Origin of the sequence: Streptomyces sp. cg36 (assembly GCF_041080675.1) — a bacterium.
GTDB lineage: Bacteria > Actinomycetota > Actinomycetes > Streptomycetales > Streptomycetaceae > Streptomyces.
The window spans coordinates 6281900-7179178 of record NZ_CP163520.1 but is presented as its reverse complement, the minus strand read 5'-3'; the positions used below and the strand labels follow the sequence as shown (position 1 = coordinate 7179178).

General features: G+C 72.9%; 829 protein-coding genes, 8 tRNA genes, 3 rRNA genes, 8 pseudogenes and 3 riboswitches (2 of these 851 only partly in view). Of the genes and pseudogenes, 333 read left to right on the top strand and 515 right to left on the bottom strand.

Annotation, left to right across the window (positions count from 1 at the left end):
* Both AB5J87_RS31985 and AB5J87_RS31980 read left to right on the top strand, forming a co-directional pair.
* On the top strand, positions 1-519 hold the 3' portion of the coding sequence (locus AB5J87_RS31985; RefSeq protein WP_369381795.1) for a thioesterase II family protein. Its footprint begins 240 nt before the window's first position; 519 of the gene's 759 nt are visible here — the last part of the coding sequence; the start codon falls outside the window, past its left edge; the stop codon is at positions 517-519.
* 97 nt (positions 520-616) lie between these two features.
* A complete protein-coding gene (locus AB5J87_RS31980) occupies positions 617-2032 on the top strand; it encodes an amidase (RefSeq protein WP_369381793.1) in 1416 nt (471 codons plus the stop codon).
* Positions 2033-2092: 60 nt separating this feature from the next.
* On the opposite strand, the gene AB5J87_RS31975 is transcribed toward AB5J87_RS31980, so the two are convergent.
* From AB5J87_RS31975 to AB5J87_RS31965, 3 genes are read right to left on the bottom strand one after another with little or no spacing between them, the layout of a single operon-like run.
* Entirely contained in the window at positions 2093-2788 is a 696-nt protein-coding gene (locus tag AB5J87_RS31975; protein ID WP_369383731.1) for a 4'-phosphopantetheinyl transferase, read from the bottom strand.
* Between the two features lie 8 nt (positions 2789-2796).
* Positions 2797-3639, bottom strand: a complete 843-nt coding sequence (locus AB5J87_RS31970; RefSeq protein WP_369381790.1) for a metallophosphoesterase — start codon at positions 3637-3639, stop codon at positions 2797-2799.
* Positions 3617-5785 (bottom strand): BTAD domain-containing putative transcriptional regulator, encoded by a 2169-nt coding sequence (locus tag AB5J87_RS31965; protein ID WP_369381789.1) that lies wholly within the window; start codon positions 5783-5785, stop codon positions 3617-3619. Before AB5J87_RS31965 ends, AB5J87_RS31970 begins: the two co-directional genes overlap by 23 nt.
* A gap of 254 nt (positions 5786-6039) precedes the next feature.
* Between AB5J87_RS31965 and AB5J87_RS31960 the strand changes: the two genes are divergently transcribed.
* Positions 6040-8091 (top strand): histidine kinase, encoded by a 2052-nt coding sequence (locus tag AB5J87_RS31960; protein ID WP_369381786.1) that lies wholly within the window; start codon positions 6040-6042, stop codon positions 8089-8091.
* Positions 8084-8821, top strand: coding sequence for a response regulator (locus AB5J87_RS31955; RefSeq protein WP_369381783.1), 738 nt, complete (start codon positions 8084-8086; stop codon positions 8819-8821). The genes AB5J87_RS31960 and AB5J87_RS31955 overlap by 8 nt, the downstream gene beginning before the upstream one ends.
* A 100-nt stretch (positions 8822-8921) precedes the next feature.
* Here AB5J87_RS31955 and AB5J87_RS31950 read toward each other — a convergent pair whose 3' ends face one another.
* The 3 genes from AB5J87_RS31950 to AB5J87_RS31940 all read right to left on the bottom strand — a co-directional run bounded on the left by AB5J87_RS31950 (position 8922) and on the right by AB5J87_RS31940 (position 12328).
* Complete coding sequence (locus AB5J87_RS31950) at positions 8922-9029, bottom strand: ALQxL family class IV lanthipeptide (RefSeq protein WP_369381781.1); 108 nt, start codon at positions 9027-9029, stop codon at positions 8922-8924.
* A 5-nt stretch (positions 9030-9034) separates the two neighbouring features.
* Positions 9035-11776 carry a class IV lanthionine synthetase LanL gene (lanL, locus tag AB5J87_RS31945; protein WP_369381778.1) on the bottom strand — a complete coding sequence of 914 codons (2742 nt, stop codon included), beginning with the start codon at positions 11774-11776 and terminating at the stop codon, positions 9035-9037.
* Between the two features lie 129 nt (positions 11777-11905).
* Positions 11906-12328 carry a hypothetical protein gene (locus AB5J87_RS31940; protein ID WP_369381775.1) on the bottom strand — a complete coding sequence of 141 codons (423 nt, stop codon included), beginning with the start codon at positions 12326-12328 and terminating at the stop codon, positions 11906-11908.
* 154 nt (positions 12329-12482) lie between these two features.
* On the opposite strand from AB5J87_RS31940, the gene AB5J87_RS31935 reads away from it, so the two are divergent.
* The gene (locus tag AB5J87_RS31935; protein ID WP_369381774.1) at positions 12483-14651 is read left to right on the top strand and encodes a hypothetical protein; all 2169 of its coding nucleotides are present in this window, start codon (positions 12483-12485) and stop codon (positions 14649-14651) included.
* Positions 14652-14751: 100 nt separating this feature from the next.
* Positions 14752-15600, top strand: coding sequence for a helix-turn-helix transcriptional regulator (locus AB5J87_RS31930; RefSeq protein ID WP_369381772.1), 849 nt, complete (start codon positions 14752-14754; stop codon positions 15598-15600).
* A 45-nt stretch (positions 15601-15645) separates the two neighbouring features.
* Here the strand turns inward: AB5J87_RS31930 and AB5J87_RS31925 are convergent, their stop codons facing one another.
* From AB5J87_RS31925 to AB5J87_RS31910, 4 genes are all read right to left on the bottom strand, one after another.
* Positions 15646-16059 carry an SsgA family sporulation/cell division regulator gene (locus AB5J87_RS31925; RefSeq protein WP_369381770.1) on the bottom strand — a complete coding sequence of 138 codons (414 nt, stop codon included), beginning with the start codon at positions 16057-16059 and terminating at the stop codon, positions 15646-15648.
* A 473-nt stretch (positions 16060-16532) separates the two neighbouring features.
* Positions 16533-16781 carry a DUF397 domain-containing protein gene (locus AB5J87_RS31920; RefSeq protein WP_369381769.1) on the bottom strand — a complete coding sequence of 83 codons (249 nt, stop codon included), beginning with the start codon at positions 16779-16781 and terminating at the stop codon, positions 16533-16535.
* 155 nt (positions 16782-16936) lie between these two features.
* On the bottom strand, positions 16937-17440 hold the full coding sequence (locus AB5J87_RS31915; protein WP_369381766.1) for a hypothetical protein: 504 nt from the start codon (positions 17438-17440) through the stop codon (positions 16937-16939).
* A gap of 97 nt (positions 17441-17537) precedes the next feature.
* A complete protein-coding gene (locus tag AB5J87_RS31910; RefSeq protein WP_369381764.1) occupies positions 17538-17996 on the bottom strand; it encodes a nuclear transport factor 2 family protein in 459 nt (152 codons plus the stop codon).
* Between the two features lie 133 nt (positions 17997-18129).
* On the opposite strand from AB5J87_RS31910, the gene AB5J87_RS31905 reads away from it, so the two are divergent.
* The 3 genes from AB5J87_RS31905 to AB5J87_RS31895 all read left to right on the top strand — a co-directional run bounded on the left by AB5J87_RS31905 (position 18130) and on the right by AB5J87_RS31895 (position 22984).
* Positions 18130-18714 carry a TetR/AcrR family transcriptional regulator gene (locus tag AB5J87_RS31905; protein WP_369381763.1) on the top strand — a complete coding sequence of 195 codons (585 nt, stop codon included), beginning with the start codon at positions 18130-18132 and terminating at the stop codon, positions 18712-18714.
* 67 nt (positions 18715-18781) lie between these two features.
* On the top strand, positions 18782-22228 hold the full coding sequence (locus AB5J87_RS31900; RefSeq protein ID WP_369381761.1) for a LamG-like jellyroll fold domain-containing protein: 3447 nt from the start codon (positions 18782-18784) through the stop codon (positions 22226-22228).
* Positions 22229-22378: 150 nt separating this feature from the next.
* Positions 22379-22984 (top strand): class I SAM-dependent methyltransferase, encoded by a 606-nt coding sequence (locus AB5J87_RS31895; protein WP_369381759.1) that lies wholly within the window; start codon positions 22379-22381, stop codon positions 22982-22984.
* A 35-nt stretch (positions 22985-23019) separates the two neighbouring features.
* Here AB5J87_RS31895 and AB5J87_RS31890 read toward each other — a convergent pair whose 3' ends face one another.
* Positions 23020-23757, bottom strand: a complete 738-nt coding sequence (locus tag AB5J87_RS31890) for a TNT domain-containing protein (RefSeq protein WP_369381756.1) — start codon at positions 23755-23757, stop codon at positions 23020-23022.
* A gap of 359 nt (positions 23758-24116) precedes the next feature.
* Between AB5J87_RS31890 and AB5J87_RS31885 the strand changes: the two genes are divergently transcribed.
* The 5 genes from AB5J87_RS31885 (at position 24117) to AB5J87_RS31865 (ending at position 29862) form a co-directional block, all read left to right on the top strand.
* The gene (locus AB5J87_RS31885) at positions 24117-25469 is read left to right on the top strand and encodes an ABC transporter substrate-binding protein (RefSeq protein ID WP_369381754.1); all 1353 of its coding nucleotides are present in this window, start codon (positions 24117-24119) and stop codon (positions 25467-25469) included.
* 11 nt (positions 25470-25480) lie between these two features.
* Positions 25481-26488, top strand: a complete 1008-nt coding sequence (locus AB5J87_RS31880; RefSeq protein ID WP_369381752.1) for a carbohydrate ABC transporter permease — start codon at positions 25481-25483, stop codon at positions 26486-26488.
* 11 nt (positions 26489-26499) lie between these two features.
* Entirely contained in the window at positions 26500-27372 is an 873-nt protein-coding gene (locus AB5J87_RS31875) for a carbohydrate ABC transporter permease (protein WP_369383730.1), read from the top strand.
* Positions 27373-27460: 88 nt separating this feature from the next.
* Entirely contained in the window at positions 27461-28459 is a 999-nt protein-coding gene (locus AB5J87_RS31870; protein WP_369381749.1) for a carbohydrate kinase family protein, read from the top strand.
* 83 nt (positions 28460-28542) lie between these two features.
* Positions 28543-29862 carry an alpha-glucosidase/alpha-galactosidase gene (locus tag AB5J87_RS31865; protein WP_369383729.1) on the top strand — a complete coding sequence of 440 codons (1320 nt, stop codon included), beginning with the start codon at positions 28543-28545 and terminating at the stop codon, positions 29860-29862.
* A gap of 52 nt (positions 29863-29914) precedes the next feature.
* On the opposite strand, the gene AB5J87_RS31860 is transcribed toward AB5J87_RS31865, so the two are convergent.
* Positions 29915-30553, bottom strand: a complete 639-nt coding sequence (locus tag AB5J87_RS31860) for an NAD(P)-dependent oxidoreductase (RefSeq protein WP_369381746.1) — start codon at positions 30551-30553, stop codon at positions 29915-29917.
* A 101-nt stretch (positions 30554-30654) separates the two neighbouring features.
* Between AB5J87_RS31860 and AB5J87_RS31855 the strand changes: the two genes are divergently transcribed.
* On the top strand, positions 30655-31152 hold the full coding sequence (locus AB5J87_RS31855; protein ID WP_369381743.1) for a MarR family winged helix-turn-helix transcriptional regulator: 498 nt from the start codon (positions 30655-30657) through the stop codon (positions 31150-31152).
* A 519-nt stretch (positions 31153-31671) separates the two neighbouring features.
* On the opposite strand, the gene AB5J87_RS31850 is transcribed toward AB5J87_RS31855, so the two are convergent.
* The 3 genes from AB5J87_RS31850 to AB5J87_RS31840 all read right to left on the bottom strand — a co-directional run bounded on the left by AB5J87_RS31850 (position 31672) and on the right by AB5J87_RS31840 (position 33931).
* On the bottom strand, positions 31672-32400 hold the full coding sequence (locus AB5J87_RS31850) for an SDR family NAD(P)-dependent oxidoreductase (protein ID WP_369381741.1): 729 nt from the start codon (positions 32398-32400) through the stop codon (positions 31672-31674).
* Between the two features lie 138 nt (positions 32401-32538).
* On the bottom strand, positions 32539-32730 hold the full coding sequence (locus tag AB5J87_RS31845) for a ferredoxin (RefSeq protein WP_369381738.1): 192 nt from the start codon (positions 32728-32730) through the stop codon (positions 32539-32541).
* Between the two features lie 13 nt (positions 32731-32743).
* Complete coding sequence (locus AB5J87_RS31840) at positions 32744-33931, bottom strand: cytochrome P450 (RefSeq protein ID WP_369381735.1); 1188 nt, start codon at positions 33929-33931, stop codon at positions 32744-32746.
* Between the two features lie 202 nt (positions 33932-34133).
* Here AB5J87_RS31840 and AB5J87_RS31835 point away from each other — a divergent pair, with 202 nt between their 5' ends.
* The 3 genes from AB5J87_RS31835 (at position 34134) to AB5J87_RS31825 (ending at position 37267) form a co-directional block, all read left to right on the top strand.
* Positions 34134-34796, top strand: a complete 663-nt coding sequence (locus tag AB5J87_RS31835) for a transcriptional regulator (protein WP_369381734.1) — start codon at positions 34134-34136, stop codon at positions 34794-34796.
* Between the two features lie 124 nt (positions 34797-34920).
* Entirely contained in the window at positions 34921-36468 is a 1548-nt protein-coding gene (locus tag AB5J87_RS31830) for an alpha/beta hydrolase (protein ID WP_369381732.1), read from the top strand.
* 109 nt (positions 36469-36577) lie between these two features.
* Positions 36578-37267, top strand: coding sequence for an esterase/lipase family protein (locus AB5J87_RS31825; protein ID WP_369381730.1), 690 nt, complete (start codon positions 36578-36580; stop codon positions 37265-37267).
* Here the strand turns inward: AB5J87_RS31825 and AB5J87_RS31820 are convergent.
* Together AB5J87_RS31820 and AB5J87_RS31815 are read right to left on the bottom strand one after the other, a co-directional pair.
* Positions 37235-38068, bottom strand: a complete 834-nt coding sequence (locus AB5J87_RS31820; protein ID WP_369381727.1) for a RimK family alpha-L-glutamate ligase — start codon at positions 38066-38068, stop codon at positions 37235-37237. The genes AB5J87_RS31825 and AB5J87_RS31820 overlap by 33 nt on opposite strands.
* Positions 38065-38937 carry a RimK family alpha-L-glutamate ligase gene (locus AB5J87_RS31815; RefSeq protein ID WP_369381725.1) on the bottom strand — a complete coding sequence of 291 codons (873 nt, stop codon included), beginning with the start codon at positions 38935-38937 and terminating at the stop codon, positions 38065-38067. The genes AB5J87_RS31820 and AB5J87_RS31815 overlap by 4 nt, the downstream gene beginning before the upstream one ends.
* Before the next feature lie 184 nt (positions 38938-39121).
* Here AB5J87_RS31815 and AB5J87_RS31810 point away from each other — a divergent pair, with 184 nt between their 5' ends.
* Both AB5J87_RS31810 and AB5J87_RS31805 read left to right on the top strand, forming a co-directional pair.
* The gene (locus tag AB5J87_RS31810) at positions 39122-40336 is read left to right on the top strand and encodes an MFS transporter (protein WP_369381724.1); all 1215 of its coding nucleotides are present in this window, start codon (positions 39122-39124) and stop codon (positions 40334-40336) included.
* Positions 40337-40482: 146 nt separating this feature from the next.
* On the top strand, positions 40483-41916 hold the full coding sequence (locus AB5J87_RS31805; protein ID WP_369381722.1) for a PP2C family protein-serine/threonine phosphatase: 1434 nt from the start codon (positions 40483-40485) through the stop codon (positions 41914-41916).
* 174 nt (positions 41917-42090) lie between these two features.
* On the opposite strand, the gene AB5J87_RS31800 is transcribed toward AB5J87_RS31805, so the two are convergent.
* A complete protein-coding gene (locus tag AB5J87_RS31800) occupies positions 42091-43584 on the bottom strand; it encodes a hypothetical protein (protein ID WP_369381721.1) in 1494 nt (497 codons plus the stop codon).
* A 233-nt stretch (positions 43585-43817) separates the two neighbouring features.
* On the opposite strand from AB5J87_RS31800, the gene AB5J87_RS31795 reads away from it, so the two are divergent.
* Positions 43818-44957: an aminoglycoside phosphotransferase family protein gene (locus AB5J87_RS31795; RefSeq protein WP_369381718.1), complete on the top strand. Its 1140-nt coding sequence runs from the start codon at positions 43818-43820 to the stop codon at positions 44955-44957.
* 123 nt (positions 44958-45080) lie between these two features.
* Here the strand turns inward: AB5J87_RS31795 and AB5J87_RS31790 are convergent, their stop codons facing one another.
* The 3 genes from AB5J87_RS31790 to AB5J87_RS31780 form a co-directional block, all read right to left on the bottom strand.
* Positions 45081-46412, bottom strand: a complete 1332-nt coding sequence (locus tag AB5J87_RS31790) for an N-acetylmuramoyl-L-alanine amidase (protein ID WP_369381716.1) — start codon at positions 46410-46412, stop codon at positions 45081-45083.
* Between the two features lie 168 nt (positions 46413-46580).
* A complete protein-coding gene (locus AB5J87_RS31785; RefSeq protein ID WP_369381713.1) occupies positions 46581-47081 on the bottom strand; it encodes a hypothetical protein in 501 nt (166 codons plus the stop codon).
* A gap of 57 nt (positions 47082-47138) precedes the next feature.
* Positions 47139-50072 carry an AAA family ATPase gene (locus tag AB5J87_RS31780; RefSeq protein WP_369381711.1) on the bottom strand — a complete coding sequence of 978 codons (2934 nt, stop codon included), beginning with the start codon at positions 50070-50072 and terminating at the stop codon, positions 47139-47141.
* Positions 50073-50322: 250 nt separating this feature from the next.
* Between AB5J87_RS31780 and AB5J87_RS31775 the strand changes: the two genes are divergently transcribed.
* Complete coding sequence (locus AB5J87_RS31775; RefSeq protein WP_369381709.1) at positions 50323-51384, top strand: isoafricanol synthase; 1062 nt, start codon at positions 50323-50325, stop codon at positions 51382-51384.
* Between the two features lie 65 nt (positions 51385-51449).
* On the opposite strand, the gene AB5J87_RS31770 is transcribed toward AB5J87_RS31775, so the two are convergent.
* The 6 genes from AB5J87_RS31770 to AB5J87_RS31745 all read right to left on the bottom strand — a co-directional run bounded on the left by AB5J87_RS31770 (position 51450) and on the right by AB5J87_RS31745 (position 56570).
* A complete protein-coding gene (locus AB5J87_RS31770; protein ID WP_369381707.1) occupies positions 51450-52040 on the bottom strand; it encodes an ABATE domain-containing protein in 591 nt (196 codons plus the stop codon).
* Between the two features lie 160 nt (positions 52041-52200).
* Positions 52201-52440, bottom strand: coding sequence for a DUF397 domain-containing protein (locus AB5J87_RS31765; protein ID WP_369381704.1), 240 nt, complete (start codon positions 52438-52440; stop codon positions 52201-52203).
* A 139-nt stretch (positions 52441-52579) separates the two neighbouring features.
* Complete coding sequence (locus AB5J87_RS31760) at positions 52580-53758, bottom strand: thiolase domain-containing protein (protein WP_369381702.1); 1179 nt, start codon at positions 53756-53758, stop codon at positions 52580-52582.
* Positions 53755-54810: a thiolase domain-containing protein gene (locus AB5J87_RS31755; RefSeq protein WP_369381700.1), complete on the bottom strand. Its 1056-nt coding sequence runs from the start codon at positions 54808-54810 to the stop codon at positions 53755-53757. The genes AB5J87_RS31760 and AB5J87_RS31755 overlap by 4 nt, the downstream gene beginning before the upstream one ends.
* Positions 54810-55757, bottom strand: a complete 948-nt coding sequence (locus AB5J87_RS31750) for a Zn-ribbon domain-containing OB-fold protein (RefSeq protein ID WP_369381697.1) — start codon at positions 55755-55757, stop codon at positions 54810-54812. Before AB5J87_RS31750 ends, AB5J87_RS31755 begins: the two co-directional genes overlap by 1 nt.
* 12 nt (positions 55758-55769) lie before the next feature.
* A complete protein-coding gene (locus tag AB5J87_RS31745) occupies positions 55770-56570 on the bottom strand; it encodes a crotonase/enoyl-CoA hydratase family protein (RefSeq protein ID WP_369381695.1) in 801 nt (266 codons plus the stop codon).
* Positions 56571-56737: 167 nt separating this feature from the next.
* On the opposite strand from AB5J87_RS31745, the gene AB5J87_RS31740 reads away from it, so the two are divergent.
* From AB5J87_RS31740 to AB5J87_RS31730, 3 genes are all read left to right on the top strand, one after another.
* The gene (locus tag AB5J87_RS31740) at positions 56738-58366 is read left to right on the top strand and encodes an acyl-CoA synthetase (protein WP_369381693.1); all 1629 of its coding nucleotides are present in this window, start codon (positions 56738-56740) and stop codon (positions 58364-58366) included.
* A 184-nt stretch (positions 58367-58550) separates the two neighbouring features.
* On the top strand, positions 58551-59849 hold the full coding sequence (gene paaK / locus AB5J87_RS31735; RefSeq protein WP_369381692.1) for a phenylacetate--CoA ligase PaaK: 1299 nt from the start codon (positions 58551-58553) through the stop codon (positions 59847-59849).
* A gap of 238 nt (positions 59850-60087) precedes the next feature.
* A complete protein-coding gene (locus AB5J87_RS31730) occupies positions 60088-62514 on the top strand; it encodes a penicillin acylase family protein (protein WP_369381690.1) in 2427 nt (808 codons plus the stop codon).
* 53 nt (positions 62515-62567) lie between these two features.
* Here the strand turns inward: AB5J87_RS31730 and sigJ (AB5J87_RS31725) are convergent, their stop codons facing one another.
* From sigJ (AB5J87_RS31725) to AB5J87_RS31710, 4 genes are all read right to left on the bottom strand, one after another.
* On the bottom strand, positions 62568-63467 hold the full coding sequence (gene sigJ, locus AB5J87_RS31725) for an RNA polymerase sigma factor SigJ (RefSeq protein ID WP_369381688.1): 900 nt from the start codon (positions 63465-63467) through the stop codon (positions 62568-62570).
* 52 nt (positions 63468-63519) lie between these two features.
* A complete protein-coding gene (locus tag AB5J87_RS31720; RefSeq protein ID WP_369381687.1) occupies positions 63520-64470 on the bottom strand; it encodes an NAD-dependent epimerase/dehydratase family protein in 951 nt (316 codons plus the stop codon).
* Positions 64471-64600: 130 nt separating this feature from the next.
* Positions 64601-66196, bottom strand: a complete 1596-nt coding sequence (locus AB5J87_RS31715) for an acyl-CoA synthetase (protein ID WP_369381685.1) — start codon at positions 66194-66196, stop codon at positions 64601-64603.
* Entirely contained in the window at positions 66193-67302 is a 1110-nt protein-coding gene (locus tag AB5J87_RS31710) for an NAD(P)H-dependent flavin oxidoreductase (protein ID WP_369381682.1), read from the bottom strand. The genes AB5J87_RS31715 and AB5J87_RS31710 overlap by 4 nt, the downstream gene beginning before the upstream one ends.
* A 278-nt stretch (positions 67303-67580) precedes the next feature.
* Between AB5J87_RS31710 and AB5J87_RS31705 the strand changes: the two are divergent.
* Positions 67581-68735 (top strand): annotated as a pseudogene (locus AB5J87_RS31705) (serine hydrolase domain-containing protein); the annotation flags it as partial.
* 76 nt (positions 68736-68811) lie between these two features.
* Here the strand turns inward: AB5J87_RS31705 and AB5J87_RS31700 are convergent.
* The 6 genes from AB5J87_RS31700 to AB5J87_RS31675 all read right to left on the bottom strand — a co-directional run bounded on the left by AB5J87_RS31700 (position 68812) and on the right by AB5J87_RS31675 (position 76728).
* The gene (locus AB5J87_RS31700) at positions 68812-70452 is read right to left on the bottom strand and encodes a phytoene desaturase family protein (protein WP_369381679.1); all 1641 of its coding nucleotides are present in this window, start codon (positions 70450-70452) and stop codon (positions 68812-68814) included.
* Positions 70453-70502: 50 nt separating this feature from the next.
* Positions 70503-72713, bottom strand: coding sequence for a tetratricopeptide repeat protein (locus AB5J87_RS31695; protein WP_369381678.1), 2211 nt, complete (start codon positions 72711-72713; stop codon positions 70503-70505).
* 18 nt (positions 72714-72731) lie between these two features.
* On the bottom strand, positions 72732-73649 hold the full coding sequence (locus AB5J87_RS31690) for an oxygenase MpaB family protein (protein ID WP_369381676.1): 918 nt from the start codon (positions 73647-73649) through the stop codon (positions 72732-72734).
* A 55-nt stretch (positions 73650-73704) separates the two neighbouring features.
* Positions 73705-74886 carry an acyl-CoA dehydrogenase family protein gene (locus AB5J87_RS31685; RefSeq protein WP_369381674.1) on the bottom strand — a complete coding sequence of 394 codons (1182 nt, stop codon included), beginning with the start codon at positions 74884-74886 and terminating at the stop codon, positions 73705-73707.
* 397 nt (positions 74887-75283) lie between these two features.
* Positions 75284-75484: a hypothetical protein gene (locus tag AB5J87_RS31680; RefSeq protein ID WP_369381672.1), complete on the bottom strand. Its 201-nt coding sequence runs from the start codon at positions 75482-75484 to the stop codon at positions 75284-75286.
* Positions 75485-75570: 86 nt separating this feature from the next.
* Positions 75571-76728 carry a cytochrome c oxidase assembly protein gene (locus tag AB5J87_RS31675; protein ID WP_369381670.1) on the bottom strand — a complete coding sequence of 386 codons (1158 nt, stop codon included), beginning with the start codon at positions 76726-76728 and terminating at the stop codon, positions 75571-75573.
* A 225-nt stretch (positions 76729-76953) separates the two neighbouring features.
* On the opposite strand from AB5J87_RS31675, the gene AB5J87_RS31670 reads away from it, so the two are divergent.
* The 7 genes from AB5J87_RS31670 (at position 76954) to meaB (ending at position 87010) form a co-directional block, all read left to right on the top strand.
* Positions 76954-78333, top strand: a complete 1380-nt coding sequence (locus AB5J87_RS31670) for a CAP domain-containing protein (RefSeq protein WP_369381669.1) — start codon at positions 76954-76956, stop codon at positions 78331-78333.
* 585 nt (positions 78334-78918) lie between these two features.
* Positions 78919-79347, top strand: a complete 429-nt coding sequence (locus AB5J87_RS31665; RefSeq protein WP_369381668.1) for a tyrosinase cofactor — start codon at positions 78919-78921, stop codon at positions 79345-79347.
* 55 nt (positions 79348-79402) lie between these two features.
* A complete protein-coding gene (locus AB5J87_RS31660; protein WP_369381665.1) occupies positions 79403-80227 on the top strand; it encodes a tyrosinase family protein in 825 nt (274 codons plus the stop codon).
* A gap of 103 nt (positions 80228-80330) precedes the next feature.
* Positions 80331-81752, top strand: coding sequence for a pyridoxal-phosphate dependent enzyme (locus AB5J87_RS31655; RefSeq protein ID WP_369381664.1), 1422 nt, complete (start codon positions 80331-80333; stop codon positions 81750-81752).
* Positions 81753-81971: 219 nt separating this feature from the next.
* A complete protein-coding gene (gene mutA / locus AB5J87_RS31650; RefSeq protein WP_369381662.1) occupies positions 81972-83822 on the top strand; it encodes a methylmalonyl-CoA mutase small subunit in 1851 nt (616 codons plus the stop codon).
* Entirely contained in the window at positions 83819-86008 is a 2190-nt protein-coding gene (gene scpA, locus AB5J87_RS31645; protein ID WP_369381659.1) for a methylmalonyl-CoA mutase, read from the top strand. Before mutA ends, scpA begins: the two co-directional genes overlap by 4 nt.
* Before the next feature lie 6 nt (positions 86009-86014).
* The gene (gene meaB / locus AB5J87_RS31640) at positions 86015-87010 is read left to right on the top strand and encodes a methylmalonyl Co-A mutase-associated GTPase MeaB (RefSeq protein WP_369381658.1); all 996 of its coding nucleotides are present in this window, start codon (positions 86015-86017) and stop codon (positions 87008-87010) included.
* 54 nt (positions 87011-87064) lie between these two features.
* On the opposite strand, the gene AB5J87_RS31635 is transcribed toward meaB, so the two are convergent.
* Together AB5J87_RS31635 and AB5J87_RS31630 are read right to left on the bottom strand one after the other, a co-directional pair.
* Positions 87065-87670, bottom strand: a complete 606-nt coding sequence (locus tag AB5J87_RS31635; RefSeq protein WP_369381655.1) for a sigma-70 family RNA polymerase sigma factor — start codon at positions 87668-87670, stop codon at positions 87065-87067.
* Between the two features lie 145 nt (positions 87671-87815).
* Complete coding sequence (locus tag AB5J87_RS31630; RefSeq protein WP_369381654.1) at positions 87816-88613, bottom strand: hypothetical protein; 798 nt, start codon at positions 88611-88613, stop codon at positions 87816-87818.
* Between the two features lie 234 nt (positions 88614-88847).
* On the opposite strand from AB5J87_RS31630, the gene AB5J87_RS31625 reads away from it, so the two are divergent.
* Together AB5J87_RS31625 and AB5J87_RS31620 are read left to right on the top strand one after the other, a co-directional pair.
* Positions 88848-90050: an MFS transporter gene (locus AB5J87_RS31625; protein ID WP_369381651.1), complete on the top strand. Its 1203-nt coding sequence runs from the start codon at positions 88848-88850 to the stop codon at positions 90048-90050.
* Complete coding sequence (locus tag AB5J87_RS31620) at positions 90047-91000, top strand: sugar ABC transporter permease (protein WP_369381649.1); 954 nt, start codon at positions 90047-90049, stop codon at positions 90998-91000. Before AB5J87_RS31625 ends, AB5J87_RS31620 begins: the two co-directional genes overlap by 4 nt.
* Before the next feature lie 188 nt (positions 91001-91188).
* On the opposite strand, the gene AB5J87_RS31615 is transcribed toward AB5J87_RS31620, so the two are convergent.
* On the bottom strand, positions 91189-92370 hold the full coding sequence (locus AB5J87_RS31615; RefSeq protein WP_369381647.1) for an acyl-CoA dehydrogenase family protein: 1182 nt from the start codon (positions 92368-92370) through the stop codon (positions 91189-91191).
* 242 nt (positions 92371-92612) lie between these two features.
* Between AB5J87_RS31615 and AB5J87_RS31610 the strand changes: the two genes are divergently transcribed.
* A complete protein-coding gene (locus tag AB5J87_RS31610; RefSeq protein ID WP_369381645.1) occupies positions 92613-94457 on the top strand; it encodes a CoA transferase in 1845 nt (614 codons plus the stop codon).
* Entirely contained in the window at positions 94454-96109 is a 1656-nt protein-coding gene (locus tag AB5J87_RS31605; RefSeq protein WP_369381643.1) for a class I adenylate-forming enzyme family protein, read from the top strand. The genes AB5J87_RS31610 and AB5J87_RS31605 overlap by 4 nt, the downstream gene beginning before the upstream one ends.
* 65 nt (positions 96110-96174) lie before the next feature.
* On the opposite strand, the gene AB5J87_RS31600 is transcribed toward AB5J87_RS31605, so the two are convergent.
* From AB5J87_RS31600 to AB5J87_RS31570, 7 genes are all read right to left on the bottom strand, one after another.
* Positions 96175-96978, bottom strand: a complete 804-nt coding sequence (locus tag AB5J87_RS31600; RefSeq protein WP_369381642.1) for an ABC transporter substrate-binding protein — start codon at positions 96976-96978, stop codon at positions 96175-96177.
* Positions 96933-97802 carry a metal ABC transporter permease gene (locus AB5J87_RS31595; protein ID WP_369381641.1) on the bottom strand — a complete coding sequence of 290 codons (870 nt, stop codon included), beginning with the start codon at positions 97800-97802 and terminating at the stop codon, positions 96933-96935. The genes AB5J87_RS31600 and AB5J87_RS31595 overlap by 46 nt, the downstream gene beginning before the upstream one ends.
* Complete coding sequence (locus tag AB5J87_RS31590) at positions 97799-98449, bottom strand: ATP-binding cassette domain-containing protein (RefSeq protein ID WP_369381640.1); 651 nt, start codon at positions 98447-98449, stop codon at positions 97799-97801. Before AB5J87_RS31590 ends, AB5J87_RS31595 begins: the two co-directional genes overlap by 4 nt.
* A gap of 86 nt (positions 98450-98535) precedes the next feature.
* Positions 98536-99309 (bottom strand): DJ-1/PfpI family protein, encoded by a 774-nt coding sequence (locus AB5J87_RS31585; protein ID WP_369381638.1) that lies wholly within the window; start codon positions 99307-99309, stop codon positions 98536-98538.
* 106 nt (positions 99310-99415) lie between these two features.
* Positions 99416-99871, bottom strand: a complete 456-nt coding sequence (locus tag AB5J87_RS31580; protein ID WP_369383728.1) for a luciferase family protein — start codon at positions 99869-99871, stop codon at positions 99416-99418.
* Between the two features lie 119 nt (positions 99872-99990).
* Positions 99991-101238 (bottom strand): SPFH domain-containing protein, encoded by a 1248-nt coding sequence (locus AB5J87_RS31575; protein WP_369381635.1) that lies wholly within the window; start codon positions 101236-101238, stop codon positions 99991-99993.
* A gap of 39 nt (positions 101239-101277) precedes the next feature.
* Entirely contained in the window at positions 101278-101520 is a 243-nt protein-coding gene (locus AB5J87_RS31570) for a hypothetical protein (RefSeq protein ID WP_369381634.1), read from the bottom strand.
* Positions 101521-101983: 463 nt separating this feature from the next.
* Between AB5J87_RS31570 and AB5J87_RS31565 the strand changes: the two genes are divergently transcribed.
* Positions 101984-103441, top strand: coding sequence for a multicopper oxidase family protein (locus AB5J87_RS31565; protein ID WP_369381633.1), 1458 nt, complete (start codon positions 101984-101986; stop codon positions 103439-103441).
* A gap of 236 nt (positions 103442-103677) precedes the next feature.
* Here AB5J87_RS31565 and AB5J87_RS31560 read toward each other — a convergent pair whose 3' ends face one another.
* Positions 103678-104712, bottom strand: coding sequence for a serine protease (locus tag AB5J87_RS31560; RefSeq protein WP_369381631.1), 1035 nt, complete (start codon positions 104710-104712; stop codon positions 103678-103680).
* A 199-nt stretch (positions 104713-104911) separates the two neighbouring features.
* Here AB5J87_RS31560 and dhaK point away from each other — a divergent pair, with 199 nt between their 5' ends.
* The 7 genes from dhaK to AB5J87_RS31525 all read left to right on the top strand — a co-directional run bounded on the left by dhaK (position 104912) and on the right by AB5J87_RS31525 (position 110858).
* Positions 104912-105904, top strand: coding sequence for a dihydroxyacetone kinase subunit DhaK (dhaK, locus tag AB5J87_RS31555; protein ID WP_369381629.1), 993 nt, complete (start codon positions 104912-104914; stop codon positions 105902-105904).
* Between the two features lie 52 nt (positions 105905-105956).
* Entirely contained in the window at positions 105957-106553 is a 597-nt protein-coding gene (gene dhaL / locus AB5J87_RS31550; RefSeq protein ID WP_369381627.1) for a dihydroxyacetone kinase subunit DhaL, read from the top strand.
* Positions 106550-106960 (top strand): PTS-dependent dihydroxyacetone kinase phosphotransferase subunit DhaM, encoded by a 411-nt coding sequence (locus AB5J87_RS31545; RefSeq protein WP_369381626.1) that lies wholly within the window; start codon positions 106550-106552, stop codon positions 106958-106960. Before dhaL ends, AB5J87_RS31545 begins: the two co-directional genes overlap by 4 nt.
* Positions 106961-107176: 216 nt before the next feature.
* On the top strand, positions 107177-109198 hold the full coding sequence (locus AB5J87_RS31540; RefSeq protein ID WP_369381625.1) for an FAD-dependent oxidoreductase: 2022 nt from the start codon (positions 107177-107179) through the stop codon (positions 109196-109198).
* A gap of 35 nt (positions 109199-109233) precedes the next feature.
* Positions 109234-109770, top strand: coding sequence for a PadR family transcriptional regulator (locus AB5J87_RS31535; RefSeq protein ID WP_369381623.1), 537 nt, complete (start codon positions 109234-109236; stop codon positions 109768-109770).
* A 48-nt stretch (positions 109771-109818) separates the two neighbouring features.
* Positions 109819-110244 (top strand): MarR family winged helix-turn-helix transcriptional regulator, encoded by a 426-nt coding sequence (locus tag AB5J87_RS31530; RefSeq protein WP_369381621.1) that lies wholly within the window; start codon positions 109819-109821, stop codon positions 110242-110244.
* A 62-nt stretch (positions 110245-110306) separates the two neighbouring features.
* The gene (locus AB5J87_RS31525; protein ID WP_369381620.1) at positions 110307-110858 is read left to right on the top strand and encodes a flavoprotein; all 552 of its coding nucleotides are present in this window, start codon (positions 110307-110309) and stop codon (positions 110856-110858) included.
* A 47-nt stretch (positions 110859-110905) separates the two neighbouring features.
* On the opposite strand, the gene AB5J87_RS31520 is transcribed toward AB5J87_RS31525, so the two are convergent.
* Both AB5J87_RS31520 and AB5J87_RS31515 read right to left on the bottom strand, forming a co-directional pair.
* A complete protein-coding gene (locus tag AB5J87_RS31520; RefSeq protein WP_369381619.1) occupies positions 110906-111583 on the bottom strand; it encodes a response regulator in 678 nt (225 codons plus the stop codon).
* Positions 111584-111619: 36 nt separating this feature from the next.
* The gene (locus tag AB5J87_RS31515; RefSeq protein ID WP_369381618.1) at positions 111620-112750 is read right to left on the bottom strand and encodes a sensor histidine kinase; all 1131 of its coding nucleotides are present in this window, start codon (positions 112748-112750) and stop codon (positions 111620-111622) included.
* A 144-nt stretch (positions 112751-112894) separates the two neighbouring features.
* Here AB5J87_RS31515 and AB5J87_RS31510 point away from each other — a divergent pair, with 144 nt between their 5' ends.
* Positions 112895-113680 (top strand): GNAT family N-acetyltransferase, encoded by a 786-nt coding sequence (locus AB5J87_RS31510; RefSeq protein WP_369381616.1) that lies wholly within the window; start codon positions 112895-112897, stop codon positions 113678-113680.
* Between the two features lie 85 nt (positions 113681-113765).
* On the opposite strand, the gene AB5J87_RS31505 is transcribed toward AB5J87_RS31510, so the two are convergent.
* Positions 113766-114932 carry a phosphodiester glycosidase family protein gene (locus AB5J87_RS31505; RefSeq protein ID WP_369381615.1) on the bottom strand — a complete coding sequence of 389 codons (1167 nt, stop codon included), beginning with the start codon at positions 114930-114932 and terminating at the stop codon, positions 113766-113768.
* Between the two features lie 126 nt (positions 114933-115058).
* On the opposite strand from AB5J87_RS31505, the gene AB5J87_RS31500 reads away from it, so the two are divergent.
* Positions 115059-115532 carry an NUDIX domain-containing protein gene (locus tag AB5J87_RS31500; RefSeq protein ID WP_369381613.1) on the top strand — a complete coding sequence of 158 codons (474 nt, stop codon included), beginning with the start codon at positions 115059-115061 and terminating at the stop codon, positions 115530-115532.
* A gap of 177 nt (positions 115533-115709) precedes the next feature.
* Entirely contained in the window at positions 115710-117098 is a 1389-nt protein-coding gene (locus AB5J87_RS31495) for an ROK family protein (protein ID WP_369381610.1), read from the top strand.
* A 70-nt stretch (positions 117099-117168) separates the two neighbouring features.
* Here AB5J87_RS31495 and AB5J87_RS31490 read toward each other — a convergent pair whose 3' ends face one another.
* Complete coding sequence (locus tag AB5J87_RS31490) at positions 117169-117786, bottom strand: LAETG motif-containing sortase-dependent surface protein (RefSeq protein ID WP_369381608.1); 618 nt, start codon at positions 117784-117786, stop codon at positions 117169-117171.
* Positions 117787-117973: 187 nt separating this feature from the next.
* Between AB5J87_RS31490 and AB5J87_RS31485 the strand changes: the two genes are divergently transcribed.
* The 3 genes from AB5J87_RS31485 to AB5J87_RS31475 all read left to right on the top strand — a co-directional run bounded on the left by AB5J87_RS31485 (position 117974) and on the right by AB5J87_RS31475 (position 122288).
* Positions 117974-119149 (top strand): alpha/beta hydrolase, encoded by a 1176-nt coding sequence (locus AB5J87_RS31485; RefSeq protein WP_369381606.1) that lies wholly within the window; start codon positions 117974-117976, stop codon positions 119147-119149.
* Between the two features lie 327 nt (positions 119150-119476).
* Positions 119477-120862 carry a family 2B encapsulin nanocompartment shell protein gene (locus AB5J87_RS31480; protein WP_369381604.1) on the top strand — a complete coding sequence of 462 codons (1386 nt, stop codon included), beginning with the start codon at positions 119477-119479 and terminating at the stop codon, positions 120860-120862.
* Positions 120849-122288, top strand: a complete 1440-nt coding sequence (locus AB5J87_RS31475) for a SufS family cysteine desulfurase (protein WP_369381602.1) — start codon at positions 120849-120851, stop codon at positions 122286-122288. Before AB5J87_RS31480 ends, AB5J87_RS31475 begins: the two co-directional genes overlap by 14 nt.
* A gap of 109 nt (positions 122289-122397) precedes the next feature.
* On the opposite strand, the gene AB5J87_RS31470 is transcribed toward AB5J87_RS31475, so the two are convergent.
* Entirely contained in the window at positions 122398-122877 is a 480-nt protein-coding gene (locus AB5J87_RS31470) for a two-component system response regulator (protein WP_369381601.1), read from the bottom strand.
* Between the two features lie 321 nt (positions 122878-123198).
* Between AB5J87_RS31470 and AB5J87_RS31465 the strand changes: the two genes are divergently transcribed.
* From AB5J87_RS31465 to AB5J87_RS31445, 5 genes are all read left to right on the top strand, one after another.
* Positions 123199-123987: a uracil-DNA glycosylase gene (locus AB5J87_RS31465; protein ID WP_369381600.1), complete on the top strand. Its 789-nt coding sequence runs from the start codon at positions 123199-123201 to the stop codon at positions 123985-123987.
* Positions 123988-124069: 82 nt separating this feature from the next.
* Complete coding sequence (locus tag AB5J87_RS31460) at positions 124070-124459, top strand: SH3 domain-containing protein (RefSeq protein ID WP_369381598.1); 390 nt, start codon at positions 124070-124072, stop codon at positions 124457-124459.
* A 126-nt stretch (positions 124460-124585) separates the two neighbouring features.
* Positions 124586-125506 carry an NADP-dependent oxidoreductase gene (locus tag AB5J87_RS31455; RefSeq protein WP_369381595.1) on the top strand — a complete coding sequence of 307 codons (921 nt, stop codon included), beginning with the start codon at positions 124586-124588 and terminating at the stop codon, positions 125504-125506.
* Positions 125503-126228: a GNAT family N-acetyltransferase gene (locus AB5J87_RS31450; RefSeq protein ID WP_369381593.1), complete on the top strand. Its 726-nt coding sequence runs from the start codon at positions 125503-125505 to the stop codon at positions 126226-126228. Before AB5J87_RS31455 ends, AB5J87_RS31450 begins: the two co-directional genes overlap by 4 nt.
* A gap of 115 nt (positions 126229-126343) precedes the next feature.
* A complete protein-coding gene (locus tag AB5J87_RS31445; protein WP_369381590.1) occupies positions 126344-126778 on the top strand; it encodes an anti-sigma factor antagonist in 435 nt (144 codons plus the stop codon).
* On the opposite strand, the gene AB5J87_RS31440 is transcribed toward AB5J87_RS31445, so the two are convergent.
* From AB5J87_RS31440 to AB5J87_RS31415, 6 genes are all read right to left on the bottom strand, one after another.
* Positions 126741-129788, bottom strand: coding sequence for an alpha-mannosidase (locus tag AB5J87_RS31440; protein WP_369381588.1), 3048 nt, complete (start codon positions 129786-129788; stop codon positions 126741-126743). The genes AB5J87_RS31445 and AB5J87_RS31440 overlap by 38 nt on opposite strands.
* 43 nt (positions 129789-129831) lie before the next feature.
* On the bottom strand, positions 129832-131895 hold the full coding sequence (locus AB5J87_RS31435; RefSeq protein ID WP_369381586.1) for an endo-beta-N-acetylglucosaminidase: 2064 nt from the start codon (positions 131893-131895) through the stop codon (positions 129832-129834).
* Positions 131896-132073: 178 nt separating this feature from the next.
* A complete protein-coding gene (locus AB5J87_RS31430) occupies positions 132074-133345 on the bottom strand; it encodes a glycosyl hydrolase (RefSeq protein ID WP_369381583.1) in 1272 nt (423 codons plus the stop codon).
* 52 nt (positions 133346-133397) lie between these two features.
* The gene (locus AB5J87_RS31425; RefSeq protein ID WP_369383727.1) at positions 133398-134255 is read right to left on the bottom strand and encodes a carbohydrate ABC transporter permease; all 858 of its coding nucleotides are present in this window, start codon (positions 134253-134255) and stop codon (positions 133398-133400) included.
* 50 nt (positions 134256-134305) lie between these two features.
* Positions 134306-135277: a carbohydrate ABC transporter permease gene (locus tag AB5J87_RS31420; protein ID WP_369381581.1), complete on the bottom strand. Its 972-nt coding sequence runs from the start codon at positions 135275-135277 to the stop codon at positions 134306-134308.
* A 7-nt stretch (positions 135278-135284) separates the two neighbouring features.
* A complete protein-coding gene (locus AB5J87_RS31415; protein ID WP_369381578.1) occupies positions 135285-136571 on the bottom strand; it encodes an ABC transporter substrate-binding protein in 1287 nt (428 codons plus the stop codon).
* A 386-nt stretch (positions 136572-136957) separates the two neighbouring features.
* On the opposite strand from AB5J87_RS31415, the gene AB5J87_RS31410 reads away from it, so the two are divergent.
* Entirely contained in the window at positions 136958-137971 is a 1014-nt protein-coding gene (locus tag AB5J87_RS31410) for a LacI family DNA-binding transcriptional regulator (RefSeq protein WP_369383726.1), read from the top strand.
* Here AB5J87_RS31410 and AB5J87_RS31405 read toward each other — a convergent pair.
* On the bottom strand, positions 137958-140072 hold the full coding sequence (locus AB5J87_RS31405) for a SpoIIE family protein phosphatase (protein WP_369381576.1): 2115 nt from the start codon (positions 140070-140072) through the stop codon (positions 137958-137960). The two genes, AB5J87_RS31410 and AB5J87_RS31405, sit on opposite strands and share 14 nt — an antisense overlap.
* 441 nt (positions 140073-140513) lie before the next feature.
* On the opposite strand from AB5J87_RS31405, the gene AB5J87_RS31400 reads away from it, so the two are divergent.
* Positions 140514-142118 (top strand): phosphodiester glycosidase family protein, encoded by a 1605-nt coding sequence (locus AB5J87_RS31400; RefSeq protein WP_369381574.1) that lies wholly within the window; start codon positions 140514-140516, stop codon positions 142116-142118.
* Between the two features lie 148 nt (positions 142119-142266).
* Here the strand turns inward: AB5J87_RS31400 and AB5J87_RS31395 are convergent, their stop codons facing one another.
* Positions 142267-144315 carry a SpoIIE family protein phosphatase gene (locus tag AB5J87_RS31395; RefSeq protein WP_369383725.1) on the bottom strand — a complete coding sequence of 683 codons (2049 nt, stop codon included), beginning with the start codon at positions 144313-144315 and terminating at the stop codon, positions 142267-142269.
* Between the two features lie 140 nt (positions 144316-144455).
* A complete protein-coding gene (locus tag AB5J87_RS31390) occupies positions 144456-145415 on the bottom strand; it encodes a phosphatidylinositol-specific phospholipase C domain-containing protein (RefSeq protein WP_369381571.1) in 960 nt (319 codons plus the stop codon).
* A 101-nt stretch (positions 145416-145516) separates the two neighbouring features.
* On the opposite strand from AB5J87_RS31390, the gene AB5J87_RS31385 reads away from it, so the two are divergent.
* On the top strand, positions 145517-146050 hold the full coding sequence (locus tag AB5J87_RS31385; protein ID WP_369381569.1) for a GNAT family N-acetyltransferase: 534 nt from the start codon (positions 145517-145519) through the stop codon (positions 146048-146050).
* A gap of 19 nt (positions 146051-146069) precedes the next feature.
* Here the strand turns inward: AB5J87_RS31385 and AB5J87_RS31380 are convergent, their stop codons facing one another.
* From AB5J87_RS31380 to AB5J87_RS31370, 3 genes are read right to left on the bottom strand one after another with little or no spacing between them, the layout of a single operon-like run.
* Positions 146070-147275, bottom strand: a complete 1206-nt coding sequence (locus AB5J87_RS31380) for a sensor histidine kinase (RefSeq protein WP_369381566.1) — start codon at positions 147273-147275, stop codon at positions 146070-146072.
* A complete protein-coding gene (locus AB5J87_RS31375) occupies positions 147272-149008 on the bottom strand; it encodes a cation acetate symporter (protein ID WP_369381564.1) in 1737 nt (578 codons plus the stop codon). The genes AB5J87_RS31380 and AB5J87_RS31375 overlap by 4 nt, the downstream gene beginning before the upstream one ends.
* 34 nt (positions 149009-149042) lie before the next feature.
* Positions 149043-149399 carry a hypothetical protein gene (locus AB5J87_RS31370; protein WP_369381562.1) on the bottom strand — a complete coding sequence of 119 codons (357 nt, stop codon included), beginning with the start codon at positions 149397-149399 and terminating at the stop codon, positions 149043-149045.
* A gap of 180 nt (positions 149400-149579) precedes the next feature.
* On the opposite strand from AB5J87_RS31370, the gene AB5J87_RS31365 reads away from it, so the two are divergent.
* The 3 genes from AB5J87_RS31365 to AB5J87_RS31355 all read left to right on the top strand — a co-directional run bounded on the left by AB5J87_RS31365 (position 149580) and on the right by AB5J87_RS31355 (position 153504).
* On the top strand, positions 149580-150188 hold the full coding sequence (locus AB5J87_RS31365; protein ID WP_369381559.1) for a TetR/AcrR family transcriptional regulator: 609 nt from the start codon (positions 149580-149582) through the stop codon (positions 150186-150188).
* A complete protein-coding gene (locus AB5J87_RS31360) occupies positions 150181-151029 on the top strand; it encodes an alpha/beta fold hydrolase (RefSeq protein WP_369381557.1) in 849 nt (282 codons plus the stop codon). Before AB5J87_RS31365 ends, AB5J87_RS31360 begins: the two co-directional genes overlap by 8 nt.
* 174 nt (positions 151030-151203) lie before the next feature.
* Positions 151204-153504 carry a glycosyl hydrolase family 18 protein gene (locus AB5J87_RS31355; RefSeq protein WP_369381555.1) on the top strand — a complete coding sequence of 767 codons (2301 nt, stop codon included), beginning with the start codon at positions 151204-151206 and terminating at the stop codon, positions 153502-153504.
* Positions 153505-153518: 14 nt separating this feature from the next.
* On the opposite strand, the gene AB5J87_RS31350 is transcribed toward AB5J87_RS31355, so the two are convergent.
* Positions 153519-155042, bottom strand: coding sequence for a beta-ketoacyl synthase (locus tag AB5J87_RS31350; RefSeq protein ID WP_369381552.1), 1524 nt, complete (start codon positions 155040-155042; stop codon positions 153519-153521).
* A 182-nt stretch (positions 155043-155224) separates the two neighbouring features.
* Here AB5J87_RS31350 and AB5J87_RS31345 point away from each other — a divergent pair, with 182 nt between their 5' ends.
* Positions 155225-156391: a serine hydrolase domain-containing protein gene (locus AB5J87_RS31345; protein WP_369383724.1), complete on the top strand. Its 1167-nt coding sequence runs from the start codon at positions 155225-155227 to the stop codon at positions 156389-156391.
* A 184-nt stretch (positions 156392-156575) separates the two neighbouring features.
* On the opposite strand, the pseudogene AB5J87_RS31340 reads toward AB5J87_RS31345, so the two are convergent.
* From AB5J87_RS31340 to AB5J87_RS31330, 3 genes and pseudogenes are all read right to left on the bottom strand, one after another.
* Positions 156576-156812: pseudogene (locus AB5J87_RS31340) on the bottom strand (glutathione S-transferase family protein); the annotation flags it as partial.
* A 132-nt stretch (positions 156813-156944) separates the two neighbouring features.
* On the bottom strand, positions 156945-158120 hold the full coding sequence (locus tag AB5J87_RS31335; protein WP_369383723.1) for a glycoside hydrolase family 64 protein: 1176 nt from the start codon (positions 158118-158120) through the stop codon (positions 156945-156947).
* A gap of 226 nt (positions 158121-158346) precedes the next feature.
* On the bottom strand, positions 158347-159894 hold the full coding sequence (locus AB5J87_RS31330; protein ID WP_369381550.1) for an FG-GAP-like repeat-containing protein: 1548 nt from the start codon (positions 159892-159894) through the stop codon (positions 158347-158349).
* Positions 159895-160163: 269 nt separating this feature from the next.
* Here AB5J87_RS31330 and AB5J87_RS31325 point away from each other — a divergent pair, with 269 nt between their 5' ends.
* Both AB5J87_RS31325 and AB5J87_RS31320 read left to right on the top strand, forming a co-directional pair.
* On the top strand, positions 160164-160664 hold the full coding sequence (locus tag AB5J87_RS31325) for an Asp23/Gls24 family envelope stress response protein (RefSeq protein WP_369381547.1): 501 nt from the start codon (positions 160164-160166) through the stop codon (positions 160662-160664).
* Between the two features lie 411 nt (positions 160665-161075).
* Entirely contained in the window at positions 161076-161792 is a 717-nt protein-coding gene (locus AB5J87_RS31320; RefSeq protein WP_369381545.1) for a flavodoxin family protein, read from the top strand.
* A 21-nt stretch (positions 161793-161813) separates the two neighbouring features.
* On the opposite strand, the gene AB5J87_RS31315 is transcribed toward AB5J87_RS31320, so the two are convergent.
* Complete coding sequence (locus tag AB5J87_RS31315; protein WP_369381543.1) at positions 161814-162785, bottom strand: Lrp/AsnC family transcriptional regulator; 972 nt, start codon at positions 162783-162785, stop codon at positions 161814-161816.
* A gap of 114 nt (positions 162786-162899) precedes the next feature.
* Here AB5J87_RS31315 and AB5J87_RS31310 point away from each other — a divergent pair, with 114 nt between their 5' ends.
* The gene (locus AB5J87_RS31310; protein ID WP_369381541.1) at positions 162900-163685 is read left to right on the top strand and encodes an inositol monophosphatase; all 786 of its coding nucleotides are present in this window, start codon (positions 162900-162902) and stop codon (positions 163683-163685) included.
* 47 nt (positions 163686-163732) lie between these two features.
* Here AB5J87_RS31310 and AB5J87_RS31305 read toward each other — a convergent pair whose 3' ends face one another.
* From AB5J87_RS31305 to AB5J87_RS31275, 7 genes are all read right to left on the bottom strand, one after another.
* A complete protein-coding gene (locus AB5J87_RS31305) occupies positions 163733-164965 on the bottom strand; it encodes a cytochrome P450 (protein ID WP_369381538.1) in 1233 nt (410 codons plus the stop codon).
* Positions 164962-166209 (bottom strand): cytochrome P450, encoded by a 1248-nt coding sequence (locus AB5J87_RS31300; protein WP_369381535.1) that lies wholly within the window; start codon positions 166207-166209, stop codon positions 164962-164964. The genes AB5J87_RS31305 and AB5J87_RS31300 overlap by 4 nt, the downstream gene beginning before the upstream one ends.
* Entirely contained in the window at positions 166206-166832 is a 627-nt protein-coding gene (locus AB5J87_RS31295; protein ID WP_369381532.1) for an ATP/GTP-binding protein, read from the bottom strand. Before AB5J87_RS31295 ends, AB5J87_RS31300 begins: the two co-directional genes overlap by 4 nt.
* A complete protein-coding gene (locus AB5J87_RS31290) occupies positions 166807-167166 on the bottom strand; it encodes a DUF742 domain-containing protein (protein WP_369381529.1) in 360 nt (119 codons plus the stop codon). The genes AB5J87_RS31295 and AB5J87_RS31290 overlap by 26 nt, the downstream gene beginning before the upstream one ends.
* On the bottom strand, positions 167163-167585 hold the full coding sequence (locus tag AB5J87_RS31285; protein ID WP_369381527.1) for a roadblock/LC7 domain-containing protein: 423 nt from the start codon (positions 167583-167585) through the stop codon (positions 167163-167165). The genes AB5J87_RS31290 and AB5J87_RS31285 overlap by 4 nt, the downstream gene beginning before the upstream one ends.
* A complete protein-coding gene (locus AB5J87_RS31280) occupies positions 167582-168967 on the bottom strand; it encodes an ATP-binding protein (protein ID WP_369381524.1) in 1386 nt (461 codons plus the stop codon). Before AB5J87_RS31280 ends, AB5J87_RS31285 begins: the two co-directional genes overlap by 4 nt.
* Positions 168968-169123: 156 nt before the next feature.
* The gene (locus AB5J87_RS31275) at positions 169124-169909 is read right to left on the bottom strand and encodes an MgtC/SapB family protein (protein ID WP_369381521.1); all 786 of its coding nucleotides are present in this window, start codon (positions 169907-169909) and stop codon (positions 169124-169126) included.
* Between the two features lie 127 nt (positions 169910-170036).
* On the opposite strand from AB5J87_RS31275, the gene AB5J87_RS31270 reads away from it, so the two are divergent.
* Positions 170037-170342, top strand: a complete 306-nt coding sequence (locus AB5J87_RS31270; RefSeq protein WP_369381519.1) for a MazG-like family protein — start codon at positions 170037-170039, stop codon at positions 170340-170342.
* A gap of 63 nt (positions 170343-170405) precedes the next feature.
* Here AB5J87_RS31270 and pulA read toward each other — a convergent pair whose 3' ends face one another.
* The 4 genes from pulA to AB5J87_RS31250 form a co-directional block, all read right to left on the bottom strand.
* On the bottom strand, positions 170406-175763 hold the full coding sequence (gene pulA, locus AB5J87_RS31265) for a pullulanase-type alpha-1,6-glucosidase (protein ID WP_369383722.1): 5358 nt from the start codon (positions 175761-175763) through the stop codon (positions 170406-170408).
* Between the two features lie 137 nt (positions 175764-175900).
* Positions 175901-177625, bottom strand: coding sequence for a carbohydrate-binding module family 20 domain-containing protein (locus AB5J87_RS31260; protein ID WP_369381516.1), 1725 nt, complete (start codon positions 177623-177625; stop codon positions 175901-175903).
* Positions 177626-178075: 450 nt separating this feature from the next.
* Positions 178076-178720: an LUD domain-containing protein gene (locus tag AB5J87_RS31255; RefSeq protein ID WP_369381514.1), complete on the bottom strand. Its 645-nt coding sequence runs from the start codon at positions 178718-178720 to the stop codon at positions 178076-178078.
* Positions 178721-178929: 209 nt separating this feature from the next.
* On the bottom strand, positions 178930-179346 hold the full coding sequence (locus tag AB5J87_RS31250) for an SsgA family sporulation/cell division regulator (protein WP_369381511.1): 417 nt from the start codon (positions 179344-179346) through the stop codon (positions 178930-178932).
* A 257-nt stretch (positions 179347-179603) separates the two neighbouring features.
* On the opposite strand from AB5J87_RS31250, the gene AB5J87_RS31245 reads away from it, so the two are divergent.
* Positions 179604-181133, top strand: coding sequence for a carotenoid oxygenase family protein (locus AB5J87_RS31245; RefSeq protein ID WP_369381510.1), 1530 nt, complete (start codon positions 179604-179606; stop codon positions 181131-181133).
* A 37-nt stretch (positions 181134-181170) separates the two neighbouring features.
* On the opposite strand, the gene AB5J87_RS31240 is transcribed toward AB5J87_RS31245, so the two are convergent.
* Together AB5J87_RS31240 and AB5J87_RS31235 are read right to left on the bottom strand one after the other, a co-directional pair.
* Positions 181171-181356, bottom strand: coding sequence for a hypothetical protein (locus AB5J87_RS31240; protein ID WP_369381508.1), 186 nt, complete (start codon positions 181354-181356; stop codon positions 181171-181173).
* Positions 181357-181521: 165 nt separating this feature from the next.
* A complete protein-coding gene (locus AB5J87_RS31235; protein ID WP_369381505.1) occupies positions 181522-182238 on the bottom strand; it encodes a class I SAM-dependent methyltransferase in 717 nt (238 codons plus the stop codon).
* A gap of 74 nt (positions 182239-182312) precedes the next feature.
* On the opposite strand from AB5J87_RS31235, the gene AB5J87_RS31230 reads away from it, so the two are divergent.
* Positions 182313-182738: a hypothetical protein gene (locus AB5J87_RS31230; protein ID WP_369381503.1), complete on the top strand. Its 426-nt coding sequence runs from the start codon at positions 182313-182315 to the stop codon at positions 182736-182738.
* Positions 182739-182763: 25 nt separating this feature from the next.
* Here the strand turns inward: AB5J87_RS31230 and AB5J87_RS31225 are convergent, their stop codons facing one another.
* Positions 182764-183087, bottom strand: coding sequence for a putative quinol monooxygenase (locus AB5J87_RS31225; protein WP_369381501.1), 324 nt, complete (start codon positions 183085-183087; stop codon positions 182764-182766).
* A 96-nt stretch (positions 183088-183183) separates the two neighbouring features.
* Between AB5J87_RS31225 and AB5J87_RS31220 the strand changes: the two genes are divergently transcribed.
* Entirely contained in the window at positions 183184-183969 is a 786-nt protein-coding gene (locus tag AB5J87_RS31220; protein ID WP_369381499.1) for a putative protein N(5)-glutamine methyltransferase, read from the top strand.
* 149 nt (positions 183970-184118) lie between these two features.
* On the opposite strand, the gene AB5J87_RS31215 is transcribed toward AB5J87_RS31220, so the two are convergent.
* Both AB5J87_RS31215 and AB5J87_RS31210 read right to left on the bottom strand, forming a co-directional pair.
* A complete protein-coding gene (locus AB5J87_RS31215; protein WP_369381497.1) occupies positions 184119-184790 on the bottom strand; it encodes a DUF6445 family protein in 672 nt (223 codons plus the stop codon).
* Between the two features lie 188 nt (positions 184791-184978).
* Positions 184979-185800, bottom strand: coding sequence for an SAM-dependent methyltransferase (locus AB5J87_RS31210; protein WP_369381495.1), 822 nt, complete (start codon positions 185798-185800; stop codon positions 184979-184981).
* A gap of 222 nt (positions 185801-186022) precedes the next feature.
* Between AB5J87_RS31210 and AB5J87_RS31205 the strand changes: the two genes are divergently transcribed.
* From AB5J87_RS31205 to AB5J87_RS31180, 6 genes are all read left to right on the top strand, one after another.
* A complete protein-coding gene (locus AB5J87_RS31205) occupies positions 186023-186850 on the top strand; it encodes a transporter substrate-binding domain-containing protein (protein ID WP_369381493.1) in 828 nt (275 codons plus the stop codon).
* Entirely contained in the window at positions 186847-187647 is an 801-nt protein-coding gene (locus AB5J87_RS31200) for an amino acid ABC transporter permease (protein WP_369381491.1), read from the top strand. The genes AB5J87_RS31205 and AB5J87_RS31200 overlap by 4 nt, the downstream gene beginning before the upstream one ends.
* 7 nt (positions 187648-187654) lie before the next feature.
* The gene (locus AB5J87_RS31195; protein WP_369381489.1) at positions 187655-188446 is read left to right on the top strand and encodes an amino acid ABC transporter ATP-binding protein; all 792 of its coding nucleotides are present in this window, start codon (positions 187655-187657) and stop codon (positions 188444-188446) included.
* A 185-nt stretch (positions 188447-188631) separates the two neighbouring features.
* A complete protein-coding gene (locus AB5J87_RS31190; protein WP_369381487.1) occupies positions 188632-190983 on the top strand; it encodes an FHA domain-containing protein in 2352 nt (783 codons plus the stop codon).
* A 5-nt stretch (positions 190984-190988) separates the two neighbouring features.
* Positions 190989-191612 carry a hypothetical protein gene (locus AB5J87_RS31185; protein WP_369381486.1) on the top strand — a complete coding sequence of 208 codons (624 nt, stop codon included), beginning with the start codon at positions 190989-190991 and terminating at the stop codon, positions 191610-191612.
* Positions 191612-192625 carry a serine/threonine-protein kinase gene (locus AB5J87_RS31180; protein WP_369381485.1) on the top strand — a complete coding sequence of 338 codons (1014 nt, stop codon included), beginning with the start codon at positions 191612-191614 and terminating at the stop codon, positions 192623-192625. Before AB5J87_RS31185 ends, AB5J87_RS31180 begins: the two co-directional genes overlap by 1 nt.
* Before the next feature lie 23 nt (positions 192626-192648).
* On the opposite strand, the gene AB5J87_RS31175 is transcribed toward AB5J87_RS31180, so the two are convergent.
* Positions 192649-193962 (bottom strand): streptophobe family protein, encoded by a 1314-nt coding sequence (locus AB5J87_RS31175; RefSeq protein ID WP_369381484.1) that lies wholly within the window; start codon positions 193960-193962, stop codon positions 192649-192651.
* 258 nt (positions 193963-194220) lie between these two features.
* On the opposite strand from AB5J87_RS31175, the pseudogene AB5J87_RS31170 reads away from it, so the two are divergent.
* Positions 194221-195306 (top strand): annotated as a pseudogene (locus AB5J87_RS31170) (DUF6777 domain-containing protein); the annotation flags it as partial.
* A gap of 112 nt (positions 195307-195418) precedes the next feature.
* On the opposite strand, the gene AB5J87_RS31165 reads toward AB5J87_RS31170, so the two are convergent.
* A complete protein-coding gene (locus tag AB5J87_RS31165) occupies positions 195419-196477 on the bottom strand; it encodes a YncE family protein (protein WP_369381483.1) in 1059 nt (352 codons plus the stop codon).
* Between the two features lie 36 nt (positions 196478-196513).
* Between AB5J87_RS31165 and AB5J87_RS31160 the strand changes: the two genes are divergently transcribed.
* Positions 196514-197551 (top strand): LysR family transcriptional regulator, encoded by a 1038-nt coding sequence (locus AB5J87_RS31160; RefSeq protein WP_369381482.1) that lies wholly within the window; start codon positions 196514-196516, stop codon positions 197549-197551.
* Between the two features lie 20 nt (positions 197552-197571).
* On the opposite strand, the gene AB5J87_RS31155 is transcribed toward AB5J87_RS31160, so the two are convergent.
* The gene (locus tag AB5J87_RS31155; RefSeq protein WP_369381480.1) at positions 197572-198408 is read right to left on the bottom strand and encodes a DUF4097 domain-containing protein; all 837 of its coding nucleotides are present in this window, start codon (positions 198406-198408) and stop codon (positions 197572-197574) included.
* Positions 198409-198499: 91 nt separating this feature from the next.
* On the bottom strand, positions 198500-199027 hold the full coding sequence (locus AB5J87_RS31150; protein WP_369381477.1) for a hypothetical protein: 528 nt from the start codon (positions 199025-199027) through the stop codon (positions 198500-198502).
* Positions 199028-199225: 198 nt separating this feature from the next.
* Between AB5J87_RS31150 and nadE the strand changes: the two genes are divergently transcribed.
* The 5 genes from nadE (at position 199226) to AB5J87_RS31125 (ending at position 204783) form a co-directional block, all read left to right on the top strand.
* Positions 199226-200056: an ammonia-dependent NAD(+) synthetase gene (nadE, locus tag AB5J87_RS31145; RefSeq protein ID WP_369381476.1), complete on the top strand. Its 831-nt coding sequence runs from the start codon at positions 199226-199228 to the stop codon at positions 200054-200056.
* A 412-nt stretch (positions 200057-200468) separates the two neighbouring features.
* Entirely contained in the window at positions 200469-201113 is a 645-nt protein-coding gene (locus AB5J87_RS31140; RefSeq protein WP_369381474.1) for a hemerythrin domain-containing protein, read from the top strand.
* 58 nt (positions 201114-201171) lie between these two features.
* Positions 201172-202398, top strand: a complete 1227-nt coding sequence (locus AB5J87_RS31135) for an MFS transporter (RefSeq protein ID WP_369381472.1) — start codon at positions 201172-201174, stop codon at positions 202396-202398.
* Between the two features lie 57 nt (positions 202399-202455).
* Positions 202456-203859 carry a dihydrolipoyl dehydrogenase gene (gene lpdA, locus AB5J87_RS31130; protein WP_369381470.1) on the top strand — a complete coding sequence of 468 codons (1404 nt, stop codon included), beginning with the start codon at positions 202456-202458 and terminating at the stop codon, positions 203857-203859.
* Positions 203860-203886: 27 nt separating this feature from the next.
* On the top strand, positions 203887-204783 hold the full coding sequence (locus tag AB5J87_RS31125; RefSeq protein ID WP_369381469.1) for an SDR family NAD(P)-dependent oxidoreductase: 897 nt from the start codon (positions 203887-203889) through the stop codon (positions 204781-204783).
* Between the two features lie 113 nt (positions 204784-204896).
* Here AB5J87_RS31125 and AB5J87_RS31120 read toward each other — a convergent pair whose 3' ends face one another.
* The gene (locus AB5J87_RS31120; protein ID WP_369381468.1) at positions 204897-205784 is read right to left on the bottom strand and encodes a LysR family transcriptional regulator; all 888 of its coding nucleotides are present in this window, start codon (positions 205782-205784) and stop codon (positions 204897-204899) included.
* 359 nt (positions 205785-206143) lie between these two features.
* Here AB5J87_RS31120 and AB5J87_RS31115 point away from each other — a divergent pair, with 359 nt between their 5' ends.
* Positions 206144-207505, top strand: a complete 1362-nt coding sequence (locus tag AB5J87_RS31115; protein WP_369381467.1) for an MFS transporter — start codon at positions 206144-206146, stop codon at positions 207503-207505.
* Positions 207506-207510: 5 nt separating this feature from the next.
* On the opposite strand, the gene AB5J87_RS31110 is transcribed toward AB5J87_RS31115, so the two are convergent.
* From AB5J87_RS31110 to lnt (AB5J87_RS31095), 4 genes are all read right to left on the bottom strand, one after another.
* Positions 207511-209430, bottom strand: coding sequence for a helix-turn-helix domain-containing protein (locus AB5J87_RS31110; RefSeq protein WP_369381465.1), 1920 nt, complete (start codon positions 209428-209430; stop codon positions 207511-207513).
* Positions 209431-209584: 154 nt separating this feature from the next.
* Entirely contained in the window at positions 209585-210388 is an 804-nt protein-coding gene (locus AB5J87_RS31105; protein ID WP_369381463.1) for a 3-hydroxybutyrate dehydrogenase, read from the bottom strand.
* Between the two features lie 56 nt (positions 210389-210444).
* Positions 210445-210924, bottom strand: a complete 480-nt coding sequence (locus AB5J87_RS31100; RefSeq protein WP_369381462.1) for an NUDIX domain-containing protein — start codon at positions 210922-210924, stop codon at positions 210445-210447.
* A gap of 26 nt (positions 210925-210950) precedes the next feature.
* Positions 210951-212651 (bottom strand): apolipoprotein N-acyltransferase, encoded by a 1701-nt coding sequence (gene lnt, locus AB5J87_RS31095; RefSeq protein ID WP_369381460.1) that lies wholly within the window; start codon positions 212649-212651, stop codon positions 210951-210953.
* A gap of 218 nt (positions 212652-212869) precedes the next feature.
* Between lnt (AB5J87_RS31095) and AB5J87_RS31090 the strand changes: the two genes are divergently transcribed.
* Positions 212870-213931, top strand: coding sequence for an O-antigen ligase family protein (locus tag AB5J87_RS31090; RefSeq protein WP_369381458.1), 1062 nt, complete (start codon positions 212870-212872; stop codon positions 213929-213931).
* A gap of 140 nt (positions 213932-214071) precedes the next feature.
* On the opposite strand, the gene AB5J87_RS31085 is transcribed toward AB5J87_RS31090, so the two are convergent.
* Both AB5J87_RS31085 and AB5J87_RS31080 read right to left on the bottom strand, forming a co-directional pair.
* Positions 214072-214650 carry a hypothetical protein gene (locus tag AB5J87_RS31085; protein ID WP_369381456.1) on the bottom strand — a complete coding sequence of 193 codons (579 nt, stop codon included), beginning with the start codon at positions 214648-214650 and terminating at the stop codon, positions 214072-214074.
* A 47-nt stretch (positions 214651-214697) separates the two neighbouring features.
* The gene (locus tag AB5J87_RS31080; protein ID WP_369381454.1) at positions 214698-215483 is read right to left on the bottom strand and encodes a glutamate racemase; all 786 of its coding nucleotides are present in this window, start codon (positions 215481-215483) and stop codon (positions 214698-214700) included.
* A 58-nt stretch (positions 215484-215541) separates the two neighbouring features.
* Between AB5J87_RS31080 and AB5J87_RS31075 the strand changes: the two genes are divergently transcribed.
* Complete coding sequence (locus AB5J87_RS31075) at positions 215542-216717, top strand: glycosyltransferase (protein ID WP_369381452.1); 1176 nt, start codon at positions 215542-215544, stop codon at positions 216715-216717.
* A gap of 42 nt (positions 216718-216759) precedes the next feature.
* Here AB5J87_RS31075 and AB5J87_RS31070 read toward each other — a convergent pair whose 3' ends face one another.
* Complete coding sequence (locus AB5J87_RS31070) at positions 216760-218106, bottom strand: TerD family protein (protein ID WP_369381449.1); 1347 nt, start codon at positions 218104-218106, stop codon at positions 216760-216762.
* Between the two features lie 242 nt (positions 218107-218348).
* On the opposite strand from AB5J87_RS31070, the gene AB5J87_RS31065 reads away from it, so the two are divergent.
* The 4 genes from AB5J87_RS31065 (at position 218349) to AB5J87_RS31050 (ending at position 222947) form a co-directional block, all read left to right on the top strand.
* The gene (locus AB5J87_RS31065) at positions 218349-218804 is read left to right on the top strand and encodes a DUF6643 family protein (RefSeq protein ID WP_369381446.1); all 456 of its coding nucleotides are present in this window, start codon (positions 218349-218351) and stop codon (positions 218802-218804) included.
* A gap of 67 nt (positions 218805-218871) precedes the next feature.
* Positions 218872-219705 (top strand): MOSC domain-containing protein, encoded by an 834-nt coding sequence (locus tag AB5J87_RS31060; RefSeq protein WP_369381445.1) that lies wholly within the window; start codon positions 218872-218874, stop codon positions 219703-219705.
* A 142-nt stretch (positions 219706-219847) separates the two neighbouring features.
* Positions 219848-220453, top strand: a complete 606-nt coding sequence (locus AB5J87_RS31055; protein ID WP_369381443.1) for a hypothetical protein — start codon at positions 219848-219850, stop codon at positions 220451-220453.
* Between the two features lie 91 nt (positions 220454-220544).
* Positions 220545-222947, top strand: a complete 2403-nt coding sequence (locus AB5J87_RS31050) for a right-handed parallel beta-helix repeat-containing protein (protein ID WP_369381442.1) — start codon at positions 220545-220547, stop codon at positions 222945-222947.
* 24 nt (positions 222948-222971) lie between these two features.
* Here the strand turns inward: AB5J87_RS31050 and AB5J87_RS31045 are convergent, their stop codons facing one another.
* Positions 222972-225257 (bottom strand): hypothetical protein, encoded by a 2286-nt coding sequence (locus tag AB5J87_RS31045; protein ID WP_369381440.1) that lies wholly within the window; start codon positions 225255-225257, stop codon positions 222972-222974.
* A 224-nt stretch (positions 225258-225481) separates the two neighbouring features.
* On the opposite strand from AB5J87_RS31045, the gene AB5J87_RS31040 reads away from it, so the two are divergent.
* Together AB5J87_RS31040 and AB5J87_RS31035 are read left to right on the top strand one after the other, a co-directional pair.
* The gene (locus AB5J87_RS31040) at positions 225482-226342 is read left to right on the top strand and encodes a DeoR/GlpR family DNA-binding transcription regulator (protein ID WP_369381438.1); all 861 of its coding nucleotides are present in this window, start codon (positions 225482-225484) and stop codon (positions 226340-226342) included.
* A 79-nt stretch (positions 226343-226421) separates the two neighbouring features.
* Positions 226422-226907, top strand: a complete 486-nt coding sequence (locus AB5J87_RS31035; RefSeq protein ID WP_369381435.1) for an SRPBCC family protein — start codon at positions 226422-226424, stop codon at positions 226905-226907.
* Positions 226908-226923: 16 nt separating this feature from the next.
* Here the strand turns inward: AB5J87_RS31035 and AB5J87_RS31030 are convergent, their stop codons facing one another.
* A complete protein-coding gene (locus AB5J87_RS31030) occupies positions 226924-228021 on the bottom strand; it encodes a PLP-dependent cysteine synthase family protein (RefSeq protein WP_369381434.1) in 1098 nt (365 codons plus the stop codon).
* Between the two features lie 248 nt (positions 228022-228269).
* On the opposite strand from AB5J87_RS31030, the gene AB5J87_RS31025 reads away from it, so the two are divergent.
* Positions 228270-228596, top strand: coding sequence for a hypothetical protein (locus tag AB5J87_RS31025; protein WP_369381431.1), 327 nt, complete (start codon positions 228270-228272; stop codon positions 228594-228596).
* A 143-nt stretch (positions 228597-228739) separates the two neighbouring features.
* Positions 228740-229291 (top strand): ATP-binding protein, encoded by a 552-nt coding sequence (locus AB5J87_RS31020; protein ID WP_369381430.1) that lies wholly within the window; start codon positions 228740-228742, stop codon positions 229289-229291.
* A gap of 272 nt (positions 229292-229563) precedes the next feature.
* On the opposite strand, the gene AB5J87_RS31015 is transcribed toward AB5J87_RS31020, so the two are convergent.
* On the bottom strand, positions 229564-229869 hold the full coding sequence (locus AB5J87_RS31015) for an SHOCT domain-containing protein (RefSeq protein ID WP_369381427.1): 306 nt from the start codon (positions 229867-229869) through the stop codon (positions 229564-229566).
* 150 nt (positions 229870-230019) lie between these two features.
* Here AB5J87_RS31015 and AB5J87_RS31010 point away from each other — a divergent pair, with 150 nt between their 5' ends.
* From AB5J87_RS31010 to AB5J87_RS30995, 4 genes are all read left to right on the top strand, one after another.
* Positions 230020-230601 carry a TetR/AcrR family transcriptional regulator gene (locus tag AB5J87_RS31010; RefSeq protein WP_369381425.1) on the top strand — a complete coding sequence of 194 codons (582 nt, stop codon included), beginning with the start codon at positions 230020-230022 and terminating at the stop codon, positions 230599-230601.
* A gap of 211 nt (positions 230602-230812) precedes the next feature.
* The gene (locus tag AB5J87_RS31005; RefSeq protein WP_369381424.1) at positions 230813-231217 is read left to right on the top strand and encodes a cupin domain-containing protein; all 405 of its coding nucleotides are present in this window, start codon (positions 230813-230815) and stop codon (positions 231215-231217) included.
* Positions 231218-231227: 10 nt separating this feature from the next.
* A complete protein-coding gene (locus AB5J87_RS31000) occupies positions 231228-231794 on the top strand; it encodes a DUF4865 family protein (RefSeq protein ID WP_369381422.1) in 567 nt (188 codons plus the stop codon).
* Complete coding sequence (locus AB5J87_RS30995; RefSeq protein ID WP_369381420.1) at positions 231791-232702, top strand: phosphotriesterase; 912 nt, start codon at positions 231791-231793, stop codon at positions 232700-232702. Before AB5J87_RS31000 ends, AB5J87_RS30995 begins: the two co-directional genes overlap by 4 nt.
* A 120-nt stretch (positions 232703-232822) precedes the next feature.
* Here the strand turns inward: AB5J87_RS30995 and AB5J87_RS30990 are convergent, their stop codons facing one another.
* Positions 232823-234037, bottom strand: a complete 1215-nt coding sequence (locus AB5J87_RS30990; protein WP_369381418.1) for an ROK family protein — start codon at positions 234035-234037, stop codon at positions 232823-232825.
* 209 nt (positions 234038-234246) lie between these two features.
* Between AB5J87_RS30990 and AB5J87_RS30985 the strand changes: the two genes are divergently transcribed.
* Positions 234247-235458 carry an MFS transporter gene (locus AB5J87_RS30985; protein ID WP_369381416.1) on the top strand — a complete coding sequence of 404 codons (1212 nt, stop codon included), beginning with the start codon at positions 234247-234249 and terminating at the stop codon, positions 235456-235458.
* 209 nt (positions 235459-235667) lie between these two features.
* Positions 235668-236411, top strand: a complete 744-nt coding sequence (locus AB5J87_RS30980) for a maleylpyruvate isomerase family mycothiol-dependent enzyme (RefSeq protein ID WP_369381413.1) — start codon at positions 235668-235670, stop codon at positions 236409-236411.
* Positions 236412-236557: 146 nt separating this feature from the next.
* On the opposite strand, the gene AB5J87_RS30975 is transcribed toward AB5J87_RS30980, so the two are convergent.
* Entirely contained in the window at positions 236558-236980 is a 423-nt protein-coding gene (locus tag AB5J87_RS30975) for a MarR family winged helix-turn-helix transcriptional regulator (protein WP_369381411.1), read from the bottom strand.
* Between the two features lie 87 nt (positions 236981-237067).
* Between AB5J87_RS30975 and AB5J87_RS30970 the strand changes: the two genes are divergently transcribed.
* Both AB5J87_RS30970 and AB5J87_RS30965 read left to right on the top strand, forming a co-directional pair.
* Entirely contained in the window at positions 237068-238555 is a 1488-nt protein-coding gene (locus tag AB5J87_RS30970; protein WP_369381410.1) for an MFS transporter, read from the top strand.
* Between the two features lie 73 nt (positions 238556-238628).
* On the top strand, positions 238629-238916 hold the full coding sequence (locus AB5J87_RS30965; protein ID WP_369381407.1) for a DUF6332 family protein: 288 nt from the start codon (positions 238629-238631) through the stop codon (positions 238914-238916).
* Here AB5J87_RS30965 and AB5J87_RS30960 read toward each other — a convergent pair.
* From AB5J87_RS30960 to AB5J87_RS30950, 3 genes are read right to left on the bottom strand one after another with little or no spacing between them, the layout of a single operon-like run.
* Positions 238877-239578, bottom strand: coding sequence for a response regulator (locus tag AB5J87_RS30960; RefSeq protein ID WP_369381406.1), 702 nt, complete (start codon positions 239576-239578; stop codon positions 238877-238879). The genes AB5J87_RS30965 and AB5J87_RS30960 overlap by 40 nt on opposite strands.
* Entirely contained in the window at positions 239569-240867 is a 1299-nt protein-coding gene (locus AB5J87_RS30955; RefSeq protein WP_369381403.1) for a sensor histidine kinase, read from the bottom strand. The genes AB5J87_RS30960 and AB5J87_RS30955 overlap by 10 nt, the downstream gene beginning before the upstream one ends.
* A gap of 58 nt (positions 240868-240925) precedes the next feature.
* Complete coding sequence (locus tag AB5J87_RS30950; RefSeq protein WP_369381402.1) at positions 240926-241627, bottom strand: TetR/AcrR family transcriptional regulator; 702 nt, start codon at positions 241625-241627, stop codon at positions 240926-240928.
* Positions 241628-241830: 203 nt separating this feature from the next.
* On the opposite strand from AB5J87_RS30950, the gene AB5J87_RS30945 reads away from it, so the two are divergent.
* A complete protein-coding gene (locus tag AB5J87_RS30945; protein ID WP_369381401.1) occupies positions 241831-242283 on the top strand; it encodes a nitroreductase/quinone reductase family protein in 453 nt (150 codons plus the stop codon).
* A 30-nt stretch (positions 242284-242313) separates the two neighbouring features.
* Here AB5J87_RS30945 and AB5J87_RS30940 read toward each other — a convergent pair whose 3' ends face one another.
* The gene (locus AB5J87_RS30940; RefSeq protein WP_369381398.1) at positions 242314-242490 is read right to left on the bottom strand and encodes a hypothetical protein; all 177 of its coding nucleotides are present in this window, start codon (positions 242488-242490) and stop codon (positions 242314-242316) included.
* Positions 242491-242548: 58 nt separating this feature from the next.
* A complete protein-coding gene (locus tag AB5J87_RS30935) occupies positions 242549-243781 on the bottom strand; it encodes a geranylgeranyl reductase family protein (protein ID WP_369381396.1) in 1233 nt (410 codons plus the stop codon).
* 170 nt (positions 243782-243951) lie between these two features.
* Between AB5J87_RS30935 and AB5J87_RS30930 the strand changes: the two genes are divergently transcribed.
* Positions 243952-245316: a dipeptidase gene (locus AB5J87_RS30930; RefSeq protein WP_369381394.1), complete on the top strand. Its 1365-nt coding sequence runs from the start codon at positions 243952-243954 to the stop codon at positions 245314-245316.
* A gap of 157 nt (positions 245317-245473) precedes the next feature.
* Here the strand turns inward: AB5J87_RS30930 and AB5J87_RS30925 are convergent, their stop codons facing one another.
* Positions 245474-246511 (bottom strand): NUDIX domain-containing protein, encoded by a 1038-nt coding sequence (locus AB5J87_RS30925; protein ID WP_369381392.1) that lies wholly within the window; start codon positions 246509-246511, stop codon positions 245474-245476.
* Positions 246512-246751: 240 nt separating this feature from the next.
* On the opposite strand from AB5J87_RS30925, the gene AB5J87_RS30920 reads away from it, so the two are divergent.
* Complete coding sequence (locus AB5J87_RS30920) at positions 246752-246928, top strand: hypothetical protein (RefSeq protein ID WP_369381390.1); 177 nt, start codon at positions 246752-246754, stop codon at positions 246926-246928.
* A 73-nt stretch (positions 246929-247001) separates the two neighbouring features.
* Here AB5J87_RS30920 and AB5J87_RS30915 read toward each other — a convergent pair whose 3' ends face one another.
* From AB5J87_RS30915 to AB5J87_RS30900, 4 genes are all read right to left on the bottom strand, one after another.
* Positions 247002-247925: a carbohydrate ABC transporter permease gene (locus AB5J87_RS30915; protein WP_369381388.1), complete on the bottom strand. Its 924-nt coding sequence runs from the start codon at positions 247923-247925 to the stop codon at positions 247002-247004.
* On the bottom strand, positions 247922-248836 hold the full coding sequence (locus AB5J87_RS30910) for a carbohydrate ABC transporter permease (RefSeq protein WP_369381386.1): 915 nt from the start codon (positions 248834-248836) through the stop codon (positions 247922-247924). Before AB5J87_RS30910 ends, AB5J87_RS30915 begins: the two co-directional genes overlap by 4 nt.
* A gap of 65 nt (positions 248837-248901) precedes the next feature.
* Positions 248902-250194 carry an ABC transporter substrate-binding protein gene (locus tag AB5J87_RS30905; RefSeq protein ID WP_369381385.1) on the bottom strand — a complete coding sequence of 431 codons (1293 nt, stop codon included), beginning with the start codon at positions 250192-250194 and terminating at the stop codon, positions 248902-248904.
* 273 nt (positions 250195-250467) lie between these two features.
* Positions 250468-251430, bottom strand: coding sequence for an ROK family protein (locus tag AB5J87_RS30900; RefSeq protein WP_369381384.1), 963 nt, complete (start codon positions 251428-251430; stop codon positions 250468-250470).
* A 142-nt stretch (positions 251431-251572) separates the two neighbouring features.
* Here AB5J87_RS30900 and AB5J87_RS30895 point away from each other — a divergent pair, with 142 nt between their 5' ends.
* The gene (locus tag AB5J87_RS30895; RefSeq protein ID WP_369381383.1) at positions 251573-252610 is read left to right on the top strand and encodes a LacI family DNA-binding transcriptional regulator; all 1038 of its coding nucleotides are present in this window, start codon (positions 251573-251575) and stop codon (positions 252608-252610) included.
* Positions 252611-252667: 57 nt separating this feature from the next.
* Here the strand turns inward: AB5J87_RS30895 and AB5J87_RS30890 are convergent, their stop codons facing one another.
* From AB5J87_RS30890 to AB5J87_RS30865, 6 genes are all read right to left on the bottom strand, one after another.
* Complete coding sequence (locus AB5J87_RS30890; RefSeq protein WP_369381380.1) at positions 252668-254371, bottom strand: serine/threonine-protein kinase; 1704 nt, start codon at positions 254369-254371, stop codon at positions 252668-252670.
* 68 nt (positions 254372-254439) lie between these two features.
* Entirely contained in the window at positions 254440-255738 is a 1299-nt protein-coding gene (locus AB5J87_RS30885; protein WP_369381379.1) for an aldolase, read from the bottom strand.
* A gap of 158 nt (positions 255739-255896) precedes the next feature.
* A complete protein-coding gene (locus AB5J87_RS30880) occupies positions 255897-256859 on the bottom strand; it encodes an electron transfer flavoprotein subunit alpha/FixB family protein (protein WP_369381377.1) in 963 nt (320 codons plus the stop codon).
* A gap of 106 nt (positions 256860-256965) precedes the next feature.
* Entirely contained in the window at positions 256966-257754 is a 789-nt protein-coding gene (locus AB5J87_RS30875; RefSeq protein ID WP_369381374.1) for an electron transfer flavoprotein subunit beta, read from the bottom strand.
* Positions 257755-257954: 200 nt separating this feature from the next.
* Positions 257955-258464, bottom strand: coding sequence for a flavin reductase family protein (locus tag AB5J87_RS30870; protein ID WP_369381373.1), 510 nt, complete (start codon positions 258462-258464; stop codon positions 257955-257957).
* Positions 258465-258671: 207 nt separating this feature from the next.
* Positions 258672-259067 carry a TlpA family protein disulfide reductase gene (locus tag AB5J87_RS30865; RefSeq protein WP_369381372.1) on the bottom strand — a complete coding sequence of 132 codons (396 nt, stop codon included), beginning with the start codon at positions 259065-259067 and terminating at the stop codon, positions 258672-258674.
* Between the two features lie 169 nt (positions 259068-259236).
* Between AB5J87_RS30865 and AB5J87_RS30860 the strand changes: the two genes are divergently transcribed.
* Entirely contained in the window at positions 259237-259968 is a 732-nt protein-coding gene (locus tag AB5J87_RS30860) for a lysophospholipid acyltransferase family protein (protein WP_369381369.1), read from the top strand.
* Between the two features lie 21 nt (positions 259969-259989).
* Here the strand turns inward: AB5J87_RS30860 and AB5J87_RS30855 are convergent, their stop codons facing one another.
* From AB5J87_RS30855 to AB5J87_RS30840, 4 genes are all read right to left on the bottom strand, one after another.
* Positions 259990-260688: a B3/4 domain-containing protein gene (locus AB5J87_RS30855; protein ID WP_369381367.1), complete on the bottom strand. Its 699-nt coding sequence runs from the start codon at positions 260686-260688 to the stop codon at positions 259990-259992.
* A 249-nt stretch (positions 260689-260937) separates the two neighbouring features.
* On the bottom strand, positions 260938-261999 hold the full coding sequence (locus AB5J87_RS30850; RefSeq protein WP_369381365.1) for a low specificity L-threonine aldolase: 1062 nt from the start codon (positions 261997-261999) through the stop codon (positions 260938-260940).
* A complete protein-coding gene (locus AB5J87_RS30845; protein WP_369381364.1) occupies positions 261996-262757 on the bottom strand; it encodes an SDR family NAD(P)-dependent oxidoreductase in 762 nt (253 codons plus the stop codon). Before AB5J87_RS30845 ends, AB5J87_RS30850 begins: the two co-directional genes overlap by 4 nt.
* Before the next feature lie 23 nt (positions 262758-262780).
* Positions 262781-264178 (bottom strand): DUF6421 family protein, encoded by a 1398-nt coding sequence (locus AB5J87_RS30840; protein ID WP_369381361.1) that lies wholly within the window; start codon positions 264176-264178, stop codon positions 262781-262783.
* Between the two features lie 290 nt (positions 264179-264468).
* Between AB5J87_RS30840 and AB5J87_RS30835 the strand changes: the two genes are divergently transcribed.
* Together AB5J87_RS30835 and AB5J87_RS30830 are read left to right on the top strand one after the other, a co-directional pair.
* Complete coding sequence (locus AB5J87_RS30835; protein ID WP_369381359.1) at positions 264469-264594, top strand: hypothetical protein; 126 nt, start codon at positions 264469-264471, stop codon at positions 264592-264594.
* A gap of 70 nt (positions 264595-264664) precedes the next feature.
* Positions 264665-265348 carry a glycerophosphodiester phosphodiesterase gene (locus AB5J87_RS30830; RefSeq protein WP_369381358.1) on the top strand — a complete coding sequence of 228 codons (684 nt, stop codon included), beginning with the start codon at positions 264665-264667 and terminating at the stop codon, positions 265346-265348.
* Between the two features lie 90 nt (positions 265349-265438).
* Here the strand turns inward: AB5J87_RS30830 and AB5J87_RS30825 are convergent, their stop codons facing one another.
* Positions 265439-265981: a GNAT family N-acetyltransferase gene (locus tag AB5J87_RS30825; protein WP_369381357.1), complete on the bottom strand. Its 543-nt coding sequence runs from the start codon at positions 265979-265981 to the stop codon at positions 265439-265441.
* Between the two features lie 178 nt (positions 265982-266159).
* Between AB5J87_RS30825 and AB5J87_RS30820 the strand changes: the two genes are divergently transcribed.
* The 6 genes from AB5J87_RS30820 (at position 266160) to AB5J87_RS30795 (ending at position 271445) form a co-directional block, all read left to right on the top strand.
* A complete protein-coding gene (locus AB5J87_RS30820; protein WP_369381354.1) occupies positions 266160-266744 on the top strand; it encodes a DUF5134 domain-containing protein in 585 nt (194 codons plus the stop codon).
* A gap of 73 nt (positions 266745-266817) precedes the next feature.
* The gene (locus tag AB5J87_RS30815; protein ID WP_369381353.1) at positions 266818-267753 is read left to right on the top strand and encodes a M56 family metallopeptidase; all 936 of its coding nucleotides are present in this window, start codon (positions 266818-266820) and stop codon (positions 267751-267753) included.
* 72 nt (positions 267754-267825) lie between these two features.
* On the top strand, positions 267826-268512 hold the full coding sequence (locus AB5J87_RS30810) for a phosphatase PAP2 family protein (protein WP_369381350.1): 687 nt from the start codon (positions 267826-267828) through the stop codon (positions 268510-268512).
* A gap of 33 nt (positions 268513-268545) precedes the next feature.
* Entirely contained in the window at positions 268546-269271 is a 726-nt protein-coding gene (locus AB5J87_RS30805; protein WP_369381348.1) for an HAD family hydrolase, read from the top strand.
* Positions 269272-269389: 118 nt separating this feature from the next.
* The gene (locus AB5J87_RS30800; RefSeq protein WP_369381345.1) at positions 269390-270007 is read left to right on the top strand and encodes a TetR/AcrR family transcriptional regulator; all 618 of its coding nucleotides are present in this window, start codon (positions 269390-269392) and stop codon (positions 270005-270007) included.
* Between the two features lie 70 nt (positions 270008-270077).
* A complete protein-coding gene (locus tag AB5J87_RS30795) occupies positions 270078-271445 on the top strand; it encodes an FAD-dependent oxidoreductase (protein WP_369381342.1) in 1368 nt (455 codons plus the stop codon).
* Between the two features lie 244 nt (positions 271446-271689).
* Here AB5J87_RS30795 and AB5J87_RS30790 read toward each other — a convergent pair whose 3' ends face one another.
* Positions 271690-272013: an ArsR/SmtB family transcription factor gene (locus AB5J87_RS30790; RefSeq protein ID WP_369383721.1), complete on the bottom strand. Its 324-nt coding sequence runs from the start codon at positions 272011-272013 to the stop codon at positions 271690-271692.
* Positions 272014-272157: 144 nt separating this feature from the next.
* Between AB5J87_RS30790 and AB5J87_RS30785 the strand changes: the two genes are divergently transcribed.
* Positions 272158-273261, top strand: coding sequence for an NADH:flavin oxidoreductase/NADH oxidase (locus AB5J87_RS30785; protein WP_369381339.1), 1104 nt, complete (start codon positions 272158-272160; stop codon positions 273259-273261).
* Between the two features lie 106 nt (positions 273262-273367).
* Here AB5J87_RS30785 and AB5J87_RS30780 read toward each other — a convergent pair whose 3' ends face one another.
* Complete coding sequence (locus tag AB5J87_RS30780; protein ID WP_369381338.1) at positions 273368-275320, bottom strand: neutral/alkaline non-lysosomal ceramidase N-terminal domain-containing protein; 1953 nt, start codon at positions 275318-275320, stop codon at positions 273368-273370.
* A 188-nt stretch (positions 275321-275508) separates the two neighbouring features.
* Here AB5J87_RS30780 and AB5J87_RS30775 point away from each other — a divergent pair, with 188 nt between their 5' ends.
* The 4 genes from AB5J87_RS30775 (at position 275509) to AB5J87_RS30760 (ending at position 279410) form a co-directional block, all read left to right on the top strand.
* On the top strand, positions 275509-276597 hold the full coding sequence (locus AB5J87_RS30775; RefSeq protein WP_369381336.1) for a WD40/YVTN/BNR-like repeat-containing protein: 1089 nt from the start codon (positions 275509-275511) through the stop codon (positions 276595-276597).
* A 10-nt stretch (positions 276598-276607) separates the two neighbouring features.
* Positions 276608-277285, top strand: coding sequence for a uracil-DNA glycosylase (locus AB5J87_RS30770; protein ID WP_369381335.1), 678 nt, complete (start codon positions 276608-276610; stop codon positions 277283-277285).
* Positions 277286-277356: 71 nt separating this feature from the next.
* A complete protein-coding gene (locus tag AB5J87_RS30765) occupies positions 277357-278394 on the top strand; it encodes an N-acetylglucosamine kinase (RefSeq protein ID WP_369383720.1) in 1038 nt (345 codons plus the stop codon).
* 95 nt (positions 278395-278489) lie between these two features.
* The gene (locus AB5J87_RS30760; RefSeq protein WP_369381334.1) at positions 278490-279410 is read left to right on the top strand and encodes a sirohydrochlorin chelatase; all 921 of its coding nucleotides are present in this window, start codon (positions 278490-278492) and stop codon (positions 279408-279410) included.
* Positions 279411-279583: 173 nt separating this feature from the next.
* On the opposite strand, the gene AB5J87_RS30755 is transcribed toward AB5J87_RS30760, so the two are convergent.
* Together AB5J87_RS30755 and AB5J87_RS30750 are read right to left on the bottom strand one after the other, a co-directional pair.
* Positions 279584-280627 carry a lactonase family protein gene (locus AB5J87_RS30755; RefSeq protein ID WP_369381333.1) on the bottom strand — a complete coding sequence of 348 codons (1044 nt, stop codon included), beginning with the start codon at positions 280625-280627 and terminating at the stop codon, positions 279584-279586.
* A 123-nt stretch (positions 280628-280750) separates the two neighbouring features.
* Complete coding sequence (locus AB5J87_RS30750) at positions 280751-282301, bottom strand: FUSC family protein (protein ID WP_369383719.1); 1551 nt, start codon at positions 282299-282301, stop codon at positions 280751-280753.
* A gap of 290 nt (positions 282302-282591) precedes the next feature.
* Here AB5J87_RS30750 and AB5J87_RS30745 point away from each other — a divergent pair, with 290 nt between their 5' ends.
* Together AB5J87_RS30745 and AB5J87_RS30740 are read left to right on the top strand one after the other, a co-directional pair.
* A complete protein-coding gene (locus tag AB5J87_RS30745; RefSeq protein WP_369381332.1) occupies positions 282592-283071 on the top strand; it encodes an Lrp/AsnC family transcriptional regulator in 480 nt (159 codons plus the stop codon).
* A gap of 262 nt (positions 283072-283333) precedes the next feature.
* Positions 283334-283672: a cupin gene (locus AB5J87_RS30740; protein WP_369381331.1), complete on the top strand. Its 339-nt coding sequence runs from the start codon at positions 283334-283336 to the stop codon at positions 283670-283672.
* 63 nt (positions 283673-283735) lie between these two features.
* On the opposite strand, the gene AB5J87_RS30735 is transcribed toward AB5J87_RS30740, so the two are convergent.
* A complete protein-coding gene (locus AB5J87_RS30735) occupies positions 283736-284689 on the bottom strand; it encodes a tellurite resistance/C4-dicarboxylate transporter family protein (protein WP_369381329.1) in 954 nt (317 codons plus the stop codon).
* A gap of 176 nt (positions 284690-284865) precedes the next feature.
* Here AB5J87_RS30735 and AB5J87_RS30730 point away from each other — a divergent pair, with 176 nt between their 5' ends.
* From AB5J87_RS30730 to AB5J87_RS30710, 5 genes are all read left to right on the top strand, one after another.
* Complete coding sequence (locus tag AB5J87_RS30730; protein WP_369381328.1) at positions 284866-285918, top strand: chitinase; 1053 nt, start codon at positions 284866-284868, stop codon at positions 285916-285918.
* 379 nt (positions 285919-286297) lie between these two features.
* A complete protein-coding gene (locus AB5J87_RS30725) occupies positions 286298-286525 on the top strand; it encodes a type A2 lantipeptide (RefSeq protein WP_369381327.1) in 228 nt (75 codons plus the stop codon).
* Between the two features lie 73 nt (positions 286526-286598).
* Positions 286599-287402: a hypothetical protein gene (locus AB5J87_RS30720; RefSeq protein WP_369381324.1), complete on the top strand. Its 804-nt coding sequence runs from the start codon at positions 286599-286601 to the stop codon at positions 287400-287402.
* Positions 287399-289672 (top strand): NHLP family bacteriocin export ABC transporter peptidase/permease/ATPase subunit, encoded by a 2274-nt coding sequence (locus tag AB5J87_RS30715; RefSeq protein WP_369381321.1) that lies wholly within the window; start codon positions 287399-287401, stop codon positions 289670-289672. The genes AB5J87_RS30720 and AB5J87_RS30715 overlap by 4 nt, the downstream gene beginning before the upstream one ends.
* 1 nt (position 289673) lies before the next feature.
* Positions 289674-292550, top strand: a complete 2877-nt coding sequence (locus AB5J87_RS30710) for an NHLP bacteriocin export ABC transporter permease/ATPase subunit (protein WP_369381319.1) — start codon at positions 289674-289676, stop codon at positions 292548-292550.
* Positions 292551-292559: 9 nt separating this feature from the next.
* Here AB5J87_RS30710 and AB5J87_RS30705 read toward each other — a convergent pair whose 3' ends face one another.
* From AB5J87_RS30705 to AB5J87_RS30670, 8 genes are all read right to left on the bottom strand, one after another.
* Positions 292560-293048 carry a DUF3574 domain-containing protein gene (locus AB5J87_RS30705; protein WP_369381317.1) on the bottom strand — a complete coding sequence of 163 codons (489 nt, stop codon included), beginning with the start codon at positions 293046-293048 and terminating at the stop codon, positions 292560-292562.
* Positions 293049-293119: 71 nt separating this feature from the next.
* Positions 293120-294076 (bottom strand): DNA-binding protein, encoded by a 957-nt coding sequence (locus AB5J87_RS30700; RefSeq protein WP_369381315.1) that lies wholly within the window; start codon positions 294074-294076, stop codon positions 293120-293122.
* Positions 294073-295287, bottom strand: coding sequence for an MAB_1171c family putative transporter (locus AB5J87_RS30695; RefSeq protein WP_369381312.1), 1215 nt, complete (start codon positions 295285-295287; stop codon positions 294073-294075). The genes AB5J87_RS30700 and AB5J87_RS30695 overlap by 4 nt, the downstream gene beginning before the upstream one ends.
* Complete coding sequence (locus tag AB5J87_RS30690; RefSeq protein WP_369381310.1) at positions 295284-295820, bottom strand: hypothetical protein; 537 nt, start codon at positions 295818-295820, stop codon at positions 295284-295286. Before AB5J87_RS30690 ends, AB5J87_RS30695 begins: the two co-directional genes overlap by 4 nt.
* A gap of 185 nt (positions 295821-296005) precedes the next feature.
* Positions 296006-297193, bottom strand: coding sequence for an XdhC family protein (locus AB5J87_RS30685; RefSeq protein WP_369381309.1), 1188 nt, complete (start codon positions 297191-297193; stop codon positions 296006-296008).
* Positions 297186-299318, bottom strand: a complete 2133-nt coding sequence (locus tag AB5J87_RS30680) for a xanthine dehydrogenase family protein molybdopterin-binding subunit (RefSeq protein WP_369381307.1) — start codon at positions 299316-299318, stop codon at positions 297186-297188. The genes AB5J87_RS30685 and AB5J87_RS30680 overlap by 8 nt, the downstream gene beginning before the upstream one ends.
* On the bottom strand, positions 299315-300307 hold the full coding sequence (locus tag AB5J87_RS30675) for a xanthine dehydrogenase family protein subunit M (RefSeq protein ID WP_369381304.1): 993 nt from the start codon (positions 300305-300307) through the stop codon (positions 299315-299317). The genes AB5J87_RS30680 and AB5J87_RS30675 overlap by 4 nt, the downstream gene beginning before the upstream one ends.
* Positions 300304-300858 carry a (2Fe-2S)-binding protein gene (locus AB5J87_RS30670; protein WP_369381302.1) on the bottom strand — a complete coding sequence of 185 codons (555 nt, stop codon included), beginning with the start codon at positions 300856-300858 and terminating at the stop codon, positions 300304-300306. The genes AB5J87_RS30675 and AB5J87_RS30670 overlap by 4 nt, the downstream gene beginning before the upstream one ends.
* Positions 300859-301052: 194 nt before the next feature.
* Here AB5J87_RS30670 and AB5J87_RS30665 point away from each other — a divergent pair, with 194 nt between their 5' ends.
* The gene (locus AB5J87_RS30665; RefSeq protein WP_369381301.1) at positions 301053-301640 is read left to right on the top strand and encodes a TetR/AcrR family transcriptional regulator; all 588 of its coding nucleotides are present in this window, start codon (positions 301053-301055) and stop codon (positions 301638-301640) included.
* Between the two features lie 155 nt (positions 301641-301795).
* On the opposite strand, the gene AB5J87_RS30660 is transcribed toward AB5J87_RS30665, so the two are convergent.
* Positions 301796-302215, bottom strand: a complete 420-nt coding sequence (locus AB5J87_RS30660; protein ID WP_369381299.1) for a YjbQ family protein — start codon at positions 302213-302215, stop codon at positions 301796-301798.
* A 76-nt stretch (positions 302216-302291) separates the two neighbouring features.
* On the opposite strand from AB5J87_RS30660, the gene AB5J87_RS30655 reads away from it, so the two are divergent.
* Positions 302292-303374, top strand: coding sequence for an NAD(P)-binding domain-containing protein (locus AB5J87_RS30655; RefSeq protein ID WP_369381298.1), 1083 nt, complete (start codon positions 302292-302294; stop codon positions 303372-303374).
* Positions 303375-303386: 12 nt separating this feature from the next.
* Here AB5J87_RS30655 and mltG (AB5J87_RS30650) read toward each other — a convergent pair whose 3' ends face one another.
* Complete coding sequence (gene mltG / locus AB5J87_RS30650; RefSeq protein ID WP_369381296.1) at positions 303387-304217, bottom strand: endolytic transglycosylase MltG; 831 nt, start codon at positions 304215-304217, stop codon at positions 303387-303389.
* Positions 304218-304244: 27 nt separating this feature from the next.
* Entirely contained in the window at positions 304245-306053 is a 1809-nt protein-coding gene (locus AB5J87_RS30645) for an ABC transporter ATP-binding protein (RefSeq protein ID WP_369381294.1), read from the bottom strand.
* 137 nt (positions 306054-306190) lie between these two features.
* Here AB5J87_RS30645 and AB5J87_RS30640 point away from each other — a divergent pair, with 137 nt between their 5' ends.
* The 3 genes from AB5J87_RS30640 to AB5J87_RS30630 all read left to right on the top strand — a co-directional run bounded on the left by AB5J87_RS30640 (position 306191) and on the right by AB5J87_RS30630 (position 311257).
* Positions 306191-306634, top strand: a complete 444-nt coding sequence (locus tag AB5J87_RS30640; protein WP_369381293.1) for a MarR family winged helix-turn-helix transcriptional regulator — start codon at positions 306191-306193, stop codon at positions 306632-306634.
* 13 nt (positions 306635-306647) lie between these two features.
* Entirely contained in the window at positions 306648-309608 is a 2961-nt protein-coding gene (locus AB5J87_RS30635) for an FAD-binding and (Fe-S)-binding domain-containing protein (RefSeq protein WP_369381292.1), read from the top strand.
* Positions 309609-309835: 227 nt separating this feature from the next.
* Positions 309836-311257: a Gfo/Idh/MocA family protein gene (locus AB5J87_RS30630; protein WP_369381290.1), complete on the top strand. Its 1422-nt coding sequence runs from the start codon at positions 309836-309838 to the stop codon at positions 311255-311257.
* 43 nt (positions 311258-311300) lie between these two features.
* On the opposite strand, the gene AB5J87_RS30625 is transcribed toward AB5J87_RS30630, so the two are convergent.
* Positions 311301-312923, bottom strand: a complete 1623-nt coding sequence (locus AB5J87_RS30625) for a peptide-N4-asparagine amidase (protein WP_369381287.1) — start codon at positions 312921-312923, stop codon at positions 311301-311303.
* 159 nt (positions 312924-313082) lie between these two features.
* Here AB5J87_RS30625 and AB5J87_RS30620 point away from each other — a divergent pair, with 159 nt between their 5' ends.
* Together AB5J87_RS30620 and AB5J87_RS30615 are read left to right on the top strand one after the other, a co-directional pair.
* Complete coding sequence (locus tag AB5J87_RS30620) at positions 313083-314906, top strand: ABC transporter transmembrane domain-containing protein (RefSeq protein ID WP_369381285.1); 1824 nt, start codon at positions 313083-313085, stop codon at positions 314904-314906.
* Complete coding sequence (locus tag AB5J87_RS30615; RefSeq protein ID WP_369381283.1) at positions 314903-316684, top strand: ABC transporter ATP-binding protein; 1782 nt, start codon at positions 314903-314905, stop codon at positions 316682-316684. The genes AB5J87_RS30620 and AB5J87_RS30615 overlap by 4 nt, the downstream gene beginning before the upstream one ends.
* A gap of 430 nt (positions 316685-317114) precedes the next feature.
* Here the strand turns inward: AB5J87_RS30615 and AB5J87_RS30610 are convergent, their stop codons facing one another.
* From AB5J87_RS30610 to AB5J87_RS30600, 3 genes are all read right to left on the bottom strand, one after another.
* The gene (locus AB5J87_RS30610; protein ID WP_369381281.1) at positions 317115-320417 is read right to left on the bottom strand and encodes an ATP-binding protein; all 3303 of its coding nucleotides are present in this window, start codon (positions 320415-320417) and stop codon (positions 317115-317117) included.
* A 2-nt stretch (positions 320418-320419) separates the two neighbouring features.
* Complete coding sequence (locus tag AB5J87_RS30605) at positions 320420-320743, bottom strand: CU044_2847 family protein (protein WP_369381280.1); 324 nt, start codon at positions 320741-320743, stop codon at positions 320420-320422.
* Positions 320744-320903: 160 nt separating this feature from the next.
* Entirely contained in the window at positions 320904-321695 is a 792-nt protein-coding gene (locus tag AB5J87_RS30600) for a metal-dependent hydrolase (RefSeq protein ID WP_369381279.1), read from the bottom strand.
* A 169-nt stretch (positions 321696-321864) separates the two neighbouring features.
* Between AB5J87_RS30600 and AB5J87_RS30595 the strand changes: the two genes are divergently transcribed.
* The 3 genes from AB5J87_RS30595 (at position 321865) to AB5J87_RS30585 (ending at position 325847) form a co-directional block, all read left to right on the top strand.
* Positions 321865-324378, top strand: a complete 2514-nt coding sequence (locus AB5J87_RS30595) for a DEAD/DEAH box helicase (RefSeq protein WP_369381278.1) — start codon at positions 321865-321867, stop codon at positions 324376-324378.
* A 31-nt stretch (positions 324379-324409) separates the two neighbouring features.
* Positions 324410-325288, top strand: coding sequence for an acyl-CoA thioesterase (locus AB5J87_RS30590; protein ID WP_369381275.1), 879 nt, complete (start codon positions 324410-324412; stop codon positions 325286-325288).
* Positions 325289-325358: 70 nt separating this feature from the next.
* Positions 325359-325847, top strand: a complete 489-nt coding sequence (locus tag AB5J87_RS30585; RefSeq protein ID WP_369381274.1) for a glutathione peroxidase — start codon at positions 325359-325361, stop codon at positions 325845-325847.
* A gap of 97 nt (positions 325848-325944) precedes the next feature.
* Here the strand turns inward: AB5J87_RS30585 and AB5J87_RS30580 are convergent, their stop codons facing one another.
* Positions 325945-327174 carry an acyl-CoA dehydrogenase family protein gene (locus AB5J87_RS30580; RefSeq protein ID WP_369381272.1) on the bottom strand — a complete coding sequence of 410 codons (1230 nt, stop codon included), beginning with the start codon at positions 327172-327174 and terminating at the stop codon, positions 325945-325947.
* 203 nt (positions 327175-327377) lie between these two features.
* Between AB5J87_RS30580 and AB5J87_RS30575 the strand changes: the two genes are divergently transcribed.
* A complete protein-coding gene (locus AB5J87_RS30575; RefSeq protein ID WP_369381270.1) occupies positions 327378-328028 on the top strand; it encodes a TetR family transcriptional regulator in 651 nt (216 codons plus the stop codon).
* Here AB5J87_RS30575 and def read toward each other — a convergent pair.
* A complete protein-coding gene (def, locus tag AB5J87_RS30570; protein ID WP_369381267.1) occupies positions 328025-328597 on the bottom strand; it encodes a peptide deformylase in 573 nt (190 codons plus the stop codon). The two genes, AB5J87_RS30575 and def, sit on opposite strands and share 4 nt — an antisense overlap.
* Before the next feature lie 117 nt (positions 328598-328714).
* Between def and AB5J87_RS30565 the strand changes: the two genes are divergently transcribed.
* From AB5J87_RS30565 to AB5J87_RS30535, 7 genes are all read left to right on the top strand, one after another.
* A complete protein-coding gene (locus AB5J87_RS30565; RefSeq protein ID WP_369381264.1) occupies positions 328715-329953 on the top strand; it encodes a MurT ligase domain-containing protein in 1239 nt (412 codons plus the stop codon).
* A 23-nt stretch (positions 329954-329976) separates the two neighbouring features.
* Positions 329977-330705, top strand: a complete 729-nt coding sequence (locus AB5J87_RS30560) for a type 1 glutamine amidotransferase (protein ID WP_369381263.1) — start codon at positions 329977-329979, stop codon at positions 330703-330705.
* A 159-nt stretch (positions 330706-330864) separates the two neighbouring features.
* Complete coding sequence (locus AB5J87_RS30555) at positions 330865-331890, top strand: 6-phosphofructokinase (protein ID WP_369381262.1); 1026 nt, start codon at positions 330865-330867, stop codon at positions 331888-331890.
* A 104-nt stretch (positions 331891-331994) separates the two neighbouring features.
* Positions 331995-332945: a cytochrome c oxidase assembly protein gene (locus AB5J87_RS30550; RefSeq protein WP_369381260.1), complete on the top strand. Its 951-nt coding sequence runs from the start codon at positions 331995-331997 to the stop codon at positions 332943-332945.
* Positions 332946-333028: 83 nt separating this feature from the next.
* A complete protein-coding gene (locus AB5J87_RS30545) occupies positions 333029-333187 on the top strand; it encodes a hypothetical protein (protein WP_369381258.1) in 159 nt (52 codons plus the stop codon).
* Between the two features lie 40 nt (positions 333188-333227).
* Positions 333228-333929 carry a lysophospholipid acyltransferase family protein gene (locus AB5J87_RS30540; RefSeq protein WP_369381255.1) on the top strand — a complete coding sequence of 234 codons (702 nt, stop codon included), beginning with the start codon at positions 333228-333230 and terminating at the stop codon, positions 333927-333929.
* 64 nt (positions 333930-333993) lie between these two features.
* Positions 333994-335022 carry an NAD-dependent epimerase/dehydratase family protein gene (locus AB5J87_RS30535; RefSeq protein WP_369381254.1) on the top strand — a complete coding sequence of 343 codons (1029 nt, stop codon included), beginning with the start codon at positions 333994-333996 and terminating at the stop codon, positions 335020-335022.
* Between the two features lie 93 nt (positions 335023-335115).
* Here the strand turns inward: AB5J87_RS30535 and AB5J87_RS30530 are convergent, their stop codons facing one another.
* The 8 genes from AB5J87_RS30530 to AB5J87_RS30495 form a co-directional block, all read right to left on the bottom strand.
* Positions 335116-336693 (bottom strand): alpha/beta hydrolase, encoded by a 1578-nt coding sequence (locus tag AB5J87_RS30530; RefSeq protein WP_369381253.1) that lies wholly within the window; start codon positions 336691-336693, stop codon positions 335116-335118.
* 110 nt (positions 336694-336803) lie between these two features.
* The gene (locus AB5J87_RS30525; protein ID WP_369383718.1) at positions 336804-337577 is read right to left on the bottom strand and encodes an urease accessory protein UreD; all 774 of its coding nucleotides are present in this window, start codon (positions 337575-337577) and stop codon (positions 336804-336806) included.
* On the bottom strand, positions 337574-338251 hold the full coding sequence (ureG, locus tag AB5J87_RS30520; RefSeq protein ID WP_369381252.1) for an urease accessory protein UreG: 678 nt from the start codon (positions 338249-338251) through the stop codon (positions 337574-337576). The genes AB5J87_RS30525 and ureG overlap by 4 nt, the downstream gene beginning before the upstream one ends.
* Before the next feature lie 214 nt (positions 338252-338465).
* Positions 338466-339140: an urease accessory protein UreF gene (locus tag AB5J87_RS30515; RefSeq protein WP_369381251.1), complete on the bottom strand. Its 675-nt coding sequence runs from the start codon at positions 339138-339140 to the stop codon at positions 338466-338468.
* A 25-nt stretch (positions 339141-339165) separates the two neighbouring features.
* Positions 339166-340887 (bottom strand): urease subunit alpha, encoded by a 1722-nt coding sequence (locus tag AB5J87_RS30510; protein ID WP_369381250.1) that lies wholly within the window; start codon positions 340885-340887, stop codon positions 339166-339168.
* Positions 340880-341191, bottom strand: a complete 312-nt coding sequence (locus tag AB5J87_RS30505; RefSeq protein ID WP_369381248.1) for an urease subunit beta — start codon at positions 341189-341191, stop codon at positions 340880-340882. The genes AB5J87_RS30510 and AB5J87_RS30505 overlap by 8 nt, the downstream gene beginning before the upstream one ends.
* Before the next feature lie 15 nt (positions 341192-341206).
* Positions 341207-341509 carry an urease subunit gamma gene (locus AB5J87_RS30500; RefSeq protein WP_369381247.1) on the bottom strand — a complete coding sequence of 101 codons (303 nt, stop codon included), beginning with the start codon at positions 341507-341509 and terminating at the stop codon, positions 341207-341209.
* 245 nt (positions 341510-341754) lie between these two features.
* On the bottom strand, positions 341755-342036 hold the full coding sequence (locus AB5J87_RS30495; RefSeq protein WP_369381246.1) for a type II toxin-antitoxin system Phd/YefM family antitoxin: 282 nt from the start codon (positions 342034-342036) through the stop codon (positions 341755-341757).
* A 97-nt stretch (positions 342037-342133) separates the two neighbouring features.
* On the opposite strand from AB5J87_RS30495, the gene AB5J87_RS30490 reads away from it, so the two are divergent.
* The 3 genes from AB5J87_RS30490 to AB5J87_RS30480 all read left to right on the top strand — a co-directional run bounded on the left by AB5J87_RS30490 (position 342134) and on the right by AB5J87_RS30480 (position 344044).
* Positions 342134-342775, top strand: coding sequence for an ATP-dependent Clp protease proteolytic subunit (locus tag AB5J87_RS30490; RefSeq protein WP_369381243.1), 642 nt, complete (start codon positions 342134-342136; stop codon positions 342773-342775).
* Positions 342772-343077, top strand: coding sequence for a hypothetical protein (locus tag AB5J87_RS30485; protein ID WP_369381240.1), 306 nt, complete (start codon positions 342772-342774; stop codon positions 343075-343077). Before AB5J87_RS30490 ends, AB5J87_RS30485 begins: the two co-directional genes overlap by 4 nt.
* Before the next feature lie 305 nt (positions 343078-343382).
* A riboswitch (cyclic di-AMP (ydaO/yuaA leader) is annotated at positions 343383-343566 on the top strand.
* A gap of 4 nt (positions 343567-343570) precedes the next feature.
* Entirely contained in the window at positions 343571-344044 is a 474-nt protein-coding gene (locus tag AB5J87_RS30480) for a C40 family peptidase (protein ID WP_369381238.1), read from the top strand.
* A 62-nt stretch (positions 344045-344106) separates the two neighbouring features.
* Here AB5J87_RS30480 and AB5J87_RS30475 read toward each other — a convergent pair whose 3' ends face one another.
* Positions 344107-344538: an ATP-binding protein gene (locus AB5J87_RS30475; protein ID WP_369381236.1), complete on the bottom strand. Its 432-nt coding sequence runs from the start codon at positions 344536-344538 to the stop codon at positions 344107-344109.
* A 243-nt stretch (positions 344539-344781) separates the two neighbouring features.
* Here AB5J87_RS30475 and AB5J87_RS30470 point away from each other — a divergent pair, with 243 nt between their 5' ends.
* Together AB5J87_RS30470 and AB5J87_RS30465 are read left to right on the top strand one after the other, a co-directional pair.
* Positions 344782-345639, top strand: coding sequence for a helix-turn-helix domain-containing protein (locus AB5J87_RS30470; protein ID WP_369381234.1), 858 nt, complete (start codon positions 344782-344784; stop codon positions 345637-345639).
* Between the two features lie 10 nt (positions 345640-345649).
* Positions 345650-345895, top strand: a complete 246-nt coding sequence (locus AB5J87_RS30465) for a DUF397 domain-containing protein (RefSeq protein WP_369381232.1) — start codon at positions 345650-345652, stop codon at positions 345893-345895.
* Positions 345896-345912: 17 nt separating this feature from the next.
* Here AB5J87_RS30465 and AB5J87_RS30460 read toward each other — a convergent pair whose 3' ends face one another.
* Complete coding sequence (locus AB5J87_RS30460) at positions 345913-347055, bottom strand: 8-amino-7-oxononanoate synthase (protein WP_369381231.1); 1143 nt, start codon at positions 347053-347055, stop codon at positions 345913-345915.
* Between the two features lie 144 nt (positions 347056-347199).
* Between AB5J87_RS30460 and bioB the strand changes: the two genes are divergently transcribed.
* The 10 genes and pseudogenes from bioB to AB5J87_RS30410 all read left to right on the top strand — a co-directional run bounded on the left by bioB (position 347200) and on the right by AB5J87_RS30410 (position 358908).
* Entirely contained in the window at positions 347200-348423 is a 1224-nt protein-coding gene (bioB, locus tag AB5J87_RS30455) for a biotin synthase BioB (protein WP_369381228.1), read from the top strand.
* The gene (locus tag AB5J87_RS30450; protein WP_369381227.1) at positions 348416-349723 is read left to right on the top strand and encodes an adenosylmethionine--8-amino-7-oxononanoate transaminase; all 1308 of its coding nucleotides are present in this window, start codon (positions 348416-348418) and stop codon (positions 349721-349723) included. Before bioB ends, AB5J87_RS30450 begins: the two co-directional genes overlap by 8 nt.
* Position 349724: 1 nt before the next feature.
* Positions 349725-350417: a dethiobiotin synthase gene (gene bioD / locus AB5J87_RS30445; RefSeq protein WP_369381226.1), complete on the top strand. Its 693-nt coding sequence runs from the start codon at positions 349725-349727 to the stop codon at positions 350415-350417.
* Positions 350417-350770 (top strand): VOC family protein, encoded by a 354-nt coding sequence (locus AB5J87_RS30440; RefSeq protein WP_369381224.1) that lies wholly within the window; start codon positions 350417-350419, stop codon positions 350768-350770. Before bioD ends, AB5J87_RS30440 begins: the two co-directional genes overlap by 1 nt.
* 333 nt (positions 350771-351103) lie before the next feature.
* A complete protein-coding gene (locus tag AB5J87_RS30435; RefSeq protein WP_369381223.1) occupies positions 351104-351775 on the top strand; it encodes a class I SAM-dependent methyltransferase in 672 nt (223 codons plus the stop codon).
* Between the two features lie 50 nt (positions 351776-351825).
* Positions 351826-352683 (top strand): ABC transporter ATP-binding protein, encoded by an 858-nt coding sequence (locus AB5J87_RS30430; protein WP_369381221.1) that lies wholly within the window; start codon positions 351826-351828, stop codon positions 352681-352683.
* 6 nt (positions 352684-352689) lie between these two features.
* Positions 352690-355254, top strand: a complete 2565-nt coding sequence (locus AB5J87_RS30425; RefSeq protein ID WP_369381218.1) for an ABC transporter permease — start codon at positions 352690-352692, stop codon at positions 355252-355254.
* A gap of 227 nt (positions 355255-355481) precedes the next feature.
* A complete protein-coding gene (locus AB5J87_RS30420; protein ID WP_369381216.1) occupies positions 355482-355904 on the top strand; it encodes a GNAT family N-acetyltransferase in 423 nt (140 codons plus the stop codon).
* A 203-nt stretch (positions 355905-356107) separates the two neighbouring features.
* Positions 356108-357409 (top strand): annotated as a pseudogene (locus tag AB5J87_RS30415) (hemolysin family protein); the annotation flags it as partial.
* Between the two features lie 476 nt (positions 357410-357885).
* The gene (locus AB5J87_RS30410; protein WP_369381214.1) at positions 357886-358908 is read left to right on the top strand and encodes a hemolysin family protein; all 1023 of its coding nucleotides are present in this window, start codon (positions 357886-357888) and stop codon (positions 358906-358908) included.
* 497 nt (positions 358909-359405) lie between these two features.
* Here AB5J87_RS30410 and AB5J87_RS30405 read toward each other — a convergent pair whose 3' ends face one another.
* Complete coding sequence (locus AB5J87_RS30405; protein ID WP_369381213.1) at positions 359406-359720, bottom strand: holin; 315 nt, start codon at positions 359718-359720, stop codon at positions 359406-359408.
* Positions 359721-360181: 461 nt separating this feature from the next.
* Entirely contained in the window at positions 360182-361267 is a 1086-nt protein-coding gene (locus AB5J87_RS30400; protein ID WP_369381212.1) for a maleylpyruvate isomerase family mycothiol-dependent enzyme, read from the bottom strand.
* 67 nt (positions 361268-361334) lie between these two features.
* Between AB5J87_RS30400 and AB5J87_RS30395 the strand changes: the two genes are divergently transcribed.
* The 3 genes from AB5J87_RS30395 (at position 361335) to mug (ending at position 364476) form a co-directional block, all read left to right on the top strand.
* Positions 361335-362135: an SGNH/GDSL hydrolase family protein gene (locus tag AB5J87_RS30395; RefSeq protein WP_369381210.1), complete on the top strand. Its 801-nt coding sequence runs from the start codon at positions 361335-361337 to the stop codon at positions 362133-362135.
* Positions 362136-362453: 318 nt separating this feature from the next.
* Positions 362454-363896, top strand: coding sequence for an adenylosuccinate lyase (gene purB / locus AB5J87_RS30390; protein ID WP_369381208.1), 1443 nt, complete (start codon positions 362454-362456; stop codon positions 363894-363896).
* A 28-nt stretch (positions 363897-363924) separates the two neighbouring features.
* Positions 363925-364476 carry a G/U mismatch-specific DNA glycosylase gene (mug, locus tag AB5J87_RS30385; RefSeq protein WP_369381207.1) on the top strand — a complete coding sequence of 184 codons (552 nt, stop codon included), beginning with the start codon at positions 363925-363927 and terminating at the stop codon, positions 364474-364476.
* Positions 364477-364641: 165 nt separating this feature from the next.
* Here mug and AB5J87_RS30380 read toward each other — a convergent pair whose 3' ends face one another.
* The 4 genes from AB5J87_RS30380 to AB5J87_RS30365 form a co-directional block, all read right to left on the bottom strand.
* On the bottom strand, positions 364642-365043 hold the full coding sequence (locus AB5J87_RS30380) for a hypothetical protein (protein WP_369381206.1): 402 nt from the start codon (positions 365041-365043) through the stop codon (positions 364642-364644).
* A gap of 108 nt (positions 365044-365151) precedes the next feature.
* On the bottom strand, positions 365152-365589 hold the full coding sequence (locus tag AB5J87_RS30375; protein ID WP_369381205.1) for a hypothetical protein: 438 nt from the start codon (positions 365587-365589) through the stop codon (positions 365152-365154).
* Positions 365590-365629: 40 nt separating this feature from the next.
* Positions 365630-366376, bottom strand: a complete 747-nt coding sequence (locus AB5J87_RS30370; protein ID WP_369381203.1) for an ABC transporter permease — start codon at positions 366374-366376, stop codon at positions 365630-365632.
* A gap of 3 nt (positions 366377-366379) precedes the next feature.
* A complete protein-coding gene (locus AB5J87_RS30365; RefSeq protein ID WP_369381201.1) occupies positions 366380-367360 on the bottom strand; it encodes an ABC transporter ATP-binding protein in 981 nt (326 codons plus the stop codon).
* Between the two features lie 107 nt (positions 367361-367467).
* Here AB5J87_RS30365 and AB5J87_RS30360 point away from each other — a divergent pair, with 107 nt between their 5' ends.
* From AB5J87_RS30360 to AB5J87_RS30350, 3 genes are all read left to right on the top strand, one after another.
* Positions 367468-368640 (top strand): sensor histidine kinase, encoded by a 1173-nt coding sequence (locus AB5J87_RS30360; protein ID WP_369381200.1) that lies wholly within the window; start codon positions 367468-367470, stop codon positions 368638-368640.
* 4 nt (positions 368641-368644) lie between these two features.
* Entirely contained in the window at positions 368645-369295 is a 651-nt protein-coding gene (locus AB5J87_RS30355) for a response regulator (protein ID WP_369381199.1), read from the top strand.
* Between the two features lie 88 nt (positions 369296-369383).
* The gene (locus AB5J87_RS30350) at positions 369384-370541 is read left to right on the top strand and encodes an ROK family transcriptional regulator (protein ID WP_369381197.1); all 1158 of its coding nucleotides are present in this window, start codon (positions 369384-369386) and stop codon (positions 370539-370541) included.
* A gap of 271 nt (positions 370542-370812) precedes the next feature.
* Here AB5J87_RS30350 and AB5J87_RS30345 read toward each other — a convergent pair whose 3' ends face one another.
* Positions 370813-371574, bottom strand: coding sequence for a GntR family transcriptional regulator (locus AB5J87_RS30345; protein ID WP_369381196.1), 762 nt, complete (start codon positions 371572-371574; stop codon positions 370813-370815).
* Between the two features lie 323 nt (positions 371575-371897).
* Positions 371898-372794 (bottom strand): RNA polymerase sigma factor SigJ, encoded by an 897-nt coding sequence (gene sigJ / locus AB5J87_RS30340; RefSeq protein ID WP_369381195.1) that lies wholly within the window; start codon positions 372792-372794, stop codon positions 371898-371900.
* Between the two features lie 186 nt (positions 372795-372980).
* Here sigJ (AB5J87_RS30340) and AB5J87_RS30335 point away from each other — a divergent pair, with 186 nt between their 5' ends.
* On the top strand, positions 372981-373811 hold the full coding sequence (locus AB5J87_RS30335) for an alpha/beta fold hydrolase (protein WP_369381193.1): 831 nt from the start codon (positions 372981-372983) through the stop codon (positions 373809-373811).
* A gap of 561 nt (positions 373812-374372) precedes the next feature.
* Here AB5J87_RS30335 and AB5J87_RS30330 read toward each other — a convergent pair.
* Positions 374373-374777, bottom strand: a pseudogene (locus tag AB5J87_RS30330) (EamA family transporter); the annotation flags it as partial.
* A gap of 47 nt (positions 374778-374824) precedes the next feature.
* On the opposite strand from AB5J87_RS30330, the gene AB5J87_RS30325 reads away from it, so the two are divergent.
* The gene (locus AB5J87_RS30325; protein ID WP_369381192.1) at positions 374825-376303 is read left to right on the top strand and encodes a PLP-dependent aminotransferase family protein; all 1479 of its coding nucleotides are present in this window, start codon (positions 374825-374827) and stop codon (positions 376301-376303) included.
* 45 nt (positions 376304-376348) lie between these two features.
* On the opposite strand, the gene AB5J87_RS30320 is transcribed toward AB5J87_RS30325, so the two are convergent.
* Entirely contained in the window at positions 376349-376762 is a 414-nt protein-coding gene (locus AB5J87_RS30320; RefSeq protein WP_369381190.1) for a VOC family protein, read from the bottom strand.
* A gap of 327 nt (positions 376763-377089) precedes the next feature.
* Here AB5J87_RS30320 and AB5J87_RS30315 point away from each other — a divergent pair, with 327 nt between their 5' ends.
* Positions 377090-378673, top strand: coding sequence for an alkaline phosphatase (locus AB5J87_RS30315; RefSeq protein ID WP_369381189.1), 1584 nt, complete (start codon positions 377090-377092; stop codon positions 378671-378673).
* A gap of 182 nt (positions 378674-378855) precedes the next feature.
* Positions 378856-380355: a GNAT family N-acetyltransferase gene (locus AB5J87_RS30310; RefSeq protein WP_369383717.1), complete on the top strand. Its 1500-nt coding sequence runs from the start codon at positions 378856-378858 to the stop codon at positions 380353-380355.
* Here AB5J87_RS30310 and AB5J87_RS30305 read toward each other — a convergent pair.
* Entirely contained in the window at positions 380297-381496 is a 1200-nt protein-coding gene (locus AB5J87_RS30305; RefSeq protein ID WP_369381188.1) for a PLP-dependent aspartate aminotransferase family protein, read from the bottom strand. The genes AB5J87_RS30310 and AB5J87_RS30305 overlap by 59 nt on opposite strands.
* Before the next feature lie 59 nt (positions 381497-381555).
* On the opposite strand from AB5J87_RS30305, the gene AB5J87_RS30300 reads away from it, so the two are divergent.
* A complete protein-coding gene (locus tag AB5J87_RS30300; RefSeq protein WP_369381187.1) occupies positions 381556-382086 on the top strand; it encodes an Lrp/AsnC family transcriptional regulator in 531 nt (176 codons plus the stop codon).
* Between the two features lie 50 nt (positions 382087-382136).
* The gene (locus AB5J87_RS30295) at positions 382137-383819 is read left to right on the top strand and encodes a DUF885 domain-containing protein (RefSeq protein WP_369381185.1); all 1683 of its coding nucleotides are present in this window, start codon (positions 382137-382139) and stop codon (positions 383817-383819) included.
* A 97-nt stretch (positions 383820-383916) separates the two neighbouring features.
* Here AB5J87_RS30295 and AB5J87_RS30290 read toward each other — a convergent pair whose 3' ends face one another.
* Positions 383917-384405 (bottom strand): rhodanese-like domain-containing protein, encoded by a 489-nt coding sequence (locus tag AB5J87_RS30290; RefSeq protein ID WP_369381183.1) that lies wholly within the window; start codon positions 384403-384405, stop codon positions 383917-383919.
* Between the two features lie 94 nt (positions 384406-384499).
* On the opposite strand from AB5J87_RS30290, the gene AB5J87_RS30285 reads away from it, so the two are divergent.
* Positions 384500-384946, top strand: coding sequence for an Lrp/AsnC family transcriptional regulator (locus tag AB5J87_RS30285; RefSeq protein WP_369381181.1), 447 nt, complete (start codon positions 384500-384502; stop codon positions 384944-384946).
* 58 nt (positions 384947-385004) lie between these two features.
* Here AB5J87_RS30285 and AB5J87_RS30280 read toward each other — a convergent pair whose 3' ends face one another.
* The 5 genes from AB5J87_RS30280 to AB5J87_RS30260 all read right to left on the bottom strand — a co-directional run bounded on the left by AB5J87_RS30280 (position 385005) and on the right by AB5J87_RS30260 (position 391037).
* Entirely contained in the window at positions 385005-385382 is a 378-nt protein-coding gene (locus tag AB5J87_RS30280) for a DUF2752 domain-containing protein (RefSeq protein WP_369381180.1), read from the bottom strand.
* 28 nt (positions 385383-385410) lie between these two features.
* Positions 385411-385737, bottom strand: a complete 327-nt coding sequence (locus tag AB5J87_RS30275; RefSeq protein ID WP_369381178.1) for a TM2 domain-containing protein — start codon at positions 385735-385737, stop codon at positions 385411-385413.
* Positions 385738-386132: 395 nt separating this feature from the next.
* Positions 386133-389147, bottom strand: a complete 3015-nt coding sequence (locus AB5J87_RS30270) for an AAA family ATPase (RefSeq protein WP_369381176.1) — start codon at positions 389145-389147, stop codon at positions 386133-386135.
* A complete protein-coding gene (locus AB5J87_RS30265) occupies positions 389144-390340 on the bottom strand; it encodes an exonuclease SbcCD subunit D (RefSeq protein ID WP_369381174.1) in 1197 nt (398 codons plus the stop codon). The genes AB5J87_RS30270 and AB5J87_RS30265 overlap by 4 nt, the downstream gene beginning before the upstream one ends.
* A gap of 70 nt (positions 390341-390410) precedes the next feature.
* A complete protein-coding gene (locus tag AB5J87_RS30260; RefSeq protein ID WP_369381172.1) occupies positions 390411-391037 on the bottom strand; it encodes a YigZ family protein in 627 nt (208 codons plus the stop codon).
* A gap of 171 nt (positions 391038-391208) precedes the next feature.
* On the opposite strand from AB5J87_RS30260, the gene AB5J87_RS30255 reads away from it, so the two are divergent.
* The 10 genes from AB5J87_RS30255 (at position 391209) to AB5J87_RS30210 (ending at position 401549) form a co-directional block, all read left to right on the top strand.
* Positions 391209-391859 carry a hypothetical protein gene (locus AB5J87_RS30255; RefSeq protein ID WP_369381171.1) on the top strand — a complete coding sequence of 217 codons (651 nt, stop codon included), beginning with the start codon at positions 391209-391211 and terminating at the stop codon, positions 391857-391859.
* Positions 391846-393546 carry a GH3 auxin-responsive promoter family protein gene (locus AB5J87_RS30250; RefSeq protein ID WP_369381169.1) on the top strand — a complete coding sequence of 567 codons (1701 nt, stop codon included), beginning with the start codon at positions 391846-391848 and terminating at the stop codon, positions 393544-393546. The genes AB5J87_RS30255 and AB5J87_RS30250 overlap by 14 nt, the downstream gene beginning before the upstream one ends.
* A gap of 102 nt (positions 393547-393648) precedes the next feature.
* Positions 393649-394506 (top strand): class I SAM-dependent methyltransferase, encoded by an 858-nt coding sequence (locus tag AB5J87_RS30245; protein ID WP_369381168.1) that lies wholly within the window; start codon positions 393649-393651, stop codon positions 394504-394506.
* A gap of 1 nt (position 394507) precedes the next feature.
* Complete coding sequence (locus tag AB5J87_RS30240; RefSeq protein ID WP_369381167.1) at positions 394508-395923, top strand: FAD-dependent oxidoreductase; 1416 nt, start codon at positions 394508-394510, stop codon at positions 395921-395923.
* Positions 395920-397095, top strand: coding sequence for a hypothetical protein (locus AB5J87_RS30235; protein ID WP_369381165.1), 1176 nt, complete (start codon positions 395920-395922; stop codon positions 397093-397095). The genes AB5J87_RS30240 and AB5J87_RS30235 overlap by 4 nt, the downstream gene beginning before the upstream one ends.
* Positions 397086-397838, top strand: coding sequence for a DUF6182 family protein (locus AB5J87_RS30230; RefSeq protein WP_369381163.1), 753 nt, complete (start codon positions 397086-397088; stop codon positions 397836-397838). The genes AB5J87_RS30235 and AB5J87_RS30230 overlap by 10 nt, the downstream gene beginning before the upstream one ends.
* The gene (locus tag AB5J87_RS30225; protein ID WP_369381162.1) at positions 397831-398466 is read left to right on the top strand and encodes a LysR substrate-binding domain-containing protein; all 636 of its coding nucleotides are present in this window, start codon (positions 397831-397833) and stop codon (positions 398464-398466) included. The genes AB5J87_RS30230 and AB5J87_RS30225 overlap by 8 nt, the downstream gene beginning before the upstream one ends.
* The gene (locus tag AB5J87_RS30220) at positions 398463-400157 is read left to right on the top strand and encodes an alpha/beta fold hydrolase (RefSeq protein WP_369381160.1); all 1695 of its coding nucleotides are present in this window, start codon (positions 398463-398465) and stop codon (positions 400155-400157) included. The genes AB5J87_RS30225 and AB5J87_RS30220 overlap by 4 nt, the downstream gene beginning before the upstream one ends.
* 28 nt (positions 400158-400185) lie before the next feature.
* Positions 400186-400593: a CoA-binding protein gene (locus tag AB5J87_RS30215; RefSeq protein WP_369381158.1), complete on the top strand. Its 408-nt coding sequence runs from the start codon at positions 400186-400188 to the stop codon at positions 400591-400593.
* A 101-nt stretch (positions 400594-400694) separates the two neighbouring features.
* A complete protein-coding gene (locus AB5J87_RS30210) occupies positions 400695-401549 on the top strand; it encodes an alpha/beta fold hydrolase (protein ID WP_369383716.1) in 855 nt (284 codons plus the stop codon).
* A gap of 56 nt (positions 401550-401605) precedes the next feature.
* Here AB5J87_RS30210 and fxsT read toward each other — a convergent pair whose 3' ends face one another.
* From fxsT to AB5J87_RS30185, 5 genes are all read right to left on the bottom strand, one after another.
* Positions 401606-405571 carry an FxSxx-COOH system tetratricopeptide repeat protein gene (fxsT, locus tag AB5J87_RS30205; RefSeq protein WP_369381156.1) on the bottom strand — a complete coding sequence of 1322 codons (3966 nt, stop codon included), beginning with the start codon at positions 405569-405571 and terminating at the stop codon, positions 401606-401608.
* Positions 405555-406916: a TIR-like protein FxsC gene (locus tag AB5J87_RS30200; RefSeq protein ID WP_369381155.1), complete on the bottom strand. Its 1362-nt coding sequence runs from the start codon at positions 406914-406916 to the stop codon at positions 405555-405557. The genes fxsT and AB5J87_RS30200 overlap by 17 nt, the downstream gene beginning before the upstream one ends.
* Positions 406917-407008: 92 nt before the next feature.
* Positions 407009-409459, bottom strand: coding sequence for an FxsB family cyclophane-forming radical SAM/SPASM peptide maturase (locus AB5J87_RS30195; protein WP_369381153.1), 2451 nt, complete (start codon positions 409457-409459; stop codon positions 407009-407011).
* Between the two features lie 15 nt (positions 409460-409474).
* Positions 409475-409663, bottom strand: a complete 189-nt coding sequence (locus AB5J87_RS30190) for a hypothetical protein (RefSeq protein WP_369381151.1) — start codon at positions 409661-409663, stop codon at positions 409475-409477.
* Positions 409664-409858: 195 nt separating this feature from the next.
* A complete protein-coding gene (locus AB5J87_RS30185) occupies positions 409859-410431 on the bottom strand; it encodes a helix-turn-helix domain-containing protein (protein WP_369381149.1) in 573 nt (190 codons plus the stop codon).
* A gap of 123 nt (positions 410432-410554) precedes the next feature.
* Here AB5J87_RS30185 and AB5J87_RS30180 point away from each other — a divergent pair, with 123 nt between their 5' ends.
* Entirely contained in the window at positions 410555-411418 is an 864-nt protein-coding gene (locus AB5J87_RS30180) for an EamA family transporter (RefSeq protein ID WP_369381147.1), read from the top strand.
* Positions 411419-411434: 16 nt separating this feature from the next.
* On the opposite strand, the gene AB5J87_RS30175 is transcribed toward AB5J87_RS30180, so the two are convergent.
* Both AB5J87_RS30175 and AB5J87_RS30170 read right to left on the bottom strand, forming a co-directional pair.
* Complete coding sequence (locus AB5J87_RS30175; RefSeq protein ID WP_369381145.1) at positions 411435-412178, bottom strand: DapH/DapD/GlmU-related protein; 744 nt, start codon at positions 412176-412178, stop codon at positions 411435-411437.
* 59 nt (positions 412179-412237) lie between these two features.
* Complete coding sequence (locus AB5J87_RS30170) at positions 412238-412768, bottom strand: gamma carbonic anhydrase family protein (protein ID WP_369381143.1); 531 nt, start codon at positions 412766-412768, stop codon at positions 412238-412240.
* 95 nt (positions 412769-412863) lie between these two features.
* Here AB5J87_RS30170 and AB5J87_RS30165 point away from each other — a divergent pair, with 95 nt between their 5' ends.
* Positions 412864-413304 carry an SRPBCC family protein gene (locus tag AB5J87_RS30165; protein ID WP_369381141.1) on the top strand — a complete coding sequence of 147 codons (441 nt, stop codon included), beginning with the start codon at positions 412864-412866 and terminating at the stop codon, positions 413302-413304.
* 19 nt (positions 413305-413323) lie between these two features.
* Here AB5J87_RS30165 and AB5J87_RS30160 read toward each other — a convergent pair whose 3' ends face one another.
* Positions 413324-413974 (bottom strand): DedA family protein, encoded by a 651-nt coding sequence (locus tag AB5J87_RS30160; protein ID WP_369381139.1) that lies wholly within the window; start codon positions 413972-413974, stop codon positions 413324-413326.
* Between the two features lie 99 nt (positions 413975-414073).
* Entirely contained in the window at positions 414074-414511 is a 438-nt protein-coding gene (locus AB5J87_RS30155) for a DUF4442 domain-containing protein (RefSeq protein ID WP_369383715.1), read from the bottom strand.
* A gap of 110 nt (positions 414512-414621) precedes the next feature.
* Here AB5J87_RS30155 and AB5J87_RS30150 point away from each other — a divergent pair, with 110 nt between their 5' ends.
* Together AB5J87_RS30150 and AB5J87_RS30145 are read left to right on the top strand one after the other, a co-directional pair.
* Entirely contained in the window at positions 414622-415689 is a 1068-nt protein-coding gene (locus AB5J87_RS30150) for a hypothetical protein (RefSeq protein ID WP_369381136.1), read from the top strand.
* A 92-nt stretch (positions 415690-415781) separates the two neighbouring features.
* Positions 415782-417143, top strand: coding sequence for an MFS transporter (locus tag AB5J87_RS30145; RefSeq protein WP_369381135.1), 1362 nt, complete (start codon positions 415782-415784; stop codon positions 417141-417143).
* Here the strand turns inward: AB5J87_RS30145 and AB5J87_RS30140 are convergent.
* The 4 genes from AB5J87_RS30140 to AB5J87_RS30125 all read right to left on the bottom strand — a co-directional run bounded on the left by AB5J87_RS30140 (position 417105) and on the right by AB5J87_RS30125 (position 420412).
* Entirely contained in the window at positions 417105-417950 is an 846-nt protein-coding gene (locus tag AB5J87_RS30140) for a spermidine synthase (protein ID WP_369381133.1), read from the bottom strand. The genes AB5J87_RS30145 and AB5J87_RS30140 overlap by 39 nt on opposite strands.
* Before the next feature lie 130 nt (positions 417951-418080).
* Positions 418081-418920 carry a patatin-like phospholipase family protein gene (locus tag AB5J87_RS30135; protein ID WP_369381131.1) on the bottom strand — a complete coding sequence of 280 codons (840 nt, stop codon included), beginning with the start codon at positions 418918-418920 and terminating at the stop codon, positions 418081-418083.
* A gap of 76 nt (positions 418921-418996) precedes the next feature.
* Positions 418997-420166 (bottom strand): elongation factor Tu, encoded by a 1170-nt coding sequence (gene tuf / locus AB5J87_RS30130; protein WP_369381129.1) that lies wholly within the window; start codon positions 420164-420166, stop codon positions 418997-418999.
* Positions 420167-420277: 111 nt separating this feature from the next.
* Positions 420278-420412, bottom strand: a complete 135-nt coding sequence (locus tag AB5J87_RS30125; RefSeq protein ID WP_369381128.1) for a hypothetical protein — start codon at positions 420410-420412, stop codon at positions 420278-420280.
* Between the two features lie 195 nt (positions 420413-420607).
* Here AB5J87_RS30125 and AB5J87_RS30120 point away from each other — a divergent pair, with 195 nt between their 5' ends.
* Together AB5J87_RS30120 and AB5J87_RS30115 are read left to right on the top strand one after the other, a co-directional pair.
* Positions 420608-421369, top strand: coding sequence for a TVP38/TMEM64 family protein (locus AB5J87_RS30120; protein ID WP_369381126.1), 762 nt, complete (start codon positions 420608-420610; stop codon positions 421367-421369).
* Between the two features lie 119 nt (positions 421370-421488).
* Positions 421489-422367, top strand: a complete 879-nt coding sequence (locus AB5J87_RS30115; protein ID WP_369381125.1) for an undecaprenyl-diphosphate phosphatase — start codon at positions 421489-421491, stop codon at positions 422365-422367.
* On the opposite strand, the gene AB5J87_RS30110 is transcribed toward AB5J87_RS30115, so the two are convergent.
* Positions 422354-423157, bottom strand: a complete 804-nt coding sequence (locus AB5J87_RS30110) for a crotonase/enoyl-CoA hydratase family protein (RefSeq protein ID WP_369381123.1) — start codon at positions 423155-423157, stop codon at positions 422354-422356. The genes AB5J87_RS30115 and AB5J87_RS30110 overlap by 14 nt on opposite strands.
* Positions 423158-423265: 108 nt before the next feature.
* Here AB5J87_RS30110 and AB5J87_RS30105 point away from each other — a divergent pair, with 108 nt between their 5' ends.
* Both AB5J87_RS30105 and lnt (AB5J87_RS30100) read left to right on the top strand, forming a co-directional pair.
* Complete coding sequence (locus AB5J87_RS30105; RefSeq protein WP_369381120.1) at positions 423266-423748, top strand: nuclear transport factor 2 family protein; 483 nt, start codon at positions 423266-423268, stop codon at positions 423746-423748.
* A 77-nt stretch (positions 423749-423825) separates the two neighbouring features.
* Positions 423826-425427, top strand: a complete 1602-nt coding sequence (gene lnt, locus AB5J87_RS30100; protein WP_369381119.1) for an apolipoprotein N-acyltransferase — start codon at positions 423826-423828, stop codon at positions 425425-425427.
* Here lnt (AB5J87_RS30100) and AB5J87_RS30095 read toward each other — a convergent pair.
* Positions 425351-426256 carry a Gfo/Idh/MocA family protein gene (locus AB5J87_RS30095; protein ID WP_369381117.1) on the bottom strand — a complete coding sequence of 302 codons (906 nt, stop codon included), beginning with the start codon at positions 426254-426256 and terminating at the stop codon, positions 425351-425353. The two genes, lnt (AB5J87_RS30100) and AB5J87_RS30095, sit on opposite strands and share 77 nt — an antisense overlap.
* 122 nt (positions 426257-426378) lie before the next feature.
* Here AB5J87_RS30095 and AB5J87_RS30090 point away from each other — a divergent pair, with 122 nt between their 5' ends.
* From AB5J87_RS30090 to AB5J87_RS30080, 3 genes are all read left to right on the top strand, one after another.
* Positions 426379-426900 carry a DinB family protein gene (locus tag AB5J87_RS30090; protein WP_369381115.1) on the top strand — a complete coding sequence of 174 codons (522 nt, stop codon included), beginning with the start codon at positions 426379-426381 and terminating at the stop codon, positions 426898-426900.
* 107 nt (positions 426901-427007) lie between these two features.
* Entirely contained in the window at positions 427008-427451 is a 444-nt protein-coding gene (locus AB5J87_RS30085) for a hypothetical protein (protein ID WP_369381113.1), read from the top strand.
* 128 nt (positions 427452-427579) lie between these two features.
* Entirely contained in the window at positions 427580-428041 is a 462-nt protein-coding gene (locus tag AB5J87_RS30080) for a hypothetical protein (RefSeq protein WP_369381112.1), read from the top strand.
* 59 nt (positions 428042-428100) lie between these two features.
* Here the strand turns inward: AB5J87_RS30080 and ung are convergent, their stop codons facing one another.
* From ung to AB5J87_RS30050, 6 genes are all read right to left on the bottom strand, one after another.
* The gene (ung, locus tag AB5J87_RS30075) at positions 428101-428784 is read right to left on the bottom strand and encodes a uracil-DNA glycosylase (RefSeq protein ID WP_369381111.1); all 684 of its coding nucleotides are present in this window, start codon (positions 428782-428784) and stop codon (positions 428101-428103) included.
* A gap of 118 nt (positions 428785-428902) precedes the next feature.
* On the bottom strand, positions 428903-430495 hold the full coding sequence (locus AB5J87_RS30070; protein ID WP_369381108.1) for an ABC transporter substrate-binding protein: 1593 nt from the start codon (positions 430493-430495) through the stop codon (positions 428903-428905).
* 237 nt (positions 430496-430732) lie between these two features.
* The gene (locus AB5J87_RS30065) at positions 430733-431500 is read right to left on the bottom strand and encodes an SDR family oxidoreductase (RefSeq protein WP_369381106.1); all 768 of its coding nucleotides are present in this window, start codon (positions 431498-431500) and stop codon (positions 430733-430735) included.
* A 17-nt stretch (positions 431501-431517) separates the two neighbouring features.
* Positions 431518-432279 (bottom strand): 3-oxoacyl-ACP reductase FabG, encoded by a 762-nt coding sequence (fabG, locus tag AB5J87_RS30060; protein ID WP_369381104.1) that lies wholly within the window; start codon positions 432277-432279, stop codon positions 431518-431520.
* Positions 432280-432460: 181 nt separating this feature from the next.
* Entirely contained in the window at positions 432461-432844 is a 384-nt protein-coding gene (locus AB5J87_RS30055) for a DUF3037 domain-containing protein (RefSeq protein WP_369381102.1), read from the bottom strand.
* Positions 432841-433692 carry a HipA family kinase gene (locus AB5J87_RS30050; protein WP_369381099.1) on the bottom strand — a complete coding sequence of 284 codons (852 nt, stop codon included), beginning with the start codon at positions 433690-433692 and terminating at the stop codon, positions 432841-432843. The genes AB5J87_RS30055 and AB5J87_RS30050 overlap by 4 nt, the downstream gene beginning before the upstream one ends.
* A 63-nt stretch (positions 433693-433755) precedes the next feature.
* Between AB5J87_RS30050 and AB5J87_RS30045 the strand changes: the two genes are divergently transcribed.
* Entirely contained in the window at positions 433756-435942 is a 2187-nt protein-coding gene (locus tag AB5J87_RS30045; RefSeq protein ID WP_369381098.1) for a prolyl oligopeptidase family serine peptidase, read from the top strand.
* A 68-nt stretch (positions 435943-436010) separates the two neighbouring features.
* Positions 436011-436496 (top strand): Rieske (2Fe-2S) protein, encoded by a 486-nt coding sequence (locus tag AB5J87_RS30040; protein ID WP_369381096.1) that lies wholly within the window; start codon positions 436011-436013, stop codon positions 436494-436496.
* 14 nt (positions 436497-436510) lie between these two features.
* Here AB5J87_RS30040 and AB5J87_RS30035 read toward each other — a convergent pair whose 3' ends face one another.
* Positions 436511-437200: a cysteine hydrolase gene (locus AB5J87_RS30035; RefSeq protein ID WP_369381094.1), complete on the bottom strand. Its 690-nt coding sequence runs from the start codon at positions 437198-437200 to the stop codon at positions 436511-436513.
* A gap of 110 nt (positions 437201-437310) precedes the next feature.
* On the opposite strand from AB5J87_RS30035, the gene AB5J87_RS30030 reads away from it, so the two are divergent.
* Entirely contained in the window at positions 437311-437787 is a 477-nt protein-coding gene (locus AB5J87_RS30030; RefSeq protein WP_369381093.1) for a pyridoxamine 5'-phosphate oxidase family protein, read from the top strand.
* A gap of 183 nt (positions 437788-437970) precedes the next feature.
* Here AB5J87_RS30030 and AB5J87_RS30025 read toward each other — a convergent pair whose 3' ends face one another.
* On the bottom strand, positions 437971-438876 hold the full coding sequence (locus AB5J87_RS30025) for a LysR family transcriptional regulator (protein WP_369381091.1): 906 nt from the start codon (positions 438874-438876) through the stop codon (positions 437971-437973).
* Positions 438877-438950: 74 nt separating this feature from the next.
* Between AB5J87_RS30025 and AB5J87_RS30020 the strand changes: the two genes are divergently transcribed.
* A complete protein-coding gene (locus AB5J87_RS30020; RefSeq protein ID WP_369381089.1) occupies positions 438951-439970 on the top strand; it encodes a DMT family transporter in 1020 nt (339 codons plus the stop codon).
* Between the two features lie 15 nt (positions 439971-439985).
* On the opposite strand, the gene AB5J87_RS30015 is transcribed toward AB5J87_RS30020, so the two are convergent.
* Entirely contained in the window at positions 439986-441317 is a 1332-nt protein-coding gene (locus AB5J87_RS30015) for an aminotransferase class I/II-fold pyridoxal phosphate-dependent enzyme (protein ID WP_369381087.1), read from the bottom strand.
* A gap of 35 nt (positions 441318-441352) precedes the next feature.
* Between AB5J87_RS30015 and AB5J87_RS30010 the strand changes: the two genes are divergently transcribed.
* A complete protein-coding gene (locus AB5J87_RS30010; RefSeq protein WP_369381086.1) occupies positions 441353-442015 on the top strand; it encodes a pyridoxamine 5'-phosphate oxidase family protein in 663 nt (220 codons plus the stop codon).
* A 3-nt stretch (positions 442016-442018) separates the two neighbouring features.
* Here AB5J87_RS30010 and AB5J87_RS30005 read toward each other — a convergent pair whose 3' ends face one another.
* The 3 genes from AB5J87_RS30005 to AB5J87_RS29995 all read right to left on the bottom strand — a co-directional run bounded on the left by AB5J87_RS30005 (position 442019) and on the right by AB5J87_RS29995 (position 444698).
* Positions 442019-442975 (bottom strand): DMT family transporter, encoded by a 957-nt coding sequence (locus tag AB5J87_RS30005; RefSeq protein WP_369381083.1) that lies wholly within the window; start codon positions 442973-442975, stop codon positions 442019-442021.
* A gap of 231 nt (positions 442976-443206) precedes the next feature.
* Positions 443207-444208 carry a DMT family transporter gene (locus AB5J87_RS30000; RefSeq protein ID WP_369381081.1) on the bottom strand — a complete coding sequence of 334 codons (1002 nt, stop codon included), beginning with the start codon at positions 444206-444208 and terminating at the stop codon, positions 443207-443209.
* Between the two features lie 64 nt (positions 444209-444272).
* Positions 444273-444698, bottom strand: coding sequence for a Clp protease N-terminal domain-containing protein (locus AB5J87_RS29995; protein ID WP_369383714.1), 426 nt, complete (start codon positions 444696-444698; stop codon positions 444273-444275).
* Between the two features lie 308 nt (positions 444699-445006).
* On the opposite strand from AB5J87_RS29995, the gene AB5J87_RS29990 reads away from it, so the two are divergent.
* Both AB5J87_RS29990 and AB5J87_RS29985 read left to right on the top strand, forming a co-directional pair.
* Positions 445007-445204, top strand: a complete 198-nt coding sequence (locus AB5J87_RS29990) for a hypothetical protein (protein ID WP_369381080.1) — start codon at positions 445007-445009, stop codon at positions 445202-445204.
* Between the two features lie 131 nt (positions 445205-445335).
* Positions 445336-445764: an SRPBCC family protein gene (locus tag AB5J87_RS29985; protein ID WP_369381077.1), complete on the top strand. Its 429-nt coding sequence runs from the start codon at positions 445336-445338 to the stop codon at positions 445762-445764.
* A gap of 86 nt (positions 445765-445850) precedes the next feature.
* On the opposite strand, the gene AB5J87_RS29980 is transcribed toward AB5J87_RS29985, so the two are convergent.
* Positions 445851-446447 carry a PadR family transcriptional regulator gene (locus tag AB5J87_RS29980; RefSeq protein ID WP_369381074.1) on the bottom strand — a complete coding sequence of 199 codons (597 nt, stop codon included), beginning with the start codon at positions 446445-446447 and terminating at the stop codon, positions 445851-445853.
* Between the two features lie 229 nt (positions 446448-446676).
* Between AB5J87_RS29980 and AB5J87_RS29975 the strand changes: the two genes are divergently transcribed.
* Positions 446677-447498, top strand: coding sequence for a PhzF family phenazine biosynthesis protein (locus AB5J87_RS29975; RefSeq protein WP_369381072.1), 822 nt, complete (start codon positions 446677-446679; stop codon positions 447496-447498).
* A 13-nt stretch (positions 447499-447511) separates the two neighbouring features.
* Here AB5J87_RS29975 and AB5J87_RS29970 read toward each other — a convergent pair whose 3' ends face one another.
* Positions 447512-448315 (bottom strand): CPBP family intramembrane glutamic endopeptidase, encoded by an 804-nt coding sequence (locus tag AB5J87_RS29970; RefSeq protein ID WP_369381070.1) that lies wholly within the window; start codon positions 448313-448315, stop codon positions 447512-447514.
* Positions 448316-448478: 163 nt separating this feature from the next.
* Between AB5J87_RS29970 and AB5J87_RS29965 the strand changes: the two genes are divergently transcribed.
* Complete coding sequence (locus tag AB5J87_RS29965; RefSeq protein WP_369381069.1) at positions 448479-450263, top strand: substrate-binding domain-containing protein; 1785 nt, start codon at positions 448479-448481, stop codon at positions 450261-450263.
* Positions 450264-450275: 12 nt separating this feature from the next.
* On the opposite strand, the gene AB5J87_RS29960 is transcribed toward AB5J87_RS29965, so the two are convergent.
* A complete protein-coding gene (locus AB5J87_RS29960) occupies positions 450276-451796 on the bottom strand; it encodes a glutamate--cysteine ligase (RefSeq protein ID WP_369381066.1) in 1521 nt (506 codons plus the stop codon).
* Positions 451797-452295: 499 nt separating this feature from the next.
* Here AB5J87_RS29960 and AB5J87_RS29955 point away from each other — a divergent pair, with 499 nt between their 5' ends.
* Positions 452296-452889 (top strand): hypothetical protein, encoded by a 594-nt coding sequence (locus AB5J87_RS29955; RefSeq protein ID WP_369381065.1) that lies wholly within the window; start codon positions 452296-452298, stop codon positions 452887-452889.
* A 346-nt stretch (positions 452890-453235) separates the two neighbouring features.
* Entirely contained in the window at positions 453236-453442 is a 207-nt protein-coding gene (locus AB5J87_RS29950; RefSeq protein ID WP_067155431.1) for a DUF5999 family protein, read from the top strand.
* A 120-nt stretch (positions 453443-453562) separates the two neighbouring features.
* Here the strand turns inward: AB5J87_RS29950 and gcvP are convergent, their stop codons facing one another.
* Positions 453563-456448, bottom strand: coding sequence for an aminomethyl-transferring glycine dehydrogenase (gene gcvP / locus AB5J87_RS29945; protein WP_369381062.1), 2886 nt, complete (start codon positions 456446-456448; stop codon positions 453563-453565).
* A 192-nt stretch (positions 456449-456640) separates the two neighbouring features.
* Positions 456641-456738: riboswitch (glycine riboswitch) on the bottom strand.
* 112 nt (positions 456739-456850) lie between these two features.
* On the opposite strand from gcvP, the gene AB5J87_RS29940 reads away from it, so the two are divergent.
* Entirely contained in the window at positions 456851-457237 is a 387-nt protein-coding gene (locus tag AB5J87_RS29940; RefSeq protein ID WP_369381059.1) for a PRC-barrel domain-containing protein, read from the top strand.
* Here AB5J87_RS29940 and AB5J87_RS29935 read toward each other — a convergent pair.
* From AB5J87_RS29935 to AB5J87_RS29875, 13 genes are all read right to left on the bottom strand, one after another.
* On the bottom strand, positions 457144-458685 hold the full coding sequence (locus AB5J87_RS29935) for a DNA polymerase IV (protein ID WP_369381057.1): 1542 nt from the start codon (positions 458683-458685) through the stop codon (positions 457144-457146). The two genes, AB5J87_RS29940 and AB5J87_RS29935, sit on opposite strands and share 94 nt — an antisense overlap.
* 56 nt (positions 458686-458741) lie before the next feature.
* Positions 458742-459503 (bottom strand): MerR family transcriptional regulator, encoded by a 762-nt coding sequence (locus AB5J87_RS29930; RefSeq protein ID WP_369381055.1) that lies wholly within the window; start codon positions 459501-459503, stop codon positions 458742-458744.
* A 205-nt stretch (positions 459504-459708) separates the two neighbouring features.
* On the bottom strand, positions 459709-460182 hold the full coding sequence (locus tag AB5J87_RS29925) for a bifunctional nuclease family protein (protein ID WP_006123076.1): 474 nt from the start codon (positions 460180-460182) through the stop codon (positions 459709-459711).
* A 53-nt stretch (positions 460183-460235) separates the two neighbouring features.
* Complete coding sequence (locus AB5J87_RS29920) at positions 460236-460976, bottom strand: MerR family transcriptional regulator (protein ID WP_369381053.1); 741 nt, start codon at positions 460974-460976, stop codon at positions 460236-460238.
* A 56-nt stretch (positions 460977-461032) separates the two neighbouring features.
* On the bottom strand, positions 461033-461974 hold the full coding sequence (locus AB5J87_RS29915; RefSeq protein WP_369383713.1) for an FHA domain-containing protein: 942 nt from the start codon (positions 461972-461974) through the stop codon (positions 461033-461035).
* Between the two features lie 82 nt (positions 461975-462056).
* A complete protein-coding gene (locus tag AB5J87_RS29910) occupies positions 462057-462851 on the bottom strand; it encodes a DUF881 domain-containing protein (protein WP_369381051.1) in 795 nt (264 codons plus the stop codon).
* 248 nt (positions 462852-463099) lie between these two features.
* Positions 463100-463432 carry a small basic family protein gene (locus AB5J87_RS29905; protein WP_003970459.1) on the bottom strand — a complete coding sequence of 111 codons (333 nt, stop codon included), beginning with the start codon at positions 463430-463432 and terminating at the stop codon, positions 463100-463102.
* Positions 463429-464361, bottom strand: coding sequence for a DUF881 domain-containing protein (locus AB5J87_RS29900; RefSeq protein WP_369381048.1), 933 nt, complete (start codon positions 464359-464361; stop codon positions 463429-463431). Before AB5J87_RS29900 ends, AB5J87_RS29905 begins: the two co-directional genes overlap by 4 nt.
* An 87-nt stretch (positions 464362-464448) precedes the next feature.
* Positions 464449-466944 carry a sugar phosphate nucleotidyltransferase gene (locus tag AB5J87_RS29895; protein ID WP_369381045.1) on the bottom strand — a complete coding sequence of 832 codons (2496 nt, stop codon included), beginning with the start codon at positions 466942-466944 and terminating at the stop codon, positions 464449-464451.
* 112 nt (positions 466945-467056) lie between these two features.
* Positions 467057-467665: a CDP-alcohol phosphatidyltransferase family protein gene (locus AB5J87_RS29890; protein WP_369381044.1), complete on the bottom strand. Its 609-nt coding sequence runs from the start codon at positions 467663-467665 to the stop codon at positions 467057-467059.
* A 170-nt stretch (positions 467666-467835) separates the two neighbouring features.
* Positions 467836-467952 (bottom strand): 5S ribosomal RNA (rrf, locus tag AB5J87_RS29885).
* Positions 467953-468030: 78 nt separating this feature from the next.
* A 23S ribosomal RNA gene (locus AB5J87_RS29880) occupies positions 468031-471154 on the bottom strand.
* Between the two features lie 280 nt (positions 471155-471434).
* Positions 471435-472960, bottom strand: a 16S ribosomal RNA gene (locus AB5J87_RS29875).
* Together the 16S, 23S and 5S rRNA genes form the textbook arrangement of a ribosomal RNA operon.
* Positions 472961-473699: 739 nt before the next feature.
* Between AB5J87_RS29875 and AB5J87_RS29870 the strand changes: the two genes are divergently transcribed.
* Together AB5J87_RS29870 and ptsP are read left to right on the top strand one after the other, a co-directional pair.
* Positions 473700-474149 carry a PTS glucose transporter subunit IIA gene (locus tag AB5J87_RS29870; protein ID WP_369381042.1) on the top strand — a complete coding sequence of 150 codons (450 nt, stop codon included), beginning with the start codon at positions 473700-473702 and terminating at the stop codon, positions 474147-474149.
* Between the two features lie 94 nt (positions 474150-474243).
* Entirely contained in the window at positions 474244-475914 is a 1671-nt protein-coding gene (ptsP, locus tag AB5J87_RS29865) for a phosphoenolpyruvate--protein phosphotransferase (RefSeq protein WP_369381041.1), read from the top strand.
* Positions 475915-476072: 158 nt separating this feature from the next.
* Here ptsP and AB5J87_RS29860 read toward each other — a convergent pair whose 3' ends face one another.
* Both AB5J87_RS29860 and AB5J87_RS29855 read right to left on the bottom strand, forming a co-directional pair.
* On the bottom strand, positions 476073-476930 hold the full coding sequence (locus AB5J87_RS29860) for a hypothetical protein (protein WP_369383712.1): 858 nt from the start codon (positions 476928-476930) through the stop codon (positions 476073-476075).
* 142 nt (positions 476931-477072) lie between these two features.
* Positions 477073-478281, bottom strand: coding sequence for an MFS transporter (locus AB5J87_RS29855; protein WP_369381038.1), 1209 nt, complete (start codon positions 478279-478281; stop codon positions 477073-477075).
* 112 nt (positions 478282-478393) lie between these two features.
* Between AB5J87_RS29855 and AB5J87_RS29850 the strand changes: the two genes are divergently transcribed.
* Complete coding sequence (locus tag AB5J87_RS29850; protein WP_369381037.1) at positions 478394-479716, top strand: aminotransferase class I/II-fold pyridoxal phosphate-dependent enzyme; 1323 nt, start codon at positions 478394-478396, stop codon at positions 479714-479716.
* 172 nt (positions 479717-479888) lie between these two features.
* Here the strand turns inward: AB5J87_RS29850 and AB5J87_RS29845 are convergent, their stop codons facing one another.
* Positions 479889-481877, bottom strand: coding sequence for an acetoacetate--CoA ligase (locus tag AB5J87_RS29845; protein WP_369381036.1), 1989 nt, complete (start codon positions 481875-481877; stop codon positions 479889-479891).
* Positions 481878-482094: 217 nt separating this feature from the next.
* Between AB5J87_RS29845 and AB5J87_RS29840 the strand changes: the two genes are divergently transcribed.
* Positions 482095-484452 (top strand): TIM-barrel domain-containing protein, encoded by a 2358-nt coding sequence (locus tag AB5J87_RS29840; protein ID WP_369381034.1) that lies wholly within the window; start codon positions 482095-482097, stop codon positions 484450-484452.
* A gap of 157 nt (positions 484453-484609) precedes the next feature.
* Here the strand turns inward: AB5J87_RS29840 and AB5J87_RS29835 are convergent, their stop codons facing one another.
* Positions 484610-485128 (bottom strand): NUDIX domain-containing protein, encoded by a 519-nt coding sequence (locus AB5J87_RS29835; protein ID WP_369381033.1) that lies wholly within the window; start codon positions 485126-485128, stop codon positions 484610-484612.
* 94 nt (positions 485129-485222) lie between these two features.
* On the opposite strand from AB5J87_RS29835, the gene AB5J87_RS29830 reads away from it, so the two are divergent.
* The 4 genes from AB5J87_RS29830 to glpK (AB5J87_RS29815) all read left to right on the top strand — a co-directional run bounded on the left by AB5J87_RS29830 (position 485223) and on the right by glpK (AB5J87_RS29815) (position 489584).
* Positions 485223-486029, top strand: a complete 807-nt coding sequence (locus AB5J87_RS29830) for a M15 family metallopeptidase (protein WP_369381031.1) — start codon at positions 485223-485225, stop codon at positions 486027-486029.
* Between the two features lie 103 nt (positions 486030-486132).
* Complete coding sequence (locus AB5J87_RS29825) at positions 486133-486564, top strand: Zn-ribbon domain-containing OB-fold protein (protein WP_369383710.1); 432 nt, start codon at positions 486133-486135, stop codon at positions 486562-486564.
* Positions 486561-487757, top strand: coding sequence for a lipid-transfer protein (locus tag AB5J87_RS29820; RefSeq protein WP_369381030.1), 1197 nt, complete (start codon positions 486561-486563; stop codon positions 487755-487757). Before AB5J87_RS29825 ends, AB5J87_RS29820 begins: the two co-directional genes overlap by 4 nt.
* Positions 487758-488069: 312 nt before the next feature.
* The gene (gene glpK, locus AB5J87_RS29815; RefSeq protein WP_369381029.1) at positions 488070-489584 is read left to right on the top strand and encodes a glycerol kinase GlpK; all 1515 of its coding nucleotides are present in this window, start codon (positions 488070-488072) and stop codon (positions 489582-489584) included.
* 73 nt (positions 489585-489657) lie between these two features.
* Here the strand turns inward: glpK (AB5J87_RS29815) and AB5J87_RS29810 are convergent, their stop codons facing one another.
* From AB5J87_RS29810 to AB5J87_RS29795, 4 genes are read right to left on the bottom strand one after another with little or no spacing between them, the layout of a single operon-like run.
* Positions 489658-490263 (bottom strand): ATP/GTP-binding protein, encoded by a 606-nt coding sequence (locus AB5J87_RS29810; protein WP_369381027.1) that lies wholly within the window; start codon positions 490261-490263, stop codon positions 489658-489660.
* Positions 490244-490696: a DUF742 domain-containing protein gene (locus AB5J87_RS29805; protein ID WP_369381026.1), complete on the bottom strand. Its 453-nt coding sequence runs from the start codon at positions 490694-490696 to the stop codon at positions 490244-490246. The genes AB5J87_RS29810 and AB5J87_RS29805 overlap by 20 nt, the downstream gene beginning before the upstream one ends.
* A 10-nt stretch (positions 490697-490706) precedes the next feature.
* Positions 490707-491147, bottom strand: coding sequence for a roadblock/LC7 domain-containing protein (locus tag AB5J87_RS29800; protein ID WP_369381023.1), 441 nt, complete (start codon positions 491145-491147; stop codon positions 490707-490709).
* Positions 491144-493909 (bottom strand): nitrate- and nitrite sensing domain-containing protein, encoded by a 2766-nt coding sequence (locus AB5J87_RS29795; protein ID WP_369381022.1) that lies wholly within the window; start codon positions 493907-493909, stop codon positions 491144-491146. Before AB5J87_RS29795 ends, AB5J87_RS29800 begins: the two co-directional genes overlap by 4 nt.
* Before the next feature lie 338 nt (positions 493910-494247).
* On the opposite strand from AB5J87_RS29795, the gene AB5J87_RS29790 reads away from it, so the two are divergent.
* The 7 genes from AB5J87_RS29790 to AB5J87_RS29760 all read left to right on the top strand — a co-directional run bounded on the left by AB5J87_RS29790 (position 494248) and on the right by AB5J87_RS29760 (position 504722).
* Complete coding sequence (locus AB5J87_RS29790; RefSeq protein WP_369381019.1) at positions 494248-494724, top strand: hypothetical protein; 477 nt, start codon at positions 494248-494250, stop codon at positions 494722-494724.
* 164 nt (positions 494725-494888) lie between these two features.
* A complete protein-coding gene (locus tag AB5J87_RS29785; protein WP_369381017.1) occupies positions 494889-497354 on the top strand; it encodes an FAD-dependent oxidoreductase in 2466 nt (821 codons plus the stop codon).
* Positions 497355-497406: 52 nt separating this feature from the next.
* On the top strand, positions 497407-498663 hold the full coding sequence (solA, locus tag AB5J87_RS29780; protein ID WP_369381015.1) for an N-methyl-L-tryptophan oxidase: 1257 nt from the start codon (positions 497407-497409) through the stop codon (positions 498661-498663).
* On the top strand, positions 498660-499805 hold the full coding sequence (locus AB5J87_RS29775; RefSeq protein ID WP_369381013.1) for an aromatic ring-hydroxylating dioxygenase subunit alpha: 1146 nt from the start codon (positions 498660-498662) through the stop codon (positions 499803-499805). Before solA ends, AB5J87_RS29775 begins: the two co-directional genes overlap by 4 nt.
* A gap of 135 nt (positions 499806-499940) precedes the next feature.
* Positions 499941-501410: an aldehyde dehydrogenase family protein gene (locus AB5J87_RS29770; RefSeq protein WP_369381011.1), complete on the top strand. Its 1470-nt coding sequence runs from the start codon at positions 499941-499943 to the stop codon at positions 501408-501410.
* A 119-nt stretch (positions 501411-501529) separates the two neighbouring features.
* Positions 501530-503125 carry an APC family permease gene (locus AB5J87_RS29765; protein ID WP_369381008.1) on the top strand — a complete coding sequence of 532 codons (1596 nt, stop codon included), beginning with the start codon at positions 501530-501532 and terminating at the stop codon, positions 503123-503125.
* 19 nt (positions 503126-503144) lie between these two features.
* Positions 503145-504722, top strand: a complete 1578-nt coding sequence (locus AB5J87_RS29760) for a GMC family oxidoreductase (RefSeq protein ID WP_369381005.1) — start codon at positions 503145-503147, stop codon at positions 504720-504722.
* 34 nt (positions 504723-504756) lie between these two features.
* Here the strand turns inward: AB5J87_RS29760 and AB5J87_RS29755 are convergent, their stop codons facing one another.
* The 4 genes from AB5J87_RS29755 to AB5J87_RS29740 form a co-directional block, all read right to left on the bottom strand.
* Positions 504757-509421: a hypothetical protein gene (locus AB5J87_RS29755; RefSeq protein ID WP_369381002.1), complete on the bottom strand. Its 4665-nt coding sequence runs from the start codon at positions 509419-509421 to the stop codon at positions 504757-504759.
* 51 nt (positions 509422-509472) lie between these two features.
* Entirely contained in the window at positions 509473-510372 is a 900-nt protein-coding gene (locus tag AB5J87_RS29750) for a hypothetical protein (protein WP_369380999.1), read from the bottom strand.
* Positions 510373-510595: 223 nt separating this feature from the next.
* A complete protein-coding gene (locus AB5J87_RS29745) occupies positions 510596-512119 on the bottom strand; it encodes a hypothetical protein (RefSeq protein WP_369380997.1) in 1524 nt (507 codons plus the stop codon).
* 123 nt (positions 512120-512242) lie between these two features.
* Positions 512243-512947 carry a GntR family transcriptional regulator gene (locus tag AB5J87_RS29740; RefSeq protein WP_369380994.1) on the bottom strand — a complete coding sequence of 235 codons (705 nt, stop codon included), beginning with the start codon at positions 512945-512947 and terminating at the stop codon, positions 512243-512245.
* Positions 512948-513163: 216 nt separating this feature from the next.
* Here AB5J87_RS29740 and AB5J87_RS29735 point away from each other — a divergent pair, with 216 nt between their 5' ends.
* From AB5J87_RS29735 to AB5J87_RS29715, 5 genes are read left to right on the top strand one after another with little or no spacing between them, the layout of a single operon-like run.
* Complete coding sequence (locus tag AB5J87_RS29735) at positions 513164-514441, top strand: MFS transporter (RefSeq protein ID WP_369380992.1); 1278 nt, start codon at positions 513164-513166, stop codon at positions 514439-514441.
* Entirely contained in the window at positions 514438-515346 is a 909-nt protein-coding gene (locus AB5J87_RS29730; protein ID WP_369380989.1) for a putative hydro-lyase, read from the top strand. The genes AB5J87_RS29735 and AB5J87_RS29730 overlap by 4 nt, the downstream gene beginning before the upstream one ends.
* 43 nt (positions 515347-515389) lie before the next feature.
* A complete protein-coding gene (locus AB5J87_RS29725) occupies positions 515390-516154 on the top strand; it encodes a LamB/YcsF family protein (RefSeq protein WP_369380987.1) in 765 nt (254 codons plus the stop codon).
* Positions 516151-516810 carry a 5-oxoprolinase subunit PxpB gene (pxpB, locus tag AB5J87_RS29720; RefSeq protein ID WP_369380986.1) on the top strand — a complete coding sequence of 220 codons (660 nt, stop codon included), beginning with the start codon at positions 516151-516153 and terminating at the stop codon, positions 516808-516810. Before AB5J87_RS29725 ends, pxpB begins: the two co-directional genes overlap by 4 nt.
* Complete coding sequence (locus AB5J87_RS29715; RefSeq protein ID WP_369380983.1) at positions 516807-517709, top strand: biotin-dependent carboxyltransferase family protein; 903 nt, start codon at positions 516807-516809, stop codon at positions 517707-517709. The genes pxpB and AB5J87_RS29715 overlap by 4 nt, the downstream gene beginning before the upstream one ends.
* 430 nt (positions 517710-518139) lie before the next feature.
* On the opposite strand, the gene AB5J87_RS29710 is transcribed toward AB5J87_RS29715, so the two are convergent.
* A complete protein-coding gene (locus AB5J87_RS29710; protein WP_369380981.1) occupies positions 518140-519558 on the bottom strand; it encodes a HEAT repeat domain-containing protein in 1419 nt (472 codons plus the stop codon).
* Between the two features lie 259 nt (positions 519559-519817).
* Positions 519818-520210 (bottom strand): ankyrin repeat domain-containing protein, encoded by a 393-nt coding sequence (locus AB5J87_RS29705; protein WP_369380979.1) that lies wholly within the window; start codon positions 520208-520210, stop codon positions 519818-519820.
* A gap of 324 nt (positions 520211-520534) precedes the next feature.
* Between AB5J87_RS29705 and AB5J87_RS29700 the strand changes: the two genes are divergently transcribed.
* Together AB5J87_RS29700 and AB5J87_RS29695 are read left to right on the top strand one after the other, a co-directional pair.
* On the top strand, positions 520535-520729 hold the full coding sequence (locus AB5J87_RS29700) for a hypothetical protein (protein ID WP_067155558.1): 195 nt from the start codon (positions 520535-520537) through the stop codon (positions 520727-520729).
* Between the two features lie 37 nt (positions 520730-520766).
* Positions 520767-522320 (top strand): hypothetical protein, encoded by a 1554-nt coding sequence (locus AB5J87_RS29695; protein WP_369380977.1) that lies wholly within the window; start codon positions 520767-520769, stop codon positions 522318-522320.
* Positions 522321-522595: 275 nt separating this feature from the next.
* Here the strand turns inward: AB5J87_RS29695 and AB5J87_RS29690 are convergent, their stop codons facing one another.
* Positions 522596-524092, bottom strand: coding sequence for a PLP-dependent aminotransferase family protein (locus AB5J87_RS29690; protein WP_369380976.1), 1497 nt, complete (start codon positions 524090-524092; stop codon positions 522596-522598).
* A gap of 64 nt (positions 524093-524156) precedes the next feature.
* On the opposite strand from AB5J87_RS29690, the gene AB5J87_RS29685 reads away from it, so the two are divergent.
* The 4 genes from AB5J87_RS29685 to AB5J87_RS29670 all read left to right on the top strand — a co-directional run bounded on the left by AB5J87_RS29685 (position 524157) and on the right by AB5J87_RS29670 (position 527661).
* A complete protein-coding gene (locus AB5J87_RS29685; protein WP_369380974.1) occupies positions 524157-524861 on the top strand; it encodes a YitT family protein in 705 nt (234 codons plus the stop codon).
* Complete coding sequence (locus AB5J87_RS29680; RefSeq protein WP_369380972.1) at positions 524858-525622, top strand: glycerophosphodiester phosphodiesterase; 765 nt, start codon at positions 524858-524860, stop codon at positions 525620-525622. The genes AB5J87_RS29685 and AB5J87_RS29680 overlap by 4 nt, the downstream gene beginning before the upstream one ends.
* 45 nt (positions 525623-525667) lie before the next feature.
* A complete protein-coding gene (locus tag AB5J87_RS29675) occupies positions 525668-527032 on the top strand; it encodes an MFS transporter (protein WP_369380970.1) in 1365 nt (454 codons plus the stop codon).
* Between the two features lie 254 nt (positions 527033-527286).
* A complete protein-coding gene (locus AB5J87_RS29670; RefSeq protein WP_067155573.1) occupies positions 527287-527661 on the top strand; it encodes an RNA polymerase-binding protein RbpA in 375 nt (124 codons plus the stop codon).
* Between the two features lie 173 nt (positions 527662-527834).
* On the opposite strand, the gene fxsA is transcribed toward AB5J87_RS29670, so the two are convergent.
* From fxsA to AB5J87_RS29650, 4 genes are all read right to left on the bottom strand, one after another.
* Positions 527835-528419 (bottom strand): FxsA family membrane protein, encoded by a 585-nt coding sequence (gene fxsA, locus AB5J87_RS29665; protein WP_369380968.1) that lies wholly within the window; start codon positions 528417-528419, stop codon positions 527835-527837.
* A gap of 81 nt (positions 528420-528500) precedes the next feature.
* The gene (locus AB5J87_RS29660) at positions 528501-529268 is read right to left on the bottom strand and encodes a polyprenol monophosphomannose synthase (protein WP_369380967.1); all 768 of its coding nucleotides are present in this window, start codon (positions 529266-529268) and stop codon (positions 528501-528503) included.
* A gap of 412 nt (positions 529269-529680) precedes the next feature.
* On the bottom strand, positions 529681-531360 hold the full coding sequence (locus tag AB5J87_RS29655) for an amidohydrolase (RefSeq protein ID WP_369380964.1): 1680 nt from the start codon (positions 531358-531360) through the stop codon (positions 529681-529683).
* 9 nt (positions 531361-531369) lie between these two features.
* Entirely contained in the window at positions 531370-531810 is a 441-nt protein-coding gene (locus AB5J87_RS29650; protein WP_369380961.1) for an Lrp/AsnC family transcriptional regulator, read from the bottom strand.
* Between the two features lie 203 nt (positions 531811-532013).
* On the opposite strand from AB5J87_RS29650, the gene AB5J87_RS29645 reads away from it, so the two are divergent.
* The gene (locus AB5J87_RS29645) at positions 532014-532442 is read left to right on the top strand and encodes a hypothetical protein (protein WP_369380959.1); all 429 of its coding nucleotides are present in this window, start codon (positions 532014-532016) and stop codon (positions 532440-532442) included.
* Positions 532443-532472: 30 nt separating this feature from the next.
* Here AB5J87_RS29645 and AB5J87_RS29640 read toward each other — a convergent pair whose 3' ends face one another.
* From AB5J87_RS29640 to AB5J87_RS29630, 3 genes are all read right to left on the bottom strand, one after another.
* Positions 532473-533591, bottom strand: a complete 1119-nt coding sequence (locus AB5J87_RS29640) for a phosphotransferase family protein (protein ID WP_369380958.1) — start codon at positions 533589-533591, stop codon at positions 532473-532475.
* A 30-nt stretch (positions 533592-533621) separates the two neighbouring features.
* Positions 533622-534743 (bottom strand): hypothetical protein, encoded by a 1122-nt coding sequence (locus tag AB5J87_RS29635; RefSeq protein ID WP_369380956.1) that lies wholly within the window; start codon positions 534741-534743, stop codon positions 533622-533624.
* Between the two features lie 109 nt (positions 534744-534852).
* Positions 534853-536025, bottom strand: a complete 1173-nt coding sequence (locus AB5J87_RS29630) for an acyl-CoA dehydrogenase family protein (RefSeq protein ID WP_369383709.1) — start codon at positions 536023-536025, stop codon at positions 534853-534855.
* A 337-nt stretch (positions 536026-536362) separates the two neighbouring features.
* Between AB5J87_RS29630 and AB5J87_RS29625 the strand changes: the two genes are divergently transcribed.
* The gene (locus AB5J87_RS29625; RefSeq protein ID WP_369380954.1) at positions 536363-537616 is read left to right on the top strand and encodes a glycoside hydrolase family 18 protein; all 1254 of its coding nucleotides are present in this window, start codon (positions 536363-536365) and stop codon (positions 537614-537616) included.
* Between the two features lie 58 nt (positions 537617-537674).
* Here AB5J87_RS29625 and AB5J87_RS29620 read toward each other — a convergent pair whose 3' ends face one another.
* Entirely contained in the window at positions 537675-538304 is a 630-nt protein-coding gene (locus AB5J87_RS29620; protein ID WP_369380951.1) for a TetR/AcrR family transcriptional regulator, read from the bottom strand.
* A gap of 170 nt (positions 538305-538474) precedes the next feature.
* Here AB5J87_RS29620 and AB5J87_RS29615 point away from each other — a divergent pair, with 170 nt between their 5' ends.
* Genes AB5J87_RS29615 through AB5J87_RS29605 form a run of 3 tightly spaced genes read left to right on the top strand, consistent with a single transcriptional unit; the run spans position 538475 to position 540812 of the window.
* Entirely contained in the window at positions 538475-539023 is a 549-nt protein-coding gene (locus AB5J87_RS29615; protein WP_369383707.1) for a DUF6230 family protein, read from the top strand.
* Positions 539014-539928, top strand: a complete 915-nt coding sequence (locus tag AB5J87_RS29610; protein ID WP_369380949.1) for a DUF6114 domain-containing protein — start codon at positions 539014-539016, stop codon at positions 539926-539928. The genes AB5J87_RS29615 and AB5J87_RS29610 overlap by 10 nt, the downstream gene beginning before the upstream one ends.
* Positions 539925-540812 carry a hypothetical protein gene (locus tag AB5J87_RS29605; RefSeq protein WP_369380948.1) on the top strand — a complete coding sequence of 296 codons (888 nt, stop codon included), beginning with the start codon at positions 539925-539927 and terminating at the stop codon, positions 540810-540812. The genes AB5J87_RS29610 and AB5J87_RS29605 overlap by 4 nt, the downstream gene beginning before the upstream one ends.
* On the opposite strand, the gene AB5J87_RS29600 is transcribed toward AB5J87_RS29605, so the two are convergent.
* Together AB5J87_RS29600 and AB5J87_RS29595 are read right to left on the bottom strand one after the other, a co-directional pair.
* Positions 540790-540954 carry an SCO1431 family membrane protein gene (locus AB5J87_RS29600; protein ID WP_369380946.1) on the bottom strand — a complete coding sequence of 55 codons (165 nt, stop codon included), beginning with the start codon at positions 540952-540954 and terminating at the stop codon, positions 540790-540792. The genes AB5J87_RS29605 and AB5J87_RS29600 overlap by 23 nt on opposite strands.
* A 128-nt stretch (positions 540955-541082) precedes the next feature.
* Positions 541083-542453: a peptidase C39 family protein gene (locus tag AB5J87_RS29595; RefSeq protein ID WP_369380943.1), complete on the bottom strand. Its 1371-nt coding sequence runs from the start codon at positions 542451-542453 to the stop codon at positions 541083-541085.
* A 177-nt stretch (positions 542454-542630) separates the two neighbouring features.
* Here AB5J87_RS29595 and AB5J87_RS29590 point away from each other — a divergent pair, with 177 nt between their 5' ends.
* Both AB5J87_RS29590 and AB5J87_RS29585 read left to right on the top strand, forming a co-directional pair.
* The gene (locus AB5J87_RS29590; RefSeq protein ID WP_369380942.1) at positions 542631-543263 is read left to right on the top strand and encodes a uridine kinase; all 633 of its coding nucleotides are present in this window, start codon (positions 542631-542633) and stop codon (positions 543261-543263) included.
* A gap of 348 nt (positions 543264-543611) precedes the next feature.
* Positions 543612-545504: an AAA family ATPase gene (locus AB5J87_RS29585; RefSeq protein WP_369383706.1), complete on the top strand. Its 1893-nt coding sequence runs from the start codon at positions 543612-543614 to the stop codon at positions 545502-545504.
* A gap of 43 nt (positions 545505-545547) precedes the next feature.
* Here AB5J87_RS29585 and AB5J87_RS29580 read toward each other — a convergent pair whose 3' ends face one another.
* The 10 genes from AB5J87_RS29580 to AB5J87_RS29535 all read right to left on the bottom strand — a co-directional run bounded on the left by AB5J87_RS29580 (position 545548) and on the right by AB5J87_RS29535 (position 553162).
* Positions 545548-546615: a hemolysin family protein gene (locus tag AB5J87_RS29580; protein WP_369380940.1), complete on the bottom strand. Its 1068-nt coding sequence runs from the start codon at positions 546613-546615 to the stop codon at positions 545548-545550.
* Positions 546612-547964 (bottom strand): hemolysin family protein, encoded by a 1353-nt coding sequence (locus AB5J87_RS29575; protein WP_369380939.1) that lies wholly within the window; start codon positions 547962-547964, stop codon positions 546612-546614. Before AB5J87_RS29575 ends, AB5J87_RS29580 begins: the two co-directional genes overlap by 4 nt.
* Before the next feature lie 226 nt (positions 547965-548190).
* Positions 548191-548646, bottom strand: coding sequence for a PH domain-containing protein (locus tag AB5J87_RS29570; RefSeq protein ID WP_369383705.1), 456 nt, complete (start codon positions 548644-548646; stop codon positions 548191-548193).
* A 38-nt stretch (positions 548647-548684) separates the two neighbouring features.
* Positions 548685-549533, bottom strand: a complete 849-nt coding sequence (hisG, locus tag AB5J87_RS29565) for an ATP phosphoribosyltransferase (protein ID WP_369380938.1) — start codon at positions 549531-549533, stop codon at positions 548685-548687.
* A 60-nt stretch (positions 549534-549593) separates the two neighbouring features.
* Positions 549594-549875, bottom strand: a complete 282-nt coding sequence (locus AB5J87_RS29560) for a phosphoribosyl-ATP diphosphatase (protein ID WP_369380937.1) — start codon at positions 549873-549875, stop codon at positions 549594-549596.
* A 35-nt stretch (positions 549876-549910) separates the two neighbouring features.
* Complete coding sequence (gene ribH, locus AB5J87_RS29555) at positions 549911-550396, bottom strand: 6,7-dimethyl-8-ribityllumazine synthase (RefSeq protein ID WP_369380935.1); 486 nt, start codon at positions 550394-550396, stop codon at positions 549911-549913.
* Positions 550397-550459: 63 nt separating this feature from the next.
* Positions 550460-551749: a bifunctional 3,4-dihydroxy-2-butanone-4-phosphate synthase/GTP cyclohydrolase II gene (locus AB5J87_RS29550; RefSeq protein ID WP_369380933.1), complete on the bottom strand. Its 1290-nt coding sequence runs from the start codon at positions 551747-551749 to the stop codon at positions 550460-550462.
* On the bottom strand, positions 551746-552390 hold the full coding sequence (locus tag AB5J87_RS29545; protein WP_369380931.1) for a nicotinamide riboside transporter PnuC: 645 nt from the start codon (positions 552388-552390) through the stop codon (positions 551746-551748). Before AB5J87_RS29545 ends, AB5J87_RS29550 begins: the two co-directional genes overlap by 4 nt.
* Positions 552387-552995 (bottom strand): riboflavin synthase, encoded by a 609-nt coding sequence (locus tag AB5J87_RS29540; RefSeq protein ID WP_369383704.1) that lies wholly within the window; start codon positions 552993-552995, stop codon positions 552387-552389. Before AB5J87_RS29540 ends, AB5J87_RS29545 begins: the two co-directional genes overlap by 4 nt.
* Before the next feature lie 2 nt (positions 552996-552997).
* Positions 552998-553162, bottom strand: coding sequence for a hypothetical protein (locus AB5J87_RS29535; protein ID WP_369380930.1), 165 nt, complete (start codon positions 553160-553162; stop codon positions 552998-553000).
* A 164-nt stretch (positions 553163-553326) separates the two neighbouring features.
* Positions 553327-553457: riboswitch (FMN riboswitch) on the bottom strand.
* Positions 553458-553711: 254 nt separating this feature from the next.
* On the opposite strand from AB5J87_RS29535, the gene AB5J87_RS29530 reads away from it, so the two are divergent.
* Positions 553712-556117 carry a chitinase C-terminal domain-containing protein gene (locus AB5J87_RS29530; RefSeq protein ID WP_369380927.1) on the top strand — a complete coding sequence of 802 codons (2406 nt, stop codon included), beginning with the start codon at positions 553712-553714 and terminating at the stop codon, positions 556115-556117.
* Between the two features lie 161 nt (positions 556118-556278).
* Here the strand turns inward: AB5J87_RS29530 and AB5J87_RS29525 are convergent, their stop codons facing one another.
* Complete coding sequence (locus AB5J87_RS29525; RefSeq protein WP_369380925.1) at positions 556279-557442, bottom strand: ROK family transcriptional regulator; 1164 nt, start codon at positions 557440-557442, stop codon at positions 556279-556281.
* 107 nt (positions 557443-557549) lie between these two features.
* On the opposite strand from AB5J87_RS29525, the gene AB5J87_RS29520 reads away from it, so the two are divergent.
* The 4 genes from AB5J87_RS29520 to AB5J87_RS29505 all read left to right on the top strand — a co-directional run bounded on the left by AB5J87_RS29520 (position 557550) and on the right by AB5J87_RS29505 (position 562202).
* Complete coding sequence (locus AB5J87_RS29520) at positions 557550-558809, top strand: MFS transporter (RefSeq protein ID WP_369380924.1); 1260 nt, start codon at positions 557550-557552, stop codon at positions 558807-558809.
* Positions 558810-559021: 212 nt separating this feature from the next.
* Positions 559022-560452 (top strand): uracil-xanthine permease family protein, encoded by a 1431-nt coding sequence (locus AB5J87_RS29515; protein ID WP_369380922.1) that lies wholly within the window; start codon positions 559022-559024, stop codon positions 560450-560452.
* An 83-nt stretch (positions 560453-560535) separates the two neighbouring features.
* Positions 560536-561309, top strand: a complete 774-nt coding sequence (locus AB5J87_RS29510) for a DUF5995 family protein (protein ID WP_369380920.1) — start codon at positions 560536-560538, stop codon at positions 561307-561309.
* Positions 561273-562202: an LLM class F420-dependent oxidoreductase gene (locus tag AB5J87_RS29505; RefSeq protein ID WP_369380918.1), complete on the top strand. Its 930-nt coding sequence runs from the start codon at positions 561273-561275 to the stop codon at positions 562200-562202. The genes AB5J87_RS29510 and AB5J87_RS29505 overlap by 37 nt, the downstream gene beginning before the upstream one ends.
* A 67-nt stretch (positions 562203-562269) precedes the next feature.
* Here AB5J87_RS29505 and AB5J87_RS29500 read toward each other — a convergent pair whose 3' ends face one another.
* From AB5J87_RS29500 to AB5J87_RS29485, 4 genes are all read right to left on the bottom strand, one after another.
* Positions 562270-563964, bottom strand: a complete 1695-nt coding sequence (locus AB5J87_RS29500) for a flavin monoamine oxidase family protein (RefSeq protein WP_369380916.1) — start codon at positions 563962-563964, stop codon at positions 562270-562272.
* Positions 563965-564023: 59 nt separating this feature from the next.
* Positions 564024-564821 carry a carbon-nitrogen hydrolase family protein gene (locus AB5J87_RS29495; protein WP_369380914.1) on the bottom strand — a complete coding sequence of 266 codons (798 nt, stop codon included), beginning with the start codon at positions 564819-564821 and terminating at the stop codon, positions 564024-564026.
* A 186-nt stretch (positions 564822-565007) separates the two neighbouring features.
* A complete protein-coding gene (locus AB5J87_RS29490; RefSeq protein WP_369380912.1) occupies positions 565008-565463 on the bottom strand; it encodes an Lrp/AsnC family transcriptional regulator in 456 nt (151 codons plus the stop codon).
* Between the two features lie 10 nt (positions 565464-565473).
* Complete coding sequence (locus AB5J87_RS29485; RefSeq protein WP_369383703.1) at positions 565474-566886, bottom strand: amino acid permease; 1413 nt, start codon at positions 566884-566886, stop codon at positions 565474-565476.
* A 433-nt stretch (positions 566887-567319) separates the two neighbouring features.
* Here AB5J87_RS29485 and AB5J87_RS29480 point away from each other — a divergent pair, with 433 nt between their 5' ends.
* Positions 567320-568303, top strand: coding sequence for a GDSL-type esterase/lipase family protein (locus AB5J87_RS29480; RefSeq protein WP_369380910.1), 984 nt, complete (start codon positions 567320-567322; stop codon positions 568301-568303).
* 113 nt (positions 568304-568416) lie between these two features.
* On the opposite strand, the gene AB5J87_RS29475 is transcribed toward AB5J87_RS29480, so the two are convergent.
* From AB5J87_RS29475 to AB5J87_RS29465, 3 genes are all read right to left on the bottom strand, one after another.
* Positions 568417-569898 (bottom strand): GuaB1 family IMP dehydrogenase-related protein, encoded by a 1482-nt coding sequence (locus AB5J87_RS29475; protein ID WP_369380907.1) that lies wholly within the window; start codon positions 569896-569898, stop codon positions 568417-568419.
* A gap of 98 nt (positions 569899-569996) precedes the next feature.
* Positions 569997-570341 carry a barstar family protein gene (locus tag AB5J87_RS29470; RefSeq protein WP_369380905.1) on the bottom strand — a complete coding sequence of 115 codons (345 nt, stop codon included), beginning with the start codon at positions 570339-570341 and terminating at the stop codon, positions 569997-569999.
* Positions 570338-570766, bottom strand: a complete 429-nt coding sequence (locus AB5J87_RS29465) for a ribonuclease domain-containing protein (RefSeq protein ID WP_369380903.1) — start codon at positions 570764-570766, stop codon at positions 570338-570340. Before AB5J87_RS29465 ends, AB5J87_RS29470 begins: the two co-directional genes overlap by 4 nt.
* A 58-nt stretch (positions 570767-570824) precedes the next feature.
* On the opposite strand from AB5J87_RS29465, the gene AB5J87_RS29460 reads away from it, so the two are divergent.
* The 3 genes from AB5J87_RS29460 to AB5J87_RS29450 are packed head-to-tail and all read left to right on the top strand — an operon-like array spanning position 570825 to position 574812.
* A complete protein-coding gene (locus AB5J87_RS29460; protein WP_369380902.1) occupies positions 570825-572369 on the top strand; it encodes an ATP-dependent DNA ligase in 1545 nt (514 codons plus the stop codon).
* A 3-nt stretch (positions 572370-572372) separates the two neighbouring features.
* Positions 572373-573701 carry a glutamine synthetase gene (locus tag AB5J87_RS29455; RefSeq protein ID WP_369380901.1) on the top strand — a complete coding sequence of 443 codons (1329 nt, stop codon included), beginning with the start codon at positions 572373-572375 and terminating at the stop codon, positions 573699-573701.
* 1 nt (position 573702) lies between these two features.
* Positions 573703-574812: an amidohydrolase family protein gene (locus AB5J87_RS29450; RefSeq protein WP_369380900.1), complete on the top strand. Its 1110-nt coding sequence runs from the start codon at positions 573703-573705 to the stop codon at positions 574810-574812.
* A gap of 27 nt (positions 574813-574839) precedes the next feature.
* Here the strand turns inward: AB5J87_RS29450 and AB5J87_RS29445 are convergent, their stop codons facing one another.
* Both AB5J87_RS29445 and rpe read right to left on the bottom strand, forming a co-directional pair.
* Positions 574840-575892, bottom strand: a complete 1053-nt coding sequence (locus AB5J87_RS29445) for a sugar-binding transcriptional regulator (RefSeq protein WP_369380899.1) — start codon at positions 575890-575892, stop codon at positions 574840-574842.
* Positions 575893-575971: 79 nt separating this feature from the next.
* Entirely contained in the window at positions 575972-576655 is a 684-nt protein-coding gene (rpe, locus tag AB5J87_RS29440; RefSeq protein ID WP_369380898.1) for a ribulose-phosphate 3-epimerase, read from the bottom strand.
* A gap of 178 nt (positions 576656-576833) precedes the next feature.
* Here rpe and AB5J87_RS29435 point away from each other — a divergent pair, with 178 nt between their 5' ends.
* Positions 576834-579020, top strand: a complete 2187-nt coding sequence (locus tag AB5J87_RS29435; protein ID WP_369380895.1) for an MMPL family transporter — start codon at positions 576834-576836, stop codon at positions 579018-579020.
* A gap of 59 nt (positions 579021-579079) precedes the next feature.
* Here AB5J87_RS29435 and AB5J87_RS29430 read toward each other — a convergent pair whose 3' ends face one another.
* Together AB5J87_RS29430 and fmt are read right to left on the bottom strand one after the other, a co-directional pair.
* The gene (locus tag AB5J87_RS29430) at positions 579080-580555 is read right to left on the bottom strand and encodes an RsmB/NOP family class I SAM-dependent RNA methyltransferase (protein ID WP_369380892.1); all 1476 of its coding nucleotides are present in this window, start codon (positions 580553-580555) and stop codon (positions 579080-579082) included.
* 53 nt (positions 580556-580608) lie between these two features.
* The gene (fmt, locus tag AB5J87_RS29425; RefSeq protein WP_369380890.1) at positions 580609-581538 is read right to left on the bottom strand and encodes a methionyl-tRNA formyltransferase; all 930 of its coding nucleotides are present in this window, start codon (positions 581536-581538) and stop codon (positions 580609-580611) included.
* A 353-nt stretch (positions 581539-581891) separates the two neighbouring features.
* Between fmt and AB5J87_RS29420 the strand changes: the two genes are divergently transcribed.
* A complete protein-coding gene (locus AB5J87_RS29420) occupies positions 581892-582422 on the top strand; it encodes a hypothetical protein (protein ID WP_369380888.1) in 531 nt (176 codons plus the stop codon).
* Positions 582423-582710: 288 nt separating this feature from the next.
* Here the strand turns inward: AB5J87_RS29420 and AB5J87_RS29415 are convergent, their stop codons facing one another.
* The gene (locus tag AB5J87_RS29415; protein WP_369380887.1) at positions 582711-584858 is read right to left on the bottom strand and encodes a primosomal protein N'; all 2148 of its coding nucleotides are present in this window, start codon (positions 584856-584858) and stop codon (positions 582711-582713) included.
* A 213-nt stretch (positions 584859-585071) separates the two neighbouring features.
* On the opposite strand from AB5J87_RS29415, the gene AB5J87_RS29410 reads away from it, so the two are divergent.
* The 4 genes from AB5J87_RS29410 (at position 585072) to AB5J87_RS29395 (ending at position 590179) form a co-directional block, all read left to right on the top strand.
* Positions 585072-586355, top strand: a complete 1284-nt coding sequence (locus tag AB5J87_RS29410; RefSeq protein ID WP_369380886.1) for a helix-turn-helix domain-containing protein — start codon at positions 585072-585074, stop codon at positions 586353-586355.
* Between the two features lie 61 nt (positions 586356-586416).
* A complete protein-coding gene (locus AB5J87_RS29405; RefSeq protein ID WP_369380885.1) occupies positions 586417-587100 on the top strand; it encodes a TIR domain-containing protein in 684 nt (227 codons plus the stop codon).
* Complete coding sequence (locus tag AB5J87_RS29400; protein ID WP_369380882.1) at positions 587097-589043, top strand: hypothetical protein; 1947 nt, start codon at positions 587097-587099, stop codon at positions 589041-589043. Before AB5J87_RS29405 ends, AB5J87_RS29400 begins: the two co-directional genes overlap by 4 nt.
* Positions 589044-589069: 26 nt before the next feature.
* Positions 589070-590179, top strand: a complete 1110-nt coding sequence (locus AB5J87_RS29395; RefSeq protein ID WP_369380881.1) for a hypothetical protein — start codon at positions 589070-589072, stop codon at positions 590177-590179.
* Between the two features lie 87 nt (positions 590180-590266).
* Here the strand turns inward: AB5J87_RS29395 and metK are convergent, their stop codons facing one another.
* From metK to pyrR, 13 genes are all read right to left on the bottom strand, one after another.
* The gene (gene metK / locus AB5J87_RS29390; protein ID WP_369380879.1) at positions 590267-591475 is read right to left on the bottom strand and encodes a methionine adenosyltransferase; all 1209 of its coding nucleotides are present in this window, start codon (positions 591473-591475) and stop codon (positions 590267-590269) included.
* A 241-nt stretch (positions 591476-591716) separates the two neighbouring features.
* Positions 591717-592919, bottom strand: coding sequence for a bifunctional phosphopantothenoylcysteine decarboxylase/phosphopantothenate--cysteine ligase CoaBC (coaBC, locus tag AB5J87_RS29385; RefSeq protein ID WP_369380876.1), 1203 nt, complete (start codon positions 592917-592919; stop codon positions 591717-591719).
* Between the two features lie 92 nt (positions 592920-593011).
* Positions 593012-593284 carry a DNA-directed RNA polymerase subunit omega gene (gene rpoZ / locus AB5J87_RS29380; RefSeq protein WP_005319902.1) on the bottom strand — a complete coding sequence of 91 codons (273 nt, stop codon included), beginning with the start codon at positions 593282-593284 and terminating at the stop codon, positions 593012-593014.
* A 26-nt stretch (positions 593285-593310) separates the two neighbouring features.
* The gene (gene gmk, locus AB5J87_RS29375) at positions 593311-593904 is read right to left on the bottom strand and encodes a guanylate kinase (RefSeq protein WP_369380875.1); all 594 of its coding nucleotides are present in this window, start codon (positions 593902-593904) and stop codon (positions 593311-593313) included.
* 38 nt (positions 593905-593942) lie between these two features.
* The gene (locus AB5J87_RS29370; protein ID WP_369380874.1) at positions 593943-594266 is read right to left on the bottom strand and encodes an integration host factor; all 324 of its coding nucleotides are present in this window, start codon (positions 594264-594266) and stop codon (positions 593943-593945) included.
* Between the two features lie 275 nt (positions 594267-594541).
* Positions 594542-595393: an orotidine-5'-phosphate decarboxylase gene (pyrF, locus tag AB5J87_RS29365; protein WP_369380871.1), complete on the bottom strand. Its 852-nt coding sequence runs from the start codon at positions 595391-595393 to the stop codon at positions 594542-594544.
* Positions 595390-596499: a quinone-dependent dihydroorotate dehydrogenase gene (locus tag AB5J87_RS29360; protein WP_369380870.1), complete on the bottom strand. Its 1110-nt coding sequence runs from the start codon at positions 596497-596499 to the stop codon at positions 595390-595392. The genes pyrF and AB5J87_RS29360 overlap by 4 nt, the downstream gene beginning before the upstream one ends.
* A gap of 56 nt (positions 596500-596555) precedes the next feature.
* Positions 596556-599864: a carbamoyl-phosphate synthase large subunit gene (gene carB / locus AB5J87_RS29355; RefSeq protein ID WP_369380867.1), complete on the bottom strand. Its 3309-nt coding sequence runs from the start codon at positions 599862-599864 to the stop codon at positions 596556-596558.
* Entirely contained in the window at positions 599857-600999 is a 1143-nt protein-coding gene (carA, locus tag AB5J87_RS29350; protein ID WP_369380865.1) for a glutamine-hydrolyzing carbamoyl-phosphate synthase small subunit, read from the bottom strand. Before carA ends, carB begins: the two co-directional genes overlap by 8 nt.
* Positions 600996-601586, bottom strand: a complete 591-nt coding sequence (locus tag AB5J87_RS29345) for a hypothetical protein (RefSeq protein WP_369380863.1) — start codon at positions 601584-601586, stop codon at positions 600996-600998. Before AB5J87_RS29345 ends, carA begins: the two co-directional genes overlap by 4 nt.
* The gene (locus tag AB5J87_RS29340) at positions 601583-602869 is read right to left on the bottom strand and encodes a dihydroorotase (RefSeq protein ID WP_369380861.1); all 1287 of its coding nucleotides are present in this window, start codon (positions 602867-602869) and stop codon (positions 601583-601585) included. Before AB5J87_RS29340 ends, AB5J87_RS29345 begins: the two co-directional genes overlap by 4 nt.
* A 2-nt stretch (positions 602870-602871) precedes the next feature.
* Positions 602872-603858: an aspartate carbamoyltransferase catalytic subunit gene (locus AB5J87_RS29335; RefSeq protein ID WP_369380859.1), complete on the bottom strand. Its 987-nt coding sequence runs from the start codon at positions 603856-603858 to the stop codon at positions 602872-602874.
* A gap of 94 nt (positions 603859-603952) precedes the next feature.
* Positions 603953-604528 carry a bifunctional pyr operon transcriptional regulator/uracil phosphoribosyltransferase PyrR gene (gene pyrR / locus AB5J87_RS29330; RefSeq protein ID WP_369380857.1) on the bottom strand — a complete coding sequence of 192 codons (576 nt, stop codon included), beginning with the start codon at positions 604526-604528 and terminating at the stop codon, positions 603953-603955.
* Between the two features lie 228 nt (positions 604529-604756).
* On the opposite strand from pyrR, the gene bldD reads away from it, so the two are divergent.
* Positions 604757-605257, top strand: coding sequence for a transcriptional regulator BldD (bldD, locus tag AB5J87_RS29325; RefSeq protein WP_067155757.1), 501 nt, complete (start codon positions 604757-604759; stop codon positions 605255-605257).
* A 234-nt stretch (positions 605258-605491) separates the two neighbouring features.
* On the opposite strand, the gene nusB is transcribed toward bldD, so the two are convergent.
* From nusB to AB5J87_RS29255, 14 genes are all read right to left on the bottom strand, one after another.
* Positions 605492-605923, bottom strand: coding sequence for a transcription antitermination factor NusB (gene nusB, locus AB5J87_RS29320; protein ID WP_369380855.1), 432 nt, complete (start codon positions 605921-605923; stop codon positions 605492-605494).
* 2 nt (positions 605924-605925) lie between these two features.
* Positions 605926-606492: an elongation factor P gene (efp, locus tag AB5J87_RS29315; protein WP_369380854.1), complete on the bottom strand. Its 567-nt coding sequence runs from the start codon at positions 606490-606492 to the stop codon at positions 605926-605928.
* A gap of 58 nt (positions 606493-606550) precedes the next feature.
* The gene (locus tag AB5J87_RS29310; RefSeq protein WP_369380853.1) at positions 606551-607657 is read right to left on the bottom strand and encodes a M24 family metallopeptidase; all 1107 of its coding nucleotides are present in this window, start codon (positions 607655-607657) and stop codon (positions 606551-606553) included.
* 516 nt (positions 607658-608173) lie between these two features.
* On the bottom strand, positions 608174-609112 hold the full coding sequence (locus AB5J87_RS29305; RefSeq protein WP_369380852.1) for a Pro-rich N-terminal domain-containing protein: 939 nt from the start codon (positions 609110-609112) through the stop codon (positions 608174-608176).
* A gap of 126 nt (positions 609113-609238) precedes the next feature.
* On the bottom strand, positions 609239-609679 hold the full coding sequence (gene aroQ / locus AB5J87_RS29300) for a type II 3-dehydroquinate dehydratase (RefSeq protein ID WP_369380849.1): 441 nt from the start codon (positions 609677-609679) through the stop codon (positions 609239-609241).
* Entirely contained in the window at positions 609676-610773 is a 1098-nt protein-coding gene (gene aroB / locus AB5J87_RS29295) for a 3-dehydroquinate synthase (RefSeq protein ID WP_369380847.1), read from the bottom strand. The genes aroQ and aroB overlap by 4 nt, the downstream gene beginning before the upstream one ends.
* Positions 610770-611288, bottom strand: a complete 519-nt coding sequence (locus AB5J87_RS29290) for a shikimate kinase (protein WP_369380844.1) — start codon at positions 611286-611288, stop codon at positions 610770-610772. Before AB5J87_RS29290 ends, aroB begins: the two co-directional genes overlap by 4 nt.
* Complete coding sequence (aroC, locus tag AB5J87_RS29285) at positions 611285-612469, bottom strand: chorismate synthase (RefSeq protein WP_369380842.1); 1185 nt, start codon at positions 612467-612469, stop codon at positions 611285-611287. The genes AB5J87_RS29290 and aroC overlap by 4 nt, the downstream gene beginning before the upstream one ends.
* Positions 612470-612687: 218 nt before the next feature.
* Positions 612688-613533, bottom strand: coding sequence for a shikimate dehydrogenase (locus AB5J87_RS29280; protein ID WP_369380839.1), 846 nt, complete (start codon positions 613531-613533; stop codon positions 612688-612690).
* On the bottom strand, positions 613530-615242 hold the full coding sequence (mltG, locus tag AB5J87_RS29275; protein ID WP_369380838.1) for an endolytic transglycosylase MltG: 1713 nt from the start codon (positions 615240-615242) through the stop codon (positions 613530-613532). Before mltG (AB5J87_RS29275) ends, AB5J87_RS29280 begins: the two co-directional genes overlap by 4 nt.
* A gap of 101 nt (positions 615243-615343) precedes the next feature.
* Positions 615344-615808 (bottom strand): Holliday junction resolvase RuvX, encoded by a 465-nt coding sequence (gene ruvX / locus AB5J87_RS29270; protein WP_369380835.1) that lies wholly within the window; start codon positions 615806-615808, stop codon positions 615344-615346.
* Positions 615808-618477 carry an alanine--tRNA ligase gene (gene alaS / locus AB5J87_RS29265; RefSeq protein ID WP_369380833.1) on the bottom strand — a complete coding sequence of 890 codons (2670 nt, stop codon included), beginning with the start codon at positions 618475-618477 and terminating at the stop codon, positions 615808-615810. Before alaS ends, ruvX begins: the two co-directional genes overlap by 1 nt.
* Positions 618477-618818: a DUF6167 family protein gene (locus AB5J87_RS29260; protein ID WP_369380831.1), complete on the bottom strand. Its 342-nt coding sequence runs from the start codon at positions 618816-618818 to the stop codon at positions 618477-618479. The genes alaS and AB5J87_RS29260 overlap by 1 nt, the downstream gene beginning before the upstream one ends.
* 7 nt (positions 618819-618825) lie before the next feature.
* Positions 618826-619248: a DUF948 domain-containing protein gene (locus AB5J87_RS29255; protein WP_369380828.1), complete on the bottom strand. Its 423-nt coding sequence runs from the start codon at positions 619246-619248 to the stop codon at positions 618826-618828.
* Positions 619249-619410: 162 nt separating this feature from the next.
* On the opposite strand from AB5J87_RS29255, the pseudogene AB5J87_RS29250 reads away from it, so the two are divergent.
* Positions 619411-621560: pseudogene (locus AB5J87_RS29250) on the top strand (AAA family ATPase); the annotation flags it as partial.
* A 24-nt stretch (positions 621561-621584) separates the two neighbouring features.
* On the opposite strand, the gene rpsD reads toward AB5J87_RS29250, so the two are convergent.
* Complete coding sequence (gene rpsD / locus AB5J87_RS29245) at positions 621585-622199, bottom strand: 30S ribosomal protein S4 (protein ID WP_188271528.1); 615 nt, start codon at positions 622197-622199, stop codon at positions 621585-621587.
* Between the two features lie 243 nt (positions 622200-622442).
* Between rpsD and AB5J87_RS29240 the strand changes: the two genes are divergently transcribed.
* Positions 622443-623132 (top strand): DUF2470 domain-containing protein, encoded by a 690-nt coding sequence (locus AB5J87_RS29240; protein ID WP_369383702.1) that lies wholly within the window; start codon positions 622443-622445, stop codon positions 623130-623132.
* A 28-nt stretch (positions 623133-623160) separates the two neighbouring features.
* Here AB5J87_RS29240 and AB5J87_RS29235 read toward each other — a convergent pair whose 3' ends face one another.
* The 4 genes from AB5J87_RS29235 to AB5J87_RS29220 form a co-directional block, all read right to left on the bottom strand.
* Positions 623161-624525 (bottom strand): replication-associated recombination protein A, encoded by a 1365-nt coding sequence (locus AB5J87_RS29235; protein WP_369380827.1) that lies wholly within the window; start codon positions 624523-624525, stop codon positions 623161-623163.
* A 57-nt stretch (positions 624526-624582) separates the two neighbouring features.
* Positions 624583-625215, bottom strand: coding sequence for a vitamin K epoxide reductase family protein (locus AB5J87_RS29230; protein WP_369380825.1), 633 nt, complete (start codon positions 625213-625215; stop codon positions 624583-624585).
* A gap of 191 nt (positions 625216-625406) precedes the next feature.
* Positions 625407-626669, bottom strand: coding sequence for a histidine--tRNA ligase (gene hisS / locus AB5J87_RS29225; protein WP_369380824.1), 1263 nt, complete (start codon positions 626667-626669; stop codon positions 625407-625409).
* Between the two features lie 14 nt (positions 626670-626683).
* Entirely contained in the window at positions 626684-627394 is a 711-nt protein-coding gene (locus tag AB5J87_RS29220; RefSeq protein WP_369380822.1) for an MBL fold metallo-hydrolase, read from the bottom strand.
* 149 nt (positions 627395-627543) lie between these two features.
* Between AB5J87_RS29220 and AB5J87_RS29215 the strand changes: the two genes are divergently transcribed.
* Together AB5J87_RS29215 and AB5J87_RS29210 are read left to right on the top strand one after the other, a co-directional pair.
* Complete coding sequence (locus AB5J87_RS29215) at positions 627544-628332, top strand: peptidylprolyl isomerase (protein WP_369380819.1); 789 nt, start codon at positions 627544-627546, stop codon at positions 628330-628332.
* 176 nt (positions 628333-628508) lie between these two features.
* A complete protein-coding gene (locus tag AB5J87_RS29210; RefSeq protein WP_369380818.1) occupies positions 628509-629738 on the top strand; it encodes a DUF349 domain-containing protein in 1230 nt (409 codons plus the stop codon).
* Between the two features lie 157 nt (positions 629739-629895).
* Here the strand turns inward: AB5J87_RS29210 and AB5J87_RS29205 are convergent, their stop codons facing one another.
* The 18 genes from AB5J87_RS29205 to pgsA form a co-directional block, all read right to left on the bottom strand.
* A complete protein-coding gene (locus AB5J87_RS29205) occupies positions 629896-632373 on the bottom strand; it encodes a bifunctional (p)ppGpp synthetase/guanosine-3',5'-bis(diphosphate) 3'-pyrophosphohydrolase (protein ID WP_369380816.1) in 2478 nt (825 codons plus the stop codon).
* Positions 632374-632617: 244 nt separating this feature from the next.
* A complete protein-coding gene (locus tag AB5J87_RS29200; RefSeq protein ID WP_369380814.1) occupies positions 632618-633160 on the bottom strand; it encodes an adenine phosphoribosyltransferase in 543 nt (180 codons plus the stop codon).
* Entirely contained in the window at positions 633157-634254 is a 1098-nt protein-coding gene (secF, locus tag AB5J87_RS29195; protein WP_369380812.1) for a protein translocase subunit SecF, read from the bottom strand. The genes AB5J87_RS29200 and secF overlap by 4 nt, the downstream gene beginning before the upstream one ends.
* A 1-nt stretch (position 634255) precedes the next feature.
* Positions 634256-636022 carry a protein translocase subunit SecD gene (gene secD, locus AB5J87_RS29190; protein WP_369380810.1) on the bottom strand — a complete coding sequence of 589 codons (1767 nt, stop codon included), beginning with the start codon at positions 636020-636022 and terminating at the stop codon, positions 634256-634258.
* Positions 636023-636160: 138 nt separating this feature from the next.
* Positions 636161-636619 carry a preprotein translocase subunit YajC gene (yajC, locus tag AB5J87_RS29185; protein WP_369380808.1) on the bottom strand — a complete coding sequence of 153 codons (459 nt, stop codon included), beginning with the start codon at positions 636617-636619 and terminating at the stop codon, positions 636161-636163.
* Positions 636620-636788: 169 nt separating this feature from the next.
* Positions 636789-637871: a Holliday junction branch migration DNA helicase RuvB gene (gene ruvB, locus AB5J87_RS29180; protein WP_369380805.1), complete on the bottom strand. Its 1083-nt coding sequence runs from the start codon at positions 637869-637871 to the stop codon at positions 636789-636791.
* An 80-nt stretch (positions 637872-637951) separates the two neighbouring features.
* The gene (ruvA, locus tag AB5J87_RS29175) at positions 637952-638557 is read right to left on the bottom strand and encodes a Holliday junction branch migration protein RuvA (protein WP_369380804.1); all 606 of its coding nucleotides are present in this window, start codon (positions 638555-638557) and stop codon (positions 637952-637954) included.
* Complete coding sequence (gene ruvC, locus AB5J87_RS29170) at positions 638554-639099, bottom strand: crossover junction endodeoxyribonuclease RuvC (protein WP_369380802.1); 546 nt, start codon at positions 639097-639099, stop codon at positions 638554-638556. Before ruvC ends, ruvA begins: the two co-directional genes overlap by 4 nt.
* Before the next feature lie 123 nt (positions 639100-639222).
* On the bottom strand, positions 639223-639975 hold the full coding sequence (locus tag AB5J87_RS29165) for a YebC/PmpR family DNA-binding transcriptional regulator (protein ID WP_369380800.1): 753 nt from the start codon (positions 639973-639975) through the stop codon (positions 639223-639225).
* A 62-nt stretch (positions 639976-640037) separates the two neighbouring features.
* Entirely contained in the window at positions 640038-640625 is a 588-nt protein-coding gene (pdxT, locus tag AB5J87_RS29160; RefSeq protein ID WP_369380798.1) for a pyridoxal 5'-phosphate synthase glutaminase subunit PdxT, read from the bottom strand.
* A 19-nt stretch (positions 640626-640644) separates the two neighbouring features.
* Positions 640645-641559: a pyridoxal 5'-phosphate synthase lyase subunit PdxS gene (gene pdxS, locus AB5J87_RS29155; RefSeq protein WP_190089557.1), complete on the bottom strand. Its 915-nt coding sequence runs from the start codon at positions 641557-641559 to the stop codon at positions 640645-640647.
* A gap of 218 nt (positions 641560-641777) precedes the next feature.
* Complete coding sequence (locus AB5J87_RS29150) at positions 641778-642323, bottom strand: hypothetical protein (RefSeq protein WP_369380796.1); 546 nt, start codon at positions 642321-642323, stop codon at positions 641778-641780.
* A gap of 49 nt (positions 642324-642372) precedes the next feature.
* Complete coding sequence (locus AB5J87_RS29145) at positions 642373-643374, bottom strand: aminoglycoside phosphotransferase family protein (protein WP_369380795.1); 1002 nt, start codon at positions 643372-643374, stop codon at positions 642373-642375.
* Positions 643362-644366, bottom strand: coding sequence for a phosphotransferase family protein (locus AB5J87_RS29140; protein WP_369380794.1), 1005 nt, complete (start codon positions 644364-644366; stop codon positions 643362-643364). Before AB5J87_RS29140 ends, AB5J87_RS29145 begins: the two co-directional genes overlap by 13 nt.
* Positions 644366-646792: a hypothetical protein gene (locus AB5J87_RS29135; protein ID WP_369380793.1), complete on the bottom strand. Its 2427-nt coding sequence runs from the start codon at positions 646790-646792 to the stop codon at positions 644366-644368. The genes AB5J87_RS29140 and AB5J87_RS29135 overlap by 1 nt, the downstream gene beginning before the upstream one ends.
* 162 nt (positions 646793-646954) lie before the next feature.
* Positions 646955-648115: a glycosyltransferase family 4 protein gene (locus AB5J87_RS29130; protein WP_369380790.1), complete on the bottom strand. Its 1161-nt coding sequence runs from the start codon at positions 648113-648115 to the stop codon at positions 646955-646957.
* Positions 648112-649008 (bottom strand): phosphatidylinositol mannoside acyltransferase, encoded by an 897-nt coding sequence (locus tag AB5J87_RS29125; protein ID WP_369380789.1) that lies wholly within the window; start codon positions 649006-649008, stop codon positions 648112-648114. Before AB5J87_RS29125 ends, AB5J87_RS29130 begins: the two co-directional genes overlap by 4 nt.
* Positions 649008-649664, bottom strand: coding sequence for a phosphatidylinositol phosphate synthase (pgsA, locus tag AB5J87_RS29120; protein WP_369380786.1), 657 nt, complete (start codon positions 649662-649664; stop codon positions 649008-649010). Before pgsA ends, AB5J87_RS29125 begins: the two co-directional genes overlap by 1 nt.
* A 282-nt stretch (positions 649665-649946) precedes the next feature.
* On the opposite strand from pgsA, the gene AB5J87_RS29115 reads away from it, so the two are divergent.
* Positions 649947-652154, top strand: a complete 2208-nt coding sequence (locus AB5J87_RS29115) for an elongation factor G-like protein EF-G2 (RefSeq protein ID WP_369380785.1) — start codon at positions 649947-649949, stop codon at positions 652152-652154.
* A gap of 172 nt (positions 652155-652326) precedes the next feature.
* On the top strand, positions 652327-653994 hold the full coding sequence (locus AB5J87_RS29110) for a hypothetical protein (RefSeq protein ID WP_369380784.1): 1668 nt from the start codon (positions 652327-652329) through the stop codon (positions 653992-653994).
* 20 nt (positions 653995-654014) lie between these two features.
* Here AB5J87_RS29110 and AB5J87_RS29105 read toward each other — a convergent pair whose 3' ends face one another.
* The 4 genes from AB5J87_RS29105 to AB5J87_RS29090 all read right to left on the bottom strand — a co-directional run bounded on the left by AB5J87_RS29105 (position 654015) and on the right by AB5J87_RS29090 (position 658523).
* Positions 654015-654581: an HIT domain-containing protein gene (locus AB5J87_RS29105; protein ID WP_369380782.1), complete on the bottom strand. Its 567-nt coding sequence runs from the start codon at positions 654579-654581 to the stop codon at positions 654015-654017.
* A gap of 86 nt (positions 654582-654667) precedes the next feature.
* Entirely contained in the window at positions 654668-656644 is a 1977-nt protein-coding gene (thrS, locus tag AB5J87_RS29100) for a threonine--tRNA ligase (protein WP_369380780.1), read from the bottom strand.
* Positions 656645-656763: 119 nt separating this feature from the next.
* Entirely contained in the window at positions 656764-657957 is a 1194-nt protein-coding gene (locus AB5J87_RS29095) for a hypothetical protein (protein ID WP_369380779.1), read from the bottom strand.
* Positions 657957-658523: a DUF4365 domain-containing protein gene (locus tag AB5J87_RS29090; protein ID WP_369380778.1), complete on the bottom strand. Its 567-nt coding sequence runs from the start codon at positions 658521-658523 to the stop codon at positions 657957-657959. The genes AB5J87_RS29095 and AB5J87_RS29090 overlap by 1 nt, the downstream gene beginning before the upstream one ends.
* 140 nt (positions 658524-658663) lie before the next feature.
* Here AB5J87_RS29090 and AB5J87_RS29085 point away from each other — a divergent pair, with 140 nt between their 5' ends.
* A complete protein-coding gene (locus AB5J87_RS29085) occupies positions 658664-659389 on the top strand; it encodes a 3'-5' exonuclease (protein ID WP_369380775.1) in 726 nt (241 codons plus the stop codon).
* Positions 659390-659456: 67 nt separating this feature from the next.
* Here AB5J87_RS29085 and AB5J87_RS29080 read toward each other — a convergent pair.
* From AB5J87_RS29080 to AB5J87_RS29065, 4 genes are all read right to left on the bottom strand, one after another.
* A tRNA-Val gene (locus tag AB5J87_RS29080) sits at positions 659457-659528 on the bottom strand.
* A gap of 39 nt (positions 659529-659567) precedes the next feature.
* Complete coding sequence (locus AB5J87_RS29075) at positions 659568-660014, bottom strand: SRPBCC family protein (RefSeq protein WP_369380773.1); 447 nt, start codon at positions 660012-660014, stop codon at positions 659568-659570.
* 107 nt (positions 660015-660121) lie between these two features.
* A tRNA-Val gene (locus tag AB5J87_RS29070) sits at positions 660122-660193 on the bottom strand.
* A 65-nt stretch (positions 660194-660258) separates the two neighbouring features.
* Positions 660259-660669, bottom strand: a complete 411-nt coding sequence (locus AB5J87_RS29065; RefSeq protein WP_369380770.1) for a TIGR02611 family protein — start codon at positions 660667-660669, stop codon at positions 660259-660261.
* A 190-nt stretch (positions 660670-660859) separates the two neighbouring features.
* Between AB5J87_RS29065 and AB5J87_RS29060 the strand changes: the two genes are divergently transcribed.
* Positions 660860-661273, top strand: coding sequence for an SsgA family sporulation/cell division regulator (locus tag AB5J87_RS29060; protein WP_003987206.1), 414 nt, complete (start codon positions 660860-660862; stop codon positions 661271-661273).
* Positions 661274-661482: 209 nt separating this feature from the next.
* Positions 661483-662040, top strand: coding sequence for a CGNR zinc finger domain-containing protein (locus AB5J87_RS29055; protein ID WP_369380768.1), 558 nt, complete (start codon positions 661483-661485; stop codon positions 662038-662040).
* Positions 662041-662054: 14 nt separating this feature from the next.
* Here AB5J87_RS29055 and AB5J87_RS29050 read toward each other — a convergent pair whose 3' ends face one another.
* Positions 662055-662234 carry a hypothetical protein gene (locus AB5J87_RS29050; protein WP_369380767.1) on the bottom strand — a complete coding sequence of 60 codons (180 nt, stop codon included), beginning with the start codon at positions 662232-662234 and terminating at the stop codon, positions 662055-662057.
* 752 nt (positions 662235-662986) lie between these two features.
* Positions 662987-663436, bottom strand: a complete 450-nt coding sequence (locus AB5J87_RS29045) for a hypothetical protein (RefSeq protein WP_369380765.1) — start codon at positions 663434-663436, stop codon at positions 662987-662989.
* Between the two features lie 156 nt (positions 663437-663592).
* Here AB5J87_RS29045 and AB5J87_RS29040 point away from each other — a divergent pair, with 156 nt between their 5' ends.
* Positions 663593-664120, top strand: a complete 528-nt coding sequence (locus tag AB5J87_RS29040) for a DsbA family protein (RefSeq protein ID WP_369380764.1) — start codon at positions 663593-663595, stop codon at positions 664118-664120.
* A 61-nt stretch (positions 664121-664181) separates the two neighbouring features.
* Here AB5J87_RS29040 and AB5J87_RS29035 read toward each other — a convergent pair whose 3' ends face one another.
* The 3 genes from AB5J87_RS29035 to AB5J87_RS29025 all read right to left on the bottom strand — a co-directional run bounded on the left by AB5J87_RS29035 (position 664182) and on the right by AB5J87_RS29025 (position 666969).
* Positions 664182-665018, bottom strand: a complete 837-nt coding sequence (locus tag AB5J87_RS29035; RefSeq protein WP_369380761.1) for a GNAT family N-acetyltransferase — start codon at positions 665016-665018, stop codon at positions 664182-664184.
* A 67-nt stretch (positions 665019-665085) separates the two neighbouring features.
* Positions 665086-665907 carry an aminotransferase class IV gene (locus AB5J87_RS29030; protein WP_369380759.1) on the bottom strand — a complete coding sequence of 274 codons (822 nt, stop codon included), beginning with the start codon at positions 665905-665907 and terminating at the stop codon, positions 665086-665088.
* On the bottom strand, positions 665908-666969 hold the full coding sequence (locus AB5J87_RS29025) for a chorismate-binding protein (protein WP_369380758.1): 1062 nt from the start codon (positions 666967-666969) through the stop codon (positions 665908-665910).
* A gap of 213 nt (positions 666970-667182) precedes the next feature.
* Between AB5J87_RS29025 and AB5J87_RS29020 the strand changes: the two genes are divergently transcribed.
* The 5 genes from AB5J87_RS29020 to AB5J87_RS29000 all read left to right on the top strand — a co-directional run bounded on the left by AB5J87_RS29020 (position 667183) and on the right by AB5J87_RS29000 (position 667663).
* Positions 667183-667255, top strand: a tRNA-Gly gene (locus AB5J87_RS29020).
* A 39-nt stretch (positions 667256-667294) separates the two neighbouring features.
* Positions 667295-667368 (top strand) — tRNA-Cys (locus AB5J87_RS29015).
* Position 667369: 1 nt separating this feature from the next.
* Positions 667370-667441 (top strand) — tRNA-Val (locus tag AB5J87_RS29010).
* Positions 667442-667467: 26 nt separating this feature from the next.
* Positions 667468-667539: transfer RNA gene (locus AB5J87_RS29005), tRNA-Val, on the top strand.
* Between the two features lie 49 nt (positions 667540-667588).
* Positions 667589-667663, top strand: a tRNA-Val gene (locus AB5J87_RS29000).
* 242 nt (positions 667664-667905) lie between these two features.
* On the opposite strand, the gene AB5J87_RS28995 is transcribed toward AB5J87_RS29000, so the two are convergent.
* Entirely contained in the window at positions 667906-668115 is a 210-nt protein-coding gene (locus tag AB5J87_RS28995; protein ID WP_369380755.1) for a hypothetical protein, read from the bottom strand.
* A gap of 187 nt (positions 668116-668302) precedes the next feature.
* Positions 668303-668569, bottom strand: coding sequence for a hypothetical protein (locus AB5J87_RS28990; RefSeq protein ID WP_369380754.1), 267 nt, complete (start codon positions 668567-668569; stop codon positions 668303-668305).
* 201 nt (positions 668570-668770) lie between these two features.
* Here AB5J87_RS28990 and AB5J87_RS28985 point away from each other — a divergent pair, with 201 nt between their 5' ends.
* Entirely contained in the window at positions 668771-670000 is a 1230-nt protein-coding gene (locus AB5J87_RS28985) for a serine/threonine-protein kinase (RefSeq protein WP_369380752.1), read from the top strand.
* A gap of 86 nt (positions 670001-670086) precedes the next feature.
* Here AB5J87_RS28985 and AB5J87_RS28980 read toward each other — a convergent pair whose 3' ends face one another.
* The 8 genes from AB5J87_RS28980 to AB5J87_RS28945 form a co-directional block, all read right to left on the bottom strand.
* Positions 670087-670902, bottom strand: a complete 816-nt coding sequence (locus AB5J87_RS28980) for a TrmH family RNA methyltransferase (RefSeq protein ID WP_369380750.1) — start codon at positions 670900-670902, stop codon at positions 670087-670089.
* 64 nt (positions 670903-670966) lie between these two features.
* Positions 670967-672196 carry a uroporphyrinogen-III C-methyltransferase gene (cobA, locus tag AB5J87_RS28975; protein WP_369380748.1) on the bottom strand — a complete coding sequence of 410 codons (1230 nt, stop codon included), beginning with the start codon at positions 672194-672196 and terminating at the stop codon, positions 670967-670969.
* 132 nt (positions 672197-672328) lie between these two features.
* Positions 672329-675913, bottom strand: a complete 3585-nt coding sequence (gene cobT, locus AB5J87_RS28970; protein ID WP_369380746.1) for a nicotinate-nucleotide--dimethylbenzimidazole phosphoribosyltransferase — start codon at positions 675911-675913, stop codon at positions 672329-672331.
* Between the two features lie 338 nt (positions 675914-676251).
* Positions 676252-677469 (bottom strand): precorrin-6y C5,15-methyltransferase (decarboxylating) subunit CbiE, encoded by a 1218-nt coding sequence (cbiE, locus tag AB5J87_RS28965; protein WP_369380745.1) that lies wholly within the window; start codon positions 677467-677469, stop codon positions 676252-676254.
* A gap of 114 nt (positions 677470-677583) precedes the next feature.
* A complete protein-coding gene (locus AB5J87_RS28960; RefSeq protein ID WP_369380743.1) occupies positions 677584-678228 on the bottom strand; it encodes a GNAT family N-acetyltransferase in 645 nt (214 codons plus the stop codon).
* 172 nt (positions 678229-678400) lie between these two features.
* Positions 678401-679261 carry a MetQ/NlpA family ABC transporter substrate-binding protein gene (locus AB5J87_RS28955; protein WP_369380741.1) on the bottom strand — a complete coding sequence of 287 codons (861 nt, stop codon included), beginning with the start codon at positions 679259-679261 and terminating at the stop codon, positions 678401-678403.
* Between the two features lie 68 nt (positions 679262-679329).
* On the bottom strand, positions 679330-679998 hold the full coding sequence (locus tag AB5J87_RS28950; RefSeq protein ID WP_369380739.1) for a methionine ABC transporter permease: 669 nt from the start codon (positions 679996-679998) through the stop codon (positions 679330-679332).
* Positions 679995-681050 carry a methionine ABC transporter ATP-binding protein gene (locus tag AB5J87_RS28945; protein ID WP_369380737.1) on the bottom strand — a complete coding sequence of 352 codons (1056 nt, stop codon included), beginning with the start codon at positions 681048-681050 and terminating at the stop codon, positions 679995-679997. The genes AB5J87_RS28950 and AB5J87_RS28945 overlap by 4 nt, the downstream gene beginning before the upstream one ends.
* A gap of 534 nt (positions 681051-681584) precedes the next feature.
* On the opposite strand from AB5J87_RS28945, the gene AB5J87_RS28940 reads away from it, so the two are divergent.
* Together AB5J87_RS28940 and AB5J87_RS28935 are read left to right on the top strand one after the other, a co-directional pair.
* Positions 681585-681944, top strand: coding sequence for a hypothetical protein (locus AB5J87_RS28940; protein WP_361374866.1), 360 nt, complete (start codon positions 681585-681587; stop codon positions 681942-681944).
* 2 nt (positions 681945-681946) lie between these two features.
* Positions 681947-682387, top strand: coding sequence for a hypothetical protein (locus tag AB5J87_RS28935; protein WP_369380736.1), 441 nt, complete (start codon positions 681947-681949; stop codon positions 682385-682387).
* A 20-nt stretch (positions 682388-682407) separates the two neighbouring features.
* Here the strand turns inward: AB5J87_RS28935 and AB5J87_RS28930 are convergent, their stop codons facing one another.
* The 3 genes from AB5J87_RS28930 to AB5J87_RS28920 form a co-directional block, all read right to left on the bottom strand.
* The gene (locus AB5J87_RS28930; protein ID WP_369380735.1) at positions 682408-682911 is read right to left on the bottom strand and encodes a GNAT family N-acetyltransferase; all 504 of its coding nucleotides are present in this window, start codon (positions 682909-682911) and stop codon (positions 682408-682410) included.
* Between the two features lie 36 nt (positions 682912-682947).
* Positions 682948-683442 (bottom strand): sigma-70 family RNA polymerase sigma factor, encoded by a 495-nt coding sequence (locus AB5J87_RS28925; protein ID WP_369380734.1) that lies wholly within the window; start codon positions 683440-683442, stop codon positions 682948-682950.
* Between the two features lie 94 nt (positions 683443-683536).
* The gene (locus AB5J87_RS28920) at positions 683537-684703 is read right to left on the bottom strand and encodes a glycerophosphodiester phosphodiesterase (protein ID WP_369380733.1); all 1167 of its coding nucleotides are present in this window, start codon (positions 684701-684703) and stop codon (positions 683537-683539) included.
* Between the two features lie 245 nt (positions 684704-684948).
* On the opposite strand from AB5J87_RS28920, the gene AB5J87_RS28915 reads away from it, so the two are divergent.
* Entirely contained in the window at positions 684949-685620 is a 672-nt protein-coding gene (locus tag AB5J87_RS28915) for a lysophospholipid acyltransferase family protein (RefSeq protein WP_369380730.1), read from the top strand.
* A 99-nt stretch (positions 685621-685719) separates the two neighbouring features.
* Here the strand turns inward: AB5J87_RS28915 and AB5J87_RS28910 are convergent, their stop codons facing one another.
* Both AB5J87_RS28910 and AB5J87_RS28905 read right to left on the bottom strand, forming a co-directional pair.
* Positions 685720-687264 (bottom strand): MFS transporter, encoded by a 1545-nt coding sequence (locus tag AB5J87_RS28910; RefSeq protein ID WP_369380727.1) that lies wholly within the window; start codon positions 687262-687264, stop codon positions 685720-685722.
* On the bottom strand, positions 687261-687812 hold the full coding sequence (locus tag AB5J87_RS28905; protein WP_369380725.1) for a TetR/AcrR family transcriptional regulator: 552 nt from the start codon (positions 687810-687812) through the stop codon (positions 687261-687263). The genes AB5J87_RS28910 and AB5J87_RS28905 overlap by 4 nt, the downstream gene beginning before the upstream one ends.
* 194 nt (positions 687813-688006) lie before the next feature.
* On the opposite strand from AB5J87_RS28905, the gene AB5J87_RS28900 reads away from it, so the two are divergent.
* On the top strand, positions 688007-688513 hold the full coding sequence (locus tag AB5J87_RS28900) for a DinB family protein (protein ID WP_369380723.1): 507 nt from the start codon (positions 688007-688009) through the stop codon (positions 688511-688513).
* Between the two features lie 70 nt (positions 688514-688583).
* On the opposite strand, the gene lepB is transcribed toward AB5J87_RS28900, so the two are convergent.
* The 3 genes from lepB to AB5J87_RS28885 all read right to left on the bottom strand — a co-directional run bounded on the left by lepB (position 688584) and on the right by AB5J87_RS28885 (position 692350).
* Positions 688584-689498: a signal peptidase I gene (gene lepB, locus AB5J87_RS28895; RefSeq protein ID WP_369380720.1), complete on the bottom strand. Its 915-nt coding sequence runs from the start codon at positions 689496-689498 to the stop codon at positions 688584-688586.
* Positions 689499-689619: 121 nt separating this feature from the next.
* Positions 689620-691047 (bottom strand): argininosuccinate lyase, encoded by a 1428-nt coding sequence (argH, locus tag AB5J87_RS28890; protein ID WP_369380717.1) that lies wholly within the window; start codon positions 691045-691047, stop codon positions 689620-689622.
* 106 nt (positions 691048-691153) lie between these two features.
* The gene (locus AB5J87_RS28885; protein ID WP_369380715.1) at positions 691154-692350 is read right to left on the bottom strand and encodes an argininosuccinate synthase; all 1197 of its coding nucleotides are present in this window, start codon (positions 692348-692350) and stop codon (positions 691154-691156) included.
* A gap of 176 nt (positions 692351-692526) precedes the next feature.
* Between AB5J87_RS28885 and AB5J87_RS28880 the strand changes: the two genes are divergently transcribed.
* Positions 692527-693240 (top strand): L,D-transpeptidase, encoded by a 714-nt coding sequence (locus tag AB5J87_RS28880; RefSeq protein ID WP_369383701.1) that lies wholly within the window; start codon positions 692527-692529, stop codon positions 693238-693240.
* A gap of 47 nt (positions 693241-693287) precedes the next feature.
* Here AB5J87_RS28880 and AB5J87_RS28875 read toward each other — a convergent pair whose 3' ends face one another.
* The 7 genes from AB5J87_RS28875 to AB5J87_RS28845 all read right to left on the bottom strand — a co-directional run bounded on the left by AB5J87_RS28875 (position 693288) and on the right by AB5J87_RS28845 (position 700268).
* Positions 693288-693827: an arginine repressor gene (locus AB5J87_RS28875; protein ID WP_190089598.1), complete on the bottom strand. Its 540-nt coding sequence runs from the start codon at positions 693825-693827 to the stop codon at positions 693288-693290.
* 7 nt (positions 693828-693834) lie between these two features.
* Complete coding sequence (locus tag AB5J87_RS28870) at positions 693835-695028, bottom strand: acetylornithine transaminase (protein WP_369380713.1); 1194 nt, start codon at positions 695026-695028, stop codon at positions 693835-693837.
* Entirely contained in the window at positions 695025-695924 is a 900-nt protein-coding gene (argB, locus tag AB5J87_RS28865; protein WP_369380711.1) for an acetylglutamate kinase, read from the bottom strand. The genes AB5J87_RS28870 and argB overlap by 4 nt, the downstream gene beginning before the upstream one ends.
* On the bottom strand, positions 695921-697078 hold the full coding sequence (gene argJ / locus AB5J87_RS28860) for a bifunctional glutamate N-acetyltransferase/amino-acid acetyltransferase ArgJ (RefSeq protein ID WP_369380709.1): 1158 nt from the start codon (positions 697076-697078) through the stop codon (positions 695921-695923). Before argJ ends, argB begins: the two co-directional genes overlap by 4 nt.
* 88 nt (positions 697079-697166) lie before the next feature.
* Entirely contained in the window at positions 697167-698198 is a 1032-nt protein-coding gene (argC, locus tag AB5J87_RS28855; RefSeq protein WP_369380708.1) for an N-acetyl-gamma-glutamyl-phosphate reductase, read from the bottom strand.
* A 91-nt stretch (positions 698199-698289) separates the two neighbouring features.
* Positions 698290-698958, bottom strand: a complete 669-nt coding sequence (locus AB5J87_RS28850) for a response regulator (RefSeq protein ID WP_369380707.1) — start codon at positions 698956-698958, stop codon at positions 698290-698292.
* Positions 698955-700268 (bottom strand): sensor histidine kinase, encoded by a 1314-nt coding sequence (locus tag AB5J87_RS28845; protein ID WP_369380705.1) that lies wholly within the window; start codon positions 700266-700268, stop codon positions 698955-698957. Before AB5J87_RS28845 ends, AB5J87_RS28850 begins: the two co-directional genes overlap by 4 nt.
* Before the next feature lie 206 nt (positions 700269-700474).
* Between AB5J87_RS28845 and AB5J87_RS28840 the strand changes: the two genes are divergently transcribed.
* Positions 700475-701032, top strand: a complete 558-nt coding sequence (locus AB5J87_RS28840; protein ID WP_369380703.1) for a sugar O-acetyltransferase — start codon at positions 700475-700477, stop codon at positions 701030-701032.
* Positions 701033-701229: 197 nt separating this feature from the next.
* On the opposite strand, the gene AB5J87_RS28835 is transcribed toward AB5J87_RS28840, so the two are convergent.
* Positions 701230-702669, bottom strand: coding sequence for a PLP-dependent aminotransferase family protein (locus tag AB5J87_RS28835; RefSeq protein ID WP_369380700.1), 1440 nt, complete (start codon positions 702667-702669; stop codon positions 701230-701232).
* Between AB5J87_RS28835 and AB5J87_RS28830 the strand changes: the two genes are divergently transcribed.
* Positions 702668-703630 carry a DMT family transporter gene (locus AB5J87_RS28830; RefSeq protein ID WP_369380698.1) on the top strand — a complete coding sequence of 321 codons (963 nt, stop codon included), beginning with the start codon at positions 702668-702670 and terminating at the stop codon, positions 703628-703630. The genes AB5J87_RS28835 and AB5J87_RS28830 overlap by 2 nt on opposite strands.
* A 73-nt stretch (positions 703631-703703) precedes the next feature.
* Positions 703704-703895, top strand: a complete 192-nt coding sequence (locus tag AB5J87_RS28825) for a DUF1918 domain-containing protein (RefSeq protein WP_369380695.1) — start codon at positions 703704-703706, stop codon at positions 703893-703895.
* Positions 703896-703904: 9 nt separating this feature from the next.
* On the opposite strand, the gene AB5J87_RS28820 is transcribed toward AB5J87_RS28825, so the two are convergent.
* Positions 703905-705176 (bottom strand): glycoside hydrolase family 10 protein, encoded by a 1272-nt coding sequence (locus tag AB5J87_RS28820; RefSeq protein ID WP_369380693.1) that lies wholly within the window; start codon positions 705174-705176, stop codon positions 703905-703907.
* A 165-nt stretch (positions 705177-705341) separates the two neighbouring features.
* Here AB5J87_RS28820 and AB5J87_RS28815 point away from each other — a divergent pair, with 165 nt between their 5' ends.
* The gene (locus AB5J87_RS28815; protein WP_369380692.1) at positions 705342-706214 is read left to right on the top strand and encodes a 3-hydroxybutyryl-CoA dehydrogenase; all 873 of its coding nucleotides are present in this window, start codon (positions 705342-705344) and stop codon (positions 706212-706214) included.
* A 250-nt stretch (positions 706215-706464) separates the two neighbouring features.
* Positions 706465-706722: a hypothetical protein gene (locus tag AB5J87_RS28810; RefSeq protein ID WP_369380691.1), complete on the top strand. Its 258-nt coding sequence runs from the start codon at positions 706465-706467 to the stop codon at positions 706720-706722.
* 17 nt (positions 706723-706739) lie between these two features.
* On the opposite strand, the gene AB5J87_RS28805 is transcribed toward AB5J87_RS28810, so the two are convergent.
* From AB5J87_RS28805 to infC, 10 genes are all read right to left on the bottom strand, one after another.
* Complete coding sequence (locus AB5J87_RS28805; protein ID WP_369380688.1) at positions 706740-707276, bottom strand: NUDIX domain-containing protein; 537 nt, start codon at positions 707274-707276, stop codon at positions 706740-706742.
* 51 nt (positions 707277-707327) lie between these two features.
* Positions 707328-708668: a transcriptional regulator gene (locus AB5J87_RS28800; RefSeq protein WP_369380687.1), complete on the bottom strand. Its 1341-nt coding sequence runs from the start codon at positions 708666-708668 to the stop codon at positions 707328-707330.
* Between the two features lie 243 nt (positions 708669-708911).
* Positions 708912-709985: a PP2C family protein-serine/threonine phosphatase gene (locus tag AB5J87_RS28795; protein ID WP_369380686.1), complete on the bottom strand. Its 1074-nt coding sequence runs from the start codon at positions 709983-709985 to the stop codon at positions 708912-708914.
* Positions 709986-710168: 183 nt separating this feature from the next.
* Positions 710169-712697: a phenylalanine--tRNA ligase subunit beta gene (gene pheT, locus AB5J87_RS28790; protein ID WP_369380685.1), complete on the bottom strand. Its 2529-nt coding sequence runs from the start codon at positions 712695-712697 to the stop codon at positions 710169-710171.
* Positions 712697-713818 carry a phenylalanine--tRNA ligase subunit alpha gene (gene pheS, locus AB5J87_RS28785; protein WP_369380684.1) on the bottom strand — a complete coding sequence of 374 codons (1122 nt, stop codon included), beginning with the start codon at positions 713816-713818 and terminating at the stop codon, positions 712697-712699. Before pheS ends, pheT begins: the two co-directional genes overlap by 1 nt.
* Positions 713819-713994: 176 nt before the next feature.
* Complete coding sequence (locus AB5J87_RS28780) at positions 713995-715119, bottom strand: ATP-binding protein (protein WP_369380683.1); 1125 nt, start codon at positions 715117-715119, stop codon at positions 713995-713997.
* Between the two features lie 82 nt (positions 715120-715201).
* Positions 715202-716038, bottom strand: coding sequence for a TrmH family RNA methyltransferase (locus AB5J87_RS28775; RefSeq protein WP_369383700.1), 837 nt, complete (start codon positions 716036-716038; stop codon positions 715202-715204).
* A 159-nt stretch (positions 716039-716197) separates the two neighbouring features.
* On the bottom strand, positions 716198-716581 hold the full coding sequence (rplT, locus tag AB5J87_RS28770; protein ID WP_003970214.1) for a 50S ribosomal protein L20: 384 nt from the start codon (positions 716579-716581) through the stop codon (positions 716198-716200).
* Between the two features lie 106 nt (positions 716582-716687).
* Complete coding sequence (rpmI, locus tag AB5J87_RS28765) at positions 716688-716882, bottom strand: 50S ribosomal protein L35 (RefSeq protein WP_030754426.1); 195 nt, start codon at positions 716880-716882, stop codon at positions 716688-716690.
* Positions 716883-716981: 99 nt separating this feature from the next.
* Positions 716982-717653, bottom strand: coding sequence for a translation initiation factor IF-3 (gene infC, locus AB5J87_RS28760; protein ID WP_369380681.1), 672 nt, complete (start codon positions 717651-717653; stop codon positions 716982-716984).
* 339 nt (positions 717654-717992) lie between these two features.
* On the opposite strand from infC, the gene AB5J87_RS28755 reads away from it, so the two are divergent.
* Entirely contained in the window at positions 717993-718358 is a 366-nt protein-coding gene (locus AB5J87_RS28755) for a DUF1844 domain-containing protein (protein ID WP_369380679.1), read from the top strand.
* Between the two features lie 76 nt (positions 718359-718434).
* On the opposite strand, the gene AB5J87_RS28750 is transcribed toward AB5J87_RS28755, so the two are convergent.
* Positions 718435-719172, bottom strand: coding sequence for an SseB family protein (locus tag AB5J87_RS28750; protein WP_369380678.1), 738 nt, complete (start codon positions 719170-719172; stop codon positions 718435-718437).
* A gap of 117 nt (positions 719173-719289) precedes the next feature.
* Between AB5J87_RS28750 and AB5J87_RS28745 the strand changes: the two genes are divergently transcribed.
* On the top strand, positions 719290-719973 hold the full coding sequence (locus tag AB5J87_RS28745) for a serine hydrolase (RefSeq protein ID WP_369383699.1): 684 nt from the start codon (positions 719290-719292) through the stop codon (positions 719971-719973).
* Positions 719974-720209: 236 nt separating this feature from the next.
* Here AB5J87_RS28745 and mycP read toward each other — a convergent pair whose 3' ends face one another.
* Positions 720210-721445 carry a type VII secretion-associated serine protease mycosin gene (gene mycP, locus AB5J87_RS28740; protein ID WP_369380677.1) on the bottom strand — a complete coding sequence of 412 codons (1236 nt, stop codon included), beginning with the start codon at positions 721443-721445 and terminating at the stop codon, positions 720210-720212.
* The gene (locus AB5J87_RS28735; protein WP_369380675.1) at positions 721445-722266 is read right to left on the bottom strand and encodes a hypothetical protein; all 822 of its coding nucleotides are present in this window, start codon (positions 722264-722266) and stop codon (positions 721445-721447) included. The genes mycP and AB5J87_RS28735 overlap by 1 nt, the downstream gene beginning before the upstream one ends.
* Before the next feature lie 867 nt (positions 722267-723133).
* Between AB5J87_RS28735 and AB5J87_RS28730 the strand changes: the two genes are divergently transcribed.
* Positions 723134-724336 (top strand): amino acid deaminase/aldolase, encoded by a 1203-nt coding sequence (locus tag AB5J87_RS28730; protein WP_369380674.1) that lies wholly within the window; start codon positions 723134-723136, stop codon positions 724334-724336.
* 36 nt (positions 724337-724372) lie between these two features.
* Here AB5J87_RS28730 and AB5J87_RS28725 read toward each other — a convergent pair whose 3' ends face one another.
* The 5 genes from AB5J87_RS28725 to AB5J87_RS28705 all read right to left on the bottom strand — a co-directional run bounded on the left by AB5J87_RS28725 (position 724373) and on the right by AB5J87_RS28705 (position 730308).
* Positions 724373-725335 carry a DUF2510 domain-containing protein gene (locus tag AB5J87_RS28725; RefSeq protein WP_369380673.1) on the bottom strand — a complete coding sequence of 321 codons (963 nt, stop codon included), beginning with the start codon at positions 725333-725335 and terminating at the stop codon, positions 724373-724375.
* A 22-nt stretch (positions 725336-725357) separates the two neighbouring features.
* Positions 725358-726632, bottom strand: a complete 1275-nt coding sequence (locus AB5J87_RS28720; protein ID WP_369380672.1) for a haloacid dehalogenase-like hydrolase — start codon at positions 726630-726632, stop codon at positions 725358-725360.
* A gap of 142 nt (positions 726633-726774) precedes the next feature.
* Positions 726775-727557: a 3-oxoacyl-ACP reductase gene (locus AB5J87_RS28715; protein WP_369380669.1), complete on the bottom strand. Its 783-nt coding sequence runs from the start codon at positions 727555-727557 to the stop codon at positions 726775-726777.
* Between the two features lie 4 nt (positions 727558-727561).
* Positions 727562-728935 carry an aldehyde dehydrogenase gene (locus tag AB5J87_RS28710; RefSeq protein WP_369380668.1) on the bottom strand — a complete coding sequence of 458 codons (1374 nt, stop codon included), beginning with the start codon at positions 728933-728935 and terminating at the stop codon, positions 727562-727564.
* 8 nt (positions 728936-728943) lie between these two features.
* A complete protein-coding gene (locus tag AB5J87_RS28705; protein ID WP_369380666.1) occupies positions 728944-730308 on the bottom strand; it encodes a glutamine synthetase family protein in 1365 nt (454 codons plus the stop codon).
* A 78-nt stretch (positions 730309-730386) separates the two neighbouring features.
* Between AB5J87_RS28705 and AB5J87_RS28700 the strand changes: the two genes are divergently transcribed.
* The 3 genes from AB5J87_RS28700 (at position 730387) to AB5J87_RS28690 (ending at position 733500) form a co-directional block, all read left to right on the top strand.
* Positions 730387-731112 carry a FadR/GntR family transcriptional regulator gene (locus AB5J87_RS28700; protein WP_369380664.1) on the top strand — a complete coding sequence of 242 codons (726 nt, stop codon included), beginning with the start codon at positions 730387-730389 and terminating at the stop codon, positions 731110-731112.
* A 196-nt stretch (positions 731113-731308) separates the two neighbouring features.
* Positions 731309-732763 (top strand): ethanolamine permease, encoded by a 1455-nt coding sequence (eat, locus tag AB5J87_RS28695; RefSeq protein WP_369380662.1) that lies wholly within the window; start codon positions 731309-731311, stop codon positions 732761-732763.
* Entirely contained in the window at positions 732760-733500 is a 741-nt protein-coding gene (locus tag AB5J87_RS28690; protein ID WP_369380660.1) for a gamma-glutamyl-gamma-aminobutyrate hydrolase family protein, read from the top strand. The genes eat and AB5J87_RS28690 overlap by 4 nt, the downstream gene beginning before the upstream one ends.
* Here the strand turns inward: AB5J87_RS28690 and AB5J87_RS28685 are convergent.
* Positions 733494-734456 (bottom strand): LysR family transcriptional regulator, encoded by a 963-nt coding sequence (locus tag AB5J87_RS28685; RefSeq protein WP_369380659.1) that lies wholly within the window; start codon positions 734454-734456, stop codon positions 733494-733496. The two genes, AB5J87_RS28690 and AB5J87_RS28685, sit on opposite strands and share 7 nt — an antisense overlap.
* A 70-nt stretch (positions 734457-734526) precedes the next feature.
* Between AB5J87_RS28685 and AB5J87_RS28680 the strand changes: the two genes are divergently transcribed.
* Entirely contained in the window at positions 734527-735624 is a 1098-nt protein-coding gene (locus tag AB5J87_RS28680; protein WP_369380658.1) for a TDT family transporter, read from the top strand.
* On the opposite strand, the gene AB5J87_RS28675 is transcribed toward AB5J87_RS28680, so the two are convergent.
* From AB5J87_RS28675 to AB5J87_RS28660, 4 genes are all read right to left on the bottom strand, one after another.
* A complete protein-coding gene (locus AB5J87_RS28675) occupies positions 735590-736321 on the bottom strand; it encodes a helical backbone metal receptor (RefSeq protein ID WP_369380656.1) in 732 nt (243 codons plus the stop codon). The two genes, AB5J87_RS28680 and AB5J87_RS28675, sit on opposite strands and share 35 nt — an antisense overlap.
* A complete protein-coding gene (locus AB5J87_RS28670; protein ID WP_369380654.1) occupies positions 736321-736872 on the bottom strand; it encodes a helix-turn-helix domain-containing protein in 552 nt (183 codons plus the stop codon). Before AB5J87_RS28670 ends, AB5J87_RS28675 begins: the two co-directional genes overlap by 1 nt.
* A 214-nt stretch (positions 736873-737086) precedes the next feature.
* A complete protein-coding gene (locus tag AB5J87_RS28665; RefSeq protein ID WP_369380652.1) occupies positions 737087-738883 on the bottom strand; it encodes an ABC transporter permease/substrate binding protein in 1797 nt (598 codons plus the stop codon).
* Positions 738876-739943 carry a glycine betaine/L-proline ABC transporter ATP-binding protein gene (locus tag AB5J87_RS28660; protein ID WP_369380651.1) on the bottom strand — a complete coding sequence of 356 codons (1068 nt, stop codon included), beginning with the start codon at positions 739941-739943 and terminating at the stop codon, positions 738876-738878. Before AB5J87_RS28660 ends, AB5J87_RS28665 begins: the two co-directional genes overlap by 8 nt.
* A 254-nt stretch (positions 739944-740197) precedes the next feature.
* Here AB5J87_RS28660 and AB5J87_RS28655 point away from each other — a divergent pair, with 254 nt between their 5' ends.
* Both AB5J87_RS28655 and AB5J87_RS28650 read left to right on the top strand, forming a co-directional pair.
* Complete coding sequence (locus AB5J87_RS28655) at positions 740198-741106, top strand: 5'-3' exonuclease H3TH domain-containing protein (RefSeq protein WP_369383698.1); 909 nt, start codon at positions 740198-740200, stop codon at positions 741104-741106.
* A 124-nt stretch (positions 741107-741230) separates the two neighbouring features.
* Entirely contained in the window at positions 741231-742076 is an 846-nt protein-coding gene (locus tag AB5J87_RS28650) for a siderophore-interacting protein (RefSeq protein WP_369380650.1), read from the top strand.
* A 162-nt stretch (positions 742077-742238) separates the two neighbouring features.
* Here AB5J87_RS28650 and AB5J87_RS28645 read toward each other — a convergent pair whose 3' ends face one another.
* From AB5J87_RS28645 to AB5J87_RS28595, 11 genes are all read right to left on the bottom strand, one after another.
* Positions 742239-745073, bottom strand: a complete 2835-nt coding sequence (locus tag AB5J87_RS28645) for a DEAD/DEAH box helicase (RefSeq protein WP_369380647.1) — start codon at positions 745071-745073, stop codon at positions 742239-742241.
* 141 nt (positions 745074-745214) lie between these two features.
* The gene (gene tatC, locus AB5J87_RS28640; protein ID WP_369380644.1) at positions 745215-746171 is read right to left on the bottom strand and encodes a twin-arginine translocase subunit TatC; all 957 of its coding nucleotides are present in this window, start codon (positions 746169-746171) and stop codon (positions 745215-745217) included.
* A gap of 62 nt (positions 746172-746233) precedes the next feature.
* Positions 746234-746515 (bottom strand): Sec-independent protein translocase subunit TatA, encoded by a 282-nt coding sequence (gene tatA / locus AB5J87_RS28635; RefSeq protein ID WP_358832822.1) that lies wholly within the window; start codon positions 746513-746515, stop codon positions 746234-746236.
* A 222-nt stretch (positions 746516-746737) separates the two neighbouring features.
* Complete coding sequence (locus tag AB5J87_RS28630; RefSeq protein WP_369380641.1) at positions 746738-746935, bottom strand: hypothetical protein; 198 nt, start codon at positions 746933-746935, stop codon at positions 746738-746740.
* 9 nt (positions 746936-746944) lie between these two features.
* The gene (locus AB5J87_RS28625; RefSeq protein WP_369380639.1) at positions 746945-747217 is read right to left on the bottom strand and encodes a hypothetical protein; all 273 of its coding nucleotides are present in this window, start codon (positions 747215-747217) and stop codon (positions 746945-746947) included.
* Positions 747218-747221: 4 nt separating this feature from the next.
* The gene (locus tag AB5J87_RS28620; protein WP_369380636.1) at positions 747222-748190 is read right to left on the bottom strand and encodes a helix-turn-helix transcriptional regulator; all 969 of its coding nucleotides are present in this window, start codon (positions 748188-748190) and stop codon (positions 747222-747224) included.
* Positions 748191-748204: 14 nt separating this feature from the next.
* Complete coding sequence (locus AB5J87_RS28615) at positions 748205-749179, bottom strand: helix-turn-helix transcriptional regulator (RefSeq protein WP_369380633.1); 975 nt, start codon at positions 749177-749179, stop codon at positions 748205-748207.
* Between the two features lie 137 nt (positions 749180-749316).
* Positions 749317-749688, bottom strand: a complete 372-nt coding sequence (locus AB5J87_RS28610) for an FKBP-type peptidyl-prolyl cis-trans isomerase (protein ID WP_369380631.1) — start codon at positions 749686-749688, stop codon at positions 749317-749319.
* Positions 749689-749745: 57 nt separating this feature from the next.
* Positions 749746-750696 (bottom strand): FKBP-type peptidyl-prolyl cis-trans isomerase, encoded by a 951-nt coding sequence (locus tag AB5J87_RS28605; RefSeq protein ID WP_369380630.1) that lies wholly within the window; start codon positions 750694-750696, stop codon positions 749746-749748.
* 118 nt (positions 750697-750814) lie between these two features.
* Positions 750815-752176 carry a Pup--protein ligase gene (pafA, locus tag AB5J87_RS28600; protein WP_369380628.1) on the bottom strand — a complete coding sequence of 454 codons (1362 nt, stop codon included), beginning with the start codon at positions 752174-752176 and terminating at the stop codon, positions 750815-750817.
* Positions 752177-752200: 24 nt separating this feature from the next.
* Positions 752201-753445: an MFS transporter gene (locus AB5J87_RS28595; protein WP_369383697.1), complete on the bottom strand. Its 1245-nt coding sequence runs from the start codon at positions 753443-753445 to the stop codon at positions 752201-752203.
* A 156-nt stretch (positions 753446-753601) separates the two neighbouring features.
* On the opposite strand from AB5J87_RS28595, the gene AB5J87_RS28590 reads away from it, so the two are divergent.
* The gene (locus AB5J87_RS28590) at positions 753602-754606 is read left to right on the top strand and encodes a LacI family DNA-binding transcriptional regulator (RefSeq protein WP_369380627.1); all 1005 of its coding nucleotides are present in this window, start codon (positions 753602-753604) and stop codon (positions 754604-754606) included.
* A 60-nt stretch (positions 754607-754666) separates the two neighbouring features.
* Here the strand turns inward: AB5J87_RS28590 and prcA are convergent, their stop codons facing one another.
* From prcA to arc, 6 genes and pseudogenes are all read right to left on the bottom strand, one after another.
* Complete coding sequence (gene prcA, locus AB5J87_RS28585; protein WP_369380626.1) at positions 754667-755416, bottom strand: proteasome subunit alpha; 750 nt, start codon at positions 755414-755416, stop codon at positions 754667-754669.
* Between the two features lie 55 nt (positions 755417-755471).
* A complete protein-coding gene (gene prcB / locus AB5J87_RS28580; protein ID WP_369380625.1) occupies positions 755472-756317 on the bottom strand; it encodes a proteasome subunit beta in 846 nt (281 codons plus the stop codon).
* Positions 756269-756454, bottom strand: a pseudogene (locus AB5J87_RS28575) (endonuclease domain-containing protein); the annotation flags it as partial. The pseudogene AB5J87_RS28575 and the gene prcB, both read right to left, overlap by 49 nt.
* Positions 756455-756549: 95 nt before the next feature.
* Positions 756550-756768 (bottom strand): ubiquitin-like protein Pup, encoded by a 219-nt coding sequence (locus tag AB5J87_RS28570; RefSeq protein ID WP_067134420.1) that lies wholly within the window; start codon positions 756766-756768, stop codon positions 756550-756552.
* A gap of 131 nt (positions 756769-756899) precedes the next feature.
* Positions 756900-758411, bottom strand: coding sequence for a depupylase/deamidase Dop (gene dop, locus AB5J87_RS28565; protein WP_369380622.1), 1512 nt, complete (start codon positions 758409-758411; stop codon positions 756900-756902).
* A 245-nt stretch (positions 758412-758656) separates the two neighbouring features.
* Complete coding sequence (gene arc, locus AB5J87_RS28560) at positions 758657-760423, bottom strand: proteasome ATPase (protein ID WP_369380620.1); 1767 nt, start codon at positions 760421-760423, stop codon at positions 758657-758659.
* A gap of 278 nt (positions 760424-760701) precedes the next feature.
* Between arc and AB5J87_RS28555 the strand changes: the two genes are divergently transcribed.
* On the top strand, positions 760702-760980 hold the full coding sequence (locus tag AB5J87_RS28555) for a ferredoxin (protein ID WP_369380619.1): 279 nt from the start codon (positions 760702-760704) through the stop codon (positions 760978-760980).
* A gap of 30 nt (positions 760981-761010) precedes the next feature.
* Here AB5J87_RS28555 and AB5J87_RS28550 read toward each other — a convergent pair whose 3' ends face one another.
* The 3 genes from AB5J87_RS28550 to AB5J87_RS28540 all read right to left on the bottom strand — a co-directional run bounded on the left by AB5J87_RS28550 (position 761011) and on the right by AB5J87_RS28540 (position 764131).
* On the bottom strand, positions 761011-761592 hold the full coding sequence (locus tag AB5J87_RS28550) for a hypothetical protein (protein WP_369380616.1): 582 nt from the start codon (positions 761590-761592) through the stop codon (positions 761011-761013).
* A gap of 199 nt (positions 761593-761791) precedes the next feature.
* Positions 761792-762679, bottom strand: a complete 888-nt coding sequence (locus AB5J87_RS28545; RefSeq protein ID WP_067156039.1) for a tRNA (adenine-N1)-methyltransferase — start codon at positions 762677-762679, stop codon at positions 761792-761794.
* A gap of 201 nt (positions 762680-762880) precedes the next feature.
* Positions 762881-764131 carry a site-2 protease family protein gene (locus AB5J87_RS28540; protein WP_369380614.1) on the bottom strand — a complete coding sequence of 417 codons (1251 nt, stop codon included), beginning with the start codon at positions 764129-764131 and terminating at the stop codon, positions 762881-762883.
* 103 nt (positions 764132-764234) lie between these two features.
* On the opposite strand from AB5J87_RS28540, the gene AB5J87_RS28535 reads away from it, so the two are divergent.
* Both AB5J87_RS28535 and AB5J87_RS28530 read left to right on the top strand, forming a co-directional pair.
* Positions 764235-765092 carry a RecB family exonuclease gene (locus tag AB5J87_RS28535; RefSeq protein ID WP_369380611.1) on the top strand — a complete coding sequence of 286 codons (858 nt, stop codon included), beginning with the start codon at positions 764235-764237 and terminating at the stop codon, positions 765090-765092.
* Positions 765093-765193: 101 nt separating this feature from the next.
* Positions 765194-765865: a response regulator transcription factor gene (locus AB5J87_RS28530; RefSeq protein ID WP_053723497.1), complete on the top strand. Its 672-nt coding sequence runs from the start codon at positions 765194-765196 to the stop codon at positions 765863-765865.
* 78 nt (positions 765866-765943) lie between these two features.
* Here AB5J87_RS28530 and AB5J87_RS28525 read toward each other — a convergent pair whose 3' ends face one another.
* The 4 genes from AB5J87_RS28525 to metH form a co-directional block, all read right to left on the bottom strand.
* Complete coding sequence (locus AB5J87_RS28525) at positions 765944-767530, bottom strand: ABC transporter substrate-binding protein (RefSeq protein ID WP_369380609.1); 1587 nt, start codon at positions 767528-767530, stop codon at positions 765944-765946.
* 105 nt (positions 767531-767635) lie between these two features.
* Entirely contained in the window at positions 767636-769237 is a 1602-nt protein-coding gene (locus tag AB5J87_RS28520) for an ABC transporter substrate-binding protein (protein WP_369380607.1), read from the bottom strand.
* A 504-nt stretch (positions 769238-769741) separates the two neighbouring features.
* A complete protein-coding gene (locus AB5J87_RS28515; protein ID WP_369380604.1) occupies positions 769742-770443 on the bottom strand; it encodes an HAD family hydrolase in 702 nt (233 codons plus the stop codon).
* Positions 770444-770665: 222 nt separating this feature from the next.
* A complete protein-coding gene (metH, locus tag AB5J87_RS28510; RefSeq protein WP_369380601.1) occupies positions 770666-774178 on the bottom strand; it encodes a methionine synthase in 3513 nt (1170 codons plus the stop codon).
* Between the two features lie 278 nt (positions 774179-774456).
* Here metH and AB5J87_RS28505 point away from each other — a divergent pair, with 278 nt between their 5' ends.
* The 7 genes from AB5J87_RS28505 (at position 774457) to AB5J87_RS28475 (ending at position 782865) form a co-directional block, all read left to right on the top strand.
* Positions 774457-775221: an IclR family transcriptional regulator gene (locus AB5J87_RS28505; RefSeq protein ID WP_369380599.1), complete on the top strand. Its 765-nt coding sequence runs from the start codon at positions 774457-774459 to the stop codon at positions 775219-775221.
* 383 nt (positions 775222-775604) lie between these two features.
* Positions 775605-776399: an MIP/aquaporin family protein gene (locus AB5J87_RS28500; RefSeq protein ID WP_369380596.1), complete on the top strand. Its 795-nt coding sequence runs from the start codon at positions 775605-775607 to the stop codon at positions 776397-776399.
* Between the two features lie 48 nt (positions 776400-776447).
* On the top strand, positions 776448-777989 hold the full coding sequence (gene glpK / locus AB5J87_RS28495) for a glycerol kinase GlpK (RefSeq protein WP_369380594.1): 1542 nt from the start codon (positions 776448-776450) through the stop codon (positions 777987-777989).
* A 5-nt stretch (positions 777990-777994) separates the two neighbouring features.
* Positions 777995-779605, top strand: coding sequence for an FAD-dependent oxidoreductase (locus AB5J87_RS28490; RefSeq protein WP_369380592.1), 1611 nt, complete (start codon positions 777995-777997; stop codon positions 779603-779605).
* 153 nt (positions 779606-779758) lie between these two features.
* Entirely contained in the window at positions 779759-780820 is a 1062-nt protein-coding gene (locus AB5J87_RS28485) for an LLM class flavin-dependent oxidoreductase (RefSeq protein WP_369380590.1), read from the top strand.
* A 53-nt stretch (positions 780821-780873) separates the two neighbouring features.
* Positions 780874-781545 (top strand): FadR/GntR family transcriptional regulator, encoded by a 672-nt coding sequence (locus AB5J87_RS28480; RefSeq protein WP_369380587.1) that lies wholly within the window; start codon positions 780874-780876, stop codon positions 781543-781545.
* Positions 781546-781875: 330 nt separating this feature from the next.
* Positions 781876-782865, top strand: coding sequence for a PAC2 family protein (locus tag AB5J87_RS28475; protein ID WP_369380585.1), 990 nt, complete (start codon positions 781876-781878; stop codon positions 782863-782865).
* Between the two features lie 99 nt (positions 782866-782964).
* Here AB5J87_RS28475 and mshC read toward each other — a convergent pair whose 3' ends face one another.
* From mshC to AB5J87_RS28455, 4 genes are all read right to left on the bottom strand, one after another.
* On the bottom strand, positions 782965-784194 hold the full coding sequence (gene mshC / locus AB5J87_RS28470) for a cysteine--1-D-myo-inosityl 2-amino-2-deoxy-alpha-D-glucopyranoside ligase (RefSeq protein WP_369380583.1): 1230 nt from the start codon (positions 784192-784194) through the stop codon (positions 782965-782967).
* Positions 784195-784358: 164 nt separating this feature from the next.
* Positions 784359-785195: an SCO1664 family protein gene (locus tag AB5J87_RS28465; RefSeq protein ID WP_369380581.1), complete on the bottom strand. Its 837-nt coding sequence runs from the start codon at positions 785193-785195 to the stop codon at positions 784359-784361.
* On the bottom strand, positions 785159-785749 hold the full coding sequence (locus AB5J87_RS28460) for a DUF3090 domain-containing protein (RefSeq protein WP_101387529.1): 591 nt from the start codon (positions 785747-785749) through the stop codon (positions 785159-785161). The genes AB5J87_RS28465 and AB5J87_RS28460 overlap by 37 nt, the downstream gene beginning before the upstream one ends.
* Before the next feature lie 95 nt (positions 785750-785844).
* Positions 785845-786579, bottom strand: a complete 735-nt coding sequence (locus AB5J87_RS28455) for a histidine phosphatase family protein (RefSeq protein WP_369380579.1) — start codon at positions 786577-786579, stop codon at positions 785845-785847.
* 59 nt (positions 786580-786638) lie between these two features.
* Here AB5J87_RS28455 and AB5J87_RS28450 point away from each other — a divergent pair, with 59 nt between their 5' ends.
* On the top strand, positions 786639-787655 hold the full coding sequence (locus AB5J87_RS28450) for a magnesium and cobalt transport protein CorA (RefSeq protein WP_369380577.1): 1017 nt from the start codon (positions 786639-786641) through the stop codon (positions 787653-787655).
* A 16-nt stretch (positions 787656-787671) separates the two neighbouring features.
* Here the strand turns inward: AB5J87_RS28450 and AB5J87_RS28445 are convergent, their stop codons facing one another.
* Positions 787672-788460 (bottom strand): ferritin-like domain-containing protein, encoded by a 789-nt coding sequence (locus AB5J87_RS28445; RefSeq protein WP_369380576.1) that lies wholly within the window; start codon positions 788458-788460, stop codon positions 787672-787674.
* Between the two features lie 242 nt (positions 788461-788702).
* Positions 788703-789758 carry an LLM class F420-dependent oxidoreductase gene (locus AB5J87_RS28440; RefSeq protein ID WP_369380575.1) on the bottom strand — a complete coding sequence of 352 codons (1056 nt, stop codon included), beginning with the start codon at positions 789756-789758 and terminating at the stop codon, positions 788703-788705.
* A gap of 138 nt (positions 789759-789896) precedes the next feature.
* Between AB5J87_RS28440 and AB5J87_RS28435 the strand changes: the two genes are divergently transcribed.
* Positions 789897-790880, top strand: a complete 984-nt coding sequence (locus AB5J87_RS28435; RefSeq protein ID WP_369380573.1) for an aldo/keto reductase — start codon at positions 789897-789899, stop codon at positions 790878-790880.
* Entirely contained in the window at positions 790877-793282 is a 2406-nt protein-coding gene (locus tag AB5J87_RS28430; RefSeq protein WP_369380571.1) for a helix-hairpin-helix domain-containing protein, read from the top strand. Before AB5J87_RS28435 ends, AB5J87_RS28430 begins: the two co-directional genes overlap by 4 nt.
* Positions 793283-793673: 391 nt before the next feature.
* Here the strand turns inward: AB5J87_RS28430 and AB5J87_RS28425 are convergent, their stop codons facing one another.
* Positions 793674-794339, bottom strand: a complete 666-nt coding sequence (locus tag AB5J87_RS28425; RefSeq protein ID WP_369380570.1) for a hypothetical protein — start codon at positions 794337-794339, stop codon at positions 793674-793676.
* Between the two features lie 47 nt (positions 794340-794386).
* On the opposite strand from AB5J87_RS28425, the gene AB5J87_RS28420 reads away from it, so the two are divergent.
* The gene (locus AB5J87_RS28420) at positions 794387-794575 is read left to right on the top strand and encodes a DUF5703 family protein (RefSeq protein ID WP_369380569.1); all 189 of its coding nucleotides are present in this window, start codon (positions 794387-794389) and stop codon (positions 794573-794575) included.
* Between the two features lie 87 nt (positions 794576-794662).
* Here AB5J87_RS28420 and AB5J87_RS28415 read toward each other — a convergent pair whose 3' ends face one another.
* The 3 genes from AB5J87_RS28415 to AB5J87_RS28405 form a co-directional block, all read right to left on the bottom strand.
* Positions 794663-795538, bottom strand: a complete 876-nt coding sequence (locus tag AB5J87_RS28415; RefSeq protein WP_369380567.1) for a chaplin — start codon at positions 795536-795538, stop codon at positions 794663-794665.
* Positions 795539-795676: 138 nt separating this feature from the next.
* Entirely contained in the window at positions 795677-795910 is a 234-nt protein-coding gene (gene chpH / locus AB5J87_RS28410) for a chaplin ChpH (RefSeq protein ID WP_369380566.1), read from the bottom strand.
* Positions 795911-796116: 206 nt separating this feature from the next.
* Positions 796117-797442: a M20/M25/M40 family metallo-hydrolase gene (locus AB5J87_RS28405; RefSeq protein ID WP_369380565.1), complete on the bottom strand. Its 1326-nt coding sequence runs from the start codon at positions 797440-797442 to the stop codon at positions 796117-796119.
* 191 nt (positions 797443-797633) lie between these two features.
* Between AB5J87_RS28405 and AB5J87_RS28400 the strand changes: the two genes are divergently transcribed.
* Together AB5J87_RS28400 and AB5J87_RS28395 are read left to right on the top strand one after the other, a co-directional pair.
* A tRNA-Leu gene (locus tag AB5J87_RS28400) sits at positions 797634-797721 on the top strand.
* A 38-nt stretch (positions 797722-797759) separates the two neighbouring features.
* Complete coding sequence (locus AB5J87_RS28395; RefSeq protein WP_369380563.1) at positions 797760-798707, top strand: pseudouridine synthase; 948 nt, start codon at positions 797760-797762, stop codon at positions 798705-798707.
* A gap of 96 nt (positions 798708-798803) precedes the next feature.
* On the opposite strand, the gene AB5J87_RS28390 is transcribed toward AB5J87_RS28395, so the two are convergent.
* From AB5J87_RS28390 to AB5J87_RS28375, 4 genes are all read right to left on the bottom strand, one after another.
* Entirely contained in the window at positions 798804-799433 is a 630-nt protein-coding gene (locus AB5J87_RS28390) for an MBL fold metallo-hydrolase (protein WP_369380560.1), read from the bottom strand.
* Complete coding sequence (locus tag AB5J87_RS28385) at positions 799433-800518, bottom strand: S-(hydroxymethyl)mycothiol dehydrogenase (RefSeq protein ID WP_369380558.1); 1086 nt, start codon at positions 800516-800518, stop codon at positions 799433-799435. The genes AB5J87_RS28390 and AB5J87_RS28385 overlap by 1 nt, the downstream gene beginning before the upstream one ends.
* Before the next feature lie 154 nt (positions 800519-800672).
* The gene (locus AB5J87_RS28380) at positions 800673-802124 is read right to left on the bottom strand and encodes an amino acid permease (RefSeq protein WP_369380556.1); all 1452 of its coding nucleotides are present in this window, start codon (positions 802122-802124) and stop codon (positions 800673-800675) included.
* A 199-nt stretch (positions 802125-802323) separates the two neighbouring features.
* Positions 802324-803025, bottom strand: coding sequence for a FadR/GntR family transcriptional regulator (locus AB5J87_RS28375; RefSeq protein WP_369380554.1), 702 nt, complete (start codon positions 803023-803025; stop codon positions 802324-802326).
* Between the two features lie 196 nt (positions 803026-803221).
* Between AB5J87_RS28375 and AB5J87_RS28370 the strand changes: the two genes are divergently transcribed.
* Complete coding sequence (locus AB5J87_RS28370; RefSeq protein WP_369380552.1) at positions 803222-803731, top strand: gluconokinase; 510 nt, start codon at positions 803222-803224, stop codon at positions 803729-803731.
* Positions 803732-803742: 11 nt separating this feature from the next.
* Complete coding sequence (locus tag AB5J87_RS28365) at positions 803743-805149, top strand: GntP family permease (RefSeq protein ID WP_369380550.1); 1407 nt, start codon at positions 803743-803745, stop codon at positions 805147-805149.
* Here the strand turns inward: AB5J87_RS28365 and AB5J87_RS28360 are convergent.
* From AB5J87_RS28360 to AB5J87_RS28345, 4 genes are all read right to left on the bottom strand, one after another.
* On the bottom strand, positions 805135-805800 hold the full coding sequence (locus AB5J87_RS28360; RefSeq protein WP_369383695.1) for a cytochrome b/b6 domain-containing protein: 666 nt from the start codon (positions 805798-805800) through the stop codon (positions 805135-805137). The two genes, AB5J87_RS28365 and AB5J87_RS28360, sit on opposite strands and share 15 nt — an antisense overlap.
* The gene (locus AB5J87_RS28355) at positions 805772-806437 is read right to left on the bottom strand and encodes a molybdopterin-dependent oxidoreductase (RefSeq protein WP_369383694.1); all 666 of its coding nucleotides are present in this window, start codon (positions 806435-806437) and stop codon (positions 805772-805774) included. Before AB5J87_RS28355 ends, AB5J87_RS28360 begins: the two co-directional genes overlap by 29 nt.
* Before the next feature lie 160 nt (positions 806438-806597).
* Positions 806598-808118 (bottom strand): APC family permease, encoded by a 1521-nt coding sequence (locus AB5J87_RS28350; RefSeq protein ID WP_369380549.1) that lies wholly within the window; start codon positions 808116-808118, stop codon positions 806598-806600.
* A gap of 114 nt (positions 808119-808232) precedes the next feature.
* On the bottom strand, positions 808233-809183 hold the full coding sequence (locus tag AB5J87_RS28345; protein WP_369380547.1) for a hypothetical protein: 951 nt from the start codon (positions 809181-809183) through the stop codon (positions 808233-808235).
* Positions 809184-809644: 461 nt separating this feature from the next.
* Between AB5J87_RS28345 and AB5J87_RS28340 the strand changes: the two genes are divergently transcribed.
* From AB5J87_RS28340 to AB5J87_RS28315, 6 genes and pseudogenes are all read left to right on the top strand, one after another.
* A complete protein-coding gene (locus AB5J87_RS28340) occupies positions 809645-810538 on the top strand; it encodes a DMT family transporter (RefSeq protein WP_369380544.1) in 894 nt (297 codons plus the stop codon).
* A 53-nt stretch (positions 810539-810591) separates the two neighbouring features.
* Positions 810592-811128: an NUDIX hydrolase gene (locus AB5J87_RS28335; protein ID WP_369380541.1), complete on the top strand. Its 537-nt coding sequence runs from the start codon at positions 810592-810594 to the stop codon at positions 811126-811128.
* 13 nt (positions 811129-811141) lie between these two features.
* Positions 811142-811544, top strand: a pseudogene (locus AB5J87_RS28330) (YidH family protein).
* Entirely contained in the window at positions 811532-811858 is a 327-nt protein-coding gene (locus AB5J87_RS28325; RefSeq protein ID WP_369383693.1) for a DUF202 domain-containing protein, read from the top strand. The pseudogene AB5J87_RS28330 and the gene AB5J87_RS28325 overlap by 13 nt, the downstream one beginning before the upstream one ends.
* A 123-nt stretch (positions 811859-811981) precedes the next feature.
* A complete protein-coding gene (locus AB5J87_RS28320) occupies positions 811982-813007 on the top strand; it encodes a phosphotransferase family protein (protein WP_369380539.1) in 1026 nt (341 codons plus the stop codon).
* Between the two features lie 8 nt (positions 813008-813015).
* Positions 813016-814230, top strand: a complete 1215-nt coding sequence (locus tag AB5J87_RS28315) for an acyl-CoA dehydrogenase family protein (RefSeq protein WP_369380538.1) — start codon at positions 813016-813018, stop codon at positions 814228-814230.
* Here the strand turns inward: AB5J87_RS28315 and AB5J87_RS28310 are convergent.
* Genes AB5J87_RS28310 through AB5J87_RS28300 form a run of 3 tightly spaced genes read right to left on the bottom strand, consistent with a single transcriptional unit; the run spans position 814227 to position 817290 of the window.
* Positions 814227-814820, bottom strand: coding sequence for a TetR/AcrR family transcriptional regulator (locus tag AB5J87_RS28310; RefSeq protein WP_369380536.1), 594 nt, complete (start codon positions 814818-814820; stop codon positions 814227-814229). The genes AB5J87_RS28315 and AB5J87_RS28310 overlap by 4 nt on opposite strands.
* Before the next feature lie 47 nt (positions 814821-814867).
* On the bottom strand, positions 814868-816520 hold the full coding sequence (locus AB5J87_RS28305; RefSeq protein WP_369380535.1) for an AMP-binding protein: 1653 nt from the start codon (positions 816518-816520) through the stop codon (positions 814868-814870).
* Positions 816517-817290: an SDR family oxidoreductase gene (locus AB5J87_RS28300; RefSeq protein WP_369380534.1), complete on the bottom strand. Its 774-nt coding sequence runs from the start codon at positions 817288-817290 to the stop codon at positions 816517-816519. Before AB5J87_RS28300 ends, AB5J87_RS28305 begins: the two co-directional genes overlap by 4 nt.
* A gap of 160 nt (positions 817291-817450) precedes the next feature.
* On the opposite strand from AB5J87_RS28300, the gene AB5J87_RS28295 reads away from it, so the two are divergent.
* The 3 genes from AB5J87_RS28295 (at position 817451) to AB5J87_RS28285 (ending at position 821526) form a co-directional block, all read left to right on the top strand.
* Complete coding sequence (locus AB5J87_RS28295; protein ID WP_369380533.1) at positions 817451-818698, top strand: exo-beta-N-acetylmuramidase NamZ domain-containing protein; 1248 nt, start codon at positions 817451-817453, stop codon at positions 818696-818698.
* A 78-nt stretch (positions 818699-818776) separates the two neighbouring features.
* Positions 818777-820099, top strand: a complete 1323-nt coding sequence (locus tag AB5J87_RS28290) for an erythromycin esterase family protein (RefSeq protein WP_369380531.1) — start codon at positions 818777-818779, stop codon at positions 820097-820099.
* A gap of 113 nt (positions 820100-820212) precedes the next feature.
* Positions 820213-821526 (top strand): serine-threonine protein kinase, encoded by a 1314-nt coding sequence (locus tag AB5J87_RS28285; protein ID WP_369380529.1) that lies wholly within the window; start codon positions 820213-820215, stop codon positions 821524-821526.
* A gap of 64 nt (positions 821527-821590) precedes the next feature.
* Here the strand turns inward: AB5J87_RS28285 and AB5J87_RS28280 are convergent, their stop codons facing one another.
* Positions 821591-824368, bottom strand: a complete 2778-nt coding sequence (locus AB5J87_RS28280) for a penicillin acylase family protein (RefSeq protein WP_369380528.1) — start codon at positions 824366-824368, stop codon at positions 821591-821593.
* Positions 824369-824653: 285 nt separating this feature from the next.
* On the opposite strand from AB5J87_RS28280, the gene AB5J87_RS28275 reads away from it, so the two are divergent.
* The gene (locus AB5J87_RS28275) at positions 824654-825265 is read left to right on the top strand and encodes a hypothetical protein (protein ID WP_369380526.1); all 612 of its coding nucleotides are present in this window, start codon (positions 824654-824656) and stop codon (positions 825263-825265) included.
* A 103-nt stretch (positions 825266-825368) separates the two neighbouring features.
* On the opposite strand, the gene soxR is transcribed toward AB5J87_RS28275, so the two are convergent.
* Positions 825369-825869 carry a redox-sensitive transcriptional activator SoxR gene (gene soxR, locus AB5J87_RS28270; protein WP_369380524.1) on the bottom strand — a complete coding sequence of 167 codons (501 nt, stop codon included), beginning with the start codon at positions 825867-825869 and terminating at the stop codon, positions 825369-825371.
* A 533-nt stretch (positions 825870-826402) separates the two neighbouring features.
* On the opposite strand from soxR, the gene AB5J87_RS28265 reads away from it, so the two are divergent.
* Positions 826403-828118 (top strand): recombinase family protein, encoded by a 1716-nt coding sequence (locus AB5J87_RS28265; RefSeq protein ID WP_369380522.1) that lies wholly within the window; start codon positions 826403-826405, stop codon positions 828116-828118.
* Here the strand turns inward: AB5J87_RS28265 and AB5J87_RS28260 are convergent.
* The 30 genes from AB5J87_RS28260 to AB5J87_RS28115 form a co-directional block, all read right to left on the bottom strand.
* A complete protein-coding gene (locus tag AB5J87_RS28260) occupies positions 828115-828306 on the bottom strand; it encodes a hypothetical protein (protein ID WP_369380520.1) in 192 nt (63 codons plus the stop codon). The genes AB5J87_RS28265 and AB5J87_RS28260 overlap by 4 nt on opposite strands.
* A gap of 282 nt (positions 828307-828588) precedes the next feature.
* On the bottom strand, positions 828589-828987 hold the full coding sequence (locus AB5J87_RS28255) for a hypothetical protein (protein WP_369380518.1): 399 nt from the start codon (positions 828985-828987) through the stop codon (positions 828589-828591).
* A 35-nt stretch (positions 828988-829022) separates the two neighbouring features.
* Positions 829023-829442 (bottom strand): hypothetical protein, encoded by a 420-nt coding sequence (locus tag AB5J87_RS28250; protein WP_369380517.1) that lies wholly within the window; start codon positions 829440-829442, stop codon positions 829023-829025.
* 31 nt (positions 829443-829473) lie between these two features.
* Entirely contained in the window at positions 829474-829656 is a 183-nt protein-coding gene (locus AB5J87_RS28245) for a hypothetical protein (RefSeq protein ID WP_369380515.1), read from the bottom strand.
* Complete coding sequence (locus AB5J87_RS28240) at positions 829653-829988, bottom strand: hypothetical protein (RefSeq protein WP_369380512.1); 336 nt, start codon at positions 829986-829988, stop codon at positions 829653-829655. The genes AB5J87_RS28245 and AB5J87_RS28240 overlap by 4 nt, the downstream gene beginning before the upstream one ends.
* A 105-nt stretch (positions 829989-830093) precedes the next feature.
* Entirely contained in the window at positions 830094-830450 is a 357-nt protein-coding gene (locus tag AB5J87_RS28235; protein WP_369380510.1) for a hypothetical protein, read from the bottom strand.
* A gap of 65 nt (positions 830451-830515) precedes the next feature.
* Entirely contained in the window at positions 830516-830923 is a 408-nt protein-coding gene (locus tag AB5J87_RS28230; RefSeq protein WP_369380509.1) for a hypothetical protein, read from the bottom strand.
* A 2-nt stretch (positions 830924-830925) separates the two neighbouring features.
* Positions 830926-831234, bottom strand: a complete 309-nt coding sequence (locus AB5J87_RS28225; RefSeq protein WP_369380507.1) for a hypothetical protein — start codon at positions 831232-831234, stop codon at positions 830926-830928.
* The gene (locus tag AB5J87_RS28220) at positions 831231-831779 is read right to left on the bottom strand and encodes a hypothetical protein (RefSeq protein ID WP_369380504.1); all 549 of its coding nucleotides are present in this window, start codon (positions 831777-831779) and stop codon (positions 831231-831233) included. The genes AB5J87_RS28225 and AB5J87_RS28220 overlap by 4 nt, the downstream gene beginning before the upstream one ends.
* Positions 831776-831979, bottom strand: a complete 204-nt coding sequence (locus AB5J87_RS28215; RefSeq protein WP_369380503.1) for a hypothetical protein — start codon at positions 831977-831979, stop codon at positions 831776-831778. The genes AB5J87_RS28220 and AB5J87_RS28215 overlap by 4 nt, the downstream gene beginning before the upstream one ends.
* A complete protein-coding gene (locus tag AB5J87_RS28210) occupies positions 831976-832272 on the bottom strand; it encodes a hypothetical protein (protein ID WP_369380502.1) in 297 nt (98 codons plus the stop codon). The genes AB5J87_RS28215 and AB5J87_RS28210 overlap by 4 nt, the downstream gene beginning before the upstream one ends.
* Entirely contained in the window at positions 832269-832535 is a 267-nt protein-coding gene (locus AB5J87_RS28205) for a hypothetical protein (RefSeq protein ID WP_369380500.1), read from the bottom strand. The genes AB5J87_RS28210 and AB5J87_RS28205 overlap by 4 nt, the downstream gene beginning before the upstream one ends.
* A gap of 458 nt (positions 832536-832993) precedes the next feature.
* On the bottom strand, positions 832994-834004 hold the full coding sequence (locus AB5J87_RS28200; RefSeq protein WP_369380499.1) for a hypothetical protein: 1011 nt from the start codon (positions 834002-834004) through the stop codon (positions 832994-832996).
* The gene (locus AB5J87_RS28195) at positions 834001-834456 is read right to left on the bottom strand and encodes a hypothetical protein (RefSeq protein WP_369380498.1); all 456 of its coding nucleotides are present in this window, start codon (positions 834454-834456) and stop codon (positions 834001-834003) included. The genes AB5J87_RS28200 and AB5J87_RS28195 overlap by 4 nt, the downstream gene beginning before the upstream one ends.
* The gene (locus tag AB5J87_RS28190; RefSeq protein WP_369380496.1) at positions 834453-834647 is read right to left on the bottom strand and encodes a hypothetical protein; all 195 of its coding nucleotides are present in this window, start codon (positions 834645-834647) and stop codon (positions 834453-834455) included. The genes AB5J87_RS28195 and AB5J87_RS28190 overlap by 4 nt, the downstream gene beginning before the upstream one ends.
* A complete protein-coding gene (locus tag AB5J87_RS28185) occupies positions 834648-835001 on the bottom strand; it encodes a hypothetical protein (RefSeq protein WP_369380494.1) in 354 nt (117 codons plus the stop codon). It abuts the gene before it with no gap.
* The gene (locus AB5J87_RS28180; protein ID WP_369380491.1) at positions 834998-835282 is read right to left on the bottom strand and encodes a hypothetical protein; all 285 of its coding nucleotides are present in this window, start codon (positions 835280-835282) and stop codon (positions 834998-835000) included. The genes AB5J87_RS28185 and AB5J87_RS28180 overlap by 4 nt, the downstream gene beginning before the upstream one ends.
* Positions 835283-835299: 17 nt before the next feature.
* Positions 835300-835476, bottom strand: a complete 177-nt coding sequence (locus tag AB5J87_RS28175) for a hypothetical protein (RefSeq protein WP_369380489.1) — start codon at positions 835474-835476, stop codon at positions 835300-835302.
* Positions 835473-835814: a hypothetical protein gene (locus AB5J87_RS28170; RefSeq protein WP_369380487.1), complete on the bottom strand. Its 342-nt coding sequence runs from the start codon at positions 835812-835814 to the stop codon at positions 835473-835475. Before AB5J87_RS28170 ends, AB5J87_RS28175 begins: the two co-directional genes overlap by 4 nt.
* Before the next feature lie 146 nt (positions 835815-835960).
* Entirely contained in the window at positions 835961-836389 is a 429-nt protein-coding gene (locus tag AB5J87_RS28165) for a hypothetical protein (RefSeq protein ID WP_369380484.1), read from the bottom strand.
* Positions 836390-836495: 106 nt separating this feature from the next.
* Positions 836496-837065: a hypothetical protein gene (locus tag AB5J87_RS28160; RefSeq protein ID WP_369380482.1), complete on the bottom strand. Its 570-nt coding sequence runs from the start codon at positions 837063-837065 to the stop codon at positions 836496-836498.
* 75 nt (positions 837066-837140) lie between these two features.
* Positions 837141-837326, bottom strand: a complete 186-nt coding sequence (locus tag AB5J87_RS28155) for a hypothetical protein (protein ID WP_369380481.1) — start codon at positions 837324-837326, stop codon at positions 837141-837143.
* Positions 837323-837730, bottom strand: coding sequence for a DUF2958 domain-containing protein (locus AB5J87_RS28150; RefSeq protein WP_369380478.1), 408 nt, complete (start codon positions 837728-837730; stop codon positions 837323-837325). The genes AB5J87_RS28155 and AB5J87_RS28150 overlap by 4 nt, the downstream gene beginning before the upstream one ends.
* Positions 837731-837919: 189 nt before the next feature.
* The gene (locus AB5J87_RS28145) at positions 837920-839122 is read right to left on the bottom strand and encodes a hypothetical protein (protein ID WP_369380476.1); all 1203 of its coding nucleotides are present in this window, start codon (positions 839120-839122) and stop codon (positions 837920-837922) included.
* Complete coding sequence (locus tag AB5J87_RS28140; protein WP_369380475.1) at positions 839119-839472, bottom strand: hypothetical protein; 354 nt, start codon at positions 839470-839472, stop codon at positions 839119-839121. The genes AB5J87_RS28145 and AB5J87_RS28140 overlap by 4 nt, the downstream gene beginning before the upstream one ends.
* The gene (locus AB5J87_RS28135; protein WP_369380472.1) at positions 839469-840233 is read right to left on the bottom strand and encodes a hypothetical protein; all 765 of its coding nucleotides are present in this window, start codon (positions 840231-840233) and stop codon (positions 839469-839471) included. Before AB5J87_RS28135 ends, AB5J87_RS28140 begins: the two co-directional genes overlap by 4 nt.
* Before the next feature lie 67 nt (positions 840234-840300).
* Entirely contained in the window at positions 840301-840633 is a 333-nt protein-coding gene (locus tag AB5J87_RS28130; RefSeq protein WP_369380471.1) for a hypothetical protein, read from the bottom strand.
* Positions 840630-840947 (bottom strand): hypothetical protein, encoded by a 318-nt coding sequence (locus tag AB5J87_RS28125; protein ID WP_369380469.1) that lies wholly within the window; start codon positions 840945-840947, stop codon positions 840630-840632. The genes AB5J87_RS28130 and AB5J87_RS28125 overlap by 4 nt, the downstream gene beginning before the upstream one ends.
* Before the next feature lie 7 nt (positions 840948-840954).
* On the bottom strand, positions 840955-841200 hold the full coding sequence (locus AB5J87_RS28120; RefSeq protein ID WP_369380467.1) for a DUF3263 domain-containing protein: 246 nt from the start codon (positions 841198-841200) through the stop codon (positions 840955-840957).
* Positions 841197-841418: a hypothetical protein gene (locus AB5J87_RS28115; protein WP_369380465.1), complete on the bottom strand. Its 222-nt coding sequence runs from the start codon at positions 841416-841418 to the stop codon at positions 841197-841199. The genes AB5J87_RS28120 and AB5J87_RS28115 overlap by 4 nt, the downstream gene beginning before the upstream one ends.
* Positions 841419-841558: 140 nt before the next feature.
* Between AB5J87_RS28115 and AB5J87_RS28110 the strand changes: the two genes are divergently transcribed.
* Positions 841559-841747: a hypothetical protein gene (locus tag AB5J87_RS28110; protein WP_369380462.1), complete on the top strand. Its 189-nt coding sequence runs from the start codon at positions 841559-841561 to the stop codon at positions 841745-841747.
* 3 nt (positions 841748-841750) lie between these two features.
* On the opposite strand, the gene AB5J87_RS28105 is transcribed toward AB5J87_RS28110, so the two are convergent.
* From AB5J87_RS28105 to AB5J87_RS28075, 7 genes are all read right to left on the bottom strand, one after another.
* Positions 841751-842743: a hypothetical protein gene (locus AB5J87_RS28105; protein WP_369380460.1), complete on the bottom strand. Its 993-nt coding sequence runs from the start codon at positions 842741-842743 to the stop codon at positions 841751-841753.
* A gap of 192 nt (positions 842744-842935) precedes the next feature.
* Entirely contained in the window at positions 842936-843427 is a 492-nt protein-coding gene (locus AB5J87_RS28100) for an N-acetyltransferase family protein (protein WP_369380458.1), read from the bottom strand.
* A complete protein-coding gene (locus AB5J87_RS28095; RefSeq protein WP_369380456.1) occupies positions 843427-844410 on the bottom strand; it encodes a methyltransferase domain-containing protein in 984 nt (327 codons plus the stop codon). Before AB5J87_RS28095 ends, AB5J87_RS28100 begins: the two co-directional genes overlap by 1 nt.
* Positions 844407-844580 (bottom strand): hypothetical protein, encoded by a 174-nt coding sequence (locus tag AB5J87_RS28090; protein ID WP_369380455.1) that lies wholly within the window; start codon positions 844578-844580, stop codon positions 844407-844409. The genes AB5J87_RS28095 and AB5J87_RS28090 overlap by 4 nt, the downstream gene beginning before the upstream one ends.
* A 90-nt stretch (positions 844581-844670) precedes the next feature.
* Complete coding sequence (locus tag AB5J87_RS28085) at positions 844671-845126, bottom strand: NUDIX domain-containing protein (RefSeq protein ID WP_369380453.1); 456 nt, start codon at positions 845124-845126, stop codon at positions 844671-844673.
* The gene (locus AB5J87_RS28080; protein ID WP_369380450.1) at positions 845123-845620 is read right to left on the bottom strand and encodes an NUDIX domain-containing protein; all 498 of its coding nucleotides are present in this window, start codon (positions 845618-845620) and stop codon (positions 845123-845125) included. The genes AB5J87_RS28085 and AB5J87_RS28080 overlap by 4 nt, the downstream gene beginning before the upstream one ends.
* A complete protein-coding gene (locus AB5J87_RS28075; RefSeq protein WP_369380447.1) occupies positions 845617-845904 on the bottom strand; it encodes a hypothetical protein in 288 nt (95 codons plus the stop codon). The genes AB5J87_RS28080 and AB5J87_RS28075 overlap by 4 nt, the downstream gene beginning before the upstream one ends.
* A 150-nt stretch (positions 845905-846054) precedes the next feature.
* Between AB5J87_RS28075 and AB5J87_RS28070 the strand changes: the two genes are divergently transcribed.
* Complete coding sequence (locus AB5J87_RS28070) at positions 846055-846207, top strand: hypothetical protein (protein ID WP_369380444.1); 153 nt, start codon at positions 846055-846057, stop codon at positions 846205-846207.
* 170 nt (positions 846208-846377) lie between these two features.
* On the opposite strand, the gene AB5J87_RS28065 is transcribed toward AB5J87_RS28070, so the two are convergent.
* The 3 genes from AB5J87_RS28065 to AB5J87_RS28055 all read right to left on the bottom strand — a co-directional run bounded on the left by AB5J87_RS28065 (position 846378) and on the right by AB5J87_RS28055 (position 848935).
* Complete coding sequence (locus AB5J87_RS28065) at positions 846378-846596, bottom strand: hypothetical protein (protein WP_369380442.1); 219 nt, start codon at positions 846594-846596, stop codon at positions 846378-846380.
* Positions 846596-847303, bottom strand: a complete 708-nt coding sequence (locus tag AB5J87_RS28060; protein WP_369380441.1) for an HAD family hydrolase — start codon at positions 847301-847303, stop codon at positions 846596-846598. Before AB5J87_RS28060 ends, AB5J87_RS28065 begins: the two co-directional genes overlap by 1 nt.
* 231 nt (positions 847304-847534) lie before the next feature.
* Positions 847535-848935 carry a UDP-glucose/GDP-mannose dehydrogenase family protein gene (locus AB5J87_RS28055; protein ID WP_369380440.1) on the bottom strand — a complete coding sequence of 467 codons (1401 nt, stop codon included), beginning with the start codon at positions 848933-848935 and terminating at the stop codon, positions 847535-847537.
* A gap of 92 nt (positions 848936-849027) precedes the next feature.
* Here AB5J87_RS28055 and AB5J87_RS28050 point away from each other — a divergent pair, with 92 nt between their 5' ends.
* Entirely contained in the window at positions 849028-850332 is a 1305-nt protein-coding gene (locus AB5J87_RS28050) for a UDP-glucose/GDP-mannose dehydrogenase family protein (protein WP_369380438.1), read from the top strand.
* Between the two features lie 34 nt (positions 850333-850366).
* Here the strand turns inward: AB5J87_RS28050 and AB5J87_RS28045 are convergent, their stop codons facing one another.
* The 4 genes from AB5J87_RS28045 to AB5J87_RS28030 all read right to left on the bottom strand — a co-directional run bounded on the left by AB5J87_RS28045 (position 850367) and on the right by AB5J87_RS28030 (position 853061).
* Positions 850367-851200: a class I SAM-dependent methyltransferase gene (locus tag AB5J87_RS28045; protein ID WP_369380437.1), complete on the bottom strand. Its 834-nt coding sequence runs from the start codon at positions 851198-851200 to the stop codon at positions 850367-850369.
* Between the two features lie 453 nt (positions 851201-851653).
* On the bottom strand, positions 851654-852241 hold the full coding sequence (locus AB5J87_RS28040) for a hypothetical protein (RefSeq protein ID WP_369380434.1): 588 nt from the start codon (positions 852239-852241) through the stop codon (positions 851654-851656).
* A gap of 192 nt (positions 852242-852433) precedes the next feature.
* A complete protein-coding gene (locus AB5J87_RS28035; RefSeq protein WP_369380432.1) occupies positions 852434-852625 on the bottom strand; it encodes a hypothetical protein in 192 nt (63 codons plus the stop codon).
* A 76-nt stretch (positions 852626-852701) separates the two neighbouring features.
* On the bottom strand, positions 852702-853061 hold the full coding sequence (locus tag AB5J87_RS28030) for a DUF6415 family natural product biosynthesis protein (RefSeq protein WP_369380429.1): 360 nt from the start codon (positions 853059-853061) through the stop codon (positions 852702-852704).
* 232 nt (positions 853062-853293) lie between these two features.
* Here AB5J87_RS28030 and AB5J87_RS28025 point away from each other — a divergent pair, with 232 nt between their 5' ends.
* Entirely contained in the window at positions 853294-854625 is a 1332-nt protein-coding gene (locus AB5J87_RS28025) for a hypothetical protein (RefSeq protein ID WP_369380428.1), read from the top strand.
* A 109-nt stretch (positions 854626-854734) separates the two neighbouring features.
* On the opposite strand, the gene AB5J87_RS28020 is transcribed toward AB5J87_RS28025, so the two are convergent.
* Positions 854735-855178 (bottom strand): hypothetical protein, encoded by a 444-nt coding sequence (locus AB5J87_RS28020; protein ID WP_369380426.1) that lies wholly within the window; start codon positions 855176-855178, stop codon positions 854735-854737.
* A gap of 189 nt (positions 855179-855367) precedes the next feature.
* Here AB5J87_RS28020 and AB5J87_RS28015 point away from each other — a divergent pair, with 189 nt between their 5' ends.
* The 3 genes from AB5J87_RS28015 to AB5J87_RS28005 are packed head-to-tail and all read left to right on the top strand — an operon-like array spanning position 855368 to position 857845.
* Complete coding sequence (locus AB5J87_RS28015; RefSeq protein ID WP_369380423.1) at positions 855368-856438, top strand: helix-turn-helix domain-containing protein; 1071 nt, start codon at positions 855368-855370, stop codon at positions 856436-856438.
* On the top strand, positions 856435-857106 hold the full coding sequence (locus AB5J87_RS28010; RefSeq protein ID WP_369380421.1) for a YdcF family protein: 672 nt from the start codon (positions 856435-856437) through the stop codon (positions 857104-857106). Before AB5J87_RS28015 ends, AB5J87_RS28010 begins: the two co-directional genes overlap by 4 nt.
* 28 nt (positions 857107-857134) lie before the next feature.
* Positions 857135-857845, top strand: coding sequence for a WbqC family protein (locus tag AB5J87_RS28005; protein WP_369380419.1), 711 nt, complete (start codon positions 857135-857137; stop codon positions 857843-857845).
* On the opposite strand, the gene AB5J87_RS28000 is transcribed toward AB5J87_RS28005, so the two are convergent.
* The 4 genes from AB5J87_RS28000 to AB5J87_RS27985 all read right to left on the bottom strand — a co-directional run bounded on the left by AB5J87_RS28000 (position 857842) and on the right by AB5J87_RS27985 (position 861557).
* Positions 857842-858276 (bottom strand): hypothetical protein, encoded by a 435-nt coding sequence (locus AB5J87_RS28000; RefSeq protein ID WP_369380417.1) that lies wholly within the window; start codon positions 858274-858276, stop codon positions 857842-857844. The two genes, AB5J87_RS28005 and AB5J87_RS28000, sit on opposite strands and share 4 nt — an antisense overlap.
* 670 nt (positions 858277-858946) lie before the next feature.
* Positions 858947-859468, bottom strand: coding sequence for a hypothetical protein (locus tag AB5J87_RS27995; protein ID WP_369380414.1), 522 nt, complete (start codon positions 859466-859468; stop codon positions 858947-858949).
* Positions 859469-859502: 34 nt separating this feature from the next.
* Positions 859503-860396: a recombinase family protein gene (locus AB5J87_RS27990; protein WP_369380412.1), complete on the bottom strand. Its 894-nt coding sequence runs from the start codon at positions 860394-860396 to the stop codon at positions 859503-859505.
* A gap of 216 nt (positions 860397-860612) precedes the next feature.
* Positions 860613-861557 (bottom strand): hypothetical protein, encoded by a 945-nt coding sequence (locus AB5J87_RS27985; RefSeq protein ID WP_369380411.1) that lies wholly within the window; start codon positions 861555-861557, stop codon positions 860613-860615.
* 434 nt (positions 861558-861991) lie between these two features.
* On the opposite strand from AB5J87_RS27985, the gene AB5J87_RS27980 reads away from it, so the two are divergent.
* On the top strand, positions 861992-862702 hold the full coding sequence (locus AB5J87_RS27980) for a ricin-type beta-trefoil lectin domain protein (protein ID WP_369380409.1): 711 nt from the start codon (positions 861992-861994) through the stop codon (positions 862700-862702).
* A gap of 90 nt (positions 862703-862792) precedes the next feature.
* Here the strand turns inward: AB5J87_RS27980 and AB5J87_RS27975 are convergent, their stop codons facing one another.
* The 4 genes from AB5J87_RS27975 to AB5J87_RS27960 all read right to left on the bottom strand — a co-directional run bounded on the left by AB5J87_RS27975 (position 862793) and on the right by AB5J87_RS27960 (position 864865).
* Positions 862793-863290, bottom strand: coding sequence for a hypothetical protein (locus AB5J87_RS27975; protein WP_369380407.1), 498 nt, complete (start codon positions 863288-863290; stop codon positions 862793-862795).
* Between the two features lie 83 nt (positions 863291-863373).
* Entirely contained in the window at positions 863374-863922 is a 549-nt protein-coding gene (locus AB5J87_RS27970) for a hypothetical protein (protein ID WP_369380406.1), read from the bottom strand.
* Between the two features lie 283 nt (positions 863923-864205).
* Complete coding sequence (locus AB5J87_RS27965) at positions 864206-864670, bottom strand: hypothetical protein (protein WP_369380404.1); 465 nt, start codon at positions 864668-864670, stop codon at positions 864206-864208.
* Positions 864671-864694: 24 nt separating this feature from the next.
* On the bottom strand, positions 864695-864865 hold the full coding sequence (locus tag AB5J87_RS27960) for a hypothetical protein (protein ID WP_369380401.1): 171 nt from the start codon (positions 864863-864865) through the stop codon (positions 864695-864697).
* 201 nt (positions 864866-865066) lie between these two features.
* Here AB5J87_RS27960 and AB5J87_RS27955 point away from each other — a divergent pair, with 201 nt between their 5' ends.
* Positions 865067-865423, top strand: coding sequence for a hypothetical protein (locus tag AB5J87_RS27955; RefSeq protein ID WP_369380399.1), 357 nt, complete (start codon positions 865067-865069; stop codon positions 865421-865423).
* Position 865424: 1 nt separating this feature from the next.
* Here AB5J87_RS27955 and AB5J87_RS27950 read toward each other — a convergent pair whose 3' ends face one another.
* The 8 genes from AB5J87_RS27950 to AB5J87_RS27915 all read right to left on the bottom strand — a co-directional run bounded on the left by AB5J87_RS27950 (position 865425) and on the right by AB5J87_RS27915 (position 871851).
* A complete protein-coding gene (locus tag AB5J87_RS27950; RefSeq protein ID WP_369380397.1) occupies positions 865425-865691 on the bottom strand; it encodes a hypothetical protein in 267 nt (88 codons plus the stop codon).
* A complete protein-coding gene (locus AB5J87_RS27945; RefSeq protein WP_369380395.1) occupies positions 865688-866029 on the bottom strand; it encodes a DUF6247 family protein in 342 nt (113 codons plus the stop codon). The genes AB5J87_RS27950 and AB5J87_RS27945 overlap by 4 nt, the downstream gene beginning before the upstream one ends.
* Before the next feature lie 95 nt (positions 866030-866124).
* On the bottom strand, positions 866125-866691 hold the full coding sequence (locus tag AB5J87_RS27940) for a hypothetical protein (protein WP_369380392.1): 567 nt from the start codon (positions 866689-866691) through the stop codon (positions 866125-866127).
* Positions 866692-866704: 13 nt separating this feature from the next.
* Positions 866705-867640, bottom strand: coding sequence for a hypothetical protein (locus AB5J87_RS27935; RefSeq protein ID WP_369380390.1), 936 nt, complete (start codon positions 867638-867640; stop codon positions 866705-866707).
* Positions 867640-868230, bottom strand: a complete 591-nt coding sequence (locus AB5J87_RS27930) for a hypothetical protein (protein ID WP_369380388.1) — start codon at positions 868228-868230, stop codon at positions 867640-867642. Before AB5J87_RS27930 ends, AB5J87_RS27935 begins: the two co-directional genes overlap by 1 nt.
* A gap of 2 nt (positions 868231-868232) precedes the next feature.
* Complete coding sequence (locus tag AB5J87_RS27925; RefSeq protein WP_369380387.1) at positions 868233-870221, bottom strand: hypothetical protein; 1989 nt, start codon at positions 870219-870221, stop codon at positions 868233-868235.
* Entirely contained in the window at positions 870214-870885 is a 672-nt protein-coding gene (locus tag AB5J87_RS27920; protein WP_369380384.1) for a hypothetical protein, read from the bottom strand. The genes AB5J87_RS27925 and AB5J87_RS27920 overlap by 8 nt, the downstream gene beginning before the upstream one ends.
* Before the next feature lie 57 nt (positions 870886-870942).
* Positions 870943-871851, bottom strand: coding sequence for a hypothetical protein (locus AB5J87_RS27915; RefSeq protein WP_369380383.1), 909 nt, complete (start codon positions 871849-871851; stop codon positions 870943-870945).
* 395 nt (positions 871852-872246) lie between these two features.
* On the opposite strand from AB5J87_RS27915, the gene AB5J87_RS27910 reads away from it, so the two are divergent.
* Both AB5J87_RS27910 and dnaB read left to right on the top strand, forming a co-directional pair.
* Complete coding sequence (locus AB5J87_RS27910; RefSeq protein ID WP_369380380.1) at positions 872247-873197, top strand: helix-turn-helix domain-containing protein; 951 nt, start codon at positions 872247-872249, stop codon at positions 873195-873197.
* Complete coding sequence (dnaB, locus tag AB5J87_RS27905; protein WP_369380378.1) at positions 873190-874554, top strand: replicative DNA helicase; 1365 nt, start codon at positions 873190-873192, stop codon at positions 874552-874554. Before AB5J87_RS27910 ends, dnaB begins: the two co-directional genes overlap by 8 nt.
* Positions 874555-874596: 42 nt before the next feature.
* Here the strand turns inward: dnaB and AB5J87_RS27900 are convergent, their stop codons facing one another.
* From AB5J87_RS27900 to AB5J87_RS27790, 23 genes are all read right to left on the bottom strand, one after another.
* Positions 874597-875076: a hypothetical protein gene (locus tag AB5J87_RS27900; protein WP_369380376.1), complete on the bottom strand. Its 480-nt coding sequence runs from the start codon at positions 875074-875076 to the stop codon at positions 874597-874599.
* A 651-nt stretch (positions 875077-875727) separates the two neighbouring features.
* A complete protein-coding gene (locus tag AB5J87_RS27895) occupies positions 875728-876054 on the bottom strand; it encodes a hypothetical protein (RefSeq protein WP_369380374.1) in 327 nt (108 codons plus the stop codon).
* 53 nt (positions 876055-876107) lie between these two features.
* Positions 876108-880532, bottom strand: coding sequence for a hypothetical protein (locus AB5J87_RS27890; protein ID WP_369380372.1), 4425 nt, complete (start codon positions 880530-880532; stop codon positions 876108-876110).
* 209 nt (positions 880533-880741) lie between these two features.
* The gene (locus AB5J87_RS27885) at positions 880742-880993 is read right to left on the bottom strand and encodes a DUF6087 family protein (RefSeq protein ID WP_369380371.1); all 252 of its coding nucleotides are present in this window, start codon (positions 880991-880993) and stop codon (positions 880742-880744) included.
* A 160-nt stretch (positions 880994-881153) separates the two neighbouring features.
* The gene (locus tag AB5J87_RS27880; protein ID WP_369380370.1) at positions 881154-882473 is read right to left on the bottom strand and encodes an exonuclease domain-containing protein; all 1320 of its coding nucleotides are present in this window, start codon (positions 882471-882473) and stop codon (positions 881154-881156) included.
* On the bottom strand, positions 882470-882718 hold the full coding sequence (locus AB5J87_RS27875; RefSeq protein ID WP_369380368.1) for a hypothetical protein: 249 nt from the start codon (positions 882716-882718) through the stop codon (positions 882470-882472). The genes AB5J87_RS27880 and AB5J87_RS27875 overlap by 4 nt, the downstream gene beginning before the upstream one ends.
* Positions 882719-882905: 187 nt before the next feature.
* A complete protein-coding gene (locus tag AB5J87_RS27870) occupies positions 882906-883166 on the bottom strand; it encodes a hypothetical protein (protein ID WP_369380366.1) in 261 nt (86 codons plus the stop codon).
* Positions 883167-883182: 16 nt separating this feature from the next.
* The gene (locus AB5J87_RS27865) at positions 883183-883380 is read right to left on the bottom strand and encodes a hypothetical protein (RefSeq protein WP_369380365.1); all 198 of its coding nucleotides are present in this window, start codon (positions 883378-883380) and stop codon (positions 883183-883185) included.
* The gene (locus AB5J87_RS27860; protein WP_369380363.1) at positions 883377-883916 is read right to left on the bottom strand and encodes a hypothetical protein; all 540 of its coding nucleotides are present in this window, start codon (positions 883914-883916) and stop codon (positions 883377-883379) included. Before AB5J87_RS27860 ends, AB5J87_RS27865 begins: the two co-directional genes overlap by 4 nt.
* The gene (locus tag AB5J87_RS27855) at positions 883913-884251 is read right to left on the bottom strand and encodes a hypothetical protein (RefSeq protein WP_369380361.1); all 339 of its coding nucleotides are present in this window, start codon (positions 884249-884251) and stop codon (positions 883913-883915) included. The genes AB5J87_RS27860 and AB5J87_RS27855 overlap by 4 nt, the downstream gene beginning before the upstream one ends.
* A 20-nt stretch (positions 884252-884271) precedes the next feature.
* A complete protein-coding gene (locus AB5J87_RS27850) occupies positions 884272-884883 on the bottom strand; it encodes a hypothetical protein (protein ID WP_369380359.1) in 612 nt (203 codons plus the stop codon).
* A gap of 17 nt (positions 884884-884900) precedes the next feature.
* Positions 884901-886001: a hypothetical protein gene (locus AB5J87_RS27845; RefSeq protein ID WP_369380358.1), complete on the bottom strand. Its 1101-nt coding sequence runs from the start codon at positions 885999-886001 to the stop codon at positions 884901-884903.
* A complete protein-coding gene (locus AB5J87_RS27840) occupies positions 885985-886248 on the bottom strand; it encodes a hypothetical protein (RefSeq protein ID WP_369380356.1) in 264 nt (87 codons plus the stop codon). The genes AB5J87_RS27845 and AB5J87_RS27840 overlap by 17 nt, the downstream gene beginning before the upstream one ends.
* Positions 886248-886532 carry a hypothetical protein gene (locus AB5J87_RS27835; protein ID WP_369380354.1) on the bottom strand — a complete coding sequence of 95 codons (285 nt, stop codon included), beginning with the start codon at positions 886530-886532 and terminating at the stop codon, positions 886248-886250. The genes AB5J87_RS27840 and AB5J87_RS27835 overlap by 1 nt, the downstream gene beginning before the upstream one ends.
* 63 nt (positions 886533-886595) lie before the next feature.
* A complete protein-coding gene (locus AB5J87_RS27830; RefSeq protein WP_369380352.1) occupies positions 886596-887063 on the bottom strand; it encodes a hypothetical protein in 468 nt (155 codons plus the stop codon).
* A complete protein-coding gene (locus AB5J87_RS27825; RefSeq protein WP_369380351.1) occupies positions 887063-888355 on the bottom strand; it encodes a hypothetical protein in 1293 nt (430 codons plus the stop codon). Before AB5J87_RS27825 ends, AB5J87_RS27830 begins: the two co-directional genes overlap by 1 nt.
* 5 nt (positions 888356-888360) lie before the next feature.
* On the bottom strand, positions 888361-888906 hold the full coding sequence (locus AB5J87_RS27820) for a hypothetical protein (RefSeq protein WP_369380349.1): 546 nt from the start codon (positions 888904-888906) through the stop codon (positions 888361-888363).
* Positions 888903-889850 carry a hypothetical protein gene (locus AB5J87_RS27815; RefSeq protein ID WP_369380348.1) on the bottom strand — a complete coding sequence of 316 codons (948 nt, stop codon included), beginning with the start codon at positions 889848-889850 and terminating at the stop codon, positions 888903-888905. The genes AB5J87_RS27820 and AB5J87_RS27815 overlap by 4 nt, the downstream gene beginning before the upstream one ends.
* Entirely contained in the window at positions 889847-890029 is a 183-nt protein-coding gene (locus AB5J87_RS27810) for a hypothetical protein (protein ID WP_369380347.1), read from the bottom strand. The genes AB5J87_RS27815 and AB5J87_RS27810 overlap by 4 nt, the downstream gene beginning before the upstream one ends.
* An 18-nt stretch (positions 890030-890047) precedes the next feature.
* The gene (locus AB5J87_RS27805; protein WP_369380346.1) at positions 890048-891469 is read right to left on the bottom strand and encodes a DUF2637 domain-containing protein; all 1422 of its coding nucleotides are present in this window, start codon (positions 891467-891469) and stop codon (positions 890048-890050) included.
* Positions 891470-891533: 64 nt separating this feature from the next.
* Positions 891534-891716, bottom strand: coding sequence for a hypothetical protein (locus tag AB5J87_RS27800; RefSeq protein WP_369380345.1), 183 nt, complete (start codon positions 891714-891716; stop codon positions 891534-891536).
* Positions 891713-891931 (bottom strand): hypothetical protein, encoded by a 219-nt coding sequence (locus AB5J87_RS27795; protein WP_369380343.1) that lies wholly within the window; start codon positions 891929-891931, stop codon positions 891713-891715. The genes AB5J87_RS27800 and AB5J87_RS27795 overlap by 4 nt, the downstream gene beginning before the upstream one ends.
* Complete coding sequence (locus AB5J87_RS27790) at positions 891931-892122, bottom strand: hypothetical protein (protein WP_369380341.1); 192 nt, start codon at positions 892120-892122, stop codon at positions 891931-891933. Before AB5J87_RS27790 ends, AB5J87_RS27795 begins: the two co-directional genes overlap by 1 nt.
* A gap of 269 nt (positions 892123-892391) precedes the next feature.
* Between AB5J87_RS27790 and AB5J87_RS27785 the strand changes: the two genes are divergently transcribed.
* Positions 892392-892682: a hypothetical protein gene (locus AB5J87_RS27785; RefSeq protein ID WP_369380340.1), complete on the top strand. Its 291-nt coding sequence runs from the start codon at positions 892392-892394 to the stop codon at positions 892680-892682.
* A gap of 68 nt (positions 892683-892750) precedes the next feature.
* Here the strand turns inward: AB5J87_RS27785 and AB5J87_RS27780 are convergent, their stop codons facing one another.
* The 3 genes from AB5J87_RS27780 to AB5J87_RS27770 form a co-directional block, all read right to left on the bottom strand.
* On the bottom strand, positions 892751-893065 hold the full coding sequence (locus AB5J87_RS27780; protein ID WP_369380338.1) for a WhiB family transcriptional regulator: 315 nt from the start codon (positions 893063-893065) through the stop codon (positions 892751-892753).
* A complete protein-coding gene (locus AB5J87_RS27775; RefSeq protein ID WP_369380335.1) occupies positions 893065-893400 on the bottom strand; it encodes a hypothetical protein in 336 nt (111 codons plus the stop codon). Before AB5J87_RS27775 ends, AB5J87_RS27780 begins: the two co-directional genes overlap by 1 nt.
* A gap of 149 nt (positions 893401-893549) precedes the next feature.
* Positions 893550-894953 carry a hypothetical protein gene (locus AB5J87_RS27770; RefSeq protein WP_369380333.1) on the bottom strand — a complete coding sequence of 468 codons (1404 nt, stop codon included), beginning with the start codon at positions 894951-894953 and terminating at the stop codon, positions 893550-893552.
* Between the two features lie 498 nt (positions 894954-895451).
* Here AB5J87_RS27770 and AB5J87_RS27765 point away from each other — a divergent pair, with 498 nt between their 5' ends.
* Complete coding sequence (locus AB5J87_RS27765; RefSeq protein ID WP_369380332.1) at positions 895452-895913, top strand: MaoC family dehydratase; 462 nt, start codon at positions 895452-895454, stop codon at positions 895911-895913.
* Between the two features lie 45 nt (positions 895914-895958).
* Here AB5J87_RS27765 and AB5J87_RS27760 read toward each other — a convergent pair whose 3' ends face one another.
* From AB5J87_RS27760 to AB5J87_RS27750, 3 genes are all read right to left on the bottom strand, one after another.
* Positions 895959-896585: a TetR/AcrR family transcriptional regulator gene (locus AB5J87_RS27760; protein WP_369380331.1), complete on the bottom strand. Its 627-nt coding sequence runs from the start codon at positions 896583-896585 to the stop codon at positions 895959-895961.
* A gap of 64 nt (positions 896586-896649) precedes the next feature.
* Positions 896650-896937: a YiaA/YiaB family inner membrane protein gene (locus AB5J87_RS27755; protein WP_369380330.1), complete on the bottom strand. Its 288-nt coding sequence runs from the start codon at positions 896935-896937 to the stop codon at positions 896650-896652.
* A gap of 81 nt (positions 896938-897018) precedes the next feature.
* Positions 897019-897279: the 3' portion of an acyl-CoA dehydrogenase family protein gene (locus AB5J87_RS27750; protein WP_369380328.1), read on the bottom strand. Its footprint extends 891 nt past the window's final position; only the last 261 of its 1152 coding nucleotides appear in the window; its start codon lies beyond the right edge, outside the window — the gene reads right to left on this strand; its stop codon occupies positions 897019-897021.

The window sequence follows — 897279 nt, the reverse complement described above, 5'->3', positions numbered from 1 at the left end:
CTGCTCCCCTGGACGGACCGCCCGCTCACCCTCTTCGGCCACAGCATGGGCTCCGCCGTCGCCTACGAGGTCGCGGTGCGCCTGGAGCGGCGCGGCACCGTCCCGCTCGGCCTCTTCGCCTCGGGCCGCCGCGCCCCTTCCGTGGTGCGTGACGGATACGTCCACCTCGGCAGCGACGAGGACCTGCTCGCCGAGCTGAAGCGGCTCAGCGGCACCGACGCGCAGGTGCTCGCCGACGAGGCGCTCCTGCGGATGGTCCTGCCGACGATGCGCAGCGACTACCACGCCATCGAGACCTACCGCCCCACCCCGGCCGCGCCGCTGAGCTGCCCGGTCGTCGCCCTGTCCGGCGACGACGACCCGGTGGTCGAGCTCGACGAGGTGGCCCTGTGGGAGCGGCACACCTCGGCCTCGTTCCGGATGCGGGTCTTCGCGGGCGGCCACTTCTTCGTCGACGGCCACCTCCCCGCCATCACCCGCGAGATCCGCGAGCACATCGCGACCGCGAACGCCCGCTGACGGACCTCGGCGCCGGGGCCGCCGCACCCCGGCGCGGGCCGGCTCGTACGGATATGTCACGCTGGCCCGGGCACGCAACCGAGGAGTGGACGACCGCATGGAGCCGCACGCATACGCAGCCTTCGACGCGGTCGGGCTGCGCGAGCTGATCCGTACGCGCGAGGTGAGCGCCGCCGAGGTCGAGGACGCCGCGCGGCGGGCGGTCGAGCAGGTGAACGCGGACCTCAACGCGCTGACCGGGCCGCTGTTCGACCCGGCCCCGGCGCACGAACCGGACGGGCCGCTGGCCGGGGTGCCGTTCGTGGTCAAGGACAGCGGCCCGTTCACGCAGGGCGTGCCGTTCACCGTGGGCAGCCGCAGCATCCGGGGTGCCTACGCCCTGGTCGACCACGATCTGATGGCCCGCTTCCGCGCCGCCGGACTCGTCGCCCTGGGCCAGAGCACCGCCCCCGAGTTCGGCCTCAACTTCGCCACCGAGTCGGTCCGTTACGGCGTCACCCGCAACCCCTGGGACCTCGGACGCGGTGTCGGCGGATCCAGCGGCGGCTCCGCCGCGCTGGTGGCCGCCGGGGCCGTGCCGTTCGCACACGCCAATGACGCGGGCGGCTCGATCCGCGTCCCGGCCTCCTGCTGCGGCCTCGTCGGGCTCAAGCCGAGCCGTGGCCGCACCCCGTCCGGGCCGCTCGCCGGTGAGGCCGCGTTCGGACAGCTGGCCGAGTTCGCCCTCACCCGGACCGTCCGCGACGCGGCCCATCTGCTGGACGCGGTGTCGGCGCCGACGGTCGGCGAGAAGTACCCACTGGCGCCGGTGGCTCGCCCGTACGCCGACGAGATCCGCACCGACCCGGGGCGGCTGCGGATCGCGCTGACCACCTCGGCCTGGTCGGGCGTGCCCGTGGACCGCCAGGTCGCCGGGGCGGCCGTCGCGGTGGGCCAGGTCCTGGAGTGGATCGGCCACGCCGTGACGGAGGCGAGCCCCGACGTCGACGCCGACGACGTGGTGGAGGCGGTCGTGCTCAGCGCCGTCTCGACCGGCGGCGCGGTGCTGCGGGGCGCCCCGCGCCGGCCCGACCCCGCCCTGCTCGAAGGCGTCTCGCGCCGGGTGCTGGCCGAGGCGGAGTCCTTCACCGCGCTGGACGTCCTGGCCGCGATGGAGGCCCAGAACCTGGTGACCCGGCCGGTCGGCCGCTTCTTCCTCGACCACGACCTGCTGGTCACCCCGACGCTGGCCCAGCTCCCCGCGCCGCACGGCACCCTCGACTACGACGACGCCCGCCACAGCGTCCGCTCCTGGCTGCGCCGGATCTTCGAACACGGCCCGTTCACGGCCCTGTTCAACGTCTCCGGCCACCCCGCGATCAGCCTGCCCCTCGGCCAGAGCCGCGAGGGCCTGCCCATCGGGGTCCAGCTGGTCGCCGCCCACGGCCGCGAGGACCTCCTGCTGCGGGTGGCGGCCCAGCTGGAGCAGGCCGTGCCGTGGAAGGACCGCCAGCCCGGGATCCACGTGGACTGAGGGGCGGTGCCGGGCGGAAGACCGGCCCGCCGTACGGGCCGGCCCCGGCAAGGACCCGCCCTAGCGTCCGCCCCGCCCCACCACGACGGCCGTGGCGACCAGCGGCCCGCTCTCCCCCTCGGCCACCCCCCACCGGCCGTGGAACACATCGACCCGCACCCCGTCCACCACCGGCCCCGGCACCTTCAGGGCGCCGGTGAACGTGCCGCGCTCGGGGTCGGGGGTCACCACGCAGTCGCCGAAGTCCAGCCAGCGGCCCGTCAGCGGGTACCACGCCTTGAAGACGCTCTCCTTGGCGCTGAACAGCAGCCGGTCCCAGGCCACTTCGGGGTGGCCGCGCGCCAGTTCGTCCAGGGTGCCGCGCTCCTCGGGGAGGGTGACCATCTCCCGTACGCCGTCGGGGACCGGGGCGTTCGGCTCGGCGTCCACGCCGACGGAGGCGATGGCCGAGGCGGGCGCCACGGCCGCCGCGCGGTAGCCGTCGCAGTGGGTCATGCTGCCCACCACGCCGTCGGGCCAGCGCGGGGCGCGGCGGGCCCAGGCCGGACCCTCCTGCACGGGGACGATGGGGCCGGGCGCGTGGCCCAGACGGCCCAGCGCGGTCCGCGCGCACAGCCGTACGGTGGCGAACTCGCGGCGCCGCTTCTCGACGGCCTGCGCCACGATCTCCGCCTCCTGCGGGAACAGGTCGACGGTGGGCGGGTCGGCGAACAGCTCGGCCACGACGACGTCCGGCGGGAGCAGCCCCGCCAGCAGGGCGGCGCTCACCACCGGGGCACCGAGACCGGCTCGGGCAGCACCCGGCACAGCCCCCTCGGGGGCGCGGCACGGCTGCCCCACTCGCGGGGATAGCCCAGCGACACCTCGATGTGCGGCACTCCGTCGACGTCGATGGTGCGGGGGATGTGCAGATGGCCGTAGACGACGGCGGCGGCCCGGTAGCGCACGTGCCAGTCGGCGGTGGCCTCGGTGCCGCACCACTGGGCGAACTCGGGGTAGCGCAGGATCCGGGTCGGTTGGCGCACCAGCGGGAAGTGGTTGACCAGCACGGTCGGCAGCGCGGGGTCGATCGCGTCGAGGCGCGAGCGGGTGTACGCGAGCCGGGCGCGGCACCAGGCGTCCCGGCTGGGGTACGGGTCGGGGTGCAGCAGGTGCTCGTCCGTGCACACCACTGCGGCCTCGTGCGCGACGGCCAGCGCCTCTTCCTTGGTGTGGGTGCCCTCGGGGCGGAACGTGTAGTCGTACAGCACGAACAGCGGGGCGACGACGACGGGGCCGTCGGGGCCCGGCCACGGGCGGTAGGGGTCCTCCGGGGTGGCCACGCCGAGCTCGCGCAGCCGCTGGACCAGGTACTGGTAGCGGGCCTCGCCGCGCAGCTGGACCGGGTCGCGCGGCGGGGTCCACAGCTCGTGGTTGCCGGGGGTCCACACGACGGTGGCGAACCGGCCGGCGAGGAGTTCCATGGCGCGGAGCACCTCGTCGGCGTTCTCCCCCACGTCCCCGGCGACGATCAGCCAGTCCTCGGGCGACTCGGGCCGCAACTCGTCCACGATCGCGCGGTTTTCCGCATGGCGGACATGCAGGTCACTGATGGCGAAGAGACTCATGATGGAGACAGCCTACGGGGGCCGGTTCGGCCCGGGAACGCCGGTCGCCGCTCCGCTCGGCGCGCGGGAACGGGGCGGGCTCCACGTCGATCTCCCGCATGCGTCGCGCGTACAGCGCGTGGCGGCGGCGGGCCTCGCCGTACCGGCCCGCCGCCGCCAGCAGGCGGACCAGGGCGAGGTGGGTCTCCTCGTCGTAGGGGTCGCGCTCCAGCAGGCGCAGCCGGAAGTGGACCTCGGCGTGGTGGTCGCCGCGCTCGGCGGCGACGGCGGTCAGCCGGGCGAGCAGCTCCGTGTGGACGGCCTGGGCCTCCTCGCGCAGCGCCGCCGCCCACTCCATGTACGGCTCGTCCTCCAGCACGTCGCCCCGGTAGCTCCGCTCGGCGTCCGCGAGCGCCGCGTAGGCGTGGCCGCCGGAGCGTTCGGCGGCGGCGAGGGCGTGGCGGGCGGCCGTCAGGAAGTCCTGGACGTCGACGCGGAGCCGGGCCAGGCCGACGGTGTGCTTGTCCGCCGCGATGAAGTGGTCCTGGGCCAGGCGGCGTTCGGGGTCGAGGACGAGGCGGACGATGGAGAGAGCGACCGAGAGCCGGTTGGCGCACCGGGCGGGCTCCTCCCCCGGCCACAGCGCCTCCACCACGACTTCCCTGGGCGTGGGCAGCCCCCGCCGGGCGACCAGGAGTTTCAGCAGGTCGCGGGCCTTCTTGGACTGCCACTCCTCGGGTCCGACCGGCACTCCGTCGCGCAGCACCTGGAAGCCGCCCAGCACCCGCACCGCCGCCGAGGGCCGCTCGGCGGCGCCGGCCCGGTTGAGCGGTCCGGCCGCGTCGGCGGCGCCGTCCAGGACCCCGAACCGCCGCAGCCCGGCGACCGCCTGGCGCGCCGCGGCGGTGCCCGGTCCGGCCGCCCGGGTCCGGGCCACGGCCACCCGGGCGGCGGCGACCGGGCGGTGCGCGGCGGTCCACATGGCCTCGGCGTCCGCCAGGATCCGCGCGCGGGCGCCGGGCTCGCGGGCGCACATCGCCTCCAGCTCCAGGATCTCCGCGTAGACCGTGCGGCACGCCTGGGCGCCGGGTTCACCGGCCGCCTCGCGCACCGCTTCGGCCGCGTCCTCGGGGCGTTCGTCGGCGAGCGCGACCCACCCGGCGGCCACCAGGGCGCGTATCCGGGGGCGGCCCGCGCACAGGGCGACCGCGCGCCGGGCCAGCGGGGCGGCGGCGCCCGGTTCCTCGGCGCCGCGCGCGAGGGCGAGGCCGGTGAGCGCGGCGGCCAGCACCAGGCGGTCGCCGCTCTGTTCGGCGCGGACGACCGCCTCCTGGTAGGCGGCGCGCGCCGGGCCGAGCGCACCGCGTTCGCGGTGCACGTCGCCGAGGCCGAGGAGCGCGCGGGCGCCGAGCCCGGTGTGTCCGAGGGCGTCCCCGAGCCGCTGGTACCCGGCCAGGGCCCGGCCGAACTCGGCCGCCGCGTAGTCGAGTTCGCCGAGGGCGAGGTGGGCGGCGCCGCGCAGGCACTCGGCCGCGAGGCAGAGGCCGGGCGGCTCGTCGCCGTCGGCGGCGGTGCGGGAGCCGGTGCCGAGCGCGGTGAGCGCGGTGTCGAGCCCGGCGAGGACCGCGCGCGGCGCGCCCTGTTCGGTCCGCTCCTGCGCGGCACCCGCCCGTACGAGCAGGACCAGCGCGGGATCCGCCGAGGCGCAGGCCGCCTCCTCGGCGAGCTCCCGGTGGTGCTCGGCGGCGGCGCCCCGCCCGTCGCAGGCGGCGATCAGCGCGGCCGAGGCGTGGGTGACGGCCTGGGCGTACGGGTCGGCGCGACGGCCGAGGAGCCGCAGCGCGCGCCGTACCGTCGTGCGCGCACGGCCGAGTTCGCCGTGCGCGCGGTACGCGGCGGCGGCCCAGGCCAGGGCGGCGGTCTCGGCCGTGCTCGCGGCGCCGGTCAACTCGGTGCGCCGGTGCGCCTCCAGCGCCCGGGCGGGCTCGCCGAGCAGCTGGTACGTCATGGTCAGCCGCCCGCCCTCGGCCGCGTCCAGCGTGCCGCTGCCCGCGTGCCCGGCCTGCGGCTCCGGCCCGGGGTGTGCGGGCGGCTCCGGGGCCGGGGAGTGCCGCGTCCGCTCGTCGGCCGCCCGGGCGTCCGCTGCCTCGATCCGGGTGGTGCTCATGCGTTCCCCCCTTGCCCCGCCCCGTCGGGCGGGTCTCGTCCCTGCTGCTCTCGGCGGGTCCCGGCCTGCGCTGGTCGGACGCCTGAGCGGGACGGTCCGCCGTCCGCCCCCGCCGGGCTCCACGGGTCCAGTGTGGGCGGGCGGGCGCCGCGCGGGAATCCGGGCCGCCTCGCCGCCGTATGGAGGCTGTCCGCCATACCGGGGTGAGGGAGGCTTTCTGTACAAGGGTGTGCGCGCCCCGGGAAAATGGCGGAATGGCAGAACCTGAGGGACGGCCGTTGCGGGTTCTCGCGGTCGGCGGCGGGCTGGGGTTGCTCTACGGGGTGCCGGTCGGTGTGTGGATCTCGGCGTCGCAGACGCTTCCCTGGAGCCTGGCGTGCATCCTGCCCTGCTATGTGGCCGGGCTGTCGCTGTCGTGGCACGCCCCCCGCCATCCGGTGGCCCGGCGGCTGCTCGCGGCGGGCTCGTTCGCGGCGATCGGGATGGCGGTGCGGTTCACGCTGCTGCTGCCGCCCGCGACCGGCTGGCGGGCGACCGGACCGCGCGTCTCGACGTTCCTCGGGGTCGCCCGCACCTTCGACGTCCTGGCGGCCATCACCCTCTGCCGACTGCTCGCCCTGCTGCCCGACGGCCGGTACCGCCGCGGCTACGAACGGGTCGTGCTGCGCGCGCTGTACCTGCTCGTCCCCTACCCCGTGACGCTGATGGCGCTGCCGCTCTCCGAGCGGGTGCTGCCCTGGCTGCTGGTCCAGCCCGAGGCGTGGGCGCCGGGGCTGGGTGCCGGGCTCCTGCTGCTCCGCTCGCTCCTGGACCGGCGCGGGCAACGGGCCGCCCGGACGCCGGAGCCGGACCGGGTGTGGCCGGTGGCGCTGGCCGCGTTCGTGGTGTTCGGCGCCCGCGGTTCGGCACGGCTGTTCCGGCTGTGGCTCGACGACCAGGGCATCGACTACTTCATCGGCAGCGCGATCGGGGCGGTGCCGTACATCACGGTCTCGGCGGGTCTGGTCTTCGCCGCGTTCCGCCACCGGCTGCCGGGCATGGACTTCGCGATCCGGCGTTCCGTGGTGTACGGCGTGCTGTGGACCATCATCGGCGCCTGGTACCTGGGCCTGACGACGGCGCTGGGTCTCACCGCGGGCCAGTACCTGCCGATCGGGCTCGCCGTCCTGGTGGCGGTCGCCGCGACCATGCTCTTCCAGCCGGTGCACCGCCAGCTCAACCGGCTCGCCGCGCGCCGGGTGTTCGGGGCGCGCCCGTCCAACTTCGAGCTCCTGGTGCAGTGCGGCACCACCCTGGAGCACGCCTACGACCTCGAACGGCTCGCCCCGCAGCTGGCCGTCACCCTGCGCGAGGGCCTCGACCTGCGCTGGGTGCGGGTGCGCCTGGGCCCCGCCGCGCCGGACCGCACGCCGTCCGGCTCGGGGGCGGCGGGGGCGGCGGCGGACGGGGAGGACCCCTGGGGCGAGGTGCGGCTGCGGTACGGGGAGGAGGTGCTGGGGTCCATCGAGTACGGGCCGAAGGCGGAGGGCCGCTTCACCCCCGAGGACCAGGACCTGATCGAGACCCTGGCCCGGCAGGCGGCACTGGCCGTGCACAACGCGCAGCTCACGGCCGAACTGTCCACCCGGGTCGACGAGGTGCAGCGTCAGGCGTGCGAGCTCAACGCCTCGCGCACCCGGATCGTCCAGGCGCAGGACACCGAACGGCGGCGCATCGAACGGCAGTTGCACGACGGGATCCAGCAGGAACTCGTCGCGCTGGTGGCCAAATTGGCACTCGCCCGCAATCAGCTCTGCCGCAATGGTGACACCGTGCACACCACTCTCACCGAGCTCCAGGACGACGCCTGCCGGGTCATCGACGACCTGCGCGAGTTCGCCCACGGCATCCATCCGCCCGTACTGACCGACCAGGGCCTGGCCGCCGCCGTGATCTCCAAGGCCCGGCGGCTGCCCATCCCGGTCGCCGTGGAGGTCGACCCGTCGGTGTCCTCGGCGCGGTTCGCGCCGGAGATCGAGGAGGCCGCGTTCTTCCTGGTCTCCGAGGCGCTCACCAACGTACTCAAGCACGCCCGCGCGGACGGGGTGACCATCCGGCTCGGCCGCGCCGACGGCTCGCTGCTGCTCGACGTCAGCGACGACGGCGTGGGCCTGCCCTCCCCGTCCCGGCTCGGCTCCGGGCTCACCGGGCTGCGCGACCGGATCGAGGCGGTCGGCGGCCGGCTGTCCATCGCCTGCCGGCCGGGCGGCGGCACCACGCTGTGCGCCGAACTCGTCGAGCGGTCGCGGGAGTCCGCCCATGTCTGACATGGGGGACGCCACGAACGCGCCGGACGCCCGCGATGTCCCGCGGGCCCGGGACCGGATGCGGATCGTCATAGCGGAGGACCACTACCTGGTGCGCGAGGGCACCCGGCGGCTCCTGGAGGACACCGGCGAGGTCGACGTCATCGCGGCGGTGGGCACGGCGGAGGAACTCCTGGACGCCGTCGACCGGTTCCGCCCCGACGCGGTGATCGCCGACATCAGGATGCCCCCCGACCACCACACCGAGGGCATCGCCGCCGCGCACACCATCCGGGCCACGCACCCGGGCATCGGCGTGGTGGTGCTGTCCCAGCACGCCAACGAGCAGTACGCGTTCGCCCTCTTCCAGCAGGGCACCAACGGGCTGGCGTATCTGCTCAAGGAGCGGATCGGGGAGCTGGAGGAGCTGCTGCGGGCCCTGCGGGAGGTTTCGGCCGGGCGCTCGGTGATCGATCCGCGGATCGTGGAAGTGCTGGTCGGCAGCCACATCCGTACCGTCGACGCGCCCCTGGCCCAGCTGACCCGCCGGGAGCTGGACGTGCTGCGGCAGATGGCGCAGGGCAAGAACAACCGCAACATCGCCGAGTCGCTGTCCCTGTCGGAGTCGACCATCGAGAAGCACGTCAACTCGACGTTCGCCAAACTCGGCCTGGCCGAGGAGTCCCAGCTGCACCGGCGGGTCACGGCGGTACTGACGTATCTGCGGTACGGGCCCAACATGGCTCCCTGACAGGGTAATTGATGGCCCGTCAGTCCGTGGACGCACGGGGGCCCGGTCACCGTCGGCCCGCCGTGACGGGACGGGCCGACGGTGACCGGGGGTCTCGTCGTCAGAACGTGCTGCAGCACGATCCGGCGGTGGGCGGGGGCCAGGACTCGGATTGGGGCACCTCTTCCTCCTCAAGCATCTGGAGAGCGTTCACATCGGACTCCCTCACGGTGTTCACCCCCTCTGCGCGGTTTCGGTGAGCGAGCGGGGCAGCCACAGCCTGGGGCCGCCGTGAGAGAGCCTCAGCAGGAAGGCGAGCACCCCGGACAGGCCGGTGCCGTAGTCGGCGCACACCTGGGTGCCGGTGTCGTCGGGGACCAGGGTGCGGCCGTCGCGGACCACATTGCGCACGTGGATCGCGGCGGCGAGCTCCGCCGCCCAGACGCGGTACTCGCCGCGCCCGCACACCTCGGCCAGGTCGAGCAGGAAGTCGCCGTCCCCGGCCAGGCCGTGGCACTGGGCGGTACCGGCGTGCCAGCGGGTGCGGCGCACCGCCACGGCCGCCCGGTGCGCGGCGTCGAGGAAGTCGCCCTCGCCGGTCTCCTCCCAGACGCGCGCCAGGAAGGTGCCGACCCCGGAGGAGCCGCTGCACCAGTGCGTCTTGCGCGGGCTGCCCGGCTCACCGGAGCGCCAGTACGCGGCGCCGTCCTCCTCCTCGGCGGCGGCGAGCAGCGTCTCGGCGGCCTCCACGGCCAGTTCGACGGGTTCGGGCGAGCCGGTGGCGCGGCCGAGGGCGAGCAGGAAGGCGCCGATTCCGGCGACTCCGTGGGCGAAGCCGTAGTGGGCGATGTCGCCCTGTACGGGCAGGAGTTCGCGCGGCAGCGGCCACCGCAGCAGTCCGTCCCGGCGCCGGGCGCGGGCCGCCAGTTCGTCGCCCGCCTCCCGCGCCCGGTCCAGATGGCGCCGCTCCCCGGTGGCCTCCCAGAACCGCAGCTGGGTCAGGCCCGCCCCGGCCACCCCGTGGCACACGTCGGGGCCGGGGCCGCGCACCGGGACGCGGGCCGCCAGCTCCATCGCATGGCCCAACAACCGCTCATCACCCAGGAGTCGGGCCGCCTCCAGGAGTGCCCAGGCCGTGCCGGAGCGGCCGTAGTGCAGGCCGGGCAGCAGGCGGGGCTCGCGGCCGACGCGGCCCGCGATCCACTGGGCGGCGCCGCGCACCGCGTCGTACACCGCCGGGTGCTCGCCCGCCTCGTACGCGCGCACGAGCACCCCGAGGACGCCCGCCGCGCCGTGCTGGACGTTGAACGCGTCGGTGGTGGCGCCCACCGGGCTCGGGGGCCACAGCCGGTCGTCGCGCCCGGGGCGGAAGGTGGCGAGCAGGTGGTCGACGCCGTCCCCGATCAGCTCCTTGAGGCCGGTCTCGGCCAGGCCCCGCGCCCCCGCCGCCGGTGCGGCGGGGGCGGCCTCCCCCGTGGGCCGGGCGGCCCGGTCCAGCCGGTCCAGGACCTCGTCGAGGCCGGGGCGCCGGGCCGGGTCGTCGTCGAGCAGGGCCACGATCAGCGGGGCGAGCCGGTGCGCGGCCGGGTTGCCCTGGGCCAGCCGGCCGAGCCAGGCGGAGAGCCGTCCGCAACCGCCGCGCACCCCGGGGTCGTCGGGGGCGAGCAGGGGATCCACCGCGGTGACGAGGTGGAAGAAGGTGGCCCCGAGGCTGTAGAGGTCACAGGTGACGGCGGGGGCGGGCCCGTGGCGCGGCGCGGCCGTCTGCTCGGCCGCCGCGTACCCGGGGGTGTGGATGCGCAGGGCGGGCTCGCCGGGCCGGGCCAGCATCTCCAGGTCGATCAGGCACACTTCGCCGTTGTCGGCGACCATCACGTTGCTGGGGTTGAAGTCCCGCAGGACGTGGCCCTCGGCGTGGACGAGCCGCATCAGACAGGCCAGTGAGCGCGCCCGGCGCAGGGCGACCGCCACGGGGACGCCCCAGGACTCCCCGTCGTCGGGCTCCAGGTGGTCCAGGACCCACTGGCGCAGGGTCACGCCCTCGACGGCCTCCTGGACGAGGAACAGGTCGCCCTGCTGCTCGAAGAGGGCGACCAGGCCGGGGGTGCAGCCGCTCCCGGCGAACTCCTCCAGCATCGCCGCCTCGTGGCAGCGCAGGTCGCGGGCGTCGTGGCCGCTCAGGGTGGCGGCGGTGTGCGGGCGGGCCTGCTTGATGATCACGGACGCGCCGGTGGACTCGTCGACGCCCCGGAAGACCCCGCCCCCGAAGGCGTGCCGGATCACCGAGCGCACCAGGAAGCGCCCGTCGAGCAGGACTTCGGCCGGGGCGGTACGGACGGGGACGGCGGCCTCGCCGTGGGCGAAGGGGTCGCGCGGGGCCCATTCGGGCGGCGAGAACCAGGCGCGGCGGCGGTCGGGGACCAGCCGTCCGCCCGGGTCGACCAGCATCGCGCCGAGCACCCCGTCGTCGCCGAGGGCGGGAACGCCGGAGAACACCCCGTACCGGTAGTGCACCAGACTGCCGGGGAAACAGGGGCGGTCGGAGAGGATCGCCGGGCCGGGCAGACCCGCGGTGGCCCGGTGCAGTGCGGCGGCCAGTTCCCGCAGCGAGGCGTCGTCCCCCTCGGGGTAGGCGGTGAGGAACTTGCCGCCGCCCGCCCGGTCGTACCGGTGCGCGACGAGGTCGGCGGCCCGGCCGACGGTCGCGGCGAACTTGAACCGGCACTCCGCGCGCACCAGCACCTCGGCGGCCCGCGCCAGGACCAGTGGCGCGGCCGTCGGGGTGGCGGAGACGTGCAGTTTCCACCCCTGGAGCCGGGTGGGTTCGTCCGGTGGCGAGACACGGCACCACGATTCCCCCTCCCGTACTCGCCACCGGCCGGTGCCCGGCCCGACCCCCGTGCGGGCCAGCACCGCTTCCACGATCTCCACGAGCAGCCGTTCCCCCGGCTCGCGGTTCCCCGTCGCAGACTCCATGCACCCCATCGTGGCGAGGGCTCTGTCGGTTGCCTTACACCTGCCTTGCGGACGGCCGCGGGCGCACGGCGCCAAAGGGGCGGTGGAGGCCACCGCCCCTTTGGCAGGGGTTCGTTCGCGACTACGGCGTCAGAACTCGCCGTCCGTCTTCAGCGTCAGCCGTACGTTGGTGTCGGCGGTCCCGTTGTTGGTGACACAGGCGGTGTAGTCGCCCGCGCCGGGGAACGTGCCGTTGTCGTCGCGCAGTTCGGCGGCCCAGGCGGTGACCAGACCGGGCGAGCCGGTGCCGGGCACGGTGACGCCCTGGTACTGGACCTTGAACTTGGCGCCCTGGCCGGTGGCCTTGCCGTCCGCGCGCACCTTGTGGTCGGCGTGCTGCTGGACGCAGCGCTGCTCGCCCGGGTGGAGGGTGCCGCCGAAGAACTGGGAGGCGGACGCTGGTCCGGCCGAGAGGAGCAGCGCCAGCGCCGCCGCCCCGGCCGCCGCCGCGCCCACGGCACCGGCCCGCCGCGTCCTCTTGGTTCCGGTCGTCGTCCCCGTGCTGTCGGTCATGGTCTCGTCCTCTCCTGCCGCTGTGCTCCGCGATGGGGTGGCGGCGCAACGTCCGCCCACAGAAGGGACGTTAGGGCCGGGTGCCTACCGCTTCGCAGACCGTTCGCCGTCCGGTTTCCGGCCGGAACGCGTCCATCGCGGCCATACTGGAGCGGTGACCAGCCACCAGCTGCGCGGGCGGCTGACCGACCGGTTCGCCGCCGCGCGCGAGCGCGGATTCGTGGGCCGCCGCCGGGAGACCGCCGTCTTCGAGTCCCTGCTCGCCCGCGGCTCGGGCGCCGTGCTGTACGTGTACGGGCCGGGCGGCATCGGCAAGACGACCCTGCTGCACCACTTCGCGCGGGTCGCCGGGCGGGCGGGCCGCCCGGGCGCGGTCCTGGACGCCCGGGAGGTGCTGCACCCCGGCGGGGGCCCGGCGGCGGAACCCGGGCCGGGCACGGTCCTGCTGCTGGACTCGGCGGACGCGGTGGCCCCGGAGGTGCTGCGCGACGAGCTGCCCGCGCTGCTGCTCCCCGACACGGTGACCGTGCTCGCCGCCCGCACCGCCCCCGAGCCGGCCTGGCGGGTCGACCCGGCCTGGCACGGGCTGCTGCACCCCATGGCGCTGGGGCCCCTGGACGCGGCGGACAGCGGGCGGCTGCTGCGGCTGCGCGGAGTGCGGGAGGCGCACGAGGAGGCCCGCACGCTGGCGTTCGCGCGGGGGCATCCGCTCGCCCTCGCGCTGAGCGCCGACGTACGGGCGCAGGGCGGCACCGCCGGGGACCTGGCGGCGGCCGGCTCGCCCGCCGACTCGCCGCAGATCGTCCAGGCGCTGCTGGACTGCCTGTTGGAGACCGCCCCCTCCCCGCTGCACCGGACGGCCCTGGACGCCTGCGCCCAGGTGCTGGTGACGACCGAGCCGCTGCTGGCCGAGCTGCTCGACATCCCCGACGCGCGGCCGGTCTTCGCGTGGCTGCGCACGCTGTCGGCGATGGAGTACGCCCGGCGCGGGATCCGGCCGCACGATCTGGTGCGCGAGGCGCTCGACGCCGAGCTGCGCTGGCGCCACCCCGATCTGCGCGCGGAGCTGCGCCGCCGGGCCGGGGCGTACTACCACCGCCTCTTCGACGACACGGATCTGACGCGCCAGCGCGCGGTGCTGGCCGACTACGCCTATCTGCACCGCGAGAGCCCCCTGGTGGGTCCGCTGCTGGCGCCCGCGCTCGGTCCGGCCGGGCACGACCGGATGGAGCGCCTGACGGTCGCGCCCACCACCGCCGCCGACCTCGGCGAGCTGTGCGCGCTCGCCGCCCGGCACGAGGGCGCGGACTCGGCGGACCTGCTGCGGATCTGGTGGTCCGCCGACCACCCGGGGGAGGCGGCACCGCCGCCGTTCGCCGCGTACACGGTGTACGAGCACACCCGCGACCACGGCCGCCGGATCGCCGGGTGCTACGCCCTGGTGTGGCTGACCGGCGGGGTCCCGGACGCGGTGCCGGACGATCCGGCGGTGGTGGCGGCCCGGACGTGGCTGGCCGGTCCCGGCGGGCTGCGGGCGGGCGAACAGGCGCTGCTCGTACGGTTCTGGATGGCCGCCGACAGCTATCAGAGCGGCTCGCCGACGCAGACGCTGATCACCCTGCGGCTCACCCACCACTATCTGACCGGCCGCAGGCCCGCGCTGACGCTGCTGCCGTTCGCCGACCCCGGGCCGTGGGTCACCGGCTGCGCGTACGTCGACTTCGCCCGGCTGCCCGCGGCGGACTTCACGGTGGCGGGGGTGCGGTACGGCGTGTTCGCGCACGACTGGCGGCGCACTCCGGGAGCGGCCTGGCTGCGGCTGCTCACGGCGCGGGGCGCCACGGACGACCCGCTGTCGGTGCCCGCCCCGGCGGTGGAACCGACGCGGGCGCCGCCGGACCGGGCCGCGTTCACGGCCGCGGTGCGCGAGGCGCTGCGGGCGCTCGGGCGGGCCGACGGGCTGGCGGGCTCACCGCTGCTGACCAGCCGTCTGGTACGGGCGCGGTGCGCGGCGGACGCGGGGCCGCGCGAGCGGGCGGCGGCGCTGCGGGAGGCGATCGGGGCGGCGGCGGCCGAGCTCGCGGCCTCGGTGGCCGACCGCCGGGCCCATCGCGCCCTGCACCACACCTACCTCCAGCCCGCCGGGACCCAGCAGCGCGCCGCCGATCTGCTCGGCCTGCCGATGACGACCTACCGCAGACATCTGGCGGCGGGCACCGAACGGCTGACGGCACTGCTGTGGCGGGAGGAGCTGGAGGGGGGCACGGGCGGAGGGTCCGACCGTTGGCGGGAGGGGCTGGAGCGAGGCCAGGGGCAGCGGTGACGGCACGGGCGAAGGGGCCGATCGTTCGAGCGCGGGTCCAGCGGACCCTGGTACCGACGGTCCCTGGTTCCGGGCCGTTCCGTCCGCCATGATGACGATCATGACGACCGACCGCCGCCAGCTCGCCGACTTCCTGCGCCGCTGCCGTGACCGCGTCACCCCGCAGGAGGCCGGACTCCCGGCCGGGCCGCGCCGCCGTACGCCGGGACTGCGGCGCGAGGAGGTCGCCCAGCTCGCCGGGATGTCGGCCGACTACTACATCCGGCTGGAGCAGGCTCGGGGGCCGCAGCCGTCGCCGCAGATGCTCGCCGCGCTCTCGCGCGCGCTGCGGCTGAGCGACGACGAACGCGACCACCTGTATCTGCTCTGCGGGCACCGGCCGCCCGCCGCGCACTCCTCCGACACCGAGGTGAGCCCGGGGCTGCTGCACCTGCTCGACCAGCTCGCCACCACTCCCGCCGTGGTCCTGAGCGACCTGGGCGACGTGCTGGTCCAGAACCCGATGGCCCGCGCGCTGCTCGGCGAGGTCTGCACCGAGTCCGAGCACGGCCGCAACGTGGTGTGGCGCTGGTTCACCGAGCCGTCCGCCCGGGCCCCCTACCCTCCGGAGGAGCACAGCTACTACGGCCATCTGCACGTCGCGGATCTGCGCGCGGCGGCGGCCCGCCGCTTCGGCGACGCGGAGTCGGCCCGGCTGATCGCGCGGCTGCACGGCGTCAGCCCCGAGTTCACCGAGCTGTGGGAGCTGCACGAGGTCGCCGTGCGGCGGCGCGACCGGGTCCGGGTGCTCCATCCGGAGCTCGGCCACTTCGACCTGTTCTGCCAGGTGCTGCTCGCCCCCGAGGGCGATCACCGCCTGGTGCTGTTCACTCCGCCGCCGGGCAGTGCGACGGCGGACCGGCTGGCGCGTTTCGGCGCCGCACGGCTCGGATCCGTACCACTGGGGTGAGAAGGGCGCGTCGCCAAGGGGGTCCGCCGGGGAGCGGGGCGGGCCTCACTCGGCGCCGTGGTCGAGGCACGGGTACTCGTGCCCGCACCAGCAGCGCCCCTGCACGGGGGTCGCGGCGAGCAGCAGCCGGATCACCTCGTCCACGTCGAAGTTCTCCAACTCGCTACCCTCCGGGACCAGTTGGTAGGTGCGGGAGAGGAAGTCGGCGACGTCCTCGATCTCCGCCAGGAGGTCGGCGCTGCCCTCGTCGGAGTGCAGCCGGATGCGCAGGCCGCTGTCGCCGTACTGCCAGACCCGCACATCGCCGAGGCCCACCGGGCAGCGGGAGGTCAGCCCCTGCGCCACCAGGTCCCGGCCCATGGTCCATGTCGTATGCATGCCATTGCCGCAGACGAATTCCACGGAAACGGCCAGCGGATCGGCCGGGTCGTAAGCCATCAGCGCCTCCACGGGGGTCATGGCATCACCCTCGTGCAGCAGTTCGACATACAGTGGAACGCAGATCTCTTCCATGTCGCCCCCCTCGTCGGGACAGTCACCGGCGGACGGTCGCCGGGTGTTGTTCGGTATCCGCTTCTATGACGTACTCAACGGCCGTGATAGTGACCGACTTCGCGAACAAATTCGCCCCGGGTTGTGGAAGCGGTGCGAACGGTGTCGCAAATTGGCATGCCGCCGGAGATCGCGTCCCCCTTCCGGCCCGGACCGGTCCCCCCGGTGCCGCGGCCCCGCTCGGGCCGGTCAGGCCCCCGACAGGCATATGACGGGCCCCGGAGCGGGCGACACGCCGTTGTGACGACGGCTTCACAAGTGGCCTCCCCGGGTCCGCGATTCGGCCGGAACATTGCGTTCAGGTCGACGTGACCACGACAGCAGGCCGCCCGCGTCCGTCGTGGGTGACGGGCGCGGGCGGCTCGGGGCGCGACGGAGCCTCAGCAGAACTTGTCCAGTTGTCCCGCTTTCGCCGCACGGACCATCGCCGCGATCTCCGAACGGCTGTACCGGAGCACCGGCGCCTGCTCGTCCTTGGTATGGGTCACGGCGATCCGGTCACCGTCGACGGCGAATCCGACGCAATCCTTGGAGTAGTCGAGATCACTGAATGACGACTTCTCGAATGCGAGGTGGGGGGCATTGCAGTTGACGTATTCAGCGACCGCGACAAGCCGGGAGTGGTCCACGGAAGTGCTCCTTCGTGCAACAGTGGGGTCTGTTCAGCACGCTACGAGCCCAAGTCCGCCTATTTCTAGTGCCCTTGACACATATTGATGCGATGCGCTAGTCGCGCGTGGGGGCGCGGGCGACCGTCCTCCCGGCCGGGCCTTCCCGCGGCTTCCTAGACGAGGCCGAGGTTGGCGGCGGGCGTGCCCTGCAGCGTCGGCGCGAGCAGTCCGGCCTGCGGCTCCTCCACGGCCGGCAATCCGAACAGATTGGCCTGCGGCGGGGTGAGCGGCGCGTCCAGGATCGCCCCCGGGCTCTCGGCGCGGATCGGCGACGACGGGGTGGTCAGCGCCGCCGAGCCGAGCTTCTCGTCGGTGATCGGGTCGGTCAGCGGCGCCTTGAGCAGGGTCGACGGCAGTTCGGTGGTGACCGGCAGGGTCGGCAGGAGCGGCTTCGGCACCAGCGAGCCGACCACGTGGCGCGGCCCCTCCGGGGAGCCGGGCGTCAGGAGGGGCACGCCGGTGCTCACCGTGGGGGATTCGAACGGCAGCACCGTGTTCAGACCGCCCAGCGGTACCTCGACGGGGACGGACGACTCGGCCGCGGCGGGCGCGACCGCCGCCGCCGTCGCCATGCACGTCATCATGGCCGCGAGGCCGGCCCGCTTGGTGAGCTTCATGTGTGCTTCCATCCCTCTGGTCGTGACGGATCTCTGACGGACACTTGCCGCCTGGAAGAACGACCCGGCCAGCCCAACCACTCCAAAATTCGCCTGTTCAGCGGAGCGGAAAGGGCTTGCCCCGCTCTTCCGCGGGGCGCTTTCCGAAGATCCGACGTTCCGATTCGGTGATCGGCACATCGTTGATGCTCGCTTCCCTGCGCGCCATCAATCCGTTCGCGTCGAACTCCCAGAGCTCATTTCCGTAACTGCGCCACCACTGCCCGGACGCGTCCCGGCTCTCGTACTGGAAGCGCACGGCGATCCGGTCGTCCTCGAACGCCCACAGCTCCTTGCGCAGCGCGTAGTCGAGCTCACGGGCCCACTTGGCGGTGAGCAGCTCGACGATGGCGGCGCGGCCGGTGACGAAGGCGTCCCGGTTGCGCCACTGGGAGTCCTCGGTGTACGCGAGCGAGACCTTCTCGGGGTCGCGGGTGTTCCAGGCGTCCTCGGCGGCCTGCACCTTCTGGCGGGCGGTGTCCAGGTCGAACGGGGGCAGTGGCGGGCGGGCGGTCATGACGGTGTCCTCTCGGTCGAACGGCGTCGGCAGCGGCGGCGCACAGCTGCGCCGAACGGGGAGAACGCTCGTTCTCCCCGCGATGGCGCTACTCTAGAGAACGGACGTTCTCTTTTCAAGGAGTGATGGGGTCATGGACACCGCGGTCGCACGCGAGCGGGCGCTGGACGCCGCCGGGGCGCTGTTCTACGCCCGGGGCATCCAGAGCGTCGGCATGGACGAGATCCGCGGCGCCTGCGGCCTCTCCCTCAAGCGCCTCTACGGCCTCTTCCCCGGCAAGGAAGACCTGGTCGACGCCTATCTGGAGCGCCGCGACACGGAGTGGCGCGGGCGGCTGGCCGAGCACGTCGAGGGGTGCGCGGCGCCGCGCGAGCGCCTCCTCGCGGTCTTCGACCATCTGCACGCCTGGTTCGCCGAACCGGACTTCCGCGGTTGCGCGTGGATCAACTCCTACGGCGAACTGGGCACTTCCTGGCCGCGCGTCGCCGAGCGCGCCCGCGCCCACAAGAGCGCGTTCCGGGAGTACCTGGGCGCGCTCGTCGCGGACGCGGGACTGCCGGCGCCCCTCGCCGGCCAGCTCACCCTGCTCGCCGAGGGCGCCATGGTGACCGCCGGGATCTTCGGCACCCCGGAGCCCGCCCGCCAGGCCCGCGAGGCCGCCGCCGTGCTGGTCGAGGCGGCTGGGCGACCTGGTGGCCCTTGTCCTGAAGTGAGCTGATTTTCACCCGGAGTTCAGGCGGCCGTCACCCGTCGGTGGTCGAAATCCGCACCCGTGGATCATCACCATGATCTCCATGTTGTTCTTCCCGTACGTCCCACCGGCACCGCGCACCACTCGCGCACCACGTCACAGACGGCCGTCCTTCCGTGCCGCCGCCCGGCTGCTCGCACCGGTCCTGGCGGTCGTCCCGGTCCTCTTCGCGGGCCCCGTCGCGCACGCGAGCGGGCCGCTGCCCTCCACCCGCGCCCTGGTCGGCGCCGAACAGGTGCTGTTCCGCTCCGGCGTCGGCGGCTACGGCTGCTACCGGATCCCCGCCCTGGTGAAGACGAAGGCCGGGAGCCTGCTGGCGTTCGCCGAGGGCCGCAAGTCCCCCACCTGCGCGGACCGCGGCGACATCGACCTGGTGATGCGCCGCTCCACCAACGACGGCCGCACCTGGGGCCCGGTCCGGGTGGTCCTGGAGGGCGGCCCGTCCGACCCCACCGCCCCCCACACCCGGGGCAACCCGGCGCCCGTGGTGGACCGGGAGACCGGTGCGGTGCTGCTGCTGTCCACCTCCAACGAGGCCGTGCCGACCGGGCCCCGGCTGCCCTGGGTCCAGCGCAGCGACGACGACGGGGTGAGCTGGAGCGCGCCCGCGCCCCTGCCCACGTACACCGGCGCCAACAACGGGTGGTTCGCCACCGGCCCCTCGCACGGCGTCCAGCTGACCGAGGGCCCGCACGCCGGGCGCCTGGTCGTCGGCGCCCACCAGAACCCCGACGCCACCACCCGGTACGCGGGCGTCCTCTACAGCGACGACCACGGCGCCACCTGGCGGGCGAGCGCGACCGCCAACTCCTATGTGCCCGGGGCGGTCAGCCCCGGCGAGGTCTCGGTCACCGAACTGCCCGGCGGCAGCGTCTACCTGGCCGCCCGCAACGAGATCGGCGGCAGCGCCGACCACCGCACCCGCGCGGTGAGCACCGACGGCGGCACCACCGTGCCCGCGGCCACCGTGGTGCCCGGACTCGTCACCCCCGAGGTGCAGGGCTCGGCGCTCACCCTGCGCACCACCTACCAGCGCACGCCCGGCGACACCATGGTCTTCTCCGCGCCGTCCGACCCCTCGGACCGCAAGCTGATGAAGATCCGCTACTCCACCGACCAGGGCGCCACCTGGACCGCCGCGGCGGGCGGCCTGATCAGCAACGACCGCGCCTCCTACTCCGACCTCGCCGAGCTCGACACCGGCGAGCTCGGACTCCTCTACGAGGGCGGGCCCGCCAACTCGGCCGACGAGATCCGCTTCGACCTGACCACGCCCGCCGCGCTCGGCATACCGGGCACCTCCACCGGCAGGGGCTCCCCGCAGAAGAGCCCCACCGCCGGACGCACCAGCCCCGACTCGGGCCCGGAAGCCAACGACGCCTACCTCCAGGCCGACGCGGGGCTCGGCAGCGGCCGGTTCGGCCAGGGCCTGGTCCTGGACGGCGCGGGCGACCACGCCGACGTGCCGTACGCCAGGACCCTCGACCCGGGGGCGGGCGACTTCACGTACTCGCTCTGGTTCAAGTACGCGGCGACGGCCGCCACCAAGCAGCAGGCGCTGTTCTGGGCGTACGGGCAGGGCTCCGCCGAGCCGCAGGTGTGGCTGCGCGCGCAGCCCGCCGACGACCGGCTCTTCGCCTGGGTGCAGGGCGCGGACGGGAGCGCCTGGCTGACGCTGGCGGACTCCTCCGCCGGTGTCGCCTTCGGCGACGACCAGTGGCACCACGCGGCCCTGGTCCGCACGGGCGGGCAGATCCGGCTCACCGTCGACGGCACGGTCACCGGGACCGCTTCGGGTGTGGCCGGTGCGGTGACCGACGCGCCGCAGAACGGCGTCGAGGGGATCCGGCTCGGCGCCAAGCCGGACGCCACGGCGAGCGACGCGTTCGCCGGTTCGCTGGACGAGTTCCGCTTCTACCGCTCCGCCCTGACGGACAGTCAGCTCACCCAGGTGCGGGCCAACGCGGCCACCCTGGACGACGGGGCCGCGACACGGTCCCTGGGCGCGCGGCTGCCTTTCCAGGTGATCGACACGGCCGTGGTGCCCGACCGGCGCCGGGTCACGATCGAGGACGACGTCTCCGGGCACTGCGCGAGCGGCACCCTGCTGGGCGGCGTCCCGGCCCTCACCACCGGCCGGATCGGGGCGCTGGCGGCGACGGTCGACAGCACCCACCAGGGCACCGAGACCGGCTTCTCGCCGACGCTCGACGTGGGCGGCGGGGACTTCACGTACAGCCTCTGGTTCCGCTACTCGGCCACCGCCACCAGCGCCGACCAGGCGCTCCTGTGGGCCTACGGCTCGGGCGCCACCGGCCCGCAGCTGTGGGTGCGGGCCCAGCCCGCGCGGGACCAGCTCTACGCCTGGGTGCAGACCGACGCCGGGACGGTGGCGGTCGCGCTGCCCGACACCTCCTCGGCGACCTCGTTCGGCGACGGCGCCTGGCATCTGATGACGCTCACGCGGACGGGTGACAAGGTCGCGCTCGGCGTCGACACCCGCGCTCCCGCCACCGCCTCCGGTCTGACCGGCTCGCTCACGCCCGCCCAGGGCAAGGGGCAGCAGGGCCTCCGGGTGGGCTCCAAGACCGACGGCACCAGCGTCTTCGGCGGCTCCCTCGACGAGTTCCGCCTCTACCGGCGGGCGCTCACCACCGCCGAGACCACCGCCGTCGTCGCCTCCGCGCCCGGCTCCTCCGGCTCCTACCCGGCCGATCTGCCCGCACTGTGGTGGTCGTTCGAGAACCAGTACACCGGCGCCCACGACGTCGTACGGCCCCCGGCGGGCCCGGCGACGCCGGACTCCACGGCCCACTGCGGCCACGCCCTGGTGCGCGGCGGCGCGGCCACGGCCCCGGGGAAGTTCGGCGACGCGCTGGCCTTCGACGGGGTGAACGACGCCGTGGACCTGCCCTACGGCGCGGCCACCGCGCTCGGCTCGGCCGACTTCACCGTCAGCACCTGGCTCAAGTACTCGGCCACCGGCTCCGGTCCCGACCAGGTGCTGGTGTGGGCGTACGGGACGGGCGCGGCGGAACGCCAGCTCTGGCTGCGGGCCCAGCCCTCCCAGGACCGGCTCTACGCCGCCTTCGAGACGGACACCGCCACCACCGTGGTCGCGGCGGCCGACGCCTCGGCGGCGGCCGGGTTCGGCGACGGGGCCTGGCACCAGGTGGTGCTGGAGCGGGCCGACGGCCGGCTGCTGCTGATCGTGGACGGCACCACCCTGGGCAGCGCGGCCGTGCCCGCGGGCGCGGTGACGGCCGGGGACACCTACGCCGTGGACGGATTCCGGCTGGGCGCCAAGCCCGACGGCACCAACGCGCTGAACGGCTCGCTGGACGAGTTCCGGATCACCCGCCGGGCGCTGTCGGTCGACGAGCTGACGGCGCTGCGCACGCGCAACGACCTGCCGGGGAGCGCCACTTCGACCTGGCTGCCGTTCCAGGTGGTCACCGCAGCGGAGTTCGCCCGGATGTAGCGCGGCCGGCCGCCGGGACCGCGTGGCCGTCCGGCGACCGGTCCCGGCGGTGCGTTCGAGATCAAGGGCCCCGGGAACGGCGTGAGTTGGCGATGGGCTGCGGGGTCAAGTCCGCGCGTGTCCGGACAGCTGATCATTTAGCCTGTCCCGGTGACGAACACCACGATGGGGACGCAGGGGTACGGCGCGGAGGCGGACGCGCTGGTCGCACAGTACGAGAGCGTGAGCTTCGAAGAGGTCCACCGCGGACTGCTCGACCTCTTCCCGGCCGCGCCGGCCCGGGTCCTGGACCTGGGCGCCGGGACCGGCCGGGACGCGGCGGCGCTCGCGCGTCTCGGCCACCGGGTCACCGCGGTCGAACCGACCGCCGAATTCCGCGCCCACGGGCGCCGGCTGCACGCGGACGCGGACGTCGTCTGGCTCGACGACGCCCTCCCCGACCTGCCGGTGGTGAGCGCCTCCGACGCCCGCTACGACCTGGTCCTGGTCACCGCGGTCTGGATGCACCTCGACCCGGCCGAACGGGCCCGCGCCATGCCGAGGGTGGCCGCGCTGCTCGCCCCGGGCGGGGTCCTGGCCATGACGGTCCGCGGCGGCCCGGTGCCCGCCGGCCGCCGGATGTTCGACGTCCCGGAGGTCGAGACCGTCACCCTGGCCCGGACGGCGGGCCTGCGGGTGGTGCACCGGGGCGGCCGGGGGGACCTGCACGGGCGGCCCGGGGTGCGCTGGTCGGAGGTGGCGTTCAGGCGGTGGTAGGCGCCGGGGCGCGGCCGGGGTCCGGCGGCGGGCCGTCAGCCCGTCACGCCCGCCAGCGCGGCGCGCGCCGCCGCCGGGTTGGCCTCGGCCTTCAGATAGCCGTGGTCGAGCAGCCACTTCACACTGAGCTTCCCGCCCGCGCCCGGGTCGACGAACGCCGGGTCCAGCTTGATCTGCCGGCCGCCGCCGCGCTGTTCGAACCAGGGCGCGATCCGGCCCTGCCACACGGTGAAGCTCTTGGTGACCTCGTAGGCGTGGTAGGCGCAGGGGAAGGCGGCCTCCCGGGTGACCAGGCTCTGCGGGGGCAGCGCCCGGCGGCCGTAGGCGGCTCCGGCCGGGGCGAGGAAGGCGCCGTACTCGGAGCCGAAGCGGTCGAGGTCCTCGCCGACGTTCAGCCGCACGGCCCTCTTGTCCGGGGTGCCGTCGGGGCGGTGGGCGAAGCCGTCGTCGGGCGGGTACTTCCAGCTGCCGGCCGTGCTGTCCCAGTACGTGGCGAGGAAGGCGGCCGGGGTGAGGTGCCCGGTGCGGTGGTAGCCGAGGACCAGCGGGCCGACCGGGTCCTGCCAGGGGCGCGGCAGGTTGACCGGGCCGAGCCGCTCGTCGCCCTCGTACGCCCCGGTGCACAGGGGCGCCGGGGCCGGGGTGGCGGGGGCCGCGTCCGCGACCGCGGGGGCCGCCTGCGCGGGAGCAGCGCCGAACAGCAGCGTCGCGACCAGCGCCGCCGCGGAGCCTCCCGCGGATATGAGGACCCGCAGCCTGCCGAACCGATGCATCGAATGTCCTTCCGAAAAATATGATGGTCCCTCAGCAGTAGTGCGAACGGCCCCACTCGGCGCCCACCTCCCGGCAACTGGGCCGAAAGATCACCGCGCACGGCCAGAAGCGCACTGTTGTGCCCCGAAGTGCCATGTGGTGGGCCGACGGCGCGGGCGGAGCACTCCTCGGGGGTACTTGACGCGTGTGCGCCGAGGCGCTTTCATCCAGCCAGTGCGGGGCCGTCGTACGGTCCGGCGCTTCGAGAGGTGCGCCCAGCCGGTGGCGGATCCCGTCCGGGTCCGGAGTCCGGCCCGAGTCGCCAGGACGTGTGTCCCGCGTCCGAGGCGGGGCGCACCCGCTAAGGGATGGAACGACCATGCCCGCCGGTCAGGACCGCACCAGCAAGCCCCGCCCCGCTCCGGGCCCGCCGCGCCGCCGGGTACTGCGCACCGGGGCGGGCGCCGTCGCCGGGGCCGCCGCGCTTCCGCTCCTCGACGCGTGCGCCTCGACCACCTCCGACGGCATCGGCGCCGACGGCCGGGTCAACATCGAGATGTGGCACGGCCAGAGCGAGACCGGCGCCAAGGCGATCGAGTCGCTGGCCGCCGACTTCAACCGCTCGCAGTCCCGCATCCGGGTGAACGCGAACGGCGGGGGCGTGGTGGCCGACGCCATGCTCCAGAAGGTGACGGCGTCGCTGGCGGCGGGCGCCTACCCGGACATCGCGTACATCTTCGGCTCCGACCTCGCCAGCGTCGCCCGCAGCCCCAAGGTGGTCGACCTGACGTCGGCGCTGCGCGGGGACCCGGCGCGCTGGAACGACTTCTGGCCCTCCGTCAGGGAGGCCGTCACCCTGCACGGCAAGGTGCGGGCCGCGCCCTCCCTGCTGGACTCGCTCGCCGTCGCCTGCAACACCGACCTCTTCCGGCGCGCCGGGATCCCGCTGCCCCGGGCCGGGTGGACCTGGGACGAGTTCGTGGTGACGGCCAAGAAGCTCACCGACGCCGGGCACGGCGTCTTCGGCACCGCCTGGCCCGGCGCGGGCGACGAGGACACCACCTGGCGGCTGTGGCCGATGATCTGGGACCTCGGCGGCGATGTGATCGACCCCGGCGGCAAGGGCATCGGCTTCGTCGACAGCGGCAGACGGGCCCTGGAGACGGTGGCCCGGCTCGCCGCCGACAAGAGCGTCTACATCGACCCCAAACCCGGCAGCGAGCAGATGTACCAGGTGTTCCTCTCCGGCCGGATGGGCATGGTGATCACCGGGCCGTGGAAGCTGGCCGACCTCGTGGACGCCAAGCTGCCCTACCAGGTGGTGCCGATGCCCACCTACAGCGGCCGTCCGCTCACCATCTCCGGACCCGACACCTGGACGGTGTTCGACAACGGGAAGGCCCGCGCGCGGGCCGCCGTGGAGTTCGTGCGCTGGCTGATCACCCCCGCCCAGGACGTGCGCTGGGACATGAAGGGCGGCAGTCTGCCGCTGAGCCGCGCCAGCGAGCACCAGGCCGACTGGCAGAGGTACTCGGCCGAGACGGTCGGCCTCCCGGTGTTCACCAAGGCCCTGGAGACGGCCCGGGTGCGGCCCATCCACCCCGCGTACCCGCAGATCTCCCAGGCCACCGGGGAGGCCGTGGTGTCCGTGCTGCTCGGCCGCGCCTCCCCCGCCAAGGCGGTGCGCCGGTGCGCCGACAAGGCCGATGCCGCCCTGCTGATCCCCCGATGAGGAGGGCCGTCGTGTCCCGAGGATCCCGTACGGGCGCACCGCGTCCGCTCACCCTGTCCCCGGCCGAGCGCGAACCCGCCGAGCGGCGCCGGGCCCGGCGCCGGCGCGCGCGGAGCGAGTCGGCCGCCGCCTGGGCGTTCATCACCCCGTCCGTCCTGGTCATCCTGGGGCTGAGCGTGGTGCCGGTGATCTGGTCGCTGCTGCTGTCGTTCCGCGCCGACGACCTGGTCACCCCGGGCCGCTGGGTCGGTCTGGACAACTACCGCGCCCTGTCGAAGGATCCGGGCTTCCGCACGGCGGTGGAGAACACCCTCACCTACGCGGGCGTCTACGTGCCGCTGAGCCTGCTGGGCGGACTGGCACTGGCCCTGGCGCTCAACCGCCGGATCAGGTTCGTCGGGCTGTACCGGACGCTCGTCTTCATACCGTTCGTGGTCTCGGCCGCCGCCCAGGGCGTGCTGTTCTCGTTCATCTTCGACCCGCAGTTCGGCGCGGCCAACGCGGTCCTGCACAAGCTCGGCGTCTCCCCGCAGGGCTTCCTCACCGACCCCAACCAGTCGCTGTACGTGCTGCTGCTGATCTCGCTGTGGAGCGGGGTCGGGTTCTGCGTGGTGGTCTTCCTGGCCGCGCTCCAGGACGTACCCGCCGAACTCGTCGAGTCGGCGCGGCTCGACGGGGCGAACCGCTTCCAGGTGCTGCGGTACGTCACCCTGCCGACGCTGGCGCCGGTCACCGCGTTCCTGGTGCTGTGGCAGCTGATCACCGCCCTGCAGGTGTTCGACCTGGTGTACGTGACGACCAAGGGCGGGCCGCTCGGCTCGACCACGGTCATCGTCTACTTCGTCTGGGAGCAGGCGTTCCGCACCTTCACGGCGGGCTACGGCGCCGCCGCCGCGTATGTGCTGGCGGTCGCCCTGCTGCTCGCCGGGACCGCGGTGACGCTCTACCGCCGCCACCGCGAGCGCACCACCGGCGGCACGACACCCGGGCTCCGGCGCGCGGAAGGAGTGGCCCGATGACCGCTTCCACGATGGTCACCGAGGGGTCCGCGGCGGCGGCCACCCCGGTGCCGCGCACCGCGCGGCGGCGCCGGCTCCCCTTCAGCCCCTGGCACTTGCTGCTCGCCCCGCTCTCGCTGGGCTTCGCGCTGCCGCTGGTGTGGCTGGTGCTCAGCTCGTTCATGACCAACGCGGAGATCAACCGCTTCCCGCCCGCGCTGTGGCCCAGCGGGATCGACCTCGGGGGCTACCGCTATGTGCTGGGCAACGCGATGTTCCCGCGCTGGTTCGCCAACTCGTGCATCGTCTCGACCGTGGCCGTCGGCTCCAACCTGGTGCTCGGCGCGCTGGGCGGCTACGCCTTCGCCCGGATGCGGTTCCGGGGGTCGCGGGCGCTGCTGGCGCTGATGCTGGCGACGATGGTCATCCCGTTCCAGCTGACGATGATCCCGACGTTCCTGGTGATGAAGTGGCTGGGGCTGATCGACACGCTGGGCGCGCTGATCGTGCCGTCGCTGGTCACCCCGTTCGCCGTCTTCCTCTTCCGGCAGTTCTTCCTCGGGCTGCCCCGGGAGATGGAGGAGGCCGCCTGGATCGACGGGTGCTCCCGGCTGCGGGTGCTCTTCTCGATCGTGGCGCCGCTGGCCCGGCCCGCGCTGGCCACGGTCGCGGTGCTGACGTTCCTCGCCACCTGGAACGACCTGTCCTGGCCGCTGATCGCCATCAACCACGACACCCAGTACACCCTCCAGCTGGGCCTGACCACCTTCCAGGGGCAGCACCACACCCAGTGGGCGGCGGTGATGGCGGGCAACGTCATCACGGTGCTGCCGGTGCTGCTCGCCTTCCTCTTCGCCCAGAAGACCTTCATCGAGTCGCTGACGTCGAGCGGGCTCAAGGGCTGAGCCCGCCGCACCCGCCGCGCTCCCCTCCCCCTCCCTTCGGGGCGTCCGGACCCCCGGGCGCCCGCCCCGGACCAGAGAGCCCTTCGTGATGCCTTCACCTCCCTCCCGCCCCTTCGACCTGCTGGTCGTGGGGGACGCCAATCCGGATGTGGTCCTCGGCCCGGTGCCCCGCGACCTCGCGTACGGCCAGCGCGAACAGCTCGTCGAACGGGCCGATCTCGTCCTCGGCGGCTCGGCCGCGATCATGGCGTGCGGGGCGGCCCGGCTGGGGCTGCGGGTCGCCTTCGCGGGCCGTGTCGGCGACGACCCGGCGGGCGCCTTCGTCCGTACGGCGCTGACCGCGCGCGGCGTCGACACCTCCGCCCTGACCACCGACCCCGGCCTCGCCACCCCGCTGACGGCGGTCCTCACCCGCGGCGCCGACCGGGCGATCCTCACCGCGCCGGGGTGTCTGGCCGCGACCGGTCCGCAGGACGTGCCCGAGGCGCTGCTCGCGGGGGCGCGCCATGTGCACGCGGCCTCCTTCTTCCTGATGCCCCGTCTGGCTGCGGCGCTCGCCGGGCTGTTCGGGCGGGCGCGCGAGCTGGGCGCGACCACTTCGCTCGACACCAACGACGACCCGTCCGGCCGCTGGGACCGCGAACTGCTCGACCCGGTCCTGAAGGTGACGGACCAGCTGCTGCCCAACGCCGCCGAGGCGCGCGCACTGACCGGGGTGGCCCGGGGCGCGGCCGAGGCGGCGGCCGAACTGGCCCGGCGCGGCCCGCTGGTGGTGCTCAAGAACGGCGCCGAGGGGGCGCTGGCGCACGACGGGCACCGGCTGACCACCGCGCCCGCGCTGCCCGTCGAACCCCTGGACACGGTGGGCGCCGGGGACAGTTTCGACGCCGGGTTCGTCACGGCCGTACTGCGCGGCCTGCCCCGCCCGGCCGCGCTCGCGGTGGCGGCCGTCTGCGGCTCGCTGTCCACGCGCGGACGCGGCGGCACCGCGGCCCAGCCCACCTGGGAGGAGGCCGTCGCCCACGTCCCGGGCGCGGCGGCGGCCGGCGTCACCGCGGCCACGGGAGCCACGGGGGTTCGCGCATGACCGAGCCGACGATCGGGACGCCGGCCGAGACCGCCGGCGAGAGCGCGGTCGAAACGACTGCCGAGACGACTGGAGTCACCGAAATGACCGAACCGGCCGAAGTGAAGATCGCCTTCATCGGCGCGGGCAGCGTGGTGTTCACCCAGGGGCTGCTGGCCGATCTGTTCGCCTTCCCCGAGTTCGCCCGGGTGCGGATCGCCCTGCACGACATCGACCCCGAGCGCCTCGCCACGGCCGAGTCGGCGGCCCGGCACATCGCCACCGCGCTGGACGTCGCGCCCGTGGTCACCGCGCACCCCGACCGGCGCGCGGCCCTGGACGGCGCGCACTTCGTCATCAACACCGTGCAGGTCGGCATGAACGCGGCGACCCGCACCGACTTCGCCGTCCCCGCCCGCTACGGGCTGCGCCAGACCATCGGGGACACCCTCGGCGTCGGCGGCGTCTTCCGCGCCCTGCGCACCTTCCCCGTACTGCGCTCACTGGCCGAGGACATGGCCGAACTCTGCCCGGACGCGTGGCTGTTGAACTACACCAACCCGATGGCGATGAACCTGCTCTACCTCCACCGGATCGCGCCCCGGCTGCGGGCGGTGGGCCTGTGCCACTCGGTGTACTGGACCATGCACGACCTGTCGGAGCTGGTCGGCGTCGACTTCTCCGAGGTGTCGTACCTGGCCGCCGGGATGAACCACCAGGCGTGGGTGCTGCGCTTCGAGCGCGACGGCCGCGATCTGCACCCGCTGCTGGACTCCGCGATCGAGAAGGACCGCGAACTGCTGCGCCGCGTCCGCGTGGACATGTACCGCAGGCTCGGCCACTACCCCACCGAGACCAGCGAGCACTCCTCGGAGTACGTGCCCTGGTACCTGCACCACGACAGCGAGGTGGAGCGGCTTCGGCTGCCGATCGGCGCCTATCTGGACATCATCGAGGACAACACCGTCAGCTACGAGCGGACCCGCGCGGCGCTGGCGGCGGGCCGCCCGCTGCCGGTCGAGGGGACCATGGAGTACGCCCCGCAGATCATCCACAGCGTCGTGACGGGCGCGCCCCGCACCATCTACGGCAATGTGCCCAACCACGGCCTCATCACCAATCTGCCGGACGACTGCGTCGTCGAAGTCCCCTGCCTGGTCGACGCGCAGGGCGTGCAGCCGACCCGGATCGGGGCGCTGCCCCCGCAGTGCGCCGCGCTGAACCGCACGTACGCGAGCGTCACCGACCTGGTGGTGCGGGCGGCCACCGAGGGCGAGCCCCGGCACGTGCGGCACGCGGCGATGACCGACGCGGCGACCGCCGCGACCCTCACGGTGGAGCGGATCTGGGACCTGTGCGACGACCTCGTCCAGGCCCACGGCGAGCTGATCCAGCCGGAGCTGCGGGCCCTGCTCGGGCACTGAGGGCCCGCCCTTCGACCCCCGCCGTTCGCCCGTGGGGCGGGCGCGGCGCCGGTCAGTACGCGACGGTGAAGCGGGCGCGGTGGTGGCGCGGCTCCTCGGCCTCGTCGAGCAGCGCCACCGCCAGGTCCTCCATGGAGATCGCGGAGACGCCCTCGCCGTCCACCAGGAGCTCGTCGGCGCCGAGCCGGTACGTGCCGGTGCGCTCGCCGGGCTGCAGCAGGGCGGCGGGGCTGAGGTAGGCCCAGTCCACCCCGGTCTCCGCGCGGCAGACGGCGAGCTGCTCGGTGCAGGCGTCCGCGATCGGCCGCCAGTCGGCCGGGAAGTCCGGGTCGTCCACCACGGTGGCGCCGTCGCCGCCGGGCAGGGTCAGGGTGCCGGCCCCGCCGACGACCAGGGTCCGCACGCCGGTTCCGGCGAGGCCCGCGAGGAGCGCCTCGGTCAGCGTGACGAGGTCGCCCTCGCTGCCCTGCGGCGGCCGGGTCGCGCTGATCACCAGGTCCTGTCCGGCGCTGTGGCGGGCTATGTCGGCGGGGTCGGCCGCGTCGCCGGTACGGGCGAGGGCGCCGGGGTGCAGTGCCGGGAAGCGGGCGGGGTCGCGCACTACGGCCGTGACCTCGTGGCCCCGGGAGAGGGCCTCGGCCACGACCCGGCTGCCGACGCTGCCCGCCGCTCCGAAGACGGTGATGCGCATGGGTGTGCTCCTTCTCGCTGTTCGCCGCTGTTCTCGCCGCGCCAATCTCTTAGCGCTAAGAGAAAGTATCTCATCGCTAAGAGATTGGCTAGCCTGAACCGGTGACCGACCACGTGGACCTCGTACTCGAACAGTGGGGCGCGCGCCGCCCCGACCTCGATGTGTCGCCGATGGCGGTGATCGGCCGCCTCACCCGGCTGACCCGGCTGATCGACGCGGAACTGCGCCGCACCTTCGCCAGGTACGAGCTGGACCCCGCCTCCTTCGACGTGCTGGCCACCCTGCGCCGCAGCGCGCCGCCGCACCTGCTCACCCCGGCTGAGCTCACCCGCACCTCGATGGTCACCTCGGGAGCCGTCTCCCAGCGCCTGGACCGACTGGAGGGGCGCGGGCTGGTGACCCGCACCCCGAGCCCGGACGACGGCCGGGTCGTCCAGGTCGCGCTGACCGAGGCGGGGCGCGCACTGATCGACCGGGCGCTGCCCGCCCATCTCGCCACCGAGGAGCGGCTGCTGGCGGCGCTCGGCCGGGACCGCCGCGACGACCTCGCCGAGGTGCTGCGCGAACTGCTCGTGTCCCTCGGGGACGGGCCGGCCTGAACCGGACCCGGCGGCGGATGGAGTACGGCCGACGGGCGTGGGCACGCGCTGGAGGAGACAGTGGAGACACTGCCGGCCCGGGCGGGCGCACTCCCGCGGCGCGGAGCCGGCGGCGCCTCCCCCGCCCGCAGACCAGGAGGTCCGCGATGTCCGAACCGAACCCCGTCCCCCGGCCGCCCACCCCCGGTCCCCCGCCCGGCCCCACTCCGGGCCCCACACCGGATCCGGCTCCGGGCCCCACGCCGGGTCCGCCCGATCCGGCGCCGCCGACGCCGGTCCCGACACCCGGACCGCCCGCGCCCGGACCGCTGCCGGGTCCGCCGCCCGTGCCGGAGCCCGACCCCGTACCGCATCCGCCGGGCCCCGACCCGGTACCGGAGCCGGCGCCCTCGCCGGGGCCGATCGGCTGAACCCCCGCCCGGGGCGCGGACGGGGTTCACCTGGGCGCGGTGCCCGGTGCGGCGGTCGTCCGGAACCGCCCCCGGGCGCGGGCGGGGGTTCACCGACGGGCGGTGCCGCTCACATGCCGCCCGCGACCCGCATCACGGTGCCGGTCGCGTACGAGGCGTCGGGCGAGAGCAGCCACGCCACCGCCCCGGCGATCTCCTCGGGCCGCCCGGCCCGGCCCAGGGGAATGGTCCCGGCGAGCTTCGCCGGGCGCTCGGGGTCCTCGTGGAAACCGGTCCAGATGATGCCGGGCGCCACGCAGTTGACCCGGATGCCGTCGGCGGCCACCTCCTTGGCCAGCCCGACGGTCATCGCGTCGACGGCCGCCTTGGTCGCCGCGTAGTGGACGTACTGGCCGGGGCTGCCCAGGGTGGCGGCGGCCGAGGAGATGTTGACTATGGAGCCGCCGCGCCCCGCCATCTCGCGCACCGCCCGGCGGGCGCAGAGCAGATAGCCGAGCACGTTGACGTCGATGGCCCGGCGCATCCCCGCCGCGTCGGCGTCGGCGAGCCGGCCGTTGGGGCCGCTCACCCCCGCGTTGTTGACCAGTCCGGTGACCGGCCCGAGTTCCGCGGCGGCGTCGAACAGGGCTTCCACGGACCGCTCGTCGGCGGTGTCGGCCCGCACCGCGAGGGCGCGGCGGCCCGCGCCGCGCACCTGCTCGGCGACGGCCTCGGCGGCCCCGGCGTCGCCCCGGTAGCCCACGACCACGTCATGGCCCTCGGCGGCGAGCCGGGCGCAGACGGCGGCGCCGATGCCCCGGCCACCGCCCGTGACGACGGTGACGTACTGCTGTTCCACGAGTGACCTCCGGCGCCGGACGGGGAGACCGCCTCCGAATGGAAGTGATCTTCCACCATCCTAGGACGCCGGACCTCCGGCCGGTCGAGCCGGTTCCACTCCTCGGTCGACCGGCATCTCCACCCGGTCGAGCCGGTGTCACTCCTCGATCGAAAGGGCCTGCACCGGGCAGGCGCGGGCCGCCTCCCGGGCCATCGGGTCCCCGCCGCCGTCCTCGCGGCCCGGCAGCAGTTCGCTGAACCCGTCGTCGTCCTGGGTGAACACGGACGGCGCGGTCAGGGCGCACTGGCCCGCCCCGATGCAGACGTCCTTGTCGATGCTGATCCTCATGCGCTCACTCCAACTACCAAGTGACGGGGAGTTCCACCATCCCCTGGAGGGTGTCGCCCGGCTTGAAGGGGATGCGGTCGGCGGGGGCCGCCAGCCGCAGACCCGGCAGCCGCTCGAAGAGGGCGCTCAGCGCGATCTCCATCTCCGCCCGCGCCAGGTTCTGCCCCAGGCACTGGTGGATGCCGAAGCCGAAGCCCACATGATGGCGGGCCGGGCGGTGCCAGTCGAGCACATCGGCCCGCGGGTAGACCGAGTCGTCGCGGTTGATCACCGACGTGCCGAGGACGACGCTGTCGCCCGCGCGGATCACCGCCCCGCCCACCTCGATGTCCTCGGTGGCCATCCGGAGGATGCCGTCGGCGATGGAGAGGAAGCGCATCAGCTCCTCCACGGCGGCGGGCATCAGGGACGGGTCGGCGCGCAGCTCGGCCAGCCGCTCCGGGTGTTCGAGCAGGGTGAAGGTGCCCAGCGAGATCATGTTCGCGGTCGTCTCGTGCCCGGCCACGAGCAGCAGCACCGCCATCCTGACCAGCTCGGCCCGGTCCATGCCGCCGGTGCGCAGCTGGTCCTCGACGAGCTCGTCGAGCAGCCCGTCGCCCGGCTCGCGCACCTTGCGGTCGATCAGCTCGCCGAGGTAGTCGTCGAGCCGCTCGCGGGCGTCCTCGGTGTCGGCCGCCGTGGGCCCGCGCAGCAGCCGCCGCGACTGCGCCTCGAAGAAGTCGTGGTCGCCGTAGGGGACGCCGAGCAGCGCGCAGATCACCATGGACGGGACCGGCAGCGCGAACGTGGCGACCAGGTCGGTGGGCGGGCCCTTGGCGACCAGGGTGTCGAGGAGGCCGTCGACGGTCTCCCGGATCAGCGGTCGCAGGGCCGCCGTGCGCTTCAGGGTGAATCCGGCGATCACCTTGCGGCGCTGGGACTTGTGCTCGGGATCGTCCACGCCGAGGAGTTCGATCCGGCGCAGCCGCACCCCGGCGGCCCGTTCGGTGGGCGTCGGGAAGGCCGGGTGCTCCCGGTCGGAGGAGAGCCGGGGGTCGGCGAGCAGCGCCCGCGCCTCGGCGTGGCCGGTCACGAACCAGGCGGTCCGGCCGCCGAAGAGGGTGACCTGGGTGAGGGGGCCGTCCGAGCCCAGCGGCCCGTAGGCGGCGGGCGGGTGGTAGGGGCAGGTGCGGTCCTGGGGGAAGGAGACAGAGTCCGTCATCGGTGAACCTCGCAAGCGAGAAGAGTCCGTCTTGCCGATCTCTACTACATGCCCAAGGCAGCTAAATAGTCTACGCAGACTTCGGCCGAATCACCCGCGCGGGACGATCAGGCCGATTTCCGCCGTATCACCCCATCCCGCCCGCTCCCCCGTGAGACGCTGGGCCACGACCGCCGTCCAAAGCACGGAAGTGGGGTCCCGTATGACAGGCAAGGCCCGGGAACTGGTCGAGGGCATCACGGCGGAACTGGCGCCCGCCGAGGACGCCAACCGGCTGCTCCCCCGCATCACGGCCGGCACCGCCCCGCTGACCACGCTCGCCGCACTGGGCCTCGAAGAGCACCACACCATCGGCTCCGACCTGCGCGCCTTCTCCCTCCTCGCCGACCGCGCGGCGGGCGCGGCCAACTCGGCGTGCGAGGAGTTCTTCGGCGCGCTCGCGGACGGCGAACGGCTCGCCCAGGAACGGCTCGGCGCCTACCTCGACGCCTGCGGGGTGGGCGCCGACGACATCGGGCGGTACGAGCCGCTGCCCGGCTGCCAGACCTATCCGGCCGGTGTGGCATGGCTGGCTCTGAACGGCGAGCCGCCCCTGGTGGCGCTCGCGCTCACCGCCAACTTCGCGGCGTGGGGCGGCTATTGCGCCACCCTGGCCGAGGCGCTGCGCGCCAAGTACGGGTTCTCCGACGAGGCGTGCGGCTTCTTCGACCTCTTCGCGGGCCCCGCCCCGGACCTGGAGCGCCAGGCGCTCGCGGCCGTCGCCTCCGGCGTGCGCACCCCCGCCGACGCCGCCCTGGCGGGCCGCTACGGCCGACTGCTCCAGACGTACGAGTCGTCGTTCTGGAACACGCTCGCCGAGCTCTGAGGGCGGCCCCGCACCGGCGGTGGTGGTACTGGCACCACCTCGGTCCGGGATACCAGCGGGATCGATCCGCGCCCCGCGCCACCGGAGGATCGAGACGACCGATCCACCCCGACGGGGAGCACACATGCGCACGTTCAGGAACTCGACCCGCTGGTCCGTGGCCGCCGCCGCGGGCCTCCTCGCGGTCTCCGCCCTGCCCGCGACCGCCGCCCCGGCCCCCGGCGCCGCGACCGCGCCGGTCCCCGGCCGGTATCTGCACCAGAAGCTCGACTGGCGGCCCTGCGACGGCGGGGCGCTGGAGTGCGCGCCCATGGCCGTCCCGCGCGACTGGCGCCACCCGGACGCGGGCCCGGACCTCACCGTGGAGGTCTCCCGCCACCGCGCGACCGGCCCCGGGCCGCGCCGGGGCGTCCTGATGATGGCGGCGGGCGGCCCCGGCGCCTCCGGCCTCGACCGGCCCGCCGGCTTCGCCGCGCACTCGCCCGATCTGGCCGCCGCGTACGACGTCGTGGGCTTCGACCAGCGCGGGGTGGGCGCCAGCACCCGCGTGGTCTGCTCCGACCAGCCCACCGTCGACGCCTTCTTCGCCACCGATCTGCGCGACCGCTCGGCCCCGGCGGTCCGCGCCACCTTCGAGCGGGCGCGCTCCTTCGTACGGGACTGCCGGCGCGCCTCGGGCGACCTGCTGCCGTACCTCACCACCGACCAGGCCGTGCACGACATGGACCTGTTCCGCGCGCTGCTCGGCGCGGCGCGGATCTCCTACTACGGGCCGTCCTACGCCACCTTCCTGGGCGCCTACTACGCCACCGAGTTCCCCGGCCGCGTCCAGCGGATGGTGCTGGACAGCAACGTCGACTTCAGCGGGAGCTGGGAGGCGTTCATGACGGGGCAGCCGCTCAGCTTCCAGCGCCGCTACACCGAGGACTTCCTGCCGTGGCTGGCCGCCCGCGACGCCGTCTACCACCAGGGCCGCACCCCGGCCGAGGCCGCGGCGGGCTACGAGCGGCTGCGCCGGTCCCTGCGCGACCACCCGCTGGACCTCGACGGCACCCGGGTCGGCCCCGACAACCTCGACGTGTTCGCCACCGACTCCCTCTACAACACCGCGGGGTTCGCGCCCTTGGCCACCGCGCTCGGCGTGCTCGCCCGCCCGGAGGGGGCCGACCCCGCCGTCCGCGCGGCCCTGGCGCGGCGGCTCCAGCACCCCATGGACGCGCGGTTCTTCGCCGACTTCTTCACCGTGACCTGCGGCGACACCCCCTGGAACCGCAGCCCCGACCACTGGGTGCGCCAGAGCGCGCGGGAGACCCGGGAGCACCCGCTCGCGGGCGCCCGCGAGCTGACGTTCGCGGCGATCTGCGCCTCCTGGCCGCGCGCCGGCGCCGTCCCGCACATCGAGGTCACCGGCCGGGGCCTGCCGCCGGTGCTGATGCTCAACTCCGAGCACGACCCCGCCACCTACTACGAGGGCGCGCTGCGCGCCCACCGCGCGCTGCCCACCTCGCGCCTGGTGACGGTCACCGGCGGCGGCGACCACGGCCAGTTCCAGAACGGCAACGCCTGTGTGGACGCCCTGGTGACGGGCTATCTCCTCGACGACCGCGTCCCGGCGGGCGACACCGCCTGCGCGGCGAACCCGCTCCCCGCCGCCGCGGCTGCCCGCCGGTAGTCCCCGGACCGGCGCCGCACGCATCTGTTCATCACCGGCCCCAGGGCCCACCATGCTCCCACCCGCCGTCCGTGGCCCGCCCGGGCCGTCAGGGAGTGAGGAGGACGCCGTGCCGTCCGTCCGCCGTACGGTCCTGCCGTTGCTGACCCTGCTGGCCGCTGCCGCCGGACCCGGGCTCGTCCCCGGTCCGGCCGCGGCGGCCACCGCCCGCACCCCGGTCGTCTTCGTGCACGGCTACAACGCCGACCCCGGGGTGTGGGGCGCGCTCCGCGACGACTTCAAGGCGTCCGGGTACACCGACGCCGACCTGTTCTCCTGGGGCTACGACACCAGCCAGTCGGTCAACGAGGTGCTGTCCGGCCGGTTCGCCGCGTACGTGGACGAGGTCCGCGCGCGTACCGGCGCCGCGAAGGTGGACGTCGTCGCGCACTCCTTCGGCAGCCTGGTGACCCGCTGGTACGTGAAGTTCGGCGGCGGCACCGCCACCGTCGACCACTGGGTCTCGCTCGCGGGCCCCAACCACGGCACCTCCACCGCCTGGGCCTGCGCGCTCTGGTCCCAGGCGTGCCGCGACATGACGCCCGGCTCGTACGTCCAGAAGCACCTGGCCGAGGGCGACGAGACGCCCGGCGCCGTGCGGTACGCGACCTGGTGGTCCGACTGCGACGAGGTCGTCAACCCGGACAGCAGCGTGCCGCTGTCCGGTGCGGACAACCATCCGGCGGGCTGTCTGAAACACAACGACCTGCTCGGCGACGACGGCGTCTCACAGGGCGTGCGCGCGTTCCTGACCGACTGAGACCGCGCGGGCGCCGCCGCCCACCAGCAGGGCGAGCTCCGCCAGCGCCTCGGGGGCGCCCGCCTGGTCCCGCACCCCCGGGAAGGCGTTGACGTCCACGATCAGCGGGCGCGCACCGCCCGCGTCGATGAGGTCCACCCCGTACACGTCGAGCGCGAAGACCTCGCCGACGCGCAGCGCCGACGCGGCCCAGCCGGGCGGCAGCTCGGCCGGGTCGAGCGAGCGGGTCGGGCCACGGCCGCCGGGAGCGAGCTCGGAGCGGCGCAGGGCGGCGAAGACCCGGCCGCCGATCACCCACAGCTTGTGGTCCCAGCCGCTGTTCGCGGTGAAGTCCTGCACCACCACCGGCTCGTCCGCCCACTCCCGCGCCAGCTCGCGCAGCCGGTCGGCGCCGTCGACGCGGGCCACCAGGTCGTGGCGGCGGCTGCGGCGGCTCTTCACCACCAGGGGGAAGGACAGGCCCGGGTCGGCCAGGAGCTGGGAGAGCGCGGTGTACGTGCGGGTCCGCGCGAACGGCAGCCCGGCGCCGTCGGCCAGCTCGGCCATCGCGGTGCGGTCCTGGCACAGGGCGGTCGCGGACGCGGAGTTCAGCACGGCGGCCCCGCGCCGCTCCAGGTCCCGGGCGAGCGCCAGGGCCTCCGGCGTCCGCGCCTTGAGGAGGTACACGTCGGCCAAAGGGTCCGCCACGACGGTGTCCACCGCCGGGTCCACCGTCTCCACCCGGTACTCACGGGCGAGCAGCGCGGTGGCCGCCGCCAGCAGCGGATGGCCCGGCTCGGGGGTGATCAGGGCGATCCTCATACGGCCGCCCCCGGCTGCTCCGGGATGCGGGCCTCGGGGAAGGCGGGGGCGCCCGCCCGGCCGGTCCGGGCCAGTTCCAGCACCGCGCGGGCGACCCGGGCCGTGGCGTCCGGGACCTGACGGAAGCTCGGGAAGTCGTTCACGTCGACCACCACCGGCCCGTCGGGGCCGAGCAGCACGTCCACTCCGTACAGATCGAGGCCGTAGACCGCGCCGACCCGGGCGACCAGCGCCGCCACCTCGCGCGGCAGCACGACCTGGCGCTCGCGCACCGCGTGGTCCGGGTGGAGCGGGGAGCAGCGCTCGGTGGCGAAGAGCTCGCCGCCGACGCAGTACACCTTGAGGTCGACGCCCGAATTGGGCACATAGGGCTGGGCCACCAGCATGCCCTGGTCCGCCAGTTGCGGCAGCATCGCGGCCAGCCGGTCGGGCGAGGGCACCAGGCACACCCCGCGTCCGGCGCTGCCGTCGGCGGGCTTCACCACCAGCGGGAACTCGGCCGCGGGTATCTCCGCCAGGAGCTCCGGCACGGCCGCCGCGTACGTCATCGGCATCGCCAGGCCGCGGCTGCGGCCGATCGCCGCCGCCAGCGCCTTGTCCCGTACCCCGCGTATGGAGCGGGCGTCGTTGACCGTGGTGAGGCCGACCGCGGCGGCGGCCTCCAGGAGCGTCAGGCCCGGGCCGCCGGACACCGTCTTGAGCACCCAGGCGTCATGGCTGCCCGCCGTCACCGCCTCGGACATGCGCAGCAGGGAGCCGCCGGGGCGCAGTACGTCCACCCGATGACCCCAGGCGACGAGTTGGCGGATCACCTCCACCGGCATGCCGTCGTGGCGGTAGTGCTCCTCCACCAGAAAGCAGAGCCTCATCGACCTTCCCCTGTAGCCCCCCGGACGTCCGCCGAACTGTCCCGGCGAGCTGTGACAGCACAGGATGCCATGAACGGCCCGGAACCTCGCCAAAGGCCCCGGACGGCTCCCGTCCCAGGTCAGCTCGGAGAGCCCGGTGAACGCGCTTGCCCTCACACTGGTGTGAACGTTCCACGATGGCCGCATGTCCACCGCACCAGCGGCGCGCGCCACCCGCGCGCCGACGACTCCCCCGCCCCTCGCGCCACCGCTCCCCGGCCTGCTGACGCTCTCCGCCACGGCGTTCACCGCCGTCCTGACCGAACTGCTGCCCGCCGGACTGCTGCCGCGCATGGGCACGGGACTCGGCGTCTCCGAGGGCCGGATCGGCTTCCTGGTCACCCTGTACGCCGGTGCCTCCTTCCTGTCGGCGATACCGCTCACCGCCCTGCTGCGCGGACTGCCCCGGCGCGGGGTCCTGGTCGGCGCGCTCACCGGCCTGGCGCTCGCCGACGCGGTCACCGCCCTCTCGTCCTCGTACGTCCTGACCTGCGCGGCCCGGCTGCTGGCCGGGGCGATGGGCGGCACGCTGTGGGCGATGCTCGCCGGGTACGGGGCCCGGCTGGTCCCGCCGGAGCGCCGGGGACGGGCCATCGCGACCGTCCTCGCGGGCATCACGGCCGCGCTCTCGCTCGGGGTGCCGCTGGGCACGGCGCTGGCGGACGCGGTGGGCTGGCGCCCGGCGTTCGCCGCGCTCGCCGTCCTCGCCCTGCTGCTGACGGGATGCGCGCTGCGGTACGTGCCCGACTTCCCCGGGGAGCCCGGGAGCGGCCGTCTCCCGCTGCGGCGCATCGCCGTGCTGCCGGGCCTGCGCCCGGTCCTGTCCGTCACCCTGCTGCTGCTCCTCGGGCACCAGGCGATGTACACCTTCCTGGTGCCGTTCGCCGCACACCGCGGATTCGGGCGGGCGGGCGCGGCGCTGTTCGTCTTCGGGGCCTCGACGGTCGCCGGTATCTGGCTGGCCGGACTGCTCGCCGACCGACACCCGCGCGCGGCCCTGCTGACCGCGCTGGCGCTGATCGCGGTGGTGCTCGCGGCACTCGGAGCGGCGGGCCGGGCGCCGGTCGTCCTGCTGGCGGCGGTCGCGCTGTGGGGAGTGGCGTTCGGCGGGGCGCCGACGCTGATCCAGACGGCCCTGGTGGACGTCTCGGGTCCGGAGCACGCCGATGTGGCGACCGCGCTCCAGGCGACCGTGTACAACGTGGGCATCTCGGCGGGATCGCTGGTCGGGGGCGTGGTCCTGGAGGGTGCGGGGGCCGGGGCGCTGCCGTGGACGTCGCTGCCGCTCGTGATCGGTGCCGCAGCGGTGGTTTGGACCGGTCGCAAGCGTGCTTTCCCTGTTCGGCGGGGCATGCGCTGATCGCCCAAGGTCGGCCGCAGGCATATGCCACAAGCACCACCGTATCGAGTGTTGCCAAATCCCTTACGGGGCATCGCTCCCTGTGCAACAGTCGTTACCGGTCCATCCTTCCGACTCGCAGTGCCGCGCCTGTATCGGAGTACGTCATGCCGTCCCATCTGTTCGCGGACCGTCCCAGCCCGCAACCGCCGGAGCGGGAAACGGTCGACGCGCTCATCACACAGACCCGACGGCTGCGCGGCGGCCTCGACGCCGTACGGCGGGACGCGCTCGCGGAGGACGACGCACAGGGCCGCTGGCAGCGGGCGCTCTGCGATCTGGCGGTCCATCATCTCGACGACCTCGGCACGCACTTGGACCAGCTCAAGGAGGGACTTCCCGAGCCCGGCCCCCAGGAACCGCAGGAGGAGGAGAGCCTCCCGGTCCATGAGCCCGACCCGCTGCCCGGGTCCCTGCTCAGCCGGGTCGGCAGCGCGGAGTGGAACCTGCTGACGGATGTGGTGGACTGGTCCGACGAGCTCTTCCAGATCTTCGGACGCGCGCCCGAGAGCAGGGCCATGTCACTGGACGAACTGCCCTCCGTGGTCTTCGCCGACGACCAGGCCCTCCTGACCGCCATGGTGACGGACTGCCTGGTCGACGGGAAGCCCATCGACGGCGAGTTCCGCATCGTGCGGACCGACGGCCGGGTGCGCACCCTGCACATGATGGGTGAGCCCGTGCTCGACGCCGACGGCTGCACCGCCTCCATGTGGGCGGTGCTGCGCGACGTCAGCGAACTGCGCCGCAGCCAGCGCGCGGTACGGGAGTCGCGCGACTCGCTCCAGCGCGAGCGCCACATCGCCCAGACCGAGCACCGGCTGGCCGTCGAGCTCCAGGAGGCCGTGCTGCCGCCCTGGCGCGGCTCCCTGCGCATGCCGCAGGGCGACCCGGCGGCGCTCGACGTGGCCGCGCACTATCTGCCGTCGGCCACCAGCGCGCTCATCGGCGGCGACTGGTACGACGCACTGGAGCTGCCCGACGGCCGGTCCTTACTGACGGTCGGCGATCTGACGGGGCACGGGGTCACCGCCACCGGCGCCATGGCGATGCTGCTCGGCGCACTGCGCGGCATGGCGGTCGCCGGGGTGCGGCCGGGCGATCTGATGGGCCACCTCAACGAGCTGCTCGACCACTCGGTGCAGCCGGCGCTCGGCAGCGCGGTCTGCTGCCAGTACGACCCGGCCACCCGCGTCCTGTCCTGGGCCCAAGCGGGACACCCCGCCCCGCTGCTGTTCCGCGGCGGAGCGGGGTGCGCCCTGACGCCGCCGGACGGGGTGCTGCTCGGAGCGACGTCAGGAGCCGGGTACGGCCAGGCGGAGGTACAACTGAACCCCGGCGATCTGCTGGTCCTGCACACCGACGGGCTGACCCGCCGGGGCGCCTCGGACGAACCGGGGTGCCGCAGGCTGCTGGAGCTCGCCGCGCGCCTGGACTCCGTCCACACGGCCCAGGACGGCCTGCGGACGGTGGTCGAGGAGTTCGGCGAGACGGACCGCGAGGACGACGCCTGCGTGCTGGTGGCACGGATCGGGTCGTGAACTCCCCGGCGGAATGGACGGGTTGACGGCGGTACGGCGGATCGTCGGTGATACGGGTCGAATGGGACGGTCTGCTCGAACGGGCTGGGCTGACGGTGCTGCCTGCTGAAGTGGGGACAGTCCGATGAGGTGGGGCAGTGGTGGTGAGGCGGGTCCGGTGGTTCCGGCCCGCCTCTAGAGGTCCATGCTCCGGCCCCGGCGCGTCGGCGCCTTCGGCAGCGCCAACTGGATCTCCTCGCGCAGGTCCTGGATCTTCTGGTAGCCCGCGTACTGCCCGGTCAGCCGGTACATCTCGCGCAGCCGGTCCCAGGTGCGGTGGGAGGAGGTCTCCCCCATCGACACCAGGGCCAACCTGGCGTAGCGGTCCGCCTGTTCGGGGTCGTCGGCGATGAAGCAGGCCGAGGCGAGCGAGATGTAGTCGAAGATCTTGGAGCGCTGGCGTCCGTTGACCCGTAGTTCGAGCGCGGTCTTGGCATGGCCGGCCGCGATGCCGGCCGCGCTCGGGTCGTGCTCGGCGAGGGTGCGGAACGCCAGGGCCTGCATCCCGTGCAGGTCCGCCTCGTCGAACATCTGCATCCAGCTGGGCGGGGGGACGTCGCCCCGGTCCGAGACGAAGAGCTCCTCCGCCTCGCCCAGGGTGCGCCGCATGGCCTGGCCCTGGCCCATCGACGCCTGGGCCCATGCCTCGATGGTGTGCAGCATCGCCCGGGTGCGCGGCAGGGTCTCCTCGCCGGATCCCGACTTGGCGAGCTTCATGAGGTCCAACGCGTCGTCGGGACGGCCCAGATGGACCATCTGCCGGGCGGCTCGGGAGAGCGCTTCGCCCGCGCGCGGGCGGTCGCCGCCCTCGCGGGCCGCGTGCGCGGCGATGACGAAGTACTTCTGGGCGGTCGGTTCGAGGCCGATGTCGTGGGACATCCAGCCGGCCAGGACGGCCAGGTTGGCCGCGACGCCCCACAGGCGCCGCTGGAGATGGTCGGGGTGACGGTAGGCGAGCATGCCGCCCACCTCGTTGAGCTGGCCCACCACCGCCTTGCGCTGGAGGCCGCCGCCCCGGGACGCGTCCCAGGCGCGGAAGACCTCGACCGAGCGCTCCAGCGCGGCGATCTCCTGCGATCCGATGGGTGCGGCCTCATAGCGGTCGTACCCGGCGGGGTCGGCGTGGAGGGGATCGTCGATACGGGGCGCGTCGGCCGCGAGTACGGGGTCGGTGTGCAGCCAGTCGTGCATGGCGCTGCTGAGTGCTGAGCCTGCGGCGAGCGCGGCGCCCGCGCCCACCAGACCGCGTCGGTTGAGCATGAGGTCCATTCCCGTGAATTCGGTGAGGACCGCCGCCGTCCGTTCGGGCGCCCACGGCAGGCCGTCGGGGTTCTGCTTGGGTCCGACGTCCCGCCGCTTTCCGGTGCGCCCTTGCCGGTCGAAACCGAGGTCCTCGATGGTCACGACACGGCCGAGCCGCTCGGTGAACAGCGCCGCCAGCACCCTCGGCACCGGATCGCGCGGGGACTCCCCCATGTCGATCCAACGCCGCACCCGCGAGGTGTCCGTCGCCAACTGGGGGTGGCCCATCGCCGCCGCCTGCCGGTTCACCAGCCTCGCGAGTTCGCCCTTGGACCAGCCGGCGAGGCCGAAGAGGTCGTTCAGGCGGGTGTTGGGTTGTCCGTTCACTTCAAGCCCCCAGGTTCTCGGCTGAGTTGACAGTAACCCCCTGTCAGACGTGGTGGGACTATTCGCCATGGTTCGCCAGGGTGCGCCAGATGGTGTGCCACCCACGCCCGGGTGTCAGGTAAGAAGGCGCCACCCCGCCCCGGCAGGCGGACCCCATTCCCCAGGGTGGAGTCACGGCCACCGGGCCGGGCTGGCACGCGAATCGTCGGCGCACGAAGGGATCTGTTTCGCCCATGTACACAGCATCGTCCTCCGTGTCAGCCCCGCCCCGACCGCACCGGCACCTGGTGGCGGGCGGCGGACCGTACCTCGACCCCTCCCACGCCGGCCCGGCCGCGCTGGGCACCGGACGGGGTGCCCGCCGGCCCGGGACGGGCGGCCAGCCGCTCAGTGGGAGGATCGACCTGTCCGGCCCCCAGGGTGCGCAGCTGCGGATGGCGATCGCCTCGGTGCACCGCATCTGTCCGGAGTTCAACCCCGTGCAGGTGCTCCGGCGCAGCAGCCGGTCCGTCCTCCTCGTCGGATCCACCGGGCGCGCCACGGCGGTGGCCAAGTGCCTCCTGGACCACTCACCCGCCTGGGCCGAACGGTTCAGGCACGAAATAGCGGCATACCGGGCGTTCGTCCGGCACCGCCCACCGGTGCGGGTGCCGCGGCTGATCGCCGCGGACCCCGACAACTGCACCCTGGTGATCGAGCGGATGCCGGGCCGTGCGGCGGCCCTGGCCCGGCACCCGGTCGAGGCTCCGCCCCGTGCCGACGTCCGGGCCGCCCTCGGGGCCGTCGCCCGGGTGAACGCCTGGCGTCCGCCCGCCGAGATGTTCACCCGGCCGCTGGAGTACGCCCAGCGCATCGCCCGCTACCACGAGCTCGGCCTCTTCACCGACCGGGATCTGAGCGACCTCCAGAAGCTGCTGCACGGCCTGGCCCACGCGGGCCGCCCGGTCCAGTGGCAGTTCTCGCACGGCGAGGCCCTGCTCACCAACATCCTGCTGTCGCCCGCGGGTCCGGTGCTCGTCGACTGGGAGCACGCCGGCTGGTACCTGCCGGGGTACGACCTGGCGACGCTGTGGGCGGTGCTCGGGGACGCGCCGGTGGCCCGGCGGCAGATCAGCCAGGCCGCGCAGGCGAGCGGCCCGGCCGCCCGGGACGCCTTCCTGGTGAACCTGATGCTCGTACTGACGCGGGAGATCCGGACGTACGAGACCGCCGTGCAGCGCACCATGCGCGAGTCGGGGCCCTCGGGCGCCGGACACGTGCAGCAGCCGGGTGTGCCGTCGGCCGGAGAGCAGCAGCGGCTGCTGCTGCGCAGGCTGCACGACGACTGCGCCCTGGCGCGTCGGGCCGTGCGTGCGGCGGTCGGGACCCGGTGACCGCCGTGTGAGGGGTCCGTCCGGCCACCTGCTCTGCCGGACGGGCCCCGAAGGAAAGGAGCGCGCTGCGCATCCGGTGCCGACACACCGGACGCGCAGCGCGCTGCCGTGTGCGCGCCGCGCTCAGCGCACCCGTACGACGTCCACGTCGGCGGCCCGCACCACGCCGATCCGATGCCCGATCTGCACCGTCACGTATGCGGCCGAGCCGGCGAAGTAGGTGTGGTCGTACGGGAGGGACGAGTCGATCGTCGGCGCGTAGTAGTACCCGGTGGGCGCCGCACCGCCGCCGGGGTAGGACTGGCCCGCCTTGATGGTGTACGGCAGCGGGGCGCCGATGCGCCCTCCGGTGAAGTCCGCCGGGTAGTCGGCCTTGTCGGGGTAGGCGACGCCGTAGACCGGCACCTCGCTCAGGCCCGCCCGGGGGCGTACGACCGTGCCCGCGGTGGGGGTGGTGGTGCGGGTGTGGGCCGGGGTCTGGAACCACGCCTTCTGCCCGTACCACCAGATCGCCGTCCAGCCGGGCACGCGCTCGGCCACCACGGCCTGCTGGGTGGCGCTGATCTTGCTGCCCCAGTCGGCCGCGCAGTTGGTGCCGGGCTCGCCGGGGGCGTGCAGCCCGGGGTCGGAGAACAGCGGGGCGGTGGTGGCGGGCGCGGTGTACAGGGGGACGGCGCTGCTGCCCTGGCGGGGCAGATCGGTGTTCTTCTCGCAGTCCCGGAACACCTGCTGGTTCTCGGCGAACACCGGGCTGAGGGTGACCAGTTGACTGCCGGGGCGGGCGGTGGGGCGGGTGGGGGCGCCGAGCACGGCCATGAAGCGGTTCCAGTCCCAGTACGGGCCCGGGTCCCAGTGCATGTTCTTGGTTCCGGCGGCCGTGGTGGGCGGCACGTTCTCGTGGCCGATGATGTGCTGGCGGTCCAGCGGGATGTCGTACTTGGCGGCGAGGTAGCGCACCAGGGCGGCCGTGGAGCGGTACATCTGCGGGGTGTACCACTTGGCGCCCTCGACGGCGACGCCCTCCTGTTCGATGCCGATGGACTGGGTGTTGACGTACCAGTTCCCGGCCTGCCAGGCGATGTCCTTGGTCTTCACCATCTGCGCCACATGGCCGTCCGAGGAGCGCACGACGTAGTGGGCGGAGACGGCTCTCTTGGGGTCCTGGAAGATGCGGATGGTGCCGTCGTAGTCCTCTTCGGTGTCGTGCAGGACGATGTACTTGATCTTGGTGGTGGACGGCCGGTCGGCGATGTCGTAGTTCCCGTACGCCTGTTTGTTGGCCGGATCGCCGTTCTGCTGGTACGCGGCGGGGATCCAGTCGCACTTCAGTACGCGCGGGCACTCGGTGGCGCGCTCCTGGGCGCCGGCCGGTGCCGCCGGGGCGAGCAGGGCGAGGCCGCAGGCCCCGGTGGCGGTCAGCGCGAGTGCGAGCCTGGACCTGTGATGGGGTGTCATGACAGCCCTTCCTGCCGGGAGTTCACTCGGTGCGATGCGCGCACACTGTGTGACCCCGGGTGAGGGCGCGTCAAGAGCGCCGCGGGAAGGGCGGGTTGTGTCAGTGGCTCAGACCTGTGGCGGACCGCCGACCTGGTGGTGGCGGGCCGCGGAGCCGCCGGTGGCGGGTCAGCCCTGCTGGAAGAGCTCCGCGGGCAGCGGCTTCAGGAGCGCGTACAGGTCGTCCGTGATCGGCCGGTCCCAGCTGGCGATGGTGACGAGCACCTTGTCGCTGCGGTCGAACTGGACGCAGGAGATCCGGCTCTCCGAGAGCTTGAGGCGCCGCACGATGAGCAGGTTGTCGCCCTGCATCACGGGGATGTCCTCGGAGCCGGTGACCTCGACCGGCTCGTCGTTCTCCAGGGCCACCAGGAGCTGGGCGACCTCGAAGGGGATCTGGCCGTCGACGAGCTCGCGGGCCGGGGAGCCCTCCGGCAGGTTGCCGATGACCATGGCGGGGCCGCGACCGCCGAAGAGGTCGTAGCGCAGGAAGACGCCCTGGCAGCTTCCGTCGGGGGCGGGCAGCAGCCCGGCACCGAGGTTTCCGGGCCAGTCGCCCGGGTCCATGGCCAGGACATCGAAGTCCGGGCCCGCGGGAGTGGCGGAGCTGCGGCGGCGGAGGAACGACATGCCGCCCATGGTACGTGGCCGGGGCACCTCGACGGGCCCCGGCCCACGTCTGTCGGCTCAGCGGGGCGTCGGGCCCGGGAACGGCCGGTTCTCGGCGTGCCGCAGCAGCTCCGGCAGGCCCGCCAGATCCGTGCCGATCTTGCGGAAGACGCCGGAGAGCAGCAGTTCCACGTTCCGCTCGCGCACGCCGAGCTCCTCGGCGATCCGGGCGTTGTCCCAGCCCCGGGCCGCCCGGTCCGCCACCGTCTTCTCCTGGGCGGTCAGCGAGTCCGTGCCCACCGCGCGCAGCCGCAGCGGGCGCAGCCCGGACGCGGCCAGCTCGTCCCTGGCCCGGGCGGCGAGCGCGTCGGCGCCGCACACCACGGCGCTCTCCATGCCCCGCACGAGCAGCTCGCAGGCGTCCTGGGGCAGCCCGGCGCGGCTGAGCGCCGTGCCGTGGTCGACCAGGGCGCAGGCCAGCTCGTACGCCGAGGGCGAGCGCTCCAGATACTGCACGGCCTCCGCGAGCAGCTTGAGGCTGTGGGCGCCGGTGGTGACCCTCGCCGCGGCGTGCAGGGCCCGGCCGATGGCGCCGGCCGTGCCGAACCTGCGGGCCAGCTCCACGCCCTCGTCGGCCACCTTGACGGCCTCGGCGGGGTCCGACTGGGCCAGCGCCTCGGCGAGCAGCGGGCGCCAGGGGCACCACGCCGGGTTGCGCATGCCCCGCCGGTCGAGGCGGCGGCCGACCGCGCGCAGCCGTGCCTCGGCGTCGCCGCGCAGGCCCCGGGCGAGCAGCAGTCCGCTGTAGACCGTCTCGGAGTCGGGGTAGACCACGGCGTTGGGGACGACCTGGCCGTAGTTGTACCGGTCGGAGAGGTCCTGCGCCTCGTCGACGCGGCCCCGGGCCAGCAGGATCTCGATCAGGATGCCGAGCGCGAACCACTGGGCGGGGATGCGCTGGCCCACCCGGTCGGCGATCCGCAGCCCGCCGTGGACCAGGTCCTCGGCCTCGGCGAGACGGCCCCGGCGGAACCGGATGTAGCCGAGCAGGGTGAGCCCGAACGAGAGGTGGGCGCCGCGCCAGCCCCGGCTCTCGCACTCCGCGATGCCCTTGCTGAAGAGCTCGTCGGCGCGGCCGGGCTGGTCGCAGTACATGAAGGTGAGCGCGACCAGGACCGGGACCTCGAAGCCCCAGTCGTCGTCGGTCCAGGACAGTCCTTCGCCGAGCGCCTCCTCCGCGTAGCTCACCGCCGTGGCGGCGGGCTCGCCGCGGACCATGGCGTCCCAGGCGCGCAGCCCCAGGATGTAGCGCTCGGCCATGCCCCGGGTGGTGAGGTGGTCGGCGAGGCGGGCCAGGCGCCGGGAGCGGGCGGCCGAGTCCTCCTCGTCGGCGCGGAACGCGTTCCACATGAACGTCTCCGCCTGCATCCGCAGCCGGGTCCGGGGGTTCGAGGAGTTGCGGGCCTCGGCGGCGACGGTGTCGGCGGCGTCCTTCATCCGGTCGGCGTGCGCCAGCGCCTGGGCGAGCCGGTAGGTGATGGACTCGCGCAGGGCGGGCGCGAGCTCCGGCTCCTCCAGCGCGGCCTGCAAGTGGTTGACCGTGGTGGCGGGCTCGCTGAGCAGCGCCGAGCAGCCGAGTTCGAAGAGCACCTCGGCCCGGTCCTCCAGGGCGGGCGGTTCCCGCAGCGCGCGGGCCAGACAGCGGCGGGCCGCCTCGGGCGCGCCGGCGCGCATGCACTCACGGGCGGCGGCCCGCAGCTGGCGGACGGCCCAGCGGTCGTTGTCGGGATGCATCTCCAGCAGGTGCCGGGCGGCGACCGTGGGGCCCAGGCCCGCCTCGGTGACCGACACGGCGGCCTGGCCGTGCATCGCCACCCGCATCGCGGGCGGGATGGCGCGGTAGACGGAGGTGCCGACCAGCGGGTGGAAGAAGTCGAGCCGGTCCGGGTCGTCGTCGGAGCGGGCCGCGAGGATACGGGCGTCGCGCAGCTTCTGCACGGCGTCCACCGCCTCCTCGACGCCGAGTCCGGCGACGCTGCTCGCCATGTGCGGCTCGACGGCCGTGCCGAGGACGGCGACGGCCCAGGCGAGCCGGACCGCCGAGGGGCCGAGCCGCTCCATGCGTTCGATGAGTCCGCTGCCGCGCGCCGAGGAGGCGAGCTCGCGCAGCTCTCCCGCGTTGGCGTAGTGCGGTTTGATGTTCCGCTCGCGGATCTTGGCCATCAGCTCGACGGCCTCGAACGGGTTGCCGCCGGTGAGCGCCCAGCACTCGCGCGAGAACATGTCGTCGGCGCCGCTCTGGAGCACGTGGTGCACCAGTTTGCCGACGCCGTGCGGCGAGAGCGGGGTGAGGCTCAGCGGCCGGGAGCCGTGCCGCTCGGCGAGCCTGCGGAACTCCGTCGCCTGTACGGGCAGTTCCTCGGGCCGGTAGGCCACCACGATGAGGATCGGCAGCTCGCCCGAGCGCAGGGCGAAGGAGCTCAGCCAGGTGAGCGACTCGTCGTCCGCCCAGTGCGCGTCGTCGACGATGAGCACCACGGGCGGGTGCTCGACGGCGACCCGCGTCACCAGCCAGTCGAGGCCGTCCCGGACGCCCTGCGGGTCCGGGGAGGCGCCCGGTTCGGCCACCAGGCCGACCGCGGGCGCCACGATGTCGTACCAGCTCCCGAGTATCCGGCGGTGCTCCGGTTCGCCCGCCGCGGCGAGCACGGGCTGCACCAGCTGGCGCACGACGTGGAAGGCCACGCCCTGTTCCTGCTCGCCGCCCCGGGCGTACAGCATGGTGCACTCGCGCCCGGCCGCCATCCTGCGCAGCTCGGCGATCAGACTGGTCTTGCCCAGACCGGCGGCGCCGGAGATCGCGAGCAGTCCGCCGATGCGCGAGGCGCTGTCCGGATCCGGTCCCGTACCGCACAGGTCGTCCAACATGCCTTCGAGGAGCGAGAGTTCGCTCTCCCGCTCGAACAGCCTCCGATGCGGACCAATGATCCGCCGGCCTTTCGTGTCCGCCACAACCGTCCCCTTTTGACAGTAGGGCCGAGCCTACGCTTTCGGACACGCACCGTGACACCGATGTGACCGTCTTGCAAAGTCGGCTTGACTAACTGACCGGGATCTGCTCGTTGTTGACCCGATTTTCAGGGGGCGCGAAGTACCGGCGTTCACGCGGCTTGTGCCGTTCGGGCCACCGGCGCACTATGAGCTCTCCGGACAGCAGCTCCGCCCATGGCTGCTCACCCTTCGGCACAGAGGAGGCGGAGCGATGTCGTTCCCAGCCGACACACCGCTGTCCGAGGCGCGCACCGGCCTCGTCGACATCCCGTTCCCCGCCCGCTGCCATCCGCGCCACGATCTGGCGCGTCAGCACACGCTGGACTGGCTTCACCGGTTCGGGATGCTGGCGGGCAAGCGCGCGACGGAGGAGTACGACGCGATGGGCCTCGAACGGCTGATGGCGTACTTCTATCCGGACGCCAGCGACGCCGACCTGGCCCTCGCCACCGACCTCAACGCCTGGTTCTTCGTCTTCGACGACCAGTTCGACGGTCCGATCGGCCGGCAGCCCGACGCGGTGGCCCGGCAGATCGACATCATGCTCCGCACCATGAGCGACCGGGGTCCGGCCCCCGGCGACCCCACCAACCATCTGGCGGGCACCCTCGCCGAGCTGTGGCAGCGGCTCGGCGAGGGCACCCCGATGCTCTGGCGCGAGCGCTTCCGCGACCACTGGCGGGACTATCTGACGGCCTATCACTGGGAGGCGGTGAACCGCACCCGCACCGGTCTGCCCTCGCTGCCCGGGTTCCTGCGCGGGCGCCGCGACTCCATAGGCGTACAGCCCTGTCTCGACCTGGTCGAGCGGTGCGGGCGGTACACACTGCCCCACGAGTTGCACAGCGGCAGCCCGTTGGCCGAAATGCGCTGGATCACCGCCGATGTGGTGATCTTCGTGAACGACATCGTCTCGGCCGACAAGGAGCTGGCCGCCGGGGACGTCAACAACAGCGTGATCATCCTGCACAAGGGGTCCGGGATGTCGGTGGCCCGGGCGGCCCGGGAGGTGGCCCGGATGGCCAACTCCCGGGTGGAGCGCTTCCAGGCGCTGGCGGCCGAGCTCTCCGACGCGCTCGCGGGCGCGGGCGTCTCGGACCAGCTGCGCGCCCGGGTCGACGACTACGTGGCGGGGATGCGGGCACTGATGAGCGGCAACCTGGCGTGGTCGCGCACGACGGCGCGGTACAACGAGACCGGGGTGCAGGCGGTGACGCGCGGGCAGCGGCCCTGGGCGCACCTCTTCGACGAGCCCCGGGCCCTGGAAGCCTGAGCGCCCGCCCCGGGGGCCCGTCGGTGAACCCCTGCCCGCGCGCCCCGGCGCCGGGCGGGGGTGGCTCAGGCGGGGGCGCGGTGGCGCCGCTGGTGGCGGGCGACCCGGGCGCGGTTGCCGCAGGAGGGCCCGCACCACTCCTGGCGCGGGTGCTCCTTGAGGAAGTAGCGCACGCAGCGGGGTGCGTGGCAGGCCCGCAGCCGGGCGCGGTCGGGCCCGGCGAGGAAGGCGACGGCGGCGCGGGCGAGGGCGGCGCACAGGGCCGTGACGGCATCGGCCGACTCCGCCCGGTCGACCGCTCGCGGCTGGTCGCCCTCGGACCACTCCAGGCCCGGTACGCAGGGGACGGCCGCCGCCGCCGAGTTGACCTGGGCCAGCGCGTCGGCGAACGGGAGCAGCCGCTGGGCGTCGGCCGGGCTCGGCGGGTCCGGGCGCACGGCGCGCGCGAACAGGGCGCGCACGGCCGCGCGCAGCTCGCGGACGGTGCGCAGCGCGGCGGCGTCGGCGGTGAAGCCGGCCACGGCCGGGGGCAGGTCCGTACGCTCGCGCACCCATGCCGTGAGCGCCTCGGGCGAGCCGAGGTCGTCGGCGACTCCGCCCCGGCCGTCGTGGCGGAGGGTGAGCGCGAGGTCGAGTACGAGGCGGTGGTCGGCCATGCGCTAATGGTAACCACGCCGGTAGGCGTTAGCCGCGGCTCGGCCCGCCCGGTCCCGTACCGCTCCGACCGGGGGCAGCTCCGGCCCGCAGCGCCGCCGTCCGGTACGCGGCACGGCCCCGCCCCCGGCGGCCGTACCGCCGGGGTGCGGGACGCCGGGCTCAGGTGAGGTCGAACTCGCCGTCGCGCGCGTTGAGCACGAAGGCGCGCCACTCGGCCGGGTTGAAGATCAGCGACGGACTTCCGGGGCGTCCGCCGTTGCGCATGGCGATGAACCCCTCCACGAACGCGATCTGCACGTCTCCCGTCCCCTGGCTGCTCGACCTCCAGTCCGCGTTGCTGAGATCGAGCTCCGGCTTGTCCCAACCCACGAGGGTCTGCTGGGTGGTGCTCTCGCTCACGTCCCTGCTCCTCCCGTTTCCCTGTCGTCCGGGGCCAGACTAGCGATCGCGTCCGGTCCCGGACAGGCCACGGAAGGAGTACCCCGGCCCGCCCGCGGCCCCACCCACCCGGGTACGGGGAACCGGGGCCCCGCCCCGGCTACCGGCTCGGCGGCCGGGCGCCGACCAGCCACATCGCGAAGAACTGCGCCCCGCCGCCGTAGGCGTGCCCCAGTGCCGTGCGCGCCCCGTCGACCTGGTGCTCACCGGCCCGGCCCCGCACCTGCAGCGCGGCCTCGGCGAAGCGGATCATGCCGGAGGCGCCGATGGGGTTGGTGGACAGGACCCCGCCCGAGGGGTTCACCGGGAGATCGCCGTCCAGCTCGGTGACCCCCGACTCGGTGAGCTTCCAGCCCTCGCCCTCGGCCGCGAACCCCAGGTTCTCCAGCCACATCGGCTCGTACCAGGAGAACGGCACGTACATCTCCACCGCGTCGATCTCGCGGCGCGGGTCGGTGATGCCGGCCTGGCGGTAGACGTCGGCGGCGCAGTCCTTCCCGGCCCGGGGCGAGACGAAGTCCTTGCCGGCGAAGAGGGTGGGCTCGCTGCGCATCGCCCCGCCCCGCACCCAGGCGGGCGGATGCGGGGAACGGGCCGCGCCCGTACGGTCGGTGAGGACCATCGCGCACGCCCCGTCCGAGGACGGGCAGGTCTCCGAGTAGCGGATGGGGTCCCAGAGCATCGGCGAGGACCGCACCTTCTCCAGGGTGATGTCCTTCTCGTGCAGATGCGCGTACGGGTTCTTCAGCGCGTTGCGCCGGTCCTTGTAGGCGACCAGCGAGCCGACCCCGGCGGGCGCCCCGGTGCGCCGGATGTACGCGCGCACGTGCGGCGCGAAGAACCCTCCGGCGCCCGCGAGCAGCGGCTGCTGGAAGGGGATCGGCAGGGACAGGCCCCACATGGCGTTGGACTCGGACTGCTTCTCGAAGGCCAGCGTCAGTACGGTGCGGTGGACCCGGGCGGCCACCAGGTTCGCCGCGACCAGTGCGGTGGAGCCGCCGACCGAGCCCGCCGTGTGCACCCGCAGCAGCGGTTTGCCGACCGCGCCGAGCGCGTCCGCCAGATAGAGCTCCGGCATCATCACGCCCTCGAAGAAGTCGGGCGCCTTGCCGATGACCACCGCGTCGATGTCGGCCCAGCCCAACTCGGCGTCCGCCAGCGCGCGTTGGGCGGCCTCGCGGACCAGCCCCGCGATGGAGACGTCGTGGCGGGCGGCCACGTGCTTGGTCTGGCCGACGCCGACGACGGCCACCGGCTCCTTGTTGACGGCCGCGCTCATGACGGCTCCCCCTCCAGGACGGCGACGAGGTTCTGCTGGAGGCACGGCCCGGAGGTGGCGTGGGCCAGCGCCCGGTCGGACTCGCCCCGGTGGATGCGGGCAGCCGCCTCGCCGATGCGGATCAGCCCGGCGGCCATCATGGGGTTGGCGGCCAGCGCGCCCCCGGACGGGTTGACGCGCACCGCCTCCCCGAGCTTCAGGGCCTTGCGCAGGACGACCTCCTGCGAGCTGAAGGGCGCGTGCAACTCGGCCGTGTCCACGGGGCGTTCGAAGGCTCCCGCCCGCTCGGCCGCGAGCCGGGTGGAGGGCGAGTCGGTGAGGTCGCGCACGCCCAGGCCGTGCGGCTCCACGCGGTGGTCGATGCCCCGGATCCAGGCGGGCCGCGCGCACAGCCGCCGGGCCGTGTCCCCGGCGGCCAGGACGACGGCGGCGGCCCCGTCCCCGACCGGCGGGCAGTCGCCGGTGCGCAGCGGGCCCACCACGTACTCGCCCGGGTCCCGGGCGCCGGGCAGCTGGGCGTGCGGGTTGGCGCGGGCGGACTCGCGGCTGCGGGCCGCGATGCGCGCCAGCTCCGGCTCGTCGGTGTCGCCCGCGTCGATCAGCGCCCGCGCCTGGAGGGCGGCCAGCGCCACCGAGTCGGGCCACAGGGGCGCCACGTAGTACGGGTCGAGCTGCCGGGTCAGTACGGAACGCAGGTCGCCGGGCGAGGACTTGCCGTAGGAGTAGACGAGCGCGGTGTCCGCCTCGCCGGTGAGCAGCTTCACCCACGCCTCGTAGAGCGCCCAGGCGCCGTCCGTCTCCACGTGCGACTCGGCGATCGGCGGCCAGGCGCCCACCCCGTCGAGCGCCATGGTGAACGAGAAGGCGCGGCCGGCGAGATAGTCCGAGGAGCCCGAGCAGGTGAAGCCGATGTCACCGGTCCGCAGCCCGGTCCGGTCCAGGACCTCGTGCAGGACCGGCATCAGCAGTTCGACCTCGGAGAGTTCGTCCGTGCGGCGCCGGTGGTCGGTCTGCGCGAAGGCGACGACGGCGACGTCCCTGGCCGGATCCATCAGATCAGCTCCTTGTACGTGTCGTAGTCGGCGTCGGGCTCGCCCGTGGGCCGGTAGTGGTCGGGGTGGCGGCCGTCCTCGCTCCACACCGGTTCGACCCGCAGACCCATCCGCACCTGGTCGTACGGGATGCCGCCGATCCGGCCGTGCAGGGCCAGGTCGGCGCCGTCCAGGGCGATGTGCGCGTAGACGTAGGGCACTTCGATGTCCAGGTTCTTGGCCTTGATGTTGACGATGCAGAAGGTGGTGACCGTGCCGGCCGGGCCCACCTCCACCCGTTCGTCGGTGGCGACCCCGCAGGTGGGGCAGGCGCCGCGCGGCGGGACGTAGACCTTGCGGCACGAGGGGCAGCGCTCGCCGACGGTCCTGCGCTCGGCCAGGGCTTCGAGGTAGCGGGTCTGGGCGCGGCCGGGGCCGTAGGTGTAGTCGAGGCGGGCCGGGGCGAGGATCGAGGTGACCGGATCGGTGAACACGCCCCCGTGCGGGGCGCCGGTCCGCTCGCCGGGCCCGCCCTCGTACGGCTCGAAGCAGGCGATGTCGGTGATGGCGCCGGTCCGTTCGGCGGCCCAGCGCACCCGGACCCGCATCCCGGTGCGCACGGCCTCCGGGTCCGGTGCGTCCAGGGCGTGCAGCAGGGCGGTGTCGGCGCCGTCGAGCCGCACCAGGACCCAGGCGAAGGGGCGGTCGAGGGGCTGGCCCCGGCGGGGCGAGGGGTTCCAGGCCCAGGTGGTGACGGTGCCGGTCGGGTCGACTTGGACGAGGTCGCGCAGTTCGTCGGCGGTGACCGGGTCGTATTCGACGGGCGGCACCAGGGTCCGGCCGTCGGTGGTCCGCACTCCCAGGACGGTCCGTTCGCGCAGGCCGGTCAGGAAGGCGCTCTGCACGGGGCCGAGGGAGCGGGTGAAGGGGAATTCGACCACCAGGGGGGCGCTGAGGATCTCGGGCATCGGGGCTCCTTGTCAGGCGCGCCGGTAGACGGGCGGGCGCTTCTCGGCGAAGGCGCGGGCGCCTTCCTTGGCGTCGGCGGTGTCGAACACCGGCCAGCCGCGCGCGAGTTCGGCGGCGAGGCCGTCGGTCTCGGTCAGCTCCGCCGTCTCGTACACCGACGCCTTGACCGCCTCGACGGCGAGCGGGCCGCAGGCGTTGATCTGCTCGGCGACCGCCAGGGCCCGCTCCAGGGCGGTGCCGTCGGGCACGACGTGCCCGATCAGCCCGATGGAGTGCGCCTCGGCGGCGGTGTAGGGCCGTCCGGTGAGCAGCATCTCCAGGGCGTGGGTGCGCGGGATCTGGCGCTGGAGGCGGACGGTGGAGCCGCCGATGGGGAAGAGTCCGCGCCGCACCTCGAAGAGGCCGAAGGTGGCGCTCTCGCCCGCGACGCGGATATCGGTCCCCTGGAGGATCTCGGTGCCGCCCGCCACACAGACGCCCTCGACGGCCGCGATCACGGGTTTGCGGGGGCGGTGGTGGCGGAGCATCGCCTTCCAGTGCAGGTCCGGGTCGGCCTTGAGCCGGTCCCGGTGCTCCTCGCCCGCCATGCCGCCGCCCGCCAGGGCCTTGAGGTCCATGCCCGCGCAGAACGCGCCGCCCGCGCCGGTCAGGACGATCGAGCGGACGGTGTCGTCGGCGTCCGCCTCCAGCCAGCCGTCGTGGAGGCCGACCAGCATGGACAGCGAGAGCGCGTTCCTGGCCTGCGGCCGGTTCAGGGTGAGGACGAGTGTGGCGCCTTCGCGCCGGAGGTCGAGGTGTTCGGTGCCGCCCATGGGGCCTGCCTTTCCGTCGCCGGACTGGAACAGGTTGCAGGAGCCGGGGGCCCAGTACAAGAGTTTTCTGACAGTCAGTCAGATTCATTGAACCGGCGCCCTTCCCACTTGCGGCCCGCTCTGCTCTGATGACGGCCACATCGATGGCGCCTGGGTCAGGAGGAGCGGTGGAGTACAACCTTGCCGACCTGTTCGAGTCGGTCGTCGACGTGGTCCCCGACCGCGAGGCACTCGTCCATCTCGACCACCCCGGTACGGGCGCCGAGCGGCGGCTCACCTACCGGCAGCTGGACTCGGCCGCCAACCGGATCGCCCACCACCTCCTCGACAGCGGCGTCCGCCCCGGCGAGCACCTCGGGCTGCACCTGTACAACGGCGTGGAGTACCTCCAGACCGTGCTCGGGTGCCTCAAGGCCCGGATCGTCCCGGTCAACGTCAACTACCGCTATGTGGAAGACGAACTGGTCTACCTCTACCGGGACGCCGACCTCGCGGCGCTGGTCTTCGACGCGGAGTTCACCGGGCGGGTGGCCGGGGCCCTGCCGCACACCGGGAAGCTGCGCCACCTCGTCCGGGTCGGCGCCCCGCCCGAGGACGCGCCGGAGCTCGACGCCGTGCCGTTCGCCGAGGCCGAGGCGGCCTCCTCCGGCGCGCGCGGCTTCGGCCCCCGCTCCCCCGACGACCTCTTCATCATCTACACCGGCGGCACCACCGGGATGCCCAAGGGCGTGATGTGGCGCCAGGAGGACCTGTTCTTCTCGGGCCTGGGCGGCGGTGCGCCGACCGGCGAGCCGGTGTCCCGGCCGCAGGAGCTGGCCGAGCGGGTCGCGGCGGGCGGCTCGGGCATCACGTTCTTCCCCACGCCCCCCTTGATGCACGGCACTTCCACGCTCACCGCGTTCATCGGCTTCAACTTCGGCCAGCGCATCGTCATCCACCGCAAGTTCGTCCCCGAGGAGGTCCTGCGCACGGTGGAGAAGGAGCGGGTCACCAGCATGTCGCTGGTGGGGGACGCGATGCTGCGCCCGCTCATCGACGCGCTCAACGGCCCGCTGAGGGGCACCGACTGCTCCTCCCTGTTCAGCGTCTCCTCGTCCGGCGCGATCATGTCGGAGACGGTCCGGGCCCAGTTCAGCGCGCTGGTGCCGAACGCGCTGCTGCTCAACAACTTCGGCTCGTCCGAGTCCGGCTTCAACGGCACCGCCACCGACGACTCCGGCCCGGCCAACGGCTTCCGACTGCGCGTCAACTCCCGTACGGCGGTGGTCGACCCGGCCACCCACGAGCCGGTGAAGCCGGGCGAGCCCGGCCGGATCGCCCAGCGCGGCCATGTGCCGCTCGGCTACTACAACGATCCCGCGAAGACCGCCGAGACGTTCTTCCAGCGGGGCGAGGAGCGCTGGGTGCTGCTCGGGGACATGGCCACCGTCGACGACGACGGCATCGTCACCGTCCTGGGCCGGGGGTCGCAGTGCATCAACACCGGCGGCGAGAAGGTGTATCCGGAGGAGGTCGAGCAGGCGCTGAAGTCCCATCCGGACGTGTACGACGCGCTGGTGGCGGGCGTGCCGGACACCACCTGGGGCGCCCAGGTGGCGGCGGTGGTGCAGCTGCGGGAGGGCGCCGGGCCGCTCTCCCTGGCCGACCTCCAGGCCCACTGCCGCACCAGCCTGGCCGGTTACAAGGTGCCGCGCCGCCTGGTGATCGCCGCCGGCATCCAGCGCTCGCCCAGCGGCAAGGCGGACTACCGCTGGGCGCGGGCGGTCGCGGCGGCGGGCGACTCCCCCGCCGGGTGACCTCCGCTCCCGCACCTCCGCACCCGCACCTCCGCGGCTCCGCCCGGGGCGGGCAACGCGTTGTCCACAGCCCTTGACGGTGTGGCCGGATGGCTGGATTACTGATCCCAGGCGGATCTACCGAATGATCGGTCGTCCGATTTCGCCTGTCGGAGGCCGGACGGAGTGAGGACGGGAGCGGCCCATGGAGCCCTTGCTGGACGCGGCGGAGCGGCTGGACCGTGCGGAGCTGGCGGCGCTCCAGCTGGACCGCCTGCGGGGCTCGCTGCGCCACGCGTACGAGAACGTGGGGTTCTACCGCGAGGCGTTCGACAAGGCGGGGATACGGCCGCAGGACTGCCGCTCGCTCGCGGACCTCGCCCGCTTCCCGTTCACCACCAAGGCGGATCTGCGCGACCACTACCCGTTCGGGATGTTCGCCGTCCCCCAGTCCGCGGTCCGCCGCGTCCACGCCTCCAGCGGCACCACCGGCCGCCCGACCGTGGTGGGATACACCGAGCGCGACCTGGACACCTGGGCGGACGTGGTGGCGCGCTCGATCCGCGCGGCGGGCGGCAGACCGGGCGACAAGGTCCATGTGGCGTACGGATACGGGCTGTTCACCGGCGGACTGGGCGCGCACTACGGGGCGGAGCGACTCGGCTGCACGGTGATCCCCGCCTCCGGCGGCATGACGGCCCGTCAGGTCCAGCTGATCCAGGACTTCCGCCCCGACATCATCATGGTGACCCCGTCGTACATGCTGACCCTGCTCGACGAGTTCGAGCGGCAGGGCATCGACCCCCGGACGACCTCGCTGCGGGTCGGGGTGTTCGGCGCCGAGCCGTGGACGGAGGAGATGCGCCGCGAGATCGAGGAGCGCTTCGCCATCGACGCGGTGGACATCTACGGGCTGTCGGAGGTGATGGGCCCCGGGGTGGCCCAGGAGTGCGTGGAGACCAAGGACGGCCTGCACATCTGGGAGGACCACTTCTACCCGGAGATCGTCGACCCGCTCACCGGTGAGGTGCTGCCCGAGGGCGAGCGCGGCGAGCTCGTCTTCACCTCGCTGACCAAGGAGGCCATGCCGGTCGTCCGCTACCGCACCCGCGATCTGACCCGGCTGCTGCCGGGCACCGCGCGGGTCTTCCGCCGGATGGAGAAGGTCACCGGCCGCAGCGACGACCTGGTGATCCTGCGCGGGGTCAATCTCTTCCCCACCCAGATCGAGGAGATCGTGCTGCGCACGCCCGGCGTCGCACCGCACTTCCAGCTCCGCCTCACCAAGGAGGGCAGGCTGGACGCGCTGACGGTCCGGGTGGAGGCGCGCACCGGCGCCGGGTCCGAGCAGCGCGAGGCGGCGGCGCGGGCGATCGCGGCGGCGGTCAAGGACGGCATCGGCGTCTCGGTGGGGGTGGAGGTGGTCGATCCGGAGACGATCGAGCGCTCGGTGGGCAAGTTCAAGCGGATCGTGGATCTGCGCGGGGGCGGCACGGGGGGCTGAAAGCGGATCGCGGGTCTGTGGGGCAGCGCCAGCGGGTCCTGAACTCCCGCCCGCGCCACGGTTGTTGGGCAACGCCCGCGCGGGCCACGGGACGGCCTCCTCCCGTGCGGGCCGCGCATGCGTACCGCCCGCGCGGGCCGCCCTGTTGACAGGGGTGTGTCACGGCTGAATGAGTTGCCTGCGGCACCACGTGTGCCATGAGCAACCACCCCTGTCAGCAACGCAGTCGGGAGGAACATTGGCTCTCCGTACCCGCGCGGGCCGCGCCAGACGGCTCGCCCTCGCCTCGATAGCCCTGCTCACCGCGTCGGCCTCACTGTCGCCGGTGGCCTCGGCCCAGGACCGCGGCCGGGACCACCACCCTTCGGGCGGCGGTCTGTCGGCCACCATCCGCTACACCGAGTACGGCATTCCCCACATCCTCGCCAAGGACTACGCCGACCTCGGCTTCGGCACCGGCTACGCCCAGGCGGCCGACGAGGTCTGCACGCTGGCCGACGGATTCGTGACCCTGCGCGGGGAGCGGTCACGCTGGTTCGGCCCGGACGCGGCCCCGGACGGCTCCCTCTCCTCGGCCGCCAAGAACCTCTCCAGCGACCTGTACTTCAAGGGGGTCCGGGACACCGGCACGGTGGAGAAGCTGCTCGCCACCCCGGCGCCGGCCGGACCCAGTGGCCGGGCCAAGGAGCTGATGCGCGGCTGGACCGCGGGCTACAACGCCTGGCTGAAGCAGAACCGGATCACCGACCCCACCTGCCAGGGCGCACCCTGGGTGCGCCCGGTCACCGTCACGGACGTGGCCGCGCGCGCGTTCGCGATGTCCGTGCTCGGCGGGCAGGGCCGCGGCGCCGACGGCATCACCTCGGCCCAGCCGCCCACGTCCGCCCCGGCGCCCACCGCCCCGGACCCGGCCGCCGCCGCGCGGGCCGCCGAGCGGCTCTTCGCCGCCGACCAGGCGGACATGGGCTCCAACGCGGTCGCGTTCAGCGGCGCGGCCACCGCCGACGGGCGCGGGCTGCTGCTGGGCAATCCGCACTACCCCTGGCACGGCGGCCGGCGCTTCTGGCAGATGCAGCAGACCATCCCCGGCGAACTGAACGTCTCGGGCGCGGCGCTGCTCGGCACGCCCACCATGAGCATCGGCTTCAACGACAAGGTGGCCTGGAGCCACACCGTGGCCACCGGCGTCACCCTCAATCTGCACCAGCTGGCACTGGATCCGGCCGACCCGACCGCGTACCTGGTGGACGGCCGGGCGGAGCACATGACGCGCCGCACGGTGACCGTGCCGGTCAAGGGCGGTGCGCCGGTGACGCGCACCCAGTGGTGGACGCGGTACGGACCGGTGGTCTCGGGGCTCGGGCCCTCGCTGCCGCTGCCCTGGAGCAGGACCACCGCGTTCGCGCTCAACGACCCCAACGCGCTCAACCTGCGCGCCGCGGACACCTCCCTGGGCTTCTCCCGGGCGCGTGGCACCGCCGACGTGCTCAGCGCCCTGCGCCGGACCCAGGGCCTGCCCTGGGTGAACACGGTGGCCGCCGACGCGGCCGGGCACTCCCTGTTCACCCAGTCCCAGGTCCTCCCGCGCATCACCGACGAGCTGGCCGCGCGCTGCTCGACTCCGCTGGGCAAGGCGGTCTACCCGGCCTCCGGCGTCGCGGTCCTGGACGGCTCGCGCGGCGACTGCGCCCTCGGCTCGGACCCGGACGCCGTGCAGCCGGGCATCTTCGGCCCCGCCAGGATGCCGGTCCTCAAGGACGCGGCGTACGCGGAGAACTCCAACGACAGCGCCTGGCTCGCCAACGCCGACCATCCGCTGACCGGATACGAGCGGATCTTCGGCACCGTGGCCACCGCCCGCTCCCTGCGCACGCGCGGCGCGGTCGAGGACGTCTCGGCGCTCGCGGCCAGGGGCGGCCTCAAGGTCGCCGACCTCCAGCGGCAGGAGTTCACCGACCGGGCGCCCGCCGGTTCGCTGGCCGCGGCGGACACCGCCGCGGCGTGCGCGGCCCTGCCGGGCGGCACGGCGGTCAACAGCGCGGGGACGGCCGTCGACGTCTCCGGCGCCTGCCCGGTGCTGGCCCGCTGGGACCGTACGGTGAACACCGGCAGCCGGGGCGCGCTCCTCTTCGACCGGTACTGGCGGCGGCTGACCGCCACCGCGTCCCCGGCCGACCTGTGGAAGGTGCCGTTCTCGGCCGCCGACCCGGTGCGCACCCCGAGCGGTCTCAACACCGCGTCGCCCCTGGTGGCGCGGGCCCTGGCCGACGCGGTCGGCGAGCTGCGCGCGGCCGGCCTCGCGCTGGACGCGCCGCTGGGCCAGGGCCAGTTCGTGGTGCGCGACGGCAGGCGCCTGCCGCTGGCGGGCGGCACGGAGGCGCTGGGCGTCTGGAACAAGGTGGAGGGGATCTGGGACCCGGCCGCCGGCTACACCGAGGTGTCCACCGGGTCCAGCCACATCCAGGCGGTCGGCTGGGACGGCGGGCACTGCCCGGTGGCCCGCACCCTGCTCACGTACTCCCAGTCGGACAACCCCCGTTCGCCGCACCACAGCGACCAGACGAAGCTGTACTCGCAGGGGCGCTGGGTCACCTCGCGGTTCTGCGAGCGGGACATCCTGTCCTCGCCCGCGCTGCGGGTGGTACGGGTGCGCGAGCACCGCTGACCGGCGTGCGGCCCGCCCGCCGCAAGGGGGCGGGCCGCGCCGCGCGGTCGGTGTCAGACGGGGACGTGGCCGAGCTTCTCCGGGTTGAGCACCGCGTAGATCGCGTGGATCCGGCCGTCGCGGACGTCGAGCGAGGTGATCTGGGTGCGGTCGTCCATCGACGTGTACAGGGCGGGGCCGCCGTTGGCGTCGACGACCCTGACCTCGCCGAGCGCGTAGCGGTTGAGGAGGCCGCTGAGGAAGGCGAGGACCTTGGCCCGGCCGACGACCGGGCGCCGCGCGGCCCGCACCTTGCCGCCGCCGTCGTTCCAGGCGATGACGTCCTCGCTGAGCAGTTCGGTCAGCCCGCTCAGATCGCCGTCCCGGGCCGCCGCCAGGAACCGGGTGAAGAGCTCGACGTGCTCCGTCCCGTCGGGCGCGAAGCGCTCGCGCCCGTCGGTGAGGTGCTGCCCGGCGCGGCGGAACATCTGGCGGCAGTGGGCGGTGGTCGCGCCGACGACGTCGGCGATGTCCTCGTACGGCAGCTCGAACGCCTCGCGGAGCACGAACACCGCCCGCTCCGGCGGGGTCAGCCGCTCCATCAGGTGCACGGTGGCGAAGGCCACGGTGTCGCGCAGCTCGGCCGTGTCCAGCGGCCCCAGCGCGTCGGTGGCCACCGGCTCGGGCAGCCACGGCCCGGTGTACGCCTCCCGCGTCACCCGCGCCGAGCGCAACTGGTCCAGCGCGAGCCGGGAGACCACCTTGATCAGGAACGCCCGGGGCACCCGCACCTGCGCCCGGTCGGTGCCCAGCCACCGCAGGAAGGCGTCCTGCACGACGTCCTCGGCGTCCCACATCGAGCCGAGGAAGCGGTAGGCGAGCCCGAGCAGCGTCGGGCGGTGCCGCTCGAACTCCGCCGCCGCGTCCTCCCGGGCCGCCGGGGCCGCCGGAACCTCCCGCGATGCCGCTGCCATGGTGCCCGCTCTCTCCCGTAGCCGTTCCCGTCGCCGCCGACGGCCGCGTACGTCACTTCGCCGCGGCCCGTGCGCCATTCAACTCGACCTCGAACCCGGTCCGCCACGAGGTGTGACGCGGTCGCCAGTCCAGGCTGAGCCGGGCGCGGGCGTTGTCGGCGCCGCGCAGCCGGGTCAGGTACGCCGTGCCCCAGCCGCCGACGGCGAGCCGGGCCAGGAAGGTGGGCAGCCGCTTGGGCGCGGGGGCGCCGAGCAGCCGGGCGAGCTCGGGCAGCCACACGCTCACCCGGGCCGGGTCGCCGTCGACGATGTTGAGGACTCCGGTGACGTCCTTGTCGAGGGCTGCGGCCACCGCGCTGGCCGCGTCCTGGGAGTGGGTGAAGGAGAAGGTGGCCGGGCCGCCTCCCACCAGCGGCATCCGGCCCGCCTCGATCTGCCGCACGAACTGCCCGTCGGTGTCGAACGCCGAGCCCGGCCCGTACAGGTGCCCGAAGCGCAGCACCAGGCCGCCCGCGTCCCCGGTGCGCGCCTCCAGCTCCCGTACGGCGGCGAGCGCGTGCCGGAACTGCTTGGGCGGGTTGTGCCACAGCGGGGTGTCCTCGTTGGCGAGGCCCTCGCCGTCCGGGTCGTACGCGAAGGCGACGCTCTGGGCGATGATCCGGCTCGCGCCCGCGGCCCGGGCCGCCGCGATCAGATTGCGGGTGCCCTCGGTGCGCAGCCGGTCGGTGAGGGCGAACTGCCTGGGCATGGTGCGGGGGTTGAGCTCGGCGGGGATGGCCGTGAGCAGATGGACCACGGCGTCGGGGGCGGCCTCGCGCACGGCGCGGTCCAGCGCGCCGGGGTCCAGCGCGTCGGCCACCACGGACGTCGCCCCGGCCCGTGCCAGCGCGGCGGCCCGGTCGGCCGAGCGGGAGAGGCCGGTCACCTCGTGGCCCACCGAGGTCAGCAGCGGCACGAGGGCGCGGCCGATGACTCCGGTGGCGCCCGCGACGAGTACGCGCATGGGGTTCCCTCCTGATGCCGGTCCCGGAGCCGTGGGCGGCCGCGGGGAGTTTCGGCATCAGGACGGGCGGGGCCCGCTCCGCGTGACAGTCACCGTATGTGACCTGGGTCACGGGCGCGCGGGCGGCCGGTCACAGCGGGCGCTCGTGGCCCTCCCAGTACGGTTCGCGCAGCCTGCGCTTGTAGAGCTTGCCGTTGGGGTCGCGGGGCAGCTGCGCCACGAAGTCGACGGACCTGGGGCGCTTGTAGCCCGCGAGCCGCTCGGCGCAGTGCGCCAGGATCGCGGTGGCGAGCGCCTCCCCCGGCTCGTGGCCGGGCGCGGCCTCGACGACCGCCTTGACCTCCTCGCCCCACTCCGGGTGGGGGACGCCGAACGCGGCGGCGTCGGCGACGGCCGGATGGGTGAGCAGGGCGGACTCGATCTCGGCCGGGTAGATGTTGACGCCGCCCGAGATGATCATGTCGATCTTGCGGTCGCGCAGGAAGAGGTAGCCGTCCTCGTCGAGGTGGCCGAGGTCGCCCACGGTGAAGAAGTCCCCGATGCGGTTCTTGCGCGTCTTGGTCTCGTCCTTGTGGTAGCTGAAGCCGCCCGTGGACATCTTCATGTAGACGGTGCCGAGCTGCCCCGCAGGCAGCCGTTCGCCGTCGTCACCGAAGACGGCGAGCTCGCTGATGGGCCAGGCCCGGCCGACCGTGCCCGGCTTCTTCAGCCAGTCCTCGGCGGTGGCGAAGGCGCCGCCGCCCTCGCTCGCCGCGTAGTACTCCTCCACACAGCTCCCCCACCACTCGATCATCGCCCGCTTGACGTGGTCGGGGCAGGGGGCGGCGCCGTGGATGGCGTGCCGCATCGAGCTCACGTCGTACCGGCCCCTGATCTCGCCGGGCAGTGCGAGGAGGCGGTGGAACTGGGTCGGGACCATGTGGGTGTGGGTGCAGTCGTACGTCTCGATCAGGCGCAGCATCTCCTGCGGCGTCCACTTGTCCATCAGGACCAGCGGGTGCCCGATGTGCAGCGCCGCGCCCGCGAACTGGAGCACGGCCGTGTGGTAGAGCGGCGAGCACACCAGATGGACGTTCCCGTCGAACGGCTTGATGCCGAAGATGCCCAGGAAGCCGCCGAGGTAGGTCTCCTCCGGGAGGTTGCCGGAGAGCGGGCGGCGGATGCCGCGCGGCCGGCCGGTGGTGCCCGAGGTGTAGTTCATGACCCAGCCCAGGGTGCGCCCGTCCGGCACCGACTCGCCGTACCCGTCCAGGAGTTGGCGGTACGGGCGGAACCCCGCGACCTCCCCGACCGCGTACCGGTGCTCGCCCGCCAGCCCGGCCTCGTCGGCCGCCGCCGTCGCCGCGTCCGCGAACCGCTCGTGCGCGATGAGCACCTTGACGCCCGAGTCCGCCACGATCCAGGCGATCTCCGGCCCGACGAGATGGTGGTTGACGGGGACGAGATAGAACCCCGCCTGGGACGCGGCGAGGTACGCGGTGAGGAACTCGACCCCGTTGGGCAGCACCGCGGCGAACGCGTCGCCCCGCCCGAGACCGGCCGCGCGCAGCCCGTGGACCAGCCGGTTGACCTCGGCGTGCAGCCGCCCGGCCGTCCACTCCTCGCCGTCGGGCGCGGTCAGGACGACACGGCCGGGGTCGGCGGCGGCCTGCGCCCAGAACCCGTTGGGCGGCTGCGCGCCACCGCCGGGCCGCGCTCCGCTGTGGGGCTGGGGGGACGCGTTCATGACCCGCTCCTTCCGGCGATGCGGTCGATCCGGTCGACGGCCCGCTCGAACCCCCGGGTCAGGTCGTCGAAGACCTCTTGGACGGTGCGTTCGGAGTTCATCCGGCCGACGATCTGGCCGACCGGTGTGCCGAGCAGCGGTGCCACCTCGTACTTCTGGATCCGCGACAGCGCCTCGGCGACCAGCAGTCCCTGGAGGGGCATCGGCAGGGTGCCCGGGCCGCTCGGGTCGTCCCAGGCGTCCGTCCACTCGGTGCGCAGCTGCCGGGCGGGCTTGCCGGTGAGGGCGCGGGAGCGGACGGTGTCGCCGGAGCCCGCCGCGAGCAGTTTGCGGGTGAGGGCGCGCGAGTGCAGATCGGCCTCGGTGGTGGTGAGCCAGAGGGAGCCGAGCCAGACGCCCTGGGCGCCGAGGGCGAGCCCGGCGGCGACCTGGGCACCGCAGCCGATGCCCCCGGCGGCCAGCACGGGCAGCGGGCCGACCGCGTCGACGACCTCGGGCACCAGCACCATGGAGGCGATCTCGCCGGTGTGGCCGCCCGCCTCGTACCCCTGGGCGACGACGATGTCGATGCCCGCCCCGGCGTGGTGGCGGGCGTGCTTGGCGCTGCCCGCGAGGGCCGCCACCAGGACGCCGCGCGCGTGGGCGCGGGCGACGACGTCGGCGGGCGGCGAGCCCAGCGCGTTGGCGAGCAGCTTGATCGGGTAGTCGAAGGCGACGTCGAGCTGGTCGCGGGCCACCTGTTCCATCCAGCCGGTGATGCGCCAGCCGGACGGCTCGCCGTCGGCGAGTTCGGGCACGCCGTGCTTGGCGAGGGTCTCGCGCACGAACTGCCGGTGCCCGTCCGGGATCATGGCCTCCACATCGGCCTCGGTGACGCCCTCGACCTTGCGGGCGGGCATCACCACGTCGAGCCCGTACGGCAGCCCGTCGGTGTGGTCCTGCATCCAGTCGAGGTCGCGGGCGAGGTCGTCGGGGGCGGTGTAGCGGACCGCGCCGAGGACACCGAACCCCCCGGCCCGGGTGATCGCCGCGGCCACCGCGGGGAACGGGGTGAAACCGAAGATGGCGTGCTCGGCTCCCAGCCGTCTGCTCAGCTCCGTCTGCATGGGGCGCAGGATGCCGCAGCCGGGACGACGAGGGAAGAGATTTTCTGATGCACAGTCAGATTCTTTGCGGGGAGCGCGAGTCCCCTTCGGCTAGGGTGACGGCCATGACCGGGGACGACGACACGGGGACCACCACCGGGGCGGCAGCCACCGACGCGGGAGCCGGTCACTCGGGCCGCGCCGACGCCGACGCCGGTCATGCGGGCGCCGGTCACACGGACCCCGCCGCAGCGGGCGCCACCGACGCGGGCCCCACCGGCCAGGGGGCGGGTGCCGTGCTGCGGTACGGGAGCGCCGAGGCGGCCGGGCTGCTGCCGGGGCCGCTCGCCGAGCTGGCCGACGTGGCCGCGTCCTTCCTCGGCCCGTCCCCCGTTCACCCCTGGTACGCGGGCGCGGTGGTCCTGGCCGGGCGGGGATCCGTCGTGGCCCTGCACCACGCCGTGGGCACGGCCGTGCGCTACGCGGCGTACGACGAGACGACCGACACCGGCGTCGAACTCCCGCCGGACCGGCGCATCCCCATGACCCGGGACACCGTCTTCGACCTGGCGTCCCTCTCCAAGCTGTTCACCTCGCTGCTCGTCGTGCGCCGGATCGAGCGGGGCGAGGTGGCGCTGGAGGCGGAAGCAGCCGCGTATCTGCCGGAGTTCGGGGCGGCGGGCAAGGAGCCGATCACCGTACGGCAGCTGCTCACCCACACCTCGGGGCTGCGCGCGTGGCTGCCGTTGTACGAGGCGCCCACGCGGGAGGGGAAGTTGGGGCTTCTGTGGCGGGAGCGTCCGGAGCGGGCGCCGGGGACGTCGTACCGCTACTCCGACCTCAACCTCCTCGTGCTTCAGCTGCTCTTGGAACGGATCGCCGCTCGCCCTCTGGATGCCCTGCTCCACGACGAGATCACTGCTCCGCTCGGGATGCACCGCACTCGTTTCAATCCACCGCTCTCCTGGCGGCCCTCGATCGCGGCCACCGAGGACGCCCGCAAGCCGTGGGCGGGCCTGGACCGGGGCCCGGTGTGGGGCGAGGTGCACGACGAGAACGCCTTCGCCCTCGGCGGAGTCGCCGGGCACGCCGGAGTGTTCGCCCCCGCCCGGGACCTGGCGGTCCTCGCCCACGCGCTCCTGAACGGCGGCGGTCACGGCGCCGCCCGCATCCTGCGCCCCGACTCCGTCGACCTGCTCTTCACCGACCACAACACGGCGTTCCCGGGCGATGCGCACGGCCTCGCCTTCGAGCTCGACCAGCCCTGGTACATGGGCGCGCTCTCCTCCCCGCACACGGCGGGCCACACCGGATTCACCGGAACCAGCGTCGTCGTCGACCGCCGCAGCGGCACGTTCCTGGTGGTGCTCGCCAACTCGGTGCATCCGGTGCGGAGCTGGCGTTCGGGCTCGGCGCCGCGCAAGGCCCTGGCCGACGTGCTGGCCCGAGCGATCGTCGGCTGAGCCGTTCGGTCCGGGTCACCGCCCCGGCCGGAGCCGCCGTCCCCGCCGGGAAACCGGCCCGTCAGGGTTACCGGCCCAGTACCGCCATCGCCGCGTTGTGTCCCGGGACGCCGCTGACCCCGCCGCCCCGGACCGCGCCCGCGCCGCACAGCAGGACGTTGGCGTGGGCCGTCTCCACACCCCACCGCCCGGTCCGGCCCGGGTCCCCGGCACCGCCCGCGTCCTCCTCCGCGTACGGGAAGGAGAGCGGCCGGTGGAAGATGTTGCCGCCGGGCAGCCGCAGGTCCCGTTCCAGGTCGAGCGGGGTCTTCGCCTCGATGCAGGGCCGCCCCTCGGCGTCCGTGGCCAGGCAGTCGGCGAGCGGCTCGGCGAGGTGCGCGTCCAGTTGGGCCACCGTGGCCGCCAGCAGTTCCTCGCGCGCCTTGTCGTCGCCGTCCGCGAACAGCCGCGCCGGGGTGTGCAGCCCGAACAGGGTCAGCGTCTGGTAGCCGCGCGCGGCCAGGTCCTGGCCGAGGATGGAGGGGTCCGTCAGCGAGTGGCAGTAGATCTCCGAGGGCGGCGCGGCGGGCAGCGCACCGGACGCGGCCTGCGCGTACGCGGTGGCCAGCGCCTCGTAGCCCTCACCGATGTGGAAGGTCCCGGCGAACGCCTCGCGCGGGTCGACGGCCGTGTCCCGCAGCCGGGGCAGCCGGGTGAGCAGCATGTTGACCTTGAGCTGGGCGCCCTCGGCCCGCTCCGGGGCGGGGTCGCCGAGCAGCGCGGCCAGCGCCTCGGGCGAGGCGTTCACCAGCACGTGCCGGGCCGCGACCGTGCCCCCGGAGGCACCAGGAGCAGGAGCGGAGCCCGCGTCGGCATCCGCGCCCGTCCCCGCGCCCGCCTCGCCCGTCCCGCTCCGGAAGTCGACCTCGGCCGTCCGGCCGTCGGTGCGCAGCGCGGTGACCTCGTGTCCGGTGGCGATCTCCGCGCCCGCCGTCCGCGCGGCGAGGGCCAGGGCGTCCGTGAACGCGCCCATGCCGCCCACCGGCACGTCCCAGTCGCCGGTGCCGCCGCCGATCACGTGGTAGAGGAAGCAGCGGTTCTGGGCGAGCGAGGGGTCGTGGGCGTCGGCGAAGGTGCCGATCAGGGCGTCGGTGAGGACGACTCCGCGCACCAGGTCGTCCCGGAAGCGCTCCTCCACGGCGACACCGATCGGCTCCTCGAAGATCGTCCGCCACGCCGTCTCGTCCGCGACGCGCTCGCGCAGGGCGGCGCGGGCCGGGAGCGGCTCGGTGAGGGTGGGGAAGACCCGTTCGGCGACCCGCCTGGTCATCCCGTAGAACTCCTGCCACGCGGTGTGCTCGGCGTCCGAGCCGGTGAGGCGGCGGAAGGACTCGCGGGTGCGCCGCTCACCGCCGCCGACGAGCAGCCCGGTGGGGCGGCCGTCGCGCACGGCCGGGGTGTACGAGGAGACGGTCCGCTTGCGGACGGCGAACCGCAGTCCCAGGTCGTCCACGATCTTCGGGGGCAGCAGTGAGACCAGGTACGAGTAGCGGGAGAGCCGGGCGTCGACACCGGCGAAGGGGCGCGTGGAGACGGCCGCGCCACCGGTGTGCCGCAGCCGCTCCAGTACCAGTACGGACTTTCCGGCACGGGCGAGATAGGCGGCGGCCACGAGGCCGTTGTGGCCGCCCCCGACGATCACGGCGTCATAGACCTGGTGTGCGGGCATGGCCCTTCCTAGCACGGGGCGATCTCCCGCGACCAGGGTGGCGCGGCCCGCTACCGGCTCCCGCCGCCGCGCTGCCGGAGCGCCGCGACCCGCCGGTAGAGCGCCACCGCCTCGTCGCGCCGGCCCAGCTGTTCCAGACAGTGGGCCTCGTCGTTGCGGCTGGTCAGGGCGTCGGGGTGGTCGGCGCCGAGGAGCCGGGCGCGGGCGTCGGCGACCTGCCGGTAGACGGCCAGGGCCTCAGCCCAGCGTCTGAGCCAGCCGAGCGCGACGGCGATCTCACGACGGCTGACCAGGGTGTCGCGGTGGTCCGGGCCGAGCACGCGCTCGCGCAGGGCGTGCACCTCGCGGGCCTCGGACAGCGCCCGCGCCCAGTGCCCCAGGCGCCCGAGGTTGACGCCGAGGCCGTGCCGGGCGCGCAGGGTCTCGGGGTGGTGGGGTCCGTCCGCCCGGGTGCGGTCGTCGACCAGCACCCGGTAGAGCTCCAGCGCCTCGGCGCTGCGGCCGAGGCGGCCGAGCCCGATGCCGATCTCGTAGCGGGCGGCGAGCGTGTCGGGGTGGTCCGCGCCGAGCACGGCGGCGCGGGCGGCGGCGACCTCGCGGCAGGTCTCCAGCGCCTCGCCCCAGCGCCCCAACTGCCCCAGCGTGTAGGCCACTTCGTACCGCGACACGAGGGTGTCGGGGTGCCCCGCGCCGAGCACCCGCGCCCGGTCCCGGGCGACCTCGACCGCCATGCGGTACGCCTCTCCGGCGCGGCCGAGACGGCTGAGGTTGAAGGCGAGGTTGTGGCGGCAGCGCAGGGTGGCGGGGTGGTACGGGCCCAGGGCGCGCTCCCGGGCGGCCAGCACCGAGGCGTACGCCTCGTGCGCCTCCTGGTGGCGGCCGAGGCTGCCCAGGACGTAGGCGGCCTCCTGCCGGGCGTCGAGCGTGTCCGGGTGGCCGGGGCCGAGGGTGCGCCCGCGCGCCTCGGCCACCTGGGAGAACTCCCGCAGCGCGTCGGCCGCGCGCCCGGTGCGGCTGAGCGCGAAGGCCACCTCGTACTGGCCGGCCAGGGTGTCCGGGTGGTCGGCGCCCAGCACTTGGGCCCGTTCGGCGGCGACCGCCCGGTGCACCTCGACCGCCTCCGCCCAGCGCTCCCGGCGGCCCAGGTCAAGACCGTCCTCGTGGCGGCGGCCGAGCTCGGCGAGGAGTCCCGGGGGCGGTGGGGGCGGCCGGTCCGGCGCGGGCGGGACCGGTGGGAGCGGGGTCGTCCAGGTGCCGGTGAGACCGCCGTCCGGATCGGGCGGCGCCGGGTCGGGCGGGACGGCGCCGACCGCCTTGTGGCCGGTGCTCATCCCGCGCGTCCAGGACGGCAGCGCGGAGGTGCGCGGGGCGGTGTACGCCTGGGTCGACGCGACTGCCCGCCACGGCAGTTGGCCATGCCCTTCGGCCAGTCGCCGCATCAGGACGCGCGCGTCGGCGGGCCGCTCGCCGGGCTCCTTGGCGAGCAGGTCGAGGACGATCCGCTCGAAGTAGCGGGGCAGCCCGGTGCGGGACGCGCTCGGCGGTACGGGCGGGGTGTCGCGGTGGCCGACCAGGATCGCCCAGGCGTCGTCGAGGTCGAACGGCGGTGCTCCGGTGGCCAGTTCGTACAGGACGCACCCCAGCGAGTAGAGGTCGCTGCGATGGTCGACCGGCGAGCCGCCGATCTGCTCGGGCGACATGTAGTGCGGGGTGCCCATGGCGATGCCGGTGCCGGTCAGCCGGGTGGTGAAGCCGATGTCGGCGCCGAGCCGCGCGATCCCGAAGTCCAGGATCTTCACCGTGCCGTCCGCGAGCAGCATGATGTTGGCGGGCTTCAAGTCGCGGTGGACGATGCCCTGTTCATGGGTGTAGGCGAGGGCCGAGGCGAGCTGTTCGGCGATGTCCACGGCCTTGGCGACCGGCGGCGGATGGCCCTTGCCGTCGGCCAGGACCTGGCTCAGATTGCGGCCGTCGAGGAGCTCCATGACGAGGTAGAGCACGCCCTCGTACTCCCCGAAGTCATGGACGACCGTGACGCCCCGGTGCTGGAGCGCCGCCGCGACCCGCGCCTCGCGCCGGAACCGCTCCCGCAGCACCCGGGCGAAGGACGGATCGCGCTGCGGGCCCAGCGGCTTGAGGCACTTCACGGCGACGCGCCGGCCCAGCGACTCGTCGCGGGCCGCCCACACCTCGCCCATGCCGCCGCGCCCGATCAGTTCCAGCAGCCGGTACCGGCTGTGGATCAGCCTGGTGTCCGCCATCGCGCGATGTCGCCCCCGTCACTTCGCTGCGCCCTCCCCGGCTCCGTCCAGTATGGCCGCCCGTCTGCGAAGTTTGTACCGTGAAGGGCGTGTTCCGGGGCCCAGGCGCTCGACCGCGCGCAGGATGTGCCGCGGCGGCAGCCGCCAGCGCAGCGCCGAGGGAAGGCAGCGCAGCAGCAGCCCGGCGAGCAGCAGCGCGCGCGTGACGCGGCGCGGGGCCGGGGCGGGTCTGCCGTACAGCTCGTGGGCGTACGCGGGCAGCGCGTCGTAGGCGAGCCGGGCCACCCGCCGCCACACCAGCGCCCGCAGCGGCACCAGCAGCGGGTGGACGGGGGGCCGCCGCAGGAAGTCGTCCACGTCGCGCGCGTCCGCCCCGGCCGCGAGCCGTGGCCGTACGTCCCGGAAGTACGCGGCGAGTTGTGCGGTCGAGGCCGGGACGAGGGCCGGGTCGAGGCCGATGAGCCGGGCGCTCTCGCGCTGCTCGTCGACGTACCGGTCGGCCTGCGCGTCGCTCAGCCGGAACCCGGAGCGGCGCGTGACGTGCAGATAGCTGTCGACCTCCGCGCAGTGGACCCACAGCAGCAGTTCCGGGTCGTCGATCCGGAACCGCTCGCCGGTCACGGGGTCGTCGGCCTTGAGGAACCCGTGGATCCGCCGGATGCGCGCCCCGGCCCGCTCCGCGTCGGCCTTCGTCCCGTACGACAGGGTCCCCACGAACCGCGCGGTCCGCAGCAGCCGCCCCCAGGTGTCCTTGCGGAAGTCGCTGTTCTGCACCACCCCGCGGACGGCGCGCGGATGCAGCGCCTGGAGGTAGAGCGCCCGCACCCCGGCGATCCACATCATGGGATCCCCGTGCATCTGCCAGGTCACGGACCCGGGCCCGAAGTACCCGGGATCGCCTGCGGCCCCGCCGCGCCCGCCCGCACCGTCCACCATGCGCCGCCACCTCCTGTACGGCCGGGTCTACCCAGGATCGAGGGGGCGCACCCGGCTATCGCCGCACCCGGGGCATCCCCAGCCCGATCCAGGAGATGATCTCGCGCTGGATCTCGTTGTTGCCGCCGCCGAAGGTGAAGATCACCGCGGAGCGGTAGCCGCGTTCCAGTTCGCCGTGGAGCACCGCGCCCGCCGAGCCCTCCTTCAGCGGGCCCGCCGCCCCGGCCACCTCCATCAGCCAGGCGTAGGCGTCGCGGCGCGCCTCCGAGCCGTAGACCTTGACGGCGGAGGCGTCCTGGGGGGTGAGGGTGCCCTGCTGGACGGCGTTCACCATCTGCCAGTTGAGGAGTTTCATGGCGTCGAGGCGGGCGTGGGTGCGGGCCAGCCGGCCGCGCACCCAGCCGAGGTCGATGACGCGGCGGCCGTCGGCGAGCTTGGTGTCCGCGGCCCACCGCTGGACGTCGTGCAGGGCGCGGATCGCCATCGTGCCGTGCGCGGCCAGCGTGACGCGTTCGTGGTTGAGCTGGTTGGTGATCAGGCGCCAGCCCTTGTTCTCCTCGCCGACGCGGCGGGAGGCGGGGACGCGGATGTTCTCGTAGTAGCTGGCGGTGGTGTCGTGCGAGGCGAGGGTGTTGATGACGGTGTACGAGTAGCCGGGGTCGGAGGTCGGCACGAGGAGCATGGTGATGCCCTTGTGCGGCGGGGCGTCCGGATCCGTGCGCACGGCCAGCCACACCCAGTCCGCCGTGTCGCCGTTGGTGGTCCAGATCTTCTGGCCGTTGACGACGTAGTCTCCCCCGCTCTGCCGTACGGCCCGGGTCTTGAGGGCCGCCAGGTCGGTGCCCGCGTCGGGCTCGCTGTAGCCGATGGCGAAGTCGATCTCGCCGGAGAGGATCCGGGGCAGGAAGTACGCCTTCTGCTCGTCGGTGCCGAACTGCATCAGCGTCGGCCCGACGGTGTTGAGGGCCATCAGCGGCAGCGGCACGACGGCCTGCGCCGCCTCGTCGAAGAAGATGAACTGGTCCATGGGCGACATGCCCCGCCCGCCGTACTCCCGCGGCCAGCCGACGCCGAGCCAGCCGTCCGCGCCGAGCCGCCGGATCGTCTCCCGGTAGAAGCGCTTCTGGGCGGCCGGGTCGGCGTAGCGCGCGTAGGCGTGGTCGGGGACCAGTTCGGCGAAGTAGGCGCGCAGCTCGGCGCGCAGCCGCTGCTGCTCGGGCGTGTATTCGAGGTGCACGGGCCCCTCCAGGCGTCTCGCGGTCCACCGCCGCGGCCGGGCCGCCGCCATACGCAGGCAGTCCTCCGTACGCACGCCGTCCCCGCGGCCGGGCACACAGTAGAACGTGTTCCAGGAATCTGGAAGGGGGATGCGGGACGTGGGAAGTCCACACAGGGGATGCCACGCGCGCGGGGCAGGCCGCTGGACACGGAGGCCACGCGCGCGTGGCGGGAGGGCACTGCTCGACCGCTCGGCGCACCCGACGCGTCACGCACGCCACGCGCGCGTGGGCCGTCTCCGGCCCGCGCGGGCGGGCCGTCCCGGGGCAGTGTGCCCGCCCGGTCCGCTCGGCCGGGCGGGCTCCCGCGCGAGGGCCCGTCGTCGGGCCCTCAGAGGTTCGTACGGATGGCTCGGCTCAGGGCAGCAGCTTGTCGATGGCCCGGGGGCCGTCCTCGGCGAGCCGCCGCTGCGCCCACTCCAGGCTCTTGGGCGTGATGTCCCGCCCCGACGCGAGCACCAGGTCCTCGGCGGTGACCTCACCGCCCGCCCCGGTGTGCAGCAGGGCGTCCGGGGTGATGGGCTCGCGGTGGGGTGCGGGATCGGACTGAGCGTTCATGCCGCCTCCTTGTTCGTCCGGCTGGGCTCCATTCTGGTACCCGGTCACTCGGAACGCATCCGCCCCGAATGTGTCACCGGTCCGGACTACCGCCGCTGTCGCCGGATGCGCTCCCCGACAACGCCGCCGTCCGTCTCCCACCAGGGGCGTACGAGCTCGGGGGCGGCGGGATCCCCTGGCCCGGCGGCGGGGCCGGAGCCCGGGTCGGAGGCGGGGCCGCCGTCGGCGGACGAGCCGTCGGCGCCGCGGTCCGCCCGACCCGGATCCGCGCCGGAGCCCCGCGCGGGCACCCCTACGCGCGCGTGGGCGAGCTCCGCGTCCAGACGGCGGTCCAGCGCGGCCGTACCGGCCCGCTCGGCCCGTACCCACTGGACGAAGACCACCATCAGGAAGGGCACCCCGACCAGCTCGGCGAGCGTGATCATGGCACCGCCGCCGAGCTGCTGGTCGGTGTGGACGTCCGGCGCCCACTCCGGCGCGTGCCGGGTGTACCAGCTGCCCGCGATCACGCTGCCGCTGGTCATCACGACGATCCCGGGCACGGCGTCGATCAGCCCGTCCAAGAACACCAGCGCGGCCCGCACCGGGTGCCCGCACCAGCCGGGCAGCAGCTTCTCGTCGGTCAGCAGCGGCAGCACGAAGAGGCTGCCCGCCAGCAGCAGCTGGAGGTACATCAGCTGGTGCAGGGCGCCGTCGCGCAGCGCGGTCTCGAAGTACGGGGTGAAGTACACGCACAGCTCGGACGCCAGCACCAGGACCGAGCTGACCAGCGGAAACGCCAGGATGCGGGCCGCCTTGCCGGTCATCGCGCGGCGCAGTGGACCGGCGGTGCGCTCCGGCAGCGCGCGCAGGGCGAGCGAGAGCGGGTCACCGAGCGCGAGGCCGAGCGGCGCGACCAGGTCCAACAGCACGTTCTGCACGGCGGCGGGCCAGAAGAGAACGGTGTCGTAGACGGCCAGCGCGGACATGGTGGCGAACACGATCGTGCCGAGGCCGAGCAGCGCGAAGACCGCGCAGCGCGCCACGGACCACCGCTCGCCCCGGCGGCGCAGCCGCAGCACGCCCCAGGCGTAGAGACCGGCGAGCACCGCGACCAGCGCGAGCGCGGGCAGGTCGAGCTGCCAGTGCGAGAGGAAACCGCCCCAGGTGAGCCTCGGCGGCCCGGCCGCGGCGACGGTACGCGCGGCGACCGCGCCGGCCGCGGGGTGCGCCACGAGGTCACCCACCTGTTGCACTGCCAACATCCGCCCGGCCTCCTCACCGGCCCGCGGGTCTCGCCGGGCCGGTGACACCGTAGCCCCGGAACCTGAGCGCCCCGGCCCCGGGGCCTCTGGACCGCCCCCGCCCCGGCGCGCAAACTCATCCGTACGACACGCCGGAGGCGGGAACCAGCCGCCGCGCCCCCCGCGTTCTTCCCACAGCACGGCGTGACGGCGGATCGCGGCGGGTTCCGTGGACGGGTGGTGGGGATGAGCGAGTTGGTGCCGGGGGGCAACCGGCCCCTTCCGGACGGAGTGCTGACGATCGGCGTCCCCGGGCCGTTCGACCTGTCCGTGCTGATCACCGACGACTCGGGCAAGGTCGGCGGCGACGCCGACTTCGTCTTCTACAACCAGCCCTCCGCGCCCGGCGCCCGGCTGGGCGACGAGGTCATCACCGTCGACCCGCGCCGGCTGCGCGCCGGGGCGAGCCGGCTGACCGTGGTCGTCAGCCCCGCCGACCCGGCGGTCCCGCTGGGGCGGCTGCCGGCGCCGAGCCTGCGGGTCAGCGGTCCGGGCGGCGAGGTGGTGGCCCGGTTCACCCCGCCCCGCCCGGAGCGCGAGACCGTGCTGCTGCTCGCCGAGATCTACCGGCGGGGCGCGGGCTGGAAGGTCCGCGCGCTGGGACAGGGGTACGCGGACGGGCTGGCCGGAGTCGCCCGCGACTTCGGGGTGGACGTGGCCGACGAGGACCCGTCGGCCGCCGCACCGGGTCCCGCCGCCCCCGCGCCACCGCCGCCCGCCCATGCGCCCACCGTCCAGCTGCCCGCCACCCCCGGCCCGGCCGTCCCGCAGGCGCGCGGGGCCGGGCGGGAGGACGGGCTGGGCGGGCTGGTCAACGCCGAGCGCAGGCGTGCCGGGGCGCCCCCGGTGACGCTGGACGCCCGGCTGACCTCGGCCGCCGAGGCGCACGCCGCGACGATGGCCGCGCAGGGCCGCCTCAGCGTGGAGAGCCCGGACGGGGTGTCGGTCTTCCAGCGGGTGACCACGCGGGGATACCCGTATCTGACGATCGCCGAGCACCTGGTCTCCGGCCCGCGCACCCCGTCGGAGTTCCTGGCGTACTGCCAGGAGGACGCCCACACCCGCCGTCCGCTGCGGGACGCGGGGTTCACGGACGCGGGGATCGGCCGCGCCACCGACGCGCGCTCGGGCGAGGTGTACTGGACGGCGCTGTGGGCCAGGCCGTTCAGCGGCGACGGACTGCGGCGCACCGTGACGGAGGTGGTCACGCTCACCAACGGCCACCGCGCGAGCGCCGGGCTGCGCCCGCTGTCCGACGACGGCCGCCTCGCCACCGCGGCCCAGGCGTACAGCTCGGACATGGCCGCGCGCGGCTTCTACTCGCACACCTCGCCCGAGGGCCTGGAGCCGTGGGACCGGGCGCGGGCGGCAGGTGCCGGGCACCGGGGCATCGGCGAGAACATCGCGTGCGGGCAGCGCACGGCGGCCGAGGTGGTGGAGGGCTGGATGAACAGTCCGGGGCACCGCGCCAACATCCTCAAGCCGGACTTCACCCACATAGGAGTGGGCTTCGAGGGCGGCGGCCGGGCGGGCACGTACTGGACCCAGCTGTTCGGCCTGGCCTGACCCACGACCACCCCGGCCTGACCCCGTGGCTGGGCTGTTCGGCCTGACCCGACCCCGTGGGCCGGCCCGGCCTGCCCCGCGCCCGGCCCGAGCCGACACACTCCCCCTCCAGCGCACCTACGCACCCACGCAAAGCGTCGCCCGGGTCACTCCGGCATGCCCCCGGACACCCGCGACCCCAGGAGCCAAACCGGCCAGGTTTACGGCGTGAGGGCCGCCACACCTCCACCACCTCGGCAACAAAATCTTCACGGAATCCACAACTTCCAGAGAGAATCTCCGCTTTCGCCGACCCCGGAAGCCCCGAACAGCAAGATCATCTTCGTTCAAGATTGCACTTCGAATCTGGACATGTCCGTATTGGGGCCAACCACTTGGGTGGCGCTTTGCCTTCCCGTTGCCGGGCTGTAGGCATTTGTCAGGACGGTCCCGACGGGCGTCCCGGTCATGACCAGACCGGACGAACACCCGTGGACGAACCGTCACATGCGTGGGCCGGGGGGCGTATTCACGCAGACCACAGAAGACGCACCCGTCCTACGCAGGACCACTGACGAGCTTTGCCAGAACCACAGGGGGTTACCCATGTCCCAACTCTCCCGCCGCAGCGCGCTCGGCATCACCGCCACCGCGGTCGCCGGACTCGGCCTGGCCGGTACCGCGTACGCCGCCACGTCGACCGCTCCCGCAGCCGGGGTCCGCCCGGCCGGCGAGGACCACGCCGGCCACACCGGCGGCGGCATGGACCACGGCGGGCACACCGCGCCCGCCCCGTTCGACGAGGTGTACCAGGGCCGCCGCATCCAGGGCGCGCCCGCACAGGGGGGTGCGCACGGCGGCCACCACGGGGGCTACCAGGTGCTGATCGACGGCAAGGAGCTGCACGTCATGCAGAACGGCGACGGCACCTGGATCAGCGTGGTCAACCACTACGAGACGTTCGCGACGCCGCACGCCGTGGCCCGCGCCGCCGTGGTCGAGCTCCAGGGCGCCACGCTCGTCCCGCTCGCCTGACCCTTCCGGACCAGCACCCCGCACCCCGCACGGCACCACCATCTGGAGCACTTCCATGACCGTACGCAAGAACCAGGCGACGCTCACCTCCGACGAGAAGAAGCGTTTCGTCAACGCCGTCCTGACGCTGAAGCGCAACGGCAAGTACGACGCCTTCGTCACCACGCACAACGCCTTCATCATGAGCGACGGCGACGACACCGACCGGGTGGGCCACCGCTCCCCGTCCTTCCTGCCGTGGCACCGCAGATTCCTCATAGAGTTCGAGGAGGCCCTCCAGTCGGTCGACTCGACCGTCGCCCTGCCCTACTGGGACTGGACTGCCGACCGCACGGTCAGCTCCTCCCTCTGGGCCGCGGACTTCCTCGGCGGCACCGGCCGCAGCCGCGACGGCCAGGTGATGGACGGGCCGTTCGCCTCCTCGGGCGGCCAGTGGGCCATCAACGTCCGGGTGGACGGCCGCAACTACCTGCGCCGCGCGCTGGGCGCGGGCGTGCCGCAGCTGCCCACCAAGGCCGAGGTCGACAGCGTGCTCGCCATGACCACGTACGACGAGGCCCCCTGGAACAGCATGTCGACCGGCGGGTTCCGCAACCACCTGGAGGGCTGGCGCGGGGTCAACCTGCACAACCGCGTGCACGTCTGGGTGGGCGGCCAGATGGGCACCGGCGTCTCCCCCAACGACCCGGTCTTCTGGATGCACCACGCGTTCGTCGACAAGCTCTGGGCGCAGTGGCAGGAGCGCCACCCCAACTCGCCCTACCTGCCCGCCGCCGGCACGGCGAACGTGGTGGACCTGCGCGAGACCATGCGCCCGTGGAACAACGTGACCCCCGCCGACATGCTGGACCACAAGAAGTTCTACACGTTCGACGCGTAGTGCGGCGGGTGCGGGTCCGGCGAAACGGTTCGCCGGGCCCGCACCTCCAGGTCCCGTCCGACGGCCCCGGCGGGGGCGCCGGACAGCCTTTAGGCTCACCGGCATGGATGTTCACGAGTCAGTGCTCGAACTCATCGGCGGCACCCCTCTGGTGCGGCTGCGCACCCCCGGCGGCGAGGCGTCGGCCCCGCTCTACGCCAAGCTCGAATACCTCAGCGCGGGCGGCAGCGTGAAGGACCGCGTCGGGCGGCACATGGTCGAGCGGGCGGAGCGGGACGGGGTGCTGCGGCCCGGCGGCACGATCGTCGAGGCGACCTCCGGCAACACCGGGGCGGGCCTGGCGATGGTGGCCGCCGCCAAGGGGTACCGGGCGGTGCTCGTCGTGCCGGACAAGACGAGCGCCGAGAAGATCGCCACGCTGCGCGGATACGGCGCGGAGGTGGTCGTGCGGCCGGGCGGACTGCCCGCCGAGGACCCGCAGAACGTCTTCAACACGGCCGCGCGGATCGCCGAGGAGACCCCGGGCGGCTGGCTCGCCGGGCAGTACGACAACCCGGCCAACCCCGGCGCGCACTACGCCACCACCGGCCCCGAGATCTGGCGCCAGACCGACGGCCGGGTCACCCACCTGGTGGCGTGCGTCGGCACCGGCGGGACGATCAGCGGCACCGGGCGCCATCTGAAGGAAGTCAGCGGCGGCGCGGTCCGGGTGACCGGCGCCGACCCGGCGGCGTCGGTGTATTCGGGCGGCGACGGCCGACCGTACTTCGTGGAGGCCACCGGCCATGTGCGCCACCCGGAGACGGTGGAGGACGTCTGGCCCACCTCCTACGACCAGAACGTGGTCGACGAGGTGATCCCCGTGAGCGATCGCGAAGCGCTGCTGACGGTTCGTCAACTCGCCCGTGAGCAGGGCCTGATGGTCGGCGGTTCGGCAGGTCTGGCGGTGGCCGCGGCGCAGCGGGTGGCGGCCGGGCTCGGGCCCGAGTCGCTGGTGGTGGTGATCCTGCCGGACTCGGGGCGCCAGTATCTCTCGAAGTACTTCAACGACGCGTGGCTGCTGCGGCTCGGCTTCCTGGACGGCGGCGACGGCGCCGAGAGCGGGGCGCGGGTCGGGGACGCGGTGCCGGAGGCGGTACGGACGCGCCCGCTGCCGTATGTGAACCGGCTGGCCACGGTGGCCGAGGCGCTCGACGTGCTGCGGGCGCGGCGGGACCGGGGGCTGCCCGGGGTGCTGCCGGCCGGGCCGTGCCCGGTGGGGCCGGGGCGCCGGCCGACCGTGCCGGAGCTGGCCGGATCCGTGTCGCTGGACGCGCTGGCGGCCGGGCTGGAAGACGGCACGGTCGAGCCGGACGCGCTCGTCCGCGACCACCTCGGCGCACCCCTGCCGCACTTCGGCGCGGGCGAGAGCGCGCGGTCGGCGCTGGCCGAGCTGGCGGAGCGGGGCGCGGAGACCGCGGTGGTGGTGCACGACGGGCACGGCGTGGGGCTGATCGGACGGGCCGAGCTGCACGCGCTGCTCTGACGCGCGGAAACCGGCCACCGGAGGTGTCCGCGGGGCGGGCGGCGCGATGCCGCGAACAGGGCGGTACGGCCGGTTGCGACCACGAACACACCCCCTGTCCGCCCCGGGTGCCGCCCCGGATACGGCACCGCCCTGAAAGGATCAAGAGCGTTCCGGAGAGGGCAAGGTCACAGGCGCTCCCTCTGCTGCACCTTTGCGCCACTGCCCTAGCATCTGAGCATGACGGTCCTGCCTGACGACGGGCTTTCGCTGGCCGCCGAGTTCCCTGATGCAACCCATGAGCAGTGGCAGCGCCTCGTGGAAGGCGTGCTGCGCAAATCGGGTAAAGATGTCTCGGGCACGGCTGCCGAGGAGGCGCTGTCCACCCCCGTGGAGGACGGGCTCACCACCCGGCCCCTGTACACCGCGCGCGACACCGCGCCCGATGCCGGTTACCCCGGCTTCGCCCCCTTTGTCCGAGGCCGCCGGGCCGAGGGCAACGCGGCCGACGGCTGGGGCGTACGACAGCGCCACGCCGGAACGGATCCCGCGCGGGTCAACGAGGCCGTGCTCGCGGACCTGGAGAACGGCGTCACCTCGCTCTGGCTGCCCGTGGGCCGGGGCGGGATCCCCGTCTCCGGACTCGCGCGCGCCCTCGACGGCGTCTACCTCGACCTCGCGCCGGTGGCCCTGGACGCGGGAAGCGACTATGAGCCCGCCGCACGCGAGCTGCTGCGCCTGTACGCCGAGCGCGGTGTCCCGGACGACGCCGCGCGCGGCACCCTCGGCGCCGACCCGCTCGGCCACGAGGCCCGTACCGGCGAGGAGCTGGACCCGGCCGCCGCCCTGGAGCTGGCCCGGCTGTGCGCCGGGCGCCACCCCGGGCTGCGCGCGCTCACCGTGGACGCGCTGCCGTACCACGAGGCGGGCGGCTCGGCCGCCCAGGAGCTCGGCGCGTCACTGGCCACCGGCGTCGCCTATCTGCGCGCGCTGACCGGGGCGGGCCTCTCCGTCGAGGCGGCCTGCGGCCAGCTGGAGTTCCGTTACGCGGCCACCGCCGACCAGTTCCTCACCATCGCCAAACTGCGCGCGGCGCGCCGGCTGTGGGCGCGCGTCGCCGAGGCGAGCGGCGCTCCCGCCGCCGGCGGACAGCGCCAGCACGCGGTGACGTCGCCGGTGATGATGACCCGTCGCGACCCGTGGGTGAACATGCTGCGGACCACGGTGGCCTGCCTGGGCGCCGGGGTCGGCGGCGCGGACGCCGTCACGGTGCTGCCCTTCGACCACTCGCTGGGCCTGCCGGACGCCTTCGCGCGCCGCATCGCCCGCAACACCTCCGCCATCCTGCTGGAGGAGTCGCACCTGGCCAGGGTCATCGACCCGGCGGGCGGCTCCTGGTACGTGGAGCGGCTCACCGCCGAACTCGCCGACGCCGCCTGGGAGTTCTTCCGCACGATCGAGCGCGCGGGCGGCCAGGCCGCGGCGCTGCGCTCCGGCCTGATCGCCGAGCGGCTCGCCGCGACCTGGGCGGAGCGCTCGCGCGAGCTGGCCAAGCGCCGCGAACCGGTCACCGGCGTCAGCGAGTTCCCGCACCTCGCGGAGCGCGCCGTCGCGCGCGAACCCGCCCCGGCCCAGCCCTCGGGAGGACTTCCCCGGGTGCGCCGCGACGAGGCGTTCGAGGAGCTCCGCACCCGCTCGGACGCACGGCTGACGGAGACCGGGGCGCGCCCCAAGGTGTTCCTGGCCGCGCTCGGCCCGGCCGCCGCGCACACCGGCCGCGCCACCTTCGCCGCCAACCTCTTCCAGGCGGGCGGCATCGAGCCGGTCCACGACCCGGTGTCGGTGGACGCGTCGACCGTCGCCGGGGCGTTCGCCGCCAGCGGCGCCGAAGTGGCCTGTCTGTGCTCCTCCGACGCCCTCTACACCGAGCAGGCCGAGGCCGTCGCCGAGGCCCTGCGGTCCGCCGGTGCCCGCCGCGTGTACCTGGCCGGGCGCGGTGACTTCGCCGGTGTCGACGAGTACGTCTTCGCGGGTTGCGACGCCGTGGCCGTGCTCTCCTCCGCCCTCGACCTCATGGGAGTGGCGTCATGACGATCCCCGACTTCTCGGAGCTGCCGCTGACGCCGGAGGCCCCCGGCGACGGTTTTGAGGACCAGTGGCGTACGGCGGTGAAGGAGTCCACCGGGAGAGCCGACGGCGAGATGCTGTGGGAGACCCCGGAGGGCATCGCCGTCAAGCCGCTCTACACCTCGCGCGACCTGGAGGGCCTGGACTTCCTGGAGACGTATCCGGGGGTGGCGCCGTATCTGCGCGGCCCCTACCCGACGATGTACGTCAACCAGCCCTGGACGATCCGGCAGTACGCCGGGTTCTCCACGGCCGAGGAGTCCAACGCCTTCTACCGGCGCAATCTGGCGGCCGGCCAGAAGGGCCTGTCGGTCGCCTTCGACCTGCCGACCCACCGCGGCTACGACAGCGACCACCCGCGCGTCACCGGTGACGTCGGCATGGCGGGCGTGGCGATCGACTCCATCTACGACATGCGCCAGCTGTTCGACGGGATCCCGCTGGACAGGATGACGGTGTCGATGACGATGAACGGCGCGGTGCTGCCCGTTCTCGCGCTCTACATCGTGGCCGCCGAGGAGCAGGGCGTACCGCCCGAGAAGCTGGCCGGGACCATCCAGAACGACATCCTCAAGGAGTTCATGGTCCGCAACACCTACATCTATCCGCCGGGTCCCTCGATGCGGATCATCTCCGACATCTTCGCGTACACCTCGCAGCGGATGCCGCGCTACAACTCGATCTCCATCTCGGGCTACCACATCCAGGAAGCGGGTGCGACCGCCGATCTGGAGCTGGCGTACACGCTGGCGGACGGGGTGGAGTACCTGCGGGCCGGACAGGCGGCGGGGCTGGACGTCGACGCGTTCGCGCCCCGGCTCTCCTTCTTCTGGGCCATCGGCATGAACTTCTTCATGGAGATCGCGAAGATGCGCGCGGCCCGGCTGCTGTGGGCGCGGCTGGTCAAGCAGTTCGACCCGAAGAACACCAAGTCCCTCTCGCTGCGCACCCATTCGCAGACCTCGGGCTGGTCGCTGACCGCCCAGGACGTGTTCAACAACGTCACCCGCACCTGCGTGGAGGCGATGGCCGCCACCCAGGGCCACACCCAGTCGCTGCACACCAACGCGCTCGACGAGGCGCTGGCCCTGCCGACCGACTTCTCGGCGCGCATCGCCCGCAACACCCAGCTGCTCATCCAGCAGGAGTCGGGCACCACGCGGTCCATCGACCCGTGGGGCGGCAGCGCCTACGTGGAGAAGCTCACCTACGACCTGGCGCGCCGGGCCTGGCAGCACATCCAGGAGGTCGAGGCGGCCGGCGGCATGGCCCAGGCCATCGACGCGGGCATCCCGAAGCTGCGCGTCGAGGAGGCCGCCGCCCGCACCCAGGCGCGCATCGACTCCGGGCGCCAGCCGGTGATCGGCGTCAACAAGTACCGGGTGGAGAACGACGAGCAGATCGACGTCCTCAAGGTCGACAACTCCTCGGTGCGCGCCCAGCAGATCGCCAAGCTGCGGCGGCTGCGCGAGGAGCGCGACGAGGCGGCCTGCCAGGACGCGCTGCGCGCGCTGACGGACGCCGCGTCCTCCGGCACCGGCAACCTGCTGGAGCTGGCCGTGAACGCGGCCCGCGCCAAGTCGACGGTCGGCGAGATCTCGGACGCGCTGGAGAAGGTGTACGGGCGCCACGCGGCGCAGACCCGTACGATCTCCGGCGTGTACCGCACCGAAGCAGGGGAGTCGCCTTCCGTGGAGCGCACCCGCGCCCTGGTGGACCGCTTCGACGAGGCGGAGGGCCGCCGTCCGCGCATCCTGGTCGCCAAGATGGGCCAGGACGGCCACGACCGCGGCCAGAAGGTGATCGCCACCGCCTTCGCCGACCTGGGCTTCGACGTCGACGTCGGCCCGCTCTTCCAGACCCCGGCCGAGGTGGCCCGGCAGGCGGTCGAGGCGGACGTGCACATCGTCGGTGTGTCGTCGCTGGCCGCGGGCCACCTCACCCTCGTCCCGGCGCTCCGCGAGGAGCTGGCGGCCGAGGGACGGGAGGACATCATGGTCGTCGTCGGCGGTGTCATCCCGCCGCAGGACGTCCCGACCCTCCTGGAGATGGGCGCGGCGGCGGTCTTCCCGCCCGGCACGGTCATCCCGGACGCGGCGTACGACCTGGTGACGCGGCTCGGCGCGGCGCTGGGCCACGACGAGCTGTAGCCGCCCGTGCGCATCGATCTCGACAGTTACGCCAAGGGCGTGCTCGACGGGAAGCGGGCCTTCGTGGCCCGGGCGATCACCCTCGTCGAGTCCACCCGGCCCGACCACCGCGCGCTCGCCCAGCAGTTGCTCACCGAGCTGCTGCCGCACGCGGGCCGCGCGCGGCGGATCGGCATCAGCGGGGTGCCCGGGGTGGGCAAGTCCACCTTCATCGACGCCTTCGGCACGATGCTGACCGGGCTCGGCCACCGGGTGGCGGTCCTGGCCGTCGACCCGTCCTCCACCCGTACGGGCGGCTCCATCCTCGGCGACAAGACGCGGATGGAGCGGCTGGCGGTGGATCCGGCGGCGTTCGTCCGGCCCTCGCCGAGCGCGGGCACGCTGGGCGGCGTCGCCAAGGCCACCCGTGAGTCCATGGTGGTGATGGAGGCCGCCGGCTACGACGTGGTACTGGTGGAGACGGTCGGCGTCGGCCAGTCCGAGACCACGGTCGCGAACATGGTCGACTCGTTCCTGCTGCTCACCCTGGCCCGCACCGGTGACCAGCTCCAGGGCATCAAGAAGGGCGTCCTGGAACTGGCCGACGTGATCGCCGTGAACAAGGCGGACGGCCCGCACGAGCGCGACGCGAAGTCGGCGGCGCGCGAACTGGCGGGCGCGCTGCGGCTGATGCACCCCGCGGACGCGGCCTGGACTCCCCCGGTGCTGTGCTGCAGCGCCCGTGAGTCCAGCGGCCTCGACACCGTGTGGGAGCGCCTGGACCAGCACCGCACGCTGCTCGACTCCACCGGCAGGCTCGCCGCCAAGCGCCGTGACCAGCAGGTCGACTGGACCTGGACGATGGTCCGCGACGAGCTCCTGGACCGGCTGCGCGCCCATCCGGCGGTGCGCGACCTCGCGCCCGCGCTCGAACGGAGCGTGCGCGCGGGCGAACTCACACCGACGCTGGCCGCCGAACGCATCCTGGGCGCGTTCCAGGGCGGGCCCGAGAGCACCCCGTAGGAGCCGTGCCGCGAAGGCCCGGACCGCAGCGCGCGGTCCGGGCCTTCGCGGTGCTCAGGCGGGGGCGCCGACGAGTTCGCCGCGCTCGGCGTGCCGCAGCCGTTCGATGAGGGCCGCGCGGGCCCGCGCCACCCTGGAACGGACCGTGCCGACCGGGCAGTTGCTCACCTGGGCCGCGTCCGCGTAGGGCAGCCCGAGGAGCTGGGTCAGCACGAACGCCTCCCGGCGCTCGTCCGGCAGCGCGGCCAGCAGATCGGCGAGCACCACCCCGTCGTCGAAGCCGGGCAGCCCGCGCGGCTGGGCGCGCTCGGCGGCCGACTGCCAGTCGTCGGTGTCCGACACCCGGGGGCGCGCGGCGGCGTACCGCAGGTTGTCGATCACCGCCCGGCGGGCGATCGACAGCAGCCAGGTACGGGCGGAGGAGCGGCCCTCGAACCGGTGCAGACTGCCGAGCGCCCGCAGGAACGTGTCCTGGGTGAGGTCGTCGGCGGCCTGCGGATCGGCGCCGAGGTAGGTGACGTAACGGCGTACGTCGCGGTGGAGGGCGCGGACGAAGTGCTCCACGGCCTCGGGGTCTCCGGCGCGGGCGGCCAGCGCCCAGGCGGTTATCGCCTGGTCCGTGGACTCGTCGCGCGAGCTGGGCAGGGCAGGAGTGATCACCTGGTGTCCTTCTCGGGAATCCGGGTTCCGGACCGGCGCGCGGACGGCGGGCCCGGTGAAGGGGTACGGCGGCACGAGGCGTGCGGCCGATGCCCGGGGCGCCGGGGAGGTCATGTCCCGGGGCGCCGCGGGGATCCGGCTGTCGTCAGACGACAGCGGTCCCGGCGGGCGGGCCCCTTGAGGTGATCGCGTGGACGAGGAAGAGCTGCCGGGGCGCCTGGACGGTACGGTCGCGCCGGGTCCGCACGCTCGGGCGGCGCGGTGCGACGGCCCGCGGCAGCACCAGCCGCAGCGGGGCGAAGAGCCATCCGGCGACGGCGCGCAGGATCCGGAAGGCGGCGCGCTCGCCGTACGCGAGCCACAGCCCGCAGAGCAGCGCGGCGAGGAGGTGGGCGGCGAGCATCCCGAAGGAGGAGAGGCCCATCGGCATCCCCGCCATGTCGTGCATGCCCGCCATACCGGACATGCCGTGGCTCATGGAACCCATGGATTCCATATGGCCCATGTGGCTCATGGACCCCATGTGGCTCATGTGCCCGAGGGAACCCACGGACCCCAGCGAACCCAGCGAACCCGTGGAGCCCATGGACGCCATGGACTCCATCGACGCCGGGGAACCCATCGACGCCGGGGAACCCATCGCGCTCATGGCCTGCTCCGGGACCGGCCCGCCCATGGGTGGGCGCGCGGCCGTCTGGGCCATCGAGAACAGTTCGTGCAGCACCACCTGGGCCACCACGGCGACGGCCACCACCTGCGCGAAGCCGCGCTCGCGCCCGGCCAGACACCACGCCGTGGCGCCGGTGCCCACCAGCCCGCACCCGAGTGCCCACCAGGGCACCGGGGAGCCGGACATGAGGGCGTGCCCCAGCGCCGTGAGCAGCACACAGAGGGCCGCGAACATCGCGGCCCGCACAGTGCGGCAACAGTCTCCGGCAGTCATGGCGCGCTCATCCTCGCATCCGCCTCCGGCGTCGCACCGCCGGGTTCGAACAATGATCCGGTGTTTCCGCGCCTCGCACGATGTGATCCAGGCCACTTCAACTCGGGGGAACTGGAACCCAGTTCGCACCGACTTCTCTCGGAGCCCAGGGGGATGCCCCGGGCCCGGACGGAAGCGGGGGCACCGGTGGAGGCGGACCGGAACGGCGGGGCGAGGAAACCGTCGGGGACGGCGGTGACGGGGACCGTGACGGCGCTGCTGACCTGCGCCATGGCGTTCTCGATGCTCCAGCTGTTCCTGCTGGGCGCGCTCGGCCCGCGCATCGTCGCCGCCCTCGACGTCTCCCCCACGGTGCTCGGCCTCACCACCACGATCGGCTTCGGCGCCGCCGCGGCGCTCTCGCCGCTGGGCGGCAAAGTGGTCGACGCGGTCGGCCCGCGCCGCTGCCTGGTCGCCCTGCTGCTCGTGTCGGCGCTGGCGCTCGCACTGATCGGCGCGGCGCCCGGAGCCGGGTTCCTGCTCGCGGCGGTCGCCCTCGGCGGACTGCCGCAGGCCCTCGCCAACCCCGCCACCAACAAGGCGATCCTGGCCGCCGTGGCGCCCGAACGCCGGGGTGCGGTGACCGGGATGAAGCAGTCCGGCGTGCAGCTGGGCGCCTTCGCGGCCGGGCTGCCGCTCGCCGCCCTGGCCGGACCGGCCGGGTGGCGCGGCGCGGTCTGGACGGCGGCGGGCACGGCGCTGGCCGCCGCCGTCTGGGCGGCCCGGGTACTGCCCGCCGACCCGCCGCCCAAGCCCGCCGCGCCCATCCGGCCGCCGCGCGGCGCGATCGCCTGGCTCACCGGCTTCTCGCTCCTGCTGGGCTGCGGCATCGCCTCGGTCAACACCTACCTCGCGCTGTACGGTTCGCGGCGGCTCGGTCTCGGCCCCACCTCGGCCGCCGCGCTCGTCGCGGTGCTGGGCGTTGCCGGGGTCGTCGGGCGGGTCGGCTGGTCGAAGGTCGCCGGACGCCCCGAACGCGCGCTGTGGCTGCCGGGCCTGCTCGCCGCGGGCGCGGTCGGCGCCGCCCTGCTCCTCGCCGCCTCCACGTACGCGCACCCGCTGGCCTGGGTCGCGGCCGTCGCCGTCGGGGTGTTCGCCGTCTCCGCCAACGCCGTGTCGATGGTCCTGGTCATGCAGCGCGCCGAACCGGGCCGCGCCGGACAGGACTCCGCCATGGTCTCGGCCGGCTTCTTCGCAGGGTTCGCCGTCGGCCCCCCGCTGTTCGGCCTGCTCGCCTCGGCCCACCACTACGGCCCCGGCTGGCTGCTGGTCGCGGCCGAGTTCACCGGCGCGGGCGCGGTGGCCTCGGTGTGGGCGGTACGGGAGCGGGCCACGGCGGTACGCGCGCGTGCCCGGGAAACGCGGGACACCCCGGACGCCCGGGAGGTGCGCGGATGAGCGCGCCGGAGTGGGCGGGTCCGGCCCTGGACGCGCTGCTCGGGCGGGTCGCCGCCACCCGGGACCACGTGGGGGCGCGCTTCCCGCTGTTCGCCGAACCCGGCTCCGGAGAGTGGACGACGACCCGGCGCGGCTCGTGGACCGGTGGCTTCTGGGCCGGGCTGCTGTGGCTGCGCGCCCGCCGCACGGGCCGGCCCACCGACCACGCCACCGCCCGCGCCTGCGCGGCCCGCCTCGCGGAGTGGCTGGACGCGGACACCTCCACCCGCGGACTCATCTTCTGGTACGGAACGGTCCCGGCCCACGAAGACCCCGACAGCGGCGCCCTGCGCGCCCGCGCCGCCCTGGCCTGCCGGAACGCCTTCGAACCGGATCACGGCGTGGTGCCCTGGGGCACGGCGTTCGGCGGCCCCCGCCTCGCCGCCCGCACCGACGGCGTACCCGGCACGGTCCCGCTGCTCGCCACCGCGGACCCCGCCGCGGCCGACTCCCATCTGCGCCGCCACCTCACGGTGTTCACCGACTCGCCGCCCACCTGGTCCCGGGGCCGGGCCTGGCTGCTCCTCGGCGTGGCCGAGGGCGTACGCCACCTGGGCGCCCAGGACCTGGCCCCGACCGCCGACCGCCTGACCGGCCCGGCACTCGTCCCCCTCGCCGACGAACGGCACCCCGACGGCCCGCTCGACACCTCCGCCGCGGCCATCACGGCCTACGCCCTGCTCCTGCTGGACCGCGAGGCGGAAGCGACCGCGATCCTCGACCGTCTCGTGCACAGCCATCTGACGACCGACGGGCGTCTGCTGGACGGGTGCTATGAGTGGGGAGAGGGGACTGGGACAGAGGTGGGGGCGGGGACAGGGACTGCCGTGCGGCATGAGCTGATCTGGGGGAGCTTCTTCTTGGCGAGTGCGTTGGAGATGTTGGTGGAGGGGCTGACGGCTGACGGCTGACGGCTGACGGCTGACGGCTGACGGCTGACGGCTGACGGCTGACGGCTGACGGCTGACGGCTGACGGCTGTCAACATCTGTCAGCCGTCGACGGTTATCTGCTATCTGCCAGCCGCCAACCCTCAGCTGTCAGCTGCTAGCTGTCAGCCGCCCCTCGCACGCACCCCACACCCCAGCCCCGCACCCCCCTCACCCCCGCAACACCCTCCGCGCCACCGACGTGATGTGCAGCTCGTCCGGGCCGTCCAGGATGCGGGCCGCGCGGCCCGTTCGGAACAGGGCGGGCAGCGGGGTGTCCGGGCCCAGCCCGGCCGCGCCGTGCACCTGGATCGCCGCGTCCGCCACCTGCTGGAGCATCCGGGCCGCCGCGACCTTGGCGAGCCCCACCTCGACGTGGGCGTCCCGGCCCGCGTCCAGCAGCGCCACCGCCTCGTAGACCAGGGGCCGGGTGGTGCGCAGGGACAGCAGGGCCTCGAAGACGTGGAGTTGGACGAGCTGGAGGTCGCCGAGCCGCCCCCGTGAGCGGGTGCGGGTCGCCGCGCGGTCGCGCAGCAGGTCGAACGCCCGCCCGGCCTGGCCCAGCCAGCGCAGACAGCGCAGGGTGCGGCCGAGCTGGAGGCGTTCGGCGGCGACGGTCAGCGCGGCTCCCCTGGCTCCGACGAGGTGGTCCGGGCCGACCACGACCCCGTCCAGGGCGATCTCCCACTGTCCGCCCGCGCCCAGCACCGGCAGCTCGCGCACCACGCGGAAGCCGGGAAGAGCGGTCGGCACCACGAGCAGGGAGAGGCCGTCGCGGTCGCCGGGGCGGCCGTCCGTGCGGGCCAGCACGGTCACCAGGTCGGCGTCCGCGGCCCCGCTGGTGAACCACTTGCGTCCGGTGATCCGCCAGCCGCCGTCCGGTAGTTGCTCCGCGCGGGTGGCCGTCAGGAAGGGGTCGGTGCCCGGGACGTCCGGTTCGGTCATCGCGTAGCAGGCCCGCAGTTCCCCGGCGGTGAGCCGGCGCGCGTACGCGGGGCCGGTGGCGGCGCTCCCGTGGGCGCTCAGCATCAAGACGTCCAGGAGCGAGGCCGAGCCCAGGGCGGCGGGCCCGTGGTCGCTGGCTCCCTCGGCCTCGGCGACCTGCGCGTACGACCGCAGGGGCAGCCCCTGGCCGCCGAGCGCGATCGGGTGCGCGAGCGCCCACAGGCCCTGTGCGCGCGCCTCGTCCTGAAGGGTGCGCAGCGCCGTGCGCGCGGCCGGGCCGCCCGCGTCGAGCACCGGCTCGTGGGGCTCGACGCGTTCGCGTACGAAGGCGGCCACGCGGTCGCGCAACTCCTTCACGTCGGCCGGGCATTCCGGCCCGCCCCGCAGCTCCGCCGCGTACTCGTCCACCAGTTTCCTCCAGCTCCCGGGAACCCCCTCGAACGGCGGTCCGACTGTTCTTCCGTGCTGTTCGTTCGTGCTGTTGCTACGTGGAACTGGTCGGAGGCGGTGGCCTCCGGGTTCCCGCGGTGGCGGCGCGGCGCCCACGAGGTCGGTGCCAGCGGCCGATCCAGCGACCCGAGAAGACCCAGAGATCCCCGAGATCTCACGGAACTCAGAGATCCCAGAGAAACCAGAGAAAGAGGACAGGCATGGCAGCAGTTTCCGCCGGCCCTGCCGAAGCGGCGAGAACCGTCGCCGGGGGCACCGCCGGGCCGCTCCACGGCCCACTGCACGGGCTGCGCCCCAGCGCGTCCGGACCGGCCGGGCCCGGGTCCGCGCTGGTCGCGGAGCACCTGCGGCTGCTCGGCGCGGAGCCCGCCGAGCGTGCCGAGCCCGCCGAGCGCGCCGGCACCCCCGACGCGGCCGGCACCGCACGCATCGCGCTCTCCGGGGCCGGTTTCGCCGAGTTCACCGCCCACACCTCCTGGGGCGCCTCGCCCACGGTCGTCGACGAGGCGACCGTGCAGGCCGCGACCGGCATCATGGCGGTGCACGGCCGCCGCGACGGCGTGCCGCGCGGGCTGGCCGCCGACTACGCGGCCACCGCCGCCGGGGTGCTCACCGTGCAGGGTCTGCTCGCGGGGCTGCTCGCGCAGGCGCGCGGCGGCGCGGGGAGCGGGGTGCGGGTCAGTGCGGAGCGGGCGGCGCTGCTGACCGTGTCGCAGTATCTGGCCGCCGAGGGCGCCGAGGAGGCGGAGGCGGCCGAACTCGCCCCGGGCGGCCCGCCGTTCACCTCCCGCGACGGGGTGGTCTTCGAGCTGGAGACCCTGGATCCGGGTGCGTGGGCCGCGTTCTGGCGGGGGATCGGCGCGCCCGAGGAGGCGGTCCGCCGGGGGTGGCGGCCGTTCCAGTTCCGGTACGCGACGGCGTGCGCGCCCTTCCCGGAGGCCCTGCACGACACCGTGCGGGCGACCGGGTGGGAGCGGGTGCGCGGCGCGGCCGACGCGTCGGGCGCCGAGGTGTGCCCGCTGTACACGCTGGCCGAGCGGGCCGCCGAGGACGACGGGGCCGCGCCCTGGACGCTGGCCTCTTGCGGCGCGGGTGAGGCGCGCGAAGCCGCCCGCTCCCCCGCTCCCGGCGGTCCGCTGGCGGGGCTGACCGTGCTGGAGGCGGGGCGCCGCATCCAGGCGCCGCTCGCCGCGCATCTGCTCGGGCTGCTCGGGGCCGATGTCGTACGGATCGAGCCGCCGGGCGGTGACCCGCTGCGCGGGATGCCGCCCGCGTGCGGCGGGGTGTCCGCGCGCTGGCTGGCGCTCAACCGGGGCAAGCGGGCGGTGGAGCTGGACATCAAGTCCGCGGGCGGGCGCCGCGAGCTGCTGGGGCTGGCGGCCGGGGCCGATGTGTTCCTGCACAACTGGGCGCCGGGCAACGCGGCCCGGCTCGGTCTCGACCGGGACGACCTGGCGGTGGCGAACCCCGCGCTGGTGTACGCGTACACCAGCGGCTGGGCGGACCGGCTGGTGGACGCGCCGATGGGCACCGACTTCATGGTGCAGGCCCGTACCGGGGTCGGTGAGGCCGTGCGGCCTGCGGGCGAGGCGCCCGCGCCGTCCCTGATGACGCTGCTCGACGTGCTCGGCGGGCTGCTGGGCGCGGAGGCGGTCCTGGGCGGGCTGCTGCTGCGCGAGCGTACGGGCCGGGGCGTGCGGGTGGACTCCTCGCTGCTGGGGGCCGCCGACGTGCTCACCGCGCCCGCCCGCCGCCGTGTCGCGCGGGGGCTCGATCCGCGGCGCCCGGCCGGGTTCCGGCGGCCGGTGGCGACCCGGGACGGCTGGGTGGCACCGGCCGACGCGTGCGCCGATGCGGTGGCCGCGTACGACCTCGGCGGGCTGTCCACCGCCGATGCCCAGGAGCTGCTGGGCGGGCACGGGCTGGCGGCGACCACCGTCACCACCGACCTCGGCGCCCTGGCGCACGATCCGCGTTTCGCCCCTTCGATGGGCCGCGACCCGCACGGCGCCCTCGCCGTGCCCGACCCCTGGAGCTTTCTGTGACCGTCGTCCTGCGCGATCTGCTGCCCGCCCGTCTGCGCCGCTCCTGGGCCGTGGACGGTGTCTGCCCCGACCTCGATCTGTACAGCCTCTACCGGGCGCGCCAGATCGCCGATCCGCATCGCGCGGCCGTGATCGACGCCAAGGGGAAACTCTGTTACACCGCTCTGGACCGGCGGGCACGCTGTATGGCCGCCGGGCTCGAAGGGCTCGGCATACGGTCCGGTGACGTGGTCGGCGTACAGCTGCCGGCCGGGCGGGAGGCGGTGGTCGCCGACATCGCGCTGGCGGCGCTGGGCGCGGTGGCGCTGCCGTTCCCGGTGGGGCGGGGCGGCCGGGAGGCGGTGTCGCTGCTCGGCCGTTCGGAGGCGGTCGCGGTGATCGCGGCCACCGAGCACCGGGGCAGCCGGCACGCCGCCGATCTGCTCGCGCTCCGCGACGAGCTGCCGCTGCTGCGCGCGGTGGTGGCCGCCGGTCCTGGTGTGGTGCCCGAAGGGGCTGTTCCGCTAAGGGAGTTGACGCGTGGTGACGCGCACGACTTCGTGCCGGCGCGTCCGCATCCCGACGCGGCGGCGCGCATCCTGGTGTCGTCCGGCTCCGAGGCGGAGCCGAAGATGGTGGCGTACTCGCACAACGCGCTGGCCGGTGGGCGCGGCAACTTCCTGGGCTCGCTGCTGACCGACGGCGAGCCGCCCCGGTGCCTCTTCCTGGTGCCGCTGGCCTCGGCGTTCGGCAGCAGCGGCACGGCGGTGACGCTGGCCCGGCACGGTGGGACGCTGGTGCTCCTGGACCACTTCTCGCCGGAGGCGGCGGTGCGGGCGCTGGTGGAGCACCGGCCCACGCATGTGCTGGGCGTGCCGACCATGGTCCGGATGATGCTGGACCGGCTGGCGGAGGACGGCGCCGCGCCGTTCACCCCGCCGACCGCGCTGATCGTCGGTGGCTCCCCGCTGGACGCGGCGACGGCGGAGGAGGCCCGCCGGGTGTTCGGCTGTCCGGTGGTGAACCTGTACGGGTCGGCCGACGGCGTCAACTGCCATACGGGGCTGGCCGCTGGGCCCGTGGCGGCCGACGGGCCGGGGGTTCTGGCGGGGCGGCCGGATCCTCGGGTCACGGACATCCGGATCGCGCTGCCGGGTACGGCCGAGCTGGAGGAGGCGCCGCCGGGCGCCGTGGGGGAGATCGTCGCCCGGGGTCCGATGAGCCCGCTGTGCTATGTGGCGGCTCCCGACCTCGATGCCCGTTACCGCACCGCCGACGGCTGGGTGCGCACGGGCGATCTGGGCAGGCTGGAGGAGGACGGCACGCTGCGGGTGGTGGGGCGGCTCAAGGACGTGGTGATCCGGGGCGGCGCCAACATCAGCCCCGCCGAAGTGGAGTTGGCGATCGCGGCGCATCCGCTGGTGCGGGACGTGGTGTGCGTGGGCGTGCCCGATCCGCTGATGGGCGAGCGGCTCGCCGTGTGTCTGGTGGGGCGCGAGGGGGCGGAGCTGTCCCTGGCGGAGCTGTCCGCGCATCTGGACGCGCGCGGCCTGGAGCGCCGCAAGCACCCCGAACGGCTGCTCCACGTGGCGCAGTTGCCGCTGACCCCGGCGGGCAAGCCCGACCGGGCGCGGGTGCGGGAGTGGTGCGGGAAGCAGACGGCGGCGGCCTGAGTGAGCATGTGGAAGGGGGCGGACCGGATCCGGTCCGCCCCCTTCCACATGCCTCGGCCCCGGGCTCAGCCCTTCATCGCCTGCTTCACGTCGGCCGCCGCCTTGCGGTAGACGGCGAGCAGGTCGAGGTCCTTGTCGGGGTAGTTGACGATCTCGATCTGCTTGGCGCCGGAGTCGGGCAGCACCTTGCCGGTCGACATGTGCGCGTTGTCGAGGACGAGTGCGGGCTTCTTCTTCGACAGTGCGGCGAGCTGCTGGGCGGTGACCGCCTCGGGCCCGTAGGTGCCGACGACCTCGGCTCCGGCCAGCTTCGCGGACCAGGTGGAGAAGACCTGGGCGACCACCACCGGGGGCCTGCCGCCGGGCCAGGCGTTCTTCACGTCGGCGCGCAGCCTGCCGTACTCGGTGTCGAAGGACGCCTTCCAGCGGGTCGCCGCCGCCTCGGTGCCGAACAGCTTGCCGAGCCGGGCGACTTCGGCGCCCGCCTTGTCGGCGTCGTTGTCGAGGCCGACCTCCACCAGTTTCGCCTTGGAGCCCGCCGCCTCCTTGATCTTCGCGGCGTACGGTTCGAACGGCGCGTACAGCACGAAGTCGGCGCGGCCGACGGCGGCGAGGTCGGACGGCTTGGGATCGTAGTCGGGGGCGTGGTGCACCGACTGCGGGACGATGACCTTGACGTCGTCGATCCCCGCCGCCTTGGCGAACGCCCCTTCCCAGACGGTGGTGGCGACGACGACCGGCTTGCCGCCGTGCCCGGCGGACGCCTGGTCCGAGGGCGAGTCGTCGTCGCCGCATCCGCTGAGCACGAGCCCGGCGCCGATGCTCAGTGCGAGGAGGGAAGGGACGCGGACGCGGCGGTGCTGCGCCATGAGCTGGTTCTCCGTTCGGGGACGAGATGGACGGCGAGGACCACTGCCCCGGCCGTCAGGACGAGTACGGGGCCGGGCGGCCAGTCGAGCTTGAGCGCCACGAGGAACCCGGTGGTGTTGACGGTGAGTCCGATGCCCACCGCCCAGGCGGTGATCGAGGTGAGCGAGGAGCCGAGCCGCCGGGCGGCGAGCGCGGGCAGCAGGGTGAGCGCGTCGACGAGCAGCGCGCCGGTGAGCTTGATGGCACCGGCGACGGCGACCGCGACGAGCACCAGGAGCAGCAGGGTGAGCCGTTCGACGCGTACGCCGGTGCTGAGGGCGAGTTCACGGTCGTACAGGAGCAGCGCGAGGTCGCGCCGCCGCCACCAGAACAGGGCGGGGACGGCGGCGGCCAGCGCGCCGAGCAGCCACAGGTCGGCGCCGCCCACCGAGAGGATGGAGCCCCACAGCAGGGCGAAGGCGCCGGAGGCGTTGACCCCGGAGACCGAGAGGACGAGCAGTGCCGCCGCGATGGCCAGGCTCATCAGCAGGCCCATCGCCCCCGAGAGGCCGTCGGGCGTGCGGGCCAGCGGGGCCACCGAGGCACCGGCCAGCGCGCAGGCGACCAGGGCGCACAGCATCGGGTCGAGCCCGGTCAGCAGGCCGACGGCGATTCCGAGCAGCGCCACGTGCATCATCGCGAACCGTACGGGCATGATGTCGAGCCCGACGATGACGACGCCGATGACCGGCAGGCCGACGGCGGCCAGGAGCAGGGCGGTGCCCGCCCGTTGGACGGGGACGAGCTGGAGGAGTTCGCCGAGGTCGGCGGAGGCGGTCATCATCGGCGGCCGTCCCGGGAGGCTTCGCGCAGGTGGCCCGCGGCCATTTCGAGGACGCGTTCGCAGCGGTCGGCCAGCGCCCGGTCATGGGTGACGACGATCAGGGTGACGGGCAGGGAGAGCAGCACGTCGGCGGCCTCCTCCTGACCGGCGAAGTCCAGTGCCGCGGTGGGTTCGTCGGCCAGGAGCACGCCCGCTCCGGCGGCGACGCAGCCGACCGCGCGGGCCAGGTACATCCGCTGGAGCTGGCCGCCGGAGAGGGTGTGCAGGGGGCGCCGGGCCATCGCGGCGACCCCGAGCCTGGCCGCCGCGTCCGCCGCTTCGGCGGGGGCGCCGCTGCTGGCCAGCAGCTCGCCCGCGAGGAGCGGGAAGCGGCCGGTGGCGGGCTTCTGCGGGATCCAGGCGCAGGCACGGCGGCGCCAGGCCCAGTCGGCGGCGGTGCGGGTGTTCCGTCCGCCGACCAGGATGTCGCCCGTCGTGCGCCGGTGCAGTCCGAGCACGGCCCGCACCAGGGTGGTCTTGCCGGATCCGTTGGTCCCGGTCAGGGCGACCCGTTCGCCTGCCGGGATGTCCAGATCCACCGCGCGCACGGCCTCGACCCGGCCGTGGCGGCACGCGACGGCGCGCATCCGCACTTCGAGACCGTCCATCCCACCTCCTCGTCTTCCTCGACAGCAGTCGGAAGGCGGGGCCGGTTGGTTCCCGGGTGCGCGCGCTCTTCGCGGAACGCGCCGCGCTACCGGGCGCGGCCGGCGTCGTCGAGGAGCTTGAGGGCGAGTTTGCGCAGTTCGGGGTCGGCCTTCTCGGGCGAGCCGGTGTCGTAGGGCGGCTGGGGGTCGTATTCGATGCCGAGCTGCATGGCCTGCGCGGTCCGGTCGTCGGAGAGGCGGGCGGCCAGGTGGAGTCCCATGTCGATGCCCGCGGAGACCCCGGCCGCCGTGATGATCTTGCCGCTCTCGACGAACCGTCCGGGGGTGTCGATGGCGCCGAAGTCCTTGAGCATGGGGCGGGCCGCCCAGTAGGTGGCGGCGGGCACGCCCCGGAGCAGTCCGGCGGCGCCCAGGATCAGCGCGCCGGTGCACACGGACGTGGTCCACAGGGAGTGCCGGTCGATGCGGCGGATCCAGTCGTGGACGGCGGTGTCCTTCATCATGTCGAGTGCGCCGGGCTGTCCGCCGCCGGGCACCAGGAGCACTTCGGCGCGCGGCACCTCGCTCAGTGCGCGCTCGGCGACCAGGGTCAGTTCGCCGGTGTCGGTGCGGACCGGTCCGGCCGTCTTGGCCACCATGGTGACCCGCACGTCGGGCACCCGGCACAGCACTTCGTACGGGCCGACCGCGTCCAGTGCGGTGACGCCTTCGTACAGCAGGACCGCGACGCGGATCCGGCGGGGCGCGGCGGCGTGGGCGGGGGTTCCCGCGCCGATGGTGGCCGCGAGTCCGGCCCCTACGCCGCCCGCGACGGCGCTGCGCAGGACCCCGCGCCGGGTCTGCCCGTGCTCGGCATTCATCGTTCAACACCCCTTGCTGCTGTGGTGGTTGCCGCGTTGGGCGGCTCACTTCAGCAGTCGGGCGGGGGGCCGGGAAGGTTCCCGGGGGTGGTGGACGCGCGGCCGGTCAGTCCGGCCGGTGGCCGTGCGGGAGGAGCCGGCCCATGGCCCGCCGGGCGGCCGGGACCAGCCCGTGGGCGGCGGGCGGCGCGGCGCCCGCCGGGACCGCGACGGCCGGGGAGGGCACCGCCGAGCCGTACCACTCGCAGGGGGTGCCCGGGTGCCGGCGACGGGTGTCACCGTGGGCCTTGAGCGCCACGCTGACCAGGCTGAGCAGCAGCTCGACATCGGCGTCGCAGTCGAGCAGGACGGTCAGCCAGGCCGATCCGGGGGTGACCCGGATCGCGCTGCTGCGCCGCAGTTCGGGCAGCAGCCGTTCGATCGCGGTGTGGGTGAGGTGCAGATCTGCGGCGTGGTCGGAGTGGAAGTGCACCACCTCGTACTCCGCCGTGCGGAAGGCTTGCCCAACGGCGCACCGGGGCGGGCCACTTACCAGATTCGGCCATGTCTCCAACTGAGCCATGGCGCGATGGGCCGCGGTCATAACCCCATCCTCGCGCACGATTCACCCGCAGGACACCCCTCTCACCCTTCTCGGTGGCGCCTTGACCAATCCGTGCCCATCGGGGGACGCCGAACGCGTCAGTCCAGCTCGACGGTGCCGTCGCCGGGCCTGGCCTGCGGGTCGTTCCCGCTGCCCGGCTCGCGCGCCGCGCCCTCGGTGCGCTGACCGGGGGTGGTGAGGTATCCGCGCAGTTCCAGCGGCCCGCCCGGCCTGTCCGGACCCGCGCCCTTCTCGGTGGACTGGCCGGATCCGCTCAGGTTCTGCCGGACCGAGTCGAGGATCGTGAGGCCCTGGCCGACCAGGCCGGCCGCGATCTCGCCGAGGCCGTCGGCCCCGTTCAGCACGTTGACGTTGGCGCCCGCGAGGCCGCCCGCGGCCTCCTTGACGATCTGGGGCAGCTGGTCGATCAGCATCCGGTCGAGGGCGACCCGGTCGTGCGAGGCCGCCGCCGCGGCCTGGATCCTCATCCGCTCGGCCTCGGCCACGGCGAGGACCCGGATCCGTTCGGCCTCGGCCTCGGCGGGCTTGACGATCTCGGCCACCAGCTGCTGCTGGCGCAGCTTGGCCTGGCGCAGGGCGAGTTCGGTCTGCGCGGCCAGCACCTCCTGCTGGGCGTGGGCCTGGGCGAGCGGTCCGGCCTGGGCGGCCTGGGCCTGGGCGCGGTCGACCTCGGCCGAGTACTCGGCCTGGACGACGGCGGTCTGGCGCGCGTACTCCGCCTGGTTGCGGGCGGCGGCCTGCTCGGCCTCCACGGCGGCCTGGTTGGCCTGGGCCTGGGCGATCTGGGCCTGGCGCTGGATGGCGGCCTTGTGCGGGGCGGACATGGCGGCGATGTAGCCGGTGTCGCCGTCGTCGATCGACTGGATCTGGAGCGAGTCGACGATCAGCCCGATCTTGGCCATCTCCGACTTGGAGGTGTCCAGGACCTCGGCGGCCAGTTTCTGCCGCTCGGTGACGATCTCCTCGACGGTCATGGAGCCGATGATCGCCCGCAGGTGACCGGCGAAGATGCGACCGGTGAGCACCGACATCTGGTCCTGGTCGGAGAGGAAGCGCTGACCGGCGTTGACGATGGACTCGGTGTCGTTGCCGACCTTGAAGGCGATGACGGCGCGGACGGTGAGCGCGATGCCCTGGCGGGTCACACAGGTCTCGGTGACCTCGGACTCGCACATGGCGAGGGTGAGGAACCGGGTCTTGCGGAAGATGGGGAGCACGAACTTGCCGTGGCCGGTCACCACCCGGAACGGCGCTCCCCCGAGGCCCCGTCTGCCGCCCGAGATGAGCATCGCCTCGTCGGGGGCGGGAACGCGGTAACCGAACATCCTGGTCTCCCTGCTTCTGCTGTTCTTGTGCTCCGGCCGTCAGCCGGCGTCGAGGCCCAGCGCCTCCAGTGGGTCGGCCCACTCGATCACATCGACCTGGCGGGTGCCGCGGGATTCCACGACGAGGACCCTGGCCCCGCGCGGCAACGGCTCCTGGGCCCAGGCGAGGAAGGTCTCCGAGCCGCCCCGGACGCGCACCAGGACCTCGCCGGGGCCGTCCGTCCCGCGGATGCCCACCAGCACCTCCCCGACGCAGCCGATCACGGCGTCGTCCCGCTCCATGGCCCGACCCTCCCCCACGATCCGGACACTTGAACGATCCGGACTTCTCACGATAGCTCCCGGCCCTCGCGGGGCCCATCCTCGGGCACCTGACGGAGTCTGACGTTCGGTTGCCAGAGGTCCTGCACAACTGGCAAGTAATTTGCGAAATCTGACACAACCCTGAAACCAGAGTGTCTTGTTCGGCCACTGCGGCGCCGGAAGACTAGAGCCAAGATCTACTGCGCCGCACCGGGCCCCACCCCGGAGGGGTGCCGTTCCAGACGCATCACCCCGAGGCCGGACTTCATGTACCAGGTGGGGCTGTTCCCCGGGACTGCCGGTCAGGCGGCGGCGAGCCGACCCACTCGCCGGACCGCGTGACGGGCCGGCGGCGCCTGCGGGATGCCCGCACGCCGCCCGCACGACCACTGCCAGGGCGCCGCGGGGGCGTCCTCAGCATGTCTCGCTGGGAGAGTTTTTGATGATCACACGCAGGAATGCCATGAAGGCCGGCGTGGCGCTGACCGGTGCCGTGGGGGGCGCGGGGCTGCTGCTTCCCGCGCTGGGCAGCGAGGCACAGGCCCAGACCGCGACGGACATCGACCCGACGACCATCCCCAAGTTCACCCAGGAGATGATCGTCCCCGAGGTCACGCGTCCGGACCGGATATCGGGCACCACCTCGTACTACAGCTTTGAGATGAAGGAGGTGCAGACCGAGATCATCCCCGGTCTGCAGACCACCGTCCGCACCTTCGACGGCCACTGGCCCGGCCCGTGGATCAAGGCGTGCTCCGGCCACCGCGTGGTGGTGACGCAGAAGAACGACCTGCCCACGCCGGCCTCGATCCACCTCCACGGCGGCCACGTCCCGGAGTCCAGCGACGGCACGCCGATGGACCTGATCCAGCCGGGCGGCAACGAGAAGACGTACACGTACCCGAACAGCCAGCCCAACGCGAACCTGTGGTTCCACGACCACGCGCACCACATCGAGTCGGAGAACGTCTTCCGCGGGCTGACCGGGTTCTACACGCTGATGGACCTGCCCGAGAAGGAGCTGGGGCTGCCGTCCGGCGCCTACGACATCCCGATCGCGATCCGCGACGCCCGGTTCGACGCGGACGGCCAGCTCGTCTACCAGATGAACGACTTCCGGGGCCGCAACGTCATCCTCGCCAACGGCAAGGCGTGGCCGTACTTCGAGGTGGCGGCGCGCAAGTACCGCTTCCGGCTGTACAACACGGCCAACATGAAGTTCTTCACCCTGAAGTTCTCCAACGGCGCCACCGTCCAGCAGATCGGCGGGGACGGCGGTCTGCTGGAGGCCCCGCTGACCACCGACACGATCTCGCTGACGACCGGCGAGCGCGCCGACGTCGTCGTCGACTTCTCCAAGTTCCCGGTGGGCACCACCTTCGAGCTCGTCAACACGGAGGGCGTGCCCGCGGGCGTGCCCCCGACGCCGGTCCTGCAGTTCCGGGTGACCCACAAGGCCGCGGACTACAGCCGGGTGCCCGCGCGGCTGCGGACGCTGCCCGCGCTGCCGACGCCGACCGTCAGCCGCAACGTCGTGCTGCGCGTGGACGAGAACAGCGCGGACGGCATGGGGTACATCGACGAGAAGGTCTACGACCCGGACCGCGTCGACAACACCATCAAGTACGGCGACACCGAGGTGTGGACGGTCTCCAACGTCAACCAGCGGGTGCCGCACAACTTCCACATCCACCTGGTGCAGTTCCGGGTGCTGGAGCGCAACGGCGTACCCGTGACGTCCGGGCCCGAGACCGGGCTCAAGGACACGGTCCGGCTGATGCCCGGCGAGAAGGTGAAGGTGCAGGCCACCTTCACCGGCTACCGCGGCAAGTACGTCTACCACTGCCACATGTTCGACCACGCGTCGATGGGCATGATGGCGACGATGCAGGTCGTCTGAGGCCCACGGCCGGACGGCGGGGGCCCGCCGGGAGTCCTCCCGGAGCGTCCCCGCCCCCTGGTACGGCCGTGTCGCGACCCCGCCCCCTGCTGGCTCCTGCGCCCCCGCCAGGCAGCCCGGAGGGTACCCATGGCAGCGGGCCGCGGCGCGGCCAGGACGGCGGGCGGACCGGTTCTCCGGCTCCGCCCGCCGTCCGCCCAGTTCGCCCTCGCGCGCGTGCCGTTACGGCCCTGCGGCTACTGGTACGGGCCGTACTGCGGGCGCCGCCCGTTCTGGGCGTCGGAGTAGAGCTGGAAGAACCGGTCGCCGTGGACCGGGCTGTAGGTGATCTGGTGGTAGCGGGGGTCGGACTCCGGCACGTCCATGCCGCCGCCGTTGTAGCCGCCCACGTTGCCGATGATCTCGCCGGTCCCGGCGTCCCAGTCGACGTCGGAGAACCACGGCCCGCCGGAGACGCCGCCCCACATCCCGGCGCACTCCACCCGCATCTGCCGGAACCCCTGCAGCGGCCCGGAGCGCGCCGCGCACCGCACCGGCAGGTCGCTCGGATTGCGGCCGACCCGGGGGTAGCCCACCATCGTCACGTCCTGGCGGTAACCGGCCGTACGGGCCAGGTGGTTGGCGCCGACCTCCGCCTGGACACCGCCGCCGCCGGGCGCGGGCGCGAGCCGCGCGAAGGCGTAGTCGAGGTCGGAGGCGGCCCCCTTGCCGTTGCGGACGTACCGGTTGTCCACGTACCAGTCCAGGACCCGGTAGAACCCGTGCGGCTGGTCGGCCAGTTCGTCCTCCGCGCGGTACTGCGGCACGAACACGGCCCGTCTGCCCGCGCAGTGACCGGCCGTCAGGATCAGATCGCCTCTCCCGCTCTCCACCACCGCCGCCGAGCACTGGTGGGAGCGCAGCTCACCGGTGGTCGGGTCGGCGCCGGAGGTGGTGAACAGGACGCCGACGGAGGCGAGCCCCGAGATGTGCTCGGCGCTCGGCATGCCGGGCGCGGTCACGGGGAGGCCGGGCGGCCCCGGTGTGCCGGGCGCTCCCCCGGCGCCGGGCCGCGCCGGGCGGGCCGGGTCGGTGGCGGAGTGGATGCGGTCGGGCGTCCAGAACCCGAGGGCGTCCGCGTCGGACCAGCCGGAGCCGTCGGGGGCGGCGGTCCGGTGCGGCGGCGCGGGCGGCGGACCCGCGGCCCGGGCGTCCGCACCGCCCGCCAGCAGGAGCGCCCCGGCAGTCAGCGAAACCAGCCCGAGCCGGGCCCGTACGACCAAGAAGACCATGGCCGTCATCCTGCCCGAGATGATCACGAATGCCGGTAGCGACGCCCGGCGGCCGTGGCGGGCCGTGCCTCTACCGCCGCCGCGCCCGGTGAACCGTTTCCGCCCGGCTCGCCCCGGACGCCGGGAAGCCGGTGGGATGCCGGCGGAAGGGGTATGTCTCGTCCTTGTCGTGGATCTCGCCGGGAGCTGGGAGGCACCCATGAAGATGCTGATCAACGTGGCCGAGACCGTGGTGGCGGACGCCCTGCGGGGAATGGCGGCGGCGCATCCGGAGCTGACGGTCGACGTGGCGGCCCGGGTGGTCCTGCGCCGGGACGCGCCGGTCGCCGGGAAGGTGGCCCTCGTCTCGGGCGGCGGGTCGGGGCACGAGCCGCTGCACGGCGGGTTCGTGGGGCGCGGCATGCTCAGCGCCGCCTGTCCCGGGGAGGTGTTCACCTCGCCGGTGCCCGACCAGATGGTGAAGGCGGCGGCGGCCGTGGACAGCGGGGCCGGGGTCCTGTTCGTGGTGAAGAACTACACCGGCGACGTCCTCAACTTCGACATGGCGGCCGAGCTGGCCGAGGACGAGGGCATCCAGGTCGCCAGGGTGCTGGTCGACGACGACGTGGCCGTCACCGACAGTCTGTACACGGCGGGGCGGCGCGGCACGGGGGCCACCCTGTTCGTGGAGAAGATCGCGGGGGCGGCGGCCGAGGAGGGGTGGCCGCTGGAGCGGGTGGCGGACGTCGGCCGCCGGGTGAACGCGGGTTCGCGCAGCTTCGGGGTGGCGCTGGCCGCCTGCAGCACCCCGGCCAAGGGCAGCCCCACCTTCGAACTGCCGCCGGGTGAGCTGGAGTTGGGCGTCGGCATCCACGGTGAACCCGGCCGGGAGCGGCGGGCGATGATGACCTCGCGGGAGATCGCCGACTTCGCCGTCGACGCGGTCCTGACCGACCTGAACCCGACCGGTCCGGTGCTCCTCCTGGTCAACGGCATGGGGGCGACCCCGCTCCTGGAGCTGTACGGGTTCAACGCCGAGGTGCACCGGGTGCTGGCCGAGCGGGGCGTCCCGGTGGCGCGCACACTGGTGGGCGACTATGTGACCTCGCTCGACATGGCGGGCGCCTCGGTGACGCTGTGCCAGGCCGACGAGGAGCTGCTGCGGCTGTGGGACGCCCCGGTGTGCACGCCCGCACTGCGGTGGGGATGCTGATCCGGTGGCCGCTCCCCCGCCGCCCGTCCGTACGTACCCCCGAGGAGGGCAAGTGCTCGATGCCGCGTTCTTTCGCCGCTGGATGGCCGCCGCGGCGGCGGCCGTCGACCGGGAGGCGGGACGGCTGACCGAACTGGACTCGGCCATCGGCGACGCCGACCACGGCGCCAACCTCCAGCGCGGCTTCGCCGCCGTGACCGCCGTCCTGGACAAGGAGGAGCCCGGCACGCCCGGCGCCGTGCTCGCGCTCGCCGGACGCCAGTTGATCTCGACCGTGGGCGGCGCCTCGGGACCGTTGTACGGGACGCTGCTGCGCGCCACCGGCAAGGCGCTCGGGGAGGCCGCCGAGGTCGACCGGGAGCAGCTCGCCGGGGCGCTGGGCGCGGGCGTGGCGGCGGTGGGGCGGCTCGGCGGGGCCGTGGCCGGGGACAAGACCATGCTGGACGCGCTGCTGCCCTCGGCCGAGGCGCTCCACGAGTCGTTCGCGGCGGCCCGGGAGGCGGCCGAGGCGGGCGCCCTGGCGACCGTGCCCCTGCGGGCGCGCAAGGGCAGGGCCAGCTATCTCGGTGAGCGCTCGATCGGCCACCAGGACCCGGGCGCCACCTCGGCGGCGCTGCTGATGGGCGCGCTGGAAGGGGCGGCCGGGTGAGCGGGGGCGGACCGGTGGGGATCGTGCTGGTCTCCCACAGCGCGGCGGTCGCCGCCGCGGTCGCGGAGCTGGCGGCGGGCCTGGCGGGCGGCGGGCCGACGGCCCCGGTGGCCGCCGCGGGCGGCACCCCGGACGGCGGCCTCGGCACCAGCTCCGAGCTGGTCGCGCGAGCGGCGGCGGAGGTGGACCGGGGCGCGGGCGTGGCGGTCCTGGCCGACCTGGGCAGCGCGGTGCTCACCGTGAAGGCGCTGCTCGCCGAGGGCGACGGGCTGCCGCGGGACACCCTGCTGCTGGACGCGCCGTTCGTCGAGGGCGCGGTGGCCGCGGTGGTGAGCGCCTCGGCGGGGGCGGATCTGGACGCGGTGGCGGCGGCAGCGGCGGAGGCGTACGCCTACCGGAAGGTGTGAGACGAGGTGTGAGACGCGGCACGTGCGGCGGATCCCGTCGCCGGGCGGGGGCGCGGCACGGGGCGGAAGGGGCCTGGCGGAACGATTCCGCCGGGCCCTCGCCGTGTCCCCGCCTCCGGCCGGGCCACCGCCCGACCCTTTATGCAACTTGTTGCACAAGCGCCCTCGGTGCTCTACAACTGGAGCGACCACCCCGCCGCACCCGGAGGCGCCCCCATGAGCGACTACCCCCACCTGCTGAGCCCCCTCGACCTCGGTTTCACCACCCTGCCCAACCGGGTGCTGATGGGGTCGATGCACATCGGCCTCGAAGAGGCCGAGAACGGGTTCGCGCGGATGGCGGCGTTCTACGCCGAGCGGGCGCGCGGCGGCGTCGGCCTCATCGTCACCGGCGGCATCGCCCCCAACGACGCCGGCCGTCCCTACGAGGGCGGCGCCAAGCTGACCACCGAGGCGGAGGCCGAGCAGCACCGGGTGATCACCGACGCGGTGCACGGGGCGGGCGGCCGGATCGCGATGCAGATCCTGCACTTCGGGCGGTACGCCTACCACCAGGACCTGGTCGCCCCCAGCGCGCTCCAGGCCCCGATCAGCCCGTTCGTCCCGCACGCCCTGACCGACGACGAGGTCGAGCGGACCATCGAGGACTTCGTGCGCGCGGCCGGGCTCGCCCGGTCCGCCGGGTACGACGGCGTCGAGATCATGGGCTCCGAGGGCTATCTGATCAACGAGTTCGTGGCGGGCGCGGTCAACCGGCGCACCGACCGCTGGGGCGGCTCGTACGAGAACCGGATGCGCTTCCCGGTCGAGATCGTGCGCCGCACCCGCGAGCGGCTCGGCCCGGACTTCATCATCGTCTACCGGCTGTCGATGCTGGACCTGGTGCCCGGCGGCTCGACGCTGGAGGAGGTCGTCACCCTCGCCCAGGCCATCGAGGCGGCCGGGGCCACCCTCATCAACACCGGCATCGGCTGGCACGAGGCCCGGATCCCCACCATCGCGACCTCGGTGCCGCGCGGCGCGTACACCTGGGTCACCAAGAAGCTCATGGGGTCGGTCACGATCCCGCTGATCACCAGCAACCGCATCAACACCCCCGAGGTGGCCGAGCAGTTGCTGGCCGAGGGCCGTGCGGACATGGTGTCGATGGCCCGGCCGTTCCTCGCCGACCCGGAGTTCGTGGCCAAGGCGCGCGAGGGGCGCTCCGAGACCATCAACACCTGCATCGGCTGCAACCAGGCGTGCCTGGACCACACCTTCAGCGGGAAGATCACCTCCTGCCTGGTGAACCCGCGCGCCTGCCACGAGACCGAGCTGGTCCTCGCCCCCACCCGCCGCCGCAAGAACCTCGCCGTGGTCGGCGCGGGCCCGGCCGGACTGGCCTTCGCGGTGTCGGCGGCCGAGCGCGGCCACGCGGTCACGCTCTTCGACTCGGCGGCCGAGATCGGCGGCCAGCTCAACATCGCCAAGAAGGTCCCGGGCAAGGAGGAGTTCGAGGAGACGCTGCGCTACTACCGCACCCAGCTGGAGCTGCGCGGCGTGGACGTCCGGCTGAACACCACGGCGACCGCCGACGCGCTCACCGCCGCCGGATACGACGAGGTCGTGGTGGCCACCGGGGTCACCCCGCGCACCCCCGAGATCCCCGGCTCCGACCACCCCAGCGTGCTCACCTACCTGGACGTGCTGCGCGACGGCGCGCCGGTCGGCGAGCGGGTGGCGATCATCGGCGCGGGCGGCATCGGCTTCGACGTCGCCGAGTTCCTCACCGACGGCGGGGACGCGGCGAGCCTGGACCCCGAGACGTACTTCCGGCAGTGGGGCGTGGACACCTCGTACGGCGAGCGCGGCGGGCTGCGCGCGCCCGAGCGGCCCAAGCCGCCGCGCTCGGTGCACCTGCTCCAGCGCAAGACCTCCAAGGTCGGCGCGGGCCTCGGCAAGACCACCGGCTGGATCCACCGCACCGAGCTGAAGCACCGGGGCGTGACGATGGTGCCGGGCGTCGGCTACGACCGGATCGACGACGCCGGGCTGCACCTGACCGTGGACGGCACCGCCACGGTCCTGCCGGTGGACTCGGTGGTGCTCTGCGCGGGCCAGGAGCCGCGCCGCGACCTGTACGAGGAGCTGACGGCGGCGGGCGCCACCGTGCATCTGATCGGCGGCGCGGACGTGGCCGCCGAACTGGACGCCAAGCGCGCCATCGACCAGGGCACCCGGCTGGCCGCCGCCCTCTGAGGGGAGGCGGCGGACGGCGAACCTAGGATGCGCTCATGTCACTCCCGCACGCGATCCTGACCGCCCTGCTCGAAAAGCCCTCGTCGGGGCTGGAGCTGACCCGCCGCTTCGACAAGTCGTTCGGCTTCTTCTGGTCCGCGACGCACCAGCAGATCTACCGCGAGCTGGGCAAGCTGGAGCAGTCCGGATTCATCCGCGCGCTGGCGTCGCAGACTCCGGCGCGCGGCCAGAAGAAGGAGTACGAGGTGCTGCCCGCGGGCCGGGAGGAGCTCGCCGCCTGGGCGGCGGCCGGGCAGCAGCCGCGTCCGATGCGGGACCCGCTGCTGCTGCGGATGCGGGCGGCGGCGGTGGTCGGCACCGACGGCCTGGACGCCGAACTGCGCCGCCATCTGGCCCTGCACGAGAGCCAGTTGGCGCTGTACGAGGGGATCGAGCGGCGGGACTTCCCGCCGGAGCGGGACAGCGAGCAGGACCGGCTGCGCCATCTGGTGCTGCGCGGCGGCATCGAGCTGGAGACCTTCTGGATCCGCTGGCTCACCCAGGCCCTGGACACGGTGGCCGAGGAGCGGTAGCGGACCACTGGCGTTGTATTATGCAACTAGCCAGTGAGAGGAACCGCCGTGCCCAGCCGAGACCAGTCGGTCGACACCATCCAGCGCGAGATGACCGCGTTCGCGCGCCGCGCCCGCGCCGCCGCCGCGCGGATGCACCCGGAGCTGTCGCTGGTCTCCTTCACTCTCCTCTCCCACCTGGAGGACCAGCAGGGCTGCCGGGCGACCGACCTCGCCGCGTACTACATGCTCGACAAGTCGACGATCAGCCGGCAGATCGCGTCCCTGGAGCGGCTCGGCTTCATCGAGCGCCGCACCGACCCGGCCGACCACCGCATCCAGCTCCTGCACCTCACCCCCGCGGGCACCGAGAAGCTCGCCGAGGCGGCCGTCCTGCGCCGCCACGCCTTCCACGAGCGGCTGGCGGAGTGGGAGGCGGCGGACCTGAAGCAGTTCGCGGCCTATCTGCTGAAGTACAACAGCACTTCGGCCTGAACGGCCTCCCCCCGCTCCGGGGGCGGTTGCACATGATCCACTGGCCGGGGTGGGATGGCTCCATGACGACGCCTCGTACGCTCTACCTGTTCTGTTCGGCCGCACCGCCGGTCTTCGACGTCGCCCGTGTCATCGAGGAGGCCCAGGCGGACGGCTGGGACGTCTGTCTGGGGCTGACGCCGAGCGCGGCGCGCTGGCTGGCGGAGAGCCTGGACGGGCTCGCCGTGCTCACCGGCCATCCGGTCCGCTACGACTACGCGCGGCCCGGCGAGCCGGAGGTGTGGCCCCCGGCGGACGCGGTCCTCTTCGCGCCGGTCACCTTCCACTCGCTCAACGCCTGGGCGCTCGGCCTCACCGGCAGCTTCGTGGTGGGCGTGGCGGCGGAGGCGATCGGCAGGGCGGTCCCGACGGTGGCGATGCCCTGCCTCAGCGGCGCCTTCGTCCAGCACCCCGCCTTCGAGCGCTCGATCGAGACCCTGCGGGGAGCCGGGGTGAACGTGCTCTACGGCGAGGGCGGATTCGTACCCGGCGAGCCCGGCCAGGAGCACCCCGGGGGCTATCCCTGGCACCTGGCCCTGCACGCCGCCGGGGCGGCCACGGGAGCGGTTGCCTAGAGCCCGTCCGGCGGGCCGGTGGCCCACCGGTCCCGCGCGAGCGGGGCTCAGCAGCCCGCCCGGCGCCCGCCGCCCGGTGTGACCAGCCCGGACTCGTACGCGAGCACCACCGCCTGGGCGCGGCTGGCCAGGTCGAGTTTGCTCATCGCCCGGTTCAGATGCGTCTTGACCGTCGCCTCGCTGATGAAGAGGTGGTCGGAGATCTCCAGGTTCGACAGACCGCGTGCGGTGAGTCTGAGGACCTCGGTCTCGCGGGCCGTCAGCGCCGACAGGTCCGAGGTGAGCCTCGGGGCGTGCTCGGCGGGGCGGGCGAACGCCTCCACCAGCCGACGGGTGACGCTCGGCGCGAAGAGGGTGTCGCCGCCGCCGACCGCCGCCACCGCGTTGAGCAGCCGCTCGGGCCCCGAGTCCTTGAGGAGGAACCCCGAGGCACCGGCCCGCAGCGCCGAGTACACGTACTCGTCGAGGTCGAACGTGGTGAGGATGAGGATGCGCGGCGCCGGGTCCTCGGCGTCGGCGAGGATCCGTTCGGTGGCCGCGATGCCGCTCATGCCCGGCATCCGGATGTCCATCAGGATCACATCGGGGCGGGTCGCCGCCGCCTGGGCCACGGCCTCCTCGCCGTCACCGGCCTCACCGACGACGTCGATGCCCGCCGCTCTGAGCAGCGCGACCAGACCGGCCCGGACGAGGAACTGGTCGTCGACCACGAGTGCCCTGGTCATGGCAGCGCGTCTTCCCCCTGTGTCGTACGGCCCGCGTCAGACGGGCTGCGCCGAGGTCGGCAGGAGCAGCCGGACCTCGAAGCCTCCCCCGCTCCTCGGGCCGGTGGCGATCGTGCCGCCGTAGAGCTTGGCCCGCTCGCGCATTCCGATCAACCCGTGTCCACCACCCGACCGGTTTCTGGCCGGATCCGCTCCCTGGGCCTCGTTGACCACGGAGAGCGCGATGTGGTGCGGCTCGTAACAGACTTCCACGGCCGTCCGGGCTCCGGGCGCGTGTTTCAGGACATTGGTGAGCGCTTCCTGCACCACCCGGTACGCGCACAGGTCGACGCCCGGGGCCAGCGGCCGGGCCGTCCCCGCCACCCTCAGCTCGACCGGCAGCCCCCCGGCGCGCAGCCGCTCCACCATGTCGGCCAGGCGCGCGAGCCCCGGCATCGGGGCCGACGGCTCGCCGTCGAGCTCCTCGGCGCGCAGCACGTGCAGCATCCGCCGCAGCTCCTCCAGCGCCTCCTGGCTGGTGGCCGAGATCGTGCCCAACGCCCCGCGCGCGGTGGGCGGGTCGGACTCGAAGACGAACCGCGCCAGGCCCGACTGGACGGATATCACCGACATGTGATGGGCGATGATGTCGTGCAGTTCGCGGGCGATCCGGCCGCGCTCCTCGGCCACCTCCCGCCTGGCGCGGGCCTCCTGTTCCCGGGCGAGCTGCTCGGCGAGCTTGCTGGAGCGGCGGGCGACCCGGCCGAACCGCCAGATCACCGCCGGGACGGCGATCGCCTGCACCACCACGGACGGCATCGCGTCGCTCTCCATGCGCAGGCCCGCGAAGAGCCAGACGAGGCCGAGCAGGGCGCTGCAGGCGGCCGAGGTCCGGGCGGGGCGGGTGGCGGCGACCGTGTACCCCGCGATCATCGCCCCGTAGGAGCCCACGACCGGCCAGTTGCCCAGTGCGATGTAGAGCGTCCAGGTGGCGGCCACGAAGAGGCAGATGCCGACCGGCGCCTTGGAGCGGAACGCGCACGCCATGTTGATGATCACGGCGAGGGCGTATCCGGCGAGGTCGAGCGGGGGCTGCCCCTGGCTGGACGCCTCCCGTCCCAGCAGCACGGCGACACACGTCTGAGCCAGCGCGATGAGGACATCGGCGGCGACTGGGCGGATCCGCATGACCGCAGCTTAAATGCAGGTCAGACGCACGGCGTCAACCAGTTGCGGTGCACGGACTACCGCAGAAGTTGTACCTGGACCCGCTCCTTCCGGGCCCGCCCAAAATCGTTTGTCACTGCGCGGGGCCGATGTTGAAGTGGGCGCATGGACAACGCGGAAGCAGCGGAAGTACGGGCCCTGTTCGACCGGCAGATGCGCAGGGACGCGCCACCGGACGGCCCCGGCGCACGGATGGAGCGGGTGGGCGCGGTGGTCCGCCACTGCGGACCCGATCCCGCCTGGAACGGTGTGCTCTGGTCGGACCTCGACGCGTCGGACGCCGACCGCGAGATCGCCGAGCAGGTGCGGTACTTCACGGCGGCCGGCCGCCCCTTCGAGTGGAAGCACTACGCGCACGACACCCCGGGCGACCTGGAGGAACGGCTGCGCGCGGCCGGCTTCACGGCAGAGCCCGCCGAGGCGCTGATGGTCGCGCGGGCCGCGGACCAGACGGCCGAGGTGGCGCTGCCGGAGGGCGTCGAGCTGGTGCGGGTGACCGACGAGGCCGGGATCGGCCTGCTGGCGGCCGTCCACACGGCGGCGTTCGGCACGGACTCGTCCCTGCTCGCCCGGCGCCTTGAGCTCCAGCTCGCCGAGGCACCGGAGACGCTGGTGGCGGTCCTGGCGATGGCCGACGGGGTGCCGGTCTCGGCGGCCCGGATCGACTTCGTCCCCGGCACCGACTTCGCCGGGCTCTGGGGCGGCGGCACCGCCGAGGCGTGGCGCGGCAAGGGCATCTACCGGGCGCTGGTCTCCTACCGCGCCCGGGTCGCCGTCGAGCGCGGCTACCGCTTCCTGATGGTCGACGCCATGGACGACAGCCGCCCGATCCTCCAGCGCCTGGGCTTCACCCGGCTGAGCACGACCACGCCCTACGTGTACGAGCCGTAGGGCGCGTCTCTCGGATCCCGCCCGGGGCGCGGGGTGCGCCGGGCGCGTTCACGAGCCGTGGGCGGGCGCGCCCGGAGGCGGGCTCTCAGCGGGCGTAGACGGCGACGAAGTCGCGGGTGGCCTGGTTGTAGTAGCGCTCCGGCGGGTTCTCGAAGTCGAGGATGTTGGTGGGGACCGGGTCGTCCGGAGTGCGGGAGCCGTCGTAGCTCATGAAGGAGGGCCAGGCGCGGTTCATGTCCAGCGGCATGGCCCGCACCGCGCCCGCGCGCTGCATCAGCTCGGCGAGCGTCCGGGCCGACAGCGCCTGGCCGACGACCATGACGACATCGCCCCGGGCGGTGACACCGACGCCGGAGCGGGCCACGTACATCCTGCTCTGGTCGGTGGCGCCCCACTTGGCGTCGTCGTCGATGGCGGGCACCACCCGGCCGCCGTCGACCATGAGTTCCAGGCACTGGCGCACCCCGACCACCTCGGGGGTCATCCGCACGTCGCGGCCCCACACCCCGATCCTGATCGAGCCGTCGCGGTAGAAGACCTCGGAGGCGGCGCCGTCGCGCAGTTCGCCCGCGGATCGGCCGTCGAGGTAGAAGCCGCCCCGCGAGCCGCCGTCGGTGATCTTGAAGCCGCCGTTCCAGGAGGCCACCAGACCGGTGCGCCGCCCCTTGGGGATGCTCGGCGGCACGGAGAACTCGCCGCCCGGCTCGCGCAGCCCCGGGTGCAGCTGGAACCGGGCCCGCTCGGCGCTGATCCAGGCGACGGCCGCCTCGTAGGAGGTGTGGTCGGCGTCGGGCCGTACGTAGGTGCCCTGCACGACGGGGCGGCCGTGGGCCGTGGCCAGCGCCCGCCACACGCCCTCGCCCGGCAGCGCGGGCGTGACCAGGGGCCGCATCGGGGCGCGCAGCGGAAGGTCCGTACGGGCGCCGGTGGGCGCCGCGACGGCGGGCCCGCGCATCCGGGCCAGCGCCTCCTTCGGCAGCGCGCCGCCGACCTTGGGCGGATCCATCGCGTACTGGAGGTTCTCCAGCTTGTCGACGACGGGTCCGAGGTCGTGCTCGCGGGCCCAGCCGGCCAGCCGGGCCGCGGTGCTGTCGTCACCCGGATAGGTGAGCGCCTCCCCCACCGACCAGCCCACCGCGCCGACGCCGAGCACCCCGGCCGCCAGCGCGGAGCGGACGGCGATCCGGCGCCTGCGCCGCTGCGGCGGGGTCAGATCGCGGCGGTGCTTCCACGGCAGCAGACGGCGGGTCATGGGCGCTCCCTCTCGGTGACGGGATTCCGGACGGACGACGGACACATGCCCGAAATAGTGAGATATCGGACTCCTTTCTGCTATAACCCGATCGCCCGTCGGCCAATCACCGGCGACACTGGGGCCATGGTCGCCAAACGCAGCGCGGGCCTCCTGCTCCACCGCCGGGCGGGGGACGGCATCGAGGTCCTGATCGGCCACATGGGCGGCCCGTTCTGGGCCGGACGCGACGCCGCGGCCTGGTCGATCCCCAAGGGCGAGTACGGACCGGACGAGGCGCCCCGCGCAGCCGCGCTGCGCGAGTTCGAGGAGGAGCTCGGGCTGCCCGCCCCCGAGGGCACACCGGTGCCGCTCGGCGAGGCCCGGCAGGCGAACGGCAAGGTGGTGACCGTCTGGGCGGTCGAGGCCGACCTCGACATCACCGCGGCCGTGCCCGGCACCTTCACCATGGAGTGGCCCCGGGGCTCCGGCACGCTCCGGGAGTTCCCCGAACTCGACCGCTTCGCCTGGCTCGCGCCCGAGGAGGCGGCCGAGCGGCTGGTGGCGGGCCAGCGGGTCTTCCTGGACCGGCTCGCCGAGCACCTGCGCGACCGGGCCTGACGCCGGCCCTCGCCCCGCGCTAGAGGACTCGGCCCCTCGCCTCCCTCCGGATTTCCGGACTCCCCGGTTCAACCTCCATACGGACCAACCCTCTTAATTTAAGGCATGAGTTAAGTCTTGAGAGAAGGTCGCGTCAAGGTCTCGTACGGAGGTATGTTGCCTCCAAGGAGGAGCCACATGGCCATGCCGAACAGTCGAACCGTCCGTGACCTGCGCAGGGACAACCGGACCGCGGTGTTGCGACGGTTGTATTTCGGGGGTCCGATGAGTCGTCAGGCCCTGGGCCCGGCAACGGGGTTGAGTTCGGGTTCCGTCAGCAACGTGGTCGCCGAGCTCGCCGCCGACGGCCTGCTGGAGGACGCCGGGGTCGTCGACTCCGACGGGGGCCGCCCGCGCACCCTGGTCCGGATCGCCCCCGGCAGCGGCCACTTGATCGGTGTGGACGTGGGCGAGACCCGGGTCCGCGTCGGGCTCTTCGACCTGATGATGGGCGAACTCACCCGCGTGGAACTCCCGCTGGCGATGGACGGCTGCGAGGCGTCCCGGATCGTCGGCCTCATCCGCGACGGCGTCGCCGCCGTGCTGCGCCGCGCCCACCTCCCGGCCGGACGGCTGCTGGGCATCGGCGTCGGCGTGCCCGGTGTCGTGGACCGCGCCCCGGCCACGGGCGCGGTGGTGCACGGGCAGACGGTCGACTGGGACGCGGTCCCGCTGGAGGCCCTGCTGCGCACCGCCCTCGCCGCCGAACTCCCCTCGCACATACCGCTGTTCGTCGAGAACGGAGCCAAGACGCTCGGCCAGGCCGAGATGTGGTTCGGCGGCGGACGCGGGGCCGGGAACGCGGTGATCGTGCTCTTCGGCTCGGGCATCGGCGCCTGCGTCGTCTCCGGCGGGCAGATCCACGGGGGCGCCCACGGCAGCGCCGCCGAGTGGGGCCACACCACCGTGCAGGTGCGCGGCCGGCGCTGCCGGTGCGGGGCGCGCGGCTGTCTGGAGGCGTACGCGGGCGCCGGGGCGGTGATCGCCCGCTGGCGCCAGGCGGGCGCCGCCCTGCCCGAGGACCTCGCGGAGGAGGACGCGGTGTCGGCGCTGGCGGCGGCGGCACGGCGGGCGGGCGGCGGCGGCACGGGGCCGAAGCGCGGGGAGCCGAAGGGCTCGGGGAGGGACACCGGCCCGAAAGGGACGGCCGGAGAGACGAAGACCGGGGAGCCGAGCGGGGTTTCGGGGGACGGCGCGGTGGAGACCGCCGACGTCATAGCGCGGGCCGTCCTGGACGAGACCGCCGAGTACGTCGGCGCCGGGCTCTCCGACCTGATCAACCTCTACGGCCCCGAACGCATCCTCATCGGCGGCTGGGCCGGGCTCCAACTCGGGCCGCACATGCTGGAGTCGGTGCGCGCGCACGCCCGCGCGTACGCGCTGCGGCATCTCGCCGAGCGGGTCACCATCGAGCTGGGGCGGCTCGGCCCGGACGCGGTGACCGTCGGTGCGGCGACCCTGCCGCTGGCCGACTTCTTCGCCCGGGGCGGCCACCGGGCCCCGGTCAAAGAGCCCGCCGTCCGCTGACCGGCACCGCGCCGGCGCCCTCGCGGGTCACCGGCGCGGCCACCGCGGGGCGGCGTCGGACGCCGGGCCCTCAGTGCCGGGCCGTACGGCGGCGGCGCGCGGCCCAGACGATCCCGGTGCCCGCGACGAGCACCCCGCCGCCCATTCCGGCGACCAGCGGGGTCGAGTTCGACGAGCCGGTCTCCGCCAGGTCGGCGCTCGGCTGCGGCGCGGGCGCGGCGGGCGCGGACGTGCTGGGGGCCGGTGCGGGGCCGCCGGGCCGGGCCGAGGGGGTGGGCTTCGGCTTGGCGGGCGGTGACGGCTTCGGCGACGGCTTGGTGGGCGGCGCGGTGTCGCACACCGGGGCCGTCCTGGTCTCGTCGCGCGAGTACTGGTCGCCGTCGCCCGCCTTCACCACGAGGCGCAGGGTGAGCGCCTTGTCGTGGGCGGGGAGCTTGATCTTCTTGTGGAATTCGCCCTTGAACTGCTCGGCGGGAAGCAGGTCCTTGCCGTCCGCCTTGATGGTCACGGTATTGACGGCCTCGTCGGAATACCTGGTCAGGTCGACAGTGACCTGATCGCAGGTCACTTTCCAGACCGGGTTGTGCGCCTGCGCGGGCGCGGCGGTGAGGCCGACTCCGACGAGCCCCGCCGCGGCTGCCGCTAAGAGCGCCCCACGGCGTCGCCCCGTTCCTCTGATCACGGTCACGGATTTCCTCCACTGTTGCCGCACCGCCGAAATGGCGGTGCGCGCACAGTACCGCTCCCGCCCCATGCCCAAGCGGCGGTCCCGCACATCACATCCGTCACCTGTCCTGTTCCGTGCGGAATACCCCGTGCTATACACGCGCCACCGTGGTCACGCCCATTGCGGGCCCGTCATCGAGGGGGACTTCATGGCACGGACTTCCTTACTGGCCAGAGCCGTCGCGGCGCTCGCGGCGACGGCCGCGCTCACCGTCGGCGCCCCGGCCGCCGGCGCCGCCGCGAGCGCCTGGGCCGCGACCGTACCCGCCGGGGCGCGCACGCCCGGCGCGAGCGCCGCCCTGCCCGCGCTGCCGCACCCCGACTCGCACGGACTGACCCTCGTCAACTGGGCCCCGGTGGCCGGTTCCGCGGGCCGGATGGCCGACGCGACCTTCACCACCGGGGCCGTCTTCGCCCCGCGCGGGGGCACCCCGCTGATCAGCCCGGTACGGGTGCCGGTCACCGTGCGGATCTTCCTGCCCGCCGACTACCGCGCCGACGCGCCGGTCCCGTACCCCGTGCTCTATCTGCTGCACGGCGGCGGCGGTGACTTCCGGCAGTGGTCGCAGGGCGGCTCCGGGAACCTGGCGGCGACGCTGGCCGGGTCGGCGTTCCCGGGGATCGCGGTGATGCCCGAGGGCGGCCGGGCGGGCTGGTACAGCGACTGGGCCGGGCAGACGGACGGCCGCTTCGCCCCGCAGTGGGAGACCTTCCACATCGAGCAGCTGCTGCCGTGGATCGACGACAACTTCCTCACCGTCAAGGACCGTTCCGGCCGGGCGGTGGCCGGGGCCTCGATGGGCGGCTACGGGGCCCTGCGCTACGCCGGGCGCCATCCGGAGCTGTTCTCGGCGGTCGGCGCGTTCTCCGGCGGCACCGGCGTCTACCAGGCGGGCGCCCAGCGGACCATCGCGGACTCCATGTGGCAGGCGGGCGCGGCGATCGGCTGGACCGGGCTGCTCAACCCCTGGTACCGCGTCTCGGGCGACACGCTCCACCGGATGGAGACGGTGTTCGGCCCCCGGGCGGGCTGGCCCTCGGTCAACCCGGTGAGCCTCGCGCTGACGGACGCGTACCGGGAGTACGCCGGGAAGCTGGCGCTGTACGCGGGCGGCGCGGGCGGGGCCGGGGAGACCGACATCCACGGCTGGAACCGATCGCTCCACGAGGACCTCGACAGCCGCTCCACCGCGCACCGCTACTGCACCGGATCCGGGGAACACGACTACCGGTACTGGACCGAAGAACTCAAGGACTTTGTGGCACTCGTCTACGGAGCAACTCCCTCCGAATGCCCCAACGGCTGGGGATCCCCCACTCCGTAATTGGCCACCATAAGAGGCTCTTTCAGGAGCCCATAGCCTCACCATTGGGTCATATCGCGCCTTTTCCGGGCGAGTTGAATTACTTTCAATAAAACCCGGAAAAGACTCCCGGTCGCGCCCGGTCCGGTTTCACCAGGTGGAACGGCGACAGAATGACCACTTCCATTCCAGTCGAATATTGCTTGAATGGATGAGTTCAGGCCGGTCGTCCCATCCCCCCGGCAATTGACGTCTTGTGGGCTCCCCCCGGCCGAGCCGACGATCGGTCCTCGTTCCTGTGCGGCATTCGCTGCGGCGGCTGTCACGCATGTCTTCGAGGAGGTTCCTGTGAACGACCGGATGTCTCTCGGCCCGGATGCGGCACGGCAACTCGCGAACGCCACCAAGACCACCCCGCAGATGCGCGGCATCACCCCGCGCTACCTCCTGCGGGCGCTGCCCTGGGTCGACGTCGAGTCGGGCGTCTACCGGGTCAACCGCCGCCGGACCTTCGTCCTGGGCGACGACCGGATCACCACCTTCGCCGACAACGACGGCACCCACCACGTCGTCCCCGGCGACCTGCGCGAACTGCCCTACCTCCGCGACGCCGACGACGCGCTCCTCACCGAACTGGGCGGTGCCTTCAGCGAAGTGACCTTCGAGGCCGGACAGGTGCTGGTGCAGAGCGGCGACCCGGCCGACCGGCTGTGGGTGATCGTGCGCGGCCGGGCCGAGAAGCGCATGACCGGCCGCTACGGCGAGGAGGCGCTGCTCGAAGTCATCGGCGACGGCCAGTTCTTCGACCTCGCCGCCTGGACCCGCTCCGAGCCGATGCCCTACCGCGTGCAGGCGCTCACGCCCGGCGTCGCGCTGGTCGCCGAGCGCTCGGCGCTGGCCGCCCTGACCGACCGCGACGCGGGCGTGCGGGCGGCGATGGACGACTTCGCGGCCGGGAACCACATGGTGCCGGGTGCCGAGGTGCCGGTGGACCTCGCCTCCGGCCACGTCGGCGAACCGGACCTGCCGGGCACCTTCGTCGACTACGAGGACGCGCCGCGCGAGTACCACATGACGCTCGCGCAGACCGTGCTGCGCGTGCACACCCGGGTGGCCGACCTCTACAACGGCCCCATCGACCAGACCCGGGCCCAGTCCAACCTGACCGTCCAGGCGCTGCGCGAGCGGCAGGAGGCGGCGCTGCTCAACCATCCGGAGTTCGGCCTCTTCAACAACGTCCCGGCGGGCCAGCGCGTCCAGTCGCGCACCGGCTCGCCCACCCCGGACGACCTCGACGAGCTGCTCGCCAAGGTCTGGAAGCAGCCCGCCTACTTCCTGGCCCACCCCCGGGCGATCGCCGCGTTCGGCCGGGAATGTACCCGGCGGGGCGTGCCCCCGGTCACCGACAGCCGGTTCGGCAGCCCGCTGCTCACCTGGCGCGGGGTCCCGCTGCTCCCCTCCGACAAGGTGCGCTTCGCGGGCGGCGTCGGCACCGGGACCACCGAGATCCTGCTGATGCGGACGGGCGAGGCCGAGCAGGGCGTGGTGGGCCTGCGCCCGGCGAAGATCCAGGACGAGGTCGAACCCGGCCTGGCGATGCGGGACATGGGCACGGACCAGAAGGGCATCACCTCGTACCTGATGACCGCGTACTTCAACACGGCTGTCCTGGTCGAGGACGCCGTCGCCGTGCTCCAGAACGTCGAGGTGTCCAACTACCATGACTATTCCTGACCTCACCCGGCTCGGGCTCCAGCCGGACCGGTCGGCGCCGCCGGCTCCCCCGGCCGCCGCGCCCCCGCCCCCGCCCCCGGCGCCGCCGGTCACCGCCACCGCCTCCCCGGCCGCCGCTCCCCCGCCGCCCGGCGTCTCCGTCCCGACCCCCGGCCAGCCCCTCGTGCCGGAGCAGCCCGGACTGCCCGGGCGGCCCGCAGTGCCGGGGGCGTACTCGGCGGAGACGGCCCGCCAGGACTTCCCGATCCTGCACCGGACGGTCAACGGCCGCCCGCTGGTGTGGCTGGACAACGGGGCCACCACCCAGAAGCCGCGCCAGGTCATCGAGGCGCTCGCCGCGTACTACAGCGCCGCCAACTCCAACATCCACCGGGGCGCGCACACCATGGCGCGCGAGGCCACCGAGGCGTACGAGGCGGGGCGCGCGGCGGTCGCCGCGTTCCTGGGGGCGCCCGCCCCCGAGAGCATCGTCTTCACGCGCGGCACCACCGAGGCGGTCAACCTGGTCGCCCAGAGCTGGGGCCGCGACAACCTGGGCCCCGGGGACGACATCCTGGTGCCCGTCCTCGAACACCACTCCAACATCGTCCCCTGGCAGCTGATCGCCAAGGAGACCGGGGCGCGGGTGGTCCCGGTGCCGCTGACGCCGGAGGGGGAGATCGACCAGTTCTCGTACGGGGACCTGCTTTCCTCCCGGACCCAGCTGGTCGCGCTCAGCCACGCCTCCAATGTGCTGGGCACGGTCCCGCCGGTGCGGGAGATGACCGCGCTCGCGCACCGTTACGGGGCGAAGGTGCTGGTGGACGGCGCGCAGTCGGTCGCCCACTTCCCGGTCGACGTGACGGATCTGGACGCGGACTTCTACGCGTTCTCCGGGCACAAGCTGTTCGCCCCCACTGGCATCGGCGCCCTGTACGCCAAGCCGGAGGTCCTGGAGTCGATGCGGCCCTGGCAGGGCGGCGGCAACATGATCGAGTCGGTGGACTTCGGCCGGACGACGTTCGCCCCGGTCCCGCACCGCCTGGAGGCCGGCACCGGCAACATCGGCGGGGTGATCGGGCTGCTCGCGGCGCTCGACTGGCTCGGCTCCTTCGACCGCGACGCCGTCGCCGCCTACGAGGAAGGGCTGCTGCGCTACGCCCAGCAGGCCCTCGCCACGGTCCCCGGGCTGGACCTGATAGGCGCCGCGCCCGACCGGATCGCGGTGCTGACGTTCACCCTGGCGGGGTTCGACCCGGCGACGGTCGCGGACTGGCTGGACCGGGACGGCATCGCCATCCGCGCCGGGCACCACTGCGCCCAGCCGGCGCTCGCCCACTACGGGCTGGAGTCGGCTGCGCGTGCCTCGCTGGCGATGTACAACACCTCGGAGGAGGTCGATCAACTGGTGGCTTCGCTACGGCAGTTGCGGCAGACGGCCGGCTGACATCCATGACGTGACCGTTGAAGTGACAGATGAGAACTGACGGATGAGAACTGACAGAGGAGAGGTGACGGACGAGAGGTGACGGACGAGAGGTGACGGACGACAGATTTCAACGTCTGTCGTCCGTCACCCGTATCGCCCGCACCGGCGGCCGATGGGCCTGCGACGGCACCCTGGACACCGACGGCAGCGGCGCCCCCAGCGCGTCGAGGCGGCGCCGCAGGGTCTGGTTCTCCACATAGAGGTCGGCCAGGGCCCGGATCTTGGAGCGCAGGGCCCAGGGGTCCACCGGCTTCACCAGGAAGTCCGCGACGCCCAGCCGGTAGGCGCGGGCCGCCAGGTCGTCGTCCCGGCCGATGCCGGTGACCAGGACGACCGGCAGACAGCGGGTGTGGTCCAGCCGCCGGAGGTAGTCGACGACCTCCAGGCCGTCCATCTTCGGCATCAGCACGTCGAGCAGGATCACCGCTATGCCGCCGCGCAGCACGGTCTTCAGCGCCTCGTCACCGCTGCGGGCGCAGACGATCGGCCGGCCCACGGGACGCAACAAGCTCTCCATCGCGAAGAGGTTGTCCTCACGGTCGTCCACCACAAGGATCTTCCACGAACCGTCCACGTCCCAACCACACTCCCCGGCAGCCGGACTTTCACAGTAGTGCGGACCGGGGCGGGGCGCAGGAGGCCCCCGGTACCTGCCAACGGCATCTGCACCCGTCTCCGGCCCCCTCCCCGCCGGGCGGGCCGCCGTCTACGGGCGTCCGCCAGCGCAAACGGAAGGCCCCCGAACCGCCCTCCGTACGCCTCGGCCCGCGCGGGAGAAATATTTCGGCCGGTTGTCACTCCCCTTTTTGGCTGTTCTGTATGCATGGCAGAGGGAGCGGAGCGGGTCCGGCGCGCCTAGCGTGAGGGCATGGACAAGACGCGCCGGGCAGCGCGGGCGGCGGGGAGCGCGGATCCGGAGGATCCCGGCTTCCCCGCGCACCGGGCGCCCGCCTGCCGCACCCTCGCCGGACTCGACGCCGAGGTGGTGGAGTGCCGTGCCTGCCCCAGGCTGGTGGCCTGGCGCGAGGAGGTCGCGGCGGTCAAGCGGGCCGCCTTCCGGGACGAGGAGTACTGGGGGCGTCCGGTGCCCGGCTTCGGCCCCTCCGACGCGGCCCTCGCGATCGTGGGCCTGGCCCCGGCCGCGCACGGCGCCAACCGCACCGGCCGGATGTTCACCGGCGACCCTTCCGGCGACGTCCTGTTCGCCGTGCTGCACGAGGTGGGTATCGCCTCCCGCCCGGAGTCGGCGCACGCCGGTGACGGGATGCGGCTGCGGGGCGTACGGATGGCAGCGCCGGTGCGCTGCGCGCCGCCGCAGAACAGGCCGACGCCGCTGGAGCGCGACACCTGCCGCCCGTGGCTGGCGGCCGAACTCGGCCTGCTGGGACCGGGGTTGCGCACGGTCGTGGTGCTCGGCGCGTTCGGCTGGCAGGCGCTGTTCCCGGTGCTGGAGAGCGCGGGCTGGAGCGTGCCGCGCCCCCGGCCGAAGTTCGGGCACGCGGTCCGGGTGACGCTGGCGGGCGCGGCGGACGGGCGCGGCCCGCTGAACGTGCTGGGCTGCTACCACCCGAGTCGGCGCAACACCGCGACCGGACGGCTGACGCGCGCGATGCTGGCCGACGTCTTCCGGGAGGCGGCCCGGCTCTCGGGCCTGTGAGGCCGCTCGACATCGCGTCCGGGGCGGACCGGGTGTGTCATGGAAGGGACGCACAGGGGCGGGAGCGACGAAAGGAGCCGGTATGCGCACCGGACGGATACGTCGAGCGACCGCCGCGGCCCTGCTGTCGTGCGGTCTCGCCGTGGGCGGCTTCGCCGCCACCGCGGCGGCGGCCCCGGCACACGACGACGGCCACGGCAACCGCTGGGACCACTCGGACCACTGGGACCACCACGGCCGCGACGGCGTGTGGGGCACGGTGACCTCCCGGATCGAGCTGAACGTCCGGGACAACCCGAGCCTGAACGCGGGCGTGGTCGTCAGTCTGAGCCCGGGGAGCCAGGACCGGATCGAGTGCAGGACGTGGGGTTCCGACGTCAACGGGACCTCTTGGTGGTACTGGCTGAGCGGCGCCCGCGGCTGGGCCAGCGCCGCCTACCTGCAGGCGGACGGAGACGTCTCCCCGTGCTGAACGCACCTCGCACCGCGCTGACCTGCACGGAAGCCGAGCGTTGCAGCCTCGTGAACAGAGTGCACGCCCGGGAATAGCGTCGCGTGCCCGGACCTTGGAGCTGCTGAGAGAGCGAGGAGACAGCAGATGCCCAAGGCGTACGCGTACACCCGGCACGGCGGGCCCGGGACCGAGGCGTTCATCGAGGTGGACCGGCCCGTGCCGGGCCCCGGTGAGCTGCTGGTCGAGGTCCGGGCCGCCGGTGTCAACCCGGTCGACTGGAAGCTGCGCAATGGTCTTCGCAGGCCGGGGGCGGCCGAGGCGGAGTTCCCGGCCGTCTTCGGCAGCGAGATCGCCGGCGTCGTGGCGGAGCCGGGCCCCGGTGTCACGGGGTTCGCCGCCGGGGAGGCGGTCTTCGGCAATCCGGTGGGTGGCGGTTACGCGCAGTACGCACTGCTGCCGGTGTCCCTGGCCGCCCGCAAGCCGGACGCGCTGGCGTTCACGGACGCGGCGACCCTGCCGGTCGCGGCGGCGACCGCCCATGACGCGGTGCGCCAGCTGGCGCTGCCCGCCGGAGCGACCCTGCTGATCAACGGTGTGGGCGGCGGGGTCGGTGTGGCCGCCGCCCAGATCGCGCGCTCGCTCGGGGTGCGGGTGGTGGGCACCGCGAGCGCGGCCAAGAAGGAGTTCGTGGAGGAGCTGGGCGCGGTCCACGTGCCCTCCGGCGAGGAGGGACTGGCCGAGCGCGTACGGGCCGCGGCGCCCGCGGGTGTCGACGCGGCCCTGGACCTCGTGGGCGGCCCGGCGCTGGAGGCCGTGGCCGCGCTCGTGGATCCCGCGCGCCTGGTCACGGCGGCCGACCCGGCCGCGGCGGCCCGGCTCGGCGCGTCCCCGGTCCGGCGGGCCCGCACCGTCGAGGTGCTGGACGCGGTGGCCCGCCTGGTGGTGGACGGGACGCTGCGCCCGTACGTCACCGCCACGTATCCGCTGGAGCGGGCGGCCGAGGCGCTGCGCGCGGTCGAGGCCGGGCATGTGCGCGGCAAGGTCGTCATCGAGGTGGCGACATGAGCGCACCGCACCCGCTGGACAACCCGGCGCGCACGTCGCTGCTCGGGCCGCACGCCCACTTCGCGGAGCGGTTCGGGCGCATCCTGCGCTATCCGCCCGAGGTGACGCCGTGGCTGGCGCTCCCGGACGAGCCGGGGCCCGAGGACTGGGCGGAGCTGGCGGAACTGGCCGGGCCCGGGGGCGAGGTGCCGCTGCTGGGCATGAGCCATCTGCCGCCGCCCGGCTGGGAGTTGACGTTCGAGGCGGACGGCGTCCAGCTGGTGGACGACGGGGTGGCCGCGGCGCCGTTCGCGGAGGCGGTGCCGCTGGGGGCCGCCGACGTGCCGGAGATGCTGGCGCTGGTGGAGCGGACCCGGCCGGGCCCGTTCCTGCCGCGCACCGTCGAACTGGGCACCTATCTGGGGGTGCGCCGGGACGGGGTGCTGGTGGCGATGGCGGGCGAGCGGCTGCACCCGCCCGGCTGGACCGAGATCAGCGCGGTCTGCACCGACGACGCGTTCCGCGGCCAGGGCCTCGCGACCAGTCTGATCCTGGCGGTCGCGGCGAACATCAAGGACCGCGGCGAGCGCCCCTTCCTGCACACGGGGGCGCGGAACACCAACGCGGTCCGGCTCTACGAGTCGCTGGGTTTCCGGCTGCGCCGGACCACCCGGTTCATGTCGGCCCGGGTCCCGGCGGACGAACTGGCAAGCGCCAGTACATCCGTTCACTCGATCGAGTGATGAAACGGTCGTGTGAATTGTTTCTGCACATCCGGGTCTCCCCCGAGCCTCTACGGTGCTCCTTGGCCGCCCCAGCCCCCGGCCGCCAAGCCGCCACTGCCTCGGGGGGAGAGCCATGCACTCGGAAGAACACATCGACGACTCGCGAAAACTCCTGCCCAGCCCGCGCCACCGCGCCGAGCGGCCCTTCCTCCGGGTCCGTGCCGTCCGGGGCGTGACCGTGGTCGAGCTGCGCGGCGAGATCGACATCCACGCCGTGCAGCTCCTCCAGCCCCGCCTCGACGTGCTGACCGCGCAGGGGCTGCCCGGTCTCGCCGTCGACCTGCGGCGCATCACGTTCCTGGACTGCTCGGGGCTCGCCCTGCTCGTACGTACCCATCGCCGGGTGACCGGGCGGGGCAGCCCGTGGGGGCTGGTCTGCGAGGACCCCTTCACGCTGCGGATCATCCGCATCACGGGCCTCACCGGCCTCCTGGGGCCCGCTCCCACCCTGGAGCGGGCCCTGGACGGGTTCAGCCTCGCGCACCGCTCCGCGACAGCCGCAGAGTGACCAGCTGGAACGGCCGCAGGGTCAACTCGACCGCGCCGTCGACCAGTTCGACCCCGGGGGCCTCCTCACCGAGCAGCTCACGCTCCAGCAGGTCGGTGGCCAGCACCCCGCTCGCCCCGAAGCCCGGCACCACCCGGGCCCGCGCCCGGCCGCCGCGCGACTCGTACAGCCGGACCACCACGTCGCCCCCGGCGTCGTCGGCCAGCTTCACCGCGCTGACCACCACCGCGTCGTTGTCGACCGACACCAGCGGCGCCACCTCGCCCGCGCCCGGCACCCGCCGCTCCGGCAGATTGACGCGGTAGCCCTCGCGGACCGCGTCGCCGATGGCGGCGCCGGGCGCCAGGGCGTGCCGGAAGCGGTGGACGCCCTGGTCGGTCTGCGGGTCGGGGAAGCGCGGGGCGCGCAGCAGCGAGACCCGGACCGTGGTCGTCGTCCCGGCGCCCTCGGCCGCCCCGCGCACCGTACGCGTCACATCGTGTCCATACGTCGAGTCGTTGACCAGGGCGACGCCCCAGCCCGGCTCCTCCAGGTGCACGAACCGGTGGTTGCACGCCTCGAACTTGGCCGCCTCCCAGCTGGTGTTGGTGTGGGTGGGGCGGTGGAAGTGGCCGAACTGGGTCTCCGAGGCGTACCGCTCGGCGTGCACGTCCAGCGGGAACGCGGCCTTGAGGAACTTCTCCGTCTCGTGCCAGTCCACCTCGGTGTCGATGTCGAGCCGCTTGGCGTCCGGCGGGAGGCTCAGGACCTGGACGACCTTGGACGCGCCGAAGCTCCGGGCGATCCGCACGGCCGCGGCGCCGCCGTCCTCCACCGCCACCAGCTCGTCGACCTCCGTCAGATCGGTCACCGTGTTGCGGTAGAACGCGTCCACGTCCCAGGCGTCCCACATGTTCGGGAAGTCGGGGTGGATCTGGAGCAGGTTGGCGGCCCGGCCGGGGGCGACGCTCTCGCGCCCGGCCGCCAGGTCGTACGCGGAAACCACCAGGCCGCGCGCGTCGATCTCCACCCTCAGCAGCCCGTTGTCCAGGACGAAGCCGCCGCCCTCGCGCGGCGCGGCCCGGCTCGCGCCCCGGCGCGCGGGCACACAGGCCCCGCCCGCGGCGACGCCGTCGCGCGCGTGGGGCGCGGAGTTGAAGACGAGGGTGCCCTCGCCCGGCCCGGCCAGCGCACGCTGGGCGGCCTCGACGATCGCGGTCAGCTCCCGGGCCACCTCGGTGTAGGTCCGCTCCGCCTCCCGGTGCACCCAGGCGATGGACGAACCGGGCAGGATGTCGTGGAACTGGTGCAGCAGCACCGTCTTCCAGACGCGGTCCAACTGCTCGTACGGATAGGGGAATCCGGCCCGTACGGCCGCTGTCGCCGCCCACAGTTCGGCCTCGCGCAGCAGGTGCTCGCTGCGCCGGTTGCCCTGCTTGGTCTTCGCCTGGCTGGTGAGGGTCGCGCGGTGCAGCTCCAGATAGAGCTCGCCCACCCACACCGGCGGGTTCGGGTACTCCGCCTGCGCCTTGGTGAAGAACTCGGCCGGGCTCTCCCAGGCCACCGTGGCCGAGCCGTCCAGGTCGCGCAGCCGGGCCGCCTTGGCGACCATCTCCCGGGTGGTGCCGCCGCCCCCGTCGCCCCAGCCGGTCGGGGCCAGCGAGTGCCGGGCCACGCCCTTGTCCTTGAAGTTCCGCGCGGCGTGGGCGATCTCGCTGCCCTTCATCGAGCAGTTGTAGGTGTCGACGGGCGGGAAGTGGGTGAAGATCCGGGTCCCGTCGATGCCCTCCCACTGGAAGGTGTGGTGCGGGAACTTGTTGGTCTGGCTCCAGGAGATCTTCTGGGTGAGCAGCCACTTGGCCCCCGCCGCCTTGATGATCTGCGGCAGACCGGCGGCGAAGCCGAAGGTGTCCGGCAGCCACGCCTCGTCGTTCTCGATGCCGAACTCGTCCAGGAAGAACCGCTTGCCGTGCACGAACTGACGGGCCATCGCCTCCGAGCCCGGCATGTTGGTGTCCGACTCCACCCACATGCCGCCCGCCGGCACGAACCGCCCGTCGGACACGGCCTTCTTCACGCGCGCGTAGACCTCGGGGCGGTGCTCCTTGATCCAGGCGAACTGCTGCGCCTGCGACATGGTGAACACGAAGTCCGGCTCGTCCTCCAGGAGCGCCGTCATGTTCGACGTCGTACGCGCCACCTTGCGCACGGTCTCGCGCAGCGGCCACAGCCACGCCGAGTCGATGTGTGCGTGCCCCACCGCGCTGATCCGGTGGGCGGTCGGCCCGGCGGGCACGGCCAGCACCCCGGCCAGCTCGGCGCGGGCCGCCGCCGCGCTGCCGCCCACGTCCTGGAGGTCCACCGCGTCCAGCGCCCGGCCGACGGCCCGCAGGACGTCCCAGCGCCGCGCGCCCTCCACCGGCAGCTCCTGCATCAGCTCGCCCAGCACCTCCAGGTCGAGCACGAGCTGCCACACCGTCTCGTCGAAGACGGCCAGGTCCATCCGGGCCAGCCGGTACTGCGGCTCGCCCCCGGCGGTGTCCTTGTCGCCGAGAGTGGTGGGCACGAAGGGGTGGTAGTCGAGGATGACCGGGTTGGAGGCGGCCTCGATGTGCAGCCGGACCTCCTCGCCGCCCGCCACGGGCGCGCCGATCCGCACCCACTGGTTGCGCGGGTTGAGGCCCTTCACCGGGGTGCCGTCGGGCCGGTAGACCAGGCCCTCGCACTGGAAGCCCGGCATGTTCTCGTCGAAGCCGAGGTCCAGGAGCGCCTCCACGGTCCTCCCGGCCCACTCGGCCGGCACGGTCCCCGTCACCCGGAACCAGCTGGTGCCCCACGGCGCGCCCCAGGCGTCCCCGACCGCGATCGGCTCGGGGACGCCCGCCAGCCCCTCGGCGACCGGGACGGGCTCGCCCGGCGCATGCCAGACCGCCACTTCCAGCGGGACGGATTCGGGGTACACGGCGGGTCGGATGCGCTCGTCGAGGACGCGCCGAAGGCGGGCTTCGACCAGGCTGCGGTCGTCATGCATGAGGGTCTGCTCCGTGAGGTCGAGGGTCGAGCGGGGTGCGGTACTACCAGGGGTGGAGGACGGTGGCCGGGCGGGAGGCCGTGTAGATCTCGTCCACGGCCCGGATCTCCAACCGGGCCGCCGGTTCCGCTCCTTCCGGCTTCACCGCGGGAACGAAGAAGGCATTCCCGCACGTTCCCCCGAGGAAGCGGCGGCTTTGGTCGGGCAGCACCCGGTGCAGCTCGTAGTGGCGCACCGGGCCGTGCGCCCGCCGCCAGGCCAGGCGCAGCGCGGTGCCCCCCGGCCCGGTCGCGGCGGCGGTGACGCGCGGGGCGGTGGGCGCGGACGGGACCGGTCGGGCGCCGTCGCGCACCGCGAGCGCGCCGAGCCGCCAGCTGGCGCGCCCCTGCGCGGTGAGGCGCACGCCGAGGGCGTGGACGGTGCCGGACAGCTGGTGGGTGCGCAGGGTCGCGGTGGTCCACCCAGCGCCGCCCGCCCGCAGGGTGCCCGCGGGCAGGTAGGTGTACGGGACGGGGTCGCCGGGCCGGGCGGGCTCGCGCAGGGCGACCGCGAGTTCCACGGTCACCGTGCCCGCGTCGGCGCGGTGGGTGAGCTCCACGACCGTGGACCTGGTCAGCGGCAGCCGGGTGGCGTGGAGGCCGACGGTGGCCGGGGCGTCGAAGTCGCCGTCGACCAGCAGGCTGGAGCCGCCGCGCCAGGCGTCCGCGAAGTCCAGGGTCACGGCGGGCCGGCGGCCCTCGGTGCGCACCACCCAGCGGCGGCCGGGCAGCCGGTCCTGGAGGCCGAGGTGGTTCCACTCGTCCGGGGAGGTCACCCGGCCCCCGTCGTACCAGCGCAGCCCGTGCCCGGTGTTGAAGGAGCAGGCGAACGGCAGCCGGTCCACGGTGGAGCGGTCGGCGACGACGGTCGCCGGGGCGCGCCAGCCGTCGGTGTCGGGCTGCGCGGGGTCGAGCGAGCCGCCGGTCCAGAACCGGTCGTCGGCCGCGTGGAACTGGCCCGGGGTGCGCCCGGCGGGCAGCTGGTTGCGGGTCCACTCGGGCCGGTAGAACCCGTAGGAGACGACGTGGTCGCCGTCGCGCGGGACGATGGCGTCCCAGTCCACCGGGCTGTTCCAGCCGCGCGCCTCGACGTCGACGCCCGCCCACAGCTCGTACGGACCGCGGCCGAGGCGGCGCGCCCGCTCGGCGGAGGACGCCAGGCCCGGGCGCGTCCAGCGGAAGTCCACGAACATCGAGTCGGCGCTGCGGAAGAAGTCCTGGTTCTGCTCGTCCAGTTGGCCCTGCCAGCCCACCTGTCCGCCGACGGTCATCGCGTCGTACCAGGTCAGCCGGAGCCCGGCCGCGGCGCTGCGGGCCTTGAGCGCCCTGACGAAGGCGAGCACCTCGGCGCCGAGCGCCGCGTCGCCGCCGTCGGTCTCGCAGTTGAGGAACCATCCGTCGAAGCCGTACGCGGTGGCGACCTCGACGAGTCGGGCGGCGAGCGGGAAGCGGCCGAGCGCGTCGCGCCGCACCAGGTCGCGGGTCCAGCGCAGTTCGCCGCCCCAGGCCGTGGGCGGCAGGAAGACGGTGCCGAGGACCGGCACGCCGTTGCGGTGGGCGGCGTCCACGACGGGGGCGTTGGGCGCCAGGATCAGCCCCTCCCCCGCCGAACCGCCCCAGAAGACCAGCTCGTCGAGGTAGGCCCAGTGGGTGAGGGCGTAGTAGTCGGCGGTGGCCGCGCCCTGGGAGGGGTTGCCCGCGGTGTGGTCGAAGGAGACCAGCGACTGGATGCGGGCCCGGCCCGAACGCGCGGTCGTGTTCACCGGCACGGGTGTGAAGCGGGCGGCCAGCGGCACGGTGGCGGCGTTGAAGGCGAGGTCCTCGTCGTCCTCGGCCCGCCATGCCGCCAGGCTGCGCCAGGTGATCCCCGGCCCGGGTGTTCCGGCGGGTGGGGAGTCGGGATACCAGTAGGAGGCGTACGGCTGGAGGTCACGGGCCCCCGGCCCGCCCCGGGAGGCGGCCCGGGCACCCCCGGCCGCCACCACGACACCGGCACCGGCCGCCGCGCCCGCCAGGACGACGGCGCGCCGGGAGGGACGAGAGGAATGACGAGAGGAATACGGACTCACAGATTCGCTCCGTTTCGGATCGGGGCCCCTCCACCGGGCGGGGCTGAAACGCCCCTGCTGGGGGCTGGACGGGGCGGAAACGTGCCTGCTCATGGCTGGACGGGGCGGAAACGTGCCTGCTCAGGGGCGGGGGCAGGGGCGGGCACCCGGACTCACCGGCCCGCTCGGGCACACCACCTCACCCACCCGTCCGAGCGCCCGAGCTCACCGCACTCGGTTCCACCACTTCGGTGATCCCCCGCAGGGCCAGGTGCTCCTTGTCCGCCGCCCGGCCGGCCAGCACGGTCGTGGGCCGGACCCCGTCCGCGGTGAGGCGTGCGAACGCCTCGAACACGGGTCCCCCGGGCGCGCACACCGACCGCCGGGGCGCCATCTCCTCGTCGCCGACATCGACGACGAGCGCGGTCGTACGGGGCGCGGGCCGGTGCTCGCGCCCCCGCCACGCCTCGGCGAGCCGGGCCACCGCCGCGCCCGCCGGTTTGATCCGCCGGCCGCTGGTCAACAGGCCGAGGCTGTACTCCAGTTCGGGGAAGTCGGCCAGCGAGCGGTCGACGTCGTGGGAGCACCACCACGTCACGCCCCACACGTCCGGGCAGTCCAGCGCCGCCGCCACGGTCGCCTCGGTGAAGGCCGCCGCGTGCTCGGCGGGGATCAGCGGCGCGGGCGCGCCGACCTCCTGGAGCCACACCGGCCGACCGGGGTCGTCGGCCCACGCCTTGGACAGCTCGATGAGGTAGGCGGCGTGGTGCTCGGTGGCCGTGCCCGTGCGTCCGTGCGCCTGGGCCGTGCCGTTGAACACCCAGGAGTGCACGCTGGTCATGGCGCCGCGCCGGGCGGCCTGCGCGGGGGTGAAGGGCTGGTCGTCCTGGTACCAGGCGGCGTCGTACCCGGCGTGCACATGGGGCAGTCCGGGCGCGCCCTCCTCGCACGCGGCGAGCAGCCGCCCCAGCCAGCGGTCGGCCTGGGCGGGGGTGATCCGGTCGGGGTCGGGGTGCGGCCCGGCCGCGAACTGGTTGAACTCGTTGCCGAGCGTCATCCCGAGGAAGTTGGGCCGCTCGGCGAGCGCGGCGGCCAGGGTGCGCAGCAGTTCGGCCTGGCCGTCGACGACCTGGGGGTCGGTGAACAGGCTGCGGCGGTGCCAGGTCTGGGTCCAGGCGGGCAGGAAGTCGAAGCTGGACAGATGGCCCTGGAGCCCGTCGACGCCGACGTCGAGGCCGCGTTCGCCCGCCGCGTCCACGAGCTGGACCAGCTGCTCCACGGCGCGCGGGCGGATCAGGGTGCGGTTGGGCTGGAAGTACGGCCACACCGGGAAGACCCGGATGTGGTCGAGGCCGAGCGCGGCGATGGAGTCGAGGTCGGCGCGCACCTCGTCCAGGTCGAAGTCGAGCCAGTGGTGGAACCAGCCGTGGCTGGGGGTGTAGTTGGCGCCGAAGCGCACGGCAGAAGGCATGCGGTTCCGTTCTGTGGACGTGCCGGGAGCGCGGCGGGGGGGGAGCGGTGGGTCAGCCCTTGACGGCGCCCTCGCCGACGCCGCGGAAGAAGTAACGCTGCAGGCAGGCGAAGAGCACGATGAGCGGGGCCACGGCGATCACCGTTCCGGCGGCGACCAGCCGCTCGTCGTTGGCGAACGTGCCGTGCAGGTAGTTGAGGCCGATGGTGAGGGTGAAGCGGTCCGGGTCGCTGAGGACGATCAGCGGCCACAGGAAGTCGTCCCAGGCGCCCATGAACGCGAAGATCGCGACGACGGCGAGGGTGCCCTTGACGGCGGGCAGGGCGATCCGCAGATAGCGCTGCCAGGCGTTGGCGCCGTCCACGTAGGCGGCTTCCTCGATCTCGTACGGCAGGTTGAGGAAGGCGTTGCGCATCAGCAGGACGTTCATGGCGCCGATGCAGCCCGGCAGCAGGACGGCGATCAGGGTGTTGTTGAGGCCGAGGTCCCGCATGGTGGTGAACTGGGCGATGATGATGCCCTCGACGGGGACCAGCATGGCCAGGATGAACGCGAGGGTGGCCGCGCGCCGGCCCCGGAAGCGGAGCCTGGCCAGCGCGTATCCGGCGAGCGAGGCGCCGACGCAGTTGGTGACCACGTTGGCGGCGGCGACCTTCAGCGAGTTCAGGGCGTAGTCCCAGACCGGGATGGTGTCGGCCACGCGCGTGTAGTTGCCGAAGGTGGGGTGCTCGGGCAGGAACCGGGGCGGGGAGCTGAAGATGTCCTCCTGCGGCCCCTTGAGCGAGGTGGACAGCTGCCAGACGAACGGGCCCACGGTGAGCGCCAGGACCGCGAGGAGCAGGGCGTAGCGCAGGACGAGCTGCCGGCCGGGGACGCGGCGGCCCTCGGCGTCGACGACGCCCTTGCGCACGGCGCGGCGCCCGGCGGCGGGCTTCCCGGTGGTTTCGTCGGTCGCGGTGCTCACGCGTCCTCCTTGCGGTCGGCGCGCAGTACGAGCAGCATCAGCGCGACGGTGACGACGAAGACGACCACGGAGATCGCCGAGGCGTAGCCGACCCGGCCGGTGAGGCCGGTGCCGGTGCGCTGGACGAGCATCACCAAGGTGGTGTCCTCGCCCGCCGGGCCGCCGCTGGGGCCCGCCATCAGATAGACCTCGGAGAACACCTTGAAGGCCGAGACCGAGGAGAGCGCGGCGACCAGGACCATGGTGGAGCGGACGGCGGGGACGGTGACGGTGAAGAAGCGGCGCACCGCCCCGGCCCCGTCCACGGCGGCGGCCTCGTGGAGTTCGCGCGGCACGTTGGCCAGCGCCGCCAAGTAAATGATCATGTAGTAGCCGAGGCCCTTCCAGACCGTGACGGCCATCGCGCTGCCGAGCAGCAGCCACTGGTCGCTGAGGAAGCCGACCTTGCCGACGCCCACCGCCTCCAGTACCGAGTTGATCAGCCCCCGGTCGTCGAGCATCCACACCCAGATCAGCCCGACCACCACGATGGAGGCGACGACCGGGGTGTAGAACGCGGCCCGGAAGAAGGCGATGCCGGGGATGTGCCGCTGCACCAGCAGCGCGAGCAGCAGCGGCAGTACGACCAGGGCGGGGACCACGCCGAGCACGTACAGCGTGCTGTTGCGCAGCCCGGTCCAGAACATGTCGTCGTGCCACAGCTCGCGGAAGTTGGCCAGGCCCACGTAGTGGCCGGGCACCAGGGTGCGGCGGTCGGTGAAGGAGTTCAGCACGGTGCTGACGAAGGGGTAGAGGCTGAACGCACCGACGATCAGCAGTCCGGGTGCCGCGAACAGCCAGGGGCTGGTGGGCAGATGGCGCCGGACGGTACGGGTCCGGCGGCCGGGGCCGCGGTCGGGGGCCGGGGCCGCGGCGCCCGGCGCGGTGGCGCCGGACGCGTCGGCGCGGGAGGCGGTGGGGCTGGTCATGGAGGGCTCAGCTCTGCTTCAGCAGCCGGTCACACGCCTTGACAGCGTTGTCAAGCGCTTCCTTGGGGCCCTCCTTGCCCTGGAGCGCCTTGGCCACCTCGTTGCGCAGCTCGGTCTTCATCTGCTCGCTGAACAGCACCGGAGTGTAATTCACCGCCGTCTTCAGGGACTTGGCGGCGGCGATCCGCACCCGGGTCTCGTCGGTGCCGTCCTCCTTGGTGAAGTACGGGTCGTCGAGCGAGCCCGCGGTGCTGGGGAAGATGGCGACCTTCTTGGCGAACTCCATCTGGTGGGTCGCGTCGGTCACGAAGTGGGCGAAGGCGACGGCCGCGGGCTTCTGCTTGGACTTGGAGTTCACCATGACGCCCATGACGTACATGTTGGCCTTGCCGGTGCTGGAGATCTGGTCGGTGATCCCGATGTTCTTGTAGAGCGTCGGGGCCTGCTTCTTGAAGTTGGCGAGGTCGAGGGCGCTGCCGGGGTTCATGGACACCGACTCGGTGAGGAACTTGTGGCCCGCCGACTCGGGGGTGGCGGTGAGCGCCTGCGGGTCGAGCGCCTTGGCGTCGTACAACTCCTTGTACTTGGTGAGCAGTTCGACCCCCTTGGCGTCGTTGAACGCGAAGCCGTCACCGCTCTTGTTCATCAGCTCGACGCCGTAGCGGCCGAAGTCCTCGACGGTCGGGACGTTGGCGAAGGTGGCGATCTTCCCGTTGCTCTGCCGGGCCATGCTCAGCCCGTCGGCGAAGACCTCCTCGTACGTCTTCGGGGGCTTCTCCGCGTCCAGCCCGGCGTCCTTGAACAGGCGCTTGTTGTAGAACAGCGGCCCGGTGTTGAGGTACCAGGGGAAGGCGTACGTGCCCTGCGTGCCCGGTATCCGGTGGCTGTCCCAGGCGCCCGGCAGGTACTCCTTGCGGTAGTCGGCCGCCGCCTTGTCGAGGTCCAGCGCGAGACCGGCCTTGGCCAGCGGGGCGACCAGGTCGGGCGAGACGTTGACGACGTCGGGCAGGGTGCCGCCGGCCGCGTCGGCGCTGATCTTGTCGGCGTACCCCTCGGCGGGCCGGTCGACCCACTTCACCTCGGTGCCCGGGTACTTCTTCTGGAAGTCGGCGATCAGCCCGTTGAAGTAGTCCTTGAAGTTCGCCTGGAGGTTCCAGGTCTGGAAGGTGATCTTCCCTTCGACCTTGCCGGACGCGTCGGAGGAACCGGAGTCGGAGTCGCTGGAGCAGGCGCTCAGCGGCAGGACGGCGGCGAGGACGGCGGCAGCGGCGAGTGCCCTGCGTGAGGTACGCACGGTGAACGGCTCCTTTGCTCGGACCAGGCGTGCGGATGGCGGCGGCCGGCCTCGCACCGGACCCCGGGACGTGCTCCCGGAAAGACGCGGTGCCGGCTGGTCATGGACGCAGACTTTGGTGTGCGTTTTGGCAAGAAGTCAATAGCCGGGGCGAGTTGAGGAACGTTCTTGCAGGTCAGCGAGGTGAAACAGAAGGGTTGCGGCGATCCACTAATGCGCTTTAGAGTCAAACGACTCAAGCGCATTAGTACACTCGGGCATTCACACGGCAGCAGACCGGATCCACGCGGACCGGATCCACCGGGAAAGGGGCACGGGTGACTCAGGGCCCGCCGTCCGGCAAGGACACGACTCCACCCCGGCGCACCCCCGCGCGCCGCCCGACGATGAAGGACATCGCCCAGCGGGCCGGGGTGTCCGAGAGCGCCGTCTCGTTCGCGCTCAACGACCGGCCCGGGGTCTCGGAGGTCACCCGCGACCGGGTCCGCCGGGTCGCCGAACAGCTGGGCTGGCAGCCGAACCGGGCGGCGCGGGCGCTCTCCGGCGAGGGCGCGGCGACGGTCGGCCTGGTGGTGGCCCGCCCGGCCGCGACCCTGGGCGTCGACTCGTTCTTCCTCCAGCTGATCTCCGGCGTCCAGGAAGTGCTGGCGGACCGTCAGCTCGGTCTGCTCTTCCAGGTGGTGGAGGACGTGCGGGCCGAGTGCGCGGTCTACCGGCGCTGGTGGGCCGAGCACCGGGTGGACGGCGTCCTGGTGGTGGACCCGCGCACCGACGACCCGCGCCCGGAGCTGCTGGACGAGCTGGGGCTGCCCGGCGTCGTCATCGGCGGGCTGCCCGACGCGCATCCGCACCTGTCCCAGGTGCGCGCCGACGACACCGCCGCGATGGCCGCGGTGGTGGGACGGCTGTACGAGCTGGGGCACCGCCGGATCGTGCACATCGCCGGGCTCGCCTCGCTCGCCCACACCGAGCGCCGCATCCGCTCGCTGCGCGCCGAGGCCGGGCGGCGCGGGCTGTCCGGGGTCCGCTCGGTGACCACCGACTACTCGGACACCGAGGGCGCGGCGGTCACCCGCCGGGTGCTCGGCTCCGCCGCCCCGCCCACCGCCCTGGTCTACGACAACGACGTGATGGCCGCCGCGGGCGCCGCCGTGGCGGCGGGGCTCGGGTTCTCGGTGCCGGGCGAGGTGTCGATCGTGTCGTGGGAGGACTCGGTGCTGTGCCGGATGGTCCATCCCTGGCTGACGGCGCTGTCCCGGGACACCGTGGCCTTCGGACGGCTGGCCGCGCGGGAGCTGACCGCGCTGCTCGACGGCGGCACCGCCCGGTCGGTGCCGATGCCGCTGCCCGCGCTGATCGAGCGCGAGAGCACCGCTCCCCCGCCGCTCAGCCGGGCCTGAGCAGCAGCAGCGCCACGTCGTCGGTGCGCCCCTGGGTCTCCTGCACATGGCGTACGAGACGGTCGGCGACCGCCTCCAGCGGGCGGTCGCCGACGGCCGCGAGCCGGTCGGCCACCGCCGCCAGGGACTCGTCGAGATCGACGCCCGCGACCTCGATCAGCCCGTCGGTGTACAGCGCGAGGACGGAGCCGGGCGGCAGCGGGACCTCGGTGGTCGGATAGACCGCGTCCGCCTGGATGCCGAGCAGCGGCCCGCCCGCCAGGTCGAGCGCGCGCACCGCGCCGCCGGGCTCGCGCAGCAGCGGCTGCGGATGCCCGGCGCGGGCCAGCAGGGCCCGGCCGCGCCCGGTGTCCAAGTGCAGGTAGATGCAGCTGGCGAAGCGCTCGGCGGCGAGGTCGACCAGCAGCCGGTTGGTGGACTCCATGACCCGGCCGGGCGTCTGGCCGACCGCGGTGTACGCGCGCACGGCGGTGCGGACCTGGCCCATCAGGCCCGCCGCCGTCACGTTGTGGCCCTGGACGTCCCCGATGACGGCGGCGGCGGCGCTGCCGACCGGGAGCAGGTCGTAGAAGTCGCCGCCGATGTCCATGCCCTGGGTGCCGGGCAGATAGCGGGCGGCGACCTCCAGTCCGGGCAGTGACGGCAGGGTGTGCGGCAGCAGGGCCTCCTGGAGGCCGTGGGCGAGCCGGTGCTTGGCGTCGTAGAGGCGGGCCCGCTCCAGGGCCTGGGCGATCAGCCCGCCCACGCTGGTCAGCACCGCGCGCTCCTCGGCGGTGAAGGCGTGCGGCTCGGCGTAGCCGAGGACGCAGGTCCCCACGGGCCGGCCGGAGGCGATCAGCGGCAGATAGGCCCAGGCGGCCATGCCGTCGGGGGTGGCGTAGCGCGCCGGGTAGACCCGCTCCAGCTGCGGGCGCGACTCGAAGAACGCCGGTACGCCGCCGAGCAGCGCACGGGCGCCCGGGGTCTGGGCGCTCAGCGGCATCCCGTCGAAGCGCTCGATGAGCGAGGGGTCCTCGTAGCCGCGCTGGCCCAGGACGTGCAGCCGCCCGGCGGAGGAGCCCAGCATCACCAGGGTGCGGCTGCCGACGGCGGGCATGATCTCGTCGGCGACCAGGTCGATCACATCGCGCACCCCCACCGCCTCGGTGAGGGCGCTGGCCAGGCTGAGCACGTGCGAGATGGTCACCAGCCGGCCGGGGCCCTCGCCCGGGTCCCGCGGCGGGCGGCCCGGGTGGGACGAGGCCCGGGCCCGGGTGATGCGCACGGTGAGCCCGGTGGTGCTGGGGTAGAGCCGGAAGGAGAGCCAGTCGCCGGGCGGGCGCAGCGCCACGAACGAGGTGATCTGCTGGCTGAGCAGCGCCGCCCGGTAGCGGTCCTCGTACATCGGGTCGTTCAGCCAGGGCAGGGTGGCCCAGGGCGTGGTGCCCACGAGCCGGGCCACCGGGACGCCGAGCAGATCGCCGCAGGCCCCGTTGGCGTAGGTGACGCGCCCGTCCAGGTCCAGGGCGCACAGCCCGTACGGGACGCGCGCGGCCATCCGGCTCGCCTCGGCGGGGTCGCCCGCGAGCGGCTCGGGGGCGCGCGCGGTGGGTTCGGGCCGTACCGGGCGCCCGCGCGCCGCCGCCCACTCCATGTACTCGGCCAGCCGGTCGCAGCCCGCGGTGAGCCTCTCCCGCTCGTGGCGGGAGAGGTCCGGCGGGTGCGAGCCGGGCCAGGTGACGTACACCGCCCCGTGGACGGCGTCCGCGGTCGCCACCGGGAACGCGGCCAGGGCGAACGGATACGGCAGCACCACCGCGATCCGGGGGTAGCGCCCGGCCATCTCCTCCTCGCCGCCGACCCAGACCACCCGGCGCTCGCGGACCGCGTCGGCGACCGGGATCGGGGAGGCCACCGCCACCCGTTCCCAGGGCGCGGCGAAGACCCGGGGCAGCCCGGCCATCGCCGTCATGACCAGCACGTTCTCGCCGCGGTCAAGGATGTAGACGGCGCCGGAGTGGGCCTGGACGTCGTCCAGCATCCCGGTCAGCACCCGGGTGAGCACGGCCTGGTGCGGGGGCGCCCGGTCGGCCGGCGGGCCGGGCGCGGCCCGGTCGGGCATGCGGACACCTCCTGCCCGGTCGCGCACGTGACAGCTCTGCGCTCTCCAGGCTGCCCGGTCGGGGCCGTCCCCGCACGGCGAGCCCGCCGGGCCCCCGGCCGGGGGCCCGGCGGACGACAGCCGACCGGGGGACAGCACGGCGCAGCCGACGGCGATTCGTACGGAAGATCCGTCCGCCTCCGTTATAAATCGGACGAAATAACTGATGGACCGTCGGATCGGAAGCGAGGTCCGGGCGTGGGACGAATACCCCGGTGGCGGGCACAGCGGCCGTCGCGGCCACGGGACTTGACCTTCGATCGGGCCAACTACTTCTGGCCCGCGGCCTCGTTCACCCATCAGTGAGAGTCACTTCACGTGGGCAGCGTGTGACGTATCAGCACAAGTCATGTCCACACCATCTAATTTTCGACGCACCTTCCCACCCCCGAAGGAAGCCACATGCGCCGAACCACCCTCGCCGCCGCGCTGTCAGCCGCCGTCGCCCTGACAGCCGCGGTCGCCATGCCGACCGCCGAGGCCGCCCCCCACGGCGCCCTCCGCCCCGTCCTCAACTCCGCCAAGCCGCTCCCGCCGACCCTGCCGATGACCGCGCCGCCGGTCAACCGGAGCCTGGCTCCGGGGGTCACGCTCTCCACGCTGACCTTCGGCAAGAAGAACGCCGACGACTTCTGGACCGTCCACGTCTATCTGCCCGCGGACCCCTCCGGCCCGCTCGGCAAGGCCGCGCTGGAGCTCGGTCCCCGGGCGACCGCCGACCGGGTCGCGGACGCCCTGCGGCAGCAGGGCTTCGTGCCGCGCGTCGAAGAGGTCCGCTCCCCCGCGTACGCCGACCTCCCGGCCGGCACCCTCGGCTGGACGGTCCGGGTCGGCGGCTACGCGGAGCGGGCCGACGCGACCGCGCAGCTGGCCAAGGTGAAGGCCGCCGGGTTCACCGGCGACACCCGCTACACCGCGCAGGACGGCACCGACCTCAAGGCGCCGCAGAAGGTCTTCGTCCTCAGAGTCGACTTCAGCCGGTTCAAGGGGAACGTGGGCACCGAGTTCGGCCCCACCCTGCACGGGACCGAGCCGGCCACCGAGCTCATCAAGGACGCCAACGCGCTGGCGGGCATCAACGGCCAGTGGTTCTACAACGACGCGCCCGGCGGACTCTTCGTCCGGGACGGCAAGGTGCTCGCCTCGGCGACCCAGGGCCGGGGCGCGATCCTGCTCACCGACGGCGGCCGTGACGTCCGGGTGGACGCCCTGACCGCCCACCTCACCCTGCGCACCCCGCGCGGCGCCATCGAGGAGATCGACGGCGTCAACCGCATCCCCGGCGACGTGTGGAACTGCGGCGGGGTCGGCGGCGACACCCCGACCGAGAAGCCGCAGCACGACTTCGAGTGCACCGACCCGAGCGAGCTCGTCCAGTTCACCCCCGAGTGGGGCGCGCCGCCCACCGGCGCGGGCGCGGAGGTCGTCCTGGACAAGGACCAGGAGGTGGTGGCGCTCAACTCCTCGCGCGGCGCCACGGTGCCGCCCGGCGGCTCCACCCTCCAGGCCATCGGCGACACCGCCGACTGGCTGGTCGACCACGTCCGCGTCGGCGACCGGCTCGGCGTCACCACCCGCGTCAACGACAGCTACGGCCGCCCGGTCCCCCTCACCCCGGACACCACGATCATGCAGGTGGGGCCGACCCTGGTGCGCCACGGCAAGGTCTCGGTGAACGCCATGGCCGACGGCATCATCCGCTCCGGCGCCGACCAGTCGTTCACCTACGACTGGACCAACCGCTCCAACCCGCGCTCCATGATGGGCGTCGACGACCAGGGCCGGCTGATGCTGGTCGTCGTCGACGGCCGCCAGGCGGGCTACAGCGAGGGCCTGAGCATCGCGCACACCGCCGACCTGATGCGCCAGCTCGGCGCGCGCGAGGCGCTCAACCTGGACGGCGGCGGCTCCAGCGTGATGGTCACGGCCGGGGACGGGGTCATCAACCGCCCGTCCGACTCCTCGGGCGAACGCTCGCTGGGCGACGCCTGGGTCATCAAGCCCTGAGACCGCGCCCGTGGTGTCCGGGGGCCGGCCGGTCCCCGGACACCACGGGCAGCGGTTCAAGGACCGGCTCGGTCCCCGGACACCACGGGCCGGGGGCCAAGGACCGGCTGGGTCCTCGGACACCACGGGCCGGGGGCCATCAACGGACTCAGTCCTCGGGCGGCTCCTCCGGCGGCACCACCGGGCGCTCGCCCGACAGGTCCACCGGGCCGCTCGCCCGCGGCACGAACTCGCACCACACCGCCTTGCCGTCGCCGCGCGGCTCCACGCCCCAGCGGGCCGACACCGCCTCGATGAGCATCAGGCCGCGCCCGGAAGTCGCCGCCTCGCCGGGCGTACGGCGGCGGGGGCGGACGCTGGAGCGGTCCTTGACCCACAGCCGCACCCGCCGCACCGGCTCGGGCAGCACCTCCAGGGTGAGCACGGCGCCGCCCTCGGTGTGCAGCAGGACGTTGCCGAGCAGCTCCCCCGCGGCCAGCTCCACGTCGTCCACCAGCTCGGCGAAACCCCAGTCCGCCAGGGCCCGGCGCAGCGCGACCCGGGACTCGGCGAGGCCCTCGGGGTCGGCCTGGTGGATGTACTGGTGGATGCGGGGCGCCTGCGGGGTGCCGGGGTCGGGGGCGCGGCGCAGCACCAGCAGCGCCACGTCGTCGCCGGTGCCCCAGCGCTCCCAGAGGCTGGCGGAGAGGTGGTCGGCCAGCGCGTCGGCGCTGTCGGGGGCCGCCCGCACGGCGGCCTCCAGCGCGTCCATCCCGGCCGCGATGTCCAGCCCCGGCTCCTCCACGAGGCCGTCGGTGCACATCACCATCGTCTCGCCCGGCACCAGGTCGAGACGGGTCTCCGGGAACTCCTCGTCCTCGAACTCGGTGGCCAGGCCGAGCGGCAGCCCGCCGCGCAGATTGGGGCGGCCCACCCGGCCGTCGGTGTGCCGGATCAGCGGCCCCAGATGGCCCGCGCGGACCGCGCGGACCCCGCCGGAGACCAGGTCCACCTGGGCGTAGGTGCAGGTCGCGAAGCGGGTGGTGTCCAGCTCGGCGAGGAAGCGGGAGGCCCGGGCGAGGACGGTGGCGGGCGCGTGGCCCTCGCCCGCGTAGGCCCGGATCGCGATGCGCAGCTGGCCCATGATCGCGGCGGCGTGGGTGTCGTGGCCCTGGACGTCGCCCACGACGACCCCGACCCGGCCCCGGGGCAGCGCGATCACGTCGTACCAGTCCCCGCCGACCTCGCGCCCGCCCCAGGCCGCGTGGTAGCGCACGGCGATCTCCGCGCCCGCGATCTCGGGGACGTGGCGCGGCAGCATCGACGCCTGGAGGCCGGTGGCGAACTCGCGCTCCTGGTCGAAGAGGAGGGCGCGCTGGAGCGACTGGGCGACGATGCCCGCGAGGCCCAGGCAGAGGTTGCGGTCCTCGGCGGAGAAGTCGCTGCGGCCCCGGAAGAACAGGGCCAGGCCGCCGACCGGGCGGGCCTGGGCGATCAGCGGCAGGAACGCCGCCGCGTCCAGGTCCAGGGCCTCGATGTAGGGGGCGAGGCGGGGGAAGCGGTGGCCCAGCTCGGAGAGCGAGGTGACGAACCGGGCCTGCCCGGTCAGCACCGCCTCGGCGAGCGGCAGCGAGTCGTCCAGGCGGTGCAGCTTCAGCTCGTCGAGCGCGTCCATCGAGTCGCCCGCCAGCGCGATCACCTTCAGGGCGCCGCCCTCGACCAGCCCCAGCACCAGCCCGTCGGCGCCGAACCGCCGCATCCCCTCGGTGCCGGTGAGGACGGCGGCGACGTCGTCCACGGTGACCGCCTTGGACAGGGCCTCGGTGGTGCCCTGGACCATCCCGGTGATCCGCCGGCGCCCCGCCTCCAGCGGGCTGATCAGGGTGTACTCGGTGAGCTCGGTGGAGGCGTTGCGGACGATCCCGATGACCCGGTACGCGGCGCCGCGCTCGTCGCGCAGGATCCGTCCGCGCACATGGGTCCACTGCCGGTGGCCGTTGCGCCGCCGCACCTGGAAGTACGCCCCGTACGAGGAGCGGCCGGTCTGCACGGCCTCGTCGATGACGGCGGAGACCCGGGCGGCCTCCTCGGGCGGCACCCGGGCGTCCAGCGAGTCCGGGTCGCCGTCGTACTCGCCGGGCCGCAGGTCGAAGACGGCCAGACCGGCGTCATCGAACGCAAGGGTGTTGTCGACCAGGTCCCAGTCGAAGCTGCCCATGCGGTTGAGGGCCAGCCTCTCGCCCGGCCCGATCTCCCGTCGGTCGCCTCCAGCCACCGCGTCAGCTTAACTTCGCGGGTTTTTCCTCCGCATCACGGAGCGGCACCCGGGGTACGGTTCGCGGCGTGCTCGGCCCGCGCTCACCCGGTCGGGCGCGCCCGGCGGGCGGTCGGCGCGGGATTGTGCCGCAGGACGGCGTCGATGAGGCCCGGTGTCTTGCCCGCGAAGTCGATGGGGACGATGCCGAGCCCGGTGCGTCCGGCGACCGCCGAGCCGTTCAGGAAGTCGCGGACCTGCGGGTTGAGCCGGTCGGCGTTCCACTCGGGGGGCAGCCCGGCCGCGGTGCTCACATAGTTGACGTAGAGCTTGCCGGGCTGGTCGGCGGCCTTGCGGAACTGGGCCTCGATCTTGGGGTACTTGCCGAAGGGCTCGGCGTTGTAGTCGTCCTGGATGTCGAAGAGCGCGGGGTCGCCGTAGCGCACGCCGGGCAGGCCGCCGTTGTCGGCGAGGAGCACCACCTTGCCCCGGGCCTCCCCCAGCGCGGGCAGGGCGGGATCGAGGCGGAAGAGGGGCCGCCAGCCCTTCTGGTCGAGGTAGAGGTCGAAGATCCGCCGGAACTCGGCGTCGCTCTCCGTCGAGTACTCCTGTTTGACGCGCATCAGGACCGTCTCGGACGGATGGGCCGCGAGGAAGTCCCGGCAGGCGATCAGCACGTCGCCGAACATCAGGTTCTGGTAGAAGGCGGCGTGGTGGATGGCGAAGGAGTCGCCGGTGACCCGGCAGCGTACGTCCAGGAAGCGGATGCCGGCGTTCAGTTGGTCGGCGATCACCGCGTTCTGGCACTTCACCCAGGGGCCGCCGAAGCGGGCGCCCGAGTCGTGGGTGCCGGGGACGGAGAGCTGCCGCAGCGGGGTCGCACCGCCGATGGCGGCCATCCAGTCGGTGGTGCCGAGCGCCCGGGCCCGGGCCGGTACCGCGCCCGCCCAGGCCGGCAGCACCGCGGCCGACGCCACGGCCGCGCCCTTGAGGAACCCCCGCCGGTCCATGTCCACGCTCCCCCCTGCCGCCCCGGGCGGCACATCCGGTCGTCGCCGTGGCATGGAAGCACAGTCGGCCGCAGGACAACAGGCGTCGCACGGCCCCGGTCCGCCGCCGAGGGCTCCGATTACCGGTTCGGGCGCGTTTTCGACAGGATGGGCGCATGACCGAGATCCACACCCCCCGTCTCCTGCTGCGCCGCTGGGACGAGGACGACCTGCCCGCCCTCGCCGACATCCACGCGGACCCGGACGTCATGCGCTGGTCCGGCGACGGCTCGGTCCGCGATCTGGAGCGGACGGCCGACGACCTTTGGGCGTGGGAGGAGGAGTGGGACGAGGAGGGCTTCGGGCTCTTCGCCGTGGAGCTCCTCGGCTCGGGCGAACTGGCCGGGGCGGTCGGCCTCACCGTCCCCGCCTATCTGCCCGAGGTGCTGCCCGACGTGGCGGTCCAGTGGCGGCTGGGACGGCAGTTCTGGGGGCAGGGGTACGCGTCTGAGGCCGCGCACGCCTCGCTGGAGTTCGCCCTCCAGGACCGGGGCCTGGAGAGGGTGCTGGGCATCTGCCGGGCCGAGGACGCGGCCTCGCTGAACGTGATGGGCAAGCTCGGGATGGCCCCGGAGCGGGAGACCCGCCACCCCGAGCACGGCCATCCGCTCACCGTGCGGGCCATCGACCTGTCGGAGTACGCGGCCTGAGAGCCGGGCCGGACGGGCCCTAGGGCCGCGGGGCGGTCGGCGCCGGGTGGACGCCCGGCTGGTACTTGGGCAGCCGGACCGTGATCTTCATTCCGGCGCCCGTCGCCGTCTCGATGACCAGGCCGTGGCCGTCCCCGTACACCTGGCGCAGCCGGTCGTCCACGTTGGACAGGCCGATGCCGCCGGACGGGCCGACCTCGCCGCCGAGGATGCGCCGCAGCCGCTCGGGGTCCATGCCGACGCCGTTGTCCTCGATGACGACCAGCGCCTCGGCCCCGGCGTCCTGCGCGGTGATGGTGATGTGGCTGCGGTCGGTCTTGCCCTCCAGGCCGTGTTTGACGGCGTTCTCCACCAGCGGCTGGAGGCAGAGGAACGGCAGCGTCACCGGCAGCACCTCCGGGGCGATCTGGAGGGTCACCGAGAGCCGCTCGCCGAACCGGGCGCGCACCAGCGCCAAGTACTGGTCGATGGCGTGCAGTTCGTCGGCGAGCGTGGTGAAGTCGCCGTGGCGCCGGAACGAGTAGCGGGTGAAGTCGGCGAACTCCAGGAGCAGTTCGCGAGCCCGGTCCGGGTCGGTGCGGACGAACGAGGCGATCACGGCGAGCGAGTTGAAGATGAAGTGCGGGGAGATCTGCGCCCGCAGTGCCCTGATCTCCGCCTCGATCAGCCGGGTGCGGGAGCGGTCCAGGTCGGCGAGTTCCAGCTGGACCGAGACCCAGCGGGCCACCTCGGCCGCCGCCCGCACCAGCACCGCCGACTCGCGCGGCGCGCACGCCACGAGCGCGCCGTGCACCCGGTCGTCGACGGTGAGCGGGGCCACCACGGCCCAGTGCAGGGCGCAGCCGTCGTCGTCGCAGCGGAGGGCGAACGCCTCTCCCCGGCCGGTCTCGCGGATCCGGCCGAGCCGCTCCAGGATCTCCGCGCCGTGGTGCTCCCCGGCCCCGTCCCAGGTCAGCAGCGCGCCCCGGTCGGTCAGGCCCAGCGCGTCGGTGCCGAGCAGGGTGCGCAGCCGCCGGGCGGCCCGGCGGGCGGTGTCGGGGGTGAGTCCGGCGCGCAGCGGGGGCGCGGCCAGGGACGCGGTGTGCAGGGTCTGGAAGGTGGCGTGCTCGACGGGCGTGCCGAGGTCGCCCAGGCGCGGTGGCCGGGCGGTGCGCCGCCCGGCCCAGAAGCCCAGCGCGACCAGCGGCAGGGCCGCCGCGAACATCCCGGCCAGGAACCCGGTCACGCCCCGGCCTCCCGCTGCCCGGCGGGACGGCCGCCGTGGCCCGCGTACAGCGCCTCGGGCAGATGGAAGCGGGCGAGTATGGCGGCGGTCCCGGCCGGCACGCGCCCCGGCGTCGCCAGCGACACCAGGACCATGGTGAGGAAGCCGAGCGGCACCGACCAGAGCGCGGGCCAGGCGAGCAGGGTGCGCACCGGGCCCTCGTCCGGCAGGCCCGCCATGGTGGCGGTGACGGCGAGCAGCGCCGAGCCGCCGCCCGCCACCATTCCGGCGACCGCGCCCGGCGGGGTGAGGCCGCGCCACCAGATGCCGAGCATCAGCAGCGGGCAGAAGGAGGAGGCGGAGACGGCGAACGCGAGGCCCACCGCGTCGGCCACCGGCAGTCCGCCGACCAGGGCGCTGGCGGCCAGCGGCACGGCGATCGCGAGGACGGTGGCGAAGCGGAAGTGCCGTACGCCGCGCGCCGGGAGCACGTCCTGGCTGAGGACGCCCGCGACCGCCATGGTCAGGCCGGAGGCGGTGGACAGGAACGCCGCGAAGGCGCCGCCCGCGAGCAGCGCCCCGAGCAGGTTGCCGCCGGTCCCGCCGATGAGCAGGTGCGGCAGGACGAGCACGGCCGCGTCGGCCTGGCCGGTGAGGGCGAGTTCGGGCGCGTAGAGCCGGCCGAGCGCGCCGTAGACGGGCGGGAGCAGGTAGAACACGCCGAGCAGGCCGAGGACGACGACCGTGGTGCGGCGGGCGGCGACGCCGTGCGGGCTGGTGTAGAAGCGCACCACCACGTGCGGCAGGCCCATGGTGCCGAGGAAGGTCGCCGCGATCAGCCCGTACGTGGCGTACAGCGGCCGGTCGCGGTGGGCCTCGGCCGACGGTCTGGCCGAGGCGCCCGCCGTCGTGCCGTCCGGAACGGGGTCGCCCGCCGCGAACACCAGCCGGGCGCCCCGCTCGACGCGATGGGTGCCGGCGGGCAGTTCGATGCGCTCGGCCCGGTGGCGGGTGCCGTCGAGGGTGCCGGTGGCGGTGACGGCGAGCGGACGGGCGAGCACCAGGTCGAGGGTGTCGTCGACGCGTACGGTGCGCTGCTCGCGGAAGGCGGGCGGCTCGTCGAAGGCGACGCGCGGGGTGCCGTCGTGGTGCCAGGCGAGCACCAGGAAGAGCGCGGGCACGAGCAGGGCGGTGAGTTTCAGCCAGTACTGGAACGCCTGCACGAAGGTGATGCTGCGCATGCCGCCCGCGGCGACGGTGACGACGACCACCACGGCGACCAGCACCCCGCCGAACCAGCGCGGCGCCCCGGTCAGCACCTTCAGGGTGAGTCCGGCGCCCTGGAGCTGCGGCAGCAGATAGAGCCAGCCGACCCCGACGACCAGGGCGGCGGCGAACCGGCGCAGGGAGCGCGAGGCGAGCCGGGCCTCGGCGAAGTCGGGCAGGGTGTACGCGCCGGAGCGCCGCAGCGGGGCGGCGACGAACACCAGCAGGACGAGGTAGCCCGCCGTGTAGCCGACCGGGTACCAGAGCATGTCGGGGCCCTGGACGAGCACGAGTCCCGCGATGCCGAGGAAGGAGGCGGCCGAGAGGTACTCGCCGCTGATCGCGGCGGCGTTCAGCCGGGGGCCCACGGTGCGCGAGGCCACGTAGAAGTCGGAGGTGGTGCGGGATATGCGCAGACCGAGCGCGCCGACGAGGACGGTCGCGACCACCACGAGGGCCACGGCCGGGACGGCGTAGTTCTGGTTCACGGGCTCACGTTCCTGGGCTGCCGCGGGCGGGGTGTCAGCGGTCCTCGACGAGGCGGGCGAAGTCCTGTTCGTTGCGCTCGGCCCGCCGTACGTACCAGCGGCCGAGCAGCACCAGCGGCGGGTAGACGCCGAAGCCGAGCACGCCCCAGACCAGGCCGGGGTCGTCGGGCCGGGCGGCGAAGACCAGCGGCAGCGGGCCGACGAGCAGGACCAGGACGGTGAACACCGCGAGTCCGGTGAGGAGTTGACTGCGCATCAGGGAGCGCACATAGGTGTGCCCGAGGGTGGTCTGCTCGTCGATCTCGGTCCGGGGGCGGTAGCCGGAGAGCGGGCGGGTGTGCCGGGGGACCCCGGTGACGACGACGCGGTGTTCCGCCGGATCCTGCGGCACGGCTGCCTCCCCAAGCTGTGTGTCGTGTCGCCAGAGACTAGCCGCGGCGGCGCGGGAGCAGCACGGCGTCGCGCCGCCGAGGGCCACCGCCAGCCTTCCTGTGTATCCTAGGCCCGAACCTAGGACTCCTAGGAAATGGTGTTCCGGGCCCCGGAGCACCGTCGACACGAGGGCGGACTGATGGCACGCGCGGGACTCACCGCCGACCGGATCACGGCGGCGGCGGCCGATCTGGCGGACGCGATCGGCTTCGACAAGGTCACCCTGTCGGCCGTGGCACGGCACTTCGGGGTGAGGGACGCGAGCCTCTACTCGCACGTCAAGAACGTCCGCGACCTGCAGGTGCGCATGGCGCTGCTGGCGGGCGGCGAGCAGATCGACGAGATCGCGGTCGCCGTGGCGGGCCGCTCCGGACGCGAGGCGCTCACCGCCTTCGCCGACGCCTACCGGGCGTACGCCCTGGCGCACCCCGGGCGGTACGCGGCCACCCAGATCCGGATCGACCCCGCCGACGTCACCGACAGCTCGGCGATGCGCCGCACCGCCGAGATCACCTACGGGATGCTGCGCGGCTACGGCCTGGCCGAGCCGGACCTGACCGACGCCGTGCGTCTGCTGCGCAGCACCTTCCACGGCTTCAGCACCATCGAGGCGCAGGGCGGTTTCGGCCATGCCCGCGAGGTCGAGGCGTCCTGGCGGCAGGCGGTGGCCGCACTGCACACCGCCCTCCTGAACTGGCCCGCCATCGACGGGCCCTCCCCCGACGACGAAGGATCGAACCATGCCTGAACTGCGGGTCCCCGGCGCGACGCTGTACTACGAGACGCGCGGCAGCGGCCCGGTCCTCCTGATGATCCCGGGCGGGGGCGGCGACGCCGGAACCTTCGACGTGGTGGGGCCGCGGCTCGCCGACCGCTTCACGGTGGTCGCCGTCGACCCGCGCGGCAAGTCGCGCAGCGTCGAGGACGAGCCGGGCGCGGACCAGCGGGTCGAGGTGCACGCGGACGACATGCGGCGGCTGCTGGACGAGGTGTCGCCGGACCGGCCCGCCCAGGTGTTCGGCAGCAGTTCGGGCGCGATCATCGCCCTCGAACTGCTGGCCCGGCATCCGGAGCGGGTGCGGCGGGTCGTCGCGCACGAGCCGCCGGTACTGGGACTGCTGCCCGACGCGGACCGGTGGCGGGCGGCCTTCGCGGGCGTCGTGGACGCGTTCCGGCGCGACGGACTCCCGGCGGCGATGGCCGAACTCGGCGCCGCGGCGGGCCAGGAGGACGACGATCCGGACGGCAGGGAGGTGGCGGACGGCGAGCCGGCGCCGGAGACCGTCGAGCGCTACCGGCGGACGGCGGCCAACATGCCGCAGTTCCTGGAGCGCGAACTGCGCGGGTTCAGCGGGCACTTGCCGGACCTCGACGCTCTGGCGGCCCGGGCCGACCGGCTCGTTCCGGCGTACGGGCGCGCCTCGCGCGGGCTGCTGCTCGCCCGCCCGGCCGAGGTCCTCGCCGAGCGGTTCGGCACGGCCGCGGTGGAGTTCCCGGGCGGCCACGTGGGACTGAGCACGCATCCGGCGCGGTTCGCCGAGGTGCTCGGGCGGACGCTCGCGGGGACTCGTGCGGCGAGCGCCGGGTAGGGCGCGCCGGGCGGTTCCGGTCACCGCATTCCGGACGGATGACGGGGGAACGACGGCGGAATGACGGCGGTCCGCAACAGGTCTGGACCAGATGGTTGACCGACTGGTCCAGACCTTCTACGGTGCCGAGCGATCCGCCCTGTCCCATCCCCCACGGCACCACAGGGAGGAACGATGTCCTCGCCGTCTCCATTACCCCGGCACCGAAGACTGCTCGCCCTGCTCGGCGCGCTCCTGCTGCCCGCCGCCGTCCTCACCGGGCTCGCCGCCGCACCGGCCCACGCGGCCGGCGGCCTCACCGCCTCCTTCAGCAGCCAGGACAACGGCTCCTGGTGGAAGGGGACCTATGTCATCCGCAACACCACCGCCACCGCCGTCACCGGCTGGACCCTGGAGTTCGACCTCCCGGCCGGGGTGGCCATCAGCGGTCACTACAACGGCGACGCCACCGTCAGCGGACGGCACGTCACGGTGAAGAACGCGTACTACAACGCGACCGTCCCGGCCAACTCCACCACCGAGCCGTACAGTTACTGGTTCGTGGCCAACGGCCCGATCGGCGCCCCCGGCGCCTGCACGGTCAACGGCGACAAGTGCGACGGCACACCCGACGTACCGCCGTCCGCGCCCGGCACCCCGCAGGTCGCCTCGGTCACCGCCCACAGCGTCTCGCTCACCTGGACCGCCGCCACCGCCGGTGACCACCCCGTCGCCTCCTACGAGGTGCTCAGCGGCGCCGCGGTCGTCGCCACCACCACCGGCGCCACCTCCGCCACCGTCGGCGGACTCACCCCGGCCACCGGGTACACGTTCACGGTCCGGGCCAAGGACAGCCGGGGCACCGCCGGGCCGCAGAGCGCGCCGGTGACCACCAGGACCACCGACCCCGCCTCCGACCCCACCCCGCCCACCGCTCCCCCGAACCTGCGCTCCACCGGGCGCACTTCGACCGGCGTCGACCTGGCGTGGGACGCCGCGAGCGACAACGTCGGCGTGGTCGCGTACGACGTGTACCGCGACGGGGCGCTCGCCACGACCGTCCCCGGGTCCGCGCTCAAGGCGAGCGTCACCGGGCTGACCCCGGCCACCGCCTACACCTTCACCGTGAAGGCGCGGGACGCGGCCGACAACTCCTCCCCCGCCTCCGCCGCGCTCACGGTCACCACCGACGACCAGGCCGGGACCGGCAAGTACCTGAAGGTCGGCTACTTCGCGCAGTGGGGCATCTACGGCCGCCAGTACTTCGTGAAGAACCTGGTCACCTCCGGCTCGGCGGCCAAGCTGGACGTCGTCAACTACGCCTTCGAGAACCTCGACCCGGTCAACCTGACCTGTCTGGCCGGGGTCACCAAGGGCGTGGGCACCAACCCGCAGGACCCCGACCAGGGCACCGGCGCGGGCGACGCGGACGCCGACTACGCACGGCCGTTCAGCGCCGACCAGTCGGTCGACGGCGTCGCCGACGACGGCTACGCGAAACTGCGCGGCAACTTCAACCAGATCAAGAAGCTCAAGGCCAAGTACCCGAACCTCAAGGTGGTCGTCTCGCTCGGCGGCTGGACGTACTCGAAGTTCTTCAGCGACGCCGCCGCCACCGACGCCTCACGCAAGAAGTTCGTCTCGTCCTGCGTCGACGTGTGGATCAAGGGCAACCTGCCCGCCTACAACGGCGCGGGCGGCCCGGGCACCGGCGCCGGGGTCTTCGACGGCATCGACCTGGACTGGGAGTGGCCCGGCTCGCCCGACGGCCACGCCGGCAACCACTACTCCACCGCCGACAAGGCCAACCTCGCCCTGCTGCTCGCCGAGTTCCGCAAGCAGCTCGACGCGGTCGGCGGCACCCACAAGCTGCTCACCGCCTTCACCCCGGCCGACCCGGCCAAGATCCAGCAGGGCTGGGACCTCACCAAGGTCTTCGCGTCGCTGGACTTCGCCAACGTGCAGGGGTACGACTTCCACGGCGCGGGCAGCGACAACTCCTGGGAGCCCAACCGCACCGGCGACCAGGCCAACCTCTACACCGACGCGCAGGACCCGTACACCACGCACTTCAGCGTGGACGCGGCCGTCCAGACCTATCTGGACGCCGGGGTCAACCCGCGCAAGATCACCGTGGGCTTCCCGTTCTACGGGCGCGGCTGGCAGAGCGTCGCCGACGGCGGGGCGCACGGCGAATGGCAGTCCGCCCAGGGCGCCGCGCCCGGCCAGTTCGCCGAGGAGGCGGGGGTGCGCGGCTACCAGAACCTGATCACCGGGGTGCCGGGGCTGACCGTCTACCACGACGAGCAGTCGGTCTCCACGTACGCCTACACCGGCGCAGGCGGACAGTGGTGGACCTTCGACGACACCTGGTCGATCGGGAAGAAGACGGCCTACCTCAAGTCCAAGGGCCTGCTCGGCGCGATGGTCTGGGAGATGTCCGGCGACACCCCCTCGGGCACGCTGATGAGCGCGCTCGCGGGCGGACTCGGCTGACCCACCGGGCGGGCTCAGCCGATGCTGCGGAACGCCAGCACCGCGTTGTGCCCGCCGAAGCCGAACGAGTTGCTCAGCGCGATGTCGCCGTCCAGCGGCAGTGAGCGCGGACAGCGGCGGACGACGTCGAGGGCGATCCCGTCCTCGACGTCGTCGCAACCGGCCGTGGGCGGCACCAGCCCGTCCCGCAGCGCCAGCACGGTGGCGATCGCCTCCACACCGCCCGCGCCGCCCTGGAGGTGGCCGAGCGCGCCCTTGTTGGCGGTGACCGGAACGTCGGGGGTGTGGACGCCCAGCACCTGGCGCAGCGCGCGCGCCTCGGCCCGGTCGCCCTCGACCGTGGCCGTGGCGTGCGCATTGACGTGGACGACGTCGGCCACCGTGGCGTCCGCGTCCGCGAGCGCGGCCCGCAGCGCGGCCTCGATGCCCCGCCCGGCCGGCTCGGGCGCCACCATGTGGAAGGCGTCGGCGGACAGGCCCCACCCGGCGGCCTCGCAGTAGATGCGCGCGCCCCGGGCCCTGGCGTGCTCCTCGGCCTCCAGGACCAGCACCCCGGCGCCCTCCCCGAGGACGAATCCGTCGCGCTCGGCGTCGAACGGGCGGGACGCCGACCCCGGGTCGTCGTTGCGCAGCGAGACGGCCCGCATCGCGGCGAAGGACGCCAGGATCGCCGGAGTGATCACGGCCTCCGTGCCGCCCGCCACCACCAGGTCGACATGGCCCTCCCGGATGCGGTCGACGGCGTGCCCGACGGCCTCGGTGCCGGACGCGCAGGCCGAGACGAGGGTGCTGGCCTCGCCCCGGATGTCGAGGTCCAGCGAGATCTGGGCGGCGGCCGAGGACGGCACGATCATGGGCGCGGTGAACGGCGAGACGGCCCTCGGCCCGCGCTCCTCAAGGCGTCGCTGGGCCTCTACCAGCACCGGGGCACCGCCGGTGATGGTCCCCAGCGACACCCCGGTACGGGTGGGCAGCAGCCCGCTCGCGCCGGTGCCCGCCGGGTCGAGGCCCGCGTCCCGCCACGCCTCGCGCGCGGCCAGCAGGGCGAACTGCGCCGACCGGTTCAGCCGCCGGGCCAGCGGCCGGGGCAGCAGGTCCGCCGGGTCCAGGAGGACCTGGGCGGCCAGCCGGACGGGCAGCCCCTCGAACGCCTCTCCGGTCACCAGACCGACCGCCGAGCGCCCCGCGAGCAGCCCCTGCCACAGGCCCGGCACATCGGCGCCGAGCGGGGTGAGCGCACCGAGTCCGGTCACGACCACGCGCCGCCGCACCCCGCCCGGCGCCTCGGAACCGGTCGCCCCGGCCGGATCGACCCGGCCGACCCGTACGACCTGGCGGTCCCGGCGCGCGAGCAGCCGCTCCTGGTCGGGGCCGCCGCGCAGCGGGCGCAGCAGCAGCCGGGTGCGGGCCTCGCTGGCGGGCGCGGTGCGCACCACCACGTACCAGCTGTCCAGGCCGGTGGCGATCACGTCGCCGGGGACGAGTTCTCCGGTCGTCAGGAGACAGCAGTCCCCGCCCATCACCGACTCTTCACTCATCGCCGCTTCCTGGTTCGCGCGTGTGAACGGCTCCTGGGCACCCTTCCTGCCGGGAGAAGTGGACAAATCGATTCATGGACATCTTGCCGTTCCCCGCCGCCACCAGCACCTCGGCGGGGCCGGGGGCACCCGGCCCCCTTCCTGCCGGTCCGACCAGTCGGTACGGTCCGGCCATGTCCTCCATGACTGAGCCCGTACCGCCGGTCCACGGTCACTGCGACGCCCGCTTCGCGGCCGTGCGCACCGCCTTCGAGGAGAACTTCCGCAGCCGCGGCGAGCTGGGCGCGGCCGTCGCCGTCACGCTCGGCGGCGAGAGCGCCGTCGATCTGTGGGCGGGCTGGGCCGACGGCGCCCGCACCCGCCCCTGGGAGCGGGACACGCTCGTCAACGTCTGGTCCACCACCAAGGGCGCGACCGCGCTGTGCGCCCATGTCCTCGCCGACCGGGGGCTGCTCGACCTGGACGCGCCGGTCGCCGGGTACTGGCCCGAGTTCGCCGCGGCGGGCAAGGAGTCGGTGACCGTGCGCCAGTTGCTGGCGCACCGCGCGGGGCTCGCCGGGCTGCGCGAGCCGCACACCCTGGCGCAGCTCTTCGACTGGCGGCTCACCACCGCGCGGCTGGCCGCCACCGAGCCGTGGTGGGAGCCCGGCAGCCGCTCCGGCTATCACGCGCTGACCTTCGGCTTCCTGGTCGGCGAGGTGGTCCGGCGGGTGAGCGGACTGCTGCCCGGCGCCTTCCTGAGCCAGGAGGTGACCGGGCCGCTGGGCATCGACTTCTCCATCGGGCTGCCCGGCAAGGAGGCCGGGCGCGCCGCCGAACTGGTGCAGCCGCCCGCCGCCGGCACCGGGCGGCTGGCCGCGCTCTTCGCGGAGCTGGCACCGGTCGGCGTCGCCGCGCTGACCAACCCGCTGGCGACGGCCGCCGACGCCAACACCCCCGAGTGGCGGGCCGCCGAACTCCCGGCGGCCAACGGCCACGGCACCGCCCGCGCGGTCGCCGAGCTCTACGGCGTCTACGCGGGGCGCGGCCGGTGGCGCGGGCGCCGGGTGCTGTCGCCGGAGACGGTCGAGCGGGTCCGCGAGGGCCAGGGCGCCTGCCGCGACCTGGTCATCGGCCCGGGCGTGCCGCACGAGACGGAGCTGGGCCTGGGCCTGTGGCTGAGCGGTACCGGGCGCTCCTACGGCCCGAATCCGCGCGCCGTCGGGCACGACGGCTTCGGCGGCTCGTGCGGCCTGGCCGACCCGGAGGCGGGCCTCTCCCTCGGCTACGTCATGAACCGCATGGGCTCGCACATCGTCGACGACCCGCGCAAGATGGCGCTGGTCGAGGCGGTGTACGACGCGCTCTGACGGGCAGCGGACCGGGCCCGGCCACGGCCGCCCGCACACGGCGGCCCGGCCCTGGCCGCTCAGCGACGGCCGCTCAGGGCCTGCCCGCCTCCGGTACCGCCTCGCCGCGCCGGACCGGGGGCGGCGGGGTGCCGTCCCCGAACGGCCGGCCGCCCAGCGCCTCGCGGTGATGGGGCGTCAGCCAGACCGCGTCCTCCAGCCCCAGCAGACGCCGTGAGACCGGGGCCCGGCTAGCCCAGGGGCAGGCGCGGCTGACGACCAGCCGGTACCGCCCGTACTCGACGGGCCAGCCGTCGCGGCCGTCGGCGGTGACCCGGTCGGTGAAGTGGCTCCGGCCGCGCTTGAAGGGCTGCTTGCCGTACCCCGCGTTGCCGCAGGTGCCCTCGCGGCACTCGGTGTCGCCGTCCTCCTGGTCGTTCATCCCGCTCTCCCTCGGCTCGGCTCCCCGGCGCGGGCGCCCCACGGACGCGCCCGCTGCCCGCGAGTGTTCCCCGGGAGCGGGCGTCGTCCCGTCCGCTGGGCCGACCGGTCGAGCCCTGTGCCCCCGTCGGGGTCAGGAGAGCGGGTCGAGGGTGAGGTACGCCTGCTGCGGGTTGCCGTCGTTCACCAGCGACTCGTGGTGGCCGACGTCGTCGAAGGCGAACGCATACGCCGTGCCGTCGGCGGTACGGGCGTGGATCTCCTTGGCGTACTGGTTGGTGACCGCGTCCTGGTAGAAGGCGGCCGACCCGGTGTCCGGCTGACTGGCGTTCACCAGCAGCGTCGAGCGGTTGAAGCCCGCGCAGAGCGTGCGTGAGATCGGGCCCCTGACCTGGTCGTTGGGTGCGTCGAGGCGTTTGTAGCAGCCGAAGACGCTGTCGGAGTCGGGCTTTTGGAAGCTGGTGACGACCGCGCCCGCGCCGTTGGTGAAGTTCATGGTGGTGCCGGACACCCGGCCGAAGTACCTGGTGCCCGGCCGGTCGGCGAACGGGGTGACGGTCAGCGTGGCCGAGCCGTACTTGCGCCAGACCCGGTCGATGTAGTCGTCCATGACACTGGCGGGCAGTCCGCCCGTCTCGATGCCGTGGCCGGGGGCGAGGGCCCGCAGGACCGTTCCGTCGGGCCGGGTCTGCACCAGGTTCGCCCAGCCGCCGGGGTGCGTACGGAGCGCGGTGAAGAAGCCCTGGTAGCCGCCCGCCTTGAGGTGGCCGGTGGACGCGGTGGTGCCGTCGGCGCGCTTGACGCCGACCGCGTAGGGCGCCGAGAACATGTCGACCTGGGTGCTGTTGATCCACAGCCCGGAGTCGTTGAGCGTGTACTCGGACCAGTTGAAGAGGATGTCGCGGTTCGGGTCCGAGGGGTTCTGCACGGCGGGCTGCACCAGTCCGCCCGTGGTCAGCCGGAAGACGAGCTTCTGTCCATAGCTGAAGTAGACGCGCCCCGAGAACTTCGGCATCCGGATGGTGGCCGAGCGGCCCGTGGCCGGTCCCGGGATCGAGGCGTCCGGCGCCGGGGTGGGCGGGTTGCCCCCGGCGGGCCAGGGGTGGAAGGTGCCGTTGGCGTCGGCCCAGCCCTGTCGGCCGGTGGAGAGTTCCGTTCCGAGGTTGTAGACGTAGAGCGGCTCGCCCCGGCCGGAGTTGTTGGTGACGGTCAGCGGGATCGTCGACGGCACGGCGGCCGTGGCGGGGGCGGCGGGGCCGGTGGCCGTGAACCCCGCGGCGACGAGCACCGCGGCCCCCAGGGGCGTCATGAGCTTCTTGCGGACGGACACGCTCGACTCCTTCTCGGGTGCGGCGGGTTCGACGGCTCCCGGACCGGGCGGGGAATGGCTCCTTCCGACCGGTGAGAGCGCTCTCAGAATCGTGGCCGGAAGAGAGCGTGTCAATGTGCGTGCCTCAACTTCCTTGACGGACAAGGGGCGTTGGCGGGGTCGGCGCCTTCACTTCCTGGCCATGGCCGACCCCGCCCCCAGCCCCTCAGTGGCCGCTCGCCGAGAAGAACCGGCCCCGGTCCACCCAGCCGCCGTGGCCGTCCCCGCCCGCCCAGGCGCGCACGGAGGCCGCGCCCGTCGCCGGGTCGCCCAGCACGTAGTCCGCGTTGCCGTCCCCGGTGAGGTCGGCCAGGGAGACCCGGGCCGCGTCGGTGGTCGAACCGGTGGTGATGTTGCCCAGGTCGACCCAGCTGCCCCGGCCGTCGCCGCCCCGGTTCAGGAAGCCGCGCACGGCGCCGTTGTCGGTGACCACGCTGTAGTCCGGGCGGCCGTCGTCGTCGAGGTCGGCGAACCGCACCCGGCTCGCGTCGGCCGTCACCCCGGTGGCGACCCGCCCCCAGTCCGTCCAGCCGCCGTGGCCGTCGCCGCCCCGGTTCAGCAGCACCCGCACCTCACCGGTGGCGCCCAGGGTGATGTAGTCGGTCCGGCCGTCGCCGTCGAAGTCCGCGAAGACCACCCGGCCGGCGTCGGCCGTGCTGCCCGCGGTGACCCGGCCGAGCGACTGCCAGCCGCCGCCGGTGTCGCCGCCCCGGTTGAGGTACACCCGTACGCCGCCGTCCGCGTCCAGGACGAGGCAGTCGGCGCGGCCGTCGCCGTCGAAGTCCGCGAACCTGAGCCGCGCCCGGTCGGAACCCAGGTCGCGGACGACGGTGCCGAGCGACTGCCAGCCGCCGTGGCCGTCGCCGCCCCGGTTCAGCCGGACCTCGACCGAGCCGTGCGCGTCCACCGCGAACCGGTCCATGCGGCGGTCGCCGTCGAAGTCGGCCCAGCGCACCGCGCCCGTGCCGCCCGCCTCGTTGCCGGCGCCCAGCGCGGGACCGCCGTGCTCCCAGCCGTCCCGCCACACCGCGTCCAGCGGCTTGAAGAACGCCCAGGCCATCCGCAGGAACCCGGCGTCGTTGGGGTGCAGCTGGTCGACGAACTCGGCCTGGGTGAGCTCGGGCGGCTCGACGTACCGGAACTTCTGCCCGGCCTGCCGCTCGCTCTCCTCAAGTGCCTTGACCCGTACGTTGAACGCCCGCGCGGGCTCCTCCAGGCCGCTGGTGGTCGGGAGCACGCCCATCACCAGGACGGAGACGCCCGGCTTGTCGGCGTAGATCCGGTCGACCAGGGCGGCCAGCCGGTCGGGGGCGTGCGGCAGGTCGATGCCCCGCGCGATGTCGTTGATCCCGACGTGCAGCAGGACCACGTCGGGCCGGGCCCCCGCCATCCAGCCGTCGATCCCGGCGGTCAGCTGGTCGATGACGTAGCCGCTGTGGCCCTCGTTGGAGAAGTCGGCGAAGCTGCCGGACGCCTTGGAGCCGACGAACCGCACGTCATAGCCCTTGTGCAGCCCCATCATCTTCGCCAGGGGCCGCCGGTACGAGGAGAGGGTGGGGCTGCCGCCGCCCCAGGTGATGGAGTCACCGAGCGGCATCACCCGCAGGACCGGGGTCTGGTGGACGGCCGCCGAGGGACTCGCCGGGAGCGCGGCCACCAGGGTCAGCGCACCGGCGAGTGCGAGGAGGCCGCGGGTCAACCGGATTTGTCTCATGATCATCCTCCAGCCCGAAGGCGCTGGTGGCGCCCTCTCTTGACGGGGCATCAGTTGCCACGGCAGTCATGGGATCACTCATCACCACCGTCTCGCGCGTTCTTGTACTGCAGGAGAACCCGGCCGGAGCAGCGAACGGCGCCCGTGTTGACGCGGGCTGGCCAAGTGACGCCCTCTTGCCCGCATGACGCGCCGCGCGCACGGTACTCGCAGGAGAGATACGCGCGCGTTCCGCGCGACCGTCCCGATCCCCCAGGAGGTGGCTTCGTATGACGGAGCCGATCAGCCCCACCGCCGAGAAGCCCGACACCGACGAATACCGCACCGGCACCTCCGGCACCACCCTCCAGACCGCCCGCAGCGGCGCGGGTCAGCCACCCGCCACCCGGGGCCGGACGACCATCGCCGGGGGCGTCGTCGAGAAGATCGCCGGGCTCGCGGCGCGCGAGGTGCCGGGCATCCACGCGCTGGGCGGCGGGTTCGCCCGCACCATCGGCGCGGTGCGCGACCGCGTGCCGCGGGGGCGGGCGGCGGCCGTCAGCCGGGGCGTCAAGGTCGAGGTGGGCGAGCGGCAGACCGCGATCGACCTGGACGTGGTGGTGGAGTACGGCGTGAGCATCACCGCTGTCGCGGCGGAGGTCCGGGAGAACGTGATCGCGGCGGTGGAGCGGATGACCGGGCTGGAGGTCGTCGAGGTCAACATCTCCGTTGACGATGTGCATCTGCCTGATGAGGGTGGGGCTGAGGCGGGGGAGGTTCGCGTGCAGTAGGGGCTTTGCCCCTGGTTGGCGTGGTGGGGTGGCGGGGACGTTCGGGCCGGCCCCGCGGCCCCATGGCGCCCCCGTTCGGGTGCGGGCTGTGGGTGCTTCTCGCGCCGTTCCCCGCGCCCCTCAACCCGCCTTCGGCCGCGGACCGTGGTCGCTACTCGCGCCGTTCCCCGCCCCCCTCAACCCGCCTTCGGCTGCGGACCGTGATCGCTACTCGCGCCGTTCCCCGCGCCCCTCAACCCCCGGTCGACCGCGGACCGTGGATGACCCTCGCGCCGTTCCCCGCGCCCCTGGCGTCGCACCTCCTCCCCCCTCCGGCCCCGTTCGGGGGTGTTGGGGTGGTCTGGTGGGGTGGGGGGTTGCAGGGTGGGTGGGGAGTGGTTTGTTGGTGTCTAGTGACCGGAGTGAACTCCCATGGGGCCGGACCCGTACCGCTACGACGATCTGCGCGCCCTCTTCCTCAACTGCACGCTCAAGCGGTCCCCCGAGGTCAGCAACACCGAGGGGCTGATCGACCGCAGTCGGGCGGTCATGGAGCGGGCCGGGGTCGCCACCGAGGTCGTCCGCGCCGTCGACCACGACATCGCGACCGGGGTGTGGCCCGACATGACGGCGCACGGGTGGGCGAGCGACGCCTGGCCCGAGCTGTACGAGAAGGTGATGGCGGCCGACATCCTGGTGCTCTGCGGCCCCATCTGGCTCGGTGACAACAGCTCGGTCGCCAAGCGGGTGGTCGAGCGGCTCTACGCCTGTTCGAGCCTGCTCAACGAGCAGGGCCAGTACGCCTACTACGGCAGGGTCGGCGGCTGTCTGATCACCGGGAACGAGGACGGCGTCAAGCACTGCGCGATGAACCTCCTCTACAGCCTCCAGCACCTGGGCTACACCGTCCCGCCGCAGGCGGACGCCGGGTGGATCGGTGAGGCCGGGCCCGGCCCCTCGTACCTCGACCCGGGCTCCGGCGGCCCGGACAACGACTTCACCAACCGCAACACCGCCTTCATGAGCTGGAACCTGATGCATCTGGCGGCCCTGCTCAAGCGGGCGGGCGGCGTCCCCGCGCACGGCAACCAGCGCTCGGCCTGGGACGCGGGCTGCCGGGAGGACTTCGACAACCCCGAGCACCGCTGACGGGAGCGCGGCCGGGTCGGGTCAGCCGATCGCCGTCGGCGAACCGGGGCGCTTGACGGCCTGGCCGACGATCACGGTGTCCATCCGGCTCACCCCGAGCCCGCTCAGATCGTCCGAAACGAAGCGGTACAGCGCCGCCAGATCGCGCACCCACACGGCCGCGTGCAGATTGAACTCGCCGGTGGTGGCGAACGCCCCGTGCACCGCCGGGTGGGCGGCCAGCGCCCGTCCCGCCGCGTCCAGCCGGTCCGGCGGCAGCTGGAGCAGCACATTGGCGTCGATGGCCAGCCCCAACCGCCGTGCGTCCACGGCCACTTGGGTCAACAGCAGCCCCTCCTCCCCCAGCCGTGCCAGCCGCCGCCGGACCGTGGACTCCGGCTGCCCGAGCCGCGCGGCCACCGTCGCGGCGGGCACGCGCGCGTCGGCGGCGAGCTCGGCCAGCACCGCGTGGTCCAGCGCGTCGCGGGGCGCGCCGGACGCGGCGGCGGGGGCGAACGGCCGGGTGAGGGCGGCCCGTTCGGCCGGGGTGAGCACGTCGTGGCGCCACTCGTGGGCGAGCCGGAAGGCGTGCAGCACGGTGGACGCCGTGACGGAGGTGACGGCCTGGGTGGCGGGCAGCTGCCGGAACAGCAGCGGGTCGCGGGAGCCCGGCGCGGTCCGGGCTACGGCCGCGATCTCGTCCCCGGACGCCGAGACGTCGATGAACGGCACGTCCTCGCGGGCCGCGAGCGCCGCCGCGATCGTGTCGAGCCTGCCCCGCAGCACCTTGATCCGCAGCAGCAGCGCCCCGAGGGTCTCGGGCACGGCGGGCAGGGCGACGACCCGGACGGCCCCGTCGGCCAGCAGCGCGCGCCAGCGCCGCTGCACGGTGCGCGCGCCGATGCCGAGCACCTCACCGGCCCGCTCGGCCCCGATCCGGCCGTCGCACTGGAGTGCCGCGATCAGCCGCTGATCCTGTGCGTCGAGTACCTCGACCACCGCATTCGTCCCCATGGGAGACATCTTCGCTCATTCGCGGGCCTCGCAGGCATCCGGGCGTCGCGCCGCGCACCAGGATGGCATCACCAGGTCCGGACCGAACGGACCGCCCCCGGAACGGAGTTCCCCATGTCGTACGCAGAGCTGCTCGACCCGATGTCCGCCGCCGTCCACGAGGTGGGCGGGCTGCTGCTGAAGGCTCCGCGCCCGGCCCCGGTCACCTCCGCCGAGGAGGCCCGGTCCGTCTTCGAGGCGCTGGAGGCCCCGCTGCTGGCGGCGCTCCGGCCGCGGCTCGCGGCGCTGCGGCCGGGGGCGGCGTGGGCCGAGGAGATGGGCACCGAGCTGCCCCAAAGCGGCGAGGTGTGGGTGGTGGACGCGGTCGACGGAGCCGTCCAGTTCCTCCAGGGCATGCCCCAGTACTGCGTGAGCGTGGCGCTGGTGCGGGACGGGGAGCCGGTGGCGGCCGTGCTGCACTCGCCCCTGCTCGGCGAGACCTACCGGGCCGCGGCCGGGCACGGGGCCACCCGCGACGGGCAGCCGCTCGCTCCCTCCCCCAAGCGGGACCTGGCGGTGGCGGTCGTGGCGAGCAGCCATCCGCCGTTCGTCGGCGGGCAGCCGGGCGTGGCCGACGCGGCGGGCCGCTCGCTCGCCTCGGTGGCTCCCGCGGTCGCCGCCGTGCGCAACCTGGGCCCCACCTCGTGGCAGATCGCCGACGCGGCGGCCGGACGCCTCGACGCCTTCTGGCAGTTCGGCACGGACGACACCAATCTGCTGCCGGGCGCGCTGGTGGCGCGGGAGGCGGGCGCCCTGGTCACGGACGCCGACGGGCGGCCGTGGCGCGCGGGCGCCGCCTCGTTCCTGGTGGCGCCGCCCGCGCTGCACGCCCGGCTGCTGCCGCTGCTGGCCGCCCGGTGAGCCGGGCGGGGGCGACGCGGTCTGCCCCCGCCCCCGCCCGTGCGCCGTCAGCCGCCGAGGCGGACCGGGATGTCCTGGTAGCCGAAGGCGATGAAGGACGGGACCTGCTCCAGGTCGTCGGCCCGCGCGGCGAGCGCGAGGTCCGGGAAGCGGTCGAAGAGGGCGGGCAGGGCCGTCAGCGCCTCCATCCGGGCCAGCGGGGCGCCGATGCAGCGGTGGACGCCGATGCCGAACGCCAGGTGGTCCTCGGCGGCCCGGCGGGCGTCGAAGTCGCCCGCGTTCTCGCCGTAGTGGGCCGGGTCGTGACCGGCCGCCGCGTAGGTGGTGACGATGGCGTCGCCCGCCGGGATGGTGACCCCGTCGACCGTGATGTCGCTGACCGCGAAGCGCAGCGGCAGGGTGGCGATGGAGGGGTGGACCCGCAGCACCTCGTCGATCACGTTGTCCCAGCCGATCTCGCCCGAGCGGACGGCGGCCAGCTGGTCGGGGTGGCTCAGCAGGTCGACGACCGCGTTGCCGATGAGGTTGACCGTGGTCTCGAAGCCGGCGCCGATGACCAGCAGCAGGGTGTAGACGAGCTCGTCGTTGCTGAGCCGGTCGCCGTCCTCGTCCCGGACCTTGATCAGCTCGGTGGTCATGTCGTCGCCCGGCACCTCGCTCTTGAAGGCGATGAGCGAGGGCAGCACGGTGGCTATCTGCTTCTGGACCGACTCGGCGTGTTCCGGGCTCGGGTCGGAGGTGTCCATGATGGCCGCGATCAGGGCGGCCATGTCCTTCACCAAGTAGCCGGGTACGCCGAAGAGTTCGCAGATCAGCCGCATCGGCAGCGGGTGCGCGTAGGCGGCCTTGAGGTCCACCGGCGCGCCCGTGGCGGCGGTCTCGGCCAGCTCGTCGAGCAGCTCGGCGGTGATCTGCTCGACCCGGGTGCGCATCGCCTCGGTGCGCCGGGCGGTGAAGCTGGGGGCGACCAGCCGGCGCAGCCGGGTGTGGTCGGTCCCGTACGTCGACAGCATGTTGATCACGCCGACCCAGCCGAGGATCCAGCCCCAGTCGGGGTGCTCGCCGAGCTCGGACCACAGCCCCCAGTGCCGGCGCGGGTCCTTGCTGACCCGGGGGTCGAGGATCAGGGACTTGAGGGTGTCGTAACCGGTCGGCGCCCAGGCGGGGATGCCCCCCGGCAGCTCGACGGGCACCACGGGGCCGAGGGCGCGCAGCCGGGCGCTCTCGGCGGGGATGTCGGCGCCGAACGGGTCGAGGGGCACACGCGTGGACGGGGTCATGCTCGATCTCCTGGCTGGTCGGGGGTGCGCGGGGTGAAGCGGACGGGCAGCGCCGTCAGGGAGCGGTGGAACGGTCCGGGGCGCCAGGTCAGCCGCCCGCGCGGGGTGGTCGGGTCGAGGTCGGGCAGCCACTGGGTGAGCCGCTCGATGGCTTCGGTCGCGATCAGCAGGGTGTGCTGCTTGACCGGGCAGCCGTGGTTCCCGGCGGACCACGACAGGTGCGAGGCGTCGTGCGGGTGGTGGCGGCCCGCCGACTGCTCCTCCGCGAAGTGGCCGATCGCGCCGTAGGAGATGACGACGGGCACCGCGGCCTGGATCCACACGCCGTGGAAGCTCAGCGACTCGCGGGCGAAGTGGATGCCGTAGTTGGACAGCGGCGTCTCGTACCGCAGCACCTCGGCGACGGCGTCCGTGACCGGGCGCGAGCCGCTGGTCAGGGTCGAGTAGTAGGCGGGGTTGCCGAGGATCCGCGAGAGGGCGTTGGAGACCAGGTTGGCGGTGGGCTCGTGGCCCGCGCCCAGGGTGAGGAACACCTGCCAGGTGACCTCCTCCGGACTCAGTCCCGCCGGGTGGTCCAAGAGCCGGCTGGTGAGGTCGTCGCCGCGCCGCGCGCTCTTGGCCGCGACGAGTTCGAGGACGTAACGGCCGTACTCGGCCTCGCCGTGCGCGGCCCGGGCGCCGCCCTCCATCATCTGGCCGAGCGCGTCGTTGAGGCGTCCGCTCTCGCTGTCGGGCAGCCCGAAGAGGTTGTTGAAGACCAGCGCCATCAGGGGCCGGGCGAAGTCGGCGACCAGGTCGGCCTGCCCGGCCGGGCCGAACCGGCCGACGAGGATGTCCACCGCCCGGTGCACCCGCTCGCGCAGGTCGTGCGGCTCGACCAGGTCGAAGGCGTCGATCAGGGTGCGGCGGTAGCGCAGGTGCGCGTCGCCGTCGGCGAAGAGCGCGTTGGGCCGCCAGCGCATCATGCCGAGGATCGGCGAGTCCCCGGCGACGGTGGACTCCCACGGCCTGGGGTCGTGCGACCAGGTGGTGGTGTCGTGCAGCAGGTCGAGCGCGGCCCGCCGGTCGGTGACGACGTACGCGGGTACGCCCGGGGCGAGTTCGGCCCAGCCGACCGGGCCCTGGGCCCGCAGCGCCGCGTAGTAGGCGTGCGGGTCGGCGGCGAAGCCGTCCTCCCAGAGCCGGACCGGCGCGGAGAGCGAGAAGGCGGCTGCGGGGGCGGGGTACGCGGGGTGCGGGTTCACCGGTTCTCCGGGCTGCTGTTGCGGGCGATCAGGTGCTGGACGAGCGCGAGCAGCGCGTCGACGGAGGAGTTGGTGTCGCGGGCGTCGCAGACGACCATCGGCGTGCTCGCCTCCAGGTCGAGCGAGCGGCGCAGCTGCTCCTCGGTGTAGGCGCGGGAGTCGGGGAAGGTGTTGAGGGCCACCGCGTAGGGCAGTCCGGTCTCCTCGACCAGGCCGAGGACGTCGAAGGAGTCGTCGATGCGGCGGGTGTCCACCAGGACGAGCGCGCCGAGCGCCCCGTACGCGATGTCCGCCCACAGGGAGCGGAACCGCTCCTGGCCGGGGGTGCCGAAGAGGTAGAGCACCACTCCGCCGCCCAGGCTGATCCGGCCGAAGTCGATGGCGACCGTGGTGGTGGTCTTGTCGCGGACCCCGGCGAGGTCGTCCACGGTGACGGACGCCTCGCTCAGGTGCTCCTCGGTGTGCAGCGGGCGGATCTCGGAGACCGAGTCGATCAGCGTGGTCTTGCCCACCCCGAACGGGCCCGCGACCAGGATCTTCACCAGTTCGCGTGCGGTGTCGGGCAGATGGATCCCGGCGGTGCCGGTCCCGCCGGGGCTACTGCTTGAGGGCGCGGAGGCCATCGGCCACTCTCTTCAACAGGTCGGGTGCGGGCAGTGCGGCGACGGGGACGGGCGGGCGGGCGCTGACCAGCCCCTGGTCGATCAGCTCGGCGGCCAGGACGCGTACGGCCGAGAACGGCAGCTCCAGCAGGGCCGCCGTCTCCACCACTGTCAGCGACCCGCCGTCCAGGACGTCGAGCAGCGCGTGCTGGGCGGCGGGCAGCCCGGCCGGTTCGGGCCCGCCTCCGCCGGTCAGTACGGAGAGCCGCTCCAGGCTGTTGCGGCTGGGGCGGGCGACCCCTCCGGTGGACAGATAGGCGGGGACCAGCGGACGGCCGCCGCGGCGGGCCGTCATGCCTCAGTGGCGCCGTCGGCTCCGCGGGGCGCGGCCGTCATCGCCTTCTCGCCGAGCCGGGCCACCTGGGAGTGGACGCGGTGGGCGAGCAGGTCGAGCCGGACGTCCGGGTCGCCGAACGCGGCCACACAGGTGCCGTGCGCGGTGGGCGCGACCAGGATGTAGCCGTGGTCGGACTCGATGACGACCTGGCGGATCCGGGCGTCCTCCCGGTCGGCGAAGGCCGCGGCGGCCGTGCGGCAGGCGCCCTGCACGGTGCTCATGATGGCGGCGGTGCGCTCGGCGGACGCCTGGGAGAGGGCCTTGGTGTAGCCGGAGACGAGTCCGTCCCGGGTGAGCAGGACGGCGGCCTGGACGTGCGGGATCTCCAGGATCGCGTCGAGCACCCACGCCGTCTCGCCGGTGGTTCCGCTGGTCATCGCGGGTCGTTCCCTTCCATGGGGGCGGCCGAGCGGGCCGCGGCGGTGCCGGACTGCAGTGCGCCGAGCGCGGCGGCCGACTCCTCTGGGCTGCGGGCGGGGGCCGCGGTCGCCTCGGCGGGCAGCGCGGCGCGGGTGCGGCGGCGGCGCTGGGGCAGCGCGTCGCCGTCGGGCGCGGACCCGTGCGGGAGCGCGCCGGTGCCGTACGGGGCCGCCGGATGCGGCGCGGCGGCGGGGAGCGGGCCGGGCGGGGCCGCGGCGTGCTCGGGCGCGGCCGGGCCGTCGGCGGGCCGGGTGGAGCGCGGGGCCGCCGCGGCGGGCGGGCGCGTCTCGGGGTCGATCCGGCTCAGCAGGTGGTTCTTGACCAGCAGCACCGCGCGCACCCCGCCGTACGGCGAGGGCGTGGAGAGGTCCACGGAGAGGTCGAACTGGCGGGTCAGCTGGCCGATGGCGGCCAGGCCCATCCGGGGCGGGTCGCCGAGTTCGGAGAGGAGGATCGGGTCGGTGCCGGCGACCATCCGCTGGGCGTAGGCGCGTTCGTCGGGGTTCATGCCGACCCCGGCGTCGTCGACGGTGACCGAGACCCCGTGGTGGGCGCGGGCGAGGTTCACCACGACCTCGGTGTCGGGGGCGGAGTGGCGCAGCGCGTTGTCGAGGAGCTCGGCCACGATGATCGCGACGGGCTCGACGGCGTGCGAGACGAGGGCGGTGCCCGGCTCCAGGTGGTGGTGGATCCGCACCCGGTGGTAGCCCACCAGCCGGGACTGACCGCCCGTCACCGCGTCGACCAGGTGCGACTCCTCGCGGGCGAGGCCGACCCAGGCGCCGCAGACCACGGCGGTGACCTGGGCGCGCCGCAGCGACTGCTCGTTCTCGTGGTCGAGCGCGAAGAGCGTCTGGGCCAGTTCGGGGTCGTCGTAGCGCTGCTGGAGTCCGCGCAGGTGGTCCTGGAGGCGGTAGAGACCGGCCTGGATCTCGCGGGTGGCGCCGCGCATGCCGGCGCGGGCGGCGGCGTCCACGCGCTTGCGTTCCTGGCCGACCGCGCCGGATACGCCGTCGAGGACCTCGTCCAGGGCCGCGCCGAGTTCGGTGCCCGCCAGGTCCGGGTGGACGGGGCCGGGCACCTGCACGTGCGGATGCGCGGTCCGGGTGGCCTCGGCGGGCAGCCGCCGCTGGGCGAGGTGGACGACCTCGGCCGCGTACGCCCGGGAGACCCGGCCCACTTCGCCGCGCGCGCCCTCGACCTGGGAGCGCAGTTCGGCGATCTCCTCCTCCTGGCGGGCTCCCCGACGACGGGAGCGCAGCAGGCCGCCCGCGAGGACGAGGGCGGACAGGGTCCCGGCCGCCAGGCCCCCGGCGGCCAGGTCCGGTATCTCAATCATCTAATGGACCTTCAGGGGAGATCGGAGGGAGGGCATGCGAACGACCGCCCCGGAAGGCGAACGTGGCCAGTACACACTGTCATTGACCGGTCCCGCACTGTTTTACATGAAGATCCTTTCGAACCTGAACGCGGGAGTCCGAATCTGTCCGAAACGTCAGCTGAAGAAATTACGGACCCAGTAGCGCCGACGGCGGCTCTCACCGCCGTACTCGTCGTCGTCGTTGTCGTCCGGGTGGTGCAGCACCGTCCAGCTCACCGCCGACACCGCGGGCTCCAACGACAGTCTGCTGACCGCCTCTTCGAGCAGGCTGTCGTCACGCCGCTCGGTGGTCAGCTCGGCCGCCACCGTCACATGGCCCGGCGTCTTGGCGTCCTGGCTGTGCACCGAGCGCAGCCGGTAGCCCGGCCGGGTCAGCGCCTGGACGGCCAGAATCCGCACATGGGCCTCCTCGGGCTCGGTGCACACCACCTCGAAGAGGTAGTCGGTGCCGACCTCGACGCCGCCGTGCGGCTCCCGGTCCAGCCGCCGGCCCAGCGGTCGCAGCAGCAGGTTGGCGCCGACCACCCCGGCGGTGCCGAGGGCCGCCACCGCGTACAGCCCGGCCCCCGAGAGCGCCCCGACCGCCGCCGAGCACCACAGCGTGGCGGCCGTGTTGAGCCCGCGCACGCTCAGCCCGTCCCGCATGATCACACCGGCGCCCAGGAAGCCGATGCCGGAGACGATCTGCGCGGCCACCCGTGAACCGTCGTAGCCGCTGGTGCTGGTGGCGTCCACGAAGCCGTAGGTGGAGAGCAGGACGAAGAGCGCGGAACCGGCCGCCACCAGCGCGTTCGTCCGCAGTCCGGCCATCCGGGCCCGCCACTGGCGCTCCAGCCCGATGATCCCGCCATAGCCCAGGCCCGCGCCGATGTTGGCGGCCGTGTGCCACTCGTTGAGCATTGCCTACTCCTCGCCCTCGCTCCGTCCCCCTCCCTATCGGCGGGCCGCGCCCGGCTCGATAGGGTCGGCGGGCAGGAGCGCCCCGCACGGCCGAACCGCGTGCGGGCCCCAGGAGGGACGGAGCGACTTGGACATCCGCACCGCACAGCGGCAGGCGTGGCAGAACAAGCTCGACAAGGGGTTCAACGTCACCGACGTGCCGCTGGAGTTCGGGCTCCTCAACGCCGAGGTGGGCGAGGCGTTCACGGCCTGGCGCAAACGTCTGCCGGACTTCGGCGAGGAGCTCGCCGACGTACTGCTGTACCTGGTGGCGCTCGCCGAGATGAACGGCGTCGACCTCGACGACGAGGTGGCCCGCAAACTGGAGAAGAACCGGCGCCGCGTCTACACCCGCGACGAGCGGGGCGTGCTGCTCCGGGTCTCCGAGGAGTGAGCGGCGCGGTGGAGCGGCGGCGGGCCGGAGCGCGCACGGCGCCCCGGCCCGCCGCCCGCGCGGCTACCGGCGGGTGAAGACCGCGACCGTGCGGGCCGGGACCGTGAACGTGCCCGAGGCGCGCTCGTACGAGGCGGACTTCACCGTCCGGTCGGCGCCGGACGCCTGCACGGGGTGCAGGGCGTACGCCGTGCCCGCCAGCTCCGGGACGCGCTGGGCCGTGCGGGCGGGGGTCGCGTTGAAGACGACCACCAGCCCGCCCAGCCGCATGGTGATGACGCCCGGGGTCTCCCCCGTCCCGGAGAGCGGGAACGCGAGCGCGGACTGCACCTGGTCCGCGGTGGCCAGGCGGAACGCCGGATCCGTGGTGCGGATCCTCAGCAGGTCCTGGTAGGCCCCGGTGGCGGCGGTGATCTCGGGGCAGCCGGGGGCCAGTGCCGGGTCGGCGAGCAGCGGCCGGGCCCAGGCCCACTTGGCCCGGTTGTCGGCGGCCGGCGGCAGCCCGCGCCCGAAGCCGTTGCCGTCCCGGCAGTCCCAGTGGATCGCGTTGAACCAGTCCCCGCTGTCGAACGAGTTGCGGTCCAGGGACTTGGAGCGCAGCAGGTCCGTGCCCGCCTGGGAGAGCGCCGGGCCCTGCGAGAGGGCGGCGGTCGCCAGGGCGAGCACCTGCATCCGGGACCGGTCGGCCGCCGGGGTGGACCGGGGCAGCTTGAACGCGAGGGCGTCGTAGAGCGACTCGTTGTCGTGCGCGTCCGCGTAGGCCAGCGCGTCGCCGGGCGCGGCGGCGTATCCGGCCGGGGCGCCGTTGTAGTCCACGCCGTCGCCCCTGACCCGGTGGCCCGAGGTGTCGGTGAAGGTGTACGCGGCCAGGCTGCCGGAGAGGCCGACCTTGATGAGGTCCTGGTAGTGCAGCAGCCGCGCCCGCTGCTCGGCCGGGGTGCCGTTGGCCGCCGAGGAGTTGGGGTCGGTGTAGAGGCCGGAGGCGAAGCCCTGCACGCCGGGGTCCTCGTCGAAGGGGCCGCCGCCGCGCACCGCGTCGCGGGCCCGGTCCGCGAAGGTGGCGATGCCGGTGCCCGCCATGTTCTTCTGGGTGGCCTGGACGAACCGGGCGTCGTCGGCGACCTCCCCGAAGTTCCAGCCCTCCCCGTACAGGACGACGTTCTTGCCGTCGACGCCGTCCTTGGCGGGCGTCAGCGCGTCGAGCGCCCTGCGGACGGCCAGGATGTTCGCCTTGGGGTGATGGCCCATCAGATCGAACCGGAACCCGTCGACCTTGTACTGCTTGGCCCAGGTCACCACCGAGTCCACCACCAGCTTGCCCATCATCGCGTTCTCGGGCGCGGTGTTGGCGCAGCAGGTGGAGGTGGCCACGGAGCCGTCCGCGAGCAGCCGCTGGTAGTAGCCGGGCACGATCTTGTCGAGGACCGACTTGTCGGCCTGCCCGCTCGCCGCGGTGTGGTTGTAGACGACGTCCATCACCGTGCGCAGCCCGGCGCCGTTCAGCCCCTGGACCATCCGCCGGAACTCGACCGTGCGCCGGGTCCCCTCCGGGTCGCTCGCGTAGGACCCCTCGGGCACGGTGTAGTGCAGCGGGTCGTACCCCCAGTTGTAGGCGTCCTCGGCGGCGCTCCGCGCCACGCACGCCTGCTGCTCCTCGGAGTCCGGTGCGTACACCTTCAGGTCACAGGCCGGGCTCGTGCGGTCGGACGCCTTCTCCGGGACGGTCGCGATGTCGAAGGCGGGCAGCAGGTGCACGTACGAAGTGCCGGACCGGGCCAGCTCCTTGAGGTGCTTCATCCCGTCGGAGCCGGTGTCGGTGAAGGCGAGGTACTGGCCCGGGTGGCGCGAGGTCGGGTCCGCGACCGAGAAGTCGCGGATGTGCAGCTCCTGGATCTGCGCGGCCCGCAGCGGTACGGGCGCGGGTTTGCGCAGCGCCGCCCAGCCGCTCGGGGCGAGCTTCGGATCGGCGAGGTCGACGACGAGGGAGCGCGCGGAGTCGGTGGTGAGCGCGGTGGCGTACGGGTCGGTGACGAGGTTGGTGACCACCTCGCGGACACTGGGCGCCCACACCGTCACGGCGTAGCGGTACGGCTTGCCCGTCCAGCTCGCCGGGCCGCTCACCGACCAGACGCCGGTGGCGTCGTCGCGGCGCATCGCGACCGTGCGCCCGTCCAGTTCCAGGGCGACCCGGCGGGCGGTCGGCGCCCACAGCGAGAGGGTGGGGCGGCCGTGCGCGAAGACCGGGCCGAGCGCGGCCTTCGTCGCGCCCGGGGCGTACAGGTCGTCGAGCACGCCCTGGGTCTGGACGCCGGTGGCGGCGAGCAGCGCGCCGTTCGCGAGCCGCTGGGTGGCGACCAGCTGCCCGGTCAGGGCCGCGCGGACGCGGTCGCGGTCGCGCGGGTCGACGGTGAAGGCCGCGTACTTCGCGAGGTGCGGGAAGCGGGCCTTCTGCGCGGCGCTGAGGCCGCCCGCGACCGGGGTGAGCCGCAGCCAGTGGCCGGTGCCGGTGAGGACGCCGTCCTTGACCGCGAGACCGCCACGCGGTGCGTACACCAGCTGGTAACTGGCGGCGCCGGTGCCGGTGTCCCAGGCGACGGTGGTGCGGTCGATCCACTGCGCCGCGGACTTGCCGAGGTCGAGGTCGGCGGCGGAGCCGGAGCCCGCGGGCAGCAGGTACCTCTCCACGCCGTCGAGCAGCCACGCCTCGTGGGAGTGGGTGGCGAAGTCCAGGGAGCGGTCGGCGCCGAACTCCTTGGTGTCGCCCTTGTGGACGAGGTAGCTCAGGCTGGTCGCCCCGTCCTTGAGGGGCACCTCGAAGACCGCGCCGAAGGCGTCGGTGCGCACCGGCTTCAGCGGGGCGGACCAGTCGGTGGGCGCGGCGGCGCCCGTCCAGGTGTGGAGGCCCCAGCCGGTGTAGTCGCCGTCGGCGCGCCGGTAGTGGATGACGGCCCTGGTGGTGTCCTGCGGCGGGTACGCCCCGGTCGGCGGTGTGGTGAGGACCGCGTCCTTGCCCTGCTCCACCCAGACCTCCCCGGTCCGGCCGACGTCGATGGCGCGGTCCGCGGCGACGTCCTTGGTGCCGTTCTTGTCGATCACCAGGAATCCGACGCCGGAGGCGCCCGGCTTCAGCTTGACGTACGCGAACGCGCCGTAGGCGTCCCGGCCCACGAAGTCGTGGCCCGCGGGCCAGGTGGTGGACTCGCCGTCCGCGAGGTCGCCCCACGCGTACAGCCGCCAGTCGGCGTAGTCGCCCGCGGGGCGCTTGTAGTGGACCACGGCGTAGTCGCGCCGGGCGGCGGTGGGCGCGGGCTCGACGGGCGGGGCGCCGCTGGTGGAGGCGGCGGTGGCGCTCGCGGTGCGTCCGGCCGAGTCGATCACGACGGCCTTGTAGCGCAGGGGTGTTCCGGCGGCCAGGCCGGCGGGCAGGTGCTGGACGACCTTGTACGGGGGGTGGTCGGCGGAGCCGAGGACCTGCCACTTGGCGGTGCCGGTCCGGGCGGCGAAGACCACCCGGTCGAGCCGGCCGCCGTCCACGTCGGCCGCGATCTCGACGTCACCGGCCGCACCGGCCGCCGGGGCCTTCAGGGTCAGCGAGGGCCGGACGGCGGGGGCGGCCGGCGGCCCGGCCGCCTTGTAGACGACTGCGGAGAGGGCGGGCACCCGTACGGTGACGCGCCGGTCGGCGCCGCTGGTGAGCGTGTCGGAGGCGCCGTGGATCCCCGTGAACGCGGTGGCGGCGGAGTCGGTGGCGAACCCGGCGCTCTTCTCCTCGGTCGCGTTGTTCACCGCGACGACGTACTCGGTGCCGGTCTTCGTGTCCGTGCGCGAGAAGGCGTAGATCCCCCGGCCCTGCGCCGCGTACCGCTCGGTCTGCACTCCGTCGGCGAGCGCCGGGTTCTGGCGGCGCAGCGCGGAGAGAGCGGCGATCTCCTTGTAGAGGGGGTGCTCCGGATCGAAAGCACTGCTCGCGTGGGTGCGGGTGGTGCCGATCTGCCGGTCGTCCAGATAGTCGGCGACCTTCGAGGGGAACATGGTCTGGCGCGCGTCCTTGTCGCCGCCCGACCCGGTGAAGCCCTGCTCGTCGCCGTAGTAGACGACGGGGTTGCCCCGGCCGAGGAACATCAGCTGGTGGGCCAGTTTGTCGCGGCGCAGCAGTTCGGCGGCGTCGGCGTGCGGGTTGTCCTGGACCAGGAAGCTTCCGATGCGGCCCATGTCGTGGTTGCCGAGGAAGGTGACCTGCTCGTAGGCGTTGGCCTTGTCGGTGGTGTAGCGGTAGTCCTGGCCGAGCGCGGCGGACAGGTCGCCCGCCGAGCCGCCCTGCGAGACGTAGGAGCGCATCGCCTGCTGGAGCGGGAAGTCGAGGGTCGCGTCGAGTCTGCCCCGGGTGACGTACGGGGCGGTCACCGACGGGTCGGCGGAGTACACCTCGCCGTAGAGGAAGAAGTCCGGGCGCCCCCGCTTGGCGGCGTAGGCGTCCAGGGCGGTCGCCCACTGGGTCCAGAAGTCCATGTCGACGTGTTTGACGGTGTCGACGCGGAAGCCGTCCACGTCGAAGTCCTCCACCCACTTCTCGTAGATCTTCTCCATGCCCCGCACGACCTCGGGCCGTTCGGTCCACAGGTCGTCGAGGCCGGAGAAGTCGCCGTACTCGGCGCTCTCCCCGGCGAAGGTGGAGTCGCCCCGGTTGTGGTACATCGTCGGGTCGTTGAGCCAGGCCGGGACCTTGGTGTCCTTCTCGGCGGCGGGCACGGTCGGCGCGTACGGGAAGGAGCCGGGGCCGACGGCCGGGAAGCCCTTGCCGCCCGCCGCGTAGGCGCTGTCGTCGAACGGCACGCCGTCCCGGGTGAGATAGGGGAACGCGCCCTTGGAGAGGTACTGGCCGCTCCCCCGCTCGCGCCCGATGACATCGGCCGTGTGGTTGGTGATGACGTCGAAGAAGACCTTCATCCCCTTGGCGTGGGCCTTGTCGATCAGCCGGGCCAGCTCCGCGTTGGTGCCGAAGTGCGGGTCGACCTGGGTGAAGTCGGTGATCCAGTAGCCGTGGTACCCGGCGCTCTGGTCGGCGCCCGTGCCCTGCACCGGCTTGTTCTTGAAGATCGGCCCCAGCCAGATCGCGGTGCTGCCGAGCCCCTTGATGTAGTCCAGCTTCCGGGTCAGCCCCTTGAGGTCGCCGCCCTGGTAGAAGCCCTTGTCGGTCGGGTCGTAGCCGGTGACCGAGCGGTCGCCGGTGAGCCCGCCCCGGTTGTTGGCCGGGTCGCCGTCCGCGAACCGGTCCGGGAGGACGAAGTAGGGCTGTTCCCGGGTGAGTTCGTGCCGGGCGGGCTCGGCGGCGAGCCGGGCGTCGGACGGCGGGGCCGGGGGCGTGGCCACCGCCGGGCCCGCGGCGGGCGCGGCGGGCGCGGCCGACGCCAGGAGCGCCAGGGCGACGGCGGCGGTGACGGCGGAGCGGCGCGGGGAGCCGATCACGGACGTACTCCTTCGAAGGGGTTCCACGGTCGTACGGGCGGGGGCGCGGGGCGGGCGGCGGCCGGGTCTCGCCGGGGCGCCGCCCGCCGGGGTCAGTCGCGCCAGGTGTCGCTGAGCGCGACCTTGCCGTCGGCGGGCACGGTGGCGGTCCGGTTGGCACCGCTCTCCCAGGTCACCGCCCCTCCGGCGTCCTTGCGCAGGTACTTGTAGGCGAAGGCGGTACCGGCGGGCAGCGGCACGTCCAGGCTCCACACCGGGTAGGCGGCCGGGTCGAGCTTGAGCGCGGCGCCGGTGTTCCAGCCGCCGAGGGCGCCCTGGTCGCCGACGACGTAGATGTTCTGGCCGGGCACGGTGGTCGCGCCGACGTGGAAGGAGGCACCGGTGGCGGTGGTGCCGGTGCCGCAGGTGCGGGCGCCGGTGTGCAGCGCGAGGGCGGTGTCGGGGGCGAGGGTCGCGGTGAACCGGCCCGAGCCGTCGACCGTGACACCCCGGCCGCTCTGCACGTCGCAGTAGCCGCCCGCGGGCAGCGAGGTCTGGAAGGTGCGGGTCAGCGGGGCGCTCGCGTGGTTGATCGCCACATACGCCCTGGCGCCCCGGCCGAAGGCGATGGCGTTGGCCCCGTCGTCCCACCAGTCGCCGACGGGCGCACTGCCGGCGGTGTTGCGCCACTTCACCATGGCGGCGATCTGCGGCCAGGCGTGCTGGCACTCCCACCCGTCGGTGTAACAGGCGTTGACCTGGCCGTTGTTGGGCGGACCCGCGTCCTTGTCGGTGAAGGCGTAGCCGGAGTGGACGTCCGGTGAGCCGTAGGGCCAGGCCAGCATGAAGACATGGGCCAGGGTGTACTTGGCACCGTCGTTGTAGGTGAGGGTGGGGCCGCCGCGCTCGGTGTCGTGGTTGGTGACGAACACCGACGCCTTCCCGGCGGGCAGATATCCCCAGCCCTCGCCGAAGTTCTTCAGATACGCGAGCTTCTCGCCGGTGAACACCCGCTTGAGGTCCCAGGCGTAGCGGAACTCCTGCGCGTCGCCGGTGCCCAGGTACTCGGTGGGCTGCACGGCCTCGCCGGCGCCGTAGATCGTCTCCTGCTTCCAGTAGGCGTTCGGATCGGTGAGCCGCGCCTTGATGGCGGCGAGGTCGTCGGCGGGGATGTGCTTGGCCGCGTCGACGCGGAAGCCGTCGACGCCGAGCGACAGCAGGTCGTTGAGGTATCCGGCGATCGTCTTGCGGACGTACTCCTCGCCGGTGTCCAGGTCGGCCAGCCGCACCAGTTCGCAGTGCTGGACGTTCCAGCGGTCCTGGTAGTCGGTGACCTCGGAGCGGCAGTCGTCCATGTCGGCCGAGGAGTAGGTGCCGGGGTAGTCGTACTTGGTGTAGGACGATCCGGCCGAGCCGGTGCCGGAGCCGTTCGTCATGTGGTTGATCACCGAGTCGGCGACCACCTTGACGCCCGCCGCGTGGCAGGTCTCCACCATGGACCGGAACGCCGCCCGGTCGCCGAGCCGGCTGCCGATCCGGTAGCTCACCGGCTGGTACCCGGTCCACCAGGGGGAGCCCTGGATGCGCTCCTGGGGCGGCGAGACCTGGACGTAGCCGTAGCCGTCCGGGCCGAGTTCGTCGGTGCACGCCTTGGCGACCGAGGCGAAGTTCCACTCGAAGAGGACGGCGGTGACGTCCTTGGCGCCGGGTGCGGCGGCCCGCGCCTGCGGGGCTCCGAGGACGAGGGTGCCCGCCGCTCCCACCGCCAGGGCCGCCGCCGCGGCGAGCGGTCGGCGCCGTCGGCGCGTACGGGGGATGCTGCCGGCTCGACCGTCCATGGGGGACCTCCGTGCGGGGATGCGGGGGCGGAGCGGCCTCCGGGCGGTGCGGCCGACCTACCGGAATGGCTCTGAATGTTCTTGCTGAAACAACCGGAAACGTGTTGCGGTCGAGACCGTAAAGCGCCCGCGCCCGCTGGTCAACCCTTTGGACACACCCCCGATACGCGGCGGAAATCTCGCCGTTTTCTCACCGCAAGATCTTTCGCAAGTGATTGCGAGGTGTTACGTTCAGGACGCCTCCGGCCCAGCGGCCGGACCGGTCACGCACCGGGAGGACCCGGCGCCCAGTCATGACCCCGCCGCCCCTGACCTGGGGGCGGGGCGCCGGGTTCCCCTGCCGCGGCCGGCCCGGCGCCCGCCCCGCAACGGCGAAAGCCGCCGCACCCCAGGGGGTACGGCGGCTGGAAACCGGCCCGCGGACTCGGCGCCCGCGGGGGTTCTGACGGCTCAGAAGCCGATGGCCTCGCGGACCAGCACCACGGTGCTGCGGTGCGGGATCGTCTCACGGCCGTGGATCAGGACCTTGGCTATGACGCTGCGGCGGCCGTACGCGTGCTGGGCCCGGACGTCCTCCTTGGGCAGCGAGTACGTCTCGATGCGGCGCAGCGCGGTGTCCAGGTCCGCCACCACCTTCTGCCCGCCGACCACCCAGAACGCCTGGGCCGCGCCGAACGCGTAGGCGGGGAGCTGGCTGCCGCTCGCCGACGCCGTGACCAGCTTGCCGTCCTCGGTGACCGCGTGCACGCTGCCGACCACGACGTCCGGCGCGGAGCGGGTGGCGCGGACCTCGTCGCCCCGCGCGCGCAGGTCCCAGTCCGCCTGCTCGGCGCGGACGCTGCGGAACCGGCCCGACTCGTCGATGTCCTCCTGGAGGCCCGACAGGCGCAGGGTCTCGCTGGTCGAAGCGAGGATCGCCTTCCCGGCGGGCAGGGCCTCGGTGACGACCTTGCGGGCCTCGGCGGCGGTGTCGACGACGTGCACGGCGAAACCGTTGGCGCGCAGGGCCTCGGCGGCCCGGTCGATGCTCTCGGCGCTCGCCGCTACCGCGAACGCCTCGTCGGCGGGCAGCACGGTGATGGTCTTCTCGCTCATGGTGGTTCATGCCCTTCGCAAAATGGTCCGGTGCAGCAAACTAGCGCCAGGACCGGCGTCCGGACGGAGCGCCGCCGGATCGTTCAACTGCGGCATCCGGAGGGCCACATGGGCTCGGCCGTGCGAGGAGCCGGCGCGCCGCCGCACTCCCGGGGCCGCACCCCCCGCCCCGCCGCGGACGGGGGGTGCGGGCGCGCCCTACTCCGGGCTCACCGGGTCTCGCCCAGCAGCTCGGCGAGGGCCCCGTCCATGTCGAGGTCCTGGTTCTCCGCCTCGGCGGAGACCGCCGCGTAGGTGAGGAAGAGGAACCGCCGCAGGGCCGAGGTGCCGAATTCGAGGAGCGCCAGACCGTCCGGCGAGCGCAGCTCGACCATGGTCCGGGCGGCCCCGAGCGGCCAGACGTGCACATCGCCGGCGCCGGCCGGGGCGCGCAGCCCCTCGTCGAGGAGATTGCGGGCGAACACCCAGGTCACACCCTCGTCGTGCAGGGAGACCTCGGGCGGGAAGGTCATCGTGACCGCCAGCGGGTCGCGCCCGCTGTAGCCGAGGGCCACCGGGATGGCGACGCCGTGCGGCGCGTCGGTGACGAGGCGGGCCAGAACGGATTCTTCGACGGTGGTGGACATCGACTCGCTCCTTGCTGCCACTCCCGATCTGTGACCGGCATCACACCATCTCAATAGTCACACATTCAACACCTTGGCTGAGATTTCGTGCGAAAGACCCGAATGGGCCGGGCGGCGCGGGGCGCGGGGCCGCGCCCGGAACAGGGGGCCTGGCACCACCCCCGTCGGGTGTCCAGCCCTCCTGACCGGCGCCGGGCCCCCGGAGCAGGATCGTCCACGACAGATCGGCACGGACGACCGGACCAGGGGGCCCACGGATGAACGCTCACTCACGGAGGAACGTACTGCGCGGCGCGGCGGGCGCCGCCGCCGCGGGGTGGCTGGCAGCGCGGGGCGGCGGCACGGCGACGGCGGCGGCACGCGGGGCCGCGGGGACGACGACCGCGACGAACCCGCCCGCCTCCCGGTTCCCCTTCCTCCAGGGGCCGTTCGCCCCCGCCACCGAGGAGCTGACCGCCTTCGACCTGCCGGTCACCGGGCGCATCCCCCGCTCCCTGAACGGCCGTTACCTGCGCACCGGCCCCAATGTGCTCGGCCTGGAGGACCCCCGGGCGCACCACTGGATGCTGGGCGAGGGCATGGTGCACGGGGTGCGGCTGCGCGACGGGCGGGCCGAGTGGTACCGCAACCGGTGGGTGAGGTCGGCCGCCGTGAGCCGCAAGCTCGGCGAGTCCCACCCCGGGCCGGTCCCCGAGGACGACTTCGCCTGCAACACCCACGTCGTCCCGTACAAGGGCCGCATCCTGGCGCTCCAGGAGAGCGGGCCGCGGCCGTACGAACTCGACGGCGAGCTCAACACCCTGCGCCCGTACGACTTCCGCGGCACGCTCGACGGCGCGTTCACCGCGCACACCAAGTACGACGCCCGGGCCGACGAGCTGCACGCGATCACCTACTACCCCACCTGGGACCACGTCCGGCACCTGGTGGTCGACCGCACCGGGCGGGTGGCCCGGACGACCCGCGTCCCGGTCGCGGACGCGCCGATGATGCACGACTTCGCGCTCACCGAGCGCCATGTGGTCGTCTTCGACATCCCGGTCACCTTCGACCCGGCCGCCGCCGAGGCAGGTGCGCCCGTGCCGTACGTGTGGAACGACCGGCATCCGGCACGGGTGGGGGTGCTGCCCCGGGCGGGCGGGAGCGTGCGCTGGTTCGAGGTGGACCCGGTCTTCTACTCGCACACCCTCAACGCCTATGACGAGGGCGACTCGGTGGTCGTCGACCTCACCACCTTCCCGGCGCCGTTCTTCGTCGCGGGCAAGGGGTCCGACGGGCCCACCGCGCTCGGCACCGCCTCCCTGGACCGCTGGACGATCGACCTGGCCCGCGGCCGGGTGCGCACCCGGCGCCTGGACGACCGGCCGCAGGAGTTCCCGCGCCTCAACGAGTCGCTGGTGACCCGGCGCCACCGCTACGGCTACACGGCGTCCACCGCCGCGATGTCCACCGCGTACCTGACGGCCGACGGCGTGCCGCCGGACCGCTCCTTCGGCAACGCCCTGCTCAAGCACGACCTCCTGCGGGGCACCACGCAGGCGCACCGGCTGCCGCGCGGCGCGGCCGTCGGCGAGGCGGTGTTCGTGCCCGCCCACGGCCCGGACCCGGCGCCGGGGGCCGCCGAGGACGACGGCTACACCCTGGCGTACGTGCACGATCCGGAGCGCGGGGCGGCCGATCTGCTGATCCTGGCGGCGCAGGACTTCACCGGCAGGCCGCTGGCCCGCATCCATCTGCCGGGCCGGGTCCCGCTCGGGTTCCACGGCAGCTGGGTGCCGGACGCGTGAGCGGCGGGGGCCGGGCCCCGGGCAACGGCCCGGCGGCTCAGCCCAGCTGCCCGAGCATGCCCATCACGGAGTTGACCGCGCTGTGCAGCGAGGGCGCGGCGGCGGTGTCGGCGAAGTAGAAGCCGAAGCCCGCGCAGATCAGCGCGTGCGAGATCTTGGTCCCGCCCTTGCGGCAGAGGAAGAAGGCGCCCAGCGAGAGGGCGAGCATCAGGGGAAAGTGCACGGAGGGCACGGTGTTCACCTCGTGACCCCGAGTCTGTCGAGCACCGGCCCGCCGCACGGACGGCGGCGGGCCGGTGGAAAGCACCTCCGCCACCGTACGGCCGGTCGTCACCCCTCGCCAACCGTACGGTCACCAGCCGTCATCGTCGCAGCTGAGGGCCCCGGATCAGACGGCGGTGGCGACCACCAGACGGCAGCGGGGGCTGCCGTCCGGCCGCCGGCCGAGCTCGTCCAACGCGTACAGCTCCACCCGGAACCCGGCGTCGGCGAGCTCCCGCACCACGTCCGTGAGCGCGAAGTCCCGGTAGTACATGACGAATCGGGGCCGCCACACCGCGTTGCGCACCCGCATCGCGGTGTCGAAGGCGAGCAGGCTCCAGTAGCCGGACGAGCCGGGGCGGGCGGGCGCCGCGATCGGGAAGGCGAACCGGCCGCCGGGCGCCAGCACCGAGCGGACCTGCGCGAACAGGCCCGGCCGCTCCCCCGGCAGGAAGTGCCCGAAGGCGCCGAAGCTCACCGCGAGGTCGAAGGCGGCCGGGGCGAACGGCAGGGCGCGGGCATCGGCCCGGACCCAGTCGGCGGCGCCGGGCGCGCGGGCGCGGCCCACCGTGAGCATGCCCGTGCTGAAGTCCACGCCGGTGATCCGCTCCCGGCACACGGCCCGCAGCACCGGCAGGCCCGCCCCGGTCCCGCAGCACAGGTCCAGGCCCCGGCCGAACGGGCCGAGCGCGCCGAGGACCCGGGCCACGGCGCCCAGCACCGGCTCGGGCGTGCGGTACGGGGTGTGGTCGAACTTCGGCGCCAGCAGGTCGTAGCCGTGCTCGACCGAAGACAGCGCCTGGACGGCTAGTTCACGGAGCGTAGGGCCCTGGGAAGCGGACATCGGCCTCAGCATATAGCCTCGGAAAAGCCACCAATCGGCCGGAAGGGGAGCCGCCGAGACGGGAGAAATCCATCGTGAATTCCACTCCGACCCGCCGCTGTGCCCGGATGGCCGCGGCCGGTCTCCTCTCCGTCGCCCTGCTCGCGGGCGGCTCCAGCGCCTTCGCGTCCGCGGCGGCTCCCAGCCCGAAGCCGTCGCCGAGCGGCAGCAAGTCCGCCTCCGCGACGGCGGGTTCGCTCACCATCAAGGCGAGCGAGACCCAGGCGAAGGTGGGCGACAAGGTCACCTTCACCGGCCGGTCCAAGGGGCTGTCCATCGGCAGCAAGGTCGTGCTCCAGCACAAGAAGGGGAGCAAGTGGACGACCCTGCACGCCGACACCACCGTCAAGCAGGGCAGCAGCTACTCGCTCGACTACAAGGTGAACACCAAGGGCAAGGAGGAGCTGCGGGTGATGAGCGGCAAGACCGTCTCCCCGACGGTGACCGTCACCGTGAAGTGACGGCCACCGCACGGCGCGCGCGGACTCAGCCGATCCGCAGCTCGCCCATGGCGCTCCAGCCCGTCGCACCCTCGATCGTCGTGCTCACGATGTCGGGGGTGCGGCGCAGCAGCGGGCGCATCGTCTCCATGGCGGCCCGGAAGTGGTCGGAGTCGACGTGCGCCGAAGCGGCGTCGTCCTGGAACGCCTCGACGAGGACGTAGGTGTTCGGGTCCTCCAGGCTGCGCGACCAGTCGAACCAGAGGTTGCCCGGCTCCGCGCGGGTCGCTTCGGTGAATTCGGCGACGTGCTGCGGCCACTCTTCGGCGTGCTCGGGCTTTACGGGGAACTTGACGACGATAAAGATCATTGCGTCATTCTATGCACGGTTTATTCACTCGGCCCTCCGGCCCGCCCGGCGGTAGGGTGGCCGCGCCCCCGATCCGAACCGGCCCTGAAACCGCAGGTGAGACCTATTACCACCCCTCCCCCGGACGCCGTGGTCGACCGGCTGCGCGCGGCCGGATGCGTCTTCGCCGAGGACGAGGCCCGGCTGCTGGCCGAGACCGCCCGCACCCCGGCCGAGCTGACGGCGATGGTGCTGCGCCGGGTGGCCGGGCTGCCGCTGGAACACGTGCTGGGCTGGGCGGAGTTCTGCGGGGTCAGGGTGGCGGTGGACCCGGGCGTCTTCGTGCCGAGGCGCCGCACCGAGTTCCTGGTCGAGCAGGCCGCCGCGCTGGCCGGGGCGGGCGCGGTGGTGGTCGACCTGTGCTGCGGCTCGGGGGCGCTGGGCGCGGCGCTGGCGGCCGGGCTCGCCGCGGCCGAGCTGCACGCGGCGGACATCGACCCGGCCGCCGTCGAGTGCGCCCGGCGCAACGTGGGCGCCGCCGGGGGGCGCGTCCACCGCGGCGATCTCTTCGAGGCGCTGCCGGGCGGGCTGCGCGGGCGCGTCGACATCCTGCTCGCCAACGTCCCGTACGTGCCGACCGGGGAGATCGCGCTGCTGCCGTCGGAGGCGCGCGAGCACGAGGCCCGGGTGGCGCTCGACGGCGGGGCCGACGGCCTCGACGTACTGCGCCGGGTGAGCGCCGAGGCGGCCCGCTGGCTGGCGCCGGGCGGGCATCTGCTCTTCGAGACGAGCGAGCGGCAGGTGCCGGCGGCGCTGGCCGCGGTGCGCGGCGGCGGTCTCGTGGCGCGCGTGGCGACCTGCGAGGAGCGGTACGCCACGGTCGTGGTCGCGACCAGGCCGTAGCGGCCCGCCGTCACCTGCGGGTCCGCCCGGCGGCGCCCGGCACGCGCGCTCGGCGCACCGGGCGGAGGCCCGCGCACTCCCCGGACGACGACGGGGCGGTCCCCCTCCACTGGGGGCCGCCCCACACCGTCACGCCGTCGGTCCGCGCGTCACGCCATCCAGAAGAAGACCGCCGTCATCCGGCTGTCCTCCAGGGTGGTGCCCGCGTAGCCGGTGGCGCTGTGGATCATGTTGGCGTTGTAGAGCAGCAGCCGGTTGTAGCGGTGGGCGACGCGGACGTCCTCGGTGAAGGAGTCCCCCGGTACGAACCGGGTGCCGAGCGCCTCGACCAGGTTGTTGTGCGGCGCCGCCACCAGGTTGCCGCCGAGCACCCCGCCGGGCAGGCTCTGCCGGTAGAAGCTGGTGCCGCAGTCCTTGGGCACCGCCGGGTTGAGGTAGAGCACCGCCGCGTAGCGGCACAGCGCCCGGGAGTCGGTGTGCGGGCGCGGCTCGCACTCGTCCTTGCCCACGACCTGGACGCAGTTGTGGTTGAGGGTGGCGCCGCCGGGCGCCTGCTGGAGCCACAGTTCGCGCGCGCCGGTCGCCTTGCGCACATGCCGCTCCACCCGGCCGAGCTCGGCGGGCTCCAGACCCGGCATGGTGCGCAGCCCCGGCCAGGTCTCGGGCTTGCGGGGATACCCCTCGACCCAGTCGTCCCGGCCCAGGCAGCGGGCGCGCACCGCGTCGGGATCGGGCAACACGTCGTCGATGACCCAGTAGTCCCGGCCGAGCGTGGGTTTGCGGTACGGGAGGACCGGGAGTACGGAGGGTTTGGGGGGCATGCGGCCGAACCTACGTCCGCAACCCGCCGTCGCCGTCCGTATGTTGGTCAACCTTGTTCCAAGGTGCGGTGAAGCGACGCTCGGTGCGAATTCGCGCATTGCGGGGACATCCCGGCGGGAGTGCCCCCGCAATGGCAAAGCCAGACCCATGTATGTACCAGGAAGTGCCGGGGCGGTCCCGGCCCCGGTCAGCCCTTGCGGCCGACGCCGCCGAACATGGCCACCTCGTCGGGCAGGCCGCCGTCCTCGGGCCGCCACCGCGAGCACGAGACCACACCGGGCTCCAGCAGTTCCAGGCCGTCGAAGAAGCGGGCGGTCTGCTCGGGGGTGCGCTGGGTGAGCTTGGGCGTGCCGTGCTCGTTCCAGAACGCCACCGCCTCGTCGACGTCCGGCATGTCCGGGTGCGTCACGGTGTGCGAGAGCACCAGGAAGCTGCCGGGGGCCAGCGCGTCCATCAGATCCCGGACCAGGCCGTACGCCTGCTCGTCGTCCCCGATGAAGATCACCACGCCGAGCAGCATCAGCGCGACCGGCCGGCTCAAGTCGAGCGTCTTGGAGGCGTGTTCCAGGATGCTCGCCGCGTCCCGCAGATCCGCGTCCAGATAGTCGGTCCGGCCCTCGGGGGTGCTGGTCAGCAGGGCGCGGGCGTGCGCCAGCACCAGCGGGTCGTTGTCCACGTAGACGATCCGGGACTCGGGGGCGATCCGCTGGGCCACCTCGTGGGTGTTGTCGGCGGTCGGCAGCCCGGTGCCGATGTCGAGGAACTGGCGGATGCCGCGGTCGGCGACCAGGTGGCGCACGGCGCGGCCCAGGAAGAGGCGGTCGGCGCGGGCGTAGTCGCCGATGCCCGGGTGCAGGCCGCGGATCTGGTCGCCCACCTCGCGGTCGACCTCGTAGTTGTCCTTGCCGCCGAGCCAGTAGTTCCAGATCCGGGCGGTGTGCGGCTGGGAGGTGTTGATTCTGCTCCGAACGTGCTCGGGAGCGTCGAGGTGCGCCGGGTTCTCAGTCACGGGATGTGTCTCCTGGGGCCTGGTGAACTGTCAATGATCAGCCTAGATGGCCAAGTTGGACCGTGTCGCCGGGCCCTGTCGGCCCGTGACCCGGCACCGGGTGTACGGATGACCCCACCGGCGCGCCTGCCGCGTTCCACGGCGAAGTCACCCCCAGTCTCATACGATCATGGCTGAACGGTTCCGCTCCTCAGCCACCCCCGTATTTCATGGAGGTCAACCGTGACCAGGACGGCCCACCGTATCCGCAATCTCGCCACCGCGGCAGCCACTGCGGGGCTGCTGCTCGCCTCCGCCGCCTGCTCGTCCAGCGGCGGCGGCTCCGGGGAGGCCGCGGGGGGTGTGCCGGTGGTCAAGAAGGGCAAGCTGACCACCTGCACCCATCTGCCCTATCCACCGTTCCAGTCGGAGCGCGACGGCAAGGTCGTCGGGTTCGACGTCTCGCTCGTCGACCTCGTCGCCAAGAACCTCAAGGTGGAGCAGAAGATCCTCGACACCCCGTTCGAGAACTTCAAGACCGGCGCCTTCCTCAACTCCGGCCAGTGCGACCTGGCCGCCGCCGGCATGACCATCACCGACGAGCGCAAGAAGAACGTCGACTTCTCCGTCCCCTACTTCGACGCCACCCAGGCGCTCCTCGCCACCAAGAAGAGCGGCGTCACCTCGCTCGCCGACCTCAAGGCCAAGGGCAAGAAGCTCGGCGCCCAGGCCGAGACCACCGGCGAGAGCTACGCCCGCGGCAAGGGCTTCAACCCGGTCGCCTTCGAGAGCTCGGACGCGGTGCTCAACGGGCTGCGCACCGGCCAGGTCGACGCCGTGGTGATCGACTACCCCGTCGTCCAGGGCTGGCTCAAGGACAAGGCCAACGCCGACCAGTTCGCCGTGGTGGACAACATCTCCACCGGTGAGCAGTACGGCTTCTCGGTCAAGAAGGGCAACACCAAGCTGCTCGACGCCATCAACAAGGCGATCACGGACGCCAAGGCCGACGGCACGTACAAGAAGATCTACGAGCAGTGGATCGGACCGCTGCCCAAGGTCCAGTCGTGACCTCGCGCCTGACCAGGCGCCAGCGGCGGCGGATCTCGCAGGGGGTCCAGTACGCCGTCTTCGTCGGGGTGCTGGTCACCGTCGGTCTGCTGGCCGACTGGGGGCGGCTGCAGAACCAGTTCGCCCAGACCGACCTGATCAGCCGGCTCTTCCCGGACATCATCACCATCGCCCTGCGCAACACCGTGGTGTACACGCTCTCCGGCTTCGCCTTCGGCCTGGTGCTCGGTCTGGTGGTCGCGCTGATGCGGCTGTCGTCCGTGGCGCCCTACCGGTGGGTCGCGAGCATCTACATCGAGCTGTTCCGGGGCCTGCCCGCGCTGCTGATCTTCATCTTCGTGGGCGTCGCGGTCCCGCTGGCGTTCCCCGGCACGGAGATCCCCGGCGGTACGTACGGGAAGGTCGCGCTCGGGCTCGGGCTGGTCGCCGCGGCCTACATGGCCGAGACGATCCGGGCGGGCATCCAGGCCGTGCCCAGGGGGCAGATGGAGGCGGCCCGCTCGCTGGGGTTCTCGCACGCGCGGGCCATGGTGTCGGTGATCATCCCGCAGGCGTTCCGGATCGTGATCCCGCCGCTCACCAACGAGCTGGTGCTGCTCTTCAAGGACTCCTCGCTGGTGCTGTTCCTCGGGGTGACCCTGGAGGAGCGCGAGCTCACCAAGTACGGCCGGGACCTGGCCAGCGAGAGCGCCAACTCCACCCCGATCCTGGTCGCCGGGCTGTGCTACCTGATAGTGACCGTTCCCCTGAGCTTCGTGGTGCGCCGCCTGGAGGCCCGCGCCGACAGGGCGAGGTGAGGACCCGATGCCACAGAACGAGATCGAGATCCGCGGGCTGCGCAAGTCGTTCGGGGACAACGAGGTGCTGCGCGGCATCGACCTCGACGTCGCCCGGGGCGAGGTGGTCTGCGTCATCGGCCCCTCGGGGTCGGGCAAGTCGACGCTGCTGCGGTGCGTGAACCTGCTGGAGGAGCCGAGCGCGGGCCAGGTGTTCGTGGGCGGCACCGAGGTCACCGACCTGGACGTCGACATCGACGCGGTGCGCCGCCGCATCGGCATGGTCTTCCAGCAGTTCAACCTGTTCCCGCACATCACGGTCACCGAGAACCTGATCCTGCCCCAGCGCCGGGTGCTGCGCCGGGACAGGGCGGGAGCGGCGGCCGTGGCCCGGGAGAACCTGGACCGGGTGGGGCTCGCCGAGAAGGCCGACGCCTACCCCTCCCAGCTCTCGGGCGGCCAGCAGCAGCGCGTCGCCATCGCGCGGGCGCTGGCGATGGGCCCGGAGGTGATGCTCTTCGACGAGCCGACCTCGGCGCTCGACCCCGAGCTGGTGGGGGACGTCCTCGCGGTGATGCGGGTGCTCGCGGGCGAGGGCATGACGATGATGGTGGTCACCCACGAGATGAGCTTCGCCCGGGAGGTCGCCGACCGGGTGGTGTTCATGGACGGCGGCGTCATCGTCGAGCAGGGCCCGGCCGCGCAGGTGGTCGGCGCCCCGCGCGAGGAGCGGACCAGGAACTTCCTCAACCGGATCCTGGACCCGGCCGCGGAGGCCCGGCCCACCTCCGGGCTCCCGCCCGAGGACCGGCCGGGCTGAGGGACCGTCCTCGCACCCCCGCCGCCGCGCCCGGAGGGCGGATGCGGCGGCGGCCGGTGCGTGCGATCGGCCGGCGTGGTGCCCGCCCCCGACCCGTCGGCGGCGGGCGCCGCGGGTGCGGGGCCCGCCCGTACGCTCCCCGCTCGGGCGGCGCCGAACAGGGACCAATAGGTAGAATTCACCCCATGGGAGAGCGGTCTGCCGCGCCGACAGCGCCCGAGCTCGTCCTGGAGACCGACACCGGCTCCACGGTGCTGAGTCCGAGCCGGGACTACCACGTCGGGCGCGACCCCCTGAGCGAGATCGTCATCGACGACGCCCGCGTCTCGTGGCACCACGCGGTGCTGCGCGCCGGGGACGGTCACTGGACGGTCGAGGACGAGGACAGCACCAACGGCACGTACACCGAGGGACGGCGCGTGCACGAGTGGGACATCGGGCCCGGCAGCGTCATCCGGTTCGGCAGCCCCGCCGACGGCCCGCGCGCCGTCCTGGTGGGCCGCGCGCCGCCGCCGGTCCGCGCCCCGGAACGGCTGTCCGCCGTCTCCGTGCCCGCCGCGACGGGTGCCTTCCGCCGGCCCACCTCGGTGCGCCCGCTGCCCGCCCGAACCGTACGGATCGGACGCGCCGCCGACAACGACCTCGTCGTGGACGACCTGGTCGTCTCGCGCCGGCACGCCGAACTGCGCGCCCTGCCCGGCGGCGGCCACGAGATCGTCGACCTCGGCAGCCACAACGGCACCTTCCTCAACGGCCAGCCGGTCGCCCGCGCCGAGGTGGCGCCCGGTGACATCGTCGGCATCGGCCACTCGGCGTTCTGCCTGGTCGGCGACGAGCTCCAGGAGTACGTCGACACCGGCGAGGTCTCGCTGGACGTCCAGGACCTCACCGTCGCCGTCGACCGGGGCCGCAAGACGCTGCTCGACCGGGTGTCGTTCCCGGTCGGCGAGAAGTGCCTGCTCGCCGTGGTCGGCCCCAGCGGCGCCGGGAAGTCCACCCTCCTCAACGCCCTCACCGGGCTGCGCCCCGCCGACCGCGGCACGGTCCTGTACGACGGGCGCGACCTCTACCGGGACTACGCCGAGCTGCGCCAGCGCATCGGGCTGGTCCCGCAGGACGACATCCTGCACGCGCAGCTGACCGTGCGCCGCGCCCTCGGCTACGCCGCCGAGCTGCGCTTCCCGCAGGACACCGCCAAGTCGGAGCGGAGCGCCCGGGTCGAGGAGGTCATCGGCGAACTCGGCCTGGAGCAGCGCGCGGGCCAGCCCATCCACAGCCTCTCCGGCGGCCAGCGCAAGCGGGTGAGCGTCGCCCTCGAACTGCTCACCAAACCTTCGCTGCTCTTCCTCGACGAGCCCACCTCCGGCCTCGACCCGGGCATGGACCGCTCGGTGATGCACATGCTGCGCGGCCTCGCGGACGACGGCCGCACGGTCATCGTGGTCACCCACAGCGTGCTCAGCCTCGACGTCTGCGACCGCCTCCTGGTCCTCGCCCCCGGCGGGCACATCGCGTACTACGGGCCGCCCCGGGACACCCTCGGCTTCTTCGGCTTCGCCGAGTGGCCGGAGGCGTTCGAGGCGTTCGAGCGCGACCGGGACCGGGACTGGGCGGGCGAGTACGGCGGATCGCCGTTCCACCAGCGGTACGTGGTCGGCTCCAGCGCCCAGCCGCACCTCGGCCGGGCCGTGGCCGCCCGGGTCGTGGGCCCGCCGCCCAGGACCCGGAGCTGGGGCGCCCAACTGGGCACCCTGGTGCGGCGGTACGCCGCCGCGCTCGGCGCCGACCGCACCTTCCTCGCCATCATGGTCGCGCTGCCGTTCGTGATGGGCGCGATGGCGCGGGCGCTGGCGGGCGGCAGGCTGACCCAGGAGACGGCGATGAACGCGCTGCTCATCCTCTGCGTCGGCGGCGTCCTGACCGGCGCGGCCAACGCCGTGCGGGAGCTGGTCAAGGAGCGGGTCATCTACCAGCGGGAACGGGCGGTCGGCCTGTCCAGATCCGCGTATCTGATGTCCAAGGTGGTGGTGCTGGGGACGGTCACCGTCCTCCAGGCCGTCGTGCTGACCCTGGTGGCCCTGCTCGGCGTGGACCTGAACGCCCCCGGCGGCAAGGGCGTTCTCGCGCCGCCGCTGGTGGAGATCACGGCGGCGGTGGCGCTGCTGGCGTTCACGGCCATGATGCTCGGCCTGCTGGTCTCGGCGCTGGTGCGCAAGGAGGAGGTGACGATGCCGCTGCTGGTGCTCCTCGCCATCGTCCAGGTCGTCTTCTGCGGCGCCCTGCTGAAGCTGCACGGCGTCCCCGGCATCGAGCAGCTGGCGTGGCTGGTGCCCTCCCGCTGGGCGCTGGGCGCGATGGCGGGCACCATCGGGCTCGCCAGGATCGTGCCGGGCGAGCTGACCGGCGATCCGCTCTTCGAGCACCAGACGGGCGTGTGGCTCGTCGACATGGGCATGCTGGTGGTCCTCTCGGTGCTCTTCGGCTTCCTGGTGGCCCGGCTGCTGCGGCGGCACGAGCCCGCCGTCATGCGGAAGTAGGCGTGATGAGCGCTCCCGCGGACTTCCGCCCCACCCACGTGGTCCCCGCCGACGGCCTGGCCGCCTGGGAGAGCCCCGACCCCGGCCGCCCCACGGTCCCGCTGGACGCGCTGCTGCCGGTGCAGCTCGTGGACCGGCGCGGCGACTGGGCCCGGATCGTGTGCGCCAACGGCTGGTCGGCGTGGGTCGACGGCCGTCTCCTGGTCACCGTCCCGCAGAGGCCGCCGGTCGCGGGCGCGCCACCGGCCCGTACGGCGGATCCGCGCCCGCTGATCGCCCGCGCCCAGGACATGCTCAGCCGCTACCGGGGCGCGGCCGAGGACCTGGCCGCGGGCCGCCTGGACGGCGAGGCGTTCTGGCGGCGCACCCTCGGGCTGCGCGCCGGGATGATCGTGGACGGCGAGGCGGTGTGGCTGTACGACGCGGAGCACGAGCGGTGGGTCCACTGCGACGGGACGCGGCTGAGCACGTACGCCGCCTCCACCGGGCCCTCCGCCGAGCGGCCCGTACCGGCGGCTCCCGTGCCGGAGGAGCCCGGCCCGGCGGGTGCGGCGCCGCCCGACGACGCCACGCGGATCGTGAGCGCCCCCGGGGCCGGGGACGCGGCGGACCGGCCCGGCGGCCCCTGATGGCGCCCGCCGGCGATCCGTACACCGCGAGCACCGCCGAACCGGTCGGGCGCCGGATCGCCGGGTACCTGGTCGAGCAGGAGATCGGGCGAGGCGGCATGGCGGTGGTCTACCGGGCCCGCGACCTGCGCCTGGAGCGGACGGTGGCGCTGAAGCTGCTCGCCCCGGAACTGGCCCGCAACGACACCTTCCGCCGCCGTTTCACCCATGAGTCCCGGGTGGCCGCCGCCATCGACCACCCGCACATCGTCCCGGTCTTCGAGGCCGGGGAGACGGACGGCGTGCTCTACATCGCCATGCGGTACGTGTCCGGGCGCGATCTGCGCGCCCTGCTCGACCAGGAGGGGCCGCTGCCGGTCCCGACGGCGGCCCGGATCGCGGCGCAGGTCGCGTCGGCGCTGGACGCCGCCCACGAGCACGACCTGGTGCACCGCGACGTGAAGCCGGGCAACATCCTGGTGGCGCGCGGCACCGACAGCGACCACCCCGAGCACGTGTACCTCACGGACTTCGGCCTGACGAAGAAGTCGCTGTCGCTGACCGGGTTCACCACGGTCGGCCAGTTCGTCGGCACCCTGGACTACGTGGCCCCCGAGCAGATCTCGGGACGCCCGGTGGACGGCCGCTGCGACGTCTACAGCCTGGCGTGCGTGGTCTACGAGACGATGGCGGGCGGGCCCCCGTTCCAGCGCGACGACGACATGGCGCTGCTGTGGGCGCACCAGTACGACCGGCCGCCCCCGCTCACCGAGCGGCGCCCCGGCATCGCCCCGGCCCTCGACGGCGTACTGGCGAAGGCGCTGGCCAAGAGCCCGGACGACCGCTACGACTCCTGTCTGGCGTTCGTGTCCGCGCTGCGCGCGGCGGCCCGGGGCGCGGAGTCCGGCGGCCATCCGCCGACCCGGGTGGACCTGCGGGCCGTCGCCGCCCCGCCGCCGCCCGGTCCGCCACCGGACCCGCCCGCGTGGGCGCTCCCGGTGCTCCGGCGTCCGTCGCGGCCCCCGGGGAGCTGAACGGGCCCTCGGGCGGGCCGTGTTCAGCCGTTCCGGGGCTCCGGCGGCGGCGCTCCCCCGTCCTCCGCCACGACCTCGCCCCGCCGCCGCACCCGGCGGGCGAGCAGAGCGCCGAGGAAGCCCGCGACCAGGCCCCACAGGGCGCCGAGGCCGAGGCCCGTCCACAGCCGGGGTCTGAGGGAGACCCGGCCGGCGAGGCCGCCGCCCAGGTCGCCGATGCCGAGCAGGGACAGTCCGTAGTGCGCGAAGACCCGGGAGAGCAGCGAGACCGCGAGGACGGTGAGCGCCAGCGCGACCGCCATGTGCACGGCGTGCCGCCACGCCTTCACCCGCGACGGCGAGCGGGCCGCCATCACGAATCCGGCGGCCAGGACGAGCACGGCCGCCACCACCAGGAGCCACCACACCCGGCCGTCGTACTCGCCCATGGTGCGCAGGTTCACCGTGGAGATGTCGGGGGTGCGCAGCACCTGGTCCAGGACGTGCGGCATCGGCAGTCCGAACGGCCCGTCCACCCGGCCCTCCCACGAGGCGCCGAGCCCGACGGTGAGGGCGAGCCAGGCGAGGTTGGGCAGCCCGAGCAGGAGCACGGCGAAGGTCTCCGCCGTGTGCCCCTTGACCACCGCGACCACCAGCCCGGCGGCGAGGCCGAGCACGACGTACGCGAGGAGCAGCACCACCATCGCGAACGCGGCCGGGCGCACCGACTCCTGGAACCGCACCAGCCGGGCGGGCAGCGGGGCCGCGCGCGAGACGAGCAGGGCGAGGAAGAGCAGTCCGGCGAGCCAGAGCAGCCCGAAGAGCAGGGTGAGCGGCACATCGGTCTCGAAGCCGACCCGGGGCGTGGCACCGAGCAGATCGCCGATGTCACCGATCGCGCCCTCCCCGAGCCCGACCGTGAAGCGCTTGCGGGCGAGGAAGGAGAGGCCGAGGAGCGCGAGGAGCCACAGGACGGCCACCCGGGCGGCCCAGGCGGCCAGTTCGCGCGCGCTCGCCACGGCCCGGTGCCGCAGGGGCCGCAGGAATCCGGCGGCCACCGTCAGGGCCCCGACGAGGGTGACGGACAGCGGGAGCACGGTCAGGTCGGCGTCGCTCTGTCCGAGGAAACCGGCGTCGCCCGTGATGTCCACGGATCCGCCGACGGCCATGACGACGACGGCCGCGACGACCTGGGGCACGGCGTTGTCGGGCAGGTCCCCGGCCCCGGCCGCCAGCAGGCCGAGGGCGGCGACGACGGCCATCACGACCAGGCCGGTGAGCACGGCCACGAGCGCCTCCCACCAGCCGTGGCGGGCGCGTCGCTCGGCTGCGGGCGGGTGGGGCGGTGTCTGGCTCACGACTGTCACGCTAAGCAGCCCGGACGCGGTCCGCCCGTCGTGGGGGGCCGACCGCGTCAGCTTGCGGGTGCGACGGGGCCGGAGCACACAATGGCCTGGTCGAAGACGAACCGGAGTCAGCACGTCCGGTTGTCGTGCCGGTCCGCGCAGCCGTCGGCGTGCCGGTCGGCGCACCGGCCCCGCCCCCCTGCCGGTCGCCGCGCCACCCGTCCGCGCCCGCCCGTCCGCACGGGATCCCAACGCCGGGAAGAAGAGCTCGTGAGCGTCGAACCTCCCCCGTCCGGCCGCCCCACCGGCCCCCCGTCCGGCCCGCTGTCCGGCACGCCCCGGCCGGGCCCGCCGGCCGGCCCGCCGAGCGGCTCGGGCGAACGCGGCCACGACGACACCATCGCGGTCGGCCCGGGCGCGGACGCGCCACCACCCCCGGCGCCGCCCCCGGGAGGCGGCGGCTCCGGGCCGGGCGGCGGGGGCTCCTCCGGCGAAGGCCCCGGCAAAGGCGGACCCGGCGGAGGCGGAGGAGTCCCCCCGGACCGGGGCGGCCCCGGCCGCGGGGAACGCCCCGAGCGCCCCTGGTGGCACTCCGCGCCCCGCATCGCCCTGATCACCGGCGCGATCGTGGCCGCGGTGGCCCTGATCATCGTCTTCACCCGGCCGGGCGGATCGTCCGGCGAGAAGAGCGCGGGCAGCGAGGTCCACCTCCAGGCCGCGGACGCGGACGGCCCGGACCCGTTCACCCCCTCGACGGCCCGCTACGCCTCCCCGCCCCCGTCCCCGCCGTCACTGCCCAGCGCGTCCGCCCCGGCCTCCGCCAATGTCACGCGCGGCGTGGACGGCGCCGCGCCGGGCCTCTACGCGGGGACGCGCGCCACGGCGAGCTGCGACGTCGAGCAGCAGATCGCCGCGCTGGGCGGGGCCCCGGCGGCCAACAAGGCGTTCGCGTCGGTGGCGGGCATCGCTGCCGACGCCGTCGCCGGACACCTCCGCGCGCTCACCTCCGTACAGCTGCGCGTCGACACCCGGGTGACCGGCCACGGCTACCGCGACGGCTCGCCCACCGCCTACCAGGCGGTCCTCCAGGCCGGGACCGCCGTGCTGGTGGACGACCGGGGCGTGCCGAGGGTGCGCTGCGCCTGCGGGAACCCGCTGACCCCGCCGGTCGCCCAGGAGGGCACGCCCAGGCCGACCGGCGACGCCTGGGCCGCCTACCGCGCCTCGAACGTCGTCGTCGTGGCGCCGGCCGCGCACCGGCTCGGCGGGTTCGTCCTGGCCGACCCGGGCAGCGGCGGATGGTTCACGCGCCCGGTGGGCGGCACGGGCGCGAGCGACCGGAAGACCGCGCCGCCCGGTGCGGCGACCCCGGCGCCCCACCCGGCGACGACGGCTCCGCCGTCCCCGTCGAGCGCCTACTGAACCGCGTCGCGCCCCCACGGGCAACCGCCTTGCGCGGCTGACCCGTTCAGCGGGCCGAGGGCCCGGCGCCCTCCGCCCCCGGCGCCGGGATGTACGCGAGCCCGTGCGCCCCCGGCTCCCCGGCACGGGGTATCTCCAGCGTCCGCACCACCCGCGCCTCCACCAGGTCCACCACGGTGACGGTGCTGGACAGCACGGCGGAGACGAGGCCGAGCGCGCCGTCCGGGGAGGAGCGGACCGTGAGCGGGAAAGCGCCGACCGGGACCTGGCCCCGGGACCGGCCGTCCGCGTCGAGGAGGTGCAGCAGACCGGGTTCGTTGGCCCCGAGCGCCGAGCCGTCCGGGCGCATCCGCAGCTCGCCCGCGAGCACGAGCCCGCCCGGGGCCACATGGACGGGGAAGACCGGACCCCGGGTGGCGTGGACGCGTACGGTGGCGTGGGTCGCGGTGTCGATCACCCGCACCCCGGCGGGCTCCCCGTCCCCCGCGCGCACCGCCGCGTACAGCAGACGGCCGTCGGCCGAGATGTCGATGCCCTCGCTGCCCGGCACGGGGACGCGGTCGAGGAACTCCCCCGTCTCCAGGTCGACGACCGAGAGGTACGGGGCCTCCTTGTTGGCGCTGTAGGCGCGGCGGCGGTCCGGGGCGACGACGAACCAGTGCGGGCCGGGCGCCCCCACCGGCACCCGGCGCACGATCTCGCGGGTGCCGGGGTCCAGGGCGACGAGGGCCCCCTCCGGATCGCCCTCCACGCTGAGCCACACCAGGTCGCGCACCGGGTCCAGCAGGACTCCGTGCGCCCCCTGTTCGGGCGAGAGGTCGACGATCTCCACGACCCGGCGGGCGTCCGGGTCGATGACCGCGAGCTCGTGGGCGCGGCCGGAGTGGGCGTTGTAGTAGCCGGAGCGGTAGGTGATCGTCGCGTACAGCAGCCGTCGGACCGGGTCGAAGCAGAGCTCGTGCGGTTCGGCGGGGACCTCGACGGCGCCCAGGACGCCATGGGTCACCGCGTCGAGGAAGGTCACGGAAGGGCCGCTCTGGCTGGCGACGGCGAGCAGGTCGCGGGCGGCGCCGCGCGGGTGGGTGTGCAGGTCGTTTCGCGTCATGGGCAGCAGCCTGTGCCCGGCACCCGGTTAACTCCAGTGCAACTTCAGCAAGATGTAATTAGCCTGGACGCAACTCATGAGGCCGGCCGGGGCGCGGACGGCCCCGCCTATGACTGGGGTCACACCATCGAATCCCTCGACCTGAACCTCCTCGTCGCGCTCGACGCCCTCCTGGAGGAGGAGAGCGTCACCGCCGCCGCCGACCGGCTGCACGTGTCGCCGCCCGCCATGAGCCGCACGCTGGGCCGGATCCGCACGGCGCTGGGCGATCCCGTTCTGGTGCGCGCCGGGCGGCGGCTCGTGCCGACCCCGCACGCGCTGGAGCTCAGACCCCGGGTGCGCGCGGTCGTCGAGGAGGCGAGCGGTCTGCTGACCAGCCGCCACCGGGTCGATCTCGCCACCCTGCGCAGGCAGTTCGCCGTCCAGGCGAGCGAGATGGTCGTCGCGGGACTCGCGGCCCGGCTGATCGCGGCCGTGACCGCGGAGGCCCCCGGCGTCACCCTGCGCTTCCTGCCCGAGGCCCTGGAAGGCACTTCCGCGCTGCGCGAGGGACGGCTCGACCTGGAGATCGGCGTCATCGGGCGGCGCGACCCGGAGACCCGTACCGAGCACCTGGGCACCACCCGGCTGCTCGGCGTCGTCCGCCCCGGGCATCCGCTCGCCGCGCGCAAGCGCGTCACCGTCCGCGCGTTCGCCGCCGCCGACCACATCGGGGTCTCCCGGCAGGGACGGGTGCGGGGCCCGGTCGACGAGCGGCTCGCCGAACTGGGGCTCTCCCGGCGGGTCGTCACGGTCGTGCCCAACTGGTCGACCGCGCTGCTCCTGTGCCACGAGACGGACCTGGTCTGCCTCACCCCCGCCGGATTCGCCGACCGCTGCCCGCAGGCGCTCGGCCTGCACACCTTCGAGGTCCCCCTCGAACTGCCGCCCCTGCGACTGGACATGGCCTGGCACCCGCGCAACGACGCCGACCCGGCGCACGGCTGGCTCCGGGAGAAGGTGCGGTCCGCCTACCCCGGCGAGGAGCGGCCGACCGGGCACCCGGCCCGGCCGACCGGCCGGACCACCGGTTAGCGGGCGCGTCGCGTCGCCGCTCACGCGCGGTGGACGACGATGTCGCCGAGGCCGGTACGGACGCGCACCTCGACCGTGTGCTCGGCGTCACCGGGGCCCTCGGACGGGCCGAGCGAGTTGCGGACGGCGCCGAGCCGGGTGCTGACGTCGAGCCAGGCGGCGGTGGTCTCGTGGATGCCGACCTCGACGTCGCCGAGCGCGGTCTGGAGCACCACCTGCCCGCGCACCACCTCGCCGAGCCTGATGGCGCCGTGGGCGGACTTGGCCTCCACCCCGGCGCGGGCGGTGCCGACGGAGATGCGGCCGTTGGAGGCGTTGACCCGGAGCTCGCCGGCGACCTCCTCGATCGCCGTCTCCCCGTTGGTGTTCTTGACCGTCGCCGCTCCGCCGATCCCGCCGATGTCGACCCGGCCGGAGCCGGAGACGTCGGCGTCGCCCGAGGCCCGCCCGAGCCGGATGTCGCCGCGCGCGTTCCTCAGCTGGGCGGCGCCCGCCTCGTCGACCTGGATGTCACCGACCGACGTCTTGACGGCGCAGTCGCCCAGCGGACCCTCGGTGGTGAAGCTGCCGAGCGGCGCGGACGCCCGGAGGTCGGATCCGGCGGGCAGTTCGATGCTGATGTCGAGCGCGCCGCTGCGGGTGAACAGGGACCGGTTGCGGGGCCCCTTCACCGTCAGCTTGCCGCCCGCGTACGAGACCTTGGTCTGCCGCGCGGTGCGCACGTCGTGCTCCTCGGCGCCGTCGCGGGGCAGCACCTCGACGACGGTGTCCGCGCGCTTCGAGGCGACGACGCGCGCGGCGCCGATGTCGAATTCGAGGACGACGGAGATCGGTCCGGGGGTGTCGAACGTGGGCATGGCTCATCCGTCCTTGTGGCGGGGTGCGGGTGTGGGTGCGGTACGTGGGAGTGCGTCTGCGGTACGTGGGGTGCGCGGCGGACGGTCCGGGTCAGCGGACCCAGCCGGTGAACCCCTGGCCGCCGCGCGTACGGCTCCGGGCGGGCCCCGCCGAGGCCCGGTCGCCGGGTTCGAGCGCGGTGGCCACGGCCCGTACCAGCCAGGCGTTGACCGAGAGGCCCTCGCGGGCCGCGATGTCCTCGACGCGGTTCTTGAGGTGGGCGGGGAGGCGGAAGTTGATGCGGGCGGTCCCGCCCTCGTCGCCCTCGGGCGGCGCCGCGCGCACGGGCTCGGGCGAGGGCTCCGGCTCCGCCGCCCGCTCGTACGGCTCGGCCGGGGGCGGCGCGCTCACCACGAACTCGGGGTCGCGCCCGCGCAGCCGTACGTCGACCGAGCCGGGCGCGAGGTCGCGGGTGACCTCGCCCATGGCGTCGGAGAGCGCGTTGAGGAGGGTGAGCCGGACGGCGGACTCCAGCGGGGCGGTCAGCCGCTCCGCCAGCGCCCGGGCCTCGGCGCCACCCGCGTCGGCGGCTGCGGCGAGATCGTTCCGGAGGTTCTCGACGTAGGGGGTGAGGTCCATAGCGCCATAGTGGCACCACTATGGCGCCACCACAAGCCTTCATGGCGCAGTACTGGCACATACATGGCGCCGCACGGTGCCATCTGATGCCATGTGGCGCCACGGCCAAGATCCCCCGGACGGCCGCGCACCTCCGTCGACTAGGGTCGTCGGGCACAGCACACCGCGTACCGCACGCACGACACCGAGGGAGCAGCCGTGAGCGAGCCGGCGTCCACCGCACTGCAGCAGGAGATCGCCCGGGAGCTCCTGGTGAGCGAGAGCTTCGACGCGGAGCGCGAGATCGAGCGCCGGGTGGCCTTCCTCACCGAGCGCCTCACCTCGACCGGCCTGCGCTCCCTGGTCCTCGGCATCAGCGGCGGCGTCGACTCCACCACCGCCGGGCGGCTCTGCCAGCTCGCCGTGGAGCGGGCCCGGGCCGCGGGCCACGAGGCCGCCTTCTACGCGATGCGCCTGCCCTACGGCGTCCAGGCCGACGAGCGGGACGCCCAGCTCGCCCTCTCCTTCATCCGCGCCGACCACGTGCTGACCGTCGACGTGAAGCCCGCCAGCGACGCCGCCCTCGCGGCCTCCCTCGCCGCCGGGGTGGCCTTCCGCGACGCGCACCACCAGGACTTCGTCCAGGGCAACATCAAGGCCCGCCAGCGCATGATCGCGCAGTACGCGGTGGCCGGGGCGCACGACGGCCTGGTCGTCGGCACCGACCACGCCGCCGAGGCGGTGTCCGGCTTCTTCACCAAGTTCGGCGACGGCGCCGCCGACCTCGTCCCGCTGACCGGCCTGACCAAGCGGCGGGTGCGCGCCGTCGCGGACGCCCTGGGCGCCCCGGCCGAGCTGGTGTGGAAGGTCCCCACCGCCGACCTGGAGACCCTCGACCCCGGCAAGGCCGACGAGGACGCCCTCGGCGTCACCTACGACGACATCGACGACTTCCTGGAGGGCAAGCCGGTGGACGCGCACGCCTTCGAGACGATCGTGCGCCGCTACCGCCTCACCGAGCACAAGCGCCGGCTGCCGATCGCGCCGTAGAGGCACCCCGAAGCGACCCGCGGCCGAACGCCGGATCACCAGCCCGCCCTGACACAGGGCGGGCTGTTCGTCTTTGTGCGGCGCACACCGACCTGAGAACCAGAGAGTCGATGACCGCAGAGTTGATAACCGCAGAGTTATCGATCGGCCCACGAACTCCGCATTGATCGCGGCGCGGCGCCAGAGGAGAGTTGAGGTGCCGGGGAAACGGCCCCCCACCAGGGACGGCCGACGGGAAGTCCCAGGCCGACGGCCGCTTTCGCGATGCGCGCCGCGCGTTCGGGCACCGCCCCGCGGGCCGCCCGGCTCCCCCGCTCCCGAACACCGCAAGAGATCCGCCGCGGCGCCGCGCCGCCATGCCGTCCTGCCCGGACGCGCCCGGCCGGATCCCCACGCAAGGAGAACGCCAGCCGTGAGCGAGCAGTTGGAGATGGCCGTGGTCGACGCCATGCACGGCGCACTGCGCCGCGAGCTGCGGCACATCGCCGACATCACCGCGCGCAGCGACCCCGACCCCCTGCACGTCCTGCGCGCCGCCACCGGCTGGGAGTTGTTCAAGAAGGCGCTGATCGCCCACAACTCCGCCGAGGACGACGCGCTGTGGCCCGTACTGCGGCACGCCCTGCGCGGCCGTCCCTTCGACCTGACCCGGCTGGAGGCGATAGAGGCCGAGCACGCCAAGCTCGCCTCGCTCATCGCGGCGATGGACGACGCCCTGGCCGACCCAGGCACCGGGCCCGAGCTGCTCGGCACGCTCACCGGCGCCCTGGTCACGGGCCTCGCCGGGCACCTCGGCCATGAGGAGGACGCGGTGTTCCCGCTGGTCCGGGACGTTCTGAGCAAGGAGCAGTGGGAGGACTTCCTGCGCACCCACGCCGAACGCGTCCGCCCGCACGCCGCGCAACTGCTGCCCTGGCTGCTGGACGGCGCGGGCATCCGCACGGCCACCGCCCTCCTGACCCCCCTGTCGGAGTCCGCGCGGCGGGAGTACGCACGCTCCTGGGCGCCCGCCTACGCGGCCCTCGACCGGTGGGGCCCGCGAGCGGCGCACCGGTGACCCCGCGCCACACCTCCACCTACCCGCACCACACCCCCACGCACCCGAGGAGTACGCCATGACCACCGTCGAGCGCCCCGTTCACGACGACGCCGGCCTTCCGCCCCTGCCGGATCCCGGCCACGTGGCCGTGGTGCCGCTGCGAAGATGGCTGGCCCTGGTGGCCGTGGCCGTGGGGACGTTCGCGATGGTGACCGCCGAGCAGCTGCCGATGGGGCTGCTGACGCCGATCGGCGGCGCCTTCGACGTGTCGGAGGGCGCCGCCGGGCTGATGGTGACCGTGCCGGGTCTGGTGGCGTCGGCGACGGCGCCGCTGCTGCCGGTCCTGATCCGGCGCGGCGACCGGCGTACGGTGCTGATCGCGCTGCTGGGCCTGATGGCCGCCGCGAACCTGCTGTCGGTGGCGGCGCCGAACTTCGCCGTCCTGCTGGCCTCGCGCTTCCTCGTCGGCATCAGCATCGGCGGATTCTGGTCGCTGGCCGCGGGAATCGCGGTACGGATGGTGCCCGCGGTGTACGTGGGGCGGGCCACGGCGATCACCTTCGGCGGGGCCACGGCCGCCAATGTGCTCGGTGTGCCCGCGGGCACGCTGATCGGCGAGTTCAGCAGCTGGCGGGCCGCCTTCGCCACGGTCGCGGGCCTCGGGCTGCTGGTGGTCGCCGCGCTCCTGTACCTGCTGCCGTCGCTCCCGGCCGCCGACCCGGTACGGCTGCGCACGCTCGGGGACCAGTTCCGCAACCGTGCCGTACGGGCCGGAGTACTGACGACGTTCCTTCTGGTGAGCGGCCACTTCGCGGCGTTCACCTTCGTCAGCCCGGTGCTCCAGGACGTGGCGGGCGTCAGCGGGCGCATGGTCGGCCCGCTCCTGCTGGTCTTCGGCGTGGCGGGCATCGTCGGCAACTTCCTGGCGGGTGCGGTCGTGGGCCGCGACGTGCGCCGGGTGGTGATGGCCATCGGGCTGCTGCTCGCGGCGATCCTCGCGCTGTTCCCGGTGATCGGTACGAGCCCGGCGGGCGGGATCGTCCTGCTGATCGGATGGGGGCTCGCCTTCGGCGGGGTACCGGTGAGCGTGCAGAGCTGGATCCTGCAGTCGGCGCGCGGCCAGGAAGAGGCCGCGACCGCCCTCAACACCTCGGTGTTCAACCTGGCCATCGCCCTGGGCGCGCTCTTCGGCGGCCTGATCGTCAACGCCGCGAGCCTGAACGCCGCGCTCTGGGCCGGCGCCGCGATCGGCCTCCTGACGACGGTGACGGTGTGGCGCGTACGGGCCGCCTCGTCCGCCTGAGCCCCGAACCCGGCTCGCTCCCCCGCTCCTTCCCACTCCGAGTCTGAGGAAAATTCCATGTGCAAGCGCTTCGATGTCGTCGTCCTCGGGGCCGGCCCCGGTGGCTATGTCGCCGCGATCCGGGCCGCCCAGCTGGGCAAGCGGGTGGCGGTGGTGGAGGAGAGGTACTGGGGCGGCGTCTGCCTCAACGTGGGCTGCATCCCCACGAAGGCCCTGCTGCGCAACGCCGAGCTGGCCCATCTCTTCCGGCACGAGGCCAAGACGTTCGGGATCACGGTGGACGGCACGGTCTCCTTCGACTACGGGCAGGCGTTCCGGCGCAGCCGCGAGGTGGCGGACGGACGGGTCAAGGGCGTCCACTACCTGATGAAGAAGAACGGGATCACCGAGTTCCACGGCCGCGGCACCTTCCTGGACGCGCACACCCTGGAGATCACCGAGGCGGACGGCACGACGAGCACGGTGTCGTTCGACAACTGCGTCATCGCCACCGGCGCCTCCCCCCGGCTGCTCCCGGGAACCGCGCGCGGCGAGCGGGTGGTGACGTACGAGGAGCAGATCCTGGCCGACGAACTGCCGCGCTCGGTGGTGATCGCGGGCGCGGGGGCGATCGGCATCGAGTTCGCCTACGTACTGCACAGCTACGGCGTGCAGGTCACCATGGTGGAGTTCGCGGACCGGGTGGCACCGCTGGAGGACGCGGACGTCTCGGCCGAACTCGCCAAGCGGTACCGCAAGTTGGGCATCGACGTGCTCACCTCGACCCGGGTGGAGTCGATCGACGAGTCCGGGCCGCGGGTCCGCGTCACGGTCACCGGGAAGGACGGGGCCCAGCGGGTCCTGGAGGCCGACAAGGTGCTCCAGGCCATCGGCTTCGCACCGAACGTCACCGGGTACGGTCTGGAGAACACCGGCGTCGCCCTCACCGAACGCGGCGCGATCGACGTCGACGCGCGCTGCCGCACCTCCGTACCGCATCTGTACGCCATCGGTGACGTCACGGCCAAGCTGATGCTGGCGCACACCGCCGAGGCGATGGGGGTCGTGGCGGCCGAAACGCTCGCGGGGGCCGAGACGATGGGGCTCGACTACGCCATGATCCCGCGCGCCACCTACTGCCAGCCGCAGATCGCCAGCTTCGGCTGGACCGAGGCCCAGGCGCGCGAGCGGGGCTTCGACGTCAAGGTCTCCAAGTTCCCGTTCACCGCCAACGGGAAGGCGCACGGCCTGGGCGACCCCGCGGGCTTCGTGAAGCTCGTCGCCGACGCCCGGTACGGCGAACTCCTCGGCGCCCATCTCATCGGCCCCGACGTCACCGAGCTGCTGCCCGAACTCACCCTGGCCCAGCAGTGGGACCTGACCGTCCATGAACTCGCCCGCAACATCCACGCCCACCCCACCCTCGGCGAGGCGGTCAAGGAAGCGGTGCACGGCCTGGCCGGGCACATGATCAATTTCTAGTCCCGGGTCGAGAGCGAAAGGATTCCCATGAACGCCACCACCGCAGAACCCGGTCGTGTGTGGCTGATCGCCGAAGCCGGGCGAGGCCCCGGCCGCGCCTTCGCCGAGGCGGCGCTGGCAGCGGGCGGGCGGGTGGCGGTCGCCACCCGCACCGGCGGCCCGCCGGAGGGACCGGCCGCCGTCGGGGAGGCGGCCGGTGCGGGGGAAGCGGCATGTGCGCGGGCATGGGCCGCCCTTGAGGAACTGGCCGCCGCGCACCCCGGCCGGGTGCTGCCCCTGAGACTGGACATCACCGACCGGGACGCCGTGTTCGCGGCCGTCGCCAAGGCCGTGGCGCACTTCGGGCAGTTGGACGTCGTCGTCAACAACGCGGGCTCGCCCTCGCTGGGCATGGTGGAGGAGTTCACCGAGGCCGAGGCCCGCGCCCAGCTGGACCTCGACTTCTTCGGCGCGCTGTGGATGACGCAGGCGGTGCTGCCCGTGCTGCGCACCCAGGGCACCGGCCACCTCGTACAGGTCTGCGCCGACGCCGCGCTCGGCGGTCTGCCCGGGACCGGCCTGTACAGCGCGGGCAGGTTCGCCCTCGAAGGGCTCAGCGAGTCCCTGGCCGCGGAGGCGGCGGCCTTCGGCGTCAAGGTGAGCATCCTCCGGCCCGGCGGCCACGGGACCGGCAGCCCCGCCCCGAGGCACTGCGCCCGCCCCCTCGACGACTACGCGGCGCTGCGGGCGGAGGCGGCACGGGAGTTCACCGCGGGGCCGGTCCAGGAGGACCCCGCGTTCGCCGCCCGGGCCCTCGTGGGGCTCGTGGAAAGCGACGATCCCCCGCTGCGCCTCGTGCTGGGCAGCGCGGTCCACAACGTCGCCTTCGACATCTCGGGCCGCCGGACCAACACGTGGGTGACGTGGGAGGAGGCTGGACACTGAGACGGGCGGGGACGCCGGGCAGTGAGGCGGGCGGAAGCGCCAGGCCCTGGGACGCCGGGCTCTGAGACAGGCGAGAGCGCCGGGCCCGGGGACGCGCGGAGAACGGCGTCGAATCAGAACCGGAACACGCCGAGCTCACGGACGGTCTCGGCGAGGGCGCGGATCGGCTCGTTCTCGGCGTCGGTCCGCCAGATCAGCGCGTAGGAGAGGGTCGTCAGATCGGGTACGGGGATCCAGCGGATGTTCGGCATCCCCCAGTGCCGGGTGACATGGCTGGGGAAGCCGTGGATGATCTCGCCCATGCCGACCCGGCTGATCAGGTCCTCGGCGTTCGTCACGGGCCGCTCGCGCTCGATGATCCGGCCGCGCGGCGTGTGGAAGGGCATGTAGCCGTCCTCCCAGTAGTCCGGCAGGGACGGGGGCATGGGGTGGAGGAAGTCGGCGAACATCTCCAGGCGTGCCGACGTCCGGTCGGCGAGCTCGTGGTCGGCGGACACGGCGAGGATCCGGCGGTCGGTCATCAGGACCGGACCGACGGTGAAGTCCGGCTCCTCCACGGGCAGCCAGACGACGATGACGTCCAGATCGCCCTCGCGGAGCCGGCCGAACGGATCGATGTACGTCATCTGACGGATCTCCAGCTCCCACTGCGGGTGCCGCGAGCGGAACTCCTTCCAGTAGAAGTGCAGATCGACGACGTTGAACGGCATCATGCCGATGCGCAGCCGCCCGGTGACACCCCGGGCCGCGAGCCGGGCGCGCTCCAGGGAGTCGTGCAGACCGGCGTAGACGGGCTGGAGGTCGTCGCGCAGCTGACGGCCGACGTCGGTGAGGCGCACGGTCCGGCTGGTGCGCTCGAACAGCGCGGCCCCGATGCGCCGTTCCTGCTTGCGGATCGCCTGACTGACCCGGGCCTGGGAGACCCGGAGCCGCTCGGCGGTACGACCGAAGTGCAACTCCTCGGCCAGTACCAGAAAGATCTCGATGTCCCGCAGCTCCATCACGCCCCCCAGCGCCCCACCCGACGCCCACGGCGGTTGTCGAGCCGCAGAAGTATATGTTGATCGCTCGCTGTGGGTGGCGAATTGTCGTGGCGTCAGGGCGCGGCCTCGGGGTGACGTCGGAACGGGTGCGGCGCGGGACGCCGTACCCGCGCCGGAATGCGGCGGGGGCGTCGACACAGGTGCCGGAGGTGTCCACCCCCAGCACCACGAAACCCCCGCGCCGGCCACCCCCATGGTGCCGACGCGCACCCTGCCCCCCAAAACTATGGCGCCCCACCACATACGCCCCTGACCTGCGCATTCCTACGGTATGGCGACACGCAAACCGTCCCCGCCGACCGCAGGAAGTGGTGCTGATGTCCTCCCCCGCGACCTCTCCCCCGGCCCCCTCCCACCTCCCCCGCATCGTCGCCGCCAGCCTCATCGGCACGACCATCGAGTGGTACGACTTCTTCCTCTACGGGTCGGCCGCCGCCCTCGTCTTCAACAAGCTGTTCTTTCCCGGGTCCGATCCGCTCGTCGGGACGCTGCTCTCGTTTCTGACGTATGCCGTCGGTTTCGCCGCCCGGCCGTTGGGAGCCCTCGTCTTCGGGCACTTCGGGGACCGTCTCGGGCGCAAGAAGCTGCTGGTGCTGAGCCTGGTCATGATGGGCGGGGCGACCTTCGCGATCGGGCTGCTGCCGACGCACGCCACCGTCGGCTCGGCCGCGCCCGTGCTGCTCACCGGGCTGCGGCTGGTGCAGGGGTTCGCGCTCGGCGGCGAGTGGGGCGGGGCCGTACTGCTGGTGTCGGAGCACGGGGACGCGCGGCGGCGCGGGTTCTGGGCCTCGTGGCCGCAGACCGGCGCGCCCGCTGGGCAGTTGCTCGCCACCGGGGTGCTCTCGGCGCTGACCGCGCTCCTCTCGGACGACGCGTTCCTGTCGTGGGGCTGGCGGGTGCCGTTCCTCCTCTCCGGTGTGCTGGTGGTCGTCGGGCTGTGGATACGGCTGTCCGTCGATGAATCCCCCCTGTTCAAGGCCGCGTTGCAGCGCGCGCGGGCCCGCGCCGACGACGACCGCGTCGCCGAGAGGCTCCCCCTGGTCGCCGTGTTGCGCGACCACTGGCGCGATGTCCTGGTCGCCATGGGCGCGCGCATGGCGGAGAACATCAGCTATTACGTGATCACCGCCTTCATCCTCGTCTACGCGACGACCTCGGCGGGCATGGCCAAGCAGACCGCCCTCAACGCCGTACTGATCGCCTCCGCCGTGCACTTCGCCGTCATCCCCGCCTGGGGCGCGCTCTCCGACCGGATCGGGCGACGGCCGGTGTATCTGATCGGCGCGGTGGGGGTCGGCGCCTGGATGTTCCCCTTCTTCTCGCTGATCGACACGGCCGACTTCGGGAACCTGGTCCTCGCCGTCACCGTCGGTCTGGTCTTCCACGGTGCGATGTACGCGCCCCAGGCCGCCTTCTTCACCGAGATGTTCGCGACCCGGATGCGGTACTCGGGCGCCTCCATCGGCGCGCAGTTCGCCTCGGTCGCGGCGGGAGCCCCCGCACCCCTGATCGCGACCGCCCTCCTGTCCGACTACGACAGCTCCACCCCCATCGCGCTCTATGTGATCGCGGCAGCCGTGCTCACGGTGATCGCCCTGCTCTTCGCCCAGGAGACCCGGAGCCGCGACCTCGCCGATGTCGACGCCACGGACCGCGCCGAGCACGGGATCAGGGTCTGACCCGGTCAGCGCCTGGCCACCGCCGACGACATCAGATGCAGCCGCAGCGCCAGCTGGACCTCCAGCGCCCGGGCCGGACACTGCCAGTCCGGCCCGAGCAACTTGGCTATTCGCTCCAGGCGTTGGGCCACCGTGTTCACATGGACGTGCAGATCGTCCTTGGTGCGGGCGGGGCTCATGCCGCTCGCGAAGTACGCGTCGAGGGTGCGCACCAGGTCGGTGCCGCGCCGCTCGTCGTAGGCGACCACCTCGCCGATCGTCCGGTCCACGAAGCCGTCGATGTCCCGGGTGTCCGCGAGGAGCAGCCCGAGGAAGCCCAGGTCCTGGGCCGCCGCGCCCTCGCCCGGGCGGCCGAGCAGCCGGAGTGCCTCCAGGCAGCGGCGCGCCTCCCCGTACGCCTCGGCCACCGCGCCCGGCCGGGCCGCGGGCGCCTCGACCGGGGCGGACGCGCCCACGCTGACCTTCTCGTGCAGGGCGCCCCCGAGCTGTTTGGCCAGCTGCCGGGCGACCTCGGCGGGGGTGTCGGCCGGGCCGAGCGGCAGCAGCAGCACCGTCCCGCCGTCGCGGGTGGCCGCCAGGCCGTGGCGGGTCGCCGCGAGATGGGCGGCGGCCGAGCCCACCCGCTGCCGGTCGGCGGTCCGCCGCTCGGTGGTGCCCTCCTCGCCGCCGTCGATGCGGGCGGCGAGGACCACGTGCGGCGCGTCCAGGTCGGCCCGGAGCCGGGCGGCGCGCTCGCGCAGCAGGCGCGGATCGCGGCCGGGGGTGTCGAGCAGATCGTCCAACAGCTCGCCCCTCACGCGCTGTTCGGCCTCGCCCGCGGAGCGGCGGGCGAGCAGCAGGAGCGAGGTGACCATCGCGGCCCGCTCCAGGGTGCGCCGGTCCACGGGGTCGAGCGCGGGCCGGCCGCGCAGCACCAGCGCGCCCAGGACCTCGTCGCCCGCGGCGACCGCCGCCACCCAGTCCCGCCCGTCGCGGACCGCGTGGCCGTTGGTGCCGGTCAGGTCGAGGGCGGCGAAGGGCGCCGAGTCCGCGTCGGCGAACTCGACCGTCCCGCCCAGGACTTCGGAGACCGCGTCGGCCACGTCGTGCACACCGCCGCCGCGCAGCACCAGTTCGGTCAGCCGGTCGTGGACCTCCGAGGCACGTTCGAGGACGGCGCTGTGGTCGCGGATGATCTCGTTGGCCCGCTCCAGCTCGGCCAGTGCGGACCGGGTCTCGGCGAGGAGGTTGGCGGTGTCGATGGCGACGGCGGCGTGCGCGGCGAACGAGCCGAGCAGGGCGATCTCCTCGCGGGCGAAGACCCTGCTGTGCCGGTCGGCGGCGAAGAGCACGCCGATCACCGCGCTGCCGAGCATCAGCGGCACCCCGAGGATCGCGACCAGGCCCTCGTCGCGCACCCCGGTGTCGATGGCCCGGGTGTGCTGGAAGCGCGCGTCGTCGAAGTAGCTGGAGGTGACGTAGGGGCGGGCGGTCTGGGCGACGAGACCGCCGAGCCCCTCCCCCATGCCGAGGCGCAGCTGCTGGAACCGGGCGGCCACCGATCCCTCGGTGACCCGCATATAGGTGTCGCCCGCCACCGGGTCGTTGAGGCTGAGGTAGGCCACCTCGGTGCCGAGGAGCGAGCGGGCGCGCTGCACGATCGCCCGCAGCACCGCGTCAAGGTCCCGCAGGCCCGCCAGGTCGTGGGCCGTCTCGAACAGCGCCGACAGCTCGGCCTCGCGGCGCCGGCGGCCCTCCAGGTCCGCGCGGACCCGCAGCGCGAGCCGCCGGGCGGACTCCAGGGCGGCCAGCGCCTCGGGCCCGGCTCCGTCGGCGCGTGCCAGCAGCGCCGGCCGGTCGTACGCCTCGGCCGCCGCGCCGCGCGCCAGAAGCTCCAGGTAGGGAGCCTCCGCGTGCTCGGTGGACTGCGGGTGATCGTGGGACATGTTCACAGGGATACCTGCCGTACGGGCGACCGCGCCAGCCCTGTGGACAACTGTTGGCAGGCGCCGGTCAACCACGGGGCGTGCGGCGGCGGGGGCGGGGGCGTGCGGTCATGAGGGCGGGCGGTGTCCGGCGGTGCGGGGCCGTCGGGGGGCGTCAGTGGGCGGTCCAGCCGCCGTCCAGGGCGAGGGAGGTGCCGGTGATGAAGGACGCCTGCGGGGTGCAGAGGTAGGCGACGGCCTCGGCCACCTCGTCCGGTTCCACCAGCCGTTTGAGCGCGGAGTCCTTGAGCAGCACTTCGGCCAGCACGCGTTCCTCGGGGATGCCGTGGGCCGCCGCCTGGTCGGCGATCTGCCGCTCGACGAGCGGGGTGCGGACGTAGCCGGGGCTCACGCAGTTCGAGGTGACGCCGTGGGGGGCGCCTTCCAGGGCGGCGGTCTTGGACAGCCCTTCGAGACCGTGTTTGGCGGACACGTACGCCGACTTGTACGCGGAGGCGCGCAGCCCGTGCACCGACGAGATGTTGACGATCCGCCCCCAGCCCTGCACGTACATGTGCGGCAGCGCCCCGCGGATCAGCCGGAACGGCGCCTCCAGCATCACCGTGAGCACGGTGTGGAACACCTCGGGCGGGAACTCCTCGATGGGGCGCACGAGTTGCAGTCCGGCGTTGTTGACCAGGACGTCGGTGCCGGTCGCGGCCCGTTCCGCGGCTTCCAGGTCGTTGAGGTCCAGGACCAGGGGTTCGAGCGATCCGGCGAGGCCCGCGCCCTGTGCGGCCAGTGCGTCGAGGCCCTCGGCGTCCCGGTCGACGGCCCGCACCTCGGCTCCGGCGGCGGCCAGGCGCAGGGCGCAGGCCCGGCCGATGCCGCCGGCGGCTCCGGTGACGAGGGCGGTGCGTCCGCCCAGATCGAGGCTGTGGGACGCGGGGAGGGGACCAGGTGTGGTGGGCGTGGTCATGTTTCCGACCCTAGGCAGGGTCACCGCTCACCACCCATGTGGTCCGCCCCTACACTTCAGCCCTTGGACGTAGGGGCGAACCATGTCGGTTCATCGGTCATGGCCTGTTTGATGCGGAAGAGCGCGAACTCCGCGAGCTCCGGCAGCGCGTCGACCCGGAACCAGCCGACCTCCAGCGACTCGTCGTCGTTGACGCGTGCCTCGCCCCCGACGGCCCGGCACTTGAAGCTGATGTCCATGAACTGGCAGTGGTCGCCGTTGGGATAGGTGACCGGGCTCAGCGCGTCCACCAGGAGGACCTTCTCCACCACGCACCGGACGGCGGTCTCCTCGTACACCTCGCGCACGGCCGTGTCGGCGGGCTGCTCACCCGGCTCGGGAATGCCGCCGATGATCGACCACTCGCCGTTGTCGACACGCCTGCCGAGCAGTACGCGGTCCTCGTCGTCGAAGACGACGACGCTGACTCCCGGCAGCAGGAGGAGCTGGTGGCCGGCCTTGGCCCGGATGTCACGGATGAAGTCGGGTGTCGCCATGCCCCGACCCTAACGAGACCCCGGCGCTAACGAGACTCGGTGGCCCCGGCCTCCTCATCCCCACGCGCACGTACGGCTCCGGTCTCCCCGTCCCCACCCGCGCGTACGGCGCCGGTGCTCTCGCCGCCACGCGCGCGTACCGTGCGGGTCACCGCCCAGCCCAGGCCCGCCGCCGCGAGCGCCACCAGGGCCCATTCGGGCGCGGTGCCGAGCCGGGTGGCCGGGGTCTCGGAGGAGCGCAGCGGCACCTTGGCGACGAGCGAGGCCGGGGTGAACATCGCGGTCTTCTGCACCACTTCGCCGTCCGGCATGATCACGGCGCTGACGCCGCTGGTGACCGGGACGGTGACGGTCCGGCTGTGCTCGACCGCGCGCACCCGCGACATGGCGAGCTGCTGGTAGGTCATCTCGCTGCGGTCGAAGGTGGCGTTGTTGCTCGGTACGGAGATGATCTGCGCGCCGTGCGTGACGGTGTCGCGGACCGCCCAGTCGAAGGCCGCCTCGTAGCAGGTGGCGATGCCCACCCGGGTGCCCGCCATGGTGAACACGCCGGGCTTCGTGCCCCGGTCGAAGTCCTGGCGGACCATCGAGACGTACCCCGGGCTGAACTGCTTGATGAAGCCGCGCAGCGGGATGTACTCGCCGAAGGGCTGGATCTGGCGCTTGTCGTAGGTGTCGCCGGGGCCCGTCTTCGGGTCCCACAGCAGCTGCTCGTTGAAGAGCTTCCCGTCCGGCCGCTCCACGACGGCGCCCACCGAGAGCGGCGCGTCGATGGCCTTCACGGCGCGGTCGATGTCGGCGTACGCCTGGGCGTCGGTGAAGGGGTCGACGTCCGAGGAGTTCTCGGGCCACAGCACGAAGTCGGGCTTGGCGGCCTTGCCCGCCTTGACCTTCTCGGCGAGCCGCAGGGTCTCGCGCACGTGGTAGTCGAGGACCGCGCGGCGCTGCTCGTTGAAGTCGAGCCCCAGGCGCGGCACGTTGCCCTGGATGACCGCGACCGTGGCGGTCCCGTCCTCGGCGGCGTCGCTGACCAGCGGCCGCGAGGCGAACGCGGCGGCGACGGGGAGGAGCAGGGCGACCAGCGCGCCCGCGGCGGCGCTCCTGCGCAAGGTCCCGGTGGCCCGCAGCCGCAGCCCCTGGCGGACGCACTCGTACAGGCCGAAGCCGCACAGGACGACGGCGAAGCCGAGCACCGGTGTGCCGCCGAGCGCGGCGAGCGGCAGGAACACCCCGTCCGCCTGGCCGAAGGCGAGCTTGCCCCAGGGGAAGCCGCCGAACGGCACGCGCGCGCGTACCGCTTCGGAGGCGACCCACATCGCCGCGCCCCACAGCGGCCATCCGGGCAGCCGGGAGATCCTGGCGATGCCGGCACCGGCGGCGGCGACACCGACCGCCTCTACGGCCGCGAGCGCCAGCCACGGGCCCGGGCCGACCTCCACACCGGTCCAGACGAGCAGCGGCAGCAGGAACCCCAGGCCGAAGAGGTAGCCGAGGCCGAATCCGGCCTTGGCGCCGCGCCCGCGCAGACACCAGCCGAGCAGCGCGAACGCGGGCACCGCCAGCCACCACAGCGGCCGGGGCGGGAAGCTCAGGTACAGCAGCACGCCGGACAGCGCGGCCGTGGCGGGCCGGACGAGGCGGTGCAGCAGCCGACGGCCGCGCGAGGCGGTGGAGGGCTGTGGTTCGAGCTGCTCCGGCTCGGCGGTGGGGGTGGTGGTCGTGCTCACCCGGCGGAGTCTACGGCGGTCGGCTGTGCCTGCGGCAGACCGGTTCGTACAGTAACCGTCCATATGCGCACGATCACTACGTCCGCACGCGTACGGGCATCGGACGCGTAGCTGTCCGCCAGGATGACGGAACGTTTCCGCACCGTCTGTACCCAGATGGCATCCGGCGCCGTTACGGTGTGCGCAGTCCGTCGGACGGTCGGGGGCTGGGGGCGGGGATGAGAGCAGGAACGGGGCGGTCGGCCGCGCCCGAACGCGGGGGCGGAGCGGATCTCGTCGGAGTCCTGCTGCTCGGCGCCTGCGCGGGCTGGGCCCTGATCACGGCGGCCGGGCGCGAGGCCCGCCCCGAAGGGGTGCTCCTCGCGGTGCTGGCCGTGGCCGCCGGGTACGCGCTGGGCCGCATCAGCGGCGGCCTCGTGCCCGTGGCCGCCGCGACCGCCGCCGCGCTCGCCGGCCTGGTGCTCGCGTACGTCTCGCGGGACGGGGTCCCGGGCGCCACCGTCGACCCGCTGCCGGGCCACATCGGCGTCTCCGCGGCGCTCCCCGCCCTCGCCGCGGGCGCGGCCTGCTGCGGGGCCTGGGCGGCCCGTACGGCGGCGTCCCGGCTCGCGCTGCGGCTGCTGGCCACGGGGTGCGCGGGAACGGCCCTCGCGCTCGGCTCGGCGGCGGGCTGCGCGGCCTCGCTCGGGGTACTGCTCTGCTCGCTGGCGGCGGCCCGGATGCGGCACCGGGCGCTGGCCCTGGCGGGGCTCGCGGCCGTCGCGGCGCTGGTGGCGGTGGGGTCGGTGGCCGTCGCCGAGGACGTGCTGCCGGACGGCCTGACCGTGGCGCTGGAGGGCCAGCTCACCCCCGAGCGCGTCCTGCTGTGGCGGGACGCGGTGGACCTCACCGAGGACAACCCGCTGCGGGGCACCGGCCCGGACCGGTTCGGCGGTCTGAGCCCCACGGCCCAGCGATCCGCGCCCGCCGCGGGCAAGCCGCACTCCGCGCTGTTCCAGCAGGCGTCCGAGGAGGGCCTGGTCGGCGCCGCGCTGCTCGTCTCCACGTACGGCTGGGTCCTGTACGGGCTGTGGCGCTCGCCCCGGGCCACGGAGGCCGTCCTGACGGCGGGCGCCTCGCTCACCGCTCTGGCGGCCCTGGCCTGCATCGGCAACGCGCTGAGCTTCACGCCGGTGACCATGGGCGCGGGCCTGCTGGCCGGCCTGGCCACGGCCCGCCCGGCCGACGACGGACCGCTGGAGCGGGAGAAGAACCTGGACGTCGTACGTACGGGCGGGTGAAGCGGGTGCGGAACAGTGCCCGGAGCGGTCGGCTGCGCGCGCGTGAGCGAAGTGGCACGGACGGCGACCCACAGCGTGGTGCAGCCGGTCGGCCACGCGCGTGCGGGTGGAGCGAAGACCGCGTGCGGGCGGCGGTGGGGTCAGATTTCGGCGGGCTTGATCGTGCCCAGCAGGCGCAGCCGGTCGCGGATCACCCGGACCGCCGCCTCCGCGTCGTCCACGGTCACCGTGAAGACCCGGCCGTCGCCCAGGCGCAGCACCACGCCCTCGCCGCGACGCACCACGACGGCGGTGCCCATCTCGGGGCGCCAGCGGTAGCCCCAGCCGCCCCACTGGCGCGGGGTGACCCTGGGTGCGAATTCCGCGCCGACCACGTCGCCCAGCGCGATCCGGCGGCGCGGGAGACCGATGTGGCCGCAGCGCACTTCGAGGGAGTCGTCGTCGACCTTCACGGCCACATGGACGAACGCGAGGGTGCCGTACATCACCAGCAGACCCGCCGCGACGCAGCCGATCACCGACATCAGCAGCGGAGCGCTGCCGGACGTCCAGGTGGAGTCGACCGCGAGCTCAACGCCGAGCGCCACACAGGCGGCACCGGCAGCCGCCAGCAGCCACTGGACGCGGTTGGTGGCCCGTCCGGTCCAGATCTCCGGGCGCGGGGCGGGCGCCGGGGCACCGCTGTGGTGCGCCGGGGGCCCCGGGGGGTGGTCCCTCATGTCTAGCAGGGTACTCAGATTCCGCGGGCGCGGCAGTGGCTCAACTCTCAGGGCGCGGGGCTGACCGCCTGCAGCAGCAGGCCCTCGGGGTAGCCGAGCGCGGTGGCCGGGAGGGCGTCGGGACGGCCGTTGAGCAGCACGGTCAGTCCGCCGGTGGCCGGGGCCCCGGGGGCCGGATCGGCGCCGATCCGGCGCAGCGCCTGGGCGGCGACGGCCGCCGCGCTGGCGTACATGACGGGCGCGGCGGCGCCCGTCCGGTGGACCGCCGTACGGATGCGCTCGGCGACCAGCTCGTAATGGGTGCAGCCCAGGACGACGTCCCTTACCGCCAGGGGCGTGCGCTCGGCGGCGGCGGCGATGGCCAGCTCGATGGCGGGCTCGTCGCCGTGCTCGATGGCGTCCGCGAGACCGGGGCAGGGGACCTCGGTCACGTCCACGCCGCCGGCGAAGTCACGGATCAGACCGCGCTGGTAGGGGCTGCCGGTGGTGGCCGGGGTGGCCCAGATGGCGACCGGGCCGCCGTTCGCGGCGGCGGGCTTGATCGCGGGCACGGTCCCGATCACCGGGATGCCGGGCTCCAGGTCCGCGCGCAGGGTCGGCAGGGCGTGCACCGAGGCGGTGTTGCAGGCCACGATCAGGGCGTCCGGCCGGTGTGCGGCGGCGGCGCGGGCGACGGCGAGCGCGCGCTCGGTGACGTCCTCGGGGGTGCGCGGGCCCCAGGGCATGCTGTCCGGCGCGGACGACAGGACGAGGTCGGCGTCGGGCCTCAGCCGCCGTACTGCGGCGGCGGCGGCCAGCAGGCCCATCCCGGAGTCCATAAGCGCGATCTTCACCCGGTCACCATAGTCGACCCCTCTCGCTCACCGGCCGCCGTGGTGCAGACTGCGGCGGGTGAGCGCCCTCGCATGGATCGCCGTGGTGTCCCTGGCCTGCTGGCTCTGGCTGCTGCTCGGGCAGGGTTTCTTCTGGCGCACGGATCAGCGGCTGCCCGCCCGGTCCGCGCCGGACGACTGGCCGTATGTCGCCGTCGTCGTACCGGCCCGGGACGAGGCGGAGGTGCTGCCGCACAGCCTGCCGACGCTGCTGGCCCAGGACTATCCGGGCGAGGCCGAGATCTTCCTCGTCGACGACGGGAGCTCGGACGGCACCGCGGAGCTGGCCCGGGCGCTGGCCGCGCGCGAGGAGTGCGCGCTGCCGCTGACCGTGGTGGCGCCGGGCGAGCCCGAGCCGGGCTGGACGGGGAAGCTGTGGGCGCTGCGGCAGGGCATCGCGCTGGCCCGCCGGGGCGGGCCCGAGTATCTGCTGCTCACGGACGCAGACATCGCGCACGAGCCGGACAGCCTGCGGGAGCTGGTGGCCGCGGCCCGGTCCAACGGGCTCGACCTGGTCTCGCAGATGGCGCGGCTGCGGGTGGCGAGCGGCTGGGAGCGGCTGGTGGTCCCGGCGTTCGTGTACTTCTTCGCCCAGCTCTATCCCTTCCGCTGGATCAACACCCCGGGGGCGCGCACGGCCGCCGCGGCGGGCGGGTGCGTGCTGCTGCGCACCGATGCCGCCGAGCGGGCGCGGATTCCCGACTCCGTGCGCCAGGCCGTGATCGACGATGTGTCGGTGGCGCGCGCGGTGCGCCGTTCGGGCGGGCGGATCTGGCTCGGGCTGGCGGAGCGCGTGGACAGCGTGCGGCCGTATCCGCGCCTCGCGGATCTGTGGCGGATGGTCTCGCGCAGCGCCTACGCCCAGTTGCGGCACAGTCCGGCGCTGCTGCTCGGCACGGTCGTCGGGCTCGCGCTCATCTACCTCGCTCCGCCGCTCACGCTGCTGGCGGGGATGGCGCGGGACGACACGGTGGCGGCGTGGGCGGGCGGGCTCGCGTGGCTGGTGATGGCCGGGACGTACGTTCCGATGCTGCGCTACTACCGCCAGCCCCTCGCGCTCGCGCCGCTGCTGCCGTTCACCGCGCTGCTGTATCTGCTGATGACGGTGGACTCGGCGGTCCAGCACTACCGGGGACGCGGCGCGGCGTGGAAGGGGCGCACCTACACGCGCCCCGAAGCCGCGCCGGACCAGTGAGCCGGCCGCCGCGCGGCGCGCCGGACGCCGTCCACGCGCGCGCTACTTGCGGCCGGGGGTCCAGTTCATGCCCCAGCCGTACGCCTGATCGACGGTCCGCTGCGGGCTGACCCCGCGCGCGGGGACCAGATAGCGGGCCTCGCGCTGGACGACGAGGTCACCGCCGTTGTTGGTGATCAGCGCGAGGGCGCACACCGTGGAGGGCACGGTGCACTCGTCCAGGGAGAAGTCGACGGCCGCCCCGTGCTGGGGCTGGAGGGTGACCGTGGCGTGCAGGTCGGCGAAGCTGCGGGCGCCCTCGTAGATCGTGACGAAGATCAGTACGCGGCGCAGCTGGTCCTTGTGGTCCAGGTTGACCGTGAGGTTCTCGCCGGAGGTGACGGCGCCGGTGCGGTCGTCGCCGTCCAGGTGGATGTAGGGCGGGCGGCTGAGCGAGCCGAAGGCGTTGCCGAGCGCCTGGACGACGCCCTTGCGGCCGTCGGCGAGTTCGTAGAGGGCGCACAGGTCGAGGTCGAGGTCGCTGTGGTTGGCGACGGCGCGGCCGAGCTTGGCGCCCCAGCCGCTGAACTGCTTGCGGACCTCCCAGTTGAGGTTGACCCGCAGCGCGCCGGAGCTGCCGCCCTGCTTGGCGAGCGAGACGGTCGGGGCGGACTTGGTCAGCGTGACCTTGGTCAGGCGTACGGGAGCGGGCGCGGGCGGGGCGGCCGGGTACGCGGGCACGGGCGGGGCCGCGGCGGGCGGCGGCGGGACCTGGGCGGGCGGGACCGGAGCCGTCGGCGCGGGCCGCTGCCACGCGGGCGCGGGGGCCGGGGCGGGTGCGGGGGCCGGGGCGGCCGGAGCGGGGGCCGGGGCGGCGGCGGGCTGGTCGACGGTGATGCCGAAGTCCGTTGCCAGCCCTTCGAGTCCGGAGTCGTACCCCTGGCCCACCGCCCGGAACTTCCAGGCGCCCTGGCGCCGGTACAGCTCCCCCAGGATGAACGCCCGCTCCACGGTCGCGTCCGCGCTGTCGAAGCGGGCGATCTCCGTCCCGCTCTCCGCGTCGAGGACCCGTACGCACAGCCCCGGCACGCGGCCAAACGTTCCTCCGTCGGTGGAGGCGGCGAGCACCACCCGCTCCACCTCCGCCTCCACGCGCGCGAGGTCGACGAGGAGCGTGTCCGTCACGCCCTCGGCCGAGGTCCGCTTGCCCTCGTGCCGGACGGCGCCGGAGGCGTGGACCGGCTGGTTGTAGAAGACGAAGTCCGCGTCGGAGCGGACTTTCCCGGTGCCCGCCGCGATCAGCAGCGCGGAGGCGTCGGCGTCCGGCACCCCGGGGCCCGGACGCCAGGCCAATTCGACGCGTACCGTCCGCGCCGCCACCGGCACATTGGACCCTTTAAGCATGGACATGCTCGCCCCCATCGCGAGTCGGGGTGCCGAAGATTTTCCGCACCGTCAACCTAAACCCCGACAGAGGTTCCGGCACCCGCCGGTAACCCCCTCCGAGCTCGCCCTTTACACGATTCGTACGCTCCTGGGCGACCGATTTTCCCATGTTCGCTCACATTGGGGACAGCCAGTCACTCCGAACGCACGAAAGAACCCTCTTATCAGGCTTCCAACGACCACATCGTGGGCTTAACTTATGTGCCATGACCTCCCCCCGCTCCACCTATGGCGGCGGTTACTACTCCGCGCCGTCCTTCCCGGACACCCCCATCTACGACTCCCTCGTCGCAGAGCGGGGCACGCCTCAGATCGCCCCGATCCGAGTGCCTTCCCTCTACGACACCGGGAACAGCTACCTGCCGGCCCTGCCCGCCTCGCTCCCCGCGCTGCCGGCCGGTCCCTCGCAGCAGCAGCCCGCCTACGCCTCCTCGTACGGCTACCAGCAGGCGCCGCAGCCGATGCCGCTGCAGCAGGCGCCCGCGCCCTACATCCCGCAGCAGGTCGGCGCCCCGCGCGCGTACCCCGGCCCGCAGGCCCCGCAGCAGCGTCCGGTGGCCCCGGCCGGCTACGAGGCGATGCGCCCGGCGGCCCCGCGCCCCGCGCCCGCCCCGTCGCCCTACGACGGCTACAACCAGCCGTACCAGAACACCGGGTACTGAGGCCGGGGACGACCGGGCGGGGGTCCGCGCCCGACCGGACGTCCGAGGCGGCTGGCAGGATTGGTTCATGGAGAGCCCAGTTCAGCCGGTCGTCAGCCAGATCAACGTCTACCCAGTCAAGTCGGCCGGGGGGTTCCGACTGGACGAGGCGGAGATCGAGCCATGGGGTCCGGCGGGCGACCGCCGCTGGATGGTCGTCGACGCCACCGGGAAGGCCGTGACCCAACGCGAGCGCGCACGGCTCGCGTTGGCCGCCGCCGGCGCTCTGCCGGGCGGCGGCGTCCGGCTGTCCGCGCCCGGCCGCGCCGACCTGGACGTCCCGGTGCCCGAGCCGATCGGCGCCGTCGGGGTCACGCTCTTCGGCAAGAAGGTCAAGGCGATACCGGCGGCGGAGTCGGCGCACCAGTGGTTCAGCGGCCACCTGGGGGTGGAGGTCCGGCTGGTCCACCTCGACGACCCGGCGACGCGCCGCCCGATCGACCCCGACTTCGCGCTCCCGGGCGAGGCCGTGAGCTTCGCCGACGGCTTCCCCCTCCTGGTCACCGCCGTGGCGTCGCTGGACGCGCTCAACGCGCTGGTGGCACAGGGCGCCCATCCGCACGAGGGCCCGCTTCCCATGAACCGCTTCCGCCCCAACGTCGTCGTCGACGGCACCGAGGCGTGGGCCGAGGACCACTGGTCGCGCATCGCCATCGGCGACCTGACCTTCCGGGTCGCCAAGCCCTGTGGCCGCTGCGTCATCACCACCACCGACCAGGAGACCGCCGGGCGCGGGCGCGAGCCGCTGCGCACGCTGGGCCGTCACCGGCGCTTCGGCACCAAGCTGGTGTTCGGGCAGAACGTCGTCCCCGAGCGCCCCGGTGTCATCCGCACCGGTGATCCCGTGCGCGTTCTCGATTGACCCGGCTCCGGACGGGAACTCGTGGGGGCAGGGGACGCGTTGTGCGGGCAGGGACGAGGGTGATGTTGCTCTCTCTCGGCCCGGTTCGCGCGTAGGGGGCTCCGCGCGAGGCCAGGACGGAAGCGGAAGGGGGTGCGATTCAGTGCGATCCGCGGTGGGGGTGTGGCGCTGGCGGAAGAATCCGTTACGCCGCCGTACGGATGTGGTCGAGGCATGGGTGGCCCTGGTCGCCCTGGTGGTGATGGCGTTCGCCTCGCCGGTGCTGGGCGGGATCTGCGGGGCGGTGACGGACCGGGCGCTGCAGCGCTCGGCGGCCCGCGAGCAGCGCACCCGCCATGCGACGACGGCCGTGGTGGTCCACGAGGCCCACGACCGCGCGAAGCCCGCCCAGGTGGACGGCGTGGGCAGCCGCGAGGGCCGCGTCCGGGTGGTCGCCAACTGGACGGCGTACGACGGAAGTCTGCGCACGGGCACGGTCTCGGCCCCCCGGCGGTCGGCTCCCCCGGGCTCCACCTTCCGCATGTGGACCGACGACCGGGGGCAGCGCACCAGCCGCCCGCTGGACTCCACGACCGCGCACGCGCACGCGGTGTTCGCCGGGATCGGCGCGACCCTGGCCGCCGCCGCTCTGATCGAGGGCATACGCCGCCTGGTCGTATGGCGCATGGTGCGACGTCGGTATGCCCGTCTCGACCGGTCCTGGGCCCGATACGGTCCGGACTGGGGTCGTACGGGAGCAGGTAGCTGACCGGTCAACCCACCGGCCCCCCGCGCGCTACGGTGGACCATCAGTCGCACGTACAGCGTTGGCACGCACGAGGTGGGGGCACAGCAGCGCCATGGCTCAGGGCACGGTCCAGGTAACCCACACGGGAACGTCGAGATGGCGCCGCCGCACCGGCGAGTACGCCTCGCTCGCCGCCGCCCTGGAGGCCGCCGCCGACGGCGACGTCCTCACGGTCGCCCCCGGCACGTACCGGGAGAACCTGGTGCTCCGGCGGGCCGTGACCCTGCGCGGCCCCGAGGGGTCCGCCGGGTCGGTCCGGATCTCCCCCGTCGACGGCGTGCCGCTGACCGTGCGCGCCTCCGCCACGGTCCAGGACCTGCAGCTGGAGGGCCAGGACGCGGCGGCGCCCGCGCTGTTGATCGAGGACGGCGCGCCCGAGCTCTGCGATCTGCGGGTGGTGACCCGTTCGGCGGTCGGCATCGAGGTGCGCGGCGCGGCCCGCCCCACGGTGCGCCGCTGCGTGGTGGACAACCCGGCCGGGATCGGGATCGGGGTGCTCGACGGCGCGGGCGGGCTGTTCGAGGAGTGCGAGGTGGTGGCGGCCGGGCAGTCGGGCGTTTCGGTGCGGGCGGGCGCCCACCCCCGCCTGGAGCGCTGCCGCGTGCACCACGCCTCCGGCGCGGGCCTGTCGGTGACCGGCGAGGGCAGCGGTCTGGAGGCGCTGGGCTGCGAGGTGTACGAGATCAAGGGCGCCGGCGTGCAGATCACCGCGCGCGCCGCCGCACACCTCACCGACTGCACGGTGCACCGCACTTCCGCCGACGGCGTCACGCTGGACACGGACGCGGTCCTCACGCTCTCCGACTGCGACATCCACGACATTCCGGAGAACGCGGTGGACCTGCGCTCGCGTTCGGTCCTGACCCTCACGCGCACGACGGTGCGCGGCTTCGGCCGCAACGGCCTGTCGGTGTGGGACCCGGGCACCCGGGTCGACGCCAACCAGTGCGAGATCCACGACAGTACGGGCGACTACCCGGCGGTGTGGGTCAGCGACGGCGCGACCGCCGTGCTCGAAGGGTGCCGGGTGCACGACGTGCCGGACGCGCTGTTCGTGCTCGACCGGGGCTCGCGCGCCGACGTGGTGGACAGCGACATCTCGCAGGTGCGCAACACGGCGGTGTCGGTGAGCGACGGGGCGACCGCGCAGCTCGACGACTGCCGGATCAGGGAGGCCGCCACGGGCGCGTGGTTCCGCGACCACGGCAGCGGCGGCACCCTGGCCAACTGCACCATCGACGCGGCGCAGACCGGGGTCATCGTCACCAAGGGCGCCGACCCCAGGATCGAGCGCTGCACGGTCACCTCCCCCGCCGAGGCCGGGTTCTACGTGTCGGCCGAGGGCCGGGGCACCTTCCACGGCTGCCGGGTCACCGGCAGCGGCGGCTACGGTTTCCACGTCGTGGACGGCTGCCGCACGACCCTGACCCGCTGCCGTACCGAGCGCTGCGCGCGCGGGGGCTACGAGTTCGGCGAGGACGGGCCGGTCGCCGAGGACTGCACCAGCGACGAGAGCGGTGTGCGGCCGGGGGCGCCCGAGCCGGCCGCCGTGCAGAGCGCCACCCAGACCATGGGCCTGCTCTCCACGGTGCCGGGGCCGCGCCCCACCGCACCGGCGGCGCCCGAGCCGGTCCAGGAGCCCGCCCGCTCCTCGCAGGACGTGCTGGGCGAACTCGACACGCTGGTGGGCCTGGAGAGCGTCAAGCGGGAGGTGCGGGCGCTCACCGACATGATCGAGGTGGGCCGCCGCAGGCAGCAGGCGGGCCTGAAGGCCGCCTCGGTCCGCCGCCATCTGGTGTTCACCGGCTCCCCCGGCACCGGCAAGACCACGGTGGCCCGGCTCTACGGCCAGATCCTCGCCTCCCTCGGGGTGCTGGAGCGCGGGCATCTGGTCGAGGTGTCCCGGGTCGACCTGGTCGGCGAGCACATCGGGTCGACGGCGATCCGCACCCAGGAGGCGTTCGACCGGGCGCGCGGCGGGGTGCTGTTCATCGACGAGGCGTACGCGCTGTCGCCCGAGGACTCCGGCCGGGACTTCGGCCGGGAGGCGATCGACACCCTGGTGAAGCTGATGGAGGACCACCGGGACGCCGTGGTGGTGATCGTCGCGGGGTACACGGCGGAGATGGAGCGCTTCCTGCGGGTCAACCCCGGTGTGGCATCCCGTTTCTCACGGACCATCACGTTCGGTGACTACGCGCCGGACGAGCTGCTGCGGATCGTGGAGCAGCAGGCCGAGGAGCACGAGTACCGGCTGGGCGACGGGACGGCCGAGGCGCTGCTGAAGTACTTCACGGTGCTGCCCAAGGGCCCGGCGTTCGGCAACGGGCGCACCGCGCGCCAGACGTTCGAGTCGATGGTGGAGCGGCACGCGGGCCGGGTCGCCCAGGTGGCCGACGCCAGCACGGACGACCTGACCCTGCTCTACGCGGACGACCTGCCCGAACTGCCCTGATCCGCAGGTAAGGATGACGATCCGTCAGCGCTGCCGGGGCAGGGCCGCCGGAGCCAGTTCGTCGAGCAGTGCGGTGCGCTCCTCGGCGAAGACCGGGTCGGCCTGGTAGTCCGAGTGGCCCAGGATCGGGGCGGGCAGGGGCCGGTTCCGGGTGCGGCCGAAGGCCAGTGGGTCCAGGAGCGGGCCCCGGTCCACGTCGGTGCCGGGCAGCACCGGGCCCCCGATCGGGTCGGTGGCCCGCCACAGATTGCGCCAGCAGTGCACCTCCCGGTGCAGGGCGGTCAGCTCCGGCCCGCCGAAGTAGGCCGGGAACCAGCGTCCGTACAGCCGCTCCAGGGGCGAGCCGTACGTGAGCAGGGCGACCCGGCGGCGGGTGCGGGCGGGCAGCTGCCACACGGCGGCGGCCGAGAGCACGCTGCCCTGGGAGTGGCCGGAGATGACCAGCCGGCCGCCGGTGCGTTCGGTCCAGGTGTTCATCCGCCAGGTCAGGTCGGGGACGGCCCGCTCGGCGTAGCAGGGCGGGGCGAACGGGTGGGCGGCGCGCGGCCAGAACGTGCCGACGTCCCACAGGATGCCGATGGTCCGCCGCGCGGAGGCGTCCTTGTAGGCGCGGCGCCCCCAGGTCACGAAGAGCAGGAAGCCGAGGCCGGTCAGCCAGGAGCCGAGCGCCTGCACGGTGTCGGCGGCTGCCGCGACCGGGTCCGGGGCGCCGTCCGAGGCCCGCCCGGGCACCTTGCCGGTGGCCCAGGCCCCGGCCAGCGCGCCCGCGCCGAGCAGCAGCGTGGCGACGGCGGTGATGCCGAGGAAGACGGGTGCCCGGTCGGTGAGCCCGGCCTTGGCGCGGACCGCCGCGATCCGCCGGGAGCGGGCGGAGTCGGGGCGTTCGCCCGGGTAGTCGGCGAGCAGCCGGGGCTCCTCGGCGCGGGCGGTGCGCCAGGTGCCGAGGGCGAACCAGGCGACCACCGGGATCAGCAGGGCGAGCAGCACCGGGATCACCGATGCCTGCCAGCTGAGCAGCGGCGGCGGGCCGGCGAGGACGTCGTGGGCGGTGCCGGGGGTGCCGGACCCGTCCAGCCAGTCGGCGACCCGCTGGGCGACCCCGCCGGTCATCACGCCGCCGAGCGCGCACGCGAGGAGGGCGACGGCGGGGCCGCCGAGCCCGGCCAGGGCGGTACGGGAGTCGGGGGCGCGGCGGCGCAGGGCGAGGGCGACGCCCGCGAGCAGGACGACGAGTACGCCCTGGGCGAGGGCCAGGAAGCCGAAGGTGCGGTCGCCCGGCAGCGTGCCGTGCGAGACCCAGCCGGGGCGCTCCCACGCCGCGTACAGCAGTGACAGGGCGAGCAGGGCGAGCGCGGCGGCGGGCAGCCGGGTGACGACGGCCCGGTCGAGGTGCTCGTCGAGCTCCGACTCGCTGCGGCCCCGGACGCACACGACGGCCACCACGACGGCCGCCGCCACCGCGAGGGCGGCGGTCAGCAGCAGGCCCGCCGCGTCGAGGAGCGCGTTGTCGCCGGCGCGGTCGTGGCGGGCGGCGGCCCCGGTGACGGCGGCGGCGACGGTGAGGAACCCGGCGGCGGTGTGCGCCGCGCGCAGCCGGGCGACCAGCCGCCGCCCGTACCAGAACCCCGGGCGGCCGAGCGCCGGTCCGCCCGGTCCCTCGGCCACGGCCGCTCCGGTCCCGGGCGGCTGCTGCGACTCATAGGCGCTCCAGGTGCGGTTCGACAGGTACCAGAGCAGTCCGGTCAGGGCGGCGGGGGCCGGTGCGGCGAGCGCCAGGCGGCGGCCGGGCGCGCTCCACCAGCCGTGCCGCCCCGGGGCGAGGAAGCCCAGCCAGGACTTGCCGTCGGCGCAGCCCGCCGTGCCCGCGCACTGCCAGGCGGCCAGGTCGAGGGCGACCTCGCAGGCGGCGGCGACGAGCAGCACGGTCAGGCTGAGGGCCACGAGCCGCACCAGCACGCCGTACAGCCGGACCGCGCGCCCCTCGTCCGGGGCGGGCGGGCGCATCCAGTGCGCCAGGTTGGCCACCATGAACGGCAGCAGCAGGAGCCACAGGGCGCGGGCGCCGTTGCCGGAGGTGAGGTTGGCCCAGCAGTACGCCTCGGGGACCGGCTTGTCGCGGTAGCGCTCGGGGTGGTCCTCGGCGTCGGCGTCCTCGGCGCGCCGGTACATCGCGGCGGTGTCGTCGCCGGTGACGCGGACCGTGCGGGGGTCGTCGAGCATGGAGTGCGGGGTGGCCCCGCCGACGCCGTGGACGAGCAGTTCAAGCGCGGGCCCGCCCTCGTCGTCGGCGGCCGGTGTGGCACGGGACACTTCTGTGACTCGCTCTCGGGGTGGGAGGATCGGCGGCGGGACGCGGAGGCGGTCGCGGGCGGGCGGATCGGGGCCGGGCGGGCCGGGCGGTTCCGCCGGGCTTCAGGATCTCGGACCGGAAGCGGGAGTGCGGTGTCCTCACGGAATCTCCCCGTGACAGGATTCGGCTGTACGAATCGGATGCACGAAGGCGTGCACGGCTACCCGGAAGGACCGGCCCGGCGTTGAGCGACAACCAGAATCTGCTCGCGGAGCAGCGTCGCGCCCTGATCCTCGACGAGGTCAGACGGCGTGGCGGTGTCCGGGTCAACGAGCTCACCCGCAAGCTGAACGTCTCGGACATGACGGTGCGCCGCGATCTCGACGCGCTGGCCCGGCAGGGCGTGATCGAGAAGGTGCACGGCGGGGCGGTGCCGGTGGTCGAGGCGTCGACGCACGAGCCGGGCTTCGAGGCCAAGTCGGGCCTCGAACTGAACGCCAAGGAGGACATCGCGCGGGCCGCCGCCGCGATGGCCGTGCCGGGCAGCGCCATCGCGCTCTCCGGCGGCACCACGACGTACGCGCTGGCGCACCGGCTGCTGGACGTGCCGGATCTGACGGTGGTGACCAACTCGGTGCGGGTCGCCGATGTGTTCCACGCGGCGCAGCGGGCGGCGGGCGGCGCCGGGAACCGGCCGGGGGCCGCGACCGTGGTGCTGACCGGAGGAGTGCGCACGCCGTCGGACTCGCTGGTGGGGCCGGTCGCCGACCAGGCGATCCGCTCGCTCCACTTCGACGTGCTCTTCCTCGGGGTGCACGGCATCTCGGTGGAGGCGGGGCTGTCCACGCCCAATCTGGCCGAGGCGGAGACCAACCGGCGGTTCGTGCGCTCGGCGCGGCGGGTCGTGGTGGTCGCGGACCACACCAAGTGGGGGACGGTGGGGCTGAGTTCCTTCGCCTCGCTCGACGAGGTGCACACGCTGGTGACCGACGCGGGGCTCTCGGACGCGGCGCGCGAGGAGATGGCCGAGCATCTGCCGGGGCTGCTGGTGGCGGGCGAGCACGAGGGCGCCGAGGGCGCGGAAGCCCCCGCCGAAGACATCTGACGGACAGCCAGTTATGGTGTGCGGGCTCAGCGTTGACCGCTCGTGCCCGTCGACCCCGACCCGCTGGAGGTGCGGCCCGATGGTTCGCCGACTCCGTCCCGTGGAGCTCGACTTCGTCGAGACCGCCCCGTTGCGCCTGGTGTTCGCCGCCGAAGTGTCCGCCCCGGCGGACGCGGTGTACCGGGCGCTGGCCGTGGAGACCGATGCCTGGCCGCAGTGGTTCACCGCGGTGACCCGCGCGCGGGCGACCGAGGGCGGCCGGGAGGTACGGCTGCGCGGCGGCACCCGGTTCGAGGAGACGGTGATGGCCGCCGAACCGGACGCGCGCTACGCGTACCGGGTCGACGTCACCAACGCCCCCGGCCCGCACGCCCTCCTGGAGGAGTGGCGGCTGACCCCGACCGCCACGGGCACCCGGGTGCAGTGGACGTTCGCGGCGGCGGGCGGGGCGCCCTTCCGGCTGGCGCTGCGGCTGGGGCGGCCGGGGTTCGGGCGCGCGTTCCGCGACGCGGTGGGCGCGCTCGACCGGAGACTGGCTGTTTCCGGCCGCGCCACCGACCGGTGACCCCGCCGGGTCCGGCCTACTCCGGCCAGGCTCCGGTGGCCAGGAAGGTGTCGATCGCGGCCGTGTACGGCGCGATGTCCAGGCCCTGTTCGGCCAGCCAGGCGTCGGAGTAGTACTTGTCGAGGTAGCGGTCGCCGGGGTCGCAGAGCAGGGTGACGACGCTGCCGGTGCGGCCCGCGGCCACCATCTCGGCGACGATCTTCAGCGAGGACCACAGCCCGGTGCCGGTGGAGCCGCCCGCCTTGCGGCCGATGGCCTGCTCAAGGGCGCGCACGGCGGCCACGCTCGCCGCGTCCGGGACCTTCATCATGCGGTCGATGGCGCCGGGCAGGAAGCTCGGCTCCATCCGGGGGCGGCCGATGCCCTCGATGCGCGAGCCGCAGTCGCTGGAGGCCAGCGCGTCGCCGCGGGTCCAGCCGTCGAAGAAGCAGGAGTTCTCCGGGTCCGGGACGCAGACGCGGGTGTCGTACTGCATGTAGTGCACATAGCGCGCGATGGTGGCCGAGGTGCCGCCGGTTCCGGCGGTGGCGACGATCCACGCGGGCTCGGGGTACCGCTCCAGCTTCAGCTGCTGGTAAATCGATTCCGCGATGTTGTTGTTGCCGCGCCAGTCGGTGGCCCGCTCGGCATACGTGAACTGGTCCATGTAGTGGCCGCCGGTCTCCAGCGCCAGCGCCGCCGCTTCCTCGTACATCTTGCGCGAGTCGTCCACGAAGTGGCACTGGCCGCCGTGGAATTCGATCAGCCGGCACTTCTCGGCGCTGGTGGTGCGGGGCATGACGGCGATGAACGGCACGCCGACCAGACCCGCGAAGTACGCCTCGGACACGGCGGTCGAGCCGCTGGACGCCTCGATGACCGGCTTGCCGGGGCGGATCCAGCCGTTGCACAGCCCGTAGAGGAAGAGCGAGCGGGCCAGCCGGTGCTTCAGGCTGCCGGTGGGGTGGGTGGACTCGTCCTTGAGGTAGAGGTCGATGCCCCACCGCTCGGGCAGCGGGAAGCGCAGCAGGTGCGTGTCGGCGGAGCGGTTGGCGTCGGCCTGGACCTTGCGCACGGCGTCCTTGAGCCACGCCCGGTAGGCCGCGTCGCTGCGGTCCACGTCGATGGTCTCCATTGCCACTCCTCGGTGCCTCGGTCTCCCGCGTCTTCCAAGTCGGCTGGAAAACCACGGCTGGGTCACTTGACAATACCGCCCCGACCTGCACAAACATTCCCTTTGGGGATCCATAGGGGTGGCTTGTGGGACGCCGGTGAACCGGCGGAGGGCGGCGGGTGAAAGCCGATCCTCCGTGCGCCCTGGTGCGTACGGCCGTCGTTGTGCAGACTGCCCAGCAGGAACGGTACGAAGGGGGCACCGCGGCCATGAGCGAGCCCGAGTTCAGCGCCAGGGGCGTACGGATCGACCGGTGGACGCGTTCGCTGACCAGGGCGGGCCAAGTCCTGATCAAGGACGGCCGGCTCGCCCTGCTCACCAGCAACGGGCGGGAGATCGACAGCGCGCCGCTGCGCGCGGTGACCGCCGGCAAGCCCTGGCTGCCGTGGGCCGCCAAGGCCGACCGGACGGTGGCCACGCTCAACGGCCACCGCTACCGGCTGACCATGGGGCAGCCCGGCGGCCGGTCGCGCGGCGCGGAACTGGCGCAGCGCTTCCTGCAAGCGGTGCGGCCGGGACGCGAACCGCGCGGCTGAGCAGCCGCCGGGCGCGAGTTGCGGAGCGTCGCCCCCTGCGCCACCCTGGTCTCACATCACTCAGGGTTCACCGGCGGTCACGCTGCGATCCAGCCCGCCGGACCAGAAAGCTTCTTCCGGACCTCAATCGGGGAGTCGCAGCCGTGATCAGCCAGTCGAGCAGGCATTGCACGGTGGAGCTCCAAGCCCTGCCGTCGCGGATCGGGCAGGTCCGCAGAATCGTTTCAGCACAGTTGCGTTACTGGCATCTCGATCCTCTGATAGAGGAAGCGGCGCTCGGCGTCACCGAGCTGCTGACCAACGTCCACCGGCACGCCCAGCCGGACAAGATCTGCACGGTGGAGATCGAGCTGCTGCGCGACCACCTCACGGTGTCCGTGCACGACCACGACCCGCGGATGCCCACCGTGCGCAGCGCCGACCCCTTCGCCACCAACGGCCGCGGGCTCGCGATGATCGCGGCCGTCAGCGAGAGCTGGGGCGTGCGGCCGGAGGGCGACGCGGGCAAGACCGTCTGGTTCACGCTCCCCGCGAAGCCCTCCTCCGCCGCCGCGCCGGCCCGTCCCGCGTACGGGACGAAGGCCGCCGCGGCCCAGCCGAGCGGGCCCTGTCTGCGCAAACGGCCTGCCCTCGTACGCACCGACGGCCGCGCGGCCCATCCGCGCACCGCCGCCCGGTCGCCCGTGGCAAGCTGACCGGACGGTCGCGTGCGCCTTGCGGCATCGGACACCCGCTGTCTGTCGCCTGACAGCCGGCACCTGCCATCTGACGTCCGGCATCTGACGTCCGGCATCTGTTATCCGACATCTGTCACCTGACATCTGTCACCTGACATCTGTCAGCCGTCAGCTACCACCTGTCAGCTGCCACCTGTCACCCGTCATCTGCCGTCCGCCGTCTGCCGTCTGCCGTCTGTCACCCGTCATCTGCCGTCCGCCGTCTGTCGTCTGTCATCTGCCGTCCGCCGTCAGACCGCTTCGCCCTTGGGACGGCCGCCGAACTCCTCGTCCAGGACGGAGAGTCGGCGCCAGTACTCCTCCTCGTCGATCTCCCCGGCCGCGAAGCGGCGGCCGAGCACGGCGATCGGCGAGCGTTCACCGAGCGCGGGGCGGGCGCCGGCGAAGCGGTCCGCGAGCGGCGGGCCCCAGGGGCCGCGCCGGCCGCGCCACACCGTGCGCCGCAGCAGGGTCACGACCGTGAGGACCACGGCCGCCCAGATCACCGGGACGAACAGGATCCAGGGCCCGGGTCCGTCATAGGCCAGTGTGTTCATGATGTTCAGCTCCTCGGTGGGGACCTCGTCTTGCTTCCGAGGCTCTCGCCGGAGGGCGGTCCGGGGCGTCGTACGGCCAGCGGTACTTGGCGTACCTCCCCGGGAGTAGACGGGGATTCCACGGCTGCTCTGGATTCTGTACCTACTGGTATGTACAGTGGCGTCATGAGCACCTCCGAGCGTCTGATCGAGGCCACCCGCGAGCTGCTGTGGGAGCGGGGTTACGTCGGCACCAGCCCCAAGGCGATCCAGCAGCAGGCGGGCGCGGGCCAGGGCAGCATGTACCACCACTTCACCGGCAAGCCCGATCTGGCGCTCGCCGCGATCCGGCGCACCGCCGAGGAGCTGCGCGCCGCCGCCGAGGCGTCCTTCGGCGGCGGGGGAACCGCGTACGAGCGGCTGCGTGGCTATCTGCTGCGCGAGCGCGACGTACTGCGCGGCTGCCCCGTCGGGCGGCTCACCATGGACCCGGACATCATCGCCAGCGACGAGCTGCGCGCGCCCGTCACCGAGACGATCGACTGGCTGCGCGGGCGGCTGGCGGAGGTCGTCCAAGAGGGGCTGGACGCGGGCGAGTTCACGCCCGGTCTTGTCCCCGAGGAGATCGCGGCGGCCGTGGTGGCGACGGTCCAGGGCGGGTACGTCCTGGCTCGGGCGTCGGGCTCCCCCGCGGCGTTCGAAGCGGGCGCCCACGGGCTGCTCGCACTGCTGGCGCCGCGCGGCACGGACTGACGCACGCGGGCGCGGCCGACAGTGTCACACCGCGCGCCCGGCTCGCACCGCCGCGCACGCGCGGGCGCGCGCTCTCACCCGGAGCCCCAGGCCCCAGAGGCACGGGCCCCGGAGCCCCCAGGCCCAAGCCTCGCCGCCGCCCGCGAGCCCCACCCTCACCTCACACCCGCACCTCAGCCCCCTCCCCACCCAGCAAAGGACCGGCCTTCCCATGCACCTCACCCGTCAGCGCCCCGAGACCGTGCGCGGCCCGGCCGAGCACTTCACCGGGACCGTCTGGCTCGACGAGATCGCCACTCCCCCGGCCCCGTCCCGGCTGCGGATGGTCAACGTCCACTTCACCCCGGGCGCCCACACCGCCTGGCACCGCCACCCGCACGGGCAGGTCCTCCATGTCACCGAGGGCGAGGGCCTGGTGCAGCGGCGGGGCGGCCCGGTCGAGCCGATCCGGGCGGGCGACACCGTCTGGATCGAGCCGGACGAATGGCACTGGCACGGCGCCGGGCCACGCACGTTCATGACGCACCTCGCGGTCGTGGAGGCGGCGGCGGACGGCTGCGCCGTCCACTGGGAGCGCCATGTCGACGCCGACGAGTACCCGTCCGCCACCGTCTGAGGAGTACGCCGTGCACGCCCTCCAGTACGAGATCACCCTGCCCGCCGACTACGACATGGACATCATCCGCACCCGTGTCGCCACCCGGGGCCGGCTGCTCGACGACTTCCCCGGCCTCGGCCTCAAGGCGTATCTGATCCGCGAACGCGGCGCGGACTCACCGGTCAACGCCTACGCCCCGTTCTACCTGTGGAACACCCCCGAGGGCATGAACTCCTTTCTCTGGGGCCCCGGTTTCCAGGGAATCGTGGACGACTTCGGCCGCCCGGAGGTCCAGCACTGGATGGGCCTCGCGTACGAGGAGGGGCCGGCCGGGGGCGCTCCGACCGCGGCGACGCGCGAGCGCGTGCCGGTGCCCGCCGGGGTGCGGCCCGCCGACTTCGTCGCCGAGCGGCTGGAGCGCGCCCCCGCCCCGGGCGCGGTACTGCGCGCCCTGGCGGTCGACCCGCGCCACTGGGAGCTGGTGGACCTCACCCTGTGGGAGCGGCCGGATCCGCGCGCCCCGGGCGACCGGTTCCAGGTGCTCCATCTGTCGGCGCCCGAGCGTGCCGCGCTCACCCGGGGGAGGCACTGGTGAGCGCGTCGCCGGACAACGCCGTCGTGCGTACCGTGAACGGCGACGTCCCCGCCGACCGCCTCGGTGTGGTGGACGCGCACGACCACCTGTTCATCCGGAGCCCGCTGCTGCCCGGCCAGGAGGTCGCCGACGCCGAGGACGCGGGGGCGCGGCTCGCCGCCTTCCACGAGCTGGGCGGCGGGACGGTGGTCCAGTGGACCCCGTACGGGATGGGCCGCCGGGCGGATCTGCTGCCCGGGCTCTCGCGGCGGTCGGGCGTCCAGGTCGTCGCCGCCACCGGGCTGCACCAGGCCGCCCACTACCCGCCCGAACTGCTCGACTCCGTACGGGACTCGCTCGCCGAGCTGTTCGTGCGGGAGATCACCGAGGGCGTGACGGGGACCGAGGGGGCGGTGCGGGCCGGGCTGATCAAGGTGGCGGGCGGTTTCCACGGGCTCGACGCGCACGCCCGGCTCACCCTGCGCGCCGCCGCCGAGGCCCATCACCGCACCGGCGCCGCCATCGCGGTCCACCTGGAGCTCGGGACGGGCGCCCTGGACGTACTCGAACTGCTCTGCGGGGAGGCGGGGGTGGCACCGGACCGTGTGGTGCTGGGCCATCTCAACCGCTCGCCGGACTTCACCGTGCACCACCAACTCGCCTCGGCGGGCGCGTACTTGGCGTTCGACGGGCCGTCCCGCGCCAACCACGCCACGGACTGGCGGATGCCGGACGCGCTCGGGGCGCTGGCCGACGCGGGGTTCGCGGACCAGCTGCTGCTCGGCGGCGACACGGTGACTCCGGACACGCCCGGCATGCCCCATCTGCTGCGCCGGGTGCGGCCGAGGCTGGAACTCGCCCTGGGGCGGGAGCTGGTGGAGCGGATCCTGGTCGCGAACCCGCCGGGCGCGTTCGCCCTGCGGCGGTAGCGCCCGCCGGTCCCGCCCCGGCGGCGCGGGACCGGCCCCGGGCGCTCGCGGCACACCCCCGGGGCGTGTCCCTTTCGGATCTCAGCCGGGCCGCGGCCGACAGGATCCGAAGGGCGCGCCCTAGCCGAGCGCCCCCAACGGGTCGTCGAGCACCGGCTGCCAGGCCAGCTCGGCGGCGCCGACCAGGCTGTTGTGGTCGAGCGAGCAGGCCAGGATGGGTACGCCGCCGCTGCGGCCCCACAGACTGCGGTCGGCGACGACGGCCCGCAGCCGGTCGGGGTCGGCCTCCAGGAGCGCCTTGTGCAGGCCGCCGAGGACGATCCGGTCGGGGTTGAGGATGTTGACGAGTCCGGCGAGCCCGAGGCCGAGGCGGTCGATCAGCTCCTCGGCCGCGGTGCGGACCGCCACGTCGTCGTACTCCGTGCGCAGCAGCTCCCGGGACTGCGCGAGGAGCGACACCTCGGGGCCGGGGTCGCGCCCGGCCGTCGACAGGAAGGCGAGCGGGTCGGTCTCGACGTCGAGGCAGCCCCGGCCGCCGCAGTAGCAGGGGCGGCCCTCCGGGTTCACGGTGAGGTGGCCGACCTCCAGGGCCAGGCCCGAACTCCCGGTGTGCAGACGGCCGTCGAGGACGAGCGCCCCGCCGACGCCCCGGTGTCCGGTGGCCACGCAGAGCAGGTGCTGGGCGCCGCGCCCGGCGCCGTGGCGGTGCTCGGCGAGGGCGGCGAGGTTCACGTCGTTGCCGGTGAAGGCGGGTCCTTCGATGCCGGCCGCCCGTACCCGTTCGGCGAAGATCTCCCGGACCGGGGCGCCCGCGGGCCAGGCCAGGTGGAGCGGGTTGAGGGCGGTGCCGTCGGGCTCGGCGACGGCCGAGGGCACGGCGAGCCCGGCGCCCACGCAGCGCAGCCCGGTCTCCCGCAGCAGCTGGGCGCCCGCGTCCACGACCTCGCCGAGCACCTGCGCCGGGTCGGCCGAGACGGTGACGCAGCCGGGCGCGGTGGCGACGGTCCGGCCGCCGAGGCCGACGAGCGCGGCGCGGAAGCCGTCGGCGTGCACCTGGGCGGCCAGGGCGACGGGGCCGGAGTCGTTGACCGCGAGCCGGTGGGAGGGGCGGCCCTGGGATCCGGCGGCGGCGCCGGGCCGGGAGTCGACCTGGATGAGGCCGAGCGCTTCGAGTTCGGCGGCGACGGCTCCGGCCGTGGCCCGGGTGACGCCCAGTTCGGCGGTGAGGACGGCGCGGGTGGGCGCGCGGCCGGTGTGGACCAGTTCGAGCGCGGGCCCGAGTGCGCCACGGCCCCTGTCCAACCGTGGTTTGGTGTGCGTCGCCTTGCCGTTCATGGGGGCGAGTCTCCCATGATCCAGGACGGAGGCCGCCCCTCCGCCGGTCGCACCGGCAGTCGCCCCGCTCACACCGGGGCCCGCACCGGCCCCGGCGCACGAGTGCGTGCCGGGCGGCCCGCGGCTGCCGGACGGCCGCCCCGGCGGGGCGGGGCGACGGCCACCCCGGCGGGTTGTCGATACGGAACGGATCCCTCTATCCTGACTTTGTGCCGCTACTAAACAAAGTCCGGACGGCCGTCCCGGGGGGACCTGGCGCGCACATCGCCGCACCCTCCTTGCTCCGCCTCCGCACCGCCTTGACCGTGTTCTTCGCCCTCGACGGATTCCTCTTCGCCGGCTGGGTGGTCCGCATCCCGGCCATCAAGCACCAGACCGGCGCCTCGGCCGGCGACCTCGGCCTCGCGCTGCTCGGCGTCTCGGCCGGCGCGGTGGTGACCATGGTGTTCACCGGGCGGCTCTGCGACCGGTTCGGCAGCCATCCGCTGACCGTCGTCTGCGCCGCGCTGATGGCGCTGACGATCGCCCTGCCGCCGCTCACCCACTCGGCGCTCGCGCTCGGCGCGGTCCTGCTGCTGTTCGGCGCCGCGTACGGCGGGATCAACGTGGCGATGAACAGCGCCGCCGTCGATCTGGTGGCCGCCCTGCGGCGTCCCGTGATGCCCGGCTTCCATGCCGCGTTCAGCCTCGGCGGCATGCTCGGCGCGGGCGTCGGCGCCCTGGTCGCGGGCAGCCTGTCCCCCACCGTCCACCTGCTGGCACTGACCGGTTTCGGCCTGCTGGTGACCGCGCTCGCCGGGCCGGTCCTGCTGAGCCGCCCGGCCCCCGCGCACGGCGCCACCCCGCACGCCCGGGGCCGGCGCCCCGACGGCCGGTCCCGCCGTCTGGTGCTGCTGTTCGGCGTGATCGCGCTGTGCACGGCTTACGGGGAGGGCGCGATGGCGGACTGGGGCGCGCTCCACCTGGAGCAGGACCTGGACGCGGCGCCCGGGGTCGCGGCCATCGGCTACTCGCTGTTCGCCCTCGCCATGACGGCCGGGCGGCTCAGCGGCACCGCCCTGCTCGAACGCCTCGGCCAGACCCGCACCCTGGTCGCGGGCGGCACCACGGCCGCCGCCGGAATGCTGCTGGGCGCGCTCGCCCCGACGGTGTGGCTCGCGCTCGCCGGTTTCGCGGTGATGGGTCTGGGGCTCGCCAACATCTTCCCGGTGGCGGTGGCCCGCGCGGGCGCGCTGGCCGGACCGGGCGGGGTGGCCACCGCGTCGACGCTCGGCTACGGCGGCATGCTCCTCGGCCCGCCCGCCATCGGCTTCCTGGCCCAGTGGTCCTCGCTCCCGGTGGCCCTGACCACGGTCGCCGCGCTCTCGACGGCGGCGGCCCTGATCGCGTACGGGTCGAGGCACGCGACCGCCGGGGTGTGAGGGCACGGCACCCGGCGGCGGTGCGGGGGCACGGACGGCGGTGACGCGCGGGCGGCGGCGCGACGCGACCGACGGCGCGGCGGGGCGGAGCGGGACGGCATTCCCGGGCATGGGCCGGGCGGCGTTCCCGGGCATGGGCCGGACGGCATTCCCGGGCATGGGAAGTGCCCGCCGCGCCGCCCCTCCGCACGTCCTGGCAGAATCCCGACATGGACACCGCCGAACTCATCAACACCCTTGACCGCGAGGGCCGGTTGCTCGCCGGGGCAGCCGCCTCGGCGGGTCCCGACGCACCCGTGCCGACCTGCCCCGACTGGCGGGTGCGGGACCTGCTGCGGCACACCGGGACCGTGCACCGCTGGGCCACGGGCTTCGCCGCCGAGAAGCTCACCGGCTTCCGGCCGCCCGCCGAGGAGCCCGGCCTCGACGGCGCCGAGCTGCTCGACTGGTTCCGCGCGGGCCACTCCGCGCTGGTGACCGCGCTGCGCGAGGCGCCCGAGGACCTGGCGTGCTGGCACTTCCTGCCCGCGCCCTCGCCCCTGGCGTTCTGGGCCCGCCGCCAGGCGCACGAGACGACCGTGCACCGGGTGGACGCCGAGTCGGCCCTGGGCGGACCGGTAACCGCGCCCGAGGCCGGGTTCGCCGTGGACGGCGTCGACGAGCTGCTGCGCTCCTTCCACGCCCGGGAGAAGAGCCGGGTGCGCACCCGTACGCCTCGCACCCTGCGGCTGCGGGCGACGGACAGCGGGGCGGTGTGGACCGTGCACCTGTCGGACGGGGTGCCGCGCACCGTACGGGACGACGACGGGCCCGCCGACTGCGAGCTGACCGGGGCCGCGCACGAGCTGTATCTGGCGCTGTGGAACCGTGCGCCGCTCTCGTCCGTTGCCCTTGCGGGCGACGCGTCGCTCGCCGAACTGTGGCGGACGAACTCGGCCATCACCTGGGGCTGATTCCCGCCGTTCCACCAGGGCTTGTCCGACGATTCGCACCGGATCGGGGCGGGGCGCTCCGGCCGTACGGCACGCGAGCGTCCCGGGCACGCCGACCCCGGCGGGACACGTAGGACGGGCCCTGGAGGCCGGTCCGCGGGCCAACCCTAGGGCCGGTCCGCAGACGATCCCCAGGCCCGGTCCGCCAGCATCCGGGCGAGCACCGCGCGTTGCAGCGGTCGCACCTCGGCATGGCGGGCCCGGCCCTTGTCGGTGATCGCCACCCGGACGCCCCGCCGGTCCTCGCTGCACATTCCGCGCACGACCAGGTCCTCCTTCTCCAGCCTGCCGATCAGGCGGGAGAGGGCGCTCTGACTGAGGTGGACGCGCGAGGCGAGGTCCTGGACGCGGAAGCCGGGACCGCCGTCCTCCGCGCGCCCCTCGGCGAGGACGTCGAGCACCTCGAAGTCGCTCGCCCCGATCCCGTACTGGTGCAGCTCGCGATCGAGCTCGCACGTCGTGCGCGCGTGCACCGCGAGGATGCCGCGCCACTCGTCCACGAGCACGCGCTCGGACTTCTTGGCCGCCATGGCCGCACGTTAGCAGAGAAGTCACACTTTGTTGCACCGTAATTAAATGCACTTGCACTGGATGCATGTGCATGTAGTCTGCTCCGCATGACCTCTCCGCTCAACGTCCCCACCAGCCAAGAGCGTTGGAGCCCCAGGCTCTGGGGCACCCTGCTGGTGCTCTGCGCCGCGATGTTCCTCGACGCCCTCGACGTCTCCATGGTCGGCGTCGCCCTGCCCTCGATCGCCACCGATCTGGACCTCACCACCTCGACGCTCCAGTGGATCGTCAGCGGCTACATCCTCGGATACGGCGGTCTGCTGCTGCTCGGCGGACGCGCGGCCGACCTGATGGGCCGCCGCCAGGTGTTCCTGATCGCCCTGGCGGTCTTCGCCCTCGCCTCGCTGCTCGGCGGACTCGTCGACTCCGGCCCGCTGCTCATCGCCAGCCGCTTCATCAAGGGCCTGAGCGCGGCCTTCACCGCGCCCGCCGGACTCTCGATCATCACCACGACGTTCAAGGAGGGCCCGCAGCGCAACCGGGCGCTCTCCATCTACACCACCTGCGCCGCCACCGGCTTCTCCATGGGACTGGTCCTGTCCGGGCTGCTCACCGAGCTCAGCTGGCGCTGGACCATGCTGCTCCCCGCGCCGGTCGCGGTGATCGCGCTGGTCGTGGGCCTCAAGCTGATCCCGAAGAGCCCGCGCGACGAGGGCAGCCGCCACTACGACATCCCCGGCGCCATCACCGGCACCGGCGCGATGCTGCTGCTCGTCTACACCGTCGTCCAGGCCCCCGAGGCCGGCTGGCTCTCGGCCCGTACGCTGCTGTCCTTCCTCGCCGTCGCCGTACTGCTCGTCCTCTTCGTCACCATCGAGCGGCGCACGGCCAGCCCGCTGATCCGGCTCGGGGTGCTCCGCTCCGGCGCCCAGGTGCGCACCCAGCTGGGCGCGGCGGCCTTCTTCGGCTCGTACGTCGGATTCCAGTTCATGGTCACCCAGTACATGCAGTCGGTCCTCCAGTGGACCGCGCTCCAGACCGCGCTGGCCTTCCTGCCCGCCGGTGTGCTCGTGGCGCTCTCCTCCACGAAGATCGGCTCGGTGGTGGACCGCTTCGGCACCCCGCGCGTCATCGCGGTGGGCTTCTCGGCCCTGGTCGCGGCGTACGCCCTCTTCCTGCGGATCGACCTCGACCCGCAGTACGCCGTGGTGATCCTGCCCTCGATGCTGCTGCTCGGCGCGGCCTGCGCGCTGGTCTTCCCCTCGCTCAACATCCAGGCCACCAACGGCGTGGACGACAGCGAGCAGGGCATGGTCTCCGGCCTGCTCAACACCTCCATCCAGGTCGGTGGAGCGATCTTCCTCGCGGTGGTCACGGCCGTGATCACCGCGGGCGACCGGGGCGACTCCCCGCAGGAGCTCCTGGACAGCTACCGGCCGGGCCTGCTGGTGGTGACCGGCATCGCGCTCGCCGGACTGCTGATCACCCTCACCGGGCTGCGCACCCGGCACGAGCGGCCGTCGCTGGTCGTCGCGGGCACGGCCCCGGGGGCGGCCACCGCCCCGGAGCCCGCGACGGCCGCCGCACGCGACTGACACGTCCCCGGCGGACGGCGTGGCCGACGGGCGCTCCTTGCCCGTCGGCCACGCCCGCGCGGAGACTGCTCCCATGGGCAACCGCAGCCAGGCCGAACGCGACGCCGCCACCGTCGAGATCATGTACGCGGTGGTGACCGCCACCCTGGCGGCGGCGCTCGCCTTCGGCGCGCTCGCCGCACCCGTCCTCGTCTTCCGGCCCGACCATCCCGCCCGCGGCCTGCTCCTGCTGGCCGGGGCCGCAGCCGCGGTCCTCGCCTTCGTCGGCCGCGCCTCACAGGTCCTGTGGCGCTTCTCGTACGCGGACGACGGCGACCGGCGTCAGCCGAGCCAGCCGGGCCGCACCAGGCCCGACTCATAGGCCAGGACGACCAGTTGGGCCCGGTCGCGGGCGCCCAGCTTCACCATGGTGCGGCTCACGTGCGTCTTCGCGGTGAGCGGGCTGACCACCAGCCGGTGCGCGATCTCCTCGTTGGAGAGGCCGAGCCCGACCAGTGCCATCACCTCCCGCTCCCGTTCGGTCAGGCCGCCGAGCCCCTCGACGGCCGCCGGTTCGCGCGAGCGCGCCGCGAACTCCGCGATCAGCCGCCGCGTCACCCCCGGCGACAGCAGCGCGTCCCCCTCCACCACCGCCCGTACCGCCCGCAGCAGCTCCTCCGGCTCGGTGTCCTTGACCAGGAATCCGGAGGCCCCGGCGCGGATCGCCTCGAAGACGTACTCGTCGAGCTCGAACGTGGTGAGCATGACCACCCGCACCCCGTCCGGGCCGCTCTCACCGGTGATCAGCCGGGTGGCCGCCAGACCGTCCAGCCGGGGCATGCGGATGTCCATCAGCACCACGTCCGGCCGGAGCTCCCGCACCAGGCGCACCGCCTCCTCCCCGTCGGCGGCCTCCCCCACCACCGCGATGTCCGGCTGGGCGTCGAGCAGCGCCCGGAACCCGGCGCGCACCAGGGACTGGTCGTCGGCGAGGAGGACCCGCACCGGGGACACCGGCGGCCGGTCGGGGGGCGTCACGTCCATGGGCCCAGGCTAGACGGCCCGGACCCGGCGCCGGCCCGCCCGAGCGGCAGCCGCGCCACCACCCGGAACCCGCCGTCCGGGCGCGGGCCCGCCTCGATCGTGCCGCCGAGGGCCGCGGCCCGCTCCCGCATGCCGATCAGGCCGTTGCCGCCGCCGCCCGCCTCGCGGGGCGCGGCCGGGCCGTCGTCGTCGACCCGCAGCTCCAGGGCGCCGGGTGCGTAGCGCAGCTCGACCCGGGCGGTGCGCGAACCGGAGTGGCGGACCACATTGGTCAGCGCCTCCTGGACGATGCGGAAGGCCGCCAGGTCCGCGCCGGGCGGCAGCGCCCGCGGCGCGCCGGACGTCCCCGTCCGCACGGTGAGCCCGGCCGCGCCCGCCTGCTCGACGAGCTCGGGGAGCCGGTCGAGGCCGGGGGCGGGCGAGCGGGGCGCGTCTCCCGGGGCGCGCAGCGTGTCCAGGACCTGGCGCACCTCGCCGAGCGCCTCCTTGCTGGCCGACTTGATGGTGGTCAGCGCGGTGCGCGCCTGCTCCGGGTCGGAGTCGAGCAGCGCCAGGCCCACGCCCGCCTGGACGTTGATGACGGAGATGCTGTGGGCGAGCACGTCGTGCAGCTCGCGGGCGATCCGCAGCCGCTCCTCGTCGGCGCGGCGCCGGTCGGCGGCGGCCCGCTCGGCCCCGGCCCGGGCCCACTGCTCCCGGCGTACGCGGGTGAGCTCGGCGATCGCCACGATCGCCAGCACCCAGGCGGCGACGGCCAGTTCCTGCCCCCAGGGCGCGGGGCGGTCGCCGCCCGGCGGCAGCCAGCGGTAGAGCCAGTGGGCGATCAGGACGTGGCCGAGCCAGAGCATCCCGACCGCGGCCCAGGCGGCCCTGCGGTGCCCGGCGGCGATCGCCGCGAAACAGCCGACGGCCACCGCGGCGAAGACCGGGCCGTAGGGATATCCGGCGCCCAGATAGACCATGACCGCGCCCGCCGAGCCGAACACGGCGAGGACGGGGTGGCGGTGGCGCAGCAGCAGCACCGCGCAGGCGGCGGCCACCAGCACCCGGGCGAACGCGTCGAGCGCGGCGCGGCCGGTCTGGTTGTGCGCGGCGTAGTGGGAACCGGCGAGGACGATCGCGGTCAGCACCGCGGTCGACGGCCACGGCAGCCGCGAACGGCCCCGGGCGTCCGTGCCCACCGCGCCGCCGCTCCCCCACCAGCGCTGCCAGGGCGACCTCGGCCGCGCCGGGCGCGCCCAGGGCGGTGGCCCGCACCGGGCGGGGCGCGGCGGCTGCTGCTCTTCCATACCGGCCACGCTAGCCCCGGGCACGGCCCCCGGCGTCAGCCGGACGGGGTGGTGGCGGCTACTCCCCGGGGAGTACCAGCCCGACGCCCGCCGCCAGCCCGGCCGCCGCGTGCGCGAAGAAGGCGTCCCGGTCCTCGACGACGCGGTGGAACTGGCCGAACACCTCGAAGGACACCAGCCCGAACAGCTGCGCCCAGGCGGCCACCAGCGCGGCGGCGGTCGCCGGGGGCAGCTCGGGCATCAGCTCGGCGGCCATCCGCTCCGCCTCCGGGCGCAGCTCCGGGGCGAGCCGGGGCACGGCAAGGCCGCGCCCCTCGTGGGCCTCGCGGGCGATCCCGATGAGCACGAGGCCGACCCGGGACGCCGGACCGACGGTGGCCTGGGGCGCGGTGTAGCCGGGTACGGGCGAGCCGTAGATCAGCGCGTACTCGTGCGGGTGCGCCAGCGCCCAGGCGCGGACGGCCCGGCACACCGCGACCCAGCGTTCGGCGGGGGCGGCGCCCGGATCGGCCTCGGCGCGGGCGCGGGCGGCGGCCTCGCCCACGGCGTCGTACGCGTCGACGATCAGCGCGGTCAGCAGGTCGTCGCGGCTGGGGAAGTAGCGGTAGAGGGCGGAGGAGACCATGCCGACCTCGCGGGCGACGGCGCGCAGCGACAGCTTCGCCGCGCCCTCGGCGGCGAGCTGCTTCCTGGCCTCGTCCTTGATGGCAGCGGTGATCTCGGTACGCGCGCGGGCTCGGGCGCCCTGAACGGTGCTCATGGGGACATTCTGTCACCTCTGAGAGCGGTGCCCTAAAACGAGATCACTGATCCGGCCAGCGAGCGCCCATAAAATTAGAGAGCACTGCTCTTGCTTTGGAGCACCCGTCCCGTGCACACTGATCTCAAGCGAGAGCAGTGCTCTCAAAGCCGAAGCAAGCCGGGCCGGAACGCCCGGCCGAGCCGGAACAAGAGGGGTCTCCGATGACGACGCAGCCGTACTACCTGAAGGCCAGCAGCTTCACCACGCGGATGAACAGCGCCATCGGCTGGCTCGCCCGGCACGGCCTGAGCCTGGCCGGCACCGCCGAGATGTCCGTGCGGGGCCGCAAGAGCGGCCAGATGCAGCGGATCCCGGTGAACCCGCACGCCTACGAGGGCGCGCAGTACCTCGTCTCGGCGCGCGGCCACTCCCAGTGGGTGCGGAACATGCGGGTCGCGGGCGGCGGCGAGCTGCGGGTCGGCCGCAAGCTGCGCACCTTCACCGCCGTCGAGGTCGGTGACGCCGAGAAGACGGCGGTCCTGCGCACCTATCTGGAGCGCTGGGGCTGGGAGGTCAACCAGTACTTCCAGGGCGTCACCGCGAAGTCCAGCGACGAGGAGCTGATCGCCGCCGCGCCCGACCACCCGGTCTTCCGCATCACGGTCCAGGGGTGAGGACCGCTGACGGCCGTCCAGAGGCGGAGCTCACCGGTGGACGTCCCGGGGTGAGGCCCGCCGGTCGACGTCCAGGGTGGCAGCCCACCGGTCGACGTCCAGGAGCGGGGCCCGCCGACCGACGTCCAGGTGCGGGGCCCGTCGGTCGACGTTCCGGAGCAGGGCCCGCCGGTGGGCGGCCCGGTCGACGTCCCCGGGTACGCCCACGAGGCCGGCCGGGTCGTGACCGGCCGGCGCCGCAGCCGCCCCTCATCGCCGCCGGGGACTACGCCTCGCGCCGGTCCACCATGTCCAGCGCGCGACGGGCCAGCGGGTGCGAGCGCACCAGGCCGGCCAGCGTCGTGGAGCCCCGGGTGATGTCCGCGAACGCCTTCCAGGCCGGGCGGAAGCCGGTGATCGCCGCGTGCAGCATCGTCGGACGCTTCTCGAACAGCGTCAGCATCCGGCGGCCGACGCCCATCTCCACACCGAGGCCCGCCTTGATGGCGAACGCGTAGTTCAGCGCCTGGCGCCGCGCGTCCACCGCGTCCTGCGACTCCGCGATCCGCACCGCCCACTCACCGGCGAGCCGCCCGGAGCGCAGCGCGAACGAGATGCCCTCGCGGGTCCACGGCTCCAGCAGGCCCGCCGCGTCCCCGCACACCAGGACCCGGCCGCGCGAGAGCGGCGAGTCGTCGCTGCGGCAGCGGGTCAGATGCCCGGAGGAGATCGCGGGCTCGAACCCGGCGAGGCCGAGCCGCCCGATGAAGTCCTCCAGGTACCGCTTGGTGCCGGCGCCCTCGCCCCGGGCCGAGATCACGCCCACGGTGAGCGTGTCGCCCTTGGGGAAGACCCAGCCGTAACTCCCCGGCATCGGGCCCCAGTCGATCAGCACCCGGCCCGCCCAGTCCTCCGCGACCGTCGCGGGCACCGGGATCTCGGCCTCCAGACCGAGGTCCACCTGGTCGAGCTTGACCCCGACATGGGCTCCTATGCGGCTGGCGCTGCCGTCCGCGCCCACGACCGCGCGCGCGAGGACGGTCTCGCCACCGACCAGGACGACCGCGACCGTACGCCGGTCGGGCACCGCCGAGCCGTGCTGCTCCACGCGCTGGACGGTCACGCCGGTGCGCAGTTCGGCACCCGCCTTCTGGGCGGCCTCGACCAGTCCGGCGTCGAACTCGGGCCGGTTGATCAGCCCGAACAGCATCTGCTTGGAGCGCCGGGTGCGGGTGAGCCTGCCGTTGAGCGAGAAGGTGACCGCGTGCACCCGCTCCTTCAGGGGCAGTTCGAACCCGGGCGGCAGGGCGTCCCGCGAAGGACCGATGATGCCGCCGCCGCACGTCTTGTAGCGGGGCAGCTCCGCTTTCTCCAGGAGGAGCACCCGCCGGCCCGCGACCGCCGCCGCGTAGGCCGCCGAGGCCCCCGCGGGTCCGGCGCCGACCACGACGACATCCCACACGGACGAGTCCACCGGCTCGTCGTGCTGCGTCCCGGCATCTGCGTTCTCGCTGCTCACGATGTGCTTCTGCTCCTGATCCGACCCATGGTCCAGCTGACGACCGCATCCTACGGCGCGGTAGGTCCGACCCGCCGTGTGGGAGGATCGGCCGTACCTTCGCCGTACGAACGCGTGCACCCGCGTGTCCGTACGTGTACCTCAACGTCGCACCCACGAGGAGCGTGCCCATGACCGCGAATCCGATCGCCGAGACCGTCGCCTCTCTGATGCCCCGCGCCCAGGCGGAGCTCACCGAACTGGTGGCGTTCCATTCGGTGGCGGACGAGGCGGTGGCGCCGAGGAGCGAGTGCGAGGCGGCTGCCGCGTGGGTGGCCGGGGCGCTGCGCGACGAGGGCTTCCAGGACGTGGCCCTGCTGGACACCCCCGACGGCTCGCAGTCGGTCTACGGGTTCCTGCCCGGCCCGGCCGGTGCGCCGACGGTGCTGCTGTACGCGCACTACGACGTACAGCCGATGCTGGACGAGTCGGCGTGGCTGAGCCCGCCGTTCGAGCTGACCGAGCGCGACGGGCGCTGGTACGGACGCGGGGCCGCCGACTGCAAGGGCGGGTTCATCATGCACCTGCTCGCGCTGCGCGCCCTCAAGGCCAACGGCGGCGTCCCGGTCTCCGTGAAGGTGATCGTGGAGGGCTCGGAGGAGCAGGGCACGGGCGGTCTTGAGCGGTACGCCGAGGCCCACCCCGAGCTGCTGACCTCCGACGCCATCGTCATCGGCGACACCGGCAACTTCCGGGTCGGTCTGCCGACGGTCACCGCGACCCTGCGCGGCATGACGATGATCCGGGTGCGCGTGGACACGCTCGAAGGCAACCTGCACTCGGGCCAGTTCGGCGGCGCCGCGCCGGACGCCCTTGCGGCGCTGATCCGCGTACTGGACTCGCTGCGCGACGAGAACGGCCAGACGGTGATCGACGGGCTGGCCGCCGACTCCGCGTGGGAGGGGCTGCAGTACCCGGAGGAGGAGTTCCGCAAGGACGCCAAGGTCCTGGACGGGGTGGCGCTGCCCGGCACCGGTACGGTCGCGGACCGCATCTGGGCGCGTCCGGCCGTGACCGTGATCGGCATCGACTGCCACCCGGTGGCGGGCGCGACCCCGTCGATCCCGGCGAGCGCGCGGGCCCAGATCAGCCTGCGGGTGCCGCCGGGGGTGGACGCCGCCGAGGCGACCAAGCTGCTGTTCGCGCACGTCGAGAAGCACACGCCGTGGAACGCCCGGGTCTCCTTCGAGCAGGTCGGGCAGGGCCAGCCGTTCCGCGCGGACATCACCAGCCCCGCGTACACCTCGATGGCCGAGGCCATGCGGATCGCCTACCCGGGCGAGGAGATGCAGTCGTCGGGCATGGGCGGCTCGATCCCGCTCTGCAACACGCTCGCCGCGCTCTACCCGAAGGCCGAGATCCTGCTGATCGGTCTGAGCGAGCCGGAGGCGCAGATCCACGCGGTGAACGAGAGCGTCTCCCCGCAGGAGCTGGAGCGGCTGTCGGTCGCCGAGGCGCACTTCCTGGTCAACTACGCGCGCTCCAAGCAGGCGTGAGGGCAGGCCGGGCGTGCGCGGCCCCACAAGCGTGAGGGCCGCGCGCGTTCCGGCGGTCGCGCCGCGGGCGGGACCGCCGGGGCGTGGCTCCGGGCGGCGGACCCGGTCCGCCGCCCGACGCGGCGCGGGGGCGCGAAGACCGCGCCCCCGCCCCCGCTCACCCGACCGGCACCCCCGCCTCCAGGTTGAAGACGGTCGACTTCTCGCGTGCCTTCAGCGCCCAGCGCAGGCGTTCGTAGCGGACCGGCGGCAGCAGGCGCGACGCCTCGTCCTCGGCGACGAACCGCCAGCCGCGCAGCTCCGAGCCGGGGAGCAGCACCTGCCCGGCCTCGGCCCGGTCGAGGCGTCCGCCGTCGAAGAGCAGCCGCAGCCCGCCGTACGCGGGCGGTGCGGGCGGTTCCCAGTCGACGACGAGCAGCCTCGGTACCCGGCCGAGCCGGATGCCGATCTCCTCCTCCACCTCGCGCATGCCCGCGCGCGCGGGCGCCTCGCCGCGCTCCACCACGCCGCCGGGGAACTCCCAGCCCGGCTTGTACGTCGGATCCACCAGGAGGACCCGGTCGCTCTCGTCGAAGAGCAGCACTCCGGCGGCGAGCGTCTCGGCGGTCGGCTCCGGCGTCTGGACGATCTCGCAGACGGGCGCGGCCCCGGTGCGCACGGCGTCGGCGATGTGCTCGGCGCTCTGGCGCGGGGTGAGGGCGCCGTTGTCGAGGACGTGGGCGTCCTCGCGCAGCCACCCGAGGGCGGCGCGGTAGGGCTCGATGTGCTCGTACGCCCACTGGCGGCAGCGTTCGCTCGCCTCGGGGTCGTCGGGTACTTCGACGCGGGCCGCTATCCGCGCCCGCAGGATCGTTTCCTCATGCGTCAGGAGCACGTGCCGGACCGGTATGCGGCGGGAGGCGAGCCCGCCGAAGATCTCGTCGCGGTACTCCTGGCGCAGCAGCGTCATCGGCACCACGAGGACGCCGCCCAGCTCCGCCAGCATCGCGGCGGCGCCGTCCACCACCAGTCGCCGCCAGATCGGCAGGTCCTGGTAGTCGCCCACCTCGGCGAGCCGTTTCTGCGGCAGCAGGTACCGCAGTGCGCCGCCGATCACTTCGGGGTCGTACAAGGTGCTGTCCGGGATCAGGTCGACCAGTTCGCGCGCGGTGCTGGTCTTGCCCGCGCCGAACGCACCGTTGATCCAGATGATCACGGTTCCCCCTCTTCCATAGCCCCCAGTGGATTGCCCGCAACAGAGTGCCACGGAAACCCGCGCGCGGAACCGGGGCCCCTGACCATGCGCACAGCTGTGGCGCGCCCGTTGCACACCGGTTGCGACGTTTCGCGGGCGCACGGCGTCCTTGAGTGCGGGGCACCGGCCACGGGGGGCCGTAACGCACGCGATGGGGCTGTCGTTGTGCGTGTGCCGGACGAGAACGAGGGGGTGCGACGGATGCGTCGTACAGTGCTGGAACGCTTTCCCGCCGGGGACCCGCGCGGCAGCTGGCCCGCCGAGGAGTTCGCGCGCGACCGCAGGCACGAGGGCGTCGCGGCGGAGGTCGTGATGGACCTGGAGTCCGACGCGTTCCTGGTGGTCGTGCGCCAGTACGCGCCGGAGGCGGCCCACTGAGCCGCCTCCGGTGAGCGTGTGGGGCGCGGCGAGGACCGTCCCCCCGCCCCGGCCATGATCCGCCGGACGGGCCCTAGCCCTTGCTCGACCCCAGCGTCAGGCCCGCGATGAAGTGGCGCTGGAGCACCAGGAACACCAGCAGGGTCGGCAGGGCCACGATCACGGAGCCCGCCGCCAACAGGTTGTAGTCGGTGAAGAACTGGCCGCGCAGGTTGTTGAGGGCCGAGGTGATCGGGAGCTTGTCGCCGTCGGACATGAAGACCAGCGCCCACAGGAAGTCGTTGTACATCCAGGTGAACTGGAGCGTGGCCAGGGCCGCCAGCGCCGGGCGGCACAGCGGCAGCGTGATGCGCCAGTACTGGGTCCACACGCCCGCGCCGTCCACGATCGCCGCCTCCAGGATCTCTTGCGGCAGCGTCCGCATGAAGTTCGCCAGCACGAAGACGCAGAACCCGATCTGGAAGCCGATCTGCACGGCGATGACGGCCCAGTACGAGTCGAACATCGTCATCGAGTCGGACATCCAGTACGGCAGCGGGATGCGGTTGAACAGCACGTACAGCGGCGTCACGATGACCTGCTGGGGCAGCAGGTTGCCCGCCGTGAACAGCATCAGGAGCACGATGCCGCCGCGCAGCCGCAGCCGGGAGACGGCGAAGGCCACGAACGAGGCGAGGAAGAGCGTCACCAGCACGCCCGGCACCGCGATGATCAGCGTGTTGACGAAGTACTTCGTCATGCCGGAGTCGCTGAACGCCTGCCGGTAGTAGGCGAACGAGAGGTGCTTGGGGAGCGAGAAGTAGCCGTCCTTCGACGTCTCCTCGTACGGCCGCAGCGAGGCGTACACCGCGAGCAGCAGCGGGGCGAGGAAGGCGAGCGAGACGGCCATCAGGAAGGCGTGCACGCCCAGCCGCCCGGGACGGACCCGGCGGCGCCGGGCCGGGGGCGGCGCGGGCGGGGCGGCGGCGGGGGCGATCGGTGCGGTGTCCACGGTCATCGGCTCTTCTCCCCTCGGATCTCCTGGACCAGGTACGTCACGACGAACCCGAGGGAGACGGTCAGCAGCACGACGGCGATGGCGGAGCCGAAGCCGATGCGGCTGGCCTCGCCGATGATGTTGTCGGTGACGAGCACGGAGAGCACTTCGAGGCCGTTGCGGCCGTGGTTGACCGCGTAGACGATGTCGAAGGCGCGCAGTGACTCGATGACGGTGATCACGCCGACGATCACATTGACCGGGCGCAGGGTCGGCAGCACGACCCGGAAGAACGTCTGGGCCTCCCCGGCCCCGTCGATGGCCGCCGCTTCCTTGAGCGTCGGGTCGACGGCCTTGAGCCCGGCGAGGTAGAGGATCATCACATAGCCCGTGTGCCGCCAGGCGGCGGCCAGCAGGATCATCCAGATGTTGAGGTGCGGATCGCCCAGCCAGTCGGTCGGGTTCTGCTTGTCGCCGACGAGCGCGTTGAGGGCGCCCTGGTCGCGGGAGAAGACCAGTTGGGCGATGAAGCCGACGACGGCCAGCGAGAGCACGACGGGCATGTAGAGGGTCGACTGGTAGAACCGGCTGAACCGGACGCCCCGGTCGATCAGCACCGCGAGCAGCAGCCCGAACGGGACGGCGACCAGCCCGAGGAAGGCCAGCCACAGCAGGTTGTGGCGGACGGCCGGCCAGAACGGCGGGTAGTTGGTGAAGATGTCGGTGTAGTTCTGCGTACCGACCCACTTGATGTCGCCGATCCCGTCCCAGCTGGTGAAGGAGAGGACGACGGAGGCGAGGGCCGGGCCCCACACGATGGCGAGGTCGAGCAGGACGGGTATGCCCAGCAGCACGCCGAGGACGACGAGGTCGCGGGCGGTGAACCGCCGCGCCCCTCGTCGTCCGGCGCGCCGTGCGGAGATGAGCGCCACGGCTGAGTACTCCAAGTCGGTGCGGGAGAGGGCCGGTGGGTGGCCGGGTGCGCGGCCGGCGGCCGTCAGTCGGCCGCGAAGATGGTCTTCTTCTGCCGCTCGATGTCGTTGACGAGCCCGTCCACGTCGTTCGGGTTGCCGACGAACCGCTGGAGGGCCGGGATCATCACGGTCGAGGAGAAGTCCGGCCGGGTGTCGCGGTCCATGAACTGCGAGATCTGCTTGGCGCCCGAGATCAGCTCCATCGACTTCTTCTGCAGCGCGCTGTACTTGGCGGTGTCGGCCCCGCTGTTGACCGCGACGTTGCTGGGGTCGCCGGCGAGGTAGGTGTTCTCCGCCGTGGCGGTCGCCAGCCAGGTCAGGAGGTCCTTCGCGCTCGCCATGTTCTTGGCGTTCTTCAGGTTCTTGGCGTTCTTGGCGAGCAGGAACCCGTCGATGGGCGCCTCCACCGCGTCCTGCCCGTGCGCGGGGTCGATGACGGGGAACGGGAAGAAGTCGATGTCGTCCTGCTCGGCGGCCGGGAACTGCTGCCCCGCGTGCGGCAGTCCGAACACCGCCATGCCCGTCTCCCGCTTCTGCAGGCTCTGGGCGGCCTCCTGCCAGGTGCGGCCGTTGGCGCCCTTCTGGCAGTACGGAAGGAGCCGGCGCCAGGTGTCGAAGACCTCCTTGACGCGCTTGTCCGTCCACGCCTCCTTGCCCGCCATGAGGTCGCGGTGGAACTCGTATCCGTTGGTCCGCATGTTGAGGTAGTCGAAGGTGCCCATCACGGGCCAGCCGTCCTTGTCGCTGAACGCGATCGGTACGAGCTTGTCCTTCTGCATCTGCCGGGCGAGCGCCACGTACTCGTCGAGGGTCTTCGGCGCCTGGTAGCCGTGCTGCTGGAAGACGCTCCTGCGGTGGAAGACGGCCCACGGGTAGTAGTAGAAGGGGACCAGGTACTGCTTGCCGTCCTCGCCCGTCGACTGCGCCTTCAGCGCCGGGGAGAAGCCCTGGAAGCCCTGCCACAGGTCGCTGATGTCGTGCAGCAGCCCCTTCTTGGCGAAGAACTGCATGCGGTTCCCGGCGAACCACATGAACACGTCGTCCGGCTTGCCCTGGAGATAGCGGTTGATGTTCTCCTGGAAGGTGTTGTGGTCAACGGTGTTGACCTTGACCGTCCGGCCCTCCTTGGACTGCTTCCCGTAGGCCGCGAAGACGTCGGCGAACGCCTTCTTCGGGACCGCGTCGGACGAGTTGGACCCCAGCCTGACCGTCTTGGCGTCGCCGCCGGGGCCGCTGTCGCACGCGGAGAGGAGCGAGGGGAGGGTGACCGCCCCGGCGCCGAAGGCCGCACTCCGCAGCAGAGTGCGCCGGGACATCCGATGTCCTGCCACGCTCCCGGGCACTGCGGGACCTTTGAACGATGACTGAGCCATGTCCCCCTCCTTCGGGGTGCAACCCAACACAACCGAACGCGTGGCTTGGATCACACCCCCAACTCAGGGGGACGTCAAGGGTTTTGACGGGACTCCGGGTAACCGTTACCAGTTCTATTCCAACAGACTCCAACAAGCTCTACCGCAAACGCTCGCCAGCAGATCCGATGTCTTCCCGGCTCATCTGCCCCCAATTCGGCGGAAGGTGGGGAGCGGTCACCGTCCGGCGCGCACCGCCGGACGCGAAGTCGTCGGAGCACTCATGGCGGCTGCCGCGGCTCCCACCAGACCGGCGTCGTTGCCCATCTGGGCCGGGGCGACCCTGAGCCCCTGGACGAAGGAGAGCGTGGCGTACTCGTGCAGCGCCCGGCGCAGCGGCGCGAAGAGCACCTCGCCCGCCCCGGCCACTCCCCCGCCGATCACCGCGACGCCGATCTCCGTCAGGGTCGCGGTCGCCGCGATGCCCGCCGCCAGCGCCTGGGCGGCCCGCTCGAAGGAGGCCACCGCGACCGGGTGCCCGGCCCGGGCCGCCGCCGCCACCGCCGCGGCCGAGGCGTCCCCGTCGCCGCCCGGCGTCCAGCCGCCCGCCAGGGCGCGGCGCGCGATGTTGGGGCCGCTGGCGATCCGCTCCACACAGCCGCGCGCCCCGCACGGGCAGGGGTCGCCGTCCAGGTCGACGCTGATGTGCCCGATGTGGCCCGCGTTGCCCGTGGGGCCCGCGTGCAGCCGGCCGCCGAGGATCAGGCCGCCGCCGACGCCGGTGGAGACCACCATGCACAGCGCGTTGTCGTAGCCGCGCGCGGCGCCCAGCCAGTGCTCGGCGGCGGTCATCGCCACGCCGTCGCCCACCAGCTCGACCGGCAGCCCGCCGGTCGCCGCCCGCACCCGCTCGACCAGCGCGAAGTCGCGCCAGCCCGGGATGTTCACCGGGCTGACCGTCCCCCGGGAGGCGTCCACCGGGCCCGCGCTGCCGATGCCGACCGCCGTGACCCGCGGCCACAGGGCGGATCCGGCCAGGTCGGCCAGGACCTCGTCGACGGCCCGCGCCACCGTCTCGCCGCTCTCGCGCGCCGGGGTCGACCGCCGCGTCCGTACGAGCAGTGCGCCACCGGCGTCCACCAGCGCTCCGGCGATCTTGGTGCCGCCGATGTCGAGCGCGGCTACGAGGTCGGTCTGCATCGGCGTCGGATCTCCTGGTGGGCGTGGGTGCCTGGGCGGTCGGAGGAACAGTCTCCATTCACCTGACAACGTTGTCCAGGGCCTATGCTCGACGCCACACCCCGATCCCCCTCGCACACCCGACGACGACAGGACACCGCACGTGGCCGAGACCGCCCGCCACCACGAGCCCCGCTACGGGATCCGGCCCACGATGAAGGACGTCGCGGCCCGCGCCGGAGTGGGACTGAAAACGGTCTCCCGGGTCGTCAACGGCGAGGCCGGGGTCACCCCCGACACCGAACGCCGCGTCCAGGAGGCCATCGAGGCGCTGGGCTTCCGCCGCAACGACAGCGCGCGCGTGCTGCGCAAGGGCCGCACCGCCTCCATCGGCCTGGTCCTGGAGGATCTGGCCGACCCGTTCTACGGGCCGCTCAGCCGGGCCGTGGAGGAGGTGGCCCGGGCGCACGGGGCGCTGCTCATCAACGGTTCCAGCGCCGAGGACGCCGACCGCGAGCAGGAGCTGGTGCTGGCGTTCTGCGCGCGCCGGGTCGACGGGCTGATCGTCATTCCGGCGGGCGGCGACCACCGCTATCTGGAGCCCGAGATCAGGGCCGGGGTCGCGACGGTGTTCGTGGACCGCCCGGCCGGGCGGATAGACGCCGACGCGGTGCTCTCCGACAGCTTCGGCGGCGCCCGCGAGGGCGTCGCCCACCTGGTGGCGCACGGCCACCGCAGGATCGGCTTCATCGGCGACCAGCCGCGCATCCACACCGCCACCGAGCGGCTGCGCGGCTACCGGGCGGCGATGGCCGGGGCCGGGCTCGCCGTCGACGACTCCTGGGTGGCGCTCGGCTCCACCGAACCCGAGCGCGTGCGGGCGGCGGCCGAGGCCATGCTGAGCGGACCCGAGCCGGTCACCGCGATCTTCGCGGGCAACAACCGGGTGACGGTGACGGCGGTACGGGTGCTGGCGGGCCGGGAGCACCCGGTGGCCCTGGTCGGCTTCGACGACATCGAACTGGCCGATCTGCTCGGCATCACCGTCATCTCGCAGGACTCGGCGACGCTGGGCCGCACGGCGGCGGAGCGGCTGTTCCGCCGGCTGGACGGCGTGGACGACGCCCCCGCGCGCGTGGTCGTCCCCACGACGCTCATCGCGCGCGGCTCGGGCGAGATACCGCCGCCCGCCGCGCGCTAGGAGGGCGGGCCGGGGGCCGCCGACGGGCCCCGGGCGCGCGCCGGGACCCCGGGCGGTTCAGCAGACCGGGAGTCCGGGCACCGGCTGGTTGTTGGAGCCGCCCTTGAGGTAGACCACGCTGACGTAGACGTTGGTGTTGCCGCTGTCGTCGTCGGTGCGCGCCCAGTAGGTGTTGGTCCACTTCCCGTACGTCTCGCGGCGCCCCAGGTCGACCTGGCAGTAGAAGTAGTTGGTGCCCGCCTTGAGGACGCCCATCTCGCCGCCGTCGTGGCGGTAGCTCTTCGCCGTGCGCCACACCTGGCAGTCGAACCTGCCCGCGCCCGCCGCGTGGCAGGAGGGCGCGGGCGTGGCGTCGGTGCCGCCGCCCGTCGTGCCTCCGGCGCCGCCCGGACCGGCGGTGGCGTGGCCGCCCGTCGGCGCCTTGCCCGGTGCGGTGGCGCCGCCCTTTCCGCCGGACGCCTTGTCGCCCTTGCCGTCCTCGTCGCCCTTGGCGGGGTGCGTGGCGCCCGGCGAGGCGGAGGGGCGGTCCTTCGCGCCGCTCGGGCCGGGGCTCGCGGTGGTGGAGCCGCCACCGTCCCAGGCTCCGCCCGTGCCGTCCTGCGGCACGCTCGCGCGCGGGCTCGCGCCGCTCGCCGCGCCCGCTGCCCGGCGCCGGTCGCCGTCGTCCGCGCCGGTGCCGACCACCGCGTACGTGACTCCGGCCCCCGCCAGCACCACGGCCACCACGCCCGCCGCGACCAGGGCCCGCGTCCTGCCCCGGCCCGGGGCGGCGGGCGGGAACGGGTTCACGGCGCTCCTGGGCTGCTGGATGACGACCGGGCCGAAGCCCTCCGGCCGGTGCGGCAGCACGTCCCGTACCGTCTCGGCGCGCGGCGGTGCGGCGGGCTGCGGTGCGGGCGTCGGGGCCGCCGCGAGGCCCGGGGCGCGGCCCTCGGCGACCGCCGCCAGCAGCCGCGCGGCGCTCTCCGCGTCGGGACGGCGGGCCGGGTCCTTGTGCATCAGCTCGCGCAGTACGGGCGCCAGCGGGCCCGCGCGGACCGGCTCGGGCAGCGGTTCGGCGACGATCGCGGAGAGCGTCGACCAGGTGGAGGTGCGGCGGAACGGGGAGGCGCCCTCCACCGCCGCGTACAGCGTGGCGCCCAGCGCCCAGACGTCGGAGGCGGGGCCGGGGTCCTGGCCCTGGGCGCGCTCGGGGGCCAGGTAGTCCAGCGAGCCGACCAGTTCGCCGCTGCGGGTCAGATGGGTGGCCGAGCCGTCGCCCGGGTCGTCCATGGCGGCGATGCCGAAGTCGGTGAGCACCACCCGGCCGCCCGCTTCGAGCAGGATGTTGCCGGGCTTCACGTCCCGGTGCAGCACGCCCGCGCGGTGGGCCGCGGCCAGCGCCTCCAGGACCCGGGCGCCGATGGCGGCGGCCTCGCGCGGGTCGAGCGCGCCGCGCTCGCCGAGGACGCCGTCGAGGGAGGGGCCGGGGACGAGCTCCATCACGATGACCGGGCGGCCCTCGTGCTCGGTCACGTCGTGGACGGCGACGACTCCGGGGTGGCGCACCCGCGCGGCTGCGCGGGCCTCGCGCTGCATGCGCAGCCGCAGATCGCCCAGTTCGGGCGCGGACATGTCCGAGTACGTCCGCAGTTCCTTGACGGCGACCTCACGGCCGAGCACTTCGTCGACGGCGCGCCAGACGACGCCCATGCCGCCCCGGCCGAGCTGCTCGATCAGCCGGTACCGGCCCGCGAGCCGGTCGTTCTCCCCCGAAGACACCGCTGCCCCGTTCGCTGTGGTGATGATGGTCGCGTCCAGGGTAAGGGGCGGCGGTGACAGCTCCCGGGCTACGGGGTGGTGACGGTGAGCGCGGCCCGGCGCGGCGAGGCGAAGCCGTCGAGGTCGGCGCGGGTCAGTCCGGTGAGCCGGGTGACCTCCTCGGTGTCCAGGGCGCCGCAGTCCAGGCCGCGCAGCAGGAAGCCGCTGAGCGCCTTGGCGGTGGCGGGCTCGTCCATGACGTCGCCGCCGGCCTTGGCCACATAGGCGGCGAGGCGGGCCGCGGCCTGCTCCAGGCCCTCGCGGTAGAACGCGTAAACCGCCGCGTACCGGGTCGGCAGGTGGCCCGGGTGCATGTCCCAGCCCTGGTAGTAGGCGCGGGCCAGGGCCCGCCGGGTCAGCCCGTAGTGCAGCCGCCACGCCTCGTGGACGTGCTCGGTGGAGCCGATCGGCAGCACGTTGGTGGAGCCGTCGGAGACCCGTACGCCGGTGCCCGCCGCCGCGACCTGCATCACGGCCTTGGCGTGGTCGGCGGCGGGGTGGTCGCTGGCCTGGTAGGCGGCGGAGACGCCGACGCACGCGCTGTAGTCGAAGGTCCCGTAGTGCAGTCCGGTCGCGCGGCCCTCGGCGGCGTCGATCATGCGGGCGACGGCGGCGGTGCCGTCGGCCGCCAGGATCGACTGGCTGGTCTCGATCTGGATCTCGAAGCCGAGCCGCCCGGCGGGCAGGCCGTGGGCCTTCTCGAAGGCTGCCAGGAGCCGTACGAAGGCGGCGACCTGCTCGGGGTAGGTGACCTTGGGCAGGGTCAGGACGAGCCCGTCGGGCAGGCCGCCGTGCTCCATCAGCCCGGTGAGGAAGACGTCGGTGGTGCGGATGCCGCGGTCGCGTACGGCCGCCTCCATGCACTTCATGCGGATGCCCATGTACGGGGCGGCGGTCCCGCCCGCGTACGCCTCGGCGACCAGCCGGGCCGCGCGGGCCGCGGCGGCGTCCTCCTCGGCGTCCGGGCGCGGGCCGTAGCCGTCCTCGAAGTCGACCCGCAGGTCCTCCACCGGCTCGCGCTCCAGCTTGGCGCGGACCCGCTCGTACACGGGCCCGGCGAGGTCGTCGGCGATGCCGAGGACACGGGCGAGGGAGGCGGCGTCGGGGGCGTGCTCGTCGAGGGCGGCGAGCGCCTGGTCGCCCCAGCCGCGCAGGGTGTCGGCGTCGAAGAGGTCACCGGGCACGTAGACGGTGTGCACGGGCTGGCGGGTGCCGGGGTCGCCCGGGTAGCGGCGGGCGAGCTCCTCGTCCACGGCCGTCAGCGAGGCGCTGATCTCGTCGCTGACCGCGCCGGCGAGGCTCGTCGCCACCTTCTCCTGCTGACCCATCCTGCACCCTCCGCGTTCAATTTCCACTGGGCGGAATCATCGATCCGCATAGCAGAATTTAGTTATGGGCCCTCTTCGCGTCAATGGTTGCCCGAAACGGCCGGGGGCCGCGCGGTGAAGATCACCACGCGGCCCCCGGGGCAGAACGAACGGGCAGGTCAGCCCTTGCGCGACTGAACCTCTTCGGTCAGCTGCGGAACGACGTCGAAGAGGTCGCCCACCACGCCGTAGTCGACGAGGTCGAAGATCGGGGCCTCGGCGTCCTTGTTGATGGCGACGATGGTCTTCGAGGTCTGCATGCCGGCGCGGTGCTGGATGGCACCGGAGATGCCGGACGCGATGTACAGCTGCGGCGAGACCGACTTGCCGGTCTGGCCGACCTGGTTGGAGTGCGGGTACCAGCCGGCGTCGACGGCGGCGCGGGAGGCGCCGACGGCGGCACCGAGCGAGTCGGCCAGCGCCTCGATGATCGCGAAGTTCTCGGCGCCGTTGACGCCGCGACCGCCGGAGACCACGATCGCGGCCTCGGTCAGCTCGGGGCGGCCGGTCGACTCGCGCGGGGTGCGGGAGACGACCTTGGTGCCGGTGGCCTGCGCCGAGAACGAGACCGTCAGGGCCTCGACGGCGCCCGCGGCCGGGGCGGCCTCCACGGCGGCCGAGTTCGGCTTGACCGTGATGACCGGGGTGCCCTTGGAGACGCGGGACTTGGTGGAGTACGAGGCGGCGAACGCCGACTGGGTGGCGACCGGACCCTCGTCGCCGGCCTCCAGGTCGACGGCGTCGGTGATGATGCCGGAGCCGATGCGCAGCGCCAGGCGGGCCGCGATCTCCTTGCCCTCGGCGGAGGACGGGACGAGCACGGCGGCCGGGGAGACGGCCTCGTACGCGGCCTGGAGCGCGTCCACCTTCGGCACCACGAGGTAGTCGGCGAACTCGGCGGCCTCGGCGGTGAGCACGCGGGTGGCGCCGTGCTCGGCGAGCGCGGCGGCGGTGTCCGCGGCGCCGTTGCCCAGCGCGACGGCGACGGGCTCGCCGATGCGGCGGGCCAGCGTCAGCAGTTCGAGGGTGGGCTTGCGGACGGCGCCGTCGACGTGGTCGACGTAGACGAGAACTTCAGCCATGGGAATGATCTCCTGCTGCGAATGCGAAGAATCGGGGGGCGGTTGAGCGGCTCGACGAGCCTGGGAAGCTGTGCCGACCCGGGGGACGGACCCCCGGGACCCCCAGCTAGATGAACTTCTGGCTCGCGAGGAACTCGGCGAGCTGCTTGCCGCCCTCGCCCTCGTCCTTGACGATCGTGCCGGCGGTGCGGGCCGGGCGCTCGGCGGCGGCGTCGACCGCGGTCCAGGCGCCGTCGAGGCCGACCTCGTCCGCGTCGAGGTCCAGGTCGTCCAGGTCCAGCGACTCCACCGGCTTCTTCTTGGCGGCCATGATGCCCTTGAAGGACGGGTAGCGGGCCTCGCCCGACTGGTCCGTCACGGACACGACGGCCGGCAGGGACGCCTCCAGCTGCTCCGACGCGGTGTCGCCGTCGCGGCGGCCCTTGACGACGCCGCCCTCGACCGAGACCTCGGAGAGCAGGGTGACCTGCGGAACGTTCAGCCGCTCGGCGAGCAGCGCGGGCAGCACGCCCATGGTGCCGTCGGTCGACGCCATGCCGGAGACGACCAGGTCGAAGCCGGTCTTCTCGATGGCCTTGGCGAGCACCAGGGAGGTGCCGATGGCGTCGGTGCCGTGCAGGTCGTCGTCCTCGACGTGGACGGCCTTGTCGGCGCCCATGGAGAGCGCCTTGCGCAGCGCGTCCTTGGCGTCCTCGGGACCGACGGTGAGGACCGTGATCTCGGCGTCGTCGTCCGCCGCTTCCTTGATCTGAAGCGCCTGCTCCACCGCGTACTCGTCCAGCTCCGAAAGGAGGCCGTCGACGTCGTCGCGATCGACGGTCAGGTCATCGGAGAAGTGCCGGTCGCCGGTGGCGTCGGGCACGTACTTCACACAGACAACGATCCTCAAGCTCACGCCGGCTCTCCTACTGCATCGTCATTTCTGGGCTGCCTTGTTGCACGCAGCATAGGCGCCTGTTGGGGCGGTTTCCGGTCGGGGCGACCGACGCTCCGAACCGAATATTACTCGCCAGTACACCCACTGTGTTCCCCGTAAGCAAGCGCTTTGAACTGTGACGTTGCCAACGCTGAGTAACCGGCGGGTACGGAGACTTTTCAGTCCCTCAGCGCGTTGAAGCGACCCTGGTGGTAGAGGAGCGGACGGCCCGCGCCCACGGGGTCGCCGACGACCGCCTCGCCGACCACTATGCGGTGGTCCCCGGCCGGGATGCGCGCCACCACCCGGCACACCAGCCACGCCAGCACCCCGTCGAGCACGGGGACGCCCTCGGGGCCGGTCCGCCAGCCGGTGGCGGGGCCGAACCGGTCGGCGCCGCTGCGCGCGAAGGTGGCGGCCAGCTCCTGCTGGTGCTCGCCGAGTATGTGGACGCCGACGTGCTCGGCCTCGGAGAGGACCGGCCAGCTGGAGGAGCCGGTGCCGATGCCGAACGAGAGCAACGGGGGCTCGGCGGCGACGGAGTTGAGGGAAGTGGCGGTGAAGCCGACGGGGCGGCCGTCACGCTGTGCGGTGATCACCGCCACACCGGCGGCATGCTGGCGGAAGACCGCGCGGAACAGCTGCGGGGAGGCGAGCCGTGCGGCGCCGAGCTCGGGCGAAGCCGTCATGGAGTTGTCCTTCTGCGGTGGGTGCGAGGGGGCTGCGGGGTGTTCAGCGGCCCGGACAGCGCGCACTGGCGTTGCGGGCGAGGTCCACATGGACGCGCCCGAAGAGAAGGATTTCGGTCGGCACATCGTCAGACTGACGATTGCGGGCGGGCGCAGTCAAGTGCCTTCTGCGATGTGGGAGATCCATCACGGGCCGCTCCACGCAGCTCACACCGCCTTTCCGAGTGCGGCGATGACATCGGCGCGGCGCGGCTGCCCGGCGGCGCGGCGCACGATCCGGCCATCCCGGTCGAGGACCAGGACCGTCGGGGTGGCCCTGATGTCCAGCTCGCGCACCAGGGCCAAGTGCTCCTCCGCGTCGATCTCGACGTGGGCCACGCCCTCGACCATGGCGGCAACCTCCGCCAGCACCCGCCGGGTTGCCCGGCAGGGCTGGCAGAACGCGCTGGAGAACTGCACGAGCGTGGCCCGCTCGCCCCGCTCCGCACCCAGCTCCTGCGCCCCGAGCCTGCGCCCGTCCACCCGCACCGCGTCCCCCTGCTTTCGTCTTCTGCCGCTTCCGGCCAGTCCCGCCACTTCAGCGCGCGGGACCCGTCCAACCATTCCCGTACCGTTCCCACCTGGGCACACGTGATGAGAATCTCCCTCCCGGAAGGCCCCAGGACTGGCCACCACGGCGCACATCGGGCACGATCTGCCCAATGCCGAAAACCTACGGCTGCGTAACTTCCACCGGGAGAACCCTCCCCGGATTCAGAAGGGTCCCCTCCAGATGGCAGAACTCGTCTATCGGCCGGTCGTCGGCGCCGCCCTCACGATGTTCAAGGCGCTCGACCTGAAGATCGACACCCAGGGTTCGGAGAACATCCCCCGTTCCGGCGGGGCGGTGCTCGTCAGCAACCACATCAGCTATCTGGACTTCATCTTCACCGGACTCGCCGCCCTGCCGCAGAAGCGCCTGGTGCGCTTCATGGCCAAGGAGTCGGTGTTCCGGCACCGGATCTCGGGTCCGCTCATGCGCGGCATGAAGCACATCCCGGTCGACCGCAAGCAGGGCGAGGCCGCCTACGCGCACGCCCTGGCCTCGCTGCGCTCCGGTGAGATCGTCGGGGTCTTCCCCGAGGCGACCATCTCGCAGTCGTTCACGCTCAAGAGCTTCAAGTCGGGGGCCGCCCGGCTCGCCCAGGAGGCCGGGGTGCCGCTGATCCCGATGGCGCTGTGGGGCACCCAGCGCGTCTGGACCAAGGGCCGCCCGCGCAACTTCAAGCGCAGCCACATCCCGGTCACCATCCGGGTCGGCGAGCCCGTGGAGGCCCCCGCCGACCAGTACGCGGGCGCCATCACCCGGCGGCTGCGCGAGCGCTGCCAGGAGCTCCTGGAGGCCGCCCAGCGCGCCTATCCGGTCCGCCCCAAGGACGCCGCGGACACCTGGTGGATCCCGGCCCACCTCGGCGGCACCGCGCCCACGCCCGAAGAGGTGCGCGAGCGCGAGGCCAGCCACTGAGCCACCGGCGGACCCGCGCCGTCACGCCCCGGCCAAGACCGGGGCGCCCAAGGTGATCCGCACGCCCGGGCTCACCTTCTCCAGGAGCTCGGCGAGCTCCGCCGCCGCCTCCTCCAGTCCGGCGTGCTCCCCCATGCCCTCCAGCAGGAAGAGCGCGTTCACGGACTCCTCGGTGAGCCGGGTGCGCACCCCCTGGCGCCAGTTCCAGCGGCGGCAGGTCACGCCCTCGTCGTCGCGCCACACCACTTCGCCGGGCTCCGGGTGCTCGACGGCCGCCTCGCCGCCCGCGACGGTGGGGAACGGCTCGTCGCCGGCGGCCCGCACCAGCCGCATCGGCCCCGCGATGTGATCGGGGTCCTCGCCGCCCACCGGAACGAGACGCGCGACGCTGATCGCGTTGTAGACGTCGACGAGCCGGTTGACGCGCGGCAGCCCGCCGTCCGCGAGCGCGCGCCTGGCGAGCGCCTCGGCGGAGTTGCGGGTGCGCGAGGGCTTGGCGCCGAAGGCGGTGTACGCCGCGCGCCAGGCGGCCATGTGCGGGTCCTCGTGCGGGGCGAGGGTGCCCAGGCGGGCGCGCAGCCGCCCGGCCGCCTCGTCGAGCAGCGCCGAACTCGCCGCGTCGCTGGGCCCGTTGACGAGTCCGCGGGCCTCGACGGCGACATGGGTGAAGCCGGGCGCGAGGGCGTACACCTCGTCGGACACGGTGAGCGTGGGCGTCATGATCGGTCGTGCCTCACAGTTCGGTCGGGGCGTCCGCCGCGGGGACGGACGGTCGGATGCGGCCTTCGGAGCGACCGGCACCACCGGGTGCAGTACATCCTAGAGTACTGGACAGTCCATCCTACTGAACTTCGGCCGGGAGGTCCGCCGGGACCGGCCGCACGGCACGCGCGCGTAACGCGAAACGGCCGACCACCAAGTCGATGACTTGGCGGTCGGCCGACCGCGCACGAAGGGCGGGACCGCGGGCTAGCGGGCCATCTCTTCCTTGAGCGCCACGAGGAAGCCGTCCACGTCGTCCTCGGTGGTGTCGTACGAGCACATCCAGCGGACGTCGCCCGCCGCCTCGTCCCAGAAGTAGAAGCGGTAGCGCTTCTGGAGCCGCTCGCTCACGTCGTGCGGCAGCCGCGCGAAGACCGCGTTGGCCTGGACCGGGTAGAGGATCTCCACCCCGTCGACCGCCCGGACGCCCTCGGCGAGGCGCTGGGCCATCGCGTTGGCGTGGCGCGCGTTGCGCAGCCACAGGTCCTTGGCGAGGAGCGCCTCCAACTGCACCGAGACGAACCGCATCTTGGAGGCCAGCTGCATCGACATCTTGCGGATGTGCTTCATCCGGCGCACCGCGTCCGGGTTGAGCACCACCACGGCCTCGCCGAAGAGCATGCCGTTCTTGGTGCCGCCGTACGAGATGACGTCGACGCCCACGGCGTTGGTGAACGCGCGCATCGGCACGTTCAGCGACGCCGCCGCGTTGGATATCCGGGCACCGTCGAGGTGCACCTTCATGCCGTGCTGGTGGGCGTGGTCGCAGATCGCCCGGATCTCGTCCGGCGTGTAGACCGTGCCGAGCTCGGTGTTCTGGGTGATCGAGACCACCTGGGGCATCGCCCGGTGCTCGTCCTCCCAGCCCCACGCCTGCCGGTCGATGAGCTCGGGGGTGAGCTTGCCGTCCGGGGTCGGCACGGTGAGCAGCTTCAGCCCGGCCATGCGCTCGGGGGCGCCGCCCTCGTCCACGTTGATGTGCGCGGACTCGGCGCAGATCACCGCACCCCAGCGGTCGGTCAGCGCCTGGAGGGAGACGACGTTGGCCCCCGTCCCGTTGAAGACCGGGAACGCCTCGGCGCTCGCGCCGAAGTGGCTGTGGATGATCCGCTGGAGGTGGTCGGTGTAGTCGTCCTCCCCGTAGGCGATCTGGTGACCGCCGTTGGCGAGGGCGATGGCCGCCAGCACCTCGGGGTGGACTCCGGCGTAGTTGTCGCTGGCGAAACCGCGGACCTCGGGGTCGTGGTGCCGACGGGCGTCGGTGCTCACGGCTTGGGGGTCAGCCACAGGCGCTGTCCATTCACTTCCTCGGCGGGCCGCTCCCAGACTCCGGCGATGGCCTCGGCCAGCTCCGTGACGTCGGTGAAGCCCGCGAACTTCGCATTCGGGCGCTCGGCGCGCATCGCGTCGTGCACCAGTGCCTTGATCACCAGGATGGCAGCAGCGGAACGCGGCCCGTCCTCGCCCCCCGCCTTGCGGAACGAGTCGGCCATCGCCAGCGTCCACGCCTCGGCCGCCGCCTTGCCCGCGTTGTAGGCGGCGTTGTTGGCGGTGGGCTTGTGCGCGCCCGACTGGCTGACCAGGACGTAACGCCCCCGGTCGCTGCGGAGCAGCCCGTCGTGGAAGGCCAGCGAGGTGTGCTGGACGGTCTTGATGAGCAGCTTCTCCAGCAGCTCCCAGTCCGCCGGGTCGGACTCGGTGAACGAGGAGGCGCCGCGCCAGCCGCCCACCAGGTGCACCAGGCCGTCGATCCGGCCGAACTCCTTCTCGGTGCGGGCGGCCCACTCCCGGGTCGCCTCGAGGTCGAGCAGGTCGACCGTGTCGCCCACGACCGTCGCACCGCCGTGCGCGTAGCGCGCCGCGTCCACGGCCTCCGCCAGCCTGGCCGCGTCGGCGTCGGACGCCACCACGGTCGCGCCCGCCTCCGCGAGCGTCAGCAGGGCCGCGCGGCCGGCCGGACCGGCCGCTCCGGCCACCGCGATGACGGCGCCGCTGAGCGGTCCGTTGCCATTCCCGTTGCCGTTCATGATCGTCTCCTCGGCGCTAGAGCTCACGCGGCGACTCGCTCGGCGTGCGTCGCGGTGATCCCCTTGGTGGAGGCGATGACGCCCTTGAGCTTCTTGGAGAGTGCCTCAAAGAACATGCTCAGGGGAAATTCGTCGGGAAGCACGTCGTCGACGAGCTTGCGCGGCGGCAGGGTCAGGTCCAGGGCGTCCGGACCCTTGGCCCAGCGCGAGCCGGGGTGCGGGGCGAGGTAGGTGGAGACCAGCTCGTACGCGGCGAACCAGTGCACCAGCTTGGGGCGGTCGATGCCGTCCCGGTAGAGCTTCTCGATCTCGGCGCAGAGCTGGTTGGTGACCCGGGGGGCCTGCTCCCAGTCGATGTGGAGCTTGTTGTCGGTCCAGCGCACCACGTCGTGCTTGTGCAGGTACGCGAAGAGCAGCTGGCCGCCGAGACCGTCGTAGTTGCGGTTGCGGTCGCCGGAGACGGGGAAGCGGAACATCCGGTCGAAGAGCACCGCGTACTGCACGTCGCGGCCGTGCTCGTTGCCCTCGGCCTCCAGCTTCACGGCCTCCTTGAAGGCGGTGAGGTCGCAGCGCAGCTCCTCCAGGCCGTACATCCAGAACGGCTGGCGCTGCTTGATCATGAAGGGGTCGAACGGCAGGTCGCCGTGGCTGTGGGTGCGGTCGTGGACCATGTCCCAGAGCACGAACGCGTTCTCGCAGCGCTCCTGGTCGGCGACCATGGCGCGGATGTCCTCGGGCAGGTCCACACCGAGGATGTCGACGGCCGCCTCGGTCACCTTGCGGAAGCGCGCGGCCTCGCGGTCGCAGAAGATGCCGCCCCAGGTGAAGCGCTCGGGCGCCTCGCGCACGGCGATGGTCTCCGGGAAGAGGACGGCCGAGTGCGTGTCGTACCCGGCGGTGAAGTCCTCGAAGGCGATGCCGCAGAAGAGCGGGTTGTCGTAGCGCGCGGCCTCCAGCTCGGCCAGCCACTCGGGCCACACCATGCGCAGCACGACCGCCTCGAAGTTGCGGTCCGGGTTGCCGTTCTGCGTGTACATGGGGAAGAGCACCAGGCGCTGCAGCCCGTCGGCGCGGTCGGCGGCCGGGTGGAAGGCGAGCAGCGAGTCCAGGAAGTCCGGCACGCCGAACGCCTCGTCGGCCCACTTGCGCAGGTCGGCGACGAGCGCGCGGTGGTACGCCGCGTCGTGCGGCACCAGCGGCGACAGCTCCTCGACGGCGCCCGCTATCCGCTCGACGGCGGCCTCGGCGGCGGCGCGGGTGGGCGCGCCCTCCGCGTCGAAGTCGATGGACCCGTCCTTGGACTGCCAGGGGCGGATCTCCTCGACGGAACTCTTGAGCACGGTCCAGGCAGGGTGCTCGACCACGGGCCGGTCGGAGATCTGGCCGCCGGCGACCATGTCCTGCACAAGAATTTCCGTCATGTCACTTCCTCCACGGGAGAACCTCGCGTTAAGACACCGTATCCGTGTTCGGTTCAACCTCTCAAGGGGGGTCTCGGGAAATTATCCTGTGCGCCCTCACACAGGCCGCTTTTCTTCCTGTGATCGTGCGGGGCAACGCACGGTTCTGCGATCGCGAGGACAATAGTTCCGCTCATGTCAAGAGACTCCGGGAACACGCCCACCCACGGGTGACGCGATTGGCCCGCGGACACCCCGTACGGGTAGGACGGAACCGCCCCCACGTCCCCCGAGCGGAAGGCGTACGCCCCATGAGTACCCGCGCGGTCCTTGTCGCAGCCCTCATCACCGGTTTCGTCCTGGGCGTCGCCGCCATCCAGGCGGATGACTCCGCCCGCCCCCGCGAGGCGGGGTCCATCGCGCGGGCGGGCCGTTAGGCTGCGGCACTGCCGCGCGGGCACGGGATGCCCCCGCGCGCCAACCGCCGTCGACGGAAGCGAGGCTGTCTTGACGTTCCTCACCATCGGTCATCGCGGGGTCATGGGTGTCGAGCCGGAGAACACCCTGCGTTCGTTCGTGCGCGCCGAGCGCTCGGGCATGGACGCCATCGAACTGGATCTGCACCTCAGCAAGGACGGCGTGCTCGTCGTCCTGCACGACGCCGAGGTGGACCGCACCACGGACGGGAAGGGACCGGTGGCCGAGAAGACGGTCGCCGAACTGCGCGAGCTCGACGCCGGTCAGGGCGAGCGCGTCCCCCTGTTCGACGAGGTCCTGGAGGCGGTCGCCGCACCGCTCCAGGTCGAGATCAAGGACGTGGCGGCCACCGCCGAGCTCGCGCGCGTGATCGAGGCGCACGACCTGGTGGGCCGGATCACCGTGTCCTCGTTCCACGACGAGGCGCTGACGCGGATGCGCGCGCTGGTGCCGGGGCTGCGGACCGTCCTGGTCGCCGCCGAGTGGGGCCCGGACATCACCGACCGCGCCCTGGCCGCGGGCGCGCACGCGCTCTCGCTCGACATCCGCCACCTCACCCTGGCCGGGGTCGAGCGGGCGCACGCGGCGAACCTCCAGGTCATCGGCTGGGTGGTGAACACCCAGGACCATCTGCGCCTGGTGCGCGCGCTCGGCCTGGACGGCGCGACGACCGACTATCCGGAGATCCGCCGCACCGGTCGCTTCACCGCGTGAGACCCGCCACGCGCGCGTGGGGCGGTCGGCCGTCCCGCACGCGGTCGGCGCCGTGTCCGTGCGGACCCGCCACGCGCGCGTGGCGCGCGGTCAGGCCAACTCCTTGACCAGCAGCTCGAATTCGAGGCCCGCGCGCTGCGGAACGCCGAAGCGCTCGTCGCCGTACGGGAAGGGCGTCATCCGTCCCGTACGGCGGTAGCCGCGCCGCTCGTACCAGGCGATCAGCTCGTCCCGCACCGAGATCACCGTCATGTGCATCTCGGTGACGCCCCAGCCCTCGCGCGCGGTGCGCTCCGCCGCCGCGATGATCTCCTTGCCGAGACCGGCGCCCTGGAGCTCGGGGCGGACCGCGAACATGCCGAAGTAGGCCGCTTCACCGCGGTGTTCGAGCTGGCAGCAGGCGACGATCCGGCCCCCGCGCTCCACGGCGAGCAGCCGGCTGGCGGGCTTGGTGATCACCTGGCGCACCCCTTCCGGGTCGGTGCGCTGCCCCTGGAGGAGGTCCGCCTCGGTGGTCCAGCCGACCCGGCTGGCGTCGCCGCGGTAGGCCGACTCGATGAGCGGCACCAGCTCCTCCACATCGGCCTCGGTGGCGTCCCGGTAGCTCAGCTCTCCGGCGCGGGTGGTCTCCATGGCGAACCCTCTCCCAACTGCATCGTCACGTAGCGGCGGCCCCCCGACCTTAACCCCGCCCCCGCGAGCCCCCGCTCCCCCGCGCGCTCCCCCTGTGTGCCCTTGCGCCCGCGTGCGCGGCGGCCGGTGCGGGAATCGACTTCTCGGCAGGGCCACATGTCGAGCGGGGAGGCGTGCCATGCACGGATCCGCACTGTCCGGCTGGCTGCTCGTGGCGGTGTGCGCGGCCACCGGCGCGTACTGCGTGCTGCGGCTGCGCAGCCGCTGCGAACGGGCGCGCAGCGCGGCCGGCGGCGAGGCGGTGATGGGCTTCGGCATGGCCGCGATGGCCGTCCCGGCCGCCTTCGCCACCCCGCCGCCCTGGCTGCCGGGGGTCTACGCCGCGGTGTTCGCGGCCGTGGCGCTGCGCGCGGGCTGGCTGGTGCGGGCGCACGGCCGGGGCGCGGGCGGCCACCACCATCTGCACCACGCGGTCGGCGCGCTCGCGATGGTCTACATGGCGCTGGCGATGACCGGCTCCGGCGGCCACGCCCACGAGGGCCACACCGGCCCGGCGGGCGGGATCCCCCTGCTCACGGGGGTGCTGGTGGTGTACTACGTCGGCTACGTCCTCACCACGGGCGTCCGGCTGGTGCCGGCGGCCGGCCCGGCGCGCGACGGCGCCGCCGCGGGCGCGCCCGGCTGGGGCGCGCGGCCCGAACTCGCCCTGGCCTGCCGCCTTTCGATGGGAATGGCGATGCTGGCGATGCTGCTCGCGCTGTGATCAAAACGTGGCGTGCGTCACTTGGCGCGCGAGGTCATACCTATCGGCGGGGCCCCGCTCATAGGCTGAGACCATGATGGTCTCCCTCGCGCTGCTGGCGCTCGGCGCCGTGGCCGCCGTGCTGGCCCCGCGGCTGTTCGCTCGCGCCCACTGGGCCGAGCGCGAGCCGGTGGTGGCGCTGTGGGTCTGGCAGTGCGTGGTGGCCGCGGTGCTGCTGTGCTTCGCGCTGGCGATGGTCTTCAGCGCGGCGGCGGCCTGGCGGACCGTCCGGGGCCAGGTGTTCGCCCCCGCCCCGCGCGCGGTGATCGACGCGTACGCGCTGGGCCCGTACGGACCCTGGTCCGCGGCCCTCGCGGTGCTGCTCTTCTGCGGCGGCGCCTGGACGGCCGCGATGCTGACCCGGGAGATCCGCGGGGCGCGCGCCCGGCGCCGGGCGCGGCGCTCGGAGCTGCTGGTGCGCGCGCCGCTGCTGCCCGGCGAGGAGCCCGGCGGGGCGCCGCTGGTCGTCCTGGAGGCGCAGCGGCCCGACGCCTGGTGGCTGCCCGGCCCCAGCCCCCAGCTGGTCATCACCACGGCCGCGCTCCACCGCCTCAAGGGCCGCCAGCTGGACGCGGTGCTCGCCCACGAGCAGGGCCACGCGCGCGCCCGCCACGACTGGCTGCTGCACTGCTCGGCGGCGCTGGCCAACGGGTTCCCGAAGATCCCGGTGTTCGCGGCGTTCCGGGACGAGATGCACCGGCTGGTGGAGCTGGCCGCCGACGACGTCGCCTCGCGGCGCTACGGGCGGCTCACGATCGCCCTCGCCCTGGTCGAACTCAACGAGAACCGGGGCGTGTTCGGGCCCTGCCCGGCGCCGGAGGGCGAGGTCCCCAAGCGGGTCGAGCGCCTGCTGGCCGCCTCCCCCCGGCTCACCGCGGGCCACCGCCTGCGGCTGACGGCGGCGGCGGCCCTGGTGCCGGTGGTCCCGCTCCTGGTCGCCTTCGTCCCGGCCCTGCGCGCCCTCGGCTAGGCCCCGTACGCACCGGGCGCGCCCGGCCCCACCCGAAACCAGCGAGACCAGCACCCCAGCGAGGACCGTGCCATGACCGTCGCACCACCGGCCACGCGCGCGAGGACGCCCGGAGCGGCCCGCGCGGGTGCGGCCCTGGTGGCCCTCTCCGGCCTGCTGACGGCCCTCGTGGCGGCCGGGTGGGGCCTGCTGGTCTCCCTGGACCACCGGGTCGCCGACGGGCTGCACAGGCGGGCCGTGGCCCATCACGGCCTGACCCGCGCCAACCGGATCCTGACCGACTGGCTCTGGGACACCTGGACGATGCGCGCCCTGCTGGCCGTGGTGGTGCTCGCGCTGTTCGTCCGGGGCGCCCGGGCGCTCGCGCTGTGGGCGGCGGCCACCAGCGCCCTCGGCACCTTCGTGCAGCAGAGCCTCAAGGCGGCGCTGGGACGGGAGCGGCCGAGCTGGCCGGATCCCGTCGACTCGGCCTCGTACGCCGCCTTCCCGTCGGGCCACGCGCTCACGGTGACGGTGACATTCGGCCTGCTGCTGTGGCTGGCCGTCGTTCGGGGCGCGCGGCCCCGGGTGCGGCGGGCGGTGGCCGTGGCGGGCGCGGTCTCGGCGCTCGGGGTGGGCTTCACCCGCGTCTATCTCGGCGTCCACTGGCTCTCGGACGTCGTGGGCGGCTGGCTGATCGGGGCGGCGCTGGTCGCCCTGTCGGCGGCGGCGTACGGGGCATGGGTCACGAACCGGCCGCGGGCGGCCGAAGGAGCTTGAATCCGGCGGCGCCCGGCGGGAAGGATCCCCGCCATGATGATCAAGGGTGTGCTCTTCGACTTCTCCGGGACCCTGTTCCGCATCGAGTCGGCCCGCGCCTGGCTGCGCGCCGCGCTCGACGCCTCGGGGACCGTGCTCCCGGAGGACCAATTCGCCCGGTACGCGGATGAGTTGACGGACGCCGGGGCGCTGCCGGGCGGGGCCGCGCCGCGGTCCGTACCGCCCGAGCTGGCGGAGCTGTGGGCCTCCCGCGACCGGAGCCAGGAGCTCCACCGGGCCGCGTACACGGGGCTGGCGAGGCGGGTGACATTGCCGGATCCGCAGTTGTACACCTGCCTGTACGACCGGCACATGACACCGGCCGCCTGGCACCCCTATCCCGACGCGCACACCGTCCTGAGCGCCCTGCGCGAGCGCGGGGTTCCGGTGGCGGTGGTCAGCAACATCGGGTGGGACCTGCGGCCGGTGTTCCGCGCCCACGGCCTGGACGGGCTGGTGGGCGCCCATGTGCTCTCGTACGAGCACGGGGTCCAGAAGCCGGACCCCCGGCTGTTCCGGACGGGCTGCGAGGCGATCGGGCGCGAGCCGGGCGACGTGCTGATGGTGGGCGACGACCGCCGGGCGGACGGCGGGGCCTCGGCACTCGGCTGCGCGGTCCACTTCGTGGACCATCTGACGGTCGACGAGCGCCCGGCCGGGCTGCTGCCCGTGCTGGACCTGGTGGACGGCGGGCAGCATGGAGCCGCCCTTTCTGGGTGATCCCCCGCGTCACCCAGAAAGGGGCGGCAAATCCGCAGGCCAGAACCCCCGGAAGGGGTTCCCGCGCACGGTAGCCTGAGTATATTGGCTCAGAGCCAGTCAACGCAGGAGTTACAGCATGTCCCCGCGCAGCGCATCGGTCAACGAAGAGTTGCGCCGACGTTCCCGTGAACGGCTGCTCCAGGCGACCGTGGAGCTGGTGGCCGAGCACGGCTACGAGGCGACGACCCTCGGCGACATCGCCGACCGGGCCGGTTCGGCACGCGGCCTGGTCTCGTACTACTTCCCCGGCAAGCGGCACCTGCTCCAGTCGGCCGTCCACCGGGTCATGCACCTGACCCTGCACGCGGGCCTGGAGCGGGAGCCGCGGACCGAGGACGGCCGGGAGCGGCTGGCGCGGGCCATCGACGCCATACTGAGCCTCACCGAGGACCACCCCGTCCTGATGCGCGCCCACATGGCGGGGATCCTCCAGGCCGAGGGGTTCGTCCAGTGCCCCGAGCAGCAGCGGCTGGCCTGGCTGCTGCGCGACACCATGGAGCGGTACGGCTCGCAGGACGTCGAGGCCGACTACCCGATGCTGCGCGCGCTCCTGATGGGCGCGGTCTTCGCGGCGCTGCTGCCCGGCGCCGCGATGGACGTGGCCAAACTGCGGGCCGAACTGTTCCAGCGGTTCGACCTGGAGTGGGAGCTGGGCGCCCCGCCGCCGCAGGGGAAACCGCGCTCCCTCCCCTGACGCCGCGCGCGCACCGGTGCGATGCTGGAGTCCCCTGGCGGGATCCCCCCTCGGGAAGGGAGCGCCCTCCGTGCTGCGCATCGCCGTCGCCGGTTCCGGCCCCAGCGGGGTCTACACCGCCCAGTCCCTCCTCGCCCAGAGCACCGTCCCGGGACTGCGGATCGACGTCCTGGACCGGCTGCCCTGCCCCTACGGGCTGGTGCGGTACGGGGTGGCGCCGGACCACGAGAAGATCAAATCCCTCCAGAACAACCTGCGCACCGTCCTGGAGGACGAACGGATCAGCTTCTACGGGAACGTCCAGATCGGCCCCGGCGGCGTCTCCACCGACCGGCTGCTCGGGCTCTATCACGCGGTGGTCTACTGCGTGGGCGCGGCGGCCGACCGACGACTGGGCATCCCGGGCGAGGACCTGCCGGGCAGCTGCTCGGCGACCGCCTTCGTCTCCTGGTACAGCGCCCACCCCGACGCGGCGGCGGACGGCTTCCGCCTCGACTGGCTCACCGCCCGCTCGGCGGTGGTGATCGGCGCGGGGAACGTGGCCGTCGACGTGGCCCGCATCCTGTCGCGCGGCGCCGACGAACTGCGCCCCACCGACGTGCCGCACGCGGCGCTGGACGCACTGGCCTCCAGTGCGGTGCGCGAGGTGCACATGACCGCCCGGCGCGGCCCCTCGCAGGCCAAGTTCACCACCAAGGAGCTGCGGGAGCTGGGTGCGCTGCCGGGCGCCGAGGTCACGGTCGACGGCGCCGAACTGGCCCTGGACCCCGCCTACTTGGACCCCGCCACCCTGCCCGCCCCCGTACGCCGCAACGTCGAGGTGCTGCGCGGCTGGGCCACCGCACCGGCGCCCGCTTCGCGGCGCGAGCCGCCACGGGTCCTGCGGCTGAGGTTCTTCCTGCGCCCGGTGGAGATCCTGGAGCGGGACGGACGGGTGGGCGGCGTCCGCTTCGAGCACACGGCGCCGGACGGGTCCGGGGGCGTGCGCGGCACCGGGACGTACGAGGACGTCGAGGCCCAGCTGGTCCTGCGGGCCGTCGGATATCTGGGCGTCCCCCTGACCGGCCTCCCCTTCGACCCGGCGACCGGAACCGTGCCCCACGCCGCCGGGCGGGTACTGCGCGTCGGCGCGCCCTCGCCCGGCGAGTACGTGGCCGGCTGGATCAAACGCGGCCCGACCGGCGTGATCGGCACGAACCGCCCGTGCGCCAAGGAGACGGTGACGTCCCTGCTGGCGGACGCCCCGACCCTCGCCCTCCGCCCCCTCACGGACGAGCCCCTGCCCGCCCTCCGACAAGCGGGCCTGCGCCCGGTGGAGTGGCGCGGCTGGCTGGACATCGAACGCGCGGAGGCAGCGCTGGGCCGCTCGCTGGGCCGCGGCTCGGTCAAGATCCCGGACTGGGAGGGGCTGCTGGCGGCTTCGCGGGGCGGGGGGTGAGTGGGGGGGCGGGGGGTGGCAGATGCGGGGTGACAGATGCGGGGTGGCAGATGACGGAAGTTGACTGACGGCTGACGGCGGTCAGATGACAGCTGACCAACCTCCAGCAGCGGAGCCAGGATGCCGCATGTCGGGTGGCAGATGACGGAAGTTGCCTGACGGCTGTCAGATGACAGATGACAGCTGACAGCCATCAGATTTCAGCCGGTGACCAGTGACCGACAACAGTCACCTCACCCCCTCCTCACCTCTCCCCGCCACCATCCCGCCCCTCCTGCAGCGCAGCCGCCTCCAGGATGCGGTCGAGCAGGCCGGGGAAGAGCGCTTCGAGGTCGTCGCGGCGCAGGCCGTTCATCTTGGCGGTGCCCCGGTACGTCTGCTGGACCACGCCGCTTTCGCGCAGCACCCGGAAGTGGTGCGTCGTCGTCGACTTGGTGACCGGCAGGTCGAAGTGCGAGCAGGAGAGTTCGCCGGGCGCGGGCGCTGCCGCGAGGTCGCTGACCACGGACAGCCGGATCGGGTCGGAGAGGGCGTGCAGGACCCCCTCAAGACGGATCTCGTCGCGCATCGGGTGGTCGAGTTCGCGCTTGCTCGTTGCTGTGGACACGCGCTCATTGTACGAGGCTCATCGTAGTTTGACATTTACCGTACTACGACGAGTATCGTACGAAGCGAAGCGGCGCCGCCCCTCCTGGCGCCGCGGCCGTCCTGAATGGAGTCTGCCGTGTCTGCTGCAAGCGCCCTGTTCGAGCCGTTCACCCTGCGGTCCGTGACCTTCGCCAACCGGGTCTGGATGGCGCCGATGTGCCAGTACAGCGCCGAGGTGTTCGGCCCCGGCGCGGGCGTGGCGAACGACTGGCACTTCGCCCACTACGGCGCCCGCGCGACGGGCGGCACCGGCCTCATCCTGGTCGAGGCGACCGCGGTCTCCCCCGAGGGCCGCATCTCCCCCGCCGACCTCGGCATCTGGAACGACACGCAGGTGGAGGCGTTCCGGCGGATCACCGCGTTCCTGGAGTCGCAGGGCACCGTTCCCGGCATCCAGATAGCGCACGCGGGGCGCAAGGCGTCCACCGACCGCCCCTGGCTCGGCGGCGCGCCGATCGCCCCCGGGGACGAGGAGGGCTGGCAGCCGCTCGGCCCGAGCCCGGTCCCGTTCGACACGAAGCACACCACGCCGACCGAGCTGACCGTCGATCAGATCCAGGAGATCGTGGGCCAGTTCGCCGATGCCGCGCGCCGCGCCCTGGACGCCGGGTTCAAGGTCGTCGAGATCCACGGCGCCCACGGCTATCTGATCGGCGAGTTCCTCTCGCCGCACTCCAACAAGCGTACGGACGCGTACGGCGGCTCGTTCGAGAACCGTGCCCGGTTCGCGCTCGAAGTCACCGACGCCGTACGGGCGGTGTGGCCCGAGGAGCTGCCGCTGTTCTTCCGGATCTCGGCCACCGACTGGCTGGACGAGGGCGGCTGGGAGGCCGGCGACACCGTACGGCTGGCCGCCCTGCTCAAGGAGCACGGCGTGGACCTCCTCGACGTGTCGACCGGCGGGAACGCGTCGGGCGTGCGCATCCCGGTCGGCCCCGGCTACCAGGTGCCGTTCGCGGCCCGGGTCAAGAACGAGAGCCCGCTTCCCGTCGCCGCCGTCGGTCTGATCACCGAGCCCGCCCAGGCCGAGAAGATCCTGGCCAACGGCGAGGCGGACGCGGTCCTGCTGGGCCGTGAACTGCTGCGCAACCCGTCCTGGGCCCGGCAGGCGGCGCGTGAACTGGGCGGCGAGGTGCACGTGCCGGACCAGTACCACCGCTCGGTCTGACGGACCGAACCGGACCCCACCGGACCGAACCGGACCCGCCGGACCCGAGAGGCGGACCGGATCGGCCCGCCGCACCAGGCCGAACCGTCCCGGCCCCCGCCCCGTCTCAATCCGGCCCCGGCCGGACCCGGTTGATCTCGAAGGGCTCGCTCACCCCCGTGAACGGGCCCTTCGCCGTGTCCCCGTGGTACGCGAGGCGGTAGCGGCCCGCGGGTGTGTCCGCGGGGGCGTGCCAGGTGACCGTGGCGACCGAGGTCGCTCCGCCCGAGCGCGACCAGCGCAAGCGCGTGGACCAGTCGCCGTCGTCCGCGATCCGCGACCACCCCTCGCCGGTCCACCGTTCGACCGAGAGGTAACTGCCGCCCCGGCGCAGGTCGTTGCCGGGGTGGGCGGCCACGAAGGAGGCCGTGGCGCGGCGGCCGATCAGGGCGAACGAGAGCAGATCCCCGAAGGCCCGGCCCGGGTGCGGGGCGTCCGGGCGCCGCTGGCGACGTCTGGGGCGTACCGGCACCGGGGGCTCGGGGAGGCCCCGCCGTACGGGGGTGCCGTCGCGCAGGGCGGTGGCGAGCTCCGCCACGGTCTGGCAGAGGGCGGGCAGTTCCCAGCGCCCGAAGAGCGTGCTGCCGCCCTCGTACTCCTGGGCGTCGTACTCCTCGGGGGTGGTCACGTAGTGGATGTATCCGTTGCTGTAACCGGCGACCAGTACGTGCGCCAGGTCGGTGCCGAGGATCTCCGCGGCCGTCCGGCGCAGCCGCAGTCCGGCCACGATGGTGACCTCGCCGGGGACGCCGATGAGGTACAGCGGCCCGATCCGCAGGAGCTGGAGCGGGGCGCGTTCCTGGACCATCGGGCGGATCCGGTTGACGGGCCCGGCCGGGAGGACCGGCGCCTTGGGGTACTGGGCGTCGCGCAGCGCGGGTGCCAGCGGGTAGACGAGCCGCCGGGCCACCGTGTCCCACAGCGGGTTGGCGCCGGGCCGGAACCCCTTGAAGCCGCGCCCGTCCACCCAGGCCCCGGCGAACGCGGCGGCGCCGCCGACGGGCGGTGAGGTGCGGTGGGTGCGGCCGTCCCCGGTGTGCTCGGGGCGGACCTCGACCGACGACAGGTTCACGTACGTAGTACGTGTGTCGATGCCGCCGTCGATCCGCTGTCCGCGCAGGGCGGCGGCGGCCTCGTACTGGCGGGTGCCGATGATGCGGGTGTTCTCGAACTGGTCGTCGGTGGGGCCGTGGCCCGGGGCCAGGCCCAGGTTCGGGGACATGTCTGCGGCATTGGTCTGGGCGAAGGCCGTGACGAGGCCGGGCGGGGAGTCGGCCAGGTAGTCGGCGCCCGCCACCAGCCGCTCCCAGTGGTAGGCTGCGTACCCCTTGTTGTCGGCGCTGATCAGGCGGTTGCGGTTGGTCATGCTGGTGTTGTGGGTGGCGAACCAGTTGACCGCGCCGACGAGCGTGCCGTCCCGCTCCAGGGTCAGCAGGGTGGTGAGCGGGTCGACGGCGTCCGGGAAGTGCGCCCGGTCGGCGGCCGGATTGCGGTCGAAGGCCCGGCGGGAGCGGTTGGCGCTGGCGTCGTGCAGTTCGCCCCGCGCCAGCCGCAGGACGGTCGGGGCCAGGTCGTCGATCGCGGCGCGGGCGGCCTCGGTGATCCCGTCGGTGATCGCCCGGAAGGTCGCCTCGCGGAAGCCGCCGGTGGTGCCGTTGTAGAGCCCGTGGTGGAAGTAGCCGCCGGGGCCGCAGTGGGTGTGGGTGGCGGTGAGCATCACATTGGCCGCGTCGTAGCCCTCGGGCAGCCGTCGCAGTACCTCGCGCACGACGCTGTCCGCCATCAGGGGCAGCTCGCACACCACCAGGAGCGCCCGGCGGCCCGCCGGGTCCGCGAAGGCGAAGGCGCGGGCGCGCTGACGGGTGTGGATGCCCTCGGTGCGCTGGTCGGCCTTGCCGTAGCCGAGCATCCCGCACTCGGCGGCCTCCCCGGTGATGTCGGCGATGCCCCGCCCGGCGAGGAAGGCGGTGCCCGGCCCGGCGGGCGGCACCGCGCCGCCGCGCGCCCCTGCCCGCGTCATCGGCGCGCACCTCCCGTACGGGTGAAGCGGTCGCGGCCGGCCGCTGTGCGGGCGCGGGTCCACCGGGAGGTCCTCGGCCTGCTGCGAATGGCCGCTGACCTGGGCGGATGCCGTCTGCGGGGGCCGCTGTCAGTGGTCGGGTGCAGACTGGCCACTATCCGGGACAACGGCGTTTTGGAGGGGTCGCAATGACCGACGTACTGCTGACCGTGGGGACGCGCAAGGGACTGTTCATCGGCCGGGGGCATGGGGGCGCCTGGCGGTTCGACGGGCCGCACTTCAACGCCCAGGCGGTCTATTCGATCGCGATCGACACCCGGCGGACGGTGCCCAGACTGCTCGTCGGCGGCGACAGCGCGCACTGGGGACCCTCCGTCTTCCACTCGGACGACCTGGGCGAGACCTGGACCGAGCCGCCCCAACCGGCGGTGAAGTTCCCGGAGTTCACGGGCCGCTCGCTGGAGCGAGTATGGCAGCTGCACCCGGCGGGCCCGGAGGCGCCCGACGTGGTGTACGCGGGCACCGAGCCGGCCGCGCTGTTCCGCTCGGAGGACGGCGGGGTCTCCTTCGACCTGGTGCGCCCGCTGTGGGAGCACCCGACGCGGTCGCGGTGGGTGCCGGGCGGCGGGGGCGAGGGGCTGCACACGATCGTCACCGATCCCCGGGACGCCCGGGCGGTGACGGTGGCGGTGTCCACGGCGGGGGTGTTCCGCACCCGGGACGGCGGGGAGAGCTGGGCGCCCGCCAACCGGGGCGTGTCCGCGGTCTTCCTGCCCGACCAGCAGCCCGAGTTCGGCCAGTGCGTCCACAAGATCGCCCAGGACCCGGCCGACCCGGACCGGCTGTATCTGCAGAACCACTGGGGGGTCTACCGCAGCGACGACGGCGGGGGCCAGTGGCAGGACATCGGCGACGGCCTGCCCTCCACCTTCGGCTTCGCCGCGGCCACCCATCCCAGCCGCCCGGACACGGCGTACGTCTTCCCGATCACGGCCGACTCCGACCGGGTGCCCGCGGAGAACCGGTGCCGGGTCTTCCGTACCGAGGACGCGGGCCGCAGCTGGGACGCGCTGTCGGCGGGCCTGCCCGAGGGGGCGCACTACGGGACGGTGCTGCGCGACGCCCTGTGCACCGACGACGCGGACCCGGCGGGCGTGTACTTCGGCAACCGCAACGGGGAGGTGTACGCGAGCGCGGACGACGGCGACAGCTGGCGGTTGCTCGCTTCCCATCTGCCGGACGTCCTGTGCGTACGGGCGGCGGTGATCCGCCAGTAGAGTGACGGCCGTGGCAGCACGACCGTTGAAAGAGATCGTCGAGCCCGGGTGGGCGGACGCTCTGGAGCCCGTGGCCGGACGGATCGCCTCGATGGGCGACTTCCTCCGCCAGGAGATCGCCGAGGGGCGCACCTACCTCCCGGCAGGACAGCACGTACTGAGGGCCTTCCAGCAGCCGTTCCAGGACGTACGGGTCCTGATCGTGGGCCAGGACCCGTATCCGACGCCGGGACACGCGGTGGGGCTGTCGTTCTCGGTCGCGCCCGAGGTGCGGCCGTTGCCGGGCAGTCTGGAGAACATCTTCCGCGAGATGAACAACGACCTGGGACTGCCCCGGCCGTCGAACGGGGACCTGACGCCGTGGACGCGGCAGGGCGTCCTCCTCCTGAACAGGGCGCTGACCACGGCGCCCCGCAAGCCCGCCGCGCACCGCGGCAAGGGCTGGGAAGAGGTGACCGAACAGGCCATCCGCGCGCTGGTGGCGCGCGGGACGCCGCTGGTGTCGGTGCTGTGGGGGCGCGACGCCCGTAATCTGCGGCCCCTGCTCGGCGAGCTTCCGGCGATCGAGTCGGCGCATCCGTCGCCGATGTCGGCGGACCGGGGGTTCTTCGGGTCGCGGCCCTTCAGCCGGGCCAATGACCTGCTGGCCCGGCAGGGCGCCCAGCCGGTCGACTGGCGTCTGCCGTGACCTCGCCGGCCTCCGGATCCGGTGCCGGTTCGGGGCCGGGTTCCGGCCGGGGCCCGGGTCCGGCCGCCTGGGTGCTGGGGGTCGACTCGGGCGGCTCCGGGGTGCGCTTCGCGCTCGGCCGGGCCGACTCCGGCTCCGGTGTGCGGGCGGGCACGGCGGCCCCGACGGTGGTGTCGAAGGAGCCGGTGCCGACCGGCCCCGCCGGGATCGACGCGGGGCGACTGCTGGAGCAACTGCTGCCCGCCGTAGAGGAGTTGCGGGCCCGGACCGGGGCTGAGGCGGTGGCGGCGGTGGCCGTGGGCGCGGCCGGGATGGCCTCGCTCGGCGACGACCTGCGGGCCCGGCTGCCCGGGGCGCTGGCCGGGGCGCTCGGGGTGCGCCGTCTCGCGCTGGCCGCCGACGGTGTGACGGCGTACGCGGGTGCGCTGGGGCAGCGGCCCGGCGCGGTGGTCGCCGCGGGCACCGGGATGATCGCGCTCGGCACGGATCTGACGCGGTGGCAGCGGGCCGACGGCTGGGGGCATCTGCTCGGCGACTGCGGTGGGGGCGCCTGGATCGGCCGGGCGGGCCTGGAGGCGGCGCTGCGCGACCACGACGGCAGGCGCGGCGGTTCGGCTCTGCTGCGCGAGCGGGCCGAGGCGCTGTTCGGTCCGCTGCCCGCGCTGCCGTCGGTGCTCTATCCACGAGCGGACCGGCCGGCCGTACTGGCGTCGTTCGCGCCCGAAGTGGCGCGCTGCGCACCGGTGGACCCGGTGGCGGCGGGCATCCTGCGCGCGGCTGCCCGGCACATCGCCGAGTCGGCTGCGGCGGTGTGCCCGGACGGGGGCGCGGACGCCCGGGCGCCCCTGTCCCCGGCGGGCCGGAGCGCGGACGCGAGTGTGAGCGAATGCGAAGTCGCGCTCACCGGCGGGCTGTTCGGGATGGGGGATCCGCTGCTCGTTCCGGTACGGGAGGAGCTGGCGGCGCTGCGGCCGGGTGCGCGGACGGTGTCCGCGGCGGGAGATCCGCTCGCCGGAGCCGTGCTGATCGCCGCCGCGCTGGCCCGGGGCGAGCTGCGACTGCCGCACGATCCGGCCATGTTGCGGGTCACGACAGAGCAGGACACTTGAGGGCAATGTCACTCGCGGGATAAATCCGGACAGATACCGCTCAGCTGCACCCTCCCCGAACAGCCGCGCCCGCAAAGCCAGTAGCATGCGGCGCCATGAGCTCCCCCACTGGGCCCGCATCCGGCCTGCCTGTACGAATGCCGCGACCCCGCCAGCCCGGGCGGCACCGCCGCCCGGAACCGGTGGTCGCTCCCGAGGGCGCGCCCGCGCTCGTCCTCGCCGTTCCCGGTACTCCTTCCTCCGCCGTGCGCGCCCTGGCGGAGGAAGTCATCAGCATCGCGCGCTCCGAGCTGCCCGGCCTCGACGCCCGGATCGGCTACCTGGACAGCGCCGACGCCGAGTACCCCACGCTCGACGCCGTGCTCGCGCACACCGCCGCCGAGCGCACCGCCCGCTACGAGCTGGCCCTGGCCGCCGGTCAGGACGTGACCGCGCCCGACGGCCCCGTCGCCGTCGTCGTGCCGCTGCTCGCGGGCCCCGACAGCGCCCTGATCCGCCGGGTGCGCCAGGCCGTCATGGACAGCCGCGCCGCCGCCGAGCTGACCGATGTGCTCGGCCCGCACCCGCTGCTCGCCGAGGCCCTGCACGTGCGCCTCTCGGAGGCCGGGCTGGCCCGCGCCGACCGCGCCCGGCTGTTCACGGTCGCGACGGCCGCCGACGGCATCATCCTGGCCACCGTGGGCGGCGAGGAGGCCGTGCAGGCCGCCGGGATCACCGGCATGCTGCTGGCCGCCCGGCTGGCCGTGCCCGTGATGGCCGCCGCGCTCGACCAGGAGGGCTCCATCGCCGCCATGGCCGAGCAGCTGCGCGGCTCGGGCTCGGTGCAGCTCGCGGTCGCCCCGTACCTGATCGGCCCCGAGGTCGCGGACGGGCTGCTCGACGCCGCCGCGAAGGAGGCCGACTGCCAGGCCGCCGACCCGCTGGGCGCCTACCCGGCGATCGGCAAGCTGGTGCTCTCGCAGTACGCGGCCGCGCTGGGCATCACCCCGCAGCCGCAGGGTTCACCGGTGCACTGACGCACCCGCACGACGGAGGCCGGTGCACTGACGCACCCGTACGGCAGAGGAAGGGCCCGCACCCCGAGGAAGGGTGCGGGCCCTCGCGCGTGCGGGCCGGGTGGCTACGTCCGCTTTATCGGCAGCGCCGATGCGTGCGGGCCCTCGCGCGTGCGGGCCGGGTGGCGCGCGGGTCAGCCGAAGAGCACGCAGGAGGCCGCGGGCGCCTCCAGGGACCCGGCACGGCGCGGGATGCCGCTCTCCTCGTACACGTCGAACCAGGTCACGTCGCCGGAGCGCTCGTTGGCCGCGTACAGGCGCCGGCCGGTGGGGTCGAGGGTGAGGTGGCGGGGCCAGTGGCCGCCGCAGTCCACGGCGGCGACCAGCGCCGCGCGCCCGCCGTCCGGGTCGAGGGCGAGCGTGGCGATGGTGTCGGGTCCCCGGTTGGCGACCCACAGGAAGCGCCCGTCGGGGGCCACGACGACCTCGGAGGGGTAGCAGGGCTCCGGCCCGCCCTCGTGGGCCACCGGGGTCTCCCCGAGCGGTTCGAGGGTCCCGGAGGCCGCGTCCCAGCGGCAGACGACGAGGGTCGGCGCGAGCTCGTTGAGGACGTAGGCGTGCCGCCCGTCGGGGTGGAAGGCCAGGTGGCGGGGGCCGGTGCCGGGGCGCAGGGCCGTCTCCCGGTGGAGGCGCAGGGCGCCGGTGGCGGGGTCGAGCGCGCAGACGCGTACGGAGTCGGTGCCGAGGTCGACACTGACCAGCCACCGTCCGCTGGGGTCGGGCAGCACCTGGTGGGCGTGCGGGCCGCGCTGGCGGTCGGGGTGGGGGCCCGAGCCGTGGTGCTGGAGCAGGTGCGCGGCCGGGCCCAGGGCGCCGTCGGGGCGCACCGGCAGGGCGGTCAGGCTGCCCGAGGTGTAGTTGGCGGTGACCAGGTGGCCCCCGGCGAGGGCGAGATGGGTCGGGGCGGCGCCGTCGACCGGTACGGGCTTGGCGAGGAGGGCCGGGACCGGCCCGCGCACGTCGAAGGCGGCGGCGGTGCCGTGTGCGCTCTCGCCGACCGCGTACAGCACGGCCCCGTCGGCCGACAGCGCCAGGAACGAGGGGTTGTCGAGGGCGTCGGTGGCGCCGAGCGGGGTCAGTGCGCCCGTCTCCGCGTCCACGGCGACGGCGGTGACGCCGTGTCCCCCCGCTGTGGTGTACGACCCGATGAATGCCCGCCCGGTGCTGGTCTCGGTCACCGTGCAACCCCTCTCGCGCGACTGGGCGCGCCGGGGTCGGCCCCCGGCGCTGACTGCCGCGACCGTAGCAGGGGGTCTAGACCAGTCGGCGAGGTGGCGGGCGCACGGGGCCGCGGCGGCCGGTCAGGCCGTCAGGGCGGGGGCCCGCGTGGAGGTGCGCAGCGGCGCGGCGAGCTCGGCCAGCGCCCGTTCCAGCCCGTGCAGATGCGTCAGCGCGAGCTCGGCGGTGTGGTGGTGCGCCTTGGCCGCGCCGGGTGCGGCGACGGGCTCGGGGACGGTCGCCAGCGGTACGGCCCGGGGCGCGGACGCCGCCGCCGAGCACGCCTGCGCCGCGGGGGCCACCAGGGCCTCGACCGCCGCCTCGACCCGGCGGCACGCGGCCGTCAGCCGGGCGTCGTGGGAGGCGGCCGGGTCGGCGGCCACGGCGGCCAGACCGCGCACCTGGCGGGCGCAGTCGTCGAGCAGCGCGATCACCTGCCGGGCGCGCGACCTGCGGCCCTTGAGCGGGCTCAGCGGGTGGACCAGCGGGGCCAGCGAGAGGCGGACCCGGCCGAGCAGCAGCTCCAGCTCGGCCGCGTGCGGGGCCGGGTCGGCGCCGTCGTCCCCGGCCAGGCGGAGGGTCGCGGCGCTGGTGCAGCCGCGCACGCAGTGCAGGGCGCGCTGGATCCACGCCTCGGTCGCCGCGTGCGTGGTGACCGGCAGGACGAGCGCCACGGCCGTCGCCGCGCCGATCGCGCCGACCGCGGTCTCCTCGAAGCGCAGCAGGAGCAGCCCGGGGTGCAGGACGCCGAGCAGGCCGTAGAGCAGGCCCGCCATGACGGTGACGAAGAACATCATCCAGCTGTACGACGGCCCGGCCGTGTAGAAGATGCCGAAGACGCAGACGGCGACCAGCGCGGCGGTCGGTGCCGGGGCACCGTGCAGGGGGAGGGCGACGACCAGGCCCGCCGCGATGCCCGCGACCGTGCCCAGGACCCGGCGGAAGCCCCGGACCAGGGTCTCGCCGCGCGACGCGGTGTTCACGAAGATCCACCAGGCGGCGCCGACGGCCCAGTACCAGCGCTCGTGGGACAGGACCTGGCCCGCCGCGAGGGCGATGGCGCAGGCCACGGTGGCCTGGAACGCCTGGCGGGTGGTGGGGCGCGCGAGTCCCTGGCCGGTGAGCGGTGCGGGGGCCGCGGGCGGCGGGGTGCGGCGCTCGATGCACCAGAGGCCGAACCGGACCAGCGCCGAGGCGGCGACGGCCAGTCCGATCGCCCCGTACAGCTCGGGCAGCTGGGCCGGGACGGCGTGCAGGAACTGGGTGGTGAAGAACATCATGAACCCGAAGATCCCCAGCGCGTGGCCGCGCGGTCCCCAGCGCCGGGCGTAGACGCCCGCGAAGACCACCGCGAGCCAGGCCGCGTCGCGCAGCAGCGGGGTGCCGTGCAGGGAGGTCGCCAGGGCGAGTACCGGGAATCCGGCGGCGGGCAGCAGCGCGGTGGTGAGCGCCTGGCGCCGCACGGTGGCGTCACCGACGGTGAAGAGCGCGAGGAGCGCCGCGAGGCCGGCCGTGATGGAGGCGGGCAGGGACAGTCCGCACAGCTCGGCGGAGGTGACGGCCAGGGCGATGCCCAGTACGGCCCGCAGGGAGACCCTCAGTCGCAACAGCCCCGGATCCGGAGCCACAAACATCCTCTTCACGGCGGTCGCCGCGCCCCCTTCGCTGGAGAAACACCCTCTTCTGCGCGCCGGTGCCCGCCGGGTGCGCGCGCACCCGGCTCCGGACATGGCAAAGGCGCCGCGGTCCGGGACCGGCGTCGTCGCCGCCCGGCGCTGCACAGCGCCTTTTACTCGCTACGAACACATCGCTACGTGCACGAGGAAAGCATCCTCAGTGACACTGGCTCAACTGCTCTCGAATCGACTGGGCCATTGGTACAGTCGAATTGTCGATAACAGGACCAGGAAGGGGCCAACGGACCATGGCGGTGGACGCGCTCGACACCCGGATCCTGCGGTTGCTGATCGAACGGCCGCGCACCAGCGTGCGGGAGTACGCGCGGCTGCTCGGCGTCGCGCGCGGCACCCTCCAGGCGCGCCTGGACCGGCTGGAGCGCGACGGAGTGATCACCGGGACCGGGCCCGTCCTCTCCCCCGCGGCCCTGGGCCACCCCGTCCTCGCCTTCGTGCACGTCGAGGTGACCCAGGGGCATCTGGACGAGGTGGGGGACGCGCTGGCGGCCGTGCCGGAGATCGTCGAGGCGTTCTCCATCACCGGCGGCGGCGATCTGCTGACCCGGGTGGTGGCCCGCGACGCCGGTCATCTTGAGGACGTCATCCAGCGCCTGATCCAGCTGCCGGGCGTGGTGCGCACCCGCACCGAGGTGGCGCTGCGCGAGCGGGTGGCGCACCGGCTGCTGCCGCTGGTCGAGTCGGTGGGGCGGGCCGCCGGGAACGGCTAGGGCGGGCCGGCCCCGGCGGCGCCGGACAGGTCCCGGGGGGCGCGTCCGCGCGCGGGTCGGCGACGCCGCCGCCGTGTGGCCGAGTTGCGTCCCGGCGCGAAGGCGCAAGGCTGGAGGGCGGTGCCCGTACGTACGGGCACGGAGCCGGGCCGGTCCGGCGGCAGAGCGGTTCGGCGGCCGGCGGCGCGACCGCTCGGCGCCCCGGGACTCGGCGGCTCGACGGCAGAGCGGCTCGACGACAAGACGACATGAGGACGGACCCATGCAGGACCTCGCAGCACTCGCGGAGGAGCACCTGGCCAGGGCGCGCATCGCCACGCACGGCCGCAGCGCCCATCTCATCGTCCACGACGGCGCGCTGCGGCAGAGCGTGATCGCGCTGACCTCGGGTTCGGCGCTGGACGAGCACACCACTCCCCCGGCGGCCAGCCTTCAGGTGCTGCACGGCCATGTGCGCCTGACGTCGAACAGCGGCAACAAGGAGCTGAAGGCCGGGCAGCTCTGCGAGATCCCCAAGGAGCGCCACGGGCTGCTCGCCCTGGAGGACTCGGCGGTGCTGCTCACCGCCGTGACGGCGGTGAGCCAGGACCCGCCGGGCTAGGACCTCCCGCCCCGGCCCCACCCGCGCCCCCCGGTCCAACCGCGCGCCCCCGTCGCCCCCGCCTCACTCGCGCGCCGCGTGCCCCCTCCCCCGTACGCGGGCGAAGAGCAGCGCGCCCAGGGTCAGCGCCCAGGCGGCCACCGCGATCCACTGCAGTACCTCGCCCAGCGTGCGCAGGCCCCGTACGTGGGTGGCGGCGGCCGTGGAGAGCGTCGCCACCGCCGCCATGCCCAGCGGGAACACGGTCGCCCAGCGCCGCAGGTCGTAGCCGGGCCGGGGGCGGGCCACCTCCGCCATCAGCAGGATGGCGTACCAGGCCAGGTCGAGACCGAGCAGCACGAGGGTGATCTTGCGCAGCACGGTGTGGGTGTCGCCGGTCCACAGCGGGGACGCGGTGAGTTTGGCGGCGGCGAGCGCCGAGATGGCCAGCGCGCCGCCCGCGATCCACTGGTCGCCCGCGCCCGTCCACACCTGCCGGAAGTCGAACCGGACGAGCGCTTCCAGATAGAGCAGCACCCCCAGGAAGCAGAGGACCAGGGCGGCCCGGGCGAGCCAGTCGCCGCGGCCCGCGGCGGCCAGGGTCGCGGCGAGCACCGCGAGGGCCTGGGTGGCGACGCAGACGAGGAAGACCCCGCCGGGCATCCGCCGCTTCCAGTGCCGTACCACCGCGTAGAGCAGGAGCGGCCAGAGCAGGGCGGCGAGGGCGAGCAGGGCGGTGGCGAGGTTCTGCCGGCCGAGGAGCGAGAAGCGGGTGCCGAGGACACAGGTCGCGGCCACGGCGGTGAGGGCGGGCGGGGTGTCGGCCTCCGCCTCCCAGCGGGCGTGGTCGCCGACCAGGCGGGTCGCGAAGTCCACGGCCAGTACCAGCCAGAGCAGGACGGCCGCCGCCAGCAGGACCCGGGAGAAGGTCTCGTGGCCGATGAGGTGCACACCGATGGAGACGATGCCGGTCGCCATCACCGCGGCGCCCGCCGCCGGGGGGAGTTCGGCCCACCAGTGGCCGGAAGCACGGTTCACCGTGCCATCCGTACGCGGGATGCGCCGGGGCCGCCAGCGGGGTGAGCCGGACGGGTGGCCGGACCCCGACTCCGGTTTGGTCCAGACCTATTGACGGTTGGTCTGGACCACCTTACGGTGTGCGGCAACCGGACCCGTACGTCTCCAAGGTTCCCCACAGCCCAGGAGGTACCGCCATGCTCGGTCGGATGCTACGTCTGCTGGGGGCCGGCGTGACGCTGGCCCTCGCCGCCCAGTTACCGGCGGCCGCCGCGCCCGCCGCACCGCTCGCCGACACCTGCCCGGTCAAGTCCCGGCCCGCGGGCAAGGTGCTCCAGGGGTACTGGGAGAACTGGGACGGCTCCTCCAACGGCGTGCACCCGCCGTTCGGCTGGACCCCGATCACCGACTCCCGTATCGCCGCCCACGGCTACAACGTGCTCAACGCCGCCTTCCCGGTGATCCTCTCCGACGGCACCGCGCTCTGGGAGGACGGGATGGACGCGACCGTGAAGGTCCCCACCCCGGCCGAGATGTGCGCCGCCAAGGACTCCGGGCAGACGCTCCTGCTGTCGATCGGGGGCGCGGCGGCCGGGATCGACCTCAGCTCCAGCGCGGTGGCCGACCGGTTCGTCGCGACCATCGTGCCGATCCTGCAGAAGTACAACTTCGACGGGATCGACATCGACATCGAGACCGGCCTCGTGGGCAGCGGCAGCATCGGAACGCTGTCGGCCTCGCAGGCCAACCTGATCCGCATCATCGACGGCGTGCTCGCCCGGATGCCCGCCAACTTCGGGCTGACGATGGCGCCGGAGACCGCGTACGTGACGGGCGGCAGCGTGGCGTACGGGTCGATCTGGGGCGCGTACCTGCCGATCGTGAAGAAGTACGCGGACAACGGCCGGCTGTGGTGGCTCAACATGCAGTACTACAACGGCAGCATGTACGGCTGCTCCGGCGACTCCTACTCCGCGGGCACCGTCGCGGGCTTCACCGCGCAGACCGACTGCCTCAACAAGGGGCTGGTCGTCCAGGGCACCACGATCAAGGTCCCCTACGACAAGCAGGTCCCGGGGCTGCCCGCCCAGCCGGGCGCGGGCGGCGGCTACCTGGCGCCCGGATCGGTGAGCCAGGCGTGGCAGCACTACGGCGGCGCGCTGAAGGGCCTGATGACCTGGTCGGTCAACTGGGACGGTTCGAAGAACTGGACCTTCGGCAACAACGTGAAGGCGCTGCAAGGGCGCTGATTTCGTTACTCCCCCGCGGAACCTCGTCTTCCGCAAACCTGCACACGGCATGCCCCGCGCGGTCACGTCCGGCCCGCACCGGGCCGGATCCACGGCCCGGTGCGGGCCGCCGGGCGGCCGGAGTGCCCCTGCGGGGAGGGTCCGCGGTCGGCGAAGGGAACCCCTGCGGTGCATTCCGTGAAGAAGCTGCCACCAATTCGGCAACGGACCTGCACGGGGAGGTAGTTCGGCACCGGGAAAAGCCCTGATCAGGGCCGGTGGGATTGGCTGCGCTCGGCGTCGGCGTGCTTTGATCCTGGCCCATGCGGAGCCCCCTGACAGGCTCTCCGCAGGGAAATCCCCCCACGCCGTTCCCCCCAACACGAAGGGCAGTTTCCTCATGAACAACACCCCCCAGGTCGAGACCCGCGAGATCTCCGACGCCGACCTGGACCACGTGTCCGGCGGCCTCGTGGGCACCGCCCTCGGCAACGTCACGGGCACCGCCGACTCCCTCCTGCCGGTCTCCGGCCTGGTGGGCTCGGTGACGGGTCTGGTCGAGTCGACCACCGGTGTGAACACCGGCGCCGTCACCGGTCTGGCCTCCGGCCTCGTCGCCGGTCTCTGAGACGGCGCGCGAGCCCCGGAACCCGCTCGGTTCCGGGGCTCCCCCACCGCCGTACAGCTGAGGGAAGAGTCCCGTGGAATTCCGTCAACAGGCCCTTTCCAAGCTCCAGTCGCCCGAAGAGCTCGACCTTCCGGTGCGCCTCGCCCGCCCGCGCGGCCGACTCGTCCTCGCCGTCACCGCGCTGGTGACGGCCGCCGCCGCGTACTGGGCGGTGACCGGCACCGTCTCCGCCACCCTGAGCGCACCCGCCGTCCTCACCCACGCGCGGGGCGGATACGTCCTGCAGAGCCCGTACGCGGGCCAGATCACCGAGGTGCTCGCCAAGGAGGGCCAGGTACTGGCCGCCGGAGCCCCGCTGCTGAAGGTCCGCACCGAACGCGGCGACCGGGTCGTGCGCGTCCTCGCCGCGGGCCGGCTCACCGCCCTGCGCGCCGCCATCGGCACGGTCGTCGCCACCGGCGCCGACGTGGCCGGTGTCGAGCGGACCGGCGGCGCCGGAGACCCGCTGGTGGCGATGGTCTACGTGCCCGGCGACGGCGCGGCCTCCCTGCCGGTCGGCGCGCGCGTCGACCTCACCGTCCAGTCCGTGCCCAGTCGGCGCTACGGAGTGCTGCGCGGCCGGGTCGCCGCCGTCGGCCGCGCCGCCCAGACCCCTGAGCAGGTCAGCGCGTTCCTCGGCGACTCCGGGCTGGGCGGGGAGCTGACCCGCCACGGCAGGCCGGTCGCGGTCCTGGTGCGGCTCGACCGCGCGGCCACGGCGTCGGGCCTGCGCTGGTCCTCCGCGCAGGGCCCGCCCCGCCCGGTCGACTCCATGACCCCGGCCTCCGCCACCGTCCACCTGGCCGACCGGCGCCCCCTCGATTGGCTCCTCCCGTGACCGCACCCGCAGACTCCCCCGCGCCCCCGCGGCTCCCGCCGCCCGGCCGCGCCGCCCGCCGCCCCGGACAGCCGCGCGGCGGCGGGCGGCGGGCCCGCCGCGCACCCCGCGCCGAGCGCGCCCGCGCCGTCCGTACGCCCACCGTCCTCCAGATGGAGGCGCTGGAGTGCGGCGCGGCCTCGCTGGCGATGGTCCTGGCGCACCACGGCCGCCATGTGCCGCTGGAGGAGCTGCGCATCGCGTGCGGTGTCTCCCGCGACGGCTCGCGGGCCGGCACCATCCTCAAGGCCGCGCGCGGCTACGGCATGACCGCCAAGGGCATGCAGATGGAACCGGCCGCGCTCGCCGGGGTGCGGCCACCGGCCATCCTGTTCTGGGAGTTCAACCACTACGTCGTCTACGACGGCACGGGCCGCCGGTTCGGACGGCGCGGGGTGCACGTCAACGACCCGGACAAGGGACGCCGGTTCGTGACCGCCGAGGACTTCGACACCAGCTTCACCGGGGTCGTCCTGGTCCTCGAACCGGGTGCGGCGTTCCGGCGCGGCGGGCGGCGGCCCTCGGTACTGGCCGCGCTGCCCGCCCGGCTGCGCGGCACCGCGGGCACCCTGCTGGTGTCGCTGCTGGCCAGTCTGCTGCTGGTGGTCGTGGGCGCGGCTCTGCCCGCGCTCAGCCGTACCTATGTCGACATGTTCCTGATCGGCGACCAGACGTCGCCGCTCGGGGTGCTCTTCACGGCGATGGGCACCGCCGTCGGGCTGACGGCCGCGCTCACCTGGCTCCAGCAGGCCAACCTGCTGCGCGGGCGCGTCATTTCGGCCACCCTGGGAGGGGCCCGCTTCTTCCGGCACCTGCTCAGACTGCCGGTGACGTTCTTCGCCCAGCGCAGCCCCGCCGACCTGGTCCAGCGGCTCCAGTCCAACGACGCGGTCGCCGAGACCCTGGCCCGCGACCTCACGGCCGCCGCGGTCGACGGCGTCGTGGTGCTGCTCTACGCGCTGCTGCTGTGGACCTACGACCCCCAGCTCACCGTCGTCGGCGTCGGCATCGCCCTGCTGAACGTGGTGGCGATGCGCGTGGTCGTACGGCTGCGGGCGACCCGTACGCAGCAGCTGCGGGCCGACGGCGCGCGGCTGACCAACACCTCTTACACCGGGCTGCAGTTGATCGAGACGATGAAGGCCACCGGCGGCGAGGACGGCTACTTCCGCCGCTGGGCGGGCCAGCACGCCACCACGCTGGAGCACCAGCAGCGCCTCGGCGTGCCGAGCGCGTGGCTGGGAATCGTCGCCCCGCTGCTGGCGGCGCTCAACAGCGCGCTGATCCTGTGGATCGGCGGGCTGCGGGCCGTCGAGGGGCACCTCTCGATCGGCCTGCTGGTCGCCTTCCAGGCGCTGGTCACCCGCTTCACCGCGCCGGTCACCCGGCTCAACGCGGTGGCGGGCCGGATCCAGGACTTCGCCGCCGACGTGGCGCGGCTCAAGGACGTCGAGGACTTCCCCGTGGACGCGCTGTACACCCGCCCGGAGCCCGCCGCCGGGACGCGCAGGCTGACCGGCCATCTGAGCCTGGAGGGGATCACCTTCGGCCACAGCCCGCTGGACGCGCCCCTGCTGGCCGACTTCTCGCTGACGGTGGGCCCGGGGCAGCAGGTGGCGCTGGTGGGCGCCTCCGGGAGCGGCAAGTCGACGGTGTCCCGGCTGATCTCCGGTCTCTGCACCCCGTGGGAGGGCAGCGTCCGCATCGACGGGCGGCGCCTGGCCGAGATCCCCCGGGGCGCGCTGTCCGCCTCCGTCGCCTTCGTCGACCAGGACGTCTTCCTCTTCGAGGGCAGCGTGCGGGACAACGTGGCGCTGTGGGACCCCTCGGTCCCCGACGAGGCGGTGGTCGCGGCCCTCAAGGACGCGGCGCTGTACGAGACGGTGGCCCGGCGGCCGGGCGGCATCCACAGCCGGGTCGAGCAGGACGGCCGCAACTTCTCCGGCGGCCAGCGCCAGCGTCTGGAGATCGCCCGCGCCCTGGTGCGGGAGCCGAGCGTGCTGGTGCTCGACGAGGTCACCAGCGCCCTGGACGCGCGGACCGAACAGGTCGTCATGGACAACCTGCGGCGGCGCGGCTGCGCCTGTGTGGTGATCGCGCACCGGCTGAGCACGGTCCGCGACAGCGACGAGATCGTGGTCCTGGACCACGGAAGCGTGGTCGAGCGCGGGCGCCACGAGGAGCTCGTCGCGGCGGGCGGCGCCTACGCCGAGCTGGTCAGGGAGCACTGAGGTGACCTCGGCGGACGACTTCGCCGGTGCGTCCGCGCCCGGCCACGACCCGGTCCTCGCGGCCCTGGGCGCGCTCGGCGCACCCGTCGCCGCCACCGGCCCGGGCGGCTTCACGCTGGCCGGGCCCGAGGTGCTGTGGCTGGTGGAGGGCGGCGCCCTGGACCTGTTCGCGGTGGACGTGGCGGCCCGGGGGCACTGGCACTTCCTGGGCCGTCTGGAGCCGGGAACGCTGCTGCTCGGCCCGGTGGAGGGCCCCCGGCACACCCTGGTCGGCCGTCCGCTGCGCGGCTGCGCGCTGCGCCGCGTCCAGCTGCGCGAGCTGTACCGGCCCGGTTACGCGGAGGCGGTCGCGTACGAGGACGCGTACGGCTCCGCCCACCGCAGCCACTACGACACCGCTGACGCGGCCCTGAGCCTGCTGGAGCACGCCTTCTCGCTCGGGGTGGGGCGCGGGCTGCGGGTCCTGTTCGAGGCGCCGTTCGACGGGCGCGCGGACGGCGGTGAGCCGGGCGCCGACGAGGATGTGCTGTGGCTGCCGGTGGCGCCGGGCAGTGTGCGGTACGGCGCCGCGTTCAGCGCCGAGGCGGCCGGGGACCTGCTGGTCGACGGCGAACTGTGGCAGGGCATGGTCAACCGCCAGCGGCGGCTCCTGGCGGCCCTGGACCGCTGGATCGAAGAGCGGGAGCGGTCCCACGAGGACCGGACGGCGGCGGGCATCAAGGCGGGCGAGGCCGTCCGCGACGAGGCGGACCGGGCGCTGCTCTCCTCCCTCACCCGTCCGGGCCGGGCGACTTGGGCCCGGGGCGGGCGGGCGGCGACGGGCGACGACATTACGTACGCGGTCTGCGAGCTCGTCGCGCGGGCCGCCGGCATCACGCTCACCGCGCCCGCCGCGAGCGGCCCGCAGGACGGGAGCGCCGATCCGGTCGAGCGCGTCGCCGTCGCCTCCCGGGTGCGCAGCCGCCCGGTCCGGCTGACCGGCGCGTGGTGGCGCGAGGAGGCGGGGCCGCTGGTCGGCCACCGGGCGGCGAGCGGGGCACCGGTCGCCCTGCTGTGGCGGCGCGGCGGCTACGAGGCGGTGACCGCGTCGGGGCGGCGGACCCGGATCGGGCGGGCCAACTCCGGGGAGTTCGCCCCGCGCGCGGTGATGTTCTACCGCCCGCTGCCGGACACGCCGACGGGCAAGTGGCGGCTGGTGCGGTTCGCGCTGCGCGGCAGCCGGGCCGATCTGCGCAACCTGGCCCTGACCGGGCTGGTGACGGTGGCGCTCGGCGCGCTCGTCCCGCTGGCGACCGGGCAGGTGCTCGGCGGGTACGTGCCCCGGGCCGAGACCGGGCTGATCGCCCAGGTGTCGCTGGCGGTCGTGGTGAGCAGCGTCGTGGCGGCGGCCTTCGGGCTGCTCCAGAACCTGACGCTGCTGCGGCTGGAGGGGCGCGTCGAGAGCACCCTGCAACCGGCCGTCTGGGACCGGCTGCTGAGGCTGCCCACGAAGTTCTTCACCGCGCGCTCCACCGGCGAGCTGGCGAGCGCGGCCATGGGGGTGAGCGCGATCCGGCGGGTGGTCTCCGGCATCACCCCGGTCGTGGTGCAGGCGGGCACGGTCGGGGCGGTGAACCTGGCGCTGCTGTTCTGGTTCAGCGTGCCGCTGGCGCTGGCCGCGATCGGGATGCTGGTGGTGATCGCGGCGGTCTTCCTGGTGCTGGGCCTCGCGGAACTGCGCTGGCAGCGGCGGCTGGTGGAGCTGGGCAACCGGCTCAACAACCAGGCGTTCCAGACCCTGCGGGGGCTGCCCAAACTGCGGGTGGCCGCCGCCGAGAGCTTCGCGTACGCGGCGTGGGCGCGGGAGTTCGCCCGCGGCCGGGAGCTCCAGCGGCGGGCGGACGGGATCAAGAACCTGACGACGGTGCTGGGCGCCGTCCATCTGCCGCTGTGCTCGCTCGGCATGTTCGTGCTGCTGGCGGGCCCGGCGCGGGGCTCGCTCTCGGCCGCCGCGTTCCTGACGTTCCACACCGCCGTGACGATGGTCCTCACCTCCGTCACCCAGCTGACCGGGGCGTTCCTGTCGGCCGCGGCCGTCCTGCCCATGTTCGAGCAGATCCGGCCGGTGCTCGACGCGGCGCCCGAGGTGGCCTCGGGCGCCGTGCGGCCCGGGGTGCTGTCCGGGGAGATCGAGGCGCGCGGCCTCTCGTTCCGCTACGCCGACGACGGTCCGCCGGTCCTGGACGGCGTGTCCCTGTCGGTGCGCGCCGGTGAGTTCGTGGCGGTCGTGGGTCCCAGCGGCTGCGGCAAGTCGACGCTGCTGCGGCTGCTCATCGGCTTCGACCGGCCGCTCACCGGCACCGTCCGCTACGACGGCCAGGACCTGGCGGCGCTCGACCGGGCGGCCGTGCGCCGCCAGTGCGGCGTGGTCCTCCAGCACGCCCGGCCGCTGACCGGGTCGATCCTGGAGTGCGTGAGCGGGGCCGGGTCCCACACCCAGGACGAGGTGTGGGCGGCCGTGGCGATGGCGGGGCTGGCCGAGGACGTGCGGCGGATGCCGATGGGCCTGCACACGATGATCACGGACGGCGGGGCCGTGTCGGGCGGTCAGCGCCAGCGGCTGATGATCGCCCAGGCGCTGGTGCGGCGGCCCCGGATCCTCTTCTTCGACGAGGCCACCAGCGCGCTCGACAACGAGACCCAGCGCACGGTCATCGAGAGCACCCGCGCGCTGAACGCCACCCGGGTCGTGATCGCCCACCGGCTCTCCACCGTGCTGGACGCCGACCGCGTGCTCGTGATGGCGGACGGCCGGATCGTCCAGGAGGGCCCGCCCGCCGAGCTCCTCGCGGACACCGGCGGGCCCCTCCACGCCCTGGTGCGGCGCCAGCTGCGGTAGGCGGCGGGGTCAGAAGCTGACCTGCGCCCGCACGTCGGCGCGGCCCACCGACTCCAGCTGGTACTTGTCGCAGTACACCCGGCGTATGTACTCGATGTCCCGGTCCCGGGCCCGCGCCTCCCGTACGGGGTAGAGCACCGTCAGCTCGTACGAGCGCTCCCGGTTGATGTCGCCGTCCTTGTCCCGCCACTGGCCCCGGCCCTCCTGGAGGGTGAGTCCGGACGGGAAGCGCGGGGTGATCACGTCGGCGACGAACTTCATGAACTCCTCGTCGGTGATGGGGGGTTCGCCGCCGTGGCGGCCGGTGCCGAAGTAGAGGTGCGTCGCCAGGTACGGGCTGCCCGTCCCCCGGGCGTCCCCCGCCCCGGTGGAACCGGTGGCCGCCGGGGGCGCCGAGGTGCCGTAGGCGACCTCGGACACCGGTCCCCCGGCGGTGAAGAGCAGGGCGACCGCCACGAGAGCGGCGGCCACGGGCGTGGAGATCCGTAGCTGGAGCATGCGGGTTCCTGTCTGTCGGTCCGGTGGGGATGGTGCTCTTGGGGCGTGGTGGCGAGGAGCGGGCGTGGTGCTCAGGAGCGGGCGCGGCGGTCCGGCGCCGGGCGGGCGGGCAGGGACTCCCGCAGGAAGGCGGCGGCGGCCCGCGCGTTGGGCGGGGCGTCGGCGCGGCCGAGGAGGTGGGCCGCGGCCCGGCCGAGCGTCTCGGTGGTCCGCGCCGAGCCGATGGCGGCGGCGCGCGGCGCCAGGTCCGCGATGAGGTCCTCCGCCTCGCGCCAGGCCCCGGCCCCGGCCAGCGCCGCGAGGAGCTCGGCCGTGAACAGGTGCCGGTAGGAGGGCCCGGGGGCGGTGGCCGCCTCGTGCAGCAGGGGCACGGCCGCGCCGAACTCGCCGAGCCGGGCGAGCACCCAGCCGTGGTGGCCGAGGAGTTCGGTCCGGTCGATCCACCAGGCCCACGGCGGATCGGCGGGCGAGGCGCCGTCCAGGAAGCGGCTGCGGGCCCGCCGGATCAGCCGGGCCGCCCGCGCGCCACCGCCGAGCAGGGCCGCGGCGTGCGCCCGGCGGACCAGGACGAGGCTGTCGACCAGGGCGGGCAGGGCGCGCGGCCCGGCGACCCGCGCCACGCTCGCCAGCGCCGCGCGCGGGCGGTCGAGCTGCGTCTGCAGCATGCTGTGGTTGAGCAGCACGAGCCGGGCCGTGGCGCGGTCGCCGCAGCGCTCGGCGAGGGCCAGGGCGCGCAGGTTCGCGTGGTGCGCGGCCCGGTAGCGGCCCGCGTCGAAGAGGATCCAGCCGATGACCTCGCACAGTTCGGCGAGGGCGGCCAGTTCGTCGCTGTCGTGGCCGGGCGGCCCGGCCGGGTCGGCGGACAGCTCCGGGAAGCGGCGCAGCGCCTCGCGCACGCCGGGCAGTGCGGCCCGCGCGCCGTGCCCGGCGTCCAGGGCGAGCAGGCGCCGTACGGTGTCCAGGGCGAGCGGGACGAGCGGCCCGTGCTCCTCCTCGCGCGCCCGGGCCCGATGGGTTTCACCGGTCATGATCTCGCTCGCGCCTCGGTGCGCGGGAGGCGGCCCTGGCCGAGCGCGGTGAACGAGGAGGCCACCTCGGTGAGCCACTCCACCTCGTCGCGGAAGTCGTCGTACGGGGGCCGTTCGGGGATGTCGGAGGCGTCGGCCCGCTCGGCCCGCTCCTCCACCGGGCGGCTGAGGACGGCCCGCACCTGGAGCGCCTCGCCCAGCGGCGAGGTGGGGTCCTCGGGCAGGTCCAGGGAGCGGGCCTCGCGGGCGAAGTCGGCCAGCGAGAGCGAGGTGCGCAGGGTGAGCTGGCCGTCGCGGATCTCGATGACGCGGCGGTAGAGGCTGTAGTGCAGGTCGCGCGGCGGGATGAGGTCGCGCGGCCAGGAGCGCGGCGGGTCCAGGGCGATGTCCGGCGACGCCTGGTAGAGCGCCCACCACAGGGGGCGCAGCCGCAGGTACGAGCGGTAGCTGCGGAGCCAGCCGAGGGCCCGGGTGAGGTGGATGCCCCAGGACGGGATGGTCCAGCCGGTGATCTGCAGGAGCGCGCCGATGCTGCCGCACGACCACTGGACGGGGTCGAGGGCGGAGCCGTCGAAGTGCAGCCGGGTGCCGGCGATCTGGATGCTGCGGGTGACGCAGTAGACCAGGATCAGTGCGGCGCCGAGGGTGACGGTGCGCATGCCGACCTTGAGCCACTGCCGGTTGGCCATCTTGGTGAAGCGCAGCGAGAGCCGGACGGTCTCGAACTGCCCGATGGCGCAGATCACCAGGTAGAACGACATGTACAGGGCGTATTCGCCGTGCTGGATGCTGAGCAGGATCGTCGAGGTCGCCGTCTTGGACCGGGTGACCGGGGAGATGGCGAGGGAGGCGACGACCAGGACGGCGAGGGCGGCGCCGAAGAACAGCACCCGCCGCCGGGCCAGCCGCGCGGCCTGCTCGGGCGGCGACGACCAGTACACCAGCACCACCTGCTGGGCGGCGGTGAGCACCACCACCGCCACCTGCACGATCAGCGAGGTGACGTTGGGGCGGCCGAAGACCGCCGAGATGTGCGTCCGCAGGAGGTCCAGGTCGACCAGGAAGCTGATGCCGGAGAAGAGGAAGTAGGTGCACAGCGCCCACAGGGCGATGTCGTGGCGTCTGCGCAGCAGGTCCGGGAGCCGGTACGCGAAGGCGGCGAGGCCGCCGATCGCGCAGGTCCACGAGAGGACCCCGTACACCGTGTTCATCCGTCGTTCGGTCTTCCGTCGTCCGGGTCGGCCGGGTCCGGTGCCGAGGGGGCCGGGGCGTCGCCCTGGGTGTCGGGGTTGCCGACGCCGCTCTCGATGCGGGCGACGATCTCCGCCGCGTCGTCCGGGACGCCCCAGGCGGGTTCCAGCCAGCGCTTGGTGGCGCGGGCCAGGATCAGCGAGGCCATCGTCTCGGCCTCCTGCTCCTCGTCGTCGCTGTAGCGCGAGCGCATCAGCATGCTGTGGACGACGCCGGGTTCGACGTCGGTGAACAACTGGCCCGAATCCCCTCGGTCGAAATTCACGGAGCCCCGGTGCTGGAAGGCGATATGCGACAGCTCATGGGCAATGATGTGTTCTTTGTGTGACTGCGAGGCGGCCTTCTCGTAAGCGATGATGTCGAAGTCGTCCATTTTCAGCCACAGCCCGAAGAGATGGCGCTCGGGGAACGGCATCGGAATCAGATGGATCGGCCGCCGGTTCTGCACGCTGAGGTATCGGTGCAGCTCCTGGATGCCGCAGCCGTGTTCCATGCCCCACTCCGCGAGCAGTGCCTCACACGTCCGGCGAACCCTTTTGAGACGGCGCCTGACCCGACGGTCCTCCGGTGACGGTAACGCTGAGTGAGACGGCACGGAATTGACCTCACTGATTCAACACGCGCACGATTCAGGGCTCCTGATCCCCGAGCAGACAATGCGGCCATGATGCCATACGGTCAACTCGCAAAAGATTGGCGTGAGTTCCGACCGGTCGTTCGGGAGAGGTGCGCATTACTGTCCCGTTCGTCCGGCTGATGGTGAATAGGGGTGACCCGGCCGGTCAGCGGCGCGCCGGTGCCGCCGTGCCGGGCCGCGACGATCTCCGCCGCGATCGACAGGGCGGTCTCCTCCGGCGTACGGGCCCCCAGGTCCAGGCCGATCGGCGAGTGCAGCCGGGCCAGCTCGCGCTCGGTGAGACCGCTCGCGCGCAGTCTGCGGTCGCGGTCCTCGTGGGTGCGGCGCGACCCCATCGCCCCGACGAAGGCGACCGGCAGCCGCAGCGCCACCTCCAGCAGCGGCACGTCGAACTTGGCGTCATGGGTGAGCACGCACAGCACCGTGCGCTCGTCCGTGTACGTGCCCCGCAGATAGCGGTGCGGCCAGTCGACCACGACCTCGTCGGCCCCGGGGAAGCGGTCCGGGGTGGCGAAGACGGGCCGGGCGTCGCAGACGGTCACGCGGTAGCCGAGGAACGCGCCCGTACGGACCAGGGCCGCCGCGAAGTCGACCGCGCCGAAGACGATCATCCGGGGCGGCGGCAGGCTCGACTCGACGAACACCGTCAGCTCGGCCCCGTCGCAGCGCGAGCCGGACTCCGCCGCCTCGAAGGCGGCCGTGCGGCCCGCCGCCAGCAGCTCCCCGGCTTCCGCCGCCACCGCGCGGCCGAACTCCTCGTGCCCGCCCGCCGTCCCCTCGCGTGCGCCGTCCGGGCGGACCAGGAGCGCCCGGCCGAGCAGCGCGTCCGGGCCGCGCACCACCCGCGCCAGGGCCACCGCCTCGCCCCGCGCGGCGGCGGCGAGCGCGTGGACGATCACCGGCCGGTCCGGGCTGTCGGCCCGGACCGGGACCACCAGCACGTCCACCACCCCGCCGCAGGTCAGCCCGACCGCGAAGGCGTCCTCGTCGCTGTAGCCGAAGCGCCGGCGGACCGGGGTGCCGTCCTGGAGCGCCTGGACGCACAGCTCGTAGACGGCCCCCTCCACACAGCCGCCGGAGACCGAGCCGACGGCCGCGCCCGCGCCGTCCACGGCGAGCGCGGCACCGGGGCCGCGCGGCGCGCTGCCGCCGACCTCGACGACGCTGGCCACCGCGAACTCCCGGCCCTCGGCGGCCCACCGGTCCAGCTCGGCGGCGAGGTCAAGCATCGCGGCGCCCTTCCGTCAGGATCCGGTCGGGCCGGATCGGCAGATCGCGGTGGCGCACACCGGTGGCGTGCCACACCGCGTTGGCGATCGCCGCCGCCGCGCCCACGATGCCGATCTCGCCGATGCCCTTGATCCCGACCGGGTCGTCGGGGTCGGGGTCGGCCACCCAGTCCACCTCGATCGGCGGGACGTCGGCGTGCGCGGCGAAGTGGTAGCCCGCGAGGTCGGGGCCGACCACGGCGCCCGAGGTCCGGTCGCGGACCGCCTCCTCGTGCAGGGCCATGGAGAGCCCCCAGATCATTCCGCCCGCGAGCTGGTTGCGGGCGGTGAGCGGGTTGACGATCCGGCCCGCGGCGAAGACGCCCAGCATCCGCCGGACCCGCACCTCGCCGGTGGCGGTGTCCACGGCGGCCTCGGCGAACTGGGCGCCGAAGGAGTGCCGTTCCCTGGGCGGCAGTTCACCGATGGCGGCGGCGGTGTCGGAACGGGCCGTGATGCCCTCGGGCGGCAGATCGCCGCCGAGGGCCAGCTTCTCGCGCAGCGAGGCCGCCGCGGCCATGATCGCCCAGGCCCAGGAGCGGGTACCCGCCGAGCCGCCGGCCACCATCGCCGGGCCGAAGTCGCTGTCCCCGATGCGCACCCGGATCCGGTCGGGGCCGGTCTCCAGCGCGTCGGCGGCGATCAGCGTGAGCGCGGTGCGCGCCCCGGTGCCGATGTCGGCGGCGGCGATCCGCACGGTGAACGTCCCGTCCGCCTCCGCCGTCACGGCCGCGGTGGAGGGCATGGAGCCCGACGGGAAGGTGGCCGTCGCCGTGCCCGTGCCGAGCAGCCAGCGGCCTTCGCGGCGCACGCCGGGGCGCGGATCGCGCCCCGCCCAGCCGAACCGGCGGGCCCCCTCGCGGAAGCAGGCCACCAGATTGCGGCTGCCGAACGGCAGCCCGGAGACGGGGCCCGTCTCCGGGTCGTTGCGCAGCCGCAGCTCGACCGGGTCGATCCCGCACTTCTCGGCGAGCTCGTCCATCGCGCACTCCACCGCGAACGACCCGGGCGCCTCGCCGGGCGCGCGCATCCAGGTCGGGGTGGGCACGTCCAGCGCCACCACCCGGTCGACGGTGTGGTGGGCGTCGGCGTCGTACACGACCCGGCCGAACCCGGTGCTGCGCTCGATGAACTCCCGCACCGTCGAAGTGAGGTTCTGGCCCTGGTGGTCGAAGGCCCGCAGCCGTCCCGCTGCGTCCGCGCCGAGCCTGACCCGGTGGGCGGTGGGGCTGCGGTAGCCGATCAGCGAGAAGAGCTGACGCCTCGTCAACACCACGCGTACGGGCCGCTGGAGCAGGGTCGCGGCCATCACCGCGGCCACCTGGTGGGAGCGCAGCCCCTTGGAGCCGAAGCCGCCGCCGATGTGCTCGGAGAGGACCCGGACGGCGCCGGGGTCGAGCGAGAACAGCTTGGCGAGGTCGTCCGCCACCCACTTGCTGCCCTGGTTGGAGTCCACCACCTCCAGCCGGCCGCCGTCCCAGCGGGCGACCGCCGCGTGCGGCTCCATCGGGTTGTGGTGCTCCTCGGGGGTGCTGTAGCTCTCGTCCACGACGAAGGCGGACGCGGCCAGTTCGCGCTCCAGATCGCCCTTGGCCGTCTCGGAGACCGCGCCCGGTGTGTTCGGCGGGGTGTACGTGCCGGGGCGCCCGGCGGCGAACGCGATGTCGTGCGGCTCCTGTTCGTACCGTACGGCCAGCGTCTCGGCGGCCTCCCTGGCCTGCTCGGAGGTCTCGGCGACGACCAGCGCCACCGGCCAGCCCGCGTACGGCACCCGGTCGTCCTGGAAGAGCAGGACGGCCGGGTCGGGCTTGCCCAGCTGGCCAGTGAAAGCGCCGTCCACGCGCGGCGCGTTGCCGTGGTGCAGCACGGCCAGCACCCCGGGCATGGCGAGGACGGGCGCGTCCTCCACCGCGCTCACCCGCCCCCGGGCGACGGTGGAGAGGACCAGCCAGCCGTGCGCCAGGTCGGCGAAGGGGACCTCCCCGGCGTAACGGGCCGCCCCGGTGACCTTCTCCCGGCCCTCGACGCGGGTGCGCGCGGTGCCGACGGCCCCGGTGAGCGCGGTGGTGCCCGTCGTGGTGGTCATCGCCCGGCCTCCTCGGCGAGTTCGCTCAGCACGGCCACGACGAGATTGCGCATCAGCGTCACCTTGTATCCGTTGTGGGGCAGGGGTGCGGCGGCGGCCAGTTCGGCGTCGGCGGCGGCCCCGAAGGCGGCGGCGTCCGCCGGGCCCCCGGTCAGGGCGCGCTCGGCCGCGCGGGCCCGCCACGGCCGGGAGGCGACCGCCCCGAGGGCGAGCCGCACCTCGCGCACGGTCCCGTCGCGCACGTCCAGGGCGGCGGCGACCGAGCCGATCGCGAAGGCGTACGAGGCGCGCTCGCGCACCTTGCGGTAGCGGGAGACGGCGGCGAGCGGGGCGGGCGGCAGCGTGACGCCGGTGATCAGCGCGCCGGGCGGCAGCGCCGTCTCTTGGTGCGGGGTGTCGCCGACGGGCAGATAGAAGTCCGCGAAGGGCAGTTCGCCCGGTCCGTCGGCGCTCTCGTACGAGACGACCGCGTCGAACGCGGCGAGCGCCACGCCCAGGTCGGAGGGGTGGACGGCGACGCAGTGCGCGGAGGCGCCCAGGACCGCGTGGTTGTGGTGCTCGCCCTCGACGGCGGCGCAGCCGCTGCCGGGGACGCGCTTGTTGCAGGGGCGGGCGAGGTCGGTGAAGTAGCCGCAGCGGGTGCGCTGGAGCAGATTGCCGCCGACGGTGGCCATGTTGCGCAACTGGCCCGAGGCTCCGGCGAGTACGGCCTGCGCCAGCGCCGGGTAGCGGCGGCGCACCTCGGGGTGGGCGGCCAGGTCGCTGTTGGTGACGGTCGCGCCGATGCGCAGTGCGCCGTCCGCCGCCTCCTCGATCCGGTCGAGGGGCAGCCGGGTCACGTCGACGAGGAGCGCGGGCCGCTCCACCCCGGCCTTCATCAGGTCGACCAGGTTGGTGCCGCCGCCCAGGAAGCGGGCGTCGGCCTCGGCGCCGAGCAGGGCGAGGGCGCCCGGCACGTCGAAGGCCCGCTCGTAGGAGAACTCCCTCATGCCACGGCCTCCGCTCCGGTCGCGCGGAGCCCGGCGGCCCGTGCCACCGCCGCGACGATGGAGGCGTAGGCGCCGCAGCGGCACAGGTTGCCGCTCATGCGCTCGCGGATCTCCTCCGCGGTCAGCTCCGGCGCTCCGGCCCCGGGGCGCACATCGGCGGTGACCGCGCTGGGCCAGCCCGCCGCGTGCTCCTCGATCACCGCGAGGGCCGAACAGATCTGGCCGGGCGTGCAGTAGCCGCACTGGTACCCGTCCAGGTCGAGGAACGCCTGCTGGACCGGGTGGAGCCGGTCCCCGTCGGCCACGCCCTCGATGGTGGTGATCTCCCGGTCCTCGGCGGCCACGGCGAGCTGGAGGCAGGAGAGCGCCCGGCGCCCGTCCAGCAGCACCGTGCAGGCACCGCACTGCCCCTGGTCGCACCCCTTCTTCGTACCGGTGAGATCGAGGCGCTCGCGGAGGGCGTCGAGCAGGGTGGTGCGGTGGTCGACGGGCAGCGTGTACTTCTCGCCGTTGATGTTGAGGGTGATGGCGCTGGACGTCGATGGGGTCATGAGCAGCCTTCTCTCGCGGGTCGTTGCGAAGCGCCGTCCATCGGAGTCCACTGCGGTGTCGCTGCCGCTATGGTGGACCTAAACGGACAACTGTCCGTTACCTGCGAACTTAACGGACAGCTGTCCGCTTATCAAGAACGCACCACGAACGGTTCGGTCCGGGAAGTTCGGTCCGGGAGCGGGCAGGAGGACGCGTGCGACACGCGAAGAAGGACGCGCCGCTGCGCTCGGACGCGCAGCGCAATCGCGAGCGCATTCTGGAAGTGGCACTGACGGAGCTGACCTGCTCGGCGGACGCGCCGCTCAGCGCGATCGCGAAGAAGGCGGGCGTCGGCCAGGGCACGTTCTACCGCCACTTCCCCAACCGCGAGGCCCTGGTACTGGAAGTCTACCGATACGAGATGCAGCAGGTCGCCGAGACGGCGGCCCAGCTGCTCGCCACCCGACCGCCGGACCGGGCGCTGCGGGAGTGGATGGACCGGCTGGCCCAGTACGCGCTGGCCAAGGCGGGTCTCGCCGACGCGATGCGCAAGGCCACCGCGCGCGGCACCCTGGCCGACCTCGGCCACGCCCCGGTGACCTCGGCCGTCAGCCTGCTGCTCCGGGCCAACGAGGAGGCGGGCACGATCCGGCCCGGCGTCACCCCGGACGACTTCGTGCTCGCGATCGCCGGACTGTGGCAGATCGCCCCGGACGAGGACTGGCGGGGCCGCGCGGGCCGCCTCCTGGACCTGGTGATGGACGGACTGCGGGCCGGGGCGCCGGGGCGGGCCGCCGACTAGGGCTCGTCCGGGGCGTGACTGGGGGTACGGGACGGTCGGATCCCTGGCCGCGCCTGGCGGGTACGGGGGGCCGGGCCGATCGGGCGGGTACGGGGCCGCGCCCGGGCGGGTACGGGGCCGGGCCTCGGCGGCCGGACCGCCTCGGTCGGGAGGGCTCAGCCGAGGAAGCTCAGCCGCACCTGACGGTCCGGGTTGTCCTTGTTGGTGTCCACCAGGCACACCGACTGCCAGGTCCCCAGCGCCAGCCGTCCGCCGACCACCGGAAGCGTCGCGTGCGGCGGGACGAACGCGGGCAGCACGTGGTCACGGCCGTGCCCGGGGCTGCCGTGGCGGTGCTGCCAGCGGTCGTCGGCGGGCAGCAGCGCGTGCAGGGCGGCGAGCAGGTCGTCGTCGCTGCCCGCGCCCGTCTCGATGACCGCGATCCCGGCGGTGGCGTGCGGGACGAAGACGTTCAGCAGGCCGTCCCCGCCCCCGGCCACCTCCTGGAGGAAGCGCGCGCAGTCATGGGTCAGATCGGTGACGGTCTCGGAGCTGCCGGTAGTGAGCTGGAGGACACGCGTGGTGAAGTCGGCCATGGCCCCATCCTCCCGCCCGGCGCACCGGAGCGCGCGGGCCGGGAAGATCCGCGCGCGCCCCGTGGTTGGTGGAACCGTGAACGACTTCCGGGTACACGAAGTGGACGCAGTGGTCATCGGCGCCGGGCAGGCGGGGCTGTCGAGCGCCTACCACCTGCGGCGTGCGGGGCTGGTCCCCGACCGCGACTTCGTGGTGCTCGACCACGCGCCACGGCCCGGCGGCGCCTGGCAGTTCCGCTGGCCCTCGCTCACCTACGGCAAGGTGCACGGCATGCACGCCCTGCCGGGGATGGAGCTGACCGGCGCCGACCCCGCCCGGCCCTCCTCGGAGGTGATCGGCGCCTACTTCGCCGACTACGAGACCACCTTCGACCTGCGGGTCCACCGGCCGGTCGAGGTGAGCGCCGTGCGCGAGGGCGAGGGCGGGCGGCTGCGCGTGGAGACCTCGGAGGGCGGCTGGTCCACCCGCGCGCTGATCAACGCGACCGGCACCTGGGACCGCCCGTTCTGGCCCCGCTACCCGGGCCAGGAGACCTTCCGGGGACGCCAGCTGCACACCGCGAACTACCCCGGCCCCGAGGAGTTCGCGGGCCTGCGCGTGGTGGTGGTCGGCGGTGGCGCCTCGGGGACCCAGCATCTGATGGAGATCGCGGACCAGGGGGCGGTGACCACCTGGGTCACCCGGCGCCCGCCGGTGTTCCGGGAGGGCCCGTTCACCGAGGAGTGGGGGCGGGCCGCCGTCGCCATGGTCGAGGAGCGCGTACGCCAGGGGCTGCCGCCGCGCAGTGTGGTCTCGGTGACCGGACTGCCGGTGAACGAGGCGATCCTGGCGGCCCGCGCCAAGGGCGTCCTGGACCGGCTGCCCATGTTCGACCGGATCACCCCGACCGGCGTGGCCTGGGACGACGGCCGGACCGTGGAGGCCGATGTGATCCTCTGGGCGACCGGCTTCCGCCCGGTGATCGACCATCTGGCGCCGCTGAAGCTGCGCGCCTCCGGCGGCGGGATCCAGCTCGACGGCACCCGGGCCGTCCGGGACGCGCGCGTCCATCTGGTGGGATACGGCCCTTCGGCGTCGACCATCGGCGCCAACCGGGCCGGACGGGCGGCCGTCCGGGAGATCAAGCAGCTGCTCGGCGCCCCACTGGGCGCGCGCTGACCCGGCGGCGGATCAGCCGGCGCTCCCGCTCTGGTTGCGGTTGAACTCCCGTACGTTCCGCTGCTGTTCGGCGTAGTCGGCGGTGAAGCGGGTGTCGCCGGGGGCGACCGTGACGAAGTACAGCCAGTCGCCGCGGGGCGGGCTGATCGCCGCGTCCAGCGCCTGCTGGCCCGGGTTCCCGATCGGCGTCGGCGGCAGCCCGCCGCGCTGATAGGTGTTGTACGGGCTGTCGGTCCGGGTGTCGGCGTGGGTGGTCGTCAGGGTGGAGCGGTTCAGCGCGTAGTTGAGCGTGGAGTCCATCTGCAGCGGCATGCCCTTGGCCAGCCGGTTGTAGACGACCCGGGAGACCTTGCCCATGTCGGCCACGGTGTCGGCCTCGGCCTGCACGATGCTGGCCACCACCACGGTCTGATAGACCGTCATCCCGTTGCGCCGGGCCCCCGCCTCGATGTGGTCCTTGCCGAAGCGGGTGTTGGCGGTGTCCACCATGTAGGCGAGGAGCCCGCCGGGGGTGGTCTTCGAGCCCACCGGATAGGTGGCCGGGAAGAGATAGCCCTCGGGGTTGCCGCCTGCGGCGGCCGGCAGGGCGAGCCCCGTGTCGGCGGCGGCCCGGCGGGTGGTGCCCGCCGCCACGCCGAGGCTCTTGTCGACCGCCGCGTACACCTGGCCGGAGCGCCAGCCCTCCGGGATCAGCAGGGACCTGACCTTGCCCCCGGTCTCCCGCAGCACCAGGAACAGCACCACCGCCCCGCCCACCAGCAGCAGGGCGAGCACGCCCAGGAGCAGTCGGCCGCGCCGGGTGAGCCGGGTCCCGGACCCGGCGCCACGCGTGGACTCCGTCATACGGGCACGCTATCCCGGCGGTCGCCGTCAGGACGCGACCGGCGCCAGGTCGGCGTCGCGGCGCACCAGTGCGGCGTAGCGCCCGTCCCGGTCGAGCAGTTGCTCGTGGGTGCCGCGCTCGGCTATGCGGCCGGAGTCGAGGACCACGATCTGGTCGGCGTCCCGGACGGTGGAGAGCCGGTGGGCGATGGTGATGGTGGTGCGGCCCGCCGAGAGCGCGTCGATGGCCTGCTGCACCGCGTGTTCGGTACGGGTGTCCAGCGCGCTGGTCGCCTCGTCCAGGATCAGCACCGGCGGGTCGCGCAGGATGGTGCGGGCGATGGCCAGGCGCTGCTTCTCGCCGCCGGAGAACCGGTAGCCGCGCTCGCCGACCAGGGTGTCGTAGCCGTCGGGCAGCGACGCTATGTGGTCGTGGATCTGGGCGGCGCGGGTGGCGGCCTCCAGCTCCTCGTCGGTGGCGTCGGGCTTGGCGAAGCGCAGGTTGTCGGCGACCGAGGCGTGGAAGAGGTAGGTCTCCTGGGAGACCACTCCCACCGCGCGGGCCAGGGTGTCGAAGTCGAGGTCGCGCACGTCGACCCCGTCCAGCATGACCCGGCCGCCCGTCACGTCGTAGAGCCGGGGCACCAGATAGCTGAGGGTGGACTTGCCGGAGCCGGTGGGGCCGACGACGGCGAGGCTGCCGCCCGCGGGCACGGCCAGGTCGATCCCGTGCAGGGCCGGGCCGCTCTTCTCGTCGTAGGCGAAGTCGACCGATTCGAAGCGGACTTCACCGCGCACCTCGTCGAGGTGGACCGGCCGCTCGGGCTCGGTGATGTCGACGGGCAGGTCCAGGTATTCGAAGATGCGCTGGAAGAGGGCGAGCGAGGTCTGCACCTGGACGCCGGTGGAGAGCAGGCTCACGGCGGGCCGGAACAGGCCCTGCTGGAGCGAGACGAAGGCCACCAGGGTGCCGATGGAGATGTCGGGTCCGCCGGTCTGCTTGGCCATGCCCGCGGCCCAGTAGATCAGGGCGGGCATGGCGGCCATGACGATGCCGATGGTCGACATCCGCCACCGCCCGGCCATGCTGGAGCGCACTTCCAGGTCGACCAGCCGCTCGGACTCGGCGGCGAAGGACTTGGTCAGCGAGTCGGCGCGGCCCATGGTGCGGCCCAGCAGGATGCCGCTGACCGACAGCGACTCGGTGACCTCGGCGGCCATCGCGGCCATCTGCTTCTGCCGCTGGGTGGTGATCTTCTTGCGCTCGCGGCCGACCTTGCGGCTGATCCAGACGAAGACGGGCAGCAGGAGGAGCGAGACCCCGGTCAGCCGCCAGTCGAGGGCGAGCATGGCGACGACGGTGGCGACGACGGCCGTGAGGTTGGAGACCAGCGACGTCGCGGTGGAGGTCACGGTGGCCTGCATGCCGCCGATGTCGTTGGCGATGCGGGACTGGACCTCGCCGGTGCGGGTCCGGGTGAAGAAGGCCAGCGGCATCCGCTGGAGCTGGGCGTAGACCCCCGTGCGCAGGTCGTGCATGACGCGCTGGCCGACGGTGGTGGAGATCAGCGTCTGGAGGACGCCGAAGACACCGCTCACCACGGCCGTGGCGATCATGCCGAGCGCGAGCAGGCTGAGCAGCCCGGTGCGCCCCTGCGGCACGGCGACGTCGAGGATCTCGCGGAGCAGGAACGGCGAGGCGACCGAGACGAGGGAGGACGCGGCGACGAGCAGGCCGACCACGGCGAGCCGCCCCCGGTAGGGCCGGAACAGGCGCAGGATGCGCCGGGTCTGGCCGGGCTGCTCTTCTCCGGGGTCCCGGGGCGGCGGGGTCCAGGTGGATTCTTCGGGGCGCATGGGCTCCTTCGGGAGGGATGAGGCGACAGGACACGGCGCCGGGCGGCGGGGCCGGGGGCGCCCTTGGCAAGACTTTGTGGAGCATAGCTCATTGTTACCTATACTCACAATGAACAAGGTCCTGATATTGTTCCCGCATGAGCACTACCGACGCCGACGGCGTGCTGGCCGAGCAGTTGCTGCGGCTGACGCGCAGACTCCACCGCATCCAGAAGCAGCATCTGGAGCCGGTCGGCATCACCCCCGCCCAGTCCCGGCTGCTGCGGACGGTGGCGCACTACGAGGCACCGCCCCGCATGGCCGATCTCGCCACCCGTCTGGAGGTGGTCCCGCGCGCCGTGACCACGCTGGTGGACGGCCTGGAGGAGAGTGGGAACGTGCGCCGGGTCCCCGACCCGACCAACCGCAGGGTGGTGCGCGTCGAGCTCACCGACACCGGCCGGGCGACGCTGCGCGCGCTGCGCGGCGCCCGCCGGGGTGCCGCGGAGGAGATCCTGGCGCCCCTGACCGCCGGCGAGCGCGAGGTCCTCGGCGGTCTGCTGTCCGCTCTGGTCGACGGAGTACCGGAGCGCCGCTGCTGAGGGGACCCGCCGCATGCCGCTCCTGGAGCCGAAGCCGGAAGCACTGCGCCCGGACGGACGGCGCACGCCGTCCCCCGACCGGGTCCCGGACCGGCTCGCGGACGGCACCCCGGAGCCCCTGCGCGGCGAACTGACCGCGCTGCTCGGCGCGGACAAGGTGCTGTGGAAGGTCTCCGACCTGGTGCGCTACGCCTCGGACGCCAGCCCGTACCGGTTCGTGCCGCAGGTCGTGGTGGTCCCCGAGGACCTCGACGACGTCTCGGCGGTGCTCTCGTACGCGCACGGCAAGGGCCGGGCGGTGGTCTTCCGCGCGGCCGGGACCAGCCTCAACGGGCAGGCGCAGGGCGAGGACATCCTGGTGGACGTGCGCCGCCACTGGGCGGGCGTCGAGGTGCTGGACGGCGGCGCCCGGGTCCGGGTGCGGCCCGGCACCACCGTGGCGCGGGTCAACGCGGCGCTCGCCCGGCACGGCCGGGTCCTCGGCCCGGACCCGGCCAGCGCGCTCGCCTGCACGGTCGGCGGAGTGGTCGCCAACAACGCCTCGGGCATGACGGCCGGGACGACCCGCAACGCGTACCGCACGGTCGCCTCGCTCACCGCCGTGCTGCCGAGCGGCACGGTCGTCGACACCGGCGACCCGCGCGCCGACGAGGACCTGGCCCACGCCGAACCCCGGCTCTGCGCCGAGCTGCTCGCGCTGAAGGCGGAGATCGAGGCGGACCCGGAGCTCACGGCCCGGATCCGCGCCAAGCACACGATCAAGAACACCAACGGCTACCGGCTGGACGCGTTCCTCGACGGCGCGACGCCCGTGCAGATCCTGCGGGGGCTGATGGTCGGCTCGCAGGGCACCTTCGGCTTCCTCTCCGAGATCGTCTTCGACACCCTGCCGCTGGACCGGCTGGCCAGCGCGGCGCTGCTCTTCTTCCCGACGCTCCCGGCCGCCGCCGCGGCGGTGCCACTGTTCAACGACGCCGGGGCGCTCGCCGTCGAGCTGATGGACGGCAACACCCTGCGCGCCTCGGTGAGCGTCCGGGGCGTCCCGGCGGACTGGGCCGAACTGCCCCGGGAGACGGCGGCGCTGCTGGTGGAGTTCCGGGCGCCCGACGAGGCGGCCCGCGAGCGCTGCGAGCGGGCCGGCGCCGAGCTCCTGGCCGGGCTCGGCCTGGTGGCGCCGGTGGCCTCGGTGACCAACGCCTTCACCCGGGACCCGGCGGTGATCGCGGGGTACTGGAAGGCCCGCAAGGCGTTCGTCACGGCGGTGGGCGGGGCCCGCCCGTCGGGGACGACGCTGATCACCGAGGACTTCGCGGTGCCGCCCGCCCGGCTGGCCGAGGCGTGCGGGGCGCTGCTGGCCCTCCAGGAGGCGCACGGCTTCGACGCGGCGGTGGCCGGGCACGCGGCGCACGGCAATCTGCACTTCCTGCTGGCGTTCGACGCGGGCGCCCCGGCCGACGTGGAGCGGTACGCCGCGTTCATGGACGCGTTCTGCCGGCTCACCGTGGAGCGCTTCGACGGCTCGCTGAAGGCCGAGCACGCCACCGGCCGCAACATCGCGCCCTTCCTGGAGCTGGAGTGGGGGCCGCGCGCGACCGAGCTGATGTGGCGCACCAAGCGGGCCCTCGACCCGGACGGGGTACTGGCGCCCCGGGTGGTGCTCGACCGTGACCCGCGCGCCCATCTGCGCGGTCTGAAGACCATCCCGAAGGTGGAGCGGACCGCCGATCCGTGCATCGAGTGCGGCTTCTGCGAGCCCACCTGCCCCAGCCGCGACCTGACCACCACACCCCGCCAACGGATCGTGCTGCGGCGGGAGATGCTGCGCCAGCCGGACGGCTCCCCGGTGCAGGACGCGCTGCTCGACGCGTACGGGTACGACGCGGTGGACACCTGCGCGGGCGACTCGACGTGCGCGCTCGACTGCCCGGTGGGCATCGACACGGGCGCGCTGATGAAGGGCTTCCGCCATCTGCGGCACAGCCCGCGCGAGGAGCGTGCCGCGGCGCTCGCCGCCCGCCGCTTCCGGGCCGTCGAGGAGGCGGCGCGGCTCGCGGTGGCGGCGGCCGACCGGATCGGGGACCGGCTGGGCGAGGGCGTGCTGCGGCGGGCGACGGGCTTGGCGCGCCGGGCCGTGCGGCCCGATCTGGTGCCGGAGTGGCTGCCGGAGGTCCCGGGCGCCGCCGCCCGCGCCCTGCCGCGCACCCGGCGGGTGGGCGCGGCGGCCGTCTACTACCCGGCGTGCGTGAACCGGATCTTCGGGGAGCCCGCGGGCCATCGGGGCCCTTCGCTGCCGCAGGCCGTGGTGGCGCTCGCCGCCCGGGCGGGGCGGCCGGTGTGGATCCCCGACGACGTACGGGGCACGTGCTGCGCCACCATCTGGCACTCCAAGGGGTACGAGCTGGGCAACGCCGTGATGGCCGACCGGATCGTGGCGGCGGCCTGGGGCTGGACGGCGGGCGGCACGCTGCCGCTGGTCGTGGACGCGTCCTCGTGCGCGCTGGGGCTGGGGCGCGAGGTGGTGCCGTATCTGAGCGCGGACAACCGGGAGTTGCACGCGGCGCTGCGGATCGTGGACTCGGTCGTCTGGGCGGCACAGGAGCTGCTGCCCCGGCTGACGGTGCTGCGCAGGGCGCGCTCGGCGGTGCTCCATCCGTCCTGCTCCATGCGGCATTTGGGCGACGGGGAGCGGCTGCGGGAGGTGGCGGAAGCCTGTGCCGAGGAGGTCGTGGTGCCGGACGACGCTGGGTGCTGCGCCTTCGCGGGTGACCGCGGCATGCTCCACCAGGAGCTGACCGCTTCGGCGACGGCCCGGGAGGCGGCCGAGGTGACGGGCCGTCACTTCGACGCGTACCTCGGCGCCAGCCGGATGTGCGAGCTCGGCATGGAGCGCGCCACCGGCCGCCCCTACGTCTCCGTCCTGCTGGAGCTGGAGCGGGCGACCCGGCCCGGCCCGGAGTACCTGCGGCGCAGCTGACCGGCGGCGGGTCCGTCGCCACGACCCGCCCGCGCCGTTCTTCCGCGCCTCCCACGACCCGGGCGCGTCCGGACGTACCGTGACGTGGTGCAGCGGTGTATCTCCCCCGGGCTGCCCCTGGCGTCGACAGGCCCCCTTGCGCGGCAGCAGCCTCAACAACCATGGTCCTTACCGAGGTTCGTGTAACGCCGCGCAGAAATCAGCTCCCTCTCATTCCAGGAGACTCGATGAACGACGCAGCTCCGCAGAACCACGACATCAGCCGACGTTCCGTCCTGTGGACCGCCGGGGCCGCGGGCGCCGGGATCGGCATCGGCGGCCTGGGGACGGGCAACGCCGCCGCGGCCGAGCAGGCCGGGGCGGAGCGGGCCGCCCCGCAGGGGCCACCGCCGCAGCGCAAGGGCCGGACCATGATCGGGGTGCCGTTCCAGCGGCGCTCCGCGGTCCGGGTGGGTCTGATCGGCCTCGGCAACCGCGGCGGCAGCATGATCGACCTGTATCTGGCCGTGCCGGGCGTGCGGGTGGTGGCGCTCTGCGACCCGGTGAAGGCCAAGACGGAGGCGGCGGCGGCCAAGGTGAAGGCGGCGGGCCAGGACGCGCCCGCGGTGTACGTGAACGGCGACCACGACTACGAACACCTGCTGCGCCGCGGCGACATCGACTTCGTGCACATCGCCACGCCCTGGGACACCCACTTCGAGATCACGAAGGCGGCGCTGCTGAACGGGGTGCACGCGGGCGTGGAGTGCCCGGCCTCGATGCGGCTGGACCAGCTGTGGGAGCTGGTCGACCTCTCGGAGCGCACCAGACGCCACTGCATGCAGCTGGAGAACTGCTGTTACGGGCGCAACGAGATGCGCGTACTGCGGATGGCGCACGCCGGGAAGTTCGGCGAACTGCTGCACGGCGCGGGCGCGTACATCCACGACCTGCGCGGCCTGATGTTCGACCCGACGTACTACGAGGGGCCCTGGCGGCGGCTGTGGCACACCCGGCTGCTCGGCGACCTCTACCCCACGCACGGCTTCGGACCGGTCGCCAACTACATGGACGTCAACCGCGGGGACCGCGTGGTGTCCATCGTCAGTGTGGGGTCCCCGGCGCACGGTCTGGCCGAGTACCGCGCCGCGCACATGCCCGCGGGCGACCCCAGCTACAAGGAGTCGTACGTCGAGAGCGACCGCACGATCAGTCTGCTGCAGACCGCCAAGGGCCGGGTCATCCGGCTGGAGCACGACGTCTCGACGCCCCATCCGTACAGCCGGATCAACAGCCTCGGCGGCACCAAGGGCCTCTTCGAGGACTATCCGGAACGGATCTACCTGGAGCCGGACCAGCACGACGACAACTGGGGCGACTTCGGCAAGTACGCCGACTGGGACCACTGGCTGTGGAAGGAGCACGCCAACCCGCCCGGCGGCCACGGCGGCATGGACTACATGCTGGTCTACCGGCTGATGCAGTGCATGCGGCTCGGTCTGGTGCCGGACTTCGACGTGTACGACGCCGCCGTCTGGTCGGCGCCGGTGCCGCTCAGCCACCAGTCGATGAAGGCGCACGGCGCGCCCCAGCCGATCCCCGACTTCACCCGGGGCGAGTGGCACAGGGCGCGCTCCGGCGTGGACTCCGAGAAGCCCGCCGAGGCGTGAGGCGCGCGGGGCCCGGCCCGGGCGAGCCGGGCCCCGCCCCCGGTCAGCAGCGCCGCAGGTCCTCGACGAGGGCGCCCTGGGCGGTCTTCAGGCTGCGGTCGTAGCAGCCGTCGGGGCCGGTCAGCCGGTAGCGCTCGGCGGAGGTGCCGGTCGCGTGCCGCTGCTCGCGCGGGACGTTCAGGGTCCAGGAGGCGTCCCCCCGGTAGGTGTCGTCGAGATGCGACCATCCGGTGGTCCGGCCGCCGCGCGCGGTGGTCGCCGCGGCGCGGTCCCCGAGGGTGATCACGGTCCGCAGCCGGTCGTCCGCGCCGATGGTGGTGGTGCCGTCCATGGTGTAGGTGCGGTGGACGCGGGAGGTGACGGCCGGGCCGCGCCCGTCCGTGGTGACCGCGCTGTCGTCGGTCCAACTCCCCTTCAGCGCGTCGGTGTTCTCGCCCTCGGTCCAGCGGTGGACCGACTCGGCGGTGACGGTCCGGGCGACGGTGGTGACGACCCGGCCGTGCGAGGTGTTCAGATAGCCGGCGGTGGTGAGCCGGTGCGCCGCCGTGGCGTCGAGGCGGAGTTCGCCGCCCGGGGCGCCCGGGGTGTAGCGGGTGGAGGCGGCGGGCGCGCCCTCCTCGTGCCGGGTGAGCGCGCCGGTGACGACCCGGCTGCCCTTGTCCTGCCACAGGAGCACGTTGACCGGCGCGGACCAGCCGGACTGCCCCTCGGGAACGCCCGCCACCGACACCTCGACGCGGTGCGGGCGGCCGTCGTTGAGGAGCGCCGCGTACGGGGTGAGGTCGTACTCGACGGGCCGTACGTCGAAGGCGTGGGGCGCCGGGACGACGTACCAGAGGAACGGGTTGGACCAGCCGCCGGTCCACACGTTCGGGAACGGCGAGGCGATTCCGGCGAGTTGGCCGTCCACCCGCAGCTGGATCTCCCGGTTGGGGCCGGCCGCCGCCTTGCAGGAGTAGGGCGCCGGGTCCGGCACCGCCAGGTACCAGAACTCCTCGCAGCCGCCGCCCGATCCGGTGGCGTACACCTCGGCGACGACGCGCTCGGAGTTGCGCGGCGCGGTCAGCGCGGTGCCGTCGAGCGGCAGCACCTTGTCCGGGGCGGCGGCGGGCTTCACCCGGCCCTCGGCCGCGTAGAAGGTGAGGGTGACCTTGACGTCGATCACGCCGGTGTAGGTGTCGTCGACAACGTTGCCGATGAGCATCTCGACGGGCTGCGCGGAGCGGAAGGTGTCGCTGTAGCGGGTGACGTCCTTCTCGACGTTCCAGGCGATGCCGTCGGGGGACGGCTCGGGTGTGGAGGTGCGCAGCACCTCGACGCCGCCGACGTGCAGATAGCCGAGCCGGTCGTACTGGCGCCCCTTGACCTTGCCGTCGAGCCGCAGCACCACCTTGTTCCAGCGGTCGCCGCAGCCCTTGGGCGGCGCGTAACTCCCCTTGTAGGGGGTGAAGTCGCGGAACTGCGCCTGGGCGAGGGTGACTTGGCAGCTGCGGGTGTGCGGGACGGCGACCGGCGGCGCGGCGGTGACCGGGTCGTGCCAGTCGGTCCCGAACTCGGCGGGCGGCTCGGGCGGCCGTGCCGCCGCCGTCGCCGGACCCGCGCCGAACAGGGTCACGGCCGCGAGCACCGCCCCACCGATCATGGACATGATCTTCTGTTGTCTCATGCGTCAGGAGTGAAGCGCGCGGCGGCCCCGCGCGCCAGGGGTGAACCGCTGGTCTTGGCGCGTTCTAGGCGTTCCGGCGGAAAAATCAATTGCCCGGACCGGCCCCGCAGGGCCAACCTTGCACGGCTTGAGGCACTTCATTCGATCCTTTGGGACGTCATGCAGATTCGCGATCTTCCTTATTCGGATCCAGGCGAACCGGACGTCCGCTCGGGTCCCCGGTTCCTGCTCTGGCTCGGCCGCAACCAGCTCGGCGGGCAGCTCAAGGCCATGGCCTGGGGGCTGCTCCAGCAGTGCGGCATCGCCGGGCTCCCGCTGGGCGTGGGCGTGGCCGTACAGGCCGTCGTCGACCGCTCGGGCTCCCGGCTCGCGCTCGCGGGCGGCCTGGTCGCCCTGCTGGGCGCCGCCATCGCCATCGGCGAGACCATGCTCCACCGCACCGCCGTGACCAACTGGATCACGGCCGCCGCACGCGTACAGCAGCTGCTCGCGCGCAAGACGGCCGAGCTGGGTTCGGTGCTGACGCGCCGGGTCGCGGCGGGCGAGGTCGTCGCCGTGTCCACCGGTGACGTGGAGAAGATCGGCTGGTTCGTGGAGGCCCTGTCGCGGTTCGCGGCAGCCGCCGCCACCTTGGTGATCGTCTGCGTCGGTCTGGTCGTCTACCAGCCCGCGCTGGGCGTCGTGGTCGCCATCGGCATGCCGTTCCTGGCCCTCGGCGCGCTGCCGCTGCTGCCGCGCGCCACCCGGCGGGCGGACGTCCAGCGCGAAAAGGCGGGCCGGGCCACCGAGTTGGCGTCCGACACCGTGGCGGGGCTGCGGGTGCTGCGCGGCATCGGCGGCGAGGACCTCTTCCTCGGCCGCTACCGCGAGGCGTCCCAGGAGGTCCGCCGGGCCGCCGTGCGCAGCGCCCGCATGTGGTCGCTGATCTCGGCCGTCCAGGTGCTGCTGCCAGGCATCCTGCTGGTCACGGTGATCTGGTACGGGGCGGCGCTGGCCCGCGACGGCCGGATCCAGGTCGGCGAACTGGTCACCGTCTACAGCGCGGTGACCCTGCTGCTCTTCCCGCTGCGCCACTTCGAGGAGATCGCCATGGCGTACTCCTTCTCCCGCCCCTCGGCCCGGCGCGCGGCCCGCGTGCTGGCGCTCCAGCGGGTCGTCGAGCCGTCCGGGACGGACACGGGGGTGTCGTCCCGGGCGGCCGTCGAAGCCCGCGCCGGCGATCTGTACGACCCGGCGACCGGGCTGCTCGCGCCCGAGGGCCGGTTCACGGCCGTCGTGTGCGGCGACCCGGACGCGGCGGGACGGCTGGCCGAGCGGCTCGGCGGGCACGGCGCCGACGCCGACGCCGAGGGGCAGCCGTCGGCCCTGCTCGGCGGGGTCGCCCTCGACGGGCTGCCGCTGGACGCGGCACGGGCCGCCGTTCTGGTGCAGGACAAGGACCCGGTGCTGCTCTCGGGCACGCTCCGCGAGCTCCTGGACGTGCCCTCGTCGGGCCGGGTCACGGCCGACGCGGCGCTGGCGGCGGCGCAGTGCGGCGATGTGCTCGACGCGCTGGCCCAGGCGTCCGCGGACAGCGACGGCGACCCGATGCGGACCAGGATCACCGAGCGCGGCCGGTCGCTCTCCGGCGGCCAGCGCCAGCGGCTCGCGCTGGCCCGGTCGCTGGTGACCGACCCGGCGGTGCTCGTCCTGGACGAGCCGACCTCGGCGGTCGACTCGCACACCGAGTCACGGGTGGCGGACGGCGTCAGACGGCTGCGCGCGGGCCGGACCACGGTGGTCTTCTCGTCGTCGCCGCTCCTGCTCGACCTGGCCGACCGGGTCGTCCTGGTCCACGACGGCGAGGTCGTCTCGGTCGGGGTCCACCGCGACCTGCTGCGCACCGACGCGCGCTACCGGGCGGTCGTCACCCGCGAGACGGACGACGAGCAGGACGGCGGCGAGGAGCCGAAGGCACTGGAGACACTGGAGGAGACGGCATGATCGGCGTGGCGGCACCGGAGTACGACCCGGCGGCCCCGGAGTCGGCCACCACCCTGCCCGTCGGCACCCCGGCGACGGTCCGGGCGTACGTGCGGGAGCTGCTGCGGCGCCACCGCAAGGCGTTCGCGCTGCTCGTCGGGGTCAACGCGGTCGCGGTGATCGCCTCCATGGTCGGCCCGTACCTGCTGGGCGGCATCGTGGAGGACCTCTCCAACGACGTCCAGGACCTCCATCTGGGGCGCACGGCCGCGCTGTTCGCCGCCGCGCTGCTGGTGCAGACCGTCTTCGTCCGGCTGGTACGGCTGCGCGGCGGCATGCTCGGCGAGGAGATGCTGGCGGATCTGCGCGAGGACTTCCTGGTGCGCTCGGTGGGACTGCCGCCGGGCGTCCTGGAGCGCGCGGGCACCGGCGACCTGCTCTCCCGGATCACCACCGACATCGACCGGCTGGCGAACGCCATGCGGGAGGCGGTGCCCCAGCTGGCCATCGGCGTGGTGTGGACGCTGCTGCTGGTCGGCGCGCTCGGGGTCACCGCGCCGCCGCTGGCCCTGGCGGTCCTGGTGGCGCTGCCGCTGCTGGTGGCGGGCTGCCGCTGGTACTTCCGGCGGGCGCCCGCGGCCTACCGCTCGGAGGCGGCGGGGTACGCGGCGGTCGCCGCCGTGCTCGCCGAGACCGTCGACGCGGGCCGCACCGTGGAGGCGCACCGGCTCGGCGAGCGCCGCATCGAGCTCTCCGAGCGGCGGATCACCCAGTGGACGGCGTGGGAGCGGTACACGCTGTGGCTGCGCTCGGTGCTGTTCCCGGTCGTCGACCTCGCCCACACCACGGTGCTGCTGGCCGTGCTGATGATCGGCGGAACGTTCGTCCTGCACGACTGGCTGAGCGTCGGCCAGCTGACGACGGGCGCGATGCTCGCGATGATGATGGTCGAGCCCGTCGGGCTGATCCTGCGCTGGTACGACGAGCTCCAGGTCGCCCAGGTCTCGCTCGCCCGCCTCGTCGGGGTGCGCGACATCGAGCCGGACGCGGGCGACCCCGGGGTGCGCCCGGACGGCCGGGACGTCGAGGCGGACCGGGTGCGGTTCGGCTACCGCGCGGGCCTGGACGTCCTGCACGAGGTGTCGCTCTCGGTGGCCCCGGGCAGCCGGGTCGCCCTGGTCGGCCCGTCCGGCGCGGGCAAGTCCACGCTGGGCCGCCTGCTGGCCGGGATCTACGCCCCGCGCGAGGGGCGGATCACGCTCGGCGAGGCCGAACTGTCCCGGATGCCCGCCGAGCGGGTGCGCGAGCACGTGGCCCTGGTCAACCAGGAGCACCACGTCTTCGTGGGCTCGCTCCGCGACAACCTGCTGCTGGCCCGGCCGGACGCGGCGGACGCCGAGCTGTGGGCGGCGCTCGGCGCGGTCGACGCGGACACCTGGGCCCGGGCCCTCGCGGAGGGGCTGGCCACCGAGGTCGGCTCGGGCGGGCTCGCGCTCACCCCGGCCCAGGCCCAGCAGATCGCGCTGGCCCGGCTCGTCCTGGCCGACCCGCACACCCTGGTCCTGGACGAGGCGACCTCGCTCCTGGATCCGCGCGCGGCGCGCCACTTGGAGCGTTCGCTGGCCCGGGTGCTGGAGGGCCGCACGGTCGTGGCGATCGCCCACCGCCTGCACACCGCGCACGACGCGGACGTGATCGCGGTGGTCGAGGACGGCCGCATCAGCGAGCTCGGCAGCCATGACGCCCTGGTCGCGGCGGACGGGGCGTACGCGGCGCTGTGGCGGTCCTGGCACGGGTGAGGCCAGGGCGTGGCCCAGGGGTGAGCCCGAGGCGGCGGCCGGGGCCGCCGCCTCGGGCTACGGCCGGTCCGGCACGGGCCGGTGCGACGCGGGCGTTCGGTCCGCCCGCACCGGCCGGTGCGACGACAGCGTTCGGCCCGGAGTGGAGGCCCCGTCCGGAGGTAGCGGCTGGGCCGAGGAGACCCGTCCGGGGACGACGGCCCGGCCGAGGAGGACCGCCGGTCCGGAGGGGACGCCCCGCCCGGGGACGACGACCGGTCCGGGGACGACGACCGGTCCGAGGACCACGACCGGTCCGGAGGCGACGGCCCGTCCGGAGGCGACGGCCCGTCCGGAGATGGCGACCCGTCCAGAGACGAGTGCCCGTCCAGAGACGAGTGCCCGTCCAGAGATGGGTGCCGGTGCGGAGATGGGTGCCGGTCCGGAATGGCTAGCGGTCCGCGGCCTCCGCCGTCTCCCGGCCGGGCGACCGGCCCGGCAGCCACTGGTCGACGGTGATCAGCAGGGCGTCGGGGTCGACCGGCTTGGTCAGGAACGCCGAGGCACCCGCCTCTACGCTGCGTTCGCGGTCGGCCGCCATCGCCTTGGCGGTGAGCGCGACGATCGGCAGCTCCGCGCGGCCCGGCAGCCGCCGGATCAGCTCCATCGCCTCGTTGCCGTCCATCTCCGGCATCATCACGTCCATCAGGACGAGGGCGATGTCCCCACGGCGTCTGACCAGCTCGATCCCCTCCCGGCCGCTCTCCGCGTACAGGACCTTCAGCCCGTGCCCCTCCAGGAGCGAGGTGAGGGCGAAGACGTTGCGGACGTCGTCGTCGACGACCAGGACGTACTCGCCCTCGAACTCCCCGGTGAACGACGGGAGCAGGACGGGCCGCTCCTCAAGGTCCGGATCCGGTTCGTCGGTGTCCACCGGCCCCTTCGGCACCTCCAGGGTGAACGTGGAGCCCCGGCCGACCTCGCTCTCGCAGTGGATCCCGCCGTGGAGCAGCTGGGCGATCTCGCGGCTGATGGACAGGCCGAGGCCCGTACCGCCGTACTTGCGGCTGGTCGTGCCGTCGGCCTGGCGGAACGCCTCGAAGATCACGTCGAGCTTGTCGGCGGGGACGCCGATCCCGGAGTCCGAGACCGAGAACGCCAGCCGTCCGCCCGCCTGGCCGACCCGCAGCTCCACCGCCCCGCCCGTGTCGGTGAACTTCAGCGCGTTGGAGAGCAGGTTGCGCAGCACCTGGAGCAGCCGCTGCTCGTCGGTGTGGAGCTCGGCGGGCAGCCCGGGCGCCAGGCTCACGGAGAAGTGCAGGCCCTTCTCCCCCATCAGCGGGCGGAACATCGCGTCCACGTGGTCCAGCAGCGGGGCCAGCGGGAGCCAGGCGGGCGCGGTGTCCATCCGGCCCGCCTCGACCCGGGCGAGGTCGAGGACGTCGTTGATCAGCTGCAGCAGATCGGTGCCCGAGCGGTGGATCGTCTCGGCGAACTCGACCTGCTGGCGCGAGAGGGTGCCCTGGACGTTGTCGGCCAGCATCCTGGCGAGGATCAGCATGGAGTTGAGCGGGGTGCGCAGTTCGTGGGACATGTTGGCGAGGAACTCGGTGCGGTAGCGCTGGGAAGCGGCCAGCAGCTCCGCCCGTTCCTCCAGGATCCGGCGGGCCTCCTCGATCTCGTGGTTCTTCAGCTCGATGTCCCGGTTGGCGAGCGCGAGGAGCTCGGCCTTCTCCGCCAGCTCCGCGTTGGACGCCTGCAGCGCCTTCATCTGCCGCTCGGTGCGCTCCTGTTCGAGCAGGACCGCGAGGCTGCGCCGCATCAGCGCTCCCACCTCCGGCGGGATGTCGTCGGGCCGTTCCTCCAGCCACCGCTGTGCCTCGGCGACCCGGGGCGCCGAGAGCACGTCGCCGTCGGCCGCGCGCTCCTCGGCCAGCGCCAGCCACTGCTGGAAGTCGGCGTCCTCGTCGACCCAGCCGGCGAGCCGCTGCCAGCCCCGGATCAGGGCCTCGTGGGCGATCTCGGCCGTGTCGGGCCCCTCCGGCCCCACCACGACCAGGCGCCGCTCGGGGTCGGCCATCAGCTGGGCCACGTACCAGTCGGCGCCCAGGTGGGCGCTGCGGGCCGGGACCCGTACCGCGCTGGCCGCGCCGCCCCGGGCCCGGATCATGGAGAGGAGTACGCGCCGGATCCGGGCCTCGTCCAGGGTCTGCGCCAGGAAGCGGTAGACCTGTTCGGCGTGGCGGTTGAGGGCGCCCGAGACACCGCCCAGGCCGTGGTAGCTGTCGAAGCTGATCCGGCGCTCGCGCTGCATCGGCCAGAGTTCGGTGAGGGCGAACTCCAGGAGCGGCAGTCCGCCCGGCCCCTTGCTCGCCTCCGCCGCCACGGCCTCGGCGAGCCCCTCGGTGAAGGTGACCCCGGCGAGCGCGGCGGGCTCCACGATCACCCGGGTCAGCGCGGCCTCGTCGAGCGGGGACACGTTCAGCTGGCGGTCCTGCAGCCGCGGCCCGATGTCCGCCAGCTCCAGCAGGTCGGGCAGGAAGTCGGAGCGCAGGGTGCAGATCAGGCGTACGTCGGGGCTCTGCAGCGTCTCGGGCGGCGGGAAGGTCTGGCGCAGGAAGCGGACCGGGTCCACTCCTTCGGCGCCCGCGCTCAGCACCTCCTCGAACTGGTCCCCGATGAGCGCGAGGCGGCGCCCGGAGAGCACCGCCACCCGGCTGGCGACCGGCCAGAACCCCTCCTCGCGCAGGGCTCGGCAGCGGTTCTCCAGCTGTTCGAGCGAGTGGTCGCCGCCGGGGCACTCCAGGTCGAGCAGCGCGCGGGCCAGCGCGTCGTACGGCATGGCGCCCGGCCGGAAGGAGGCGACCGACCAGCCGTCCGCGAGCAGCCCGGGTTCGAGGCCGGCCGCCACCAGGGAGGACTTGCCGACCCCGGAGGGGCCGGTGACCACGACCAGCGGGCGGTCGCGGACCATCGCGCGCAGCCCGGCGACCTCGCGCTCGCGGCCGACGAAGAGCCCGGCGCGGGCGTCGGCTGCGGTGAAGGACCGCAGGCCCCGGTAGGGGCAGGGCGGGAGCATGCTGTCGCCGAGGACCTCGGGCCAGGCGGCCGACACCTCGGTCATGGGCACCGCGTACGCGTCACCGGTGGTGCCCTTGCGTCCGGCGACGGCGAGCAGGCCGACGACCGCGTCGCCCCATGCGTCGCCCACGATGACCGGGGCGCCGCTGAAGCCGGGCTGGACGCGCAGCGCCGACTCGCTGGCGGAGTCGAGCTGGACCAGCCCGCCGCCGACCGCGCCCCGCAGCCGGCAGGAGGACCAGGCGCCGTTGCCGGTGCGGGAGGGGCTGCCCGGGTAGCCGAAGACACCGGCCGCCAGGTCCTCGGCCCGGCCGCCCCGCACCGCGACCAGCCGGGCGGGTCCGGCGCCGACCGGCAGGGTGTCGCCGACCACGACGAGTCCGGCGGTGTCGCGCCCGCCGAGTCCGGAGGCCGGGGGCGGGTCCCAGGCGACGATGCGGCACTCGCGCAGCGGCGCGCCCTCGGCGTCGCCCAGGAGCGGGAAGTCGACGCGGATCCGGGCGCTGTCGGGTGGCCGCTCGCGCGCCGACTTGTCCCGCCCGAGTGCCACGTTGATCACATGTGCGCAGGTCACGATGTGTTTCTCGGCCACGACACAGCCGACGCCGGCCGCCGTGGGCGGTTCGGCCGTGGCATGCCGGATCCGGACGACGAACCCTTCTCGCCGGGTCATGGTCAGGCGCGGTTCCAGACGAGCCGGACGGCGAAGTTCACCTCGGCCGTCCCCTTGGCGATGATCACGCCGGTGTCGCCGCCCGCCTTGAGGCCGAACTCGATCTCCACCTCGTCGGGCCCGAGCCCGCGCACCGTCTCGACGACGCGGGAGAGCACGGGCCGCACCTGGTCCATGGCCTCGGTGAGCGAGGTCCTGGCCCGGGCCACCATGGTGGTGCCGCCCGCGGCCAGCTCCAGATCGGCGCCCGTCTCGTCCTCGCCGATCTCGAAGACGGCCAGCACGTCGCTGCCCCGCTCCAGCGGCATCGTCAGAATCTGCCCCATGCGGTTCGTCCGCCGCCCTCACTCCCGTACGAGCGCGGCGCGTCCGTCCGGAGTACGGGAGCCACCGCGATGACGGGTCCCATCGTCGGCCACCGGGGCGCCGGGCGCAGGCGGTTCGGGAAACCGGGCCGGAGCCGGGGCCGGGACGAAGGTGCCGGGGTCAGATGAAGTTGAGCGCTCCCGCCGCCCCTATCCCGCCGAGCACCATGAACGCGGGCATCAGGACCTTCAGCTCCACCCAGCTGCCCGCCCGGAAGCGCATCGCCTTGGGCGGGCCCACCGGGTACCAGCGCTTGCGGCCCACCGGGATGGGCCACAGGACCGGGCAGCCGGAGACGGTCAGGGCGTCGCCGATGTCGTGGACGAGCGCGCCCAGCACGATCGGCAGCCCCAGCCACAGGTACTCCTGGCCGGGGCCGTCGAAGAGCCACTCCGAGCCGTTGCCGGGCTTGTCGAGGACCCCGGCCATGATCCAGGCCCCGGCGGCGCCGAGCAGCCACACCAGGACGTCGCTGGACATCCGGGCGGCCCGCCACAGCAGGCCCTCCACGGCGAGGACGACATGGACGAAGAGGATGCCGAGGACCGCCCAGCGCCCGCCGAACACGGCCGCGGCCGAGGCGCCCGCCCCGATGAGCACGGCCCACAGCCACGTGTGGGTGAGGGTGCGGTGGCCGCCGTTGCGGCGCGGGTCGCCGGGGCCCCGGGTCGCCTTGTAGACGGCGTGCGAGAGTTCGTCGACGATGCCGCACAGGGCCCGGGAGACGGGTCCGAAGGCGCGCGAGATGGTCGCGGACTTGTGGTCGAGGTCGGGCGCGAGCGCCGCACCGGCGCTGATCAGGGCGCCGACGACCAGGACGGGCCAGGGCATGGCGTGTCCCGCCGCGGCGGTCGCCGCCCCCACCCCCAGCCAGGCCGCCGCTCCCGACAGCGAGTGCGCTGGTCCCATCATGGCCGTGCCCGCCCCTTTTCCCGTTGTGCGTGATCCGCCGTGCGTGTTCCGCCGCCGTACGCGTTCTGCCGCCGTGCGCGGCCCCGTTGACGCCGCAGCCTATCGTTCATGATCTTGAGGCTCGTCCTCCGGTTCCCTCTTGGGAGGTGAAGGCAGGCAAGATGGGGGCGTGACCCTTATCGATCAGCTGCCGCCGAGTGCCGACCCCGATGCCCTTTTCGAAGCCTTCTCCACCTGGGCCGAGGAGCGGGGCATCTCCCTGTACCCGGCGCAGGAGGAGGCGCTGATCGAGGTGGTGTCGGGGAACAACGTGATCCTTTCCACCCCGACCGGCTCCGGGAAGAGCCTGGTGGCGGCGGGCGCGCACTTCGCGGCGCTGGCCCGGGACGAGGTCACGTTCTACACCGCGCCGATCAAGGCCCTGGTCTCGGAGAAGTTCTTCGACCTGTGCAAGCTGTTCGGCACCGAGAACGTGGGCATGCTGACCGGTGACGCGTCGGTCAACGCGGACGCCCCCGTCATCTGCTGCACCGCCGAGGTGCTCGCCTCCATCGCGCTGCGCGACGGCAAGCACGCCGACATCGGCCAGGTGGTGATGGACGAGTTCCACTTCTACGCGGAGGCGGACCGCGGCTGGGCCTGGCAGATCCCGATCCTGGAGCTGCCGCAGGCGCAGTTCGTCCTGATGTCGGCGACCCTCGGCGACGTCTCGATGTTCGAGAAGGACCTGACCCGGCGCACCGGCCGGGAGACCGCGGTGGTCCGCTCGGCGACGCGCCCGGTCCCGCTCTCGTACGAGTACGTGACCACGCCGATCACCGAGACGCTGACCGAGCTCCTGGAGACCCGGCAGTCGCCGGTCTACATCGTGCACTTCACCCAGGCGCAGGCGGTCGAGCGGGCGCAGTCGCTGATGTCGATCAACATGTGCTCGCGCGAGGAGAAGGACAAGATCGCCGACCTGATCGGCAACTTCCGCTTCACCACCAAGTTCGGCCAGAACCTCTCGCGTTACGTCCGCCACGGCATCGGTGTGCACCACGCCGGCATGCTGCCCAAGTACCGGCGGCTGGTGGAGAAGCTGGCGCAGGCGGGCCTGCTGAAGGTGATCTGCGGCACCGACACCCTGGGCGTCGGCGTCAACGTGCCGATCCGCACGGTGCTGTTCACCGCGCTCACCAAGTACGACGGCAACCGGGTGCGCACCCTGCGCGCCCGTGAGTTCCACCAGATCGCCGGGCGGGCCGGACGGGCCGGGTTCGACACCGCCGGGTTCGTGGTGGCCCAGGCGCCCGAGCACGTCATCGAGAACGAGAAGGCGCTGGCCAAGGCGGGCGACGACCCCAAGAAGCGCCGCAAGGTGGTCCGCAAGAAGGCCCCCGAGGGCTTCGTGGCCTGGTCGGACACCACCTTCGAGAAGCTGATCGGCTCCGAGCCCGAGCCGCTGACCTCGCGCTTCCGGGTCACCAACATCATGCTGCTCTCGGTGATCGCCCGGCCGGGCAACGCCTTCGAGGCGATGCGCCACCTCCTGGAGGACAACCACGAGCCGCGCAAGGCGCAGCTGCGGCACATCCGCCGGGCCATCGCGATCTACCGCTCGCTGCTGGACGGCGGCGTGGTGGAGCAGCTGGACACCCCCGACGCCGAGGGCCGCACCATCCGGCTCACCGTCGACCTCCAGCAGGACTTCGCGCTCAACCAGCCGCTGTCGACGTTCGCGCTGGCCGCCTTCGACCTGCTGGACCCCGAGTCCCCCTCGTACGCGCTGGACATGGTCTCGGTGGTCGAGTCGACCCTCGACGACCCGCGCCAGATCCTCGCCGCCATGCAGAACAAGGCGCGCGGCGAGGCCGTCGGGCAGATGAAGGCGGACGGCGTCGAGTACGAGGAGCGCATGGAGCGGCTCCAGGACATCTCGTACCCGAAGCCGCTGGAAGAGCTGCTGTGGCACGCGTACAACGTCTACAAGAAGTCGCACCCGTGGGTGGGCGACCACCCGGTCTCGCCGAAGTCCGTCATCCGTGACATGTACGAACGGGCGCTCACCTTCACGGAGTTCACCTCCTGGTACGAGCTGGCCCGCACCGAGGGCATCGTGCTGCGCTATCTGGCGAGCGCGTACAAGGCGCTCGACCACACCATCCCGGACGACCTGAAGACCGAGGACCTCGAAGACCTGATCGCCTGGCTGGGCGAGATGGTGCGCCAGGTCGACTCCTCGCTCCTGGACGAGTGGGAGCAGCTGGCCAACCCGGAGGTCCAGACGGCCGAGGAGGCCCAGGAGAAGGCCGACGAGGTCAAGCCGGTCACCGCGAACGCCCGCGCCTTCCGCGTCCTGGTGCGCAACGCGATGTTCCGCCGGGTGGAGCTGGCCGCGCTCGACAACGCGGACGCGCTGGGCGAGCTGGACGCCGAGTCCGGCTGGGACGCGGACGCCTGGGGCGAGGCGCTGGACAAGTACTGGGACGAGTACGAGGAGCTCGGCACCGGTCCGGACGCCCGCGGTCCCAAGCTGCTCGCGATCGAGGAGGACCGGGCGCACGGCCTGTGGCGCGTCCGGCAGACCTTCGCCGACCCCAACGGCGACCACGACTGGGGCATCAGCGCGGAGGTCGACCTGGCGGCGTCCGACGAGGAGGGCCGCGCGGTGGTCCGCGTCACCGACGTGGGCCAGCTCTGACACCCTTGGCACCCGAGAGGACCGCGACGACATGACGAACCCCGCCGAGAGACTCGTCGATCTGCTCGACCTGGAGCAGATCGAGGTGAACATCTTCCGCGGTCGCAGCCCCGAGGAGTCCCTCCAGCGGGTCTTCGGCGGGCAGGTGGCGGGCCAGGCGCTGGTGGCGGCCGGGCGCACCACCGACGGCGAGCGCCCGGTGCACTCGCTGCACGCCTACTTCCTGCGCCCGGGCCACCCCGGCGTCCCGATCGTCTACCAGGTCGAGCGGGTCCGGGACGGCCGCTCCTTCACCACCCGCCGGGTCACCGCGGTCCAGGACGGCCGCACGATCTTCAATCTGACGGCGTCCTTCCACCTCCCCGAGCCGGGCGGCATCGAGCACCAGCTGCCGCCGAGGCTGGACTTCCCCGCGCCGGAGTCGCTGCCGACGGTCGCGGAGGAGATCCGCGAGCACCTGGGCGCGCTGCCGGAGGCGCTGGAGCGGATGGCGCGCCGCCAGCCGTTCGACATCCGCTATGTGGACCGGCTGCGCTGGACCGCCCGGGAGGTCAAGGACGCGGACCCGCGCAGCGCGGTGTGGATGCGCGCGGTCGGCCCGCTGGGCGACGACCCGCTGGTGCACACCTGCGCGCTCACCTACGCGTCCGACATGACGCTGCTGGACGCCGTCCGCATCCCGGTCGAGCCCCTGTGGGGCCCGCGCGGCTTCGACCTGGCCTCGCTGGACCACGCGATGTGGTTCCACCGGCCGTTCCGGGCCGACGAGTGGTTCCTGTACGACCAGGAGTCGCCCATCGCGACCGGCGGCCGGGGCCTGGCCCGGGGCCGCATCTACGACCGTGCGGGCCGGCTGCTGGTGTCGGTGGTGCAGGAGGGCCTGTTCCGCCCGCTGCCGCCGCGCGGCTGACCGCCGGGCTCCCTTCCGGCCCGTTCCGAACCCCTTCCCATCCCTTCCGTTTTTCGACGAGGAGCTGTTGATGAGCCTGTACGACATCCCGCTGCGCACCCTGTCCGGCGAGGCCGCCTCGCTGGCCGACTACAAGGGCAAGGCGGTGCTGGTCGTGAACGTGGCGTCCCAGTGCGGCCTCACCCCGCAGTACGCCGGTCTGGAGCGGCTCCAGGCGCAGTACGGCGAGCGCGGCTTCACCGTGCTCGGCGTGCCCTGCAACCAGTTCGGCGGCCAGGAGCCGGGCACCGCCGAGGAGATCGGCACGTTCTGCTCGGCCACGTACGGAGTGACGTTCCCGCTGCTGGAGAAGACCGACGTCAACGGCGCCGGGCAGCACCCGCTGTACGCCCGGCTGACCGAGGTCGCCGACGCGGAGGGCGCGGCCGGCGACGTCCAGTGGAACTTCGAGAAGTTCCTGATCTCCCCGGCCGGCGAGGTGGTCGCCCGGATCCGTCCGCGCACCGAGCCGGAGGCCCCGGAGGTCATCGCCGCGATCGAGGCGCAGCTGGCCGTCTGAGCCTGCGCCGTCCGGGCCGACGCGGCCCAGGGCGGGGAAACGGTTCGGCTCCGTTCCCGCCACACGGGAACGGAGCCGGTGCCGCAACGGCAGCAAGTTAGCGGATCGGCAGGCCCGACAGGGTGCGGGCGATCACGAGTCGCTGGATCTCGCTGGTGCCTTCGAAGATCGTGTAGATGGCGGCGTCCCGGTGCATGCGCTCCACCGGGTACTCCCGGGTGTAGCCGTTGCCGCCGAGGATCTGGATGGCCTGGGCGGTGACCTTCTTGGCGGTCTCGCTGGCGAAGAGCTTGGACATGGAGCCCTCGGCGGACTCGAACTTCTTGCCCGTGGTCGCCATCCAGGAGGCCCGCCACACCAGCAGCCGGGCCGCGTCGATCTGGGTGCGCATGTCCGCGAGCTGGAACGCGACGCCCTGGTTGTCGATGATCGGGCGCCCGAACTGCTCCCGCTCCTTGGCGTATTCGAGGGCGTAGTCGTAGGCGGCGCGCGCGGTGCCGACCGCCATGGCGCCGACCGCCGGGCGGGACGCCTCGAAGGTGGCCATCGCCGCGTTCTTCACGCGCTCGCCGCCGCCCGCCCGCGCCTTCTCGCGGGCCCGGGCGAGGCGCTCGTCGAGCTTCTCCTTGCCGCCGAGCAGGCAGTGGCCGGGGACGCGCACGTCCTCCAGGACGACCTCGGCGGTGTGCGAGGCGCGGATGCCGTGCTTCTTGAACTTCTGGCCCTGGGAGAGGCCGGGGGTGTTCGGCGGCACGATGAACGAGGCGTGGCCCTTGGAGCCGAGCTCGGCGTCGACGACGGCCACGACGACGTGCACGTTGGCGATGCCGCCGTTGGTGGCCCAGGTCTTGGTGCCGTTGAGCACCCACTCGTCCGTGGCCCGGTCGTAGACGGCACGGGTGCGCATGGAGGCGACGTCGGAGCCCGCGTCCGGCTCGGAGGAGCAGAAGGCGGCGACCTTCACGTCGTCCACGTCGCCGTACATCTGCGGTATCCAGGTGCCGATCTGCTCCTCGGTGCCGTTGGCGAGGACGCCGACGGCGGCCAGGCCCGTACCGACGATCGACAGGGCGATGCCCGCGTCGCCCCAGAACAGCTCCTCCATGGCGACCGGGATGCCGAGACCGCTCGGGTCGAAGAACTGTTGGGCGTAGAAGTCCAAGGAGTAGATTCCGACCTTGGCGGCTTCCTGGATCACCGGCCAGGGGGTCTCCTCGCGCTCGTCCCACTCGGCGGCGGCGGGGCGGATCACGTCCTTGGCGAACCCGTGCAACCAGTCCTTGACCTGCTTCTGGTCATCGTTGAGTTCCATCGTGAACTCGGCCATGTCCCCTCCACCACTTCCCATGCCACCCACGAGCGTTACTTGCGGTAACGGCAGTATGTTACCGGCCGGTAGAGCCTGTCAACCGGCACGTTCACGACCAGCGCCCGACCAGGTCGGGGTGTTACGTTGCGCAGGCGTTCCGCAAGGCGGAAAAGCAGAAACACGTAAGAACGCGGTACCGGTACGGGCGGGGAGACACAGCCATGGAGACCACACACCAGGCCGAACAGCAGCGGACGTCGGCCGAGAGCCGTCGGCGCGAACTGCTGGAGGCGGCGGACCGGGTGGTGCTCCGGGACGGCCCCAAGGCGTCGATGAACGCGATCGCGGCCGAGGCCGGCATCACCAAGCCGATCCTCTACCGGCACTTCGGCGACAAGGGCGGCCTCTACCGCGCCCTCGCCCAGCGGCACACCGACGGTCTGCTGTCGGCGCTGCGGGCCGCGCTCGACGCCCCGGCGGGCCGGCGCGAGCGCGTCGAGGCGACCCTGGACACCTATCTCGCCGCGATCGAGGCGCGCCCGCAGGTCTACCGCTTCCTGATGCACCCGGCCGAGGAGTCCGGCGGCGGCGAGCACCCCGGCTTCGACGTCGGCCGCCACTCCGCCCCGCTGCTGCGGCGGATGGGCGAGGAGCTCGGCGTGGTGATCGCCGAGCGCATCGACCTGGGCCCGGGCAGCGAGGCGTTGGCGCGGGTGTGGGGCCACGGGATCGTCGGCATGATGCACGCGGCCGGCGACTGGTGGCTGGGCGAACGCCCCTGCTCGCGCGCCGAGTTGGTACGGGGCCTCGCGGACCTGCTGTGGGGCCGCCTGGCCGCGGCGGCGGACCGGGTGGGAGGGCCGGGCTTCTAGGTCGCCGCGGGCGGGACGGGGGAATACCGCTCGGGCCCCCAGGGCGCGCGCCGGATCTCCCGCAGTGCCCTCCCCCGCCGCCACCCCGTCAAACGGTCCGCGTACACCACCCCGTCCAGGTGGTCCATCTCGTGCTGGAGGCAGCGGGCGAAGAAGCCGGTGCCGCAGATCCGGACCGGGTCGCCGGTCACCGTCACCCCCTCCACCACCGCCTCGTCGTGGCGCGGGGTGCCCGCCTCGATGCCCGGCAGCGACAGACAGCCCTCGGGGCCGCGCACCACGACGCCGTCGGCCGACACCAGGCGCGGGTTGACCACGTGCCCGAGGTGGCGGACCTCGTCGTCGTCGGGGCAGTCGTAGACGAACACCCGCAGCCCGACCCCGATCTGGTTGGCCGCCAGACCGACGCCCTGGGCGGCGTACATCGTCGCGAAAAGGTCCTCGACCAGCCTCTCCAGGGACCGGCCGAAGTCGCTGACGGGCTCACAGGGGGCGTGCAGGACCTGGTCACCGAGGAGAGACATCTCTCGTACGGTGCCGGAACTGCCGGGAATCGGGCGGTGGCGCATGGCCGTAAGCGTACGTTCCGACGGCTCGGCGACCGCCTCGGTGGTGGCGCGGTTCGGGCCGCTGTCCGGATCTCGATAGGCTGAGGTCCGACCCAGGCGCAAGGAGGATCAAGGACGATGGCAGGCAACGCGGAGCCGCTGTCACCGCGGGCCAAGCTCGCCGTGACGGCGGGCAAGGCCGCTGCGGCGGTGTCGCGCGCGGCGGGGCGGGGCAGTGGATCGGTGATCGGCGGCCGGGTGGCGCTCAAGCTGGACCCCGATCTGCTCGGGCGACTGGCGAACCACCTGGACGTGGTCCTGGTCTCGGCGACGAACGGCAAGACGACGACGACCCGGCTCATCGCCGAGGCGCTGCGGGCCAGCGGCCCGGTGGTGTCCAACGCGCTGGGCGCCAACATGCCCGCGGGCATCACCTCGGCGCTGGCGGGCGGCTCGGAATCCCGCTTCGGCGTGATCGAGGTGGACGAGAAGTACCTCGCGGGCGTGGCCCGGGACGTGACCCCGAAGGCGATCGCGCTGCTCAACCTGAGCCGCGACCAGCTGGACCGGGCCGCCGAGACCCGGATGCTCGCCGAGAAGTGGCGCGAGGGGCTCCAGGGCACCAAGGCCGTGGTGATCGCCAACGCCGACGACCCGCTGGTCGTCTGGGCGGCGTCCTCCTCCCCCAACGTGGTGTGGGTGGCGGCCGGTCAGGAGTGGAAGGACGACGCCTGGTCGTGCCCCGCCTGCGGCGGTGTGATGCAGCGGCCCGGCGACGACTGGTTCTGCGGCGAGTGCGGTTTCCGCCGCCCGCAGGCGAGCTGGGTGCTCAGCGGCGACTACGTGCTGGACCCGCACGGCTCGGCCTGGCCGATCCACCTCCAGCTGCCCGGCCGCGCCAACAAGGCCAACGCCGCCACCTCCGCCGCGGTCGCCGCGGTCTTCGGGGTGCCGCCGCAGGTCGCGCTGGAGCGGATGTACCAGGTGCAGGCGGTCGCGGGACGCTATGACGTCGTCTCGTTCCAGGGCCGTGAGCTGCGGCTGCTGCTGGCGAAGAACCCGGCGGGCTGGCTCGAAACGTTTTCCCTGATCGACCCGCCGCCGACGCCGGTGATCCTCTCCGTCAACGCCCGGGGCGCCGACGGCACGGACACCTCGTGGCTGTGGGACGTCGACTACACCCGGCTGGCCGGTCACCCGATCTTCGTGATCGGCGACCGCAAGCTGGACCTGGCGGTCCGCCTGGAGGTCGCCGACCTGGACTTCCGGGTCTGCGAGAGCCTCTCGGAGTGCGTCCAGCTCGCGCCCCCCGGCCAGATCGAGCTGATCGCCAACTACACCGCCTTCCAGGACGTGCGCCGCACGGTCGGCAACTGAGACCCCCCGAAGGAGAAGCGAGCATGAGCGACAACAGCCTGCGTCTCGTGTGGGTCTACCCCGACCTGCTGAGCACCTACGGCGACCAGGGCAACGCGCTGGTCGTGGAGCGCCGGGCCCGTCAGCGCGGCCTGGACGTGGCGCGCGTGGACGTGCGCAGCGACCAGCCGGTGCCGTCGTCCGGCGACATCTATCTGATCGGCGGCGGCGAGGACCGGCCGCAGCGGCTGGCCGCCGAGCGGCTGCGCCGTGACGGCGGGCTCCAGCGCGCCGCGTCCAACGGCGCGATCATCTTCTCGGTCTGCGCCGGGTACCAGATCCTGGGCCACGAGTTCATCAACGACCTCGGTGAGCGCGAGCCGGGCCTCGGCCTGCTCGACGTCGTCTCGACCCGGGGCGAGGGCGAGCGGTGCGTCGGCGACGTGCTGGGCGACGTCGACGAGCGCCTCGGCCTTCCGCAGTTGACCGGTTTCGAGAACCACCAGGGCATCACGCACCTCGGTCCGACGGCCCGTCCGTTCGCCCGGGTGCGCCTGGGCCGGGGCAACGGCACCGGGGACGGCACCGAGGGCGCGTACAACGAGACGGTCTTCGGCACGTACATGCACGGCCCCGTGCTGGCGCGGAACCCGCAGATCGCGGACCTGCTGCTGAAGCTGGCCCTCGATGTGAACGCGCTGCCGCCGACCGACGACCGCTGGTACGAGGCGCTGCGCGCCGAGCGGATCGCCTCCGCCACCCAGCCCGCCTGACCCGGAACCGGGCACCCGGAAGGCCGTTCGTAGCTTCGTACGACGTCCATCTGTCGGACCGCTGATTCGGCCCCGTCACCCTGCGCCGGTAGGGTGGCGGGGATCCAACCGGACGACGGGGTCCGGTCGTCGGCCCACGTTGCAAAGGTTTTCCGGGCAATGCGAATTGGTGTGCTCACCTCCGGCGGCGACTGCCCCGGCCTGAACGCCGTCATCCGTTCCGTCGTGCACCGCGCGGTGGTCGACCACGGCGACGAGGTCATCGGCTTCCACGACGGCTGGAAGGGTCTCCTGGAGGCCGACTACCGCAAGCTGGACCTGGACGCGGTGGGCGGCATCCTCGCCCTCGGCGGCACGATCCTCGGCTCCTCCCGCGTCCAGCCCGCGCATCTGCGCGACGGCGTCGAGCGCGCCAAGGGCCATGTGGCCGAGCTGGGTCTGGACGCGATCATCCCGATCGGCGGCGAGGGCACCCTGAAGGCCGCCCATCTGCTCTCCGAGGCGGGGCTGCCCATCGTCGGCGTGCCCAAGACCATCGACAACGACATCGCCTCCACCGACGTCACCTTCGGCTTCGACACCGCCGTGGGCGTGGCCACCGAGGCGCTGGACCGCCTCAAGACGACCGCCGAGTCGCACCAGCGCGTGCTGATCGTCGAGGTCATGGGCCGCCACACGGGCTGGATCGCCCTGCACTCGGGCATGGCCGCCGGCGCCCACGCGATCGTCGTGCCGGAGCGCCCCTTCGACATCGACGAGCTGACCGAGCTGGTCGGCCGCCGGTTCTCGGCGGGCAAGAAGTTCGCGATCGTGGTGGTCGCCGAGGGCGCCAAGCCGCGCGAGGGCTCGATGCGCTTCGACGAGGGCGGCACCGACATCTACGGCCACGAGCGCTTCGCGGGCGTGGCCAGCCAGCTCTCCGTGGAGCTGGAGCGGCGCCTGGGCAAGGAGGCCCGCGCGGTCATCCTCGGCCACGTCCAGCGCGGCGGCACCCCGACCGCCTACGACCGCGTGCTCGCCACCCGGTTCGGCTGGCACGCGGTGGAGGCGGTGCACCGGGGCGAGTTCGGGATGCTGACCGCGCTGCGCGGCACCGACATCACCATGGTGCCGCTGGGCGAGGCCACCGCGACGCTGAAGACCGTCCCGGCCGAGCGGTACGCCGAAGCGGAGTGCGTGCTCTAGGCACGAATGGTTGTGGACTCAACGAGCCGCCCCCGGTCGCGATCGCGGCCGGGGGCGGCTCTACTCTGGGTGCGGACAACCGGTACGAAATCAGGAGTCAGCGGATGGATCACAGCGGGCACGGCATGAACATGGATCTGCCGCCGTTCACGCTGGAGCGCGGTCTCGCATGGTCCATGGACCCGTTCTTCCTGATCGGCTGTGTCGCGGCGCTCGGCCTGTACGGCTGGGCGGTGCTGCGGCTGCGCAGGCGCGGCGACGGCTGGCCGGTGAGCCGGATGGTCTTCTGGACGCTGGGCGTGCTGAGCATCGCGCTGGTGATGTGCACCAAGCTCAACGACTACGGCATGGTCATGTTTAGCGTGCACATGGTCCAGCACATGGTCATCAGCATGCTCTCGCCGATCCTGCTGCTGCTCGGCGCGCCGGTGACGCTGACGCTGCGCGCGCTGCCGGTGGCCGGGCGCGGGCGCAAGGGCCCGCGCGAACTGCTGCTGGCGCTGCTGCACAGCCGCTATCTGAAGGTGATCACGCATCCCGCGTTCACCATCCCGATGTTCATCGCGAGCCTGTACGCGCTCTACTTCACCCCGCTCTTCGACTTCCTGATGGGCTCGAAGACCGGCCACATCGCGATGATGGTGCACTTCCTGGCGGTCGGTCTGATCTTCTTCTGGCCGATCATGGGCGTCGACCCGGGCCCGCACCGCCCCGGCTACATCATGCGGATGCTGGAGCTCTTCGCCGGCATGCCGTTCCACGCCTTCTTCGGCATCGCGCTGATGATGGCGACCCAGCCGATGATCAGCACGTACAAGAACCCGCCCTCCTCGCTCGGCATCGACGCGCTCGCCGACCAGGAGGCGGCCGGCGGCATCGCCTGGGCGTTCAGCGAGATCCCCTCGGTGGTGGTCCTGATCGCCCTGGTCTTCCAGTGGTACGCGACCGAGAAGCGCGAGGCCAAGCGCCAGGACCGGGCCGCCGACCGCGACGGCGACAAGGAGCTCGCCGCCTACAACGCCTATCTGGCCTCGCTCAACGCACGCGGGCAGTAACCCGCGGTGCGCCCCTCTGGCGCGGCGGGCCCCCACGGGGCGACCATGGACTCCACGGCAGCGGCCGGGAGGAAGGGGACCCCATGCCCGGCACGACGAAGGCGATGGTGGTGCTCACCGTCGTGGCGCTGGTGATGACCACTGCGTACACGGTGGCGCTCGGCAGCAGCGGCTGGCTCTGGTTCGGCTGGGTCGTCCTGGGCCTGGCCACGGTGGGCATGGCGGCCTCCCGCAGCGCCTGAGCCACGGCCCGGCGGGCGGGCCGAGTGGGGAGCTGGTGCGTTGCTGTACTACGTGCTGAAGTACGCCGTCCTGGGGCCGCTGCTGCGGCTGCTCTTCCGGCCCCGCATCGAGGGGCTCGAACACGTCCCGGAGGAAGGCGCGGCGATCGTCGCGGGGAACCACCTGTCGTTCTCCGACCACTTCCTGATGCCGGTGATGCTGAAGCGCCGGATCACCTTCCTCGCCAAGCAGGAGTACTTCACCGGCCCCGGCCTCAAGGGCCGGCTGACCGCCGCCTTCTTCCGCGCGGTCGGGCAGATCCCGGTGGACCGCTCCGGCCAGGAGGCCGGGCGGGCGGCGATCCGCGAGGGGCTGGGCGTGCTGAGCCGCGGCGAACTGCTCGGCATCTACCCGGAGGGCACCCGCTCGCACGACGGCAGGCTCTACAAGGGCAAGGTCGGGGTCGCCGTGATGGCGCTGCGGGCCGGGGTGCCCGTCATTCCGTGCGCGATGGTCGGCACCTTCGAGATCCAGCCGCCCGGCCAGGTCGTACCGAAGATCAAGCGGGTCACCATCCGGTTCGGCGAGCCGCTGGACTTCTCGCGCTACGCCGGGATGGAGAGCGAGAAGGCCGTGCTGCGGGCCGCCACCGACGAGCTGATGTACAAGATCCTGGAGCTGTCCGGACAGGAGTACGTCGACCGGTACGCGGCCGATGTGAAGGCCGAGGAGGCCGGAAGGTTCCCCAGGATCCTCGGCTGAGAGCGGATCCGCCCAGGGCGCAACGGCCTGTTCCCGGTGATCGGCGCGTCCTAGCGTCGCCGGTATGAGCAGAGGAACCGCGTTCGTCGTGGGAGCCATGGGACAGATCGGGCGGGCCGCCGTGCGCGCGCTCGCCGAGGACGGCTGGGAGGTGCGGGCCGCCTCGCGCGGCGGCGGAAGCGATCCGGGCTGGCCGCAGGGGGTGCGCCCGCTGGCGCTCGACCGGGACGAGGACGGGGCGCTGGCCGCGGCGCTCGGGGACGGCTGCGACGTCCTGGTGGACATGGTCGCGTACGACGGCGGCCACGCCCGCCAGCTGGCCGCCCTCGCGGACCGGATCGGCTCGGCGGTGGTGATCTCCAGCGGGGCGGTCTACCAGGACGAGCGGGGCCGCAGCTTCGACACCCAGTCCGAGCCGGACGGCTCGCCCCGCTACCCGCTGCCCATCCCCGAGTCGCTGGCCACGGTGGCGCCGGGCGAGGAGACGTACGGCACCCGCAAGATCGCGCTGGAGCAGGGGCTGCTCGGCTCCGCGCTGCCCTCGACGCTGCTGCGGGCGGGCGCGGTCCACGGCCCGTACTGCCGCAGCCCGCGCGAAGTGTTCTTCGTGAAGCGGGCGCTGGACCGGCGGCCGGTGCGGGTGCTGGCGTACGGCGGGGCGAGCCGCTTCCATCCGGTGCACGCCGCCAATGTCGCCGAGCTCATCAGGCTGGCGGCGCTGCGGCCCGGCTCGCGGGTGCTCAACGCGGGCGATCCGCAGGCGCCGACCGTCGCCGAGATCGGCGCCGCGATCGACGAGGTGCTCGGGGTGCGCGCCGAGACGGTGGTCTTCGACGGCGCGCCCGCCGAGGGCACGCTGGGCCTCACCCCGTGGAGCGCGCCGCACTCGATCGTGTACGACATGTCGGCGGCCGGGCGCGAGCTGGGCTACCGGCCGGTGACGGGGTACGCGGAGTCGCTGCCCGCGACCGTCGGGTGGATCGCTCAGCGGCTGCGGGACACCACCGGCTGGCGCGAGGCGTTCCCGGCGATGTCCAAGTACCCGGACCTGTTCGACTACGCGGCCGAGGACGCCTGGCTCGCCGCCCGCTGACGGCGCGTCGCCGACGGCGGCCGGTTGCCGGCGGGCCGGGGCGGCACGAAGGGGCGGCCGGAGTACCGGCCGCCCCTCCTGTGTGCGGGATCGTTACGGCTTCGGCGTGGCGTGCGGGGTGCAGGTCACGTCGGCGCTGTCGACCTTGCCGGAGAGGAAGTAGGCGTCCACCCGGCTGTTGATGCACGGGTTGACCAGACCGGTCACGCCGTGCGAACCCGCGTCCTTCTCGGTGATCAGGCGCGAGCCCTTGAAGCGCTTGTGCAGCGAGACGGCGCCCTGGTACGGCGTGGCCGCGTCCCGGGTGCTCTGGACGATCAGGACGGGGGGCAGGCCCTTGCCCGTCTTGACCTCGACCGGGGTCTGCTGCTTGGTCTGCCAGGTGGCACACGGCAGGTTCATCCAGGCGTTGGCCCAGGTCATGAACGGGTAGTCCTTGTTGAGCCGGGTGTTGTCCCGGTCCCACTTCTTCCAGCTGGTGGGCCACTTGGCGTCGGCGCACTCGACGGCGGTGTAGACCGCGTTGCCGTTCTCGGAGGCGATGTTGCCCTTGATGTCCGACATGTCGGGCGAGGCCGCGTCGATGAGCGCCTTGGTGTCACCGGCCACGTACTTGCTCCAGTTCTGGGCGGTGGGCGCCCAGGAGGAGTCGTAGTACGGGGCGTTCTGGAAGTAGGCGATGAGCTCGGCCGGGCCGACCACGCCGCCGAGCGGGCTCTTCTTCGCCTGGGCGCGCAGCTTGAGCCACTGCGCCTCGACCTTGGCCCGGGTGTCGCCGAGGTGGAAGGTGGCGTCGTTCTTGGCGACCCAGTCCTCCCAGTCGTTCCAGCGGCCCTGGAAGGCGACGTCCTGGTTGAGGTTGGCCTCGTACCAGATGTTCTCGCGCGAGGGGTCCACGACGCTGTCCACCAGCATGCGGCGCACGTGCGACGGGAAGAGCGTGCCGTAGACGGCGCCCAGGTAGGTGCCGTAGGAGACGCCCAGGTAGTTGAGCTTCTTCTCGCCCAGCCCGGCGCGGATGACGTCCAGGTCGCGCGCGGTGTTCGGGGTGGTCATGAAGGGCAGCATCCAGCCGCTGCGCTCGGCGCACCCGTCCGCGTACTCGGCGGCGAGCTTGCGCTGGGCGCGCTTGTCGGCCTCGCTGCCCGGGACCGGGTCGGCCTTCGGCGCCTTGACGAACTCCTGCGGGTCGACACAGGAGATCGGCGTCGAGTGGCCCACGCCGCGCGGGTCGAAGCCCACGAAGTCGTACGCCTTGGCGGTGTTGACCCACAGCGGGTTCTTGTTGGTCACCCGGGTGGGGAAGCGCATGCCGGACGCGCCGGGGCCGCCCGGGTTGTAGACGAGGGCGCCCTGGCGCTCGGCGGGGGTGCCGGTCGAGGCCACCCGGTTCACGGCGAGCTTGATCTGCTGGCCGTAGGGGTGGGCGTAGTCGAGCGGAACGCTGACGTAACCGCACTGGATCGGCTTGGCGAAGCCCCAGTCGGCCGGACAGTCGGTCCAGTCGATGCCCTTCTTGGCGGCCCGCTCGGCCGCGAGCTGCACGCCGCGCGCCTCGGACGTCGAGCGGTGACGGCTCTCGGCGTTGGCCACCGGTGCCGCGACCGCGCCGACTATGAGCGTGCCCGCGATCAGAGTGCCGGCCGAGCCGAGCACTGCGGTGCGTCTCAAGTGCTTCCTCCCCCTGCTGAAGTGCGCCGCTCGTGGTGGCGCGAATTCATTGGTCTCGGGGGATCCTCGCGCCTGTGAGGTTCCGGATACCAGGTCGTACTGGTGTTTCTTTACCGAACCGATAGCCGGGACGAGCGGTCCCGCTCAGCGGTCAGGGCCTCATCCAGCACCCGCCGCAGCAGCCGGGCGTCCGGCGCGACGGCCGTGACCAGGTACGCCGGTCCGGCGAGCGGGGTGCGGACCGCGCCCTCGCCGAGCGGGCGCGCCGCCACCGGCTCGTCCGCCAACTCCGGGTCGACCACCAGGAGTTGCCCCACCGCCCGGTGTCCGCCCAGCACCGCGCAGCCGTCCCAGCCGCCGGGCGCCCCGGGCCCGTACGCCAGCTCCTGGTCCAGCAGGGGGCGTCCGGCGTGGTGCACGGTGAGCCGGGTGACCAGCGTGCCGGGCTCCTCGCCGTGCCGTCCGAGGATCTGCTCCTCGCGCAGCACCAGCCGCGCCCCGGCCGCGAGCTCCACCCGGGTCCGCATCCGCAGGTCGCTGCCGTGCGCCGAGATCAGCTGCTCGGGCAGCCAGTGCAGCTCGGCGTCCTGATCCACCCTCAGCCGTACGTCGTAGTGCGCCCGCTCGCCGCCGCGGCCGGGCAGGGCGATGGTGGCGGCGGCCGAGTCCACGGTCAGCCGGGTGCCCGCGCGGACGTCGGCCTCCAGCGCGATGCGGTCGCCGCCGAGCGGGGCGCTCATCGCCCCGACGACGGTGACCCGGTGCCGGTCCCCGGTGGCCCGGGTGCGGCGCAGCGCGAGCGGGCCCGCGCCCGCGAGCACGGGCAGCCCTTCGGGGGTGGCGACGATCTGGGCGGTGGCGCGGACCCCGGCGCCCCGGGTCATCGCGTCCACGCGGCGAGCTTCTCGCGCACCCACTCCGCCACCGCGTCCACTCCGCCCTCGGCGCGCAGCGACTGGAAGACGACGGGGAGCGCGCCGCGCTGCTCCTCGGCGTCGCGGGCCATCCGCTCCAGGTCGGAGCCCACGTACGGGGCGAGGTCGGTCTTGTTGACCACCAGCAGGTCGGCCGTGGTGACGCCGGGCCCGCCCTTGCGCGGGATGTCGTCGCCGCCCGCCACGTCGATGACGAAGATCTGGGCGTCGACCAGGCCCTTGGAGAAGGTCGCGGTGAGGTTGTCGCCGCCGGACTCGACCAGGATCAGATCGAGCGGCCCGACCGCGTCCTCCAGGTCCTCGACGGCCTCCAGGTTGGCGGAGATGTCGTCCCGGATCGCGGTGTGCGGGCAGGCGCCGGTCTCCACGGCCTGGATGCGCTCGGGCGGGAGCACGGCGCTGCGCAGCAGGAACTCGGCGTCCTCGCGCGTGTAGATGTCGTTGGTGACGACGGCGAGGGAGTACCGCTCGCGCAGGACCCCGCAGAGCGCGGCCACGGTGGCGGTCTTGCCGGAGCCCACGGGCCCGCCGAGGCCGATGCGCAGGGCCCGGCGGGTGCCGTCGGGCCGGTGGGCGTCGGCGCTGACCGCGGCGGGGGCGTCGTGGGAGTGGTCGAGGTGCATGGGGCGGCTCCACTTGTCGGGCCGGGGGGCGGGTCAGCCCGTCCGGCGTGTGAGGACGAGCCCGTTTTCCGGGCGATGGGGCCCGGGGCGGGGCCCCGGCGGGGTTCGGGAAGGAGTGGTCGGATGGGGGCGGGCCGGGGCCTTCAGGGCGTCGCCGGCGACGGGCCGGGGCCCGCCGGGCCTCGTCGGGCGGGCGCGCGTCCGGCGACCGGCCCTAGGACGCGAACAGCCGTACCGGCCAGGCCGCATGGGCCTCGGCCAGGACGTCCAGCAGCGGCGCCGAGGCGGCGGGCAGCGCGTCCACCCCCTCCACCGCGGCCGAGGCCGCGGCCCGCGAGGCCCGCGCGGCCACCGCGTCCAGTTCGGGCGCCAGCCGGGCGAGCACGCCCGTGGCGTCGAACGGGTCGAGGCTCAGCAGCCGCACGACCGCGGTCGCCGGGCCGCTGACGCACTCGTACGCCGCGCAGTGCGCAGCGTCCTCGGGCCCGAGCCCCGCCGCGCGCGCGGCGAGCCCGAGCACGACCGGCTGATGGGCCCCGCGCGGGCGGGCCGCCGCGAGCGCGGCCAGCTCCTCGGTGGGCCAGGTGGCCCGCGCCGCCCGCATCATCTGGCGGCCGAGCCGGCGCGCGGTGGCCCGCAGCGCGGGCGACGGGGTGCGCGCGTCGGCGGCCCCGTCGAGGGCGAGCGGGTCGAGGCCGAGGGCCGCCGCCGCGGCGAGCGCGGCGGCGACCAGGCCCGTGGTGTGCAGCCGCCCCCGGCAGAACTCCGCCAGACCGTCCGCGTCCCGGACGCGCCCGGCCCGTACGGCGGCTTCGGCACCTCCCGAGTGGGCGTGGCCGCCGGCCGGGAAGCGGCCGTCGGCGAGGACGAGCAGGGCTGCGCGAGTCATGTGCCGACCGATCTCAAAGGGGTGCTCAGAAGAGGAAGTACCGCTGGGCCATGGGCAGTTCGGCGGCGGGCGCGGGCTCCACCACCTCGCCGTCGATGGTCACGGTGAAGGTGTCCGGGTCGACCCGGACGTCGGGCCGGGCGTCGTTCTCGCGCATGTCGGCCTTGCCCACCCGCCGGGTGCTCCTGATGGCGACGAACTCCTTGTCCAGGCCCAGCCGTTCGGGCAGCGAGTCCTCCAGCGCGGCCTGCGAGACGAAGTTGACCGAGTTGCCCGCCGGGGCCTTGCCGTACGCGCCGAACATCGGGCGCGGCAGGACCGGCTGCGGGGTGGGGATGGACGCGTTGGCGTCACCCATCTGCGCGTACGCGATCTGGCCGCCCTTGAGGACGAGCTGCGGCTTGACCCCGAAGAACGCGGGCTCCCACAGCACCAGGTCGGCGAGCTTGCCCGGCTCGACCGAGCCGATCTCGCCGTCCAGGCCCTGGGCGACCGCCGGGTTGATCGTGTACTTGGCGACATAGCGGCGGGCCCGGTGGTTGTCGGCGCGCCCGTCGCCCGCGAGGGCGCCCCGGCGGACCTTCATCACGTGCGCGGTCTGCCAGGTGCGCAGGATCACCTCGCCGATGCGGCCCATCGCCTGGGAGTCGGAGGAGAGGATCGAGATGGCGCCGAGGTCGTGCAGGACGTCCTCGGCGGCGATGGTCGAGGGCCGGATGCGGGACTCGGCGAACGCCAGGTCCTCGGGCACGGCCGGGTTGAGGTGGTGACAGACCATCAGCATGTCGAGGTGCTCCTCGACGGTGTTGACGGTGTGCGGCCGGGTCGGATTGGTGGAGCTGGGCAGGACGTACGGCTCGGAGACCACGGTGATGATGTCCGGCGCGTGACCGCCGCCCGCGCCCTCGGTGTGGTACGCGTGGATGGAGCGGCCCGCGATCGCGGCGAGGGTGTCGCCGACGAAGCCGGCCTCGTTCAACGTGTCGGTGTGGATGGCGAGTTGGGCGCCGGTCTCGTCGCAGACGCTCAGACAGGCGTCGATGACGGCCGGGGTCGCGCCCCAGTCCTCGTGGATCTTGAAGCCGAGGGCGCCGCCGCGCAGCTGGGAGTGCATGGCCTCGCGCGACATGGTGTTGCCCTTGCCGAGCAGACCGATGTTGACGGGCGCGTTCTCCAGGGCCGCGAACATCCGGGCCAGGTGCCAGGGGCCGGGGGTGACGGTGGTGGCCTTGGTGCCCTCGGCGGGGCCGGTGCCGCCGCCGACCAGGGTGGTGATGCCCGAGGAGAGGGCCTGGTCGATCAGGGTCGGCGAGATGAAGTGGACGTGGGTGTCCACCGCGCCGGCCGTGAGGATCTTGCCGTTGCCCGCGATGATCTCGGTCTCGGGGCCGATGACCAGGTCCGGGTGGACCCCGTCCATGGTGTCGGGGTTGCCCGCCTTGCCCAGCGCGGTGATCCGGCCGTCGCGGATGCCGACGTCGGCCTTGACGACGCCCCAGTGGTCCAGGACCACCACACCGGTGATCACGGTGTCGGGGGCGCCCTCGGCGCGGGTGGTGCGGGCCTGTCCCATGGACTCGCGGATCACCTTGCCGCCGCCGAACACCGCCTCGTCGCCCGCGAGTCCGGGTCCGCCGCTGCGGTCCTCCTCGATCTCGATCAGGAGGGCGGTGTCGGCGAGCCGGACGCGGTCGCCGGTGGTGGGGCCGAACAGGTCGGCGTACACGGCACGGTCGAGGTCAGTCATCGAGGGGTCCTCCGGTCTCGCCGCGCAGCCCCGGAACGACCCGCAGCCCGCCGATCGGGACGAGTTCGACGTCGACGGGGATGCCGGGCTCGAAGCGCACGGCGGTGCCCGCTGCGATGTTCAGCCGCTGCCCGCGGGCGGCGGTGCGGTCGAAGTCCAGGCCGGGGTTGGCCTCGGCGAAGTGGTAGTGCGAGCCGACCTGGACGGGCCGGTCGGCGGCGTTGAGGACGGTGATCCGGGTGACCTCGCGGCCCTCGTTGAGGGCCACGGGCTCGTCCGCGAACAGGATCTCTCCGGGAATCATCGGGCCGCTCCCGCGTCAGACGATGGGTTCGTGGACGGTGACGAGCTTGGTGCCGTCCGGGAAGGTCGCCTCGACCTGGACGTCGTGGATCATCTCCGGGATGCCGGGCATGACGTCGTCCCGGGTGAGCAACTTGCGGCCGGAGTCCATCAGTTCGGCCACGGTCCGGCCGTCGCGCGCGCCTTCGAGCACGTGCGAGGTGATCAGTGCGACGGCTTCGGGGTGGTTGAGCCTCACCCCGCGCGCCCGGCGCTTCTCCGCCACGTCCGCGGCCACATGGATGAGCAGTCTCTCCTGCTCGTGCGGCGTCAGTTGCACGCTTCCCACCTCACAGTCGTGCCCGGAACGGGAGAATCCCGTCTCGACGCTGCGGGACCCTATCCGAGTTCAACACTCTGTTGACCTGCGGTTCAGGGGTCCGCAGCGAGGCATTGCACGTTACGGCGGAAGTTTTTCCGGCTCGTTAACTGACGCTTTGCATATCCATGGCCAATGCATCGATCGCGCGCGGACGCCACGGCCGCCGATCGCGGGCGAGCGCGACAGCGGGGCGCGGGGGCGGATCAGCCCCCCATCGGCGGCTGCCGGTGCTCGGCGGCGATGCCGAACCGGCTCCGTTCGCCGGGAGCGGACACGGCCGGGCGCACCGAGGTCACCGTACTGATCACCTGCTCCTCGGCCGCCTGCGCCGCTCCTTCGAGTCGCTCCAGGTCAGCGGCGGACACCAGGGCGACGAGCGGCTTGCCGTGCCGGGTCAGCACGACCCGCTCGCCGCCGTACACCACGCGGTTGATCAGCTCGGCGAGCTCAGCTCGGGCTTGCGTCACCGGAATCTCATGGGCCATGCTCCCCATCATAACGGCCTGTACGTCCTGTACATTTTTTACAGAGGCAGTCGACCGATGCGCCCAGCAGGGCCATCCGTACGAGAAGGGGTCCGCCATGCACGGCCCGTCCGCCCGCCACGTCCTGCCCGAGTTCTCCGAACGCACCTCCACCGGGGTCCGCACCCTCGACCCCTACGGCAAGCTGCTCGAAGAGCGGATCGTCATCCTCGGTACTCCCGTCGACGACACCTCCGCCAACGATCTGATGGCCCAGTTCATGCACCTGGAGCACGCCGACCCGGACCGGGACATCTCGCTCTACATCAACTCCCCCGGCGGCTCGCTCACCGCGATGACGGCCATCTACGACACGATCCGGTTCGTCGCCTGCGACGTGGAGACGGTGTGCATCGGGCAGGCCGCCTCGGCCGCCGCGGTACTGCTGGCCGCGGGCACGCCGGGCAAGCGGCTCGCACTCCCCGGCGCGCGGGTGCTCGTCCACCAGCCCTCGATCGAGGAGCCGCTGCGCGGCCAGCCCTCCGATCTGGAGATCCAGGCGAGGGAACTCCAGCGCGGCCGGGCACTGCTGACGGAGCTGCTGGCACGGCACACCGGGCAGTCCACCGAGCGGATCGGCGCCGACATCGAGCGGGACACCATCCTGGACGCCCCGGCGGCGCTCGCCTACGGCCTGGTCGACCACGTCGTGACCAGCCGCAAGACCCCGCTGTCCGGGCCGAGGAGGCAGTACCGGTGATCCCCGAACTGCCACCGCTGCCCGCGCTGACCCGCGCCGAGGGCGAGCTGATCGACGCGTATCTGGACGCGCTGGACAAGCTGGGCCGCGTCAACCCCGCCCGGCACCGGGACACCTACGGCGCGCTGCGGGCGGCACAGGCCCTGGTCGGGCGGGCGGTGGCGCTGCGGGACGCGCTGACGACCATGCATCTGCGCGGCGAGTCGGAGCTGCACTCCGAGACGCTGGCGCGGGCGCTGCGCGTCCTCGACGGGGAGCGCAGGGCGGGCCGTCTGACGATGCCGCCGCCCGGCCCAGGGTGAGCGCGCGGACGCCCGGGCGCCCCCCGCGTTGGTACGAGTCGGTGTCCCACGTTCGGACGATCCGATCGTCCGAACGACGTACCGCCCGTACTGCTCCGCACGCGTACGAGCCAGCGGAATGAATCGTTCCACCGCTGGTCAAAGGCCCTGTCAGAAGTGCCGAAACTTCCCTGTCCACCCGAACGGGTCAGTCGTGAGGAGCCTCACAAAACACTGTTTCGGCTCGGAAATCCGACACCTTTTGGGTCAAGATCCCTTCCGACGACAAGCCCCCGCCACCGCGGCGGGGCGGTCCGGGCGGACGCCGAGTCCTGCCGCCGCACCCGGATGACTGGTCGACTGAGTGGATCGGCAGGAGTGGAGGACCCAAGCACGGCGGGCCCACCGGGAGACCGGGAGGCCCTTGGGGTGAAGCCGCGAGAGCGGCCGGGCATCTTCGCCAGTCCGAACCCGACAGGTCATCCTTCGCAGGCGGTTTGACGAAGGGTTGCGCATGACTGCGCAGAATCATGTCCCGTCCCTGCTGACCCGTGTCGGCGCGGTCTCCGCCCTCACCCTCGCCGCCGTCGGCGGCACCCTGCTGGCGCCGGGCGCCAGCAGCGAGGCGAGCGCCGCGACACTCGCGACGAAGGCGCTCAATGTCGCCGCGTCCAAGAAGGGATCGCCTTACAAGTACGGCGCCACCGGCCCGTACCGGTTCGACTGCTCGGGGCTCACCCTCTACTCGTTCCAGAAGGCGGGCAAGAAGCTGCCGCGCACCACGCAGCAGCAGTACAACAGCACCCGCCACGTCTCGTCGTCCGCCCGCCAGCGCGGCGACCTCGTGTTCTTCCACTCCGGCTCGAACGTGTACCACGTCGGGATCTACGCCGGCGAGAACAAGATCTGGCACTCCCCCAAGACCGGTTCCGTGGTCAAGCTGGAGAAGATCTGGTCCAAGAGCGTCTGGTACGGGCGCGTGCGCTGACCCGCGCGACCGGCACAGGGGGTCCTCCCGGGCGCGGGCGCCCGCGCGCGGGAGGACCCGGCTCAGCTCTGGACCGGCGCCGTCCAGGGCAGCTCGATCCAGACGGTCTTGCCCCCGTCGGGGGTGGGCGTCACCGAGAGCCGGCCGCCGCACTCGGCGGCCAGCCAGCGAATGATCACCATGCCCCGCCCGTTGTCCTGCTGGACCGCGGCGGGAAGCCGTTTCGGCCAGCGCGGATGGCTGTCCGTGACCCCGATGTGGAGCTGCTCGTCGCGCTCCAGACGCAGCTCCACCGTGAACGTCGGCGACTGGCCCAGGGTGTGCTGCACGGCGTTGGTCGCGAGCTCCGAGACGATCAGGCGGATCGTATCGGCGGTTTCGCCACCTGCCGGCAGACCCCACTCGACGAGCACTCCGGCGACGTGTCTGCGGGCGGCGGAGACCGAGGCGGGATCGCTCGGCAGAGTGACGGTTGATTCGTGGTGGTCTGCCATGGCGACGCTGTCCCTTTCCCACCCGGGCCGGCCCGCCCGTCGCGCGGCGAGCGGGACGAACGCGAGGACGACCCGGACTTGTGCTTCGCGCCAGAGTGCCACTCATCGTGCCGCTCGATGCGCGGATCCACCGAGATATGCATATATCTGTCGCTCAAAGCGGTGAACTCTGCGACGAAGGACCGTATTTGGGAGCCACACTTGCCCATCACCCGAATCCCGGCCGGGTGGGAGGAGAGACTCATGTGGCACGGCCCCGCGGTACGCCGCCGCAAACTCGGCGAGGAACTGCGGAGGCTGCGCTGCGCCGCCGCCCTCACCAGCGGCGAGGTGGCCCGGCAACTGGGCTGGCACCAGTCCAAGGTGAGCCGGATCGAGACCGGCCGCAGCGGGGTGCGGCCCGCCGACGTGACCCGGCTGCTCGCGGTGTACGGGGTCGCCGACCCGGCGCTGCGGGCGCTCCTGGAGGCGCTCGCGGGCTCGGCCGACGGCCGGGGCGGCCAGTGGTGGCACGCCTACCGCGGGCTGCTGCCGCCGCAGTACCGGGACTTCATCAGCCTGGAGTCCCAGGCGTCGGCCGCGCGCACCCTGGAGACGTCGGTGGTGCCCGGGCTGCTCCAGACGCCCGAGTACGCGCGCGCGGTCACCCGGGCGGCTCTCGGCCATCTCGACGCGGCGCGGGTGGACTCACTGGTGGAGGTTCGGCTGGCGCGCCAGGAGGTGCTGCGGGCGGATCCGCCGCTGGAGCTGAGCGCGGTGGTGGACGAGGCGGCGCTGCACCGCGCGGTGGGCGGGGCGGCCGTGATGCGGCGGCAGTTGCGCCATCTCGCCGAAGTGGCCCGGCTGCCGCAGGTGCGGCTGCGGGTGCTGCCTTTCAGCAGCGGTGGCCATATCGGGCTCACCGGCCCTTTCATTATCTTCTCTTTTCCGCACATTTCTGATCTGGACGTTGTGGTTATCGACCACTTGACGAGTAGCCTCTATCTCGAACGGAGAGAAGACCTTGAGGCGTACAGCGCCGCGTTCCATACGGTCGAGGCGCAGGCCCTTTCGTTCCAGCACTCATTGAATCTCATCGCCGGGATGGCTGACGGCGTGTAAGGGAGGCATGATGCCCGCACCCCCCGCGCATGTACCTTCCAGCACTTCTCTGGAAGGCGCGCAATGGCGGCGCAGCAGCCGTAGTACAGGAATGAACAATTGCGTCGAGGCCGCATTCCTCGACGCCGCACTGCTGGCCGTCCGCGACTCCAAGCGGACCGCCGGCCCCGCGCTGCTCTTCGGAGCGCGGGCCTGGCACAGCTTCCTTTCCGGCCTGTCCGTCGAGCTCAACGAGGCGCCCGACAGCAGGAGTTGAGTACGCCCAACGGGGGACTACACGGTGGGCGCGGTCCGCAGGACCGTGTCCACCGCCCAGTCGATCTGACTGCCCGTCAAGTCCGCCCGGGCGGTCAGCCGCAGCCGGGAGATCCCGTCCGGCACCGACGGCGGACGGAAGCACCCCACCGCGAGCCCCGCCCCGCGGCACCGCGCCGCCCACTGCACCGCCTGCTCCGGCGAGGGCGCCCGCACCGAGACCACGGCGGCGTCCGGGCGCGCCGCCGTCAGCCCCGCCGCCGTCAGCCGCGCGTACAGCTCGGCCGCCACCGCGCGGGCCCGGCCCGCCCGCTGCGGCTCCGCCTCGATCAGCCGCAGCGCCGCCAGCGCCCCGCCCACCGACGCGGGCGCGAGCCCCGTGTCGAAGATGAACGTACGGGCCGCGTTGACCAGGTGCCGGATCACCCGCTCCGGGCCCAGCACCGCCCCGCCCTGGCTGCCCAGCGACTTCGACAGGGTCACGGTGGCGACCACGTCGCCGTCGCCCGCGAGCCCGGCCGCGTGCGGCGCGCCCCGCCCGCCCTCGCCCAGCACCCCGAGCCCGTGCGCGTCGTCCACCACCAGGGCCGCGCCGAACTCCCGGCAGGCGGCGGCGAGCGCGCCCAGCGGGGCCGCGTCCCCGTCCACCGAGAACACCGAGTCGCTCACCACCAGCGCCGCCCCGTCGTGGGCGTCCAGCGCCTTGCGCACCGCCTCCGGGTCCGCGTGCGGGACCACCGCCGTGGCCGCGCGCGAGAGCCGGCAGCCGTCGACGATGGAGGCGTGGTTGCCCGCGTCGGACACGATCAGCGAGTCCCGCTCGCCGAGCGCGGTCAGCGCCGCCAGGTTCGCCGCGTACCCCGAGGAGAAGACCAGCGCCGCCTCGAAGCCGCAGAACCGGGCGAGGGACTCCTCCAGCTCGGTGTGGAGCGCCGTGGTGCCGGTGACCAGACGGGAGCCGGTGGCGCCCGCGCCCCAGCGGCGGGCCGCCCCGGCCGCGCCTTCGGTGACCGCCGGGTGGCGGGTCAGCCCGAGGTAGTCGTTGCCGGCCAGGTCGAGCAGGTCCTGGTCGGCCGCGCGCGGCCGGAGCACCCGTACGAGACCGGCGCGCTCGCGCCGCTCGGTCGCTCCGTCGATCCAGTCGAATGGCGCTCGGGGCATGGTGGAGATCCCTTTTGTAGGCAGCGCACAGACCCTATTCCGGCGCGGGCGAGGTCAGGGTGTGGCAATACACACACCTTCGAGGAGCGCAGTTGTACGATCCCTCCTTGGCTGGAAGCGGGGTCTTGGGCAAGGATCGGCGCCATGGACCTGCTGAACACGCTGGTGGACAAGGGGCTGCGGCGCGAGCTGCCGAGCCGTGAAGAGGCGCTCGCCGTACTGGCGACCTCCGACGAGGAACTGCTCGACGTGGTGGCCGCGGCCGGCAAGGTGCGCCGTCAGTGGTTCGGGCGCCGGGTGAAGCTGAACTACCTGGTGAACCTGAAGTCGGGGCTGTGCCCGGAGGACTGCTCGTACTGCTCGCAGCGCCTCGGCTCCAAGGCCGAGATCCTCAAGTACACCTGGCTGAAGCCGGACGAGGCGTCCAAGGCCGCCGCCGCCGGTGTCGCGGGCGGCGCCAAGCGGGTCTGCCTGGTGGCGAGCGGCCGGGGGCCGACCGACCGCGACGTGGACCGGGTCTCGCAGACCATCGAGGCCATCAAGGAGCAGAACGAGGGCGTCGAGGTGTGCGCCTGCCTCGGTCTGCTCTCGGACGGCCAGGCCGAGCGGCTGCGCGCGGCCGGCGCCGACGCGTACAACCACAACCTCAACACGTCCGAGGGGACGTACGGGGACATCACGACCACCCACACCTACGCCGACCGCGTGGACACCGTGCAGAAGGCGCACGGCGCCGGGCTCTCCGCCTGCTCCGGTCTGATCGCGGGCATGGGCGAGAGCGACGAGGACCTGGTCGACGTGGTCTTCGCGCTGCGCGAGCTGGACCCGGACTCGGTCCCGGTCAACTTCCTCATCCCGTTCGAGGGCACCCCGCTCGCCAAGGAGTGGAACCTCACCCCGCAGCGCTGTCTGCGCATCCTCGCGATGGTCCGGTTCGTCTGCCCGGACGTCGAGGTGCGGCTCGCGGGCGGGCGCGAGGTGCATCTGCGCACGATGCAGCCGCTGGCCCTGAACCTGGTCAACTCGATCTTCCTCGGCGACTACCTCACCAGTGAGGGCCAGGAGGGCAAGGCCGACCTGGAGATGATCGCGGACGCCGGGTTCGAGGTGGAGGGCGCGGGCACGACCACGCTCCCCGAGCACCGCGCCGACGCCCTGGCCGGCGCGGGCTGCGGCTCGCACGCGGCCGGCGGCTGCGGCTCCCACGAGGGCGGCGCCTGCGGTGCGCACGCCGAGGGCGCGGGCTGCGGCCCGTGCGGCCAGTCCGCCCCGGCCCCGGCCGCCGCCACCGAGGTCCCCGAGGCCCGCACGGACCTGGTCGCCGTGCGCCGCCGGGGCGCCGGAACGGACCTCGCCCCCAATGCCTGACCCCGGTTACGGCGTCACCGAGCTGCGCGCCCTGGACCGGCAGCACGTCTGGCACCCCTACGGCCCGATGCCGGGCCGCCAGGAACCGCTGGTCGTGGAGTCCGCGTCCGGGGTCCGGCTGCGGCTCGCCGAGGAGGCGCACGGGCAGCGCGAGCTCGTCGACGGCATGGCGTCGTGGTGGTCGGCGCTGCACGGCTACAACCACCCGGTCCTCAACGCCGCCGCACACGGCCAGCTGGACCGGATGAGCCATGTGATGTTCGGCGGGCTCACCCACGAGCCCGCCGTGCGGCTCTGCGTCAAGCTCGTCGAGATCACCCCCGAGCCGCTCCAGCACGTCTTCCTCAGCGACTCCGGCTCGGTCTCGGTCGAGGTCGCCATCAAGATGTGCCTGCAGTACTGGAAGTCGGTCGGGCGGCCCGCCAAGCAGCGGCTGCTGACCTGGCGCGGCGGCTACCACGGCGACACCTGGCAGCCGATGTCGGTCTGCGACCCGGACGGCGGCATGCACGCGCTGTGGTCCGGCAGGCTGCCGGAGCAGGTCTTCGTGGACGCGCCCCCGACCGGGTACGACGCGGAGCCGGACGAGGCGTACGTACGCCGGCTGCGCGAGACCCTCGCCCGGCACGCCCACGAGGTGGCGGCGGTGATCGTCGAGCCGGTGGTGCAGAACGCGGGCGGGATGCGGTTCCACTCCCCCGGCTATCTGCGGGTGCTGCGCGAGCTGTGCGACGAGCACGACGTGCTGCTGGTCTTCGACGAGATCGCCACCGGCTTCGGCCGCACCGGCACCCTCTTCGCCTCCGAACACGCCGCCGTCTCGCCGGACGTGCTGTGCGTGGGCAAGGCGATGACCGGCGGCTATCTGTCGATGGCCGCGACGCTGTGCACGACCCGGGTCGCCGAGGGCATCTCCTCTGGCGAGGTCCCGGTCCTCGCGCACGGCCCGACGTACATGGCCAACCCGCTGGCCGCCGCCGTCGCCTGCGCTTCGATCGAACTGCTGCTGTCCCAGGACTGGCAGGGTGAGGTCAAGCGCCTGGAGACGGGTATGCGCCAAGGGCTCGGCGAGTACTCCGGAGCCCCGGGCGTGCGGGACGTACGCGTACTCGGCGGCATCGGCGTCGTCCAGCTCGACCACGAGGTGGACATGGCGGCCGCGACCCGGGCGGCGGTGCGCGAGGGCGTGTGGCTGCGCCCGTTCCGCGACCTCGTCTACACGATGCCGCCGTACGTGACCGACGACGAGGATCTGGCGCGCATCTGCCGAGCGGTGGGCGCGGCGGCACGGGAGGGCTGAGATGACGGTACTGGTCGTGAGCGGTACGGGAACGGAGATCGGCAAGACGGTCGTCACGGCGGCCGTCGCCGCGGTGGCACGCGCCGCCGGACGCTCGGTGGCCGTCCTCAAGCCCGCCCAGACGGGCGTCGCCCCCGGCGAGCCCGGCGACGTCGCGGAGGTGCGGCGCCTGGCGGGCGACGACGTCACCGGCCTCGAACTCGCCCGCTTCCCCGAGCCGTTGGCCCCCGACACGGCGGCCCGGCGGGCCGGGATGACCCCGGTGCACCCCGAGGACGTGGCCAAGGCCGCCGCGAAGCTCGCCACCGAGCACGACCTGGTGCTGGTGGAGGGCGCGGGCGGCCTCCTGGTCCGCCTCGACGCCGCGGGCGGCACGCTCGCCGACGCGGCGCGGCTGCTCGGCGCACCCGTCCTGGTCGTGACCCCGGCCGGACTCGGCACGCTCAACATGGCGGCCCTCACCGGCGAGGCACTGCGCGCCCGGGGCCTTGAGTGCGCGGGCCTGGTCGTCGGCAGCTGGCCCGCCGAGCCGGACCTGGCCTCGCTCTGCAACCTCGCGGACCTGCCGGAATCGGCCGGATCGCCGCTGGTCGGCGTGGTGCCGGAGGGCGCGGGCCGGCTTCCGGCCGCCGACTTCCGCGCGGCGGCGCCGAGTTGGCTCGGGCCGGAGCTCGGCGGCGGCTGGAGCCGGTGATGGCGGTCGTACGGGCACGGCTGCGCCAGCTCGTGGTCGACTGCGCCGCCCCGGACCGCCTCGCGCGGTTCTGGGCGGCGCTGCTGGGCGGTACGCCGGTGGTGCGGGACGCGGGCTGGGCCCATCTCGACCCGCCCGGCACGGCCCGGCTGGCCTTCCAGCGGGTGCCGGAGGGCAAGGCGGGCAAGAACCGGCTGCACCTCGACCTCACCGTGGAGGACGTGACCCGCGCCCGCGCCGCAGCGGTCCGCCTCGGAGCGACGGCCGTGGGCACGCCGGTACAGGACCCCCAGGGCACCTTCCAGGTCATGCGCGACCCGGAGGGGAACGAGTTCTGTTTCGTGGTGGGGTGAAGGGTGAGGGGTGCGGGGTGTCAGCTGATGGCTGACCGTTGACGGGTGTGGGGCGGCGGCTGACAGCTGACGGCTGTGGGCGGGCAGCTGGCAGCTGACAGTTGTGCGCGGGCAGCTGACGGCTGACGGCTGACAGTTGTGCGCGGGCAGCTGACGGCTGACGGCTGACAGTTGTGCGCGGGCAGCTGACGGTTATCAGCTATCAGATATCAGCTGACAACAAGTGATCACCCCCAGCCGGGCAACACCATGGGGACGGGTGACAGCGCGTCGGGGCGGGGACAATCCCGTTGTCCGTTCGCCCGTTCTCCGCCCGGCCTTGGAGGGTCCCCCATGGAGCAGCGTGCCAAGATCGCCCCGGACGCCGTTCACCATCCGCTGTTCGCCCGCTTCTACGGCCGCTTCAGCGAGAAGGTCGACCACCGGGCAGGCGTGTACGCCCTCCGCAGCGAGCTGCTGAGCGGCCTTTCGGGCCGCGTCATCGAGATCGGCGCGGGCAACGGCCTCAACTTCCCGCACTATCCGGGCGGGGTCAGCGAGGTCGTGGCGATCGAGCCCGAGCGCGGGCTGCGCAGGCTCGCCGTCCGCGCCGCGCTGCGTACCGACGTGCCGGTGGACGTGGTGCCGGGGGCGGCCGAGGCGCTGCCGGTGAAGAGCGAGGCGTTCGACGCGGCGGTGGTCTCGCTGGTGCTGTGTTCCGTACGCGAGGTGTCGCGCTCCCTCGCGGAGATCCACCGCGTGCTGCGCCCCGGCGGTGAGCTGCGGTTCTTCGAGCACGGCCGGGCCGAGGGACGGGTGCTGTCGGCGGTCCAGCGCGGGGCGGACCGCACATTGTGGCCGGTGCTGTTCGGCGGGTGCCACACCTGGCGCGATCCCTTGGCGGCGATCGAGGCGGCGGGCTTCGACCTGGTGGAGTTCCGGCGGCTGCGCGTTCCCGAGAAGGGCGTGCGGTTCCCGTCCTCGCCCTGTGTCCTGGGCACGGCGCGACGGCCGGACCTCGGCTGAACTCCCCCGTCGGCCGGATGGCCGCGGGCCGCCGCCGCCTCTACTCTCGTATGCCGTACGGGAGTCGGTACAGCCAGAACGCCACGACCCGGGAGGCGGCCTTGTCCACAGCTGCAGCGGCCACAGCGGCAACGGAAGGGGTCGCCGCGCGGGCCCGGGCGCTGACCAAGGCGTACGGGACGGGCGAGACGGCGGTCCTGGCGCTCGACTCCGTCGACGTGGACATCGCGCGCGGCCGGTTCACCGCCGTCATGGGCCCGTCGGGTTCGGGCAAGTCGACGCTGATGCACTGCCTCGCCGGGCTCGACACGGTGTCGGCGGGCCAGGTGTGGCTGGGCGACACCGAGATCACCGGGCTGAAGGAGCGCGAGCTGACCCGGCTGCGGCGGGACCGGATCGGCTTTATGTTCCAGGCGTTCAATCTGCTGCCGACGCTGACCGCCGCCGAGAACATCACGCTGCCGATGGACATCGCGGGCCGGGCGCCCGACCGGGAGTGGCTGGACCGGGTCATCGACACGCTCGGGCTGCGCGACCGGCTGAAGCACCGGCCGGCCCAGCTCTCCGGCGGGCAGCAGCAGCGGGTGGCGTGCGCCCGCGCGCTGGCCTCCCGCCCCGAGTTGATCTTCGCTGACGAGCCGACCGGCAATCTGGACTCCCGGGCGGGCGCCGAAGTGCTCACCTTCCTGCGGGAGGCCGTGGACGGCCTCGGCCAGACGGTGGTCATGGTCACCCACGACCCGGTCGCGGCGAGCCGGGCCGATCTGGTGCTGTTCCTGGCCGACGGGCGGATCGTCGACGAGATGCGCGGCCCGACGGCGGAGGCGGTCCTCGACCGGCTGAGGCTGTTCTCCGGCGGAGGCGGCGAAGCGGGTGCCCCCGGCGTCGACTCCCTGCGCAAGGGCTGAGCCGCCGTGCTGAAGGCGACGTTGCGCAGCTTCCTCGCCCACAAGGGCCGGCTGCTGCTGTCCGCGCTCGCGGTGGTCCTCTCGGTGGCGTTCGTCGCCGGTTCGCTGATCTTCTCGGACACGGTGGCCCGTACGTTCGACCGGCTCTTCGCCTCGACGTCGGCGGATCTGACGGTCGAGCCGCCCAAGGGCCTCGACGAGCGGGTGCCCTCGGGCGTGACGCGTACGGTTCCGGCGTCGCTCGCCTCGCGCATCGCCTCCGTCGACGGGGTGGCCGCCACCCACATCGACGCGGCCGTGCGGAACATCGCGGTCGTCGACCGCGCCAACAAGACGGTCGGGCCGACCAGCGGCGCGCCGACGATCGCCACCAACTGGTACGTCACCGAGCGCAGTCCGCTGAAGCTGACGAGCGGCCACGCCCCGCACGGTCCGGGCGAGGCCCTGATCGACAAGGACACCGCCGACGAGAAGCACGTCCGCCTGGGCGACCCGCTGACCGTGCTGGCGCAGCCCGGCTCCTTCCGGGTCCAGGTGGTCGGCATCGCCGCCTTCACCACCACCAACCCCGGTGCGGCGCTGGTGTTCCTGGACACGCCGACCGCGCAGACCCGGCTGCTGGGCAGCGCGGACGCGGCCACCACGATCTCGGTGGACGCGGCGCGCGGGGTGTCCGACGAGACGCTGAAGCAGCGCGTGGCGGCGGCGCTCGACGGCTCGTACGAGCTGAAGACCTCCGCCGAGCAGGCCAAGTCCGCCGCCGACGAGCTCGGCGGGTTCCTCGACGTGACCAAGTACGTGATGCTCGGATTCGCCGGGGTGGCGACGCTCGTCGGGATCTTCCTCATCGTCAACACCTTCTCGATGCTGATCGCCCAACGCACCCGGGAGCTCGGCCTGTTGCGGGCGCTGGGCGCCGACCGGCGGCAGGTGCGGCGCTCGGTCCTGCTCGAAGCGCTCCTGCTCGGCCTGGTCGGCTCCACGCTGGGGCTGGCGGCGGGCATCGGCCTGGCGGCCGGGCTGATGGCGCTGATGGGCGTGTTCGGGATGCGGCTGGACGCCACCGAGATGGTGGTCGCGTGGGGCACGCCGGTGGCGGCGTACGCCGTGGGCGTGGGCGTGACCTTCGTCTCCGCCTATCTGCCCGCGCGCCGGGCGGCCCGGGTGTCCCCGATGGCCGCGCTCGCGGACGCCGAAGTGAGCGGAGTGGGGCGGCCGTTGCGGATCCGCGCGGTCGTCGGCACGGTGCTGACGGTGGCCGGGGCGGCGGCGCTCACCGGCTGTGTGACCGCGACGAGGACGGCAACCGCGTCGTCCCTGCTCGGGCTGGGCGTGCTGCTGACACTGGCCGCGACGGTGGTGGCGGGTCCGATCCTGGTGCGCCCGGTGATCCGGGTGCTCGGCGCGGCCTTCCCCCGGCTGTACGGTCCGGTGGGCAGGCTGAGCCAGCGCAACGCGCTGCGCAACCCGCGCCGCACCGGCGCCACCGCGTCCGCCCTGATGGTCGGGATCGCCCTGGTCGCGGGGCTCTCGGTGGCCAGCGCCTCCATGACCAAGTCGTTCGACCAGCAGATCGACAAGACGCTGGGCGCCGACTTCGTCGTGCAGAACAGCAACTTCCAGCCGTTCCCGCGGGAGATCACCGACCGGGTGCGCGCGGTGAAGGGCACCGAGACCGTGGTGCGCCAGCGGTTCGCGGCCGTCCGCCTGGCCCTGCCCGACGGCAAACGGCCCGAGACCACGGTGTCCGGATACGATCCCCAGCTCGACGACGTCGCCCACCTCACGTACAAGGCGGGCGGTTCGGCGGAGGCGCTGGCCCCCGGCAATCTGGCGATGGACCGCACCTACGCGCACGATCACCGGGTGCGCCTCGGCGACTCGCTGCCGGTCACTTTCGGGACCGGACGCCAGGCCCGGCTGCGGGTGGCTGCGCTGACCGACATGGACCAGTCGGGCGGTTTCGGCATCGAGGGCGGCATCTTCATGGGCCTGGCGACCGTCGAGCGGTACATGCCGGGCGGCCAGGACGCGGCCGTGTACGTCGACGCGGGCGGCGGAACCGGCCCGGACCAGCTGCGGGCCGCCCTGAAGAAGGCTCTGGACGCCTATCCGCAGGTGCAGGTGCGCGACCAGGCGGACTACAAGAAGCTGATCCGCGACCAGATCGCCGTAATGCTGTACCTGGTGTACGCGCTGCTCGGGCTCGCCGTCGTCATCGCGGTGCTCGGCGTGGTGAACACGCTGGCCCTGTCGGTGGTGGAGCGCACCCGGGAGATCGGGCTGCTGCGGGCGGTCGGGCTGTCCCGCGTTCAACTGCGGCGCATGATCCGGCTGGAGTCGGTGGTGATCGCGGTGTTCGGCGCGCTGCTGGGGCTGGTGCTGGGCATGGTGTGGGGGGTGGGCATCCAGCAGGTGCTGGCGCTGCAGGGGCTCAAGGCGTTCGCCGTGCCGTGGTCCACGGTGATCGCGGTCGCGGTCGGAGCAGTGGCGGTGGGCCTGCTGGCGGCACTGCTGCCCGCACTGCGCGCCTCACGGATGAACGTCCTGACGGCGATCGCGCACGAGTAGGCGCGTGCGGGGCACGGGTGGGCGTGCACAGGTAGGCGCGTACGGGTCGCGAGTGGGCGCGTACGAGTGGGGCGGGGTGGGCCGCCGAGAGCCGGTCACCCGCCGACCCCGGCCCCGGCCCCGGCCCGCATGCTCCATCCCGTATCCCGTATCCCGTATCCCGCCTGCTCCGTCCCGCATCCTGGAAACCGGTCGCCGGGGCCGGGTGCCGGTGATGGGATGCCGTCATGAACGATCTTCGGATACGGGCGGCGGACCCGGACGACCTCGACGCGGTCCTCGCCTTCTGGAAGGGCGCGGCCGAGGGCGCCAGCATCAGCGACGACCGCGACGGCGTCGAGCGGCTGGTCGCCCGCGACCCCGAGGCGCTGCTCCTCGCCGAGCGGGGCGGCGAGCTGGCGGGCACGGTGATCGCGGGGTTCGACGGCTGGCGCTGTCACCTCTACCGGCTCGCGGTCCATCCGGCCCACCGCAGACAGGGCGTCGGCGCGGCCCTCCTCGACGCGGCGGAGGAACGTTTCATACGGCTGGGCGGCCGACGTGGCGACGCCATGGTCCTGGACCGCAACGAGAGCGCGCACCACGCCTGGCGCGCCGCCGGATACGCCCCCGAGCCCCAGTGGTCCCGCTGGGTCAAACCGCTCGTCTGAGCCCGTGGCACCCGGCCCGCCCCCGGCCCGCGCGATCCACACCCACGCCACTTTGCCAATGCTTTACCATGGGGGCAACTGTCCTCGACTGAAAGGTGTGAGCGTCCGCCCATGGGCGAGCCTCCCAGTACCCGTCCCCGTACCGGTACCCGACATCGCGCGATCCTCCTGCCCCTGCCCGATCATGGGACGGAGGTGAACCGATGACCGAAGTGCTTCTGCTCGTGGTGGCCGTGCTGCTCTCGTTGGCCTGCGGGGCCTTCGTCGCGGCCGAGTTCTCGCTCACCACGATCGAACGCGGCGAGCTGGAGCGGGCCGTCGAGCGCGGCGAGCGCGGCGCGGGCAGCGCCCTCAAGGCCGTCCGCAGCCTCACCTTCCAGCTCTCCGGCGCCCAGCTCGGCATCACCGTCACCAACCTGGTCATCGGCATGCTCGCCGAGCCCTCGATCGCCAAGCTGATCAGCGGCCCGCTCGGCTCACTCGGACTGTCCGACTCCGTGTCCCACTCGGCGGCGCTCGTCCTGGGCACCGCCCTGTCGACCGTCTTCCTGATGGTCGTCGGCGAGCTGGTCCCCAAGAACTGGGCCATCTCCTCGCCGCTGGCCGTGGCGAAGGTCGTCGCGACACCGCAGCGCGCCTTCAGCGCGGCCTTCCGCCCGTTCATCAGCCACCTCAACAACACCGCCAACCACATGCTGCGACGGCTCGGCCTGGAGCCCGCCGAGGAGCTGGCCTCCGCCCGCACCCCGCAGGAGCTGGTCGCCCTGGCCCGCCACTCCGCCAAGGAGGGCGCCCTGGAGGCCGACACCGCCGAGCTCTTCGTCCGTACGCTCAATCTGGCCGAGCTGGACGCCGAGAACGTGATGACGCCCCGCGTCCAGGTCACCGCGCTGGAGGTGCACGCGACCGCCGAGGACGTCGCCAACGCCACCCGCGCCACGGGCCTGTCCCGCTTTCCCGTCTACCGGGGCAGCCTGGACACCGTGGTGGGCATAGCCCACATCAAGGACGTCCTCGCCATCCCCGCCGAGCAGCGGCCCCGCCACCCGGTCACCGAGCTGCTGCGCGAACCGCTGCTCGTCCCCGAGACCCTGACCGTGGACCGGCTGCTGGACCAGCTGTACGGCAAGCGGACCATGGCCGTGGTCATCGACGAGTACGGCGGCACGGCCGGTGTCGTCACCCTGGAGGACATCGTCGAGGAGGTCGTCGGCGAGGTGCGGGACGAGCACGACCCGCACGAGCGCGCCGACCTGGCCGGCGCCGGTGAGGACGCGGACGGCCGCGCCCTCTACTCCGCCGACGGCGCCGCCCGCACCGACCAGCTGGAAACCATCGGGCTGCGCGTGCCGGAGGGCCCGTACGAGACGCTGGCGGGCCTGCTCGCCACCGAACTCGGCCGGATCCCGGCCCTCGGCGACAGCGTGGAGCTGGCCGGCTGGCGGCTGGACGTGGTCGACGCCTCGGGCCGCCGGGCCGCGCGGGTACTGCTGCACGCGCCGCTGCCGGGCGACGAGGAGGACGAGGACGACGGCGTCCGCCGCCGCCGGGACGGACGCGGCCACCGCCACCACTTCCGCCACCGCCGTGGCGAGGCCGCCGGACGGCCGGACGCGGGTGGGCCGCCGTCGCCGGGAGGTGCCGGGTCGGCCGAGGAGACAGGGGCTGGCGACGAGTCCGGGGCCGGGGCCGGCAATGGGTCCGGGGCCGCTGGCGGGGCCGGGACCGGGACCGGCGATGGGTCCGGGACCGCTGGCGGGGCCGGGACTGCTGACAGGTCTGGGAACGGCGACGGGTCCGGGTCCGGCGACGGGTCTGGGACCGGTGACGGGTCCGGGCCCCGGTCCGCTGGCCGGTCCAGGACCGGCAATGGATCCGGGACCACTGACGGGTCCGAGTCCGGGACCGGGATCGCTGACGGCTCCGGTTCCGGTCGGGGAGCCGCCCCCGATGCCGGGCGCAACGACGAGGGGGCCGGACGATGACCGTCATCCAGTTGCTGATCGGCCTGGCGACGCTGGTCGTCAACGCCTTCTTCGTGGGCGCCGAGTTCGCGCTGATCTCGGTGCGCCGCAGCCAGATCGAACCCCTCGCCGAACAGGGCAACCGCCGCGCGCGCAGCGTCATCTGGGGCCTGGAGCACGTATCGGCCCTGATGGCGGCGGCCCAGCTGGGCATCACGCTGTGCACCCTGGTGCTCGGTGTGGTCGCCGAGCCCGCCATCGAGCACCTGCTGGAGCCGCTGTTCCACCTGGTCGGCGTCCCGGACGGCGCCGCCCGCCCGGTCTCCTTCTTCATCGCGCTGGCCCTGGCCACGTATCTGCACATGCTGCTCGGCGAAATGGTGCCGAAGAACATCGCCCTGGCCGAACCGGCCAGGACCGCGCTGCTGCTCGGCCCGCCGCTGGTCACGCTGGCCCGGGCGCTGCGCCCGGTGATCTTCACGATCAACGCCTTCGCCAACACGCTGCTCAGGCTGCTGCGGGTGGAGACGAAGGACGAGGTGGCGGCCACGTTCTCGGACGACGAGCTGGCCCGCATGGTGCGGGACGCCGGGGACGCCGGCCTGCTCGACGACCGTGCGGCCGAGCGGCTGCACGACGCCCTGGAGCTGGGCCGACGCCCGGTCCAGGACGTGGTCGTACCGCTGGAGAAGGTCGTCCAGACACCGGTCGGCACCACCCCGGAGCAGTTGGAGCGGCTGGCCTCGCTGTCCGGCTTCTCCCGCTTCCCGGTGGTGGACTCGGGCGCCCGCATCCTGGGCTATCTGCACGTCAAGGACGCGCTCGACGCGGCGCCGCGCGATGTCGCCTTCCCGGTGACGGCCCTGCGGCCGATCGCCCGCGTACGGGCGTCGACGCCACTGGACGACGTCCTGACCGCCATGCGCCGCAGCCGTACGCACCTGGCGGCCGTACTCGGCGAGGACGGCCGGCTGGCCGGCCTCGTCACCATGGAGGACGTCCTGCGCGAACTGGTCGGCAGACCGGACACGGCGGCGTAGCCGGTCGGGCCGGGTCGCTGAGGGGGCTGCCGGGCTATCGGGCGGGCTCCCTGGGGGCGGGCCTGTCCGCTGGGTGGGCCCCTGGGGGGCGCGGCCTGGCTTTCACGTGGGGCCCCTGGCGGCAGGCTCACCGGTCGGGCTGGACCCTTGGGGTGGCCCCGACCGGTGAGGCCGAACCCCCATGGGGCGGCCTCACCGGTCGAGCGGGGGCCCCGGGGGACCAGCCCGACAGTCACGCAGGCCCGGGCGATCCGGCTAGACCGTCACGCGGGCCGCCGGGGTCCGGCTTAGCCGTCACACGGACCGCCCGGGGGCGGTCCAGCGGTCAGGGCCTCCGGCCCAGCGATCACCTGGGCCGGGGCACCGGGGCGGCTTAGCGGTCACTCGGCCCCCGGGGTCCGGCCCAGAGATCACGCGGCCTCGGGGGCCGGCCCATTGGCCCCGCGGGCCCGGGGCGGCCCCCAGCCATCAGGCCCCAGGGGCGGCCGGGGTGCCGCTCAGACGGCCGGGTCGGCGGGGCTTCCGGTTCCCGCCGCCGGGGCCGACGCGGGCGCCGGAACCGTGGCCGGCTTGGCGGGAGCACCCTCCGGGGCCGTGGTCTCGGTGAGACCCGGGCCCGGCCGCCCCAGGCCGGACGACCCGATCGCCATCAGCACGGAGAGCAACGTCGCCATGCCCGCCGTCGCCAGCGCCGCCTTCCAGTCCACGTCCAGCAGACTGGTCGCCCCGGCCGCCAGCACCGCGGCCAGTGACTGGGCGAACGTCCGGATGGCTCGCTCGGCAGTGGCCTTCCAGAAGGCTTTGGTGAACATGGAACGCTCGCTCTCTCGTACGTCGTGAACTGATGCATGACCAAGTGGTCGATGGAGCCGGGTAGTTGGCGTGCTCCCGGCATACCGCTAAACACCCCGCGCCAACAGCTCCCCGGGGTCACGGTTCGGACCAGGGGCGTACGCCGTGGTGCGACGGCGGCTCGTACGGCGGTGCGGGGGAAGTTCGTACGGCGCTGCAGGCGAGGGCCTACGGGGCGGGGCCCCGCCGGATCCAGCCCCGCCCCGGCCCTTCGCAAGGCGCCCCTCGGCACGGTCCTGGCGGCGCGCCCGGTACCGCACCAGACACCGCTCGGCAAGGTCGTGGCGGCACGTCCGGTACGGCAACACCGCTCGGCACGTCCTGGCACCGCGCCCGCTGCGGCCCCGATGCGGCCCGCCCCTCCCCGACTTCGCCGCCAACCCCTACGCGCGCGACCGCCGAAGCCGCCCGCAGTGGCTGGTCAGAGCACCGTCGCCGCCAGCCAGGCGTCCAGCACCACACGGTCGCCCCGGACCGTGAACTCAGCGCCCCCCGCCTCCCGCCGCCCGTAGACCAGGAGCAGCAACTCCCCCGCCGGGCCCGCCACGGTCACAGCGGCGTCGCCGCGCCCCGCCTCGCCGGACCCCGCCTCCACCGGGGCGCGCCCGGCCGCGTCGCGCGCGGTGTTCTCCCAGCGGAAGCCGCCCTCACCGCCCAGGACGACCGTCCAGGCTGCGCCCGTGTCGGTGGCGCACAACCGCAGGGAAGCGCCTTGCTGGCCAAACCCCCCGTCCCGGCCGAGCTCCGCGACCCGATCGGCGACGGGCACGAAGAACGGCAGGTTCTCCAGGAACTCCTCGATCCCGTCCGCCGCCGCGCACGCCTCCACCCTGGGTGCGCGTCCCAGCGCGAGCTCGGCGTCGGCCAGGTGCACCACGGCCTCGAAGAGCAGCCGCCGGGCGTAGAAGCGCACGTGCTGGTCGGCCCCGGGCGACCACATCGGCGTCTCGGGGTCGGCCGAACGCAGTGCCCTCAGCGACTCCTCGGCCGCCGCCGCCAACCAGTCCGGATACTCCCCGACGTCGTCCGGCACATCGAGCCGTACTTCCCTCGGCCACACCCGCTCGCTCACCCGGTGCTCCACCAGATGTGTGATCCAGCGGTGCGTGGTGCCGTGGTGCCGGGTCAGATCGGCGAAGGTCCAGCCGGGGCAGCTGGGCACCGGGGCGGCGGGGTCCGCCGTCCGCACGGCCTCGACGAACCGCCGGACAGCGCTCTCCACCGCGTCGCAGTACAGCTCGTGCTGGTCCTCGTCGAGCCCGAACCCGTCCCCGACCTTGAGGAGGTCGTCCCGCCAGGGCCCGGCCGGTTCGCGCAGCGCCGCAGCCCGGAAGAGCCCGGCGAGGCGCCGTCGGTCGGCCGGGGCGAGACGGTCCAGGATGTAGGCGCTGCCCTCCAGCCACTTCACCGCGGTGTCCGGGTCGAGCACGTCCTCCTCGCAGGTGTCCACCGCGGCCACCAGGCTCGCCAGCGCCTCCGCCAGAGCCTGCTCCAGCGCCTCGCTCATCCGCTTCTCCCCCTCGCCGTCGCCACCCGGACCGCGTGACACTACCGCGCGGTACGATCGCACCGCCATGGAGATGAATGCCAGCTACACAAGCTTTGTCGCAGTCGGCGATTCCTTTACCGAGGGCATGTCCGACCTGCTGCCCGACGGCTCCTACCGCGGCTGGGCGGATCTGCTCGCGGCCCGCCTCGCCGCCCGGACGCCGGACTTCCGGTACGCCAATCTCGCCGTGCGCGGCAAGCTCATCGGCCAGATCGTCGAGGAGCAGGTCGGCCCCGCCGCCGCGATGCGCGCCGATGTGGTGACCCTGGTCGGCGGCCTCAACGACGCCCTGCGCCCCAAGTACGACATGGACCGGGTCCGCGCGCTGCTCACCGAGGCCGTCGAGAAGCTGGCCCCGTCCTGCGGGCAGCTCGTCCTGATGCGCAGCCCCGGCCGCAACGGCCCGGTGATGGAACGCTTCCGCCCGCGCATGGAAGAGCTCTTCGCCCACATCGAGGACCTCGCCGCCCGCCACGGCGCCCTGGTGGTGGACCTGTACGGGTCCGCCGCGCTCGGCGATCCCCGGATGTGGGACGTGGACCGGCTGCACCTCACCGCCGAGGGGCATCGCCGGGTGGCGGAGGCGGTCTGGCAGACCCTCGGCCTGCCGCCCGAGGACGACTGGCTCGCCCCGCTGCCGTTCTCCCCGCGCCCGCGCTGGGCCACCCGCCGCGTGGCCGACGCCCGGTTCGCCCGCGAGCATCTGGCCCCCTGGATCGGCCGCCGTCTCACCGGCCGCTCCTCCGGCGACGGCCGCCCGGCAAAGCGCCCTGACCTCCTCCCGTACCCGACGCCCCGACCGACGGACGAGACACCACAGCCCTGACACCACGGTCCCGGAGCTACGGCGCAACGCCCACGGCCCCAGGACGGCAGCTCGGCAGTCACGGCCCCGGGGCGTCGGCTCGACATCCGCAGCCCGGGCCCGGGGATCAAGGGCCGGGACCGGGGCCTGGGCAGGGGCTGGGTCCGAGGCCGGGACCGGCACCGGCCAAAGGCCCTGCTTCAGGGAGCCGGGCGCCGGTCCGAGAGCCGCCGAGCCACCGCCACCCGGACGCGCCCTCGACGTGACCCCGCTCTCGTAGCAAGCCACAAACCGGACCGGGGCGCTGGCCTGCATAAATGGCCAGTAGAATCTGGACACGTGACTGCTGTGTCTGCGAAGCCTCGCATCCCCAATGTCCTGGCCGGCCGCTACGCCTCCACCGAGCTGGCCGTCCTCTGGTCCCCCGAGCAGAAGGTGAAGCTGGAGCGCCAGCTCTGGCTCGCGGTGCTGCGCGCGCAGAAGGACCTCGGGATCGAGGTACCGGACGCCGCCCTCGCCGACTACGAGCGCGTCCTCGACCAAGTCGACCTCGCCTCCATCGCCGAGCGCGAAAAGGTCACCCGCCACGACGTGAAGGCCCGCATCGAGGAGTTCAACGCCCTCGCCGGGCACGAGCAGGTCCACAAGGGCATGACCTCCCGCGACCTGACCGAGAACGTCGAGCAGCTCCAGATCCGGCTCTCGCTGGAGCTGATGCGCGACCGCACCGTCGCCGTCTTGGCCCGCCTCGGCAAGCTCTCCGCCGAATACGCGGAGCTGGTCATGGCCGGCCGCTCGCACAACGTCGCCGCCCAGGCCACCACCCTCGGCAAGCGCTTCGCCACGGCCGCCGACGAGCTGCTGGTGGCCTACGGCCGCCTCGAAGACCTCCTCGGCCGCTACCCGCTGCGCGGCATCAAGGGCCCGGTCGGCACCGCCCAGGACATGCTCGACCTGCTGGGTGGCGACGCCGCCAAGCTCGCCGAGCTCGAACAGCGCATCGCCGGTCACCTCGGCTTCGCCCACGCCTTCACCTCCGTCGGCCAGGTCTACCCCCGCTCGCTCGACTACGACGTCGTGACCGCCCTGGTGCAGCTCGCCGCCGCGCCCTCCTCGGTCGCCAAGACGATCCGCCTCATGGCCGGCCACGAGCTGGTCACCGAGGGCTTCAAGCCCGGCCAGGTCGGCTCGTCCGCGATGCCGCACAAGATGAACACCCGCTCGTGCGAGCGCGTGAACGGCCTCATGGTCATCCTGCGCGGCTACGCCTCGATGACCGGCGAGCTCGCCGGTGACCAGTGGAACGAGGGCGACGTCTCCTGCTCGGTGGTACGCCGGGTCGCCCTGCCCGACGCGTTCTTCGCGTTCGACGGCCTGCTGGAGACCTTCCTCACCGTGCTCGACGAGTTCGGCGCCTTCCCCGCCGTCGTGGCCCGCGAGCTGGACCGCTACCTGCCGTTCCTCGCCACCACCAAGGTGCTGATGGCGGCCGTGCGCGCCGGGGTCGGCCGCGAGGCCGCCCACGAGGTCATCAAGGAGCACGCCGTCGCCTCCGCGCTCGCCATGCGCGAGCAGGGTGCCGAGCGCAACGAGCTCCTCGACAAGCTGGCCGCCGATGACCGCATGCCGCTCGACCGCACCCAGCTCGACGCCCTCATGGCCGACAAGCTGTCCTTCACCGGCGCGGCGGGCGACCAGGTCGGCGCCGTCGTCTCCCGTATCGAGGAGATCGTCAAGCAGCACCCGGCCGCCGCCGGCTACACGCCCGGGTCGATCCTCTGACCCGGCCCACCACCCCGGGGTCCGCCCGATGACCCCCGAGGAACTCCAGGCCGCCCGCGACAGCGTCATCCCCGACGTCGCCGCGGGCGGTCTCTCGGTGCTCTTCTGCGGCATCAACCCGAGCCTGATGTCCGGCGCCACGGGCCACCACTTCGCCCGCCCCGGCAACCGCTTCTGGCCCGTCCTCCACCTCTCGGGCTTCACCCCGCGCCTCCTCAAACCGTGGGAACAGAGCGAGTTGCTGACCTACGGCCTCGGCATCACCAACGTCGTCGCCCGAGCCACCGCCCGCGCCGACGAACTGAGCGCCGAGGAGTTCCGCGAAGGCGGCGCCCTGCTGACCGCCAAGGTCGAACGGCTCCGTCCCCGCTACCTCGCCGTCGTCGGCGTCACGGCCTACCGCACCGCCTTCGACGACCGCAAGGCTCAGATAGGCCCGCAGACCCGCACCATCGGTGCCACCCGTATCTGGGCCCTCCCCAACCCCAGCGGCCTCAACGCCCACTGGACCGCCCAGACCATGGCCCAGGAGTACGGCAGGCTCCGCGAAGCAGCGGAAGCAACGGCGGACCAGGGCTGAGACGCGGCCCCGGGCAGCACCCCAACAGCACTGCCCGGCCGAGCCCCTCAGCGACCCCGGAGTCGACCGCGCCACCCGCTCGGCGGCCCCCGATCTCCTGACACCGGCCCCCGGCAACCGCTCGAACGGGCCCGAACCGTCACCCCGCCGAGCCAACCCCGAGTCCTACCCCGCAGCCACAGGCCCCCGCCTGCGCAGCCGGATCACCGCGTCCACGGCATAGCTCTGCGTCCAGATCCGACCCGCGTCCGACTTCCATGTGATGTGCGCCGTCGAGATCGCCTCATCCACCTTGACCCCGTCCACCGTCATCGACTGGTCGGCGTCACGCACGTCCCCGCGCCGCAGCTCCCGCGCCTGCACCGACACCGGCTCCGACAGCATCGGGCTCTCCGCTTCGTCCGCCGCCCGCACCAGCGCCGCCGCCAGCTCTCTGGCCTGCGCCGGGCCGAACTCGGCCACCGACGGCTCCGCGCCGCCCACACGGCTCGACAGCCGCACCACACCCTCCGCCACGACGGTCACCTCCGCCGTACCGCCGCCCAGCTCTGCCACTGCGTACGCCATCACGATCTCCTCATTCGCCGGCGAGAGACGGCGACCCACCAGGACGTTACGCCACCCCGGCCCACCGGCCCGCTCGCGCCACCGCAGGTCAACCGCCTGCCCGCTCCTTCACGGCGGGTCGATCTCGGTGACCACCGCGATCAGCTGGAACTCCAACTCCCTGTCCCACTGCGAGACACCGATGGCGATCCAGCGGCCGTCCACCCGCCAGAGGTGGAGGTAGGAGACGCTGCTGCTCAGCTCCACCCACGGCTCGGCTATCTCCTCCCCTTCCATGCTCCGGGTCAGCACGCTCCAGAGGTGGAACATCTGGGCCGCGCCCCACCGGTCGTTGAGCCGCTCCGCCAGGGCCTCGCACTCTGCCTCGTACTGCGCCTCCACTTCGAGGCGTCTGCTGCCGTCGTCGTCCCAGAAGTCCTCGCTCCTGCTGAGCTCCGCCAGGTGGTAGCCGGGGCCGCTGGTGGTCGCCCCCGATCTGCCGCACTCCGCGGGGAAGTCGCGGGCGCGCAGCAGATCGATGACTTCGAGATGCCGTGCGGTGGTCATGGGGTCAGTAAACCCGCCGCCACTGACAATTGGCCTCCAGTCAGGCATCCCGGCGCCGCAGCGCCCACCAGCCGGCCATCACGGCCAACCCGGTCCACGCGGCCAGCACCGCCATACCGCTCCAGGCGCCCAACGGCCCGTCCGGGTGGAGCAGCAGGATCTGGCGGCCTGATCGGTCCGGCATGAAGTCCGCCGCACCACCGCCCTTCGACACGTCCCTCACCACGAACGGCACGATCAGGAACAGCGGCACGAGCACGCTCATGGCGCCGGTGACACTGCGCAGCAGGGCCGCGAGGCCCGCGGCGAGCAGGCTGAGCAGGGCCAGATAGACGGAGCAGCCGACCACCGCGGCGAGTGCCCCCGGATCGCGTATGCCTATGCCGAACCCCTTGTCCATGAGCGCCTGGCCGGACAGGAACGAGGTCAGACTGGTCACGAGACCGACGGCCAGGGTGAGGCCACCGATCACGGACAGCTTCGCCCGGTAGAACAGCCCCCGGTCGGGCACGGCACCGAGTGAGATCCGTATGGCCCCGTTCCTGTACTCGGCGGCCATCGCTGTCGCCCCGAAGGTGAGGGCGGCCATCTGGCCGAAGTTCAAGCCGTAGTACGAGAAGAGGACCGGGTCGAAGTCAGTACTGCCGGGCTCCGGGCGGCCGAGCGTGGCGCAGGCGAGCACGGTCAGTCCCGCCGTGGCCAGGAAGACGGTTATCAGCGAGCCGACGAGGGAACGGAGCGAGCGGACCTTGATCCACTCGGCGTGGAGAACTGCGGGGAACGACACGGCTCATACCTCCTGGTCGGGCGTCGCACGAACGGAACGGGTGTGGGTGTGGGTGTGGTGGTCGGTTCGGTCAGTGGGTGCGGACGCGAACTGCGCCTCGTCCGCGGTCAGGTCGAGGTACGCCTGCTCCAGCGTCGCCTTCTCCGTCGCCAGTTCGAGGATCGGGATGCCTTCCGCCGCGGCGATCGGGCCCACGTCCTCGACCTGTGCGCCCTCGACGGTCCAGCGGCCGTCGTCGTCCTGGACCGGTGCGAAGCCCCGGGAGGTGAGGACGGCGTGCAGACGGCGGCCTTCGGTGGTCCGCAGGCGCACCCGTGGCTGGATGCGCGAGTCGATGAATTCCCGCATGGGGGTGTCGGCGAGCAGCCGGCCACGGCCGAGGACGACCAGGTGATCCGCGAACGAGGCGGTCTCGTTCATCAGATGGCTGGAGACCAGGACCGCCCGGCCCTGCCGTGCCAGACCTCGCATCAACTCCCGGATCCAGATGATCCCTTCCGGATCCAGGCCGTTGGAGGGCTCGTCAAGGATCAGCACCGAAGGGTCACCGAGCAGCGCCGCGGCGATTCCGAGCCGCTGGCGCATACCGAGGGAGAAGGTCTTGACGCGACGCCCCGAGACACTGGCGATGCCCACCTCTTCCAACACCTCATCGACGCGACGTGCCGGTATTCGGTTGCTGGCGGCCAGCGCCCGCAGATGGTTCCGCGCTGTGCGCGAGCCGTGCGCGGCCTGGGCGTCCAGGAGCGCGCCGACGTGGCGCAGCGGCTCCGCATACCCCGCGTACGGGCGACCGCCGATCGTGGCGGTGCCCGATGTCGGGCGGTCCAGGCCGAGCACCAGGCGCATGGTCGTGGACTTGCCGGCGCCGTTGGGGCCGAGGAAGCCGGTGACCTGGCCGGGCCGCACGCCGAATGTCAGGCGGTCGACGGCGCGGGTGGTTCCGTACTCCTTGGTGAGGTCTTGGACGTCGATGCTGGTCATGCCTCAACATTCGCCGTCGTGCCAGGTCCTGGGCCTCCCCCGAGCGAGGGGATCATCTCCCCCGTGCGGGGGAGCCGCCCAGATCTGGGCGCTGGCACGATGACGACATGCCGCGATTTCTCCGCCCGCTGGGCCGCTCCGTGACGTACACGCGATGGCTGCACATGTGCATCCCCTCCGCCGTGTACGGCATTTGGCTGTTCATCGCCCCGGAAAAACCGTACGTCCCGTTCATGGCGCTGCTGGCGATAGGTCTGGTGCCGGCGGTGCGGCTGGCCGAGGGCGTGCAGGCGCAGTTGCTGGTGGTGCCCGCGGAGCGCGGAAGGCACGACGTGACCGTATCGGCGGCGTCCTCCGCCAGTTGGGGAGATCGCTGGCGCACGGTGGTGTGGCTGGAGATCCGGCTGGCGCTGTCGCTGGTCGCCATCAGCGCGGCGGTGTGGCCGTCCATGGCCGTGTACGACTTGATAGCCGGGCCTTTGGGTCGGGCGTCGGACGAGATACCGGTTCTGCGCGATGCGGCGCCGCACTGGTGGTGGTGGCTGCTCGTCCCGATACCGGTGCTCACCTCACTGGGGTGCGTGGCGGCTCTCGGGGCTCTGGACGCCGTTCTCGCGCGCAAGCTGCTCGGCCCGTCCAGGGAAGAGCGGCTGACGGCGCTGGAGGCGCGGACCGAGCAACTGCTGGAGCGCAATCGGATCGCCCGCGAGATCCACGATTCGATCGGGCACGCGCTGACCGTGGCCGTGGTCCAGGCGGGCGCGGCCCGGGCCGCGGGTGACCCGGCGTTCACCGAGCGGGCGCTGGCGGCGATCGAGGAGACGGGCCGGGCTGCGCTGGACGACCTGGAGCGGGTGCTGCTGGTTCTGCGCGAGAGCGGCGAGCAGGTGGGTCAGCGGCCGACACTGGCCGAGGCGGACCGGCTGCTGGAGTCCGCGCGGGCCTCCGGCGCCCAGGTGAACGCGGAGCTGAACGGGCCGCTGGAGCTGGTGCCCGGGCCGGTCTCGCGCGAGGGGTATCGAATCCTTCAGGAGGCACTGACGAATGTGTTGCGGCACTCGGGACCGGTTCCGGTGCGGGTGCGGCTGGCCGTGCTGGGTGAGCGACTGGAGCTCGATGTGACGAATCCGCTGGCGGACTCCATACCCGAGGTGCGGGGCGGCAGTGGGCTGCGCGGCATACGGGAGCGGGCGGCGCTGCTGGGCGGCGAAGCACGGTCGGGGCCGGACAAGGGGGAATGGAGGGTGCGCGTCCGGCTGCCGCTGGACGGCCTACGCTGACCGGGTGCCGGTTACCGTTCTTCTCGTCGACGACGAACCCCTGGTCCGTGCGGGTCTGCGTGCTGTGCTGGAGGCCCAGCCCGACATCGAGGTGGTGGGTGAGGCCGCGGATGGCGCGGCCGTGATCCCGCTGGTCCGCCAGTTGCGCCCCGATGTGGTGGCGATGGATGTGCGGATGCCGTTGCTCGACGGGATAGAGGCGACCCGGGCGGTGCTGCGGACGGTGCCGGAGCCACCGAAGATCTTGGTGGTGACGACGTTCGAGAACGACGAGTACGTCTATGAGGCGCTGCGGGCGGGGGCCGACGGGTTTCTGCTGAAGCGGGCCCGGCCCGCGGAGATCGTGCACGCGGTGCGGCTCGTCGCGGAGGGCGAGTCGCTGCTGTTCCCGGCGGCGGTGCGTTCGCTGGCCGCCGAGTACGGCAACAAGGACGCGCGGGCGGCGCTCGACCGGGCGGCGCTCACCGAGCGTGAAGCCGCGGTGCTGCGGCTGATGGCGCGCGGCCTCTCGAACGCGGAGATCGCCGCCCGGCTGATCGTCGGGACGGAGACGGTGAAGACCCATGTCAGCGCCGTGCTGGCCAAGTTGGGGGCGCGGGACCGGACCCAGGCGGTGATCGCCGCGTACGAGTCCGGATTCGTGACTCCGAGCTGATGCGTCTCCGTGACCATTCGCCACTCGCCGTATATCTGACCAGCGAGTACGATCCGGCAGACACGCGTACGAGCTGGGAGGACACACGTTGGGGCGGCTGACCGGCGGGGATCCCTCTCTGCTGCGGCGGATCAATTCCGCAGTGGTTCTCCATGCACTGCGTGGGGCGGAATCTCCCACTCTGACCGATCTGACCCGGATCACCGGCCTGTCCAGGCCGACGGTCGAGGGCGTGGTCGAGGGGCTCATGGAGGGCGGACTCGTCGTCGAGTCGGCTCCGGAAGAGGGCGAGGCGCGCCGTCAGGGCCGTCCCGCGCGCCGTTTCCGGTTCCGGGCGGAGGCGGGGCATCTGCTGGGCATCGAGATCGGCCCGCACCGGGTGGCCGCGCTGCTGTCCGGGCTGGACGGGCGGATCGTGGGTGCCGGGTCGCGCGAGGTGTCGGAGACGGCGTCGGCGGACGAGCGGCTGGAGCGGGTGCGTTCGACGGTCGCGGATCTGCTGCGGCGGGCCGGGGTGGCGCGGAGCTCGCTGCGCGCGGTCGGTGTGGGCAGTCCGGGCATAGTGGAGGCCGACGGGACCGTACGGCTGGGTACCGCGCTGCCGGAGTGGACGGGGCTGGCGCTCGGTGAGCGGCTGCGGCGTTCGTTCCGCTGCCCCGTGCTCGTCGAGAACGACGCGAACGCGGCGGCCGTCGCCGAGCACTGGAAGGGTGCGGCGACGGACTCGGACGACATCGTGTTCGTGCTGGCGGGGCTGAGTCCCGGGGCGGGGTCGCTGATAGGCGGCCGGCTGCACCGCGGCTTCGGTGGCGCGGCCGGGGAGATCGGCGCGTTGCATCTGCTGGGCCGGGACGTGACGCCCGAGAAGCTGCTGTCGACGACCGAGGAGCCGTTGCACCCGCTGGACGAGCAGGCGGTCGCGGATGTGTTCGCGCTGGCCAAGCAGGGCGACATCGGGGCTCAGGAGGCCGTCGAGCGCTTCATCCAGCGGCTGGTGCACGACGTGGCGGCGCTGGTGCTGGCACTCGACCCGGAGCTGGTCGTGGTGGGTGGCTGGGCGGCCGGGATCGACGGGGTGCTCGAACCCCTGCGCCAGGAGCTGGCGCGCTACTGTCTGCGCCCGCCGCGCGTGGCCCTGTCCCTGCTGGGCGAGGCGGCGGTGGCGACCGGCGCGCTGCGGCTGGCGCTGGACCATGTGGAGGAGCAGTTGTTCGCGGTCGAGGGCTCGGTGACCGCGCGCCGCTGAGGGCATCGCCCCTGGCCACCGCCCGCTGCCCGCTGCCACCGTCCCCGGCCGGGGCGACGGAGACGCCTCGCCCCGGCGGGGCCCAGATCCGTACGGGCCGACGGGCCTGTATCCGTACCGGCTCGCGGGGCCCGCATCCGTACCGGTCCGGTGCAGGCCAGTCCAAGATGATGGGCTCCCGCCGCCGGACACGATCGGCTGTGGCCGCCGACAGGGGCGGCCCGCTGCTCAGGGAGCGGCGGGCCGTGTCCGTAGGGCGCGGGGTGGGGCGTCAGGACGCCTGGCGCTCGGCGGCGTGGGTGATCCGGAGGTCGCCCGTGTCGCCGAAGGTGAGGCGGCAGGTGTCGGCGCGATAGGTCGCCACCGAGACCGCGACGGTGCGGCCGAGGGCGAAGTAGCGCGTGGTCACCACGAGGACGGGCGCGCCGGGCAGCCGGTCGAGCTCCTTGGCGTCGTCGGCGCGGGCGGAACCGAGCTCGACCGCGCGGTCCTGGCCCTCCAGCTCCAGGCGCTGGAGCTCGCGCAGCACACCGCGCGCGCGGGCCGGTCCCGAGGGCGCGTCGATGGCGCTGAGGTCCGGCACGGAGGCGACCGGGATGTAGAGCAGCTCGGCGGCGACGGGCTGGCCGTGGGTGGTGCGGATCCGGCGGACGGTGTGCACCTCTTCGAGCGACTCGGCGTCGAAGAGCCGGGCCACCGCGACGGGCGGGGCGGCCACACCGCAGTCGGTGGTCTGCCACGCGTCACCGGCCGTGCCGGGCCAGTCGTGCTGTTCCGCGCCGACGGAGACGCCCATGCGCGGCGGGGCGACGGTGGTGCCGACACCCCGGCGGCGCTGCAGCCTGCCTTCGAGTTCCAGCTGCTCCAGAGCCTGGCGGAGCGTGGCCCGGGCGACGCCGAAGCGGGCCGCGAGCTCGCGCTCGTTGGGCAGGATCTCCCCGACCGCGAAGTCCGAGTCGAGCGCCTCGCTCAGCACGGTCTTGAGGTGCCAGTACTTCGGCTCCGGCACCGTTTCCAGCTGCGTGGTCCCCACCCTGTCCTCCGCAATCGCCGTGCCCCGGCGGCTTTTCTGCGCCCTTGTTTATTAAAGGTTCCTGCACTAACTCTGCGACCATAGGGCGGCACACCCCCTTGGTCAAGACCAATCCTCGTTCCGTTACGGAACGAATCCGACCCCTGGCCCAGAGCGTTCACGAGACGTTCGCGGTCCCGTGAGCGGGGCGCGGCAAAGTCCCCGCGCCGGCCGCCCGGCGCGGGGCGGGAGCCCTGGGACCAGGGGGAACACAGGGACGGGCCGGGGCGGAGTGCGGCCCGGACGGGACCCGCCGGGAACGGCCCCCGTCGGGTCGGGCCGAGTCAGTCGATGGCGTCCTCAAAGGCGAGGGTGAGAAGTTTGTCCGGGTTGCGTACGACATAGACGCATTGGATCAGTCCGTCCTTGACGTCCAGCTGCAGCACGCTGTCCGGCCTGCCGTCGTAGAGGACGAGTACGGCCGGGCCGCCGTTGATCTCGGTCACCCTGTAGTGGCTGCCGGGCGGGCCCTCGCCCGACACCGCGGACAGGAAGCGCCCGACCTTGTCGGCGGACTCGATGATCCGGGTGGGCGCCTTGGACTTGCCGCCGCTGTCGCCGATGAACCGTACGTCCGGCGCGAGCAGGGCGAGCATCGAGTCCAGGTCGCCGCCGCCCGCCGCGGCCATGAACCGCTCGGTGAGGTCGCGGCGCTGGACGGGGTCGACGTCGTAGCGGGACTTGCGCTCCTCGACATGGCGGCGGGCCCGCCCGGCCAGCTGGCGCACGGCGGGCTCGGTGCGGTCGAGCGTGGCGGCGATCTCGGCGAACGGGAAGCCGAACGCCTCGCGCAACACGAACACCGCGCGTTCCAGCGGTGACAACGACTCCAGGACGACCAGCACGGCGAGGGAGACCGAGTCGGCCAGCATGGCCTGTTCGACCGTGTCGGGCACGACCGGGCCGAAGTCGGTCGCGACGAGCTCGGGCAGCCAGGGCCCCACATACGCCTCGCGGCGCGCCTGTATCTGTCTGAGCCGGTCGAGAGCGAGCCGCGTGGTGATCCGCACCAGGAACGCGCGGGGGTCGCGGACCCCCTCGCGGTCCCGTGCCGACCAGCGCAGCCAGGACTCCTGGACCACGTCCTCGGCGTCGGCCACGCGGCCCAGCATGCGGTAGGCCACGCCCGTGAGGACTGACCTGTGATCTTCGAAGACGTCGGCGGCGGTCGAGGCGGTCACCGCTCCATCCCATCCGACGGGCCACTCGCTGTCCAGGCGACAAACCCCCGTTGTTCGAATCTTCGAGGCCCGGACGGTGTCCGGTACCCGCCTCTTGAACTCCAAGCTACCGAAGGGTAATTGTTGCTGACAGGGTGTCTACCGCGGTTCGCGCGGCGCCGTCCGTCCACGACCGGGAGCAGCAGCATGACCGAAGAGGTCTCCTTCACGATCGGCTCCCCCGGGGGCAGCCGAACCGTCACCGTCGCCTACCGGCGGGCGGGCGCGGGCGAACCGCTCCTGCTGCTGCACGGGATCGGCCACCATCTCCAGGCGTGGGACCCGGTGTTCGAGATCCTGGCCACCGAACGCGACGTGATAGCCGTCGACCTGCCCGGATTCGGCGCATCGCCCGCGCTGCCGGACGGCTTCGCCTACGACCTCGCGACGGTCGTGCCGGTCCTGCACGCGCTGTGCGAGGCGCTGGGGATCGAACGGCCGCACGTGGCGGGCAACTCGCTGGGCGGGCTGCTGGCGCTGGAGCTGGGGCGGGAGAAGCTCGTCCGGTCGGTGACGGCCCTCTCCCCCGCCGGGTTCTGGACCCAGGGCGAGCGCCGGTACGCCTTCGCCACGCTGAGCGCCATGCGGCTGGGGGCGAAGCTGCTGCCGCTGCCCGCCATCGAGCGGCTGTCCCGGACCGCCGCCGGGCGCACGGCGCTCACCAGCACCATCTACGCGCGCCCCGGGCGCCGTTCACCGGAGGCCGTCGTCGCCGAGACGCTCGCGCTGCGCGACGCCCCCGGCTTCGACCAGACCCTCGCCGCCGGGGCCGACGTGCGCTTCACCGACGACGTGGCCGCCCTCCCGGTGACCGTGGCCTGGGGCGCCAAGGACCGGCTGCTCCTGCGCCGCCAGGGCATCCGCGCCAAGCGGATCATTCCCGGGGCGCGACTGGTGCGGCTGCCCGGCTGCGGCCATGTCCCCATGAACGACGACCCCGCCCTCGTCGCGCGCGTGATCCTCGACACCAGCCGCTGAACCACCGTCCGCCGCACCATCGAGCACCGCACCACAGGCCGCCGGGGTGGCGCTGGACGCCGGGGCGTCCGCCGCCGTACCGCCCCGTGCCGGACGGCGGCCGAGCACCCCGGCGCCCAGCGCCACCCCGGCGCCGACCAGCGCGCTCCCGGCCGCCTGTGCCGCGCCGTAACCGCCGGTGCCCACGAGCGGCGCGGTCATCGCCGCCGAGACGGGGATGAGTCCGGAGAAGAGAGTGGCGCGCTCGGCGCCGATCCGCTGGACCCCCATGTACCAGCAGACGAATCCGACCACGGTCACGACGGCGGCCTGCCAGATCAGGGCCGTCGCCTCGGTCGCGTCGGGCAACCGCACGGCCGCCGTGCCGTCCAGTACGAGACCGGTGACGGCGGATTCGACCGCCGCGACCCCGCACACGGTCGCGGACAGGAGCTTGGGGCCCAGGGGCCGCAGCACCGGCACCGCCAGTACCGCGAATCCGGCCTCGCCGACGAGCGCGCCCGCCGACCAGGCGATCCCCGCCGCGTCGGTGCGGCCCCACCCCTGCACGGTGAACGCCCCGGCGGCCACCAGCAGCGCCCCGTACAGCACCGGCCGGGCCGGGCGGCGGCCGTCGAGCAGCGGCACCAGGACCGCCACCACGATCGGCGCGCACCCGACGAACACCCCCGGCACGGCGGGCTCGGCCGTGCGCTCGGCGGCCAGCACCGCCAGGTTGAAGCCGACCATGCCGATGGCGGCGAGCAGCGCGAGCCCGGCCCACTGGGCACGGCCCAGACGGCGCAAGGGGGCGGCGCCGCCCCGGCCGAGCAGCGGGAGCAGCAGCAGACAGGCGAGGCCGTAGCGCACCGCCTGGCCGCCCGCGTACGGGTAGTCGCCGAGGACGCTGTTGGCCGTGAAGGAGCCGCCGACCAGGATGCAGGCGAGGGCGGCGAGAGCCGCGCCGCGCAGTGGTGTCGCGTTCATGGGGCCGACGTTAGGGAGCGCGGTGGTCTTGTTTAAGGTCCACATCCATGACGTCATCGGGGACCACTTCGGGGTCCGGAGCAGCGAGCGCGGGCGGCCCGGGGCCGTCGTGGAACGCGGCCTGGGAGCTGCTGCTGCCCGCTGCCGCCGCCCCGGCCCGCCGACGCGGCAGGATGCTCCAGTCCGCCCTGCGCGAAGCCGTCCGCTCGGGGCGGCTCACCCCCGGCACCCGGCTGCCCTCAAGCCGTGAACTCGCCGCCGACCTGGGGGTTTCCCGCGGCCTTGTGACCGAGTCGTACGAGCAGCTCACCGCCGAGGGCTATCTGCGCAGCGACCGGGGGGCGGGGACCTGGGTGGGCGGGGCCGCGCGCCCCGCGGACGCCCCGCGCGCCCGGGATCTGGCTCCGCGCGACCCCGGGGCGGTCGTCGACTTCCTGCCCGGCACCCCGGACCTGTCCCTGTTCCCCCGGGCCGCCTGGGCCGCCGCGCACCGGGGCGTACTGGAGCGGCTGCCGCACCGGGCGCTCGGCTATCCGGATCCGCGCGGGCTGCCCGAACTGCGCACCGCACTGGCCGAGTTGCTGGTGCGCAGGCGCGGGGTCGTCGCGGATCCCGAGCGGATCGTGGTGTGCTCGGGGGTGGCGCAGGCGACGACCCTGCTGGGGTTCGCGCTGCGGGAGCGGGGCGAGCACACGGTGGGCGTGGAGGATCCGGGCAGCCCCGAGCACACCGCCCTGTTCGCGGCGGCGGGCGTGCGCACCCGGCCGCTCCCGCTGGACGAGGAGGGCCTGGCCGTCGGGCCGTTGCGGCGCAGCGGGGTGCGGGTGGCGGTGACGACCCCGGCGCACCAGTTCCCGTCCGGCATCGCCTACTCCGCCGCGCGGCGGGCCGAACTCCTGGACTGGGCGCGGGAGGTGGACGGGCTGGTCGTCGAGGACGACTACGACGGCGACTTCCGGTACGACCGGGCCCCCGTGGGCGCCCTGCAAGGACTCGATCCGGAGCACGTGGCGTACACCGGGTCGGTGAGCAAGTCGCTCGCGCCGGGGCTGCGCCTGGGCTGGCTGCTCGCGCCCGACCGGCTCACCGGTCCCGTCGTCGCCCGCAAGCGCACCATGGACCTCGGCAACCCCGCCCTCGACCAGGCGCTCCTCGCGGACTTCATCTCCGGCGGGGCCTACGACCGCCAGCTGCGCCGCTGCCAGCGCGCCTATCGCGAACGGCGGGACGCCCTGGTCACCGCGGTGCGCGAGCACTTTCCCGACGCCGAGGCGAGCGGCATCGCGGCCGGGCTGCACATCATCGCCCGGCTGCCCGCGCGGTACGGCCCCGAGGCGCGGCTGCTCGCCCGCGCGGCCCACGCGCGCGTGGCCGTACGCCCGCTGTCGTACTACGGCTCGACCGGGGACGCACGCGACGGGGTGGCACTGGTCTTCGGGTACGCCCATCTCACCCCGTCCGACATCGCGCGCGGGGTGCGCCTCCTCGCCGAAGCCGTGGGCCCGCAAGACCCGCAAGACCCATAAGGCTCGCCAGGCCCCCCAATGCCTCTGGGAACGCGTCCGCGAACGCTAGGAGTTGGACCAGCCGCGTATGCAGAGCACCAGCCGGTAGCCGTCGGGGTCCTCGATGGTGGTGCCCCACTCGTTCCAGTAAGGGTTGGGCGACAGGACCCGTTTGCCGCCGTGGGCTTCGAGCCGGGCGAGCAGTTCCGACGGGACCTCCTCGTCCGCGTAGATGACGAGGAGGTCCTCCTCGGTGGGCCGCGGTTCCACGGGGGCGGCCGGCTCGTGGACCAGCTCCAGGTGCCAGTCGGCGTCGGGCCAGCCGACCATCAGCAGGGCGTGCTCACCGGGCGCGGTGTCCGCCGCGTCGTGCCGCCACACCACGTCCAGCCCCAGGCCGTCCACCCAGAAGCGCTCCGCGGCGGCGAGATCGCGCGAGGGCCGGGCGATACGGATGTGTGAACGTCCTGCGACCGGCATGAGGTCACCTCTGTGCTTCCCGCGCGTCTGTCTGTCCGGTGCTCCCGGCCGCCGCGCGCGGCGGCCGGTACCCGCAACGTACTCAACGACGGCCACCGGGTCGATCGTTCCCTGGTCCTCGTCCGAAGGTCGCGCACCCCGGGACCGAAGGGCGCGGGACCTGCCAGGAACAGGACCTGCCGCAAAGAGGGCGCGCGGGCCGAAGCTCACGTTGTTCACCTGGGGTTCGTGCCCGCGCCGCAGCCGGGCAGTAGGCATGCACCGAACAGCGAAGGCACCGGCCCCGCGCCCGGCCGACCGCACCCGACCGTCCCTGGAGACGCCTCGATGTCGTACCGCTCACGGAGCTCCGCGCCCAACCGCCGTACCGTACTGAAGGGTTCGCTGGCCGCGTCCGCGGGCCTCGCCCTGCCCGCCGGGCTCGTCACGGCCGCGCCCGCGCTGGCGCTCGCCGGACGCCCGAACGCCGGGTGGGGCGTACAGGCCGGTGACATCACGGCGTCGTCGGGCCTCATCTGGGCCCGGTCGGACCGACCCGCCCGGATGACGGTGGAGACCTCGGCCACCGAATCGTTCCGCCGCGCCCGCACCTGGCGGGGGCCGCTCCTGGGGCCCGGCACCGACTTCACCGGTACGACCCAGCTGCGCGGGCTCCCGCCGGGCGAGCAGATCCACTACCGGGTCACCCTCGCCGACCCCGACGACCCGCGCCGCACCGGCAGGCCGGTGTACGGCACCTTCCGCACCGCGCCCGCCTCGCGCCACCGGGACGTACGCTTCCTGTGGTCCGGGGACATCGCCGGGCAGGGCTGGGGCATCAACCCGGACCTCGGCGGTTTCACGGTCTACGACGAGATGCGCCGCCTCGACCCGGACTTCTTCCTCTCCAGCGGCGACAACATCTACGCCGACGGCGTGATCCTGCCCAGCGTGACGCTGCCGGACGGCCGGATCTGGCGGAACGTGACGACGGTGGAGAAGTCGAAGGTCGCCGAGACGCTCGACGAGTACCGGGGCAACTTCCGCTACAACCTGCTCGACGACAACGTACGGCGGTTCAACGCGCAGGTGCCGTCGATCGTCCAGTGGGACGACCACGAGGTCCGAAATAATTGGTATCCCGGGCAGATCCTCGACGACGCCCGCTACACGGAGAAGAACATCGACGTGCTGGCGGCGCGGTCGATGCGCGCGTTCAGCGAGTACTTCCCGATCTCCACGCTGCGGCCCGGCGGCCGGGAGGGGCGGGTGCAGCGGGTGGTACGGCACGGTCCGCTGCTCGATGTGTTCGTGCTCGACATGCGTACGTACCGCGACGCCAACTCCCCCGGCCGGCAGGCCGACGACACCGTGGGCATCCTGGGGGCGGAGCAGCTGGAGTGGCTGAAGCGGGAGCTGGCGCGCTCGCGCGCGGTGTGGAAGGTGATCGCCGCCGACATGCCGCTCGGCCTCGTCGTCACGGACGGGCCGACGAACTTCGAGGCCGTGGCGCAGGGCGACCCGGGCGCGCCGCTCGGCCGCGAGCTCCAGATCGCCGAGCTGCTGCGGTTCATCAAGCACCGGCGGATCACCGGCACGCTCTGGCTGACCGCCGATGTGCACTACACGGCGGCCCAGCACTACGACCCGGCGCGGGCGGCGTTCAAGGACTTCGCCCCGTTCTGGGAGTTCGTGTCGGGGCCGCTGGCGGCGGGCGGGTTCCCGGCGAACAAGCTGGACGGCACGTTCGGGCCCGACCAGGTCTTCGTCCACGCTCCGGCGCAGGCCAACGCCTCGCCGATGGAGACCCCGCCGAACTTCGGTGAGATCGAGATCGACGGCGGCAGCGGCGAGCTGACGGTACGGCTGCGCGCCGAGGGCGGCTCGGTCCTGTTCACCAAGGTGCTGCGGCCGGGCCTCGTGGGTCAGTGAGGCGGACCGCGGGCGGCGGGGCGGCCGGGGACAGCGACCGGAACGACACCCCGGAGGCGCACATTCCGCGCCACAACCAGTAGAAAACGGCCAGAAAAGTAACAGATCCCCGCTTAACTCATCAGTCACAAAGCGTTCGCGATCACGCAACACCGTTCGGCCACAGTGAGGGCATGACCGAGATGCCTGAACCGACCGCACGCAAGAGCGCCCGCCGCCACCACTGGCGGCGGGACCTGATCGAGCTCGCCGCGCTCTTCACGGCCGTGGCGGTGGCCGACATGGTCGCGAACACGGTCGCGCACGGCCCCGGCGGCCCCTTCCTGCTGATCGTCTCGGCGGTCGCGCTGGTGGCCACCGCCGCGTTCCACACCTGGTGGGCGCGGCGGCACAGCCATGCGCCCCCGGCACCCGACCCCGCCGGAAGCGGCGCGGTCACCGGGGCCGCGACCGCCGACGAGCCGGCCGGTACCGCCCCGGCCGGCGCCGCCGGGCCGGGCGCCGCACCCCGGGAGACCGCGCTGTGGCGGATGCGGACCACGGTGCGCGACGAGCCGGGCAGCCTGGCGGCGCTGTGCACGGCGCTCGCCCACGACCGGGTCGACATACTGACACTCCAGACGCACCCGCTGGCCGAGGGCACCGTCGACGAGTTCCTGCTGCGGGCGCCCGCCGAACTCCCCGCCGCCCGGCTGACCCGGGGAATCGCGGCGGCCGGCGGCGGCGACACCTGGCTGGAGCGCGCCGACGCCCACGACCTGGTGGACGCCCCCACCCGGGTCCTGGGCCTGGCGACCCGCACCGCGCTCGACGCCGCGGAACTGCCGCTCGCACTGCGCCAGTTGCTGGGCCGCTGCACCATCCACTCACTGCCCGCGGTCTCCGTCACCGGACGCCCGACCGGTGAGAGCGCCCCGGTGGAGGGCGTACTCGAATCGACCACCATGCGGCTGCGCGATCCCCACGGCGGTGTCATCGCGGTGGAGCGGCCCCATCTGCCGTTCACCCCGACCGAGTTCGCCCGGGCCCGCGCCCTGGTCGAACTGGACGCGCGGCTCGGCCCCCGCATCCCGCGCAGCCAGGACGTCCTCACCTTGCCCGAGGGCAACGAGATCACCGTACGGCGGGCCGGTCAGGACGACGTCGAGGCGGCCAAGGCCATGCACGACCGCTGCTCGGACCGCACCCTGTCGCTGCGCTACCACGGCCCGCTGGGCGACGCCGACCGCTACCTCAACCACCTGCTCAGCCCCCGCTTCGGCCGCACCCTCGCGGTCCAGACCGCCTCGGGGCGGCTCGTCGGCCTCGGCCATCTGCTGTGGGACGGCGACGAGACCGAGGTGGCCCTGCTCGTCGAGGACGAGTGGCAGCGCCGGGGCATCGGCTCCGAGCTGCTCCAGCGGCTGGTGGCGCTGGCGGTGGAGGCGGGGTGCGACAGCGTGTACGCGGTGACGCAGTCCTCCAACACCGGGATGGTGGCCGCGATGCGCGGCCTCGGCCTGCCGCTCGACTACCAGATCGAGGAGGGCACGCTGGTGGTGACCGCCCGGCTGCCCAAGACCCGCACCGCGGCGCGCGAGCGGCGTTCGGCAGCCGAGCGGACCACCACGTCCGAACCGGGCGCTACACCCGGACCGCGTCCGGCGTTCGAGCGGCCGTCGTTCGAGCAGGCGGAGCACTGAGCGCGCGGTCCAGATCGCGCCACAGGTCCTCGACGTCCTCAAGCCCCACCGACAAGCGCAGCAACCGGTCGCTCACCCCGGCGGACCGGCGGTCCCCCTCGGCCACGATGCGGTGGCTGATGGAGGCCGGGTGCTGGATGAGGCTGTCGACGCTGCCGAGGCTGACGGCCGGGGTGACGAGCCGGACGCCGGAGATCACGGCGTGCGGGTCGCCGTACACCTCGAAGGCGACCATCGCCCCGCCGACCGAGGGGTAGTGCACGCGCTCCACGCGCGGGTCCGCGGCCAGTCTGCGCACCAGCTCGGCGGCGCTCGCGGAGGCGGCACGCACGCGTACCGGCAGGGTCGACAGGCCGCGCAGCAGCAGATAGCCCGCGAGCGGATGCAGCACCCCGCCGGTGGCGAACCGCACCTGGCGCAGCTGCCGGGCGAAGACTTCGTCGCAGGCCACGACCCCGCCCATCACGTCGCCGTGGCCGCCGAGGTACTTGGTGGCGCTGTGCAGCACGATCCGGGCGCCCTCGGCGAGGGGCCGCTGGAGCACGGGCGTGGCGAAGGTGTTGTCGACCAGCAGCGGCACCGAACCGCAGGCGTGGGCGACGGCCCGGACGTCGACCTCGGCCAGCGTCGGGTTGGCCGGGGTCTCCACGATCACCAGTCCGGTGTCGGGCCGCAGGGCGTCGGCGATGCCCGCCGGATCCACCCAGGTCACCTCCGTACCGAGCAGTCCGGCGTCCAGGAGGTGGTCGCTGCACCCGTACAGGGGGCGGACCGCGACGACGTGCCGCAGGCCGGTGGAGGCGCGGGCGAGCAGGACCGCCGAGAGGGCGGCCATGCCGCTGGCGAAGGCGACGGCGCTCTCGGCGCCTTCCAGCCGTGCGAGGGCTGTCTCAAAACGGCCTACGGTGGGGTTGTCGAGGCGTGCGTACACCGGGGGTCCGTCGGGCAGTGCCCCGGTGGCCGCGAAGGCGTCGATGCGGGCCGCCTCGGCCGCGCTGTCGTGGGAGGGGTAGGTCGTCGACAAATCGATGGGCGGCGCGTGGAGGCCGAGGCCGGCGAGGTCTTCGCGGCCGGCGTGGACGGCTTCGGTGGCCAGGGCGAGGGGTACGGCCCGGGCGCGGTCCTGCGTGTCGGAGTCCATGGCGGCACTGTGAGCGCATGACCGGAAACGAGCGCCCAGGTCCGTGCTACGTTCGGCCAATGGCCGATTCTGTCGCACTGGACCCGGTGGATCTGGACATTCTGCGCCTTCTGCAGAACGACGCCCGGACCACCTACCGCGATCTCGCGGCACAGGTGGGGGTGGCACCCTCCACCTGCCTGGACCGGGTGACCCGGCTGCGCCGATCGGGTGTCATCCTGGGCCACCAGCTGCGCCTCGACCCGGCCAGAATGGGCCGTGGCCTGGAAGCGCTCCTCTCCGTCCAGGTGCGCCCACATCGGCGCGAACTGATCGGTCCGTTCGTCGAGCGGGTCCGGGCGCTGCCGGAGTCCCGGGCCCTGTTCCACCTCACCGGTCCGGACGACTACCTGGTCCACGTGGCCGTGACCGGCACGTCCGACCTCCAGCGGCTGGTCATCGACGAGTTCACCTCACGGCGCGAAGTCGCCCGGGTGGAGACCCGGTTGATCTTCCAGCAGTGGGACTGCGGGCCACTGCTGCCCCCGCCGTCGACACCGGCGTCAACTTCCGCTTCGTCCCCTCCCTCCCCTTCCGTCTCCGGTGGCTGAAGGTCGACTCTGGGTGACGCGGAGGCTCCGCCCGTACGAATATGTGGTCCATGCCAGACACTTCCAGCAGCGTGCTGCCTCGTCAGGTCGCCGACGACTATGTCGACGCACTCATCGAACTCGACCCCATCACCGGTACGTATCTGGGCGTCCGCAAGAGCGCCCGACTGCTTCCGGACTTCTCGCCGGCCGGGCAGGAGGCGCAGGCCGAGCTGGCCCGCGCGACCCTCGCGCGGCTCGACGAGGCGGAGCGGCAGCCCGGCGCGGACGACGACTCCGAGCGGCGCTGCGCCAGACTGCTGCGGGAGCGCCTCTCCTCGGAACTCGCCGTCCACGAGGCCCAGGAGGGCCTGCGCTGCATCAGCAACCTGCGTTCCCCCGCGCATTCCGTGCGACAGGTGTTCACCATGATGCCGGTGGCCGACGAGGAGGACTGGGCGGCGGTCGCGGCCCGGCTCACCGCCGTCCCGGCCGCGCTCGAAAGCTACCGCGCCGCCCTTGAACTGGGGCTCGACCGCGGCCTGTACGCGGGGCCGCGCGCCACGGCCACCTTCGTCGGCCAGCTCACCGAGTGGATCGGCACGGACCGCAACTGGTTCGAGGACTTCGTGGTGCCCGGGCCGGACGGCCTGCGCGCCGAGCTGGACGCCGCGGCGGGCGTCGCGGGCGAGGCGCTGGTGGCGCTGCGCACCTGGCTGGACGAGGTGTACGCGCCGGGCATCGCGGGCGCGCCCGACACCGTGGGCCGCGAGCGGTACGCGCGCTGGGTGCGGTACTTCAACGGCACGACGCTCGACCTGGACGAGGCGTACGCGTACGGCTGGTCCGAGTACCACCGCATCCTCGGCGAGATGCGCGGCGAGGCCGAGAAGATCCTGCCCGGCGCCGGGCCCTGGGAGGCGCTGGCCCATCTGGACGAGCACGGGGCGCACATCGAGGGCGTGGACGAGGTCCGCGACTGGCTCCAGGCGCTGATGGACGAGGCGATCGACGCCCTGGACGGCACCCACTTCGAACTCGCCGAGCGGGTACGGAAGGTGGAGTCGCACATCGCGCCGCCCGGCAGCGCCGCCGCCCCCTACTACACCGGCCCCTCGGAGGACTTCTCGCGCCCCGGCCGCACCTGGCTGCCGACGATGGGCGAGACCCGCTTCCCGGTGTACGACCTGGTGTCCACCTGGTACCACGAGGGCGTTCCCGGCCACCATCTGCAGATCGCGCAGTGGCGCCACGTCGCCGACCGGCTCTCCCGCTACCAGGCGACGATCGGCACGGTCAGCGCCAACGCCGAGGGCTGGGCGCTCTACGCCGAGCGGCTGATGGACGAGCTGGGCTTCCTGCCGGACGCCGAGCGGCGGCTGGGCTATCTGGACGCGCAGATGATGCGGGCCTGCCGGGTCATCGTCGACATCGGCATGCATCTGGAGCTCGCGATCCCCGACCACTCGCCGTTCCACCCCGGCGAGCGGTGGACGCCCGAGCTGGCGCAGGAGTTCTTCGGCGACCACAGCGGACGGCCGGCGGACTTCGTGGAGAGCGAACTCACCCGGTACCTCTCCGTGCCCGCCCAGGCGATCGGCTACAAGCTGGGCGAGCGTGCCTGGCTGCTGGGCCGGGAGAACGCCAAGAAGCACCACGGCGACGCGTTCGACGCCCGCGCCTGGCACATGGCCGCCCTCTCCCAGGGGCCGCTGGGCCTGGACGACCTGGTGGACGAGCTGTCCAAGCTCTGAGGCGCCGGGTGCACGGGGCGTACCGGGCACACCGCGTGCGCGGGGCGCACGGGGCGCACCGGGGTGGTGGGCAGCCCGTCCCACCACCCCGGGGGCATCAGCAGCCGCAGTGCTCCGCGCCGACCGGGGCAGTCAGCGGGTCGGCCTCGCGCTTGTCGCGGCCCTCCCAGGTCTCGAACTCGAAGCCCTCGCGCACCCAGTACTCGAAGCCGCCGAGCATCTCCTTGACCTGGTAGCCGAGTTCGGCCAGGGCGAGGGCGGCGCGGGTGCCACCGTTGCAGCCGGGGCCCCAGCAGTAGGTGACGACCGGAACGGAACGGTCGAGCAACTGCTCGGCCTGCTCGGCGATGAGCGCGGTCGGCAGGTGCACCGCGCCCGGCACGTGGCCCTGGTCCCACGCCTCGGTGGAGCGCGAGTCCAGGACGACGAAGCCCGGGTCGCCCCCGGCGGCCAGGGCGCCCGCCACGTCGGAGACATCGGCGTGGAAGACCAGGCTGGCGCGGAAGTAGGCGGCGGCGTCGGCGGGAGCGGCGGGAGCCACGCGCAGGACGGGGTTGGCGGCGGGGGCGAGCTGCGTTGTTGTCATGGCCAGAAATCTACGGTTCTGGATCATCGGCGAGAAGGTCCGATCCCCGGAAGATCTCTTGATTCGCCGGGGAATCCACTGTTGTCTGGCACCCATGACCGAGTATTCCCCGGACGCCACCGACTGGCGCATCCTGGACGCCCTCCAGCAGGACGGCCGCGCCACCTTCGCCGAACTGGCCCGCGCCGTCGCGATGTCCCCGAGCGCCGTCACCGAGCGGGTGCGGCGCCTGGAGGAGGCGGGGGTGATCTCGGGCTACACGGCGGTCGTCAACCAGGAGCGGCTGGGCCGCGGCATCCTCGCCTTCGTACGGCTGCGGTACCCCAACGGCAACTACAAGCCGTTCCACGACCTGCTGGAGGCGACCTCCGAGATCATGGAGGCACACCACGTCACGGGCGACGACTGCTTCGTGATCAAGGTGGCGGCGCGGTCGATGAGCCACCTGGAGGAGATCTCCGGAAAGATCGGCGCCCTGGGGTCGGTGACGACCAGCGTGGTCTACTCGTCGCCGCTGCCGCGGCGGTCGACAAGCCGCTGAATCCCCCGCCGAATCCCCCGAGGTCGAGGGGCGGCAGCCCGGCAAGCCTGCCGGAACCTCACCGCCCGGCCAGATTCCGCACGACGGTCCACACGACCGCGCTCGCGACGACAAGGACGACGCCCCGCCGCCGAAGAGCCACCCGGTACCGCTCCCCACGCAGCCCGGCCACCATCCAGCGCCCGTGGGCGAGCCCCGCGAAGGGGAGTGCGGCAAGCAGCACGGGATTGGCCTCGAAAGCCCCCGCCATATCACCGTGCAGCAGGGCGTATGTCATCCGAGTGCCGCCGCAGGCCGGGCAGTTCCACCCAGTCACCAGGTGGAACACACATTTCGGCAGCAACTGCGCCGGGTCGCGGGGATCGTGCCCGTACAGATACGCAAGACCGACGGCTCCGGCGAGCGTGACCCATACGGGAAACAGGGCGACGGGCAAGCCGCTCCTGCCGCCGCGCCCCCGGGCCTCAGTCACGCAGGACGCGACCCTCGGAGTCCGTCTTGTCGGTCACGAGCAGCAGAATTCCGTCGATGAGCGCCCAGATACCGAGACCACCACAGGTGAACAGCTGAGCCAGCGCCATCCCGGTGTGTCCGGTGTAGAACCGTCCGATACCGAACGTACCGAGGAACAGCTGGAGTACACCGGCGACGATCTTCGACTTCTCGGAGTACGGGCGCCCGTACCGGTCGTAACCGTACGGAGTGGGGGCGGGCGGCATACCTCCCTGCGGGGCGCCGTAGCCATGGGGCTGACCGGGCATGGCGGGCTGCTGGGGGTACTGGTCCGTCATGGAGGAACGTTTCGCTTTCAGGGACTGAAGCAGAACTTCAGGAGGGTCGTCGATCGTTCCACCGGTTCGGACGAGAGCGGTCGGGGCCGGTGATGATCGACAAGATGGTCAGGAACACATTCTCTGAGCCCACCCCTGCCCCACCGTCCGCCAAAGGTCCTGCCGGACAGGGACTTTGGGCCCTACATGAAAGGACTTTTGGGCCCGCCGTCGGGCTCGGACGGGAATGCACCAATGGCCGCGTCGCCCATCGGACAGGTTCGCGGTTCGGGGACTGGTGGAGCCTGCCTGATCCGGGGCAGTGACTCGGGCCTGCCCGGCGTCTCCGTTGGACGCCAGGCGCCTGTGACGGGAGAAGACGTGGGGGCTACTGGGCGCATCCCGGCCTTCAAGACTCAGCCGGGAGCCGACGCCGTGCGGTGCCGCACCCGGGACCCGTTCCGCTCCTTCACGACCTCCAGCTGGGCCGGTATGCGGCGGCGCAGGTCCCCTACATGGCTGACGATGCCGACGCTGCGGTCCCGCTCGCGCAGTGAGTCCAGTACGTCCAGGACCTCGTCCAGGGCCTGGTCGTCGAGGCTGCCGAAGCCCTCGTCGATGAAGAGGGTGTCCAGCCGGACTCCCCCGGCCTCGTCGGTGACCACGTCGGCCAGTCCGAGGGCGAGCGCCAGCGAGGCGAAGAAGGTCTCGCCGCCGGAGAGCGTCGCGGTGTCCCGTTCGCGGCCCGTCCAGGCGTCCACGACGTGCAGCCCGAGGCCCGAACGGCCCCGGCCGCCCCGGGCGTCGGAGTGCACCAGGGTGTAGCGCCCGCCGGACATCCGGCTCAGCCGGGCCGTCGCCGCGGCGGCCACCTGCTCAAGCCGCGCCGCCAGCACGTACGACTCCAGACGCATCTTGCGTTCGTTGTCGGCGGAGGTGCCCGCGGTGAGCGCGGCCAGGCGGGCCACCCGGTCGTACTCCTCGCGCAGCGGGCCGATGCGGCGGGTCTCCTCGGCCGCAGCCCGCCCCAGCCGGCCCAGCTCGTCGCAGCGGGCGCGCGCGCCGTTGCGCTGCGACGCGGCCTCGCGCAACGCGCGCTCCACGCGCGCGTGGACGGCCTCGGCCTCCTCGGTGCGGGCCGCCGGGCGCTGCGACGCCTCGGCAGCGGCGGACTCGGCGAGCCGGTCGGCGACCGCCGCCTCCTCGCGCTGCCAGTCGTCCAGCCGGTGCTGGAGCTCGCGCCGGGCGCGCTCCTCCAGGAATGCGGCGCTCGCGGCGCCGGGCGTCTCGAATCCGGCCCGGAAGGCCGCTTCGGAGAGCCGTCCGTCGGCGTCCTTGAGGCGCTGGGCGCTGGCCTCGACCTCGCGCACGGCCGCGGCGGCCCCGGCCAGCAGACCGGCCCGGTGCTCCAGGAGCGCGGCCTGCTCGGCGACCGTGCCCGCCCCGCCCCGGGCCACCGCCAACTCCCGCTCCAAGGCGCCCTGTTCGCGGTCGATCTCCTCGCGCCGGGCGTCCCGGGCCGAGACGCGGTTCTCCGCTTCCCGCTGCTCGGCCACCCGGCGCGCGTGCTCGCGCTCGGCGCGCGCGAACGCCTCGCGCGCGCCGTGCAGCCCGGCGGCCAGCGCCCGCGCCTCGCCGTACTCGGCGTCCAACGCGCGGACCTGGGCGTCGAGTTCCACCACGGTCTCCGCGCCCGCCTCCGCGCGCGTGGCCGCGAACCGCTCGCGTACCGAGGCCAGCGCGCGCTCGGCGCCGGAGCGGTCCGTCTCGGCCCGCCGGTACACCTCGTGGGCGGCGTCCTCGGTCGCGCGGTCCACGTGTCCGTCCGCCGCGCGCGCGGGGGCGGGGTGCTCGGCGGAGCCGCACACCGCGCACGCCTCGCCGTCGCGCAGCCCGGCGGCCAGCTCCGCCGCGATGCCGCGCAACCGCTCCTCGCGCAGGGCGAGCCAGTCCTCATGGGCCTGGTTGGCCCGCTCGCGCGCGGAGCCCTGCCGTGCCTCGGCGGCGGCCACCCGTGCCAGCAGGTCGTCGCGCTCGCGGGCCGCCGTGAGCCTGCGCCGGGCCGGGTCGAGCCGTCCCGCCAGCTGCTCCGCGCGCGTGGCCGCGAGATGGGCCTGCTCGATCCGCTCCTCGTGGCGCGGCCGGTCGGTGTCCCAGGAGGCGAGCCATCCGGCCGCGTCCAGGAGCAGCTGCTCGTCGGCCCTGGCCTCGCGGTCCAGGGCCGCGCGCTCGGCGGTGATCGCGGCACTGCGGGCCTCGGCCCGGCGGGCGGCGTCGAGCGCGCCCAGGTCCTGGCGCATCTGCCGCTCCAGGGCGGCGAGTTGCTCGGCACCGGCCTCCGCGAGGTCCGGGGGCAGCTGGGCGGCGGTGCGCTGGCGGGCCGCGGTGGCCGCGCGGTGCTCCCGCTCGGTCTCGGCGTGCAGGGCGAGGCTGGGGGCCACCAGATCGGCCTTGCGGGCGCGGTCGAGGCGCTCCTGGGCCTCGGCGCGGCGGGGCGCGGCGGCGGCCAGCTCGTCGGCGCGGCGGCGGGCCTCGGCGTACCGGCGCTGGAGCTCGGCCAGCCGGCGCTCGTCGTCCAGGGCGATACGGGCCGCGGCCTGGCGGCTCTCGGCCGCGGCCAGCGCGCATCCGGCGATGTCGAGCCCTTCGCGGGCCCCGGCGCGGGCGACGGCCGCCCAAGCCAGGACGGCTTCGGCGAGGCCGGGCTCGCCGGGGCGGGCGTCGGGCAGCGGCAGGGCGCGCGCGTCGGCGCCGTCCCCGGCGGCCTGCGCGATGCGCTGGGCGAGGGCGAGGAGGCGCTCGTCCCCGGCCCGCACCTGCTGTTCGGCCGCGCGGCGCAGCTCGGCGAGGCGGTCCTCGACGGCGGCGAAGCGGCCGGTGTCGAAGAGGCGCCCCAGCAGCCGGCCGCGCGCCTCGGCGTCGGAGCGCAGGAACTTCGCGAAGTCCCCCTGCGGCAGCAGGACGACCTGGCAGAACTGCTCCCGGCTCATGCCGAGGAGCTGCCCGATCTCCTCCCCCGCCTCCTGGTGGGAGCGGCTCAGCCCCTGCCAGGAGGCGCTGTCCGGGTCGTACTCGCGCAGCCAGGTCTGCGCCTTGTCCGTGGTGAAGCCGCTGCCGCGCTTCTTGGGGCGGTGCTGCTGGGGCCGCCGGGTGATCTCCAGGCGCCGCCCGCCGACAGTGAGGTCCAGCAGGACCTCGGTGACCGTGTCGGGGGCCGCGTGGTCGCTGCGCAGGGGGGCGCCGGGGCTCTGCCGGGCGCCGGGCACCGCTCCGTACAGCGCGTAGCAGACGGCGTCGAGGACGGAGGTCTTGCCCGCGCCGGTGGCGCCGTGGAGCAGGAACAGCCCGGCGCCGCTCAGTTCGTCGAAGTCGACTTCCTGGGTGGTGCCGAACGGGCCGAAGGCGGTGACGCGCAGCCGGTGCAGCCTCATCGGGCCGCCCCCGGTCCGGCGCCCGCGCGCGCGTGGTCGTCGGTGAGCGCGGTCTCCACCCGTACGTCGTCGAAGGCGGCGCGCAGCACCGTGCGCTCCCGCTCGTCGGGGCCGGTGCCGCCGCGCACGTGGGCCACGAAGTCCTCCGCGATCTCCTGGTCGGTGCGGCCCTGGAGGCGTCGCGCGTACGAGGCGAGGGGGTCCTCGGGGGCGCGGTCCGGCTCGAAGACCAGGCTGAGGGTGTGCGGGAAGCGGACGGCCAGGCGGGCCATCGCGTCGTCGGGGCGCACCGGGTCGGTGAGGGTGGCCTCGACCCAGGCGTCCTCGTGGCGCTCCAGGGCCGGGTCGTCGAGCAGGGTGGCGAGGGGGCCGCGGATGCGGGCGAGCGGGCGCGGGACGGGGCAGTCGAGCCGCTCGGCGTCGATCCCGCCGTCGGCGGCCAGGTCGATCAGCCACATGGACTTGCGGTGGGCCGTCTCGGAGAACGAGTACGCCAGCGGGGAGCCGGAGTAGCGGACGCGTCCGGTGAGGGCCTGGCTGCCGTGCAGATGGCCCAGCGCCACGTAGTCGACGCCGTCGAAGACTCCGGCGGGCACGGCGGCCACTCCGCCGATGGTGATGTCGCGCTCGCTGTCGCTGGGCTCGCCGCCCGCCACGAAGGCGTGGGCGAGGACGACGGAGCGGGTGCCCGGCGCGCGTGCGGCGAGGTCCGCCCGGACGCGGTCCATGGCAGCGCCCAGCACCTGCTCGTGTCCGGCCTTGGCGGTCTTGAACTCGTCGCGGACCAGGGCCGGTTCGAGGTAGGGAAGTCCGTAGAAGGCCACCTCTCCGTGGGCGTCGGAGAGCAGCACGGGCGTGGCGCAGCCCGCCGGGTCGGTGCGCAGGTGGATGCCCGCGCGCTCGATGAGGCCGGCGCCGACGCCGAGCCGTCGGGCCGAGTCGTGGTTCCCGGAGATCATCACGGTCGGCACGTCCGCCTCGGCGAGGCGGTGGATGGCGCGGTCGAAGAGCTCCACGGCCGCGAGCGGCGGCACGGCCCGGTCGTAGACGTCACCGGCCACCAGGACCGCGTCCACGTCGCGCTCGCGCACCGTCGCCACCAGGTGGTCGAGGAACGCGGCCTGGGCGTCGAGCAGGCTCACCCGGTGGAACGACCGTCCCAGGTGCCAGTCCGACGTGTGCAGGAGCCTCATGATCCCCGAGGGTATCGGTGGGGTCGGACATCCCGGGCGGCAACTGCCTCACCGGTACGGTTCACAGGGCTCACGCGGTGCCGTACGCCTCTCCGCCGAGCTCCAGCGTCGCGGTGCCCGCGGTGACGTCCGCGAGCCAGGCGCGCAGCGCGGCGACGTCCGCCTCGGGGACGCCGATCTCGATCGTGACGGCTTCGGCGTAGCGCACCTCGCGCACGGCGCGGCCGGTGGCCCGCAGGTCGTTCTCCAGCTTGCCGGCGCGCTGGTGGTCGACGGTGACGGTGGCCAGCCGGTAGCGGCGGCGCACCACGGTGCCGAGGGCGTCGAGGGCTTCGCCGACCACGCCTCCGTAGGCGCGGATCAGACCGCCCGCGCCGAGCTTGACCCCGCCGTAGTAGCGGGTGACGACGGCGACGGCGTAGCGCACCTCGCGGCGGGTGAGCATCTGGAGCATCGGGACGCCCGCGGTGCCGCCGGGCTCGCCGTCGTCGCTGGCCTTCTGCACGGCGGCGTCGGCGCCGATCACGTACGCGAAGCAGTTGTGGGTCGCCGTCGGGTGCTCCTTGCGCACGCGCGCGATGAAGTCCTGTGCCTCCTGTTCGGTGGCGGCGGGGGCGAGCGCGCAGAGGAACCGGGATCGGTTGATCTCGGTCTCGTGCACGCCCTCGCGGGCGATCGTCCGGTACTGCTCCTGCATACGACCACCCTATGCGGTGGTCCGGGTATGCCTGTCCGATGGACGGAGGGTGGACCTCCGCACGTACTCCCCCTTGATCCTCAACTCTCCCTATAGCCGCCGCATGCACGCTCCCTCTGAGGAGTCGTGCCACAGCAGAGAGTGCGCCGATCCATAAGGAGCTGCCCCGATATGTCATCGATTGTTCCATTATTTTCTGTCCTTCTCGGGGGCGATTACGCGGGAAAGTCATCGGCGATCACCCGGCTCGCGAACGATCCGGAGCCACTGCCGGTCGTCTCGGTCGACGACCGCTTCCTGGCCGCCCGGCACTCGCTGATCGGCAGGCTGCGGCGCGACGTGGTCAAGGACGTGGCCCTGCCGGACGGGGCCTACTCGCCGGACTTCATGGCCAGCATGTTCCAGACGGCCGTGGTCCACCTGCGCGACCAGCTCCTGACCGCCGCGGACACCGCCGGGGAGCGGCCCGTACTGGTCGACTCGTACTACTACAAGATCCTCGCGAAGTGCCGGCTGGCCGGAGTGCGCGACAACCCCATGTACGACTGGTGGCGCTCGTTCCCCCAGCCGCGCCACGTCGTCTACCTGAAGGTCTCGCCGCACGAGGCGTGGCGCCGCAGCCGCCACGGGACCCGGCTGAACCGTCTGGAGCACTACGGCGAACAGCCCGACCGCGCCTCCTTCGAGCGCTACCAGAGCGACCTGGAGAAGCTGATGCGGGACGAGGTCCGCCACCTCCCGGTGACCGTCGTCGAGCAGCAGGACTCCCCCGAGCGCACCGCCGAGGCCGTACGGGAGGTGGTGCGTCATGACTACGTCTGAGCAGCGCGAGGGCGTCGGCTCCTGGGCCGACCCGGAGCGGCTCGCCCGCTACCGCGAGCGCGTCTTCCACGAGCGCGCGGTGCTGCGGGACGCCTGCGCGGACGCGGCGGGTGCGCAGCGGCGGGTCCTGGAGGCGCTGCTGTCGTTCAACGCCGGCACCGCCTTCGGGCGCGAGCACGGGTTCGGCCGGATCAGGACCCTGGAGGAGTTCCGCGCGGCGGTGCCGATCCGGGACTACGGCGCGCTCGCGCCGTGGATCGAGCGGGCGGCGGCCGGGGAGGCGAACGTGCTGAGCGCCGACCGGCCCGAGGTCTTCTTCACCAGCAGCGGGACCACCGGCGCCCACAAGAAGATCCCGGTCACGCCGGGGTTCATGCGGACCACGTTCTTCCCCTTCTACTTCGCCGCCTGGGCGCCGCTGATCGAGCACTTCCCCGACGTGCTGGCGAGTCCGGACGCGGTGCTCAACCTCAAGCACGACCCGATCGCCGCTCCCCCGGTCACCGCCTCCGGCCACCCGCACGTCGGCGCCAGCCAGGCCGACCTCGGGACCACCTTCGGCGAACCGCTCTCGGCCGAGCCCGGCACCGGCGCGCCCTGGGCCGTGCTGCCCGTCCCGGTCGACCCGGGCGACCACCTGGAGAAGATGTACCTGCGGCTGCGGATGGCCGTCGAGAGCGACGTGCGCTGCGTCATCGGCATCAACCCCGCCATGGTCGCCGCCCTGCCGTACCAGCTGAACCAGTGGTGGCCCCGGATCGTCCAGGACGTCCGCGACGGCACCCTGGCGGGCCATCCGCACACCGCGCCCAACCCGCGGCGCGCGGTGGAGCTCGCCGAGCTGGCCCGCCGCCACGGCACCGTGCGTCCGGCCCACGTCTGGCCCCGCATGCGCGCCCTGTTCTGCTGGACCACCGGTCTCGCCTCGCTCTACCTGCCCCGGCTGCGCGAGGAGTTCGGGGCGGGCGTCACCCTGCTGCCCGCCCCCGTGGCGGCCTCCGAAGGCCCCCTGGCCGTCCCGCTGGACCGCCACCCGACGGCGGGCAGCCTGGTGGCCACCGCGGCCCTCTACGAGTTCGTCGACGCCGACGCGGAACTCACCGCGCACAGCGCTACCCTGCGGCCCGACGAGCTCGAACCGGGGCGCGACTACCACGTGGTCTTCAGCCACATCGGCGGCCTCTACCGCTACGCCGGGGGCGACGTGGCCCGCGTACTGGACCACCGCGACGGAGTGCCCCGCCTCCAGTACGCGGGGCGCGGCTCGCTCAGCGACGCCGTCGGGGAGCGGCTGCGCGACGCCCAGACCGTCCGCGCCCTCACGGCCGCGCTGGCCGCGAGCGGTCTCGAACTGCGCAACGTGGCCTGCCGGGTGCGCCCGGACGCGACGGGCACCCCCGCGTACGAGTTCGCCCTCGCCTCCCCCACCCCCTGGAGCTACGACGAGGACCGCCGGTTCCTGGCCGACCTCGACCGGGCCCTGGGCGAGGAGTCGCCCGGCTACCTCCACGCGCGCGTGGAGCGACGCCTCGGCTCTCCCGCCCTGCGCCATCTGCACCCCGACGCCTTCCTGCGCGACTGGCAGACGACCGTCGCCACCGGGGTCCGCCCCACCCAGGTGAAGGACCGCCTCTTCCGCCAGGACGCCCGTCAGTGGCAGCAGCTGACCGAAGGGGCCGACGCCTGACCGGCGCGCCCCCGGGGCAGCCCGCGCCGCGACCATCCCTACCCGGCCGCGGGCGCCCCCGTCCCCACCCGTACACATCCGACCGAAGGAGACACGAACGCCGTGACCGCACCGCTCGACGCAGTCGAACGCACCGCTCTGCTCACCGCCGCCCTGCGGGCGGCCGAGACGCGTCGGCCCGACCGCATCTACCAGGATCCCCACGCGGACGCGCTCTGCGGCGACATCGGCCCCGACCTGCTGGCGGAGATCCGGTCGGCGACGTTCCCCGCGGACTCGGCCCGTACGCTCCCCAGCACCCCGGACTACAACGCCATCCGCACCCGGTACTTCGACGACTACCTCCAGGAGGCCGCGCGCGAGCCCGGGATGCACCAGATCGTGCTGGCACCGGCCGGCATGGACTCGCGCGCGTACCGGCTCGACTGGCCCGAGGGGCTGCGCTACTACGAGGTCGACCGCCCGGCCGTGCTCGCCCACAAGGCGGAGCGGCTGGGGGGCGTCGAGCCCCGTACCGACCACCGCACGGTCGCCGTCGACCTCACCTCCCCCGACTGGGAGAACGACCTCATCGCGGCCGGGTACGACCCCTCACTGCCCTCCACCTGGCTGCTGGAGGGGCTGCTCTACTACATCCCCGAGCAGGACACCCACCGCATCCTGGAACGCGTCGCCGCGATCTCCGCGCCCGGCAGCCGCATCGCCGCCGACCTCGTCAACAGCGCCGCCCTGACACTCCCCGAGATGCGGGGGCTGCTGGACGTCTTCGCGGGCTGGGGCTGCCCGTGGCTCTTCGGGACCGACGAGCCCGAGGCGCTCTTCGACGCGCTGGGCTTCTCCGTCGAGGCCGTCCAGCCCGGGGAGCCGGGCGCCGACTTCGGCCGCTGGCCCGACCCCGTGCCGCCGCGCCACGTGGCGAACGTCCGCCGGGTGTTCTTCATCCACGGTCGGCGGCGCTGAGATGCCCGCAGCGCTGGTCGTGGGAGGCAGCGTCGCGGGTCTGGCCGCCGCGCTCGCCCTCGCCGGGACCGGACGGCAGGTGGTGGTCCTGGAGCGCTCCGCGCCGCCGCCCCGCGGCGCGATGTGCGACCTCCACAACCGCTGGCAGCGGCCGACCGTGCCGCAGGCCCAGCACTCGCACACCCTGACCTCGCTCGGCGTGCGCACCCTGCGCAAGCGCGCGCCCGAGGTCCTGGAGCGGCTGGTCGCCTCCGGCGCCCCGCTGTTCGACCTCACGCGCGCGTTGCCGCAGGGTGCGACCGACCGCGCGCGCGAGGTGGGTGATGACGACCTGGTGGCGCTCGGCTGCCGCCGCACCACGCTCGAAATGGTGCTGTACCGCGCGGTCGCGGCCCTGCCCCAGGTGGACATCCGGCACGGCACCACGGTGCGCGGGCTGCGGCTCGGCCCGGACGGGCGGGCCGTGCGCGGCGTCGTGACGACCGACGGCGCCCATCTGGCCGCCGATGTGGTCGTGGACGCCACCGGCCGCCGCGCGGCGGCCCGGGGCTGGCTGACCGAGGCCGGGATCCCGGTCGAGGCCGACGAGACGAGCCCGTCGGGGCTGCGCGGCTTCAGCCGGTTCTACCGGCTGCGGAGCGGCTCGCTGCCCGGCCCGCTCAACCGCGGCCATGCGGCCGGGGACATCTGGGACCACTACGCGGGCGTGCTGCACCCGGCCGACGCCGGCACCTTCTCGATCGCCCTGGGCACGCTGCCGGGCGATCCCGCGCTCGCCGGGCTGCGCGACCCGGACGCCTTCACGGCGGCGGCCCGTGCCACTCCGGGCCTCACCGAGTGGCTGGACGAGTCCGTGAGCGCGCCGCACTCCGCCGTCCACGTCATCACCAGCCCGGCCAACTCGCTGCGCGCCACGGCCCTGCGCCCCCCGGTGGCGGGCCTGTTCCCGGTGGGGGACGCGGCCTGCGTCACCGATCCGCTCTTCGGCCGCGGGATGTCCCTGGCGCTGGCCCAGGCGTTCGGGCTGGCCGACGTGCTGGCCGCCCGGCCCGCCGAGCAGTGGCGCGACGCGGCGGCCGACTTCGCCGAAACGCTTCTGCGCCCCTGGTACGAGCACGCGGCGGACGCCGACCGCGAGCGGATCGCCCGGTGGAACGCCATGGTGTACCGGCGCCCGCTGTCGCCCGCCGCCCCCGGCCAGGCCGTGCGTGCCACCGCCGCGCACGACGGCACGGTGTGGCGCGGCCTCACCCGGGTCCTCATGGGGCTGGCCACGCCGGACGAGGTGTTCGGGGACGAGAAGTTCCGGCACCGGGTCGCCCAGGCCCCGCAGGGCGCCGTCGCCACCGGCGCCGCGCCGCCGCCGCGCGACGAACTCGTGCGTGCCGTGGCGGCGGCGGAAGGGGAGCGCCCGTGACGACCTACCCCGCCCTGGCGGCCTCCGCCGCCGCACCGGCCCCGTCGGCCGCCGGAGCACGCCGCCGGGTGCTGCTGGCCCCGATCACCATCACCCCGTCGAAACCGCTCACCCCGAGCCACCTCAAGGGGCTGTTCTGGACGGACGTGATGTACCGGGCCACCGGCTGTCTCGCCGACGTCGACTACCGCTTCAGCCACACCACGTACCACCTCACCGAACAGACCCTCGCCTTCTGGGAGTTCCTGGACCGCACGCACGGCGACGCGGACTACTCGCAGCTGTCCGAGGACGACATCGGGGCGCTGTACGTACGCCACCGGGCGGCACCCGAGCGGGCCCCGGCCGAGGCGCTGCGGCCGTACGCCGAAGCCGTGGAGCGGCACGGCTGGGTGCATCCGGCGGCCACCCGCGTCCTCGGGCTGTGGCGCGGGCACTACCGGCGGCTGGGGCTGCACGACCCCGGGCTGCTCGCCCACCAGCCGCCGGGGCTCGGCCTGGAGGAGGCACTGGAACGGCTGCGCGCGCGTGGGCTGTGTCTGGACCACCGCGAGCTCGGCGGACCGGTCTACCTGGACCTCACCCGCCACGGGCTGCCGCTGCGCCAGATCGTCACGGCCGACGGCCGCCCCAACTACCTGGCCTGCGCCCTGCGCGAACTCCTGCCCCTGGCACCGGACTTCGACGAAGTCGTCTTCCTCTACGACCGCGAGCTCGACCCCGACTACCAGCTCCTCGCCCGCGTGCTCGCCCCGCTCGGCCCCTCGGTGCACCGGGTCCCGGTCGGGCGCGTCCCCGTCGACGGCAAGATCCGCTCCGCGCGCGAGGGCGGGTGGCGGGGCCTGGACGCGGGCGCGCTGCTGGACGCGGCCCACGCCGACCACGACCCGGCGGCGGTACGGCTCGGCATGCGGCTCTACTTCATCGCCACGCTCGGTCCCGGGCAGGGGCAGTCCCACCGGCCCGAGCTGCTGCACCAGTGTCTGCGGCGCGCCGAACGCCTGCTGGCCGGGGCGCCGCCCGAGGCCGGTCCGGCGCTCGCCGAGCGGCTCGCGGTCCACCGGCGCGACCACGTGTACGTGGACCCCTACCGGCTCACCACGGGTCTGCTCGCCCGGCACCGCGCCGCGCCGGCGCGGGATCTGCTCGCGGAGGTGTTCCTGTGCCCCTGACCCAGCGGCGGCTGCACGCCGAGGCGGTCCGCCGGCTGCGCGAGGCCCGGCCCGAACTGGTTCGCCCCGCGGGCGAACCGGACCTCGCCGCGCTGCTCGCGGTGCGCGAGGCGGTCGCCGCGGAGCCGGGCGCCGACGCGGCGCAGGCGGTGGCGGTCGTGCACCACCTGGACCCCGTGGCCTGGGTGCGGGAGGCGGCCGTCCTCGCCCTCGGCCTGCCGCCCGGGACCGCCGCGGCCTGGCGCCGCTCATTCACCCGAACGGTGTACCTGGCCGGGAACCCGCGGAACCTGCTGGGCCGTTACTCATTCGACCACCTGGCCGAGGACGGGTCGGTCGGCTGGTGCGCCCCCGCACCGGCCGGGAGCACGGCGGGGCTGCGCCGGCTGCTCAAACTGTTCACGTCCACGGCCCCGTTCCCGGTCCGCCCGCCGGGGACGGTCACCGTGCCGTCCGTTCCCGCGCGGCACGACGGGCCCACCCGGGCCCCGGTCCACCGCGACGTGTACGTGGCGGTGTCCGGCGTGCCCCTGCCCCTGGGGCTCGTCCACCTCAACCACCTGGTGGTCGAGGCGGTTCTGGACGGTCTCGTCGCCCCCGGAGACCGGCTGACCCTGCGGTCCGTCCCCAGCCTGGCCGGGGCGGACATCCCGTTCGCGGCGCTCCGCGTCGACGTCGACCGGGCCCACCCCCATCAACTGCGCGCCTATGCCGCACTGACCGAGGAGACACCCCATGAGTGACCCGTCCACCGCCTCCGCGCCCGCCGTGCGGCTGGGCATCCACGGCTCGCCCGACCTCGCCGCCGCCGTGGTGCGCTCGGCGGGCCGCGCGGAGTCCGACGTCGCCATGATCGGTTACGACGTGGCCGATCCGTTCCGGGGGCTGCGCGCCAAGGAGCTGGACCTGGTGATCGTCAAGTACGAGGTGCGGGAGCCGGATCTGGCCGTGAGCCGCCCGGTGGCGTACGACCCGCGCGCGGCGCTCGTCGGCGCCCACCACCCGCTCGCCACGCACGACTCCGTCTCGGTGGAGGAGCTCGCCGCGTACGAGGGCTTCCGCCGTCCCGGCGCGTTCCCCGAGTCCGTGTGGGACGAGGTCGTCCCGCCCCGCACCCCCAGGGGCCGCCGCATCCGCCGGGCCTACGAACTGGGCACGGTGAAGGGGCTGATGGGCACGCTCTCCGGCACGGACGCGGTCCATCTCTCGTTCCAGTCCCTGGAGACGATCACGCCGCCGAACATCCGCGTGATCCCGATCTCCGACCTGCCGCCCGCCCCGGTGGCGCTGGCCTGGCTGCGCGAGCCCGAACCGGCCGCGCACATAGCCCGGTTCGTGGCGGACGCCGAGAACGGGAGCGGTGCGCGATGACCGGAGCCGGCACGGCCGACCGGCCGCCCGTGGTCCTGCTGCACGCCCTCTCCCTCGACTCCTCGATGTGGCGGGCGCAGCGGGCCGAGCTGGAGCGGCGCGGGCACCAGGTCGTCGTCCCCGACCAGCGGGGCTTCGGGGCCGCCCCGCTCGGCGACGCACCGCCGTCGCTGGACGTCGTGGCGGACGACGTGGCACGCGAGCTGGACCGGCGCGGCATCGGGCGCGCGGTGCTGGCCGGGGTGTCGATGGGCGGCTATGTGGCGATGGAGTTCCTGCGCCGCCACCCGGGCCGCGCCCTGGCGCTGGCCCTGATCTCGACCCGGGCGGAGGCCGACGACGAGGCCGCGCGGGCGGCCCGGGAGGGTTTCGTCGCCGTCATGGCGGACCCGGTGAAGGGCCCGGCGGTCATCGACGCGACGGCGGCCCGGCTGGTGGGCGCCACCACCCGGGCCGAGCGCCCGGAGGTCCTGGCCGGGGTGCGCGCCGTCGTCGCCGGGGCCGCGCCCGCCTCCCTGATATGGGCCCAGCGGGCGATCGGGGCGCGCGGGGACGCCCTGGACGTGCTGCGGGACGCCGACATACCGGCGGTGGTGGTCGTGGGCGAGGAGGACGAGCTGGTGTCGGTGGCCGACGCCCGCACCATGGCCGGGGCCCTGCCCCGGGGCCGGGTGGCCGTCCTGCCGCGCACGGGACATCTGCCGCCGCTGGAGACACCGAAGGCGACCCAGGCCGAACTGGACGCCCTGCTGGCCGAGCTCGCGGCCGGACCCGAGCGGACGGGGGGCGCGCTGATGCTCACCGACGACCACCGGGCCTGGGGCTTCACCACCTCCACCGGGCTCGGCTTCACCCACCACACCATCGTCGACGCCCACTTCGACGCCTGCCGGGACGCCTATCTGGAACTGCTGGGCCAGGCCGGCATCGGGCCGGGCGCGCACGTCCTGGACGCCGGATGCGGCGGCGGGGACTTCCTGCCGTGGCTGGCCGAGCTGGTCGGCCCGGGCGGGCGGGTCACAGCGGTGGACCTGGCCGAGGAGAACGCGGCGCTGGCAACCGGACGGCTGGCCCGCTGGGCGCCCGGCTGCCCGGTGGAGGTGCGCCGGGCCGATCTGCTCGAACTGCCCTACCCGGACGACACGTTCGACGCGGTGTGGTGCGCCAACACCGTCCAGTACCTCGACGACGACGAGTTGGCCCGCGCGCTGCGGGAGCTGCGGCGGGTCGTCAGGCCGGGCGGCACGGTCGCGGTGAAGGACCTGGACGCGCATCTGATCACGGCCCGCCCCACCGACCCGTATCTGTTCGCGGACTTCTTCCGGGCGGCCGGGCGGACGCCCGGCTATGCCGCGCAGTTGCTGCGCACCCGCGATCTGTACCGCCATCTCAAGGCGGCGGGGCTGACCGAGGTGCGTCAGCGCACGGTGCTCATCGAGCACTTCGCGCCGCTGTCCGAGCGGGCGCGGTCGTTCTACGCGCCGACCTGCGCCCAGCTCGCCGCCCAGGCCCTGGAGCTGGGCCTGAGCCAGGAGTGGCGGCGCTACGCGGACCCGGACGGGCCGGACCACCCGCTCGACGGCCCCGACGGATACATCAGCGAGGGCAACGTACTGGCCGTGGCCACCGTGCCCGACGAACGGGAATTCCCGCAGGGGCCCGCTCGTTCGCAGGGAAAGGAGATCGACTGACGGACCGGTGGTCCGTGGGAGGCACGGAGTGAACAGCGAGCAGGAGACGGTCCGCAGGATCCTGACGGAGACCGGGGACACCTGGGCCGTCGTGGGTCTGTCGTCCAACGAGCGGCGCGCGGCGTACGGAGTGGCACGGGTGCTCCAGCGGTTCGGGAAGCGGATCGTGCCCGTGCACCCCAAGGCGGAGACGGTCCACGGGGAGCAGGGGTACGCGTCGCTGGACGCGATCCCGTTCAAGGTCGACGTGGTCGATGTGTTCGTCAACAGCGACCTGGCCGGGGACGTGGCCGACCAGGCCGTCGCGGCGGGCGCCAAGGCGGTCTGGTTCCAGCTCGGGGTGATCGACGACGCGGCGTTCGAGCGGACGCGGGCGGCGGGGCTCGACATGGTGATGGACCGCTGCCCGGCGATCGAGATCCCCCGGCTCGGCTGACCCCCGGGCCGTTCACGGGTCTGTACCGGATGTCCGGCGCGCGCCCATACTGACCCCGTCACGGCCGCGGACGGACGTACGGGAGGCGCCTCTTGCACAAGGTGATCCGCACCCCGGACGGCCGCCGGCTCGCCGTGGAGAGCCGGGGGCACCCGCTGGGCAGACCCGTGTTCCTGCTGCACGGTACGCCCGGAAGCCGCCGTGGCCCGGCGCCCCGCAGCACCGTGCTGTACCGGATGAGGATCCGGCTGATCACCTTCGACCGGCCGGGGTACGGCGACTCGGAGCGGCGTCCGGGGCGGCGGGTGGCGCACGCGGCGCAGGACGTGGCGGCGATCGCGGACGCGCTGGGCATCGACACGTTCGCCGTGGTGGGCCGCTCGGGCGGCGCTCCGCACGCGCTGTCCTGCGCCGCGCTGCTGCCGGAGCGTACGGCACGGGCGGTCGCGCTCGTCCCGCTGGCGCCGCGCGACGCGGCCGGGCTCGACTGGTTCGCGGGCATGACCGAGGACAATGTGCGGGCGTACACGATCGCGGCGGGCGGGCCGGGGGCCGTGACGGCGGTGTTCGAGGAGCGGGCGCGGGAGATCCGGGCCGATCCGACGGCCACCGTCACCGCGATGCACGGCATGGTGCCGGACCCGGACCGCTCGGTGCTCACCGACGCGGCCATCCGGGCGCTGCTGGTGCGCAACTTCGCGGACGGGCTGCGCGATTCGGCCGACGGATGGGTGGACGACATCCTGGCGCTGGGCTCGCCGTGGGAGTTCAGCCCGGCGGACATCCGGCGTCCGGTGCTGCTGTGGCACGGCGCGCAGGACGTCTTCGCGCCCGTCCAGCACACCCACTGGCTGGCCGAGCGGATACCGGGATCGCACCTCGAAGTACCCCCCGACGCGGCGCATTTCGGAGCCCTGGAGGTGTTCACCCGGGCGCTCAGCTGGGCGACGCAGTAGCCGCTCAGCCGCTCCGGGCGGGGCGGCGGCGCCCGCCCGCCGCCCGGCGCCCGTGGTCACACCGGATGGATCTCGATGTCCCGGTCCGTGCGCCGCCAGGAGCGGGCCGCCTCGGCGATGGGGTGGTCCACGCCGAGCCGTTCGGCCGCCGGTTCCAGGACCGCCGCGCGGATCCCGGCCGCCTCCTCGCCCCGGCCCGCCTCCCGCAGGGTGATCGCCAGGTTGGACCGGCACACCAGCACGTCCGGGTGCCAGTCGCCGAGCCGGTTGAGCAGGCCCTCCAGCGCGGTCTGCTCCCAGCGCTCGGCCAGATCGGCCCGGCCCAGGTCCCCGTACACATTGGCCAGGTTGACCGCCGCCGAGAGCGTGAAGGGGTGCTGCGGACCGAGGACGTCCTGGAGCTGGGCGCGGACCTCCTCGGCGTCGGCCACCGCGTCCCGGGCCGCCCCGGTGGCCCGCCGGTAGACGACCACATTGGCGCGGCAGGCCAAGGTGTAGGGGTGGCGGTCGCCGAGGTTGGCGCGGTAGCCCCGCAGTATCTCGGTGGCCAGCTCCAGGGCGCGGGCCGGGTCGTCCACCGCCGCGAAGTCGGCGGCCAGATTGAGGCCGCAGGCCAGGGTGTCGGGCGACTTCGCCCCGTAGCGGTCCCGGATGCGCTCGAAGGTCTCGGTGCTCAGCCGCATCGCCTCGTGCGGGTGTCCGGCCTTGCGCAGCGAGACCGCCAGGCTCTTGGCGCTCCGCAGCACCTCGGGCGAGTGCGGGTCCAGGACCCGCCGCAGTTCGTCCACGACCTCGCGCAGGACCTGCACGGACGTCCCGTACTCGCCGATCTCGCGCAGATCGCCCGCCAGTTGGGCCTTGGTGACCAGGGTGAAGGGGTGCTCGGAGCCGAGCAGCACCGAGCGCCGGTCCACGGTCCCCTCGTCCAGGCGGCGGGCGGCCTCGCTGTCGCCGGTCAGCCGGTAGTCGATGGCCAGGTTGTGCGCGGCGATCAGGGTGCGCCGGTGGTTGTCGCCGAAGAGCCGGCGCATGCCCTGGTAGACCCACAGGTCGCGCTCCAGCGCCTCGGTGAACCTGCCGACGGCCCGCAGGTCGGCGGCGAGACTGCCGGTGACGATCAGGACGCTGGGGTGGTCGTCGCCGGCATGGTCGGCGTGGAGCAGGCGCTGCTGGCGGGCGAGGGTGTCCTCGTCCAGCTCCAGCGCCTCCTGGTACTTGCCCTGGGCCCGCAGGGTGTTGGCGAGTTCGAAGCGGACGTTCAGGGTGTGCGACGCGTCCTCGCCGAGCTGTTTGGTCCAGGCGTGGTCCAGCTGGGCACCCAGTGCCCGGGCGTTCTCCAGGTCGCCGCGCTTGTGCAGATAGCGGATGCGGTCGACCATCAGCTCGCGCGCCTTCTCGTCGCCGCTGTCGGCGATGCCGGAGGCGGCCAGATGGGGCCAGATGAGCTCGAAGGCGGGCCAGCTCCTGGGGTCGCTCACCGGGTCCTCCCGGTCGCCGCCCTCGGCGGGCCGGGCCTGCGCCAGGATGCGGTGCACCACGTGCCGGGCCTCCACCTGCTGCTCGGCGGTGAGTCCGGCGCGCACGGCGGCCTGGACGAGCCGGTGCACCTGGATGCTGCTGTCGGCCGGGTCGACCTTGGCCAGGGCGAACCGGTTGAGCGTCTGGACGACCCGCCCCAGCATGTACCGCTCGCTCAGGCCCGCGTCGTACGGCAGCAGCGCCTCCAGCATCGCGTCGCTGCCGATCAGCCGCATGGAGACGGGTTCGGCGGAGAAGAAGGAGCACAGCTCCAGCAGCCGTACGGCCGCGCGGGACTCCTGGCGCAGCCTGCTGATGGAGATGTTCCAGGTGGCGCCGACCCGCTGGCCGTAGCCCTCCGGGGTGCCGAGCGAGAGGACCTGGGTGCTCTGCTCCCTGAGCTGGTCCAGGTAGGCGTCGACGGGGGTGGCGGTCTCGGCGAGCCAGGCGGCGGCGACCTCGACGGCCAGCGGAAGGTCGCCGACCGCGTCGGCGACCCGGGCCGCGTCCGCGGGCGGCAGCCCCGCCACCCGCCAGGTCAGGTGCTCCACGCTCTCCGACCGGGTGAAGACGTCGACCTGGGTGGTCTCCAGTTCGGCCGTGGCGGGCTTGCCGCGGCAGGTGGCGAGGAGGTGTCCGTACACTCCGGGCGGCAGCGGCCCGATCTGCTGGGGCAGCCGGCGCAGGGCCCCGTCCAGGTCCTCCACGTTGTCGAAGATCAGCAGCCAGCGCGGATAGCGTTCGCCGCGGAACAGTTCGGCCAGCGCGGCCTGCGCCGCCTCGGCCACCACGTCGCCCGCCCGCAGGTCCATCTCCACGGCGAGCTGGGCCAGCGACGCCACCACCCGGTCGGGCCGCTCGGCCTCGATCCACCACACCGCGTCGTAGTCGGCCCGGAAGCGGTGGGCGTACTCCAGCGCGACCTGCGTCTTGCCCACCCCGCCCAGTCCGTACAGCACCTGGGGCGCGCGCTCACCGGAGCGGCTGTCGCCGCGCAGCTGGTCGCGGACCCGGTCGAGCAGCGGGGTGCGGCCGGTGAACCAGGTGTTGCGCGGCCGTACGTTCCAGATGCGGGGCACCCGTCCCGGGAAGCGGGGCCGGTCGGCGCCGACCGGCGGCGCGGCGACGGCCTCCGCCCGGTCCAGGGCGGCGAGCAGGGCGGCGGTCGCCTCGGCCTCGTCGACCCGTACCAGGTCGACGGGGCGGCGGGCGCCGGGCGGCGGGGTGAGCCGGACGTCCGCGACCCGCACCGGCAGCGGTGGGCGGCGTCCCGCGCGGTCGGGGCCGGTGTCCCACAGGCCACGCCCGCCGCGCGACTTGAGGTAGGGCGGGGAGGCGACGTGCAGCACCCGGTGGGCGGCGTCCTGGCCGAACTCCCGCTCCAACGCGCCCGGTTCGGGGGCGCGCACGTCGACCGGGAGGGTGCGGAAGCCCGCCGCGCCGAGCACGAAGGACAGCCAGTCGACCCACATCCGGTCCTCGGAGACGTGGTGCAGCACGATGTTCGCCGGGGACTTGGGGCGGCGGCGGGTGAAGGCTGCGACATGGGTGGCGCGCAGCGCCTCGTCGATCGGCGGCAGCACGGTGACCCGTCCCTCGGTGAGCACCGCGGTGAGCCGTTCGAAGGCGGTGAGCAGGGAGCTGCTGACGCCGGGCGGGTCCCCGAAGGTGGCCAGCACCTCCTCGTACGCGTAGAACGGCTGGTAGGGGATCTCGATCGAGCCCCAGTAGGCGTCGGCGTCCTCGCCGGTCAGACCGGTCGGGAAGCCCTCGAAGCACTCCCGGGCCAGGGCCCGTCCGGCGTCGGCCTTGCCCTTCTCGCCGAGGTCGATGCGGGTCGCCACCGGCAGGATGCGGATGCCGCGGTGGCGGTAGCGCTCGTCGATGTCCCGGACGACGGCGGAGGCGCCGTCGATGCTCTGGTCGCTGAGGGTGAAGCAGACGACGAGGACCTCGGGCATCTGGACGGTGCAGATGTCGGCGATGTCGCTCAGTCCGGTGCGGCTGTCGATGAGGGTGTAGTCGTAGTGGCGGCGCATGTCGTCCTTCATCGCGTCGAAGAACTGGCCGCCGCCGGAGTGCTCGTAGAAGTGGTCCCAGTCCATCCGGCCGACGACCGAGGAGTAGTCGCGGTTGCGGCGGCCCGCGGAGAGGAAGTCCAGGCTGCCGCCCGCCGGGAACTCCCAGTTCAGGGAGACCGCGTGGCGGCGCACCCGGGCGTAGTCGCGGTGCCAGTCGGGCGTGTGCTCGCCGGTCCGCTCGGCCTCCACCTGGTACTCGGTGATCAGGTTGATCAGCCCGGGGGTGGCCTCCATGTCGCGCAGGTCGAGGAAGGGGTGGAAGAAGCGGTGCAGGCCGGGCGCTTCGAGGTCCCAGTCCACGGCGAGCACCCGGTGGCCGTTGGCCGCCAGGATCCAGGCGCAGTTGGCGAGCGCCATCGTGCGTCCGGTCCCGCCCTTGTACGAGTAGAACGTGATCACGGTCCCGTCACGGTGCTCGGCCATCTGGAGGGTCCTCCATCCGCTCGGCCCTGGTGTTCCCGGCGGTGCGCTGGTCCCGCTCGTCCCATGTGCGGTCCCGCCCGGAGCGGCCGAGCCCCACCCCGCCCGGCAGTACGCGGGGCAGTGGGCTGCCGGGTCCGGCGGGACCGGCCGGGGCGGCGGCCCGCTCGTAGTGCCGCACCGCCGACCGTACCGCCCTCGGGAGCTCCTGGCTGAAGGCTTCCAGAGTAGGCAGTCCGCCCCCCTGCGTCAGGTGTCCCGGGCTCTCCCGCAGCCGCGCCCCCAGCACTTCGTCGGCCACGTGCCGCAACTCCGCCTCGTGCGGCGGGGATTCGGGGTCCTGGCGGTTCCACGGGACCATCACGCTGATCCACGGCCGGGGCTCGGCGCACAGGGTGCGCACCAGGTCGCGGTGGCGCGCGGAGGCCAGTGCCCAGCGGTCCAGGAGCAGCAGGCCGGGCGCGTCGGGCGGGCCGGGGCGCAGCAGCCGCTCCGCGCTGTCGTCGAACTCGCGCAGGTCCACGGTGTAGTTGAGGTTGACGACGAGCTCGGCGGTGTGGCGGGCGAGGGGGCGGGCGGAGAGCGGGTGGTAGGGGTTCCAGTCGCTGGGCCGGGGGCCGTAGCAGTCGGGGCCGCGTCCGCGCGGCAGGCCGTCGCGGGAGCAGGCCAGGACGGTGACCTCCAGCTTGCGGCCGGGCCCGGCGGCGGGGCCGAACGCGGAGGTGAGGGTGGCGTAGTCCTGGTGGGGGTCCCCGTCGGCCACCCTGGTCCGCTCGGCGACGCCGACGATCCGTTTGGCGAGCTGGTAGACGGCGTGCTCGTAGTGGTCCTGGAGATAGCGGAGTTTGATCATCCCGTAGAAGCCCTCGTCGGCGTAGTCGCCGCCGAAGTCGGCGTGGTCGAAGCGCAGCCTGCGGGCGGCTTCGGGCAGTTGGTGGGGCAGGACGGGGATCCAGAGCGCGGGCACGATCGCCGGGCTGCCGCGCTGCTCGCTGCGCGACTGGTGCAGGGTCTCGCGCCCGGCGAACGCGAACCACTCGCGCCCGCACTGCTCGCTCAGGAAGTAGCGCGGCGAGTACAGCGGCACGAAGACCCGGCAGTACGCCAGCGCCTCGGTGATCTGCTCCTGCCAGTCCTCGCCGGGGCGCACGTGCTGGTCCATGAAGCCGGCGGGCACCCCGGCCGGGAGCGCGGTCAGCTGCATCACGTGCGCGGACAGGTCGTGGAAGAACCGCTGCACCCACAGGTCGGGGTCGCGGTCCCGCGGGTCGTTCCTCGGCGTGTGGGCGTAACTCAGGAAGAAGTACGGCCTCGGCTCGTGCCCCCCGCGCCGCGCGGCTCCGTGCACCGCTCCCTCCCGGTCCGAGTGGGTGGGTCCTCAGTGTAGGAACGAGCGATCCGTCGGCGGAACGCCCGTGCGCGCCGAATCGGCGGCGCCGGTCATGCGCGCGGCGCGTTGCGGGCGCGCCAGGCGTCGCGGTGGCTCCGTACGGAACTGCGGGCTCCGGCGAGCGCCTCGGGGGCCACCCGCTCGTCCCGCCAGGCCGCGGCGCTCTCCCCCATCCCGGCGACGAACCGTTTGCCGAGCGCGGAGAGCGAACCGCAGCGGGCCAGCGTGTCGACGGCGTCCGTGGTCTGCTGACGCCGGCGGGCGAACTCCGCCTCGGCCCGGCCGCGTTCGGCGGGTCCGTCGGCCAGGGTGCGCCGCACCCGCCAGAAGTCGGTCACCGCGAGATGGGCGTAGGTGCCCTGGAACAGCCCGCCCAGGGGCCTGGGGTCCTCGCGCCAGGGGGCGTAGTACCGCCCGGTGTCCTCCGGGTCGTACAGATCGCAGCAGTCGAGCACCGCGCCCAGCTTCACGTGCTGGAACTCGTGGACGAGCAGGAGCGCGAGCGGGGCGGGGTCGGCGGGGCGGGCCGCGCCGACGGCGCCGAAGGCGTCCCGGCAGGTGGCGCTGGTGTCGCTGCCGGGGCGCGGGGTCAGCGGGGTGATGGCGCGCAGCCCGGCGGCCATCCCCGGGGCGTAGCGCGGGAGTTGACGACGGATCAGGGACCAGGCGGCGGCGAGGCCGGTCGCCCAGGCGCGGGCGCCGGTGGCGGGCAGCCGGTCCTCGACCGGCCACTGGTAGCGGTCGCGCAGCGGGTCGGTGTCCTCCAGGGCCACGGTCCACCCGTCGGCCTCGAAGAGGCGGACGGGCTCCCAGTGCGGGGTGCGGCCGTCGAGCCCCTCGCTCCAGCCCATCCGCAGCCGCTGTCCGCCGCAGCGGACCGTGAACCCGTAGGACTCGGCGGTCATTTCGGCCTCCTCGGCGCCCCCCGGCAGCAGCGCCCGGCCGATCCCCGGCAGCCGCAGGGTGCCCCGGCGCAGCGGGACGACCACGGTGTCGGCGCGCCGGGCGCGCAGGGCCGCCGCGGCGGCCAGCTCCGCGAGCCCCCCGGCGAGGGTGTCGGGGCCCCGGCCGCCGAGCACGCCGAGCGCCCACGGCCGGAAGTAGGGATGGGTGAGGGCGGTCTCCAGGGCGTGCGGCGCGGCGGCGTCCAGGTCGAGGAGCAGCTCCCAGGCGGCGCCGGCGCGCGGGTCCCCCGGGTCCACCCGGCCGCCGACCGCGGCGAGCAGTTCCCGGTTGAGGTCGAGCTGGGCGAGCGCGAGGCGGTCGACCGCGGCGGCGCCGCCGAATCCGGCTGCCAGCTCTTCGAAGTCGGCCGGTTCCAGTGGCTGTCCGGAGCCGCCGTCGAGTGCGTCGGGGCCGGCCCCGGGGGCCGCCGCCGGTGCGCGGAGTGATTCGTGGCCACGGATGTTCATGATCAGCGCCATCAGGTCGGGACAGTAGACGGACGGGTTGTCGAAGCCGGATCCGGTCCTGTAGCGGTGGGCGTAGAGGCCGCCGCCGCAGTGCTGTACCACCGGACAGGCGGTGCAGCGCGCGCAGAGCGCCTCGATCCCCTTCTGGCGGGCCAGCACCCCGGGGTGGCCGAGCACGTCGTCGAGACCGTGGTCGAAGACGTTGAGCCCGGTGGCGGGGGCGCCGTCGTACGCCGTCTTGAGGCTGTCGGCCTGCTCGAAGGTGCCGTCGGTCTCGACGACCACCAGGTCGGCGGGGGCGAGCCCCAGGGACTCGGTGACGCTGCTCGCACCGCGCAGGGTGCGGTGCACGGACTCGAAGAGGCGTACGGGGAAGGCGCGGCCCCCGGCCTCCCAGCGCCGGTAGACCGTGTCGAGCCAGTCCGCGTACGGGGTGGGCGAGCCGGGCGGGCGCGGCGGCGGGGTGTCCCAGGTGGCGTGCGGCAGCAGGAAGTCCACGCGCGGCGGGCGCAGGGCGGCCAGCGCGTCGTGGACGGCGACCGGGTCGTTGTCGATGTCGATGGTGCAGAGCAGCCCGGCGAACAGCTCCCGGTAGCGGGGGCGGGTGAGCAGGGCCACGGCGGCGAGGACCCGGGCATGGCTGCTGCGGCCGTCGGCGTAGCGGCGGTGGCGGTCGTTGGAGGCCCGGTCGCCGTCGAGCGAGACGCCGACGCGGATGCCGAGCTCCCGGAAGAGCTCGCAGAACTCCTCGTCGAGCAGCACCCCGTTGGTGTGGATGCGCAGGTCCAGGGCGCAGACTCCGCGCAGCGCGCGGTACAGCTCCTCGCCCGCGCGGCGCAGCAGGGCGGGCCCGGCGAGCAGCGGTTCGCCGCCGTGCAGGACGACGCGGACGCGGGGCAGCCGGTGGGCCCGCGCGTGCTCGGCGATCCTGGCCGCGGTCGCGGCCAGGATCTCCTGCGACACCGCTCTGGGCCGGCCGCGCCAGCTGGAGTCGGCGTGCTCGTAGACGTAGCAGTGGTCGCACGCCAGGTCGCAGCGGCTGTGCATCTTCAGCACGACCTGGGACAACGCCGGTGGCGGCTGCTCCACGGCGCGACCCGGCCGCTAGAGCGACGACTGGAACGCGGCGACCGGCACCGTCGAGGCGCTCTCGGCGGCCATCAGCCTCCGGACCCCGGCGGGGAGTTCACCGCCGCGGGCCCTGACGGCCTGGGCGTGCAGTGGTGGCCGTTCTCGGCCCTGGCGGTCGGGCGCCGGACAGGGCCGTTCGGCTGCCGTGACGAGATGTTCCATGAAGACCCCCTCGGACGGGCGTGCCGTTGCGTGAGGACACATACCCTCTGCGCACATGCATTCCCCGCTCCCGGCAATATCGCACAAGTCCCGGCGGGTGAGTCCGACTCCCGCGCGGGGATGGCCGGTTCACGCCACCGGGGGCGCCGCCCCACGGGTACCGCCGCCCCCGCGTGTCCCGCGCGGCCCGGTGGTTCAGCGCTCGAAGGGGACCGAGATCGCCATCGTCATCTCCACCGGCTCGGTGCCGTCGTTGCGGTAGGTATGGGCGGCGCCGGCCTCGAAGGAGGCGGAGTGGCCCGCCGGGACGGGATGTTCGGCGCCGTCCACGACCAGGGTGAGGGTGCCCTCGGTGACGTGGATGAGCTCGACGGTGCCGGCGGGGTGCGGGTCGGAGGAGCTGCCGTCGCCGGGCATCAGGTGCCAGTGCCACAGCTCCAGCGGCCCGGGCGCCTCCCGGCCCGCGAGCAGGGTGCTGTAGCTGCCGCTCTCGCTGGACCAGAGCCGGACGGCCTGGTCGGGCGGAACGACGCGGACGCTGGGCCCGCTCTCGTAGTCGAGCAGCGTGGTGATGCTGACGCCGAGGGCGTCGCCGATCTTCACCACGGTCCCGACGCTGGGGTTGGTCCGGGCCTGCTCGATCTGGATGAGCATGCCGCGGCTGACGCCCGCGCGGGCCGCGAGCGCGTCCAGGGTGAAGCCGCGCTCGGTGCGCCAGCGCTTGACGTTGCGGGCCAGGGACTGGGTCAGCAGATCGAGGTCCGACACGTTCCGTCCTGATCGGGGTGCGGGCAAGAAGAGTAGGTCAATATTTTTGATGACAAGTTCAGTATATTGCACTACGGTCCGGTGCACGGAACCGTTCACCGCACTGTACTGCGAGGCACCACCATGACAGCACTGTTCGCCCTGGCCACCAGCCTCCTGTGGGGGCTGGCCGACTTCGGCGGCGGGCTGCTCACCCGGCGTACGCCCGCGCTGACCGTGGTCGTCGTCTCGCAGACCCTCGCGGTCCTCGTCCTCGGCGCGGTCGTGCTGGCCACCGGCGGATGGAGCGAGGCCGGCCCGCAGCTCTGGTTCGCGGTCGCCGCGGGCGCCGTCGGTCCGGTCGCGATGCTCAGCTTCTACAAGGCGCTCGCCCTCGGCCCGATGGGTGTGGTCTCCCCGCTCGGCTCGCTCGGCGTGGCCGTGCCGGTCGGCGTCGGCCTGGTCCTCGGCGAGCGGCCCGGCGTCCTGCAGTTCGCCGGGATCGCCGTCGCGGTGGCGGGGATCCTGATGGCGGGCGGCCCGGAGTTCCGGGGCGCGCCGGTCCAGCGGCAGGCGATCGCGCTGACCCTGCTGGCCGCGTTCGGGTTCGGCGCGGTGATGGCGCTGATCGCTGAGGCGTCGACCACGGTCACCGGTCTGTTCCTGGCGCTCTTCGTGCAGCGCGTCACCAATGTCGCCGTCGGCGGGACCGCGCTGTACGTCTCGGTCCGGCGCGGCGCGGACGCGCTGCCGCAGGGCGGACGCGGTGTCGTGGTGGCCGCCCTGCCCGCGCTCGCCTTCGTGGGCCTGGCCGACGTGGCGGCCAACGGCACCTACGCGATCGCCGCCCAGCGGGGCCCGGTCACCGTGGCGGCGGTGCTCGCCTCGCTCTACCCGGTGGTGACCGCGCTGGCGGCCCGGGGCGTCCTGAAGGAACGGCTGCGCGGGGTGCAGGCGGCGGGCGCGGGCATCGCCCTGGTCGGCACGCTGCTGCTGGCGACGGGCTGACCCGGCCGCCGCGGCCCTACACCTCGTCCGGGGCCAACTCCGCGACCGCGAGCAGCTGTTCCGGAGTGACGCCCTCCGGGATCGGCACCGGCGCCGGGGTGCGCAGCGGCGGCTGCCAGCCGTTCTCCCGGTCCCAGGTGCGCACCACCCGCGCGGGCGCCCCCGCGACCACGGCGTGGTCGGGCACCTCGCCCCGGACGACCGCGCCCGCCGCGACCACCACGTTGCGGCCGAGCCGGGCGCCGGGCAGCACGACCGCGCCGGTGCCGAGCCAGCAGCCCGGACCGATCTCCACCGGCTCCATCCGCGGCCACTGGGTGCCGACCGGCTGGTGCGGGTCGTCGTAGCTGTGGTTGGTCGAGGTGATGTAGACGTACGGGCCGCAGTACGTGTTGGAGCCGATGGTCACCGTGGTGTCGGCGATGACGTGGCTGCCGCGGCCCAGCACCACGCCGTCGCCCAGCGTCAGTATCGGCTCGGAGCCGAGGTCGAGGCCCGGCATCAGCCCGGCCGTCAGCGTGACCTGCTCGGCGATGATGCAGTGCTCGCCCAGTTCGATCCAGGGCTCGCCGAAGACCGTGCCCTGCGGGAAGGCCAGCCGGGTGCCGGAGCCGATGCGGCGGAACCGCAGCCGTCCGGGATGCGCGGCGGTGACCGCCCCCGTCTCCTTGACCCACTCCCAGCCGCGCTGGACCGCCGCCGCGGCGATCCCGCGCCGCCAGGCGGTCAGCGAGGAGAACGTGTTTCTGTTCTTCGGCACCCGCACACGGTACTCACCGGCGAGTGCGCCGGTCAGCGCGCGGCCCTGTGATCTTCCGCTCAGCCCCGGTGCGCCGCGCGGTGGTCCTCGGCCAGCCCCAGGTACATCAGCGCGTTGACCTTGATGCCCTCGCGCTCCTCCGCGGTCAGCTCCCGGCGCACCTTGGCGGGCACGCCCGCGACCAGCGAGCCGGGCGGCACGACCATCCCCTGCGGCACCAGGGCCTGCGCGGCGATCAGCGAACCGGCCCCGATCACCGCCCCGTTGAGCACGGTCGCGCCCATGCCGATCAGGACGTCGTCCTCCACGGTGCAGCCGTGCAGCACCGCGTTGTGGCCGACCGTGACGCGCTCGCCGACCGTGACGGGGAAGCCGGGGTCCACGTGGACCGTGCAGTTGTCCTGGACGTTGCTGTCGGCGCCGAGCACGATCGGGCCGCAGTCGGCCCGCAGCACCGCGTGGTACCAGACGCTCGCCCCGGCGCCCAGCGTCACCTCGCCGATCACCACGGAGGTGGGTGCGGTGAACGCCGTGGGGTCGATCCGCGGCTCCTTGCCGCCCACACCCGTCACCAACGCCTGCTCTGCCATGCGCCACTCCTTCGTACGGAAATCCGTCGCACCCAGGGGCACGGTAGGCGACGCGGCGGGGGCCGGTGCGCGCGGGGCGCCCGTACGATCGCCGGATGGCACTCTTCCGGATCGAGCGGCACATCGCGTCGGGGCCCGACGAGGTCTGGCGGCGGGTCACCGACTGGCCGCGGCACTCGGGGAGCGTTCCGCTGACCCGGATCACCGTGACCACCCCGGCGCCCACCGGCCCCGGCACGGTGTTCGTGGCGCGCACCGGGCTCGGGCGGCTGGCGTTCGAGGATCCGATGGAGGTCGTGGCCTGGCGCCCGCCCGCGCCCGGACGCCCCGGCCACTGCCGGCTGGAGAAGCGCGGGCGGCTGGTGACCGGCTGGGCCGAGATCGAGGTGCGCCCCGGGCCCGAGGGGGCCGGGGCGCTGCTGGTGTGGCGCGAGGACCTGCGGGTGCGGGGGCTGCCGCGCGCGCTGGACCGGCTCACCGCGCGGGCGGGCCGGCTGGTGTTCGGCCGCGCGCTCACGTTCCTGCTGCGGCCGTGAGCGGCGGCGGACGCGCGGGTCAGTCGGCGGCCGGGACGTTCTCCGCCGCGGCCGTCTCGACCTCGGCCGACGCCTTCTTGGCGCGGTTCTTGACCACCAGCATGGAGACGACGCCGAAGACCGCGGCGAGGCCGAGGCCGACGTAGGAGAAGTTCTTGAGGTACGACTCGGCGACCGTGCCGATGTAGTAGATCGCGGCCGTGGTGCCGCCCGCCCAGACGATGCCGCCGAGCACGTTGGCGATGAGGAACTTCCAGTACGGCATGTGCAGCACGCCCGCCAGCGGTCCGGCGAAGATGCGCAGCAGCGCGATGAAGCGGCCGACGAAGACCGCCCACATGCCCCACTTCTGGAAGGACTTCTCGGCCATGGCGACATGGCCCTCGCTGAAGTGCCGCGGGAACTTGGCGCCCAGCCAGGCGAGCAGCGGTCTGCCGCCCTTGCGGCCGATGGCGTACCCGATGGAGTCGCCGACGACCGCGCCGACCACGGCGGCGGCGCCCAGGATCACCGGGTTGATGTGGCCCTGCTGGGACGCCAGCAGGGCGGAGCTGACGAGGACGATCTCGCCCGGCAGCGGAATGCCGAGGCTCTCCAGGCCGATGACCAGCCCCACCAGGAGGTAGACACTGACGGCGGGGATGTTCTCCAGCCACTCCTGGATGTGCAACGCCCGAATCCTCCCGATCGCGACGGGCCTGCGCCCGGCGTGCACCCCCCTTGGCGCACGCCGGGAAGCCTACCTGCTCGCGACCCCGGACCTCGGGTGTCAGCTGTTCGGACGCAGCGTCCAGACCACGGTCATCTCACCGGTGACGGCGCCGTCCTCGCGGGTGATGGCGATGCTCACCGGGAACTCCGGGCGCTCGCCCGCGTCCAGTTCGGCCACCACGTCGGCGATCGGGCGGCCCAGCGTCGCGGTGGCGGTGACCACGCCCATGGCCAGCTTCTTGTAGCCGATCTCCGCCTTGACGGCGAGCGGCACGGCACGGCCCATCTGGTCGCCGAAGGCGGCGATCACGATCGCGCCGCTGGCGGACTCGGCCAGCGTGAACATGGCGCCCGCGTGCGGTCCGCCCACGTGGTTGTGGTACTCGGCCTGGTCGGGCAGCCGGACCACGGCCTTCTCGGGGGTGGTCTCCAGGAACTCCAGCTTGAGGGTCCTGGCCATCGGAACGGTCGCGGCGAGCATCTCGCCCACGGACATCTGATCAGCGCTCATGGCCCCGGATGTTACCCGTGAGTAGTAGACCTTGACCATCCCCTCACAGGGGCGGACGTTGGAGGAGTCACCCGTCCCCTCTATGGTTACTCGCCATGTGGCAAGGACAGCAGCCGCCCGGGGGCGAGCAGAATCCGCAGGACCCGGGGCAGAACCCGTACCAGCAGCCGGGATATCAGCAGCCGAATCCGTACGCTCAGCCGACGCAGCCGGGCCAGCCCGCGCCCGGCGGCTACCAGCAGCCGGGATACGGCTACCCGCAGCAGCCCAACCCGTACCAGCAGCCCACGGTGCCGCAGTACCCGGTGGCCGCCCCGCCCGGACCGCCCGTGCCGCCGCAGAACGACGGCGGCAAGAAGAAGACGACCCTGATCGCCATCGTCGCCGCCACCGCGGTCGTCGTGGCCGCGGTCGTCACGGGCGTCGTGGTGATGAAGGACGACGGCAAGGACTCCAAGGACACCAAGGCGGACGGCAAGGCGTCCGGCAGCCCCGTGGCCCCGCAGCAGTCCACCGCTCCCAGCGCGCCCGCCAACCCGCGCGGCGGCTCCACCGAGGAGCAGAAGCCGACCATCGAGGGCTGGAAGGTCATCACCAACCCCAAGTGGGGCACCGCCTTCGACGTCCCCTCGGACTGGGAGTTCAAGGGCCCCACCTGGGCGGGCGGCTTCGAGGACCACAACGACCCGACCGGCAAGCCGCTGATCATGCAGTCGGCCCCGGCGTACTACAAGCCCAAGTGGTGCACGACCGACTCCAACCACGACGGCAACACCGAGGACACCGAGCTCGCGGGCACCGGCACCAAGGGCGCCGACGGCGCGAAGAACACCGACGAGGTCGCCGGGAACCAGGTGCCGTGGTGGGTGTACGGCGCGTACACCCAGCCGGACAAGAAGATCATCAAGACCGTCAAGCCGGTCCCGTACACCACCAAGTCGGGCATCACCGGCAGCGTCGCCCGCGCCTCGGCGACCGGGGTGAAGAAGACCAGCAAGTGCTCCACCGACGGCCAGGCGATCACCTTCGGCTTCAAGAACGCCAAGGGCGACTTCGTGGCCTGGAGCCTCTACTCGGCGACCGGCGTCAACGGCGCGGTCAGCGAGGAGACCATCCAGAAGATCCTCAGCACCGTCCGGCTCGCCGGACAGCCCACCGGCTGACACCCGGAGTCCGTACGCGGTGACACCCCCGGCACCGCGCACGGACACCCGCCGGTTTGGCACATCGGGACGGCGGCGGCGATAGTCCACAGGTGACATCTGCCGCCGCCGTCTCCCGTTTCCGCCGCCCCGACTGGGCGGGCCGCAACTACACCCTGCTGACCGCCGCCGCGATCGTGACCAACCTCGGCAGCCAAGGAGCCCTGATCGCCTCGGCGTTCGCGGTGCTCCAGGCGGGCGGCGACGGCGGCGACGTGGGCCTGGTCGCGGCGGCCCGCACCGTGCCGCTCGTCCTGTTCCTGCTCGTCGGCGGCGCGCTCGCGGACCGCATACCCCGGCACCGGGTGATGGTCGCCGCCAACGGCCTCAACTTCCTCTCCCAGGGCGCCTTCGCCCTGCTGGTCCTGGCCGGCACCCCGCACCTGTGGCAGATGATCGCGCTCAGCGCGCTCGGCGGCGTGGGGCAGGCGTTCTTCAGCCCCGCCTCCGAGGGCATGCTGCTCTCCAGCGTGGAGGGCGAACAGGCGGGCCGCGCCTTCGCGCTGTACCGGATGGCGATGCAGGGCGCCGGGATCGGCGGTGCCGCGCTGGGCGGCGCGCTGATCGCGGCCGTGGGGCCCGGCTGGGTGCTCGCCGTGGACGCCGTCGCCTTCGCGGGCGCGGGCGCGCTGCGGGCCTTCATCGACGTCGCCCACGTCCCCGCCCGGGAGCCCGGCGGCGGCATCCTGGCCGATCTGCGCGACGGCTGGCGGGAGTTCATCGGCCGCCCCTGGCTGTGGGCGATCGTGGCGCAGTTCTCCGTGGTCAACGCCGTGGTGGTGGCCGCCGACGCGGTGTACGGGCCGCTGGTCGCCCGGGACCACCTCGGCGGGCCGGGGCCGTGGGGCCTGGCGCTCGCCGCGTTCGGCGCGGGCACCGTCGGCGGCGCGCTGGTGATGATGCGCTGGAAGCCGCGCCGGCTGCTGTTCGTCGGCACCCTCTGCGTCTTCCCGCTCGCCCTGCCCTCCGCCGCGCTCGCGGTGCCGACGCCGATCGGGGTGCTGGTCGCGGTGATGTTCCTGACCGGTGTGTCCATCGAGGTGTTCGGCGTCTCCTGGATGACCGCGATGCACCAGGAGATACCCGAGGAGAAGCTCTCCCGGGTCTCCGCCTACGACTGGCTGGGCTCGCTCGCCATGGTGCCACTCGCCACCGCCCTCGCGGGCCCGGCCGAGTCCTCCTTCGGGCGCACCCCGGCGCTGTGGGGCTGCGCGGTGGTGATCGTGGTCCTGACGGCGGCGGTGCTCCTGGTGCCGGACGTGCGCGACCTCACCCGCCGCACCGCCGAGGTCAACGGGGCGCTCGGCACCCCGGCCACCACCGGCCCGGCCGCCCTCGCGCCGGGCACCCCGGGCGGGATCGCCCCCGACGCCCCGTCAGCCGATGCCGAACGCCCCGTCGGGGGGCTCGGGTGACGGCCGGGCGGCGGCGTCCGGGACGGGCTCCGCGCCCGCGGTGAAGCGGCGCAGCGCGTCCCCGTGCTCGACCCGGGCCGGGAAGGCGTCGCCCGCCGTCAGCCGGGCCAGCTCGGCGACCGGCAGCGGGGCGTGCGAGGCGAGCAGCACCGCGTTGCCGAACCGCCGCCCGCGCAGCACCGACGGCTCGGCGATCAGCGCGACCTGCGGGAACACCGCGCGGAAGTTGGCCAGTTGCGCGCGCAGGAAGTCGAAGGGCGCGCCGTCGGCCAGATTGGCGGTGTAGAGCCCGCCGGGCCGCAGCACCCGTTCGGCCACGCGCGCGTAGTCGACCGAGGTGAAGTGCGCGGGCACCCGGGAGCCGCCGAAGACATCGGCGACGAGCAGGTCCGCCGAATCGGCCGGGGCGTCCTCGGCCCAGGCCCGGGCGTCCGCCGCGTGCACCCGGATCCCGCTCCGCGCGGGCAGCGGCAGGTGCTCGGCGACCAGGGCGAGCAGCGCCGCGTCGGCGTCCACCACGTCCTGGCGCGAGCCGGGCCGGGTCGCCGCCGTGTAGCGCGGCAGGGTGAGCGCGCCGCCGCCGAGGTGCAGCACGTCGAGCGGGGCGCCGGGCTCGCCCGCGCAGTCCACGACGTGGGCGAGCCTGCGGACGTACTCGAACTCCAGGTACGTCGGGTCGTCCAGGTCCACGTACGACTGGGGCGCCCCGTCGACCGTGAGCAGCCAGGCCCGCTCGCGGTCCACGTCGGGCATCAGCTTGGCGGTGCCCCCGTCCACTGTCCGGCTGACCGGTATCGGCTCGTTCACCGTCCCATTGTGCGCGACGCGGGGTGCGGGGAGCGGGTTTGACCGAGGGCGGCCGTCGGGCCGGACGCGCGCCGCCCGGGCCGTTCGTCAGGTACCCGCCGCCGCCCGGACCGGCCCGCGGCGAGGGGCCCTACGCCCAGAGCTCCTTGACCGCCGCCGCGTGGGCCGCCGCCTGGGCACGGCCCGCCCGGGCCGCCGGGGCCCTGCGGGCGGGCTCCAGGGAGTTGCGGCCGAAGGCGCGCCGGGCGGCCGGGTCGGGTGTGATCAGTTCGACGCGCGCCCCGGCCGCGGTCAGCTTGGCCACCTGGGTGCGGGGCGAGTCGAGGGGCCCGCCGCCGAACGACAGCGGGGCGAGGACCAGCACCCGGTCGTACCCGGCGGCCAGCTGGGCGTTGGCCGGGGAGTGCACTCCCCCGTCGATCCACTGGACGCCCTCGGCGGTGACGGCGGGCCACACCCCCGGCACCGCGCAGCTGGCGGCGACGGCGTCCACCAGACCGACGCCGCCGTCCCGGTCGAAGATCCGCAGTTCGCCGCTGTCCGCCGCGACCGCCGTGATCCGCAGCCGCCGCGCGGGCCACTCGTGCGACACGAGCCGTCCGGCGATCACCTCGCGCCGGGCCGCCCCCTCCGCCGTCCCGGCGGCCGCCGCCACCCGGCCGAGCTTGCGGCCGTACTCCTCGGGCGTACGGGAGGTCAGCGCCGCGCGGGCGAACCGCAGCACCGTCGCCGGGCCGAGCCGGGCCGGGATCTCGCCGTCGGCGCGGGCCAGCTGACGCTCGTACAGCTCGGGCAGGCCGATGGCGCCCGAGGTGATCTGCGCGCCGACCACCGAACCGGCCGAGCTGCCGACGACCAGTTCGGCGCCGGTCACGTCGACGCCCGCCTCCGCCAGGCCGTACAGCATGCCGATCTCCCAGCCCACGCCGGTGATCCCGCCCGCCCCCAGCACCAGTGCCGTGTCTCCCATGCCCGCAGTGTGACGGAACGGCCGCGGCCCGTCCGCGCCGGGGGTGCCGGCGCGGACGGGCCGCGGGAGCGGTGGGTCAGAGCAGTCCGGTGACCGTGCCCGCGCCGACCGTGCGCCCGCCCTCGCGGATGGCGAAGCCGAGGCCGACCTCCAGCGGCAGGTCGCGGCCGAGCTCCACGGTCATGGTGACCGTCTCGCCCGGACGGGCCACCGCCGCCCCGCCGAGGTCGACGTCGCCGACCACGTCCGCGGTGCGGAGGTAGAACTGCGGCCGGTAGCCGGTGGCGACCGGGGTGGTCCGGCCGCCCTCGCGCGCCGACAGGACGTACACCCGGGCGGTGAACCGGCGGCTCGGCGCGACGCTGCCGGGCGCCGCGACCACATGGCCGCGCCGCACCGCGTCCCGGGGCACGCCCCGCAGCAGCAGCGCCACGTTGTCCCCGGCCTCGGCGGACTCCATCGGCTTGCCGAAGGTCTCCAGACCGGTGACGACCGTCTCCACGTCCGCGCCGGGCACCACGACCCGGTCGCCGACGCGGACCGTGCCGCGCTCCACGGCGCCGGTGACGACCGTGCCGCGGCCGGTGATGGTCAGCACGTTCTCCACGGGCAGCAGGAACGGCGCGTCGGTGTAGCGCACCGGCATCGGCACATAGGTGTCGACCGCGTCGAGCAGCGCCTCGATCGCCGCCGTCCAGCGCGGGTCGCCCTCCAGCGCCCGGAGCCCGGAGACCCGGACGACCGGGACCGAGTCGCCGCCGTAACCGTGCGCCGAGAGCAGGTCGCGGACCTCCAGCTCGACCAGGTCGGTGAGCTCCTCGTCGCCCGCGTCGGCCTTGTTGAGCGCGACCACGATGTGGTCGACGCCCACCTGGCGGGCGAGCAGCACGTGCTCGGCGGTCTGCGGCATGATCCCGTCGAGCGCGGACACGACGAGGATCGCGCCGTCCAGCTGGGCCGCGCCGGTGACCATGTTCTTGACGTAGTCGGCGTGGCCGGGCATGTCGACATGGGCGTAGTGGCGGGTGTCGGTCTCGTACTCGACGTGGGTGATGTTGATGGTGATGCCCCGCGCGGCCTCCTCCGGCGCCCGGTCGATCCGGTCGAACGGAACGTAGGCGGAGGTGCCGCGGTCGGCGAGGACCTTGGTGATGGCGGCGGTCAGTGTGGTCTTGCCGTGGTCGACATGGCCCATGGTGCCGATGTTGAGGTGGGGCTTGGTGCGTACGTATGCCGTCTTGGGCATGGCCGGGTTCCTCTTGTGTCCCTGGACGAGCCGGTGGCTCGTGACTGCGACGGGACCCCTGGGCCGGACCGACCCTCCCCCTGCGGGGTCCGCCGGTCTCTCCGGGAAGGGTCAGCTTCGCGCGCCGCCGAGGGGCGCCGCGACGATGGCGATCGCCGCGAGTGCGGCATCCTTGAATGCGGCGGCGGCAGCCTTCGGCGCGTCCGCGACTGCGGACGGCGCTGCGGGGAAGGCGTGCCGGAACATGGGGCCGATCATGCCCCCGGGGAGCGGTGGCGTCGAATGGTTTTCCGGCGGGCGGGAGTTGGCCGCGGGCGCCGGGCCGCCGGTCGCCCGCACCGGGCCGTCGCCGGACGCCCGCACCGGGCGTTCGCCGGTCGTACGGCCGAGGTGCGACGGCCGTTACGGCGATCACATGCCCGGGTCGGTTACTCTCCCCGGATGCTCGACGACCCCGTCGCCCGCCCGTCCGCCGGGCTCGCCGTGCGCTGCACCAGGGCCCTGCTCTCGCCCTGGTCGCGGCTGACGCTGCTGGTCCTGGTGCTGGCCGCGGCGGCCACGACCGTACTGCTCCTCGAACCCCAGCGCCTGCTGGCCGACGGCTGGCCGCCACAGGTCGGCGGCGGCGCGGCGGTGGTGCTGTTCGGGGTGGCGTACGGGCTGTGCACCGCGGCGTTCGTGCCGCGGCCCCTGCTGAACCTTGCGGCGGGCGCGGTCTTCGGCTCGCAGGCCGGGCTCGCCTCGGCCCTCGCCGGGACGGTGCTGGGCGCCGGGATCTCCTTCGGCCTGGGCCGGGTGCTCGGCCAGGACGCGCTGCGGCCACTGCTGCGCGGCCGCTGGCTGCGGGCGGCCGACGGCCAGCTCAGCCGGCACGGGTTCCGGTCGATGCTGGCGATCCGGCTCTTCCCCGGGGTGCCGTTCGCGGCGGCCAACTACTGCGCGGCGGTCTCCCGGATGGGCTGGCTGCCGTTCCTGGTCGCGACCGGGCTCGGCTCGGTCCCGAACACGGCCGCGTACGTGGTCGCGGGCAGCCGTGCCGCCTCCCCCACCTCGCCGGTGTTCCTGGTGTCGATGGGCTTCATCGCGGTGACAGGGCTGGGCGCCGCGGTGGTCGCCTGGCGCAAGCGCCACCGGCTCGCCGCCCGCGCGCGCACCGACGGGGCGGCGCCGGAACCCGCGGGCCCGCCCGACAGGACCGCATAACTCCCGCTTCATCTACGGCCTGTACGCTGCCCCCCGACCGACCGTGATCAGACCATCGCACCGGCGGTCCGTTCGTCGTGCCCGCAACCGTCTTCAGCTCCCGGGATGGCCCTCTCCCCATGTCTTGGTTCGAATCGTTCATACTCGGGCTCGTCCAGGGGCTGACGGAGTTCCTGCCGATCTCCTCCAGCGCCCATCTGCGGCTGACAGCCGCGTTCGCGGACTGGCAGGACCCGGGGCCGGCGTTCACCGCGATCACCCAGATCGGCACCGAGACGGCCGTCCTCATCTACTTCCGCAAGGACATCGCCCGGATCGTCGGCGCCTGGTTCCGTTCGCTGACCGACCGCTCGATGCGCGCCGACCCGGACGCCCGGATGGGCTGGCTGGTGATCGTCGGCTCCATCCCGATCGGTGTCCTCGGCATCGTCCTCAAGGACCAGATCGACACCTCCTTCCGCGATCTGCGGGTCATCGCCACCACCCTGGTCGTGATGGGCGTCGTGCTCGGCGTCGCGGACCGGCTGGCGGCCCGCGACGAGTCCGGCGGGCGCCACCGGGCGGTCCAGCAGCGCAAGGGCCTGGCCGATCTCAGCGTCAAGGACGGTCTGGTGTACGGCCTGTGCCAGGCCATGGCGCTGATCCCGGGCGTCTCCCGCTCCGGCGCCACGATCAGCGGCGGTCTGCTGATGGGCTACACCCGCGAGTCGGCCGCCCGCTACTCCTTCCTGCTGGCCGTCCCGGCCGTCCTCGCCTCCGGCGTCTTCGAGCTGAAGGACGCGGGCGGCGAGGGCCAGGCCCCGATGGCCGAGACGCTCTTCGCCACGGTCGTCGCCTTCGGCGTCGGCTATGTGGTGATCGCCTGGTTCATGAAGTTCATCTCCACCAAGAGCTTCATGCCGTTCGTCGTCTACCGCATCCTGCTCGGCCTGATCCTTTTCGCCCTGGTCGCCGCCGGAACCCTCAGCCCGCACGCGGGCGAGGTCATGAGCGGCTGACGCCCCCCTGGCCGGGGTCCGCGAAGGAACCGTGCCGTCCCTGGCCCGCCGTGAAGCGGGCCGCGCCCTCGGCGGCCCGGGCCAGCGAGCGGACGCCGTGGGCGAGTTCGTTGCGCAGCGCCGCCGGCTCGTCCAGGCCCTCCTGTTCGAGCAGGGACAGCCGGTCCTCGCGCAGACACAGCTGCGGGAACGCGGCGATCTCGGCGGCCAGCCGCTCGGCCGCCGCGCGGGCCGTGCCGCTCGGCACCACCCGGTCCGCCAGGCCGATCGCCAACGCCTCGGCGGCGTCCACCGGGCGGCCGGTCAGGACCAGGTCCATCGCCCGGCCCGCGCCGATCAGCCGGGGCAGCCGTACCGTACCGCCGTCGATCAGCGGAACTCCCCAGCGGCGGCAGAAGACGCCGAACACCGCGTCCTCCTCCGCGACGCGCAGATCGCACCAGAGCGCCAGTTCCAGGCCGCCCGCCACGGCGTGGCCGCAGACGGCCGCGACGACCGGCTTGGACAGCCGCATCCGGGTCGGCCCCATCGGGCCGTCGCCCGTCTCGTCCACCTCGTTGCCGCGTTCCGTGCCGATCGCCTTCAGATCGGCGCCCGCGCAGAAGGTGCCGCCCTCGCCCCAGAGCACGGCGACGGCCGCCCGCCCGTCCGCCTCGAACTCCCGGAAGGCGTCGGCCAGGGCGCGCGCGGTGGGTCCGTCGACGGCGTTGCGCGCGTGCGGGCGGGAGAGGATCACGGTGGTGACGGGGCCGTGGCGCTCACTGCGTACCGGTGGGTTGCCTGGTGTCATGGCGCCCACGGGTAGCACGGCCGCCGGGCGCCCACAAGGGCGCGGCCGTCCAGGTTGCCGTCCGTCGGAGCCCTTTTCCGCTCGCGTCCGCTGCCCGAGACTGAGGCGATGACCCAGCGTGTGGAACTCGCCACTGTGATGGACCGGCTCGCCATCGACGAGCTCGTCACCGGCTACGCGGCAGCCGTCGACGACGCCGACTGGTCCGCGTACGGGCAGCTGTTCACCCCCGACGGGCGCGCCGACTACCGGGCGGCGGGCGGTGTGGAGGGACCGGCGGCCGAGGTCGCGGCCTGGCTCGCGGAGACCATGCGGCTCTTCCCGGTCCGCCAGCACCTGATCGTCAACCGGCTGCTCACCCTCCAGGACCTGGGCGGCTATCCGGGCGACCGGGCGCGGGTGCGGGCCGACTACCTCAACCCGATGCGGTTCGGCGCGGGCGGCAACGGCGACGGCGGACCCGTCGAGCCCAACTTCGTCTCCGGCGGCCGGTACCTCTTCTCGGCGCGGCGCACGGAGGAGGGCTGGCGGCTCGACGGGGTGACCGTCCAGGAGAAGTGGCGGCACTTGTCGGGGGCGCTTGCCACCTGAAGCGGCGTCCCGAGGCGCACACTGGGACGGACATGGGGACCGAAGACCTGCTGGAAGGCGGGGCGAGGAGGCGCGGTATGCGGGTTCCGGTCGGGTTGCGGCACCGTCTCGCGGGGGTGCGCCACAAGCTGCTGGTCTCGCGCTGGTGGCGGGGCGGCGCGGCGCTGCTCGCGGGAGCGCTCCCGGCCCTGGCGTTCCCCGCGCCGGGCCTGTGGTGGTTCGCGTACGTGGCGCTGGTGCCCTGGCTGCTGCTGATCCGGTCGGCCCCGAGCGGACGGCGGGCGGCGCTCGACGGCTGGCTCGGCGGCACCGGGTTCATGATCGCGGTGCACCACTGGCTGATGCCGAGCCTGAACGTCTTCATCGTGGTGCTGGCCGGTCTGCTCGGGCTGCTGTGGGCGCCGTGGGGCGCGCTGGTGCGTTCGGTGCTGGCGGGGGCCGACCGGGGACCCGCCGCGCTGCGCGCCCCGGTCGCGCTCGTGGTGCTGCCCGCCGGGTGGCTGATGATCGAGCTGGTCCGCTCCTGGCAGGGCCTCGGCGGCCCCTGGGGGCTGCTCGGCTCCAGCCAGTGGCAGGTGACGCCCGCGCTGCGGCTCGCCTCGGTCGGCGGGGTGTGGCTGGTCAGCCTGTTCGTGGTGGCGGTCAACGTGGCCGTGGTGATCGTGCTGGTGGCCCCGCCGGCCCGGACCCCGGTGGTGGCCACCGCGCTGGCCGGGGCGGTCGCCGCCGGGTCGGTGTGGGTGTGGGCGCCGCACCCCGAGCGGACCGGCCGGGTGCGGGTCGCCGTCGTGCAGCCCGGGGTGTACGAGAGCGGTGAGGCGCGCTTCGCCCGCAGCGAGGCCCTGACCAGGTCGCTGGCCGGGCGGGGCGTGGACCTGGTGGTGTGGGGCGAGAGCAGCGTCGGCTCGGACCTGACGGCCCGGCCGGACCTGGCGGCGCGGATCGCCGCGCTGTCCCGGGCGGTGGGCGCGGACGTCCTGGTGAACGTGGACGCCCGCCGCGCCGACCGGCCCGGGATCTTCAAGAGTTCGGTCCTGGTCGGCCCGGACGGTCCGACCGGCGACCGGTACGACAAGATGCGGCTGGTGCCGTTCGGCGAGTACATCCCGGCCCGCTCGCTGCTCGGCTGGGCCACCTCGGTGGGCAAGGCGGCGGGCGAGGACCGGCGCCGGGGCACCACCCCGGTGGTGATGACGCTTCCGGACGGGCTGCGCTTCGGGCCGGTGATCTGCTTCGAGTCGGCGTTCCCCGACATGAGCCGGCATCTGGTGCGCGAGGGCGCCCGGCTGCTGGTCGCCCAGTCCTCGACGTCGTCGTTCCAGCACAGCTGGGCGCCCGCGCAGCACGCGTCGCTGGCCGCGCTGCGCGCCGCCGAGACGGGCCGCCCGGCGGTGCACGCCACGCTCACCGGGATCAGCGCGGTGTACGGGCCGGACGGCGAGCCGATCGGCCACCGGCTCGGCACCGGCGCCAGTGCCGCCGCCGTCTACGACGTCCCGCTGGCCGACGGCACCACCCTCTACGTCCGCTTCGGCGACTGGGCGGTGTACACGGCGCTCGCGGTGCTGGCCCTCTACTTCGCCCTGGAGGGGCGGCGCTCGCTCAGGAAGCCTGCGCCAGAGCCTCCCGTACCACTCGCTCGCACAGCTCGTGCGTCGCAAGGGCGTCCCGTGCGCTGAGCACCTTCTGCGCCCGCACGGCGTCGAGGAAGGCGAACACCGCCTGCTCGATGCCGCGCTGGCGCGCCACCGGCACCCAGTCGCCGCGCCGCCGCAGGGTGGGCTGGCCCTTGTGGTCGACGACGTCGGCGAGGTTGAGGACCTGCCGCTTGGTGTCCTGGCCGGAGACCTCCAGGATCTCCTCGGTGGAGCCGTTCATCCGGTTCATGGTGCCGATGGCGCTGAAGCCGTCGCCGGAGAGGTGGAGGACGACGTGCTCCATCAGCCCTTCGCGGACGCGGGCCCGCACCACGGTCTGCTCGACGGGTCCGGGGGCCAGGAAGCGCAGGGTGTCGACGACGTGGATGAAGTCGTCCAGGACGAGGGTGCGCGCGTCCTCGGGCAGGCCGACGCGGTTCTTCTGCATCAGGATCAGCTCGCGCGGGTGCTCGGCGCACTGCGCGTACGCGGGTGCGAGCCGCCGGTTGAAGCCGACGGCCAGGCTCACCCCGCGCTCCTCGGCGAGCTCCACCAGGCGGGTGGAGTCGGCGAGTTCGTACGCCAGCGGCTTGTCCACATAGGTCGGCACGCCCGCTTCGAGCAGCCGGGCCACGATCGTGGGGTGCACTGCGGTGGGCGCGTGCACGAAGGCCGCGTCGAGGCCCTGGGCGAGCAGCGCGTCGAGTTCGGTGTGCCGGCGCCCGGCCGGAACGTGGTGGGCGTCGCCGACGCGCGCGAGGGTCGCGGGGGTGCGGGTCTGCAGATGCAGTTCCGTCCCCGGCAGGTTGGTCAGGACCGGCAGATACGCCTTCTGCGCGATGTCCCCGAGTCCGATGCAGCCGACCTTCACGAAGTCTCCTGTCGCCGTCCGGCTTCCCGCTTCCTTGCCTGGTCAGCATACGTGTGCCGGGAGAGGGGGCCGCGCGCGATATCCCCTGGCGGCCGGGCCCGCGATCCGTGAGGATGGCCGCCATGACGACGACCGACATGCCCGAACGCCAGGAGCCCGCCCTCGACGCCGATGAGGCGACGATGCTCTCCGGCTGGCTGGAGTACCACCGCGAGACACTGGCCGCGAAGTGTTCCGGCCTCACCGACGAACAGCTGAGGACGGCCTCGGTGCCGCCCTCCACCCTCTGCCTGATGGGCCTGATGCGGCACATGTCGGAGGTCGAGCAGCACTGGTTCGCCAATGTCTTCGGCGGCAACTCCGACGGGCCGTACTACTTCACGGACGAGGACCCGGACGGCGACTTCCACCCCGGCCCGGAGGCCACCCAGGCCGAGGCGCTCGCCACCTGGCGCGGTGAGGTGGCGAACTCGCGCGCCCACGCGGCCGGGCACGGCCTCGACGAGATGAGCAAGGGCACCAGCCGCAACGGCAGCCACTTCAGCCTGCGCTGGATCTACACCCACATGATCGAGGAGTACGCGCGCCACAACGGCCACGCCGACCTCCTGCGCCAGGCCGTCGACGGCTCCACCGGCGACTGACCCGCGTCACCCGGGCCCGCGCCCGTCACCCGGCCGCCGTCACTCGTGCGGGCCAATCCCGGCCCGCACGGGACACAACGGGCCCTGCGGGCAGCAGAGTTGAGCGGGTGCAGCGAACACGAACCGCAGTGGGGCTCCTGGCCGGGGTGGCCGTCCTGGCCGCGTCCGGGTGTGTCACCGTCGAGCGGGGGCCCGCCCACGGGCCGCCCCCGCCACCGCCCGAGCGCGCCGGGGAGCGGCCGGCCCTCGACGTACGGCCGCAGATCGTCCAGGCGCCGGTCCGCGAGGCCCTGGACGCCGTGCTCCCGCCGGATCCGGCGCCCCGGGCGGCGGCTCCCGCTCCCGTCGCGCCGCCGCGTCCGCGCCCCAGGGCCGCCGCGCCCCGCCCGCGCCCGGCGCCCCGCCCGGCCCGGCCTGCGCCCGTCCCGGTGCCGGTGCCGGTGCCCTCGCCGCTGATCGGGGACGACGTCTGCGACCTGGGGAGATCGCTGGGCGGCTGGCGCCCGGGCAGCCCCGAGGCGCGCATCTGCGAGGAGAGCTACGGCAGGTAGCGCGGGCCCGCCGACCCGTCCGGCCGACAGGCCCGGGGCCCGCCCCCGAGCCTGAGCCCGATTGTCGGTGCGGCCGGTTAGCGTCGGGGCGACCGGATGCGTACGACAGTCCCGCGGAGGACGCAGTGATGGAGCAGCAGGAGGCGTCGGAGGACGTCGTCATGACCCGGATCGGGCAGGCGCTGATGCTCCTGCACGGCGGCGACCGCGAGGAGGCGCGCAACCGGTTCGGCGTCATCTGGGCGGAGATCGGCGAGCACGGCGAACCCCTGCACCGCTGCACGCTGGCGCACTACATGGCCGACGCGCAGGACGACGCGGGCGACGAACTCGCCTGGGACCTGCGGGCGTTGTCCGCCGCCGACGCGCTGGGCCGGGAGCGGCGGCAGACGTCGCTCGCGGTCCGGGCCTTCTACCCCTCGCTCCATCTCAACCTGGCGGCGGACTACCTCAAGCTGCACCGCCCGGACGCCGCCCGGATCCATCTGGAGCGCGCCCACACCGCGCTGGACGCCCTCGACGACGACGCGTACGGCAACGGGATCCGGACCGCGCTGCTGCGGCTGGAGCGGCAGCTGGAAGGCGCCTGAGCGGGCCCGGCCGCGGCGCCGCGGCGGCCGGGGAGGGACCCGGCCGCCGCGGGCGGCGCTCAGCCCAGGTCCGGGATGCGCCAGTCGATCGGGTCGTGGCCCTGCGCCGCGACCGCCTCGTTGATCTGGGTGAAGGGCCGCGAGCCGAAGAACTTCTTGGCCGACAGCGGCGAGGGGTGCGCGCCCTTGACCACGATGTGCCGCTCCTCGTCGATCAGGGGGAGCTTCTTCTGCGCGTAGTTCCCCCAGAGCACGAAGACCGCCGGGTCGGGGCGGTCGGCCACCGCGCGGATGACCGCGTCGGTGAACTTCTCCCAGCCCTTGCCCTTGTGCGAGTTGGCCTCGCCCGCGCGGACCGTCAGCACCGCGTTGAGCAGCAGGACGCCCTGCTCGGCCCACGGCTGGAGGTAGCCGTTGTCCGGCACCGGGTGGCCGAGCTCCTCCTTCATCTCCTTGTAGATGTTGCGCAGCGAGGGCGGGGTCTTCACGCCCGGCCGCACCGAGAAGCACAGCCCGTGCCCCTGGCCCTCGCCGTGGTACGGGTCCTGGCCGAGGACGAGGACCTTGACCCGGTCGAACGCGGTCGCCTCCAGCGCGGCGAAGACCTCCTCGCGCGGCGGGTAGACGGGACCCTGCGCCCGCTCCTCCTCGACGAACTCGGCGAGTTCCTTGAAGTAGGGCTTCTGGAGCTCCTCGCCGAGGACGCCGCGCCAGGACTCGGGCAGCATGGCGATGTCGGTCACGTCAACAACCTCCGTGGGACGTACGGTTCCCCGCACTCTTCGGTGCGGATTCCCGAACCTACCCGCCCCCACTGACAACGCGCCCCGCGCCCGCCCCCGGGGACCCCGCGCGGGCCCGCTACCAGCTGGTCTTGCGGTGCAGCTCCCACATGCACATGACCGTCTGGGGGTCGATGGCGCGCTCGCCGCCGGCGATCTCCTCGCTGGCCGCGACATAGAGCTTGCCCTGCCACAGCGGCAGCAGCCGGACGTCGTCGGAGAGCACGTCCTGGGCCCGCTCGAACTTCTTGCTGACCGCGCCCCGGTCGGACACCTCGCGGGTCTGCGGGATCAGCTGGTTGACGATCTCCTGCGGCTCGTACGGGGTGCCGACCGCGTTCTCCTTGCCCACGAAGGGCGCGATGAAGTTGTCCGGGTCGGGGAAGTCGGGGAACCAGCCGCGCCCGAAGACCGGGTACTCACCGGCCTGCATGCCCTCCGTGTACGTCTTCCACGGGCGGCTCTGCAGGGTGACCTGGAACAGCCCGGACGCCTCCAGCTGCCGCTTGATCTCGGCGAACTCCAGCGCGGTCGAGGAGCCGTACCGGTCGGTGGTGTACCAGAGGGTGAGCGGGACCGGGTCGGTGATCCCGGCCTTGCGCAGGATCGATCTGGCCTTGGGGACGCTGGGTGCGCCGAAGGCGTCGAAGAAGCTCACCGTGTGCCCGGCGACGCCCTTGGGGACCATCGAGTACAGCGGCTCGGCCGTGCCCTTGTAGACCTTGGCGACCAGCGCGTCGCGGTCGACGAGCTGGGCGACGGCCCGGCGCACGGCCGGGTTGGCGGCCATCGGGTCCTTGGGGTTGAAGACCAGGAAGCGGATCTCGGTGCCGACGGTCTCGACGAGCTGGAGCGGCTTGCCGGCCGCCTTCTCGTTCTGGACGTCCACCACCTCGTCGGCGGTCAGTCCCCGGTAGATGACGTCGATCTGCTTCTTCTTGAGCGACTCCACCATGCGGGAGGAGTCCTTGTAGTAGCGGATGGAGACGGAGTCGTTCTTGAGCTGGGCGAAACCGGCGTAGTTGGTGTTCTTCTTCAGCTCGGCCCGGTCGCCCGCGTGGAAGGACTCCAGCGTGTACGGGCCGGAGCCGGTGAGCCCGCCGTCGTCGCGCAGCTTGCCCGCCGGGTACTCCTTGGGGTCGACGAGGGACATGGCGGGCGCGCCGAGCACGAAGGGGAAGGTCGCGTCGGGTCTGTTCAGATGGAAGGTGACGGTCCGCTCGTCGTCGGCGGTGACCCGGGCGAGGCTGGTGAGCAGGCCCTTGGGGCCGGCCTTCACATTGATCTTGACGATGCGGTCGATGGAGTACTTGACCGCCGCGGCGTCGAGCTTGTCGCCGTTGGAGAACCGCAGTCCGTCGCGGAGCGTGCACCGGTACGTACGGCTGTCGGGCTCGGTGAAGCGGCACGACTCGGCGGCGTCCGGCTGGGGCGTGCTGCTGCCGGTGGGGAAGGACAGGAGCGTCTGGAAGACGTTGCGGAAGAGCTCCCAGGAACCGTCCCAGGAGGCGGCCGGATCGAGGGTGCTCGGCTCGCTCACGGTGCCGACCCTGATCGGCTGATCGGAGTCGGAACCACCGCCGGAAATCAGTCCGCAGCCACTCAGCAGGGACAACGTCGATATGGACGCAAGGGCCGCGGTGGTGCGCAGGCATATGGTCCGGTTGAACACGTGCACGCTCCTCGTTCCGCCATGAGTCGGCAGACCATACCGCAGCGCCCCGCCGGGTCAACTGGGTGACCAGACGGGGCACTTGGGGTTATTGAGGGGCAAACCGGGCCGCTACTCACCGGTACCAAGATCACCCTACGCGATGGGCACGCGTACGTGCGCGCGCGTGCGGCGCCGCACCCGGGCGGGCGGCCGGACGGGCGCGCACGAGCGGGTGGCCGGGCGCGCGCGGACGCGTCAGTGCACGCCCGCGCCGAGGAACAGTCCGCCGTCGACCACCAGGGTCTGCCCGGTCACCCACGCCGACTGCTCGGAGGTGAGGAAGGCGACCGCTCCCCCGATGTCGGAGGGCACCCCGAGCCGCTTGAGGGGGTAGGCCGCCGCGGCCTCCTCCTCGCGGCCCTCGTAGAGCGCCTGGGCGAACTTGGTCTTGACCACCGCCGGGGCGATGGCGTTGACCCGCACCCCGGGCGCGAACTCGTGCGCCAGCTGGAGGGTCAGATTGACCATGGCCGCCTTGCTCATGCCGTACGCGCCGATGAAGGGCGACGGGGCGAGACCGGCGACGGAGGCGATGTTCACGATCGCGCCGCCGTTCTCCTTCTGCCACGCCTTCCAGGTCTGCTGGGCGAAGCCGAGCGCGGAGATCACATTGGTCTCGTACACCTTGCGCGCCACGTTCAGGTCGAGCTCGGCCATCGGTGAGTAGACCGGGTTGGTCCCGGCGTTGTTGACCAGGTAGTCGACCCGGCCGAACGCCTCCATGGCGCGCTCCACCGCGATCGCCTGGTGGGCCTCGTCGTGGGCCTTGCCGGCGACCGCGATCGCCCGGTCGGGGCCGAGCCGGTCGACGGCCTCCTTGAGGGCGTCCTCGCCCCGGCCGGTGATGCAGACGCGGTCGCCGCGGGCGACCAGCGCCTCGGCGACGCCGTAGCCGATGCCCCGGCTCGCGCCGGTGACGAGGGCGACCCTGCCGGAGGGCTCCGGGAGCTGATGGTCCGTCATGTCGATTCCTCCGGGCTTCAGTTGAGGGGTCCGCCGGCCACGTACAGCACCTGGCCGGAGACGAAGCCCGCGTCGTCGCCGCTGAAGAAGGCGATGGCGTTGGCGATGTCCTCCGGCTTACCGACCCGCTGCACCGGGATCTGGGTGGCCGCCGCGGCCTGGAAGTCCTCGAAGCCCATGCCGATGCGCTCGGCGGTCTGCGCGGTCATCTCGGTGACGATGAAGCCGGGGGCGACGGCGTTGGCCGTGATGCCGAACTTGCCCAGCTCCTTGGCGAGGGTCTTGGTGAAGCCCTGGAGACCGGCCTTGACGGCGGCGTAGTTGGCCTGGCCCCGGTTGCCGAGCGCGGAGGACGAGGAGAGCGAGACGATCCGGCCCCAGCCCGCGTCGACCATGTGCTTCTGAACGGCCTTGGCCATCAGGAACGCGCCCTTGAGGTGCACGTTCATCACCGTGTCCCAGTCGGACTCGGACATCTTGAAGAGCAGGTTGTCGCGGAGCACGCCCGCGTTGTTGACGAGGATCGTCGGCGCGCCGAGCTCGGCGGCGACCCGCGCCACGGCGGCCTCCACCTGGGCGCTGTCGGAGACGTCGCAGCCGACGGCGATCGCCCGGCCGCCCGCCGAGGTGATCTTCTCGACGGTGTCCTTGCAGGCCGCCTCGTCGAGGTCGAGTACGGCGACCGCGCGGCCCTCGGCCGCGAGCCGGACGGCGGTGGCGGCGCCAATGCCGCGCGCCGCCCCGGTCACGATGGCGACGCGCTGCTCGGTGGTGGACATGCTGTTCTCCTCGCCCTGGGGATCCGCGGCTCCTCGTCCCTGAGCAACCGCTTAGTAGCTTCAGCAGTCGAGACGCTAGAAGCCCTGGCACCCGGTGTCAACGGGCCACGGATCCCCCGGCGAACCTCACACCCGCGCGGCCCGCCCCGCGGGCGGCCGGCGCGGGCGCGCGCATGGGCCCTCAGCGCACCAGCACGTCGAGCAGCCGCTCGGCCTCGGCGGCCGGGTCCCGGGTGAGCCCGGTGTGCACCGGCCCCGGCTGGACGACCGTCGAGCGCGGCGCGATCAGCCAGCGGAAGCGCCGCCCGGCGTCGTCCCCGGCCGCCTGGCCCGCCGCCGGGCCGCCCGAGCAGACGCCCTCGACGGCCCGCAGCGCCGCCCGGACCCCGACCACGTCCGCGCGCGGGTCGAGCGCCGCCAGCTTGGTCTCGTCCAGATGGGTCCGGGCCACCACGAAGGACTCGGCGCGGCAGTAGAGCACCACCCCGGCGTTGAAGAACTCGCCGCGCTCCACGCGCGGCACCACGCGCAGCAGCGCGTACTCGAAGACGTTGCGGTCGTTCACTGGCCGGGGTTCTCGCTGTTCTGGGTGGCGTGCGGACGGGGTGCGAGGCGCTCGGCGAGCCAGCCCGGCGCCTGCGAGGGCCGGTCCTCGGTGCGCGCGCCGACCGTGATCCGCTCGTGGATCCCGGCGGCGCGGGCCAGCAGCGGCGCCACGTACGCGCGGCGCAGCTCGTCCGTCGAGCCGAAGCCGGGCTCGTCCACCAGCCACTCGTCCGGCACCAGCGCGGTCACCTCGGTCAGCAGCTCCTCGGTGACCAGCGGCGCCAACTCGGCGGCGGCCGAGGCCACATCGGGGCCGTACGGCGCGAGCGCGTGGTCCGAGGCGTCGTACGGCTTGGCCGCGGAGGCCGCCGCGCCCGGCCAGTTGTGGTGCCAGATCATGGTGGCGCCGTGGTCGATGAGCCACAGATCGCCGTGCCAGACCAGCATGTTAGGGTTCCGCCACGAACGGTCGACGTTGTTGATCAGCGCGTCGAACCAGACGACCTTGCCCGCCTCGGCGGGGCTCACCTCGTAGGCGAGCGGGTCGAATCCGAGCGAGCCCGGCAAGTAGTCCATTCCCAGGTTCAGCCCGCCGCTCGCCTTCAGCAGCTCCTGCACCTCCTGGTCCGGCTCCGAGAGCCCGATCACCGGGTCGAGCTGAATGGTGACCAGTTCGGGGACGCGCAGACCCAGGCGCCTCGCGAGTTCACCGCAGATCACCTCCGCGACGAGGGTCTTGCGGCCCTGTCCTGCGCCGGTGAACTTCATGACGTACGTGCCGAGGTCGTCGGCCTCGACGATCCCGGGGAGTGAGCCGCCCTCACGCAGCGGCGTCACATAGCGGGTCGCTGTGACTTCATTGAGCATCGGTCCAGGCTACGTGGACGGGTGCGACCGTTCGATCACTTATTCACGAAGGGACGTTTCCGCATGCCGTACGACCGCGCCACCGAAGGACCGAGCACCGAAGCACAGCACGCCGCAGGACGGACCACGGACACACGGGCCACCGAAGGAACGAGCGCCGAGGGGCCGCTCACCGGCGCGCTCCCCGCCGAGGACTTCCCCCTCCAGTTCGCCCGCACCGCGCGCTTCACGCTGGGTGCGCCCCGGCAGTTCACCGTCTCCCCCGACGGCGAGCGGATCCTGTTCCTCCGCACCGCCGGGGGACGCTCCACCACGAGCTCGCTGTGGCTGTTCGAGGACGGCGGCGAGCGGGTGCTGGTCGATCCCCGCGCGCTCGGCGACGACGGCCAGGAGGTACCGGAGGCCGAGCGGATCCGCCGCGAACGGGCCCGCGAGACCGGGCGGGGCGTCGTCGGCTACGCCACGGACGCGGCCGTGCGCACGGCGGTGTTCGCCCTCGCCGGGGAGCTCTGGCTGGTCGGCACCGACGGCGGCGCCCCGCGCCCGCTGCCCACGGCGGGCCCGGCCGTCGACCCCCGGCTCTCCCCCGACGGGACGCTGGTCTCGTACGTGACGGACGGCGCGCTGCACGTCGTGCGCGCCGACGGCACCGGTGACCGCCCGCTCGCGGTGCCGGAGGGGCCGGAGGTCACCTACGGTCTGGCCGACCACGTCTCGGCCGAGTCGATCGGCCGCGAGCGCAGCTCCTGGTGGGCGCCGGACGGCTCGGCGCTGCTGGCCGTGCGGGCGGACACCTCGCCCGTGGGGCACTGGCACCTGGCCGACGCGTCCCGCCCCGAGCGGGCGCCGCGCACCCTGCGGTACCCGGCCGCGGGCACCCCCAACGCGGAGCTGTCCCTGCACCTCCTGCGCCTGGACGGCGGCCGGACCCGGGTCCGGCTGCCCGCCGCGGCGGACCCGGCGACCCACCCGGCGGGCGCGTGGACCGACCCGGCCTTCGAGTACGTGGTGGAGGGCGGCTGGGACGCGGCGGGGCCGTACGCCACGGTCCAGACCCGCGACCAGCGCACCGCCCACCGCCTGGACATCGACCCGGTGAGCGGCGGGACGACGGTGACGGACCGTCAGCATGCCGGCACCTGGATGGAGTTCCTGCCCGGCGCCACCGCGCTCGCCCGCTCCGGCGCCGCGCTCGGCGCCGACGTACCGGCGGAGCTGGACGTACGGGCGGTGCTCGGCCGGGCCGGTGACACGGTCTACTTCACGGCGAGCGACGAGCCGACCGAGACCCACGTCTGGGCCCGCACCCCGGGTGCCGGATGCCGCCGGGTCACCGACGAGCCCGGTGTGCACACCGCCGCCGTGGGCGGCGACACCCTCGTCGTGGACAGCCGCACCCCGCACGGGCACACCGTCACCGTCTTGCGCGGGGGACGGCCCGGCGGGCGCGTCGCGGTGCTGACCGAGCAGCCGCTGGTCTCCCCGGTGCCGGTGTTCCTGGCGCTGGGCGAGCGCGAGCTGCGCACCGCCCTGTACCTGCCGTCCGGGCACCGCGAGGGCGCGGCCCGGCTGCCCGTGCTCGTCCACTCGTACGCGGGCCCGGGCGTGCAGACGGTGGTCCGGTCCAGCGTCTGGTTCCACGCGGTGAACCAGTGGTTCGCCGAGCAGGGGTTCGCGGTGCTGTCCATCGACGGGCGCGGCACCCCCGGGCGCGGCGCGGCATGGCGCAGGACCGTCCACGGCGACCAGCTGACGCCCGTGCTCGACGACCAGGTGGACGCCGTACGGGCGGCGCTCGCCCGCTACCCGGACGACCTGGACCCGGAGCGGGTCGGCATCCGGGGCTGGTCGTTCGGCGGCTATCTGGCGGCGGCGGCCGTGCTGCACCGGCCGGACGTCTTCCACGCGGCGGTGGCGGGCGCGGCGCCGACCGACCTCGCGCTGTACGACACGCACTGGAAGGAGCGCTACCTCGGCCACCCCGGCGTCCAGCCGGAGAACTACGCGCGCTGCTCGCTGGTCGCGCACGCCCACCGGCTGACCCGGCCGCTGCTGCTGGTGCAGGGGATGCTGGACGACAACGTGGTGCCCGCGCATCTGCTGCGGTTCTCCCGGGCGCTGCTCGCGGCCGGCCGCCCGCACAGCGTGCTGCCGCTGCCGGACTCCACCCATCTGGTCACCGAGGAGGGCGTGGCCGACACCCTGCTGCGGCTCGAAGTCGACTTCCTGAAGAAATCCCTCGGCGTCTGAACGACCGGGCGCGAGGGTGCGTATCCCTTCACGCAACCCCCGAGCAGCAAGGTGAAGGGAAAGCCAGGATGAGCACCCAGACGCTTCCGTCCGATCAGGGCCCGGCCCGCCGTACCGTCGTCGCGGCGGTGGGCGGGGCCGGGCTCGCCGCCGCACTCACCGCGTGCGGCGGCTCGGACGACTCCGGCAAGGCACCCGCCTCCTCCGGTGACGGGGGTACGGGAGGGACGGGCGGCACGGCCGGGGGCGGCGCGGCTGCCGCCGGGGGCGCGGTGCTGGCGAAGACCGCCGACATCCCGCAGGGCGGCGGCAAGGTCTTCGCCGACCAGGGCGTGGTGGTGACCCAGCCGACGGCGGGCACCTTCAAGGCGTTCTCCGCCGTCTGCACCCACCAGGGCTGCACGGTCAAGGACGTGGCCGGCGGCACGATCAACTGCCCCTGCCACGGCAGCAAGTACGACCCGGCGACCGGCGGCGTCAAGGCCGGTCCGGCGCCGCGCCCGCTCCCCGCCAAGAAGATCGCGGTGGAGGGGGGCACGATCAGGCTGGCCTGAGCCCGGCCACGGGCTCAGGCCGGACCGGCGGGCCGCGCCCCGGGGGAACCGGCCGCCGTACGGGCGGCCGGGCGCGGCCCCCTCAGACAGGCCACGACGTCGTCGGTCGTGGTGACCGTGGCGACCAGGGCCAGGGTGTTGCGGACCATCGCGGGCACGTACGCGACCGGCACGCCCGCGATCGCGTCCGCCGGGACGACGGCGGTGTAGCCGAGGTTGACCGCGTCGAAGACCGCGTTGGGGACGGCCACGTTGGCCGAGACGCCGGTGACGACGAGGGTCGCGCAGCCGAGGTTGCGCAGCAGCGCGTCCACGCCGGTCCCGGCGAGCGGCGAGAGCCCGTGCAGCCTGCGCACCACCAGGTCCTCGTCGGCGACCTCGATCCCGTCGGCGATCCGCACCGCCGTGGTGCCCGCGTACTGCTGTACGGGGAGGCGTTCGGCGGCGCGGAAGAGCCGGGCGTTGCGGGAGGCGCCGCGCCCGTCCGGTCGCCGTTCGGCCACCGCGTGCACCACTTGGACGCCCGTCTCGTGGGCGGCGGCGACCAGCCGCGCCACGTTGTGCAGGGCTCCGGACGAGCGGGCCGCCTCGGCGAGTTCGGGCAGGGCGCTGTCGGGTCCGACCACGCCCCGCTGGCACTCGACGGTCAGCAGCACGGTGGAGTCCGGGTGCAGCTGTCGGGCCAGCCGTTCGTTCACCGCCATGGCGCGGGAGGCTAACGGCCATTGCGCGACGAGGGAAGGGCACGCCATGATTTCTGACACCTAGTCAGAAAGCTGGCAGGCGCACCGCTGTCGACGCGAAGGAGCCGCAGATGGCCACCACCCAGCGCCGGGGCCGCCGGATCATGATGACGGACGGCGAGCGCGACGCGTTCCTCGCCGAACAGCGCACCTGCCGGGTCGCCACGGTCGCCTCCGACGGCCGCCCGCACGTCGGCGCCCTCTGGTACGTGTGGGACGGAAGCTCGCTGTGGCTCTACTCGGTCACCCGCAGCCTGCGCTGGTCGCAGCTGGCCAAGGACCCCCGGATCGCGGTGGTGGTGGACGCGGGCGAGTCGTACGGGGAGCTGCGCGGGGTCGAGCTGCGGGGCACGGCGGTACCGGTCGGCGAGGCGCCCCGCACCGGCGAGCCCTGCGCCGAACTGGACGGCGTGGAGGCCGAGTTCGCCGCCAAGAACTTCGGCCTGCCCGAGATGGTCCACGACGGCGGGCACGCCTGGCTCCGGCTGACCCCGGACGCGATCGTGTCGTGGGACTTCCGGAAACTGGGCGGGGCGTTCGAGCGGTAAAACGGCCCGGTGGCCGCGCTTTCGGGCCCGGCGCCCCGCATTCAGGCGCGGCGCCCGCGCCTCGGGCCCGGGGCCCGCACTTCAGGCCCGGCGTCCCTGCCTCGGGCCCGGCTCCCCCGCACTTTCTGGCGCGGCGCCCGTGCCTCGGGCCCGGGGCCCGCGCCTGAGCCCGGCGCCCGCACCTCAGTGGGTGAGCCGCGCGCCCGCCCGCGCCAGCGCCTCGACCGCCGCCCGGACCGAGGGGCGACCGTCCGCGTCCGCGCGCCACACCGCGTACACATGGCGGTGCATCGCGCCCCTCACGGGCACCACCCGCACCCCGTCCGGCACCGGACCGCGCCCCAGGCGCGGCGCCACGCTCACCCCCAACCCGGCCTCCACCAGGGCCAGTTGGGTGGTGTGCTCGCGCGCCACATGGCCGATCCTCGGCTCGACGCCCTTGCCGCGCAGCGTGAACATCAGCCAGTCGTGGCAGAACTCGCCCTCCGGCCAGGTGATCCACTCGTCCTCGGCGAACTGCTCCAGCTCCACCGCCTCCTCGCCCGCGAGGGGGTGCCCGGCCGGCATCGCCACATCCGCGAGGTCGTCCAGCAGCGAGCGCTTGGCCAGCCCGTCGGGCAGCGGCAGCGGCCTGTTGTACCAGTCGAGCACCACCGCCAGATCGAGGTCGCCGAGCTGCACGCCGCGCACCGACTCGTCCGCCTCCAGCTCGTCGGAGCGCACCGACAGCTGGGGGTGGTCGGCGCGCAGCGCGGTGAGCGCGGCCGGGAAGAGGCCGCGCGCGGCGGTGGCGAAGCCCGCGATCCGCAGCTCGCCCACCACCCGGCCGCGCTGGGCCTCCAGATCGGCCTGGGCGACCTGGACCTGGGAGAGGATCCGCGCGGCGTGCTCGGCGAGCAGCCGCCCGGCGTCGGTGAGCCGCACGCCCCGCCCGCTCTTGGCGAGCAGCGGCTGGCCCGCCTCCCGCTCCAGCTTGGCCAGTTGCTGGGAGACGGCCGAGGTCGTCACGTGCAGATTGTCGGCGGCGCCGCCGACCGAGCCGTGGCGGGCCACCGCGTCGAGGGTCCGCAGGCGCTCCAGATTCAACATATAAGCGATGCTAACCGAACCGGTCCACGTTTTCTCGCTTGTGCTACGAGGTTGAACACCCCAAGCTGACGGTCATGAGCACCGTCGCCTCCTCCCGGCCCCAGTCGCCCCCCGCCTCCCCCACCACCGCACCGGCGCACCGCCGTCCGGCGCTGGACTGGCGCCTGCGGTTCGCGGCGCTCTCGCTGATATGGGGCTTCAGCTTCCTGCTGATCAAGGTCGGCACCGACGGCTACGCCCCCTTCCAGGTCACCTTCGGGCGGCTGTTCTTCGGTACGGCGGTGCTCGCCGCGGCCATGGCCGTCAAGCGGGAGCGGCTGCCGCGCGGCCGGCGCACCTGGCTGCACCTGACGGTCGCGGCGCTGCTCCTGAACGCGCTGCCGTTCTCCCTCTTCGCCTACTCGGAGCTGACGATCCCCTCCACCCTGGCCGGGATCTGCAACGCGACCTCACCGCTGTGGGGCATGGCCCTGTCGCTGGTGGCGCTCTCCGAGGACCGGCCCACCCGGCGCCGGGTGGCGGGCCTGGGCCTCGGCTTCCTCGGGGTGCTCACGGTCCTGGGCGCCTGGCAGGGCTTCGACGGCCTGGACCTGACGGGCACGGCCCTGGCCCTGCTGGCCTCGCTCTGCTACCCGGTCGGCTGGATCTACGTCCGCCGGACGCTGGCGGGCTCGGGCCACTCCAACCTGTCGCTGATCGGCTCCCAGCTCGGTCTGGCGACCCTGCAACTCGCGCTGGTCACCCCGCTGTTCGCGGGTTTCCCGACCTCGTTCCCGGCCGTGCCGCTGCTGGCCGTCGCGGCGCTCGGCGCCTTCGGCACCGGCCTCGCGGTGCTGGTCCAGTACGGCCTGGTCAACGAGGTCGGCCCGACCACCGCCCAGATGGTCACCTACTTCATCCCGGTCATCGCCACCGCCGCCGGGGTTGGTCTGCTCGGCGAGGGCCTGAGCTGGAACACCCCGGTCGGCGCGGTGATCGTCCTCGCGGGCGCGGCCCTGACGCAGAGCCGCCCCACGCCCCGGACCGGCCCCGAGGACCCCTCGGCCGCCGCCCGGGAACCCGCCCCCGAGCAGGCCGCCCGGCCCCAGCCGTAGGCGCTGGTCGTCGCCCTAGTCGTATCTGCGCCCCGGCGCCGACCCGGTGGCCGCCGCCACCGCGTCGGCGGCGGGGCCGATGTCGTCCGGGGCGAGCGTGGAGACGGTCAGCCGGATGCCCGGCGGCGACGCCATCCGGAAGCGCGCGCCCGGCGCCACCGCCCACCCGGCGTGCAGCAGCCGCGCCACCGCCGCCGTCTCGTCGGGCACCGGCACCCACACGCTGAACCCGCTGCGCCCGTGCGCCTCGACGCCCCGCCGCCGCAGCGCCCGCACCAGGGTGTCCCGGCGCTCCCCGTACGAGCGGGCCACCCGGGAGGCGTCGAGCGCCTGCGAGGTCCACAGGTGGACGACGGTCCGCTGGAGGATCCGGCTGACCCAGCCGGGGCCGAGCCGCTGCCGGCCGCGCACCCGGTCCAGGGTGACCGCGTCACCGGTGACCAGGGCGAGCCGCAGGTCCGGCCCGTACGCCTTGGCCACCGACCGGACGAAGGCCCAGTGCCCGGTGACCGGCGACAGCGGGCTGAGCGGCACGTCCACCATCCCGTGCCCGTGGTCGTCCTCGATGAGCAGCACCCCGGGGTGCGCGGCGAGGACTCCACGCAGCGCGCGGGCACGGGCCGGGCCGACGGCCGCGCCGGTCGGGTTCTGCGCCCGGCAGGTGACGACCAGCGCCCGGGCGCCCGCCGCGAGAGCGGCGTCCACGGCTTCGGGCAGCGGCCCCTCGTCGTCCAGCGCGACCGGCACCGGGCGCAGTCCGAGCGCCGGGACCAGATCGAGCAGCGCGCCCCAGCCCGGGTCCTCGATGGCGACCGCGTCGCCGGGCCGCAGATGCGCGGCGAGCACCCGCTCGATGGCGTCGAGCGAGCCGGAGAAGACCCCGACCGGCCCCTCGGGCACCCCGTCGGCGTCGAAGGCCGCGCGGGCCAGCCGGGCGAGCTCCGGGTCCACCGGCTCCCGCCCGTACAGCGTGGGCCGTTCGGCGTGGTCGCGGGCGGCGGCGGCCAGCGCCCCGCCCAGCGGCGGCAGCAGGGCGGGGTCCGGGTTGCCGTCCGCCACGTTGCGCACGCCGGTGGGCACCTCGATGCGCTGGGCGTCGCGCGCGGTGCTGGCGGGGCGCGGGCGCACCCGGCTGCCGCGCCGCCCGGCGGTCTCGATGACGCCCCGGTCGCGCAGCAGCCGGTAGGCGGCGGCGACCGTATTGGGATTGACCCCGAGGTCGGCCGCCAACTCCCGCATCGGCGGCAGCAGTTGACCCGGCTCCAGCTCTCCCGCGCCCACCGCGCGCTCCACGTCGGCGGCAATCTCCGCGGCACGGCGGCCCGCGATCCGATATTCTCCTAGCACAAAGCAGATTATGCACTAGTGCAATGGAGAGCGCAATGCCGGACACCGCCGCCTACGAGCCCACCGCGCGCACCGTGCCCACCCGCTCGCGCGAGCGGGCCGCCTACGACCACGAGACGGTGCACGCGATACTCGACGACGGATACCTCTGCCACCTCGGCTTCGTGCGCGACGGCGCGCCCGTCGTCCTGCCCACGCTGTACGGACGGGTCGGCCGGCGGCTGTACGTGCACGGCTCGACCGGCTCGCGCCCGCTGCGGACGGCGGGCGGGACCGCCGCGGGGCTCCCGGTCTGTCTGACCGTCACCCACGTCGACGGGCTGGTCCTGGCCCGCTCCGCCTTCCACCACTCGGTCAACTACCGCTCGGTCGTGGTCCTGGGCACCGCGTACGAGGTCACCGACCCCGAGGAGCGGCGGACCGCGCTGGACGCGATCGTCGACCAGGTGGTGCCGGGCCGGTCCGCCGACTCCCGCCCGGCCAACGCCAAGGAGCTCGCCGCGACCGCCGTCGTCCGCCTCGACCTCGACGAGGTCTCGGCGAAGATCCGCACCGGCGGCCCCAAGGACGAGCCCGAGGACAGCGCGCTCCCCCACTGGACGGGCGTGCTCCCGCTGGCGCGCGGCTACGGCGAGCCGCTCCCGGCCGCCGACCTCGACCCGTCGGTGGCACTGCCGGAGTACCTGGCCGCGCTGTGACGGTCAGACCCCGGCCACCGGCCGCCGGGCCCGCGCCGCCAGCCGGGCCTCGGCGCCCGCCAGCCCCACCACCGCGACCAGCAGCAGCGCGGTGCCCCCGACGGTGGCGGCGCTCAGGTGCTCCCCGAGGACCGCGACCGCCAGCAGCGCCGCGCTCACCGGCTCCAGGAGCATGATCACGGAGACGGTGGCGGAGCGGACGACGGCCGCGCCCGCGAAGTAGAGCGCGTAGGCGAGCGCGGTGGGCACCGCGGCCACGTACAGCAGCAGCGCGGCCACCCGTACCGGCTCGGCCGTGTGCGGCACCAGCCCCTCCGCGCCCGCGAGCGGGAGCAGCAGGACCGAGGCGACCGCGAACGCCCGGGCGGTCGTGGCGGACGGGTCGGCGGGTGCCCCGTCGCGGCCGAGCCACCGGGTGAGCAGGGTGATCCCCGCGTAACCGGCGGCCGAGAGCAGGGCGAGCAGCACCCCGGCGGGCCGCACCGCGCCGCCGCCGTTGCCGAGGACCAGCACCGCCAGTCCGGCGAGCGCCCCGGCGGCGGCGGTCAGCCCGGCGCCGCCGATCCGCTCGCCGAGGGCGAGCCGCGCCCCGAGCGCGATCAGTACGGGCCCGGCACCGAGGCAGACGACGGTCGCCACGGCGAGCCCGGTCGAGGCGACGGCCGCGAAGTAGGCGCTCTGGAAGACGGCCAGGCCGACGCCGTTCCCGAGGATCCGCAGCAGCGCGCGGCGCCGGGGTCCGGCCGGGGCGAGCGGCTCCCGGCGCCGCCGCAGCGCGCGGGCGGCGAGCAGCAGCGCGAGACCGCCGACGCAGCGCCAGAAGGAGAGGGCGAGCGGGCCGAGGTCACTGGCGCCGAAGACCAGCGCGGCGGCGCCGCCCGCGGTGCCCCAGGCGACACCGGCGAAGACGAGGTAGAGGAGTCCGCGCCCGACGGGCAGGGCGGAGGAGGGGTTCGACACGTACGTACTCCGGAGAGGAAGACGGGAAGGGGTCGCATGCCTGGAGTACGCGGGCAGCGACGAGCCGCTCGGGGACTGCCCGAGCCCGGTCCTCGTCTGGGCGAGCCTGGCCGCGCACCGCCGCCGCGCCCGCTCTCCGGGCGAACGACGGGGTCACCGACAGGCTCTGGGATGCGCCGCCCGCGTTACGCGGCGGGAGGCGGCAGTACGGTCGAATGCATGGGCGTCACCTTAGAGCGCGGTCCCGCTGGCGGACAAACGGTCTTCGGGGGCGCCGGGCGCGGGCAGCGGATGCGCGTCCCCGCCGGCCACCGGCCCGCTCGCTTCCCTGGGGGCGGCGGACTGCGCGATGAAGGCGCCGACCAGGACCACCGCGCCGCCCGCGATCTGCGGCGCGGCCAGGTGCTCGCCCAGCAGCACCCAGGCCAGCACGGTCGCGATGACGGCCTCCAGACAGGCGACCACCCCGGCGACCTGCGGCGAGAGGCGGCGCACCGAGATCACCCCGGTGACGTACGCGATCACGGTGGCGATCAGCACGATCCAGCCGAGCAGCAGCGCGGCGGGCACCCGGGAGCCGTTCATGTCGACGCCGGAGCCGAGCACCGACCAGTCCATGCCCCAGGGGCGGGCGACCAGGGTGAGCAGCAGGGAGCCGATGAGCAGGCCGTACGCGATGACGCCCAGCGGGTCGGGGGCGTCATCGGTGTCGCCGCCCTGGTCGGACAGGACGAAGTAGCCGACCTGGCAGCAGGCCGCGCCGAGCGCGAGCAGCAGTCCGAGGACGTCGAAGCTCAGCCCGGACCAGATCTCCACGACGGAGGCCAGCCCGCCGACCGCGAGCACCACGCCGACGGCGGCGGCCCGGCTCACCGGCCTGCGCTGGACGAACCGGACCCAGCCGAGGACGAGGGCGGGCGCCAGGTACTCCACGAGCAGGGCGACGCCGACGGGGATGCGGGATATCGCGGCGAAGTAGCACGCCTGGACGCCCGCGACGGCGAGCAGCCCGAACCCCGTGAGCAGCGCGGGGCGGCGCAGCAGCAGGCCGCGGTGGCGCCAGGCCACGGGCAGCATGACGAGCGCGGCGCCGGTCACCCGCAGCCACACCACGTGCAGCGGGTCGAGCCCCGCCTCGATCAGCGGCTTGGCCGCGACGCCCGATCCACCGAACGCGAACGCCGAGCCCAGGGCGAAGCCCAGGCCGGCGTTTCTCCCCTGAGTCGCCTGCATCGGCACATCATGACAGGCGAAGTCAGCACCGTCACCCCTGTGACACCTGTCGAGACGGCGGGGCTCAGGCGAGCCGTGCCGCGACCTCCCGCGCGTCCGCCCCGGCGTGCTCCAGGACCTCCACGGCGCGGCATTCGGGGTCGGCCAGCAGCCCGGCGAGGAGGTCGGTGCCGTGCACCCGCGCGTCGCGCCGGGCCGCCGCCCGGGACAGCGCGGTCTCCATCGCGGTGACGGCGGCGGGCGACCAGCCGGGCTGGGTGAGCGCCGGGATCGCCCCCGAGTCCTCCACCGAGCCCTGCCAGCGCAGCCCGTATCCGATGGAGCGCTGCACCAGGTAGCCGAGCACCCGGGCCAGCTGCGGGCCGCCGTCGAAGGCGTCCCGCGCCGACGGGTCCGCCTCCAGCAGCGAGTGGAGCAGATGGGCCGTGTCGATCTGCCGGTCGCCGTCGCGCAGCGCCCGTCTGCGGGCGCCCGCCACCACCGAGGCCATCTCGTCGGTGAGCCTGGCTTCGAGGTCGGGCGCGGCGGGGGCCGGGGCGGGGACGGCTGGGATCGGGAGGTGCACCCTCTCACCCCATCAGGCGGAACCGCCGTCGGGCATCCCCGCAGGGAAGCATTGCGCGTCCGACGTTGGGTGGGTACGGATGACCGGGTTCTCCTCCTTATGGATGAGATTCCGGTTTTTACCTTTCAGGGGCGCGCAGGGCGGGCGCGCGCCTCGTAGGCAACCGCGAGGCCGTCGCACACGTCCCCTCCCGTACGACACAGCGGCCCCGGCTGCCGCGGAAGGGGGCCCCGATGTGCTGGATGGTCGCCCTGCTCGCCGTCGACGGACGGCAGTACGTGTACCGCGTCTACGCACCCGGCGACGCCCTGCGCGGCGATCTGTTCTGGGCCGCCTTCCACTGCCACGACGAGTCCGCGCACCCGCGCGCCTCCGACCTCTTCGACTCGGCGCAGATCTGGGCGTTACCGGTGAGCCGGGCGGCGAGCTGAGGCGGCGGACGGCGGCGGGCCACGGAACCGGCGGGCCGGACCGGCCGAGATCTGACGGTTCATCAGTATTGAAAGTTCACCGCACCCCGGCTACGTTCCGCGACACGTTCCCGACGCGAAGGGGTGGTCGCATGGCCGAGGTCAGCGCACAGGCGCGGCTGGAGGCGCCGGTGGAGAAGGTCTGGGCCCGGCTGACGGACTTCACCTCGTACGGCGAGTGGAACGCCACCCACACCGGATTCCCCCGGGGCGGCCCGGCGAAGCTCGAAGCCGGGGCCACCTACACCGAGAACATGAAGCTCATGGGCTTCCCCGCCGAAGTCACCTGGACCGTCGAGGAGTTCGAGGCCGGGCGGCTGCTGGGGATCAGGGGCAAGGGCCCGATGGGCGTGCTCGTCGGCAACCGCTACCTCCTCACCCCGGAGGGGAACGCCACGCTCGTCCGGATCGAGGGCGAGTTCACCGGCGCCGCCGTCTCGCTGATGGCGGGCAAGCTCAAGGACTCGGCGACGGCCGCGCTCGACGAGTCGCTGCGCAGGCTCGGCGCCCTGGTGGTCTGAGCACCCGGGGCGCCGGACGCACGAGGGCCCCGCGACCGGTCCGGTCGCGGGGCCCTCGCCCACCGGCCGCGGCGGACCTCACGCGGTCACGCCTCGTCGGCCAGGATCAGATACAGCTTCTTGCGGGCGTCGGTGATGACGCCGAGCGCCTTCTGGCGCTGCTCGGGGGTGCCGGTCTTCCAGACCTGGCCGAACGCCTCCATCAGCCCGAACCCGGCCTGGCGGATCTCGTTCATGCCCTCCCAGTCGACCCCGCGCCCGGCCTCTTCCCACGGGGCCTCGGACCCCGATTCGGCCTCCGCGCGCCCGGAGTCGGCGAGCGTGAACAGCTTCTTGCCGCCCTCGCTCTCACTGGTGATCAGCCCCTCGTCCTCCATCATCTGGAGGGTCGGGTAGACCGAGCCGGGGCTGGGCTTCCAGGCCCCGCCGCTGCGCTCGCCGATCTCCTGGATCATCTCGTAGCCGTGCATCGGCCGGTCCTTGAGGAGAGCCAGGATCGACGCGCGGACGTCCCCGCGCCGGGCCCGTCCCCGGGGACCGCCCCGGCCGCCGCGGCCGGGCCCGAACGGCCCCCCGCCGAAGCCGGGCCCGAACGGCCCGAAGGCGGCCCGACGCCCTTCCGAGTCACCCCGGCCGCGATGGCCGGGTCCGTGCTGTCCGTACCCATGTCCATGTGAACGCATCGCTCTTTCCTTCCATCGTTGATCTGTCGCGATGCTTCGACGATATATCGGAACTGTTCGGATGGCAATGCCCTTCCGAGGGGGCGTGTCGGCAGTGGGGGGGCGGCGGCTCGGTGCGGCGGAGGCACTCGCGGGGGGCGTTCGCGCGGCCGGGCGCGCGCCCAGAAGGGGCCAACCATCGCGGATTGGCCTTGGTACGCGAGCCCGTGGCCCCCGTACCGTCCAGGGCATGCGGATCCGAATCGTCGACGCCTTCACCGACCGACCCTTCGCCGGGAACCCGGCCGGGGTGCTGCTCCTCGACTCCCCCTCCTTCCCGGACGACACCTGGCTGGGCGACGTCGCGCGGGAGGTGAACCTCTCCGAGACCGCGTTCGCGCACCCCCTGCCGCCCGGCGCCGGGGCGGACTGGGCGCTGCGCTGGTTCACCCCGACGACCGAGGTCGACATGTGCGGACACGCCACTTTGGCCACCGCCCATGTGCTGCGCACCACGGGCGCCGCCACCGGCACCGTCCGCTTCGCCGCGCGGTGCGGGATCCTCACCGCGACCGCCCACGACGACGGCTCCCTCACCCTCGACTTCCCGACCTCGCCGCTGACCCCGGTGGACGTCCCGGACGGCGTGGCGCGGGCACTGGGGGCGCGGGTCCTCTCGGCCCACGACACCTCCGAGCACATCGGCGACCTGGTGGTGGAGCTGGCCGACGAGCCGACCGTGCGCGCTCTGACGCCCGACTTCAAGGCGCTGGTCGCGCACTCGAAGCGCGGCATCATCGCCACCGCCCCGGCACAGGACCCGGCGCGGGGCTACGACTTCGTCTCGCGCGGCTTCTTCCCGGGCGTCGGCATCGACGAGGACCCGGTGACGGGCAGCGCCCACACGGCGCTGGCGCCGTTCTGGGCCGCGCGCCTGGGCCGCACCGAACTGACGGGCCTCCAGGCGTCCGCCCGCACCGGGCTGGTCCGCGTCTCGCTGCGGGGCGAGCGCACCCTGCTGACCGGCACGGCGGTCACGGTCCTCGACGGAGAGCTGCTGGCCGCGCCCTGACGGGGGGCGGGCCTCACACCGTGGGCAGCCAGCCGACCTTCCCCGCGAGCAGCGCATACCCCACGAACGCCCCGATGTCGAGCAGGGAATGGGCCACGACCAGCGGGCCGACGCGCTGCCAGCGGCGGTAGAGCAGGACGAACACCACGCCCATCACCATGTTGCCGAGGAAGCCGCCGATGCCCTGGTAGAGGTGGTAGGAGCCGCGCAGCACCGAGCTCGCCGCGAGCGCGGCGAGCGGGCCCCAGCCCAACTGGCCCAGCCGGCGCAGCAGGTACCCGACGACGATCACCTCCTCCAGCACGGCGTTCTGCACGGCCGACAGGACGAGCACCGGGTACTTCCACCACACGTCCGGCAGCGACTCGGGCACGACCGTCAGATTGCCGCCGACCGCCCGCGCCACGAGGTAGAACCCGAGCCCCGCGCTGCCGATCCCGGCGGCGATCAGCGCCCCCCGGCCGAGGTCGGTCCCCGGTCTGCGGCGGTCGAAGCCGAGCACCCGCAGCCCGCCGGTCCCCTCCCGCAGCAGCAGGTGCGCGACGAGCGCCACCGGCACCAGCGCGGTCGCGATGCCGAAGAGCTGCCAGGCCAGATCCAGCCAGGGGCGACCGGGCGCGTACGAGGTGTTGAGTTTCGCCGCCTGGTCCTTGAGGCCGCCCGGCTTCGTCACCGATCCGACAAAGCTGATCAGCGCCGACACTCCGCTCGCCCCGAGCGAGAGGGCCAGCACGAGCACCGTCTCGGACCGCAGAATCCGCGGCGAACCCCCCTCCGCGGAAAGAGAATCAGCCACACGCCCCGCCTCCACCTGCACACCTGCCTCCAGTTGACCGAACCCGTCCCGCGCCCCCGACCGCCCCGCTAGGGTCTCGAAAGAAAGTACGAAGATCGTGCGCGACAGGCCGGGGGGCAGGCGCCATTTCCTTGGCGCGGTCCCCCTTTTTCCTTGTTCGGGATTCAAGGAGGGCACCACCGCCATGGGACGTCACAGCTTGCCCGACGACGGCACCGCCCGGGGAACCAGGTCCCGTCCGGCCGCCGCCCGCCGCCGTACCGTCGTGGTCGCCACCCTCCTCGTACTCGCGGTGGCGGGCGGCGCGGCCGTCGCGGCGAGCGGCGGGCTGCTCTCCTTCGGCGACTCGTGCCAGGACTCGGCGGTGCGGCTGGATCTCGTCGCCTCCCCCGATCTCGCTCCCGCCGTCCGGTCCGTCGCCGAGCGCGCCCGCCGGGACAAGGTGACCTCCGACGGCTCCTGCATCGACGTCCGGGTCACCGCCCGCGAGTCGTACCGCGTCGCCGACGCGCTCGCGGCGGGCCAGGACCCCGGCTTCGCGGTCTGGATACCGGACTCGGCGCTCTGGGTGGACCGCGCCAAGGAGGGCGGCGACGGCGTGCCCGTCGCGACGGCGGGGCACGTCGCCCTCTCGCCGGTCGCGCTCGCCCTGGTGGCACCGGCGGCGAAAACGCTGGGCTGGCCCGCCCGTACGTACACCTGGGCGCAGCTCACCACGGCCGTCACCCGCCCGGACGGCCCGCGGCTCGGCGCCGCCGACCCGGCGCGCTCGGCCACGGCGCTCCTCGCGCTGAGCAGCGTCGCCCGCTCCACGGCCGAGCAGGGCTCCGACGGCGCCACCCGCGCCGCGGCCCTCACCCGGCTGCTCGCCCGGCGCACCTCCGCCGGCGACGCCCAGGTGACCGGGACGCTCACCCGGGACGGTTCGGGCCCCACCCACACCGATCCGCACCGCAACCAGGCCGTCGTCCTGTCCGAACAGGCGGCCTTCGCCTACAACGCGGGGCGCGGCCCGGCGCTCGGGCTCGACCTCTTCTATCCCGAGGACGGGGCGCCGCAGCTGGACTACCCGTACACGATCGTGCGGCAGAACCGGCTCAGCACCGACCGCAGCCGGGCCGCGCTGCGGTTCCTGACCCTGCTCGGCGAGCCGGAGTCGCGGCGGGCGCTGGCCCGGGGCGGCTTCCGGGCGCCGGGCGAGCCGGTCGCCGAGGAGCTGGTGCGCACGGCGGGCGGCGGATCACCGCAGCCCTACGCCACCTCCAGCGCCCCGGCCCCGTCGGCCAAGGAGATCGAGGACGCCCTGGGGATGTGGACGGTGACCGTGCAGAGCGCCCGGCTCACCACGGTCGTGGGCGCCTCCGGGTCGATGGCCGCGCCGGTTCCGGGCAGCGGTGGCCGCTCGCGGATGGACGTCACCAAGGAGTCGCTGCTGCGCGCGCTCGCCCAGTTCACCCCGGACGACGAGATCGGGCTGTGGGAGTTCGCCACCCGGCTCGACGGCGCGCGCGACTACCGCGAGCTGGTGCCGACCGCCCGGCTCGGCGACCCGGTGGCGGGCGGTCGCACCCAGCGCGACCGCCTCACCGCCGCCTTCGGCGCGCTGCGCCCGGTGCCGGCCGGGGCGACCGGGCTGTACGACACGGTGCTCGCCGCGTACGAGAAGGCCACCGCGGGATACCGGCCGGGCAGGTTCAACGCCCTGGTGGTGCTGACGGACGGCGCCAACGAGGACCCGGGCAGCGTCTCGCGCGGCGAACTCCTCACCCGGCTGCGCGCGCTGGCCGACCCGGCCAGACCGCTGCCGATGATCGCGATAGCGGTCGGGCCGGACGCCGACGAGGCCGCCGTCAAGGAGATCGCGCTGGCCACCGGCGGCGCGGGCTACCAGGTCAGCGACCCGGCCGAGATCCAGGCGGTGATGCTCAAGGCCATCCTGACGGCGGGCCGGGCGACCGCGACGGGCTGACCGACCGTCCGCTCATCCCGGCCCCCCGCACCGGCCGGCGAACCCCGTGGGCCAGGTGTGCACCGGCTCGCCGCCGTGCATCAGCTCGCTGTAGCGGCGGGTGGTGGCCGCCAGCGCCGCCTCCCGATCGAGGCCCGCGTCGAGGGCGCGGTGGTAGGTGTCGACCTGCCAGGAGGCGCCGTTGACGCGCCGTCGGCAGCGCTCCTCGATGACACCGAGGTAGCGGTCCCGGTCGGCGGGCTCCACCCCCCAGGCGTCCAGCCCGGCGTGGGCGAGCGGCAGCAGTTCGTCCCGTACGAGCTTGACGGCCGGTACGCGCGCGACGCCGCCGCCCCTGCGCGGCACCGGCCACAGCAGTTCGGCGTCGATGCCCTGGCGGCAGGCGGTCTCGAAGTTGGCGGCGGCGACCGCGAACGGCAGCCGGGTCCACACCGGCCTGCTGTCCTCGGCGAGCGCCCGCACCAGGCCGTAGTAGAAGGCGGCGTTGGCGATGACGTCGGTGATGGTGGGCCCGGCGGGCAGCACCCGGTTCTCCACCCGCAGGTGCGGCACGCCGTCGGCGATGCCGTAGACGGGCCGGTTCCAGCGGTAGATCGTGCCGTTGTGCAGGGTGAGTTCCGCCAGCGCGGGCACCCCGCCCGCGTCCAGCACCCGCAGCGGTTCCTCCTCCTCGCAGATGGGCAGCAGCGGCGGGAAGTAGCGCACGTTCTCCTCGAAGAGCTCGTACGCGGAGCTCACCCAGCGCTCGCCGAACCAGGTCCGCGGGCGCACCCCCTGGGCCCGCAGCTCGGGCGGGCGGGTGTCGGTGGCCTGCTCGAACAGCGGTGGCCGCGACTCGCGCCACAGCTCCCGGCCGAACAGGAACGGCGCGTTGGCGCCCACCGCGATCTGTACGGCGGCGATGGCCTGCGCCGCGTTCCACACCGCGGCGAACCGGGCGGGGGTGACCTGGAGGTGCAGTTGCACAGAGGTGCAGGCGGCCTCGGGGGTGATGGAGCCGGAGGTGCAGACGAGGCGTTCCACACCTTCGATGTCGAGGGTGAAATCCTCGCCGCGGGCTGCCACGATCTGATCGTTGAGCAGCATATAGCGGTCGACATGGGAAAGGTTCGCCGAGACCAGGTCCTGCTGGGTGATCGTCGGAAGAATTCCGATCATCACTATCCCGGCGCCGACCTCGCCCGCTTTGCGCTCGGCATACCCGAGACCGGTGCGCAGTTCCTCGGAGAGTTGATCGAAAACCCGGCCGCCGAGGCGGTGCGGGGCGATATTCACTTCGAGGTTGAACATCCCGAGTTCCGTCTGGAAGTCCTTGCTCGCTATCCTCTCCAGAACCTCGGCGTTCATCATCCTTGGCATCCCGTCGGGACCCGTGAGATTCAATTCGATCTCCAGGCCCATGAGATTCCGCGGGCGGTCGAACCTCCGTTCGATGAAGAGCCGCCCCAGCCCCTCCAGACACTGCTGGAGCTTCTGGCGGTACGCGTGCCGATCGGACAGGTCGAACTCGCCCGCCACGACCTTCTCACCCATCGAAGCGTCCCTCCTCGAATGGGCAGCCGGCCCGGCCGGCCGCGTGCGTCACGGTCGATAATGCCCAGGCTGACTGATCTGTAACGCACCATGGAAGGCCGTCCGGTAGTAAGCTGGTCCGAACCGGCCTCCGGCACATGCATTCGGCATACAGCAACATGCGGTTACCCCGGCTTCGGAAATCGTGAAAAACGCCGACGCGTTTCGGCCGACCGCCGCTGCCGCACCTTTCCAGGCCAGCGATGTGCCGCACTCCGTGAATCGGGATGAATGCCGCATCACTAAGACGCGATCCGCCCTTGCCGGAAATACTGGCGACAGCTAGACGAAACACGCCCTGAACACGTGTCGTATAAACTTTGCGAACGAGGCGGAGAGTTGGCGCCCCGGCCACGGTCCCCCGGCCCCCCTCTGACCTCGTACAGCCCCGTACAGAGCAGACAGCGCCGTCCGCACTGCCCCCGCACCACCGTGTCTCCGAAGTGAGAGGCGACCCACCATGCCGCTGCATGTCCCTCCGGCCCCCGCGCCCGCCCTGCGCAGCGTCCTCGCGGCACTCGGTTCCCCCACCGCCGTCCGCGCGGCGCGCACACCGGCCCTGCGCACAGCCCAGGGCCCGCTCAACCCCGAACTCCCGCTCCCCGTCCACGTACTGGACCGCATCACCCCGAGCGCGCGCGCCCCACGCTGCCGGCTCTCCGGCTGGCGCTTCCTCATCAGCGACGGCGCGAGCGCGGTCGCGGCGGCGGACACCATGCTCACCCCGGACGGCTGGGCCTTCTCCCACTTCTTCGAAGGCCCCTACATCGCCTCCACCCAGCACGCGCTGCGCCAGGCCGAGGCCCTGACCCAGGAGTACGAGCCGAGGCTGCTCTCCGTGCCCGAGCTGTACATGCTCACCCTGTGGCTGCGCCACGACACCTCGGCCGCCACCGCCACCGCCTGCGAACTGGACCCGGCCGACCTGCTGGTGCCGCTGGCGCCCGCCCCGCCCGGCATCTGCGCCCACCGGCCGCACCGGGTCTCCGAGCTGCTGCCGGTGATGACCCTGCGGCTCACCCCCGCCGCGCCCCTGCTGAGCCAGCCGGTCTGACCTGCCAGGAAGCCCGCCGACACGCCACCACCAGCAGCGCGCCGACGCCCCGGAGCCACCCCCCTGGCCCGGGGCGCCGCGCTGTGCGCCCGCGCACGTCCTCCGTACGGGCTAGCCCGTATAGGCCACGCCGAACCACCCGAAGGGACAGGCCAGTTGAGTTGAACCGGCCGCACGAGTGATGCGTCAATAAGCAGTAGGAAGCGGTGCCGCGAAATCCCTGCGGATTGACGCCCGTGGGGCAACACTGGGAGCGGACCGACCGACTTACCAACGGGGGGCGGCCATGAACACCGCATCGAGCCGCAGGACACTCACCACTACGACGCAGCGAAAGAACGCATCCATGTGCCAGCACCAGCCAGCCTGCCCTACAGCCGACTCCGCCGACCGGGAGGCCGCGCAGCTCGTGGCGCACCACCCGGAGCAGGGCTGGAGCCTGTTGTGCAACGGCGTCCTGATCTTCGAGGACACCGGTGAGCTGCTGCCGGACGGGCGGATCATCGCCCCGCACCGGGCGCTGACCGCGGGACAGGTGGCGAAGGCCGCGTAGCGCGCCATCCGCTGCGACACGACACGCACCGCGCGGCGACGCGCACCGCACGACAAGGGGCCGGCCCGGGGAAGAACCCCGGACCGGCCCCGACGCGTACCGCCCTCGGACGGCGCCCCGTCAGTTGTCGTACTCGTCCAGCGGCGGGCAGGAGCAGACCAGGTTGCGGTCGCCGAAGGCACCGTCGATCCGGCGGACCGGCGGCCAGTACTTGTCGGCGGCCGACACACCGGCCGGGAAGACCGCCTCCTCGCGGCTGTACGCGTGGTTCCACTCGCCGCCCAGCGCCGCCGCCGTGTGCGGGGCGTTGGCCAGCGGGTTGTCGTCGGCGGGCCACTCGCCGGAGGCGACCTTCTCGATCTCGGCACGGATCGCGATCATCGTCTCGCAGAACCGGTCGATCTCGATCAGGTCCTCGGACTCGGTCGGCTCGATCATCAGCGTGCCGGCCACCGGGAACGACATGGTCGGCGCGTGGAAGCCGTAGTCGATCAGGCGCTTGGCGATGTCGTCGACGCTGACGCCGGTCGCCTTCGACAGCGGGCGCAGGTCCACGATGCACTCGTGCGCCACCAGGCCGTTGGGGCCCGTGTAGAGCACCGGGTAGTGCGGCTCCAGGCGCTTGGCGATGTAGTTGGCCGCCAGCACCGCGACCTGGGTCGCGCGCTTGAGGCCCTCGCCGCCCATCAGCCGGACGTACGCCCACGAGATCGGCAGGATGCCGGCCGAGCCCCACGGGGCGGCCGAGATCGGGCCGACGCCCGTCTGCGGACCGGCGGTCGGCTGGAGCGGGTGGTTGGGCAGGTACGGCGCGAGGTGCGCGCGCACACCGACCGGGCCGACACCGGGGCCGCCGCCGCCGTGCGGGATGCAGAACGTCTTGTGCAGGTTGAGGTGCGAGACGTCGCCGCCGAACTTGCCCGGCCTGGCGAGGCCCACCAGCGCGTTGAGGTTGGCGCCGTCGACGTAGACCTGGCCGCCCGCGTCGTGCACCTCGCCGCAGATGTCGGCGACGTGCTCCTCGAACACCCCGTGGGTGGACGGGTAGGTGATCATCAGGACCGAGAGCTCGTCGCGGTACTGCTCGATCTTGGCGCGCAGGTCGGCGATGTCGACCTCGCCGTCGTCGGCGGTCTTGACCACGACGACCTTCATCCCGGCCATCACGGCGCTGGCGGCGTTGGTGCCGTGCGCGGACGACGGGATGAGACAGACCGTGCGCTGCTCGTCGCCGTTGGCGCGGTGGTAGGCGCGGACCGCGAGCAGACCCGCGAGCTCGCCCTGCGAACCGGCGTTGGGCTGGATGGACACCGCGTCGTACCCGGTGACCTCGGCGAGGCGCTCCTCCAGCTCGTGGATGAGCGTGAGGTAGCCACCGGCCTGCTCGACCGGCGCGAACGGGTGCATCTGCCCGAACTCGGGCCAGGTGACCGGCTCCATCTCGGTGGTCGCGTTCAGCTTCATGGTGCAGGAGCCGAGCGGGATCATGCCCCGGTCCAGCGCGTAGTCGCGGTCGGCGAGCTTGCGCAGGTAGCGCAGCATCGCGGTCTCGGAGCGGTGCTGGTGGAAGACCGGGTGGGTGAGGAACTCGTCGGAGCGCAGCAGCGCCGACGGCAGGGTGTCGGCGGCCGTGGCGTCCAGCGCCGCGATGTCGCCCTCGGCGCCGAAGGCGGCCCAGACGGCGGCGACGCGGTCGCGGTCGGTGGTCTCGTCACAGGCGATCGAGACGGTGTCGGCGTCGACCAGGTGCAGGTTGACCCCGCCGTCGCGGGCGGCGGCGACGGCCTCGGCGGCCTTGCCGGGCACGCGCACGGTCAGCGTGTCGAAGTACGAGCCGTGCACGACCTCCACACCGGCGGCGCGCAGGCCCTCGGCGAGGATCACCGCGTAGCGGTGGGTGCGGCGGGCGATCTGCCGCAGGCCGTCCGGGCCGTGGTAGACCGCGTACATGCCGGCCATCACGGCGAGCAGGACCTGCGCGGTGCAGATGTTGCTGGTGGCCTTCTCGCGGCGGATGTGCTGCTCGCGGGTCTGCAGGGCCAGGCGGTACGCCTTGTTGCCGTCCGCGTCCACGGAGACGCCGACCAGCCGGCCGGGCAGGCTGCGGGCGAACTTCTCCTGCACCGCCATGTAACCGGCGTGCGGGCCGCCGAAGCCCATCGGGACGCCGAAGCGCTGGGTGGTGCCCACCGCGATGTCCGCGCCGAGCTCGCCGGGCGAGGTCAGCAGGGTCAGGGCGAGCAGGTCGGCGGCGACCGTGACGACCGCGCCCAGCTCATGGGCCTCGTCGATGACCGGCTTGAGGTCACGGACCTCGCCGGAGGCGCCCGGGTACTGGAGCAGCACGCCGAAGACACCGCGCTCGGCGACCTCGGCGGGGATGCCGTGGCTCAGGTCGGCGACGACGACCTCGACACCGGTCGGCTCGGCACGCGTCTCTATGACGGCGACGGTCTGCGGCAGGGTGTCCGCGTCGACCACGAAGACGCCGCCCTTGACCTTGCCGACGCGGCGCGACAGCGCCAGCGCCTCGGCGGCGGCGGTGCCCTCGTCGAGCAGCGAGGCGCCGGAGGTGGGCAGCCCGGTGAGGTCGGCGACGACGGTCTGGAAGTTCAGCAGCGCCTCCAGGCGGCCCTGCGAGATCTCCGGCTGGTACGGCGTGTACGCGGTGTACCAGGCCGGGTTCTCCATGACGTTGCGCAGGATCACCGGCGGCGTGAACGTGCCGTAGTAGCCCAGGCCGATCATCGGGGCCAGGACCTTGTTGCGGTCGGCGAGGGTGCGCAGCTCGGCCAGGACCTCGGCCTCGGTGCGGGCGCCGGGCAGCCCCAGCGCCTCGGCGCTCTTGATCACGTCCGGTACGGCGGCGGCGGTGAGCTCGTCGAGCGAGCCGTAACCGACCTGCGCGAGCATCTTCGCCTGGGCCTCGGCGTCGGGCCCGATGTGACGCTGCTCGAAGGGGATGCCACGTTCCAGCTCGGTGAGCGGCATGCGGTTGGCGGTCATGACGGGAGGCCTCCTGGTCTGCACGACCTGCGAGGGGCACCACGGCGCGGGTACCCGGACGGCCTCCCCCTCTGTCATCTCAACCTGAGAGCTTCACCGGGGCGCGTGGGGCGTCCCGGCTTTCACCGTCGGTGAGGAAAGGCGCGCACAGGCGTATGCCCGCACGTCCCCCGTCCTGCTTTCCAGAGTGACCTCGTCCGCGCGGTACGTGGGCCTGAGAGATTCCGGGGAGGATTTGCTCCTTCGGCGCCTCCGGACATCTTTCCGAAGGACTCTCCCGCACGGGGTCAGCAGCCATCGCCAGCCTACCAGCGAGTCCCGGCGCCGATCCTTCGAGTGGCCGACGCCCCCGATGTGCACTTTCGTAGTCTTACGGAGCAGTTGCGACCAGTTGGAGGGACCGTGCAGACCGATATCGATCCGCGCAGCCTGATCGGCCGCAAGGCGTTCGACCGCAATGGCAACAAGATCGGCACGGTGGACGAGGTGTACCTCGACGACGCCACCGGAGTGCCGGAGTGGGCCGCCGTGCGCACCGGCCTGTTCAGCCGGGACGCCTTCGTCCCGCTGGAGCCCAGCGACCTCGTCGACGAGGCGCTGCACATCCCCTACGACCGGGCGCTGATCAAGGACGCTCCCGACTTCGGCGTCGGCCGCCACCTCTCCCCGGAGCAGGAGCTGCAGCTGTACCACCACTACGGACTGGACATCTCGGCCCCCGATCCGCCCGCCGCGCCCGACCGCGACTTCGGCAGGCTCGCGGGCGACGACGGGACCGGACCCGCCTGATCCGCCGCGCCCCCCGCGCCCGCACCGGCCGTCCCCGTCGGCCCCTCCCCGGCCGGGCCCGTCCCGCCTGGCGCCGCCCCGTCCCCCGTCACCAGCGGCAGCGGATCGGAAGGCACCAGCTCCGGGTCGTCGACCCGGAACGTCCGCACCCGCCCGGGCACCGCCGACCCGGGCGTCTCGAACCGTACGGTGACGCGGCCCACCCCACTGCCCTGCACCCACCCCGGACCGAACTCGGCGTGGTGCACGTCGTGCCCGGCCGACCAGCGGCGCTCGGCCGGGGCGGCCCCCTCCCCCGGCTCCTCCGGCACCACCGGGTCCACCCGCTCCGCCGCCTCCCCGCCGGGCGGCTGCTGCCCGGCCGCCGCCCCCTCGCCCGCGGCCTGCGCGAACAGGTCCTCCTGCGTGAAGTCGGCCAGGCCGCTCACCCCGACCCCGAGCAGCCGCACCCCGCCCGTGGTGTCGACCGAGTCGAGCAGCCGCCCGGCCGCCTCGCGGACCACGGCCGGGTCGTCGGTGGGCCCCCGGAGCGTCTCGGAGCGGGTCAGCGTCGAGAAGTCGTACCTGCGGACCTTCAGCACGATCGTGCGGCCCGACAGGCCCGAGGCGCGCAGCCGCTGCACACACCGGTCGGCGAGCCGCCCCACCTCGGTCACCACCCGCACCCGGTCGTGCAGGTCCACGTCGAAGGTGTCCTCGACCGACACCGACTTGGTGTCCCGCTCGGCCACCACCGGCCGGTCGTCCAGCCCCAGCGCCATCCGGTGCAGCGACGCCCCGTGCGCCTTGCCGAGCAGCCGGACCAGCTCGTCCTCGCCCGCCTCGGCCAGATCCGCGACCGTGGTCATACCGGCCCGGCGCAGGTGCTCCCCGGTCGCGGGCCCCACCCCGGGCAGGGTGCGCACCGACATCGGGGCCAGCCTCCCCCGCTCGGTGCCCGGCTCGATCAGCACCAGACCGTCGGGCTTGGCCTCCTCAGAGGCGATCTTGGCGAGCATCTTGGACCCGGCCAGCCCCACCGACCCCGTCAGCCCCGTCACCGCCCGGATGTCCGCACGCAGCCTCTGACCGGCCTCACGGGCCGACTGAGCGTCCCACGCGACTCCCCCGGCCTCCAGGTCCACGAACGCCTCGTCGAGGCTCAGAGGCTCCACCAGGGGCGACAGCCGCCCCAGCAGCTCCATCACCTGCTCGCTGATGGTCCGGTAGAAGCCGAAGCGCGGGACGAGATAGGCGCCATTGGGGCAGAGCCGTCTCGCCTGGGCCATCGGCATCGCCGACCGCGCCCCGAAGCGGCGCGCCTCGTACGAGGCGGTGGCGACCACCCCGCGCGGCCCCAGTCCCCCGACGATCACCGGCTTGCCGCGCAGGCTGGGCTTGGACGCCTGCTCCGCGGCGGCGAAGAAGGCGTCCATGTCCAGATGCAGGATGGTCGGCACGGCTCTCACACCACCGATGCTGCCTCACACCACTGACAACGGGCCCCCGGCGGGCCCGGCGCCCCTCAGACGGCGCGGTTGCGGCGCCGGGCGAGCTCGTCGGCGGGGTTGTTCCCGACCAGGGTCTCGCCGGTGTCGACCCGCTCGCCGTGCAGCTGCGAGAGCGCCGCCTCGACGTCGCGCCACACCACGCCGACCGCGATGCCGAAGACGCCCTGGCCGCCCTGGAGCAGGTCGACGACCTCGTCGGGCGAGGAGCACTCGTACACCGTGGCGCCGTCGCTCATCAGCGTCATGCGCTCCAGGTCGCGGAAACCGCGCTCGCGCAGGTGCCGTACGGCGGTGCGGATGTTCTGGAGCGCCACCCCGGTGTCCAGGAAACGCTTGACGATCTTGAGGACGACCACGTCCTTGAAGCTGTAGAGCCGCTGGGTGCCCGACCCGTAGGCCGGCTGCACACTGGGCTCGACCAGGCCGGTACGGGCCCAGTAGTCGAGCTGGCGGTAGGTGATCCCCGCAGCCGCGCACGCGGTGGGCCCCCGGTATCCGACGACATCGGTGTCGGAGTCGGCCGCATCGCCCTGCTCGGGCAGCGCCCCACTCAGGCTCGGCCGGGAGCTTGGTTGCGAGCTTGGATGGGGGTACCCCTTGCTCGAACTTCGTTGCGAGCTTGGGGGCGGGTACCCCCTGCTCGAACTTTGTTGTGAGCTTGGATGGGGGTACCCCCTGCTCGAACTTCGTTGAGAGCTTGGGGGCGGGTACGGCCCGTCGTCTCCCGGAACTCGTCCGGGAGCCTCCCCCGCCGTGCTGTCGCCGCTGCTTCTCACGCCGACCCTCCGTCCTAGAACTGCCTTCACGACGGTAGGCAGTCACTCGGGGTGCGTCAACGATCGCCACACTCGGCACGCCGAGTGATAATCACCCTGAGAGTGGTTTCGCGTACCCCTCTTGCGGGAAAGGCTACTCGAATGCGCCGGAGCCGCCCGGCACGACGGCCTCCGGCACAGGCGGCTCAACGGCCTCTCGGACCACTCATTGACTGTTGGTGCCGAAGTCCTCCGGCGAGATCTGATCGAGGAACTCGCGGAACTTCTCCACCTCGTCCTCCTGCTCGTCCGGGATCGCGATCCCCGCGTCGTCGAGCACCCCGTCACTGCCGTAGATCGGCGTTCCGGTGCGCAGGGCGAGCGCTATGGCGTCGGACGGACGCGCGCTCACCTCGACACCACTGGCGAAGACCAGCTCCGCGTAGAAGACACCTTCGCGCAGGTCCGTGATGCGGACCTCGGTCAGCTCCTGGCCCACGGCCTCCAGCACGTCCTTGAAAAGGTCGTGCGTCAGTGGCCGCGCCGGAGCCATCCCCTGCTGGGCGAAGGCGATCGCGGTCGCCTCCCCTGGACCGATCCAGATGGGGAGGTACCGATCGCCTCCCACTTCACGCAGGAGCACGATCGGTTGGTTGGAGGGCATTTCCACCCGGACACCCACGACGTCGAGCTCGTTCACACAGCAACCCTAGGACGTGCCCGGCCGGTTTGGGTAGTCGGGCACCCCCCGGGTCAGTGCAGCCGGACCCCGAGAGCGGTCTGGACGAGCGCCGCGTGCAGCCGCACGGACAGCGCCGCGAGCTCCCGCACGGTGGCCTCCGCATGGGCCCTGGTCTGCGGGTTGCGGTGCAGCCGGAGGGGTGCGACCACCTGTTCGACCAGTCCCGCCTCCCGGTCCGCGGCGGCCTTCATGGCGCGAAGATGCCGTGGTTCAAGACCGAAACGGCCCAGATCCGCCACCAGCCGCGCCACGTTCACGGACTCCGCGTCGTAGCCGCCGCCGGGGCCCGCCGTGATCAACCCGTAGGACTCCCACTCGGTGAGCTCCTCCTCGGTCACCTCGGCGGCCACCAGGAGCTCGGCACGGCCCACCCGGGCGGCCGTGGGGCGGTCCGGGTCGCCCTCGACACCGTCCACGCCGTCGCGCGGGCCGCCCGGGGCGGGCAGCACGGGCTGCTCACCCCGGTCCAGTGCGTCCAGATGCTCCCGGATGACCTTCAGCGGCAGATAGTGGTCCCGCTGCATGCGCAGCACCTGGGCCAGCCGCTCGACGTCCTCGGGACCGAACTTGCGGTACCCCGACGGAGTGCGCCGGGGATCCACCAGGCCCTCGGACTCCAGAAACCTGATCTTGGAGATGGTGACTTCGGGAAATTCCTCGCGCAGCTGATTGAGCACGGTACCGATGCTCATCAGCCGGTCGCCCGCGGTGGCGGTGCCGTGACCGGCACCGCCCGTCGGTGTGTGCAGCATGGGCCTTCCCTGGATGGGCGTCCCCGGGGGTCTCCCCCGCAGGGTCTGGGGGAGGGTCAGATGCCGCGCTGGCTCGCGTAGAACACCAGCCGGTACTTCCCGATCTGCACCTCGTCGCCGTTGGACAGGATGATCGAGTCGATCCGCTCCCGGTTCACATACGTTCCGTTGAGGCTGCCGACGTCCGAGACCGTGAAACGGCCGTCCGCGCCCCGGCGGAACTCGACGTGCCGCCGCGACACGGTGACGTCGTCGAGGAAGATGTCGCTCTGCGGGTGCCGGCCCGCCGTCGTCAGCTCACCGTCCAGCAGGAAGCGGCTGCCCGAGTTGGGGCCGCGGCGCACCACGAGCAGCGCCGAACCCAACGGCAGGGCGTCCACCGCGGCCTGCGCCTCCGGCGACAGCGACGGCAGCGCCGTCTGGCCCGTCACCTCGGCGTCGTACGCCTCAAGGCCGGAGATGGAAATGGTCGACGTGGTCTCCGCCGCCCGCTCGGGAACCGCGCCCGCCCGCAGCGGGGCACCGCAGTTCGAACAGAAGCGGCTCGCCGCGGCGTTGCTGTGCCCGCACCTCGTACACACCGGCATGGACGGATCCTCCTGACCCGGCTGGACCGCGTGGGAGCTGGTCGCATACGGGTCCGGAGCAAACCCTCCACCCGTACTCGATGGTTCCCCGAAACCTATGCGGCCGGGACCGGCAGGGTCAACAGACGACGCGCCCGAGCCGCCCGGAATGTCACCACCGGGGTGACCCACCTCGTCGCGGAACAGCGGGCGGTCGCCGCCCTGCTCCTCCGCACCTCCGCGACCGCGGGCACGGTGCCGGGCGGAGCCGCTGCCACCGTCCTCACGTGCGCTCTTGCCGAACAACTTCGCAAACAACTTCACGGGCGATTCCCCTTGACCGAAACAGACCCGCCCGTGGGGCAGGACGAACCCAGAATCAACACACCGGCCGACCCGGACATCCTCACAACGTCCGTATCCGCCAAACAGTTTCCACCACGCACCACGAGTTGGGTGCGCCGACCCCCCGCAAGCTCATGCCCTTGTGCGGTCGCTCGCATGCGGCCCCGCGTCACCGCGAGGACGACCGAGCGTAGTCAGGCCGCTTCGCCGGTCGCAAGGCATCCACGACGATCTTCTCGGAACGGACCACAGTGGCCGTGGCCTGCTCCTTCTCCAGAGTCTGCACCACACCGCCCGGAATGTTGAGCGCGGGTTCGAGATCCTGTGGCTTGCCGATCACCTTGAAGCGGTAGGGCGCCGTCACCTTCTGGCCATCGACCTCGATGCCGCCGTCCGCATCCGAGAAGTACGTGTTGGCGACCACCCGGACGTCATTGATCTGGATCGCCTCGGCCCCGGCGGCCCGCAGCTCCTGGATCGTGTCGAGCAGCTTGTCCGCCTCCACCGCCTTCTTGGAGTCGGTGATCGTCAGCGTGATGCCCGGACCCTGGGCCGCGACCGTACCGGCCAGGATGCCCAGCTGGCGCTCCTTCTCCAGCGTCTGCTTGCGCGCCTCGGCCGCCTGGTTGGAGCTGGTCTCCAGCTCCGTGCGCTGCCCTTCGAGCCGCTGCTTCTCGTCCTCCAGACGCTTGGTGCGGGAGTCGAGCTCGTCCAGGATCCGCACCAGGTCCTCCTGGCGGGCCCCGCGCAGGGCGCTGTTGTCGCTGTTGGAGCGGACCTGGATGGCGAGCCCCAGACCGAGCACGAACAGCAGCAGGGCGACGATCAGCTGGGCCCGGGTCACCCTCGGCGGCCACAGCCCCGCGACCAGCCGCTGGCGCCCCGTCAGCTGCGGCCTCGACGGTCCCGGCGGCTCCGGGGCGACGGCCCCGGCGGCGGGCTCCGGCCGCTCCGGCTCGGGCACCGGGGGCGCCCCGGACGACTTCGGCGCCTCGGCCCGCGCGGGCTCCGGGGCCCGCGACGCGGAAGCCGCACTTCCGGGGCCGCCCGCAGACGTACTCGGGGAGGGCGTGTCGCCGGACGGCGCGTCCCCGTAAGGAGAGCCGCCCGAGGGCGTACTCCCGGAAGGAGTGCTGCCGGAAGGAGTGCTGCCGAATGCCGGACCGGGCGTCCGCGGCCCCTGCTCGGGGGTGTCCTCGCTGCTCATCGGCCTCACGCCCGGAAGACGTGCCGGCGGATGGCCGCGGCGTTGGAGAAGATGCGGATGCCGAGGACGACGACCACACCGGTGGACAGCTGCGCGCCCACGCCCAGCTTGTCACCGAGGAACACGATCAGCGCCGCCACCACGACGTTCGACAGGAAGGACACCACGAAGACCTTGTCGACGAAGATGCCGTCGAGCATGGCCCGCAGACCGCCGAAGACCGCGTCCAGCGCGGCCACGACGGCGATGGGCAGATACGGCTCGACCACCGCAGGCACCTCGGGCCGGACCAAAAGTCCGACCACGACTCCCACGACGAGGCCAAGTACGGCGATCACGATGTGCCTTTCCTAGTGGCGGCGGCGCCCCTGCCGGCGCCGGTGGCCTGTGGCTGTGCGGTACGTACGATCAGGCTCGGCGCGGCCGGCAGGCGCACCTCGTCCTGGTCCGAAATGCTGGCGCGGATCCCGTAGTTCTCTTCGAGAACATGGAGGTACTGCCCGTCGGCACTGTCCTGGAAGGTGGTGCTGAGCTTCTTCCCGTCCCCCACCGCGAGCACGGTGTACGGCGGCACCAGCGGCCTGTTGTCGACCAGTATGGCGTCGCCCGCCGCCCGGATCGCCGAAAGCGCGGTGAGCCGCTGCCCGTTGATGGCGACGGCCTCGGCGCCCGACTGCCACAGGCCGTTGACGATCCGCTGCATGTCCCGGTCGCGCACCCGTCCCGTGTCCGAGAAGCTGCTGTTCTCGCGCGGCCCGCCCCCGCCGCCCGTCTCCGTGTTCTTGGCGTCGTCGACGACCAGCTTCATCCCGGGGCCGTGCACCTCGGTGGCACCGGACAGCAGCGCGACCAGTTCGCCCTGGTCGCCGCCGTGCTTCTCCAATGCCTTGCGCTGCCGCTCACCGACCTCGTCGCGCAACCCGTCGACCTGCTTCTGCAGCTCGTCGGCGGCCTTGGTCTCGGCCTCCACGCGCCCGATCAACTCCTGGCGCTCCTTGGCGACGACCGGTGCCGCTATCCGCGCCTGCGCCGCCCCGATGGTGACCACCACGGCCGCCAGCACCAGACCGGCCGCGAGCCCGAGCTTCGCGCGCAGGGTGCGGGGCACGCCCTCCTTGCCCTCCGCCTTGCGCCGGGCGGTCGCCTCCGCGTACCCGTCGTCCAGGGCGTGGTCCATCACATTGGTCAGCAGCGACATGGAGGCGTCGGGGCGGGACGGCGGAGTGGACGTGCTCCGAACGGGGGGCTGCTGCGACATGCCGCACATCGTCGCACGTCGGCGCCCCTGCCGCCGAATGGCCCCACCGGTGCGCCGGACAGCGTCCCACGACCCTGTCCGGCGCCCGGAAGACCGTCAGTGACCTGCGCTGTCCACGATGGCGGACCACTCGTCGAGCAGCGCCTGCGCGGAGGCGTCGTCGGGCCCCTCCGCCCACAGATGGGTGACCGCCTCGGCCGGGTCGGGCAGCACCATCACCCAGCGGCCGTCCGCCTCCACCACCCGTACGCCGTCGGTCGTGTCGACGGACCGGTCCCCCGCCGCCTCCACCACCCGCCGCATGACCATGCCCTTGACCGCCCACGGCGTGGCCAGGTCCCGCTTCAGCACATGGGCGCGCGGAATCCGCGCATCGATCTGACTCAGCGTCAGCTGTGTACGGGCCACCAGCCCGATCAGCCGCACGAACGCCGCGGCGCCGTCGAAGACGCTGCTGAACTCCGGCACGATGAACCCGCCGCGCCCGTCGCCGCCGAAGATGGTCGACTCCTCGCGGCCGACCCGGGTCAGATCGTCGGGCGAGGTCGTCGTCCACTCCACCTGCGTACCGTGGTACGCCGCGACCTGCTCGGCGATCCGCGTGGTCGTCACCGGCAGCGCCACCCGCCCGCTGCGCCGCTCGGCCGCCACGAGATCGAGCATCACCAGGAGCGCCCGGTCGTCCTCCACGATCCGGCCGCGCTCGTCGACCAGCGAGAGCTTCTCCCCGACCGGGTCGAACCGCACCCCGAAATCGGCACGGGCCGAGGCCACGATCTCGCCGAGCCGCACCAGACCGGCCCGCCGTCCGTCGGCCGTCTCCGTCGGCCGCGACTCGTCGAGCCCCGGATTGATGGTCAGCGAGTCGACCTGGAGCCGGCCCAGCAGACTCGGCAGCACGAGCCCGGCACTGCCGTTGGACGCGTCGACCACGACCTTCAGCCCGGCCTCGGCGACCCCCGTCGTATCGACCTTGCGCAGCAGGGACCCGGTGTACGAGTCGAAGACGCTGGACTGGAACTGCAGGTCCCCGATCTCCCCGGGGAACGCCCGCCGGTACTCCTGACGTGCGTAGACACGGTCCAGCTTGCGCTGCCCCGCCTGCGAGAGGTCCGCGCCCCGCTCGTCGAAGAACATGATGTCCACCGAGTCCGGCACACCGGGCGAGGTACGGATCATGATCCCGCCGGCGCCGCCGCGCGCGGTCTGCTGCCGCGCCACCGGCAGCGGCACGTTCTCCAGGTCCCGTACGTCGATGGCGCTGGCCTGCAGCGCCGAGATCACGGCCCGCTTCAGCGCACGCGCACCACGCGAGTGGTCACGGGCGGTGGTGACGGTCGACCCCTTCTTCAAGGTCGTCGCGTACGCCCCCGCCAGCCGCACCGCCAGCTCCGGAGTGATCTCCACGTTGAGGATGCCGGTCACCCCGCGCGCGCCGAACAGATGCGCCTGGCCGCGCGACTCCCAGATCACCGACGTGTTGACGAACGCGCCCGCCTCGATCGTCTTGAACGGATAGACCCGCACATTGCCCTGAACGATCGATTCCTCACCGACCAGGCACTCGTCCCCGATGACCGCGCCGTCCTCGATCCGGGCCGCACGCATGATGTCGGTGTTCTTGCCGATCACACAGCCGCGCAGATTGCTGTGCTGCCCGATGTAGACGTTGTCGTGGACGACCGCCTTGTGCAGGAAGGCACCGGTCTTCACCACGACGTTCGACCCGATGACCGTGTGCTCGCGGATCTCCACATCGGCTTCGACCTTCGCGTAGTCGCCGATGTAGAGCGGCCCCCTCAGCACCGCGTCGGGGTGCACCTCGGCGCCCTCGGCCACCCAGACGCCGGGCGAGATCTCGAAGCCGTCGATGTCGACGTCGACCTTGCCCTCCAGGACGTCGGCCTGAGCCTTCACATAGCTCTCGTGCGTCCCCACGTCCTCCCAATAGCCCTCGGCGACATAGCCGTAGATGGGCTTGCCCTCCTTCATCAGCTGCGGGAAGACATCACCGGACCAGTCGACGGGCACATCGGCTTCGACGTAGTCGAATACTTCCGGCTCCATCACGTAGATGCCGGTGTTCACGGTGTCCGAGAAGACCTGACCCCAGGTCGGCTTCTCCAGGAACCGCTCGACCTTTCCCTCTTCGTCGACGATGGTGATGCCGAATTCCAACGGGTTGGGCACCCGGGTCAGACACACCGTGACCAGTGCGCCCTTCTCCTTGTGGAAGTTGATGAGGTCCGTCAGGTCGAAGTCGGTGAGGGCATCGCCCGAGATGACCAGAAAGGCGTCGTCCTTGAGGGCTTCCTCGGCGTTCTTGACGCTGCCCGCGGTGCCGAGAGGCTTCTCCTCATTGGCATAGGTGAGCTCCATGCCGAGCTCTTCACCGTCACCGAAATAGTTCCGCACGAGCGACGCGAGGAACTGCACGGTGACGACGGTCTCACTGAGCCCATGCCGCTTCAGCAGCCGCAGCACATGCTCCATGATCGGCCTGTTGGCGACCGGCAGGAGCGGCTTGGGCATGCTGGAGGTCATGGGGCGAAGGCGTGTTCCTTCGCCGCCAGCCATCACGACGGCCTTCATGTCGGAAACGTCCTCCTTGACGAGATGACGGTCTAGCCGACTGCACCCGTCCGGGTGAAACCCCCGCTCCCGCCCGTGGGCCACCTGCTCCGGCGGCGCCGCCTCGACGAGCTCAATCGGCCGCTGCGTCCGCCTTCACGAGTCGGCGGACCTGAACCACGTACAAGATTCCTGCCCACCAATACAGAGTTGTACCCCATCCGGCGAACGCCCATCCGAAAACGGCCGCCAGATCAGCGAGCCACCCACTGCCGTCGCTCAGCAGAAGCAACGGGAAGGCATACATCAGGTTGAACGTGGCCGCCTTACCCAGGAAGTTCACCTGCGGCGGCGGATAGCCGTGCCGACGAAGGATTCCCACCATCACCAGAAGCATCAGCTCCCGGGCCAAAAGGGCAGCAGTCAACCAAATCGGCAGGATCTCTCGCCAGGTGAGACCGACGAGCGTGGAAAGGATGTACAGCCGGTCGGCCGCCGGATCGAGGAGCCGGCCGAGGCTGCTGATCTGGTTCCAGCGCCGGGCGAGCTTCCCGTCCAAGTAGTCACTGACACCGCTCAACGCCAGTACGAGCAATGCCCAGCCATCGCTCTTCGGCCCGCCGAACTCGGGACGAAGGATCAGCCACAGGAACACGGGTACGCCGACGAGGCGCGCCATGCTGAGGATGTTGGGGATGGTGAGCACCCGGTCCGTCTGAACCCGAGTCTCCTGGACCTCCACCCGGGGGCCTCCTGTGAACGTGCCAACGATGCCCCCTGACCTTACCGGCAGCGGAGAGCCCCGGGTGCACAGGGGTGTACGCGGAGCTGCACACAAGCGGCATTCTGGCCCTGAACGCAAAAATGCCTCAGTCCCCGAACCATACGGTTCGGGGACTGAGGCTAAAATTTGTTCGGCGGCGTCCTACTCTCCCACAGGGTCCCCCCTGCAGTACCATCGGCGCTGAAAGGCTTAGCTTCCGGGTTCGGAATGTAACCGGGCGTTTCCCTAACGCTATGACCACCGAAACACTATGAAATTAACGAAACCGGGCAACAACACGGCCGTTCGTTATTTCAGAACTAACACAGTGGACGCGAGCAACTGAGGACAAGCCCTCGGCCTATTAGTACCGGTCAGCTCCACACCTTACGGTGCTTCCACATCCGGCCTATCAACCCAGTCGTCTACTGGGAGCCTTACCCACTCGAAGGTGGTGGGAGTCCTCATCTCGAAGCAGGCTTCCCGCTTAGATGCTTTCAGCGGTTATCCTTTCCGAACGTAGCCAACCAGCCATGCCCTTGGCAGGACAACTGGCACACCAGAGGTTCGTCCGTCCCGGTCCTCTCGTACTAGGGACAGCCCTTCTCAAGACTCCTACGCGCACAGCGGATAGGGACCGAACTGTCTCACGACGTTCTAAACCCAGCTCGCGTACCGCTTTAATGGGCGAACAGCCCAACCCTTGGGACCGACTCCAGCCCCAGGATGCGACGAGCCGACATCGAGGTGCCAAACCATCCCGTCGATATGGACTCTTGGGGAAGATCAGCCTGTTATCCCCGGGGTACCTTTTATCCGTTGAGCGACGGCGCTTCCACAAGCCACCGCCGGATCACTAGTCCCGACTTTCGTCCCTGCTCGACCCGTCGGTCTCACAGTCAAGCTCCCTTGTGCACTTACACTCAACACCTGATTGCCAACCAGGCTGAGGGAACCTTTGGGCGCCTCCGTTACTCTTTAGGAGGCAACCGCCCCAGTTAAACTACCCATCAGACACTGTCCCTGATCCGGATCACGGACCGAGGTTAGACATCCAGCACGACCAGAGTGGTATTTCAACGGCGACTCCACAACCACTGGCGTGGCTGCTTCACAGTCTCCCACCTATCCTACACAAGCCGAACCGAACACCAATATCAAACTGTAGTAAAGGTCCCGGGGTCTTTCCGTCCTGCTGCGCGAAACGAGCATCTTTACTCGTAGTGCAATTTCACCGGGCCTATGGTTGAGACAGTCGAGAAGTCGTTACGCCATTCGTGCAGGTCGGAACTTACCCGACAAGGAATTTCGCTACCTTAGGATGGTTATAGTTACCACCGCCGTTTACTGGCGCTTAAGTTCTCAGCTTCGCCTGGACGAATCCAAGCTAACCGGTCCCCTTAACGTTCCAGCACCGGGCAGGCGTCAGTCCGTATACATCGCCTTACGGCTTCGCACGGACCTGTGTTTTTAGTAAACAGTCGCTTCTCGCTGGTCTCTGCGGCCACCCCCAGCTCACCGAGTAAATCGGATCACCAGTGATGGCCCCCTTCTCCCGAAGTTACGGGGGCATTTTGCCGAGTTCCTTAACCATAGTTCACCCGAACGCCTCGGTATTCTCTACCTGACCACCTGAGTCGGTTTAGGGTACGGGCCGCCATGAAACTCGCTAGAGGCTTTTCTCGACAGCATAGGATCATCCACTTCACCACAATCGGCTCGGCATCAGGTCTCAGCCTTAACGTGTGACGGATTTGCCTACCACACGGCCTACACCCTTACCCCGGGACAACCACCGCCCGGGCTGGACTACCTTCCTGCGTCACCCCATCGCTTACCTACTACAAGTCTGGTTCGTCGGCTCCACCACTCCCCTTTGCCCGAAGGCTCCAGGGCGGCTTCACGGACTTAGCATCGCCTGATTCGATATTGGGCGTTTCAAAGCGGGTACCGGAATATCAACCGGTTGTCCATCGACTACGCCTGTCGGCCTCGCCTTAGGTCCCGACTTACCCTGGGCAGATCAGCTTGACCCAGGAACCCTTAGTCAATCGGCGCACACGTTTCTCACGTGTGTATCGCTACTCATGCCTGCATTCTCACTCGTGAACCGTCCACAACTCGCTTCCGCGGCTGCTTCACCCGGCACACGACGCTCCCCTACCCATCACGATCCCCGTTGGGGGTACATATCGCAATGACACGACTTCGGCGGTACGCTTGAGCCCCGCTACATTGTCGGCGCGGAATCACTTGACCAGTGAGCTATTACGCACTCTTTCAAGGGTGGCTGCTTCTAAGCCAACCTCCTGGTTGTCTCTGCGACTCCACATCCTTTCCCACTTAGCGTACGCTTAGGGGCCTTAGTCGATGCTCTGGGCTGTTTCCCTCTCGACCATGGAGCTTATCCCCCACAGTCTCACTGCCGCGCTCTCACTTACCGGCATTCGGAGTTTGGCTAAGGTCAGTAACCCGGTAGGGCCCATCGCCTATCCAGTGCTCTACCTCCGGCAAGAAACACACGACGCTGCACCTAAATGCATTTCGGGGAGAACCAGCTATCACGGAGTTTGATTGGCCTTTCACCCCTAACCACAGGTCATCCCCCAGGTTTTCAACCCTGGTGGGTTCGGTCCTCCACGAAGTCTTACCTCCGCTTCAACCTGCCCATGGCTAGATCACTCCGCTTCGGGTCTAGAGCGTGCAACTCAAACGCCCTGTTCGGACTCGCTTTCGCTACGGCTTCCCCACACGGGTTAACCTCGCTACACACCGCTAACTCGCAGGCTCATTCTTCAAAAGGCACGCAGTCACGACGCACTGAGTAAACTCAATGCGCGACGCTCCCACGGCTTGTAGGCACACGGTTTCAGGTACTATTTCACTCCGCTCCCGCGGTACTTTTCACCATTCCCTCACGGTACTATCCGCTATCGGTCACCAGGGAATATTTAGGCTTAGCGGGTGGTCCCGCCAGATTCACACGGGATTTCTCGGGCCCCGTGCTACTTGGGTGTCTCTCAAACGAGCCGTCAATGTTTCAGCTACGGGGGTCTTACCCTCTACGCCGGACCTTTCGCATGTCCTTCGCCTACATCAACGGTTTCTGACTCGTCTCACAGCCGGCAGACTGTGAAAGAGAGATCCCACAACCCCCACGACGCAACCCCTGCCGGGTCTCACACGCCGTAGGTTTGGCCTCATCCGGTTTCGCTCGCCACTACTCCCGGAATCACGGTTGTTTTCTCTTCCTGAGGGTACTGAGATGTTTCACTTCCCCTCGTTCCCTCCACATGCCCTATGTGTTCAGGCATGGGTGACAGCCCATGACGACTGCCGGGTTTCCCCATTCGGAAACCCCCGGATCAAAGCCTGGTTGACGGCTCCCCGGGGACTATCGTGGCCTCCCACGTCCTTCATCGGTTCCTGGTGCCAAGGCATCCACCGTGCGCCCTTAAAAACTTGGCCACAGATGCTCGCGTCCACTGTGCAGTTCTCAAACAACGACCAGCCACCCATCACCCCACCACAACGTGGTGAGTGCACTGGGGCCGGCGACTGAAGTACAACGGGCCAGGCCCGTGCCTTCAGACACCCAACAGCGTGCCCGGTAAAGCCAGTCCCTTCACTGTGTTCCACGCCGAAGCAGTACTAACAGGAAGCAACCAGACCTTGCCGAATAGTCAACGTTCCACCCATGAGCTGACCGTGCAGAACATTTGCCTGCAATCGGTGCTGTGCTCCTTAGAAAGGAGGTGATCCAGCCGCACCTTCCGGTACGGCTACCTTGTTACGACTTCGTCCCAATCGCCAGTCCCACCTTCGACAGCTCCCTCCCACAAGGGGTTGGGCCACCGGCTTCGGGTGTTACCGACTTTCGTGACGTGACGGGCGGTGTGTACAAGGCCCGGGAACGTATTCACCGCAGCAATGCTGATCTGCGATTACTAGCAACTCCGACTTCATGGGGTCGAGTTGCAGACCCCAATCCGAACTGAGACCGGCTTTTTGAGATTCGCTCCGCCTCGCGGCATCGCAGCTCATTGTACCGGCCATTGTAGCACGTGTGCAGCCCAAGACATAAGGGGCATGATGACTTGACGTCGTCCCCACCTTCCTCCGAGTTGACCCCGGCAGTCTCCTGTGAGTCCCCATCACCCCGAAGGGCATGCTGGCAACACAGAACAAGGGTTGCGCTCGTTGCGGGACTTAACCCAACATCTCACGACACGAGCTGACGACAGCCATGCACCACCTGTATACCGACCACAAGGGGGCGACCATCTCTGGCCGTTTCCGGTATATGTCAAGCCTTGGTAAGGTTCTTCGCGTTGCGTCGAATTAAGCCACATGCTCCGCTGCTTGTGCGGGCCCCCGTCAATTCCTTTGAGTTTTAGCCTTGCGGCCGTACTCCCCAGGCGGGGAACTTAATGCGTTAGCTGCGGCACCGACGACGTGGAATGTCGCCAACACCTAGTTCCCAACGTTTACGGCGTGGACTACCAGGGTATCTAATCCTGTTCGCTCCCCACGCTTTCGCTCCTCAGCGTCAGTAATGGCCCAGAGATCCGCCTTCGCCACCGGTGTTCCTCCTGATATCTGCGCATTTCACCGCTACACCAGGAATTCCGATCTCCCCTACCACACTCTAGCTAGCCCGTATCGAATGCAGACCCGGGGTTAAGCCCCGGGCTTTCACATCCGACGTGACAAGCCGCCTACGAGCTCTTTACGCCCAATAATTCCGGACAACGCTTGCGCCCTACGTATTACCGCGGCTGCTGGCACGTAGTTAGCTAAGCGCTTCTTCTGCAGGTACCGTCACTTGCGCTTCTTCCCTGCTGAAAGAGGTTTACAACCCGAAGGCCGTCATCCCTCACGCGGCGTCGCTGCATCAGGCTTTCGCCCATTGTGCAATATTCCCCACTGCTGCCTCCCGTAGGAGTCTGGGCCGTGTCTCAGTCCCAGTGTGGCCGGTCGCCCTCTCAGGCCGGCTACCTCGTCGTCCTTGGTAGGCCATTACCCCACCAACAAGCTGATAGGCCGCGGGCTCATCCTTCACCGCCGGAGCTTTCCACCCGCCAAGATGCCTCGGCAGGTCGTATCCGGTATTAGACCCCGTTTCCAGGGCTTGTCCCAGAGTGAAGGGCAGATTGCCCACGTGTTACTCACCCGTTCGCCACTAATCCCCACCGAAGTGGTTCATCGTTCGACTTGCATGTGTTAAGCACGCCGCCAGCGTTCGTCCTGAGCCAGGATCAAACTCTCCATGAATGTTTACCGGTAATCCGGTGCACACACACGTAAGAGCGGAACGACCAGGCCGGAATAAGACCAGTCGTCCTCAGCGTCCTCGCTGTGTTGTTGCCTGCCCGTCACATGGACCGGCAGGACTTTTCAAAGGAACCTCCAACCCAACCGACGAGCGGTGGGCCGGGGTTGTCAATCTGGCGTTGACTTTTGGCACGCTGTTGAGTTCTCAAGGTACGGACGCTTCCTTTGTTCCCGTTTCCGGGCCCTCCGGGCGCTTCCTTCGTTTCCGACTCTATCAGATCGTTTTCCGATCCGATTTCCTCGATGCTTTCCAGGTCTTCGCTTTCGCGCTTCCCTTTCCGGCGGCTCCGACTCTATCAGTGCTTTCCCTTCGCTCTGACCACTTCGTTTTGCGGCGTACTGAAAATCAGCAACACGGCACACGAAAGATCAGGTTCAAGATCAGCAAGTGAGAGGAGCCTGCCCGCTGGCGCACGTTCACGTGAAGTTCACGTGTGGCGGCCGAGCGGGACTTAGGACAGTACAGGGACCGGAGCGGTCGGGGCAAATCGACCGAGGGTCTATGGTCTAGTCCACTAGTACACCGGTCTAGTCCAGTACTCTCCGTCCGAGTGAAGCCCGGGTTGGCGTCATACCAGGCGAACCCGGACTTCTTATGACTTACCCTTCTGAACAGTACGTCGTCCGCTGCAGACAGTGACGGCGGCACGAAGAAGCCCCACCCCCTGGGAGGCCATCCATGACCACCGTGACGTCCCCGCTCGCCGGGCGTGCCATCGGACTCGCGGCAGTGCCCGATCCGGTGTTCTCCGGCGCAATGGTGGGCCCCGGTACCGCCATCGACCCCGTGCGCGAGCCCTCGGAGGCGGTTTCCCCCGTCGACGGCGTCATCGTCTCCCTGCACCCGCACGCCTTCGTCGTCGTCGACGACGAGGGCCACGGCGTGCTCACGCACCTCGGCATCGACACCGTGCAGCTGAACGGCGAGGGCTTCGAGCTGCTCGTCAACAAGGGCGACACAGTCACGCGCGGCCAGGCCGTGGTGCGCTGGAACCCCGCCGCCGTGGAAGAGGCCGGCAAGTCCCCCGTGTGCCCGATCGTGGCTCTTGAGGCCACGGCTGACTCCCTCTCCGACGTCCGCGAGGACGGCGACGTGAAGGCCGGCGACGTCCTTTTCGCCTGGAAGTAGTTCAGCCAGCAGTCGTGACGCCGCCGTCGTGAGACGGCGGGTCGGACATCCACCGCGGCGGCCTGGACCGCCGCACCAATCGGAGACGGGTGAAATGGAGACAACGCTGCGAGGCGTCGGCGTGAGCCACGGTGTGGCGATCGGCCAGGTCCGGCACATGGGCACTGCGGTCCTGGAACCGCCGGCCAAGCAGATCCCGGCCGAGGAGGCGGAGCGCGAACAGGGGCGTGCCCGCAAGGCCGTCGAGGCTGTGGCCGCCGACCTGAACGCGCGGGGCAACCTGGCGGGCGGTGAGGCGCAGGCGGTGCTGGAGGCCCAGGCGCTCATCGCCCAGGACCCCGAGCTGGCGGCCGACGTCGACCGTCGTATCGCCGTCGGCAGCACGGCCGAGCGCGCCGTCTACGACGCGTTCTCGCACTACCGGGAGCTGCTCGCCGGTGCCGGCGAGTACATGGCCGGGCGTGTGGCGGACCTTGATGACGTGCGCAACCGGATCGTGGCGCGGCTGCTGGGCGTGCCGATGCCGGGCGTGCCGGACAGCGACGAGCCGTACGTGCTGATCGCGCGCGACCTCGCGCCCGCGGACACCGCGCTGCTCGACCCGGCGCTGGTGCTCGGTTTCGTGACCGAGGAGGGCGGGCCGACCAGCCACAGCGCGATCCTGGCGCGTGCCCTGGGTGTGCCCGCGATCGTGGCGCTGCCGGGCGCGGGTGAGCTGGCCGAGGGCACGATGGTCGCCGTCGACGGCAGCACCGGCGAGATCTTCGTCGACCCCAGCGAGGAGAAGCGCACCGAGCTGGAGCGGGCCGCGGCCGAGCGCAAGGCGGCGCTGGCCGCCTCGTCCGGTCCGGGCGCGACGTCCGACGGGCACAAGGTGCCGCTGCTCGCCAACGTCGGCGGTCCCGCCGACGTGCCCGCGGCGGTGGAGGCCGGTGCCGAGGGCGTCGGGCTGTTCCGTACCGAGTTCCTCTTCCTCGACGACTCCGCGAAGGCGCCGTCGGAGGAGAAGCAGGTGGAGGCGTACCGCAAGGTGCTTGAGGCGTTCCCCGAGGGCCGTGTGGTCGTGCGGGTGCTGGACGCCGGCGCGGACAAGCCGCTCGACTTCCTGACGCCCGCCGACGAGCCGAACCCGGCGCTGGGCGTGCGTGGTCTGCGGTCGCTCCTCGATCACCCCGAGGTGCTCCGTACTCAGCTGACCGCGCTGGCCAAGGCCGTTGAGGGGCTTCCGGTGTATCTGGAGGTCATGGCGCCGATGGTGGCCGACCGTACGGACGCCAAGGCGTTCGCGGACGCGTGCCGGGCGGCCGGGCTGCAGGCGAAGTTCGGGGCGATGGTGGAGATCCCGTCCGCCGCGCTGCGGGCCCGCTCGATCCTCCAGGAGGTCGAGTTCCTGTCGTTGGGCACCAATGACCTGGCCCAGTACACCTTCGCGGCCGACCGTCAGGTCGGTGCGGTGTCGCGGCTGCAGGACCCGTGGCAGCCGGCGCTGCTGGATCTGGTCGCGCTGTCCGCCGAGGCCGCCAAGGCCGAGGGCAAGAGCTGTGGTGTGTGTGGTGAGGCCGCCTCCGATCCGCTGCTCGCTTGTGTGCTGACGGGTCTGGGTGTCACCAGCCTGTCGATGGGTGCCGCGTCGATTCCTTACGTGCGCGCGACGCTGGCGAAGTACACGCTGGCCCAGTGCGAGCGTGCCGCCGCCGCGGCCCGTGCGGCCGACACGGCGGAAGAGGCCCGGGTGGCCGCGCAGGCGGTGCTGTCCGGGGAGTGATCCGGACGGCCGGTCCCGTCCGGTCCCGGTGTGCTGCCGGAGTGTGAGGGGCTTCCCGTCGCGGGTGCGGCGGGGAGCCCCTCTTCCGTGTCGGGGCCGGGGTGCGTGGCCGTGGTCTGCGGCCAGGATCTGTGGTCGGGCCCGGTGGTGGCGGTCCGTCAGTGGTGGGTGTCCGGTTGGTCGACGGGGAAGCCCGCCTCGTACTCCACTCCTGGTTCGGGCGAGACGGGGTCGCCGGTGTCGGCGTCCGTGCAGTACGCGCTGAAGACCTCGCCCGCGGTGAGCGGGTGCAGGCGGCCTTCGTGGAGCCGCCAGCCGCGCACGCGGTCGGGGGCGTCGGCGGTGGTGCTCCGCAGGACGAGGCCGCCCGGGCTGCGCTGGGCGATGCCCGCCGCGAGGACGGTCACGAACTCCGCGGCGTCGCTCTCGTCGAGCGGGGCCGGGTCATCGGTGCTGCCCTCCGCGTGGAGCACCGCGATCAGTTGCTCCTGGCGGGCCTGGACGCTGCACACCAGGTGGTGCAGGCCGGGTCCGGCAGCGGCCAGCAGCCCGGTGAGGGCGGTCGAGGCACGGGCGAAGGCCGATCTGCCGATGTCCTGGCCGCATTCGGCGCACTCCCCCAGGTCGGCCAGGAGCAGGGTCGCGTAGTCCCAGGTCGCCTGGCGGACGGCCTTGTTGATGAGCTCGGGCACCAGGGTGCCGATGGGCTGGCCCGTGTAGGTGAGGCGGGCTCCGGCCGCGGCGAGCTCCGCGGTGAAGCGGGTGCGGGCGGCGGGGGTGTCCGGGTCGATGCCGGTGGCGGTGCAGAAATCGGTGTACTCCTCGGGGTCGAAGAGCGCGACCGTGGTGTGCAGCCCCTGGGCGGCGAGGGATCTGAGCAGGCCGTCGACATGGCGGAGGTAGCCGGGGTGGTCGTCGAAGGTGAAGGTCCGGTAGCGGGTCATCGCCTCGAAGTCGTACGCGTCGGCCAGCAGGCCGACGGTGCTCGGGGCCTCCTTGCGCAGGGTGCGCCGCACGGCTTTCGCGGTGTGGGCGGGCCTGGGGCGGCGGGGCGACCCGGATTCGGCGGCCCGACGGCTCCTGGGCTTCTTCGCGGTGGTGGTGTGCTTCTTCGATCGGTGGATGTGTCCCACGGTTTCCCCCTGAGCGCGCTGTCGATCAATGCTCACTTACCGTAACCGGGGCCACTGACAACGCCGGTCGGGGCAGCCGGTCGCGGACGAGTCGGTGCTGAACGCAGCAGGTCACGGCGATGATCGCGCCGAAGGCCGTCCAGCCGACGGGGCCGGTGGCGATGGCGGCGGTGACGGCGAGCGGGCCCGCGCTGCGCTGTACGGACTGGGCGAGGCCGTGCACGCCGAGGTAGGAGCCCTGGGCCCGCGAGGGGGCGAGGGCGATCGAGAGTTCCCACGAGACGGTGGCGTGGAGCATCTCGGCGAGGGTGAAGACGGCGGCCGAGACGGTGAGGAAGACCGTGGCGGGCACGGCGCCGTCGATGGCCGAGGCCGCCATGGCCAGGCCCGCCGCGGCGAAGATGACGCCGAGCGGCAGGAGCATGCGGTGGGCGGCCGGGGTGGTCGCTCCGAAGCGGGCCAGCGGGACCTGGAGGCCGACCACCATCAGGTTGTTGAGGACCATGAGGAGCGGGACGAGTCCGTGGGGCGCGTCCGTGGCGTGCACTGCCCAGAGCGGGATGCCGATCTTGAAGACGGCGTCGTCCATGAAGAGCACGGCCTCGGTGGCCACGTAGGCCAGGTAGGTGCGGTCCTTCCAGGGGCTGCGGGCCCGTTCCGCGGGGGCGGGGTCGTCGGAGGTGGCGACGGTGCGGGACGGCGAGGGCGGTTCGGCGCAGCGCGAGGTGATGAGCGCGGCACCGACGAAGGAGAGGGCGTCCCCGGCGAGCAGCCACTGGTAGGCGGCGGTGGTGCCGAGGGCGAGCGCGGCAGCGGCGGCGAGGCCGCCGACGGCCCATCCGGCGTTGGCGAGGGTGCGGCTGACGGCCTGGTAGCGGACTCGGTCGGGGCCGGCGACGCGGGCCGCGTACAGCTTGGTGAGGACGTTGGCGGAGCGGTCGCCGAAGCTTCCGACGGCCGAGTAGAGCAGCAGGAGCGCGTAGTTGTCGGTGGTCAGCAGTGCCGCGGAGGCGAGCGCGCGCAGGATCTGGAAGACGACGAGCACGCGGGTGAGCGGCAGCCGGTCGGCGATCTTGCCCCCTACGGGGGCTCCGGCGATCCCGACGGCGCCGGCGGTGGCGACCAGGGTGCCGACCTGGGTGACCGAGAGTCCGGCCACGTAGGTGAAGTAGAGGACCGAGACGGCGGCCCACAGGCCGCTTCCGATCCGGTCGACGAAGGCGACCCACAGCATCAGTCGGCCGTCGCGGCCTCCCGGTACTCGTTCCCACAGGGCGGCACGTCGGCTGCGCGGAATCACTGTTTCCCCCTTGACCAGACTTATGTACTGATACATACTTCGGTACGTGGCAGAACAATATGCGATCACGGGTGCGTCAGCCAAGGGAATTGCTTCTTCCGTCGAGCGGGCCGTCGCCGAGGGCGCCTTGGCTCCGGGGGACGCGCTCCCTCCGGTTCGACGCCTCGCCGAGGACCTCGGCGTCAGTCCGGGCACGGTCGCGACGGCCTACAAGGACCTGCGCCAGCGCGGTGTGGTGGTCACGCACGGGCGCGGGGGCACGGTGGTCGCCGCCGCGCCGTCCGTGGCCTCGCGGCGGCCGCCGAGGGTGCCGGAAGGGCTGCGCGACCTGGCGGGCGGCCACCCCGACCCGGCGTTCCTGCCCGAACTGCCCGCGCCGGTACGGATGAAGGCGGGGGCGCGCTCGCACCGGTCGATGCCCCGGCTGGTACCGCTCGAACGGCGCGTCCAGGACTGGCTGGCGGAGGACGGCGTGCCGGCCGGGTCCGTGACCTTCGCGCACGGCGCGCTCGACTGCGTCGCGCGGCTGCTCACCACCGAGCTGCGCCCCGGCGACGCGGTGGCGATGGAGGACCCCGGCTACCACCATCTCCTCGACCTGGTGCAGGTGATGGGGCTGCGTACGGTGCCGGTGGCCGTCGACGACCGGGGGATGCGGCCCGAGTCCCTGCGGGAGGCCCTGCGCGCGGGGGCGCGCGCGGTGGTGTCGAGTCCCCGGGCGCAGAATCCTTACGGCGGGTGCTTCTCGCCCGAGCGCCGGGACGAGCTGGTGGACGTGCTGGGCCGGGCTCCGGAGGTGCTCGTGATCGAGAACGACCACGCCGCGGAGATCGCGGGGGCGCCGCTGCACTCGCTGACGGCGGGCGGGCGGATCCCGCGCTGGGCGCATGTGCGCACGGTCTCCAAGTACCTGGGCACCGACCTGCGGTGGGCGGCCGCCGCGTGCGATCCGGTGACGCTGGCGCGGCACGACGGGCGGCTGCTGCTGACCTCCGGCTGGATCAGCCATCTGCTGCAGAACACGGTGCTCGGCCTGCTCACCGACGACGCCGCGCGGGAACTCGTCCTACGCGCGCGTAGTGCCTACGCCGAGCGGCGGACCGCCCTCGCGGACGAGCTGGAGCGGCACGGCATCGCCTCGCACGCGGCCAGCGGGATGAACGTGTGGGTGCCGGTCCGGGACGAGTCGGCGGTGGTGAACGGGCTGCGCTCGCGCGGCTGGTGGGTGGCGGCCGGGGCACGGTTCCGGATCGCCTCCGGGCCGGGAGTGCGGATCACCGCGGCGGGCCTGGTCCCGGCGGAGGCGGCCCGCCTGGCCGCGGACTTCCGCGAGGTGCTGGGCGAGTCCGAGGCCACGTACGGAGGGTGAGGGCGGGCGGGGCGGGGCCGCCGCGATCCGCCGCCTGTGACCGCCGCCCGGCCGGCCCGTGCGTGCAGGCAGCCCGTGCGTACAGGCGACGGCACGCGGCCCGGCGGCGGCGCACGGCCCGGCGCCGGAACCGTTGCCGGCGAGTGCGCGGCCCTTCCCCTCACCCGGCGTGTCAGCCGCGCCCTCGTGCCACCGCCTCGTAGAAGCGGAGGAGGTCGAGGTTGTCGACCGAGCCGGGGTTGACCGCCTTCTCCAGCGGCGTGCCCTGGAGCAGTCGCTTGACCGGGACCTCGATGCGCTTGCCCGTGAGGGTGTGCGGGACGCCCGGGGCCTCGATGATCTCGTCCGGCACATGGCGCGGCGAGAGCTGTTCGCGGATCGCCCGCTTGACCTTCGTCCGCAGGTCCTCGTCCAGGACCGCGCCCTCCGCGAGGTGCACGAACAGCGGCATCCAGTAGCCGCCGTCCGGCAGTTCGAGGCCGATGACCAGGGACTCGCGGATCTCCGGCAGCCGCTCCACCACCTCGTAGATGTCCGCGGAACCCATCCGGACGCCCTGGCGGTTGAGGGTGGAGTCGGAGCGGCCGTGGATGACCACCGAGCCGTGGTCGGTGATGGTGATCCAGTCGCCGTGCCGCCAGGCGCCGGGGAACATCTCGAAGTAGCTGTCGCGGTAGCGACTGCCGTCCGGGTCGTTCCAGAAGCGGATCGGCATGGACGGCATCGGGTTGACGACGACCAGTTCGCCGACCTCGCCCACGACCGGTTTGCCCTGCGGGTCCCATGCCTGGAGGTCGGTGCCCAGGCAGGCGGCCTGGAGCTCTCCGATGTGCACCGGGAGGGTGGGCACCGCCCCCGCGAAACAGGAGCACACGTCGGTGCCGCCGCTGACCGAGGCGATCCACAGGTCCTCGCGGACCTCGTCGTGGAGCCAGCGGAAGCCGTCGGGCGGCAGTGGTGAGCCGGTGGTGGCGACGCACTTCACCCGGGAGAGGTCGTGGTCGCGGGCCGGGTGGACCTCCGCCTTGCGGCAGGCCATGACGTACGCCGCCGACGTCCCGAAGAGCGTGGCGCCGGTCCGCTCGGCGACGCCCCACTGGGCCCCGGTCTCGGGGAAGCCGGGGCTGCCGTCGTAGAGGACGACGGTGGTGCCGGTCAGCAGGCCGGAGACGAGGAAGTTCCACATCATCCAGCCGGTCGAGGTGTACCAGAAGAAACGGTCCTCGGGGCCGAGGTCGCAGTGCAGGCCGAGTTGCTTGAAGTGTTCGAGGAGGATGCCGCCCTGGGACTGGACGATCGCCTTGGGCAGGCCGGTGGTGCCCGACGAATAGAGGACCCACAACGGGTGGTCGAAGGGAACTTGCTCGAAGACCGGCTCGTTGTCACTCTCAGTAAGGGCAGACCATTCGAGAGTTCCTTGGGGGGCAGCGGTGCCGAGCAGCGGGATGTGGACGACGGCGCGCAGGGTGGGCAGTTCGCGGCGGAGTTCCGCGACGACGTCGGTGCGGTCGTGCTCCTTGCCGCCGTAGCGATAGCCGTCGACGGTGAACAGGACGACGGGCTCCACCTGCTGGAACCGGTCGAGGACGCTGCGCGCGCCGAAGTCGGGGGCGCAGGAGGTCCATACGGCGCCGACCGCGGCGGTGGCCAGGAGGGCGGTGACGGCCTGCGGGACGTTGGGGAGGTAGCCGCTGACGCGGTCGCCGGGGCGGACCCCGAGGGCGCGCAGCTCGGCGGCGAGCGAGCCGACCTGGCGGCGCAGCTCGGCCCAGCTGGTGGCGACCGGCTCGTGCGTCTCGTCGACGTGGAGGAGCGCCGCGTCGTCGGCGCGGGCAGGGTCCTCCGCGGTGCGCAGGGCGTGCTCGGCGTAGTTGAGGGTGGCTCCGGGGAACCACTGGGCGCCAGGCATCGACCGGTCGCCGAGGACCGCCTCGTACGGCGTGGCGAAGCGCACGTCGAACCAGTCGGCGACGGCCTTCCAGAAGGTGTCGAGCTCGGCGACCGACCAGCGGTGCAGCGCCGCGTAACCGCCGTCGGCCGGTGCGCCGTACCGCTCGGCGGCCCACGCCTGGAACGCGGTGATCCGCGCTCCGGCGATGCGGTCGGGGCCCGGCTCCCACAGGGGCGCGGGCTGCGGCGCGGCGTTCGCTGCTGAGGTCATGGGTCGGCTCCCGGGCTGGTACGCGTCGTGTGCGTCTGCCGAGCGCACACGCGTGGGGTGTGCGCATGCGGCGGCTCACAGGGACCATGCCATGTGATCGTCTTCCGCACCAGGGTGTGCTCCCCATAGTCCGTCGGCTGACGGTGTGCTGCCACCACGGGTGAACGGGAGTTGAACAAAGCCCACAGGTCAGCGGGCGGATGGCAGGGTGAGCCGCATGGACGGCAATGACCTGGTGCGCTCGGTGAAGGCGGTCGGCACGGTGCGGGGGCTACGGGCGGTGCGCTCGGCCCTGCGGCGGCGCCGGACGGACGCGCGGGGGCTGCCCGCGCGCGGCCCGGAGCGGGCCCGGGTTCCCGGCCAGGTGCGGGCGGCGGAGCCGCGGCCGGGCGGCGGATTGGTGCGGTTCGCACGGGCGGAACTGGAGGTGCGGGTTACGGTGGGAGGTGCGGTGTTCCTGGGCTGGGACGGGGCCGGTCCCGAGCCGTCGTACGCCCTGGCGGGCCCCGCTCCCGAGCCGGACGCGCGCGCGGTGCTGGAGCCCGACACGGACGACGGCTGGCGGGTGGTCTCCGAGCGGGTCACGGTGGCGGTGTCCCGGCACGGGGCGGTGGAGGTGCGCACGCCCGGCGGGGTGGTGCTGCGCCGGGAGCTGCCGCCGCGCTGGTGGGAGCCGGTCGAGGGCGGTCCCGGGCGCTGGGCGCTGCGTTCGGAGCTGGCGGCGGACGCGCGCGTGTTCGGGCTGGGCGGGCGTGCGGCCGGTCCCCGGCTGCGCGACGGGGTGTACCGGCTGTGGAACACCGACCCGGGCGGCGCCTTCGCGCCCGGCGACGACCCGCTGTACATCACCATGCCGGTGCAGCTGGTCGTGGCGGACGGGGGCACCCATCTGGCGTTCTACGACAACACGTGGGACGGCCGGGTCCGGCTGCGCGAGGGCGTCGAGGGCGCGGGGTCGGGCCATGACCGGCCCGGCCACAGCGAGCTGCGGATGGAGGGCGGGCCGGTGCGCTGCTGGGTGGTCACCGGCACCCCCGCGCGCGTGCTGCGCGGGTGGGCGGCGCTGACCGGCGCTCCCGCGGTGCCGCCGTCCTGGGCGCTGGGGCCGCAGCACGCGCGCTGGGGGTTCGGCAGCGAGAGCGAGGTGCGGCGGGTGGTCGCCGGGTACCGGGAGCACGGGCTGCCGCTGTCGGCGCTCCACCTCGACATCGACCACTACGACGCCCACCAGGTGTTCACGGTCGACCGGGAGAGCTTCCCGGATCTGCCCCGGCTCGCCAAGGACCTCGCCGAGGACGGGGTGCGGCTGGTGTCGATCGTGGACCCGGCGGTGAAGGCGCGCCGTGGCAACGCGGTGTACGAGGGCGGGCTGGCGGCCGGGGCGTTCGTCCGGGACGCGCGCGGGGAGGAGGTGCGGGGCGTGGTGTGGCCGGGCGAGTGCGTCTACCCGGACTTCACCGACGCCGGTGCGCGCGAGTGGTGGGGCGGGCTCTACCAGGAGCGGCTGGACCAGGGCTTCGCCGGGGTGTGGCACGACATGAACGAGCCCGTGTCGTTCGCGGCCTTCGGTGATCCCACCCTGCCGCGTTCGGCACGGCACGCGCTGGAGGGCCGCGGCGGGGACCACCGCGAGGCGCACAACGTGTACGGCCTGGCGATGGCGCGCGCCGGGTACGAGGGGCTGCGCAGACTGCGTCCGGACGACCGGCCGTTCCTGTTCAGCCGTTCGGGCTGGGCGGGCATGCAGCGGTACGGGGGCACCTGGTCGGGCGATGTGGCCACGGGCTGGCCGGGGCTGCGGGCGTCGCTCGCGCTGGTCCTGGGGCTCGGGCTGTGCGGAGTGCCCTACTCGGGGCCGGACGTGGGCGGGTTCACCGGGAGCCCGTCGCCCGAGCTGTATCTGCGCTGGTTCCAGCTGGCGTCGCGGCTGCCGTTCTTCCGTACGCACTCGGCGCTGCGGGCCGGGCGCCGGGAGCCGTGGGAGTTCGGGCCGGACGTGCTGGAGCACGCGCGCGGGGCGCTGGTGGAGCGGGAGCGGCTGCGCCCGTACTTCATGACGCTGGCGCAGCTGGCCCGGCTGACCGGTGCTCCGTATGTGCGGCCGGTGTGGTGGGGCGGGCCGGGCGACCGGGCGCTGCGGGACTGCGAGGACGCGTTCTTGCTGGGGGACGCGCTGCTGGTGGCGCCGGTCTTCGAGCCGGGCGCCGTGCGGCGGGCGGTGCGGCTGCCGCGCGGTCGCTGGTACGACGCGGCGACCGGGGAGCCGCACGAGGGCCCCGGGCAGGTGGTGCTCGACGCGCCGCTGTCCCGTATCCCGGTGCTGGCCAGGGCCGGTTCGGTGATACCGGTGCGCGGCGAGCGCGGGGAGGTGGAGCTGGAGGTGTGGGCGCCCGTGGCCGGGCGCACCGGCGGCGGCATCGTCGTGCGGGACGCGGGCGACGGCTGGGGCACGCCGAAGGTGGAACGGTTCACCACCCGGTTGGCGCGCGGCCGGGTGGTGGTGGAGCGCGTCACGGCCGAGGGCACGACCCGGGAGCTGGGGTACCCGGTGCGGGTGCGGGGCGGGGTGCAGTAGGGCGCGCGGGCGCGCACTGACGCCGGCGGAGGGGCGGCCGGGCGCGATCGGCTGCGCGTCGAACGGTCGGCGCGCCCGCGCGTCCGGCGGAGAAGCGCGGCCCGGTGGCCGTCCCCCTACCGCGTGCGGGCGGGCGCGGTGGCCGAGGGCTGCCGCCTCACCGGCCCGCGAACCACTCCCGTACCACCTGGGTGTGCAGGGGGAACGCCAGCTCCTCGGGATGGTGGAGGAGCTGCCAGCCCGCCGTCTCGTCGGTGGGGGCCGGGGGCGGGAGGGAGGCCGTCGGGCGGGGCGGCAGGAGGCCGAAGAGGAGGACGTGCTGCGGGGAGCTGAGCGCGTCCGCGAGGCGTACCTCGGCGGCGGACGCCTCGATCCCGGTCTCCTCGTAGAGTTCGCGCACCACCGCCTCCTGCCACAGTTCGCCGTCGTCGACGAAGCCGCCGGGGAGCGCGAGGCGGCCGATGCGGGGTTCGACGGCGCGGGTGATGACGACGAGTCCGGTGCCGCGCGCGTCCGTCACGGGCAGGAGGGCGACGGCGACCGGCAGCGGGTTGCGGTAGCTGACGGTGCCGCAGGCGGCGCAGGCGCGCGGCCAGCGGTCCGAGGGCGAGGGATACGGCGATCCGCACGCGGAACAGTGCGAATCCCTGACAGGCTGCTTCGTTGTCCCGGTCACGCGCGGGACTTTAACCGACGATGTTCGGCCATCGGGCCACATTGCCCCAACTACGCCTTTTCCATGGTCACTTGAACTGATAAATCGTGTGCACATGACACTTCGTTCCCGCGTGCGCGGCCTGGTCGCCGCTGCTGCCGCCCTGCTCACCACCACCGTCACGGCTCCGCTCGCCCAGGCGACTCCCGAGCCCAAGGCGCCCGCCGAGTTCGTGGCGCTGAGCACGGTGGACCCGACGATCATCCAGGAGATCCGCTACATCCAGCCGCACAACTTCGTGGGTGTGCCGATCGACGGCTACCGGCAGCCGGTGTGCATCCTGACCAAGCCCGCCGCCCAGGCGCTGCACCGCGTCCAGCTCAAGGTGCTGCGCCAGGGGTACTCGCTCAAGATGTACGACTGCTTCCGGCCGCAGCGGGCGGTCGACCAGTTCGTCCGCTGGGCGGAGGACCTCGGGGACCAGAGGATGAAGGCCGAGTTCTATCCGATCGTCGACAAGTCGAGACTGTTCGAGGACGTGTACATCGCGGCCAAGTCCGGGCACAGCCGGGGCAGCTCGATCGACATCACACTGGTGAAGCTGCCCGCGCGGCCGACCCCGCCGTACCGCCCCGGCCAGCCGCTCAAGCCCTGCTACGGCCCGAAGGGCGAGCGCTTCCCGGACAACTCGATCGACATGGGCACCGGCTTCGACTGCTTCGACACCCTCGCCCACACGGACGACCCCCGCATCACCGGGGTGCAGCGCGACAACAGACAGCTCCTGAAGAGCGTCCTCCAGGCCGAGGGCTTCGTCGGGATACCGCAGGAGTGGTGGCACTACACGTACCAGCCGGAGCCGTTCCCGGACACCTACTTCGACTTCCCGGTCTCCTGGCGCTCGGTGGCCGGTCACCACTGAGCACAGGGCCGCCCCCTGCCGGAGCGCGGCCCTCCGTGGCACACTTCTGACGTTCCGTCAGGTACGAGTGCCGGGAGGGGCCTTGACGCGCACGCGCACACCGGTGGTGGCCGGCTGGTTCACCGAGGCGGCGGACGAGGAGGGGTTCCGGCTGCTCGGCACCCGGTGCTCCTCCTGCGCCTCGGTGTTCTTCCCCCGCGAGGACGACTACTGCCGCAACCCGGCCTGCGACGGCCGGGAGCTGACCGAGGTGGCGCTGTCGCGGCGCGGTCGCGTGTGGTCCTACACCGACGGGCGCTACCGGCCGCCCGCGCCCTACGTCAGCGACCCGGAGGCCGCCTGGCAGCCGTACACGCTGGTCGCGGTGGAGCTGGCGGCCGAGCGGATGGTCGTGCTCGGCCAGGCCGTCCCCGGGGTGAGCACGGCGGACCTCGCGGTCGGCATGGAGGTCGAAGTGGTGCCCGGCGTGCTCAGCGAGGACGCCGGAACGATCTGGACGACCTGGCACTGGCGGCCGGTGGGGGCGGGGGCATGAGCGGCACGGGCGACGTCGCGGTCCTGGGCGCCGGGATGCACCCCTGGGGCAAGTGGGGGCGCTCGTTCGTCACCTACGGCACGGCGGCGGCGCGCGCCGCGCTCGCCGACGCGGGTCTCGACTGGCCGGACGTGCGGTCCGTGGTCGGCGCCGACACCGTGCGCGGCGGCTACCCCGGCTATGTGTCCGGGGCGACCTTCGCGCGGGCGCTCGGCTGGCAGGGCGCGCGCGTGACCAGCGTGTACGCGGCCTGCGCCTCCGGGGCTCAGGCGATCGACACGGCCCGCGCGCAGATCCTCGCGGGCATGGCGGACGTGGTGCTCGTGGTGGGCGCCGACGCCGCGCCCAAGGGGTTCTTCGCCCCGGCGGGCGGAGAGCGGCCCGAGGATCCGGACTGGCTGCGGTTCCGGGTCCTCGGTGCCACCAACCCGGCGTACTTCGGGCTCTACGCGCGCCGCCGCATGGCCCTGCACGGCGACACCGTCGAGGACTTCGCGCAGGTCAAGGTGAAGAACGCGGCGGCGGGCGCGCTCAATCCGTACGCCCGCTACCGCAAGGCGGTGACCGCCGAGGAGGTGGCCGCCTCGGCGGTGGTCGCCGATCCGCTGCGGCTGCTCGACATCTGCGCGACCTCCGACGGGGCGGCGGCGCTGGTGCTGTGCAGCATGGCGTACGCGCGGCGGCGCGGGGTGGCCGATCCGGTCCGCGTCCGCGCCGTCTCCACCGTCACGCCCACCTACCCCAACACCGTCCTCGACCTCCCCGACATCGCCACCGACTCGGCGCTCGCCGCCGCCCCCTCCCCGTACACCTTCCGCGCCTCGCTCGCGCGGGCCGCCTACGAGGAGGCGGGGATCGGGCCCGGGGACCTGTCGCTGGCGGAGGTGTACGACCTGTCGACGGCCCTGGAGCTCGACTGGTACGAGGACTTGGGGCTGTGCGGCGCCGGGGAGGGCGCGAAGCTCGTACGGGAGGGCGTGACGGCGCTCGGCGGTCGTGTTCCGGTCAACACGAGCGGGGGGCTCGCATCGTTCGGCGAAGCGGTGCCGGCCCAGGCCATCGCGCAGGTCTGCGAGCTCACCTGGCAGCTACGCGGCACGGCGGGCGAACGGCAGGTCGACCGGGCCCGGACCGGGATCACCGCCAACCAGGGCCTGTTCGGGCACGGTTCGTCCGTGATCCTGGTGCGCTGACTCACGGGCGCCGCACCCGCCCCCGGTCCGGCGGCGGGTGCTGTCGGCGTCCTTGACGCTCCATCACGGCCGGTGAACACTTCCCGTTGTCTCTCGGCATCGCCGTGCTCCGGCTCCCGGCCGCGCGCGCCCGCGCGGTCGCGCGGTCGCACGGGCCGCTCCCCCACGGGCGGTTCCGCCGGGACGCGCGCGCTCGTCGCGCACGCCGGGCCCGGGCACCCCGCCCCGCCACCGGCTCCGCAGCCGCGGGAAGGCGCGCACCCCGCACAGAGGACCGGGGCGGGTGCCCCGGACAAGGGCCTAGGAGAAGCCATGACGGACCAGTTCGTCGCAGCCATCGACCAGGGCACCACCTCCAGCCGCTGCATCATCTTCGACCGGGGCGGCGCCGCCGTCGCCGTCGACCAGCGCGAGCACCGCCAGATCTTCCCCAAGCCGGGCTGGGTGGAGCACGACGCCACCGAGATCTGGTCCAAGGTGCAGGCCGTGGTGGCGGGCGCGCTCGCCAAGGCGGGGCTCCGCGCCGACCAACTGAGCGCGCTCGGCATCACCAACCAGCGCGAGACGACGGTGCTCTGGGACCGGGCGACCGGCAAACCCGTCCACAACGCGATCGTCTGGCAGGACACCCGCACCTCCGCGCTCTGCGCCCGGCTCGGCGGCGCGGACGGCCAGGACCGCTTCCGCGAGGCCACCGGGCTGCCGCTGGCCAGCTACTTCTCCGGCCCCAAGGCGGCCTGGCTGCTGGACAACGTACCGGGGCTGCGGGCGCGGGCCGAGCGCGGCGAGATCGCCTTCGGGACCGTGGACTCCTGGCTGATCTGGAACCTGACCGGCGGCACCGACGGCGGGGTCCACGTCACCGACGTCACCAACGCCTCGCGGACCCTGCTGATGAACCTGGAGTCGCTGAGCTGGGACCCGGCGATCCTGGCCGCGATGAACCTGCCGGAGGCCATGCTTCCGCGGATCCGTTCGTCGGCGGAGGTGTACGGCACGGCGGTCGGCCAGCTGGCGGGCGTGCCGGTGGCCTCCGCGCTCGGCGACCAGCAGGCCGCCCTGTTCGGGCAGGCGTGCTTCGACACCGGCACCGCCAAGAACACCTACGGCACCGGGAGCTTCCTGCTGCTCAACACCGGTGACCGGCCGGTGCCGTCCAAGCACGGGCTGATCACCACCGTCGGGTACCGGATCGGCGACCGGGCGCCGGTCTACTGCCTGGAGGGCTCCATAGCGATCACCGGGGCCCTGGTGCAGTGGTTCCGCGACCAGCTCGGCATCATCCGCAGCGCCGACGAGATCGAGACGCTGGCGGCGAGCGTCACCGACAACGGCGGGGCCTACGTCGTGCCCGCCTTCTCCGGTCTGTACGCCCCGTACTGGCGCTCCGACGCCCGCGGCGTGATCACCGGGCTCACCCGCTACGTCACCAGGGCGCATCTGGCCCGCGCCGTCCTGGAGGCCACCAGCTGGCAGACCCGCGAGGTGGTGGACGCGATGTACCAGGACTCCGGGGTGCGGATCACCTCGCTCAAGGTCGACGGCGGCATGACCGTCAACAAGCTCCTGATGCAGCACCAGGCGGACGTCCTGGGAGTGCCGGTGATCCGGCCGAAGGTCTCCGAGACGACCTGTCTGGGCGCGGCGTACGCGGCGGGCCTGGCGACCGGGGTGTGGTCGGGCCCGGACGAACTGAAGGCGCACTGGCGGCCGGACGCGGAGTGGACGCCCGCCATGGACCCGCAGGTGCGCGAGCGCGAGCACGCCAACTGGCGCAAGGCGGTGGAACGCAGCCTCGGCTGGCACGAGGAGGCGGACGGGCAGTAGGCAGCCCCGAAAGCGCACGGCCCGTACCCCAGTCGGTGGGGGTACGGGCCGTGCTCCGTGCGCGGGCGGGTCCTCAGACGGTGGCGGGGCTGCGGCGGCGCTCCGAGAGGACCATCGCGTGCTCCACGACCGCGATCAGGACGTCCTTGACGGCCTCGCGGTCGCGCGCGTCCGTCATCATCAGCGGCACCTCGGGGTCGAGGTCGAGCGCGGAGCGCACCACGTCGTCGGGGTAGCGGGCCGCGTCGTCGAAGCAGTTGACGGCCACGGTGAAGGGCAGTCCGCGGCGTTCGAAGTAGTCGATCGCGGCGAAGGAGTCCTCCAGGCGGCGGGTGTCCGCGAGGACCACGGCGCCCAGCGCCCCCTGCGCCAGCTCGTCCCAGAGGAACCAGAAGCGGTCCTGCCCCGGTGTGCCGAACAGATAGAGCACCAGGTCCTCGCGGAGCGTGATGCGCCCGAAGTCCATGGCGACCGTGGTGGTGCTCTTGGCCTCCACGCCCGCCACGTCGTCGACGGGCCGCCCGGCCTCGCTGAGCCGCTCCTCGGTGCGCAGCGGGCGGATCTCGCTGACCGCGCCCACCAGAGTGGTCTTGCCGACTCCGAAGCCGCCCGCCACCAGGATCTTGAGCGTCACCGGTTCGACGGGCCGCTTCCTGCGGCTAGAGCGCCCGAAGGCCATTGATCACCTCGCGGAGAAGGGACTCGTCCGGCAGCTCGGCCGGCGGAACGGGTCGGGAGACGTGCACCAGCTGGTCCTGGACGAGATCGCCGACCAGGACGCGGACCACGCCCACGGGCAGGTCGAGTCCGGCGGCGAGCTCGGCGATGGACTGCGGGGTGCCGACGCAGCGTTCGACGATCTCGACGTGCTCGGGCGACAGCGAGTGGTCCCGGCCGGGGTCGTCGGCCTCCGGTTCCGGCACCACCACCGCGATCAGGTCGAGCCGGTGCTGGCCCGCGCTGCTGGTGCGACCGCGGGTCATCGCGTACGGCCGCACCACCGGTCCCGCGTCGTCGTCGAACCAGTGGTGCTGGCGGGGCGCCGACTGCTCGGCCACCCCGTCCGGCTGCTGCGGGCCGTTCGCCGGCGCCCGCTGGTCTGCCTCACTCATGCCGTCGCGCTCACCCTGCGGTGGGCAGGCCGGTCCGTGGTGCCGTGGTGAGGTGGGCCCCGACCCGCTTGACCATCAGGGTCATCTCGTACGCCACCTGTCCGACGTCGGAGTCGGCGTCGGACAGGACGGCCAGACAGCTGCCGTCGCCGGCGGCCGTCACGAACAGGAAGGCGTCGTCGAGCTCCACGACGGTCTGGCGGACCCCGCCGACGTCGAAGTGGCGGCCGACCCCCTTGGCGAGGCTGTGGAACCCGGAGGCGACGGCCGCCAAGTGCTCGCCGTCCTCGCGGGTCAGGTCGCCCGAGGTGCCGGTGGGCAGGCCGTCGCTGGACAGCACGAGCGCCTTGCGGATGGCTCCGACCCGGTCGACCAGCTCGTCCAGCAACCAGTTGAGTTCTCCGGCGCCCTTCCCGATGACGTCGTGTGCTGCGGACTTCGGTGCGGTCATCGACCGTCCCCCTCCGGTGTGTTGCGTCGTACTGTCGCGCCGGGGGCCGTGTCATGCCCGTCGGCAGTGGTCTGTGCGCCGTTCTGCGCGTTGTGGCGGCGCCCGCGCTGCCAGCCGCGCTGCATCGACGCCATACGGTTGCGCACTTCCTCCGCGTCGCGCTCGGGCTGCGGTCGACCGTCCTGCCCGGGGCGGGCCGCGGTCTCGGTGGTGGAGCCGTCCTTGAGCTGCGGGGCGATGCTGGCCTGCCGCACCCGGCGCGGCAGGGCGCCCAGGAGTCCGCCGGTCCCGGCGTCCGCCGGGGTGGCCGGGCCCGGCCGCCGCAGCGGTTCGGGGGCGGGCGCGGGGACGAGGCCGCTGGCCCGCAGCGCGTCGGCGCGGCGCCGCTCCTCGGCCGCCGGGGCCGGACGCACCGGTTCGGGCGGGCCGGCCGGGTGGCCCCGCCCCGGCACGTCGTCGACCCGGCGGCCGTGGTCGCTGACCAGCGTCGGCGCGGTCGGGCGGCGGCGCGGCAGCGGGACCGGGCCGTTCGGGTGGACCGGGGTCAGCGCCTCCCCGCCCTCGTCCGCCGCCTGCTGGTGCTGCGGGCGTTCGGCGCCGGGGGTGCGGCGGGGCGGGCCGAGCAGGCCGCCGCGCGGGACGCGGTCGTCGTCGAACGGCCCGGGGGCGGCCAGGCGACCGCGCGCGTCGAGTTCCATCGGGTCCACGGGCCCCTCCAGTTCCACGGGCCCGTCGAGCGGGTGGCGGTCCGGGACGCCGACCGGCAGCGGCGACAGGGCGCGCGGCCCCGCCTCCCGGTCGCGGCGCGCGGCCGGGTCGCCGTGCGCCGCCTTGCGGTCGAGGCGGAAGCCGGTGCCGTTGGTGTCGGGCGCGTCGGTGAGCAGGACGGCCGGGATGAACACGACCGCCGTGGTGCCGCCGTACGGGGAGGGCTGGAGAGAGACCCGCACGTTCTGGCGCTGGGCGAGCCGGCTGACCACGAACAGGCCGAGCCGGTCGGTGTCGGAGAGCTCGAACTCGGGGGTCTCGGCGAGCCGGAGGTTGGCGTCGAGGAGCGCCTCGGGCGTCATGCCGAGGCCCCGGTCGTGGATCTCCAGGGTGAAGCCGTTGGCGACCCGCTCGCCGTGCACCTGGACGGCGGTGTGCGGGGGCGAGAACACCGTGGCGTTCTCCAGGAGTTCGGCGACCAGGTGCGTGAGGTCGGCGACGGCCGGGCCGATCACGCCGAGCCGGGGCAGCCTGCGGACCTCGATGCGCTCGTAGTCCTCGACCTCGGCCACGGCCGCCCGCACCACGTCCATCAGCTGGACGGGCTTGCGCCACTGGCGGGAGGGGGCGGCGCCGGAGAGGATCACCAGGCCCTCGGCGTGGCGGCGCATGCGGGTGGTGAGGTGGTCGAGCCGGAAGAGGTCGGCGAGCTCGTCGGTGTCCTCGGTGCGCCGCTCCATGGTGTCCAGGAGCGTGAGCTGGCGGTGGAGCAGGACCTGGTTGCGGCGGGCGAGGTTGACGAAGACCTCGGCGACGCCGCGCCGCATGTCGGCCTGTTTGACGGCGGCCTCGACGGCGGCGCGCTGCAGGGTGTTGAGGGCCTGGCCGACCTGGCCGACCTCGTCCTTCTCGTACTCCAGGCGGGGCGCCTCGGTCTCCACGTCGACCTGTTCGCCGGAGGCGAGGCGGCGCATCACGCTGGGCAGGCGCACGCCGGACACCTCGTGCGCCTCCTTGCGGAGCCGGGTGAGGTCGCGGATCAGCTCGCGGCCGATGCGCACCGAGAGGAAGAGCGAGAAGACCAGGGCGAGGAAGCCGGCGACGCCCGCGACACCGGCCTTGACCAGCACGTTGAAGGCGACGGGGTGGACGCGGTCGCGGTAGCGGTCGTCGGCCTCGTCGACGGCCTTCGACAGCCGCGCGAGGACCGCGTTGGCGGGCTGTTCCCAGCGGGCCTTGCTGATCCGGGGGTTCTTGGTCGGGCCCGCCGTGATGATGCTCTGCTCGTTGGCGGTGAGCGCCTCGGTCTCGGGGGTGCTCCAGAGCCGTTCCAGGATCTCGCGTTCGCTCGCGGGCAGGTTCTCCAGGCTGGTCTCGTAGAGGAGCTGGCGGTTGGCCGTGAGGTTGACCAGCTCGCGCAGCTCGTTCCAGGTGAACTGCGGCGGGGCGACCAGCGAGGAGGCGACCAGCGCGTCCTCGCGGGCGATCATCTCGCGGGCCCGGGCGAGACCGACGACCGCGCGGCCCTGCTTGTCCATGTCGACGTCCTCCAGCGCGTGGAGGTTGGTCAGGAACGTGTAGCAGGGGTCGATGACGTCGTTGTACGCCTCCAGGGCCTGGGTGCGGCTGACGGTGCGCCGGTCGACGGACTGGCGCAGGGTGCCGATGCCGTCGAACTCTTCGAGGACGGTCTTCAGCCGGGCCTTGGCCGCCGCGTGCAGATCGCCGCGCACCTGGGAGTCGTTGGCGGCGGAACGGATCTTGGCCACGGCCCGGTCGGTGACCTGGCGGCGGGTCTGGAGCGCGGCGAGGGCGTCGGCGGCGCGCTGGTCGGCCAGGTACACCAGCGTCTGGCGGCGCTCCTGCTGGATGACCTGGACCGTGTCCTCCATCGGAGAGCCGACCTTGTCCACGATGTACGTGACATTGAGCAGCTCGTTGGCCTCGCGGCCGGTGATGTAGGTCGTGAATCCCCAGAGGGCGGTGAGGGAGACGAGCGGCACCAGCAGCAACGCCACGATCTTCCTGCGGATGGACTTCCCGCGAAAGCGCATGGCCTCCCCCAGATCAACCGTCAACAAACGGCGTGAGCCTACTACTGCCACACAGACAACTCGAAGGAACGTCCGGACGATTTTCGGCCGCTGTCACGGGAGTTGATCATGGGTTGTCCTGGTATTACGCGAGATGGCATCCCGCATGTGGCCGAGGACACCCGCATATGTCCCGCACTCGGCCCATCGGCCCGGATGGCTGGAACTCTGCGTTCCAGGCAAATCCGGGGAATCTTCCGGGAGTTCCGTTCGTCCTTGTGTACGGGGTTGTTACGGGGATGTACGGACCCGTGCGCAGAGGTACGCATCGATGCGCCGGGGGTGGGGAGTGAGTACGCATGGGCACTGAAGGCAAAAGTGCGGACCACGTGGCGGCACGGTCGCCGCGACCGGAGGACGGGCATGCGGCGCGGACCGGCGACGAACCGCCGCCGCTGTGGGTGGAGGAGCCGGCGGTCAGGCCGCGGCTGCCCGACCCGATCAGGACGGCCGCCGTGCGCGCGGTGCTCATCGTCGCGTTCACGCTGATCCAGGCCGTCATCGCGTTCCTGTGCACGATGGCCGACTCCTGGCTGGCCTTCCCGATGGTCCTCAGCAGTGTGGCGAGCACCGTCGTGGCGACCTGGGCCGTGCTCGACGTCTGGGTCACCCGCCAGGTGTGGAACCAGCGCAACGGCGTGGTGTCGGTGCCCAGCAGCACCGCCCGGCGGCTGCGCCGCGAGCGTCGCCGGGTGCGCCGCACCGCACGCACCGCCGAGCCCTCGGGCACGGGGCGAATACGGCGGGGCGACCAGGGCGGCCTCTCCCGGGCGTAGCGGCGGCCCGCCCGGCCGAAAACGCCCTGTGGTCAGGCGAGTCGGCCTGATCGGACGCGGTCGAGCGGCGACCGGCCGGACCCTCTTGACGCTCTCCTGGGCCGTCCCCAGGATGTCTCCCATCGCGCAACCGGCGGTTCATTTGCGCAACAGGAGGCGAGGCCGTGTCCCATGAGGTCCGCACCACCCGAGGAGTCGACCCGGCCCGCGCGCGCCTGGTCGTCATCGGCGCCGGAATCGTGGGCTGCGCGCTGGCCGACGAGCTCACCGCACGCGGCTGGGCGCACGTCACCGTCCTGGAGCAGGGCCCGCTGCCCGCGCCGGGCGGCTCGACCTCGCACGCGCCGGGCCTGGTCTTCCAGACCAACACCTCCCGGACGATGACGGCGCTGGCGGCCCACACCGTCGCCACGCTCCGCGACCTCTCGTTCGAGGGCGAGCCGTGCTACCGGGCGGTCGGCGGACTGGAGGTCGCCACCACCCGGGAGCGCTGGGCCGATCTGCACCGCAAGGCCGGGCTCGCGGCGTCCTGGGGCGTGCGGGGCGAGCTGCTCACCTCGCACCGGTGCGCGGCGCTGTGGCCGATGCTCGACGAGGAGCGGATCCTCGGCGGCTTCCACACCCCGGACGACGGGCTGGCCGACGCGCTGCGGGCCTCCCGCGCCCTCCAGGCCCGGGCCGCCGCCCGGGGTGCCCGGTTCCTGGCCCGGCACACGGTCACCGGCATCGAGCGGAAGGAGGGCCGGGTCACCGGTGTGGTGACCGACCGGGGCTCCTTCCCGGCCGATCTGGTGGTCTCGGCGGCCGGGTTCTGGGGCCCGGTGATCGGACGCCTGGCCGGGGTGCGCGTGCCCCTGCTCCCGCTGGCGCACCAGTACGTGCGGACCGCCCCGCTGGCCGGGCTGGGCGCCCGCGCGGCGGCCGGGCTGCCCATCCTGCGCCACCAGGACCGCGATCTGTACCTGCGGACCCATGTGGGGGCGGACGGGGTACGGCTGGGCATCGGGTCGTACGCCCACCGGCCCCTGCCGGTGGACCCGTTCACGGTCCCGGCGTACGACGACGCCCCGGTGATGCCCTCGTCGCTGCCGTTCACCCCGGAGGACTTCGCGCCCAGCTGGGCGGAGGCCACCGCGCTGCTGCCGGAGCTCGCCGACAGCGCGGTGGGGGACGGCTTCAACGGGGTCTTCTCGTTCACCCCGGACGGGATGCCGCTGCTCGGCGAGGCGCGGGAGCTGCGCGGGTTCTGGCTGGCGGAAGCGGTGTGGGTGACGCACTCGGCGGGGGCGGCGCGGGCGGTCGCCGAGTGGCTGACGCACGGGCAGCCGTCGGTGGACGTCCACGACTGCGACGTCCGCCGCTTCGAGGACGTCCAGCTCACCCCGGGCCAGGTGGCGCGGCGGGCGGCCCGCGCCTTCGTCGAGGTGTACGACGTGGTCCATCCGCTGCAACCCGCCCAGCGCCCGCGGCCGTTGCGGACCAGCCCCTTCCACGGGCGCCAACAGGAGCTCGGGGCCTACTTCCTGGAGGCCGGGGGCTGGGAGCGCCCGCACTGGTACGAGACGAACGCGCCGCTGGTGGACGGGTTGCAGATCCCGGTGCGGGACGCCTGGTCGGCGCGGTACTGGTCGCCGATCGCGGCGGCGGAGGCGAAGGCCACGCGCGAGCGGGTAGCGCTGTACGACATGACGCCGCTGCGGCGCCTGGAGGTGACGGGCGCGGGAGCGCCGGCCTTCCTCCAGCGGATGACGACCAATCAGCTGGAGCGCGGGCCCGGTTCGGTCACGTACACCCTGCTGCTCGACCGGGCGGGCGGCATCCGGTCGGACCTCACGGTGGCGCGGCTGGCCCCGGACCGCTTCCGGATCGGCGCCAACTCCCCCGCCGACCTGGACTGGCTGCGCGACCACGCACCGGCCGGGGTCACGGTCCGGGACGTCACCTCCGGGACCTGCGGCATCGGCGTCTGGGGACCGCTCGCCCGCGAGCTGGTCCAGCCGCTGACCGGCGACGACTTCTCGCACGAGGCGTTCGGCTACTTCCGGGCCAGGGAGACGGTCGTCGCGGACGTGCCGGTGACCGCGCTGCGGCTGAGCTATGTGGGCGAGCTCGGCTGGGAGCTGTACACCACGGCCGACCTGGGCCTCGGTCTGTGGGACGCGCTGTGGGAGGCGGGGCGGCGGCTGGACGTGGTCGCGGCGGGCCGCAGCGCGTTCGACTCGCTGCGGCTGGAGAAGGGGTACCGCGCCTGGGGCCGGGACATGACGGCCGAGGACACCCCGTACGAGGCGGGGCTGGGGTTCGCGGTGCGGCCCGGCAAGGGCGACTTCGTCGGCCGCGCGGCGCTCGGCGACCCGGGCTCGGTGCGGCGCCGGCTCACCTGTCTGACCCTGGACTCGCGTGCGGCGGTGGTCCTCGGCAGCGAGCCGGTGCTGGTCGACGGGGTGCCCGCGGGCCATGTGACCAGCGCGGCCTACGGCTACACCATCGGCCGGTGCGTGGCGTACGCCTGGCTCCCGGTGCTCGCGCCGGGCACCCCGGTCCACGTCGAGTACTTCGGCGAGAAGGTCCCGGCGACGGTCGCCGCGGAACCGCTGTTCGACCCGCGGATGGCCCGTCTGCTGCGCTGATCCGGCGCCGCGCGGGCGACCCGGCCGGGCACCGACCCCTTCGGGAGGAAGCATGGCTCCTACGTACGACGTGATCGTCCTCGGTCTGGGCGGCATGGGCTCGGCCGCCGCCTGCCGACTGGCCGAACGCGGGGTCCGGGTCCTCGGCCTGGAGCGGTTCGGCCCGGCCCACGACCAGGGCTCCAGCCACGGCGGTTCACGGATCACCCGGCAGTCCTACTTCGAGGACCCGGCGTACGTGCCGCTGCTGCTGCGGGCGTACGAGCTGTACGACCAGGTCGAGCGGGACAGCGGGCGGGAGATCGCGCTGCTGTGCGGCGGGATGATGGTGGGCCGCCCCCCCCCCCCCCCCCCCCCCCCCCCCCCCCCCCCCCCCCCCCCCCCCCCCCCCCCCCCCCCCCCCCCCCCCCCCCCCCCCGAGTGCCGCACGGTCGCGGGCGCGGTGCGCTCGGCGCGGCGCTGGGACCTGCCGCACGAGATGCTGGACGCCGCCGAGATCCGGCGCCGCTTCCCGGCCATGACCCCGCGGGACGACGAGGTGGCGCTCTACGAGGCGCGGGCCGGGCTGCTGCGCCCGGAGGCCATGGTGTCGGCGCATCTCCAACTGGCCGCCAAGGCGGGCGCCGAGCTCCGCTTCCACGAGCCCGCCCTGCACTGGGAGGAGCTGCCGGGCGGACGCGGCGTGCGGGTCCGCACCGGCCAGAACACCTACACCGCGGGCCAGTTGGTGGTCTGCCCCGGGGCCTGGGCGCCGGAGCTGCTGGCCGATCTGGAGGTGCCGATCGAGGTGCAGCGCCAGGTCACGTACTGGTTCCGGCCCCGGGGCGGCATCGACGCCCATCTGCCGGAGCGCCAGCCGGTCTATGTGTGGGAGCAGACGGGCGGCGTCCAGGTGTACGGGTTCCCGGCGATCGACGGGCCGGACGGCGGCGTCAAGGTCGCGTTCTTCCGCGAGGGCGGCGCCCCCTGCACCCCCGGGGACATCGAACGGACCGTGCGCCCGGCCGAGGCCGAGGCGATGGCGACGGCGATGCGCCGGATCGCGCCGGACCTGCCGGACACCTTCCTGCGAGCGGTGACCTGTATGTACTCGACCACTCCGGACGAGCACTTCGTGATCGCGCGGCACCCCGCGCACCCCGGGACGGTCAGTGTGGCCTGCGGTTTCTCCGGGCACGGATTCAAGTTCACCCCGGTGGTCGGGGAGATCCTCGCGGAACTCGCGCTGGACGGCACCACGGCGCATCCCCTCGGGCTGTTCGACCCGCGCCGCTTCACCGCTCCCGGCGCCCCCGGGGCGGCGCGATGACCGCCGAGGCCGTCCAGCGGCCCCCGAGCCTGCTGCGGACGCTTCCCGGCCGCTACTACAGCGAACCGGCGGTCTTCCTGCGCGAACAGGAGCGGATCTTCGAGACGCACTGGTTCTGTGTGCTGCGCGGCGCCGATCTGGATCGCCCCGGCGCCTTCCGCACCGCCCAGGTCGGGCGCGAGAGCGTCCTGGTGGTGCGGACGGGCGGGGGCGCGCTGCGCGCCTTCCTCAATGTGTGCCGTCACCGGGGAGCCCGGGTGTGCACCGAGGAGAGCGGCACGGTCCGGCGCAACCTCCAGTGCCCGTACCACGCGTGGACGTACGACCTGGAGGGGCGGCTGGTCGCCGCGCCCAATCTGGTGCGGATGCCGGACGTCGACCGCGAGGAGCGCGGGCTGCTGCGGGTCGCGCTGCGCGAGTGGCTGGGCTACGTCTGGGTGTGCCTGGCCGAGGAGCCGCCGTCGTTCGAGGAGACCGTGGTCGGCGCGGCGGCCGAGCGGCTGGGCGACCCCGGCGCGGTGGACCGCTACGGCGCCGCCGGCCTGGCGCTGGGCCGCCGCATCTCGTACGACGTGCGCGCCAACTGGAAGCTGATCGTCGAGAACTTCATGGAGTGCTACCACTGCGCGACGATCCACCCCGAACTCACCCATGTGCTGCCGGAGTTCGCGAAGGGGTTCGCGGCGCAGTACTACGTGGGCCACGGCGCCGAGTTCGCGCCGGACGCCGAGGGGTTCACGGTGGACGGCGGCGCGGGTTTCGCGCGGCTGGCCGGTCTGGCGCGGGAACAGGACCGGCGCTACTACGCGATCACCGTGAAACCGCAGGTCTTCGTGAACCTGGTGCCCGACCACGTGATCGTCCACCGGATGTTCCCGCTGGCCGTGGACCGCACGGTGGTCGAGTGCGACTGGCTGTACGCACCGGAGGTGGTGGCGTCCGACGCCGACGTGTCGCGGTCCGTGGAGCTGTTCCACCGCGTCAACGTCCAGGACTTCGACGCCTGCGAGCGCACCCAGCCCGCCATGGACTCGCGGGCCTACCGGCACGGCGGCGTGCTGGTGCCCAGCGAGCACCACATCCGCGGCTTCCACGAGTGGGTCCTGGCCCGGCTCGGGCCCGGCTTCGCTCCTGAGTCCTGACCCGCCTCCGGCGGCGCCCGGACAGCACGCCTGCTGAGCTGCACGCCTGTTGAAACTGTCTGAATCGTCACATGTCTGAAGTGTGAATACCTGGGTAGCGGCGCCACTGTTCGTGATCAGAAGTCGAGGAGCGTCATGCCTGATTTGTTCATCGGTGGCCGGTGGAGCGCCGCCGTCGACGGCGAGACCCGCGAGATCCGCTGCCCGGCGGACGGTTCGCTGGTCGCCGTGGTCGACGAGGGGGGTCCCAAGGACGCGGCGGCGGCCGTAGCCGCCGCCCGCGACGCCTTCGACCGCGGGCCCTGGCCCCGGTCGACGGTCGCCGAGCGGTCCGCGCTGCTGCTGCGCGTCGCCGACCTCATCGAGCGTGACGCGGCCCGGCTGGCCCGCGCGGAGTCGCTGGACACCGGCAAGCGGCTGGTCGAGTCGGAGTACGACATGGCCGACATCGCCAACTGCTTCCGCCACTTCGGCCACTTGGTGGGCAACCAGGACCCGGGCCGGGTCGTGGACACCGGCAACCCGGAGACCGACAGCCGGACCGTGGTCGAGCCGGTGGGCGTCTGCGCGCTGATCACCCCGTGGAACTACCCGCTGCTGCAGACCGCGTGGAAGGTCGCGCCCGCCCTCGGCGCGGGCAACTCCTTCGTCCTCAAGCCCAGCGAGCTCACCCCGCACACCGCGATCATGCTGATGCGGCTGCTCACCGAGGCCGGGCTGCCGGACGGCGTCGCCAACCTGGTGCTCGGCACCGGCCCCGCCGTCGGCGCGCCGCTGACCGAGGACGAGCGCGTGGACCTGGTGTCGTTCACCGGCGGGCTGGCCACCGGGCGGCGCGTGATGGCCTCCGCGGCGGCCACCGTCAAGCGCACCGCGCTCGAACTGGGCGGCAAGAACCCCAACATCGTCTTCGCCGACGCCGACTTCGACACCGCCGTGGACTACGCCCTGACCGCGGTGTTCCTCCACTCCGGCCAGGTCTGCTCGGCGGGCGCCCGGCTGCTGGTGGAGGACTCGCTGCACGACCGCTTCGTCGACGAAGTGGTGCGCCGCGCCCAGCTGATCCGGCTCGGCGGCCCCTTCGACCAGCGGGCCCGCACCGGCCCGCTGATCTCGGCGGGCCACCTCGCCAAGGTCGAGGCGTACGTCGCGGCCGGGCTCGCCGAGGGCGCGGTGCTGCGCTGCGGCGGCGCCCGCCCGGACGCGCCGGCGCTCGCCGGCGGCCACTACTACCTGCCGACCGTCCTGGACGAGTGCACGGCCGGGATGTCCGTGGTCCGGGACGAGTCGTTCGGGCCGGTGCTGACCGTGGAGCGGTTCCGTGACGAGGAGCACGCCCTGGCGCTGGCCAACGACACCGTCTACGGCCTGGCCGGTGCGGTGTGGACCCGTGACGAGGCCCGCGCGCGGCGCGTCTCGGCCGCACTGCGGGCCGGCACGGTGTGGATCAACGACTTCCACCCGTACGTCCCGCAGGCCGAGTGGGGCGGGATGAAGCAGTCGGGGACGGGCCGGGAACTCGGGCTCGCCGGACTCGCCGAGTACCAGGAGATCAAGCACATCTGGCGCAACACCGATCCGCGCCCGCAGCGCTGGTTCGACTGAGCGAGCGCTCCCGTGAAGCCGGTCCGCCGCGCGCCCGCCCCACCGGGCGCCCGGCCGGCCCGGGCCTTCGCCGTTCCCTGCCCTCCCCTCTGCACGATCTGTACGAGGAGTGATCCCCCATGACCGCCACCACACCCCCGCCCCCCACGCCCTCCCCAGCCCCGGCGGGCGCCGACGCCGATGACGCGGCGCTCGCCGAACTCGGGTACAAGCCGGGCCTCAAGCGCACCCTCGGCAACTTCCACACCTTCGCCGCCGGGATCAGCTACATCTCGATCCTGACCGGCACGTTCCAGATGTTCTACTTCGGCGTCAGCCTCGGCGGCCCCGCCTACTGGTGGTCCTGGCCGCTGGTCTTCGTCGGCCAGCTGATGGTGGCGCTCTGCTTCTGCGAGCTGGCCGCCCGCTACCCGGTGGCCGGATCCGTCTACAACTGGGCCAAGAACCTGGGCGGTCCGCACGTCGGCTGGCTCGCGGGCTGGATGATGACGCTGGCGAGCATGGTCTCGCTGGCCGCCGTCGCCCTGGCCCTCCAGCTGACGCTCCCTCAGATCTCCTCGTGGTTCCAGTTCGTGGGCGACGGCAGCGGGAAGTACGACGCGGCGGCCAACGCCGTCGTCCTCGCCTGCGGGCTGATCCTCTTCACCACCCTGGTCAACGCGTTCGGCGTCAAGCTGATGGCCCGGATCAACACCGCGGGCGTCTTCATCGAGCTGGTCGCCGCGGTGATCCTGATCATCCTGCTGGCCGCGCACATCACCCGCGGCCCCAGCGCCATCGTGGAGACCCACGGCATCGGCTCCGGCCAGGACCTGGGCTACTTCGGCGCGTTCCTCACCGCCTCGCTCGCGTCCGCGTACGTCATGTACGGCTTCGACACCGCGTCCTCGCTCGGCGAGGAGACCGTCGACCCCAGCCGCAACGCGCCGCGCGCGATCCTGCGGGCGCTGATCGCCTCGTTCGTCATCGGCGGCCTCATCCTGCTGTGCGCGCTGCTCGCCACCCCGGACCTGAGCGCGCCCGAACTCTCCGTGGACGGGCTCCAGTACGTGGTGCTGAGCACGCTCGGCCACACCATGGGCCAGGCCCTGCTGTGGTGCGTGGTGATCGCGGTCGTCGTCTGCGAACTCGCCGTGCACACCGCCGGCATCCGGCTGATGTTCGCGATGGCCCGGGACAACAACCTGCCCGGCGGCAGCCGCCTCGCCAGGATCAGCCCGCGCTTCCAGACCCCGATCGCGCCCGCCGTGGTCTGCGGGCTCGTCGCCATCGGCATCCTGCTGGTCAACATCAAGCAGCCGCAGATCTTCTCGGTCGTCACCAGCATCGCGATCATCATGATCTATCTGGCGTATCTGCTGGTCACGATGCCCATGCTGGTCAGCAGGCTGCGCGGCACCTGGCAGCCCGCGCCCGGCCGCTTCTCGCTGGGCCGCTTCGGACTGCCCGTCAACATCCTCGCGGTGCTGTGGGGCGCGGGCATGACCGTCAACCTCCTGTGGCCGCGCGCCGCCGTCTACAACGCGGCGGCCCCCTACCACTGGTACCTGCGCTGGGGCGGGGTGCTGTTCGTCGGCGCCGTCACCGTCGGCGGGTTCGCCTACTACTGGTTCGTCCAGCGCCACCGCACCGGCGTCCTCGCCGACCACGCCGCCGAGAAGCAGGACACCGACCCCACCGCCGCCCCCGGCAGCACCGCCGCCGCCACCGGCTGAAGCAAGGAGCGAAGCAATCATGAACGAGGCCAACACCACCGCGGCCACCGATGAGTTCGACTACGTCGTGGTCGGCGGCGGCACCGCGGGAAACGTTGTCGCGGCCCGCCTCAGCGAGGACCCCTCGGTCACCGTGTGCGTCCTGGAGGCCGGTCCCTCGGACGTCGGCGACGACAACGTGCTCCGGCTGGAGCGCTGGATGGGCCTGCTGGAGTCCGGCTACGACTGGGACTACCCGGTCGAGCCGCAGGAGCGCGGCAACAGCATGATGCGCCACGCCCGCGCCAAGGTGCTCGGCGGCTGCTCCTCGCACAACTCCTGCATAGCCTTCTGGGCGCCCGCCGAGGACCTGGACGGGTGGGCCGCCGGGGGCTGTACGGGCTGGGGCGCCGAGGACGTCTTCCCGCTCTACCAGCGGCTGGAGAACAACGACGCGCCGGGCGAGCACCACGGCCGCAGCGGCCCGGTGAAGCTGCGCACCATCAAGGGCGAGGACCCCTGCGGCAGCGCGCTGCTGGACGCGTGCGCCCAGACCGGCATCCCCACCACGCCCTTCAACACCGGCCGCACGGTGATCAGAGGCGCCAACTGGTTCCAGATCAACTCCGACGAGAACAACATCCGCCAGTCCTCGTCGGTCGCGTATCTGCATCCGATCATCGGCAAGCGGCCCAATCTGACCGTACGGACCGGGATCCGCGCCAAGCGGCTGGTGATCGGCGAGGACCGGCGCTGCACCGGCGTCGAGTACCTGGACCCGGACCTGATCCACAGCCGCACCGTCTCCGCGCGGCGCGAGGTCGTCGTCAGCTGCGGCTCGATCGACACGCCGAAGCTGCTGATGCTCTCCGGGATCGGCCCCGCCGACCATCTGCGCGAGGTCGGCGTGGAGCCGCTGGTGCACTCCCCCGGGGTCGGCGAGAACCTCCAGGACCACCCCGAGGGCGTCATCATGTGGGACGCCAAGCGACCCATGCCGACCCGCTCCAACCAGTGGTGGGAGATCGGGATCTTCGCGGACACCGAGCCCGGCCTGGACCGGCCGGACCTGATGTTCCACTACGGCTCGGTGCCGTTCGACATGAACACCGCCCGGCACGGCTACCCGACCAGCGAGAACGCCTTCTGCCTCACGCCCAACGTGACCCGCGCCAAGTCGCGCGGCACCGTGCGGCTGCGCACCCGCGACTACCGCGACAAGCCGATGGTCGACCCGCGCTACTTCACCCATGAGCACGACGTGCGGGTGATGACGTACGGGCTGAAGCTGGCCCGCGAGATCGCGGCGCAGCCCGCGCTGGCGGACTGGGCGGGCGCGGAGCTGGCGCCGGGGCCGGACGTGCGCACCGACGACGAGCTGTTCGAGTACATCCGCACCACCCACAACACCGTCTACCACCCGGCGTGCACGGTGAAGATGGGCGCCGACGACGACGCGACGGCGCCGCTGGACGCCCGGCTGCGCGTCAAGGGCATCGGCGGACTGCGCGTCGCCGACGGCTCGGTGATGCCGGAGCTGGTCACCGTCAACCCGTGCATCACGACGATGATGATCGGCGAGAAGTGCGCGGACATGATCAAGGCGGACGCGCGCTGACGGGGGGGGGCGCGGGTCGCGCGCCCCCACCCGCTCACGCCGGCTTCTTGAACATCCGGGTCGCGGTGATCTCGCCGTGCACCGTCTCCCCGGCCGGGTCCTGCTGCGGCAGACCCGGCCGCAGGTGTTCCTCCACGCTGATGTACTTCAGGCCCGCCCGCAGGTCCGCGTCATTGCGCAACCTGATGACCAGCGGGAACTCTGCGAGCGCCGTGGTGTCGAACAGGCCCGTGGTGTACAGCAGCTGGACGCCGAGCGCGTCCGACACGGCCCGCTGGAGCTCCAGCAGATACGTGGCGTTGGCGCGGCCGATCGGGTTGTCCAGGAAGAGCGTGCCCGCGTGGCGGTGCTTGTCACGGCCCCGGTCGTTGCTGCGCAGCGCCGCCATCGTGCAGTACAGCGCGATCGCGGCGGTCAGCAGCTGGCCGCCGGAGAACACGTCGCCCATCTGCCCCACCGGGACGCGCTCGGCGCGCAGCACCGCGTCCGGCTTGAGGATCTCCACCGCGATCCCGCGTGGTTCGAGTGCGGCCTGAACTCCCCGCAGCAGCAGGGACATTCCGTCCCGGCGCAGGTCGGAGTTCTTGCGGACGGCCGCGCGCGTGGCCTCGTCGATGACCTCGCCCAGCCGCTCGGTGAGCGTGGCCTGGTCCGGCTCCTCGAAGCGGATCCGCAGGAACTCCTGCCCCGACCACTCGCCGAGGCCCTCGGGCAGCTGCGAGAGCCGCTGGGCCGAGCGCAGGGTGGTCAGCGCCGACTCCACCAGACCGCGCAGCCGGTCCACGATCGAGTCCCGGTTGCGCTCCAGCTGCTCCAGCTCGTCGGTGAGGACCCGCAGGCGGGGCGCGAACGCCGCCGCCCAGGCCGCCGCGTGCTCGGGCAGCGCGGCGGCGGGCAGCTCGCGGATCTGCTGCCGGGCCGGGGTGCGCACCTGCTCGTAACGGGTGGCGTTGGCGTGCCGCACCAGCACGTCCGACGCCTCGCGCACGGCGGTCTCGGCGGCCGACAGGTCGCCCGCGCAGCCGCGCAGCGACCGCCGGGCCTCGGCGGCGGACTGCCGGGCCTGCGCCAGGTCGTCCGGGAACGCCTCGGGCGCCTGCTCCTCCTCGTCCTGCTGGTGGTCGCGGAGCAGGTCGCGCAGGAGCGCGGCCGTCTCGTCGAAGCCCCCGGCCGCGTCCTCGGCGGCCCGATGGGCCTGGAGGAGCTCGGCGTGGGCGGCCCGCGAGGTCTCCAACTCGTCGGTGCGGGCGGTCAGTTCGCCCGTCGCCGTGCGCAGCAGCGCCTGCGCCTGCTCGGCGTCGCCGGGCACCCGGTCCGCGGGCAGCTCGGTGTGTGCCGCGCCGTCCTCGGGGGCCAGCCGCTCAGCCTCGCCGCGCAGCCGGCCGAGCTGCTCGCTCGCGGTGGACGCCCTGGTCTCCAGGAGCTGTACGAGCGACTCGGCGCGGGCCGCGGCGGCCTGCCGGGACGGGCCGTCGGCGCCGTCGGTGCCCTCCAGGAGCTGGGCGGCGCGGGTGCGGACCTTGTTGGTGAGCCGGTCGAGCTCGGCGAGCGCCGCGCTCTCGTCGCTCTCCGCGCGCGCCTGCTCGGCGCGCAGATCGGCGCCGACGCCGACCTTCTCGTACAGCTGGGAGGCGGCCCGGTACGCCTCGCGCAGGGCGGGCAGCGCCGCCTTGGGCGCCTTCCCGTCCGGCTCCGGCAGCGCCTCCGGGGCGCCCGCGATCTCGGCGCGCTCGGCGCGCAGGGCGCGGGCGGTGCGGTGGGCGTCGTCGGCGGCGCGCTGGGCGGCGCGGCGGTCCTCGTCGGCGGCGCGGGCGCGCTCCAGGAGCGTCTGGGCGCGGGCCTCGGACTCGGCGGCCTCGTCCACCAGCTCGCGCAGGGTGGCCTGCCAGCCCGCGCGCTCGCGCAGCCGGAAGGCGAGCCCGGCGAGCGCGTCGGCGGCGCGGCGGGCGCGCTGGGCGGCCTCCTGGCGCTCGTCGCGCACCCGGGCGGCCTCGGCGGCGGCCTCGTCCGCCTCGGCCCGCTCGGTGCGGGCCCCGGCCAGCTCCTCGGCCGCGGTCACGGCGGCCTCGCGCGCGGTGCGGGCCGCGGTGGCGAGCTCGGCGAGCATCCCGGGCGGGCAGTCGGCGCGCCAGGAGCCCAGCCGGGCGGCCAGGCCGCGGTCACCGGCGAGCCGGGCGGCCAGGGCGCGGATCTCCTCGTCGCGCGCGGTGGCGCGGGTGCGCAGCGCCTGCCGCTCCTCGTCGGCGGCGTGCTCGTCGTGCATCGCCGGGTTCGGGGGGACGAGGAACACCTCGCCGTCGCCGTCCGCGTCCTGGCGGGGCACCGGGGCCAGCAGCGCGGCGGCGGTGCCGACGGCCACGGCGGAGCGGGGCAGCAGCGCCGCCCCGGCGAGCGCCTGGCGGGCCCGTGCGTGCGAGGCGGGGTCGGTGATCACCACGCCGTCGACGAGCTCGGGGCGGGCCGCGAGCACCGCGGCGTGGTCGGCCGGGTCGACGGCCTGCGCGAGATAGCGCCAGCCCGGCAGGGCCGGAATGCCCTGCTCGCCCAGGTACTCCACGGTCGCCAGCACGTCGGGGCCGGGCGGCAGGAGGCCGCCGTCGCCGAGCGCGCCCAGGATGCGGGCGTCGTCCGCGGCGGCGGTCCGCAGTTCGAACAGGTTCCGCTCGGCGGCGGCGATGCCCTGGTCGAGGAGGCGGCGCAGGTCGTCGGCCTGCCGGTCCAGCTCCTCGGCGCTCAGCGGGGCGTCGGCCGCGCCCGAGCCGAAGGCGGCGGGGGTGCCGCGCACCGCCGCGTGGACGGCCTCCGCCGCGTACATCGCGCCCTTGCGGGGCAGCGGAACGCCGGGCGCGGGGGCCGACGGCAGGCCGAGCAGCTCGGCGAGGCGCTCGTCGGCGGCGATGGACTCGGCGGCGCGGCGCTCGGCCTCGTACGCGTTCTCGGCGGCGTCCGCCGCGTCCTGTGCGCGGGCCCCGGCCAGTTCGGCGCGCGCGTGGACGGCGGCGGCCTCCCGGGCCCGGTCGGCGGTGGCGCGGGCGCTCTCGCGGGCCGTGTCCCAGGCGGCGACGGCGGTCTTCTCGGCGTCGCTGGCGGCCAGCGCGGCCCTGGCCGGGTCGGCGTCGGGGGCGCTGTCGTCGAGCCAGCCCGCCCGCACCGCCTCGGCGGTCTCCTGCTCGACCTCGGCGAGGCGCTGGCGCAGGTGCCCGGCCTCGCTGCGGGCGCGCTGGGCCTCGGTGGCGGCGGCCGTGGCGTCGCGGTGGGCGGCCTCACCGGCCTCCTGGAGCGCGGCGGAGCGCTCCTCCTCCTCGGCGGCGAGCCGCTCGCCGTCCTCGGCGGCGGTGTGCAGCGCCCGTACGAGATCGGCGGCGGCGGTGGCGCGGGCGGCCAGCGCCGGGGCCGCGTCCCGCTCGGCCTCGCGGATCGCGGCGGCCACGCGCGCGGAGCGGTCGGCGGCGGCCTTGTGCCGCAGCACGGCCTCGGCGGCCTGCCAGGCGGCGTGCAGCGTACGGGCGTCGGCCAGCTCCCGGCGCTGTGCGGTGGCGGCCTTCTCGGCCACGGCGAGCGCCAGCGAGGCGTGCCGGTAGGCGAGTTCGGAGGCGATCAGGGCGCTGCGTCCGCGCGCCTGCTCGGCCTCGGTGACGGTGTGGGCGGCGGCGGTGACCCGCCCCGCCAGCTCGGTGGCGCGACCGCGCTCCTGTCCCGCGCGCGCGGAGAGCCGGCGCGCCAGCGTCCGCGTACGGCGCTCGGCGCCCGCGTGGATGTCGCGCGCCCGGGAGCGGGTCTCGGCGGCCTCCACGATCCGGTTGAGCAGGTCCACCGAACCGGCGGTGAAGTCGCGCTCGGCCGTCAGCTCGGCGCGGCGGCCCAGCTTGTTGCCGAAGCCGCTGACCAGGTCGGCGAGGCCGTCGGTGTCGCGGGTGTCGGTGACGGCGCGCAGCAGCAGGTCGGTGAAGTCGGAGTCCTTCTTGACCGCGAAGAGTCCGGCGGCCTCGCCCTCGTCCGCGTTCATCTCGCGCTGGTAGCGGAAGAGTTCGGGGTCGAGGCCCAGGTCGCCCAGGTGCTCGTTCCAGCGGTCGTGGATCTCCTCCCAGACCACGTCGAGGTGCGGATACGCCTTGCCCGCCTCGGTGACCGCGTCGCGGAAGCCCTTCATGGTGCGGCGCCTGCCCTGGGCGCCGGACGCGCCCTCGGCGGCCGGGCGCATCGCGCTGGACTCGGCGACCGGCAGCGAGTCCAGGCTGAGGCCCGGGCCGGGGCGGAACGAGTACCACGCCTCGGCGAACTTGCGCGGGTCGTTGGAGACCTGGCGCCCGCGCCACTCGCTGACCTTGCCGACCACGACCAGCTCGCCGGTGAGGGTGTGCTGCCACTCCAGGGCGACGTGGCCGCAGTCGTCGGCGAGCAGGAACTTGCGCAGCACGCCGGAGCTGGCGCCGCCCAGGGTGTTGCGGTGGCCCGGCAGCATCACCGAGAAGATCAGCTTCAGCAGGACGGACTTGCCGCCGCCGTTCTCCAGGAACAGCACGCCCGCGGGGGCGGGGCGGCGCGGCGGGCCGACCGGCTCGTCCTCGAAGAACTCCGCCTGGGCGGGCGCCGGTTGGGGCACGGGCGCGCCGACCCCGCGCAGGTCCAGCACGGTGTCGGCGTAACGCGCACCGGCGGGACCGATGGAGTAGAGGCGGACCCGGGACAGCTCGTACATGGCGGACTCTCGTAGGTGGGGCGGTCGAATGGGCGGGGCGTGCGGAGGGCGTCAGGCGTGGAAGGGGAGCCCGGCGTCGGCGGCCAGGTCGAGGTCGTCGGCGTCGGGGGGCGGCAGGAGGGTCGCGCTGCCGTCGCTGACCGCGACGACGCCGAGCTCCAGGAGCTCGGCGAGGGCGGCGCTGCCCGCCATGTCGCGGACCTGGAGCTGGTAGCGCGCGGTGGTGCGGTAGGCGCCGCCCGCGTCGTCGCCGGTGCGCTGCAGGAAGCCGGACTCGGTGAGGAACGCGACGGCCTTGGCCACGATGCCGGTGGTGGATCCGGCCAGGCGGCGGGCGTCCTTGGTGGCGCCGGTGGCACTGCGCCGGGCGTAGATCCGCCAGGCGGTCTCCAGGCCGGGGGCGCCGGTCTCGGGGTCGGTGTTCTCGCCCTGCTCGGCGGCGCGCTCCTCCAGCCGGCGGCACGCCTGGCGGACGAAGGCGTCCACGCCGTTGACCGTGATCCGCCCGATGTAGCCGTCGTCGGCCAGGTCCTCGGGCCGGGGGAACGCCATCGCGGCGACGGCCAGATGGGCCAGGCCGTGCAGGAAGCGGTCCGCCGCGTCGGTGGCGGCGCGCCGGGCGTAGTCGCCCATGCGGACCGCGAAGACCGAGTCCTCGGCGGCCGTCACGGCCATGCCCGCGCGGGGCGAGACCTCCAGTACGACGAGGCCGAGGCCCGCCGCGACGGCGTCCGCGAGACGGGCGAAGGCGGGGTCCTCGCGGTGGCGGCGGAGCAGTTCCGCGTACTCCGCGTCGCGGGCGGGGAGCAGCTTGGGCTGGAGGCCGAAGGCGACGAGGCGGGCGGCGTCGGCGGCGTCGGCGGGGGTGATCCGCCGCTCGCCCCCGTCCCGGGGCGTCTCGACGGGACCGTCGCCGGCCTCGGGCTCGCGCTCGGGGTGGTGGTCGGTCACGGGGGTCTCCTTGGGGGGTGGGTCTGTGGGGGGAGGTGGGTGCGGGGAGGTGGGGCGGGCGCTTGCGGTGGGGGGCTGGTTCCCCGCCACTTCCCGGCTGTGGCGGGTGCGGCTCCGCCGCGTGGCCGCCGGCGGGGCGGCCGGGGGCTTGCTCTCGTCTGCTGCGGGTCGTCCGTGGCCGGTCGGGCGGTGCCCCGCGCCCCAGGTGCCTAGGCGCGCGTCATCACGCCGCCTCCCGGTCCGCCGCCATCCCCGCCGCGTCCAGCCGCGCCGTCCCCACGATGAGGTCCGCCCCGCCGAACTCCGGGTCCTCCAGCTGGGTCCCGTCGTCGACGGCGAAGAGCAGCCGCTCCTCGCCCTGGCGGTACGCCGTGCCGACCGGCGGGCTCGCCGCGTGGACGGCGAGGAGGGCGACGAGGTACGGCAGGTCGGGGTCGATCCCGCGCGCCTCGGCGAGCAGGCCGGAGAGGCGGCGCGGCGCGTCGTGCTCCAGGTCGAGCAGCTCCATCGCGGCGGCCAGCTGCTCCTCGCTGAAGCGGCTGTCGTCCGGGGTGGCGATCAGATCGGGCTCGGGCATCTCCGCGCCCAGGTGCTCCCGCTCCATCGGCGGCGTCAGGAGTATGTCGACGAGGTCGGCCACCCGCACCGAGACCGGTGTGCGCAGTCCGGTCCCGCGCGCGAAGAACGCGTCCGTCACCCGTGTCGCGTCCTCGACCGGCAGCGGCAGCAGCGGCGCGACCAGCTGTCCGTACAGATCGAGGCCGGAGCGGGCGGCGGGGCGGGCGAACGCCTGGCGGTCCTGTTCGGCGCGGAACAGCGGCCCCGCCTCCAGCAGCCGGGACTGGAGCTGGGTGTGGCGGCGGATGCAGTCCTTGACGATGTCGACGAGCTCGGCGGCGCGCCGCTTGTTCTCCGGCTCCTCCGCCTCGTCGCGCGCCTTGCGGATGTTGGTGAGGATCGCGTTCTCGTGGCGGTAGCGGTCGGCGACGTGGTCGAGCGCCTCCGCGATCATGTCCGGGACCGCGTTGAGCCAGTCGACCGCCCGGACGTTGCGCCGGGTCGCCTCCAGGGTGCGGCGCAGGGTCTCCGCGTACTGCACGGTCCGGTAGCGGGCCTGCTCGGCGGCGAGCTGGGCGTCGGCGAGGCGGCCCCGGCTGACCAGCACCTCCAGCTTCACCTCGGCGGCGATCTGGGCGCTGGTGACGTCCGTGTCGAGGGCGCCCACCAGCACGTTCACCGCTTCGTCGGTGGTGCGCAGATAGACGCTGCCGCCGTATCCCGGGACCTCTTCGACGAGCTTGAAGTCGTAGTCCCGGCGGACGTAGGAGCCGTCCGTCGCGAACGTCCCGTACACCGCGCGGAAGCCGCGGTCCACGCTGCCGACGTTGATCAGGTTCTCCAGGACCCAGCGGGCCACCCGCTCATGCTCGGCGGCCGGGCGCTCGGGGGCCTGGGCCGCGACCCGCGGGATCAGCCGGGCCACGATCTGCTCGTGGTCCGCGCCCGTGTCGAAGTCCATGTTCAGCGTGACGAGGTCGATCGAGGCGAGGGCGACCTCCGCCATCGCGTACACCGAGTACTCGCCCGCCAGGTTCGCCTTGCGCACGTCCAGGTCGTGCAGCGGGGCGGTGCAGGCGAGCGCGCGCAGCCTGCGGGCCAGCCCCTCGTCGGCGGCCGGGCCCGGTGCGGGGCGCGGCCCCGCGCTGAGCTGGGGCGGAACGGGTTCCGTCGAGGCAGGCGAAGTCACGCTGCACAGATTAGGTCCTCGCACTGACAACGGTCGAAACGGCGCAGATGGCACCGTCGGCACGGCCGGGGCCGACCTGCCCCGACCCCACCGGGACGCCCGGGCCACGGGCGGCGAGCGAGCCTAGTCCGCGGCGACGACCAACTCCGTGTACGCCTGGACCAACTGCCGCCGGGAGTCGTCGAGGTAGTCGGCGAGCAGCGCCAGGGCCGCCGTGCGCTCGCCCGCCTCCAGCGCCGCCAGAATCTCCCGGTTCCGTACGAGGTAGGGCTGGTGGAGCCGTTTCGGGTCGTCCACGACGTGGAAGGCGAGCCGCAGTTCGGCCAGGACCCCGCGCATCAGCTCGTCCGTGCGCGCGCTGCCCGCCAGGGCGACGAGCTCGCGGTGGAAGTGGATGTTGGCGGTGGAGACGCCCTTCCAGTCGTGCGCGCGGGCCGACCGCTCGCCGTGCGCCACCGCCTCGGCCAGCGCCCGGAGTGCGTACGGCGGTCTGCCGAGGCCCTGTACGACGGCGCACTCGACCAGGCGCCGGGTGCGGTAGATGTCCTCGACGTCGTCGACCGCGAGCATCCGCACGAAGACCCCGCGGTTGAGTTCGTGGACCAGCAGCCGCTCATGGGTGAGCAGTCGGAACGCCTCGCGCAGGGTGTTGCGCGAGACCCCCAGGGCACGCCCGATCCCGTCCTCGGCCAGCCGTTCGCCCGGCGGGAAGAACCCGTCGGCGATCCGGCCGCGCAGGATGTCCGCGACGCGCTCGGCCGTGCTGGTGCGGCCGAGCAGCGGGCGGTCCTCCGCCAGCCCGCCGACCTCGGACTCCGTCGTCCCCACGGCATCCTCACTCCCCCGTCGGCCGCTGCCGCCGACGCGCGGCTCCCATCGTAGGACGCGGACCCGGAAGACAGGACGTCCCTACACGACTCTTGTCGGATTGTTCAACGATCCTCTAGCTTGGGCGTCACCCGGCACCAGACGCGGACCCGCACCCCCGCGCCGCACCCGCTCCGCACCGTCCCCTCTTCCTGCCAGACCTCCTGCGAGGTGCAGATGAGTACGACCCAGACCGAGCAGCAGCACAGTGGACTCCCCGTCGGCACCGGCCCGTTCGCCTGGCTGTCGGCCCTGGGACCGCGTGGCCGCCGCGCCTTCGGCGGCGCGTTCGGCGGCTACGCCCTCGACTCCTACGACTACTTCACCCTGCCGCTGAGCATGGTCGCGATCGGCGCGTACTTCGGCCTCGACCACGGCCAGACCGGACTGCTCACCACGGTGACGCTGGTGGTCTCGGCGGTCGGCGGCGCGCTGGCGGGCATCCTCGCCGACCGGATCGGCCGGGTGAAGGCACTGATGATCACGGTGATCACCTATGCGGTGTTCACCGTCGCCTGCGGCTTCGCGCCGACCTACGAGACGCTGATGGTCTGCCGCGCCCTCCAGGGCTTCGGCTTCGGCGGCGAGTGGGCGGTCGGCGCGATCCTGGTCGCCGAGTACGCCTCCAGCCGGCACCGGGGCCGCACCCTGGGCGCGGTGCAGAGCGCGTGGGCGGCGGGCTGGGCACTGGCCGTGATCGTCTACACGCTGGTCTTCCACTACGTGGACGCGGACACCGCCTGGCGCGTGATGTTCTGGACCGGCGCGCTGCCCGCCCTGCTGGTGATCTACATCCGGCGCAACGTCAGCGACGCCCCGCAGGCCGCCGCGGAGCGCGCGGCGCACCCGGGGCGCGGCTCGTTCGCCGCGATCTTCCAAAAGGACCTGCTGCGCGTCACGTTCTTCGCGACCCTGCTGTCCACCGGCGTCCAGGGCGGCTACTACACGCTCGCCACCTGGGTACCGACGTACCTCAAGACCGACCGGGGGCTGACGGTCGTCGGCACCGGCGGCTATCTGGCGTTCCTGATCTCCGGTGCGTTCCTCGGCTACCTCACCGGAGGCGTGCTCACCGACCGGATCGGCCGCAAGCGCAACATCCGGCTCTTCGCGGTGCTGTCGGCGCTGTGCATCCTCGCGTACACGCACATCCCGTCCGGCGCCAACACCCTGCTGCTGGTCCTCGGCTTCCCGCTCGGCTTCTGCATGTCCGCGATCTTCAGCGGCTTCGGTTCGTTCCTGAGCGAGCTCTACCCCACGGCGGTGCGCGGCACCGGCCAGGGCTTCACGTACAACAGCGGCCGGGCCGTCGGCGCCTTCCTGCCCACCTTCGTGGGCTACCTCTCCGACAGCTGGGGCGTGGGCGGGGCCCTGGCCCTGGGCGCGGTCGGCTACGCGCTGGCGGTCGTGGCCCTGGTGGGACTTCCCGAGACGCGCGGACAGGAGCTGACATGAGTACCGTGGACCCCACGATGTCCGTACCCGGCGCCCACGCACGCGTAGCGGCCGAGAAGCAGCGGACGGACCCGTCCGCCTCGGCCCCCGACGGCCACGCGCGCGTGGCGGGCGCGGACGGGCCGGTGCCCGCCGCCGTCACCCCGCGCGAGGCGCGCGCCCACTTCCGTACCGGCCGGGGCGGTCCCACCGCGGGCTGGGCACCGGGGTACGCCCAGGCGAACCTGATCGCGGTCCCGGCCGACTGGGCGGACGACGTACGGGAGTTCTGCGCCCGCAACCCGCAGCCCTGCCCGGTCCTCGACGTCACCGGCCCCGGAGCGTGGACCACCGCGCTCGCCCCGGACGCCGACCTGCGCACCGACCTGCCGCGCTACCGCGTCTGGGAGAACGGCGAGCCGATCGCGGAACCCACCGACGTCCGGGCGTTCTGGCACGAGGACCTGGTCTCCTTCCTGATCGGATGCAGCTTCACCTTCGAGTCCCAACTGGCCGCCGAGGGCGTGCCGCTACGCCACGTCGAGCAGGGGAGCAACGTGTCGATGTACGTCACCAACCGCCCCTGCCGTCCCGCCGGGCGGCTCAGCGGACCGCTCGTCGTCTCGATGCGGCCGGTACCCGCCCGGCTGGTGGAGACGGCCCGCCGGGTCAGCCGGGCGATGCCCGCGGTGCACGGCGCGCCCGTGCACACCGGGGACCCGGCGGCGCTGGGCATCGCGGACCTGTCCCGGCCCGACTTCGGTGATCCGGTGCGCGCGGAGCCGGGGGACGTGCCGGTGTTCTGGGCGTGCGGAGTCACCCCGCAGGCCGCCCTCGCCGCCTCCCGGCCGCCCTTCGCGATCACCCACGCGCCGGGCCGGATGCTGATCACCGACGTCCCCGACAGCCACTACCGCACGGCCTGAACCACCGCGCCGACGCACCGCCCGGACAGGAGAGCGCACGACCATGACACCCGCCCCCATCGACCTCAACGCCGACCTCGGCGAGGGCTTCGGCCGCTGGCGGCTGACCGACGACGAGGCCCTGTTGTCCATCGTGACCAGCGCCAACGTGGCCTGCGGCTTCCACGCGGGCGACGCGGTCACCATGCGCCGGGTCTGCGCGCTGGCGGCCGAGCGCGGGGTGCGGATCGGCGCCCAGGTCTCCTACCGCGACCTGGCCGGGTTCGGGCGGCGGGCCATGGACGTCCCGCCGGACGAGCTCGCGGCCGAGATCGCCTACCAGATCGGCGCGTTGGAGGTGTTCGCCCGGGCCGCCGGCAGCCGGGTCTCGTACGTGAAGCCGCACGGCGCGCTCTACAACCGGGTCGTGCACGACGAGGAGCAGGCGGCGGCCGTGGTGGCGGGCGTCGGGCTCGCGGGCGGGACGCTCCCGGTCCTCGGCCTGCCCGGCTCCCGGCTCCTCGAACGGGCCGCCGGGGCCGGACTGCCGGTCGTCACCGAGGCGTTCGCGGACCGCGCCTACACCCCCCGGGGCACGCTGGTGCCACGCGGGCGCGCGGGCGCGGTCGTGAGCGACCCGGAGGCGGTCGTTGAACGCTCCCTCGGCCTGGCCCGGAGCGGCTCGGTGGTCGCGGAGAACGGGGCGACGGTCGCGGTACGCGCGCGTTCCCTCTGTCTGCACGGCGACACCCCGGGCGCCGCCGAACTCGCCCGCCGGGTGCGCGCGCGGCTGGAGGGCGCCGGGGTGCGGGTGGAGGCGTTCGCATGAGCCCCGCCGAACCGGCGCCCGCGCCGCGCCCTGTGGCACTGCGCACCCTGCCCGTCGGCGACCACGCGCTCCTGATCGAGCTGGCGGACGGCGCGCAGGCCGAGGCGCTCCACGCCGAGCTGCTGCGCCGCCGTGCCGAGGGCACCCTGCCCGCCGTGCGCGAGATCGTCCCGGCGGCCCGGACCGTCCTGCTCGACGGCCTCGAAGACCCCGCGCGCCTGGCGGTCCAGCTGCCCGGCTGGCGGATCCCGCCGCCGCCCGCCGACCGGGGCGCCTCGGTGGAGATCCCGGTCCGCTACGACGGCCCGGACCTGGCCGAGGTCGCGGCCGGGTGGGGCATGTCGCCGGAGGCGGCGGTACGCCTGCACAGCGCGGCCGAGTTCCGGGTGGCCTTCTGCGGCTTCGCGCCCGGCTTCGGCTATCTGACGGGGCTGCCCGAGCGCTACTCCGTGCCCCGCCGGGCCACCCCGAGGACCGCCGTCCCGGCGGGTTCGGTGGCCCTCGCGGGGCCGTACACCGGTGTCTACCCGCGCTCCTCCCCCGGCGGCTGGCAGCTGGTGGGCCGCACCGACGCCGTGCTGTGGGATCCGGCGAGGGAGCCCGCCGCGCTCCTCGCACCGGGGACCCGGGTGCGGTTCGTCGAGGAGCGCGCATGACGGACGGGGCCCTGTGGGTCGTACGGGCCGGGGCGCTCACCACCGTGCAGGACGCGGGCCGGCCCGGATACGCGCACCTCGGGGTGGGCCGGTCCGGCGCGCTCGATCCGCCCGCGAGCCGCCTGGCCAACCGGCTGACCGGCAACGCACCGGACGCGGCCGTCCTGGAGACCACGCTGACCGGCTGCGCGGTGCGCCCGCGCCGGGACGTCACCGCGGCCGTGACCGGGGCCCCCTGCCCGGTGGCGGTCGACGGCCGCCCGGTGGCGTGGGGCGCGCTGGTACGGGTGCCCGGGGGCGCCGTCCTCGACATCGGCGCGGCGGTGCGGGGGGTGCGTTCGTACGTGGCGTTCGCCGGGGGGATCACGGTCGACCCGGTCCTCGGCAGCCGCGCCACCGATCTGCTCTCGGGGCTGGGCCCGGCGCCGCTGCGCGACGGCGCGGTCCTGCCGCTGGGGCGCCCCAGCGGCGTCCACGCGCGCGTGGACGCGGCGCCCGCGCCCGGCCCGCCCGAGGAGCTGATCCTGCGCCTCCTGCCGGGGCCCCGCCGGGACTGGTTCGGTCCGGACGCGCTGCGCACGCTCGCCACCGGCCGCTACCGGGTCTCCCCCGCCAGCAACCGGATCGGGCTGCGCACCGAGGGCCCGGCCCTGGAGCGGGCCGTGCCGGGCGAACTGCCCAGCGAGGGCATGGTCCTGGGCGCGGTCCAGGTGCCGCCGGACGGGCGCCCGGTGGTGTTCCTGGCCGACCACCCCACGACCGGCGGCTATCCGGTGGTGGGGGTGGTCGACGAGCGCGACCTGCCCGCCGCCGCACAGGCCGCACCCGGCACTCCGGTCCGGTTCGTGCCGGTGCGCGGGCGCGTTGTGGTGCGCCCGGGGCCCACAACGGCCCCGTAGCCTCCGCGCGTCGGCGGGCCCGGCCGCGCCGCTCCAGGGGGCGCGCGGCACAGCGACGAGCGCTTCCCCGAGCGCCTCGACGGCGCACGGGGTCGGGTGCGTGGTGGTGTCGCACGCGGTGGCGGGCGCAGACGTCTGCGCCGGGGACGCGTCCACGGCCGGGGTACGTCTGTGCCCAGGCTCATCTCCGGCCGGGGCACGTATGCGCTCGGGGCACGTCTGCCACCGAAACGCGTCCGTGGCTGGGGCGCGCCTCCGGGCGAGGCACGCCTGCACTCGGGGCGCATCTACGACCGGGGCACGCCCACGCTCCGGGCCCTTCTACGACCGGGGCACGCCCGCGCTCGGGGCGCGTCCGCGACCAGCGCGGGGCCCCGCGGCAGCGGGCGGGCGGAGGGGCGCGCCGCCCCCTCCCGTCAGCCGTGCCGGGTCATATCGCCGGTGCGTCCGGGCCCATCCGGTTGTGGATCGCGCTCTGGACCTCGGCCTCCTCGGCCGGGTCGTCGGCGAGCCGGCGCAGCCGCTCGGCCACGCGCGCGTCGACCAGCTCCGCGTACTGGGCGGCCACTTCCCGGGTGGTCTCCTCGCAGTCCCACAGGCACTCGACGGCGAAGCCGGTGGCGAAGGAGGGGTCGGTGGCCGCGAGGGCGCGGGCGGTACGGCCGCGCAGTTCGGAGGAGGCGGTCTCGCGGTAGAGGTGGCGCAGTACGGGTGCGGCGCAGCCGATGCCGAGCCGTGCGCTCCCGTCGACCAGGGGGCGCAGCAGGGGCGCGTCGGGCCCTTCGGAGCGCACGCACTCGCGCAGTGCGCCGAGCACCAGCTGGGCGTCCTCGGCCTCGCCCCGGCAGGCGAGCACGCCCGCGGCGGCGGCGCCCAGCGCGTCCGGCCGGTGCACCCAGCCGCGCGCCCGGTCGACGGCCTCGGGCCCGCACATCCGCTCGAAGGCGAGGACGGCGGCCTCGGCGACGGTACGCGAGCCGCCCGCCATGGCCGCCTCGACGAGGTCGAGCACGCGCGGGTCGCGTGACTCGGCGAGGTAGTGCAGGGCGGCGCACCGGGCGCCGTCCGCGCCGGCGCGTGCGGCCTCCACGATCAGCTCGCGGTCGTCGGGCCCCGCCACCGCGCCCAGGCAGCGGGCGGCGGGCAGCGCCAGATCGGCGCCGCGCTCCAGGCCCTCCTGGGCCCAGTCGAAGACGGCCGTGACGCTCCAGCCCGGCCGGGGTCCGGACGGACTCAGCTGGCGCTGCCAGCGGTCGAAGGACCCGGTTTCCTGGGCGGCGCGCACCCGGGCGCCCACCGCGTCGCGGGTGTCCTCGGCCCACAGCCGCCAGGGCCGGGGCTCGAACGCGTCCCGGACGGTGGCCGCGAGCTCGGCGTCGCCCTCGGGCGTACCGGGGAAGCGGGCCAGGACGGGCTCGGCGAGGGCGCGCAGGCCCGCGTCGTCGTCCCGCAGGGCCAGCTCGTCCAGGGCCCAGGCCCAGTTGGCGCCGTGCGCGGCGTACCGCCGCAGGAGCAGCAGGGCGTCGTCCCTGCCGTACGAGGCGAGGTGGCCCAGGACGGCCAGCGCGAGACCCGTGCGGTGCTCGTCGGCGTCCAGGACGTCCCCGGCGCCGAAGAGATGGGCCTCGATGTCGCCGAGTCCGCCGTCGAGATCCAGATACAGGCGCGCGTAGTACAGGGACCGGTTCTCCACCTGCCAGTCGTGGCGGGGGTCGCTCAGTACACAGTGGTTCAGGGCCGCCAGGGCCTCGGGGCGGGGGGCCGCCAGCGCGTGCAGGGTGCCGTCGCCGCGGCCCCTTTGCAGCAGGCCGAGCAAGGTGCCGCTCGGCGCTATGACTGGATCAAACATGAAAATAGCCTCACATCAAGCTGTCGACGCAACCGGGATCCGTGCCGTGCCCTAGTAGGCCGCGCGCCAACATGTTCGGCCGTCCGCCGTCTTCCGCTTGTTGTGAGCCATCTTCCTGCCTCTCGTCGTGTGGCCCCCGATTAAGGGCCCTGCCCCTGGTGAAGGGGGCTCGTCGTCATGATGACCCAGGCATTTCGCCACCGCGACCACATTTCCGAGCCCCTCTCACCAGGTACGCAGGGCGTGCCCGGCGCAAACCTCAGTGGTCGCCGAAGAGTGCGAGCAGTTCGGTCTTCCCGAACATGCGTGCGGTGTCGACCGCAGACGGCGTCCCGGCGGAAGGATCGGCTCCGCCGGCCAGCAGCGCCTTGATCACCGCGTCCTCGCCCTTGAACACCGCCCCGGCGAGCGGCGTCTGCCCCCGGTCGTTGGCGCGGTCCGCCGCCGCCCCGCGCGCGAGGAGCGCGGAGACCGCCTCCGCGTGCCCGTGGTACGCGGCCAGCATGACGAGGGTGTCGCCCTTGTCGTTGGTGAGGTCCGGGGAGACGCCCGCGTCCACGTACGCGACGAGCGCCTCGGTCTCACCCCGGCGCGCCAGATCGAAGATCTTGGCCGCCAGCTCGACCACCTCGGGATCGAGGGCATCGCTCATCGGACGGACCGCCTTTCACACCGCGTACGGCGCCCGCGAGAACGCCTCTGACCTGGCACGTACGACTAAAGCGCCGTACGAGTGAATCGACAGGGTACTGCCCGTGGCACCGACATGACTCGACCCTCCCGGGGCAAAGCTCACCGCGGGTGACGACAACCGGCCCGGCGGGCGCACAGTGTGCCGCCCGGAAGCCGGTTTCGTATCCGCCACTCCAGTGAAAATCAGAGAATTTCACCCGATTGCAGCTTTTATCACATAGATACTTCCTGTGATCCTGGAAGAACTCATGGTGACTGTCCCCCTCTACCAGGAGAACTCCTCATGATCCTGTCCATCTCAGGTGTGGTCCTGCTCGGCATCATCGTCTTCCTGTTCTTCAGGAAGGACGGCCTCAAGGCGTCGCACGCCATGGTCTGCGCCCTCTTCGGCTTCTATCTGGCGGGCACCGCGATCGCCCCGAGCATCAAGGCCGGAGGCCAGAGCCTCGCAAGCCTGCTGGGCGGGATCAAGTTCTGACCTCCCGCAGTCCCCACCACCCCCACAGGAGACCGACGTGGCCCGGCGACCGCTTCCCCGCATTCTGAGCAGCACCAGCGTTCCGATCGCCCGCAGTCGCGAGATCGCGCGCACGGCCGCCGACAGTGCCACCGACGTCCTCCATCCGCTCATCACCGTCAGCCGCGGACTGCGGCTGATCGCCGCCGCCCTGCGCGGCCGGTGGGCCGCCACGCCCAAGGAACGGCGTGGTCCCGCGCTGTTCCTGGTGGCGGCCGTGGTCCTGGTGGTCGCGCTCATCCCGTACGGGCCGCTGCTCGCCCTGATCACGGTGATGGCCGCGGCCGCCTGGCAGGGCCGCGAACGCACCCCCGTCAAGACCGGCCCGGACGAGGCGGAGCTGGGCCGCCTCCAGGCCCTCTACGAGGCCCTCGTGCCGTACTTCTCGGTGCCGGAGGATCCCAGCCCCCTGTTCGCCCACGGCGGGGAGTGGGCGGCGGCGCTCGGCGAGTACGAGTTCGACGACGACGGCCGGGTCACCCGCCTCCTGATCCGCTACCCCGCGTACTTCCCGGACGGCGAGCCCGAGGCGCGCGCCCGGATCGAGCAGTTGCTGCACGCCAAGTCCGGGCGCGGCCGGGAGTACCGGTTCGAGTGGGACGAGGCCGGCAACCAGCTCGTCATGCGCGTCCTCGACGCGCTCCCCACCACGATCGCCGCCCAGCGCTTCGTCGCCGGGCCCGGTGAGACCGTCCTCGGCTTCACCGACCCCGACGCGGTGCAGCGGACCGTGCCGGTCGCCGACGGCGACGACGTACGGGACGCGCCGCCGGCGGTCTGGCGCACCGGCCCGCGCTCCACCGAGCCGCATCTGCTGGTCGTCGGCGAACCCGGCAGCGGCACCACCAACCTGCTCCGCTCCATCGCCCTCCAAGTGCTCCAGCACGGCGACCTGCTGGTGGTCGAGGGCAGCGGCACCGGCGAGTACGCCTGTCTGACCGGGCGCCGGGGCGTCCTGGCCGTCGAGTGCGGCCTCGCCGGGGCGCTGGCCACCCTGGAGTGGGCGGCGCACGAGACCGAACGCCGTCTCATCGCCGCCAACCGCGCCCGCCAGACCGGTCAGCCCGCCCCGGACGACATCAAGCGTCCGCTGTGGATCCTGCTCGACCGGCCGAGCGTCTTCGGGCACCTCGCCGCCGCCGACGGCCGCCCCGACCCCCAGCAACTGCTCCAGACACCGCTGCGGCACGGCCGGGCGGCGGGGGTCACGGTGGTGGTGGCGGAACAGTTCGACAGCCTGGACGCGCTGACCGAGCCGGTCCGTACGCACACCCGCGCACGCGTGGTGCTCGGCCCGACCACCCCGGGCCAGGCCGAAGCCGTCCTGGGCGCCCCGCCGCACACCACCCCGACCGCCACCGTCCCGCCCGGCCGCGGCTACGCCCGGCTCGGCGGCGGACCCGTACTGCGCCTCCAGGTCCCGGCGACGCCGGACCCGTACGACGACGCCACCAGCGAGGCCCACCGCCAGGCGGTCCTCGACCTCCTCCCCGAGCGCGAACTCCCGGTGGAGGCGACACCCTGCCAGGAGGCGGTACCGGCGGAGGGGTGAGGCGCGGCTGCGGGCGGGACGGCTGTCAGATGACGTCTATTGCTATCTGACAGCCGTCATCTGACGGCTGTCATCGCCCAGTCGTCACCCGACACCTGACATCCGGCATCAGACATCGCTCACCTGACACCTGACGACTGTCATCGCACAGCTGCCATCGCGGAGCTGCCATCGCGGAGCTGCCATCGCACAGCTGCCATCGCACAGCTGTCATCTGACACCCGTCATCTGACACTCGTCATCTGACACCCGTCATCCCCGACCCGTCCCCCACCTCACGCCACGAACGTCCGCGGCGACTCTCCCCCGCCGCTCGCGCCCCGTTCCACCAGGCGGGCCGCCGCCGCCAGTCGGGACGCGGCCTCCTGTGCGACAGGGCCGCTGACCGTGAAGGGGAGCCGGACGTACCCCTCGAAGGCGCCGTCCACGCCGAAGCGGGGCCCGGACGGCACCCGTACTCCGACCCGCTCCCCCACCTCCGCGAGCCGCGAGCCGGAGACTCCGCCGGTGCGCACCCAGAGCGTGAGTCCGCCCACCGGTACGTCGAACTCCCACTCCGGCAGCTCCCGGCGGACCGCCGCCACCAGTGCGTCGCGGTTCTCCCGGGCCTGGTCGCGGCGCAGGCCGACAGCCTGTTCCCAACCGCCGGTGGCCATCAGCCAGTTGACGGCGAGCTGTTCGAGGACGGGGGTGCCGAGGTCGGCGTAGGCGCGGGCGGCGACCAGCGAGCGGATGACATCGGGGGCCGCCCGCACCCAGCCGATGCGCATGCCCGCCCAGAACGCCTTGCTCGCGGAGCCGACGGTCAGCACGGTCGCGCCCGCCGGGTCGAACGCGCAGACCGGACGCGGCATCTCCACGTCGTCGAGCCACAGCTCGGACATGGTCTCGTCCACGACCAGCACGGTCCCGGCCGAGCGGGCCGCGTCGACGAGTGCGCGCCGCTGGTCCTCGTCGGCGAGCGCGCCGGTCGGGTTGTGGAAGTCGGCGACCACATAGGCGAGCCGGGGCGCGGAGTCGCGCAGGACCTGGCGCCAGCGGGGCAGGTCCCAGCCGCCGAGGCTGTCGGCCATGGCGACCGGCACCAGCCGGGCGCCTGCCTCGCGCATCAGCTGGAGGATGTTGGCGTACGAGGGCGACTCGACGGCGATGCGTTCGCCGCGACCGGCGAACAGATGACAGATGGCGTCGATCGCCCCCATGGCACCGGTGGTGACCATGATCTGTTCGGGCATGGTCGGGATGCCGCGCGCGGTGTAGCGCTCGGCGAGCATCTGGCGCAGGGCGGGCAGCCCGGCCGGGTAGTCGCCGTGGGTGTGCGCGTACGGCGGCAGCTCCTCCAGGGCGCCCTGGACCGCGCGGGTCAGCCACGGCTCGGGCGCGGGCAGGGCCGCGCACCCCAGGTCGATCATCGAGCCGAGCGACTCGGGCGGCAGTGGTTCGAGGCCGCGCGCGGGCAGCGGGTTGCCCGCCGGGACGGCCGTCCAGCTGCCCGCGCCCCGGCGGGACTCCAGGAAGCCCTCGCCGCGCAGCGCCTCGTAGGCGGCGGCGACGGTGGTGCGGCTGACCGAGAGCGCCAGGGCCAGTTCCCGCTCGGCGGGCAGCCGGGCGGCGACCGGAACCCGCCCTTCCAGGACCAGGAGCCGGATCCCGTCGGCGAGCGCCCGGTAGGCGGGCGGCTTGCGCGCGCCGGGGCCCGCCGGGCGGGGCTGCTGTGCGTTGAGCTGACGGGCGAGCTGTGCCGGCCCGACCGCCGAGGTCCACTGCGCCATGGAAGTCAGTCCACCTTCCCCGAATTGGCCATGGTTGGGATTGCTTTCCCAGCCACAGAGTGTCATGCGCCGGTCCACTACCACCAGACAGGGGGGCAGTCACTTGTCCACGCACCTCACCCGCAGGCTGATCCAGCTCTACGTCGGCCTGACGCTGTACGGGGTGAGCTCGGCGCTGCTCGTGCGCAGCGGGCTCGGGCTCGAACCGTGGGGCGTGCTGCACCAGGGGATCGCCGAGCGGACGGGGCTGAGCATCGGTGTCGTCTCTATCGTCGTGGGGGCGCTGGTGCTGCTGCTGTGGATACCGCTGCGGCAGCGGCCGGGCCTGGGCACGGTCTCCAACGTCTTCGCCATCGGCCTGTCGATGGACGCCACCTTGGCGCTGGTGCCGGACGCGCCGGGGCTGGCGGCGGGGATCCCGGCGCTGCTCGCGGGCATCGTGCTGAACGGGGTGGCGACCGGCCTGTACATCTCGGCCCGCTTCGGGCCGGGCCCGCGCGACGGTCTGATGACCGGGCTGCACCGGCTGACCGGCCGTTCCATCCGGCTGGTGCGCACCTCGATCGAGGTGGCGGTGGTGGGGACGGGATTCCTGCTCGGCGGTTCGCTGGGCGTGGGCACGGTCGCGTACGCGCTGGCGATCGGACCGCTGGCGCAGTTCTTCCTGCGGCTGTTCGCCGTCCCCGCGCCGCCGTCGTCGGCAGCGGTCGTCGCCGAGGGGGCGGTCGTCGCCGAGGAGGCGCCGGAGCAGGCCATACTGCCCGGGTGACTCGCGTACGCCACCCCTACCTCGATCATCCGACGCCGATCGCCTTCGCCCACCGGGGAGGTTCGGCCGACGGCATCGAGAACACCGAGGCCGCCTTCGCCCGCGCCGAGGCGGCCGGTTTCCGCTACTTCGAGACGGATGTGCACACCACCGTGGACGGGCGGCTCGTCGCCTTCCACGACGCGACCCTGGACCGGGTCACCGACGCGGTCGGCCGGATCGCGGACCTGCCGTGGGCCGAGGTCCGCCAGGCCCGGGTCGCGGGCCGGGAGCCGCTGCCGCTCTTCGAGGACCTGCTGGAGGCGTTCCCGCGGGCGCGCTGGAACGTGGACGTCAAGGCGGCGTCCGCGCTGGTCCCCCTGGTGGAGCTGATCCGCCGGACCGGCGCCTGGGACCGGGTGTGCGTGGGTTCGTTCTCGGAGGCCCGGGTGGCCCGGGCCCAGCGGCTGGCGGGCCCGCGGCTGGCGACCTCGTACGGGGTGCGGGGCGTGGCCGCGCTGCGGCTGCGCTCACTGGGGATCCCGGCGCCGCTGCGCCGGGGCGCGGTGTGTGCGCAGGTGCCCGAGGCGCAGGGCCCGATCCCGGTGGTCGACCGCCGCTTCGTGCGGACCGCGCACGCCCTGGGCCTGCAGGTACACGTATGGACCATCAATGATCCCGATCGGATGACGAAGCTCCTGGACCTCGGCGTCGATGGCATCATGACCGATCATCTGGAGACGCTGCGCACGGTCCTGACCGACCGGGGAGCCGGGTTCTGACCCACCCCGCGCGCGCCCACGAGCACGACCGAGAGGGCGCCGGGTTTGACCACCGACACCACGGTCCGGGCCGCCGAGGCGGTCCCGGACGCCGAACGCCGCCGTGAGCAGCGCGGCTGGTACTTCTACGACTTCGCCTGCTCGGTCTATTCGACGACCGTCCTGACGGTCTTCCTCGGCCCGTACCTGACGGCGATCGCCGAGGACGCCGCCGACGCGGACGGCTTCGTGCACCCGCTGGGGGTGCCGGTGCGGGCGGGGTCGCTGTTCGCGTACGCGGTGTCCGCCTCGGTGGTGCTCGCGGTGGTCCTGATGCCGGTGGTGGGTGCCGCGGCGGACCGCACGGGCCGCAAGAAGCCGCTGCTCGCGGCAGCCGCGTACATCGGGGCGGCGGCCACCACCGGGATGTTCTTCCTGGACGGCCACCGCTATCTGCTGGGCGCGGTGCTGCTGATCGTCGCCAATGCCGCGCTGTCGGTCTCGATGGTGCTCTACAACGCCTTTCTGCCGCAGATCGCGGGCCCCGAGGAGCGCGACCGGGTCTCCTCGCGCGGCTGGGCGTTCGGCTATACGGCGGGCGCGTTCGTCCTGGTCCTCAATCTGGTCCTCTACTCGGGCCACGACGGCTTCGGGCTGTCCGAGGGCACGGCGGTGCGGATCTGTCTGGCCTCGGCCGGAGTGTGGTGGGGCGCGTTCACGCTCGTACCGCTGCGGCGGCTGCGGGACCGGCGGGCGCCCGCCGGGCACGTACCGGCCGACGGCAGGGTGGGCGCGGGCTGGCGGCAGCTGATGGCGACGCTGCGGGACATGCGCGCCCGGCCGCTGACCCTGGCGTTCCTGTTCGCCTACCTGATCTACAACGACGGTGTGCAGACGGTGATCTCGCAGGCGTCGCTCTACGGTTCGCAGGAGCTGGGGCTCGACCAGAACACCCTGATCGTGGCCGTGCTCCTGGTGCAGGTGCTGGCGGTGGCGGGTGCGCTGGGGATGGGGCGGCTGGCGCGGTCGTACGGCGCCAAGCGGACCGTCCTGGGCTCGCTGGCGGTGTGGGCGCTGATCCTGGGCACCGGGTACTTCCTGCCCGCGCACTCGCCGGTGCTCTTCTTCCTGCTGGCCGCCGCGATCGGCACGGTCCTGGGCGGCAGCCAGGCGCTGTCGAGGTCGCTCTTCTCACACCTGGTGCCCAGCGGCAAGGAGGCCGAATACTTCTCGGCCTACGAGATGAGCGACCGGGGGCTCAGCTGGCTGGGGCCACTGGTGTTCGGGCTCGCGTACCAGCTGACCGGGAGCTATCGGGATGCCATCATCTCTCTGGTGATCTTCTTCGTGGTGGGGTTCGCCCTGCTCGCGAGGGTGCCGGTGCGGGCCGCGGTGGCCGCCGCGGGGAACCCCGTTCCGGCGCGGATTTAGACGTTGAAGTGAAAGGCCGGTAGTGTACGCCTTTGGCCTGCCAGGCGGACCGTTACTGCGTGCTCAAGTAGTGAAGACGCTGGGTGACATCTGCTGCCAGATGTGACAAACCGGGCACTGGTGGGTACAACAAGGGGCGGCACGACGGCGACACATGACCCACAACGGGAATCTTTACCGCCGACCGGACGTTGACCGGATGACGACGACAGCGACACCTGTCCTGTGGGCGACAAGCCCGGGAGGCACGATTCATGAGTGAGCGAGCTCTTCGCGGCACGCGCCTCGTGGTGACCAGCTACGAGACCGACCGCGGCATCGATCTGGCCCCGCGCCAGGCGGTGGAGTACGCATGCGAGAACGGACATCGATTCGAGATGCCGTTCTCGGTGGAGGCGGACATCCCGCCGGAGTGGGAGTGCAAGGCGTGTGGCGCCATGGCACTCCTGGTGGACGGCGAGGGTCCCGAGGAGAAGAAGGGCAAGCCCGCGCGTACGCACTGGGACATGCTCATGGAGCGGCGCACCCGTGAGGAGCTGGAGGAGGTTCTGGCCGAGAGGCTGGAGGTCCTGCGTTCCGGCGCCATGAACATTGCCGTGCATCCGCGCGACAGCCGCAAGTCCGCCTAGGCGCGAGAGCGCTCGGACGGTTCAGAGAGTTGAGGGCCGGTCACACCGTTTCGGTGTGACCGGCCCTCTTCTTTTCGTCCGGGATCGCGACCGGACGGCTCTGCCCGGGATCGCGGCCGGTCGGGGGCGGGCCCGCACCGGCTTTCCGGCCGGGGACGGGGCCCGCCGCCCGCTCAGTGCGTCAGCGGCGGCCGGGGCCCGCGCTCCTCGCCGTACGGGGAGGAGCCCGCGGCGTCCTCGCGGATCACCTCGCCCTGGACGACCTTGCCGTCCGGCTGGTGGATGCGCGCCTGCTGGAAGGCGTCGCCGAAGCTGCCGGGGGCGGCCGTGCGCATCCGCTTCTCCAGCGAGCGCTCGGTGAACCGCGTGAGCGCCTTGCGCACCGGCGGGACCAGGCAGAGCAGCCCCAGGACGTCCGAGAGCAGGCCCGGGACTATCAGGAGCAGTCCGCCCAGCATGGTGAGGGCGTTGCCCTCGCCGCCGCCCGGGCGGGGGCCCGCGCCCGGGGCCGCCCCGGACTGCTGCTGGAGCGTCTCGGCGAGGCCGCGGAAGGCCCGGCGCCCGGCCCGCTTGATCACATAGGAGCCGAGCACCACGCCGCCGACCAGCAGGGCCAGCACGGTGAACCCGCCGGCGGCGCTCGCCACCGTCATCAGGATCCAGATCTCCAGGATGAGCCAGGCGGCGATCCCCAGCGGAACCAGGGTGCGCGCACGGGAGCGCTTGGGCGGGGCGGAAGGCTGTGTGCCGGTCGTCATGCCCCCAGTGTGCCTGGGAGCGCGGCAGGACGGCGTAAGGGATGTGTCAGCGGGCCGGGGGCGGCCCGCCGCGCCGGCCGGTCAGGAGGGCTTGCGGCCCATGATCTTGTTGGCCCGCGAGCCCACGCCCCAGGCGGTGACCCGCCAGAGCGCCTCGACGATGATGTCGTTGCTCATCTTGGAGTCGCCGCGTTCGCGCTCGACGAACGTGATCGGCACCTCCACCACGTGGTACCCGGCGGCCACCGCGCGGCGGGCCAGGTCGACCTGGAAGCAGTAGCCCTGCGAGGCCACCTCGTCCAGGCCGAGGCCCTCCAGCGTCTCGCGGCGGAAGGCCCGGAAGCCGCCGGTGACGTCGCGGATGTCGACGCCGAGCAGCAGCCGCGAGTAGGTGGAGCCGCCGCGGGAGATGAACTCGCGGTGCTTGGGCCAGTTCACCACGCGCCCGCCGGGCACCCAGCGCGAGCCGAGGACGAGGTCGGCGCCCTTGAGCGCGGTGAGCAGCCGGGGCAGCTCCTCGGGCTGGTGGGAGCCGTCGGCGTCCATCTCGACCAGCACGCCGTAGTCGTGTTCCACGCCCCAGCGGAAGCCCGCGAGGTAGGCGGCGCCGAGCCCCTCCTTGCCCTTGCGGTGCAGGACGTGGATCTGCTCGTCGTCGGCGGCGAGCTCGTCGGCGATCTTCCCGGTGCCGTCGGGGCTGTTGTCGTCGGCGATCAGGAGGTGGGCCTCCGGGACCGCCGCCCTGACGCGGGAGACGATCGGCTTGATGTTCTCCGCCTCGTTGTAGGTCGGGATGATCACCAAGGCTCTGCCGAGCGGGCCGTACCGCCTCTGACCGCCGTCGTTCACTGCTGCCCCTTATTGTCCGTACGCAGAGCACCACCATAGCGAGCGGTCGGGGTGGTGCCGCACCGCGAGGTCCCGGGGTGTCGGAATGGGGGCCCGGCGTCCTTCGGGCCGGCCCGGGACCCGCTGGCTGCGGGTCTGCCTGGAGCCGTTGTCTACTGAACGTCCGGGCCCCGTCCGGGTCGCAACCTCTCCGCCGCTCCGCCGGAGCAGCGGGGACCCCCGGGCCGCAGAAACCTTCTGTCGCCCGGGCGTCCTGTGGTGGACCCGGCCGAACCTACCGGCCGGTGGCCGCTCCCTGTCAACACCCGTTCGACCTGCGAAGACAACGGAAAGCAGCAGGTCAGTGAGGAAGCCCCGCAGGTGGCGGCGGCGCCCCGGGAGCAGCCTGTCGGCGGTACGGAACGCCCTTACGTCACTCGTTCGGCCGGACGAAGACCGTCCGCCCGGACACCACCGTGCGCAGACAGACCGGCAGCTCCGCGCCGGGTGTCAGGTCGGGCAGGCCGGGGGTGCCCGAGCGCGGGTCGGTCGACCAGCGGGCCACCCGGTCGTCCGGTGCCTGCACCACCAGTTCGTCGGTCCGCCACACCGCGTAGTCCGCGGGGGCGCCCGGCACCAGGGTGCCCGCGTCGTCGCGGCCGATCGCGCGCCAGCCGCCGCGGGTGTGGGCGGTGAAGGCGGCCCGGACCGAGACGCGGTGCTCGGGGGTGCGGTGGAAGGCCGCCGCGCGGACCGTGCCCCACGGGTCGAGCGGGGTGACCGGCGAGTCGGAGCCGAAGGCGAGGGGCACCCCGGCCCGCAGCAGCGCCGCGTACGGGTTGAGGGTGCGGGCCCGCTCCACGCCCAGGCGCTGGGCGTACATGCCGTCCTCGCCGCCCCACAGCGCGTCGAACGCGGGCTGCACGGAGGCGGTCAGGCCCAGCTCGGCGAAGGCGGCGACGGTCTCGGGGGTGAGCATCTCGGCGTGCTCGACGCGGTGGCGGGCGGCCCGGACGCGGGCGAGGCCCACCTTGGCCGCGGCGGCCCGCACGCCCTCGACGACGGCGGTGACGGCCGCGTCCCCGATGGCGTGGAACCCGGCCTGGAGCCCGGCCTCGGTGCAGACGGCCACATGAGCGGCGACGTCGGCCGCGTCCAGGTGGGCGGTGCCGGTGTGGGCGGCGTCGGCGTACGGCTCGTGGAGGCAGGCCGTGTGCGAGCCGAGGGCGCCGTCGACGAAGAGGTCACCGGCCGCGCCGATCGCGCCGAGTTCGCGGATGCGATCGGCGTCCTTGGCGCCGGCGATCTGCTCCGCCCAGTAGCCGAAGACGCGCGGGCCCGCCTCCTGGCCGGCCAGCTCCAGGAGCGAGGTGAAGTCGTCCTCGTCGGAGATCTCGGGGCCGCCGCACTCGTGCAGGGTGCCGATGCCGAGCGAGGCCGCCCGGTGCAGCGCGGCCCGCTGGGCCTCCTCGCGCTGGCCCGGGGTGATCGCGCCGTGCGCGGCGGCGCGGACCGCGTGGTGGGCGGCGCCGGTCAGCGGCGCGTCCGGGTGGTAGCCGTCGAGGCCGGTCACGCCGGGGACGCGGTCGAGGAGCGCGGTGGTGGCGACGGCCGAGTGGACGTCGATGCGGGTCAGATAGAGCGGTCGGCCGCCGGTGGCCTCGTCCAGCTCGGCGCGGCTCGGCGGGGTCCGCTCGGGCCAGCGCGCCGAGTCCCAGCCGTGGCCGAGCAGCACGTCGTCCCCGGGACGGGCCGCGGCGTGCGCCCGGACCGCCGCGAGCGCCTCGGCGCGGGTGCGGGCCGAGGAGAGGTCGAGGCCGGTGAGCGCCAGGCCGGTGGCGGTGGTGTGCACATGCGCATCGGTGAACGCCGGGGTGACGAGCGCCCCTTCGAGGTCGACGACCTCGTCGACCCCGGAGGCGAAGGCGTCGGCCGCGCCTTCGCTGCCCACCCAGGCGACATGGCCGCGTTCGACGACCATCGCCGTGGCGAAGGGGTCGGCGGGGCTGTGGACGTCGCCGCCGCGCAACAGCACGGTGCGGTGTTCGGGCTCTCCGGCGGTCAGCGGGGCGACGGTTCGGGCCGGCAGGGCGGCGGCGCTCTCGGAACTCATGGGAACAGCCTAGATACGCGGTGGCCGTGCCTCGTACGGGGTCGACAGTACGACGGTGGTCCGGGTGGAGACACCGGCCAGCGAGCGGATGCGGGTGAGCAGGTGCTCCAGCTCCAGGGGCGTGGCGACGCGCACCTTGAGGATGTAGTTCTCGTCGCCCGCGACGCTGTGGCACGCCTCGATCTCGGGGACGTCCGCGAGCCGCTCCGCGATGTCGTCGGGGGCGCTGGGGTCGAACGGTTTGACCGAGATGAACGCGGTCAGCGGCAGTCCCACCGCCTCGGGGTCCACGACGGCGACATAGCCGCGCACGACTCCGCGCTGCTCCAGACGGCGCACGCGCTGGTGCACCGCCGAAGTGGACAGGCCCGTGGCCTTGCCCAGGTCGGTGTAGCTCATCCGCCCGTCCTTGACGAGCAGATCGACGATCTGACGGTCCAGCTCCTCCATACGGATCAACCTATTCCCCCAGGTCCCTTCCGGCACAGTCGGCGGCGACCGGAAGGGGCACCTGCGGCGGGCATGTGACGAACGCCACAAGGCTGTGACGCCGCTCGCCGGGGCGTCGCGGTTACGGCGGGGTCTTGGCGGGAATTGCTTGCTGTGGTCGCGGCGACGGCGCCTTGCCGGCCCACCCGAGGGGGAGAATCCCAATGCAGAACATCAAGCGTGGCGGACGTGTGTCGATCGAACGCACTGATCCGGAGCCCGTCGATCCCGCCGTCGAGGAGGACCTCGACGACGATCTCGCGGCGGACGCCTACGACACCTTCGAGATGTACCGGGTGATCTGCCCGGACTGCGCGCGGCCGATCGCGCTCCTCGCGGAGGAGACCGTCCTGCCGGAGCACGCGCTGTGCCCGAGCCCCTGGAACCCGTTCGTGCTCACGGTCTGCGCCGGAACCGGCCGTCCGGCCGCGCAGAGCCGGCCCGCCGACTCCGGGCGCGACGTCCAGGAGCAGGGCACCGCCCTGCTCCTGACGCTCCCCCAGGGCCTGGACTGGCGCACCCAGCCCTTCTCCCACGTCGGCGGCCCGGGCTCGCGCCCGATGCGCGTCCCGCAGATGCGGCGCGCCGCCTAGGCCCGCCCGCACCCTTGTGGCCGCGTACGTTCAGGACTTCCAGTACGTGCCCCGGACCATCGCCTCCAGGCTGGCCCGGTGCAGGATGAGCGCGTCCGGGTCCTCGGGGGCCCGGGCCTCGCCGAAGTGCACCTGGCGGTAGGCGATCCTGAGCATCACCACGGCGTGCCGCAGCGCGGCGTAGAGGGTGTGGAACTCCATGTCGCGGGGCGCGTGGCCGGTCAACTCGGCGTAGCGCTCCTCGATGTGGTCCCGTCTCAGGAAGCCGGGGAGCCCGGGTTGGCCGAAACTCACCGTCAGGTCCTGGAAGAAGCGGTGGAGGTAGACGGTCCAGCCGAGGTCGAGTTCGCGCGGTCCGTAGGCCGCCATCTCCCAGTCGAGCACGGCGGCGGGTTCGAAGCCGTCGTAGACGATGTTGCCGATGCGGGCGTCGCCCCAGCAGAGCACGGGCGGGCCCTCGTCGGCGGGCCGGTGCGCGTCGAGCCAGGCGAACGCGGACTCGATCAGCGGGGAGCGCGGCAGCCCGTCCACCACCCACTCGTAGTACGCCCGCTGGGCCGCCACATGGCGCCACAGCGGTGAACCGGTGCCGTCGCCCAGCAGGAAGTCGGCGGCCCCGGCCGGGACCTGGTCGTGCAGCCGGGCCAGCACCGAGACCGTCGCGTCCTGCAGCCGGGCCCGCTCGGCGTCGCTCGCGGAGTGCAGCCAGTTCCCCTCGTACGTGTAGGGCATGACGTCGGGCGGTACGCGGCCCTCGACGCGCTCCATCACGAAGAACGGGGCGCCCAGCGCCACCGGGTCCTCCTCCAGCCACAGCACCCGGGGCACCGGTACGTCGGTGTGCTCGGCGACCAGCCGCATCACCCGGTACTGGCGGGCCATGTCGTAGACCGGGAAGACGCTGTACGCGGCCGGGTCGGCGGCCAGGCGCAGGGCGCAGGCGGCCGGGAGGTCCGCCGGGCCGGGCGGCGGCGGGTCCGGCAGGCCGAGGCGGAAGAGGAGGGTCTCGCTGGACATGCCGTTGGTGGACGGGACCTCGATGCCGGTGGCACGGGCGCCGGGCAGCCGGGCGCCGAGCCAGCCGTCGAGCCGGCGGCCGAGCTCCTCGGGGTCGCGCGTGGTGGTGCGGGGGCGGGGGGCGGTGGCCATGGGCGGTTCCCTTCTCGGGGCGCGGCGGGGTCAGGGGGCGACGGAGGTGTGGCCGGCGAAGCCGCTGGGGTCGTGGCGGCCGAAGCTGCCGTGCTCGAAGATCCCGTAGCCGGTCCGGCCGTCGAGGGTGAAGCGGGCGGCGTGGTCGGTGACGCCGTAGGCGGCCAGGGGGTGCGCGGCGGGGTCCGAGAGGTCGTAGACGCGGCGGTCGCTCCAGGCCCGGCCCTGCCAGGTGCCGTGCTGCCAGTCGTCGGCGGGCGGATAGCCCGCTCCCACGGCGAGCGGGGAGGAGGCGAGGACCTGGACGCCGAGCTCCAGCGGTTTGCGGGCGGCGTCGGTGAGGTGGATCACCGCGTGTTCGGGGTGGCGGGTGCCGGGCCGGTAGGCGATGTCGGCCCGGGGCCAGCCGAGTTGGGCGTCGGGGTGGCCGTCGCGGACCAGTACGGCCTCGTTGAGGGTGCGGTAGCCGTCGGCGTCCTCCTGGGCGATGACCATCAGGAACCGGTCGTCGAAGCGGACCGGCACCCACAGCCAGTGGAAGCCCTCGGGCCGCTGCTCCTGGGCGCGCCCGTCGCTCTCGCCGGGGATGGGGCGCACGCCCCAGCTGCGGTCCCGGGTGCCGGTCCACTCGTCGGCCGTGACGGAGATCTCCTCGCCCGCGGCCCGGACGGTGCCGGTGCAGCGGCCCGCCTGGACGAACCGGCGGCCCTCCAGGGTGAGCCGGTCGCCGCGGCGCTGGACGTGGTGCGGCTCCCAGACGGCGGGGAAGTCGGCCTGCCAGGAGATCTCGTACGCGAGGGAGGCGGGGTCGGCGGGGTCGGGGTCGCAGCGCAGGGTGAGGCGGCGCAGCGGCTCGTCGACGGTGATGCGCAGCGGGCCGACCGAGAGGTTCATGCGGTCGTCGGTGAGCTCGTCGCTGGCGCGGACCGCGTACAGCCGGTCGCCCAGGCGCAGGGTCGCGTAGGCGTCGATGACCCCGGTGTTGGGGTAGACGCCGAGTCCGGCGATGAGCAGGGCGCGGCCGTGGTGGTCGAAGACGTGGAAGATGCAGCGGTCGTAGGCGTTGCGGTCGCCGGTGGCGACGTGTTTGAGGGAGAGCGGGACCTGGTGGATCGGGTATTCGTCGAGTGCGATCGGACGGTCCTGGGACACGGCAACCTCCTGGACGACAGGGAAGTTGACGGTACGTCAGAAACCTTGAAAAACAAGCCCCCCGGGCCGGGAGGGCGCGGGCGGACCCGCGCCCCCGGCCACCGCGGCCTCAGCGGGTCTCGGGGCCCGCGAGGTGGCGGGCGATCACCATCCGCTGGATCTGGTTGGTGCCCTCGACGATCTGGAGCACCTTCGCCTCGCGCATCAGGCGCTCGACGGGGAAGTCGGCCGTGTAGCCGTAGCCGCCGAGGACCTGGACCGCGTCGGTGGTGACGGCCATCGCCGCGTCCGTGCAGAAGAGCTTGGCCATCGCCGCCTCCTTGGAGAACGGCCGTCCCGCGTCCCGCAGCCGCGCGGCCGACAGGTAGAGCGCCCGGCCCGCCTCGATCCGGGTGGCCATGTCGGCGAGCATGAAGCGCAGGCCCTGGAAGTCGGCGATCGGGCGGCCGAACTGCTCGCGCCCGGTCGCGTACGCCGTCGCCTCGTCCAGGGCGGCCTGGGCAACGCCGATGGCGCAGGCGGCGATGCCGAGACGGCCCGAGTCGAGCGCGGACAGGGCGATCGCGAAGCCCTGGCCCTCCTCGCCGAGGCGGCGGGCGTCGGGGACCCGGACGCCGTCGAAGTGCAGCTGGGCGGTGGGCGAGCCCTTCATGCCCATCTTCTTCTCGGGGGCCGCCGCGTTCAGTCCCTCGGCGTCGCCGGGGACCAGGAACGCGGTGATGCCTCTGGCGCCCTCGGCGCCCGTGCGGGCCAGGACCGTGTAGAAGTCCGCGATGCCGCCGTGGGTGATCCACGCCTTGGTGCCGGTGATCACCCAGTCGTCGCCGTCCCGGACCGCCTTGGTGCGCAGGGACGCCGCGTCCGAGCCCGCGGCGGGCTCGGAGAGGCAGTAGGCGCCGAGGAGGCCGCCGCCGAGCATGGCGGGCAGGTGGTCGGCCTGCTGCTGCTTGGTGCCGTAGCCCGCGAGCGCGTGGCAGGCCAGCGAGTGGACGCTGACGCCGAGGCCGACGGTGAGGCGGGCGGCGGCGAGCTCTTCGAGGACCTGGAGGTACACCTCGTACGGCTGGTCGCCGCCGCCGAAGGCGGAGTCGTACGGGAGGCCGAGCAGCCCGGACTCGGAGAGCAGGGTGAAGACCTCGCGCGGGAAGCGTCCGGCGTCCTCCTGCTCGGCGGCATGGGGGGCGATCTCCCGCTGGACGATGTCGCGTACCAGTGCGACGAGGTCCCGGGCCTCCTCGGTGGGCAGCTGTCGGTCCACCGGCTGCGGGGCGCGGTCGGGCATGGCGGCGCTCTCCTCCCTGTCGGGCGCTTCGGCGGACACGCGCGCAGGGTGTGGCGGCGCCGCCGGTGACTCTGCTGGACAGCCGATGCCTACCCTCCCGGATCACGGAAGCTGCAGGCTGGTGGCTGTGGCGCTGTGAGTATGCCCGATCGGGCGCCCCGCGTCACGGGGTCCAAGATCACGAATCGGCCATCGCGTTGGCGCCGGAACCACCCGCTCCGATGTTGGTCCAAACCATTGACCGACTGGTCTAGTCCTTCTAGCGTTCCCCTGACCGCTTCATCGCGTTCATGCCAAGCACCCGTGAACGGCTCCCCTCCCCCACGAGGAGATCACGATGCTCGAACCGCACCGCCCCCGCACCTCCTTCGTCCGGGCCCTGACGGCCGCCGCGTGCGCGGGGGCCCTCGGCGTCACCCTGCTCGCCGCGACCGGCAGCGCCACCGCCTCCCCCGAACCGGCCGGCGCCCCTGCGCGGCCCGCCGCCGCCGGCTCCAAGGTCGTCGGCTACTTCACCGACTGGGGCGTCTACCAGCGCAATTACCACGTGAAGAACATCGAGACCTCGGGCTCGGCGGCCAGACTGACCCACATCAACTACGCGTTCGGCAACGTCACCGGCGGCAAGTGCGCCATCGGCGACGCCTACGCGGACTACCAGAAGACGTACGACGCGGCCTCCAGCGTCGACGGCACCGCCGACAAGTGGGACCAGCCGGTGGCGGGCAGCTTCAACCAGCTGCGCGAGCTGAAGAAGAAGCACCCCGGGCTCAAGGTGCTCTGGTCGTTCGGCGGCTGGACCTGGTCCGGCGGGTTCGCCGAGGCCGCCAAGAACCCCGCCGCGTTCGCGAACTCCTGCTACTCGCTGGTCGAGGACCCGCGCTGGGCCGACGTCTTCGACGGGATCGACATCGACTGGGAGTACCCCAACGCCTGCGGGCTCTCCTGCGACACCAGCGGGCGGGCCGCCTTCAAGAACCTGATGGCCGCGCTGCGCGCCAAGTTCGGCTCGGCCGACCTCGTCACCGCCGCGATCACCGCCGACGCCTCGGCGGGCGGCAAGATCGAGCAGGCCGACTACGCGGGCGCGGCCCAGTACGTCGACTGGTACAACCCGATGACGTACGACTTCTTCGGCGCCTGGGCGGCGCAGGGCCCCACGGCCCCGCACTCCCCGCTCACCTCCTACAGCGGCATCCCCACCCAGGGCTTCCACACCGACGCGGCCGTCCAGAAGCTCAAGGGGCTCGGCATCCCGGCGAGCAAGCTGCTGCTCGGCATCGGCTTCTACGGGCGCGGCTGGACCGGCGTGACCCAGAAGGCGCCCGGCGGCACGGCGACGGGCCCGGCGGCCGGGACCTACGAGCAGGGCATCGACGACTACAAGGTGCTCAAGACCAAGTGCCCGGCCAACGGCACGGTCGCGGGCACCGCGTACGCGTACTGCGGCAACAACTGGTGGAGCTACGACACCCCGGCCACCATCGCCGGGAAGATGGCCTACAAGAACAGCCAGGGCCTCGGCGGCACCTTCTTCTGGGAGCTGAGCGGCGACACCGCGGGCGGTGAGCTGATCAAGTCCATCAAGTAGCCCCGGAGCGGGGGCGATCGGGGGCGGCCGGCCGTGTGGCCCGGCCGCCCCCTCCCCGTCAGCGGCCCGGTTCGGGCGAGGGGCAGGACGGTTCGAGCTCGCCGATCGTGTCCAGCGTCTGGCGCAGCATCCGCACCAGCAGCTCGCGCACGGTGGCGCGGCCGGGCTCCGCGGCGCCGAGCCATTCGAGCGTGACGCTCTCCACGCAGCCCATCCAGCCGAGCAGGGCGAGCCGGGCGAGGACGGGCACCTCCCGGGTGCCGTAGGCGCCCTCGGCGATGGTGGCCATGAGCTCCTCGCGCACGCCGTCGCGTATCGCCTGCACCTGGGTGTCGAAGCCGACGCCGCCGGTGACGATGGTGCGGTACGCCGCCTGGTGGTGCTGGGCGTACAGCAGGTACCCCTCCATCGTGCGGTGCACCCGGTCCGCGTGCGGCAGTTCGGTGTCGCCGCCGGCGCGGGCGACCAGGTCGGCCACCGAGTCCTCGACGATCGCCAGGTAGTAGCCGCGCTTGCTCTTGAAGTAGTAGTAGATGAGGCCCTTGGCCACCCCCGCGTGCTTGGCGATGTCGTCCATCGACAGGGCGTCGTACGACGTGTCGGCGAACAACTTCCGGCCCGTTGCGATGAGTTCGGAGCGCCGGACCTGGGATCTCTCGGTCGCGCCGCGCTGTTGACTATTATTCAAATTCGGCCCTAGTCTCCAACTGCCACAGGATCTCCGCAGTATGGCAGACCGGCACGCGCACTCCCCCTGCACCGCTTGGACGACGGGACGTAAGGGAGGAACAAGTGAGCACGCAACGGCGGCCACTGGCCGAGGGAAGAACAGCCTGGAAGAAGACGGCACTGGTCGCGATGCCCGCGGTCCTCGCCGTCGGGATCATGGCCAACGTGATGGCCGAGGGCGCTCTGGCCGCCTCCTTCGCGGTCTCGGGCACCAGCTTCCAGGTGTCCTCGGGGAAGCTGACCAGTCAGGGCCTGGCCTCCTACGTACAGACCGACAGATCCGTCGACGGCAAGGGCCACCCCGTGGCGCTGCTCGGCATCGGCGACGCCCGGCTCAGCGACATCTGCCAGTCCGCCGAGGTCAAGACGCCCCTCGGCACGGTGGTGTTCAAACTGACGGCGGGCGGCGACGCGGGCGAGGTGACCGCCACCGATCTGGTCATCGACGGCGAGGACCTGGTCGGCGACGCCCGCTTCGGCACCGCCGAGATCGGCCGGGACGCCTCCACCCTGGACCGGGTGCCCGGAGTGCGGGGCGAGGCCGGGAAGTTCGGCCTCCAGGCCGGGGACATCGAGGTCGCCGGGGTGCGCTCGCACGCCTGGTCGGCGACCGGCGGCAACTTCCGACTGAAGGGCATGCGGGTCGACGTGAGCATCGGCGGCAAGCGGTGCTTCTGACCACGGGATGGCTGGACGCGCGCCTGCCGCTGCCCGACGCCCGCCGGACGGTCCGCCACTGGCGCCGCACCCGGCCGTTCTGGGCCGGACTGCTGCTGGTGCTGGGCGGCACGGAACTGCTGGTCGTGCCGCTGTCGCCGCTGACGATCCTGGTCAGCCTGGGGCTCGGCGGGATCGCGGCCATCGGGATCGGGCTCGCGCTGGTCGTGGCGGGGCTCTTCCTCTGGTTCCTGCCGCACACCCGCCACTACGTCTGCGTCAACGCCCTGCTGCTGTCGGTCCTCTCCTTCGTGGCGACCAATCTGGGCGGCTTCCTGGTCGGCATGGGGCTGGGCATCGCGGGGAGCGCCATGGGGTTCGGCTGGACCCCGGCGCCCGAGCCGGGGCCGGAGCCCGCGCACCCGCCGGGCACCCGCTCGCTCGCCGCCGCCCTGCCCGTCGCCCTGCTGGTGACGCTCGGCGGGCCCGGCGCCGCCCACCGGCCCGCGCTCGGCGCGGCCGGGGTGCCGCGCGTCGCGCCCACGGTCACCACCACGCTCTTCGCGCCCGACGGCTTCCTGCTCGCCGGGGTGCGGACGGTGCCGAGCGCGGGCGGCCCGGTGAAGGTCATGGTGCTCAGGATGGCCTCGGCCTCGCTGACCGACTACCGGCTGCGCACCCACGACGGCGGCGGCGAACTCACCCTGGGCGCCGACTCGTTGGACCTCAGCGGCGATGTGACCCTCTATCTGACCCGGTTCAGCGGCTGTCTGGAGGGGCTGCTGTGCCTCACCTTCACCCCGGACCGGCTGCCGGTGCCGCCGGTGGTGCCTCCGTTCGTCTTCATGACGGACGTCAGCGCCGAGCAGGCCCTGGTCACCTCGGACTCGATCGTGGCGAACGGGCTGCGGCTGGAGGCGTCGTGATCCAGCTCCAGGCCGCCCTGTTCTGGGCGTACGCGACCGGGGCGGCCTTCGCCGTCGCGGCCGGGCGCCAGCTCCAGTGGTGGGAGCGCTCGGTGTCCGGGGAGGGGGTGCGCACCCGCAGCCGCGCCGCCAACCCCTATCTGGCGCTCACCGTGCTCTACGCGGCGGTACTGCTCGTTCCGTCGGGCATGTTCATGCTCTGGCGCGATCCGTCCTGGGCGACCATGCAGGTCGCGGACGGCCACGACGGCGTCTGGCCCGGCTTCGTCCTCTTCTACGCGGGCGGCGTGGTGACCGCCGCGCTGCTCGGCTTCCTCGCGGCCCGGGCACTGGTGCTGGTGGGCGCCGGGTACTGGGCCTACCTGCAGAGCGTCGGCGGGCACTTCCTGCTGTTCGGGACGCTGATCCACGGCTGGGACGGCAACGGGTGGCGCCGCACGCTGACCACCAGCGCGCGCGAGTACCGGCAGTGGCCGCGGGACAGCGTGGTCAACCACGTCCTGCACTTCCTGACCTCGGGCACCTTCCTCGCCCTGCTCGTCCTCGGCTCGGCGGTGCTCGGCACGCTCTTCCTCACCGAGATCGGCTGGCTGGTGGAGGGGTGGCGGCTGCCCGGCGCCGACGAGGACCGCAAGGTGGCGGTGCCGCTCGCGGTGGCGATCGCCGCGGCCGGGGTCTACGGGCTGCCGTTCGCCGGGGCGCTGGGGGCGAGCCTGCTGGTGCGGCTCGCGGGGTGGCCGCTGGGTCTGGCGGCGTTCGCCGTCGTGGCGGGCGCGGCACTGCTCGCCCGGCGCTCCCCGGTGCGCAGGCTCTACGGCCTGGTGGGCGTCCCGGCCCGGCACTGGCGGGCCGGGCTCGACGTCACAGCAGACCGGTCTGGGTGACCAGCATCGCCAGCACCACCACGAGGGTCCAGCCCAGGAAGTGTTCGAGGATCTTGGGGCCGGAGTCCTGGGGGCCGCCGGTGCGGGCGCGCAGTTCGGCCAGGGCGCGCGGGTCGTCGGCGGTGGTGGCGTACGGCGTCATGGGAGCTCACTCGGTCGTCTGGCGGTGGACGGTCCCCCCGGGTGCCCTCGCGGGTGCCCTCTCAGAGTGCCAGGGGATGGGGCCCCGGAGGGAGAGACGTTGGTCACTGCCGCCGGGACCGCGGGTCCTCACACCCGTACGCCGACCGAGGCCAGCGCCCGGCGCTGGTGCTCGCTGGGGTGCGCGGGCCAGTAGAGGTAGCAGACGCCGCCGGTGCCGGAGACGACCTTGCCGTTCGCGTTGTAGCGCTTGGTGCGGAGCCAGATGTTCTCCCATTCCCGGCGCAGGTAGACCCGGCGCACCTCCGGGTCGCTCGGTGAGGCCGGGTCGTTGGCGATCACGTCTCCGGCCCCGGTGAAGCCGATCACCGTCATCAGATGGCCGGAGGTGCCGTAGCCCGCGCCGGTGAGCTCGGTCTTGAGGAAGGACTGGGACGTTATGGCCGGGATGCCCGCCCGGATCAGGGTCTCCAGGTCACCCAGGGAGCGCAGCCGGGTCACCACCGCGCCCATGTCCCGGTAGGTGGTGGCGTACGCGGCGTTGAACGGCCAGTTGCCGCAGCCGTTGTACTGGTAGTCGAAGGTGTTCCGGGCCGCGTGGCAGACCTGTGGGTCGGCGTAGGAGGGGTCCACCCAGGCGAGGTCGGCCGCGCTCGGCCGCCGCCCCCAGTACTCGATGATCATCTGCGAGGAGGTGGGGCTGCACCACGCCTCGCCGCCGTTGTCGTACTGGGGGTACTGGCCCTTGTGGATCTCCTGCGAGTAGCGCGGCACCGCCAGCTCGCCCGCGTACCCCGGGGTGGAGGCGGGCACGGTGAAGCGGTCCGGGACGTCGGAGGCCATCGCGCCGAGCCGCCACACCGTGGGGGTGAGCCGGGTGCCGGGGGTGCGGTAGAGGGTGAGCCGCAGCCGGTAGGAGGCCAGGCGCAGCCCGCTCGCCGCGTCGTCGACGGCGAAGGTGTCGGTGTAGATGGTGCTGCGCCCGTCGCTCTGCCCGTCCAGCGAGGTGCGCCGGATGTCGGCGTCGCCGTCGCCCGAGGTCCAGCGGCCCATCACGTACGCGGGGGTGGCCGTGCCGTCGGAGTAGGTGCCGAGCAGCTCGACCTGGAGCCAGGTCCCGGCCGGGGTGTGCGCGTTCCAGTGGGTGATGACCTCGGTGGCCGGGACGGTCGAGCGGTGGACCGGGGAGGTCCAGCTCGCGTACTCCCAGGTGGCGGTCTTGCGGGTGTGCGGGTCGGTGTAGTCGGTGCGGCCCGCCGGGCGGGCCAGCACCAGGCCGGGGCGGCGGCCCGGCACGGCCCGCGCCCCGGCGGCGCTGCCGGAGCGCCAGTCGGCGTACGAGGTCCAGGCGCGGTTGTCCACCAGTGCGGGAACGCCTTTCGGTGGCCTGGCCCCGGCGGGGCGCGCGGGGCGCGGGGCCGCGGCGGCGGGCACGGCGGTGCCGGCGGCGACGGCGAGGGCCGCGGCCAGCACGGTTCTGCGGGGAGTGGGACTGTTCATGATCGGGACCCCCGGTCGGACGAGGATGGGGCGGCGGGCGCACGACAGTGGGCCAACTATCGCGGTTCCCGGGCGACTTCTGCCAGCTCCGCGCGCCGTGCCGCGCCAGGAATATTGGTCTGGACCACTGGCGTGACCTGCGGGGCGAGCGTTCTTCGGGGGATCTAGGGTGGAGGCATGGCAGAACTCGACCGGATCGCGGCGGCCGTGCGCGCACTGGAGCCCTCCTGCGGGCCGGTGCGGCTGGTCGCCGTCGACGGACACGCGGGCTCCGGGAAGTCGACCTTCACCGGGCGCCTCGCGGCGGCGCTCGGCGGGGCGCCGGTGGTGCACCTCGACGACCTGGCCACCCACGAGGAGTTCTTCGCCTGGACCGCGCGGCTGCGCGCCCAGGTGCTCGAACCGTTCGCGCGCGGGGAGGCGGGGCGCCTGACGGCGTACGACTGGCACCTGCGCCGGTTCGGCCCGGGCGCCCGGGCCGTCGGGCCCGCGCCGGTGGTGCTGATCGAGGGCGTGGGGGCGGGCCGGCGCGAGGTGCGGCCGTGGCTGGCGCTGCTGCTGTGGATGGATATGGACGCCGCGGGGTCCTGGGCCCGGGGGCGCCGAAGGGACGGAACGGCCCTTTCCGGCTTCTGGGACGAGTGGACGGCGGCGGAGACCCGCCATTTCACCGAGGATCCGTCCCGTCCGTACGCCGATGCGCTGGTGCGGCAGTGCCACGAGGGGTACGAGTGGCTCCCGAGGCGCGATTCCCCACCCCTCGCACACCATTTGGTCACGGAGGGTGACCATATCCCCCCGGTGGGCTGAACCGTCGGAAAACCGCCCCCCAGAGTGTCCCAACTCCGCTTGACCCGGGGGCCGTACAGGTCTTACGTTCTGAATGTGCGGCTTTCCGGAGCCGCCGCAGACGCGAAGCCCCCGGTTGTTCCCCCGTGATCGGGGGCTTCGTTCTGCCTTTTCAGGGCCTTTCACCCCACCTCCGCAGCACATTTCGCTCACCCTCGGTCACCGGCCGTGTTGCGCTGCCACTCCCCTCGCGCCGCCCTTCGGTCCGGGGCCCTCCCGCAGGTACGATGCAACTGGTGCGGTCAATTCCCGTCAATTCCCTTGTGTGAATTGGCGGTTCAGCACGGGGGCACGGTGGTGGGGGACGTGATGGACTTCGGCACGCAGGGCGCGCACGCCCCGGCCGATCTCGCCTGGCTGCGGGGCATCGACGCGTACACCATGGGCGCGTATCCGCAGGCCGAGGAGGAGTTCCGGGCCGCGGTGCGGATGGATCCGGGCATGGTGGACGGCTGGCTGGGACTGCATGCGCTGCGGGTGGACACCACCACCGCGCTGCTGCGCATGTACCGCCATCGAGAACGCTTCGGCGAACAGCGGGCCCGCCACCGCCGCACCCTCAACTCCTGGTACTGGCTGGGCTGGTGGGTCCAGCCGGTCCTGGAGAGCCCGCGCGACCTGCTGCTCGCGCACGCCTCGCACTGGCTCGACGGACGCCATGTGCCCGAGCTGGACCGGGCGCTGGCGGGGCTGCCGCCGGTCGACGCCGATCCGCAGGTCCGCTTCCTGCACGCCTGCCGCGCCTATCTGGTCAAGGACTGGGACCAACTGGTGCGCCACACCGAGCCGTTGCTCGGCGATCCGCTGCTCGGCATCGAGGCCGGGCTGTTCGGCGGGATGGCCCGGGTCCGCCTGGAGATGTTCGGCCAGGCCGAACCGCTGCTCTCGGCGGCCCTGATGCGCTGCCGCAGCGAGCAGCCGCAGCGCAAGGAACTGCGCTACTGGCTGGCCCGCGCCCACGAGGGCACCGGCCGCTCGGCCGCGGCCCTCCCCCTGTACCGGGCGGTGCACCGGGTCGACCCCGCCTTCATGGACACCTCGGCCCGGCTGGCCGCGATCACCGAGTCGGACGGGCTCGACGGCGCGTACGGCCCGGACGGGCCCGCCGATCTGGCGGCCGTCTCGCTGACCGGGTTCGGGCAGGACGGCACGGCGGACGGCGCCGAGGCCGAGGCACCGGTCGGCCTGGACCCGCCGGAGGGCCGCGAGGCGCGGATGCCGCTGGGCGGGCCGCCCGTGGTGGTGCCGCCCCCGCCCGACGGCGTACGGGAGAAGGCGGCGGTGCCCGCCCAGCCCGTGCCGCCGCCGGTGCCCACGGGCCCCACCGATGCGGCGCTGCTCGCCCAGGCGCTGGCCGAGCTGGAGCGGATGGTGGGCCTTGAGCCGGTCAAACGCCAGGTGAAGGCGCTCTCCGCCCAGCTCAACATGGCGCGGCTGCGGGTCGGCCAGGGGCTGCCCGTCCAGCCGCCGAAACGTCACTTTGTCTTCTCCGGCCCCAGCGGCACCGGCAAGACCACCGTCGCCCGCATCCTGGGCCGGGTCTTCTACGCCCTCGGGCTGCTCGGCGGCGACCATCTGGTGGAGGCCCAACGGGCCGATCTGGTGGGTGAGTTCCTCGGCCAGACCGCCGTGAAGGCCAATGAGCTCATCGACTCGGCGCTGGGCGGGGTGCTCTTCGTGGACGAGGCGTACAGCCTCTCCAACTCCGGCTACAGCAAGGGCGACGCGTACGGCGACGAGGCGCTCCAGGTCCTGCTGAAGCGGGCCGAGGACAACCGGGACCACCTGGTGGTCATCCTCGCCGGCTACCCGGAGGGCATGGACCGCCTCCTGGCCACCAACCCCGGCCTCTCCTCCCGTTTCACGACCCGGGTCGACTTCCCCTCGTACCGCCCGCTGGAGCTCACCGCGATCGGCGAGGTGCTGGCGGGGGACAACGGGGACGTCTGGGACGAGGAGGCGCTGGACGAGCTGCGCTCGATCAGCGGGCACGTGGTGGACCAGGGCTGGATCGACGAGCTCGGCAACGGCCGCTTCCTGCGGACGCTGTACGAGAAGAGCTGCGCGTACCGGGACCTGCGGCTGTCCACCTACCCCGGAACACCGGGGCGCGAGGACCTCTCGACGCTGCGGCTGCCGGACCTGATGCAGGCGTACGGCGAGGTGCTGTCGGGGCGCGGCGGGCCGGTGGACCCGCTGTAGGGCGCCCCGCGTTCCCGGCCGGCCGGGAACGCGGGGCGCGGCCTCAGCCCGCCAGGGCCTGCTCCGGGCGCGGCTGGGTCGGGAAGGGGCGGTGGGACGGGTCGCGGACCTCGCCCACCAGCATCTCCAGCACGTCCTCCAGCGCCACCAGACCCAGCACCCGGCCCGACGCGTCCGCCACCTGGGCGAGGTGCGCCGCAGCCCGCCGCATCACGGTGAGCGCGTCGTCCAGCGGCAGCTCGGCCCGCAGGGTGGCCAGCGGGCGCCACACCTGCTGCGGCACCGCCCGCTCCCGCTCCTCCAGGTCGAGTACGTCCTTGACGTGCAGGAAGCCCATGAAGGCGCCCCCTTCGGCGCACACCGGGAAGCGCGAGTAGCCGGTGCGGACGGTCAGCTCCTCCAGCTGCCGGGGCGTGACCGAGGGGCCGACCGTGACCAGCGAGGAGCGGTCGAGCAGGACGTCCGTCACCGGGCGGCTGCCCAGCTCCAGCGCGTCCTCCAGGCGCTCCATCTCGCGCGGGTCCAGCAGTCCGGCCTGCCCGGAGTCCTCCACGAGCCGGTTGAGCTGCTCGCTGGTGAAGACGGCCTCCACCTCGTCCTTGGGCTCCACCCGGAACACCCGCAGCACCAGGCGCGCGCACGCGCCCAGCGCCGCCGTCACCGGACGGCAGGCCCGGGCGAAGGCGACCAGGCCCGGGCTGAACCAGAGCGCGGTCTTCTCGGGCGCCGCCATCGCCAGGTTCTTCGGGACCATCTCGCCGATGACGAGGTGGAGGAAGACGACGAGGGCGAGCGCGATGGCGTAGCCGAGGGGGTGGACCAGACCCGCGGGGACGCGGGCCGCCTCGAAGACGGGCTCCAGGAGGTGGGCGACGGTCGGTTCGGCCACCGCGCCCAGCGTCAGCGAGCAGACGGTGATGCCGAACTGCGCGGCGGCCATCATCTGCGGCAGGTTCTCCAGGCCGTGCAGCACCTGCCGGGCCCGCGCCGACTGCGCGGCCAGCGGTTCGATCTGGCTGCGGCGCACGGAGACCAGGGCGAACTCGGCGCCCACGAAGAAGCCGTTCGCCAGCACCAGCAGCAGGGCGAAGAGGAGTTGCAGCACGCTCATCGCACGGCCTCCACCACACTCGGCGCGTCGGCGGTCCGGTCGGCGGTGCGCACGAAGCGCACCCGCTCGGCCCGGTACCGCTCGACCCGGCGGACCTGGATGCGCCAGCCGGGCAGTTCGGCCCGGTCGCCGGGGACCGGGATGCGGCCCAGGAGGTCGGCGACCAGCCCGGCCACCGTCTCGTACGGCCCGTCCGGCGCGTCGAGCCCGATCCGCCGCAGGGACAGCACCCGGCAGCTGCCGTCGGCCTCCCACGCGGGGCGGCCGTCGTCGCTCGCCACGGCGGCGAGCTCGGGCGCGCCGTCGCCCTCGGCGTCGTGCTCGTCGCGCACCTCGCCGACGAGTTCCTCCACGATGTCCTCCAGGGTGACGACCCCGGCGGTGCCGCCGTACTCGTCGACGACCACGGCTATCGGCTGCTCGCTGCGCAGCCGCTCCAGCAGCTGCTGCACGGGCAGGGTCTCGGGGACCAGCAGCGGCGCCACCGCGATCAGCGCGGCGGGGGTGCGCTGCCGGTCCTGCGGCGGCACCGCGAGCGCGTCCTTGAGGTGGACCATGCCGACGACCTCGTCGATCCGCTCCCGGTAGACGGGGAAGCGGGAGAGGCCGGTGGCGCGGGTCAGGTTGAGGACGTCGGCGGCGGTCGCGGAGGTCTGGAGCGCACTGACCTTGACGCGCGGGGTCATCACGTTCTCCGCGGTGAGCCGGCCGAGCGCGAGGGTGCGCACGAAGAGGTCGGCGGTGTCCTGCTCGATGGCGCCGGCCCGCGCCGAGTGCCGGGCCAGCGAGACCAGTTCGCCCGGGGTGCGGGCGGAGGCCAGCTCGTCGGCGGGCTCCACGCCGAAGACCCGGACCAGCCGGTTGGCGACGGTGTTGAGCAGGGAGATCACCGGGCGGAAGAGCCGCGAGAAGCGGTTCTGCGGTCCGGCGACGAAGCGGGCGACCTGGAGCGGCCGGGAGACCGCCCAGTTCTTCGGGACGAGTTCACCGATCACCATCTGCACGGCGGAGGCCAGCAGCATGCCGACGACGACGCTGACGCCGGGGGCCACGCCGTCGGGCAGGCCCGCCGAGGTGAGCGGCCCGTCGAGCAGTCCGGCGAGCGCGGGCTCGGCGAGCATGCCGACGACCAGCGAGGTGATGGTGATGCCGAGCTGGGTGCCGGAGAGCTGGAAGGAGAGCTCGCGCAGGGCTTCGACGACACCGGCGGCCCGGCGGTCGCCGTCGGCCGCGGCCCGTTCGGCGTCCGGCCGTTCCACGGTGACCAGGCCGAATTCGGCGGCCACGAAGAACCCGTTGGCGAGGATCAGAAGGAATGCCGCGGCGAGCAGCAGAAGGGGGATGGTCATGCCGCCGCCTCCTGCGAGGGGGCGGCGCAGGTACTACCGGACGATCCGTCCATTGCTGGAGGGAGTCACTCCTCGGGTCGCTGGTGCCCCGCCGGCCGGTGGTGCGTGCCTCTTCTGCGGGGCGGGGCGTGTAGGAACGCCACCGTCCACCAGGGTAGCCATTGAGATCGTCGCCGCAATGCTTGGCCCGGTGGGGAACGGTCGGGTTCGGGGGCGGGGCGGGGCCTCAGCCGTCCTGGCGGGTGCCGTGCGACTCGGCGAGGGCGCGCAGCGCCCGGGCGTCGCGGATGGCCCGCTGCTTGGCGATGCCGGGCTGGATGCCGAGCGCGGGCAGGCTGGTGCCGTCGCTGAGGTCCAGGAAGACCCAGGGGTCGCCCGGGCGGAGGTTGACGCGCAGGATCTCCGCCCAGGCCAGGCGCCGGGTGCGGGTGAGGTTGACGACCGTGACCCCGGCGTCGTCGGCGACGACCTTGGGGCGGCTCAGCAGGGCGAGGACCGCGAGGAACATCGCCGCGGTGAACACGAAGCTGGCCCGCTCGCCCCCGCTCATGTTCTCCAGGAGCAGTGCGACGCCGCTGATCACGACGAACATCACGGCACCGACGCTCAGCAGCACGGCCCGGGTGAGGGTCGGCCGGAACGTGACCGGGAGAGCGGGGAGTTGGGGCGCGGGGGCGGACACGGGGTACGTCACTTCCGTACGGGGGTGAAAGGGGTGGGTCAGAGACGGCAGGCGTGGATGGCCGTGGTGAGGATGGCGCGGGCGCCCAGCTCGTACAGGTCGTCCATGATCCGCTGGGCCTCCTTGGCGGGGACCATGGCGCGCACGGCGACCCAGCCCTCGTTGTGGAGCGGGGAGACGGTCGGCGACTCCAGGCCCGGGGTGAGGGCGACGGCCTGCTCCAGGTGCTCGGCGCGGCAGTCGTAGTCCATCATCACGTAGCTGCGGGCGACCAGGACGCCCTGGAGGCGGCGCAGGAACTGCTGCACCTTGGGCTCCTCGACGTCCGCGCCGGTGCGGCGGATGACGACGGCCTCGGACTTCATGATCGGCTCGCTGATCACTTCGAGGCCCGCGTTGCGCAGCGAGGTGCCGGTCTCCACGACGTCCGCGATGATCTGGGCGACGCCCAGCTCGATCGCGGTCTCCACGGCGCCGTCCAGGTGCACGACGGAGGCGTCGACGCCGCTGTCCTTGAGGTGCTGGGCGACGATCCCCTCGTACGAGGTGGCGATCGTCATGCCGCCGAAGTCGCCGACGTCCTTGGCGGTGCCGGGCTTGGTGGCGTAGCGGAAGGTGGAGCGGGCGAAGCCGAGGGGCAGGATCTCCTCGGCGTCGGCGCCGGAGTCGAGCAGCAGGTCGCGGCCGGTGATGCCGATGTCCAGGCGGCCGGAGCTGACGTAGATCGCGATGTCGCGGGGGCGCAGGTAGAAGAACTCGACCTCGTTCTCGGGGTCGACCAGGACGAGTTCCTTGGACTCCTTGCGCATCTGGTAGCCGGCCTCATGGAGCATCGCCGACGCAGGTCCGGACAGTGAACCCTTGTTGGGAACGGCGATGCGCAGCATGAGGTCGGCTTCCTTACGTGAAGACGTACAGGGGGGTGAACGGGGTGGGGCGGGGTGCGCTCAGAGGTGCGCGTAGACGTCGTCGAGGGAGATCCCGCGCGCGACCATCATCACCTGGACGTGGTACAGCAGCTGCGAGATCTCCTCGGCGGCGGCGTCCTTGCTCTCGTACTCGGCGGCCATCCAGACTTCGGCGGCCTCCTCGACGACCTTCTTGCCGATGGCATGCACGCCCTTGTCCACCAGCTCGGCGGTGCGAGAGGTGGACGGGTCGCCGCCGGCGGCCTTGAGCTGGAGCTCGGCGAAGAGCTCTTCGAAACTCTTGAGGGGTTTGTTCGCCATGATGCTTCTCAGGGTAAGGGGTGGCTTCCTGCCACTCAGCGCCAGGGTTCGCTGACGGTACGCAGCGTGGCGGCGGTGGCGACGGCGGCGGTGACCGCTTCGTGGCCCTTGTCCTCGTTGGACCCTTCGAGGCCGGCCCGGTCCAGGGCCTGCTCCTCGGTGTCGCAGGTCAGCACCCCGAAGCCGATGGGTACACCGGTCTCGACGCTGACCTGGGTGAGGCCGTTGGTGACACCCTGGCACACGTAATCGAAGTGCGGCGTACCGCCCCTGATGACGACGCCGAGGGCGACGACCGCATCGTACCCGCGTCCGGCCAGGACCTTGGCGACGACCGGGAGCTCGAAGCTGCCCGGGACGCGCAGCAGGGTCGGCTCGTCGATGCCGAGCTCGTGCAGGGCGCGCAGGGCGCCGTCGACGAGTCCGTCCATGACCTTCTCGTGCCACTGCGCCGCGATCACGGCGACCCGGAGGTCTGCGCAGTTGCGTACGGACAGTTCGGGTGCGCCCTTGCCACTCACGTGCTACTCCTCGGTGATCTGTTGCTGTTGCGGGTGTCGCTGGGTGTCGTTGCCGGTCGGGTACTACTGGTTGCCGCAGGCCGACGCGGTCGCGTCCAGCCACGGCAGGTCGTGGCCCATCCGGTCGCGCTTGGTGCGCAGGTACCGCAGATTGTGCTCGCCCGCCTTGACCGGCATCGGCTCCCGGCCGGTGACCTTGAGGCCGTGGCGGACCAGGGCGTCGGTCTTCTCGGGGTTGTTGGTCATCAGCCGCAGGCTGCGGACGCCCAGGTCGTCCAGGATCTGCGCGCCCGCCGCGTAGTCGCGGGCGTCGGCGGGCAGCCCTAGCTCCAGGTTGGCGTCGAGCGTGTCGCGGCCCTGCTCCTGGAGCTCGTAGGCGCGCAGCTTGGAGAGCAGTCCGATGCCGCGGCCCTCGTGGCCGCGCAGATAGACGACGACGCCGCGGCCCGCCTCGGTGATGCGCTCCATGGACGCCTGCAGCTGGGGGCCGCAGTCGCAGCGCAGCGAGTGGAAGATGTCGCCGGTCAGGCACTCGGAGTGGACCCGCACCAGGACGTCCTCACCGTCGCCGAGCTCGCCGTGGACCAGGGCGACGTGCTCGACGCCGTCGACGGTGGAGCGGTAGCCGTAGGCGGTGAACTCGCCGAAGGAGGTGGGCAGATGGACCTCGGCCTCGCGGCGCACGGTGGGTTCGGCGGAGCGGCGGTAGGCGATCAGGTCCTCGATGGAGATGATCGTCAGGCCGTGCTTGCGGGCGAACGGGATCAGCTCGGGCAGCCGCAGCATCACGCCGTCCTCGCCCGCGATCTCCACGATGGCGCCGGCCGGGGCGAGCCCGGCGAGCCGGGCGAGGTCGACGGCGGCCTCGGTGTGGCCGTTGCGGGCCAGCACGCCGCCGGGCCTGGCGCGCAGCGGGAAGACGTGGCCGGGGCGGACGAAGTCGCCCGCCTTGGCCTGTCCGTCGGCGAGCAGGCGCAGGGTGGTGGCGCGGTCGGCGGCGGAGATGCCGGTGGAGACGCCGAACGCGGCGGTGGCGTCGACCGAGACGGTGAACGCGGTCTTCATCGACTCGGTGTTCTGGTCGACCATCTGCGGCAGCCGGAGCCGGTCGAGCGCCTCGCCCTCCATGGGGGCGCAGATCAGCCCGCGGCACTCGCTCATCATGAAGGCGACGATCTCGGGGGTGGCCTTCTCGGCGGCGACGACGAGGTCGCCCTCGTTCTCGCGGTCCTCGTCGTCGACGACCACGACCGGGCGGCCGGCCGCGATGTCGCGGATGGCCTGCTCGACGGGGTCGAGGGAGAGGTCCTCGCGGTTGTCGGTGGAGTACCAGGTGGGTGTGGTGGCGCTCATGCCGCCGCTCCTTCCAGGACGGGCTGCGCGCTCGTACGGGAGCGCAGCCACCAGTCGCGCAGGCCCCACAGGACGATTGCGCCGTAGATGACGTAGACGAAGCCGGAGAAGGCGTATCCGTTGGCGAAGTTGAGCGGCACGCCCACCGCGTCGACCAGGAGCCAGGCGAACCAGAACTCGACCATGCCGCGCGCCTGGGCGTACATGGCGACGACGGTGCCGACGAAGACGTAGGCGTCCGGCCAGGGGTCCCAGGAGAGCGTCGGGTACGCGGTGAACAGGCTCGCCACGGCCACCGTGCCGAGCGCCGCGCCGCCCGCGAGGGCCGCGCGCTCGCGCCAGGTGGCGAAGCGGATGGCGAGGGTGCCGTCCTGCGCCTGGCGCCGGCCGCCGCTCCACTGCCACCAGCCCCACGCGGCCACGGCCATCACGACGACCTGCTTGCCGGCGCTGCCGGAGAGGTGGCCGGAGGCGAAGGCCGCGAAGAGGATGACGCCGGAGAGGAACTGGGCGGGCCAGGTCCAGATGGAGCGCCGCCAGCCGAGGGCGAGGGCGAGCAGACCGGTGGTGTTGCCGACCATGTCGGACCACTTGATGTGCTGTCCGAAGGCGGTGAACGCCTCGGAGTTGAGCCAGTTCACTTGGGGTCCTCCCCGGTCCGCGCGCCGAGCAGCCGCTCGACGTACTTGGCGATCACGTCGACCTCCAGGTTGACCGGGTCGCCGGGCTGCTTGTGGCCGAGCGTGGTCAGCGCGAGGGTGGTCGGGATGAGGCTGACGGTGAAGTGGCCGCTGCCCGCCTCCACGACGGTGAGGCTGATGCCGTCGACGGTGATCGAGCCCTTCTCCACCACATAGCGGCTGAGCTCGGCGGGCAGCGAGATCTCGACGATCTCCCAGTTCTCCGAGGGCGTGCGCGCCACGACGGCGCCCGTGCCGTCCACGTGTCCCTGGACGATGTGCCCGCCCAGGCGCCCGCCCACGGCCATCGGCCGCTCCAGGTTGACCCGGGAGCCGACGCCGAGCGCGCCGAGGCTGGAGCGCCGGAGCGTCTCCTCCATGACGTCGGCGGTGAACTCGCCGTCGCCGGTCTCCACGACGGTCAGACAGACGCCGTTGACGGCGATCGAGTCGCCGTGCCGGGCGCCCTCGGTCACCACGGGGCCGCGCAGGCGGAAGCGGGAGGAGTCGCCGAGCTTCTCGACGGCGGTGACCTCACCCAGCTCTTCGACGATTCCGGTGAACACGCTCATCGCTCCTTGACGGTGGCAGGGGCGCAGACAGCGGTGAGGGCGTGTCCGAGGAGCGGGGCGGGGCTGCTGGAGCCGGATCCGCGCGGGGCGGAGCGGACGGCACGGCGCGTGGCGAGCCGGACGGCTCGGCGCACGGCGGCTGCGTCGGCTGTGGTGGCCACCGGGTCCTCCTGCCTCTTCGGGCACGGACTCCGGGGCTGTCGAGGAACGACAGAGAGCGGGAAACGGGACCGCGAGGACAGCTCACGCCAATGGCCGAAAGACACCGGTCGCCGTGGACGGCGACCAGGACAACGGCCGGCATGCCCCGCCAAGGGCCCGCCCGCCGCGCACTGCCTCCCATCCGGACTTTCACCGTCGGTCCAGGAATTCCACCTGGTCAACCGGCCACTGGATGCGGCCGGGTCGCGGACTATTACCGCCGGTTCGGAATTACACCGACCCCGGAGTGCGCTGCTGCTGGTACAGGGCCAGTGTGCCACGACTGATCGTCGGCCATACGGGCGAACGCCTGTGGCCTGAGTCACAGCCCGGACACCGCCAGTGATCACTTCCTGTTATTGGTCCATACCTATTGACGCACTGGTCTAGTCCTTTTAATCTCTGCGTCACCTCCGAGGTGAGGCCCGCCGGTGTGCGCACGCCGCGGCCACAGCACGACCGCCCGCAGTCCGTTGTGTCACACCGACCTCCCCCAGGAGGAACAGATCGTGCAGTCCCCCACTCGTACGAGAGCCACGCTGCTCGCGACCGGTGCCGCGGTCGCCGGGCTGCTGCTCTCGACCCTGTCCACCGGCGTCTCCCAGGCCGCCGACAACGAGTCCTGCCGTCCCGACGGGCTGTACAAGACGCCCGGCGTCGACGTGCCGTACTGCTCGGTGTACGACTCCGAGGGCCGCGAGAAGATGGGCCCCGACCACCAGCGCCGGGTCATCGGCTACTTCACCGGCTGGCGCACCGGCCAGGACGGGACCCCGGCCTATCTCGCCTCCGACATCCCGTGGGACAAGGTCACCCACATCAATTACGCCTTCGCGCACATCGGCTCCGACAACAAGATCTCGGTCGGCTCCGACAGCGAGAAGAACGCGGCGACCGGCATGACCTGGCCGGGCGTCGCGGGCGCCGAGATGGACCCGGCGCTCCCCTACAAGGGCCATTTCAACCTGCTGAACAAATTCAAGAAGCAGCACCCGAACGTCAAGACCCTCATTTCGGTGGGCGGCTGGGCCGAGACCGGCGGATTCTTCGGTGACGACGGCAAGCGCGTCGGCTCGGGCGGCTTCTACTCCATGGCCACCAACGCCGACGGCTCGGTGAACCAGCCGGGCATCGACACCTTCGCCGACTCGGCCGTGGCCTTCATCAAGAAGTACGGGTTCAACGGCGTCGACATCGACTACGAGTACCCCACCACGATGAAGGACGCGGGCAATCCGCTCGACTGGACCCTCTCCAACGCCCGCCGGGCGGGCCTGGTCAAGGGCTATGCCGCGCTGATGAAGTCGCTCCGGGAGAAGCTCGACCGCGCGGGGGCGGCCGACGGCAAGCACTATCTGCTCTCCGTCGCGGCGCCGTCCTCCGGCTATCTGCTGCGCGGCATGGAGACCTTCCAGGTCCAGAAGTACCTGGACTACGTCAACATCATGTCGTACGACCTGCACGGCGCGTGGAACGAGTACGTGGGCCCGAACGCCTCGCTCTTCGACGACGGCAAGGACGCGGAACTCGCCGCCGCGGGCGTCTACTCCACTTCCCAGTACGGCGGGATCGGCTATCTGAACGCGGACTGGGCGTACCACTACTTCCGCGGTTCGATGCCCGCCGGACGCATCAACATGGGCCTGCCGTACTACACGCGCGGCTTCAAGAACGTGACCGGCGGGACGGACGGGCTGTGGGGCAAGGCCGCCACGACCACCTGTCCGGCCGGGTCGGGGCTGACCAAGTGCGGTGACGGCGCGACCGGCATCGACAACCTCTGGCACGACCTCGACGACAACGGCAAGGAGGCCCCGGCGGGCTCCAACCCGATGTGGCACGCCAAGAACCTGGAGAAGGGCGTCGTCGGCGACTACGTCACCAAGTACGGCTTCCCCGCCGACACCAAGCTGACCGGCACCTACGCGCGCAAGTACAGCTCGACGCTGGTCGCGCCCTGGCTGTGGAACGACCAGAAGAAGGTGTTCCTCTCCACCGAGGACGAGCAGTCGGTGAACGCCAAGGCCGACTACGTGGTCAACAACGGCATCGGCGGCACGATGGTGTGGGAGCTCGCGGGCGACTACGGCTACAACGCCGCCAAGGGGCAGTACGAGCCCGGCTCGACGCTGACGTCCGCGATGTACGACAAGTTCAAGTCGGCCTCCCCGTACGGCGCCAAGCGCTCCACCGTCACGCTGCCGACGCAGGCGCTGGACATCGGTGTGGACTTCGGGCAGTTCCCGCTCGGCGACTCCAACTACCCGATCAGCCCCAAGGTGACGATCACCAACAACACCAAGGCGACGCTGCCGGGCGGCACGGAGTTCCAGTTCGACTACGGGACCTCGGCCCCGGCCAACGCCAAGGACCAGTCCGGCTTCGGCACCACGATCGTGCGCAGCGACCACAGCGGCAGCAACGCGGGCGGTCTGAAGGGCGACTACAACCGGGTCTCGCTGAAGCTCCCGGCCTGGCAGACGCTGGCGCCCGGTGCCTCGGTGACGCTGGACTTCGTCTACTACCTGCCGGTGTCGACGCCGTCCAACTGGACGGTGACGTTCGGCGGCCAGACGTACGCGCTGGCCGGTGACCTCACCCGCGGCGCGACCGTGGTCGAGCCCGGCACGGGCACCAGCACCGGCGGAACCACGGGCGGCGGCACTGGTGGGACCACCGGTGGCTCGACCGGCGGCAGCACCGGCGGGACGACGGGCGGCACCACGGGCGGGTCGACCGGTGGCACCACCGGCGGCACCTGCTCCGCGCCCGCCTGGTCGGCCACGGCCGAGTACGGCGGCGGCACCACCGTCTCCAACAAGGCGCACAACTGGAAGTCCAAGTGGTGGACGAAGGGCGAGGAGCCCGGCTCCACCGGCGAGTGGGGGGTGTGGCAGGACCTCGGCGCCTGCTGACCCCCGGCCCCGACCCCCGGCGGCGCGACCGGCCCTTGCCGCCGCCGGGTCCCGCCGCATCGGGCCCGCACCCCGGCCGGAACTCCCGGCCGGGGTGCGGTGGTCGGGGCACGCGGCGCCCCAGGACGTGGGGCGGGTGCCCAGGGCGCGGGGGCAGGTACTCAGGGCGCGGGCGGGCCGAAGAGGTCGTCCTGGGCCGCGTCCCGCGCCGCCAGCAGGGCGCCGCGCAGCACCGCCCGGTCGCCCAGCCCGGTCGCCCGCACCTCGGTGCCGAGGGGGCTCAGCGCGGCGAGCCGCCGCCGCACCCGCTCGGCCAGCACCTCTCCGCCCGCGTGGCCGAGTTCGCCGCCGAGCACGACCAGGCCCGGGTCGAGGACCGAGACCACGGCCGCCGCGCCAATCGCGAGCCGCTCGGCCAGCTCCTCCAGGAACGGCCCCTCCGCGTCCCGGACCAGGGCCTCGGCGCCGCCCGTCAGACCGTGCCGGGCCGCCAGCCGGACGATCGCCCCGGCGCCCGCGAGGGAGTGGAACCCGCCGTCGCAGCCGGTCGCCGAGGGCAGCCCGGACGTGCCGGGGACCGGCAGGAAGCCGATCTCGCCGGCGCCCCCGGAGACCCCCCGGCGCAGCCTGCCGTCCAGGAAGACGGCCGCGCCCACGCCCCGGCCCAGCCAGAACAGCACGAAGTCGTCCCGGCCGCGCGCGGCCCCGAGCCGGTGTTCCGCCATCGCGGCCAGATTGACCTCGTTCTCGACGAGGACCCCGGCCGAGAGCCGCCCGCTGAGGGCCGCGACCAGCTCCCGGTGCCAGGCGGGCAGGCCCGTGGTCTCGCGCAGTTCGCCGGAGACCGGGTCGATCAGGCCGGGCGCGCCCACGCCGACGCTGTGCAGCCGGGCGGCGCCCGCCTCCCGCGCGGCGCGCTCGACCAGCGCCACCGCCCGCTCCACGGCGGGCCCGGTACCCGCCTCCGCCCCGATGGGGAGCGCCGCCTCGGCCAGCGGATTGCCGAGGAGATCGGCGACCAGGACGGCGACGCTGTCGGTGCGCACGTCCAGGGCGGCGAGATGGGCCCGGTCCGCGACGATCCCGTACAGCCGGGCGTTGGGGCCGCGCCGCTCGGCGCCGGACTCCCCCACCACCTCGACCAGGCCCGAGCCCTGGAGCCGTTCGACCAGGTCGGCGACGGTGGGCCGGGACAGGCCGGTGAGCTTCTTGAGCTGACCCGCCGTCAGCGGCCCCTCGTCCTGCAGCAGGCGCAGGGCCAGCCGGTCGTTGATGGCCCGGGCGGTGCTGGGTGAGGCGGGGGCGGCGGAGGTCGGTGCGGGCATGGCGGGAATCCTTCCAGATCCCGGGAATCCCCTTGCCGCCGGGATCATTTATCAGGCAGGCTTCCTGATAGTTTCACACCGGGGACGGCAAGGGGAGGACTCGCCACATGGGTCGGGACAGGGCTGCGGACAGGGCTGGGGACGAGGACGGCACCCGGGAGGCGGCACCGTGCGCGGCCCGGCTGCGCCGCGCACGGATCGCGATAGCCGCCGTGTTCTGCGTGCACGGCGCGGTCACCGGCAACTTCGCCACCCGGGTCCCCTGGATCCAGGAGCACGCCGGGGTCTCCACCGGCCAGCTCGGCCTGGCGCTCGCGTTCCCCGCGATCGGCTCGTCGCTGCTGATGCCGCTCTCCGGCGCCGTCACCCACCGGTTCGGGGCGCGCCGGGCGCTGCGCGGCATGCTCGCCCTGTGGACCCTGGGCCTCGCGCTCCCGGCGCTGGCGCCCAACATGTACACGCTGTGCGCGGCGCTGTTCCTGTACGGGGCGACCTCGGGCCTGTCGGACGTGGCGATGAACGCGCTGGGCGTGGAGACCGAGAACCGGCTGGGCCGCTCCATCATGTCGGGGCTGCACGGCATGTGGAGCGCGGGCGCGGTGGCCGGTTCGGCGGCCGGGACCCTGGCCGCGCACCTGGGGGCCGACGCGCGCCTGCACCACCTGCTGGCGGCGGCCGTGCTGACCGCGCTCGGCGCGTACGTCTGCGGCGGCGTCCTGGACCTGCGCAGCGCGCCCGGCGAGGCCGCCCCGCCGCGCTTCGCGCTGCCGCCCAGGAGCGCGCTGGTGATCGGACTGGTCGCGTTCTGCGCGGTGTTCGCCGAGGGCGCGAGCCTGGACTGGTCGGCGGTCTACCTGCGGGACTCCCTGGACACCTCGGCGGGCCTCGCCGCCGCCACGACCACCGCCTTCACCCTCACCATGGCGGTGACCCGGATCGCGGGCGACAAGGTGGTGGACCGGTTCGGCGCGGTACGGACGGTGCGCTGGGGCGGCGCGCTGGCCGCGACGGGCGGCACCCTGGTCGTCCTGGCGCCCCGGCCGGCCGTCGCGATGGCCGGGTTCGCCCTCATCGGCCTCGGGGTGGCGGTCGTGGTGCCGCTGGCCTTCGCGGCGGCGGCGCGCAGCGGGCCGCGCCCGAGCCAGGCCATCGCGGGCGTCGCCACCATCACGTACACCTCGGGCCTGATCGCGCCCTCGGCCATCGGCGGGATCGCCGGTCTGACCTCGCTGGTGGTGTCGTTCGGCCTGGTCACGCTGCTGACGCTGGGGCTGGTGGCGGGCGCGGGCGTGCTGCGCCCGGGCGGCGCGGCGCGGGCCGGGGCCACGGGGGCGGCGCCGGCCGAGTCCTCCGGCGCCACCCGGTGACCCCCATGGCGGCACCTCCCCCGATCCGTAAATCAGGTATCTGAACCATGTTCACCAACAGGTCCGTCGGGCCGTAGAGCCAGCAGCTCCGGGTGACAATGTCCCGCGCGGGATTCACGGATGAGACCTCGGATCGTGAGCCCCACTACCATTGCGCTGATTCTTCTCAGCACGGAACTCCTTCTCAGCACGGAACGAACTGGAGCGAACTCATGGGCCTCGGCGTGCGCTGGACCCTGCACGGCGACGGGCGGACCCCCGCACCCGGCGCCGTCGTACGTCCGGACGAGCGGCTCTCCTGGCCCCGGACGATCGGCCTCGGCGCCCAGCACGTGGTGGCCATGTTCGGCGCCTCGTTCGTGGCGCCGGTCCTCATGGGCCTCGACCCCAACCTCGCGATCATGATGTCCGGCGTGGCCACGGCCATCTTCCTGCTGGCCACCAAGGGCCGGGTGCCCAGCTACCTCGGCTGCTCGCTCTCCTTCGTCGGAGTCGCCGCCACGATCCGGGCCACCGGCGGCAGCAGCGCCACCGTCACCGGCGCGGTCCTGGTCGTCGGGGCCGTGCTCTTCGCGGCCGGTCTCGCGGTGCGCCGGTTCGGCGCCCGGATCATCCACGCGGCGATGCCGCCCGTCGTGACCGGCGCCGTGGTGATGCTGATCGGCTTCAACCTGGCCCCGGTCACCGCCTCCACCTACTGGCCCCAGGACCAGTGGACCGCCCTGCTGGTGATGCTCTTCACCGGGCTCGCCGTGGTCTGTCTGCGCGGCTTCTGGTCCCGGGTGGCGATCTTCCTCGGCCTGCTCTTCGGCTACGGCGTCTCCTGGCTCTTCGACCGCGTCTTCGGCAAGATCAACTCCGTCGCGGGCGCGGGCGAGGCCACCGACCACTGGCGACTGGACCTCTCCGGCGTCGGCAGGGCCGACTGGATCGGGCTGCCCTCCTTCCACGCCCCGCACTTCGAGTGGTCCGCCATCCTGGTCGCGCTCCCCGTGGTGATCGCCCTGATCGCCGAGAACGCCGGACACGTCAAGGCCGTCGGCGAGATGACCGGAGACGACCTCGACGACCAGCTCGGCACGGCGATCGCCGCCGACGGCGCCGCCTCCGTGCTGTCCACCGCCGTCGGCGGCCCGCCCAACACCACGTACTCCGAGAACATCGGCGTCATGGCGGCCACCCGCGTCTACTCGACCGCCGCCTACTGGGCCGCCGCCGGATTCGCGCTGCTCTTCGGCGTCTGCCCCAAGTTCGGCGCGGTCGTCGCGGCGATCCCCGGCGGCGTCCTCGGCGGCATCACCGTCATCCTGTACGGCATGATCGGTCTGCTGGGCGCCCAGATCTGGATCAACGCCAAGGTGGACCTGCGCAATCCGCTGAACCTGGTCCCCGCCGCCGCGGGCATCATCATCGGCATCGGCGGCGTCTCGCTGAAGTTCACCGACGACTTCCGGCTCAGCGGGATCGCGCTCGGCACCATCGTCGTCATCACCGGCTACCACGTGCTGCGCGCCCTGGCCCCGGCCCACCTCAAGGAGCAGGAGCCCCTCCTGGACGAGGGCACCTCCTCGTACGGCACGGAGGGCGCCGCGCGGGCGGCCGACGGCGGCGAGCCGGGCGGCCGTTCCCCCTCCTCCCGCTGAACCCACCCGCCCCGGTTCACCCGTTCCGGGGAAGCCCCGGCCCGGCGCCGCCCCGCGCGGCGCCGGGCTGGGACGCTGCCCCCATGGCGCGGACCGAGCAGTGGGCAGGGGGGACACGGGCCGCCGGGGCGGCCGTGGACACCGTGGTGGCGCGGATGCGGGGGCTGCGCGCGAGCCTGCCGCCCGGCGACGGCGTGGCCGTCTTCAACGGGGTCTACCTCGCGGTCACCGAGGAGATCGGCCGGTCGCTGGGCCGGGGCGCGTTCACCGACGTACGGGCGGCGGCCACCCTGGACGTGCTGTTCGCCCGGCGCTATCTGCGGGCGGTCGACGAGGCCGCGGCCGGGGGACGCCCGCCCGCGTGCTGGCGTCCGCTGTTCCAGTACCGCCGCCACCCGGGGGTGCGCCCGCTCCAGTTCGCGCTGTGCGGGGTGAACGCCCACATCGGGCACGACCTGCCGCTCGCCGTGGTCGACAGCTGCGGGGCGCTGGGCTGTGAACCGGCCGATCTGGAGGACGACTTCGACGTCGTCGGGGACACGCTGGTGGCCCTGGAGGAGCGGGTGCGCGAGGAGCTGATGCCGGGTCCGGACCTGCTGGAGGTCGCGGACCCGCTCACGCATCTGCTGGCGTCCTGGAGCCTGGAGCGGGCGCGCGAGGCCGCCTGGTCCTCCGCGCGACTCCTGTGGCGGCTGCGGGAACTTCCGGAGCTGTCCCGGGAGTTCAGTGAACGGATGGACGCGGGGGTCGGCCTGGTCGGCCGGTGCCTGCTGACGCCGTACGCGCTTCCCCCGGCACCCTCGGCCCTAGGAGTTCCCTCATGGCGATCCGGCTCGGACTCGGTCTCCCGCAGATGAAGCAGTACGACATCGGCCGGGACATCCCGGCGGTGGCCCGCGCGGCGGAGGAGACGGGCTACGAGAGCCTGTGGGTCTTCGAGCGGGTGATCTTCCCGACCCCGGCGACCCAGGGGCTGTACGGGATACCGGGCCTGCCCTGGCCCGACGGCTACCGTTCGGTGGCCGACCCGCTGGTGTCGCTCACCCTCGCGGCGGGCGCCACCGAGCGGGCCCGGCTGGGCACCAGCGTGCTGGTGGCGCCGCTGCACGTGCCGTTCCAGCTGGCCCGCTCGCTCGCCACGCTGGACGCGGCCAGCGGCGGCCGGGTGCTGGCGGGCATCGGCACGGGCTGGTCCCACGACGAGTACGCGGCGGCGGCCGTGGCCCCCTTCGAGCGGCGCGGCAAGGTGCTCGACGAGACGCTCGACGTGTTCGCCGCGGTCTGGGGCCCGGATCCGGTGGCGTACGAGGGCGAGTTCACCACGATCGCCCCCAGCGAGGTCGGGCCGAAGCCCGCGCGGCCGATCCCGGTCTACCTGGCGGCCTCCGGCCCGCGGGCGACCCGCCGGGTGGTGGACCGGGCCGACGGCTGGATGCCGGTCGCGCAGGGCGCGGACCAGCTCGCCCAGGCGTGGAGCGGGCTTCGGGAGCTGGCCGCCGAGCGCGGCCGGGAGCGCCCCCTGGAGGTGTGCGTCCGGATCAACGCCCGCCGTACGCCGAAGCCCTACGAGGGCGACGACCGGCAGCCGTTCACCGGCAGCTCGGCGCAGATCGTGGCCGACCTGGCGGCCCACGCGCACGAGGGCATCGGCGAGTTCCTCCTCGACCTCCAGGGCTCGGCCCGGGACGCGGAGGAGCTCAAGGACATCGCGGCCGAGGTGTACCAACTGGCGCGCGCGGCCGGGCTGTAGACGCGGACGGGGGGCCGGGGCGGCTGCCTCCGGCCCCCGGGCCCCGCGTTCGCTTCCGGCCGGGACCTCAGTCCTCCGGCAGCTCGACCGGCTTGATCTCCTCGTACAGATCGCCCGGACCGGGGTTGGTGGCGTCGGTGGCGCCGCCGAGGTGGTGCATGACGCCCCACACCGCGTTCAGCGCGGTCTGCACGGCGCCCTCGGCCCAGCCCGCCGTCCAGGAGATGTCGTCGCCCGCGAGGAAGATGCCCCGCTTGTCCTCGGGCAGCGTGTCCTGCATGAAGTGGGTGAACAGGCGTCGCTGGTAGCGGTAGTGGCCCGGCAGGTTCGCCTTGAACGCGCCCATGAAGTAGGGCTCGTTCTCCCACGACACGGTCACCGGGTTGCCGATGATGTGCTTGCGGATGTCGACCTTCGGATAGATCTCGCCGAGCGACTTGAGCATGACCTCCAGGCGCTCGGTCGCCGACAGCGGGAGCCACTTCAGGCTGTCGTCGCACCACGTGTAGGAGAGGCAGATGACGGCGGGCCGGTCCGGCCCGTTGTCCAGGAGGTAGGTGCCGCGCGTCATGCGGTCGGTGAGCGTCATCGACATGACGTCCCGGCCGGTGTCCTCGTCCTTGTCCAGCCAGAACGGCCGGTCCACCGGCACGAACAGCTTCGAGGACTCCATGTAGTGGGTGCGCTCGATCGCCGTCCAGTGGTCGATCGGGAAGAGCGAGTCGTCGCAGGCGATCTTGGAGAGCAGCATCCAGGACTGCGCGGTGAAGATCGCCGCGCGGAAGGTGCGGATGTCGCCGGAGGCGTCGGTCACGGTGATCCGGTTGCCCGCGGTGCGGGTCAGCCGGGTCACGGCCGGGCGCGGCGCGCCCTCGTGGAGCGAGGAGAGCGAGGTGCCCTGCGCCCAGTGGACGATCTTCTCGGGCTCGCGCTCCCACAGGCGCAGCGGCAGCTGCTGGGAGCCGCCGACGATGCCGCGGTGGTGGTCGTCGGCCTCGGTGTAGACGACCCGCAGGATCTCCAGGATCGAGTTGGGGAAGTCGGTGTCCCAGCCGCCGGTGCCGAAGCCGACCTGGCCGAAGATCTCGCGGTGCCGGAAGGACTTGAACGCCTGCGAGTCGCAGAGGAAGCCGTAGAAGGTCTGGTTGTCGAGCTTCTCGACGAGCTTGGCCCAGATCTCGCGGATGCGCGGGACGTCGCGCTCGCGCATGGCCTGGTTCATGTCGGAGAAGTCCGCGCCCTCGTCGAGGCAGGCGTTCCAGGCGGCGGCCACGTCGCGGTAGACCTGCGGCAGGTCGGCGATGGTCTCCGCGTAGTGCGTCTCGCCCTTGAGGTCGACGACGGTGGAGGGGGTCGCCTCGGCCAGCGGGTTCGGGAACGGCTCGGTGACCAGGCCGACGAGGTCGATGTAGTGCTGGAGGGCGGTGGAGGACGGCGGGAAGCGCATGGCGCCCATCTCCGCGGTCAGCCCCTCGGTCCCGGCGCCCTCGAAGCCGACGGTGCGCAGCCGTCCGCCGATCTGGTCGGCCTCGTACACGACGGGCTTGAGGCCCATCTTCATCAGCTCGTACGCGGAGATGATCCCGGACAGCCCGCCGCCGATGACGGCGACCTCGGTGCCGTGCTCGGTCGCGGGTATCTGGCCGAGCCCGGCCGGGTGGGCCAGGAAGTCGTCGTACGCGTAGGGGAAGTCCGGACCGAACATGGTGATCGGCGGCTGGCCGTCGGTGTGCGGGACGGCGGTGGGCACCGTGGACGTCATGGGGTACGGACTCCTTGCGCTGTGACGAGGGGGGTTGGGGGCGGCCGGAAGGGTCCGGGTCAGACGAGGGAGGTGTAGAGGCCGGGGCGGCGGTCGCGCAGATACGGGTTGGCCTCGCGGGAGGCGGCCAGCAGCTCGGGGTCGGCGTCGCCGACCACCAGCTCGGGCTCCCGCCCGGCGCGGGCGCGGGCGGTGCCGTCGGGCCCCGCCAGACAGCTGAGGCCGACGAACTCGAACTCGCCCTCGGGCCCGGTCCGGTTGACGTACGCGATGTACATCTGGTTCTCGAAGGCGCGCACCGGCACCACGGACTGGGCGACGAACTCAGCGGGGTGCATCAGCGCCGTCGGCACCAGGAGGAGGTCGGTGCCGGCCAGCGCGTGCGCCCGGACGTTCTCGGGGAACTCCACGTCGTAGCAGATCACGATCCCGAGCCGGAGCCCGTTCAGCTCCGCCTGGACGACCGGCTGGTCGCCGGGGGTGAACCACTGCTGCTCGAAGCAGCCGAAGAGGTGGGTCTTGCGGTGGTTCGCCAGGGCGGCGCCGTCGGGGCCGATGAGCTGGGCGGAGTTGTGCACCGACGCGCCGTCGCGCTCCGGGTAGCCGTAGAGGACGGCGAGCCCGTGGCGTACGGCGATCTCGGCGACGGACCGCGCGGCGGGGCCGTCGGCGGCCTCGGCGAGGCGCGGCACCTCGTCGCCGATGGCGTAGCCGGTGAGGAACATCTCGGAGGTGACCAGCAGGTCCGCCCCGGTCGCCGCGGCGCGGCCGGCCGCCTCGTCCAGCACCTTCAGGTTCGCGGCCACGTCGCCGGGAGAGCCGGAGCTCTGGAGCAGGGCGGTGCGCAGCGGCGGCATGGCAGACCTCGGGGGCGAAAGTGGTTGAAGGGGTCACCTAGACGGTACGTTCCGCCGTTCGGCCCCGACAAGGCGCGACTGTTGCGCGCCGGAGGATGATTCGTTGCGCGTGGGGCGCCCTCGGCGGCGATTCGTTGCGTGATCTTGATGCGACCCGTACGCCTCTTGCGCCACAGCCGCGAGGCGTCAGGCGGGCGAGCCCGAGGAGAAGCGCCTGAGCAGGGGCGAGAGCACCAGGACGGACTTGGTGCGCTCCACGTAGGGCTCCCCCGCGATCCGCTCCAGGACGCGCTCGAAGTGGCGCATGTCGGAGGCGAAGACCTGGACGATCGCGTCCGCCTCACCGGTGACGGTGGAGGCGGACGCGACCTCGGGGTACCGCTCCAGGCCGCGCTTGATGGCGTCGGGCGAGGTGTTGCGGCGGCAGTAGATCTCGATGAAGCCCTCGGTCTCCCAGCCGAGCGCCGCGGGGTCCACCCGGACGGTGAATCCGGTGATGGCCCCCTCGGCGCGCAGCCGGTCCACGCGCCGCTTCACGGCGGGCGCGGACAGGCCGATCAGCGAGCCGATGTCGGCGTAGGAGCGGCGGGCGTCTTCAGCGAGCGCGTGGACGATGCGCTCGTCGAGGTCATTGAGTCGCACTGCGGGTGGATCACTTCTCTGCGGATACGGTGTCCGAGGCCGTGGCCAGTCGGGAGCGGCGGATGCCGTATCCGAAGTAGATCACGAGACCGGCGGCCATCCAGTATCCGAAGTACTCCCATGTGATGCCGGAGAGGTTCCACATGAGGTAGGCGCAGGTGAGGAAGCCGAGGATCGGGATGATCCACCCGAACGGCACCCGGAAGGTGCGCGGCATGTCGGGGCGCGTCCTGCGCAGGACCACGACGGCGACGTTGACCAGCGCGAAGGCGAAGAGCGTGCCGATGCTGGTGGCGTCCGCGAGGTTGCCGAGGGGCACGGCCGCGGCGAGCACGCCGCAGAACAGCGAGACGACGAGCGTGTTGGCGACCGGGGTGCCGCTGCGCGGGCTGACCTTGGCGAACACCTTGGGGACCAGACCGTCGCGGGACATCGCGAAGAGGATGCGGGTCTGCCCGTACAGCACGGTCAGGACGACGCTGGCGATGGCGATCACGGCGCAGGCCGCGAGCAGCGTGGCCCAGAACGAGTGGCCGGTGACGTCCTTCATGATTCCGGCGAGCGCCGCCTCGGAACCCTCGAACTCCTTCCAGGGCCGGGCGCCGACCGCGACGAAGGCGACCAGGACGTACAGCGCGGTGACGATGACCAGCGAGAGCATGATCGCGCGCGGCAGGTCCTTCTTGGGGTTCTTCGCCTCTTCACCGGCCGTGGAGGCCGCGTCGAAGCCGATGTAGGAGAAGAACAGCGTGGAGGCGGCGCCGCTGATGCCGGCCCGGCCGAGCGGCATGAAGTCGGAGTAGTTGCCCGACTTGAAGCCCATGAAGCCGATCACGCAGAAGAGCACCAGGGCGGCGATCTTCACACCGACCATGATCGTGTTGGCGCGCGCCGACTCACGGGCGCCGCCGAGCAGCAGGCCCATCGCGAGGACGACGACGATCAGGGCCGGCAGGTTGAATATCCCGCCGTCGCCGGGGGGCGCGGAGAGCGCGTCGGGGATGGTGACGCCGATCGTGCCGTCCAGGAACTCGTTGAGGTACTGCCCCCAGCCGACGGCCACCGCCGCCACCGAGACGCCGTACTCCAGGATCAGGCACCAGCCGCAGATCCAGGCGACGAGTTCGCCGAGCGTTGCGTAAGCGTACGAGTACGAGGAGCCCGCGACGGGGATGGAGCCCGCGAGCTCGGCGTAGGACAGGGCGGAGAAGAGCGCCGTGAGTCCGGCGAGCACGAAGGAGATCGTGACGGCGGGCCCGGCCTTGGGGACGGCCTCCCCCAGAACGACGAAGATGCCGGTGCCGAGCGTCGCGCCGATGCTGATCATCGTGAGCTGCCACATGCCGAGGGTGCGGCGCAGAGTGCCGCCCTCGCCCTTGCCACCCTCGGCGACCAGGAGTTCTACCGGCTTGCGCCGCAACAGCGGATTGCTGGGCCGCCGCGCCCCCGTGGCCGGTTCCGCTGCGGTGGGGGGCGCTGTGCCGTGGTCCAACACTTCAGTGGGCTCCTTGTCGCTGCCTTCGGACGTCGGCGACCGCGACGGTCCGGCCCTTCCCGCACGAAGGGGCAATCCGGGCATGACGGAGCACACCGTGGCCGGTACCGCCGAGCAGGCGGTCGCCGCCACTCCACGTATGGCGAGAAGAGTAAAGGCTTCCGCTTCCCGCTCGTAATGCAGCAACCTTGCGCATCCCCGATCGATCATTGCGCACAAGGCCGACGGATGGGTGTTTGTTGCGCATCAGCGTTCGATCCGTGCGTCAACGGTGTGATCGGGCCGTCCGCCGCGGGGTAGGAGTGAGCTCCCCGACACCCCTGCCCCGAGGTGCGCGGACCCTTCCCGATCGGAGGCGTCGATGACGTGGCTGGACCCGGAGCCGTTCCTGCGCGGAGTGGCGTGGCGCGACGCGAAGGGGCGGCCCCTGCGCGCCGACCCGGACGATCTCGCGCGGCTGCCCTGGGACACGGCTCAGCGGGCCGCGCTGCCGATCGGGGTGCGGCTGGAGTTCACCGCTGACGGGGCGTCGGCCGTGGAGATCCGCTACCGGGCCGAGCTGCCCGCGCCCACCGGAGACCTGCGCGCGCTGGCCCACACCTTCGCGCTCTGGGCGGACGGCCGCCGCGTCCGCGAGACGGCGGTGACCCCGGCCGACGAGGCGGTCGCGGTGCTCGAACTCCCGCCGGGCGGCGGCCCGTTCACGGTCCATCCGCCGCAGGAGTGCGCACCGGTGGTCCTCGGGCTGCGCGCGCGGGGCGGCACGCTCGCACCCGCCCCGCGCGGGCCGCGCTGGCTGGTCCACGGCGACTCGATCACCGAGGGCTGGTGGTCGACCCGCCCCGCCCACGCCTGGCCCGCGGTGGCCGGGCGGGCGCTCGGCCTGGAGACCGTCAACCTCGGCTACGCGGGGGCCGCGCGCGGCGAACTCGCCACCGCCCAGCAGCTGGCGTCGCTGCCCGCCGACGTGCTGACCCTGGCCTTCGGCACCAACTGCTGGTCGGGCGTGCCGAGTTCGCCCGAGCTGCTGTACGAGACGACGCGCGCGTTCCTGGCCCTGGTGCGCCGGGGCCATCCGCGCACCCCGCTGCTCCTGCTCTCCCCGCTGCGCCACCCGGCCGCCGAGCACACCCCGAACGCCCTGGGCGCCACGCTGGGCGCCCTGCGCGCCGCCATGGAGTCGGCGGCCCGGGACCGCGCCGCGGACGGCGACAGCCGCCTCCACGTGCTTCCTGGACGCGACCTCCTGACGGCGGCCGACCTGGCGGACGGTCTGCATCCGAACGACGACGGCCACCGGAAGATCGCCGGGGCGGTGGCGCGGGCACTGCGGGCCCAGCTGTGACGACGGGCCCCCGCGCTGTGCGCGGGGGCCCGTCGTTCAGGGGTGCGGACAACCGCGCGACCGGCACCCGCCGGCCCGCGGAACCCGCCGAAGGGGAACCACCCCCTCGCCGGCTAGCTCCAGCTGGCGTGCAGCGGCTTGCCCTCCGCGTAACCGGCGGCGGACTGGATGCCCACGACGGCCTTCTCCTCGAACTCCGCCAGCGAGCTCGCGCCCGCGTAGGTGCAGGAGGAGCGGACGCCCGCGATGATCGAGTCGATCAGGTCCTCGACGCCCGGCCGGGCCGGGTCGAGGAACATGCGCGAGGTGGAGATGCCCTCCTCGAACAGCGCCTTGCGGGCGCGGTCGTAGGCCGACTCGTCGCTCGTGCGGTTCTTGACCGCGCGGGCGGAGGCCATGCCGAAGGACTCCTTGTACAGCCGCCCGTCGGCGGACTGCTGGAGGTCGCCCGGGGACTCGTACGTACCGGCGAACCAGGAGCCGATCATGACGTTGGAGGCACCGGCGGCGAGCGCCATGGCGACGTCGCGCGGGTGGCGGACACCGCCGTCGGCCCACACGTGCTTGCCGAACTTCTTCGCCTCGGCGGCGCACTCCAGGACGGCGGAGAACTGCGGGCGGCCCACGCCCGTCATCATCCGGGTGGTGCACATGGCGCCGGGGCCCACACCGACCTTGATGATGTCGGCACCGGCCTCGATGAGGTCGCGCACGCCCTCGGCGGCGACGATGTTGCCCGCGACGATCGGGACCTGCGGGTCCAGGCCGCGCACGGCCTTGATCGCGGCGATCATCGACTCCTGGTGGCCGTGCGCGGTGTCCACCACGATGGTGTCCGCACCGGCGTCCAGGAGCTGCTTGGCCTTGCCCGCCACGTCGCCGTTGATGCCGACGGCGGCGGCGATGCGCAGCTTGCCGCGCGCGTCGGTGGCCGGGGTGTAGAGGGTCGCGCGCAGGGCGCCCTTGCGGGTGAGGATGCCGGCCAGGCGGCCGTCCTTGTCCACGGCCGGGGCGTAGCGGCGGTTGGCGTTGTCGAGCTTGTTGAACGCCTCGCGCGGGTCGATGTCCGCGTCGAGCAGCAGCAGGTCCTTGGACATGACCTCGGAGAGCTGCGTGAAGCGGTCGACGCCGGTCAGGTCCTGGTCGGTGACGACACCGACCGGGCGCTGCTCGTCGTCCACGACGACACCGGCGTTGTGGGCGCGCTTGGGCAGCAGGGCCAGCGCGTCGGCCACGGTCTGCGTGGGGGCGAGGACGATCGGGGTGTCGAGCACGTGGTGACGCGTCTTGACCCAGGTGATGACGTCGGTGACGACCTCGATCGGAATGTCCTGCGGGATGACGACGATGCCGCCGCGGCGGGCCACCGTCTCGGCCATCCGCCGTCCGGCGATCGCCGTCATGTTGGCCACGACCAGCGGGATCGTGGTGCCCGTGCCGTCGGGCGAGGCCAGGTCGACGCCCTGGCGGGAGCCCACCGCGGAGCGGCTCGGCACCATGAACACATCGTCGTACGTCAGGTCGTACGGCGGCTTGATGTCGTTGAGGAAACGCACGTGCAGAACATCCCAGTCGATCGGAGTGACCCCAGGCATTTCAGCCGGGGCTAAACGCACGTACTTCATTGTCCCATGTTCGTATGATTGCGCCGCCCGGACCGATCATCCAGGGGTCGGGCGGCGCTCTGGTGCGATCATACGAAGTCGCCGAGCGCGAGGACCACGGAGAGCGTGCCGTCCGGGCCGCTGCCCGCCGCCTCGTCCAGCACCTCGTTCGCGGTCCGCCACTCCTCGGGCCGGGCCGCCGCGTACCCCTGCCAGCGCCGCACCACCAGGAGCCGGCCCGGGTCGGCCGGGCCCCAGTCGGGGTCGCCCAGGCAGTCGGCCAGCGCGTCCCAGTTGCGCCCGAACCACTCGGGCAGCCGCAGGGCCCGCGCGCAGCGGTCCATGAAGCCCGCCCGGTCGGTGACCCCGGCGAGGTCGAGGACGTCGACGTGCCAGCCGGCGGCCCGTACGGCGTCGAACGGATCGGCCGTCATCGCAGCACCGCCTTGAAGGTCTTGTAGTGGTCCCCGGTGTAGTAGATCTCGCCGCTCCCCCCGGTGACCAGGCGCCGGGCGCCCCGGTCGCGCGACTTCGGGGTGTTGACGGTGTACTCGTGGTAGTAGCCGCGCTGCTGCTTGGGCAGCGCCTTCTCGAAGTTCCCGAAGACCGTGCCGTCCTTGGCGTACGGGAACGGGCCGCCCTGGTCGATCAGCTTCAGCGTCTGCTGGGCCTCGGGCGGCAGCGCGCCCGCGCGGACCGTGGCCATGCCCTTGGCCCAGCCGGGGGTGGCGGCGGCGCCGGACGCGGTGGCTCCGGAGGGACGTACATCCTGTTTCTTGCTGCCCCCGCACCCCGTGAGCAGCAGCGCCAGGCACGCGAGCAGCACGGAGACGGTGATTCGGGCGGACCTGGTGAACATGGGGCGATGCTGCCATTCCCGGCCTGCGGACGCGAACCAGCAGGGTGACGATGGGGCCATGCTCCTCGCCGACCTGGCCCGCGCCTCCCGGGAGATCGCCGCGACGTCCTCCCGTACGGAGAAGTCGGCACTGCTGGCCGCGCTCTTCCGGCGCACCTCCCCCGACGAGGCGCCGCTGGTCGTGACCTATCTCGCCGGACGCCTCCCGCAGCGCCGCACCGGGCTCGGCTGGGCGGCCCTGAAGAGCCCGCCGCCGCCCGCCGGGAGCCCCGCGCTCACGGTCGCGGAGGTCGACGCGGCACTGGAAGCCGTCGCGGCGCTCTCCGGCAAGGGCGCGGGCGCCGCCCGGACGCGGCTGGCCGGGGAGCTGCTGGGCGCCGCGACCGCCGAGGAGCAGCGCTTCCTGACCGGCCTGATCACCGGCGAGGTCCGGCAGGGCGCGCTGGACGCGGCGGCCGTGGAGGGGCTGGCCGAGGCCACGGGGGCGGACGCGGCGGACGTCCGGCGCGCGGTGATGCTCGGCGGCTCGCTCGGCGCGGTGGCCCGCGCGCTGCTCACCGACGGGCCCGCCGCGCTGGCCGCCTTCCGGCTGGACGTGGGCCGCCCGGTGCTGCCGATGCTGGCGCAGACCGCGAAGGACGTGGACGAGGCGCTCGACCGGCTCGGCCCGTGCGCGGTGGAGGAGAAGCTGGACGGCATCCGGGTGCAGGTGCACCGGGACGGCGACGAGGTGCGGGTGTTCACCCGCACGCTGGACGAGATCACCGCACGGCTGCCCGAGGTGGTGGCGGCGGCCCGGGAGCTGACGGCCCGGCGCGCGGTGCTGGACGGGGAGGTGATCGCGCTGGACCCGGCGGGGCGGCCCCGGCGGTTCCAGGACATCGCGGGCCGGGTCGGCTCCCGGCTGGACGTGGCGGGCGCCCGGGACCGGTTGCCACTGTTTCCGGTCTTTTTCGATCTGCTGTCGGTGGACGGGCGCGATCTGCTGGACCTGAGCGTACGGGAGCGCGGCGCGGAGCTCGCCCGGGTCGCGGCCGGGCCCCACCGGGTGCGCCGGGCGGTGGTCGAGGATCCGGACGACCCCCAACAGCGGGCGGCGGCCAGGGAGTTCGCGGCCCTGACCCTGGAGCGGGGGCACGAGGGCGTGGTGGTCAAGGCGCTGGACTCGGCGTACGGGGCGGGCCGCCGGGGCGCCTCCTGGCTCAAGGTGAAGCCGGTGCACACCCTCGACCTGGTGGTGCTGGCGGCCGAGTGGGGCCACGGCAGGCGCACCGGCAGGCTCTCCAACCTGCACCTGGGCGCGCGCCGCCCGGACGGCACCTTCGCCATGCTGGGCAAGACCTTCAAGGGTCTCACCGACGCGCTGCTGGCCTGGCAGACCGAGCGGCTGCGGGCGCTCGCGGTGGCCGAGGAGCCGTGGGGCGTGCGGGTACGGCCGGAACTCGTCGTCGAGATCGCCTTCGACGGGGTGCAGAGATCGTCCCGGTACCCGGAGGGGGTGACACTGAGGTTCGCGCGGGTAGTGCGCTACCGCGAGGACAAACGCGCCTCGGAGGCGGACACGGTCGCCACAGTGCGCGCACTGGGCGGTGGGAGGGACTAGCGAGTGCGGTCGGAGCAGGTGGAGGAGCGGGCGCGGCGGGCCCGGCAGGAGGCGGCCAGGCTGGTCGCCGAGGGGGTCCGCGCGGTGGCGCTGACCTCCGTGGACAACGCGGGGATCACCCGGGTGAAGGCGGTGCCCGCGGCCCGGCTGCCCGCGGTGGCGGTGCGGGGGGTCGGGATGTCCCCGTCCTTCGACGCGTTCCTGGTGGACGACTCGGCCACCGCGAGCCGGTTCAGCGGCGGCCCCGACGGCGATCTGCGGATCTTCCCGGACCTGGACCGGCTCACCGTCCTGGCCGCCCAGCCCGGCTGGGCCTGGGCGCCCGCCGACCGGTACGCCAAGGACGGCGCCGAACACCCCGTCTGCCAGCGGCTGTTCGCGCGCCGGATGACCGAGCGGGCCGCCGAGCGGGGCCTGTCCCTGCGGATGGGCTTCGAGACGGAGTGGATGCTGGCGCCGTCGCTGGGCGGTCCGGCGTACGGGATGGCCCGGCTGGTGGAGCGCTCCGACTACGTCGGCGATGTGCTCGGCGCACTGCTGGAGCAGGGCGTGGATGTGCTCCAGATCCACCCCGAGTACAGCGAGGGCCAGTTCGAGGTGTCGGTGGCGCCCAGCGATCCGGTGGGCGCCGCGGATCTGGCGGTACTGGTGCGCGAGACGGTCCGCGCGGTCTCCGTCCAGCACGGGCTCACCCCCTACTTCGGCCCGGTGGTCGCCCCCGGCGGCGTCGGCAACGGCGGCCATCTGCACCTCAGCCTCTGGCAGGACGGGCGCAACCTGTGCGACGGCGGTGACGGCCCGTTCGCCATGACGGCCACCGCCGAGTCGTTCCTGGCGGGCGTCCTTGCGGCCCTGCCCGCGCTCTGCGCGGTGGGCGCCCCCTCCCCCGCCAGCTACCTCCGCCTGGAACCCTCCCGCTGGGCCGGCGCGTTCCAGTGCTGGGGGCCGGAGAACCGGGAGGCCGCCCTCCGCTTCATCCCCGGTGTCCCCGGCGACCCGGCCGCCGCCAACGCCGAGGTCAAGTGCTTCGACGCCGCGGCCAATCCGTACCTCGCGGTGGGCGCGGTGCTCGCGGCGGGCCTGGCGGGCCTGGACGCGAAGGCGTCGCTGCCCGGGCCGGTCTCGGGCGACCCCGCCGTGGTCGGCGGCCGGCCGCGGCTGCCCGCCTCGCTGCCCGCGGCCCTCGAACACTTCACCGCCTCCGCCGTGCTGCGCGAGGCGATGGGCGATCCGCTCTTCGAGGCGTTCGCGGCGGTCCGCCACGCGGAGGCCGCCCTCTTCGACGGCAAGTCCCCGCAGGAGGTCGCGGAAGCGACCCGGGGGCGGTACTGAGATGGCGTACGGCACGGTCCCGCTCGTGGACCACCACTGCCACGGCGTGCTGCGCGGCGACCCGGACCTCGCCGCCTTCGAGTCGTTCCTGACCGAGGCACCCGGGCCCGCCGCGGCCGGGACCAGCTTCCTCGACACCCAGCTCGGGTTCGCGGTGCGCCGCTGGTGCCCGCCGCTGCTCGGGCTCGATCCGCACTGCCCGCCGGAGCGCTATCTGGCGCGCCGCCGCGAGCTCGGCGCCCGCGAGGCGACCCGGCTGCTGCTGCGGGGCAGCGGTATCGGCGCGTACCTGATGGACACCGGGATACCGGGCGAGCTCACGGGACCGGCCGAGCTGGCCGGGCTGAGCGGCGCCCCGGTCCACGAGGTCGTGCGCCTGGAGCGGCTGGCCGAGCTGACCGCCGACCGGACGCGGGACGCGGACACCTTCCTGGCGGAGCTGGCGGCGGGCGTGCGGGCGGCGGCGGCCACGGCCGTGGGCTTCAAGTCGGTCGCCGCCTACCGCTACGGCCTGGACCTTCCGCCGGAGCCGCCGGAGCTCGCCGACGTCCGCGAGGCCGCCGCGAAATGGCTGAAAAAACGTCCGGTGGACGACCGTGTGAAGGATCCGGTGCTGCTGCGCCATCTGCTGTGGTCGGCGGTGGCCACCCGGCTGCCGCTCCAGATCCACACCGGTTTCGGCGACCCGGACCTACGGCTGCACCGCTGCGATCCGCTGCTGCTGACCGACTTCATCCGGGCCACCCGCCGCCCCGGCTCCCCGCTGATCCTGCTGCACGGCTACCCGTACCACCGCAACGCGGCCTATCTCGCCCATGTGTATCCGCACGTGTACGCGGACATGGGCCTCACCCTGAGCCACACCGGCGCGCGGGCCGCCGCGGTGCTGGCGGAGATGCTGGAGCTCACCCCGTTCGGCAAGCTCCTGTTCTCCACCGACGCCTACGGCCTGCCCGAGCTGTACGTGGTGGGCGCGCGGCTGTTCACCGAGGGGCTCGACGAGCTGCTCGGGCAGTGGACCGCCTCCGGCGCCTGGTCACCCGCGGACGCCGACCGGGTCGCCGCCCTGCTCGCGGGGGGCAACGCCCGGCGCGTCTACGGCCTCGAGTGACCCGGCCGGCCGTACCGGCCGGGGCCGCTACTCGCCGTCCGGGTCCGCGCGGTCCAGCGCGGGCCTGGGCTGCGGGCCCGTCTCGTTGAGCAGGAAGTCGGCGGCCGAGGTGTCCGTGACGAGGCTGGTCACCAGGCCCGAGCGGAGCACCGCGTCGATCGCGGACGCCTTGCGCTGGCCGCCCGCGATGGCCACCACCTCGGGGATGCGGCGCAGCCGGTCGGCCTCGACGGTGATGCAGCGCTCGCCCAGGTCGCGCCCGACCCGGCGGCCGTCGGCGTCGAAGAGGTGCGCGGACATCTCGGCGGCGACCCCGAGCGAGGCGTAGTGCGCCCGCTCCTCGTCGGTGAGCATGTCGTGCACGGTGGAGATGCCCGGCTCCCACGAGCCGATGGAGACGGCCGCGACGGTCACCTTGTCGAAGTACTCGAAGGCGCGGGCGATACCGGTCTGGTTGCGCAGGGCCGCGGCGGTGGCGGCGTCCGGCAGCAGCATCGGCGCGTAGATGGGGTGGGCGTCGCCGCCGGAGACCTGGGCGGCCCGCCGGACCGCCTCGACCGAGCCGCGCTCGGCGGTGCCCGCGTCGTACACACCGGTCAGCTGGACCACCGTGCAGGGCGGCAGCCGGTCCAGGGCGGCGGCCATGTGGATGGTGGACCGGCCCCAGGCCAGACCCAGCACGTCGCCCTCGCTGACCAGCTCGCCGAGCAGGTCGGCGGCGACCTCGCCGAGGTTCTCCGGGTCGGGCGACGACTCGTCCTCGCCCGCCTCCGGGGACTCGACCACGACCGCGTGCCGCAGGCCGTACCGGGCGCGCAGCGCGTCGGAGCGCTCCGCGTCCAGCTCCGCCGGTACGCGGATCTCGATCCGCACCAGGTCGCGCTCCAGGGCGGTCTCCAGGACCCGGGCCACCTTGAAGCGGCTCACGCCGAACTCCTCGGCGATCTGGATCTTGGACTTGCCCTCCAGATAGAAGCGGCGGGCCATCGCCGCCGCCTGCACCAGCTCCGCGGGTCCCATCCGCAGGGCTGACCGACCCGCCGACATTGCAGACACCGCGATCTCCTCACTGCTGTTCACACTCTGGACTCGCTGTTCATCCTGTCAGATCCAGCGGTCCTTGATCAGCCCCGGAGGGCCGCGTTCACCGAGCCGTGGCTCAGTGGCCGCATGCCCATGGGGCGGTGGCCGTCGTCCGTTCCGCCATGGAGCGCAGGGTACGCACCGCGTCGGCCGGGTCGTTCGCCCCGTACACGGCGGAACCGGCCACGAACACGTCCGCGCCCGCCTCCGCGCAGCGCTCGATGGTCGTCGCCGAGACTCCGCCGTCGACCTGGAGCCACAGTTCGAGGCCGTGCTTGGAGATCAGCTCCCGGGTGCGGCGGATCTTGGGGAGCATCACGTCCAGGAACGCCTGGCCGCCGAATCCGGGCTCCACCGTCATGATCAGCAGCATGTCCAGCTCGGGCAGCAGGTCCTCGAAGGGCTCGATCGGGGTGGCGGGCTTCAGCGCCATCGACGCCCGCGCCCCCTTGGCCCGGATCTCCCGCGCGAGCCGCACGGGCGCGGCGGCGGCCTCCGCGTGGAAGGTGACCGATCCCGCGCCCGCCTCGACGTACTGCGGGGCCCAGCGGTCCGGGTCCTCGATCATGAGATGGCAGTCCAGCGGCGTCCCGGTCGCCCGGCGCAGGGACTCCACGATCGGCACGCCGAGCGTCAGATTGGGCACGAAGTGGTTGTCCATGACGTCCACGTGCAGCCAGTCGGCGCCCTCGACGGCCTTGGCCTCGTCGGCGAGCCGCGCGAAGTCGGCGGAGAGGATGCTGGGGTTGATCTGAGCCATGCCCCAAGCCTGCCATGCCTCGCACCACTTGCCTGCCACGGTACGGACTCGAAGCCCCCGGGAGGCGAGACCTACGTCTCTCCTACGGCTCGCCGGACCGGGACGCTCCGTGCAATCCTGATGTTTCAGGCCATTTTCGGGAGCGGCACCCCGCACCGGCGGGGCCCTGGGGGACGTCATGTCCGACGCACGCACGCGCCAGCCCGGCACCGCGGGGCACCCGGGCGGCCCCGCGCCGGTTCCGGGCCGGCGCGGGGCGGCTTGGCTGGTCTGCGGTCGCCGCACCAAATGGGTCGTCCTGGCGCTCTGGCTGATCGTCGTGGTGGTCGCCTTCCCGCTCGCCCAGAAGCTCACCGACGCCCAGGACAACGACGCGAGCTCCTGGCTGCCCGGCAGCGCCGAGTCCACCCAAGTCGTCGAATCGGCCAAGGCGTTCAGACCCGAGGAGGTCCCCGCGATCGTCGTCTACGCGCGCGAGGGCGGCCTCACCGCGGCCGACCGGCAGAAGATCGGCGCGGACGCGGCGGCGATGCGGGCGCTGACCGCGGACGGCATCCAGGGCGCCCGCGTCCAGGGCCCGCGGTTCGACCCCGGCGCCTCGGCCGCGCAGATCCTCGTACCGGTCAAGATGGACAAGAACGGCTGGAACCACATCGCCGACGCCGTCGACCGGCTCCGCGACCGGTCCGGCACCGGCGCCGACGGCCTCCAGGTGCACATCACCGGGCCCGGCGGCACCTCGGCGGACTTCGCCAAGGCGTTCTCCGGCATCGACTCCACCCTGCTCCTGTCGGCCCTGGCCGTGGTGGTCGTGATGCTGCTGATCACCTATCGCAGTCCGACGCTGCTGCTGGTGCCGGTGGTCTCCGTGGTGTGGGCGCTCTCCGCCGCGCAGGCGGTGATCTATCTGCTGGCCCGGCACGCGGGCCTGACCGTCAACGGCCAGAGCGCGGGCATCCTCACCGTCCTGGTCTTCGGCGCGGGCACCGACTACGCGCTCCTGCTGGTCTCGCGCTACCGCGAGGAGCTGCGCCGCCATGAGGACCGGCACGAGGCGATGGCCCGCGCCCTGCACCGGGCCGGACCCGCCGTGCTCGCCAGCGGCGCCACCGTGATCCTCGGCATGCTGGTGCTGCTGGTGGCCGAGATGAACTCCACCAAGGGCCTGGGCCCGGTCGCCGCGATCGGGGTGGGGGTGGCGCTGCTCGCCATGCTCACGCTCTTCCCGGCCCTGCTGGTGGTCTTCGGCCGCTGGATCTTCTGGCCCGCCAGGCCCGTGTACGGCTCCCCCGACCCGACGGCGCACGGGGTGTGGGCGCGGGTGGGCGCCAGGATCGCGGCCCGGCCCCGTACGGTCTGGGTGACGACGGCCGTGGTGCTCGCCGCCTGCTCGCTCGGCCTGCTCCAACTCAAGGCGGACGGGCTGAGCAACGCGGACTCCTTCACCGGGCGCCCGGACTCGATCGTGGGCCAGGAGGTGCAGGCCCGGTACTTCCCGGCGGGCACCGGCGATCCGCTGGTCGTGGTGGCCTCGGCGGGCCGGGCCGCCGAGGTGGGCCGGGCCGTCGCGGGCACCCCCGGCGTCGTGCCCGCTTCCGTCGGCGTACCGCCGGGCACCGCCGCCGAGCACGACGGCAAGGTGCTCCTGGAAGCCACCATGACGGCCCGGCCGGACAGCGCCGCCGCGCACCGGACCGTCGAGCGGGTACGGGAGGCGGTCCACGCGGTGCCGGACGCGGACGCCAAGGTGGGCGGCGGCACGGCGGCGGTCCTCGACATGGAGCGCGCCACCACGCACGACAACAAGCTGGTCATCCCGCTCGTCCTGCTGGTGGTGCTGTGCGTCCTCGGGATCCTGCTGCGGGCGCTGGTCGCACCGCTGCTGCTGATCGCGACGGTGGTGCTGTCGTTCGCGGCGGCGCTCGGCATCAGCGCCCTCGCCTTCCGGCACCTCTTCGACTACGCGGGCGAGTCCACCGACTTCCCGCTGTTCGTCTTCGTCTTCCTGGTCGCGCTGGGCATCGACTACAACATCTTCCTGTCCACCCGCATCCGCGAGGAGGCCGCCCGGCGGGGCACCCGGCGCGGTGTGGTCACCGCTCTGGCCGCCACCGGCGCCGTGATCACCTCGGCGGGCCTGGTGCTCGCGGGCACCTTCGCGGTCCTGGGCACCCTGCCGATGACGGCGTTCGCCGAGATCGGCTTCGCGGTGGCGCTCGGCGTGCTGCTGGACACCTTCGTGGTCCGCTCGGTCCTGGTCACGTCCCTGTTCCTGGACGTGGGCCACCGGGTGTGGTGGCCGCACCGGCCGGGGCGCCGCCCGGAGGAGGAACCGGCACCGGCGGCCGAAGAGGCCCCCGGATGAACCGGGCGGCTCCGCGGTGAACGGACGGGCCCGGGGCGCGGCGCCCCGGGCCCGCCGTCTCAGGCCGTGCGCCGCAGCAGCGCCAGGTACATGGCGTCCGTGCCGTGCAGATGCGGCCACAGCTGTACGTCGGGGCCCTCGCCCAGGCCCGCCACGCCCGGCATCAGCGGGCGCGCGTCGATCCACTCGGCCTCGACGGGGGCGCCGCCGCGGCCCTTGAGCACGTCGTCCACCACGATCCGGGTCTCGGCGAGGTGCGGCGAGCAGGTCGCGTACCCCACCACACCGCCCACGCGGACCGCCGCCAAAGCCTCGCGCAGCAGCGCCCGCTGGAGCGGCGCGAAGCCCTCCAGGTCCTCGGGGCGGCGGCGCCAGCGGGCCTCGGGGCGGCGGCGCAGCGCGCCGAGGCCCGAGCACGGCACGTCCATCAGGACCCGGTCGAAGGAGCCGGGCCCCCACGGCGGCCGGGTGCCGTCGGCGGCGATCACCTGGTACGGGCCGGGGTTGCCGGCGAGGGCGCGTTCGACCAGGCGGGCGCGGTGGGGCTGCTTCTCGGAGGCGAGCAGCGCCGCCCCGCGCCCGGCGGCCAGCGCGGCGAGCAGCGCCGCCTTGCCGCCGGGACCGGCGCAGCCGTCCAGCCAGCGCTCGTCCCGGCCCTCGATCGGGGCGTTCGCGAGTGCGACGGCGACCAGCTGGCTGCCCTCGTCCTGGACTCCGGCCCGGCCGTCCTGGACGGCCTCCAGCGCGCCCGGCTCGCCGCCCTCGGCCATCCGCACCGCGTACGGCGACCAGCGGCCGGGCAGCCCGCCGTCCTCGCCGAGCGCGGCCATCAGCTCATCGGTGGTGGACCGTCCGGGGCGGGCCACCAGGGTCACCTCGGGCCGCTCGTTGTCGGCCTCCAGCAGGTCCTCGATACCGGCGCGGCCCCCGCCCAGCGCGTCCCAGAGCGCCGAGATGACCCATCGCGGATGCGAATGCACCACGGCGAGATGCTCCTCGGCGTCCTCCTCGTACGAGGGCGCGACCTTCTCCAGCCAGCCGTCCAGGTCGTCCGCCGCGATCTTGCGCAGCACGGCGTTGACGAACTTGGCCCGCCCGTCGCCGAGCACCACCCGGGCCAGCTCCACGCTGGCGGAGACCGCCGCGTGGCTGGGGATGCGGGTGCCGAGCAGTTGGTGGGCGCCGAGCGACAGCACGTCGAGCACCGGCGGGTCCACCTCGCGCAGCGGGCGGTCGATGCACGCCGCGATGACCGCGTCGTAGGTGCCCTGGCGGCGCAGCGTGCCGTAGACGAGCTCGGTGGCGAGCGCCGCGTCGCGCGCGTCGAAGCCGCCGCCCTCGCGGGCCTTGCGCAGCAGCGGGGGCAGGACGAGGTTGGCGTACGCGTCCCGGTCGTCGACGGCGCGCAGCGCCTCGAAGGCCAGGATGCGGACCGGGTCCTTCTTGGGGCGGCGGTAGGGCTTGCCGCCGCCCTTGCCCGCGCCGCCCTGGGGACGGCCGCCGTTCTGGGGACGGGTACGTGGCTGGTCGTTCACGTGGAAGGTGCTCCGCTGGTCAGATGGTGCGAACCCGACCAGCCTACGACCGTTCAGGCCACGTGTTCACCCGGGGCGATGCGCACCCCGCGCGCCCAGTCGGCGCCCTTCATCGGCTTCTTGCCCTGCGGCTGCACCCAGAGCAGCTCCACGGCGTGCGAGCCGGTGCCCACGTACACGTTGTTCTTGCCCGCCGACAGCTCGCCCGGCGCCAGGTCGGTGCGGTCCGGGACCGGCGCCGCCTGGACGAGCTTGAGCCGCTCGCCGCGGAAGACCGTCCAGGCGCCGGGCGCCGGGGTGCAGCCGCGCACCACGCGGTCGACCCGCAGCGCCGGGGCGGACCAGTCGATCTGCGCGTCCTCGACGGTGATCTTCGGGGCGAGGGTGATCCCGTCGGCGGGCTGCGGCACGGCCTTGAGGGTGCCGTCCTCGATCCCGTCCATGGTCGCCGCGAGCAGACCGGAACCGGCGAAGGCGAGCCGGGTCAGCAGGTCGCCGCTGGTGTCGGTGGAGCGGACGACCTCGGTCACCGTCCCGTACAGCGGACCGGAGTCCAGGCCCCGCTCGATCTGGAAGGTCGAGGCGCCGGTGATCTCGTCGCCCGCCATCAGCGCGTGCTGGACGGGGGCCGCGCCGCGCCAGGCGGGGAGCAGCGAGAAGTGCAGATTGACCCAGCCGTGCGTCGGGATGTCGAGTGCCACCTGCGGCAGCAGCGCCCCGTAGGCGACGACCGGGCAGCAGTCGGGGGCGATCTCGCGCAGCCGGGCCAGGAAGTCCTCGTCGCGCGGCTTCACCGGCTTCAGCACCTCGATGCCGGCCTCCTCGGCGCGCTGGGCGACGGGGCTGGCCACCAGCCGACGGCCGCGCCCGGCGGGCGCGTCGGGCCGGGTCACCACGGCGGCGACCTCGTGCCGGCCGGAGGCGATCAGGGCGTCCAGGGCGGGAACGGCGACCTCGGGGGTGCCTGCGAAGACGAGCTTCACTGGGGGATACCTCGCTTTGTAGAGAGCGACGCCCAGTCTATTCGGTGCCCCGGCCCGTCGGTTGGGCGTCCCGGCCGTACGCCGGGCCGTGCCGCCCGGGTGCGCCCCGCGGTCCGGGTGTGCGGTCCGGGTGTGCGGTCCGGGTGTGCGGTCCGGGTGTGCCGTCCGCGTGGTTGGCCTGGCACGGCGGGGGCAGGGGCGTACGCGGCCCCGCGCGCCCTGTGCATATGCCCATACGCCCCCGCAGCGTGACCACAAGAGCAGGTAGCGCGTTGGTCAAGAGAGATTGACCGTAGGGGCCGCGCGTGCGGCCCGATCCCCTTTTCAACAACGCCGGTCCGAGAGGCTTGTTCATGGCCGACCACGCAACCCACGACGCCCAGGCACGGGCCAGTCTGCACCTGCTGGTGCGGGACATCGAGCGGGTCCGCCGGCAGGTGGACGCGCTGCGCACCCTCACCGCACAGCTCGGCAACGTCTACCGCCCGCGCCGCTCCGGCCCGTCCACGGGCTTCGTCGTCTACGGCAGGGCCCCCGCCCCGACCGTCCGGCTCGCCCAGGAGCTGCGGGACAGCGTCGAGACCCTGGTGACCGCCGCCGTGGACTTCGACCGCTCCCTGGGCTTCTCGTGGGACGCGGTGGGGTCCGCGCTCGGCGTCACCAAGCAGGCGGTGCACCGGCGTTACGGGGCGCGCCGCGCCGCGGCCCAGACCGCCGAGGCCGAGCGCCCGGCCGAGCCGGCCGTGACGCGCACACTGCCGGTCCCCGCCGGGATCCCGGCGGTGCCCGCGGCCCGCTCGATGCCGCCGCAGCCGACGGCGTCCAGCCAGTCCCTGCGCGAGGAGGCCCGCACCACGGCCTTCCCGGGCCCGCGCAACGGCTGACCCCACGCCCGCCCGCCGGGCCGCCCCGCACACCCCGGCCCCGCCCGCCCTTCCGTGCCCTCGACGCCCTCGTGCGCGCCGGGGGCACCCGTCTGCGGGGCGGCCCTCCGGGCGGGGCGGGCGGCACGGGGTGGGCTGGGGGGGCGGCGCAGCCCTCCGCGCGTACGGGCGCAGGGGCTGCCGGGGGCGGACAAGTGCGCCGCACGGCGCAGCCCTCCGCGCGTACGGGCCGACGACGGCTCGAACCGTACGGGCCGAGGGCGGCTCGCCCGGCGCGCGGTGCCCCGGTCAGCCGATGTCCGGCGGGTCCACCCTGATCCGTACGGGGTCGCCGCCGCCCCGGGCGAGGCGGCCCGCCTGCGCGGTCTTCAGGGCGGCGGCCAGCGCCGAGCCACTGCCCGGCGGGACCCGCACCAGGGCCCGCTCCCACACCTCGCCGACGGGGGGCGCGCCGGGGCGCCGGGCCCGGCCCGGCTCGGTGACCGGCACCGGGACCGGCCCCAACACCTGCGAATCGGGGGGCAGTTGGGCGCCCGCGAGGAACGCCTCCACCGCCTCCGGACGACCGAGGACCTCCGCCATCCGGGACACCGGCGGAAAGCCCAGCTCGGCCCGCTCGGCCAGTTCGCGCAGGGCGTGGCCGACCGGGTCCCAGCGGACCAGGGCCTGGACGGGCCGCAGCGTCGGTTCGGCGACGATCACCACTGTGCCGCCCTCGTCCTGGCCGCGCACCAGCGAGGCCGCCGTGATCCAGCGCCGCAGCGCCTCCTCCCCCGCCCGCAGGTCGGGTCGCCCGAGCATCGCCCAGCCATCGAGGAGCAGCGCCGCCGCGTAACCGCCCTCGGCGACCGGCTCGGCACCCGGGGTGGAGACGACGAGGGCGGGCCGGCCGGGCACCGCGTCCAGCACGTGGTCGCGCCCCGACGTGCGCACCGGCACCGCCGGGAACGCTCGGCCGAGCTCCTCCGCCGTCCGCCGCGCCCCCACCACGTTCGCCCTCAGCCGGACCGCGCCGCACTCCGTGCAGTGCCAGTCGGGCTCGCCCCGTCCGCACCACCCGCACCGCAGCTCCCGCTGGTCCGGGGCCTCCAGGGGGCCGGAGCAGTGGCGGCAGCGGGCGGGCGTACGGCAGCGCTCGCAGGAGAGGCGGGGTACGTACCCGCGCCGGGGCACCTGGACCAGCACCGGGCCGCTCTTGAGCCCTTCGCGCACGGCCTGCCAGGCGAGGCTGGGCAGCCGGGCGGCGCGGGCCGCCTCGTCGCGGGCCAGCTCGCCGTCCCCGACCGTGCGCACCAGCGGGGCCGCGGCCCGGACCGTGGCGCGGTCGGCGACCAGCGGCGCCGCCCAGCCGCTCTCGACCAGCTGGGCGGCCTCGACCGTACAGCTCGTGCTGCCCAGCAGGAACGCGCACTTGTCGTGGGCGGCGCGCAGTTCGAGGACCTCGCGCACGTGCGGGAACGGCGCGTGGTCGTCGCTGTGGCTGGAGTCGCCGTCCTCCCAGATCACCACCAGGCCGAGGTCCTCGACCGGGGCGAACATCGCGGCGCGGGTGCCGACCACGGCCCGCACCGAGCCGCGCCGCACGGCGAGCCACTGCCGGTAGCGCTTCTCGGGGCCGGACTCGGCGGTCAGCAGGGCGTGCCGCCCCTCGCCCAGGAGCGCGGTCAGGGAGGCGTCGACCCGGCCCGCGGTGCGCCCGTCGGGCACCACGACCAGTGCGCCGCGCCCGCCGGAGAGGGTGGCCGCGACGGCCCGCGCGATCTCGTCGGCCCAGGACGGTCCGGGCAGCGCGGTCCAGACGGCGCGCGGCGCCCCGCCCGCGGCCAGCGCCTCCAGGAACGCCGGTCCGTTCCCGTACCGCCCCCAGGTCGCCGGGTCGGGGGCGGGCGGTGTCGGGGGCGGCGGGGGCGAGGGCTTGGACTCCGCCCGTGCGTTCCTCGGCGGGATCGCCAGTTGGAGCACGTCGGCGAGACCGCCCGCGTACCGGTCGGCGACCGCACGGGTGAGGGCCAGCATGCCGGGGCCGAGCACGCGCTCCGGCGAGACGACGCCGGCCAGGGCGGCGAGGGGGCCCGAGTAGTCGGACGCGGCGATCCGCTCGACGAGGAAGCCGTCGATCAGGCCGCCGCCCTCGCGGCGCCCGTCGCGCACCTGGCGCGCCCCGGCGCCGAACCGCACCCGCACCCGCACCCCCGGCTGCGCGTCGGCGTCCAGCTCCTTGGGCACGGCGTAGTCGAAGAGCCGGTCGAGGTGGACGCCCCCCTTGTCGACCACCACCCGCGCCACCGGCAGCGCCTCGGCCAGCGCCGCACCCCGCCAGGTGCGCGGCTTGGCCTTGGGCACCTTGGCCTGCCGCACGGTCTCCCGAATGAGCGCGAGCTGCTCCGCCCCACCCTCGCCGGCGCCCCCGCCCGCCTTCTCGTTGTCGCTGCTCACAGCCAAATTCCTACCAGACCCCACTGACACAGGCGCCGCCCCGACGGTCCGGACGGCACGGCCGGGGACCCTCTCGACAGCCCGGGCGGCTTGCTGTTCGCTCCCGGAGAGGAAACGGGAAACGTCCCGATTCGCCTTGTTCCGACGTGCCGGTTGCCGCACGCTGATGCGCGTTGCCTCCGGCCGCCCGGACGGAGAGCGACGGAGGTCGCAGTGCAGGAGCACCCGCAGGACTTCGGGCAGGAACTTCGCCGCAGGCGCCTGGAGGCGCAGTTCTCCCTCGAACAGCTGGGCAGGCGCGTGCACTACAGCAAGGCCCAGCTGAGCAAGGTCGAACGCGGTCTCAAACGCCCCAGCCCCGAGCTGGCACGGCTGTGCGACACCGAGCTGAAGGCCGGGGGCCAGCTGGCCCGGCTCCTTGAACCGGTGGTCTCCGGCAGGCCGCTGCCCGTGCCCGGTCCCGACGAAGAGGTGTGGTTGATGTACCTGGACAAGGACGGCACCAGCTCCTTCCAGCCCGTCAAACGCCGCAGTGTCATGGCCGCGGGGGCCGCCTCCGTCCTCTCGCTCCGGGTGGGCGAGGAGCAATTGGCGGTCGAGACCGGGGCCGCCACGCTCGTGGAGGCGTCCCGGGTGCTGTTCGACCAGTTCCGCCGGATCGGCCAGGCGGCCGGCCCGGGCAGTGTCCTGCCCTCGCTGATCGCCCAGGCGCACTCGCTGGAGCAGCTGGCGGCCCGTGCGGGCACCCGTACCCGGCGGGATCTGCTCGTTCTGGCGTCCCGGTACGCCGAGTACACCGGATGGATGGCGCAGGAGGCGGGCGACGACTGCGCGGCGCTGTGGTGGACGGACCGCGCCGTCCAGCTGGCGCGGGGCGGAGACGACACCACCCTGGCGTCGTACGCCTTGGTGCGGCGTTCACTGATCTGCCTGTACGGCGGCGACACGGCGCAGGCCCTGGAGCTGGCGGCACGGGCGCTGGACAGTGGGGCGCCGCCCCGGGTTCGCGGCCTCGCCGCTCAGCATCTGGCCCAGTGCCTCGCCGCCCACGGCGACCACGGCGCGACCCTGCGCAGCCTGGACCGCGCCCGGGAGCTGCTGGCCCTGGACGCGCGCAACTCCGAGGCGCCAGTGCTGGGCGCGTCACACGTACCGGACGTGGTGGAGATGTTCACCGGGTGGTGCCTGTACGACCTGGGCAGGCCGCAGCGGGCGGCCGAGCTGCTCGACCGGGAGACCGCCCGGATTCCCGCGCACGCGTTGCGCACCCGCTCGCGGTACGGGGTACGGCGCGCGCTCGCCCACGCGGCGGCGGGCGAAATCGACCACGCCTGCGACATCACGGCCGAGGCGCTTCCGAGCGCGGGGGCCGTGGGTTCGGCGACCATCGCGGCCGATCTGCGCCGCCTGGCCAGGGTGCTCGGGCGGCACTCCCGCAATGCCCGGGTGCGCGCCCTGACCCCTCGGCTCAGCGCGGCGCTGCACCCCGCGCCGTGAAGCACCCGTGAGCCCACGAACGGCAAGGACAGCTCGGACAATCCGTCGAAGGGACAGTCCCGTGCACGAGCTCTTCCTCAACTACCGCACCCACGGCGGCGGCAAGGAGGCCGCCTACATCTGCGACACCCAGCTGTCGGCCCGGTTCGGCACGGAGAGCATCTTCCGCGCCCAGAAGTCGATCGACCTGGGCGCCGACGCCAACGACGCCCTGATCGACGGCGTCCGCCGCTGCCGCGTGCTGATCGCGCTCATCGGCCCGGGGTGGATGGACTGCCCGGACCGCAAGCGGCCGGCCCGAAGGGCGCTGCAGAATCCGCGGGACTGGGTTCGGCGCGAGATCGAGGAGGCATTCACCTCGGGCGTGCTGGTCGTTCCGGTCCTGATGGGGCGGCACATGGAGCAGCTCGACCGGCGCCGCCTGCCGAAGTCCCTGGCGGGGCTCGCCGACTGCCAGTACGAGCGGATGGTCTCCACCCGTACCGCCGACACGGACCTCGCCCGGATCGGCGACCGGCTGGCCCGGCAGGTGCCGGAGCTGGCCGCGCTCGACCGGCGCCGGACAGCCGACCGACGGCCGGAGCCCCGAACGGCACGTCCGGAGGTGCGCACCAAGGGGCAGCGGGGCGGAATCGGCAACGTCAACGGTGATGTCGGCACCTTCGTCAACGAGTCGCACGGCCCGATGCACACCGGCTCCGGCGATCAGATCAACGGCTCCGACACGGCCGGGACCGGCTGGTGAGCGAGTACCTGGGCGCGTACATCAACGAGGCCAGTGGAGGCGTCCACACCGGCGAAGGAGCCCAGCTCAACTTCTTCCTGGCGGCAGCCGCGGAGCGGGTCCGGTCCCGAACAGGGCCCGACCGCCGGAGCATCGCCGAGGACGCCCGCACACGGCTGTACGAGCGGTTCGTGGCCCCGCCGCGCATGCGTGAGGCCCGCGACCTGCTCGACCAGGGCTCGATGGTACTGATCGCGGGGCCGACGGGGGCCGGGAGACGGGCCACCGCGCTGACCCTGCTGCACGAACTCCCGGCGGGAAAGGGCGGCTTCTACGAGTTGCCCGACACCGAGGACGACGAGGGGTCCACGCTGGAGGCGGTCACCGTGTCCGCGGGCGACCGGCTGCTCCTGGACCTGTCGGTGGCCGACGAGACGCGCTACCTCTCCGTCCAGGACCGACTGCACGCCTTCCACGCCAAACTGGCCGAACACGGTGCCCATCTGGCCATGGTGCTCCCGTACCACCTCGCCTACCTGCAGCGAAGCGATCTGCTGCCCTACACGGTGGAGATAGGACGGCCGTCGGCCGGTGAGGTGCTCGCCCGCCACCTCCAGCGCGCCGACATCCGCCCGGCGGCGGCCGACCTGAACTCCCCCGGACTCACCACCTACCTGACGCAGGCGCCGCTGCGCGACGTCGCCGACCTGGCCGACCGCATCCGGCGGCTGCGGGACGACGGGACGGCGGGGGGCTTCGCGGGCTGGCGCGATGCGGCTCTCGAACGGCTCGCGGACCACAGCGCCCGGGTCGCGGCCGACATCGCCGCCCATGGCGCGGGCCGGGAGCGGGCGCTTCTGCTCGCGCTGGCCATGTTCCACGGGTCCACACCCGCCACGGTCTTCCATGCCGCTTCGACGCTGCTGCGCACACTGGCGCATCCCCCCGACGAACGGCCGCGGCTGGAGCACACCGACCTGAACGCGGAGCTGACCGCGCTGGGTGCGGAGACCGGGGACGACGGCTGTGTGCGGTTCCGGACCCAGCAGTACGACCACGCCGTCCGTGTGCACTTCCGTACGTACTTTCCCGACCTGAGCGAGCAGCTCAGCCGATGGGTCGGTGAGTGCGTGGCCTGGCCCCAGCTCGACCAGGAGGCACACAGCCCGGTGATAGCCCGGTTCGCGGAGCACTGCCAGGCGTCCGGGCGGCCCCAGGACCTGCTCCGGCTCGCCGAGTCGTGGACCCGCGACAGCGGCGAGGCCCGGCTCATCCCCGACGCGGCGCAGGCCCTGGTGCACGGCCTCGCGCACGAGCGGTTCGGCCAGGTGTTCCGCCGCCAGATCTACGAGTGGTCGACCAACCGCCACCTGCCGCAGAACCTCAAGCAGGTACTCGTCCTGGTCTGCTCGGAGGCCATGCGGCGCACCCACCCGCATCAGGCACTGGTGCGTCTGCACCATCTCGACCGGCGGGCCTCCGGCCAGGCCGCCGCCACCGCCCGCACCGCGCTGCTCGGCTTCACCCGCACCGACCACCTCATGTACCGCCTGCTCCTCCAGCGCATCGGACGCGATCTGGCCGACGGGCGCTGGGAGAGGGATCTCACCCTTTTCCTCGAACTCACCTCCCCCGTCGGCTCGTTGGGCGCGCGCGATGTGCGGGACGGGCTCACGTATGGCTGGGCGGTGGTGTTCCGGCGGGTCTCCGTCGACGACTGGCGCCCTTACGCGGAGCGCTGGTTCGCCGGCGGTACGGCCGCCCCGGACCGAGACCGGCTGCTGAACGTGCTGGTCACGGCGTGCGGACACGCTCCTGCGGCGCTCGGCACCCTCTACCGGGTCGCGCGCGAGTGGGAACGGTCGGGCCGGAACGCCTCCGCGAGCCGTGGCGGTGTGGGCGCCAGTCTGCTTCAGAAGATCAATTCGGCTCAGGGGCTCGATGACCTGGGCTCCGCCGTGTGACACCACTCTCCGGGGGAGGAAACGTGATGAGCTCGGGTCGCAAGACCATGACCGTCTTCGTCACTCTGTTGTCCGGGCTGATCCTCGTCATCGCGGGAATCGCCTTGCACTGGCCCCGCTGGGCCTGGCCCGCACTGGGTGCCTTGCTGGTCGCCGTAGCCGTGCTGGTCCACCGGGTGATCGGGCGGGACAGCGAGGAGTTCCCGCGCGAACTCATGCTGGAGCCGGATCTTCCCATTCCGACGGCCCCACGCCAGGAGGAGCGCGTGAGCGACGTGGTCCTGCCCAGCTGCGTGGCCGACTACGACTTCGTGTTCTCCGCCACGGTCCGCTGGGCGCTGCTGGACCCGCCGGACGGCGCCCCGCTGATCAACCCGGCCGGACTCGCCGTCGACGCCGTCCTCAAGCGGGCGCGCGAGATCACCGCCGTGCAGCCCCCGACGCGGAGCGCGCTGGCGCAGCACGCTCTGGACGGCGCGCTGGGGGTGATGCGGCCGGACCGGACGGGACGGGTGCTCGCCATGGCGCAGGACGTGTCGCTGAGCCTGCCCGGCACGGATCTGGAGCGGCTGGCCAAGCTCTCCGCCGTGCGCAAGGACGAGGACGTCTGGGAGCACGAGCGCAATCACGAGCGCAACAAGCGCGCCTATCTGGGCAATGACGTCCTGAAGGACACCGGCAGTGCGGTCGTGTGGTGGCTGGCCAGGAACGAGGAGAAGGTCGAGGCGGCGGTCGACCGGATCGGCGTGCTGGCCCGGCTGACCGCCGCGGCCAACAACGAGGAGGTCGCTCCCGAGTTCCAGCACCTGCTCCCCCCGCCCCCGGGAGCGCTTCATGGCACGGCGGAGCAGACGTCGACGGCCCCGGGCCCGGCTCCGGAAGAACCGTTCTCTCCGGAGGCGGCCGACGCGGAGGCCGACGTGCCGGTGGCGGATCTGCTGGGCTGGTTCGGGTTCGGGCCGGACGATCCGGACCTGTTGCTCTTCGCGGAACGTCTCGCCGACATCGCCGACAAGCACGGCCGTCCCCAGGCCGCAGAAGCGATCAAACGCCATGTCGACCAACCGCCCGCGCCCGGCCACGCCCCGGACGAGCCGCCCGGTGAGCCCCCGGCGGCGGACCACCGGCCGCTCTGAGCGGTACGGCCCGCCCCGGGCCGCGAAACGCGCACCGGCCCCGGACCGAGAAGGTCCGGGGCCGGTGCGGGGCCTTGGGGCGCGGGGCTACAGCCCGGCCGCCGCCTTGAGCGCGTCCACGCGGTCCGTGCGCTCCCAGGTGAAGTCGGGGAGCTCGCGGCCGAAGTGGCCGTAGGCGGCCGTCTGGGCGTAGATCGGGCGGAGCAGGTCGAGGTCGCGGATGATCGCGGCCGGGCGGAGGTCGAAGACCTCGGCGATGGCGGACTCGATCTTGTCCGTGTCGATCGTGTTGGTGCCGAAGGTCTCGACGAACAGACCGACCGGCTCGGCCTTGCCGATCGCGTACGCGACCTGGACCTCGCAGCGGGCGGCGAGGCCGGCGGCGACGACGTTCTTCGCCACCCAGCGCATCGCGTACGCGGCGGAGCGGTCGACCTTGGACGGGTCCTTGCCGGAGAAGGCGCCGCCGCCGTGGCGGGCCATGCCGCCGTAGGTGTCGATGATGATCTTGCGGCCGGTGAGGCCGGCGTCGCCCATCGGGCCGCCGATCTCGAAGCGGCCGGTCGGGTTCACCAGCAGGCGGTAGCCGTCGGTGTCCAGCTTGATGCCGTCCTCGACGAGTTGCCCCAGGACGTGCTCAACGACGAACTCGCGGATGTCGGGCGCGAGCAGCGAGTCCAGGTCGATGTCGCTGGCGTGCTGCGAGGAGACGACGACGGTGTCCAGGCGGACGGCCTTGTCGCCGTCGTACTCGATGGTGACCTGGGTCTTGCCGTCGGGGCGCAGGTAGGGGATGGTCCCGTTCTTGCGCACCTCGGAGAGCCGGCGGGAGAGCCGGTGCGCCAGGTGGATCGGGAGCGGCATCAGCTCGGGCGTCTCGTCGCAGGCGTAGCCGAACATCAGGCCCTGGTCGCCGGCGCCCTGCTTGTCGAGCTCGTCCTCGTCGCCCTCGACGCGCTTCTCGTACGCCGTGTCGACGCCCTGCGCGATGTCGGGGGACTGGGCGCCGATCGAGACCGAGACGCCGCAGGACGCGCCGTCGAAGCCCTTCTTCGACGAGTCGTACCCGATCTCCAGGATCTTCTCGCGGACCAGCTGGGCGATCGGCGCGTACGCCTTGGTCGTGACCTCGCCCGCCACGTGCACCAGGCCCGTGGTGATCAACGTCTCCACGGCGACACGGGACGTGGGGTCCTCGCGCAGAAGCGCGTCGAGGATCGTGTCGCTGATCTGGTCAGCGATCTTGTCGGGGTGACCCTCGGTCACGGACTCCGAGGTGAACAGACGACGGGACACAACGCTCCCTGGGGTTGCAGCGGCTGCTGGCTGATCATGGGTGGGACGGGCCGGGGGCTGCGCCCGGCGTCGTTCCACGACCAGTTTATCGGTCGGTACCGGTCACCGGACCACTTGTCTCGCACATTGAAAGCTCTGTGACCTGGGACACCGCATTCTGCAATACGGCGAACGGCCCTCACCAGAGCCTGCCGCCATGGAATTTGGCGGGTTCGGAGCGGCCGGTGCGGTGAACGTGAATTTATGCGAAACGCGGAACGACAAGATCCCAGACCATGTCGGCGAGCCCCTCCTTGGGGCCGTACGGGACCGGGGTCTCGGTGCCGTCGGCGGCCAGGACCACCGCCTCGTTCTCCTCCGAGCCGAAGGTCTTGCGCTCCCCCACCTCATTGACGACCAGCAGGTCACAGCCCTTGCGGGCGAGCTTGTGGCGGCCGTTGGCGAGGACGTCGTCGGTCTCGGCGGCGAATCCGACGACCACCTGGCCGGGCCGCGGCCGGTCGGCGGAGAGCTCGGCGAGGACGTCCGGGTTGCGGACGAGGGCGAGCGGCGCGGGCTCCTGTCCGTCCTTCTTCTTGATCTTCCCGGCCGCGTACGACTCGGGCCGGAAATCGGCGACGGCCGCGGCCATGACCACCGCGTCCGCGTCGGCGGCGGCCTTCAGGACCGCCTCCCGCAGTTGCACAGCGGTGCCGACCCGCACCACGTCCACGCCCGCCGGATCGGGCAGCCCGGTGTTGGCCTCGACCAGGGTGACGCGGGCGCCCCGGGCCACGGCGGTCCGGGCCAGGGCGTACCCCTGCTTCCCGGAGGAACGGTTCCCCAGATAGCGGACCGGGTCCAGCGGCTCGCGCGTGCCGCCCGCGCTGACCACCACGTGGCGGCCCTCCAGGTCCCGTCCGCCGGCGCCCCGGGCGAGCACCCGGCGGCAGACCTCGAAGATCTCGGCGGGGTCGGGCAGCCGCCCCTTGCCGGTGTCCACGCCGGTGAGGCGGCCCACCGCGGGCTCGATGACGACCGCGCCCCGGCGGCGCAGCGTCGCCACGTTCTCCTGGGTGGCGGGGTGCTCCCACATCTCGGTGTGCATGGCGGGCGCGAAGACGACCGGACAGCGGGCGGTGAGCAGGGTGTTGGTGAGCAGGTCGTCGGCGAGGCCGTGGGCCGCCTTGGCCAGCATGTCGGCGGTGGCGGGCGCGACCACCACGAGGTCGGCCTCCTGGCCGATGCGCACGTGCGGCACCTGGTGCACGTCGTCCCACACCTCGGTGGAGACGGGGTGCCCGCTGAGCGCGGACCAGGTGGCCGCGCCCACGAAGTGCAGCGCGGACGCGGTCGGCACCACGCGCGTGTCGTGCCCGGACTCGGTCAGTCTGCGCAGCAGCTCGCACGCCTTGTAGGCGGCGATCCCGCCGCTGACCCCCAGAACGACCTTCGGCTTGTCCACCGCGTCTCCCCGCATTCGGATACGTACTCCCCTATGACACACCACAGGCCCGGCAGTCGCTCTGCCGGGCCTGTGGTCACACGTACGGGGCCTTACTGGGCCGGGCCCTCGATGGCCTCGGAGGTCAGCAGACCCGCGTTGATCTCGCGAAGCGCGATGGAGAGCGGCTTCTCGTGGACGTGGGTGTCCACCAGCGGGCCGACGTACTCCAGCAGGCCCTCACCGAGCTGCGAGTAGTACGCGTTGATCTGACGGGCGCGCTTGGCCGCGTAGATCACGAGGCTGTACTTCGAGTCGGTTGCTTCGAGCAGCTCATCAATCGGCGGGTTGATGATGCCCTCGGGCGCGGTGATGGAAGAGGACACGTCTGCCTTCCGAAGGGGATTAAAGATCAAACAACTTTCATCAAGGCTAGCAGCTCGCGCGCTACATCCTCGACGGAGGTGTTGACCAGGGTGATGTCGAACTCGGACTCCGCGGCGAGCTCCACCTTGGCGGCGGCGAGGCGGCGTTCGATGACGTCCGGCGCCTCGGTGCCGCGGCCGGTGAGCCGGCGGACCAGCTCGTCCCAGCTCGGCGGCGCCAGGAAGACCAGCTGGGCCTCCGGCATCGACTCGCGGACCAGCCGGGCGCCCTGGAGGTCGATCTCCAGGAGGACCGGCTCACCGGCCTCCAGGCGGTCCAGGACGGCGCGGCGGGGCGTGCCGTAGCGGTTGCCCGCGAATTCGGCCCACTCCAGCAGATCGCCGTTGGCGACCAGCTTGTCGAATTCCTCGTCGTCCACGAAGAAGTAGTGGACGCCGTTGCGTTCGCCGGGGCGCGGCTTGCGGGTCGTCGCCGACACCGAGAGCCATACCTCGGGGTGAACCTTGCGCATATGGGCGACGACCGTGCTCTTGCCGACCCCGGAGGGGCCGGAGAGCACGGTCAGCCGCGGACGTGCGTCCGGGGGTACGGGGGATGACCCCCGGGGTGTTGCTGCCATGCAGCGATTATTCCAGCTTCCCGGGGGTGCCCGGGACGTCAGGCCCCGGCGCCGCCGAACTCGCGCTCAAGGGATGCGATCTGGTTGGAGCCGAGACCCCGCACACGGCGGCTCTCGGAGATCCCCAGGCGCTCCATGATCTGCTTGGCGCGGACCTTGCCCACGCCGGGCAGGGACTCGAGGAGGGCGGAGACCTTCATCTTGCCGATGACGTCGTTCTTCTGACCCTGCTGGATCACGTCGTGGAGGGAGGCACCGGAGTGCTTGAGTCGATTCTTGACCTCGGCCCGCTCCCGGCGAGCCGCGGCGGCCTTTTCGAGCGCGGCTGCGCGCTGTTCAGGGGTAAGGGGCGGAAGAGCCACGCCTACGTCACCTCGGATGTCGAACTGTCGGATACGGACCGGTGAGGAACCTAGTCGCCCCACACCAGGCGAGCAACGAGCGACGCACGAAGCACGTGCGCTCACCCCTGCTCTCGTCGGAGACTAGCGGCCACAACCGCTCCCGTCAGCGAGAACAGACGAAAAGTCCTGGTCAGCCTGTGCCGACCAGGACATTCGCGACATAACACCCGGGTTTTGGGTAAGGAATGCGTCAACGTTTGCCGCGCGTGGCCGCAACCCGCACCCCGGCGGCGTCAGACCGACGCCACCGCCGCGCGGATCTCGTCCGCGAACCGGGCCGCCGAACCCCGCAGGCCCGCGAGGTCGGGACCGTGACGCAGAACACCCCGGCTGACGTTCGGCACCACGTTGGCGACGGCCGCGCCGAAGACCGCGGGCAGGTCCGCGGCGGTCGCGCCCTGCGCCCCGATGCCGGGGGCCAGCAGCGGCCCGTTGATGTCCAGGTCGAACGTCGACAGATCGCCCAGGGTGGCCCCCACGACGGCGCCGAAGGAGCCCATCGGGGCCGCGTCCGCGTTCTCGTCCGCCAGGTGGGCCAGCATGGTCGCGCCGATGCTGCGGCCGTCCTCGCGCACCGCCCGCTGCACCTCCGCGCCCTCCGGGTTGGAGGTCAGGGCCAGCACGAACAGCCCGGCCCCGGTCTCCCGGGCCAGCTCCACGGCGGGCCCCAGCGAGCCGTAGCCGAGGTAGGGCGAGACGGTGAGCGCGTCCGAGAGGAGCGGCGAGCCGGGGCGCAGGAACGCCTCGGCGTAGGCGGCCATGGTGGAGCCGATGTCACCGCGCTTGGCGTCCATCAGGACCAGCGTGCCGGCCTCCCGGGCGTCCGCCACGGTCCGCTCCAGGACCGCGACGCCGCGCGAGCCGAACCGCTCGAAGAAGGCCACCTGCGGCTTGAAGACGGCCACCTGGTCGGCCAGGGCCTCCACGACCGTGCGGGAGAACCGCTCCAGGCCGTCGATGTCGTCGGAGAGCCCCCAGTCCGCCAGGAGCGAGGCGTGCGGGTCGATGCCGACGCAGAGCGGGCCGCGCTCGTCCATGGCCCGGCGCAGCCGGGCGCCGAAGGGCTCCGGGGTGCTGGTGCTCATGCGTTCGCCTTTCGGGTCTCGGCGCCGACGGCCTCGGCGAGGGTGGCGTACGGGGAGGCGGCGAGCCGGGCCGCGAGGCCCTTGTGGATCGCCCGGCCCCAGAAGGGGCCCTGGTAGATGAAGGCGCTGTAGCCCTGGACCAGGGTGGCGCCCGCGAGGATGCGCTGCCAGGCGTCCTCGGCCGTCTCGATGCCGCCGACGCCGATCAGGGTGATCTCGTCGCCCACGCGCGCGTAGAGGCGGCCCAGGACCTCCAGGGAGCGCTCCTTGAGGGGCGCGCCGGAGAGTCCGCCGGTCTCCTTCACCAGGGCCGGGTCGGACTTCAGGCCGAGGCCCTCGCGGGCGATGGTGGTGTTGGTGGCGATGATGCCGTCCAGGCCGAGCTCGACGGCCAGGTCGGCGACCGCGTCCACGTCCTCGTCGGCGAGGTCCGGGGCGATCTTGACGAGCAGCGGGACCCGGCGATCGGTGACCGTGCGGTCGGCGGCCTCGCGCACCGCGGTGAGCAGCGGGCGCAGCGACTCGGTCGCCTGGAGGTTGCGCAGTCCGGGCGTGTTGGGCGAGGAGACGTTGACGACCAGGTAGTCGGCGTGCGCGGCGAGCCGCTCGGTCGACTTCACGTAGTCGGCGGCGGCGTCCTCCTCGGGGACGACCTTGGTCTTGCCGATGTTGACGCCGACCGTCGTGCGGAAGACCGCCTCGCGGGCCGCCAGGCGCTCGGCCACGGCCGCCGAGCCCTCGTTGTTGAAGCCCATGCGGTTGATCAGCGCGCGGTCCTGGACCAGCCGGAACAGCCGCTTCTTGGGGTTGCCGGGCTGGGGCTCGCCGGTGACGGTGCCGATCTCGACGTGGTCGAAGCCCAGCATCGCCATGCCGTCGACGGCCACGGCGTTCTTGTCGAAGCCGGCCGCCAGGCCGAACGGGCCGTGCATGCGCAGGCCGAGCGCCTCGGTGCGCAGCTCGCGGTACCGGGGCGCGAGCGCCGCCGCGACGAAGGTGCGCAGGACGGGGATCCGGGCCGCCAGACGGATCCAGCGGAAGGCCAGGTGGTGGGCCTGCTCCGGGTCCATCCGCTTGAAGACCAGGTGGAAGAAGAGCTTGTACATGTCGTAGTCCTCATGCGGAGGGGGACACCGTTTCCGGTGTCCCCCTCGGGCGTCTGCTAGTCGCGGGCCGCGGTCAGGTGCTCCGCGTGTTCCTGGAGCGAACGCACTCCCACGTCACCGCGGTTGAGCGCGTCGATGCCCTGGACGGCGGCGGCGAGCGCCTGGACCGTGGTGAGGCAGGGGACGCTGCGGGCCACCGCCGCGGTACGGATCTCGTAGCCGTCGAGCCGGCCGCCGGTGCCGTACGGGGTGTTGACGATCAGGTCGACCTGGCCGTCGTGGATCAGCTGGACGATCGTCTTCTCGCCCTGCGGGCCCTCGCCCTCGCTGAGCTTGCGCACCACGGTGGCGTTGATGCCGTTGCGGCGCAGCACCTCGGCGGTGCCGGAGGTGGCCAGGAGCTCGAAGCCGTGGGCGACCAGCTCGCGCGCCGGGAAGATCATCGTGCGCTTGTCGCGGTTGGCGACCGAGATGAACGCGCGGCCCTTGGTGGGCAGCGGGCCGTACGCCCCGGCCTGCGACTTGGCGTAGGCGGTGCCGAAGACGGAGTCGATGCCCATGACCTCGCCGGTGGAGCGCATCTCCGGGCCCAGGACGGTGTCCACGCCGCGGCCGTGGACGTCGCGGAAGCGGCTCCACGGCATCACGGCCTCCTTGACGGAGATCGGCGCGTCCAGCGGCAGGGTGCCGCCGTCGCCGTTCTTCGGCAGCAGGCCCTCCTCGCGCAGCTGGGCGACGGTGGCGCCCAGCGAGATGCGGGCGGCGGCCTTGGCCAGCGGCACCGCGGTCGCCTTCGAGGTGAAGGGGACGGTCCGCGAGGCGCGCGGGTTGGCCTCCAGGACGTAGAGGATGTCCCCCGCCATCGCGAACTGGATGTTGATCAGACCGCGCACGCCGACGCCCTTGGCGATGGCCTCGGTGGAGGCGCGCAGCCGCTTGATGTCGAAGCCGCCGAGCGTGATCGGGGGCAGCGCGCACGCCGAGTCGCCGGAGTGGATGCCGGCCTCCTCGATGTGCTCCATGACGCCGCCGAGGTAGAGCTCGGTGCCGTCGTAGAGGGCGTCCACGTCGATCTCGATCGCGTCGTCCAGGAACCGGTCGACCAGGACCGGCCGGGTCGGGCTGATCTCGGTGGACTCGGCGATGTAGGACTCCAGGCGGGTCTCGTCGTAGACGATCTCCATGCCCCGTCCGCCCAGCACGTACGAGGGGCGCACCAGCACCGGGTAGCCGATCTCGTCCGCGATCGCCTTCGCACCCGCGAAGGTGGTGGCGGTGCCGTGCTTCGGGGCGGGCAGCCCGGCCTCCGCCAGGACGCGGCCGAAGGCGCCGCGGTCCTCGGCGGCGTGGATGGCCTCCGGGGAGGTGCCCACCACGGGCACGCCGTTGTCCTTGAGCGCCTGCGCCAGGCCCAGCGGGGTCTGGCCGCCGAGCTGGACCACCACGCCCGCGATCGGGCCGGCCAGCGACTCGGCGTGCACGATCTCCAGCACGTCCTCGAGGGTCAGCGGCTCGAAGTAGAGGCGGTCGGAGGTGTCGTAGTCGGTGGAGACGGTCTCCGGGTTGCAGTTGACCATCACCGTCTCGTAGCCCGCCTCGCTCAGCGCGAAGGAGGCGTGGACACAGGAGTAGTCGAACTCGATGCCCTGGCCGATGCGGTTCGGGCCGGAGCCCAGGATGATCACGGCGGGCCGGGTGCGCGGGGCGACCTCGGACTCCTCGTCGTAGGAGGAGTAGAAGTACGGGGTCTTCGCCGCGAACTCCGCCGCGCAGGTGTCGACCGTCTTGTAGACCGGGCGCACGCCCAGCGCGTGGCGGACCTCGCGCACCACGTCCTCGCGCAGGCCCCGGATCTCGGCGATCTGGGCGTCGGAGAAGCCGTGCCGCTTGGCCTCGGCCAGCAGGGCCGGCTCCAGCTTGTCGGCGTCGGTCAGCTCGTCGGCGATCTCCTTGATCAGGAAGAGCTGGTCGACGAACCACGGGTCGATCCTCGTGGCGTCGAAGACCTCCTCGGGGGTGGCGCCCGCGCGGATCGCCTGCATCACGGTGTTGATGCGGCCGTCGGTGGGGCGCACCGCCTCGCGCAGCAGCTCGGCCTTCTCGCCGACCTCGCCCACGAAGGTGAACTGCGAGCCCTTCTTCTCCAGCGAGCGCAGCGCCTTCTGCAGCGCCTCGGTGAAGTTGCGGCCGATCGCCATCGCCTCGCCGACCGACTTCATGGTCGTGGTGAGGGTCGAGTCGGCGCTCGGGAACTTCTCGAAGGCGAACCGCGGGGCCTTGACCACCACGTAGTCCAGGGTCGGCTCGAACGAGGCCGGGGTCTTCTCCGTGATGTCGTTCGGGACCTCGTCCAGCGTGTAGCCGATGGCGAGCTTGGCCGCGATCTTCGCGATCGGGAAGCCGGTCGCCTTGGACGCCAGGGCCGAGGAGCGCGAGACGCGCGGGTTCATCTCGATGACGATGACCCGGCCGTCGGTGGGGTCGATGGCGAACTGGATGTTGCAGCCGCCGGTGTCGACACCGACCTCGCGGATGATCGCGATGCCGATGTCCCGCAGCCGCTGGTACTCGCGGTCGGTCAGCGTCATAGCCGGGGCGACGGTGATGGAGTCACCGGTGTGCACGCCCATGGGGTCGAAGTTCTCGATGGAGCAGACGACCACCACGTTGTCCTTGGTGTCGCGCATCAGCTCCAGCTCGTACTCCTTCCAGCCGAGGATGGACTCCTCCAGGAGCACCTCGGTGGTCGGGGAGAGCGTCAGGCCCTGGCCGGCGATGCGGCGCAGCTCCTCCTCGTCGTGCGCGAAACCGGAACCGGCGCCGCCCATGGTGAAGGACGGGCGCACCACGACCGGGTAGCCGCCCAGCGTCTCGACGCCCTTGAGGACGTCGTCCATGGAGTGGCAGATGACCGAGCGGGCGGACTCGCCGTAGCCGATCTTGGCCTTGACGGCCTCCACGACGCCCTTGAAGAGGTCGCGGTCCTCGCCCTTGTTGATCGCCTCGACATTGGCGCCGATCAGCTCGACACCGTACTTCTCCAGCACACCCTGCTCGTGCATGGAGATCGCGGTGTTGAGCGCGGTCTGGCCGCCGAGGGTGGGAAGCAGCGCGTCCGGGCGCTCCTTGGCGATGATCTTCTCGACGAACTCGGGGGTGATCGGCTCGACGTAGGTGGCGTCGGCGATCTCCGGGTCGGTCATGATCGTGGCCGGGTTGGAGTTCACCAGGATGACCCGCAGGCCCTCGGCCTTGAGCACCCGGCACGCCTGCGTGCCGGAGTAGTCGAACTCCGCTGCCTGGCCGATGACGATCGGGCCGGAGCCGATGACCAGGACGGACTGGATATCGGTGCGCTTAGGCACGCTCGGCCTCCATCAGGGATACGAAGCGGTCGAAGAGGTACGCGGCGTCGTGCGGGCCGGCAGCCGCTTCGGGGTGGTACTGGACGGAGAAGGCAGGCTGGTCGAGCAGCTGGAGGCCCTCCACGACCTGGTCGTTCAGGCAGACGTGGGAGACCTCGGCGCGGCCGAAGGGGGTCTCGGAGACCTTGTCGAGGGGCGCGTCGACGGCGAAGCCGTGGTTGTGCGCGGTGACCTCGACCTTGCCGGTCGTACGGTCCTGCACGGGCTGGTTGATGCCCCGGTGGCCGTACTTCAGCTTGTAGGTGCCGAAGCCGAGGGCGCGGCCGAGGATCTGGTTGCCGAAGCAGATGCCGAAGAGCGGGGTCCTGCGCTCCAGGACGGCCTTCATGACGGCGACGGGGCCGTCGGCGGTGGCCGGGTCGCCCGGGCCGTTGGAGAAGAACACGCCGTCCGGGGAGACCGCGTACACGTCCTCCACGGTGGCGGTGGCGGGCAGCACGTGCACCTCGATGCCGCGCTCGGCCATCCGGTGCGGGGTCATGCCCTTGATGCCGAGGTCCACGGCGGCGACGGTGAACTTCTTCTCGCCGATCGCCGGGACGACGTACGCCTCCTTGGTGGCGACCTCGGCGGAGAGGTCCGCGCCCTGCATCTCGGGGGCCTGGCGGACCTCGGTCAGCATGGTGCCCTCGTCGGGCAGCGCGTTGCCGGAGAAGATGCCGACGCGCATCGCGCCGCGCTCGCGCAGATGGCGGGTGAGGGCGCGGGTGTCGATGCCGGAGATCCCGACGACGCCCTGGCGGCGCAGCTCCTCGTCCAGCGAGCGCTGCGAGCGCCAGTTGGAGGCGACGCGGGCGGGGTCGCGCACGACGTAGCCGGCGACCCAGATGCGCCCCGACTCGGGGTCCTCGTCGTTGACGCCGGTGTTGCCGACGTGCGGCGCGGTCATCACGACGACCTGGCGGTGGTACGACGGGTCGGTGAGGGTCTCCTGGTAGCCGGTCATACCGGTGGAGAAGACGGCCTCGCCGAAGGTCACCCCCACGGCCCCGTAGGCACGGCCGTGGAACGTACGGCCGTCCTCCAGGACGAGGACTGCGGGAACCCTGGCGGCTCCCCTGGTGGAGGTCGTCATCGTGCGGCGCCTTCCGTCGTGGTGGTGGGGTGGTTCATGGAGTTGATGGCCTCGATCCAGGCGGCGTGCTCGGACGCCCGGTCGGATCGGAAGCCGGAGTCGATCAGCTTGTCGCCGTGGGCCCAGGTGACGACCAGCAGGCCGCCCTCCGGGAGGACCTTTCCGGCGATCGCCTTCTCGGACCTGGCCTCGCGCAGCGCCTCGGCCGGGATGAAGAAGTCGTTCGCCCCGGGCCGTACGACGTGCACGCCCTCGGCCGACAGGGTGAGCTCGGCCCTGCTGCGCACGCCCAGGCCGTGCGCGACGATCCGGTCGAGCCACTGCCCGGCCGTGGTGGAGCCGTGGTAGCGCCCGCTCATGCTCAGTGTCGCCGGACCGGTCGCCTTGGGCACGGCGGGCAGCTCCGGCAGGTCCGACTGGAGGGTGCCGCGCCACTTCCAGCCCTGGCGCATCAACCAGTAGACGAAGCCGACGAAGATCAGCACGCCGACGACCCAGGCGATCCGGGCCCCCCAGTGCGTCACCTCGGCCGACTTCTGCTCGGCCGCCAGCGCGCTCACGCCGAGATTGAAGAGTGCAGGTGTCATGCCAGCTTCCCGTCCGCGACCGTCGCCCTGCCCCGCAGGAAGGTGTGGGTGACGCGTCCCGGCAGCTCACGGCCCTCATAGGGGGTGTTGCGGCTGCGGGAGGCGAAGCCCGCGGGGTTCACGGGACCACGGTATGCCGGATCCACCAGCGTCAGGTTGGCGGGCTCGCCTGCCGAGACGGGGCGGCCGTGGTCGTCGGCGTTGCCGATCCGGGCGGGCTTGAAGGACATCCGGTCGGCGACGTCCGCCCAGTTCATCAGCCCCGAGTCGACCATCGTGTGCTGGACGACGGAGAGCGCCGTCTCCAGGCCCACCATGCCCATGGCCGCCGCGGCCCACTCGCAGTCCTTGTCCTCGTGCGGGTGCGGGGCGTGGTCGGTGGCGACGATGTCGATCGTGCCGTCCGCGAGCGCCTCGCGCAGCGCCATGACGTCGGCCTCGGTGCGCAGCGGCGGGTTCACCTTGTAGACCGGGTTGTACGAGCGGACCAGCTCGTCGGTGAGGAGCAGGTGGTGCGGGGTGACCTCGGCGGTGACGTCGATGCCGCGCGACTTGGCCCAGCGGACGATCTCGACCGAGCCGGCCGTGGAGAGGTGGCAGATGTGCACCCGGGAGCCGACGTGCTCGGCGAGCAGGACGTCCCGGGCGATGATCGACTCCTCGGCGACGGCGGGCCAGCCGCCCAGGCCCAGCTCGGCGGAGACGACGCCCTCGTTCATCTGGGCGCCCTCGGTGAGGCGCGGCTCCTGGGCGTGCTGGGCGACGACGCCGCCGAACGCCTTCACGTACTCCAGGGCGCGGCGCATGATCACGGCGTCGTCGACGCACTTGCCGTCGTCGGAGAAGACGGTGACCCCGGCGGCCGAGTCGTGCATCGCGCCGAGCTCGGCGAGCTGCTTGCCCTCCAGGCCGACGGTGACGGCGCCGATGGGCTGCACGTCGCAGTAGCCGTGCTCGCGGCCGAGGCGCCAGACCTGCTCGACGACGCCCGCGGTGTCGGCGACCGGGAAGGTGTTGGCCATGGCGAACACCGAGGTGTAGCCGCCGCGGGCGGCGGCCTGGGTGCCGGTCAGCACCGTCTCGGAGTCCTCGCGGCCCGGCTCGCGCAGATGGGTGTGGAGGTCGACCAGGCCCGGCAGCAGGACCTGCCCGTCGGCCTCGATCACCCGGGCGCCCTCGTCGGAGAGCCCGCTGCCGACGGCCGCGATCGTCTCGCCGTCGATCAGGACGTCCTGGACCTCGCCGCCCAGCACCTTCGCACCACGGATGAGGATCTTGCTCATGATTACTTGGTCTCCGAATCGACGGGGCGGTGGTGGCTGACGGCGGGCTCGTTGCCGCCCAGGAGCAGGTAGAGGACCGCCATGCGGGTGTGGACGCCGTTGGCGACCTGCTCGATCACGGTGCAGCGGTCCGAGTCGGCGACCTCGGCGGTGATCTCCATGCCCCGGACCATCGGGCCCGGGTGCATCACGATGCCGTGCTCGGGCATCTTCGCCATCCGCTCGCCGTCGAGCCCGTACCGCCGCGAGTACTCGCGCTCGGTCGGGAAGAAGGCGGCGTTCATCCGCTCGCGCTGCACACGCAGCATCATCACCGCGTCGGACTTCGGCAGCACGCTGTCGAGGTCGTAGGAGACGTCGCAGGTCCAGTGGTCCACGCCGACCGGCAGCAGGGTCGGCGGGGCCACCAGGGTGACCTCGGCGCCGAGGGTGTGCAGCAGGTCGACGTTGGAGCGGGCCACCCGGCTGTGCAGCACGTCGCCGACGATCGTGATCCGCTTGCCCGCCAGGTCCTGGCCCAGGCCCGCGTCCCGGCCCACCAGCCGGCGGCGCATGGTGAAGGCGTCGAGCAGGGCCTGGGTGGGGTGCTGGTGGGTGCCGTCGCCCGCGTTGACGACGGCCGCGTCGATCCAGTCGGAGGTGGCGAGCCGGTAGGGGGCTCCGGAGGCGCCGTGGCGGATGACGACGGCGTCCACGCCCATCGCCTCCAGGGTCTGGGCGGTGTCCTTCAGGGACTCGCCCTTGGAGACCGAGGAGCCCTTGGCGGTGAAGTTGATGACGTCGGCGGACAGGCGCTTCTCGGCGGCCTCGAAGGAGATCCGGGTGCGGGTCGAGTCCTCGAAGAAGAGGTTGACGATCGTACGGCCGCGCAGGGTCGGCAGCTTCCTGATCGGCCGGTCGGCGACCCGGGCCATCTCTTCGGCGGTGTCGAGGATGAGCACGGCGTCGTCGCGGGTGAGGTCGGCGGCCGAGATGAGGTGGCGCTTCATCTGGGTTTTCTCCAGGGTTGTGGAGGTTTGGGCATGCGGGCGCGCAGAAGTGCCGCACGGGCCGGTACGACCCGTACTCCGTACGGCGAAAGGTCTACTGGTCGCCGGCCTGGGCGGTCCGCTTGGCACCGAGCAGCACGGCGTCGCGGCCGTCCTCCTCGGCGAGCTGGACCTTGACCGTCTCCCGCAGCGACGTCGGGAGGTTCTTGCCGACGTAGTCGGCGCGGATCGGAAGTTCGCGGTGGCCGCGGTCGACGAGGACCGCGAGCTGCACGGCGCGCGGGCGGCCGAGGTCGTTCAGCGCGTCGAGCGCGGCGCGGATGGTGCGGCCGGAGAAGAGCACGTCGTCGACGAGGACGACCAGCTTGCCGTCGAGGCCGTCACCGGGGATCTCGGTGCGGGCCAGCGCGCGCGGCGGGTGCATCCGCAGGTCGTCCCGGTACATGGTGATGTCCAGGGAGCCGACCGGGACCTTGCCCGCGGTGATCTCTTCGAGCTTGTCGGCCAGCCTGCGGGCGAGGAAGACGCCACGGGTGGGGATGCCGAGCAGGACCACGTCGTCGGCGCCCTTGGCACGTTCGACGATCTCGTGGGCGATGCGGGTCAGTACCCGCGCGATGTCGGGGCCCTCGAGAACGGGGCGCGCCGGATCGCTCTGATGCGTGTCCATACGAAACGGACCTCCTTCTCCGCCTCACGGGACGGACCTTAAAGGACGTCGGAATTACAGCGTCCACGGTACCAGGGCCTTTGCCCGTCTTCACACGGGGTCGTCACCCGTCTGGGGTGGGGGTATGGACCATTCGGCTTGACGCGGGCAAGTAACGCTGCGTAACCTCACAGTGAGTTACCAGCCACGCGGCGGAGCCGCACGTTGCCTCAGCGTCCGGGGAGCTATATGTCCAGCGAATACGCAAAACAGCTCGGGGCCAAGCTCCGCGCCATCCGCACCCAGCAGGGCCTGTCCCTCCATGGTGTGGAGGAGAAGTCCCAGGGCCGCTGGAAGGCCGTGGTGGTCGGTTCCTACGAGCGCGGCGACCGTGCCGTGACCGTGCAGCGCCTCGCCGAGCTGGCGGACTTCTACGGCGTCCCGGTGCAGGAGCTCCTTCCCGGCACCACCCCCGGCGGTGCGGCCGAGCCGCCGCCGAAGCTCGTCCTCGACCTTGAGCGCCTCGCGCACGTCCCGCCGGAGAAGGCGGGCCCCCTCCAGCGGTACGCGGCGACCATCCAGTCGCAGCGCGGCGACTACAACGGCAAGGTGCTGTCGATCCGTCAGGACGACCTGCGCACCCTGGCCGTCATTTACGACCAGTCCCCCTCGGTGCTCACCGAGCAGCTGATCAGCTGGGGCGTCCTGGACGCGGACGCGCGCCGCGCGGTCGCCCACGAGGACAACTGAGGCATCAGCAGCCACTTCAGCAGAAACGTGCCGCCGCCGGGCCGGCCGGGATCCTTCGGGGTCCGGGCCTACCCGGCGGCGTTTGCGCGCGGGCCGGAACGCGGCGGCACGGGGGCCGGTCGCGAAGGCGGCTCCGGGGCCGGGCCCCGGGCACGGCGAAGGGGCCCGCCGTACGGGAAGTACGGCGGGCCCCTTCGGGTGCCTGAACGGCGTGTGCCGGTACCGGCGACGGGACTAGGCGTCCCGGCGCAGGCTCGGCTTGAGCTCCTTGAAACGGGCCAGCAGCCCGTTCACGAAGGCCGGGGAGTCGTCCGTGGAGAACTCCTTCGCCAGCTGCACCGCCTCGTCGATGACGACGGCGTCCGGCGTCTCGTCCTCCCAGACCAGCTCGTACGTCCCGAGCCGCAGGATGTTCCGGTCGACGACCGGCATCCGGTCGAGCGGCCAGTCCACCGAGTACGTGGAGATGAGGTCGTCGATGCGCGCCTCGTACTGCGCGTACCCCTCGACGAGCTGCATCGTGTACTCGTTGACCGGAGGCTGGCGGTCGTCGGACCGCGAGTGCCGCACCCAGTCCGCGAGGACCGTCTGCACGGACTCGCCGCGCTGGTCGGCCTCGAAGAGGATCTGGAAGGCGCGCTTGCGGGCCTTGTTCCGGGCAGCCACGGTTAGCTGTTCACCCGGCCGAGGTAGTCGCTGGTGCGGGTGTCGACCTTGACCTTCTCACCGGTGGTGATGAAGAGCGGCACCTGGATCTGGTGGCCGGTCTCCAGGATGGCGGGCTTGGTGCCACCGGTGGAGCGGTCGCCCTGGACGCCCGGCTCGGTCTCCTGGATGACCAGCTCGACGGCGGCCGGCAGCTCCACGTAGAGCACCTCGCCCTCGTGCTGCGCGACCGAGGCGGTGAAGCCCTCGATCAGGAAGTTGGCGGCGTCGCCGACGTTCTTCCGGTCGATGTGCAGCTGGTCGTAGGTCTCCATGTCCATGAAGACGAAGTACTCGCCGTCCATGTAGGAGAACTGCATGTCACGGCGGTCGATGGTGGCGGTCTCGACCTTCGTGCCGGCGTTGAAGGTCTTGTCGACGACCTTGCCGGAGAGCACGTGCTTGAGCTTGGTGCGCACGAAGGCCGGGCCCTTGCCGGGCTTGACGTGCTGGAACTCGACGACGGACCAGAGCTGGCCCCCGTCGAGCTTGAGCACCATGCCGTTCTTGAGGTCGTTCGTGGAAGCCACGGTTGCGGAATCTCCTGGACTGAAGCTGGTGGGACCGAGGATGCGCGGCACAGCGGTGCTAGAGCGCGAGCAGTTCCTTGGTCGTGATGGTGAGTAGCTCTGGCCCACCGTCCGCCTCGGGGCGGACGACGAGCGTGTCATCGATTCGGACACCACCCCGGCCCGGGAGGTGGACCCCCGGTTCGACGGTGACCGGCACGCAAGCGTCCAGTTTACCCATGGCTCCAGGTGCGAGCTGCGGGTCCTCGTCGATTTCGAGGCCGACACCGTGTCCGGTGCATGCTCCGAGGCCCTCGGAGTGGCCCGCCGCGTCCAGTACCTGGCGTGCCGCGCGGTCCACCGCACGGCACTCCGCGCCCGGTGCCAGCGCCTCCCGCCCGGCCCGCTGAGCGGCGAAGACGACGTCGTAGAGCTCGATCTGCCAGTCGGCCGGGGTCGTCCCGATGACGAACGTACGGCCGATCTCGCAGCGGTAGCCGCGGTAGGTCGCGCCCAGGCAGACCGAGAGGAAATCACCCTCCTCGACCCGCCGGTCCGAGGGGCGGTGGCCGGCCCGGCCGGAGTTGGGGCCGGTGCCCACGGAGGTCATGAAGGCCGGGCCGTCGGCGCCGTGGTCCACCAGCCGGCGCTCCAGCTCCAGGGCGAGGTGGCGTTCGGTGCGGCCGACCAGGATCGACTCCAGGAGCTCGCCGAGCGCCTGGTCCGCGATCTCGGCGGCGATCCGCAGACAGGCGATCTCCTCCTCGTCCTTGACGAGCCGCTTCTGCTCGACCGCTCCCCCGAGGTCGCCGAGGAGCAGCCGGGGCGCGACCGAGCCGAGGGCGCGGTGCCGGGAGACGGTGAGGTCGTGCTCCTCCACGCTCAGCGAGTCGGCGCCGCTGGCCACGGCGAGGTCGGCCGCCGCGACCGCCGCGTCGCCCGACGGCGTGGGCAGTACGGTCACCCGCAGCAGCTCGTCGAGGCGGCCCTCGACCAGGTCGCCGGTGGGCGTGCGCGGGCAGAGCAGCACGTCCTCGGCGGGGCCGAGCAGCAGAACGGCGCCGGGCGGGGCGCCGCCCGCGAGATAGCGGACGTTGGCGGGGCGCGAGACCAGTGCGGCCGCGCTGCCCGCGGCCGCGCAGCGGTCGCGCAGCCAGCCGCGGCGGAGTCCATACACCTCTGACATGCGTCGAGCGTATGAGGGGGGTCGGCGGGGTGCCGGTTGTGCGCGTCCGACCGGGGGCCGTCCCGGGGCCGGGTCGTCCTCTGTGGCCGGACCGGCCGGGAGGTGCGGGTGCGGGTGCCGATGCCCGTGGGGCGCCGTTTGGATGCCGCGGGCCGTGCTGGGCCGGTCGCGCAGTTCCCCGCGCCCCTGGGGGGTCGGGGTCGGTCGCGTGGTTCCCCGGGGCCCTGCGGGGTGCGGGACCCTGCGGGGTGCGGGACCCTGCGGGGTGCCGGGGGGACTTGGCGGCTGCCGTTGCCCCAAAGCAAGCGCCGTTGGATTCTGCGGACCGTGCTGGGCTGATCGCGCAGTTCCCCGCGCCCCTAGGGGGTCGGGGCCGGTCGGGAGGTTCCCGGCGCCCCTGGGGGTGCTGGGTCGGCCGCGTGGTTCCCCGGGCCCCTGGGGGTGCTGGGTCGGTCGCGTGGTTGCCCGCGCCCCGCAGGGTGCGGGGCCGGTTGCGTGGTTCTCCGAGCCTCCGGCTTACCAGCTTGGGGGGCTTGTTATCGCTCTGGCCAGGACGTCGTCCAGGAGGCGGGCCGTGGTGGGGACGTCGTAGTGGGAGTTGTCGATGATGGGCAGGCCCGAGCCGTACCAGCCCGCCATGCGGCCGTGGATGCCCGCCACCTCCTCGTCGGACAGCCGGCGGTTGCCCGAGCGCTCGGCGTTGCGTTCCAGGACGACCTCCAGGCCGGGCAGCAGCACCACGGGCAGCAGCCCGGGTCCCACATGCCGCTTCCAGCCGCCCAGGCCCACCACCGGCCGGTCCGGGAAGACCGCGTCGTCGAGGATGCAGGAGATCCCGTTGGCCAGGAAGTTGCGCGCGGCGAAGCCGCAGGTGCGGCGGGCCAGCCGGTACTGCGCCTCGGAGTGGTCGTTCCACCCCGACTGGGGGTCCGCGAAGCCCGCGCAGACCCATTCGCGTACGTCGTCGAGGCTGATGTGGGCGGTGGGGACGCGGCGGTGCTGGGCCCAGTGGCGGGCCACCGTGGTCTTGCCCGCGCCCGCCGGGCCTATCAGGAGCACGGCGAGGGTGGTGACCCCGGTGCCCTCCGGCGCCTGCGGCAGCGGCACGGGGCCGCCGGGCGGCAGCTGGATGTGGCCGGTGGTGTCCCGGGACGGCGGCGCGGGCGCGTGCGCCGGTGCCGGGGCGTGCCAGCCCGGGGCGGGCGGCGGGCCGGGAGCGGGGGGCGCCTGGATGCCGTGGGGCGGCGGGCCCGACGCGGACGGCTGCCCGCCGTGCGGCGGCACGCCCGGTGCAGACGGCTGCCCGCCGTGCGGCGGCGGGCCCGGTACGGGCGGGTGACCGGTGTGGGTCGGGGGCCGGCCCGGGGGCCGGGGGGCCGTGAAGGCCCAGTCGGGGCCCGGGCCGTGCCCCGGCGCGCGGGGCGGCGGAAGCGGGGCCCCCGGTTCGTGCTGCATCCGGTGCCACTCCGTCTCGTACAGGCAACTGGCGCTGGTGGGACGCCCGTCGGGACGTCCGGTCCAGAACCGTACCTTCCCCGGCCGCCGCAGTGTGAACGGCCGGGGCGTGGCGATGGTGCCCGGTCAGCCGCCGAGTTCGTCGGCGAGCGCGCGCAGCGCCAGGCGGTAGGAGCCGATGCCGAATCCGGCGACGGTGCCGCTGGCCACGGCGGCCACCACGGAGGTGTGGCGGAACTCCTCGCGGGTGTACGGGTTGGAGATGTGCACCTCGATGAGCGGCGCGGTGCGCTGGGCGGCCGCGTCGCGCATTCCGTACGAATAGTGGGTGAACGCGCCCGGGTTGAGAACGACCGGAATCTTTCCGTCGGCCGCCTCGTGCAACCAGCGGATCATGTCGCCCTCGTCGTTGGTCTCCCGGACCTCGACGTCGAGGCCGAGCTCCTTGCCGAGGGTCTGGCAGACCTCGACGAGACCCGCGTACGTCGTCGCCCCGTAGACGTCCGGCTCGCGCGAGCCGAGGCGGCCCAGGTTGGGGCCGTTCAGCACCAGGACGCGACGGCTCACGAGGACACCTCGCCGTACGCCGCGAGCAGCACCGCCGGGTCCGGGCCCTCCAGGACCGTCGGCTTGGCCAGGCCGTCCAGGACGATGAAGCGCAGCAGGTTGCCGCGCGACTTCTTGTCGAGCTTCATGTTCTCGACGAGCTTGGGCCACTGGTCGGCGCGGTAGCTCAGCGGCAGGCCCACCGACTCCAGGATGGCGCGGTGGCGGTCGGCGGTGGCGTCGTCGAGCCGCCCGGCGAGCCGGCCGAGCTCGGCGGCGAAGACCAGGCCGACGGAGACGGCGGCGCCGTGGCGCCACTTGTAGCGCTCGTTCTTCTCGATGGCGTGCGCGAGGGTGTGCCCGTAGTTGAGGATCTCGCGCAGCCCCGACTCCTTGAGGTCGCTGGAGACCACGTCGGCCTTGACCTGGATCGAGCGCTCGATGAGCTCGGCGGTGTGCGGTCCCTGCGGGCTGCGGGCGCCCTCCGGGTCGGCCTCGATCAGGTCGAGGATGACCGGGTCGGCGATGAAGCCCGCCTTGATGACCTCGGCCATGCCGGAGACGAAGTCGTGGACCGGCAGCGAGTCCAGCGCCGCCAGGTCGCACAGCACGCCGGCGGGCGGGTGGAACGCGCCCACCAGGTTCTTGCCCTCGGCGGTGTTGATGCCGGTCTTGCCGCCGACGGCCGCGTCCACCATGCCGAGCACGGTGGTCGGGACCGACACCCAGCGCACCCCGCGCAGCCAGGTGGCCGCGACGAAGCCCGCCAGGTCGGTGGTGGCGCCGCCGCCCACGCCGACGATCACGTCGGTGCGGGTGAAGCCGGACTGGCCGAGCGCCTTCCAGCAGTACGCGGAGACCTCGGCGGTCTTCGCCTCCTCGGCGTTGGGCACCTGGATGGCGATGGCCTCGTAGCCCTGGGCGGCCAGGTCCTCGCGGATGGCGTCACCGGTGCCGGCCAGCGCCTCCGGGTGGATGACGGCGACCTTGCGGGCCCGGTCCCCGATCAGGCCGGGGAGTTCGGCGAGGAGGTTGCGGCCGACGAGCACGTCGTACGGGTCCGTTCCGGCGGTGCCGCCGACCTGGATCCGGGTGGGTGCCTGCTGCTCGCTCATGCGGATTTCAGCTCCAGTGCGTCGAGGACCGCCTGCGCGACCTCTTCGGGGGTACGGTCGTCGGTCGCGACGACGACCCTGGCGACTTCGGTGTACAGGTGGCGCCGGGCGTCCATCAGCTCGCGCCACTGGCGGCGCGGGTTGACGGCCAGGAGCGGGCGGGCGGTGTTGAGGCCGACCCGCTTCACCGCCTCCTCGACGTCCATGGCCAGATAGACGACCGGCAGCCCGCTCAGCAGTGCGCGGGTGGTGGCGTCGAGGATCGCGCCGCCGCCGAGCGCGAGCACCCCGGGGTGCTCGGCGACGGCGGCGGCGACGGCCGCGCGCTCCAGCTCGCGGAAGTGCGGCTCGCCCTCGTCGACGAAGATGTCGGCGATCTCACGGCCCTCGGCGGCCACGATGTCGGCGTCGGTGTCCCGGTAGGACGCGCCGAGCCGCTCGGCGAGCAGCGCGCCGACGGTGGACTTGCCCGACCCCATCGGGCCGACGAGGACGATCAGGGGTCCGGCGCTCACCGGATCTGGAGGTTGTCGAGGTAGGACTGGACGTTGCGGCGGGTCTCGGGGACGCTGTCGCCGCCGAACTTCTCCGCCACCGCGTCGGCCAGCACCAGCGCGACCATGGCCTCGGCCACGATCCCGGCCGCGGGCACCGCGCACACGTCGGAGCGCTGGTGGTGGGCCTTGGCGGCCTCGCCGGTCGCCACGTCGATGGTGGCGAGCGCCCGCGGGACGGTCGCGATCGGCTTCATGGCGGCGCGCACCCGCAGCAGCTCACCGGTGGTGAGGCCGCCCTCGGTGCCGCCCGCGCGCCCGGAGGTGCGCTTGACGCCGTCGGCGGTCCGGACGATCTCGTCGTGGGCCTGCGAGCCGGGCACCCGCGCCAGGTCGAAGCCGTCGCCGACCTCCACGCCCTTGATGGCCTGGATGCCCATCAGGGCGGCGGCGAGCCGCGCGTCGAGGCGCCGGTCCCAGTGGACGTGCGAGCCGAGGCCCACGGGCACGCCGTACGCCAGGACCTCGACCACACCGCCGAGGGTGTCGCCGTCCTTGTGGGCCTGGTCGATCTCGGCGACCATCGCCTTGGAGGCGTCCTCGTCGAGGCAGCGCACCGGGTCCGCGTCCAGCTTCTCGACGTCGGCCGGGGTCGGGTAGACGCCGTACGGGGCCTTGGCGGCGGCGAGCTCGACGACGTGCGAGACGACCTCGATCCCGGCCGTCTCCTTCAGGTAGGAGCGGGCGATGGCGCCGAGGGCGACGCGGGCGGCGGTCTCGCGGGCGCTGGCGCGCTCCAGGATCGGCCGGGCCTCGTCGAAGCCGTACTTCTGCATGCCCGCCAGGTCGGCGTGGCCGGGGCGCGGCCGGGTCAGCGGCGCGTTGCGGGCGAGGTCGGCGAGGACGGCCGGGTCGACCGGGTCGGCCGACATGACCTGCTCCCACTTGGGCCACTCGGTGTTGCCCACCATGATCGCCACCGGGGAGCCCATGGAGAGGCCGTGCCGGACACCGCCGAGGAAGGTGACCTCGTCGCGCTCGAACTTCATCCGGGCGCCGCGGCCATAGCCGAGGCGGCGCCGGGCCAGGTGGTCGGCCACCATCTCCGTGGTGATCGGCACACCGGCGGGAAGACCCTCCAGCGTCGCCACAAGTGCGGGTCCGTGGGACTCCCCCGCGGTCAGCCAGCGCAACCTGCTCAACGGTGCTCCTCGTTGCTCGCGCGTCCTGGTACTGCGGCGCGGCCGGGGTGCGCGGCCCTGGCCCGCCACCCCTGATCCTCGCACGTCCGGGGCGTGGACCTGGCCGCCGGTCCAGCAACCGGACGGTTCTTCGTCAGGTGCGGGCCGGATGTGGCCGCTCGCGCGAACGCCCCGTGCCCCTCGGAGGGGGCACGGGGTCGGTGAGCGGGGAAAGGGGTTCAGCGGGCGGTGAGGGCCGCCTCGCCCGCCTTGCGCATCGCGGCGAGGGGGGCGGGCCGCGCGCCGGTCATCTGCTCGACCTGGAGGACCGCCTGGTGGACCAGGAGGTCGAGGCCGCCGACGACCGCGCCGCCGCGCGCCGCCCAGCCGGCCGCGAGCGCGGTCGGCCAGGGGTCGTACAGGACGTCGAAGAGCGTGCCGGGCCGCTCGGGCACGGCGGCGGCGAGCGCGTCCGTGGTGCCCGCCGGGGTGGTGGCGATCACCAGCGGGTGCGCGAGGGCCGCCGCGGCGTCGGCCCAGTCGGCGGTGCGCACGGTGATCCCGAGCCGCTCGCCCCAGCCCCGCATCTCCTCGGCGCGCGCGGCGCTGCGGACGTACGCGGTGACCTCGCCCGTACAGATCCGGGCGAGGGCGGCCAGCGCCGAGGAGGCCGTGGCGCCCGCGCCGAGCACGGCGGCGGAGGGGACGCTGGTGACACCGCGCTCCTCCAGGGCTGCGATCATGCCCGGGATGTCGGTGTTGTCGCCGTAGCGGCGGCCGTCGCCGGTGAGGACGACGGTGTTCACCGCCTCCACGGAGGCCGCCGTGTCGCTGATCCCGTCGAGCAGGGGGATGATCGCGCGCTTGAGCGGCATCGTGAGCGAGAGCCCCGCCCACGAGCGGTCGAGGCCGTCGACGAAGGCGGGCAGCCCGGCCTCGTCCACCTCGAAGCGGTCGTAGGACCAGTGGGTGAGGCCGAGTTCCCGGTAGGCGGCGCGGTGCAGCACCGGGGAGAGGGAGTGCGCGATGGGCGACCCGAGGACGGCGGCCCGTCGCGCACCCGTGTCGTGGCTCGTCGAGCTCACTGTCCGGACTTCTCCTGTTCGTACTTCTTGCGGTTCTGCTCGTGCTCCGCGTTGGTGACCGCGAACAGCGTCTCGTTCTCCGTGACGGAGACGAAGTAGTACCACGGGCCCGGCGTCGGGTTGAGCGCCGAATGCAGCGCCGCGTCACCGGGGTTGCCGATGGGGCCGGGCGGCAGTCCGTGGATGTAGTACGTGTTGTACGGGTGGTGGAATTCGCGGAGGTCCTTGACCGAACCCGTGTTGAGGGTCGATTCGCCCTTCGCGTAGTTCACCGTGGAGTCGAAGTCGAGCAGACCGTAGGTTTCGGTGTTGTTGGGCTTCAGACGGTTGTAGACGACCCGCGCGACCTTGTCGAAGTCGTGCTTGTACTTGCCTTCCGCCTGGACGAGGCTGGCGACCGTGAGGACCTGGAGCGGCGACTTGAGGCCCATCTTGGCCGCCATGCCCTTGAGGTCGACCTTGCCGTACTCCTGGTTGGCCCGGGAGACCATCTTGCGCAGGACGTCCTCGGGCTTGGTGCCCTTGGCGACCGGGTAGCTCGCCGGGTAGAGGAATCCTTCCAGCGGGTCCAGGATCTCCTTGTTGTCGTTCGCCCAGTCCGGCAGCCCGAGGTTCTTCGCCTGGCTGCGCGCGACGTCCTTCGTCGTGCCCGGCTTGAGTTCGAGCCGCTTGTCGATCTGTTCGTAGACCCAGTTGTTCCGCTTGCCCTCGGGAATGATCAGGTTGTTGCGGCTGGACGGGTTCAGCATGGCCGCGAGCGCATTCGCCGCCGACTGCCCCTTGTTGAGCGTGTAAACGCCCGCCTGAATGGTCTTGCCCTTGGGGTTGTCGTTCTGCGCGGAGACGAAGGCGCCCTGGCTCTTGACCACTCCGGCCTTGACCAGAATGCTGCCGATCTCATATCCGCCGGCGCCCTGCGGGATTTCCACCTGGACCGGCGTGGAACCCGCTCCGGAATAGTCGGGGGCCGAGCCGAATTTCTTCTGCCAGAAGTGGTATCCGACATAGCCGACGCCGCCGACGCCGAGCGAGAAGACGACGACGAGCACCAGACAGGCGCGCCCGCTCTTGCCCTTCTTCTTGCCCTTGCCCCGGCGGTCGCGCCCGTCGCCGCGCCGGGAGCCGCGCGGCTCCTCCTCGTCGGCCTCGGGCTCCTTGGCCGGGCCGTCGGTGAAGAAGGGGTGCTTCTCCTCCTCCGGCTCCGGCTCGGCCTCGGGGGCCCACTCCTGCTGCTGCTCCGGCACCGCCCGCCGCTGCCCCGGGGGCTGCGGCGGCGGATACGCCTCGGGAGTCGCGTAGTAGTCCTGGGCCTGCGTGCCGTACCCGGGGTACGCCTCGGCCTGCTGGCCGGCGTAGGGCATGGCGGCCTGCTGGCCGGTGTCCCATCCCCCGTTGTACTGAGCCTGCTCTGCGTAACCCTGCGGGACCTGCTGCTGCGGATAGCCCTGCTGGGGCTGGTCACCGTAGTGCTGCTGCTGCCCGTACGGGTCGTGCTGCTGCGCGTACTGCTGGTGCTGGGGATGCTGCTGTTGCTGCGGATGCTGTTGCTGCTGCCCGTGCTGCTGCTGGGCGTACTGCTGGTGCGGCTGCTGAGCGCCGTACGGAGCCTGACCGGAGGCAGCCTGCTGCGCTCCCCATCCCTGGTCCCCGTACAGGGGATCCTCGGGATGCCACGGTTCGGAGCCTGCGCCCCGGCCATACTCAGTCATCGGTCCCCTAGAGCCGCGAGGCATCCGGACGGTCCGCCTCTTTTGCTGTGCGGTGGCTGTTCGAATGCCTCCGCATCGCGCGGAACGTTACCGTATCGCGATCAGATAACCACTTCGACGCCCTCGCCGGGAGGGCGTCCTGACACCCGTTCGGCCTCCAGGGCATTCTGCAGAATGACGACCGCGGCGGCCTGGTCGATGACGGACCTGCCCTTCTTCGCCTTCACTCCGGAGGCGCGCAGGCCCTGTGTCGCTGTGACCGTTGTCATCCGCTCGTCGACGAGCCGGACGGGAATCGGGGCGATCCCCTTCGCCAGTTCACCGGCGAACTTGCGGACCTTGACGGCCGCCGGACCCTCGCCCCCGTTGAGGGAGCGGGGCAGTCCGACGACCACCTCGATCGGTTCGTACTCCTCGACGAGTCGGCGCAGCCGCCGGTGGGCGGCCGGGACGTCACGTCCCGGCACCGTCTCCACCGGCGTGGCGAGGACCCCGTCGGGGTCGCACGAGGCGACCCCGATCCGGGCGTCCCCGACGTCGATCGCGAGGCGTCGGCCGCGTCGCATCAGGCGGTCTCGCCGACCTGGCGCTCGACGGCGTCGATGGCGTCGCCGATCGCGTCCGGGTTCTGACCGCCGCCCTGGGCGACGTCCGACTTGCCACCACCGCCGCCACCGAGGGTCTTGGCGGCGGTGCGCACCAGCTCACCGGCCTTGAGACCGCGCTCGCGGGCGGCCTCGTTGGTGGCGATGACCGTCACCGGGCGGCCGTTGGCCGTGGTGAACAGGGCCACCACGACCGGGCGGTCCGAGGAGATGCGACCGCGCACGTCGAGGACCAGCTTGCGCAGGTCGTCGGCGGAGGTGCCGTCCGGCACCTGGCCGGTGACCAGGGCCACGCCCCGGACGTCCTTGGCGCCCTGGGCCAGACCCGCGGCGGCCTGGAGCACCTTCTCGGCGCGGAACTTCTCGATCTCCTTCTCGGCGTCCTTCAGCTTGCCGAGCATGGTGGAGATCTTCTCCGGCAGCTCCTCGGGACGGCCCTTGACCAGCTCCTGGAGCTGGGCGACGACCGTGTGCTCCCGGGCGAGGAAGTGGTAGGCGTCCACGCCGACCAGGGCCTCGATGCGGCGCACACCGGAGCCGATGGACGACTCGCCGAGCAGCTTCACCAGACCCAGCTGGGCGGTGTTGCCGACGTGCGTGCCGCCGCAGAGCTCCTTGGAGAAGTCGCCGATGGTGACCACGCGGACGCGCTCGCCGTACTTCTCGCCGAACTCGGCGATGGCGCCCTGCTTCTTGGCCTCGTCGATCGACATGACCTCGGCCTGGACGTCCAGTTCGCGCGAGAGCACCTCGTTGATCTTCTGCTCGACGTCGGTGAGGACCGTGCCGGGAACGGCGGCGGGCGAGCCGAAGTCGAAGCGGAAGCGGCCCGGCGAGTTCTCCGAACCGGCCTGGGCGGCCGTCGGGCCGAGCGCGTCGCGCAGGGCCTGGTGGGTGAGGTGCGTGGCGCTGTGGGCGCGGGCGATGGCGCGGCGGCGCTTGATGTCGATGGTGGCGTAGGCCGAGGCGCCGAGGGTGACCTCGCCGACCTGGACGACGCCCTTGTGCACGTGCACGCCGGGGACCGGCTTCTGCACGTCGCGGACCTCGATGACGGCGCCGCTGTCGAGCTTGATGCGGCCCTGGTCGGCGAGCTGGCCGCCGCCCTCGGCGTAGAAGGGGCTGCGGTCGAGGACGACCTCGACCTCGTCGCCCTCGGAGGCGGCGGGCGAGGGCACGCCGTCGACGAGGAGGCCGACGATCGTCGACTCGTTCTCGGTCAGCGTGTAGCCGGTGAAGTCGGTCTCGCCGGAGTTGTCGGCCACCTCGCGGTAGGCGGACAGGTCGGCGTGGCCGGTCTTCTTGGCCTTGGCGTCGGCCTTGGCGCGCTCGCGCTGCTCCTTCATCAGACGGCGGAAGCCGTCCTCGTCCACGGAGAGGCCCTGCTCGGCGGCCATCTCCAGGGTGAGGTCGATGGGGAAGCCCCAGGTGTCGTGGAGCAGGAACGCCTTCTCACCGGCGAGGACCGTGCCACCGGCGGCCTTGGTCTCGGTGACGGCGGTGTCCAGGATGTTGGTGCCGCCCTTGAGGGCCTTGAGGAAGGCGGCCTCTTCGGCGAGCGCGACCGTCTCGATGCGCTTGCGGTCGGTGATCAGCTCCGGGTACTGCTGCCCCATGGTGTCGATCACGACGCCGATGAGGTCCTGGACGACCGGCCCGGTGGCGCCCATCAGCCGCATGTTGCGGATGGCGCGGCGCATGATGCGGCGCAGCACGTAGCCGCGGCCCTCGTTGCCGGGGGTGACGCCGTCGCCGATGAGCATCGTGGACGTACGGATGTGGTCGGCGACCACACGCAGCGAGACGTCCGTGTGGTGGGCGGCCCCATAGCGGACGCCGGTCAGCTCGGTGGCCTTGTCCATGACCACGCGCAGGGTGTCGGTCTCGTACATGTTCTGCACGCCCTGCAGGATCATGGCGAGACGCTCAAGACCCAGACCGGTGTCGATGTTCTGCGACGGCAGGTCGCCGAGGATCGGGAAGTCCTCCTTGCCGTCACCGGCACCCCGCTCGTACTGCATGAAGACGAGGTTCCAGATCTCCACGTACCGCTCGTCGTTGACGGCCGGGCCGCCCTCGACGCCGAACTCGGGGCCGCGGTCGTAGTTGATCTCGGAGCAGGGGCCGCAGGGGCCGGGGACGCCCATGGACCAGAAGTTGTCCTTCTTGCCCAGGCGCTGGATGCGCTCCTTCGGCACGCCGACGACCTCGTGCCAGATGCGCTCGGCCTCGTCGTCGTCGAGGTAGACGGTGATCCAGAGCTTCTCCGGCTCCAGGCCGAAGCCGCCGTCCGCCACGGAGCTGGTGAGCAGCTCCCAGGCGAGCTTGATGGCGCCTTCCTTGAAGTAGTCGCCGAAGGAGAAGTTGCCGCACATCTGGAAGAACGTGCCGTGCCGGGTGGTCTTGCCGACCTCTTCGATGTCCGGCGTGCGCACGCACTTCTGCACGCTGGTCACGCGCGGGGCGGGCGGCTTGACCTCACCCAGGAAGTACGGCTTGAACGGCACCATGCCCGCGGGGACGAGCAGCAGAGTCGGGTCGTCCGCGATGAGCGACGCCGAAGGGACGACGGTGTGACCGCGCTCCTCGAAGAAGCTCAGCCAGCGGCGGCGGATTTCAGCCGACTCCATCAGTGGTCCTCATTCCGGTTGTACGGGATCTGCTTGTAGGAGATCTTCGGGTTCTGCTGGTCGGGTTGGTCGATGGCCGCGAGGCGGCGCTGGGTCGGGAGCTCCCGCACGTTGGAGGCGTTGAGCCCCAGCGCGTCGTTGAGCTCGGACTCGCGCTGCACCATCCCGGCCTTCACGTCGAGCGCGAAGTCCTTCAGCCGGTGGCCCGCCTCGACCGCCTTGTCCGCGGTGCGCGCGGCCAGCGACTCCGGGGTGAGCTGCTTCAGCTTCCGGTTTACCTTGGTGGTGGCCCACACACCGGCTGCGGCGCCCGCGGTGAACCAGAACGTACGGCGGAACATCGCAGCGTCAGCCCTTTCGCCTGCTCCGCCGAGCGGACGGCACGGTCCGTCCGACGATGACCGTGGGAGACGGCTCGGCGGTCCCGGTTTTCCGTCCGATGGCGCGGCGCACCCCGTACCCGAAGGCCGCGACCTTCACCAGGGGGCCGCCGAAGGTGGAGGCGACCGTGGTGGAGAGCGCCGACGCGTTGGAGGTGACCTCCTGGACGTCGGAGGCGATCGCGTCGACCCGCTCCAGCTGGGTCTGCGCCGAGCGCACCGCCGTCGAGGCGTCCGCGAGCAGCGGGACGGCCTGTTCGGTCACGTCCGCCACCAGCTTGGTCGTCGCCTTCAGCGTCTGGGCCAGCCTCACGAGGACTACGGCGAGGAAGGACACCAGGATCGCCCAGAAGACGGCCACCAGGATCCCGGCCACCTCTCCACCGGACACTTGCACCGCTCCCTGCGCCTCGACCGTCGGACAAAGAAAAAAGTTGTCACCCGACCCTATCGCGCCGAGGGTCTTGCCCCCTACCGCATTAGGGCCCCGGAGAACCGGAGTCCCGTACACCGATTGTACGGAGTGCGTGCGCGTGAGTACTCTGCGTGTTCCATGCGCTCCCATCTGCCGTCGGAGCTGAACGGCTTCGTCGGGCGAGAACGTGAACTGGCCGCCCTGCGGGGGCTGCTGGCCGAGGCGCGGCTGGTCACCGTGGTCGGGGTCGGCGGGGTCGGGAAGAGTCGGCTCGCCCTGCGCGCCGCGGCGGCCACCGCGGTGCAGGAACGGTACTGCGATGGCGTCCGGCTGGCGGACCTCTCCACCGTCACCGACCCCGGCCTCCTCGACCACGCCCTCGCCGAGGCGCTGGAGCTGACCGACCACACCAGCCGCCCGCTGCGCGACACCCTGCTCGACCACCTCGCCGACCGCACCCTGCTGCTGGTGCTCGACGGGTTCGAGCAGCTGGTGGACGCCTGCGCCGAGCTGGTACACGCGCTGCTGCGCCGCTCCCCCGGGCTGCGGGTGCTCGCCGCCGGACGGCTGCCGCTGCGCCTGGAGGGCGAGCGGCTGCTGGCCCTGGCGCCGATGGACGACGAGGACGCGGTCCGGCTCTTCACCGACCGGGCCGCCGCCGGGCCCGGCGGCTTCGCGCTCACCGAGGAGCGGACCGCGACCGTGCACGAGCTCTGCCGGCGCCTCGACGGGATCCCGCTCGCCCTGGAGCTGGCCGCCGGACGGCTGGGGGCGCTCTGCCCGGAGCAGCTGCTGCGCCGCCTGGACGACCGGTTCCGGCTGCTGACCGGCGGCGGGCGCGGGACGGTGGCCCGCCATCAGACGCTGCGGACCACGATCGGCTGGAGCCACGAGCTGTGCACCCCGGCCCAGCGGCTGCTGTGGGCACGGCTCTCGGTCTTCGCCGGGCAGTTCGACCTGGAGGCCGTCGAATACGTCTGCGTCGGCCCGGACCTGCCGCCCGAGGACGTCCTCGACGTGCTGCAACAGCTCCTGGAGCACTCACTGGTGGTGCGCGAGGACGGCCCGGCGGGCGTGCGCTACCGGATGCTCGACACCGTACGGGAGTACGGCGCGGACTGGCTGGCCGCGGCCGGGGACGCCGACCGGCTGCGCCGCCGCCACCGCGACTGGTACCTGGGCCTGGCCACCTGGTGCGAGCTGGAGTGGTTCAGCCCCCGCCAGGCCGAGGTGGCGGTGCGGGTGGAGGCCGAGCTGCCCAATCTGCGGGCCGCGATGGACCACTCGCTGGACTCGGCGCGCGAGGCGCATCTGGCCCAGTACCTGGCGGGCACCCTCTGGTTCTGCTGGGTGGGGTGCGGGCGGCTGGCCGAGGGCGGGCACTGGCTGGGCCAGGTCCTGGAGGCCGGCGGCGGTGAGCACGACGGCGCCCGGCTCAAGGCGCTGTGGGTGCTCGGCTACGTCTCGGTGCTGCGGGGCGACACCACGGCCGCGGTCGCCGCGCTGCACGAGTGCCGCGCGGAGGCCGAGCGCACCGGCGACCCGCTGGCGCTGGCGTACGCGGTGCACCGCACCGGGTGCCTGGCGCTGGTCACCGACGACATGCCGCGCGCCGAGCGGCTGCTGCGGGAGGCACTGGCCCGGTACGAGGAGATCGGCGAACTCAACAGCAATGTGCTGATGGCGCGGATCGAACTGGCCATGGCGGTGGCGTTCGGGGGCCACCTGGACGAGGCCGTGGTGATGTGCGAGCACGTCCTGGAGGTCTGTGTGGACCACGGGGAGCGCTGGGCGCGCGCGTACGCGCTGTACGTCCTGGCGTACGCGGCCCGGCACGCGGGGGACCTGGACCGGGCCCGGCTGCTGCTGACCGAGTGCCTGGTCATCGACCACGCCTTCCACGACCTGCTGGGCACGGTGCTCGCGCTGGAGCTGATGGCGCTGGTGGCGGTGGACGAGGGCGATCCGTCGGGGGCGGCGGTGCTCCAGGGGGCGGCCGAGGGGATCTGGCCGTCGGTGGGGCTGCCGCTGTTCGGCTCGGCGTACTACAACGCGGCGCACGTCCTGTGCGAGGAGCGGGCCCGGGCGCGCCTGGGGGACGCGGCGTACCGCACGTTCCGGGGCCGGGGCACGGCGCTGGGCCTGGACGAGGCGGTGGCGCGGGCGGTGGCCGTGGCCGAGGAGGAGCCGGCGGGGGCCCCGGCGGCCGGGGGCGCACCGGCCCCGGAAACGCGCGGACCCGCCGCCTCCCGCTCCGTGCGGAGCGAGGGGACGGCGGGCCGGAGCGCGGAGCGCTGAATACTTCGCCTGACTCAGCGGGCGTAGTACTCGACGACGAGCTGCTCGTCGCAGATGACCGGGATTTCCTTGCGGTTCGGGTCACGGTCCAGGCGGAAGGCCAGGGCCTTCAGGTTCACCTGGAGGTAGCGCGGGGTCTCGCCCTCGCCGGCGTAGCCACCCTCGCGGGCAACCTGGAAGGGGTGCTTCGCACGGCTGCGCTCGCGGACGGTGATGACGTCGTCCGGACGGACGCGGAACGACGGCTTGTCGACCTTGCCACCGTTGACCTCGATGTGGCCGTGGACGACCATCTGGCGGGCCTGGTAGATGGTGCGGGCGATGCCCGAACGCAGGACCAGGGCGTCGAGGCGACGCTCGAGCTCGACGACGAGCGCCTCGCCGGTCTTGCCCTCGGCCTTCTTGGCGCGGTCGTAGGCACGCGCCATCTGACGCTCAGAGATGTCGTACTGGGCGCGCAGACGCTGCTTCTCGAGCAGACGGACCTTGTAGTCCGAGTTCTGCTTGCGGCCACGGCCGTGCTCGCCCGGCGGGTACGGACGGGCCTCGAAGTACTTGACGGCCTTCGGCGTCAGCGCGATGCCGAGCGCACGGGACTTCTTGACCTTGGGACGCGACTGGTTAGGCACGTTCTCCAAACCTCCATGGTTGGGTTAGGTTAGGCTCACCTTACTCAAGGAGATCGCATGTCTCGTCCGGGGAACACCAGTCACATCACGGACAGCACGAAGAAGGCCGAGCCCGCAGAAGGGGTCGGCTCCACCGGCCCGCACAAGGGGGCCGGTACCGGTGCGCAGCATGCCACCGGTCACGTGACGGAGGTCCGATCAGATCGTGGTCAGCCGCGTCCCAGCGGACTTGAAATCGCGCGGATGCCGTCAGCAGCCGAGCGCACACGAACTCTCGTACATAGTACCTGCTCGTCGGTGCTGCTTCTGACCGGCCTCCACGGTGTGCGCCCCGAGCAGCTGGAGCCCCGGCTGCGCAACGTGGGCCCCGAGGGCGATCTCTTCCTGCTCTTCCCCGCCGACTCCCCCGCCGTGCGCGCCGCCACCCACGCCCAGGACGACGAGCTCTCGGCCGCCCTGGAGATCACCGATGTGGCACCGGTCTCCGTCCCGCAGCGCATCCGGGGCCGCGCCTGGGTCACCGGCTGGCTCACCCGGGTCCCCGGCCTCGCCCCGCCCGGCAGCATGACGCTCCGCCTGGAGACGAAGGAGGCGTACGTCGACGACCTGTGGGGCGCGAGCGCGGTCGACCCCGACGCCTTCACCGCGGCGGAGCCCGATCCGCTGGTCCAGGACGAGCCCGAACTGCTCCAGCATCTGCACACCCACCACGGGGAGCAGGTGCGCGCGCTGTGCGGGCTGGTCGGCGCGGCCGGGCGGGGCGGGATGAAATCGGTCACCCCGCTCGCCCTGGACCGGTTCGGTCTGCGGGTGCGGTTCCAGGAGCGGGGCGGGCACTGCTTCGACGCGCGCTTCGACTTCCCCGAGCCGGTCGCCGACCTCGCGCAGCTGCGCGCGGCGATGCGACGGCTCTTCGAGGCGGCGACGGACTGAGCGCCGTCGGCCGCGCCGGGCGCGGGGCTCAGGAGGCCGGGCCGCCTTCCCGGCCGAGCCGCTCGCGGACCTTCTCCACCACGTCCGCGTACCGCGCTTCCGCCCCGTACCGCGTGGGCTCGTAGTAGTGCTTGTCGGCCACCGCGTCCGGTGCGTACTGCTGGGCGGCGATCGCGCCCGGCACGTCGTGCGGGTACACATACCCCTGGGCGTGGCCGAGCTTGGCCGCGCCCTTGTAGTGGCCGTCGCGCAGATGCGGCGGAACGGGCCCGGCCAGGCCCTTGCGGACGTCCTCCATCGCGGCGAAGATCGCGGTCGTCGCCGCGTTGGACTTCGGCGCCAGGGCCAGGGCGATGGTGGCGTGGCTCAGTGTGAGGGCCGCCTCGGGGAAGCCGATCATGGCCACGGCCTGGGCGGCGGCGACCGCCGTCGGCAGCGCCGTCGGGTCGGCGAGGCCGATGTCCTCGCTCGCGGAGATCATCAGCCGGCGCGCGATGAACCGGGGGTCCTCGCCCGCCTCGATCATCCTCGCCAGATAGTGCAGCGCCGCGTCCACGTCCGAGCCGCGGATCGACTTGATCAGGGCGCTCGCCACGTCGTAGTGCTGGTCGCCGTCCTTGTCGTACTTCACGGCCGCCCGGTCGACGGTCTCCTCGACCGTCTGGAGCGTGATCTCGCCCTCCTCCTTGGCGAGGGCCGCCCCCGCCGCCGCCTCAAGGGCGGTCAGGGCGCGCCGGGCGTCGCCGCCCGCGATCCGCAGCAGATGCGCCTCGGCGTCCTCGGGCAGGCCGACCGCGCCGCCCAGGCCGCGCTCCTCCCCGACCGCCCGGCGCAGCAGCGCGCGCAGGTCGTCGTCGGTGAGCGGCTCCAGGGTCAGCAGCAGGGAGCGGGAGAGCAGCGGGGAGATCACCGAGAAGTACGGGTTCTCCGTGGTGGCCGCGATCAGGGTGACCCAGCGGTTCTCCACGGCCGGGAGCAGGGAGTCCTGCTGGGCCTTGGAGAAGCGGTGGATCTCGTCGAGGAAGAGGACGGTCTCCTTGCCGAAGCCGCCGATGGCCCGGCGGGCCCCGTCGATCACGGCCCGCACTTCCTTGACGCCCGCGGTGATCGCGGAGAGCTCCACGAAGCGCTTGTTGGTGGCCTTGGAGACCACGTACGCCAGGGTCGTCTTGCCGGTGCCCGGCGGGCCCCACAGGATCACCGAGGAGGGGCCGGCGGGGCCGCCGCTGCCCTCCCCCACCAGCCGCCGCAGCGGCGAGCCGGGCTTCAGCAGATGCTGCTGCCCGACCACTTCGTCAAGGGTGCGCGGGCGCATCCGGACGGCCAGAGGGCTGCCCGCCGGGTCTTTCTCCTGGCGGTCCTCTGCGGCTGCGGTGAACAGGTCGGGCTCCACGTCGAGAACCCTATGCCACCCCGCCGACAACGCCGCCGCCGGAAGGAAACCCGCAGGTCAGCTGGTCCAGAAGTCCCACCAGCGGGTCAGCACCAGCATCCCGACGACGCCCACGTGCAGCACCGGCAGCACCCAGGTGAACTCGGACAGGAAGGACTTGAGCCAGCCGGGCGCGGGCAGCAGGCCGCGCCGGATGTTGTGCGAGGTCACGTACCAGAACATGAAGATCGTCGCGACCCACGCCAGGCTGCACCACAGGCAGAGCGCGTTGATCCGGTACAGCGACTGGAACTGGAGCCAGCTGCAGAATCCGACGCCGAAGAGGGTGCCCGCGTTGAGGGTCAGCCAGTACCAGGGGCGGAAGCGCGCGCCCGCGAGCAGGCTCATCCCGACCGCGATCACGATGCCGTACGCCACCAGGCCGAGCATCGGGTTCGGGAAGCCGAACGCGGACGCCTGGTCGCTCTTCATGATGTTGCCGCAGGAGACCACGGGGTTCAGGCTGCAGCCCGGCGTGAAGTTCGGGTCTTCGAGCAGCTTGAACTTGTCGATCGTGATGACCCACGCGGCCAGCAGTCCGGCGGCTCCCGTGATCACCAGGAGCCACGCGAACGCGCGGCTCGCGCCGACGGTGCCCTTGGTGTTCAGCTGCTCCTGGCCGGAGGAGACGTCGTCAACTGTTGTGGTCATATCGCCGTTCCATCGTTCCGTGGCTGCTGGGCAGGGGCCATTGTGCCGCAATCCATGGCCCGGCCACCGTTCGATGGAGATAAGGAAGCCGCGTTCGGCCACGCCAAGTCCGGCCCGCGAGGACCGGACTTGGCACTTCGCCCCCGGCTTCATCCATCAGGACGACGCCGGACGCGGTGGGTTGACCGCCGTCAGGCCAGCCGGGCGCGCACGGCCTCGACGACCTCGGCGACGGGGACCGCCACCTGGTCGCCGGACTCCATGTCCTTGAGCTGGACGACGCCCTCGGCCAGGTCCCGCTCGCCCGCGACGATCGCCAGTCGCGCGCCGGAGCGGTTGGCGTTCTTCATGGCGCCCTTGAGGCCCTTGCCGCCGTAGCTGAAGTCGGTCGCGACCCCGCCCCGGCGCAGCTCGGTGACCACGCCGAACAGCACCCGGCGCGCCTCCTCGCCCAGCGGCACCGCGAAGACGCTGGTCGCCGACGGGATGTCGAGGGTGACGCCCTCGGCCTCCAGCGCCAGGGCCGTGCGGTCGACGCCGAGCGCCCAGCCCACCGACGGCAGCGCGGGGCCGCCGATCATCTCGGAGAGGCCGTCGTAGCGACCGCCGCCGCCCACCGCGGACTGGGAGCCCAGGCCGTCGTGGACGAACTCGAAGGTCGTCCGGGTGTAGTAGTCGAGGCCGCGGACCAGCTTCGGGTCGTCCTCGTACCGCACGCCCTGCGCGGTCAGCAGCTCGCGGACCTCCTCGTGGTACGCCTTGCAGGCGTCGCACAGGTAGTCGCGCAGCAGCGGCGCGCCCGCCAGCTGCTTCTGCACCGCGTCGCGCTTGTCGTCGAGGACGCGCAGCGGGTTGATCTCGGCGCGGCGCAGGGTCTCCTCGTCGAGGTCGAGGCCGCGCAGGAACTCCTGGAGGGCGGCCCGGTAGACGGGACGGCACTCCTGGTCGCCCAGCGAGTTCAGCAGGATGCGGAAGTCGCGCAGGCCGAGCGAGCGGTAGGCGTCGTCGGCCAGGATGATCAGCTCGGCGTCCAGCGCCGGGTCCTCGGCGCCGATCGCCTCGGCGCCGACCTGCGAGAAGTGGCGGTAACGGCCCTTCTGGGGGCGCTCGTAGCGGTAGTAGGAGCCCGAGTACCAGAGCTTGACCGGGAGGTTGCCCGCCTTGTGGAGGTTGGCCTCCAGGGCCGCGCGCAGTACGGAGGCGGTGCCCTCGGGGCGCAGCGCGAGCCTGTCGCCGCCCTTGGTCTCGAAGGCGTACATCTCCTTGGTGACGATGTCGGTGGACTCGCCGACACCGCGCGCGAAGAGCTCGACGTTCTCGAAGCCCGGGGTCTCGATGTAGCCGTAGCCCGACCGCTTCAGCGGCGCCGCGATGGCCTCGCGCACCGCGAGGAAGCGGGCGGAGTCGGGCGGGAGCAGGTCGTAGGTGCCCTTGGGGGCCTGGAAGGTACTCATGGGGAAGCTTCTCGTCACATTCCTCGTCGGGGAGAGGCGATGCCCTCTCCGAGGCCGGCGGCCACCTGCCGCAGATACGGGTTGGTGGCGCGCTCCTGGCCGATGGTGGTCTGGGAGCCGTGGCCGGACAGCACCACGGTCGAGTCGTCGAGCGGCAGGCACACGCGGCCCAGCGACTCGAGGAGCTCGGCGTGGCTGCCGCCGGGCAGGTCGGTGCGTCCGACGGAGCCGGCGAAGAGCAGGTCGCCCGAGAAGAGGATCGGAGGAATGTCCTCCGCCTCGGGCAGCCCGAACGTCACCGACCCCTTGGTATGGCCGGGCGCGTGCGACACGGTCAGCTCCAGGCCGACGAGCTCCAGCTTCGCGCCGTCCGTCAGCTCCTTGACGTCGTCGGGCTCGCCGATCGTCAGGTCGCCCATGATCTGCGCGCCGAAGGAGCGGCCGAGGCCCTTCTCCGGGTCGCTCATCATGTACCGGTCCGAGGGGTGGATCCAGGCGGGGACGTCATGGGCGCCGCACACCGGGACCACCGAGGCGCAGTGGTCGATGTGGCCGTGCGTGAGGACGACGGCGACGGGCTTGAGCCGATGCTTCCTGAGCGCGTCCTCGACTCCCTGGGCGGCCTGGTGGCCCGGGTCGATGATCACGCACTCCTCGCCTGCGGCGGGGGCGACCAGATAGCAGTTGGTCCCCCAGGCCCCGGCGGGGAACCCGGCAATGAGCACGATCGTCCTCAATTTCTCGTACGTCGGGTGATTGCGGCTGTTCAGAGCCTACCGGCGCTGCTCCTGTCACAGCGAACCCATATACGGTACGGGCACAGTCCGCGCGTACACGCGTCCGTACGCCACTACACCGCACAAGGAGACCACCGGTGGTCAGCAGCGAACAGCGCCGGCGCCAGCTCGCCCGGGACAAGTTCGAGCGTCAGCAGCAGCGCCGCGAGGAGGCCCGCCGCAAGGCCAAGCGCCGCAACACCGTCGTCGCCGCCGCCCTCGCGGTGGTCCTGGCGGCCGGCGGGGCGGCCTTCGCCACGGGAGCCTTCTCCTCCGACGACGACAAGAAGTCGGACGCGGCGTCGCCCTCCGACAGCCCCGCGCCCTCGGCGTCCAAGGAGTCCGCGCCGGAGCCCAAGATGGCGATCGACCAGAAGGCCGGGTACACCATGGCGCTGAAGACCAGCGCCGGTGACATCTCGTTCAAGATGGAGGCGGCGAAGACCCCGCACACGGTCAACTCGTTCAAGTACCTCGCCGACAAGGGGTTCTTCACCAACACGAAGTGTCACCGCCTGACCACCCAGGGCATCTACGTGCTTCAGTGCGGCGACCCCAAGGGCGACGGCACCGGCGGCCCCGGCTACACCATCCCCGACGAGAACCTGACGGGCCTCGGCAAGGCGGGCGCGGACGGCACGGTGACCTTCCCGGCGGGCACGGTCGCCATGGCCAACACCAGCCAGCCGCACACCGGCGGCAGCCAGTTCTTCCTGGTCTACAAGGACACCAAACTGCCGCCCAGCTACACGCCGTTCGGCAAGATGGACGCCGCCGGGCTCAAGGTCGTCGAGGAAGTGGCGAAGGCCGGTGTGGCGGGCGGTGCCGGGGACGGCGCGCCCAAGACGCCCGTCACCATCGCCAAGGCCACCGTCAACAAGGACTGACCCGGGGAATTCGGCCGCGCTGAGTGCGGACAGCCGGGCGGCCGGTCGCCTAGATTGGCGTTGTGCAGCGCGGGCTGAAATCGCGCTGTGGAGGGCGGGCGAGGCCCGTCCCGGAAACTGTGGACGATGCCACGAGGGCCGAACCCCTCGCGCCGGCATCATGTGGAGGAGGCGCTGTGAGCAGCGACCCGTGGGGCCGCGTCGACGAGACGGGCACCGTGTATGTGCGTACAGCCGAGGGCGAAGTCGTCGTCGGATCGTGGCAGGCGGGGACTCCCGAGGAGGCCCTGGCCTACTTCGAGCGCAAATACGAGGGCCTGGTTGTCGAGATCGGCCTCCTCGAACGACGGGTGAAGACCACCGACCTGTCGGCCAAGGACGCGCAGACCGCGATCGACCACCTGCGCACGCAGGTGGACGAGCACCACGCGGTGGGCGACCTGGCGGCGCTGCGGGTGCGGCTCGACAAGCTCGTCGAGACCGTCGAGTCGCGGCGCGAGGAGCGCAAGGTCCAGAAGGCCAAGCAGACCGACGAGGCCAAGCACGCCAAGGAGGCGCTGGTCGCCGAGGCCGAGGAGCTGGCGCAGAGCGAGCAGTGGCGCTCGGCCGGTGAGCGGCTGCGGGCGCTCGTGGACACCTGGAAGGGCCTGCCGCGGCTCGACCGGAAGTCCGACGACGAGCTGTGGCACCGCTTCTCGCACGCGCGCTCGGCGTTCTCCAAGCGCCGCAAGGCGCACTTCGCGTCGCTCGACGCGCAGCGCGAGGACGCCCGCAAGGCCAAGGAGAAGCTGGTCGTCGAGGCGGAGTCGCTCTCCTCGTCCACCGACTGGGGCGGCACGGCCGCGCGCTACCGCGAGCTGATGGCGGACTGGAAGGCGGCGGGCCGCGCCCAGCGCGAGGCCGAGGACGAGCTGTGGAACCGCTTCCGCGGCGCCCAGGACGTCTTCTTCGCCGCCCGCGGCGAGGTCTTCGCCGAGCGCGACGCCGAGCAGACGGAGAACCTGAAGCTCAAGGAGGAGCTGGCCGTCGAGGCCGAGAAGCTCGTCCCGGTGACCGATCTGAAGGCGGCCCGCGCGGCCTTCCGCGGCATCAACGAGCGCTGGGAGGCCATCGGCCATGTGCCGCGCGACGCCCGGCCCAAGGTCGAGGGCCGGATGCACGCCGTGGAGCGGGCCCTCCAGGAGGCCGAGGAGTCGGAGTGGCGCCGCACCAACCCGGAGGCACGCGCGCGTGCCGCGGGTCTGACCGGCCAGCTCCAGGCGGCGGTCGACAAGCTGCGCGGCCAGATCGACGCGGCCCGCGCGGCGGGCAACAACTCCCGGGCGGACAAGCTCGCCAGGGAGCTCGAAGGCCGTCAGGCGCTGCTCGACCAGGCGCTCAAGGGCCTGGAGGAGTTCGGCGGCTGACGCCGCTCTCCGCGGGTGTGCGCCGGGGGCCCGGCCGTGGTGACACGGCCGGGCCCCCGGTCGTCTGCGCCTTCGGAGCTTTGGCGGGGGTGGCCCCCTCGGGTCCCCCGGAGGGGTGAGCCCCCGTCGTCCGCCCGGACGGCGGGGGCTCCCGCGGTTACGGCCTGCGGGCCGAGGTCACCCGGTACACGTCGTACACGCCCTCCACGCCCCGTACGGCCTTCAGGACGTGGCCGAGGTGCTTGGGGTCGCCCATCTCGAAGGTGAAGCGCGAGGTGGCCACCCGGTCCCGGGAGGTCTGCACGGCCGCCGACAGGATGTTGACGTGCTGGTCGGACAGGACCCGGGTGACGTCGGACAGCAGCCGGGAGCGGTCCAGCGCCTCGACCTGGATGGCGACCAGGAAGACCGACGACTGGGTCGGGGCCCACTCGACCTCCAGGATCCGCTCGGGCTGCTGCGAGAGCGAGTCCACGTTGACGCAGTCCGCGCGGTGCACCGAGACCCCGCTGCCGCGCGTCACGAAGCCGATGATCGGGTCGCCGGGGACCGGCGTACAGCAGCGGGCCAGCTTGACCCACACGTCGTCGACGCCCTTGACCACCACGCCCGGGTCCGCGTTGGCCCGGCGCTTGTTGCGTCCGCGCGAGGGCGGCGCCGACTCGGCGATGTCCTCGTTGGCCGCCTCCTCGCCGCCGAGCGCCTGCACCAGCTTCTGCACGACGCCCTGGGCCGCGACATGGCCCTCGCCGATCGCCGCGTAGAGGGAGGAGATGTCGGGGTAGCGCATCTCGTGCGCCAGGGTGACCAGGGAGTCGCCGGTGAGGATGCGCTGGATCGGCAGGTTCTGCTTGCGCATGGCGCGCGCGATGGCGTCCTTGCCCTGCTCGATCGCCTCGTCGCGGCGCTCCTTGGAGAACCAGCCGCGGATCTTGTTGCGGGCGCGCGGCGACTTGACGAAGCCCAGCCAGTCGCGCGAGGGCCCGGCCCCGGCCGCCTTGGAGGTGAAGACCTCCACCAGGTCGCCGTTGTCCAGGGTCGATTCGAGCGGCACCAGCCGTCCGTTGACCCGTGCGCCTATGGTGCGGTGGCCGACCTCGGTGTGCACCGCGTACGCGAAGTCGACGGGCGTGGCCCCCGCCGGGAGCGCTATGACGTCGCCCTTGGGCGTGAAGACGAAGACCTCGTTGCGCGACAGGTCGAAGCGCAGGGACTCCAGGAACTCGCTGGGGTCCTCGGTCTCCTTCTGCCAGTCGAGCAGCTGGCGCAGCCACGCCATGTCGTTGATGTGGTCGTCCTTGCCGGCCTTCTTCGGCACGTCGGTGCGCACCTTGGAGGCACCGGCGACGGCCTCCTGCTTGTACTTCCAGTGCGCGGCGATGCCGTACTCGGCGCGGCGGTGCATGTCGAACGTACGGATCTGGAGCTCGACGGGCTTGCCGTTGGGGCCGATGACCGTCGTGTGCAGCGACTGGTACATGTTGAACTTGGGCATCGCGATGTAGTCCTTGAACCGCCCCGGGACCGGGTTCCAGCGGGCGTGGACCGTGCCCAGCGCCGCGTAGCAGTCGCGGACGGTGTCCACCAGGACGCGGATGCCGACCAGGTCGTAGATCTCCGCGAAGTCACGGCCGCGGACGATCATCTTCTGGTAGACGCTGTAGTAGTGCTTGGGGCGGCCGGTGACGGTCGCCTTGATGCGGGCGGCGCGCAGGTCGGACTGGACCTCGTCGGTCACTATGGCCAGGTACTCGTCGCGCTTGGGGGCGCGCTCGGCGACCAGCCGCACGATCTCGTCGTACATCTTGGGGTAGAGGATCGCGAAGGCGAGGTCCTCCAGCTCCCACTTGATGGTGTTCATGCCCAGGCGGTGCGCCAGCGGAGCGTAGATCTCCAGGGTCTCGCGGGCCTTCTTCTCCTGCTTCTCCCGCTTGAGGTAGCGCATGGTGCGCATGTTGTGCAGGCGGTCCGCGAGCTTGATGACCAGGACGCGCGGGTCCTTGGCCATGGCGACGACCATCTTGCGGACGGTCTCGGCCTGCGCCGCGTCGCCGAACTGGACCCGGTCGAGCTTGGTGACGCCGTCCACCAGCAGGGCGACCTGGTCGCCGAAGTCGCGGCGCAGGGTGTCCAGGCCGTACTCGGTGTCCTCGACGGTGTCGTGGAGCAGCCCGGCCATCAGGGTCGCCGGGTCCATGCCCAGCTCGGCCAGGATGGTGGTGACGGCGAGCGGGTGCGTGATGTACGGGTCGCCGCTCTTGCGCTTCTGGCCGCGGTGCCAGCGCTCGGCGACCTGGTACGCCTTCTCGACCTGGCGCAGCGTGGCCGTCTCGATCTTGGGGTCGTTGCTGCGCACTATCCGCAGCAGCGGCTCCAGGACCGGGTTGTACGCGGAGGAGCGCTGTACGCCCAGACGGGCGAGGCGGGCCCGGACGCGGTTGGAGGAGCCACCGGAACGCACCAGGGGGCTGGTGGGCGGCGCCGGCTTGGACGCCGGGGCCGCCGCGAGGGGCCGCTGGGGCGGCTGCGGCTTGGGCTCCACCACGGGCGGCACGGGCGCGGCGGGGGCCGCCTTGGCCTGCTCGGCCTGCTGGTCGGGCCGCTCGGCGGAGAGTGGCTGGGCCTCGTCTGGCAAGAGCGCTCCTCGTGCGGATCCGGTCCCCCGGTCAGGCCCGGAACGTCCATGGTATCGAGAGTGGGCGGCCGGTACGTCCCGGGCGGGTGGGACGGGGTGTGCGGGGGCCGCCCGGCCCCTTCGTGGGCGGCTCCCGCCGGGCCCCGGGGCGCCCACGGCCGCCCGCACCCGGCACGCCCGCCCCACGCGGAAGGCGGACGCCGGATTCCTCCGGCGTCCGCCTTCCTTGGTTCGGCTGCCTCGCTCAGAGCGTGATGAGAGCGTCCAGCGGGGCTCCGCGCAAGGCGGGTTCCAGCCGGGTCCGGCCGTTCAGGAAGCCGAGCTCCATGAGCACCGCGACCCCGGCGACCTCGGCTCCGGCCCGCCGGATGAGCTCCAGCGACGCCTCGGCGGTGCCGCCGGTGGCGAGGACGTCGTCGATGACCATGACGCGGTCGCCCGCGGCCAGGTCCTCGGCGTGCACCTCGATCTCCGCCGTGCCGTACTCCAGCTCGTACGCCTGCGAGAGCGTCGCTCCGGGGAGCTTGCCCGCCTTGCGCACGGGGATGAAGCCGATCCCGGCGTGGACCGCCACGGGAGACGCCAGGATGAAGCCGCGCGCCTCCAGGCCGACGATCTTCGTCGCGCCGTGCCGTACGCACAGCGCGGCGAGCTCCTCGGTCAGGGCCCGGAACGCCGCCGGGTCCGCGAGCAGCGGCGTGATGTCCTTGAACAGCACGCCCGGCTTCGGGTAGTCCGGTACGTCACGGATGCGGCTGAGCAGCAGCTCCTGGGTGGAGACGGTCATCGCCGCTTCCCCCGGTTGTTGCGGGAGGGCTGGCGGCGCTGGCCGACGACCGCGCCCGCGGTCTCCGCCTCGTCGTCGTCCTGCGGCACCGCGGCGTCCTGCGGCTCCTCGGTCTCGCCCTTGGCGGCGGCTGCCGCGCGCTTGGCGAGGACCCGCTTCTTGAGGGCCTTCATCGCCGGCTCCTGCTCCTTGAGGTCGGCGACCAGCGGGGTGGCGATGAAGATCGAGGAGTACGCACCGGCCGCGAGGCCGACGAAGAGCGAGAGCGAGATGTCGTTCAGCATGCCGGCGCCGAGGACGCCGCCACCGATGAACAGCAGGCCCGCCACCGGGAGCAGCGCGACGACCGTGGTGTTGATGGAACGCACCAGGGTGCCGTTGAGGCTCTTGTTGGCCATCTCGCTGTAGGTGAGGCGGGTCTGCTTGGTGATCCCCTTGCCGCCCTCCTTGAGACCGTCGAAGACGACGACGGTGTCGTAGAGCGAGTAGCCGAGGATGGTGAGCAGACCGATCACGGTGCCCGGGGTGACCTCGAAGCCCACCAGCGCGTACACGCCGACGGTGATCGTGAGGTCGTGGATCAGGGCGATCAGGGCCGCGAGCGCCATGCGCCACTCGAAGGCGATCGCCAGATAGATCACCACGAGGATCATGAACACGATCAGACCGGTCCACGCCTTGTTGGCGATCTGGTCGCCCCAGCTGGGACCGACGAGGTCGGCGTTGATGTCCTCGGCCGAGACCTTGAGGTCCTTGGAGAGCTGGGTCTTGATCGCGTCCGACTTCGCGGTGTCGATGCCGCTGATCTGGATGCGCAGGCCCTTGTTGCCGAGCTTCTGGACGATGGCCGTGTGGCCGGAGGCGGTGTGCGCGTACTCCTCCGCCTGGGAGACCGAGACGCTGGTCTTCGGGGTGGTGAAGACCGCGCCGCCCTTGAATTCGATGCCCATCGTCAGACCCCGCACCGCCAGGCCCACGATGGCCGTGATGGTGATCAGGATCGAGATGCCGTACCAGATCTTCCGCTTGCCGACGAAGTCGTAGCCGACCTCACCGCGGTAGAGCCGGGCGCCGAGATGACCGAGTCGCGACATCTCACGCCTCCTTCGGGTCGGTGGGGGCGGCGGAGGAGGTGCCACGGGAGCGGCGCAGCGGCGGCTTGGCGCCGAGGCGCTTGGGGTCCAGACCGGACCACGGGTGACCGCTCGCGAAGAACTTCTTGCGGGCCAGCAGCGTCATCACCGGCTTGGTGAACAGGAACACCACGACGATGTCGAGCAGGGTGGTCAGACCCAGCGTGAACGCGAAGCCCTGGACCTTGCCGACCGTCACGATGAAGAGCACCGCGGCGGCGAGGAACGACACGAAGTCGGAGACCATGATCGTGCGCCGGGCGCGCGGCCAGGCCCGCTCGACGGCCGGACGCAGGGTGCGGCCCTCGCGGATCTCGTCGCGGATGCGCTCGAAGTACACGATGAACGAGTCCGCGGTGATACCGATGGCCACGATGGCACCACACACCGCCGGCAGGTTCAGCGCGAAGCCGATGGCCGGGCCGAGCAGCGCCATCAGGACGTAGGTGAGGACCGCGGAGACCGCGAGGCTCATGATCGCCACGAGGGAGAGGCCGCGGTAATAGACCACCAGGTAGATGATGACCAGGGCCAGACCGATGGCACCGGCGATCAGACCGGCGTGCAGCTGGTCGGCGCCGAGCGCGGCGGTGACCGTGGTGACGCTCTGCTCCTCGAAGGAGAGCGGCAGGGCGCCGTAGGACAGCACGTTGGCCAGGTCGGTGGCGGAGCGCTGGTTGAAGCTGCCGGAGATCTCCGCGCTGCCGCTGAGCGTCTGGCTCACCGACGGGGCCGACACGACCTGGTTGTCGAGGGCGATCGCGAACTGGTTCTGCGGCGACTGCTGCTTCGACAGCTTGCCCGTGATCGCCTGGAACTTCTTCGAGCCCTTGCCCGTGAAGTCCATCTGGACGATCCACATGCCGCGCTGCTGGTCGATGACCGCCTTGGCCTTCTTGACGTCCGTGCCCTCGATCTCGGCCGGGCCGAGGATGTACTTGGCGTCACCCTCCTGGCTGCAGGCCGCGATCGTGTCGCCCGCCTTGCTGCCGACGGCGGCCTTGCCGCGGGACGCCTTGGTGGAGCAGTCCAGCGCCTCGAAGTCCTTCTGCAGCTTGGCCGCCGCGGCGGCGTCACCGGTGGGCGGCGGCGTCGTGCCCGGCGTGGTGCCCGGCTTGGGGGTGGCCGGCGGCGTGGTCTTCGGGGACGGCTTGCCGTCCGCCTTCAGGCCGTCGGTCAGGGCGCGGCCCTGGGGCGACGCCTTCGAGCTCGGCGTGTTCGACGGCGTCGAGGACGGCTTGTTCTTGTCGCCGTTCTTGTCCGCGCCCTTGCTGGCCGAGGGGCTCGGGGTGTTGCTGGGCTGCGGCTTGGCCGGGGTGCCGGCGGCGACCGTCAGGACCGGACGGAAGTAGAGCTTGGCGGTGGTGCCGACCTGCTGCCGGGCCTGCTCCGAGTTCGTCCCCTTGGGGATGTTGACGATGATGTTGCGATCGCCCTGGGTCTGAACCTCGGCCTCGGAGACACCCAGCCCGTTGACGCGGTTGTTCATGATCGAGACCGCGGTGTCCATGTTGGCCTTGTTGATGGCCTTCTCCTGGCCCGGCTCGGCCTTCGCCTTGAGCGTGATGCTCGTACCGCCGGCGAGGTCGATGCCCAGGCGCGGCGTGGTGTGGCCGGACCAGAACATGCCGCCCGCCAGCGCGGCCATGGCGACCAGGAACAGGACCAGGGTGCGCCCCGGCCTGCCCTGGGCCCCCGCCGGCCTTCGGCCCTTCTTCGGTGCTGCCACCTTGTCGTTTCTCCCTGTCCTACCGCCCGCGCCGGGTGTGCGCCTGGGCGGCCACGAAGTGTTGTGGGGACGTCCCCCGTGAAGTCGTCACCCCCGGTCCGGCGGGCGCCCTGGGGCGCCCGCCGGACCGGAGAGCGGTTACTTCGTGCCCGACTCGCCGTCGGCCTTGCCGTCCTTGGGCGCGGCGGCGTCGTCCGCCTCGTCCTTCTTACCCAGGTCGATCTTGCCGTCCGCCGGGGCGACGGCGTCGTCGGCGTCCTCGGTCAGCGACGAGGCGTCGTCCGGCACGGCGGGGAGCTCGGTCGGCTCGTCCGTGTCGCCGTGCACGATGCGGTTGTACTCCTCGTCCGAGAGGACCGCGCCGATCGCGTTCTTCGCGTAGACGGCGTGGACTCCCGGGGCCACCTCCAGAAGGACCGTGTCGTCACCGAGCTCCTTGACCGTGGCGTACATGCCGCCGATCGTGCGGACGCCGGTGCCGGGCTGCATCTCATTGCGCATGGAGGCGGCCTGCTGCTGCTTCTTCTTCGCCGAGCGGGTCATGAGGAACATGGCCCCGATGAGGACGATGAAGGGGAGAAGGGTCACGAGACTCACGGGACGAACTTCCTTCGCACGACCGCGCAAGGAGTGCGGCCTGATCTGGGGGTGGGTATGCCGACCGGTAAATGTAAGGGCGGCATCGGCGGAGTCTAAGCGAGTCCGCCTAGCTGGAACAACGCCCAGCATCCCACCGGGGTTCCTCCCGGCGCACCCACCCGCGCCGTCACGGCCCGAAGAGCCCCTGTTGTCCGCCTCGCTGTGCGCCCCCGGGTCCCTGCTGCGGCGGGACGAGCCCCAGGTGGGCCCAGGCGGCCGGGGTCGCGATCCGTCCGCGGGGAGTGCGCGCGAGCAGCCCTTCCCGTACGAGGAAGGGCTCGGCGACCTCTTCCACGGTCTCCCGCTCCTCCCCCACGGCGACCGCCAGGGTCGACAGACCGACCGGGCCGCCACCGAACAGTTTCAGCAATGCCTGGAGCACCGCGCGGTCCAGCCGGTCCAGGCCCCGGCTGTCCACCTCGTACACCCCGAGGGCCGCCGCGGCGATCTCGCGGGTGATCGCTCCGTCGGCCTTGACCTGCGCGTAGTCCCGCACGCGGCGCAGCAGGCGGTTGGCGATGCGAGGGGTGCCGCGCGAGCGGCCGGCGATCTCGGCCGCGCCCGCCGGGTCGATCTCCACGTCGAGGAGGCGGGCCGAGCGGTGCACGACCCGCTCCAGCTCGGCCGGCTCGTAGAACTCCATGTGCCCGGTGAAGCCGAAGCGGTCGCGCAGCGGGGGCGGCAGCAGCCCCGCGCGCGTGGTGGCGCCGACCAGGGTGAAGGGGGGCAGCTCCAGCGGGATGGCGGTGGCGCCGGGGCCCTTGCCGACGATCACGTCGACCCGGAAGTCCTCCATCGCCATGTAGAGCATCTCCTCGGCGGGCCGCGACATCCGGTGGATCTCGTCGAGGAAGAGGACCTCGCCCTCCTGGAGGGAGGAGAGGATCGCGGCGAGGTCGCCCGCGTGCTGGATGGCGGGGCCGGAGGTGATCCGGATGGGGGCGCCCATCTCGGCCGCGATGATCATCGAGAGCGTGGTCTTGCCGAGGCCGGGGGCGCCGGAGAGCAGCACGTGGTCGGCGGTGGCGCCGCGGGCGCGGGCGGCCCGCAGCACCAGGTCGAGCTGTTCGCGGACCTTCTCCTGGCCGACGAACTCCTCCAGGTCCTTGGGGCGCAGGGCGGCCTCGACGGCCTGGTCCTCGCCGTCGGCCACCGAGTCGACCAGCCTCGGGTCGGTGGCGTCGTCGGCTCCGGTGTCGTCCCAGTTCATCAGTGCGGTCTCTCGTCGGTTCTCTCGGCGGGTCGGTCGGCGTGGTCGGTCGGGCAGCGCCGCGGTGGGTGCCGGGCCGGTCAGCGGGCGCGGTTGAGGGTCTGCAGGGCGGCCTTCAGGAGCGCCCCGATGTTCGGCGACCCGGCGGCCTCGGCCTGCGGGGCTACGGCGGTGACCGCCTCGTCGGCCTCGCGGGTGGCGTATCCGAGGCCGATCAGCGCGGCGTGCAGCTGGTCGCGCCAGCCCGCGGTGACGGGCGCGCCGACGGCCGGGGCGCTGCCCACGGGCGCGCCGAGCCGGTCCTTCAGCTCGATGAGGAGCTTCTGGGCGCCCTTCTTGCCGATGCCGGGCACGGCGGTCAGCGCCTTCTCGTCGCCGGAGGCGAAGGCGCGGCGCAGCGCGTCGGGCGTGTGCACCGACAGGACCGCCTGGGCGAGCCGGGGGCCCACTCCGTTGGCGGTCTGGAGGAGCTCGAAGACCTGCTTCTCGTCGTCGTCCGCGAAGCCGTACAGCGTCAGCGAGTCCTCGCGGACGACCAGCGAGGTGGCGAGCTTGGCGTGCTGGCCGACGCGGAGCGAGGCGAGGGTGTTGGGGGTGCACTGCAGGGCCATGCCGACACCGCCGACCTCGACCACCGCGGTGTCGGGGGCGAGGGCGGCGACCGGGCCGCTGACGAAGGCGATCATCGGGTGACCTTCTTTACGGAGAGGTGGGCTCGGCGGGCCTGCTCGTGCGCCTGCTGCAGGCGGTTGACGGCGGGGGCGCGCCAGATGTGGCAGATGGCGAGGGCCAGCGCGTCCGCCGCGTCGGCCGGTTTCGGCGGGGCGTCCAGCCGCAGCAGCCGGGTCACCATCGCCCCGACCTGGGCCTTGTCGGCCCGGCCGCTGCCGGTGACGGCGGCCTTGACCTCGCTGGGGGTGTGCAGGGCGACCGGGATGCCCCGGCGGGAGGCGCAGAGCATGGCGACGGCGCTGGCCTGGGCGGTGCCCATCACCGTCCGTACGTTGTGCTGGCTGAAGACCCGCTCCACGGCGACGAATTCCGGCCGGTGCTCGTCCAGCCACTGCTCGATGCCCTGCTCGATGGCGACCAGCCGGTGGCCGAGCTCCGCGTCGGCGGGCGTGCGGACCACGCCGACGCCGAGCATGGTCAGCGGGCGGCCCGCCACGCCCTCGACGACGCCGACTCCGCACCGGGTCAGCCCCGGGTCCACGCCCAGTACCCGCACCCCGCCCCCTCCTTCGCCCCTCGCTCGCGTATTCGTGCAGGCTATCGGGTGGCACCGACAATGCGACGGGCCGACGGGGTGTGTCCCGTCGGCCCGTGCGCGTACAACCTGATTGACTGCCCGTCAGGCGTCGACCTTCTCCATGACCTCGTCGGAGACGTCGAAGTTGGCGAAGACGTTCTGCACGTCGTCGCTGTCCTCCAGCGCGTCGATCAGCTTGAAGATCTTGCGCGCGCCCTCCTCGTCCAGCTCGACCTGCATGGTCGGCACGAAGCTGGAGTCGGCCGAGTCGTAGTCGATGCCGGCCTCCTGGAGCGCGGTACGGACCGCGACCAGGTCGGTGGCCTCGCTGATGATCTCGAAGGTGTCGCCGTTGTCGTTGACCTCTTCGGCACCGGCGTCCAGGACCGCGCCGAGCACGTCGTCCTCGCTGAGCTCCGCCTTGGGCAGGATGATGACGCCCTTGCGGTTGAACAGGTACGAGACCGAGCCCGGGTCGGCCATGTTGCCGCCGTTGCGGGTCATGGCGACGCGGACGTCCGAGGCGGCGCGGTTGCGGTTGTCGGTCAGGCACTCGATGAGCACCGCGACACCGTTCGGACCGTAGCCCTCGTACATGATCGTCTCGTAGTCGGCGCCGCCCGCCTCAAGACCGGCGCCGCGCTTGAGCGCGGAGTCGATGTTCTTGTTGGGCACCGACTGCTTCTTCGCCTTCTGCACGGCGTCGAAGAGGGTCGGGTTGCCGTCGATGTCGGCGCCGCCGGTGCGGGCCGCGACCTCGATGTTCTTGATCAGCTTCGCGAAGAGTTTGCCGCGCTTGGCGTCGATCACGGCCTTCTTGTGCTTCGTCGTAGCCCATTTAGAGTGGCCGGACATCTGCCTGTCTCCTTCGCGTAACCAATTCTGCGTCGTTCGCCAGAGATCCTACCGGGAGCCGGTCACCCGGCGTCGCGCACCATGTCCACGAACAGGCCGTGCATCCGGTGATCGCCGGTGAGCTCGGGGTGGAACGAGGTCGCCAGGGCGTTGCGCTGGCGCACCGCGACGATGTGGCCGCCGTGTTCCGCCAGGACCTCGGCCTCGGCGCCGACCGACTCCACCCAGGGCGCCCGGATGAAGACGCCCTCGACGGGGCCGACACCGGTGACCTCGACGGTGGCCTCGAACGACTCGTTCTGCCGGCCGAAGGCGTTGCGGCGCACGATCATGTCGATGCCGCCGATGGTCTCCTGGCCCGAGCGCGGGTCGAGGATCTTGTCGGCGAGCATGATCAGGCCGGCGCAGGTGCCGTAGACGGGCATGCCGTCGGCCACGCGCGCGCGCAGCGGCTCCATCAGCCCGAACAGGACCGCGAGCTTGGAGATGGTGGTGGACTCGCCGCCCGGGACGACCAGGCCGTCGACCTCGGCGAGCTCCTCGGGGCGCCGGACCGGCCTGGCCACGGCGTCCGCCGCGGCCAGGGCGATCAGGTGCTCCCGTACGTCGCCCTGGAGGGCCAGGACGCCGATGACGGGTGTGTTGCCCATGTCCTTCGGTACCTGTGCCTTACCAGCCGCGGTTGGCGTAGCGCTCGGCCTCGGGGAGGGTGTCGCAGTTGATGCCGACCATGGCCTCGCCCAGGTTGCGGGACGCGTCCGCGATGATCTTCGGGTCGTCGTAGAAGGTGGTGGCCTTCACGATGGCGGCGGCGCGCTTGGCCGGGTCGCCCGACTTGAAGATGCCGGAGCCCACGAAGACGCCCTCGGCGCCCAGCTGGCGCATCAGCGCGGCGTCGGCCGGGGTGGCCACGCCACCGGCGGAGAACAGCACGACCGGGAGCTTGCCGAGCTCGGCGACCTCCTTGACCAGCTCGTACGGGGCGCGCAGCTCCTTGGCGGCGGCGAACAGCTCGTTGTTGTCGAAGCCGCGCAGCTTGGCGATCTCGTTCTTGATCTGGCGCAGGTGGCGGACGGCCTCGACGACGTTGCCGGTGCCGGCCTCGCCCTTGGAGCGGATCATGGCCGCGCCCTCGGCGATGCGGCGCAGGGCCTCGCCCAGGTTGGTGGCGCCGCAGACGAAGGGGGTGGTGAAGGCCCACTTGTCGGAGTGGTTGACCTCGTCGGCCGGGGTCAGGACCTCGGACTCGTCGATGTAGTCGACGCCGAGGGACTGGAGGACCTGGGCCTCGACGAAGTGGCCGATGCGGGACTTGGCCATGACCGGGATGGAGACGGCCTCGATGATCTCCTCGATCATGTTCGGGTCCGACATCCGGGCCACGCCGCCGTCCTTGCGGATGTCGGCCGGAACCCGCTCCAGGGCCATGACCGCCACGGCGCCCGCGTCCTCGGCGATCTTCGCCTGCTCGGCGTTGACCACGTCCATGATCACACCGCCCTTGAGCTGCTCGGCCATGCCGCGCTTCACGCGCGCGGTGCCGGTCTCGGGGTTCTGGGCGCTGGTGGGGAGGGTGCTGGACACGGGACCTCACTGGGGTGGAGAAGGGTGTGAAGAACTGGCTGAGGCGGCCGAGTCACGGGTGAAACGGTTCCTCTGCTGCCCAGAGGGTCGCTCCGCGGACCAGTCCACAGCAAGGGCCAATGGAGAGCCGGTGGATCGTTTTGGCCCCTCCGGCCCCCTCCGGCCCGCAGGGCCCCTCCCGGCCACGGCCACGAGCCCGCGCCGCCCCGCGGTCACGGCTACGAGCCCGGGCGGTCCGCCAGCGCGGCCGGGGGTTCGTCGTCCATCTCGAAGGCGAGCGGGAACGGGGCGTGCCCGGCCAGCCGGAACCACCGCACCTTGCGGTGCCTGCGCAGGGCGCGGGCCGCGCGCACGGCGTCGTTGTGGAAGCGCCGGGCCATCGGGACCCGGCGCACCGCCTGGGCCAGCTCCTCCGCCGCGTCCACCCCGCCCGGGGCCTCCCGGACCGCGTCCACCTGGGCCGGCTCCCCGAAGACCGCCCGCAGCGCCTGGCTGAGCTCGCTCTCGGCGACCTCCCGCTGCTCCTCCTCGGCCTGCCGCGCCGCGTGCGCGGCCTCGTACAGCACGATGGAGGCGGCCGGGTCGAGCACCCCGGAGGTCGCCAGCTCCTGAGTGACCGAGGCCCGCCGCACGAGCTGCGCGTCGAGGGCGGCACGGGCGGCGTCGATCCGGGCATGCAGCCGGTCGAGCCGCCCGGCGGTCCAGCTGAGGTAGAGACCGACGGCCACGAGGGCCACGACGATCCAGATGAGGGTTACGGTCACGGGCGGCGACACTACCGCCCGCGACGGCAACGGGACGAAAGCGACCGGCTCAGGCGTCGCGGCGGACCACGGCCTCCTCGATCTCGCCGGGCTCCGGTCCGCTCGGCCTGCCCCCCTCCCAGTGGAGCCGGGCGGCGGCGAGTTTGGCGGCCAGTTCCCGTGCCAGCCGCGCCCGTTCACCGGTCTCCCCGGCGCGGGCGATCCTCCGTCCCCAGCGCACCGTGTCGACGACCGCCGACTTCACCGCCTCGAAGGCGAGGTAGTGGGCGAGGTCGGCTCGCCATCCCTCGCGGCACCCGGCCGGCGCCGCCCTCTGCCAGCCCTCGGTCACCTCACGGGCCTGGTCCGCGGTGTACGCCATCTTGTGCAGATGGTCGGCGAGGTCGTAGACGGGGTCGCCCCACAGGGCGAGCTCCCAGTCGAGGAAAGCAACCCGCCCCCCGTCGCTGATGATCATGTTCTGCCGGTGGAGGTCGGCGTGGAGCAGACCCATCCGGCGCGCGGCCATGCCCCGGAAGCGCTCCCGCAGGAGGCCGCAGGGATCCCTGGGGACGCCCATCGCCTCGTAGAGCGCCTGGGTCCGCCGGTCGCCCCGGTGACGGATCGTGTGGACCAAGGCGGTGAGGCGGGCGGCGAATCCCGGTGTGTCGCCCTCGGCCGGCCAGTCCGGGGGCACTCCCGGCAGCGCGGACGCCGGCACGCGCAGCATGTCCGCGAAGAGGCACTCCACCGCTTTCAGCACGGCGTCGGGCAGCCGGGCCCCCTCGGGGGCCAGCGTGTCGACCCGCCGGCCCGGTACGAAGCCGTGGATCTGGAACTCCGGGTCCGTGCCGACGTGGAGGAGGCGCGGGGCCGCGGGGACGTGGCCGGCGATGGCTGCCAGCACCTCGGGTTCCGGCCACAGCGTCAGGTCCATGACCTCGGCACCCCGGGTCCGCATCCGGACGATCGCGGGGCCGTCGGCCGTCTCCACCCGGATGTTCCGGTTGTAGAACCCCGACTGACCGGTGTCGCGCCGGAGTGCCTCCTCGTAGAGCGCTACGGCGTCCACGGGCGCCCTTCCCACCAGGGGGCGAGGGCCGCCATGACCCGCTCGGGGGTCAGCACCGGCGGTGAGCCCCAGACCCGGTGGGCAGCGTTGATCTTCTTCGCCAGCCGCCCGACGAGGAACTCGCGCTCCGGCGGTGTCGAGGTCGCCAGCTGTTTCGAGTACCGCACGGTGTCCACGACGGCCGACTTGATCTTTTCGTGCGCCATGTACAGGTCGAGGTCGGCGGCCGGGCCGTCGGTGTACTCGGGCCGCAGCCTCTCCCGCCACTGCCGCAGGACCTGGGCACGCTGGTCGTCCGGGTAGTCCATCTTGTGGAAGTGGATCCCGATCTCGTACACCGGGTCGCCCCACAGGGCCAGTTCCCAGTCCAGGAACCACGTCGTGCCATCGGCGACGATCATGTTCTTGCGGTGGAGGTCCGCGTGCAGCACGGAGAACGGTCTGGCCGCGAGCCCGTCCCAGCGGGGCCGGACCACCGCCAGCGGGTCCTCGGGGATGCCGAGCAGGCCGAAGACCTCCGCGTACTCGGCCACATGGGTGGAGTGGACCCGCTGGGTGAGGTCGGCCAGCAGGCGCCCGAAGCCCGGGCCGTCTCCGGAGGCGGGCCAGTGCGCGGGCAGCGCCGGGGCCTTCTCCAGGGGAATGTGGGTGAGCTGTTCCATGACCGCGACGACGTCGTCCAGCACGTGTCCGGGCACGGCGGCGCCGCGCGGCGAGAATCCGTCTAGGACGCGGCCGGAGATGAACTGATGCACCTGGAAGCGCGGCGACCGGCTGACGTGCCGCAGCTCGGGAATCCGCGCGGAGTACGGGCGGACGCAGGCCAGCACGTCCTCCTCCGGCCAGAGCCGGAGGTCCATGGTGTCCGCCACCGCGAGCGGGATCCGTACGTTGACCTTGCCTTCGGGGGACGGCAGCCCCACGTTGCGGTTGTAGTACCCGGCTGCCGCTTCACCCGAGCCCACCGCTCGCTCGTACAGTTCCAGCCACATCACGGGGTCACCTCGACGAACATCGACAGCAGGTCCTCCGTGCGCAGTCGCACGTCTTCCGGGTCGCCCAGCGGTTTGACGGCCGGCCTCGCGCGGTCGGCCATCGCCGTCAGTTCGGGATCGCCCAGTCCGGTCCGCTCCGCGGCCCGGTGGATGGCCAGGATCAGCAGGGGATAGACCTGGCAGGTCTCGAACTCGCGCGCCGCGTGCATCAGCAGCTGCCGGGTCCTGGCGTGCTCGCCCCGCCGCAGGTGCAGAAAGGCCCGGTACATGTCGGCGCGGGCCCGGCCCGACCGGTAGCCGGCCAGGTCGAGGGCGACATTGGCGCTGCGGAACGACAGTTCGGCCCGGTCGAGCCGGCCGAGCCGGGTCTGGGCGATGGCCATGGCCGTGTAGACCTTGCCGATCTCGTGCTGGGCGCCGAGGTCCCGCTGGATCTCCAGGGCCGCCCCCGCCTCCGCGACCGCCGCTTCCGGATCGGTGAAGGCCAGGAGTTCGGCCCGGTTGGTACGGATGTTGGCGAGCCCGATGGCCGATCCGGCCGTCCGGTATTCCGCCTCGGCCTGGCGCAGCAGAGCCGCGGACCGGTCGAAGTCCATCAGGAACCGGTGTCCGAGGTGCATGAGGCGCTTCAGATCGCCGCGCACGACGCCCTGCGCGGGTGCGCAGATCCCCTCGACCTGCTCGGCGAGGGCGAAGGCCGCGGCGAAGTCGCCCTGCCACATCCGGATGTCCGCCAGGCAGAAGCCGGCGAAAGCCCGGGTCTCGCCGTCGTGGCCGTCCCAGACCCGCTCGAAGATCTGCGCGGCCAGGCTGCTCTCCCCCGCGATCCTGCGCGCGTTGGCTCCGGCCAGGGCCAGCCGGGCCGCCACCGGGTAGCGGACGGGGGTGGTGCGCACGGGGGTCAGCGCCATCGCACCGGCCGCGTCGCCCCGTTCCAGCCTGGCTTCGGCCTCGAGGCAGTCGGCCGCGTCGCGGATCCCCGTGAGCACGGCACCGTCCCGGCCCGCCCCGGCGGACCTGGCCAGGAAATCTCTCAGGTCCTCGACCATCCCGTCCACCGCCTGGCGGCTGCTCATGCCCAGCGCGCGGTCGGCATGTACGAGGATCTCCTCCGGTGCCAGGTTCGCGGCGTGGACCCCGTGGTAGACCGCCTCGCGCAACGGGGAGGAGCGTGCGACGCCGGCTTCTTCCGCTCCCGTGCCCACCCGGTCGGCCAGCCCTTCCCAGTGCTGCCGCAACAGGGCGTGGACTTGCTGGTTCACCGCGTCGGACAGATGCCGCTGAAGGGCCGCGATCATCAGCTGGTGCAGCCTGTACCAGCCCTGGGAGAGCGGGTACGCGAAGGAATAGGCGGTGAGCGACTCCCACATCAGCAGGTTCGTGGGCAGGTCGAAGGTGCCGCCGACGGCACGGAACACCTCCAGGTCGAACGTCCTGGCGATGCTGAGCAGTTCGAGGATCCGCACCTCGTCCGGAGCGACGTGCTGGAGGAAGCGCTGGACGATCTCCTCCGTGGTGCCCGCGTCCTCGATGGGCCCCGGGTCCTGCACATGGGTGTCGACCGCGAGGTGGAGGTAGAAGGGCACCCCCGCGCTGGCCTCGGCGATGGAGCGCTGGCGCGGGATGTCCACGATCCCCGCCTGTGCCAGCAGTTCCAGCCGGGCGTCCATGGGCAGCCCGCCGATGGGGGCCGGGCGGATGACACCGGCCCAGTCCGGGTCGTACGTCGCCCAGGGCAGCGGTTCGCGGCTCGCCAGCACGGTGAGCCCGCCGTGCAGCTGGCCGAGGAGGTCGCGCACCCAGGCGTCGGAGGCGAAGCTCCGTCCGCCCGGAAGCGGTGTGGGGACCATCGCCTCGTAGGCGTCGACGAACAGGACGTACGGCCTCTCCCGGGCCGCATCGCACAGCTCTTGGGCGAACAGGTAGGCCACGGCATGGCCCAGTTCGGCGTTGGTCAGACTGTCCAGTTCCTGCAGCGTCTGGTCCGCCTCGATACGGTTTCTGCGCTGACGGTTGGAGATCGACCGCTTGGTGAGGCGCACCAGCCCGGCCGCCGTCCCGAAGACCGGCAGCCCCATGGCGTCGTCCAGGATGTGGGACAGCACCTCGCTCTCCTCGGCGAACGGGGTGTTCCTCCGGTCCATCTGCAGCTGGGGATGGACGCGCTGCCACAGCACCGCGTAGGCGATGTCGAAGCGGTCGAACTTCACCCCCTGCGCCCCGTACTCCATCCGCAGGACGGCCAGGGCGTCTTCCTGCTGTCGCAGCGTCGGCAGCTGCAGGTCCAGCCGCGCCGTCCGGCAGGTGTCCGGAGTGCTGGCGCGCAGCTGCTGCAGCAGACGCGACTTGCCGATCCCGCCGACACCCACGAGGTTCAGGATGCGGGGGCCGTCGGCGACGCCCGCCAGCTCCTCGTCGTACATGGCGAGCAGTCCCTCACGGTCGAAGAACTGCCTCTGTAACCCGGAAACACGTCGATAACGCGGCCTGATCGGCACGATGGCTCCCCCTGACACCCAGTACTCGCAGGGGCGAGGTTACCCACGGTGCCGCCCGTTGTACGCACGGCCGCGCGGGCGGACGGCTCAATCCCGCGCCAACCCGAACCGCGCCCGCAGCCCCGGCCGTTCGTCCGCGGCCACCGATGCCGCTCCGTCCGTCACCGTCTCGTACACCGCCAGGATGTCCGCGCCGACCGTGGACCAGTCGAAGCGGCGTACGTGGGCGGAGCCCCTGGCGCTCAGTTCGGCTCGGCGGGTCGGGTCGGCGAGGAGGGTGAGGGCCGCCGTCGCGAGTGCGTCCGCGTCCTCGTTGGCGAAGAGTTCGCCCGCGCTGCCCTGGTCCAGGACCTGTGCGAACGCGTCCAGGTCGCTGGCCAGCACCGCCGCCCCGGCGGAGAGCGCCTCGACCAGGATGATGCCGAAGCTCTCGCCGCCCGTGTTGGGCGCCACGTACACGTCGACGCTGCTCAGGAAGCGCGCCTTGTCCTCGTCGCTCACCATGCCGAGGAACTCCACGCGCGAGCGCAGCTCGGCGGGCAGGGAGGCCACCGCCTCCTGCTCGTCGCCCCGGCCCGCGACCAGCAGCCGGGTCCGCGGGCGCTCGGCGAGGATCCGCGGGAGCGCCTTCATCAGGACCGGCAGGCCCTTGCGCGGCTCGTCGATGCGGCCGATGAAGCCGAGCGTGCCGCCCTGCCACTCGGGGCGCGGCTCGGCCTTGGCGAAGAAGTCGACGTCGACGCCGTTGGGGATGACGACCGCGTCGCCGCCGAGGTGCTCGACCAGGGTGCGCCGCGCGTACTCGCTGACCGCGATCCGGGCGCTGATCTTCTCCAGGGCGGGCTGGAGGATCGGATAGGCCGCGATCATCGCGCGCGAGCGGGGGTTGGAGGTGTGGAAGGTGGCCACGATGGGCCCCTGCGCCGCCCAGCAGCTCAGCAGGCCCAGCGACGGCGAGGCGGGCTCATGGATGTGGATCACGTCGAAGGTGCCCTCGTGCAGCCACCGCCGCACCCGGGCCGCCGACAGGAACCCGAAGTTCAGCCGGGCCACCGAGCCGTTGTACGGCACCGGGACCGCCCGGCCCGCCGAGACCACGTACGGCGGCAGCGGCGTCTCGTCGTCGGCGGGGGCGAGCACGGAGACCTCGTGGCCGCGCCGGATCAGGTGCTCGGCCAGGTCCCTGATGTGGAACTGGACGCCGCCGGGGACGTCCCAGGAGTACGGGCAGACGATGCCGATCCTCACGCCCGGCGCTCCTCAAGGTCGGCGAGCCACAGTCGCTGCAGCATGTGCCAGTCCTCCGGGTGTTCGGCGATTCCGGTGGCGAAGGCGTCGGCCAGCGCCTGGGTCATCACGGACGTCTTCTCCGCGCGCGTGCCCGTCTCGGGCACCTCGATCGGCGGGTGCACCCGGCCCTGCATGACGGGCGACCCGTCGTACCAGAGCGTGACGGGCAGCAGCAGCGCGCCCGTCTGCTGGGCCAGCATGGCAGGACCGGCGGGCATCCGCGCCGCCTCGCCGAAGAACTTCACCTCGACGCCCGAGGCGGACAGGTCGCGGTCGGCCACCAGACAGACCAGGCCGCCCGCCCGCAGCCGCCGGGCCAGGGTGCCGAAGGCGGAGCCGCCGGTGTGCGGCAGCACCTCCATGCCCAGGCTCTCGCGGTAGGCCACGAACCGGTCGTACAGCGTCTCGGGCTTGAGCCGCTCGGCCACCGTGGTGAACGGGGTCTCCAGCTTGGTGGTGACCCAGGCGCCCGCCAGGTCGTAGTTGCCCATGTGCGGCAGGGCCAGGACCACGCCCCGGCCGGAGGCGAGGCCGTCGACCAGGTAGTGGACGTCCCTGGGGGCGAACCCGGTCCGCATCCGGTCCTTGCTCCAGGCCGGCAGGCGGAAGGACTCCATCCAGTACCGCATGTAGGAGCGCATCCCGGCCCGGGACAGCTCGGCCAGGCGCTGCGGGGAGGCGTCGGGCACCACGCGCGCGAGGTTGGACTCCAGGCGCAGCACGCTCTTGCCGCGCCGCTTCCACACCGTGTCGGCGATCCGCCGGCCCAGGCCCGTGGCCACCGGCTCGGGGAGCTTCTTCACGGTGGCCCAGCCGAGCCCGTAGAGCGAGTCCGTCAGCCGGTCGCCCATCAGGCGGCCTCGCCGGCCGCGGCGGCGGCGTCGGCCTCCGCGGCCTCGCGGCGCACCGTCACCACCCGCTGGACCAGCGTGATCAGACTGCCCACCGCGACGATCCACAGCGCGATCGGCAGCAGGACCTGGATCCCCGGCACACCGAACTTGTGCAGCCCGGCGAGACCGGCCGCGACCAGCGAGATCACCAGGCGCTCGGCCCGCTCGATCAGTCCGTTGACGGCGACCGGGAGGCCGATCGCCTCGCCGCGCGCCTTGGTGTACGAGACCACCTGGCCGCTGGCCAGGCAGAAGATCGAGACCGCGCACAGCACGTTGTTGTCGCCGTTGCCCGCGTACCAGAGGGCGAAGCCGCCGAAGATCGCGCCGTCCGCGACCCGGTCCAGCGTCGAGTCCAGGAACGCGCCCCAGCGGCTGGAGATCCCCGCCTGCCGGGCCATGTTGCCGTCGACCAGGTCGGAGAAGACGAACGAGGTGATGACGATGGTGCCCCAGAAGAACTCCCCGCGGGGGAAGAAGACCAGCGCTCCCGCCATCACTCCGGCCGTGCCGAGCAGGGTCACGGCGTCCGGGCTCACCCCCCGGCGGAGCAGAAACGCGGCGAACGGCGTGAGGACACGCGTGAAGAATGCACGCGCGTACTTGTTCAGCATGGCCTTCCCGACGGTCGGTGTGGCCGCGCGGCCCCACTGGCCACCGGCTGGCCCATCGTAGCCAGGCCCGCGCCCCTCCACCGCCGCGCACCCTCGCTCCCCCGCGTTCCCGTACGACGTATGGACGCACAGTGACCGGAGTGGAACGCTGGAAAGACCGCGGGCGACGCGAAGCCGCCCGGGCCGGGGTCCTCCCGGCGCGGGCCGGGGGAGGGATCCGCGCGGCCGCGCCCTTTCACCACCTCACCGTGCAAGAAACGGAAGCCATACGGGAGGAACGGCATGGGCGACAAGGCGAGTGCACATCCCGGAGCCGCCGGCAGGGCAGCTACGGCCGACCACCCCTCATCCGTACGGAACGTGGTGCTGGTCGGCCACAGCGGATCCGGGAAGACGACCCTGGTGGAGGCGCTCGCGCTGACGGCGGGGGCCGTCAACCGCGCGGGCCGCGTCGAGGACGGCGGGACCGTCTCCGACTACGACGAGATCGAACACCGGCAGCAGCGCTCGGTGCAGCTGTCGCTGGTCCCCGTGGAGTGGGCCGGCTGCAAGATCAATATTCTGGACACCCCCGGATACGCCGACTTCGTCGGGGAACTCAGGGCCGGTCTGCGAGCGGCGGACGCGGCCCTCTTCGTCGTCTCGGCCTCGGACGGCGTGGACGGCGCGACCCGCATGGTCTGGGAGGAGTGCGCCGCGGTGGGCATGCCCCGGGCCATCGTCGTGACCCACCTGGAGGCGGCCCGCGCGGACTTCGCGGAGATGACCCGGGTGTGCGCCGAGGCGTTCGGCGGCGACGACCCCGACGCCGTGCTCCCCCTCTACCTGCCGCTGCACGGCCCCGAGGGACCGGACGGGCACGCGCCCGTGACCGGGCTGATCGGGCTGCTCTCGCGGCGGGTCTTCGACTACGCGTCCGGTGAGCGCAAGGAGGCCGAACCCGGCCCCGAGCAGCTCCCGCTCGTCGAGGAGGCCCGCAACCGGCTGATCGAGGGGATCATCGCCGAGAGCGAGGACGAGACCCTCATGGACCGCTATCTCGGCGGCGAGGAGATCGACGTCAAGACGCTGATCGACGATCTGGAGCGGGCGGTCGCCCGCGGCACCTTCCACCCGGTGCTCGCCGCCGCGCCCGCCGCCGAGGGGGCCCGCCAGGGCATCGGCACCGTCGAGCTCCTCGAACTGGTCACGGGCGGCTTCCCGACCCCCCTGGAGCGCACCGCGCCCGACGTCACCACCCCGCAGGGCGCCCAGCGCCCCACCCCGGTCTGCGCGCCCGAGGGTCCGCTGGTCGCCGAAGTGATCAAGACCTCGTCCGACCCGTACGTGGGCCGGGTCAGCCTGGTGCGCGTCTTCTCCGGCACCCTGCACCCCGACGAGACCGTCCACGTCTCCGGGCACGGGACGGCCGACCGGGGCGAGGAGGGCCACGCCCTGCACGAGGTGGACGAGCGCATCGGCGCGCTCTCCTCCCCCTTCGGCAAACAGCAGCGCACCCTGGGCTCCTGCATCGCGGGGGACATCGCGTGCGTGGCCAAACTGACCCGCGCCGAGACCGGGGACACCCTCTCCGGCAAGGACGACCCGCTGCTCATGGCGCCCTGGGACATGCCCGACCCGCTGCTCCCGCTCGCCATCCAGGCCCACAGCAAGGCCGACGAGGACAAACTCTCCCAGGGGCTCTCCCGGCTCGTCGCCGAGGACCCCACCATGCGCCTGGAGCAGAACCCGCACACCCACCAGCTGGTCCTGTGGTGCCTGGGCGAGGCCCACAAGGACGTCGCCCTGGAGCGGCTGCGCAGCCGCTACGGCGTCCAGGTCGACGTCGTCGCGCACAAGGTCTCCCTGCGCGAGACCTTCGGCGACACCGCCACCGGACGCGGGCGGCACGTCAAGCAGTCCGGCGGCCACGGCCAGTACGCCATCTGCGAGATCGAGGTGGCCCCGCTGCCGCCCGGCTCCGGCATCGAGTTCGTCGACAAGGTGGTCGGCGGCGCGGTGCCCCGCCAGTTCATCCCCTCGGTGGAGAAGGGCGTCCGCGCCCAGGCCGCCAAGGGCGTCGCCGCCGGATATCCGCTGGTCGACGTGCGCATCACGCTCCTGGACGGCAAGGCCCACTCGGTGGACTCCTCCGACGCCGCCTTCCAGACCGCCGGGGCGCTCGCCCTGCGCGAGGCCGCCGCCGACGCCCGCATCCACCTCCTGGAACCCGTCGCCGAACTCCAGGTGCTGGTCCCCGACGACTACGTGGGCCCGGTCATGAGCGACCTGTCCGGCCGCCGGGGCCGGGTCGTCGGCACCGAGCAGGCGGGCCCGGGGCGCACCCTCGTACGGGCCGAGGTGCCGGAGATCGAGATCGGGCGGTACGCGGTCGACCTGCGGTCCGTCTCGCACGGCACCGGACGCTTCGACCGCAGCTACGCCCGGCACGAGCCGATGCCGCCGCAGGTGGCGGAGAAGGTCCGGGAGTCGCTCGAAAAGGCCGTATAGCAGGCACAGTTGACGCAGCGTCGGAAGCGCCGCCCGCCCAAACCGCTTACGGCGGGCGGCATTCCGAATGTGCCGTGTCGCAGGGGCACCGACCCCGATACGCTGTGTCCCTGCTCAGCAGGTGTGCGGGGACCGGCAGTCGGGAAGAGGCCGCAGAGCGACGAACGCGGCGATGGGGGCGGCAGTGGCGGACGAACCATTCGATTTCTCACCCGGGGCGCAGGTCCCGCTGCAGGGTGCGGCGGGTCAGACCGCCGCGACCCAGGCGCTGGCCTCGGCCGCGTACCGGGACAGCCCGGTCGCCGACATCCTCAAGGCCAACAACGAGTGGCACGAGTCGACGGTGTCCAAGCCCCGGCTCTCCCTCTTCGAGCCCAACCTCGGCGAGGCGTTCTCCCGGGCCGTGCAGTCCCGCATGCTCGGCGCCACCCGCAAGGCGCTCATCCAGTCCTTCGGCACCGAGCCCCAGACGATCGTCGAGCACTGCCTGGCGGCGATCCGCATCCGCAAGGAACGCGACATCAGGCTCACCCTGATCACCGTCGTCTTCGGGGTGCTCTTCCTGCCGGGACTGCTGCTCTGGCTGGGCCTCTTCCAGCTGCGCCGCACCCTGGCCGGCGCCAAGGACCGCCGGGTCGGCGCACTGGGCAACCTGCTGCTGGTGGCCTTCGCCGCACTGGCCGTCGTCTTCCTGGTGAAGCTGCCCTTCGGCGGCGTGCTGGCGATCTATCTGCGCGCCATGCTCGTCATGCCGGTCCTCGGCTGGTTCTGGGCCAAGCAGATCTGCGAGGCCACCGCCAAGGACCTGCGGGCCCGCTGGGCGGGGCTGCTGTCGGGCGGCGGAATAGGAGCCAAGATCCCCGAGGCGGTCCCCAAGAACCCGCACGAGACCGCCGCCGAGGCCCTGCGCCAGAGCCTGGCCAAGCTCACCGCCGAGCAGCACAGCAACGCCGTCTTCTACGCCGGCCCCAAGGGCATACTCGGCATGGGCACCCGCTGGGGCAGCTGGCAGCTGGCCGAGGAGCTCGTCTCCAAGGACCCGGCCAAGGAGATCAACGGCTTCCGCAGCTGGGACGTCATAAGGTCCATCCAGGACCGCCTCCAGCTGCTGGAACGCGGCCCCCTGCACACCGGCGGCTTCCCGCGGCCCTCCGTGAAGAACTGGGTCGTCTCCCCCGTAGGCGAGAACGCCAAGGAGGTGGCCCGCCCCACCGGGCAGGACGTCGACAACTTCCAGGTGCGCCAGCACGAGGTGCAGCGGATCTGCAACGAGCAGCAGTTCTCCAGCGGCAACCGGCACTACCTCGGCGTGCAGTTCACCCTCTGGGACGGCCAGTTGGTGATCACCATGATGATCACCGTGACCGTGCTCCACGAGACCCTGCGCATCGAGGTCACCGGGCACGCGCTGGGCCCGGTGCACGCCCTGTTCACCACCAAGCCCAGCCCCAAGACCAAGTCCGTCGACAAGACCTTCAAGTTCTGGGAGAAGAAGGAGATACAGCTTCCGCTGGTCGAGCCGCGCGAGGTCGTCCGGCTCGCCGCCCGCGCCCCCCTCACCTGGTACCCGCCGCTCCTGGACCACCTCGGCGGCAAGCTGTCGCTGCCCGAGCCGTTCGGCCTGCGGCACGCCTGGGCCGACAAGCCCTGGCGCCACCGCTTCATGGCCGACGACGCCATGCGCGCCGCCACCCCGGTGCTGCGGGTGGTGCACGCGGCGGCGATGAAGGTGCTGGACGACAACGGCGTGGACACCGAGCGCTTCACCAACCGCTCGATGATCCTCAGCGGCATGGTCCAGGACCCGGCGCCGCGCAAGGCGGACCTGTACGACGCGTGAGCGCTCCCGGCGCCCGAGCCCTAGCCCTGCGGCTGCGGCCAGGCGTCGGCGAGCATCTTGCGGGTGTCGCCGAGGAGTTGGGGCAGGATCTTGGTGTGCCCCACGACCGGCATGAAGTTGGTGTCGCCGCCCCAGCGCGGAACGATGTGCTGGTGCAGATGGGCGGCGATGCCGGCCCCGGCCACCGTGCCCTGGTTCATCCCGATGTTGAAGCCGTGCGCCCCGGAGGCCGTCCGCAGCGCCGTCATGGCCTGCTTGGTGAGCTCGCCGAGCTCCACGGTCTCCGCCGCGTCCAGCTCCGTGTAGTCGGCGACGTGCCGGTAGGGCACCACCATGAGGTGGCCGCCGTTGTACGGGTAGAGGTTGAGCACCGCGTAGACGTGCTCGCCACGGGCCACGATCAGCCCGTCCTCGTCCGATTTCGCCGGGATCGAGCAGAAGGGACAGCCGTCGCCGGCGCCCGGGCCGGTCGGCTTGTTCTCCCCCTGGATGTAGGCCATCCGGTGGGGCGTCCACAGGCGCTGGAAGGCGTCCTGGACACCGACCCCGATCTGCTGTTCCGGCTCACTCGTCATGGTGGGAAGCATATGACTTCACATGGGACGACGAGGAGCGGCCCCCGGGAAGCGGATGCTTCCCGGGGGCCGGAGTCCCGCACCGGTCGAGGACCGGATCAGACCTGTACGCGGCGCTCCACCACGTCGAGGAGCTTGGCCAGCGCCTCGTCGCGCGCGATGCCGTTCTCCTGCGAACCGTCGCGGTAGCGGAAGGAGACCGTGCCCGCGGCCATGTCCTCGTCACCGACGATGACCATGAACGGGACCTTCTGCTTCTGCTGGTTGCGGATCTTCTTCTGCATCCGGTCCGAGGACGCGTCCACCTCGACCCGCAGGCCCTTCTTCTTCGCCTCGGCGGCGAACTCCTGGAGGTACTCGACGTGGGCGTCGCCGATCGGGATGCCGACCGCCTGGACGGGGGCCAGCCACGGCGGCATGGCGCCCGCGTAGTGCTCCAGGAGCACCGCGAAGAACCGCTCGATGGAGCCGAACAGCGCGCGGTGGATCATGACCGGGCGCTGCTTGGAGCCGTCCGGGCCGGTGTACTCCAGGTCGAAGCGCTCCGGCAGGTTGAAGTCCAGCTGCACGGTCGACATCTGCCAGGTGCGGCCGATGGCGTCCCGGCACTGCACCGAGATCTTCGGGCCGTAGAAGGCCGCGCCGCCCGGGTCCGCGACCAGTTCGAGGCCCTGCTTCTCGGCCACCTTGCGCAGGGTCTCGGTGGCCTCCTCCCAGATCTCGTCGGAGCCGACGAACTTCTCCGGGTCCTTGGTGGAGAGCTCCAGGTAGAAGTCGGTGAGGCCGTAGTCGCGCAGCAGGTTGAGGACGAAGGTGAGCGTCGTGTCGAGCTCCTCCGCCATCTGCTCCTTGGTGCAGTAGATGTGCGCGTCGTCCTGGGTGAAGCCGCGGGCCCGGGTCAGACCGTGCACCACGCCCGACTTCTCGTACCGGTACACCGTGCCGAACTCGAAGAGGCGCAGCGGCAGCTCGCGGTAGCTGCGCCCGCGCGCGTCGAAGATCAGGTTGTGCATCGGGCAGTTCATGGGCTTGAGGTAGTAGTCCACGCCCTCGTCGAGCTGCATGGGCGGGTACATGCCGTCGGCGTACCAGTCCAGGTGGCCCGACTGCTCGAAGAGCTTCCCCTTCGTCGCGTGCGGGGTGTAGACGAACTCGTAGCCCTCCTCCTCGTGCCGGCGGCGCGAGTAGTCCTCCATGACCCGGCGGATGATGCCGCCCTTGGGGTGGAAGACGGCGAGGCCGGAGCCGATCTGCTCCGGGATGGAGAACAGGTCGAGCTCGCTGCCCAGCTTGCGGTGGTCGCGCTTCTCGGCCTCGGCCAGGAAGTCGAGGTGCGCCTTCAGCTCGTCCTTGGAGGGCCAGGCGGTGCCGTAGATGCGCTGGAGCATCGGGTTCTTCTCGCTGCCGCGCCAGTACGCGGCGGCGTTGCGCATCAGCTTGAACGCCGGGATGTTGCGGGTGGTCGGCAGGTGGGGACCGCGGCAGAGGTCCTTCCAGCACAGCTCGCCGGTCTTGGCGTCCAGGTTGTCGTAGATGGTCAGCTCGCCGCCGCCCACCTCGACGTCCGCGCCGTCGTCGGTGGACGCGGAGCCCTTGATGCCGATGAGCTCCAGCTTGTAGGGCTCGTCCGCGAGCTCCTCGCGGGCGGCCTCGTCGGAGACGACGCGGCGCGCGAAGCGCTGGCCCCGCTTCTGGATCTCCTGCATCTTCTTCTCGATGGCCTTGAGGTCATCGGGGGTGAAGGGCTTCTCGACGTCGAAGTCGTAGTAGAAGCCGTCCCGGACCGGCGGGCCGATGCCCAGCTTGGCCTCGGGGAAGAGCTCCTGCACGGCCTGGGCCATGACGTGGGCGGTCGAGTGGCGCAGGATGTTCAGGCCGTCCTCGGAGGAGATCTCGACGGGCTCGACCTCCTCGCCGTCCCCCACCTCGTACGCGAGGTCCTTCAGCTCGCCCGCGACCCGGGCGGCGACGACGGTGCGCTCTCCGGCGAAGAGCTCGGCGGCCGTAGTGCCCGTCGTCACCACGCGCTCTTCCCGCTCGGAATCGCGTTGGATGATCACACGGACGTCTGACACCGGTCTCTCCTGCCTGAAGGGGTACGTACGCTCGTACCGCGTACGCGTAGGAATCCTACCGAGCCGGTGGGGTGACCCGCGAAACGGTTTGCGCGCACCGCCGCCCCGGGGCGGGTGGCTCACTCCTCCCCCGCGCACGCCTCCTCGAAGAAGGCGATGCTCTCCATGGTTCCCTGGAGCGACTTCATCAGGCGGTCCCGCTCGGCGTCGTCGACCTGGACCGGAACCACCGCGCCCGCCCCGGCCAGCCTGCGGAAGCCGCCCCGGCTCTCCAGCCGCCCCGCGACCCGGATCGGCAGCCCCACCAGATGGGCGTGGCCCGCGATGCGGTACGCCTCCTCGTCGAGCTCCACCCGTACGTAGGGGATCTCCGCGCCCGCGAGCACCCGCAGCCGGACGGTGCCGGGGCCGCGGGGGGCCGAGCGGCGCAGCCGGACCACCGTGCCGGTCACCCGGACCGGGACCGAGGGCTCGCCGCCGAGGTAGCGGGCGGCGGCCTCGCGCAGGGCGGGCAGGTCGCCGGGCGAGAACTCGACCGGTTCGGGGCGGGCGGCGCAGCCCGCCGGGACTCCGGCGGCCGGGGCCCACTCCAGGGCCACCCGGACGCCCTCGGAGCCCTGGACGAGGGCGACCACGGACTCGGTGAGCTCGCGGCTGGCACCGGCCTCGACGGCCGCGTCGAAGGCTTCCATGCCGCCGGTGGTGCGCCGGTAGTCGACGGCCTCGCGGACGGCGTGCAGCGCCCCGTAGAGGCGGACGACGGCGGCCCGGCCGTTCTCGACGGGGACGAACGCGGTGAGCCGGCCGCCGGGCGCCGGGCCGGTGAGCACCCCGCTGAGCGAGGCGAGAGCCTGGCGCCGGTGGCGGGCGCCGTAGTACCCGGCCCGGCCGCGCACGGCGAGCGCGCCCGCGAGGAGCATGCGGTGGGCGGCGCCGCGCAGCCGTTCCTGTTCGCTCCAGGCGGCGGTTCCGGCGGGGCCGGTGGGGGTGTCGCGCCACCAGCGGACCTCGTCGCTGGGCACGGCGAGCGAGACGAGCACTTCGCGCGCGGACGGCAGCGCGCAGCGGGCGAGGGCCGTCAGCGCCTCGCCCAGCAGCTCCTCGCTGTCGGGGAAGGCGCGGCTCTCGGGGACGAGCAGGCTGGTCCCGGAGCCGCCGTCGGGCGGGGTCCAGCGTGCGTACCGTCCGGCCGCGCCGCCGCGCCGCCGCCAGCCGTGGCGGTCCAGGAGCACACCGAGCACGGCCGGGTCGACGTGCCGCGGCACCGGCTCGATCGGGTCCGGCCCGCCGAACTCCCCGCTCGACAGACGCATCAGGGCCTCCCTCCCACCCCGACCCGGGTCATGATCTCGCAGAGCGCGCGATCGTCGAAGATCCGTGAGGTCGGTATGCGCACCGTGGTCCTGCGCCGGCCGGTCACCGGGTGGCCGGCCAGGTTGGTCCAGTAGCAGCAGTGCCGCAGCGCGAGCCGGTCGTGGCCCGCGCGCAGCCACTCGTCCCGGCTCCGGGGGACGAGCATCACGACCAGGATCTTGTGCACCGAGACGGGGGTGCGGGCCAGCTTCACCAGGTGGTCGTTGTCGAGGGTGAAGGAGAAGGCCGCGCCCGGGGGGTGCGGGGGGATCTGGTACGTGCACTTGAGCTGCACCTTGATGGTGACTTCGTCGTCGACGGTGTGGCCGGGGGCGCTGTGGCTCACGTGCCAGTCGATCCCGTTGTCCGGAAACGGCTGCGAGAGCGAGCAGCCGGCCGCGGCCGCGACCGCGTGGAGGTAGCCCACCTGGAGGGTCTCCATGCAGGCGGTGGTGGCGAGTGAGCCGCGCAGCGGGACGATCCGCTCGGGCAGGAGCCCGCCCGGCTCGGGCTGCGCGAGCGCCATGGCCGTCGTACGCCTTCCGTCAACTTGCGGGCCCGTCACCTGTGTTGTTGCCGGAGGGCGTACGCCGCAAACGGCCCGGGTATCACGGAATCGGGCAGGGGACGCACGCCATCTGCCAAGGGCACAAAAGGAGTTGGACCATGACGTGCTGGTACGAAGGGCCCCTGGCCGCTTTTGACACCGAGACGACCGGCGTGGACGTGGAGCACGACCGCATGGTGTCGGCCGCCGTGGTGGTGCAGGACGCGCCGGGTGCGCGGCCGAGGGCGACGCGCTGGCTGGTGAACCCGGGCATATCCGTGCCGGAGGGCGCGACGGCGGTGCACGGGCTCACCGATGAGCACCTCCGGCTGAACGGGCGGTGGCCCGCGCCGGTGATGGAGGAGGTGGCGCGGGCGCTGGCCGAGGAGTGCGCGGCGGGCCGGCCGCTGGTGGTGATGAACGCGCCGTTCGATCTGACCCTGCTCGACCGGGAGTTGAAGCGGCACCGCGCCTCGTCGCTGGCCCGCTATCTGGAGGGGGTGCCGCTGCGGGTGCTGGATCCCCGGGTGCTGGACAAGCACTTGGACCGCTACCGCAAGGGCCGCCGCACACTGACGGATCTGTGCGCGCACTACGGGGTGGCGCTGGACAGCGCGCACGACGCGGCGGCGGACGCCCTGGCGGCGCTGGAGGTCGTACGGGCGGTGGGGCGGCGGTTCGCCGCCCGCCTGGAACGGCTGACCCCGGCGGAGATCCACACGCTGCAGACGGGGTGGCACGCGGCCCAGGCGCGGGGCCTGCAGGCGTGGTTCACCCGGAACGGGACGCCGGAGGCGGTGGACCCGGCGTGGCCGCTGCGGCCGGAGCTGCCCGCCGCGGCGTGAGCGCCCGGCAGGGCGGCCCGGAATGCGGAAAGGCCGGTCCGTCGATGACGGACCGGCCTTCTCCCGGTGGGCGATACTGGGTTCGAACCAGTGACCTCTTCGGTGTGAACGAAGCGCTCTCCCACTGAGCTAATCGCCCGGGAACGGACTGAACCATACAGGCCCGGACGCCCTTGGTTCAAACCGCCTTCAGGACGGCCGTCAGCCCCCGCCGTCCGGCGCGCATCATCACGGCGTGGTTGGCGCGGAAGACGGGCCGCCCGGGGACGGCGAGGCGCCGCAGCAGCGGCTTGCGCACGTCGACCTCCTGCTCGTAGACGGCGCGGGTGCCGTGGGCGCAGGGGCGGAGCGTCCAGCGCGCCCAGCCCTCCAGGTCGCCGCTCATCGCCACTTCGAGGACCCCGGCGTCCCGGTCGCGCCGCCGCTCGCGGGCGGTGACGACGAGTTCGTACGGCAGCAGGGAACGGAAGCGGGCGGTTCCGCCGTGCTCGCCGGTGGGGACGACCTCGCGGATCTGGGGCCACCAGCGCGGGTACTCCTCGGCGCGCTCCAGGACGGCGAACACCTCGGCGGGCGGCGCGGGCACCTGCCAGACGCTGCGGAAGCGGTAGTGGCTCCAGTCCATGCCTCAAGTCTGCGCCGGGGCCGGGGAAGTACACCGGGTCCGGGCGGATCCGGCCGGGAACGCCGAAGGCCCGGAGATCTCGTCGATCTCCGGGCCTTCGGTCCGGGTGGGCGATACTGGGTTCGAACCAGTGACCTCTTCGGTGTGAACGAAGCGCTCTCCCACTGAGCTAATCGCCCGGGCGCACCGCAAACATTACCGCATGTCAGCGGGGCCTTTGACCACGTCGGCGGTCACTCGCCGGTCACTCGCCGACCTTCCACGGCAGGACCAGTCCGAACTTCCACAGATAGGCCCCGGCGAGCGCGGCCACGACCACGACGGCGACCGAGGTCAGGATGATGTTCCGGCGCCGCACCTTGGGGTCCAGGGCCCGCTGCGCGGCCTCCGTCACCTTGCGCCGGGTCCACCGCAGCACCAGCTGGGCCCAGACGAACTCGGTCGCCCAGATCGCCATGCCGCCGAAGATCACCAGCCAGCCGGGTCCCGGCAGCGGCAGCATGATGATCCCGGCGACCACGACCGCGAGGCCGACCACGAAGACGCCGACCTGCCAGCTCAGGTGCAGCGGCCTGGACGCCTTGATGAAGGCGGGCGCCCGGGACCCCAGCGCCGCCTGCCCCGCCCCGCCCTGCTCGTCACTCCCCGTATTCATGCGCTCCAACCTACCCGACCGCGCGTGCTCACCAGAATGGCCGCATAACCGAAAGTAATACTCGGCCGTACGAGGTACCTGAAGCCCCGCAAAACGGCCAGAGGGGTTTACAACGGCACCGTAGGTGGCATGTCGATTTCGCCGACGTGCGAATCCCCGAGCGCACACTGAGCGAAAGGCCCTGGCGCTTATGAACACCACGGTCAGCTGCGAGCTGCACCTGCGCCTCGTTGTGTCGAGCGAATCCTCACTGCCTGTACCTGCGGGCCTGCGGTATGACACGGCCGATCCCTACGCCGTGCACGCCACCTTCCACACCGGAGCGGAGGAGACCGTCGAGTGGGTGTTCGCCCGCGACCTCCTCGCGGAGGGCCTGCACCGGCCCACCGGTACCGGAGACGTCAGAGTCTGGCCGTCGCGCAGTCACGGTCAGGGCGTCGTCTGCATCGCCCTCAGCTCCCCGGAAGGAGAGGCCCTGCTGGAGGCCCCTGCGCGGGCCCTGGAGTCGTTCCTCAAGCGGACCGACGCCGCCGTGCCGCCCGGCACCGAGCACCGTCACTTCGATCTGGACACGGAGCTCTCGCACATCCTGGCGGAGAACTGAGCCAGACCGAGAGCCGCACGGCGCCGTCCGACTCGGGGAGACGGCACCGCGCGGACGACCGCATAGGCACGCCCTCCGCATAGCCGTCCCCACCGGCGCCCGTCCCGCGACCAACCTCGCGGGACGGGCGCCGGTGCGCTCCCGGCCGGTGCCAGTAGAGTCGGCCAGCATCGGCGGGCACCGGCCCGCAGCAGGCCAGGGAGCGAATCGTGCTGATCCCTCACGACACCAGGATCGCCCTCGACGTGGTGGTGGAGCTGGTGAACACCGCGCCGGACGGCGAGGAGCCCGACCGGCTCCCCGACGTCGAGGCGCTGTACGGCTTCGTACGGGACCACTCCATCAGCGGGGTGGAGACCCTCACCGCGCGCGACCTGTCCGGCGTGCTGACCGTGCGCGGCCGTTTCGCGGGCGTCTTCGAGGCCGCCGACGCCCGGACGGCGGCGGGCCTGGTGAACGAGATCGTGGCGGAGGCGGGCACCACCCCGCAGCTCACCGACCACGACGGCTACGACTGGCACGTGCACTACTTCGCGCCGGGCGCCTCGATCGCGGACCACCTGGCGGCCGACGGCGGGATGGCGCTGGCGTTCATCGTGGTGGCGGGCGAGCAGGAGCGGCTGCGCCGGTGCGAGGCACCGGACTGCGGGCGGGCCTTCGTGGACCTGTCGCGCAACCGCTCCCGCCGCTACTGCGACAGCCGCACCTGCGGGAACCGGCTGCACGTGGCCGCGTACCGGGCACGGCGCAAGGAAGCGTCGGGCTGATCCCGTACCGGCCGTCACAGCAGGAACAGATCGTGCACGGCCGCCATCAGCAGCAGGAAGCCGATCACCCCGAGGAAGATCATCAGGGGCGGCTGGGAAAGGGCGAAGAGGCAGCCGCGCGGCTCGTGGGCCGGGGGCTCGGCGTGCGGCTCGTCGGGCGTCGCGGGGACGTGCCCCGGGGAAGTGTCCAGCATCTCGGGGTGATGATGGACCAGCCGGGGCGCCTCGGGGCGCCAACACGCCCATGTACGGCGGGAGTTGCGCGATGTTGACGCCCGGCGACGCCCGGTCCCGCGCCGGGCGGACGGTGTGGCCGCCGAATACCCCGGAGTGCGCCCCGGAATGGAAAAGCGGCGTCGGTGGCGGTTTTGGAATGGCGAATGGGAGCGCTCCCGGTCACGCCACGGAATTCACTCCAACTGGAATTCCGTATAAGGAAATCGACGGCTGACGAAATTCCCCGGTCAGGCCGGTCGCCGCGAGTTACGGAGTGTCAGATTCCGACGCTGTTTCAGATTCCGTGACGGATTCCGCATACGGGTGCGGGGCATCCGCCCCCGGCCCCGGCACCGACTTCCGTACCGGACGCCCCACCCGTTTCCGCCCCGCCGGACGGGAATCCGGGCGGGGGCGGGTGCGGGGACCGGGAGCGCGTGCGGCCCGGTGGGCGCGCGGGATACGGGCGGATGAGCGGGGCGTGGACGGACGCGCGGGGTACGGGCCGACGCGCGGACATGGGCGGACGCACGGGGTGCGGGAGGGAGCCCGGGATCCCGGTGGGCGCCCGGAATCCGGGCGGATGCCCCGGGTCCGGGCGGGCGCGCGGGAGCGCGGTGACCAGGGGGCGCGCCGGGTCCGGGCGGGCGCGGGAGCCCGGCGGCAAGGGGTGCGCCGGGTCCGGGGTGGGCGCGGGAGCCCGGCGGCCGGCGGGCGCGCCGGGTCCGGGTCAGATGCCGTGCTTCTTGAGGATCGCCTCGATGTCGCTGAAGTCCTCGCCGCCGCCCGCCTTGCCCTTGCCCTTGGCCTTGGGCTGGGCCTGCGGAGCGGAGCGGCGGCCGGCGCCCAGCGAGGGCGCGGAGGCCGTCGGGGCGATCGCGTCCCCGCCCGCCGCGCCCTCGACGCCACGGCCCTTGCCGCCCTCGGAGCGGCGCTCCACGAAGCGGGTGACGGAGAAGAGCATCCAGGCGATGCCGAGCAGGCCGAAGCCCGCCCAGACGGTCGGCTTGAAGACGATGCCGGACACCCACCCCACGACACCGGTCATGACCAGGGCCACGGGGACCAGTGAGTAGGCGGCGATCCGCGTGGCCGACAGGAAGCGCTTGCGGTACGCCGTCACGACGGCGATGCCCAGTCCGGCCGCTGAGGCGGCGGAGCAGACGGTCTCGGCAAGCATCCGGTTCCTCCAGGGATGGGGGGTGTGGCCCTTCCATCCTGCACCGGACCGGCCGGTAGGGGCCACGATCGTTCCGGGACATCAGGGAGATCTCGGGGACACCTCCTCCCCAGGTCCCGGTTGGGGCCGCGCCGGACGGGCTGGGAGACTGGGCCCATGAGCGACACCACCCCCGAGACCGCCTCCGGCTCCCCCGCACCCGTCGTCCTCGACGTCTGGTGCGAGCTCCAGTGCCCCGACTGCCACTCCGCCCTGGAGGACGTCCGGGCGCTGCGCGCCCAGTACGGCGAGCGGCTGGACATCCGGCTGCGCCACTTCCCGCTGGAGAAGCACAAGCACGCCTACGCCGGGGCGCAGGCCGCCGAGGAGGCGTTCGCGCAGGGGCGGGGGTGGCCGTACGTGGAGGCGGTGCTCGCCCGCACGGCGGAGCTCGGCGAGCGGGGTGAGCCCGTACTGCTCGACGCCGCGCGCGAACTCGGCCTGGACGCCGAGGAGTTCGACACCGCCCTGATCGACGGCCGGCACCTCCTGATCGTCGACGCCGACCAGGCCGAGGGCAAGGCGATCGGCGTCACCGGCACGCCCACGTACGTCATCGACGGCGAGCGGCTGGACGGCGGCAAGAGCCAGGAGGGCCTGCGCGCCCGCATCCAGGAGATCGCGGACCGGCTGCTGGACGCCTGAGCCCGCCGGCCCCGCGGGGCACGGGCCGTCCGACGTCGACCGGGTCCACCGGCCCGCGCCCCTAGAGCAGGGCCTTGGCCCGGTTGTACTCGGTCGGCTCGTACCCCAGCGACTCGTAGAGCCGCAGTGCCGGGGTGTTGTCGCTGAAGACGTGCAGGGACAGCGTGGTCATCCCCTCGGCCAGGGCCGCCCGCTCCGCCAGCAGCATCAGGGAACGGCCGTGGCCCCGGCCCCGGTGCTCCCGGGCGACGGCCACGTCGTAGACGTACGCGGCCGGCCCGGCGGCGGTCGCCTTCCGGCCCACCCACACCTGCCCGACCACCGCACCGGCGCTGACCAGCACCTCCAGATGGACTCCCGGCGTCGCCAGGCCGTCCGGGAGCAGCTCGCGGTGGTCGGCCTCGGCCTTGGCGCGGGCCTGGTCGGCCGGGACGCCCCGGTCGATCCAGGAGCGGGCGTAGTTCTCCTGCTCGTCGTGGTGCCAGACGGTGAACTCGGCCTGGGTCATCGCCCGCCCGGTGACCGCTGCGGGCAGGGCGGGCGGCTCGACGGGCAGCCGTTTGGCCATGTTGCGGCTGCGTTCGCCGTAGCCGAGCGCGTCCGCGAGCCGCAGCGCCGCCACGGCGTCCGCGGGCACCGCCGCGCGCACCTGGGTGCAGCCCCAGCCGCGCAGCACCTCCTCGGCGGCGAGCGCGGCCACGGTCGCCCGGCCCCGGCCCCGGTCGGGCTCGTCCACGCGCAGCGCGCTGATCACCCCCATGGCGCGGCCGAACGCGGGGTCGGTGGCAACGGTGATCGTGCCGACGCGTCTGCTGTTGACGCACACGTCGTACGTACGGGAGACGGCGCCGTCGGCGCCCTGCTGGAGCGGCCCGGTCGGCCGAATGGTGGTGGTCATCAAGGCCGTTGTACCGGCCGGGCCGCCGTCCGTCACCGGATTTGTCGGGATCCGGCCGCCCGGGGGCCTACGGGTCGAGGTCGGAGGCGGCCCGCTCGTCGAAGACCCGCATCGCCTTGGCGGTGACCGGGCCGGGCGTGCCGGTCAGCTCGCGGCCGTCGACGCGGTGCACGGCCTGGACGTCGCGCAGGGTGGAGGTGAGGAAGACCTCCTCGGCCCGCTCCAGCACGTCCAGGGGCAGCTCGGTCTCCTGGGCGCCGGTCCACTCCACGGCCAGTTCGCGGGTGATCCCGGCGAGGCAGCCGGAGGCGAGCGGCGGGGTGTGCAGCTGTCCGTCGAGGACGACGAAGACGTTGGAGCCGGTGCCCTCGCACAGCGCCCCGGTGGTGTTGCCGAAGAGCGCCTCGCCGGCGCCCTCGCGGTGCGCGCGGGCGAGGGCGATGACGTTCTCGGCGTACGAGGTGGTCTTGAGCCCGGCGACGGCGCTGCGCTCGTTGCGCGTCCAGGGGACGGTGATCACGGCGGTGGTGTCGGGGCGGCGGCGGGTCTCCCCGAGCGCGACCACCAGGGTGGGCGCCGCGTCGCCCCGGTCGGAGCCGAGCGGGGAGACGCCGCCGGTGTAGGTGATCCTCAGCCGGGCGAGCGCGGCCGGGTTGGCGTCGACCACGGCGGCGCAGGCGCGGCGGACCTCGTCGAGGTCGGGGTCGGCCAGTCCGAGGCCCCGGGCCGAGCGGGTCAGCCGAGCGAGGTGACGGGTGAGAGCAAACGTTTCTCCCCGTTCCACCTTGACCGTCTCGAAGATGCCGTCGCCCGCCGTCATCCCGTGGTCGAGCACGGACACCTGCGCGGCGTCGGCCGCCCGCAGCGCGCCGTTCACCCAGATCTGCATTTACGCGGTCCTTCCCGTCTGCGCACGCGCGCCCGACGCGTGCGCGCCCGACGCTACCGCGAGCAGCCGGGACGCCTTCAGCTCGGTCTCGGCCCACTCCCGCTCGGGGTCGGAGCCCCAGGTGATGCCCGCGCCGGTGCCGAACCGCAGCACGCCCGCCGCCCGGTCGATCCAGAAGGTGCGTATGCCCACGGCGAGCTCGGCCCGCCCCCGGTCCGCGTCCACCCAGCCGATGCCGCCGCAGTAGGGGCCGCGCGGGGCGGTCTCCAGGGCCTCGATGATCCGCAGCGCGCTGGACTTGGGGGCGCCGGTGACCGAGCCGGGCGGGAAGGCCGCCGCGAGCAGCTCCGGCCAGCCCGCCCCCTCGCGCAGCTCCCCCCGTACGGTCGAGACGAGGTGGACCAGGCCCGGGTGGGGCTCGACCGCGCAGAGCTCGGGCACGGTGACCGAGCCGGTGGCGCAGACCCGCCCCAGGTCGTTGCGGACCAGGTCGACGATCATCACGTTCTCGGCGTGGTCCTTCTCCAGGAGGTCCTCGGCGGTGCGGCCGGTCCCCTTGATCGGACCGGACTCCACGGTGCGGCCCGTGCGCCGCAGGAAGAGCTCGGGCGAGGCGGTGGCGATCTCCACGCCGTGCGCGGGCAGCCGGATCGTTCCGGCGTAGGGGGCGGGGTTGCCCCGGGCCAGCAGCGCGGTCAGCGCGTCGACGTCGGCGGCGGCCGGGTCGGGCAGCGGCGCGGTCAGTACGCGGCAGAGGTTGGCCTGGTAGACCTCGCCGGCCGCGATGTGCTCGCGGATGCGGCGCACGCCCGCCGTGTAGGCGGCGCGGTCCAGGGAGGACGTCCAGTCACCGGCGGCGGGGCCGCGCCAGGCGCCCGCGACGGGGTCGGGCACGGGCGCGGCCCGTACGTCCCCGAAGCGGGCGCAGACCAGCCGGCCCTCGAAGTCGGCGGCGACCGCCCAGAAGCCGGTGGAGTCGAGTGCCTCCGGGTCGCTGGTCACATCGCGGAGATCAGAGGCGAGGAGCCCGCCGAAACGGGCCACGGGAGCTAGGTCGTGCACGCGGTCGAGTCTAGGGGCGCCGCCGCCGCGGTGCCCCGGACCGGGCGCGCACCGGGCGCGGACCAGGGACGACGGCGCACCGCCGACGGGTGGGGCGGCGGGTGCGAACCGGCCGCACCGCAGCACGCTGCACAAACGCGTTTTTGTACTGGCCCGGGAATCCGCTAGAGTTCAACACGTCGCCGGGACGCGCAAGCGAAACGGAAACGACAAGCGGACGTGGCTCAGTTGGTAGAGCATCACCTTGCCAAGGTGAGGGTCGCGAGTTCGAATCTCGTCGTCCGCTCGATGTGGGGGATCTTCCCGAACCCCCGCTCTCACTCCTGGTGGAGTGGCCGAGAGGCGAGGCAACGGCCTGCAAAGCCGTCTACACGGGTTCAAATCCCGTCTCCACCTCCAAGGACGATTAGCTCAGCGGGAGAGCGCTTCCCTGACACGGAAGAGGTCACTGGTTCAATCCCAGTATCGTCCACTTGGATCTTCTCGAAGATCCTTCCCGCGCGATTAGCTCAGCGGGAGAGCGCTTCCCTGACACGGAAGAGGTCACTGGTTCAATCCCAGTATCGCGCACGCAGTACCACCCGGTCCGCAGCCGTCCTGTATGGTTCTGACCGATCCCGCGCGATTAGCTCAGCGGGAGAGCGCTTCCCTGACACGGAAGAGGTCACTGGTTCAATCCCAGTATCGCGCACCATCCGGAGCCCCCGGCCTTCTCCAAGGCCGGGGGCTTCGTCGTGGCCGGTGGCCGCCGAACGCTCGGCGCACTGGCGGGCACGGCCGGAGAGCCGTGCGGGCATACATGAAAGGCGTTGTCCGACCGGCTCCCCAGCCGGTCGGACAACGCCTTTCTGCCGTCCGCCGCACCCCCGTCCCCACGGGGTTGAAAATGGCCGGATGTCCCCGACCCGGTCCGCTCTACCGGGTCCGGAGCGCCGCTCAGCGCCCCAGCATCACGCCCACGGACGACGCCTGTGCGACCACCGCGTCCCAGCCGCCGAAGACGACCGTCAGCAGGGCCGCCAGGGGAAGGACCATGGCCGTCGCCACCAAGGGGTGGCGCGGACCGGACCGGCGGGCGCCGAACGCCGCGGCACAAGCCCTGCGTCCTCGCGTGCGGAGAACCGTCCGCGTTGCCGTGTCCGCCATGGTCCCTCTCCTGTCGCATTGACGGCGGCGGGCGTCTGACCTCGGGGGACGAGTGCTGCGCCCGCCGCTTGACCTCAACATTAGGGAAGCGGCGGGCGCCGGGCGTCATGCCCTCGTACCGATTGCCGGGCCTCCCAGGGGATGAGTGGGTCCCCACTCCCGTACTCCCCTGGGTGGAGACCTGGTCCTAGGACTTGGGGTCTTCCCGGAGGGGATGCGCCGGGGCCTCCGACGCGTCCTCCCTCGGGACGGGCTGCTCGACCAGGGCCAGCACCCTGGTCGCCATGAAGCGCGCGGTGCGCACCACCGTGCCGCTGCGGGTGACTTCGCTCACTTCGACCACCCCTCTGCGGACCGCCGTCTCCACCCTGCGGCCCGCCCGGCTTGCCACCACTTCGTACGTCCGAGTCGTGTCACCCGCGTCCACGACTATCTCCACGCGGTCACCCTTCACCGAACCAATCCCCCTTCTGCGACGGATCGTTGAGATCTCGCACGCGTCAGCGTCCGCGCCCGCGCGGCTTGCTGACCACTCTTCAAGTTTCCCACCGGGCACTGACAATCGATCGGTCCGCGAGGGCGCGGCCTATGAGCACACCGGCCCGGGGATACGTAAGCTGTGCCACGTCAACAGGACCGGGCAGCGGGGATGAAAATGGCGATGATGCGGCTCCGGCGCGAGGACCCGCGTGTCGTCGGCTCGTTCCGGCTCCACCGGCGCCTCGGCGCGGGTGGCATGGGTGTCGTCTACCTCGGCTCCGACCGGCGCGGCCAGCGGGTCGCGCTGAAGGTGATCCGGCCGGACCTCGCCGAGGACCAGGAGTTCCGCTCCCGGTTCGCCCGCGAGGTGTCGGCCGCGCGGCGCATCCGCGGCGGCTGCACGGCCCGGCTGGTCGCGGCCGACCTGGAGGCGGACCGCCCCTGGTTCGCGACGCAGTACGTGCCGGGGCCCTCGCTGCACGACAAGGTCGCCGAGGAGGGGCCGCTGGCCGCCGCCGAGACGGCCGCGATCGGCGCCGCGCTCTCGGAGGGCCTGGTGGCCGTCCACGAGGCCGGGGTGGTGCACCGCGACCTCAAGCCGTCCAACATCCTGCTCTCCCCCAAGGGCCCCCGGATCATCGACTTCGGCATCGCCTGGGCGACCGGGGCCTCCACGCTGACCCACGTCGGCACGGCGGTGGGCTCGCCCGGCTTCCTGGCGCCCGAGCAGGTGCGCGGCGCGGCCGTCACGCCCGCCACCGACGTCTTCTCGCTGGGCGCCACGCTGGCGTACGCGGCGATGGGCGACTCGCCCTTCGGGCACGGCAGTTCGGAGGTCATGCTCTACCGCGTGGTCCACGAGGAGCCGCAGCTGCACGGGGTGCCGGACGCGCTGGCGCCGCTGGTGCGGGCCTGTCTGGCCAAGGACCCGGAGGAGCGGCCCAGCACGCTCCAGCTGTCGATGCGGCTCAAGGAGATCGCGGCCCGGGAGGCGCAGGGCGGCCTGGAGGCCCGCCCGCCCGCCCAGCGCGACCGCGCCGAGGCCGAGCGCCCCACCGGACGGCTCGACGACCGCACCGAGCGCTACGAGCACGACGAGCGCACCCAGCGCTACACCGACACCGGCCGGGGCACCGGCACCGGCCAGCGGCCGGGGGCGCCGCGGGCGGGCGGGCCGCGCACCGGCGGCTCGCGCCCGCCCGCGCCCCGCAGCGGCGCGCGCCCGGCCGGCCGTACGAACGGCACCAACGGGACCAACGGCCGCCCCGGGACCCGCCCGGGCGTCCGGACCGGCACGGGCCGGCTGCGCCCGGCCAACCCCCGGCTGCTGCGCCAGCGGCTGATCGTGTTCTTCGTCGTCACGCTGATCGTGGCGCTGGGGATCGCCGCGGCGCAGCAGCTGTAACGCTCCGCCGGGTGCGTGGCCTTCGGCCGCGGGTCGGCCGCGGCCGGTCGCACGGTCCCCAGCGCCCCTGCGGGGCGGTCACCGCGCTACTGCGGTCTGCCCGTCGCCACCGCGTAGAAGGCCACGGCCGCCGCCGCGCCCACGTTGAGGGAGTCGACGCCGTGGGCCATCGGGATGCGGACCCACTCGTCGGCGGCCACCAGGGCCTGGGTGGAGAGGCCGTCGCCCTCCGCGCCGAGCATCAGCGCCACCCGGTCGAGCCGGTGCGGGGCCGTCTCGTCGATGGAGGACGCCTTCTCGTCGGGGGTGAGGGCGAGCAGCCGGAACCCGGCCCCGCGGACCGATTCGAGGCCCTTGGGCCAGGAGTCCAGACGGGCGTAGGGCACGGAGAAGACCGCGCCCATGGAGACCTTCACCGAGCGCCGGTAGAGCGGGTCGGCGCAGTCGGGCGAGAGCAGGACCGCGTCCATGCCGAGGGCAGCGGCGCTGCGGAAGATCGCACCGATGTTGGTGTGGTCGTTGACCGCCTCCATCACCGCGACCCGGCGCGAGACGGCCAGGATCTCGTCGGCGGTCGGCAGCGGCTTGCGCTGCATCGAGGCGAGGGCGCCGCGGTGCACGTGGTAGCCGGTGACCCGTTCGGCGAGGTCGGGGCTGACCGCGTACACCGGCGCCGGGAGCTCGTCGATGACGTCCCGCATGACGTCGACCCACTTGGCGGAGAGCAGCATGGACCGCATCTCGTAACCGGCGTCCTTGGCGCGTCTGATGACCTTCTCGCCCTCGGCGATGAAGAGGCCCTCGGCGGGCTCGCGCTTGCGGCGCAGCTCGACGTCGGTCAGGCCCGTGTAGTCGCGCAGGCGCGGGTCGTCGGGGTCGTCGATGGTGATGAGATCAGCCACAGGGTGATACTGCCTTGTCCTGGGTGTGGTGCCAACGGCCCGGACCGAGATCCGTTACCGCGGGTTACGTGGTCGGGAGCGCGGGACCCACGGCGACGACGTCACCGATCACGATGACCGCCGGCGGCCGAACGTCCTGCGCGGTCACAGTCTCCCCCACCGTGGCCAGCGTCGCGTCGACGCGGCGCTGGGCGGCGGTGGTGCCCTCCTGGACGAGGGCCACGGGGGTGCCGGGGGCCTTGCCGTGCGCGATCAGCGTCCGGGCGATCGCGCCGATCTTGTCGACGCCCATCAGGATCACCAGCGTGCCGGTGAGCCGGGCCAGCGACTCCCAGTCGACCAGCGAGCGCGGGTCGTCGGGCGCCACGTGCCCGCTGACCACCGTGAACTCATGGGCCACGCCACGGTGGGTGACCGGGATCCCGGCCGCGCCCGGCACCGAGATCGAGCTGGAGATGCCCGGGACGACCGTGCAGGAGATGCCCTCCTCGGCGAGCGCCTGGAGCTCCTCCATGCCGCGGCCGAAGACGTACGGGTCGCCGCCCTTGAGCCGGACGACGGCCTTGCCCGCCTTGGCGTGCTCGATCAGCGCGTTGTTGATGGCCTCCTGCGCCATGAACCGGCCGTACGGGATCTTCGCCGCGTCGATCACCTCGACGTGCGGCGGGAGTTCGTCGAGCAGGTCGCGCGGGCCGAGCCGGTCGGCGATGACCACGTCGGCCTCGGCGAGCAGCCTGCGACCGCGCACGGTGATCAGGTCCGGGTCGCCGGGGCCGCCGCCGACCAGGGAGACGCCGGGGGTGCGGGCGCGCTGGTGCGGGGCGACCAGGGTGCCGTCGCGCAGGCCCTCGACCACGGCGTCGCGGATGGCGGCGGAGCGCCTGGGGTCCGGGGTGTCGGTGGTGAGCACGGCGACCGTCACGCCCTCGGAGCGGCCGGTGGCCGGGGTCCAGGCGGTGGCCTCGGCGGCGTCGTCGGAGCGCACGCACCACACCCGGCGGCTCTCGGCCTCGGCGGAGGCGAGCCGGTTGGCCTCGGCGTCGCTGCAGGCGATCAGCGCGTACCAGGCGTCCGCCAGGTCGCCCTCCTGGTAGCGGCGGCGCTCCCAGCGCAGCTCGCCGGTGTCGGCCATGGCCTCCACGGACGGGGTGGCGCTGGGCGAGACGAGCAGGATGTCGGCGCCGGCCGCGATCAGGGCGGGCAGGCGGCGCTGGGCGACCTGGCCGCCGCCGACGACGACGACGCGACGGCCGGTCAGGCGCAGGCCGACGGGGTACGCGGGGTGTTCTGCCATGGCGGGTGGCTCCTGGTGCGGCGGCGTCGAAGGCCGGGGCGTCGCCCCGGACCCCATTGTCTGCGGACACTCGTCCGGTGCGCCCGCCGTTCCGTACTGCGGAACGGACGGGCACACCGGGTACGACTGCGGCTACTTCTCGGTGACTCCGGCCGAGTCGAAGGTCGCGACCTCGTGCATGGCACGGGCCGCGCTCTGGACCAGCGGCAGGGCCAGCAGGGCGCCGGTGCCCTCGCCCAGGCGCAGGTCCAGGTCGACCAGCGGGCGCAGGCCCAGCTTGTTCAGCGCGGCGACGTGGCCGGGCTCGGCGCTGCGGTGGCCCGCGATGCACGCCGCCAGGGCCTCGGGCGCGATCGCCCGGGCGACCAGCGCCGCCGCGCCCGCGCTCACGCCGTCCAGGATCACCGGCGTGCGCAGCGAGGCGCCGCCGAGGATGAAGCCGACCATGGCCGCGTGCTCCAGGCCGCCGACCCCGGCGAGGACGCCGATCGGGTCGGCCGGGTCGGGGCTGTGCAGCTCCAGGGCGCGGCGGACCACGTCGACCTTGCGGGCGTGCGTCTCGTCGTTGATGCCGGTGCCGCGGCCGGTGACCTCGGCCGGGTCGACGCCCGTGTAGAGGGAGATGAGGGCGGCCGACACCGTGGTGTTGGCGATGCCCATCTCGCCCGTCAGGAGCGCCTTGTTGCCGGCCGCCACCAGGTCGCGGGCGGTCTCGATGCCGACCTCGACGGCCGCGACGACCTCTTCGCGGGTCATGGCGGGCCCGGTCGTCATGTCGCCGGTACCCGCGCGCACCTTGCGGGGCAGCAGGCCGGGGGTGGCCGGGAGTTCGCTCGCGACGCCCACGTCGATCACGCAGACCTCGGCGCCCACCTGGTTGGCGAACGCGTTGCAGACCGCGCCGCCGCCCAGGAAGTTGGCGACCATCTGGCCGGTGACCTCCTGCGGCCAGGGGGTGACGCCCTGGGCGTGCACGCCGTGGTCGCCCGCGAAGATCGCGACGGCCGCGGGCTCCGGGATCGGCGGCGGGCACTTGCGGGACAGCCCGCTGAGCTGCGCGGAGATGATCTCCAGCATGCCGAGCGCACCGGCCGGCTTGGTCATCCGCTTCTGCCGCTCCCACGCCTCGCCGAGCGCCTTGGCGTCCAGCGGGCGGATGCCGGCGACGGTCTCCTGGAGCAGGTCGTGCGGGTCCTCGCCGGGCAGCGCGCGGCGGCCGTACGTCTCCTCGTGGACCACCCAGGACAGCGGGCGGCGCTTGGACCAGCCCGCCTGCATCAGCTCGGGCTCCTCCGGGAACTCGTCCACGTACCCCACGCAGAGGTAGGCGACGACCTCCAGGTGCTCGGGCAGGCCGAGGGCGCGGACCATCTCGCGCTCGTCGAAGAAGGAGACCCAGCCGACACCGAGGCCCTCGGCGCGGGCGGCGAGCCACAGGTTCTCGACGGCGAGCGCCGAGGAGTACGGCGCCATCTGCGGCTGGGTGTAGCGGCCCAGGGTGTGGCGCCCGCCACGGGTGGGGTCGGCGGTGACCACGATGTTCACCGGGGTGTCGAGGATGGCCTCGATCTTCAGTTCCTTGAACTGCTTGGCCCGGCCCTTGGGCAGCGACTTCGCGTAGGCGTCGCGCTGACGCTCGGCGAGCTCGTGCATGGTGCGGCGGGTCTCGGCGGACCGGATCACCACGAAGTCCCAGGGCTGCGAGTGGCCCACGCTGGGGGCGGTGTGCGCGGCCTCCAGGACGCGCAGCAGCACCTCGTGCGGGATCGGGTCGCCCCGGAAGCCGTTGCGGATGTCGCGGCGCTCGCGCATCACGCGCAGCACGGCCTCGCGCTCGGCGTCGCCGTAGCCGGGGGCCGGGGCGCCCGCCTCGACGGCGGCCTCGATGGTCTCGGCGGCCTGGGTGGCCTCCGCGAGGTCGGCCGCGGCGCCGTCCCCGGCCGTCGCCGGGTCGGCGGCGGGCCGCTCGTCGTCGTTGTCGTCCTCGTCGTCGATGATCCGGACCGGGACGGGGGTGATCCGCTCGGGCTCGGCGTCGTCCTCGGGGGCGAGCGGCTCGGGCTCGTCGGTGACGGGCGCCTCGACGGCGACGGCCACGGGGGCCGCCGCGGTCTGCGGCTCGGCCACGGACTCGGAGCGCTGGACGGGCACCACCGGGGTCACGGCCGCCGCGGGCTCGGGCAGCTCCTCGGCGACGGCCACGGCGGCGGGGGCGGGCTCGACGGCCGCGGTCGCGTCGGCGGGCGCGGCGGACCGCTCCACGGGCGCCACCGGCTCGGCCGCCTCGACGGCGACCGGCTCCACCACGACGGGGGCGGCCTCGGCGACCGGCTCCGGCGCGGGGACGGGCTCGGCGGCGAGTTCCGCGGCGGGCTCCGCGACGGCCTCGGCCACCGGGTCGGCGACGGGCTCGGGGGCGGACTCCGCCACGGCCTCCACCGGCGCCGCGGCCACCGGCTCGACGGCCACCGGCGCCACCGCCTCCACGACCGCCTCGGCCGCGGCGGGCTCCGCCGTCGCCACCTGCGGGGCGGCGGGCTCGGCGGCGGCCGCGACCGGACCGGCCACCGGCTCGGCGGCGGGGGCGGGCTGCGGTACGGGGGCGGGCACCGGCTCGGGCGCCGAGGCGGCCACGACCGGCTCCACCGGCGCGGGCGCCAGGTGCGGACCGGTCGGGACCGAGCCCTCGACCGGGACGAACTGGCCCACGGCGGGCTGCTGCACGGGGCTGACCGGGCTCACCGGCACGACCGGGCCGGGCGCCGTGGCCGGGGCGCCGTGCTCGGCGGCGAGGGCGTGCGCGGGCACGGCGGCGACCGCGAACTCCTCGGCGGCGGGTGCGGCGGCGACGGCCTCCACGGCCACCGGCTCCACGGCGACCGGTGCCGGGACGACCGCCTCCGGGACGACCGTTTCTGCAGGGTTGACCGGGGCGTTTGCCGACTGCTGGGGCAGTGGCTGCGCCAGCGGCTGCGGTGCCTGGACGGTCTGCTGGGGCTGCGCCACCTGCTCGGCCACCGCGACGGGCACGGGCTGCTCGGCCTGCTCGGCGGGCGCGGCCGACTGCTCCGGGGCCTCCTGCGGCGGCAGCGACTCCCACGGCGTCCCGGCCTGCGGGGGCAGCTCGCCGAGCTGCGGTCCGGACAGGGGCGCCGCGGTCTCCTCGCGGGGCACGTCGAGGTACTCGGGGCCGGTGGTGGGCGGCCCGGGGGTGCGCACGCGCGCGGGGTTGGCCGGGTTCGCCTGGCCGGGCGCGGCCGGGGCGCCCGCGGCGGGACCCCGGTCGGCCAGCGACCGTACGACACCGCCCGTGGCGTCCGGGATGGGCGGGCCCATGTGCAGCGGGCGGCGGGCCGTCGGCGCGGACGGCATCCGCACGGCGCCGAGGTCCACCGAACCGGAGTCACGGCCGCCGGTCTCATGGGCGCCGGGCTCGGGCTGCTCGGGCTGCTCGGCCGCGTGGCCGGGGTGTCCGCCCTGCGGGGCCGCCACCGGCGCGGGCACGGGGGCCGCGAGCGGGGCGGGCGCCGACTGCGGGTCGATCCAGGCGCCCTGGGCGCCCGGCATCAGCAGCAGGTCGTCGTCGTCCGCGCCCAGCGCCGAACCGTCGGAGGGGTCGAGGAAGGTGTACGCGCCGGGAGCGGGGACGCCCGGCTGCTCCACCATGCCTGCGTCCTCCGGCAGCCCCTCGCCCGGGACCTGGCCGGTGTCAGTCATGCGTACCCCTCGTCCATCTGTAGTGCTTCCTCGGCCTGCGCCCGGGGGCCGCCCGCGCACCGGAGCGCCCCGCACCCCGTCAACAAGAACGAGCGGGCGCGCCGCGCGGTGCGAACGGCCCGCGAACACAAAGCATTCTCGCGGGAGATCGCCGACCTGGCGCCCCGTCCCGGCCACGGAACGTGTGGGGTGCGCCACGTTGCGCTTCCCCGGGATCCGACGTACCGCGACGGGGGGCCAAAACGGCTCCCCGATCCGGACATTGACGAACGTAGCGCCGAACGGCCGGGTGCGGTACAACAGTCGGCCAGCCTACCCCGGACGACACGCCGGAGAGATCACGGGGACCTTTCCCTCCGCCTTCCGGAGAGCAGGAAAGCGACCGAGCGTTCGCGTTCCGACCAGGCACTCGTGTCCAGGTCGACGCATTGCAGCAGGGCGCACTCCACGTCGTACCCGCCGGCTTCGAGGGCGGCCCCGATGGCCTCGGCGCCGTCGCGGGTGGCGGCGTGCGCGACGATGCGCTCCGGGCGGCGGTCGGCGCACGCGGCGACCACCTCCGCTCCCCCGCCCCCGACGCGCACGACGTCGGGCTCGGGCAGCGACTCCAGGACGTGCGGGGCGCGGCCCGCGACGACCTGGAGCTGGACGCCGAAGCGGCGGGCGGTGGACTCGGTGCGGGCGCAGGCGGCCGGATCGGCGTCGACGGCGATGACGGCGGCGCCGAACCGGGCGGCCTCGGCGGCGAGCGCCCCGGCGCCGCAGCCGATGTCCCAGACCAGGTCGCCGGTGCGGGGCCCGAGCCGGGCGAGCTGGGCGGCGCGCAGGTCGGCGGATTCGCCCGCGCCGAGCCCCTCCCCGTACTCGTGGGCGGGCAGCGCCCAGCCCCGGACCCCTCGCGCGGGGGCCGGTTCGCGGCCGGCGATCCAGCCCGGGCCCGGCGCGGCGCCGTGGCCGCCGCCGATCACGATGACCACGTTGGGGTCGCGCCAGGCGTGGTCGGGGACCTTGTCCGAGGTGAGGACGGTGACCTGCTCGCGGTCGCTGCCCAGCTCCTCGCAGATGACGAAGGTGCGGTGGACGCCGTCGAGGAGCAGGGCGAGTTCGGCGGGCCCGGCGCCCGGCGAGGTGAGGACGGCGACCTTGGTGTGCGCCCGGCAGACGTTGACGGCCCGGCGCAGCGTACGCGGGTGGGCGACCACGATCTCGGCGTCGTCCCACGGCATCGCGGCCCGGGCGAACGCGGCGGCCACCGAGGAGACGGCGGGCACCACTTCGACCTCCAGGCCGTGCTCGGGGGCGCGCAGGGTGCGGACGACGCCGAAGAACCCCGGGTCGCCGTCGGCGAGGACCACGGCGCTGCCCCGGTGTCCGGCGATGCGGCGGGCGGCGAGGTCGACGCTGCCGAGCCGGATCCGCTCGGCGCGCGGGGGCACTTCGGGCAGCGCCAGGTGGTGGGCGGCCCCGGCCACCAGGGTGGCGGCGGACAGCGCGGACCTGGCCGCTGCGGTGAGGGGCGAGCCGTCCCAGCCGATCACCGTGACGCGGTCGGCCATCGTCGTCAGTCTCCTGGAGTTGTCGCAGGTCGGGGCGGCCCCACTGGGCCCGGCCACGGTGAGGGTACCTGGTGCGGGCCGCCCGGGGGCAGGCTCGTGCGGGCGGTCGCCGGGTCAGTTCCAGTCGGCGTACGAGGCGTATCCGGCGTCCGCGAGCTGGTCGGCGGCGCCCTCCAGGTCCTCGGGCAGCAGGCTCCACACGATCATGTCGGTGCGGATGTCCGTCCAGCCTCCGTCCGCAGTCTGCGTCCGCGCTATGCAGGCGTTGCGCAGCACGCCCTCGCTGATGCAGCCGATCTTCTGCGCGACCTGCTGGGAGGCGGTGTTGTCGGCGGCGGTCCGCAGCTCCATCCGCTCGAACTCCTGGGCGCGGAAGAGCCATTGGGCGGTGGCCAGGGCGGCCTCGCAGGCATAGCCCTCGCCGCGGGCCCAGGGCGCGATGATGTACGAGATCTGGGCGGAGCGCACCCGCCAGTCGGTCCCGTCGAGCTGGACGACGCCGACGAGGCGCTGGGTGAGGAGCTCGGTGACGGCGAAGTCGATGCCGCGCCCGGCGGCGCGCTGGGCCGGGGCGTACTCGGTGACCCAGGTGCGGGCGGCGGCCTCCGTGTAGGGCTGCGGCACGGCGGTCCAGGCGGCGACGAGGTCGTCGTTCATCATGGCGGCCAGGTCGGGGATGTCGTCCTCGTCCATCGGGCGCAGCACCAGCCGGTCGGTGCTGATGGAGATGTCCGGGAAGACCGGGGTCTGGCTAGTCATGTTCCGCTCCATGCCGGGGGACGGTCGTCAGGCCGTAAAGGCACAGCATGCAGCATCGGGCCGAGGACGTGCATGGCCGGGGCACGCGCCCGGGCGGGGCGGGCGCGCCGGGGCCCCGCACACCGTTCGGCGTGCGGGGCCCCGGCGTCACCTCGGGAACCGTCCCGGAGCGTCAGGACGCGGCGCCGAAGGCCGGGATGACCGAGCCCTGGTACTTGTCCTGGATGAACTTCTTGACCTCGTCGGAGTTCAGGAGCTTGGCGAGCTTCTGGATCCGCGGGTCGGCCTCCTCGCCCTTCTTGACGGCGAGGAAGTTGGCGTACGGGTTGCCCTCCGCCTTCTCCAGGACGAGCGCGTCCTTGGCCGGGCTGAGCTTGGCCTCGATGGCGTAGTTGCCGTTGATGACGGCGGCGTCGACGTCGTTCAGGGCGCGGGGCAGCGTGGCGGCCTCGATCTCCTTGAACTTCAGGCCCTTGCTGTCCTTGATGTCGGAGAGCTTGGCGGAGGTGCCGACGCCGTCCTTGAGGGTGATCAGGCCGTTGCCCGCGAGCAGCTGGAGGGCGCGGCCCTCGTTGGTGGTGTCGTTGGGGACGGCGATCGTCTGGCCGGAGGTGATCTCCTTGACCGACTTGACCTTCTTGGAGTAGAGGCCGAGCGGCTCCAGCTCCACGTTCACGACGGGGACGATCGTCGTGTGGTTCTTCTTGTTGAAGTCGTCCAGGTACGGCTTGTGCTGGAAGAAGTTGGCGTCGACCTGGCCCTGCTGGGTGGCGGTGTTCGGCAGGACGTAGTCCGTGAACTCCTTCACCTCCAGCTTGAGTCCGGCCTTCTCCGCGAGGTTCTTCTTCACGAAGTTCAGGATGTCGGCGTGCGGCGTCGGGGACGCGGCGACGACGAGCGCCTTGGAGGTGTCGGCCGAGGCGCCCTTGGCGCTCGACGACTTGGGGTCGGAGGAGGTGCCGCAGGCGGTGAGGCCGAGGGCGAGGGCGGCGGTGGCCGCGGCGGCGACGGTGAGCTTGATGTTCTTACGCACGAAAAGTGCCTCTTTCTGGTGGTGCGGTGGATCGCCCGGACAAGGAGTGCGGGCTCTGGGGAGGAGGTTCAGGAGGTGCGGCCCCGGCGGGCCAGCAGCCGCACGGCGCCGTCGCCGAGCAGCTGGACCACGGTGACGATGGCGATCAGGACCGCGACGGTGATGAGCATGAACTGCGTCTCGAAGCGCTGGAAGCCGTAGGTGATGGCCTTGGAGCCGAGGCCCTCGCCGCCGACCGCGCCGGCCATCGCCGAGTAGCTGACCAGGGTGATCACGGTGGTGGTGAGTCCGGCGATCAGCGAGGGCAGGGCCTGCGGGAGCAGCACCTTCCCCACGATGGTCGGCACCCCGCCGCCCATCGACTGGACGGCCTCGACCAGACCGTGGTCCACCTCGCGAATCGCGGTCTCCACCAGCCGGGCGAAGAACGGGATGGCGCCGACGGCCAGCGGGACGATCATCGCGGTCGGGCCGATGAAGGTGCCGACCACCCAGGTGGTGAACGGGATCAGCGCGATCAGCAGGATGATGAACGGCATCGAGCGGCCGATGTTCACGATCACGCCGATGACCTTGTTCAGCGGGCGGTTCTGGAGCAGCCCGCCCTTGTCGGTCAGGACCAGCAGGACGCCCAGCGGCAGTCCGCCCGCGACCGTGACGAGGGTGGACCACAGCACCATGTAGAGGGTGTCGACGGTTCCCTGGGACAGCAGCGGCTGCATCTCGGACCAGCTCACTTGGCACCTTCCTTGACCAGCGCGGCGGCCTGCGCCGGGATTTCCACTTCGGCGTCGACCACGTCGACCTGGAGCCCCTGCTCGCGCAGGAAGCCGACCGGGACGACGTTCTCCTCGTACCGTCCGGGCAGCTCGATGCGCATCCGGCCGATCTGCCGGCCGCCGACGGTGTCCATGGCGGCGCCGAGGATCGAGATGTCGATGTTGTACGTACGGGACAGCTGGGAGATCACCGGCTGGGTGGCGGCCTCGCCGTGGAAGGTGACGTCCACGACGGTCCGCTCGGGGCCGGTGGCCTCGCCGGTGACCGGGAACAGCTCGGTGGCGAGCTCGGAGCCGGGGGTGGCGAGCAGCTCGCCGACCGTGCCGGACTCCACGATCCGGCCGCCCTTCATCAGCGCGGCCGAGTCGCAGACCGTCTTGACGACGTCCATCTCGTGGGTGATCAGCAGGACGGTGAGGCCGAGCTGCTGGTTGAGGTCGCGCAGCAGCTGGAGGATCGAGCGGGTGGTCTCCGGGTCGAGGGCGCTGGTCGCCTCGTCGGAGAGCAGCACCTTGGGGTCGCCGGCCAGGGCGCGGGCGATGCCGACGCGCTGCTTCTGGCCGCCGGAGAGCTGGGCGGGGTACGCCTTGGCCTTGTCGGCGAGGCCGACCAGGTCGAGGAGTTCGAGGGCCTTGCGCGAGCGCTCCTTGCCGGAGACGCCGAGGATCTCCAGGGGCAGCTCGATGTTGTCCTGCACATTGCGCGCGGACAGCAGGTTGAAGTGCTGGAAGACCATGCCGATGCGGCTGCGCGCCCGGCGCAGCTCCTTGCCGGCGCGCCGGCCGCGGCCGGCCAGGGCCGTGAGGTCGACGCCGTCGACGGTCACCGTGCCGGTGGTCGGCCGCTCCAGGAGGTTCACACAGCGGATGAGGGAGGACTTTCCGGCGCCGCTCTGGCCGATGACGCCGAAGACCTCGCCCTCGCGGACGTGCAGGTCGACGCCGTCGAGGGCGGTGACCTCTCGGCCGCGCGACTGATAGACCTTGGTGAGGCCCGTAGTGGTGATCACAGGATTTCCGTCACTGTCGAGTGCGCGGCGCGGTGTCCGCCGGGCACGGGGCATTCGTGTTCGGGACGCGTCACAGCCACATCGGTGGTAACCGGGGAGGCAGGTGTGCGCGGGCATGGCTCATGGGTCTCGCTTCGGGGCGCGAGGCTCAGGCGGGGGCCCTCAGAAGGCGCACATTCGACACATACAACGAGCACCGGGCGCGGTCATCGCCTCGGTCGCAAGGGTGCGGCTGCTCGTCGTGGTCATGAATGAAGTAAAGCAGAAGGAGCGAAGGACCGATCAGAGTTGTCCGAATAGCGGACATCATCCGGTCGTCATACGGACGGAACGGGGGCCACCCGCCACCGCCCCGGCGCGCCGCTCCGGGCCGCCGGAATACCTCTTTCCCCCCTCTGGCCTGGGCCGACGCGGCGGTCCGCGCCCCGGGAGCGGGCCCGGCGGCGGGGACGCCCGCGCCGCCGCCCTGTGGCCAAGGCCACGGCGGCCGGGCCGGGCGCATCGGGCGCTTCGGGCCGTAATACGCTCGTTCCCATGCTTGACGCCCTGACGGTCGCGGTCGCCGCCGCCGCGCTCGCCCTCGCCGCCTGGTGCGGCTTCGCCGCCTACCGGGACCAGCCCACCAAGGACTGGCACTTCATCGGCATGGCCGTCGTCTCGGTGCTGGCCCTGGCCCAGCTGGTGGTCGGCGTCGTCCAGCTCGGCCGGGGCGAGCGGCCCGACCAGGGGATGGCGATCTTCATCGCCTATCTGGTGGGCTCGTTCGCGGCGGTCCCGGCCGCCGGGCTGCTCTCGCTGAGCGAGCGGACCAAGTGGGGCTCGGTGACGGTCTCGGCCGGCGCGGTGGTGCTCGCGGTCCTCGAAGTGCGTCTCTACGACATCTGGGGAGGGTGACCGTGGCCGAGCCCGCCACCGAATCCACCGGGCGGAACGAGTCCGCCCCCAAGAAGCTGGGCAGCGGCCCGGGCCGGGTGCTGGTCTGGTTCTACGGGGTGTTCACCGTGGCCGCCGCCTCGCGCTCGGCCGTCCAGATGATCCAGGACTTCGGCAGGGCGCCGCTGGCGTACGTGCTGTCCGCCGTGGCCGCCGTGGTCTACGGGTTCATCACGTACTCGCTGGTGCGCGGCGGCGAGCGGCTGCGGCGCACCGCGCTGGTGTGCTGCGCGGCCGAGCTGGTCTTCGTGCTGACCGTGGGCACCTGGACGCTGGCGGACAAGTCGGCGTTCCCGGACGCCACGGTGTGGTCGGACTACGGCGCGGGCTATCTGCTGATCCCGGTGATCCTGCCGGTCCTCGGCATGCTGTGGCTGCGCCGCAACAGGACGGCCGCCGCCTGATTCGGCGGCGGCCCGGCGTACTAGGCGCTGGCCACGAACTGGCGGGCCGTCGCCTCCTTCTCCAGGGTGACCAGCGACAGGCCGGGGCTCACCGGCTCGGTGGCCACCGGCGCGTAGCCGTGCTTGCGGTACAGGCGCAGGTTGGACTCGCTGCGGTGGCCGGTGAAGAGCCGGAACCGCTTGGCGGACAGCTCGCCCGCGAAGTGACGCTCTATGGCGTCGAGCAGCCGGCCCCCCAGCCCGTGGCCCTGCATCCGGGGGTGCACGATCAGCTTGTCGATCCGGCCGGTCCCCGACGCGTCGACGCTGCCGCGCACGGAGGCGACCACCTCGTCGCCGAGCCGGGCCACCAGCGCGTAGCCGCCGCCGAGCTCGGCGCGCAGGCCGTCGAGGGTCTGGGTGAGCGGCTCGATGGAGTAGTCGCCGTACAGCTCCGCCTCGCTCTGGTAGCAGAGGTACTGAAGCTTGAGGATCTGCTCGCAGTCGCCTTCACGCGCCGCAGAGATGGTCACGCTCATGCCCATGTGTGCATGCCTTCCGCTCACCTGTCCGCCGGTTGTCTAACGCTCCATTCCCCGCAGGCCAGGAGCCGCAACCTCCGCCGCGAGCATTCTGCGCAGGCATCCCAGGCAACGGGAACGCATCGGCCCCAGACTCCCCTGTGAGATATCCAACTCCCCTGCGATTTCTCGGTAAGTGGGGTCGCTGGGCGACAGAAGTGCGGTCAGCAGCCGGGGACAGTTCCCGGGAGTTCTGGCCACGGCCGTACGCAGCGCCCGGCTCAGCTCCTCGCTGAGAACCGTGCGCTCGGGGCCCGTTTCCGGGTCCGCGGCCGGTTCGGCGGCGAACGGCTGTTCGTTGCGGGCCCGTCTGCGGGCCCGGCGCACTTCCGCCCGAACGGCCCAGCGCACCCAGGGCACGGGGTCCGCCGGACGGCTCTCCAGGAGCCGCACCCAGACGTCCTGTTCGAGGTCGGCGGGGTCGACTCCGGCACCCGGCGCCTCGGCGGCGGCCTCGGCGGCCAGCAGCGGGCTCAGCTCTTTGACGAGGTCCATGCCGGGCGGGACGCGACCGCCGCCGAGGACGGTTTCGACGGCGGTCGCATGTCACCCGTAAGTGCGGGCCCGTACGCGAGTGCGAGGCGGGCGCCTAGCGCCCCGCGCGGAAGTCGGCCGCGGCGAGGAGCGCCGTGTCCGCGTTGTCGGAGAAGACCGCGTCGATGCCGGTCGCGAAGTACGTCTTGAACGCCCCGAACGCGTCGCCGTAGGCATTGGGGTCGGTGCCCCGCCGGTACTCGGCCGGCAGGAAGGTGTTCTCGTTGCGCATCGTGTACGGGTGCAGGACCAGCCCGCGCGCATGGGCGTCGGCGACCAGCGTGGTCGGCTCGGTGAGGCGGCCCGCCGCGTCCTTGGGGATGATCAGGTCGAGGGTCGGGCCGATGCCCCGCGCGTAGGAGGCGATCCACTTCAGGCCCGCGGGCTTGACCAGGTCGTCGGTGGTGCGCGGGTCGCCGCTCACCACGAAGTCCCACGGCTTGGTGCCGGTGCCGGAGAGCAGCACCACCCCCGGGGTGTCCACCAGCCGGCTCAGCCGCTGGATGCTGCTCGGCTCGAACGACTGGAGGAACTGCGGGGAGTCGGCGCGGTGGCGCCCGTACCGGCGCAGCAGCCCGGCCACCCGGTCCTCGAGCGGCAGGCCGAGCCGGCGGAAGTACGTGGGGTGCTTGGTCTCGGTGTGCAGCCAGATCCGGCGGCCCAGCCGGCGGCCCTCGCGCTCGGCCCACTGGAGGACCTCCTCGAAGGTGGGCACGGACCAGCGGCCGTCGTAGAGCGTGTTGCGCTGGCGCACGGCCGGCAGCCGCTCCTTGGCCCGCAGGGTCTTCAGCTCGGCGAGCGTGAAGTCCTCGGTGAACCAGCCGGTGACGGCGGTGCCGTCCACGGTCTTGGTGGCCTTGCGCCCGGCGAACTCGCGGCGGTCGGCGACATCGGTGGTGGCGGTGATGTCGTTCTCGTGACGGCAGACCAGGTGTCCGTCCTTGGTGGGGACCAGGTCCTGCTCGATCACGTGGGCGCCCGAGTCGAGGGCCAGCTGGTACGAGCCGAGGGTGTGCTCCGGCCGGTAGCCGGCGGTGCCGCGGTGACCGATGACGTACGGGACCGGCAGGTCCTTGTACGAGCCGTGGCGGCCCGCCGCGTCCTGCCGCTCCCGGGGCCGCGCCTGCGCCGCCGCGGCGGGCAGTCCGGCCGCCGCCGTGCCGAGTACGGCCGCGCCGAGGAGGGTGCGCCGCCCGGGGCTCATCCGCTCACCCTGTGTCATGAAGGCTCCTTCGCCGAGTTCTGCCGAGTCCTGCCAGGTGGAAGGGGTCGAGCGTAGGCGGACGCCCCTTACCTGCGGGAGCCCTCCCGGCCAAGCGCGGACCAACGTGGCGCAAACTCACGTCAACATCGCGTATCCACTCCGTGAACCCGATGTGCGATCAGAGGTGACCCGCGAGTATCGTCCTCACCTGCGCCGCCCTCGGCCCGCGCAGACCCCGTCAGCCCACGAACCCGGAGGAAGAGTTGTCCCGACTCGCGCTCATCAAGGCAGTGCTCGGACCGATCATGCGTCTGATGTTCCGCCCGCAGGTGGAGGGCGTGGAGAAGATCCCCGGCACGGGGCCGGTGATCCTCGCGGGCAACCATCTGACCTTCATCGACTCGATGATCCTGCCGATCTGCCTGGACCGTCAGGTGTTCTTCATCGGCAAGGACGAGTACGTCACGGGCAAGGGCCTCAAGGGCCGTCTGATGGCGTGGTTCTTCACCGGCGTCGGCATGATCCCGGTCAACCGCGACGGCGGGCACGGCGGTGTCGCCGCGCTGATGACGGGCCGTCAGGTCCTGGAGGAGGGGAAGGTGTTCAGCATCTACCCCGAGGGCACCCGCTCCCCCGACGGCCGGCTGTACCGGGGCCGCACCGGCATCGCCCGGCTGACCCTGATGACCGGCGCGCCCGTCGTCCCGTTCGCCATGATCGGCACCGACAAGATCCAGCCGGGCGGGGCCGGGCTGCCCCGGCCGGGCAAGGTGACGGTCCGGTTCGGCGAGCCGATGGAGTTCTCCCGGTACGAGGGCATGGACCGCGACCGCTATGTGCTGCGGGCGGTCACCGACTCCGTGATGGCGGAGGTCATGCGGCTGTCCGGCCAGGAGTACGTCGACATGTACGCCACGAAGGCGAAGGCCGCGTAGCCGCGCGACCGGCCCACGCAGGACGGCCCGCGGCCAAAGGACTGTCGGTCCTCCGGCCGCGGGCCGTCCTGCGTGCGGTCCCCGCGCCCCGCAAGGGGGTCACGGGTGCTCCAGGCCCTCCTCCAGGCGCTGGCCCCGCAGCAGGAACCAGGCCGCCACCGCCGTGGCGAACAGCACCGCGCTGCCCACCGCCGCCGCCGTCTGGAAGCCGTCCGTGAACGCGTCCCGGGCGGCGGACAGCATCGGGGCCGCCTGCTCGGGCGGCAGCGTCGCCGCCGCCTCGACCGCGCCGCCCAGCGAGTCGTGGGCCGAGGCGGACACGTCCGCGGGCAGGCCCGGGGGCGCGGTGAAGTCCCGGTAGATGCCGGTCACCACGGACCCCAGCAGCGCGATGCCCAGCGCGGCGCCCAGCTCGTACGCGGTCTCCGAGACGGCCGAGGCCGAACCCGCCTGCTCCTTCGGCACGCTGGAGAGGATCACGTCCGCGGTGACCGTGAAGGCGAGACCGGCGCCGAGGCCGCCCACGAAGAGGGCGACGCCGAGCGCCAGGACGCCCGTGCCGGCCGATATGGCCATACAGGCCGCCAGGGCCGCGCCCACCGCCGCGAGTCCCGCGGCCACCGCGCTGCGCACCGAGGCCCGGCGGGCCAGATAGCCCGCCGCGAGCCCCGCGCCCACCGCGCCGACGGCCGCCGGCAGTTCGATCAGACCGGCCTCCAGCGGCGAGCGCACCTGGACCAGCTGGAGGAACTGCGAGAGGAAGAAGACCAGTCCGGACAGGCCCAGGATGGTCAGCAGATCGGCCAGGACGGCGGCGGAGAAGCCCCGGTTGTGGAAGAGCCGCATGTCCAGCAGGGGTGAGGCGAGCGTCAGCTGGCGGCGTACGAACCAGACGAGCGCCAGCACGCCGAGCAGGCCCACCGCGGCGATCTCCCAGCCGAAGCCGTTCACCGCCGCCTCCTTGACCGCGTACACGATCGCGACCATGCCGACGAGCGAGAGCACCACGCTGAGCAGGTCCCACGGCCCCGGGGCGGGGTTGCGGGACTCGGGGAGCAGCTTGATGCCGACGAGCACGAGCACGGCCATCACCGGCAGATTGATCAGGAAGACCGAGCCCCACCAGAAGTTCTCCAGCAGGAAGCCGCCGACGACCGGGCCGACCGCCGCGCCCGCCGAGGCCGCGGCGCCCCAGATGCCGACGGCCAGGCTGCGCTCGCGCGGGTCGTGGAAGATGTTCCGGATCAGCGCCAGGGTGGACGGCATCAGGGTCGCGCCCGCCACACCGAGCAGCGCCCGTGCGGCGATCATCATCTCGGGGCTGGAGGCGTAGGCGTTGAGCACCGAGACCGCGCCGAAGGCCACGGCGCCGCAGAGCAGCAGCCGCTTGCGGCCGATGCGGTCGCCGAGGCTGCCCATGGAGACGAGCAGACCGGCGATGACGAACGAGTAGACGTCACCGATCCACAGCAGCTGCGGGCCGGAGGGCTTGAGGTCCTCGCTGAGGAACGGGGTGGCGAGGCCCAGCACGGTCGCGTCGACCGCGACGAGCAGCACGGCGAGGACGAGGACGGCGAGCGCCAGCCAGCGGCCCGGGTGGCGCGCCTCGTGGCCCGTCTCGGCCAACCGGTCGGTACTGGTCATTTCTCCACGCTCCGTCGTGCTCCGCCGAGCAGCAACTCGACGATCATGTACTGGAAGTCCTTGCCCGCGACCCGGCCGTCCTGCACGGCCCAGGCGCAGGTGCCGATGAGGCCGTAGAGCGCCTCGGTGAGCCAGGCCGGGGTGAGGTCGATGCGGAAGTCGCCCTGCTCCTGGCCGCGCCGGAAGAGCGCGGCGACGCGGGCGTCCAGACGGGCCCACCCCTCGTTCACGCGGTCGCCCTCGAAGAGCTGGTTCTCGGTGACCAGGAAGGAGAGCAGCCCGGCCGCGGGCTCGACCTCGGCGACCAGCCGCCGCAGCGCGTCGGGGGCGGACCCCTCGTCGAGCCGGGCGGCGTCCATGGCGCCCTCCAGCTGGCGGATGCTCTGTGCCTCCAGCGCGCGCACCAGCGCGTCCCGTCCGGCGAAGTGGCGGTGCAGGGTGGCCCGCCCGATGCCGGCGGCGCGCGCCACCTCGTCCATCGTGGCGGTCGCTTTACGGGAGAGCAGGGCCGCCGCCGTACGCAGCACCTGGTCACGGTCCACAGTCATGAGACAACCATAGCCTGAATGAGACGTCAATGTCTCATTCGGAGCACTGACACCTCATCGGTCGAGCACAACCGCCCACCGAGCCCGCCCCTGGCCCCTGACCCCTGACCCCTGGTGGAACTAATCGATCGACCGGTCGGTCCCCGCTCAATAGCCTGGTCCCGCACTGACCGCCCCCTCGAAAGGAACCATCCGTGACCGACGACCGCGTCGCGCCGCCCCTGCTCGCCGACGAGCGCGAGACGCTGCGGGCCTTCCTGGACTACCACCGCGCGACGCTCGCGATGAAGTGCGAGGGCCTCACCGACGAGCAGCTCCGCACCACCTCGATGCCGCCGTCCACGCTCTCCCTGCTCGGCCTGGTGCGGCACATGGCGGAGGTCGAGCGCACCTGGTTCCGCAAGGTCGTCCATGCCGAGGACATCGCGCTCGTCTACTCGGACGAGAACGACTACCAGGTGGCGTACGACGCGAGCGGCGCCACCCGCGCCGACGCCTTCGCCCGCTGGCAGGCCGAGGTGGAGCACTCCCGCCGCATCGAACGGGAGGCCGCCTCCCTGGACACGGTCGTGCACGCGGCCCGCTGGGACACCGACGTCTCGCTGCGGCTGGTGCTGGTGCACGTCCTGCTGGAGTACGCGCGCCACAACGGCCACGCCGACTTCCTGCGCGAGGGCATCGACGGGACCGTCGGGGCGTAGCGGTCCGGACACGGCGAAGGGCCGGACCCTCCCGTCGGGGAGCGTCCGGCCCTGGGCCCGGTCGCAGGCGTCAGCGGCTCGCGCGGCGCCGCCTGCGCAGCAGCACGATCGGGGCGGCGCCCAGCAGACCGAGCGCGCCCGGCGCGGCGGCGGCCACCGTGCCGATGCCCGACTGGCCGAAGGTGCTGGGCACCGGGAGCGTGTTCAGCCGGTCCAGCGGCCAGGCGACCACCAGCGCGCGGCCCACCACCTTGTCGACCGGCACCGAGCCGCCGCCCGGCTGGTCCTGGTGGTAGCGGGAGTCCGCCGAGTTCTGCCGGTGGTCGCCCATGACCCAGATGCGGTCCTTGGGCACGGTCACCTTGAACTGGCTCTCCGGGTCCGTGCTGCACGGGGTGTTCCCGGCGAAGACGTACGGCTCGTTCAGGGCGTGGCCGTTGACCTTCAGGGGGCCGGTGCCCTTGCACTCGACGGTGTCACCGCCGACCGCGACGACCCGCTTGATCAGGTCCTTCTCCTCGGCGGACGGCATGAGCCCGACGAAGCTGAGCACCTTCTGGACGGCGTTGGGCTGCGGGGTGGGCTCGCCCTGGAGCCAGTTGCCCGGGTCGTGGAAGACGACGACCTCGCCGCGCTCCGGCTTCGAGCCGAACCAGGGCGTGAGTTTGTCGACCAGGACGCGGTCGCCGCGCTGGAGGGTGTTCTGCATCGAGTCCGAGGGGATCGAGAACGCCTGCACCAGGAACGTCTTGATCAGCAGCGCCAGCACCAGCGCGATGCCGATGAGCAGCGGCAGCTCCTTCCAGAAGGAGCGCTGCCGCTTGGCCTTCGGCGCCTCGGCGGCGGGCTCGGCCGCCTCCTCGCCCGGGTGCGCGGGGTCCGCCGGCCCCCCGGGACCCACGGGCCGGTCCAGCCCCTCGGGTCCCTCCTGGGGCCGCTCGGCCTCTCCGTGTCCTTCTTGCGCGCCGACCGCCACGTCCCCCACGTCCACTCCCTCACCGCTGAAGGAACCAATGGTCGCACGAAACGGGTGCCGCTGATCGACATCGGCGGCGCACTCCATCCGTACGGGGCATGCGCGGCGCGCACACCCCGTACCGCGGGTCCTACCCCTTGGCGGTGGCCCAGGCGTGCTGGACCGCCAGGTCGGCCTTCACCTCGGCGAGTTGCACGGCGACGGCGGAGGGGGCGGTGCCGCCGCGGCCGTTGCGCGAGGCCAGCGCGCCGGGGACGTCGAGGACGGTGCGCACCTGCGGGGTGAGCCGGTCGGAGATCTTCGCGAACTGCTCGTCGGTCAGCTCGTCGAGCTCCTTGCCGTCCGCCTCGGCGGCCTTGACGCACTCCCCCGCGACCTCGTGCGCCACCCGGAACGGCACGCCCTGCTTGACCAGCCATTCGGCGATGTCGGTGGCGAGCGAGAAGCCCGCGGGCGCCAGCTCCTCCATCCGCTCCCGGTTGACCGTGAGGGTCGCCATCATGCCGGTGAACGCGGGGAGCAGGACCTCCAGCTGGTCGCAGGAGTCGAAGACCGGCTCCTTGTCCTCCTGGAGGTCACGGTTGTACGCCAGCGGCAGCGCCTTCAGCGTCGCCAGCAGCCCGGTGAGGTTGCCGATCAGCCGGCCGGACTTGCCGCGCGCCAGCTCCGCGATGTCCGGGTTCTTCTTCTGCGGCATGATCGAGGAGCCGGTGGAGAAGGCGTCGTGCAGGGTGACGAAGGAGAACTCCTTCGTGTTCCAGATGATGACCTCCTCGGCGATCCGGGAGAGGTTGACGCCGATCATCGCGGTGATGAAGGCGAACTCCGCCACGAAGTCCCGCGAGGCCGTGCCGTCGATGGAGTTGCCGACGCTGCCGTGCTCGAAGCCGAGGTCCCGGGCCACCGCCTCGGGGTCCAGGCCCAGGCTGCTGCCCGCGAGCGCGCCCGAGCCGTACGGCGAGACCGCCGTGCGCGTGTCCCACTGCCGCAGCCGCTCGGCGTCCCGCGACAGCGACTGGACGTGCGCCAGTACGTGGTGGGCGAAGAGGACCGGCTGGGCGTGCTGGAGGTGGGTGCGGCCGGGCATCGCCACGTCCGGGTGCGCCTCGGCGAGGCCGACCAGCGCGTCCTGGAGCTCGGCGACCAGCCCGCCGATGATCCGGGCGTGGTCGCGCAGGTACATCCGGAAGAGGGTGGCCACCTGGTCGTTGCGGGAGCGGCCGGCCCGCAGCTTGCCGCCGAGGTCGGGGCCGAGCCGCTCCAACAGGCCCCGCTCCAGGGCGGTGTGCACGTCCTCGTCGGCGATGGTGCCGGTGAAGGAGCCGTCGGCGACATCGGCCTCCAGCAGGTCGAGACCGGCGATCATGCGCTGGAGTTCGTCGGCCGTGAGCAGGCCCGCCGTGTGCAGCACGCGCGCGTGGGCGCGGGAGCCGGCGATGTCGTACGGCGCCAGCCGCCAGTCGAAGTGGACCGACGCGGACAGCTTCGCCAGCGCCTCGGCGGGACCGTCGGCGAAACGGCCGCCCCAGAGGCGGACGTCACCGTTGTTGCTGCTCACAGCTGTTGCTCCTCACAAGGGTGGATGTAGGTGCCGCCTCCCCGCCGCGGAGGATCGGGGAGGCGGCACCTACCGCGAGTCGTCGTTGCGCCGGGTCCGCGTCGGGCTACGCCTGCAGATCACGCCGCGCGGCGATCTTCGAGGAGAGGCCGAAGATCTCGATGAAGCCCTGCGCCTTGGACTGGTCGAAGGTGTCGCCCGAGTCGTAGGTGGCGAGGTTGAAGTCGTACAGCGACTCCTCGGACTTCCGGCCGGTGACGACGGCACGACCGCCGTGCAGGGTCATCCGGATGTCGCCGGTGACGTGCTGGTTGGCCTCGTTGATGAAGCCGTCCAGGGCGCGCTTGAGCGGGGAGAACCACAGGCCGTCGTAGACCATCTCGCCCCAGCGCTGCTCGACCTGCCGCTTGTAGCGGGCCAGTTCGCGCTCGACGGTGACGTTCTCCAGCTCCTGGTGGGCGGTGATCAGCGCGATCGCGCCGGGCGCCTCGTACACCTCGCGGGACTTGATGCCGACGAGCCGGTCCTCGACCATGTCGATCCGGCCGATGCCCTGGGCGCCCGCCCGCTCGTTGAGCTGCTGGATGGCCTGGAGGACGGTGACGGGGCGGCCGTCGATGGCGACCGGGACGCCCTCCTTGAAGGAGATGACGACCTCGTCGGCCTCGCGGGCGGTGGCCGGGTTCGAGGTGTACTCGTAGATGTCCTCGATCGGCGCGTTCCAGATGTCCTCCAGGAAGCCGGTCTCGACGGCCCGCCCGAAGACGTTCTGGTCGATCGAGTACGGGGACTTCTTGGTGGTGGCGATGGGGAGGTTCTTGGCCTCGCAGAAGGCGATCGCCTTGTCCCGGGTCATCGCGTAGTCACGGACCGGGGCGATGCACTTCAGGTCCGGGCCGAGGGCGGCGATGCCGGCCTCGAAGCGCACCTGGTCGTTGCCCTTGCCGGTGCAGCCGTGGGCCACGATCGAGGCGTCGTGCTTCTTCGCGGCGGCCACCAGGTGCTTGACGATGGTCGGCCGGGAGAGGGCGGAGACCAGCGGGTACCGGTCCATGTAGAGGGCGTTGGCCTTGATCGCCGGGAGGCAGTACTCGTCGGCGAACTCGTTCCTGGCGTCCGCGACCTCGGCCTCGACGGCACCGCAGGCGAGCGCGCGCTTGCGGATGACGTCCAGGTCCTCGCCGCCCTGGCCGACGTCCACGGCAACGGCGATGACCTCGGCGCCCGTCTCCTCGGCGATCCAGCCGATGGCGACGGAGGTGTCCAGACCGCCCGAGTAGGCGAGTACGACGCGCTCGGTCACGGGTTTCTCCTTACGGTGCATTCGGTGATGGGTATAACTATGCAGTGGTCCGTATGTTTTGTCAACGCGCGCCGTGAGGGGTGCCGCCGCCCGGGAAGAACGGCCCGCACGGGCGGGGCGGCAGTGGGGTCCCCCGGGGGGACGGCGGCACGGGGGCCGCGTACGGTCGGCCCATGATGCGTACCGCTCTCGCACTCGGCGCGGCCCTGCTCGCGCTCGCGGCCCCGGCCGCCACGGCGGACACCGCCCGCCCCTTCCCCGCCCCGAACCTGCCCAACCGGATGGCCGACACCGGCGGCGGCACCCAGCTGATCACCGCCGAGGCACCCGCAACCGGCTCCACCACGGGCCGGGTGACCTGGTGGAACAAGCGCGGGCCGCTGTGGGTGGAGGCGGGCCGGGCCGACGCGCGGTTCGGCGCCAACGGGCTGGTCGAGGGCACCGCCCGCAAGCAGAGCACCAGCACCACACCGACCGGCCTCTACGACCTGCCGTACGCCTTCGGCACCACGGCCGCGCCCGCCGGGACGCGCTACTCCTACCGCCGCGCCACCGACAGGTCCTGGTGGTGCGAGGACACCGCCGCGCAGGCGTACAACCGCTGGGTGGAGGGGCTGCCCGCGGACTGCCGCGCGAGCGAGTCGGAGCGGATCGCCGCGTTCCCCACGCAGTACGCCCGCGCACTGGTGGTCGGGTTCAACTACGACCAGCCGGTGCGCGGGCGCGGTGCCGGGATCTTCCTGCACGTCAACGGAAAGGGCGCGACGGCCGGTTGCGTCTCCGTCCCGGCCGACGCGATGGCCCGCATCCTGGCCTGGGCGGACCCGGCCGAACACCCCCACATCGCGATCGGCACGGCGTCCGGGCCGACCGCGCTCACCCGTTACTGAGACCGGCCGGGGGGCGCGGGCGGTCTCCGGGCCGAACGGCCCCCCGGCTAGCGGTCGTTCTGCGCCAGCCGCAGCAGATGGTCCGCCAGCGCCTGGCCGCCCGCCGGGTCCCGGCTGATCAGCATCAGGGTGTCGTCACCCGCGATCGTGCCGAGGATGTCGTGGAGTTCGGCCTGGTCGATGGCCGAGGCGAGGAACTGGGCGGCGCCCGGCGGGGTGCGCAGCACCACCAGGTTGGCGGACGCCTCCGCGGAGATCAGCAGCTCCGCGGAGAGCCGGCGCATCCGCTCCTCCTTGGCCGACTCGCCGAGGGGGGCCTTGGGCGTGCGGAAGCCGCCCTCGCTGGGCACCGCGTAGATCAGCTCGCCGCCGGTGTTGCGGATCTTCACCGCGCCCAGCTCGTCGAGGTCGCGGGAGAGCGTCGCCTGGGTGACGCTCAGCCCGTCGTCCGCGAGCAGCTTGGCCAGCTGGCTCTGGGACCGCACCGGCTGCCGGTTGAGGATGTCCACGATCCGGCGGTGGCGGGCGGTGCGGGTCTGCGGTACGGCGGGGCCGCCGAGCTCTTGGTCCTGCGCCTCGTCGGTCATCGTCGTCTCATTCTCCGGATCTTCCGTCCCCGTTGGTCACCGCTGCGAGGACACCGGGCAGCGCCCCGAGGAACGAGTCCACCTCCGCGTCACCGATGATCAGCGGCGGCATCAGCCGTACGACATCGGGGGCGGGCACGTTGACGAGGAACCCGGCGTCCTGGGCCGCACGCTGCACCTGAGCTGCGACGGCCTCGGTGAGCACGATACCCAGCAGCAGGCCCGCACCGCGGACATGGGAGACCAGCGGGTGCGCCAGTGCCTCGATTCCGTCGCGCAGCCGCTCCCCCAGCCGCTTCACGTCGTCGAGCACGCCGTCGGCCGCCAGCGTGTCGAGAACGGCGAGTCCGGCCGCGCAGGCGACCGGGTTCCCGCCGAAGGTGGTGCCGTGCTGTCCTGGCCGGAAAAGGTCGGCGGCGGGTCCGAAGGCGACGGTCGCGCCGATCGGCAGCCCGCCGCCCAGCCCCTTGGCGAGGGTGACGACATCGGGCAGTACGCCCTCGTGCTGCTGGTACTCGAACCAGGTGCCGGTGCGCCCGATGCCGGTCTGCACCTCGTCGAGGACGAGCAGCGTGCCGGTGGCCGAGGTGATCTCGCGGGCCGCCCGCAGATAGCCCTCGGGCGGGACGACCACGCCGTTCTCGCCCTGGATCGGCTCGATGACGACCAGCGCGGTCTCCTCGGTGACCGCGGCCCGCAGCGCCTCGGCGTCCCCGTACGGAACGTGCGTGACGTCGCCGGGCAGCGGCCGGAACGGGCCCTGCTTCCCCGGCTGGCCGGTGAGCGCGAGCGCGCCCATGGTCCGGCCGTGGAAGCCGCCCTCGGTGGCGACCATGCGGGTGCGCCCGGTCAGCCGGCCGATCTTGAAAGCGCCCTCGTTGGCCTCGGCGCCGGAGTTGCAGAAGAAGACCCGGCCCGGCCGGCCGAAGAGCTGGAGCAGCCGTTCGGCGAGCGCGACCGGGGGCTCGGCGACATAGAGGTTGGAGACGTGGCCGAGCGAGGAGATCTGGCGGGAAACCGCCGCCACGACCGCCGGGTGGGCGTGGCCGAGGGCGTTCACCGCGATGCCGCCCACGAAGTCGGCGTACTCGGTGCCGTCCTCGGCCCACACCCTGGCGCCCTCGCCGCGCACCAGGGCGAGCGGCGGGGTGCCGTAGTTGTCCGTCATGACCTGCTGCCACCGCTGGGTGAGGCCGCTCATGGTTCCCCCTGTCCGTCCGGCACGACCATGGTGCCGATGCCTTCGTCGGTGAAGATCTCCAGCAGGATCGAGTGCTGGACGCGCCCGTCGATCACGCGCGCGGTGTGCACGCCGTTGCGCACCGCGAACAGACAGCCCTCCATCTTGGGGACCATCCCGCTGGAGAGGTCGGGCAGCAGCTTCTCCAGCTGGCTCGCGGTGAGCCTGCTGATGACGTCGTCGCTGTGCGGCCAGTCCTCGTACAGCCCCTCGACGTCGGTGAGGACCATCAGGGTCTCGGCGCCCAGCGCAGCCGCAAGAGCCGCAGCCGCCGTATCAGCATTGACGTTGTAGACATGTCCGTCGTCCTGGGAGCGGGCGATCGAGGAGATCACCGGGATCCGGCCGTCCGCGAGGAGGGCCTCGATGGCGCCGGTGTCGATCGCGGTGATCTCGCCGACCCGGCCGATGTCGACGAGCTCGCCGTCGATCTCGGGGCGGTGCTGGGTGGCGGTTATCGTGTGCGCGTCCTCGCCGGTCAGGCCGACGGCGAGCGGGCCGTGCTGGTTGAGCAGCCCGACGAGCTCGCGCTGGACCTGCCCGGCGAGCACCATCCGTACGACGTCCATGGCCTCGGGCGTGGTGACGCGCAGGCCCGCCTTGAACTCGCTGACCAGGCCGTGCTTGTCCAGCTGGGCGCTGATCTGGGGGCCGCCGCCGTGCACCACGACCGGGCGCAGACCGGCGTGGCGCAGGAAGACGACGTCCTGGGCGAAGGCGGCCTTGAGCTCGTCGTCGACCATGGCGTTGCCGCCGAACTTGATGACGACGGTCCTGCCGTGGTGCCGGGTCAGCCAGGGCAGCGCCTCGATGAGGATCTGCGCCTTGGGCAGGGCGGTGTGCTTTCGTGTGGTCATGAGCTGTACGCGCTGTTCTCGTGGACGTAGTCGGCGGTCAGGTCGTTGGCCCAGATGACGACGGGCTCGGCGGAACCGGCCGCGAGGTCGGCGGTGATCCGGACCTCCCGGTAGCGCATGTCGACGAGGTCGCGGTCCTCGCCGACCGAGCCGTTCCTGCACACCCAGACGTCGTTGATGGCGACGTTGAGCAGGTCCGGGTCGAAGGCGGCCTTCGTGGTGCCGATGGCGGAGAGCACCCGCCCCCAGTTGGGGTCCTCGCCGTGGATGGCGCACTTGAGGAGGTTGTTGCGGGCGATGGAGCGTCCCACCTCGACGGCGTCCTCCTCGCTCGCGGCGTTCACGACCTCGATGCGGATGTCCTTGCTGGCGCCCTCGGCGTCCCCGATGAGCTGGCGCGCCAGGTCGTCGCAGACCTCCCGTACGGCCTCGGCGAACTCCGCGTGGCCGGGAGTGGTTCCGGAGGCTCCGGAGGCGAGCAGCAGCACCGTGTCGTTGGTGGACATGCAGCCGTCGGAGTCGACCCGGTCGAAGGTGGTCCGGGTGGCGTCGCGCAGGGCGCGGTCCAGCTCCGGGGCGTCCAGGTCGGCGTCGGTGGTGAGGACGACCAGCATGGTGGCGAGGCCGGGGGCGAGCATGCCCGCGCCCTTGGCCATGCCGCCCACGGTCCAGCCGTTCCGGCCGGCCACGGACGTCTTGTGGACGGTGTCGGTGGTCTTGATGGCGATGGCGGCCTTCTCGCCGCCGTGCGCGGAGAGTTCGGCGGCGGCCTTCTCGATGCCCGGCAGCAGCTTGTCCATCGGCAGCGTCACACCGATGAGCCCGGTCGACGCGACGGCGACCTCGCCCGCGCTGTGCCCGGCCAGCACCTCGGCGGCCTTCTCGGCGGTGGCGTGGGTGTCCTGGAAGCCCCGCGGGCCCGTACAGGCGTTGGCGCCGCCGGAGTTGAGGACGACCGCGGTGACCGCGCCGCCCTTGAGGACCTGCTGGGACCACAGCACGGGGGCGGCCTTGACGCGGTTGGAGGTGAAGACGCCCGCGGCGGCTCGGCGCGGCCCCTCGTTGACCACGAGGGCCAGGTCCGGGTTGCCGTTCTCCTTGATCCCGGCGGCGATGCCCGCCGCCGTGAATCCCTTGGCTGCCGTGACGCTCACTTCGTCTCCTCGTTCGCTTCGCCGTCCGCGCGGCACGCCGCTGCGGCTCTCGTCGTCGACTGCGGACCGGTGGCCGCGCGCGCCCCGCTCACGGGGCGACCCCGGTCGTCGTCAGGCCCGTGGTCTCGTCGATCCCCAGGGCGATGTTCATGCTCTGCACCGCGGCGCCCGCGGTGCCCTTGGTCAGGTTGTCGATCGCGGCGACCACCACGATCCGGTGGGCGCCCGCGTCGAACGCCACCTGGATCTGCACGGCGTTCGAGCCGTACACCGAGGCGGTGGCGGGCCACTGCCCCTCCGGGAGCAGATGGACGAACGGCTCGTCCGCGAACGCCTTCTGGTACGCCGCCCGCACCGCCTCCGCCGTGACGCCCGGCCTCGCCCTGGCGGAGCAGGTGGCGAGGATGCCCCGGGGCATGGGGGCGAGCGTCGGGGTGAAGGAGACGGTGACCCGCTCCCCGGCGGCGGCGCTGAGGTTCTGCACCATCTCGGGGGTGTGCCGGTGCCCGCCGCCCACGCCGTACGGCGACATGGAGCCCATCACCTCGCTGCCGAGCAGATGCGGCTTGGCCGCCTTGCCCGCGCCGGAGGTGCCGGAGGCCGCGACGATCACGGCCTCGGGCCCGGCGACACCGCTCTCGTACGCGGGGAAGAGCGCGAGCGAGACGGCGGTGGGGTAGCAACCGGGGACCGCGATGCGCTTGGACCCCTCCAGCGCGGCGCGGCCTCCCGGCAGTTCGGGCAGCCCGTAGGGCCAGGTCCCGGCGTGCGGGGAGCCGTAGAACGCCTCCCAGTCCGCGGCGTCCTTGAGCCGGAAGTCGGCGCCCATGTCGATGACGAGCACCTCGTCCCCGAGCTCTTCGGCGACGGCGGCGGACTGGCCGTGCGGCAGCGCCAGGAAGACCACGTCGTGGCCGCGGCCCAGCACCTCGGTGGTGGTGGGCCGGAGCACGCGCCCGGCCAGCGGGAGCAGATGCGGCTGGAGCGCGCCGAGCCGCTGCCCGGCGTTGCTGTTCCCGGTCAGGGCCCCGATCTCGACGTCCGGGTGCGCGAGGAGCAGCCGCAGCAGCTCCCCGCCCGCGTACCCGCTCGCCCCGGCCACTGCCGCTCGTACCGCCATCGAAGCCTCCTCGTCGATGGCATGACTATACGCACCTATGCAGCTTTATGCAAAGGGCTGCATAAGCGTGCACCCCCCGGACCCGGGCCGCTCAGTAGCCGCTCGGCCGCACCAGCCCCGACTCGTACGCGAACACCGCCGCCTGGGTGCGGTCGCGCAGGCCGAGTTTGACCAGGATGCGGCTCACATGGGTCTTCACCGTCTGCTCCGCGACCACCAGGCCCCCGGCGATCTCCGCGTTGGAGAGGCCCTGCGCGATCAGGGACAGGACCTCCGTCTCACGCCCGGTCAGCGTGGCCACGCGCTCGCGCAGCGGGGCGCGCGGGGCGCCCGCCGTACGGGAGAACTCGGCGATCAGGCGCTTGGTGATGTTCGGGGCGAGCAGCGCGTCCCCGGCCGCCACCACCCTTACGGCGTGGGCGAGTTCGGCGGCCGACGCGTCCTTGAGCAGAAAGCCGCAGGCGCCCGCGCGCAGCGCCTCGTAGACGTACTCGTCCAGGTCGAAGGTGGTGAGGATGAGGACCTTCACGGCGGCGTCGGCCGGGGCGGTGATCCGGCGGGTGGCCTCGATGCCGCCGAGCTCGGGCATCCGCACGTCCATCAGGACCACGTCCGGGGCGAGTTCGGCGACCTTGGCCACCGCGTCCAGGCCGTCCACGGCCTGCCCGACGACCTCGATGCCGGGTTCGGCGTTCAGCAGCACGGTGAGGCCCTGGCGGACCATCATCTGGTCGTCGGCTATGAGCACGCGGATCGTCATGGGGTGTCCTCGGCGGGGTCGGCGGGCAGCAGCGCGGTGACTTCGAAACCGCCGTCGGGGGTGGGCCCGGTGGCCAGTTCGCCCCCCAGCATCGCAGCCCGCTCCCGCATCCCGAGCAGCCCGTGGCCGGTGCCGGGCGAGTCCCCGGGGGCGCGGGCGGGCGCGGAGTTGGTGACGCGCACCGCGAGCCCGGCCGGGCGGTAGCCGATCAGGACCCGCACGCGCGCCCCCGGCGCGTGCCGCATCGCGTTGCTCAGCGCCTCCTGGACGATGCGGAACGCGCAGAGCCCGGTGCCCGGCGAGAGCGGGCGCGGGGTGCCGGTCGTCTCGGTGACCACGTCGAGACCGGCCGCGCGCACATTGGCGACCAGGGCGCCGAGCCGGTCCAGGGTGGGCTGCGGGGCGTGCCGGGCGGCCTCCGCCTCCGGACCGGACGAGCGCAGCACCCCGAGGACCCGGCGCAGTTCGGTGAGCGCCTGGACGGCGTTCTCGCGGATGCCCGCCAGGTTCTCCCGGAGTTCGTCGGAGGGCTCCGCCACCAGGTGCGGGGCGACCTGCGCCTGGATGGAGATCACCGACATGTGGTGGGCGACCACGTCGTGCAGTTCGCGGGCGATCCGGCCGCGCTCCTCCAGGAGGGTGCGCCGGGCCCGTTCCTCGGCGGTGAGCACCTCCTGCTCCACCAGCCGGTCGCGGGCCACCCGGCCGGTGCGCAGCGAGGCGCCGACGACCACGGCGGTGGCGAAGGCGATCGCGGCCCGGCTGAGCACCTGGTTGTGGGTCTGGGCCGGGGAGGCCGCGGAGACCATGCCCGAGCCCAGGGTGATCACCAGCGCGGCGATCGACACCCGGGTCGGCACCCGCAGCGACAGGAGCAGCAGCACCAGGGTGTGCAGCGCGATCCCGGAGACGCTCCACGGCCAGACCCGGCCCACCGGGATGCGGCCGTCCGCGGCCTCGGCCGTCACGAACAGCGCGGCCGTCGACAGCCACATGGCGGGCACCGGACGGAACAGGGCCAGCGCCACCGACCCGGCCTGGAGCACCGTGCAGATCCCGACCGGCACCGTCACCGGGTTCATCGCGTTGGCGTACTCGCCCGCGTTGGCCAACCCCACCACCAGGGCGAACAGCACCACGTGCACATGGGGCAGCCAGCCCAGCATCCCCTGGCGCGGCAGCGGGTCGCGCGCCGCCCGGAACAGGTCCTCGCGCACCGCGCGCAGCACCGTCCGCACGGCCCCCACCGGCCGCGCCACTCCCCCACCCGACACCGTTTCCCCCTCGTCGTCGCCGCTCAGCCCAGGCACGGGGCATCGCCCCACCGTGCACCGCCCTTGGCGAAGATAGGGACCGGGGCCCGGCGCGCGCGTCGGTCCCGGGAGGGGATCCGCCGCGTAGCTCTCAGGTATGACGGGTAGGGGCGGGCGGGGGCGGTGGGGCGGGGCAATGCCCGTGCGGCGGCGGTGACATCCTGCGCGGAGCGCGGTGAGCGAGGACGAGGGAGGAGTCGGGCGTGGGCGAGAACAAGCGGCTGATGCTGGCCGGTGAGTGGTACCTGCCGGACGACCCCGAGCTGGCGGCGGACACCGAGCGCCGGATCGCGCGGTGCGCGGCCTACAACGCCTCCGCCGGGGCGCCGCCCGCCGAGCGCCACGCGCTGCTGGCCCAACTGCTGGGCGGGGCCGACCCGTCGGTACGGGTGCGACCGCCGTTCCACTGCGACTTCGGCTACAACATCACGATCGGCGCCGGTACGTTCGTGAACTTCGGCGCGGTCTTCCTCGACACCGGACGGATCACCGTCGGCCGGGACGTCCAGATCGGCCCGAACGTCCAACTGCTCACCCCCACCCACGAGTTGGACGCCGAACGACGGCGGGCCGGGTGGGAGAAGGCGGAGCCGGTGACGATCGGCGACAACGTGTGGCTGGGCGGCGGGGTGATCGTCTGCCCCGGGGTGAGCATCGGCGCGAACACGGTGGTGGGCGCGGGCGCGGTGGTCACCCGGGACCTGCCCGCCGGGGTACTCGCGGTCGGCAACCCGGCCCGGGTGGTACGCGAGTTGACCTGAGCGGGCGGGGGGCACGGGGCGCGGGGCTTTCTGAGCGGTCGGCGCGGGGCGCGTGCTGAGCGGGTGGGATGCGCAGGGTGCGCCGAGCGGCCGGGCCGTGCGCGAGGCTTTCCGCGCGGTCGGCGCGGGCCGCCCGCCCCGGTCCGCGCCCTCCGGCCGGGCCCCCGCAGGCCCGGCCCGGCACGCCCGGGCCCCCGTCAGCCCGCGCCCACCTCGTCGTACGCCGACCGCAGCCGCCGTACCCCCTCCTCGATCTCGGAGCGGCCCGCCACTCCCGCGTAGCTGAGGCGCAGATGGGGGGCCGGGGGTTCGGCGCTGAAGTAGGGGCGGCCCGGGGCGACGGCGACGCCGTGGCGCAGGGCGGCCGAGGCCACCGCGGACTCGGGCGTGCCGTCCGGCAGCCGCAGCCACAGGTGGTAGCCGCCGGACGGCAGGTGCGGCAGCGCCACCCCCGGCAGGTGCTGGGCCAGGGCCGCCGCCATGGCCTGGCGGCGGGCGGCCAGCTCGGCGGCCACCGCGCGCAGATGGCGCGGCCACGCCGGGGAGCCGACCAGTTCGAGGGCGGTCTCCTGGAGCGGGCGGGGCACGAAGAAGCTGTCGACGACCTGGATCGCGCGCAGCCGCTCCAGGACCGGGCCCCGGGCGGCGAGCGCGCCGACGCGCAGGCTCGGCGAGGTCGCCTTGGTGAGCGAGCGGACGTGCACGACGACGCCGTCCGGGTCGTCGGCCGCCAGCGGCGCGGGCAGCGGTCCCGCGTCGGCGTGCACGAGCAGCCGCGCGAAGTCGTCCTCGATCACGAACGCCCCGGCGGCACGGGCGATCCGCAGCACCTCGGCCCGCCGAGCCGGGGCGAGCACCGCACCGGTCGGGTTCTGGAAGAGGGGCTGGCTGACCAGGACGCGGGCGCCGGTGGCCCGGAACGCCTCGGCGAGCAGATCGGGGCGCACCCCGTCGGTGTCGGCCGGGACCGGCACCGGACGGCATCCGGAGGCGCGGGCCACCGCGAGCATGCCGGGGTAGGTGGGCGACTCCACCAGGACGGGCGCGCCGGGCGGCGCGAGCGCGCGCAGCGCCGTGGTCAGCGCGGACTGGCCGCCCGCGCAGATCAGCACCTCGGCCGCGGTGACCGTGCCGCCGATCTGGCGGGCGAACCACTCGCGCAGCTCGGCGAGGCCGTCGGCGGGCGGGCGTCCCCAGGCGCCCGGGCGGCGCCCGGCCCGCGCCAGGGCGGCGGCCATCGCGCGCTCGGGCTGGAGGGCGGGGGCGAGATAGCCGCCGCTGAACTCGATGACCTCGGGCGGCGGCACGGCGAGGGTGACCAGCACGCCGGAGGCGTCGACCGCGCGCGGCACCAGCTCGGTGGCGGCGTCGGCGCTCAGGGCGACCTCCTGCCAGGAGGTGTCGCCGGGGCGGGCGGCGGCGGCGCGGGGTTCGGCGCGGAAGACTCCGGCGCCCGGCCGGGTCACCACCAGGCCCTCGGCGGCGAGCTGGGCGAGCGCGCGCGAGACCGTGACCGGGGAGACGCGGTAGCGCTCGACGAGCGCACGGCTGGACGGCAGCTTTCCACCCACCGAGTAGCGGTCGAGCTCATCTCTGAGGCTGTTTGCCAGTTCGGCCACACTGCTACGCTCTTGCATGACAGGACAGAATAGCGCTACCGCCTCGAAGTCGATAGCGGTCACCGGCCGCGGTGAGACCGCCGCCCCGGCCACCGCGCCGGACGCCGCCCCGGCCCCGGCCGCCGCCCGGCAGGGCACCCTGCTCGCCGGGCTCGGGGTCGTCGCCTTCTCGCTGACCTTCCCCGCCACCGCCTGGGGCCTGGAGAGCTTCGGGCCGTGGTCGCTGGTCGCCGTCCGCTGCCTGCTCGCCGGAGTGATCGCGGGCGCGTTCCTGCTGGCGGGCCGGGTGGCCCTGCCGGAGCGGCGGCACTGGGCGGGCCTCGCCGTGGTCGCGGCCGGAACCGTGGTCGGCTTCCCGCTGCTGACCACCCTGGCCCTGCGCACGTCCACCACCTCGCACGCGGCCGTGGTCGTGGGCCTGCTGCCGCTGACCACGGCCGCGCTCTCGGCCCTGCGGACCGGCCGCCGCCCCTCCCGCGCCTTCTGGGCCGCCGCGCTGGCCGGAGCCGCGGTGGTGCTCGCCTTCACCGTCCAGCAGAGCGGCGGCGCCCTCTCCACCGGCGACCTCTACCTCTTCGGCGCGCTGCTGATCTGCGCCGCCGGATACACCGAGGGCGGGCGCCTGGCCCGGGAGATGCCGGGGTGGCAGGTGATCGGCTGGGCGCTGGTCCTCACGCTGCCGCTCGCCGTCCTCGGCTCGGCGTCGGCCCTCGCCGCCGAGCCGGTCCATCTGAACGCGCACGGCGTCCTCGGGGTGCTGTGGGTGGCGGCCGGGTCGCAGTTCGCCGGGCTGTACGTCTGGTACCGGGGCATGGCCGCCATCGGGGTGCCCCGGGCGAGCCAGCTCCAGCTGGCGCAGCCGCTGCTCACCCTCGTCTGGGCGGTCCTGCTGCTGGGCGAGCACCTCTCGCCGGCCGCCCCGCTGGCCGCCGCCGGGGTGCTCGTCTGCATCGCCGTGACCCAGCGGGCGGCGGCCTGAAACCGCCCCGGCCGCGCCGCGCCCGGTACCCGGTCGGGGTCCAACTCGCCCTGTCCGCCCTAGACTTGGGCGCATGCGAGCCAGTGTGGGCGACCGGCTGCTGGTCCACGGCAGAACCGTGGGGCAGCAAGACCGGAGCGCGGAGGTCATCGAGGTGCTGGGCCCCAATGGGACCCCGCCGTACCGGGTCCGCTTCGCGGACGGGCACGAGACCCTGATGTCCCCGGGGCCGGACACCGTCGTCCAGCCCCCGGCGCAGGAGTAGCCGGCGCGGTCAGGGCCGCACCCGTCCGGGGTAGTGGTCCGCGACCACCCGTGCCATGGCGCCGATCGGGTCCAGGGCCACGTTCTTCGCCGAGAAGAAGCAGTGGCCCCGCACGGAGGGGTACTTCCGTGCGAGCGTGAGGTGCCGGGACAGCTCCGCCGGGTCCTGCCAGGCGGCGGGCTGCGCCGGGTCGCCCGCCTTGTAGAGCGCCTCGCCGACGATCAACTGGGTGCCGCTGCCCCGGGCGACCGCGTCCCACCAGGGCACCAGCTTGGCGTAGTCGGCGGCGGCGAAGCCGATGTTCCAGTACACCTGCGGGCAGATGTAGTCGATCCAGTGCTCGCGCACCCACTTGCGGGTGTCGGCGTGCAGGTCGTCGTAGGTCTGCACACCGGCCGTGGTGGGCGAGCCGAGCGGGTCGGTCGCCGCGTTGCGCCACACCGCGAACGGGCTGATCCCGAACTTCACCCGGCCCCGGAGCTGCTTGATCCGGGCCGCCGTCTCCCGCACCAGCTTGTCGATGTTGTCGCGCCGCCAGGCGTTCCGGTCCGGGAAGCCCGCGCCGTAGCGGGCGTAGGCGTCGTCGTCGGCGAAGGTCTGGCCGGCCACCGGGTACGGATAGAAGTAGTCGTCCCAGTGCACCGCGTCCACGTCGTAGCGCGCGACCGCGTCGAGCATGGCGTCCTGCACGAACCTGCGGACCTCGGGGATCCCCGGGTTGTAGTAGAGCTTCCCGCCGTACGCCACGACCCAGTCGGGGTGCAGCCGCGCGGGGTGGGTGGGGACCAGGCGGGAGAGGTCGGTGTGGTTGGCCACCCGGTAGGGGTTGAACCAGGCGTGCAGCTCCAGGCGGCGCCGGTGCGCCTCGCGCACGGCGGTGCCCAGCGGGTCCCAGCCCGGGTCCCGGCCCTGCTCGCCGCTGAGGTACTGGCTCCACGGCTCGTACGGGGACGGCCACAGGGCGTCGGCGGTGGGGCGCACCTGGAGGGCCACCACGTTGAGCCTGCGGTCGGCCGCCCGGTCCAGGTGCGCCAGGAGCTCGGCCTCCTGCTGGGCGGGGGTGAGACCCGGTTGTGAGGGCCAGTCGAGGTTGGACACCGTGGCCAGCCACATGCCGCGGAACTCCAGGGGTCTGGGCGGGTGCCACGGCCGGCCCGCGCCGGGGCTCGGCGCCGCCCTTCCGGATGCCTGCGCATCCCCGGTGACCAGGCCGTTCACCGCTCCTGCCGTACCGGCTGCCAGGGTTCCCGCCAGCAGCCCCCGTCGAGTGATCCGTCCCACTTGACGACCCCCTCGTCGCCTCGAATGTCCGGTGTTGCGCACAGCATGCCCGCCCCACCCCGTGATCCACACGCAGGCGCGGAGTAACGTCGTGGGCCGGGACGGGCGCCGGAATCACACGGGAGACCCGCCAGGACTTTTCTGTCAGAAGCGAAAGGCAGCGATGTGACGGGCCCTACGGGAGATATTGCACGCGTCGGAGTGGTGGGCTGCGGCCAGATGGGGGCCGGCATCGCGGAGGTCTGCGCCCGCAGCGGCCTGGACGTGAAGGTCGCCGAGACCACCGGTGAGGCGCTGGAGATCGGCCGCACCCGGCTGCACAACTCCCTGTCGAAGGCGGCCGAGCGCGGCAAGATCACCGAGGAGGAGCGGGACGCCACCCTCGCCCGCCTCAGCTTCACCACCGACCTGGGCGAGTTCGCCGACCGCGATCTCGTCATCGAGGCGGTCGTGGAGAACGAGCAGGTCAAGACCGAGATCTTCCAGATCCTCGACCAGGTGGTGACCCGCCCGGACGCGATCCTCGCCTCCAACACCTCCTCCATCCCGCTGGTGAAGCTGGCGGTCGCCACCTCGCGGCCGGACCAGGTCATCGGCATCCACTTCTTCAACCCGGCGCCGGTCCAGAAGCTCGTCGAGCTCATCCCGGCGCTCACCACCTCCGAGGGCACCATCTCGCGCGCCCAGGCCATGGTGGAGAAGGTGCTGGGCAAGCACGCGATCCGCGCCCAGGACCGCTCGGGCTTCGTGGTCAACGCACTGCTCATCCCCTACCTCCTCTCGGCGATCCGGATGTTCGAGTCGGGCATCGCCAGCCGCGAGGACATCGACAACGGCATGGAGCTGGGCTGCGCCCACCCGATGGGTCCGCTCAAGCTGAGCGACCTGATCGGCCTGGACACCGTGGCCTCGGTCGCGGACTCGATGTACGACGAGTTCAAGGAGCCGCTGTACGCGGCGCCGCCGCTGCTCCAGCGGATGGTGGACGCGGGGCGCCTGGGCCGCAAGACCGGATCCGGTTTCTACACGTACGCCTGACCACCTGCGCCTGAGCGCGTACGCCCGCGTGGGTACGCCCGCGTACGTCCGCTTGCGCACCCCCGCGGCGCCCGTCACCGCAGCCGGGCCCGGCTCCTCCGTACGAGGACCGGGCCCGTCCGTTTCACACCGGGTGTGCGCGGCGAGCCCGCATATGCGTGACGCACACTCTCCCGCCCCTGGATCAGGGCGAGTTGACTCCCTGTCGAAAAGTCAATGGCACTCCGCCACAACGACAAGGAGCCTCGCCGTGCCGAGCGACCCCGGCCTCCCGATGGCCGTCGACGAACTGTTCGAGTTACGCCGTTCCCTGGAAGTGGGCCTCGCCCGTATCGACGGGCAGGTCACCCTGCTCACCCACCGCGACGATCAGAGCGAGCGCGAACTGACCGAACTGGGCGTGCGCGTCGCGTCCCTGGAGCACACGAGGTGGCCACTGCCCGCCATCACGGCGCTCACCGCCCTCGGCGCACTCACCGTGGCGGTGTGGCAGGCGCTGGGGCGGTGAGCCGGTGACGGCCGAGGTCAGCCGTCGCCGAGCCGCAGATGGTGCAGCAGCAGGAGTCCGGCCGCCATGTTGGCGGCCGGGACCTCGCCCCGGGCGATCATGTCGGGCACCAGCTTGAGCGGTATCCACTCGCGCCGCGAGGACTCGAAGTCGTCCTCGGGGTGCCCGATGTACTCGGCCGACTCCGACCAGTAGAGGTGGTGCCGGGCGTCGATGAGACCGTTGGCGGGCTCGACGGTGAGGAGCGGGCGCAGGGGGCCCGGCCGCCACCCGGTCTCCTCCTCCATCTCGCGGGCCGCGGCGGCCTCGATGTCCTCGCCGTCCTCGACGACTCCGGCGGCCAGCTCCCAGCCCCAGCTGTCGGTGATGAACCGGTGCCGCCACAGCAGCAGGACCTCGTTGGCCTCGTTGACGGCGGTCGCCACGGCGACCGGGCGCAGGCGGATCAGGAAGTGGTCGAGGTGCCGCCCGTCCGGGAGGACGACGTCGGCGAGATTGACCCGGAACCAGCGGTTCTCATACACAGTTTGTTCATTCAGGTTCGTCCACTGCACGTTTTTGCCACCTTCCGACGAGTAGATGGCAATATCGCAGCAGGCGCGCGCTCACAGAGGAACGCGCAGTGCCCCGTCGATCAGCTCGGCGGCTTCCTCGGCGCGGGCGCAACCGCTCTCGACCAGATGCTCGCGTACGACGCGCAACCGGTCGCGCAACCGCTGCGACTCCATCCCCCGGGCCCGCTCGGCCATCTCGACCGCCGTCGCGACGGCCCGGTCCACCTCGCCCTGCCGCAGCTCGATCTGCGCCAGCATCGCCAGCCGGTGCACTCTGCCCCGGTCGTGCGAGGGGGCGTGCGCCGCCAGTCCCGCCTGCTCGCGCGCGGCCGGCAGATCGCCGAGCCGCAGCAGGGCCTCCGCCACCTGGACGTTGACCAGGCCCGGCTGGACGTAGCCGGTCTCGGCGGGTTCGTTCTTGGGCCGGATCCGCTCGGCCGCGGCCTCGGCGCCCCGGATCGCGGCGAGCGCGCTGCGCCCGTCGCCGAGATGGGCGTACGCCTTGGCCTGCATCGCGTGCAGATCGGCGGCCAGCGCCGGGGTGAGCTGGTGGCCCGCCGCCCGCAGCGCCGCCTCCGCGAAGGCGACCGCCTGGCGGTAGTCCCGCATGAACAGCGACTGGTTGACCAGCAGCGCGATCACATAGGCGCCGAGCCCCCGGTCCCCGCTCGCCTTGGCCAGCCGCAGCGCCTGGTGGAAGTAGCGCTGGGCCAGGCCCTGGGCGTTGGAGTCGTAGGCGCAGATCCCGGCGATCGCCACCAGGCCCCCGGTCGCGCGGTGCAGCTGGCGGCCGGTCTCGTCGGTGTAGCAGCCGCGCAGCAGCGGCGCGGTCTCGGAGTTGAGGAAGCCCACGATGCGCGAGCGGGTGGCGATGCCGCCCGCCTTGCGGTACATCAGCTCGTAGTGCGCGCGGGCCGCCCGCAGCATCTCGATGTCGCCCTCGCTCACCGCCGTCTGGCCGTGCCGGGACACATCGGTGTCCTCCGGCGGGTTCTCCCACTCCCACACCGGCATCACCGCGGGGGTCCCGGTGACGGCGGCGGCGCCCAGTATGTGCGGGCGCTGCTGCTCGTCGGAGCGCCACAGGGCGGTGGCCCGCTCCACGAACCCGGCCAGCGGTGAGCCGACCGGCGCGGCCGGCTCACCGGGCACGCCGAGCCCGATGTCGTCCAGAGTGACCGGCCGGTGCAGCCGGGCCGCCAGCACCTCGCAGAGCAGGTCGGGCACCTGGCCGCGCGGGCGCTGGCCCTTCAACCACCGCGCCACGGCGGTGTGTTCGTACCGCAGCGCCAGCCCTCTGGCGCGGCCGGCCTGGTTCACATGGGCGGCCAGCCCGGCGTTGGAGATGCCGGCCTCGTCGACCAGCGCGTCGAGCAGGGTGTTCGGCTGCATGAGGGCCTCCGTTGCCCAGCGTAGAGGAGGCGGGTTCACACGGGGTGTGAAGGGAGTACTCGCATTTATGCGTCGCGCACTCTGCCGCCCCGATGCGGCGCCCGCTTGACTGAACTGCCTCTCCACAGGGGCGCAGTGGGTCGCCGGCTCCCCCTCGTACAGTGCGGCGGCCCGCTCCCGGCGCCGCCGGTCCTGCCGAACTGCCCGTCACTCCGCGGCAGGGCCGACGGCGCACACAGCGCCTCAGTGCCGGGCCCGCGCGGCCCCGACGGCTCCGGGCTGCGCGGGAACGCACACCCGGTCGTTGCGCAGCACGAGCAACGCCACGTCGTCGGCGAGCCGTCCGCCGGTGTGGCGCAACAGCTCCCGCTGTACGCAGTGGATCACTGCGGCGGGGGACAGCGGGGTGTCCAGGGCCGCCCGGGCGAGTACTTCCTGCAGCCGGAAGAACCGCCCGGCGCGGTCACGGGCATCGGACGCGCCGTCCGTGTGCAGGCACAGCGCCTCACCGGGCAGCAGCCGGGTGCAGCTGTGGAGCGGCAGTTCGGCCGGGAGCGGGAAGGAGCCGAGCGGCGGCAGGGGGTCGCCGGGCAGCAGTTCCTCGGCGCCGCCGCACAGCCGGTAGGGCCAGGGATGGCCGCAGTTGAGGGCGAACACCTGGCCGTCGGGGCGGATCTCCAGCAGCAGTACGGTCACGAACTCCTCGGCCAGCGGGTTCTCCGGCTCGGCCGCGCAGCCCGACGGGTGCTCGGCGCGGGCCCGCTCGCGCAGATGGCGCTGGAGCGCCCGCTCCAGGCGCCGCAGTACGCCGGCGAGTCCGGGCTCGTCGTGGACGGCCTCGCGGAAACTGCCGAGGACCGCCGCGACCGCGCCCAGCGAGCCGAGCCCGTGGCCGCGCACATCGCCCATCACGACCCGCACCCCGTACTGCGTGGCCATCACCTCGTACAGGTCCCCGCCGACCGACGCGCCCCCGTCCCCGTCGGCGCAGAGCTGGCCCGCGGCCACCGTCAGCCCGTCGATGCGCGGCGGCGGCGGGCGCAGCAGTACGCGCTGGGCGGCGTCGGCGACCTCCTGGACCCGCCGTAACTCCCGGGCCGCGCCCGCCCGGCCCGCGTACGTCAGACAGCCGACCGCGAGCAGGAAGGCCGCGCCGGTGGCGATCCGGGGCCCCACCGCGTCGTCGGCGGCCGGCGGGCAGGCCAGCTGCCAGCACCCGACCACGAGCAGCCAGAGGACGGGCAGCGCGAGGGCGGGCCCGCGCCCCGCACCGAGGGCGCTCGCACGGGCCGCCGCCCAACTCCTGGTCCGGATCATGCCGTCGGCCCCCCTAGGCCCATACCGTTCCGGCCTTCACGACCGGATCGATTCTGTCGACCGACCGGCCCCATTTGCCCATCTCGCCCCCCGTTCTCACCCGAACGAGTGAGGAGTGGTGAGACAAGCGCGAAGGGCGCATCCGGGGGTCCGGATGCGCCCTTCGCGGGTCCTGCCGAGGGGTCACGCCCCGCGCAGCACCGCGCCCGTGTGCTCGGCCGCCAGGGCCACCGCCGCGTCGCGCGCGGCCGATGCCTCCTCGACGGTCAGCGTGCGGTCGGCGGCGCGGAAGCGCAGCGCGTACGCCAGCGACTTCTTGCCCTCGCCGAGCTGCTCGCCGGTGTAGACGTCGAAGAGCCGGATCGACTCCAGGAGTTCACCGGCGCCGCCGCGCAGGAAGTACTCGACCACGGCGGCCGGGACCTCGTTGTCGACGACCAGCGCCACGTCCTGGGTGGCCACCGGGAAGGTGGAGATGCCGGGCGCCCGCAGGGTGCCCTCCCCCGCCTTCGCCAGCAGGTCCAGGTCGAGCTCCATGGCGCAGGTGCGCTCGGGCAGGCTCAGCGCCTTGACCACGCGCGGGTGCAGCTCACCCGCGTGGCCGACCGCGACGATCTCGCTGTCGACGACGACGGCGAGCTCGGCGCAGCGGCCCGGGTGCCACGGCCCGTACTGGCCCTGCTGGACGATGAGTTCGGCACCGGCCTCGCGGGCCAGGGTCCGGGCGGCCTCGACCGCGTCGGCCCAGTCCGCCGGGCGGCCCCCGCCCCACCAGCCGGCCTGCTCGCGCGCACCGGCGAGGACCACGGCGGCGTGCCGGGGCTGCGCGGGCAGCACCGCGTCGAGCGCCGCGATCTCCTCGTCGGTGGGACGGCGGTCGACCGGCAGCACGCTCGCCACGCCCTGCTGCTCGCCCGGCTGGAAGACCAGACCGGTCTCGAAGAGCGCCAGGTCGTGGCTGCCGCGGCCGTCGTTGCGGCGCAGCGCGGTGAGCAGGCCCGGCAGCAGCGTGGTGCGCAGCGCCGGCTCCTCGTCGTTGAGCGGGTTGACCAGCTTGACCACCCGGCGGGCCGGGTCGTCGGCCGCCAGGCCCAGCTGGTCGAAGACCTGCTCGGAGAGGAACGGGTAGTTCAGCGCCTCGACGTAACCGGCCCCGGCGAGCGCGCGGCCCGCCCGGCGGTGCAGCCGCTGGCGCTCGGTCAGACCGCGGCCGGCGGGCGGCTTCGGCAGGGTGGAGGGCAGGTTCTCGTACCCCTCCAGCCGGATGACCTCCTCGGCCAGGTCGTTCGGCTCGGCCAGGTCGGGGCGCCAGGACGGCACGGTGACGACGAGCTCGTCCTGCCCGTACACGTCGCAGCCGATCTCCTGGAGGCGGCGCACCACGGTCTCGCGGCCGTAGTCGACGCCCGCCACCTGGTCCGGGTGGTCGGCGGAGACGGAGATGGTGCGCGGCGCGGAGGGCGCGATGACCTCGGTGACACCGGCCTCGGCGGTGCCACCCGCGAGCAGCACCAGCAGGTCGACGGTCCGCTGGGCCGCCGCGGAGGCGGCCTGCGGGTCGACGCCGCGCTCGAAGCGCTTGGACGCCTCGGAGGACAGCTTGTGGCGGCGGGCGGTGCGGGCGATGGCGACCGGGTCGAAGTGCGCGGCCTCGATGACCACCTCGGTGGTGCCGGTGACCTGGCCGGTCTCCGGGTCGGTGACCGAGTCGGCGATCTCCGTGTTGGCGCCGCCCATCACACCGGCCAGGCCGATCGGGCCCCGGTTGTCGGTGATGACCAGGTCGGCGGCGTCCAGCTTGCGCTTGGCGCCGTCGAGCGTGGTGAGCACCTCGCCCGCCTCCGCGCGGCGCACCCCGATGGGGCCGTCGACGCGGGTGCGGTCGTAGGCGTGCAGCGGCTGGCCGAGCTCGATCATCACGTAGTTCGTGACGTCGACGGCGAGCGAGATCGGCCGCATGCCGGCCTTCTGCAGCCGGCGCTGGAGCCAGATCGGGGAGCGGGCCTCGGGGTCGAGTCCGCCGACGGTGCGCGCGGTGAAGCGGTCGCAGCCGATCGGGTCGGAGATCTTCACCGGGTAGCCGTACGAGTTGGGCGCGGGCACGTCGAGCAGCGCCGGATCGCGCAGCGGCAGCCCGTACGCGATGGCGGCCTCGCGGGCCACGCCGCGCATCGACAGGCAGTCGCCGCGGTTGGCGGTGACGGCGATGTCCAGGACCTCGTCGACGAGCTCCAGGAGCTCGATGGCGTCGGTGCCGGCCTCGTGCTCGGGCGGCAGGACGATGATGCCGCCGCTGCCGTCGTCGCCCATGCCCAGCTCGTCGCCGGAGCAGATCATGCCGTGCGAGGTGCGGCCGTACGTCTTGCGGGCGGCGATGGCGAAGTCGCCGGGCAGGACGGCGCCGGGGAGCACCACGACGACCTTGTCGCCGACCTGGAAGTTGCGCGCGCCGCAGACGATCTCCTGCGGCTCGCCGGTGCCGTTGGCGCCGCCGACGTCGACCGTGCAGAAGCGGATGGGCTTCTTGAAGCCCTCCAGCTCCTCGATGGTCAGCACCTGCCCGACGACCAGGGGGCCCTTGAGGCCGGCGCCGAGCTGCTCGACGGTCTCGACCTCCAGTCCGGCGGAGACGAGTTTGGCCTGGACGTCACGGCCGGTCTCCGTCGCCGGCAGGTCGACGTACTCCCGCAGCCAAGAAAGCGGGACCCGCATCAGATCTCCATCCCGAACGGCCGGGTGAAACGGACGTCACCCTCGACCATGTCTCGCATGTCTTCGACGTTGTGGCGGAACATCAGCAGGCGTTCGATACCGAAGCCGAAGGCGAATCCGCTGTACTTCTCGGGGTCGACACCGCAGGCGACGAGCACCTTCGGGTTGACCATGCCGCAGCCGCCGAGCTCGATCCAGCCCTCGCTGGAGCAGGTGCGGCAGGGGCGGTCGGGGTTGCCGACGGACTCGCCGCGGCAGACGTAGCACACCATGTCCATCTCGGCGGACGGCTCGGTGAACGGGAAGAAGTTCGGCCGCAGCCGGGTCTTCATGCCCTGTCCGAAGAGCGACTGGACCATGTGGTCCAGGGTGCCCTTGAGGCCCGCCATGGTCAGACCCTCGTCCACGGCGAGCAGCTCGACCTGGTTGAAGACGGGGGTGTGCGTGGCGTCCAGCTCGTCCGTGCGGTAGACCCGGCCGGGGCAGATCACGTACACCGGCGGCTCGCGGTCCAGCAGCGAGCGGATCTGCACCGGGGAGGTGTGCGTGCGCAGCACCGTGCCGGAGTTCGCGCTGCCGTCGGCGGCCTGGACGAAGAAGGTGTCGGCCTCGCCGCGCGCCGGGTGGTCCGGGCCGATGTTGAGCGCGTCGAAGTTGAACCACTCGGCCTCGACCTGCGGGCCCTCGGCCACCTCGTAGCCCATGGCCACGAAGATGTCCTCGATGCGCTCGGAGAGCGTGGTCAGCGGGTGGCGGGCGCCGGCCGGTACGCGGTCGTACGGCAGCGAGACGTCCACCGCCTCCTCGACCAGGACGCGCGCGTCGCGCTCGGCCTCCAGCTCGGCCTGGCGGGCGGCCAGCGCCTTGTTCACGGCGCCGCGGGCCATGCCCACGAGCTTGCCGGCCGCGGCCTTGGCCTGCGGCGGCAGCGCGCCGATCTCGCGGTTGGCGAGCGACAGGGGCGAGGTGCCACCGGCGTGCGCGGTCTTCGCGTGTGCGAGCGCTTCGAGGTCACCGGCGGCGGCGAAGGCGGCGAGCGCCTCGTCCCGCATCCGCTCGATCTCTTCCGGTTTCAGTGCCTCGACCTCAACAGGGTCGTACGACTTATTGGGTGCCGACATCTCTTCCCGTACTTCCGATTGTCCCCCAGCTAACACTGGGAGGTGCCCCCGGGGCTGGGGGTCCCCGCGACGGCGACGGCGACCGCGCCGCGCGACAGCACGGACACGAACGCGCCAAAGGTCGAGTCTAACGGGGTGACGTGAGGCGAATGCGCCCGTGGGCGGCCCGGCGGTCGCTACTGGAGGTAGGCCGGGGCGCCGACGGGCAGGATAAATCGGAACTCGGCGCCGCCGCCGGAGCCGCGGCCCACGGTGATGGTGCCGCCGTGCGCCTCCACGATGCCCTTGACGATGTAGAGGCCGAGACCGGTCCCGCCGCGCTTGCTCCCCCGCCAGAAGCGGGTGAAGACACGGCCCATCGACTCCTCGGGGATGCCGGGGCCTTCGTCGCTCACGGTGACGGCCGTTCCCTTCTCGTCGTGCTCGTCGATGCGGACGGGCGCGGGTGCCACCTCGATGGTGACGGTTCCCGCGCCGTGGCGCACCGCGTTTTCCAGCAGGTTGCCCAGGACCTGGTCGATCTTGTCCGGATCCGCCCACAGATCGGGCAGCGGGCGCTGGACGCGGACCAGGAAGCGGTCGGGGCGCTGGCCGGCGGCGACATGGGCCTGGATGTGGCGGCCCACGGCGACGGCGATGTCCACCGGCTGACGGCGCACCTCCAGCCTGCCGGAGTCGATGCGGGAGATGTCGAGCAGCTCGGCGATCAGCCGGGTGACCCGGTTGGCGTCGGCGTCGACGGTCTCCAGCATCAGCCGCTTCTGGTCGTCGGTGAACCGCTCCCACTTGGCGAGCAGGGTCGCGGTGAAGCCCTTGACGGAGGTCAGGGGCGAGCGCAGCTCGTGGGCGACGGTGGCGATCAGCTCGGCGTGCGAGCGCTCGGTGCGCCGGCGGGCCTCGGTGGAGCGCAGGCTGACCACCACCCGGCGGACCGGGCCGGTGGGGTGCTCGCGGACGTACCGGGCGGAGACCAGCACCTCACGGCCGCCCGGCAGCAGCAGATTGCGCTCGGGCTGGCCGACCCGGATGGCGAGGCCGCCGTACGGGTCGGTGAGCTGCCACCAGCGGCGGCCCTTGAGGTCCTCCAGCGGCAGGGCGAGCTCCAGGGGCACCCCCAGGGCGTCGCGCTTGCGGACGGCGGTGATCCGGGCCGCCGCCGCGTTGAAGCAGATGACCCGGCCGTGTTCGTCGGCGACGACGAGTCCGTCGGGCAGGTCTTCGGGGTCTATCCCCAGGGTGTCCGGGCCACCGCTAGCGCACACCAGGGCATTCTCGCCGATGGTCCTCACGCCGACAGCCATCCCCGTATCCCACCTCTCCGAAGCGCACAGTGGGCCCCCGAGCCCGCCACACTACTAGCTGCGGGCGGCGGTGCGGAGCCCCTCAGCGGGGAGTACGGGCGCGCTGGGCCCGCGCCGAGGCGTACAGGCACACCGCGGCGGCCGTCGCCAGGTTGAGGCTCTCCGCCTTGCCGTGGATCGGAACGCGCACCACGGCGTCGGCGAGCGCCCGGGTCTCCTCCGGCAGCCCCCACGCCTCGTTGCCGAAGATCCAGGCGGTGGGGCCGCCCATGGTGCCCGCGTCGAGCTCGTCGTCGAGGTCGTCGCGGCCCGCGCCGTCGGCGGCGAGGATGCGCACCCCGGCGTCCCGCAGCCCCTGGACGGCCTGCTCCACCGGTACGCCGACGGCGACCGGCAGATGGAAGAGCGAACCGACCGAGGCGCGCACCGACTTGGGGTTGTAGAGGTCCACGGATGCGTCGGTGAGGACGACGGCGTCGGCGCCCGCGGCGTCCGCGCAGCGCAGGACGGTGCCCGCGTTCCCGGGGTCGCGGACGTGCGCGAGCACGGCGACCAGCTTGGGCCGGGACGTGAGGATCTCCTCGAACGGGGAGTCCAGGAAGCGGCAGACGCCCACCAGGCCCTGCGGGGTGACGGTCTGCGAGACCTCGGCGAGCACCTCGTCGTCGGCGTAGTGCACCCGGGCCCCGGCGTCGCGGGCGGCGGCCACGATGTCCGCGTAGCGCTCGGCGGCCTCGACGGTGGTGAAGAGCTCGACCAGCGTCGCCTCACCGCCGGACCGGTGCTCCACGGCCTCCCGCACGGCCTGCGGCCCCTCGGCGATGAACCGCCGCTCCTTGCCCCGGAAGTTGCGCCGCGCGAGCCGCTTCGCGGCGGCGACGCGGGGGGAACGGGGGGAGATCAGCTCGGGGGTGGGCATGTACACGCGGTCTCTCTACGAGGGGGTGGGGGCCTGGGGGCGCTGCCCCCGCGGGCGGGGGGTCCGGGGGTGCGGCCCCCGGGAAAGCCCCCGCAACGCACCCGGACCCGCAGGCCGTTGGCCTGCGGGTCCGGTCCGGCTCAACAAGCCGTCAGGCGCTTACGCGGCCTTCGGGGCGTTGACGTCGCTCGGGAGGGCCTTCTGGGCCACCTCGACGAGCGCGGCGAACGCGTTGGCGTCGTTGACCGCGAGCTCGGCCAGGATCTTGCGGTCCACCTCGATGTTGGCGGCCTTCAGACCCTGGATGAGGCGGTTGTACGTCATGCCGTTCTGGCGGGCAGCGGCGTTGATGCGCTGGATCCACAGCTGACGGAAGTCGCCCTTGCGCTTCTTGCGGTCGTTGTAGTTGTAGACCAGCGAGTGGGTGACCTGCTCCTTGGCCTTGCGGTACAGGCGCGAGCGCTGACCGCGGTAGCCGGAGGCCGCTTCGAGGATCGCCCGGCGCTTCTTGTGGGCGTTGACTGCCCGCTTGACGCGTGCCACTTGTTAACTCCTTGTAGCGGGGCCGCGGTGGGTGATCACACGGCCCGAAATTCGAATGGGTCCCGGTCCAGACGTCCCGCCTCCGGTCTGCCGGAGGCGGAGGACGTCACTTGCCGAGAAGCTTCTTGATCTTCTTGGCGTCGCCCGGGGCCATCTCGGCGTTGCCGGTGAGGCGACGCGTCAGCTTGGACGACTTGTGCTCCAGCAGGTGGCGCTTGCCGGCGCGCTCACGGAGCACCTTGCCGGAGCCGGTGATCTTGAAGCGCTTGCTGGCACCGCTGTGCGACTTGTTCTTCGGCATAGCGCCGTTATCTCCTCGTCAGTGGCGCTCCCAGCCGGTCCGGGGACCGGCGCACGGGAGCGTCATGTGTATCGGTTGTCCTGGGCGGCTGCCCGGGAATCACGCCTCGGCGGGTTCCTCGGCCGGCGCCTCGGCGACGGGCTCCGCACCGGAGTCGTCGGCCTCGGCCGGCTGGCCCTGGCGCTCCGCCTTGCGGGCGGCCTGCGCCTCGCGGGCCTCGGCCATCGCCTCGGTCTTCTTCTTGTGCGGACCCAGAACCATGATCATGTTCCGGCCGTCCTGCTTCGGGTTCGACTCGACGAAACCGAGGTCCTGGACGTCCTCCGCGAGACGCTGCAGCAGTCGGTAGCCGAGCTCCGGCCGGGACTGCTCGCGACCACGGAACATGATCGTGATCTTGACCTTGTCGCCCTGCTTGAGGAACCGGACGACGTGACCCTTCTTGGTGTCATAGTCGTGCGGGTCGATCTTCGGCCGGAGCTTCATCTCCTTGATGACCGTGTGCGCCTGGTTCTTGCGCGCCTCACGGGCCTTCATGGCCGACTCGTACTTGAACTTCCCGTAGTCCATGAGCTTGCACACGGGCGGACGGGCGTTCGCCGCGACCTCGACCAGGTCCAGGTCGTACTCCTGTGCGAGTTCCAGGGCCTTGGCAAGCGGAACAATCCCGACCTGCTCGCCGCTGGGACCGACAAGTCGCACTTCGGGAACGCGAATCCGGTCGTTGATGCGGGGCTCGGCGCTGATGGATCCTCCTCGGTAGCACCACACGCCTGCCTGGCAGACAAACGCGTACTTTCACTCGGGACCAACCATCGCGGCACATGAAAAATGCCCCGGACGGGACACAGGCGGGGCTCCATGGACTACCGGAGCACCGCCGCGGTCAACCGCGGGGCGCACATCGGACGGCTCCATCGTCCGTACGGAACGATGGCGGCCGTCTGACCGGAGACCCGCCGTCCCGGAGGGCGGTCGGGTGGGAGATCGGAGCCTCCACTTGTGGGCCGGGCACATGGGAGTGCCTGGCCGGTCGTTACACCAGGTTAGCAGGCGGGCCGCACGGGGGCCAATCGTGTGCAGGGCGCTCCACGGCCTATCGTGTGGGGCATGAGTGAGCCCACCCCCCAGTCCCCCGAGACCACCGACTTCGACACCATGACCCGCGACATCGCGGAGGTCCCGGCCGTCGAGGTGATCGTCACGGTCGCCGTGAACCTGATGAGCGCCGCCGCGGTGAAGCTCGGACTGACGGAGGAGGGCGACGAGCACAAGGACCTCGACGAGGCGCGCAAGCTGGTGCACGCCCTGGCCGGTCTGCTCGACGCCAGCACCACCGAGATCAGCTCGTTCCACGCCGCCCCGCTGCGCGACGGCCTGAAGTCCCTGCAGCTCGCCTTCCGCGAGGCGTCCGTCGTCCCGGACGAGCCGGGCAAGGGCCCGGGCGAGAAGTACACGGGCCCGGTGTACGGCTAGTCGCCGCCCCTTTTCCGTACGTACGAACGCCGAGCGCCCCCGGACCACCGGGGGCGCTCTCGTGTGTCCGGGCCGCTCAGCGGGTGAACAGCGGCTCGTTGGGCCGCGGGGCCGCCGCCGGGAGCAGGGCCAGGTCCAGGCCCCGGACCAGCCGGGCGCGCAGCACCTCGTCGGCGGCGAGCCGCTCGACGACCCGGCGGGCGGCCTCGGCCGGGACCGCGTCCTCGGCGAGGACCAGGGCGAGGGTGCCGTCGGCGCTGCCGGGGCCGAGGTGGGCCCGCAGGACGGCCGGTTCGGCGGCGACCGCCGCGCGCACCGCCCCGACCACGGCCGGGTCGTCGAGCGGGTCGCCGCTGGTGCGCCCCTCGGCGAGGGCGAGCAGCGCGTTGCCCTTCAGCTCGTACGCGACGGGGCCCGCCAGGTCCAGGACGACCGTGTCGGCGCGCTCGTGCGCGGCGGCCTGGAGCGCCTGGTGCAGGGGGACGGCGACGGGCCGGGCCTCGGGGTCCCACAGGGCGAGCGAGGCCAGCGAGGTGAAGGCGGGCAGCGCCTTGCGGTCGCCCGCGGTGAGCGTGGGCACCGCCATGTCGCTGGTCTTCTCCCGGCGCAGCCCGTCGTCGCCGGTCTCCACCTCGCCGAGCACCGCGACGACGGGGACGAGCAGCCGGGCGTCCTTGAGCGCGGCGAGCACCCGGGACTCGGCGGCGCCGCTCCCCCGGTCCTCGGCCCAGGCGGCGAGCGCCGCCGTGAGTGCGGGGTCGGCGGTGCCGTCGTCGTCGGAGAAACCGGGGTCCGGAATGTTCTTGAGCGCCACGGCACGAGCCTAACCGGGCCGTTCCCCGCGCCGTGCACCGCCCGCCGTAGGGTCGGGCCGGTGAAGCGGACTACGGGTGCGGAGCTGGACGCGCTGCTGGCGGCGGCGCTCTCCCCGGTGGCCGCGCGGGCCCGGGGCTCGCTCTCGGTGGGGGTGCGCGACCTGGCGAGCGGCGCGCGGGCGCTGTACGGCGAGGGGCGCCGCCACGACACGGCGAGCGTCGTCAAGGTCGACATCCTGGCGGCCCTGCTGCTCGCCGCGCGGGACGCGGGCCGGGAGCTGACGGCGGCGGAACGGGCCCTGGCCGCCGCGATGGTCGAGCGCAGCGACAACGACGCGGCGACCGCGCTGTGGCGGGCGATCGGCGGCCCCGCCGGCCTGGACGCGGCCAACGCGCGCCTCGGGCTGACCGCGACGCGCGCGGACCCGGGCGGCGCGTGGGGCCTGACGCGGACCACGGCCGGGGACCGGCTGGCCCTGCTGGGGGCGGTGTTCGGGTCCGGTTCGGCGCTGGACGCCCGGTCGCGGGCGTACCTGGCCGACCTGATGGGCCGTACGGTCGCGGGCCAGGACTGGGGCGTGTCGGCGGCGGGCACCGGATGGGCGCTCAAGAACGGCTGGCTGCCCCGGTCCGCGACCGGGCTGTGGGTGGTCAACAGCACCGGCCGCGTCACGGCCGGGGGCCGCGGCCTGCTGGTGGCGGTCCTGTCGGACGGCCACACCACGATGGCGGCGGGGGTGACGGCCGTGGAGTCGGCGGCGCGGGCGGCGGTACGGGCGGTGGCGGGGGCCCTGGGGTGAGCGCCCGACCCGCCTCTCGCACGCGCCGGTTGCCGCGCGCACCGGTGCTTCGCACGCGCCACTGCTCGTACGGGTCGGTTGTCGCACGGGCGGGTTGTCGCACGGGTGGGTTCTCGTACGGGTCGGGTCCCGTACGCTCCCGTTCCCGTACGGGTCGGTCCTTGTACGGGTCGGTACCCCGTACGCGCCCTGTTCCCGTACGGGCCGGGCCTCGTACGCGTCGGCCTTTGTCCGTGTCAGTGCGGGGTGCGGGTGCGGGTGCCGCGCCACAGGGTGAAGGAGGCGGCGAGCAGGGCCGCGCCGGAGGCCGCGGCCAGGGCGGCCAGCCAGTCGTCGCGGTGGCTCGTTCCGCGGGGCTCGTCGGGGCCCGCGCCGAAGTAGGCGCGGGAGCGGCCGGTCGCGGCCTCGGTCCGTACGTCCGGCTTGAGGCGGGCGCCCGCCGCGAGGGCGGCGGCCGGGTCGACCATGCCGTAGCCACGGGAGTCGTCGCGCCCGCCCCGGGGCGCGTTGCGGGCGGTGTCCGCGAGCAGGGTCTTGATCTGGGCCGGGGTGAGCCTCGGATGGGCCGCGCGGACGAGGGCGACGGCGCCGGAGACGAACGCGGAGGCCGCGCTGGTGCCCCACCCCTCGTAGTACTTGCGGTCCGGGTCCGCTATCACCACGTCCACGCCGGGCGCGGAGACCGTGGCGTACCAGCGGCGGGTGGAGAAGGCGGCGTGGGTGCCGAAGCGGTCGACGGCGGCGACGGCGATCACGCCCGGGTAGGCGGCGGGGTAGGAGACGTGGTCGCCCTGCTCGCCGCCGTTCCCGGCGGAGGCGACGACGACGGCGCCCCGGGAGAGCGCGTACTGGATGGCCGCGTCCTCGGCCGCCTCGGGGTGGGCGGAGGCGCTGTCGTCGCCGAGGGAGAGGTTGATGACGTCGGCGCCGTGGTCGACGGCCCAGCGGATGCCCTCGGCGAGGGCGCCGCCGCGCGACTCCCGGGCCTTCTTGCGGGCCGGGTCGGACGATTCGAGGATCACCCGGACCGGCAGGATGCGGGCCTCGGGAGCGATGCCGAGGACGCCGTCGCCGTTTCCGGGGCCGTGTCCGTGCCCGGCGATGATCCCGGCCATGGCGGTGCCGTGCCGGGCCCAGTCGCGGCTGCCCCGCCCGGCCCCGAAGCCGATGAGGTCCTTGCCGGGCAGGACCTGTCCGGCGAGGTCGGGCTGGGTGGCGTCGACCCCGGTGTCGAGCACGGCGACGGTGATGCCCTTGCCCTTGGTGGTCCGCCACGCCTGTTCGGTGTGCATCGCGGCCAGCTCCCACTGGCGGTCCCGGATGCCGTCCGCCCGCGCGGGACCGGCGGGCAGCAGCGCGACGAGCGCGGCGCCGAGGAGGGCGGCGACGGCCCGCCGGGGCGTGGCGCGGGCGGCGGGGGTGCGGCGGCGGGCTGCGGGAGTACGGCGGCGGGCGGCCGGTGCGGCGGTCATCAGGACTTCTTCGTCTCGGCGGCTGCGGTCTTGCGGAGGACCCGTTCCACCCGGTCGGCGATGCCCTTGGCGTCGTGGGTGAGCCCGGACTCGACGGGGGCGTCGGTGGCTCCCTCGGCCAGGGCGCGGTCGGCGGGCTGCGGGTCGGTGACGGTACGGGCGTCGGCGAAGCCGGTGACGGAGTAGACGACGACGGGGGCGTCGGTGAGGACGCGCACGGTCCAGCTGGCCCGCTGCTGGTCGCCGAACCCGGCGGCGGGGGTGCCCGGGACCGGGTACGGGCGGGGCATGAGGTCGTCGCGGTCGCCCAGCGACTCGTCGCCGAACCGGGTGCGCAGCGCGCCCATCGCGGTGGAGTCGGCCTCGGTGAAGACCAGCCCGACGGTGGTGACGGAGGTGTGGGTGGCGTCGGTGTAGGTGGCGCGCAGCAGGCGGGCGCAGCCGACCGGCGCGAGCACCTTCAGCAGCAGCGGGTCCAGGGCCCCGGCGCAGCCGCCGTCGGGCGCGACCCCGATCCGGGTCCACACCCGGTCGGCGCCGCCGGGCCCCGCTCCGTCGCCCTTGATGACCGGCGGGAAGAGGGTGTCCACGGGCACGCTGTGCCATATCGCGCGGGCGGCGGTGTACGCGGTACGGGAGTCCGGCCCCGCCGACCCCCCGGTCAGCCAGCTCCCCGCGGCGGCCCCGCCGAGCAGCCCGGTCCCCAGGACGAGACAGACGGCAGCCGCGACGATCCGCCGGGCACGACGGACGGGCGCGGCGCCGGGTATCGGCGGTATGCCGCCGAGGGGGGCGCCGGACAGCGGGGGTTGGCCGGGCACCGGGGGTACGGGGGTGCCGGGCGCTGCCGGGTCCGGGCTGGGAGGCACAGGACCGGGCGGGGCGGCGGGGGTGGCCGGGAGCGGCGGAGTGGCGGGCGGGGACGTCGGGGCCGGGGGCATGGGAGTGGGCGGGGGCGTCGGCCGGGCCGACGGGGGTGAGGTCGGGGCCGGGCGGGGCGACGGGGGCGCGAGGGCCGGGGCCGCCGGGTGGGGCGACCCTGACGATGCCTGGGCCGGGGCAGCCTTACGGGGCAACGAAGCCGAAGGCTGAGCCGGGGCCGCCGGGCCGGGCGACGACGACTGGGCCGGAGCCGACGGGCGGTACGACGAACCCGATGCCGGAGCCGCCGGGGCGGGCGACGACGACTGGGCCGGAGCCGACGGGCCAAGCGGCGAAGACGACGGCTGGGGTGCCGCCGGGCGGGACGACGAAGCCGGCAGGCGGGGCGGCGGGCCCTGCGGCGGTGTCTGCCGGGGCGCTGTCGGAGGCTGCGGCTGGGGCGGGAGAGCCGCGTCCAGTAGGTCGATGGCCGAGCGCGGGCGGGGTGCGCAGGCGCCGACCGGGCCGGGGGTGGATCCGGTGTCCCGGGACGGCTGTGGCGTGGTGTCGCCCTCGCCGGCCGGGGACGGGGGGCGCTCTGCGTCCGTGGTCAATGGCCCCCCTCGTACCCCTGTGGTGCGTGCGCCGCGGATCGGCTTGCCCGGCAGGGCCGTTCGTCGCCGCGTGGGCGCTACTTTACGGGCTGGCCGGGGCGGACCGGGCGGGGGTCCGCGGGAGGAGCGTCCGGTTCCGGGTGCGCCGACGGGCGTGATCCGCGTCCGCCCGTACCCCTACCCACCGGTACGCCGGTCTGGCAGGCTCTGCCCATGACTCCCCGTGCCGCTGACCGTGCCCGGTACGACCGGGCCACCGCTCATCTCGACGCGCCGCTCGCGCTGGTGGACCTGGCGGCGTTCGACGCCAACGCCGACGATCTCGTGCGGCGCGCGCAGGGCAAGCCGATCCGGGTCGCCAGCAAGTCGGTCCGGTGCCGCGCCCTGCTGGAGCGGGTGCTGGCGCGGGACGGGTTCGCCGGGATCATGTCGTTCACCCTGGCGGAGTCGATCTGGCTGGCCCGGGCCGGTTTCGAGGACGTACTGCTGGCGTATCCGTCCGCCGACCGGGACCGGTTCGCCGAGCTGACCACGGACCCCAAGCTGACCGGCGCGGTCACCGTCATGGTGGACGACCCGGCCCAGCTGGACCTGATCGACCGCGCCCGGGACCGCGACGACCTGCCGGTGCGGGTCTGTCTGGAACTGGACACCTCGCTGAGCCTGCTCGGCGGGCGGGTGCGCGTCGGCGCCCGCCGCTCCCCGCTGCGCGAGCCCGCCCAACTGGCCGAGCTGGCACGGGCGGTGGTGCGCCGCCCCGGGTTCCGGCTGGTGGGGCTGATGGCGTACGAGGGACACGTCGCCGGGGTCGGCGACGACATAGCGGGGCGGCCGGTGCGCTCGCGGGCGATCCGGCTGATGCAGTCGGCCGCGCGCCGGGAGCTGGCGGGGCGCCGGGCCGAGGTGGTGCGGGCGGTCCGGGCGGTCGCGCCGGACCTGGAGTTCGTCAACGGCGGCGGGACCGGCAGCGTGCAGCACACCGCGGCCGAGGACGCGGTCACCGAGATCGCCGCCGGTTCGGGTCTGTACGTGCCGCGGCTGTTCGACAACTACACCTCGTTCAGCGGGCGTCCGGCCGCGCTCTTCGCCCAGCCGGTGGTGCGCCGCCCGGGCGTGGGCGTGGTGACGGTGCTGGGCGGCGGCTACCCCGCCTCGGGTGCCCCGGGCGCCGACCGGCTGCCGGTCCCGTATCTGCCCGAGGGGCTGCGCTACGACGGGCAGGAGGGCGCGGGCGAGGTGCAGACGCCGCTGCTCGGCACGGCCGCCGACGATCTGCTGATCGGCGACAAGGTGTGGTTCCGGCACGCCAAGGCCGGTGAGCTGTGCGAGCGCTTCGACGAGTTGCACCTGGTGGAGGGCGACCGGGTGACCGCGACCGTCCCGACCTACCGGGGCGAGGGGCGGACCTTCCTCTGAGGACCGGCCCGAGCCGGTTCGCGCGGCTCGGGCGGATCAGGGAGTGGGGACGGCCAGGCCGGAGCCGACTCCGCCGTCCTCCCGGCCGCCCAGGACCTTGATCCCGGCGGTGATGCGGTCGATGGTGGCGGGCGGCGGCGAGCCCGCCCCCGCGTCGAAGGCGAACCGGACGATGATCATCGACTCGCTGCCGACGCTGGACGGGAACGCCAGCGACTCCACGTATCCCCCGGGCCCCGCCCCCGTCCGCACGCTCCAGCGCACCGCGTAACCGGTGCGCCCGGCGACCACCACCGGGCCCGCCCGCAGCTGCCGGTGCGAGACGATCCCGCCGTAGCGCCGCCGTCCGAGGCCGTCCTGGTCGTAGGCGTCGTCGGCGGCGTCCGCGATGTCGTGCTCGGCCAGCGCCCGCGCGGTCTTCAGGTCGGTGCCGGTGGCCGTGGCGGAGGTGACCCTGGCGTGGTTGCAGAAGGCGCCCGAGTCGCCGGGGCAGTCGAACGAGTCCTTGGTGCGCATGGTGACCAGGCCGTCGGAGGTGGACTCCGGCTTCTCCCAGCCGGGCAGCACCGGCAGGGTGATGCCGTTGAGCTGGTCGACCAGGACGCGGGGGTCGCCGCTCGGCGCGGGGGCCGCGGAGGTGGCGGCCGTGGTCGGCGGGGCGGTCGTCCCGGTCGCGGCCACCGGCGGCCGCGGGTCGGCGGCCGGACCGCCGTCGTCCTCGTTCAGGACGGCCACCCCGGCCGCGATCGCCGCGACGAGCACCGCGGCGGCCACGATCACGGCGAGCACCGGACCGCGCCCGCGCCCGGTCGGCCGGACCCCGGCGGACGCCAGGGGCACGGTCGGCGGCGAGGGCGGGTGGAGCACCGGTGGCGCGGGCGGCGCCGCGGGCGGGCCCGGGGAGCGGGTGTGCCCGGTCCAGGCGGTGCCGTCCCACCAGCGCTCCAGAGCGGGCGTGCCCGGGTCCGGGTACCAGCCCGGCGGCGTCGTCGTGCTCATCGGGCCACCTTATGGGGGCGGTTCAGCCGCCGTACACCGAGTCCCGCTGGTCGGGCACGACCGTTCCGTCGGCGCGCCGGACCGGGGCGGCGGTGCCGTCGCGGTCGGTGTACGCGGTGGTGGCGCACGGGTAGGTACCGCTCTTCTGGCCCTTGGGCTGGATGAACATGGGGTTGACGAGCCAGCGGCCGTCGCTGTTGTCGTACGCCCGGCACATCAGCTCGTTCTTGTTGCGGTTCAGGACCAGCCGCAGGCCGGTGGCGTCGCGCAGGAACGTCACGTCGGTGTCGGAGTCGCCCGCCGCGAACACCTGGCGCCGGGCCGCGGGCTGCTGCCGCTCGGCCGCCGCCCCGCGCACCCCGAAGACCTCCTGGTTGATCCAGCAGCGCTTGCCGTCGATGTAGGTGATCATCGAGTCCGCGCCGTCCGCGACCGAGCCGCAGCCCTTGAGGTGCGGGGTGAGCCGCCCGTGCGAGAGGACCGGGCGGATGCCGATGGCGTGGTCGCGGGCGATGCCGACGCCGCCCGCCCACTCGTCGACCACGGGCTCGGGCGAGGCCGAGGTGATCCAGACGTCGAACCCGGCCTTGTCGAGCGTACGGATCAGATCGCGCTGCTGGTCGTAGTAGCGCACCCAGCCGGTGACGTCGGCGGTGCCCACGCGCTGCTGGGCGCCGATGGGCGCGGCCAGGTTCTCGGCGCGGGCGGCCCGGGCGAACGCGCGGACGTCGGCGGTGCGCCAGCCGCTCATGAGCTGGGCCAGCCAGGCGTACTGCGGCTCGATGGTGCGCCGGTCCCAGCCCGCGAAGGCGGCGGCCCCGGCGGTGGTCTTCCCGTCCCCGTAGACCGTGCGTATCTCGTCGGCGCAGCGGGTGTCGGTGGCGGTGGGCAGGGTGGTGCGGCCGGCCGGGCAGGCGGTGGCGAGCGCGGTGGCGGCCCGGTCCGTGAGGTAGCGGCTGGTGGTGTGCCAGTCGCCGTGCAGCGGGCGGCGGATCTTGGAGTGGCGCAGCATCCAGTACATCGTGGCGTCGCCGACGTCGTTCTTGACGACGGTGTTGTCCCAGTCGAAGACGGCGACGGGCTTGTGGCCCTTGGCCGCGCCCGCGCCCCTGCCGCACGTGCCGTAGGTGTCGACGAGCTCCTGGAGGCGGGCCCGGTTCTGGCCGTACCAGCCCTGGGTGACGGTGAGCTCGGGGCACCTGCCGGGGCGGGCCTGGGCGGTGGGGGCGGCGGCGAGGGCGCTGCCGGCGATCGCCAGGGCGGCGGTCGCGGCCTGCCAGCGACGTGCACTGCGCATGAACACTCCTGTCACAAAGGGAAGATCATCGGGGACGGTAGACAGAACAGCCGGGCGTCGCGCGACGCCCGGCTGTCGGGTGGGTGGAGGGAAGGTGAACGCTCAGGTCCCGGCCGGCGGATCCGGTCGGGGACGCGGGGACCTAGAGCGGGGTCACGTACGCGCCCGAGATTCCGCCGTCCACCAGGAAGTCGGTGGCGTTGACGAACGAGGAGTCGTCGCTGGCCAGGAAGGCGACGGCCGCCGCGATCTCGTCGGCCTCGGCGAAGCGGCCCAGCGGGATGTGCACCAGGCGCCGCGCGGCCCGCTCCGGGTCCTTGGCGAACAGCTCCTGGAGCAGCGGGGTGTTGACCGGCCCCGGGCAGAGCGCGTTGACCCGGATGCCCTCGCGGGCGAACTGGACGCCCAGCTCGCGGGACATGGCGAGGACGCCGCCCTTGGACGCGGTGTAGGAGATCTGCGAGGTCGCCGCGCCCATCCGGGCCACGAAGGAGGCGGTGTTGATGATCGAGCCCCGGCGCTGCTCGCGCATGTACGGGATGGCCGCCTTGCAGCACAGGTAGACCGAGGTGAGGTTGACCTCCTGGACGCGCTTCCACGCCTCCAGGCCGGTCTCCAGGATGGAGTCGTCGTCGGGGGGCGAGATCCCGGCGTTGTTGAAGGCGATGTCGACGCTGCCGTAGGTGTCGTACGCGGCCTTGAAGAGCGCGTCGACCTGCTCGGCGTCGGTGACGTCGACCCGGACGGCGAGGCCCCCGACCTCGTCGGCGGTCCGCTTGGCGGCGGCCTCGTCGATGTCGCCGCAGACCACGCGGGCGCCCTCGGAGGCGAGCCGGCGCGCGGTCGCCAGGCCGATGCCGCTGCCGGCTCCGGTGATGACGGCGGTGCGGCCGACCAGGCGGCGGCAGATGGTGTCGTCGGTCATGTGCTCATGCCTCCGTGCTGATGAAGACGTTCTTGGTTTCGGTGAAGGCGGCGAGGGCGTCCGGGCCGAGCTCGCGGCCGAGTCCGGACTGCTGGTAGCCGCCGAAGGGGGTCCAGTAGCGCACGCTGGAGTGCGAGTTGACGGAGAGGTTCCCGGCCCGCACCGCGCCCGACACCCGCAGGGCGCGGCCGACGTCCCGGGTCCAGATCGAGCCCGAGAGCCCGTACTCGGTGGCGTTGGCGAGCCGGACGGCCTCCGCCTCGTCCTCGAACGGCAGCACCACGGCCACCGGCCCGAACACCTCCTCGACGGCCACGGGGGCGTCGGGGGCCGCGCCGGTGAGCACGGTCGGGGGGAACCAGAAGCCGGGCCCCTCGGGGGCGCGGCCCCGGATGCCGGGCAGGCCGTCGGGGACACAGCCGCGTACGCGGTCCAGCTGGGCGCGCGAGATCAGCGGCCCCATCTGCGTCTTCTCGTCGGCCGGGTCGCCGACCACGACGGACTCCACGCCGGGGGCGAGGAGCTCCAGGAACCGGTCGTACACGGAGCGCTGGACCAGGATGCGGGTGCGGGCGCAGCAGTCCTGGCCGGAGTTGTCCAGGAAGGACATGGGGGCCGCCGCCGCGGCGGCCTCGACGTCGGCGTCCGCGAAGACGATGTTGGCGCTCTTGCCGCCGAGCTCCAGGGTGATCCGCTTCACCCGGTCCGCGCACTTGGCCATGATCCGCTTGCCGACCCGGGTGGAGCCGGTGAACACGATCTTGGCGACGCCGGGGTGCTCGACCAGCGCGTCGCCCGCGACGGCGCCCGCGCCCGGCAGCACCTGGAAGAGGTGCTCGGGAAGGCCCGCCGCCAGGGCGAGTTCGGCCAGCCGCAGGGCGGTGAGCGGGGTGGTCTCGGCGGGCTTGAGGAGCACCGCGTTCCCGGCGGCGAGCGCGGGGGCGGTGCCCCAGGCGGCGATCGGCATCGGGAAGTTCCAGGGCGCGATGACGCCGACGACGCCGAGCGGCTCCTGGAGGGTGATGTCCAGGCCGCCCGCCACCGGGATCTGACGCCCGGTCAGGCGCTCCACTCCCCCGGCCGAGTAGTCGAGCAGGTCGCGGACGTTGGCCGCCTCCCAGCGGGCGTTGCCCAGGGTGTGCCCGGCCTCGCGCACCTCCAGGCGGGCCAGCTCCTCGATGTGCCCGTCCACCACGGCGGCGAAGCGGCGCAGCAGCCGGGCGCGGTCGGCGGGGGCGAGCGCGGCCCATCCGGCCTGCGCCCGGGCGGCCCGCGCGACCGCGGCGTCCACGTCGGCGGCGGTGGCGGCGGGGACGGTCGCGATGACCTCCTCCGTCGCCGGGTTGAGCACCTGGTGCTCGTACGGTTCGTCGGACAACGGGGACCTCACAGGCGTTCGAAGGAGCGGCGGAGCTCCCAGTCGGTGACCGCGGCGTCGAAGGCGTCCAGCTCGACGCGCGCCATGTTGCGGTAGTGCGCGACCACCTCGTCGCCGAAGGCGGCCTTGGCGATGGGGCTGTTCTCCCACAGCTCGGCGGCCTCGCGCAGGGTGGTCGGGACGTGTTCGTAGTCGCCCGAGTAGGCGTTGCCGGTACACGCGTCCGGCAGCTCCAGGCGCTGCTCGACGCCGTAGAGGCCCGCGGCGACCAGGCCCGCGACCGCGAGGTGCGGGTTGACGTCGCCGCCGGGCAGCCGGTTCTCGAAGCGCAGCGAGCGGCCGTGGCCGACGACGCGCAGGGCGCAGGTGCGGTTGTCGTGGCCCCAGGCGACGGCGGTGGGGGCGAACGAGCCCGGCTGGAAGCGCTTGTAGGAGTTGATGTTCGGCGCGTACAGCAGGGAGAAGTCGCGCAGCGCGGCCAGCTGGCCGGCCAGGAAGTACCGCATCAGCGGTGACATTCCGCCGGGCCCGTCGCCCGCCATGGCGTTGCGGCCGTCCTCGTCGGTGAGCGAGAGGTGGATGTGGCAGGAGTTGCCCTCGCGCTCGTTGTACTTCGCCATGAAGGTGAGGGAGACGCCCTCCTGCGCGGCGATCTCCTTGGCGCCGGTCTTGTAGACCGCGTGCTGGTCGCAGGTGACCAGCGCCTCGTCGTAGCGGAAGACGATCTCGTGCTGGCCCGGGTTGCACTCGCCCTTGGCGGACTCGACGGTCAGGCCCGCCGCCGCCATCTCGTTGCGGATGCGGCGCAGCAGCGGCTCGATCCGGCCGGTGCCGAGCACCGAGTAGTCGATGTTGTACTGGTTGGCCGGGGTCAGCCCCTGGTAGCCGGAGTCCCACGCCTGCTCGTAGGTGTCCTTGAAGACGATGAATTCGAGCTCCGTGCCGACCTGGGCGGTCAGGCCCAGCTCGGTGAGGCGCTCCAGCTGGCGGCGCAGGATCTGGCGGGGCGCGGCCACCACGGGTGAGCCGTCGTCCCAGCCGAGGTCGGCGATGAGCATCGCGGTGCCCTCGTTCCAGGGGACCCGGCGCAGGGTCGCGAGGTCCGGGCTCATGGCGAAGTCGCCGTAGCCCCGTTCCCAGGAGGACATCCGGTAGCCGTCGACGGTGTTCATCTCGGTGTCGACGGCGAGGAGGTAGTTGCAGCCCTCGGTGCCGTGGGCCAGTACCTCGTCGAGGAAGAATCGTGCGGCGAACCGCTTGCCCTGGAGCCGCCCTTGCATGTCGGGGAAGGCCAGGACCACAGTGTCGATCTCGCCGCTCTCGACGAGGGCGCGGAGCGCCTCGATGTCGAGCGGGGGTGTGCGGTCTGCCACGGGAAAAGCCTCCTTCGGTCAGCCGAGAGCCCATAAGGTATTGCCGAGAACCATTGCTTGGGAAGGGGGTGCGGCCAGATGCCGCGACCGGACGCGGACGACCGGCTCGCTCCGGTGCTGCGCACCGTGCGGGCCGGCAACGGCTTCGAGGAGGCGCTGGAGCAGATCCTCCAGGTCGTGCGCCTGGGGCTGGTGCCCGGCGGTGAACGGCTGCCGTCGGAGCGGGAGTTGGCGGAGCGGCTCGGCATCAGCCGGGTGACGCTGCGCGAGGTCCTGAAGGTCCTCGCCGACCAGGGCCTGGTCGAGGCCCGGCGCGGCCGGTACGGCGGAACGTTCGTGCTGCCCCGGGCCGAGACGCCCGGCGAGGACGAGCTGCGGCGCCGGGTGGCCGGGGTCGACGTGGAGGACGTGCTGCGCTTTCGCGAGGTGCTCGAAGTGGGCGCGGCCGGGCTGTGCGCCGCGCACGGCCTCACCGACGAGCAGGCCGGCCGGCTGCGCACCGCGCTCACCCGTACGCATGACGCGCCGCTCGCCGACTACCGGCGCCTGGACACGCTGCTGCACCTGACCCTCGCCGAGCTCTGCGGCTCGCCGACGCTGACCGCGCAGTACGCGGCGGTCCGGGCGACCGTGAACGACCTCCTGGACTGCATCCCGCTGCTGGTGCGGAACCTGGAGCACTCACAGCGCCAGCACACCGCGCTGGTGGAGGCGGTGCTGGACGGGGACGCGGACGGGGCGCGGGAGATGATGCGGGAGCACTGCGCGGGGACGGCGGCGCTGCTGCGGGGGTTCTTGACGTAGGCGGTTCGCCTACGGCGGACCTGGGCGGGCCGCGCGAGGCGGAGCCGTGCGGCGCAACGGCCCCGCGCGCCCTGGAGCGCGTCCGGCGGCACCCCTCGTTTACCCCGGCGTAACGCAAGGGGCTTGATTTCCGGTCCACTTCCCCGCAAAGGTATGCCCCCAGTCCATTGACCCCGTCCCCGTCGGGAGCCGCGTCATGACCCTGGAGTCCCCCGCATCCGCACGGCCCGGCCCGGCCGACCCCGCCGACGACTATCTGGAGCGCCGCACGCTCCGCCGGGGCAGCGCCGGGTGGCTGCTGCTGACCGGCCTCGGCGTCGCCTACGTCGTCTCCGGCGACTACTCCGGCTGGAACTTCGGCCTCGCCGAGGGCGGCTTCGGCGGCCTCGCGATCGCCATGGCCCTGATGGGCCTGATGTACGTCTGCATGGTCTTCTCCCTCGCCGAACTCTCCTCCGTCCTGCCCACGGCGGGCGGCGGCTACGGCTTCGCGCGGCGCGCGCTGGGCCCCTGGGGCGGCTTCCTGACCGGCACGGCGATCCTCATCGAGTACGTCCTGGCGCCCGCCGCCATCTCCCTCTTCATCGGCGACTACGTCGAATCGCTCGGCCTGTTCGGCCTCACCTCCGGCTGGCCGGTCTACCTCGCCTGCTTCGTCGTCTTCATCGGCATCCACCTGTGGGGCGTGGGCGAGGCGCTGCGGTTCAGCTTCGTGGTGACGGGGGTCGCGGTGGCGGCCCTGCTGGTCTTCGCGGTGGGCGCGTTCCTCGACTTCGACGCCTCCCGGCTCGACGACATCCCGGTGCACCACGACGCGTTCGGCTCCAGTTCCTGGCTGCCGATGGGGCTGATGGGCATCTGGGCCGCGTTCCCGTTCGGCATGTGGTTCTTCCTCGGGGTGGAGGGCGTGCCGCTGGCCGCCGAGGAGACCCGCGACCCGGCCCGTACGCTCCCGAAGGCGATCCGCTGGTCCATGGGCGTCCTGGTGGTGCTGGCCCTGCTCACCTTCTTCGCCTCGGCGGGCGCGCGCGGCTCGGCGGCGCTCCAGGACGCGGGCAACCCGCTGGTGGCGGCGCTCCAGCCGGACGGGAAGGCCACGGCGCTCAGCCGGATCGTCAACTACGCGGGCCTGGCGGGCCTGGTGGCGTCGTTCTTCTCGCTGATCTACGCGGGCTCGCGCCAGCTCTTCGCGCTGTCCCGGGCCGGCTACCTGCCCCGCTTCCTCTCCCTGACCAGCCGCCGCAAGGCGCCTTACCTGGGCCTGCTGGTGCCCGGCGCGATCGCGTTCTCGCTGGCGGCGGCGACCGGCGACGGGGCCCGGATGCTGAACGCGGCGGTCTTCGGCGCCACCGTCAGTTACGCGCTGATGTCGCTTTCCCACATCGTGCTGCGCCGCCGCGAGCCGGAGCTCGACCGGCCGTACCGTACGCCGGGAGGAGCGCTGACCTCCTCGGTCGCGCTGGTCCTCGCGTGCGCGGCGCTGGTGGCCACGTTCCTGGTGGACGTGGTGGCGGCGCTGATCGCGCTCGGGGTGTACGCGGTCGCCGTGGCGTACTTCGGCTTCTACAGCCGCAAGCGCCTCGTCGCACGGGCCCCCGAGGAGGAGTTCGCGGCGCTCGCGGCGGCGGAGGCCGAGCTGGAGCGCGGATGAGGGTCGATCGGCGGGACGAGAGGGAGGACGCGGTGGTACGGCCACTGATCGGTGTCAGCACGTATCTGGAGGAGTCGGCGCGCTGGGGGGTGTGGGACTGGCCGGCCGCGCTGCTGCCCGCCCACTACCCGCGCCTGGTCCGGGCGGCGGGCGGCCTCACGGCGATGCTGCCGCCGGACGACCCGGCACGGGCCGCCGAGGTGGTGGCCCGGCTCGACGCGGTGGTGATCGCGGGCGGCCCGGACGTCGAGCCGCTGCGGTACGGGGCCGTCCGCGACGCCCGGACCGGGCCGCCGGCGCCGGAGCGGGACGCCTGGGAGACCGCCCTGATCGAGGCCGCGCTGGCGGCCGGGACGCCGCTGCTGGGCATCTGCCGGGGCATGCAGCTCCTGAACGTGGTGCTCGGCGGCACGCTGGTGCAGCACCTGGACGGGCACACCGGCGGCCACGGCGTGGTCGGCCGCCACACCGTACGGCCCGTGCCCGGCACCCTCTACGCGGGGATCGAGCCGTCGGACGCGTCCGTGCCGACCTACCACCACCAGGCCGTGGACCGCGTCGCGGACGGGCTGGTGGTCTCGGCGCTGGCCCGGGACGGCACCGTCGAGGCGCTCGAACTGCCGGGCGCCGCCTGGACCCTGGGCGTCCAGTGGCATCCGGAGATGGGCGAGGACACCAAGGTGATGCGGGCCCTCGTGGCGGCGGCGGGGGCCCGGACGGCGGCGCCGGTCTACTGAGCCGGGCCCGGCCCCGACCGCGTCAGGGACAGCAGGTCGCGGGCCGGGCCCGCCGGGCGGTGGGCGGCGCGCCACACCGCGCGCAGATCGCGCCGGAGCAGCAGTCCGTCCAGCGGGACGCGGACCAGGCGGCGGGCCGCCAGCTCCTCTCCCAGGGCGAGTTCGCTGAGCACCGAGGGGCCCGCGCCGCTCACCACGGCCGCCTTGACGGCCGTGGTGGAGGCGAGCTCCAGGAGCGGCCGGGCCACCCCGCCCCGGTCCGCGAGCGCCGCGTCCAGCACCTGGCGGGTGCCCGAGCCCTCCTCGCGCAGGATCAGCGGGGTCGCGGCCAGCTCGGCGGCGGCCAGCGGGGCCCGGCGCCGGGCCCACGGATGGGTGGGGGCGGCGACCACCACCAGCCGGTCGTGGCCGATGACGGCCCCGTCGAGCCCGGCCGGCACGCTCAGGCCCTCCACGAACCCCAGGTCGGCCTCGTCGGCCAGCAGCCGCTCCGCGACGAACGCCGAGTTCCCGGCGAGCAGCGACACGGCCGTGCCCGGCCGCTCGCCGCGCAGCGCGATCAGCCAGCCCGGCAGCAGGTACTCGGCGATGGTCATGCTGGCCGCGACCCGCAGCCGCGAGTCGCGCCGCCCGCGCAGCGCCTGCGCGCCCGCGTCGAACGCCTCGGCCGCCTCCACCACCCGCCGCGCCCAGTCCGTCACCAGCGCGCCCTCGGCGGTCAGCCGGGAGCCGCGCGGCGAGCGGTCGACCAGGGCGACCCCCAGCCGGCGCTCCATCGAGCGGATCCGGCTGCTGGCCGCGGGCTGGGTGATGCCGAGGTCGCGGGCGGCCCGGCCGAGGCTGCCGTGCCGGGCGACGGCGATCAGCAGCTCCATCGCGCTCAGATCGGGCACCCGGTGGGACAGCGGTCCCGTGTCCTCGGTGCCGCTCGCCCCGCCTGTCCGGCTCACACTCATAAACCAAGCTTATGTGCTCATAGATACATCCGGTCTGGCGGCCCCCACGGGCCGGGGCGAAGGTGAATACATGGTCACCCTCGCCCCACCCCGCATCCAGGATCCCGCCCGGCGCCACGCCGCCCTCCGCCATCTCGGCCCCAACTGGTACGCCGCGGTCATGGGGACCGCGATCGTCGCCAACGCGGGCTCCGGGCTGCCGGTCCGGGTGCCGGGTCTGACCGTGGTGTGGGGGCTGTCGCTGGCCATGCTCGCCGTGCTCACCGTCGCCCGCGCCGGGCACTGGCTGCACCACCGCGACCAGGCCCGCGCCCACCTCCTGGACCCGGGCGTCGCCCCCTTCTACGGCTGTATGTCGATGGCGTTCCTGGCGGTCGGCATCGGCACCCTGGCCGTCGGCAAGGACGTCATCGGCGAGGGCGCGGCCGTGCCGCTGGCCTGGGTGCTGTACGGCATCGGCACCGCCACCGGGCTCGCCGTGGCCGTCGCCGTCCCCTATCTGATGGTGGTCCGCCACCAGGTCGCCCCCGGCACCGCGTCGCCGGTGTGGCTGCTGCCCGTGGTCGCCCCCATGGTCTCGGCGACGCTGGGCGCGCTGCTGGTCCCGCACGTCGGCGCCGGCCAGGGCCGGGAGGCGATGCTGCTCGCCTCGTACGCGATGTTCGGCATGAGCCTGCTGGCCACCCTGGTGATCCTGCCCGTGGTCTTCTCCCGGCTGGTCCACCAGGGCCCGCTGCCGCTGGCCATGACCCCCGCCCTGTTCCTGGTGCTGGGGCCGCTGGGCCAGTCCACCACCGCCGTCAACAAGCTGGCCGACGTCGCCCCCGGCGCGGTCGAGGCCCACTACGCCGAGGGCCTGGGCTCCTTCGCCGTCATCTACGGCGTCCCCGTCATCGGCTTCGCCCTGATGTGGCTGGCCCTGGCCGCCGCGATGGTGGTGCGCGCGGCCCGCGCCGGGATGACCTTCGCCATGACCTGGTGGGCCTTCACCTTCCCCGTCGGCACCTGTGTCACCGGCGCCGAGGGCCTGGCCCGCCACACCGGGCTGCACGCCTTCGACTGGCTGGCCTACGGCCTGTACGGGCTGCTGGTGGCGGCCTGGCTGGTGGCCGGGGTACACACCGTGCGCGGGCTCAGGAGCGGCAGGCTGCTCGCAGCGCCCCGCTGAGCCCGCCGGGCGCCCCGGCCAGCGACGGGCCGTACCAGGTGAGCAGGCGCCCGTCGACCAGCGCGGCGGGCAGCGGGGCGAACGCCTCCGGGCCGTCCTCGGCGGTGAAGCGGTAGGGCTCGTCGGGCAGGACCACCAGGTCCGCTCCGGCGGCCCGCAGCTCGTCCAGGGGCACCTTCGGGTAGCGCTCGGCGTGGCCCGCGTACACGTTCTCGACGCCGAGGCGGGCCAGCAGGTCGCCCGCGAAGGTGTCGCGGCCCAGCACCATCCAGGGGCGCCGCCAGACGGGCACCACCGCCCGTACGGGCGCGGCGGGCCGCTCGACCGCCGCCCAGGCCGCCACGGCCTCGTCCAGCCAGCGCGGCCGGGCGAGGCCGCAGCCGTCCACCAGGACCCGGGCCAGTTCGGCGAACGCCTGGTCCAGGTCGCGCACTTCGGTGACCAGGACCTCAAGGCCCGCCCCGCGCAGCGCGTCGAGGTCGGCGGGCCGGTTCTCCTCCTCGTTGGCGATCACCAGGTCGGGGCGCAGCGCGGCGATCGCCGCGGTGTCCGGGTTCTTGGTGCCGCCGACGCGCACCGCGTCCAGAGCGGCCGGGTGCGTGCACCAGTCGGTGGCCCCGACGACCAGTCCGGGGGCGGTGGCCGCCACCGCCTCGGTGAGCGAGGGCACCAGCGAGACCACCCGGGGTCCGGCCATCAGTGGCGGGTCTCCTCGATGGCCTCGATGTGGTCGGCGACGGCCACCAGCAGGATGCGGGTGCCGGGCACGGCCGCGCGCCAGCGGTGGCGCACCCCGCCCGACAGGCACAGCGTGTCGCCGCGCTCCAGCCGGTAGGCCCGGCCCTCCGCCTCCACCTCGGCGGCGCCGTCCGCCACGTACATCAGCTCGTCGTTGCGGTGCTGGAACTCGCGGGCGGTGTCGTGCTCGCCGGTGAACTCCATGGCGTGCAGCTGGTGGTGGCCGCGCAGCAGCTGGCGCACGCCCGGGGCCGCGCCCTCGTCGGCGCGGGCCACCTCGACCGTACGGGCGGTGTCGGCGGCGTCGTACAGCTCGGGGACGGTGGTGCCCAGTGCGTCCGCCACACAGGCCAGGGAGCGGGCGCTGGGGCGGGCCCGCTCGTTCTCGATCTGGCTGAGGAAGGGCACCGAGAGGCCGCTGCGCTCGGCGACCGTGGCGAGGGTGAGGCCCAGTTCGCGGCGGAGCCGCCGGACCGCGACTCCCACCCGAAGAGTTTCCTTGTCGTCCATCTCTCCGGTTCCCTCCCCGTCACCTGGTCCACTCCGGCCGCCGCACTGCCTGCACCCTACGCAGCTTCGGCGTCCCGGGGCACCATCGCGCGGAAGATGAGTGCCCGTGCTCCGCGCTGGGCATACCAGCACGGATGGGGCCCCGCCGGAAACCGGCGGGGCCCCTGGGGCTACCAGGACGGCCGAAACCATTCGCCCGTTCGCGCGCCCGTCGTCAGCCGTTCACCGGCGTCCACCGGTCGGCCAGGCCCGGGTTCTCGTCGAGCCAGTCGCGGACCGCCTGCTGCTCCTTGCCCTTGCCGGTCGACTGGATCTTGGCTTCGAGACCGGTGAGCTGCTTCTCGGTCATATGGAAGTTCTTGAGCCAGGAACCGACCTTCGGGTTGTCCCCGGAGAAGCCCTTGCGGGCCAGGGTATGCACCCCGTCGCCCTTGCCCCAGCTGCCCTTGGGGTCCGTGAGCTTCTTCAGGTCGTAGGTGCTGTACGCCCAGTGCGGCGACCAGAGCGTCACCACGATCGGCTCCTTCTTGGCGTACGCCCGCTTGAGCTCGGCGAGCATGGACGGCGTCGAGCCGTCCACGACCTTGTACTCGCCGTCCAGGCCGTACTCCTTGAGGACCTTGTCCTTGAGCAGGCCCATCATCCCGGCGCTCGGCTCGATGCCGATGATCCGCCCCTTGAACTGCCCGGACTTCCCCTTGAGGTCGTCCAGCGAGTCGATGCCCCTCATGTACGAGGGCACGCTCAGCTCCAGCGAGGTCGGGCCGTACCAGGAGCCGAGGTCCTCCAGCTTGTCGTGGTACTTCTGCCAGTAGCTGGCGTGGGTGACCGGGAGCCAGGAGTCCGTCTCGAAGTCGATCTGGCCGCCCGCCATACCGGTGTAGAGCGCGCCCGCCTCGTACTGCTTGGTGTCGACCTTGTAGCCGCGCCGCTCCAGCAGCTCCTTCCAGAGGAAGGTGGAGGCGATGCCCTCGTCCCAGGGGATGTAGCCGAGGGAGACCTTCTTGCCCTTGCCGACGTTCTCGGCGCCGGAGGCGGTGGCCGTGGTCGAGGAGCCGAACATGCCCATGCCGCCCGCCACCAGCGCGAGGACGACCACGCCGACGACGGCGACGGCCGGCTGGGGGCGGTGGTTCCAGAGCTTGGCGCCGGAGGACTTGGCCCGGGCCAGCGCCCGGCGGCCGACCGGCGAGACCTGGCGGCCGAGCGCGCCGGTCATCCGGTCGAGGTACATGGCGAGGACGACGATGGAGATGCCCGCCTCGAAGCCGAGGCCGATGTCGACGTTGCCGATGGCGCGGTAGACCGCGCCGCCGAGCCCGCCGCCGCCGACCATGCCCGCGATGACGACCATGGACAGGCCCAGCATGATGACCTGGTTGACGCCCGCCATGATGGTGGGCAGCGCCAGCGGCAGCTGCACCTTGAGCAGGGTGTTGCGCGGGGTGGTGCCGAACGCCTCGGCCGCCTCGACCAGTTCGGGGTCGACCTGGCGGATGCCGAGCTCCGTCATCCGCACGCCCGGGGGCAGCGAGAAGACGATGGTGGCGATGATGCCGGGGACCACGCCGACGCCGAAGAAGATGATGCCCGGGATCAGATAGACCATGGCGGGCATGGTCTGCATGAAGTCCAGGACCGGCCGGCTGATCGCGCTGACCGTCTTGGAGCGCGAGGACCAGATGCCCAGCGGCACCGCGAGCAGCAGGGTGACCACGGTCGCCACGAGGACCAGCGACAGCGTCGACATCGCCTCGTCCCACAGCTCGATCGAGTCGATCAGGGCGAACCCGCCGAAGGCGAGCACACCGGCGACCAGACCCCGCAGCCACCAGGCGACGACGGCGAGGATGCCCGCGAAGAGCAGCGGGTGCGGCGCGGACAGGACGGCGTCGATGCCGTCGTACATGCCGCCGACGACCTTGGTGATGGCGTCGAACAGCCAGGAGAGGTGGCTCTGGAGGAAGGTGACGGCGCTGTCCACCCACTCGCCGAGGGGAAGCCTAGGCATGGGCCACCTCCTCGGCCGAGCAGGCGACCGGCCCGCGCTCGTCGTCCCCGAGGAAGGCGATCAGCCGCTCCTGCGGCACGACGCCGAGCACCTTGCCGTCGCCGTCCTTGACGGCCACGGGGTGCGGCACGCGCGCGGCGACGGCGCACAGGTCGGCGACGCTGGTGTCGGGGGTGACCGTCTCGCAGTCGCAGCCGGTCCCGGCGTCGGGGCGGTGCGGCTCGGTCATCACGGACAGGGCGGTGAGGACCCGGGAGCGGTCGACGTCCTGGATGAAGGAGGCGACGTAGTCGTTGGCGGGCGTCAGGAGGATGTCCTCGGCGGTGCCGAGCTGGACGATCCGGCCGTCGCGCATGACGGCGATGCTGTCGCCGAGCCGCATGGCCTCGTTGAGGTCGTGGGTGATGAACACGATGGTCTTCTTCAGGCGCTTCTGGAGGACGAGGAGCTGGTCCTGCATGTCCCGGCGGATCAGCGGGTCGAGCGCGCTGAAGGACTCGTCCATGAGGAGCAGATCGGCGTCGGTGGCCAGCGCGCGGGCCAGGCCCACGCGCTGCTGCATGCCGCCGGAGAGCTCGTCGGGCCAGGAGTCGCCCCAGCCGGCGAGTCCGGTCAGCTCCAGGGCCTCGGCGGCGCGCTTCTCGCGCTCGGCGCGCGGCACGCCCTGGACCTCCAGGCCGTACGCGGCGTTCTCCAGCACGCTGCGGTGCGGGAAGAGCGCGAAGTGCTGGAAGACCATGCTGATCTTGGTGGCGCGGACGGTGCGCAGCTCGCTCGCGGACAGGCCGGTCAGGTCCTGGCCGTCGAAGAGGACACGGCCCGAGGTGGGCTCGATGAGCGCGTTCAGCATCCGCAGCAGGGTGGACTTCCCGGATCCCGAGAGTCCCATCACCACGAAGATCTGGCCGGGCTCCACCGTGAACGAGGCGTCGATCACCGCCGCGGTCGTCCCGCCCGCGCGCAGCTCGTCGCGGTCGGCGCCGCCTTCGAGCTCGCGCACGGCTTCCTCGGGTCGTCTGCCGAACACCTTGTAGAGCTGCTCGGCTTGCAGCCTGGACACATACACCTCACGGATAGAACGGAAAAACGGCCCGCATCCCCCGCTCGCGGGCCGTGGAGCGGCACGGAATCGGTCCGTTGCCTCATGCATTAGTTGAAACTGATACCGAGGGCCACTCCAGCGCCGCGCCTGCCCCCGCCCGCTCCCGGCAAACACAAGAGTGATCCAGCTCACTTCCGGAGGGGCTTGCCAGCGGCCCTTGCGGGCGGCTTGTCAGTGGGCTGCGGCATGATCGGGGGGTGACGCGACGCCTGATGCTCCTCGACACCGCCTCCCTGTACTTCCGGGCCTACTTCGGGGTCCCCGACTCGGTCCGGGCCCCCGACGGCACCTCGGTCAACGCCGTGCGCGGCCTGCTGGACTTCATCACCCGGCTCGTCCAGGACCACCACCCCGACGACCTGGTCGCCTGCATGGACGCGGACTGGCGCCCGCAGTGGCGGGTGGACCTGATCCCCTCGTACAAGACGCACCGCGTGGCGGTCGAGACGGCGCAGGGCGTGCCGGACGAGGAGGAGGTGCCGGACACCCTGGCCCCGCAGGTCCCGGTGATCGAGGCGGTCCTGGACGCGCTGGGCATCGCCCGCGTGGGCGTGGCGGGCTTCGAGGCGGACGACGTGATCGGCACGCTGTCGGCGGCGGCCCCCGGCCCGGTCGACATCGTCACGGGCGACCGCGACCTGTTCCAGCTGGTGGACGACGCGCGGGGGGTGCGGGTCCTCTACCCGCGCAAGGGCGTCGGCGACTGCGACCTGGTCGACGGCGACCTGATCCGCACGAAGTACGGGGTGCGGCCCGATCAGTACGCGGACTTCGCGGCCCTGCGCGGCGACGCCAGCGACGGACTGCCGGGCGTGAAGGGCATCGGCGAGAAGACGGCCGCGCAGCTCATCACGGAGTACGGCGATCTGGCGGGCGTGCGCGCGGCGGCCGAGGACCGCACGTCCCGGCTCACCCCCGCCAAGCGCCGGGGCATCGTCGAGGCCGCCGCCTATCTGGACGTGGCGCCGAAGGTGGTCCGGGTGGCGCTGGACGTGCCGCTGCCCGCGTTCGATCCGGCGCTCCCGGCCGAGGCGCTGCATCCGGAGACGGTGGACGGGCTGGCGGAGCGCTGGGCGCTGGGGAGCTCGCTGACCCGGCTGCTCACGACGCTGGGACGCTGAGCGCCGACGGGCCCGCGAGGGGTGAGCCACGGGGGCCGGGGTGCTAACTTAGGTAAACCTAAGAAGAGCAGACGGTTCAGCGTGCCGGCCGGACGGGTCCGGCACACATCAGGGGAGAAACGCTGTGGCAGAACGACCGGCCCGCAAGGGACCCCGGGCCCACGAGACCCATGTGGTGCGTACGGAGTGGATCACTCCGCACATGGTCCGACTGGTCCTGGGGGGCGCGGCGGCGAGCGGCTTCGCCGCCGACGAGTACACCGACCACTATGTGAAGCTGCTCTTCCCGGCCCCCGGGGTGACCTACCCCGAGCCGTTCGACCTGGAGCGGGTGCGCACCGAGTTCCCGCGCGACCAGTGGCCGAGCAACCGGACGTACACGGTCCGCACCTGGGACGCCGAGCGGGACGAGCTGAGCATCGACTTCGTGGTCCACGGCGACGAGGGCCTGGCCGGACCGTGGGCCGCCCGCGCCCAGGTCGGTGACGTCCTGCGCCTGTCGGGCCCCGGCGGCGGCTACGCCCCGGACCCGGCCGCCGACTGGCACCTCCTCGTCGGCGACGAGAGCGCCCTGCCGGCGATCGCCGCCGCGCTGGAGGCGCTGCCCGAGGGCGCGGTCGTCCACGCCTTCGTGGAGGTCTCCGGCCCGGAGGAGGAGCAGAAGATCCTCGCGCCCGAGGGCGTCGAGGTGACCTGGCTGCACCGGGGCGACGCCCCCGTGGGCGACGCGCTGATCACGGCCGTCCGCGAACTGGCCTTCCCCGAGGGCGAGGTGCACGCCTTCGTCCACGGCGAGGCCGCCTTCGTGAAGGAGCTGCGCCGCCATCTGCGCCTGGAGCGCGAGATCCCGCGCGAGCGCCTGTCCATCTCGGGCTACTGGCGCCTGGGCCAGAGCGACGAGGCATGGCGCGCGGTCAAGCGCGAGTGGAACGAGCAGGTGGAACGGGAGCAGGAGTCGGCGAACGCCTAGGGCGACCGAGGGGCGCGGGAGTTGGCTCCCGCGCCCCTCGACTGTTTCCGGACGGCCCTGGGCCAGGTACGGGGTGAAGCCCCGCCCCCGGCACACAAAAAGGTGGCCCCCGCCGGACCGGTCCGGCGGGGGCCACCCCTCGTTCACCGACTGCCGCGCGCGTCAGCTCACCGAGCTGTACGCCACCACTCCCCTGAGCAGCGCGTCGACCGCCTTGCGGGCGTTCTTGGCGACCGTGCTCCCGGCCGCCGAGCCGGGGGACGCCGCGGCGATCTGGCCCAGTACGTCGATGACCTGCTTGCACCAGCGCACGAAGTCGCCCGCGGGCATCTCCGCCTCGCGCAGCACCTCGTCCAGCCCCTGGCCGGAGGCCCACTGGAAGGCGGCCCAGGCGAAGCCGAGGTCGGGCTCGCGCTGACCCACGCCCTCCGTCTGGTTGATCCGGTGGTCCTCCTCCAGCGCGTCGAGGCGGCCCCAGATGCGGACCATCTCGCCGAGCGCCGCCTTGGCCGCGCCCGAGGGCAGCTTGGGCGCCACCGCGTCGTCGGACTGGCGGGCCTCGAAGACCAGCGCCGAGACGCACGCCGCCAGTTCGGCCGGGCTCAGCCCCTCCCAGATGCCCGCGCGCAGGCACTCGCTGGCCAGCAGGTCCAGCTCGCCGTAGAGCCGGGCGAGCCGGCGGCCGTGCTCGGTGACCTCGTCGTCGCGCAGATAGTCCAGCTCGGTCAGGAGCGCCACGATCCGGTCGAAGGTGCGGGCGATGGTGTTCGTCCGCCCCTCGATGCGCTTCTCCAGCTGCCGGGTGTCGCGCTGGAGCCGGTAGTAGCGCTCGGCCCAGCGGGCGTGGTCCTCGCGCTCGTCGCACCCGTGGCACGGGTGGGCGCGCAGCTCGGTGCGGAGACGGGCGATCTGACGGTCGTCGGCGGCCTCCGCGCGCCCCCTGCGGTGCCGCTCGGGCACGATGTGGCCCGCCTTGGTGCGCAGCGCCGACGCCAGGTCGCGCCGGGACTGCGGGGAGCGGGCGTTGAACGACTTGGGGACGCGCATCCGCTCGATCGCCTCCACCGGCACCGGGAAGTCCATCGAGGCGAGCCGCTTGACCTGCCGCTCGGCCGTCAGCACCAGCGGGCGCGGCCCGTCGTGCTGGTCGAAGCCGCGGTGGCCGTTGGAGCGCCCGGCCGGGATGCCCGGGTCGAGCACCAGCGCCAGCCCGGCGAACTTGCCGGTCGGCACGTGGATGACATCGCCCGGCTTGAGCTTCTCCAGGGAGGCCGCCGCGGCGGCCCGGCGCTGGCTGGCGCCCTGCTTGGCGAGCTCCGTCTCGCGGTCCTTGAGGTCGCGGCGCAGTCGCGCGTACTCCTCGAAGTCCCCGAGGTGGCAGCTCATGCCCTCCTTGTAGCCCTCCAGGCCCTCCTCGTTGCGCTGCACCTGGCGGGAGATGCCGACGACGGACTTGTCCGCCTGGAACTGGGCGAAGGACGTCTCCAGCAGCTCGCGCGAGCGGTGCCGACCGAACTGCTCGACCAGGTTGACCGCCATGTTGTACGACGGCTTGAAGCTGGAGCGCAGCGGATACGTACGCGTGCCGGCCAGGCCCGCGAGCGCGCCCGGGTCCATCCCGCGCTGCCAGAGCACCACGGCGTGGCCCTCGACGTCGATGCCGCGGCGCCCGGCCCGGCCGGTCAGCTGGGTGTACTCGCCGGGGGTGATGTCGGCGTGCTGTTCGCCGTTCCACTTCACCAGCTTCTCCAGGATCACCGTCCTGGCGGGCATGTTGATGCCGAGGGCGAGCGTCTCGGTGGCGAAGACGGCCTTCACCAGGCCGCGCACGAACAGCTCCTCCACGACCTCCTTGAAGGTCGGCAGCATGCCCGCGTGGTGGGCCGCGATGCCGCGCTCCAGGCCCTCCAGCCATTCGTAGTACCCCAGGACGTTGAGGTCCTCGCCGGGGATGGCGGCGGTGCGCTCCTCGACGATCTCGCGCACCTTGTGGCGCGCCTCCTCGTCGTTGAGGCGCAGGCCCGCGTACATGCACTGCTGGACGGCGGCCTCGCAGGCGGCCCGGCTGAAGATGAACGTGATCGCGGGCAGCAGGCCCTCCGCGTCCAGCCGCTCGATGACCTCGGGGCGGCCCGGCGTCCAGATCCGGGAGCGCTGGCGCCGCTCGCGCTCGCGGTCCGCCTCGCGCACCATCTTGCCGCGCCTGCGGTCGCGCGGGTTGTACGTCTTCTGGTTCTCCATCCGGGCCATGCGCAGCAGGTCCGGGTTGACCTCGCGGCGGGCGCCGCCGCGACCGCCGTGGTCGGTGGACTCCTCGAAGAGGTCGTACATCCGCCGCCCGGCCAGCACGTGCTGCCAGAGCGGGACTGGGCGGTCCTCGGAGACGATCACCTCGGTGTCGCCGCGGACGGTGTCCAGCCAGTCGCCGAACTCCTCCGCGTTGGACACGGTCGCCGAGAGCGACACCAGGGTCACCGACTCCGGCAGGTGGATGATCACCTCTTCCCAGACGGCTCCGCGGAACCGGTCCGAGAGGTAGTGCACCTCGTCCATCACCACGTAACCGAGGCCGAGGAGCGACTGGGAGCCCGCGTAGAGCATGTTGCGGAGCACCTCGGTGGTCATCACGACCACCGGCGCCTCGGAGTTGACGCTGTTGTCCCCGGTGAGCAGGCCGACCTTGTCCGCGCCATAGCGTCTGACCAGGTCGGCGTACTTCTGGTTGGAGAGCGCCTTGATCGGCGTGGTGTAGAAGCACTTGCGGCCCTGCTCCAGGGCCAGGTGCACGGCGAACTCGCCGACGATGGTCTTGCCCGAGCCCGTCGGCGCGGCGACGAGCACGCCCTTGCCGGCCTCTAGGGCCTGGCATGCCTCGATCTGGAACGGGTCCAGATCGAAGTCGTACAGGTCGCGGAAGGGTGCGAGCGCGGTGGCCTGCTCGGCGGCTCGGAGCCGGGCAGCTGCGTACGCTTCGGCTGGTGAGAGGTCCTCTGTCATCTTGTCTTCGAGCCTACCCGCCACCTCTGACAGAGGGCTCGATCTTTATCGGGACAGCCACACGACCGGGGTGTGAACAGCACGGCGGCCGGGTCCGCGCGCTGCGCGTCCCCGGCCGCCTCCGTGCTGGTCCGCGGTGGATCAGGTGATGTCGTCGTAGCCGTTGATCCGGGTGCCGGTACGCGAGCCGTCGGACTGCTCGGGCAGGGCCGGGGACCGCACCGGCTCGATCTCCCCGATGTCCTGCGGCGTGAGGTCGAGGTCGGACGCCTCGTCGTCGCCGGGGCCCGCCTCGCGGCGCTCGCGGCGGCGCTTGTCGTTGAGGATCGCGATGCCGACGGCGATGAAGTAGAGCACCACGATCGGAGCGGCGAGCAGCAGCATCGACATCGGGTCGACGGTCGGCGTCGCGAAGGCCGCGAAGACCGTGACACCCATGATCATGCCGCGCCACCAGCCCAGCATCCGGCGGCCGGTGATCACTCCGCCGAAGTTGAGCATGATCAGGAAGAGCGGCAGCTCGAAGGAGAGGCCGAAGACCACGATCATCCGCAGCACGAGGTCGATGAGCTCGTTCAGCGGGAGCAGGTTGAGCGCGCCGTCGGGGGTGAACTCCAGGAGCACCTTCGCCGCGGCGGGCAGGACGTGGTACGAGAACCAGCCGCCGGCCACGAAGAGCGGGACGCCCGCCGCGACGAAGCCCAGCGAGTACTTCTTCTCGTTGCGGTGCAGGCCCGGGGCGACGAACGCCCAGAGCTGGTAGAGCCAGATCGGGCTGGCCCCGACGACGCCCGCCACCAGGGACGTCTTGATCATCAACGTGAACGGCGACATCAGGCCGGACATCGTGACGTTGCCGCAGTGGTCCTTGCTGTCCTTCTGGGACAGCGCGTCGAAGGCTTCCTTGCAGCCGACCGACTCCCTGACCGGCTTGATGATCAGGTCGACGATGTCCTTGTAGTAGAACGCCGCCACCACGGCGCAGACAAGGATCGCGAGGACCGCCTTCGCGAGCCGGTTGCGCAGCTCACGGAGGTGGTCCGAGAGGGGCATCCGCCCCTCCGGGTCCCTCTGCTGTTTGCGGGCAGACTTCAGCAACCCACGTCCTCATCTCGTGCGGCAGGGCACCTTGGTGATCAGTGCCTGCTTCGGCCCTGGTGTCAGCGGGTGGAGTCGGTCGGCTCGGTGACGGGACGCGAGCTGCTGACGTCGCCGGGGGCCGACTGGATGGTGCGCTGCGCCGGGGGCTGCTCGCCCGGGTGCGGCGGGTCCGCGGGCGCGGTCTGCTGACCGTCCGACTTCATCGCCTTGGCCTCGCTCTTGAGGATGCGGGCCGACTTGCCGAGCGACCGCGCCATGTCCGGAAGCTTCTTCGCACCGAACAGCAGGACGATGACGACGAGGATCAGAATGATCTCGGGGGCTCCGAGCCTTCCGAACATAAGCTTTTACCTTCTCACCGAGGCGACATGGGTGGGGCTGCGTGGGTCCGACCGGACTGGTGTCCGATCGCATGCGTGCAGCGATCGTAACGCGCAGGGGTAAACGCTGGGCAATCCCCGTGCGTACTCCCGTGACACGGCCCACTGCCTCGCTCCGTGGCCCGCACTCCGAAGCGTACCCAAAGGGACGGACACACAGGAGTGCCCACGTCCCGCACTCGCTCAGTGCAGGGTCTCCCCGGTGGCCGAGAGGTCGACCGCGGCCCGCTCCAGCTCCTCGGCGGCCGTGTTGATCCTACGTGTGGTCTCCGCCACCTGGCTGCCGAGCCGCTGGGCCTCGACGAACACCCTGATCGCGAGCACACCGAGGAGACCGGTCCCGAGGAACCCGAGAACGATGGCGGTCATCGGCCAGAACATGGGCAGACCCTAGACGCTGGAGTGGAGGCGGAGGGTGCGGACCCCTCCGCCGGTGAGCAGTTCGACGATGCGCTCACCGGCCGGCTTGCGGACGGCGGAGCCGCACTCGGGGCAGGTGAAGGAGTAGAAGGTGGTGCGGCGGCTGGCGCCGATCGCCAGCCGCAGGGCGCCCGCGGCCAGCTCGAAGCGGGCGCGGCAGTCGGGGCAGGCGGCCGTGAACAGCACCGCCTGGACCGCCGCCACCGGACGGGAAATACCGGGGATCACCGACATGCTCCGCATCTCCTCAGCTCTGTCCGTCGTACGCCGCGAGAGCCGCGCGGGCCGCGCCCCGGGCGCTCTCCGCGAGGTCGGCCGGGGCCACGATCCGGCCGTCCCCGCCGAGCCGCAGCGCGAGCCGCCGCAGCGACGCCGGGTCCGGGGTGCGCAGGGTGATCCGCAGTCCGCCGTCGGGGAGCTCCTCGGCGCTGTCGTGCGGGTAGTACTCCGCGACCCAGCGCCCGCCGGGGCCCACCTCGACGACCACCTCGGGGTCCTCGGCGGAGGGCTGGACCAGCCCCTCCGAGAGGTCGCGCAGCTCCAGCTCGGGCGGCGCGGCCGGCTCGTCCAGAAGTCGGATTTCGGCCACTCTGTCGAGGCGGAAGGTGCGCCGGGCCTCGGAGAGCCGGCACCACGCCTCCATGTACGTGTGACCGACCGCGAAGAGGCGGATCGGGTCGACCTCGCGCTCGGTGAGCTCGTCGCGCGCGGGCGAGTAGTAGCGCACCCACAGCCGCCGCCGCTCCGAGATCGCCCGGTCGACGTCGGCGAAGACCCCGCCCTCGGACTCGAAGGTCACCGAGAGCCGGGCGCTGGCGCCCGCCGCCTCCCCGGCCGCGGCCTCCAGCTTGGCGGTGGCGCGCAGCAGCGCCTGCCGGTCGCCCTCGCGCAGGCCCGGCAGGGTCGCCACGGCGCGGGCCGCCACCAGCAGCGCGGTGGCCTCGTCGGCGGCGATCCGCAGCGGCTCGGCCGCCTCGGCGCCGAGCGCGCCGGGGTTGCGCCACCAGATGCGGTCGCCGTCGGTGTCGATGTCCAGGAGGTCGCCGCCCCTGAAGCTCGTCCCGCACATGGGCAGTACGTCGAGGTCCGAGATCAGCTCGTCCTCGGTGATCCCGAAGGCCCGGGCGACATCGGCGACGTGCGCCCCCGGGCGCTCGCGCAGATAGGTGACCAGCGACAGCATCCGCCGCGTCTGGTCGATGGCATTGGCAGCCATGGTCGTGCTCCCCCTCAGCCCTTGGCCACGGCGCGCAGCCGGTCCACCACGTCGGCCCGCAGATCGGCGGGCTCCAGGACGACCACGTCGGGGCCGAACTCCACCAGCCAGGCGTCCAGCCCGTGTCCGTACGGAATCTCCAACTCGTCCCAGCCGTCGCCGAGTTCCCGCGTCGCGGTGGCGCGGGAGCGCAGCGGGTAGCCCGCGCCGGCGCGCAGCCTGATCCGCGCGCTGCGGGTCGCGGTCTCCCCCGCCCAGCTCTCCACGGTCGCGCGCACGGTGACCACGTCGGGCACCGGCGCGGTGAAGGCGCCCGCCCGGGAGCGGACCCGGCCGGTGATCCGGGAGAGCCGGAAGACGCGCTCGGCGCCCCGGTCGCGGTCCCAGCCCGCCAGGTACCAGTGGCCCCGCCAGCACTCCAGGGTCCAGGGCTCGACCTGGCGCGGCTCGGGGTGGGCGGCGGTGGCCTTGCGGTACTCGAAGACGACCGGGCGGCGGTCGCGGCAGGCCAGCATCAATGGCTCGAAAGCGGCCTCGTGGACCGGGATGCGTGGCTCGATCGCGCTGTGCTCATACGGATTGTCCGCTTCCGGCATACCGGCGGCGCGCAGCTTCTGGAGTGCGCCGCTGGCCGCACCCGCGAGCCTGGCCTGCTGCCAGACCCGGGCGGCCAGCCCGAGGGCCGCGGCCTCCTCGGCGTCCAGCTGGACCGGGGGCAGCCGGTTGGAGTCGCGGCGGGCCAGATAGCCGATCTCGCCGTCCAGGTTCTCCACGGTCTCGATGACCAGGCCGAGTTCGCGCAGATCGTCCTTGTCCCGCTCGAACATCCGGTTGAAGGCGTCGTCGGAACCGGCCGCGTTTCCCCCGGGCCCGGTGGCCTCGACATATGCCTCGATGGAACCGCGCAGCTCGCGCTTGCTGAGCGGACGGCGGGCCCCCAGCAGACACAGCGCCAGGTTCATCAGCCGCTCGGCCTTGGCAATCGCCATCGACGCCCTTCACCTCTCGTCGTCATCCAGGAGCGGCTCGGCGGCTCCCGACCGTTGACCGTACCGCCCCGGGCTCCCGTGGCAAAAGCCGAGGGCCCATGCCAGGAGGCACGGGCCCTCGGTGTGATCGGGTGTGATCAGACAGCGACCAGGTCGCAGACGAAGATAAGCGTCTCGCCCGGCGCGATCCGGCCGCCGGCGCCACGGTCGCCGTAGGCGAGGTGCGCGGGGATCGTCAGCTGGCGGCGACCGCCGACCTTCATGCCCTGGACGCCCTTGTCCCAGCCCTGGATGACCTGGCCGACACCGAGCTGGAACTGCAGCGGGGTGCCGCGGTTCCAGGAGGAGTCGAACTCCTCGCCGGTGGAGAAGGCGACGCCCACGTAGTGGACCTTGACGAAGTCGCCCTCCTTGGCGACGGCGCCGTCGCCCTCCCAGATCTCCTTGATCTCCAGGTCCGCCGGCGGCTCGCCCTCGGGGAAGTCGATCTCGGGCTTGTCGATGCTCACTGAACTGCTCCTCTTGAATACGTGCAGGGCAACCCCGACAGTCTTACATCTCCACCGTCACATCTTGGCCAGGATGTCGATCGAGAAGACCATGGTGGAGTTGGCGGGGATGCCCGACTGCTCCTTGTCGCCCAGACCCTGGTCCGGCGGGACGACGACCAGGATGCGGCTGCCGACCTTCTTGCCGATCAGACCGGCCTTCAGGCCCTTGAGCGTCAGGTTGGGCAGCGCGAAGTTCTGCGTCTTGCCCTGGTCGTAGGTGCTGTCGAACTTCTTGCTGTCCTTCCACAGGAAGCCCTCGTACGCCAGCACGACGCTGTCCGTGTCCTTCACCGCGTCCCCGTCGCCCTCCAGCACGTAGTCGGAGACGAGCTTCTTGGGCGGGTCGGTCTTGGGGATGGTCAGCGAGGGCGCCTTGCCGTCGGTGTTGGTGCCCACCTTCGGCAGGTCCTTGTCGTCCTGCGCGACCTCCTTGCCCTTGGCGGAGGTCGGGATGGTGGTCGCCTTCACGATGTCCACGACGAAGACCAGCGTGGCGTTGGGCTTGATGTCGCCCTGGCCCTGGGCGCCGTAGCCGAGCTCCGGCGGGATGCCCAGCTGGACGCGGCTGCCGACCTTCTGGCCCTCCAGGCCCTGGTCCCAGCCCTTGATGACCTGGCCGGCGCCGAGGGTGAGCGTGAACGGCTCCTTGCGGTCGAAGCTGTTGTCGAACGGCTTGTCCGAGTCCCACGCCTGGCCGAGGTAGTTCACGGAGACGGCGTCGTTCTTCTTCAGCACCGCGCCCTTGCCCTCGCTGAGGACGTTCACCTTCAGGGCCTTGGGCGGGGTGCCCTCGCCCTTGGCGAGGGTCGGCTTCTCCCCGAACTTGGCGCCCGCGGTGATGGCGGGGAGGCCGTTCTTCATCGAGGCGGAGTCGGAGGTGGAGTCGGAGCCCTTGTCGTCGCTTCCGCAGGCGGCTGTGGCAACCAGCAGCAGCGGGACGGCGAGCAGGCCGGCAAGTCGGCGCACGTGTTCCTCAGATCTCAGACGGCACGGTAGTGGTTTGCCCGCCACTCTAAGGCGTACGGCGGGCCCCGTACGAGGAACGTACGGGGCCCGTGTTCCGGTCGCCGGTCCGGCCGTGCGGTCACATGCCGGCGATCAGCTTCTCCACCCGGTCGTCGACGGAGCGGAACGGGTCCTTGCACAGAACCGTGCGCTGCGCCTGGTCGTTGAGCTTCAGGTGGACCCAGTCGACCGTGAAGTCCCGGCGCTGTTCCTGCGCCCGGCGGATGAAGTCGCCGCGCAGCCGGGCCCGAGTGGTCTGCGGGGGCACCGACTTGCCCTCGAAGATCTTCAGGTCGTTGCAGATCCGCGCCGCCTGGCCCTTGCGTTCGAGGAGGTAGTACAGCCCCCGGCGGCGGTGGATGTCGTGGTAGGCGAGGTCTATCTGGGCGACCCGGGGGTGCGACATGGTGATGTTGTTCTTGGCCCGGTAGCGCTCGATCAGCTGGTACTTCATCACCCAGTCGATCTCGGTGCCGATGCGGTCCAGGTCCTCGGCCTCGATCGCGTCCAGCGTGCGGCCCCAGAGCTCCAGGACCTGGTCGACGGTGCCGGTGCGGATGCCCCGGCGCTCCACGAAGTCGACGGCCTTCTCGTAGTACTCGCGCTGCACCTCCAGGGCGGAGGCTTCGCGCCCGCTGGCCAGGCGCACCTTGCGCTGGCCGGTGATGTCGTGCGAGACCTCGCGGATGGCCCGGATCGGGTTCTCCAGCGTCAGGTCGCGCATGACCGTGCCCGCCTCGATCATGCGCAGCACCAGGTCGGTGGCCCCGACCTTGAGCAGCATGGTCGTCTCGGACATGTTGGAGTCGCCGACGATGACGTGCAGGCGCCGGTAGCGCTCGGCGTCGGCGTGCGGCTCGTCCCTGGTGTTGATGATCGGACGGGAGCGGGTGGTCGCGGAGCTGACGCCCTCCCAGATGTGCTCGGCGCGCTGGCTGACGCAGTAGACCGCGCCGCGCGGGGTCTGGAGGACCTTGCCCGCGCCGCAGATGAGCTGACGGGTGACCAGGAACGGAATGAGGATGTCCGCGAGCCGGGAGAACTCCCCGTGCCGGGCGACGAGATAGTTCTCGTGGCAGCCGTAGGAGTTTCCCGCCGAATCGGTGTTGTTCTTGAAGAGATAGACGTCTCCCGCGATTCCCTCCTCGTGCAGGCGGCGTTCGGCGTCGACCAGCAAGCCTTCGAGAATGCGTTCGCCGGCCTTGTCGTGGGTGACCAGTTCGGTCACGTTGTCGCATTCGGGAGTTGCGTATTCCGGATGCGAACCCACGTCGAGGTAGAGGCGGGCGCCGTTCCGCAGGAAGACATTGCTGCTGCGGCCCCATGACACAACACGGCGGAAGAGGTAGCGCGCCACTTCGTCAGGAGACAGTCGGCGCTGTCCCCTGAACGTGCACGTGACGCCGTACTCGTTCTCCAGCCCGAAAATGCGGCGGTCCATGACTGAACATTACGCCCGATGCCCTCAGCTGAAACCGGGTTCGACAGCACGGGTTGGATCATTTTGGTCAACTCCCGCGACGCTTTCCGTACGCCCGGGAGCTGCCAGGACCCGCCGGGTGGCGAGCAGCACCAGCAGCGCGGCGGCCCCGCCCGCGCCCGCGACGGCGAAGCCCGCGGCCGTACCGCCGTGCTCCAGCGCGGGCCCGGCGACCGCCGTGCCGAGCGCCGTGCCGACGCCGAACGCGGTGACCAGCCAGGAGAACGCCTCGGTCACGGTGCCGCGCGGGGCGTGCCGGTCGACCACGATGAACGCGCAGGCGATGCAGGGCGCGAGGAAGAGGCCGGAGACCACGGCGAGCCCCGTCATCGCCGGGACGCCCGGGACGAGCACCAGCGGCAGGTAGCCGAGGGCGAGCAGCGCGGTGAGCGAAATCAGCCTTTTCTCGGGAGTTCCGGCCCACTGGCGCGCCCCGTACACCAGACCGCCCAGGAGCGCCCCGAGGCCGTTGGCCGCCATCAGCCAGCCGTAGACGGACTGGCGGCCGTGGTCGTCGGCGTAGGCGGACGAGGAGACGATGATCCCGCCCAGCGCGAGGCCCACGAAGAAGAAGGCGCTCAGCAGCGCGAGCAGGCCCGTGGAGCGCAGCGCGCCCAGCCAGTGCGCCTCGCGCGGGGCGGAGCGCCAGGCGCGCGAGGGCTCGCTGAGCACCACCGAGAGGGCGCCGAGCACGCCGAGCGCGTTGATGGCCAGCAGGGCGGCGGCGGGCGACCACAGGGCGATGCCGAGGGTGACGAGCAGCGGGCCGACGGTGAACATCACCTCCTGGGCTATCGCGTCCATCGCGTACGCGGTGTGGACCTGCTCCTCGCGGCTCAGGACGCTCGGCCACAGCGCCCGCAGGCCGCCCTCAAGGGGCGGTGTGAAGAGCCCGGCGACCAGCATCGCCGCGTAGGCCACCCAGACGGGTTCGATGCCGCACGCCGCCAGCACGGCCATGCCGAGCGCGCTCACCAGGGCCGCCGGGAGCATCACCCGGAACTGCCCGTACAGGTCGACGGCCCGTCCCAGCAGCGGCTGTCCGACCGCGTTGGCCAGCCCGTACACCGCGGTGAGGGCGCCCGCCAGCGAGTAGCTGCCGCCCTCGGCGCGCACGAAGAGGACCACGGCGATGGCCGCGGTCGCGTTGGGCAGCCGGCCCGTCAGCGTCCCCACCAGCAGTCGCGCCGCGTGCCGTGTCCGGAGGATCTCCAGATATCCCGCCGCCATGATCGCCTCTCGCTCGGTGGGCCAGCCCATAGGTTTTACGTATAACTTCCGAGGTCATACGTATCATGTCGACAACCCCGGGGTCCACCCGGAAACTACGATCGACCCTGACACCCGGCAGCCGACGACCGGGCTGCGACCGTGTGCGGAGGCCCAGTGAAACCCCAGCCGACCAGCCGGGACGTCGCCCGGGCCGCCGGGGTCTCGCAGGCCACCGTCTCCCTGGTGCTCGGCGACAAGTGGCGCGGGCGGGTCTCCGAGCGCACCGCCGGGCTCGTCCGGCAGGCCGCCCGCGAGCTCGGCTACCGGCCCAACCTCGCCGCCCGCAGCCTGCGCCTGGGCCGCACCCGGACCGCGCTGCTGGTGGTGCCCGCGCTGACCAACGAGTTCTTCGCCCGGGTCTACTCCGGCGCGGCCCGGGTCGCCGCCGAGCACGGCTTCGGGGTGGTCCTCTACCCCTCCCCCGACGGGGTGGGCCCCGCGCGCGACCCGTTCGACTCGGCCGCCGCCGCCCTCGACGGCGTCATCGCCTCCTCGATGGCCGCCGACGCCCTCGCCTCCCTGCGCGGCACCGGGCTGCCGCTGGTGATGCTCGACAGCGACCCCGGCGAGAGCGGACCCGCCGCCCACGTCAACCTCGACATCGCCGACGGGATACGGCAGGTGACGGAGCATCTGCTGGGGCTCGGCCACCGCAGGTTCGTCCATCTCGCCTCGGCCGTCGACTCCTGGACCTTCCGGGTGCGCGGCCGGGCCCTGGCCGACGCCCTGCGCGCGGCGCCCGACGCGGAGGTGGCCACCGTGCCCGCCGCGCTCACCGTCGACGCCGCACGGCGCGCGGCCGAGCACGCCCTGACCCGGCCCGGCCCCCGCCCGACCGCGCTGATCTGCGACGACGACATCCTGGCCGCCGGGGCCTGCAAGGCCGCCCGGCGGCTCGGGCTGCGCGTCCCCGACGACGTCTCGGTGGCCGGGTTCGACGACCTCGCCCTCGCCACCGCCCTGGAGCCCGAGCTCACCACCGTCCAGCTCCCCGCCGAGCGGGTCGGCGAGCGGGGCATGGCGGCGCTGCTGGCCGTCCTGGAGGGCCGTGAGCCCGAGCACGGCGATCTGCCCGTCTCCCTGGTCGTCCGGGGCTCCACGGCCCCGCCCGCCGGCTGAACGCGCCCGTGCCCCGCCGTCGGCGACGGCGGGGCACGGGGTGGCGGGTGACCGCCCGCGCTACTGCTCCTCGTTGTCCGAGGGCACCTCGGTGGGCTCGGCGCTCGCCTCTTCCGTCTGGAGCAGCCGGGAGAGCTGACGGCCCACGATCCGCTTGAACTTGCGCTGCTGCGGCCTCGTACGGTCCAGGACCGCGACCTCCAGGCGCTCCGCCGGGATCTCCCGGTCGGCCCCGTTGGCCTGGTTGGAGAGCGCCTGCACGGCCAGCTTCAGCGCCTCCGCCAGTGACATGCCGTCCTGGTGGCGCTGGTCCAGGAAGGTGCTGATCTGCTCGGCGTTGCCGCCGACCGCGACCGAGCCGTGCTCGTCCACGATCGAGCCGTCGTGCGGCAGCCGGTAGATCTGGTCCTCCTCCGGCGTGGCCCCGACCTCGGCGACGACCAGCTCCACCTCGTACGGCTTCTCGCCGACACTGGAGAAGATGGTGCCCAGCGTCTGGGCATAGACGTTGGCCAGCCCGCGGGCGGTCACGTCGTCGCGGTCGTAGGTGTATCCACGCAGGTCGGCGTAGCGCACACCGCCGATGCGGAGGTTCTCGTACTCGTTGTACTTGCCGGCGGCGGCGAAGCCGATCCGGTCGTAGATCTCGCTGAACTTGTGCAGCGCGCGGGACGGGTTCTCGCCGACGAAGACGATGCCGTCGGCGTACTGCAGCACGACCAGACTGCGGCCGCGCGCGATGCCCTTGCGGGCGTACTCCGCGCGGTCGGTCATGGCCTGCTGGGGTGAGACATAGAACGGCGTCGACACCGGCTATCCGTCCCTTTCTGTCAGTGGCGGGGTCATCTCAACGGCCTCGAAGGCATCAGAGCAGCGCGGCACGCGGGCCGTCGGGCTGCTCCAGCCGCCGCTCCAGGATCGAGCGGGCGAGCTCGGAGGACTCCGCCTCGGTCAGTCTCCGGAAGCCCTCGTCGCTGATGACGGTGACGATCGGATAGATCCGGCGGGCGACATCGGGACCGCCGGTCGCCGAGTCGTCGTCCGCCGCGTCGTAGAGCGCCTGGACGACCAGGGTCGTCGTCTGCTGCTCGGTCAGGTCGTCGCGGTACAGCTTCTTCATCGAACCCCGGGCGAAGATCGAACCCGAGCCGGTGGCCGCGAAGCCGTGCTCCTCGGAACGGCCGCCGGTGACGTCGTACGAGAAGATGCGGCCCTTCTCGCGGTCCACGTCGTACCCCGCGAAGAGCGGGACGACCGCCAGGCCCTGCATGGCCATGCCGAGGTTGCCGCGGATCATGGTGGACAGCCGGTTGGCCTTGCCCTCCAGGGAGAGGGTGGTGCCCTCGACCTTCTCGAAGTGCTCCAGCTCCAGCTGGAAGAGCTTGACCATCTCCACCGCGAGGCCCGCGGTGCCCGCGATGCCGACCGCCGAGTACTCGTCGGCCGGGAAGACCTTCTCGATGTCGCGCTGGGCGATCATGTTGCCCATCGTCGCCCGCCGGTCACCGGCGAGCACCACGCCGCCGGGGAAGGTGGCCGCGACGATGGTGGTGCCGTGCGGCGCCTCCACGTGCCCCTGCACGGGCGGCAGGACCCGCTTGCCCGGCAGCATCTCCGGGGAGTGCGCGGACAGGAAGTCCATGAACGAGGACGAGCCCGGCGTCAGGAAGGCAGCTGGTAGACGCCCTGTGCCACGAGTGTTGGCTTCCACGAGGTTCCCTCCAGGTAGGCGGCAGCCCGACGAACAGTGTCGGGATCGTCTCCCAACTTGCCGATGGCCGAATTGCAGTTGAAGCACCGTACGCCACGGACCTTACCCGTCTCGTGGCGGTGATCCACATGAACGGCGAGGGAGGCAGGGCGGGTTGGCCGCGCCGGGTGACGGCCCGCCGCAAGGGGCCGTCGCCCCCTCGCGGACACCCCCCGCCGTTCACATCCGTGGACTACTGTCCACCCTTCTGAACGAAGCTGCGCACGAAGTCCTCGGCGTTCTCCTCGAGCACGTCGTCGATCTCGTCCAGCACCGAGTCCACGTCGTCCGAGAGCTTCTCGTGGCGCTCCTTGAGGTCCTCGGAAGCCTGCGCGTCCTGGGTCTGCTCCTCGACCTCCTCGGTGGAACGCGTGGCCTTCTGCTGTCCGCCGCCGGTGTCCTTGGTCGCCATCTACCTCACCCCGCTCGGTTCGATGTCCTTGATCAGACCCTACAAGCAGGGCCCGACATCGGCCCCGCACTTCATGGAACGTGCGGGGCCTACCACTGTGTTTCCCCCGTCACCGGCTTTTCAGCCGCGGGTCAGCCGCCCGAGAGCACCCGGACCAGATCCTCGGCCGTGCGGCACCGGTCCAGCAGCTCCTTGACGTGATTACGCGTTCCGCGAAGCGGCTCCAGGGTCGGTACGCGCTGGAGCGAGTCCCGGCCCGGCAGGTCGAAGATCACCGAGTCCCAGGAGGCCGCCGCGACGTCGTCCGCGTACTGCTCCAGGCACCGGCCGCGGAAGTAGGCCCTGGTGTCCTCCGGGGGCGTCGTCCCGGCCCGGACGACCGCGGGCTCGTCCAGCAGGCGCTTCATCCTGCCGCGCTCCACCAGACGGTTGTAGAGGCCCTTCTCGGCCCGCACGTCCGCGTACTGGAGGTCGACGAGGTGGAGCCGGGCCGCGTCCCAGCCGAGGCCGTCCCGCCGCCGGTAGCCCTCCATCAGCTCCCGCTTGGCGATCCAGTCGAGCTCGCCGGCCAGGCTCATCGGATCGTTCTCCAGCCGGTTGAGCACGTCCTCCCAGCGCCCGAGCACGTCCTTGGTCTGCTCGTCGGCGTCGGCCCCGAACCGCTCCTCCACGTACTTGCGCGCGAGCTCGAAGTACTCCATCTGGAGCTGTACGGCGGTCAGGGTGCGACCGCTGCGGAGCGTGACCAGGTGGCGCAGGTCCGGGTCGTGCGAGACCTGGTGCAGGGTGCGCACCGGCTGGTCGACGGCGAGGTCGACGTTGATGAAGCCGTCCTCGATCATGGCCAGCACCAGCGAGGTGGTGCCGAGCTTGAGGTACGTCGAGATCTCGGAGAGGTTGGCGTCGCCGATGATCACGTGCAGCCTGCGGTACTTCTCGGCGTCGGCGTGCGGCTCGTCCCTGGTGTTGATGATGGGCCGCTTCAGGGTGGTCTCCAGGCCCACCTCCACCTCGAAGTAGTCCGCGCGCTGGCTGATCTGGAAGCCGTGCTCATGGCCGTCCTGGCCGATGCCGACGCGGCCGGCCCCGGTGACGACCTGGCGCGAGACGAAGAACGGCGTGAGGTGGCGCACGATGTCCGAGAACGGGGTCTCCCGCTTCATCAGGTAGTTCTCGTGCGTGCCGTAGGAGGCGCCCTTGTTGTCGGTGTTGTTCTTGTAGAGGTGGATCGGCTGGGCGCCGGGGAGCTGCGCGGCCCGCTCGGCCGCCTCGGCCATGATGCGCTCGCCCGCCTTGTCCCACAGGACGGCGTCGCGCGGATTGGTGACCTCCGGCGAGCTGTACTCGGGGTGCGCGTGGTCGACGTAGAGCCGTGCCCCGTTGGTGAGGATGACGTTGGCGAGGCCGATGTCCTCGTCGGTGAGCTGGCTGGAGTCGGCGGCCTCGCGGGCGAGGTCGAAGCCGCGGGCGTCCCGCAGCGGGTTCTCCTCCTCGAAGTCCCAGCGGGCGCGGCGCGCCCGGTGCATCGCCGCCGCGTAGGCGTTGACGATCTGGGACGAGGTGAGCATGGCATTGGCGTTGGGGTGGCCGGGGACGGAGATGCCGTACTCCGTCTCGATGCCCATTACTCGCCGTACGGTCATGCGGCCCTCCTTGCCCGGCGGCGCTCCCCTCCGGGAGCGGCGCTCAAGTACCGCTGTTTCTCCGGTGCGTGTGCGGTGCCCGTCCCCGCACTGCGCGACTCGGCGGTACGGAAGAGCCTAGAACGCCTTTGCGCTGGTGGGGAGATCAATTCCGTCATTGCTCTTGGTCTGTCGGTGGCCTGTTTTTGGCCGGAAAAGCAGTCGGCTGCGGATGCCCGGTCGGGCACCCGCAGCCGCCCCGTGTTCTACAGGTACTGACCGGTGTTGGCCACCGTGTCGATGGAGCGTCCGGTGTCCGCGCCCTGCTTTCCGGTGACCAGCGTGCGGATGAACACGATCCGCTCGCCCTTCTTTCCGGAGATCCGGGCCCAGTCGTCGGGGTTGGTGGTGTTGGGCAGGTCCTCGTTCTCCTTGAACTCGTCCACGCACGCCTGGAGGAGGTGGGAGACCCGGATGCCCTTCTGGTTGTGGTCGAGGAAAGCCTTGATGGCCATCTTCTTGGCCCGGTCCACGATGTTCTGGATCATGGCGCCGGAGTTGAAGTCCTTGAAGTACAGGACTTCCTTGTCACCGTTGGCGTACGTGACTTCCAGGAAGCGGTTCTCCTCGGACTCCGCGTACATCTGCTCCACCACGGACTGGATCATCGCGTGGGCCGCGGCGTCCTTGGATCCGCTGTGCTCGGACAGGTCGTCCGAGTGCAGGGGCAGCGTCGCCGTGAGGTACTTGGCGAAGATGTCCTTGGCCGCCTCGGCGTCCGGCCGCTCGATCTTGATCTTCACGTCCAGGCGCCCGGGGCGCAGGATGGCCGGGTCGATCATGTCCTCGCGGTTGGAGGCGCCGATGACGATGACGTTCTCCAGCCCCTCCACACCGTCGATCTCGGCGAGCAGCTGGGGGACGATGGTGTTCTCCACGTCCGAGCTGACACCGGATCCGCGGGTGCGGAAGAGGGACTCCATCTCGTCGAAGAAGACGATGACGGGGGTGCCCTCGCTCGCCTTCTCCCGGGCCCGCTGGAAGACCAGGCGGATGTGCCGCTCGGTCTCGCCGACGTACTTGTTGAGGAGCTCGGGGCCCTTGATGTTGAGGAAGTAGCTCTTCCCCGCGGGCTGGCCGGTCACCTCGGCGACCTTCTTGGCGAGCGAGTTGGCGACGGCCTTCGCGATGAGCGTCTTGCCGCAGCCGGGCGGGCCGTAGAGCAGGATGCCCTTCGGGGGCCGCAGTTCGTGCTCCTTGAAGAGGTCGGGGTAGAGGTACGGGAGCTCGACCGCGTCGCGGATCATCTCGATCTGGCCGCCGAGGCCGCCGATCTTGTCGTAGTCGACGTCCGGGACCTCTTCGAGGACCAGTTCCTCGACCTCGCTCTTGGGCACCACTTCGTACACGTAGCCGGAGCGGGGTTCGAGCAGCAGGGCGTCGCCGGGGCGGATGGTGATGTCCAGGAGCGGCTCGGCGAGCCTCACCACCCTTTCCTCGTCGGTGTGCCCGACCACCAGGGCGCGCTCGCCGTCCTCCAGGATCTCCTTGAGGGTGACGATGTCCCCGGCGCGCTCGAACTCCATGGCCTCGACCACGTTGAGCGCCTCGTTGAGCATGACTTCCTGGCCGCGCCGGAGCTCGTCGAGCTCGACGCCGGGGCTGACGTTCACCCGGAGCTTGCGGCCCCCGGTGAAGATGTCCGCCGTGCCGTCCTCGTTGGACTGCAGGAAGACACCGAAGCCGGCCGGCGGCTGTGCGAGCCGGTCGACCTCCTCCTTGAGGGCCACGATCTGGTCCCGGGCCTCACGGAGGGTGTTGGCGAGCCGCTCGTTCTGCGCGGACACGCCCGCCAGGTTGGTCTGCAGCTCGACGATCCGCTCTTCGAGAATCCTCGTATGACGCGGAGAGTCGGCGAGCTTGCGTCGCAGGACGGCGATTTCCTGCTCTAGATAGGCAACCTGGCCGGCTGGGTCCTCAGACCCCCGCCCGGGCCGGATGCCGCGGTTGATGTCGTCGTCGTGGGCTGCCACGGTCCTCACCTCCTCCAAGGGGAGCTGGACGCTTCCTGACCCTACCTGGGCGGGTGGTGATTGAAACCCCTAGATCACAAAGACCTCGGGGTGTGTCCGATCTTCACCCTTGCGCTCTCCCTCACGCCAGGTGGATACCCACCCACCAACATCTAAAAGCGGGCGGTTGTATCGTCGAGTCGGTCAACACCCGTCAGGACTGGCACCGATTGCTCGGCCGCCCCCACGGGTGGGGCGCCATCGAACGAACACAGCACCGCGCGGGAACGGCAGGCGACATGAACGACGCTCTTGAGGTCTGGATCGACCAGGAGCTCTGCACCGGCGACGGGATCTGTGTCCAGTACGCGCCCGAGGTCTTCGAGCTGGACATCGACGGCCTCGCGTACGTGAAGAGCCCCGAGGACGAGCTGCTCCAGACCGTCGGCGCGGTGACGCCCGTCCCGCTGCCGCTGCTCCAGGACGTCGTCGACTCGGCCAAGGACTGCCCGGGCGACTGCATTCACGTACGAAGGGTTTCGGACAGGGTCGAGGTCTACGGCCCGGACGCCGACTGAAACCGTACGTAACCGCTCCGCCACTCTGCGTCAGGCGGCGAGCGCTCCGGACCGGGTGCTCCGCACGAACTTGCCGCCCTGCCAGCGCCATTTGACGTGCCGCACCTGGTCCGGGCAGCAGCGGGGCACGCTCGACGACGAGTAGCCGTGGAGGGTGGCCGTGACGGCACCCTCCTGGACGGAGAGGTCCGAGACGCCGAGCTTCTCCGCCGGGTCGGCCAGCGTGGCGACCAGCCGCGGCGGGGCGCCGCGCACGGCGGAGCGGGTCAGTACGTAGACACCGCTCGGCGGGGTGCCCGAGCCCGCGTCGCACTGGACCACGGCCACCGTCTCCGGGTTTCCGTCGCCGTCGAGGTCGCCCTGGGCGCGGGCGACGATCCGGGTGCCCACCGGACCGCACTCCAGCGGGTACGCCACCGCCGCGGCGTCCGGGGCGGGCGCGGCGGCCGGGTGCGCCCCCGAGGGCCCCGGGGCGCCCTGGGACGCCTTGGCGGCGTCCGGCTGGAGCCAGCCGGCCAGCGCCACCACCGCGGCCATCGCGGCGGCCGTGGCCAGCCAGTGCACCGGGCGGGCGTGGGTGTGCGCGAGCTCGGGGACGGCGGCGTTCTGCACGCGGGAGGTCTCCTGTGAAGCGTGGTGCGGGTGCGGGGGTGGCCAGCATCGTGCCACACGTCACAGCCGCGCGGAACAGCGGGGTCCGGGGCTGTGACGGACCGTGGTCCATGGAGTCAACGTGAAAGCGCCGCCGCCGAGTTCCCCGGTGTGCGCGGGAACTCGGCGGCGGCGCCGATGCGTTGTGCTGACGGGTCCGTCAGTCCTTGTTGGGGCCCTCGTAGTCGTCTCCGTACGCGCCCTTGGCGGGGCGGCGGCGGCGCAGCGGGGGCTCGACGCCGTCCGCCAGGCGGCGGGCGGTGACGAGGAAGCCGGTGTGTCCGATCATCCGGTGGTCGGGGCGGACGGCCAGGCCCTCGACGTGCCAGTTGCGGATCATCGACTCCCACGGCTGCGGCTCGGCGAAGCAGCCGATCTCGCGGATCGCCTCGACGGTGCGCGACAGCTGGGTGGTGGTGGCCACGTAGCAGCAGAGGATTCCGCCGGGCACCAGCGCCTTGGAGACGGCGTCCAGGCACTCCCAGGGGGCGAGCATGTCCAGGATGACGCGGTCGACGTCGGTGTCCGACAGGTTGTCCTGGAGGTCGCCCACGGTGAGCTGCCAGGCGGGGTGCGGCTCGCCGAAGTAGCGCTCCACGTTCTGCTGGGCGATCTCGGCGAAGTCCGCGCGGCGCTCGTAGGAGTGGAGCATGCCGTGGTCGCCGATGGCGCGCAGCAGGAAGGCGCTGAGCGAGCCGGAGCCCACGCCCGCCTCGACGACGCGCGCGCCGGCGAAGATGTCGGCGAAGGCCAGGATCTGCCCCGCGTCCTTGGGGTAGACCACGGCGGCGCCGCGGGGCATGGACAGGACGTAGTCGGGGAGCAGGGGGCGCAGCGCGAGGTAGGCGACGTTTCCCGTGGTACGGACAACACTGCCCTCGGGAGCACCGATCAGCTCGTCGTGCGGGAAGGAACCCTTGTGGGTGTGGAAGTTCTTCCCGGCTTCGAGCGTGAACGTGTAGTGGCGTCCCTTGGGGTCGGTGAGCTGGACCTGGTCCCCGACCTTGAAGGGCCCGCGACGGCGGGCGGCACCGGTCGGTTCGGACATACGAACAGGGTACCGGCCCGGTCGGGCGCGGAACGCCAGGGCCGCCGCGCGACCGCCCCGGGCCTGCGGCGAAGGGTGCCGGCCCGGGCGTCCGGGCCCCGGGCGGATGGGCCCCGGGCGGTGGCCCCTGATGCTGGGCCCCGGGCAGATGGGCCCGGGGGCGGGTGGGCCCCGGGGCGGATGGGCCCCGGGCCGCGGTCCCTACGCGGTGGGGCGGGCCATGGCGGCCACGAACGCCTTCTCGACATCGGCCGCCGAGAGCACCCCGTAGATCTCGCCGGTCTCCTCGACCACCAGGTACTCGGTGGCGGGGGTGGCGCGGAGCTTGTCGAGCAGCGGTTCGCCCGCGAGCTCGGCCGGGACGCGCATGCCGTCGGTGAGGTCCTGGGAGAGCCCGCTGACCGCGACCCAGGGGCGGCGGTGCTCGGGCACCCCGACGATGGCGGCCTCGCGGACCAGGCCGGTGGGGTCGCCGTGGCCGTCCACGACGACCAGGGCGCGCGCCCCCGCCTCGTTGGCCCGGCGCAGCGCCTCGGAGAGCGGGGTGTCGGACTCGACCGGGACGGCCCGGCGGGTGAGGTTGCGGGCGCGCAGCTCGGGCAGGTGCTCGCGCAGCCGGGCCATGCGCAGGCTGTTGCCCGCGCCGGTCCAGATGATCGCGGCGAGGATGGCGGCGAGCAGCGCGTCGGTGACGGTGTCCATCCCGTCGACCTCCTCCGGCGCGTTGCCGAGCACCCCGGTCTGGGTGAGCAGCGGCAGGCCGATGAGGACGGTGACGGCGAGCGCGCGGCCCACCCAGGCGGCGGCGACGGTGCCGCTCATGGGCTTGCCGGTGATCTTCCACACCACGGCGCGGAGCATCCGGCCGCCGTCCAGCGGCAGCCCGGGCAGCAGGTTGAAGCCGGCCACGATCAGGTTGGAGATCATCAGCCCGGCGAGCAGCACCCCGGGCACCGTGCCGGGCTCCACCGCCAGCATCCCCAGGTAGAACAGCCCGGCCAGGACCAGGGAGAGCAGCGGGCCGACGAAGGCGAGCACGAACTCGCGGCCGGGCGTCTCGGTCTCCTTCTCGATCTCCGAGACCCCGCCGAAGAACTGGAGCTGGATGCGACGGACCGGCAGCTTGAAGCGGAGCGCGGCGACGGTGTGGGCCAGCTCGTGGACCAGGACCGAGGCGTAGAAGGCGACCGCGAAGAACAGCGAGACCAGATAGCGGGCCGCGCCGAGCTCGGGCAGCACGCGGTCGAGCTGGCCGCCGAAGACCCAGGTGATCAGGGCGGCGACCAGGAACCAGCTGGGCGCGACGTAGACCGGGACGCCGAAGGGGCGCCCCATCAGGATTCCGCCGCCCGGCTCCCGTCCGCGGGGCGACCTGCCGCCGTCGGGCGCGGCGCCGCTTTCCTCCTCGCCCGCGCCGGACTGCGGCCTTTTGCTGTCGCCGCTCTCGTCCACGGTGTCCCTTCGTCAGTGCTTCTGTCACGATCATGCAGTGTCAGGGGGCTCGTCGTCGATGGTATTCCGCTCGCTGTCAGTGGCGGGCCGTAGGGTCTGTGTCATGACTACGAGCACCGAGGGGGCCGCGCCGGACCGGCGGCCGACGTCGCTGTCGCCGTCGCGGGCGAACGACTTCATGCAGTGCCCCCTGCTGTACCGGTTCCGGGTGATCGACCGCCTCCCCGAGAAGCCCAGCCCGGCGGCCACCCGGGGGACGCTGGTCCACGCGGTGCTCGAGCGCCTCTTCGACGACCCGGCGGCGGAGCGGACGGTTCCGCGTGCCAAGGCGATGATCCCCGGCCAGTGGGACCGGCTGCTGGAGGCCCGGCCGGAGCTGGGCGAGCTGTTCGCCGAGGACACCGGGGGCGAGCGGCTCGGCCAGTGGCTGGCGGAGGCCGAGCGGCTGGTGGAGCGGTGGTTCTCGCTGGAGGACCCGACCCGGCTGGAGCCGGTGGAGCGCGAGTTCTTCGTCGAGACGGAGCTGGCGTCGGGGCTGCGGCTGCGCGGGGTGATCGACCGGGTGGACGTGGCGCCGACCGGCGAGGTCCGGATCGTCGACTACAAGACGGGCAAGGCCCCCCGTCCGGAGTACGCGGAGGGCGCCCTCTTCCAGATGAAGTTCTACGCGCTGGTGGTCTGGCGGCTGAAGGACGTACTGCCCCGCCGCCTCCAGCTCGTCTATCTGGGCAGCGGTGACGTGCTGACGTACGACCCGGTGGAGGCCGACCTCCAGCAGGTGGAGCGCAAGCTGCACGCGCTGTGGGAGGCGATCCGGCTGGCCACCGAGACGGGTGACTGGCGCCCGCGGCCGACCAAGCTGTGCGGATGGTGCGACCACCAGGCGGTCTGCCCCGAATTCGGCGGGACTCCCCCGGTCTATCCGCTCACTTCCGCTCCCGCCGCGGAATCCGCAGGCTGAAGGGCGACGGCCCGCCCCGGGTCCCGGGTCCCGGCCGGAGCGACAGGGGCCGAACAGGGCAGAATGGGCCGCGTCCAGCAATCCTGATGAGGAGTACCCCCGTGGCGATCCGCGTCCTACTGGTCGACGACCAGCCGCTGCTGCGCACCGGTTTCCGGATGATCCTGGAGGCCGAGCAGGACATCGCGGTGGTGGGCGAGGCCGGCGACGGCCTCCAGGCCCTCGACCAGGTGCGGGCGCTCCAGCCCGATGTGGTGCTGATGGACATCCGGATGCCCCGGATGGACGGGGTGGAGGCGACCCGCCAGATCAGCGGCCCCGGCAAGGACGGCCCGGCCAAGGTGCTGGTGCTGACCACCTTCGACCTCGACGAGTACGTGGTGGAGGCGCTGAAGGCGGGCGCCAGCGGCTTCCTGCTGAAGGACGCGCCCGCCAACGAGCTGGTGCAGGCGATCCGGGTGGTGGCGGCGGGCGAGGCGATGCTGGCCCCGTCGATCACGCGCCGGCTGCTCGACAAGTACGCGGACCACCTGCCCTCGGGCGAGGAGCCCGTCCCGGACACCCTGCACACCCTGACCGACCGCGAGGTCGAGGTGCTGAAGCTGGTGGCGCGCGGGCTCTCCAACGCGGAGATCGCGGCCGACCTGTTCGTCAGCGAGACGACGGTGAAGACCCACGTCGGCCACGTCCTGACCAAGCTGGGCCTGCGCGACCGGGTCCAGGCCGCGGTGTACGCGTACGAGAGCGGCCTGGTGCGGCCGGGCGCGCAGTAGCGGCCCGGTCGCACCTGCCGGGCGCGCGAGCGGCCCGGCCGGTGCGCCGGGCGGGGGCCGCCCGCCCGGCGCCCGCCCTCACGCCTTGCTGATCTCCCAGAAGCGGAACACCGTCGAGGGGTCCAGGGTCCACTCCAGGCCGACCACGCCCTCGTGGGCCACCGCGTACTGCTTGCCCTGCCACAGCGGCAGGATCGGCACGTCGTTGGCGACGGTGTCCTGGAGGCGGGTGAACTCGGCCTCGGTGGCCGCGCGGTCCTCGGTGGCGGACGTCGACGGGATGATCTCGTCGGTGACCGTCTTGTTGACGTAGTGGTTCGACAGGACGTTGCCCTTGCCGAAGAACGGCGAGGTGAAGTTGTCCGGGTCCGGGTAGTCGGGGATCCAGCCCTTCACGTACACGCCGTACTTGCCCGCCGCGATGTCCTGCTCGTACTGCTTGAAGTCGACGGACTTCACGTCCGCCTCGAACAGGCCGCTGTCGTTGAGCTGCTTGGCGATCGCCTTGAGCTCGTCGTCGGTGCCCGGCCCGTAGCGGATCGGGGTCGACCACAGGGTGAGCTTCACCTTGCCGGTCAGACCCGCCTTGTGCAGGACCTGACGGGCCTTCGCGGGGTCCGGGCTGCCGCCGTAGGTGTCGAAGAACGAGGTGCTGTGGGCGGTGATGCCGGACGGCACGATCGAGTAGAGCGGCGTCGCCGTCGACTTGTAGACATCGCGCACCAGGGCCTCGCGGTCCACCAGGTAGGCGACGGCCTTGCGGACGGCGAGCTTCCCGGCCACCGGGTCGCTCATGTTGAAGACCAGGTGCTGCACCTCGGCGCTGGTGCCCTCGACGACCTTGATGCCCTTCTTGTCGGCCACGCTGGACGCCTGGAGGTCGGCGATGTCCTTGGCGGTGAGGCCGCGGTAGGCGAGGTCGATGTCGCCGTCGCGCAGCGCCTGGGCCAGCTCCTTCTGCCTGCCGTGGAAGAGCTTCATGGTCATGCCGGAGTTCTTGACCTTGGCGGTGCCCTTGTAGCTGGAGTTCACGGAGAAGCTGGCCTGCTTCTCGCCGAACGCGTCGAGCTTGTAGACGCCCGAGCCGATCGCCTTGCCGTCGGTGCGGAGCTTGCCCGCCGGGTAGGTCTCGCTGTCGACGATGGAGCCCGCGCCGGAGGCGATCTTGCTGGGGAAGGTGGCGTCCGGCACCTTGAGGTGGAAGACGACGGTCAGCTCGTCCGGGGTGTCGATCCTGCCGAGGGTGGAGAGCAGCGGCGCCGGCCCGTTGGGGTCGTTGATGCGCAGCACCCGCTCGAACGAGAACTTGACGTCCTTCGAGGTCAGGGCGTGACCGTTGGAGAACTTCAGCCCGGAGCGCAGGAGGCAGCGGAAGACCTGGGAGCCGCCCTTGTCGAAGGAGCACCGCTCGGCGGCCTCCGGCTGCGGGGTGGAGCTGCCCTTGGGGAAGCTCAGCAGCGACTGGAAGACGTTGTTGAACAGCAGCCAGGAGCCCGGGTCGTAGCCGGACGCCGGGTCGATGGCCTGGATGTCGTCCGACATCCCCATGACCACCGACTCACCGCTCCCGGAGGAGGAGCCGGCCTCGGAGCCGCAGCCACTGAGGAGACCGGCCGCGACTCCCGCGGCGAGCGGGGCCGTCAGCCATCGGTTCCGTATCTTCACGTGCGAGTGCCTCACAGTCCTTGCTCGGCCGGGACCCGGATGCGCCGGGCCCCGGCCTCACTGAAATTGCGTGCCGGCACGTGGTGGTCGCGGCCGGGTACTGCGTTACTTCACGCCGCGGCTCAGCTCCCAGAGCTGGAGGTCGGCCGAGGAGTTGAGCGCCCACTCGGTACCGGTGATCTCGCTGCGGGCGGCGATGTACTGCTTGCCCTGCCACAGCGGCAGCACCGGGACGTCGTTGGCGACGATGTCCTGGATCTTCTCGAACGGCTTGGCGGCCTGGTTGCGGTCGGCCGCCACGCGGGACTCGGGGATCAGGGTGTTGCGCACCTCGACGTTGGAGTACGGCGAGTTGAGGAAGTTGTCGCGGCCGAGGAAGGGCGCGACGTAGTTGTCCGGGTCCGGGAAGTCGGGGAACCAGCCGAGGCCGTAGACGGCGTAGTCGCCGGCCTTCTGCGCCGGACGGTACTTGGGCCAGTCGGTCGCCTTGAGGGTGGTGGCGAAGAGCCCGGTGGCGTTCAGCTGGTCCCGCAGGATCTGGAACTCCTTGGCGGTACCCGGGCCGTAGTGGTCGTTCGTGTAGTTGAGCGTCAGCTTGACCGGGGTGGAGACGCCCGCGGACCGCAGGATCCCGGCGGCCTTCTGCTTGCTGGGCTCGCCGTACTTGTTGAAGAACGAGTTGGTGTGCCCGGCGATCGAGGTCGGGATCAGCGAGTACAGCGGCTCGGCGGTGGCGCCGTAGACCTTGGAGGCCAGCGCGCCGCGGTCCACGACGGCGGCCATCGCCTGGCGGACGGCCTTGTTCTTCACCGACGGGTCGTTGGTGTTGAAGCCCAGGTAGCGGATTTCCAGGCCGGGCATCTCGACCAGGTTGACGTTCTTGGGCGGGGTGACCGAGTACTTCTGGATCTGCTCCGGCGACATGGAACGGGTCATCATGTCGATCTTGCCGGACTCCAGCTCGGCGCCCATCGAGTCGGCGTCGGCGAACGACTTCAGCTCGACCTTGTCGTTGCTGACCTTCAAGTCGCCCTTGTACTTGGGGTTCTTGCTGAAGACGGCCTTGACGACCTGGTCGCCCTTGTACTCGGCCTTCAGGGTGTACGGGCCGGAGCCGTCGACCTCGAAGCCGGGGCGGAGCTTCTTCGCCGGGTACTTGTCCTTCTGGACGATCGCGGCGGCGGGCGTCGCGAGCTTGTACGGGAAGGTGGCGTCCGGGGTCTTCAGATGGAAGATGATCTCGTCGTCGCCCTTGGTCTCCATCGTGTCGATGTTTTCCAGGAGCGCGATCGGGCCGTTGCCGTCCTTGATGTTCAGGACGCGCTGGATCGAGTAGTGAACGTCGGCGGCGGTCATCTTGGAGCCGTCGGCGAACTCGATGCCGCTGCGCAGCTTGCAGCGGTAGCTCTCGTTCTCCTTGTCGGTGAACGCACAGCTGGAGGCCGCGTCCGGCACGGGCTCGCCGCCGCCGCGCGGGACGTGGACGAGCATCTGCAGGGTCTGGCGGAGCACGTTCCAGGCGCCGGTGTCGTACGCGTAGGCCGGGTCGAAGGGAGCGGGCGCGTCCTTGGTGACCACGAACTGGTCGGTGGTGCCCACGACGATGGCCTTGCCGCCGTCACCCCCACTTCCTGCCCCGCCACACGCGGCGAGTACGGGGGCGAGCAGGCCCACTACGGCCGGCAGCACCAAAGTCTTGCGGTTCATCCTGGACGATCTCCCTATGTGTCCGGCACTGGGGTACAGCGGTGTACGCGTCACTCCGCCGCGACCGCCCGGTCGGGGCGGGGGCGATCGGGCCGGTACGTACGATCGGACCTGCGCGCCCGGCGGCTTGGTGGGTGCCGGGGCAGTTGAGGGTGCGGCGAAGTTCTCGCGACGAGATTAGTGGGCGGTCCGGGAAAGCCCGTACTGGGCCTGCTCGATTCACCGGGCGCGCGGTGGCTGGAAATAGCGGCCCACCTATATCAATGCAGCGGAATCTTTCGTACAGGAGATCACCAAACAGGACACAAAGGCGCCTCCAGGGAGCTTGGAGGCGCCACTTGCGCAGGTCAGTGATGGCATCCCGGGTGACGAACGTCACCCGGGAGACGCGCTTTGACCTGTCGCGAATTCAACCGTTCCCGTGCTGTGCGCGGTCACGGAAAAGGCACGGCCGGACGCGATCGGTTTTCCCTCGCATTCACAGGCGCACGCTGAGTGTCCGGATCAGTTCATCCGGGTGATCAGGGTGCGCAGAAATGCGAGATCGACTTGTTCGAGCGAATCCACCACGACCCGGCCCGCGGCCGGCGCGATGGGCGCGACGGACGGCACCGCCACCACCCGGCACCCGGCGGCCTCGGCGGCGGCCACCCCGGTCGCGGTGTCCTCCACGACCGCGCATCTGGTCGGGTCCGCGCCGAGACCGGCCGCGGCGAACAGATACGGATCGGGGTGCGGCTTGGTGCGCCCCACCTCGTCCCCGGCCACGGTGAGCGCGAAGTGGCGCGGGCCGAGCGAGTCCAGGACGCGGTCGATGATGCGCCGGTGCGAGGCGGAGACCAGGGCGGTCGGCACGGAGTGCTCGGCGAGCTCGCCGAGCAGCCGGGCGGCGCCCGGCATCAGCGGCACCCCGCGGCCGATGCGCGCCTCGAAGCCGTCGTTGAGCAGCACCGTCAGCTCGGGGACCGTGATGTCGGCGCCGGTGGCCTCGATGAGGAAGCCGGCGCTGCGGCTCATCGGGCCGCCCACCACCACGTCCCGCCAGCGCTCGTCGAGCCGGTGGCCGAGGGCGGCGAAGACCTCGGCCTCGACCTCCCACCAGAAGCCCTCGGTGTCGACCAGCGTGCCGTCCATGTCCAGGAAGACGGCCTGCAGGGCCGAGCCTTCCGCCGCACGAACATCGGGCGCGGGAACCGTGATGGTCATCCGGGCACACCTCCTGGAGGGACGAGAAGGCCGGTTCCCAGGGTGGGGAACCGGCCTGCGCTGGACCGACAAGTGTACGTCCGGGTGCGCCGGAACGCCTCTGGGTTTCCTCGCGGCCCGCTGGAGCCCGCCCGGAGCCCGGCGGAACGGGCCTGGGACGGCCTCGGAGCGGCTCGGCGCGGTCCCCGGGCGGTCTTGCGCACCCGGGGACCCGGCCGGGCCTCAGCGGGCGTTGAAGTACTTCGCCTCCGGGTGGTGGATGACGATGGCGTCCGTGGACTGCTCGGGGTGCAGCTGGAACTCCTCGGAGAGGTGGACGCCGATCCGCTCGGGCCGGAGCAGCTCGGCGATCTTGGCGCGGTCCTCCAGGTCGGGGCAGGCCCCGTAGCCCAGCGAGAAGCGCGCGCCCCGGTACTTCAGGTCGAACATGTCCTGCACCTCGGCCGGGTCCTCCCCGCCGAAGCCGAGCTCGCCGCGCACCCGGGCGTGCCAGTACTCGGCCAGCGCCTCCGCCAACTGCACGGACAGGCCGTGCAGTTCGAGGTAGTCGCGGTAGGAGTTGGCCTCGAAGAGCTCGGCCGTGGCCTCGCCGATCTTCGAGCCGACCGTGACCACCTGGAGCCCGACCACGTCGGTCTCGCCGGACTCCTCCGGGCGGAAGAAGTCCGCGAGGCAGAGCCGGCGGCCCCGGCGCTGGCGCGGGAAGGTGAAGCGGGTCCGCTCCGAGCCGTCCTCGTTGAGGATGATCAGGTCGTCGCCCTTGGAGACGCACGGGAAGTAGCCGTGGACGACGGCCGCCTCCAGCAGGTTGCGCGTGTGCAGCTGCTCCAGCCAGCCGCGCAGCCGCGGCCGGCCCTCGGTCTCGGCGAGCTCCTCGTAGCTCGGCCCGTCACCGGCCCGGTTCTGCTTCAGTCCCCACTGGCCCTTGAAGAGGGCGCCCTCGTCGAGCCAGGACGCGTACTCCTTGAGGCCGATCCCCTTGATCACCCGGGTGCCCCAGAACGGCGGCTCGGGGACGGGGTTGTCGACGGCCACGTCCGAGCGGACCGAGCCCTCGGGCTCCTCCGCCTCGGCCACGGCGGCGGCGCGCTTGGGCACGCGGCGCTGCTTGAGCTCGGGCAGGGTGGCGCCGGGCACTCCGCGCTTCACCGCGACCAGCGCGTCCATCAGGCGCAGCCCCTCGAACGCGTCGCGCGCGTAGCGGACTTCGCCCTCGTAGATCTCGTGCAGGTCCTGCTCGACGTACGCGCGCGTGAGGGCCGCGCCGCCCAGGATCACCGGGTAGTCGGCCGCCAGCTTGCGCTGGTTGAGCTCCTCCAGGTTCTCCTTCATGATCACGGTCGACTTCACCAGCAGCCCGGACATGCCGATGACGTCGGCCCGGTGCTCCTCGGCGGCCTCCAGGATCGCGGAGACGGGCTGCTTGATGCCGAGGTTGACGACGTTGTAGCCGTTGTTGGAGAGGATGATGTCGACGAGGTTCTTGCCGATGTCGTGGACGTCGCCGCGCACGGTGGCCAGCACGATGGTGCCCTTGCCCTCCGCGTCGGACTTCTCCATGTGCGGCTCCAGATGGGCCACCGCGGTCTTCATCACCTCGGCGGACTGCAGGACGAACGGCAGCTGCATCTGGCCGGAGCCGAAGAGCTCGCCGACGACCTTCATGCCCTCCAGGAGGGTGTCGTTGACGATGTCGAGCGCCGGGCGGGTCTCCAGCGCCTCGTCGAGGTCGGCCTCCAGGCCGTTCTTCTCGCCGTCGATGATCCGGCGCTGCAGGCGCTCCTCCAGCGGCAGGGCCAGGAGCTCCTCGGCCTTGCCCGCCTTCATCGACTTGGTGCTGACGCCCTCGAAGAGCTCCATCAGCCGCTGGAGCGGGTCGTAGCCCTCCGCGCGGCGGTCGTGGATGAGGTCGAGGGCGACCTTGACCTGCTCCTCCTCCAGCCGCGCGATGGGCAGGATCTTGGAGGCGTGCACGATCGCGGAGTCCAGGCCCGCCTTGACGCACTCGTCGAGGAAGACGGAGTTCAGCACCACGCGGGCGGCCGGGTTGAGGCCGAAGGAGATGTTGGACAGGCCCAGCGTGGTCTGGACGTCCGGGCGGCGGCGCTTGAGCTCGCGGATCGCCTCGATGGTGGCGATGCCGTCCTTGCGGGACTCCTCCTGGCCGGTGCAGATGGTGAAGGTGAGGCAGTCGATGAGGATGTCCGACTCGCGCACCCCCCAGTTGCCGGTGAGGTCCTCGATGAGCCGCTCGGCGATGGCGACCTTGTTCTCGACGGTGCGGGCCTGGCCCTCCTCGTCGATGGTCAGCGCGATCAGGGCGGCGCCGTGCTCCACCGCCAGCTCGGTGACCTTGGCGAAGCGGGACTCGGGGCCGTCGCCGTCCTCGTAGTTGACGGAGTTGATGACCGCGCGCCCGCCGAGCTTCTCCAGTCCGGCACGCAGGACGTTCACCTCGGTGGAGTCCAGGACGATCGGCAGGGTGGAGGCGGTGGCGAAGCGGCCCGCCAGCTCCTCCATGTCGGCGACGCCGTCGCGGCCCACGTAGTCGACGCAGAGGTCGAGCATGTGGGCGCCCTCGCGGATCTGGTCGCGGGCCATCTCCACGCAGTCGTCCCAGCGGCCCTCCAGCATGGCCTCGCGGAACTTCTTGGAGCCGTTGGCGTTGGTGCGCTCGCCGATCGCCATGTACGCGGTGTCCTGGCGGAACGGCACGCTCTGGTAGAGCGAGGCGGCGCCGGGCTCGGGGCGCGGACGGCGCTCGGTGGGGGCCAGGCCCCGCACCCGCTCCACGACCTGGCGCAGGTGCTCGGGCGTGGTGCCGCAGCAGCCGCCGACCAGCGAGAGGCCGTACTCGTTGACGAAGGTCTGCTGGGCGTCCGCCAGCTCCGGCGCGGAGAGCGGGTAGTGCGCGCCGTCCTTGCCGAGGACGGGCAGTCCGGCGTTGGGCATGCAGGAGAGCGGGATCCGCGCGTTGCGGGCGAGGTAGCGCAGGTGCTCGCTCATCTCGGCCGGGCCGGTGGCGCAGTTGAGGCCGATCATGTCGATGCCGAGCGGCTCCAGCGCGGTGAGCGCGGCGCCGATCTCGGAGCCGAGCAGCATGGTGCCGGTGGTCTCGACGGTCACCGAGCAGATGATCGGGACCCGGTAGCCCGCCACGTCGAGGGCGCGCTGGGCGCCGAGGATGGCGGCCTTGGTCTGGAGCAGGTCCTGGGTGGTCTCCACCAGGAGCGCGTCGGCGCCGCCCGCGAGCATGCCCTCGGCGTTCTGCTGGTAGGCGTCGCGCAGGACGGTGTACGGGGCGTGGCCGAGGGTGGGCAGCTTGGTGCCGGGGCCCATGGAGCCGAGCACCCAGCGCTGCTGTCCGGTGGACGCGGTGAACTCGTCGGCCACCTCGCGGGCGATCCGGGCGCCCGCCTCGGACAGCTCGTACACCCGCTCGGGGATGTCGTACTCGCCGAGGGCGGAGAAGTTGGCGCCGAAGGTGTTGGTCTCCACGCAGTCGACGCCGACCGCGAAGTACTCCTGGTGCACCGAGCGCACGATGTCGGGCCGCGTGATGTTCAGGATCTCGTTGCAGCCCTCGAGGTCCTGGAAGTCCTCCAGGGTCGGGTCCTGGGCCTGGAGCATGGTGCCCATGGCTCCATCGGCCACCACCACTCGGGTGGCGAGCGCTTCGCGGAGTGCGTCGGCGCGGTTCCGGCTGTCGGCGGAAGGGGTCGGCAACGAGGCCATGGATGTGCTCCCTGGAGTGCGACGGCTGTCGGCTTTGCGGTCTCCAAGGGGAGGCCGCACCCGGTCAGGGTAACCGGGCGGGGCCCGCGTGGGCACAGGTGTCCCACGGGGCAAGACCGCGCCGGGGCCGCGCGGGTGACGGGCGGGTGGCCCCGGACCGTCCTCCCGCTGAACGGGCCGGCCGGGTGCGGACGCCGCCATCACGGTGACATGAGGTCGACAACGGCCGATACTGTTCAGCATTGTCGAACTCAGCGTTCCGAAGTGGAGGAAGCGCGATGGCGCGGAACATCCAGTCGCTCGAACGGGCGGCCGCAATGCTGCGGCTGCTCGCGGGCGGCGAGCGGCGGCTCGGCCTGTCCGAGGTGGCCTCCGCGCTGGGCCTCGCGAAGGGCACCGCGCACGGCATCCTGCGCACCCTCCAGGCGGAGGGGTTCGTCGAGCAGGACCCGGCGTCGGGCCGCTACCAGCTCGGCGCGGAGCTGCTGCGCCTGGGCAACAGCTATCTGGACGTGCACGAGCTGCGGGCCCGCGCCCTGGTGTGGACGGACGACCTGGCGCGCTCCAGCGGCGAGAGCGTGTACGTGGGGGTCCTGCACCAGCAGGGCGTGCTGATCATGCACCACGTCTTCCGGCCCGACGACAGCCGTCAGGTGCTGGAGGTCGGCGCCATGCAGCCGCTGCACTCGACCGCGCTGGGCAAGGTCCTCTCCGCCTTCGACCCGGTGGCGCACACCGAGGCGGTGGACGGCGAGCGGACCGCCTTCACCCCGCGCACGGTGACCGGGCCCGCGGGCTTCGAGGAGCTGCTGGACCTGGCGCGGGCACGCGGCTGGGCCAGCGACCTGGAGGAGACCTGGGACGGGGTGGCCTCGGTGGCCGCGCCGATCTTCGACCGGCGGCGGATGCCGGTGGGCGCGGTGGGCGTGACCGGGGCCGTGGAGCGGGTGTGCAAGGACGGCGAGGTGCGCTCCGAGCTGGTGGCGGCGGTGCGCGACTGCGCCCGCTCGGTCTCGCGCGACCTGGGCGCCGGGCGCTTCTAGCCCCCGGCGGGCCCCGGCCGGCCCCTGCGGACCGTCGACGGCCCCCGGCAGGCCCCGGATGCCCCCGCAACCCCGTGGACAGCCGCTTGACCTGCTGGTTTCCGCGCAGTCCTGATCACTTCCGACCTCGGCCGAAAGTTTTCGATCATGTGGCCGGAACATACCGACTGGTAACGATCGGGATACCGGTCACAGAACCCTTGACGACGACTTAACCCCGGAGCAACACTGCCGTTCATCGGTCGGCATTGTCGAACACCTAACGGCAATACGAGTTAGAGTGTGACAACGCCAAGGGCCGCCAAGCCCTCGACGTGAGGGCGCGGACCAACGGAGTGACCCGTGGTTCGCCTTCCCCTGGACGAAGGACAAAGGAGTCGCGGGTGTCCAGCTCCGACATCTTCACCGGCGAGATCATCGGTACCGCCGTTCTCATCCTGCTCGGCGGTGGCGTGTGCGCCGCCGTCACGCTGAAGAGCTCCAAGGCACGCAACGCGGGCTGGCTCGCCATCACCTTCGGGTGGGGCTTCGCGGTGCTCACCGGCGCTTACATCTCCGCCCCCCTCTCGGGCGCGCACCTCAACCCGGCCGTGACCCTGGGTCTGGCCATCGAGGGCGGCACCGAGTGGAGCGACGTCCCGGTCTACCTCGCCGGGCAGCTGCTCGGCGCGATGATCGGCGCCACGCTGGTCTGGCTGGCCTACTACGGCCAGTTCCAGGCGCACATGACGGACCCGGAGATCGTCAAGCCCGTCGACCAGGCCGCCAAGCCGGCCGAGGGTCCGCACAACGGCAGCGCGGCCGGCCCGGTGCTCGGGATCTTCTCCACCGGCCCCGAGATCCGCAACGCGATACAGAACCTCACCACCGAGATCATCGGTACGTTCGTGCTGGTCCTGGCCATCCTCACGCAGGGCCTCAACGGCGACGGCAAGGGCCTCGGCGTCATCGGCGTACTGATCACCTCGCTGGTCGTCGTCGGCATCGGCCTCTCGCTCGGCGGCCCCACCGGCTACGCCATCAACCCGTTCCGCGACCTCGGCCCGCGCATCGTGCACTCCCTGCTGCCGCTGCCCAACAAGGGCGGTTCGGACTGGGGCTACGCCTGGGTGCCGGTCGTCGGCCCGCTGGCCGGTGCCGCCCTCGCCGGTGGCCTGTACAACATCGCGTTCGCCTGATCCGTACAGCGACAGAGCCGTAGAGACCTTCAGACTTCAGGAGCACCCGTGAGCGACACCCACACCACCGCCTCGCACGGCCACGGCCCGTTCATCGCGGCCATCGACCAGGGCACCACCTCCTCCCGCTGCATCGTGTTCGACAAGGACGGCCGGATCGTCTCGGTCGACCAGAAGGAGCACGAGCAGATCTTCCCGAAGCCGGGCTGGGTCGAGCACGACGCCGCCGAGATCTGGACCAACGTCCAGGAGGTCGTGGCGGGCGCCATCGACAAGGCCGGCATCACCGCCGCCGACGTCAAGGCGATCGGCATCACCAACCAGCGCGAGACCACGCTGCTGTGGGACAAGAACACCGGCGAGCCCGTGCACAACGCGCTCGTGTGGCAGGACACCCGCACCGACGCCCTCTGCCGCGAGCTCGGCCGCAACGTGGGCCAGGACCGCTTCCGCCGCGAGACGGGCCTGCCGCTCGCCTCGTACTTCGCCGGCCCCAAGGTCCGCTGGCTGCTCGACAACGTCGAGGGCCTGCGCGAGCGCGCCGAGCGCGGCGACATCCTCTTCGGCACCATGGACTCCTGGGTCATCTGGAACCTGACCGGCGGCACCGACGGCGGTGTGCACGTCACGGACGTCACCAACGCCTCGCGCACGCTGCTGATGAACCTCCACGAGATGGCGTGGGACGACAAGATCCTGTCGTCGATGGAGATCCCGGCGGCCGTGCTGCCCGAGATCCGCTCCTCCGCCGAGGTGTACGGCCACGCCAAGGGCGGCGTCCTGGACGGCGTCCCGGTCGCCTCCGCGCTCGGCGACCAGCAGGCGGCCCTGTTCGGCCAGACCTGCTTCTCCGAGGGCGAGGCCAAGTCCACGTACGGCACCGGCACCTTCATGCTGATGAACACCGGTGACAAGCCCGTCAACTCCTACAACGGCCTGCTGACCACCGTCGGCTACCAGATCGGCGAGCAGAAGCCGGTCTACGCCCTGGAGGGCTCGATCGCCGTCACCGGTTCGCTGGTGCAGTGGATGCGCGACCAGATGGGCATGATCAAGACCGCCGCGGAGATCGAGACGCTGGCGCTCTCGGTCGAGGACAACGGCGGCGCCTACTTCGTGCCGGCCTTCTCCGGCCTGTTCGCCCCGTACTGGCGCTCCGACGCCCGCGGTGTGATCGCCGGTCTCACCCGGTACGTCACCAAGGCGCACATCGCGCGCGCCGTTCTTGAGGCCACCGCCTGGCAGACCCGCGAGATCACCGACGCCATGACCAAGGACTCCGGCGTCGAGCTGACCGCGCTCAAGGTCGACGGCGGCATGACCTCCAACAACCTGCTGATGCAGACCCTCTCGGACTTCCTGGACGCGCCCGTGGTGCGTCCGATGGTCGCCGAGACCACCTGCCTCGGCGCCGCCTACGCCGCCGGTCTGGCCGTCGGCTTCTGGCCGGACACCGACGCGCTGCGCGCCAACTGGCGCCGGGCGGCGGAATGGACCCCTCGCATGGACGCCGACAAGCGTGACAGCGAGTACAAGAACTGGCTCAAGGCCGTCGAGCGGACCATGGGCTGGATCGAGGACGAGGAGTAATCGAAATGACCACCCTGCAGAGCGTCCCCGCCCTCGGGACGCACCCGGCCTCCGGCTCCCTTCCGAGCCGCGCCGAAACTCGGGAGCAGCTTTCCAAGGCGACGTACGACCTCCTGGTGATCGGCGGCGGCATCCTGGGCATCTCCACTGCCTGGCACGCCGCGCAGTCCGGGCTGCGGGTGGCCCTGGTGGACGCCGGCGACTTCGCCGGCGCCACCTCCTCGGCCTCCTCCAAGCTCCTGCACGGCGGTCTGCGCTACCTGCAGACCGGTGCCGTGAAGCTGGTGGCCGAGAACCACTTCGAGCGGCGTGCGGTGTCGCGTCAGGTGGCACCGCACCTCGCCAACCCGCTCACCTTCTACCTGCCCGTCTACAAGGGCGGCCCGCACGGCGCGGCCAAGCTGGGCGCGGGCGTCTTCGCCTACTCGGCGCTCTCCGCCTTCGGTGACGGCGTCGGCCACCTGCTCTCGCCCTCCAAGGCCGCGCAGGACGTGCCGGAGCTGCGCACCGACAACCTGAAGGCCGTGGCCGTGTACGGCGACGACCAGATGAACGACGCGCGCATGGCCCTGATGACGGTCCGCGCCGCCGTGGACGCGGGCGCGGCCGTGCTCAACCACGCCGAGGTCACCGGGCTGCGCTTCACCAAGGGCCGGGTCACCGGTGCGGAGCTGCGCGACCGCCTCTCCGGCGACGAGTTCGGCGTCGACGCCCGTCTGGTGCTCAACGCCACCGGCCCCTGGGTCGACCACCTGCGCAAGATGGAGGACCCGAACGCGGCCCCCTCCATCCGCCTCTCCAAGGGCGCGCACCTGGTCCTCAAGCGCACCTCCCCCTGGAAGGCCGCGCTGGCCACCCCGATCGACAAGTACCGCATCACCTTCGCCCTGCCGTGGGAGGACATGCTCCTGCTCGGCACCACGGACGAGGAGTTCGAGGGCGACCCGGCGGACGTCGCGGTCACCGAGAAGGACACCGCCCAGATCCTGGACGAGGCCGCCTTCTCCATCCGCGACCAGCAGCTCTCGCGCGATCTGATCACGTACTCCTTCGCCGGTCTGCGCGTCCTGCCCGGCGGCCCGGGCGACACCTCCAAGGCCAAGCGCGAGACCGTCGTCACCGAGGGCCGCGGCGGCATGCTCTCGGTCGCCGGCGGCAAGTGGACGACCTTCCGCCACATCGGCCGTACGGTGATGCAGAAGCTGGAGCAGCTGCCGGGCCGTCCGCTCGGTGACGACTTCGAGCCGATCTCCTCGCTGCCCGGCAAGCTGCCGCTGCCCGGCATAGCCAACCCGCGCGCCGTCGCCCACCGCCTGATGGTGGACGGCCCGGCGCCCGGCCCGCGCATGGCGGCCGACACCGCCAAGCACCTGGCCACGCACTACGGTTCGCTCTCCTTCGACATCGCGCGCCTGGCCAACGAGGACGCCGCCCTCGCCGAGCGCATCCACCCGGACGCGCCGGAGATCTGGGCGCAGGTCGTGTACGCGCGCGACCACGAGTGGGCCGAGACGGCCGACGACGTGCTGCGCCGCCGCACCACGCTGACGATCCGGGGCCTGGCCACGGACGAGATCCGCGGCAAGGTCGACGACCTGCTCGGCAAGCGCGCCTGACGTATAGTTGGTTCGGCCAGTCAGCCGGAAGGGGCGGTTCCCACGGGGGGAGCCGCCCCTTCCGGCCGTCCGGCGTACGTACGGGAGGGGCGTACGGGAGGACTGCCACACCGCGTACACGTGCGTGCAACAACACGCCGTGACAGTGGAGCCATGAGATTCCAGGTGCTCTCCCTCGTCGGCCACGCCCCTCATCCCCTCACCGGTGAACTCCCCACCGCCGCCGACCGGTTGGCGCAGGTGCTGGGCGTCGGCGAGGCCGCCGAACGCCTCGGCTTCGACGCCTACGCGGTCGGCGAACGGCACGCCGGCGCCTTCCTGTCGTCCAGCCCGACCGTGCTGCTCGGCGCCCTCGCCGCCCGCACCACCACCATCAGGCTGCTCACCGGGGTCACGGTCGTCGCGATCCTGGACCCGGTCCGGGTCGCCGAGGACTTCGCCACCCTCGACCAGATCTCCCGGGGCCGCGTCGAACTCGTCGTCGGCAAGGGCGCGGAGGCCGGCCACTTCGACCTGTTCGGCCTGGACGAGTCCCGGCAGTGGGACCTCCAGAAGGAGAAGTACGAGCTGCTGCGGCGGCTGTGGAGCGAGGAGGACGTCGACTGGGAGGGCGAGTTCCGCCCGCCGCTGCGCGGGGTGACGACCGTGCCGCGGCCCTACGCCGGGGTGCCGAGGGTCTGGCACGGCTCGGCGACCAGCCTCAACTCGCCGGAGCTGGCGGCCAAGCACGGCGATCCGCTCTTCACCGCCAACGCCATCCAGCCCCGTGAGGCGTACGCGAAGCTGATCGCGCACTACCGGGAGAAGTTCGAGGAGTACGGGCACGACCCGGCGCGCGCGTACGTGGCGGCGGGCTCGGGCGGGCTGCTGATCGCGGACACCGACGAGCAGGCGGTGGCCCGCTACCGGGAGGTGTACGAGGCGCGGGTGCGCCAGACGTACCAGCCGCACCTGGAGGGCAAGGTGGGCTACAACACGCCGTTCAGGACCATCGAGGACGCGATCGAGAACGGGCCGCAGCTGATCGGCTCGCCGCAGCGGATCATCGACAAGATCCTCGGCTACCACGAGGTGTACCGGCACGACCTCCAGTCGGTGACCGTGGACGCCTTCGGGCTCTCCACGGCCGAGCAGTTGGAGACGCTCCAGCGGTTCGCGGAGGAGATCGCCCCGGTGGTGCGCAAGGAGGCACCGACGGCGCTCTGGGAGGCGTGACCGGCCCGGCCGCATAATGGGGAGCGATTCATCCGATGTCTGGAGGTCGCCCCGTGGCAGTCACCGACGAGGCCATCGAGAAGATCAAGGAACTGATCGTCTCCGGTGCGCTGCGGCCGGGCGACCGGCTCCCCAGGGAGAGCGAACTCGCCGCCGGACTGGGCCTGTCCAGGAACTCCCTGCGCGAGGCGGTCCGCGCGCTCTCGCTGATCCGCGTCCTCGACGTGCGCCAGGGCGACGGCACCTATGTCACCAGCCTCGCCCCGCAGCTCCTCCTGGAGGCGCTGGGCTTCGTCGTGGACCTCCACCGCGACGACACGGTCCTGGAGTTCCTGGCCGTCCGGCGGATCCTGGAGCCCGCCGCGACGGCGACGGCGGCGGGCCGGATCGAACAGGCCCAGCTCGACGCGCTGACCGCCCGGCTGGACGCGCTGGGCCCGGACCCCTCGGTGGAGGAACTGGTCGCCTGCGACCTGGAGTTCCACCGCACGATCGTGCGGAGCGCCGGGAACTCGGTGCTCTGCTCGCTGCTGGACGGTCTGTCCGGGCCCGCCACCCGGGCCCGGGTGTGGCGCGGGCTCGCCAGGCAGGACGCGGTGGCCCGCACCCTGCGCGAGCACCGCGCGATCCTGGCGGCCCTGCGGGACCGGGACGCGGAGGCGGCGCGGTCCTGGGCGACGGTGCACATCGCGGGCGTGGAGCGGTGGCTGCGGGAGGCGCCGTAGCGGGTGGCCGGTGCCGCGTGCCCCCGGTGGCCGAGTCCGGTGTGCAGAACTCTTGCGACGAACATCTGGTCGAACATCCGATCTCTCACAGTCATCCGATGTCTCAAGCCGCCGCACCCCCGGATGCCGGGGTCGAGGCCGGGATTCCGGGGCGCTGACCCCGTACAGCTCGGATGAATGTCCGGGCGGATCGCCGCATGCCCCATCTGACGCCCCTTCATGCGGACATCACTCCGGCGGGGACCGGGCCGTGCACGGGGGCTGCGGCGGGGTAGTGCTGAAGCCGTAAGGTTGGGGCGTACGCATGAGGACTTCGGAGGGAGGCACTGGGTGATCGAGCTGGAGGGAGTTCCCGAGCTGGTCGACCCGGTCATGATCGCCGCGTTCGAGGGCTGGAACGACGCGGGCGACTCCGCCTCCTCAGCCGTCGCTCACCTGGAGCGGGAGTGGAAGGGCGAGGTCTTCGCCGCGCTGGACGCCGAGGACTACTACGACTTCCAGGTCAACCGGCCGACGGTGTTCCTGGAGGGCGGGGTCCGCCGGATCACCTGGCCCACCACCCGGCTCTCGGTCGTCCGGATCGGCGGCGAGAAGCCGCGCGACCTGGTGCTGGTGCGCGGGATCGAACCGTCGATGCGCTGGCGCTCGTTCTGCAACGAGATCCTGGGCTTCGCGCACGAACTGGGCGTCGAGATGGTGGTGATCCTGGGCGCGCTGCTCGGCGACACCCCGCACACCCGCCCGGTGCCGGTCAGCGGGGTCACCTCCGACCCGGACCTGGCGCGCACCATGGACCTGGAGGAGACCCGCTACGAGGGTCCGACCGGCATCGTCGGCATCCTCCAGGAGGCGTGCACCCACGCGGGCGTCCCGGCGGTCAGCCTCTGGGCGGCGGTCCCCCACTACGTCTCGCAGCCGCCCAACCCCAAGGCCACCCTGGCCCTGCTGAACCGGCTGGAGGACCTCATCGACCTGCGCATCCCGCTGGGCGACCTGGCCGAGGACGCCCGCGCCTGGCAGCTCGGGGTGGACCAGCTGGCGGCCGAGGACAGCGAAGTGGCCGAGTACGTGCAGACGTTGGAGGAGGCGCGGGACACCGCGGACCTGCCCGAGGCGTCCGGCGAGGCCATCGCCCGCGAGTTCGAGCGGTATCTGCGGCGGCGCGACGGCGGGCCCGGGGCGCCCGGCGGCCACGCCACCGACGGCGGTGAGTCCACCTCGTACCTGCGCGACCCCGGCAGCGGGCGCACCCGGCCGCCGAAGCCGCCGCGCGAGAGCACCGACGAGGGCGGCGAGGGCCCGGAGCCCTCGGACGACTGAGCAGTCGGCACCGACGCACGAAAGCGCCGGGCGGGAGATCCCGCCCGGCGCTTTCGTGCCTGCGGCCCGCGCGCGGCCGCCGTATCGTTCCCGCGGCTCCTAGAGGGCCACGCCGAGCAGTGCGTCGACCGTGCGCGAGACCAGGCCCGGCGCACCCTCGTCGCTGCCGCCCTCGTCGGCCTGGCGGGCCGCCCAGCGGTCCACCGCGAGCAGCGCGGCCGGGGCGTCCAGGTCCTCGGCGAGCGCGGCTCGGACCTCCTCGACCAGCGCGTCGGCGGACGGCCCGTCCGGGCGGGAGACGGCCGCGCGCCAGCGGGCGAGCCGCTCCTGGGCCTCCTGGAGGACCTGGTCGGTCCACTCCCAGTCGGCCCGGTAGTGGTGCGAGAGCAGGGCGAGGCGGATCGCGGCCGGGTCGACCCCGTCGCGGCGCAGCGTGGAGACGAAGACCAGGTTGCCCCGGGACTTCGACATCTTCTCGCCGTGCAGCGCGACCATTCCGGCGTGCACGTACGCCTTGGCCATCGGGAACTCGCCGGTCAGCACCTGGGCGTGGGAGGCGCCCATCTCGTGGTGCGGGAAGGCCAGGTCGGAGCCGCCGCCCTGGACGTCGAAGCCCATGCCCAGGTGGTCCAGGGCGATGGCGACGCACTCGATGTGCCAGCCGGGCCGGCCGCGGCCCAGGCTCGCGCCGTCCCAGCTCGGCTCGCCCTCGCGGGCGGCCATCCACAGCATCGGGTCGAGGGGGTTCTTCTTGCCGGGGCGCTCGGGGTCGCCGCCGCGCTCGGCGGAGAGGTGGCGCATCGTTTCGGCGTCCAGACCGGAGACCTGGCCGAAGTGGGCGTCGCTCTCCACGGAGAAGTAGATGTCCCCGTCGAGCTCGTAGGCGGCGCCCGCGTCCCGCAGCCGTTCGACCAGCGGGACGATGCCGGGTATCGCCTCCACGGCACCGATGTAGTGCCGGGGCGGGAGCATGCGCAGGGCGGTCATGTCCTCGCGGAACAGCGAGGTCTCGCGCTCGGCGAGCTCGGTCCAGTCCTGCCCGTCGCGGATGGCGCGCTCCAGGAGCGGATCGTCCACGTCGGTCACGTTCTGGACGTAGTGAACCTGCCGCTTGGTGTCGAGCCACACGCGCTGGACGAGGTCGAACGCGTTGTAGGTCGCCGCGTGACCCAGGTGGGTCGCGTCGTACGGCGTGATGCCGCAGACGTAGATACGGGCGACGGGACCGGGGTCGAGGGTGACCAGACCGCCGGTCGCGGTGTCGTGGATCCGGAGGTCGCGGCCCTTGCCGGGCAGGGCGGGGACCTCAGAAGCGGGCCAGGCATGCATGTACACGAGCGTAACCGGATGCACTCTCCATATTCGAACCGGAGGTGCGCTCTTGGCCGAATGCGCGCTCTTGCGCAGACCCCGCCCGGCGTGCATGGATCACACTTGTCCCGATACGTACCACCGTACCGGGCCCGGCCCGCCCTTCCGGCCGTGACCAGCGCCTACACCGGCGGCCAGGGGATCGGCGGCCACTCCCCCGACGGGCTGCGGTGCACCCCGTCGGCCAGCAGCCGCGCCACCCGCCCGCGCAGGGCGTCCAGCTCGCCCGCCGTGATCAGCTCCGCCAGTCGGGTGGCCAGCGGCTCCCCGGCGGCCAGCGCGGCCCGCAGCCCGGTGAGCGCCGCCACCGCCTCGGCGGGCAGCGGCTCGCCCGCCCACCCCCACAGCAGGGTGCGCAGCTTGTCGTCCACGTGGAAGGTGACGCCGTGGTCGATGCCGAAGAGCGCGCCGCCCGCCGCGGGCAGCAGGTGGCCGCCCTTGCGGTCACCGTTGTTGATCACGGCGTCGAGCACGGCGAGCCGGCGCAGCCGCTCGTCGTCCGCGTGCACCAGGAGCGCGGTGCGGCCCTCGCCGACGTCGGCGAGCCCCACGGCCTTCCAGCCCTCGCCCGGCTCCTCCGCGTCGACGAGCGCCAGCAGCCCGGCCCCGGCCTCCTCGGACTCCCCGTCGGCGCTCTCGATCCACAGCTGGACCATGCCCTCGCCGTAGGGCCCGTCGCGCAGCACCGTCGGCGGCACCAGGTCCCAGCCCAGCGCCGCGCACACCTCGTAGGCGGCCACCTCGCGCTGGGCGAGGGTGCCGTCCGGGAAGTCCCACAGCGGGCGCTCCCCGGCGACCGGCTTGTAGACGCAGGAGACGCTCTCGCCCTCGTGCGCGACGGAGCAGTAGAGCACCGCGTTGGACGCCTCGCGGATCCGGCCGCGCACGGTGAGCTCGCCCTTGGTGAGCAGCTCCACCGCCGTCAGGCTCCCCGTCGGTATCCGTTCTGGCGCGGGCATACGTGTCCTTCCGGGTCGAGCGGCAGGCTGCACAGCGGGCACGGCGGGCGGCCCGCGTTCACCACGTCCAGGGCGCGCTTGGCGAACGCGCGGGCCTGGGCGCCGGTCAGGCGCACCCGCAGCATGGGCGGGCCGTTCTCGTCGTCCTGGAGCAGCCGCTCCTCGGCCTCCGCGAGGTCCTCCTCGGAGTCCGCGTCGAGCTCGACGAGGGCCTGCGCCTCGATCACCATGCGCTGTTCCTCGCCGTCCCAGGCCAGCGCCATGGTGCCGACCCGGAACTCCTCCTCGACGGGCGAGTCCAGCGGCGCGGTGTCGGTGACGTCGGCGGGGGCGACGGCCGGGACCGGGGCGTTCCCCCCGGTGCGCCGCACGACCTCGTCGAGGAGTTCGTCGATGCGCTCGGCGAGCGCCGCGACCTGCGTCTTCTCCAGGGCGACACTGGTGGTACGGCTGCCCGCGGACGCCTGGAGGAAGAACGTACGGCGTCCGGGCAGCCCGACCGTACCGGCCACGAAGCGGTCCGGCGGATCGTAGAAGAACACCTGACGGGACACGTCCTGGTCTCCCTATGTCGAATTGAGCGGTGAGTAGGGTGCCGCCGGGGCTGAGCGCGGGGTTTTCGGCCCGTCCACCCTACTGCGCCCGGCGATCACGGTGCTCCCGCGCCACCCCCGACCACGGCCTGACTGGCCGCGGCCGACTCCCGCGCGGACTCCTCGGCCCCCTGCGGCGCCCCGGACTCCTTGGGTGCGCTGGGCGCCAGCGAGCCGAAGTCGCCGGTCTCCCCCAGCCGCAGCAGGAACGGGCGCAGCCGGGTGTAGCGGATCGCGGTGAGGGAACACGGTTCCACCGAGATCCGCTGAAAGAGGTCCAGATGCATGCCGAGGGCGTCGGCGACGACCGACTTGATGACGTCGCCGTGCGAGCACAGGACGAAGGCTGCCTCCGGGCCGTGTTCGTCGTCCACGCGCGCGTTCCACTCGCGCACCGACTCCACGGCCCGCTGCTGCATGGCCCGCATCGACTCGCCGCCCGGGAACGCCGCCGCCGAGGGGTGCGCCTGCACCACCTCCATCAGCGGGTCCCCGGAGAGCTCGGCGAGCTTGCGGCCCGACCAGTCCCCGTAGTCGCACTCGCTGACGCGCTCGTCGGTGTGCAGGGCGAGCCCGGGGCGGGCGTCGAGGAGCGGGCGCAGGGTCTCGCGGCAGCGCTCCAGCGGGCTGGAGACGGCGAGGGCGAGCGGCAGCCCGGCGAGCCGGTCCGGCAGCGCGGCGGCCTGGGCGGCGCCGCGCTCGTCCAGCAGCACCCCGGGGGTGCGCCCGGCCAGCACGCCGGAGGTGTTGGCGGTGGAGCGTCCGTGACGTACGAGGATCAGCGTGGCCATGTCGGCCAGCGTAGGCCGAGCGGCGCGGGCGGGTGCGGGCGGTGCCGCTTCGGGGAAGAATGCGCGCCGTGATCGTCGACTGCGCCATCTACCGGGACGGCCGCCGCACCGAGGGCCCGGCGGACTACTCCGACGCCCTGGACGAGGCCCGGGCGTCCGGGGACGGGTTCGTGTGGCTGGGCATGTACGAGCCGACCGAGGACGAGTTCGCCATGGTCAGCAGCGAGTTCGGGCTGCACGCGCTGGCGGTCGAGGACGCCCTGACGGCCCATCAGCGGCCCAAGCTGGAGGTGTACGACGACTCGCTGTTCGCGGTGCTCAAACCGGTGACGTACGAGCCGGAGAGCGACACCGTCAGCACGGGTGAACTGATGCTGTTCATCGGCGACTCGTTCGTGGTGACCGTCCGGCACGGCGAGGGCTCGCCGCTGCACGACGTGCGGATGCGGCTGGAGGCCGAGCCGGAGCTGCTGCGGCACGGCCCGACGACCGTCCTGTACGCCGTGAGCGACGCCGTCGTGGACCACTACACCGAGGTCGCCGCCGAGCTCCAGACCGACCTGGAGGAGCTGGAGGCCGAGGTCTTCGCCCCGGTCGGCCGCGAGGGCAGGGGGCGCGCCCAGAACAACGGCAGCACGGTCGCCTCCCGGATCTACACCTTCAAGCGGCAGGTCCTGGAGTTCCGGCGCGCGAGCGGCCCGCTGGCCGAGCCGATGCAGCGGCTCTCCGGCGCCGGGGTGCCGTTCGTGCACGACCAGGCGCAGCCGTTCTTCCGCGACGTCAGCGACCATCTGACCCGCGCCAACGAAGGCGTGGAGGGCCTGGACCGGCTGCTCTCCGACATCCTCTCGGCGCATCTGGCGCAGATGGGCGTGCGGCAGAACGACGACATGCGCAAGATCTCCGCGTGGGCGGCGATGGCTGCGGTGCCGACCATGGTCGCGGGGATCTACGGGATGAACTTCACGCACATGCCGGAGCTGAAGTACGTCTGGGCGTATCCGGCGGTGCTGGTCCTGATGGCGGCGCTCGAAGTGCTGCTGTACCGCACGTTCAAGCGCCGCGGCTGGCTCTGAGGCGGCCCGGGAGCGGTCAGGCGAACTCGTGGGCCGCCAGCGCCGGTCCGCCGAGCGCGTCGCGGCGCTCGGGCATCGCCAGGGTCACCATGCGCCGCCAGCCGCCCGCCCGCTCGTACGCGTACACGCCGTGGATCCCCGCGGTCAGCGCCGCCGACTTGGCCCTGGGCCAGCCCAGGACCCGGCCCATCTCGTCCATCACGGCCAGGCTGACGTCCCGGTAGACGCGGATCTCGGCCAGCGCGCACTCGCGCAGCACCCGCTGGATGGTGCGGCCGTGGCCCGCGCGGGCCAGGCGCAGCAGCTCCTCGTGGCAGTACGCGAGGTGGTTGTCCTCGTCGTTGCTGATCATCCTGACCGCCCGGCCGACCTCGGGGTGGCCGCCGAAGTACCGCACCAGCATCACCATCTGGTCGGCGGCCCGCTGCTCGGTCACCCGGCTGTGCGCGAGGTAGGTGACGATGTCCTGCTCGGTGAGCGGCTCGGCGCGGCGCAGCCGCTCGTGGGCGAGCCCGATGCCGGCGCGCTCCAGGAGCATCGTGTAGTCGGTCCCGGGCGGCACCGGCAGCGGCGTCAGACCGCGCTTCTTCAGAAGGGCGTGGAAGATCCGGCCGTGCTTGTCCTCGTCGGCGCCGTGCCGCGCGATCTTGGGCGCGAGGTCGCGCCGGCCGGGCGGTACGAGCGCGCTGATGCGGCCGTTCTCCCAGCCCCCCTGGCTCTCGCCGCTGGCGGCGATCGAGCAGAAGAGCCGGAACGACTCGTCGTTGTCGAGGATCTCCTGGAACAGGCTCTTGGCCGAGAGCATCGCCGTACCTCCGCGTGACTTCCGTACAGACATCTGCAAAGAGCAAGTCAAATGCGAGGTACAGAACGGGGCAACAGGGATGCGGGTCGGCTGGGCCGAACGAAGGAACCGCGCGAGGCCGCCCGCGCCCGTAACCCGGGCGGCGCACGGCGCGTTGTTGGGGGTGACGGCCGTGGCGGGGAAGACCCCCCGAGCCCCCACCACGGCCGCAGACCTCCTCCCGGGTCACCCCGGGCCCCGCCTCACGCTAGTCCGGCGTGCTCCAGCGCCTCGACGCCCGCCCGCAGCGCCGCCACCCGCTCGTCCAGGGTGAAGCCGGCCGGGGCGAGGGTGAGCGTGGTGACCCCGGCGGCCCGGTAGGCCCGCATCCGGTCGGCGATCCGCTCCACCGAGCCGAGCAGCGTGGTGGAGTCGATGAGCTGCTGCGGGATGGCCGCGGCGGCGCCCGCCTTGTCGCCCGAGAGGTACTTGTCCTGGATCTCGGCTGCCTCCTTCTCGTACCCCATGCGCTGCGCGAGCTGGTTGTAGAAGTTCTGCTTGCGGCTGCCCATGCCGCCGACGTACAGCGCGGTGTACGGGCGGAACATGTCGGCCAGCGCCGGGACGTCGGCGTCCGCGCCGAGCGCCAGCGGCAGCGTCGGGCAGACGTCGAAGCCCTCCAGCGTCCGGCCCGCCTTCTCGCGGCCCGCGCGCAGATGGCGGATCGCGGTCTCCTCCAGGTGGTCGGCGGAGGGGAAGATCAGCAGCGCGCCGTCGGCGATCTCGCCGGTCTGCTCCAGGTTCTTGGGGCCGATGGCGGCGATGTAGAGCGGAATGTGCTCGCGCTGCGGGTGCACGGTCAGCTTCAGCGGCTTGCCCGGACCGTCCGGCAGCGGCAGCGTCCAGTGCTCGCCCGCGTAGCTGAGCCGCTCGCGGGTCATCGCCTTGCGGACGATCTCCACGTACTCCCGGGTGCGGGCCAGCGGCTTGTCGAACTTGACGCCGTACCAGCCCTCGGAGACCTGCGGGCCCGAGACTCCGAGGCCCAGCCGGAAGCGTCCGCCGGTGAGCGAGTCGAGGGTGGCCGCGGTCATCGCGGTCATCGCGGGCTGGCGGGCCGGGATCTGGAGGATCGCCGAGCCGACGTCGATGCGCTCGGTCTGGGCGGCGACCCAGGCCAGCACGGTGGGCGCGTCCGAGCCGTACGCCTCGGCCGCCCAGCAGACGTCGTAGCCGAGCCGGTCGGCCTCCTGGGCGACGGCGAGGTTGTCGCCGTCCATTCCGGCGCCCCAGTAGCCGAGGTTGATCCCGAGCCGCATGGCGGATCCCCTTACTGATCAGTAACGTCCCTGTTCCGGGGGACTCTAGCGCGCGGACGGGCACGGCGGCAGGGCTCCTCGGGCCGAGTTGTCCACAGGCTCCCACCGGTGACGGCCGTGGCCAGTACTCTCGCGCCCATGGAGCAGAGGCACCTGGGCCGTACGGGCCTGCGCGTATCCCGGATCGGGCTCGGCACCCTCACCTGGGGCCGGGACACCGACGAGCACGACGCCGCCGATCTGTTGAAGGCGTTCTGGGAGGCGGGCGGCACGCTGGTCGACACCGCCGATGTGTACGGGGGCGGGGACGCGGAGTATCTGCTCGGGCGGCTGGTGGAGCGGCTGGTGCCGCGCCGGGACCTGATCATCTCGACCAAGGCGGGCAGCGTGCCCGACCCGGACCGGCGCTTCGACGGCTCGCGCGGCCATCTGCTCGCCGCGCTCGACGAGTCGCTGGAACGTCTCGGCACCGACTACGTCGACATCTGGCAGGTCCACGCGTTCGACACGGCGACCCCGCTCGACGAGACGCTCCAGGCGCTCGACATCGCGGTCGCCAGCGGGCGCGTGCGGTACGCGGGAGTCTCCAACTTCTGCGGCTGGCAGCTGGCCAAGGCCGCGACCTGGCAGCTCGCCGCCCCCGGCACCCGGGCCCGGCTGGCCGGCACGCAGATGGAGTACTCGCTGCTCCAGCGGGGCGTGGAGCGGGAGGTGCTGCCGGCGGCGCGGGACCTCGGGATCGGGCTGCTGCCGTCCTCGCCGCTGGGACGCGGGGTGCTCACCGGGAAGTACCGCAACGGCACACCGGCCCACTCGCGCGGCGCCTCCGAGGTGCTGGCGCCCTTCGTCGCGCCCTATCTGGACGAGGCGGCGAGCCGGATCGTGGACGCGGTGACCATAGCGGCGGACGGCCTCGCGGCGACGCCGCTGCAAGTCGCCCTGGCGTGGGTCCGGGACCGGCCCGGAGTGACCGCGCCGATCGTCGGCGCGCGCAACGCGCAGCAGCTCACGGCGGCATTGTCAGTGGAGGCGCTTAGTCTTCCAGACGAGATCTGCCGGGCGCTCGACGATGTGTCGGCGCCCGTCCACCGCTACCCCGACCAGGACTGGAGCACCTTGTGACCGCGCTTCCCCCCACGACCGAAGGCGCCGCCGCCGAGAGCGCCACGGCAGAGGCCGCCACCCCGGCCGAGCCGGGCACGGGGGCCGTGCGGGAAGGGGGCGGGGCTGCGGGCGCGGGCCCCGAAGGGGCGGACGTCGAAGGCGCGGCGGGCACCCCGGAGGAGGGCGCCGCAGAGCCGGGTGCCGAGAGCCCGGACCCCGAAGGCGCGGATGCCGAAGGGGCGCACGCCGAAGGCGCGGAGGTCGAAGGCGCGGTACCCGAAAGCGCGGACGTCGGCGGCGTGGCTTCCGGAGACTCGGCGGACGCCTCGGAGGCGGGCGCCGGGGAACCGGGTGCCGAGGGTGTGGGCGCAGAGGGCGTCACCTCCTCGGCGGCCGGTGAACTGTCCGAGGCCCAGGCCGAGTTGGCCGCGCAGCGCGAGCTGCGGGCCAGGATCGCGGCGCGCAAGGCCGAGAAGGAAGGGCCCGTCGACGCCGGGACCAAGCTCAGCGGGCAGGCCGCCGACCTGCTCGCGGCCGTACGGGCCGTGGAGAGCGGCGAGAAGTCGGGCGCGGCCTTCTTCACCGAGGCCCCGGCCCCGCGCCGCCCCGCACCCGCCCCGGCGGCCCCCGCGCCCGTACGGACCGCGCAGCCCGGACCCGTGCGTCCGGCCGCCGGGCCCGAGGCACTGGCGGCGGTGCGCGAGGTGCTGAGCGGCGGCGGCGCGCCGGACTCGCTGGCCCCGCAGGTCACCGAGGCCCTGGGCGAGCAGGCGGCCGAGGTGCTGCGGACCGACCCGTGGCAGCTGCTCGCCGTGCCCGGGGTCCGCCCCGAGCAGGCCGACGGCTTCGCGCGGGCGCTGCTCGGCGCCGAGTGCGGGCCCGACGACCCGCGCCGGGCCGCCGCGCTGGTCGCGTGGACGCTGGAGCGGGCCGCCGTCCAGGGCCACACCGCGCTGCCGGTGGCGGCGGTGCGGGCGGCGCTCGCCGAGCGCTCGGTGCCCGACCCGGACGAGGCGGTGCAGCACGCGGTCGCGGAGGGCGTGGTGCTGGTCTTCCAGGACGGAGTGGCCGCGCTGGACGGCGAGGGCGACGAGCCGGGGGCCGGGGAGGACGACCCGGAGGAGGAGCAGGCGCCCGCGCCCGTGGAGGTCCTGCTGGGCCTCGACCGGTTCGCGCTGGCCGAGGAGAGCCTCGCCGACGGCCTGGCCCGGCTCGCCAACGCCCCGGTGAAGGAGGACGGTTCGGTCTGGGAGGACGCGGCGGCCTCCGCCCCCTCGCCGTCCGCCGCCGAGCTCGTCCGCGCGGTCGCGAACCACGGCGTGGTCACCCACTCCGGCGGCGAGGCGGCCCGCGCCGAGTCGGCCGCCGTCGTCACCGCGGCCCACGGCATGGGCCTGCGGGCGGCGGCAGCGGCGCACAACGGGGACGGCCGCCGCAGGCTGGCCGGGGCGGTCGGCGCCGAGCGGGCGTTCACGGTGGCCGCGCTGCTCGGCGGTGAGGGCCCCGGCCGGGACGAGGACGGGGCGCTCGCGCTCGACGTACTGGTCGTCCAGGACGCCCCGCAGCTGGACGTGGAGGGCGCGGCGGCGCTGGTCGAGTCGCTGCCGGACGGCTGCCGGCTGGTGCTGGGCGGGGACCCGGAGGTGCTGGGCTCGGCGGGCGCGGGCCGGGTGTTCGCGGATGTGCTGGCGGCCCGGACGTTCCCGCACGTGGCCTCGCGCACCCCGGACCCCGGCCCGCTCGGGGAGCTGGTCTCGGGGATCGGGATCGGCGAGCTCAACCAGGTGGAGGCGCCCGGCAAGGAAGTCGTGATCGTGCCGGTGCGGGACGCGGGCGAGGCGGTGCACCGCTGCGTCCAGCTCGTCGCGGACTCGGTGCCGCGCGCGATCGGGGTGCCCGCCGAGCAGACCCAGGTGATCACGGTGGGCCACGGCGGCTCGGCCGGGACCCGGGCGCTCAACGCGGCACTCAAGCAGCGCCTCAACCCCGGCCCCGGCCGGTTCGCGGGCTTCGACCCGGGCGACCGGGTGGCGTACGCGGCGGCCCCGGGCCGTACCGAGGTGGGCGTGGTCGACTCGGCGGGCCCGGACGGGCTGCGGCTGGAGTGCGGCGGCGAGCCCGTGGTCGTACCGAAGGAGCGGGTCGAGGCGGTGCTGCGGCACGGCTGGGCGCTGACCGCGCACCAGGCGGCCGGGTCCCGCTGGCCCGCCGTGGTGGCCGTGCTGCCCGGGGACGCGGCGCAGGGGCTCAGCCGGGCCTGGGTCTACACGGCGTTCGGCCGCGCCCGGCGCCATCTGTCGGTGGTGCACGGCGTGGACCAGGCGCTGGCGCGGGCGGTGGCCCAGGTCCCGGCGGCGGAGCGCACGACCCGCCTGACGCCCCTGCTGGAGGCGCTGTTCCGGACACCGGAGACGGAGTAGCGCCCGGGGCGTGGCGGCGCCCGTGACCGAGTAGCACCGGAGCCTGGGGCGCTCCGGACCGGGCCCGGGGCCGGACGCCACCTGCCCCCGGAGCTCTGGGACCGGGTGACACCGGAGACCGGCCCCGCGCCCGAGGCGGTCCCGCACCCGCCGCCTGGCACCCGATACCGGGGAGCGCGCCACGGCGAAGGCCGGGGACGGCGAAGGCCGTCGCCGGGGTGGACGAGGGGCGGGGCAGGCCCATGGCCTGCCCCGCCCCTGTCGTCGGTCGGGAGTCCGTCCCCCCACTCCCGGTCAGAACCGCCCGGCGATCCCCCGGCTCCCGGTCAGGACCGCCCGGCGGTCCCCCCGGCTCCGGGTCAGGACCCCGACGTGGTCGTCCCGCTCCGGGTCAGGACCCCCCGGCGTGGTCGTCCTCGTCCTCCAGCTCGTCCTCGTCGAAGACCGCGCTGACGTCGAACCGGCACACCACCCGCTGTGGATCGGCGTGGTCGAAGGGGGTGCTGAGCCACTCCCCCGGCTCGGGCAGCTCGTCGGCCGCCGACACCCAGAGCGTGGAGTCGCCCTCCTCCAGGCCGAACTCCTTGTGCCGGGAGGCGATTTCGTCCGGTTCGTACTCCCCGAAGAGCACCCCGAGCGCCGCGTGCACGCTGGTGCCGACCACGGCCGCCGCCCGGTCGCCCTTGGCCGAGTCGTCGGCCTCCGGGTCCAGGTCCGCGATCCGCTGGGCCTGGGCGAGCAGCCGCTGGGGCTCCACGACCGCGTAGTCGCGGCGGATCAGGACGCTCAGCGCGTTCGGCTCCTCCGGGCCCGTGTAGGGCGGCAGGGAGTCGTCGGCGCCCGGGATCTCGAAGGGGGTGACCTCGTCGTACCGGTCGTAGAGCCGCTCGTCGTACGCCTCGGCAGCAGCCGCCAGGGCGTTGAACGCGTCGTACACGGCAGGATCGTCGTCCCCCGTGCGGCGTTCCACCGCCTCGAGGTGGCGGTCCAGCGCGGCTTTCACCGCGTCTGCGGCGGCACGTACCTCGGCAGCTGAGGGCTGGGAAGCATCAGACATAGTGCAGACGCTATCCGTACCGGGGCTCTGCCCGCACAATAGATGCGATGCCGGAATACGAATTTGTCGACGTGTACGTGCCGCGCGGAGTGTCCCGCAAGGAGACGGCACGCCTGCTGACCGACCACGCCGAGTACGGACACTGGGAATTGGACCGACTGAGTCTGCTGCGTGACGGCAGCCGCAGAGTGCGGTTGCGCCGACGGATCATCCGCCAGCTGCGCGCCACGTGGTGATGAATGGTGTGACAAAACGGATCGGGCCCCGCCACCGCGGGGCCCGATCCGTTTTGTCGCAAACCTGTCGCTCGCGCGGCCGAGGAGTTACGCCCCGGCGCGGGCGCGGCGGTACAGCGCGGTCCCGGCGAGCAGCAGGCCCGCACCGGCCGGCAGGGCCACGCCCACCGCGTCCGACCCGGTGTGGGCCAGGGTGGCGACGCCCTGCGGGGCCGTCACGCCCTGGGTGGCGGGGCCCTGCGGCTTGACGCCGGAGCCGCCGGGGCCGCCCGGGGTGCCCGGCTTGCCGGGGGTGTGCGGGTGCTGGCCCGGCTTGGTGCCGTGGACCGGCTTGACGCCCTCACCGGGCTTGCCCGGGTGGTGCGGGGTGCCGGGGTGGTGGCCGCCCGGGTGCTCGCCGTCGCACGGCTCACCGGGCTTGCCGGGGTGCCCGGGGTGACCCGGCTGTCCCGGGTGGTCGGGGTGGCCCGGATGTCCGGGGTGCCCCGGGTGACCCGGGTGCCCGGGGTGGCCCGGGTGGTGGGCGTCGTCGGACACGTTGGCGCAGCCGTTGCCGAACACCGGGTTCAGCGCGCCGATCACGGTGACGCCGTTGCCGCAGGCGTTGACCGGCACGTCGACGGGGGCCTGGACGCTGTTGCCGGAGCCGACGCCCGGCGAGCCGCTCGCCCGGCCGTGAGCGGTGGCGCCCCCTCCGTGCGCCCCGCCGTGCCCGGAACCCCCCTTGTTGGCACAGCTGTTGCCCATCGCCGGGTTGAGCAGCCCGATGACGTTGACGGTGTTGCCGCAGGCGTTGACCGGCACGTGGATCGGTGCCTGGATCGAGTTGCCGGACAGGACCCCCGGGGAGTCGGTGGCCGCGCCCCTGGCGCCCGCGTCGGCGTGTGCGTAGCCGCCGGTCATGGCGATGACGCCACCGGCGGCCGCCATGGTGATCAGACCTTTGGCCGTGACCTGTCGCATAGGTTGTTTCCCTGCCTTCTGCCTACCGGATACTCCCGGATCCGTTGCGCCCGGGAGCGGAAGCCGGGCGGCCCCGGAGTGCATGGCGCGCACTTCCGGGGCCGCCGGGCTCAAGCCCTCATGGGTTGGGGCACAACGTCACTTGTTGATGCAGGTGTTGCCGAAGGCGGGGTTCAGCAGCCCGATCACGGAGACCGTGTTGCCGCAGACGTTCACCGGCACGTGGATCGGGACCTGGATGACGTTGCCGGAGGCGACGCCCGGGGAGTTCACCGCGGCACCCTGGGCACCGGCGTCGGCGACGGCCAGACCCGCACCCGCGAGAACCAGACCACCGGTGACAGCCGCAGCAGCGACGACCTTCTTGATCATTACTTCCTCCTTGTTGGCAAAGGTGCGATCCCAGCCGCGGACCGCACACCCTGTAACGAGGAGGAAGTTATGGGGCTACGAGCTTATGAACGCATTCACTCTTCTCAGTCGACTGCGCACATCTGGCCGATTGTCGGCGCGCCGCCCCACCGGAAACGCCCCTGGTGAGGCGTAGGGGTGCCGGGCGGACCCGGCACCCCCGCGCGTCAGGACGCGTCCAGGAACCGGTCGAGGACCCGTACGCCGAACTTGAGTCCGTCCACCGGCACCCGCTCGTCCACGCCGTGGAACATCCCGGCGAAGTCGAGCTCCGGCGGCAGCTTCAGCGGGGCGAAGCCGAAGCAGCGGATGCCGAGGTCGGCGAAGGACTTGGCGTCGGTGCCCGCCGAGAGCATGTACGGCACGGCCCGCGCGATCGGGTCCTCGGCCACCAGCGCGGTCTGCATGGCGTCGACCAGCGCCCCGTCGAAGGTGGTCTCCAGCGCCTTGTCGGCGTGCACGTCCTCGCGCCGGACCCGGGGCCCCAGGAGCCGGTCCAGATCGGCCAGGAACTCCTCCTCGTACCCCGGCAGGAAGCGCCCGTCGACATGGGCGGTCGCCTGCCCCGGGATCACGTTGACCTTGTAACCGGCGCCGAGCTGGGTCGGGTTGGCGGTGTTCTGGAGGGAGGCGCCGATGAGCTTGGCGATGCCGCCGAGCTTGGCGAGCGTCTCGTCCATGTTCTCCGGGTCGAGCTCGGTGCCGAGCGCGTCGCCCAGCTCGTCCAGGAAGTGCCGCAGCGTCTTGGTGACGCGCACCGGGAACTTGTGCCGTCCGAGCCGGCCCACGGCCTCGGAGAGCTCGGTGATGGCGTTGTCCTTGTGGATCATCGAGCCGTGTCCGGCGGTGCCGTCCACGGTCAGCTTCATCCAGTGCATGCCCTTCTGGGCCGTCTCGACGAGGTAGAGCCGCAGGTTCTCGTTGACGGTGAAGGAGAAGCCGCCGACCTCGCTGATCGCCTCCGTCACGCCCTCGAAGAGGTCGGGGTGCTTGTCGACGAGGTGGCGCGCCCCGTACGTGCCGCCCGCCTCCTCGTCGGCCAGGAAGGCCAGCACGACGTCGCGCGGGGGCTTGCGGCCGCTGCGCAGCCGGTCCCGTACGACCGCGAGGGTCATCGCGTCCATGTCCTTCATGTCGACCGCGCCGCGCCCCCACACGCACCCGTCGGCGATCTCGCCGGAGAACGGGTGGTGGGTCCAGTCGTCGGCGTTGGCCGGGACGACGTCGGTGTGGCCGTGGATGAGCAGCGCGGGCCGCGACGGGTCCTCGCCCTGGATCCGGGCCACCGTGGAGGCCCGCCCGGTGTGCGACTCGAAGATCTGCGGTTCGAGCCCCACCTCCGCGAGCTTCTCCGCGACGTACTCGGCCGCCGCCCGCTCCCCCGGACCGGAGTGGTCGCCGTAGTTGCTGGTGTCGATCCGGATCAGGTCCCGGCAGAGGTCCACGACCTCGTCCTCGCCGGTCACGCCCGGTGTCTTCGCCGACTCGCTCACGCTGCTGCCTCCCGCTGCCACTGACGTCTTCGTAGTCCCCCTCATCCTCCCCCCGGTCCCCCCGCGGGCCCAAGGGCGGCGTCCCGTCGACATGGGACGTTCACGCAGGCCACGGGGGTGATCGAGCACCCCCAGATGTTTGCTATTGTTTTCCACGTCGGAACGGGCACGGCCCGCGAGACAGACACCTTGTCCGGGTGGCGGAATGGCAGACGCGCTAGCTTGAGGTGCTAGTGCCCTTTATCGGGCGTGGGGGTTCAAGTCCCCCCTCGGACACCACTTGAGAACCCCAGCCCAGCTGGGGTTCTCTTGTTTGTGTGAGACGTCGTTCCAGGATCCCCCCGGCCCCGCTCCCCCAGCGCGACGGCATCGACCCCGTGCGGGTGCGGCTGCCCGCCGATCCCGGTGGGGCGTGGGGGACCGTCGGGGAGCATCTGGTCGAGCGGTTCCGGGGGGCCGTCGGGGCCGAGCGGGTGGCGCGGATGCTGCGCGAGGGGCGGTTCGTGTCCGTGGACGGGCCCGTGGACGCGGGCACGGCCTACCGGGCGGGTGCCCATGTGTGGTTCCACCGCGACTTCGCGCCCGAGGTGCCCGTGCCGTTCGGGATCGGGATCGTCCACCGCGACGAGCGGATCGTGATCGCCGACAAGCCGCACTTCCTGGCGACCACGCCCCGGGGGCGGCACATCACCGAGACCGCCGTCGCGCGGCTGCGGCGCGATCTCGGGCTGCCGGAGCTCCAGCCCGCGCACCGGCTCGACCGACTGACGGCGGGGCTCGCGCTGTTCGTGGTGCGGCCCGGGGACCGGGGCGCGTACCAGAAGCTGTTCGCCGAGCGGCGGGTGCGCAAGGAGTACGAGGCGGTGGCCCCGTACGACGCGTCGCTCGCGCTGCCGGTGACCGTGCGCAGCCGGATCGTGAAGGAGCGCGGGGTGATCGCGGCCCGCGAGGAGGCGGGCGAGCCGAACGCGGAGAGCCGGATCGAGCTGGTGGAGCACCGGGCGGGGCTGGGCCGCTACCGGCTGCTCCCGGCCACCGGGCGCACCCATCAGCTGCGGGTCCACATGAACTCCCTGGGAGTGGCCATCCTCAACGACCCGGTCTATCCGGTGGTGGCCGAGGAGCCCGAGCCGGACGACTTCGGGGCGCCGCTGCAACTGCTGGCGAGGGTGCTGGAGTTCACCGATCCGGTGGACGGGAGCGTCCGGCGCTTCGAGAGCCGGCTGCGGCTCGCCGCGTGGTACGGCGACGAGGGCCGCCGCTGACCACCGCCCCGTGCCGCGAGGTCCTGGAGGCGGCGCGGGCGCCGGCCGGGTACCTGGGCCCGCACGGGCGGGCCCAGGTGTGCTCCTCGACGGGCCTCAGTGGCCGCGCCTGATCCACTCCTCCAGCTGGGGCGCCTCGGCGCCCACCGTCGTCGAGTCGCCGTGGCCGGTCCGCACCACCGTCTCGGGCGGCAGGGTCAGCAGCCGGTCGCGGATCGAGTCCACGATCGTCGGGAAGTGCGAGAACGAGCGGCCGGTGGCGCCCGGCCCGCCCGCGAACAGGGTGTCGCCGGTGAAGACCGTGCCGAGCCCGGGTGCGTAGAGGCAGACCGCGCCCGGGGCGTGGCCCGGGGTGTGCAGGACGGTCAGCTCGGTGCCCGCCACGGTCAGGACGGCGCCGTCGGCCAGTTCCACGTCGGGGGCCCGCTCGGGGTGGGTGAGCTTCCACAGCGGCAGGTCGTCGGGGTGCAGCAGCACCGGTGCGCCGGTGGCCGCCGCGACCTCGGGGGCCGCGTCGATGTGGTCGTTGTGGGCGTGGGTGCACACGACGGCGCGCAGCGTACGGCCGCCCAGCGCGGCCAGGATCGCCTCGGCGTCGTGGGCGGCGTCGATGACGACGGCCTCCTCGTCGTCGCCGACGATCCAGACGTTGTTGTCGACGTTCCAGGTGCCGCCGTCCAGGGTGAAGGTGCCGGAGGTGACCAGGTGCTCGATGCGGGCGGCCATCAGAACGTCACCACCGAACGCAGCACGTCGCCCTCGTGCATCCGCGCGAACGCCTTCTCGACCTCGCCGAGTTCGATGGTCTCGGTGACGAACGCGCCGAGGTCGATCCGGCCCTGCTGGTGCAGGTCGATGAGCAGGGGGAAGTCGCGGGAGGGCAGGCAGTCGCCGTACCAGGACGACTTGAGCGCGCCGCCGCGCCCGAAGACGTCGATCAGCGGCAGCTCCAGCTTCATGTCGGGGGTGGGCACTCCGACCAGGACGACCGTCCCGGCCAGGTCGCGGGCGTAGAACGCCTGCCGGTAGGTCTCGGGGCGGCCGACCGCCTCGATGACCACGTCGGCGCCGAAGCCGCCGGTGTGGGCGCGCACGGCCTCGACGGCGTCCTCCGTGCGGGAGTTGACGGTGTGGGTGGCGCCCATCGTGCGGGCGGTGGCCAGCTTGCGGTCGTCGATGTCGACGGCGATGATCCGGGCGGCGCCCGCCAGCCGCGCGCCCACGATCGCCGCGTCCCCGACGCCGCCGCAGCCGATGACGGCGACCGAGTCGCCGCGCCCCACGTTGCCGGTGTTGAGGGCGGCGCCGATGCCCGCCATCACCCCGCAGCCGAGCAGCCCCGCGACGGCCGGGGAGACCGACGGGTCGACCTTGGTGCACTGCCCGGCGGCGACCAGCGTCTTCTCTGCGAAGGCGCCGATGCCGAGCGCGGGCGACAGCTCGGTGCCGTCGAGCAGGGTCATCCTCTGCCGGGCGTTGTGGGTGTCGAAGCAGTACTGCGGGCGCCCGCGCCGGCACGAGCGGCACTGGCCGCACACCGCGCGCCAGTTGAGGACCACGAAGTCGCCGGGGGCCACGTCGGTGACCCCGGCGCCGACCGACTCCACCACTCCGGACGCCTCGTGGCCGAGCAGGAACGGGAAGTCGTCGTTGATCCCGCCCTGCTTGTAGTGCAGGTCGGTGTGGCAGACGCCGCACGCCTGGATCTTCACCACGGCCTCGCCGGGCCCCGGGTCCGGCACCACGATCGTCTCCACCCGCACGGGTTCGTTCTTCCCCGGTGCGATGACCCCTCGGACCTGCTGCGGCATACGTGGACTTCCTTTCTGGCACCGCCGGTACGCGCGGACGCGTACGGGCGGAAATGTGTACGGGCCCGACCTCCGCACGTTACTCGCACCGCGCCGAAGGGCGGCACCCCGCGCCGGGGTGCCGCCCTTCTCACACGCGTTCCGCGAGCGGTGGCTACTTGGCCGCGAGCTCCGTGACCCGCTTGCGGACCAGGTACCAGCCGCCGACCAGCATGGCCGCGATGATCGGCAGACAGTAGACGGTGGTGCGGCCGACGCCGCCGCCGTACCACATCAGGTAGAGCACGGTGGCGAGGAAGACCAGCGTGACGATCTGGGTGTAGGGGGCCCAGGGCAGCTGGTAGGAGGGGCGGCTGAGCAGCCCGGCCCGCGAGCGGCGCCAGAAGAGCAGCGAGCAGATCATGATCATCGCCCAGGTGCCGAGGATGCCGATGGAGGCGAAGTTCAGCACGATCTCGAACGCGTCGTCCGGCACGAACTTGTTCAGGGCGACACCGGCGGCGCCGAAGGCGGCGGTCAGCAGCACACCGCCGTAGGGCACCTGGCCCTTGTTCATCCGGGCGGTGAACTTGGGCGCGGAGCCCGCGACGGCCATCGAGCGCAGGATGCGGCCGGTGGAGTACAGGCCCGAGTTGAGGCTGGAGAGGGCGGCGGTGAGGACCACCAGGTTCATCACGCCGGCCGCGCCCGGCACGCCGAGCTTGTCGAGGACGGTGACGAAGGGGCTCTCGTCGCCCGAGTAGGCGGTGTACGGCAGGATCAGCGCGAGCAGGACGACCGAGCCGACGTAGAAGATGCCCACGCGCCACATGATCGAGTTGATCGCCTTGGGCAGGATCTTCTGCGGGTTCTCGGTCTCGCCGGCCGCGACGCCGCAGAGCTCGACCGAGGCGTACGCGAAGACGACGCCCTGCACGACCAGCAGCATCGGCAGCGTGCCCATCGGGAAGATGCCGCCGTGGTCGGTGATGTTGGCCAGGCCCGGGGTGTTGCCGTCGACGCTGTGCTGGGTGACCACCAGGTAGATGCCGACCAGCATGAAGCCGACCAGCGCCACCACCTTGATGATCGCGAACCAGAACTCCATCTCGCCGAAGTACTTCACCGAGATGAGGTTGGCGGTGAGCACCACGGCCAGCGCGATCAGGGCGAGCACCCACTGCGGGATGTCGCTGAACATGGCCCAGAAGTGGGCGTAGGTCGCGGCGGCGGTGATGTCGGCCACGGCGGTGGTCGACCAGTTCAGGAAGTACAGCCAGCCCGCCGTGTAGGCGCCCTTCTCGCCCATGAACTCACGGGCGTAGCTGACGAACGCGCCGGAGGAGGGGCGGTAGAGCACCAGCTCGCCGAGGGCGCGGACCACGAAGAAGGCGAAGACGCCGCACACCGCGTAGGCGATGGCGAGCGAGGGGCCCGCGCCCGCCATGCGGCCACCGGCACCGAGGAACAGACCGGTGCCGATCGCGCCGCCGATGGCGATCATGTTGATGTGGCGGGACTTGAGGTCCTTGCTGTAACCGGCGTCACCGGCGTCGATGTGGGGGGTGCCCTGCGCCGGCGCTGTCGCGCTGGTCGCTTCGGCCGCAGGCATGGTGCGGTCACTCATGTAGCTGTATCGCCTTCGTGAGGGGTCATGCGGTCGTGCGATACCGGTCTGAGCCGGTGCTGCGTCCCGTTCCGGTGAGCTCGATGGGCGTCACCGCGGCGTGGCTGATTCGGGACATCGTCGCGGCTCGGCGTGGCTTTTGGCAGTGGCCAATGTCACGAACGGGCAGATCTGTGATGAATCTGAGGTAAATCTGAGCTTACGGGGCGAGTACGTCGAGTTCTCTGAGGGCCCCCACCGCGATCTCGCGGGTGAGTCTCTCGGCCCGTTCCGCGTCCCGCTCCCGGACCGCCTCGGCCACCCGTACGTGCAGGGTGACGGCCGCCGGATCGGGATCCTCGAACATCACCCGGTGCTCGGTGCGGCCGGTCAGGACCTCGGCGACCACATCGCCGAGCCGGGCGAACATCTCGTTGCCCGAGGCGTTGAGCACGATCCGGTGGAAGGCCACGTCGTGCACCAGGTACTCCTCCAGGCGGCGCCCGCGCGAGGTGGCGACCATGCCGAGGGCCCGCTCGGTGAGCGCGGCGCACTGCTCGGGGGTGGCGTGGTGGGCGGCGAGCCCGGCCGCGACCGGCTCCACGGCCGAGCGCAGCACGGTCAGCGAGCGCAGCTGGCGCGGCCGGTCGGCCCCGGCCAGCCGCCAGCGGATCACCTGGGGGTCGTACACGTTCCACTGCTCGGTGGCGCGGACGGTCACCCCGACCCGGCGCCGGGACTCGACCAGCTGCATGGACTCCAGGACCCGGACCGCCTCGCGGATCACGGTGCGCGACACGTCGAAACGCTCGGCGAGCGCGTCGCCGCGCAGGACGCTGCCGGGCGGGTACTCGCCCGCGGTGATCGCCCGGCCGAGGGTGTCGAGCACCTGTGCGTGCAGTCCCTGGGCCTGTGTGGTCATGGGCGTAAGGGTACGGGGCGGTGGCCCGGCGGCCGGACGGGCGCGCGGAGCTCGGAGCTGAAAAGTATTACTTATTCATCACAGGGTCTTGAATACGTCGCACCTTTTGGGTTTCAGTAGCGCGACGGACCGCTGGCCGAAAACGACCCGCGGGTCCGCACCACATCGATGTCGACGAAGACAGCGAGGCACCCCTATGAGCACCCCCCACGTCGTCGTGGTGATGGGCGTGGCCGGTACCGGCAAGACCACCATCGGCCCGCTGGTCGCCGAGTCCCTCGGCGTCCCCTACGCCGAGGGCGACGACTTCCACCCGGCCGCCAACGTCGCCAAGATGTCCGCGGGCGTCCCGCTGGAGGACGCCGACCGGTGGCCCTGGCTCGACGCGATCGGACGGTGGGCGCACGGCAGGGCCGGGCTCGGCGGGGTGGTCAGCAGCTCCGCGCTCAAGCGCGCCTACCGCGACCGGCTGCGCGCCGCCGCCCCCGGCCTGGTCTTCCTGCACCTGACCGGCGAGCGCGAGCTCATCGAGCGGCGGATGCGCGAGCGCAAGGGGCACTTCATGCCCACCGCGCTGCTCGACTCGCAGTTCGCCACGCTCCAGCCGCTCACGCCCGACGAGGCGGGCGTCGCCGTCGACGTGGCCGGCACCCCCGAAGAAATCACCGACCGGGCCGTCGCCGCGCTGCGCCGGCTCTCCGTCTGAAGGACCACACCGTGACCAGTCTCAGCGTCGAGATCCTGGCAGCGGGCGCCACCGGGCCGATCACCTCCGCGGGCAACGCCCGGCTGGGGATCGCCGTACTCGCCGGCATCGCCGTCATCGTCCTGCTCATCACCCGGTTCAAGCTCCACGCCTTCCTGGCCCTCACCATCGGCTCGCTGGCGCTCGGCGCCTTCGCGGGCGCGCCCCTGGACAAGGCGATCACCAGCTTCAGCACCGGTCTGGGCAACACCGTCGCCGGAGTCGGCGTGCTCATCGCGCTCGGCGCCGTACTCGGCAAGCTGCTCGCCGACTCCGGCGGCGCGGACCAGATCGTCGACACGATCCTGGCCAAGGCCGGCCGGTCCGGCGGGCGCGCGATGCCCTGGGCGATGGTGGCGATCGCCTCGCTCATCGGTCTGCCGCTCTTCTTCGAGGTCGGCATCGTGCTGCTGATCCCCGTGGTGCTGCTCGTCGCCAAGCGCGGCAACTACTCGCTGATGCGGATCGGCATCCCGGCGCTCGCCGGGCTCTCGGTGATGCACGGGCTGATCCCGCCGCACCCCGGCCCGCTGGCGGCGATCGACGCGGTCGGCGCCAACCTGGGCGTCACGCTCGCCCTCGGTGTGGTCGTGGCGGTCCCGACGGTGGTCATCGCCGGACCGCTCTTCTCCCGGTACGCGGCCCGCTGGGTCGACATCCCGGCGCCGGAGCGCATGATCCCGGCGCGCCCCTCCGAGGACCTGGAGAAGCGCCCCGGCTTCGCGGCCACCGTGGCGACGATGCTCCTGCCGGTCGTGCTGATGCTGGCCAAGGCGCTGGTCGACATCGTGGTGGACGACCCCGAGAACCACCTCCAGCGGGTCACCGACGTGGTCGGTTCACCGCTGATCGCGCTGCTCGCGGCCGTGCTGGTGGGCCTCCTCACGCTCGGCCGGGCCGCCGGGTTCACCAAGGAGCGGATCTCCTCGACCGTCGAGAAGTCGCTCGCCCCCATCGCCGGGATCCTGCTGATCGTGGGCGCGGGCGGCGGCTTCAAGCAGACGCTCATCGACGTGGGCGTGGGGCAGATGATCCTGGACGTCTCCAAGGACTGGTCGATCCCGGCGCTCCTGCTGGCCTGGCTGATCGCGGTCGCGATCCGGCTGGCGACCGGCTCGGCCACCGTGGCGACGATCTCCGCCGCCGGTCTGGTGGCCCCGCTGGCCGCCGACATGTCGACCGGGCACGCGGCCCTGCTGGTCCTCGCCGTGGGCGCGGGCTCGCTCTTCTTCAGCCATGTCAACGACGCCGGGTTCTGGCTGGTGAAGGAGTACTTCGGGATGGACGTCGGCCAGACGGTCAAGACCTGGTCGGTGATGGAGACGATCATCTCGGTGGTGGCGCTGGGCTTCGTCCTGCTGCTGTCACTGGTGGTCTAGCGGAGCCCGGCCCTTCCCGGACCGCTCCAGCGCGTCCAGCCACAGCCCGTGCTCCCTGCGGGCCCAGGAGCGCTCCACCGACCCGGTGCGCATGCCACGGCGTGCCTCCGGGTCGAGGAGCGCCATGGTCAGATGCCCGGCCAGGACGATCCCGACGGCCAGCGCCAGCCAGTCGTGCACGAAGGTGGAGCCGACCCGGACCGGCAGCGGCGCGAGGTGCGTGAACCACATCAGCAGCCCGGTGCCCAGCAGCACCAGCGCGGCCCCGGTGATCCACCCCGCGTAGACCTTCTGCCCGGCGTTGAACTTGCCCGCCCTGCGCGGCCGTTCGTCGCGGGCCAGCGCCGAGCGCAGCCAGGCGCGGTCGTGCGTCCCGAAGCGGTTGAGGCGGCGCAGATCGCCGCGGAAGGCCCGCGAGAGCAGCCCCGCCAGCACGGGTACGGGCAGCAGCGCGCCCGCGTACTCGTGCACCGTCACCACCAGCTCCCGGCGGCCCACGGCCTCGGCCAGCTGCGGCAGGTAGAGCACCGCCGCCGACAGCACGCACACGCCGAAGACCAGCGCGTTGGCGCGGTGCACCCAGCGCTCGGCGCGCGTGAACCGCCTTACCCGCGCGTCCGGTTCAGCTCGTGGGGTGGTCCTGGCGCCCATTGGACCGGCCGACCCAGGCGTCGATGTCATAGCCCCGCTCCTCCCAGAATCCCGGCCGCGCCGTGCCCGTCACGGTGATCCCGGAGAGCCATTTCGCCGACTTGTAGAAGTACATGGGCGCCACGTAGAGGCGGACCGGGCCGCCGTGCGCGTGCGACACCGGCTTGTCCCGCATGCCCAGGGCCACCAGCACGTCGTCGCGGCGGGCCTGTTCGAGGGTGAGGCTCTCGGTGTACGTGCCGTCGAAGCAGGTGAAGCGGACCGCCCCGGCCCCCGGCCGCACCCCCGCGGCGTCCAGGAGCCGGGACAGCCGCACCCCCGAGAACGGGGTGCCGGGCACCCGCCACCCCGTCACGCACTGCACGTCCCGCACCAGCCGGGTCTGCGGCAGCGCCCGCAGCGCGTCCAGGGTGTAGGTGGCCGGGCGGTCGACCAGACCGTCGACGGTGAGCCGGTAGTCGGCGGCGCCGCGGTGGGGTACGGAGGCGGCGACCGAGTAGTAGCGGAAGCCGCCGCCGTTGGGCAGCAGCCCGGTGAGGCCGGTGGGGTCCTTGCCGGCGGCGGCGCCCAGGAACGACTCCAGGCCGCGCTGGAGGACCGGGGCGGCGGCCACCGTGGCGACGCCGAGGCCGAGCATGCCGAGCACGATCCGGCGGCCCACCGGGGTGCTCTCGGCGTCGGGGGGCGGGGGTGGTTCGGGGTTCACCCTCCGATTCGAGCACCGGCGGCCCCCGGACACCAGGGGCCGCGGCGCTCCGTCACCGTTCCGTCAGATCCGCCGTGCCCGCCAGGGGTGCCTAGACCCGGTCGAGCCCCGCCGCCTTCTCCAGCTGGAACGCCTCGTTGCCCTGCCCGATCCGGGCGTGCGCCTCGGGCCGCACCGCCCGCACCACCAGCCCGTACGCCACCCCGCCCACCAGGGCGAGCGCGATGATCGAGGGGAGGATCCAGCTGAGCGCGGAGTCGGGGCCCGCGCCCACCAGGACGTCGAAGTCCTTCACCGTGTAGACCGCGATCACCAGGAGCGCGATCCCGGCGATGCCGGAGGCGAGCAGCCGCCACACCTGGGCCCCGGCCGCTCCCCGGCGTACGAAGAAGGCGATGACGGCGAAGCTGGCGGCGGCCATCAGCACGATCACGCCGAGCGCGCCCACGTTGCCCATCCAGGTGAACAGGTGCAGCACGGCCGCGGTCGGGTCGCCCTTGGGCTTGTCGTCGGTGAGGGCGAAGGCGGCCACGACCACCAGCGAGATCGCGCTCTGCAGGAGCGAGCCGCTGCCGGGGGCGCCGCTGCTGTGGTTGGTCCGGCCGAAGGCGGCGGGCAGCAGGCCCTCGCGGCCCATGGCGAAGACATAGCGGGCCACGACGTTGTGGAAGCTGAGCAGCGCGGCGAACATGCCGGTCACGAAGAGCACGTGCAGCACATCGGTGAAGGTGGTGCCGAGCCGGTCCTCGGTGAGCCCGAACAGCAGCCCAGGGCCGTCCTTGCGGGCGGCGTCCACGATGCCGGACGGGCCGGCGGCCACGTTCAGCGCCCAGGAGCTGAACGCGAAGAAGACGGCGCTGAAGCCGACGGCCAGGAACATCACCCGCGAGACGACCAGATGGGGTCGGCTGGTCTCCTCCGCGTACACCGGGGCCTGCTCGAAGCCGGTGAACGCGGCGATGCAGAAGCACAGGGCGGTGCCGATCCCGGCGCCGCCCAGCGTGGACGGGTTGAACGCGTGCAGCGAGAGCCCCTCGCGGGCCGGGTCGGCGACGGCGGCGAAGTCGAAGACCACGACCAGCGCCACCTCGATGACCAGCAGTACGCCGAGCACCTTGGCGTTGAGGTCGATCTTCAGCCAGGCGAGCACGCCGACCGCGGCGACCGCCGCCATGGCCGGGATCCACCAGGCGATCTCGACGTCGAGGTAGGTGGCGCAGAGGCTGGACGCCTCGAAGCCGAACATGCCGTAGATGCCGACCTGGAGGGTGCTGTAGGCGACCAGCGCCACGAAGGACGCGCCCGCCCCGGCGGTGGGACCGAGGCCCCTGGCTATGTAGGCGTAGAAGGCGCCCGCGTTGTGGACGTGGCGGCTCATCTCCGCGTACCCGAAGCTGAACAGGGCCAGGACGGCGCCGAGGATGAGGAAGAGCAGGGGCTGGCCGACGATGCCCATCACGCCGTACGTGGTGGGCATGACGCCGGCGACCACCATCAGCGGGGCGCTCGCCGCGAGCACCGAGAGCAGCAGCCCGGAGGTGCCGAGCCGGTCGGCCCGCAGGGCTCTCTCCTGTCCCTTGTACGTACGGATCTCGCTGGTGTCGCTCGACATGGCGGGGGTGGGCCTTTCGACGGGGGCGCGGGGGTGGGGCCGAGGGCGGTACGGGGCTTCCTTGCGGGTCTTCACGTGCTGCTACGGGGTCCTGCGGGGGTGTCGCGGGTGGGGCTAGGCGGTGCCCAGGGCGGCGTCGCGGGCGGCCTGGAAGGCGCGGTACGGGTCCCGGTCCGGGTACGACCAGGGGGCGGGCGTGAAGTGCCGCCCGATGCGGTGGAAGAGGGCGGCGGCCTCGGCCGGGCGGCCCTCGCAGTGTTTGGCGTGGGCGAGGAAGTTCAGGTCGACCCCGGCGCGCGGGTGGTCCTCGCGCTCCCACTCCAGCCACCAGTCGAACGCCGACCGGATCACCTGCTGGGCGCGGCGGCCGGTCCAGTGCGCGGAGTCGACCGGGTCGCCCGGGGCCGCGCCCGCCGCCGCCAGCACCCGGTACCGCTCGGCGTGGGCGACCAGCGGGAGCAGGGCGAGCGGGGAGTCGGCGGGGGCGCGCGAGACGGAGGCCGCGGCGAACGCGTACACCTCGTGCATCGGGTCGGCCCCGTCGCCCGGACGCCGCTCGGCCAGCCGGGCGGCCATCAGATGGTGGGCGTGGTGGTGGTCGGGGTGGCGGGCGCACACCTCCGCGAAGATCTGCTCGGTCTCGTTGTCCGAGCCGCGGGTGCGGGAGAGCGCGAGCAGGGCCAGCCACGGGGTGGGGTCGGCGGGGGCCAGTCTGGCCGCCTCCAGACAGGCGTCGCGGGCGCTCTCGTCGCGGGCCTTGCCGATGAGGGCGCGCGAGACCAGGGCGCAGGCGTACAGGGCCGCCGCGTCCGCGCTGTCCGGCTCGGCGAGCAGCCACTCCCGGGCCCAGGCGGCGGAGGTGCCCGGCTCGCCCAGCACGGTGAGACGGTGGCCCCGGCGGTCCCAGTCGTCGCCGGTCGCGGCCAGCAGCGAGCGGACCCGGGTCCACCGACCCTGCGCCAACTGGGCGCGGACGTCGATGAGTTCGACGTCGTCGAGCGCCGGGTCATGGGCTCGGCCGCCCCTTCGGCGGGGCCGTCCGAGCGGAGGCGGGGGCGGGGGCATCCGCGGTACTTCCCATGGGGTCGTCGTGGATGGGGGCTGGGCCGGTGTGGCTGTTGGGGCCGGTGGGACGAGTGACAGGTTGATCGCGGACAGCAAAGCGGTACCCAAGGCTCCTCGTCAAGGTTGGACCGGGGGCAACTTGCCACCGCGCACCCGGCTTTGCCCCCGCCACCGCCGGACGGGCCCGCGCCCGCCCGGACCGCCCACCGGGGCACGGCCCCGCGGAGGGTGCCGCGAACCGCGCGGACGGGCCCGGCGCCCGCGGCCGGGAACGGGGCCGAAAGCGGGGCCGGACGCAGAGCCGGAAGCCGGACCGGGATCAGGAGCGGAGGCGGGACCTGAAACTGGGCCGAATGCGCGGTCCGGGGACGCCCCGCGGGGGTACTCGGGAGGCGCCCGATCGCGGGGAGCGCTACCCTCAAGCAAGTTCGCACCCCCGGCCCGCACTTGAGGTGTACGACGTGTCGGTACTCGTCCTCGCTCTCGCCGTGGGCGCGGCCTGCTGTCTGGGCTTCGGGTTCGTGCTCCAGCAGAACGCCGCCCAGCACGCCCCCCTGAGTGACTTCCTCTCGCCCCGGCTGCTGCTCGACCTGGTCCGGGTGCCCCGGTGGCTGGCGGGCATGGGTCTGATGGTGGCGGGCATGGTGCTGGGCGCGCTGGCGCTGGGGCAGGGCGAGGTCTCCCAGGTGGAGCCGCTGCTCGCGACCAATCTGTTCTTCGCGATGGCGCTGTCGCGCTGGCAGACCAAGCAGTCCCTGGGCCGCCAGGGCTGGGCGGGGATCACCCTCCTGGCGGGCGGGGTGACCGCGTTCATGGTGGCCGGGCAGCCGCGCGGCGGGAACGACGTCGCCGGGCCGCTGCGGCACTGGCTGATCGTCGGGATCGTGGTCGGCACCGCGCTGGTGCTCACCGTGGCCGCCAAACGCTCCCGGCTGAGCGCCGGACCCACCCTGCTCGCGGTGGCGGCGGGCCTGCTGTACGGGCTCCAGGACGCCCTCACCCGGGTCAGCGGCGAGCGGCTGACCGCCCACGGCTGGGCGCACCTGCTGACCGGCTGGCAGCCCTACGGGGTGATCGCGCTGGGCGTGACCGGCCTGATCCTGGTGCAGAGCGCCTTCGAGACGGCCCCGCTGCGGATGTCGCTGCCCGCCCTGACGGCCGCCCAGCCGCTCGCCGGGATCGCCTGCGGGGTGGGGTTCCTCGGGGACCGGCTGCGCACCGACGCGGGCGCGCTGGCGTGGGAGGCGAGCGGGCTGGCGGCCATCGTGGCCGGGATCGTGCTCCTCGGGCTGCACCCGGCGATGCCGTCCGGCTCCGGGGCCAAGGAGCGGGTGCGCGACCTCCAGCCGCACTGACGGACGGCCGGCGCCCCGCTGACACCCCGCGGGCGGTGGGGTTGGATGGGGGCATGACGCGCCCCACTCCCCCGGACCCGGCCGAAGAGATCCTGGACATCGTGGACGAGCACGACCACGTGGTGGGCCGGGCGCCGCGCGGCGAGGCGTACGCCCGGGGGCTGCGCCACCGCTGCGTCTTCGTGCTCGCCCGGGACGCCGAGGACCGGCTCTTCGTGCACCGCCGCACCCCGACCAAGCTGGTCTTCCCCTCCCTGTACGACATGTTCGTGGGCGGGGTGGTCGGCGCGGGCGAGAGCTATGACGAGGCGGCCCTGCGCGAGGCCGAGGAGGAGCTGGGCGTCTGCGGGCTGCCCCGGCCCGTACCGCTCTTCAGGTTCCTCTACGAGGGCGGGGCGGACGGGCGGCAGACCTGGTGGTCGGCGGTGTACGAGGTGCGCTGCACGCTGCCGGTGGATCCGCAGGCCGAGGAGGTCGCCTGGCACGGCTTCCTGCCCGAGGCCGAGGTGGAGCGGCGGCTGACGGAGTGGGAGTGGGTGCCGGACGGGCTCGACGCGTACCGGCGGCTGCGCGCGCACCGGGCCGGATGATCCGCTGCGGGTAGTGTGCAAATGTGATCAGCATCGCGCAGACCCTGCGGCTGTGGTTCGCGCCGCAGCGCATCGGCGAGGAGGGCGAGACCCCGGACTACCGGTTCTCGCTCGCCAACGAGCGCACCTTCCTGGCCTGGATCCGTACCTCGCTCGCCCTGGTGGGCGGTGGTTTCGCGGTCGACCAGTTCCTGCCCGACCTGCGCCGGGGCCTGCGCGTCGGGCTCGCGCTCGCGCTGCTGGCGGCCGGGGTGCTGTGCGCGCTGCGGGCCGTCAACCACTGGGTGCGCTGCGAGCGGGCGATGCGGCGCGGCGAGGACCTGCCGGTGTCGCGCTTCCCGACGCTGCTGAGCGTGGCGGTGGCGGCGGTCGCGGTGGTCATGGTGGTGGTGGTCGTCTTCGGCTGGGCCGGGTGACGGGCGCCCCGCACCGCGACCCCGGCCTCCAGCCGGAGCGGACCCGGCTGGCGTGGCGGCGCACGACGCTCTCGTGCACGGTGGCGGCGGTGCTCGCCGCCAAGCAGACCCTGCGGCACGGGACGGGCGCCGCCGAGCTGGTGGCGGTCTCCCTGGGCGCCCTGGTGTGGCTGGCGTTCCTGGTCGTGGCGCACCGGCGCATCCAGGCCCTGACCCGCACCGCCCGGCCCCCGCTGCTGCGCGGCACCGAGGCGGTCGCCGCGGTCGCCTGCGTGGCGGCGCTGTCCTGCTTCGCGGTGGCCGTCCTGGTCTGAGCGGCCGGGCCGCGCCCGGAACCCCCTGGGGAACCGCGTCTCGCCGGACAGACGTCTGGACGACATACCGACTGGTCGGTAGCGTGTCGGTGACACGATCGCCGTTCCCGGAGGTAGCCCGCCATGAGCACAGTCCCGCCAGGCATCGACCCGGAGCGGCTGCGCGCCCATCTCGACCGCGTCCGCCCCGGGCTCGTGACCGGGCCGCTGAGCGCCCGGCTGATCGAGGGCGGCCGGTCCAACCTCACGTACATCGTGACCGACGGGAGCGGCCGGTGGGTGGTCCGGCGCCCGCCGCTGGGGCACGTTCTGGCCACCGCCCACGACATGAAGCGCGAGCACCGGGTGATCAGCGCCCTGCACCCCACCTCAGTGCCGGTGCCCGAGCCGGTGCTGCTGTGCGAGGACGAGTCGGTGATCGGATCGCCGTTCTACGTCATGGAGTACGTGCCCGGCACCCCGTACCGCACGGCGGAGCAGCTGGCCCCGCTCGGCCCCGAGCGCACCCGGGCCGCCCTGCTCGGCCTGGTGGACACCCTGGTCGAGCTGCACGCGGTGGACCCCGAGTCGGTGGGCCTGGGCGACTTCGGGCGGCCCGACGGCTTCCTCGACCGCCAGCTGCGGCGCTGGGGCAAGCAGCTCGACGCCTCCCGCAACCGGGAGCTGGCCGGGATCGACGAGCTGCACGCGGCGCTCGGCCGGGCGCTTCCCCGCTCCCCCGCCCCCGCGATCGTCCACGGCGACTACCGGCTCGACAACGTCCTGGTGGGCGAGGACGACCGGATCAACGCGGTGCTCGACTGGGAGATGTCGACCCTCGGCGACCCGCTCACCGACCTCGGACTGCTGGTCATGTACAGCGCCCCGCTGGAGGTGCGCGACTCCCCGGTCTCCACCACGGCCGGGGCCGCCGGACACCCCACGCCCGCCGAGCTGATCGAGCGGTACGCCGCCCGTTCGGGCCGGGACACCTCGGCCATCTCCTGGTACACGGCCTTCGCCTGGTTCAAGCTCGCCGTGATCCTGGAGGGCATCCACTACCGGTACACCCTGGGCCAGACCGTCGGCGCGGGCTTCGACCGCATCGGCGACCTCGTCCCCGTCTTCATCGACCACGGCCTCACCACCCTCCAGTCGCAGGAAGGCTGAACCCCCGCATGGACTTCGCATTCGACGCGCGCACCGAAGAGCTGCGCCACCGGCTGCTCACCTTCATGGAGCAGTACGTCCACCCCGCCGAGACCACCGCGCACGAGCAGCGGCTGCTGCTGAAGTCGCCGTGGGACACCCCCGCCGTGGTCGAGGAGCTGAAGGCGGAGGCCCGCCGCCAGGGGCTGTGGAACCTGTTCCTGCCGGACGCCGAGCACGGCGCCGGGCTCACCAACCTCCAGTACGCGCCGCTCGCCGAGATCACCGGCCGCTCCCCGCACCTGGCGCCGACCGCCCTGAACTGCGCGGCGCCGGACACCGGGAACATGGAGGTGCTCGCCCAGTTCGGTTCGGACGAGCAGAAGAAGCGCTGGCTGGAGCCGCTGCTGGCCGGGGAGATCCGCTCGGCGTTCGCGATGACCGAGCCGGAGGTGGCCTCCTCGGACGCCACCAACATCGAGACGGGGATCGCGCGCGAGGGCGACGAGTACGTCGTGACCGGCCGCAAGTGGTACATCTCCGGGGCGATGAACCCCGACTGCCGGGTCTTCATCGTGATGGGCAAGACCGACCCGGGCAACGAGGACGTCCGGCGCCAGCAGTCGATGGTGCTGGTCCCGCGCGACACCCCGGGCGTCGAGGTCCGCCGCGCCATGCAGGTGTACGGCTACGAGGACCACGCGCACGGCGGCCACGCCGAGGTCGTCTTCCACGGCGCACGGGTGCCCGTCCAGAACCTGGTGGGCGAGGAGGGCGGCGGCTTCGCCATCGCCCAGGCGCGGCTCGGGCCGGGCCGCATCCACCACTGCATGCGGCTGATCGGCATGGCCGAGCGGGCCATCGAGCTGATGTGCCGCCGGGCGGTGTCGCGGACCGCGTTCGGCCGGCCCATCGCCCAGCAGGGCGTGGTCCAGGAGTGGATCGCGGACGCGCGCGTGGCGGTGGAGCAGCTGCGGCTGCTCGTCCTGAAGACGGCCTGGCTGATGGACACCGTGGGCAACAAGGGCGCCCACACCGAGATCCAGGCCATCAAGATCGCCACCCCCCGGACCGTCCTCGACATCATCGACAAGGCCGTCCAGCTGCACGGCGCGGGCGGGGTGAGCCAGGACTTCCCGCTCGCCGAACTGTGGGCGGCGGCCCGCACCCTGCGGATCGCCGACGGCCCCGACGAGGTCCACCAGCGCTCGCTGGCCCGCCGGGAGCTGAAGAAGTACCTCTAGGGCCGCAGCGCCCTCAGCAGCAGGTCGGCGAGGTGGTCGGCGACCTGCTGCGGGGTGAGCGGGCCGTCCGGCCGGTACCAGGTGGACAGGTGGTGGACCGAGCCGAAGTGGTAGTCCACCACCAGGTCCGCCGGGGTGGCCGTGGCGAACACCCCGGCCGCCTGGCCCTCCTCGATCAGCGCCCGGAACCGCTCGTGGTAGCGCCGCCGTTCGACCCGTACCTGCTTGTTCTTCTCCGGGCTCAGATGGTGCATCGAGCGGAAGAAGATGGCCGCGTCGTCGAGGTTCTCGATGGTGGTGACCACCACGTCGGCCGCCGCGTCCCGCAGCCGCCGCTCGACGGGCGCGTCCGCGTCCGCGAAGGCGTCCAGGCGCTCCTGCTGGAGGCGCAGCACGCGCGCGTAGACCTCCTGGAGCAGGTCCTCCTTGGAGCCGAAGTAGTGGTAGAGCGCCCCCTTGGTGACGCCCGCCGCCTCCACGATCTCCTGGACCGAGGTCCGGTCGTACCCGTTCTCGGCGAAGAGGCGGGTGGCGGCGGCCAGCAGCCGCTGGGGGACGGGCGTACCGCTCCCGTCCGTCGTCCTGGCCATGCCGTCGCCACCTCTCTCGTGGTCCGCGGGCGCGATTTCACGCCGTTCTAGTGGCGGGAACGCAGTTCCCGTCTCAGGATCTTCCCACTCGCCGTCTTCGGAAGCTCCGGGAGGATCTCGACCTGCCGCGGATATTTGTACGCCGCCAGCCGCTCCTCGCAGTAGGCGGCGAGCTCGGCGGGCCCGGCCCCGGCGCCGGGGCGCAGGCTGACGTACGCCTTGACGTTCTCGCCCCGGTACGGGTCCGGTACCCCGACCACGGCGGCCTCGCGCACCGCGGGGTGGGTGTAGAGCACGTCCTCGACCTCGCGCGGCCAGACCTTGAAGCCGGACGCGTTGATCATGTCCTTCTTGCGGTCGACGACGTAGAGCCAGCCGTCGCGGTCCATGAACCCGATGTCCCCGGTGCGCAGTTCACCGCCGGGGAAGGTCTCGGCGGTGGCCTCGGGGCGGCGCCAGTAGCCGGGCACCACCTGCGGGCCGGATACCACGATCTCGCCCTGCTCTCCGAAGTCGGCCTCGGCGCCCGTCTCGTCGACGATCCGCACCACCGTCTCGGGGCCGGGCACCCCCACCGAGAGGGTGCCGGAGACCGGGTCGACGGGCGCCTCCTTCTCGGGCGGCACCGAGGCGCAGGGGGCGGTGCACTCGGTGAGCCCGTACCCGTTGCGGATGTAGTGCCCGAAGGCGGCGCGGAAGCGTTCCACCAGCGCGGGCGGCACCGGCGCGCCGCCCGAGGAGATCACCCGGAAGGAGGCGAAGTGGTCGCGCGTCACCCCGGGCGCCGCCGCCAGCGCCATGAAGGCGGTGGAGGGGCCGACGGTGTACGCGGGCCGGTGCTCGGTGAAGGCGTCCAGGACCACACCGGGGTGGAAGCGGTAGGCCAGGACCAGGGTCCCGGCGTTGGCGGCGCACACCGCGAGCTGGCAGACCATGCCGGTGATGTGGAAGAGCGGGGCGAGCGCGAAGTAGGCCGCGCCCTCGGGCACGGGGTGTCCGGTGCGCTGGCGCTCGGCGTTGTAGGTGATGGCGCCGTGGGTGTTCATGGCGCCCTTGGGGGTGCCGCTGGTCCCGGAGGTGTAGCTGATCAGCGCGGTGTCGCCGGGCCCGGGACCGGGCAGCTCGGGCGCGGCCAGGCCGAGCCGGGCTGCGGTCAGCAGGTCGTCGGTGTCCGCCGGGTGCGCCAGCCGCTCGAAGTCCAGTACGCGCGGGTCGTCGCGGCTCTGGAGGTCGAGCTCGCACGCGGTGAGCACGGTCTCGACCGGCGAACCGGCCGCCGTGTCCCGCAGATACGCCTCCCACGCCCGGTCGGAGCAGATCAGCGCGGTGGCCCCGGCGTCCCCCAGCACATGGCCGACCTCGGCCGACTTGTACATGGGGTTGAGCGGGACGACGACGGCGCCCGCCTTCCACGCGCCGAGCAGCGCCAGCACGAAGTGCGGGGTGTTCTGGAGCATCACCGCGACCCGGTCGCCGGGGCGCAGGCCCCGCGCGGCGAGGTGCCCGGCCACCGAGTCGGAGAGCGCGTCGGCCTCGCGGTAGCCGAGGCGGCCGTCGAAGTAGGCGAGCGCGGTGCGGTCGGGGGCGCGCCGGGCGGCGGCGCGGAAGGCGTGCACCACACTGGCGGGCGGGTCGATTGGCGCCCGCTGGGCGGCGCTGAGCTGCCCGAGCCAGGGTTTGGCCGCGTAACGGGAGGTCATGAGCGGTTGGCCTCCCACTTCTGCTGGAGGTGGTTCATGGAGCCGAGCCAGCGGTCGGGGTCGGTGGCGCGGGCCGCCGCGTAGTCGGCGACCTCCGGGTGCGGCAGCACCAGGAAGCGCTCGTTCGCCATCGCCTCGAACAGCGCGTCCGCGACGGCGGGCGGTTCGATCGCGGTGGGCACCAGGACCAGGTCGCCGGCCGAGCCGGTGGCGGCGAGCATGTCGGTGCGCACGCCCTGCGGGCAGATCGCGTGGACCTGGACGCCCCGGTGGCGGTAGGTGAGCGAGAGCCACTCGGCGAAGGCGAGGGCCCCGTGCTTGGTGACGCTGTAGGGGGCCGCGCCGATCATGGTGAGCAGTCCGGCCGCCGACACGGTCGACACGAACCGGCCGCCGCCGCGCTCCAGCCACTCGGGCAGCAGCTCGCGGGCCGCGCGGACGTGGGCCATCACGTTGACGTCCCAGGCGGCGGCCCAGACGTCCTCGGGCGCGGCCTCGGAACCGGCCGAGCCCAGGCCCGCGTTGGCGCAGTAGACGTCGATCGCGCCGCCGAGCGCCTCGCGGGCGGCCGGGACGAGACCGGAGGCGTCCCCGGGGAGGGCGAGGGCGCCGATCTCCTCGGCGACCGCGTGCGCCTTGGCCGCGTCGAGGTCGTTGACGACGACCCGGGCGCCCTCCGCCGCGAATCTGCGGGCGAGCGCGGCGCCGATGCCGCCGCCCGCCCCGGTGACCACCACTGCCGCGCCCTGGACGCCCTGGACCGAACCCATCAGAATCCGCCTCTCGCATGCCGACTGCGTGCAGACTAACCAGTCGGTATGTACGGAAGGAAGAGGTGGTCGCGCACCGCCGTGTGCGGCGCGTTCCCCGAAGCCGGGCCGCGCGCTAGCGTGCGTGGCCATGACACCGGCCCGGTCGCGGAGGTAGCCGATGAGCCTGTCCAGACGTGTCCTGCTGGCGGGGACGGGCGCGGCGGCGGCCGGTACCGCGGCCGGCCCGGCCGCCGCCTCCCCCGCCCGGCACTCCCCGGCGCGCCCGCGCACCGGCTTCGAGCGGCTCGCCGCCGACGGCTACCGGACGCTGGCGGGCCAGAGGGTCGGCGTGGTGACCAACCCGACCGGGGTCACCCGGGACGTCCGGCACATCGTGGACGTGCTGCACGCCGACCCCCGGGTGCGGCTGACCGCGGTGTTCGGCCCCGAGCACGGCTTCCGGGGCACCGCGCAGGCGGGCGGGTCCGAGGGCCGGTACGACGACCCGGCGACCGGGCTGCCGGTGTACGACACCTACGGCGTCAGCGGGCAGCCGCTCGCCGACGTCTTCACCGCCGCCGGCGTGGACACCGTCGTCTTCGACATCCAGGACGTGGGCGCGCGCTTCTACACGTACATCTGGACGCTCTACGACTGCATGGCGGCGGCGGCCCTCGCCGGGAAGCGGTTCGTGGTGCTCGACCGGCCCAACCCGGTGACCGGGCGGGCGGCGAGCGGGCCGGTCCTGGACAAGGCGTTCGCCACCTTCGTGGGGCGCGAGCCGATCGCGCAGGCGCACGGGATGACGGTGGCCGAGCTGGCCGGGCTCTTCGACGCCGAGTTCCTGGGCGGGCGGGTGCGGGTGGAGGCCGTGCGGATGACGGGCTGGCGGCGCGAGGACTTCTTCGACTCCACCGGGCTGCCGTGGGTGCCGCCGAGCCCCAACATGCCCACCCCCGACACGGCGCTGGTCTACGCGGGCACCTGCCTGTTCGAGGGCACCAACCTCTCCGAGGGGCGCGGCACCACCCGGCCGTTCGAACTGCTGGGCGCCGAGGGGATCGACGCGGGCTGGTCGGCCGCCGCCAACGCCCTGGAGCTGCCCGGGGTGCGCTTTCGCGAGGCGTACTTCGCGCCCGCCTTCTCCAAGTTCCAGGGCCGCACCGTCGGCGGCGTCCAACTCCACGTCCACGACCGGGAGTCCTACGACCCGGTGCGCACCGGTGTGGCGCTGCTGGTGACCGCGAAGAAGGTGTGGAGCGGCTTCGCCTGGCGGCCGGACCACTGGATCGACAAGCTCACCGGGTCGGCGGCGGTGCGCACGATGATCGACGCGGGTGCCGGCCACGACGAGGTGGTGGGCGCCTGGCGGGAGGGGCTGCGGGCGTTCCGGACGGTACGGGAGCGGTATCTGCTCTACCGGTGAGGAGACGGGGGGAATCCCCCCGGACGGCCGGTGGCTGGCGGGATGGGCCGGGCGCCCCCGGGCCTACAGGCTGGGGCCATGCATCTGTTCCACGACACCCACCACCGGCTGCGCCAGTCGTTACTGCTGCTGCTCGCCCTCACCCTCGGCGTCCTCACGGCGGCACCGGCCGCCAAGGCGTCCGAACCCTCCACCCCCGAAAGCCAGTTGGCGCGTTCGGCCCGGCCCTTGGACGACCTGCGACCGCTCGGCCGCATGGTCGGCGCGGCCGACATCGTGGGGATCGGCGAGGCCACGCACAACTCGCACGAGTTCTTCGCGACCAAGCGGCGCGTCTTCCAGTACCTCGTCGAGCAGAAGGGCTTCACCACCTTCGCCCTGGAGACGGCCTGGTCCTCGGGGATGCGGATCAACGACTACGTGCTCCGCGGCGAGGGGGACCCCGTGCGGATCGCCCGCGAGGAGTTCCAGGGCTCGTACGCGCTGTGGAACACCGAGGAGTACCTCGACCTGATCCGCTGGATGCGGCAGTACAACCTGCACCACGGCCGCAAGGTGCAGTTCATGGGCGACGACATGGGGTACGCGGGCCCGCGGCTCTTCGACGAGGTCACCGCCTACACCGCACGGCACCGCCCCGCCCTGCTGCCCGCGGTCACCGCGCTCTACCGGGACTCCCGGCCCACGGCGGGCGTCGGCGAGAGCATGGACGCCATGCTGAAGCGCCCGCTCGCCGAGCGCGAGCGGCGGGCGGACCAGGTGCGCCGGGCCTACGGCCTGCTGCGCGACCGGCTCCCCGGACCGGACGGCGCGGAGCGGGACCGGATCGTGCAGTACGCGCGCACCATCGCGCAGACCGGCGCCATGTGGTCGTTCGACTTCTTCGACGCGGACCAGCTCAAGGAGTCCCGGCGCTACCGCGACCGGGTGATGGCCGAGAACACCGTGTGGTGGCAGCGCCACACGGGACAGAAGGTGCTGCTCTCCGCGCACAACGGCCATGTGGCGTACGCCCCGACGCTCTCCGCCGAGTACCCGAAGACGCAGGGCGCCCACCTCCGGGAGGCGGTCGGGGCCGGGTACGCGAACATCGGGTTCACCTTCGGGCAGGGCTCGTTCAACGCCCTGGACCTGACGGACCCGGCCGAGCCGATCCGCGAGTTCACCGTCGGGCCGCCCGGACCGGGCAGCAACGAGGAGGTCCTGGAGCGGGTCTCGCCGCGCGACTACTACCTCGATCTGCGCCGGGTCGCCCGGCCCGCACGGGACTGGCTCGGCGCGTTCCGGCCGACGCGGTCGATCGGCAACTCCTGGCCCCAGGAGGACGAGCAGGTGCGGCTCGGACCCTCGTTCGACGTGCTGGTGCACCTGCACCGGGTGACGGCGGCGCACCGGCTCTGACCTCCCAGGACCGCGTCCTTTCCGCAATGTCCGGCATCTGGCCAGCCCTCCGGTCCGGCGGGACGATATGAGCCACAGGGCCTGTCGTCAGCCAACGGACCGGAGGGCACGCCATGGCGGACATCGGAATCCAGCCGTACCGGGAGATCACCTTCGACGCGGACGGCGACGCCTCCCCCGCCGAGCGCGGCGCCCTGCTGGACCTCGACGTCACCGATCTGGTGATGTTCGCGCACGGCTGGAACAACACCCCGTCGGTGGCGACCGCCCTGTACCGGCGGTTCTTCGCCCCCTTCCCCGGTCTGCTCGCCGACGCCGGTCCCGCCGCGGACGGGGTGCGGCTCGGGTACGCGGGCGTCGTCTGGCCCTCGATCCGGTTCGCCGACGAGCAGATACCCGACTTCCCGCACCTGGTGGCCGCCGATCCGGGCGGCGCCCTGGACCCGGCCACGGTGGCGGCGCTCAAGGGCGCGTTCCCCGGGCAGGACGCCACCGTGGACGAGCTGGCCCGGCTGCTCGGCGAACGGCCGGACGCGGCCGAGGAGTTCCAGCGGTTCGGGCGGCTGACCCGGGCGCTGGTGGCCCGGCCGGGCGAGGACCCGGACTTCCACGCCGACACGGTGGCCGACGGCTCGGGCGGGGCGACGCTCCTCACCGACGACGTGCTCGGCCTGTGCCGGGAGTTCGCCCTCGCCCTCGCCGCGGCGGGCCTGCCGGTCGAACCGGGCCCGCCCGGCCCCGCCTTCTCGATCGGCGACTCGCTCAAGCACCTGTGGGACGGCGCCAAGGAGGTGCTGCGGCAGACCACGTACTACGAGATGAAGCGCCGCTCCGGCAAGGTCGGCCAGCTCGGGCTCGGGCCGCTGATCGGTGAACTCGCGCGCAGACACCCCCATGTGCGGATCCACCTCGTCGGGCACAGCCAGGGCGGACGGCTGGTCGCGTTCGCCCTGAAGGGGCTGCCGGACGGGGTGCGCGCGGTGAAGTCGGTGACGCTCCTCGAAGGGGCCTTCTCGCACTACGCGTTCGCCGAACGGCTGCCGTCCGGGCTCAGCGGGGCGGGCGCGCTGGCGACGCTCCAGCGCCGGGTCGACGGCCCGGTCGTCTCCTGCTACTCGCGCTTCGACACCGCGCTCGGGGTGATCTACCCGCTGGCCTCCAAGCTCGCCGGGGACTACCAGGGCCTGCTCGAAGTGGACCGGCGCTGGTGGGCGATCGGCCACGACGGCATCCAGTCGGTGTCGCCCTGCACCGAGCTCACGCTGGCCGAGGTGCTGCGGGACGGTGTGCCCGACTCGGGCTGTGTGAGCGTGGACGCGGCAGCGGTGGTCCGGGCGGGCGGCCCGCCCTCGGGCGCCCACTCCGACATCTGCCACCCGGAGCTGGCCCGGGTGGTGCTGGCGGCGGGCCGCATCGGCTGCGTCTGACGCGGAACCCCGCGCCCCCGGTGTCCGGGGGCGCGGGGCCGTGGGGCAGTGCCGCGCCGGCGGCTCAGCGGTGCGCGGGGAACTCCACGACCTGCTGGTAGGTGGGCCGGTTCTGCCAGTTGATCGCGTTCTGGCTGATCCCGCCCAGCGGGCGCTGGACGATGGAGTCGGCGCACCACTGGTCCCCGGCCGCGCACCCGGCGTCACCGGGGTAGACCTGCGCGGGCGTCTTCGCCGCCGCCGTCTTCAGCGTGGCGAGCAGGGCGTCGCGGCAGGCGGACAGGCTGCCGTCGCCGCAGTACTCGCGGCCCAGCGGCCCCTGCACGGGCTCGCCCAGCACCGACCGCAGGTCCTTGTCCGCGTAGCTCCACCAGCCGTACTGGAAGGAGGACCCGGCGTGCGACCCGGTCGGACCGTGCCCGGCCGAGGGCGCCTCGTCGGTGGACAGGTTCGCGGTGAGCGCCCCGTACAGGTTGTCGCCTAGACCGGGCCGGAACTCGGCCTCCACCATCAGCGGCCACCAGGCGTCCATCAGCCGCACGGCCTCGGGGTGGGTGTAGGTGTGCGAGCCCTGCGCGGTCTCCCTGCGCTGGGTGCCGTCCGCCTTCCACGACTCCAGCTGCTGGACGGCGGTGGCCAGTTGCGGGTCGGTGACGGGTGCGCTGCGGATCACCTTCAGGAGCTCGGGCAGCACGTCCTCGCCCCGCAGGTCGGTGACGGCGGCCTGCTCCATGGCCCGGGTGAGCGCGCTGCGGGTCACCCCGCCCTGCGCGACCAGCGCCTTGACCCGGTCGTCGAGGAGGTTGCCCCGGTGCACCGAGCCGTTGCCGAACCCGGCCGCGGTGTACCCCTTGGCCTGCTTGTTGTTCCAGGAGATGTAGTAGTCCTGCCCGACCGACTGCGGGTGCTGGGCGGGCGGGGTGTAGTCGGCGGTGTTGTACGCCGGGTCGAAGCCCTGCCACTCGTAGGCGCGGTCGGCGGCGACGGGCAGCGACGGGTCGACGGCGGGGTTGCGGACCGGGTTCTTGCCGCTGTTGTAGTAGGCGGCGGTGCGGGAGTCCGCGTAGAACCAGTTGAAGGCGTAGTCGACGTGCTGGGCGGCCTGCTGGAAGGTGGCCGCGTCCTTGACGAACGTCGGGTCGTTGAACATCTGGAAGCCGATGATCGAGTCGGCCTCGTGGCGGTAGGTCGAGCGCAGCGAGGTGTACGCGACCTTCTTCCCGCCGACGGTGGCGCGGGCGCTGACGATGCCGTAGTTGGTGCGCCAGACCTGCATCCGGTAGGAGCCGGCGGCCGTGTTGTCGGCCGTGGTCGGCTTCCAGGCGTTGGTCTTCTCCAGCTTCTCCATCGGGGTGCACACGCCCCGGTAGAGGTAGTGGGCGTCGTCCTGGCAGAGCTCGACGGCGTAGGTGTCGGTGATGTCCTGTCCGGCGGAGGTGGCCGACCAGGCGTAGTCCTGGCCCCGGCCGAGCTGGACGTACATGCCGACCCCGGCGAAGGAGGCGCCGCGGGCGCTGATGCCCGGGCCCTGGATCTCCTGGAGCATCAGCAGCTGGGGGGCGAAGTAGCCGGTCTGCGGTCCGAAGACGGCGACCGGGTTGCCGCCGGCCGTGCGGCTGCCGGAGACGAGCAGCGCGTTGGACATCCCGCGCGGCTTGCCGATGTCGAAGCCGGGCAGCGCGCCGTTGTTGAAGATCCCCTTCAGCGGCTTGAGCCGGTCGGGGACGCGCACATCGGCCCTGGCCCTGGTGACGGCCGAGCCGGTGCGGTCGTAGACGAGCTGCTCGGGCACGACCGTGCCGGGGTCGGGCATCGCGGTGCCCTGCGCCTGGGCGGGCCTGGTGGCGTACGGGAAGCTGGTGCCGTCGTGGACCGTGAGGGCGGCCTCGGGGTCGTCCCGCTCGCGGAAGGACTCCCACACCTTGGTGCCCTCCGCCACGCCGTACTTGGCCTGGGCGGCCTGGAGGGAGAGCGCGGCCTGCACCTCGCCGCCCCCGCCGCCGCCGAAGAGCCCGCCGACCACGGAGGCGAGCGCGATCAGGTCGGTGACCTTGAAGGGCTGGATCTCGCCGATGTTGGTGATGGCGTCGATCTTGCCGGTGAGGACGTACTCGCCGGGGAAGTACCGGCCGTCCTTGGACTGCTTGGCATAGGCGTTGATGCCGTCCACGTACGCCTGCGCGTCGGCCATGGCCTGTTCGCCGCGCGGGCCGTTGGCGGTGCGGATCCGGTCGACCTGGGCCTGGAGGTCGGCCTCGGTGTACGGGGCCTGCGGCCAGAACTCCTGCTCCAGGCCCTGGTTGGCGAGCGCGCCGCCCGCGAACGAGGTGAGCTCGCCGCGCCCGATGTGCCGGAACAGGTCCATCAGCCAGAGCCGGTCCTGGCCCGCCGCGTACCCGGCGCCGTACTCGGTCCCGTAGCGGGTGGTGCCCTTGATGTGCGGGACGCCGGTGGCCTTGTCGCGGGTGATCGTGACGTCGGGGCGCGGTGAGGCGGTGGAGGCCACCTGGCTGCCGGGGACCCCGAACGAGGCGTCGTTGAAGAAGGAGTTGAGCTTGTCGTCGGTGAGCGAGGACTGGCCGGCCACGAGCGCGTCGTACTTGCCGAGCTGGTCGTCGCTGTGCGCGGGATGGGTTCCGAACGCCTTGTTGCCGAGGATCTCGACGAGGGTGGCGTTGCCGTTCTCACCGGGCGGCAGGATGTCGCCGCACTGCCCGGCGCAGTAGTCGCTGTTGGGGGGTTCGGCGGCGCCGGCCTGACCGAGGGGGGCGAGCAGGGCCGCCGCGAGCGCGGTCACGGTGGCGGCGGTGGCGGTTCTGAGCCGTGCGGTGGGTCGTCGCATGCGTGCTCCTAGAGAGGACCGATGCGGCGGAGGTTACTGAGGGGTACCGCAGGAAGGGAAGATGAACACACGTCACCTTTTCCGAACGTGCGCCACCTTCCCGGAACCGTCACAGCGACCGGCGCGGGGCGCCCGGAGCACGAAGGGGGGCGCCCGGCGGTTTTCGGTCCGCGCCGCCTGATGGCCGCCATTGGATTTTCGATGGAGCCGGATCGGGTAGCCGTACGTCCATTCCTCGACGCCGAAGCAATTCACCGAAGTACGAGCGACGGAGGTGGCAGGGTCATGGCTGGATTCCGCAGTCTGGCGAGACAGGTGCGCGACCCCGGAAACGATCTCGCGCTGCGCCGGTACTCGCTGCGCAAGTGCCTGGAGCGGTTCGCCCCCTACGGGCACCGGGCGACCTGGGACCATCTGTGCCGCAGCCACGGCATCGCACCGGAGGACCGGGCGCCCGATCCGCTGCGGCTGGTGGCCGCGCTCGACGAACTGGAGGCGGCGCGGGCCGTCTGGCTCGGGTACGAGGCGGAGTTCGCGGCCCGCCGCAAGCGCGAGAAGCACGCGGGCCTGCGGATCCCGGGCTCCTTCGACGACTGGCACCGGCGGACCTGGGGCGGCTTCGGGGTCGCCTGGTGCGAGGACCCGTCGGTGCATCCGGCGCAGCCGCTGGCCGAGGTGCTCGGCCGGCTGATCGCCGCGCTGCGGGCGGTGCCCGGCGCGGACTGCCCGGTCTGCGGCGGGCAGCGGCTCGTCTGGAAGCGCGACCTGGCGCACGACCCGTGGTGCGGGCCGGTCTGCGCGGGCTGCGGAATCCTGGTGCCGCAGCCGGTCCTCACCGGCGAGGCACTGTGCCGCGCCAAGTCGGTGCGGCGCGGAGCGCTGGCATCGGCGGCATGAGACTCGCGGGGGCGGACGCGGCCGGTGGCCGCCCGGCGCCGCCCCCGCGATGTCGCACGACGGCACGGGCACTTCGAAGCCGACAAGATCCGAAAGACACGCCCTAGCAGTCCTCGCAGGCCGGGCCGCCGGGCGCGGGGCGCCGCTTCCTGCGTTCGGGCAGCAGCCGTGAACCGGTGAGGCGCTCGCCCGAGATGTCGTCCGGGTTGGAGAGCACACAGGTCTCCAGGGACAGGCAGCCGCAGCCGATGCAGTCCGTCAGGTGGTTGCGCAGCCGGTCCAACTGCCGGATGCGCTCGTCGAGTTCGGAGCGCCAGGTCTCGGAGAGGCGCGCCCAGTCCTCGCGCGTCGGGGTGCGCTCCTCGGGCAGCTCGGCCAGGGCGTCGCGGATGGTGGCGAGCGGGATGCCGACGCGCTGGGCGGCCCGTACGAAGGCGACGCGGCGCAGCACGTCACGGCTGTAGCGGCGCTGGTTGCCCGAGGTCCGGCGGCTGCTGATCAGGCCCTTGGACTCATAGAAGTGCAGGGCGGAAACGGCGGCCCCACTGCGTGCGGACAGCTGTCCGACGGTGAGCTCGTGGACCTTCTCTGGAATCTGCGGCACGCGGTGAATCAAAACACGTAGAAACTCTGGCGGACCCCACTGGCCTGGGGATGCTCATGGTTTCGCCCGGCGGGCGTGCTTCAACGGCCGTGTTGGCAGTGCCGGTGGCTCCGCCCGGGTTTCGCCCGTCTGGTCCATTCGCTACAGTCAGCATCGGCGCCTTGCTTGCTACAGGGTCGGGCGCCATCGGGCGCCGTTTTCTTAGTCGGGGCGGCGCTAGACCCGGTTACCAGCCGGGTTGACGCCGAGGTCAAGTGAGTCTGCCAGCTTGCCGGAAACGGCCGGTTGGCTGACACATTCACTTGGCCTCGGCGTTTTTCACGCCGTCGGGCTATCCAACCGCACCCGGCGGCTCCCTGGCCACCCCGTGCTCTGAAATGGCGCTGCCCTCTCGACGCGTTCGGCACACTCAGGGCCCCCAACAGCCCCTTCCCCACCCGAGACTTGCATCGGCCGGCCCGCTTGTCGTTCACCACACGGGCGCCGTGTCGTGCACGGCATAACTCCAACCCCATCCCAGAAGTTGCACTGGTATGTCGCTCGTGTACTTCGCCGATCACCCCCAGGTCCGGAACCTCGATCCGGTGGCCCGCTTGCTCCTGATGGCCCGCGTGAGCATCGACCGTGACACCTCCAGCTCGATCCAACGCCAGCTCGGCCCACTCCATGGCTTTCGCGACTGGACCGGCCGCCCCCTTGCCGGTGTGGCCGTCGACCGGTCCGTCTCGGGGGCGATCGACCTGCCGGACCGGCCGCAGCTGGGACAGTGGCTGAACGAGAAGCGTGACGCGTGGGACGTCATGGTGATCACCACTCAGGACCGGCTCGGCCGCGACGACCGGCACGCGATGGCGTTCGTGAACTGGCTGTTGGACCAGGGAAAGCTCCTGATTGTCCTGGACGACCCCGGCTTCGACATGTTCACCCCCATCGGCAGATGGATCATCATGGGGCGGGCGGTGCAGGCCGCCGAGGAGCTGCGGAAGATCCGTGAGCGGTGCACACTCACCGCCTTGTGGATGCGCAACAACAAGTTCTGGGCCGGCGGGAACCCCAGCTTCGGCTACCTCCCCGAACGCACCGGCGTCGACGCCGAAGGCAAGCCCCGGTACCTCCTGGCCCCGGAGCACGAATACGGCGCCTACATGGCCGACATGGCCGACTGGGTCCTCGAAGACGACGCGTCCACCCACGACCTCGCCCGGCATTTCGAAGGCCGCGGCATCCTCACCTGGCTCGACTTCCTAAACCAGCGGGCCGGAAGGCCCGTCAAGGGCTACAAGTGGTGGCCAAGAGCGATCGGCCAGCTCCTCACCCACCCCGCGGCAGCCGGATACGTGGCTTTGAAACATGAGATCTACGAGGACGACAGCGGTGAACCCCTCGTGTTCACGCCATCACCGCTCCTCTCCCCTACCCGCTGGCGGAAGGTGGGGGCCAAGCTCCAATCCAAACGGCCACCGCGCATCAACCAGCCGGCCAAAGCCGATACCGACAAGTCGCTCCTGTCGGGTGTCCCCCTGTGCTTCTCCTGCGGGGGCACCATCCACTACCAGGGGTGCTACAAGCCCCGCGTTGACGGCACGACGGCCGACTACTTCTACTACCGGTGCACGACCAGCATGAACCCGGACTGCACCGACCGGGCCGCGTACAAGCTGACCGAACTCGACGACCTTGTGGAAGGGGCTCTGTTGAACGTCGCCGGTCACCTTCAGGAAGTCCGTAAAACGGTGGACCCGGGCGAGGATCACACCGAGGAACTGGCCCATCTGCGGAACCGTCTCAACCGGCTCGGGGTGCGGTACGCCGAGGGTTTCTACGAAGGCGACGAGGACGGCTACGAGCGCACCCACCAGACCCTCATGGACAAGGTCAAGAAGATCGAGTCGCTTCCCGTCCGCGAGGCCAAGCCCCACTACCAGTTGACAGGCCGCACGATCGCCCAGAAGTGGAAGGCGATGGACAACATCGCCAAGCGCCGGTTTCTGGAGGACACCGAGGTCCGCATCATCGTGTGGCGTACCGGCGCGGACGGCGAGCAGAACGGTGCTCTCGTCCACATCGGCAACCTTCGCCGTCTCGTCGAGCTGGCGGGCGCCCTACCGGACGACCTGCCCAACCCCGACGCTCGGGAATGGGCAGCCGTGAATGTCTCGCGTGAGCAGCACGTCGAACTCCTCGCCTCCGGACTCCTCACGAAGCCGCTCACTCGCCGTGCTCGCACCAAGGCCCTGGCCAGGTCCTAGCCCTCCCGCACGTCAATGATGGTCGACCGGATCTCATCCGCTGGGATCAGGCCCTCCGCGCACACGACCAGCCACTCGTCCTTGTCGTAGTGGCGCTCCAGCGGAAAAACCCGGTCGTACAGTCCCCGCCTCTTGCAAATGGCTTCTACGGCCTCTACGTCGTCCGTGGTGCGGACAACGGCTGGCATCTGCCGCTTCTCGCTCTCGCTCGCGCCTGATTGCGGCTCACGGCGGCTGGACGGCAAGGGAGCTCCCGAGTGTCGATTGCGGGACGAGCCGCCCTTGTGGGTGGTTCGCCGCGCGGCACTCGCACTCTCGGTGTGTACCTAAACATTAGCCTGGGGTTGTTCGGCCCCAAAACCGAGTGATGCTCCGCGTATCAAGTATGACGTCGCGCCTCGCACTCACCCAAACCGCCGTCACTCGTCCGCGTGATGCGCTGCCGCAAGTACTCGACACACAGCAGGCCGTCAGACCCCTGCGGCCTCGAAGGTGAGGTCGGAGCACCGGCAGGTGGGCATCGCGCACGGAATGCGGCCGTCCTCGGTGATCCGGTCAGAGTGGTTGATCCCAGAGTGCCCGCAGCCGGGTTCGGTGCACCGCGCTGCCCGGTTGCGGGTGCCGGCCTCCGCTGCACGCTGGTTGATCTCGGCGGTGCGCTCGGCGTAGGCGGCTTCTGTGGCGAGTTCGTCGGCGTCCTGGTCGAGCTCGTTGGGGTTGATGGCGGCGAGTTCGGCGAGCGGGTGCGCGCCGACGGGTGAGGCCAGCTCGACGGTGTGCAGCTCCGGGTAGGTGCGCAGGACGGCCGCGATCTGGCGGACGCCTTCGGCCTGGCGGGCGTAGTGGTGGGCGGTTGGTTCGGTGCTCATGTCTTGGAGTGTCCTTGTCGGGTCTGACAGCCGGGTCAGCTCAGGCTCGACTGGGCCTTCGAGGTGAGGGTGCCGTTGGTGAACGAGAACACGGCGTTCGCGCCCCACTGGCCCTGCCTGCACGTGTACGAGGCGGACGTGGACCCGGCGATGTCCGTCTGGCTGGTCTTGTCGCAGCCCTGGCCGATCAGGTCCAGCACCTCCTTGACGGTCATGCCGGTCGTGATCTCGTCGAACTTGGCTTTGGTCACGGAGCCGTGGTTCTTGTTCTCCGCCTCGGCCGGTGCCGACTGGCTGGGCACGGCCGGGGGCGGGGTGGGGAAGACGGCGGTCGGCAGGGAGGAGAGCGGCCTCGGCTTCTCGGTCTTCGCCGCGGGCGTGCTGGTACAGGCGGCGGTGCCGAGGGCGAGGACGCCGAGCGTGGCGGCGAGGACGGGGAGAGTGGGGCGGGCCATGCGGATCTTCTGCTTTCGGGGTGGGGGTGGGTCAGTTCTGGTGGCGGTCGCAGTCGACGACCATGAACGTGTCGTCCGGGTGGAACTCGATGACCAGGCGTTCGTGGACGCCGAAGTCGTCGCCGCACACGCCGCACTGGGTGATGTCGAAACAAGTGCTGTTGCGGGCCAGGGCGGCGATGTTCGTGCTGTTCAGGGTCACGGTGTCGGTCACGAGGGGTCCTCGGGGGCGTTGTGGTGCAGGTGCCAGGCGCGGACGGCGGCCGCGGCCGCGTGTTTGTCGGTGAAGGCGGTACCGAGCTCGATGTCCCGGCCTTCCCGGGGTCGTACGTCGGCCCACCAGCCCTCGCTCCGTGTGTTCGGGGCTTCGAGTGCGCCGCGCCGCCGGCCGTTCTCGTAGACGCGCCAGACGCCGCGGTCGGTGCCGGACTGCACCGCTTCCCAGCCGGCCCGGGTCATGGTGCCGTCCGGCGGGTCTTCGTCGTGGGCGCGGTAGTCGGCGCGCTCGGGCGGGGTGATGTGGGGCGCGGGGCGCATCTGGATCATCGGTGGCCTTCGGGGTCTTTCGAGTGGGGGTGCCGGAGGGCCGAGGACAGCAGCCAGCTGGGAAACTCCCGGCCCTCCGGCGGTATGAAGGGGGCTCGTCTGCGGTCAGCAGGAGGCCCAGCCGAACAGGACGAAGGAGCGCTCGCCGTCCTTGTTGTCGGTCTTGAACTCGATGGCACCGGCCGGTCCCCACTTGTCGGCGTAGTAGGGGTGGTTGTCGTCGAGGAACTTCTGGGCGAGCTGTTCGGCGGCTTCCTCGGAGTCGAGGACCTTGTAGGTGGCGAGGCGGAGGTCGTGCTTCTCGGCGATGGTCCCGGTGTAGCCGCCGTGTCCGTACTCGTAGCGGGCTGTGTCCTGGGCCTGGTGGAAGGCGGCGGTGGCGTCCTTGGCGGTGGCGGTGGTGATGAAGTCGGCGGCGCCCATGGTGGTGTCCTTGTCTCGTTCTCGGTGTGCTTCAAGCATCCGAAACAGGGGCATACTGGGCAAACCTGGCTGGGGTGAAGTGGCCCATATGGGGCGGGAGTTGGTCAGGCGGTGAGTTCCAGTGGCATCGCGCGAGCCTTGTCCAGGTCGAGCAGGTACCCGCCGTACTGTCGGGCCTGGCAGAACTCCGTCTGCCAGTGCTGCCAGTTGTCGTCGCCCAGGTTGTTCACGATCGACCAGAAGCCGTCCGTCAGGCCCTCCGGGATCTCGACCAGCTCACCGGTCGCGCTCAGGTAGTTGCCGATCGTGTAGTAGCAGCCTTCCTGGTCGGACTCGTCGAGCTCCAGGAACGCGGCGTCCGGCAGATGCAGCGCGGCCGCCCGCCCGAGCGCGGCGACCGTCAGCCGGGCGATCCTCTCGTTCGCCTCCCGGTACACCACGTACAAGGCGTCGAGCTCGTCCGATATCCGCTCCAGCTCGGCGTCGGCCGCGGTGGTCTCCAGCACGCTCATGGTCAGTCTCCGATCGAGTAGCGGGTGTACGTCTTGCAGGCGGCGCACTCGGTGTAGTCCGCGTACGCGTCCTGTCGGCTGGTGATGGGCCCCTTGCAGTCCATGCAGCGGCGCTTGGCCTGCGCGTACGCCTTCCACGGGTGGGGCTGTGAGTCCGCGTCCGGGCAGGCGCGCTCGCCGGTGTCCGTGTGCACGGTCTGCTTCCAGCCGGTGTGCGACGGGTCCGGGACATCGTGGACGGCCTGGTCGCACAGCGCGCACTCGTTGACCGGCTGGACCTTGACCGGCCCGTTGTAGCTGTGGCTGATCATCGGGGCATCACCGGGAAGCCGTCGGCGTACTCAACGCCGGGCTCGGGCGACAGCGGCTCCCCGGTCAACGCGTCGGTGCAGTACGCCGAGAACACCTCGCCGGCCTTCAGCGGGACGACTTCCCCTGGGCTGATGCGCCACCCGCGGACCGTCTCCCCGCCGCCGGTGGCGTGGTGGCGGGCGACGATACCGCCGACTTGTCCGCACACGGCGGCCGAGACGACCGCCACGGTCAGGGCCATCGACACGGCGTCCTCGCTGCCGACGGCGAGGACAGGGGCGCCGTCGTGGATGTTGCTGTGGCCGACGGCTATCAGGCGATCGTCGTGCCCGGTGTCGGGGTCGGTGACGAGCGCGGACGCGACGACGTGGACCAGGCCGTCACCGTGCCCGGACAGGATGTTGAAGACCAGGTCGCTGCACCATGCCGTGAGGCGGTCGAACTCGTCGGGGCCGGCCACGTTGCGGCTGACGGCCCGGCGGGCGAGATCGAAGGTGAGGAGCTGTTCGCCGTCGGCCACGGATTCCTTCGGGGTGGTGGTCACGGGGTGCTCGTCTCGCTGGTCGGGGTGGTGTCCTCGGGCTTGAGGAGCCCCAGCTCGTGAAGGGCTTCGAGCATTTCCAGGCATCCGGCGCAGTAGCCGTCGTGGGTGGGCTGGGGGTCGTGGGCGCCGGTCGGGCACAGGTCACCGCGCACGACGCGGACTCCCCGGGTGATCGGCCACGTACGGACATCGGGGTTCATCGGTTCTGCTCCTGGGGAGTGCGGAAGGATTCGGGGTCGGCGTCCCGGCTCAGCGGGGCACGGTGGGAAAGGTCGTGGGCGGCGACCCAACGCAGGGACCACCGGGAGCCGAACCGGCGGCCGTCGACGTCTTCGGTGGCCCACCAGTAGCCGTCCCGGACGGTGAAGCCGATGTGGTTGCCCAGGCCGCGTACGACGCGCCAGCGTCCCTTGCCCGCGGGCTCGAACGTGATGTCGTACATCCGCTCGTCGTACGCGCCGTCGGCCAGGATGTTGTCGGGGTGGATGCTCACCGGGTGGCTCCGCTCTGGCAGGTCTTGCAGCGGCGGGCGGCGGTGATGTCGGCGCCGGTGGTGGCGCTCAGTGGCTGGTCGGCGGAGATCGTGTCCCACTGGCCGGGGGCGGGCTTGGAGACCCAGCCGAACTTCGGCGCGGAGATCACGGAGTCGCACAGGTGATCGCAGCCGACGAGGTGTGCGCTGCCGTGCGGGCTGATGATGATGGCGTGCTTGGCGTTGTGGGGCAGACGGGCCGGTCTGCTGATGGTGGCGGTCATCTTGTTTTCTCTCCCTTTTGGTGTGCCTCAAGCATCTGAAACCAGCGCATACAGGGCAAACCTGCTGGGTGTGAAGTGGCCCATGGATAGCGGGAGTTGTGGGTTCGGCTAGAACGGATCGACCAGAACCCGCAGGCCCGGCGCATCGACGAGCTGACGGCAGACATCGCAGTCGCAGGAGTGGCAGCAGACCGGGCAGCCCCAGTCGTCACAGAGCCGGTCAGGGCCGTGCCAGTCATGCCGGGGATCTGGGTCGGGGCATCCCCACGTGGCACAGGACCGGTCCAACCGGCCCGGCTCCGTGACGTGCTGGCGCTCAAGGGGATGGCCGTGCGGCAACGCCCTGCCAGGACACGGGAAGACGGCGGCGCGGGCCCGCTCGGGCGCCGTGAACGCGGCCCGGCAGCCGGTGCACTGCCACCGGCCCTCGGGCCGCTTGCGCACCGTGTGCCCGGCCATCAGCGTTTCTTCCTCTCTGCCGCCCGCCTCGCCCGCTCGGCGGCCGTGAACCCGGCCGCGACTCCCTCGTTCAGCAGCTGCTCACCGACGTCGAACAGCGGCTGGCCGCGCTCCATGCGGCAGACCAGGTCCCAGACCAGCTCGGCCGCCCTCTCCTCCCACACCGACGACTTGCCGCCGGCCGCCGTGGCGGCCCGCTCCACGGCGTGCTTCGGGACGAACCGGTCGCGCATGTGGGAGACGCAGACCACGACCTGGCCCAGGGTCCGGCCGCTGTGGTCGGCCACCTGCACCTTGAGGGAGGGCTGCCAGGTCTTGCACGACCCCGCGAACCCCGGCCCGCCTGCCGCGCACTCGGCCCGGGTGTTCCAGTTCGTGCCCGTGACGGTCAGCTGGCTGTTGTGGACCAGCGACCAGGCCCAGGCGGTCGCCGACCACACGGCGTAGTCCCACTTGAGGCCGCCCTTCTTCTCGTCCTCGGGAAGGCAGCCGTTGTCGAGGACTTCGTAGCCCCAGGGGTAGGCGCTGATCCTGCCTTCGTGGCCGTAGCGGGTGACCCGCCAGAAGCCGTCCTCCAGCCGCGTAACGACCGGCTCCAGCGTGAAGGGGATCTCGCCGCCGGGAAGGTGGGGGTGGCGGGCGAAGCGCTCGCGGGAGGTGCGCCGCCAGCGTGAGTCCCGCCTGATCCAGTCCATGATCTTGGCCAGGGGCGGCTCCAGTTCGGCGACGTAGTCCGAGCCCCGTCCGCTGTCGTGCGGCAGCCGCTTGACCGACCAGGCATCGCAGACGCGGGTCAGCCGGTAGTCGAACCCGCCGACCGTGGTCAGGGTCCACTGGCGGGTGAAGGGGTGGTCGAGGGGGATCTCCACGATCGTCTCGCCGGACTGGAGGGTGCCGGGGAACCAGTTCCGCTGCGGCGGCTCCGCTTTTTCCACGGTCTCGGTGGACGCCGCGGGACCGGTGGTAGGGGGCTCCTCGATGAGGTCGAGGAGGGAGAGCTGTTCGTTCATCGGCCGCAGTGCTCGCACAGCGGCGTACGCGGATTCGCCAGCCAGGCGGCGTCGAGTTCTTCCATGGTGGTCGCCGCCCACGCTCCGCGCTCCTCGGCGTCGAGCTTGATGTGGTCGACGGCGTCGGCCGGGGTGGCGTGCTTGGACAGCTCGACGGTGTCGGGGTGGGTGGTGCGCGCGAGCCACAGGCCGCCGTCCTTGTCGAGCGGCGCGATGGTGCCGACCATCCAGTTGTCCGGGTTCATGACGTGGACGTGCAGGACGGTCTCCGTGCCGTCCGCCCGCGTACCCATCCGGGCCAGGACCGCGCGGCCGTCCACCTCGTGGTGGAAGTCGATGCGCGTGGAGACGCAGTCGGCCTCGCGGGCCGCGACCGCGTCCTCGGACCGGTTCTTGTCCTTGAGCCAGACCGGCTCGACGGGCGGGTTCGGGGCGGGTATCGCTGGGCTCATCGGGCGGCGTCCAGGGTTGGGTCGGGTGTGGTGAAGGCGGCGGAGGCGACGACGCGGGGCGCGTGACGGCGCCTTCGGGCAGCGCGCGTATGGGCGGGGCACAGCAGGTAGGCGCAGAACCCGCCGGAGACGAGCCAGGCCGCCGTAGCGGTGCACCGGTCGGCGCGGCAGCGGGTCTTGATCAGGTTCATTCAGACCACCAGGTACGGCAGGTCGCCGCGGGCGACGCGTTCCGCGCTCACTGTGCGCGTTGCCTCGCGGATCAGGTCGTTGAAGCGGCGCCAGGGCATCTCGCCGGTCGCGTTCTCCACCAGCTGCGCCGCCTTCTGGCCGACCTCCCGGCCGGGGACACCGCCGGACAGGGCGGGCCGGGTGTCGGTGTCGGGGCCGGTGAACAGGTACAGCTCCCAGTTCCAGGCTGCCTCGCGCAGGACGAACCGGCCCCGCCGGCCTTCGGCCTCGTACGACGGGAAGGTCTCGCTGTGATCTTCAGTGGGCTGGAAGTCGAGGAGAACGGCCTCGCGGCCCTCGGTGGTGGTACTCATCGCCGGTTCGCGTCCTGTTCGAGGTCGGTGAGGGCTCGGCGTATCGGCTCCCAATGCGAGAGCGGGATCATGCCGTTCCTCGCGCCGGTGTTGAACAGCGACCACTCCAGCGAGCGGACCGATCCGGCATGGCCGGTGGACGTGAACGAGCCCGGCTTGTGCTCGGTGATCGTGTGGCTGCCGGTGGTCCACGTGGTGGGGCTGGTCTGCTCCCACGTCATGTGGGAGGCCAGCAGCTCGGCGGCGGTGGGGTTCACGGTGCGTGTGCTTTCGTTCGTCATCGTTCAGGGGGTGTCCGCTACCAGCGGCAGCGGGTGTGGTCCGGGGCCTGGCAGGGTTCGCAGGCCCACGTCCCGTCGCCCTCGTAGAACACCCAGCCCAGGAGCGGGGTGTCGTCGTGGAGGGCCCACCGGTCACACCCGGCGCACTCGACGAGGTCGACCTCGCCAGCGGGGGTGAGGAGCGTCGCGGTCACGCGGCGGCCCGCTCGTCCAGGAGCTCGGCGCGCAGCTGTTCACCGGTGTGCGGGTCGATCGCGTCCATGCGGACTGCCGTGTTCAGCACGGCCAGGTCGAGGCCAGGGACGTGCGCCATCGAGGACCAGGCCGTCGAGTAGTACGCCGACGTCCGCTTGCGGGTGACCGTGTGGCTGTCGCCATCGGCCAGGCTGGTGACCGTCCATCTGCGGTCGGTGTGGGCGGTGACGGTGACGTACGGGGCCAGGAGGCGGGCCGCGGTCTCGCTGAGGACCGGCCCGTGGTCGGGTATCGCGGCCGTCTTGTTGGCGAAGGCGTTCAGGATCTCGGCGTTCATGGCGGGGGTTCCTCTCCCTCTCGGCGTGCCTCAAGCATCCGAAACCGGCACAACTAGGGCAAACCCACTGGGAGTGAAGTAGCCCTCATCCGGGGGGAGTTGGAGTGCAGCCCGGCATCCAGTGACCATCACCGGGCCGAGCGTGGTCAGTAGCTGACCGGGGTTCCGTCCGCGAGGGTGTGCACCGAGCCGTCCTCGAAGATCTCCGCTCCCAGCTCGGCGGCCGCCTGGTTCGCCGTCTTCAGCGCCGCATGACAGGGGACCGGAGTGCCGTCGCACTGGAGGGCGACCTGCTTCGCCAGGGCCTTGAGCACCATGTCGACCGTGTCGGCGGCGTCGCCATCGGTTCGGGTCGGAGCCTGCCCGCTAGCCATCCGGTTCACATCGACGGCCTGCCGGCCGGCGGGGCGAGGCGGGGCGTCCGTGTCGTCGTCGAGGGTGGCGGCGATGCCCCAGAGCAGCGATGTTCCGACGAACGTGGCGATGGCCGTCTTCGCGTGACTGTTGAGCTTGATCCGCTTCGGCCGGACTGGCTTGCGGGGTGCCCAGGTGGGGTGAATGTTCTCGGTGTTCATGGCGGGGGTTCCTTCACTCTCAGTGTGTGCCTCAAGCATGGGAAACCGCCACATACCGGGCAAACCCACTAGGAGTGAAGTGGCCCATATCCGCAGGGAGTTGCGGTCAGGTGATCGGGGTGACGAGCGCGGCGTGCACGGTGGCTGTGCGGAGCCTGTCCTTGCCGGTCTTCACCTCGTACGCCACGGTCACCTTCGACCGGCCGACCTTGGTGATCTCCGCCTCGTAGACGCACCGGATGTTGTGCGCGTACTGCACCTTCTGGCCAACCGTCATCGTCTTGATGGCGGCCTTGGACTTGTCGGCGATCTCCTTGCGCTTGAGCTGCTGCTCACGCTGCTCACGCTCGTACGCGGCAGCCATCTCCTCGGCTTCCCGGTCGGCCTGGACGCGGCGCTTGATCTGCTGCTGGCACTCCTCAGCCAGCCACGGAAAGGCCAACGCGATCGCCTCGCACGCCTCCCGGTGCCGCTCGCCGCTCTGGTCGTCGTCGTAGTCGGTGCACTGGTGCCGCAGATAGTTGACGACCAGCCGGTCAGCCGGAACGCCGTCGGACGCGCCGATATGGCTGCGCTCGAAGTCCAGCTCGAACGCATGCTTCTCGGCGTCTCGCTCAAGTCGGGCTGCGCTGATGTTCTTCGGGAACCAGGTGTTGATCACGAGGGTGCCCTTCATGCCTCTTGCGTGGGGTATTGCCTCATTCTTCCGTGCGGGTATGACAGCGCGAGGCGTCGCCCACGTTCGTCTGCCTCAGGCTGAGGCCGAGGCCGCACAGGTCTGAGCCGCGGGGCGGCAGTCGGGACAGGAACTGTCGCAGCCGCACCAGTTGTCGTCGTCGACGAGCGCGCCATGCCAGTCGGCGTCATACAGGTCGGACCCGTCCTCGCTGCCCGACTCCAGGCCGCAGCCCGCGCAGACGATCTCGTACGGGCTCACGCGTCATCGGCCTTGCGTAGCTGCGGAATGACCTCGGCGGCCGGACCCGGAGTCCAGAAGCGGTCGCGCTCGACGAGGACCCCGAGGCGGCCGGACACGGACTCCAGGGCAACCAGGTCGACGTAGCCCCACTCCGCGTTCCAGGTGTCGCCGTTCAGGCAGGCCCAGCCGTAAGCGTGGCCGTCGGCCGGGTCGAGTTCCGTGATGTACCAGTCCGAGGACGCGTTGAAGTAGTGCAGATGGACGCGGGCCCGGGTGCCGAGGCCGTCCTGTCCGTGGAGGCCGGGTATCCGGGCGAGCTGCGCGGCCGTCGGGTAGAAACTATGTCCTCTGAGCCGCCTGTTCAGTTCCGGCATCTGCGCGACGAACGGAGCGGTCTGGGTAGTTTCTTCTGCTCTTGTCATGATGGGTTCCTTTCGGGATGACTTGAGGCTATGAAGCCAAGTTGGCCCTGCAAAACGGGAGTTGGGTGATCCGGCCCACATCCCGGCCAGGCCGGGATCACCGGGCCCACCAGGGCGTTCCGGACGGCCCCGTACGGGCCGCCAGGTCTCCCAGGTCCCCGGAGCCCCGTTCGTGCCGTGGGGCGGCGATCAGGCGGATTGGGGGCGGCAATCCCGGCAGACCCCGGCATCCGGGACCGCTCGGCCTGCGGGGAAGGGGCTCCGGCACCCGGCGCACTCCACCGGCACCACCGCCCGCACGCTGGTGCGCTGCACTGGCACCAAGCCCTTGCGTGCGGCCGTCTGCCGGTCCTGCTCGTGCTCCGCGCACCTGGGGCACGGCGACCCGGTGTCGATGCTGCTGCCGTCCTCGCACCGCCCGTCGGTGCACTCCGGGGCCCGCACCAGAGCGACGGCGACGGCGGCCGCCGACAGGATCTCCCCGGCCGCCGCCTTCGCCGCCCACCCGTGGAGAGCCCACCGCCGGTTAACCCGCTCGGCCAACTCGGCGGCGGTCCGGTGCTCCAGCTCCTCCAGGACCGTGTCCGTGACTGGCTGGGGAAGGTTCTGGGGAAGACGGGCCCGTTGAGGCTCCAGGGGCCAGCCCAGGGCCCTCAGCGCCTGTTCGACGGTCCGAAGGTCCTCCGCCTGCCGTTGGGTGATCCTGGGCCGCCTGGGGCGGCTGGGCGCGGCGGAGCCGCCAACCGACCCCAAACCCCTACTACCTGCACGTGAAGCACTACGTGCGCCCACGGCGCTGCGCGCCGACGAAGGAGGCGCGCTAGTTGTTTTAGTTGAGGTGGTTTTAGTTAGTCCCCCCGTTTGGGGTGGCTGGAAGCCCCCTGTTCGGGGGGACTGGAGAGCCCCCGTTCTGGGGGACCCGTCGAAGCCCGGCATCCCCGTCCGGGGTGCCTGGGACTGACCAGCGGTTTTCCCGTTTCCCGACGGTGCATCGGCCTTCTGGCGGTCGCGCCAGTCCGACACGGAGACCGGCCCGGTCCAGCCCTTCGGGAGCCGGTACTTCACATCCACGAAGTACCGGTGGCGCAGCTTGTTCTTCGACGGCTCCAGCCACGCGGTGATCGCTCCCCCGGCGATGAGCTCCTTCTGGAAGCGGCTGATCTTGTCGCCCCGCGAGTAGCCCATCATCTTCGCGAGGGTGTCCAGCGTCGGCCACGCGATGTTGTCCGGCCGATCCTGGTTCACGTGCCCCATGTAGAGCGCGTAGAGCTTCACCGCCGGTCCCGAGAACCCGAACACCACCCACATCGGCACCATCGCGTACGGCGGCACGTCATCGGAGGTCACCTTCAGCCGGGCCTTGGAGTACCCCTCGGGAAGATCCCCGCTCACCACGCTGGTCTCGCGGTCGGCTCGACGATGATCTCTCCGTGCCCGTACGTCGCGAGGAGTCGTTCGATCAGCGACGACATCGACGGGAAGCCGCCGGCCCCGCGAACCTGCGCGGCGGTCTCCCAGACGTCTTCGGGGACGTAGGCGCTGGTGCAGCGCTTGCTGCGGGTGGGCCGGTAGTCGGGGAGGTGGGGCGGGAGCGTCCCGTCGTTGTAGGCGGCCAGCAGAGCGGAGATCACCGCGCGCATGGACAGGCCGTCGGTCTTGGCCTGGATGGTGGCGTCCTCCCAGATCGCCTCGTCGATGCCGATGGTGCGGCGGGGGCACGACCCCGCGAGGAGGCTGCTCACCGGTCACCACCATCGTTGAGGTGCTGGGCGTTGTCGGCGATGGCGTCGGCGAGGAGTTCACCGAACGTCCGCCCGCCGCGCTCCGGTACCGGGGCGTTCTTGACGTGCTGCGGGGTGAGCGCCATGCCCCTTTTGAGCTCGTGGTGGCGGCGGGCCGGGTCGTCGATCATCAGCGCACCGTCGAGGGCTCCCAGCGCCTTCCTGACGGCCTCCTGGAGCTCGTCCGGGGCGGGGGTGGGGGTGGCGTCCTCCTGGACGGTGCCGGTGTCCCGCTCCGCGTGCAGATCGGACTTGGCCCACAGGTTCAGCGCGGCACCGAAGCGCATCGCGCTATTGCGGAGAGCGTCGCCCACGGCTTCCTTGATGGCGTTGGCGCCGCGCTTGTCGCCGGCGTCGCCGTAGCCGGGCCGGGTGACCCCGCGCACGGTCAGCTTGATCCAGAGGCCGCCGTGCTGGTCGAACGCCGGGAGGCCGCGTTCGTCGTAGGCCATCGGCTCCCACGACCACATCGGGTCGGCGTCGAGGAGCCGGTCGGTGAGTTCGGCGTGGCCGACGTAGTCGAGGTGCAGGTGCGCGCTGGTGATCTTCTGGTGGCACGCGGCGCACTGGATCTGCGTGTGCTTGGAGCAGATCTTGAAGTTGGACTGTCGGCAGTCCCGGCACCACACGCGCGGCAGCTTGTGGATCTGCTCGGCCGGGAACGGGGCCCGCAACCGGGCAAGGCCGCTTATGGCCGCGTCGGCATCGGGGGTCGTACTCATACTCAACTACTCCTGAAAACTGGTGACTTAAGGGCTTTTCGGTGTGTCCGTCCGGACTTCCCAGACTCTAAGAAACGGGACCAACCGGTACAAACCCACCAGTGGTGATGTGGCCCTCATCGCCCCCACCGCCGTCCGGGCGGGTGATCACCCGTGTGCGTCCGTCCGGACCCGTCACCCGGACGACCCTCGCGAGGAGCGAGATCTCCTCGGCCTGACGGCAGCCGGCCAGCCCGGCGTCGACGCTCGGCGCGGTGTAGTGGTGGACCCGCCAGGGGGCGTAGCCCGTGGTCTGCACATGTGCCTGGCCGTCGGCCAGTTCGGTGACCGTGTACGTGCTGATGCAGCCGATGGCCTGCCAGATCCCCGGCTCCCGCTCGGTGAAGTCGAGGACGCTCACCGGGCACGGCCGAGGTGGAGGCGGATCGCGTGCGGCGTGACCTCGAGTACGGGGTGGTCCGGGTAGGTGGCGCGGAACTCGACGAAGGCATCGGCGGCCAGGGCGATCAGCTCGCGCTCGGCGTGGAAGTCGAGACCGGAGAAGCGTGCCGGGCCGCCTGCGGCGTTGATGCCGATGACGTCCGGGGACCAGCCGGGTTCGCCGAGGACGAAGTCGACGGCCGCGGCGTCCTGCCAGACGGCGGCCGCGCTCTCGCGTATGTCGGCCAGCAGGGCGGCGGTGCTGTACCCCGCCACAGGGAATGTTGTGCTCATGACAGCCTTACGGTTGAGGGTGCTCGCGGACCGTGCGCCGTACGTCCCGGACCCGGCGCAGCCGGTTCACCGCGATGGGCGCGTAGGGCAGGGCCCGCGGATCGTCGAGAAGCGCGTTGAGGAGCTGGAAGTACCAGGTGGGGCGCATGCCGAGGTGTTCGCGGATGTACCGGTCCCGGGGGCCGGGCGCAGCGGGGAGGCGGTCGGCGGAGGCGAGGACCAGCAGCGCCTCCGCACCCAGGTCCGGGCTCACAGGTCGAAGATGTTGACGCCGAGCCCCAGCAGGGCCGCGTAGGCGTAGCCGGACGCCTGCGGCAGATTCCCGGCCTTCAGGTGCCCTTCGGAGGTGAACGCGTCCGCCGGAAGCGGGCGGCCCTGGGTGGTGGCGGTCTCGTACGCGAGGTCGAGGTGGTCGCGGATCGTCTCGGCGAACCGGACGTCGGCGGTGGCGTGTTCGTGGGTGATCGTCATGGTCAACCATTCCTGGAATGTGGGGAGTTGAAGGGGAATTGGTGTTCCCGTTCGGACTCCTCAGACTCTAGGAAAACGGCTGATACCGGACAAACTCACCAGGAGTGAGGTGGCCCTCATCGGCGGATAGGGTCACGGCCATGAGCACCACCGACACCGACATACACGCCCGCATCGACGCCCTGGAGAAGCAGGTCGCCCGGCTGGAGAAGCTGACCGGCTGGCAGCTGATCCCCCGTGTCGCCATCGGTCTGATCGTCTTCTACCTCGGCTTCCAGGCCGTGGTCCTGGTCGGAGTCTGGCTCCTGCACACCATCACCGGCGGCTGACCTTCAGCGGACGCTCACGCCGGGCTTCGGCGGCACGTACTGGTCCATGACGCCGATCCGGGCCACGATGGCCGCCAGCCCCCGGTCCACCGTGCCGACCACCAGCAGCACCTTGTCCATCTGCTCCGCCAGCGCGGCCGCGGCCGTCTCCTGCCGCTCCTCCAGCCCCGTGTGCAGCTCCTCGACCCGGCGCAGCGCCTCGGCGACCATGCCGGCGGTCTTGGCCTGGGCCTCCGCCGCAGCCTTCCCGGCGGCCTCGACGCGCTCCACCATGGCGTTCACCCGGCGCTCGACCCCGTCGACCGCCCGCCCCAGCTCCAACACCCCCTCCCAGTAACGGGCAAGCTCCTCGCGGACGGCCTGGTCCCTCCGGTCGCAGGCTTCCTCATGACCCGCCAGCGCTCCCCGTACGGTCTCCACGGACGTGGCCAGCCCCGCGAGGCTGGGCGCCAGGTGCTCGGCCACCAGCTCCGGCACCCGACCGGTCAACTCCACGACCGTGGCCACCTCGACGGCCACCGCGGCCTGGCGCTCGCCGAGGGCCTGGACCTCGACGACCAGCTGTCCGGACGTCTGCGCGCCCCGTTCGACCGCCTCCTGCACCGTGTCGAGCCGGCCCGCCGTCTCCGTACGGTGCTCCGCGTGCTGCCCGCGCAGCTCGACGACCTCCCGAACCGCCTGCCCCGCCTGTCCGCCGACGTTCCGCAGGGCCTCCGCCAGAGTGCCGAGCCGCCCCTCAACCGCGGCCTGGCCCTCGCGCATGGCCGCAATGGTCCGGCCCAGCTGGTCGCTCAGGCCGTCGACCTCACCCCGTAGGCCGGACAGGGCCTGCGAGAGCTCCACATGCCAGGTGCTCGCCTGCGCGGCTTGCTCGGCGTTCCGCTCCAGCGCCAACGCCCGGTCTGCCTCCACGGCCTCCCGCAGCGCAGCCCGCTCGTCTTCCTGCCCCTGGACGTACTCGGAGAACGCCTCGACAACCCGCGGAACCTCAGACATGGAGCCGACGGTAGGCAGCGGCCGTGCCGACTCTCGGCCAACGCGCCCAAACAGGGCTAAACGCTGAGATATAGGTACGGTGAGAGCGATGTCATCGCGATGCCCTCGCCGGGAGGCGCGGCGAACCACAGGCACAGCCCCGGACGACCGCTGCCGTCCGGGGCTGTGCCACCGCCAACAGCCCAAGCTTCATCAGTGGCGGTCGCAGGGCAGAGCGTTCAGGTCGAGCTGCATCTCCTGACCCGGCTCGAACCCCGGGCACGGGGCAAAGCCCAGAGCGGCGTAGAACGGTTCGCTGCCCGCCTCGGCCTCCACCAGAACCGAGTCAACTCCCCGGTCGTACAGCCAGCCCAGCAGCGCCCGCAGCACCCGCCGACCCCAGCCCTGCCCGCGCCACTCGGCGCCGGTCACCATCGCCTCGACCACCCCGTGTTCCCCGGTGTCGCGGCCGATGGCCATCGCCGCGAGGCGCCCGTCGCCCAGGTCCACCACGAACCCCGCCCAGTCGTCGTCAACGCTGGCCCGGTCGTTGAAGAACCAGCCCTCGTCTTCGGCCACTGCGGGGTCGTGCGTCTCGGGGGAGGCGGCGGCCAGCTCCTGGTACAGGCGGGCCGTCTCCTCGCCGTCGCGCTCCTCCATGAGCCGGACCAACGGCTTCTCCGGGTGCGGGGGTACAGCGGTCATCAAGGACGTCCTTGGCGGCGTCCGGGGCGCAGCAGCAGGCAGTCGTTCCAGTCCATCTCCCACCGGCCGACCGTGTCCCATGTCCGGCAGAGGTCCTTGATCTCTTCGCCGGTCAGGCCGATCGGCCGCCGGTCAGCGGGGACGCGTTCGACGACCGGCGTTACCAGGTACAGCAGCCCCTCGGGGCGCAGCAGGGCACGGGCCTGCTCCATGAGCGCTGGGCGGTCGGGGATGAAAGCGATCACCAGGCGCAGCGTGATCACGTCCACGCTCCCTGGGGCAATGCCGGGCGGGGGCCCGGTCTGTATGTCGTGTACCAGCCACGTCGGCCCGGGGCTGGGGTCTTCGCGGGCCTTGGCGAGCGCGGCCGCCGATATCTCGACGCCGGTCACCCGGTAGCCCATCGTGTGCAGGCGGCGGGCCAGGCGCCCGGTGCCGCACCCGAGGTCCACCGCGCACTGCCCCGGCCGGGGTTCGGCGTGGCTGGCGAAGGCAGCCATCTCTGCATCGGTGACCGGCCGCCAGTCCTTGCCCTCTTCGTAGATGGGGTCCCAGTAGGCGGCGGTGTGGGCTAACGCCGTGGAGTGCTGGGTGATGGCCTGGGCCGCCCAAGGAACCATGACGAGACGGGGCACCATCGTGGGCGCGAACCAGCGGAGCATGACGCCTTCGGACAGGGGCAGCGCGTCGGCGTCGCCGTCCCAGTGGCCGACGAAGATGGCCACGGGGCCCGATTCTCCGTCGGACGGGGTGGACGTGACGGTGGTGTAGTGCTTCAGGTCGGCCAGCCGGAGTCCGGCCTCTTCGTCGAGCTCGCGGACGATGGTCTGCTCCGGCGTCTCGTCGCCGTCGCGGCAGCCGCCGAGCAGCGACCACATGCCGGGGAATGCGATGTGCGGGAAGTTGTCGCGCAGGTGCAGCAGGTACTCGCCCTGGCTGTTGACGATCAACGCCACCGCCCCGTGCGGTTCCTCGACGGTCATGCTCGGCTCCGGCGGGTGAGGCGAAGGCGGATGTTGTGCAGCTGGCGGCCGCCGTGCTCCCAGCACCACGACACGAGCCGCTGACGGCGGCTCAAGGGCCCGGCCGGGCCGCGGCCGAGGCTGAAGGACACGATGGGCTCGGGATGGTCCTTGGCCTGGTTCACGTGCATTGCTCCTTGCTGACGACAGCCCCGAGGGTGGTCGGCGCCTCCGGAGCCCAGTGGCTGTTCGGGGCGTGCAGGGCCTCTACCGAGGCATGATCACGTGTGAGGTCGGTACTCCAGATACGCCGTCGTCCCGTCGGCGGCGGCCGCGAGGGCCGCGCCCAGCAGCGGCGTGTTCGTGTGGTCAGTCAGCTCGACGGCCCGGCCCGGGGGCAACCAGTCGTGCCCGAGGAGTTCGCGGTCGGGGACGCGAATCCGTTCGTGGTCGGCGGGGTCCATCATCGCGGCGAAGACGAACAGGTGGCACGGCATGGGATTGGCGCCATTGCCGTACGTACCGGCGGGAAGGTGCTGGAAGACCAGGAGACGGCCTACCTGGACCGGGACACCGGTCTCCTCCAGGGCTTCCCGCGCAGCGCAATGGCGGGGCGTCTCGCCGTCCTCAGCCCTCCCGCCCGGAATGACCCAGTGGCCCGTCTTGACGTGGTGGACCATCAGGACGCGGCCCTCGTGCTGGACCAGGACAGCGGCGGCCGGCATCGGAGCGATCACCGAGCCTCCGCCTCGTCGAGGTAGGCCACGCTCCCGGACTGACGCGCGCGGTCGACGGCGATCAGCCGGGCGAGACTCCGCGGAGTCATGAGCTGGCTCCACTCCTCCACCGTGAGCACACGCAGCTCGCTGTGCTCTCCGGGGTCCAGCTCGATCCCGTCGACCTGCTCGTCCGTCAGGGTGCCGCCGTCGAAGATGAACCCGATGTGGTTGACCGGCCACTCATCATCCGGGGGGAGGAAATGGACAGCGAGGAGCCGCTGCTGCCCGGTGAAGTCGATGCCGGTCTCCTCCCGGCACTCACGAAGCGCGCACTGCCAAGGCGTCTCGCCGGACTCCATGTTCCCGCCAGGCCACTGCCAGGTCTCACTGCTGCGGACGGCCCGGAGCTGGACCGGTCGGCCCTTGGTATCGGTGAAGTACAGGCAACCGTAGGAGGTGGCCTGCGCGAGTGTCTTGACGTACTCCTCGGGCGGAATCCACGTGTTCGTCATGCCCGACTCCGGCCGGCCAGGCGGAGCCGAGCGTTGCGCAGCTGGCGGCCTCCGTGCTCCCAGCACCACGACCAGAGCCGCTGGCGGCGGGACAGGCGTCCCCCGTATCGCAGGCCGGTGACGGGGCCGAAGTGGCGGTGGTCGGGGTCGATGCTGAACTCGGGATCGGCGGCGCAGTCGACGCCGAACGCCTTCTCGAACTCGGCGCAGGTGATGATCTGTCCGGGAGCCATCGCGGTGACCTTGCCCCGCTTCACGGTCCATCCGAAGTCGGCTTGGTTCATGCGCACGGGTCCTCCGCAACCATGCTGGGCTGAGCGGCCACACTAGCGCTCGGCACCCCTTGAAAGACGCCCTTCCCCTTCGCCAGGGTCCGGAACTTCCCCCGACGGCACGGAACTTTGAGCGAACGGTCCTTCGTGACACCGGGCCCCATGCTGCCGATCTGGAACGACTGCCAGCCGTGGGCACTGGTGAAGTTGCCGTTCGCCTGCATCACCTGGAGCTCGATGTCGAGCGTGGCCTGCTCGACGTTCCCGCCCGAGCAGTTCATCGACCCGGTGGCCTGGATCATCGCCCCGGACTGACGGGGCGCGTACGCGGTGACGTGACAGGTGACCTGACCCGTAGAGGAGCCGCATCCGCCTTCGGCGCCGAGCGTGGCGACAAGCGCGACAGCGGTGGCCAGGACGGGTAGCGCTGGACGTGTTCGCATCGGTGGTGCCTCCTGCCTCGTAGGAACGATTCACCAAAGAGGTCAACGGAAGAACAGGGCCCAGCTCCACAAGGGCCAGAGGCCGATGGCGAGGACGACCAGGCCGGCCAGGCAGCCCACGACCCACAGGGACATGGACTGTTCCCCTGCCCGCTCTCTCGCCTCGGCCTTCGCCTTCGCCTCCGCTTGCTTGGCCTGCTGGTCCAGCCAGCACTCGTGGCAGTGCGCGCCTGGTCCGGCGTGCGGTATGTGGCTCTCCATCAGGAAGCCCGCGGCCCGGACGGTGTCGCAGGGCAGACGGGACTGGCTCCGGTGCGGGCCAGGAGCCAGGAGGCGGCCTCGGTGACGCCGTGGACGGTGTGGCTCGGCTCCGGCGCCCCTACGGGCCTATTCCGTCCGTGGGACAGCCACACGGTGTTGATGCCGGCCGCCTGTCCGCCCGCGATATCGGTGGTCAGATCATCGCCGACCATCCACACCTCGGCGTCCGCCGTGGCGCGGAGGTCTTCGATCGCGAGGTGGAACAGGCGCGGGTCCGGCTTGCGGATGCCGTACGCGCCGGACACGATCACCGAGTCCACGAGGTCGTCGAGCTGGGCCGTCTTCAGCTTGAGGCGCTGCGCGGCCGGCTCGCCGTTCGTGACCGCACCGACCGCCCACCCCTCGGCCCGGACCTTCCCGAGGGCGTCACGGACATCCGGCCGGAACGGGACGAGCTCGGCGCTGCGGTGCCGGTACTGGTCGTGGAGCTCGGCCACCGACCTGGCGACGGCCGGGTACGTCTTCTTCAGCCGGGCGAAGAACGCGGTACGCCGCCCCGCCAGCTCCATGTCGGTGGCCGTCAGCCACTGGACCGGGACGCTGGTGCGCTGGGCGAACTCGTGGGCCCACAGGTCGAACGCGGCCCGGCGGTCGGTCAGGGTGTCATCGACGTCGAACAGGGCAACGCGACGTGGGGCGGACTGCATATGGACTCTCTTCCGGTCAGGGGCCCGTGCCGGTCAACCGGCGGGTCCTTCTTCGTCGTCGTGTAGGGGTTCGCCGGACCGAGCCCGGGGCCCCAGGCGCACCCAGAACCCGGCGTCCGTGCGTACCGCGTTGCACTCCGGGTTCGTGCACCACCACAGCGCGGTCTGGCGCTGCTCGGCCAGGGTCTGGCAGAACCGGCAGCTGGGTTCTTGGGGTCCCTGGGCCTGGGCCTAGTGATTTCCTTCGAGGCCCGTGGCTGGCTGCCCGGTGAGCGCCTGGGCGGCCTCCTTCACCGCGCGGACGTTGGCGGGTGTCTGGCCGAGCGCCGTGTACGTCCAGCCCGCTGCCGTCCACAGTGCGGCGTCGAGGGTTCCGCGCGCGTCGATCACTACCGGTGTGGCGATGCGGCTGAACAGGGCTGCGGGGTCGGTCTGCCGGTATGCCTCCCAGTGCGTCAGGTGCAGCAGCACGTTCGCTCCGTCCAGCACGGCGGCCGCGTCGTCGCATGTGGCGAGTTCGGGTGCTTCTTCGCGGACTGTTTCCAGGGCTTTCGGGTCATGGACAGCAACCGCGGCTCCGGCGGCGGCGAGTTCGCGCGCGACGGCTAGGGCCGGTGAGTCCCGGACGTCGTCGGTGCCGGGCTTGAACGCGGCCCCCCACACCGCGATCCGTTGGCCGGTGAGGGTTCCGCCGAGGGCTTCGCGGGTGAGCGCGACGACCCGGCGCCGCCGCCGGATGTTGATCGCGTCGACGTCCCGGAGGAATCCGGCTTCCGGGACGTCGAGTTCACGCCCCCGCTCGGCCAGAGCCCGGATGTCCTTGGGGATGCAGGAACCGCCGAAGCCGAGCCCGGCGTCCAGCATGGCCGGGCCGATCCGGGGGTCGAGCGCCAGCGTCGCGGACAGGGCCTGGATGTCGGCGCCGGAGTGCTCGCACATCGCGCCCAGGAAGTTGATGAACGACACCTTCGTGGCAAGGAACGCGTTGGCCGCCGACTTCGACAGCTCTGCCGTGGCCCAGTCGGTGACGACCAGCGGGACACCGGCCTCAAGCCACGGTGCCCAGACATGCCGCAGGACGTCTTCGGCGTCCGGACGGTCCCGCTCTCTCTGGATGCCGACGACGATCCGGGTGGGGCGGGCCGCGTCCGTCATCGACGTGGACTCCCGCAGAAAGTCCGGCGAGTAGGCCAGGCTCACCCGAACCCCTGGGCGGGCTGCTCCTGTTGCAAGGGTGGCGAGACGGTCCATGGTGCCCACTGGCACGGACGACTTCGCCACGATCAGGCAGTCCCGGCGGGCGCGGTGGGCCAGGCTGGCGACGGCAGCCTCGATGTACGACAGGTCGGCTGCTAACGCTCCGGCCGTCTGCGGGGTGGGCACGCACACGAAGTGGATGTCCGCGAACCGGGCTGCGTCGTCGTAGGAGGCGGTGAACCGCATGGTGCCGCTGGCCGCGTGCTTGGCGATCGTCGCGCCGAGGTCGGGCTCGTCGAACGGCGCCAGCCCGGACGTCAGCCTCCCGAGGGTCTTCGGGTCCGGCTCGACGCCGAGGACGTCGTGGCCGATCTCGGCGAGCGATGCCGCGTACGGGGCGCCGAGACGGCCGATGCCGATCACGGTGACTTTCATGCTCCTACCTCCGGCTTTGGGTACTCGCGGGATGGGTGTGGTTGGGTGACGGGCTTCGGGAACGCAACGCGAAGGGACGGACCGCAGTGCGCATGACCGTGATTGGATGCGGGCACCTCGGGGCCACGCACGCCGCAGCCATGGCCGAGATCGGCCATGACGTGATCGGCGTGGACATCGACGCCGACAAGATCGACACGTTGAACGGCGGCCGGGCCTGGTTCAGAGAACCCAAGCTCGATGACCTGCTGGGCCGCCACGTCGGCGGGCGCCTGCGGTTCACCACCGACTTCGCGGAGGCCGCCGCGTTCGGGGAGATCCATTTCATCGGCGTGGGCACCCCGGACCTTCCCGACGGGTCGGGCTACGACCTGTCGCAGGTCCATGCGGCCGTGGACGCGCTCGCCCCCCACCTGACCGGCCGGTGCCTGATCGTCGGGAAGTCCACCGTCCCGGTCGGCACGACCGCCGCGATCACCGACCGCGTCCACGCTCTCGCGCCCGCCGGAGACGCCGTTGAGGTGGCGTGGAGCCCGGAGTTCCTGCGCGAAGGGCACGCGGTGGACGACACGCTCCACCCGGACCGGATCGTGGCCGGTGTCGCCAGCCCGTGGGCCGACAAGATGATCCGCGAGGCGTTCGCGCCGATCGTGGACGCCGGATCGCCGATCATCGTCACCGACCCCGCGACCTGCGAGCTGGTGAAGGGATCGGCGAACGCCTACCTGGCGACCAGGATCAGCTTCATCAACGCCATCGCGAACCTCGCCGAAGCCGCCGGCGCGGACGCGGCGACCGTCGCGCACGCGATCGGGTTCGACGACCGCATCGGCCACAAGGCCATGTCGCCGGGGCTCGGCTACGGCGGTGGCTGCCTGCCCAAGGACGTCCGCGCGTTCATCGCCCGCGCCGACCAGCTCGGCGTCGGCGGCTCCTTCGACTTCCTGCGCGGCGTGGACGCCGTCAACCAGGAACGGCGCACCCACACCGTCGAACGGCTCCAGGCGGCCGTCGGCGGCGACCTGACCGGCCGCCGGATCACGGTGTGGGGAGCGGCGTTCAAGCCCGGCACCGACGACGTCCGCGACTCCCCGGCCCTGGACGTGGCCGCTCGTCTGCACCAGGCCGGGGCGCTGGTGACCGTGTACGACCCGATGGCCGGTGCCAACGCCCGCGCTGTCCTGCCCGAACTCGGCTACGCGGGGAACGCGGTGGACGCGGCCAGGGGCGCGGACGCGGTACTGCTGGCCACCGAGTGGCCCCAGTTCGCGGGCGCCGACCCGGCCGCCGTCGGCGAGGTCGTCGCCTCCCGCGTCCTGGTCGACGCCCGCAGCGCTGTGCAGCGCGACCAGTGGGAGTCCGCGGGCTGGACCGTGCACCGCCTCGGCCACGGGTGACCCCGACTGGTTCCCCGCTCCGGCGGGGAACCAGTCAGCCGTGCGCACGCCACCCCAGGATCAGGGCGGCCGTGGCCGTCGCCTCGAACCGGCCGGACGGCTCGACCGCCAGCAACGCCGCCCGTACCGCCTGCGAGAACTCCTCGCACCGGTCGCCCAGCAGGTCCGGTGAGGAGAAGGCGTAGGTGAACTGCACGGCCACCAACTCGTCCGTGGTGTACCGGACGGTGTGCTCGGCCCTCGTCACCGCGACCCGGCTGAACGGCGAGTGCCGCAGCACCGTCTCGTGATCGGCCTGCGGCGGCTTGTACTCCTGGCCGACGCCGGCGGCGGGGACCTCGCCGACGAACCGGGCCCGCACCCTGGCGATCACCTCCCACCACCACGGCCGTTCGGTGTTCGCCGCGCGGGAGACCAGCACGGCCACGAAGCCGCCCGGCGCCACGACCTGGTCGAGCTGGTGCAGAACCTGGGGGCGGTCCATCCAGTGGAAGGCGTCGGCGATCACCGCGCCGGAGATCCCGTCGGTGCCGGGCATTGCGGCGATGTTCTCCCCGGTACCCTCGCGCCAGTCGATGAGCAGACCCCGCTCGGCTGCGGCCTTGCGGCCTTCGGCCAGCATGGCGGGGTTGGCGTCGACCGCGATCACGTCGACGCCGCGCGCGGCCAGTTCGAGGCTCACCAGGCCGGTGCCGCACCCGAGGTCGGCCATGCGCGGAGCAGCAGTGTGTTCACGGGCCAGGCTCACGATGTGGTCGGTGAGAACCGCCGGGTGAGGCAGCCGGTACCGGGCGTAGTACCGGGCCGTGCTCTGGAAGATCCGTGCTGCGTCCGCGTACGGAGTCGGGCGCGATGTGTCTTCGGTCATCGGTGGGCCCTTCAGCAGTGAGGTCTGTACCGGGCTGGATGCGCCGACCGGTCTCGGGGGAAACCGGCCGGCGCCGTCTCCGTCCGCGCCGACTGCCAGGAACGGGGACGGGCGGAGCCTTCGGGTGCTACTCGGACGGCGGCCTGCCGGACACGGTCACCGCAGCAGTGGCCCGGTTGCCGCTAGGGTGCTGCGGCATGGACGACGCCCCACGGCCCTACGTCGAAGACGATGATCCGGATCGGCCAGTGTGCGGGATCTGCCCGTCGAAACGGTTCCCGCGCGAACAGTTCGTGATCTACGACCGGCCGAACCGGGAGTGCCCGTTCAATCCGGCCGACGGCTACCGCTACACCGCCGAGGGCACTCCGGCGTGCGTCCACCCCCACAAGATCGGGGAAGTACCAGACCGCATGGCCCCGGCGTACGTACCGGAGCCCCCGGAGCCGGTGGCTACGCCGCCGCGAAGTCGATGGAGACTGTTTGCCCGCGATCGGTGACGCCGATCGACGCGTACGCGGTGTCGAGGACCTGGCGGCGCCGCTCGGCCTCGTCGGCGTCGATCCAGTACCGGTCGTCGACCGGCCCGAACGCGGCCCGGTATGCCTGATGGGTGTAGTCCCCCAGCTTCCACGGGGTGTTGTTGACGTGCTCGTTCACCGTGGAGTGGACGAACAGGTGCCCGGTGCGCTGTTGAACGCGCGACAGGGCCGTGATCTGCGCACACAGCGCGTGGCAGGTGACGTCGACCGGCACGGGCACAGGGATCTCGGCGGCCAGCTCATCGCCGTCGGTCATCTCGTACACGGCCGACTTGAGGGCCATCACCTTCAACGCGTTGTCGAGCAGCGGCTTCGCGTCGCGGGTGACGGAGTAGTCGATGACGAGCGGGCCGCCGTAGAAGTCGTCCCACTCGTTGGAGTACCCGGCGCACCCTTCCATGACGGTGGCCATCTCGGGGTCGTTCTGCCAGGCCGCGAGGATCGCGCGGGCGCGTTCGGCGGCCTGTTCGGGGGCGGGCCGGGTGAGTGTCGCGTTCACGTGCTTCTCCTTCGTTCGGGGGAAGGTCCGCCCGCCGCCGACGGCGGGCGAACTGCTGGTGTGTCGTGCGAGATGAGGCCAGCGGACGCCGGGAAGGGCACCGGGCCGCCCGCACCGCCCCGCAAAGAGGAGCGGTGGTCTTGGGAGCTCCGGCACCCGGAACGGACCAACGTGCGGGTGCCGGAGCGTTCTTCATGTGCCGGACGGAGGGATGTCCGGCACGGTCACCGGGACGGTCTCCCGCTCCGCTCCGGCGACCAGCTCGGCGGCCTGGTGGTGGAGGGCCACCGTCGGCCCGACCAGTCCGGCCGCCAGGACCGCGAGCACGAACCGCACCGGGTGGAACTCGATCGGCGGCGGTACGGCCCGGTGGCACCCGTTCACCGGTCCCTCCATCTGTCGATGACGAACAGGGCCGCCATGGCGGCCAGGAGCCCGGCACCGATCACTAACGGCCACATCAGGCTTCCGCCTTGGGACCGGGCGCGGAGGCCGCGTAGCGGAGCAGGCAGTCCGTCGACTTCGCCAGCAGCCGCAGCGAGGCGACCGGATCACCGCCCGGATCATGGGCCAGGTCATGCGCGTACCGGATCGTGGAGACCGCGACGTCCCTCGCCCGCGTGGCCGTGTCGAGGGACGTCGCGTATCTACCGGCCGGGTCTTCCAGGACGGTGATGTAGTCGCGCAGACGGCCGCGGACTTCCCTCGCGACCGGGCCGGACGGGGCGTGGTCGGCCAGGGACAGCGCGAGGCGGATATCGCGCTGCATGTCCAGCGCGGACACGGCCTCCGGCTTAGCGGTGTTCTGAATCCTGACCATCTGGGGGTCCTTGAGCGCTCGACAGTGGGCGGTGCGGATCACGCACGGCAAGGGGTCATGCCGCGGCCCGTGCAGGGGGTGGCCATCCCAGGCGCGTCCCTGCCAGGGGGGCCGAGGTGCAGTCGGCATCCGGCCTGGGACGGCTCGCAACCATTCAACGGGGGTACACCCGAAGGCAGAACGGGCCATGCTGGTAAGGCCGTTGAATGCGTTGAATGCCAGGGAGCTGGAAATGGGACGCACACCGAACACGGGGCTCGGCGCGCTGATGACCGAGGCCGACTGGGGAAACGGGCAGCTCGCGCGGGCCGTGAACCGGGTCGCCGCCGAGGCGGGCATGACCTTGAACTACAGCGCGAGCACCGTCACCTACTGGCTCAAGGGCAGCCTTCCCCGCGCACAGGTGCAGCCCATCGTCGTCGAAGCGTTCTCGCGGAGGATCGGACGCCCGGTAACGTGCGCCGAGGCCGGGCTGCCCGGCGAGGACACGAACAAGGTCGCCGGCCTGGCGGACCTCGTGAGGAGCGACATGGACCCCTCCCGCCGGGGCGTGCTCTCCGCTGGCTTGTACTCGGCCGCCCTCATGGTGCCGCTGTACACCGACCTCGGGGACCGGCTCGACGCTGCCGACACCGACGTCAAGGCGGGCCGCACCGTCCACATCGGTCCTGGCGAAGTCACCACCGTGCAGAAGATGACCGACCACATCGCGACGATCCTCGACGACCTCGGCGGCGGCCACGCCCGCCCCATGGCGGCCGCGTTCCTCGCGAACACCGTGCTGCCCTGGGTCGACGCCGACGCCACCCCTGCGGTGCACGGCCAGATGCTCGCCGCGGCCTCCGATTTCGTCTACCTGACCGGGTGGATGGCGATGTACGAGCGGGCCCACGGCCTGGGGCAGAAGTACTTCGTCCAGGCCCTCAGCCTCGCCAAGGACGCCCAGGACCACGTCACGTATTGCCGGACCCTGCGCGGCATGAGCCTTCAGGCGTCGAACCTCGGCTACGGCGCCAAGGCGCTTCAGTACGCCGACTCGGCGGCCGAGGCCGCACCGTCGGCCGGGCCCCGGCTCGTCGCGTTCCTTCGCGGCCAGCAAGCCCACGGCGCGGCGATGGTGAAGGACCGGCGTCAGGCGTTCACCCGGCTGAACGAGACGGAGACCGCGCTGTCGAAGGCGGACGGCCGCAATGACGCGGTGGGCGGCTACGACCAGGCCGCCTACCACTTCCACGTTTCCCACGTCCTGTACGAGCTCGGCGACCTTCCCGGCTCCATCAAGGCGATGCAGCAGTCCAACCGGGTCCGCCCCGTCCACGAGCGGCAGGGCCGGGTCCATGCGAACGGGGTCCTCGCCTCGCGACAGTGGGAGCTCGGGCACATCGAGGCCGCGTGCGCGACGTGGAACGCATTCCTCGACGACTACACCGCTCTGTCCACCGCCCGCGGTGACGAGCACTTCACGGCGCTGCGCCATGACATCGCGGCGCAGCCGACTATCCGGGCCGTGAAGCAGCTCGGCGAACGTGTCCGCGTCGTGGAGCGCCAGAAAGCCGCCGCCTGACCTGACCTGGGTGATGATCCGGTCGCGGGCGAACGCGACCTGTTCGGGGGCGGCGAGCAGGGCGATACGGGCGTGGTGTGGTCTCATGGCAGGGCTCCTCAGGGGCCGGTTAGGGTTCGGCGTGCAGAGCCGCCGCGCAATCCGCCCTCGGGCAGCGGACCGCACTCCCAGACGCAGGTGAGCGGCGCGGGCCGCTCGGGCGATGCAGGCGAGGGCCCCGAACGAACAGAACGCGGGTTCCGGTCACACCGATACGTTCCTGCCGCGCGGCCGCTATCGCCCGGGGACCGAGGTGGGATACGGCGGGGAGCACGACACCATAGGCATCCGGCAGCGCGAGCACGTCCAGCAGCCCGGTGAAGGCCGGCGAGAGATCCCCGGCCCCAGCCGCGCGGTCGGTGAAGATCCCGGACAGCAGCAGTTCGTGCTGTCGGCAGTACTCGGTCAGCGCCCGCGTCAACGCTGTCTGCCGTGCTGTGGACGCTTTGACCAGCCGCAAAAAGCCGTACACGACTGGGCCGTTGACGCGGCGATGCTCCGTGACCGGTTCCATCCTGATGTCCGTCCTTGAAGAGTCGGGGCAACCACGGTGAGCGCCGCAGGTGTCGCGTCGCTGACCGTGGGACCGAGAGTGGCGGCATCCCAACGGCGCTGAAATGAACCGGCGTTGCACTTCCGTTGCAGTTGCCGTGCACGCCGTGCGTCCCGCGTGCTTCCATGACGGGCAGGAAGGGAGCGACACGTGGCGACGGTGCAGCAGTGGACCGGCGAGGAGGCCCATGCCCTGCGCCGCGCGCTGCGGATGAGCGTCCGCGCCTACGCCGATCACCTCGGCGTCGCCGAACGGACCGTCGCCAACTGGGACAAGCACCGGGCCGCCATCGAGCCCAGACCAGACACCCAGGCCATCCTCGACACCGCACTCGCCCGCGCCGACGCCGTCACCCAGACACGCTTCGTGCAGTTCCTCGCCCAGGGCCCGCTGGAGCGGCGACCGAGCACAACGCTGGCGGCCACGATCCCGGACCACGAGACCTGGACGGAGGATCTGGAGCGGATCGTGGTGTGCCTCGACCGTCAGGACTTCGCTTTCGCCGCCACCCTGCTGGAACGCTGGCTCGGCCACGCCCAGCCCCACGACCTCGACCCTCGGGGCCTGTACCTGTACGGACGCTCGCTGGTCCTGTCCGGCGACCTGCGACGCCTCCAGGGCACCCTTCAGGACTTGATGACCGCCAAGCGGCTCTACTGCGACGCATACGACGTATTCACCGAGCTCGGCATCCCCCGCCGAGCCGCGCAGATCGAACTCTCCCTCGCCGTGGTCGCCGAAATGGCCGGCCGCCTCACCCCTGCGGCTACCCGCTACCAGCAGCTCGCCGGTGACAAACGGCTCAGCCCGGCCGATCGCACCCGGGCCCTCTTATGGATCGGCACCGCCCTGGCCAAGGACGGCCGCAATGAGTTCGCCATCGAGGTCATGCAGCAGGCAGCCGAGCGGTTCGAGGACCTGAACGAACCCGAGGACTGGGCGAACGCTCAGCAGAAGCTCGCACTGGCCCACCGCGGTGCCGGTGATCTCAGCCGGGCCCTGGCCTACATCGACACCGCCCGCAGCAACGGCCGCTTCGAAACCCCGCTCCAGCGCGTCCAGATCGAAACGGCGCACGGCCACATCCTGCTCACCGACCTGGCCACCCGCAGCGAGGGGCACGCCATGCTCGACCGAGCCTCGGACATCGCCGCCCACTACGGTCTGAAACACCAACTGCGCAGCATCAAAACCGTCCGTAACAGCAAGGAGTACACGTGACTGACCGCACGGAGGCCGCGATCAGCGAGGCAGACCGGGCCGACGCCCGCACCATCTGGGACTTCCACCAGATGGGCCACGAGCTGCGGCCCTGCTCCGCCGCGATCACTCTCGGCAGCCTCGACCTCGGTGTGGCCAGCGCCACCGCCGACCTGTACCACGCCGGCATGTTCCCGGCCGTGGTCTTCACCGGCGACACCAGCACCGCCACCAAGGAGCGGTTCCCCCGCGGAGAAGCCGTCCACTACCGCGAGCACGCCCTCTCCCTTGGAATGCCGGACGAGGCGATCTTGCTGGAACCGAAGGCCAGCAACACCGGGCAGAACATCGGCTTCTCCCGCGAGGTGCTGGAGAACGCAGGTATCGCGGTGACCACCGTGCTGCTGATCTCCATGCCCTACATGCAGCGCCGGGCCTACGCGACATGCCGCAAGATGTGGCCGGAGGTCGAGCCGATCTGCGTCTCCCCGAAGCTGTCGTTCGACGAATACGCACAGACACACGATGACGAGAAACAGTTCATCGACATGCTCATGGGAGACATGGAACGGGTGATGAAGTACCCCCAGCGCGGATTCGCTATCGCGCAGCACGTCCCGGAAAGGGTCCGTGATGCCTTCGACCGCCTGCGCGCCCGCGGCTACGACAGCTGGCTCCTGCCTGCTTGACCGCGTCGCGGTCCTGAGACCGCGACCGGTGCGCTCGTGCGCCATCCATCAGCCCAACTTCCTGCCTCGCCTTTCCACCCTGGCGAAGCTCTACGCGGCCGACGTCTGGATCGTCCTCGACGACGTCCAGTTCGCCCGCCGCGACTACCAGCACCGGGCCCGTCTCGCAGCCCTCGACGACGCCAGCCGACGACAGTGGCTGTCTCTCCCGGTCCATCTGCCACACGGACGGGCCACCCATATCCGCGACATGCGCCTGGCCGACCCGGACCGGTCCGCACGGAGGGTGGCCGGGATGCTTGCCCAGCACTACAAGCAGAGCCCTCACTGGGCGGACCTCCGCCCCCGGCTCACCCCGCTGCTCGACCTGTTCACCACCACAGACAGAGCCGCGGAGATCACCGAGGCATCCACCCACCTCCTGCTGGACCTCCTCGGCTGGCAGGGGCAGATCATCCGCAGCAGCCAGCTCCCCACCCACACGGGCCGCTCCCAGCGCCTGGCCGAACTCACCCAGGCGACCGGGGCCGGCGCCTACCTGTGCGGAACCGGCGGCATGACCTACCTCGACAGCACCCCGTTCACGGCGTACGGCATCAAAGTGATCCCCTTCACCACCCCCGACAGTGATCTCTGGCAAGCCGCCAACCAGATCAGCGCCCTCCGCGCACTGATGGTTCACGGCCCCGCACAGATGGCCGACACCATGCAGGACCTACGAAGGGCCAACATCTGTTAGGCGTTCACCGTGGGCTTGGTGACTGGGGAGACCCGTCGTCCCGCGTTGTGCGCGGCATTGTCCAAGACCTTCGTCCAGTCCGTGGCCCTCAACCAGCCCTTGCCCATGAGATGCGCGGTCCAGTGCGTCAGATCGGCCCACGTGCGCAGCCGCTCTACCTCGATGCTGTAGGCATCGGCGTCAGGGTCGGGGTCGCATGCCGAGTGGTGGGCCTGCCACTCCACAGGGGACGGGTAGTCGAGCAGGTCTTTGAATCCATGCGTGACGCGCAAGCCGGGAGGGGTCTTGGCACGCTGCTCCTCATTCCACTCCTGTACGGCGTCCTGCTGCTTGTTGATCTCACCGTTGTCGACCCAGATGTTGCCCTCACCATCAGGGATGGGGCTCTTGCATCGGTCACAGATCACATTAAGTTCACGCGGATTAGTCATGCCCATCATGGTGGCGGCGGCCGCCATCGTGCGTCACAGCTTCGACGGAATCCGCCCTGCCGCCAGCGGGTACCGGCCCCGTAGGTGACCGTGGCCCCCCACACACACAGCCCCGTGGTCGACGCCAGCCGGACCGCCGATCTTCCCGATTCGCCTGCCCGGCACGGACCGGCCCGGTAGCCTCGCCGGGGTAACGCATCACAACAGCGCCTTTTGCGTGCGGAGTTGACATCGCACGGTCCGTCCCCGCGGGGCGGACCGATCGGCTGCCTCTTCCCGCACAGATCCAGGGAGGCGTGACGTGGTACGAAACAGCAAGGGCCCGACGTGGTTACCGATTGACCGGGCGGCAGCCCGGCGTTGGGGGCAGTGCACACTCGCAGTGTTGAGTGGAGTCGCAGCCCTCGTGCAGGTCATTGATTGGCTCGCCCGGTAACCCGGGACACTTTGGCTGTTGACACCAGCCAAAGGGCCCCGAGCTGAACGAAGGGCCCCGCACGGAGGTCTAATCTCCGGGCGGGGCCCTCTCGTTGTGGTTAAAACATTACATCAAGCTTCGCTCTCTCGGTGTACTTAAAGCATATGAGGGGTCGGGCCGCCGCATGAGGCCCTGAGCAGCCCTTCTTCCCCTAGGGCCAGGACCCTACCAACAGGTAGACACGGGTCGTGCCTAGTCGTTGGTGTCCTCGTCGATGAGGAACCCGCGTGGCTGGGGCGGGGCTTGCAGGTCTGGCTCGTCGAGGTAGTCGAACGGCATCGCCGTACGCACCGGGGACAACCGCCCGCCCTGGAGGTCGTCCCCGAGGCGGCGCAACCTCGAGTCCGGAGTCCGGGGCCCGCGGACCACAGTAAGGCCGGGCCCGACCGGCTCGACGACGAACCCCATGTCGGTCATCAGGTCGGTCAGGGCCTGGTGCATCCGCGTGCGCGCCATCGCGTGCAGGGTGGTGAGCGGGCCGTCCGCACGCCCGTCACGCTGCTCGTCGGCAGCCACGCTACGGGTGGCCGGCGCCGCGAACCACTCCACCGTCGCCCCACCGTGGCCGTTCGGCCTGACCGCGACACCTATGGCTCCGGCGCGGGCGGTCCCGGTGGCGAGCGGTATGCCGCACGAGGTGAACAGCGCGGCGAGCTGTTCGTGGACCGGGTCGGGCCCGTTGCGGTCGGGGGTGGCGAGCGCGGTCTTTGTCATCCGCCGAACCCTACGCGGGCGCACCTGCACGCGGTTACGTGGCTGCTACGGCGGCCATGGGGGCGGCCTCGGCCTCGGCGAGTGCCCGGTACACGGAGGCGACGGAGGGGTGCTCGCCCTCGTTCTTGCCGGTCTTGATGGTCAGCTTCTTCGCGATGTCGGGGACGGGCACGCCCTTCGCCTTCAGCGCGACGGCGAACGTGATGTCGTCGTCGTCCAGCACCTTCGGCCTGCCGCCGAAGTTCCCGTTGCGGCGGGCGGTCTGCTGGCCCTCCAGGGTCTTCTCGCGATTGCTGTCCCGTTCGGCCTCTCCGGCGGCCGCGAAGAACGCGAAGAGGAGAGCGCCGCTGCCGTGCGGGTCGTAGATGCCCGGCATGGGGCCGCCCAGCATCTCCAGGTTGATCGAGTCGTCCTGGAGGCGGCGGGAGAGGATCATCAGCTCGATGGCGTCGCGTCCGAGCCGCTTCATCTCCGTGACGGTGAGGATGACGGTCTGGTGGGGAGCGGCGGTCTTGATCTCCTTGGCCAGGTCGAGTGCTTTCATCAGCTGGGGCCGGACCTTGATGCGGGTGCTGATCTTCTCGTGGAAGACCTTGCCGCACTTCGGGGTGAGGAGGTCCAGCTGCGACTGGAGCTCCTGGGTCGCAGTCGAACATCTGGCGTAGCCGATGCGGATCGGGGCGCCGGCCTGCTCGGCCTCCTCGGGCGGTGCGATGGGTTCGCCGGGCGTCCAGGGCTTGCCGGGGCCCCGGTCGGCGGGAACCTTGATCGGTGCGGACTTGGCGAGTCGGGGGACGAGGATGAACCGGGGCGTGTGGTAAATCGGCGCGACCTTGCCTCCCCGGGTGCGGCACGCCGATCCGGGGGCAGCGTGGCAGCTCGGGCAGGAGTGGCGCTCGATGTCGTCGGCGTCGTTGCGGGTGACCATCCCCCGACTCTCGCATAACCGTCTGTCAGAACCCAGCCGCAGCCCATAGGTTGTGAGAGATGTTTTGCGAGACTCCCGCCCGGACGAATCGGACACCCGGCCGCACCCGCGTCCGGCTCGCATAACCGGTCAATTCTGAGAACCCAGCTTCCTGCCCTCCAGCGGAGGGTTCCAACGGTTCTCGGGGCGAAGGCTCAATCTCCGGTTGTCTCCTACTCACCGATCGCCTAGCTCGTCTCTCCAGCTCGGGCGGGGCGAGGTACGTACGGGGTCGGGTGGGGGTGTGGGGAGGTTCCACTGCCGGCGCTCCTCAAGGGTGTAGTCCCCGTAGTGGAGCATCGGTGCGTCAGGCGCGGTACGCAGCCAGAACGGTGCACCGATCAGGATTCGGTCGACCCGAATCCCGCCGTAGCGCCTCCCGTTGGGCCACATCTCATGCCACTCCCACTGGGGTTCACGAACCCGGACGTCCCAGTGGATCTCTGCGAGCCAGGAACAGCCGCGTTCGATGTGTCCGAAACGGAACGGCTGAAGCCACGGGGTGCTGGCACGGCGGGGAGAGCCGGAATCTCCCTGGTGCAGGGCGATCTTCAAACATTCTTCCGCGAAGTGGTGGTCGTCGCGGAATCTATACCTCGGCCCGTCCGGTCCTCCGGTGATACCGGCCAGCCAGCAGTACACGTCGTGGGCCCTGGACGAGAACCAGCCGTACGGGTTGTGGGCGTCGTCACCCACTCCCCGGCTGGTGACGTCCGGGGACAAGTGCCGGAGTGACGCGAACAGCAGCACGACGGTGCTGCCCTGCTGGGCGTAGAACAGGCCCCCGGCGGTTCGCTCGTGGTTAATGCAGAGCTGCCCGAGGACCAGCGGCGTGTGGCCCTTAACGAACCGGACTCCTTGTGGTGCCGTACCTATCTCGTGGGTATGGGAGGCAAGACGGCGCGTCAGTCTCCTCGCTGTCCGCGCCCATGTTTCCGATGGCGTCCATGTCTGCGTGTATGCAGGGAGGATGCCCTGAACAGACGGCATCGCGAGTTGGTGCGTCCTGTTGGCCGTGTGCTGGCTGTTGGACTTCAGATAGAGGTCGATCCGGTGTTCCGCCCAGTAGAGGTACTTCGTGGGCTCGCTCCAGCTTCTCAACTCGTCCCCTTCCGCCTTCATGGCGTCGCGCTCCGCACCGGCGGAGATGCGCGGCGGCCGCTGCCGGTTCCCGATCGCTGGCGTCCCGTTGGCACGGCGTGTCCGGCGTGGACCATGCGAACGTTATGCACGCAACCACCGGAGTGCTTTCGTCCGGGTCGGGCGTCCGCGAAGGATGTTGGCCGTCTGCTGTCAACATCACGTAAGGCAAATCCGTGAAACGAAGGTCGGTCGGCGTCGCCGCCATGATCCTTGCTGTCTTGGCCACCATGTTCGGACTGGCCCAACCAGCGGCCGCCGGTACATGCAGCCCCGACGGAGGGTCCGGCCCCGGGGGTACTAAATGCACGAACCTGGCACAGGCCCTATTGACCATCGGGGCCGGGGTCCGCGAGGACGCCGAGAGGAACCGGCAGAACCGCGGCGAGTGGGTCAAGCGAGTCACTCAAGCCGTCATGGACGAGTTTCCGGACTACAACGTCATGGTGTTCAACACGCATGGCACGAACTTCATCAACACCGGGCCCTACACGTTCCAGAACGACTACTGGCAGGGGCTGCACGGCATCGCGGGTGAAGTCGAGGTGGAGTATCACGAGCGGCTCCAGAGCGGCACGGTCACCAAGACCGACTGGTACAAGATCTGGCTGTTCACCGGAGACGGCCGGTTCGTGAACAAGGGCGACGGCGGCGACTGGAGCTGGCAGTACTCGGCGAAGGGAACCACCAGGAACGGCGGGATAGTCGACTTCTCGCGCACCGTCATCGAGCGCTACACGCCCCTGCTGTCCGTCGCGGCCAGCTTCGGCAAGTGCGCCGACGCCAAGGACCGGAGCAACAACAACGGGACGCCGATCCAGCTGTGGGACTGCACCGGGGACTACAACCAGAAGTGGCAGATCATCGGCTCCTCCCTCCAGACCATGGGGAAGTGCCTGGACGTGCCGCGCGAGTCCGGCGGCGGCAACGGTGCGACCGTGCAGCTGTGGGACTGCAACGGCGGCGACAACCAGCAGTGGATGCCCACCGCGAAGGACACGATCGGCCTGTGGGTCAACGCATGGTCGGGCAAGTGCCTCGACCTTCCCGGCGGGAACACCTGGAACGGCACCAGGCTCCAGATATGGGACTGTAACGGGGGCCCGAACCAGATGTGGTCCCACTAGAAAAGACGCTCCCGGGAAGCCCGTCGCAGGCGCACAGCGGCGGGCTTCCGTCGGTTACCGAAGGCCGTGCGGACTGGTGGCCGGCCCTGGTCAGGCTGCTTCGCAGCTGAGCGAGTGCATCGCCAGGTCGAGGCTGCGCGTTGGTGACGGGTAGTTGCCCATCACGGTGTTGTCGACACCGAGAGCCGCGACGGTTACCGCGTACTCAAAGCCAGTCCGGTGCTCGTGGTACTCGGCTGCCTGCGCCTTCAGGCAGCGGGCGGCGGCGGTGCTGTAGAAGGTGCGCTCGCTGGTGCAGGTGAGGAGCCCGGCGATGAGACTGTCGAGCGCGAGGTACCAGGTGTTCAAGTGCGCGGTGTACTCGGCTGAGGCCGCGAGGACCTCCGTCACGTCCTGGTCCACGCTGCTACGCAGGAACTGAGCGGCGTCGCCGGCCTCCCGAACCCAGGCGAGGCTTTCGCGTACGCCGTCCAGAGCGCTGTCGTACTCGTCGAGGGCGGCGCCTTCGGCAACGGTGAACGGCTCGCACTCGTACTCCCACACGGCGCGCTGTTCGGTTCGCGCGCTGGTGGTCTCCGTGATGGTCATGGCGGGCACCGTACTGCCGCGCCTGGCAACAGGGCTGATCCGAATCGCGGTTGGCACTCGGACGTGTCAAGTCCCGAGGGCGATCAACGACGGCCACGCTTGGGCCGGCCGTCGTCGACGGTGAGGAGGTCGAGGGCGTCCTGGGCGTCGGCGCGGGCCGTGCGCCGGGCGTCGGCGTCAGCCGCGGTGCGGGCTTGGGTGCAGTCGTCGAGGAGGGCCAGGGCCTCGGCGAGGTCTTGTTCGGCTTGGTCGGCGCGGGCGCGTTGTTCGCCGGCCTCGTGGTGGGCGCGGCGAAGTTGTTCGGCGTGGACGGCCTGACGGCGGTGGTGGTTGGCTCGGGAGACGGTCACGGTGCGTTGGACGGCGGCCTCGGTGTCCTCGCGCAGGCGCTGGTTGAACTCGGCCCGGAGCTGGGCGAGCTGGGTGGTGAGCCGCTTCACGCGGTCACGCTCCACGGTGAGGACGCGGTCGCGTTCGACGGCACGAGCTTCGGCCTTCTCGGCCCGAGTGTTCGCTGCCCGTACATCCTGCTCGCGGGCGTGGGCGTACTGACGGCAGGCGTCGAGGTCGTCGTGGGCGATCCGGAGGGCCTGCTCGATGAGCCCGAAGCCGTCGACCTGCTGTCCGGCCACGCGAACCGCCTCCCCGTTGTTGCCTGGTCTTCCAGGCTAGGGAGTCGGGAGTCGGCCGCGTGGCGGCACGCCGCCGAGCTGGTCCCCGGCTGATCCTTGATGGAGGAAGGTCGGGTGGTCGTTGTGGATCTCACCATGCTCAAGGCGTCGGACAGTGCGCAGCGGCGTGTGGCCCGGGACCTGGTTGTCCGGGCAGCGCGGAAGAAGCGGCTGGACGCGTTCTGGTCGGGGTGGGCGCTGGCCGAACGGAAGGCCGCCCGCCAGGCCCAGACTCGACGCGGTTCTACAGCAGGCTGAGCTGTTCCGGCTCCGGCTCGGACGGCTCGATGCTTCCGCCTGCGGCTGCGGGCATGGGGGCGACCGTGCCGAGCTCGGGGATCTCGTAGCCCAGCTTCTCCGCTAGATAGCGGGCCACAAGAGAACGATGGCACCAGTCTCCGCCCGCTTTTGTCTTCAAGTTCTCGAAGCAGAGCAGGACGATCGTGGCGTCCGGTTGTCCGTGATGGTCGGCGATGGCCTGGGCCTGCGCAACGATCCTATCGACGCCTGCTTCTTCTATTTTCTGGATCATGAAGTGGGTGAATTCGGCGTCTGGTTTGTTGATGAACCAGCGTGACGGGGTGAGGGCGTCGAGCCATCCGGCGACCCGGTATCGGATGAACCGGGCCTCTCCCGCTGTGGTCCGCACCGGCAACCCCATTTCCGGCCGGAATTCCAAATATGAGCATGTCGCGAATTTGATCGGCATGGAATACATGCTATTCAACCGGGCCTACTGGTCAATTCTGGAATTCTGCCGCTTCCTTTCGTGATCGGCATTCGCTGCCCGTAGAACTTCGAAGGTGAGGCTGGCGTACTCCGGTTTGGCCTTGATGATCTCGGGCCGGGTGGTGGCCATGCGGGCGAGGAACACAGCGAACCGGTCACGGATGTCGGGGTTCATGGCGGTCACCGTATGACGCGCGGCCGGGGCCCGATCGGTGCGCCTGCCTCGTGTCTAGGAATTGGGGACGTACGGTCGTAGTGCTTCGTTCGCTGTGGAGCCGGGCCGCTGCCGGAAGTCTCCGATCTGCTTCCGGCGGCGGCCTGTCGACTTTCCTGTATCCCCTGGAAATGTCAGGAATCGTCAGGCATTCTTGATCCTATGACGGTCACTACCCTGCCCGAGCCCGCCATGATCTTGGAACCCAACCTGGCGAATGTCGCGGCAACACTCCGCGAGAAATTCGACGGCGGAAAGCGCATGGTCATCGGGGACTCCGATGTGGTGCACGACGTCGAGCTCCGGCCGTGGGGAATCGGCAGCGAGCAGGTCCCCCAGCCCGCCTGCCACGTCGGTATCGGCTGGAACCCGCTGCGCCTGCACGCCACGTGGACTTCCGCTACGTGCGGGTCGTGCCTGCGGGTCCGGTCGACGGGCGGGGTGCTGCTCCTGCCCGGCCTGGCCGTGCAGCCCCCGCTGTGGGTGCCCGAGCCGCGCCAAGAAGCCCTGTTCGCCTGAGCTACTCGGCTTGGAAGTGCGTGACGCGGAGGACCAGCACCGTGTCGTCGCGGTAGTCCTCCTGGTACCAGACCACTAGATGCGGCTCGGTGTGGGTGAGGACACCGGAGGCAGACTCGGCGATGTCGAAGGGGTGGCCGATACGGCGGACGCCGACGGCCTCAGCGATCCGCCGGGCGAGGTCGTCGACCTCGGCCCGCTGTTCGGCAGTGAGGCCGCCGACGACATGATCGGCGTCGGGAAGGTACTCCCAGGTCCAGTCGCTCACGCCTCGGCCTCGGCCGCGGCGAGGAGGCGGCTGATCTCGGCGGCGGCCTCGCGGCGGGTGGCACGGTCCTCGGAGGTGGCCACGGTGTGCTCAAGTTCGCGGAACCGGGCGAGGCGTTCGGGCCGTCGGGCGACGGCGACCCACATCCACCAGTGCTCGGTGAAGCCACGGGCCGGGGTGAGGCTGTACTCGTCGCGGGCCTGGCCGATGGCGGTGGCCCAGTGCGTGTCGAACTTGGGCAGGGCTTCGGGGGCGAGGCGGGCGACGGCGACACGGAGCGCGGCGGGGGTCTTGTCCGGCATGGGGATGCCGGTATCCCTCTGGGCGGCGGTGGCCATCTGGGTCTCCTCCGGTCGGTGCGCTCTCGTTTACCTCTCAAGCTATACAGCGGCTCCACGGTATCGCCTACCGTCAAGTACAGGGACGGTCAGCCTCAAGCTCGGTCCGCGAGGATCGGGGGCGTGTGGTCTTGGAGGCATCCGGGGCGGCTTCCGGCGGGAATGACCGTGCGGTCGGGTCGCCGGAGCAGGACGAGGCCGTACAGCTCGACGTGGTCGCGCTGGTCGGGCGGGGTGCGCCAGTAGCGGGCGCGGTCAGCGCAGCGGTCGCACACAGCAAGCAGCTCCCCCTCCTGCTCCTGGTCTTGGTGGTCGGTGGGGTGGAGGGGAAGTTCTTCGGCGGCGGGTTGTCCGCAGCCGCGGGGGCCGTGGAGGATGCCGCACCATCGGGCGAAGCAGCGGCAGGCCGGGCCGCCGGAAGTGTGCGTGAGGCGGGGTGCCCGCTGTTTGTACGGTCGGGGCATAGGTGCTTGCTCGGCTTCCGGGAGGAGGCGGACGTACAGGGCAAGGAAGGCGATGTTGCAGGTGTCGCAGTACTCCTCGTGCCGGGTGCGCCGCCGGGGCCGGCCGAGGTCGGGCAGCCGGGTTCCGCAGTCGCGGCACAGGCCGGACAGGGGCCACCCGTAGGAGGGGCAGCAGTACAGCGGCGAGCCCGGACGCATCGGACCGTGCTGGTCAGGGGTTGTCGCGGCGGCGCTGTTCGTGGGCGTCGATCGCCGCGTTGAGGCTGCCGGTGCCGCTGTCGCGACTGTTGCCCCACGAGTCCCAGCTTCCTTCGCTCGTGCCCGGGGAGGCGGCGGGTGCGCCCGGTTCGGGGTTGGTGAAGCCGCTGTTCGGGGACGGCTGGGTACGGCCTGGGCTGCTGCGGCTGTCCTGCCAGGCTTGGATCGTGCCGTTCAGGCCGCTGGTCTCACGGGAGCCGAAGCCGCCGAACGAGGAAGTGCCCGAGGCCGCGTCGTGGACGTCTCCGTACCGGTTTCGGAGGCGGTCGGTGAGCCAGTTCATCAGCGTGTTGCCGGGGGTGGCGATGCTGACGGACGATAGAGGTCTGCTCGCGGCGTCGACTGCGAGGGCGAGGGCGAGGACGATGTCGTCGCGTTCGCCGGTCCACTGGTCCGCCTTCGCCCGCCCGTTGGGGGGCTTGTAGGAGCGGAGCTGGTCGGCGATCGTCTCGCCTTCCGGGCTGGTGCCGAGGGCGAGGCGGTTGCGGCGCAGCGCACGGGTGGCGGCGTCGATCAGGTCGCGCCGGTCCAAGGGCTGCACCGAGCTGCGGCGCCGGGAGGTTCCGCCCTGCTCGGGAAGGGCGACCTCGGCCACCGTGGCCCCAGTCGCCCGCAGGATGCGGGCCATGTCCTCGGCGGTCTTCTCGCCGATCTCGGTGATGTCCAGCTGGACGCGGACGACCCCGCTGGTGCAGGTGCGGCGGTACTCGCGGATCAGGTATTCGAGCTCGACGAGGATGTCGTGGCTGTCGGTGCCGGCCTCGAAACGCTCGGAGTGAGCGCGGCGCATGGGCGGGCGCTCGTCGTAGACGGCGAGGACCATGACGGCGCTGGTGGTGGTGTAGCCGCCGAGGGAGACACCGAGCGTGTACAGCTCTGGCTGCAACATCACGTCCTGCTTTCTGGGGGGTCGGGATGGTTGTGGGTGAGCCAGCGCGCTGTTGCCGCGAGGTGATCGGCCGTCCATACGGCCATGGCGAGGGACGCGGCGAGGTCTCCGAGGTGATCACCGTGTTGGTGCTGGGTGAGCTCTCGGGCGAGGGCGTCGCGGTCTTGGAGGCCGGGCAGGATGCGCAGGGCTCGTTGTTCGAGGGCGACGGCGAGGGCGTTGACGATGTGCTGGCGGGGCACGTTGATCAACGGCCACTCGCCGGTGACGTTCTTCCCGCCGGTCCAGGTGAGGCCGAGAACAGCGATCTGATCCTCTGCGGAAGCCTGTTGGAGCTGTTCGACGACGGCCCGCCCGATGCCGGTCCTGTCGGCGCAGATAACGGCCGGGTGTCCGGCCGCGACGTATTGGCGGGCGGCCTCGACGACGTGCCCGGCCATGTCCGCGTAGGCGACGCCGAGCGGGATGCGCTCGACGTGCACGACCGCCAGCTTCGGGCGGTGCCCGACCGGACGGGCACCTTCGGGGACCACCACCGTGAGCGCGGCGTAGTCCGCCGCCTGTCCGATATCGAGGCCGAACACCGCCATGGCTACACCACCGCCCTTTGCGCGTACGGGGTGATGACCGGAACACCCGGCAGGCCGGCGTCGTACAGGGCCGCGGAGACGGACGCCGAATCGAAGATCCCGATCCCGGCCGCGCCCCACCGGCACTCCATCTCGCTGGTGAACACGGCCGCTGGCATGGACGCTTTGAGCTCGTTGATCTCGTCGGGGTTGTCCGCGAACCGGGGGCACTTCCACCATGGGACCTCGACCTTCGTCCAGCCGGGGGCCTTGGTCCAGATCCGGTGCGCCCAGGTGCCTTCCTGCCCGGCGCTGGTGAGGCAGATCAGGTCACCGCCGGACGCGATCAACGTCGGCCGGAGCGCCAGATACGTTTCTTCGGCGACGTAGGCAGCTTCGTCGATCGCGACCAGGCTGACGGCCGACCAGCCGCGGGCCGACGTCGGCGTGCCGGGCAGCGCGACGATCCGCGAGTTGATGCCCGCGCCGATCGTCAGCGAGGTGGCGGCGTCCTGCTCCAGCGGCACCTCGAGTGCGCGCAGGTAGCCGCGCACTTTCGAGACGAGCTCGATGGCGGTGCGCTGCGAGGGGGCGACCGCCAGGACGAGGCAGCCGTGCCCGTGCGGGCCGGGATCGGTCAGGAGGCGGTGGGCGCACAGGGCGCCGACGGTCGAGCTGTTGTGGGTGGGGATCATCGCTTCGCCGGCCAGGTAGAGGCCGGTCGGGTTGGCGACGGTGATGCAGCGGGTCGGCTGGTCGGGGAGCCGTGTGATCGACTTGATGCCGCGCACGGTCCGCCCGAACATGCGGGCGCCCTGGTCGGGGTCGCTGGTCCAGTGGGCAGCCTTACGGGGCAGCATGAACGGGTTGAGGTGCGGGGTGAAGCTGATCCGCCAGTAGGGGCCGCAGTCCTTCCCGTCGAGGCGGGCCCGGCGTTCGATCGTGTGAGGCCGGAACCCGAGACCGTGGGCGAGGTCGAGGAACGCGTCGCGGAGCTCGGGGTCGGTGGTGGACCACTCGACGTTCGAACTGCGGGGCCGGTCGTACATGCCGGACCCGTCGGAATCCATCAGCCCTTGTAGCAGCGCGAGACGCTGGGCGGGGTGGGCGCGCAGGTAGAGGACGGGGACGTGCCGGGTGCCGAGGATGCCGAGACGTCGCAGCTGGGGCAGGAGGCCGCGGATGTTGACCCGGACTGCGCACCGGTCGGTGCGATCGACGACGGTGCTGACCGTGTGGCCGGCTTGCCGGTACCTGTCGGCGACCAGGTCAGCGTCCTCGCAGTGAGCCGTGACCGCCCCGGCCAGCTTCGTGCCGTTGCCGTACCAGTAGCCCAGGCACCATGGATCAACTGGCAGGTCTGCGCTGGGGAGTTCGAGGGGTTGGGTGGTGGGGATCGCCCACCGCCATTCGCGCCTGTGCCGGACTCCTGCTGCTGCGAGCTGCCTGGTGGTGACCGTCATCGGCGCGAACGCGGGACCATGGGGATTGCCGTGGCGGTCTCTGCGCGGGTACTCCCAGGAGGCCCAGTCCGTGAGCGGGGCATCGGGGTGCTTCCTTCGCATGGCCCGGCGCGTCAGCCGGTCAAGGACGGTCCATTCGTGGTCGCCGGACGCGTCCAGGCTGGTGCCGTCGCAGAACGTGACCCGCCAACAGTCCGTCACCGACATCGGATGCGCCACCGTGACGACGGTCGGCCTGCCCTGCTCGTCGAGCACCGTGTCCCCGGCTGCGAGTTTCCCCATGACGGTCCAGCCGTCCGGGGTCGGCACCGGGGTGTCGACCGCCAAGGCTTTTCCTTCTTGGCGGCCCGCGACGAGCAGGCAGCGCTTCAGGGAGCCGCTGCCGCCGACGAGCGTCCCGGACCGGCCGCCCTTCGGGAAGCCGCGCAGCAGGTCTTTCTGCCACGGGTCGGGACGCATCGCGGCGGCGATCATGATCTGTGCGGGGTCGACGTACAGCTGCGCCAACCGGCGTAGCCGTCCGTGCTGCATCGACAGGACGTCACCCACCGGACACCACCAGGCCGTCGTCGTCCTGGTCCTGGCCGTCGTCGGTGTCCCACGCCTCGGCCAACCGGCCCGCCCCGCCCGGCTCCGCGAGGAGTGCGGTCATCTCCGCCCGTACCTGCGCCCATTCACCCGACGCCAGCGCCTCGCCCAGCCCCGAAGCCTCCCCAGCCACCGCCGTCGCCTCGTTATGGATCACCACCTGCCCGGTACCGCCGGTGAAGTCGCCCATCAGCGTGTGGTGCGCCCGAGCCCCCGCCTCGAACACCCGTGTGTGCTCGGACGCCGACATGAACTTCTCGCCCATGTCCATCAGATACGACCCCGAGCGGCGGGCCATCCGATAGCCGATGATCGCCAGAGCCCGCGCCTCCTGCCGCGCCCTGCGGATCTGCTCGGCGTCCTCGACCCGCTGCTCGTGCAGCATCCGCGTCCGAACCCGCTTGATCCACGACCACTCGCGGCACTGGTCCTTCGCCCGTTGCAGCCCGCACTTCCAGCGGCCGTCCTCCCACGTCTTCAGCCGCTCCACGAGCTCATCCAGCGTCGGCTCGCCCATCTCCCTGTACAGCTGGTGCCGTTTCCACGCGGCGAGGCTTTCGCCGTCCTGCCGCTCCCATACCGGATGCCATGGGTCCAACGGACGCGGATCAACGCGCTTCGACATGGGGCTCCTTCCAGGATCGGCGGTGTAGGGCGGGGACACGGCGGGTGTACGGCCGGGCTATGCGGCCGTCGCTGCTGGTCGTTGGGGTGGCTCACCGCCTCGCGGGGTGGGCCCATTCGGGTTACCGGTGGGTTGCTGGCCGAGTGCGGCGAGGGTGTGGCCGACGGGCTGCCAGCCGGGCGGATGGCGGGTCGGGTCGGCGTTGAGCCACTGCATGGCGCGGGTGTGCTGGACGAGCATTGCGCCGGGTGTGATCGGCATTCCGGGAGGCCGGCGGCCGCGGTCGGCGTGGGGTGGTCCGCCTTCGCCCTGGGAGCAGGTCACCCACAGCGTGGTGACCGGGCTGCCGGAGAGGCGGCTGGTGAGGGTCTGCCGTACGTCGAGCCAGCGTTTGAGGATGCGGCGGGTGGGCGGGCTCAGGGGCAGGGTCGCGGTGGTGCGGGTTCTGCTGCCGCGCGGGCGCCGTTCGAAGGTGATCGTGGACAGGTCGGCGGCGAGGCCGTCGAGGGTCATGGCTGCGTGCTCGCCGGACTGGGCGCCGGTGTCGAGGGTGACGGCGAGGATTGCCTGGGTGCGGACGGCGACGCGCCATCTCACCCACTGGGCGCGGGTTCCGTCGGTCTCGGGGGTGTCCGGCGGGGCGGGCAGGGTGGCGGCGTAGCGGCCCAGGACGCCGCGCTGGTAGGTGTCGGGGCCCGGTTGGGGTGGGGCGATGTCGCGGGCCCGTACCGGGATTTTCAGTCCGGCCGTGCGGGCGATGCGGCCAAGGACGCTGATCCGGGCCTTGCGGGAGTGCGAGGAGCGGGTCGGGGGCCGGTAGCCGTCCTGTCCGGGGAGACGCAGCGTGCGGTCGGGCTTGAGCTGGTTGTCGGCCGCGCTCGTCAGGTAGGTGTCGAGGTTCGTGGCGGTCAGCAGCTTGGCGAGGCTGCCGCAGCAGGACGAGGAGGAGAGGACGTCGCGTTCCACGGCCCGTTCCAGTTCGTGCTGGACCCAACGGACTTGTTTGCGGCACGAGTTCGACGCACAGCGGCCCGCTGTGCGGTCTGCGGCGTCTGCCAGTTCCTCAAGGGCTGGGCATTTGGGGTGCCTTGCCATGAAATCGAAGCTAACACCCTGTTTTTCTAACCTGATTAGGCGCTAGTCCGCCAGTGTGATCGGGCGGGCCGAGGAGGATTCCATATATCTCCTGGTGGGGGTGTGGGGCGTGGGGCTGTCTGGGTGAATCGGCCGACACGTGGCCGGGGGTGCGGCTCTGGCGCGGGCGTGGGTGTTCCCCGTACGGTCCAAGTCCTATTTGGTGAGTTTTTGGGGGCTTTGTCCGCGTCTGTGGGTGTGCCTTCGACAGCACATGGAGGCGCGCGATGAGCTACCAGGCGCAGAACTGGGTCGACCAGACCGCCATCCCCCAGGGGCTCGTCCACGGCCAGGGCGAACTCCTGGTCCTCCTGCGGATCGCGAACCATACCGGCGGGGATCTGCGGGGCTGCTTCGCCAAGGCCGCCACGCTGGCCTCCGAGTGCCTGATGGGCGAGTCCACCGCACGCAAGCACCTGCGGGCCCTGCGCCGCCGGGGCGTCATCGTCTACGGCGACCCGGACCTCGTCTCGCACCTGCGGGCCGACCAGCGCCCGCCCGTCTACGACCTGGCCGGAGGTCACGAACCCGGCTGCCGCGGCCGGCACAGCACCGCCGAGCCGTGCACCCCGTCACGGACGACCGGTGCTCGAATCGAGCACCCGGCGGGTGTTCAGATCGAGCACCCGGAGCCCGTCACGGGTGCTCGAATCGACGCGTCACGGGTGCTCGAATCGAGCACCAGAACTCTTAAAGGATTGAACCCTCCTTCTTCCTCTCCGCCGCCGACGCCCCCGCCCGAGGAAGACGAAGAACTCCAGCACCACCCCGGCCCCGGCGAGCAGGAGACCAGCGTCGCCGCCGGGTCGGCCACCGTGGTCACGGCGTACGCCGCCGCCTACGAAGCCCAGTTCCGGGCCCGGCCCCCGGGCCGGATGGTCCGCCGGATCGAGAGCCAGGCTGCCGGGCTGCTGCGCGACGGCTGGCCGCCGGATCACCTCGCCCGCCTCGCCGCCGAACTCCCCGCCCGCGGCTACCTGGACCTGGAGCGGCACGCCGAGCACAACCCGCCCCCTGCTGTCGGTCCCGCGCTCGTCGCCGTGCCGGACTGGTGCGGCAACTGCGCCGATGCGACCTACCGGTACGTGCCCGCGGACAATCCGGCCCGGCCGTGCCCGGTGTGCTCCCCGCAGGCCGCCCACGCCCGCCGCGAAGACGGAGGCACCCGCTGTGCCTGACGACTACTTCGACGACGAGCCCGGCGGTCAGGTCGGGCCGCCGCGCGACGAGGCCGCCGAACAGGCCCTGCTCGGCGGGATGATGCTCGACTCGAACGTCATCCCGGACGTCACCGAGCTCATCGACTCCACGGACTTCTACAAGCCCGCCCACGAGACCGTGTTCCGCGCGATCTGCACGCTGTTCCACGACAACGGGCCCGTGGACCCGATCGCGGTCGGCGCCGAGCTCGTCAAGCGGGGCAACATCCGGCAGATCGGCGGCCACACCTACCTGCACACCCTCGTCGACAGCACGCCGACCGCCGCGAACGCCACCTACTACGCCGACATCGTCCGCAGCCGGGCCCGACTGCGGCGCCTCGTCGAGGCCGGCATGTGGATCGGGCAGACCGCGCAGGCCGCCGAGGGCGAAGTCGACGACATCGTGGACGCCTGCGGCGCCCGCTTCAACCAGGCCGTCCAGGGCCACGACCCCTCGCAGGCCCTCCTGGTCGGCGAGGACTTCGCAGAGTTCTGCGACCACATCGAATCCCTCCAGCGCGACGGCCGCGCCCTCGGTGTCATGACCGGCTACCAGGACCTCGACACCCTCACCCTCGGCCTGCACCCGGGACAGATGATCGTCATCGCCGCGCGGCCGGGAGTAGGGAAGTCGACGGCGGCACTGGATATCGCGCGCCGCGCGGCGCTCCGCGACGGGCACGGCGTCGCCTTCTTCACCTTGGAGATGAGCCGCACCGAGGTGCAGATGCGGCTGGTGTCCGCCGAGGGCAACATCCCGCTCCAGCACATCCGCAACGGTCAGATGGACGAAGCGGACTGGATGCGGTTCGGGAACGTCCGGGAGCGGGTGATGTCCGCGCCGCTCGTCATCGACGACAGCCACCACCAGACTCTCCTGCGGATCAAGAGCACCTGCCGCAGGCTCGCCCAGCGGCGCGGGTTTGGCCTCGGCCTGGTCGTCGTCGACCATCTTGGACTCCTCCAGCCCGCCCAGACCGGCGGCCGCCGTACGGAGAACCGGCAGACCGAAGTCGCCGAACTCTCGCGCGGCCTCAAGCTGATGGCCAAGGAGCTTCAGGTGCCGGTGCTGGCGCTGTCCCAGTTGAACCGGATGGTCGAGGCCCGCACCGAGAAGAAGCCGCAGCTGTCCGACCTGCGCGACAGCGGCAGCATCGAACAGGACGCGGACGTCGTGATCCTGCTGCACCGCGAAGACGCCTACGAGAAGGAGTCCCCGCGGGCCGGGGAGGCGGACTTCATCGTTGCCAAGCACCGCAACGGGCCGACCGCGACGATCACCGTGGCCGCACAGATGTACCGATCAAGATTCGCGGACATGGCCCGTACGTGAGAAGCAATCACGCCAGCCCGGCCGACGTACGGTCTCGCATGGTCACGCCGATGGTCCACTCGATTCCTTGAACATCAAGTGCCCCTGCTTGCTCCATGTTTTGTCGACAGGGAGTGTTCCTGGAGAGTCCAGTTCGTTGCGCACGAGTTCACATAGCGTCTCGGCCGGGAGGTCTCTCTCCTTGAACGTCTCTGTCCAGCCACCCTTCGGCATCTCGGCCTTGGTCAGGAACGGCCTGACTCCGAGGGAGTTGTAGGCATAGTTGAGGATCGCCCACTCGATACGCAGAGCCTCGGCACCGGTCCGAGTGCTGCCCTCGAAACAGGATGACCAGCCACGCTGCTTGTGCTCGGAAATACGATCGTAGATCCAGTGGTTTCCGCGGATTTCGGTTGCGCTTGAGACGCCAACCTTCACAGCCTCATAACCGACGTGCTTCAGAACGTAGACAGACGCTGGATCAAGGTAAAAGCGGCCAAGAGGGCCGCAGTAGCGGCATCCTTGATGTTGTTGCCTGCGCACGCTGTTCAGGCTGGTGGTGGAGTCCCTTCCGCAGATGAGGCACCGGCAGAGCCAGGGTGATTTGAGCCCCGGATACGACTCAAGCGCTGCGAGGGAGCGGACCGCGAGCTGGGATTCTGCGAGTTCGGTGTCGAGGCGTTGACCTGCGCCGCCGCGGTCGCGCGCGCTCCTCCGCCCGCAGTGTTCGCATCCCACGGTGCTTCGCCGCAGGTCACTGAACCGTGGTGACGTTGTCCTTCCACAGGTGGTGCATCGACACAGCCAAGGGGTGCGCGTGTTCCCTGGATACGGTTCGAGTGGATTCAGTCCTCGCTCTTGCGCCTCAGCCTTCGCTCCGTCTTGAGACCAGCGCTTCGGAGTTTCCCTCTTCGCGCAAACTGTACAGCCGGAGCCTCGGTTGATGTCGCGCAGCGATTTGATGACGGATTTTCCACACGTGGCGCACTTACAAGACCACGGGGTCTTTGTTCGTCCCGGAAATGGCTCGATGGGGATAAGCCTGACGGAATGGGCTCTTTCCGATGCTGACTCGTGAGTCCAGCGGCTACCCGAAGTGGGCGCGTGAGGATGATTTCCTGTCACGCTGTATTTTACATTGCCCCTTTTTAGCCCCGCTGGCCCCGGCCCGCCGACACAACGGTACGCCGTGTCTCAGTCGAGGCTGGGGACTTCGACCTGGCGTACCCACAACTGGTAGTTGCCGTCGGAGCGCTCGTGCCAGCCGTCCGGTTCGGGGCCGTGTTCCCCGATCCGCTCGAACACGCCGACGGCCCAGGTGTAGATCCGCTGGAGGGTTTCGGGGGTCTGTCCGGGGCGTACGACGAGGCGGGCGCCTAAGTGCGGGGAGTCGTCGGTCGGCAGGTACATGAGCGCCAGGCCGTGGACGTCGGGGTCCTCGGGCCAGTTCAGCTCGGCGAGTTCGACGACGTCGACGCCGATCAGGTCGAGGCGGTCGGCCATCGTGAGCGCATCTTCCACACCGCCGACGGTACGGCCTGCGGCCGCCGGGCCCGTGGTGGCTTGGCCGTGTCTCAGAAGATGCTGCCCACCGCGTTCGCGATGGCGCTGCTGACCCGGTCGGCGATGATCTGCGGGTCCGACGCTCGGGTGGCGATCTCCTGGTTGATGACGACCTGTGCAGGCGGGGTGGTCTGGGCGGTCTGGGTCCGAGTCCTGGTTGTGGTGGGGCGCCGGTCCAGGATGCTCAGGAGCCCGGACTGTGCGGCGAGCTGGCGGGCGCGGCCGGGCCGGGTGAGGGGCAGGACGAGCTCGGCCCTGTTGCCTTCGGCGATTTCGATGAGCTGGTTGGTACGGAAGATGCCGCCTGCGGCGGCCTTCTTCGCCGGGGGCGTCACGTTGACGTTCGCGGCGTCGGCGGCGGCCTGCTTGGCCTGCGCGAGCGCGGTCTTCGCGCGTGCGGCCTGGGCCTCGACCTGGTCGGCGTAGGCGCGCGCCGTGTTCACGGCGGCCTGCATGGGACCGGCGATCTGCCCCGACAGCCCCGAGACCGAGGAGACGATGCTCGCGATGATGGAGCGGATCTGGGCTGCGCCGGACTGCATGACCGCGACGGCGACGTTCACGGCCTGGCGGCAGATGTTCCCCATGATCCCGGGCAGCGGCGATAGACCGGACTGCACGCCGCTGGTCATGTCGCGGGCGATCGACTGGATCTGACTGCTGCCGGAGGTCATGAGCGCGCGGGTCTGGTCGAGGCCCTGGGTGAAGGGCTGGACGAACGCGGCCGGCACCCCTCCCAGGGCGGCCTGGACCTGGCCTGCGACGCCGCCGAGGGCGCCGCTGATGTTGAGGCCGACGATCTCCGCCTGGACCTGCTGGATGCCCTGCTGGAACGGGGCGGCCATCGCGGCGGGGACGCCGCCGAGCGCGGCCTGCACCTGGCCGGGGACGGCGGACATGGCGGCCGCGGGGTTGAACCCGGCGAGCGCGCCGGTGGAGTTGGTGACGCCGGTCTGGAACGGGCTGGTCATGGCGTTCGGGACCGGGGACAGGACTCCGGTGATGTTGGACGGCTGCTGCGTCATGTAGAGGGAGGCGGGGTTCCAGCCGGACAGCGTGGCGTCGGTCTGGGTCTTGCCCGTCATGTACGGGTTCGACATGGCGTTCGGCACGGGGGCGAGCGCGCCGGTGATCAGGTTCGGCTGCTGGGTCATGAACGTGGTGGCGGGGTTGAACGTGGACAGGGCGGTGTTGGTCTGGTTGACGCCCTGCTGGTACGGGTTCGACATGGCGTTCGGGACCGGGGCGAGGTTGGTGCCGATGGCGGCGACGGCGGCCTGGAGTTCGGGGGCGATCACGCCGGTGCCCCGTCCGGCGGCGAGCTGGGCTTGTGCCCAGCCGACGCCGAATGGGCTGGACAGGGCGTTCGGGACGCCGGAGAGGGCGGAGTTGATCTGACCGGGGATTCCGGTCAGGGGCTGGGTCATGCCGGGCAGGCCCTGCTGGAGGGCGATCCGTCCGGACTGCACGCCCTGCCCCATGATCTTCTGCATCTCGGTGACGATCGGCCCCAGCTTCGCGGCGACGTCCGGCGGCAGTTTCGCGAAGTCGAGCTTGAGCATGTCGAGTTCCTGGCCCGACTTGAGGCGGGCTCCCATCCCGGCGTCGCCGAGGATCTTGACCATCTGGTCCTTCAGCGGTGCGAGCTGGGCGGACGCGGCGGCGGGGAATTTCTTGAAGTCGAGCTGGATCTGGCCGAACTGCTCGGCGAACTTGTTCTTCGCCCGGTCCATCGCCGTGGTGACGTGCGCCTCGACGCCGTCGCCGAGACCGGACCAGGCGCCGGCCATCTGCGCGACGCCGGTCTGCATGGTCTGGGTGATGCCGAGCTGGCCGTCGGAGACCGCCTTGCTGGCCGCGAGGAACGCCTCGCTGAAGGGCGTGCCGAAGGAGTTCGCGAGGGGGGCCATGGCCTGCTGGACGGACGGCGGCAGCTGTGTGAACTGCCTGACGATCTCGGGGATCTTCTCGTAAGCCGCCTTCGCGGCGGCGTCCGTGGACTCTCCGACCTTCTTGCCCCACCCGTCGATACCGCCGCCGGCCACCTGCGCCGCGTCGCCGGTGTCCTTGAACGCGGCCTTCAGGTTGCCGATACCGGGCACGAACGAGGGGATCTTGTCGACGATCACCTTCATCTTGTCCCAGAGCCACTTCAGGGCGTTGGCGAGGGCGACGGCGTTCTGGGACGCGGAGATCATCTGGTCGGCGAAGACCTGCATGAGGCCGGACTGGTTGAGGATGTCGAACAGGTTCGTGACGATCTTGCCGACGTCGGTGATGATCGGCGCGAGGGCGCGTCCGGCCTGGGCCAGGTTCTGCCCCATGATCTCGGCCGCCCGCTGGAGGGGGGCGATCAGCGGCTGGGCGGCCTGCATGACCGACTGGAACGCCTGCGCCAGCGGCTGGATCAGCGGGGTGACGAACTGGAACGCGGCACCGAGGACGGTCCCGACCAGCTGGCCGATCTCGGTGAAGATCGGCTGGACGGCCTGGAGGGCGTCGCCGACCGCCGTGAAGGCGTTCGAGAAGCCGGAGATCGGTCCGGCGAGCGCGGAGAACGCACCCGCCAACAAACCACCCAAAACTCCCGCAAGTTGCCCAACTACCCCCAAAATTGGGGTAATTGCGGTGACGAGCTGGCCGAAGGCGGACGCCAGCTGGGTCAGCCCGGGGGCAGCAGCGGTCAGGGCGTTGCCGAGCTGACCGGCGATCATGCCGATCACCTGGCCAAGCTGCGGCAGAACCGGCCCAAGCGAGGACAGGAGGTTCGAGAACCCCTGGGCCAGGCCGACGAGCCCGGGACCGGCCGCCTGGACCGCGCCGCCGAGCCCCTGGATCGCGGTGGCCAGCCCGCCGGAGATCGTCTGTGCGACCTGCCCGGCGATCGGCGCGAGCTTGCCGATCACGCCGATGACCTGCTCCAGCACCGGCCACAAAGCGGCCGAGACGTTCCGCAGCCCCTCGAAGACTCCCTGCAAGGCCGTCTGGCCCTGCGCGGAGTTCACGAAGTTCGACATCCGCTGGGTCAGCGCCTCCAGCGTGTTGAGCAGTCCGCCGCCGCCTGCGGACGCGGCGGCGAACACGCCCCGGAAGACGTTGCCCAGGTTCCCCAGGATGCTGCCCAGCGATCGGAACGCGACGATCGCCGAGTCAACCCACTGGGTGGCCTGCCCCGAGTTCGCGGCCTTGGTCAGGAACTCGCCGAGCTTCGTGCCCGCGTCCCCGAGCGCCTTGCCCAACCTGGCGCCGAAGGCGTCCGAGACGGCCGCCCCGATCCGCAGAAAGCCCGCGGTGAGGGGGCCGACGCCCCGGCCGAGGCCGTCCATCGCGGCCTTCGCCCCGCCGAACACGGAGCTGATGTCCTTGAGGCCCTGGGTGGACTTGACGACCCCCAGCACGTTCGCCGCGACCTGCCCCATGGAGCCGGACAGGCCGGTCATGCCCTGCTTCGCTGTTTCGATCAGCGGGCCGAGCTGGCGGAACTGGGTGTTGAACTTCTCGAAGAAGGCGTCCTGGACCGATGCCTTGAGCGCGTCGATCTCGGGCTTCCACGACCGCAGGACCAGCGCCGCCTTCTTCGCCTCCGGCGACAGCTTCGCGATGGCCTCGGTGAACTTCTTCATGTCGCCCGACAGGGCGGCACCGAACGCGTCGCCGACGCCGAGCATGGCGACCTTCAAGGTCCCCATCACCGCCGCGAAGCCGAGGATGGAGGCTGGTCCGGCGGCCGCGAACCCGGCCAGCGGGGCGAGCGCGGCGGCCAGGGAGACCACCCCGCCGGCCGCCGAGGCTGCGGCGGCGCCGAGGGTGAGGACACCGGTCGCGATGGCACCGATCTTGGTGAGCTTGAGGAGGCCCTTGCCGAGCCCGGCCGCCATCGACCCGATCCGGGCGAAGCCCCGCATGAGGCCCCGGTGGTCGACGTTGACGGGGATGGTGATCGGCCGGCCGCGTCCGCCGCCGAGTCCCCGCAGCCCGCGGGTGTCGGGCCTCACCGGCACGACGATCGGGCGCATGCCGCGTACGGCGGCCTGGATCTCGCGGCGGAAGCGGGCCGCGTTGATCGTGACGGGGACGTTGACCGCGTTGACCCCGCGCATCTCCCGCTGGAGCTGACGGCGCAGCCGGGAGGCGTCGGCCTCCAGCCTGATCCTGACCGGGTCGATGCCGCGCAGGTCGCGTTCGATCTGCCGCCTGAGACGGACGGCGTCGGCCTCCAGCTTGATCTTGACGGCGGGCAGGTCGCGCAGCCCGCGTCGGACCTCGCCGCGGATCTGCCGGGCGGCGCGGGTGCCGGTGCCCTGGAGGGCCTGGCGGAAGGCGCGGTCGAAGTCCTTCCCGGCGGAGCGTCCGGCGCCGGACATCTCCCGGCGCAGCGAGGACTTGAAGTTGTTGCCGTCAGCGACGACCTCGACAGTCGCCTGGCCGATCGCCACGGTTCACTCCAGACACACGAGAAACGCACTCGTGTGCCCGGCCCACGAACCAGCGACACCACGGCCAGGCTACCCATTTCCCTACAAATAGGGCGCGCATGGGCAAATAAAGGGGCCCGCGTCCGAGAGATCGGACGCGGGCCCCCACGGGGTCGTGCGAGGACAGCCAGACAGGTGCCGAGGAGCCGGTTCGGACTACGGGAGTCCGGTCACCAGGGCTCGGGGCCCGGCTTGGCCGGCCGCATCAAGTCCTGGGCCGCCTTGAGGTTGTCGACAGTGGCGACGTGCTCCCACCCGGTGCCGGTCCAGCGGAACACGGCACGCGGGAGTTCAGGGTCCAAGTGGGCAGCCCGCTTCGGGCCGTCGCGAAGGGTGACGGCGCGCATCCGGCCGGGCTGGTAGGTACGGGCCAGGAGCCGCCTGCCCCACAGACGGTCGACATCCTCGCCCCACTTACTCATCCTCGTCCTCCGGGCCGTCGTCCTGATCCATGGTCGAGAAGGGGCTCATCTCGGTGGCCTCCTCCTTGGTTACCTCTCCGTTCTTGTCGGCGTCCTCCTTGCCCATGACAGCAGTGTCCAGCCGCACCCGCAGGCAGCCAAGGGGCTCGCGCCCTGGTCGTCAGTCGTCATCGCGGGACATGGCGGAGAGGCAGCGGATGACGGCGCGGCAGTCGCCGGCCGCCCGGTGGCCGCCGTTCAGGGGCTGCCAGCGGTTGTTGCCACAGTACTCGTCGAAGTCCCCGATCCAGTCGCTGTAGGGCACCATGACGTCCTCGAAGGTCATCGAGGCGAGCCACGCTTCTGCCTGTTCGCGGGCGTCGGCGAGCGCCTGCTCGCGCAGGCCCGCGGGCACGCTCCCGGCGGCCGCGACGGCGTAGGCGGCCGTTCTCGCCGCCTGGTCGAGGTAGTGGAGCGTGAGCTCGTGCCGCAGCCGGGCGACGTCGTACGGCTGGTTGTAGATGAGCACTCGCTTGCCGGTGAGCGCGGTGGTCAGCTGTGCGAGTAGATCGCCGAAGGTGGGTGCGGTCTGGACGAGGGTGTCGGTGATGCCGTGGATGTCGGACGCCGCCGTGGGGATCGGCTCGCCCGGGTTCAGGAGCGTGTCGATGACGGTTTCGCCTCGGGTGGTGATGGCTGCGATCTCGACGATCCGTGCGGTGTCGTCCAGTCCGGTGGTTTCGGTGTCGAGGATGAGGACCGAGGAGTCGGTGAGCGCGTCGGCCGCCCAATCGCGCAGCCGGTGCAGCTCGTTCTCGCGGGCCTGCTGTGCCTCCTGCTCCCACCGCTTCTGCCGCTCCGCGAGGTCGGCCAGCTCCCGTACTCTGCGCTCCTCGCAGGGAGGGCAGCGGCGCGGTGTCCAGGAGCCGTGGGTCGCGATGTGCTCGGCGATCTCGTTGTCGGTCGCGGTCACCAGCGTGCAGCCGGGGCAGGTGCGTGCCCAGATGTCGCGGCGCTCCTGTACGGCCTGGGCGCGCAGCGCGCGGGCGATCCGGCACGGCAGGCAGCGGTAGTCGTCGTCGGAGGTGTACGGCTCGGCGGCGATACGGCGGCAGGACCAGCAGGTGCGGGCCTGCCGGTCCTGCCGGTCCTGCTCGGCCTGCTTACGGCAGTCGAGGCACCGGTCGTGTACGGGCTGGTCGCGGATGGTGCCGCATGCGGGGCAGGTGCGGCGGGCCTCCATCTGGCGGCGTTGCAGCGCCGAGAGAGGGCGCATCTTGACTGTGTGGTCGGGGTTGTAGAGGGGGATGGTGTCGCCCCAGTAGCGGGTGCGCAGGTAGGCGGCGGGGGTCTGGTCGGGGGCTGGCTTGCGACGCTGGGCGGCGAGCTGGCTGACCGTCATCAGGCCGGGCGGGGCCTGCCGGTCCGCGTAGACGGGGATCTCGCCGACGTGGTCGACCGGCTGGGCCGGAACCGTCGCGCAGTTCTGGATCTCGGTCACTTCAGTCGCTCCTCTTTGGCGGGGACGGCGATGGTCAGGTAGGCGCGCACGCCGTCGCCGTACCGGGAGGGGCGCCAGGAGACGGGGCCGGCGTGGGGTCCGGCGTCGGCCTGGATCGCGGCGACCAGGCGCTCGACGGCGGGCTGGTAGCCGACGAGACGGATCTCGACGGGCTGCGCGGCCGCCGACTGTCCAGCGGCGGGGGCGGGTTGGATGGTGCGCCGGGCGGGGGTGCGTCGGGGCATCGGAGATTTCCTTCCGCGTGAGAGCGGTTTCTGGCCGGAAGGCGACGTCCAACGTCGTCTTCCGGCGGGCCAGTTGGAGCCTGGAACATTGCCGCAAAGTGGGCAAGTACATGACATACCCCCCTTATCGCGTGCGAGAGGAGGGGTGTGAGGCGATGGCAAGCCCACCGGCAAAGCGTTGGCAAATTCACTCGTTCGGGGGCCCGGTGCGGATTTCGTCCCACAGCTCGCGGAGTGTCGCGGTCCGCTCCGGACCCTGGGCCGGGTCGCTGTACCAGCCGCCGACCGCGCCGGTCTCCGGGTCGCGCATGGCCTCTCCCAGGACTGCCGGAAACCGGAACGGGATGTGCCACCGCTCCCAGATCCGCGCACCGGGCTGCGCGTTGGGCGACGGCTGCCAGCCGTGCTCCTCGGGGACGAAGCCGTCCGGGAACCTGATCAAGAACATCAGCGGCTCTCCCGGCTCAGGTGTCGAGGAGGACGCGGACGCGGCGGCGGACCCGGGTGACCGTGGCCAGGTGCTCGGCGAGCACGGACCGCAGCGAGGCCGCGGCGAGCGCGTCGAGGCGGATCGGCCCGTCGGCGGGCAGCCATTCCGCGAGGCGCTGGGCGTCTTGGGCGAGGACTTCCAGCGCCTGGTCGACCGGATGCTCCTTCGTCATCGGCTGTCGCCCTCCCGCTCGGCCTGCTTGCGGGCTTTGACGTTGGCGTTGTACCGCTTGCGCGCCCAGGCTTTGTCGGTGATCCCTTCGGGCCGTACGAGACCGGACGCGGGCGGGATCTTCGGCAGCACGATGGTGTCGGGCTCCTTCGGGGCCGGTTCTGGCTGCTTCGCGGGCTTCGGCGCGCGGGCCACTGGGGCCGGCGCCGGGGGTGCGGCGGCCGGGACGCGGGGTGCGAGGGACTGGTAGCCGGGGACGAACACGATCAGCGGGGTGTCGAGCCCGGCGTTGTCCGGGGTGAGGGACAGGCGGCCGTCGTCGGCGAAGTCGCCCAGGACCTCGAGTACGGTTCCGGCGCCGAGGGGGGCCTGGTGTGGGCCGGGCAGGGAGGCGAGTTCCCGGATGGTGATCTTGCGGTGGGCGGCGGACGCGGCGGTGCAGTAGGCGAAGATCCGCAGTTCGACGAGGCTCATGGCGCCGATCTCGGCCGGGGTGAGCGGCCGCTTGCGGAGCCGGGAACGGATGGGGCTGGTCAACGGGCATTCCTCTCAAGGGTGTCGGTGGGGTCAGCAGTGCGCTGTTGGGGCTGGTCACGGCGGGGACGCGGGATCGGGCCGGTGGCGGCCGCGCGCTGGAGCTGGTCGAGTCCGGCGGCGAGCTGTGCGCGGGCCTCTTCGCTCCCGGCACCGAGCCACACCGCCGCGTCGAGACTCGTTCGGGCGTGCTGGAGGTGCTGGTGAAGTGGGCCGGTGGCGAGGGCTTCGGCGCCGGTCAGGATGTCCACGATCTTCGGCAGGCTGTACGGCAGGTCGAGGGGGATGTGCAGCCAGGCTCGGACGATGACGGCCAACTCTGTGACGGTGTCGGACACGTACGTGTCCCGGCCGGTGTTCACCACCGGCCCGTCTCGTCGCCGAGAAGCGCGGCCACCGTCGGGCCGACCTTCTCGTTGATCGCGGCGGCGAGCAGGGTGACGGCGGCCTTGGCGTCGTCGACCAGGGCCTCGCCCTTGAGTTCTCCGGAGGGCCGGTGCGTGATCCAGTCGCCCGCCGGGACACGAAGGGTGCTGGTGATCAGGAGCGCGGGCTTGGTTTCGTCGCGCGGGATGAGCAGGGCCCGGTAGTCACCGCCGTCGAGGTCCAGGGGTCCGTAGTCCCAGTCGCCGACCCGGTAGGGCGGCCGGATCTCCCGGGTGAGTGCGGAGTGCCGCAGCGGTACCTCGACCTCGACGAGCGGCGCCCCGTCGTCCTCGGCCCGGACGATACGGATGGGCCCGAGGTCGGGCCGGGTCTTCACATAGGCGGGGGACATGATCGGTCCGGTGGCGACGTGCCACGCGAAACGGGCGAAGTCGGCCGGATCAATTTCGTCGTCCCAGAACCAGTCGCCGAGGTTCTGCTGGTGCAGGTACACGCCATACCGGGAGCGGCCGTCGGAGGCCCGGTCGAGGTCGTACTGCTCGTCGATGATCGCGAGGGTGGTCGGTCCGAAATCGTGGCTCACAGATAGCTCCTGCTCGTTCAGTTCTTCGGGGGGTTCTTCCGGGGAGTGCGGTTGCCGTGGGTGCTGATCCCGCCGCGCATCTGGTCGCCGCTTCTGGCGCGGGGAAGTTGGGCGTGCTTGCGGTCGGCGTGGGCGCGGAGCCCGCCGAGGATGCCGGCGGCCGCGCCGCCCGCCCGTGCGGTGGTTCGGGCGGCGGCGGTGGCGGTCTTGGCGGTGAGGCGGGCGGCTTGGATGGTGTCGCCCCAGCCGGGCAGGGACCGCATCACGGTGATCGCGGCGCCGACGGCGACGAGGATGACGCCGAGGCCCGTGAGCACGCTGTCCTTCTCGCCCTGCATGGCTTCGGCGAGGCCGAGCGCGATCACGACGGCGGGCTTCACGAGGATGACCGCGGCCATGAAGGCGGCCCACCTGCGTACGTGGCCCCACAGGTTCCGGTCGACGAGCCCGGTGTGGACGACGCAGCCGAGGAGTGCGCCGACGTAGAGGGCGGCGCCGCGCAGGACCAGGAGCAGCCACAACGTCCCGGAGGCGACGATGGTGAGCGCGGACACGGCGAAGAGGACGACCGGGCCGCCGCCGAACTTGCGGTGGCCGTCTTGAAGGGCGTCGGCGAGGTCGGTGAACAGGGCGCCGGGCCGGGTGCCGGTCGCGGTCGCCAGGACGTCGGTGACCGCGTCGGTCGCGGCGGTCACCACGTACAGGCACAGCGGCGTGAACGCGGAGACGAGGACGACGAGCCACAGCTGGCCGACCGCTTCGCCGAGCGCGGTGGTGACGGGTGCGCCGCGGACGGCCCGTTTGGTGACGGCGAGCAGCCACAGCACGAGCGTGAGCACCGTGGACGCGGCGAACACGACCGAGTATTGGATCAAGAACGACGCGTTGGTGAAGTCCGCTGCCCCGGCGCTGTCGACGGTCTTGGACAGCTCGCGGGCGAGCCACGCGGCGGCGTTCGCGGTCTCGTGCGCGAGGACGGTCAACGGATCGCTGCTCCCGGCGTCGTCGAGGCTGGGCGCACCGTCTTGTCCGGCGCGGCAGAAGTCGCCGGCCGGGCCGTGCACGTTGGCGCACGGATCGGGCGACGGCGACGGGGAGGGGTCAGGCAGCGTCGGCATCGGGTGTTCCCTTCGGCTGCTTGGGCTTCGGCGTGCGGGGACTGATCCGGACCGGGCACACCGTGCGTACTTCGGCCGGGCAGCGACGGCAGGTCGCGGCCGCCTGCGCCATGACGTCGGCCGACGGCGCCCCGAACTTGGACTGGATCTCGTGGAACGGGGCCGGGTTCTTCACGCAGGCGGCGAGCGCGATGTCGGTCGTGGGCAGCTTGGGCGCGGTGCGCAGCAGACGGGCGGGAGCAGCCATCAGGATCGGACGCCTTCCGTTTGCGCGGGTGCGTGGGCGTGGTGGTCGAGGAACCGGTCCCGGTCGGCGGCGGCCTTGCGGGCCGCGAGCGCGGCCTCGGGGTGCACGCCGCGCTCGGCTGCGGCCTGGTACACCTCGGCGCGGCGGGTCAGGTAAGCAGCCAACTCCGCGCGGGGCACGCGGTGTCCGGCCTTGCGGGCGGCGTCGATCTTCGCTTTGCGGTCGATCAGCTCTCGGAACGCGTGGATGCGCTCGGCGAGCTGGTGATCGAGGACATCGGACATGGCGGTGCTGTTCCTTCCGGGAGCGGACGCGGCGGACAGAGCGACTCGGAAGACGTACGGCCATCAGTCCTCGGAGGTGCCGGACTCGGCGATCACGGCGGCAAGGTCTGCGCGGTGCACCCCGATCCGGTTCCGCCGGTTGACCTTGACGCTTTCGCGGACGGGAATGCCGTATCTCCCGCACAGTGCGCGGAGTTCCGAAACGGTCCATGTGGTGAGGAGCCCGCGGCTGTCGGCGAGTTCGAGGACGTCGGCGAACTGCGCTCCGTTGCTGTCGCCGCAGGTCTCGGTCAGCAGGCCGAGCAGGATCTCTCGGGGGATGGTCGGGGTCAGTGCGGACCGGACGTTCGGGGCGCCTCGCCAGTCTTCTTCCATGGGTTGGGCGGCCCGCGCTTCGCGGGCCAGTTCGAGGTGGGCTGCTGAGACAGCGGCTGCGGTTCGGGCCAGCCGGTGGTCACGGTCGGTGAGAGCTTGGTGGGCGATGTCGGCGGCCTGGGCCGCCCTGCGGATGCGGTTCTTGTAGTCGATCATCAGTCGGCTTTCCGTTGCACAGGGATCTCGTTGGAGGTGGTGTTCTTGACCAGCCGCAGGTGCGGCCTGCCCTCTTCGCAGGGGGCGTCGGAGCTGTTAGACGGGTAGATAGATTCGTTAGATAGAGCCGTGACCAGCGGTTCTGCGTCCTCTACGGGTGGGGTCTGGACCGGGTCGGGGGAGAGCGGCGGGGCGGTTGTTGGGGTGGCCGGCTGGCCGGGGGCATGGACGATCCACACTCCGGGGGCGGGTGAACTGGTCTGCTGGGCCTGGCCAGGGGCCCCTTCTGACGGGGTGAGGGGGCCGCGTGCGGCAGGTGCACGGAGAGTGCCGATAGGGGCGCCCATGGCAGCCTCGAAGTCGCCCTTGTGGACCCCGCTTCGGTTGCGTCCGTCGACCCCGACCTGGAGCCGGGTAGGCACCCCGTACTCCTCGCACTGGCGGCGGACTCCAGCGGTGTCGATCACGTCGCCACGGGCACGGTAGTGATCGACGATTTCCGAGAAGTGCACGCCATTCCGGGCGCCGATGAGGTCGGCGACGGTCCGCTGGAACTCGGCGCGCTGTTGCTCCGGCGTGAGTACGGGCGCGGGCCGCGGTGCAGGTTCCGGTTCGCTGTCCGGGGTTGGCTGCTCGGCCTCCTCGACGTCGAGCTCCGTGTCGTCCTCCCCCGTTTCTTGATCGTCTTGTGGGGTGAGGGCCGCTCGCGGCGCGACGATGAGGGCGGCGAAACACCATGCGGCGGCAGCGATGAGGGCCAGGGCGAGGGGGGCGAGGCCGGTGGCCTTCGGGAGCTGGGGAACGGCTGCCACCGCTACGGCGACCCCGATCAGGACGCCGCCGCCGCGCGCCATCGCGGCCTTCACGTCCTTCTCGCCCGGCTCTTTGCCCTTGTTGTCGATCTCGTCCTTCGCGCTGCCGATGTCCGGCTCCGGGCTGGTGGCCTCGCTGTCCGGTTCGGACTTGCCCTTGGTCTTCTTCCAGGGCTTGCCCTTGCTCGGCTTCGTGGGGGCGGCGGGGGCGTCGCCTTCGATGACCCACCGCCGCAGCTGGGCGACGCGAGCCGCGAGGCGGGCGGTGAGGACTTTCGAGCCCTCCACGAGCGGGAGCTTCCAGGACCGCAGGCCGCGCAGGTCGGCGTACGGGCGCAGGGCCCGCAGGTTGTAGTACGCGCGCAGGCGGACGGCCAAGCGCTCCCGGAGCCGGGGCTGCTCGTCCTCCTCGACCTCGACATGGTCCTGGTGCTGCTCGGGCTCGTCGGGCTGGTTGTTGTGGGGCGGGTTGGTGGTCACCGCGCTCACCGGGCCCCGACCAGGTTCAGGATGATCCCGCCCAGCGAGTTGGAGACCATGCCGACCGCGCCGGTCAGGACGAGCAGGAGTCCGCCGCCCAGGCCGAACGATGCCCCGCTGGTAATCCCCATGAAGTACGGGACCTTGCCGTCCTTCGCGCCCGCCGACCAGCCCGACACGTTCCACACCAGAACGACCAGCCCGATCAGGGCGATCGCCGCGGTGGCCTGCCCGGTACGGCCCGCAGTGGCCCCGCCGACCTGGGCTCCGGCCCCGGTCTGCATCGCGAGGTCGCCGCCGACCGCCGCGACCGATGTGAGCGCGAGGACGAGGGACCCTATGACGCCGCCGGTCATGCCGAGGGTGACGCCGGTCCACATGCCTTGCAGGTAGGGGGCGCGGGTCTCGCGGCGCTTGGCGTTCTTCCACTGCCGCACGTACCAGACGGTGGTCAGGATGCCGAAGACGATCGCGCCGAACCCGCCGGCCGCGACGGCCCCGGTGCCGACCTGCGGGGCGGGCGCGGACAGGGTGATGAAGGACAGCGTCATGCGACGACTCCGTTCGTGAGGTAGAGGGCGTAGGCGCCGATCGGCCCGTAGAGGAGGGAGCCGATCAGGCTGGTGGCAGTGGCGACGCGCAGCGTGAACCCCGGCTTCGTGCGGGCCTTCAGGTGCTTCCCGACGCGCCAGACGAGGACGGCGGCCGGGACGAGGGACACGGCGGCCGCGATCGCGACCCCGGTGTGCATGTCGGCCGCCATCGACTGCGGCACCGAGGCGTAGACCTTGGCGAGGGAGAACCCGCCGACGGCCGGGACGAACGGCGGGATCGGGATCAGGGGCAGGGCGAGCGCGGGCGCGTAGCGCTTGAACCGTCCCGTCCGTACGGCGTGCGCGAGCTTGCGGGGGCTGGCCGCTTCCTCCTCGCCCACCTTCACCGCGTACAAGTGCGCGGTGAGCGCGGCCACCTCGTTCCGCAGCGGCTCGAAGCCCTGCCGGATCTCCGCGCCGACCACCGGCCAGTACCCGTCGTCCCCACGAGGCCCTTGCTCCTGGTCGGCGTCCTCGGCGGCCGGGGCTTCGCTGTCCCCCGTATCCGGGTCGGGGTCGGCCCGGCGCGGGCGAGGAAGGCGGACCCGGCGCAGGCGGCGCCGCTCCGCGCGGGTGTCCGGCTGCTCCTGGCCATCCACGTCCTCGTCCCCTTCGACCGGGTCGTCCTGGTCGAGGAGGTGCGCGGTCGGCGGGGCGGTCGGCATGGTCGGCGTCACGAACCTGGACTCCTCCTGGTCCTCGCTGGCGGGTGGCGGGGTGGTCGGCTTGGGCGGGACGGCCTGCGACGGCGTGGCCGGGACCGGCTCGTACGCCCCCGGCTGCTGCCACCACTCAGGCTCGGGCGGCTCGACGGGCACGGGCATGGGCTGCTCGGGCGGCAGCGGCACGTGCAGATCGACCTCGCCGGCCTCGGTGGCCGCGGGCTCGTCGGTCGTGGTCACCGCGCTCCCCCGACACCGAGGAGCCGCCACAGGTAGAACCGGACGCGCTGCTCATCCGCACCGACCTGGGCCCGTAAGACCCGGGTCGGTGTCGGCGTGGACCGGTACTCGGCGGTGGGCAGGACGGTCACCGTGCAGCCGCAGACATCGCCACGGACCGTGGGTATGGAGGAGGTCATCGTCGTCCTTGGGATCGGTCAGGTAGTCGGCTTGTGCGCGTGAGCGCGGGCCCACTTGAGCTGGTCGGCGACGTACTTTCGGGTGACCCGGTAGTGGGGGTGCTCGCGGGCGAAGTCGGCCGGGGAGACCTCCTCCGCGCGGTCCAGGAGCGCGAGGAGCTGCTTGCGGATCTCCTCGCGCAGGGCGATGCCTTCGGGGCTCTGCGCCCATTTCTGGGCCTCGGTCCGGGCCTTGCGGAGGACGTCCTCCGTGGCCTCCTCCGTGGGCTCCGGCGCAGGAACCTCCTCCGCCGTGACCTGCGGCGCAATGTCGATTTCTCCGCCTGTCGAGAGGGCGGCCCGCGAGACCTCCTCCGTGCCGTGGTCGAGGTGGAGGAGGTCCGGCGGAGGAGGCAGCAGAGGGACCTCCTCCAGGACCTCCTCCGCACAGTTCGCCAAGCCTTCTTCGACCTCCTCCACGTCGTTGTCGTGGTGGAGGAGGTCCGGCGGAGGAGGCAGCAAGGGAACCTCCTCCGGGATGCGGGCGGTGACCTCCTCCCTCGGCTTCCTCACGACCTCCTCCGCCGCATAGGCGGCCTGCCGCGCCGGCAGGAGGGCACGGAGGGAAGGGACCTCCTCCGCGTGCGGAAGTGCGGGCGGTTCGGTTGGCCCGCCCGTCGGGGTGCTCGCGCGTTCCACCGTGGCGGTCACCTCCGTGGCCTCCGCCGCGTGGCCGTCCGGAGTGACGGCAGTCGGCTTGATCCCGGCGGCGGCCAGACCCGCCGGGGCCGTCTCCGCGAGGGGAACGCCGTACTTGGCCAGGCGCAGCGGCATGCGGGATTCGACCGGGGCCGTGCGCCGCCATGCCCAGCCGTAGCGGCTCCGGAGGTGGTCGCGGTAGGCGATTCGCTCTCGTTCGAGCTTGAGGACTTGGTCGTACGAGCGGAGTTCCCACAGCTTCATGCGCCGCCACAGCCGGAACGTGGGCACGGGGGCGAGCAGCCAGCGAGCCCAGCGGATGCTTTCCATCCGGCGCCCGGTACGGATGCCGCGCTTGGCCCGGTAGACGTGGATGAACACCTCGGTCACGAACGCCCACACCGCGGGCATCGCCGCGTGGCCGACCATCTCCCCGATCCCGGCCTCGCTGCCTTTGGGGATGTTCAGGAACACGGTGACGCCGGTCAGGGCCCAGGGCGCGTAGCGGAGCCACCACAGCGGGATGTCCAGGCGGACGAGGAGGACGTAGGCGACGCCGGACGCGGGGATCAGGAAGTCGACCGCGAGCGGGACCAGCGGGGGGAACTTGAAGCCGCGGGTGTCCGCCCACGAGGAGACGGTGCTGAACGACAGGATCAGTCCGAAGGTGCCGGCCGTGACGGCGAGAGCGGCGGCGGTGGCGGCGAGGGCGATCTCCCAGCGGGACAGCCGCTCCTGTTTCGGGGGCTCGGGGGTGGTCACCGCGCACCCCCGGCGAGGGGACTGTGCCGGTGGTCGGCGAGAAGTCGGGGGTGCGCGGTGGCGGTCATGAGTCGCGGTCTTCCTGGTTGGTGGTGGTCGGGTGGAGGGCGTTGCGGTCGCGGCGGCGGGCCTGTTCGGTGGCCCACAGCCGGGCGCAGAGCCCTTGCCGGTGGGCTTCGTCCTGGTCGCGGAGCCGGGCGACGGTGAGCGTCGCCGGGGCGATGTCGAACTGGCAGCGGGTGGTCACCAGCGCCACCGGCTCCGTTCGCCGCCGGTGCGGCCGGTGAACGGGTCCGGGTCGGAGGGCAGGTTGCGGCGGTGCCGGGCGGCCCGGTCGGCGCGGGCCGTGGCCGTCTTGCGGGCGGCTTTGGCCTGGGGCGCTTCGCGTTCCCGGTAGCGGGGGGTCGCGTTGGGGGCGCGGTAGTCGTTGGTGCCGCCGAGGAGGCGGTTGAGGAGGCCCATCAGCGGCGGCCGTCGATACGGGCGGCGGTGAGGGCGTCAAGGTGGGCGGTGACGGCGTCGGCCGTCGCCGCGATTGACTCCGGGGTGACGGAGTCGGCGATGCGGGCGCTGCGGAGGGCGCGGGCGCGGTGGCCGGCGTCCGCGGTGGCCTGCCGTAAGCGGGCAGGGGTGGGCATGGAAAGATCGGGCACAGCTCGCTCCTCATGCACGTGAGGTGTCGGGTCAGAGCCACCCCTGGCGTGTCCGCGCCGGGGGTGGTTCGCGTTTCGGCTCGTCCTGGTGTGTCCGCACCGGGCCGGGCCGTCGTGCGTTGTGCGCTGCCTCGACTCGCAAGGCATGACTTCATAGTCATGACTTGCTCGTCATGCCACAAGGGGGGGTTTTGGCCACCGTGGTCGGGCGGGGTGGCCGGTTCGTACCCACGACCTACGGGTCTTGACGGGCTTGTCATGATGGGCGCATGCCGCCCCGCCGCCGACGTGTCCTCGACCGTGAAGCCGACGCCGCCCGCCTCGACGCCGAGCAGTTCCTCCAGAAACTGCGGCAGGACGTCACCGACGCGGAGAAATCCCTGACCAAGAAGCGCGAGCTCCTGAACGAGACGGTCCTCGCCTACATCGAGCGCGGCGTGCTCGTGGTCACGGAGGCCGCCGACGCGGCGGACTACAACGAGGCGACCGTCAGCCGGATGCGCACCGCGGCCAACCGCCGAAAGGCCGCCCAGACCAAGACGGCCGGCACCGACGGCTGAACCGCTGCGCGCGCTCGCCGGGGCCCCCGCCCCGATCTGGCGGGGGCTGCTCTGAGTCCGGCCGCCGGTCATGTGTTCCTCGGCCTTCCGCCGAGGGCCCGCCACTCGACGCTGTCGGCGAGGACGCCGCCCCACACGCCCCACATCTGCTCGCTGGCCAGCCCGTACGCCAGGCACTCCGGCTTGACCGGGCACACGTCGCAGACCTCCCGGGCGGCCGTCAGGCTGCGGGCGGCTTCGCCGCTGCTGGGGAAGAACCAGTCGAGGTCGACCGGCTGGTTCCGGCAGGCCGCGCGGTGGCGCCAGCCCATGCCGGCCGGGCCGACTTGGTCGCGGTCGAGGCCGGGGTCGGTTTCCGTGAGTATCGAGGCGAGGGGCAGCATCAGCGGCCGTCCAGAAGTCCAGCGACACCGCGGGCGGCATCGGCGAACAGAACGGACGGGCCGTCTGGGTCCTGGACGCACTCCCACCAGGTGAGGGCTGCGATGTCGGCGAGTTGTTCCTTCTCCTCGGCCATGAGCCGCAGCTGGACGGGACGGGTCCCGCAGCGCGGTGGGCCAGGTGCAGTGAGGAAGCCGGGCAGTCCGGCCGGGCAGCAGATGGAGGCAGCGGCCAGGAAGGCCCCGGGCACGCAGACGTCCGTGACCGCTGGCTGGCGGATGACCGTGACGACCTCGTGGGCGTCGAGGTCGTGGTCCCGGCCGTCGATCTCGACCAAGACGTAGCCCCATCCATTGGGACTGCGGACCGGGCCGCACGTGATGGTCCCAGGCCAGCTCGGGATCTCATCGCCAGCCTTCAGCTGAGACGCTGCGACGCTGATCGGCGCGGGGGATGTCATCGTCTGCTCCGTGGGCGAGTTGGTGTTCATGTGAGTCCTGTCTTGCGGGCGCGTTTGTCGGCGCGGGCGCGTTCCAGGACGGCTCGTTCTCTGGCTGTGCCGCCGGTCTGGGGCCGCACGATTCCGGCGCGTACGGCCTGGCTGCGCGGATCGACCGTCCGGGAGAACTCCTTGGGAGGCGTGGGTTCGCGGGGCTCGGTGAGGCGCCAGATGGCCCAGCGCTCATAGACCGACAGCTGCTCGGCCCGCGCGGCATCGGCCTCGCGGCGGCGCTGATCGCACAAGGCGAACCACTCGCGACGGTCTGCGAGGTAGGAAGCGCTGTGGTCGTCTCGGAGCGTGACGTGCAGGGCCTGTTGGACCTGGGCTCGCCGGCCATACCCCTGGGCGTTCCGCTTGGTGTTGATCAGCTTCCACAGACGCCAACCGGCAACCCGGCCGAGATCATCAGCGTTGGTGATGCTGGCGGTCAGGATGTCGACGATGTCGCCCGGCGTGGTCCTGCGGAGCGCGATCTCGACCGTCCGCCGCAGGTCTTCCCATGCGGAACCGGCGTGCGGCGCCCCACTGGCCTCGCGATCGGTGGAGCGGAGAATCACCTTCCCTCGGCCGAGTTCACGCCTCCACGCGGCCCACACGTCGCGCAAGACCCGATCTGCGACGGCGGCAAGGTCCGGACCGGCCGGAAGCAAGCTCCTGGTTCTGGCTGCCGCCGAAGGCGTCCGCTTTTGATCCTGTCCATCTCGAATCGAACAGCCCGACCACCAACTACCCGCAGAAGAACCAAAACCAGATGGTTGATAACCCTCTGGGTATAGAGGAGTCGTTTCGGATCGTGATCCAAATCGTTGCATCAGGCGCTCGCCGGTGTTCGACCGGACAGCCGTGCACCGGAGATCACGCACCCCGCCCTGGGCCCCGAGGGCCTTCGACGAGCGGCTGATCTCTGCGGCCGCGATGGCAGCGGACGTGCCTTCTGGGTGCTCCCATCGAGGGGCAGCGGCGAGCTCAGTAAGGAACGTGGCTTCCTCGGTGAGCGTGAGGGGCAGATCCGGCTCAGCAACGACCTGGGCCACGGCGACGGGCTGGGAGTCGGTGAGATGGCCGTAGCGGGTGTCCTCGTCCTCCGGCTCGGGTTCGGGCAGGTCGTAGACCCGCAGGGCACGGGCAAGGTCCTCGGGCAGGCCGTTGGGGATCGCGTCGGTGCGAAGGACGAGGGCGTAGACGGCCTTGCGGCCGGGGGCGGGGCGGACGAGCTGTTCGGCCAGGCCGAGGTGCTTGAGAAGGCGCATGTCCTCCCAGAAGGCGTCGGCCGCGAGCCGGTACCTGTTCGCGTAGTACGAAGCGAGTTCCATCCCGCCGTCCACGCCTTCGCTGTGCTGGCGGCCGATGATCCGGCCGGACGTGGCGGCGATGCGCTGCTCGGACAAGAACTTCACGATGCGGCGGGCACGGGAGGGGAGCGTGCCGCGGGCGTGCCGGATCGACGCGAGCCAGAACCAGTGGTTCTTGGTGAGCTCCGGGAAGCGGAGGACCCCGGGCGGCGCGGGAGTCGGAGGGGGTGAAGCGGGGGCGTTTTCCCTGGTCAGGGAAATCGTTGCAACGTTTCGGGTCGGCTTCGAGGCGCGCGTGGCGGCGCGGTGGGCGCGGCTGCGGCAGGTGCTCGTGCAGAACTGCCGGGGCTTCTTGCCGGGGGTCTGGGCGATCGGGGCGGAGCACACCGTGCAGGCCGTCGCAGCAGGGTCCGCGGCGGCATCGCCGGTGAGGGCGCGCGCAGTCAGTAGTTTCTGATCTGCGGCACCCCTGGAACCCTACTGCGGCGGCCCGTCGGCCGTTGACAGCGGGGACCGCCCCGACCATGCTGAGCAAGCGCTTGGCCAGGAGTGGCCGCGGGGCGGCGCACACATGCGAGAGAGGCAGGAACCGGCATGGCAGAGCCGAGGATCTTCACCTCCGCCGACGAGCTGAAGGCCGCCGTGGGCGAGCCGCTCGGGCACAGCGGCTGGCTGGAGGTCGACCAGCGCCGCATCGACCTGTTCGCCGAGGCCACCGGGGACCACCAGTGGATCCACGTGGACCCGGTCCGCGCGGCGGCGGGCCCGTTCGGGACGACGATCGCGCACGGCTATCTCACGCTGTCGCTGCTGCCGTCGCTGGTGCCGCAGGTGCTGCGGGTCGAGGGCATGCGGATGGGCATCAACTACGGCACCGGCAAGGTCCGTTTCCCCGCCCCCGTGCCGGTGGGCTCGCGGCTGCGGGCCACCGCCGTCCTCACCGACGTGGTGGAGGCGGGCGGCGGGGTGCAGGTGACCGCGAAGGTCACCGTGGAGCGCGAGGGCGGCGACAAGCCGGTCTGCGTGGCGGAGTCGGTCTCGCGCTACTACTTCTGAGCGGCCGGTCCCCCGGCCCCCGCCGCCGAGCGGCGGGCCCCGCGGCTACTTCTGCCGGGCCCCGACCATCCGCAGGACGAGGTCGGCGTAGAGCGCGCCGACCTCGTCGGGCGTGCGGCGGCCCTCCGCGCTGAACCAGCGCGCCACGTCGATGCAGAGCGACAGCACGGCGAGCGTGGTCCCGGGCACGTCCGGCACGTCGAACTCGCCCGCCGCCACGCCCTCCTGGAGGATCCGCCGCACGGCCGCGTCGCTGCGGCGGCGCAGCCCCACGATCTCGGTGCGGTGCTCGGGGCCGAGCGCGTCCAGCTCGTACTGGACGACCCGCGCGGTCATGTGGTGCCCGGCGTGCCAGCGTACGAAGGAGCGCACCGCGCCCGCGAGGCGCTCGGCGGCCGTGCCGGGGGCCGCCGCGGCCGTCTCCAGGATCTCCAGGGCCTTGTCGTGGCCGATCCGGCTGATCCGGTGGAGCAGCTCTTCCTTGGTCTTGTAGTGGATGTAGAGCGCGGCCGGGCTCATCCCGGCGCGGCCCGCGATGTCCCGTGTCGTCGTCGCGTGGTAGCCGCGCTCCGCGAACGCCTCCACGGCGGCGACGAGCAGCCGCCGGGCGGCCTCCGGCGTGACCTCGCCCCACGGCTTGTCGTCGCCGACCGTCTGCTCAGCCGTACCCATCGCTTGCCCCTTCCCTTCGGACGAACACCATACCCCGAGGGTGAGCAAGCGCTTAGACGTGCGGCTACAGCTTCTGGAAGGGGTCGTGCTCGGCGAGGAGCTTCTCCAGCCGGGCCTGGTCGACCCGGCTGACGATCTGCCCGGCCTCCTGGCGGTCGCGGACCACCTTGGCGAGCGTGAAGGCGGAGGTGACCAGGTAGAGGACGGCGATGCCGAGGAAGGCCCGCACCCAGGCGTCGGCCTGGAGCCGGGTGATGCCGACGGCCGTGGCCGTGACGGCGATGGCGAAGGACGCGACGGCCTGCCCGTAGTACGCGGCCGTGTTCTGCTGCTTGACCGGTGTCTCACTCATGGCGTCAGCATGCGGCGGGTGTGGCCGGGGCCACATCCGCTCGCGTACTCAGGAGGTACTCAGAACCGGCCGGGCGGCGGGTCAGAAGGCCGAGACGCCGGTCTCGGCGCGGCCGATGATGAGCTTCTGGATCTGGCTCGTGCCCTCGTACAGCGTCATCACCCGGGCGTCGCGCAGCAGCTTGCCGACCGGGTACTCGTCGATGTAGCCGTACCCCCCGTACACCTGGAGGGCGTTGTTGGCGGCGCGCACGGCGGCCTCCGAGGCGAAGAGCTTGGCCTTCGAGGCGGCGGTGGCGAACTCCCGGCCCCGGTCGACGAGATCGGCGACCCGCCAGGTGAG

What these genes read in the sequence shown, in the direction of transcription:
- AB5J87_RS28260 (WP_369380520.1), bottom strand. Translation starts at nt 828,306, where the DNA reads ATGCCAGCCGTTGTCCGCACCACGGACGACGTAGAGGCCGTAGAAGCC.
- AB5J87_RS27795 (WP_369380343.1), bottom strand. Translation starts at nt 891,931, where the DNA reads ATGGGCCTCCTCAACCGCCTCCTCGGCGGCACCAACGACTACCGCGCC.
- rpmI (WP_030754426.1), bottom strand. Translation starts at nt 716,882, where the DNA reads ATGCCGAAGAACAAGTCGCACAGCGGTGCCAGCAAGCGCTTCAAGATC.
- AB5J87_RS30930 (WP_369381394.1), top strand. Translation starts at nt 243,952, where the DNA reads ATGACCGCGAATCCGATCGCCGAGACCGTCGCCTCTCTGATGCCCCGC.
- AB5J87_RS29985 (WP_369381077.1), top strand. Translation starts at nt 445,336, where the DNA reads ATGGCCGAGGTCAGCGCACAGGCGCGGCTGGAGGCGCCGGTGGAGAAG.
- AB5J87_RS30635 (WP_369381292.1), top strand. Translation starts at nt 306,648, where the DNA reads ATGCCGCTCCTGGAGCCGAAGCCGGAAGCACTGCGCCCGGACGGACGG.
- AB5J87_RS31465 (WP_369381600.1), top strand. Translation starts at nt 123,199, where the DNA reads ATGGACAAGACGCGCCGGGCAGCGCGGGCGGCGGGGAGCGCGGATCCG.
- AB5J87_RS31520 (WP_369381619.1), bottom strand. Translation starts at nt 111,583, where the DNA reads ATGACCAGGGCACTCGTGGTCGACGACCAGTTCCTCGTCCGGGCCGGT.
- AB5J87_RS28505 (WP_369380599.1), top strand. Translation starts at nt 774,457, where the DNA reads ATGGCGCGGAACATCCAGTCGCTCGAACGGGCGGCCGCAATGCTGCGG.
- AB5J87_RS28075 (WP_369380447.1), bottom strand. Translation starts at nt 845,904, where the DNA reads ATGAACCAAGCCGACTTCGGATGGACCGTGAAGCGGGGCAAGGTCACC.
- AB5J87_RS30020 (WP_369381089.1), top strand. Translation starts at nt 438,951, where the DNA reads ATGAGCACCGTCGCCTCCTCCCGGCCCCAGTCGCCCCCCGCCTCCCCC.
- AB5J87_RS30170 (WP_369381143.1), bottom strand. Translation starts at nt 412,768, where the DNA reads ATGGCAGAGCAGGCGTTGGTGACGGGTGTGGGCGGCAAGGAGCCGCGG.
- AB5J87_RS29035 (WP_369380761.1), bottom strand. Translation starts at nt 665,018, where the DNA reads ATGACCACCACCATTCGGCCGACCGGGCCGCTCCAGCAGGGCGCCGAC.
- AB5J87_RS27995 (WP_369380414.1), bottom strand. Translation starts at nt 859,468, where the DNA reads ATGACAAAGACCGCGCTCGCCACCCCCGACCGCAACGGGCCCGACCCG.
- AB5J87_RS30705 (WP_369381317.1), bottom strand. Translation starts at nt 293,048, where the DNA reads ATGCTCCAGCTACGGATCTCCACGCCCGTGGCCGCCGCTCTCGTGGCG.
- scpA (WP_369381659.1), top strand. Translation starts at nt 83,819, where the DNA reads ATGACGATCCCCGACTTCTCGGAGCTGCCGCTGACGCCGGAGGCCCCC.
- AB5J87_RS29980 (WP_369381074.1), bottom strand. Translation starts at nt 446,447, where the DNA reads ATGCGTTCACATGGACATGGGTACGGACAGCACGGACCCGGCCATCGC.
- mycP (WP_369380677.1), bottom strand. Translation starts at nt 721,445, where the DNA reads ATGACCGCCGCACCGGCCGCCCGCCGCCGTACTCCCGCAGCCCGCCGC.
- AB5J87_RS30690 (WP_369381310.1), bottom strand. Translation starts at nt 295,820, where the DNA reads ATGGAACACGGCTGCGGCATCCAGGAGCTGCACCGATACCTCAGCGTG.
- AB5J87_RS28725 (WP_369380673.1), bottom strand. Translation starts at nt 725,335, where the DNA reads ATGAGCACGACGACGCCGCCGGGCTGGTACCCGGACCCGGGCACGCCC.
- AB5J87_RS29810 (WP_369381027.1), bottom strand. Translation starts at nt 490,263, where the DNA reads ATGGCCTTCGGGCGCTCTAGCCGCAGGAAGCGGCCCGTCGAACCGGTG.
- AB5J87_RS31350 (WP_369381552.1), bottom strand. Translation starts at nt 155,042, where the DNA reads ATGAGTGAAGAGTCGGTGATGGGCGGGGACTGCTGTCTCCTGACGACC.
- lnt (WP_369381119.1), top strand. Translation starts at nt 423,826, where the DNA reads ATGCGGGTTCCGGTCGGGTTGCGGCACCGTCTCGCGGGGGTGCGCCAC.
- AB5J87_RS29790 (WP_369381019.1), top strand. Translation starts at nt 494,248, where the DNA reads ATGGGCACTGAAGGCAAAAGTGCGGACCACGTGGCGGCACGGTCGCCG.
- pheS (WP_369380684.1), bottom strand. Translation starts at nt 713,818, where the DNA reads ATGTCGGCACCCAATAAGTCGTACGACCCTGTTGAGGTCGAGGCACTG.
- AB5J87_RS30365 (WP_369381201.1), bottom strand. Translation starts at nt 367,360, where the DNA reads ATGACCAGCATCGACGTCCAAGACCTCACCAAGGAGTACGGAACCACC.
- AB5J87_RS31345 (WP_369383724.1), top strand. Translation starts at nt 155,225, where the DNA reads ATGACTGAGCCCGTACCGCCGGTCCACGGTCACTGCGACGCCCGCTTC.
- AB5J87_RS29435 (WP_369380895.1), top strand. Translation starts at nt 576,834, where the DNA reads ATGTCCGACGCACGCACGCGCCAGCCCGGCACCGCGGGGCACCCGGGC.
- AB5J87_RS30110 (WP_369381123.1), bottom strand. Translation starts at nt 423,157, where the DNA reads ATGACACCAGGCAACCCACCGGTACGCAGTGAGCGCCACGGCCCCGTC.
- AB5J87_RS27845 (WP_369380358.1), bottom strand. Translation starts at nt 886,001, where the DNA reads ATGCCGACGCTGCCTGACCCCTCCCCGTCGCCGTCGCCCGATCCGTGC.
- AB5J87_RS28165 (WP_369380484.1), bottom strand. Translation starts at nt 836,389, where the DNA reads ATGAACACCGAGAACATTCACCCCACCTGGGCACCCCGCAAGCCAGTC.
- AB5J87_RS31365 (WP_369381559.1), top strand. Translation starts at nt 149,580, where the DNA reads ATGGCACGCGCGGGACTCACCGCCGACCGGATCACGGCGGCGGCGGCC.
- AB5J87_RS29760 (WP_369381005.1), top strand. Translation starts at nt 503,145, where the DNA reads ATGAACGAGGCCAACACCACCGCGGCCACCGATGAGTTCGACTACGTC.
- AB5J87_RS31275 (WP_369381521.1), bottom strand. Translation starts at nt 169,909, where the DNA reads ATGCTCAACGAGTGGCACACGGCCGCCAACATCGGCGCGGGCCTGGGC.
- AB5J87_RS29710 (WP_369380981.1), bottom strand. Translation starts at nt 519,558, where the DNA reads ATGTTTGATCCAGTCATAGCGCCGAGCGGCACCTTGCTCGGCCTGCTG.
- AB5J87_RS31460 (WP_369381598.1), top strand. Translation starts at nt 124,070, where the DNA reads ATGCGCACCGGACGGATACGTCGAGCGACCGCCGCGGCCCTGCTGTCG.
- AB5J87_RS30030 (WP_369381093.1), top strand. Translation starts at nt 437,311, where the DNA reads ATGGCCACCACCCAGCGCCGGGGCCGCCGGATCATGATGACGGACGGC.
- hisS (WP_369380824.1), bottom strand. Translation starts at nt 626,669, where the DNA reads ATGAGTACCTTCCAGGCCCCCAAGGGCACCTACGACCTGCTCCCGCCC.
- AB5J87_RS29795 (WP_369381022.1), bottom strand. Translation starts at nt 493,909, where the DNA reads ATGCGCTTTCGCGGGAAGTCCATCCGCAGGAAGATCGTGGCGTTGCTG.
- AB5J87_RS28230 (WP_369380509.1), bottom strand. Translation starts at nt 830,923, where the DNA reads ATGAGCGTGCTGGAGACCACCGCGGCCGACGCCGAGCTGGAGCGGATA.
- AB5J87_RS28930 (WP_369380735.1), bottom strand. Translation starts at nt 682,911, where the DNA reads ATGGGCATGAGCGTGACCATCTCTGCGGCGCGTGAAGGCGACTGCGAG.
- AB5J87_RS29820 (WP_369381030.1), top strand. Translation starts at nt 486,561, where the DNA reads ATGAGCGGCACGGGCGACGTCGCGGTCCTGGGCGCCGGGATGCACCCC.
- AB5J87_RS29700 (WP_067155558.1), top strand. Translation starts at nt 520,535, where the DNA reads ATGATCCTGTCCATCTCAGGTGTGGTCCTGCTCGGCATCATCGTCTTC.
- AB5J87_RS31250 (WP_369381511.1), bottom strand. Translation starts at nt 179,346, where the DNA reads ATGTCCACCACCGTCGAAGAATCCGTTCTGGCCCGCCTCGTCACCGAC.
- AB5J87_RS29855 (WP_369381038.1), bottom strand. Translation starts at nt 478,281, where the DNA reads ATGCTGTGGGTCGCCTTCGTCGACCGGATCGGAAGCGGCCTGTGGGCC.
- AB5J87_RS31760 (WP_369381702.1), bottom strand. Translation starts at nt 53,758, where the DNA reads ATGAGCGCGGCCGTCAACAAGGAGCCGGTGGCCGTCGTCGGCGTCGGC.
- cobT (WP_369380746.1), bottom strand. Translation starts at nt 675,913, where the DNA reads ATGACTGACACCGGCCAGGTCCCGGGCGAGGGGCTGCCGGAGGACGCA.
- AB5J87_RS29450 (WP_369380900.1), top strand. Translation starts at nt 573,703, where the DNA reads ATGGCGTACGGCACGGTCCCGCTCGTGGACCACCACTGCCACGGCGTG.
- AB5J87_RS30320 (WP_369381190.1), bottom strand. Translation starts at nt 376,762, where the DNA reads ATGCCGGTCGCAGGACGTTCACACATCCGTATCGCCCGGCCCTCGCGC.
- AB5J87_RS30600 (WP_369381279.1), bottom strand. Translation starts at nt 321,695, where the DNA reads ATGATGGGACCAGCGCACTCGCTGTCGGGAGCGGCGGCCTGGCTGGGG.
- AB5J87_RS30685 (WP_369381309.1), bottom strand. Translation starts at nt 297,193, where the DNA reads ATGCTTGACCTCGCCGCCGAGCTGGACCGGTGGGCCGCCGAGGGCCGG.
- ptsP (WP_369381041.1), top strand. Translation starts at nt 474,244, where the DNA reads ATGGAGACAACGCTGCGAGGCGTCGGCGTGAGCCACGGTGTGGCGATC.
- AB5J87_RS30905 (WP_369381385.1), bottom strand. Translation starts at nt 250,194, where the DNA reads ATGTCCCGGCGCACTCTGCTGCGGAGTGCGGCCTTCGGCGCCGGGGCG.
- AB5J87_RS28355 (WP_369383694.1), bottom strand. Translation starts at nt 806,437, where the DNA reads ATGCTCGGCCTCGGCGTCGCCACGGTGGCCGCCGCCCCGGTCCTCCAG.
- AB5J87_RS29995 (WP_369383714.1), bottom strand. Translation starts at nt 444,698, where the DNA reads ATGGCCTCGGTGGTGGCGGGCGCCCGCAGACGGGCGCTGCGCGACGGC.
- AB5J87_RS29525 (WP_369380925.1), bottom strand. Translation starts at nt 557,442, where the DNA reads ATGCCCGCACCGACCTCCGCCGCCCCCGCCTCACCCAGCACCGCCCGG.
- AB5J87_RS31865 (WP_369383729.1), top strand. Translation starts at nt 28,543, where the DNA reads ATGACCGAACCGGCCGAAGTGAAGATCGCCTTCATCGGCGCGGGCAGC.
- pgsA (WP_369380786.1), bottom strand. Translation starts at nt 649,664, where the DNA reads ATGCTGAACAAGTACGCGCGTGCATTCTTCACGCGTGTCCTCACGCCG.
- AB5J87_RS30265 (WP_369381174.1), bottom strand. Translation starts at nt 390,340, where the DNA reads ATGAGGCTCCTGCACACGTCGGACTGGCACCTGGGACGGTCGTTCCAC.
- secF (WP_369380812.1), bottom strand. Translation starts at nt 634,254, where the DNA reads ATGTCGCGACTCGGTCATCTCGGCGCCCGGCTCTACCGCGGTGAGGTC.
- pyrF (WP_369380871.1), bottom strand. Translation starts at nt 595,393, where the DNA reads ATGAGCACCAGCACCCCGGAGCCCTTCGGCGCCCGGCTGCGCCGGGCC.
- mutA (WP_369381662.1), top strand. Translation starts at nt 81,972, where the DNA reads ATGACGGTCCTGCCTGACGACGGGCTTTCGCTGGCCGCCGAGTTCCCT.
- AB5J87_RS30920 (WP_369381390.1), top strand. Translation starts at nt 246,752, where the DNA reads ATGCGTCGTACAGTGCTGGAACGCTTTCCCGCCGGGGACCCGCGCGGC.
- AB5J87_RS27965 (WP_369380404.1), bottom strand. Translation starts at nt 864,670, where the DNA reads ATGCCGATCAAATTCGCGACATGCTCATATTTGGAATTCCGGCCGGAA.
- AB5J87_RS30695 (WP_369381312.1), bottom strand. Translation starts at nt 295,287, where the DNA reads ATGAACACGGTGTACGGGGTCCTCTCGTGGACCTGCGCGATCGGCGGC.
- AB5J87_RS30580 (WP_369381272.1), bottom strand. Translation starts at nt 327,174, where the DNA reads ATGGCCGAGTTCACGATGGAACTCAACGATGACCAGAAGCAGGTCAAG.
- AB5J87_RS30680 (WP_369381307.1), bottom strand. Translation starts at nt 299,318, where the DNA reads ATGACCACCACGACGGGCACCACCGCGCTCACCGGGGCCGTCGGCACC.
- AB5J87_RS28910 (WP_369380727.1), bottom strand. Translation starts at nt 687,264, where the DNA reads ATGACCAGTACCGACCGGTTGGCCGAGACGGGCCACGAGGCGCGCCAC.
- AB5J87_RS31165 (WP_369381483.1), bottom strand. Translation starts at nt 196,477, where the DNA reads ATGACGCGAAACGACCTGCACACCCACCCGCGCGGCGCCGCCCGCGAC.
- AB5J87_RS30050 (WP_369381099.1), bottom strand. Translation starts at nt 433,692, where the DNA reads ATGCTCAATGAAGTCACAGCGACCCGCTATGTGACGCCGCTGCGTGAG.
- AB5J87_RS31570 (WP_369381634.1), bottom strand. Translation starts at nt 101,520, where the DNA reads ATGGAGCGGGACGACGCCGTGATCGGCTGCGTCGGGGAGGTGCTGGTG.
- AB5J87_RS28720 (WP_369380672.1), bottom strand. Translation starts at nt 726,632, where the DNA reads ATGCGCAGTGCACGTCGCTGGCAGGCCGCGACCGCCGCCCTGGCGATC.
- sigJ (WP_369381688.1), bottom strand. Translation starts at nt 63,467, where the DNA reads ATGGCAGCGGCATCGCGGGAGGTTCCGGCGGCCCCGGCGGCCCGGGAG.
- fxsT (WP_369381156.1), bottom strand. Translation starts at nt 405,571, where the DNA reads ATGGCCGAGCACCGTGACGGGACCGTGATCACGTTCTACTCGTACAAG.
- AB5J87_RS28795 (WP_369380686.1), bottom strand. Translation starts at nt 709,985, where the DNA reads ATGATCCGGACCAGGAGTTGGGCGGCGGCCCGTGCGAGCGCCCTCGGT.
- AB5J87_RS31875 (WP_369383730.1), top strand. Translation starts at nt 26,500, where the DNA reads ATGGTCACCGAGGGGTCCGCGGCGGCGGCCACCCCGGTGCCGCGCACC.
- AB5J87_RS30620 (WP_369381285.1), top strand. Translation starts at nt 313,083, where the DNA reads ATGCAGATTCGCGATCTTCCTTATTCGGATCCAGGCGAACCGGACGTC.
- AB5J87_RS28755 (WP_369380679.1), top strand. Translation starts at nt 717,993, where the DNA reads ATGAGTGAGCCCACCCCCCAGTCCCCCGAGACCACCGACTTCGACACC.
- AB5J87_RS29420 (WP_369380888.1), top strand. Translation starts at nt 581,892, where the DNA reads ATGGCCGACCACGCAACCCACGACGCCCAGGCACGGGCCAGTCTGCAC.
- bioD (WP_369381226.1), top strand. Translation starts at nt 349,725, where the DNA reads ATGACGGTACTGGTCGTGAGCGGTACGGGAACGGAGATCGGCAAGACG.
- argC (WP_369380708.1), bottom strand. Translation starts at nt 698,198, where the DNA reads ATGGCGGTACGAGCGGCAGTGGCCGGGGCGAGCGGGTACGCGGGCGGG.
- AB5J87_RS28080 (WP_369380450.1), bottom strand. Translation starts at nt 845,620, where the DNA reads ATGACGAACACGTGGATTCCGCCCGAGGAGTACGTCAAGACACTCGCG.
- AB5J87_RS28215 (WP_369380503.1), bottom strand. Translation starts at nt 831,979, where the DNA reads ATGAACCCCGATGTCCGTACGTGGCCGATCACCCGGGGAGTCCGCGTC.
- AB5J87_RS31090 (WP_369381458.1), top strand. Translation starts at nt 212,870, where the DNA reads ATGAGAGCAGGAACGGGGCGGTCGGCCGCGCCCGAACGCGGGGGCGGA.
- AB5J87_RS30840 (WP_369381361.1), bottom strand. Translation starts at nt 264,178, where the DNA reads ATGACGGAAATTCTTGTGCAGGACATGGTCGCCGGCGGCCAGATCTCC.
- mltG (WP_369381296.1), bottom strand. Translation starts at nt 304,217, where the DNA reads ATGACGGAGTCCACGCGTGGCGCCGGGTCCGGGACCCGGCTCACCCGG.
- AB5J87_RS29240 (WP_369383702.1), top strand. Translation starts at nt 622,443, where the DNA reads ATGCCGTCAGCAGCCGAGCGCACACGAACTCTCGTACATAGTACCTGC.
- AB5J87_RS30430 (WP_369381221.1), top strand. Translation starts at nt 351,826, where the DNA reads ATGCCGTACGGGAGTCGGTACAGCCAGAACGCCACGACCCGGGAGGCG.
- pxpB (WP_369380986.1), top strand. Translation starts at nt 516,151, where the DNA reads ATGAGCCCCGCCGAACCGGCGCCCGCGCCGCGCCCTGTGGCACTGCGC.
- AB5J87_RS29830 (WP_369381031.1), top strand. Translation starts at nt 485,223, where the DNA reads ATGACACTTCGTTCCCGCGTGCGCGGCCTGGTCGCCGCTGCTGCCGCC.
- argB (WP_369380711.1), bottom strand. Translation starts at nt 695,924, where the DNA reads ATGACCACACGAAAGCACACCGCCCTGCCCAAGGCGCAGATCCTCATC.
- AB5J87_RS28870 (WP_369380713.1), bottom strand. Translation starts at nt 695,028, where the DNA reads ATGAGCGGCCTCACCCAGCGGTGGCAGCAGGTCATGACGGACAACTAC.
- AB5J87_RS31440 (WP_369381588.1), bottom strand. Translation starts at nt 129,788, where the DNA reads ATGCATGACGACCGCAGCCTGGTCGAAGCCCGCCTTCGGCGCGTCCTC.
- AB5J87_RS30475 (WP_369381236.1), bottom strand. Translation starts at nt 344,538, where the DNA reads ATGGCAGACCACCACGAATCAACCGTCACTCTGCCGAGCGATCCCGCC.
- AB5J87_RS31400 (WP_369381574.1), top strand. Translation starts at nt 140,514, where the DNA reads ATGCGCCGAACCACCCTCGCCGCCGCGCTGTCAGCCGCCGTCGCCCTG.
- AB5J87_RS30525 (WP_369383718.1), bottom strand. Translation starts at nt 337,577, where the DNA reads ATGACCCGGGGCGCCGGGGTCCGCGCCACCGCCCAGATCGTCGCCACC.
- AB5J87_RS31835 (WP_369381734.1), top strand. Translation starts at nt 34,134, where the DNA reads ATGACAGGCAAGGCCCGGGAACTGGTCGAGGGCATCACGGCGGAACTG.
- AB5J87_RS28135 (WP_369380472.1), bottom strand. Translation starts at nt 840,233, where the DNA reads ATGAGTACGACCCCCGATGCCGACGCGGCCATAAGCGGCCTTGCCCGG.
- AB5J87_RS30460 (WP_369381231.1), bottom strand. Translation starts at nt 347,055, where the DNA reads ATGCCCCGAGCGCCATTCGACTGGATCGACGGAGCGACCGAGCGGCGC.
- AB5J87_RS27760 (WP_369380331.1), bottom strand. Translation starts at nt 896,585, where the DNA reads ATGGGTACGGCTGAGCAGACGGTCGGCGACGACAAGCCGTGGGGCGAG.
- AB5J87_RS28490 (WP_369380592.1), top strand. Translation starts at nt 777,995, where the DNA reads ATGACCACCCTGCAGAGCGTCCCCGCCCTCGGGACGCACCCGGCCTCC.
- AB5J87_RS30495 (WP_369381246.1), bottom strand. Translation starts at nt 342,036, where the DNA reads ATGGCCCATGAGATTCCGGTGACGCAAGCCCGAGCTGAGCTCGCCGAG.
- cbiE (WP_369380745.1), bottom strand. Translation starts at nt 677,469, where the DNA reads ATGGCCGACCGCGTCACGGTGATCGGCTGGGACGGCTCGCCCCTCACC.
- rpe (WP_369380898.1), bottom strand. Translation starts at nt 576,655, where the DNA reads ATGGCTCAGATCAACCCCAGCATCCTCTCCGCCGACTTCGCGCGGCTC.
- AB5J87_RS29640 (WP_369380958.1), bottom strand. Translation starts at nt 533,591, where the DNA reads ATGGCCACCGCCCCCCGCCCCCGCACCACCACGCGCGACCCCGAGGAG.
- AB5J87_RS28675 (WP_369380656.1), bottom strand. Translation starts at nt 736,321, where the DNA reads ATGGCCGGACCCCGGGTGGTCTCGCTGGTGCCCTCGCTCACCGAGGCG.
- AB5J87_RS28280 (WP_369380528.1), bottom strand. Translation starts at nt 824,368, where the DNA reads ATGCGACGACCCACCGCACGGCTCAGAACCGCCACCGCCGCCACCGTG.
- AB5J87_RS30810 (WP_369381350.1), top strand. Translation starts at nt 267,826, where the DNA reads ATGACCGTCGCACCACCGGCCACGCGCGCGAGGACGCCCGGAGCGGCC.
- AB5J87_RS28465 (WP_369380581.1), bottom strand. Translation starts at nt 785,195, where the DNA reads ATGCCCGCGCCAGAACGGATACCGACGGGGAGCCTGACGGCGGTGGAG.
- AB5J87_RS30465 (WP_369381232.1), top strand. Translation starts at nt 345,650, where the DNA reads ATGCCCGCACCCCCCGCGCATGTACCTTCCAGCACTTCTCTGGAAGGC.
- AB5J87_RS28535 (WP_369380611.1), top strand. Translation starts at nt 764,235, where the DNA reads ATGACTACGAGCACCGAGGGGGCCGCGCCGGACCGGCGGCCGACGTCG.
- AB5J87_RS28195 (WP_369380498.1), bottom strand. Translation starts at nt 834,456, where the DNA reads ATGAGCCCAGCGATACCCGCCCCGAACCCGCCCGTCGAGCCGGTCTGG.
- AB5J87_RS31955 (WP_369381783.1), top strand. Translation starts at nt 8,084, where the DNA reads ATGTCTGACATGGGGGACGCCACGAACGCGCCGGACGCCCGCGATGTC.
- AB5J87_RS28905 (WP_369380725.1), bottom strand. Translation starts at nt 687,812, where the DNA reads ATGACTGTGGACCGTGACCAGGTGCTGCGTACGGCGGCGGCCCTGCTC.
- AB5J87_RS30625 (WP_369381287.1), bottom strand. Translation starts at nt 312,923, where the DNA reads ATGAGACAACAGAAGATCATGTCCATGATCGGTGGGGCGGTGCTCGCG.
- aroB (WP_369380847.1), bottom strand. Translation starts at nt 610,773, where the DNA reads ATGAGCGAGCAGCAGGCACCCACCCGGATCCAGGTCGGCGGCACCGCC.
- AB5J87_RS31420 (WP_369381581.1), bottom strand. Translation starts at nt 135,277, where the DNA reads ATGACCAGCCCCACCGCCTCCCGCGCCGACGCGTCCGGCGCCACCGCG.
- AB5J87_RS30615 (WP_369381283.1), top strand. Translation starts at nt 314,903, where the DNA reads ATGATCGGCGTGGCGGCACCGGAGTACGACCCGGCGGCCCCGGAGTCG.
- AB5J87_RS28645 (WP_369380647.1), bottom strand. Translation starts at nt 745,073, where the DNA reads ATGACAGAGGACCTCTCACCAGCCGAAGCGTACGCAGCTGCCCGGCTC.
- pheT (WP_369380685.1), bottom strand. Translation starts at nt 712,697, where the DNA reads ATGCGGGTCCCGCTTTCTTGGCTGCGGGAGTACGTCGACCTGCCGGCG.
- bioB (WP_369381228.1), top strand. Translation starts at nt 347,200, where the DNA reads ATGGACCTGCTGAACACGCTGGTGGACAAGGGGCTGCGGCGCGAGCTG.
- AB5J87_RS28125 (WP_369380469.1), bottom strand. Translation starts at nt 840,947, where the DNA reads ATGAGCACAACATTCCCTGTGGCGGGGTACAGCACCGCCGCCCTGCTG.
- AB5J87_RS28625 (WP_369380639.1), bottom strand. Translation starts at nt 747,217, where the DNA reads ATGCGGAGCATGTCGGTGATCCCCGGTATTTCCCGTCCGGTGGCGGCG.
- AB5J87_RS30965 (WP_369381407.1), top strand. Translation starts at nt 238,629, where the DNA reads ATGGGCAACCGCAGCCAGGCCGAACGCGACGCCGCCACCGTCGAGATC.
- carA (WP_369380865.1), bottom strand. Translation starts at nt 600,999, where the DNA reads ATGACGACCTCCACCAGGGGAGCCGCCAGGGTTCCCGCAGTCCTCGTC.
- AB5J87_RS31665 (WP_369381668.1), top strand. Translation starts at nt 78,919, where the DNA reads ATGTCCCAACTCTCCCGCCGCAGCGCGCTCGGCATCACCGCCACCGCG.
- AB5J87_RS30250 (WP_369381169.1), top strand. Translation starts at nt 391,846, where the DNA reads ATGACTACGTCTGAGCAGCGCGAGGGCGTCGGCTCCTGGGCCGACCCG.
- AB5J87_RS29960 (WP_369381066.1), bottom strand. Translation starts at nt 451,796, where the DNA reads ATGGGTGAGAAGGTCGTGGCGGGCGAGTTCGACCTGTCCGATCGGCAC.
- fabG (WP_369381104.1), bottom strand. Translation starts at nt 432,279, where the DNA reads ATGTCCACCACCGAGCAGCGCGTCGCCATCGTGACCGGGGCGGCGCGC.
- AB5J87_RS29495 (WP_369380914.1), bottom strand. Translation starts at nt 564,821, where the DNA reads ATGCCGCCGCTGCGCACCGCCCTGCTCCAGAGCTCCGGCTCTCCCGGC.
- AB5J87_RS28150 (WP_369380478.1), bottom strand. Translation starts at nt 837,730, where the DNA reads ATGACAAGAGCAGAAGAAACTACCCAGACCGCTCCGTTCGTCGCGCAG.
- AB5J87_RS31395 (WP_369383725.1), bottom strand. Translation starts at nt 144,315, where the DNA reads ATGGGCAGCTTCGACTGGGACCTGGTCGACAACACCCTTGCGTTCGAT.
- AB5J87_RS31305 (WP_369381538.1), bottom strand. Translation starts at nt 164,965, where the DNA reads ATGACCCCGTCCACGCGTGTGCCCCTCGACCCGTTCGGCGCCGACATC.
- AB5J87_RS31540 (WP_369381625.1), top strand. Translation starts at nt 107,177, where the DNA reads ATGAGCGACTACCCCCACCTGCTGAGCCCCCTCGACCTCGGTTTCACC.
- AB5J87_RS30660 (WP_369381299.1), bottom strand. Translation starts at nt 302,215, where the DNA reads ATGGCCGACTTCACCACGCGTGTCCTCCAGCTCACTACCGGCAGCTCC.
- AB5J87_RS30575 (WP_369381270.1), top strand. Translation starts at nt 327,378, where the DNA reads ATGGAGACCACACACCAGGCCGAACAGCAGCGGACGTCGGCCGAGAGC.
- AB5J87_RS30300 (WP_369381187.1), top strand. Translation starts at nt 381,556, where the DNA reads ATGGCCGATTCTGTCGCACTGGACCCGGTGGATCTGGACATTCTGCGC.
- AB5J87_RS29105 (WP_369380782.1), bottom strand. Translation starts at nt 654,581, where the DNA reads ATGCTTCCCACCATGACGAGTGAGCCGGAACAGCAGATCGGGGTCGGT.
- AB5J87_RS30730 (WP_369381328.1), top strand. Translation starts at nt 284,866, where the DNA reads ATGCTCGGTCGGATGCTACGTCTGCTGGGGGCCGGCGTGACGCTGGCC.
- AB5J87_RS28420 (WP_369380569.1), top strand. Translation starts at nt 794,387, where the DNA reads ATGCCGGAATACGAATTTGTCGACGTGTACGTGCCGCGCGGAGTGTCC.
- AB5J87_RS28160 (WP_369380482.1), bottom strand. Translation starts at nt 837,065, where the DNA reads ATGAAGGGCACCCTCGTGATCAACACCTGGTTCCCGAAGAACATCAGC.
- AB5J87_RS29515 (WP_369380922.1), top strand. Translation starts at nt 559,022, where the DNA reads ATGGGCCTCGGCGTGCGCTGGACCCTGCACGGCGACGGGCGGACCCCC.
- AB5J87_RS30990 (WP_369381418.1), bottom strand. Translation starts at nt 234,037, where the DNA reads ATGAACGGCAAGGCGACGCACACCAAACCACGGTTGGACAGGGGCCGT.
- AB5J87_RS30220 (WP_369381160.1), top strand. Translation starts at nt 398,463, where the DNA reads ATGACCGGAGCCGGCACGGCCGACCGGCCGCCCGTGGTCCTGCTGCAC.
- AB5J87_RS27940 (WP_369380392.1), bottom strand. Translation starts at nt 866,691, where the DNA reads ATGCGTCCGGGCTCGCCGCTGTACTGCTGCCCCTCCTACGGGTGGCCC.
- AB5J87_RS29650 (WP_369380961.1), bottom strand. Translation starts at nt 531,810, where the DNA reads ATGGAGGAGCTGGACCGTCAGATCGTCGATCTGCTCGTCAAGGACGGG.
- AB5J87_RS29165 (WP_369380800.1), bottom strand. Translation starts at nt 639,975, where the DNA reads ATGTCCGGCCACTCTAAATGGGCTACGACGAAGCACAAGAAGGCCGTG.
- tatA (WP_358832822.1), bottom strand. Translation starts at nt 746,515, where the DNA reads ATGTTCGGAAGGCTCGGAGCCCCCGAGATCATTCTGATCCTCGTCGTC.
- AB5J87_RS28875 (WP_190089598.1), bottom strand. Translation starts at nt 693,827, where the DNA reads ATGACCGACGAGGCGCAGGACCAAGAGCTCGGCGGCCCCGCCGTACCG.
- AB5J87_RS30155 (WP_369383715.1), bottom strand. Translation starts at nt 414,511, where the DNA reads ATGTCCGTGGGCGAGATGCTCGCCGCGACCGTTCCGATGGCCAGGACC.
- AB5J87_RS30275 (WP_369381178.1), bottom strand. Translation starts at nt 385,737, where the DNA reads ATGACGGACCAGTACCCCCAGCAGCCCGCCATGCCCGGTCAGCCCCAT.
- AB5J87_RS30240 (WP_369381167.1), top strand. Translation starts at nt 394,508, where the DNA reads ATGCCCGCAGCGCTGGTCGTGGGAGGCAGCGTCGCGGGTCTGGCCGCC.
- AB5J87_RS30740 (WP_369381331.1), top strand. Translation starts at nt 283,334, where the DNA reads ATGCAGGACCTCGCAGCACTCGCGGAGGAGCACCTGGCCAGGGCGCGC.
- AB5J87_RS28090 (WP_369380455.1), bottom strand. Translation starts at nt 844,580, where the DNA reads ATGCACGTGAACCAGGCCAAGGACCATCCCGAGCCCATCGTGTCCTTC.
- AB5J87_RS28390 (WP_369380560.1), bottom strand. Translation starts at nt 799,433, where the DNA reads ATGGCCGCCCGCATCGAGCACCTGGTCACCTCCGGCACCTTCACCCTG.
- AB5J87_RS30125 (WP_369381128.1), bottom strand. Translation starts at nt 420,412, where the DNA reads ATGTTCCGGCACGCCTTCCCCGCAGCGCCGTCCGCAGTCGCGGACGCG.
- AB5J87_RS28190 (WP_369380496.1), bottom strand. Translation starts at nt 834,647, where the DNA reads ATGAACCTGATCAAGACCCGCTGCCGCGCCGACCGGTGCACCGCTACG.
- AB5J87_RS31475 (WP_369381602.1), top strand. Translation starts at nt 120,849, where the DNA reads ATGACTATTCCTGACCTCACCCGGCTCGGGCTCCAGCCGGACCGGTCG.
- AB5J87_RS29065 (WP_369380770.1), bottom strand. Translation starts at nt 660,669, where the DNA reads ATGAATACGGGGAGTGACGAGCAGGGCGGGGCGGGGCAGGCGGCGCTG.
- AB5J87_RS30435 (WP_369381223.1), top strand. Translation starts at nt 351,104, where the DNA reads ATGGAGCAGCGTGCCAAGATCGCCCCGGACGCCGTTCACCATCCGCTG.
- AB5J87_RS28225 (WP_369380507.1), bottom strand. Translation starts at nt 831,234, where the DNA reads ATGATCAGCCACAGCTACAACGGGCCGGTCAAGGTCCAGCCGGTCAAC.
- AB5J87_RS31360 (WP_369381557.1), top strand. Translation starts at nt 150,181, where the DNA reads ATGCCTGAACTGCGGGTCCCCGGCGCGACGCTGTACTACGAGACGCGC.
- AB5J87_RS29360 (WP_369380870.1), bottom strand. Translation starts at nt 596,499, where the DNA reads ATGTACAAGCTCTTCTTCCACCTGGTCTTCAAGCGGATGGACCCGGAG.
- AB5J87_RS31830 (WP_369381732.1), top strand. Translation starts at nt 34,921, where the DNA reads ATGCGCACGTTCAGGAACTCGACCCGCTGGTCCGTGGCCGCCGCCGCG.
- pyrR (WP_369380857.1), bottom strand. Translation starts at nt 604,528, where the DNA reads ATGGACACGCATCAGAGCGATCCGGCGCGCCCCGTTCTCGAGGGCCCC.
- AB5J87_RS30855 (WP_369381367.1), bottom strand. Translation starts at nt 260,688, where the DNA reads ATGACGCCCACGCTCACCGTGTCCGACGAGGTGTACGCCCTCGCGCCC.
- AB5J87_RS30305 (WP_369381188.1), bottom strand. Translation starts at nt 381,496, where the DNA reads ATGGACTCCGACACGCAGGACCGCGCCCGGGCCGTACCCCTCGCCCTG.
- chpH (WP_369380566.1), bottom strand. Translation starts at nt 795,910, where the DNA reads ATGATCAAGAAGGTCGTCGCTGCTGCGGCTGTCACCGGTGGTCTGGTT.
- AB5J87_RS31900 (WP_369381761.1), top strand. Translation starts at nt 18,782, where the DNA reads ATGATCTCCATGTTGTTCTTCCCGTACGTCCCACCGGCACCGCGCACC.
- AB5J87_RS30900 (WP_369381384.1), bottom strand. Translation starts at nt 251,430, where the DNA reads ATGCAGACCGACCTCGTAGCCGCGCTCGACATCGGCGGCACCAAGATC.
- AB5J87_RS29765 (WP_369381008.1), top strand. Translation starts at nt 501,530, where the DNA reads ATGACCGCCACCACACCCCCGCCCCCCACGCCCTCCCCAGCCCCGGCG.
- AB5J87_RS27755 (WP_369380330.1), bottom strand. Translation starts at nt 896,937, where the DNA reads ATGAGTGAGACACCGGTCAAGCAGCAGAACACGGCCGCGTACTACGGG.
- AB5J87_RS30400 (WP_369381212.1), bottom strand. Translation starts at nt 361,267, where the DNA reads ATGAGCGAGGCGCTGGAGCAGGCTCTGGCGGAGGCGCTGGCGAGCCTG.
- AB5J87_RS31510 (WP_369381616.1), top strand. Translation starts at nt 112,895, where the DNA reads ATGGACAACGCGGAAGCAGCGGAAGTACGGGCCCTGTTCGACCGGCAG.
- AB5J87_RS29715 (WP_369380983.1), top strand. Translation starts at nt 516,807, where the DNA reads ATGACGGACGGGGCCCTGTGGGTCGTACGGGCCGGGGCGCTCACCACC.
- AB5J87_RS30165 (WP_369381141.1), top strand. Translation starts at nt 412,864, where the DNA reads ATGGCACTCTTCCGGATCGAGCGGCACATCGCGTCGGGGCCCGACGAG.
- AB5J87_RS29560 (WP_369380937.1), bottom strand. Translation starts at nt 549,875, where the DNA reads ATGGCGAACAAACCCCTCAAGAGTTTCGAAGAGCTCTTCGCCGAGCTC.
- AB5J87_RS31035 (WP_369381435.1), top strand. Translation starts at nt 226,422, where the DNA reads ATGGTTCGCCGACTCCGTCCCGTGGAGCTCGACTTCGTCGAGACCGCC.
- AB5J87_RS31310 (WP_369381541.1), top strand. Translation starts at nt 162,900, where the DNA reads ATGTCGTACGCAGAGCTGCTCGACCCGATGTCCGCCGCCGTCCACGAG.
- AB5J87_RS29305 (WP_369380852.1), bottom strand. Translation starts at nt 609,112, where the DNA reads ATGCAGCACGAACCGGGGGCCCCGCTTCCGCCGCCCCGCGCGCCGGGG.
- AB5J87_RS31280 (WP_369381524.1), bottom strand. Translation starts at nt 168,967, where the DNA reads ATGATTGAGATACCGGACCTGGCCGCCGGGGGCCTGGCGGCCGGGACC.
- glpK (WP_369381029.1), top strand. Translation starts at nt 488,070, where the DNA reads ATGACGGACCAGTTCGTCGCAGCCATCGACCAGGGCACCACCTCCAGC.
- AB5J87_RS28715 (WP_369380669.1), bottom strand. Translation starts at nt 727,557, where the DNA reads ATGACCGACGACACCATCTGCCGCCGCCTGGTCGGCCGCACCGCCGTC.
- AB5J87_RS30285 (WP_369381181.1), top strand. Translation starts at nt 384,500, where the DNA reads ATGACCGAGTATTCCCCGGACGCCACCGACTGGCGCATCCTGGACGCC.
- AB5J87_RS28520 (WP_369380607.1), bottom strand. Translation starts at nt 769,237, where the DNA reads ATGAACCGCAAGACTTTGGTGCTGCCGGCCGTAGTGGGCCTGCTCGCC.
- AB5J87_RS28880 (WP_369383701.1), top strand. Translation starts at nt 692,527, where the DNA reads ATGCGTACCGCTCTCGCACTCGGCGCGGCCCTGCTCGCGCTCGCGGCC.
- AB5J87_RS30745 (WP_369381332.1), top strand. Translation starts at nt 282,592, where the DNA reads ATGGCGGTGGACGCGCTCGACACCCGGATCCTGCGGTTGCTGATCGAA.
- AB5J87_RS28665 (WP_369380652.1), bottom strand. Translation starts at nt 738,883, where the DNA reads ATGCCTAGGCTTCCCCTCGGCGAGTGGGTGGACAGCGCCGTCACCTTC.
- AB5J87_RS30010 (WP_369381086.1), top strand. Translation starts at nt 441,353, where the DNA reads ATGCCGGACACCGCCGCCTACGAGCCCACCGCGCGCACCGTGCCCACC.
- AB5J87_RS30870 (WP_369381373.1), bottom strand. Translation starts at nt 258,464, where the DNA reads ATGACGGCTTCGCCCGAGCTCGGCGCCGCACGGCTCGCCTCCCCGCAG.
- AB5J87_RS29900 (WP_369381048.1), bottom strand. Translation starts at nt 464,361, where the DNA reads ATGTGCGGCATGTCGCAGCAGCCCCCCGTTCGGAGCACGTCCACTCCG.
- AB5J87_RS28835 (WP_369380700.1), bottom strand. Translation starts at nt 702,669, where the DNA reads ATGCAAGAGCGTAGCAGTGTGGCCGAACTGGCAAACAGCCTCAGAGAT.
- AB5J87_RS30790 (WP_369383721.1), bottom strand. Translation starts at nt 272,013, where the DNA reads ATGCGCGACGAGATCCGTCTTGAGGGGGTCCTGCACGCCCTCTCCGAC.
- AB5J87_RS30410 (WP_369381214.1), top strand. Translation starts at nt 357,886, where the DNA reads ATGACCGTCATCCAGTTGCTGATCGGCCTGGCGACGCTGGTCGTCAAC.
- AB5J87_RS29505 (WP_369380918.1), top strand. Translation starts at nt 561,273, where the DNA reads ATGGCGATCCGGCTCGGACTCGGTCTCCCGCAGATGAAGCAGTACGAC.
- AB5J87_RS28850 (WP_369380707.1), bottom strand. Translation starts at nt 698,958, where the DNA reads ATGACGATCCGCGTGCTCATAGCCGACGACCAGATGATGGTCCGCCAG.
- AB5J87_RS28570 (WP_067134420.1), bottom strand. Translation starts at nt 756,768, where the DNA reads ATGGCGACCAAGGACACCGGCGGCGGACAGCAGAAGGCCACGCGTTCC.
- AB5J87_RS31805 (WP_369381722.1), top strand. Translation starts at nt 40,483, where the DNA reads ATGCCGTCCCATCTGTTCGCGGACCGTCCCAGCCCGCAACCGCCGGAG.
- AB5J87_RS30555 (WP_369381262.1), top strand. Translation starts at nt 330,865, where the DNA reads ATGCGAATTGGTGTGCTCACCTCCGGCGGCGACTGCCCCGGCCTGAAC.
- AB5J87_RS27885 (WP_369380371.1), bottom strand. Translation starts at nt 880,993, where the DNA reads ATGAGTAAGTGGGGCGAGGATGTCGACCGTCTGTGGGGCAGGCGGCTC.
- AB5J87_RS29075 (WP_369380773.1), bottom strand. Translation starts at nt 660,014, where the DNA reads ATGGACTGGAGCCACTACCGCTTCCGCAGCGTCTGGCAGGTGCCCGCG.
- AB5J87_RS28440 (WP_369380575.1), bottom strand. Translation starts at nt 789,758, where the DNA reads ATGCGGCTCGGGATCAACCTCGGCTACTGGGGCGCCGGAATGGACGGC.
- AB5J87_RS31890 (WP_369381756.1), bottom strand. Translation starts at nt 23,757, where the DNA reads ATGCATCGGTTCGGCAGGCTGCGGGTCCTCATATCCGCGGGAGGCTCC.
- AB5J87_RS31810 (WP_369381724.1), top strand. Translation starts at nt 39,122, where the DNA reads ATGTCCACCGCACCAGCGGCGCGCGCCACCCGCGCGCCGACGACTCCC.
- AB5J87_RS28630 (WP_369380641.1), bottom strand. Translation starts at nt 746,935, where the DNA reads ATGTTCTGGCCGATGACCGCCATCGTTCTCGGGTTCCTCGGGACCGGT.
- AB5J87_RS31065 (WP_369381446.1), top strand. Translation starts at nt 218,349, where the DNA reads ATGACCTCCCCCCGCTCCACCTATGGCGGCGGTTACTACTCCGCGCCG.
- AB5J87_RS30135 (WP_369381131.1), bottom strand. Translation starts at nt 418,920, where the DNA reads ATGGGAGACACGGCACTGGTGCTGGGGGCGGGCGGGATCACCGGCGTG.
- AB5J87_RS28060 (WP_369380441.1), bottom strand. Translation starts at nt 847,303, where the DNA reads ATGCAGTCCGCCCCACGTCGCGTTGCCCTGTTCGACGTCGATGACACC.
- pafA (WP_369380628.1), bottom strand. Translation starts at nt 752,176, where the DNA reads ATGGACCGCCGCATTTTCGGGCTGGAGAACGAGTACGGCGTCACGTGC.
- AB5J87_RS30380 (WP_369381206.1), bottom strand. Translation starts at nt 365,043, where the DNA reads ATGGCGTACGCAGTGGCAGAGCTGGGCGGCGGTACGGCGGAGGTGACC.
- AB5J87_RS27820 (WP_369380349.1), bottom strand. Translation starts at nt 888,906, where the DNA reads ATGACGCTGTCCTTCATCACCCTGTCCGCGCCCGCCCCGCAGGTCGGC.
- AB5J87_RS28265 (WP_369380522.1), top strand. Translation starts at nt 826,403, where the DNA reads ATGTCGCTCGTGTACTTCGCCGATCACCCCCAGGTCCGGAACCTCGAT.
- AB5J87_RS31630 (WP_369381654.1), bottom strand. Translation starts at nt 88,613, where the DNA reads ATGACTGCCGGAGACTGTTGCCGCACTGTGCGGGCCGCGATGTTCGCG.
- AB5J87_RS31590 (WP_369381640.1), bottom strand. Translation starts at nt 98,449, where the DNA reads ATGGACGGTCTCGAAGTGCGGATGCGCGCCGTCGCGTGCCGCCACGGC.
- AB5J87_RS30440 (WP_369381224.1), top strand. Translation starts at nt 350,417, where the DNA reads ATGGCGGTCGTACGGGCACGGCTGCGCCAGCTCGTGGTCGACTGCGCC.
- AB5J87_RS31525 (WP_369381620.1), top strand. Translation starts at nt 110,307, where the DNA reads ATGACGACGCCTCGTACGCTCTACCTGTTCTGTTCGGCCGCACCGCCG.
- AB5J87_RS31980 (WP_369381793.1), top strand. Translation starts at nt 617, where the DNA reads ATGGAGCCGCACGCATACGCAGCCTTCGACGCGGTCGGGCTGCGCGAG.
- AB5J87_RS31135 (WP_369381472.1), top strand. Translation starts at nt 201,172, where the DNA reads ATGACCACCGTCGAGCGCCCCGTTCACGACGACGCCGGCCTTCCGCCC.
- AB5J87_RS31940 (WP_369381775.1), bottom strand. Translation starts at nt 12,328, where the DNA reads ATGACCGACAGCACGGGGACGACGACCGGAACCAAGAGGACGCGGCGG.
- AB5J87_RS30640 (WP_369381293.1), top strand. Translation starts at nt 306,191, where the DNA reads ATGAGCACTACCGACGCCGACGGCGTGCTGGCCGAGCAGTTGCTGCGG.
- AB5J87_RS27945 (WP_369380395.1), bottom strand. Translation starts at nt 866,029, where the DNA reads ATGGCCACCGCCGCCCAGAGGGATACCGGCATCCCCATGCCGGACAAG.
- AB5J87_RS28730 (WP_369380674.1), top strand. Translation starts at nt 723,134, where the DNA reads ATGACTCCCCGTGCCGCTGACCGTGCCCGGTACGACCGGGCCACCGCT.
- AB5J87_RS31290 (WP_369381529.1), bottom strand. Translation starts at nt 167,166, where the DNA reads ATGACGGCCCGCCGCGGCGGCCGTCCGCTGGTCCCCGCCTATCTGTCC.
- AB5J87_RS28315 (WP_369380538.1), top strand. Translation starts at nt 813,016, where the DNA reads ATGGACTTCGCATTCGACGCGCGCACCGAAGAGCTGCGCCACCGGCTG.
- AB5J87_RS29045 (WP_369380765.1), bottom strand. Translation starts at nt 663,436, where the DNA reads ATGCTTGCCGAGACCGTCTGCTCCGCCGCCTCAGCGGCCGGACTGGGC.
- AB5J87_RS28995 (WP_369380755.1), bottom strand. Translation starts at nt 668,115, where the DNA reads ATGGCGGACACGGCAACGCGGACGGTTCTCCGCACGCGAGGACGCAGG.
- AB5J87_RS31225 (WP_369381501.1), bottom strand. Translation starts at nt 183,087, where the DNA reads ATGATCTTTATCGTCGTCAAGTTCCCCGTAAAGCCCGAGCACGCCGAA.
- AB5J87_RS31610 (WP_369381645.1), top strand. Translation starts at nt 92,613, where the DNA reads ATGGCAGCAGTTTCCGCCGGCCCTGCCGAAGCGGCGAGAACCGTCGCC.
- AB5J87_RS27765 (WP_369380332.1), top strand. Translation starts at nt 895,452, where the DNA reads ATGGCAGAGCCGAGGATCTTCACCTCCGCCGACGAGCTGAAGGCCGCC.
- AB5J87_RS28380 (WP_369380556.1), bottom strand. Translation starts at nt 802,124, where the DNA reads ATGAGTGACCGCACCATGCCTGCGGCCGAAGCGACCAGCGCGACAGCG.
- mug (WP_369381207.1), top strand. Translation starts at nt 363,925, where the DNA reads ATGACCCCCGAGGAACTCCAGGCCGCCCGCGACAGCGTCATCCCCGAC.
- AB5J87_RS31445 (WP_369381590.1), top strand. Translation starts at nt 126,344, where the DNA reads ATGCACTCGGAAGAACACATCGACGACTCGCGAAAACTCCTGCCCAGC.
- AB5J87_RS28985 (WP_369380752.1), top strand. Translation starts at nt 668,771, where the DNA reads ATGGCGATGATGCGGCTCCGGCGCGAGGACCCGCGTGTCGTCGGCTCG.
- AB5J87_RS30835 (WP_369381359.1), top strand. Translation starts at nt 264,469, where the DNA reads ATGAGTACCCGCGCGGTCCTTGTCGCAGCCCTCATCACCGGTTTCGTC.
- AB5J87_RS31215 (WP_369381497.1), bottom strand. Translation starts at nt 184,790, where the DNA reads ATGCCCCCCAAACCCTCCGTACTCCCGGTCCTCCCGTACCGCAAACCC.
- AB5J87_RS31620 (WP_369381649.1), top strand. Translation starts at nt 90,047, where the DNA reads ATGAGCGCGCCGGAGTGGGCGGGTCCGGCCCTGGACGCGCTGCTCGGG.
- AB5J87_RS29600 (WP_369380946.1), bottom strand. Translation starts at nt 540,954, where the DNA reads ATGACGCCGTACGCCACCACCGCCGACGACCCGCGCGCCCTGGCCGAA.
- AB5J87_RS28110 (WP_369380462.1), top strand. Translation starts at nt 841,559, where the DNA reads ATGAGCACCACCGACACCGACATACACGCCCGCATCGACGCCCTGGAG.
- AB5J87_RS31910 (WP_369381764.1), bottom strand. Translation starts at nt 17,996, where the DNA reads ATGACCGCCCGCCCGCCACTGCCCCCGTTCGACCTGGACACCGCCCGC.
- AB5J87_RS31930 (WP_369381772.1), top strand. Translation starts at nt 14,752, where the DNA reads ATGACGACCGACCGCCGCCAGCTCGCCGACTTCCTGCGCCGCTGCCGT.
- dop (WP_369380622.1), bottom strand. Translation starts at nt 758,411, where the DNA reads ATGACCGTACGGCGAGTAATGGGCATCGAGACGGAGTACGGCATCTCC.
- AB5J87_RS27785 (WP_369380340.1), top strand. Translation starts at nt 892,392, where the DNA reads ATGCCGCCCCGCCGCCGACGTGTCCTCGACCGTGAAGCCGACGCCGCC.
- AB5J87_RS27830 (WP_369380352.1), bottom strand. Translation starts at nt 887,063, where the DNA reads ATGATCGACTACAAGAACCGCATCCGCAGGGCGGCCCAGGCCGCCGAC.
- ruvA (WP_369380804.1), bottom strand. Translation starts at nt 638,557, where the DNA reads ATGATCGCCTTCGTCAGCGGCCCGGTCGCCGCCCTCGCCCCCGACACC.
- AB5J87_RS31600 (WP_369381642.1), bottom strand. Translation starts at nt 96,978, where the DNA reads ATGGCGCAGCACCGCCGCGTCCGCGTCCCTTCCCTCCTCGCACTGAGC.
- AB5J87_RS31245 (WP_369381510.1), top strand. Translation starts at nt 179,604, where the DNA reads ATGAACGCTCACTCACGGAGGAACGTACTGCGCGGCGCGGCGGGCGCC.
- AB5J87_RS30505 (WP_369381248.1), bottom strand. Translation starts at nt 341,191, where the DNA reads ATGATTCCCGGAGAGATCCTGTTCGCGGACGAGCCCGTGGCCCTCAAC.
- AB5J87_RS28025 (WP_369380428.1), top strand. Translation starts at nt 853,294, where the DNA reads ATGGGACGCACACCGAACACGGGGCTCGGCGCGCTGATGACCGAGGCC.
- AB5J87_RS28925 (WP_369380734.1), bottom strand. Translation starts at nt 683,442, where the DNA reads ATGGACCTCGTCAAAGAGCTGAGCCCGCTGCTGGCCGCCGAGGCCGCC.
- AB5J87_RS31030 (WP_369381434.1), bottom strand. Translation starts at nt 228,021, where the DNA reads ATGGAGACCATCGACGTGGACCGCAGCGACGCGGCCTACCGGGCGTGG.
- AB5J87_RS31390 (WP_369381571.1), bottom strand. Translation starts at nt 145,415, where the DNA reads ATGCCACGGCGACGACCGGATGTGCCGCCCGGGGCGGCAGGGGGGAGC.
- mshC (WP_369380583.1), bottom strand. Translation starts at nt 784,194, where the DNA reads ATGCATGCCTGGCCCGCTTCTGAGGTCCCCGCCCTGCCCGGCAAGGGC.
- AB5J87_RS29470 (WP_369380905.1), bottom strand. Translation starts at nt 570,341, where the DNA reads ATGACGGCCGATCCGTTCGACGCCGTACGGGCCGCCGGCTGGCACGTC.
- AB5J87_RS31125 (WP_369381469.1), top strand. Translation starts at nt 203,887, where the DNA reads ATGAACGCCACCACCGCAGAACCCGGTCGTGTGTGGCTGATCGCCGAA.
- AB5J87_RS28425 (WP_369380570.1), bottom strand. Translation starts at nt 794,339, where the DNA reads ATGTCTGATGCTTCCCAGCCCTCAGCTGCCGAGGTACGTGCCGCCGCA.
- AB5J87_RS29090 (WP_369380778.1), bottom strand. Translation starts at nt 658,523, where the DNA reads ATGGCGCTCGCGCAGCCCGAGCCGGGCGGGCTCCTGCCCGAGCGGATC.
- AB5J87_RS28290 (WP_369380531.1), top strand. Translation starts at nt 818,777, where the DNA reads ATGCATCTGTTCCACGACACCCACCACCGGCTGCGCCAGTCGTTACTG.
- AB5J87_RS31500 (WP_369381613.1), top strand. Translation starts at nt 115,059, where the DNA reads ATGGTCGCCAAACGCAGCGCGGGCCTCCTGCTCCACCGCCGGGCGGGG.
- AB5J87_RS29975 (WP_369381072.1), top strand. Translation starts at nt 446,677, where the DNA reads ATGCGGATCCGAATCGTCGACGCCTTCACCGACCGACCCTTCGCCGGG.
- AB5J87_RS27810 (WP_369380347.1), bottom strand. Translation starts at nt 890,029, where the DNA reads ATGACCTCCTCCATACCCACGGTCCGTGGCGATGTCTGCGGCTGCACG.
- AB5J87_RS30675 (WP_369381304.1), bottom strand. Translation starts at nt 300,307, where the DNA reads ATGAGGGAGTTCTCCTACGAGCGGGCCTTCGACGTGCCGGGCGCCCTC.
- AB5J87_RS30630 (WP_369381290.1), top strand. Translation starts at nt 309,836, where the DNA reads ATGAACGACGCAGCTCCGCAGAACCACGACATCAGCCGACGTTCCGTC.
- AB5J87_RS28800 (WP_369380687.1), bottom strand. Translation starts at nt 708,668, where the DNA reads ATGCAGCCGAACACCCTGCTCGACGCGCTGGTCGACGAGGCCGGCATC.
- AB5J87_RS30865 (WP_369381372.1), bottom strand. Translation starts at nt 259,067, where the DNA reads ATGGTTGGACGGGTCCCGCGCGCTGAAGTGGCGGGACTGGCCGGAAGC.
- AB5J87_RS30420 (WP_369381216.1), top strand. Translation starts at nt 355,482, where the DNA reads ATGAACGATCTTCGGATACGGGCGGCGGACCCGGACGACCTCGACGCG.
- AB5J87_RS29260 (WP_369380831.1), bottom strand. Translation starts at nt 618,818, where the DNA reads ATGTTCCGCCGTACGTTCTGGTTCACCGCGGGCGCCGCAGCCGGTGTG.
- AB5J87_RS28350 (WP_369380549.1), bottom strand. Translation starts at nt 808,118, where the DNA reads ATGTCGAGCGACACCAGCGAGATCCGTACGTACAAGGGACAGGAGAGA.
- AB5J87_RS31015 (WP_369381427.1), bottom strand. Translation starts at nt 229,869, where the DNA reads ATGAACACACTGGCCTATGACGGACCCGGGCCCTGGATCCTGTTCGTC.
- AB5J87_RS30260 (WP_369381172.1), bottom strand. Translation starts at nt 391,037, where the DNA reads ATGCAGGAGCAGTACCGGACGATCGCCCGCGAGGGCGTGCACGAGACC.
- AB5J87_RS28700 (WP_369380664.1), top strand. Translation starts at nt 730,387, where the DNA reads ATGCCGCGACCGGACGCGGACGACCGGCTCGCTCCGGTGCTGCGCACC.
- AB5J87_RS30375 (WP_369381205.1), bottom strand. Translation starts at nt 365,589, where the DNA reads ATGACCACCGCACGGCATCTCGAAGTCATCGATCTGCTGCGCGCCCGC.
- AB5J87_RS30970 (WP_369381410.1), top strand. Translation starts at nt 237,068, where the DNA reads ATGACCTCTCCGCTCAACGTCCCCACCAGCCAAGAGCGTTGGAGCCCC.
- AB5J87_RS31715 (WP_369381685.1), bottom strand. Translation starts at nt 66,196, where the DNA reads ATGAACGCGTCCCCCCAGCCCCACAGCGGAGCGCGGCCCGGCGGTGGC.
- AB5J87_RS27985 (WP_369380411.1), bottom strand. Translation starts at nt 861,557, where the DNA reads ATGAAGGCGGAAGGGGACGAGTTGAGAAGCTGGAGCGAGCCCACGAAG.
- AB5J87_RS30335 (WP_369381193.1), top strand. Translation starts at nt 372,981, where the DNA reads ATGACCGAAGAGGTCTCCTTCACGATCGGCTCCCCCGGGGGCAGCCGA.
- AB5J87_RS31720 (WP_369381687.1), bottom strand. Translation starts at nt 64,470, where the DNA reads ATGCGCGTACTCGTCGCGGGCGCCACCGGAGTCATCGGCCGCGCCCTC.
- AB5J87_RS29950 (WP_067155431.1), top strand. Translation starts at nt 453,236, where the DNA reads ATGTGCCAGCACCAGCCAGCCTGCCCTACAGCCGACTCCGCCGACCGG.
- AB5J87_RS30090 (WP_369381115.1), top strand. Translation starts at nt 426,379, where the DNA reads ATGACGACGACCGACATGCCCGAACGCCAGGAGCCCGCCCTCGACGCC.
- AB5J87_RS27935 (WP_369380390.1), bottom strand. Translation starts at nt 867,640, where the DNA reads ATGTTGCAGCCAGAGCTGTACACGCTCGGTGTCTCCCTCGGCGGCTAC.
- AB5J87_RS28680 (WP_369380658.1), top strand. Translation starts at nt 734,527, where the DNA reads ATGGTCACCCTCGCCCCACCCCGCATCCAGGATCCCGCCCGGCGCCAC.
- AB5J87_RS31840 (WP_369381735.1), bottom strand. Translation starts at nt 33,931, where the DNA reads ATGACGGACTCTGTCTCCTTCCCCCAGGACCGCACCTGCCCCTACCAC.
- AB5J87_RS29920 (WP_369381053.1), bottom strand. Translation starts at nt 460,976, where the DNA reads ATGCTGCACACACCGACGGGCGGTGCCGGTCACGGCACCGCCACCGCG.
- AB5J87_RS29510 (WP_369380920.1), top strand. Translation starts at nt 560,536, where the DNA reads ATGGCGCGGACCGAGCAGTGGGCAGGGGGGACACGGGCCGCCGGGGCG.
- AB5J87_RS28830 (WP_369380698.1), top strand. Translation starts at nt 702,668, where the DNA reads ATGACAGGACAGAATAGCGCTACCGCCTCGAAGTCGATAGCGGTCACC.
- AB5J87_RS27930 (WP_369380388.1), bottom strand. Translation starts at nt 868,230, where the DNA reads ATGGCGGTGTTCGGCCTCGATATCGGACAGGCGGCGGACTACGCCGCG.
- AB5J87_RS28200 (WP_369380499.1), bottom strand. Translation starts at nt 834,004, where the DNA reads ATGAACGAACAGCTCTCCCTCCTCGACCTCATCGAGGAGCCCCCTACC.
- AB5J87_RS30605 (WP_369381280.1), bottom strand. Translation starts at nt 320,743, where the DNA reads ATGGGGCAGATTCTGACGATGCCGCTGGAGCGGGGCAGCGACGTGCTG.
- AB5J87_RS27875 (WP_369380368.1), bottom strand. Translation starts at nt 882,718, where the DNA reads ATGCCCCGACGCACCCCCGCCCGGCGCACCATCCAACCCGCCCCCGCC.
- dhaK (WP_369381629.1), top strand. Translation starts at nt 104,912, where the DNA reads ATGAAGATGCTGATCAACGTGGCCGAGACCGTGGTGGCGGACGCCCTG.
- AB5J87_RS30805 (WP_369381348.1), top strand. Translation starts at nt 268,546, where the DNA reads ATGATGATCAAGGGTGTGCTCTTCGACTTCTCCGGGACCCTGTTCCGC.
- AB5J87_RS29335 (WP_369380859.1), bottom strand. Translation starts at nt 603,858, where the DNA reads ATGAAGCGCCACCTCATCTCGGCCGCCGACCTCACCCGCGACGACGCC.
- AB5J87_RS28170 (WP_369380487.1), bottom strand. Translation starts at nt 835,814, where the DNA reads ATGAACGCCGAGATCCTGAACGCCTTCGCCAACAAGACGGCCGCGATA.
- AB5J87_RS27955 (WP_369380399.1), top strand. Translation starts at nt 865,067, where the DNA reads ATGACGGTCACTACCCTGCCCGAGCCCGCCATGATCTTGGAACCCAAC.
- AB5J87_RS30785 (WP_369381339.1), top strand. Translation starts at nt 272,158, where the DNA reads ATGGAGTCTGCCGTGTCTGCTGCAAGCGCCCTGTTCGAGCCGTTCACC.
- AB5J87_RS29115 (WP_369380785.1), top strand. Translation starts at nt 649,947, where the DNA reads ATGGGCGACAAGGCGAGTGCACATCCCGGAGCCGCCGGCAGGGCAGCT.
- gmk (WP_369380875.1), bottom strand. Translation starts at nt 593,904, where the DNA reads ATGGCAGCAACACCCCGGGGGTCATCCCCCGTACCCCCGGACGCACGT.
- AB5J87_RS29685 (WP_369380974.1), top strand. Translation starts at nt 524,157, where the DNA reads ATGCGCCGGTCCACTACCACCAGACAGGGGGGCAGTCACTTGTCCACG.
- AB5J87_RS30040 (WP_369381096.1), top strand. Translation starts at nt 436,011, where the DNA reads ATGAGCACCCAGACGCTTCCGTCCGATCAGGGCCCGGCCCGCCGTACC.
- AB5J87_RS27840 (WP_369380356.1), bottom strand. Translation starts at nt 886,248, where the DNA reads ATGGCTGCTCCCGCCCGTCTGCTGCGCACCGCGCCCAAGCTGCCCACG.
- AB5J87_RS31110 (WP_369381465.1), bottom strand. Translation starts at nt 209,430, where the DNA reads ATGTCCCACGATCACCCGCAGTCCACCGAGCACGCGGAGGCTCCCTAC.
- AB5J87_RS29140 (WP_369380794.1), bottom strand. Translation starts at nt 644,366, where the DNA reads ATGTGGCTGGAACTGTACGAGCGAGCGGTGGGCTCGGGTGAAGCGGCA.
- AB5J87_RS29110 (WP_369380784.1), top strand. Translation starts at nt 652,327, where the DNA reads ATGGGGGCGGCAGTGGCGGACGAACCATTCGATTTCTCACCCGGGGCG.
- AB5J87_RS31790 (WP_369381716.1), bottom strand. Translation starts at nt 46,412, where the DNA reads ATGACACCCCATCACAGGTCCAGGCTCGCACTCGCGCTGACCGCCACC.
- ruvX (WP_369380835.1), bottom strand. Translation starts at nt 615,808, where the DNA reads ATGCGACGCGGCCGACGCCTCGCGATCGACGTCGGGGACGCCCGGATC.
- AB5J87_RS31010 (WP_369381425.1), top strand. Translation starts at nt 230,020, where the DNA reads ATGTACAGTGGCGTCATGAGCACCTCCGAGCGTCTGATCGAGGCCACC.
- AB5J87_RS31100 (WP_369381462.1), bottom strand. Translation starts at nt 210,924, where the DNA reads ATGGCGACACCCGACTTCATCCGTGACATCCGGGCCAAGGCCGGCCAC.
- solA (WP_369381015.1), top strand. Translation starts at nt 497,407, where the DNA reads ATGGCTCCTACGTACGACGTGATCGTCCTCGGTCTGGGCGGCATGGGC.
- cobA (WP_369380748.1), bottom strand. Translation starts at nt 672,196, where the DNA reads ATGGCAGAACACCCCGCGTACCCCGTCGGCCTGCGCCTGACCGGCCGT.
- AB5J87_RS28515 (WP_369380604.1), bottom strand. Translation starts at nt 770,443, where the DNA reads ATGACCATCACGGTTCCCGCGCCCGATGTTCGTGCGGCGGAAGGCTCG.
- AB5J87_RS31845 (WP_369381738.1), bottom strand. Translation starts at nt 32,730, where the DNA reads ATGAGGATCAGCATCGACAAGGACGTCTGCATCGGGGCGGGCCAGTGC.
- AB5J87_RS31675 (WP_369381670.1), bottom strand. Translation starts at nt 76,728, where the DNA reads ATGTTGGCAGTGCAACAGGTGGGTGACCTCGTGGCGCACCCCGCGGCC.
- AB5J87_RS31355 (WP_369381555.1), top strand. Translation starts at nt 151,204, where the DNA reads ATGTCCTCGCCGTCTCCATTACCCCGGCACCGAAGACTGCTCGCCCTG.
- AB5J87_RS28920 (WP_369380733.1), bottom strand. Translation starts at nt 684,703, where the DNA reads ATGACACAGGGTGAGCGGATGAGCCCCGGGCGGCGCACCCTCCTCGGC.
- AB5J87_RS30585 (WP_369381274.1), top strand. Translation starts at nt 325,359, where the DNA reads ATGAGCCTGTACGACATCCCGCTGCGCACCCTGTCCGGCGAGGCCGCC.
- AB5J87_RS28435 (WP_369380573.1), top strand. Translation starts at nt 789,897, where the DNA reads ATGGAGCAGAGGCACCTGGGCCGTACGGGCCTGCGCGTATCCCGGATC.
- AB5J87_RS30290 (WP_369381183.1), bottom strand. Translation starts at nt 384,405, where the DNA reads ATGACAACAACGCAGCTCGCCCCCGCCGCCAACCCCGTCCTGCGCGTG.
- AB5J87_RS31180 (WP_369381485.1), top strand. Translation starts at nt 191,612, where the DNA reads ATGGCGCCCGCCGGCGATCCGTACACCGCGAGCACCGCCGAACCGGTC.
- AB5J87_RS30035 (WP_369381094.1), bottom strand. Translation starts at nt 437,200, where the DNA reads ATGGCGGTGAACGAACGGCTGGCCCGACAGCTGCACCCGGACTCCACC.
- AB5J87_RS28960 (WP_369380743.1), bottom strand. Translation starts at nt 678,228, where the DNA reads ATGACTAGCCAGACCCCGGTCTTCCCGGACATCTCCATCAGCACCGAC.
- hisG (WP_369380938.1), bottom strand. Translation starts at nt 549,533, where the DNA reads ATGCTGCGCATCGCCGTTCCCAACAAGGGTTCACTGTCCGGACCTGCG.
- AB5J87_RS30725 (WP_369381327.1), top strand. Translation starts at nt 286,298, where the DNA reads ATGAACAACACCCCCCAGGTCGAGACCCGCGAGATCTCCGACGCCGAC.
- AB5J87_RS29770 (WP_369381011.1), top strand. Translation starts at nt 499,941, where the DNA reads ATGCCTGATTTGTTCATCGGTGGCCGGTGGAGCGCCGCCGTCGACGGC.
- AB5J87_RS30750 (WP_369383719.1), bottom strand. Translation starts at nt 282,301, where the DNA reads ATGTTTGTGGCTCCGGATCCGGGGCTGTTGCGACTGAGGGTCTCCCTG.
- AB5J87_RS30190 (WP_369381151.1), bottom strand. Translation starts at nt 409,663, where the DNA reads ATGGAACATCTCGTCACGGCAGCCGAACGGCCCTGTCCGGCGCCCGAC.
- AB5J87_RS30025 (WP_369381091.1), bottom strand. Translation starts at nt 438,876, where the DNA reads ATGTTGAATCTGGAGCGCCTGCGGACCCTCGACGCGGTGGCCCGCCAC.
- AB5J87_RS29645 (WP_369380959.1), top strand. Translation starts at nt 532,014, where the DNA reads ATGCAGAACATCAAGCGTGGCGGACGTGTGTCGATCGAACGCACTGAT.
- AB5J87_RS31585 (WP_369381638.1), bottom strand. Translation starts at nt 99,309, where the DNA reads ATGAATGCCGAGCACGGGCAGACCCGGCGCGGGGTCCTGCGCAGCGCC.
- AB5J87_RS30360 (WP_369381200.1), top strand. Translation starts at nt 367,468, where the DNA reads ATGCCGCGATTTCTCCGCCCGCTGGGCCGCTCCGTGACGTACACGCGA.
- alaS (WP_369380833.1), bottom strand. Translation starts at nt 618,477, where the DNA reads ATGGAGTCGGCTGAAATCCGCCGCCGCTGGCTGAGCTTCTTCGAGGAG.
- fxsA (WP_369380968.1), bottom strand. Translation starts at nt 528,419, where the DNA reads ATGACGACCGGCACACAGCCTTCCGCCCCGCCCAAGCGCTCCCGTGCG.
- AB5J87_RS30180 (WP_369381147.1), top strand. Translation starts at nt 410,555, where the DNA reads ATGACAGCACTGTTCGCCCTGGCCACCAGCCTCCTGTGGGGGCTGGCC.
- AB5J87_RS28415 (WP_369380567.1), bottom strand. Translation starts at nt 795,538, where the DNA reads ATGCGACAGGTCACGGCCAAAGGTCTGATCACCATGGCGGCCGCCGGT.
- AB5J87_RS30105 (WP_369381120.1), top strand. Translation starts at nt 423,266, where the DNA reads ATGACCCAGCGTGTGGAACTCGCCACTGTGATGGACCGGCTCGCCATC.
- AB5J87_RS28285 (WP_369380529.1), top strand. Translation starts at nt 820,213, where the DNA reads ATGGCGGACATCGGAATCCAGCCGTACCGGGAGATCACCTTCGACGCG.
- AB5J87_RS31565 (WP_369381633.1), top strand. Translation starts at nt 101,984, where the DNA reads ATGATCACACGCAGGAATGCCATGAAGGCCGGCGTGGCGCTGACCGGT.
- AB5J87_RS30405 (WP_369381213.1), bottom strand. Translation starts at nt 359,720, where the DNA reads ATGTTCACCAAAGCCTTCTGGAAGGCCACTGCCGAGCGAGCCATCCGG.
- AB5J87_RS29755 (WP_369381002.1), bottom strand. Translation starts at nt 509,421, where the DNA reads ATGTACGAGCTGTCCCGGGTCCGCCTCTACTCCATCGGTCCCGCCGGT.
- AB5J87_RS27865 (WP_369380365.1), bottom strand. Translation starts at nt 883,380, where the DNA reads ATGACGAAGGAGCATCCGGTCGACCAGGCGCTGGAAGTCCTCGCCCAA.
- AB5J87_RS31285 (WP_369381527.1), bottom strand. Translation starts at nt 167,585, where the DNA reads ATGACCAGCGGAACCACCGGCGAGACGGCGTGGGTGCTCGACGCGATC.
- AB5J87_RS31595 (WP_369381641.1), bottom strand. Translation starts at nt 97,802, where the DNA reads ATGATGACCGCCTCCGCCGACCTCGGCGAACTCCTCCAGCTCGTCCCC.
- AB5J87_RS28320 (WP_369380539.1), top strand. Translation starts at nt 811,982, where the DNA reads ATGAGCACAGTCCCGCCAGGCATCGACCCGGAGCGGCTGCGCGCCCAT.
- AB5J87_RS27980 (WP_369380409.1), top strand. Translation starts at nt 861,992, where the DNA reads ATGGACGAGTTTCCGGACTACAACGTCATGGTGTTCAACACGCATGGC.
- AB5J87_RS30080 (WP_369381112.1), top strand. Translation starts at nt 427,580, where the DNA reads ATGGAGCAGCAGGAGGCGTCGGAGGACGTCGTCATGACCCGGATCGGG.
- AB5J87_RS29775 (WP_369381013.1), top strand. Translation starts at nt 498,660, where the DNA reads ATGACCGCCGAGGCCGTCCAGCGGCCCCCGAGCCTGCTGCGGACGCTT.
- AB5J87_RS31430 (WP_369381583.1), bottom strand. Translation starts at nt 133,345, where the DNA reads ATGCCTTCTGCCGTGCGCTTCGGCGCCAACTACACCCCCAGCCACGGC.
- AB5J87_RS29670 (WP_067155573.1), top strand. Translation starts at nt 527,287, where the DNA reads ATGAGTGAGCGAGCTCTTCGCGGCACGCGCCTCGTGGTGACCAGCTAC.
- AB5J87_RS29990 (WP_369381080.1), top strand. Translation starts at nt 445,007, where the DNA reads ATGTGCTGGATGGTCGCCCTGCTCGCCGTCGACGGACGGCAGTACGTG.
- AB5J87_RS30450 (WP_369381227.1), top strand. Translation starts at nt 348,416, where the DNA reads ATGCCTGACCCCGGTTACGGCGTCACCGAGCTGCGCGCCCTGGACCGG.
- AB5J87_RS30225 (WP_369381162.1), top strand. Translation starts at nt 397,831, where the DNA reads ATGAGTGACCCGTCCACCGCCTCCGCGCCCGCCGTGCGGCTGGGCATC.
- AB5J87_RS31925 (WP_369381770.1), bottom strand. Translation starts at nt 16,059, where the DNA reads ATGACCCCCGTGGAGGCGCTGATGGCTTACGACCCGGCCGATCCGCTG.
- AB5J87_RS28255 (WP_369380518.1), bottom strand. Translation starts at nt 828,987, where the DNA reads ATGAGCACCGAACCAACCGCCCACCACTACGCCCGCCAGGCCGAAGGC.
- AB5J87_RS31255 (WP_369381514.1), bottom strand. Translation starts at nt 178,720, where the DNA reads ATGAGCGAGAAGACCATCACCGTGCTGCCCGCCGACGAGGCGTTCGCG.
- AB5J87_RS28370 (WP_369380552.1), top strand. Translation starts at nt 803,222, where the DNA reads ATGAGCACCCCCCACGTCGTCGTGGTGATGGGCGTGGCCGGTACCGGC.
- AB5J87_RS28275 (WP_369380526.1), top strand. Translation starts at nt 824,654, where the DNA reads ATGGCTGGATTCCGCAGTCTGGCGAGACAGGTGCGCGACCCCGGAAAC.
- AB5J87_RS29705 (WP_369380979.1), bottom strand. Translation starts at nt 520,210, where the DNA reads ATGAGCGATGCCCTCGATCCCGAGGTGGTCGAGCTGGCGGCCAAGATC.
- AB5J87_RS28030 (WP_369380429.1), bottom strand. Translation starts at nt 853,061, where the DNA reads ATGGTCAGGATTCAGAACACCGCTAAGCCGGAGGCCGTGTCCGCGCTG.
- AB5J87_RS29625 (WP_369380954.1), top strand. Translation starts at nt 536,363, where the DNA reads ATGCTCGAACCGCACCGCCCCCGCACCTCCTTCGTCCGGGCCCTGACG.
- AB5J87_RS28360 (WP_369383695.1), bottom strand. Translation starts at nt 805,800, where the DNA reads ATGGGCGCCAGGACCACCCCACGAGCTGAACCGGACGCGCGGGTAAGG.
- AB5J87_RS29800 (WP_369381023.1), bottom strand. Translation starts at nt 491,147, where the DNA reads ATGACCGCACCGAAGTCCGCAGCACACGACGTCATCGGGAAGGGCGCC.
- AB5J87_RS28055 (WP_369380440.1), bottom strand. Translation starts at nt 848,935, where the DNA reads ATGAAAGTCACCGTGATCGGCATCGGCCGTCTCGGCGCCCCGTACGCG.
- gcvP (WP_369381062.1), bottom strand. Translation starts at nt 456,448, where the DNA reads ATGACCGCCAACCGCATGCCGCTCACCGAGCTGGAACGTGGCATCCCC.
- AB5J87_RS28595 (WP_369383697.1), bottom strand. Translation starts at nt 753,445, where the DNA reads ATGGCGGCGGGATATCTGGAGATCCTCCGGACACGGCACGCGGCGCGA.
- AB5J87_RS28445 (WP_369380576.1), bottom strand. Translation starts at nt 788,460, where the DNA reads ATGCTCTCGGCCAAGAGCCTGTTCCAGGAGATCCTCGACAACGACGAG.
- AB5J87_RS28335 (WP_369380541.1), top strand. Translation starts at nt 810,592, where the DNA reads ATGACGCGCCCCACTCCCCCGGACCCGGCCGAAGAGATCCTGGACATC.
- AB5J87_RS31575 (WP_369381635.1), bottom strand. Translation starts at nt 101,238, where the DNA reads ATGTTCGGTTACCGCGTTCCCGCCCCCGACGAGGCGATGCTCATCTCG.
- AB5J87_RS29735 (WP_369380992.1), top strand. Translation starts at nt 513,164, where the DNA reads ATGAGTACGACCCAGACCGAGCAGCAGCACAGTGGACTCCCCGTCGGC.
- AB5J87_RS31670 (WP_369381669.1), top strand. Translation starts at nt 76,954, where the DNA reads ATGAGCGAGTTGGTGCCGGGGGGCAACCGGCCCCTTCCGGACGGAGTG.
- AB5J87_RS30150 (WP_369381136.1), top strand. Translation starts at nt 414,622, where the DNA reads ATGTGGCAAGGACAGCAGCCGCCCGGGGGCGAGCAGAATCCGCAGGAC.
- AB5J87_RS30560 (WP_369381263.1), top strand. Translation starts at nt 329,977, where the DNA reads ATGAGCGACAACAGCCTGCGTCTCGTGTGGGTCTACCCCGACCTGCTG.
- AB5J87_RS29585 (WP_369383706.1), top strand. Translation starts at nt 543,612, where the DNA reads ATGGACTTCGGCACGCAGGGCGCGCACGCCCCGGCCGATCTCGCCTGG.
- AB5J87_RS30915 (WP_369381388.1), bottom strand. Translation starts at nt 247,925, where the DNA reads ATGACCGTGGACACCGCACCGATCGCCCCCGCCGCCGCCCCGCCCGCG.
- AB5J87_RS27920 (WP_369380384.1), bottom strand. Translation starts at nt 870,885, where the DNA reads ATGTCGAAGCGCGTTGATCCGCGTCCGTTGGACCCATGGCATCCGGTA.
- AB5J87_RS28670 (WP_369380654.1), bottom strand. Translation starts at nt 736,872, where the DNA reads ATGGACGACAAGGAAACTCTTCGGGTGGGAGTCGCGGTCCGGCGGCTC.
- bldD (WP_067155757.1), top strand. Translation starts at nt 604,757, where the DNA reads ATGTCCAGCGAATACGCAAAACAGCTCGGGGCCAAGCTCCGCGCCATC.
- AB5J87_RS29465 (WP_369380903.1), bottom strand. Translation starts at nt 570,766, where the DNA reads ATGTTCACCAGGTCCGCCCGAATCACCGTCTCCGTGCTGCTCGCGTGC.
- AB5J87_RS29615 (WP_369383707.1), top strand. Translation starts at nt 538,475, where the DNA reads ATGCCCGCGGTCCTCGCCGTCGGGATCATGGCCAACGTGATGGCCGAG.
- AB5J87_RS30510 (WP_369381250.1), bottom strand. Translation starts at nt 340,887, where the DNA reads ATGACTGACCTCGACCGTGCCGTGTACGCCGACCTGTTCGGCCCCACC.
- AB5J87_RS29395 (WP_369380881.1), top strand. Translation starts at nt 589,070, where the DNA reads ATGAGCTCGGGTCGCAAGACCATGACCGTCTTCGTCACTCTGTTGTCC.
- AB5J87_RS31385 (WP_369381569.1), top strand. Translation starts at nt 145,517, where the DNA reads ATGACCGAGATCCACACCCCCCGTCTCCTGCTGCGCCGCTGGGACGAG.
- AB5J87_RS28345 (WP_369380547.1), bottom strand. Translation starts at nt 809,183, where the DNA reads ATGCCCCCGCCCCCGCCTCCGCTCGGACGGCCCCGCCGAAGGGGCGGC.
- AB5J87_RS27910 (WP_369380380.1), top strand. Translation starts at nt 872,247, where the DNA reads ATGAGCTACCAGGCGCAGAACTGGGTCGACCAGACCGCCATCCCCCAG.
- AB5J87_RS30295 (WP_369381185.1), top strand. Translation starts at nt 382,137, where the DNA reads ATGCCAGACACTTCCAGCAGCGTGCTGCCTCGTCAGGTCGCCGACGAC.
- AB5J87_RS27780 (WP_369380338.1), bottom strand. Translation starts at nt 893,065, where the DNA reads ATGCTGCCCCTCGCCTCGATACTCACGGAAACCGACCCCGGCCTCGAC.
- AB5J87_RS30880 (WP_369381377.1), bottom strand. Translation starts at nt 256,859, where the DNA reads ATGGCTGAAGTTCTCGTCTACGTCGACCACGTCGACGGCGCCGTCCGC.
- AB5J87_RS30480 (WP_369381238.1), top strand. Translation starts at nt 343,571, where the DNA reads ATGACTGCGCAGAATCATGTCCCGTCCCTGCTGACCCGTGTCGGCGCG.
- AB5J87_RS31115 (WP_369381467.1), top strand. Translation starts at nt 206,144, where the DNA reads ATGTCCTCCCCCGCGACCTCTCCCCCGGCCCCCTCCCACCTCCCCCGC.
- AB5J87_RS28310 (WP_369380536.1), bottom strand. Translation starts at nt 814,820, where the DNA reads ATGGCCAGGACGACGGACGGGAGCGGTACGCCCGTCCCCCAGCGGCTG.
- AB5J87_RS28185 (WP_369380494.1), bottom strand. Translation starts at nt 835,001, where the DNA reads ATGAGTACCACCACCGAGGGCCGCGAGGCCGTTCTCCTCGACTTCCAG.
- AB5J87_RS31680 (WP_369381672.1), bottom strand. Translation starts at nt 75,484, where the DNA reads ATGAACGCTCAGTCCGATCCCGCACCCCACCGCGAGCCCATCACCCCG.
- AB5J87_RS27835 (WP_369380354.1), bottom strand. Translation starts at nt 886,532, where the DNA reads ATGTCCGATGTCCTCGATCACCAGCTCGCCGAGCGCATCCACGCGTTC.
- AB5J87_RS28235 (WP_369380510.1), bottom strand. Translation starts at nt 830,450, where the DNA reads ATGCTTGAAGCACACCGAGAACGAGACAAGGACACCACCATGGGCGCC.
- AB5J87_RS30315 (WP_369381189.1), top strand. Translation starts at nt 377,090, where the DNA reads ATGTCGTACCGCTCACGGAGCTCCGCGCCCAACCGCCGTACCGTACTG.
- AB5J87_RS31085 (WP_369381456.1), bottom strand. Translation starts at nt 214,650, where the DNA reads ATGAGGGACCACCCCCCGGGGCCCCCGGCGCACCACAGCGGTGCCCCG.
- AB5J87_RS30535 (WP_369381254.1), top strand. Translation starts at nt 333,994, where the DNA reads ATGAGCAGAGGAACCGCGTTCGTCGTGGGAGCCATGGGACAGATCGGG.
- AB5J87_RS31260 (WP_369381516.1), bottom strand. Translation starts at nt 177,625, where the DNA reads ATGGACGGTCGAGCCGGCAGCATCCCCCGTACGCGCCGACGGCGCCGA.
- ureG (WP_369381252.1), bottom strand. Translation starts at nt 338,251, where the DNA reads ATGCACCTCGACCACTCCCACGACGCCCCCGCCGCGGTCAGCGCCGAC.
- AB5J87_RS31655 (WP_369381664.1), top strand. Translation starts at nt 80,331, where the DNA reads ATGGATGTTCACGAGTCAGTGCTCGAACTCATCGGCGGCACCCCTCTG.
- AB5J87_RS29655 (WP_369380964.1), bottom strand. Translation starts at nt 531,360, where the DNA reads ATGAGTTCCGAGAGCGCCGCCGCCCTGCCGGCCCGAACCGTCGCCCCG.
- AB5J87_RS31965 (WP_369381789.1), bottom strand. Translation starts at nt 5,785, where the DNA reads ATGAGCACCACCCGGATCGAGGCAGCGGACGCCCGGGCGGCCGACGAG.
- pdxT (WP_369380798.1), bottom strand. Translation starts at nt 640,625, where the DNA reads ATGGGCAACACACCCGTCATCGGCGTCCTGGCCCTCCAGGGCGACGTA.
- AB5J87_RS29630 (WP_369383709.1), bottom strand. Translation starts at nt 536,025, where the DNA reads ATGCCCGACCGCGCCCCGCAGCCGGTGGACCGACAGCTGCCCACCGAG.
- AB5J87_RS30825 (WP_369381357.1), bottom strand. Translation starts at nt 265,981, where the DNA reads ATGGAGACCACCCGCGCCGGAGAGCTGAGCTACCGGGACGCCACCGAG.
- AB5J87_RS28545 (WP_067156039.1), bottom strand. Translation starts at nt 762,679, where the DNA reads ATGTCCGAACCGACCGGTGCCGCCCGCCGTCGCGGGCCCTTCAAGGTC.
- AB5J87_RS29310 (WP_369380853.1), bottom strand. Translation starts at nt 607,657, where the DNA reads ATGTCAGAGGTGTATGGACTCCGCCGCGGCTGGCTGCGCGACCGCTGC.
- AB5J87_RS31745 (WP_369381695.1), bottom strand. Translation starts at nt 56,570, where the DNA reads ATGGGCGGCACCGAACACCTCGACCTCCGGCGCGAAGGCGCCACACTC.
- AB5J87_RS31455 (WP_369381595.1), top strand. Translation starts at nt 124,586, where the DNA reads ATGCCCAAGGCGTACGCGTACACCCGGCACGGCGGGCCCGGGACCGAG.
- def (WP_369381267.1), bottom strand. Translation starts at nt 328,597, where the DNA reads ATGCGCCACCGCCCGATTCCCGGCAGTTCCGGCACCGTACGAGAGATG.
- eat (WP_369380662.1), top strand. Translation starts at nt 731,309, where the DNA reads ATGACCCTGGAGTCCCCCGCATCCGCACGGCCCGGCCCGGCCGACCCC.
- AB5J87_RS29575 (WP_369380939.1), bottom strand. Translation starts at nt 547,964, where the DNA reads ATGACCATCCCCCTTCTGCTGCTCGCCGCGGCATTCCTTCTGATCCTC.
- AB5J87_RS30490 (WP_369381243.1), top strand. Translation starts at nt 342,134, where the DNA reads ATGCACGGCCCGTCCGCCCGCCACGTCCTGCCCGAGTTCTCCGAACGC.
- AB5J87_RS30815 (WP_369381353.1), top strand. Translation starts at nt 266,818, where the DNA reads ATGATGGTCTCCCTCGCGCTGCTGGCGCTCGGCGCCGTGGCCGCCGTG.
- AB5J87_RS28070 (WP_369380444.1), top strand. Translation starts at nt 846,055, where the DNA reads ATGCTGCCGATCTGGAACGACTGCCAGCCGTGGGCACTGGTGAAGTTG.
- AB5J87_RS28455 (WP_369380579.1), bottom strand. Translation starts at nt 786,579, where the DNA reads ATGGCCACGCTGATCCTCGTACGTCACGGACGCTCCACCGCCAACACC.
- AB5J87_RS31190 (WP_369381487.1), top strand. Translation starts at nt 188,632, where the DNA reads ATGGGAGAGCGGTCTGCCGCGCCGACAGCGCCCGAGCTCGTCCTGGAG.
- AB5J87_RS31070 (WP_369381449.1), bottom strand. Translation starts at nt 218,106, where the DNA reads ATGTCCATGCTTAAAGGGTCCAATGTGCCGGTGGCGGCGCGGACGGTA.
- AB5J87_RS31410 (WP_369383726.1), top strand. Translation starts at nt 136,958, where the DNA reads ATGAAGGACATCGCCCAGCGGGCCGGGGTGTCCGAGAGCGCCGTCTCG.
- AB5J87_RS30860 (WP_369381369.1), top strand. Translation starts at nt 259,237, where the DNA reads ATGGCAGAACTCGTCTATCGGCCGGTCGTCGGCGCCGCCCTCACGATG.
- AB5J87_RS30065 (WP_369381106.1), bottom strand. Translation starts at nt 431,500, where the DNA reads ATGACGGACCATCAGCTCCCGGAGCCCTCCGGCAGGGTCGCCCTCGTC.
- AB5J87_RS30515 (WP_369381251.1), bottom strand. Translation starts at nt 339,140, where the DNA reads ATGACTCGCGCAGCCCTGCTCGTCCTCGCCGACGGCCGCTTCCCGGCC.
- AB5J87_RS31330 (WP_369381550.1), bottom strand. Translation starts at nt 159,894, where the DNA reads ATGAGACAAATCCGGTTGACCCGCGGCCTCCTCGCACTCGCCGGTGCG.
- AB5J87_RS28375 (WP_369380554.1), bottom strand. Translation starts at nt 803,025, where the DNA reads ATGACCACACAGGCCCAGGGACTGCACGCACAGGTGCTCGACACCCTC.
- AB5J87_RS29200 (WP_369380814.1), bottom strand. Translation starts at nt 633,160, where the DNA reads ATGACCGTCTCCACCCAGGAGCTGCTGCTCAGCCGCATCCGTGACGTA.
- AB5J87_RS28655 (WP_369383698.1), top strand. Translation starts at nt 740,198, where the DNA reads ATGCTCCTCGACACCGCCTCCCTGTACTTCCGGGCCTACTTCGGGGTC.
- AB5J87_RS29095 (WP_369380779.1), bottom strand. Translation starts at nt 657,957, where the DNA reads ATGCGTCTGTCGAGCGGGGAGTTCGGCGGGCCGGACCCGATCGAGCCG.
- AB5J87_RS28250 (WP_369380517.1), bottom strand. Translation starts at nt 829,442, where the DNA reads ATGGCCCGCCCCACTCTCCCCGTCCTCGCCGCCACGCTCGGCGTCCTC.
- AB5J87_RS31505 (WP_369381615.1), bottom strand. Translation starts at nt 114,932, where the DNA reads ATGACCCGCCGTCTGCTGCCGTGGAAGCACCGCCGCGATCTGACCCCG.
- AB5J87_RS31185 (WP_369381486.1), top strand. Translation starts at nt 190,989, where the DNA reads ATGAGCGCTCCCGCGGACTTCCGCCCCACCCACGTGGTCCCCGCCGAC.
- AB5J87_RS28555 (WP_369380619.1), top strand. Translation starts at nt 760,702, where the DNA reads ATGAACGACGCTCTTGAGGTCTGGATCGACCAGGAGCTCTGCACCGGC.
- AB5J87_RS29230 (WP_369380825.1), bottom strand. Translation starts at nt 625,215, where the DNA reads ATGACCACAACAGTTGACGACGTCTCCTCCGGCCAGGAGCAGCTGAAC.
- AB5J87_RS29580 (WP_369380940.1), bottom strand. Translation starts at nt 546,615, where the DNA reads ATGAGCGTGCTGCAACTCCTCTTCGCCCTGCTGCTGGTGCTGGCGAAC.
- AB5J87_RS29590 (WP_369380942.1), top strand. Translation starts at nt 542,631, where the DNA reads ATGGCAGAACTCGACCGGATCGCGGCGGCCGTGCGCGCACTGGAGCCC.
- AB5J87_RS30325 (WP_369381192.1), top strand. Translation starts at nt 374,825, where the DNA reads ATGACGTCATCGGGGACCACTTCGGGGTCCGGAGCAGCGAGCGCGGGC.
- AB5J87_RS28020 (WP_369380426.1), bottom strand. Translation starts at nt 855,178, where the DNA reads ATGGAACCGGTCACGGAGCATCGCCGCGTCAACGGCCCAGTCGTGTAC.
- AB5J87_RS31295 (WP_369381532.1), bottom strand. Translation starts at nt 166,832, where the DNA reads ATGGCCTCCGCGCCCTCAAGCAGTAGCCCCGGCGGGACCGGCACCGCC.
- AB5J87_RS28305 (WP_369380535.1), bottom strand. Translation starts at nt 816,520, where the DNA reads ATGACCTCCCGTTACGCGGCCAAACCCTGGCTCGGGCAGCTCAGCGCC.
- AB5J87_RS31580 (WP_369383728.1), bottom strand. Translation starts at nt 99,871, where the DNA reads ATGGCTCAGTTGGAGACATGGCCGAATCTGGTAAGTGGCCCGCCCCGG.
- AB5J87_RS29125 (WP_369380789.1), bottom strand. Translation starts at nt 649,008, where the DNA reads ATGGGCGACCGGCTGACGGACTCGCTCTACGGGCTCGGCTGGGCCACC.
- AB5J87_RS30270 (WP_369381176.1), bottom strand. Translation starts at nt 389,147, where the DNA reads ATGAGGCTGCACCGGCTGCGCGTCACCGCCTTCGGCCCGTTCGGCACC.
- AB5J87_RS28095 (WP_369380456.1), bottom strand. Translation starts at nt 844,410, where the DNA reads ATGACCGTCGAGGAACCGCACGGGGCGGTGGCGTTGATCGTCAACAGC.
- AB5J87_RS31450 (WP_369381593.1), top strand. Translation starts at nt 125,503, where the DNA reads ATGAGCGCACCGCACCCGCTGGACAACCCGGCGCGCACGTCGCTGCTC.
- AB5J87_RS30700 (WP_369381315.1), bottom strand. Translation starts at nt 294,076, where the DNA reads ATGACCGGTGAAACCCATCGGGCCCGGGCGCGCGAGGAGGAGCACGGG.
- AB5J87_RS31560 (WP_369381631.1), bottom strand. Translation starts at nt 104,712, where the DNA reads ATGGTCTTCTTGGTCGTACGGGCCCGGCTCGGGCTGGTTTCGCTGACT.
- AB5J87_RS31960 (WP_369381786.1), top strand. Translation starts at nt 6,040, where the DNA reads ATGGCAGAACCTGAGGGACGGCCGTTGCGGGTTCTCGCGGTCGGCGGC.
- AB5J87_RS29030 (WP_369380759.1), bottom strand. Translation starts at nt 665,907, where the DNA reads ATGCAGATCTGGGTGAACGGCGCGCTGCGGGCGGCCGACGCCGCGCAG.
- AB5J87_RS29475 (WP_369380907.1), bottom strand. Translation starts at nt 569,898, where the DNA reads ATGCCTGGGGTCACTCCGATCGACTGGGATGTTCTGCACGTGCGTTTC.
- AB5J87_RS29805 (WP_369381026.1), bottom strand. Translation starts at nt 490,696, where the DNA reads ATGAGTGAGGCAGACCAGCGGGCGCCGGCGAACGGCCCGCAGCAGCCG.
- AB5J87_RS27870 (WP_369380366.1), bottom strand. Translation starts at nt 883,166, where the DNA reads ATGTTCTTGATCAGGTTCCCGGACGGCTTCGTCCCCGAGGAGCACGGC.
- AB5J87_RS28685 (WP_369380659.1), bottom strand. Translation starts at nt 734,456, where the DNA reads ATGAGTGTGAGCCGGACAGGCGGGGCGAGCGGCACCGAGGACACGGGA.
- AB5J87_RS31335 (WP_369383723.1), bottom strand. Translation starts at nt 158,120, where the DNA reads ATGACGCCCCTGGGGGCCGCGGTGCTCGTCGCCGCGGGGTTCACGGCC.
- AB5J87_RS30550 (WP_369381260.1), top strand. Translation starts at nt 331,995, where the DNA reads ATGGATCACAGCGGGCACGGCATGAACATGGATCTGCCGCCGTTCACG.
- AB5J87_RS30115 (WP_369381125.1), top strand. Translation starts at nt 421,489, where the DNA reads ATGTCTTGGTTCGAATCGTTCATACTCGGGCTCGTCCAGGGGCTGACG.
- tuf (WP_369381129.1), bottom strand. Translation starts at nt 420,166, where the DNA reads ATGCCCAAGACGGCATACGTACGCACCAAGCCCCACCTCAACATCGGC.
- AB5J87_RS28180 (WP_369380491.1), bottom strand. Translation starts at nt 835,282, where the DNA reads ATGACGAACGAAAGCACACGCACCGTGAACCCCACCGCCGCCGAGCTG.
- AB5J87_RS28450 (WP_369380577.1), top strand. Translation starts at nt 786,639, where the DNA reads ATGCGCGCCGTGATCGTCGACTGCGCCATCTACCGGGACGGCCGCCGC.
- AB5J87_RS31775 (WP_369381709.1), top strand. Translation starts at nt 50,323, where the DNA reads ATGTCGTTCCCAGCCGACACACCGCTGTCCGAGGCGCGCACCGGCCTC.
- AB5J87_RS29060 (WP_003987206.1), top strand. Translation starts at nt 660,860, where the DNA reads ATGAACACCACGGTCAGCTGCGAGCTGCACCTGCGCCTCGTTGTGTCG.
- AB5J87_RS28000 (WP_369380417.1), bottom strand. Translation starts at nt 858,276, where the DNA reads ATGACTAATCCGCGTGAACTTAATGTGATCTGTGACCGATGCAAGAGC.
- AB5J87_RS31150 (WP_369381477.1), bottom strand. Translation starts at nt 199,027, where the DNA reads ATGGACCTCACCCCCTACGTCGAGAACCTCCGGAACGATCTCGCCGCA.
- AB5J87_RS30955 (WP_369381403.1), bottom strand. Translation starts at nt 240,867, where the DNA reads ATGGAAGAGCAGCAGCCGCCGCGCCCCGCCCGGTGCGGGCCACCGCCC.
- lpdA (WP_369381470.1), top strand. Translation starts at nt 202,456, where the DNA reads ATGTGCAAGCGCTTCGATGTCGTCGTCCTCGGGGCCGGCCCCGGTGGC.
- AB5J87_RS31820 (WP_369381727.1), bottom strand. Translation starts at nt 38,068, where the DNA reads ATGAGGATCGCCCTGATCACCCCCGAGCCGGGCCATCCGCTGCTGGCG.
- AB5J87_RS28485 (WP_369380590.1), top strand. Translation starts at nt 779,759, where the DNA reads ATGAGATTCCAGGTGCTCTCCCTCGTCGGCCACGCCCCTCATCCCCTC.
- AB5J87_RS31905 (WP_369381763.1), top strand. Translation starts at nt 18,130, where the DNA reads ATGGACACCGCGGTCGCACGCGAGCGGGCGCTGGACGCCGCCGGGGCG.
- mltG (WP_369380838.1), bottom strand. Translation starts at nt 615,242, where the DNA reads ATGACTGAGTATGGCCGGGGCGCAGGCTCCGAACCGTGGCATCCCGAG.
- AB5J87_RS31320 (WP_369381545.1), top strand. Translation starts at nt 161,076, where the DNA reads ATGGGGCCGGACCCGTACCGCTACGACGATCTGCGCGCCCTCTTCCTC.
- AB5J87_RS31755 (WP_369381700.1), bottom strand. Translation starts at nt 54,810, where the DNA reads ATGGATCCGGCCAGGGACGTCGCCGTCGTCGCCTTCGCGCAGACCGAC.
- AB5J87_RS31155 (WP_369381480.1), bottom strand. Translation starts at nt 198,408, where the DNA reads ATGCCCACGTTCGACACCCCCGGACCGATCTCCGTCGTCCTCGAATTC.
- AB5J87_RS30760 (WP_369381334.1), top strand. Translation starts at nt 278,490, where the DNA reads ATGAGCTCCCCCACTGGGCCCGCATCCGGCCTGCCTGTACGAATGCCG.
- AB5J87_RS28615 (WP_369380633.1), bottom strand. Translation starts at nt 749,179, where the DNA reads ATGGCGATTGCCAAGGCCGAGCGGCTGATGAACCTGGCGCTGTGTCTG.
- AB5J87_RS28385 (WP_369380558.1), bottom strand. Translation starts at nt 800,518, where the DNA reads ATGCCGCAGCAGGTCCGAGGGGTCATCGCACCGGGGAAGAACGAACCC.
- AB5J87_RS31120 (WP_369381468.1), bottom strand. Translation starts at nt 205,784, where the DNA reads ATGGAGCTGCGGGACATCGAGATCTTTCTGGTACTGGCCGAGGAGTTG.
- AB5J87_RS28825 (WP_369380695.1), top strand. Translation starts at nt 703,704, where the DNA reads ATGCGAGCCAGTGTGGGCGACCGGCTGCTGGTCCACGGCAGAACCGTG.
- AB5J87_RS29595 (WP_369380943.1), bottom strand. Translation starts at nt 542,453, where the DNA reads ATGAACAGTCCCACTCCCCGCAGAACCGTGCTGGCCGCGGCCCTCGCC.
- AB5J87_RS29460 (WP_369380902.1), top strand. Translation starts at nt 570,825, where the DNA reads ATGCTCCTCGCCGACCTGGCCCGCGCCTCCCGGGAGATCGCCGCGACG.
- AB5J87_RS30960 (WP_369381406.1), bottom strand. Translation starts at nt 239,578, where the DNA reads ATGGACGTGACGCCCCCCGACCGGCCGCCGGTGTCCCCGGTGCGGGTC.
- AB5J87_RS30470 (WP_369381234.1), top strand. Translation starts at nt 344,782, where the DNA reads ATGTGGCACGGCCCCGCGGTACGCCGCCGCAAACTCGGCGAGGAACTG.
- AB5J87_RS28045 (WP_369380437.1), bottom strand. Translation starts at nt 851,200, where the DNA reads ATGACCGAAGACACATCGCGCCCGACTCCGTACGCGGACGCAGCACGG.
- AB5J87_RS29840 (WP_369381034.1), top strand. Translation starts at nt 482,095, where the DNA reads ATGGACGGCAATGACCTGGTGCGCTCGGTGAAGGCGGTCGGCACGGTG.
- AB5J87_RS28065 (WP_369380442.1), bottom strand. Translation starts at nt 846,596, where the DNA reads ATGGAGAGCCACATACCGCACGCCGGACCAGGCGCGCACTGCCACGAG.
- AB5J87_RS31750 (WP_369381697.1), bottom strand. Translation starts at nt 55,757, where the DNA reads ATGCCCGAGATCCTCAGCGCCCCCCTGGTGGTCGAATTCCCCTTCACC.
- AB5J87_RS30645 (WP_369381294.1), bottom strand. Translation starts at nt 306,053, where the DNA reads ATGCGCCCCGAAGAATCCACCTGGACCCCGCCGCCCCGGGACCCCGGA.
- AB5J87_RS28115 (WP_369380465.1), bottom strand. Translation starts at nt 841,418, where the DNA reads ATGACGATCACCCACGAACACGCCACCGCCGACGTCCGGTTCGCCGAG.
- AB5J87_RS31315 (WP_369381543.1), bottom strand. Translation starts at nt 162,785, where the DNA reads ATGGGGACGAATGCGGTGGTCGAGGTACTCGACGCACAGGATCAGCGG.
- AB5J87_RS30945 (WP_369381401.1), top strand. Translation starts at nt 241,831, where the DNA reads ATGACGACGCAGCCGTACTACCTGAAGGCCAGCAGCTTCACCACGCGG.
- AB5J87_RS27975 (WP_369380407.1), bottom strand. Translation starts at nt 863,290, where the DNA reads ATGACCATCACGGAGACCACCAGCGCGCGAACCGAACAGCGCGCCGTG.
- AB5J87_RS28205 (WP_369380500.1), bottom strand. Translation starts at nt 832,535, where the DNA reads ATGACCGCCACCATCAGCAGACCGGCCCGTCTGCCCCACAACGCCAAG.
- AB5J87_RS27960 (WP_369380401.1), bottom strand. Translation starts at nt 864,865, where the DNA reads ATGAACCCCGACATCCGTGACCGGTTCGCTGTGTTCCTCGCCCGCATG.
- AB5J87_RS28105 (WP_369380460.1), bottom strand. Translation starts at nt 842,743, where the DNA reads ATGTCTGAGGTTCCGCGGGTTGTCGAGGCGTTCTCCGAGTACGTCCAG.
- AB5J87_RS31235 (WP_369381505.1), bottom strand. Translation starts at nt 182,238, where the DNA reads ATGTCCGCTTCCCAGGGCCCTACGCTCCGTGAACTAGCCGTCCAGGCG.
- AB5J87_RS31535 (WP_369381623.1), top strand. Translation starts at nt 109,234, where the DNA reads ATGTCACTCCCGCACGCGATCCTGACCGCCCTGCTCGAAAAGCCCTCG.
- AB5J87_RS28780 (WP_369380683.1), bottom strand. Translation starts at nt 715,119, where the DNA reads ATGGCTGTCGGCGTGAGGACCATCGGCGAGAATGCCCTGGTGTGCGCT.
- AB5J87_RS30950 (WP_369381402.1), bottom strand. Translation starts at nt 241,627, where the DNA reads ATGAGCACCGTTCAGGGCGCCCGAGCCCGCGCGCGTACCGAGATCACC.
- AB5J87_RS29500 (WP_369380916.1), bottom strand. Translation starts at nt 563,964, where the DNA reads ATGACGTCCACGGTGCCCACCGCCGTCCCGCACACCGACGGCCAGCCG.
- AB5J87_RS30000 (WP_369381081.1), bottom strand. Translation starts at nt 444,208, where the DNA reads ATGCAGGCGACTCAGGGGAGAAACGCCGGCCTGGGCTTCGCCCTGGGC.
- lanL (WP_369381778.1), bottom strand. Translation starts at nt 11,776, where the DNA reads ATGGAGTCTGCGACGGGGAACCGCGAGCCGGGGGAACGGCTGCTCGTG.
- AB5J87_RS29965 (WP_369381069.1), top strand. Translation starts at nt 448,479, where the DNA reads ATGGGACGTCACAGCTTGCCCGACGACGGCACCGCCCGGGGAACCAGG.
- AB5J87_RS30670 (WP_369381302.1), bottom strand. Translation starts at nt 300,858, where the DNA reads ATGACCCCATCGACGTCCAGCGCCATCACCCTCAACATCAACGGCGAG.
- AB5J87_RS30565 (WP_369381264.1), top strand. Translation starts at nt 328,715, where the DNA reads ATGGCAGGCAACGCGGAGCCGCTGTCACCGCGGGCCAAGCTCGCCGTG.
- AB5J87_RS31050 (WP_369381442.1), top strand. Translation starts at nt 220,545, where the DNA reads ATGGCTCAGGGCACGGTCCAGGTAACCCACACGGGAACGTCGAGATGG.
- AB5J87_RS29895 (WP_369381045.1), bottom strand. Translation starts at nt 466,944, where the DNA reads ATGAAGGCCGTCGTGATGGCTGGCGGCGAAGGAACACGCCTTCGCCCC.
- AB5J87_RS30545 (WP_369381258.1), top strand. Translation starts at nt 333,029, where the DNA reads ATGCCCGGCACGACGAAGGCGATGGTGGTGCTCACCGTCGTGGCGCTG.
- AB5J87_RS31690 (WP_369381676.1), bottom strand. Translation starts at nt 73,649, where the DNA reads ATGGTGGACGGTGCGGGCGGGCGCGGCGGGGCCGCAGGCGATCCCGGG.
- AB5J87_RS29050 (WP_369380767.1), bottom strand. Translation starts at nt 662,234, where the DNA reads ATGCTGGACACTTCCCCGGGGCACGTCCCCGCGACGCCCGACGAGCCG.
- AB5J87_RS29085 (WP_369380775.1), top strand. Translation starts at nt 658,664, where the DNA reads ATGACGTGCTGGTACGAAGGGCCCCTGGCCGCTTTTGACACCGAGACG.
- AB5J87_RS31860 (WP_369381746.1), bottom strand. Translation starts at nt 30,553, where the DNA reads ATGCGCATCACCGTCTTCGGAGCGGCGGGCAGCGTCGGCAGCCGGGTC.
- AB5J87_RS31025 (WP_369381431.1), top strand. Translation starts at nt 228,270, where the DNA reads ATGAGCGAGCCCGAGTTCAGCGCCAGGGGCGTACGGATCGACCGGTGG.
- AB5J87_RS28100 (WP_369380458.1), bottom strand. Translation starts at nt 843,427, where the DNA reads ATGACCGCTGTACCCCCGCACCCGGAGAAGCCGTTGGTCCGGCTCATG.
- AB5J87_RS28295 (WP_369380533.1), top strand. Translation starts at nt 817,451, where the DNA reads ATGAGCCTGTCCAGACGTGTCCTGCTGGCGGGGACGGGCGCGGCGGCG.
- AB5J87_RS31795 (WP_369381718.1), top strand. Translation starts at nt 43,818, where the DNA reads ATGTACACAGCATCGTCCTCCGTGTCAGCCCCGCCCCGACCGCACCGG.
- AB5J87_RS31195 (WP_369381489.1), top strand. Translation starts at nt 187,655, where the DNA reads ATGCCACAGAACGAGATCGAGATCCGCGGGCTGCGCAAGTCGTTCGGG.
- AB5J87_RS29040 (WP_369380764.1), top strand. Translation starts at nt 663,593, where the DNA reads ATGAGCGACACCACCCCCGAGACCGCCTCCGGCTCCCCCGCACCCGTC.
- AB5J87_RS30610 (WP_369381281.1), bottom strand. Translation starts at nt 320,417, where the DNA reads ATGACCCGGCGAGAAGGGTTCGTCGTCCGGATCCGGCATGCCACGGCC.
- AB5J87_RS29955 (WP_369381065.1), top strand. Translation starts at nt 452,296, where the DNA reads ATGCCGCTGCATGTCCCTCCGGCCCCCGCGCCCGCCCTGCGCAGCGTC.
- AB5J87_RS30975 (WP_369381411.1), bottom strand. Translation starts at nt 236,980, where the DNA reads ATGGCGGCCAAGAAGTCCGAGCGCGTGCTCGTGGACGAGTGGCGCGGC.
- AB5J87_RS31105 (WP_369381463.1), bottom strand. Translation starts at nt 210,388, where the DNA reads ATGACCACGCCCACCACACCTGGTCCCCTCCCCGCGTCCCACAGCCTC.
- AB5J87_RS31885 (WP_369381754.1), top strand. Translation starts at nt 24,117, where the DNA reads ATGCCCGCCGGTCAGGACCGCACCAGCAAGCCCCGCCCCGCTCCGGGC.
- AB5J87_RS29345 (WP_369380863.1), bottom strand. Translation starts at nt 601,586, where the DNA reads ATGACACCTGCACTCTTCAATCTCGGCGTGAGCGCGCTGGCGGCCGAG.
- AB5J87_RS29340 (WP_369380861.1), bottom strand. Translation starts at nt 602,869, where the DNA reads ATGAGCAAGATCCTCATCCGTGGTGCGAAGGTGCTGGGCGGCGAGGTC.
- AB5J87_RS30845 (WP_369381364.1), bottom strand. Translation starts at nt 262,757, where the DNA reads ATGAACGGCAACGGGAATGGCAACGGACCGCTCAGCGGCGCCGTCATC.
- AB5J87_RS31785 (WP_369381713.1), bottom strand. Translation starts at nt 47,081, where the DNA reads ATGTCGTTCCTCCGCCGCCGCAGCTCCGCCACTCCCGCGGGCCCGGAC.
- paaK (WP_369381692.1), top strand. Translation starts at nt 58,551, where the DNA reads ATGGAGCCCTTGCTGGACGCGGCGGAGCGGCTGGACCGTGCGGAGCTG.
- AB5J87_RS28050 (WP_369380438.1), top strand. Translation starts at nt 849,028, where the DNA reads ATGACCGTGATTGGATGCGGGCACCTCGGGGCCACGCACGCCGCAGCC.
- AB5J87_RS30395 (WP_369381210.1), top strand. Translation starts at nt 361,335, where the DNA reads ATGGAGATGAATGCCAGCTACACAAGCTTTGTCGCAGTCGGCGATTCC.
- AB5J87_RS30120 (WP_369381126.1), top strand. Translation starts at nt 420,608, where the DNA reads ATGCTCGACGACCCCGTCGCCCGCCCGTCCGCCGGGCTCGCCGTGCGC.
- AB5J87_RS31660 (WP_369381665.1), top strand. Translation starts at nt 79,403, where the DNA reads ATGACCGTACGCAAGAACCAGGCGACGCTCACCTCCGACGAGAAGAAG.
- AB5J87_RS28240 (WP_369380512.1), bottom strand. Translation starts at nt 829,988, where the DNA reads ATGATCCAGATGCGCCCCGCGCCCCACATCACCCCGCCCGAGCGCGCC.
- AB5J87_RS30980 (WP_369381413.1), top strand. Translation starts at nt 235,668, where the DNA reads ATGGACACCGCCGAACTCATCAACACCCTTGACCGCGAGGGCCGGTTG.
- AB5J87_RS29725 (WP_369380987.1), top strand. Translation starts at nt 515,390, where the DNA reads ATGACACCCGCCCCCATCGACCTCAACGCCGACCTCGGCGAGGGCTTC.
- AB5J87_RS30820 (WP_369381354.1), top strand. Translation starts at nt 266,160, where the DNA reads ATGCACGGATCCGCACTGTCCGGCTGGCTGCTCGTGGCGGTGTGCGCG.
- AB5J87_RS31870 (WP_369381749.1), top strand. Translation starts at nt 27,461, where the DNA reads ATGCCTTCACCTCCCTCCCGCCCCTTCGACCTGCTGGTCGTGGGGGAC.
- AB5J87_RS29690 (WP_369380976.1), bottom strand. Translation starts at nt 524,092, where the DNA reads ATGGCGCAGTGGACCTCGGCGGTCGGGCCGGCACAGCTCGCCCGTCAG.
- AB5J87_RS29845 (WP_369381036.1), bottom strand. Translation starts at nt 481,877, where the DNA reads ATGACCTCAGCAGCGAACGCCGCGCCGCAGCCCGCGCCCCTGTGGGAG.
- AB5J87_RS30780 (WP_369381338.1), bottom strand. Translation starts at nt 275,320, where the DNA reads ATGACGCGGGCAGGGGCGCGCGGCGGCGCGGTGCCGCCCGCCGGGCCG.
- AB5J87_RS29870 (WP_369381042.1), top strand. Translation starts at nt 473,700, where the DNA reads ATGACCACCGTGACGTCCCCGCTCGCCGGGCGTGCCATCGGACTCGCG.
- AB5J87_RS31710 (WP_369381682.1), bottom strand. Translation starts at nt 67,302, where the DNA reads ATGCAGACGGAGCTGAGCAGACGGCTGGGAGCCGAGCACGCCATCTTC.
- AB5J87_RS28940 (WP_361374866.1), top strand. Translation starts at nt 681,585, where the DNA reads ATGCTTGACGCCCTGACGGTCGCGGTCGCCGCCGCCGCGCTCGCCCTC.
- AB5J87_RS27990 (WP_369380412.1), bottom strand. Translation starts at nt 860,396, where the DNA reads ATGGTCACCCGCAACGACGCCGACGACATCGAGCGCCACTCCTGCCCG.
- ruvB (WP_369380805.1), bottom strand. Translation starts at nt 637,871, where the DNA reads ATGAACTGGGACGACACCGGAGCCGACGACGCCACCGACCCGAGGCTG.
- AB5J87_RS29550 (WP_369380933.1), bottom strand. Translation starts at nt 551,749, where the DNA reads ATGAGCGCCACCACACCCACCTGGTACTCCACCGACAACCGCGAGGAC.
- AB5J87_RS29520 (WP_369380924.1), top strand. Translation starts at nt 557,550, where the DNA reads ATGGGTCGGGACAGGGCTGCGGACAGGGCTGGGGACGAGGACGGCACC.
- AB5J87_RS31700 (WP_369381679.1), bottom strand. Translation starts at nt 70,452, where the DNA reads ATGCCCGCACACCAGGTCTATGACGCCGTGATCGTCGGGGGCGGCCAC.
- AB5J87_RS28775 (WP_369383700.1), bottom strand. Translation starts at nt 716,038, where the DNA reads ATGCCCACCCCCGAGCTGATCTCCCCCCGTTCCCCCCGCGTCGCCGCC.
- AB5J87_RS31815 (WP_369381725.1), bottom strand. Translation starts at nt 38,937, where the DNA reads ATGAGGCTCTGCTTTCTGGTGGAGGAGCACTACCGCCACGACGGCATG.
- AB5J87_RS31485 (WP_369381606.1), top strand. Translation starts at nt 117,974, where the DNA reads ATGGCACGGACTTCCTTACTGGCCAGAGCCGTCGCGGCGCTCGCGGCG.
- AB5J87_RS31970 (WP_369381790.1), bottom strand. Translation starts at nt 3,639, where the DNA reads ATGAGTCTCTTCGCCATCAGTGACCTGCATGTCCGCCATGCGGAAAAC.
- AB5J87_RS30255 (WP_369381171.1), top strand. Translation starts at nt 391,209, where the DNA reads ATGTCATCGATTGTTCCATTATTTTCTGTCCTTCTCGGGGGCGATTAC.
- AB5J87_RS31325 (WP_369381547.1), top strand. Translation starts at nt 160,164, where the DNA reads ATGACGGAGCCGATCAGCCCCACCGCCGAGAAGCCCGACACCGACGAA.
- AB5J87_RS28620 (WP_369380636.1), bottom strand. Translation starts at nt 748,190, where the DNA reads ATGGCTGCCAATGCCATCGACCAGACGCGGCGGATGCTGTCGCTGGTC.
- AB5J87_RS31005 (WP_369381424.1), top strand. Translation starts at nt 230,813, where the DNA reads ATGCACCTCACCCGTCAGCGCCCCGAGACCGTGCGCGGCCCGGCCGAG.
- AB5J87_RS31695 (WP_369381678.1), bottom strand. Translation starts at nt 72,713, where the DNA reads ATGGCGGACACCAGGCTGATCCACAGCCGGTACCGGCTGCTGGAACTG.
- AB5J87_RS30045 (WP_369381098.1), top strand. Translation starts at nt 433,756, where the DNA reads ATGCCGTACGACCGCGCCACCGAAGGACCGAGCACCGAAGCACAGCAC.
- AB5J87_RS28690 (WP_369380660.1), top strand. Translation starts at nt 732,760, where the DNA reads ATGAGGGTCGATCGGCGGGACGAGAGGGAGGACGCGGTGGTACGGCCA.
- AB5J87_RS29730 (WP_369380989.1), top strand. Translation starts at nt 514,438, where the DNA reads ATGAGTACCGTGGACCCCACGATGTCCGTACCCGGCGCCCACGCACGC.
- AB5J87_RS31060 (WP_369381445.1), top strand. Translation starts at nt 218,872, where the DNA reads ATGGAGAGCCCAGTTCAGCCGGTCGTCAGCCAGATCAACGTCTACCCA.
- AB5J87_RS31915 (WP_369381766.1), bottom strand. Translation starts at nt 17,440, where the DNA reads ATGAAGCTCACCAAGCGGGCCGGCCTCGCGGCCATGATGACGTGCATG.
- AB5J87_RS31515 (WP_369381618.1), bottom strand. Translation starts at nt 112,750, where the DNA reads ATGCGGATCCGCCCAGTCGCCGCCGATGTCCTCATCGCGCTGGCTCAG.
- AB5J87_RS30590 (WP_369381275.1), top strand. Translation starts at nt 324,410, where the DNA reads ATGACGAACCCCGCCGAGAGACTCGTCGATCTGCTCGACCTGGAGCAG.
- AB5J87_RS30885 (WP_369381379.1), bottom strand. Translation starts at nt 255,738, where the DNA reads ATGGGTCAGCAGGAGAAGGTGGCGACGAGCCTCGCCGGCGCGGTCAGC.
- AB5J87_RS28300 (WP_369380534.1), bottom strand. Translation starts at nt 817,290, where the DNA reads ATGGGTTCGGTCCAGGGCGTCCAGGGCGCGGCAGTGGTGGTCACCGGG.
- AB5J87_RS30310 (WP_369383717.1), top strand. Translation starts at nt 378,856, where the DNA reads ATGCCTGAACCGACCGCACGCAAGAGCGCCCGCCGCCACCACTGGCGG.
- AB5J87_RS29135 (WP_369380793.1), bottom strand. Translation starts at nt 646,792, where the DNA reads ATGTACGACGAGGAGCTGGCGGGCGTCGCCGACGGCCCCCGCATCCTG.
- AB5J87_RS31770 (WP_369381707.1), bottom strand. Translation starts at nt 52,040, where the DNA reads ATGGCCGACCACCGCCTCGTACTCGACCTCGCGCTCACCCTCCGCCAC.
- AB5J87_RS31495 (WP_369381610.1), top strand. Translation starts at nt 115,710, where the DNA reads ATGGCCATGCCGAACAGTCGAACCGTCCGTGACCTGCGCAGGGACAAC.
- AB5J87_RS30775 (WP_369381336.1), top strand. Translation starts at nt 275,509, where the DNA reads ATGACCGACGTACTGCTGACCGTGGGGACGCGCAAGGGACTGTTCATC.
- AB5J87_RS31405 (WP_369381576.1), bottom strand. Translation starts at nt 140,072, where the DNA reads ATGCCCGACCGGGCCGCGCCCGGCCCGCCGGCCGACCGGGCGCCCCCG.
- metH (WP_369380601.1), bottom strand. Translation starts at nt 774,178, where the DNA reads ATGGCCTCGTTGCCGACCCCTTCCGCCGACAGCCGGAACCGCGCCGAC.
- AB5J87_RS30800 (WP_369381345.1), top strand. Translation starts at nt 269,390, where the DNA reads ATGTCCCCGCGCAGCGCATCGGTCAACGAAGAGTTGCGCCGACGTTCC.
- AB5J87_RS29480 (WP_369380910.1), top strand. Translation starts at nt 567,320, where the DNA reads ATGACGTGGCTGGACCCGGAGCCGTTCCTGCGCGGAGTGGCGTGGCGC.